Annotated in this window: 690 protein-coding genes, 2 tRNA genes, 1 other RNA gene and 22 pseudogenes (2 of these 715 running past the window's edge); 418 read left to right on the top strand and 297 right to left on the bottom strand. The window is 71.7% G+C overall.

The features are described from left to right. Both ftsW and murG read left to right on the top strand, forming a co-directional pair. Positions 1 to 227: the 3' end of a putative lipid II flippase FtsW gene (ftsW, locus tag AC5R91_RS09705; RefSeq protein ID WP_495396814.1), read on the top strand. The gene continues 1354 nt to the left of window position 1, outside the view; 227 of the gene's 1581 nt are visible here — the last part of the coding sequence; its start codon lies off the left edge, out of view; the stop codon is at positions 225 to 227. A gap of 3 nt (positions 228 to 230) precedes the next feature. Next, positions 231 to 1361, top strand: a complete 1131-nt coding sequence (murG, locus tag AC5R91_RS09700) for an undecaprenyldiphospho-muramoylpentapeptide beta-N-acetylglucosaminyltransferase (protein WP_495396813.1) — start codon at positions 231 to 233, stop codon at positions 1359 to 1361. A 52-nt stretch (positions 1362 to 1413) separates the two neighbouring features. Here murG and AC5R91_RS09695 read toward each other — a convergent pair whose 3' ends face one another. Both AC5R91_RS09695 and AC5R91_RS09690 read right to left on the bottom strand, forming a co-directional pair. Next, positions 1414 to 2073: a nitroreductase/quinone reductase family protein gene (locus AC5R91_RS09695; RefSeq protein ID WP_495396812.1), complete on the bottom strand. Its 660-nt coding sequence runs from the start codon at positions 2071 to 2073 to the stop codon at positions 1414 to 1416. Between the two features lie 116 nt (positions 2074 to 2189). After that, complete coding sequence (locus tag AC5R91_RS09690; protein WP_495396811.1) at positions 2190 to 4031, bottom strand: UDP-N-acetylmuramate--L-alanine ligase; 1842 nt, start codon at positions 4029 to 4031, stop codon at positions 2190 to 2192. A gap of 629 nt (positions 4032 to 4660) precedes the next feature. On the opposite strand from AC5R91_RS09690, the gene ftsZ reads away from it, so the two are divergent. From ftsZ to AC5R91_RS09655, 7 genes are all read left to right on the top strand, one after another. Then, a complete protein-coding gene (gene ftsZ / locus AC5R91_RS09685) occupies positions 4661 to 6178 on the top strand; it encodes a cell division protein FtsZ (protein ID WP_495396810.1) in 1518 nt (505 codons plus the stop codon). 24 nt (positions 6179 to 6202) lie between these two features. Further along, the gene (gene pgeF / locus AC5R91_RS09680) at positions 6203 to 6886 is read left to right on the top strand and encodes a peptidoglycan editing factor PgeF (RefSeq protein ID WP_495396809.1); all 684 of its coding nucleotides are present in this window, start codon (positions 6203 to 6205) and stop codon (positions 6884 to 6886) included. Continuing rightward, positions 6883 to 7830 (top strand): YggS family pyridoxal phosphate enzyme, encoded by a 948-nt coding sequence (locus AC5R91_RS09675; RefSeq protein WP_495396808.1) that lies wholly within the window; start codon positions 6883 to 6885, stop codon positions 7828 to 7830. Before pgeF ends, AC5R91_RS09675 begins: the two co-directional genes overlap by 4 nt. 10 nt (positions 7831 to 7840) lie before the next feature. Then, on the top strand, positions 7841 to 8386 hold the full coding sequence (locus AC5R91_RS09670) for a cell division protein SepF (RefSeq protein ID WP_495397929.1): 546 nt from the start codon (positions 7841 to 7843) through the stop codon (positions 8384 to 8386). A 59-nt stretch (positions 8387 to 8445) separates the two neighbouring features. Continuing rightward, a complete protein-coding gene (locus AC5R91_RS09665; protein WP_495397928.1) occupies positions 8446 to 8730 on the top strand; it encodes a YggT family protein in 285 nt (94 codons plus the stop codon). 93 nt (positions 8731 to 8823) lie between these two features. Then, positions 8824 to 9795 carry a DivIVA domain-containing protein gene (locus tag AC5R91_RS09660; protein ID WP_495396807.1) on the top strand — a complete coding sequence of 324 codons (972 nt, stop codon included), beginning with the start codon at positions 8824 to 8826 and terminating at the stop codon, positions 9793 to 9795. A gap of 241 nt (positions 9796 to 10036) precedes the next feature. After that, positions 10037 to 10192 (top strand): hypothetical protein, encoded by a 156-nt coding sequence (locus AC5R91_RS09655; RefSeq protein WP_495396806.1) that lies wholly within the window; start codon positions 10037 to 10039, stop codon positions 10190 to 10192. Between the two features lie 100 nt (positions 10193 to 10292). Here the strand turns inward: AC5R91_RS09655 and ileS are convergent, their stop codons facing one another. Next, positions 10293 to 13463, bottom strand: coding sequence for an isoleucine--tRNA ligase (gene ileS / locus AC5R91_RS09650; protein ID WP_495396805.1), 3171 nt, complete (start codon positions 13461 to 13463; stop codon positions 10293 to 10295). A gap of 505 nt (positions 13464 to 13968) precedes the next feature. Here ileS and AC5R91_RS09645 point away from each other — a divergent pair. From AC5R91_RS09645 to AC5R91_RS09635, 3 genes are read left to right on the top strand one after another with little or no spacing between them, the layout of a single operon-like run. Beyond that, positions 13969 to 14745 carry a signal peptidase II gene (locus tag AC5R91_RS09645; protein ID WP_495396804.1) on the top strand — a complete coding sequence of 259 codons (777 nt, stop codon included), beginning with the start codon at positions 13969 to 13971 and terminating at the stop codon, positions 14743 to 14745. 17 nt (positions 14746 to 14762) lie between these two features. Continuing rightward, positions 14763 to 15719: an RluA family pseudouridine synthase gene (locus AC5R91_RS09640; RefSeq protein ID WP_495396803.1), complete on the top strand. Its 957-nt coding sequence runs from the start codon at positions 14763 to 14765 to the stop codon at positions 15717 to 15719. Next, entirely contained in the window at positions 15716 to 16840 is a 1125-nt protein-coding gene (locus AC5R91_RS09635; protein WP_495396802.1) for a hypothetical protein, read from the top strand. The genes AC5R91_RS09640 and AC5R91_RS09635 overlap by 4 nt, the downstream gene beginning before the upstream one ends. A gap of 140 nt (positions 16841 to 16980) precedes the next feature. On the opposite strand, the gene AC5R91_RS09630 is transcribed toward AC5R91_RS09635, so the two are convergent. Further along, entirely contained in the window at positions 16981 to 17127 is a 147-nt protein-coding gene (locus tag AC5R91_RS09630) for a hypothetical protein (RefSeq protein ID WP_495396801.1), read from the bottom strand. A 27-nt stretch (positions 17128 to 17154) separates the two neighbouring features. Here AC5R91_RS09630 and AC5R91_RS09625 point away from each other — a divergent pair, with 27 nt between their 5' ends. From AC5R91_RS09625 to AC5R91_RS09610, 4 genes are all read left to right on the top strand, one after another. After that, on the top strand, positions 17155 to 17799 hold the full coding sequence (locus AC5R91_RS09625; RefSeq protein ID WP_044883686.1) for a DUF6308 family protein: 645 nt from the start codon (positions 17155 to 17157) through the stop codon (positions 17797 to 17799). 49 nt (positions 17800 to 17848) lie between these two features. Continuing rightward, positions 17849 to 18811 carry an ABC transporter ATP-binding protein gene (locus tag AC5R91_RS09620; protein WP_495396800.1) on the top strand — a complete coding sequence of 321 codons (963 nt, stop codon included), beginning with the start codon at positions 17849 to 17851 and terminating at the stop codon, positions 18809 to 18811. A gap of 40 nt (positions 18812 to 18851) precedes the next feature. Next, complete coding sequence (locus AC5R91_RS09615; RefSeq protein ID WP_495396799.1) at positions 18852 to 19772, top strand: ABC transporter permease; 921 nt, start codon at positions 18852 to 18854, stop codon at positions 19770 to 19772. A 169-nt stretch (positions 19773 to 19941) separates the two neighbouring features. Then, positions 19942 to 20712, top strand: coding sequence for a hypothetical protein (locus AC5R91_RS09610; RefSeq protein WP_495396798.1), 771 nt, complete (start codon positions 19942 to 19944; stop codon positions 20710 to 20712). Between the two features lie 149 nt (positions 20713 to 20861). On the opposite strand, the gene AC5R91_RS09605 is transcribed toward AC5R91_RS09610, so the two are convergent. Beyond that, positions 20862 to 21536, bottom strand: a complete 675-nt coding sequence (locus AC5R91_RS09605) for an LON peptidase substrate-binding domain-containing protein (protein WP_495396797.1) — start codon at positions 21534 to 21536, stop codon at positions 20862 to 20864. A gap of 276 nt (positions 21537 to 21812) precedes the next feature. Here AC5R91_RS09605 and AC5R91_RS09600 point away from each other — a divergent pair, with 276 nt between their 5' ends. Beyond that, positions 21813 to 22202, top strand: coding sequence for a hypothetical protein (locus AC5R91_RS09600; protein WP_495396796.1), 390 nt, complete (start codon positions 21813 to 21815; stop codon positions 22200 to 22202). Between the two features lie 34 nt (positions 22203 to 22236). Here AC5R91_RS09600 and AC5R91_RS09595 read toward each other — a convergent pair whose 3' ends face one another. Both AC5R91_RS09595 and AC5R91_RS09590 read right to left on the bottom strand, forming a co-directional pair. Beyond that, entirely contained in the window at positions 22237 to 24450 is a 2214-nt protein-coding gene (locus AC5R91_RS09595; RefSeq protein WP_495396795.1) for a DUF8189 domain-containing protein, read from the bottom strand. Positions 24451 to 24787: 337 nt separating this feature from the next. After that, on the bottom strand, positions 24788 to 25063 hold the full coding sequence (locus AC5R91_RS09590) for a hypothetical protein (RefSeq protein WP_495396794.1): 276 nt from the start codon (positions 25061 to 25063) through the stop codon (positions 24788 to 24790). A 157-nt stretch (positions 25064 to 25220) separates the two neighbouring features. On the opposite strand from AC5R91_RS09590, the gene AC5R91_RS09585 reads away from it, so the two are divergent. From AC5R91_RS09585 to AC5R91_RS09575, 3 genes are all read left to right on the top strand, one after another. Next, positions 25221 to 26192, top strand: a complete 972-nt coding sequence (locus AC5R91_RS09585) for a Nif3-like dinuclear metal center hexameric protein (protein WP_495396793.1) — start codon at positions 25221 to 25223, stop codon at positions 26190 to 26192. A gap of 141 nt (positions 26193 to 26333) precedes the next feature. Beyond that, positions 26334 to 27077 carry a zinc ribbon domain-containing protein gene (locus AC5R91_RS09580; protein WP_495396792.1) on the top strand — a complete coding sequence of 248 codons (744 nt, stop codon included), beginning with the start codon at positions 26334 to 26336 and terminating at the stop codon, positions 27075 to 27077. A gap of 51 nt (positions 27078 to 27128) precedes the next feature. After that, a complete protein-coding gene (locus AC5R91_RS09575; RefSeq protein ID WP_495396791.1) occupies positions 27129 to 28265 on the top strand; it encodes a bifunctional RNase H/acid phosphatase in 1137 nt (378 codons plus the stop codon). Between the two features lie 42 nt (positions 28266 to 28307). Here the strand turns inward: AC5R91_RS09575 and AC5R91_RS09570 are convergent. The 6 genes and pseudogenes from AC5R91_RS09570 to AC5R91_RS09545 all read right to left on the bottom strand — a co-directional run. Then, positions 28308 to 28661, bottom strand: a pseudogene (locus AC5R91_RS09570) (serine hydrolase); the annotation flags it as partial. Continuing rightward, positions 28630 to 29016, bottom strand: a complete 387-nt coding sequence (locus tag AC5R91_RS09565; RefSeq protein ID WP_495396790.1) for a hypothetical protein — start codon at positions 29014 to 29016, stop codon at positions 28630 to 28632. The pseudogene AC5R91_RS09570 and the gene AC5R91_RS09565, both read right to left, overlap by 32 nt. After that, a complete protein-coding gene (locus AC5R91_RS09560) occupies positions 28997 to 29875 on the bottom strand; it encodes a DUF8616 domain-containing protein (protein WP_495396789.1) in 879 nt (292 codons plus the stop codon). Before AC5R91_RS09560 ends, AC5R91_RS09565 begins: the two co-directional genes overlap by 20 nt. Before the next feature lie 1115 nt (positions 29876 to 30990). Continuing rightward, positions 30991 to 31299, bottom strand: coding sequence for a hypothetical protein (locus AC5R91_RS09555; protein WP_495396788.1), 309 nt, complete (start codon positions 31297 to 31299; stop codon positions 30991 to 30993). A 449-nt stretch (positions 31300 to 31748) separates the two neighbouring features. Beyond that, entirely contained in the window at positions 31749 to 32210 is a 462-nt protein-coding gene (locus tag AC5R91_RS09550; protein WP_495396787.1) for a DUF2306 domain-containing protein, read from the bottom strand. 96 nt (positions 32211 to 32306) lie between these two features. Next, entirely contained in the window at positions 32307 to 34019 is a 1713-nt protein-coding gene (locus AC5R91_RS09545) for a serine/threonine-protein kinase (RefSeq protein WP_495396786.1), read from the bottom strand. A 470-nt stretch (positions 34020 to 34489) separates the two neighbouring features. Here AC5R91_RS09545 and AC5R91_RS09540 point away from each other — a divergent pair, with 470 nt between their 5' ends. Beyond that, positions 34490 to 34900, top strand: coding sequence for a hypothetical protein (locus tag AC5R91_RS09540; RefSeq protein ID WP_495396785.1), 411 nt, complete (start codon positions 34490 to 34492; stop codon positions 34898 to 34900). Between the two features lie 146 nt (positions 34901 to 35046). Here AC5R91_RS09540 and rnpB read toward each other — a convergent pair. After that, an RNA gene (rnpB, locus tag AC5R91_RS09535) (RNase P RNA component class A) lies at positions 35047 to 35461 on the bottom strand. 111 nt (positions 35462 to 35572) lie between these two features. On the opposite strand from rnpB, the gene AC5R91_RS09530 reads away from it, so the two are divergent. From AC5R91_RS09530 to AC5R91_RS09520, 3 genes are all read left to right on the top strand, one after another. After that, positions 35573 to 36100 carry a lipopolysaccharide assembly protein LapA domain-containing protein gene (locus AC5R91_RS09530; RefSeq protein WP_495396784.1) on the top strand — a complete coding sequence of 176 codons (528 nt, stop codon included), beginning with the start codon at positions 35573 to 35575 and terminating at the stop codon, positions 36098 to 36100. Between the two features lie 2059 nt (positions 36101 to 38159). Then, a complete protein-coding gene (locus tag AC5R91_RS09525) occupies positions 38160 to 41711 on the top strand; it encodes a serine/threonine-protein kinase (protein WP_495396783.1) in 3552 nt (1183 codons plus the stop codon). Positions 41712 to 41838: 127 nt separating this feature from the next. Further along, complete coding sequence (locus tag AC5R91_RS09520) at positions 41839 to 42144, top strand: GlsB/YeaQ/YmgE family stress response membrane protein (protein WP_495396782.1); 306 nt, start codon at positions 41839 to 41841, stop codon at positions 42142 to 42144. A gap of 7 nt (positions 42145 to 42151) precedes the next feature. Here the strand turns inward: AC5R91_RS09520 and AC5R91_RS09515 are convergent, their stop codons facing one another. Continuing rightward, positions 42152 to 42802, bottom strand: a complete 651-nt coding sequence (locus AC5R91_RS09515; protein ID WP_495396781.1) for an MBL fold metallo-hydrolase — start codon at positions 42800 to 42802, stop codon at positions 42152 to 42154. A gap of 294 nt (positions 42803 to 43096) precedes the next feature. After that, positions 43097 to 44185, bottom strand: coding sequence for an S-(hydroxymethyl)mycothiol dehydrogenase (locus AC5R91_RS09510; protein WP_495396780.1), 1089 nt, complete (start codon positions 44183 to 44185; stop codon positions 43097 to 43099). Positions 44186 to 44596: 411 nt separating this feature from the next. Here AC5R91_RS09510 and AC5R91_RS09505 point away from each other — a divergent pair, with 411 nt between their 5' ends. The 9 genes from AC5R91_RS09505 to der all read left to right on the top strand — a co-directional run bounded on the left by AC5R91_RS09505 (position 44597) and on the right by der (position 54083). After that, positions 44597 to 45586 carry a ParA family protein gene (locus tag AC5R91_RS09505; RefSeq protein ID WP_495396779.1) on the top strand — a complete coding sequence of 330 codons (990 nt, stop codon included), beginning with the start codon at positions 44597 to 44599 and terminating at the stop codon, positions 45584 to 45586. A gap of 39 nt (positions 45587 to 45625) precedes the next feature. Then, positions 45626 to 46315 (top strand): zinc metalloprotease, encoded by a 690-nt coding sequence (locus tag AC5R91_RS09500; RefSeq protein WP_495396778.1) that lies wholly within the window; start codon positions 45626 to 45628, stop codon positions 46313 to 46315. A gap of 40 nt (positions 46316 to 46355) precedes the next feature. Continuing rightward, positions 46356 to 47255 (top strand): segregation and condensation protein A, encoded by a 900-nt coding sequence (locus tag AC5R91_RS09495; RefSeq protein WP_495396777.1) that lies wholly within the window; start codon positions 46356 to 46358, stop codon positions 47253 to 47255. Continuing rightward, entirely contained in the window at positions 47252 to 47932 is a 681-nt protein-coding gene (scpB, locus tag AC5R91_RS09490) for an SMC-Scp complex subunit ScpB (RefSeq protein WP_495396776.1), read from the top strand. The genes AC5R91_RS09495 and scpB overlap by 4 nt, the downstream gene beginning before the upstream one ends. Positions 47933 to 48567: 635 nt before the next feature. Continuing rightward, positions 48568 to 49275, top strand: a complete 708-nt coding sequence (locus AC5R91_RS09485; protein WP_495396775.1) for a pseudouridine synthase — start codon at positions 48568 to 48570, stop codon at positions 49273 to 49275. 392 nt (positions 49276 to 49667) lie between these two features. Continuing rightward, on the top strand, positions 49668 to 50780 hold the full coding sequence (locus AC5R91_RS09480) for a prephenate dehydrogenase (protein ID WP_495396774.1): 1113 nt from the start codon (positions 49668 to 49670) through the stop codon (positions 50778 to 50780). A 255-nt stretch (positions 50781 to 51035) separates the two neighbouring features. Then, positions 51036 to 51839, top strand: a complete 804-nt coding sequence (gene cmk / locus AC5R91_RS09475; RefSeq protein WP_495396773.1) for a (d)CMP kinase — start codon at positions 51036 to 51038, stop codon at positions 51837 to 51839. Then, a complete protein-coding gene (locus AC5R91_RS09470; RefSeq protein WP_495396772.1) occupies positions 51836 to 52591 on the top strand; it encodes a lysophospholipid acyltransferase family protein in 756 nt (251 codons plus the stop codon). The genes cmk and AC5R91_RS09470 overlap by 4 nt, the downstream gene beginning before the upstream one ends. A gap of 49 nt (positions 52592 to 52640) precedes the next feature. Next, positions 52641 to 54083, top strand: coding sequence for a ribosome biogenesis GTPase Der (der, locus tag AC5R91_RS09465; RefSeq protein ID WP_495396771.1), 1443 nt, complete (start codon positions 52641 to 52643; stop codon positions 54081 to 54083). A gap of 50 nt (positions 54084 to 54133) precedes the next feature. On the opposite strand, the gene AC5R91_RS09460 is transcribed toward der, so the two are convergent. The 3 genes from AC5R91_RS09460 to AC5R91_RS09450 form a co-directional block, all read right to left on the bottom strand. Continuing rightward, the gene (locus AC5R91_RS09460) at positions 54134 to 55063 is read right to left on the bottom strand and encodes an alpha/beta hydrolase (RefSeq protein ID WP_495396770.1); all 930 of its coding nucleotides are present in this window, start codon (positions 55061 to 55063) and stop codon (positions 54134 to 54136) included. A gap of 587 nt (positions 55064 to 55650) precedes the next feature. Beyond that, a tRNA-Pro gene (locus tag AC5R91_RS09455) sits at positions 55651 to 55724 on the bottom strand. 162 nt (positions 55725 to 55886) lie between these two features. Continuing rightward, complete coding sequence (locus tag AC5R91_RS09450; RefSeq protein ID WP_495396769.1) at positions 55887 to 56465, bottom strand: hypothetical protein; 579 nt, start codon at positions 56463 to 56465, stop codon at positions 55887 to 55889. Positions 56466 to 56811: 346 nt separating this feature from the next. Here AC5R91_RS09450 and AC5R91_RS09445 point away from each other — a divergent pair, with 346 nt between their 5' ends. From AC5R91_RS09445 to AC5R91_RS09385, 13 genes are all read left to right on the top strand, one after another. Further along, positions 56812 to 57951 (top strand): class F sortase, encoded by a 1140-nt coding sequence (locus tag AC5R91_RS09445; RefSeq protein WP_495396768.1) that lies wholly within the window; start codon positions 56812 to 56814, stop codon positions 57949 to 57951. 814 nt (positions 57952 to 58765) lie between these two features. Continuing rightward, positions 58766 to 59851: an NlpC/P60 family protein gene (locus tag AC5R91_RS09440; protein ID WP_495396767.1), complete on the top strand. Its 1086-nt coding sequence runs from the start codon at positions 58766 to 58768 to the stop codon at positions 59849 to 59851. A gap of 250 nt (positions 59852 to 60101) precedes the next feature. Further along, positions 60102 to 60791, top strand: coding sequence for a cardiolipin synthase ClsA (gene clsA / locus AC5R91_RS09435; RefSeq protein ID WP_495396766.1), 690 nt, complete (start codon positions 60102 to 60104; stop codon positions 60789 to 60791). Between the two features lie 18 nt (positions 60792 to 60809). Continuing rightward, complete coding sequence (locus AC5R91_RS09430) at positions 60810 to 63296, top strand: sugar phosphate nucleotidyltransferase (RefSeq protein WP_495397927.1); 2487 nt, start codon at positions 60810 to 60812, stop codon at positions 63294 to 63296. A gap of 144 nt (positions 63297 to 63440) precedes the next feature. Continuing rightward, positions 63441 to 64469, top strand: a complete 1029-nt coding sequence (locus tag AC5R91_RS09425) for a DUF881 domain-containing protein (RefSeq protein WP_495396765.1) — start codon at positions 63441 to 63443, stop codon at positions 64467 to 64469. After that, on the top strand, positions 64466 to 64798 hold the full coding sequence (locus AC5R91_RS09420; RefSeq protein WP_044883652.1) for a DUF1290 domain-containing protein: 333 nt from the start codon (positions 64466 to 64468) through the stop codon (positions 64796 to 64798). The genes AC5R91_RS09425 and AC5R91_RS09420 overlap by 4 nt, the downstream gene beginning before the upstream one ends. 2 nt (positions 64799 to 64800) lie before the next feature. Further along, a complete protein-coding gene (locus AC5R91_RS09415; protein ID WP_495396764.1) occupies positions 64801 to 65979 on the top strand; it encodes a DUF881 domain-containing protein in 1179 nt (392 codons plus the stop codon). Between the two features lie 96 nt (positions 65980 to 66075). After that, positions 66076 to 66456, top strand: a complete 381-nt coding sequence (gene gcvH / locus AC5R91_RS09410; protein WP_495396763.1) for a glycine cleavage system protein GcvH — start codon at positions 66076 to 66078, stop codon at positions 66454 to 66456. 295 nt (positions 66457 to 66751) lie between these two features. Beyond that, positions 66752 to 67297, top strand: a complete 546-nt coding sequence (locus AC5R91_RS09405) for an FHA domain-containing protein (RefSeq protein ID WP_009739506.1) — start codon at positions 66752 to 66754, stop codon at positions 67295 to 67297. A 16-nt stretch (positions 67298 to 67313) separates the two neighbouring features. Next, positions 67314 to 68087, top strand: a complete 774-nt coding sequence (gene ftsR, locus AC5R91_RS09400) for a transcriptional regulator FtsR (RefSeq protein WP_495396762.1) — start codon at positions 67314 to 67316, stop codon at positions 68085 to 68087. 158 nt (positions 68088 to 68245) lie between these two features. Then, the gene (locus tag AC5R91_RS09395) at positions 68246 to 68731 is read left to right on the top strand and encodes a bifunctional nuclease family protein (RefSeq protein WP_009739504.1); all 486 of its coding nucleotides are present in this window, start codon (positions 68246 to 68248) and stop codon (positions 68729 to 68731) included. A gap of 1032 nt (positions 68732 to 69763) precedes the next feature. Beyond that, positions 69764 to 70303 carry a MerR family transcriptional regulator gene (locus tag AC5R91_RS09390; protein ID WP_041939095.1) on the top strand — a complete coding sequence of 180 codons (540 nt, stop codon included), beginning with the start codon at positions 69764 to 69766 and terminating at the stop codon, positions 70301 to 70303. 354 nt (positions 70304 to 70657) lie between these two features. After that, a complete protein-coding gene (locus AC5R91_RS09385) occupies positions 70658 to 71932 on the top strand; it encodes an ATP-binding cassette domain-containing protein (protein WP_495396761.1) in 1275 nt (424 codons plus the stop codon). Between the two features lie 24 nt (positions 71933 to 71956). Here AC5R91_RS09385 and AC5R91_RS09380 read toward each other — a convergent pair whose 3' ends face one another. Further along, positions 71957 to 72574, bottom strand: coding sequence for a phosphatase domain-containing protein (locus AC5R91_RS09380; RefSeq protein WP_495396760.1), 618 nt, complete (start codon positions 72572 to 72574; stop codon positions 71957 to 71959). A gap of 684 nt (positions 72575 to 73258) precedes the next feature. Here AC5R91_RS09380 and AC5R91_RS09375 point away from each other — a divergent pair. From AC5R91_RS09375 to AC5R91_RS09355, 5 genes are all read left to right on the top strand, one after another. Further along, positions 73259 to 76348 (top strand): FtsK/SpoIIIE domain-containing protein, encoded by a 3090-nt coding sequence (locus AC5R91_RS09375; protein WP_495396759.1) that lies wholly within the window; start codon positions 73259 to 73261, stop codon positions 76346 to 76348. A gap of 109 nt (positions 76349 to 76457) precedes the next feature. Continuing rightward, complete coding sequence (locus AC5R91_RS09370) at positions 76458 to 77684, top strand: hypothetical protein (protein ID WP_495396758.1); 1227 nt, start codon at positions 76458 to 76460, stop codon at positions 77682 to 77684. 6 nt (positions 77685 to 77690) lie between these two features. After that, positions 77691 to 77954 (top strand): hypothetical protein, encoded by a 264-nt coding sequence (locus AC5R91_RS09365; RefSeq protein ID WP_009739496.1) that lies wholly within the window; start codon positions 77691 to 77693, stop codon positions 77952 to 77954. A gap of 271 nt (positions 77955 to 78225) precedes the next feature. Continuing rightward, a complete protein-coding gene (locus tag AC5R91_RS09360; protein WP_495396757.1) occupies positions 78226 to 79746 on the top strand; it encodes an alpha,alpha-trehalose-phosphate synthase (UDP-forming) in 1521 nt (506 codons plus the stop codon). A gap of 194 nt (positions 79747 to 79940) precedes the next feature. Continuing rightward, entirely contained in the window at positions 79941 to 80135 is a 195-nt protein-coding gene (locus AC5R91_RS09355; protein WP_495396756.1) for a hypothetical protein, read from the top strand. Positions 80136 to 80163: 28 nt separating this feature from the next. Here the strand turns inward: AC5R91_RS09355 and AC5R91_RS09350 are convergent, their stop codons facing one another. The 4 genes from AC5R91_RS09350 to AC5R91_RS09335 all read right to left on the bottom strand — a co-directional run bounded on the left by AC5R91_RS09350 (position 80164) and on the right by AC5R91_RS09335 (position 83172). Further along, the gene (locus tag AC5R91_RS09350) at positions 80164 to 80706 is read right to left on the bottom strand and encodes a SixA phosphatase family protein (RefSeq protein ID WP_495396755.1); all 543 of its coding nucleotides are present in this window, start codon (positions 80704 to 80706) and stop codon (positions 80164 to 80166) included. A 278-nt stretch (positions 80707 to 80984) separates the two neighbouring features. Next, positions 80985 to 81353, bottom strand: a complete 369-nt coding sequence (locus AC5R91_RS09345; protein WP_011603451.1) for a WhiB family transcriptional regulator — start codon at positions 81351 to 81353, stop codon at positions 80985 to 80987. Between the two features lie 788 nt (positions 81354 to 82141). Next, positions 82142 to 82513 carry a rhodanese-like domain-containing protein gene (locus tag AC5R91_RS09340; RefSeq protein WP_495396754.1) on the bottom strand — a complete coding sequence of 124 codons (372 nt, stop codon included), beginning with the start codon at positions 82511 to 82513 and terminating at the stop codon, positions 82142 to 82144. 26 nt (positions 82514 to 82539) lie between these two features. After that, on the bottom strand, positions 82540 to 83172 hold the full coding sequence (locus tag AC5R91_RS09335; protein ID WP_495396753.1) for a cysteine dioxygenase: 633 nt from the start codon (positions 83170 to 83172) through the stop codon (positions 82540 to 82542). Positions 83173 to 83863: 691 nt separating this feature from the next. Between AC5R91_RS09335 and AC5R91_RS09330 the strand changes: the two genes are divergently transcribed. Next, positions 83864 to 85630 (top strand): sensor histidine kinase, encoded by a 1767-nt coding sequence (locus AC5R91_RS09330; RefSeq protein WP_495396752.1) that lies wholly within the window; start codon positions 83864 to 83866, stop codon positions 85628 to 85630. Between the two features lie 19 nt (positions 85631 to 85649). Here the strand turns inward: AC5R91_RS09330 and AC5R91_RS09325 are convergent, their stop codons facing one another. Continuing rightward, positions 85650 to 86345, bottom strand: a complete 696-nt coding sequence (locus AC5R91_RS09325) for a response regulator (protein ID WP_082121665.1) — start codon at positions 86343 to 86345, stop codon at positions 85650 to 85652. Positions 86346 to 86952: 607 nt separating this feature from the next. Between AC5R91_RS09325 and AC5R91_RS09320 the strand changes: the two genes are divergently transcribed. After that, a complete protein-coding gene (locus AC5R91_RS09320) occupies positions 86953 to 88206 on the top strand; it encodes a hypothetical protein (RefSeq protein ID WP_495396751.1) in 1254 nt (417 codons plus the stop codon). A gap of 120 nt (positions 88207 to 88326) precedes the next feature. Here AC5R91_RS09320 and AC5R91_RS09315 read toward each other — a convergent pair whose 3' ends face one another. Further along, positions 88327 to 89655, bottom strand: a complete 1329-nt coding sequence (locus tag AC5R91_RS09315; RefSeq protein WP_495396750.1) for an MFS transporter — start codon at positions 89653 to 89655, stop codon at positions 88327 to 88329. Positions 89656 to 90462: 807 nt separating this feature from the next. Here AC5R91_RS09315 and AC5R91_RS09310 point away from each other — a divergent pair. Continuing rightward, complete coding sequence (locus tag AC5R91_RS09310; protein WP_495397926.1) at positions 90463 to 92073, top strand: HNH endonuclease signature motif containing protein; 1611 nt, start codon at positions 90463 to 90465, stop codon at positions 92071 to 92073. A 58-nt stretch (positions 92074 to 92131) separates the two neighbouring features. Here AC5R91_RS09310 and AC5R91_RS09305 read toward each other — a convergent pair whose 3' ends face one another. Next, the gene (locus AC5R91_RS09305) at positions 92132 to 93001 is read right to left on the bottom strand and encodes a rhomboid family intramembrane serine protease (protein WP_495396749.1); all 870 of its coding nucleotides are present in this window, start codon (positions 92999 to 93001) and stop codon (positions 92132 to 92134) included. Between the two features lie 260 nt (positions 93002 to 93261). Between AC5R91_RS09305 and bioA the strand changes: the two genes are divergently transcribed. Together bioA and AC5R91_RS09295 are read left to right on the top strand one after the other, a co-directional pair. Next, positions 93262 to 94554, top strand: a complete 1293-nt coding sequence (gene bioA / locus AC5R91_RS09300; protein WP_495396748.1) for an adenosylmethionine--8-amino-7-oxononanoate transaminase — start codon at positions 93262 to 93264, stop codon at positions 94552 to 94554. 335 nt (positions 94555 to 94889) lie between these two features. After that, on the top strand, positions 94890 to 96575 hold the full coding sequence (locus AC5R91_RS09295) for a GGDEF domain-containing protein (protein ID WP_495396747.1): 1686 nt from the start codon (positions 94890 to 94892) through the stop codon (positions 96573 to 96575). Positions 96576 to 96612: 37 nt separating this feature from the next. Here the strand turns inward: AC5R91_RS09295 and AC5R91_RS09290 are convergent, their stop codons facing one another. From AC5R91_RS09290 to AC5R91_RS09275, 4 genes are all read right to left on the bottom strand, one after another. Next, positions 96613 to 97443 carry a bifunctional 5,10-methylenetetrahydrofolate dehydrogenase/5,10-methenyltetrahydrofolate cyclohydrolase gene (locus AC5R91_RS09290; RefSeq protein WP_495396746.1) on the bottom strand — a complete coding sequence of 277 codons (831 nt, stop codon included), beginning with the start codon at positions 97441 to 97443 and terminating at the stop codon, positions 96613 to 96615. A gap of 345 nt (positions 97444 to 97788) precedes the next feature. Then, positions 97789 to 98388, bottom strand: coding sequence for a TetR/AcrR family transcriptional regulator (locus AC5R91_RS09285; protein WP_495396745.1), 600 nt, complete (start codon positions 98386 to 98388; stop codon positions 97789 to 97791). Between the two features lie 238 nt (positions 98389 to 98626). Beyond that, entirely contained in the window at positions 98627 to 104677 is a 6051-nt protein-coding gene (locus AC5R91_RS09280; RefSeq protein ID WP_495396744.1) for a TIR domain-containing protein, read from the bottom strand. Positions 104678 to 104777: 100 nt separating this feature from the next. Then, on the bottom strand, positions 104778 to 105332 hold the full coding sequence (locus AC5R91_RS09275; RefSeq protein WP_495396743.1) for a pyridoxamine 5'-phosphate oxidase family protein: 555 nt from the start codon (positions 105330 to 105332) through the stop codon (positions 104778 to 104780). 33 nt (positions 105333 to 105365) lie between these two features. On the opposite strand from AC5R91_RS09275, the gene AC5R91_RS09270 reads away from it, so the two are divergent. The 3 genes from AC5R91_RS09270 to AC5R91_RS09260 all read left to right on the top strand — a co-directional run bounded on the left by AC5R91_RS09270 (position 105366) and on the right by AC5R91_RS09260 (position 108464). Beyond that, on the top strand, positions 105366 to 106625 hold the full coding sequence (locus tag AC5R91_RS09270) for a helix-turn-helix transcriptional regulator (RefSeq protein WP_495396742.1): 1260 nt from the start codon (positions 105366 to 105368) through the stop codon (positions 106623 to 106625). Continuing rightward, positions 106622 to 107107: a DUF456 domain-containing protein gene (locus AC5R91_RS09265; protein ID WP_495397925.1), complete on the top strand. Its 486-nt coding sequence runs from the start codon at positions 106622 to 106624 to the stop codon at positions 107105 to 107107. The genes AC5R91_RS09270 and AC5R91_RS09265 overlap by 4 nt, the downstream gene beginning before the upstream one ends. A gap of 187 nt (positions 107108 to 107294) precedes the next feature. Then, complete coding sequence (locus tag AC5R91_RS09260) at positions 107295 to 108464, top strand: arginine deiminase family protein (protein WP_495396741.1); 1170 nt, start codon at positions 107295 to 107297, stop codon at positions 108462 to 108464. Here AC5R91_RS09260 and AC5R91_RS09255 read toward each other — a convergent pair. Next, a complete protein-coding gene (locus AC5R91_RS09255) occupies positions 108433 to 108696 on the bottom strand; it encodes a hypothetical protein (protein WP_495396740.1) in 264 nt (87 codons plus the stop codon). The two genes, AC5R91_RS09260 and AC5R91_RS09255, sit on opposite strands and share 32 nt — an antisense overlap. Before the next feature lie 149 nt (positions 108697 to 108845). On the opposite strand from AC5R91_RS09255, the gene AC5R91_RS09250 reads away from it, so the two are divergent. Beyond that, complete coding sequence (locus AC5R91_RS09250; protein WP_495396739.1) at positions 108846 to 109499, top strand: hypothetical protein; 654 nt, start codon at positions 108846 to 108848, stop codon at positions 109497 to 109499. Positions 109500 to 109609: 110 nt separating this feature from the next. Here AC5R91_RS09250 and AC5R91_RS09245 read toward each other — a convergent pair whose 3' ends face one another. Next, positions 109610 to 111388, bottom strand: coding sequence for an FUSC family protein (locus AC5R91_RS09245; protein WP_495396738.1), 1779 nt, complete (start codon positions 111386 to 111388; stop codon positions 109610 to 109612). Positions 111389 to 111487: 99 nt separating this feature from the next. Between AC5R91_RS09245 and AC5R91_RS09240 the strand changes: the two genes are divergently transcribed. Both AC5R91_RS09240 and AC5R91_RS09235 read left to right on the top strand, forming a co-directional pair. Beyond that, entirely contained in the window at positions 111488 to 111976 is a 489-nt protein-coding gene (locus AC5R91_RS09240; protein WP_495396737.1) for a MarR family winged helix-turn-helix transcriptional regulator, read from the top strand. Between the two features lie 89 nt (positions 111977 to 112065). Beyond that, positions 112066 to 113382 (top strand): alpha-amylase family glycosyl hydrolase, encoded by a 1317-nt coding sequence (locus tag AC5R91_RS09235; RefSeq protein ID WP_495396736.1) that lies wholly within the window; start codon positions 112066 to 112068, stop codon positions 113380 to 113382. A gap of 55 nt (positions 113383 to 113437) precedes the next feature. Here AC5R91_RS09235 and purU read toward each other — a convergent pair whose 3' ends face one another. From purU to AC5R91_RS09220, 3 genes are all read right to left on the bottom strand, one after another. After that, positions 113438 to 114382, bottom strand: coding sequence for a formyltetrahydrofolate deformylase (purU, locus tag AC5R91_RS09230; protein WP_495396735.1), 945 nt, complete (start codon positions 114380 to 114382; stop codon positions 113438 to 113440). Positions 114383 to 114609: 227 nt separating this feature from the next. Continuing rightward, a complete protein-coding gene (locus tag AC5R91_RS09225; RefSeq protein ID WP_495396734.1) occupies positions 114610 to 115377 on the bottom strand; it encodes a 4'-phosphopantetheinyl transferase family protein in 768 nt (255 codons plus the stop codon). 5 nt (positions 115378 to 115382) lie between these two features. Beyond that, positions 115383 to 116294, bottom strand: a complete 912-nt coding sequence (locus AC5R91_RS09220) for a metallophosphoesterase family protein (RefSeq protein ID WP_495396733.1) — start codon at positions 116292 to 116294, stop codon at positions 115383 to 115385. 350 nt (positions 116295 to 116644) lie between these two features. On the opposite strand from AC5R91_RS09220, the gene AC5R91_RS09215 reads away from it, so the two are divergent. Next, positions 116645 to 117019: a YkvA family protein gene (locus tag AC5R91_RS09215; protein ID WP_495396732.1), complete on the top strand. Its 375-nt coding sequence runs from the start codon at positions 116645 to 116647 to the stop codon at positions 117017 to 117019. Between the two features lie 44 nt (positions 117020 to 117063). Here the strand turns inward: AC5R91_RS09215 and AC5R91_RS09210 are convergent, their stop codons facing one another. Next, on the bottom strand, positions 117064 to 117162 hold the full coding sequence (locus AC5R91_RS09210; RefSeq protein ID WP_495396731.1) for a hypothetical protein: 99 nt from the start codon (positions 117160 to 117162) through the stop codon (positions 117064 to 117066). Positions 117163 to 117422: 260 nt separating this feature from the next. Between AC5R91_RS09210 and AC5R91_RS09205 the strand changes: the two genes are divergently transcribed. Further along, positions 117423 to 118031, top strand: a complete 609-nt coding sequence (locus AC5R91_RS09205) for a DsbA family protein (RefSeq protein ID WP_495396730.1) — start codon at positions 117423 to 117425, stop codon at positions 118029 to 118031. A 114-nt stretch (positions 118032 to 118145) separates the two neighbouring features. On the opposite strand, the gene AC5R91_RS09200 is transcribed toward AC5R91_RS09205, so the two are convergent. Further along, positions 118146 to 118721 (bottom strand): TerD family protein, encoded by a 576-nt coding sequence (locus tag AC5R91_RS09200; RefSeq protein ID WP_495396729.1) that lies wholly within the window; start codon positions 118719 to 118721, stop codon positions 118146 to 118148. Positions 118722 to 119086: 365 nt separating this feature from the next. Here AC5R91_RS09200 and AC5R91_RS09195 point away from each other — a divergent pair, with 365 nt between their 5' ends. The 8 genes from AC5R91_RS09195 to AC5R91_RS09160 all read left to right on the top strand — a co-directional run bounded on the left by AC5R91_RS09195 (position 119087) and on the right by AC5R91_RS09160 (position 133412). After that, the gene (locus AC5R91_RS09195; protein ID WP_495396728.1) at positions 119087 to 119305 is read left to right on the top strand and encodes a hypothetical protein; all 219 of its coding nucleotides are present in this window, start codon (positions 119087 to 119089) and stop codon (positions 119303 to 119305) included. 233 nt (positions 119306 to 119538) lie between these two features. After that, positions 119539 to 121008: a TIR domain-containing protein gene (locus tag AC5R91_RS09190; protein ID WP_495396727.1), complete on the top strand. Its 1470-nt coding sequence runs from the start codon at positions 119539 to 119541 to the stop codon at positions 121006 to 121008. After that, complete coding sequence (locus AC5R91_RS09185) at positions 121005 to 123089, top strand: TIR domain-containing protein (protein WP_495396726.1); 2085 nt, start codon at positions 121005 to 121007, stop codon at positions 123087 to 123089. The genes AC5R91_RS09190 and AC5R91_RS09185 overlap by 4 nt, the downstream gene beginning before the upstream one ends. A gap of 175 nt (positions 123090 to 123264) precedes the next feature. Continuing rightward, a complete protein-coding gene (locus AC5R91_RS09180) occupies positions 123265 to 124002 on the top strand; it encodes a hypothetical protein (protein WP_495396725.1) in 738 nt (245 codons plus the stop codon). Beyond that, the gene (gene fxsT / locus AC5R91_RS09175) at positions 123995 to 127939 is read left to right on the top strand and encodes an FxSxx-COOH system tetratricopeptide repeat protein (RefSeq protein ID WP_495396724.1); all 3945 of its coding nucleotides are present in this window, start codon (positions 123995 to 123997) and stop codon (positions 127937 to 127939) included. The genes AC5R91_RS09180 and fxsT (AC5R91_RS09175) overlap by 8 nt, the downstream gene beginning before the upstream one ends. A gap of 71 nt (positions 127940 to 128010) precedes the next feature. Further along, on the top strand, positions 128011 to 129117 hold the full coding sequence (locus AC5R91_RS09170; RefSeq protein ID WP_495396723.1) for a hypothetical protein: 1107 nt from the start codon (positions 128011 to 128013) through the stop codon (positions 129115 to 129117). Between the two features lie 128 nt (positions 129118 to 129245). Continuing rightward, on the top strand, positions 129246 to 131612 hold the full coding sequence (locus tag AC5R91_RS09165) for an aKG-HExxH-type peptide beta-hydroxylase (RefSeq protein WP_495396722.1): 2367 nt from the start codon (positions 129246 to 129248) through the stop codon (positions 131610 to 131612). 111 nt (positions 131613 to 131723) lie between these two features. Then, entirely contained in the window at positions 131724 to 133412 is a 1689-nt protein-coding gene (locus tag AC5R91_RS09160) for a bifunctional 3-(3-hydroxy-phenyl)propionate/3-hydroxycinnamic acid hydroxylase (protein WP_495396721.1), read from the top strand. 30 nt (positions 133413 to 133442) lie between these two features. On the opposite strand, the gene AC5R91_RS09155 is transcribed toward AC5R91_RS09160, so the two are convergent. Both AC5R91_RS09155 and AC5R91_RS09150 read right to left on the bottom strand, forming a co-directional pair. Beyond that, positions 133443 to 133745, bottom strand: coding sequence for a hypothetical protein (locus tag AC5R91_RS09155; RefSeq protein WP_495396720.1), 303 nt, complete (start codon positions 133743 to 133745; stop codon positions 133443 to 133445). Between the two features lies 1 nt (position 133746). Continuing rightward, positions 133747 to 134115 carry an ArsR/SmtB family transcription factor gene (locus tag AC5R91_RS09150; protein WP_495397924.1) on the bottom strand — a complete coding sequence of 123 codons (369 nt, stop codon included), beginning with the start codon at positions 134113 to 134115 and terminating at the stop codon, positions 133747 to 133749. A gap of 161 nt (positions 134116 to 134276) precedes the next feature. On the opposite strand from AC5R91_RS09150, the gene AC5R91_RS09145 reads away from it, so the two are divergent. Together AC5R91_RS09145 and AC5R91_RS09140 are read left to right on the top strand one after the other, a co-directional pair. Continuing rightward, positions 134277 to 134894, top strand: a complete 618-nt coding sequence (locus tag AC5R91_RS09145; RefSeq protein ID WP_495396719.1) for a MerR family transcriptional regulator — start codon at positions 134277 to 134279, stop codon at positions 134892 to 134894. Then, on the top strand, positions 134894 to 135871 hold the full coding sequence (locus tag AC5R91_RS09140) for an aldo/keto reductase (protein ID WP_495396718.1): 978 nt from the start codon (positions 134894 to 134896) through the stop codon (positions 135869 to 135871). The genes AC5R91_RS09145 and AC5R91_RS09140 overlap by 1 nt, the downstream gene beginning before the upstream one ends. Here the strand turns inward: AC5R91_RS09140 and AC5R91_RS09135 are convergent. Further along, complete coding sequence (locus tag AC5R91_RS09135; protein ID WP_495396717.1) at positions 135861 to 136814, bottom strand: winged helix-turn-helix domain-containing protein; 954 nt, start codon at positions 136812 to 136814, stop codon at positions 135861 to 135863. The genes AC5R91_RS09140 and AC5R91_RS09135 overlap by 11 nt on opposite strands. Positions 136815 to 137028: 214 nt before the next feature. Continuing rightward, complete coding sequence (cobN, locus tag AC5R91_RS09130) at positions 137029 to 140928, bottom strand: cobaltochelatase subunit CobN (RefSeq protein WP_495396716.1); 3900 nt, start codon at positions 140926 to 140928, stop codon at positions 137029 to 137031. Between the two features lie 237 nt (positions 140929 to 141165). On the opposite strand from cobN, the gene AC5R91_RS09125 reads away from it, so the two are divergent. Genes AC5R91_RS09125 through AC5R91_RS09115 form a run of 3 tightly spaced genes read left to right on the top strand, consistent with a single transcriptional unit; the run spans position 141166 to position 145009 of the window. Next, positions 141166 to 142629: a ferredoxin-like domain-containing protein gene (locus tag AC5R91_RS09125; protein WP_495396715.1), complete on the top strand. Its 1464-nt coding sequence runs from the start codon at positions 141166 to 141168 to the stop codon at positions 142627 to 142629. 11 nt (positions 142630 to 142640) lie between these two features. Beyond that, complete coding sequence (locus AC5R91_RS09120) at positions 142641 to 143285, top strand: precorrin-8X methylmutase (protein ID WP_495396714.1); 645 nt, start codon at positions 142641 to 142643, stop codon at positions 143283 to 143285. Continuing rightward, positions 143282 to 145009 (top strand): precorrin-2 C(20)-methyltransferase, encoded by a 1728-nt coding sequence (locus AC5R91_RS09115; RefSeq protein ID WP_495396713.1) that lies wholly within the window; start codon positions 143282 to 143284, stop codon positions 145007 to 145009. Before AC5R91_RS09120 ends, AC5R91_RS09115 begins: the two co-directional genes overlap by 4 nt. On the opposite strand, the gene AC5R91_RS09110 is transcribed toward AC5R91_RS09115, so the two are convergent. Beyond that, positions 144994 to 145773 (bottom strand): cobalt-precorrin-6A reductase, encoded by a 780-nt coding sequence (locus AC5R91_RS09110; protein ID WP_495397923.1) that lies wholly within the window; start codon positions 145771 to 145773, stop codon positions 144994 to 144996. The genes AC5R91_RS09115 and AC5R91_RS09110 overlap by 16 nt on opposite strands. Positions 145774 to 145871: 98 nt before the next feature. Then, positions 145872 to 146687, bottom strand: coding sequence for a precorrin-4 C(11)-methyltransferase (gene cobM / locus AC5R91_RS09105; protein WP_495396712.1), 816 nt, complete (start codon positions 146685 to 146687; stop codon positions 145872 to 145874). A 514-nt stretch (positions 146688 to 147201) separates the two neighbouring features. On the opposite strand from cobM, the gene AC5R91_RS09100 reads away from it, so the two are divergent. Further along, complete coding sequence (locus AC5R91_RS09100) at positions 147202 to 147822, top strand: TetR-type transcription factor C-terminal domain-containing protein (protein WP_495396711.1); 621 nt, start codon at positions 147202 to 147204, stop codon at positions 147820 to 147822. A gap of 7 nt (positions 147823 to 147829) precedes the next feature. On the opposite strand, the gene AC5R91_RS09095 is transcribed toward AC5R91_RS09100, so the two are convergent. Then, entirely contained in the window at positions 147830 to 148555 is a 726-nt protein-coding gene (locus AC5R91_RS09095) for a DUF3710 domain-containing protein (RefSeq protein ID WP_495396710.1), read from the bottom strand. Positions 148556 to 148796: 241 nt separating this feature from the next. Here AC5R91_RS09095 and ybiA point away from each other — a divergent pair, with 241 nt between their 5' ends. Next, the gene (gene ybiA / locus AC5R91_RS09090; protein WP_495396709.1) at positions 148797 to 149378 is read left to right on the top strand and encodes a riboflavin biosynthesis intermediates N-glycosidase; all 582 of its coding nucleotides are present in this window, start codon (positions 148797 to 148799) and stop codon (positions 149376 to 149378) included. Positions 149379 to 149460: 82 nt separating this feature from the next. Continuing rightward, a complete protein-coding gene (locus tag AC5R91_RS09085; protein ID WP_495396708.1) occupies positions 149461 to 150732 on the top strand; it encodes a DUF5925 domain-containing protein in 1272 nt (423 codons plus the stop codon). Positions 150733 to 150854: 122 nt separating this feature from the next. Here the strand turns inward: AC5R91_RS09085 and AC5R91_RS09080 are convergent, their stop codons facing one another. Then, complete coding sequence (locus tag AC5R91_RS09080; protein WP_495396707.1) at positions 150855 to 151268, bottom strand: SRPBCC family protein; 414 nt, start codon at positions 151266 to 151268, stop codon at positions 150855 to 150857. 380 nt (positions 151269 to 151648) lie between these two features. Between AC5R91_RS09080 and AC5R91_RS09075 the strand changes: the two genes are divergently transcribed. Together AC5R91_RS09075 and AC5R91_RS09070 are read left to right on the top strand one after the other, a co-directional pair. Further along, positions 151649 to 153256 (top strand): carboxyl transferase domain-containing protein, encoded by a 1608-nt coding sequence (locus AC5R91_RS09075; protein WP_495397922.1) that lies wholly within the window; start codon positions 151649 to 151651, stop codon positions 153254 to 153256. A 60-nt stretch (positions 153257 to 153316) separates the two neighbouring features. Further along, positions 153317 to 156082, top strand: coding sequence for an ATP-binding protein (locus AC5R91_RS09070; protein WP_495396706.1), 2766 nt, complete (start codon positions 153317 to 153319; stop codon positions 156080 to 156082). A gap of 151 nt (positions 156083 to 156233) precedes the next feature. Here the strand turns inward: AC5R91_RS09070 and AC5R91_RS09065 are convergent, their stop codons facing one another. Further along, complete coding sequence (locus AC5R91_RS09065) at positions 156234 to 156596, bottom strand: hypothetical protein (protein WP_495394467.1); 363 nt, start codon at positions 156594 to 156596, stop codon at positions 156234 to 156236. An 82-nt stretch (positions 156597 to 156678) separates the two neighbouring features. Between AC5R91_RS09065 and AC5R91_RS09060 the strand changes: the two genes are divergently transcribed. Further along, positions 156679 to 157803 carry an IS630 family transposase gene (locus tag AC5R91_RS09060; protein ID WP_495393400.1) on the top strand — a complete coding sequence of 375 codons (1125 nt, stop codon included), beginning with the start codon at positions 156679 to 156681 and terminating at the stop codon, positions 157801 to 157803. Between the two features lie 24 nt (positions 157804 to 157827). On the opposite strand, the gene AC5R91_RS09055 is transcribed toward AC5R91_RS09060, so the two are convergent. Beyond that, positions 157828 to 159858: a toll/interleukin-1 receptor domain-containing protein gene (locus AC5R91_RS09055; RefSeq protein WP_495396705.1), complete on the bottom strand. Its 2031-nt coding sequence runs from the start codon at positions 159856 to 159858 to the stop codon at positions 157828 to 157830. A 987-nt stretch (positions 159859 to 160845) separates the two neighbouring features. Here AC5R91_RS09055 and AC5R91_RS09050 point away from each other — a divergent pair. Beyond that, a complete protein-coding gene (locus AC5R91_RS09050; RefSeq protein WP_495396704.1) occupies positions 160846 to 162150 on the top strand; it encodes a UbiA family prenyltransferase in 1305 nt (434 codons plus the stop codon). Here AC5R91_RS09050 and AC5R91_RS09045 read toward each other — a convergent pair. The 7 genes and pseudogenes from AC5R91_RS09045 to AC5R91_RS09015 all read right to left on the bottom strand — a co-directional run bounded on the left by AC5R91_RS09045 (position 162117) and on the right by AC5R91_RS09015 (position 172966). Next, positions 162117 to 165170 (bottom strand): tetratricopeptide repeat protein, encoded by a 3054-nt coding sequence (locus AC5R91_RS09045; RefSeq protein ID WP_495396703.1) that lies wholly within the window; start codon positions 165168 to 165170, stop codon positions 162117 to 162119. The genes AC5R91_RS09050 and AC5R91_RS09045 overlap by 34 nt on opposite strands. A gap of 170 nt (positions 165171 to 165340) precedes the next feature. Continuing rightward, positions 165341 to 166453, bottom strand: a complete 1113-nt coding sequence (locus AC5R91_RS09040; RefSeq protein WP_495396702.1) for a DUF3616 domain-containing protein — start codon at positions 166451 to 166453, stop codon at positions 165341 to 165343. A 139-nt stretch (positions 166454 to 166592) separates the two neighbouring features. Continuing rightward, entirely contained in the window at positions 166593 to 167579 is a 987-nt protein-coding gene (locus AC5R91_RS09035) for a carbohydrate kinase family protein (RefSeq protein ID WP_495396701.1), read from the bottom strand. Between the two features lie 108 nt (positions 167580 to 167687). Beyond that, a pseudogene (locus AC5R91_RS09030) lies at positions 167688 to 168679 on the bottom strand (ADP-ribosylglycohydrolase family protein). Positions 168680 to 168898: 219 nt separating this feature from the next. Then, complete coding sequence (locus tag AC5R91_RS09025) at positions 168899 to 169210, bottom strand: helix-turn-helix domain-containing protein (protein WP_495396700.1); 312 nt, start codon at positions 169208 to 169210, stop codon at positions 168899 to 168901. 37 nt (positions 169211 to 169247) lie between these two features. Further along, positions 169248 to 171320 (bottom strand): NAD-binding protein, encoded by a 2073-nt coding sequence (locus tag AC5R91_RS09020; protein WP_495396699.1) that lies wholly within the window; start codon positions 171318 to 171320, stop codon positions 169248 to 169250. 155 nt (positions 171321 to 171475) lie between these two features. Continuing rightward, positions 171476 to 172966: a short-chain fatty acyl-CoA regulator family protein gene (locus AC5R91_RS09015; protein WP_495396698.1), complete on the bottom strand. Its 1491-nt coding sequence runs from the start codon at positions 172964 to 172966 to the stop codon at positions 171476 to 171478. Positions 172967 to 173157: 191 nt separating this feature from the next. On the opposite strand from AC5R91_RS09015, the gene aceA reads away from it, so the two are divergent. The 4 genes from aceA (at position 173158) to AC5R91_RS08995 (ending at position 177963) form a co-directional block, all read left to right on the top strand. Further along, the gene (gene aceA, locus AC5R91_RS09010) at positions 173158 to 174525 is read left to right on the top strand and encodes an isocitrate lyase (protein WP_495396697.1); all 1368 of its coding nucleotides are present in this window, start codon (positions 173158 to 173160) and stop codon (positions 174523 to 174525) included. 1 nt (position 174526) lies between these two features. Then, a complete protein-coding gene (gene aceB / locus AC5R91_RS09005; RefSeq protein WP_495396696.1) occupies positions 174527 to 176167 on the top strand; it encodes a malate synthase A in 1641 nt (546 codons plus the stop codon). Positions 176168 to 176440: 273 nt separating this feature from the next. Continuing rightward, positions 176441 to 177181: an SDR family NAD(P)-dependent oxidoreductase gene (locus tag AC5R91_RS09000; protein ID WP_495396695.1), complete on the top strand. Its 741-nt coding sequence runs from the start codon at positions 176441 to 176443 to the stop codon at positions 177179 to 177181. Between the two features lie 86 nt (positions 177182 to 177267). Continuing rightward, positions 177268 to 177963, top strand: coding sequence for a TetR/AcrR family transcriptional regulator (locus AC5R91_RS08995; protein ID WP_495396694.1), 696 nt, complete (start codon positions 177268 to 177270; stop codon positions 177961 to 177963). A 176-nt stretch (positions 177964 to 178139) separates the two neighbouring features. Here the strand turns inward: AC5R91_RS08995 and AC5R91_RS08990 are convergent, their stop codons facing one another. The 3 genes from AC5R91_RS08990 to AC5R91_RS08980 form a co-directional block, all read right to left on the bottom strand. Further along, a complete protein-coding gene (locus tag AC5R91_RS08990; protein ID WP_495396693.1) occupies positions 178140 to 179552 on the bottom strand; it encodes an aldehyde dehydrogenase family protein in 1413 nt (470 codons plus the stop codon). Further along, entirely contained in the window at positions 179552 to 180658 is a 1107-nt protein-coding gene (locus tag AC5R91_RS08985) for an AMP-binding protein (RefSeq protein WP_495396692.1), read from the bottom strand. The genes AC5R91_RS08990 and AC5R91_RS08985 overlap by 1 nt, the downstream gene beginning before the upstream one ends. 184 nt (positions 180659 to 180842) lie before the next feature. After that, entirely contained in the window at positions 180843 to 181511 is a 669-nt protein-coding gene (locus tag AC5R91_RS08980; protein ID WP_495396691.1) for a TetR/AcrR family transcriptional regulator, read from the bottom strand. A gap of 120 nt (positions 181512 to 181631) precedes the next feature. On the opposite strand from AC5R91_RS08980, the gene AC5R91_RS08975 reads away from it, so the two are divergent. Further along, a complete protein-coding gene (locus AC5R91_RS08975; protein ID WP_495396690.1) occupies positions 181632 to 183239 on the top strand; it encodes an MFS transporter in 1608 nt (535 codons plus the stop codon). 97 nt (positions 183240 to 183336) lie between these two features. Here the strand turns inward: AC5R91_RS08975 and AC5R91_RS08970 are convergent, their stop codons facing one another. Together AC5R91_RS08970 and AC5R91_RS08965 are read right to left on the bottom strand one after the other, a co-directional pair. After that, positions 183337 to 184188, bottom strand: a complete 852-nt coding sequence (locus AC5R91_RS08970) for an alpha/beta fold hydrolase (RefSeq protein ID WP_495396689.1) — start codon at positions 184186 to 184188, stop codon at positions 183337 to 183339. A 17-nt stretch (positions 184189 to 184205) separates the two neighbouring features. Then, positions 184206 to 185360 (bottom strand): acyl-CoA dehydrogenase family protein, encoded by a 1155-nt coding sequence (locus AC5R91_RS08965; protein ID WP_055410093.1) that lies wholly within the window; start codon positions 185358 to 185360, stop codon positions 184206 to 184208. A 502-nt stretch (positions 185361 to 185862) separates the two neighbouring features. On the opposite strand from AC5R91_RS08965, the gene AC5R91_RS08960 reads away from it, so the two are divergent. Next, entirely contained in the window at positions 185863 to 187569 is a 1707-nt protein-coding gene (locus tag AC5R91_RS08960) for a CocE/NonD family hydrolase (RefSeq protein ID WP_495396688.1), read from the top strand. Between the two features lie 100 nt (positions 187570 to 187669). Here AC5R91_RS08960 and AC5R91_RS08955 read toward each other — a convergent pair whose 3' ends face one another. The 6 genes from AC5R91_RS08955 to AC5R91_RS08930 all read right to left on the bottom strand — a co-directional run bounded on the left by AC5R91_RS08955 (position 187670) and on the right by AC5R91_RS08930 (position 194469). Continuing rightward, complete coding sequence (locus AC5R91_RS08955) at positions 187670 to 188188, bottom strand: P-loop NTPase family protein (RefSeq protein ID WP_495396687.1); 519 nt, start codon at positions 188186 to 188188, stop codon at positions 187670 to 187672. A gap of 18 nt (positions 188189 to 188206) precedes the next feature. Next, entirely contained in the window at positions 188207 to 188680 is a 474-nt protein-coding gene (locus AC5R91_RS08950) for a VOC family protein (RefSeq protein WP_495396686.1), read from the bottom strand. A gap of 159 nt (positions 188681 to 188839) precedes the next feature. Continuing rightward, positions 188840 to 190570 carry an MFS transporter gene (locus AC5R91_RS08945; RefSeq protein WP_495396685.1) on the bottom strand — a complete coding sequence of 577 codons (1731 nt, stop codon included), beginning with the start codon at positions 190568 to 190570 and terminating at the stop codon, positions 188840 to 188842. Positions 190571 to 190829: 259 nt separating this feature from the next. Then, complete coding sequence (locus tag AC5R91_RS08940) at positions 190830 to 192419, bottom strand: FMN-binding glutamate synthase family protein (protein ID WP_495396684.1); 1590 nt, start codon at positions 192417 to 192419, stop codon at positions 190830 to 190832. Between the two features lie 369 nt (positions 192420 to 192788). Further along, positions 192789 to 193133 (bottom strand): VOC family protein, encoded by a 345-nt coding sequence (locus AC5R91_RS08935; RefSeq protein WP_495396683.1) that lies wholly within the window; start codon positions 193131 to 193133, stop codon positions 192789 to 192791. Between the two features lie 718 nt (positions 193134 to 193851). Then, the gene (locus tag AC5R91_RS08930; RefSeq protein WP_495396682.1) at positions 193852 to 194469 is read right to left on the bottom strand and encodes a helix-turn-helix domain-containing protein; all 618 of its coding nucleotides are present in this window, start codon (positions 194467 to 194469) and stop codon (positions 193852 to 193854) included. A gap of 94 nt (positions 194470 to 194563) precedes the next feature. Between AC5R91_RS08930 and AC5R91_RS08925 the strand changes: the two genes are divergently transcribed. Beyond that, on the top strand, positions 194564 to 195241 hold the full coding sequence (locus AC5R91_RS08925; RefSeq protein ID WP_495396681.1) for a class I SAM-dependent methyltransferase: 678 nt from the start codon (positions 194564 to 194566) through the stop codon (positions 195239 to 195241). A 48-nt stretch (positions 195242 to 195289) separates the two neighbouring features. On the opposite strand, the gene AC5R91_RS08920 is transcribed toward AC5R91_RS08925, so the two are convergent. Then, positions 195290 to 195853, bottom strand: a complete 564-nt coding sequence (locus AC5R91_RS08920) for a hypothetical protein (RefSeq protein WP_495396680.1) — start codon at positions 195851 to 195853, stop codon at positions 195290 to 195292. A 480-nt stretch (positions 195854 to 196333) separates the two neighbouring features. On the opposite strand from AC5R91_RS08920, the gene AC5R91_RS08915 reads away from it, so the two are divergent. Both AC5R91_RS08915 and AC5R91_RS08910 read left to right on the top strand, forming a co-directional pair. Then, entirely contained in the window at positions 196334 to 197725 is a 1392-nt protein-coding gene (locus tag AC5R91_RS08915) for a serine/threonine-protein kinase (protein WP_495396679.1), read from the top strand. Positions 197726 to 198137: 412 nt separating this feature from the next. After that, positions 198138 to 198923 (top strand): FkbM family methyltransferase, encoded by a 786-nt coding sequence (locus AC5R91_RS08910; RefSeq protein ID WP_495396678.1) that lies wholly within the window; start codon positions 198138 to 198140, stop codon positions 198921 to 198923. 1062 nt (positions 198924 to 199985) lie between these two features. Here the strand turns inward: AC5R91_RS08910 and AC5R91_RS08905 are convergent. Further along, a complete protein-coding gene (locus tag AC5R91_RS08905; RefSeq protein ID WP_495394335.1) occupies positions 199986 to 200609 on the bottom strand; it encodes a transposase in 624 nt (207 codons plus the stop codon). Next, positions 200573 to 200998: a winged helix-turn-helix domain-containing protein gene (locus tag AC5R91_RS08900; RefSeq protein ID WP_495394334.1), complete on the bottom strand. Its 426-nt coding sequence runs from the start codon at positions 200996 to 200998 to the stop codon at positions 200573 to 200575. Before AC5R91_RS08900 ends, AC5R91_RS08905 begins: the two co-directional genes overlap by 37 nt. Before the next feature lie 243 nt (positions 200999 to 201241). Here AC5R91_RS08900 and AC5R91_RS08895 point away from each other — a divergent pair. After that, a pseudogene (locus AC5R91_RS08895) lies at positions 201242 to 202402 on the top strand (IS701 family transposase); the annotation flags it as partial. Between the two features lie 639 nt (positions 202403 to 203041). Beyond that, positions 203042 to 204475: an IS66 family transposase gene (tnpC, locus tag AC5R91_RS08890; RefSeq protein ID WP_495396677.1), complete on the top strand. Its 1434-nt coding sequence runs from the start codon at positions 203042 to 203044 to the stop codon at positions 204473 to 204475. A gap of 504 nt (positions 204476 to 204979) precedes the next feature. Here the strand turns inward: tnpC and AC5R91_RS08885 are convergent. The 5 genes from AC5R91_RS08885 to AC5R91_RS08865 form a co-directional block, all read right to left on the bottom strand. Further along, entirely contained in the window at positions 204980 to 211003 is a 6024-nt protein-coding gene (locus AC5R91_RS08885) for a DNRLRE domain-containing protein (RefSeq protein ID WP_495396676.1), read from the bottom strand. Positions 211004 to 211482: 479 nt separating this feature from the next. Further along, positions 211483 to 211839 carry a transposase gene (locus AC5R91_RS08880; RefSeq protein ID WP_495396675.1) on the bottom strand — a complete coding sequence of 119 codons (357 nt, stop codon included), beginning with the start codon at positions 211837 to 211839 and terminating at the stop codon, positions 211483 to 211485. A 47-nt stretch (positions 211840 to 211886) separates the two neighbouring features. After that, positions 211887 to 213296 carry a lytic transglycosylase domain-containing protein gene (locus tag AC5R91_RS08875; protein ID WP_495396674.1) on the bottom strand — a complete coding sequence of 470 codons (1410 nt, stop codon included), beginning with the start codon at positions 213294 to 213296 and terminating at the stop codon, positions 211887 to 211889. A gap of 1240 nt (positions 213297 to 214536) precedes the next feature. Then, a complete protein-coding gene (locus tag AC5R91_RS08870; RefSeq protein ID WP_495396673.1) occupies positions 214537 to 215394 on the bottom strand; it encodes a PLL family lectin in 858 nt (285 codons plus the stop codon). Positions 215395 to 215645: 251 nt separating this feature from the next. Next, positions 215646 to 216866, bottom strand: coding sequence for a citrate/2-methylcitrate synthase (locus AC5R91_RS08865; RefSeq protein WP_495396672.1), 1221 nt, complete (start codon positions 216864 to 216866; stop codon positions 215646 to 215648). A gap of 104 nt (positions 216867 to 216970) precedes the next feature. Here AC5R91_RS08865 and AC5R91_RS08860 point away from each other — a divergent pair, with 104 nt between their 5' ends. The 4 genes and pseudogenes from AC5R91_RS08860 to AC5R91_RS08845 all read left to right on the top strand — a co-directional run bounded on the left by AC5R91_RS08860 (position 216971) and on the right by AC5R91_RS08845 (position 221650). Beyond that, complete coding sequence (locus tag AC5R91_RS08860; protein ID WP_495396671.1) at positions 216971 to 218614, top strand: citrate/2-methylcitrate synthase; 1644 nt, start codon at positions 216971 to 216973, stop codon at positions 218612 to 218614. A gap of 393 nt (positions 218615 to 219007) precedes the next feature. Continuing rightward, positions 219008 to 219844 carry an ABC transporter substrate-binding protein gene (locus AC5R91_RS08855; RefSeq protein ID WP_495396670.1) on the top strand — a complete coding sequence of 279 codons (837 nt, stop codon included), beginning with the start codon at positions 219008 to 219010 and terminating at the stop codon, positions 219842 to 219844. Beyond that, positions 219841 to 220713: an amino acid ABC transporter permease gene (locus tag AC5R91_RS08850; protein ID WP_495396669.1), complete on the top strand. Its 873-nt coding sequence runs from the start codon at positions 219841 to 219843 to the stop codon at positions 220711 to 220713. Before AC5R91_RS08855 ends, AC5R91_RS08850 begins: the two co-directional genes overlap by 4 nt. 164 nt (positions 220714 to 220877) lie before the next feature. Then, positions 220878 to 221650, top strand: a pseudogene (locus AC5R91_RS08845) (amino acid ABC transporter ATP-binding protein). A gap of 60 nt (positions 221651 to 221710) precedes the next feature. On the opposite strand, the gene AC5R91_RS08840 reads toward AC5R91_RS08845, so the two are convergent. Then, positions 221711 to 222478, bottom strand: a complete 768-nt coding sequence (locus AC5R91_RS08840; protein ID WP_495396668.1) for a helix-turn-helix domain-containing protein — start codon at positions 222476 to 222478, stop codon at positions 221711 to 221713. A 116-nt stretch (positions 222479 to 222594) separates the two neighbouring features. On the opposite strand from AC5R91_RS08840, the gene AC5R91_RS08835 reads away from it, so the two are divergent. The 17 genes from AC5R91_RS08835 (at position 222595) to AC5R91_RS08755 (ending at position 238758) form a co-directional block, all read left to right on the top strand. Continuing rightward, positions 222595 to 224115 (top strand): MFS transporter, encoded by a 1521-nt coding sequence (locus AC5R91_RS08835; RefSeq protein WP_495396667.1) that lies wholly within the window; start codon positions 222595 to 222597, stop codon positions 224113 to 224115. A 37-nt stretch (positions 224116 to 224152) separates the two neighbouring features. Further along, the gene (locus AC5R91_RS08830) at positions 224153 to 224476 is read left to right on the top strand and encodes a hypothetical protein (RefSeq protein ID WP_495396666.1); all 324 of its coding nucleotides are present in this window, start codon (positions 224153 to 224155) and stop codon (positions 224474 to 224476) included. A 424-nt stretch (positions 224477 to 224900) separates the two neighbouring features. Then, positions 224901 to 225248, top strand: coding sequence for a hydrogenase maturation nickel metallochaperone HypA/HybF (locus AC5R91_RS08825; RefSeq protein ID WP_495396665.1), 348 nt, complete (start codon positions 224901 to 224903; stop codon positions 225246 to 225248). A 42-nt stretch (positions 225249 to 225290) separates the two neighbouring features. After that, complete coding sequence (gene hypB, locus AC5R91_RS08820) at positions 225291 to 226097, top strand: hydrogenase nickel incorporation protein HypB (protein WP_495396664.1); 807 nt, start codon at positions 225291 to 225293, stop codon at positions 226095 to 226097. 165 nt (positions 226098 to 226262) lie between these two features. Continuing rightward, positions 226263 to 227840, top strand: coding sequence for a hypothetical protein (locus AC5R91_RS08815; RefSeq protein WP_495397921.1), 1578 nt, complete (start codon positions 226263 to 226265; stop codon positions 227838 to 227840). Next, entirely contained in the window at positions 227837 to 228406 is a 570-nt protein-coding gene (locus tag AC5R91_RS08810) for a hydrogenase maturation protease (protein ID WP_495396663.1), read from the top strand. Before AC5R91_RS08815 ends, AC5R91_RS08810 begins: the two co-directional genes overlap by 4 nt. A 17-nt stretch (positions 228407 to 228423) precedes the next feature. Further along, complete coding sequence (locus AC5R91_RS08805) at positions 228424 to 229503, top strand: NADH-quinone oxidoreductase subunit B family protein (protein WP_495396662.1); 1080 nt, start codon at positions 228424 to 228426, stop codon at positions 229501 to 229503. Further along, positions 229503 to 231296, top strand: coding sequence for a nickel-dependent hydrogenase large subunit (locus AC5R91_RS08800; RefSeq protein ID WP_495396661.1), 1794 nt, complete (start codon positions 229503 to 229505; stop codon positions 231294 to 231296). The genes AC5R91_RS08805 and AC5R91_RS08800 overlap by 1 nt, the downstream gene beginning before the upstream one ends. Further along, the gene (locus AC5R91_RS08795; RefSeq protein ID WP_495396660.1) at positions 231289 to 231903 is read left to right on the top strand and encodes a NifU-related iron-sulfur-binding protein; all 615 of its coding nucleotides are present in this window, start codon (positions 231289 to 231291) and stop codon (positions 231901 to 231903) included. Before AC5R91_RS08800 ends, AC5R91_RS08795 begins: the two co-directional genes overlap by 8 nt. Then, positions 231900 to 232583: a DUF5947 family protein gene (locus tag AC5R91_RS08790; protein WP_495396659.1), complete on the top strand. Its 684-nt coding sequence runs from the start codon at positions 231900 to 231902 to the stop codon at positions 232581 to 232583. The genes AC5R91_RS08795 and AC5R91_RS08790 overlap by 4 nt, the downstream gene beginning before the upstream one ends. Positions 232584 to 232601: 18 nt before the next feature. Continuing rightward, positions 232602 to 232811, top strand: coding sequence for a hypothetical protein (locus AC5R91_RS08785; protein WP_495396658.1), 210 nt, complete (start codon positions 232602 to 232604; stop codon positions 232809 to 232811). A 63-nt stretch (positions 232812 to 232874) separates the two neighbouring features. Continuing rightward, positions 232875 to 232982 carry a DUF6893 family small protein gene (locus tag AC5R91_RS08780; RefSeq protein ID WP_495396657.1) on the top strand — a complete coding sequence of 36 codons (108 nt, stop codon included), beginning with the start codon at positions 232875 to 232877 and terminating at the stop codon, positions 232980 to 232982. 2 nt (positions 232983 to 232984) lie between these two features. After that, on the top strand, positions 232985 to 235483 hold the full coding sequence (hypF, locus tag AC5R91_RS08775; protein ID WP_495396656.1) for a carbamoyltransferase HypF: 2499 nt from the start codon (positions 232985 to 232987) through the stop codon (positions 235481 to 235483). Positions 235484 to 235499: 16 nt separating this feature from the next. Then, positions 235500 to 235802: a HypC/HybG/HupF family hydrogenase formation chaperone gene (locus AC5R91_RS08770; RefSeq protein ID WP_495396655.1), complete on the top strand. Its 303-nt coding sequence runs from the start codon at positions 235500 to 235502 to the stop codon at positions 235800 to 235802. Next, the gene (gene hypD / locus AC5R91_RS08765; RefSeq protein ID WP_495396654.1) at positions 235799 to 236962 is read left to right on the top strand and encodes a hydrogenase formation protein HypD; all 1164 of its coding nucleotides are present in this window, start codon (positions 235799 to 235801) and stop codon (positions 236960 to 236962) included. Before AC5R91_RS08770 ends, hypD begins: the two co-directional genes overlap by 4 nt. A gap of 52 nt (positions 236963 to 237014) precedes the next feature. Further along, positions 237015 to 238007, top strand: a complete 993-nt coding sequence (gene hypE / locus AC5R91_RS08760) for a hydrogenase expression/formation protein HypE (protein WP_495397920.1) — start codon at positions 237015 to 237017, stop codon at positions 238005 to 238007. A 337-nt stretch (positions 238008 to 238344) separates the two neighbouring features. Next, positions 238345 to 238758 (top strand): cold-shock protein, encoded by a 414-nt coding sequence (locus AC5R91_RS08755; protein ID WP_495396653.1) that lies wholly within the window; start codon positions 238345 to 238347, stop codon positions 238756 to 238758. A gap of 18 nt (positions 238759 to 238776) precedes the next feature. On the opposite strand, the gene AC5R91_RS08750 is transcribed toward AC5R91_RS08755, so the two are convergent. Both AC5R91_RS08750 and AC5R91_RS08745 read right to left on the bottom strand, forming a co-directional pair. Further along, positions 238777 to 239607: a PhzF family phenazine biosynthesis protein gene (locus AC5R91_RS08750; RefSeq protein ID WP_495396652.1), complete on the bottom strand. Its 831-nt coding sequence runs from the start codon at positions 239605 to 239607 to the stop codon at positions 238777 to 238779. Further along, the gene (locus AC5R91_RS08745) at positions 239604 to 240401 is read right to left on the bottom strand and encodes a DUF1707 SHOCT-like domain-containing protein (protein WP_495396651.1); all 798 of its coding nucleotides are present in this window, start codon (positions 240399 to 240401) and stop codon (positions 239604 to 239606) included. Before AC5R91_RS08745 ends, AC5R91_RS08750 begins: the two co-directional genes overlap by 4 nt. 259 nt (positions 240402 to 240660) lie before the next feature. On the opposite strand from AC5R91_RS08745, the gene AC5R91_RS08740 reads away from it, so the two are divergent. Both AC5R91_RS08740 and AC5R91_RS08735 read left to right on the top strand, forming a co-directional pair. Continuing rightward, positions 240661 to 242178: an MFS transporter gene (locus AC5R91_RS08740; RefSeq protein ID WP_495396650.1), complete on the top strand. Its 1518-nt coding sequence runs from the start codon at positions 240661 to 240663 to the stop codon at positions 242176 to 242178. Between the two features lie 22 nt (positions 242179 to 242200). Next, positions 242201 to 243325 (top strand): M14 family metallopeptidase, encoded by a 1125-nt coding sequence (locus AC5R91_RS08735; RefSeq protein ID WP_495396649.1) that lies wholly within the window; start codon positions 242201 to 242203, stop codon positions 243323 to 243325. 783 nt (positions 243326 to 244108) lie between these two features. Here the strand turns inward: AC5R91_RS08735 and AC5R91_RS08730 are convergent. The 12 genes from AC5R91_RS08730 to AC5R91_RS08675 all read right to left on the bottom strand — a co-directional run bounded on the left by AC5R91_RS08730 (position 244109) and on the right by AC5R91_RS08675 (position 258452). Beyond that, positions 244109 to 245476: an amino acid kinase family protein gene (locus AC5R91_RS08730; RefSeq protein WP_495396648.1), complete on the bottom strand. Its 1368-nt coding sequence runs from the start codon at positions 245474 to 245476 to the stop codon at positions 244109 to 244111. Next, the gene (locus tag AC5R91_RS08725; RefSeq protein ID WP_495396647.1) at positions 245476 to 246522 is read right to left on the bottom strand and encodes an aspartate-semialdehyde dehydrogenase; all 1047 of its coding nucleotides are present in this window, start codon (positions 246520 to 246522) and stop codon (positions 245476 to 245478) included. Before AC5R91_RS08725 ends, AC5R91_RS08730 begins: the two co-directional genes overlap by 1 nt. Before the next feature lie 130 nt (positions 246523 to 246652). After that, on the bottom strand, positions 246653 to 247444 hold the full coding sequence (locus AC5R91_RS08720) for an SDR family NAD(P)-dependent oxidoreductase (protein ID WP_495396646.1): 792 nt from the start codon (positions 247442 to 247444) through the stop codon (positions 246653 to 246655). 134 nt (positions 247445 to 247578) lie between these two features. Then, positions 247579 to 248478, bottom strand: coding sequence for a hypothetical protein (locus AC5R91_RS08715; RefSeq protein ID WP_495396645.1), 900 nt, complete (start codon positions 248476 to 248478; stop codon positions 247579 to 247581). 32 nt (positions 248479 to 248510) lie between these two features. Further along, the gene (locus tag AC5R91_RS08710) at positions 248511 to 249302 is read right to left on the bottom strand and encodes a hypothetical protein (protein WP_495396644.1); all 792 of its coding nucleotides are present in this window, start codon (positions 249300 to 249302) and stop codon (positions 248511 to 248513) included. Between the two features lie 97 nt (positions 249303 to 249399). Further along, entirely contained in the window at positions 249400 to 250473 is a 1074-nt protein-coding gene (locus tag AC5R91_RS08705; protein WP_495396643.1) for a hypothetical protein, read from the bottom strand. Positions 250474 to 250776: 303 nt separating this feature from the next. Beyond that, entirely contained in the window at positions 250777 to 251865 is a 1089-nt protein-coding gene (locus AC5R91_RS08700) for a hypothetical protein (protein WP_495396642.1), read from the bottom strand. Positions 251866 to 252389: 524 nt separating this feature from the next. Next, on the bottom strand, positions 252390 to 253229 hold the full coding sequence (locus AC5R91_RS08695) for an ABC transporter ATP-binding protein (RefSeq protein WP_495396641.1): 840 nt from the start codon (positions 253227 to 253229) through the stop codon (positions 252390 to 252392). Further along, entirely contained in the window at positions 253220 to 254488 is a 1269-nt protein-coding gene (locus AC5R91_RS08690; protein ID WP_495396640.1) for a FecCD family ABC transporter permease, read from the bottom strand. Before AC5R91_RS08690 ends, AC5R91_RS08695 begins: the two co-directional genes overlap by 10 nt. Continuing rightward, the gene (locus tag AC5R91_RS08685; protein WP_495396639.1) at positions 254485 to 255489 is read right to left on the bottom strand and encodes an LLM class flavin-dependent oxidoreductase; all 1005 of its coding nucleotides are present in this window, start codon (positions 255487 to 255489) and stop codon (positions 254485 to 254487) included. The genes AC5R91_RS08690 and AC5R91_RS08685 overlap by 4 nt, the downstream gene beginning before the upstream one ends. Positions 255490 to 255565: 76 nt before the next feature. Next, positions 255566 to 256696, bottom strand: a complete 1131-nt coding sequence (locus AC5R91_RS08680) for an ABC transporter substrate-binding protein (RefSeq protein WP_495396638.1) — start codon at positions 256694 to 256696, stop codon at positions 255566 to 255568. Between the two features lie 820 nt (positions 256697 to 257516). Next, a complete protein-coding gene (locus AC5R91_RS08675; RefSeq protein ID WP_495397919.1) occupies positions 257517 to 258452 on the bottom strand; it encodes an aldose 1-epimerase family protein in 936 nt (311 codons plus the stop codon). Between the two features lie 212 nt (positions 258453 to 258664). Between AC5R91_RS08675 and AC5R91_RS08670 the strand changes: the two genes are divergently transcribed. Next, entirely contained in the window at positions 258665 to 259180 is a 516-nt protein-coding gene (locus AC5R91_RS08670) for a nitroreductase family protein (RefSeq protein ID WP_495396637.1), read from the top strand. A gap of 94 nt (positions 259181 to 259274) precedes the next feature. Here AC5R91_RS08670 and AC5R91_RS08665 read toward each other — a convergent pair whose 3' ends face one another. After that, positions 259275 to 259772, bottom strand: coding sequence for an amidohydrolase family protein (locus tag AC5R91_RS08665; RefSeq protein ID WP_495396636.1), 498 nt, complete (start codon positions 259770 to 259772; stop codon positions 259275 to 259277). Positions 259773 to 259849: 77 nt separating this feature from the next. Beyond that, positions 259850 to 260203 (bottom strand): annotated as a pseudogene (locus AC5R91_RS08660) (amidohydrolase family protein); the annotation flags it as partial. Between the two features lie 749 nt (positions 260204 to 260952). On the opposite strand from AC5R91_RS08660, the gene AC5R91_RS08655 reads away from it, so the two are divergent. Further along, positions 260953 to 261186: an SDR family oxidoreductase gene (locus tag AC5R91_RS08655; RefSeq protein ID WP_495396635.1), complete on the top strand. Its 234-nt coding sequence runs from the start codon at positions 260953 to 260955 to the stop codon at positions 261184 to 261186. A 339-nt stretch (positions 261187 to 261525) separates the two neighbouring features. Here AC5R91_RS08655 and AC5R91_RS08650 read toward each other — a convergent pair whose 3' ends face one another. The 3 genes from AC5R91_RS08650 to AC5R91_RS08640 all read right to left on the bottom strand — a co-directional run bounded on the left by AC5R91_RS08650 (position 261526) and on the right by AC5R91_RS08640 (position 264477). Further along, positions 261526 to 261768, bottom strand: coding sequence for a hypothetical protein (locus AC5R91_RS08650; RefSeq protein WP_495396634.1), 243 nt, complete (start codon positions 261766 to 261768; stop codon positions 261526 to 261528). Between the two features lie 142 nt (positions 261769 to 261910). Continuing rightward, the gene (locus AC5R91_RS08645) at positions 261911 to 262639 is read right to left on the bottom strand and encodes a nitroreductase family protein (RefSeq protein WP_495396633.1); all 729 of its coding nucleotides are present in this window, start codon (positions 262637 to 262639) and stop codon (positions 261911 to 261913) included. A 98-nt stretch (positions 262640 to 262737) separates the two neighbouring features. Then, a complete protein-coding gene (locus AC5R91_RS08640; protein ID WP_495396632.1) occupies positions 262738 to 264477 on the bottom strand; it encodes a purple acid phosphatase family protein in 1740 nt (579 codons plus the stop codon). A gap of 335 nt (positions 264478 to 264812) precedes the next feature. On the opposite strand from AC5R91_RS08640, the gene AC5R91_RS08635 reads away from it, so the two are divergent. Together AC5R91_RS08635 and AC5R91_RS08630 are read left to right on the top strand one after the other, a co-directional pair. After that, positions 264813 to 266144, top strand: a complete 1332-nt coding sequence (locus AC5R91_RS08635) for an ABC transporter substrate-binding protein (protein ID WP_495396631.1) — start codon at positions 264813 to 264815, stop codon at positions 266142 to 266144. Between the two features lie 151 nt (positions 266145 to 266295). Then, positions 266296 to 266958: an FMN-dependent NADH-azoreductase gene (locus tag AC5R91_RS08630; RefSeq protein ID WP_495396630.1), complete on the top strand. Its 663-nt coding sequence runs from the start codon at positions 266296 to 266298 to the stop codon at positions 266956 to 266958. Here AC5R91_RS08630 and AC5R91_RS08625 read toward each other — a convergent pair. Continuing rightward, positions 266955 to 267407, bottom strand: coding sequence for a pyridoxamine 5'-phosphate oxidase family protein (locus AC5R91_RS08625; RefSeq protein WP_495396629.1), 453 nt, complete (start codon positions 267405 to 267407; stop codon positions 266955 to 266957). The genes AC5R91_RS08630 and AC5R91_RS08625 overlap by 4 nt on opposite strands. Positions 267408 to 267487: 80 nt before the next feature. On the opposite strand from AC5R91_RS08625, the gene AC5R91_RS08620 reads away from it, so the two are divergent. The 5 genes from AC5R91_RS08620 (at position 267488) to AC5R91_RS08600 (ending at position 274548) form a co-directional block, all read left to right on the top strand. Further along, positions 267488 to 268333, top strand: coding sequence for an enoyl-CoA hydratase-related protein (locus AC5R91_RS08620; protein WP_495396628.1), 846 nt, complete (start codon positions 267488 to 267490; stop codon positions 268331 to 268333). Positions 268334 to 268399: 66 nt separating this feature from the next. Then, a complete protein-coding gene (locus AC5R91_RS08615) occupies positions 268400 to 270862 on the top strand; it encodes an FdhF/YdeP family oxidoreductase (protein WP_495396627.1) in 2463 nt (820 codons plus the stop codon). Next, positions 270862 to 271740 (top strand): formate dehydrogenase accessory sulfurtransferase FdhD, encoded by an 879-nt coding sequence (gene fdhD, locus AC5R91_RS08610; protein WP_495396626.1) that lies wholly within the window; start codon positions 270862 to 270864, stop codon positions 271738 to 271740. The genes AC5R91_RS08615 and fdhD overlap by 1 nt, the downstream gene beginning before the upstream one ends. A gap of 99 nt (positions 271741 to 271839) precedes the next feature. After that, a complete protein-coding gene (locus AC5R91_RS08605; RefSeq protein WP_495396625.1) occupies positions 271840 to 273369 on the top strand; it encodes a CYTH and CHAD domain-containing protein in 1530 nt (509 codons plus the stop codon). Positions 273370 to 273888: 519 nt separating this feature from the next. Continuing rightward, positions 273889 to 274548 carry a flavodoxin domain-containing protein gene (locus AC5R91_RS08600; protein WP_495396624.1) on the top strand — a complete coding sequence of 220 codons (660 nt, stop codon included), beginning with the start codon at positions 273889 to 273891 and terminating at the stop codon, positions 274546 to 274548. A 180-nt stretch (positions 274549 to 274728) separates the two neighbouring features. On the opposite strand, the gene AC5R91_RS08595 is transcribed toward AC5R91_RS08600, so the two are convergent. From AC5R91_RS08595 to AC5R91_RS08585, 3 genes are all read right to left on the bottom strand, one after another. Further along, positions 274729 to 275640 (bottom strand): LLM class F420-dependent oxidoreductase, encoded by a 912-nt coding sequence (locus AC5R91_RS08595; protein WP_495396623.1) that lies wholly within the window; start codon positions 275638 to 275640, stop codon positions 274729 to 274731. A gap of 269 nt (positions 275641 to 275909) precedes the next feature. Then, complete coding sequence (locus tag AC5R91_RS08590; protein ID WP_495396622.1) at positions 275910 to 276599, bottom strand: TetR/AcrR family transcriptional regulator; 690 nt, start codon at positions 276597 to 276599, stop codon at positions 275910 to 275912. A 252-nt stretch (positions 276600 to 276851) separates the two neighbouring features. Then, positions 276852 to 277754, bottom strand: coding sequence for an alpha/beta fold hydrolase (locus AC5R91_RS08585; RefSeq protein WP_495396621.1), 903 nt, complete (start codon positions 277752 to 277754; stop codon positions 276852 to 276854). Between the two features lie 220 nt (positions 277755 to 277974). On the opposite strand from AC5R91_RS08585, the gene AC5R91_RS08580 reads away from it, so the two are divergent. Together AC5R91_RS08580 and AC5R91_RS08575 are read left to right on the top strand one after the other, a co-directional pair. Next, positions 277975 to 278583: a TetR/AcrR family transcriptional regulator gene (locus AC5R91_RS08580; RefSeq protein WP_495396620.1), complete on the top strand. Its 609-nt coding sequence runs from the start codon at positions 277975 to 277977 to the stop codon at positions 278581 to 278583. A 511-nt stretch (positions 278584 to 279094) separates the two neighbouring features. Then, positions 279095 to 280846 carry a tannase/feruloyl esterase family alpha/beta hydrolase gene (locus AC5R91_RS08575; protein WP_495396619.1) on the top strand — a complete coding sequence of 584 codons (1752 nt, stop codon included), beginning with the start codon at positions 279095 to 279097 and terminating at the stop codon, positions 280844 to 280846. Between the two features lie 56 nt (positions 280847 to 280902). Here AC5R91_RS08575 and AC5R91_RS08570 read toward each other — a convergent pair whose 3' ends face one another. The 3 genes from AC5R91_RS08570 to AC5R91_RS08560 all read right to left on the bottom strand — a co-directional run bounded on the left by AC5R91_RS08570 (position 280903) and on the right by AC5R91_RS08560 (position 284064). After that, positions 280903 to 281757, bottom strand: a complete 855-nt coding sequence (locus AC5R91_RS08570) for a mycofactocin-coupled SDR family oxidoreductase (protein ID WP_495396618.1) — start codon at positions 281755 to 281757, stop codon at positions 280903 to 280905. An 81-nt stretch (positions 281758 to 281838) separates the two neighbouring features. Then, positions 281839 to 282420 carry a TetR/AcrR family transcriptional regulator gene (locus AC5R91_RS08565; RefSeq protein WP_495396617.1) on the bottom strand — a complete coding sequence of 194 codons (582 nt, stop codon included), beginning with the start codon at positions 282418 to 282420 and terminating at the stop codon, positions 281839 to 281841. Positions 282421 to 282573: 153 nt separating this feature from the next. After that, complete coding sequence (locus AC5R91_RS08560) at positions 282574 to 284064, bottom strand: NAD(P)/FAD-dependent oxidoreductase (RefSeq protein ID WP_495396616.1); 1491 nt, start codon at positions 284062 to 284064, stop codon at positions 282574 to 282576. 108 nt (positions 284065 to 284172) lie between these two features. Between AC5R91_RS08560 and AC5R91_RS08555 the strand changes: the two genes are divergently transcribed. Continuing rightward, positions 284173 to 284838, top strand: coding sequence for a TetR/AcrR family transcriptional regulator (locus tag AC5R91_RS08555; protein ID WP_495396615.1), 666 nt, complete (start codon positions 284173 to 284175; stop codon positions 284836 to 284838). Between the two features lie 222 nt (positions 284839 to 285060). Here the strand turns inward: AC5R91_RS08555 and AC5R91_RS08550 are convergent, their stop codons facing one another. Next, positions 285061 to 285543 (bottom strand): DUF1707 SHOCT-like domain-containing protein, encoded by a 483-nt coding sequence (locus tag AC5R91_RS08550; RefSeq protein WP_495396614.1) that lies wholly within the window; start codon positions 285541 to 285543, stop codon positions 285061 to 285063. A 102-nt stretch (positions 285544 to 285645) separates the two neighbouring features. After that, on the bottom strand, positions 285646 to 286137 hold the full coding sequence (locus tag AC5R91_RS08545; RefSeq protein WP_495396613.1) for an NUDIX domain-containing protein: 492 nt from the start codon (positions 286135 to 286137) through the stop codon (positions 285646 to 285648). A 640-nt stretch (positions 286138 to 286777) separates the two neighbouring features. On the opposite strand from AC5R91_RS08545, the gene AC5R91_RS08540 reads away from it, so the two are divergent. The 3 genes from AC5R91_RS08540 to AC5R91_RS08530 are packed head-to-tail and all read left to right on the top strand — an operon-like array spanning position 286778 to position 288814. Beyond that, positions 286778 to 287929, top strand: a complete 1152-nt coding sequence (locus AC5R91_RS08540; RefSeq protein ID WP_495396612.1) for an ABC transporter substrate-binding protein — start codon at positions 286778 to 286780, stop codon at positions 287927 to 287929. Further along, on the top strand, positions 287847 to 288239 hold the full coding sequence (locus AC5R91_RS08535) for a tetratricopeptide repeat protein (RefSeq protein WP_495397918.1): 393 nt from the start codon (positions 287847 to 287849) through the stop codon (positions 288237 to 288239). The genes AC5R91_RS08540 and AC5R91_RS08535 overlap by 83 nt, the downstream gene beginning before the upstream one ends. Before the next feature lie 59 nt (positions 288240 to 288298). Beyond that, positions 288299 to 288814, top strand: coding sequence for a levansucrase (locus AC5R91_RS08530; protein WP_495396611.1), 516 nt, complete (start codon positions 288299 to 288301; stop codon positions 288812 to 288814). 16 nt (positions 288815 to 288830) lie between these two features. Here the strand turns inward: AC5R91_RS08530 and AC5R91_RS08525 are convergent, their stop codons facing one another. Then, a complete protein-coding gene (locus AC5R91_RS08525; RefSeq protein WP_495396610.1) occupies positions 288831 to 289505 on the bottom strand; it encodes an SDR family NAD(P)-dependent oxidoreductase in 675 nt (224 codons plus the stop codon). Positions 289506 to 289721: 216 nt separating this feature from the next. On the opposite strand from AC5R91_RS08525, the gene AC5R91_RS08520 reads away from it, so the two are divergent. The 4 genes from AC5R91_RS08520 to AC5R91_RS08505 all read left to right on the top strand — a co-directional run bounded on the left by AC5R91_RS08520 (position 289722) and on the right by AC5R91_RS08505 (position 293632). Continuing rightward, positions 289722 to 290225, top strand: coding sequence for a MarR family winged helix-turn-helix transcriptional regulator (locus AC5R91_RS08520; protein WP_495396609.1), 504 nt, complete (start codon positions 289722 to 289724; stop codon positions 290223 to 290225). Between the two features lie 134 nt (positions 290226 to 290359). Further along, positions 290360 to 291370 carry an alpha/beta hydrolase gene (locus tag AC5R91_RS08515; protein ID WP_495396608.1) on the top strand — a complete coding sequence of 337 codons (1011 nt, stop codon included), beginning with the start codon at positions 290360 to 290362 and terminating at the stop codon, positions 291368 to 291370. A 123-nt stretch (positions 291371 to 291493) separates the two neighbouring features. Beyond that, positions 291494 to 292600 carry a hypothetical protein gene (locus AC5R91_RS08510; RefSeq protein WP_495396607.1) on the top strand — a complete coding sequence of 369 codons (1107 nt, stop codon included), beginning with the start codon at positions 291494 to 291496 and terminating at the stop codon, positions 292598 to 292600. A gap of 6 nt (positions 292601 to 292606) precedes the next feature. Further along, entirely contained in the window at positions 292607 to 293632 is a 1026-nt protein-coding gene (locus AC5R91_RS08505) for a hypothetical protein (protein WP_495396606.1), read from the top strand. Between the two features lie 31 nt (positions 293633 to 293663). Here AC5R91_RS08505 and AC5R91_RS08500 read toward each other — a convergent pair whose 3' ends face one another. Beyond that, the gene (locus tag AC5R91_RS08500) at positions 293664 to 293789 is read right to left on the bottom strand and encodes a hypothetical protein (protein WP_495396605.1); all 126 of its coding nucleotides are present in this window, start codon (positions 293787 to 293789) and stop codon (positions 293664 to 293666) included. 16 nt (positions 293790 to 293805) lie between these two features. On the opposite strand from AC5R91_RS08500, the gene AC5R91_RS08495 reads away from it, so the two are divergent. Beyond that, complete coding sequence (locus AC5R91_RS08495; protein WP_495396604.1) at positions 293806 to 294345, top strand: DUF488 domain-containing protein; 540 nt, start codon at positions 293806 to 293808, stop codon at positions 294343 to 294345. A gap of 585 nt (positions 294346 to 294930) precedes the next feature. Next, on the top strand, positions 294931 to 295287 hold the full coding sequence (locus tag AC5R91_RS08490) for a group I truncated hemoglobin (RefSeq protein WP_495396603.1): 357 nt from the start codon (positions 294931 to 294933) through the stop codon (positions 295285 to 295287). Positions 295288 to 295349: 62 nt separating this feature from the next. On the opposite strand, the gene AC5R91_RS08485 is transcribed toward AC5R91_RS08490, so the two are convergent. Next, positions 295350 to 295910 (bottom strand): hypothetical protein, encoded by a 561-nt coding sequence (locus AC5R91_RS08485; RefSeq protein WP_495396602.1) that lies wholly within the window; start codon positions 295908 to 295910, stop codon positions 295350 to 295352. 389 nt (positions 295911 to 296299) lie between these two features. Here AC5R91_RS08485 and AC5R91_RS08480 point away from each other — a divergent pair, with 389 nt between their 5' ends. Next, positions 296300 to 296704 (top strand): PPOX class F420-dependent oxidoreductase, encoded by a 405-nt coding sequence (locus AC5R91_RS08480; RefSeq protein ID WP_495396601.1) that lies wholly within the window; start codon positions 296300 to 296302, stop codon positions 296702 to 296704. 88 nt (positions 296705 to 296792) lie between these two features. On the opposite strand, the gene AC5R91_RS08475 is transcribed toward AC5R91_RS08480, so the two are convergent. From AC5R91_RS08475 to AC5R91_RS08455, 5 genes are all read right to left on the bottom strand, one after another. Further along, positions 296793 to 297587: a class I SAM-dependent methyltransferase gene (locus tag AC5R91_RS08475; RefSeq protein WP_495396600.1), complete on the bottom strand. Its 795-nt coding sequence runs from the start codon at positions 297585 to 297587 to the stop codon at positions 296793 to 296795. Positions 297588 to 297711: 124 nt separating this feature from the next. Continuing rightward, a complete protein-coding gene (locus AC5R91_RS08470; protein WP_495396599.1) occupies positions 297712 to 298827 on the bottom strand; it encodes an LLM class flavin-dependent oxidoreductase in 1116 nt (371 codons plus the stop codon). Continuing rightward, positions 298824 to 300695 (bottom strand): ABC transporter ATP-binding protein, encoded by a 1872-nt coding sequence (locus AC5R91_RS08465; protein WP_495396598.1) that lies wholly within the window; start codon positions 300693 to 300695, stop codon positions 298824 to 298826. The genes AC5R91_RS08470 and AC5R91_RS08465 overlap by 4 nt, the downstream gene beginning before the upstream one ends. After that, the gene (locus tag AC5R91_RS08460; RefSeq protein WP_495397917.1) at positions 300688 to 302430 is read right to left on the bottom strand and encodes an ABC transporter ATP-binding protein; all 1743 of its coding nucleotides are present in this window, start codon (positions 302428 to 302430) and stop codon (positions 300688 to 300690) included. The genes AC5R91_RS08465 and AC5R91_RS08460 overlap by 8 nt, the downstream gene beginning before the upstream one ends. Before the next feature lie 74 nt (positions 302431 to 302504). Further along, positions 302505 to 303704 carry an LLM class flavin-dependent oxidoreductase gene (locus AC5R91_RS08455; RefSeq protein WP_495396597.1) on the bottom strand — a complete coding sequence of 400 codons (1200 nt, stop codon included), beginning with the start codon at positions 303702 to 303704 and terminating at the stop codon, positions 302505 to 302507. Between the two features lie 1414 nt (positions 303705 to 305118). Here AC5R91_RS08455 and AC5R91_RS08450 point away from each other — a divergent pair. Continuing rightward, positions 305119 to 305439, top strand: a pseudogene (locus AC5R91_RS08450) (AAA family ATPase); the annotation flags it as partial. 21 nt (positions 305440 to 305460) lie between these two features. Here the strand turns inward: AC5R91_RS08450 and AC5R91_RS08445 are convergent. Further along, entirely contained in the window at positions 305461 to 306084 is a 624-nt protein-coding gene (locus tag AC5R91_RS08445; RefSeq protein ID WP_495396596.1) for a TetR/AcrR family transcriptional regulator, read from the bottom strand. A 100-nt stretch (positions 306085 to 306184) separates the two neighbouring features. Here AC5R91_RS08445 and AC5R91_RS08440 point away from each other — a divergent pair, with 100 nt between their 5' ends. The 4 genes from AC5R91_RS08440 to AC5R91_RS08425 all read left to right on the top strand — a co-directional run bounded on the left by AC5R91_RS08440 (position 306185) and on the right by AC5R91_RS08425 (position 310264). Continuing rightward, positions 306185 to 307006 carry a class I SAM-dependent methyltransferase gene (locus AC5R91_RS08440; protein ID WP_495396595.1) on the top strand — a complete coding sequence of 274 codons (822 nt, stop codon included), beginning with the start codon at positions 306185 to 306187 and terminating at the stop codon, positions 307004 to 307006. A gap of 116 nt (positions 307007 to 307122) precedes the next feature. Further along, the gene (locus AC5R91_RS08435) at positions 307123 to 308178 is read left to right on the top strand and encodes an alcohol dehydrogenase catalytic domain-containing protein (RefSeq protein ID WP_495396594.1); all 1056 of its coding nucleotides are present in this window, start codon (positions 307123 to 307125) and stop codon (positions 308176 to 308178) included. 167 nt (positions 308179 to 308345) lie between these two features. Next, positions 308346 to 308993 carry an HD domain-containing protein gene (locus AC5R91_RS08430; RefSeq protein WP_495396593.1) on the top strand — a complete coding sequence of 216 codons (648 nt, stop codon included), beginning with the start codon at positions 308346 to 308348 and terminating at the stop codon, positions 308991 to 308993. A 233-nt stretch (positions 308994 to 309226) separates the two neighbouring features. Further along, entirely contained in the window at positions 309227 to 310264 is a 1038-nt protein-coding gene (locus tag AC5R91_RS08425; protein ID WP_495396592.1) for a metallophosphoesterase, read from the top strand. On the opposite strand, the gene AC5R91_RS08420 is transcribed toward AC5R91_RS08425, so the two are convergent. The 3 genes from AC5R91_RS08420 to AC5R91_RS08410 all read right to left on the bottom strand — a co-directional run bounded on the left by AC5R91_RS08420 (position 310198) and on the right by AC5R91_RS08410 (position 314824). Beyond that, on the bottom strand, positions 310198 to 311907 hold the full coding sequence (locus AC5R91_RS08420) for a sensor domain-containing protein (RefSeq protein ID WP_495396591.1): 1710 nt from the start codon (positions 311905 to 311907) through the stop codon (positions 310198 to 310200). The genes AC5R91_RS08425 and AC5R91_RS08420 overlap by 67 nt on opposite strands. Before the next feature lie 132 nt (positions 311908 to 312039). Next, positions 312040 to 314172, bottom strand: a complete 2133-nt coding sequence (gene shc, locus AC5R91_RS08415) for a squalene--hopene cyclase (RefSeq protein WP_495396590.1) — start codon at positions 314170 to 314172, stop codon at positions 312040 to 312042. Further along, a complete protein-coding gene (locus tag AC5R91_RS08410) occupies positions 314165 to 314824 on the bottom strand; it encodes a TetR/AcrR family transcriptional regulator (protein WP_495396589.1) in 660 nt (219 codons plus the stop codon). Before AC5R91_RS08410 ends, shc begins: the two co-directional genes overlap by 8 nt. A 479-nt stretch (positions 314825 to 315303) precedes the next feature. On the opposite strand from AC5R91_RS08410, the gene AC5R91_RS08405 reads away from it, so the two are divergent. Beyond that, positions 315304 to 315388, top strand: a tRNA-Leu gene (locus AC5R91_RS08405). A 148-nt stretch (positions 315389 to 315536) separates the two neighbouring features. Here the strand turns inward: AC5R91_RS08405 and AC5R91_RS08400 are convergent. The 6 genes from AC5R91_RS08400 to AC5R91_RS08375 all read right to left on the bottom strand — a co-directional run bounded on the left by AC5R91_RS08400 (position 315537) and on the right by AC5R91_RS08375 (position 323236). Then, on the bottom strand, positions 315537 to 316607 hold the full coding sequence (locus AC5R91_RS08400) for an integrase core domain-containing protein (RefSeq protein ID WP_495396588.1): 1071 nt from the start codon (positions 316605 to 316607) through the stop codon (positions 315537 to 315539). 259 nt (positions 316608 to 316866) lie between these two features. Further along, positions 316867 to 318816: a flavin-containing monooxygenase gene (locus AC5R91_RS08395; protein WP_495396587.1), complete on the bottom strand. Its 1950-nt coding sequence runs from the start codon at positions 318814 to 318816 to the stop codon at positions 316867 to 316869. A gap of 175 nt (positions 318817 to 318991) precedes the next feature. Beyond that, positions 318992 to 319120, bottom strand: a complete 129-nt coding sequence (locus AC5R91_RS08390) for a hypothetical protein (protein WP_495396586.1) — start codon at positions 319118 to 319120, stop codon at positions 318992 to 318994. Positions 319121 to 319211: 91 nt separating this feature from the next. Continuing rightward, positions 319212 to 320417, bottom strand: a complete 1206-nt coding sequence (locus AC5R91_RS08385) for an acetyl-CoA acetyltransferase (RefSeq protein WP_495396585.1) — start codon at positions 320415 to 320417, stop codon at positions 319212 to 319214. Then, positions 320418 to 321842: an OB-fold domain-containing protein gene (locus AC5R91_RS08380; RefSeq protein ID WP_495396584.1), complete on the bottom strand. Its 1425-nt coding sequence runs from the start codon at positions 321840 to 321842 to the stop codon at positions 320418 to 320420. Positions 321843 to 321949: 107 nt separating this feature from the next. After that, positions 321950 to 323236 (bottom strand): TetR-type transcription factor C-terminal domain-containing protein, encoded by a 1287-nt coding sequence (locus tag AC5R91_RS08375; protein WP_495396583.1) that lies wholly within the window; start codon positions 323234 to 323236, stop codon positions 321950 to 321952. Positions 323237 to 323583: 347 nt separating this feature from the next. Here AC5R91_RS08375 and AC5R91_RS08370 point away from each other — a divergent pair, with 347 nt between their 5' ends. The 6 genes from AC5R91_RS08370 to AC5R91_RS08345 are packed head-to-tail and all read left to right on the top strand — an operon-like array spanning position 323584 to position 328826. Beyond that, positions 323584 to 324834 carry a CaiB/BaiF CoA transferase family protein gene (locus AC5R91_RS08370; protein WP_495396582.1) on the top strand — a complete coding sequence of 417 codons (1251 nt, stop codon included), beginning with the start codon at positions 323584 to 323586 and terminating at the stop codon, positions 324832 to 324834. A gap of 2 nt (positions 324835 to 324836) precedes the next feature. After that, a complete protein-coding gene (locus AC5R91_RS08365) occupies positions 324837 to 325772 on the top strand; it encodes a hydroxymethylglutaryl-CoA lyase (RefSeq protein ID WP_495397916.1) in 936 nt (311 codons plus the stop codon). 51 nt (positions 325773 to 325823) lie between these two features. Beyond that, a complete protein-coding gene (locus tag AC5R91_RS08360; RefSeq protein WP_495396581.1) occupies positions 325824 to 327095 on the top strand; it encodes an acyl-CoA dehydrogenase family protein in 1272 nt (423 codons plus the stop codon). Positions 327096 to 327148: 53 nt separating this feature from the next. Continuing rightward, a complete protein-coding gene (locus AC5R91_RS08355; protein ID WP_495396580.1) occupies positions 327149 to 327631 on the top strand; it encodes an FAS1-like dehydratase domain-containing protein in 483 nt (160 codons plus the stop codon). Beyond that, positions 327628 to 328044 (top strand): MaoC/PaaZ C-terminal domain-containing protein, encoded by a 417-nt coding sequence (locus tag AC5R91_RS08350; protein ID WP_495396579.1) that lies wholly within the window; start codon positions 327628 to 327630, stop codon positions 328042 to 328044. The genes AC5R91_RS08355 and AC5R91_RS08350 overlap by 4 nt, the downstream gene beginning before the upstream one ends. A gap of 29 nt (positions 328045 to 328073) precedes the next feature. Beyond that, positions 328074 to 328826 carry an SDR family NAD(P)-dependent oxidoreductase gene (locus AC5R91_RS08345; RefSeq protein WP_495396578.1) on the top strand — a complete coding sequence of 251 codons (753 nt, stop codon included), beginning with the start codon at positions 328074 to 328076 and terminating at the stop codon, positions 328824 to 328826. A 69-nt stretch (positions 328827 to 328895) separates the two neighbouring features. Here the strand turns inward: AC5R91_RS08345 and AC5R91_RS08340 are convergent, their stop codons facing one another. Beyond that, positions 328896 to 330011 carry an acyl-CoA dehydrogenase family protein gene (locus AC5R91_RS08340; RefSeq protein ID WP_495396577.1) on the bottom strand — a complete coding sequence of 372 codons (1116 nt, stop codon included), beginning with the start codon at positions 330009 to 330011 and terminating at the stop codon, positions 328896 to 328898. 225 nt (positions 330012 to 330236) lie between these two features. On the opposite strand from AC5R91_RS08340, the gene AC5R91_RS08335 reads away from it, so the two are divergent. The 8 genes from AC5R91_RS08335 (at position 330237) to AC5R91_RS08300 (ending at position 340557) form a co-directional block, all read left to right on the top strand. Next, on the top strand, positions 330237 to 330668 hold the full coding sequence (locus AC5R91_RS08335; RefSeq protein ID WP_261567213.1) for a nuclear transport factor 2 family protein: 432 nt from the start codon (positions 330237 to 330239) through the stop codon (positions 330666 to 330668). Next, positions 330665 to 331906, top strand: coding sequence for a cytochrome P450 (locus AC5R91_RS08330; RefSeq protein ID WP_495396576.1), 1242 nt, complete (start codon positions 330665 to 330667; stop codon positions 331904 to 331906). The genes AC5R91_RS08335 and AC5R91_RS08330 overlap by 4 nt, the downstream gene beginning before the upstream one ends. Before the next feature lie 53 nt (positions 331907 to 331959). Further along, positions 331960 to 334128 (top strand): acetate--CoA ligase family protein, encoded by a 2169-nt coding sequence (locus AC5R91_RS08325; protein ID WP_495396575.1) that lies wholly within the window; start codon positions 331960 to 331962, stop codon positions 334126 to 334128. A 40-nt stretch (positions 334129 to 334168) separates the two neighbouring features. After that, on the top strand, positions 334169 to 335347 hold the full coding sequence (locus AC5R91_RS08320) for an amidohydrolase family protein (protein WP_495396574.1): 1179 nt from the start codon (positions 334169 to 334171) through the stop codon (positions 335345 to 335347). Between the two features lie 19 nt (positions 335348 to 335366). Then, the gene (locus tag AC5R91_RS08315; protein ID WP_009399388.1) at positions 335367 to 336164 is read left to right on the top strand and encodes an SDR family oxidoreductase; all 798 of its coding nucleotides are present in this window, start codon (positions 335367 to 335369) and stop codon (positions 336162 to 336164) included. Positions 336165 to 336184: 20 nt separating this feature from the next. Further along, the gene (locus AC5R91_RS08310; RefSeq protein ID WP_495396573.1) at positions 336185 to 337615 is read left to right on the top strand and encodes an aldehyde dehydrogenase family protein; all 1431 of its coding nucleotides are present in this window, start codon (positions 336185 to 336187) and stop codon (positions 337613 to 337615) included. 15 nt (positions 337616 to 337630) lie between these two features. Then, positions 337631 to 338797: an acyl-CoA dehydrogenase family protein gene (locus AC5R91_RS08305; protein WP_495396572.1), complete on the top strand. Its 1167-nt coding sequence runs from the start codon at positions 337631 to 337633 to the stop codon at positions 338795 to 338797. A gap of 74 nt (positions 338798 to 338871) precedes the next feature. Continuing rightward, positions 338872 to 340557 (top strand): AMP-binding protein, encoded by a 1686-nt coding sequence (locus AC5R91_RS08300; RefSeq protein WP_495396571.1) that lies wholly within the window; start codon positions 338872 to 338874, stop codon positions 340555 to 340557. Positions 340558 to 340644: 87 nt separating this feature from the next. On the opposite strand, the gene AC5R91_RS08295 is transcribed toward AC5R91_RS08300, so the two are convergent. Further along, entirely contained in the window at positions 340645 to 341901 is a 1257-nt protein-coding gene (locus AC5R91_RS08295; protein ID WP_495396570.1) for an NAD(P)/FAD-dependent oxidoreductase, read from the bottom strand. Next, positions 341901 to 342224: a 2Fe-2S iron-sulfur cluster-binding protein gene (locus AC5R91_RS08290; RefSeq protein WP_009399400.1), complete on the bottom strand. Its 324-nt coding sequence runs from the start codon at positions 342222 to 342224 to the stop codon at positions 341901 to 341903. The genes AC5R91_RS08295 and AC5R91_RS08290 overlap by 1 nt, the downstream gene beginning before the upstream one ends. A gap of 187 nt (positions 342225 to 342411) precedes the next feature. Here AC5R91_RS08290 and AC5R91_RS08285 point away from each other — a divergent pair, with 187 nt between their 5' ends. From AC5R91_RS08285 to AC5R91_RS08230, 12 genes are all read left to right on the top strand, one after another. After that, complete coding sequence (locus AC5R91_RS08285; protein WP_495396569.1) at positions 342412 to 343647, top strand: cytochrome P450; 1236 nt, start codon at positions 342412 to 342414, stop codon at positions 343645 to 343647. A gap of 356 nt (positions 343648 to 344003) precedes the next feature. Further along, a complete protein-coding gene (locus tag AC5R91_RS08280) occupies positions 344004 to 345014 on the top strand; it encodes a sugar ABC transporter substrate-binding protein (protein ID WP_495396568.1) in 1011 nt (336 codons plus the stop codon). Continuing rightward, the gene (locus tag AC5R91_RS08275; RefSeq protein ID WP_495396567.1) at positions 345011 to 346588 is read left to right on the top strand and encodes a sugar ABC transporter ATP-binding protein; all 1578 of its coding nucleotides are present in this window, start codon (positions 345011 to 345013) and stop codon (positions 346586 to 346588) included. Before AC5R91_RS08280 ends, AC5R91_RS08275 begins: the two co-directional genes overlap by 4 nt. Then, positions 346585 to 347655, top strand: a complete 1071-nt coding sequence (locus AC5R91_RS08270) for an ABC transporter permease (RefSeq protein WP_495396566.1) — start codon at positions 346585 to 346587, stop codon at positions 347653 to 347655. Before AC5R91_RS08275 ends, AC5R91_RS08270 begins: the two co-directional genes overlap by 4 nt. Before the next feature lie 112 nt (positions 347656 to 347767). Beyond that, positions 347768 to 348664 carry an SDR family NAD(P)-dependent oxidoreductase gene (locus tag AC5R91_RS08265; protein WP_495396565.1) on the top strand — a complete coding sequence of 299 codons (897 nt, stop codon included), beginning with the start codon at positions 347768 to 347770 and terminating at the stop codon, positions 348662 to 348664. Then, positions 348661 to 349827, top strand: a complete 1167-nt coding sequence (locus tag AC5R91_RS08260; RefSeq protein ID WP_495396564.1) for a thiolase domain-containing protein — start codon at positions 348661 to 348663, stop codon at positions 349825 to 349827. The genes AC5R91_RS08265 and AC5R91_RS08260 overlap by 4 nt, the downstream gene beginning before the upstream one ends. Then, on the top strand, positions 349824 to 350252 hold the full coding sequence (locus tag AC5R91_RS08255) for a Zn-ribbon domain-containing OB-fold protein (RefSeq protein ID WP_495396563.1): 429 nt from the start codon (positions 349824 to 349826) through the stop codon (positions 350250 to 350252). Before AC5R91_RS08260 ends, AC5R91_RS08255 begins: the two co-directional genes overlap by 4 nt. A gap of 1 nt (position 350253) precedes the next feature. Then, entirely contained in the window at positions 350254 to 350694 is a 441-nt protein-coding gene (locus AC5R91_RS08250) for an FAS1-like dehydratase domain-containing protein (protein WP_495396562.1), read from the top strand. Continuing rightward, a complete protein-coding gene (locus tag AC5R91_RS08245; RefSeq protein ID WP_495396561.1) occupies positions 350691 to 351110 on the top strand; it encodes a MaoC family dehydratase in 420 nt (139 codons plus the stop codon). The genes AC5R91_RS08250 and AC5R91_RS08245 overlap by 4 nt, the downstream gene beginning before the upstream one ends. A gap of 67 nt (positions 351111 to 351177) precedes the next feature. Next, the gene (locus AC5R91_RS08240; RefSeq protein ID WP_495396560.1) at positions 351178 to 352437 is read left to right on the top strand and encodes an acetyl-CoA hydrolase/transferase family protein; all 1260 of its coding nucleotides are present in this window, start codon (positions 351178 to 351180) and stop codon (positions 352435 to 352437) included. 4 nt (positions 352438 to 352441) lie between these two features. Further along, positions 352442 to 352939 carry a MaoC family dehydratase gene (locus AC5R91_RS08235; RefSeq protein ID WP_495396559.1) on the top strand — a complete coding sequence of 166 codons (498 nt, stop codon included), beginning with the start codon at positions 352442 to 352444 and terminating at the stop codon, positions 352937 to 352939. A 12-nt stretch (positions 352940 to 352951) separates the two neighbouring features. After that, positions 352952 to 354517 carry an aldehyde dehydrogenase family protein gene (locus tag AC5R91_RS08230; protein WP_495396558.1) on the top strand — a complete coding sequence of 522 codons (1566 nt, stop codon included), beginning with the start codon at positions 352952 to 352954 and terminating at the stop codon, positions 354515 to 354517. A gap of 103 nt (positions 354518 to 354620) precedes the next feature. Here AC5R91_RS08230 and AC5R91_RS08225 read toward each other — a convergent pair whose 3' ends face one another. The 4 genes and pseudogenes from AC5R91_RS08225 to AC5R91_RS08210 all read right to left on the bottom strand — a co-directional run bounded on the left by AC5R91_RS08225 (position 354621) and on the right by AC5R91_RS08210 (position 358728). Continuing rightward, positions 354621 to 356222 carry a GMC family oxidoreductase gene (locus tag AC5R91_RS08225; protein ID WP_495396557.1) on the bottom strand — a complete coding sequence of 534 codons (1602 nt, stop codon included), beginning with the start codon at positions 356220 to 356222 and terminating at the stop codon, positions 354621 to 354623. Positions 356223 to 356472: 250 nt separating this feature from the next. Beyond that, positions 356473 to 356700 (bottom strand): annotated as a pseudogene (locus tag AC5R91_RS08220) (hypothetical protein); the annotation flags it as partial. A 1072-nt stretch (positions 356701 to 357772) separates the two neighbouring features. Beyond that, positions 357773 to 358480: a cation efflux transmembrane domain-containing protein gene (locus AC5R91_RS08215; protein ID WP_495396556.1), complete on the bottom strand. Its 708-nt coding sequence runs from the start codon at positions 358478 to 358480 to the stop codon at positions 357773 to 357775. Next, entirely contained in the window at positions 358480 to 358728 is a 249-nt protein-coding gene (locus AC5R91_RS08210; RefSeq protein WP_495397915.1) for a helix-turn-helix domain-containing protein, read from the bottom strand. The genes AC5R91_RS08215 and AC5R91_RS08210 overlap by 1 nt, the downstream gene beginning before the upstream one ends. Positions 358729 to 358805: 77 nt before the next feature. On the opposite strand from AC5R91_RS08210, the gene AC5R91_RS08205 reads away from it, so the two are divergent. The 8 genes from AC5R91_RS08205 (at position 358806) to AC5R91_RS08170 (ending at position 366392) form a co-directional block, all read left to right on the top strand. Continuing rightward, positions 358806 to 360062: an IS701 family transposase gene (locus AC5R91_RS08205; RefSeq protein WP_495394001.1), complete on the top strand. Its 1257-nt coding sequence runs from the start codon at positions 358806 to 358808 to the stop codon at positions 360060 to 360062. Between the two features lie 949 nt (positions 360063 to 361011). Beyond that, positions 361012 to 361971 (top strand): metal ABC transporter solute-binding protein, Zn/Mn family, encoded by a 960-nt coding sequence (locus tag AC5R91_RS08200; protein WP_495396555.1) that lies wholly within the window; start codon positions 361012 to 361014, stop codon positions 361969 to 361971. Positions 361972 to 361975: 4 nt separating this feature from the next. Next, the gene (locus AC5R91_RS08195; protein WP_495396554.1) at positions 361976 to 362887 is read left to right on the top strand and encodes a metal ABC transporter ATP-binding protein; all 912 of its coding nucleotides are present in this window, start codon (positions 361976 to 361978) and stop codon (positions 362885 to 362887) included. Beyond that, on the top strand, positions 362884 to 363804 hold the full coding sequence (locus AC5R91_RS08190; RefSeq protein WP_495396553.1) for a metal ABC transporter permease: 921 nt from the start codon (positions 362884 to 362886) through the stop codon (positions 363802 to 363804). Before AC5R91_RS08195 ends, AC5R91_RS08190 begins: the two co-directional genes overlap by 4 nt. Then, a complete protein-coding gene (locus AC5R91_RS08185; protein ID WP_495396552.1) occupies positions 363801 to 364712 on the top strand; it encodes a metal ABC transporter permease in 912 nt (303 codons plus the stop codon). The genes AC5R91_RS08190 and AC5R91_RS08185 overlap by 4 nt, the downstream gene beginning before the upstream one ends. Before the next feature lie 26 nt (positions 364713 to 364738). Beyond that, entirely contained in the window at positions 364739 to 365224 is a 486-nt protein-coding gene (locus AC5R91_RS08180; RefSeq protein ID WP_495396551.1) for a Fur family transcriptional regulator, read from the top strand. 94 nt (positions 365225 to 365318) lie between these two features. Then, the gene (locus tag AC5R91_RS08175) at positions 365319 to 365555 is read left to right on the top strand and encodes a hypothetical protein (RefSeq protein ID WP_495396550.1); all 237 of its coding nucleotides are present in this window, start codon (positions 365319 to 365321) and stop codon (positions 365553 to 365555) included. Between the two features lie 444 nt (positions 365556 to 365999). Further along, on the top strand, positions 366000 to 366392 hold the full coding sequence (locus tag AC5R91_RS08170) for an SCO5389 family protein (protein WP_495396549.1): 393 nt from the start codon (positions 366000 to 366002) through the stop codon (positions 366390 to 366392). Between the two features lie 181 nt (positions 366393 to 366573). On the opposite strand, the gene AC5R91_RS08165 is transcribed toward AC5R91_RS08170, so the two are convergent. The 3 genes and pseudogenes from AC5R91_RS08165 to AC5R91_RS08155 all read right to left on the bottom strand — a co-directional run bounded on the left by AC5R91_RS08165 (position 366574) and on the right by AC5R91_RS08155 (position 368767). After that, entirely contained in the window at positions 366574 to 367380 is an 807-nt protein-coding gene (locus tag AC5R91_RS08165) for a CobW family GTP-binding protein (protein ID WP_495396548.1), read from the bottom strand. 665 nt (positions 367381 to 368045) lie between these two features. Then, positions 368046 to 368342 (bottom strand): annotated as a pseudogene (locus AC5R91_RS08160) (DDE-type integrase/transposase/recombinase); the annotation flags it as partial. Further along, a complete protein-coding gene (locus AC5R91_RS08155; RefSeq protein ID WP_495396547.1) occupies positions 368318 to 368767 on the bottom strand; it encodes a Fur family transcriptional regulator in 450 nt (149 codons plus the stop codon). The gene AC5R91_RS08155 and the pseudogene AC5R91_RS08160, both read right to left, overlap by 25 nt. Positions 368768 to 369066: 299 nt before the next feature. On the opposite strand from AC5R91_RS08155, the gene AC5R91_RS08150 reads away from it, so the two are divergent. From AC5R91_RS08150 to AC5R91_RS08125, 6 genes are all read left to right on the top strand, one after another. Then, positions 369067 to 370323 carry an IS701 family transposase gene (locus tag AC5R91_RS08150; RefSeq protein ID WP_495396546.1) on the top strand — a complete coding sequence of 419 codons (1257 nt, stop codon included), beginning with the start codon at positions 369067 to 369069 and terminating at the stop codon, positions 370321 to 370323. Positions 370324 to 370571: 248 nt separating this feature from the next. Continuing rightward, positions 370572 to 370769 (top strand): ferredoxin, encoded by a 198-nt coding sequence (locus AC5R91_RS08145; RefSeq protein ID WP_495396545.1) that lies wholly within the window; start codon positions 370572 to 370574, stop codon positions 370767 to 370769. Between the two features lie 176 nt (positions 370770 to 370945). Further along, positions 370946 to 372520 carry an ABC transporter substrate-binding protein gene (locus AC5R91_RS08140; protein ID WP_495396544.1) on the top strand — a complete coding sequence of 525 codons (1575 nt, stop codon included), beginning with the start codon at positions 370946 to 370948 and terminating at the stop codon, positions 372518 to 372520. A 16-nt stretch (positions 372521 to 372536) separates the two neighbouring features. After that, positions 372537 to 373484 carry an ABC transporter permease gene (locus tag AC5R91_RS08135; RefSeq protein ID WP_495396543.1) on the top strand — a complete coding sequence of 316 codons (948 nt, stop codon included), beginning with the start codon at positions 372537 to 372539 and terminating at the stop codon, positions 373482 to 373484. 11 nt (positions 373485 to 373495) lie between these two features. Further along, the gene (locus tag AC5R91_RS08130) at positions 373496 to 374263 is read left to right on the top strand and encodes an ABC transporter permease (protein WP_495396542.1); all 768 of its coding nucleotides are present in this window, start codon (positions 373496 to 373498) and stop codon (positions 374261 to 374263) included. Then, on the top strand, positions 374260 to 375966 hold the full coding sequence (locus tag AC5R91_RS08125; protein ID WP_495396541.1) for an ABC transporter ATP-binding protein: 1707 nt from the start codon (positions 374260 to 374262) through the stop codon (positions 375964 to 375966). Before AC5R91_RS08130 ends, AC5R91_RS08125 begins: the two co-directional genes overlap by 4 nt. A 78-nt stretch (positions 375967 to 376044) precedes the next feature. On the opposite strand, the gene AC5R91_RS08120 is transcribed toward AC5R91_RS08125, so the two are convergent. From AC5R91_RS08120 to AC5R91_RS08100, 5 genes are read right to left on the bottom strand one after another with little or no spacing between them, the layout of a single operon-like run. Next, positions 376045 to 377820, bottom strand: a complete 1776-nt coding sequence (locus AC5R91_RS08120; RefSeq protein WP_495396540.1) for an ABC transporter ATP-binding protein — start codon at positions 377818 to 377820, stop codon at positions 376045 to 376047. Then, complete coding sequence (locus tag AC5R91_RS08115) at positions 377817 to 379634, bottom strand: ABC transporter ATP-binding protein (protein ID WP_495396539.1); 1818 nt, start codon at positions 379632 to 379634, stop codon at positions 377817 to 377819. Before AC5R91_RS08115 ends, AC5R91_RS08120 begins: the two co-directional genes overlap by 4 nt. Continuing rightward, the gene (locus AC5R91_RS08110) at positions 379631 to 386419 is read right to left on the bottom strand and encodes an amino acid adenylation domain-containing protein (RefSeq protein ID WP_495396538.1); all 6789 of its coding nucleotides are present in this window, start codon (positions 386417 to 386419) and stop codon (positions 379631 to 379633) included. Before AC5R91_RS08110 ends, AC5R91_RS08115 begins: the two co-directional genes overlap by 4 nt. Continuing rightward, on the bottom strand, positions 386416 to 387813 hold the full coding sequence (locus AC5R91_RS08105) for a salicylate synthase (protein WP_495396537.1): 1398 nt from the start codon (positions 387811 to 387813) through the stop codon (positions 386416 to 386418). Before AC5R91_RS08105 ends, AC5R91_RS08110 begins: the two co-directional genes overlap by 4 nt. A gap of 58 nt (positions 387814 to 387871) precedes the next feature. Next, complete coding sequence (locus tag AC5R91_RS08100; protein ID WP_495396536.1) at positions 387872 to 389503, bottom strand: (2,3-dihydroxybenzoyl)adenylate synthase; 1632 nt, start codon at positions 389501 to 389503, stop codon at positions 387872 to 387874. A 153-nt stretch (positions 389504 to 389656) separates the two neighbouring features. Here AC5R91_RS08100 and AC5R91_RS08095 point away from each other — a divergent pair, with 153 nt between their 5' ends. The 7 genes from AC5R91_RS08095 (at position 389657) to AC5R91_RS08065 (ending at position 401836) form a co-directional block, all read left to right on the top strand. Further along, complete coding sequence (locus tag AC5R91_RS08095) at positions 389657 to 395341, top strand: non-ribosomal peptide synthetase (protein ID WP_495396535.1); 5685 nt, start codon at positions 389657 to 389659, stop codon at positions 395339 to 395341. Further along, positions 395338 to 396546: a saccharopine dehydrogenase NADP-binding domain-containing protein gene (locus tag AC5R91_RS08090; RefSeq protein WP_495396534.1), complete on the top strand. Its 1209-nt coding sequence runs from the start codon at positions 395338 to 395340 to the stop codon at positions 396544 to 396546. Before AC5R91_RS08095 ends, AC5R91_RS08090 begins: the two co-directional genes overlap by 4 nt. Then, positions 396543 to 398516, top strand: a complete 1974-nt coding sequence (locus tag AC5R91_RS08085) for a Gfo/Idh/MocA family oxidoreductase (RefSeq protein ID WP_495396533.1) — start codon at positions 396543 to 396545, stop codon at positions 398514 to 398516. Before AC5R91_RS08090 ends, AC5R91_RS08085 begins: the two co-directional genes overlap by 4 nt. Positions 398517 to 398574: 58 nt before the next feature. After that, positions 398575 to 399837 carry a cytochrome P450 gene (locus AC5R91_RS08080; protein ID WP_495396532.1) on the top strand — a complete coding sequence of 421 codons (1263 nt, stop codon included), beginning with the start codon at positions 398575 to 398577 and terminating at the stop codon, positions 399835 to 399837. Then, positions 399834 to 400604 carry a thioesterase II family protein gene (locus AC5R91_RS08075; RefSeq protein ID WP_495396531.1) on the top strand — a complete coding sequence of 257 codons (771 nt, stop codon included), beginning with the start codon at positions 399834 to 399836 and terminating at the stop codon, positions 400602 to 400604. The genes AC5R91_RS08080 and AC5R91_RS08075 overlap by 4 nt, the downstream gene beginning before the upstream one ends. 54 nt (positions 400605 to 400658) lie before the next feature. Then, positions 400659 to 401429, top strand: a complete 771-nt coding sequence (locus AC5R91_RS08070; protein ID WP_495396530.1) for a class I SAM-dependent methyltransferase — start codon at positions 400659 to 400661, stop codon at positions 401427 to 401429. A gap of 131 nt (positions 401430 to 401560) precedes the next feature. Further along, positions 401561 to 401836: a hypothetical protein gene (locus AC5R91_RS08065; RefSeq protein WP_495396529.1), complete on the top strand. Its 276-nt coding sequence runs from the start codon at positions 401561 to 401563 to the stop codon at positions 401834 to 401836. Here the strand turns inward: AC5R91_RS08065 and AC5R91_RS08060 are convergent. Next, on the bottom strand, positions 401823 to 402794 hold the full coding sequence (locus AC5R91_RS08060; protein WP_495396528.1) for an ATP-binding protein: 972 nt from the start codon (positions 402792 to 402794) through the stop codon (positions 401823 to 401825). The two genes, AC5R91_RS08065 and AC5R91_RS08060, sit on opposite strands and share 14 nt — an antisense overlap. Positions 402795 to 403749: 955 nt before the next feature. Continuing rightward, the gene (locus tag AC5R91_RS08055; protein WP_495396527.1) at positions 403750 to 404124 is read right to left on the bottom strand and encodes an ArsR/SmtB family transcription factor; all 375 of its coding nucleotides are present in this window, start codon (positions 404122 to 404124) and stop codon (positions 403750 to 403752) included. A 119-nt stretch (positions 404125 to 404243) separates the two neighbouring features. On the opposite strand from AC5R91_RS08055, the gene AC5R91_RS08050 reads away from it, so the two are divergent. After that, the gene (locus AC5R91_RS08050) at positions 404244 to 404516 is read left to right on the top strand and encodes a hypothetical protein (protein ID WP_495396526.1); all 273 of its coding nucleotides are present in this window, start codon (positions 404244 to 404246) and stop codon (positions 404514 to 404516) included. 39 nt (positions 404517 to 404555) lie between these two features. Here the strand turns inward: AC5R91_RS08050 and AC5R91_RS08045 are convergent. Further along, a protein-coding gene (locus AC5R91_RS08045) for an IS3 family transposase (RefSeq protein ID WP_495392244.1) occupies positions 404556 to 405724 on the bottom strand; the annotation gives its coding sequence in 2 pieces (ribosomal slippage) (positions 404556 to 405466 and positions 405466 to 405724; 1170 coding nt in all). A gap of 41 nt (positions 405725 to 405765) precedes the next feature. Here AC5R91_RS08045 and AC5R91_RS08040 point away from each other — a divergent pair. Continuing rightward, the gene (locus AC5R91_RS08040; RefSeq protein WP_495396524.1) at positions 405766 to 407580 is read left to right on the top strand and encodes a heavy metal translocating P-type ATPase; all 1815 of its coding nucleotides are present in this window, start codon (positions 405766 to 405768) and stop codon (positions 407578 to 407580) included. Positions 407581 to 407720: 140 nt separating this feature from the next. Here the strand turns inward: AC5R91_RS08040 and AC5R91_RS08035 are convergent, their stop codons facing one another. Further along, positions 407721 to 408461 (bottom strand): hypothetical protein, encoded by a 741-nt coding sequence (locus AC5R91_RS08035; RefSeq protein ID WP_495396523.1) that lies wholly within the window; start codon positions 408459 to 408461, stop codon positions 407721 to 407723. 115 nt (positions 408462 to 408576) lie between these two features. Between AC5R91_RS08035 and AC5R91_RS08030 the strand changes: the two genes are divergently transcribed. Further along, a complete protein-coding gene (locus AC5R91_RS08030; RefSeq protein WP_495396522.1) occupies positions 408577 to 409995 on the top strand; it encodes a hypothetical protein in 1419 nt (472 codons plus the stop codon). A gap of 200 nt (positions 409996 to 410195) precedes the next feature. Here the strand turns inward: AC5R91_RS08030 and AC5R91_RS08025 are convergent, their stop codons facing one another. Continuing rightward, entirely contained in the window at positions 410196 to 411443 is a 1248-nt protein-coding gene (locus AC5R91_RS08025; protein ID WP_495392250.1) for an IS4 family transposase, read from the bottom strand. Between the two features lie 98 nt (positions 411444 to 411541). On the opposite strand from AC5R91_RS08025, the gene AC5R91_RS08020 reads away from it, so the two are divergent. The 4 genes from AC5R91_RS08020 to AC5R91_RS08005 all read left to right on the top strand — a co-directional run bounded on the left by AC5R91_RS08020 (position 411542) and on the right by AC5R91_RS08005 (position 419034). Beyond that, complete coding sequence (locus AC5R91_RS08020; protein ID WP_495396521.1) at positions 411542 to 413092, top strand: tetratricopeptide repeat protein; 1551 nt, start codon at positions 411542 to 411544, stop codon at positions 413090 to 413092. A 911-nt stretch (positions 413093 to 414003) separates the two neighbouring features. Then, on the top strand, positions 414004 to 415131 hold the full coding sequence (locus AC5R91_RS08015; protein ID WP_495396520.1) for an amidohydrolase family protein: 1128 nt from the start codon (positions 414004 to 414006) through the stop codon (positions 415129 to 415131). A 196-nt stretch (positions 415132 to 415327) separates the two neighbouring features. Beyond that, on the top strand, positions 415328 to 417649 hold the full coding sequence (locus AC5R91_RS08010) for a CaiB/BaiF CoA transferase family protein (RefSeq protein WP_495396519.1): 2322 nt from the start codon (positions 415328 to 415330) through the stop codon (positions 417647 to 417649). Positions 417650 to 417756: 107 nt separating this feature from the next. After that, complete coding sequence (locus tag AC5R91_RS08005) at positions 417757 to 419034, top strand: cytochrome P450 (protein ID WP_495396518.1); 1278 nt, start codon at positions 417757 to 417759, stop codon at positions 419032 to 419034. A 145-nt stretch (positions 419035 to 419179) separates the two neighbouring features. Here AC5R91_RS08005 and AC5R91_RS08000 read toward each other — a convergent pair whose 3' ends face one another. Beyond that, on the bottom strand, positions 419180 to 420046 hold the full coding sequence (locus tag AC5R91_RS08000) for a mycofactocin-coupled SDR family oxidoreductase (protein WP_495397914.1): 867 nt from the start codon (positions 420044 to 420046) through the stop codon (positions 419180 to 419182). Positions 420047 to 420278: 232 nt separating this feature from the next. Here AC5R91_RS08000 and AC5R91_RS07995 point away from each other — a divergent pair, with 232 nt between their 5' ends. The 4 genes from AC5R91_RS07995 (at position 420279) to AC5R91_RS07980 (ending at position 424270) form a co-directional block, all read left to right on the top strand. Further along, positions 420279 to 421742: an aldehyde dehydrogenase family protein gene (locus tag AC5R91_RS07995; RefSeq protein ID WP_495396516.1), complete on the top strand. Its 1464-nt coding sequence runs from the start codon at positions 420279 to 420281 to the stop codon at positions 421740 to 421742. A gap of 159 nt (positions 421743 to 421901) precedes the next feature. Then, positions 421902 to 422168, top strand: coding sequence for a hypothetical protein (locus AC5R91_RS07990; RefSeq protein WP_495396514.1), 267 nt, complete (start codon positions 421902 to 421904; stop codon positions 422166 to 422168). Continuing rightward, complete coding sequence (locus AC5R91_RS07985) at positions 422165 to 423409, top strand: CaiB/BaiF CoA transferase family protein (protein WP_495396513.1); 1245 nt, start codon at positions 422165 to 422167, stop codon at positions 423407 to 423409. The genes AC5R91_RS07990 and AC5R91_RS07985 overlap by 4 nt, the downstream gene beginning before the upstream one ends. 69 nt (positions 423410 to 423478) lie before the next feature. Continuing rightward, on the top strand, positions 423479 to 424270 hold the full coding sequence (locus AC5R91_RS07980) for an SDR family NAD(P)-dependent oxidoreductase (protein ID WP_495396511.1): 792 nt from the start codon (positions 423479 to 423481) through the stop codon (positions 424268 to 424270). A gap of 148 nt (positions 424271 to 424418) precedes the next feature. Here the strand turns inward: AC5R91_RS07980 and AC5R91_RS07975 are convergent, their stop codons facing one another. Beyond that, on the bottom strand, positions 424419 to 425342 hold the full coding sequence (locus AC5R91_RS07975; protein ID WP_495396510.1) for an acyl-CoA dehydrogenase family protein: 924 nt from the start codon (positions 425340 to 425342) through the stop codon (positions 424419 to 424421). 46 nt (positions 425343 to 425388) lie between these two features. Further along, positions 425389 to 426534, bottom strand: coding sequence for an acyl-CoA dehydrogenase family protein (locus tag AC5R91_RS07970; RefSeq protein ID WP_495396509.1), 1146 nt, complete (start codon positions 426532 to 426534; stop codon positions 425389 to 425391). 750 nt (positions 426535 to 427284) lie between these two features. Between AC5R91_RS07970 and AC5R91_RS07965 the strand changes: the two genes are divergently transcribed. The 7 genes from AC5R91_RS07965 to AC5R91_RS07935 all read left to right on the top strand — a co-directional run bounded on the left by AC5R91_RS07965 (position 427285) and on the right by AC5R91_RS07935 (position 435371). Next, positions 427285 to 428487 (top strand): ABC transporter substrate-binding protein, encoded by a 1203-nt coding sequence (locus tag AC5R91_RS07965; RefSeq protein WP_495396508.1) that lies wholly within the window; start codon positions 427285 to 427287, stop codon positions 428485 to 428487. A 16-nt stretch (positions 428488 to 428503) separates the two neighbouring features. Then, a complete protein-coding gene (locus AC5R91_RS07960; protein ID WP_495396507.1) occupies positions 428504 to 429223 on the top strand; it encodes an ABC transporter ATP-binding protein in 720 nt (239 codons plus the stop codon). 90 nt (positions 429224 to 429313) lie between these two features. Beyond that, complete coding sequence (locus AC5R91_RS07955) at positions 429314 to 432067, top strand: ABC transporter permease subunit (protein WP_495396506.1); 2754 nt, start codon at positions 429314 to 429316, stop codon at positions 432065 to 432067. A gap of 28 nt (positions 432068 to 432095) precedes the next feature. Beyond that, entirely contained in the window at positions 432096 to 432569 is a 474-nt protein-coding gene (locus tag AC5R91_RS07950) for an FAS1-like dehydratase domain-containing protein (RefSeq protein ID WP_495396505.1), read from the top strand. Between the two features lie 11 nt (positions 432570 to 432580). Beyond that, entirely contained in the window at positions 432581 to 432991 is a 411-nt protein-coding gene (locus AC5R91_RS07945) for a MaoC/PaaZ C-terminal domain-containing protein (protein ID WP_495396504.1), read from the top strand. 53 nt (positions 432992 to 433044) lie between these two features. Continuing rightward, positions 433045 to 434244 carry an acyl-CoA dehydrogenase family protein gene (locus AC5R91_RS07940; protein WP_495396503.1) on the top strand — a complete coding sequence of 400 codons (1200 nt, stop codon included), beginning with the start codon at positions 433045 to 433047 and terminating at the stop codon, positions 434242 to 434244. Further along, a complete protein-coding gene (locus tag AC5R91_RS07935; RefSeq protein WP_495396502.1) occupies positions 434241 to 435371 on the top strand; it encodes an acyl-CoA dehydrogenase family protein in 1131 nt (376 codons plus the stop codon). Before AC5R91_RS07940 ends, AC5R91_RS07935 begins: the two co-directional genes overlap by 4 nt. A 148-nt stretch (positions 435372 to 435519) precedes the next feature. On the opposite strand, the gene AC5R91_RS07930 is transcribed toward AC5R91_RS07935, so the two are convergent. Both AC5R91_RS07930 and AC5R91_RS07925 read right to left on the bottom strand, forming a co-directional pair. Next, positions 435520 to 436719 carry a thiolase family protein gene (locus AC5R91_RS07930; protein WP_495396500.1) on the bottom strand — a complete coding sequence of 400 codons (1200 nt, stop codon included), beginning with the start codon at positions 436717 to 436719 and terminating at the stop codon, positions 435520 to 435522. Between the two features lie 53 nt (positions 436720 to 436772). Beyond that, positions 436773 to 437168: a Zn-ribbon domain-containing OB-fold protein gene (locus tag AC5R91_RS07925; RefSeq protein ID WP_495396499.1), complete on the bottom strand. Its 396-nt coding sequence runs from the start codon at positions 437166 to 437168 to the stop codon at positions 436773 to 436775. 309 nt (positions 437169 to 437477) lie between these two features. Here AC5R91_RS07925 and AC5R91_RS07920 point away from each other — a divergent pair, with 309 nt between their 5' ends. Next, positions 437478 to 437687 (top strand): ferredoxin, encoded by a 210-nt coding sequence (locus AC5R91_RS07920; RefSeq protein ID WP_495396498.1) that lies wholly within the window; start codon positions 437478 to 437480, stop codon positions 437685 to 437687. Between the two features lie 222 nt (positions 437688 to 437909). Here the strand turns inward: AC5R91_RS07920 and AC5R91_RS07915 are convergent, their stop codons facing one another. The 3 genes from AC5R91_RS07915 to AC5R91_RS07905 all read right to left on the bottom strand — a co-directional run bounded on the left by AC5R91_RS07915 (position 437910) and on the right by AC5R91_RS07905 (position 441409). Continuing rightward, complete coding sequence (locus AC5R91_RS07915) at positions 437910 to 439388, bottom strand: FadR/GntR family transcriptional regulator (protein WP_495397913.1); 1479 nt, start codon at positions 439386 to 439388, stop codon at positions 437910 to 437912. A gap of 122 nt (positions 439389 to 439510) precedes the next feature. Next, on the bottom strand, positions 439511 to 441097 hold the full coding sequence (locus AC5R91_RS07910) for an AMP-binding protein (protein ID WP_495396496.1): 1587 nt from the start codon (positions 441095 to 441097) through the stop codon (positions 439511 to 439513). Between the two features lie 129 nt (positions 441098 to 441226). Next, positions 441227 to 441409 (bottom strand): hypothetical protein, encoded by a 183-nt coding sequence (locus tag AC5R91_RS07905; protein ID WP_495396494.1) that lies wholly within the window; start codon positions 441407 to 441409, stop codon positions 441227 to 441229. Between the two features lie 132 nt (positions 441410 to 441541). Between AC5R91_RS07905 and AC5R91_RS07900 the strand changes: the two genes are divergently transcribed. Next, positions 441542 to 442690 (top strand): CaiB/BaiF CoA transferase family protein, encoded by a 1149-nt coding sequence (locus tag AC5R91_RS07900; RefSeq protein WP_495396493.1) that lies wholly within the window; start codon positions 441542 to 441544, stop codon positions 442688 to 442690. 76 nt (positions 442691 to 442766) lie between these two features. Here AC5R91_RS07900 and AC5R91_RS07895 read toward each other — a convergent pair whose 3' ends face one another. Further along, the gene (locus tag AC5R91_RS07895; RefSeq protein WP_495396492.1) at positions 442767 to 443237 is read right to left on the bottom strand and encodes a pyridoxamine 5'-phosphate oxidase family protein; all 471 of its coding nucleotides are present in this window, start codon (positions 443235 to 443237) and stop codon (positions 442767 to 442769) included. A gap of 197 nt (positions 443238 to 443434) precedes the next feature. On the opposite strand from AC5R91_RS07895, the gene AC5R91_RS07890 reads away from it, so the two are divergent. The 3 genes from AC5R91_RS07890 to AC5R91_RS07880 all read left to right on the top strand — a co-directional run bounded on the left by AC5R91_RS07890 (position 443435) and on the right by AC5R91_RS07880 (position 445046). Further along, positions 443435 to 443683 (top strand): hypothetical protein, encoded by a 249-nt coding sequence (locus tag AC5R91_RS07890; protein ID WP_495396490.1) that lies wholly within the window; start codon positions 443435 to 443437, stop codon positions 443681 to 443683. Further along, a complete protein-coding gene (locus AC5R91_RS07885; RefSeq protein WP_495396489.1) occupies positions 443680 to 444201 on the top strand; it encodes a VOC family protein in 522 nt (173 codons plus the stop codon). Before AC5R91_RS07890 ends, AC5R91_RS07885 begins: the two co-directional genes overlap by 4 nt. Before the next feature lie 71 nt (positions 444202 to 444272). Next, complete coding sequence (locus tag AC5R91_RS07880; RefSeq protein WP_495396488.1) at positions 444273 to 445046, top strand: enoyl-CoA hydratase-related protein; 774 nt, start codon at positions 444273 to 444275, stop codon at positions 445044 to 445046. 9 nt (positions 445047 to 445055) lie between these two features. On the opposite strand, the gene AC5R91_RS07875 is transcribed toward AC5R91_RS07880, so the two are convergent. Beyond that, positions 445056 to 445997, bottom strand: a complete 942-nt coding sequence (locus AC5R91_RS07875) for an alpha/beta hydrolase (RefSeq protein ID WP_495396487.1) — start codon at positions 445995 to 445997, stop codon at positions 445056 to 445058. 545 nt (positions 445998 to 446542) lie between these two features. Here AC5R91_RS07875 and AC5R91_RS07870 point away from each other — a divergent pair. The 9 genes from AC5R91_RS07870 (at position 446543) to AC5R91_RS07830 (ending at position 455343) form a co-directional block, all read left to right on the top strand. Beyond that, positions 446543 to 447355, top strand: coding sequence for an enoyl-CoA hydratase/isomerase family protein (locus AC5R91_RS07870; RefSeq protein WP_495396486.1), 813 nt, complete (start codon positions 446543 to 446545; stop codon positions 447353 to 447355). A gap of 104 nt (positions 447356 to 447459) precedes the next feature. Beyond that, positions 447460 to 448707 carry an acyl-CoA dehydrogenase family protein gene (locus AC5R91_RS07865; protein WP_495396485.1) on the top strand — a complete coding sequence of 416 codons (1248 nt, stop codon included), beginning with the start codon at positions 447460 to 447462 and terminating at the stop codon, positions 448705 to 448707. Beyond that, positions 448704 to 449837: an acyl-CoA dehydrogenase family protein gene (locus tag AC5R91_RS07860; RefSeq protein WP_495396483.1), complete on the top strand. Its 1134-nt coding sequence runs from the start codon at positions 448704 to 448706 to the stop codon at positions 449835 to 449837. The genes AC5R91_RS07865 and AC5R91_RS07860 overlap by 4 nt, the downstream gene beginning before the upstream one ends. 42 nt (positions 449838 to 449879) lie before the next feature. Beyond that, positions 449880 to 450770, top strand: coding sequence for an SDR family oxidoreductase (locus tag AC5R91_RS07855; protein ID WP_495396481.1), 891 nt, complete (start codon positions 449880 to 449882; stop codon positions 450768 to 450770). Between the two features lie 56 nt (positions 450771 to 450826). Next, positions 450827 to 451087, top strand: a complete 261-nt coding sequence (locus AC5R91_RS07850) for a hypothetical protein (RefSeq protein ID WP_495396480.1) — start codon at positions 450827 to 450829, stop codon at positions 451085 to 451087. 24 nt (positions 451088 to 451111) lie between these two features. Then, a complete protein-coding gene (locus AC5R91_RS07845; RefSeq protein ID WP_495396479.1) occupies positions 451112 to 451873 on the top strand; it encodes an SDR family NAD(P)-dependent oxidoreductase in 762 nt (253 codons plus the stop codon). Between the two features lie 139 nt (positions 451874 to 452012). Then, on the top strand, positions 452013 to 453578 hold the full coding sequence (locus tag AC5R91_RS07840; protein ID WP_495396478.1) for an acyl--CoA ligase family protein: 1566 nt from the start codon (positions 452013 to 452015) through the stop codon (positions 453576 to 453578). Positions 453579 to 453784: 206 nt separating this feature from the next. Next, positions 453785 to 454435 carry a TetR/AcrR family transcriptional regulator gene (locus AC5R91_RS07835; protein ID WP_495396477.1) on the top strand — a complete coding sequence of 217 codons (651 nt, stop codon included), beginning with the start codon at positions 453785 to 453787 and terminating at the stop codon, positions 454433 to 454435. A gap of 56 nt (positions 454436 to 454491) precedes the next feature. Next, the gene (locus AC5R91_RS07830) at positions 454492 to 455343 is read left to right on the top strand and encodes an acyl-CoA dehydrogenase family protein (RefSeq protein ID WP_495396476.1); all 852 of its coding nucleotides are present in this window, start codon (positions 454492 to 454494) and stop codon (positions 455341 to 455343) included. Between the two features lie 9 nt (positions 455344 to 455352). Here the strand turns inward: AC5R91_RS07830 and AC5R91_RS07825 are convergent, their stop codons facing one another. The 4 genes from AC5R91_RS07825 to AC5R91_RS07810 all read right to left on the bottom strand — a co-directional run bounded on the left by AC5R91_RS07825 (position 455353) and on the right by AC5R91_RS07810 (position 460043). After that, a complete protein-coding gene (locus AC5R91_RS07825) occupies positions 455353 to 456420 on the bottom strand; it encodes an integrase core domain-containing protein (protein ID WP_495396475.1) in 1068 nt (355 codons plus the stop codon). Between the two features lie 491 nt (positions 456421 to 456911). Beyond that, positions 456912 to 458057 carry a glutathione-independent formaldehyde dehydrogenase gene (locus AC5R91_RS07820; RefSeq protein WP_495396474.1) on the bottom strand — a complete coding sequence of 382 codons (1146 nt, stop codon included), beginning with the start codon at positions 458055 to 458057 and terminating at the stop codon, positions 456912 to 456914. Positions 458058 to 458096: 39 nt separating this feature from the next. Next, positions 458097 to 459542: an NAD(P)/FAD-dependent oxidoreductase gene (locus AC5R91_RS07815; protein ID WP_495396473.1), complete on the bottom strand. Its 1446-nt coding sequence runs from the start codon at positions 459540 to 459542 to the stop codon at positions 458097 to 458099. 15 nt (positions 459543 to 459557) lie between these two features. Continuing rightward, a complete protein-coding gene (locus AC5R91_RS07810; RefSeq protein ID WP_495396472.1) occupies positions 459558 to 460043 on the bottom strand; it encodes a CBS domain-containing protein in 486 nt (161 codons plus the stop codon). 226 nt (positions 460044 to 460269) lie between these two features. Here AC5R91_RS07810 and ctaD (AC5R91_RS07805) point away from each other — a divergent pair, with 226 nt between their 5' ends. From ctaD (AC5R91_RS07805) to qcrB, 4 genes are all read left to right on the top strand, one after another. Next, entirely contained in the window at positions 460270 to 462087 is a 1818-nt protein-coding gene (gene ctaD / locus AC5R91_RS07805) for an aa3-type cytochrome oxidase subunit I (protein ID WP_495396471.1), read from the top strand. Further along, positions 462084 to 462524, top strand: a complete 441-nt coding sequence (gene ctaF / locus AC5R91_RS07800) for an aa3-type cytochrome oxidase subunit IV (RefSeq protein WP_495396470.1) — start codon at positions 462084 to 462086, stop codon at positions 462522 to 462524. Before ctaD (AC5R91_RS07805) ends, ctaF begins: the two co-directional genes overlap by 4 nt. Before the next feature lie 118 nt (positions 462525 to 462642). Next, a complete protein-coding gene (locus tag AC5R91_RS07795; RefSeq protein WP_495396469.1) occupies positions 462643 to 463494 on the top strand; it encodes a ubiquinol-cytochrome c reductase iron-sulfur subunit in 852 nt (283 codons plus the stop codon). After that, a complete protein-coding gene (gene qcrB, locus AC5R91_RS07790) occupies positions 463491 to 465116 on the top strand; it encodes a cytochrome bc1 complex cytochrome b subunit (protein ID WP_495396468.1) in 1626 nt (541 codons plus the stop codon). Before AC5R91_RS07795 ends, qcrB begins: the two co-directional genes overlap by 4 nt. 344 nt (positions 465117 to 465460) lie before the next feature. On the opposite strand, the gene AC5R91_RS07785 is transcribed toward qcrB, so the two are convergent. Next, positions 465461 to 465664: a hypothetical protein gene (locus tag AC5R91_RS07785; RefSeq protein ID WP_495396467.1), complete on the bottom strand. Its 204-nt coding sequence runs from the start codon at positions 465662 to 465664 to the stop codon at positions 465461 to 465463. A gap of 460 nt (positions 465665 to 466124) precedes the next feature. Between AC5R91_RS07785 and AC5R91_RS07780 the strand changes: the two are divergent. Further along, positions 466125 to 466769, top strand: a pseudogene (locus tag AC5R91_RS07780) (TIGR03557 family F420-dependent LLM class oxidoreductase); the annotation flags it as partial. Between the two features lie 66 nt (positions 466770 to 466835). Here AC5R91_RS07780 and AC5R91_RS07775 read toward each other — a convergent pair. Together AC5R91_RS07775 and ltrA (AC5R91_RS07770) are read right to left on the bottom strand one after the other, a co-directional pair. Next, positions 466836 to 467672: an IS5 family transposase gene (locus AC5R91_RS07775; protein WP_495392242.1), complete on the bottom strand. Its 837-nt coding sequence runs from the start codon at positions 467670 to 467672 to the stop codon at positions 466836 to 466838. A gap of 103 nt (positions 467673 to 467775) precedes the next feature. After that, on the bottom strand, positions 467776 to 469599 hold the full coding sequence (ltrA, locus tag AC5R91_RS07770; protein WP_495395355.1) for a group II intron reverse transcriptase/maturase: 1824 nt from the start codon (positions 469597 to 469599) through the stop codon (positions 467776 to 467778). Between the two features lie 874 nt (positions 469600 to 470473). On the opposite strand from ltrA (AC5R91_RS07770), the gene AC5R91_RS07765 reads away from it, so the two are divergent. From AC5R91_RS07765 to AC5R91_RS07710, 12 genes are all read left to right on the top strand, one after another. Continuing rightward, entirely contained in the window at positions 470474 to 470641 is a 168-nt protein-coding gene (locus AC5R91_RS07765) for a hypothetical protein (protein ID WP_495396466.1), read from the top strand. Positions 470642 to 471158: 517 nt separating this feature from the next. After that, positions 471159 to 471302 (top strand): hypothetical protein, encoded by a 144-nt coding sequence (locus tag AC5R91_RS07760; RefSeq protein ID WP_495396465.1) that lies wholly within the window; start codon positions 471159 to 471161, stop codon positions 471300 to 471302. Between the two features lie 135 nt (positions 471303 to 471437). Beyond that, the gene (locus AC5R91_RS07755; protein WP_495396464.1) at positions 471438 to 472475 is read left to right on the top strand and encodes a DNA topoisomerase IB; all 1038 of its coding nucleotides are present in this window, start codon (positions 471438 to 471440) and stop codon (positions 472473 to 472475) included. 88 nt (positions 472476 to 472563) lie between these two features. Then, the gene (locus tag AC5R91_RS07750) at positions 472564 to 473097 is read left to right on the top strand and encodes a CinA family protein (RefSeq protein ID WP_495396463.1); all 534 of its coding nucleotides are present in this window, start codon (positions 472564 to 472566) and stop codon (positions 473095 to 473097) included. A gap of 75 nt (positions 473098 to 473172) precedes the next feature. Beyond that, positions 473173 to 473541: a hypothetical protein gene (locus AC5R91_RS07745; protein WP_495396462.1), complete on the top strand. Its 369-nt coding sequence runs from the start codon at positions 473173 to 473175 to the stop codon at positions 473539 to 473541. Positions 473542 to 474259: 718 nt separating this feature from the next. Continuing rightward, the gene (locus AC5R91_RS07740; protein ID WP_495396461.1) at positions 474260 to 474496 is read left to right on the top strand and encodes a hypothetical protein; all 237 of its coding nucleotides are present in this window, start codon (positions 474260 to 474262) and stop codon (positions 474494 to 474496) included. 56 nt (positions 474497 to 474552) lie between these two features. Then, complete coding sequence (locus AC5R91_RS07735) at positions 474553 to 475014, top strand: ChaB family protein (RefSeq protein ID WP_495396460.1); 462 nt, start codon at positions 474553 to 474555, stop codon at positions 475012 to 475014. A gap of 113 nt (positions 475015 to 475127) precedes the next feature. After that, the gene (locus AC5R91_RS07730; protein ID WP_495396459.1) at positions 475128 to 475700 is read left to right on the top strand and encodes a hemerythrin domain-containing protein; all 573 of its coding nucleotides are present in this window, start codon (positions 475128 to 475130) and stop codon (positions 475698 to 475700) included. A gap of 86 nt (positions 475701 to 475786) precedes the next feature. Next, a complete protein-coding gene (locus AC5R91_RS07725; protein ID WP_495396458.1) occupies positions 475787 to 476998 on the top strand; it encodes a PP2C family protein-serine/threonine phosphatase in 1212 nt (403 codons plus the stop codon). Between the two features lie 81 nt (positions 476999 to 477079). Continuing rightward, the gene (locus AC5R91_RS07720) at positions 477080 to 478294 is read left to right on the top strand and encodes a hypothetical protein (protein WP_495396457.1); all 1215 of its coding nucleotides are present in this window, start codon (positions 477080 to 477082) and stop codon (positions 478292 to 478294) included. An 18-nt stretch (positions 478295 to 478312) separates the two neighbouring features. After that, a complete protein-coding gene (locus tag AC5R91_RS07715) occupies positions 478313 to 479011 on the top strand; it encodes a hypothetical protein (RefSeq protein WP_495396456.1) in 699 nt (232 codons plus the stop codon). Positions 479012 to 479014: 3 nt separating this feature from the next. Continuing rightward, positions 479015 to 482167 carry an FAD-binding and (Fe-S)-binding domain-containing protein gene (locus AC5R91_RS07710; RefSeq protein WP_495396455.1) on the top strand — a complete coding sequence of 1051 codons (3153 nt, stop codon included), beginning with the start codon at positions 479015 to 479017 and terminating at the stop codon, positions 482165 to 482167. 29 nt (positions 482168 to 482196) lie between these two features. Here AC5R91_RS07710 and AC5R91_RS07705 read toward each other — a convergent pair whose 3' ends face one another. From AC5R91_RS07705 to AC5R91_RS07695, 3 genes are all read right to left on the bottom strand, one after another. Beyond that, entirely contained in the window at positions 482197 to 483672 is a 1476-nt protein-coding gene (locus AC5R91_RS07705) for a sugar porter family MFS transporter (protein ID WP_495396454.1), read from the bottom strand. Between the two features lie 144 nt (positions 483673 to 483816). Further along, a complete protein-coding gene (locus AC5R91_RS07700) occupies positions 483817 to 485682 on the bottom strand; it encodes a complex I subunit 5 family protein (protein ID WP_495396453.1) in 1866 nt (621 codons plus the stop codon). Positions 485683 to 485779: 97 nt separating this feature from the next. After that, the gene (locus AC5R91_RS07695; RefSeq protein WP_495394467.1) at positions 485780 to 486142 is read right to left on the bottom strand and encodes a hypothetical protein; all 363 of its coding nucleotides are present in this window, start codon (positions 486140 to 486142) and stop codon (positions 485780 to 485782) included. A gap of 82 nt (positions 486143 to 486224) precedes the next feature. Between AC5R91_RS07695 and AC5R91_RS07690 the strand changes: the two genes are divergently transcribed. Beyond that, complete coding sequence (locus tag AC5R91_RS07690; protein WP_495393400.1) at positions 486225 to 487349, top strand: IS630 family transposase; 1125 nt, start codon at positions 486225 to 486227, stop codon at positions 487347 to 487349. Positions 487350 to 487373: 24 nt separating this feature from the next. Here the strand turns inward: AC5R91_RS07690 and AC5R91_RS07685 are convergent, their stop codons facing one another. The 7 genes from AC5R91_RS07685 to AC5R91_RS07655 are packed head-to-tail and all read right to left on the bottom strand — an operon-like array spanning position 487374 to position 490715. Then, complete coding sequence (locus AC5R91_RS07685; RefSeq protein ID WP_495396452.1) at positions 487374 to 487724, bottom strand: sodium:proton antiporter; 351 nt, start codon at positions 487722 to 487724, stop codon at positions 487374 to 487376. Further along, positions 487721 to 488533, bottom strand: a complete 813-nt coding sequence (locus AC5R91_RS07680; protein WP_495396451.1) for an MnhB domain-containing protein — start codon at positions 488531 to 488533, stop codon at positions 487721 to 487723. The genes AC5R91_RS07685 and AC5R91_RS07680 overlap by 4 nt, the downstream gene beginning before the upstream one ends. Beyond that, positions 488530 to 488775 (bottom strand): Na(+)/H(+) antiporter subunit B, encoded by a 246-nt coding sequence (locus tag AC5R91_RS07675; protein ID WP_495396450.1) that lies wholly within the window; start codon positions 488773 to 488775, stop codon positions 488530 to 488532. The genes AC5R91_RS07680 and AC5R91_RS07675 overlap by 4 nt, the downstream gene beginning before the upstream one ends. After that, a complete protein-coding gene (locus AC5R91_RS07670) occupies positions 488772 to 489191 on the bottom strand; it encodes a monovalent cation/H(+) antiporter subunit G (protein ID WP_495396449.1) in 420 nt (139 codons plus the stop codon). Before AC5R91_RS07670 ends, AC5R91_RS07675 begins: the two co-directional genes overlap by 4 nt. Next, a complete protein-coding gene (locus tag AC5R91_RS07665; protein ID WP_495396448.1) occupies positions 489188 to 489445 on the bottom strand; it encodes a monovalent cation/H+ antiporter complex subunit F in 258 nt (85 codons plus the stop codon). Before AC5R91_RS07665 ends, AC5R91_RS07670 begins: the two co-directional genes overlap by 4 nt. Next, positions 489442 to 489978: a hypothetical protein gene (locus tag AC5R91_RS07660; protein ID WP_495396447.1), complete on the bottom strand. Its 537-nt coding sequence runs from the start codon at positions 489976 to 489978 to the stop codon at positions 489442 to 489444. The genes AC5R91_RS07665 and AC5R91_RS07660 overlap by 4 nt, the downstream gene beginning before the upstream one ends. A 44-nt stretch (positions 489979 to 490022) precedes the next feature. Further along, entirely contained in the window at positions 490023 to 490715 is a 693-nt protein-coding gene (locus AC5R91_RS07655; RefSeq protein ID WP_495396446.1) for an HAD family hydrolase, read from the bottom strand. Positions 490716 to 490823: 108 nt separating this feature from the next. On the opposite strand from AC5R91_RS07655, the gene AC5R91_RS07650 reads away from it, so the two are divergent. The 7 genes from AC5R91_RS07650 to AC5R91_RS07620 all read left to right on the top strand — a co-directional run bounded on the left by AC5R91_RS07650 (position 490824) and on the right by AC5R91_RS07620 (position 499264). After that, positions 490824 to 491369, top strand: coding sequence for a DUF1360 domain-containing protein (locus AC5R91_RS07650; protein WP_495396445.1), 546 nt, complete (start codon positions 490824 to 490826; stop codon positions 491367 to 491369). Between the two features lie 178 nt (positions 491370 to 491547). Beyond that, positions 491548 to 493341, top strand: a complete 1794-nt coding sequence (locus AC5R91_RS07645; RefSeq protein ID WP_495396444.1) for a thiamine pyrophosphate-requiring protein — start codon at positions 491548 to 491550, stop codon at positions 493339 to 493341. A 1-nt stretch (position 493342) separates the two neighbouring features. Then, the gene (locus tag AC5R91_RS07640) at positions 493343 to 493831 is read left to right on the top strand and encodes a hypothetical protein (protein WP_495396443.1); all 489 of its coding nucleotides are present in this window, start codon (positions 493343 to 493345) and stop codon (positions 493829 to 493831) included. Further along, the gene (locus tag AC5R91_RS07635) at positions 493832 to 494545 is read left to right on the top strand and encodes a gluconate 2-dehydrogenase subunit 3 family protein (protein ID WP_495395659.1); all 714 of its coding nucleotides are present in this window, start codon (positions 493832 to 493834) and stop codon (positions 494543 to 494545) included. 24 nt (positions 494546 to 494569) lie between these two features. Further along, positions 494570 to 496312, top strand: a complete 1743-nt coding sequence (locus AC5R91_RS07630; protein ID WP_495396442.1) for a GMC family oxidoreductase — start codon at positions 494570 to 494572, stop codon at positions 496310 to 496312. Continuing rightward, positions 496309 to 497406: an enolase C-terminal domain-like protein gene (locus AC5R91_RS07625; protein WP_495396441.1), complete on the top strand. Its 1098-nt coding sequence runs from the start codon at positions 496309 to 496311 to the stop codon at positions 497404 to 497406. Before AC5R91_RS07630 ends, AC5R91_RS07625 begins: the two co-directional genes overlap by 4 nt. Continuing rightward, entirely contained in the window at positions 497396 to 499264 is a 1869-nt protein-coding gene (locus tag AC5R91_RS07620) for a glycoside hydrolase family 15 protein (protein WP_495396440.1), read from the top strand. Before AC5R91_RS07625 ends, AC5R91_RS07620 begins: the two co-directional genes overlap by 11 nt. Here the strand turns inward: AC5R91_RS07620 and AC5R91_RS07615 are convergent. After that, positions 499242 to 500213 (bottom strand): annotated as a pseudogene (locus tag AC5R91_RS07615) (aldehyde dehydrogenase family protein); the annotation flags it as partial. The gene AC5R91_RS07620 and the pseudogene AC5R91_RS07615 overlap by 23 nt on opposite strands. Here AC5R91_RS07615 and AC5R91_RS07610 point away from each other — a divergent pair. Both AC5R91_RS07610 and AC5R91_RS07605 read left to right on the top strand, forming a co-directional pair. Continuing rightward, a complete protein-coding gene (locus AC5R91_RS07610) occupies positions 500176 to 500580 on the top strand; it encodes a hypothetical protein (protein ID WP_495396439.1) in 405 nt (134 codons plus the stop codon). The pseudogene AC5R91_RS07615 and the gene AC5R91_RS07610 sit on opposite strands and share 38 nt — an antisense overlap. 147 nt (positions 500581 to 500727) lie before the next feature. Continuing rightward, positions 500728 to 501507, top strand: a complete 780-nt coding sequence (locus tag AC5R91_RS07605) for a hypothetical protein (RefSeq protein ID WP_495396438.1) — start codon at positions 500728 to 500730, stop codon at positions 501505 to 501507. Between the two features lie 11 nt (positions 501508 to 501518). Here the strand turns inward: AC5R91_RS07605 and AC5R91_RS07600 are convergent, their stop codons facing one another. The 4 genes and pseudogenes from AC5R91_RS07600 to AC5R91_RS07585 all read right to left on the bottom strand — a co-directional run. Beyond that, positions 501519 to 503588 carry a molybdopterin-containing oxidoreductase family protein gene (locus AC5R91_RS07600; protein WP_495396437.1) on the bottom strand — a complete coding sequence of 690 codons (2070 nt, stop codon included), beginning with the start codon at positions 503586 to 503588 and terminating at the stop codon, positions 501519 to 501521. Between the two features lie 203 nt (positions 503589 to 503791). Next, entirely contained in the window at positions 503792 to 504346 is a 555-nt protein-coding gene (locus AC5R91_RS07595) for a hypothetical protein (RefSeq protein ID WP_495396436.1), read from the bottom strand. 644 nt (positions 504347 to 504990) lie between these two features. Next, positions 504991 to 505395 (bottom strand): GNAT family N-acetyltransferase, encoded by a 405-nt coding sequence (locus tag AC5R91_RS07590; protein ID WP_495396435.1) that lies wholly within the window; start codon positions 505393 to 505395, stop codon positions 504991 to 504993. A 126-nt stretch (positions 505396 to 505521) separates the two neighbouring features. Then, positions 505522 to 505719: pseudogene (locus AC5R91_RS07585) on the bottom strand (IS6 family transposase); the annotation flags it as partial. A 484-nt stretch (positions 505720 to 506203) separates the two neighbouring features. Here AC5R91_RS07585 and AC5R91_RS07580 point away from each other — a divergent pair. Both AC5R91_RS07580 and AC5R91_RS07575 read left to right on the top strand, forming a co-directional pair. Further along, positions 506204 to 508021 carry a sensor histidine kinase gene (locus tag AC5R91_RS07580; RefSeq protein WP_495396434.1) on the top strand — a complete coding sequence of 606 codons (1818 nt, stop codon included), beginning with the start codon at positions 506204 to 506206 and terminating at the stop codon, positions 508019 to 508021. Further along, on the top strand, positions 508018 to 508824 hold the full coding sequence (locus AC5R91_RS07575) for a response regulator transcription factor (RefSeq protein ID WP_495396433.1): 807 nt from the start codon (positions 508018 to 508020) through the stop codon (positions 508822 to 508824). The genes AC5R91_RS07580 and AC5R91_RS07575 overlap by 4 nt, the downstream gene beginning before the upstream one ends. On the opposite strand, the gene AC5R91_RS07570 is transcribed toward AC5R91_RS07575, so the two are convergent. Beyond that, positions 508716 to 509090 carry a response regulator transcription factor gene (locus AC5R91_RS07570; protein ID WP_495396432.1) on the bottom strand — a complete coding sequence of 125 codons (375 nt, stop codon included), beginning with the start codon at positions 509088 to 509090 and terminating at the stop codon, positions 508716 to 508718. The genes AC5R91_RS07575 and AC5R91_RS07570 overlap by 109 nt on opposite strands. A gap of 169 nt (positions 509091 to 509259) precedes the next feature. Between AC5R91_RS07570 and AC5R91_RS07565 the strand changes: the two genes are divergently transcribed. From AC5R91_RS07565 to AC5R91_RS07535, 7 genes are all read left to right on the top strand, one after another. Next, positions 509260 to 509712, top strand: coding sequence for a hypothetical protein (locus AC5R91_RS07565; protein ID WP_495396431.1), 453 nt, complete (start codon positions 509260 to 509262; stop codon positions 509710 to 509712). Then, positions 509709 to 510401 carry a hypothetical protein gene (locus AC5R91_RS07560; protein WP_495396430.1) on the top strand — a complete coding sequence of 231 codons (693 nt, stop codon included), beginning with the start codon at positions 509709 to 509711 and terminating at the stop codon, positions 510399 to 510401. The genes AC5R91_RS07565 and AC5R91_RS07560 overlap by 4 nt, the downstream gene beginning before the upstream one ends. Next, on the top strand, positions 510398 to 511048 hold the full coding sequence (locus AC5R91_RS07555; protein WP_495396429.1) for a hypothetical protein: 651 nt from the start codon (positions 510398 to 510400) through the stop codon (positions 511046 to 511048). Before AC5R91_RS07560 ends, AC5R91_RS07555 begins: the two co-directional genes overlap by 4 nt. An 83-nt stretch (positions 511049 to 511131) precedes the next feature. Continuing rightward, positions 511132 to 511992, top strand: coding sequence for a VWA domain-containing protein (locus tag AC5R91_RS07550; protein WP_495396428.1), 861 nt, complete (start codon positions 511132 to 511134; stop codon positions 511990 to 511992). A gap of 10 nt (positions 511993 to 512002) precedes the next feature. Next, a complete protein-coding gene (locus tag AC5R91_RS07545; RefSeq protein WP_495396427.1) occupies positions 512003 to 512797 on the top strand; it encodes a hypothetical protein in 795 nt (264 codons plus the stop codon). Next, on the top strand, positions 512794 to 514290 hold the full coding sequence (locus AC5R91_RS07540; protein ID WP_495396426.1) for a phosphotransferase: 1497 nt from the start codon (positions 512794 to 512796) through the stop codon (positions 514288 to 514290). Before AC5R91_RS07545 ends, AC5R91_RS07540 begins: the two co-directional genes overlap by 4 nt. Beyond that, a complete protein-coding gene (locus tag AC5R91_RS07535) occupies positions 514287 to 517571 on the top strand; it encodes a protein kinase domain-containing protein (protein ID WP_495396425.1) in 3285 nt (1094 codons plus the stop codon). Before AC5R91_RS07540 ends, AC5R91_RS07535 begins: the two co-directional genes overlap by 4 nt. A 146-nt stretch (positions 517572 to 517717) precedes the next feature. On the opposite strand, the gene AC5R91_RS07530 is transcribed toward AC5R91_RS07535, so the two are convergent. Further along, the gene (locus AC5R91_RS07530; protein ID WP_495396424.1) at positions 517718 to 518020 is read right to left on the bottom strand and encodes a hypothetical protein; all 303 of its coding nucleotides are present in this window, start codon (positions 518018 to 518020) and stop codon (positions 517718 to 517720) included. Between the two features lie 360 nt (positions 518021 to 518380). After that, entirely contained in the window at positions 518381 to 518947 is a 567-nt protein-coding gene (locus tag AC5R91_RS07525) for a CGNR zinc finger domain-containing protein (protein ID WP_495396423.1), read from the bottom strand. A 229-nt stretch (positions 518948 to 519176) separates the two neighbouring features. Between AC5R91_RS07525 and AC5R91_RS07520 the strand changes: the two genes are divergently transcribed. Together AC5R91_RS07520 and AC5R91_RS07515 are read left to right on the top strand one after the other, a co-directional pair. Next, positions 519177 to 520133 (top strand): alpha/beta fold hydrolase, encoded by a 957-nt coding sequence (locus AC5R91_RS07520; protein WP_495396422.1) that lies wholly within the window; start codon positions 519177 to 519179, stop codon positions 520131 to 520133. A gap of 142 nt (positions 520134 to 520275) precedes the next feature. Then, a pseudogene (locus AC5R91_RS07515) lies at positions 520276 to 521048 on the top strand (TIGR03084 family metal-binding protein). Between the two features lie 9 nt (positions 521049 to 521057). On the opposite strand, the gene AC5R91_RS07510 reads toward AC5R91_RS07515, so the two are convergent. After that, complete coding sequence (locus AC5R91_RS07510; protein WP_495397912.1) at positions 521058 to 521927, bottom strand: LLM class F420-dependent oxidoreductase; 870 nt, start codon at positions 521925 to 521927, stop codon at positions 521058 to 521060. A gap of 494 nt (positions 521928 to 522421) precedes the next feature. Here AC5R91_RS07510 and AC5R91_RS07505 point away from each other — a divergent pair, with 494 nt between their 5' ends. The 4 genes from AC5R91_RS07505 to AC5R91_RS07490 all read left to right on the top strand — a co-directional run bounded on the left by AC5R91_RS07505 (position 522422) and on the right by AC5R91_RS07490 (position 525057). Next, on the top strand, positions 522422 to 522595 hold the full coding sequence (locus tag AC5R91_RS07505; RefSeq protein ID WP_495396421.1) for a hypothetical protein: 174 nt from the start codon (positions 522422 to 522424) through the stop codon (positions 522593 to 522595). A gap of 364 nt (positions 522596 to 522959) precedes the next feature. Next, positions 522960 to 523103 carry a hypothetical protein gene (locus AC5R91_RS07500; RefSeq protein WP_495396420.1) on the top strand — a complete coding sequence of 48 codons (144 nt, stop codon included), beginning with the start codon at positions 522960 to 522962 and terminating at the stop codon, positions 523101 to 523103. 185 nt (positions 523104 to 523288) lie between these two features. Further along, positions 523289 to 524173, top strand: coding sequence for an NAD(P)-dependent oxidoreductase (locus AC5R91_RS07495; protein WP_495396419.1), 885 nt, complete (start codon positions 523289 to 523291; stop codon positions 524171 to 524173). A 35-nt stretch (positions 524174 to 524208) separates the two neighbouring features. After that, positions 524209 to 525057: an LLM class flavin-dependent oxidoreductase gene (locus AC5R91_RS07490; RefSeq protein ID WP_495396418.1), complete on the top strand. Its 849-nt coding sequence runs from the start codon at positions 524209 to 524211 to the stop codon at positions 525055 to 525057. 135 nt (positions 525058 to 525192) lie between these two features. Here the strand turns inward: AC5R91_RS07490 and AC5R91_RS07485 are convergent, their stop codons facing one another. Further along, positions 525193 to 526062, bottom strand: a complete 870-nt coding sequence (locus tag AC5R91_RS07485; RefSeq protein ID WP_495396417.1) for a dioxygenase family protein — start codon at positions 526060 to 526062, stop codon at positions 525193 to 525195. 13 nt (positions 526063 to 526075) lie between these two features. Beyond that, the gene (locus AC5R91_RS07480; RefSeq protein ID WP_495396415.1) at positions 526076 to 527545 is read right to left on the bottom strand and encodes a catalase; all 1470 of its coding nucleotides are present in this window, start codon (positions 527543 to 527545) and stop codon (positions 526076 to 526078) included. Positions 527546 to 527833: 288 nt separating this feature from the next. Between AC5R91_RS07480 and AC5R91_RS07475 the strand changes: the two are divergent. After that, a pseudogene (locus AC5R91_RS07475) lies at positions 527834 to 527920 on the top strand (hypothetical protein); the annotation flags it as partial. A 72-nt stretch (positions 527921 to 527992) separates the two neighbouring features. Here the strand turns inward: AC5R91_RS07475 and AC5R91_RS07470 are convergent. Further along, positions 527993 to 528181: pseudogene (locus AC5R91_RS07470) on the bottom strand (IS701 family transposase); the annotation flags it as partial. A gap of 144 nt (positions 528182 to 528325) precedes the next feature. Between AC5R91_RS07470 and AC5R91_RS07465 the strand changes: the two are divergent. The 3 genes and pseudogenes from AC5R91_RS07465 to AC5R91_RS07455 form a co-directional block, all read left to right on the top strand. Beyond that, positions 528326 to 528589 (top strand): annotated as a pseudogene (locus AC5R91_RS07465) (transposase); the annotation flags it as partial. Between the two features lie 603 nt (positions 528590 to 529192). Beyond that, positions 529193 to 530446, top strand: coding sequence for a group II intron reverse transcriptase/maturase (gene ltrA, locus AC5R91_RS07460; protein WP_495396414.1), 1254 nt, complete (start codon positions 529193 to 529195; stop codon positions 530444 to 530446). A gap of 87 nt (positions 530447 to 530533) precedes the next feature. Further along, positions 530534 to 531448: pseudogene (locus tag AC5R91_RS07455) on the top strand (IS3 family transposase); the annotation flags it as partial. Positions 531449 to 531494: 46 nt separating this feature from the next. Here AC5R91_RS07455 and AC5R91_RS07450 read toward each other — a convergent pair. Further along, positions 531495 to 531738: pseudogene (locus tag AC5R91_RS07450) on the bottom strand (IS701 family transposase); the annotation flags it as partial. Between the two features lie 135 nt (positions 531739 to 531873). Here AC5R91_RS07450 and AC5R91_RS07445 point away from each other — a divergent pair. The 4 genes from AC5R91_RS07445 to AC5R91_RS07430 all read left to right on the top strand — a co-directional run bounded on the left by AC5R91_RS07445 (position 531874) and on the right by AC5R91_RS07430 (position 535588). Beyond that, entirely contained in the window at positions 531874 to 532443 is a 570-nt protein-coding gene (locus AC5R91_RS07445) for a TetR/AcrR family transcriptional regulator (protein WP_495397911.1), read from the top strand. Between the two features lie 62 nt (positions 532444 to 532505). Further along, on the top strand, positions 532506 to 532799 hold the full coding sequence (locus tag AC5R91_RS07440; protein ID WP_495396413.1) for a putative quinol monooxygenase: 294 nt from the start codon (positions 532506 to 532508) through the stop codon (positions 532797 to 532799). A gap of 197 nt (positions 532800 to 532996) precedes the next feature. Further along, the gene (locus tag AC5R91_RS07435) at positions 532997 to 533935 is read left to right on the top strand and encodes an NADP-dependent oxidoreductase (RefSeq protein ID WP_495396412.1); all 939 of its coding nucleotides are present in this window, start codon (positions 532997 to 532999) and stop codon (positions 533933 to 533935) included. A gap of 228 nt (positions 533936 to 534163) precedes the next feature. Next, complete coding sequence (locus AC5R91_RS07430; RefSeq protein WP_495396411.1) at positions 534164 to 535588, top strand: NAD-dependent succinate-semialdehyde dehydrogenase; 1425 nt, start codon at positions 534164 to 534166, stop codon at positions 535586 to 535588. Between the two features lie 248 nt (positions 535589 to 535836). Here AC5R91_RS07430 and AC5R91_RS07425 read toward each other — a convergent pair whose 3' ends face one another. Beyond that, positions 535837 to 537009: a zinc-dependent alcohol dehydrogenase gene (locus AC5R91_RS07425; RefSeq protein WP_495396410.1), complete on the bottom strand. Its 1173-nt coding sequence runs from the start codon at positions 537007 to 537009 to the stop codon at positions 535837 to 535839. Positions 537010 to 537110: 101 nt separating this feature from the next. Then, positions 537111 to 538064: an SRPBCC family protein gene (locus AC5R91_RS07420; protein WP_495396409.1), complete on the bottom strand. Its 954-nt coding sequence runs from the start codon at positions 538062 to 538064 to the stop codon at positions 537111 to 537113. A gap of 558 nt (positions 538065 to 538622) precedes the next feature. On the opposite strand from AC5R91_RS07420, the gene AC5R91_RS07415 reads away from it, so the two are divergent. Beyond that, positions 538623 to 539879 carry a baeRF2 domain-containing protein gene (locus AC5R91_RS07415; RefSeq protein ID WP_495396408.1) on the top strand — a complete coding sequence of 419 codons (1257 nt, stop codon included), beginning with the start codon at positions 538623 to 538625 and terminating at the stop codon, positions 539877 to 539879. A gap of 132 nt (positions 539880 to 540011) precedes the next feature. On the opposite strand, the gene AC5R91_RS07410 is transcribed toward AC5R91_RS07415, so the two are convergent. From AC5R91_RS07410 to AC5R91_RS07375, 8 genes are all read right to left on the bottom strand, one after another. Next, on the bottom strand, positions 540012 to 541727 hold the full coding sequence (locus AC5R91_RS07410; protein WP_495396407.1) for an FAD-dependent oxidoreductase: 1716 nt from the start codon (positions 541725 to 541727) through the stop codon (positions 540012 to 540014). A gap of 100 nt (positions 541728 to 541827) precedes the next feature. Next, positions 541828 to 542091: a UBP-type zinc finger domain-containing protein gene (locus AC5R91_RS07405; RefSeq protein WP_495396406.1), complete on the bottom strand. Its 264-nt coding sequence runs from the start codon at positions 542089 to 542091 to the stop codon at positions 541828 to 541830. Positions 542092 to 542215: 124 nt separating this feature from the next. Beyond that, complete coding sequence (gene clpB / locus AC5R91_RS07400) at positions 542216 to 544843, bottom strand: ATP-dependent chaperone ClpB (RefSeq protein WP_495396405.1); 2628 nt, start codon at positions 544841 to 544843, stop codon at positions 542216 to 542218. Beyond that, a complete protein-coding gene (locus AC5R91_RS07395) occupies positions 544834 to 545157 on the bottom strand; it encodes a chaperone modulator CbpM (protein WP_495396404.1) in 324 nt (107 codons plus the stop codon). The genes clpB and AC5R91_RS07395 overlap by 10 nt, the downstream gene beginning before the upstream one ends. Beyond that, positions 545154 to 546128 carry a DnaJ C-terminal domain-containing protein gene (locus tag AC5R91_RS07390; protein WP_495396403.1) on the bottom strand — a complete coding sequence of 325 codons (975 nt, stop codon included), beginning with the start codon at positions 546126 to 546128 and terminating at the stop codon, positions 545154 to 545156. The genes AC5R91_RS07395 and AC5R91_RS07390 overlap by 4 nt, the downstream gene beginning before the upstream one ends. A 1-nt stretch (position 546129) precedes the next feature. Continuing rightward, a complete protein-coding gene (locus AC5R91_RS07385) occupies positions 546130 to 546726 on the bottom strand; it encodes a nucleotide exchange factor GrpE (RefSeq protein WP_495396402.1) in 597 nt (198 codons plus the stop codon). Next, entirely contained in the window at positions 546719 to 548701 is a 1983-nt protein-coding gene (dnaK, locus tag AC5R91_RS07380; protein ID WP_495396401.1) for a molecular chaperone DnaK, read from the bottom strand. The genes AC5R91_RS07385 and dnaK overlap by 8 nt, the downstream gene beginning before the upstream one ends. Positions 548702 to 548891: 190 nt before the next feature. After that, entirely contained in the window at positions 548892 to 549362 is a 471-nt protein-coding gene (locus AC5R91_RS07375; protein WP_495396400.1) for a YflT domain-containing protein, read from the bottom strand. Between the two features lie 502 nt (positions 549363 to 549864). Between AC5R91_RS07375 and AC5R91_RS07370 the strand changes: the two genes are divergently transcribed. Beyond that, on the top strand, positions 549865 to 550458 hold the full coding sequence (locus AC5R91_RS07370; protein WP_495396399.1) for an Hsp20/alpha crystallin family protein: 594 nt from the start codon (positions 549865 to 549867) through the stop codon (positions 550456 to 550458). 95 nt (positions 550459 to 550553) lie between these two features. Here AC5R91_RS07370 and AC5R91_RS07365 read toward each other — a convergent pair whose 3' ends face one another. Beyond that, on the bottom strand, positions 550554 to 550994 hold the full coding sequence (locus AC5R91_RS07365) for a DUF1931 family protein (RefSeq protein WP_495397910.1): 441 nt from the start codon (positions 550992 to 550994) through the stop codon (positions 550554 to 550556). Positions 550995 to 551038: 44 nt separating this feature from the next. Beyond that, a complete protein-coding gene (locus AC5R91_RS07360) occupies positions 551039 to 551395 on the bottom strand; it encodes a hypothetical protein (protein ID WP_495396398.1) in 357 nt (118 codons plus the stop codon). 252 nt (positions 551396 to 551647) lie between these two features. On the opposite strand from AC5R91_RS07360, the gene AC5R91_RS07355 reads away from it, so the two are divergent. Then, the gene (locus AC5R91_RS07355; protein WP_495396397.1) at positions 551648 to 552076 is read left to right on the top strand and encodes a plasmid mobilization protein; all 429 of its coding nucleotides are present in this window, start codon (positions 551648 to 551650) and stop codon (positions 552074 to 552076) included. Positions 552077 to 552224: 148 nt separating this feature from the next. Here AC5R91_RS07355 and AC5R91_RS07350 read toward each other — a convergent pair whose 3' ends face one another. From AC5R91_RS07350 to AC5R91_RS07340, 3 genes are all read right to left on the bottom strand, one after another. Continuing rightward, on the bottom strand, positions 552225 to 552713 hold the full coding sequence (locus AC5R91_RS07350; RefSeq protein WP_495396396.1) for a DinB family protein: 489 nt from the start codon (positions 552711 to 552713) through the stop codon (positions 552225 to 552227). Between the two features lie 549 nt (positions 552714 to 553262). Beyond that, positions 553263 to 553826 (bottom strand): hypothetical protein, encoded by a 564-nt coding sequence (locus AC5R91_RS07345; protein ID WP_495396395.1) that lies wholly within the window; start codon positions 553824 to 553826, stop codon positions 553263 to 553265. A gap of 37 nt (positions 553827 to 553863) precedes the next feature. Then, entirely contained in the window at positions 553864 to 554130 is a 267-nt protein-coding gene (locus AC5R91_RS07340) for a hypothetical protein (protein ID WP_495396394.1), read from the bottom strand. An 82-nt stretch (positions 554131 to 554212) separates the two neighbouring features. Here AC5R91_RS07340 and AC5R91_RS07335 point away from each other — a divergent pair, with 82 nt between their 5' ends. The 3 genes from AC5R91_RS07335 (at position 554213) to AC5R91_RS07325 (ending at position 557096) form a co-directional block, all read left to right on the top strand. Next, on the top strand, positions 554213 to 554398 hold the full coding sequence (locus AC5R91_RS07335) for a hypothetical protein (RefSeq protein ID WP_495396393.1): 186 nt from the start codon (positions 554213 to 554215) through the stop codon (positions 554396 to 554398). A 144-nt stretch (positions 554399 to 554542) separates the two neighbouring features. Continuing rightward, positions 554543 to 555097, top strand: a complete 555-nt coding sequence (locus AC5R91_RS07330) for a Uma2 family endonuclease (RefSeq protein WP_495396392.1) — start codon at positions 554543 to 554545, stop codon at positions 555095 to 555097. 742 nt (positions 555098 to 555839) lie between these two features. Continuing rightward, entirely contained in the window at positions 555840 to 557096 is a 1257-nt protein-coding gene (locus AC5R91_RS07325; protein ID WP_495396391.1) for a cytochrome P450, read from the top strand. 212 nt (positions 557097 to 557308) lie between these two features. Here the strand turns inward: AC5R91_RS07325 and AC5R91_RS07320 are convergent, their stop codons facing one another. After that, positions 557309 to 558661, bottom strand: a complete 1353-nt coding sequence (locus AC5R91_RS07320) for a hypothetical protein (RefSeq protein ID WP_495396390.1) — start codon at positions 558659 to 558661, stop codon at positions 557309 to 557311. Between the two features lie 681 nt (positions 558662 to 559342). Between AC5R91_RS07320 and AC5R91_RS07315 the strand changes: the two genes are divergently transcribed. The 4 genes from AC5R91_RS07315 to AC5R91_RS07300 all read left to right on the top strand — a co-directional run bounded on the left by AC5R91_RS07315 (position 559343) and on the right by AC5R91_RS07300 (position 570709). Then, a complete protein-coding gene (locus AC5R91_RS07315) occupies positions 559343 to 568711 on the top strand; it encodes a DNRLRE domain-containing protein (protein ID WP_495396389.1) in 9369 nt (3122 codons plus the stop codon). A 19-nt stretch (positions 568712 to 568730) separates the two neighbouring features. Further along, complete coding sequence (locus tag AC5R91_RS07310) at positions 568731 to 569420, top strand: polymorphic toxin-type HINT domain-containing protein (RefSeq protein ID WP_495396388.1); 690 nt, start codon at positions 568731 to 568733, stop codon at positions 569418 to 569420. A gap of 432 nt (positions 569421 to 569852) precedes the next feature. Beyond that, positions 569853 to 570290, top strand: coding sequence for an Imm52 family immunity protein (locus AC5R91_RS07305; RefSeq protein ID WP_495396387.1), 438 nt, complete (start codon positions 569853 to 569855; stop codon positions 570288 to 570290). Then, on the top strand, positions 570263 to 570709 hold the full coding sequence (locus AC5R91_RS07300; protein ID WP_495397909.1) for an Imm52 family immunity protein: 447 nt from the start codon (positions 570263 to 570265) through the stop codon (positions 570707 to 570709). Before AC5R91_RS07305 ends, AC5R91_RS07300 begins: the two co-directional genes overlap by 28 nt. An 829-nt stretch (positions 570710 to 571538) precedes the next feature. On the opposite strand, the gene AC5R91_RS07295 is transcribed toward AC5R91_RS07300, so the two are convergent. Together AC5R91_RS07295 and AC5R91_RS07290 are read right to left on the bottom strand one after the other, a co-directional pair. Beyond that, a complete protein-coding gene (locus AC5R91_RS07295) occupies positions 571539 to 572690 on the bottom strand; it encodes an IS630 family transposase (RefSeq protein ID WP_495396386.1) in 1152 nt (383 codons plus the stop codon). Positions 572691 to 572845: 155 nt separating this feature from the next. Then, positions 572846 to 573559, bottom strand: coding sequence for an SDR family NAD(P)-dependent oxidoreductase (locus AC5R91_RS07290; RefSeq protein ID WP_495396385.1), 714 nt, complete (start codon positions 573557 to 573559; stop codon positions 572846 to 572848). 161 nt (positions 573560 to 573720) lie between these two features. On the opposite strand from AC5R91_RS07290, the gene AC5R91_RS07285 reads away from it, so the two are divergent. The 3 genes from AC5R91_RS07285 to AC5R91_RS07275 all read left to right on the top strand — a co-directional run bounded on the left by AC5R91_RS07285 (position 573721) and on the right by AC5R91_RS07275 (position 575577). Next, positions 573721 to 574329, top strand: a complete 609-nt coding sequence (locus AC5R91_RS07285) for a TetR/AcrR family transcriptional regulator (protein WP_495396384.1) — start codon at positions 573721 to 573723, stop codon at positions 574327 to 574329. A gap of 115 nt (positions 574330 to 574444) precedes the next feature. After that, complete coding sequence (locus AC5R91_RS07280) at positions 574445 to 574843, top strand: hypothetical protein (protein ID WP_495396383.1); 399 nt, start codon at positions 574445 to 574447, stop codon at positions 574841 to 574843. 473 nt (positions 574844 to 575316) lie between these two features. Next, entirely contained in the window at positions 575317 to 575577 is a 261-nt protein-coding gene (locus tag AC5R91_RS07275) for a DUF7660 family protein (protein WP_495396382.1), read from the top strand. Positions 575578 to 575699: 122 nt separating this feature from the next. Here AC5R91_RS07275 and AC5R91_RS07270 read toward each other — a convergent pair whose 3' ends face one another. Beyond that, a complete protein-coding gene (locus AC5R91_RS07270) occupies positions 575700 to 576362 on the bottom strand; it encodes a hypothetical protein (protein ID WP_495396381.1) in 663 nt (220 codons plus the stop codon). Positions 576363 to 576671: 309 nt separating this feature from the next. Between AC5R91_RS07270 and AC5R91_RS07265 the strand changes: the two genes are divergently transcribed. After that, positions 576672 to 577994 (top strand): wax ester/triacylglycerol synthase domain-containing protein, encoded by a 1323-nt coding sequence (locus AC5R91_RS07265; protein ID WP_495396380.1) that lies wholly within the window; start codon positions 576672 to 576674, stop codon positions 577992 to 577994. Between the two features lie 20 nt (positions 577995 to 578014). On the opposite strand, the gene recD2 is transcribed toward AC5R91_RS07265, so the two are convergent. Both recD2 and AC5R91_RS07255 read right to left on the bottom strand, forming a co-directional pair. Further along, on the bottom strand, positions 578015 to 580282 hold the full coding sequence (gene recD2 / locus AC5R91_RS07260) for an SF1B family DNA helicase RecD2 (RefSeq protein ID WP_495396379.1): 2268 nt from the start codon (positions 580280 to 580282) through the stop codon (positions 578015 to 578017). An 87-nt stretch (positions 580283 to 580369) separates the two neighbouring features. Then, positions 580370 to 581281: an SDR family oxidoreductase gene (locus AC5R91_RS07255; RefSeq protein ID WP_495396378.1), complete on the bottom strand. Its 912-nt coding sequence runs from the start codon at positions 581279 to 581281 to the stop codon at positions 580370 to 580372. An 85-nt stretch (positions 581282 to 581366) separates the two neighbouring features. Between AC5R91_RS07255 and AC5R91_RS07250 the strand changes: the two genes are divergently transcribed. Next, positions 581367 to 581933, top strand: coding sequence for a TetR family transcriptional regulator (locus AC5R91_RS07250; protein WP_495396377.1), 567 nt, complete (start codon positions 581367 to 581369; stop codon positions 581931 to 581933). 267 nt (positions 581934 to 582200) lie between these two features. Here AC5R91_RS07250 and AC5R91_RS07245 read toward each other — a convergent pair whose 3' ends face one another. Next, a complete protein-coding gene (locus AC5R91_RS07245; protein WP_044887077.1) occupies positions 582201 to 582554 on the bottom strand; it encodes a VOC family protein in 354 nt (117 codons plus the stop codon). 175 nt (positions 582555 to 582729) lie between these two features. After that, on the bottom strand, positions 582730 to 584058 hold the full coding sequence (locus AC5R91_RS07240; RefSeq protein WP_495396376.1) for a YncE family protein: 1329 nt from the start codon (positions 584056 to 584058) through the stop codon (positions 582730 to 582732). 220 nt (positions 584059 to 584278) lie between these two features. On the opposite strand from AC5R91_RS07240, the gene AC5R91_RS07235 reads away from it, so the two are divergent. From AC5R91_RS07235 to AC5R91_RS07225, 3 genes are all read left to right on the top strand, one after another. After that, complete coding sequence (locus AC5R91_RS07235) at positions 584279 to 585181, top strand: polysaccharide deacetylase family protein (RefSeq protein ID WP_495396375.1); 903 nt, start codon at positions 584279 to 584281, stop codon at positions 585179 to 585181. Positions 585182 to 585335: 154 nt separating this feature from the next. Continuing rightward, positions 585336 to 586166: a polysaccharide deacetylase family protein gene (locus AC5R91_RS07230; protein WP_495396374.1), complete on the top strand. Its 831-nt coding sequence runs from the start codon at positions 585336 to 585338 to the stop codon at positions 586164 to 586166. A 237-nt stretch (positions 586167 to 586403) separates the two neighbouring features. Beyond that, entirely contained in the window at positions 586404 to 588083 is a 1680-nt protein-coding gene (locus AC5R91_RS07225) for an alkaline phosphatase family protein (protein ID WP_495396373.1), read from the top strand. On the opposite strand, the gene AC5R91_RS07220 is transcribed toward AC5R91_RS07225, so the two are convergent. Further along, positions 588080 to 588367, bottom strand: a complete 288-nt coding sequence (locus AC5R91_RS07220) for a hypothetical protein (RefSeq protein ID WP_495396372.1) — start codon at positions 588365 to 588367, stop codon at positions 588080 to 588082. The genes AC5R91_RS07225 and AC5R91_RS07220 overlap by 4 nt on opposite strands. A 93-nt stretch (positions 588368 to 588460) precedes the next feature. Here AC5R91_RS07220 and AC5R91_RS07215 point away from each other — a divergent pair, with 93 nt between their 5' ends. The 17 genes from AC5R91_RS07215 (at position 588461) to AC5R91_RS07135 (ending at position 635839) form a co-directional block, all read left to right on the top strand. Beyond that, positions 588461 to 589042, top strand: a complete 582-nt coding sequence (locus AC5R91_RS07215; protein ID WP_495396371.1) for a helix-turn-helix domain-containing protein — start codon at positions 588461 to 588463, stop codon at positions 589040 to 589042. Beyond that, a complete protein-coding gene (locus AC5R91_RS07210) occupies positions 589039 to 589776 on the top strand; it encodes an SRPBCC family protein (RefSeq protein WP_495396370.1) in 738 nt (245 codons plus the stop codon). The genes AC5R91_RS07215 and AC5R91_RS07210 overlap by 4 nt, the downstream gene beginning before the upstream one ends. 129 nt (positions 589777 to 589905) lie before the next feature. After that, complete coding sequence (locus AC5R91_RS07205; protein WP_495396369.1) at positions 589906 to 590478, top strand: dihydrofolate reductase family protein; 573 nt, start codon at positions 589906 to 589908, stop codon at positions 590476 to 590478. Between the two features lie 727 nt (positions 590479 to 591205). Further along, the gene (locus tag AC5R91_RS07200) at positions 591206 to 596047 is read left to right on the top strand and encodes an amino acid adenylation domain-containing protein (protein WP_495396368.1); all 4842 of its coding nucleotides are present in this window, start codon (positions 591206 to 591208) and stop codon (positions 596045 to 596047) included. Beyond that, positions 596044 to 611025 (top strand): amino acid adenylation domain-containing protein, encoded by a 14982-nt coding sequence (locus AC5R91_RS07195; protein ID WP_495396367.1) that lies wholly within the window; start codon positions 596044 to 596046, stop codon positions 611023 to 611025. The genes AC5R91_RS07200 and AC5R91_RS07195 overlap by 4 nt, the downstream gene beginning before the upstream one ends. A 391-nt stretch (positions 611026 to 611416) precedes the next feature. Beyond that, complete coding sequence (locus tag AC5R91_RS07190) at positions 611417 to 612448, top strand: ABC transporter substrate-binding protein (protein WP_495396366.1); 1032 nt, start codon at positions 611417 to 611419, stop codon at positions 612446 to 612448. A 108-nt stretch (positions 612449 to 612556) separates the two neighbouring features. After that, positions 612557 to 616918: an amino acid adenylation domain-containing protein gene (locus tag AC5R91_RS07185; protein WP_495396365.1), complete on the top strand. Its 4362-nt coding sequence runs from the start codon at positions 612557 to 612559 to the stop codon at positions 616916 to 616918. A 62-nt stretch (positions 616919 to 616980) separates the two neighbouring features. After that, on the top strand, positions 616981 to 617946 hold the full coding sequence (locus AC5R91_RS07180) for a TauD/TfdA family dioxygenase (protein WP_495396364.1): 966 nt from the start codon (positions 616981 to 616983) through the stop codon (positions 617944 to 617946). Beyond that, positions 617943 to 619613, top strand: a complete 1671-nt coding sequence (locus tag AC5R91_RS07175; protein ID WP_495396363.1) for an ABC transporter ATP-binding protein — start codon at positions 617943 to 617945, stop codon at positions 619611 to 619613. Before AC5R91_RS07180 ends, AC5R91_RS07175 begins: the two co-directional genes overlap by 4 nt. Then, on the top strand, positions 619610 to 621454 hold the full coding sequence (locus AC5R91_RS07170; protein WP_495396362.1) for an ABC transporter ATP-binding protein: 1845 nt from the start codon (positions 619610 to 619612) through the stop codon (positions 621452 to 621454). Before AC5R91_RS07175 ends, AC5R91_RS07170 begins: the two co-directional genes overlap by 4 nt. Further along, on the top strand, positions 621448 to 622494 hold the full coding sequence (locus tag AC5R91_RS07165; RefSeq protein ID WP_495396361.1) for a FecCD family ABC transporter permease: 1047 nt from the start codon (positions 621448 to 621450) through the stop codon (positions 622492 to 622494). Before AC5R91_RS07170 ends, AC5R91_RS07165 begins: the two co-directional genes overlap by 7 nt. 23 nt (positions 622495 to 622517) lie before the next feature. Continuing rightward, positions 622518 to 623600, top strand: coding sequence for a FecCD family ABC transporter permease (locus tag AC5R91_RS07160; protein WP_495396360.1), 1083 nt, complete (start codon positions 622518 to 622520; stop codon positions 623598 to 623600). A gap of 135 nt (positions 623601 to 623735) precedes the next feature. Then, on the top strand, positions 623736 to 624077 hold the full coding sequence (locus AC5R91_RS07155; protein ID WP_495396359.1) for an MbtH family protein: 342 nt from the start codon (positions 623736 to 623738) through the stop codon (positions 624075 to 624077). Beyond that, the gene (locus AC5R91_RS07150; protein WP_495396358.1) at positions 624074 to 629497 is read left to right on the top strand and encodes a salicylate synthase; all 5424 of its coding nucleotides are present in this window, start codon (positions 624074 to 624076) and stop codon (positions 629495 to 629497) included. The genes AC5R91_RS07155 and AC5R91_RS07150 overlap by 4 nt, the downstream gene beginning before the upstream one ends. Next, positions 629494 to 631173, top strand: a complete 1680-nt coding sequence (locus AC5R91_RS07145) for a (2,3-dihydroxybenzoyl)adenylate synthase (RefSeq protein WP_495396357.1) — start codon at positions 629494 to 629496, stop codon at positions 631171 to 631173. The genes AC5R91_RS07150 and AC5R91_RS07145 overlap by 4 nt, the downstream gene beginning before the upstream one ends. Positions 631174 to 631383: 210 nt before the next feature. Then, positions 631384 to 632526 (top strand): YqcI/YcgG family protein, encoded by a 1143-nt coding sequence (locus AC5R91_RS07140; protein ID WP_495396356.1) that lies wholly within the window; start codon positions 631384 to 631386, stop codon positions 632524 to 632526. A gap of 16 nt (positions 632527 to 632542) precedes the next feature. After that, a complete protein-coding gene (locus AC5R91_RS07135) occupies positions 632543 to 635839 on the top strand; it encodes an amino acid adenylation domain-containing protein (protein ID WP_495396355.1) in 3297 nt (1098 codons plus the stop codon). Positions 635840 to 635866: 27 nt separating this feature from the next. On the opposite strand, the gene AC5R91_RS07130 is transcribed toward AC5R91_RS07135, so the two are convergent. Next, positions 635867 to 636520, bottom strand: a complete 654-nt coding sequence (locus tag AC5R91_RS07130) for an MOSC domain-containing protein (protein ID WP_495396354.1) — start codon at positions 636518 to 636520, stop codon at positions 635867 to 635869. Positions 636521 to 636978: 458 nt separating this feature from the next. Here AC5R91_RS07130 and AC5R91_RS07125 point away from each other — a divergent pair, with 458 nt between their 5' ends. Together AC5R91_RS07125 and ctaD (AC5R91_RS07120) are read left to right on the top strand one after the other, a co-directional pair. Continuing rightward, complete coding sequence (locus tag AC5R91_RS07125; RefSeq protein ID WP_495396353.1) at positions 636979 to 637212, top strand: hypothetical protein; 234 nt, start codon at positions 636979 to 636981, stop codon at positions 637210 to 637212. 529 nt (positions 637213 to 637741) lie between these two features. Beyond that, positions 637742 to 639460, top strand: a complete 1719-nt coding sequence (gene ctaD / locus AC5R91_RS07120; protein ID WP_495396352.1) for an aa3-type cytochrome oxidase subunit I — start codon at positions 637742 to 637744, stop codon at positions 639458 to 639460. Between the two features lie 129 nt (positions 639461 to 639589). On the opposite strand, the gene AC5R91_RS07115 is transcribed toward ctaD (AC5R91_RS07120), so the two are convergent. Further along, entirely contained in the window at positions 639590 to 640690 is a 1101-nt protein-coding gene (locus tag AC5R91_RS07115) for a winged helix DNA-binding domain-containing protein (protein WP_495396351.1), read from the bottom strand. 201 nt (positions 640691 to 640891) lie between these two features. On the opposite strand from AC5R91_RS07115, the gene AC5R91_RS07110 reads away from it, so the two are divergent. Both AC5R91_RS07110 and AC5R91_RS07105 read left to right on the top strand, forming a co-directional pair. After that, positions 640892 to 641098 (top strand): hypothetical protein, encoded by a 207-nt coding sequence (locus AC5R91_RS07110; protein ID WP_495396350.1) that lies wholly within the window; start codon positions 640892 to 640894, stop codon positions 641096 to 641098. A 240-nt stretch (positions 641099 to 641338) separates the two neighbouring features. Continuing rightward, positions 641339 to 641677 (top strand): hypothetical protein, encoded by a 339-nt coding sequence (locus tag AC5R91_RS07105; RefSeq protein ID WP_495396349.1) that lies wholly within the window; start codon positions 641339 to 641341, stop codon positions 641675 to 641677. A gap of 68 nt (positions 641678 to 641745) precedes the next feature. Here the strand turns inward: AC5R91_RS07105 and AC5R91_RS07100 are convergent, their stop codons facing one another. After that, positions 641746 to 641907, bottom strand: coding sequence for a hypothetical protein (locus AC5R91_RS07100; RefSeq protein ID WP_495396348.1), 162 nt, complete (start codon positions 641905 to 641907; stop codon positions 641746 to 641748). A 122-nt stretch (positions 641908 to 642029) separates the two neighbouring features. Continuing rightward, a complete protein-coding gene (locus tag AC5R91_RS07095) occupies positions 642030 to 643274 on the bottom strand; it encodes a hypothetical protein (protein ID WP_495396347.1) in 1245 nt (414 codons plus the stop codon). 247 nt (positions 643275 to 643521) lie between these two features. Here AC5R91_RS07095 and fxsT (AC5R91_RS07090) point away from each other — a divergent pair, with 247 nt between their 5' ends. Beyond that, complete coding sequence (fxsT, locus tag AC5R91_RS07090) at positions 643522 to 646809, top strand: FxSxx-COOH system tetratricopeptide repeat protein (RefSeq protein ID WP_495396346.1); 3288 nt, start codon at positions 643522 to 643524, stop codon at positions 646807 to 646809. Between the two features lie 37 nt (positions 646810 to 646846). Here fxsT (AC5R91_RS07090) and AC5R91_RS07085 read toward each other — a convergent pair whose 3' ends face one another. Continuing rightward, a complete protein-coding gene (locus AC5R91_RS07085) occupies positions 646847 to 647338 on the bottom strand; it encodes a hypothetical protein (RefSeq protein ID WP_495396345.1) in 492 nt (163 codons plus the stop codon). 285 nt (positions 647339 to 647623) lie between these two features. Between AC5R91_RS07085 and AC5R91_RS07080 the strand changes: the two genes are divergently transcribed. Both AC5R91_RS07080 and AC5R91_RS07075 read left to right on the top strand, forming a co-directional pair. Next, on the top strand, positions 647624 to 648322 hold the full coding sequence (locus tag AC5R91_RS07080; protein WP_495396344.1) for a class I SAM-dependent methyltransferase: 699 nt from the start codon (positions 647624 to 647626) through the stop codon (positions 648320 to 648322). A gap of 25 nt (positions 648323 to 648347) precedes the next feature. After that, complete coding sequence (locus AC5R91_RS07075; RefSeq protein WP_495396342.1) at positions 648348 to 648746, top strand: DoxX family protein; 399 nt, start codon at positions 648348 to 648350, stop codon at positions 648744 to 648746. Positions 648747 to 649069: 323 nt separating this feature from the next. Here the strand turns inward: AC5R91_RS07075 and AC5R91_RS07070 are convergent, their stop codons facing one another. From AC5R91_RS07070 to AC5R91_RS07050, 5 genes are all read right to left on the bottom strand, one after another. Beyond that, positions 649070 to 649969: a Rieske (2Fe-2S) protein gene (locus tag AC5R91_RS07070; protein ID WP_495396341.1), complete on the bottom strand. Its 900-nt coding sequence runs from the start codon at positions 649967 to 649969 to the stop codon at positions 649070 to 649072. Then, the gene (locus tag AC5R91_RS07065) at positions 649966 to 650274 is read right to left on the bottom strand and encodes a sigma factor-like helix-turn-helix DNA-binding protein (protein ID WP_495396340.1); all 309 of its coding nucleotides are present in this window, start codon (positions 650272 to 650274) and stop codon (positions 649966 to 649968) included. The genes AC5R91_RS07070 and AC5R91_RS07065 overlap by 4 nt, the downstream gene beginning before the upstream one ends. A 24-nt stretch (positions 650275 to 650298) precedes the next feature. Next, positions 650299 to 655236: a BREX system serine/threonine kinase PglW gene (pglW, locus tag AC5R91_RS07060; RefSeq protein ID WP_495396339.1), complete on the bottom strand. Its 4938-nt coding sequence runs from the start codon at positions 655234 to 655236 to the stop codon at positions 650299 to 650301. 148 nt (positions 655237 to 655384) lie between these two features. After that, complete coding sequence (locus tag AC5R91_RS07055) at positions 655385 to 656317, bottom strand: glutathione S-transferase C-terminal domain-containing protein (RefSeq protein WP_495396338.1); 933 nt, start codon at positions 656315 to 656317, stop codon at positions 655385 to 655387. Between the two features lie 285 nt (positions 656318 to 656602). Next, on the bottom strand, positions 656603 to 656839 hold the full coding sequence (locus AC5R91_RS07050) for a hypothetical protein (RefSeq protein ID WP_495396336.1): 237 nt from the start codon (positions 656837 to 656839) through the stop codon (positions 656603 to 656605). Positions 656840 to 657311: 472 nt separating this feature from the next. Here AC5R91_RS07050 and AC5R91_RS07045 point away from each other — a divergent pair, with 472 nt between their 5' ends. Beyond that, positions 657312 to 658130 carry a helix-turn-helix domain-containing protein gene (locus tag AC5R91_RS07045; RefSeq protein ID WP_495396335.1) on the top strand — a complete coding sequence of 273 codons (819 nt, stop codon included), beginning with the start codon at positions 657312 to 657314 and terminating at the stop codon, positions 658128 to 658130. 88 nt (positions 658131 to 658218) lie between these two features. Here AC5R91_RS07045 and AC5R91_RS07040 read toward each other — a convergent pair whose 3' ends face one another. Together AC5R91_RS07040 and AC5R91_RS07035 are read right to left on the bottom strand one after the other, a co-directional pair. Further along, complete coding sequence (locus AC5R91_RS07040) at positions 658219 to 658962, bottom strand: enoyl-CoA hydratase/isomerase family protein (protein WP_495396334.1); 744 nt, start codon at positions 658960 to 658962, stop codon at positions 658219 to 658221. A 60-nt stretch (positions 658963 to 659022) separates the two neighbouring features. Continuing rightward, on the bottom strand, positions 659023 to 659751 hold the full coding sequence (locus AC5R91_RS07035) for a DUF72 domain-containing protein (RefSeq protein ID WP_495397908.1): 729 nt from the start codon (positions 659749 to 659751) through the stop codon (positions 659023 to 659025). Between the two features lie 1008 nt (positions 659752 to 660759). On the opposite strand from AC5R91_RS07035, the gene AC5R91_RS07030 reads away from it, so the two are divergent. Beyond that, the gene (locus tag AC5R91_RS07030) at positions 660760 to 660930 is read left to right on the top strand and encodes a hypothetical protein (protein ID WP_495396333.1); all 171 of its coding nucleotides are present in this window, start codon (positions 660760 to 660762) and stop codon (positions 660928 to 660930) included. Positions 660931 to 661186: 256 nt separating this feature from the next. Beyond that, positions 661187 to 662308 (top strand): DUF2637 domain-containing protein, encoded by a 1122-nt coding sequence (locus AC5R91_RS07025; protein ID WP_495396332.1) that lies wholly within the window; start codon positions 661187 to 661189, stop codon positions 662306 to 662308. A 143-nt stretch (positions 662309 to 662451) separates the two neighbouring features. On the opposite strand, the gene AC5R91_RS07020 is transcribed toward AC5R91_RS07025, so the two are convergent. Continuing rightward, on the bottom strand, positions 662452 to 662922 hold the full coding sequence (locus AC5R91_RS07020; protein WP_495396331.1) for a pyridoxamine 5'-phosphate oxidase family protein: 471 nt from the start codon (positions 662920 to 662922) through the stop codon (positions 662452 to 662454). Positions 662923 to 663151: 229 nt separating this feature from the next. Between AC5R91_RS07020 and AC5R91_RS07015 the strand changes: the two genes are divergently transcribed. Beyond that, positions 663152 to 663697 (top strand): DUF1360 domain-containing protein, encoded by a 546-nt coding sequence (locus AC5R91_RS07015; protein ID WP_495396330.1) that lies wholly within the window; start codon positions 663152 to 663154, stop codon positions 663695 to 663697. 175 nt (positions 663698 to 663872) lie between these two features. Here AC5R91_RS07015 and AC5R91_RS07010 read toward each other — a convergent pair whose 3' ends face one another. After that, positions 663873 to 664268, bottom strand: a complete 396-nt coding sequence (locus AC5R91_RS07010) for a VOC family protein (protein ID WP_495396329.1) — start codon at positions 664266 to 664268, stop codon at positions 663873 to 663875. A 34-nt stretch (positions 664269 to 664302) separates the two neighbouring features. Here AC5R91_RS07010 and AC5R91_RS07005 point away from each other — a divergent pair, with 34 nt between their 5' ends. The 4 genes from AC5R91_RS07005 (at position 664303) to AC5R91_RS06990 (ending at position 666724) form a co-directional block, all read left to right on the top strand. Next, positions 664303 to 664458 carry a hypothetical protein gene (locus tag AC5R91_RS07005; protein WP_495396328.1) on the top strand — a complete coding sequence of 52 codons (156 nt, stop codon included), beginning with the start codon at positions 664303 to 664305 and terminating at the stop codon, positions 664456 to 664458. A 429-nt stretch (positions 664459 to 664887) separates the two neighbouring features. Further along, a complete protein-coding gene (locus AC5R91_RS07000) occupies positions 664888 to 665214 on the top strand; it encodes a plastocyanin/azurin family copper-binding protein (RefSeq protein WP_495396327.1) in 327 nt (108 codons plus the stop codon). After that, entirely contained in the window at positions 665211 to 666227 is a 1017-nt protein-coding gene (locus tag AC5R91_RS06995) for a metallophosphoesterase family protein (protein ID WP_495396326.1), read from the top strand. The genes AC5R91_RS07000 and AC5R91_RS06995 overlap by 4 nt, the downstream gene beginning before the upstream one ends. Further along, positions 666224 to 666724, top strand: coding sequence for a hypothetical protein (locus AC5R91_RS06990; protein WP_495396325.1), 501 nt, complete (start codon positions 666224 to 666226; stop codon positions 666722 to 666724). Before AC5R91_RS06995 ends, AC5R91_RS06990 begins: the two co-directional genes overlap by 4 nt. 37 nt (positions 666725 to 666761) lie before the next feature. Here AC5R91_RS06990 and AC5R91_RS06985 read toward each other — a convergent pair whose 3' ends face one another. The 6 genes from AC5R91_RS06985 to AC5R91_RS06960 form a co-directional block, all read right to left on the bottom strand. Beyond that, positions 666762 to 666920 carry a hypothetical protein gene (locus AC5R91_RS06985; protein ID WP_495396324.1) on the bottom strand — a complete coding sequence of 53 codons (159 nt, stop codon included), beginning with the start codon at positions 666918 to 666920 and terminating at the stop codon, positions 666762 to 666764. Between the two features lie 14 nt (positions 666921 to 666934). Beyond that, on the bottom strand, positions 666935 to 667891 hold the full coding sequence (locus AC5R91_RS06980) for a hypothetical protein (RefSeq protein ID WP_495396322.1): 957 nt from the start codon (positions 667889 to 667891) through the stop codon (positions 666935 to 666937). Positions 667892 to 667903: 12 nt separating this feature from the next. Next, positions 667904 to 669376: an aldehyde dehydrogenase family protein gene (locus AC5R91_RS06975; protein WP_495396320.1), complete on the bottom strand. Its 1473-nt coding sequence runs from the start codon at positions 669374 to 669376 to the stop codon at positions 667904 to 667906. A 69-nt stretch (positions 669377 to 669445) separates the two neighbouring features. Further along, positions 669446 to 670660 (bottom strand): cytochrome P450, encoded by a 1215-nt coding sequence (locus AC5R91_RS06970; RefSeq protein ID WP_495396319.1) that lies wholly within the window; start codon positions 670658 to 670660, stop codon positions 669446 to 669448. Positions 670661 to 670691: 31 nt separating this feature from the next. After that, the gene (locus tag AC5R91_RS06965) at positions 670692 to 672131 is read right to left on the bottom strand and encodes a phosphotransferase family protein (RefSeq protein ID WP_495396318.1); all 1440 of its coding nucleotides are present in this window, start codon (positions 672129 to 672131) and stop codon (positions 670692 to 670694) included. Next, the gene (locus AC5R91_RS06960; RefSeq protein ID WP_495396317.1) at positions 672119 to 673078 is read right to left on the bottom strand and encodes a DUF7064 domain-containing protein; all 960 of its coding nucleotides are present in this window, start codon (positions 673076 to 673078) and stop codon (positions 672119 to 672121) included. Before AC5R91_RS06960 ends, AC5R91_RS06965 begins: the two co-directional genes overlap by 13 nt. A 161-nt stretch (positions 673079 to 673239) precedes the next feature. On the opposite strand from AC5R91_RS06960, the gene AC5R91_RS06955 reads away from it, so the two are divergent. Then, positions 673240 to 674130, top strand: a complete 891-nt coding sequence (locus AC5R91_RS06955) for a LysR family transcriptional regulator (RefSeq protein ID WP_495396316.1) — start codon at positions 673240 to 673242, stop codon at positions 674128 to 674130. Between the two features lie 94 nt (positions 674131 to 674224). On the opposite strand, the gene AC5R91_RS06950 is transcribed toward AC5R91_RS06955, so the two are convergent. Together AC5R91_RS06950 and AC5R91_RS06945 are read right to left on the bottom strand one after the other, a co-directional pair. After that, a complete protein-coding gene (locus tag AC5R91_RS06950; RefSeq protein WP_495396315.1) occupies positions 674225 to 675115 on the bottom strand; it encodes a glycosyltransferase in 891 nt (296 codons plus the stop codon). A gap of 263 nt (positions 675116 to 675378) precedes the next feature. Then, positions 675379 to 675642 carry a hypothetical protein gene (locus AC5R91_RS06945; protein WP_495396314.1) on the bottom strand — a complete coding sequence of 88 codons (264 nt, stop codon included), beginning with the start codon at positions 675640 to 675642 and terminating at the stop codon, positions 675379 to 675381. A gap of 1198 nt (positions 675643 to 676840) precedes the next feature. On the opposite strand from AC5R91_RS06945, the gene AC5R91_RS06940 reads away from it, so the two are divergent. The 3 genes from AC5R91_RS06940 (at position 676841) to AC5R91_RS06930 (ending at position 680639) form a co-directional block, all read left to right on the top strand. Beyond that, positions 676841 to 678088, top strand: a complete 1248-nt coding sequence (locus AC5R91_RS06940) for an IS4 family transposase (RefSeq protein ID WP_495392250.1) — start codon at positions 676841 to 676843, stop codon at positions 678086 to 678088. A gap of 863 nt (positions 678089 to 678951) precedes the next feature. Beyond that, positions 678952 to 680205: a group II intron reverse transcriptase/maturase gene (gene ltrA, locus AC5R91_RS06935; RefSeq protein WP_495392341.1), complete on the top strand. Its 1254-nt coding sequence runs from the start codon at positions 678952 to 678954 to the stop codon at positions 680203 to 680205. Between the two features lie 185 nt (positions 680206 to 680390). After that, positions 680391 to 680639 carry a hypothetical protein gene (locus tag AC5R91_RS06930; RefSeq protein WP_495396313.1) on the top strand — a complete coding sequence of 83 codons (249 nt, stop codon included), beginning with the start codon at positions 680391 to 680393 and terminating at the stop codon, positions 680637 to 680639. 25 nt (positions 680640 to 680664) lie between these two features. Here AC5R91_RS06930 and AC5R91_RS06925 read toward each other — a convergent pair whose 3' ends face one another. Then, positions 680665 to 682620, bottom strand: coding sequence for a M13 family metallopeptidase (locus tag AC5R91_RS06925; protein WP_495396312.1), 1956 nt, complete (start codon positions 682618 to 682620; stop codon positions 680665 to 680667). Between the two features lie 645 nt (positions 682621 to 683265). Here AC5R91_RS06925 and AC5R91_RS06920 point away from each other — a divergent pair. The 9 genes from AC5R91_RS06920 to AC5R91_RS06880 all read left to right on the top strand — a co-directional run bounded on the left by AC5R91_RS06920 (position 683266) and on the right by AC5R91_RS06880 (position 699444). Next, entirely contained in the window at positions 683266 to 686061 is a 2796-nt protein-coding gene (locus AC5R91_RS06920; RefSeq protein WP_495396311.1) for an AMP-binding protein, read from the top strand. A 96-nt stretch (positions 686062 to 686157) separates the two neighbouring features. Continuing rightward, entirely contained in the window at positions 686158 to 687381 is a 1224-nt protein-coding gene (locus AC5R91_RS06915; RefSeq protein ID WP_495396310.1) for an alpha-hydroxy acid oxidase, read from the top strand. Positions 687382 to 687824: 443 nt separating this feature from the next. Continuing rightward, positions 687825 to 691175 (top strand): DISARM system SNF2-like helicase DrmD, encoded by a 3351-nt coding sequence (gene drmD, locus AC5R91_RS06910; RefSeq protein WP_495396308.1) that lies wholly within the window; start codon positions 687825 to 687827, stop codon positions 691173 to 691175. After that, positions 691172 to 695386, top strand: a complete 4215-nt coding sequence (locus AC5R91_RS06905; protein WP_495396306.1) for an Eco57I restriction-modification methylase domain-containing protein — start codon at positions 691172 to 691174, stop codon at positions 695384 to 695386. The genes drmD and AC5R91_RS06905 overlap by 4 nt, the downstream gene beginning before the upstream one ends. 443 nt (positions 695387 to 695829) lie before the next feature. Beyond that, the gene (locus AC5R91_RS06900; RefSeq protein ID WP_495396305.1) at positions 695830 to 696393 is read left to right on the top strand and encodes a hypothetical protein; all 564 of its coding nucleotides are present in this window, start codon (positions 695830 to 695832) and stop codon (positions 696391 to 696393) included. Between the two features lie 66 nt (positions 696394 to 696459). Next, positions 696460 to 696753, top strand: coding sequence for a hypothetical protein (locus AC5R91_RS06895; protein ID WP_495396304.1), 294 nt, complete (start codon positions 696460 to 696462; stop codon positions 696751 to 696753). A gap of 184 nt (positions 696754 to 696937) precedes the next feature. After that, positions 696938 to 697393 carry a DUF7662 domain-containing protein gene (locus AC5R91_RS06890; RefSeq protein ID WP_495396303.1) on the top strand — a complete coding sequence of 152 codons (456 nt, stop codon included), beginning with the start codon at positions 696938 to 696940 and terminating at the stop codon, positions 697391 to 697393. Further along, entirely contained in the window at positions 697366 to 697770 is a 405-nt protein-coding gene (locus tag AC5R91_RS06885; RefSeq protein ID WP_495396302.1) for a hypothetical protein, read from the top strand. Before AC5R91_RS06890 ends, AC5R91_RS06885 begins: the two co-directional genes overlap by 28 nt. A gap of 240 nt (positions 697771 to 698010) precedes the next feature. Beyond that, positions 698011 to 699444, top strand: a complete 1434-nt coding sequence (locus tag AC5R91_RS06880) for an ATP-binding protein (protein WP_495396301.1) — start codon at positions 698011 to 698013, stop codon at positions 699442 to 699444. Positions 699445 to 699454: 10 nt separating this feature from the next. Here the strand turns inward: AC5R91_RS06880 and AC5R91_RS06875 are convergent, their stop codons facing one another. Then, entirely contained in the window at positions 699455 to 699853 is a 399-nt protein-coding gene (locus AC5R91_RS06875; protein WP_495396300.1) for a hypothetical protein, read from the bottom strand. Beyond that, positions 699843 to 700703 (bottom strand): DUF8616 domain-containing protein, encoded by an 861-nt coding sequence (locus tag AC5R91_RS06870; RefSeq protein ID WP_495396299.1) that lies wholly within the window; start codon positions 700701 to 700703, stop codon positions 699843 to 699845. The genes AC5R91_RS06875 and AC5R91_RS06870 overlap by 11 nt, the downstream gene beginning before the upstream one ends. Positions 700704 to 700921: 218 nt before the next feature. On the opposite strand from AC5R91_RS06870, the gene AC5R91_RS06865 reads away from it, so the two are divergent. The 6 genes from AC5R91_RS06865 (at position 700922) to AC5R91_RS06840 (ending at position 713374) form a co-directional block, all read left to right on the top strand. Then, complete coding sequence (locus AC5R91_RS06865) at positions 700922 to 702571, top strand: serine/threonine-protein kinase (protein WP_495396298.1); 1650 nt, start codon at positions 700922 to 700924, stop codon at positions 702569 to 702571. A gap of 180 nt (positions 702572 to 702751) precedes the next feature. Further along, a complete protein-coding gene (drmA, locus tag AC5R91_RS06860) occupies positions 702752 to 706762 on the top strand; it encodes a DISARM system helicase DrmA (RefSeq protein WP_495396297.1) in 4011 nt (1336 codons plus the stop codon). After that, positions 706762 to 708687, top strand: coding sequence for a DrmB family protein (gene drmB, locus AC5R91_RS06855; protein WP_495396296.1), 1926 nt, complete (start codon positions 706762 to 706764; stop codon positions 708685 to 708687). The genes drmA and drmB overlap by 1 nt, the downstream gene beginning before the upstream one ends. Next, a complete protein-coding gene (drmC, locus tag AC5R91_RS06850) occupies positions 708684 to 709610 on the top strand; it encodes a DISARM system phospholipase D-like protein DrmC (RefSeq protein WP_495396295.1) in 927 nt (308 codons plus the stop codon). Before drmB ends, drmC begins: the two co-directional genes overlap by 4 nt. 7 nt (positions 709611 to 709617) lie before the next feature. After that, positions 709618 to 711726: an N-6 DNA methylase gene (locus AC5R91_RS06845; protein ID WP_495396294.1), complete on the top strand. Its 2109-nt coding sequence runs from the start codon at positions 709618 to 709620 to the stop codon at positions 711724 to 711726. A 37-nt stretch (positions 711727 to 711763) separates the two neighbouring features. Continuing rightward, positions 711764 to 713374 carry a serine/threonine-protein kinase gene (locus AC5R91_RS06840; RefSeq protein ID WP_495396293.1) on the top strand — a complete coding sequence of 537 codons (1611 nt, stop codon included), beginning with the start codon at positions 711764 to 711766 and terminating at the stop codon, positions 713372 to 713374. Between the two features lie 57 nt (positions 713375 to 713431). Here the strand turns inward: AC5R91_RS06840 and AC5R91_RS06835 are convergent, their stop codons facing one another. The 3 genes from AC5R91_RS06835 to AC5R91_RS06825 are packed head-to-tail and all read right to left on the bottom strand — an operon-like array spanning position 713432 to position 716140. Beyond that, a complete protein-coding gene (locus tag AC5R91_RS06835) occupies positions 713432 to 713989 on the bottom strand; it encodes a TetR/AcrR family transcriptional regulator (RefSeq protein WP_495396292.1) in 558 nt (185 codons plus the stop codon). Between the two features lie 16 nt (positions 713990 to 714005). Further along, positions 714006 to 715838 carry a KR domain-containing protein gene (locus tag AC5R91_RS06830; protein ID WP_495397907.1) on the bottom strand — a complete coding sequence of 611 codons (1833 nt, stop codon included), beginning with the start codon at positions 715836 to 715838 and terminating at the stop codon, positions 714006 to 714008. A 5-nt stretch (positions 715839 to 715843) separates the two neighbouring features. Beyond that, positions 715844 to 716140, bottom strand: a complete 297-nt coding sequence (locus AC5R91_RS06825; protein ID WP_495396290.1) for an SDR family NAD(P)-dependent oxidoreductase — start codon at positions 716138 to 716140, stop codon at positions 715844 to 715846. Positions 716141 to 716205: 65 nt separating this feature from the next. On the opposite strand from AC5R91_RS06825, the gene AC5R91_RS06820 reads away from it, so the two are divergent. Both AC5R91_RS06820 and AC5R91_RS06815 read left to right on the top strand, forming a co-directional pair. After that, a complete protein-coding gene (locus tag AC5R91_RS06820; RefSeq protein WP_495396289.1) occupies positions 716206 to 718143 on the top strand; it encodes an Hsp70 family protein in 1938 nt (645 codons plus the stop codon). Continuing rightward, positions 718140 to 720254, top strand: a complete 2115-nt coding sequence (locus tag AC5R91_RS06815) for an Hsp70 family protein (protein WP_495397906.1) — start codon at positions 718140 to 718142, stop codon at positions 720252 to 720254. Before AC5R91_RS06820 ends, AC5R91_RS06815 begins: the two co-directional genes overlap by 4 nt. 633 nt (positions 720255 to 720887) lie before the next feature. Here the strand turns inward: AC5R91_RS06815 and AC5R91_RS06810 are convergent. The 5 genes from AC5R91_RS06810 to AC5R91_RS06790 form a co-directional block, all read right to left on the bottom strand. Further along, complete coding sequence (locus tag AC5R91_RS06810) at positions 720888 to 722675, bottom strand: serine/threonine-protein kinase (RefSeq protein WP_495396288.1); 1788 nt, start codon at positions 722673 to 722675, stop codon at positions 720888 to 720890. Next, positions 722672 to 725050, bottom strand: coding sequence for a transglutaminase TgpA family protein (locus AC5R91_RS06805; RefSeq protein WP_495396287.1), 2379 nt, complete (start codon positions 725048 to 725050; stop codon positions 722672 to 722674). Before AC5R91_RS06805 ends, AC5R91_RS06810 begins: the two co-directional genes overlap by 4 nt. Next, entirely contained in the window at positions 725047 to 726411 is a 1365-nt protein-coding gene (locus AC5R91_RS06800) for a DUF58 domain-containing protein (RefSeq protein WP_495396285.1), read from the bottom strand. Before AC5R91_RS06800 ends, AC5R91_RS06805 begins: the two co-directional genes overlap by 4 nt. 5 nt (positions 726412 to 726416) lie before the next feature. Continuing rightward, positions 726417 to 727394: an AAA family ATPase gene (locus AC5R91_RS06795; protein WP_495396284.1), complete on the bottom strand. Its 978-nt coding sequence runs from the start codon at positions 727392 to 727394 to the stop codon at positions 726417 to 726419. A gap of 187 nt (positions 727395 to 727581) precedes the next feature. Then, entirely contained in the window at positions 727582 to 729612 is a 2031-nt protein-coding gene (locus AC5R91_RS06790; RefSeq protein ID WP_495396283.1) for a hypothetical protein, read from the bottom strand. A 361-nt stretch (positions 729613 to 729973) separates the two neighbouring features. Between AC5R91_RS06790 and AC5R91_RS06785 the strand changes: the two genes are divergently transcribed. After that, positions 729974 to 731320, top strand: a complete 1347-nt coding sequence (locus AC5R91_RS06785) for a phosphotransferase (protein WP_495396281.1) — start codon at positions 729974 to 729976, stop codon at positions 731318 to 731320. A 20-nt stretch (positions 731321 to 731340) separates the two neighbouring features. Here the strand turns inward: AC5R91_RS06785 and AC5R91_RS06780 are convergent, their stop codons facing one another. Both AC5R91_RS06780 and AC5R91_RS06775 read right to left on the bottom strand, forming a co-directional pair. Continuing rightward, a complete protein-coding gene (locus tag AC5R91_RS06780; protein ID WP_495396280.1) occupies positions 731341 to 732519 on the bottom strand; it encodes an ABC transporter substrate-binding protein in 1179 nt (392 codons plus the stop codon). Positions 732520 to 732912: 393 nt separating this feature from the next. Continuing rightward, positions 732913 to 733401: pseudogene (locus tag AC5R91_RS06775) on the bottom strand (SAM-dependent methyltransferase); the annotation flags it as partial. A gap of 36 nt (positions 733402 to 733437) precedes the next feature. Here AC5R91_RS06775 and AC5R91_RS06770 point away from each other — a divergent pair. Then, positions 733438 to 734919: a recombinase family protein gene (locus AC5R91_RS06770; RefSeq protein WP_495396279.1), complete on the top strand. Its 1482-nt coding sequence runs from the start codon at positions 733438 to 733440 to the stop codon at positions 734917 to 734919. A 691-nt stretch (positions 734920 to 735610) separates the two neighbouring features. Here AC5R91_RS06770 and AC5R91_RS06765 read toward each other — a convergent pair. Further along, on the bottom strand, positions 735611 to 735739 hold the full coding sequence (locus tag AC5R91_RS06765; protein ID WP_495396278.1) for a hypothetical protein: 129 nt from the start codon (positions 735737 to 735739) through the stop codon (positions 735611 to 735613). Positions 735740 to 736369: 630 nt separating this feature from the next. Between AC5R91_RS06765 and AC5R91_RS06760 the strand changes: the two genes are divergently transcribed. Beyond that, positions 736370 to 736582 carry a helix-turn-helix transcriptional regulator gene (locus tag AC5R91_RS06760; RefSeq protein ID WP_495396277.1) on the top strand — a complete coding sequence of 71 codons (213 nt, stop codon included), beginning with the start codon at positions 736370 to 736372 and terminating at the stop codon, positions 736580 to 736582. 200 nt (positions 736583 to 736782) lie between these two features. On the opposite strand, the gene AC5R91_RS06755 is transcribed toward AC5R91_RS06760, so the two are convergent. The 4 genes from AC5R91_RS06755 to AC5R91_RS06740 all read right to left on the bottom strand — a co-directional run bounded on the left by AC5R91_RS06755 (position 736783) and on the right by AC5R91_RS06740 (position 739613). Continuing rightward, the gene (locus AC5R91_RS06755; RefSeq protein ID WP_495396276.1) at positions 736783 to 737289 is read right to left on the bottom strand and encodes a hypothetical protein; all 507 of its coding nucleotides are present in this window, start codon (positions 737287 to 737289) and stop codon (positions 736783 to 736785) included. A gap of 505 nt (positions 737290 to 737794) precedes the next feature. Beyond that, positions 737795 to 737965 (bottom strand): hypothetical protein, encoded by a 171-nt coding sequence (locus tag AC5R91_RS06750; protein ID WP_495396275.1) that lies wholly within the window; start codon positions 737963 to 737965, stop codon positions 737795 to 737797. Positions 737966 to 738009: 44 nt separating this feature from the next. Next, the gene (locus tag AC5R91_RS06745; RefSeq protein WP_495396274.1) at positions 738010 to 738546 is read right to left on the bottom strand and encodes an NUDIX hydrolase; all 537 of its coding nucleotides are present in this window, start codon (positions 738544 to 738546) and stop codon (positions 738010 to 738012) included. Then, positions 738543 to 739613, bottom strand: a complete 1071-nt coding sequence (locus AC5R91_RS06740; protein ID WP_495396273.1) for a methyltransferase — start codon at positions 739611 to 739613, stop codon at positions 738543 to 738545. The genes AC5R91_RS06745 and AC5R91_RS06740 overlap by 4 nt, the downstream gene beginning before the upstream one ends. 187 nt (positions 739614 to 739800) lie before the next feature. Here AC5R91_RS06740 and AC5R91_RS06735 point away from each other — a divergent pair, with 187 nt between their 5' ends. Continuing rightward, entirely contained in the window at positions 739801 to 740712 is a 912-nt protein-coding gene (locus tag AC5R91_RS06735; RefSeq protein ID WP_495396272.1) for a DUF5919 domain-containing protein, read from the top strand. Next, positions 740709 to 741527, top strand: a complete 819-nt coding sequence (locus AC5R91_RS06730; protein ID WP_495396271.1) for an inositol monophosphatase family protein — start codon at positions 740709 to 740711, stop codon at positions 741525 to 741527. Before AC5R91_RS06735 ends, AC5R91_RS06730 begins: the two co-directional genes overlap by 4 nt. A 143-nt stretch (positions 741528 to 741670) precedes the next feature. Here AC5R91_RS06730 and AC5R91_RS06725 read toward each other — a convergent pair. Then, positions 741671 to 742042, bottom strand: a pseudogene (locus tag AC5R91_RS06725) (SAM-dependent methyltransferase); the annotation flags it as partial. A gap of 451 nt (positions 742043 to 742493) precedes the next feature. Between AC5R91_RS06725 and AC5R91_RS06720 the strand changes: the two are divergent. The 4 genes from AC5R91_RS06720 (at position 742494) to AC5R91_RS06705 (ending at position 746800) form a co-directional block, all read left to right on the top strand. Then, entirely contained in the window at positions 742494 to 743408 is a 915-nt protein-coding gene (locus tag AC5R91_RS06720) for an SCO6745 family protein (protein WP_495396270.1), read from the top strand. 77 nt (positions 743409 to 743485) lie between these two features. Then, entirely contained in the window at positions 743486 to 744871 is a 1386-nt protein-coding gene (locus tag AC5R91_RS06715) for a phosphotransferase (RefSeq protein WP_495396269.1), read from the top strand. Continuing rightward, the gene (locus AC5R91_RS06710; RefSeq protein WP_495396268.1) at positions 744868 to 745869 is read left to right on the top strand and encodes a hypothetical protein; all 1002 of its coding nucleotides are present in this window, start codon (positions 744868 to 744870) and stop codon (positions 745867 to 745869) included. The genes AC5R91_RS06715 and AC5R91_RS06710 overlap by 4 nt, the downstream gene beginning before the upstream one ends. 109 nt (positions 745870 to 745978) lie before the next feature. Continuing rightward, positions 745979 to 746800, top strand: a complete 822-nt coding sequence (locus AC5R91_RS06705) for a class I SAM-dependent methyltransferase (protein ID WP_495396267.1) — start codon at positions 745979 to 745981, stop codon at positions 746798 to 746800. Between the two features lie 33 nt (positions 746801 to 746833). Here the strand turns inward: AC5R91_RS06705 and AC5R91_RS06700 are convergent, their stop codons facing one another. Further along, the gene (locus tag AC5R91_RS06700; protein ID WP_495397905.1) at positions 746834 to 747607 is read right to left on the bottom strand and encodes a class II aldolase/adducin family protein; all 774 of its coding nucleotides are present in this window, start codon (positions 747605 to 747607) and stop codon (positions 746834 to 746836) included. A 1298-nt stretch (positions 747608 to 748905) separates the two neighbouring features. Here AC5R91_RS06700 and AC5R91_RS06695 point away from each other — a divergent pair. Together AC5R91_RS06695 and AC5R91_RS06690 are read left to right on the top strand one after the other, a co-directional pair. After that, a complete protein-coding gene (locus AC5R91_RS06695) occupies positions 748906 to 749682 on the top strand; it encodes an SDR family NAD(P)-dependent oxidoreductase (protein WP_495396266.1) in 777 nt (258 codons plus the stop codon). A gap of 119 nt (positions 749683 to 749801) precedes the next feature. Beyond that, positions 749802 to 750665: a TauD/TfdA dioxygenase family protein gene (locus AC5R91_RS06690; protein WP_495396265.1), complete on the top strand. Its 864-nt coding sequence runs from the start codon at positions 749802 to 749804 to the stop codon at positions 750663 to 750665. Positions 750666 to 750725: 60 nt separating this feature from the next. On the opposite strand, the gene AC5R91_RS06685 is transcribed toward AC5R91_RS06690, so the two are convergent. Both AC5R91_RS06685 and AC5R91_RS06680 read right to left on the bottom strand, forming a co-directional pair. Further along, positions 750726 to 751499, bottom strand: coding sequence for an SDR family NAD(P)-dependent oxidoreductase (locus AC5R91_RS06685; protein WP_495396264.1), 774 nt, complete (start codon positions 751497 to 751499; stop codon positions 750726 to 750728). Positions 751500 to 751501: 2 nt separating this feature from the next. Further along, positions 751502 to 753646, bottom strand: coding sequence for a PKD domain-containing protein (locus AC5R91_RS06680; protein WP_495396263.1), 2145 nt, complete (start codon positions 753644 to 753646; stop codon positions 751502 to 751504). 367 nt (positions 753647 to 754013) lie between these two features. On the opposite strand from AC5R91_RS06680, the gene AC5R91_RS06675 reads away from it, so the two are divergent. The 6 genes from AC5R91_RS06675 (at position 754014) to AC5R91_RS06650 (ending at position 763596) form a co-directional block, all read left to right on the top strand. Further along, positions 754014 to 755879 (top strand): glycosyltransferase family protein, encoded by a 1866-nt coding sequence (locus AC5R91_RS06675; RefSeq protein ID WP_495396262.1) that lies wholly within the window; start codon positions 754014 to 754016, stop codon positions 755877 to 755879. A 308-nt stretch (positions 755880 to 756187) separates the two neighbouring features. Next, complete coding sequence (locus AC5R91_RS06670; RefSeq protein ID WP_495396261.1) at positions 756188 to 756817, top strand: GntR family transcriptional regulator; 630 nt, start codon at positions 756188 to 756190, stop codon at positions 756815 to 756817. A 470-nt stretch (positions 756818 to 757287) separates the two neighbouring features. Next, complete coding sequence (locus AC5R91_RS06665; RefSeq protein ID WP_495396260.1) at positions 757288 to 758472, top strand: ABC transporter substrate-binding protein; 1185 nt, start codon at positions 757288 to 757290, stop codon at positions 758470 to 758472. Between the two features lie 308 nt (positions 758473 to 758780). Beyond that, positions 758781 to 759980: an ABC transporter substrate-binding protein gene (locus AC5R91_RS06660; protein ID WP_495396259.1), complete on the top strand. Its 1200-nt coding sequence runs from the start codon at positions 758781 to 758783 to the stop codon at positions 759978 to 759980. A 131-nt stretch (positions 759981 to 760111) separates the two neighbouring features. Beyond that, the gene (locus tag AC5R91_RS06655; protein ID WP_495396258.1) at positions 760112 to 762895 is read left to right on the top strand and encodes an ABC transporter permease subunit; all 2784 of its coding nucleotides are present in this window, start codon (positions 760112 to 760114) and stop codon (positions 762893 to 762895) included. Next, the gene (locus AC5R91_RS06650; protein ID WP_495396257.1) at positions 762895 to 763596 is read left to right on the top strand and encodes an ABC transporter ATP-binding protein; all 702 of its coding nucleotides are present in this window, start codon (positions 762895 to 762897) and stop codon (positions 763594 to 763596) included. The genes AC5R91_RS06655 and AC5R91_RS06650 overlap by 1 nt, the downstream gene beginning before the upstream one ends. Before the next feature lie 91 nt (positions 763597 to 763687). Here AC5R91_RS06650 and AC5R91_RS06645 read toward each other — a convergent pair whose 3' ends face one another. Continuing rightward, positions 763688 to 764911: an ABC transporter substrate-binding protein gene (locus AC5R91_RS06645; RefSeq protein WP_495396256.1), complete on the bottom strand. Its 1224-nt coding sequence runs from the start codon at positions 764909 to 764911 to the stop codon at positions 763688 to 763690. A 428-nt stretch (positions 764912 to 765339) separates the two neighbouring features. Here AC5R91_RS06645 and AC5R91_RS06640 point away from each other — a divergent pair, with 428 nt between their 5' ends. Next, on the top strand, positions 765340 to 765987 hold the full coding sequence (locus tag AC5R91_RS06640; RefSeq protein WP_495396255.1) for a VC0807 family protein: 648 nt from the start codon (positions 765340 to 765342) through the stop codon (positions 765985 to 765987). Here the strand turns inward: AC5R91_RS06640 and AC5R91_RS06635 are convergent. The 3 genes from AC5R91_RS06635 to AC5R91_RS06625 all read right to left on the bottom strand — a co-directional run bounded on the left by AC5R91_RS06635 (position 765917) and on the right by AC5R91_RS06625 (position 769646). Next, positions 765917 to 767242: a sensor domain-containing phosphodiesterase gene (locus tag AC5R91_RS06635; RefSeq protein WP_495396254.1), complete on the bottom strand. Its 1326-nt coding sequence runs from the start codon at positions 767240 to 767242 to the stop codon at positions 765917 to 765919. The genes AC5R91_RS06640 and AC5R91_RS06635 overlap by 71 nt on opposite strands. Before the next feature lie 123 nt (positions 767243 to 767365). Further along, positions 767366 to 768907, bottom strand: coding sequence for an MFS transporter (locus AC5R91_RS06630; RefSeq protein WP_495396253.1), 1542 nt, complete (start codon positions 768905 to 768907; stop codon positions 767366 to 767368). A gap of 250 nt (positions 768908 to 769157) precedes the next feature. Further along, the gene (locus AC5R91_RS06625; RefSeq protein ID WP_495396252.1) at positions 769158 to 769646 is read right to left on the bottom strand and encodes an SRPBCC family protein; all 489 of its coding nucleotides are present in this window, start codon (positions 769644 to 769646) and stop codon (positions 769158 to 769160) included. A 369-nt stretch (positions 769647 to 770015) separates the two neighbouring features. On the opposite strand from AC5R91_RS06625, the gene AC5R91_RS06620 reads away from it, so the two are divergent. Both AC5R91_RS06620 and AC5R91_RS06615 read left to right on the top strand, forming a co-directional pair. After that, on the top strand, positions 770016 to 770972 hold the full coding sequence (locus AC5R91_RS06620; protein ID WP_495396251.1) for a Rieske (2Fe-2S) protein: 957 nt from the start codon (positions 770016 to 770018) through the stop codon (positions 770970 to 770972). 46 nt (positions 770973 to 771018) lie between these two features. Beyond that, positions 771019 to 771678, top strand: coding sequence for an NAD(P)H-binding protein (locus AC5R91_RS06615; RefSeq protein ID WP_495396250.1), 660 nt, complete (start codon positions 771019 to 771021; stop codon positions 771676 to 771678). 42 nt (positions 771679 to 771720) lie between these two features. On the opposite strand, the gene AC5R91_RS06610 is transcribed toward AC5R91_RS06615, so the two are convergent. Continuing rightward, entirely contained in the window at positions 771721 to 775089 is a 3369-nt protein-coding gene (locus tag AC5R91_RS06610; protein WP_495396249.1) for a CHAT domain-containing protein, read from the bottom strand. A 65-nt stretch (positions 775090 to 775154) separates the two neighbouring features. Here AC5R91_RS06610 and AC5R91_RS06605 point away from each other — a divergent pair, with 65 nt between their 5' ends. Further along, positions 775155 to 775337 (top strand): hypothetical protein, encoded by a 183-nt coding sequence (locus AC5R91_RS06605; RefSeq protein ID WP_495396248.1) that lies wholly within the window; start codon positions 775155 to 775157, stop codon positions 775335 to 775337. A 29-nt stretch (positions 775338 to 775366) separates the two neighbouring features. Further along, complete coding sequence (locus AC5R91_RS06600) at positions 775367 to 775717, top strand: hypothetical protein (protein ID WP_495396247.1); 351 nt, start codon at positions 775367 to 775369, stop codon at positions 775715 to 775717. Between the two features lie 223 nt (positions 775718 to 775940). Here the strand turns inward: AC5R91_RS06600 and AC5R91_RS06595 are convergent, their stop codons facing one another. Then, positions 775941 to 776597, bottom strand: coding sequence for a DUF6338 family protein (locus AC5R91_RS06595; RefSeq protein ID WP_495396246.1), 657 nt, complete (start codon positions 776595 to 776597; stop codon positions 775941 to 775943). A 679-nt stretch (positions 776598 to 777276) separates the two neighbouring features. On the opposite strand from AC5R91_RS06595, the gene AC5R91_RS06590 reads away from it, so the two are divergent. From AC5R91_RS06590 to AC5R91_RS06575, 4 genes are all read left to right on the top strand, one after another. Beyond that, positions 777277 to 778134: an SAM-dependent methyltransferase gene (locus tag AC5R91_RS06590; RefSeq protein ID WP_495396245.1), complete on the top strand. Its 858-nt coding sequence runs from the start codon at positions 777277 to 777279 to the stop codon at positions 778132 to 778134. Positions 778135 to 778260: 126 nt separating this feature from the next. Further along, positions 778261 to 779046, top strand: a complete 786-nt coding sequence (locus AC5R91_RS06585) for an SDR family NAD(P)-dependent oxidoreductase (RefSeq protein WP_495396244.1) — start codon at positions 778261 to 778263, stop codon at positions 779044 to 779046. 163 nt (positions 779047 to 779209) lie between these two features. Next, the gene (locus AC5R91_RS06580) at positions 779210 to 779626 is read left to right on the top strand and encodes an alcohol dehydrogenase catalytic domain-containing protein (protein ID WP_495396243.1); all 417 of its coding nucleotides are present in this window, start codon (positions 779210 to 779212) and stop codon (positions 779624 to 779626) included. Between the two features lie 14 nt (positions 779627 to 779640). After that, entirely contained in the window at positions 779641 to 780144 is a 504-nt protein-coding gene (locus AC5R91_RS06575; protein WP_495396242.1) for a zinc-binding dehydrogenase, read from the top strand. A 76-nt stretch (positions 780145 to 780220) separates the two neighbouring features. On the opposite strand, the gene AC5R91_RS06570 is transcribed toward AC5R91_RS06575, so the two are convergent. Next, positions 780221 to 780559: a MerR family transcriptional regulator gene (locus AC5R91_RS06570; RefSeq protein WP_495396240.1), complete on the bottom strand. Its 339-nt coding sequence runs from the start codon at positions 780557 to 780559 to the stop codon at positions 780221 to 780223. A 151-nt stretch (positions 780560 to 780710) separates the two neighbouring features. Between AC5R91_RS06570 and AC5R91_RS06565 the strand changes: the two genes are divergently transcribed. Both AC5R91_RS06565 and AC5R91_RS06560 read left to right on the top strand, forming a co-directional pair. After that, positions 780711 to 781142: an Hsp20/alpha crystallin family protein gene (locus AC5R91_RS06565; protein ID WP_495396238.1), complete on the top strand. Its 432-nt coding sequence runs from the start codon at positions 780711 to 780713 to the stop codon at positions 781140 to 781142. A gap of 14 nt (positions 781143 to 781156) precedes the next feature. Then, positions 781157 to 781483 carry a hypothetical protein gene (locus AC5R91_RS06560; RefSeq protein WP_495396237.1) on the top strand — a complete coding sequence of 109 codons (327 nt, stop codon included), beginning with the start codon at positions 781157 to 781159 and terminating at the stop codon, positions 781481 to 781483. Positions 781484 to 781594: 111 nt separating this feature from the next. On the opposite strand, the gene AC5R91_RS06555 is transcribed toward AC5R91_RS06560, so the two are convergent. Continuing rightward, positions 781595 to 782239: a DsbA family oxidoreductase gene (locus tag AC5R91_RS06555; RefSeq protein ID WP_495396236.1), complete on the bottom strand. Its 645-nt coding sequence runs from the start codon at positions 782237 to 782239 to the stop codon at positions 781595 to 781597. A gap of 344 nt (positions 782240 to 782583) precedes the next feature. Between AC5R91_RS06555 and AC5R91_RS06550 the strand changes: the two genes are divergently transcribed. After that, positions 782584 to 783666: a dihydrodipicolinate reductase gene (locus AC5R91_RS06550; protein ID WP_495396235.1), complete on the top strand. Its 1083-nt coding sequence runs from the start codon at positions 782584 to 782586 to the stop codon at positions 783664 to 783666. Then, positions 783663 to 784490 carry an SDR family NAD(P)-dependent oxidoreductase gene (locus AC5R91_RS06545; protein ID WP_495396234.1) on the top strand — a complete coding sequence of 276 codons (828 nt, stop codon included), beginning with the start codon at positions 783663 to 783665 and terminating at the stop codon, positions 784488 to 784490. Before AC5R91_RS06550 ends, AC5R91_RS06545 begins: the two co-directional genes overlap by 4 nt. A gap of 79 nt (positions 784491 to 784569) precedes the next feature. On the opposite strand, the gene AC5R91_RS06540 is transcribed toward AC5R91_RS06545, so the two are convergent. Beyond that, positions 784570 to 785007 (bottom strand): nitroreductase/quinone reductase family protein, encoded by a 438-nt coding sequence (locus AC5R91_RS06540; protein WP_495396233.1) that lies wholly within the window; start codon positions 785005 to 785007, stop codon positions 784570 to 784572. 328 nt (positions 785008 to 785335) lie between these two features. Here AC5R91_RS06540 and AC5R91_RS06535 point away from each other — a divergent pair, with 328 nt between their 5' ends. Further along, positions 785336 to 786355, top strand: a complete 1020-nt coding sequence (locus AC5R91_RS06535; protein WP_495396232.1) for an LLM class flavin-dependent oxidoreductase — start codon at positions 785336 to 785338, stop codon at positions 786353 to 786355. 30 nt (positions 786356 to 786385) lie between these two features. Here AC5R91_RS06535 and AC5R91_RS06530 read toward each other — a convergent pair whose 3' ends face one another. The 6 genes from AC5R91_RS06530 to AC5R91_RS06505 all read right to left on the bottom strand — a co-directional run bounded on the left by AC5R91_RS06530 (position 786386) and on the right by AC5R91_RS06505 (position 798396). Further along, positions 786386 to 791857 (bottom strand): diguanylate cyclase, encoded by a 5472-nt coding sequence (locus AC5R91_RS06530; RefSeq protein WP_495396231.1) that lies wholly within the window; start codon positions 791855 to 791857, stop codon positions 786386 to 786388. 161 nt (positions 791858 to 792018) lie between these two features. After that, on the bottom strand, positions 792019 to 793266 hold the full coding sequence (locus AC5R91_RS06525; protein WP_495396230.1) for a PP2C family protein-serine/threonine phosphatase: 1248 nt from the start codon (positions 793264 to 793266) through the stop codon (positions 792019 to 792021). A 225-nt stretch (positions 793267 to 793491) separates the two neighbouring features. Then, a complete protein-coding gene (locus AC5R91_RS06520; RefSeq protein ID WP_495396228.1) occupies positions 793492 to 793713 on the bottom strand; it encodes an SDR family oxidoreductase in 222 nt (73 codons plus the stop codon). 1 nt (position 793714) lies between these two features. After that, positions 793715 to 794710, bottom strand: coding sequence for an RNA polymerase sigma factor SigJ (gene sigJ, locus AC5R91_RS06515; protein WP_495396227.1), 996 nt, complete (start codon positions 794708 to 794710; stop codon positions 793715 to 793717). A gap of 152 nt (positions 794711 to 794862) precedes the next feature. Further along, on the bottom strand, positions 794863 to 795318 hold the full coding sequence (locus AC5R91_RS06510) for a carboxymuconolactone decarboxylase family protein (protein WP_495396226.1): 456 nt from the start codon (positions 795316 to 795318) through the stop codon (positions 794863 to 794865). 357 nt (positions 795319 to 795675) lie between these two features. Beyond that, positions 795676 to 798396: an ATP-dependent RNA helicase gene (locus tag AC5R91_RS06505; RefSeq protein WP_495396225.1), complete on the bottom strand. Its 2721-nt coding sequence runs from the start codon at positions 798394 to 798396 to the stop codon at positions 795676 to 795678. Positions 798397 to 798504: 108 nt separating this feature from the next. Between AC5R91_RS06505 and AC5R91_RS06500 the strand changes: the two genes are divergently transcribed. Then, positions 798505 to 798939 carry a hypothetical protein gene (locus AC5R91_RS06500; protein WP_495396224.1) on the top strand — a complete coding sequence of 145 codons (435 nt, stop codon included), beginning with the start codon at positions 798505 to 798507 and terminating at the stop codon, positions 798937 to 798939. Between the two features lie 17 nt (positions 798940 to 798956). On the opposite strand, the gene AC5R91_RS06495 is transcribed toward AC5R91_RS06500, so the two are convergent. From AC5R91_RS06495 to AC5R91_RS06485, 3 genes are all read right to left on the bottom strand, one after another. Continuing rightward, positions 798957 to 800378, bottom strand: a complete 1422-nt coding sequence (locus AC5R91_RS06495; RefSeq protein WP_495396223.1) for a glycoside hydrolase family 27 protein — start codon at positions 800376 to 800378, stop codon at positions 798957 to 798959. Positions 800379 to 800562: 184 nt separating this feature from the next. Beyond that, the gene (locus tag AC5R91_RS06490; RefSeq protein ID WP_495396222.1) at positions 800563 to 800904 is read right to left on the bottom strand and encodes an acyl-CoA dehydrogenase family protein; all 342 of its coding nucleotides are present in this window, start codon (positions 800902 to 800904) and stop codon (positions 800563 to 800565) included. A 170-nt stretch (positions 800905 to 801074) separates the two neighbouring features. Further along, positions 801075 to 801368: a hypothetical protein gene (locus tag AC5R91_RS06485; RefSeq protein WP_495396221.1), complete on the bottom strand. Its 294-nt coding sequence runs from the start codon at positions 801366 to 801368 to the stop codon at positions 801075 to 801077. A 302-nt stretch (positions 801369 to 801670) separates the two neighbouring features. Here AC5R91_RS06485 and AC5R91_RS06480 point away from each other — a divergent pair, with 302 nt between their 5' ends. Both AC5R91_RS06480 and AC5R91_RS06475 read left to right on the top strand, forming a co-directional pair. Next, positions 801671 to 802030: a N,N-dimethylformamidase alpha subunit family protein gene (locus AC5R91_RS06480; protein ID WP_495396220.1), complete on the top strand. Its 360-nt coding sequence runs from the start codon at positions 801671 to 801673 to the stop codon at positions 802028 to 802030. Next, entirely contained in the window at positions 802027 to 804390 is a 2364-nt protein-coding gene (locus AC5R91_RS06475) for a N,N-dimethylformamidase beta subunit family domain-containing protein (RefSeq protein WP_495396219.1), read from the top strand. Before AC5R91_RS06480 ends, AC5R91_RS06475 begins: the two co-directional genes overlap by 4 nt. Positions 804391 to 804421: 31 nt before the next feature. On the opposite strand, the gene AC5R91_RS06470 is transcribed toward AC5R91_RS06475, so the two are convergent. The 6 genes from AC5R91_RS06470 to AC5R91_RS06445 form a co-directional block, all read right to left on the bottom strand. Next, on the bottom strand, positions 804422 to 805639 hold the full coding sequence (locus tag AC5R91_RS06470) for a cytochrome P450 (RefSeq protein ID WP_495396218.1): 1218 nt from the start codon (positions 805637 to 805639) through the stop codon (positions 804422 to 804424). Further along, a complete protein-coding gene (locus tag AC5R91_RS06465) occupies positions 805639 to 806901 on the bottom strand; it encodes an NAD(P)-binding domain-containing protein (RefSeq protein WP_495396217.1) in 1263 nt (420 codons plus the stop codon). The genes AC5R91_RS06470 and AC5R91_RS06465 overlap by 1 nt, the downstream gene beginning before the upstream one ends. Further along, positions 806901 to 808385: an NAD(P)/FAD-dependent oxidoreductase gene (locus AC5R91_RS06460; RefSeq protein ID WP_495396216.1), complete on the bottom strand. Its 1485-nt coding sequence runs from the start codon at positions 808383 to 808385 to the stop codon at positions 806901 to 806903. The genes AC5R91_RS06465 and AC5R91_RS06460 overlap by 1 nt, the downstream gene beginning before the upstream one ends. After that, the gene (locus AC5R91_RS06455) at positions 808382 to 808606 is read right to left on the bottom strand and encodes a ferredoxin (RefSeq protein ID WP_495396215.1); all 225 of its coding nucleotides are present in this window, start codon (positions 808604 to 808606) and stop codon (positions 808382 to 808384) included. The genes AC5R91_RS06460 and AC5R91_RS06455 overlap by 4 nt, the downstream gene beginning before the upstream one ends. 273 nt (positions 808607 to 808879) lie before the next feature. Beyond that, a complete protein-coding gene (locus AC5R91_RS06450; protein WP_495396214.1) occupies positions 808880 to 809638 on the bottom strand; it encodes a TetR/AcrR family transcriptional regulator in 759 nt (252 codons plus the stop codon). A 151-nt stretch (positions 809639 to 809789) separates the two neighbouring features. Beyond that, positions 809790 to 810401, bottom strand: a complete 612-nt coding sequence (locus AC5R91_RS06445) for an NAD(P)-dependent oxidoreductase (RefSeq protein WP_495396213.1) — start codon at positions 810399 to 810401, stop codon at positions 809790 to 809792. Positions 810402 to 810497: 96 nt separating this feature from the next. Here AC5R91_RS06445 and AC5R91_RS06440 point away from each other — a divergent pair, with 96 nt between their 5' ends. After that, complete coding sequence (locus AC5R91_RS06440; RefSeq protein WP_495396212.1) at positions 810498 to 810986, top strand: MarR family winged helix-turn-helix transcriptional regulator; 489 nt, start codon at positions 810498 to 810500, stop codon at positions 810984 to 810986. Positions 810987 to 811112: 126 nt separating this feature from the next. On the opposite strand, the gene AC5R91_RS06435 is transcribed toward AC5R91_RS06440, so the two are convergent. Continuing rightward, positions 811113 to 811358, bottom strand: a complete 246-nt coding sequence (locus AC5R91_RS06435) for a hypothetical protein (RefSeq protein WP_495396211.1) — start codon at positions 811356 to 811358, stop codon at positions 811113 to 811115. Between the two features lie 282 nt (positions 811359 to 811640). Next, positions 811641 to 811895: a sigma factor gene (locus tag AC5R91_RS06430; protein ID WP_495396210.1), complete on the bottom strand. Its 255-nt coding sequence runs from the start codon at positions 811893 to 811895 to the stop codon at positions 811641 to 811643. A gap of 157 nt (positions 811896 to 812052) precedes the next feature. Here AC5R91_RS06430 and AC5R91_RS06425 point away from each other — a divergent pair, with 157 nt between their 5' ends. Both AC5R91_RS06425 and AC5R91_RS06420 read left to right on the top strand, forming a co-directional pair. Then, positions 812053 to 812862: a nucleoside phosphorylase gene (locus AC5R91_RS06425; RefSeq protein WP_495396209.1), complete on the top strand. Its 810-nt coding sequence runs from the start codon at positions 812053 to 812055 to the stop codon at positions 812860 to 812862. 58 nt (positions 812863 to 812920) lie between these two features. After that, the gene (locus AC5R91_RS06420; RefSeq protein WP_495396208.1) at positions 812921 to 813439 is read left to right on the top strand and encodes a DinB family protein; all 519 of its coding nucleotides are present in this window, start codon (positions 812921 to 812923) and stop codon (positions 813437 to 813439) included. A 33-nt stretch (positions 813440 to 813472) separates the two neighbouring features. Here the strand turns inward: AC5R91_RS06420 and AC5R91_RS06415 are convergent, their stop codons facing one another. Beyond that, the gene (locus AC5R91_RS06415; RefSeq protein WP_495396207.1) at positions 813473 to 813862 is read right to left on the bottom strand and encodes a hypothetical protein; all 390 of its coding nucleotides are present in this window, start codon (positions 813860 to 813862) and stop codon (positions 813473 to 813475) included. After that, the gene (locus tag AC5R91_RS06410; protein WP_495396206.1) at positions 813852 to 814595 is read right to left on the bottom strand and encodes a pyridoxamine 5'-phosphate oxidase family protein; all 744 of its coding nucleotides are present in this window, start codon (positions 814593 to 814595) and stop codon (positions 813852 to 813854) included. Before AC5R91_RS06410 ends, AC5R91_RS06415 begins: the two co-directional genes overlap by 11 nt. Before the next feature lie 398 nt (positions 814596 to 814993). Between AC5R91_RS06410 and AC5R91_RS06405 the strand changes: the two genes are divergently transcribed. Together AC5R91_RS06405 and AC5R91_RS06400 are read left to right on the top strand one after the other, a co-directional pair. Continuing rightward, the gene (locus AC5R91_RS06405) at positions 814994 to 815983 is read left to right on the top strand and encodes a zinc-binding dehydrogenase (RefSeq protein ID WP_495396205.1); all 990 of its coding nucleotides are present in this window, start codon (positions 814994 to 814996) and stop codon (positions 815981 to 815983) included. Between the two features lie 534 nt (positions 815984 to 816517). Further along, a protein-coding gene (locus AC5R91_RS06400; RefSeq protein ID WP_495392209.1) for an IS3 family transposase occupies positions 816518 to 817992 on the top strand; the annotation gives its coding sequence in 2 pieces (ribosomal slippage) (positions 816518 to 816946 and positions 816949 to 817992; 1473 coding nt in all). Here the strand turns inward: AC5R91_RS06400 and AC5R91_RS06395 are convergent. Then, positions 817989 to 818354, bottom strand: coding sequence for an HNH endonuclease signature motif containing protein (locus AC5R91_RS06395; protein ID WP_495396204.1), 366 nt, complete (start codon positions 818352 to 818354; stop codon positions 817989 to 817991). The genes AC5R91_RS06400 and AC5R91_RS06395 overlap by 4 nt on opposite strands. On the opposite strand from AC5R91_RS06395, the gene AC5R91_RS06390 reads away from it, so the two are divergent. After that, positions 818281 to 818676: a MerR family transcriptional regulator gene (locus AC5R91_RS06390; protein ID WP_495396203.1), complete on the top strand. Its 396-nt coding sequence runs from the start codon at positions 818281 to 818283 to the stop codon at positions 818674 to 818676. The genes AC5R91_RS06395 and AC5R91_RS06390 overlap by 74 nt on opposite strands. Positions 818677 to 818685: 9 nt before the next feature. Here the strand turns inward: AC5R91_RS06390 and AC5R91_RS06385 are convergent, their stop codons facing one another. Then, positions 818686 to 819657: an aldo/keto reductase gene (locus AC5R91_RS06385; protein WP_495396202.1), complete on the bottom strand. Its 972-nt coding sequence runs from the start codon at positions 819655 to 819657 to the stop codon at positions 818686 to 818688. Positions 819658 to 819826: 169 nt separating this feature from the next. Between AC5R91_RS06385 and AC5R91_RS06380 the strand changes: the two are divergent. The 4 genes and pseudogenes from AC5R91_RS06380 to AC5R91_RS06365 form a co-directional block, all read left to right on the top strand. Next, positions 819827 to 820207, top strand: a pseudogene (locus AC5R91_RS06380) (SAM-dependent methyltransferase); the annotation flags it as partial. A 2-nt stretch (positions 820208 to 820209) separates the two neighbouring features. Further along, positions 820210 to 820848, top strand: coding sequence for a hypothetical protein (locus AC5R91_RS06375; RefSeq protein ID WP_495396201.1), 639 nt, complete (start codon positions 820210 to 820212; stop codon positions 820846 to 820848). Between the two features lie 53 nt (positions 820849 to 820901). After that, positions 820902 to 822413 carry a recombinase family protein gene (locus AC5R91_RS06370; RefSeq protein WP_495396200.1) on the top strand — a complete coding sequence of 504 codons (1512 nt, stop codon included), beginning with the start codon at positions 820902 to 820904 and terminating at the stop codon, positions 822411 to 822413. Positions 822414 to 822595: 182 nt separating this feature from the next. Beyond that, positions 822596 to 823441 carry an IS5 family transposase gene (locus AC5R91_RS06365; RefSeq protein ID WP_495392703.1) on the top strand — a complete coding sequence of 282 codons (846 nt, stop codon included), beginning with the start codon at positions 822596 to 822598 and terminating at the stop codon, positions 823439 to 823441. A 467-nt stretch (positions 823442 to 823908) separates the two neighbouring features. On the opposite strand, the gene AC5R91_RS06360 is transcribed toward AC5R91_RS06365, so the two are convergent. The 8 genes from AC5R91_RS06360 to AC5R91_RS06325 form a co-directional block, all read right to left on the bottom strand. Then, complete coding sequence (locus tag AC5R91_RS06360; RefSeq protein WP_495396199.1) at positions 823909 to 825831, bottom strand: PEP/pyruvate-binding domain-containing protein; 1923 nt, start codon at positions 825829 to 825831, stop codon at positions 823909 to 823911. Further along, on the bottom strand, positions 825831 to 826367 hold the full coding sequence (dcd, locus tag AC5R91_RS06355; RefSeq protein WP_495396198.1) for a dCTP deaminase: 537 nt from the start codon (positions 826365 to 826367) through the stop codon (positions 825831 to 825833). Before dcd ends, AC5R91_RS06360 begins: the two co-directional genes overlap by 1 nt. Continuing rightward, the gene (locus tag AC5R91_RS06350; protein WP_495396197.1) at positions 826364 to 826906 is read right to left on the bottom strand and encodes a dCTP deaminase; all 543 of its coding nucleotides are present in this window, start codon (positions 826904 to 826906) and stop codon (positions 826364 to 826366) included. Before AC5R91_RS06350 ends, dcd begins: the two co-directional genes overlap by 4 nt. Then, a complete protein-coding gene (locus AC5R91_RS06345) occupies positions 826903 to 827466 on the bottom strand; it encodes a hypothetical protein (protein WP_495396196.1) in 564 nt (187 codons plus the stop codon). The genes AC5R91_RS06350 and AC5R91_RS06345 overlap by 4 nt, the downstream gene beginning before the upstream one ends. 6 nt (positions 827467 to 827472) lie before the next feature. Then, positions 827473 to 828366, bottom strand: coding sequence for an aminoglycoside phosphotransferase family protein (locus AC5R91_RS06340; protein WP_495396195.1), 894 nt, complete (start codon positions 828364 to 828366; stop codon positions 827473 to 827475). Next, a complete protein-coding gene (locus AC5R91_RS06335) occupies positions 828363 to 829421 on the bottom strand; it encodes a hypothetical protein (RefSeq protein ID WP_495396194.1) in 1059 nt (352 codons plus the stop codon). The genes AC5R91_RS06340 and AC5R91_RS06335 overlap by 4 nt, the downstream gene beginning before the upstream one ends. A 212-nt stretch (positions 829422 to 829633) precedes the next feature. Next, positions 829634 to 829846, bottom strand: coding sequence for a DUF397 domain-containing protein (locus tag AC5R91_RS06330; RefSeq protein ID WP_495396193.1), 213 nt, complete (start codon positions 829844 to 829846; stop codon positions 829634 to 829636). A gap of 19 nt (positions 829847 to 829865) precedes the next feature. Then, the gene (locus AC5R91_RS06325) at positions 829866 to 830735 is read right to left on the bottom strand and encodes a helix-turn-helix domain-containing protein (protein ID WP_495396192.1); all 870 of its coding nucleotides are present in this window, start codon (positions 830733 to 830735) and stop codon (positions 829866 to 829868) included. 448 nt (positions 830736 to 831183) lie between these two features. On the opposite strand from AC5R91_RS06325, the gene AC5R91_RS06320 reads away from it, so the two are divergent. From AC5R91_RS06320 to AC5R91_RS06300, 5 genes and pseudogenes are all read left to right on the top strand, one after another. Continuing rightward, on the top strand, positions 831184 to 831795 hold the full coding sequence (locus AC5R91_RS06320; protein ID WP_495396191.1) for an ATP-binding protein: 612 nt from the start codon (positions 831184 to 831186) through the stop codon (positions 831793 to 831795). 30 nt (positions 831796 to 831825) lie between these two features. Beyond that, a complete protein-coding gene (locus AC5R91_RS06315) occupies positions 831826 to 832371 on the top strand; it encodes a hypothetical protein (protein WP_495396190.1) in 546 nt (181 codons plus the stop codon). Positions 832372 to 833238: 867 nt separating this feature from the next. Beyond that, positions 833239 to 833556, top strand: coding sequence for a hypothetical protein (locus AC5R91_RS06310; RefSeq protein ID WP_495396189.1), 318 nt, complete (start codon positions 833239 to 833241; stop codon positions 833554 to 833556). 112 nt (positions 833557 to 833668) lie between these two features. After that, positions 833669 to 834154, top strand: a pseudogene (locus tag AC5R91_RS06305) (SAM-dependent methyltransferase); the annotation flags it as partial. Positions 834155 to 834393: 239 nt separating this feature from the next. Further along, positions 834394 to 835533 (top strand): NAD(P)-dependent oxidoreductase, encoded by a 1140-nt coding sequence (locus tag AC5R91_RS06300; protein WP_495396187.1) that lies wholly within the window; start codon positions 834394 to 834396, stop codon positions 835531 to 835533. A gap of 38 nt (positions 835534 to 835571) precedes the next feature. On the opposite strand, the gene eccCa is transcribed toward AC5R91_RS06300, so the two are convergent. After that, on the bottom strand, positions 835572 to 839570 hold the full coding sequence (eccCa, locus tag AC5R91_RS06295) for a type VII secretion protein EccCa (protein ID WP_495396186.1): 3999 nt from the start codon (positions 839568 to 839570) through the stop codon (positions 835572 to 835574). Between the two features lie 99 nt (positions 839571 to 839669). On the opposite strand from eccCa, the pseudogene eccD reads away from it, so the two are divergent. The 11 genes and pseudogenes from eccD to AC5R91_RS06240 all read left to right on the top strand — a co-directional run bounded on the left by eccD (position 839670) and on the right by AC5R91_RS06240 (position 892155). Then, positions 839670 to 841141: pseudogene (gene eccD, locus AC5R91_RS06290) on the top strand (type VII secretion integral membrane protein EccD). A 1-nt stretch (position 841142) separates the two neighbouring features. Then, positions 841143 to 842522, top strand: coding sequence for a type VII secretion protein EccB (eccB, locus tag AC5R91_RS06285; protein ID WP_495396185.1), 1380 nt, complete (start codon positions 841143 to 841145; stop codon positions 842520 to 842522). 86 nt (positions 842523 to 842608) lie between these two features. Further along, positions 842609 to 842923 carry a WXG100 family type VII secretion target gene (locus AC5R91_RS06280; protein ID WP_495396184.1) on the top strand — a complete coding sequence of 105 codons (315 nt, stop codon included), beginning with the start codon at positions 842609 to 842611 and terminating at the stop codon, positions 842921 to 842923. A 66-nt stretch (positions 842924 to 842989) separates the two neighbouring features. Next, positions 842990 to 843286 carry a WXG100 family type VII secretion target gene (locus AC5R91_RS06275; RefSeq protein ID WP_495396183.1) on the top strand — a complete coding sequence of 99 codons (297 nt, stop codon included), beginning with the start codon at positions 842990 to 842992 and terminating at the stop codon, positions 843284 to 843286. A gap of 190 nt (positions 843287 to 843476) precedes the next feature. Next, positions 843477 to 843899, top strand: coding sequence for a hypothetical protein (locus AC5R91_RS06270; protein ID WP_011604110.1), 423 nt, complete (start codon positions 843477 to 843479; stop codon positions 843897 to 843899). Positions 843900 to 843901: 2 nt separating this feature from the next. Next, positions 843902 to 847420, top strand: coding sequence for a hypothetical protein (locus AC5R91_RS06265; RefSeq protein ID WP_495396182.1), 3519 nt, complete (start codon positions 843902 to 843904; stop codon positions 847418 to 847420). Between the two features lie 35 nt (positions 847421 to 847455). Then, positions 847456 to 847899, top strand: a complete 444-nt coding sequence (locus AC5R91_RS06260) for a YbaB/EbfC family nucleoid-associated protein (protein WP_495396181.1) — start codon at positions 847456 to 847458, stop codon at positions 847897 to 847899. Continuing rightward, complete coding sequence (locus AC5R91_RS06255) at positions 847896 to 848234, top strand: hypothetical protein (protein ID WP_495396180.1); 339 nt, start codon at positions 847896 to 847898, stop codon at positions 848232 to 848234. Before AC5R91_RS06260 ends, AC5R91_RS06255 begins: the two co-directional genes overlap by 4 nt. Before the next feature lie 91 nt (positions 848235 to 848325). Continuing rightward, complete coding sequence (locus AC5R91_RS06250) at positions 848326 to 887106, top strand: hypothetical protein (RefSeq protein ID WP_495396179.1); 38781 nt, start codon at positions 848326 to 848328, stop codon at positions 887104 to 887106. A 131-nt stretch (positions 887107 to 887237) separates the two neighbouring features. Further along, positions 887238 to 888542: a hypothetical protein gene (locus AC5R91_RS06245; RefSeq protein ID WP_495396178.1), complete on the top strand. Its 1305-nt coding sequence runs from the start codon at positions 887238 to 887240 to the stop codon at positions 888540 to 888542. Between the two features lie 25 nt (positions 888543 to 888567). Further along, positions 888568 to 892155, top strand: a complete 3588-nt coding sequence (locus tag AC5R91_RS06240) for an AAA family ATPase (RefSeq protein WP_495396177.1) — start codon at positions 888568 to 888570, stop codon at positions 892153 to 892155. A 39-nt stretch (positions 892156 to 892194) separates the two neighbouring features. Here AC5R91_RS06240 and AC5R91_RS06235 read toward each other — a convergent pair whose 3' ends face one another. Together AC5R91_RS06235 and AC5R91_RS06230 are read right to left on the bottom strand one after the other, a co-directional pair. After that, complete coding sequence (locus AC5R91_RS06235) at positions 892195 to 892341, bottom strand: hypothetical protein (RefSeq protein ID WP_495396176.1); 147 nt, start codon at positions 892339 to 892341, stop codon at positions 892195 to 892197. Between the two features lie 263 nt (positions 892342 to 892604). After that, positions 892605 to 894872, bottom strand: coding sequence for an Hsp70 family protein (locus tag AC5R91_RS06230; RefSeq protein WP_495396175.1), 2268 nt, complete (start codon positions 894870 to 894872; stop codon positions 892605 to 892607). A gap of 419 nt (positions 894873 to 895291) precedes the next feature. On the opposite strand from AC5R91_RS06230, the gene AC5R91_RS06225 reads away from it, so the two are divergent. From AC5R91_RS06225 to AC5R91_RS06205, 5 genes are all read left to right on the top strand, one after another. Continuing rightward, positions 895292 to 895672: a hypothetical protein gene (locus AC5R91_RS06225; protein WP_495396174.1), complete on the top strand. Its 381-nt coding sequence runs from the start codon at positions 895292 to 895294 to the stop codon at positions 895670 to 895672. Further along, positions 895669 to 897297, top strand: a complete 1629-nt coding sequence (locus tag AC5R91_RS06220; RefSeq protein ID WP_495396173.1) for a hypothetical protein — start codon at positions 895669 to 895671, stop codon at positions 897295 to 897297. The genes AC5R91_RS06225 and AC5R91_RS06220 overlap by 4 nt, the downstream gene beginning before the upstream one ends. Positions 897298 to 897559: 262 nt before the next feature. Next, positions 897560 to 898660, top strand: coding sequence for a hypothetical protein (locus tag AC5R91_RS06215; protein ID WP_495396172.1), 1101 nt, complete (start codon positions 897560 to 897562; stop codon positions 898658 to 898660). A 62-nt stretch (positions 898661 to 898722) separates the two neighbouring features. Next, positions 898723 to 901278 carry a hypothetical protein gene (locus AC5R91_RS06210; RefSeq protein ID WP_495396171.1) on the top strand — a complete coding sequence of 852 codons (2556 nt, stop codon included), beginning with the start codon at positions 898723 to 898725 and terminating at the stop codon, positions 901276 to 901278. 154 nt (positions 901279 to 901432) lie between these two features. Next, entirely contained in the window at positions 901433 to 902587 is a 1155-nt protein-coding gene (locus AC5R91_RS06205; protein ID WP_495396170.1) for a right-handed parallel beta-helix repeat-containing protein, read from the top strand. On the opposite strand, the gene AC5R91_RS06200 is transcribed toward AC5R91_RS06205, so the two are convergent. Continuing rightward, positions 902539 to 903099, bottom strand: a complete 561-nt coding sequence (locus tag AC5R91_RS06200) for a sigma-70 family RNA polymerase sigma factor (protein WP_495396168.1) — start codon at positions 903097 to 903099, stop codon at positions 902539 to 902541. The two genes, AC5R91_RS06205 and AC5R91_RS06200, sit on opposite strands and share 49 nt — an antisense overlap. An 89-nt stretch (positions 903100 to 903188) precedes the next feature. Then, positions 903189 to 904244, bottom strand: coding sequence for a pentapeptide repeat-containing protein (locus tag AC5R91_RS06195; protein WP_495396167.1), 1056 nt, complete (start codon positions 904242 to 904244; stop codon positions 903189 to 903191). Positions 904245 to 904476: 232 nt separating this feature from the next. Between AC5R91_RS06195 and AC5R91_RS06190 the strand changes: the two genes are divergently transcribed. From AC5R91_RS06190 to AC5R91_RS06170, 5 genes are all read left to right on the top strand, one after another. Then, on the top strand, positions 904477 to 905472 hold the full coding sequence (locus tag AC5R91_RS06190) for an ATP-binding cassette domain-containing protein (RefSeq protein WP_495396166.1): 996 nt from the start codon (positions 904477 to 904479) through the stop codon (positions 905470 to 905472). Further along, on the top strand, positions 905469 to 906305 hold the full coding sequence (locus AC5R91_RS06185) for an ABC transporter permease (RefSeq protein WP_495396165.1): 837 nt from the start codon (positions 905469 to 905471) through the stop codon (positions 906303 to 906305). The genes AC5R91_RS06190 and AC5R91_RS06185 overlap by 4 nt, the downstream gene beginning before the upstream one ends. A 4-nt stretch (positions 906306 to 906309) precedes the next feature. After that, the gene (locus tag AC5R91_RS06180; RefSeq protein WP_495396164.1) at positions 906310 to 907767 is read left to right on the top strand and encodes a sensor histidine kinase; all 1458 of its coding nucleotides are present in this window, start codon (positions 906310 to 906312) and stop codon (positions 907765 to 907767) included. Next, on the top strand, positions 907764 to 908462 hold the full coding sequence (locus AC5R91_RS06175) for a response regulator (RefSeq protein WP_495396163.1): 699 nt from the start codon (positions 907764 to 907766) through the stop codon (positions 908460 to 908462). Before AC5R91_RS06180 ends, AC5R91_RS06175 begins: the two co-directional genes overlap by 4 nt. A 146-nt stretch (positions 908463 to 908608) precedes the next feature. Next, positions 908609 to 909469, top strand: a complete 861-nt coding sequence (locus AC5R91_RS06170; RefSeq protein ID WP_495396162.1) for an SAM-dependent methyltransferase — start codon at positions 908609 to 908611, stop codon at positions 909467 to 909469. Positions 909470 to 909543: 74 nt separating this feature from the next. Here AC5R91_RS06170 and AC5R91_RS06165 read toward each other — a convergent pair whose 3' ends face one another. Further along, positions 909544 to 910269, bottom strand: a complete 726-nt coding sequence (locus AC5R91_RS06165) for a hypothetical protein (protein ID WP_495396161.1) — start codon at positions 910267 to 910269, stop codon at positions 909544 to 909546. A gap of 275 nt (positions 910270 to 910544) precedes the next feature. Between AC5R91_RS06165 and AC5R91_RS06160 the strand changes: the two genes are divergently transcribed. After that, a complete protein-coding gene (locus tag AC5R91_RS06160; RefSeq protein WP_495396160.1) occupies positions 910545 to 911456 on the top strand; it encodes a hypothetical protein in 912 nt (303 codons plus the stop codon). 67 nt (positions 911457 to 911523) lie between these two features. On the opposite strand, the gene AC5R91_RS06155 is transcribed toward AC5R91_RS06160, so the two are convergent. Together AC5R91_RS06155 and AC5R91_RS06150 are read right to left on the bottom strand one after the other, a co-directional pair. Beyond that, positions 911524 to 912195 (bottom strand): response regulator transcription factor, encoded by a 672-nt coding sequence (locus AC5R91_RS06155; RefSeq protein WP_495396159.1) that lies wholly within the window; start codon positions 912193 to 912195, stop codon positions 911524 to 911526. Continuing rightward, positions 912186 to 914012 (bottom strand): sensor histidine kinase, encoded by a 1827-nt coding sequence (locus AC5R91_RS06150; RefSeq protein ID WP_495396158.1) that lies wholly within the window; start codon positions 914010 to 914012, stop codon positions 912186 to 912188. The genes AC5R91_RS06155 and AC5R91_RS06150 overlap by 10 nt, the downstream gene beginning before the upstream one ends. A 198-nt stretch (positions 914013 to 914210) precedes the next feature. On the opposite strand from AC5R91_RS06150, the gene AC5R91_RS06145 reads away from it, so the two are divergent. Next, positions 914211 to 915224 carry a hypothetical protein gene (locus AC5R91_RS06145; protein WP_495396157.1) on the top strand — a complete coding sequence of 338 codons (1014 nt, stop codon included), beginning with the start codon at positions 914211 to 914213 and terminating at the stop codon, positions 915222 to 915224. Between the two features lie 139 nt (positions 915225 to 915363). On the opposite strand, the gene AC5R91_RS06140 is transcribed toward AC5R91_RS06145, so the two are convergent. Both AC5R91_RS06140 and AC5R91_RS06135 read right to left on the bottom strand, forming a co-directional pair. Continuing rightward, positions 915364 to 922287, bottom strand: coding sequence for an SDR family NAD(P)-dependent oxidoreductase (locus tag AC5R91_RS06140; RefSeq protein WP_495396156.1), 6924 nt, complete (start codon positions 922285 to 922287; stop codon positions 915364 to 915366). Positions 922288 to 922366: 79 nt separating this feature from the next. Continuing rightward, positions 922367 to 922746: the 3' end of a beta-ketoacyl-[acyl-carrier-protein] synthase family protein gene (locus AC5R91_RS06135; RefSeq protein ID WP_495396155.1), read on the bottom strand. It continues 952 nt past the right edge of the window; 380 of the gene's 1332 nt are visible here — the last part of the coding sequence; its start codon lies beyond the right edge, outside the window; the stop codon is at positions 922367 to 922369.

Raw genomic sequence — 922746 nt, 5'->3', positions numbered from 1 at the left:
CGGAGCCGGCGGCGGCGAAGTACCTGGCCCGACGGGCCGAGGAGCGCCGCGCGGCCCGGGCCGAGCGCGCCGGTGTGCGCCGGCGGTCGCGGCTGCCCGGCCGCCGCACCCGCCGACCCGACCTGGAGCTCGTGCCCGTTGACGGCCTCGACATAGCACCCGGCAGCGGCGGGCGGGCGACCGGTACCGGGCTGTCCGCTGGCCGGCCCGATGTGTCATCGTCTTGACCGATGTTGCGAAGCGTAGTGCTCGCCGGCGGCGGGACAGCCGGCCATGTCGAACCCGCGCTCGCCGTGGCGGACGCCCTGCGCGCCGCCGAGCCGCGGGCGCGGCTGACCCTGCTGGGCACGGCCACCGGCCTGGAGTCGCGCCTGGTGCCGGCCCGGGGCTACGAGCTGGCGACGGTGCCGAAGGTGCCGATGCCGCGCCGGCCCACGCCCGCGCTGCTGAAGCTGCCCGTCCGCCTGTTCGACGCGGTGCGCCAGGCGGGCGCGACGCTGGACCGGGTCCGGGCGGACGTCGTCGTCGGCTTCGGCGGATACGTGTCGGTGCCGGCCTACCTCGCCGCCCGGCGCCGCGGCATCCCGATCGTGGTCCACGAGGCGAACCCGCTGCCCGGGATGGCCAACCGGCTCGGCGCCCGGTTCACCCCGTTCGTCGCCACCTCGTACCCGAGCACCCCGTTGCGCGGTGCGACCCTCACCGGCATCCCGCTGCGCGCGGAGATCCTCACCCTCGACCGCTCGCCGGCCGCCACCCAGGCAGCGCGGGCCCGCTACGGGCTTGACCCGCACCGTCCGACCCTGCTCGTCTTCGGCGGCTCCCAGGGGGCCCGTAGCCTCAACCAGGTCATGACCACGGCGGCGCACCCGCTGACCACCGCGGGCGTCCAGGTTCTGCACGCGGCCGGACCGAAGAACTTCGAGGAGGTCGCGGCGGCGCTGCCCCGCGGCCTGCCGGCTCCCTATGAGCTGCGGCCCTACCTGGACGACATCATGTCCGCGTACGCTGCCGCCGACATGACGCTGTGCCGCTCGGGTGCGATGACCTGCGCCGAACTCGCCGCGGTGGGCCTGCCGGCGGCCTACGTGCCGCTCCCGCACGGCAACGGCGAGCAGCGCCGCAACGCCCTGCCGACGGTGGAGGCCGGCGGCGGCCTGCTCGTCGACGACGCCGAACTCGACGCGGACTGGCTGCTGGCGAACGTGCTGCCGGTGCTCACCTCGGCGGAGCGGCTGGCGAAGATGTCGGCGGCGTGCGCGGGCAGCGGTTACCCGCAGGCCGCCGCGGCGATCGTCGCCATGGTCCGCGACGCGGCGGCGACCCGGCGCCGGTCCCGGCCCCGCCACGCCGCCTCCTAGACCCCGCCGCCTCCTAGACCCCGCCGCGGATGGCCGGCCGCGGCGGGGAGCGTCAGCGCAGGGCGGCCAGGACGACGACGGGGATCTCGCGCTCGACCTGCTCCTGGTGGCCGCGGATGCCGGGCATCGTCTCCACCAGTGCCTGGTAGAGCCGCTCCCGCTCGGCCCCGGTGGCGGTGGACGCCGCCGCGGCGAACCGGTCGGTGCCGAGCTCCACGGTGACCTTGGGGTTGGCCGTGAGGTTCCGGTACCAGTCCGGATGCCGCGAGGCCGCCATGTTCGACGCGAACACGATGATGCGGCCGTGCCGGCCGGCCTGGCCGTTCCCACCAGCCTGATCCTCACCGCCGGCCTGGTCCGCTCTGCCCGCCTGGTCCGCTCTGCCGGCCTGGCCCTCACCCCCCGCCCGGTCCGCTCCGCCAACCCGGCCCTCACCGGCCGCCGGGTCCTCGTCCGCCGCGGTGCCGGGGGTGCCGGGGGTGTCGGGGGTGTCGGGGGTGCCGGGGGTGTCGTCGGTGTCGTCGGTGACGTAGCCGAGCGGCGTGGTGTGTTCCCGCCCGCTGCGCCGGCCGGTCGTCGTCAGCAGCACGAGCCGGGAGCCGGGCAGCGTCTTCTCCAGCGCTCCGCCGGTGGCTCGGTATTCGGCGATCACGGTCTGGTTGACCGCCCGGATGTCGAAACCGGGGCTGCGCGGGTCCTGAGTGTCCGACATCTACCTGATCCTCACCGGTCGCCGCCGGCCGTGCCGGCGGTGGGCGTGTTGCGGCAGTCAACCATCGACGCAGCGTCACGGCCGGGAGGATCAGGCCGGGTGCCGCCGCGTCGGCGTCAGCCCGCCGCCGGCTCGTCCAGCGCCGCCAGCAGCCGCGGGCCGACCGTGGTGATCGTCCCGGCGCCCAGGGTGAGCAGCAGGATGCCGCCGGCCGGGGCGGTGGGGACGGGGCCGTCCAGCGCGTCACGGACGTCGGCGGCGAGCCGGTCGACCAGCTCCGGCCAGGGCACGTAGCCGACCGCCGCGGGTCCGGCCAGCCGCTCGACCAGATCCGTCGGGTGCCGGCCGAGGTCGTCGGTCTCCCGGGCGGCGTAGATGTCGGTGACGTAGACCCGGTCGGCGTCGGCGAAGGCGGTGGCGAAGCCGTCGAGCAGCGCGGCGAACCGGCTGTAGGTGTGCGGCTGGAGCACCGCCCACACCGCCCGCCCGTGGGCCCGGGAGCGGGCCGCGGCGAGCGTCAGGCGGATCTCGGTCGGATGGTGCGCGTAGTCATCGATGATCTCCAGGCTCCAACCGCCTACCGGAGCGGCGACGGCGGCCGCCGGCCGGGGCTGCGATCGCGGAGCGGGCGCGCCGGCCTGGGCCGGTGTGGCAGTGGACCGGTCGGGGCCGGGCGCGGGGGCCAGCGCGGTCGCCGCCGCCGGTACGACTGCGGCCGGGGGTGCGGCCCGCGGGAGGGCGGAGTCGGGCGTCGTGGCCCCGGCTGCTGTGCTGGCGGCCGCCGTTGGCGTCGTGGCCGATGGCGTCGTGGCGGGCGGCGTCGTAGCGGGCGGCGTCGTGGCGAGCGGCGTCGTGGCGAGCGGCGTCGTAGCGGGCGGCGTCGTGGGGGGCGGCGTCGTGGCGGGCGGTGTCGGGGCGGCCGGGATGGCGACGGGATCGGGCGTGCCGGCGCGCCAGAAGCCGACGAACTCGAAGCGGCGGGCCGCGCCGGTGTAGGTCGCGAGTGTCGCGAGGGTCTGCGCCGTCGCGACGCCCAGCTCGGTGGCGACCGCGAGGACCGCCAGTGCGTTGAGGACCGAGTGGCGGCCGGGGACCGCCAGCGTCAGGGTGCCGATCTCCTGGCCGGCGTGCAGGATGACGGCGCGGGCCGTGTCGTCCCCGGCCGCGGTGGCGACATCCACGGCGCGCCACCGGCGATCGGGGCCGAAGCCGTAGTCGAGCACGGGCGCGGACGCGGGCGGCGCCTGCCGGCGCAGCTCGGCGAGCACGGCGGCCACCCCCGGATCGTCCCCGCAGACCACCAGCCGGCCGCTCGGGCGCACCCGCCGGGCGAACGCGGTGAAGGCAGCCCGGACCGACGCCTCGTCCGGGAAGATGTCCGGATGCTCCCATTCGACGTTGGTGATCACGGCGATGGCGGGTTCGAGGCCGGCGAACGCACCGCCGTACTCGTCGGATTCCAGTACGAACACGTCGCCGGAGCCGGCGAGGGCGTTGCCGCCGAGCTGGGAGACCTCCGCGCCGATGACGGCGGTGGGGTCGAGCCCGGCCGCGCGCAGCACCAGGGTCAACATCGCCGAGGTGGTCGACTTTCCGTGCGAGCCCGCCACGGCGACCAGCCGGTAACCTGCGGTCAGCTCCGGTAGCCACTCGGACCGGCGGCGGACCGGCAGGCCCAGCGACCGGGCGGTGACGATCTCGGGGTGATCGTCGGCGAGGGCGCTGGAGGCGACCACGACATCCACGCCGGCGAGTTCGGCGGCGATCGCCTCCGCCGCCGGCGCGGGTCCGACGCGGACGGGCACCCCGCGGGCACGCAGGGTCGCCACGCGGGGGGAGTCCTCGGCGTCGCTGCCGCTGACCCCCCCGCCGCCGGCGAGGTGGATCTGGGCCAGCGGCGACAGGCCGGCGCCGCCGATGCCGAGGAAATGGACGTGCTGGGTGCGCTGACGGGTCACGCAGGCAGTACACCATCACGTCCCCGCCCCACCGCGCTCCCCCTTGATCGCGCCCCCCCGAACCATCCAGGCGCCCCCGCGCATCGCCGAGGGGAGTGCTGCCGTTCCAGGAAGATCGCCGAAGATGATCTGACGGAAGTCGGCTGTCATCCCGAGGGCAGGGGACCCCGCGAATCGCCGAAGGCGGGGCTGCTGTTCCAGGAAGATCGCCGAAGGTGATCTAACGGAAGTCGGCTGTCATCCCGAGGGCAGGGGTCCCCGCGAATCGCCGAAGGCGGGGCTGCTGTTCCAGGAAGATCGCCGAAGGTGATCTAACGGAAGTCGGCTGTCATCCCGAGGGCAGGGGTCCCCACGAATCGCCGAAGGCGATTCGTGGGGGAGGCTGTGACGAAGCGGACGTGCCAGGAAGGGACGTGACGCGCCGACAGCTTCCTTGACCACCGACGTAGCCGTGCCTACTGTCCGATTCACAGTCGGAAGTTGACATAACTGGAACCGTCTAGCTGACGGTGAAGGTTGAGACTCTGACTGTTTCCCCCGCTCGCCGCGTGAATCCGCCATCCCGCGGCGCCGCAGGGGCGGGGTAACCCCCCGTCCGACCACCGACGCCGCTGGAGGACCGACACCGCATGGCTGCCCCACAGAACTATCTCGCGGTCATCAAGGTCGTCGGGATCGGTGGTGGTGGCGTCAACGCCGTCAACCGGATGATCGAAGTCGGTCTCAAGGGCGTCGAGTTCATCGCCATCAACACCGATGCCCAGGCCTTGCTCATGAGCGACGCCGACGTGAAGCTCGACGTCGGCCGCGAGCTGACCCGGGGCCTCGGCGCCGGGGCCGATCCCGAGGTGGGTCGGCAGGCCGCCGAGGACCACCGCGAGGAGATCGAGGAGGTCCTCAAGGGGGCCGACATGGTCTTCGTCACCGCCGGAGAGGGCGGCGGCACCGGCACGGGTGGCGCCCCCGTCGTGGCGAACGTGGCCCGTTCGCTCGGCGCGCTCACCATCGGTGTCGTGACCCGGCCGTTCACCTTCGAGGGCAGGCGCCGCGCGACCCAGGCGGACACGGGCATCGACACTCTGCGCAACGAGGTCGACACGCTCATCGTCATCCCGAACGACCGCCTGCTGGCGATGACCGACCGCGACATCAGCGTGCTGGACGCCTTCCGCAGCGCCGACCAGGTGCTGCTCTCCGGTGTCCAGGGCATCACCGACCTGATCACCACTCCCGGCCTGATCAACCTCGACTTCGCCGACGTGAAGACGGTCATGTCGCACGCCGGCAGCGCGTTGATGGGTATCGGCCGGGCCCGCGGCGACGACCGGGCCACGGTGGCCGCCGAACAGGCCATCGCCTCCCCGCTGCTGGAGGCGAGCATGGACGGCGCCCAGGGCGTCCTGCTCAACATCTCCGGCGGCTCGGACCTCGGTCTGTTCGAGATCAACGCGGCCGCGGAGCTCGTCGCGGACGCGGCCCATCCCGAGGCGAACATCATCTTTGGTGCGGTGATCGACGACGCCCTCGGTGACGAGGTGCGGGTGACGGTCATCGCCGCCGGGTTCGACACGGTGCAGGACCGGCGGATCAGACCGTCCCACGTGCAGCAGCCGCGGCGGCCCCCCGGCCAGGGTGGGGCCGCCGGTGGCGGCACCGGGAGCGTGGCCCCGGCTCCGGCTCCGGCGTCCTCGCCGGCGACGACGATCCTGCCGCCGCTGCCGACGATCCCGAGCGCGTCGGCCCGCGCGGCGCAGGCCGCGCCGCCGCCCCCGCCGCCCCCTCCGCCGCCGCCCACCCCCGCGCCGGTCCAGTCGGCCCCGCCGCCGCCGAGCTACCTGCAGACGGCGCCGTCGCCGATCGCCCAGTCGAACGTCGGGCACTACCACCCCGAGCCGCTGCCGGGGGCGCCAGCCGCCCACGAGCGCGTCTCTCCCGGGGAGTCGACCGTGATCCCGACGGTGGAGTCGCGCATCGCTCCGCCCGGGCGGGAATCGGTGGAGCCGGCCGCCGACCCCGGCTATGCCCAGCCGCACCGGGTCGATCCGCCGCGGGCGACGGGGCCGCGGCCGACCTACCCGCCGCCGCGCCGCCCCGTCCGGCCGGTGGTCGACGACGACGAGCTGGACGTGCCGGACTTCCTCAAATAGCCCGCGCCGGGCAGACTTCCGGCCATGCCGGTTCTCGTCACCTCCCGCGCGGGCGGGGTCAGTGCCCCGCCGTTCGGCGGGCTCAACCTTGGTGATCATGTCGGCGACGCCGAGGATGCCGTCGCCGCCAACCGGCGCCGGCTGGCCGAGCGGCTACAGATGCCGGTGCAGTACATGCGCCAGGTGCACGGCACGCGGGTCGTCGTCGCGCGCGAGCCGGCTCCGCCGCCGGAGGCGGACGCCCTCGTGACCGATGTGCCGGGCCTCGCGCTGGCGGTGATGGTCGCCGACTGCGCGCCGGTGCTGTTCGAGTCCCCGACGGCGGTGGGGGTCGCACACGCCGGTCGGGTCGGCATGGCCGACGGTGTGATCGACGCGACGCTGGCGGCGTTCGATCGACTCGGCGTCCCGGCGGATCGGCTCACGGTCACCGTCGGCCCGTGCGTCTGCGCGGGCTGCTACGAGGTGCCCGCGGAGCTGCGTCGGGAGGTCGAGCGGCGGGTGCCGGGCAGCGCGGCGGCGACGCGGCGGGGGACCGCCGCGATCGATCTGCGGGCCGGCATCCACCATCAGCTCACCGCGGCGGGTGTGACCGACATCGCCGTCGCCGCCCGCTGCACCGCGGAGGACCCGGAGCTCTACTCCTACCGCCGGGACGGCCGTACCGGTCGGTTCGCCGGGGTGGCGTGGCTCGGGCCGGGCGCGTGATCGGGCGTCCGGACCCGTCCGCCGGGGCCGATCCGGCCGCGGGGATCGATCCACCGGCCGGGGCCGATCCACCGGCCGGGGCCGATCCGGCCGCGGCGGCGGGCGTCGACCCGGTGCGCCGGGCGGAGCTGGCCCGCCGGCTGAACGTGATCGAGGAACGGATCGCCGCCGCGGCCCGCACGGCCGGCCGCGATCCGGCCGGGTTAACTCTCATCGCGGTGAGTAAGACCTATCCGGCCGAGGATGTCGTGATGCTGCACACACTCGGGGTGCGCCAGTTCGCCGAGAACCGCGAGCAGGAGGCTGGCCCGAAGGTGACTATGGTCACGCGTCAGCTCGAGCAGTCGCGCGGCGATCCGGCGGCCGGCGGCGGAGGCGGGCCCGCCGGGGCGGGTGTGGCGCCGGCCGGAGCGTCGGGCGGGATGCCGGGCGGACCGGACCTCACCTGGCACTTCGTCGGCCAACTCCAGCGCAACAAGGCCCGATCCGTCCTGCGTTGGGCGGACTGGGTTCAGTCGGTGGACCGATCGAGCCTGGTCGGCGTCCTGTCTCGGCTCGCGGTCGAACGGGGCCGCCCGCTGTCGATCTGCCTGCAGGTCTCGTTGTGTCTGCGGAGTGATTCCGAGGGGCGGGTGGGGTCCGTGGTCGCCGATTCGGGCCGGGGTGGCATCGATCCGGCGGAGCTCCCGGCGCTGGCTGATCTTGTCGACGAGGCGCCCGGGCTGACACTGCGCGGCGTCATGGCGGTTGCTCCCCGTGGCGAACCGGCACGTCCCGCATTTGAGCGGCTGCGTGCCGTCGCCGAACGGCTGGTCGTGGACCACCCTCAGGCCACCGTCATCAGCGCCGGCATGTCGGGCGATCTTGAGGCCGCTGTGGCCGAGGGCGCGACACACCTTCGGATCGGGACCGCTTTGTTCGGTGAACGGCCTGGTGTCCCTTAGAGTCGCGCCCATGGGGCTCGGGCGCAGGGCGATGGTCTACCTCGGTCTGGCCGAGGAGGACGAGGACTATCTCGACGACGACTACGACGACGACGGTCGTGCGGTCGGTCATGACGATCGGCGTGCCATGCACGAACCGGTCCCGATGGACCGCACGGTCCGTCGGATCGACGCACGGGAGGAGCCGGTCGCCATGCCGCGACGTCCACCGGTCGAACCACTGCGCCCCGCCGGACCTGTGCCGATGCGGCGGGTGATGCCCGTCGAGGAGGCACACCCCTACCGGATCACGACGCTTCAGCCACGTAGCTACAATGAGGCGCGGCAGATCGGCGAGGAGTTCAGGGACGGCACCCCCGTTATCATGAACCTCACCGATATGGACGATGTCGACGCCAAGCGGCTGGTCGACTTCGCCGCCGGGCTGATCTTCGGGTTGCGTGGCGACATCGAGAAGGTGACCAACAAGGTCTTCCTGCTCTCGCCGCACAACGTCGAGGTCACCGAGACGGACAAGCGACGCATCCGTGAGGGTGGGTTCTACAACCAGTCATGACGGGGAACACGGACCACTGACGCGTCCCCCGGTCCCCAAGGTTCCCAGGAGAGAGCACCATCAGCACACTAGGCGACTTGATCTCATGGGTGCTGCTGGTCTACTTCCTGTTCCTGATAGCGCGGTGGATCACCGACCTCGTTCTCGTCCTCGGTCGATCGTTCCGTCCGACCGGCCCACTGTTGTTGATCTTCGAATCCGTGTACACGGTGACTGACCCCCCGTTGCGGTTCATCCGGCGTATTCTGCCCCCGTTGAGGGTGGGTAGCGTATCGCTTGACCTCGGGTATCTGGTGCTCTTCTTGGTGATCTTGGTGCTGCGAAGCTATGCCCAGAGGCTGTGACGGGGTTGTGTGCACACCGCGAACGCGGGCGCGGCAGACTGCCCGCAGACCGCCCTCTCTTCGGGGAGCGGCGATGCCGCACGAGGAGGCGACGTGGCTCTGACACCACAGGACGTACAGAACAAGGTCTTCAGTCCGACGAGGTTCCGCACCGGCTACAACGAGGATGAGGTCGACACCTTCCTCGACGAGGTCGAGGCGGAGCTGACCCGGCTGCTCGACGAGAACAGCGATCTGCGCCGGCAGCTCGACGAGGCCCGCCGCTCCGGCGGCGGCGGCCCTGGGGTCCCCGCGCAGATCCTCGAGGAGAACCAGGGACTGCGTCGCCAGGTCGAGGAGACCCGCCGCCAGCTCGCCCAGGTCCAGGCGCAGGCCGCCCAGGCCGCCCGAGAACGCGCACAGCAGCAACAGCAGCAGGTGCCCCCGCCCGGTGCCCCGCAGGGTGGCGCGCCGACCACGGTGATCCCCGCCGTCGGCTCGGGTGGCGGCGGCGTGCCGGCCCGCACCGGCTCCGGCCAGGCCTCGGAGGCGGAGATCGAGCAGCGGGTCGCCCGCACGCTCGTGCTGGCCCAGCGCACCGCTGACGAGGCGCTGCGCGAGGCGCGCGCCGAGTCCGAGCGGGCTCGCCGCGAGGCCCGCACCGACGCCGACCGCATCATCGGTGAGGCCCGCGCCCACGTCGCCGAGCAGCTCGGCGGCCTGGAGGACGACAAGCGCCGCCTGGAGGGCCAGGTCGAGCAGTTGCGGGCATTCGAGCGCGAGTACCGCACCCGGCTGCGCGCCTACCTGGAGATGCAGTTGCGGGACCTGGACGGCATGCCGACCCAGCCGCCGGCGGTCGGCGCGGGCAACCCCCCTCGCCCCGGCCTGAACCCCGGCGGCCCGACGCCGCCCCCGGCGGTGGGAATGGGCCCGAACGGCGGCCAGCAGAGCCCCGGCCACCAGCCGACGTTCCCGCCCGGTCCGCCCATGCCCGCCGGCGCCATCGCCCGGGACAACGGCCACGGCGGGCGCCCGGATCTGGATCCCAACCGGCGCGACGCGCCCGGCATGCAGGAGTTCTGATCCGTCGCGTCGCCGCCCCCCGCCCCGTCGAGATCGTCCCTGCCATGGCCGCGTCGTCCGTGACCACGCCGCGTGCGGCCTGGCCTGTCAGTCCGGTGTCGGCGAGCACCGCCGTGGCCGCCGCGGTGCCGCCAGACCCGCCGGCCCGCCCCGCCAGCGCCGAGAGCGGCCCGGCCTTCGGCCGAGGTGACGCCCGGCGCCCTGGCCCGCCGCGGGCATGCCCTCCTCGTCAGGACGCCTCATGCTGACACTCTGCGGCGCACTACTCGCACTCTGTGCGGTGCTGGCGATCGTCGGCATCATCGCCGGCAGCGGCTTCGTCTACGCCTCCCTGATCCTTACGCTCATCGCCGCGGCGCTGCTCCCGCTCGGCGCGCTGCGCCGAACGCCTTCCTGAGCGCCGCGGCGCCCGCCGGCGCCGGGGACCGACGCCGGCGGCCCGCCTGTGTCCGACCGGCCGAGTGCCCGGCTGGCCGCGTGCCTGATCGGCTGCGTGCCTAGACGGCCGCGGGGGTGTGGCGCGCCAGGCTGAACTCCAGACCCAGCTCCACCGCCGAACGCAGACCCGCCTCACCACCCGTGACCTCGGTGAAGGAGACCGCGAGCACCTCCTCGGCCACGGTGGCGCGGTGGGCGCGCAGGGCGAGCACGGTGTCCTCGCGGGTCGCCGACCAGCGCACGTCCACCCGGTCGGTGATCTCCAGGCCGGCGGCCTTGCGCGCGTCCTGCAGCACCCGCACCACGTCGCGGGCGAGCCCGGCCCGGGCCAGCTCCGGGGTGATCTCCAGGTCGAGTGCGACCGACAGGCCGGACTCGGCGGTGACGGCCCAGCCCTGCCGCGGCGTCTCCGTGATGATCAGTTCGTCGCCGGACAACTCGACGGGTTCACCGTCGACGGTGACGGTCAGCCGGCCGTCCACCGGCGTCCCGGCGGCGGCGATGGCGGCCGCGACCGCCTTGGTGTTCTTGCCGAAACGCCGGCCCAGGGCGCGGAAGTTCGGCTTCACGGTGATGTCCACGACGTCCGAGGTCGCCGCCTCGACGACGCTGACGTTGAGCTCCTCGGCGATCTGAGCGCGCAGCTCGGCGGACAGCTCACCGAAGGCGGCGGCGCCGACGACGGCCCGGGGCAGCGGCTGGCGGGTGCGCACCCCGCTGCCGGCCCGCGCGGCGCGGCCGAGTTCGACGACGCGGCGCACGAGATCCATCTGCGTGGACAGCCGCGGGGAATGCAGGCCGGCCGGCAGCTCGGGCCAGGCGGCCAGGTGCACCGAGTCGGGTGCCTTCGGGGACGCGTCGGCGAACAGCCGGGCCCACAGCCAGTCGGTCAGGAACGGCGTGAACGGGGCCATCACCCGGGTCAGCGCGTCCAGGCAGGTGTACAGGGTGGCCAGGGCGTCCGGGTCGCCGGCCCAGAACCGCCGGCGGGACCGGCGGACGTACCAGTTGGACAGGTCGTCGATGAACCGGGCGATCCGCCGCCCGGCGCGCAGCGAGTCGAAGCCGGCGAGCGCCTCGTCCACCTCGTCCACCGTGGCCGCGAGTTCGGACAGCGCCCAGCGGTCCAGCACGTGCCGCTCGGCCGGCGCCGCCGCGGCCGGGCCCCCGCCGGGGTGCCAACCGGCCGCGCCCGCGTACAGCGCGAAGAAGGAGGCGGTGTTCCAGTAGGTCAGCAGGACCTTGCGGACGATGTCCTCGATCGCCTCGTGGCCGACCCGGCGGTCCGCCCACGGGGATCCGCCGGCGAGCATCAGCCAGCGGACCGCGTCCGCGCCGTGCCGCTCGAACAGCTCGAACGGATCGAGGACGTTGCCCACGTGCTTGCTCATCTTGCGGCCCTCGGCGTCGAGCAGCAGCCCGAGGCAGAGCACCGTCTCGTAGGAGGAGCGGTCGAACACCAGGGTCCCGATCGCCATCAGGGTGTAGAACCAGCCCCGGGTCTGGTCGATCGCCTCGCAGATGTACTGCGCCGGGTACTGCCGGGCGAACTCCTCGGCGCCCTGGTGCGGCGCGCCCCACTGGGCGAACGGCATCGCGCCGCTGTCGTACCAGACGTCGATCACCTCGGGCACCCGGTGCGCGGTCGCGCCGCAGGTCGGGCAGGCGATGGTGACCTCGTCGACGAACGGCCGGTGCGGGTCGAGAGCAGCGAGATCGCGCCCGGCGAGCTCGGCCAGCTCCGCGATCGAACCGACGCAGACCAGGTGCTCCGGGTCGTCGTCGCAGCGCCAGATCGGCAGCGGCGTGCCCCAGTAGCGGTTGCGGGACAGCGCCCAGTCGACGTTACCGCGCAGCCACTCGCCGTAGCGGCCGTTCTTGATCCGCTCCGGGTGCCAGTCCGTCGCCGCGTTCTGGGCCAGGAGCTGGTCGCGGATCGCCGTGGTGCGGATGTACCAGGACGGCAACGGGTAGTAGATCAGCGGGGTGTGGCAGCGCCAGCAGTGCGGGTAGCTGTGGGTGTAGGTCTGGGCCCGCCACAGCCGGCCCCGCTCGCGCAGGTCGGCGGTCAGCGGGGCGTCGGCGTCCTTGAAGAACATCCCGCCGACCAGCGGGGTGTCGGGGAGGAAGCGGCCGTCGGTGCCGATCGGGTTGACCACCGGCAGCCCGGCGGCGCGGCAGACCGCCAGGTCCTCCGCGCCGAACGCCGGCGACTGGTGGACCAGGCCGGTGCCGTCGGTGGTGGTGACGTAGTCGGCGAGCACGACCGAGTGCGGGGTGCCGGTGCCGGCGGCGAACCGCTCGGCGGCCAGCAGCTCGAACGGCCGGACGTAGCGGGCGCCGGCGAGCGCCGTGCCGCGGAAGCGCTCGACGATCTCGGCGTCCTCGCCGACGGCGGCGGCGACCAGCGGCTCGGCGACGATGAACAGCTCCCCGCCGGCGGCGCGGACCAGGGCGTAGTCGACGTCCGGGTGGACGGCGACGGCGGTGTTCGACACCAGCGTCCACGGCGTCGTCGTCCAGACCAGCAGGTGCGCGCCGCGCCCGGCGAGCCCGAGGTCGTCGGCGACCAGGGGGAAACGGACGTAGACCGAGGGGTCGTCCACGTCGGCGTAGCCCTGGGAGACCTCGTGGTCGCTCAGCGGCGTCTCGTCGCGCGGGCAGTACGGGGTGACGCGGAAGTCCTCGACGAGCAGACCCTTGTCGAAGATCTGCTTCAGCGACCACCACACGCTCTCGATGTAGTTGGTGTCCATCGTGCGGTAGGCGCCGTCGAGGTCGACCCAGTAGCCCATCCGCTCCGTCATCGCGGAGAAGTCGGCGACGTGGCGCAGCACCGACTCGCGACAGCGGGCGTTGAACTCGGCGATGCCGTAGGCCTCGATGTCGTTCTTGCTGGTGAAGCCGAGCTCCTTCTCCACCGCGAGCTCGACGGGCAGCCCGTGGCAGTCCCAGCCGGCGCGGCGGGGGACGTGGAAGCCCTTCATCGTCCGGTAGCGGGGGAACAGGTCCTTGAAGACCCGAGCCTCGACGTGGTGGGCGCCCGGCTTGCCGTTCGCGGTCGGCGGCCCCTCGTAGAAGACCCACAGCGGGCGGTCCGCCGTGGACTCCAGCGAGCGGTGGAAGACCTTCGCGTCGCGCCAGCGGGCGAGCGTCTCGCGTTCGAAGGCGGGTAGGTCCACCTGCCCGGGCAGCGGGGCGAAGGTGGGGGTACGCGGGGCGGTGGTCATCGTGGCGGACCCGGTCTTCCTCGGTTGTGGCTGGCGTCGGACCAACGGAGGGACGACGCCTCACCGGCCGCGCGTGGCGACGGCCGGCGGGCCTGCCCGCCGCCGCGTCCCGCCCGGGACCGGGGGTACCGCGGTACCACCCTCCTTGCGCGCCCCGCTCGACCGATCCGCCGGGGGCGGATCGGGCCGTGGGACGGCCTCTCGTCAAAGCTCGCGGCGGCCGGGTCTACTGGGGGCTCCGCCGGCTCGCGCCCACGGGGTCCCGTTCTGCCGGCGGCTCGGGGGTGATCTTCGCGACGTGCTGGCCACCGGGCTTCCACCAACCCCGGCTCGCTCGGGCTGCGCCCGCCGCTACTCGTCCCCGTCGACGCTGTGCCGCTGCCAGAGAAGTCTAGTCGACCGCTCGGCCGCTCGGTCGGTGCCCGGCGGGATCCGTCGGAGCGCCCCGTGCGGGCTGGCCCGTAGAGTGGAACGGGTGGGGGCGGAGACGACCATCGGGAGCAGTGTGTCCGAAGATCCCGCCGACCGTGGGTCGGCCGCCACGGGCGGTGGCACGGGGGGCGCCGCGGGTACAGCCCGGCGTCCGGTGGCCACGCTGGCGGCGGCGGCCGCGGTGATCCTGTTGCTCGACATCGTGACCAAGCACATCGCGGTGGCCACGCTGTCCGACCGCGGTCCGGTCGACATCATTCCCGGCGTCCTCGACCTGCGGCTCACCCGCAACTCCGGGGCCGCGTTCAGCCTCGCGGGAGGGGCGACGGTCGTGCTCAGCCTCGTCGCCCTGGCCGTGATCTCGGTGGTGGTCTTCACCGCTCGCCGGCTGCGGTCGGTGGGCTGGGCGGTCGTGCTCGGCGCCCTGCTCGGCGGCGCGCTGGGCAACCTGACCGACCGGATCTTCCGCGCCCCCGGCCCGCTGCGCGGCCACGTCGTCGACTTCGTCTACCTGCACCACTGGCCGATCTTCAACGCCGCCGACTCGGCGATCGTCTGCGGCGGCATCCTCGCCGTCGTGCTGTCGCTGCGGGGCATCGGACTCGACGGCACCCGCTACGGCGATCCCGACCCGGGCCAGATCGTCGCCGGTGTCCAGCCGGTCGTCGGCGCCGACGGGGGCGCGGTCATGGGCGTCGCCCGTGGCGCGGCCGTCGCGGCTGACGGCGCGGGCGCTGCCGGCATCGACGACCGCGGCGGCGCGGCGGTCGTCGGGGATGGCGGCGCGCTGCGGGCCGACCCGCCCGCCGACGCCGCCGGCCGAGGCGGCACCGGGCCAGGCGGGCAGTGACCCGCGCCGGGGGAGACGTGAGCGCCGAGGAAGACCTGGGCGCCGGGGGAGACCTGCGTTCGCTGCCGGTCCCGGAGGGGCTCGACGGCATCCGCCTGGATGCCGCGATCGCGCGGATGTTCGGGCTGTCGCGGACCGCGGCCGCCACCCTCATCGACGACGGCCAGGCCAGCCTCGACGGCCGGATCCGCAGCCGGTCCGACCGGGTCAGCGGCGGCGCCTGGCTGGAGGTGCGGCTGCCCGCGCCGCCGCGTCCGGTCACCGTGGAGCCCACCCCGGTGGCGGGTCTCGGCATCCTGTACGACGACGACGACATCGTGGTGGTCGACAAGCCGCCCGGCGTGGCCGCCCATCCGGCCCCCGGTTTCACCGGGCCGACCGTGATCGGGGCGCTGGCCGCGGCCGGTTACCGCATCTCCACCTCGGGCGCCGCGGAGCGGCAGGGGGTCGTGCACCGCCTCGACGTCGGCACCTCCGGGGCCATGGTCGTCGCCAAGAGCGAGCGTGCCTACACGCTGTTGAAGCGGGCCTTCCGCGAGCGCCAGGTGGACAAGCGTTATCGCGCCGTCGTGCAGGGCCATCCCGACCCGCTCAGCGGCACCGTCGACGCGCCGACCGACCGCCATCCGCGCCGGCCGGGCCTGTTCGCCGTCGTCGCGGACGGCAAGCCCAGCGTGACCCACTACGACCTGGTGGAGGCGTTCCGCTCGGCGTCGCTGCTGTCGATACGCCTGGAGACCGGCCGGACCCACCAGATCCGGGTGCACATGTCGGCCCTGCGCCATCCCTGCGTCGGCGACCTCGCCTACGGCGCCGATCCCACCCTCGCCGAGCGCCTCGGCCTGACCCGGCAATGGCTGCACGCGGCCCGCCTGTCGTTCGACCATCCCGGTCACGGCGGCCCCGTCGAGTTCACCAGCCCGGACCCGGCCGACCTGGCGGAGGCGGTGGAACGGCTGCGGGAGCAGGCATGACCGAACCGGTGGCGATCGACAAGCCGTCTCCGCCGACCTCCGACGTCCCGCCGACCTCTGACGTCCCGCCGACCTCTGACGTCCCGCCCGTCGAGGCCGAGCCGATCGCCGTGCCGGTCTCAGGAATCCTGGCCTCAGGGGGGCCGCCCACGGCGGCCCGCCACGTGACCGTCGAGGCCCGGCCGGTGGTGGCCCGGCCCGCCGTGAACCCGCTCGACCGGCTCGACGACGCCGCGCTGCCGGCCGTGTTCCGCATCCTCGACACCGCCCGGTCCCGCCTCGCCGGCACCGCCGATCGCGAGGCCTACCGGGCCCGCCGACTGGCCGAACGGGCCCGGCGCGGGCGGGTGGGCCGGGACGGGCCGGCCGAGGCCGGGGCCGAGGGCTCGCCGGCCCTGCTCGACGTGGTCGGTGTCGCGCCCGGCGGCGTGGTGGACCGGGGGGCGCGGGTGCTCGTCCTCGGGCTCGTCGCGCTGATCGTGGTGAGCGCGGCGGCGGCGATGCTGCAGAGCGTCGACCGGGACCGGCCGTCCAACGCGACGGCGCCCGCCGACGCCCCGGCCGGTTCCCCGCCGGCGGAGCAGCCCCTGACGCCGACGGTCACGATCGGCCCAGGTGCGCACGACTCGGTCGCCGAGTACCTCGAGGCGAGCCGGCAGAACCTCGTGTCCCTGACCGCCGCCGCCCCCGCCGCGGACCTCTACGCCGTCGCGAGCCTCGCCGCCCCGGTCACCCCCGACGAGATGCTCGGGGTTCTCGGCGCGTACCGGGCCGTGCTGGTGTTCTTCACCGCCGGTACCGGCGGGGAGGTCGAGCAGGCGACCGTGCGCGACCCGGTCGCCGACGTCCACGCCGCCTTCGCCTCGGCGGCGACCCAGGCGCAGACGCGGGCCGCGGCCGAGGCGGGAGCCGGCGAGGCCGGCGCGGAGGATCGGGACCGCCGGGCCGCGGCGCAGCTACGGGCCGGGTGTGCGTGCCTGTTCGCCGCCGTGGTCCGGGCGCCGGCCGGACGGTTGTCGCAGCTCGCGGCCGATCCCCGGGTCCGGGTCGTCGATCCCGCGCCGCCCGGAGCCGGGCCGCCCAGCGTGAGATTCCTCCCACTGTCGCCGGATCGCCGCTGACCTGGGGCGCGCCGTCCCTCATCATCTGGCCGGGTCGCTGCCATCCGGCGGCCGAGGCGCGGGGCCTGCCGGCCGCCGCCGTCGTCGACCCCCGTACCGGTCGCGGCGGCCACAGGGGAGGATGAGGCACAACGCCCTCGTCAGCGCGGGTTGTCGGGCTCGTAGACGCCGATCGCGGCATCGTGGGCAAGCACCTCGGACGACACAGTGACGACGGCGACTGCAGTGACGACGGCGACAGCGACGATGACGACTACAGCGACGATCACCACGACAGCGACGATCACGACTACAGGACGATAAGGAGTTCAGGGGTGAAGTTGGCGAAAGGCACCCGGGAGGTTTTCGACGCGGAGAGCCTGGTGGAGGAGTACCTGGGTCCCCGCAAGCGCGGGCTGCGTTACGCCTACCCCTACTACGACGGACTGGTCACCAACGACGACCCGGATCTGCTGTGCACGGGCGACCTGCTGGCGCCCAGCCTGCTCGGCGTGCACGTCGACGTCGACCGGATGCACACCCTGACCGCGCTCACCCCGTTGTTGCAACGGGCGCTGGACAAGCTGCCGCCCGGCATCGAGCTGATCGAGGCCGACGAGGTGACCCTCGACCTGGTGGCCGCCCTCTACGACCCGCTCGACGACCCCGACGTCTCCGATCGGGACGTCAAGGGTTCGCTGATCGCCAAGGTGCTGCACCGCAAGCGGCCCGCGCTCGTCCCCCTGTTCGACTCCAAGGTTCGGATCTTCTACCAGCACGAGGACTGCGTCCCGCCGTCTCCGCGCGACGGTCGAAGCTGGCGGCAGTACATGGGGTTGCTCGTCCGGGCCATGCAGTACGACCTTCGGGAGAACGCCGAGGAGTTCCGCCGGCTCGCCGCACTGGTGCCGTCGAGCGGCCCGCCGGTCACCCCGCTGCGCATGCTTGACGTCGTGGTGTGGATGAGCAGCGCAGTGTGACTCGTCCCCGACGACGGCCCGGGGCCATCGCCCGCAGCCGGCTGCGAGAATGGGTGACGTGCTGAGCTACGCCGTCCGCGGGCTCACCCGACGACACGGGGTGGGCGGGCACTCCGTCCTCGCCAACGACCGGATCGATCTCGACGTCCGGCAGGGCGAGGTGTTCGGGGTGCTCGGCCCGAACGGCGCCGGGAAGACCACGCTGGTCCGCCAACTGATGGGGCTGCTGCGCCCCGACGCCGGCACGATCACGATGTTCGGCCGCGACGTCCGCGCCGCCCCGGACCTGCCCGCCCGGCTGGCCGGCTATCTCGGTCAGGACGATCTCGCGCTGGCGGAGCTGCCCGTCGCCACCGCGGTGGCGACCACCGCGCGGATGCGCGGCGTTCCCCGCGCGGCCGTGCGGGAGGTGCGGGACGACATCCTCGACGAGCTCGGCCTCACCGCGGTGGCGGACCGGCCGCTGGCCCGCCTGTCCGGCGGGCAGCGGCGGCTGGCCTGCGTGGCCACGGCGCTGGTCGGCGACCGCCCGGTCCTCGTCCTCGACGAGCCGACCACCGGGCTCGACCCGGTCGCCCGCCGCGCGGTGTGGGGGGCGTTGCAGCGCCGCCGTGACGCGGCCGGCACCACCGTCGTGCTGATCACGCACAACGTGCTGGAGGCGGAGTCGGTGCTCGACCGGGTCGCCGTCCTGGAGTCCGGGCGGGTGATCGCCTGCGACACCCCCGGCCAGCTCAAGGCGTCGGTGTCCGGCGACGTCCGGCTCGACCTCGCCTGGCGCCACGAACCTCCCGCCGACGACCCCACCGTCGCCATGCTGGCCGGCCTCGCGACGACCAACGGCCGGCGCTGGACGGTCCGCCTGGACCCGGCGACCGCCCGCGAGGCCCTCGGCCGGCTAACCACCGGCGCGGCCCTCGCCGCGCTGGACGATTTCAGCCTCGCCACCCCATCCCTGGAGGACGTCTACCTCACCCTCGGCGGGGCGTCCCGAGACCTGGAGCGGACATGACTGTGCACGTGCGTCGTCCGGGCCAGCAGGTGTGGCCCCGATGACCATCGTCCCGGACGCGCGCGACGCGCCGGTGATTCTCGCGGCACTGCAGCCGGAACCGTCCCTGGAACCGTCGCCGGAGCCGTCCCTCGAGCCGTCGTCGGGGCCGTCGACGGTGCCGCTGCCGTTGCCGATCCCGATGCCGGCGCGGCTCGGGCCGCCGAAAATGCCGTTGGCCACGCGGTTCGGCACGGCGTTCGGCGCGGTCTACCGCGGGCAGCTCGCCCGGTCGAAGGTCGGCCGCATCCCGCTGCTGTTCGTGGCGTCGTTCCAGTCGATCGGGATTCTGGTCCTGCTGCGCGGCATCCTCGACGTCGACAACACCACCGCCGCCGGCCAGGTCGTCGCGGGCTCCACCGTGCTGGTGGTCGCGTTCGTCGCGCTGAACCTGCTCGCCCAGCGCTTCGGTGCCCTGCGGGCGGCCGGCGCGCTCGACTACTACCTGACCCTGCCGATTCCGCCGGCGGCGGTCGTGCTGGGCACGGCCGCCTCCTACGCGACGTTCGCCGCGCCCGGCACGGTCATCACGGCCGTGCTCGGCGCCCTGCTCTACAACCTGCCGATCACCGGGCTGTGGCTGCTCCTGCCCGTCGTCGTGCTCTCCGGGGTGTGTCTGGCGGGCCTGGGGGCCGTGGTCGGCCTGCTCGCCCCGCGCCCGGAGCTGGCGACCATCGCCGGCCAGCTCGGGATGAGCATCGTGCTGTTCCTCGGGGTCATCCCGGCCGACCGGCTGCCCGAGATCGGCCGGATCGCGCGGGACGTGCTGCCCAGCAGCTACGCCGTGGACGCCCTCGCGGCCGCCTTCCAACCCGGCGTGGACTGGTCGAAGGTGGTCCTCGACCTCGCCGTCTGCGCCGCAGTGGGAATCGCGGCGCTGGCCGTCGCGGCGGTGACACTGCGCCGCGTCGGAACCTCCTGATCAGAGCGGAACCGTCCAGGATCGCGTCGCCGCGGGACCACTGTCGCACCCAGTGCGGTCGGGGCGGCCGCCCAGCACGATAGTGTCAACCGTCCGCGGCGGCTGGCCGGCGACGCCGCCCAGGGTGATGCGGACGAGGAGACGGACACCTCTTGGCGGGACGGGCGACGTGGCGGAGCGTTCAGCGGAGTTTTGGGGGGTCCCGACGGACAGCCCGGGAGCCGAGCCGTCTCCGACCTCCCCACTGCCGGCCCGCGCGCGGCGGCCACTGCCGCTCGGCGTCCGTCCGGACCTGATCGCCGGCCTGATCTGCGCGGCGGCGATGGCGGTCGCCGGGTTCCCCCTCGGCCTGCTGTGGGCCGCCGCCGCGCCGCACCTCGACGTCACCGGCGCGCTGCACGGCAACGAGTCGGCGTTCGCGGTCCAGAGCGACATCGACGCCCGCTTCGCGCTGATCTGCGCGGTCGCCGGGCTCGTCGGTGGCCTGGTGGCGTTCTGGCGGGCCCGGGACGCGGGCTTTGCGGTGCCACTCGGGCTTGCCGCGGGGGGTCTTGGCGGCGCGCTGATCGCCGGCTGGATCGGCCACCTTCGCCGCTCTTCGGACCTGCTGCACAGCCTGCCGACCAACGCCTCGCCGGTGCTGGTGGACCTGGTCGACCTGCGGGTCCGCGCGCATGGGCTCTACCTGGTGATGCCGGTGGTCGCCCTGGGTGTCTTCGCGATCGGCCTGTGGGCGACCTCCCGGCCACGCCCCCGCCGGGGCCCGCGCGGCGGCGGCGAGCGTCCCCCCACCCCCACCCCCACCCCCGTCCCCGGTCGTGGCGGCGCCGCGTCCGGACCCGCGGGCGGCAAGGAGGGCTCGGACGGCCCGCAGAGCCCGGCGGACAGCACGGGCCTGCCGGCCCCGAGCGGACCCGACGCCCCACAGACCTCCGGCTGATCCCTGCCGAGACCGCCGCCGGCGTCCCGCAGCACCCCGGAGAGCGGGCATCCGTCGAAGGCAGCGAGACGCTGGAGGTGGATGACGGTTGTCGAGCCGGCAGCGGTGACCAACCTCCAGCAACTGGCGCCGCGCCCGCGGGACGTGGCTCAGTTGGGGCTCGGGTCCACCCGGCGCAGTTCGCTGGAGCCGATCGTGGTGATCTTCTGGAGCAGGCCGACCTCCCGGTGCAGCAGCGCCCGCTCGACGCGTAGCCGGGTGGCTGCGTCGGCCGCCGCGAGCAGGCCCTGGCGCTCGGTGAGATCGGTGACGGCCGCCGCGGCGATCACGTAGGACAGGGCGACGGGATCGTCGGGCAGGTCCGGCAGGGAGATCTGCACCGTGCCGGTGGCGGCCAGCCGCTCGGCGTAGGCGCGCATCAGCCGCTGCACCGGCGCGACGGACTCGCGGGCGGCCTCGGCGTCACCGACCTCGTCGGGCAGGAACTCCACGTCCCCCACCAGGTAGGGCGCGCTGAGCTGATCCACCGTGCCGATGCGGAACCGCTGCCCGCCGACGGTGATCAGGGAGAACCGGCCGTCCGGATGCTCCTGCACCCGGCGCAGTACGGCCGTGCAGCCGACCTCGTGGATCGCCGGCAGCGCCGGCCCCGTCTCGCGGCCCCGCCGGATGGCCACGACCCCGAAACTGCGCGCCTCGTCGGCAGGCTGGGCGAGCAGCTCCCGGACCAGCGCCCGGTAGCGCTCCTCGAAGATCTCCAGAGGCAGCACGAGCCCGGGAAGCAGAACGGTCCCGAGCGGGAACAACGGGAGTCGCGCGCTCATCGCCGGTGCCCTCCCCTTCTGGCCCACCCGGATCCTGCCGACGCCCGAGCCGGCCGCCGCCGGTCGGCCGCCGCCGGGGCGACGCACCGCGGCAGGTCCACCTGCCGGAGCCGGGCGTTCGACCCAACCTTGTCCCGCGCCGGCCGCGGTGTCCATCGGCCGACCCCTGTGATTCTCGCCGAACGAGGGCGTGGCGGCGCCGCGAGTGGTCCGCCCGGGGTGGCGCCACCGGGCCCGGGGTCCTCCTTCGGTCGCCGTTCGGGCGAGAATGGACCGGTGTGGGGAACCGAACCGGAGCTGCTGGTCGTCCTCGAAGGAGCTGGCCGCGCCGAGGGTGCGCTGGCCGCGCTCGCCGAGTTCGGACGGGTGACCTCGGCGCTGCCGCCGCGGCTGGCGCTGCTGGCGGTGCCGGCGTCGCGGGCGGCGGAGCTGGGGGCCTGCGCCGGCGTGCGCGGCGTCTTCGTCGACGGGGTGCCCCCGGCGCTGCGGGAGACCCTCAGCCCCGCGGAGACCCTGTTCGTCGACGGCTGGCTGGCGCGCCGCAGTGCCAAGGACCGCCCCGCCGAGGGACTCCCCTGGGACGCCCCCGGCGCTTTGCCTCCCGACCCGCCGCCCCCCGACCTGCCGCCCCCCGACCTGCCGCCTCCCGACCGACCCGCCGCCTGATGCTGGTCGTGTCGCCGGCCGATTCCGCGGTCGGCTAGAACACGCGGCGGGGGTTCGACCAGGTCGCCCCGGCTCCGGAGGTGCGCCACACCATGTGCAGCTCGTCGCCGACACGGGCGAGGACCTCCAGGTGGCCGTCGAAGTTGCTCTGGATCATGGAGACGGCGTCGACGTTGCCCAGGGCGGCGGCGAACGGGCGCGGCCCGCTCCAGAACGGCGTGGGCGCGCCGTTGTTGCGGTAGTAGTGGATGAGGCCGCCGCCGGCGGCGGGGACGACCACCTCGAAGTTGCGCGCCCCGTCGGCGAAGGAGCTCTGGATCAGCGCCGGGTTGCCCGCGACCCCCTCGCCGAAGACGGGTCCGGTCCGCCACACCGCCGAGTTGTCCCGGGTGAGGTGCACCAGCCGGCTGCCGACCCGGGCGACGGCCTCGAGCATGCCCGCGCCGCCACCGAGGGTGCCGTGGATGAGGCTGACCGCGTCGACCCGGCCCAGGTTCGCGCCGAACAGTCGCGGCGCGCTCCACGGGTAGCCGTAGACGTCGTGGTTGCGCCACAGGTGCAGGATGCCGACGTCCGCGGCCGGGATGAGCAGCTCGAAGTTGCCCTTCGTGCCCAGCCGGCTCTGGACGAGCGACGGCACCCCGCCGACGCCCTGGGTGAGCTGCTTGGGGTCGTGCCAGGCGAACGCCCCGGTGCTGTCGCGCCACAGGAACGACAGCGTCGAGCCGACTCGGACGGCGACCTCCAGCGGCCCGGGGTTGGCCAGGGTGCTCTGGATCATGGTGAGCGCGTCGACGCGGCCGAGGGACTGCGCGGTCTGCCACGGGTCACGCCAGGGGAAGCCGGTGGCGTCGTTGTCCCGCCACACGTGGGAGATCCCCGCGAACGCCGACGGCACGACGACGTCGAAGTTGCCGGCGCGGCCCAGTCCCTTCGACTGGACCAGCGCCGGGTTGCCGCCGACGCCGTGGCCCCACCCGATCTGGCCGGGGGTGTAACGGCACAGCGCGAAGCTGTTGGAGCGCATCAGGCAGTCCGCCGGTGCCGGGGCGCAGGTGTCGCAGTTGCCGTTCGGGACGCCGAACGCCCCCCACGCGCCGCCGCAGTCGCAGCCCGCACCGCCGTACTCGTCCGGGGCGCCGAAGATGTGCCCGGTCTCGTGGGTGAAGACGCGGTCGATGTTGTCGGGGCCCCAGCCGTCGTTGGCGTACGACATGACGATCCGGGGGCCGCCGACCGACGAGTAGGCGAAGTAGCCCAGCGGGTACTTGGTGAAGAAGGCGCAGTAGGCCCACCGGGTGCCGAGTCGGGCGCGCAGCGCGTCGACGTAGTCGTAGACGCCGTCGAAGTTGGCCGCGTGGCCGAGCCGGCTCATCGCCGGGTCCCGCCACAGGGCCTCCAGATCGGTTGCCTTCGGGTCCGCCGGCACGGACAGGCGCACGAGCTGGATGTCGTAGGAGAACGTGAGGTCGGCCGCCGGGTTCGTGGTGGCGTACCAGGACAGCCCGTTCTGCACCTCGGCCACGACCTTGGTCCGCTCGGCCGCCGCGAACTGCAGGTCGGCGGTCGGTCCCTCGACGAGGATCAGGCCGATGGCGACGGAGCCCTCCAGCTTCGAGCTGGTCGGGGAGCCGGCGGCGCCGCCCGCGGGGCCCGTGGCGGGGCCGGTGTCGGCGGCGGCGCCCGCGGCGGTCAGCGTCATCAGCGGGCTCTGCAGGAGCGACTGGCCGTTGGCGAAGGCACGCGGCGCCGCGCGGTCCGGGTCCGGCTCGGCGGACCCCCGCGGGGGCGGGACGTCGGTGCAGGGCCGGTCCATGTCCCACGGATGGCCGTCGCGCGGGCGGTCCTGCTTCAGTCGGCGGTAGGCGGCGCTGGCGCGCAGCCGGAAGGCGTCCAGACCCAGCGTCTCGGCCCGGTTCAGGCCGGGGGAGACGCCCGTGGTCGACACGACGCTGCCGTCGGCCGGGGGCAGCAGGCCCGCGCCGGCGCGGGCCGCGAGCAGCCTTGGCCCGCCGGGCGCGTCGTCCCGCGGCCGGCCGAGTACCTGGACCCGGCCGTAGCGGTGCAGGGTCCGTTCGCCGCCGGCGCCGGTGGGCGGGGCGGGCGTGCCGTCGCCGGTCGCCGCGGTGCCACCCGTGGCCGGATCGGTCGCGTCAGGCCCCGCGGGAGCGGCCCACAGCGAACGGCTGGCCGCCGCGTCGGCCGGGGTGATCAGGGCGCGCTCGTCGACCGGTACGTCCCCCGCCATGCGTGATCGTTTTCCCTTCGGTGAGGAATGGCTGTGCGGAGTTGTATCGTGTTGCGGCTTTGTTGTGTCGGCTTTTACGGAAGCAGGTACCGGGAGTGCCGGTCCGTCATATGCGACCCGGTTTGTCCGCATGGCGGCCGCACGGAGTTCCGGCCCGGGTGGTGCTTGCGACCGTGGGCGGACGGTCGGAGCCGGCCGTGGCTGTGGCGTCGCCGATGGCCGGCAGGTCGGCCGACCGTCGGCGGGCGGGTCCACCGCTCGGGTGGGGCCTCTTCGGGTGCGGTCGGCCCCTCGGGTGCGGTCGGACGCTCGGGTGCTGCCAAACGCGCGGGTGGGGTCAACGTTCGGGTGGGAAGGAGTTCTGCCCGGGGTTGACGTCCGGCCAGACGGAGCCGACACCCGATCGGTCTGGCGCACCCATCGCCGGACCGCCCATCCCGCCGCCGCCGGCCCCAGGACCGCCCAACCCGGAACCACCCGCCGGGGAGGCGGCCATCGCGTCGGCGACCTTGCGCATGATGGCCTCGACGAGGCGGACGGCCTGGGGGGTCGAGAGGTTCAGCACGATCTCCGAATCCCCCGCGACCTGGAATCGCACCGAAACGTCCGCCATGACGAGTGCCCCTTCCTCGTGGCTCGCCGCCCCTGCGCAGGCGCGTTGCCAGAGGTGACGTTACGGGGCGAACGGTGCGTCGCGTGCGGGACCTCGGTACCTCGGCAGGCGCCGTGACCGGCTGACAGACGCCCGCGACCGTGCGGGTAGGGTCACCGTGGTGAGCACTAGGGTGGCGACGGTCGGTGACTGCGTGGCCGTGCTGGAGCAGGCGTTCCCGCCGGCCTGGGCGCAGTCGTGGGACGCGGTGGGCCTGGCGGTCGGCGACCCCGCGGCCCCCGTCTCCGCGGTGCTGTTCGCCGTCGATCCCACCGTCGAGGTGGCCGTCGAGGCGGCGGGCGGCGCCCAGTTGCTCGTCACGCACCATCCCCTGTTCCTGCGGGGGACCCACGGGGTGGCCGAGACCGGACCCGGCGGGCGGGTCGTCGCCACCCTCATCCGCGCCGGGGTCGCGTTGTACACGGCGCACACCAACGCCGACGTCGCCGACCCGGGGGTCAGCGACGCGCTGGCGGCGGCCCTCGGGCTGCGCCGGGTCGGCCCGCTGGACCCGGCTCAGCCGGCCGACGGGCAGCCGGCCGACGTGCGTCCGCCCGGAGTAGCGCAGCCGCCCGGAGTAGCGCAGCCGCCCGGAGTGGAGTCGCCCGGGGTGGAGCCGGCCGGGGTGGAGCCGGCCGGGGATGGCGCGGTGGCGGCGCCGACGGTGTGTCGGGGGCTGGGGCGGATCGGCGAGCTGCCCGAGCCCGAGCCGCTCGACCGCTTCTGCGCCCGCGTCGCCCGGGCGCTGCCCGCGACGGCCGGCGGGGTTCGGGCGACCGGGGCCGCGGACCGGCTCGTGCACCGGGTCGCGGTCTGCGGCGGCTCCGGCGGGGAACTGGCCGGCGCGGCGCGGGCCGCGGGCGCGGACGTCCTGGTCACCGCCGACGGACGGCATCACCACGTGCTCGACACGGTGGGTGAGCATCCGATCGCCGTCGTCGACGTCGCCCACTGGGCGAGCGAATGGCCGTGGCTCGCGCAGGCCGCCGCGCGTCTGGAGGCCGGTCTGCGGACCCGGGGACGTACGGTGAGTGCATCGGTGTCCGCTATCGTGACCGATCCCTGGCGGTTGCACGTTCCGTCCCGGTAGTCGGCGTCGCAGGCGGATGCCCGGCTCGCCGGGCCGGGTTCGCTGCCGACCGCTCCGGCTCGCGGGCCGGGCGGCGCGGTACCGGCAAGGGCGTCGTCGATCGCGGCCGACGCCGATGAAGGACATACCGGTGAGGAGTCCATGAAGGCCGACCCAGCAATCCAGCTCCGCCTGCTCGACCTGCAGGCCCTCGACGCCGGCCTCGACCGGCTGGCCGCCCGCCGCCGCGGGCTGCCCGAACTCGCCGTCATCACCGAACGCACCGCGGCCCTGGGCACCCTCGACGACGAGGTCGTCGGGGTCCGCACCGAACTGGGGGACGTCACCCGCGCCCAGCGCAAGCTGGAGACGGAGATCGAGCTCGTCCGGACCCGCTCGGCCCGCGATTCGCAGCGGCTGGAGTCCGGGGCGGTGACGAACTCCCGAGAGCTGGAGAACCTTCAGGCGGAGCTGGCCTCGCTGGCCCGCCGCCAGGGCGTGCTCGAAGACGACGCGCTGGAGAAGATGGAGGCCGTCGAGGGCCTGGAAGGGCAGCTCGCGGCCCTCACCCAGCGCCGCGCCGACCTGCAGGCGGAGATCGACGCGGCGACCATCGCCCGCGACAAGGCGTACGCCGAGATCGACACCGAGTCCGCCCGGCTGCGTCAGGACCGGGCGGCCCTCGCGCCCCGGCTGCCCGAGGCGCTGGTGACGTTGTATGAGCGGATCCGGACGTCCTCCGGCGGGGTCGGCGCGGCGCCGTTGCTGCGCCGGCGCTGCCAGGGCTGCCACCTCGAGCTCTCCGGCGGCGACCTGCGGGCGGTCGCCGCGGCCCCGGTCGACGAGGTCGTGCGGTGCGAGGAATGTCGGCGCATCCTGGTCCGTACCCCCGAGTCGGGGCTGTAGCGGCAGGTCGGTTCGGGCAGGGCGAGGCGGGCAGGGCGAGGGGAGCGGCAGATGAGCACGGTGCGCAGGCTGGTCGTCGAGGCCGACGGCGGATCCCGGGGCAATCCGGGCCCGGCCGGCTACGGCGCCGTGGTCCGTGACGCCGCGGACGGGACGGTGCTCGCCGAACGGGCCGCGTCGATCGGGCATGCCACGAACAACGTCGCCGAGTACTCGGGCCTCATCGCCGGGCTGCGAGCCGCCGCCGAGATCGCCCCGGACGCCGAGGTGGAGGCCCGGATGGACTCCAAGCTCGTCGTCGAGCAGATGAGCGGCCGCTGGAAGATCAAACACCCGGCGATGCGCCCCCTGGCCGACGAGGCCGCCGCGCTCGCCCGCACCTTCCCCGCCGTGCGCTACCAGTGGGTGCCCCGCGCCCGCAACGCCGCCGCCGACCGTCTCGCCAACGAGGCGATGGACGCCGCCGCGGCCGGGCGGAGCTGGGAGCCGTCGGTTCCGCAGTCACCGGATCCGGCGCCGCACCGCGCCCCCACCACCAACCGGCTCTCCGGCTGGATGGCCCCGCCCGCCCCACCGACGGCGACGGTGCTGCTGCGCCACGGCCAGACACCGCTGTCGGTGGACAAGCGGTTCAGCGGGACGGTGGAGGCGTCGCTGACCGACCTGGGGATGAGCCAGGCCGCCGCGGTCGCCGACCGGCTGCGCGACGAACCGTTCGACCTGATCGTCAGCTCGCCGCTCAAGCGGGCCCGGCAGACCGCCGAGGCGCTGGGCCGCGACTACGTCGTCGACGACGACCTGCGGGAGACCAGCTTCGGCGCCTGGGAGGGGATGACCTTCGGTGAGGTGCGCGAGCGCTTCCCCGACGAGCTCAACGCCTGGCTCGCCGACCCGAACGTGCCGCCGCCCGGTGGGGAGAGCCTGATCTCCACCGTGACCAGGGTGGCCCGGGTGCGCGACCGGCTGCTCGTCGAGCAGCCCGGCAAGCGGGTCCTCGTCGTCTCGCACGTCACGCCGATCAAGGGTCTCACCCAGCTCGCGCTGGCCGCGGAGCCGACCGTCCTGTACCGCCTGCACCTGGACCTGGTCTCGCTGACCACGATCGACTGGTACTCCGACGGCCCCGCCGTCCTGCGCGGCTTCAACGACACTCACCACTCCGCGAACCTGACCACCTACGGCGAGTAGGAGCGGCTGCTCAGGCGGCGGCCCCAGGGTCGCGGCGACGATCCGGGCGATGTCGGCGACGATCCGGTTGTCGCCCTCGGCCCGGTCGTCGGTGCGGCTGGTGTAGATCGCGATGACCACCGGACCGGTGTCCGGTGGCCAGGCCACGGCGACATCGTTGATCATGCCGCGTGCGCCGGCGCCGGTCTTGTCGCCGACCCGCCAGCCGGTCGGCAGGCCGGCCCGGATGCGCGCGCCACCGGTGGTGTTCGCGACCAGGGGCACCGGCACCGCATCGACTCGACGGACCGCCGCCGCTGAGGCGCCACCGGTCTCGAATTGCGCCCCTTGCTGCCGTGCGCCGGCATCGCCACCGACTGGTGGATCATTCGGCCTGTATTGCCGCCAAAGCTTCATCGACCCGTTCTTCGGTCGGCGCTTCATAGCGGAATTCCCGACCACGCAGGTAGTCCATGAAGGCCGGCTCCGGCGGCAGATCGTGCTCCGTCAGGTAATAGGCGATGGACGCGTCCCACACCCACACCCCATCCGTGAAGATGATGATCGGAACCTGCTGACCGCGGGCCGGGTCGAGCTGGTCGATACCGAGGCCGGCGGCGCGCAGGAGGTATCGGCCCTGCTTGAGGTAGACCAGTAGCTTCTCTCGCTCGGGACCGGGCGGCAGCGGTGCGCGGCCGGCGACGAAGGGCACACCATCCGTCGTGCCGTCGAACACGTTTGCCACCCTGAAGTCACCCAGGATCTGGGGCATCTTTTCCGCCTTCGGTTCTCGGATGGAAATCGAGCCAGACGCCGTCAGGTGGCACGGTTGACCTCGGAAAGCCGAACCTGTCCAGGCGCACAGAGGTGGTGTACACATTACCGTGTTTGTCGGAGATGGCGAGTTCGGTGGGTGCGGTCACGGTGACGCCGAGCTGGTCGGCGAGTTTCTGGGCGATGGGATCCTCGCCCCGGCCGGTCTCACAGGACATGAGGCGGACCGGCCGGCCCTGCCAGTTCTCGTCCTTGCGGATGAGGGCGGCGAGCTGGCGAGCGTCGAGATCGTGGCTCCCAACACGGAATGTGGTCGGGTTACCGTGCAGGTCGGCGGTGTAGCGGCCGGGTGCGGGTTCGGCGGTGGCGGCCGCCGTCCACATCCTGTCGTCGGATTTCTCGTAGAAGGCGCGGCCGTCGGCGGTCGGCCGGCTGTCCCGCCAGATCCGGGTCAGCTTCCAGCCGAGCCGTTCCGGTCCGTCCGATCCGTCCCTTTTCCTGGCTGGCGCGTCCAGACCCGCGTCACCGACCGGATTGCCGGCCGCGGCGCTGTCGAGCAGCGCCAGCTTGCGTTCCAGCGGCGAGAGGCGGGCCTCTGGCTCGGCTGCCGTGTCGCGCTCGGTCGGCCGCGGCCGATCAGCCGGCAGTGCGCGGCGTTCGAGCGCGTCCAGTTTGGCCTCGATGCTCGACCGCTTCGTGGGCTCCGGGGGGTCGACGCGCGGTTCTCCGGACTGGTCCGGCGCTGGCGACCACTCGGGACTCGTCGCCGGCCGCTCGATAGACATTGCGACCCAAAGTAGCAGTGTCAGCACACTTGCGTAGGCACTGTCCGTGAGCTGACAGGTCTGCGCGGCCACGACTCGCGGGCGTGATCCCACATCCCGGAGTTGCCGACAAAGCTCTGTCAGGTAGGTCTGGCGAGGTGGACCTGGGCCGAGCCCAGGCGGTGCCGGTGCCCGTGCAGGGCACGAGGGCTTCGTCGACGACCGATGGTCCGACCTCCGGCGCGCCGACGACTGGCTCGCGGCCGGGATCTCCAGACGGGCTCAGTCGGCTGCCTGCCAGGCAAGACGGGCAGCCCACCAGGCGGCCCGATCGCGGGTGCCGACGTCATGGACGGCGCGGCCGGCGAGGGGCCGGGCGAGGTCGACACCGATCCACCATCGCCGTGCAACCCCACCGTGGCGGGCGTTCCGACCGTGCGCGGTACCGGGCACCTTCCTGATACGGATCGGTCGTGGCGGCTGTTGCTGGTCGATGCCGACGCGGACGCGACCTCGACCCGGTCGCCGAATTCCGCGACGTCGACGCCGGCAGGGATCTCGCCGCGGTCCGTGGAGACGCACAACCGGAGTTCGCGTCCGTCGTGACTGACCCGCGCGCGGTCGACGGCGGTTTCCCAGGATTGAAAGGCGGTCGGGTCGCACGGGATGGTGGCCAGCCGTGTGAGGAGACGCCGGACGAGCCATTCCGGTTCGGTGGCCGACTCGAGGAGCGTGCCGGCCGGCTGGCGAATGGTGGGACCTTCGCCGAGCGCGGGGATGTGGTCGAAGGCCCGTCCCGGGCGGAACTGGTCGGCGATGTGCGGGCGCACCGTGAGAACGGCCGGGCCGCTGGGACCATGCTGGTTCTGGTCGGGTGCGGCCGGCCAGGCGGCCCACGAGGGGGAGTCTGCCGCGGCCTCCTCGAAAACGAACCTGGCGGCCGGAGGAGACTGAGTGGCGGTGAGAAACGAGTCCGCTCGAATCAGCGCCGGCCCGCCGTCGGTGGGGATGAACGACCAGGTCACGAACCACGGCGGCGGGTCGATCGACACCTCCAACGGTCTGCCTGCGCCCACCGCCCCCATCATCGTCCAGTCCGTGATTACTGCGATCGGAGTGCGTACTCGACATCCACCGACCCTGACATCTCGGCCCGGCAGGCTGGCCGGGGATGGCGGCACCCCGGCCGGTCGACGATCCTTGGCCGGCTAGGCGTCGGTGAGTTCGCGGGCCTGCGTTCCAACCTCGCGGAACATCCGATCCCAGTCCGGGGTCGAGCCGCCGGTCGCGTGGACGGCCGCGCGTGTCGCCGCGAGCGTCTTGCGTAGGGCTTCTTCGAGAGTTGCGACATCCACGATCATTGTGACGTCGAGACGGCCCGTCTTCAGGTTGGTGCTGAGATCGGGGTCGATCACGTCATGAAGCTCGTACAGCGCGTCGGCGAGTCGGTCGGAAACCTCGTCAAGGTCGTCCAACGGGCCGACTACCTGCAGCTCGATTAGCATCTGGTACTTCATCACGGCGCCTCCTCCCAGCATGTCCGGCTCTTCAGGTGTCCGCGGAGGTTCTTCTCGTAGCGCGGGTCGGATGGAGTGAGATGCACGGGGTGCTTTGTGCTCACCACACGGGCAGCAGATCTTGAAGTACTTCTTGCCCTTCTCGACTCTCCAGCTCTGACTCTCCGCCTGGCGAAGGAACGTCTCCAGCTCCTTGATCGGGTGCCTCGATCGTGGCATCCCTTACCTCCGCATGAACTTACCTAGGTTCCCGGGCCGGCTGCAGCGCTACGTGCGCAATTACATGACTGTAGTTTACTGTGTGTAGCCCTTTTGTGTCCTTGGGTGCGGGGATGGTGGTCTTTGGCTCGCCGTCGCCGTCGCCGTCGCCGTCGCTAGTGGCCTCCTGGATGGCGGATCTCGATTGCCAGATCAGACGTCCGCAGGAGATCTGGCGTTGATGGGTGAGGTCAGGACAGCCGTGGTCGTGCCGCGGGGGTCGGGTCCGGGCGGGTGAGGAGCCAGTGGGCGACGAGCAGGTTGGGGACCCAGCAGAGGAACGGGACGACGTGGTGGGCGCGGTCGAAGGCGACCTCCGAGTCGGTGCCCGCCCCGATCTGCACGGCGCTCATGACGAACATCCACAGCCGCAGCGTCACCGCGGCGTAGGTCAGGGCGAAGGTGCGGATCGCCCACCGGCGGTGCGCGAGGACGTCGCCGCGGCGGATCTTCCACACGGTCGTCACGGCGAAGCTCGCCCAGAGCACCGCCAGCAGGCCGAAGCCGGCCGTCCCGATCGGACCGGCGAGGTTGACGGTGGACAGCACGGCACCCGCCGTGCCCGCGACGCAGATCGCCGCCACGGTGATCCGGCCGGCGACCCGGTGCAGCCGGGGAACGCGGGCCCGGACTTGCGGGCGGCCCGCCGACACCGGCCGGACGTCGTCCTGATGGATGTGCGGATGCCGCGCCGGGACGGCGCCTGGGCCACCCGCCAGATCGCCGGCTGGCCGTCGCCCCCTAGCCGTTCACCTCGCCGCGCTCAAGCCGCGGGAGTCGCGCCCGCCGCCATTGGAGTGATCGCTGGGCTTGGACCGCGGCGAACGGGGCTTCGTCCCGGGCTTGCCGCCCGACTCCCTCCGATCGGCGCGCACGGGCTGTCCGAAGACGATCGGGGTGCACCGCCCGTCGGCGCCGAACAGCGGCAGGAGTCGCGCGGCGCCGGCGGCGGAGCAGCCACTCGACGGGTTGACCTGGCCGGACGAGTCCCGAGGCGGGGCGGTGCTCGGGCGCGTGCCGGCGGGCCGCGGTCTCGGTACAGGCACGTCGCGGGCGACGGCCGGAGCGGCGGCCGCGGCGGCTGCGGTGGGCTGCGGCCCGACGGGCAGGGGCCGCGTGGCTGTCGCGCCGACCAGAGAGACCGACGCCGGACTCGGCGCGGCGGGGCCGGGCGCGGGCGTGGTCGTCGGCGTGGTCGTCGTTGTGGTCGCTGCCGCGGGGCGCGCGGCAGCGCCGGTGGGGGAGGCCGGCGTGCTGGCGGTGGACCGGGTCGTCTCCCCCGGCGCCGCCACGAGGACGGCGGTGATCGCGCCCGCCGCGGCGAGGACCGTCGCCGTCGCGGCGATCCCGCGGCGGTGTACCGGTCGCAGCGCGGGAAACAGGGCGAAGGCGGGGGCGACGAGGGCGGGCCGGCGGCCGCGGCTCACCGGCGACCCGGTGCCGGCGGTCGACGGGTACGCCCGCGTGCCGTCGGGGCTGGGCGCGGCGTCCAACGGCAGCAGGACGGGCCTGGTCGCCGCAGCCGTCGCCCCGCCTGCCGCCGCCGTCCGCCGGTCGCGCGGCCCGTCGCCGGCCGCCGCCACCGCTGTCGCCGTCGTCGTCGCTGTCGTCGTCGCCATTGCCGCCCCCGGGCCGAGGGCCGCGGCCCTCGGGAGCGGGGCGGCCGGGAGCCGGTCGAGGAGCTGGCGGGCGGTGGGCCGGCGGTCGGGCCTCTTGTCGAGGGCCTTGGAGGCGATCTTCCTGAGCCGGGTGGGCAGCCCGTCGACCGCGGCGTTGTCGTGCAGAGTCCGCAGGAGCAGGGCCTCGAGCGGCCCCTCCCCGAACGGCGGTCGCCCGCTGGCCGCGAACGACAGGGTCAACGCCCAGGAGAAGATGTCGGAGGCCGGGCCGGGCGAACCGGTCGTGGTGAGCAGTTCGGGCGCCATGTAGCCGACGCTGCCGAGGACCACGCCGGTGACCGTCACAGTACCGGGCACCCCGGCGGCGATCCCGAAGTCGATCACCTTGGCGCCGTCCTCGGCCAGCATCACGTTGCCGGGCTTGAGGTCGCGATGCACCACGCCGGCGCCGTGGATGGCGACCAGGGCCATCGCGAGCTCCACCGCGAGCGTCTGCAGCGCCGCGGTCGACAGCGGGCCGCTGCGCGCCACCTCGGCCGTCAGGGTCGGGCCCTCGATGTACTCGGTCGCAAGCCACGGGGTCTCCGCCTCCGGGTCGGCGTTCACCAGCCGCGCCACCCGGGGGCTGTCGACCGCCGCGGCCGCCCGGACCTCCCGGGCGAACCTGCGCAGGAAAAGCTGGTCGCCGGCATGCTCGTCGCGCAGCACCTTCACCGCGCTGCGCCGGCCGGCGGCGTCCTCGCCGAGGTAGACCATTCCCATGCCGCCGCTGCCCAGGCGCGCGGTCAGCCGGTACGGCCCCACCGCCCGCGGATCGATGGCGCGCAACGGCCTCACCGGCATCGGAACCCTCCGCTCGTGGCCCACCGTCATCGATGAGCCGTCGGATCGCGGCCTGCTCGTGTAGGGCATCGCCCCGATGCCCGTGTCACTGTCGACGAGCGCGAGCGACGTGCGCTCGCTGCCGCATCCTGCGGGCACGTCCCCATGAGTGCACCCAATTAATCCAACTATGTCTGCTGCATTGGCGAGGGTCGTCACAAATTTCATCTGACTGGCAGTGCGCCGGACTCGGTTCGACGCCCGGTGGCGAGGACGAACCCGGGCGGCGTGCGGGATGATCAGCCGACGCGGCAGAAGTGCGCCGAGGTAGGAGCAACCTCGGGCGTCACCGGTGTCGGAACGAGGACGGCCGGTGGGAGGTTATCCGGCCGGCGGAGTGCTCCCGGCAGCGGGACACCTACTGACCTCGGACGCGGCGGCCAACGGCGTCGCCGGGCCGACCAGCAGACTGGAGAGGCATGAGTCCTCAGATGCGGCGCCTGTCGAAGCGCCCCCCAAGCGCGCGGGACGCCGGGCCAGCCGTGACCACGCCGCCGCTGCTGCGGCTCGCAGGCATGTACCCCTCGGTGCACCGACAGGTCGGGATCAGCTACCGACGGCGCGTGGCGTTCGTCGACGAGGGTCTTGCGGACCTGATCCGCGCGTTGTGGGTGGCCGCCATCGATACGGACTACTCATGCCAGGGCGGGCTCAATCCGCTGTGGGGTCCGCAGGGGACGGCCGGCTATGTGGCCTTCCGTGACGCCTCGGCGGGCCGCCGCCTTTCCGCCATGCTCCCGGTCGACGTGGCCGCGCGGTTGACCTGGGAGCGTCGGGTGGTGCGGTTCCAACCGGAGGAGATCTCGGGTTTGGTCGCCGCGCTCACCCTGGCCCGTCGCTGAGTACCCGGCGCCGGTGCCACCCGACGAAGTCGGCGTCCGATCCGTGCACGAGATGAACCCGCGCATGCCGTCCGGGGCAGATGGAAGATCGCGAGAGACCGGAGCTCCGCACAGATCGTGTGATCCGCGAGAACGTGCTGGTGGTGCGGACGAGGTGGCCTGTAAGCCGGGTCCTGTGGCCGGGTCGCCTTGCGGCTCGCCGGTGGCGGCCATCTCTCTCGGGCTGCCGTTGCCGACAGCCTCCAGCGGTCTACCCGCAGGCTCAGGCGGGCAGCCCTCGAACGCCTGCGCGGCTCGCGACCGGTTACGGCCGCGGGCCTTCTGACCTTGCTCCGGGCGGGGTTTACCGAGCCGCCCAGGTCACCCTGGGCGCTGGTGCGCTCTTACCGCACCGTTTCACCCTTACCGGCGCCGTGACCGGCACCGGCGGTCTGTTTTCTGTGGCACTGTCCCGCGGGTCGCCCCGGGTGGGTGTTACCCACCGCCCTGCCCTGTGGAGCCCGGACTTTCCTCGGCGGCACCGGCGTGAACCGGTGCCGACGCGGCCGCCCGGCCACCTCGTCCGCATCTTCAGCATAGGGCACGGTCCCGCCTAGAATCCCTGGGCACAGGGGACGGAACTGGACGGCGCGGGGCACGGCCGTTCAGGCGATCATGATGGATGGGGCGACGATGGCGGGATCCGACCAGCCGGGCAAGAGGATCGACTACACCCGCCCCACGAGCCCGCCGCCGCCCCCCGGCGGTCCCGCGGTCCCGGCGCCGGGCGCGGCGCCGGTCGGCGGCACCTCGCCGGGCACGGTGCCTGCGCCCTACCCGGCGGGCGCCGCCTATCCGACCGGGGCCGCCGGGGCTCCCGGGGTGGCGGGGACGGCAGGCGGTCCGGCGGCGCCGGGGACGCCGCCGGCGCCCGGCGCGCCGGCCGAGGGGCCGCCGCGGCGGCGCGGGGTCGCCTACACCACCTACGCGATCACGGTGCTGGTACTGGTCATCGCGATTGCCGTCGTCGTGTTTGTGGTCAAGAACGACGCGCGGGTGAGTATCTGGCTCTTCGGCTCCACCCAGCGGATGTCGGTTGCCGCGGCGCTTGCCGCCTCGGCCGCCGCCGGGCTCGTCATCGGCCTGCTCATCGGGATGATTCCGCAGATCCGGCTGCGCCGCGAGCTGCATCAGCTACGCAAGGCGGCTCGCGGCCGGTAGGACGCCGGACAAGGAAACGAACTCCTGCGCGGGCGGCGGTGGGCGTCGGGGCGGGTATTCCTGGCCATCGGCGGCGCGCGCCGCCCGCCGCAAGGGTCGCGTTCGCCGCGGAGTTCTCCGGCACCCCGACGGTGAAAACGCGGACTTCGCGCGTCGACGGCGCTGGTATATCCGTCGGCGCCCCGAGTCCCGATGCCGGCAGCAGGACCGGCGTGCGCAACGACGGGTCGACGACGGGTCGACGGCCGGCTTACCGGCCGAGGTCGCCGACCTCGCTCAGCCGTCCATCCCGCCGCGGCTGAAGAACGTGGCTCCCTTCCGGTCGGCTGCCGGTCGGCCGCCGTCTCCCCGCCACCGCCCGACCGCCCACGAGGTTGATAATCGGTGTCCGGGCGGAGCGTGTGAACCCGATGAGGATCCCACTCCTGCCCGCCGGCGAAACGCGGCCGCACCGGTGGCAGACGAGCCGTCGATGTGCCGTATTTCGGCGACGGCACGCGCATGTGCACGACCATCGAGTGGCAATCCAGACCGGCGGTTTTCCGCGCGGTCCCGTCGCCCATGCCCGCCTTACCCGGTCGCGCCGGGGCCCGGTCGGGCGGGGGGGGATCGCGGCCACTGCCCCTCCCCCCGGCCGGGGTGACCCGGGTCGTCCGGCTCCGGCCCGGCGGGACGGACGGCCCGCGAGACGCCGGGCCGGGCGGCGGGACCGGCCAGGGATCACCCTTATGGGCCATCGGTGCAGGATGAGTGGGGCTCCCGGGCTCGGCGACACGAGATGTTCGCCGCTAGGGCGGGTGGGGTGCGGATGTAGCCCCGGATCGTTCTGGTGGGGTGGACAAGCCCGTTTCGTGGGTGACCCTTGTGAACTGCCCCGTGCGTGTGCCGCACCGCGGTGGGGGCCCGAACGGCTCCCGCGGTGTCGTCGGTGCCGTGCCCGGCCGGGTTGCGGCGCCTGGTGCGGGCCGGGTGCCCGGCGCGTCGTAGAACCCCGTGGACCTCGCGTTTTACCGTCGGCAAGAGCGTGGCAGCGGAATTCTGCCGGCGGGGAACCGGGGACGCGGTCGGCGCCGGTGGATCATTGGTCGCATCACATTCACTGGAGTCGACTGGGTGGGCGTTCGTCGTTCTCCCGTTGTCGGGTAATGTTTCGAGCAACTTTGATCTGGGAGGTTTCGTGGCAGAAACGAGGGCCATTCGCCGACTGGGTCGGACCGCATGTGCGGGAATCACCGGTTCGGGCGTCCCGGGTGCCGGCTCCGGCCGGAATGCCAGGATCATCGTCGTGCGCGGCGGTGCCGGCGGCGAGGCAGGTCACGCCCCGTCGCCGAGTGTGCCCACCGTCTCCGATGAACGGGTCGAACTCGTTGATCGAGTCATTCTCGTGAGGGCTCGGCGGGACATCCCCGAAAGCTGATCGATCCCGCGGCGGAGAAGCCTCCGGGGCGGCGTCGCCTGCTTCTCCGTCGCGGTTCGGGGTTGTTTTCGGCCGAAGGGCAGGGGGCCGCCAGCAGAGGTGGCCGGTTGGGGTAACCGATAGGTGGGTGTCCGGGGAGTCGAATGGCCGGGTAGCTGCGGTTCCATCGGTACAGTCCGATTTGTGACACCGCAGCGCACCGTTCCGCCTCCGGGGGCACACCTCCCGCCGCTTCCGGTGAAGGCACCGAGGCCCAATACCCCCTGCCGGCGCGCTTTGTCCATTGCTTTGGTGGTGGTGAGCAGCCGGACTTCCGGCCCGCGCCTTCGGGACGGTGGAGCGGAGCTGCGCGAACGGCGACGTCGAGGGTCCCGTCACCCGGCGGCGATTCGTGCCACATCCGGTCGCGCCACGTCCGGCGACGGAACTTCCCCGGCACCCGGAGTCGTCTGATGAGGGCGTGGGACACGTGGCCCGACCGGCGCACACGTGCATCACAGGTTCCGCGGGCACGGTGGGGTGATGCCGGCGACCGGACCTTCGGCCCCGCCGGGAGCGGGCCGGCGCCGGGCGACCCCTTAGCCGTCCGGCGGGTGGGCCGACGATCGCCGATGGTGGAAAGAACGACGTAAGGAGGGCGTGGTGCCGCCGAGGCCGCTGCGCTCGGGTGACCCCGAGCGGGTCGCCCGGTTCGCGCTGACCGCGCGGCTCGGCTCCGGCGGGATGGGCATCGTGTACCTCGGCGCGGACGACGACACCGGCCAGTTGGTCGCGCTGAAGGTGATCCGGTCGGATTTCGCCGCCGAGCCGGAGTTCCGCTCGCGGTTCCGCCGCGAGATCGAGGCGGCCAGGGCGGTCGGCGGGGCCTGCACGGCCCGGCTGGTCGACGCCGACCCCGACGCCGAGGACCCGTGGATGGCCACCGAGCTCATCCCCGGGCAGAGCCTCGCCGAGACGATCGCCACCCGGGGTGCCATGGACACGCCGGAAGTCGTCGCGCTCGCCGCCGGCCTCGCGGAGGCGCTGACCGCCATCCACGGCGCCGGGATCGTCCACCGTGACCTCAAACCCGGCAACGTCATCCTCGGGGGCGACGGCCCCAAGGTGATCGACTTCGGCATCGCGGCGGCGGTCGACGCCACGGTCGCCACCCGCACCGGGGTCCTGCTCGGCAGCCCCGGCTACATGGCGCCCGAGCAGGTCACCGGGCACGGCGAGGTCGGTCCCGCGGCCGACGTCTTCGCCTGGGGCCTGACCGTGCTCTACGCGGCGACCGGCCGGCCCCCGTTCGGCACCGGCCGCGCCGACGCGCTGCTCTACCGGGTCGTGCACAGCGAGGCCGACACCGCAGACGTCCCCGCCGAGCTGCGGCCGGCGGTGATCGCGGCGCTGGTGAAGGAGCCCGCCGCGCGTCCCAGCGCGGACGATCTACTGCGGGGGCTGATCGGGCCCACCGACGATCCGGCCACGGGTACCCGCCGGCTGCTGCGCGAGGCATGGAACCCGCCGCCCATCGACCCCGCGGCGTTCGTCCACGTGCCCACGCTCACCCCGTCACCCACGTCGTCGCGAGCCGGTGACCGGCTGCGCGACGGCGATTTCCACGACAGCCAGACACTGGTCGGGCTGCCCTCGCCGCGGCCTTCGGTCAGCTTCGTCGCTCCGGCCCAGCGCATCCCCGAGCCCAGCCGCCCCACGGCGCGTGCGGTTCGCCGGCTGCGTGGCTGGGCGCCGGGCGTGTTCGCCGCGCCGACCGGGACGCCCGCGCCGGCTTCGCCCGCGCCGGCTTCGCCCGCGCCGGCTTCGCCCGCCCCGGCTTCGCCCGCCCCGCGCGGGCCGTCGGAGGCCGGCTCCCGCGCAGCCCCGCCGGGCGTCCGGGAGGCCCCCGCGCCGACCGGCGCCGCGGCCGCCCCGTCGAACAGCCCCTGGCAACGTCCGGACCACTCACCGTCCTCCCGGGACGCCCTCCCGTCGGCGCCCGACGCCCCTCCCACACCACCTGACCCCGCCTCGCCGCCGGCCGGCTCCCTGCGGTCCGATGTCTTCGGTGAGGTCACGCGGCCGCCGGTACCGGTTGCCCCGGGAACCTCGGCATCGCCGGCCGGGCGGCGCGCCGGGGTCGGCCGGCGGGTGGGCGCCGACGAGCGTGCGGCGGCGGGCCGTGCCGCGGACGGCTCCGGGCCGGCGCCCGGCGGCCAGCAGCAGGCCGCGGCCGCCGCGCCGACCCCGCGCCGGGATCCCGGGCCGGCCAACGCGATGACCCCCTGGGCGCCCATCGGCGCACCGGTGGACCGTGCGGAGCCGGACCCGGCGGCGGCCGGCACCGGACGCGACCTGAACTCACCCGGCGGGGCCCCCGCCGACGCGGCCGGGGCCGTCCCCTGGCGGCGGGCGCCCGATCCCGGTGTCCCGGACCGGACCGCGGCGGCGTCCGTCGCCGCGCCGCCGGCCGCCGCCGCGCTCGGGCCGGAACCTGCTGATCCCAGTGCGCCGATACCGCCGATGCCGCCCCACTACGCGACGGACGCGGGGGAGTCGTCGCCGGGGGCGCCGGTGCCGGCCGGCGCGCGGACCGCCGGTGCCGAGAACCTGATGGGCGCCGAGGCGTGGGAGGGAGCGGGACCGGTGGCTCGCCCGGCCGGCCCGGGCAGGCCCGGCGGTGTGGGCGAGCTCCCCGCTTCCGGGAGGTCTGCCCGCGCGGGCCGGCCGGCGCGGATGGGCGCGGGGCGCCGGGCGAGATCCAGCCCACCGACGCCCGCGGGTGCGGCGTCCTCGCCGGCGGGCTCCGCGGCGGGGGCCGTGGGTTACCCGCCGGCGACGAACAGGGCCGGCCTCCCCGCGCAGACGCCTGCTCCGCTCGGTTCGGACGGTTCCTTCGTCTGGAGAGGCCCGGCCGGTTGGGAGGGTTCGGCCGGACCGGAGCACACGGCCGGCCGGGATCACCCCGGCGGGCCGGCGCCGGGCCCGGCGAGCCGCCCGGGCGAGGGCACCTCGACCGGAGGGTCCTGCCCGGCTGATGCGGCGGGCCTGCCCGGTCCGCACGGGACCGCCGTGGCGGCGGGGACCGCGCGGGCCCGGACACCTGCGGGAGCCGGGACGGAGGCAGGTGGGTCGCCGGCGAGCGGTGCCGGAGCCGGTGGAGCCGGTGGAGCCGGTGGAGCCGGTGGGGTCGACGGGCCCCGTCCTGGCGCACGAGCGGCGGGGCGGGCCGCGGAGCAGTCGTGGGCCGCGCCGCAGGGCGGGTTGACGGCGGGCGGCGGTCAGAGCGGGCCGAGCTCGGCGGGTCCGGGGACCTCGGTGGACCAGTCGGCCCCGATGGGGTCGGGGGAGCCGGTTGACGCCAGGAGGCGAGAGGACGCCGGAGGGCGAGAGGATGCCGGGGGGCCGGATGTCGCCGAGGGGCCGGGCGGGCCCGGCGAGCCGCGCGGCCGGGCCGGCCAGGCGGCCCGTTACCCCAGGCGGACGGCGGCCCTGGCCGCGCTGGCCGCGGCGGTCGCCGGCCTGGCTGCGCTGGGTGCCGCCCACGCCGCGGACGAGTCCGACCACTCCCCGTCCCGGCAACCCGCGGCGCCGCGCGTGATCCAGGTTGTTCCCTCCGGTGTTCCCGGCCCCGGCTCCGGGCTGGACCTGCGACCCCGGTCGGGCGTGGGCCGCCCTGCGAGCGTGCCTGGTGGGCCGCCGTCCCCGGCCGCTCCGTCCCCGGCCGCTCAGTCTCTGGCCGCTCCGTCCCCGGTCGTCACCGCCCTGAGCGCGGCGCAGATGGTGCGCCTGTCGGCGGTGCCCGCGTTCCGTGGGGCGATCGGGCAGCTCTCGCAGGGCCGGCAGTTCGGCGACTTCGTCACCGCCCACAACACCGGCGTCGTCTTCCTGGAGGTCCTCGCGCCGGGCCAGGACAACGCACGGGCCTTCTTCCCCGGTCCGGACCTCGGGGGCGACCCGCTGCCGAACTTCACCCTGTTCGCGTCGTGCGACGCCCCGGGCGGTGGGCAGACGCCGGGCTTCGGTCCCGGCAAGGGCTGCACCGGCACCACCTACCGGCTGGCCGGGTTGACCGGCGGCGGGGCCAGTTTCGACTTCGCGCAGGGCTTCTACCGGCTACACGGATACTTCCTCGTCGATGTGGTCCCCGGGATGCATCAGGGTCTGCAGACCGTCAATCTGCACGCGGTCGACGCCCGGATTCTGCCGCGCTGACCGCATTTCCGGCCCGGTCTCGGCGGCGAACTGGGCTGTTTATCTCCATTGTCCGGCTGTGTCGGATGGGTTTGTGGCCGGCTGGTGACGGAGAAAACCAGGGCAGGCTCTCTATTGGGGGTGTGCGGTGTTTCAAATCATCTGGATCATTCTCGCCGGCCTGGTGATCGGCCTGCTGGCCCGGCTGATCCTCCGGGGTAGGCAGGACATTCCGATCTGGCTGACGGTTGTTCTCGGCATCGTGGGCGCGCTGGTCGGCAACGTGATCGCCAGCGCGATCGGGGTACGCCATACCGGCGGCGTCGACTGGATCCGGCACATCCTGCAGGTCGGTGTCGCGGTCGCGCTGGTCGCCGCCGTCGCGCCGGTGTGGGCGACGCGGCACACCCACGGCGGTGACCGCCATCAGCGGCATACGGCGGGACGGCTGTGACCGGCTGTCAGCGGCCCCGGCGGACCCAGTCGTCGTAGTCGACGCTCTCCTCGCCGATGGTCGTGTCGTCGCCGTGCCCGGTGTGCACGACGGTGTTCGCCGGCAGGGTGAGCAGCTTCGTGCGGATCGAGGCGAGGATCGTCGGGAAGTCCGAGTAGGACCGCCCGGTGGCCCCCGGCCCGCCGCGGAACAGCGTGTCCCCGCTGAACAGCACCGGTTCGCCGGTCAGCTCGCCGAACAGGCAGACCCCGCCGGGGGAGTGGCCCGGGGTGTGCAGCACCCGCAGCGATCCGCCGCCGGGCAGGCCGACGAGCTGACCGTCGGCGAGCGAGCGGTCGGGAGCGCGGTGCGGGTAGATCGTCCGCCACAGCATCACGTCGGCCGGGTGCAGCGCGATCGGCGCCCGCACCAGGTCGGCGAGCTCCGCCGCCGCGTTGATGTGGTCGTTGTGCCCGTGGGTGGCGATGATCGAGGTCACGACGCGGGCGCCGACCGCCGCCGCGATCACCGACGGGTCGTGCGCGGCGTCGATGACCAGGACCTCCTGGTCGTTGCCGACGAGCCAGACGTTGTTGTCGACGGTGAACGTCTGGCCGTCCAGGGTGAAGTCGCCGCGGGTGATCACGCGGTCCACCCGAAGCCCCGCATTGCCGGTCATGGCGCCCGCTCCTCTGTTCCCGCATTCCCGACCGGGTCGGAAACCCGGATGGTCCGCCCGCCGTGCGCCGGGGCGCCGCCGGCCGGCGGCGGTCCCCGACGCGTCGACCGTATCGGGCGCCTCACGGATTCGGGCCGCCCCGCCACCCCCGCGGAACCGCGGCGGACGGTGACCCTCGCCGCCACCCCTGGCGGGGTGGCGGCGATCCCGCCCGCGGGGGCACCCCGCGGCCGCGGACGGCTGCCGGCCGCGGTGCAGGTGAGGGATGCCGCGCGGCGGTGGGAGGCGAAGCGGTCAGAGGACCACGACGCTGCGCAGCACGTCGCCGCGGCTCATCCGGGCGAACGCCTCCTCCACGTCGCCGATCCCGACCGTCTCGGTGACGAAGGCGTCGAGGTCGAGGCGGCCCCGGCGGTACAGGTCGATGAGGATCGGGAAGTCGCGGCTCGGCAGGCAGTCCCCGTACCAGGACGACGACAGATGGCCGCCGCGGCCGAAGACCTCCGCGAGCGGCAGCTCGACGGTCATCGTCGGGTCCGGCACCCCCACCAGGACCAGCCGCCCGGCCAGGTCGCGGGCGTCGAACGCCTGCCGGTACGTCTCGGGGCGGCCCACCGCCTCGATGACGACGTCGGCGCCGAAGCCGTCGGTGAGGTCGCGGACCGCCTGCACGGGGTCGGCCGAGCGGGCGTCCACGGTGTCGGTGGCTCCGAAGTGGCGGGCCCAGGTCAGCTTGCGCTCGTCGACGTCCACCGCGATGATCTTCCGGGCGCCGGCGATGGCGGCGCCGGCGATCGCCGCGTTCCCGACGCCCCCGCAGCCGATGACCGCCACCGTCTCCCCGCGGGTGACCCGCCCGGTGTTCACCGCCGCGCCGAAGCCGGCCATCACCCCGCAGCCGATCAGGCCGGCCGCCTCCGGTCGCGCCGCCGGGTCCACGGGCACGCACTGGCCGGCGGCGACCAGGGTGAGCGGCGTGAACGCCCCGATGCCCAGCGCCGGTGCGAGGGGCGTGCCGTCCTCGAGCGTCATCGGCTGGGTGGCGTTGCGAGAGTCGAAGCAGTACCAGGCCATCCCGCGCCGGCAGGCCCGACACGTCCCGCACGGCGCCCGCCAGGCCAGCACCACGTAGTCGCCGGGAGCCAGACCCGTGACGCCCTCGCCGACCGACTCGACCGTGCCGGCGGCCTCGTGGCCGAGCAGGAACGGGTAGTCGTCGTTGATCGCGCCCTCGCGGTAGTGCAGATCGGTGTGGCACACGCCGCAGGCGCGCACGCGCACGCGGGCCTCGCCCGGCCCCGGGTCCGGGACGATGATCCGCTCCAGACCGACCGGCGCGCCCTTGTGCCGGGCCACCACCGCTTCCACCGTCTGTGCGCCCATAGGAGAGCTCCCTTCACTCGAAAAAACGCCTCATCACCACCGGGCCCGCATCGCCACCGGACCCGCATCACCACCCGGCCCGCATCGTCACCCGGCCCACATCGCCATGGGACCCACATCGCCACGGGACCCACGTCACGGCGCGAGCCGCATCACGGTGCGACCGGCAACACCGTCGACCCGCCGAGCACGTTCGCGGGCCACATCCGAAGCGGTGCAAGCCTGACCGAACCGCATCGGTGACCCCTGGTGCATGATTTCGTACCCCTGTGGGCGTGACCCGTCCAACGCGCACCGCCCCCGATGGCGCGACACGCCGCTTTACGGCCACCCAGCGCCGCCGGGAACGGGTGAGTGTCGGTACGCTCCTACCGGTCCGTTTCTGCTCTTTGTAGAAGGAGCAACCCCTCCGTGGTCCGATTTGCCGATGCTCCCTCCGTCGATTCCCCGAAACGCCGCACCTACGGTGAGGTGACCGTCGGTGACCCCCGGTTGTCCGAGGACGGGCGGCTCGAAGCCGGCGGCGAGAGCGTCGACGAGGGGGTGGGGCAGCCCGGCCCCACCGGCCGGCCGCTGCCGTCGTTCCCCGTCCCCGCCCCGCTGACCTCCCACGGTCCCGCCTGGATCGTGGCCATGTGCAACCAGAAGGGCGGCGTCGGCAAGACCACCAGCACGATCAACCTCGGCGCCGCCCTCGCCGAGTACGGCCGCCGCGTGCTGCTGGTCGACTTCGACCCGCAGGGCGCGCTGTCGGTCGGCCTCGGCATCAACCCGATGCAGTTCGACCTGACCGTGCACGACCTGCTGCTCGGCGGGGACGCCCACGTCCGGGACGTCGTCGTCGAGACCCAGGTCGACAATCTCGACCTGTTGCCGAGCAACATCGACCTGTCCGCCGCCGAGGTGCTGCTGGTCACGGAGGTCGGCCGCGAGCACAGCCTCGCCCGCGCGCTGGCTCCCATCCTCGACGACTACGACGTCGTCCTCGTCGACTGCCAGCCCTCGCTCGGTCTGCTGACCGTGAACGCGCTGACCGCGGCGGACGCCGTCATCGTCCCGCTGGAATGTGAGTACTTCGCGCTGCGCGGCGTCGCGCTGCTGCTGCAGACGATCGACAAGGTGCGCGAGCGGCTCAACTCGCGCCTCGAGCTCGCCGGCATCCTCGCCACCATGTACGACGCCCGCACGCTGCACGCCCGCGAGGTGCTGGCCCGCGTCGTCGAGCGGTTCCCCGACGAGGTGTTCCACACGGTGATCAACCGCACGGTCCGCTTCCCCGAGACGACCGTGGCCGGCGAGCCGATCACGACGTACGCGCCCACCTCGGTCGGCGCCGCCGGCTACCGGCGGCTGGCCCGCGAGCTGATGGTCCGGCACAACACGCCCCCGCTCGTCGGCTGAATCCGGGCTTTTGCATGATCGGGGCGAAAAGGTAGCAACGTGCTTTTCCATCTCGCCGAGCCGGCGGCGCTGCTCGGGATCGTCGTCGCGTTCCTGATCGGGGTGTTCGCGCACGACGCCGCCCAGGTCCTCACAGCACGGGTCGTGCGGGACCCCACTCCGCTGCGCAGCGGCCGGCTCACCACCGGCGTGAAGGATCGGCTCAGCCCCTTCAGCGGGCTCGCCGTGTTCATCGTCGGCCACGGCTGGGCCGAGTCGGTGCCGATGAACGACGTGTGGCGGCGGCGGCGCTTCCACGTCGCGGCCGCGGTGCTCGCGGGCCCGCTGGCCTACCTGCTGCTGGCGCTCGGCTCGCTCGCGCTGTTCCAGGTGGTCGGCGACCCGGCCAGGATCTTCCTCGGGGACCGGGTGACCGAGGTGACCGTGCCGGACAGCTTCGCCGCCGAGTTCACCCTGTGGCTGGCGATCACCTTCGGGTCGATGTTCATCGTCAGCCTCATCCCGGTCCCGCCGACGGACGCCGGGCGGCTGGTGTTCCTGCTCGGCGGGACGTCGTCGGGCTGGCGCAGCGCCCACCACCGGCTCACCGACGGCAACATCGGCCTGGTCATCCTGCTGGCGCTGCTGTTGCTGCCGGTGCTGTTCGTCGGGTTCCCGTCGGTCGTCGGCCAGCTCATCGGCCCCCTGCTGCGCGGGCTCGCCGCCCTGATCGGTCTCCACCTGGCTTGAGCACGATCATGACTGCTGGCCTGGGGCGTAGCGTGGCGTCATGACCCGGGCCAGAGCCGATGCCGGCGGGGCCGGGGGCGAGCCGGCGACACCGACCGCCCGAGGGGGGCGGACCGAGCCCTTCGTCGTCGAGCTGGCCAACTTCACCGGTCCGTTCGACCTGCTGCTCTCGCTCATCGCCAAGCACCGCCTCGACGTGACCGAGGTCGCGCTGTCCCAGGTCACCGACGAGTTCGTCGCGCACATCCGCCGGCTGGGGGACCGGTTCGACCTCGGTCAGGCCACCGAGTTCCTGGTGATCGCCGCGACCCTGCTCGACCTCAAGGCCGCCCGGCTGCTGCCCGGCGCGCTGTCCGACGACGAGTCCGAGGACCTCGCCCTGCTCGAGGCCCGCGACCTGCTGTTCGCCCGGCTGCTGCAGTACCGGGCGTACAAGGAGGCGTCGGCGCTGTTCGCCGGCCTGATGGCGCTGGAGGCCCGCCACGTGCCCCGCGCCGTGCCGCTGGAGCCCCGTTACGCCGCCGCCCTGCCCGAGGTGCAGATCGGCATCGGCCCCGCGGAGCTCGCGGCGCTGGCCGCGCGGCTGCGCGAGCCGCCGCTGCCGCCGCTGGTCGCCACCGACCATGTGCACCTGCCCCGGATCAGCGTCCGGGAGCACATGCTCGCGATCATCTCGCTGCTGCGGGAGCTCGGCGCCGCGGACTTCCGCACGCTGTGCGCGGGCTGCCAGCAGACGATCGAGGTGGTCGCCCGCTTCCTCGCCCTGCTGGAGCTGTTCCGCGAGGGCCGGATCTCCTTCGACCAGGAGATCCCCCTCGGGGAGTTGACGGTGCGCTGGATCGCCGTCGACCCGGCCGGGGACGGCGACCTGCTCTCCATCGGCCGGGGGCTGTACGGAGAGGATCCGGCCGACGACGAACCGCGGGAGGCGGCATCGTGAGCGAACAGCCGGACGCCGGCGCAGGCGGCGAGGCGCCGGCCGCGCCGCCAACCGTGGGTGGGGCGACCGTGGGTGGGGCGACCGCGGGCGAGGCGACTGTGGGTGGGGCCACGCCGCGGAGTGCCGGTGCGGACCGGCCGCCGCTGGCGGCGCTGCTGGAGGCGGTGCTCATGGTCGCGGAGCGGCCGGTCGGCGTCGCGGAGCTCGCCACCGGGCTCGGCGCCCCGGCCCGTGAGATCGAGCGGCTGCTTCCCGAGCTCGCCGAGGGATACGTCCGCGACGGCCGCGGTTTCCGGCTGCGCCACGTCGGTGCCGGCTGGCGGTTCTACACCGCCGACGAGTGTGCCCCCTGGGTGGAGGGCTTCGTACTCGCCGGCCAGTCCGCCCGGCTGTCCCAGGCGGCGCTGGAGACCCTCGCCGTCGTCGCCTACCAGCAGCCCGTCAGCCGCGGGCGGATCGCCGCGGTGCGCGGCGTCTCCGCCGACGGCGTCATCCGCACCCTGACCGCCCGGCGGCTCGTCGAGGAGATCGGGCACGATCCCGAAACCGGTGCCATCCTGTATGGAACGACCGACTACTTCCTGGAACGGATGGGCCTGCGCGGACTCGACGAGCTGCCGCCTCTGGCCCCCCTGCTGCCCGGACTCGACGATCTGGATGACATCGTTGCCCCATGAACGCTGCTGCTGACCGCCCCCGCGCGCCGCGCGACGCCCGCGCCCGCCGGGACGGCCGCCCCACCGCGGACGGCCGCTCCACCCGGGAGGCCCGCCCCGCCCGAGGGGAAGCCCGCCCCTCCCGCGAGGTCCGGCCCGCCCGCGGGGAGGTCCGGCCCGTCCGCGGCGAGGCTCGGCCCGTCCGCGGCGAGGCTCGGCCTGTCCGGGGGGAGGCTCGTCCCGTCCGCGGCGACGCTCCTTCCGCTCGTGGGGAGGCCCGTCCCGCCACTCGGGACGCTCGCCCTGCCCGTGGCGAGGGTCGGCCCGTCCGTGGGGGTGATCCCCGCCCTGCTCGCGACGAAGGTCGCCCTGTGCGTGGCGAGGGTCGCCCTGTCCGCGGGGGTGGAGACGCTCGGCCTGCCCGTGGTGGGGGTCGGCCTGTCCGTGGGGACGCGCGCCCAGCTCGGGAGGCGCGACCCGCTCGTGGCGACTCCGGACCTTCCCGCTGGGACGTTCGGCCTGCCCGTGGTGAAGGCCGGCCCGGCCCGGACGCGCGACCTGCCCGGGGGGATGCGCGGCCGGCGCGGGAGGAGCGTCCCACGCGGGCGCCGCGCGACCCGGCGACCGCCGCGGAGGAGGGCATCCGGCTGCAGAAGGTGCTCGCCGCGGCCGGCATCGGCTCTCGCCGGCGCGGCGAGGAGCTCATCGCCGAGGGCCGGGTCAGCGTGGACGGTCTCGTCGTGCGCGAACAGGGCCGCCGCGTCAACCCGGAGACCGCGATCATCGAGGTCGACGGCGACCGGATCGTCACCCGCACCGGCCTGGTTCACCTGGCGTTGAACAAGCCGCGCGGGGTGCTGTCGGCCATGTCCGACGACCGTGGTCGGCCCACCATCGCCGACCTGCTCACCGAGTTCGACGGCGGCGGCGGGCTGTTCCACGTGGGTCGCCTCGACGGCGACAGCGAGGGGCTGCTGCTGGTTACCAACGACGGCGAGCTCGCCCACCGGCTGACCCATCCCTCCTTCGAGGTGCCGAAGACCTACCTGGTCGAGGTCTCCGGGCCGCTGCGCCGCGAGGTGCCGCGCACGCTGCGCGCCGGCGTGGAGCTCGACGACGGGCTGGCACGGGCGGACTCGGTGCAGATCGTCGACCAGGCGAACGGCCGGGTGATGCTGGAGATCGTCGTGCACGAGGGTCGCAACCGCATCGTCCGCCGGATGATGGAGACCGTCGGTTACCCGGTGCACCGACTGGTCCGCACCCGGCTCGGCGCGGTGCATCTCGGCACCCTGCGCTCCGGGCGGGCCCGCCACCTCACCCGCGGCGAGGTCGGCGCCCTCTACCGCAACGTCGGCCTGTAGCCGAGTAACGGAGTCCACGTCAGTCACCTCGGGTCACTCCTCTATCAGCCCTGTGGCGCCGCAGAGCTACCGGCTGCCCGGCTGCGGCCAGATTGCGGCCAGATTGCGGCCAGATCGTGCCGAGGCTTCGGTACGTTTTTCCGGCGAAAAACCGTACTCAAGCCTCGGCATGATTGTGTGCATGGATAGTTACGGAAAGCCACGGACGATAGGGCGGTCAGTGGGCACCACGCCGGGAGCCGAGGCGACCCCGGTCGTCTCACCAGATCTCCACTGCCACCGACCGAGGGCCTGCTCGTAGCGACACACCTCGGCGCCGGCTGTCGACAAGGAGCGCCACAGGCCCGAGCACGGCGAGTGTGTCGAAAGATGTCGCCATAGGCTGTGGACTCATGGTCGGATCGGGCTGGGACGATGCCCAGTTGCCGCGGCTGCGCCGGGTCGGTGTGGTCGGCACGGGTCTCATCGGCACCAGCATCGGGCTGGCGCTGTCCGCGCAGGGCGTGGAGGTCCTGCTCCGCGACGCCGACGAGGCGCAGGTCGCCATCGCCGCGAAGATGGGCGCGGGGCGGCCCTGGGCGGGGGAGCGGGTCGAGCACGCCGTGGTCGCCACCCCGCTGCCGACGATCCCGACCGAGGTCCGGGCCCTGGCCCGCGCCGGGCTCGCCGACACGGTCAGCGACGCCGGCAGCGTCAAGGTCCGCCCGCTGGTCGAGGGCGTCCAGCTCGGCTGCGACCTGTCGACGTGGTGCCCGGCGCATCCCATCGCCGGGCGGGAGCGGCACGGCGCGGTCTCGGCGCGCGCCGACCTGTTCGCCGAGCGGGTCTGGGCCGTCTGCCCGGTCCCGCACACCGGCGCCGCGGCCCTGCACGCCACCGTGGCGCTGGCCCTGGCCTGCGGCGCCACCCCCGTGCGGACCACGCCGCAGCGTCACGACGAGGTGATGGCGACCGTCTCGCACGTGCCCCAGCTCGTCGCCAGCGCGCTCGCCGGGGTGCTGGTGGGGCTCTCGCCGGGGGAGGTGCCGCTCGCCGGTCAGGGGTTTCGGGACACCACCCGGCTCGCCGACAGCGACGCCGAGCTGTGGGCGGGGATCGTCGAGGGCAACAGGGGGCCGATCGCCCGGCGGGTGCGCGACCTCGGCTCCCGGCTGACCGCCCTCGCCGACGTCCTCGACGCGGCCGGCGTCGACGAGGTCACCACGGCGGTCACCCGGTTCATGCGGGACGGGCACGCGGGCCGCGCGCTGCTGCCGCGTAAGGCCGGCGCGACGGCGCGGTCCTGGGGCTGGGTCGGCGTGGTGCTCGACGACCGGCCCGGGCAGCTCGCCGCGATCGTCGGCCTCATCAGCACGTGGGACGTCAACATCGAGGATGTCGGTCCGTTCGAGCACAGTCTGGACGCGCCGGCCGGCATCGTCGAACTCGCCGTCGATCCGGCGGTCGCGGACAGTCTCGTCGACCGGCTCACAGCCGCCGGATGGACGGCATACCGACGATCCTGATGCGGTACCGAGTAGCCTGATCCGGGTTGCCCGCGACGGTTCCCGCCGCGGCGCGACCGACGGGTTGACGCTACCGGCCCGCCCTTCGGCCCGGTCCGCGTGCCGGGAGTCGCCTGACGTTCATCGTCCGGTGACCGCGGCCGGCGGGCCGGCTACCGCCCTCGCGGTGGGCGAGGGTCGGGGCGGACGCGGCGCGGGAAGGGGTCCGCGGGGCGCGACCCGACGATTCTCAGGTGTCCGGGACGGAGGAATCGGGTGAAGCCCGAGCACGGGTCTGCGCTGTCGGTGGGCGGGAGCGCCGCCGACGGGGTGAAGGGAACGTCCGCGCCGCTCGGGTCCGAGGGGAGCGCGTCCGCGCTCGCCGACGGCTCGGTCGAGGGCCTGATCGTGGCCGTCGACGGTCCCGGTGGATCGGGAAAGAGCACGGTGGCCCGCGAGCTCGCGCGGCGCCTCGGGCTGCGCTATCTCGACACCGGGGCGATGTACCGCGCCGTCACCCAGCTCGCGCTGGAGCGGCGCATCGACATCGAGGATCCCCAGGCGGTCGCGGAGCTCGCCGAGCGGGCCGTGCTGTCCGTCGGCACCGACCCGGACGAGCCGTCGATCGCCGTCGACGGGGTCGGCGTGGACGCCGAGATCCGCACCAGGGCGGTCACCAACGCGGTCAGTGCCATCGCCGCGGTGCCCGCGGTGCGGGCGCGCCTCGTCGCCCAACAGCGCCAGGTGATCGCGGCCACCCGGCCCGGCGGCATCGTCGTCGAGGGCCGCGACATCGGTTCCGTCGTCGCGCCGGATGCCCAGATCAAGGTGTTCCTCACCGCGTCGACGGAGGTGCGGGCGCTGCGCCGGTCGCGCCAGCTCGGCGAGAAGGGTGTCGACGACGTCGCGCGGACGCTGGCCGAGCTGGACCGGCGTGACGCGCTCGACAGCAGCCGCGCCGCCGACCCGCTGGCCGTCCCCGAGGGGGCGATCGTGCTGGACTCGACGGCCCTGTCCGTCCCCGAGGTGGTCGACGAGGTCCTGCGGCGCTGCGGGCAGTCGTCGAACGTGACGACGTGACGAGCCCCGAACAGGCCGCGGACGAGACGACCACCCGGCCGGCTCCCGAGACCACCCGGCCGGCCTCCGGGACGGGGCTGCTGCACCGGGGCGCCGCCTCGCCGGTCTACAACGACCTGCCGCACCGCGTGCTCAAGCCCGGGGTGCGGCAGATCATCAACCGGCTGATCATGCGGGTGACCCTGGAGGGGCTCGAGCACGTCCCCGTGGACGAGCCGCTGATCTTCGCGGGCAACCACAGCAGTTGGCTGGACGGCCCGCTGGTGGTGATCGAGTCGCCGCGCACCGTGCGCTGCCTGGTCAAGTCGGAGATGTACACCCGGATCGTCGGCCGCCTGCTGCTGATCAGCGGGCAGATCCCGATCGACCGGGGCCGCCCCGACCGCGAGGCGCTGCACACCGCGCTCGACGAGCTGTCCCGCGGCGGCGCGATCGGCGTCTTCCCGGAGGGCACCCGGGGCAGCGGGGAGATGGCCGCGGTCCAGCACGGCATCGCCTACCTCGCCGTCCACGGCCGCTGCCGGGTGCTCCCCGTAGCCTGTATCAACACCGGCGACGCCCTGCCCAAGGGCGCGCGCTGGCCGCGCCGCTCGGTGCAGGTCAGGGTGGTCTTCGGCAAGCCGTTCGAGGTCGATGTGCCGGCCAATCCGCGTTCGCGGCGGGCGCTCGCCGCCGTCGCCGAGGACATCCGGGTGCGGCTGCTCGATCATCTCGAGACCGCCCGCGCCTCCCCGGGCGAATCCGCCGCGTGATCATCGTAGATCACCGGTCCCGACGACAGGTGTGGCAGTGATGGCAGTGATGAGCAGACAGGACGCAGCGATGGACGGCGCCGAGGCGGCGTTTGGCGACGACCTTCGGGCCGGCGACCTTGGCGCCGGCGACCTTGGCGCCGACGAGCTGGGCCCGGTCGCCGGCCAGCCGGTCGTGGCCGTCGTCGGGCGGCCCAACGTGGGCAAGTCGACGCTGGTCAACCGAATCCTCGGCCGTCGCGCCGCCGTGGTCGAGGACGTGCCCGGGGTGACCCGCGACCGCATCGCCTACGACGCGGTGTGGAACGGGCGCCGGTTCACCCTCGTCGACACCGGTGGTTGGGAGCCCGACTCCTCCGGGCTCGCCGCGCAGGTCTCCGAGCAGGCGGCCGCGGCGCTCGACACCGCCGACGCCGTGCTGTTCATCGTCGACGTGGTCACCGGGGCCACCGACGCCGACGAGGCCGTCGCCCGGGTGCTGCACCGCAGCGGCCTGCCGGTGATCCTCGTCGCGAACAAGGTCGACGACAACCGGTTCGAGGCCGACGCCGCCGCCCTGTGGGGGCTGGGGCTCGGCGAGCCCCACCCCGTCTCGGCGCTGCACGGCCGCGGCAGCGGCGACCTGCTCGACGCCGTGCTCGCCGTGCTGCCCGAGGCACCGCGCGAGGTCTTCACCGAGACCGACGGCCCGCGCCGGGTCGCGTTGATCGGCCGGCCCAACGTCGGCAAGTCCAGCCTGCTCAACAAGATCGCCGGCAGTCGGCGCTCGCTCGTGCACGACGTGGCCGGCACCACCCGCGACCCGGTAGACGAGCTGGTCACCGTCGGCGGCGAGGAGTGGATGTTCATCGACACCGCCGGGCTGCGCCGGCGGATCCGCGAGGCGTCCGGTGCCGAGTACTACTCGTCGCTGCGCACTGCCGGGGCGCTGGAGGCCGCGGAGGTCGCCATCGTCCTGCTCGCCGCGGACGAGCCGCTCACCGAGCAGGACCAGCGGATCATCACGATGGTGATCGAGGCCGGCCGGGCGCTCGTCCTCGCCTTCAACAAGTGGGATCTCGTCGACGAGGACCGCCGGCTCACCCTCGAACGGGAGATCGACCGCGACCTCGGCCGGATCGCCTGGGCCCCGCGGGTGAACGTCTCGGCCCGCACCGGCCGCGCCACCGACCGGCTGGCCCCAGCGCTGCGCACCGCGCTGGAGTCCTGGGGCACCCGGATCCCGACCGGCCGGCTCAACGCCTGGCTCGGCGAGGTCGTCGGTGCCACCCCGCCGCCCCCGCGTGGCGGCAAGGTGCCGAAGATCCTGTTCGCCACCCAGGCGGGCGTGCGCCCCCCCCGGTTCGTGGTGTTCACCACCGGCTTCCTGGAGCCGGCCTACCGCCGCTTCCTGGAACGCCGCCTGCGCGAGGACTTCGGCTTCGCCGGCTCACCCATCGCCATCTCCGTCCGCGTCCGCGAACGCGGCGACCGCCGCCCCCCCACCGGCTGATCCGACGGCGCAGGTGCCTGGTGCACTGCCGGCCTGCTCGGCGGGGCGGTTCAGCCGGGCCTTTCCGGGTTGGCCGCGGCGTAGGCGCGGGCGAGGTGGTCGCCGAGGCCGGTGATCGCCTCGCGGGCCGTCTCGACCGGCCGCTTGTGGGTATAGCCGTGGTCGACGTCGGAGAAGCAGTGGTAGGTGACGTCGGCCCCGGTGGCGCGAAGCTTCTCGGCGAAGATCCGGCCGTCGGCCTCAAGGGAGTCGAGTTCGCCGGTGGTGACCAGGGTCGGCGGGAAGCCGGCGAGGTCCGGGGCGAGCGCCGGCGAGGCGAGAGGTTCGGCGCGGGTCGCCGGGTCGGGGAAGTAGGCGCGCTGCACGAGCCGCAGCAGCCAGGGGCCGATGGCGGGGCGCCTCTTCGGTGAGGTGCGGGCGTGCGGGTCGAGGCCCACGTCGGTGACGCCGTATCCGACGGCCAGGGCGACCGGCAGGAACGCCTCGGCGTCGCGGGCCTGCTGGACGACGTTGATCGCGAGCTTCGCGCCGGCGCTGTAGCCGCCGACGGACAGCCGTCCGCTGTCCCAGCCCTGGTCGGCGCCGTGGGCGTGGGCCCAGGCGACGACGTCGTAGGCCTGGTGCTCGGCGACGGGGTAGGCGACCGCGGGGGCGGTGTCGTAGTCGGGGACGAGGACCACGGCGCCGACGTCGGAGGCGAGGTAGCGGCAGACGTGATCGTCCTGCTCGGGGCTGCGGACGATGAACGCGCCGCCGTGTAGCTGGACGTGCACGGGTGGGAGAGGCCCGGTGCCCGCGGGCCGGTAGAGCAGGCAGCGGACCGGGCCGTGCCGGGTCGGCACCGTGACGACCTCGGGGTCGGCGACCGCCCGGCTGGCGAACCGCAGGGACTTCGACGGGCTGCCGACGAGGGTGAAACCCGCGCGCACGACGCGGGCGGCGAGGCGGGTCCCAGGTCCGGGGGTGGAGCCGGTGGTCAAGGTCTGTCTCCTGTGGCGGGTCCGGCGTCCAGTGCGCAGGGGAGCGGACGCTCTCTGTCTCTTCTACAGGCACAAGACGGACGCCACGCTTTCGGGCGGGGCTGCGCTGGCCACTTTTCCCGCAGATCAGGGTGATCGGCGCTGAGGACCCTCGAGCGCGGTCTGCTGTGACGAGGCCCAGCGACAGCTCCACCCCGATCGTCGGTCGGTGGCAACCGCAAGGGGATTCGCTGAGCCGGCACCTCCCGAGGCGCTGGTCCTCAGCTCAACGGGCCCAATACCGTGACTTGAGCGCTGCGCTCGAACGAAAAAGAAGACCGACGAGGTCTTTCGCCCTGTTCAGCAGCCGCGCCCCCCGCGAGACAGATCGGCCCCGAGCTTGCCGGACTCGCTACGCGAAACTCAGCCCGAGCAGAGCGCCCCCAGAAGACCCCCGACCACCGCAAGCCGCCGATCCCGCAAGGGGAGGGGGAGCGCGAGGGTGGAGCGCAGCTCCCCCTCGCCCCGCGAGGCGAAGCCAAGCAATGAATAAAGGGTGAGGCCCCGGTCTGCGCTCTCCGCAGACACGCCCCACCCCTCACCCGCCGTCGGGACGACAGGATTTGAACCTGCGACCCCCAGACCCCCAGTCTGGTGCGCTACCAAGCTGCGCCACGTCCCGTACGGCAGCAACATTACCGTATCGGCGACCCGGTGTGGTGACCGGGGGTCGCGTCAGCGTCGACGCGACCCCCGACCCTCGTGCGCGGGCCCCGCGTGGGACCAGGCCGAGGCCGTCACCCACGAGGGTGGTCGTGCGGCTGCCGGCCGCGACGGGGAAGGGTCAGGCCGCACCCTGGGCGCGCCGCCGAGCCACCCCCGCACCGATCAGCAGGGCGCCGACGGTGGCACCGGCCAGCGGGAGCAGGGGCGAGGACCCGCGGTCGGCCATGCCGCCGCCGCCGGCGGCCACACCGCCCGCGCCGCCGCCGCCGACGACGCCGACACCCACGCCGGCGACGACGCCGACCGGGCAGTCGCGGTTGCGGTCCTTGTCCTTGTCATCCCAGTTGAACCAGTCGTCGTTCTTGCCGTCCCGGCCGTCCTTGCCGTCCAGGTTGCCGTCCCGGTTGCCGTCCAGGTTGTCGGCACGACCCTGCTTGTCACCGCCGTCCCTGTTGTCGAAGCCGTCCTTGCCGTCCCGGTTGCCGTCCCGGTTGCCGTCCCGGCCGTCCTTGCCGTCCCTGTTGCCCTTGTCGCCGAAGATGTCCCAACCGTCGTCCTTCTTGTCGTCGCAACGGTTGTTTCTGTCCTTGTCGTCGAAGGCGTGGGCGGCGGCCAGGCCGGGCCCGAAGGTGAGGGCGACGCTCGCTGCACTCGACATCGCGAGAACGGCGGCGCTCCGGCCCATACCCTTCTTCATCTGGTCCCCTCTCTCACTTACGGTGATCAAAATGTCACTGCGAGTGACACCATAGCGACTGCGTGTGGGGATGCGCGGCAAGCGGGCCGGGCGTGGTGCGACCGGCCCGGCCGGCGCGAGAACCGCCTGGCCGGCTGGATTTCACGGTCTGTCCCGCCGTCGACCGGGATGGCGGGCGTGGGCGACGGTCGGCTCTCGGCTCGTCGGTGCAGGATCACCGATTGTGGTCGGCTTGCTCGCTACAGTGACGTTCAGTGAAGGGCTGTGGCCGGGGCGCAGGCAGAACCGGCGGCGCGAGCGGCAGACGGCCAGCGGCAAGCGGCGTGTGGACCGGGCGGGAGGGACTGTGGAAGGCGAGACCAACGACGGCCACCGGAAGCCTGCCAGCGGACCGGTCCCCGTCGCCGCGGCCACGCGGCGTCCCCTGCTGTGGCGCGGGCTGCTCCTCGTGGGCCTCGTGCTCATCGTCGGCAGCGGATTCCGGCTGGCGGAACCGGCACTCGACGCCGTCCGCGGCGGTTCCGGGACGGATGCGGCGGCCGACCTGCCAGACATCCCCCCGCCCCCGCCACCCCCACCGGCCCCCGCGGGCCCGGTGACCGGCCTGCCGCCCGCGCTGGCCGAGCAGCCGGTGGTCGTCATCAACGATCCCGTCCGGCTGCGCATCCGGCGGATCGGGATCGACGCGCCGATCACCCATCTCGGTCTGACCCCGGACGGCTCGATCGCGGTGCCGAAGGCGTGGGGCGACGTCGGCTGGTTCGACCGCGGTCCCGCGCCGGGTGGCATCGGGCCGGCCGTCCTCGTCGGCCACTACGACTCCACCACGGGGCCGGCGGTCTTCTACCGCCTGCCGTCGCTCGTCCCCGGCGACCGGGTCGAGGTCGTCGGGCGGACCGGAGCCGCCCAGGCGTTCATCGTCGACCGCAAGGAGGACGTGTCCAAAGCGGCGTTCCCGAGCCAGCGGGTCTACGGGCCGGTGACCCGTCCGGAACTGCGCCTGATCACCTGTGGCGGCGCCTTCGACCACAAGACCAAGCACTACCTCAACAACGTCGTGGTCTACGCGCACGCGGACACCTTCGCCGCCGGCCCCGTTCCTGGCGCGCCGGCCGGACCCGCCCCGGCGGTGCCGGCGACCGGCGCGAAGCCGGCCGCCCCGCCCGCCGTCACCCTGCCGGCGGCAACCGCCGGGCCGTCCCGCACCGCGGCCGTCCCGCCCGCCGGTGCCGCCGCCATCCCATCCGCCGGCGCGGTGGGCGCACACCCCCCCGCGCCCGCCGTCCCGCCCGCTCAGGCCGCCGTTCCGCCCGCCCGCAGCGCCGCGGTTCCCCCTTCGACGGTGCACGCCGGCACGTTGGTGCCGCCGGGCGCGAGTTCGGGTGCCGTGCCGCCGGCGGCGGGGGTGCCCGTCCCGGCAGGTCCCCTGGGTACGGTCCCGGCGGCGCCGGCCGTCCCCGCGGCGGGTGCGGGGGCGGCTGGCTGACCCACGCCGGCGGCCCCTCGGCCGTGGCGGTGTGGCCAGGGAATTCCCTGACCCATGTCCGCGGCTCCGCGGCCGTGTCGGGGGGTGGGTCAGGGAATTCCCCCGGGTCGATCCGGTGGCTGACGGTTGCGCTTTTCGCCGGCGCCGCGCGGGGCGTGGTGACGCCCGTCCTTCGTTGCGCGCACGGCGTCCGGCAACGGCGTGGCGTGCCGCCCGTCCGGTCCCGGAACGAACGCCTTTCCCGCGGTTCGCGGAACCGGTGGGGACCCCGATTCCGGCCGCCCCGGGGTGGCTCGCTGGATCACCTGCGCAGCGTCACCCGAGGCGTGGAGTACTACACGACGGGTCACGTTCCGGCGAGCCGACTGTCACGGAGGCGTGGGTCGAGGGGTGCCGTCGCCCGACCATCGTCACGGGAAGTGCGTATGGGGGCACATCTTGCTGAGGGGTGGACGCTTTCCGGTGGCGTGTCCGAGCGTTGGGTTCGGGGTGGTTGCCGACCCTGCTGGTATGTCCATTATGGTCATCGACAGCACTTCTGTTCCGGCCGTTCATCGGTGTCTGGAATATGAAGTGCTGGTTACGTGCCATGCGAACAGCGATATCCGTCGGACCGATGCGCCTAGTCCTGCCCCCGGTTCGGCGGCCCCTCCGAGTATGTCGGGGCAGGCGCGGGGGACCCATGGTCCTGGAGGCGGTTGCCGCAGGCGGCGCCGTCCCCAGGGGTGGAGCCGATAGGTCCGCGCGGCCGGCACCGGGCTCCCCGGCCCGTATCCCGGCAGCTCACCTCGTAGGCGCACGGGAAGGACACGCCTTGCCCCGTCGTGGTATGGCCTGGTTGCCGGAGGACTGGGAACAGTTCGTCCGCAGCCGCCAGCGGCCGCCGGCGCCCCGCACCTCCTCAGGCTCCGGCGCGGTCCGCCGCCGTACCACCCCCCCGCCCCGGCGGGCCGCCACCATCGCCGCGTTCACGACCGGGACGCTCGCCGCGTCGACGGCGGCCTTCGCCGCGACCGTGCCCGGCGGGACCGACGGTGCGGCCTCCCTGGACGCGGGCACCCCGATCCACGAGGCCGCGATGGTCGGCGGGCACGGGGCCGTCGGCGACCTGACCGGGGCGCGCACCCTCGCGCCGCTGGCCACCGCGATCGCCAACCACGACCCGGTCTTCACCAACGTCTCCATCACCGCGGACAAGTCGGCCGTCGCGCCGAACACCCCCGTCGTGCTGACGGTGCGCGCCACCGAGGCGGACAGCGGCGCCCCCCTGTCGGGTCAGGACGTTCGCATCGTGGTCGTGAACGGGCCGCAGTGGCAGACCTCGACGCGCCTGCACACCGACGCCAACGGGACCGCCCAGATCACCGCCCGGCTGCTGTCCACCACGACCATCACCGCCGTCTTCGACGGGTCGAACGCGCTGCGGCCCTCCCTCGCCGGCGCCGCCACCGTGACGATCACCAGCCCGTTGCGCGGCGCGGCCGGCCTCCGCGGATCCGGCTCCGGGTCGGTCATCGACCAGGCCATCCCCACGGTCATCCCGGGCAGCTCGATCGGCGAGAAGGCCGTCTACCTGGCCTCGCTGAACAAGGGCAAGCCGTACGTGTGGGGCGCCGAGGGGCCCTACTCCTTCGACTGCTCGGGCCTGGTCCAGTACGTGTTCAAGCAGCTCGGCCGGTCCCTGCCGCGCACCGCGCAGGGGCAGTACAACGTCTCGACCAAGGTGCCGCAGTCCGGCAAGCAGCCCGGCGACCTGATCTTCTACGGCACCCCGGGCAACATCTACCACGTCGGCATCTACGCCGGGAACGGCTACATGTGGGCCGCGCCGCAGACCGGCGGCGTCGTCTCGCTGCGCCCCATCTACAGCTCCACCTACAAGGTCGGCCGCATCCACTGACGGCGCAGGGCGGCGCAGGGCGGCGCCGGGCAGCCCCGCCGGGTCCGACAGACCGGCGGCGACGGCCATCCGCTAGCGTCAGCCCTGTCCGGACTGCCGATCGGGCGCCCGCGCGCGACCGGGCGGCCCCCGGCGGCGTCGTGCCCGCGGCAGAACCCGCGGGCACACCGGGCGCGGTGGGCGCCCGCTCACCGCACCTCGCGGCACTGCCGCCGAGCCGGTCGAAGCGCCGGTGGAGGAGGGACGTCGCATGACCGCGCCCACCCCGCAGCCCACGGCGTCCGAGCCGGTGCCGCCGGACCGGGTGTGGACGATCCCCAACGCGCTGTCGGCGTTGCGGCTGCTCGGGGTGCCGGTGTTCCTCTGGCTGGTGCTCGGGCCGGAGGCGGACGGCGCGGCGCTGGGGATCCTCGCGTTCGCCGGGGTCAGCGACTACCTCGACGGCAAGCTCGCCCGCGCGCTCAACCAGACCAGCCGCCTCGGGGTGCTGCTCGACCCGCTCGCCGACCGCCTCTACATCCTCTCCACCATCATCGCGCTCACCGTGCGCGACATCGTGCCGGTCTGGTTCGCCGTCCTGCTGCTGGCCCGCGACGTGGCGCTGCTCGCCCTGCCGCCGCTGCTGCGCCGCATCGGCGTGGGCGTCGCCCTGCCCGTGCACTACCTCGGGAAGGCGGCGACGTTCAACCTGCTCTACGCCTTCCCGCTGTTGCTGCTCTCCGCCGGGGACTCGTGGCTGGCGACCGCGGCCCGCCCGCTCGGATGGGCGTTCGCGATCTGGGGTACTGCTCTGTACTGGTGGTCCGGCCTGCTCTACTTCCTCCAGGCCGGCCAGCTCGCCCGGCGCTACCGGGCCCACACCCGGACCGGCGCCCAGACCCCGACCGGCGCCCACGACCCGACCGGCGCCCACCCCGGGGCCGGCGAGAGCGGGAGGTAAGCGGTGAGAGCCGTCGTCATGGCGGGCGGCGAGGGCACCCGGCTGCGTCCGCTGACCGCCAACCTGCCCAAGCCGCTGCTGCCCGTCGTCAACAGGCCGATCATGGAGCATGTGCTGCGGCTGCTCAAGCGGCACGGCTTCGACGAGACGGTCGTGACGGTCCAGTTCCTGGCCTCGATGATCCGCAACTACTTCGGCGCCGGCGACGAACTCGGCATGCACCTGTCGTACGCCACCGAGACGACCCCGCTGGGCACCGCCGGCAGCGTCAAGAACGCCGAGGACGCCCTGCGCGACGAGGCGTTCCTCGTCATCAGCGGGGACGCGCTGACCGACATCGACCTCACCGACCTCGTCGCCTTCCACCGCCGCCAGGGCGCGCTCGTCACCGTGGCGCTCAAGTCGGTGCCCGACCCGCTGGAGTTCGGCATCGTCATCACCGGCGAGGACGGGCGCATCCAGCGCTTCCTGGAGAAGCCGACCTGGGGGCAGGTCTTCTCCGACACGGTCAACACCGGGATCTACGTGATGGAACCCGAGGTCCTCGCGCACGTGCCGCCCGGCGAGGCGGTCGACTGGTCCGGCGACGTCTTCCCCCGCCTCGTCGAAGCCGGCGCGCCGGTGTTCGGCTACGTCGCGGCCGGCTACTGGGAGGACGTCGGCACCATCGCGAGCTTCCTGCGCGCCCAGGCCGACGTGCTCAACCGGCAGGTCGACGTGGAGATCGACGGTTTCGAGGTCTCGCCCGGCGTGTGGGTCGGCGAGGACGCCGAGGTGCATCCCGACGCCATCCTCAAGGGCCCGCTCGTCGTCGGTGACTACAGCAAGGTGGAGGCCGGTGCCGAGCTGCGGGAGTTCACCGTGCTCGGCAGCAACGTCCTGGTCAAGAGCGGTGCCTTCCTGCACCGGGCGATCGTCCAGGACAACGCGCTGATCGGCCCGCAGACCAACCTGCGCGGCTGCGTCATCGGCAAGAGCACCGACGTGCTGCGGGCGGCCCGGATCGAGGAGGGTGCCGTCATCGGCGACGAGTGCGTCGTGCGGGAGGAGGCGTTCGTCTCCCACGACGTGAAGGTCTACCCGTTCAAGACGATCGAGGCCGGCGCGGTCGTCAACACCTCGGTCATCTGGGAGTCCCGCGGGCAGCGCTCCCTGTTCGGCCCGCGCGGCGTGTCCGGCCTGATCAACGCCGAGATCACCCCCGAGCTCGTCGTCCGCATCGCCGGCGCCTACGCCACCACCCTGAAGAAGGGCGCCACCGTCACCACCGCGCGCGACGGTTCCCGGGCCGCCCGCGCCCTCAAACGGGCCGTCATCAGCGCGCTGACCGCCGGGGCCATCAACATCCGCGACCTCGAGGTGTCGCCGATGCCGGTCACCCGGTTCGACGTCCGCTCCTCCAACGCGGCCGGTGGGATCATGGTGCGCACCGCCCCGGGCGACCCCGAACGCATCGACATCCTCTTCCTCGACGCCGACGGCGACGACCTGTCCCCGGCCGCCCAGCGCAAGCTCGACCGGGTCTTCTCCCGGCAGGACTTCCGCCGCGCCTTCCCCGGCGAGATCGGCGACCTGCGCTTCCCCGCCCGCACCCTGGACCTCTACATCCAGGACCTGCTCGACCGCGTCGACACCACCGGCCTCGCCGAGGCGGACCTGAAGATCGTCGTCGATCCGTCCGGCGGCTCCGCCTCGCTCGTGCTGCCCACCCTGCTCGGCCGGCTCGGCGTCGACGTGCTGACCGTCAACGGGCGGGTCGACGAGATCATCCCGGCCCACAGCGCCGCCGACGACCTGCGGGCGACCGACCGGCTCGGCGCCCTGGTCGCCAGCTCCGGCGCGGCCTTCGGGGTGCGCTTCGACCACGTCGGCGAGCGCATCGCCATCGTCGACGAGCGCGGCGACCTCATCGACGACGACCGGGCGCTGCTGGTCTTCCTCGACCTCGTCGCCGCCGAGAACCGGGGCGCCGAGGTCGCCCTGCCCGTCACCACCACCCGGGTGGCCGACCAGGTGACCCACTTCCACGGGCTGACCGTGCGCCGGACCTCCCTGTCGGCGGCGGCGCTGACCCGTGTCGCCCGCGAGGAGGGCGTCGTCTTCGCCGCCGACGGCCGGGGCGGCTTCGTCGTCGGCGAGTTCGCCCCCGCCATCGACGGGCTCGCGGCGTTCGTGAAGCTGCTGACCCTCGTCGCGCGGACCCGGCTGACGCTGTCCGCCATCGACGCCCGGATCCCGTCCATCGCCATCCTGCGCCGCTCCGTGCCCACCCCGTGGGCGGCCAAGGGCACGGTCATGCGCCGCATCGTGGAGTCCGTCGATCCGGACGCCGGCCAGACCCTCGACACCACCGACGGGGTGCGCATCGTCTCCCCCGACGGCTCCTGGGTGCTGGTGCTGCCCGATCCGAGCGAGGCGGTCACGCACCTGTGGGCCGAGGGGGCCGACCTGAGCGAGGCCCACCAGCTCCTGCGCCACTGGGCCGAAGTGGTCGAGGCGCCGTAGCCGCCCTCCCCTCGGCGCGTCTGCGTAATCGATCCGTTACTGATGGCTGGCCTGGCGAGTCGAGAGGTTTCCCGGCCGGCCACGGCGCGCGCGGTGGCACCGCGGTCGGCGGCGGCGAGCTCCCGGTCGGTCAGAATGCCGAATGTGCGGGATCGGACCGGATGGCCATGGCGAGGGGCGAATTGCCCCGCCGGTCGACCCGGGACGCCCGCGGCGCGCGACCTGCTCGGGGCACTGGAGCCCCTGCCCGCGGAGCTCGCCGAACTCCTCGACCGCCCACTCCCGCGATCCACCGACGTGCCGGCCCGTGACGTGCCGGCCCGTGACGTGCCGCCTGGCGACGTGCCGGCCCGGGAGGTGCCGGCTCGCGCGCGCCGGGTGGCGGGGCGCTGGGGGTGGCGGCGGGCCCTGGCGCTGGCCCTGGTGTTGGCCGTGCTCGGCGGTGTGATCGCGCTCGGGGCGCGGCGTGCCGCCGTCACCGCCGACGCCCGAGACCGGCTCGCGGTGACCCTGCGCGCGCAGGTCGCCGAGCGCTCCGTGGCCCTGGCGGGCACCGAGGACCGGGTCGGGCGGCTGCGGTCGCAGCTCGCGGTGACCCGGGAACAGCGCCGCCGCGCCGAGCGCGACCGGGCCCGTGCCGTCGCGGACGTCGCGGCGCTCGGTCCCGTGACGGGCTCGGCCGCCGTGACGGGGCCCGGCGTGCGGATCACCCTCACCGACCGGCTGGCCGGCGGCTCCGGCTCCGCCGACCCCCGGGTGGCGGCGTCCGGCACCCCCCGCCCGCGCCAGACCGGGCCGACGGCCGCCCCGGGCGTGACCGCTCCGGAACGCATCCAGGATCACGATCTCGCCGACCTCGTGAACGTGCTGTGGATTTCCGGGGCCGAGGCGATCGCGATCAACGGGGTGCGGCTGACGGCGCTCAGCGCGATCCGGTCGGCGGGGGACCTCGTGCTGATCAATTTCGTCCCGGTGCTTGCGCCTTATGCGGTCGAGGCCGTCGGTGATCCGCTTCGGCTGGTGCGGCGGGTGGAGCAGTCGGCGGTGGTCGACCGGCTGCGCCACCGTCCCGGTTCCCCCGTGACCTCCCTGACGGCGTCCGCCGCCGCGTCCCTGACCCTGCCCGCGGCGCCGTCACCGGTGCTGCGCCATGCCCGACGGAGCGGATCATGATTCCCCTGCTGGCCCTCGTGCTGGGTGTGGTGGCCGGACTGCTGCTGGGACCGAGCGCTCCGGACTGGCTGGACCCGTACCTGCCGGTCGCGGTCGTCGCGGCGGTCGACGCCGCCCTCGGCGCCGCGCGGTCGCTCGTCGAGCGGACGTTCGACGACCGCGAGTTCATCGTCTCGTTCGCCTCCAACGTGGTGATCGCCGTCCTGCTCGTGCTGCTCGGCGACCTGATCGGCCTCGGCGGTGCGCTGTCGACGGCAGTCGTCGTCGTGCTGGGCATCCGGATCTTCACGACCGCGACGGTCCTGCGCCGCGCGCTGATCAGGCTCTGACGATGACGGCGAGCGCGGCGCGGCCCCCCCGGCCCGAGCCTGCCGGCGAATCCCCGGCCGAGCCGGTTGCCGGCGCGGACCCGGCGCCGCCGACGGCCGGCGAGCCGGACGCCCCACAACCGGCCGTCCCGGAGCCCGCCGTCCCACAACCGGCCGTCCCGGAGCCCGCCGTCCCGGAGCCCGCCGGCACGGACCCGGCGCCGCCGACGGCCGTGCCGGGATCGGCCGTGCCGGGATCGGCCGTGCCGGGATCGGCCGATCCGGAGGCGGCTGACGACGGTGGGGACGGCGTCCAGCGGGTCGGGGGCGAGGGGAAGCCTGCGGTCGGCGGTGCGGTCGCCCAGGGCGCGCAGGTCGTTGCGGGTGAGCCGGGCACCGGGGACGTGGCCGGGGCGACGGCTCCCGCGCGGCCCGGGGCGGGAACGGGGCCGGTGAGGATGCGGCTGAGCCGGGCGGTGACCCTCGTCCTGCTGGCCGCGCTCGGTTTCGGCGGGGTCGTCGCGGCGCGTTCGGCGGACCCGTCGTTCTCCCTGGCCACGGCCCGCCCGGACGAGCTCGCCGCCAGCCTCGGCGCGATCGGCGCGGAGGACCGGGCGCTCGCGTCGCAGGAGGGGCGCCTGCGCCGGGAGGCGGGCGGCACGGGCGGCACGGCCGGGGCGGGATCGCCGGGGGTGTCGCCGGCACCGGGCGGGGCGTCGGGGCCGGCCGGCGGGCGGGGCGCCGCGTCGGGCGGCGGGGCGGACGCCGAGCGCGCCCGGGCCGACGAGCTGGCGATCCTGGCCGGAACGGTGCCGGTCGACGGGCCCGGGCTGGAGCTGACCATCCGGGACCCGCACCGGGCGATCGACGCCTCGGTGCTCGTCGATGCGCTGCAGGAACTGCGCGACGCGGGCGCGGAGGCCATCGAGATCGCCGGGGTGCGGGCGGTCGTGTCGACCTACGTCGCCGACGAGCCGGGGCACGGGCTGATCGTGGACGGGACGTCGGTCGCCGCGCCGTACGTCCTGCGGGTGGTCGGCGATGCCCACACCCTCGACCAGGCGCTGCGGATCCCGGGTGGGGTGCTCGATACGGTAGCGGCGCGGGACGGGGCGCAGGCCAGCGTCCGGACCTTCGGACACCTCGAGATCCGTGCGCTGCGGCCCGAGCCCAGTCCCCGCTACGCTCGCCCGGCCGGATAGCTCCGCCGCCGCGCGGGTCGCCTGGCGACGGGGCTGGAACGACGGCTCCCGCCGGCGCTGGTCGGAGCGATGCGGATCAAGGGGAGGCGATCTCCGGTGTACCCGGACGACCTGAAGTACACCCGTGAGCACGAGTGGATCCGGCTCACCGGGAGCACGGCCCGGGTGGGCATCACGTCCTACGCGCAGGAGGCGCTGGGCGACATCGTGTTCGTGCAGCTGCCCGACGTCGGCACCACCGCCGCGGCGGGGGAGCCCTTCGGCGAGGTCGAGTCGACCAAGAGCGTGTCGGAGATCTACGCCCCGGTCGCCGGCGAGATCACCGCCTGCAACGAGGCGTTGGTGAGCGCACCCGAACTGATCAACTCCGATCCGTACGGGGACGGCTGGCTGGTCGAGTTCACGTTCTCGGGCGTGGACTCCCTCGAGGGCCTGCTCGACGCCGGCGAGTACGCGGAGCATGTGAAGGAGCACTGACGGTACCTGGCTGCGTCCCGATGGCGGGCGGTGGGTGACGCCACGCCGAACAACACGGGTCGCACCCTTTTCACGAGCGTGCCCCCGATGCACTAGCCTCGGGGTGCACCGGGGCACGGTCGTGGACGGCCCAGCCGTCGGCATGTGATCATCCCGGTGGTGGGGGTGGGCTGAGGACGTCTGGCTACCACCATCGCAAGTGCTGGTAGAGACGTTCCCGCCGCCTGTCCGGCGGCGGCCGAGGCGGCTGGCGAACCTCGCTCACGCGGGGTCCCGGCAGGAAGCGGACGCGACTGTGTTCTGCACGAGGTGCGGACAGCAGAACCCGTCCGACGCGCTGTATTGCGCGCGGTGCGGGTCCCCTCTGGTACGTCCGGGTGAGCCCGTGGCGCCGGAGCGGCCCGCCGAACAGACATCGACGTTGAACCTGGCCGCCGCGCTCTCCGGGATCGAGGGCGATCACGTCGACGAGTCGACGGAACGGGACGCCGTCGCCGCGGTCGACGCGTTGCCGCCGGGCTCGGCGCTGCTGGTCGTCAAACGCGGACCGAACGCCGGCAGCCGGTTCCTGCTGGACGCGGACATGACCACCGTCGGGCGCCATCCCGAGAGCGACATCTTCCTCGACGACGTCACCGTCTCGCGCCGGCACGCGGAGTTCCACCGCTCGCCCTACACCAAGGGCTTCTCGGTGCGCGACGTCGGCAGCCTCAACGGCACGTACCTCAACCGGGAGCGCATCGACTCCGCTGAGCTGACCAGCGGCGACGAGGTGCAGATCGGGAAGTTCCGACTGGTGTTCCTGACCGGGGCGAGCTACGGGGGGTCAGCGGCGCGGTGAGCGGGAGGGACCCACGGTGAGCGGCTTCGCTGCGGCGTCGCCGGCCCCGCGCCCGAACGGGCCCGGTCGGGACCGGGCCGGTTCGGGCGCGAAGGTGCTCAACATCGGCCAGGTCCTGGAGCGGTTGCGGGCCGACTTCGCCGACATCACGCTGTCGAAGATCCGCTACCTCGAGGCGGAGGGGCTCGTCGAGCCGGCTCGCACGAGCGCGAACTACCGCAAGTACTCGGCCGACGACGTGGCCCGGCTCCGTTACGTCCTGCACGCGCAGCGGGAGCGATTCCTCCCGCTACGCGTGATCAAGGAGGAGCTGGCCTCCCTCGACCGCGGGGAGACGCCGGTGCACCGGCCCGGTCCCCGCGCGGTGCCCCCGCATCCGGCTCCTGCCGGCCTGGACGCGATCCTGGGGGAGGAAAGGGTCAGGATGTCTCGCCGGGAGCTCCTGACGGCCGTGGGGCTCGACGAGGAGGAACTCGCGGACCTGGAGCGCCACGGCCTGGTCGCCCCGATCGCGGGCGGCGGGTACTACGACTCCGACGCCCTGCTCGTCGCGCGCACGGTCGCGCTGCTCGCCGGGCACGGTGTCCAGGCCAGGCATCTGCGGGCCGCCCGAACGGTCGCCGATCGTGAGGCTGGTCTCATCGAGGCCGCCACCGCCCCGTTGCGGGGCCAGCGTGGCTCGGACAACGCCGGGCGGCAGGCGGAGACCGCCGATGAGCTGGCGGCCTTGCTGGTCCGGCTGCATGCGGCCCTGCTGCGGTCCCGGCTGGCGGCCGGTCGGTCGAGCTGACCGGGTGATCGGGGCCGAGGCGGAAGTGCCCTGCCGGGCAGCGGAACCGGTGGGCGCGCTGACGCCGGGCGGATGCGGGGATACTGTCTCCCCTGTGGGGTTTTCTGGCTCCGGTCACAACATCCCGCCCTGCCCCACCTGCGCGAGGAGGTAGATCGGTGCATCGGCTGGACATCGTCGGCGTGCGAGTCGAGCTTCCGTCGAAGCAGCCGATCGTCCTGCTCAAGGAGGTGGGCGGTGAGCGGTATCTGCCCATCTGGATCGGCGCCGTCGAGGCAACCGCGATCGCCTTCGCCCAGGAGGGCATCACGACGGCTCGACCCATGACCCATGACCTGATGCGGGACGTGCTGCGGGCGCTGCAGACGGACCTGACCCGGGTGACGATCACGGACCTGCAGGACGGCGTCTTCTTCGCCACCCTCGTGTTCGGCAACGGGGTGGAGGTCTCCGCCCGTCCGTCCGACGCGATCGCACTGGCGATGCGGATGGGGGCGCCGGTCTACGGCGTCGAGGCCGTCCTGGCGGAGGCCGGGATCACGGTCCCCGAGGAGCAGGAGCAGGAACAGGAGAGCGAGCTGGAGAAGTTCCGGGAGTTCCTGGACACGATCTCTCCCGAGGACTTCAACACTCCCGGCTCCTGAGCCTGCATCCGCCCCGCAGCGACGAGCCGCCGCGGGGCTGCGTCGACGCGCGCCCGGTCGTCCTCGTCGGTGCCCGCCCGCTGCAGCTTGTGCGCCCGGTGGCGTTGGTGCACCCGGTGGCGTTGGTGCACCCCGTGCGGCCTGTGCGCGTCCCGCGTGTGCCGCGCCGGCCAGCCCGGCCGCCCTTCACCTGCTCTTTCGGCGGCTTCACGGCGGCCCGTGTGGCCCGAACCGGGTGCCCCGTAGTGGGGATGGGGGCGCGCGCCGCACCCCGTTCGCGGGCCCATCGCACCCCGTCCGCGGGCCCCCCGCCCTGGAGCGGGTGTGGTCCGGGTCGGGCCGGCCGACGGGCTCCTTTCCCTGGCCTGGCGGGCTTCGCCGGCCCTCTTCGCCGCGCGGGCGGGCCCACCGTGGGACGAGTCCCGCCATGACCGCTCCGATGCGATTCCTTTTTGTCCGATCTGGCCCGCGATGTCCGCTGGACTACGGACACGCCGGCTTAGATCATTGAAGGAACCGCGCGTCGCTCCTACGGTCGGAGGAACCCGATCCCGGAGCTCGTGGCCGCCCGTGCCCGTGGTGGACGCGTCAGCGGACGAACGTGCTCCGGCTCTGACCCTTGCCGGGGAGGTGGTGACGGCGGGCCGTGCCCGGACCTGTGGACCCGTGTCGCGGGTGGTCGGGGCGCGTGGGCCGCGCGCGTCTCGTGCCGGTCGGCGGACAGCGCCGGCCGGTGGACCTGCCGGCCGGTGGACCTGCCGGTCGGTCTGACCCTGCCGGCCGGTGCGCGTTGGCCGGTCGGGGGTTGCGTCGCCGGTCGGCGCCCTGCCGGCCCGGTCGGTCGCGTGCCGGCGGGCCGGGGCTGTGCCGGTGAAGGCCGGTGGCGTCCGGCCGGGACGATCCGGACGTGGCCGTGGAAGTGACTCGACCGGGCTGGGTGTCCGGGATGGCGGGACCGGGTGACCGGCCGCCGGGACCGACCCGGATCGATCCGGAGGATGGGGCTGGCATGGCGGCGAAGTGCGTACGACGATGATCGAACAGGGTCAGCTCTTTCCGGACGAGATCCCCGAACCTCCTGGGGACGACGTCGGATACCGCGGGCCGACAGCATGTGCCGCGGCGGGCATCACCTACCGCCAGCTCGATTACTGGGCGCGGACCGGTCTGGTCGTCCCCAGCGTCCGCGGCGCGTCCGGCTCGGGCAGCCAGCGGCTGTACTCCTTTCGGGACGTCCTCGTCCTGCGGGTCGTCCGCAAGCTGCTGGAAGCGGGCGTCTCGCTGCAGAACATCCGGGTCGCCGTGGAGCACCTGCGCACCCGGGGAGTGGACGACCTGGCCCAGCTCACCCTGATCAGCGACGGCTCGACCGTCTATGAGTGCACCTCGGACGACCAGGTGATCGATCTGGTTCGCGGTGGCCAGGGGGTGTTCGCGATCGCGGTCGGCCGGGCCCTGCGCGACATGCGCGGCCAGCTCGCCGAGCTGCCCTGCGAGCGCCCCGGCCAGCCGCCCGCCACCCACCCAGGCGACGAGCTCGCCAGCCGGCGCACCCGGCGCAGCAGCGCCTGAGCTGCGCAGGTCTGCCTGAGCTGCGCAGGTCTGCCTGAGCCGCGCAGGTCTGCCTGAGCCGCGCAGCCGCCGGGCGCCCCGGAACGCCGCGACTCGGTTCTCCGCAGGATTCCGGGCCCGGGCCGCTGCCCGGATTCGCCTGGCCGGAGCGACTGCTGGACGTCAATCGCAGTTCTTCCGGACCGGCAATGGCTTCCGGGATTTCCGGGCCGCTGATTCTGCCGGTATTTCGGCGGGTTTTTAGTGGCTTGTCGTCGAGGGCGGGCCGGGGCGCCGCCTGGCGGCAGGAGTTTGGCCGGGGCTGGGCCCGGAGAATCACTGGAACTGTCGGTGGGGTGGCATACGGTCCGCGGTGTGGCAGACGAACCCGCGGTCTTCGCCGAAGGCCTGCAGAAGAGCTACCGGGGCAAACGGGCGCTGGCCGGGCTGGACCTGCGGGTCGCCCCGGGCACGGTCCATGGAGTGCTCGGTCCCAACGGCGCAGGCAAGACGACGGCGGTCCGCATCCTGTCGACGCTGCTTCGCCCGGACGGCGGCCGGGCGCGGGTACTCGGGGTCGACGTCGTGCGCGAGGCCGACGTGCTGCGGGCTCGCATCGGGCTGACCGGCCAGTACGCCGCGGTCGACGAGCGGCTCACGGGTCTGGAGAACCTGGAGATGTTCGGCCGGCTCTACCGGCTGCGGGCCGGCGTCGCCCGGGCCCGCGCCCGGGAGCTGCTCGACCGGTTCGACCTGGCCGACGCCGCCGGCCGGCAGACGCGTACCTATTCGGGCGGGATGCGCCGCCGGCTCGACCTCGCCGCCAGCCTCGTCATCAACCCGCCGGTGCTGTTCCTCGACGAGCCCACCAGCGGCCTGGACCCGCGCAGCCGGGCGGCCATGTGGCGGGTGGTGGAGGACCTGGTCCGCGGCGGCACGACGGTGTTGCTCACGACGCAGTACCTGGAGGAGGCCGATCGGCTCGCCGACAGGATCTCGGTGATCGATGGTGGCCGGGTCATCGCGGAGGGCACGGTCGACGAGCTGAAGGCGCGGATCGGGGGGAGCCGGCTCGACCTCGTCCTCGCCGGGGACGATCCCGCCCAGGTCGAGGCGGCCCGGGAGGACCGCCAGCGCGGCCTGATGGACCGGTTCCGGTCGCTGCCGATGACCCGCTCGGCGCTGCTCACCGGCCGAACCCTGTCCGACCTGCTGCGCAACGCCTTCATCATTGTGATCATGCTGGTGGTCGGGCTGGCGGTCGGGTTCCGGTTCGGCGACACGACCGTGCCCGCCGTGCTCGCCGGGTTCGGGCTGATCCTGCTGTTCTCCTACGCGTTCTGCTGGCTGTCCGCGGTGATCGGCCTGTCGGTGAGAAGCGCCGAGGCGGCCCAGTCGGGGGGCTTCGTCTGGATCTTTCCGCTGGTCTTCGCGAGTTCCGCCTTCGCACCGGTCGCGACGATGCCGGGCTGGCTGCAGGCGTTCGCCCGCCACCAGCCGGTGTCGGTGACCATCGACGCCGTCCGGTCGTTGTTCCTCGGCGGCCCGGTGTCCTCGTCGTTGCTGCAGTCCCTTGCCTGGTGCCTGGGCCTGCTGGCGGTGTTCGCGCCGCTCGCCGTCGGGATCTACCGCAGATCGGCGTCGGGCTGAGCCGCGGGCCGTGCCCCCCATGGTTCAGGTGCGGCCCTCGGACTCCTGGGCGTTGCCCAGGGTGGACTCGTAGGCGAGCCACTCGGCCCGCAGCACCGGCCAGCCGTCGGCGCGCAGCAGGTCCACCACGGCGGGGTCGTCGTCGACCACGACGGCGACCTGTCGTCGCGCGCCGAGCTGGCGCAGCTCGGCGCGCTTGAACACCCGGGCCGGCCGGCGGTCGTCGTCGGGGCGCATCCGCAGCTCCCCCAGGGGCAGGCCCTGCTCGCCCAGCCAGCGCCAGGTCGCCGCGCGCGACCGTTCCGGCCGGCCGGTCAGCCACACCACCTCGTGGTCGCGGGCGAGCCGGTGGACCAGCTCCACCCCCTCGGCCAGCGGCGGGTCCGCCGGCGCCGCGGCGAAGAACGCCTCCCAGTCGCCGGGTCTGGCCCGCAGGAACCGCAGCCGGTGACGGACGTCGGCCACCACCCCGTCCACGTCGATGACAGCGAGGGGCCGCTGCTCCGGCACCATCGGCTCCCCCCGACCCCCGGCGCTCACCGGGGCGGGATCGGCCGGGCCGCCGGGCGGCGAGCCGCCCGCCGTACCGCCGGTCCGGTCGGCCGTGCCGGCGATACCCGCCGCTTCAGCCGCGTCCGTCACCTGGATCCCCTTCCCGCGTGGCCATCGACGCTGCGCGCCCCCACCGCCCGGCTCGTCGACGACCCGCCGGGAACGCTGCCCTCGCCCGGCCATTGAACACGCGACGGGTGCCGCATATCGGTCCCGGTCGTGCGCTGCCTGCCGGATCGCCTCGAACATCGCACCTTTCACCCCGCCGTGGGCGCCATCCCGTCATGGGCCCCACTCGTCATGGGCCCCGGCGGCCATGTCATGGTCATGGATCGCCGAAACCGGTTCGACGCCTCGCAGCGGTGTCGGGTGGCCCACACGCCGCGGCGCGCGGACCCCCGGCCGGCCGGGTCCGCGCTGGCTGCCGGGGGTGGTCCCGGCGTCGTCCGTGCGGTGGCGGCGGGTGTGATCCGGGTCCGAACGGCCACGTCGGCGCCGGGTGAGTCGCTAGCGTGGCCATGGTCAGCATCCGGTGCCGCTCGGTGACGGCGCCGCCCGTGCGGCCCCCCGGCGGGCACGCCGGTTCGGCCGGTCGGCGGGTTCTGGGATGTTTGCTCCCTTGGACGTGTCATGGTCGTCGGGGGAATTCCGCCGCCGGGTGCCCGACGCGGCGGCGGTCGTCCGGTGCGGTGCCGTGGCCCCGGCGCGGTGCCGGGGCCCCGGTGTGGTGCCGAGGTCCCGGTGTGGTGCGGAGATGGTGTGGGGAGGTCGACGATGTCGGGTACCCGGCGGGCGCGCACGCTCGTGGCCGGTATTCAGTCCTCGCTGGGAGCGGCGCTGGCCCTCGCCGACCGGCTGGAGGAGCAGGCGGCCGAGCTCGAACGCGGCGGAGCGCCGACCACGGCGGCGCCGAGCGCCCCGGGCCGACCGGGCGCGGCGACCGGGTCGCACGGCGTCGACGCCGAGCTGGCGCAGGCCCGGATGATCGCCCGTAGCGGGGCCCGTGGCTTCGCCGGTGCCTCCTGGGCCGCTCCCGACTGGCGGCACGGCCCGTTCGGTGCCGTCCCCGCCGCGGGGGGCGGCGCGCGCAGCCGCTTCCGCCCGGGTCTGTGGCAGGTCGGGCAGGTCGTCATCCCGCCGGACGAACCTGGCGCGCCGCACAGCACGGTGCCGCTGGCCGTGCCGCTGCTCGACGGCCGCAACCTGCGGATCGAGACCACCCCGGCGCGGCGTGCCGCCGCGGTCGATCTCGTCCGCGGGCTGCTCACCCGGATCCTGGCCGCGGTGCCCGCCGGCCGGGTCCACCTCGTCGTCTACGACCCGCACGAGCTCGGCGCCAGTCTCGCGGGCTTCGCGCCGCTGCGGGCCGCCGGCGTCGCGTCGGCCACCATCACCACCCGGGCCCGGCTGGAGGAGCGCCTCGCCGAGCTGTCCGCCGAGGTGGGCCGGATCACCGTCGAGCGGCTCGCCGGCCGGTTCGACTCGCTGCGGGAACGCGAGGATGCCGGCCACGGCCGGCCGGAACCGTGGCTGCTGCTGGTGCTGCTCGGCGATCCGCGCCTGTACGAGGAGGGCGCCCGGTCGCTGGCGGCCGTCGCCGCGCAGGGGCCCGCCTGCGGCGTCCATGTCCTCTCCATCGTCCAGCTCGTCCCGCAGCCCCACCCGGGCGGCCTGGACGGGGGGGATGACCTCGACGACGTGACCCCGCCCGACCCCGACTCCGACGATCTCCGTCCGGACGAGGCGGCCGACTCGGTCGCCGAGGCGCTGCCGAACTCGGTGGTGTTCACCGCCGTCGAGCTGCTCGCCGACCGCCCGGACTGGCGTGGCGCGCAGCCCGGCCTGTGGCGCACCTCGCTGACCGGCCTGCTGGCCGTCCAGCTCGACCCGCCGCCGCCGCCGGATCTCGTCACCGCCGTCACGAAGCAGGTCGCCGACGCGGCCGCCCGCGAGGCGTCCCGCCCCCCCGGCATCGCCGAGCTGCTGCCGGGCGCCCTGTGGGAGTCCGACAGCGCCGCCGGGATCACCGTGCCCGTCGCGCAGGGTCCCGACGGCCCGGTGCAGCTCACCTTCGACGACGACACCGTCCACGCCCTCGTCGGTGGTCAGGCCGGCGCCGGCAAGTCGACTCTGCTGCTCGACATGGTCTACGGCATCGCCGCCCGCTACGCCCCCGACCAGGTCCGCTTCCACCTGCTGGACTTCAAGGAGGGCCTGGAGTTCGCCCAGTTCGCCGCCGGGGCCGCCGACCCGTTCTTCCTGCCGCACGCCGACACCGTCGGCATCGAGAGCGACCGTGAGTTCGGCGTCGCCGTCCTGCGCGCGGTCCGCGAGGACATGCGGCGGCGCTCGGTGGCGATGCGGGCCGTCGGCGCGCGGGACCTGCGGGGCCTGCGGGCCGCCGACCGCAGCTCCGCCTGGCCGCGGGTCATCGTCGTCGTGGACGAGTTCCAGGTGATGCTCACCCCGATGGACGGGATCGCCCGCGAGGGCGTCGCCCACCTGGAGGTCCTGGCCCGCCAGGGCCGCGCCTACGGCGTCCACCTGCTGCTGGCCAGCCAGACGCTGTCCGGCATCGACGCCCTCGACTCCACCGCCGGCAAGCGCGGGTCCATCTTCGGCCAGTTCGCGCTGCGGGTGGCGCTGCGCACCTCGATCTCGGAGTCGCGGGTCCTGCTGTCCACGGCGAACGAGGCCGCGGGCGCGCTGTCCGGCGTCGGCGAGGCGATCGTGAACCGGCGCAACGGCCATCCGGCCGGCAACGAGCTCGTCCGGGTCGCCTTCCCCGACCCGGTCGTGATCGCCCAGTTGCGGGACCGGCTGGCGACCACCACGGCGCGCAGCCTGCCGTCGGCGCCCCGGCCGCGGGTCTTCGTCGGCCATGCTCCGGCGATCCTCGACGACAACCCGGTCTACCGCGCGTTGGACGGGCGTCCGGCGCCGCCGGCGATCGAGTCCGCCGCCGCGCCGATCGGGGACGAGCCGCCGGCCGCGATCGGCGCGGACGCGCCCGCCGAATCGGTGCCCCTCGCCGTGGCGGCCGACCGGTCCGCGTGGCCCGCCCTCGCGATGCCCGCCCTCGCGATGCCCGCCGTGGAGTTGCCCGCCGTCGCGTTGCCCGGGGGCGACCCGCTCGCGCTGGTCGGGGTGCCCGTCGACCTCGCCCCGGCGGCGGTCGGGGTTCGCCTCGCCGCCTCGCCCGGGCGCCATCTCGCCGTGCTCGGCCCCCTGCGCCGGGAGGCGGTCGGCATGGTGCAGGCGGCGGCGGCCAGCGTCGCCGCCCAGTTGCCGGCCGGCGGCCTCGTGGCGGAGATCGTCGCCGCGGAGCCGACCGCGCTCGGCGCGGCGGAGATCCTCGCCCAGCGGATGCGGCGCTCCGGCCACCCCGTCCGGGTCGCCGACGTCACCGGGCTGCGCGCGGTGCTCGCCGCCGCCGCGGACGAGACCCGGGCGCGGGAGGAGGCGGCGCTCGCCGGCGCCGGCGGTCCGGCGCCGCCCCTGCGGCTGGTGGTGGTGTTCGCCATGGACGCCGGGCGGGCCGCTCTGGAGGTGCGTGATCCGGCGTCGCGCCGCACCGGCCTCGACGATCTGCGCACGGTCACCCGCCGCGGCCCGGCCACCCGCGTCCACCTGGTCGGCTGGTGGCGCGGGGTGTCCCGGATGGCGGAGGACCTCGGGCCGGTCAACAGGGACGACATCGCGGCGTGGGCGGCCGCGGGCGTGCCCGGCAGCGACCTGTTCGCCCTGGCGGGCCACCGCCCGGTGGCGGGCGGGACGATGCCGAACCGGGCGGTGCTCTTCGACCGGCACACCCAGTCCGAGCCGCGCACGGTGGTGCCGTTCGCGCCGATGGTGCGGGGGTAGGGCGGTGGCGATCGGGCAGGAAGATCCAGACGGCGCCGGATGGGTGGGTGCCCGCCGCGAGGCGGGGCCCGCCCGGCCGGCCGGAGTCGGGGGAGGACGGAGCGGGATGATGGCGGGAGCTGAGCCGTTGGACACCCCCGAGGCCTGGTCCATCGCCGGGTCGTGGCAGCGGGGCGCGACGGCGACGCCGGACGCGGCTGCGATCACGGCCGTCCCCGCTCCGGGCGGCCCGCCCGCCGGGGATCACGTCGTCGTGCCGGGCGGGCCGGCGGCCGCCGCCGATCCCGATCTCGATCTCGATCTCGGCCCCGACGATCCGCTGAAGGCGGCGATGCAGTACCGGAGGCTGCTCGGCGCCTCCGACGCCGCCCGCGCCCGCGCGGATCGGGATGCCTACCAGCGGCGCCAGGGCGGCCGCGCGCAGGCGCGCCGGCACCGTGAGGCCGCCGCCGACATCCGGGCCCGGGTCGAGAGCGTCTGGGCGCAGGTCGCCGAGCCGCTGGCCCAGTACGGGCTCACCGACCTCGATCAGCTCAGGCCGGCCGCCGCCGAGCCGGCCGCCGCGGTCGCGCTCACGAAGAAGTCCGCCCCGCGCCGCGGCGCCGACGCGCCGGCCCAGCGGCGGGCCGGTCGGCCGCTGGCGAGCTCCGGGCGGGACCTGCGCGGCGGGTCGGACGCCGGCCGCGCTGCCGGCCGCGAGGGCTGGTCAGGGAGTGCGGGCTGGTCAGGGAGTGCGAGCCGGTCCGGGCGTGAGGGCCGGTCCGGGCGTGAGGGCCGGTCCGGGCGTGAGGGCCGGTCGGGGCGTGAGGGCCGGTCGGGGCGCGGGGAGCTCGGCGTCGGCGGGCAGCCGGCGGCGGCCGCCCCGGTCGATCCGCGCACCGCCCCCCGCCAGGCCTACGACCTCTGCCTGGAAGCGATGAGCAAGGCCGCGGAGCTGCGGGCGGTCTCCAAGGCGGCCGGTTCGGCCTCCGCCGGGCTGATGACCGCGCTCGCCTGCCTGCTCAGCCTCGTGTTCGTGGGGGTGTTGCGGGTGTTCACCGAGGCGCCCGGGCTGCCCTGCATCATCGGCGCGGCGGTGCTCGCGGCGGCGTTGGTGGCCGTGGCGGCCGGCTCCGAAGGTGGGGTGAAGGCCGTGTTCCGGGCAGGCATGCTGGGAGCGGGCGCCGCCGCGGTGGCGGTGCTCGCCACGTTCCGGCTCGCGCCGATGGCCCCGGTCGACGTGGCCGCCGCGCTGCTCGCGCTCGCGGCCGCGGCCCGGTTCGGCCTCGGGCTCGGCTCGGGCACCGAGCAGGCGCCGGCGTCCGGCTCGCGGGCCAGTGGTTCCAGGAAGGGATGAGGACGGGTGTCAGGCACGATCGCCGACGTCAAGGCGCAGCTCGACGAGGCGTTCCGGCGCACCGAGGAGGTGGCCGGCCAGCTCGAGGGCGCGCTGAGCATGATCGAAGAGGCGCAGGCGATGGTGATCGCGGCGACCGACGGCAGCGAGCATCGTGCCGTCGAGCAGCTCACGAGCGCGCTCGTCGAGACACGTGACACATTGCAGATGTCGCTTGCCTCCCTGGGCTCGGCCGTGCAGGAGGTCCGGGACTACCGGGACGGCCTGTAGTCCACCTGTCGTGATCGTCGGCACACCCGATGTCGCCGGAGGCGGCCGAATCCCCACAATGGGGAGGAGTGCGGGTCACGGACGGATATCGCGCCGGTGGCAACAGTGACCAGATGAAGGTCTGGGTAACAACGCTTCAGGCGCCCCGCAACGCGGTGCATCCGAAAGCGGGGCTCACTACAGTCCGGATTGTCCCCGTGCGCCCGGGCTTCCGAGCGATCAGCGGCACCGGACGCCGAGTACCGCCCGTGACCAGGAGGCTGCATCCGCCGTGTCGGACTTCATCCCCCTCGACCTGCCTCTCGTACTCCTGTCCAACCGCGGTCCTGTCAGCTTCGACCGGGACGCCTCCGGTCGCACCGTGAACCGGGGCGCGGGGGGCCTCGTGTCGGCCCTGTCCGGACTCGCCGAACACCTCGACGACGCCGTCTGGGTCTGTGGCGCCGCCGGTGAGGAGGACGCCGCCGTCGCCGCGGAGAGCGCGGGCAGCTCGATCCTCGTCCAGACCGCTCCCCAGGCCCACGTGGTGGACGGCGAGCCGGACGGCCCGGCGATCCGGGTCCGCCTGGTCGTCACCGACCCGACCGCCTACGCCGACTTCTACAGCGTGTGGTCCAACCCGATCCTCTGGTTCATCCAGCACGGCCTCTACGGCCGGTCGCTCGCGCCGGTGCTGACCCGGGCCGAGCACGACGCCTTCGAGAACGGGTACGCGGCGGTCAACCGCGCCTACGCCGACGCGGTCGTCGACGAGGTGCGCGCCCGTGGGGGCAAGGCCCTCGTCCTGCTGCAGGACTACCACTTCTACCTGGTCGCCGACTGGGTGCGCGAGCAGTGCCCCGACGTCGTGCTCACCCACTTCGTGCACATCCCCTGGCCGGGCCCGGACGAGTGGCGCATCCTGCCCGGCGACATCCGCGAGCGGCTGCTGCGCGGGCTGCTCGGCAGCGACGTCGTCGGCTTCCACACCCGCCGCTACGCCCGCAACTTCGTCCTGTGCGCCCAGGAGCTCCTCGGCCTGCCCGTCGACCTGGAGCAGCTCACCGTCACCGTCGGGGACCGGGTGGTCCGCGCCCGCTACTACCCGATCTCGGTCGACGCGGCCGCGCTCGACGCCACTCAGGCATCGGAGGAGGTCGCGGCGCACATCGCGATGCTGCGCTACCTCTTCCTCGACGACGATCGCCAGCTCATCCTGCGCGTCGACCGCACCGACCCGAGCAAGAACGTCGTGCGGGGCTTCCTCGCCTTCGGCACGCTGCTCGACCAGCATCCCGAGCTGGTCGGCAAGGTCAGTTTCCTCGCCCTGCTGCAGCCCAGCCGCACCGACGTCCCGGAGTACGCCGACTACATCGCGCTCATCGGCGCCCTGGTCGCCGAGATCAACGCCCGGCACACCAAGGAGGGCCGCCAGCCGATCGACCTGCGGATGGTGGAGGACTTCCCGCTGGCCGTGGCGGCCTACTCGATCTGCGACGTGCTGATCGTCAACGCGATCGCCGACGGGATGAACCTTGTCGCGAAGGAGGTGGCGGTCGTCAACCGCCGCGGCGGCGTGCTGGCCCTGTCCGAGATGGCCGGTGCCCATGAGGAGCTCGGCGAGTTCGCGGTGACCCTCCAGCCGTTCGACGTCCAGCAGATGGCCGACGCCCTGTACACGGCGCTGACGATGCCGATGGAGGAGCGCCACCGCCGGCTCGCCGCCGCCGCCGAACAGGTCCGCACCCACGACGTCCGGCGCTGGCTCGACGACCAGCTCGTCGATCTGCGCCGGATCGCCGGGTTCATCTGAGCCCGGATGAGCCGAGAGAGGTCCTGCGGTCCGGGTACCACCCTGCCGACCCGCCCGCCCGGACGGGTCGGAAGAAGGGGCGAATGCACATCGGCCCCGGGCATCCGCCATCGGTGTTCGCAGGTAGTCTCGCAGCGGGAACGAGGCGCATCCCACCGCCGGCAGGCGGTGGGATGAGAGGGACAGGAGTGGACGTGGCGAGTGAGACCGGTCACCACAAGGCCAACACGGGTTCGTGGCTGGCGGTGCTGCTGCTGATCGCGGGCTTCGTGATCGGGTGTTTCGCGCTCATCTTCGCCTCGGTGCCGCTGTGGATCGTCACCGCCGTGCTGCTGGTCGGTGGCGGCGTCGTCGCCCTGGCCTCCCGGATCATGGAGCAGGCGTACTGAGCCTGGCGAGTCGGGCGGCGACCCGCGCTCAGCTCGAGGCGGTCGGGGGGTCGGCTCCCGCGCGCAGCGCGCGGGGAGTGACGTAGGAGACGAGCCGGGTCGAATCCTGGCCAAGTTCGGCCCACCGCGACACGGCAAGGTCCTCGACCGCGAGCGCGGCGGTCGGGAAGGTGGGGATCCGGAAGCGTTCGTCGGGGGCGAGCAGTGCCACGGCGAGCGTGTGGATGCCGGGGTTGTGTCCCACGAGCAGGACGCTCGGCACTCCGTCGTCGACCTCGTGCAGCCGTTCCAGCAGGGCCTGTGCCTCCGCCAGGTAGAGGCGGTCCTCGACCAGCACCGGCACGTTCGCCGGCAGCGCCTCGGCGATGCCGGCGACGGTCTGCCTGGTCCGCAGGGCGGCCGAGCACAGGATGAGATCCGGGGACAGCCCGTTGGCGGCGAGGTGGCGGGCGACGAGCCGGCACCCGCGGCGCCCGGCGTCGGACAGCGGCCGGTCGATGTCCGGGATGGAACCGTCGGCCCAGTCGGACTTGGCGTGACGCAGCAGCAGCAGCCGGCGGGGCGAGCTCACCCGACACCGCCGAGTGATCTGATACCGCGCGTGGAGAACATGACTTCACCCGCATTCCCGTGCATGGCCGTGTCGAGCTGTTCTGGAATGCGGAAATGTACCAGCCGGGGAACTTGACGGCGAACGGCCCGGCCCCGCGTGGGGGTCGGGCCGTTCGCCGTACCGTCTCTGGGGCCGTAGTAGTACCAGGCAGTCAGTAGTACCAGGCAGTCAGCAGTACCGGGGGGACTGCAGTACCAGGCGGTCAGCAGTACTAGAGGGTCAGCGGTACTAGAGGGTCAGCTCGCGACGGAGGCCGACAGCAGCAGGCGGTCGGCGAACACCAGCGCGTCGTCGGCGCTCAGGCGGCCGCGGGGAACGACGGTGGCGCGCTCGTCCGAGGTCAGCCCACCCCACACGCCGTGCTCCTCCTGCCGGAAGATCGCGGTGGCCAGGCAGGGACGCTGCACCGGGCAGTCCGAGCAGATCTTGCGGGCGCGGGTCTCGGCGGCGGCGCGGGCCTTGGTGTTACGGCCGTCCGGCGGGAAGAAGGCGTCCGGATCGCCGTCGCGGCAGGCCGCGTCCTGGCGCCAGTAGGCGGGCCAACCGGCGCCGAACGGCTGCGGCGGCAGGTCACGACCGGGAAGAACGGGTACCCCGGCGCTCATCGGGCATCACCGCAGACGCAGTGGCACGCGGCGAACAGGAAACTGAGTGCGGCGGAGCTTCTGGCAGATAGCACGCTGGGCTGACTGGGCATACCGTCTCCTGCTGACGTTGCAAAGGCGGACACATGCTTTTGCAGACCGCCAAATCCGGCGTAGCGCGACACCCCAGACAGGCAGGTCAACCTTGTTGCGGCGAGAAGCCCCCTGGGGCTCCGGGAGGAATCCGCCGACGGCGCCATTCGCCTGGCATACCGGGGGTGGGCTCCACTCGGAAACGATCCCGTCTCGTCTCGTTAACCGAGGAACGTAGACGCCTCTCGACCGGATAGCAAGGGTTCCGGAACGCAGACGTCCGGAGTGCTCCCGCGGGCCGTCGGGGCGCGCCCCGGGACGCCGTGTGGGCGATCCGCGGCGGCGTGAGCCAAGCTGGATGATCTTGATGGGGGTGGCGGCCAACTGCGGGGCGAGGCTGCCCGCCGGGGGAGAATCGCTGGTGGGCAGCGGAAACGGGCGCCCGGGAGATCGCTGTCCGGTGGCCGACACGGGACACCGAGGCCCTCACCGAGAGGACTACGATCGCCCACTCGGCGCCGCGCGCGGCCGCGTTGCGGGCAGATGACGAACGGGGGAACCCCGTCCGGGGGGCGCCACCGGGCCGGATTCGGCCGCGAAATGTGCGCAGAACCACATTCGACGCCTTTGCTGGTGCAAGCGCCGCAGGTGGGGTTCGGGGTACGGGCAAAAGCCCGATGGCGTACCACCGGGTGGGGCGATCGGCGTCGGACCGGTCACGCACCGCCGCGGATCGGCAGGCCCGCGGCGGCCCAGGCGTGGTATCCGCCGATCACGTCGGTGGCCCGCCGCAGGCCGAGCTGGCGCAGCGCGTCGGCCGCCAGGCTGGAGGTGTAGCCCTCGGAGCAGATCACGATGACCTGAAGATCGTCGCCGGTCGCGATCGGCAGCCGGGCGTCGCTGGTGGGGTCGAAGCGCCATTCGAGCACGTTGCGTTCGACGATCACGGCGTCGGGGATCTCCCCCTCCGCGGCCCGTTGGGCGGCGGGCCGGATGTCGACGAGGACGCTGCCCGAGCCCTCGGCCAGCGCCTGCGCCGCCTCGGCGGGCTCGAGGCGGCGCAGGCGGGAGCGGGCCGCGGCGAGCATCCCGTCGATCCTGCTCCCGCCGGCGGTCACCGCGCGCCGCCGACGGCCGCGACGCCCCGCCCAGCCGGGGTCCCGAGCGCCGGTGCCGGGACCACCGATGCCGGGACCACCGATGCCGGGACTGCTGCGGCCCGTACGTCGGTGCCGTCCTGCGTCGGCGCGAAGCGCATCGGCAGCTCCGGTGGGGAGTACGCGTGGATGGTCGTGGCGACCTCCTGCCCGCGGTTGGCGACCCGGTGCACGTGCTCCGCGCCGAACCCGACGGACGAGCCGGCCAGGTGCTCGCGGACGCGCGTGATCGTCCAGTGCCGGTCGTACCGGTCCTCCTCGACGCGCCCCTCGGCGACCGTCATCGCCCCCAGCGCGCCCCCGTGGTCGTGCACCTCGGTCTGCTGCCCCGGAAACCACCCGATCAACCACACCTCGACCGTCGCGGAGAGCAGCAGCCGCGTGTACCAACGGCGGTCGGGACGGTGGTGGATCACCGGGCGCCAGATCTCCGGCACGGCGGCGAAGGCCGCAGTCAGGTCCCGCAGCGTCGCCAGGTCGACGGTGCCCGGTTCGTCGCTGAGGCACTCGGCCGGCAGGTGGGGCGCAGGCAGGAAGGGTTCGGCGTGACGGGCCGGGTCGGCGACGAGCGCCGGGTGCAGCAGAGGCACGGGGACTCCCAGGGCGGTGGAGGCGAACGGTGCCACCGGGTCGGCCGGGAGGAGGACGGCCGGCGGGGGGCGGGGATCCGCGCGGTCGACCGTCCGCCCCGCAGGGCCGCCACGAGCGGGCGGCGGGGCACGCTCGCAGGAGCGCGTGGGGGCGTTCGGTCGGCCCGGCGCGGTGGGGACCGGAAGGCGGCGGACGGGGCTGGGCGCGCGTCGATCCGCCGGCGACGACACGGCCGAGCGGCGGCGGAACTCGTCAGTCAACCCACCCGGGTGGGAACCCGGCGCGGGGGCGGCCGATCGACCGCGGACTGCGCCGCGGTGCGCTGGGCGCCCGCGGGGACGGCGACGACGAGGCGCCTCAGACCCGCCCGGTACACGCCGCGCTGACGGCCCGACCCAGGTCCGTCACGCGGTCGCGGTGCAGGAGAGGACGCAGCACTGCCATGCAGCACACTGTACTTCTGCTTGCGGTCCGCACTCCACGTCTCGCCGCGTCGAAGCCGCGCCGGGCGGCGTGGAGGCGGCGGACCCGGGCGCCGGCGGCGGAAGGGACCCGGGCCGCCGCCGAGGATATTCCCCGCCATCGCCCCGGTGGATATCCTGCACGCCAGAGTGATCCCACCTTCGGGCGGCCGCTCTTCGCCGAGGGGCCCGGCTGGGAGCCGGGCGGAGCGAGGAGGAATCACCCGCGATGACTGTTGTGCCCTCCGGTGGACGCCCGTGGGCGGTGTCGGCCGCGGACGATCCCTCGCCTCTCGACGAGCTGCGCACCCGCCTGTCCGCGCAGGTCGACGAGGTGGCCTCGATGCAGTCGCGGATGCAGGGCCTGCTCGACGCGGTGGTCGACGTCGCCCGCGAACTGAGCCTGCCGGTCACGCTGCGCCGCATCGCGCAGGCCGCCAGCCAGCTCGTCGACGCCGAATACGGCGCCCTCGGGGTCATCGGCGAGGCCGGCGAGATCACCGAGCTCATCCACGTCGGTTTCGCCGAGGGCGTGCCCGGGACGATCGGCCGGCTGCCGTTGGGCCGCGGTCTGATCGGGGAGAGCCTGCGCCATCCCCGCCCGCTGCGCGTCGCCGACGTCGCGGGCCATCCGGCCGCCGTCGGCTTCCCCCCGGGTCATCCCCGCTTCGACACCTTCCTCAACGTCCCGATCATGGTGCGCGGAGAGGCGTTCGGCACCCTGTTCCTCGGGGCCAAGCGGGGCGGCGGCGAGTTCAGCCGGGAGGACGAGAGCCTGGCCTGCGCCCTGGCCGCCGCAGTCGGCTTCGCGATCGAGAACGCCCGCCTGTACGAGGCGACGCGGCGCCGCCAGGCCTGGCTGTCCGCCAGCGCGGAGATCACCACGGCGCTGCTGTCGGTGGCCGATCCCGAGGAGGCCCTCGAGCTGGTGGCGCGCCGCGCCCGGCAGGCGACCGCCGCACGCCTGGCGGCGATCCTCGTCCCCGACGCCGCCGGTCTGGTCGTCGGGGTGGTGGACGGGCCGGGCCAGGAGCACCTGCGCGGCCGGGTCTTCACCGGCAACGAGCGGATGACCGAGGCGATGCGTACCGGGCGGGCCGTGCTCGTCGGCGCCGGCGCGCCCGGCGGTCCGCTGCTCGGCCCGGAGACCCCCCACGCGGCGGCCACGGTCGGGATGGTGGTGCCGCTCATGGCGGGCGGCCGGGCGCTGGGCATCCTCGTCCTCGGCACGAGCGGCCCGTTCGAGACCTTCAGCGGCCTCGACCTGGAGATGGCCGCCGCCTTCGCCGGTCAGGCGGCCCTGTCGCTCGAACTCGCCCGCATCCACCGCGACCGCGAGCGCCTCGCGGTGTTCGAGGAGCGCGACCGGATCGCCCGTGACCTGCACGACGTCGTGATCCAGCGGCTGTTCGCGACGGGCCTGCAGATGCAGAGCCTCGCCCGCGTCCTGGACGGTCAGGCGGCGGGGCGGCTGCATGTCGCCGCCGACGAGCTCGACCAGACCATCGCCGACATCCGCCAGACCATCTTCTCGCTGACGGTCGCCGACCTCGACGGCGACGACCTGGGCACCGAGATCCGGTCGATCGTCGCCCAGACCGAGCGCGCGCTCGGCATCAGCCCCACGATCCGGGTGGACGGGCCGATCGACCGCCGGGTGCCCGCGGCGATCCGCCCGCACATGCTCGCCGCACTGCGGGAGGCGCTGTCCAACATCGCTCGGCATGCCCGGGCCACCCGCATCGACGTGCTGCTGCGGGTGACCGGTGTGGACGTCCTCGTCGAGGTCCGCGACGACGGCTGCGGTCCCGGCGGGGCCTCCCGCAGCAGTGGGCTGGCGAACCTGCGCCGGCGGGCGCTGGACCTGGGCGGCCGGATGGGGTTCGGCCCCGGCGAGAACGGCGTCGGCACGACCGTGACCTGGCGGGTCCCGCTCATCACCCCGCCGGGAGCACTGCACGCGTACTCGCCGGCGGACGACTCGGCCGCCCGCTAGCGCCCGCCGGCCGGCCGCGTCAGGTGTTCAGGCGGGTGGCGAAGACGGCGGCCTGGGTTCGGCTCTCCAGGCCGAGCTTGGCCAGCATGCTGGATACGTAGTTCTTCACCGTCTTCTCGGCGAGGAACATTCGGCTGGCGATCTGGCGGTTCGTGAGCCCCTCCGCTATCAGCCGCAGGATGCGCCGTTCCTGGTCGGTCAGGCCGGCGAGCCGCTCGTCCTCGGCCGGCCCCTCCCGCAGACGCACCAGCACCCGCGGCGTGACCGCCGGGTCGAGCAGGGACTTGCCCGCGGCCACCTGGCGGACCGCGTCCACCAGAGCCGTGCCCCGGATCTGTTTGAGGACGTAGCCGGCGGCGCCGGCCATGATTGCGGTGAAGAGCGCCTCCTCGTCGTCGAAGGAGGTGAGGATGAGGCAGGCGATCCCGGGGTCCGCCGAGCGCACCTGGCGGCAGACCTCGATGCCGCTGCCATCCTCCAGTCGTGCGTCGAGCACCGCGACCTGCGGCCGCAGCGCGATGATCTGGCCGAGTGCCTCGTCGGCCCGACCGGCCTCGCCGACCACCTCCACGTCGGGTTCCTCGGTGAGGAGATCCCGCAGCCCGCGTCGTACTACCTCGTGGTCGTCAAGAAGGAACACCCTGATGATTCCGGTGGTCGACGGTGGGGACGCGGCGTCACCGACACCGGACCCGACCGCCACTTCATCTGACACCGTTGACTCCGCCCGACCTCGCTGTCGTAGAAGACCGTCGCTGTATGTCACGTGCGGCAACCAGAATATAACGCTCGTGGTCCAACGCCCGGGCTGGCTTGACGGAACGGACGGGGCGGCGAGCCGCGCCGCGGGCGCCTCGGCGGGGGCCGGGAACGCCGTCTGCAGAGCCATCCCGAACGGGGTGGCCCGTGAGGTCGCCACCGACGTGGAACAGCTAGGTAATCATTTAACTGCTATGTGTAGTTTCCGTATGTGATCATGACCTGATTGTCGCGGCGGAAATCCGCGCCACGCCTCCGGCGATTTCTGGGGCGGGGCGGCGGGCCCCGCGCACGCGGTGATCCGTGCCGATGTCTGCGCCGCACCGATCGTTCGCTCCTTGGCGTGCGTCAATCATGTCCGACCTCCCGCTAGTTTGCGCCGATATGTCGCCGCTGTGTCGGAACACACCCCGATGCGGAGCGCATCCGGTCTGTCCGTCAGAATGCGGGTCTCGCCCACGCCGACGGCCTGTTGGCCGGGCCGTCCCCGGGGCCGGGGGACGCCGGCGCTGCCGAACGGGCGTGCGGACGATGCCGACTTCGTGAGGAAAGGACGTGCGCGCGTGCGATGGGGTAGGAGCGACGACACGGTGCCCATGACGGCCGGGGCGAAGATCGCCACGCTGCTGGCCGCTCAGACCGAGGGCGAGCCACTCGAGCCACTCGAGCCGCCCGTCGGCCGGGTCGCCAGCCGATCGTGGACCGTGACCGGGACGGTGAACCCCGCCGCCTCGACCACCTATCGGGTATCGGCGACGGTCGCGACGTTCCCGGACGCGGATCCGGCCGACGGCGCGGACGGTGCGCAGCGCGCGGAGACCGCTGTCGCCGCGGCGGATCTGGCACTGTCCTACCAGCAGCTCATCCGCTTCCGCGACGCGCTGAGCGCCGACGGCTACACCGTCACCGAGGTATTCGAGGGGTGGCGGACGGTCGCCCTCGACGTGACGCCGGCCGCCCCGGCCGCGGTCCCCACCTCCCGGGGCCGCAAGGCCGCCGCCGAGCCGCCCGCGCCCCACCCGGTCGCCGCCGAGCCGCCCGCGCCCGCGCCGGCCGAGCCGGCCGCCGCGCCGTCGGCCGAGGCCCAGCCGGAGGCTGGACCGGCGACGAGTGGGGACCCGACCGCAGCCGGCGAGACCGCCGTCGAAGCCGTCGGCACCGAAGGACTCGCCGGCACCGAAGGATCCGCCACGCCCGATGGATCCACCCCGGCGACCTCGACGGAAGCCGATGCCACCGAGGTGCTGCCCTCGACGCCCACCGTCGGGACGGCCGCCGATGCCGGTGCCGCCGAGCCCGCCGGTGAGGTGTCGGCTCAGGTAGCCGAGTCCGCCGTTGCGGCGGAGCCCGACGAAGAGACTGTGGCGGCCGACGCGGCGGAGGCCGTCGACGGGATTGCTGCCGTCGACGGGACTGTGCCCGTCGACGGGGTCGAGCCTGCCGATGCGGCCGGGGCCGCGGAGACGGCCGAGCTTGCTGAGAAGCCCGAGCTTGCAGAGAAGGCCGAGGCCGCCGATCCCGCCGCGAAGGCAGCGGAGGGCATGGGCGACGACGCGACCGTGGTCGCCGCGGCGGGGCGCAAGGGCCGCAAGCGGCGCGGTGACGCCGAGGCGGCCCGTCCCGCGGCCCGGCGTGGACTGCTCCGTCGCCGGCCCGCCGAGGTCGCCGCCACGGCCGCCGCGACTGCTGCGCCGGTCACGTCTGCTGCGCCGGTCACGTCCGCAGCGCCGACTCCCCCCGCCGAGACCGCCGGCCCCGCTGACGCTGGGACCGGGGAGGGGACCGCAGGCCCGGCGGGCGACGACAGCGCCTCCTGAACGGCCTCCGGCGAACCGCCGCCCGGCCAACCGCCCGTGGCGAACCGTTGCCCGGCGAGCGGCTGTCGGGCGAGCGGTCGCCCCGGGCGAACAGTCTCCCGGCGCCGTGTACCGGGACTGTCAGTCGGCGGGGGTGGCCGCGCGGGTGGTTCCGGGTGCGGAGGCGGGGTGCTGGACGCCGGCCGGGGCGGGGCCGCGGGCGTCGACGTCCGGCAGGTACCGGCGCCCGAGCAGGGCCGTCAGGCCGGCGAGCAGACCCGCGCCCGCCGGCACGAGGTAGCCGAGCCGTGCGCCCCCGGTGTCGATCAGTCGGCCGGCCAACGGGGAGCCCACGGCGAGGCCGCCGACCACCGCCATCGTGAGCCAGGCGAAGCCCTCGGTGCGGGCGTGCGGCGGGACGATCCGTTCCATCATCGCGTTCGCGTCGATCATCGTGGGCGCCACCGTGGCGCCGGCGAGGACGGCCAGCGGGATCATCGTGGCCACGCCGACCCCGGCCAGAGGGAGTGCGAGGCCGACCGTCAGCAGCGCGATCGAGCGCAGCAGCCGGGCCCGCAGCGGGCGGTCGTGCGTGCGGGCGCCGGTGATCAGACCGGAGATTCCCGAGCCGGCCGCGAACATGCCCAGCAGCAGCCCGCCGATGGCCGCCAGCCCCTCCTCGCGGGCGAAGGCGACCATTGCCACATCGATCCCGCCGAAGCCGATCCCGATCGCGAACACGATCGCGACCAGGGTGCGGGTGTCCGGCCGTCGCATGATCCGCTCCGGTGGCGCGGCCGACGCCGGCCGGGGCCCCGGGTCGGTGCCATGCTGCAGCGCGAGCCCCAGGGCGCCGATGCCGAGCAGGACCGCCGACGCCAGCAGGCCGGCAGCGGGCTCGACGAGGGTGACCAGTGCCGTCACCAGGGTGGGCCCCAGGATGAACACCAGCTCGTCGATCGCCGCCTCCAGCGCCAGCGCGGCGGGCAACAGCGCGCCACCACCCAGGAGCGCGCTCCATCGGGCCCGTACACAGGTCCCGACGGGCGGCAGGCAGCCGCCGGCGACCACCGCGGCGAGGAACCACAGCGGTCGGGGGGCGCCGGCCCATACCGTCACCAGCAGCGCCGCCGCTCCGAGCAGGTGCCCGGCGAGCCCGGCGAGCAGCACCCTGGCCTGGCCGAAACGGTCCAGGGCGCGGCCTACCCGCGGCACGCACACCGCCTCGCTGAGCGCACCGGCGGCGGCGACCGCCCCACCCACGGCGTACGAGCCGGCACGGTCCTGCACGAACAGGACCGTGCCGAGCGCGTGCATCGCGATCGGCAGCCGTCCCACGAACGCCGGCCCGATGAACCGGGTCGCGCCGGGGGTTGCGAGGGTCCGCCGGTAGACGTTTCCGCCCACGCCGGGCGCGGGGGCCTCGGAACCGCTGGCGCGGGCGGGGGACATCGGGGGCGGGTCGGTCATAGCCGGTCAAGCGTGCCGCACCGCACCGTCGGATGCCAGCGGAATTTCCCCTGGTCAGGAGCGTGCCGTGAGCGGTCGGTTGAAGGCCGTCCACCCCGGCGTCGCGCCGGGCTTAGCCAATCTTCAGCGCGTGCGCAGAAGCGCGATGGCGACGGGAGTGCGATGGCGACGGGAGTGCGACGGCAACGGGAGCGCGACGGGGGAGTGCGGTGACAGTGTTGCGGTGATGGCGCGGGTCGGATCTGGGTGGGGATCGTCGTGGGCCGGGGATCGATCAGACGCGAGGCCCGGTTCGGCGGAACACCGTGAGCGTCGGGGCCGGGGTCGGGGCTCGGCTCGAGAACATCATGATCGCCGGAGCCGGAGCCGGAGCCGGAGCCGGAGCCGGAGTGTGGGTTGGAGTTGGAGCGGGGCTGGTTCCGCGGAACCTCACGAGCGTCCGGATGTGACTGGATGTGACTGGACGTGGCTTCCGACTTCGAGAGCACCATGATCGCTGGAGTCGGGCCGGGTCGGGGTTGGGTGGCCGAGCCGGTGTTGGGTGGGCCGGTTCGGGGTGTGGTGGTGTTGAGGTCTTGTGGGGTGTGGGTGGGGTCGGGAAAGTGTCAGTGGTGAGTGGGAGCATGCCGCTGTCCGATGGTCCACGACACCCCTGGCCCGGTGATCATGATGGTTGGTTCTGTGGCGACTCCGACGGCTGTGTCCGCGCCGGTCCCGGATTCCGTCCCCGAGGCGGTTCCGGTCCCCGAGGGGGTTCCGGTGTGCGGGCCGGTTCCGGATCGGGAGGGGTTCCTGTTCGAGGGGGATGTGGAGGCTGGTTCGGTGGCGGATCTGGAGGTGTCGATCTGTCGGTGGGCGGGGCGGCTCGCAGCGGCGACGTGTGGCTGGTTGATGCTGCTGGCGGCGTTTGACCGGCGGGAGGGCTGGTCGGGGGTGGGGATGCGGTCGTGTGCGCACTGGTTGTCGTGGCGGTGCGGGATCGGGTCGCGGACGGCCCGGCAGTATCTGGCGACCGCGCATGCGTTGGAACGGCTTCCCGCGATCCGGGCGGCGTTCGCTGCCGGGACGTTGTCGTATGCGAAGGTCCGTGCGGTCAGCCGGGTGGCGCAGGCCTCGACCGAGCAGGTGTGGTTGACCCATGCCCGGTATTGCACCGCCGGCCAGTTGGAACGGGTTGTCCGTGCCTACCGGCAGGTGTCCGGTGATCGGACCGCGCGGCGGGCCGCGCGAAAGGTGGGGTGGCGGTACGACGACGACGGGATGCTGCACCTCACTGCGGTCCTGCCCGCCGAGGACGCTGCCCGGCTGCTCGCGGCGTTGGACGCCGCCCACGCCAGCCTCCACCGCTCCACATGCCCCACCCCGCCTGCCCGGTCCGGCGAGCCCAGCCGGTCCGGCGGGTCGGACGAGCCCGGCGGGTCTGGCGGGTCGGGTGATGGCGAGGGGCTGGGGCTGCCCGCCGACGGGGACATCGTGGCGGCACCCCGGGACCGCCAGCAGGACGCCGACGCGCTGATGGCCCTGGCCGACGGATTCCTCAACCAGCCCGCACCCGGCCTGATGACCCCCACCCACACCCTCACGCTCACCCTCGCTCTCGATACCGCCGCCATCCCGGCCGCCAGCCCCACCCCGACCACCAGCACCTCCGGGGTCGGCGGGGCCAACGGGGCCGGGCGGGCGGCGGTTGGCGGTCACGATCTGGGGCCGGCTCCGGCGGGAGTAGCAGAAGCCGGGAGGGAGACGGCCGAGGAGGCGCAGGGGGAGAACGAAGCAGAGGAGGAGGTGGCAGGGGAGGCGGCGGGTACCGGCCTGGTGGGTCGGGTGGGGTTGCCCCAGGTCGGGATCCCGGGGTGGGCGCAGACCGACTCGGGGATCGGTATGCCCCGGCCGGTCGTGGACCGGCTTGGCTGTGACGGGCTACTCCGCGTCCTGCTTACCGACCTTCACGGCAACCCGCTGCACCTCGGTCGGCGCCGCCGGCTGCCGTCCCGCCGGCTACGCGACGCCGTCTACACCCGCGACCAGGGTGTGTGCCAGTACCCGGGCTGCGAGCACACCCACTGGCTCCAGATCCACCACCTCGACCGGTGGACCGACGGCGGCGACACCGACATCGACCGTCTGCTCCTGCTCTGCTCCGCCCACCACCACACCATCCACGACGACAACATCACCCTCACCAGAACCCCCGACGGCACCGTCCACGCCCGCACCCCCGACGGCCGCACCCTCACCCCCGCCCCACCACTCAACCCCGGCCCCCACCCCACCACCACCCTCGCCGACACCACCCGCCACATCGACCCCACCGCCATCCACACCCTCGACGGCGGCCCCCTCAACCTCCACGAATCCATCCACGCCATCCTCCACAGCAACCACCAACCACCGACCCCACACGACCAGGCCGCCTAACACCGGCACCGCCGAGGAGCCGGTCCTCCGTAGGCAGGTCACCCCATATCAGGGAAGATCAGTAGCTACGGCGATGCCGGGCGGCGGCGGAGGCTCCGGTTCCGCGGATCCACCGGTGCTGCGGCACCCGGGGCGGCGTGCCTGGTCCGGCCGCGCGTAGCCGGCGGATGAACGGTGCGACGAGCAGTGCCCCGACGATGAAGCCGACGACGTGCGCACCGTAGGCGACCGCGCCCCCGTCGGCGACGCCGAAGCCCGTGAAGTACACGTACTGCAGCGCGAACCAGAAACCGAGGACGATCCAGGCCGGCAACCAGAACGGCAGAAAGAACAGCACAGATACCAGGCCGATGACACGAGCTCTTGGAAACAGGACGAGATAGGCGCCGAGCACCCCGGCGACGGCACCCGAGGCGCCGATCAGGGTGCTCGACGACCCGCTTTCGAACAGCGCGAAGCCGTAGGTCGCGGCGTACCCGCAGACCAGGTAGAACAGCAGGTAGAACAGCCTACCCATGCGATCTTCGAGGTTGTTGCCGAAGACTCCGAGAAACAGCATGTTGCCGATGAGGTGAAGCCAGCTTCCATGCAGGAACATCGCGGTCAGTACCGAGAGCACCGGAATCTTGTCGAAGTTCGGCGGCGTCTGCACGATGCATCCGGGACTGCCGGCGGCGTCGACGCCGATGTGGCCGGAGTAGGCGGCCGAGAGCCGGGCGTTGTGCACCAACTCCCGGGGTATCGCGCCCCACTCCTGGAAGAACCGTTGCTGCTCGCAGACATTCTGTGGGGCCGAGGTCCCGATCCCGGCGACCGAGCTCACCACGGGCTCGAAGAAAATGAAGATCACTACGTTCGCGGCGATCAGCAGCCAGGTGATGATCGGCCGCCGGCTCAGCGGGTTGATGTCGTGAATCGGGATGACCACGCCGCCCATCCTGCCCGGTGCGCCGGGCGGCGTTGCCGTCGGGCACGGCTGATGGGCATCGCGGCTGGTGGGAGGCCGGTGGGCCCGGCGATCGGGGGCCGGCGCGACGTGACGTGCGTTGTGCACGCATCGTCCGGGAAGCCCGCACGCGTCGCCGATGTACCAGAGTGGGAGGGGTGAAGCCCTCCTCCGCCGTCGCCGCCGTGCCAACCTCGACGTCTCCGGGCCTCCCGTCGCCAGCCGGCGGCGGGTCGAGCGGAATGGACGGGACGGCCGGGGCCGATCTCGTGGCTCGGGACCGGCGGGCCGTCTGGCACCCCTACGCCTCGGCGTCGCACACCGGGCCGCTGTTCGCCGTGTCGTCCGCCGCCGGGGTGCGCCTCACACTGACGGACGGCCGCGAGCTGATCGACGGGATGTCGTCGTGGTGGGCGGCCATCCACGGTTACCGGCACCCCGTGCTCGACGAGGCCGTGCGCACCCAGATCGGGTCGATGTCGCACGTGATGTTCGGCGGCCTGACCCACGAGCCGGCGGTGCGCCTCGCCGAAACGCTGGTGGCGATCACCCCCGAGCCGTTGCGCCGGGTGTTCCTCTGCGACTCGGGTTCCGTCGCCGTCGAGGTGGCCATCAAGATGGCGTTGCAGTACTGGACCGGCCGGGGTCGGCCCGAGCGAACCCGGCTGCTGACCATCCGTCGTGGCTATCACGGCGACACCTCCGGCGCGATGTCCGTCTGTGACCCGGACGCCGGGATGCACCACCTGTTCAGCCAGCTCCTGCCGCGCCACCTGTTCGCCCCGGCGCCGAGGCGCGCCTACGACGAGCCGTGTGAGGACGCCGACGTCGCCGAGTTCGAGCGGCTGCTCGCCCGGCACGCCCACGAGGTCGCCGCGGTCATCCTCGAACCGGTGGTGCAGGGCACCGGGGCCATGCGCTTCTACGCACCCGGCTGGCTCGCCAGGGTGCGCGAGCTGTGCGACCACCACGGGGTGCTGCTCATCGCCGACGAGATCGCCGTCGGCTTCGGCCGGTCGGGGGAGCTGTTCGGCTGCGACCACGCCGGGATCAGCCCCGACATCATGTGCGTGGGCAAGGCGCTGACCGGTGGTTACCTGTCGATGGCCGCGACGCTGTGCACCGACGAGGTGGCCGCCGGCGTGTCCGACTCGCCCGCCGGGGCGTTCATGCACGGCCCGACGTTCATGGGCAACCCGCTGGCGAGCGCCGTCGCGAACGCCAGCGTCGAGCTGCTGCTGTCCTCGCCGTGGCGGGCGCGGGTCGCCGAGATCTCCGCGGGGCTCAGCGCGGGCCTCGCCCCGGCGGCGGAGCTGGCAGGGGTGGCCGACGTGCGGGTGCTCGGCGCCATCGGCGTGATCGAGACGCGGGAGCCGGTCGACATGGCGGTGATCCAGCCGCTGCTGGTGGAGCTCGGCGTCTGGGTGCGGCCCTTCGGGCGGCTGGTCTACACGATGCCACCGTTCATCACGTCGCCGGCGGATGTCGCCACCCTGACCGGTGCGATGGTCGAGGCGGTCGCCCGCACCACCTGAGCCCGCACCGCCTGAGCCGGGCGAGGACTGGTCCTCGGCTGGTCCGCGGGTCGGCCGGCACTGGTCCCAGACGCGGAGCCATGCCGTTTCCCGGGCGTGTCGTGTGTGGTCTCTCCGCGGGCGTCGTGGAGGGGACGGCGGCCGGTGGGCCCCGGCGCGGGCCCTTTCGTCACCCCATTCGTCGTCGCAGGTCAGATGCCATTTCCGCAACGAGTTCGGGGCCCGTCGCGGCGGGAGAATGCGGTCGGCCGCCGCGGCGGAGCGGTTAGCCGCGCCATTGCGACGGTTGCGAATGACACGAACGTCTTCGTACTCTTCGTTCTCAACGATTCACTGTGAGTAGCAACGACGAGGTTGGATTCACCGGGCGGTTCCGGCCGACCACGGCCGCGGACGAGAACGAGGAAGGCCATCCGCCAATGCCGTTACGCCTACGACTGCCACGCCGCCCCCGTTGCGTACTGCTGGGCGGCGCCCGCCGGGCGTGGCGACGGCTGCGGGTGCGCCCCCCGCGGGTGCAGCCGCGCCCCTCCGCCGCCTGTCCGCCGGCGCTGCGCATGGCCGGCCTCGACCTTCCCGGCTCTGGGAACGGCGGCCCGCGGACCGACCGGGGCCGCCGGTTGCGGGCCCGCGGGGGCGGGGACCGGCCGCCCCGACCGTGCCGGGTGCTGCCGCGGCTGGTCGGGCGGGGCTGGATGCTGTGGCGCGCGCCGCGGGCGGTCGTGCGCCGGGTCGTGGGGGTCACGCTGTGCTGGGCCGCGCTGGTCGGCGTCGCGATGGCAGAGCTGCGGCCGCGCTGGGTCGACGTGCTCGCGTTCGCCGCGTTCGTCGCCCTCGGGGGGTTCGCAGCGGTGGTGTCCGGGCGGCTGGGGGCTGACCTCACCGTCTCCTCGGCCGCCCGGCATGACCTGCTCGCCACCTGGACCGTGGCCGTCGCCGTGCTGCTGCCGCCGTTCTACCCGACGGTGATCGGCCTGCCGCTGTGCTGGCTGGCCGGCCGCGCCGACCCGATCCGTCCGCCGCACCTACGGATGTTCCATGCTGCGGCGCTGGGCATCGCCGGCTTCTGCGCGTCCAGTGTGCACCTGCTGCTTAGCCCGACCAGGGGGCCGTTCACCGTCGAGGGCCTGGTCGGCTCGGGCTCCGCGGCACTGGCGTTCCTGTCCGCCGTGGCCGTGTACCCGCTGGTCGCCGGCCTGCCCGGGGTCGGGATGGCCCGAGCGGGTCGGGGCGACGGCCTCGACGCGTGGCTCGGGGGAGCGCCGTCCGGCGTCGACGTCCACGGCCCGGCCGGGCTGCCCGGTGCCGACGTCCACCGCCCGACCGGGCCCCCCGCGCGGGCGCCGCGGCGTGCCCGCCGGGAACTGGTGCCGGCGCGGGCCGCCGAGATCTGCTCGTCGATTGTGGTGGCGGTGCTCTGGGCGGCGAGCCCGTTTCTCATGCTGGCCGTGACCCCGCCGGTACTGCTGCTGCAACGCAGCCTGCTGCACGCCGACCTGCTGCTCGCCGCCCGCTCGGACGCGAAGACGCGCCTGGCCAATGCCGCCTACTGGCGCCAGGTCGCCGAGCGCGAGATCGGCCGGGCGGCCCGCGCCGGCCGGCCGCTGTCGGTGCTGCTCGTCGACATCGACCACTTCAAGCGGGTCAACGACCGCTTCGGCCACCTCATCGGGGACGTCATCCTGCTCGCCGTCGCGGACACGCTGCGGGCCACGGCCCGGCCGCGGGACCTCGTCGGCCGCTTCGGCGGCGAGGAGTTCGTCATCCTGCTCACCGAGGCGGGACGGGAGCACGCCCTCGACATCGCCGAGCGGATCCGCAGCCAGGTCGCCGGCACCCGCTGCCGGCTCGACGGGCGACCCCCGCTGTCGGTCACCGTGTCGGTGGGCGTCGCGACCCAGGACGGGTCGCCCGGCGACCTGTCCACGCTCATCGCCCGCGCCGACACCGCCCTGTATCGGGCGAAGGCCGACGGCCGCAACCGCGTCCGCCTCGCCGACCCGCTGTGCGCCCCGGCCTAGCTGTGCGCCCCGGCCTGGCGGACCGTGGCGCACGCCGTCAGTCGGCGCGGGCGGCTCGGATCGTGTTGCGCAGCAGCAGCATGGTGGTCACCGGGCCGACTCCGCCCGGCACGGGGGTGAGGGCACCGGCGACCGAGGCGATGGCCGCGGCGTCGACGTCGCCGACCTGGCCGGCGACGGTGACCGCGGTGCCGACGTCGATGACCGTCGCCCCCGGCCGGACGAACCCGGCACCGACAAGGCCCGGCACCCCCGTCGCGGACACGATGATGTCGGCCTCGTGCGCGATCGTCACAAGGTCCTTCGTGTGGGAATGGCAGACGGTGACGGTCGCGTCCTCCGCGAGCAGCAGCAGCGAGACCGGCTTGCCGACGACCGGCCCACGGCCGATGACGCACACCCGGGCGCCGGCCATCGGGATGCGGGCGCGGGTGAGGATCTCCACCACCGCGGCGGCGGTCGCCGGGGCGAAGCCCGGCAGCCCCAGGGCAAGCCGACCCAGGCTCTCCGGGTTCATCCCGTCCACGTCCTTGGCGACGGGGATGTGCTCGCCGACCTCACGGGAGCTCAGCTCCGCGGGCAGCGGCGTCTGGACGATGATCCCGTCGACCAGCGGGTCGGCGGCCAGTGCGTCGACCGTGTCGAGCAGCGCCGCCGCCCCGGCGGTGGCTTCGTGCGGCTCGCAGCGAACCCCGACCTTGCCGGCGGTCCGTTCGATGATGTGGGTGTAGGAGCGGGCGGCCGGGTCCGCGTTCGGCAGGACCACGGCCAGCGTCGGCGTCTTGCCGGCAAGCATCAGCCGCTCCGCCTCGTCGATCACGTACCGGCCGATCTCGGCGGCCATGGACCGCCCGTCGAGCAACCTCATCCGGTGCTCCGATCTCGTCGTCTTCGGTTCGTAGGCGTCGTCAGGCCGGCCCGCGGCACCGGGCGCTCGGCCCGCCGCCGGCGCCGGCACGCGCCCGCCGGCGCAGCGCCGACAGCCGGCCGTCCGCGGTCACCCGCGGGTGGCGCCGCGGCGGCCCACCGGGAGAATTCGGGGCTTTTCGCGCGGGCGGCTCGGGGCCACGGGCTCGCTCGTACCGTAGCAAGGCCGCGCCGGGCCGTAACCGTCACGGGGTACCCGTCACGGGTTAGGCCGCCCGTGCCCGGGACGTCCCGCCCCCCGGCCTTGGGCCCGCCGCGGCGGGGGAGGACGGCTATCGGGGGACGGCTATCGGGGTAGGTCGCGCAGGATCAGGTCGAGCCCGGCGAGGAACTGCGCCTCATTGTCCTCCCGCAGGTGCGGGGCGACGTCGGACAGGTCCGGATGGAGCTCCGCCGGCGGGCGCACCTGCGCCACCGGCCCACCGCGGGCGCCCGCTCCCTCCTTCTCCACCGCGCGGGCGAGCTGACGGGCCTCCGACAGGGTGTGGCCGAGGGTGTAGAACAGCAGCGTCTGGTAGACGTTGGCCGCGTCCGCCGGGTCCATGCCGGCGCGGTGGAGCTGGGCGACGGCGTGGTCGGAGCGCTCCCAGTAGGCGCCGACGCCCGGCGGGCGGCGCAGCACCAGCGGGGCCAGCGTCGGGTGGGCCAGCAGCGAGCGGCGGAGCTGGCGGAAGTTCGCCCGGATGTCGGCGCGCGGGTCGTCGGTCTCCGGCAGGTCCGCGACCCCGTCCCGGATGACGCTGTCGACGAGCGCGTCGAGCAGGGCGTTCTTGGTGGCGAAATGCCGGTACATCGCGGTCGGGTCGCAGTCGAGGAACCCGCCGAGCGCCCGCATGCTGAACGCCCCCGCGCCGTTGGTGTCGACGACCTCCATCGCCGCCGCCATCAGCACCTCCCGCGACAACGTCCCCCGCGGCGTCCGCCGCGACCGTCCCCGCCGTCCCCGCCGGCCCGCGTCCGCGTCGGTGCCCGCCGGCTCGTCCTCGTCGCGTGGAGGCGATCCGCCAGCCGGGTGGGCCTCGGCCGCCTCGCCGTCGGCCGCATGGTCCGTCGGACCGGACCTGTCGTCAGGGTCCGTCCCACTCGGGTGATCTTTCTCGGTGTCGTCGATCCTGCCATGATAATCAACGATGTTGACGTCGTCCGGCGGCGTGCCCAGGCGGCGGCAGCGGCAGCGGGGCGTCGGGCGGGAGCCGGTGGATGGCCGGGACGTAGCGGTCAAGGTCGCCCGGTTCGAACCGGACGTTCTTGATGACCCACCAGAATGCGCCGTCCGGTTCACCGACCAGTTTGTAGGCGTCGTCGGCGAGCAGGACGGCCCATCCCGCCGGCATGGGAATCAGGGACGCGATGGCGTCCCCGGTGGCGGCGTCCCACAGCCGGGCGGTGCGGTCGTCGGCGGCGGTGGCCAGCAGGGTGCCGTCGGGGGAGAACACGACCGAGCGCACCGGGCGGTCGTGGCCGGTGAAGGTGCGCAGGCTGTGGCCGGTGGCGGCGTCCCACAGGCGGGCGGTGCGGTCGTCGGCGGCGGTGGCCAGCAGGGTGCCGTCGGGGGAGAACACGACCGAGCGCACCGGGCGGTCGTGGCCGGTGAAGGTGCGCAGGCTGTGGCCGGTGGTGGCGTCCCACAGGCGGGCGGTGCGGTCGTCGGAGGCGGTCGCTACCAGAGTGCTGTCGGGGGAGAACGCGACCGAGCGCACCGACGCCTCGTGGCCGGTGACGGTGCGTAGGTGGTGGCCGGTGGTGGCGTCCCACAGCCGGGCGGTGCGGTCGTCCGAGGCGGTCGCTACCAGGGTGCCGTCGGGGGAGAAGGCCACCGAGCGCACCGGGCGGTCGTGGCCGGTGAGGGTGCGTAGGTGGTGGCCGGTGGTGGCGTCCCACAGCCGGGCGGTGCGGTCGTCCGAGGCGGTCGCTACCAGGGTGCCGTCGGGGGAGAAGGCCACCGACCACACCCAGTTGTCGTGACCCGTGAGGGTGCGCAGGGGGTCGCCCGTGGCGGCGTCCCACAGTCGGGCGGTGCGGTCGTCGGCGGCGGTGGCCAGCACGGTGCCGTCGGGGGAGAACGCCACCGACCACACCCAGCCGTCGTGACCGGTGAGGGTGCGCAGGGGTCGGCCGGTGGCCACCTCCCACAGCTGGGCGGTGTGATCGCCGGCGGCGGTGGCCAGGATGCTGCCATCGGGGGAGAAGGCCACCGAGCGCACCGGGCGGTCGTGGCCGGTGAGGGTGCGTAGCGGGTGGCCCGCGGCGACGTCCCACAGCCGGGCGGTGTGATCGCCGGCGGCGGTGGCCAGCAGGGTGCCGTCGGGGGAGAAGGTGACCGAGCGTACCGATGCCTCGTGGCCGGTGAGGGTGCGTAGGTGGTGGCCGGTGGCGGCGTTCCACAGCCGGGCGGTGTGGTCTTCGGCGGCGGTGGCCAGCAGGGTGCCGTCGGGGGAGAAGGTGACCGAGCGTACCGATGCCTCGTGGCCGGTGAGGGTGCGTAGGTGGTGGCCGGTGGCGGCGTTCCACAGCCGGGCGGTGTGGTCTTCGGCGGCGGTGGCCAGCAGGGTGCCGTCGGGGGAGAAGGTGACCGAGCGTACCGATGCCTCGTGGCCGGTGAGGGTGCGTAGGTGGTGGCCGGTGGCGGCGTTCCACAGCCGGGCGGTGCCGTCGGCGGAGGTGGTCGCCAACACGCTCTCGTCGGGGGAGAAGGTGACCGAGCGTACCGATGCCTCGTGGCCGGTGAGGGTGCGTAGGTGGTGGCCGGTGGCGGCGTTCCACAGCCGGGCGGTGCCGTCGGCGGAGGCGGTCGCCAACACCTTCCCGTCGGGGGAGAAAGCCACTGACCACACCCAGTTGTCGTGGCCGGTGAGGGTGCGCAGGGGGTGGCCGGTGGCGGCGTCCCACAGCCGGGCGGTGCGGTCGTCGGCGGCGGTGGCCAGCACGGTGCCGTCGGGGGAGAACGCCACCGACCACACCGAGCCGTTGTGGCCGGTGAGGGTGCGCAGGGGGTGGCCGGTGGCGGCGTCCCACAGCCGGGCGGTGCCGTCGGCGGCGGCGGTGGCCAGCACGGTGCCGTCGGGGGAGAACGCCACCGAGTTCTGGGGCGCGGCGGCCGGCGCCGTCACCGCGTCCGCGTGGTCCGATCCGGGAATCGCCGCCGCGTCGAGCACCGTCGCGCCCGCCGCGGACCCGAGTGATCCGCCGAGGACGGCGGCCCGTGACCAGTGGCTGCCCCCCACCCGGGCGTCCGTCACCGTCACGTCGGTGAGGACTGCGCCTGACAGGTCCGCGCCCGACAGGTCCACGCCGGCGAGGACGGTGCCCGTGAGCTCGGCGCCGCGCAGGGAGGCGTCGGTGAGCACGAGGCCGCTGAGCCGTCCGCCCTGGATCCGAGCGCCGTCGAGCACGGCCCCGCCCGCGGTGACGCGTCCGGACACCACGTCGACGAGTGTGGCGCCGGTGAGGTCCGCTCCCCTCAGGTCGGCACCGGACAGCCGGGTGCCCCGCAGTGACGCCCCCCGCAGGATCGCCGTCCTCAGGTCGGCGTCACGCAGGTCGGCACCGTCGAGCCGGGCGTCGGTGAGGTTCGCCCCCTGCAGGTCGGCGTCGCGCAGGGCGCGTCCGGACAGATCGCGTCCGGACAGATCGGTGCCCGCGAGCCGGGCGCCGTTACCGAGAAGCACGTCGAGGCGCCGCGCCACCAGTACGGCGTTCTCCCGGGCGATGGTGGGCGCGTCCGGGGCGCTCGCCGTGGACTCCGCCCAGGCGATCAGTCGGCTCCGGGAGGCCAGATCGACCAGGAAGTCGAGCATGAGACCGGACATCTCCTCGGCGGCGAGCAGGTCGGCGGCGGTCGCCGGGGCTTCGGCGCTGAGGGCCTCGGCCGGGGGCGCGCCGCGCCGGGACGCCGTGCCCTCCTGGCCGGAGCCGGCGAGCCCGGCGGCGATCTCGACCGCGACGAGGTATTCGAGTACCGACTGGTGGATGAACGAGAAGCGGCCGTCGGGATCGCGGCGCAGCGCCGTACCGGAACCCAGCAGGTGCGCGGTCTCGTCGACACTGAGGCCGCGGGGCCGGCCCATCACGCGCAGCACCTGTGCCGCGATCTCGGTCAGCCCGGCCAGATCGACGGCCGCCTCGCCGCCGCGCCACATCGCGACCGCCAGCTCGCGGGCCGCGACGTGACGCTCGGCCAGCGTGAGCTCTGGAGAACGATCGGCCTCGTACGTCAACCATTGATCGACAAGCTCGGCGTACAGCGCGGCGAGGGTCACGCGGCCGTCACCGGTGCTGGCGGCCCGGTCCCGGACGGCGCGCAGCCGCTCGTCGTCGATCTCGACGATGAACGACAGCAGCCGCGGGTTACGGGCGAGCTCGAGCAGGTCGTCCACGTCGGCGATGAGCGCGAGGCGGGTGGCCGCCTGTCGCGCCGCGTCGGCGGTGGCGGTCTCGTCGGTCGGCCGGCCCGCGGTCAGCGCCCGGGTGAAGTGCCCGACCAGGTAACGCTCGATCTGCGCCGGGGTGAAGTCCTCCAGGCGGACGATGAAGCGTCCCAGCGTCCGCTCGACCTTCTCGCCGGTTCTCGTCAGGACCTCGTCGTCGTCGATGAAGAACTCGGCCCGGCTGGTCACGACGACCTTCGCTCGATTCGGCCCGGCCGCGCCGCCGCCGGCCGACGCGGTGCCGTCGAGGATCGCGAGCAGGCCGTCGAGATAGGCGCTCGCCCGCGCGTAGGTGACCCGTGCGGCCAGCTCGTCGAAGCCGTCGAACAGCAGCACCACCCGGCCCTCGCGGACCATGTACCGGAAGGCGTCCAGGTCGGGCTGGCGCACCCCGGCGTCCACCAGGTGCTGGGCGACGAGCCGGTCGAGGTCGAACGACTTCTCCAGCTTGCTGAGTTCGATCAGCATCGGGTCGACGTGCGGGAGGCGCTCGGGCACGGCCAGGGCGAGTTGGCGGACGAGGAACGTCTTGCCATGGCCGAACGTGCCGAGCACCAGGATGAACCGCGCGTCGTCGGTGGCCAGCCAGTCCAGCACCATCTCCAGGGCGTCGCCGCCGACCGGCGCCCGGCTGCGGTCGATGCGGCGGATGCGCTGCGGGACGTAGGCGGCGGGAGGGTAGCCCGGGTCGCTGAGCAGCTCCTCGGTCTGCCGGGCGCGGTAGCCGCGCAGGTCGAACACGCCCTGGTACTCCGGCATGCTCAGCAGCAGGACGCCCCGGCCGCGCGCGAAGGCCACCAGCTTCGGCGACGCCGGGGCGTCGCCGGTGTACACCAGATCCGTCAGCCGCAACGGGAAGGCCAGATAGGTTCGGGCCATCTCGACCGCGAAGGACGCGACGGCGAGTTCGTCGACTCCGCCCTCGACCAGGCCGATCAGGCGCAGCTCGACGATGCGGCCCTCCGTCCGCCGCACCCGCAGATGCGTCGGCATGTCCCCGGCGGCCTCGACCCGCTCGACGACGGCGTCCCGGTGGTGCAGCCGCGCCACCTCAGCAAGCTCGTCGAGGGTGTCCCGCGGCCGGGCGGCCGCCGCCGGCCGCCGCCGCGGCGAGTCGTCGGGGTCGAAGGCGTCGTCAGGCTCGGCCTGTTCGGCCGAGGCTCGGACCGTGTCCTGAGCGGGCCCGGGGCCGTGACCGATCGTCTCACGCGCCGTGTCGAATGAGACCGCGACGCGGGCCGACAGTGCGTCGTCGGCGTCGAAACCGGCCTCGCCGCCCGGCGCGAGCACCCGAGACCTGCGATCGAATCCCGCCGCGTCGATGTCGAGGAGCTGGTAGCGGCCTGGTCCCGGGTTCAGTGTCGCGGCGGCGTCGGCGCTGCGCGGGTCCGCCGGCCCGGGCCCTGCCGGGATCGCCGGCAGGCCGACCGGAAGCCGGCCGATGCGGCCGTCGCCGTGGCCGCCGTGCAGCAGCAGGTGCAACCGGGGTGCGAGGATCCGGTCCAGATCCTCGCCATCGTGCAGGAGGGCCCGGGCATCCGTGCCGGCGACGCTCGCCGGGGCGTGGTGCACCGCGCCGATCCGCAGCCAGCCCGCCCATCCGCCCTGGTCGAGTTCCTCCGCCACCGCGCTCAGCTGGCGCTCGCCGATCTCGCCGATGCGCACCTCGTGGGTCTGCGCCATCGTCGAGTTCAGCCCGGCGACGACAACCTTCAACTCCGGGAGGGCGACGACCGACCATTCGCGTCCCTGCTGGAAGCGCGCCTCGGCCTCCGCCCCGTGCAGCCGCCGCAGGAAGCCGTCGAAGAACGCCCACTTCGGCCAGTGCGGCGGGACGGCCGCGCGCTTGTAGGCGCGTTCCTGCGCGACATACGCCTCGCAGAGCGCGGCGTTGACGTCGAGGTCGCCGGGCACGACGACGATCCGCTCGCGGGCGAGGCCCAGGCCGTCGGCGAGACCTACGAGGAAGTCGTGGGCCCGATCGAACTCGTCCTCGGACGCCGTCCGGGTCAGGTCCCCGGTCACGACCATCAGGTCGGCGACCGCGGCGTGTTCGTCGACGCGCGACCGGTGCGCGCCGAGGCCGCGCAGGTCGTCGAGCATCGGCGTCAGTATCGACAGCACGTCGACGCCGGTCTCGTCGGCGCCACCGAGGCGCAGGTCGGACAGGTGGAGCACCGAGATGGACCGCCGTCGCCCGTGTCTGGCCGGGTCTGGGCGCATGGTCGGGTCTGGGTGCATGGTCGGGTCTGGGTGCATGGCCGGGGCGGGCGGACCCGGGAAAGGGGGAGGGGCCGCCGGCCTCGCGCGACCTGTCACGGTGGCGTGCATCTGCGCGGCCAGCGTCGCCCTGGCCGCGCCCTCGTCCAGGCCGACGAGATCGATGTAGCTGCGGCCGGCGAGCAGGCCCGCCGGCGTGCAGGGCCGTACGCGCACCGGGACGACCACCCGCCCGGCGCCGAGCGGGTCGCGGCGGAATCCGGCCTGCCATTCCGCCCGTCCGTAGGAAGACGTTTCAAGGTACGCCTCCGACAGGATGGGTACAACCCGTTCGGCCTGGGTCAGGCCGTCCTGCATGCACGTGACGAAGTCGGTGCCCACGACGAAGTCCCAGTCCTGGATAAAGACCTGGAACGGCTCACCCGGCGTGCGCTCCAGGTGTTCAAGTTGCCAGGCAACCCATTCCGCCCACTCCCTGTCGGCAGCGGTGTAGCTGATGAAGAAGTCGTGCTTCCATGCCCGTGTCACCCCGTCCGGCATTTATCGAGCATGCCATATCCGGATCGCCGCCGGCCGGTAATGGAAGGGGTTTTCCTCCCGCTCGCGACAAGTCCGGAGTCAGCGCAGGTCACGGGTTTGCCGTGGCCCAGGTTTCGTGGATGGTGGCGGAGTTGTTGCCGCGGCGCTGGCGGCGCACCGCGCGATAGCCGGGGCGCCAGCTTGTCAGGACGATCTCCTCGGCCGGCTCGTCGACGGTGGTGCGGACGATCTCGGTGAGGTCGACGCGGAACAGGTCGAACGGCTCGGGGGGCTGCACCTGCTCGGCGAAGCGGGCCAGGGTCGCCGGATCGTCGACCCAGCGGGCGAGGCCCGCGATCCGGACGTCGCCGCCGGCCATGTCGGTGCCCGGTCCGGGGTTGGCGGACAGCGCGAAGCGGGGGTCGCGGCGCAGGTCGCGGGACTTGCGGGCGGCGGGCATGCTGCCGAGCCACAGCTCGCCGGACCGGAACGTGACCTCGATGCCGCTGGTACGCGGGGAGCCGTCGGCGCGGATCGTGGCCAGGACATGGTGGCGGAACGCCTCGAACCGGGTGCGGACGGTGTCGGCGAGGATGGGGTAGGCGGTCTCGAAGTCGCGCCAGGATGTCGTCACCCGGCCATCCTGCGACGTGAACCCTGCCATCTTCCGTCATGGTTTTCGGCCTAGCATCGCGAGATGCGATCGAGCCGGCTGACCGCGATGCTGCTGCACCTGCAGGCCGTGCGGCGGGCGACGGCGGCGCAGCTGGCCGCCGAGCTGGAGGTGTCCGTCCGCACGGTGCACCGTGACATCGCGGCGTTGCAGGACGCCGGCGTGCCGCTGTGGACCGAGCCGGGGCGGGCCGGCGGGGTGCGGCTGATGGACGGCTGGCGGACCAGCCTCGACGGGCTCACCGGCGACGAGGCGGCGGCGCTGCTGCTGATCGGCGCCGGGCCCGAGGTGCTCGGCGGGCTGGGGCTTGCCGGGATCGCCGCGGCCGCGCGCACGAAGGTCCTGGCCACGCTGCCGCCGCGGCCCCGCGTCCAGGCGGGGCAGGTCCGCCAGCGGTTCCTGCTCGACGCGCCGGGATGGTTCCATCGCGAGGAGGCCGTGCCGCACCTGGCCACGCTCGCCGAGGCGGTGTGGGGCGGGCGCCGCGTCGATCTGCGCTACGCCCGCGCCGGCGACGATCCGGCGGGTGCGGCGGGTGCGGCGGGTGCGGCGGGTGCGGCGGGCGAGGAGGCGGGTCGGGGGGTGGCGCGGCGGGTCGATCCGCTCGGGCTGGTCTGCAAGGCGGGCACCTGGTACCTGGCGGCCCGTCACCGGGGCGACATCCGCAGCTACCGAGTCGGGCGGATCTCCCAGGCCAGCCTGCGGGCGGAGACGTTCGACCGGCCGGACGGCTTCGACCTCGCCGCCTGGTGGCGCGCGGGCAGCGACGAGTTCGCCCGTTCCCTGCTGCGCTCGACCTGCCGGCTGCGGCTGTCCCCCGCGGCGGTACGCGGCCTGCGGCACGCCGTCGACCCGTTCGCCGCCCGTGCGGCCCTCGCCGGCGCCTCGCCGCCGGACGGCGACGGCTGGCGGGTGGTGGAGCTGGCCACCGAGGGTCCGGATGTCGCGCTGTCCCAGTTGCTGGCGCTTGGTGACGGGGTCGAGGTGCTGGCGCCAGAGGAGCTGCGGGCCGCCCTCGCCGAGACCGGGCGGCGCATCGCCGCACGCAACGCCCCGGCGACGGATGGAGACGCACCGCGACCGGCGGGAGGAACGGGGGGCGGCGGGGAGGTCGGCGGCGGCCATCGAGGTGAGGGCGGGGATCAAGGCGGGGCGGGGATCAAGGTGGAGAATCGAGGTGAAGGTGACGAGAACTGCGTGGTCGCTCGTTTGTCAGGCGGGCCCGGGGAGGTCCCGCGACCGGTACCTTCTCGGAAAGGCGGTTCGAGGGAGGTCGCGCCATAAGTACCGGTGAGCTGCTCGCCGTCGCCCTGGTGATGGCCGTGGGCCTGGTCGGAATCGTCCTCCCGGTGCTGCCCGGCCTGGTCCTCGTCTGGGGCGCGGGGCTGTGGTGGGTGATCGCGGACGGCGGCGGGGTGGGCCGCTGGATCGTGCTGGCTCTGATGACGGCCCTGTTCGTGATCGGCGCGTTGACGAAGTACGTGCTGCCCGCGCGGGCCACCGCCGGGCGGGGGGTGCCCTGGCAGAGCCTGGTCCTCGGCGTGGTCTGCGCGATCGTCGGCTTCTTCGTCGTGCCGGTTCTCGGGCTGCTGATCGGCGGGGTCTTCGGCATCTACGTGGCGGAGCTGATCCGCCTCGGCGACTACCGCACCGCGGGCGGCACCACCTGGGCGGCGATCGTCGCGTTCGGCATCGGCGTGCTCGTCGAACTCGTCGCGGGCGTCGCCATGGCGGCCGTCTGGGCCGTCGGCGAACTCGTCCTCTGACCCGCCGGCCGGCGCTACCCTGACCTTATTCTCCGTGTATCCCGTAGAAGGAAATTCCGCTTTCTTGGTGGCGGGTCGGACAGGCGTTTGATCGGTCGGCTCGCTGGGCGACGTGACGAGCTGGCGGGCACCGGCCTTCCGGTCGTCGGCGGCCTTGCATAATGCCGAAATGAAATGTGGCGGCGCGGTGAGCGGGCCGATGGTGCTCATCCAGAATCCGACCGTCGTACAGCCCGTGGAGACGTCGGTGTTCCGGTCGGGGCGGCCCGCCTACGATCCGGTTCGGGCCGCGGCGGAGTCGGCCGCCGTGCGGGCGGCGCTCCTCGACCTCGGGGTCGAGCCGCGCGCGCCGTCGGAGATCCTCGCCGCCCTGCCCCGCGAGGTCCTGTTCGAACTGGCCGCCCGCGCCGTCAGCGCCGACGACGACGTCCGGCTGTCCGCGGCCCGCGACGTGATGCGCGACTGGTCCGTCCCGGCGCTCGCCCCGGTCGTGCTGCGCCAGCCCCGGCTGCTGCTCGACCCAGCCGCCGGCGGCGGCGTGATCGGTCCCGACCAGCCGGACGAGAGCTACGCCCTGCGCCCCCTCGCCGGCCTGATGTTTCCCCGCGACCACTACCTCGACCTCGGCGGGGCGATCGCCGTCGGCCGGCTGCGCCGCCGCGACCGGGCGCGGGAGACGGTCGTGATGGCGGCGGTCCTGCGCGGCCTGCGGGGACGCTCGGCGGAGGTGCGGGTGCCCGAGCCACTGTTCCTGGCCGGCGGCGACCTCGTCACCTGCGACGGTGTCGCCGTCCTCGGCACCGGCGCGCGGACCAGCCCGGCGGCGTGGGGGCTGCTGCGCCCGTACCTGCTCGCCGCGTTCGGTCGGGTCGTGCGGGTCCGCGACGAGCTGCTCCGCCCGGGTGAGCCGCATCTGGACCACTGGCTGGGGCTCGGCCCCGGGATCGCGCTCGTCGCCGCGGACCGGCTGCACGCGCCGGCCGTCGTCGAAAGTCACGGCGCGGCCAGCCGGGAGACGACCCTCGTCGACGCGCTGCGCAGCATCGAGCTGGCCGTCTGCCCGCTGGCCCCGGAGATGGTCGCCGCGTTCGCCGCGGGGGTGTTCTTCCTGCCCGGCCCGCGGTCCGGGGCCTGGGTGACGGGCGGCGACGAACCGGCGGCGCTGGTGTCGACGGCCAGCGCGCCGTGGACCGAGCCCGTGCTGTCCCGGTTCGGCGTGCACACCGTCGCCGTCCCGTTCGACGAGCATCACAAGCAGCTCGGCAGCCTGCACCGAGCAATCAACACCGTCCCCGGAACGGTCGGGGAGGATCTCGGCCGGGCGATCAGCCGATGGCCCTCGGACGCCGTCGGGTGAACCGGCGCGACAGCCGGCCGAGCAGCCGACCGCGCCGCGCTTCGGTCGGCTCGCCGGCGACGCCCGGTTCATGATCGGCGGGTGTCGGGGGTGCCGCGCTCCCGTCGGCGGCCGCCCGGGCCTGGAGCCGGGCGCGGATCTCGTCGGGGGAGTAGGAGCCGCGCTGGCGTTGGTCGCGGGCGACCAGGACGCCGGTCGCGGCCACCCCCGCGAGCCCGGCGACGCCGAGCACCTTCCCCCACCGGGCGAGATGCAGCCCGCCGGCCTGACGCTCCCCACCGGCCTGAGGCGTCCTGCCGGGCCGACGCGTCCTTCCAGGCTGGCGCGTCGTTCCAGGCTGATGCATCCCGTCAGGCTACGGCGTGCCGGCCCGGATGGGGCATGCTTACCGGCATGCCCGATGCGCGGATCGGCCTGACCGACGCCCTGGAGCTGGCCCGCACCGGTGACCTGTGGCTGTTCCGTGGTCGCACGGCGGCGGACCGGGCCATCCAGACGACGACGAACAGCCCGGTCAACCACGTCGGCATGGCGATCGTGCTCGACGATCTCCCCCCGCTGCTGTGGCACGCGGAGCTCGGCAAGGCGCTGCCCGACGTCTGGGCTGGCACACACCACCGCGGGGTGCAGCTCCACGACCTGCGGGCGGCGGTGGAGGTCTGGGCCCGCCGTTACGGCCAGCGGGCCTGGCTGCGGCAGCTCTCGCCGGCGGTCGGCGCCGGACGGGAGGACGCCGCGCTGCGCACGGTCGCCCGCCTCGACGGCACCCCGTTCCCGTCCACCGCCCAGCTCGCGACGCGCTGGCTGCGTGGACGGTTCCCGCGCCCGCGCCGCGCGGTGTCCCCGCAGGCACTGCAGACCGCCTACTGCGCCGAGGTCGTCGCCGTCACCTACGAGGCGATGGGCCTGCTCCCGCCCGGCCGGGCGCCGAACTGGTACGACCCCGGGCGGTTCTGGAGCGGGGACGCGCTGGAGCTGCGCGCCGGCTTCACCCTCGGCGGTGAGATCGCGGTGGACCTCACCGCCGGCACCTGATCAATGGCGCGGTTCCGCGGAACCGCGGAAACCATGATCGCGGGTGCCGGGTGCCGGGTGCCGGGTGCCGGGTGCCGGGTGCCGGGAGGACGCCTTCGGTGGCGCGTGACTCAGCGGCGGGCCGCGGCGGCAGCGGCGCGGCCCAGGGCGCGACGGGTCTCGACGACGGTGGTGCGGGCTCGAGCGATGTCACGGCGCGCGACGGGGCCAGGTGGGGCGCCGCGGGCGTCGAGTTCACGGGTCAGCGCGCGCAGGGCCGGTAGGCAGGCGAGCAGGGCCGCGACGGCGTCGTACCGGTGCGGCCGGATGGCCTGGCCGGGTCGGCGGTGTCGGCGTGGTCGGCGGGTCAACGCCCGGTGCGCCCGTAGCGGCGGGGCGACCAGGGCGAGCTGGTCGAAGGCGGCCTCCAGTCGGTCGTGCGCTGCACCGAGCGCGGCGCGCATGATCTCGGGTGACGTCCTGCTCGGGCCTGGCCCGGCAGTGGCCGGCGGCTGCGCGGCCAGCGTCGAAGTGGGTGCGCCAAGTGGAGCCGGTCCGCGTGGGCGGGGCACGTGGGCGCGGCCCGTCTGGCAGACGACCAGGTAGTCCGTCAGGGCGGCGAGCAGGTCGGCGATCCGTCGGCGCAGGACGTCGCCCGTGTGTACCGGCAGGACGAACCAGGCTGCGGCCAGACCGATCGCCGCGCCCAGCACCACCGCGGCCAGCCTTTCCCGCAGCAGCCCCGTTCCGGCCTGCCCGTAGTACCCGTAGAGCAGGGCGAGCACGCCGGTGACGCAGGCCGTCCAGTAGGCGTACGACGCCGACCGCAGCCACACCCCGAGCGCGAGCAGGACGAAGACGAGCACGATCGACACGTCGTCGCCGGCGGGGAAGCGGCCCGCGACGACGGTGGCCGCCGCCGTCCCCACCGCCGCGCCGGCTAGCCGCTGCGCGCAGCGGTAGGCGACGTCGCCCCGGCCGCGGTTGCCGCTGTGGACCAGGTAGGCGGTGAGGACGAGCCAGGACCGGTGCTCGCCGAACACATGGCGCCCCGCGGCGAAGGCCGCCCCGAGAGCCACCGCAAGCTGGATCGCCATCCGAGTGCTCGCCGGAAGTCGCCGCCTGCGCCCTCGCTGGAGCTTGGTGACTGTTGCGCTGCCGCGGACGGTCAACAACCTCCAGCGATGGAGCGTGGCCCCGGGTCCCGCAGTCGGCGTGGTCATGGAGGAGGTGGGTGGCGTGACCCGCTGGGCCGCTCCCGGCGCTGCGGTCGGCCGATCCCGCCGGAGCGACGGAGGGGGCGACCGGTGGAGCTGGCGGGGCGGACCTGGTGCGAACAGCCGGGCCTCGGCGTGCCGACCGATCGTCACCCAGCCGATCGCGATCAGCGCGATCGTGAGGAGGTCGAGCCGCGACGTCGGCTCTTCGTCGGGCGGAACCGGGGTGACGAGCAGCGCGATGAACGGCAGCGTGGCCAGGGTGCCGGCCCGGGTGCCCACCGGCCCGAACCGCCGTGCCCAGACAGCGCCGCTGACCGCCGCGGTGAACAGGACCTCGCCCACGGTCCGATGCCGCCGGGAGAGGTCGGCGACCTCGCTCGCGAGCAGCGTCACCGACGGTGTCACGAGTAGCGGCAGCAGCCGCATGGCCCGCGGGCCGTCCTGCCCGCCCCGCCCGACCCGCCCGACCCGCCCGACCCGCCCGACCCGGCTGAGCGTCAGCGCGAGGACCACGCCGAGTACGGAGATGCCGGCGGACGCGCCGGTCAGTCCGCGCAGCGCCAGCGAGGTGCCGAACGTGGCCAGCACGGCGCCCATCGTCACCGCCGCCGCCCGCAGTTCGGCGCGTCGATCAGCGGGCGGCGATCCCGGGGCGCGAGCCGCCTGGCCACGTTCGAAGATAGTCGTCACAGCGAACTAATCTCCGCCTCCCGGCAGCGCAATTTGCGTAGTGACCGCATTCTATGCGCGCTCACGAGCCGGTTGATAGTAAGTGATAGCGTGTTAACTGTGCGAGCAGGACAGGCGGAGAGCGCAGCGGTGATCCGGCGGGCGGTGACGCGGCTGGGTCGCCGGCTGCGGGCCGAGCGGCCGGCCGGTGCGCTCAACGGGACCAAGCTGAGCGTGCTCGGCCACCTCTACCGGCTTGGCCCGAGCACTCCGGGTGCGATCGCCGCGGCCGAGCGGCACCAGCCGCAGTCGCTGTCGCGCACCTTCGCCGAGCTGCAGGCCGCCGGGCTGATCAGCCGGCGCCCCGGGGAACGCGACCGGCGGGCCGCGGTGTTGACGATCACGCCGGCCGGGCGGGAGGCGCTCGTCCGCGACATGGCGGACCGCGACGCCTGGCTCGCGCAGGCCCTGGACATCTTCACGCAGGCCGAGGTGGACCTGCTGCGGATCGCCGCCGGCCTGCTCGAATCGCTGGCGGATCGCCCGGTGGGCCTGCGCGGCCTCGCGGGCGGCACCGATCCGGGCGCCGTCCTGGAGCAGCCGGCGTGACCACCCACCGGCAACCGCCTCCGCCTGCCTCGTCACCGTCGTCACCGTCGTCACCGTCGTCCGCGTCGCCGACCGGCGAGCCGGACTGGGTGCGTCACGCGATCTGGTGGCACGTCTATCCGCTCGGATTCGCCGGCGCCGACACCACCGGAGCCGACCGGCGGCCCACCCGCGGGCTCGCCCGGATCGCCGACTGGCTCGACTACGCGGTGCGGCTCGGGGCGTCCGGCCTCGCCCTGGGACCGATCTTCGCATCGGCGACCCACGGGTACGACACGGTCGACCACTTCCGGATCGACCCGCGCCTCGGCGACGACGCCGACTTCGACGATCTCGTCACCCGCGCCCACCGGCGGGGGCTGCGGATCCTCCTCGACGGGGTGTTCAACCACGTCGGCCGGGAGCATCCCGCCTTCGCCGCCTCGCCCGACGGCGGGGACGCGCCGCCGCGCCCGGACTGGTTTGTCCCGACGGGCGCGACCGGGCCGAGTGGACGGCCCGAGTACGCCACCTTCGAGGGCCACGATGGCCTCGTCACGCTGCGGCACGCGAACCCGGCCGTCGCCGACCACGTCACCGAGATCATGGCCCACTGGCTCGACCGTGGCGCCGACGGCTGGCGGCTCGACGCCGCCTACGCGGTCCCCGCCGACTTCTGGGCGAAGGTCCTGCCGCGGGTGCGTCGCGCCCACCCGGACGCCTACCTGGTCGGCGAGATCATCCACGGCGACTACCCGGACATCGTCCGCCGCACCGGCCTGGACGCGGTCACCCAGTACGAGCTGTGGAAGGCGATCTGGAGCTCGCTGAACGACGCCAACCTGTTCGAACTGGCCTGGGCACTGGGTCGGCACGACGATTTCCTCGACAGTTTCGTCCCGTTCACCTTCGTCGGCAACCACGACGTCACCCGGCTCGCCAGCCGGCTGCGCGAACCGCGCCACCTGGCCCACGCACTCGTCGTGTTGTGCACCGTCGGCGGCACCCCGAGCGTCTACTACGGCGACGAGCAGGCGTTCGTCGGCGTCAAGGAGGACCGCGTCGGCGGCGACGACGCCGTTCGCCCCGCGTTCCCGGCCGGCGCGGACGAGCTGGCCCCCTACGGCTGGCCGATCTACCGGCTGCACCAGGACCTCATCGGCCTGCGGCGGCGGCACCCCTGGCTGCACACCGCCCGCACCCACCCGCTGCACCTGACCAACGAGCAGTTCGTCTACGAGGTGAGCGCCGAGGGGCAGCGCCTGCTCGTCGCGCTCAACCTGGCCGGCGACCCGGCCGACTGCCCCGCGCCCGGCGCCGCGCAGCTTCTCGCCGGCCCGGCGGATCTGGTCCACCCCGGCTCCGAACAGGCCCTCGCCCGCCTACCCCCCTTCGGCTGGGCCGTCCTCGCCCCCGCCGACCACTGACGGTCAGCCGCCGCGGGCTGCGGCCACGGACCGGGCGGGTGCGGAACGGACGGGATCAGGAGAACACGACCGTGCGGCGGCCGTTGATGAGGACGCGGTGCTCGACATGCCAGGTCACAGCGCGAGCGAGCGCGCGGCACTCGACATCGCGGCCCAGCGCCGCGAGGCGGTCGGGACCGTCGGCGTGATCGACCCGGATGACGTCCTGCTCGATGATCGGGCCGTCGTCGAGCTCGGCGGTCACGTAGTGCGCGGTCGCGCCGATCAGCTTCACCCCGCGGGCGTGTGCCTGGTGGTAGGGCCGGGCGCCGGAGAAGCTCGGCAGGAACGAGTGGTGGATGTTGATCGCCCGGCCGGCGAGCAGCGCGCACAGCTCAGGGGAGAGGATCTGCATGTAGCGGGCGAGGACCACCAGGTCGATCCGCTCCCGCTCGATGATCTCCCGAATCCCCTGTTCCTGCCGGTCGCGAGTGGTCGGGTCGACCGGCAGGTGATGGAACGGGATGGCGTAGGAGGCGGCGAGGTCGGCGAAGTCGGGATGGTTCGACGCGACGGCGGGGATGTCGACGTCGAGCAGCCCCGACCTGTGCCGGTAGAGCAGATCGTTGAGACAGTGTCCGAACCGGCTCACCAGGATCAGCATGCGGGGGCGGACCGCCAGGTCATGGATCTGCCAGTCCATCGCGAACGGGCGGGCGACGGGGGCGAAGCCGGCCCGCAGCGCGTCCAGGGCGAGGCCCGGTTCCTCGGCGACGACGTGCACCCGCATGAAGAACCGCCCCGAGTCGGTGTCGCCGAACTGGGCGGCATCGGCGATGTTGCCACCGGCGCCGGCGAGGTAGGCGGAGACCGCGGCGACGATCCCGAGCCGGTCGGGGCAGGACAGCGTCAGGACGAACTCGCCGGCCGCCGTCCGGGCGGCGGGGCCGGTCGGTGGCCCGGGGGAGCGGCCGGGATCGGCGGGGTGCGGCGTCGCGCCGCGGTCTTCAGGGATGGGCACATCCCTTCCTACCTCGGGGCGACCGGCCACACCCGGCGCGGCGCACCGGCCCTCGCGCACCTGGTCGGAAGCCAGGGCGGGCAGCACGGGCCGGGCGCCCTACCGCGGCTTGCGGCCCTGCACGCCCCTCGTGCGCGGTCGCCGGCCGGCGGGGAAGGCACCGGGGCCGGTCCGTACCGCGGGGCGTCGTCGGCCGGCCGAGAGCGGGCGGCGCCCGCGATGGTGCCTCATCGCGCGTCCGGCCTGGGCGGCACCGGTTCGCCGTCGAGGTGCGGGACGGTGATGGCGGTGAGTAGCAGGCCGCGGTCGGCGAGCCAGTGGCCGTCGAAGCCGGTGAGTTCGCCGCCGTCGAGCGTCGGCCCGGTCACCAGCAGCTTCGCGGTGAACGTGCCGCGGGCCGGGGCGGCGGTCACCGCCCTGGCGAGCGCCGTGCCGCCGGCGACTGCTGTGCCCGTCGTGACTGCTGTGCCCGGGTCGATGGTGAGGGCGGCGTCCTCGAAGCCGAGCCAGCGCCGGGCCAGCGGGAACCACGCCTTGTACACCGACTCCTTGGCGCTGAACAGCAGCCGGTCCCAGTGCACGGTGGGCCGGGTCCGGGTGAGGGTGGCGAGCCAGCCTTCCTCGGCCGGGACGGTGATCTGCGCCGTGACGCCCTGAGGGTTCGGTTCGTTCGGTTCGGCGTCGATGCCGATCGTGCGCAGCCGCTCGGTCGACGCCACCGCCGCCGCCCGGTAGCCGGCGCAGTGGGTGATGCTGCCGACCACCCCGTCCGGCCAGCGGGGGGCGCCACGATCGCCCGGCAGGATCGGCGACGGCGGCAGGCCGAGGCCGGTCAGCGCCTGGTGCGCGCAGATCCGGGCGGTGGTGAACTCCCTGCGGCGCTTGTCGACGGCGCGGGCGAGCAGCGCGGCCTCCTCGGGGAACAGCACCGCGTTCGGGTCGTCCTCGAACGCCTCGACGGCGACGGCCGCGTCCGGCAGCAGGCTGGCCAGCATCGCGGTCAGCTCCGCGCCGTCGACGTCGACGGGTTGGGACTCGGCGACGCCACTCGCCCCTGCTCCCCGGCGGCCGGGGCCCCGACGGGCTCCGGCGGGTAGGGCAGGATCTGGCGGGGGCCGGCGAAGGGTCGGCCGTAGGCCTCCCACGCGACGCGTTCCCGCGGGTACCCCATCGAGACCTCCTCGAAGCGGACGCCGTCGTACCAGGTCGTGCGGGGGATGTGCAGGTGGCCGTAGACGACCGCCGCCGGGCGGAAACGCCGGTGCCAGTCGGCGGTGGCGGTCGTCCCGCACCACAGCGCGAACGTCGGGTAGCGCAGGATGTCCGTGGGTTCCCGGACGAGCGGCCAGTGGTTGACGAGCACCGTCGGCACGGCCGGATCGAGGGCGGCCAGCCGCTCGGCGGTGTAGGCGACCCTGGCCCGGGACCAGGCGTCGATGGTGGGATGCGGATCGGGGTGCAGCAGCCACTCGTCGGTGCACACCACCCCGGTCTCCCGGGCCAGGGCGAGGGCCTGCTCCTTCGTCGCCGTGCCCGCCGGGCGGAAGCTGTAGTCGTACAGGGCGAACAGCGGCGCGACGACCACCGGGCCGCCCTCGCCCGTCCACACCGGGAACGGATCCTCCGGGGTGACCACGCCGAGGCCGCGGGCGATCCCGACCAGGTGGCGGTACCGCTCCTCGCCGCGCAGCCGGAGCGGGTCGTGCTTCGGCGTCCACAGCTCATGGTTGCCGGGCACCCAGATCACCTTGGCGAAACGCTGGGTGAACAGTTGCCAGACCGCCTCGATCTCGCCGGCGACCTCGGCCACGTCACCGGCCAGAATCAGCCAGTCCTCCGGCGAACCGGGCTCGATACCCTCGACAATCAGCCGGTTCTCCGAATAGCCGACATGAATATCACTGACGGCCATCAGCCGACCGGGCGGCACAGGTGAATCCACAGGGGACACGTTGAAAAGCCTACCGGCGCGAGCCGGCATGTGTCCGTCCGACGGTCGAACCTCGGGGGCGTCACCCGCCCGACAACGCGGCGTCGATTCCACGGCTCTCCGCCGCCGCCCGCACCGACAACAGCGCGACGACGGGGTGTCGGCGGCGTCGCGGCCGTGGTGGCGGGCGGCGGGTGGCGGGCCGGACCGGCACCGGCACCGGCGGGCGGCGTGGATGTTCGTAACGGCCGGACATCGGGCATGCCGTCAGGGATCATCGCCCCGGGCCGCCGATCGGTCGCCGCGGGGACCGACCTGGAGTGGAGTGGATGATGGGTGACAGCTTCGGCACGGCGCTGCTCGTCGTCCTCGGCGTGCTCGTGGCCCTCGGCCTCGCACTGGCAGTGGCCGCCCTGGTCATCGTCCGCCGGTATGACCTACCGCTGCGCGGCACCGTGGCGACGCTGGCCAGCCTTGCCTACGTCGTCTCGCCGGTCGACGCGGTCCCCGAGATCCCGCTCGGGCCGATCGGGCTGGTCGACGATCTCATGGTGATCATCGCTGCGGTCGTGTACGTCCGCGGCCTGATCGCCGCCCGTCGCGACGCCAGTCCGGCCGGGCTCGACCACCCCGGCCGCGCGCCCCGCGACCTGCCACGCCAGCCGTCGCCGAGGCTGCCCCGCGGACGCCAGGGCAACCGCCGCTGACGGCCCCGCGCCCGTCTCGCCGAGCCGCCCGGGCCGAACCGCCGCTAACCGACGTTCCACAGCCGTACGGTGCGGTCCTCGCTGCCGGTGGCGAGGATGGTTGCGGTGAGAGCCAGCGTGGTGACGGTACCGGTGTGGCCCATCAGAGGCCGGCCGAGCTCGCTCGACCGAGGTCACCGATCCGGCGGCCGTCAGTTCCAGGCTGATCACGTGGGGTGGCGTGGCGGTCGCCGCGAAGCCGCCGAACAGCCCCCGCAGTGCCACTTCGACCCCTGGCATGAGCGAAACGTAACTGATTCGTCCCGTACGGCGCCGGAGATCGATGATGAGACCTGGATGTGTGCTCGCCAGCCGGTCGCACCCGGCGCGGAACATCGTGGGGTGCGTTGCTGTTCCCCGGGTTATGACCTCCGCCACGTTCGCGATCACCTGGGATTACCGCTGCCCGTTCGCGCGCAACGCGCACGAACACGTGCTCACCGGTCTCGCGGCCGGTGCCGACTGGAATGTCAGTTTCATCCCCTTCTCGCTGGGGCAGGCGCATGTCGAGGACGGCCAGCCCGGCGTGTGGGAGAAGCCCGAGCAGGATTCCGGCATTCTCGCCCTGCAGGCCGGCGTCGTGATCCGGGATGAATATCCCGACCTGTTCCCGGCGGCTCATCGCGCGTTGTTCGCGGCGCGCCACGACGAGGGCCGTCATCTCGAGGACCGCGCGGTGATCCGGGAGACGCTCACCGCGGTCGGGCTGCCCGCGGACGAGGTGCTCGCCCGGGTCGACGACGGCGGGCTGGCCCGGGTCCAGGCCGAGCACGAGCGCTACGTCGCCTCCCACTCCGTCTGGGGTGTGCCCACCTTCATCGCCGACGACCAGGCGGTCTTCGTGCGGTTGATGAACCGGGCTCCGCTCGGTGCCGAGGCGGCGCCGTCCATCCGGGCGGTGGAGCGCGTCGTCGACCAGCTCACCGGCTGGCCGGAGCTCAACGAGTTCAAGCACACCTCCATCCCCCGTTGAGCGCATCCCCAGGCTGAGCCCACCTCCGAGCCGGCGCCGGTGCTGGGGCCGGTGCCCGGCCGTGCCGGGACGGTCGGGTCGCCCGCGGGGCGTCTCGGCCGGCCGGCTACGGGTTCAGACGTCGAGACCGTACCCGCGTGCGATCTCCGCCAGGCCGGCGACGCCACCCTCACCGAGCGCGCGGAAATGCCAGCCGCCGCCGTCGCGGTGCAGTTCGCCGAACAGCATCGAGGTGTCCCGTGCGGCGGTGTTCGACAGGTCGTAGCGCACCAGCTCGTCGCCGGTGTCGGCGTTGACGACCCGGATGTACGCGCCATGCACGTCACCGAAACTCTGGTGCCGGTAGTCGGCGTTGTGGATGCTCACCGGAAACACGACTCGGATGATCGCGCCGGACAACAGGTCGAGCCGCACGTCGATCTGCTCGTCGTCGCCCGCACCCTCACCGGTGAGGTTGTCCCCGCGGTGCACGATCTCCCCGCGCGGGCTGCTCAGATTGTTGTAGTAGACGAAATAGCTCAGGCTGGGCGCCCGGTCGTTCTCCTGCAGGGCGATCGCACTCGCGTCGAGGTCGAATTCCTCCGCTCCTGGACGGTTGGGATCCCAGCCGAGGCCGACCGTGATGTGTGTGAGGGTTTCGGTCGCTTCGGCAAGAGCGACGCTGCCGCCCTTGGCGAGATCAATGCCCACTGTTCTCCGTTTCCGCGGCTTTCGCCGATCGCACCGGCCGCACCGGCCGGCGGCCCGATCCACGTGATCAGCCAAGCACAGACGGACGCCGCCGGGGAGCGCATCTCCGAGACTTCGCCGTCGGCGGGGGGACGGCCGCCCGCGCCCGCGTGCCGACCGCGGTCGACCGGGCCGGTGGGGCGACAACAGTGTGGACGGTCGGTCACCGCATGGTGGACGCCGGCCTCTCCGCGCGGCGCTCCGGGCGCCGTCGCTCACCCTCCGGCTGCTGTCGGTTTCACTGTGCGTCGGACGGTTGCCGCCCGGCACCTGCGGGCCCGGCGTCGCGGGCGCGGCGAGGCCCGGATTGGCTAACGTCGGCAGGTGTGGATCACCTACCACTGCTCGTCGGCTCCGGCGACATCGCCCGCGCCCTGGGCCTCACCCGTCAGGCCATCGATCATCGACTGCGGGTCGATCCGGCCGCACCGAGCCCCGCCGCGGTCGTCAACCGCACCCCGACCTGGGGTGGTACTCGGATCTGGTGGCGGGAGGAGATCGACCGATGGCTGCGCCTCGAACCCGAACACTGGGAAGTGCACTGAGGGAAAGAACCCTCGTCGCCGGTTGACGGGGAGCAGAGAAGGCGCGATGGCGGGCTCGGGGCAGTGGGGGGTACGCGGAGCGGCACCACCCGGGTGATGGTGTGTTGAGGCGTCATTGATACTTCCGTGTCGCGGGCATCGCCATCCGGGCGGTCGGCTGATAGCGTTTGGCGACACCGTCCGTCGGATGGCGGTGGGCCCGGGGGCGCGGTGATGGTAATCGAGTGTGCGCGATGAAGAGCTACTTCTTCGTCTCCTATGCCGCCAAAGAGGACCGTCGCTGGGTCCAGCGCTTTCACGCCGATCTGGAGTATGAGCTGGGCCTGCTCGTCGGCACCGCCGTCGGCGGAATCCTCGATACCAGGCCGCGGGCCGGCATGGACGCGGACCTCGCCCTCGCGGCGGGAGCCGGCCGTATCCGCTCGATGGTCGCGCTCTGCTCCGACCCGTTTTTCAAGGACGGTTGGTGCGGGCGCGAATGGGAGGTCTTCGGCGCCCGCGTCGAGAACTTCAGCAAGGCCGGCGCGACCAGGCTGGAGGACGGTTTCCTGCGGGTGTTGTGGCGGCCGACCCACGACCCGGTGCCGCCGGCGGCGCGCCCCGCCCTCGCCGACGCGAGGGTCGGGCTGCCCGAGGTCTACGGTCAGCACGGCTTGCTGTGGCTCATGCGCAACATGCGGCGCGGGCCCAGCGGCTACTACGCGTTCGTCCGGCTGTTCGCGGCGCGGGTCATCGCCGCCCAGCAGATCGATCTCGACCCCCTGCCCGAGCTCGCGATCCGCGCAGCCGGCCCCGCCTTCGGCTCCCACGGCCTCGACGGCACCGGGCATGCACCGATCGACGCTTCCACGGAACTCGACGGCCGGCCGCCGGCCGGCGGGGTGGTCCGGCGGCAGGGGCTGGGGTCACCCGCTTCGGCCGCCGGCCGCCCCGTCGGCTCCCGCGCCGCCTCGAGCCCCGGTGTCCCGGCGGGCGACGATGATCGGGCGGCCTCGGATCCGCCCGTTTCCGATCCACCCGCTTCGGATTCGCCCGATGCGGATTCGCCCGCTTCGGATCGCAGCCGTGGGGCTCGAGGGGGCGCCGCGGGGGAGGGCGCCGCGGGGGCTGGCGTCGAGCGCGGCGGCGGGGATCGGGGCGCCGGCGCTCGGCGCGGTGGGGGCCGGAGCGGAGCGGACGATGGCGGGGGAGCCGTCCGGTCACGAGCCGGGTCGGTCCCGGCGGGCGACCGTGGGGGCCGCGGGGCCGGGGCGTTCGTGACGGCGCCGGTGGATACTCCGGCGGTCCCGCGGCGGGTCGCCGTCAGCTACGTCGGGGCCGACCAGCAGTGGGCCGACTGGCTCGAACAGCTTCTTCGCCGCGGCTGCCACGAGGTCCGGCAGGTGCGGTGGGCGCAGAACCGCGGCGAGCGGCTCGCCGAGACCGTGGAGCGCATCGCCTCGTGGGGCCCGGAGGTCACGGTCGTGTTGTTGTCGCGGCACTACCGTGCGCCTCGGCCCGAGCACCCCGGCACCACCGAGACCGAGGCCTGGGAGCGCCTCGGTCTGGAGGGTCCGCTGGCCTGCCGCGTCGTGCGCATCACGATCGACCCCCAGCCGTTGCCCGAGCCGCTGCGTACCCTCCGGACACTGGACCTCAGCGGTCTGGAACCGGCGGTGGTCAACGAGCTCCTGATGGAGGTGCGGGCCGGGGGTGGCTGGTGAGCCCCGTGCCCGCCTTCGGCCGCCCGGGCCGCCTGCCCGGGCAGTCCCCGCCCGTGTGGCGCAGCCGCCGGGAGAACGAGCTGTTCGCCGGCCGGGACGACGAGCTGGAGCGCGTCTGGGACGGCCTGTGCCGGCACGGCCATCTCGTCCTCGTCCCCGAGGAGGACCTGTCCGACATCGGGAAGACGGAGCTCGCCGGGGAGTACCAGCACCGTTACAAGCTGCGCTACGACGTCGCCTGGTGGGTGAACTGCGCCCGGGGCGCCGACATCGCCGCCCAGCTCGACGAGCTCGCCGACCAGGCCCGCGCGCGGCTGGCCGACTGTGCCGCGGACGCCGCGCCGGTGCCCGGCGAGGGCTGGCTGCTCGTCTTCGCGGGGGTGGGCAGTCCCGAGGAGGCCGAGCCGTACCTGCCCGGCCGCGGCGCGCACTGCCTCATCGTCGCCGACCGGACGGTGGACTCCTGGCGGGAACGGACGGTGGCCATCGGGCCGCTGCGTCGACGCGAGTCGGTCATGCTGCTCACCAGCGCCGCGCCCATGGTCGATCCGGCCACCGCCGCCCGGCTCGGCGAGCTGCTCGGCCACCGGCCCGGGCTGCTGGCCGAGCTCGCCGGCTACCTGATCCGGGAGACGGCGGTGACTCCGGAGCTCTGCCAGCGTCTGCTCGAGATGGCGGCGCCCCGGCCGACCCCGCCCGCCGCCGAGCCACCGCCCAGGTCCAGCGGCGCCGAGCGGGCCGTCGCGGGAGAGCCGGCCGTCGCGGGAGAGCCGGTGGACCCTGACGGCGCCGTCAGCGGCTCCGATGGCGCCGGTTCCGCGGAACCCCGTCGCGGTCGCCACGGACGCGGCGTCTTCGACAGCCCCGACGCCTCGGGCTCCCCCGACGCCGCCGACAGCCGCCGTGCCGCGGGCGGCCCCGGTGCCGCTCATGGCTCCGATGCCACAGGTCGCCTGGGTGCCGCGGGTCGTCTGGGTGCCACGGACGGTTCCGGTGCCGCGGACAGCATCCGAGCAGCCCACGGCGACGGTCCTGGCCACGGCGGCGGTCCCGGCCACGGCGGCGACCCTGCCCACGCGCAGGCAGCGGCCGCCCGGGAGGTCGATGCGCTGGTGGCGGCGCTGATGGAGGTCGAGTACATCGCCGAACCCGCCGGGTTCGAGCACTGGCTGGACGAGCTGACCCGCCTGCTTGGGCGCGCCGTCGCGCTGACCTCGCCGTGGCTTGCCGTCCGGCTGACGACCCTGGTCACCGAGGCCGTCCGCGAGCCGGGTCGCGGGATGCTCGACGCGCTCGTCCAGTCGCTGGAACTGGTTGCTCCCCGGGACGACCGGGCGGTCTCCGTCGTCCGCCGGCTCGTCGCCGAGCTGGCCGCCCGGCGTGCCGGCGGGCCCGAGCCGTCCGCCGATCCGGGGGTGCGGGCACCCGCCTATCAGTTCGTCTCCTGGCCGCTGGGCGACGGTGTCGCGCCGTCCGCGCCGCCGCCGCCCCGCGGGCCGGCCGGCGCGGCCGCCTACTACTTCTTCACCAGCCATGCCCACCGCCATGACCGGGACCGAGTCGTCGCCTTCCACCGGGAACTCGAGGCGGAACTGCGGCGCAAGGTCCGCCGGCGGGTCGAGCCGGCGGGATTCCTCGACGCCGAACGGATGGGCGGCGGGGAACACTGGCCCACCGCGCTGCGCGACGCCGTGCGGACCGCGCCGGTGCTGGTCGCCCTGTGGTGCGACGACTACTTCGAGAGTGACTGGTGCGGCCGGGAGTTCGGGGTGTTTCAGGAACGGATTCGCCGGGCGACCGGGCCGGGGGGAAAACCTCCGGCGGGCATCATTCCGGTGCCCTGGCTGGTGCGAGAGGCGGACGTGCCCGAGGCCGCGCGGGAGCTGCACATCGCGCGGATCGATCTTGGTCGGAAATACGACAACATGCCTGTCCTGGACCTGATGCGACACCCCGGAGCGTTCGCGGAGTATGTGAGTCTGTTGGCCTACCGGGTCATGGACGTCGCTCGCGACGAACTACCGCCGCTGGCGGCCGACGCGACCGACCTCGTGCGTTCCCCGTTCCACCCCGAGTCGTGATGTACCGCACAGGATCGGTTGCCCGGCCGTCGGCGCGTCGCGGGTCGGGCACGGAATCCGGGGACCGTCGAGGAAAGAATGCGGTCTGGCCGGAGCCGGTCGCCGTGGACGTGAGAGGCACGGGTGTGATGGTGGGGCGGGCGCGCTGTCGTGAAATGCGACCCGAGGGGCGCCGGTGACCCCTTTCTTCCTCGTGCATCACGCCCTTGCCGGGGGCGACGGCAGCTATGTGCAACGCTTCGCCGGCGACGTGCAGGACAGCGTCTACGAGCGGTTCGGTCGTCGCGAGGCGTTCACGGGCGGGGTTGCCGGCGCCGAGGTCTCCGCGCCGGGCTCGCCGGGACAGTCGAACACGCAGGTGCTGTTGTCGCCGGTGCTGGTGGCGCTGTACTCCGACGCATACTTCTCCGACCCGCAGTGCCGGGTCGAGTGGTCGCTGTTCCGGGAGCGGCTGCGCTGGCACCAGCACTTCACCGGACGCCGCTCGCCGGCGCTGATCGGCGTCCCCTGGTCCATCCGGGCGGTGCCGCCCCCGGTGCCGATCCGGCAGACGGACATGATCGACGACGACTTCGGCGCCGAGTTCGCCGCGGGAGGAGCGCTGCGGCTGATCCGCTCCGCCCCCGCCTCGCCCGGCTACCGGCACCTGGTCGGGGCCGTCGTCGAGCTGATCGCGCGGGCTCGGGTGGACGGGCCGCCGTCGCTGTCCGAACGCGACGCCGAGCTCGTCCGGCTCTCCGGCCGGACCGCCTGGGCGGGCGGGGCCGCCGCCCAGGATCCGCGGCGGGCCGCACCACGCGCGGCGTTGCGTCTCGGCGGGGAGCGCCGGTGGCGGATGGCCGATCCCGAGCACACCCGCCGGCCCATCCTGCGTCGAGCCGGCGTCGCGGAAAGGGGCGAAGAAGATGACTGAGGTCACCGGGAGAACCGAGGCCACCGGGAGACCGGACCCCGCCGAGAGCCCGGCGCACATCGTCACCTTCTACTCGTACAAGGGCGGCGCCGGTCGCACGATGGCGGTGGCGAACGTCGCCTGGCTGCTCGCCGCGTCCGGCAAGCGGGTGCTCACCGTCGACTGGGACCTGGAATCCCCCGGCCTGCACCGCTACTTCCGGCCCTTCCTGCAGAACAAGGAGCTCGACAGCAGCGACGGGGTCACGGAGATGCTGGAGGGTTTCATCCGGGAGATCGACCGTCTGCAGAACGCCGGGCACCCGGGGCTGGAGCAGGCTGCGAGCCCGCCGGACGCGGCCGCCATCCAGGAGATCACCGCCCATTACAGCGACTTCCGGCACAACATCGAGACGATCGACTGGCCGGGTTTCCCCGCCGCCGGGCGCATCGACTTCCTCGGCCCGGGTCGGCAGACCGCCAAGAACGCCGTCGTCGCGGTCGCGCTGCCGTGGCCGGCGTTCTTCGAGGACACCGACGGACGGGCCTACTTCGCCGCGCTGCGTGACCGCATGCGCTTCGCCGGCTACGACTACGTCCTGATCGACAGCCGGACCGGAACCTCGGACGCCGCGGGTATCTGCACCCAGTTGCTACCGGACACCGTCGTGGTCGGCTTCGCGCTGAACAACCAGTCGATCGACGGTGGCGCCGCGGTGGTGCGCCAGATCCGCGGCGGCGAGCGGCCCATCCGTATCCTGCCGGTCCCGATGCGGGTGGAGGACACCGAACAGCGCAAGCAGGAGCTACGCCGCCGTGCGGCCTTCCACGCGTTCCGCCCGGCGCTGAGCGACCTGTGCGGACCGGATCAGGAGGCGCAGCGGGCGCGCCTGATCGAGCTGGAGGTCCCCTACAAGGCCGCCTATGCCTACGAGGAGGTGCTCGCGACCTTCCTCGAGGACCCCGCGAGCCGGTCGGGCCTGCAGGCCGCCTACCGGGTGCTGGCCAGCGTGATCACCGGGGATGAGCCGCTTTCCACCCGGCCGGTGCCCGCCGAGGAGCGGGAGCGGGTGCTGCGCGCCTTCGAGCACTACGGGCCGCCCGCCCCGCGCTCCGTGGCGGTCTTCGGCGCGCCGGAGGACCGGCCGTGGGTCGACTGGCTGGTCTCCGTGCTCACCCCGACCGGCGTGCGGGTTCGACCGGTGTCCCCGACCTCCGTCACCCAGGAGGACTTCCCCGCGGCCGACGCGCTGGTCGTCGTCGGCTCGCCGAACCTCGGGCCGGACACTCCGGGCGAGGCGGCGCTGCGTGCGGTGGTGCGCTCCCGCGGGCGCGACGGGGTGGCGCGGGCCGCGACGAGCATCATCCAGGTCGGCGTGACGCGGCTGGACGGCGACTACACCAGCGCCGAGGTGATCGGGCTGACGACGCTCGCGGAGCGGGAGGCGGCGGTCGAGGTCCTCGAACGCCTGGCCCTGCCCGTCCCCGGGATCGGTCTCGGCGACCTCGCCGCGGTCACCGCCCGCTATCCGATGCGCCGCCCGCGGGTCTGGACGATGCCGACGATGTTCAGCCAGCCCTTCATCGGCCGTCACGTCCTGCTCGACACCCTGCGCGATCGGTTGCTGCCCGGCGGTCGGGCCACCGGCCCGGCCCTGTTGGTCGGCGGCGACGGGATCGGCAAGAGCGCGGTCGCGGCCCAGTTCGCCCTTCGGTTCGGGGCGGACTACGACATCGTCCACTGGATCCCGGCCGGTGACGAGACGTCCGTGCGGCGCTCTCTGGCCGACCTCGCCGTCCTGCTGCGCCCGGACAGCGACGTGCCGCAGGCCCAGCGTTCCCCGTCGGAGCAGCTCGAACGGGTGGCACTGGACGCGCTGCGCCGCGGCGACCCGTCGTCGCGCTGGCTGCTGATCTACGACGGCGCGGGGGACCCGGCGGCGCTGGCCGGGCTGTTGCCGACGGCCACGTCCAACGGGCACGTGCTGATCACCTCGGCCGAGCCGGGGTGGCGGGACCAGCCCGGCGCCCTGTGGGTGGAGCCGTTCGCGCCCGAGGAGAGCCTGGCGTTCCTGCGCCAGTGGCTGCCCGCGGTCAACCGGGAAAGGCTGGAACTGGTCGCCAAACGCCTCGATCACCGCCCGTCCGGTCTTCGCACGGCCGTGGGTCGGCTGCGCCAGGAGTGGCGCGGCGCGGAGATCGACGACCAGGCGGTCGACGCCTACCTGGCCCAGGCAGTCGGCGCCACGGCCGAGACGACGACCTGGACGGTGTCCTTCGAGACGTTGCGGTCCGCGGCGAGTCCGGTCCGACGGGCGGCGGCCCGCCTGTTGGAGCTGTGTGCCTTCCTGTCCCCGCAGGGCGTCCCGCGCGGCCTGCTGGAGTCGCCGGTGATGCTGCGCTACCTGGCCGGAGAGGTCGGCGACGACACGATCGCCGACCCGACCGTGCTGCCCGAGTTGTGGGGGGAGATCCGCAAGCCCCGGCTGGCCGAGGTCGACGCCGTGCCGGAGGGGCAGTTGCGGCTGGCGGCGCGCTGGCAACTGCTGCTCGTCGAGCGGATGGCCCCGGCCGCGCGGACGGCGGCGCGCCAGGCGGTGCTCGGGGTCTTCGCCGAGATCGCGCTGGCCGCCCCGCGGGCCGCCGACCCGGGGAGCTGGCCGATCTACCGGATGCTGGAGGAACAGGTCGTGCCCTCCGGCGCGATCGACAGCCCGTCGCCCGCTGTGCGCCAGTGGCTGGTGTCCCAGGTGTACGCGATGTGGCGGTCGGGTCGGCTGGAACTCGGCCGGGACATGGCCGAGCGCACACTGGATCGCTGGCGGGAGCTGTTCGGGCCGGACGACCCGCTGACCCTGCGGATGGCCACCCACCTGGCGATGCTGCTACGGGACCTCGGCCGGTTCCAGGCCGCCTACGACCTCAACACCGACACCCTCGCCCGCCAGCGCCACCACCTGGGCATCTATCACCGGCACACGCTGATCACCGCGATGAGTTACGGCATCGACAGCCGTGAACTCGGGCGGTACGCGATGGCGGCGGCCGAGGACAGCAGCACCCTGATGGGGTTCCGGGAGACCCTCGGCGACAACCACCTCGACACCCTCATGGCCGCGAGCAACCTTGCGCTGTCGACCTTCCTGGAGGGCCGCGCCCGGGAGGCGCTGAACCTCAGCCTGGACACGATGCAGCGGCTGCGTCTGGTCGGCGCCGAGAACACCTCGCAGTTCTGGTGGTTGCAGGCGCGGGCGGGAATCTGCCAACGCGAGCTCGGTGAACTGGAGCAGGCCGAGCGGCTGCTGCGGCAGGCCGCGACGAGCCTCGCCGACATCGAGGGGAGCACCACCCACCTGACACTGCGCTGCAACAAGCACCTCGCGGTCGTCCTGCGCCTGCGGGGCAGCGCGGATGCCGCCGATCACCTGGCGGCGGAGACGCTGCGACGCTACGTCGAGATCTACGGCGAGGCGGACCTGGGCACGATCGCCTGCCGACTCAGCCGCGCGGGTCACCTGCACGCCCTTGGGGAGCATCACCGGGCCGCGGTCGAGGCCGAGTCGTGCCTGCGGGAATACCTGCGGCTGCACGGCCCCGAACATCCGTTCACGAACATCTGCCGGTCCGATCTGTCGATCTACCTACGCGCCGACGGGCGGCCGGCCGAGGCGCTCGAACTCGCCGAGCAGGCATATCTCACGCTTGCCGACGAGCTCTATCTGCACCATCCGTTCGCCTTGGCCGCGGGGGTGAACCTCGGTGCCGCGCGGGTCGCGTTGGGCGACGTCGACGAGGCCCGCCGGCTGGCGGAGGAACTGCTTCAGGAGGCCGAAATGTCCCTGGACCGGCATCATCCCCATCTGGCGACACTGCGTAATAACGCGGCGGTGCTGGCCGCCGGGAACGCGGATGGCGGGCACGGTCACCGGGACATCGACATCGACATCTCCAGTGTCTGACCCGGTCTCCGCTCCGCATCGGACGCATGCGCCGGCCACCACCCGTCGGGACCCGGCAGAAGGAGGAGCTGATGGTGACTGCTCCAGATGACTCCCTTGAACCCAACATCTTCACCGCCCGGCATATCGGCGACGAATACAACGGCATCATGCGGGAATTTCGCCGGGCGGTCGCGATCGCTGGGGCGCAGCACATCGAATACTACGACCGCGGGCTGCCGACGGTGGCGGCGGATCTGCTCGCCCACCCGGTTCTGGCCGAGAACTTCCGTGGTGCCCGCACGGTTGAGCGGGCCCGCCGGGACTACGAGACGATCGGCCGCCAGCTCAACCATCGGATGACCGAACTGAATGCCGCACTGTTCGGTGTGGCCGGCGGTCGCCTGATCAGGACGGTCTTCGCCGCGCCCGATCGGGCGGTGCTGTACTTCGACATCGACGAGGGGCAGTACATCGTCGGCGTGAGCCTCACCGCGGAGGCCCTGGAAGCCGCCGACCTGGCGCTGTCGGAGGCAGCGGCGCGGATCCGGGCGGCCCGGGGCCTCGCCGACCCCAACTACGGCGGGTACCACCAGGGCGGCTACTACCAGCTACCGGCGGAGCCGCCGGCAACCGGAGCGGTCGACGCCCGGCCGAGGGACGACGCCGGCGGGGACGACGCCGGGGGAGCGGCTCACATCTTCGCCTCGCTGCCCCGGCCCTCGGTGCCGGTGTTCGCCAATCCCTGGGCCGCTCTGATCCACCGGCGCTGGTCGCCGCTGCGCGATGGCCGCGAGGAGCTGTTCCAGGCACAGGCGGTGAACATTCTTCAGCCGGCCGACCTCCAGTACATCGCGCTGGTGCGCGAGGGCCGGGTAAGCGCCGCGGACGTGCTGGACCACAGCGACCTGAACGAATTCTTCGTCGGTCCCGGACGGACCGCTCGGCGGGACGCCTTCGAGCAGGTCGGTGCCGAGTTCCTGGTGCTGAGCGATCTACTCGACGGGCTGCTGCGCTCGGTGCTCAACCGTCGCCTGACCCGCACCGTTCTCGACGTCGAGAAGGGCGCGCTGTATTTCCACCGGATCAGCCGGGACGAGGTTCTGCTCGGCGTCACTGTCGACCAGCGGCGGGTGGCCGACGCGGATCGGCGGTTCCAACTGCTCGTGCACCGATTCACCGCCGCCCGCGGGGAGTGATAGACGGGCCTCGGCGCCGACGGGAAACCGTCGTTGGACGGGATCGCCGCCGATCCCGCCGCGCTATTCTTCCTCGTGCAGGTTCCTGCGCCGCAGGACGCGCACCGGCGTGGTGGGAGGCTCCACCGATGGCACACGATCCGACTCCCCTGCCCGGCGGTCTGGTGGACCTCTGCGGGTTCGACATCGACCGGCTCGCCGCATTGTCCGGCCCGGTGTCCGGGGAATGGCTGCGCCAGGTCGCGGCCTGGGTCGGATATCCGGCCGCGCCGCTGCCGCCCGCCGTCGCCGCCGCGTTCAGCGGTTCGCTCACCACCGCCGGATACCAGCCCCGCAGCCGCCTGTACGGCGAGGTGTCGGATGGTGAGGTCCGGCGCGGCCGCGGTGTCGCCGAGCTGTCGCGTCCCGGCGAAGCGGCCGCGCTCCCGGCCGGTCCCTCCCCGGCGGCCGCGCGCCGCCGCCTTCCCCACGACCCTGCCCCGCTGGCCGCCGTCGGGACGTGGGCGGGGTTCGCCGGCTCGCGGACCGAGCCGCTCGCGCCCTCGGCTCGCCACCGAGTCACCCACGGTGACGTCGACGCGGTGGCACGCGGGCGGGCCGGCCCCGCCGTGCTCACCGAGCTGCGTCGAGCCCAGATCAGCCGGCGGATGCTGCTGCTCTGGGCCGTCCTGCGCAGCGTGCGCGCCGCCGATGTCGACGCCGAGACGCAGGACTGCCTGGCCACGGCGGTGCAGGTGCTCGCCCGGGCCCAGCGGCGGGCGCCCGGTGAGGTGCACGCCCTGCTGCTGCACCCGACGGTCGGGATCTGGCTGGTGGACAGCCTGCGCCGGTGCTGGCGGGCGGCGGCCCTGGTCGACGGTGCTCGGGTCGACGGTGCTCGGGTCGACGGTGTCGGCGCGGCCGACGTCGACGGTCTGGGGTACCTCGGCGGGATCGCGATCGCCGCCGCTCTGCGCGCCCGGCAGTCGTGCCGGGTGCCGGTCCGGATCGTCGACGGGCTGATCGCCGTCCCGACCATCGGTTGCGCCGTCGTGGGCGCGGCGGGCGGCTGGTCGCTCGCCGTCGTCACGCCGGCCGGCGCCGGGGGCGACCGGCCGCCCACTCTGCGGGTGATGCTTCCCGACCGGTGCATCGTGGTGCGGCCCGGTGATCCGCACCCGCCGACCGGGGGCGCCTGGCTCCCGGCGCGGTCCATGCCAGCCACCGCCGGGACCGCCGCCGGGACCGTCGGCGGCGACCTCGAGCTGTCGCTGGAGGACACCGACCCGTTCCGCGGCAGCGACGCCCTCCCGCTGCCCGTCGCGGCGCGCGGCGGCCCGGCCACGGCGGCGCGCTGGCTGCGGCTGACCGGCGCGGCCGGAGCCATCCTGGCCTCGACAGATGCCAGCCAGGCGGCCGAGGTCGCCGGCACCCTGCGCGCCCTGGTGCCGCTGCATGACGCGTCGGATCGGCCGAGCAGCAGCGCCACGGTGACCGACGCCCTCGGGACCATCATGATCACGCCACCGCTCGACGCGGTGCGGCTTGCCGTCGCGCTCGTCCACGAGGCGGCGCACAGCCGGCTGGAGATGCTGGGCGACATCACGCCGCTGGTACGGGCGGTCAACGGCCCTCGGGTGCACTTCGCCCCCTGGCGCCCCGATCCCCGTCCGCTGGCCGCCGTCCTGCACGGCGCCTTCGCCTACTCCCGGATGGCCGCCTTCTGGGCGGCCCGCTGGGCGGCACCGCGCGCCGGTGATCTGCAGGCGGCCTACGAGCTCGCCTGGTGCCGCGGGGCCCTGCGCCTGGCGCTGCCGGTGCTGCGCGCCGCCGGCGGCCTCACCGAGGCCGGTGACCACGTGGTCGCGGCGATGGAAGCCGACTGTGACGCCTGGGACCACGTCGAGCTGCCGGCCGCGCTGACCCGGGCCGCCCGGCGCGTGCTGCGCGACGTCGGCGTGGTCTGGCGGCTGCGCAACATGCGCCCCGACGCCGATCACATCGCCGGTTGGGCACGGGACTGGCTGGCCGGCCGGCCCTGCGGGCGCCCGGTGCCGCCGCGCTCCCGGGTGGAGCCCTGGACCGCGCGGCGTCCGGTGCACCGCCACGCCCGGCAGCGGCTCACCGCCCTTGCCTTCGCCTCACCCCGCTCCGGCCTGCACCTGCCCGGCGCGGCGACGGCCGGGGATCTGGCGGCCGTCGCCGGTGACACCGTCCGCGCGGCGGTCGAGTTCCGCCGGGAGTTGCGCGAGCGGCCGGGACGGGTGGAGTCCTTCGCCGGGCTGGCGCTGATCCATGCCGACCGGGTTGGCGGTGGGCCGGAACGACGGCTCTGCCTCGACCATCCCGAAGCGCTGCTGGCGCTCGGTGAGCGAATCCGCGCCGCCACCGGTCGCACCCCCGACCTGCCCGACCTCACCGCCTGGATCGCCGCCGGCCGCCCCACGGGCCCCACCCGGCCGGTTCGGCGCATGGTCACCCGCGCGCAGCGAACCCCCGCCGCGTCCACCTGCTGACCCGCGGTCGCGCCGCCGCGAGGTGGCTTGGGGCTCGTGTCCGGGCCTGGACACCGCGGTGTTCTAGCGCGTGCCGCTCCCGCGTAAGAGCGAGAGTGTCACGGAAAGCGCATGAGCTATGGCGTTTCGCGTCCGAATCTTCTACGGTTGGTAGAAGTTGAGGCGGAGGAGCGCGCGATGACGGATGACGCGGCGCTGGATGTGCTGGTGGTCGGCTACGGGCCGGTCGGCGCGGTGCTGGCGGCGATGCTCGGCCGGCGCGGCCTGTCGGTCGGCGTCGTCGAACCGCAGAAGGAACCCTTCCCGCTGCCCCGGGCGGTGGGCCTCGACGAGGAGACGCTGCGGCTGCTGGTCGGGCTGCCCGGCCTGGCCGGCTTCCTCGACCGGGTGCACGCCAGCGGCCGCAGCGCCATCCTCGGGCCGAACCGGCGCGTGCTCATCGAGCTCGGCCTCGGAGAGAGCGAGCTCGGTGCCCCGGTCGCGGCGTTCTTCCACCAGCCGTCGTTCGAGCGTGATCTGCGCGCCGGCATCGCCACCCTGCCCGGCGTCACCGTGCATCTCGGCCGGTCGGTGACCGCGCTGCACCAGGACGGCGAGCCGGCGGACGCGGGCGATCCGGACGGCCCGGGCGGGTCGGTTGGCCCAGTCGGCCCGGTCACCGCCGAGCTGGACGACGGCAGCCGGCTGCGGGCGCGCTGGGTGATCGGCTGCGACGGCGCCTCGAGCCCGGTGCGCGGCATGCTCGGCGTCGACTACGCCGGGTCGACCTTCACCCAGCCCTGGCTGGTCGTGGACGTCGAGACGCCGACGCCGCTGGCACACCTGCCGTACTTCTCGTTCGTCTGCGACCCGCGGCGCCCGGCGGTCACCATGCCGATGCCCGGCGGCCACCGCTGGGAGTGGATGCTGCTGCCCGGGGAGGACCCGGCCCGGATGGCGCAGGCCGACGGCGTCCGCGCGCTGCTGAGCGACTGGGTGGACCCGGACACGGTGCGGGTGGTACGCACCGCCGTCTACACCTTCCACGCCCGCACGGCGGCGCGCTGGCGGGTCGAACGGGTCCTGCTCGCCGGGGACGCGGCGCACAGCATGCCGCCGTTCGCCGGCCAGGGCCTCGGCGCCGGGCTGCGCGACGCCGCCGCGCTGTCCTGGCGGCTCGCCGAGGTCATCGGCGGGCTCGCCGGCGACGAGCTGCTCGACGAGTACGAACGCGAACGCCGCCCGCACGTCGAGGCGATGACGTCCGCGGCGCTGCGGGTCGGCCGGGTCGTGCAGACGACGAACCCGCGGCTGTCCCGACTCACCCGGTCCGTGCTGGTCACCCTCGACCATGCCCCCGGCCTGCGCCGCGCGCTGCGGGGCGGCGCGGCCCGACCGCGGCCGCGGCTGCCCCGTGGCGTCGCCGGCACCCGTCCCGCCGCCGGGCGGATCCTGCCGAACCCGCGGCTGCGCACCCTGGACGGCCGCATCATCCGCCTCGACGACCTGCTCACCGACGGCTGGACACTGATCGGCCGCGGGATCGACCCGACTGCCGGCCTGGACTCCGCCGCGCGGGACTGGGCCGACCGGCGGAGCGCCACCGCGCTCACCGTCGTCGCCCCCGGTGGTCTGCGGGCCGTCAGCGACGTCTCCTGCCCGGCGGTCGAGGACCTCGACGGCACGCTGCTGCGCGCGCTGCGCACCCGTCGGCCGCTCCCGATCGCGCTCGTCCGACCCGACCGCTACCTCGCCGGCCTCGTCGCGGCGCCGCTGCGAGGCACCGACCTGCCCCACCCCGCCGGCCACGTGCGGCCCTGACCGTCCGTGGGCGGCTCGGTCGGCGTCCCGTTATTCGACCTCGCGAAGAATCCGTTCCAGGCTGGTCAGGCGACCGCTCATCTCCGCGAGCTGCTTGCCGATGTCCGTCAGTTTCGCCGACGTCTGGTACTGGGCGTCGGTCGCGTCGTCCGCCAATTCGCGGTAGTTGGATTCCTTGCTCAAAGCAACCTTCGCGCGGGAGCGGGCTACCGCATACCAGGCGATGATGGCCACGAACAACAGGGAGACGATCAGTGAACCGAACGTCCACACCATTCCGTCGATCGACCACGAGTGCTCGTCCGAGGCGGCGTCCGCCAGATTCTGGATCATGTCAGTCTCCGTTCTTGCGTGACGGGGGGGCGGGTTGGTCAGCCGCGCCGTCCGCGTCGATGGTCAGGGTCACGGCGGCTGCCGCCAGCATCTCGGGTGTGAGGGTGAGCGCGAACGGCACGATCTCGTAGAACTTCATGGCCTTACCGTCTTCGGATACCTCGATGTGCGGCGAGACGAGTCCGGCGGCCTCCAGCCGGCGAAGGTGGACCTGGAGGAGTGGGCGGCTCATCCCCAGGTCCCGGGCGAGTTGGCTGACATAGGCACGTCCACCGACCAGCGCCGCGATCGTCCGGAGGCGATGGGGATTGGCGAGCACCGCAAGGAGGCGACACAGCTCGTCGCCAGTGACTTCGGACTGTCCCACCATCACCTCCATTAACCTGCAAAAAAAATTTTGCACGTGCCACGAATGGTTGTCAAGTACGGGTGTGACGGTCCCCTGGCGGCCAGTGGGCATCGTGCGCGTCGTCCTGCGGTGAATCGCGGGAGTTTTGACTTGGAGTGCGCTCCAGGTCCTAGCGTTGAGCCATGGCCACGCTCGAAGCACCCGCGACGACGTCCAGCCCGACCATCCCGCCCCGGCAGGCACCGCCCCGGCAGGCACCGCCCCGGCAGGCCTCGTCCCGGCAGACATCGCCGCGCCAGGCCTCGTCCCGACAGGCCCCGCTTCGCCAGGTCCCGCCGCGATCCGAACCGGCGGGCGTGGTCGAGCCGGGTGACCCGCTCCACGCCGCCTGCGGGGAGCCGGTGTTCGACCCGCTGGCGGGGGACGACGGCACCGGCACCCTGACGATCGCCGAGGCCGCCGCGGCCACCGGCGTCAGCACCCACACGCTGCGCTACTACGAACGCGCCGGGTTGATGCGGGACCCGGTCGCCCGGGCCACCTCCCAGCACCGGCGCTACTCCGCCGCCGACATCCGCTGGGTCACGTTCCTGACCCGGTTGCGGACGACCGGCATGCCGATCCGGGAGATGGCCCGTTACGCCCGGCTGGCCGGCGCGGGCGAGGGCAACGAGGCCGAGCGCCTGGCGCTGCTCACCGAGCACCGCCGCCGCGTGCTGGAGCGCCTCGACGAGGTCCAGCGCAACCTCGCCGCCATCGACAAGAAGATCGCCGTTTACCAGGAGAGGATCGACCGCTGATGCACAGGGTCGCGTTGGGCAGCCAGGGGCTGGAGGTCTCCGTCCAGGGTCTGGGCTGCATGGGCATGTCCGAGTTCTACGGCGCCGGGGACGACGCCGAGTCCGTCGCCACGATCCACCGGGCGCTCGACCTCGGCGTCACGCTGCTGGACACCGCCGACATGTACGGTCCGCACCGCAACGAGCAGCTCGTCGGGCGGGCGATCGCCGACCGGCGCGACCAGGTCGTGCTCGCGACCAAGTTCGGCGTCGTCCGCGACCCGGCCGACCCCACCGCCAGGGGCATCAACGGCCGGCCGGAGTACGTCCGCTCGGCGTGTGACGCGTCGCTGCGCCGGCTCGGCGTCGACCACATCGACCTGTACTACCAGCACAGGGTCGATCCGACGGTCCCGATCGAGGAGACCGTCGGCGCGATGGCCGAGCTCGTCGCCGCCGGGAAGGTGCGCTACCTCGGCCTGTCCGAGGCGGCGCCGGCCACCATCCGCCGGGCCCACGCCGTCGCGCCGATCACCGCCCTGCAGACCGAGTACTCGATCTGGTCCCGCGAGCCGGAGGTGGAGATCCTGCCGACCCTGCGCGAGCTCGGGATCGGGTTCATCTCCTACAGTCCGCTGGGACGGGGCTTCCTCACCGGCGCCTTCCGCTCGGCGGCGGACTTCGCCGTCGACGACTTCCGCCGGCACCTGCCGCGGATGAGCGGCGAGAACCTGGCGGCGAACCTCGCCGTGGTCGCCGAGATCGACAAGCTCGCCGCCGAGAAGGGCGTCACCCCCGCGCAGCTCGCGCTGGCCTGGGTGCACCACCAGGGTGACGACGTCGTGCCGATCCCGGGCACGAAGCGACGTCACTACCTTGAGGACAACGTCGCCGCGGCGGAGATCGCTCTCACCCCGGCCGAGGCGCAGCGCCTCGGTGCCGCCGGGTCCGTGGTCGCCGGCACCCGCTACCCCGACATGTCGGGGGTCAACGGGTAACCAGCGTGCCGGGGGATGGCCGGGCCGGCGCGGTGGTGGCGGTCGTCCCTGCCGGTGCTGAGGTGCTTGTTGAGGCCGCTGGGGCCGCCGGGGCCGAGGCCAGGAATGAGGGTGAGGCCGAGGCCGTGCAGACGCGGTAGCCGATGCCGCGCACGGTGAGGATGTGGGTCGGGGCGGAGGGATCCACCTCCACCTTGCGGCGCAGCCGGCGGACGTGGACGTCGAGCATCCGCGCCCCGCCGAAGTAGTCGTAGCCCCAGATCCGTTCCAGCAGCTGCTTGCGGGTGACGGCCCGGCCGCCCGCCACGGCGAGTTCGCACAGCAGCCGGAACTCGGTGCGGGTCAGGTGCTGGTCCTCGCCGCGCCGGCTGACGACCCCCTCGGACGGGCGGATCTGCAGGTCGCCGACGCTCAGCGCGCTCGTCGTCGCCTGCTCCGGATGGACACGGCGCAGCAGGGCCCGCAGCCGCGCCAGCACCTCCGGGGTGACCGGGGGAGCGGTGACGTAGTCGTCGGCACCGGCCTCCAGGGACGCGATGACGCCGGTCGGGTCCAGCCGGTCGGCGACGACGACGAGGGGGACGTCGCCGGCGGCGCGCAGCCGGCGGCAGAACTCCAGCCCGTCCATCGGCACGGCCCCGTCCAGACCGTCCAGACCATGCAGATTCCGCAGGTCATCGGGGTCATCGGGGTCATCAGGGTCGGAGAGGTCGGCGAGGTCGGAGGGATCGAGGCCGGCCGGGTCGAACACCAGCCCGTCCAGCCAGTCGAGGGCCAGCGGCAGGCAGGTGAGGACCAGATGCGCACCGCGCGCGGCCAGCAGGGCGAGGGCCTGCTCGCCGGTTGCGGCAGTGTCGACGCCGTAGCCCTCGCCGAGCAGGGCAGGCACCAGGTCGCGCCGCAGGGCGGCCTCGTTGCCCACGAGCAGAAGTGTCGTCCGCACCTTGGCTATTTTCCCGGATCCGGCCTGGTTGTCCCCTCCGGGGCCCGTCCGGACCAGGACCGGCCGGCCCCGTCCGCGCCGGGAAACCAGGGCTGACAAGGCCCTCGACGGCGCCCGACATGCCATTCGGCACATCCGACCGGTGGCCGAACGGCCCCGGACGGGGGTACCGCTGGTCCGCCCGGCGCGGGCGGCCCGGCCCGGCCCGATCGGGTCAGGCCGACCCGGCGCCCGCGGCGCCGTCCTCCAGGTCGCCCTCGGTACGAAGGTAGAGCTCCTGCAGGGCGTCGAGGGTGGCGGGCTCGGGATGCTGCCACATCCCCCGGGCGGCGGCCTCCAGCAGCCGTTCGGTGATGCCGTGCAGCGCCCAGGGGTTGGACTCGGTGAAGAACTTCTGGCTGTCGGCGTCGAGGGCGTAGGTCGCGGCGAGCCGCTCGTACATCCAGTCGGCGACCACGCCCGCGGTGGCGTCGTAGCCGAACAGGTAGTCGACGGTGGCGGCCATCTCGAACGCGCCCTTGTAGCCGTGGCGGCGCATCGCCGCCAGCCAGCGGGGGTTCACCACCCGGGCGCGGAAGACCCGGGAGGTCTCCTCGGTCAGGGTCCGGGTGCGCACGGCCTCGGGGCGGGTGCTGTCGCCGATGTAGGCGGCGGGGGCCCGGCCGGTCAGGGCCCGCACGGTCGCGACCATCCCGCCGTGGTACTGGAAGTAGTCGTCGGAGTCGGCGATGTCGTGCTCGCGGGTGTCGACGTTCTTCGCGGCCACCGCGATGCGACGGTAGGCGGCCTCCATGTCCGCACGGGCGGGGGCGCCGTCGACGCCGCGCCCGTAGGCGTAGCCGCCCCAGGTGGCGTAGACCTCGGCGAGGTCGGCGTCGTCGCGCCAGTTGCGGCTGTCGATCAGTGGCAGCAGCCCGGCGCCGTACGCCCCGGGCTTCGAGCCGAAGATGCGCAGCGTGGCCCGCCGCTCGTCGCCGTGGGTGGCCAGGTCCGCGCGGGCGTGGGCGCGGACGTGGTTGTCCTCGTCGGGTTCGTCGAGGCCGGCGGCCATCCGCACCGCGTCGTCGAGCATCGCGACCACGTGCGGGAAGGCGTCGCGGAAGAAGCCGCTGATGCGCACGGTCACGTCGATGCGGGGGCGGGCGAGCTCGGCCAGGCCGATCGGTTCCAGCCCGCTGACCCGGCGCGACGCGTCGTCCCAGACGGGCCGGATGCCGAGCAGGGCGAGAACCTCGGCGACGTCGTCGCCGGACGTGCGCATCGCGCTGGTGCCCCAGACCGACAGCCCGACGGACTGCGGCCAGTCGCCGGTGTCGGCCCGGTAGCGGTCCAGCAGCGACGTCGCCATCGCCTGGCCGGTCTCCCACGCCAACCGGCTGGGGACCGCCTTCGGGTCGACGGAGTAGAAGTTGCGGCCGGTGGGCAGCACGTTGACCAGGCCGCGCAGCGGGGAGCCGCTGGGCCCGGCCGGGACGTAGCCGCCGTCGAGGGCGTGCAGGACGCTCGCGATCTCGTCGGTGGTCCGCTCGAGGCGCGGCACGATCTCGGTGGCGGCGAAACGCAGCACCGCCCCGACCGCCTCCCGCCGTGCGTCCACGGGGGGTTCCGGCTCCTGCCCGGGGCCGGCTGGCTCCTCCTCGGGGCTGGCTGGTGCCGCCGCGGGCAGGACGGCGCCGAGGGTGTCGTCGAGGGCGGCGTCGACGGCGGCGGGGTCCCAGCCACGGTCCTCCATCGCCGTGACCAGGGCGAGGGCGGTCCGTTCGGCGGCGTCGACGTCGGTGCGGGCGGCGGTGTCGTCCTCGGCCAGGCCGAGGGCCTCGCGCAGCCCCGGCAGCGTCCGTTGGCCGCCCCACATCTGGCGGGCTCGCAGCATCGCGAGGACGAGGTTGATCCGCGCCTCGCCGGCCGGGGCGACGCCGAGCACGTGCAGGCCGTCGCGGATCTGCGCGTCCTTGACCTCGCACAGCCAGCCGTCGACGTGCAGCAGGAAGTCGTCGAACTCGGCGTCGTGCGGCCGGTCGGCCAGGCCCAGGTCGTGGTCCAGCCGGGCGGCCTGGATGAGGGTCCAGATCTGGGCGCGGATCGCCGGCAGCTTCGCCGGGTCCATCGCCGCGATCGAGGCGTGCTCGTCGAGGAGCTGCTCCAGGCGGGCCAGGTCGCCGTAGCTCTCCGCCCGTGCCATCGGCGGGACGAGATGGTCGACCAGGGTCGCGTGCGCCCGCCGCTTGGCCTGCGTGCCCTCGCCGGGGTCGTTGACGAGGAACGGGTAGATCAGCGGCAGGTCGCCGAGGGCCGCGTCCGTCGGGCAGGACGCGCTCATCCCCACCGTCTTGCCGGGCAGCCACTCCAGCGTCCCGTGCTTGCCGAGATGGACGACGGCGTGCGCGCCGAACCCCCCGGCCGCCGCCGGGGCGGCGAGCCAGCGGTAGGCGGCCAGGTAGTGATGGCTGGGCGCCAGGTCCGGGTCGTGGTAGATCGCCACCGGGTTCTCCCCGAAGCCGCGCGGCGGCTGGACCAGCAGCACGACGTTGCCGGCCCGCAGCGCGGCGAGGACGATCTCGCCGTCCGGGTCGCGGGTGCGGTCGACGTACAACTCGCCCGGCGGCGGCCCCCAGTGCCGCTCGACGCTGGCCCGCAGGTCGGCGGGCAGCGTCGCGTACCAGGCCCGGTAGGCGGCCGCGGAGATCCGCACCGGGTTGCCGGCGAGCTGCGCCGCGGTGAGCCACGCCGGGTCCTGCCCGCCCGCCGCGATGATCGCGTGGATGAGGGCGTCGCCGTCCTGCGCGGCGACCCCCGGCAGGGCGTCCGGGCCGTCGGCGGGGCCGATGTCGTAGCCGGCGGCGCGCATCTCCCGCAGCAGCCGCACGGTGCTCGCCGGGGTGTCGAGGCCCACGGCGTTGCCGATCCGGGAGTGCTTCGTCGGGTACGCCGACAGCATCAGCGCGACCCGCCGCCCGGCGGGCGCGACGTGCCGCAGCCGGCCGTGCGCCACCGCGATGCCGGCGACCCGGTCGGCCCGCTCGGGATCGGCGACGTAGCTGGTCAGTCCGTCGGGGTCGACCTCCTTGAAGGAGAACGGCACGGTGATCAGACGGCCGTCGAACTCGGGGATCGCGACCTGGGTGGCGGCGTCCAGCGGCGACAGTCCGTCGTCGGAGTCCGCCCACGCCGCCCGGCCGCCGGTCAGGCACAGCCCCTGCAGGATCGGGATGTCCAGCGCGGCCAGCGCCCCGACGTCCCACGCCTCGTCGTCGCCGCCGGCGGCGGCCCGCGCCGGCTGGCTGCCGCCCGCGGCGAGCACCGTGACGACGAGGGCGTCGGCCCGGCCGAGCGTGGCGAGCAGGTCCGGCTCGGCGGTGCGCAGCGACGCGCAGTACACGGGCAGCGCCGTGCCGCCGGCCCGCTCGACCGCGGCGCACAGCTCCTCGACGAACGCCGTGTTGCCGGCGACGTGGTGCGCCCGGTAGTACAACACCCCGATCACCGGGCCGGCATGGCCGCCTGGTGCCTCTGGGTCGCCTGGTGCTGCCTGGCTGCCTGGTGCTGCCTGGCTGCCTGGTGCCGCCGGGCTGCCTGGTGCTCCCTGGTCGCCGGTCGCCGGTGCGGGTGGAACTGCGGCGGCGGGCCGGTCGAGTATGCCCCAGGCCGGGGTCGTCACCGGCGGGGCGAACCCGCCGCCGGTGAGCAGCAGCGTGTCGGTGAGGAAGCGGTGCAGCTCGCCGAGGTTGGCCGGCCCGCCCTCGGCGAGGTAGGCGTGCGCCTCGGCGCAGATGCCCGCCGGCACCGTGGAGATGGCCATGAGCTCGGCGTCCGGGGCGCGCTCGCCGCCGAGGACGACCACCGGCCGGGGCCCGGCGAGCAGGGCGGCCAGGCCCTCCTCCCACATCCGCCGCCCGCCGAGGATGCGCACGACGACCACGTCGACGCCGTCGGTCAGCTCGTCGAGGCCGGTGGCGTCGGTGACGTCGAGGCGGGCCGGGTTGCCGAGCCGGTAGCGGGCGCCGCTGGCCCGCGCGGAGAGCAGGTCGGTGTCCGACGTCGACAGCAGCAGGACGACGGCGTCGAGCTCGCTCTCGGCGGTGGACTCGGACGGCGTGCTGGGCGCAGGGGTCACGGTGCTGCCTCTCCCGGGGTTGGGCGCCCCGCGTCAGCCGAGCTGAGCCGGGCGGCCCCCGCTCCCGACTTACGGCGGCGGGACCGCGCCGGAATCACCTCGGACTTCCTCGCCGTGCGCCGCTCGTGGCCGCCTCACCATCGCAGAACGGGCGCCGGGTGTGTCAAGCGCTGTGCGGATACCGCCACGAACAACGATCAACCGACAGGTGCCGGGCGAGGCACGTATGCTCCGCCGGTGCCCACCAGCCCGCGGGAGCGCGCCCATGACGCCTGCCCCGGCGTGCTGCGGACGCATCCGGCCGCGGACGGCGCGCTCGCCCGGCTGCGGATTCCCGGCGGAGCCCTCGACAGCGGCGCGGCGCGCGCGCTCGCGGCCTGCGCCCGGGATGTCGCCGACGGTTTCCTGGAACTGACCTCCCGGGGGAACGTGCAGCTTCGCGGCCTCGCCGACGGCGCCGCCGCGGTCCTCGCCGCGCGGGCCGGGGCGGTCGGGCTGTTGCCGTCGACCACCCACGAGCGGGTCCGCAACATCGTCGGCTCCCCGCTGTCCGGGCGCGCCGCCGCCGGGGTCCGGGACATCGCCTCGCTCGTCGACGCCCTCGACGCGGGGCTGTGCGCGGACCCGGAGCTCGCCGCCCTGCCCGGGCGGATGCTCTTCGCCGTCGACGACGGCAGTGGTGACCTGGCCGAACTGCCCGCCGACCTCGCCCTGCGCGCCCTGCCGGAGGGGGAGACGATGCTGATCATCGCCGGCGGGCAGACCGTCGCTGGCGGGCCGACCGTCGCCGGCGGGTCGAGCGCGCTGCGGATGCCGGGCCGCGCCGCCGTGCCCGCGCTGCTCGCTGCCGCCCGGGCCTTCCTCGACGTCCGCACCGCCGGGGGCGCCGCCGCGACCGCCTGGCGTGTCGCCGAGCTGCCCACCGGGCGGGACCGCCTGCTCGAAGCGGCCGCGTCCGCCGCCCGGGCCGCCGCCGGCGTCGAGGCGGACTTGATCGGTGTCGGGGTCGCAGGCGGTGTCGATGTCGCAGCCGGTGGCGATGTCGGCGGTGGACCGCCGGGCGCCCGGCCGGGTCGGCACCGCCAGCGGGACGGTCGATGGGCGTTGACCGCGCTCGTCCCGCTCGGGCGGCTGCGGGCCGACCAGCTCGACCTGCTCGCCGCGGTCGCCGAGGCTGACGGTGACGGCCAGGTGATGGTGACGCCGTGGCGGTCGGTCGTGCTGCGCGACCTCGACGCCGCGGCGGTGGCGCAGGCGTCCGACCGGCTGGCCGCCACGGGCCTCGTCGTCGACGCGGACTCGGGTTGGGTCGGGGTCACGAGCTGCGCCGGGCGGCCGGGATGCGCCAGGGCGCTCGCCGACGTCCGCCGCGATGCCGGCCGATCGGCGGGGGCAGGTGGCGCCCCGGGGCGGCCCGCCTCGCCGGGCGACGGGCCGTGGCACCGCCGGGATCGGCTGCCCGTGCACTGGTCGGGCTGCGCTCGCCGGTGCGGCCAGCCAGCCGGCGAGGTGGTCGAGGTGGTCGCCGACGCCACCGGCTACCGGGTCCGCCGCTGCGCCGGCGGCGGGACGCTGGTGCCCTGGTCGGACGGCGCCCTCCCGGGCGAGGTGTCGGCCGTCGACTGGGACGCGCTTGTCGACGTGGTGGCGGCGCAGCGGTCGGTTGCCCGCCCGCGTCGGGATGGACGGGAGAATCGTTGATGGAGGTGGCGATGGCGGCCGGAACGCCGCGTCCCGACTACGTCCGGGACGGCGCGGAGATCTACCGTCGTTCGTTCGCGACGATCCGGGCCGAGGCCCGTCTCGACGGGCTGCCCGTCGACGTCGCCCGCGTTGCCGTCCGCATGATCCATTCCTGCGGCATGGTCGACCTCGTCGACGATCTGGCCTTCAGCCCCGGCGTGGTCGCCGCGGCCCGGGCGGCTCTGCTGGCCGGCGCGCCGGTGCTGTGTGACGCCCAGATGGTCGCCGCGGGGGTGACCCGCCGCCGGCTGCCCGCCGACAACGACGTGCTGTGCCTGCTCGGTGATCCGCGGGTGCCGGGCCTCGCCGCCGAGCTGGGCACGACCCGCAGCGCCGCGGCGGTCGACCTGTGGGGGGAGCGCCTCGCCGGCGCCGTCGTCGCGATCGGCAACGCCCCGACCGCGCTGTTCCGGCTGCTGGAACTCGTCGCGGCCGGCGCGCCACGGCCGGCGGCCGTCCTCGGTGTCCCGGTGGGCTTCATCGGCGCGGCCGAATCGAAGCAGGCGCTGGCCGGTGATTCGGCGGGCCTGGAGTTCCTCGTCGTGCACGGCCGGCGTGGCGGCAGCGCGATGGCCGTCGCCGCCATCAACGCGATCGCCAGCGAGGACGAATGAGCGACCTGCGTGAACCGGCGATGGAGCCGCAACCGGCGATGGAGCCGCTGACCGTGCCGGCCACGGCGCCGGCCGGGGTGGTGGGGGCCAGCTCGACGGGCCGGCTGTGGGGGGTCGGGGTCGGTCCCGGTGATCCGGAGCTCATGACGTTGCGGGCGGCCCGGCTCATCCACGACGCCGACGTGATCGCCTACCACAGCGCCCGGCACGGTCGCAGCATCGCCAGGTCGATCGCCGCCTCGCACCTGCGCGGCGACCAGATCGAGGAGGCGCTGGTCTACCCGGTCACCACGGAGACGACCAGCCATCCCGGCGGCTACCGGGGGGCGATCGACGAGTTCTACGAGGACTGCGCCAAGCGGCTGGCGGCCCACCTCGACGCCGGCCGGAACGTCGTCGTCCTCAGCGAGGGCGACCCGTTCTTCTACGGGTCGTTCATCCACCTGCACCGCCGCCTCGCCGACCGGTACCCGACCGAGGTCGTGCCCGGGGTGACGTCGCTGTCGGCGGGCTGCGCGGTGCTCGGTCGCCCGCTCGTCGAGGGCAACGAGGTCCTGACCGTCCTGCCGGGCACGCTGGCGCCGCAGACCCTCGCCGAGCGCATCGCCGGCACCGACACCGCGGTCGTGCTCAAGATGGGCCGGACCTTCCCCGGCGTCCGCGACGCCTTCACCGACGCCGGCCGGCTCGCCGACACCTGGTACGTCGAGCGGGCGACGACTGACGGCCAGCGGATCGCCCCGCTCGGCGAGGTCGATCCGGCGACCGTGCCCTACTTCTCCCTGGCAGTGCTGCCGAGCCCGGTGCGCGGCCCGGACGATCCGGCGCCCCTGCGCGCCGGCCAGGCCGACTGGGTGCTCGCGGGCGCCGCGAGCCGGCCGGCGTCGTCCGCATCCGCTCCCGTCGGGACCACCGACCGCACCGCGCCGGTGGCCGAGGAGCCGGCTGGGGAACAGGCCGCTGGGGAGCAGCCCGCAGGCGAGGTCGTCGTGGTCGGGCTCGGTCCGGGCGCGCAGGGCTGGTTGACCCCGCAGGCCGCCGCCGCGCTCGCCGCCGCCGACGACCTCATCGGCTACGGCCCCTACCTCGACCGGGTGCCCGCCGCGCCGCGCCAGCGCCGGCACCCGTCGGGCAACACGGTCGAGGCGCAACGCGCCGAGTTCGCCCTGGAGCTGGCCGCCGCCGGGGCGAACGTCGCGGTGGTGTCCTCGGGCGACCCCGGCGTCTTCGCGATGGCGACCGCCGTCGTCGAGGCCGCGGCGCAGGGGCGGTTCGCCCACGTCGACGTGCGGGTCGTGCCCGGGCTGACCGCCGCCCAGGCGGTGGCGAGCCGGGTCGGCGCGCCGCTTGGCCACGACTTCTGCGTGCTGTCGCTGTCCGACCGGCTCAAGCCGTGGGAGATCATCGAACGGCGGTTGCGCGCCGCCGCGGCGGCCGACCTCGTCCTCGCCATCTACAACCCGGCGTCGCGAACGCGGCGCGAGCAGCTCGAGTGGGCCCGCGCGGCGCTGCTGGAACACCGCGCGCCGGACACCCCGGTGGTGATCGGCCGGGACGTCGGCGGTCCCACCGAGACCGTCACCGTGACGACCCTCGGCGACCTGGACCCAACCGGCGTCGACATGCGCTGCCTGCTCCTCGTCGGCTCCTCGACGACGCGCATCGTCCGCCGCGGCAGCGGCCGCGACCTCGTCTTCACCCCCCGCCGCTACCCGGCATCGTGAGGTAGGCCGGTCAGCCAGTGTGTTGCGGCGCCGATGCCCGACACCACCGGGAATTCGCAAGGCGTGGGCGGGCGGTCCACCATGATGACGGGCAGGCCGAGATCCCGGGCGGCGGTGAGCTTGGCGGCGGTCATCGCGCCGCCGCTGTCCTTGGTCACGAGGACGTCGATGGCGTATCGGCGCAGCAGGGCGGCCTCCCCGGCCACGTCGAACGGGCCCCGGTCGAGGATCACCTCGAGCCGCGGCGGCACTGCGCCGGTGGGCGCCTCGACGCAGCGGGCCAGGAACCAGGGGTGGCTCAACCCGGCGAACAGCGCGAGGTCGCTGCGCCCGGTGGTCAGGAACACCCGCGGGCAGGGATCGGTCGCCGCGCCGCGCCGGCATGGGACTAAGCGGTCGATCAGGTCCGCCGCGGCGGGCAGGGACGGCACCCGGCGCCAGTCGTCGCCGGGCCGGGCCTGCCAGCCGGGGCGGCGCAGGACCAGCAGCGGCACGCCGGTGGCCGTCGCGGCCGCCGCGGCGGAGGCGCTCATCCGGGCGGCGAACGGATGGGTGGCGTCGACCAACGCGTCGATCCGTTCGGAGCGCAGATGTTCGGCGAGGCCGGCCGGACCGCCGAACCCGCCGATGCGGACCCGACAGGACGGCGGCACCCGCGGCTCGCGCACCCGTCCGGCCAGCGAGTAGACGACGTCGAACCCATCGACCTCGGTCAGCGCGAGGGCCAGCCGGCGAGCCTCGCCGGTGCCCCCCAGCAGGAGCACCCGCAGCGGCGCCGGTGTTGCCGGGCGCGTCGGCGGGGCTGCCGTGGGGCCGCCGGCAGCCTCTCCGAGCGGGGCGACTCGCGCACGGTCGGTATCGCTCACGGTGGATCGGCCGGGTCCAGCTCGCCGGGCACCGACGACCAGCCCGTGGCCGGCGCCGGCTGGCAGCCGTCGGGGGCGAAGCGCTGCGGCGAGTACAGGAAGCTGTCGCGGAAGCCCGCGGCGGCCAACGCCCGACCGACGATGACGACCGCGGTCTTCGTGAGGCCGGCGGCCCGGGACTGGGCGGCGATGTCGGCGAGTGTGCCGCGCAGCACCACCTCGTCCGACCGGCTGGCCCAGGCGACCACGGCGGCCGGACAGTCCGGGCCGTAGTTGGGCACGAGCTCCTCGACCAGCGTCTCGATCCGGTGCACGGCCAGGTGCAGCACGAGCGTCGCCCGGGACCGGCCGAGGGTGGCGAGGTCCTCGCCGGGCGGCATCGGGCTGGACAGCACGGCCGTGCGGGTCAGCACGACGCTCTGGGCGACGCCGGGAACCGTCAGTTCCCGGCGCAGCGACGCGGCGGCGGCGGCGAACGCGGGGACCCCGGGCGTGACGTCGTAGGGGACGCCCGCCGCGTCCAGCCGCCGCATCTGCTCGGCCAGGGCGCTGTAGAGGGACGGGTCGCCGGAGTGCAGGCGGGCGACGTCCTGGCCGGCGGCGTCGGCGGCGCACAGCTCGGCCGTGATCGCGTCGAGGGTCAGCCGGGCCGTGTCGACGAGTCGCGCGCCGGGCGGGCAGTGGGACAGCAGCTCGGGGGGGACGAGGCTGCCGGCGTACAGGCAGACCGGGCAGGCGGCGATCAGGTCCCGCCCGCGCACGGTGATGAGGTCGGCGGCGCCCGGCCCCGCCCCGATGAAGTGCACTGTCATCCGCGCTCGCCGCCCTGGGCCCCGGGGCCGGCTGTCGCGGGCAGACGGGCGCCGGCGGAGGGGGGCCTGGGAGTGTGGCCCGCGGTGCCGGCGGGTCGTCGCAGGGTGCTCGGCACGACGGACAACGCTAGCAGGCCGGCCGAAGCGGATCTCCTGATCGCCCCGAGCGGCGCCCTGGTCAGCCGTGGACACGCCAGTGAGACAGATGACGGCGGTGCCTAGCGCACCTTTTTCGGGGAAACCTGACGCTATACGTCCCGGACGTCGCCCCGAGCCGCCCGCCGTACCTCGACGACGATAGCCGGCGAATGTTCCCGGAATGACGTGGTGGCCGAAGGCCCGGTATTCGGCGATTCGGTGTGGGCTCAGCCCCGGCCGTCGGCGCGGACCTGATCGGCTGCGGAAACGCTGATTCCATCCTGATTCGGAAGGGGTTCGTCCGAACTCGTTGACATGCCGTCGATGTGGCCATCCTGGGGTGTCGCGCCGCCGGTTCCGGGATACGCTGGGGCACGTGGACCGGGTCGCCGCGCGTGCCGCGCTTCAGCAGCGCAGGGCGGAACTCTACCGGGCGGCCGCCGATCTCTTCGCCGATCTCGGCCTGGCCGAGATATCCCTTCGGGACATCGGGGCCCACGCCGGGGTGGAACCGGTGGAGTCGGTCCGGGACTACCTGGCCGGGACGCTGGAGCGGGACGTGTGGGAGGTGCCTCTCTCCGTACTCGTCGACGAGTTCTTCCGAATCATCAACAGCGCTCTGGCGACGGCGGGCCCGGCAGCGGCGGAACGACTGTCAGCGCTCGTCCGCGGCACCATGAGCTACTACCTTCACTATCAGACGACGGCATTGTTGCTCCGTTATCGGACGATCATGCGGGTGGGGGAACGGTTCTCGATCGGCGAGCAGGTGGTCGAGCGCGGCGCCAGCCAGCTTTTCGGCGAGATCATCCAACAGGGGGTGCGGGAGGGCGTGTTCCGCACGCCTTTCCCGGCCGACGCGCGGCGCAGCATCGAGGCGGCCGGTACGGCCGCGCTGGAGTGGTACGACCGTACCGGCCCCGTCCAGCCCGACGAGCTGATCGAGCGTTATGTGCGCCTCTCGCTGGCCACCGTCGAGTTCACCGGCCTGCGCTGACCGGACGTCAGGCGCGAGTCCGCAGCCGGCCGAGGGTCATGATCTCGGGAGCGTGTCGCTGGGCCGGGACCTCGACGATGCGCTCGCCCGTCCGGTCGGGCATGACCAGCGGGAGCGGCTCGCGGATGGGCATCGGCGCGTCCCCCCGCACCACGACCGTCGCGGCGAGCAGCTCGTCGAGTGCGGGCGCCGCCGCCGGATCGGTGGCGGCCGGCCCGGTGAAGACCGCGCAGAGGAACCATCGCGGCCCGTCGACGCCGACGATCCGGGCGGGAATCGGACCCGACTCGACGTCGACCGGCAGGTGCAGCTCGGGGCCGCGCGGCCCCGGCCGGCAGGCGTCCGGGTCTTCCGGCGCCGTCGCGGCGAGCAGGTCCGCGCGGATCGCGGCCCACAGGTGCTGTCCCCGCGGTGCGGCCAGCACGGACAGCTCCAGGGCGGAGGAACCGTCGGTCGCGACCAGCGCCGGCACCGGCCCGTCGAGTGACAGCCGGATCCACGTACCCGTCACGCGTGGGATCAGCAGCGCGCCGAAGTCCGCCCGCTGCCGGCCGTCATCGGGCCGGGCGGCGACGTCGTAAGGTCCCGCGACGTCCGGATCGTCAGGGGAGTCCGGGCTGGCGGCGGAGTCCGGGCCGGCAGAGAACTCCGGGCCGGCAGAGAACTCCGGGCTGGCAGGGGAGTCCCGGCCGGGCCCGGTCGGCGGGTCGGCGTCCCCGCGCGCGGCGCCCATCCGGCCGGCTTCGCCGGCTTGCGCGGCATCGCGTCGCCGCCCGTGCATGAGTCGCCCACCGAGCACCGCAGACCACCTCCAGCCAGAAGCTTGTAGCGATCGGAGCGTTACGTAAGGTAGGCGCGCCGAGATTCTCGTGGGAACGCCCCGTCCCTGTGCCGGCTTTGCCGCAGGCGTGGTCATTTGGCATAAAAATGCGGAAAGGTGCATCCGACGGGCTGTGATCTGCCAACCTCGGCGTGTGCACTCGACCTCCGGTCCGCCGCGCTCCATCGAGGACCTGCGGCGTCTCGAACGCCAGGCGGCGCCGCTTCGGTTCCGGTACTTCTGGGGCCAGCGTCAGGCCGTCGCGGACGGCACGGGAGCGGGCTGCCTGAGCCTGCGCTGGCCGGCCCGCTTCGCGGTCGACGGGGTCGACTACCCCAGCGCGCAGCATTACGTGCTGGCGCGCAAGGCCGGGCTGTTCGGCGACCATGCCGCCGCGGAGGCGGTGCTCGCGCTGCCGGCACCGATCTCGCTGGCCGCCATCGGCCGACGGATCCGCGGCTTTGACGAGGCGGTGTGGGACCGTCACCGCTACGCCGTCGCCCTCGCCGCGAACTCCGCGAAGTTCGCCCAGAACGCCATCCTGCGCACCTACCTCGCCGGCACCGCCGGCCTCGTCCTCGCCGACATCAGCCCGCGGGATCGCGTCTGGGGGATCGGCTGTGACCGCGACGACGATCGGGCCGGCCGGCCGAGCGCCTGGCCCGGGCGCAACCTGCTCGGTTTCGCCCTGATGGAGGTCAGGGATGCCCTGCTGGCGGCGGCCGCGGCGAGGTGACCTGCCCCGAACGGCGTGACCTGCCGGCCTAAATCGCGTAACGGGATGGTCGAAACCCGGCGAGTCCGGGACCATCGGAGGCGTGTCTGTTCCCAGCCAGAAAGCGTCGCTCCCCAAGTCCTGGACGGTCTCCGAGTCGCTGAGCGGGGGGATGAAGCTCCCGTTCGTCGTCGGCCTCGACGATTCGGACACCCCCTACGACGTCGTCGACGCGCTCGCGCTCGCTCCCTTCACGACCGGTGAACAGCCGTGGGCCCGCAGTGCGCGGGTGGACCGGCTCCGCCCCGGAGCGACCCTGTTGCCTTCCGGAGCGCGGGTACTGCGCTCCGTTGTGGAAGAGTCCCGTGACTCCCGGCTGGCCGTGGGAGAGGGCTGGACGGTGCGGTCCGTGCGCTGGCGCGGTGGCGGCGGCGAGGTGACCGTGACGGCCGTCAGCGAGCAGCTCGCCCGGGGTGTGCTCGAGGACGTGCTGCGCTCGTCCGTGGCCGAGACCGGCTCGGACAGCTCCGTCAGCATGGGTTTCTGGTATCTGTCCGGCCAGCGTGGGCCGATCCGGACCAGCCGGCGGACCGCGACGACGAGGTGGTCATCGATCCGCGGCAACTATGCCTCGGCGGCACGGGACTCCCTCGACAAGCTCATGGCCATCCGCCGCGACAACGTGATCGGCCGGCTGATCCTGCTGCACGGGCCGGCCGGGACGGGCAAGACGACGGTGCTGCGTGCGCTGGCCAACGAATGGCGCTCCTGGTGCCAGGTCGACTGCGTGCTCGACCCGGAGTCGCTGTTCGCCGACCCGGCCTACCTGATGGAGGTCGCGATCGGCTTCGACGACGACGGCGACCCCGACAACGACTCCGCCGACGACCCCGACAACGACTCCGCCGACGCCGACGGTGTCGGCGACTTCGATGCCGCCGCGGGCGGCGTCGTCGGCGGCGGGGACGGCGGCGAGGGTGACCGGATGGGCCAACCCGCTGTGCGCCGTTGGCGGCTGCTGGTGATCGAGGACTGCGACGATCTGATCCGCGGGGACGGTCGCGGTTCCGCCGGACAGCAGTTGTCCCGGCTGCTCAACCTCACCGACGGGCTCGTCGGCCAGGGCCGGGAGGTACTCGTCGCGCTGACGACCAACGAGGATCTGTTCCGGCTGCATCCCGCCGTCGTGCGGCCGGGCCGGTGCCTGGCCCAGATCGAGGTGGGCGCCCTGCCCCACTCCGAGGCCGTGTCCTGGCTCGGCTCGACCGACGGGGTCGGCTCGACGATGACGCTCGCGGAGCTGTTCGCCCTTCGTGACGGCCGCGGTCTGCCCCGCCCGACCGGCGGCGACACCCGCCACGGCCTGTACCTGTGAGGTGAGGGCCGCCCGGGAACGCCCGGGCGGCCCAGCTTCCTGGTCGGCCCAGCTTCCTGGTCGGCTCAGGTCCCCCGTCGGCTCAGGTCCCCGGGTCTGACCGGCCGGCATCCGCCCGCCGGTCAGGCCCGTCGCGGTGCCTCCCCGTGCACCAGCCGGCGCAGGGCGACGCGGGCGAGCGGGGCGTAGGCCAGCAGGACGGGCAGCGGCCCACGCAGTCGCAGCCAGGTGGAGGTGCCGCCGTCCAGGCAGGGCTCGACGCCGTGGTCGAGGGTCAGCCGCAGCGGGCCGAGCGTCACCTGCCAGGACCAGGTCCGGGCCAGTTCGTCGACGGCGGTGACGACGAAGCCGGCCGCGGGTGGGAGGAAGGATCGCACCTCGCCGGTCATCCCGGGATGGATCCGGGTGTCCCCGCCGTCGACGCGCACGCCCACGACCTGCGGCGCCCAGGCCGGCCAGCGGTCCGGCTCGGCGTAGCGCTCCCAGCTCTCCGCCACCGGCGCAGGCCCCGACGCCTGGAGGAACAGTGCGGCCACGGCAGGCAACGTTAGTGTGCCGGCAAGCGTCCTTCACGGTGGGCGCCGCAGATCGCGGCACGCGACAGGCCGGATCGTACCGAGGGACCGCCGAATCCGGCTATCACCGCTAAGGTAAGCCGCAGTGGGGTCAACCGGTGCATTTCGGCTCGATAGCGGGTAGACCGTTATCGGCTGGTCCGATTGCGCAGCCGGCGTGTCCGTTTGCTGCGGCCGCGTTCTCGGTGCGGTCTCGGACGTCTCGGGTTGGAACGCGCCGACCTGGGGAAACGTCGCATTTGGCAACCTTGTGTTCAGCTTTGTGGGGAGTGATTGTGGCGGCGGTGCGAACCGGATCCATCGCCGGGCAGCGGTCCGCCGAGGTGCGCCGCGCCTCGGCGATGCCGGTCCTGGCCAGCCGGGTGGATGCCACCGGCGAGCAGGCCCGGCGCAACGCCGAGGGGCACTGGCACGCCGTGACCGATCTGCAGGAGCGACTGGCGGTCGCGGCCGTCGGCGGTTCGGAGCAGGCCCGGGCGCGGCATGTCGCCCGCGGCAAGCTGCTGCCCCGGGACCGCGTCGACGCGTTGCTCGACCGCGGCAGTCCCTTCCTGGAGCTGTCCCCGCTCGCCGCGAACGGGCTGTACGACGATCCGGTGCCGGGGGCGGGCATCATCACCGGAATCGGGCGGATCGCCGGCCGGGAATGCGTGGTCGTCGCCAACGACGCCACCGTGAAGGGCGGCACCTATTACCCGCTGACGGTGAAGAAGCACCTGCGCGCCCAGGAGGTCGCGCTGCACAACCGGCTGCCCTGCGTCTATCTGGTGGACTCGGGCGGCGCCTTCCTGCCCCTGCAGGATCAGGTGTTTCCGGACCGGGAGCATTTCGGGCGCATCTTCTTCAACCAGGCGCGGATGTCGTCGCTCGGCATCGCCCAGATCGCCGCGGTGCTGGGTTCCTGCACGGCCGGCGGCGCCTACGTCCCGGCGATGGCGGATGAGGCGATCATCGTCCGCGACCAGGGGACGATCTTCCTGGGCGGCCCGCCGCTGGTGAAGGCCGCGACCGGGGAGGTGGTGACGGCCGAGGAGCTCGGCGGCGGCCTGCTGCATGCGCGGACCTCGGGGGTGACGGACCACCTGGCCGAGGACGACGCGCACGCCCTGCGGATCGTCCGGTCGATCGTGGCGAACCTGGCGCCGCGCGCGCCCCGGCCGTGGGCGGTCGAACCCGCCGAGGAGCCGGCTGTGGATCCGGCCGGCCTGTACGCGGCGGTGCCGACGGATTCGCGGACGCCGTACGACGTGCGGGAGGTGATCGCGCGGATCGTGGACGGGAGCCGGTTCGCGGAGTTCAAGCGGGAGTACGGGTCGACGTTGGTGACCGGGACGGCGCGGTTGCATGGTCATCCGGTGGGGATCGTGGCGAACAACGGGGTGTTGTTCGGGGAGTCGGCGTTGAAGGGGGCGCATTTCATCGAGTTGTGTGATCAGCGGGGGATTCCGTTGGTGTTCCTGCAGAACATCTCGGGGTTCATGGTGGGGCGGGAGTACGAGGCGGGTGGTATTGCGAAGCATGGGGCGAAGATGGTGACGGCGGTGGCGTGTGCGCGGGTGCCGAAGTTCACGGTGGTGATCGGGGGTAGTTTCGGTGCGGGGAACTACTCGATGTGTGGGCGGGCGTATTCGCCGCGTTTTCTGTGGATGTGGCCGAACGCGCGGATCTCGGTGATGGGTGGGGAGCAGGCCGCGGCGGTGCTCGCCACCGTCCGCCGGGACCAGGTCGCCGCGGCGGGCGTCGACTGGAGCGAGGCGGACGAGGCCGCGTTCCGCGGGCCCGTCCTGGACCGTTACGCGGAGCAGGGAAGCCCCTACTACTCGACGGCCCGACTCTGGGACGACGGGGTCATCGACCCGGCCGACACCCGTATGGTGCTGGGCCTGGGGCTGTCGGTGGCCGCGAACGCCCCGCTGGAACCGGTCCGCTATGGCGTGTTCCGGATGTGATCGGGTAGGCGCGGACGCGGTTGGCCGGTGGTGAGGGGAGTACAGACGTGAGGATCAAGGGTGTCAGCCGCTGACCCGTCGACCTGGAACCAGATGGGAGCCGTCGCGACCGGCCCGGCCCCCGCGCAACGCCGCACCGGACCGGGCCCGTCCACCCGGGGCGCCGGGCTGCCGGGCCTGGCGTTCTCGTCGGTGCTCGTCGCCAACCGCGGCGAGATCGCCGTCCGGATCATCCGCACCCTGCGCGATCTCGGCATCCGCTCGATCGCCGTCTACTCCGACGCGGACGCCGGCGCCCGCCACGTCCGCGAGGCCGATATCGCGGTGCGCCTGGGGCCCACGCCGGCCCGGGAGAGCTACCTGGACATCGACGCGATCGTCGAGGCCGCGCAGGCCTGCGGGGCCCAGGCCGTCCATCCCGGCTACGGCTTCCTCGCCGAGAACGCCGCCTTCGTCCGGGCCTGCGAGGCCGCCGGGCTGTTCTTCATCGGCCCGTCGGTCGCCGCCGTCGAGGTGATGGGCGACAAGATCGTCGCGCGGCGGACTGTCGCCGAGGTCGGCGTGGCCGTGGTGCCGGGGCGGTCGTCGCCCGCGATGAGCGACGCTGCCATCACGGAGGCCGCGGGCCAGCTCGGCTACCCGGTCCTGGTCAAGCCGTCGGCCGGCGGCGGCGGCAAGGGCATGCGGATCGTGCGCGCAACGGGGGAGATGGCCGCCGCCCTCGCCTCGGCCCGCCGAGAGGCCGCCGCCGCCTTCGGCGACGACACCCTGTTCGTTGAGCGGCTCATCGCCCGTCCCCGCCACGTCGAGGTGCAGGTCCTCGCCGACACGCATGGCACGGTGCTGCACCTGGGGGAACGCGAGTGCAGCCTGCAGCGGCGCCACCAGAAGATCATCGAGGAGGCGCCCTCGCCGCTGCTCGACGCGCGCACCCGGGAACGGCTCGGTGCCGCGGCGGTCGCGGTGGCCGGCGCCGTCGGCTACGTCGGAGCCGGCACGGTCGAGTTCATCCTGTCCGCCGACGCGCCCGACGAGTTCTACTTCATGGAGATGAACACCCGCCTGCAGGTGGAGCACGCGGTAACCGAACTGGTCACCGGGGTGGACCTGGTCGCCGAGCAGATCCGGATCGCGGCCGGCGAGCCGCTGCGCTTCGGTCAGGCCGACGTCCGCCTCACCGGCCACGCCGTGGAGGCCCGCGTCTACGCCGAGGACCCCGCGCGCGGCTTCCTGCCGACCGGCGGGCAGGTCCTCGCCTTCCGCGAGCCCGCGGGGCCCGCCATCCGCGTCGACGCCGGCATCGCCGCCGGCGACACCGTCGGCACCGCCTACGACCCGATGCTCGCCAAGATTGTCGCCTGGGGGCCCGACCGGCCGGCCGCGCTCGCCCGGCTTGACGCCGCGCTCGCCGCCACCGTGCTGCTCGGCGTGACCACCAACATCGGTTTCCTGCGCGCGCTGCTCGGCCATCCCGACGTCGTCGCCGGCCGGCTCGACACCGATCTGGTCGAACGCGACCTCGCCGCGCTCACCGCCGACGAGCTGCCCGGGGAGGCCATCCTCGGCTACGCGCTGGCCAGGCTGCTCGCGCTGCAGCCGGTGGGCCCGCTCGTCGACCCCTGGGACATCCCCTCCGGTTGGCGTCCCGGCGAGCCCGCGTGGCTGAGCTGGGACGTGCTCATTCCGGGGGGTGGCTCCGATTCGGGCGGTGGATCGGACCCGGGCGGCGGGTCCGACCTGGTGGGGGGCGTCGGTCCGGTGGGGGACGCCGGTCCGGGCGGCTCTGGCCAGGCTGGCGTTGCCGTTCCTGGCGGCGCAGGCCCCGGCCCCGGCGACATCCTGGCGGGCGACGGTTCCGTCGTTGGTGGCCCGGTCGCACATGGCCCGGTCGCACATGGCCCTGCCGCAAATGGCTCTGCCGGGAGTGGCGCCGCCGGAGGTGGTGCCGCCGGGAGTACCGCCGCCGGCCCTGGCCGCGCGACCGGGGAGACCCCCGGGAGGGGATCGCCCGGTGGTGATCTGCGCGCCGGCGTCGGCGTCGGCCTCGGCGGTGGCGGCATCGGCGGCGTCGGCTTCGGCGGTGGCGGCATCGTCGTCGACGGCGCCGCGCCGGGACCCGGCGCAGGCTCGGTTCCAGGTGGAACCGGGTTGGCCGTCCCGGTGGGGGAGGGCGACCCGGTGGCGTCGACGCCGGCCGGCATCGGCGCCGCGTTCGGTCCGCGGGCAGCCACCGTGCGGGTCAGCGCCCGCGGCACGCCGGCCGCCGCGCGGGTCCGCCTCGCCGACGGGCCACCGGTCGCCGCGTCGGTCCGCCAGATCGGCGACGATCTGCTGGTCACGATCGGCTCGGTCACCACCCGGTGGGCGTTCGCGTGGGCGGCCACCGAGGGCGAGCACGACCCGACGGATCCCCTGCGCTCCGCGCCGGCCGCGGCCGGAGTCGGGGCCCGCCGCTCGATCGCGGCCACGGGCGGATCGCCCCCCGCCGGCGAGCTGCTCTGGCTGGGGCGGGAGGGGCGGGCCTGGGAGTTGGCCGAAGCGGTTCCCGTGGCCGGAGCGGAGGTGACCTCGGCCACGGGCGGCCAGGCACGCAGCCCCATGCCCGGCACGGTGATCGCCGTCCTCGTCGAGCCGGGCATGTCCGTCTCCGACGGGCAGTCGCTGGTCGTCGTCGAGGCGATGAAGATGGAGCATCCAGTCTCGGCGCCGGCCGCCGGCGTCGTCGCCAAGGTGCTGGTCCGCCCCGGCGACCTCGTGGCCCTCGACCAGGTTCTGGCGGTCGTCTCGCCGTTGTCGGATCCCCCCGAGACCGCCGCGGCTCCCTGACCGCGGGGGTTGGGGCGGGCAGGCGCTCTCCCACGCATCCGCCACCGCCACACGAGCCGTCGCCCGTTCCACGACCCGCCCCAGCCACATCACCCGCCAGACGTCACGGGACGTGACAGCAGGACGGGAAGGGGACCTCTGAGGCGCTGCACTAGTGGGTGTCGCCGTTAGTTCGTCGGTGATCGGTGGTGCCGGGTAGGTAGAGGCCTGCGGCGAGGTCGAGCGCGGCTTCGGCGGTGCCGCTGGGGGATCCGTCGGGCAGGTAGGAGTCGTCGTAGTCGTCGTGGCTGGCGCGCCAGATCGCGAAGCCCCAGTCGTTGGCGTAGCCGTGGTAGCGCAGCCGGCACAGTGGCTGGGGGGCGCCGTCGGGGTCGGTGGCGGTGACGTAGGCGAACGCGCCGTGGTAGCGGGTGGAGATCTCGCGGATCCCGGGCCAGTTCTCGGCCGCGTGCGCGACGAGCCGCTGGCGCAGGGAGATCTTCGTCGATGCCGGGATACCTGCCACGGCTCTCATTGTCGCCGTCAGTTGAGGGCGGGTTGCCCGCGGGTGTGGTGGCGGCGATGGTCGGGTGCGACCTGCCCGATAGGACATCAGGGTGTCTCGCCGTGCTACCGCGGTCATCCTGACCGACGACGTCCGTGCCGAACTGGCCAGCCGTGCCCGGTCGGCGACCGTGCCGCGCCGTGACTGGCTGCGCGCGAGGATCGTGCTCGCCGCCGCGGACGGGCTGGGCAACGCCGCGATCGCCGCCGGGTTGGGTGTCTGCGAGGACACCGTCTGCACGTGGCGGGGCCGGTTCGCCCGGGAAGGTCTCGCGGGCCTGCGTGACCGGCCCCGGTCGGGCCGGCCGGCCCGGTTCACCGCGGTGCAGGTCGCCGAGGTCAAGGCGCTGGCCTGCACCCGGCCCGCCGACGTCGACGTGCCGCTGGAACGCTGGTCGGCGGCCGAGCTCGCCGCCCACGCGGTCCGCGAGGGCATCGTCGAGGAGGTGTCCGCCTCGACGGTGACCCGCTGGCTCGACGCCGACGCGATCCGCCCCTGGCGGCACCGGTCGTGGATCTTCCCGCGGGACCCGGCGTTCGTGGCGAAGGCGTCCCGGGTCCTGGACCTCTATGCCCGCCGCTGGGACGGCGAGCCGCTCGGCCCGGACGACTATGTGATCAGCGCGGACGAGAAGTCCCAGCTGCAGGCCCTGCACCGCTGCCACCCGACCGCGCCGGCGATGCCCGGCCACGGCCCGCGGGTGGAGTTCGAGTACACCCGTGGGGGCACGCTGGCGTACTTCGCCGCCTACGACGTCCACCGCGCCGAGGTGATCGGCCGGATCGAGGACACCACCGGGATCGCCCCGTTCGGTCGGCTCGCCGCCCAGGTCATGGCCCAGGAGCCCTACGCGTCGGCGCGGCGGGTGTTCTGGATCGTCGACAACGGCTCGTCTCACCGAGGCCAGGCCTCGATCGACCGGATGCGCGCCGCCCACCCGACCGCGACGCTGGTCCACCTGCCCGTACACGCCTCCTGGCTCAACCAGGTCGAGGTATTCTTCTCGATCTTGCAGCGCAAGGCCATCGAGCGCGGTGACTTCGCCGACCTCGACACGCTCGCGGCCCGGGTCATGGGCTTCCAGGCGCTCTACAACCAGGCCGCGACCCCGTTCGACTGGAAGTACACCCGCGCCGATCTCCTGAAGACCGCCAGCCGCCTCGGCCTCGCCGCATAACCGACGAACTTGCGGCGGCACCCACTAGCCTGCCCGGGGCCCGGTACCTCCGTCCCCGTTGCGCAGCGCCGTCATCCGGTCGACCAGCGTCGCGCGGGCCTCATCCTCACCGAGCCCGACGAGGTCCACCGATGCGACGAGGCCCAGCCAGCCCGGCGGATCGCAGGGTTCGACCCGGACGGTGACCAGCCGGCTGCCGTGGGCCGCGGTCGCCGCCGGAAAGGCCTCCCGCCACTCGGCGCTGCCCTGCACCTCGCTCAGGTAGGCGGGGGAGAGCACGACGAGCGTCCGCGGTACCTGGGCAACCGCGTCCGCCAGGGAGACGGCCGTCTGCGGCCCGCCGGATTCGTCGGCGCCGTCGGGATTGCCGCGTTCATCGGGATCGCGGTCATCAGGGCCGGGGTCATCGGGGTTGGGGTCATCGGGGTCGGGGTGCGGCAGGACTCGCCAGCCGGCCGCCTCGAGATGCCAGCCGATCCAGTCCGCCCACGCGGCATCGGCCCGGGCATGGGAGAGGAGCAGGTCGGCCGCGGACCCGTCGGCCGCGGACCCGTCGGCCGTGCACCCGTCGGCCGTGCACCCGTCGACTGTGGACCCGTTCACCGAGGGGCCGTTCACCTCTGGGTCGGCTTTCTCCGGGTCAGCCTGCTCCGGGGCGGATGGCTCGCGGTGGAAACGCCCGAGATCGGCGTCCTCCGGGGCGGTGTTCTCCGGGGCGGGCTGCGCCTGGCTCTGTTGGTCGAGGCTCTGTTGGCCGAGGCTGTGTTGGCCGAGGCTGTGTTGGCCGAGGCTGTGTTGGCCGAGGTTGTGCTGGTCGAGGCCGTGTCGGTCGAGGAAGGCGGCTGCGGCGTTCGCGGCGAGGCGCAGGAACCAACCTCGGTCCTCCTCGCGGGTCGATGCCCGGCCGAGACAGGTCAGGGCGCAGGCCAGCAGCGACAGCGGTAGCTGGTCGCGCCACTGCTCGACCAGGTCGGCCGCGCGTGCCCACTCCTGCCCGGCGGAGCGGACCTGGTCGATGAACAGCCACAGCCACTGGGGCAGGAGCGCCCCGTCGAGGTCCGGGTCGAGCAGCACGTCGATCGTGGCGGTGCGCTGGGCCGGGGAGAGCTCGACCAGCGTCCGGGCGAGGACGTGTAGCACGAGATGGGTGGGATCGCGGGTGAGCACGGCGTCGGCGGCGTAGCGCGACAGGTCGATGAGCTGGAAGGCCGCGCTCGCGTCGCGCAGATCGGTCGGGATGAGGATGTTCTCGACGTGCAGGTCCCCGTGGGCGCGCCCGACGAATGTGGGCAGCCGCACGCCGGGGGTCCGGCTGGCGTCCAGGACCAGCGCGAACGGATTGGGCAGGGGACGATCCTCCTCCTCGACGGTGATGGTGCGCCCGGGATGCGCGGCGGCGAGGCGGTGCAGCCGGCTGCCGGGGGCGAGCCGGTCGCCGAGCTGGCGGCCGAGGATGGCCGGCACGTCCATCGAGGGCAGCCGGGTCCGCCCCGCCCATTCGCCGAGCACGGCTCCGACGACGGCGGCGCTGACGTCGGCAAAGGCGGCGGCGTCGGCGGCCGGGCGGGGGAAGGCGGGCTGCGGGCCCCGGAGGCGGTTCGGCTCCGCCCCGCGGGCCGGGCGGGGCGGATGCAGGACGGCGTCCAGCAGCGTGTGCAGGGTGATCGGGTCGCGCAGGCTGCCGCCGGCCACTCGCTGGAAGACGAACCAGCGTCCGTCGCCGACCGGGATGGGCTGGTGGACGGGCTTGGTGAGGTGCTGCCGGGCGAAGTCCCGGGACTCGGTCAACGCCCGCCGGTGGCGGGCGAACTCGCCGGGTTGGGGATCCTCCGCGGTGCCCGGCGCCCGGTCCAGCTTCATGATCAATTGACGGGCGCCCTCGTGGGGGTCGTCCGCCAGGACGGCGGCGACCCGCGCGGCGGACCGACCGCCGATGAGCCAGCGGACCAGCCGCAAGGTGGTTTCGGTCTGGACGCACCACTGCCGCAGCGCGGTCACGGCGGCGTCGTCCAGCTCGGTCTGTAGCGGCTCGTCCAGCCAACGGGAGGACACCATGACTCCTGGGAACACGTGTTCGCGGATTGCGGGATTGCTTCCTGGTGACGCGCCGAGAATACCGCCCTGAATCCCGGTTGCCGCCCGGCGATCGGTGACCTGACTGTTTCGGCGCTAATCGCGGACGTGGCCGCTGGCCGTTGTTCCGGTGACCGGTGACAGTGGTGGAAGCCTGGCGTGACGGCGGGGCGACCGCTCGTGCGGTCGCGGCCCGCTTTCCCGTCCGCCGTATACGACGCGTCCGCGGTCGAGCGGGATGGTTACCGCCGATCCCATCTCGACCGGCCGTCCCCCCGACCTGCCGTTCGCAACATCGGACCATCGCGTACGACGTTGTACGGATTTGCCGTCCGGGTCTTTCCGGTTAGTCCGGCACGCGGTTATCTGGGAGCCGCCGACGGGTCGCTGCCGCCGCAGCCGCATGATCTGTACCTCCGTGACACGGAGGTGGCTGGTCGACGGCCACGCCCTCGGTTCGCCGCCGGAGCGGACCTGCCATCGGGGGGAGGCCCGCTCCGGCGGTCGGCGGTGGCGGCCGCCGCGACGTCGTCCCGGCGACCTTGTCCCGGCGACCTGTTCCGGCGACCTGTTCCGGCTCGTCGGGCAACCCCGCCCGCAGACAATGTGTCGGCGAGGCCGTCGCCGCCCCTATGGTAAATGCGCGCCGTTGCCGCGGACCATCCATAGCGAGGTCCGGCCGGGGCATCGCCGCGATGTCCGCGGTTACCTTCGGACGCACCCCGAACTCGGCGGATGGTCGGCGGCGCGCATCGTAGCGGTCATCTTACTGCAATACGGCTTGGCTCGCCGCCGCTTTCGGTCAGACACACACCGGGTGTCACGGCGTGTACTCGCCGCTGTCTGTACGACCTTGTACGGCGATGCGCGACCGCCTTTTATCGGTGTCCCGAATGGGTTTTCCTCGACAGGCTGCGATCGCCTGTGAGCGCAGTGCTCGGGGGACACGAGAAACGGTCGTGAGGTCGGATGGGAAGCCGTGCCGCCGGACAGCCGGCGGGCCGGGCGGGGACGGCGCGGCGGCACCGGACCGCGGTCCGGTGCGTGGTGGACGCGTGGGCGCTGACCCGGCCGGGAAGCGCACTCGCGGACGCCGTCCCGTTCGCCGCCGGCGGCCTCGCGGTGGCGGATCCCCGGGTCGGGGCGGTACTGCTGCTCGTCCTCGCCGGGGCGCTGGTGTCGGTGTTCGGCCGGCTGCTCGACGCCGTCGCCGGGCTCGACGCCGACCGGATCAACCCGGTGCGCCGCGACAGCCCTCTCGTGCAGGGCCGGCTCGCGCCCGGCTGGGTCGCCGGATGGGCGGTGCTGGCCGGGGCGGCGGTGGTGGGCGGGGGCTGGCTGTGGGCGGCCTCCCTCCCCGCCCGGATCGGCTTCGTGGCCCTCATCGGCCTGCGAGCCTGGCTGGCCCTGTCCCGGTGGCGGGCGGGGGGCGCCCCATCGCTGCGCCGCCCGCTGGCTGCGGCCACGCTCGCCGGCGGCCTGCCGCTGGGTGTCGCCGCCGCCGGGGGCGCGGTGGGCGTGGGTGCGGGCGTGCTCACCGCCGGATTCGGCCTCGCGGTGATCGTCGCCGGCTGGACGGTCGCCGACCTGCGTGATCTGCCGACCGACCGGGTCTGCGGGCGACGGACGCCGGCGCTGGCCACCGGCGTGCACCTGCGCCGGCCCCGCGGTTTCGTCTTCCCCCGGCGGTATGTCGCGATCGTGCTTACCGCACAGGTCGGGCTCGTCGCCGTCGTGTCCGTGGCGAGCGGGCTCGCCCTCACCGCCGACGCCGACGGCGCCGCCATGCTGCCGGCCGTGCCCCGAAGGCCCGCTGCGGTCGCCCCGGTGACGCCTGGGCCGCCCGGTGGCCACGGCTCCCCGGCCGGCCGGGGGCTCGCCGCGGGCGCGGCGGTCCTCGCCGCGCTGATTGCCACCGCCGGGCTGATTCGGCTGGTCCGGTCGGGCGCCCCAGGCCTCGACCCGATTCGGTCACCCCGTCCTCGCGGCGGCGGCTTCGTCCGGGCGAACCTGCTCGCCTGCCAGTTGGCGAGCGTCGCCTGGCTGTTGACCGAGCCGGCCGGGCTGCCGCTGTGGGCCCTGCTGGCCGCCCTCGGCGGCTGGGTGGTCGGCCTGCCGCTGCGGCTGCTGGCCGAGCGGGACGGCGACGGGCTTGCGGCGGTGCGAGCGGCCGGCATCCCCGGGCTCCTGGCGCTGCCCGTCGCCTCGACCGCCGACGGATCCGCTCCGGCCGGGTCGCCTCAGGACGCCGGCGAGCGGCCGACGAGCCGCTGAAGCCGCAGCGTGGTCCCGTGCTCCGGGCCCAGCACCCGCAGGCTGTGCCGGTACGCGTCCGCCACCTCGGCGCGCAGTGCGGCGAGTCGGCCGAGCTCCTGCTCGATCTCGCCGCGCAGGCTGATCGCCGCCAGCGTGCGGGGATGATCGGGACCCAGGACGCGCAGGCAGACCGCCACGAGTTCGGCGGCCGTCCCCGCGGCCCGGGTGTGCTCGCCGCGACGGTGGTCGAGCCGGGCCAGGTGGTAGCGGGTCACCAGGGTCGCCGGATGCTCGGGTCCGAGCGTGTCGACCCGGTCGGTCCACACGGCGCTCAGCATGCGTTCCGCCGCGGTCCACTGCCGCTGCTCGGCGAGCATGTCGGCGACGTTGTTGCGGGTGGTGAGGGTGTCGCGGTGACGGTGGCCGAGGACCCGTTCCCGGCTGGTGAGCGTGCGCGTGAGCCAGGCGAGCGCCTCGGGGTGGCGGCCCGACTCGCGCAGGGTGCGGCCCAGGTAGTGCTGCGTCGTCAGGGTGTCGGGATGGTCCGCGCCGAGGACCCGGGCCCGGTCGTCGAGGACGGCCCGCAGTCCCTCCTCCGCGTCGCCGGGCCGGCCCTGCGCGGCGCGCACCCGGTACAGGTCATGGGCGGCGGACAGCACGTCGGCGTGATCGTTGCCGAACAGCCGCCGCCCGGTGAGCAGCACGGCCTCGTAGGCCCCGGCGGCCTCGGCGAGACGTCCGGTCGCGCGCAGGAAGCGGGCGGCGAGCGTCGCGGGAACCAGCAGCTCCGGCGGCAGTCGCCCCTCGGTCAGCGCCGGCAGTCCCCACTGGCGCCGGGCGCGCAGCATCGCCAGGCCCGCGTCCGCGTGCCCGGCGAGCATCGCCCAGCGGGGCCAGGTCCCAGGGTCGCGCGGGTCGAGCCGGCGGGCGGCGTGGACCAGCAGCGCGGTGATCGTCTCCAGGTAGTCCTCGACCCGACCGGAGACGTGCGCGGCGCGGCCGAAGCTGTCCCGCACCAGGGGATGCAACCAGATCCGGTGCGCCGCGCCCGCGTCGCCGGGCGTCGGTGGGGGCGGGGGCGCGTCGGCCACGGCGGCTGGGTCGGCCGGGTTGGTCACGGAGTTGGTCGGGTCGGCTGGGTTGGTCACCGAGTTGGTCCGGTCGGCTGGGTTGGTCCGGTCGGCTGGGTTGGTCGGGTCGGCTGGGTTGGTCGGGCCGAGGGTGTGCTCGATCAGCCCCTGGCCGGCGAGGGCCCGGACCAACCCCCACAGCTCGGTCGCCGGCAGGTTGCCGAACAGGGGCGAGGCGGTCAGCACCTCGGCGTTGAGGAGCACGTCGACGGGGATCGGATCGCCGCCGAGGCAGGCGAGCAGGGTCAGCAACGGCCGTGCCCGGACCTGCTCACGCAGGGCGAGCAGGTTCAGCGAGAGCTCCCAGGTCGGCCCGACGAGCTCGCGCTCCCGGCGGCGTCCGGGCACTCCCTCCGGCGCCCCGCCGCTCAGGCCCACCCCCCCGTTGCCGGAGCCACCATCCTGACGTTCGGTCGTGGCTGCGGGGGTCGGCGTGTCGGGGTCGGTCGGCGTGTCGGGGTCGGTCGGGGTGCCGGGGCCCGCCGGGGTGTGGGGATCGGTCGGGGGGTGGGCGTCCGGCGGGGTGTCCGGGGGCTGCGGGCGCGGGCGCGGTGCCGCGGACCGTGCGTCCGCGGCGGCGAAGTCCGGCAGCAGCGACCAGGGCCCACTGGTGCGCAGGGACCGTTCGTACGCCGGGTAGGTCCGGGGGATGACCGAGCCGCCGAAGCCCGGCGGCATCCGCCGCGCCTCGGCGAGGAACTGGCCGGCCAGCGAGAGCGCCAGCGGCAGCCCGCCGAGGCGGCGGCCGAGGCTCTCCGCGGCCTGCGCGGACCCCGGGCCGTCACCCGCCAGGTCGAGCAGCGCCTGGCCGGCGTCGCGGTCGGTGAGGGGAGTCAGCCGGTGTAGGCGTATCCAGGGCGGGGTCCTGCCCCCGGCCGAGCCGAGCGACCAGGCCGCGCCATCGCGGGTGGTCACCACGACCATGCCCCGCGGCCCGGTGACCGGGCGCAGCCAACCGGTGCCATCGAGCACGTCGCCCGCGGACGGACCCAGGTCGCCGGCGGGATCGTCGGCGTTGTCGACGACCAGCAGCCACGGTTGGTCGAGGGCGCCGAGCAGGCGCCAGACCAGGTCGGGCAGGCTCGCCCGGTGCAGTTGATGATGGGTCGCGCCGAGCTCGACGGCGAGCGCCCCCATCGCCGCGGGCACCGCGCCGGGACGGGTGGCGCTGATCCACCAGGTCCGCACGCCGCGGTCGAGCGCGGTCGCGGCGAGGGCGACAGCCACGGTGCTCTTGCCGATCCCGCCGAGCCCGTGCAGCACGTGCACCCGGCCGCGGACCCGCGTGTCACCGCCCGATCCGTCCGGTCCACCCGGCCGGCCCAGCTCACCCGGCCCACTTGGCCAACCTGGCCCGGCCGGCCCTGCTGGGCGGCCCCCGACGGCATCGCCGGCGGCGGTGGGGAGCAGTCCGGTCAGCAGGGTGAGGATCTCGTCGCGGCCGCGCACGGCCGGCAGCCGATCCAGCCGGGCCACGGGTGGCGCGATCGTCAGGGCCGTCGCGCTCTCGTCGCCGCGGACCCGCTCGACGGGTGCCCGCGGGGGACCACGGCCGTCGAGCCGCCGGGCGGCGACGGCGCCGGGACCCCACCCGCCACCGGCGGCGCCCCGCTCGTCGTCGCTGGAGCTCCGGCGGGTGCGCCGGATCCGGCTCCAGGTCTCGACCCAGCGGCGCAGCTCGGCGGGGTCGGTGATCCCGCAGGCGCGCAGCATGTTCTCGACGAGGTTCGCCGGCTTGAGCCCCGGCAGGTGCGATCCGCCGAAGTAGCCGCCGACCGTGCTGGCCGGGACGTTCACCTTCCGGGCGACATCGCGCACGCTGAGCCCCGCCCGCTCCCGGACAACCGTCAGTACACGGCCGAACTCCGCGCAGGTGGTGACGGCGGTCAGGTCGATCTCGTCAGACACGCGCGTACCTCGGGCAGGGCGGTGAGCGGGGCGGATTGTGATTCTGTGCGCCAATCTTGCCGTGGTCGGCGGATGGCGGATAGACCGCCGGGCCCTCGAACACGCCCGGCGATCGCCGGGGACGAAAACCGTGGTCGGACGCCCGCCGGTACCGCCGTCGCCCAGCCGGTTCAGTCGCGTGGCAGCGGGACGATGTCCGCGAGGATCTCGTGCCGGTGCCAGCGCCGCCGGGGTGCCGGGCTGTCGTGCACCACGAGCAACGAGGACGGATCGCCGGGCAGCAGCGCGATGCCCTCCGGGTGATCCTCGCCGGTCCCGACCGGTAGCTCCAGCACCCGCTCGATCGCCTCGTCGGTGACGACGACGCTCGTGCGCGCGTGCGCGGCGCCCCGCCAGCGGTAGATCCCCACCGGTCCGTCGAGATCCATCGTCGGGCCCGCGAGCAGCAGCAGATCGTCGCCGTGGGCGAGGATGTCCCGCACGCCGAGCCCGTCGAGGTCGAGGAAGTGCTTGCGGTACAGGGGACCGCCGTCACCGCCATCGCTGGCGCTGTCGCCGATGGGAGCGAGCAGCAGGTCCTGGCCGTCGCCCTCGGTGAGGCGCAGCTCGAGCACCACCGCCCAGCCGCGCAGCACCGGGCCGCGCAACCCCAGGTAGATCCGTTCGCCGACGACCGCGAGCCCCTCGATGTCCAGGCCGTTGTCCTTGCTCGGGATCTTCAGGAACAGGCCGAGGTGCTCGTCGTCCTTGAGCGCTCGCGTGAGCCGGTTCTGCTTCGACAGGCCGAGCGCGGCGGCGGTCAGCTTCTCCCCGCTCGGCGAGGCCGGCGCCGGGGCGCTGGGGACGAGGGTCGGCGCCCCGTCGATCTCCACCACCGGGATGCGGCCGAGCAGGTAGCGGTTGGCGTTGCTGCTCACCTTGGCCAGCCGGGCCAGCGCCTGCTCGGTGGCATGGTGCGGCTTGACCCGCTTACGGGTCCGGGCGTGCGAACCGACGAACCAGAGGTAGTCGCCGTGCCGGTCCATGCCCTCGATGTCGATCTCGAGCTGGCTGCCGTCCGGTTCCGGCGGTTCCGGCAGCGGGAGGAAGTCCGCGACCGAGAAGCTGACATGGTCGACGAAGCCGTCCCCGCTCGGCGACAGCGCCGTCCGCTCGATGGTGATCGTCTCGTCGCCGGCGAGCCAGAGGTGGCGCCCGTCCCCCTTGAGGGTGGACAGCGACTCCGCGATGTCGATCACTCCGGCGTCGTCGGTGAAACGGATCGGAATCGTCCTCGCCGTCATCGTTCCCTCGCTGCTGATCTCCACGGGCGCCACGCGACGCCGTGGGGGAGCGTAGTGCGGAACCGCGCCGCATCGCCGCCCCTGTCGAGCAGCCGATACGCGACGAACGCCGCAGGTCGGATCGGACCGGCCCGCTGCGTCAGCCGCCGCCCGACGGCCGGCCGCCCGGGGCGCGCAGGAGGTCGTCGATGTGCCCGGCGGTGACGTGGACGGCCGTGCCGGCGGAGCCGACCGCGCAGCCGGCGACGAGGACGGCGCGCCGGGCCGCCGCGTCGGGATCGCCGGTGGCGAGCCAGTAGTGCAGGAAGCCGGCGCACAGCGCGTCCCCGGCGCCGGTGGTGTCGAGGACACCATGCGGGGCCTGGGCGGGCAGGTGGCGTGGCGGACGATCCCGGACGGCGAGCAGGCAGCCGTCGCCGCCCATCCCGATGAGCACGATCCGGGCCGGGTAGCGGCTCAGCAGGGCGGCGGCGGTGTCGGCGGGGCTGGCCGCCAGGCGCTCGGCGGAGCAGAGCACGATGGTCGCCGCCGCCAACCACGGGCGGCTGTACGCGTCGCCCGCATCCTCGATGGTCTGCACGTCGACGGCGATCGGCACGCCGGCGGCCTGGGCGATGGGGATCAGGTCGCGGACGAAGCCCGCGGTTGTCAGCACGGCGAGCCGCGCGCCCGCGAGCAGGTCACGCAACACCGGCGGCGGGTAGCGGGCGGTGGCGAGGTCGGCGAGGTCGGTATGCACCTGCCGGTTCCCGTGCGGATCGACCAGGACGGCGGACATCGCGCTGTTCGCCGTCGGCAGCACCCCGGCGCCGGGGCCCGAGCCGTCCCCGTCCCCGTCCCCGTCTTCGTCGAGCAGGCCGAGGCGTCGCAGTTCGGCGCGGATCACCGTCCCCGCCGGATCGTCCCCGACGAGGGTCGCCAGCGACGCCGGTGTGCCGAGCGCGCCCAGCGTCCTGGCGACGTTCAGCCCGACGCCGGAGGCCGCGAGCCGAAGCTGCCCGGTCGTGTACCGAACGGGCGCGTAGGCGATGGGAAACCCGTCCACCGGCACCGTCTGCTGCACGTTCACCACCCCGGCCACGACCACATGACCGGTCCGACGATCAGGGTCGGCGCGGCTGTGCACGAATGCCTCCCACCTCGGCCGTCTCGCGGATCGCCGTTCGGGGAGACCGCGTGAGGTGTTCCGCGGAACCCCGAGCCCTGGCCCCCGAGCCCTTGACCCCCGGACCTGTCAGTGGCCGGGGTAGCGGGCGGCCCAGGGCGTCGTTGGCGCTCCGAAGGCGTCCGCGACGGACGCGGTGTTCTCGAGCTCGGTCACGAGATCATCGGCCACCTGCCCGACGAGCTCGTAGCCCTCGAGCTCGCGAACCCAGTCTGCCGGCAACGCCTGCTCGCCGCCGACGACACCGACCAGGTTGCCACAGATTGCCCCGGTCGAATCGCTGTCGCCGGAATGGTTCACCGCGGCGAGCAGGGCCGCGCGCGGATCGTCCGCCGCGGCCACCGTGCAGTACACCGCGATCGACAGCGCCTCCTCGGCGATCCAGCCGCCGCCCAGCGACTCCACGCGTTCCGGCGTCGGCGCACCCTCCGCCGCCCGGCTGAGGGCGGCCCGCAGCGCCGCGGTCACCTCACGGCCGTTCCGCTCGGCTGAGAGCCGGGCGAGGGCCGACACCGTCGCGTCGGCGATGCTCGCCCCGTCCAGGGCCGTCGCGATAATCCAGGCCAACGCCCCCGCGGCCAGATAGCCGGTCGGATGACCGTGGGTGAGCACCGCTCCTTCCACCGCATGATCGAAGCTGGTCTCGGCGCCCCGGCGGAGCAGCCCGAACGGTGCTGAGCGCATCACCGCACCGCAGCCCTTGCTGTCGGGGTTGGCCGGCCGCGCGAGGGTGCCCATCGTGTCGCGTCGCAGGCCCGACAGGCAGGCGTTCCCCGGGGCCCGCCGCGCGTACAGCAACGGCCGGGCCACCAGCCAGCCGTCGGCGCCGTCCAGCGCTTCGTCGGCGGGATGCGTTCGCGTCTGCGTCGTCAACCAGCGGCGATAGGCGCCCCACAGCACCGAAGGCGGATCGACGATGCCTTTCGACCGGCCGCGCACGGACGCGCGGATCAGGCCCTCCGCCGTGAACAGGTCATTTGGGTGTCGTCGGTGAGCGGGGCATGAACGCCGTAGGCGTTCGTCAGCCCGACAACACCGGCGGGCCCGTGCTCCTGCCGGATGTCGGCCAGGGACCGGAACTCGCTGCCGGCGCCGAGCGCGTCGCGCCCCGCCCACCAGGCAACCGCGGACCCGGTCGCCGTAAGTCAGGCTGGCGCCGTCGGAATCGGGCTCGGAATCGGGCTCGGAATCGGGCATTGTGAGTTCGGTTCCCTCGCCTTCCTCATGTCTCCTCGCGCGTCACCCGGTCTTGGATCGCCGAAAATCTTACCGGAGCGGATTCATCGCCCCGTAGGGCGTCTGGGCTCGCCACCCGGCCGGCGCCCGTGGTCCGGGAGAACGTGGGCGTAGCGGGCCGGGCTGGTGGCGAGCATGCGGCGGAAGTGCCTGGTCAGGTGGGCCTGGTCGTAGAAGCCGGCGAGCGTGGCGACCTCGGCCGGGCGGTGGCCGGCGAGCAGCAGGCGGCGGGCCAGGTCCACCCGGCGGCCGGTGAGGTAGCGGTGGGGCGGCAGACCGAACTCCTGGTGGAAGGCATCGCCCTGCACGGCCCGCGCAACGCCGTCGACAAGGCGCTCAAGGGCGCCCGCATGCACCCCTGACCGGGCCTCCCTCGACAGCCGGCGGCATCCGTCAGGTTCCGGCGACCTCCGGGGGGTCTGCGGCGAAGTCGTGCTCGGCCCGTGCCGCGGCCGTGGGTGTGGGTGTGGGTGTGGGTACCGGGCGGTGCTGGGCGGGGACGTCGACGCGTTGGTTGCGGCGGACCATGTCGACGATCTGCGTGACGGGGCCGACGACGAGCAGCTCGTCCCCCGGCCGTAGTCGGGTGTGGCGGCCGGGTCGGTAGTCCGGTTCGTCCGGTTCGCCGGCGCCGGTTCCGTCGTCGGGTCGGCTTCCGGCGGCGGTCGTGACGGCGAGGACGCGGGTTCCAGTGGACAGCTCGCGCAGGGTGGGGCCGACCAGCGCCCCGCCGGCGTTGACGGTCATCCGGGCGACGAGGAAGGGGGTGCGTTCCACGTAGAAGGTGCTCAGCACGTCGTAGCCCAACGCGGCCCCGACGAAGTACGGGGTGGCCAGCGCCGAGGCGCTGCGGGCGGTGTGGATGCCGAACCGGCGCTCGACCTCGTCGGCCATCGTCGTGTCGAAGATCCGCAGGACGACGCGCAGGTCGGGCTCGTGTGCCTGGGCCCCGGGCGGGCGGGCGCGGCCGTAGGAACGACCGCCGGCGCGCCGCGCCGTCTCCCGGGCGACGCGGGCGCCGCGCAGCTCGCCGTGGGCCTCCCGGGCGGACAGCACCGTCTCAAGGTTCGCCACCCCGTCGCTGGTCAGCGCGGCGAGCGTGGTTGCGTGGGCGAGGCCGGCCTCCAGCAGGGTGGATCGTACGGTCGCGTCTCCGATGATCACCGGTACCCCGCGTTCGCGGGCCACGGGCAGGTACCGGTTGTTCTCGTCCCGTTCGATGACCACCACCTGGCGGCCGGCGCGCACCAGGCCGTCCATCGTCGCGACCCCGACCGAGCCGAGGCCGGACAGGATGACGTGCCCGCGCACCGCCCCCGCCCGGCCGCGGCCCAGGGCGCGTTCGAGCCGGCGACTGATGATCACATTCGTGATGAAGGCGTAGACCACCGCGATCGACAGCGCGCCGAACAGCATCAGCCCGATGCCGAAGATCTGCAGCCACTCGTCGGCCGCACCGAAGTTGAAGTCGCCGTAGCCGACCGTCGCCATCGTCTCGACGGTGAGGTAGAGCGCGTCGAGCGGGCCGAAGTCGGGCGGGGCGGCGTGGTTGTGATCGGTGTAGGTCAGCGACAGCACGACCGTGCTGACGATCAGGATCGCGGCGACGGCGGCGAGGGCCAGCCGGAACGGCCGGTCCAGCTCCCCGCGGATCATCGAGAGGAACTCCCGCAGCCGGGCGGCCGTTCCGCGCCGGGCCCGCGCCCCGCCCCCACGGTCGGCCGAGCCGCCGCCGAGGGCGGCGAACAGCCGCGCGTCGTGCAGGCCGGAGACGGTCATGCCCCGCTCGTCGAACTCGGCGAGGCGGCCGAGGACGGTCAGTCGGTCACCGGGGTGCAGCGGGGTGTCGCGCGGCGGGCAGACCTCGGCGTCGCGGGCGTCGGCGCGGCGCAGCGAGATCGGGGTGAGATCACCGTAGCGGGCCCGGAAGGCGCCCCGTCCGGTGATCTCCTCCTCGATCACGGCGAACACCTCGGCGTCGGCGCGGGCGTCCATCGTGAAGGCATGCGTGACGTCGGAGCGCACGCAGGCCTCGACGAAGCTCGGTCCGGCGAGCTCCGCCAGGTTCAACACCCGCACCTGGCTGAGCGCGTCGGCGAGCTGGTCGCCGAGTTGGGTGTTGTTGACGCCGACGACCAGCCGGACGCCGGGGGCGACGTCGGCGGCGAGCAGCGCCGTCTCCAGGTTGTCGAGGTCGGCCTCGTGGCAGATCACCACGGCGAGCGACGCGGCGATGCCGGCCTCCTGCAGTGCCTCGGCCGCGTGCGGGCTTTCGAGCAGGACCTGCACCCCGCTGCGTTCCAGCCGGCGTCGCGCGACGTCGGTGAGCCGGTCGTCGACCGCCACCACCGCGACGCCGGACGCCTGCAACTGCTCGGCGACGCGCAGCCCCATCTTGCTCAGCCCGGCCACGATGACGTGCCCGGACCTGCCGGCGCGATCGGACCCCCCGGGATCCGTCGGCATGCCTCCCCCTTCCCGGCGGGCACCAGGCCCACGGACCGGCGCCACAGGCCGGGCCCACGGCGTGGGCCGTGACGACGGAATGCCGCGTTGAGCTGGGCCGATGCAACCGTTTCCGCGAGAGGCCAGTCTCGCATGCCGGCGCCGACCCGTCCGGGTCAGGAGTTGATGTCGGCCGGGTAGGGGGCGAAGGTGCCGCGGTTCTCGTCGAGGGCGAGGCTGCGGCCGATCTGCGGGAAGGCCCGTTGGGCGCAGGCGACCCGCTCGCAGACCTTGCAGCCGATCCCGATCGGCACCGCGGCCGCCGGATCGTCCAGATTGAGCCCGGTCGAATACACCAGCCGGCTGGCATGGCGCAGTTCGCAGCCGAGCCCGATGGCAAACGTCTTGCCGGGACGACCGAAACGGCCATAGCCCCGACTGACCGTGCGGGCAATCCAGAAGTAACTGCGTCCGTCCGGCATCGTGGCGATCTGGGTGTGAATCTTTCCGGGGGCGGCGAGCGCCTCGTACACATTCCACAGCGGACACGTTCCGCCGGCGCGGGAGAAATGGAATCCGGTGGCCGACTGGCGTTTCGACATGTTGCCCGCGCGATCCACCCGGATGAAGGAGAACGGAACGCCCCGGGCCCGGGGGCGCTGGAGTGTGCTCAGCCGGTGGCAGATCGTCTCGAAGCCCATGCCGAAATGCTCGGAGAGCCGTTCGATGTCGTAGCGGAACCGTTCGGACGTGGTGTGGAACACATTATAGGGGAGGATCAGGGCGGCGGCGAAGTAGTTCGCCAGCCCGATCCGGGTCAGCGTCCGGGCCGGGGGGCCGCTGAGCATGCCCTCGTCGGTGAGCCGGGTGACCAGGTCGTCGAACTCGGCGAAGGCGAGCTGCAGCGCCATCCGGAAGGCCCGCTGGCCTGGCCGCAGATGGCTGGACAGGGTCAGCACCCGGGTCTGCGGGTCGAAGCGGTGCAGCACGTCGACGTCGAGTTCGCGGTCGAGATCGCGCCCGTCGTCACGGCCGTCGCGCCCGCCGTCGCGGGGGCCGCCAAGGTCCGGGCCGGGCTCGCGGCTGTGCACGCGGATGCCGTGGTAGGCCAGCCGCTCGACCAGCACCGCGTGCACCCGGCCGCGGGTCAGGCCGATCTCGCCGGCAAGCCGCTCGGCGGCGTCGTCGAGCTCGCCGACGTAGTTCTGGCGCTGGTAGAAGAAGTCCCGGACCTCCTCGTCCGGCATCGGCGCCGGTGCGGGCCCCGCCGGTTCCGGCCCGCGGGCGCCGGTGAGCGCGGCCAGGCGCTCGTTGGCCTGCCGGTAGCGGCGGTGCAGCGTGATCAGCGCGTGGGCGGTCTGCGGGAGCTGCTCGGCGAGCTGGGCGGCGTCGGTGGCCGGCACCTTCAGGCCGATCGTGCCGTCGGAGAGGACCTCCCGGACCTCCGCGATCAGTCGGGTCACGTCGTGCGCGGCGAAGAAGCCGGCGTCGACGCCGAATGCCTCGGTGATGCGTAGCAGGACCGGTACGGTGAGCGGCCGGGAGTTGTGCTCGATCTGGTTGAGGTAGCTGGGGGAGATGCCGAGCAGGCGCGCCAGCTCGACCTGGCTCATGGCCCGTTCCTCGCGCAGTTCCCGTAACCGGGTCCCGACAAAAGTCTTCTGCATCCGCTCTCCCTCGCTGACTGGGAGGATAGCCGACCGGCTGCCAACATGCCATTTGCAGGATTCGCAAAGGCGGCCCGGAAGATTCGCAGGACTTGGCTCGTTGGGCCGCTCGACCAGGCCGAATCGCTGTGACAGCTTCGAAAAGGAGGGTGATCCGCGCTATTCCGACTCCAGGGCAGGGAGAGATCGACATGGCCGAGACGACCACGACGGCGACCACGGCGGGGACGACCACCGCGGCGAACGGGGCGGCGAACGGCGCCGCGCAGGCGGCGGCCGCGGAGCTGGCCGCCCGGTGGGCGACGGACCCGCGGTGGGCGGGCATCGAGCGCACCTACGGCGCCGCCGATGTGATCAAGCTGCGCGGCAGCGTCCTGGAGGAGCACACGCTGGCGCGCCGCGGCGCGGAGAAGCTGTGGGCGCTCCTGCACGACACCGACTACGTGCACGCCCTGGGCGCGCTGACCGGCAACCAGGCCGTGCAGCAGGTCAAGGCCGGGCTCAAGGCCATCTACCTGTCCGGCTGGCAGGTCGCCGCGGACGCGAACCTGTCCGGCCAGACCTACCCGGACCAGAGCCTCTACCCGGCGAACTCGGTCCCGGCGGTGGTCCGCCGGATCAACAACGCGCTGCTGCGCGCCGACCAGATCACCTGGGCCGAGGGCGTCGCAGACGCCCCCGACTGGCTGGTGCCGATCGTCGCCGACGCCGAGGCCGGCTTCGGCGGCGTCCTCAACGCCTTCGAGCTGATGAGCGCGATGATCACGGCCGGCGCCGCCGGGGTGCACTGGGAGGACCAGCTCGCCTCGGAGAAGAAGTGCGGCCACCTCGGCGGCAAGGTGCTCATCCCCACCGGCCAGCACATCCGCACCCTCAACGCCGCACGCCTGGCCGCCGACGTCGCCGACGTGCCTTCGGTCATCGTCGCCCGCACCGACGCGCAGGCCGCGACGCTGATCACCAGTGACGTCGACGAGCGCGACCTGCCCTTCGTCACCGGCGAGCGCACCGCCGAGGGCTTCTACCGGGTGCGCGACGGCGTCGAGCCGTGCATCGCCCGGGGCCTGGCCTACGCCCCCTACGCAGACCTGCTGTGGATGGAGACCTCCACCCCGGACCTGGAGATCGCCCGCCAGTTCGCCGAGGCGATCAAGGCCCAGTTCCCGGACCAGATGCTGTCCTACAACTGCTCGCCGTCGTTCAACTGGCGGGCGCACCTCGACGACGCCACCATCGCGAAGTTCCAGCGCGAACTCGGCCACATGGGCTACAAGTTCCAGTTCATCACGCTGGCCGGATTCCACGCGCTGAACCACTCGATGTTCTCCCTCGCCCACGGCTACGCCCGTGAGGGCATGACCGCCTACGTCGACCTGCAGGAACGCGAGTTCGCCAGCGAGGCCGACGGCTACACCGCGACCCGTCACCAGCGCGAGGTCGGCACCGGCTACTTCGACCTGGTGAGCACCGCCATCAACCCGACGAGCGACACCGTCGCGCTGCGCGGTTCCACCGAGGAAGCCCAGTTCACCGCGACCGGCGCCGGCACGGGGCACTGAGATGCCGGCACCGCGCGGCGGTCGGATCGAGGTCGTCGGCGAGCCCGGTGAGCCTCGGGAGCGTTTCCGGGAAATCCTGACGCCGCAGGCGCTGGAATTCCTCATCGCGCTGGACACCGTCTTCGCCGCGCGGTGGGCCGGCCTGCTCGCCGCCCGGCGCGAGCGGCGCCTGCTGCTCGCCTCCGGGGCGGCCGTCCTGGACTTCCTGCCGGAGACGGCGGCCATCCGCGCCGACGAGTCGTGGCAGGTCGCGGGCGCGGCGCCCGGCCTGACCGACCGGCGGGTGGAGATCACCGCGCCGACCGAGCGGACGGCGACGGTCACCGCGCTGAACTCCGGCGCCCGGGTGTGGCTGGCGGACTTCGCGGACACCACGGCGCCGACCTGGTTCAACGTGATCGCGGGCCAGCTCAGCCTGCTCGACGCGATCGAGGGCCGGCTCGAGGTCACCACGTCGACCGGCCGCCGCCACCGGGTCGGGCCGGACCCGGCGACGATCGTCGTCCGACCCCGCGGCTGGCACCTCGGCGAGCACCACCTGCTCATCGACGGCCGGCCGATGTCCGCGAGCCTGGTCGACTTCGGCCTGTACTTCTTCCACTGCGCCCGCCGTCAGCTCGCCCGGGGCAGCGGACCGTACTTCTGCCTGCCGAAGCTGGAGGGTCATCGCGAGGCGCGGCTGTGGAACGACGTGTTCGTGTTCGCCCAGCAGCGGCTCGGCCTGGCGCGGGGCACGATCCGGGCGACCGTGCCCATCGAGACGATCCCCGCGGCCCTCGAGATGGAGGAGATCCTCTACGAGCTGCGCGAGCACTGCGCCGGCCTGTACGCCGCCGGACGCTGGGACCACGTGGCCAGCATCATCAAGACCGTCGGGGCCCGGGCCGAGGCGTTCGTGCTCCCCGACCTGGCCCAGGTGACGAGGACGGCGCCGTTCCTGCGGGCGTACACCGCGCTGCTCGTGCGGACCTGTCACCGCCGCGGCGCGTACGCGATCGGGGGGACGGCGGCGTTCGTCCCCGGCCGGGATCCCGAGGTCGACGCCCGGGCGCTCGACCAGGTCCGCCGGGACCTGCGGCGGGAAGCCGACGAGGGGTTCGACGGCGCCGGGGTGGCCCATCCGGGACTGGTGGCGGTGTGCGAGGCGGCGTTCGACGCCCGCCTCGGCGCCGCGCCCCACCAGCTCGACCGGCCGCTGCCGGACGTGTCGGTGACCGCGGCGGACCTGCTCGACGTCGCCTCGGCCGGCGGCACGGTCACCGAGGCGGGGCTGCGCGGCAGCATCGCGGTGGCGCTGCGCTACCTCGACGCCTGGCTGCGCGGCACCGGCGCGTTGGCGATCGGCGGCGTGATGACGGACACCGCCACCGCGGAGGTCGCCCGCTGCCAGGTCTGGCAGTGGATCCACCACGGCACGCAGCTCGCCGACGGCCGCCCGGTCACCCGGCACCTCGCCGAACGCCTGCTCGCCGAGGAGTTGACCGTGCTGCGCGCCGAGCGCGGCAGCGCCCCGAGCCGCCTCGACGAGGCCCGCGAGGTGTTCGTCGAGACCGCCCTGGGCGAGACGCTGCCCGAGTTCTTCACCACCGTCGCCTACACCGACTACCTGACGAGACGCCCCCGCGCCCTCGTCCGGATCTGACCCGCCGCCCGCCGCCCGCCGCCCGCCGCCGCGCGCCGCCGCCGCCGTCCGCCACCCCCACCCCCACCCGCTGGCAGCCACCCGCCCCGCGCGTACCCGCCTGGGTTTCGGCCGGGCGGAGCCCGGTTGCGGTGCGTTCTGCACGGTCTCGGCCGTGATGCCGGGCAGAACGCACCGCAGGGGGCTCCGCGGTCCTGCAATGGGTAGACCGGTCTGTCTATTCTTGGGTCGCCGATAGACAGACAGGTCTACTCGATGGGTGGGGGACGGACCATGGCGAGCAACGTGGGTACCGGCGAGCGTCGGGGTGTGGCGTTGGTGACGGGGTCGACCGGAGGGATCGGCCGGGCGACGGCCCGCGCCCTGGCCGCGGACGGCTACGCGGTGATCGTGCACGGCCGGGACGCCGACCGAGGTGCGGCGGCCGTGGCGGAGATCGAGCAGGCCGGCGGCGAGGCCCGCTTCCTCGCCGCGGACCTGTCCGACGCGGCGGCGGTCGAGCGCCTGGCGAAGGAGGCCGGCGAGGTCGACGTTCTGGTCAACAACGCCGGCGCGTCGTGGTTCGGGCCGAGCGCTCAGCTCGACACCGCGACCTTCGACGCCCTGTTCGCGGGGAACGTCCGTGCCGCCTACCAGCTCGTCGCCGCGCTCGCGCCCGGGATGGCCGAGCGCGGCGCGGGCAGCATCATCAGCGTCGACAGCATGGCCGGCCGGGTCGGGCTGGCCGGCGGTGCGGCCTACGGCGCGACCAAGGCGGCGCTGACGGCGATGAGCCGCGCCTGGGCGGCCGAGTTCAGCCCGGCGGGGGTGCGGGTCAACACGATCGCCCCCGGCCCGGTGTACTCCGACGGCGCCCGGCCCGACTTCATCGCCCAGCTCGGCACGACCACCCTGCTCGGCCGCGCCGCGCAGGTCGACGAGATCGCCGGGGTCGTCGCCTTCCTGGCCTCGCCCGCGGCGAGCTACATCACGGGTGCGGTCATCCCCGTCGACGGCGGGCGCAGCGCCGTGTGAGTAACCCGCCGCGGCGCGGCATACCGTTGGATGGACTGATCTGTCTGATGACGCTGATTCGTCCGAAGAACGTGGAGGTGAGGCGCGTGGCCGCCACGAGGGCCCGGCGAGCGCAGGCCGGCGCGGCGGAACACCGTCCGGCGCGGGAACGGTTGCTCGCCGCCGCCGACGAGTTGTTCTACGCCGAAGGCGTCCAGACGGTGGGCATCGACCGGATCATCGAGCGGGCCGGGGTCGCCAAGGCGTCGCTGTACAACACCTTCGGCAGCAAGGAGGAGTTGGTCCGCGCCTACCTGGCCGGCCGGCATGCCGGCACCACCGAACGGCTCCTGCGGGCGGTGGACAGTGCTCCTGACCCCCGGTCCCGCCTGCTGGCGATCTTCGATGCGCAGGGCGAGCTGTTCGCCGAGCGCGACTTCCGCGGTTGCGCGTTCGTCACGGCCAGCGCCGAGGCGCCGCCGGGCGGTTCGGTGGAACGCGCCGCAGACGACTACCGGGCCTGGATCCTCGCCCTGTTCACCGACCTCGCCCGGCAGGCCGGCGCCGCCGATCCGGCGACACTGGGCCGCCAGCTTCAGGTCATCTACGACGGGGCGGGCCTGGGCGCCCGGATGGACCGCACCCCCCAGCTCGCCGCCACCGCCCACGCCATGGCTGAAACGCTGCTCGATGCGGTGATCCCGGCGAGCCGGCAGGACGCCCCGGCATCGGCCGCCGCATCGCCGACGGTGCAGATGCCCCTGCCAGTGCCGGCCCCGGCACAGCCCTTTCCGGCAGACTGACGGCTGGGCGGCTGGTTGGGAGTCTGGACCAGGCCGGCCCTTGTCGAGGCCGGGCTCCGTCGCGCCGGCTGATCCTGGTGCGCTTGAGGAACATCCCGAGATCGGCTGTGCGCAGGTCGGCTTGGGGCGGCGCGGCGTCCGGCCCCTCGTCGACGTTCGACTGGGCCCCTGCTGGCTCAGTCCCGCAGGACGGTCTTGGTGCGCATGAGGAACTCGCCGAGGTAGCCGTCGTGCGGGACGTCGGGGCGCATCCAGTAGGTGGGGTGGTCGCCGACGTAGACGTTGCTGATCGTCGGGTCGGCGACGAGCTGGTCGAGGAGGCGCTCGTCGGCGGTGAGGGCGGTCAGGACGAGGGAGTGGCGCAGCGGGCCGATCCCGTCGGCGGGCGACCAGGGGGCCACCCACACGCAGGGGAAGCCGAGCTCGAGGCCGGTCTGCGGCGCATCCGCCCGGTCGACCTGGAACACCGCCGGGCGCAGGGCGACCCCGCCGCCGGGCACGGGGTCGGTGATCCCGGCGCCGCCCAGGCGCGGCGTCGTGCCCGCCGCGTGGTCGAGCAGGAAGCGTTCCAGCGCCGCGGCCCGCTCGGTCGGCTGGCAGGGCAGCACCGCCCGGTCGTCCTCGGGGGGCAGGGTCGGGATGGCGCCGAGCCGCTCGGCGAGCGCCGCCGCGAGTGCGCCGGGGTCGGAGTCGGTGAACACCGCCGTCGCGTTGACGCAGGCGGTGCCGCCCTCGTCGCCGACCGAGTCGACCAGGGTGTCGAGATGGCGGTGCCAGTCCTCGCCGGCGAGCAGGATCTTCGAGCGCCCGGGACCCTGCACCAGCACCGTGGGATCCGCGCCGTACTTGGCGACCACGTCATCCCCGCCGTAGACCATGGCCAGGTCGGCGGCGGAGATGATCTCGTCGGCGACGGTGTGGTCGGTGGGCAGGAACGCCACCTGGTCGGCGCCGAACCCGGCCGCCCGCAGCGCGGTGATCAGCCGGTGCGCGGTGAGCGGCTCGCGCCGCGACGGGCGCACCGCGACCCGGTAGCCCAGCGCCAGCGCCTGCGGCCACAGGGCGTGCACGCCGGGATGGTTGCCGGCGGCGTGCACCGCGAAGACCTCCCCGCGCCGCGTCCACACCGCCCGTCCACCCTGGGTGGCCGGGTCGTGCCAGTCGTCGACGCTCGCCCGGGGCCGGGCCTGGCGGGCGTCCCGGCCGGCGCCGAGCAGCGCCCGCCAGGTCGTCTCGGTGGCGTGGCGCACGACCGAGATCGGCATCCCCGAGATCCGGCTGACCGCGTGGGAGTACTCGTCGACGGACAGTCCGGCGACGGTCTCGGTCGCGAACGCCTCCCCGGCCCGGGCGAGCGCGGCGAGCCGGTCGGCGGCCGGCAGCGGCTCGGCGGCCCGCAGCGCGGCGATGGCGCGATGCACGTACAGCGACGGTACGAGACTCAGCTCGGCGATCGGGACGCCGGCCAGGTCGGTGATCGGCAGCCGGTTACGGGACCGGTAGGGGCCGGCGGGGCCCAGCGCGTCGAGTTCGATGAGCTCGGCCGCACCGTCCGCGGGCGGCGCGGCGGACGAGGCCCCGGCCGTCATCAGTACACCCCCTCGATCACCGGCGAGTCGCCGAACACGGCGACCGGCGCGACGTCGGCCACGGAGTCGCCGACCTGCCCGGGCGGGGGTTCGATCCGGGTCGCCTCGTCGCGCTCGAGGTTGTTGGGCAGGAACGCCGACTTGCTGACGTGGTTCATCACCACGCGCCCGCGGCTGCCGTAGGGCACCGGTTCGCCGGTCTCCGGGTCGACCACGCGGAACGTGACGTAAGGGGAGAACGGGTCGAAGACGCAGGGGGCGTCCGGGGCGAGCCCGTCGCGTTCGACGGCGCTCGCGAGGATCATCGTGCTGCCGTACCGGCCGACCATCCGGGTCTGGGGGAAGACCTCCGTGCGCAGCAGGTACCGGGTGTCCGGGTCCATGTGCGCGCCGCCCCACTCGACGACCTGCACCCGATCGGCGATCAGCTTGCGCAGCTCGTCGTCGCGAACCAGCCGTTCCAGCAGCGGCGGCGTGGCGATCAGCACGCCGATGTCCTGCGACTCCAGCACGGCGCGGGCCTGGGCGACGATGTGCTCGGCGTACTGCTCAGCCTGCTCGGCGCGGCCCGCCGCGATGCACTTCTTCACCCAACGGGGATCGAGATCGACGGTGAAGCCCAGCCGGCCGCGGCGCCGGACGGACTCGCGGACGAACGCGCCGAACATGTGCGGCCCGCCGGGCGCGAGGGCGAGCCAGTCGACCGCCGCCGGGTAGTGGCGGGCGTCCATCTCCTGGTCGGTGCGGACGAGCAGCCGTTCCATCCAGTCGGCCATGAAGACGACATGCTTCGGGGGGCCGGTGGTGCCGCCGGAGTCGTAGACGCCGTACACCGCCGCGTCCTGGCCCGCGTAGCCCTGGGGGATCAGATCCCCGGCGGGCACGTGCCGCAGCCGATCGACGATGTTGGGGAACCTGGCGAGGTCGTCGGCGGTGTGGATGTCCTCGCGCGGGTCGAAGCCGAGGGTGTCGGCCTGGTCCAGCCAGAAGCGCGAACCCGTCCGCGGGTCGAAGTGCCAGCGCATCGCCGCTTCGATCAGTTCGGTCTCGTCCGGGATGAGGTCGACCGGGCCGTCGAGGATCGGATCGCGGTGCAGTGTCGTCATCTGATGCAGCCTCCTGCCGCCTGCGCGTGCCATGGCGGGCGACCGTGGCACGGCCGGCGCAGCCGCCCATCGGCGGACGCCCTGCCTTCGAGTGCAGGTCGAACGGCTGCGGCTGTCAACCGCAGTGATCGCGTGAGGGAGCAGTGATCGCAGGGAGCGGTGATCGTGCGGGGAGTCGGGCCGGTCAGCAGCCGGGGCCCAGCGGGCCGGCCTTCACGGCGGCCATCGCGTCGTTGATCAGGGGGGTGAGGTCGGTGCCGGTGGGCATCGTCGCCCAGGTCTCCAGGACGATGTTGAGCGCCGCCAGGGCACAGCCGGTCGCCACCTGGGTGGACAGGTCCGTGGGGGGCCGGCCGAGGCGGGGCGCCAGCGCCTCCGCCAGGGCGTTCTGGCCGCTGCGGGACGCCTCGACGAGCAGCCCCCGCATCCGGGGGAGCTCGGAGATGAGCCGCAGCAGGGTGCGGACCTCCTCGGGGTCCTTCTCCATGTTCGACCACATGTGCACCATCGCCCGGCCGAGGGCGTCGGCGGGATGCTCGTGCGCCGGCCGGTCCCGCAGCGCCGCGATGAGCTCGGTCAGCTCGAAGTGCACGGCCTCGCGGAGCATGTCCTCCTTGAACGGAAAGTAGCGGAACACCGTGCGCGGGCTCAGGTCCACCGCGACCGCCACATCCTCGACCGTGGTCGCGTCGTAACCGCGGGACATGAACAGGCGCAGGGCCGTGTCGGCGATCGTCGCGCGGATCCGCGCGCGCCGCCGCTCGGCCCGCGTCCGCTCGGCTCCACCGCCGCCGACCTCGGACGCGACCTCGAGGGAGCCCGAAGCCGGCGCCTCCCCGATCCTCGTCGTCACGGGTGTGATCATAGCGCGGACGAACGTGATTGTCATCTCTGACGGATTGGCAGAACTGACATTGTGGCATTGAATGTCAGGGAGCCGATCACTGTCGGCCGAGGTGGAGGGGGTCAGGACATGGCAACAACTACGGACGCGGCGCAATCGCCGCGCCACGCGGCCGGCGGGAGCGGCTCGGCTGGCGGTGGCACCAGCAGGCGGGGTCATCCGTGGCTCACCCTGGTCAGCGTCGCGCTCGGCGTGATCATGGTGGGGCTCGACGGCACCGTGGTGTCCATCGCGAACCCGCGGATCGCCGAGGACCTGCACGCATCGCTGTCGGATCTGCAGTGGGTGACCAACGCCTACCTGCTGGCGCTCGCGGTGCTGCTCATCCCGGCGGGCAAGCTGGGTGACCGGTTCGGCCGGCGGCTGATCTTCCTGATCGGCGTGGTCGGGTTCGCGCTGACGTCGCTCGCGGTCGGCCTCGTCGGCTCCATCGAGGGCGTGATCATCTTCCGGACGCTGCAGGGCGTCGCCGGAGCGCTGCTCATGCCGAACACGCTGGCGATCCTGCGCTCGGCCTTCCCGCCGGAGAAGCTGAACTCGGCCATCGGGATCTGGGGCGGCGCCTCGGCGATCTCGATCGCGGGCGGCCCGATCATCGGTGGCCTCCTCGTGGAGCACGTGTCCTGGGAGTCCGTCTTCTACATCAACGTCCCGGTGGGCGCGATCGCGCTGATCGTCGGGCTGTTCGTGCTCGCCGAGAGCCGCGACGAGTCGGGTTCCCACCGCTTCGACGCCCCCGGCCTGCTCACCCTGGGCGGCGGCCTGTTCGCGCTCGTCTTCGGGATGATCAAGGCGCAGGGCTGGGGCTGGGGTTCCGGCAAGACGATCGGCTTTCTGGTCGCCGCCGTCGTGCTGCTGGCGCTGTTCGTGGTCATCGAGACCCGGGTCCGCGCGCCGCTGCTGCCGATGCGCCTGTTCCGCAACCGCTCGCTCAGCCTGAGCACGCTCATCGTGACGCTGACCTTCTTCGCGATGTTCGGGGTGCTGTTCTTCCTCACCCTGTACCTGCAGAACGTGCACGGATACTCCGCCATCCAGGCCGGCGTGCGCACCCTGCCGCTGTCTGCGGTGTTCATGGTCAGCAGCCCGCTGGGCGCCGCCCTCAACGGCCGCTTCGGCCCGCGGGTCCCGATCACCATCGGGATGGCGTTGATGCTCGCGTCGTTCGTCGTGCTCACCCAGCTCGAGCCCGACTCGTCGTTCAACCTGCTGTGGCCGCCGTTCGTCGCCATCGGCGTCGGCGTCGGGCTCATCATCACCGCCGCGTCCGACGCGATCATCGGCAACGCGCCGATCGAGGACTCCGGGGTCGCCGGCGGCCTGCAGTCCACGGCGACGCAGCTCGGCGGGGTGCTCGGCACCGCGGTGCTCGGCTCCGTGCTCGCCAGCCGGGTCGGGTCGGTGCTGGTCGACCGGCTGGTCGGCGCCGGGGTGCCGGCGGAGCAGGCCGGCAAGCTCGCGCAGGCCAAGGAGCTCGTCGGCCAGGGCCTGGTGCCCCCGGCCACCGGCTCGTCCGCGTCCGTGCAGGGCGCGATCGAGGCCGGCAGCCATGCCGCGTTCATGAGCGGGCTGCACGTCGCCATGGTGATCGGCGCGGTGCTGTCCGGCGTCGCGATGGTGCTGGCGCTGTTCATCCGCCCCGGCCAGAACGCGGGGAACGCCGTCGCCCACGTGTAGTGCGGCCAGCGCGGCGGGATCCGGATCGCTCCGAGCGGGCGCCGGATCGCGCCGCGCCGCGGCGTGCGGGCACAGACGTGGCCCGGGTGCGGTCGGGTCAGTCGGCCGCGGTGTGGGCGAGGATGTCCCGACCGACGCTGACGGCGTCCTGTAGCGGGCCGAAGTGGCCGAGATGGCCGTAGGAGACGTGCCGGGCGGCCGGGAGCGCCGCGGCCAGCCCGGGGGCCGCGGGGATCAGCTCCGAATCGGACAGTGCACCGGTGGCGACGACGGTGGGCAGTGCCGCCTTCGCCACCGTCGTCCAGGTGATGCGGCCGCTGGCCTCGAACAAGCGGGCCTCCTGCTCGGCCCGGCAGCGCAGGCGCACGGTGCCGTCGGGCAGGTCGGCGAAGCCGTGCTCGACATAGGCTGCGAGCGCGCCGGCGGTGAGCTCGCGCAGCGGCGGCCTGGTCGCGTAGCGGGCCAGCGCCGCCTCCCGGGAGGGGAACACCTCCCGCCGCTGGCGGGCGGCGGCGGCCATCAGCGGGGATCGGGCCGGGGGCGGGTCGGGCGGGGCGATCACCGGTTCGTAGACGTAGGCCGAGGAGAACGTCCCGGGATGGTCCGCCTCGGTCTGCAGGCCGATCGCACCACCCATGGAATGACCCACCAGGTGGACGGCGCCGGGGGAGCCGGCCGCGCCCGGGACGGCCGCGGCCACCGCGAGCGCCGCGGCGAGCACATCGTCGACCATGCTCGCCCAGCTGACGTCGCCGTCGTCGGGGGCGGGGGATTCGCCGTGCCCGCGCAGGTCGATCGCCCAGACCCGCCGCGCGGTGGCGAGCACGCGGGCCAGCGGCTCGTAGGCGCGCCCGCAGAATCCGGTGGCGTGGCAGAGCAGGATGGCCGGGCCGGCGCCGCCGAGATCGTGCACGGCGATGGTCCGGCCCTGCCCGGTCGTCAGTCGCATGTGAGGCGCCGGTCTTCTCAGGCGGGCCCCTCCAGCGCGAGCGAGCGGCCGATGACCTCCTTCATGATCTCGCTGCTGCCGCCGAGGATCCGGCTGATCCGCACGTCGCGGTACATCCGGGCGATCGGGTACTCCTCCATCCAGCCGTAGCCGCCGTGGAGCTGGACCCCGGCGTCCACCGCGTCGAACTCCAGCTCGGTGGCGAGCAGCTTCGCGGCGGCGGCCTCCTCGATGGTCAGGTCGCCGTCGACCTTGCCGCGCAGGCAGGTGTCCACGAAGCTCTGCACGGCCTGGGTGCGGGCGTGCAGCGCGGCGAGGACGAACCGGGTGTTCTGGAAGCTGCCGATCGTGGTGCCGAACGCCTTGCGGCTGCGCACGTACTCGGCGGTGAGCTGCTGGGCCCGCCGGGCGCTCGCGACGCTGCTGATCGCGATGGACAGCCGCTCGGAGGCGAGGTTGCGCATGAGGTAGTTCATCCCCCGGAACTCCTCGCCGATCAGGTTCGCGGCCGGCACGCGGGCGTCGGCGAAGAACAGCTCGGAGGTGTCCTGCGAGTGGGCGCCGACCTTGTCGAGCTTGCGGCCACGCTCGAAGCCCGGCGTGCCGCGCTCGACCGCGATGAGGCTGAGCTTGGTCGGCTGCTCCTGCGGCTGCGTCTTGACCGCGACGACGACCAGATCCGAGATCAGGCCGTTGCTGATGAAGGTCTTGGCGCCGTTGAGGACGAAGTGGTCGCCGTCGCGGATCGCCGTCGTGCGCATGCCGCGCAGGTCGCTGCCCGCGCCGGGCTCGCTCATCGCGACCGCGGTGATGATCTCACCGGAGGCGTAGCCCGGCAGCCAGCGGGCCTTCTGCTCGTCGTTGGTCAGGTCGAGCATGTACGGGGCGAGCAGCTCGTTGTGGAGCTGCAACGCGAGGCCACTGACGCCGGCGAGCGCGAGCTCCTCGGTGATCACTGCGTCGTAGCGCGGGTCGGTCATCCCGGCGCCGCCGAACTCCTCGGGCACCCGCAGGCCCAGCAGGCCCATCTCGCCCGCCTTGGTCCACGCCGCACGGTCGACGATGCCGTTGCGCTCCCACTCGTCGATGTGCGGCAGGCACTCCTTCGTGATGAAGGTCTGGACCAGCTCGCGGAACTCCTCGTGCTCGGGCTCGAAGATGGTGCGCTTCACAGGTCGGCTCCCGTTCTGGTCCGTACGGCTCGACTCGCATCATGGCAAATAGCGGTCCGTGACGCCCGTTTCGTAAGATCACGGCCCGGTCGGCCCGGTCGGCCGGTCGGTTCGGCCGGTCGGCCGGTCGGGCCGGGACGCGGGCAGTCGGGGTTGCACGGTGCGGTGCGCCTCGCGATCGGTCCGCGGTGCCCGGAGTGCCCGGTGGTCCTGTCGTCGCCACTGCGATCCGCGGGGTGCGGCGCGCGGGTCTGACCGCGGCCGCGCGGATTGATTTCCGGGCGGAAACCCCACGTCGCGCGATCGCACTGGCCTGAAGGCGCCATACATCCCCAGGGCATCACTTGCACATATCGGACGTAAACGGATAGACCAGGGCCCGTCAGGGGTGGGGATGACCGATGGGAGACCTGAGAAAATGCCTTTGTGGCACGGGCGCGCCGACCACCGACCGCCGCCCCGGCAATTCCGCCCGTCCGTCGGGCTGTTGTCGACGGCGCTGGTGTTGGGCCTCCTTCTCTGCGCCGTGGCCGTGGACCTCGGTCGCGGGCATGATTCGTCTCCCGCCGGCCTGGTTCCCGCCGCGGCGCCGATGGCCGGCGTCCCGGCGGCACCGTCCTCCACGCTCGACCCGTCGACGGCCGCCGCCCAGAACGCCCGGCCGCCGGGCGGATCGCTGGTCCCCACCGCGGCGCCCGCGGCGCCGACGAGTACCGCGCCGACGAACCAGGTCACGATCCGGACCGCGGACGGCACGACCCTGACCGCGATCACGGGTGTGCCGTCCGGCGGCGGCGCGCATCCCCTCGTCGTGCTCCCCGCGGCCTGGGGATTCCAGGACACCAGCATGCAGACCCAGGTCGATCTGCTGGTGCAGCGCGGCTACGCCGCCGTCGCCTACACGACCCGCGGCTTCTACGGCTCCGGTGGCACGGTGGACGTCGCCGGTCCGCTGGACGTCTCGGACGTCTCCGACGTCATCACGTGGGCGAGCAACCACCTCGCCGTCGTCGCGGACCGGATCGGCGTCGCCGGCCTGTCCTACGGCGGCGGCATCGCCCTGCTGGCCGCGGCCGCCGACACCCGCATCCGGGCGGTCGCCTCGCTGAGCGGCTGGGTGGACTTCGGGACGTCCCTCTACGACGCGAACACCCGGCACAAGGCGGCACTCGACCTGATGACGTCGCTGCAGGAGAAATCCGGTCGCAGCAGCGCGGAGTTCCGCGGGATCGTCGACGACTACCGGGCCTTTCGCAACATACCCCGGGTGTTGTCCTGGGCGAGGACGCGCGGCGCCACGGCGTACCTCGACCGGTTCAACGCCCGCCGCCCGGCGGTTTTCATGTCGACCTCCTACAGCGACGGTTATTTCCCGCCGGCCTCCCAGTTGGCCTTCTTCGACCGGCTGACCGGGCCCAAGACGATTCGTCTCAGCCCCGGTGATCACGCCACGAACGAGATCGGCGGCCTGTTCGGTATTCCCAACGAGACCTGGACGGCTGCCTGGGACTGGTTCGACCGTTTCCTGATCCCCACGTCGGCCGCCGCGAAGGGAACGGCTCCCGCGCCGGTCCGGCTGCTCACGGACGGCGGCGCCGTCGAGACCTACCAGAGCGTGGCCGGCATCACCGGCAAGCACACGACCCTGCAGCTCGGCCCCGCGGTGCTCGGCACGGGACAGCTCTCGGCCTCCGCCCCGACCGGGGACTGGTCGACGACGCTCAGCGCGGACGCGGACACCACGGCGAACGCCGGCACGATCCTGGTGACGAAGTTCCTGGAGGGGATCACCCATCGGCCTGACGAGCTGAATCTCGCCACGGTCGACCGCAAGCACGGCGCGGTGTGGCAGGCGGCGCCGACCTTCGCCGCGCAGCAGGTCCGCGGCGCGCCGGAACTGAGCCTGACCGTCACCCCCAATTCGGACGCCGGAACCCTGGTCGGCTACCTGTACGACACCGACGTCCAGGGCAGCTCGACGCTGATTGCCAAGGCGGTCGACAGCTATCAGGAGGCCACCCCGAACGTCGCGTTGCAACTCCGGCTCACGTTCGACCCGGTCGCGCACGACCTGGCGTTCGGCCACCGGCTCTCCCTGGTCATCGACACCCGGGACGCGCTGTTCTACGACATGAACCGCGCTGACGGGACCGCCACGATCGGTTCGCTCGCCGCCAGCCCGTCCGAACTGGTGGTGCCGCTCGCCTGATGGGAGCTACCGGGTCGCCGTAGGGCAGGCTCGGGGCCGGGGGAGACGCGGGGCCGGGGGACGGCAGCGGGGCCGGCGGCCTGGCCCCGCTGCCGGCGCCTCACGCCGATCGGACGGGCGACCACGCCCTCACCTCGCGGCGGCTGCGCAGCCGGACGAGTCGCCGGCCGTCCGCATCGCCGGCCGCGAAGCGGCTGCCGTAGCTGGTGCGGTACTCGCCGTGCTTGCGCCAGGACCAGCGGATGGGATGGCTGGCCCGGTGCAGCGTGCGCCAGCGCTCCCGGTTGCCGTTCCACAGCGGCCTGCGCAGCACCAGCCGGCCGGCCGTGCGCCGGATGACCTGCCACTGCACGAGCCATCGCGGCAGATCCAGCCAGACGATCGTGTCCGCTCGCGCCCACACGAGCTCCCGGACCGCCGAGTAGTTCCCGTCGACGACCCAGGCGGGCGCCGCCGTCGCCGCTTCCACGTCGGCGACGAAGGTCGGCATCACGGTCCAGCCGGGACCGTGATGCAGGGCGTCGAGCTCGACATGCGGGACGCCGAGAGTGGCGGCCACCCGCCGGGCGAACGTGCTCTTACCGGAGCCGGACGCGCCGAGGACGAGAATTCTGGCCACCTGGCCGATCTTAGGAGATCAGGTGCCATCCGCGGCGCGGCGGAGCTCCGCGACATCGATCTTCTTCATCCGCAGCATCGCCTCGGTCGCCCGCCGCGCCCGGCCGGGGTCGGGATCACCGAGCAGTTCACCCAGGGCGGTCGGCACGATCTGCCAGGACAGCCCATAGCGGTCCTTGAGCCATCCGCATTGGCTCTCCTCGCCGCCGTCGGTGAGCCGCTCCCAGTACTCGTCGACCTCGGCCTGGGAACCGCAGAACACCTGCAGGGAGATGGCCTCCGTGAAGCTGAACGCGGGCCCGCCGTTGAGCGCGACGTACTCCCGCCCGTCGAGCTCGAACTGAACCGTCATCACCATGCCCTCCGGACGCATGCCGCCCGGACCGAAGCGGGCGATGTTGGTGATCTTCGAGTTCGGGAAGATCGACGTGTAGAACTCCGCGGCCTGCTCGCCCTGATCGTCGAACCACAGGCAGGGGGTGATGGAGGACATGGGCTGAGCCTTTCTGAGTGACCGGGTTGACCGGATGACCGGGTCGATGGTGGCGGCGCGCAGGCCGTCAGCCGGCGATGCGTCCCACAGCCCAGGACCGTAGCCAGCCCCACCGACAGTTTTCGTCAGGCGGCGCGTGGGAGGTCGGGCCCGGTCGGGTCAACGCGGCCCCCGCGCGCCCCCCGACCCCCGCGCGCCCCCCGACCCGTGCCCGCCCCCCGACCCGCGGCGGTGGTCGTCGCCGGGTTCTGGGCCCGTCGCCGGCACTACCGCCTGCGTGCCGGCGAAGCGCCGCGAGTCCGGATGCGGCGGCGGTGGCGCGTCCAGGCAGCAGTGGCTCCACTGCGGCCCCGGGGCGACCGAGGCCGCTGGGGTGATCGGGGCCGCCGGGGTGACCGGGGCGGTCGGGGTGAGCGGGGCGGTCGGGGTGAGCGGGGCGGTCGGGGTGAGCGGTTCCCGCGACGCGGCGGCGCGGGTCGCCGCCGCCTCCGCCGCAACCGGTCGGGGCGGGTTGCGGATGGTCAGCGCGGCGATCAGGCCGCCGAGCGCGCACAGCCCCGCGGCGAGGAGCACCGCGGTGTGGAAGCCGCGGGAGAACTCCGCCGGGCGCAGGTAGGACGCGCCGGTGATGCCGCCGGCGGCTGGCAGGACCGCGACGGCGATCAGGCCGGCCGCGCGGGCCACGTCGTTGTTCACCGCCGAGGCGATGCCGGCGTGCCGCGCGGGCACGGCCGCCAGTGCGGTCGCCGTCAGCGGCGCCACCGTCACGGCCAGGCCCAGGCCGAACACGGCCACGGCGGGCAGGACCTCGGTCAGGTAGCTGCCGGCCGCCTCGACCCGGCTCAGCAGCGCCAGCCCCACGCCGACGAGAACCGGCCCGGCGCTCATCTGCAGCCGCGGACCGATCCGGGTGGCGAGCGCCCCGGACCGCGCGGACAGCAGCAGCATGATGATCGTCACCGGCAGCAGTGCGACCCCGGACTGCAGTGCGCTGTAGCCGCAGACCTGCTGGAGCTGGATCGGCAGCAGGAACAGGGCGCCGCCGAGCGCCGCGTACACGGCGAAGGTCACCAGGTTCGTGGCGGCGAACTGGCGGACGGCGAACAGCTCCAGCGGCAGCATCGGCGCCGGTGTCCGGCGTTCCCAGCCGACGAAGGCGGCGAGCAGGAGCAGGCCGGCGACCAGGGCGCCGAGCACGGCCGGCTCGGTCCAGCCGGTGCCCGGTCCCTCGATGAGACCGTAGGTCAGCCCGACCAGGCCGAGGGTGACCAGCGCCCCGCCGACCACGTCGATCCGCCCGCCGACCTGTGGGTCGCGGGATTCGGGCACGTGCCGCCAGGCCAGCACGATGACCACGGCGGCCACCGGCAGGTTGATCAGGAAGATCAGCCGCCACGACCAGACCTCGACCAGCCACCCGCCCAGGAACGGACCGACCGCCGTGGCCACCCCGCTGAGCCCCGACCAGGTGCCGATCGCCCGGTTGCGGTCCTGCGGCGCGAAGCTCGCCTCCAGGATCGCCAGGCTGCCCGGCGTCAGCAGGGCCGCCCCCACCCCCTGCAGGGCACGGAAGCCGGTGAGTACCGGCCCGCTCGGCGCCATGGCGCAGCCCATCGAGGCGACGACGAACCACACCACGCCGACGAGGAACGTCCGGCGCCGCCCGTAACGGTCCCCGAGGTCCCCGGCGACCAGCAGCAACCCGGCGAGGGTCAGGGTGTACCCGGTCACGACCCACTGCAGCGACGACAGGCCGGCGTGCAGGTCACGGCCGATCGCCGGCAGCGCGATACCCACCACGGTCGCGTCGATCGAGGCGATCGCCGAGCCGAGCACCGTGGCCGCCAGTACCCACCGGCCGGCCGGGCTGTCGACCCGCAAGCCGTCCATCCGACCTCCTCCCGGCCCCGGCATCCCATGCCCGGCCGAGGCCGTGAGCCGTGAGCCGTGAGTCTGCCGGCCACGTCCGGATCCCGTCCACCCAACCCCGGCCCGTCCGCACAACGCCCACCGACTCGCTCGCGGCTGGCGGTACCTTGCCCTTCCAGAGGGACGAATCGGACGGGCAGGCCTCCGGAAAGACAAGGAAGCGGCCCGTCGCCGGCGGGGTCGACCCAGGCGGCGGCGCGGCGTGGCGCGGACGACCGCGCTATACCCGGAAGTGGTCGGGGTCGGCCGCGGCCCAGTCGACGGCCCAGCCCGCGGGCGGCTCGGCGAGCAGCTCGCCGGGCTCCAGCCAGGAGTAGAGCTCGGCGTAGCTGCGGGTATCGGTGTGGGTGAGCCGGCGCATCAGCATCCCGGGGTGCAGCTCGTCCGGGTGCGCGCAGCCCAGCGAGGCCATGAGCTGCACGGCGGTGGCGACCGTGGCCTGCTGGTAGCGGCGAACCCGCTCGCCCTTGTCCGCCACGTCGAGGGCGCGGGCACGGCGCGGATCCTGGGTGGCCACCCCGGTCGGGCAGGTGTTGGTGTGGCAGCGCAGCGCCTGGATGCAGCCGACCGCCATCATCATCGCGCGGGCCGAGTTGGTGTAGTCCGCGCCCTGCGCGAGCCGCTTGACGATGTCCACGCCGGTGGCGACCTTGCCGCTCACCCCGATCCGGATCCGGTCCCGCAGCCCGACGCCGACCAGCGCGTTGTGCACCATGATCAGCCCCTCGGTGAGCGGGGTGCCGACGTTGTCCTCGTATTCCAGCGGCGCGGCACCGGTGCCGCCCTCGGAACCGTCGACGACGATGAAGTCCGGGGTGACGTCTTCGGCCAGCATGGCCTGGCAGATCGCGAGCAGCTCCCGGCGCGACCCCACGCACAGCTTGAACCCGGTCGGCTTGCCGCCGGCGAGCTCCCGCATCCGTGCCACGAACAGCACCAGCTCCCGTGGGGTGGCGAACACCCGGTGCGCGGGCGGGCTCTCGCAGGTGACCCCGGCGGGCACGCCGCGGGCCGCGGCGATCTCGGCGCTGACCTTCGCCGCCGGCAGGATGCCGCCGAGCCCCGGCTTCGCGCCCTGGCTCAGCTTGAGCTCCACCATCTTCACGGCCGGCAGCGCCGCCTTGTCCTTGAACATCGCCGGGTCGAAGTTACCGTCCCGCGTGCGCGCGCCGAAGTAGCCGCTGCCGATCTCCCAGACGAGATCGGCGCCGTGGCTCAGGTGATGGTCGGTCAGCCCGCCCTCGCCGGTGTCGTGGGCAAACCCGCCGGCGGCGGCGCCGCGGTTCATCGCCAGCACCGCGTTGCCGGACAGCGAGCCGAAGCTCATCGCGGAGACGTTGAGCAGCGCGATGTCGTACGGCTGGGTGCAGTCCGGCCCGCCGACGCGGACCCGCGGGGGCGGTGCGTCCGGCGCGACGGGGAGCGGGACCGTCGAGTGTGGCAGGAACTCGTAGCCGACGGCGTTGACGTCCCGCTCGGTGCCGAACGCCTGATCGCTGTGGATGCCCTTGGCCCGCTCGTAGATGGTCGTGCGGATTTCCCGGTCGAACGGACGGCCGTCGACGTTGCGCTCGACGAAATACTGCTGGATCTCGGGACGGATGCTCTCTAGCAGGAAGCGGAAGTGCCCGGCCACCGGGTAGGTGCGCAGGATCGCGTGCCGGCGCTGGACGACGTCGTGGACCGCGAGCGCCAGCAACGCGGCGAACACCGCGACCGCCACCCACCAGCCCGCCGACCAGAGCACCGCGGCGACCACCGCCGCCGCGGCAAGTACGGCCAAGCTCGACAACATCCCCAGCGGGAACATCGCGCGTCCTCTCCTACGCCGCCGGCGATCGACGCCGCGGGCAAGGCGGAGAGCCACCCCGAGGTTTCGCGCCGTCGCGACGGGTTCGACGCTATACGCCGCGACGGTCAGGACTGCTCGGATTCGCTCCGCGCACCGAGTGGGCTCCGCAGCGGCCGGGTCGGACGCCCCGCCCGACCCGGCCGGCTCCGATCCGTGCCCGTGGGGGCATAGGGGTGACGTCGATGGTCACCTTCCGTAGTACCGTCACCGTCCGCGGAACTGTCACCGTCCGCAACACCGTCACCGGTCGGCGCGCGCGGGAGCGCAGGGACCGCGCCCGCCGCCGCGAGGCCGCAGGCGAGAGGTCGGGTGGCCGTTGCCGACGGCTCAGTCGGAAACCAGGCAGAACTCGTTACCCTCCGGGTCGGCCAGGACGAGGAAGCTGCCGGTGTCGTCCTTGACCACGTCGCCGAGGCGGGTGGCGCCGAGGGCCACGGCCGCCGCGGCGGCGCCGAGCAGGTCGGCGTCCTCGACGTCGAGGTGCAGCCGGTTCTTCGGGGACTGCTTGCCCTCCGGTACCCGTTGGAACGCGATCAGTATCGGGTCGGCGGCCACCGTCGCCCAGTCCGGGTCGCGGATGTTCGCCGGTGCGCCCAGCAGCGCGGACCAGAACCCTGCCAGGGCGGCCGGGTCGGCGCAGTCGAACACGATCTCATTGATCCGTCGGCTCACACCCCGCATTGTCCCGCCGGACTCGGCGCCCGGACGCCAGGGTCTCTGCACCGCCTTCGGCTGGCGATTCGGCTGCCCTCAAGACCCGGCGGCGCTCGGCCGCCAAAGAATCTTCTTCCGCATAGGAAAGGACGTGGTCGGCAAGGTTCTCGTCCCAAACGGCGGCAGCGAGACGGACGGTGGGAGGTAGAAGCCGTGGCTGAGGGTGCCGTAGGCGGTGCACCACGATGTCTTGAAGTCGGGCGCGGTATGCGCCGGCGCCGGCGCTACGTGCGATGCGGTGCATCAATACGGCCTTCATGTATCCGGATCGAAAACACCATGGATCGGCTTCGAGGAACTGGACTGCCGTTTCCAACCCTATTGGATCTCCCGCCCGGAGGGCGGTTGCGGCAGCATCAAAAGGTGCATAGAACTCGGCTACCCTTGTTTTGAACAGGGTGGCTTTCTGTTCCCATCTCGCCCATAATTCTAGGTCGAGGTCACGTTTAGCGTACAGTGACGCGACTTCAGCTCGGAGCTGTGCCAGTATCAGGGCGCCAGCGGCGATACGATCTGTCGAGACGAGTGTCAAGTCTCATCCTCCTGTGTAAAGCTGATATCGCGCGAAGATCTTCCGGGACGGTGGCCTGTCGAGGCGGCCTGCGCCTGAAGGACGGGGACGGGATCCAACGGCGCGCAGGACCGGGATCAGCAGGTGCACTATCGGCGGCATGCACTACCGCGGCACACCGGCTGCATGGGCTCGGACGTGCAGCCGCTCGCCCTGAGGCCCGAACAGGCTGAGCAGCTCGACGGGCTTCTCCCCGGTGTTGGCGAACGCGTGCGGGACATGGGTGTCGAACTCGGCGACCTCGCCGGCGACGAGGTCGACGTCGTGCTCGCCGAGCAGCAGGCGCAGCCGGCCGGACAGCACGTAGAGCCACTCGTAGCCCTCGTGCACCTGCAGCTCCGGTTCGTGCCCAGGCCAGCGCGCCGGGATGATCTGCTTGTACGCCTGCAGTCCGCCGGGCCGGCGCGACAACGGGTAGAACGTCATGCCGGATCGGGTGATCGGATGGGAGTGGACCCGCGGGTCGTCCGCGACGGGCGCGTTGACGAGTTCGTCCAGTGGGACCTGGTAAACGCGCGACAGCGGGAGCAGGTGTTCGAGGGAGGGCCGCCGCTGGCCGGACTCCAGCCGCGACAGAGTGCTGACCGAGATCCGGGTCATGGCGGACAGCTGCGGCAACGTCGCCCCAACCTGCTGGCGGAGCGCCCGAAGCCGAGGGCCGATCGCACGAAGGACGCCGTCAAGATCAGGCGCGTCGGCAGAGGTGGAAACGTCGTCGGGCATCCATCCATTTGCCACCGTGGCAAAGATTCTTGTCAAATCCGGGTTCTCGGCGGACTGTCGCGCACAGGTGAGCGACGGACGGGAGAGAGCCGGCATGCACAACGAGACGGACGACGCGGTGGCACCCGGCCACCGGCACGAGTACGACGCCGAGCAGTACTGGGAGACCCGCTACCGCGAGGCCGAGCAGCTCTGGAGCGGCAATCCCAATCCGGTCCTGGTCGACGTCGCCGCGCGGCTCGCCCCGGGGAGCGCACTCGACCTCGGCTGCGGTGACGGCAGCGACGCCATCTGGCTCGCGGGCCGGGGCTGGCAGGTGACCTCGGCCGACATCTCGGCGACCGCGCTGGCCCGAGCGGCCGACCGGGCCGCGACCGCCGGGGTCGGCGGCGCCATCGACTGGCAGCGCCACGACCTCACCCGCACCCTGCCCGACGGGCGCTTCGACCTGGTCTCGGCGCAGTTCCTGCACTCTCCCGTCGCGTTCCCACGCGAGACCGTGCTGAGGTCCGCGGCCGAGCGCGTCGGCCCCGGCGGGATGCTGCTCGTCGTCGGTCACCTCGAGCTGCCGCCGTGGGCCGACCATCATGGTCCAGAACACGGCCCCGAGCTGTACCTTCCCACGCCCGAGGAGGTGCTCGCCGACCTCGACCTTCCCGCCGCGCAGTGGCGGACCGAATGGGCTGACGTCGTGGCACGTCAGATCAGGGGTCCGCAGGGCCAGCCCGCCACGACAACCGACTCCATCGTCGCGTTGGTGCGCGTCGGATAGCCGGCCGCGCCCTCCCGGGCTGGCGCGGTTCCGCGGAACACCGTGAGGCTAGGAACCTGGAACGGCGGTGGCGGTGTTGGAGTAGTCGGCTTCGCCGTTGCCGTTGCTGGCTCGGATGCGGAATTCTTCGGTGTGGCCGTTGACCAGGAGTTTGACGGTGGTGCAGGTGCCTTCGGCGGGGTAGGGCAGGCGGACCCACTGCGTTGCGGCGGTGACATCGCGGTAGTAGATGACGTAGCCGGTGGCGGCGGGAGTGGCATTCCAACAGAGGTGGACCTGGCCGTCACCTGGAGTGGCGGTGAGCCCGGTGGCGGGTGCTGGGACGATGGTCGGCAGGGTGGTGGTGGCGGTGTTGGAGTAGTCGGCTTCGCCGTTGCCGTTGCTGGCTCGGATGCGGAATTCTTCGGTGTGGCCGTTGACCAGGAGTTTGACGGTAGTGCAGGTGCCTTCGGCGGGGTAGGGCAGGCGGACCCAATGGGTGCCGGCGGTGGTGTCGCGGTAGTAGACGACGTAACCCGTGGCGCCGGGAGCGGCATTCCAGCACAGGCGCGCCTGGGAATCACCCGCTGTGGCGGTCAGGCCGGTCGCCGGCGGCGGGATGAACCCCCGCACGGTGGGCGCCGGCGAGGCCTCGTCGGTCCTCGGAGGGCCCGGCGGGTTCGTCGGCGGCGTAGACGCCGGAGCTGATGTGCCGGGAGGTTCCACGCTCGGCGTGGGCGTGAATTCAGCGGTGCCTCCGGTAGCGGCCACCACCGCTACGCCGGCGGCCGGCCGAGACTCGCTGTCGCTCGTGTTCCACCAGCTCACCGCCGGCACGGCGACAGCCGCCGCCAGCAAAACCGGCCAGGGGCGAAAGGCCCGTCCCGTGCCGCCAAACAAGATCCGCGCAGCCCGCCTCGTCCGCACCGTCGCCAGCCCCACCGAACGGCGGCATAGGCTCTGGATTGATGACGAACGTGCGCGTTTCACTCCATGATGTTACCGGTGCGTCTTCGTGAGGTGCACGGCTTCACCGTGCTGGTCCGTGCTGGTCTGTGGTACGACGGCGATCGTGCCTGACGGGGGGATGGCCGTGTCTTCCGAGGTGAGGACGTGAGCGGGGAGGAGAAGTCGGGGGATCGCGTCGTCGCCGGCCGCTATCGGCTTCTGGACAGAATTGGCGCCGGCGCCTATGGGACCGTCTGGCGCGCGATCGACGATCTTCTCGACGTGAGCGTCGCGGTCAAGGAGGTGCGAATCCGGGCGGGGAAGAGCGAGAAAGCGTCCGCCGAACTGGCTACGCGGGTGGAACGCGAGGCCAGGGCCATCGCGAAGTTGCGCGATCATCCGAACGTGGTCACCATCCTCGATGTGGTCCGCGATGGTGACCTGCCGTGGATCGTCATGGAGTGGGTTCCCTCCCAATCGCTGGCCGCCGTCCTCCATGAACGCGGCGCGCTCGGCCGGGAGGAGACCGCCCGGATCGGGCTGGCCGTCCTCGACGCCCTTGTCACCGCACACTCCGCGGGTATCGTCCACCGCGATGTGAAGCCCGCGAACATCCTGATCGGCGACGACGACCGGATCGTGCTGGTGGACTTCGGCGCCGCTGTCCTCGAATCCGATTCGACGATCACCAACGGTCTCATCGGCACGCTTGCCTACATGGCACCGGAGCGGTTCCAGGGGAAGCAGGCCGTGCCCGCGAGCGATGTCTTCGCTCTGGGCGCGACGCTGTACTTCGCCGCCGAAGGGACGTCGCCCTTCGCGCGGGCGACCGACGCCGCGACGATCGCCGCCGTACTCCAGGAGGATCCGCCGTCCCTGGCCCGGACCGACCAGCTCACCAGCACGATCCTGGCGATGCTCGACAAGGATCCGCGCAGCCGCATCTCCGCGTCCGCGGCGCGCGGCAGCCTGGCGCAGGCGGCGGGCCGCTCGCCCGTCGACATCGGCGGCCCCGCCGCGGTCGACCACGGCGACGAATCCACCAACGTGATCCGGACGGCGGAACCGGTGCGGGCGCCATCGGTGCGTCATGGCGAGTCGCGGTCGGGGCGAGCGGTCGGTCTCCTGCTCATCCTGTTTTCACTCGGCGCCGCCGCGGCCCCCTGGACGGCGGAGGTCTTCACCGACCTTCCCGACTGGCTGCGGGTCGCGGCGCTGTTCTGGTCGGCCCTCCTCGGCTGCTGGGCGGTCGCCTTCGCGTACCTGTTCAGCCAGCCCGACTTTCTCTTGATCGGGCCGGACGGAATCAACTACCGATGCGCCGGCGAGGACTTCACCCTGGCCTGGGAACAGATTCGTTCGGCCCGCGTCATCGAGGACCGGCTGGAGATCGAGCTGGCTGACGGAGCGCCGGCGACGCGGTACCAGGCCCGAAGCGCACCACCGATGCCCGCCGCCGGGTCTGGCCTGGTGTTCTGTCGTCTGACAGATCTGCGCGGGGCGTCCGCCGCAGGTATTCGAAGCGCGATCCGATCCGCGTTCGGCACAGCGGGCTGAGACATCGTGCCTGGAGAGGGCCGCTCATGCCGGCTCGGGAGGTCACCTGAGACGCCTGCAACCCGCTAGCACATAACGGATTGTCATGGCGGGCGGGGCCCGGCGAACTCCTCTTCATCCCGCCGGCGCGCATCGTGGCCGGGGGCCCTGACGGCACCAGCGGATACATAACCCCAGCTCGGAGCATGTGTAGTCCACGATGCGCCGGGCTTTTGGTCGACGGCGCTATGCTCGGTGAGATCCGTGCATCCCGGATCCCGCCAGGGGAAGCGGTCGGCGGGATGAGCGGGAACGAGGTCCGGATGACGGTATCTATACGGCCGCGTATATGATCCCGCCAAGCTGTCGCAGCGGCCGACAGTCGCTTGGCACTTGGCCGTTGTACGGGTAGCCGGCCGGGTTTCCCTGGGCGATGTCACAGAGAGGTACGACTCAGATGAAAGTCTCGAGCGTCGTCGCCGGGTTGATTCCCGATCGTGCCTTCGGGGACGCCATCGCATTGGCGCACCGGAGGTTCGAGCCGGTACTCGGTCAGATCCGATCCCTGGTGGCGCCGGGTCAGACGGCCGTGGATGTGGGGGGGTGGTACGGACCGTGGACCTTCTGGCTCTCGCGCATCGCGCAGACCGTGGTGACTGTCGAGCCCAACCCGGAACTCGCGGCGTTCATCGCCCGCATGGCATCCCCCAACGTCACCGTGATCGCCAAGGCGGCCTCTGACGAGACCGGGACGGCCACGCTGTCCCTGCCCGCGGGAGGGCGCGGTACTGAAGGTCGGGCCACTCTCGGCTCGCTTCCAGGCGGACGGTCCATCGAGGTCGACACCTTCCGTCTCGACAGCCTCGAACTCGACGACGTCGGACTGATCAAGATCGATGTTGAGGGCCACGAGTTGCCCGCGCTGCGCGGCGCCGAAGGCATCATCCAGAAATGGCGCCCCAACCTGCTGGTCGAGATCGAGGAGGCCCGCTCGCCCGCCGCGCCCACCCTCGAGTACCTCTACGACTTCGGCTACAAGGGTCTGGTGTTGGTGGGCGGCCGCTGGATTCCGCTCGCCGAGTTCGACCTGGTCGGCCACCAGAAGTCGATGACCGGGCACGCCGAGCACGGCTACCTGCGAGCGGTGATCGACGGCTCGGGCGCCAAATTTGTCAACAACATCCTCTTCCGCTACGCCCGCGCCCAGTTCGACGACTGAAATCGGTACCACTGCGCATAGGCAAATCCGCCCGCTGGCTACGAGACGGCCTACCCGATCGACAGGTCCGGGGCCTACAACAGCGCCGACAACGTAAGCTCAGTACACCGGCCCCGAAAATTCTTGCAGGCGATGCGGCAGGGACAGGAGTCCGAGCCGCACCGCCTGACCTAACGGATTTTCCGTCTGGCAGGCTCGCTTATTTCCTTGCGGGTTGGTTTCGGTCAAGAGGCAGAATCAGTGGACCGGCAATACCAGGCACGAACTTCCCTTCGGTGACGGTGACTGTCGCGGTAAAGGCCGACCGAACGTGATGTTTTGATCTTCAAGCAGTTTCCGTGATTCTCCGCGATCGCGGTGAGGGCCGCCCGTCAGCCTCGGCCCTGCCTAGCCGGCTTTATGTAAGCGGTTGGTGCGGCGGCATTTGGGTTCAGTGTTTAGTGCTCCCTGGGGGGCCTCCCATTCTTGCCGAATATCGCCATGCGGAGAATGGCCAGGGCGAAGGCGGCGATGAGTGGCCAGAGCTCGGATAGCCAGCCGGAGAGGAATCTGGTGCCTAGGAGCGAGACGGAGAAGAATAGGATGATGAAAAGGTGGCCTGGCTGCTGGTGCTCATAGAGCGGAGGCGTCTACCGAATCTCATACATACTCAGCCTAGTTGGTGATGAAGGTGGCGGTGGTGGAGTTGTCGGCGGTGGCGACGATGTCGCCGTGGAGGTTGGCGAGTTGGGTGTCGCCGTGGTGGAGGGCTGTGAACCTAAACCGGCTCAGCTATTCGGAGCCCCTTGCATCTCCTACTTTTCTGCCTCTCGGCCACCCATCCTCCTCTTTCTGTAGTTGTTGAAGGTGCTTACCGAGACTCCTGCGACTCCAAGTGATACATAGAGGATGGTGAAGAGGAGACCCTCGAAATGGACTGGTTGCAGAAGCTGGGCGATGAGCCAGGCCAGGCCCAGACAGAGGTAGAGAATGCTGAGAGCTAATCTGCTTTTTTCCTTATCCAATCGAGGGCCTCGGTGTGAAGGGCTTGGCAACTACAGAGCTTGAATGGTCAGGGTCTGACTACGGGGGTTCTGGGTCCAACGTGAGGTCGGTCTGGCCGAGGAAGCCGGCGATCAGGTCGGGCCGGTACTGGACGCGTTTGAGCAGGGTCTTGATCGTGGCGGTGAGCTGGTCGACGGTGACGCGGACGTGGTTACCCAGGTCGCGTTTGACGTGGGCCCACACGCCTTCGACGGGATTGAGGTCGGGGGCGTAGGCGGGCAGAGGGACCACGGTGAGCCAGCTGGCGTGGCGCGTGAGGAACACACGCATCGCGGCGCTGCGGTGGGTGTTGAGGTTGTCCCAGCACAGGATGATCGGGGCGTTCAGCTGGTGGTGCGCGGCGACGAGCAGGGTGGCGTAGTCGTCCTCGGAGAAACTGCGGCGCTCACCTTTGCGGCCGTGGTGGGTCAGCACCCGGTAGAACAGCCGGGGTCGCTGGCCGGGCCGGTAGCAGACCAGGGCGGCCATCGACACCCGCCCCGAGCCCTTCCCCGACACCCGCACCGTCGGGGTGTGTCCCCGCGGGGCCCAGGTCCGGGCCTTCGGGGGACGCAGGCTCTGCCCGGCTTCGTCCTCGAAGACGATCCACGCGCCGGTCGTCGCCGCTAGCCTCGTACCTTCGCCCAGGTCTCCGCGCGCCACGCGGAGATCTTCTGGTCGTCGCGTTCGGCGGCCCGGCGGGCGGGGACCTGCGGGCTGTAGCCCAGGCGGTGCAACAGATACGACATACCGCGCAGGGTGTAACGGACGTGGAACAGCCGGCCGACCAGCAGGGCCGCCCGGGCCAACGTCCAGCGCTGGTCGGGCCAGCCGTGCGCGGCCGGACCCCGGTCCAGTTCCACCCGCAGCCGATCGAGCTGACGCTGCGACAGCCGGCACGACGCCCCGCTCGGCCCCCGTGAGGCCAGCGCGGCCGTGCCACCGGCCTGCCAGCGCCGCTTCCACTGGTAGGCCGACTTCGTACTCACCCGCAGCCGCCCGGCCACCTCGACCGGATCGACCCCGGCGGCGAACAGATCCGCGGCCTGCACTCGGACCGCTTCCCGACGAACACGACCCTGCGCCGTCAGGCCACCACCATCCGCATACCTCATGCCAGACTCAAGGCCCGATCACGGCCAGGTCATACCCAGGCAGATCGGACGTGATCAAACAGACCCCGACCATTCAAGATCTGTAGCACGAGTATCTAGTACTACAGCCACAGTGATCTCTTTGTGGTCTCTGGTGCGGAAGGGGTAGCGCGACACGAATATCCTGTGATCGTCGGGTGTATGCGGGGATCTGGCGAGGATGCGCTGGCGACGGATGATGGCGTCGACGACGTGGATGTGCAGGCATGGGAAGCGAGCCTGGAAAGGCTGTTCTCCCGCGTCTCGGAATGTTTCCGTAGCGACGAGTCGGCTGCCCAGGCCCGCATGTATCTGACGGGTCTGCTGTCGGGTGTCGAAAGGAAGAACGGCTGGACACTCGCCGAGCATGCCGGCGATCCGGCCCCACACAAGATGCAACGACTGTTGAACTCCTACGCCTGGAACGCCGACATGATGCGGAACGTGATCCGTTCCTACGTCCTGGAGAACCTCTCCGAACCGGACGGGGTGTTCGTCGTCGACGAAACCGGATTCGTGAAGAAAGGCACCGAGTCCGCCGGGGTACAGCGGCAGTACTCCGGTACCGCGGGACGCATCGAAAACTGCCAGCTCGGGGTGTTCGCCGCCTACGTGTCCGGGAAAGGCAGAGCGCTGATCGACCGCCGCCTCTACCTGCCCGTGTCCTGGACGAACGACCCGGCCCGCTGCCAGACCGCCGGCATCGGCAAGGACACCACCTTCGCCACGAAGCCCGCCCTCGCCCGGGCCATGGCCGCCGACGCCTGGCAGGCCGGGGCACGGTTCACCTGGTTCGCCGCGGACGAGGCCTACGGCAACAGCCCCACCCTGCGCGACTGGCTCGAAGCCCACGACGTCGGCTACGTCCTCGCCGTCGCCCGCAGCCACCAGGTCTCCACCGCCACCGGCCGCCACCGCGTCGACACCCTCGCGGCCAAGGTCCCCACCCGCGCCTGGGAAACATACTCCGCCGCCGACGGATCGAAAGGCCCCCGCCTCTACGACTGGGCCGTCATGGACACCACCGACACCGCCCCCAACACCGGCCGCCGCCGCCAGGTCCTCCTCCGCAGATCCCGCACCGGCAAGCACGAACTCGCTTTCTTCCTCACCTACAGCCCTCGCCCGGCCCCGCTCTCCCTACTCGTCACCGTCGCGGGACGCCGATGGGGAGTCGAAGAAGCCTTCCAATGCGGAAAGAACGAAGTCGGCCTCGACCACTACCAGGTTCGGCTTCACGACGCCTGGTACCGGCATATCACCCTCGCAATGCTCGCACAGGCCTGGCTCGCCGTCACCGCCGCAAACAGCGGCGAAACCCAGCACAAACACTTAAAAAAAAGAATTCCGTCTCCTCTGGCTACCGCCGCCACCGCGGCGGCATCGCGATCGACGCACCACCCGAACTCCCCACGAACGCGATGATCCCTCTCACCGCCAACGAGATCCGGCACGTCTACGCCCTCACCCACCGCATCAATCACCCCACAGGCCACATCCGCCGATGGTCACACTGGCGCCGCCGCCACCAGGCCCACGCCCGCTACTCCCACTACCAACGGCGCATACACGCAGCTCAGACCCCCTCCATGAGGATCAAGACCACACCACAACCACTGTCGCTGTAGTACTAGGCAACGTGTCGGGTAACTGGCGGTGGTTTGTTGTGATCGGTAATGGGAGTGGGAACAGGGAGTGAGGAGAAGCGATCGCCCGCGGTTATGGGGGTGAACAGTGATGACAGCGCGACTGCCGTGCCCGCCGGCACCGGTGCCGGTGGAGGCGTACGCGTCCCAGTTCGATGACTTGTTCGCGTCGCGGGCGCAGCGGCGGGGGTTCCGGGACCTGGTCAGGTCTCGTAGATCGTTTGTTTTTGCTCTCGCGGCGTGCTGGGGCTGTTCGGTGATCTGGTAGCCCCGGAGCGTTGGTGCCGCGTGGTTGATCGGTCCGTAGGGTTCGGGTGTGTCCGATGATCCGCCCGCGCCGCCGGTGCCGTCGTATGACGAGCTCGCGGCGCTGGTGGTGGAGCAGGCGGCGCTGATCATGCAGTTGCGGGCCGAGTTGGAACAGGCTCGGGCGCGGATCGCCGAGCTGGAAGCCCAGGTCGCGAAGACGTCGCGGAACTCCTCGAAGCCGCCGAGTTCGGACGGGCTGGCCAAGCCACCCCCGACATCGTTGCGGACGAAGACCGGCCGCAGGCCCGGCGGGCAGGACGGCCATCCCGGATCGACGCTGCGGATGGTCGCCGATCCTGACGAGCGTGTGGTGCACGAGCCGGGGCCGTGCTCAGGGTGCGGGACGCAGCTGGCGGACCGGCCGGTGACCCGGACCGAACGCCGGCAGGTGTTCGACCTGCCCGAACTCCGCCCCCACGTGACCGAGCATCAGCTCCTGGAACGGGAATGCGGCTGCGGGACACGCACGAAGGCGACCGCACCGGCCGGGGTGGACGCCCCCACCCAGTACGGGTCGCGGGTGACCGCGGCGGCGGTCTACCTGTACTCCGGCCAGTTCCTGTCGACCGACCGGACCGCGACCGCGCTCGCCGAGCTGGTCGGGATACCCCTGTCCGCGGGCACCGTCGCGGCGATGGCCGCCCGCTCCGCCACCGACCTGGAAGGTTTCCTCACCGCGGTCCGCGAGCACCTCGCCGGCGCCGAGGTGCTCGGCGCGGACGAGACCGGGCTGCGCGTCGCCGGGAAACTGCACTGGGTGCACTGCGCCCGCACCGGGAAGTACACGTTGATCGACTGTCATCCGAGGCGGGGAACCGTCGGGATCGACGCCCTCGGGGTGCTGACCGGGTTCACCGGGGTCGTGGTCCACGACGCCTGGGCCGCGTACGACAGCTACACCGACGCCACTCACCAGCTCTGCGTCGCCCACGTGCTCCGCGAGCTGCAGGCGATCACCGACACCGCCCCGGCCGGCAGCTGGTGCTGGGCCACCCGGGCCGCCGACGCCCTCGTCGCCCTGCACCGGCTCACCGTCGACGCCACCATCACCGGCACACCGGTCGACCCGCAGGCGCTGGTAGCCCACACCCGGGCCCTGCGCCACGCCGCCCACATCGGGATCAGTCAGACCTCCCCGCGGGGCACGACACTCATGGCCGCCCGCCACGCCCTGGCCTGCCGCCTCGTCGACCGGGAAACCGACTACCTGCGCTTCACCCGTGATCTGCGGGTTCCCGCGGACAACAACGGCTGCGAACGCGACATCCGCATGATCAAACTACGGCAGAAAGTATCCGGCTGCCTCCGCAGCCTCACCGGTGCCCGCCAGTTCTGCGCGATCCGAAGCTACCTGTCCACCGCCACCAAACACGGCATCTCCCAGTTCGACGCCCTCGTTCAACTCGCCGAGGGCCGCCCCTGGATGCCCGCAACCACCTAACCCAAGATCAAGTGGCTACCTGACCAGTTACGGCGGATGAACGCGGTTCTGTTGTTCATGTCATCGCAGTGAACTGCCCGGATCTCTGAGGAAATCAGGGCAGTTCAACCCTCGCCGCGGTAAGAATAAGGCCCGATGCGGATTACTTGGTGGGCAGAACATGGTCGTCGGGGGCTCGCGACTCTTCTTCGGGGGGTGATTTTGTCGCTTTGAAGATCAAAATACATATAAGAATTCCGGAGCCCCCTGCCGTAATGGCTGATCTAATATCATCGAATGCAAATAGTTCGAAAGATACTATAAGTAGGGTGAGGAGGAAAAGAAATATGCCGACGGTTCTCAGGCGTTTCTGCTTTGGGCTCCTGGGCATTTCTATCCTCATGGGTCTGGGTGATGGTGGGAATTATGCTCGAAAACCCCAGGCAACCTCGGAGTATTCCGGGGATGCCTGGGGCTGGTCGCTAGACGGCCGGACGGTACTTCGCTAGAGACCGATGGTTCGCGCTATCTAGCTGTGTAGCAAGATGTTGCCCTCCCGCGTCTGTCGTAGTTGCAGTAGCGTCCGGCGTATCCAGGTCGACGCAGATACGCCTTGTAGTAATCGTAGGAGCCGAGAGTGAAGAAGAACGCTGCTATGCCAATCGCTATCCAGCCTCCGCCGGCTACGGCTGCGATGAGGCTGCCAGCCGTGAGAACGTACGCGACCGTGGTGAAGACCTTGTGCCAACCCCACCACTGACCGGTTAGGTCAAACTTGTTGTAGGGGTCTTGGTTGGTGTAGTCGTAGGGGTTGGCGGAGCCGCCGAGAACTGGGTCGGTGGAGAGGAATCGTCCGGTGTAGGGGTTGTAGAGGCGGACGCCCATGAGGGTGAGGCTGGCGAGGGTGTCGCGGGAGCGTTGTTTGGCGCCGAGCCAGCCGTAGCGGGCGTAGGCGGTGCTGGGGAAGTAGGGAACGCCGAACTCGTTGGATTCGGCGTAGTTGGTGATGGAGGTGGCGGTGGTGGAGTCGTCGGTGGTGGCGACGATGTCGCCGTGGAGGTTGGCGAGTTGGAGGGTGACGGTGCCGGTGTCGGTCTGGATGGCGGCGAGGTCGCCGCCGATTCCGGTGATGTTGCGGGTCCAGGTGCCGCCGGTGACGCCGATCCAGGTGGGGCTGTCGCCGGTGGCGGTGGGGTAGTGGTTGGTGGTGGTGGTGGAGCCGGCGGTCCAGGAGCGGAGCCGGCGGGCGGGGTCGAGGGTGTAGGTGCGTGAGGTGGAGCCTGCGGTCTGGGATGCGACCAGGTCGTTGGCGTTGAATCCGACGGTCTGCGCGGCACCGCCGGCGTCGGCCGCCGGAATACTGGTGGTGCGGCCGAACGTGTCGTAGGCGTAGCCCGTGTCGGTGATTCGGTCGGCCTGGTCATAGCTGTGACTGTAGACGGCCGGTGTGGTGCTGGTGGAGCAGTTACCGGTGTCGGGTTGGCCGCCGGCGTCGGGGTAGCTGTTCAGCGCGGTGCGGTTGGAGTCGAGGTCGTAGTTGTAGGTGCGGGTGGTGCAGATGCGGGGTCCGCCATAGCTGACCGCGTCGGCGACGGCAGTGAGCCGGCCAGCGGGGTCGTAGCCCAGTGTCTTCATAGCGGGTGTGGTGGCGTCGAGCCTGACCTGGCCGTATACCGAGCTCGCCTGGGAGAAGGTCAGCCACGGGGTTCCGGATTTCCCGTAGACGAGGCTGGTGGGTTCGGCGTTGTTGTCGTAGCGGGTCGTCGAGACGAGGCCGCTGGGATAGGTCTGCGACGTCAGGGTGCCGTCGCCGTTGTAGGTCGCGGTGAAGGTGGAGGGGGCGCTGCCGGCGCCGACGCCGAGCGAGGTCACGAGGCCGCGGTGTTCGGTGGCGGTGTCGTAGAGGTAGGTGGAGGTGCCCTTCCCGTCGTCGCGGGAGCTGACTTGGCCGTCGATGTCGTAGCCGGTGGTGGTGGTGTTTCCGTCGGCGTCGGTCTGGCTGGTGACCTGCGCCCAGGTGTCGTATCCGGTGGTCAGGGTGATCGACGATGCGGTTGTGGTGGTGGGTAGCCCGTTGGTGGTGCTGTAGCCGTAGGTGGCGGTGGGAACGGCGGTGCCGCCGTCGGCGGCGGGGCTGACCGCGAGCGCCTCGGAGGCCTTCCGGCCGGCCGCGTCGTAGGTGTACGTCGTGGTTCGGGTGGTGGTCGATCCGGAGACCACGGTGTCGACCTTGGTCAGAGGCTGGTTGAGGTCGTTGTAGGTGTAGGTCGTCACCGGCAGCGGGTTGCCGGAAGAGGGCTGCGCGGCGGGGCCGGTGGAACAGGCCAGGCCCGTCCAGGAGGCGTTCACGCAGCCGCCGGAGCCGGTGGCGGTGAAGTACGAGGTGACGGTGGTGAAGGCGTCCGTGCCGGCGGTGTTCGCCTTCGGCTGGCGGACCTCGACCGGGTTTCCGGCCGCGTTGTAGTACGTGGTGCGGACGATGTCGGTGGCGCCTCCGCCACCCATCCAGGTGGTCACCGTCGTGGGTTTGCGCAGGGTCCAGCCGGAGGTGGTGGCAGGATCGCCGGACTTCGCCTCGTAGCCGTTGACGGTCTTACGCGGTTCGACGTCCGCCCCGCCGGCCTGGCGGATCGTGGTGGTGATGGTGGTGGGCAGCCGGTAGGGGTCGGGCGAGGACGGGGCGTTCTCGTCGTAGTCGGTGTGGACGTGCTGGCGGGCGGAGTACTGCGCCCCGCTGTTGTCGACGATCCGGTGCGTCGGTCCGAACGTGTCGGTAACCGACACTCCGTCCGCGGAGTACACGGTGTCGGTGTCCAGCACCTGCGCCCGGGCCGCGGAGTCGGTGAGCGCGGTGACGGTCGGGTCGGTGTCGGCGGTGGGGGTGAGGGCCTGGTTGCGGTTCTCCGCGCTCAGCTCACGGATGACGTGGCCGTTGGGGTCGTGCTCGGTCGTGGTGATCTGCCAGGCGCCGTTGCCGTAGGAGGCGGCGTTCACCTGGCGGCCGTCGGCGTTGAGGTAGCTGAGGTCGGCGTAGGGCCAGTCGGCGGCGACGGGCGGGTTGGACGGCACCCGGCTGGCCGGGAAGACCGCGGTCGCCCAGGCCGGCAGGTCCCGCTGGCCCCAGCCGGCGACGACGCCGGAGGCCAGGTCGACCGGCGCGCCCGAGCCGGTCAGCGCGACGCCGTAGACGATCGTGCGGGTCGCGGTGCCGGCGCCGGCGGGCCGCGGCCGGGCGACGCTGATCACCCGGTTGTAGGTGTCGTAGCCGAACGTCCAGGCGTCCTGCCCGGGCGGGGTGAGGGTGGTCAGGCGCCCACCGGCGTTGTACTGGTAGGTGACGCCGATGTGCGAGCCGTCGGTGTTGTCGACGCGCGGGTCGTACTCCAGGCGCAGGTGGCCGGTCGAGTCGTACTTGTACTGCGCGACGACGACCGCGGTGGCCCCGTTGACCGCCATCGAGATCGACGCGAGCTGACCGTTGTAGTCGCCCCAGGTGGCCGGGTCGGTGCCGGAGCCGGTCGCGGTGGTGGAGGTGGCGTAGGTGAACGTCAGCGCCCGGCAGCCCGCGACCAGGGTGGTGCAGGTGACGCCCGTCGGAACGGGGGCGAGGATGCGGGTCACCCGGCCGGCGCTGTCGGTGGTGTAGGTGGAGGTGGTGGCGGAGCCGGGCTGCTCCACCCGGTCGACCACCCAGATGGTGGCCGAGCCGACGGTCTTCGACACGAACACGGTCTTCGTGCCGCCGACGCCGGTGTGGGTGAACTGGGTCGCCGAGTCCTTGACCAGCTTCGAGCCGTCCACCGCGGTGTCGGCCACCCCGGCGTAGCTGTACGGGTAGCTGCCGGAGCCGGTCCGGGAGTAGACCGACGCCGCGCCCTCACTGGAGGTCAAGGTGACCGTGTTCGTGGTCGCGGTGGCGTCTGTCAGCGTGCTGGCCGCGGTGCCGGACTCCGGTCCCTGCAGGTCCGACGTCCAGCCGGGGCCGAAGATCCCGGACGGGTCGCTGGTCGCTGGGGGCGGGGTCAGCGTCGTCAGGGACCGGCCGACCGTGAGGCTGCCGGTGTAGGTCGCCAGCGTGACGTCCGTCGCCGACACGGAGTAGTCGCCGGTCAGCAGGGCCAGCGAACCCGGCCCCACCTGGGAGACGGCGTTCGAGTCGCCGAAGGCGTTACGGGCATACTGCACCGTGCGGGCGGCCGTGCAGGAGACGGTGCCGCCGGAGTCGCGGAAGCAGGCGCGGAGCTGGATGGGCCCGTCGGCGCCGCCCTGCAGGGTGAAGCCGACGTTCCAGTTCTGCCGGTCGAACAGGCCCGAGCCGTTGCGCGGTGCCGGCCACGTCGGGTTGGTGGAGGTCCCCTCGATCGTCGTGTCCCCGACGGGAACGTCGCTCCAGGTCGCGCCCGTGCTCGTGCCCAGGTGGTACTGGTAGGTCACCGACACCTGCGACGTCGGGGCCTGCCCCTCCAGGACGACGAACCGCTGGACCCGGGCGTTCTCCGCCGGGCTCGCCAGGGCCCCCGTCCCGAGGCCGAAGCCGTAGGACACGACCGACGACAGGTTGCCCGCCTTGTCCTTCGTGCGGACGTAGAACGTGTGCAGCCCGGCGGTCGGGGTCAGGGTCGCGCTGGCCGTGCCGGTCGTCTCGGTCGCGGGGGAGGGCTGGTCGAGGCCGTAGAGGAACGACTGCGTGTCCCCACCCGGCGAGGTCCAGGTGAACGTGCCCGACGTCGCGGTGCCCCAGCCGCCGGACGGCCAGGCCGCGGAGGCGAGCGCGGTCGGTGCGGACGGGGCGGTGGTGTCCACGGTGAACGGGATCCACGACGACCAGGCCTGGGAGTAGTCCGTCCCGTCGTAGGCGCGGACCCGCCACTCGTAGGAGGTGCCGTTGGTCAGCACACCCGCCGGCACGGTCCAGGAACCCGTGGCGTTCGGCGAGATGTTGGAGACCGACCCGTCGGTGATCTTCGTGGTGCCGGCGGAGTTCCACACCTCGAAGTCGAGCCGCAGCGGAGCGCCGTCAGCGTCGGTGGCCGCGCCGGACAGGACCGGGCGCGTCGAGTTCGTCAGGACGGTCGCCGGGCTGCCGCCGCACTGCGCCGAGCACGGGCTGGTGGAGCGGTTGGCGACGGTGCCCGGGTAGGAGTTGTAGGTGGTGGACACCTGGGGCTTGAGGCCGGTGTCCCCGGAGTAGAAGTACTTGTACTGGTCCCAGCTCGTCTCGTCCGGCGCGCGCAGCGTCAGGGTCTCCGGCGACGGCTGGCCGTTGGTGGCCCAGGCCTGCGCCAGGCCGGTGATGTCGAGGGAGACGCCGCCGGACCCGCAGCCGTTCACCGTGCCGGCGTTGAAGCTGGTGTTCGACCAGTTCGTGCCGTCGGCGGCCGGCTGGGTGTTCCACGTCGTCCCGGCGGACAGGGCCGCCGAGCCCTGCACGACCATGGGCTGCGCGGTGCAGGTCTGGGAACCGGCCTGCCAGAGCTGGAGGTAGGCCGAGGTGACGTGCCGGCCCTCGATCGCGGTCGTGTCGAACCGCAGGAACGACCGGTTGACCGCGCCGCCGAGGTAGTTGCCGACCCGCAGGTACTCGTAGCTGTCGTAGTTCGTGGTCGGGTTCGTGTCGTTGACGTCGGTGTCGAGGTTGTCGGCCAGCACCGCCGCCGGGTCGATGGTGACCGGGTACTGCCGGGCGCGGTCCGTCAGCCACGCCTTGTCCGGCTTCAGCTCCAGCGTCGGCGTGGCGGTACTCGCCCCGGTGAGCGCCGCGTCGACCGCGTGGGTCCGGTCGGGCAGCTTCGTCGCCGGGTCCAGGTGGGCGTCCCACATCAGCGGGGTCGGCGAGCGGGCGGTGACCTTCCCGCCGGCCGACAGGCGGGTCTCGCCGCCGGCGGTCCGCGTCGCGGTCAGGCCCGTCAGGCGCATCGGCAGCGTCAGCGCGGCCTGCGCGGCGGCCGGGGTGTGCGCGATGATCTGTACGTCGTAGCCGGTCGGGGTGACCTTGACCCGCAGGTCGGTGTCCTTCGCGACCGCCGGGTAGGTGGCGACGTTCCCGGCGAGGGTCGGGGCGGGCAGGGCGCCCGGCCACGCGAACGCGACCTGCCTCGTTCCGTCGACCAGCGTCGCGACCGGGTCACCGGCCTTGCCGCCCGCGGAGAGGACGATCGACGCCTTCGCGGCCTTCGGGGTGACCTTCCCGCCAAGGAGGACGAGGGTGGGATCGACGTCGACCCAGCCGTCGCCCCGGCGAACCCGGTGGATCCCGGAGAACGAGTCGACAGTGATCGTCCCGTTCGGATTCACGAACGTCGACGTCGTCTCGGTCCGCCGGTCCGTCACCTCGATCCGCCGCTTCTCCGCGTGCGCGGCGACCTGCGCGGACACGAAGTCCGGCCGCTCGGCCGGCCCGGTCGGCGCGGTCGGCGCCTTGTCGGCGGAGCCGGTGGGGGCGGCCCAGGCCGCGTCCCGCCCCGCCGGAAGAAACGTGGCGATCGTCCCGACCAGAACGGCGGCGAGAAGAACGCAGATGGCTCGAACGGTGTGCCTTCGACGATGCACGGGGGATGCCCGCATCATGTCAACTCCGATTCTCGGTGCAGACAAGGAAAGGCGCGCCGCCCTCCCGGTCCCGAGGGAATTGGGGGGCGCGCCGGATCACCGAAAATGGCAGAACCTCGACGGCAACACTAGAGAATCAAGATCGGTTGTGTGTGCGTTGCTTGAGTGAGATGGGTCCTCGCTCGCCCTGTCTGAGGGGTGGCGAGCACTCGGTGTTGCGTCGAACCCGTCCGGGAGCCGTCAGTCGCAGGGTTTGGTGACTTTGGGTTACCGGATTTCGGATCTGCCGGTGGCGTCAATACCGCAGAAGAGCGCCGATGTTATCTGGGTCACGCAGCAGTGTGTTACCTGTAGGAAACACGTGCTCGGTGGCGCGGCAGAGCCGTCCGAATGGTCCGAGACGGCTGTTGCCGGAGTGGTATCCGCCGGTGGACAGAAAGAACGGGCGTCGATCCGCCGGCCGGAATTCCCGGAAAGGCTCACGTAGGGGTCACCGAGCCGTCGGTCGCCTTCGGCACGGGTCGGCTGACGGCCGGGCGCGTCGGAGTTCTCGACGGCTCCGGCCCGCGCAGAATGTCGAGCGCGCGGCGCAGCTCGGCGTTCTCCCGGATCAGGCGGCGGATCTCGGCCTGTTGTCGGCGGGCGGTCGTCCGTTGCCCGTCGCTGAGCGACTCGGCCTGGCGTACCCAGGTCCGAAGCGTCTCGGCGCTGATGGCGAGGGAACTCGCGACGGCCTGGATCGCGGACCACTCGGACGAGTGATCGGGCTGAACGCGCCGAACGCGGGCGATGGCGTCGGCCCGAAAATGGGGCGGGTAGCGGGTGGGGCGTGGCATGACGGGCTCGCTTTTGCGGCTCGGCCCTCGGAGCCTGGTGGGCGGGCTCAGGGGGGTGGGGTGGACGGGGTGACGGGGCCCGGGTCGGTCGGCTCGTTCCTCGGCAGGAGCGAGACGACGAGCAGTGAGCTGCTGGGCGCGACGGTGGGGACGTCCGCCGGATGGTCCGCGTCACCGTCGGTCGCAGCCCTGGGCGTCGGGGCGGGAGTGGCTCGGGGCTGGGCGGGGAGCTTCGGCCCGGGCCTCGGCGCTGGGGCGATCGTGCTCGGATCGGCGCCGGACGGCCGGGCGGCGGACGCGGATCCGGACGGGGTGGGGATGGGGGCGCCAGGCAGGCTTGACGAGGCGGGAACGGACGGGGACAGGGACGCCCGCGGGGTCGGTGGCGGTGCCGGCGAAGCGGTCGGCGGCGAAGCGGTCGGCGTCGAAGCGGCCGGCGTTGGAGGGACGGCGGGTGGCGGGGCCGTCGTGGGGCGACGCGTGGTGGCCGGTGTGGTCGCGGCGGTGGCGCCGTCGGTCGTGTATCCGGCGGTCCAGGCGAGGACGGCGTGCACGTAGCTGGTGGACGGGTTGTAGCTGTAGATGGCGCTGCGGAGGTCGGCGGGGTCGGCCAGGTCCCGCTGGGAGCGGCAGAGGTAGCCGGCGGCGGCGAGGGTGGCGTCGTCGATGTTGTGGGGGTCGGCGTGCTGGTCGCCGGAGTTGTCGCGGCCGGCCGTGCGCCAGGTGGTGGGGATGAACTGCATGGGGCCGACGGCGCGGTCGTAGGTGGTGTCGTGGTCGAGGGCGCCGTGGTCGGTGTCGCGCACGAGGGCGTGGCCGTGGCGGCCGTCCAGCGGTGGGCCGAGGATGGGCGAGGTGATGGTGCCGTCGGGGGTGATGGGACGGCCGACCGCGTGGCCGGACTCGATCTTGCCGATGCCGGCGAGAAGCTGCCAGGGCAGGTGACAGCCGGGGCGTTCGGCGGCGGTGCGGGCTGCGGCGCTGCGGTACGCCGCCAGGACGCGAGCGGGGATGGCCCGATCGCGGGCGGTCAGGATGACGGCCGGGGTGGTGGATCGGCCCGCGGCGGCGTCGGCGAGGGCGTGATCGTCGGGGAGTTCCGGGGATGGTGCCGCGGTGGTGGTCGGTGCCGCGGTGGGGTTGGTGGAGCTGGCGGGAATGAGCGGCGGGAGGACGAGGGGCAACGGGTAGGTGCGGGTGGCGGTCGGCGGATGAACGGCCGGGGCGGGGTCGACGTTCTGCGCGGGGATGGCGGGTCCCGGGCCGAGGCAGAGAGCGACGAGCAGGCCGATCATGGGCAGGGCGGTGAGCCCGCCGGCCGCCTTCGGCCACAGCGGCGCCGGCCGTCGGGAGGTGCGCCGGACCGCGGTGTCCGTCGAGACGGCCCGGTGCCTGCCGGGCGACTCGGCGGTCCGATGCCGGCCGGCGTGTTCAGGAAGCCGACGATGTCGACTCACGGCGAATCACCCCCCATGATGTGAGCCACCTTCCCTGGTCTTTCCCGTGCGGATGGCGAGCGTTCTCAGGAGTCCTGGGAATGCGTCAACCGGGACGCTGGGAGAAGGCCTTGGTGAGGAAAAAGACGTGCTCGAACTCGGCGCGCCGCACCGATTCGGTGATGTTGGTGGACCCGGTTGCGCTCGGGTCCGGGCTGGACTGTGCCAGAACGGAGGCCCGGTTGTCATCCGGTTCGTAGAAAGAAGTCCTCGCTGTCCATCGCGATCGGGCGCCGTTTGGGTGAGCCGTGGCCGGATGAAGGGGACCCGGAGGGGCGCCGTCAGGGCTCGTTCAGTGTGCGGACGTCCTGGCCGCCACCCGGAGCTGGCCAGCGTCTACTGCCAGCAAATCGGTCAAGTCGCCTAAAAAGGCACCTTGCCTGCCTCTTTGTGGAGACTCTCCGCTTTTATGCGATTACGCTTCGTGTCAATTTATGGGTCTGCGTGCCGCGCTCACAAGAATGTTTCGCACAGGTAACGCCCCACTGTGTGTCGCGCTTCACATTTCTTGCGCAGAGTAACCCATCTTGAGGCGATCTAGTTTGAATATCATGTTTTATGGGGAACTGTCCCATCCGTCGAGGCGGTAGTCCTAGGCGGTGCGTCTCGACTGCGGCACGTTCCGTTACGGTGCGTTATGGCAACAGGTTGCCAATGGGGCGTGATGGTTGCCTTCCGCGCCGGCGCCGGCCATTTTGGGTGACCCGGCATGGTCCCCGTTCCCCTCGGGGGCCGTGCCTGTGCCACTCAGGGTTCTTCGTTTTCCCACCGGATCGGAGTTGGTGCGATGGATGTGGTCCCTGTCGCGGTGTCGTTGCGCTGTCTGTTTCCGTTGCGCATCGCCGGTGAGTGGTTCCGCGGACGGTGACCGCGGCTTTCCTGGCTCACCGGCATGAATTCGATCGGCGGTAGGCAACCGGTGCGGCATCAATCCGACCCGGCCTCGGGTACCCGAACGCATATCGCGTCGCTTCACCATGGGAAGGAGACTGCCGCGATGGGAGGGAGACCGGTGGTGGGGCGCTGGGCGGGATCTGCCGGGCGCCGCTGCCGGGCGCCGGCGCCCGGCAGCCCGGGGCGGCCCGCGCCGGCAGGCCGCCGTCCTCACTCCCGCCGCGGACGGGCGGCGCCCTGCCGTCCGCGCCGCGGCGGCGGGTGGGGGAGTCGGACGCGGGAGCGCGCCCCCGCCCGACCCGGGCGGTCAGAGTTCCGTGACGAAGGTGCTCACGATTGCCGGGGTGTCACTGGTACCGAAGGCGCCGTTCGCGACGGCGATCTGCGGCTCGCGGAAATTTCGGCAGGTCCACATCCGCGCGTCGGCGCCGACACCCTTCCACGCCGTGATGACGGTGTTGCCCACGTAGGCCGCCGACGGGCCGGTGCTCGTTCCGCCCGGGGCGGGCCGCTGGGCCGACCAGTGGCCGTTCTGGAACTCCGCGTGCCAGATTCCCGCGTCGTTTCCCGAGCCTTTCCAGACCAGGAAAAGGCCCTGCGGTGCGGCGGCGAGCGCCGGGCCGTGCGTGGATCCGCCGGGAAACGGATGGGGTTGCGCCCAGGCGTGCCCGTCGTACGTCGTCCAGTAAAGCCCCTGATCGCCGCCGGAACCCTTCCACGCCATGTACAGCAGCCCGCCGTACGACGCGAGCGCCGGGCCGTGGGTGGACGCGGCCAGCCCGCCGGCGACTCGCTGCGGCCCGAGGTTCTCGGAGAACCAGATCGTCTGGTCGGGACCGGTCCCGCGCCACGCCATGACCGTACGTCCGTCGTGGAAGGCCAGCGCGGGCCGGTCTTCGGTGCGGGGGGCGTCCGCCGGGGTCTGCTGGTCGGACCAGCCGTCGCCGTACCAGCCCACCGTCCAGATCCGGCTGTCGTCGTCGGCGCCGCGCCACGCGGCGCGGGCGGTCAGGCGCCCGTCGGAGGCGGCACCGATCCCGCCCCTGTTGGTGGCGAAATACCGCACCTGCTGCTGGTCGCGCCAACTGCCGTCCGAATGGGCCCGGGACCAGAAAAGCCGCTGGTCGGCGTTCTTGCCTTTCCAGATCAGCATCGGATCGCTCACCAGGCCGCCCCCGTCCGTGGATTCCCCGACCGGTTGTCGACTCGCTTCCGGACAAGGAACGACGCCCGCCGCGGTGGTCGGGTCGTCGACGGCACTGATCCTAGCCGGGTGAACATCAGGATGAACAGTCCCGCGGATTCGGTCGGCGGTGTCGCCCAGGCGATGGTATTGGCGCGCCGGAAAGCGGAATGCGGACTCCGCGGGGTGCCCGGCGACGTTGTCGAACCCGAGTCGACCCGACCTCGGTCCGGCTACGGCGACGGGACCGGCTGGGGGGCGGGCGGGCCGACGTAGCGGGCCGAGGGGCGGATGATCTTACTGTCCGTGGCCTGTTCGAGGATGTTCGCCGTCCAGCCGAGCGTGCGGGCGACGGCGAACGTCGGGGTGAACATGTCCCGCGCCAGCCCGCAGAGCTCCATCACGACCCCGGCGTAGAACTCGACGTTCGTGTGCAGCTCCCGGCCCGGCTTCAGCTCGGCCAGCAGCTCCACCACCCGCCGCTCGACCTGGACGGCGAACGCGACGAGGTCGCCGCCGAAGTCCTCGGCGACGCCGCGCAGCAGTCGCGACCGCGGGTCCTCGGTCCGGTAGACGGCGTGGCCGAAGCCCATGATCCGATCGCCGGCGAGGACGTGCTCGCGGATCCACGGGTCGATCCGCTCGGGGCTGCCGATCTCGTCCAGGGTGTCCAGCGCCCGGCTCGGCGCGCCGCCGTGCAGCGGCCCGGACAGCGCGCCGATCGCCCCGACCACGCAGGCCACCAGGTCCGCCCCGGTCGACGCGATCACCCGGGCGGTGAACGTCGAGGCGTTGAAGCCGTGGTCGACCGTGCAGATCAGGTAGCGCTCGATCGCGCGCACCTGCGCCGCGGTCGGCTCCGCGCCGGTGACCATGTACAGGTAGTTGGCCGCGAACGGCAGATCGTCGCGGGGTGCCACCGGTGGGAGCCCGTGCGCCAGCCGGTGCAGCGCGGCGACGAGCGTCGGGGTGACCGCGCCGACGAACAGGGCGTCGTCGACGCGGGCCGCCTCGTCCACGTCGTACAGCGGGGCGACGCCACGGGCGGCGCCGGCCAGCGACAGGGCGGTGCGCAGCCCGTCGAGCGCGCCCCCGGCCCTGCCGGCCCGGGCCAGCGCCGGCAGCAGTTCGCCGAGACCCGCCGGCAGCCGCCGCAACGGCGCCACCCGGGCGGCGAACGCCGCTCGCGCCGCGGCGTCCGGCAGCGCGCCGAACACCATCAGATGCCAGACGTCCTCCAGCGAGCGGCGCTCGGCCAGCTCCACGGCCGAGTACTGCCGATAGTGGAAGAAGCCCTCGCGCCCGCGCACGTCGCCGAGCGCCGTCTGCGTGACGACCACCCCCTTCAGTCCCCGCGGGACGTCGATGCCCGCCGGCGGGGTGGGCGGGCCATCTGCCACCCTCGCCGCGTCCGTCGAGCCGGTGCGGGCCGTGCTGCCAGTCGTGATCACCATGGTTCGCCTCCTCGCCATCCATAGTTGATCCTGTATGGATGTGGTGTCAACGTTGATTGCAATCAACGTGAATCAGTACACTTGGGGGAGCGGAAGGGGCGCGGATGGGTCATGGTGAGCGGCTGTCGTCACGCGAGGTCGCCGAACGGCTCGGGGTGAAGCTCGAGACGGTCTACGCCTACGCCAGCCGAGGCCTGCTGCACAGCCAGCGGGCCGCCGGCGGCCGGGGCAGCACCTTCGACCCCGCCGAGGTCGAGCGGCTGCGCACCCAGGGCCACGCGCGGGTCCGTGCCGCGGTTGCCAACGGGCTCGTCGCAGTCGACGGGCTCGTCGCAGTCGACGGGCTCGGCGGAGCCGGTGGGCTCGCCGCAGCCGACGTCTCTGAGCGGAAGGCTCCTGCCGCCGGTGCACCAAGCGGTTCCGCCGGGCCCGCCGTCGGCACCCCCGCCGTCGGTGCCCCCGGCGGCGGGTTGGTGGGGGCTGGTGCCCCGCGCGGCGGGGACCTGCCGGCCGTGCGCACCCGGCTCACCCTTGTCGCGGATGGACGCCTCTACTACCGCGGCGTCGACGCCGTCGAGTTCGTCGCCCGTCACCGCTTCGAGGACGTGGCCGGCTGGCTCTGGCGCGGCCGGACGGACTCGGCGCCGGTGTTCACCGTCCCGCCGGATCTCGCCGCCACCCTGGGACGGGTGGGTGGGATCCTGCCCGCCCGCTCCCGGCTCACTGACCGGATGCGGGTGGCCGTCTCGGTCGCCGCGTCGAGCGACCCGCTGCGCTTCGACCTGCGCGAGGACAGCGTCCTGCTCACCGCCCGCACCCTCGTCGCGGCGCTCGTCGAGGCCCTCCCGGCGCCACCCGAGGCGTCCCGGGCAGCCGAGGCTCCACGGACAATCGGGGCTCGCGCGATGACCGGAGCTGCGGAGATGGCCGGGGCCGTTGAGCCGGCCAGGGCTGCGGGGTCGGTTGGGGCTGCGGGGTCGGCTGGGGATGCTGAGTCGGCTGGGGATGCTGAGTCGGTTGGGGCTGCGGAGTCGCCCTGGGCTGCGCAGATGGCGGGGGCCACGAAGTCGGCCGGGGAGCGGGCGGGCATCGCCGCGCGGCTATGGGTCCGGCTGGCGGGCAGCCCGGGCGACAGGGCGGCGATCGCGTGCCTCGACCGGGCCCTCGGCCTGCTGGCCGATCACGACCTCGCCGTGTCCACGTTCGCCGCCCGGGTTGCGGCCTCGGCGCGGGCGGACCCGTATGCCGTCGTCTCCGCCGGGCTCGCCGCCCTCGACGGGCCCCTGCACGGCGGCGCCAGCCGGCTGGCGTACCGGCTGCTCGCCGAGGTGGTCGACCGGGGGGACGCGGTGGTCGTGGTCTCCGAGCACCTGCGCGCCGACCAGCGGATCCCCGGATTCGGGCACGGGCTGTACCCCGACGGCGACCCGCGTGCCCGCGCGTTGCTGGCCGCGCTCGCGGCGCTGCCCGCCGCCGAGCCCTTCCTGGCCGCCGCCGGCGAGATCGCCCGGGTGGCCGGGCGGGAGCGCGCGCTACGGCCCAACGTGGACCTGGCGCTCGCGGTGCTGACCCATGCCGCGGGCATGCCCGCCGAGGCCGGCGAGGTGATCTTCGCGGTGGCCCGCACAGTCGGCTGGCTCGCCCATGCCCTGGAGGAGTACCAGGAGACGCCGCTGCGCCTGCGTCCCCGCGGCGTCTACGCCGGCCCGCCGGTCACCGGGCCGCCGGTCACCGGGCCCGAGGCATGATCCGTCGGCACCCCGGCACCCCGGCACCCCGGCACCCCGGCACCCCGGCGCCCCGGCACCCCGGCACTTGGTGTGTCACGAGCTACGCCATCCCGCGTATCTCCGTGTAGCAGTTCGAACACGGAATCGAGCCGAGGGGTAGGTACGGTTTTCGGCAAAAAAACCGTACCGAAGCCTCGGCATGATCTGACCGCATTCTGGCCGGAAACCGGCTGGGCTCCTCGACGGCGCCCAGCGACCCACGGGCCGCCGCACCACGGTCGGCACCGGCGGCGACCGGCCCCCGGTGATCGGTTTGTCCTGGTTCGGCGGTAGCCTGTGCCAGCCCCACCGCTCAGCCTTCTTGCCTGCTCAGCGCGTCCCACCTGGGTGGGACACCCTCGGAGGTCTCCGATGCCACGCCCACGGCGTCTCACCGTCCTCGCCCTGGCCGCCGCGGCGCTGCTCGCGCTGGCCTCCTGCGCCGGTTCGTCGGGTGGCGGTTCCTCGTCGGACGGCCTGCACCTGGTCAAGTCCGGCCAGTTGACGGTGGCCACTGACTCGCCCGCCTATGCGCCATGGTTCTCCGACGGCAAGCCGGCCAATGGCAAGGGCTTCGAGAGCGCGGTCGCCTATGCCGTGGCCGCCAAGCTCGGTTTCACCCCCGACAAGGTCCACTGGGTCACCGAGCCGTTCAACAGCTCGTTCGCGCCCGGTCCGAAGAAGTTCGACTTCGACATCAACGAGATCTCGATCACGCCCCAGCGCCAGCAGGCCGTCGACTTCAGCACCGGGTACTACGACGTCAGCCAGGCCGTCGTCGCGCTCAAGTCCTCCCGGATCGCGGACGTGCGAACCCTCGCCGGGCTGAAGGGCGCCAAGTTCGGTGCCCCCGTCGGCACGACCAGCCTCGACGCCATCACCAGGCAGGTGGCGCCCGTGCAGCAGCCCGCGGTCTTCAACGACCTCAACGACGCGAAGACCGCGATGGAGAACGGGCCGATCGACGGCATCGTCGTGGACCTGCCGACCGCCTTTCAACTGACCTCCGCCGAGATCCCCGACTCGTTGATCGTCGGACAGTTCCCCACGGTCGGGGCGCCGGAGCAGTTCGGGCTGCTGTTCGAGAAGGGCAACCCGCTGGTGCGCAACGTCAACGACGCCCTCGCCCAGCTCACCAGCAGCGGGGAGCTGCGCCAGCTCACCGAGCAGTGGCTGGGTTCCCAGGCCGGAGCCCCCGTCCTGCGGTGACGCTCCCCTGGGAGCCCAGCGAGCACGAGCGGGACCGCCGGCGGCTGCGGCGGCGCGCCCGGCTGCGCGCGGTGGTGATCGCCGCCGTCAGCACCACCGCGGTCGCCGTCGTCGCGGGCGTCGGGATCACCCACACGTCGGGCTGGCCGCGGGTCCGCCAGCGGTTCTTCTCCTGGCCGGAGATCACCGCCGCCTGGCCGGCCGCGCGCACTGGGATGGTCGTCAACCTCGAGCTGTTCGTCGTCTGCGGGGCCGCGGCGAGTGCCCTCGGCCTGCTGGTGGCGCTGGCGCGGACCCTGGCCGGCCCGGTGCTCCTGCCGCTGCGGCTGCTGGCCGCCGCCTACACCGACCTGTTCCGCGGCCTGCCCGTCATCCTCGTGCTGTACCTGGTCGGGTTCGGCGTGCCCGCCCTGCGGCTGCGCGGTCTGCCCACCGATCCGCTCGTCCTCGGCGGCGCGGCACTCGTGCTCACCTACTCGGCGTACGTGGCCGAGGTGTTCCGGGCGGGCATCGAGTCGGTGCATCCGAGCCAGGTCGCCGCCGCCCGGTCGCTGGGCCTCACCCACGCCCAGACGATGCGCCGCGTCGTGCTGCCGCAGGCCGTCCGGCGGGTGACGCCGCCGCTGCTCAACGACGCGATCAGCCTGCAGAAGGACTCCAGCCTCGTGTCCGTGCTCGGGGTCGTCGACGCGGTCCGGGCGGCGCAGATCGCCACGTCCGCGAACTTCAACTACTCGCCGTACGTGCTGGCCGGGCTGATGTTCCTCGCGATCACGGTGCCGCTGACCCGGGTCACCGACCATCTCGCCGCCCGCTCCGCCCGTCGCCGCGGGGCCGGGGCCGGCGCCACGGCCGGGGGAGTGCGGTGACGGCCGGCGACGCGGTTGGGTCGCCCGGACCGGTATCCGACGGGGCGGCTGGGCCGGCGTCACCTGAGTCGGCGTCACCTGGGCCGGCGTCACCTGGGCCGGCGTCACCTGGGCCGGCGTCACCTGGGCCGGCGTCACCTGGGCCGGCGTCACCTGGGTTGGCGGTGCCGGTGCTGAGCGTGCGCGGCCTGGTGAAGCTCTACGGGGACGCCGTCGTGCTGCGCGACGTCACCTTCGACGTCGGGCCCGGTCAGGCCGTCGTGCTCGTCGGCGGCAGCGGGTCGGGCAAGTCCACCCTGCTGCGCTGCCTGAACCTGCTGGAGACCGTCGACGACGGCGAGATCCTCCTGGGCGGTGCGGAGATCACCGATCCGCGCGTGGACGCGGATCGGATCCGCCGCCGCATCGGCGTCGTGTTCCAGGCGTACAACCTGTTCCCGCACCTGACGGTGCTGCAGAACGTCACCCTCGCGCCGATCCTGGTCCACCGGGTGCCTCGCGCGGCCGCCCGCGATCGGGCCCGCGAGCTGCTCACCCGCATCGGGCTCGCCGACAAGGTCGACGCCTACCCGGATCGGCTCTCCGGCGGCCAGCAGCAGCGGCTGGCGATCGTGCGGGCGTTGGCACCGGGCCGTCGCTGCTGCTGCTCGACGAGATCACCTCGGCGCTCGACCCGGAACTGGTCGGCGAGGTGCTCGACCTCGTCGGCGAGCTCAAGCGCGACGGCATGCCGATGGTGCTGGCGACCCACGAGATGGCGTTCGCGCGGGACATCGCCGACGAGGTGCTCGTCCTCGACGGCGGTGCGATCATCGAGCGGGGCGCGCCGCGACGGGTTCTCGACGACCCCCGCGAGGAGCGCACCCGCCGGTTCCTGGCCCGCATCCGGGAGCCGGGTCCGCGGGGACGCGCAGCGGGCCCGGCGCCGCGGCCGTGAGGTCGAGGCTCGCCAGCAACTGGAGGTTCTCCGCCGACGCCGAGCCGGGCTCCGCGGTCATCACCACCATCCGCTGGCCGGCGTCGGGCAGCCGCATGACCTCCTCGAACAGCGTGAGCCGGCCGACGAGCGGGTGTGCCGGAACTCGCGGATGGTGTTCGTGCAGTCCCGGACCGGGTGGCGCGCCCACAGCGTCGCGAACAGCTCGCTCTTCACGCACAGCTCGCCGATGAGGGCGTTGAGCTTGGTGTCGTCCGGGTGCATGCCGGAGGCCAGCCGCAGGTAGGCGACCACGTCGTCGACCTTGCGCCGCCAGTCGACGAACAGGTCGCGGGCGTGGGCCTCGAGGACGAACTCGCGGGCGAGGTTCGGCCGGCCGTGGCAGCGCTGCGGGGCGTCGGCGGCCAGATGCGAACACAGCAGGGCGTGCCCGAGCCGGTTCCAGGCGAGGACGTCGCAACGCCGGCCGATCACCAGCGCGGGCATGTTGCCCAGCTCGTCGAGCAGCAGGCGAATGCTCGGGCGCAGGTGCTCGGGCCGGCTCGCGCGCCGGGCGGACGCCGGCCGGGCCAGTCCACGCAGGTAGCCCGTCTCCTCGTCGGTGAGGCGCAACACCCGGGCGAGCGCGTCGAGCACCGCGTCCGAAGCATTGCGGCTCTGCCCCTGTTCCAACCGCGTGTAGTAGGTGACGCTGACCCCGGCGAGCTGCGCGATCTCCTCGCGGCGCAGGCCCGGCACCCGCCGCCGCTCGCCGTAGCGGGACAGCCCGACGTCCTCGGGGGTGAGCTGGGCGCGGCGCGAACGCAGAAAGTCTCCCAGTTCGGTCATCCATCCAGTGTTGCCTGCGTCGACACGGTGAACCACACCTCGCCGGTGCTAGGCACGCGGTGGGTGGCACACACACGGTGTGGGCGGATCGGAGATGTTCGCCGAGCGTTGCCGGCATGAGTGTTTCGATCGACTCCGCCGCCGCGGCCCGAGTCGACCCGGTGGTGGGCGACGACGTGATGACCACCCGCCAGCGGGTCATCCTCGTCCTGCTGCTCGGCAGCCAGTTCATGCTGGCGGTCGACTTCTCCATCCTCAACGTCGCCCTGCCCTCGATCGGTGCCGGCGTCGGACTCACCGATGCGCACCTGCAGTGGGTGGCGACGGCCTTCGCGCTGCCGGCGGCCGGGTTCACCCTGCTGTTCGGACGGGTGGCCGACCTGGCCGGGCGGCGGCGGATGCTGATCGCGGGACTCGCGCTGCTGGTCGTGTCGTCCCTGGTCGGCGGTCTTGCCACCAGCTCGGCCGTGCTGCTGGGCGCCCGCGTCGGCCAGGGACTCGCCGCCGCCATGACCACCCCGGCCGCCCTCGCGCTGTTGCTGACGATCTTCCCGCCGGGTCGGCTGCGGCAGCGCGCGCTCGGCATGAACGGTGCGTTGATCTCCGCGGGATTCACCACCGGGGCGCTCGCCGGCGGCCTGCTGACGGGCCTGTTGAGCTGGCGCTGGGCCTTCCTCGTCAACGTGCCGGTGGCCGCGGCGATCCTGCTCGCCGCGCCGCGGCTGCTGCCGTCCGGGGGCGCGTCCGGCCCGGTCCGCCTCGACGTGCCCGGCGCGCTCACCGTCACCGGCGGGCTGCTCGCGTTCGTCTACGGTATCGCCACCGGTGGCAACGACGGTTGGGCCGACCCGCTCGTGTGGGGCTGCGTCGCCCTCGGTGTGGTGCTGCTCGCCCTGTTCTGGCGGATCGAGACGACCAGCGCCCATCCGCTGGCCTCCATGGCGATCCTGCGTCGGCGCGCCGTCGGCTGGGGTAACGCCGGTGGCTTCGCCGTGTTCGCGCTGGAGTCCTCGGTGGTGTTCCTGCTTACCCTCTACCTCCAGCAGGTCCTCGGCTTCTCTGCGACGACGGCCGGCCTGGTCTTCGGCCTGCCCGGCGCGGCGGCGTTCGTCTCCGGACTGGTCGCGCCCCGGCTGATGAGCCGCCGCGGCAGCGCCGTGAGCCTGGTCGCCGGCCTCGCCGTGCAGGGACTGTCCAACGTCGCCCTCGCCTTCGTCGGACCGGACCGCGACTGGGTGTACCTGGTCCTCGCGGCCTCGGCGATCGGCTTCTTCGGGCACGTCCACGGCATCGTCGCCTACCTGGCGACGGCCACCGCCGACCTGCCCGACCATGAGCAGGGGCTGGCCACCGCCCTGACGACCATGACGCAGCAGGTCGCGCTCACCGTCGGCATCCCGGTCATCAGCACGGTCGCGACGGCGCGGTCGTCGGCCGTCGCCGATCACCTGTCCGCGGTCCGGTCCACCCTGGCCGGCATCCGGCTGGCCCTGCTCGTCGACGCCGCCGTCACGCTCGTGGTGGCCGCGGCGATCGCCGCGGCGCTGCTGCCCGGCCGGCGATCGGCACCGCCCCCGCCGCGGGGCCGCGACGGTGCCGCCCCGGGTACCCGGTCCCACGCTCTCGAGCAGGGCTGATGGGACCGGCGGGACAGTATCCGGACAGGATTCAGCCATGGCCCGTCGGCCCCTCGGGGACTACGGCAAAAAAGACGCCATCCGAATGTTGCGAAACGTCCGCTCAGCCGTAACCATGAGCCCCGTGATGTCCTATGAAGACGTGGTGGCGATCTCTGATCCGGTGGAGCGGGCAGCGCTCGCCGACAAACTGATGTGGGCGGACCATCCTCGGCGGCTTGAGCTACGTACAGTGCGTGGCATCGCACTTCGGGTGGCGTTGGATTCCGGCGTGCCGGCCGACGCCATCGCCCGGCGGCTGGTCGTCACCGTGGCAGACCTGACCTGGATGGCCGCGCCGGCGTCGCCGGCCGCGGCCTGATCAACCGGGACGGTCGGACAACGGCGTCCGTCCGCCCTTCTACAAACCGCTGTTCCGGGTCCATCGGCCCGGTGAAGGTTTCGTTCTGATTTCCGGCTGGTTTCTCGCAGGATAGTCGTGGTGACAGTGAGTACGGTGAGAATACGCCGCCGTATCCGACCCCAGGCTGACCACGATGGTATTCCTCACCCGGCCGGCCCCGCCGGCCCTCGCCGCCGGGTGGCCGAAGAGCCGGGCCCCGCACCCACGCAGCCCCACTCGCCTCCGCGGGACCAGGTCCCCCGCGCCGCGGGTAGGGGAGGCCGCCTCGGCGGCCGCGCCTGCGGCCGCGTCTGCGAGGCGTCCCCGCGGGGTAAGGACCCCTCGACGCACGCCGGGCACCACCGCCGCGTGCCCGGCGCGCCGACGCCGTCGGGGAGCCTTCATGCACGAACTGGCCATCACGCAGAGCGTCGTCGACGCGATCGTGGAGCGGACCGGGCCGGCGCGGGTGACCGCGGTGCGGCTGGTCATCGGGCGGCTGTCGGGCGTCGTGCCGGAGTCCATCCGGTTCTGCTTCGAGCTGGTGACCGCCGGCACACCGCTGGCCGGTGCGGCCCTGACGATCGACGAGCCCGCGGGCCGGGCGCGCTGCCGGCGGTGCGGCGCCGAGTTCATGGCCGACGACGTCCTCGTGCTCTGCGGCTGCGGCTGCGCGGATGTGGCGGTGGACGGCGGTGACGACCTGCGGATCGCCTCGGTGGGGCTGGTGCCCGCGGCGGAGGCGAGCTGACCTGCGCGGGGCGGGGCCTGCGCGGGGGAGGGGGACTGACCGATGTGCGAGACCTGCGGTTGCGACGATCCGGCGGCTGCGCCCCGGCTGACCTCGTTCCCGGCGGACGCCGGGGCGGATGACCGCTCGGAACGTGAGCTGCTGCTGGAGCAGCGGGTGCTGGCGAAGAACGACGAGCAGGCCGGGCAGACCCGGCAGCGGCTGGCCGCGCGCAACGTGCTCGCGGTCAACCTCATGAGCTCGCCCGGATCCGGCAAGACGACCCTGCTGGAACGGACCGTGCGCGATCTCGCCGGGCGGTGGCCGCTCGCGGTGATCGAGGGCGATCAGGAGAGCGTGCGGGACGCCGAGCGGATCCGGGCCGAGGGTGTCCCGGTCGTGCAGGTGAACACCGGGCGTGGCTGCCATCTCGACGCGGACATGGTCGACCGCGCGCTGCGCGCCCTCGACCCGCCGGCGGATGCGGTGGTGTTCGTCGAGAACGTCGGCAACCTGGTCTGCCCGGCGCTGTTCGACCTGGGGGAAGGCGTTCGGGTGGTGCTCACCTCGGTGACTGAAGGTGAGGACAAGCCACTCAAATATCCGCACATGTTTGCCAAAGCCGATCTCGTGCTGCTTACCAAGTGTGACCTGGTGCCGTTTCTCGCCGTGGACGTCGATCGCTGCATCGGGTTGATTCGCCGGATCAACCCCGCGGCCGACGTGCTCGCCCTGTCCGGACTTCACCGGCCGGCCGGTACTCCCGGCGCCGAACCGGAACCCGGCCTGGCCGCCTGGTACGCCTGGCTGCGTGCGCGGCGCCCGCGGCCCGATGCCCGGTCGCGGGCCGGTGCGGCGGGCCGGGTTTGACGCGACCGGTCCCGGGCAGCTCGTCTGTGCACGACTAAGAGTGCTTTCGAGGACACATCGAGTTATTAGTTGGTGGAGGTGCGCAGGTCGGCCGCGTCGCGACCCCACCGGGAGGGACACCGTCATGGGCAGCCTCGAGCCAGCCTGTTGCGGGCCACGGCCGCGATGACGGCGGCCGGCGCGACGACCGGATCGGACCCGCGGTGGCCCGGCGTCCTGGTGGCCGACGCTCCTGGAACGGACGACCCGCGAGCGGCGTCCGGCGTACCCGCCGGGTTCGACGCGGCGCGTGCGGTCGCCGACGCGGTGCTCTACGAGGGCTACCTGCTCTACCCCTACCGTCGCTCCTCCGGGAAGAACCGGGTGCGCTGGCAGTTCGGGGTGCTGGCACCGCCGGGGTGGATCCGCGAACAACCCCCGTCGGCGTCGCCAGGCGTGTCGGGCTCGGCCGACGGGTCGTTCCAGCAGGCCGAATGCCTGGTGGAGGCGACGGGACCCGCGACGGTCTTCCTGCGGTTGCGGTTCCTCCAGGTGATCCGCCGTCATGTCGAGCGCCGGGCAGCGGACGGACGGTTCTCGCCGGTCGACGAGCTCGACGTGAACGGCACTCGCGAGCTGACCTTCGACGAGGCGCGGGCGCGCGAGTTCGATCTCGCCGTGCCGCTGTCCGACCTGACCGAGCGAACCGGCCGGTTGTCGATCCCGCTGCTCGCCCCGGGCGGCGTCGACGTCGAACCGTTGGGTTCGCGGCCGCAGGCGGCCCGGGTGGTCCGCCACCGGTGGCCGGTGACCGCGACCGTCCACCTGTCCGCGACGCGGGCCGAGGCGCCGTTCCGGCTCCACCGGCTGCGGGTGATGGTCGAGAACACGGTGGCCGACCTGCCCGCGGGCCGGCCGCGCGCCGAGGCGCTGCGCCGCTCGCTCGTCGCCGCGCACAGCCTGCTCGGCGTGCGCGGCGGGCGCTTCCTGTCGCTGCTGGACCCGCCCGTCTGGGCGGGGAGCGCGGTCCGCGCGTGCGAGAACCTGCGGGTGTTCCCCGTCCTGGCCGGCGGGGGCCGGGACGTCATGCTGTGTTCGCCGATCATCCTCTACGACGATCCCCGGACGGCCCCGGAAAGCCCCGGGGATCTGTTCGACGCCACCGAGATCGACGAGATCCTCTCGCTGCGCACCCGCGCGCTGACCGACGAGGAGAAGCGGGAGGCGCGGGCGACGGACCCACGGGCCGCCGAGATCATCGACCGGGTCGACGGCATCCCACGCGCCATGCTCGACCGTCTGCACGGCGCCGTGCGGTCGCTGCAGCCGGTCGAGCCGCCGACCGCCCCGCCGGCGGTGGACGTCGGCGGCCTGGATCCGACGTCCGGCCTGGATCCGACGTCCGGCCTGGACCCGATGTCCGGCTCCGATCCGAGGTGGTGGGAGCCGGAGGCCGACCGGTCGGTCCACCCCGACCGGGACAGCGTGCAGGTCGGCGGTGTCACCGTCGCCCGCGGCAGCCGGGTCCGGCTGCGTCCGCGCGCACGGGGCTCTGACGCCCACGACATGTTCCTCGCCGGCCGCGTCGCCCGGGTTGAGGCGATCTTCCTCGACGTCGACGGCAGCCGGCACGTCGCGGTGACACTCGACGGCGACGAAACCGGCGACCTGCATCGGGCGGCCGGCCGTTACTTCTACTTCGCTCCCGACGAGCTCGTCCCGCTCGACGAGCCGACGGACGCGGATCGGACGGGCGCGTCGTGAGCGCCGCCCGCCCCCGCCCGCGCGAGGCACGGACGCTGGTCGCCGGCGTCGGGAACATCTTCCTCGGCGATGACGGATTCGGCGTCGAGGTCGTCCGCCGGCTCGACCCGGCGAGCCTGCCCGGCGGGGTCGACGTCGCCGACTACGGCATCCGGGGCCTGCACCTTGCCTTCGCGCTGCTCGACGGCCGGTACGACACGGTGATTCTCGTCGACGCGCTGCCGTCCGACGAACCCCCGGGGACCCTCACGGTCGTGCGGCCCGAGCTCGGCGATGTGCCGCAGGTGGACGCGCCGCCGGCGGACACACCGGTGGTCGGCGCTCCGCTGGGCGACACGCCGGCGGTGGTGGACGCGCATGGCATGTCCCCGGATGTCGTGCTGCGGCTGGTGCGTGATCTCGGCGGCGAGATCGGCCAGGTCGTCGTCGTCGGCTGCCGGCCCGCCGTGGTGGCGGAACGGATGGAGCTGTCCGGCGCGGTGCGCGCCGCCATCGACGACGCGGTCGACCTCATCGGCGACATCGTCCGGGACCCCCGACTCGTGGGAGCCGGATACGGAACGTGATGAAAGGAGGGGCCGAGATGACAGCCACGGACGAACGGCCGGCCACGCAGGCGCGGCCGGGCGGCGTCGACGAGGTGCACATCCTCTGGATCTCCGAGGGGATGAGCTGTGACGGCGACACGGTCTCGGTGACCGCGGCCTCGCAGCCGGCCATCGAGGACGTGGTCACCGGCGTCATACCGGGCCTGCCGACGGTCCACCTGCACAACAAGGTGCTCTCGCCGACGTTGGGCGGCGAGGAGTTCCTGGCTCCCTTCCGCGCCGCGGCCCGCGGGGAGCTGGAGCCGTTCGTCCTCGTCATCGAGGGGTCCATCCCCAACGAGAACATCAACGGCGAGGGCTACTGGACCTCGTTCGGCAACGACCCGGACACCGGCCAGCCGCTGACCATCAACTGGTGGATCGACCGGCTCGCCCCGCGGGCCTGGGCGGTCATCGCCATCGGCACCTGCGCCGCCTACGGCGGCATCCACGCCATGGCGGGCAACCCGACCGGCTCGATGGGGCTGCTCGACTACCTGGGGCGTGACTTCACCTCGGCCGGCAACCTGCCGATCGTCAACGTCCCGGGCTGCCCGGTGCAGCCGGACGACTTCATGGAGACCCTGACCTGGCTGCTGTACCACGCGGCCGGCACCGCCCCGCCGCCGCCGCTGGACGACCAGCACCGACCCCAGTGGATCTTCGGTCGGACGGTGCACGAGGGCTGCGACCGTGCGGGCTACTACGAGCAGGGCGACTTCGCGAAGGACTACAACTCGCCGAAGTGCCAGGTGAAGATCGGCTGCTGGGGTCCGGTGGTGAACTGCAACGTCCCCAAGCGGGGCTGGATGGGCGGCGTGGGTGGGTGCCCGAACGTCGGGGGCATCTGCATCGCCTGCACGATGCCCGGGTTCCCCGACAAGTTCATGCCGTTCATGGACATGCCGCCGGGGGCGAGCCTGTCCTCGCTCGGGGTGAAGCCGTACGGGTCGATCATCCGGCGCCTGCGGAGCATCACCAACGCCACGGCGAACCGGGAGCCGCGGTGGCGGCACAACCGGGAACTGCTGACCACCGGTTACGACCCAAGTTACCGGCCGAAGGGACGGGTGTGATGACGGCCACCGAGCAGATGAGGGCCGCGGAGAAGCCCGGCCAGATCGTCGAGATGGCGTGGGACCCCATCACGCGCATCATCGGCAACCTCGGAATCTACACGAAAATCGATTTCGCCAACCGGCGGGTAACCGAATGCCACAGCACCTCCTCGCTGTTCCGTGGATATTCGGTGTTCATGAAGGGGAAGGATCCGCGCGACGCCGGCTTCATCACCAGCCGGATCTGCGGAATCTGCGGGGACAACCACACCACCTGTTCGGTCTACGCCCAGAACATGGCGTACGGCATCGCCAACCCGCCGATGGCAGAGTGGATCATCAATCTGGGGGAGGCCGCCGAGTACCTGTTCGACCACACGATCTTCCAGGACAACCTGGTGTTCGTGGACTTCTGCGAGGCGATGGTCAAGGAGACCAACCCCGGCGTGCTGGCGCGGGCCGAGGCCACCGCGTCGCCGCGCGCCGAGGTGCACGGCATGCGCACGATCGCCGACATCATGCGGGCGCTCAACCCGTTCGAGGGCCAGGTCTACAACGAGGCGCTGCGGGTCAGCCGCATCACCCGGGAGATGTTCTGCCTGATGGAGGGCAGGCACGTCCATCCCTCGACGCTGTATCCGGGTGGGGTCGGCACGATGCCGGAACCCACCGTCTTCACCGACTACCTCACCCGGCTGATGGAGATCCTCGACTTCGTCAAGAAGGCCGTGGCGCTCAACGACGACCTGTTCGACTTCTGGTACGACGCGCTGCCGGGCTACGAGGAGGTCGGCCGCCGGCGCGTCCTGCTGGGCTGCTGGGGGGCCTTCCAGGACCCGAGCGTCGTCGACTACCGGTACGAGAACATGACGGACTGGGGCCGCGCGATGTTCGTGACCCCCGGCATCGTCGTCGACGGAAAACTGCTCACCACCGACCTCGTGAAGATCAACCTGGGTATCCGCATCCTTCTCGGCAGCTCCTTCTACAAGGACTGGGTCAACGAGGAACCGTTCGTCGAGCGGGATCCGCTGGGCAATCCCGTCGACATGCGCCACCCCTGGAACCAGACGACCTTCCCGGAGCCGCAGAAGCGTGACTTCGGCGAGAAGTACAGCTGGGTGATGAGCCCGCGCTGGCTCGACGAGGGCACCGGCGACCATCTCGCGCTCGACACCGGCGGCGGCCCCTTCGCCCGCCTCTACGTCACGGCCCTCGCGGGCCTGGTCGACACGCCGTACGTGACCGCACGCGACGGCGCGGTGAAGATCTCGCTGCCCCGCAGCCGCACCCTGCCCGCCATGGACCTGAAGTGGTCCCCGCCCGCCTGGTCGAACGCGATCGAACGGGACCGGGCCCGGGTGTACTTCGTCGCCTACGCGGCGGGGATGGCGCTGCACTTCCTGGAGCGGGCGATGACGCGGGTGCGCTCCGGCGACACCCGGACCTTCACCGACTTCGAGGTGCCGGACGAGACGATCGGCTGCGGCTTCCACGAGGCGGTGCGCGGGGTCCTCTCGCACCACATGGTGGTCCGGGACGGGAAGATCGCCAACTACCACCCGTACCCGCCGACGCCGTGGAACGGCAGCCCCCGGGACTCGTTCGGCACGCCGGGCCCGTACGAGGACGCGGTCCAGAACATGCCGATCTTCGAGGAGAACGGCCCGGACTCGTTCAAGGGCGTCGACGTGATGCGCGCGGTGCGCAGCTTCGATCCCTGCCTGCCCTGCGGGGTGCACATGTACCTGGGCCACGGCCGCACGCTGCGCACCGTGCACTCGCCGATGTTCGGGGCGAGCCATGGCTGATCCGGTCAGCGAGGGCGGCCGGCACAGCGATGGCGGCCGGCGCAGCGAGGGCGGGCATCGCCTCGACGACCGGGCGGTGCGCGAACGGCTGACCCACCTCGACGAGGTGCTCGCCGAGGTGGAGCTGATCCCGGGGCCGAGCGGGGAACTGGCCCTGGACGCGGTGGCCACGCTCGCGTCGGTGTACGGCGAGGCGCTCGCCCGGGTCGCCGGATACGCCGCCGGCGCCGCCGACGTGACCGCCGCGCTGACCGCCGACGAACTGATCGGCCACCTGCTCGTCCTGCACGACGTGCACCCCGAGCCGGTGGGCCGGCGGGTGACCCGGGCGATCGAGCGGCTGCGACCGGCGGTCCGCGACCGGGGCGGCGAGATCGAACTGGTGGGCATCGAGCGCGGCGTCGCGGAGATCAGCCTGACCCTCGGCGGCTGCGGCTCATCCTCTGGCGAGGTGCTGGAGGCGGTCCGCGAGGCCGTGCTCGCGGTCGCGCCCGAACTGTCCGACGTCCGGCGCCAGGCCGCTGCCTCGGGTGGCGCGCGCCAGACCGCCTTCGTCCCCCTCGACGCGGTGCTCACCCCGCCGCTCGCCGGGAGCGTGCGGCCGTGACGACCGACCTGCGTCCCGCGCCCGGCCCCGGCGGCGCCCTGGACCGGGTGGTGCGGGCCGGCCTCGTCCGGGCCGGGCCGGACGGGGAACGGTGCGACCTGTGCGCCGCCCCCGTGCCGAGCGACCACCGGCATCTGCTCGACGAGTCGGACGACACGCTGCTGTGCCTGTGCCGGGCCTGCGCGCTGCTGTTCGACCGGGACGCCGCCGCACGCGGCCATTACCGGCTCATCCCGCAGCGGCGGCTGCGCATCGCCGAGCTGGACCGGGACGGGTCCGATCCCCGGGCGCTGGGTATCCCCGTCGGGTTGGCGTTCGTCATCCCCGACGACGGCGGCGAGGTGCGGGCCCGGTACCCGAGTCCGATCGGCGCCACCCGCTGGGAACTGGAACCGGCCGCCTGGCGCCGGCTCGTCGCCAGGGCGCCGGTGCTGGCCGGGCTGACCCCCCGGGTCGAGGCGCTGCTGGCGAACACCGCGCGCAACCGACGGGAGTTCTGGATCGTCCCGATCGACGACTGCTACCGGCTCGTCGCGATCGTCCGAGGCACGTGGACGGGGCTGTCGGGGGGCAGCCGGGTCTGGCCCGCGGTCGACGACTTCTTCGCCGCGCTGCCCGACCGTTCCCGCCGCGGCTCCCCGCTGGGCCGCGGCGGCAGGCCGGGCGCTGCGGGCGACTGACCAGGGAGGGAAGACACCATGGCACCGATCAGAGTCGGCGAGCCGGACGTCCGTCCGGACGCGACCGCGCACGTCCGGGGGGTCCGCGAAGGCAACGCCGTCGGCTCCTACGAGATGGAGCCGGGTCACCACAGCGACGGCACCGCCGACGCCCGCCGCTCGACCGGCATCCGGCCGCACGACCGCGATCCGATCTCGCCGAGCATGCCCAACCTGCCACCGGGCTAGCCGGCGCGCGGCGCGGGCGTCGCGTACGGCAGCGTCGTCCCAGACGATTCGAGGGGGAGACCGATGAGCAACCGCAAGAAGGTCCTGGCCGTCGTCGGCGCCGGCGTCGCCGGCATGATGTGGCGGGAGTACCCGTCCGTCGTCCGGTACCTGCGCATCAAGCGGATGTGACGGTGGGCAGCCCGACCCGGCCCGCCCCCGCGCCGGCCACGCCGGTCGGGCGCGGTGCCGGGCAGCCCGGGTCCGACGGTCGGCGGCGACGGCGGATCACCGTGCGCGGCCTCGTGCAGGGCGTCGGCTTCCGGCCCTTCGTCCACGCGGCCGCGACCGACCTGGCACTGGCCGGCTGGGTGTGCAACGACAGCGACGGGGTGATCGTCGAGGTCGAGGGCACGCCCGGCGCGGTGGCGGAGTTCGGCCGGCGGCTGACCGCCGACGCCCCGCCGCTGGCCGTGATCGAGCGGGTCACGGCGACGGACCTGGCGCCCCGCGGCGACGCGGCGTTCACGATCGCCCGCTCCCGCGCGGGAGACGCCCCGCGCACGATGGTGTCCCCGGACGTCGCGACCTGCCCGGACTGCCTGCGTGAACTCGCCGACCCGACCGACCGCCGCCACCGCCACCCGTTCATCACCTGCACCAACTGCGGACCGCGATTCACGATCATCACCGGCCTGCCGTACGACCGGCCGGCGACGACGATGGCCGGGTTCCCCATGTGCCCCGACTGCGCGCGGGAGTACCGCGACCCGCGGGACCGCCGCTTCCACGCGCAACCGATCGCCTGCCCGGACTGCGGGCCCCGCCTGGAGTTCGTGCCGCCGACGGGACCGGCGGTCCTCGGCGAGGACGCCCTGGCGGCGGCGGCCCGGCTGCTGAGCGTCGGGGGGGTCGTCGCGGTGAAGGGCATCGGCGGCTACCACCTGGCCTGCCTCGCCACGGACCAGGTCGCCGTGGCGACGCTGCGGCGCCGCAAGAAGCGCGGGGACAAGCCGTTCGCCGTCATGGTCGCCGACCTCACCGCCGCTCGGCGTCTCGCCCACCTCGACCACGCGGAGGCGGCGCTGCTGGCCGGGCCCGCCCGCCCGATCGTCCTGGTCGGCCGTCGCGACGACGGCCGACCCACGCTCGCCGCCGCGGTCGCGCCCAACAACCCCGACCTCGGCCTGCTCCTGCCCTACACCCCGGTGCACCACCTGCTGCTCGCCGCGGTGGCGGCGGCCGGCGGTTCGCCGGCGCCGCTGGTGATGACGTCGGGCAACCTCGGCGGCGAACCCATCGCCGCCGACGACGCCGACGCCCGCCGCCGGCTCGCACCGCTCGCCGACGCGTGGCTGCGCCACGACCGCCCGATCCACGTGCCCTGCGACGACTCGGTCGTCCGGGTTGTCGACGGTGACCCGCTGCCGCTGCGCCGCTCCCGGGGCTTCGCCCCCCTGCCGGTGCCACTGCCGTTCGCGGTGGCGCCGACCCTGGCGGTGGGCGCCGACCTGAAGAACACCTGCGCGCTGGGCGCCGACCGCTCCGCCTGGCTCAGCGGTCACACCGGGGACATGGACGACCCCGACACGGTGCGGACCTTCACGGCCGCCGAACACCACCTCGAGCAGCTCACCGGCATCCGCCCCACCGCGCTGGCCACCGACGTCCACCCGGGCTACCGCTCCCGGCAGTGGGCGCGGCGGCAGGCGGCCGGGCGACCGGTGCGCTCGGTGCAGCATCATCACGCGCACGTGGCGGCGGTGATGGCCGAGCACGGCCTGGCCGGCGACCGTCCCGTGGTGGGATTCGCCTTCGACGGCACCGGCTACGGCACCGACGGGGCGGTGTGGGGCGGCGAGGCGCTGATCGCCGACTACCGCGGCTTCGAGCGGTTCGCCCACCTGGCCTATGTCCCGCTGCCCGGCGGGGACGCCGCCGTGCGCCGCCCCTACCGGATGGCGCTGGCGCACCTGTGGGCCGCTGGCGTCGGCCGGGCCGCCGACGCCAGCCGGGACGACGGTGCCAGCCGGGACGACGGTGCCGGCTGGGGCGGCGGTGCCGGCTGGGGCGGCGGTGCCGGCTGGGACGAGGATCTGCCGCCCGTGGCGGCCTGCCCGGCGGCGGAGCGGCGCGCCCTGGCCCATCAGCTCGCCTCCGGGCTGGCCTGTGTGCCCACCGCCAGCATGGGACGGCTGTTCGACGCGGTGAGCTCCCTGCTCGGCATCCGCCACCGCGCGGACTTCGAGGCCCAGGCGGCGATCGAGCTGGAGGCGTGCGCCCGCCGTTGCCCGGAGGGTCCCGACGCCTGGCGTAACCGGTACGCCTTCGGGATCGACCGGCCGGTGCCGGGCGGTCCGCTGGTCGCCGACGCGGCGCCCGTCATCCGCGGGCTCGTCCGCGACCTGCGCCGCGGGCTCGCCGTCGAGGCGATGAGCGCCGGCCTGCACGGCGCGGTGGTGGCCCTGGTCGTCGACCTGGCCCGGCAGGCCCGGTCCGAGCGGGGACTCGACGTCGTGGCGCTGACCGGCGGGGTGTTCCAGAACGTGCTGCTTGCGACGGCGGCCGCGCGGGCGTTGCGAGCGGAGGGCTGCACGGTCCTGCGGCACCGCCGGGTGCCGCCGAACGACGGGGGCATCGCGTTGGGCCAGCTCGTGGTCGCGGCCGGCGCGCGGGTGCGGGGGAGCGGATGACCAGGAAAAGAGGGGGGTGAGTGCGGTGTGTCTCGCGGTTCCGGGACGAGTCGTCGCCATCGGGGAACGGGACGGCACCTGCATGGCCGAGGTGGATTTCGGGGGGGTGCGCAAGGACGTGTGCCTGCAGTACCTGCCGGACACCACGGTCGGCGAATACGTGATCGTCCACGTCGGGTTCGCCATCCAGCGGCTCGACGAACAGTCCGCGCTGGAAACGCTGGCCACCATCGCCCGGATGGGGCTGCTCGCCGAGGAACTCGACGGTGGGCCGGCCACGTCCGCCCGCGATGCCCAGCCTGAGGGGGTGAACCGGTGAAGTACCTCGAGGAGTTCAGCGACCCCGAGCTGGCCGGTCGGCTGCTGGATCAGATCCAGGCGGTGACGACCAGGCCATGGGCGATCATGGAGGTCTGCGGCGGCCAGACCCATTCGCTCATCCGGCACGGGATCGACCAGTTGCTGCCCGCCGGCGTCGAGATGATCCACGGTCCCGGCTGCCCCGTCTGCGTCACCCCGCTGGAGATCATCGATCGTGCGCTTGAGATCGCCTCCCGCCCGGGGGTCATCTTCTGCTCGTTCGGTGACATGCTGCGGGTTCCCGGCAGTGACCGGGACCTGTTCCGGGTGAAGAGCACCGGCGCCGACGTGCGGGTGGTCTACTCGCCCCTGGACGCGTTGACGATCGCCCGGCAGAACCCGGACCGGCAGGTGGTGTTCTTCGGGATCGGGTTCGAGACCACGGCACCGGCCAACGCGATGACCGTCTACCAGGCGAAGCGGTGCGGGGTGCGCAACTTCTCGCTGCTCGTCTCGCACGTCCTGGTCCCGCCGGCGATCGCCGCGATCATGGAATCGCCGAGCTGCCGGGTTCAGGGGTTCCTCGCCGCCGGCCACGTGTGCAGCGTGATGGGCACCGGGCAGTACCCGGATCTCGCCCGCCGGTACCGGGTGCCGATCGTGGTCACCGGCTTCGAGCCGCTCGACCTTCTCGAGGGCATCCGCCGGACCGTGACGCAACTGGAGGAAGGTCGCCACGAGCTGGACAACGCCTACCCGCGGGCCGTGCCGGCGGCGGGCAACCCGGCCGCCATCGCGATGCTGCGGGACGTCTTCACCGTGACCGACCGCGCCTGGCGCGGCATCGGGGTGATACCGGACAGCGGCTGGCGGCTGTCGGCGGCCTACCGGGAGTTCGACGCCGAGACCCGCTTCGCCGTCGGCGACATCCACACCGCGGAGTCCTCGGTGTGCCGCTCGGGGGAGGTGCTGCAGGGCCTGATCAAGCCGCATGAGTGCGCCGCCTTCGGGACCCGCTGCACGCCACGGACACCGCTCGGCGCCACGATGGTGTCCGCCGAGGGCGCCTGCGCGGCCTACTACCTCTACCGGCGCCTCGGCCAGCCGGCCGCGACCGCCGCGACCGCCGCGACCGCCCCGGCGGACGCCCGGCCCGCGCGGGAGGTGGCCCGTGCCTGACCTTGCCGCCTGGACCTGTCCCGCGCCGCTGGCGGATTCCCCCACGATCGTCATGGGGCACGGCGGCGGCGGCGCGATGTCCGCCGAGCTGGTCGAGCACCTGTTCCTGCCGGCCTTCCGGGGCCCGGCCGCCGCGACCGAGCTGGGGGACGCCGCCGTCGTCGCGATCGGCGGCGCGCGGGTGGCCTTCACCACCGACTCCTTCGTCGTCCGCCCGCTGTTCTTCCCCGGCGGCTCCATTGGCGATCTCGCGGTCAACGGCACCGTGAACGACCTGGCCATGGTGGGCGCGACCCCGTGCTACCTGTCGACGGCCTTCATCCTGGAGGAGGGCACCGAGCTGGCCGAACTCGCCAGGATCGCCGAGGCCCTGGGCGCGGCGGCCCGGGTGGCCGGGGTCCGGCTCGTCACCGGGGACACGAAGGTCGTCGACGCCGGCCACGGCGACGCGGTCTACATCAACACGACCGGCCTCGGGCTGGTTCCCGACGGCGTCGACATCAGGCCGGGCCGGGCCCGCCCGGGTGACGTCGTCCTCGTCAGCGGCGAGATCGGGGCGCACGGGGTCGCCGTCCTGAGCTGCCGCGAGGGGCTGGAGTTCGGCACGCAGGTCCGCAGCGACACCGCGCCGCTCAGCGGCCTCGTCGCCGCCATGCTCGCCACCGGCGCGGACATCCACACGCTGCGCGACCCCACCCGCGGCGGCCTGGCGGCGACCCTCAACGAGATCGCCCGAGGCGCGCAGGTGGGCATCGCCGTCACCGAGCGGGCCGTTCCGGTGGCGGCGCCGGTCGCGGATGCCTGCAGCGTCCTCGGGCTCGACCCGTTCGCCATCGCCAACGAGGGGAAACTCGTGGCCATGGTCCCGGCGGTGGACGCCGATCGGGTACTGGAGGTGATGCGGGCGCATCCGCAGGGCCGGGACGCCGCCGCGATCGGCACCGTCACCGAGGACAACGCGCCGATGGTGGTCGCCAGGACCGGGCTCGGCGGAAGCCGCGTGATTGATCTGCCGCTGGGTTCGGAGCTTCCGCGTATCTGCTGAGACGCCACCGCAGCCGCGTCGGTTGCGCACCGCGAGGTACGCCGACCGGGAAATGGTCCGGAGGTCGAGATGGGGAAAGGCGGCCCGGTGGTTGTTTCTCGGGGAAGTGGTTCTGTCGGCGAAGAATGCGACGCCGGATCGGCGATGAACCCCGGGCGGCGCCGCCCGGGCCGGTGGCCGAGTTTCGCGGCCTGGTGTCGGGCTCGGTGGGTCGGGGTCCGCCTGGTGTGGCGGCGGGTATGATTGGCGGCCTGGTCCCGGTTCTCCGTGTGGCGGTTGGGTGGACGGGGGCGTCATTGCCGAGATGATGGTCTTTCTGGTGCTGTTGAGGTGAGTCGTGAGTACAGGTAAGGTCCTTCGGTTCGATCACGTGCGGGGTTACGGTTTCATCGCCCCCAGTGACGGCGGTGACGATATTTTTCTGCACGCAAACGACCTGCTCGTCGAGAAGAATCTCGTCGTTCCCGGAACCTTCATGGAGTTCGAGGTGGAGGAGGGGGAGCGTGGCCTGAAAGCCAGTTCGGCGCGTATCGTCGGTTCCGCTTCCCCGGCTCCCTCCGCCGCACCGCGGGCGGCCGTGCACGCCGATGATTCCGACGGGCTCTGCGACGTCCTTCCGGTGGGTGAACTCACGCAGGAGGTGACCGAGACGCTGCTGCGGGTCGAACCCACCCTGACCGGGACGCAGATCATCCGGATCAGGAGTGAACTCATCCGGATCGCCGAGAAGTACGGCTGGGTGGAGAACTGACCGACGCGTGTGGCCGCGTCACAGCTTGGCGGTGCCTGACAGGCGGGTGACCGTCGCGCCGGCCACCCAGACCGTGCCGTCGGCGTCCGTCGAGAGGTGGATCCGGCCGGCCCGGTGCAGCACGGAGCCCTGGCTGGCCGTGTAGGGCGCGCTCGCCCGCCCGGTGCGCAGCAGCCACTGCGCGAGCGAGGCGTTCAGGCTGCCGGTCACCGGATCCTCGATCGTCACGTCACCCATCGGCACGAACGCCCTCACCTCGAACGCCGTCGCCGAGCCGGGCGGCCACGGCCCGACCACCCCGAGGGGCAGGTCGACGCCGCGCGGTCGCAGTGCCAGGACCGACTCGGCGTCGGCGAGCAGGACCGCGACCCAGCCCGGGCCGTTGTCCACCCACTCGGCCGCGACGACGTCGTCGGGGGTGATGCCGAGCATCGTGCTGATCCGCGCGACGAGCGGGGCCTCGACCGGCCCGGAGCGACGCAGCGGCGGCGCCGCGAAGGCGAGCCCGTCCGGCGTCCGCCGCAGGGGCACGAGCCCCACCCCGCACTCCTGGACGATCTGCGCCGGTCGAGCCGACGCCGGCCGCTCGGCGAGCCAGGCGTGGCAGGTGCCGAGCGTGGGATGTCCGGCGAACGGCAGCTCGGACGACGGGGTGAAGATGCGGACCCGGTAGTCGGCCGCCGGTGAGGTCGGCGGCAGGACGAAGGTGGTCTCCGACAGGTTCGTCCAGCGGGCGAACCGTCGCATCGCGTCGTCGTCGAGTCCCGTCGCGTCCAGCACCACCGCAACGGGATTGCCCTGATACGGGGTGGTGGTGAACACGTCCACCTGGCGAAACGGGCGGCTCATCCGCGTTCCCCCTGTCGGCCCTGGCCCTGGCCGGGGTCGGGCTGCCCGGCGCCGCGGCCCGGGTCGAGGCTCTTGTGTCCGGTCGCCGTGTGTCCGGTCGCCGTGTGCCCGGCTGTCGTCGTCGGCCGCGGCGGCTTGCTGCGTACCTCCACCCCGCCCATCACCGCGATCGCCCGGATGCGCACGACGGGCGTCCCCGGCCGCCGCGGCGCGTCGGCGACCTTGACCGAGCGGCCGCCCATGACCGACACGCCGGTCACCTCGACCTCGACGCCGTCGGGGACGATGATCTCGATGCCGCCCATCACCGCTACCGCCGTGATCAGCAGCGTGTCGGTGGGGAAGGCGATCTCGCGCAGGTCCAGCTCGCAGCCGCCCATCACGGCGACGGCGCGGGTGTGCCGGCTCGGACGCCACCGGCCGGTGCGCTCGTTGCCGCTCATCACGGCGACCGTCCAGTCCACCCCGTCCGACCCGCGCCGGACCGGCCCGGGCGTTCGGTCGGCTCCGCTCGAGCTGGTCGCGGCGTCGCCGGCAGTGGTCGGCTCGGGAGGCTCCGACGGCTGGGCCACCGCGGCGAACAGGTTCGGCTGGTTCGGCAGGTCGATCGTCAGGGGGGTGAAGTCCGCGCGGGTCCGGGCGGCGTAGGCGGCGCCGACCCGCTCGTCGTACTCCGTGAAGGTCAGCCGCCCCTCGGCGAGCGCCTGGCGCAGGATCTGCGCGACCTCCTCCCGTTCCGCGTCGGAGACGCGGAGGTCCGGCGCCGGCGGGGGATCGGGGATCTCGGCGGTCATGCTCTGCAGAGTAGCCAGCAGGCAGGTGGACCGGCAGTCCTCGGATGATCCCGGTGACCGTGGCTCGAGAGAAGGCGCCCACGGCTACCTCGCCCGCGTCCGATGACCGCACCGCGCCGACCGCCGACCGCCGACCGCACCGACCGGCTGACCACCGACATCGGCGATGTTCTCTCTCCGAGCATTCGGCATACGTGCTATTTTTCTTCCGCACCTGCGGAACAATGTGCCTCATCGGCTCCGCAGATTCTGATTACGGGTGCGGCCGGAGGGTGGGCGGGTCATCGAACGCGGACTGGGCGACGGCGTCGCGAATGCCCCCGGGTCGCGGCGTCGGCGATCCGTCCACGGCGAGGGGACCGTGCTCGTCCTGCTCGTGACCACCGTCCTGCTGGCTTCCTCGGCATACGGGGTGTTGCTGCTGCTCGGGCCGTTCGTGAAGACGGTGGGCGGCAGCGAGGCGACCTACGGCGCGTTGACCGCCGCCGCGGCGGTGCCGACCGCGGTCGCGCTGGCCCTGCTGCTGCGGTTCCCGCGCACCGTGCCACCGAACCTGCTGCTCGCCGGCTCCTGCCTGGTGTACGCGGGCGCCGCGCTCCTGATGACCGGGGTGCATTCCCGCAACGCCGTGCTCGTGGTCGCGGCGATCGTGCTGGGAACGGCCTGGGCGGTCACCTACACGGCGGCGCCGATGATCGCTTCCGATCTTGCCACCGACCGCAACCGGGCCACGCTCATCGGCTACGCGACCGGGACCATCCAGGCCGGGTTCGGCATCGGCCCCGTCCTCGGCAACGCCCTGCGGGACGCGGGGCTGAGCTACCAGCAGGTGTTCGCCGTCGGGGCCGCGCTCGCGGCCGCCGCGGCCCTGCTGGTCATCCCGCTCACCATCGAGCTGCGGCGCCTGCCCGGTGGCGGCTTGCCCGACCCGCAGCGGGATCCGGCCGACGCGGAGCCCCAGCTTGCGTCCGAGCCGGGCGACTCGGGCAGCCCGCGTAGCCCGGGTGAGCCTGGCCGCGCGGATGGGCCTGGCCGCGCGGCGGAGACCGGCTGGCGGGGCGCGCTGCGATCGCCCAGCGTGGTGCCGCTCGCGATGGTGCTGCTCAGCGCGTGCGTGTTCACCACCATGAACAGCTTCCAGACCACCTTTGCGGACAGCCGGCACCTCGACTTCGACGTCTTCTACGTGACCTACACGGTGGCGGTCATCACGGTGCGCCTGGGTCTCGCCCGGATCCTGCCCGACAGCGCCTCAGACCGGGTGGTCGCCGTGACGACGGTGGGCATGACCGCGGCGGCGGTGGCGTTCGTCTTCGTCGGGTCGAGCGCGGTGCTGTACTGCCTGGCGTCGCTGCTGCTCGGGTGCACCTACGGCCTGGGCCTGCCGGCCTTCCAGGCCCGCGCGGTCAACCTCGCGGGACCTGCGGAACGGGTCCGGATGCTGCCGATGGCGGGCCTGCTGTTCGAGGTCGCGATCTGCGTCTTTCCGCTTGTCGCCGGTGCGGTCGTCCACTCCTCCGGCTACCGGGGGCTGTTCGTGCTGCTCATCGTGATCACGGGCGTGGTGATGGCGCTCGGCCAGGTTCGCGGCCGGCCCCGGCCCGAAGCTCGGCCGGCAGGCGGCGGCGCACCCGAGGTCAGCGCACCCGAGGTCAGCGCACCCGAGGAAAGCGCACTCGAGGAAAGCGCACTCGAGGACAGCGCGTCCGGGGTCGGCGCCCACGGAGACGGCGCCGAGGCGGCCGCGGTGCCAGCCGCGAGTCCGTCGGAACACTGAATCAACCACGGCGCAGGGACAGATGTACTTCTCCGCGAACTACGAACAGGCGCGGCAGCGCTTTCTCGCGGCCGCCCGTGATCGTGGCGCGCACCTGGAGTCGTTCCCGCTCGGGGACCTGCGGGGCGCCCGGGGCGAGCCGCTGAGCACGGACGTGGCGCGCATCGGCGCCAGCCACGGGCGGTCCGTGGTTGTCCTGGTCAGCGGCACCCATGGCGCGGAGGGATTCGCCGGGTCGGCCTGCCAGCTCCGGGCCCTGCACGAGGCCGCCTGGACGGGGCTGCCGGTCGTCCTGGTGCACGCGCTGAACCCCTTCGGTTTCTCCCACCGCCGCCGGGTCAACGAGGACAACATCGACGTCAACCGCAACTTCGTCGACCATGCGGCGCTGCCGCCGGACGGCGGCTACGGCGAGCTGCACCCCACGTTGCTGCCCGCCGACTGGGAGGGGCCCGCGCACGCCGAGGCCGACGCCGCCCTGCTGGCGCACGCCGGCCGGCTGGGGGTGCGGGAGGTGCAGCAGATCGTCACGTCCGGGCAGTACACCCACCCGGACGGCCTATTCTACGGCGGGTCGGCGCCCTGCTGGTCGCACCGGACCTGGCACACGATCATCAACGAGTACCTGACCGGCTACGAGCGGGTCGCCTACATCGACCTGCACACCGGACTCGGTGAGCGCGGCGCAGCCGAGCCCATCTTCCGCGGCGGGGTGGACCCGGGCGCCCCGCGGCGGGCCCGGGCCTGGTACGGCGACGCGTTGACGAACTCCGAGGAGGGGACGTCGAGCTCGACGCCGATCGGCGGCAACTCCGCCCGCGCCCTGCTCCAGGACCTCGTCGACGCCGAGATCACGGCCATCACCTGCGAGTTCGGCACCCAGGACGGCCTGACCGTGCTGCGTGCCCTGCAGGCGGACAACTGGCTCTGGCAGCAGCGTGGCCCGCTGTGGCAGGGAGATCCGGGGCAGGGAGATCCGGGGCAGGGCGACCCGGTGGACCCCGAGCAGGTCGCCCGGATCGGGCTGCTCATGCGGGAGGCGTTCGACCCGCCGGACCCGCAGTGGCGCACCGACGTGCTCGACCGGGGGACGGCCGTGATCGGCCAGGCTGCCGTCGGGGTCCTCGCCGAGTCGATCGGGAGCTGACGGATCGCGCGGCGCTCTGCCCCGCCAGCCCGCGCCGCATTCCCAAGGCGGGCCGCGCCCCCACCGCGGCCCGCATCCACCGCCCGCCACCGCCCGCAACCGTGGCCCGGCGCCGCCACCGCGGCCCGCATCGCCACCGCGGCCCGCATCGCAACCGCGGCCCGCATCGCCACCGCCCGCCGCCGCCGCGGCCGTTCTGCCCCGCCCATCCGGTTCTGGCCAGATCGCGGCCAAATCGTGCCGAGGCTTCGGTACGGTTTTTCGGCCTGAAACCGTGCCTATCCCTCGGCTCGATTCCGTTCACCTCTGGTCGCGGGGAGTTACGGGGAGGCGCGGTGACTGGTAGGCCCGTTCATCCCGAGGAATCGCCCGCCACTCGAACGCCGACAGCGGTTTCGGCCGGGAAATGCTGGAGCCTGATGACGGTCGGAGGCCGGACCGACCAGAGTGACCGCCGGCATCTGCCGGCCGTGACGCGGCATCGATCCCGCGGTTCCGCGGAACCGCGGGCGGTGCGGTTCCGCGGAACCGCCCGTCCGCCACGGGGCGATCGTGACTCGCCACCAGGCGACACCCGGCGACCAGGTTGTGTATCTAATCGTGACCGGACGGCTTTTTTGCGTCACGCTCCGAGCCCGTCGAGGCGTGGACGTGGGAACACATCCTGATCATGGAGGATCGGGGTCGTCGCGACGCCGGACTCGCGTCCAACGGCACGGCGCGGCGCGACTCGACAGCACCGTGATCATAGGTGGATACGCGCTGTGACTTTCGAGCGGCGGCCTACGCCACGACCAGGGCGTGCTCGGCGCGGGCCACGGCGGGCGCCTCGGCAGCGGGAACGAGGCGGTGCTGGAGCCGTCCGTCCGGGAACAGCGTGGTGACCAGGCGGAGGTCCGCCCGGTGGCGCAGACCTCGGGGACGCAGATCACGCGCCGCGTCGGCCAGCACGAGATGAGCGACGGGGCCGCCCGCAGGTTCGCTGACGGCCGCGGTCGCCGCGATGCCGGCGGGCTCCGCGACGTCGATGGCTTCGGCTACGTCGATGGCTTCGGCTACGGCGACGGCACTCGCGACGGCGACGGCTTCCGCGACAGCGGCGACGTCGGGAACGGCGTCCGGAACGGCGACAGCCTCGGGGGCGGCGGCGGCTTCGGGAACGGCGTCCGGAACGGCGACAGCCTCGGGGGCGGCGACAGCCTCGGGGACGGGGACGGCTTCGGGGGCGGCGACAGCCTCGGGGACGGCGACGGCGTCCGAGCCGAGGTCGGCCAGCTCCGCCTGCGTCGCCCGCACCAGGTCCGGATCGCCGGCCCAGACCGTGCCCGTGCCGTGCACCAGAACCGCGGCGGCGCTCGTCTGGCCGGCTCGGACGATCGAGTACACCTGACCGTCCGGAAGCAGGCAGCGGCAGCGGATCTCCACGCCGTATCGCTGGGCCCAGGCGACGGCCGAGTGGTGCAGGACCTTCGCGCCGTGCCGCGACATCGTGATCATCGTGTCGTAGTCGACCGTGGCCAGCGTGCGCGCGCCCGGCACGAGGCGCGGGTCGGCGGTGCAGATCCCCGGCGAGTCGGAGAAGATCTCGCAGGCCGGGGCCCCGACGGCGATCGCGGCGGCGATCGCCGACAGGTCCGAGCTGTTGCGGCCCAGCATGATCGGCCGCCCGTCGCCATCCACGGCCTGCCCGCCGGGGACGACGAGCACCGTCCCGGCGGGCTCGACGAGGCTCGCCAGCACGCTGCCGTCGATGCTGCGAAGGTCGGCGCAGTGCGGCTCGCCGGCGCCGACGAAGCCGGTGTCGGCCGCGGTCAGCGCCACCGCCGCGAGCCCGGCGTCGCGCAGCGCCGCCGTCATGACCGCGACGTTGACCGTCTCGCCGGTCATGAGTGCCGCGGCGAGCAGGTCACGGTCGGGATCGGGGCTGACCGCCCGCAGGGCCGTCCCGAGCCGGTCGGTCTCGCCGGCCACGGCGCTGACGACGACGATGGCCCGGGTCGGCGCGCCGCCGGGCGAGGCGGACCTGTCGGCGCGCAGCCGGTCGGCGACGTGGCGGGCGATGGTGTGGTGGGCGCGGGGCGCCGCGAAGGCCGCCCCGCCGAACTTCACAACGACGACGTCCCCGGTCACCGTCACGTCTCCCAGCCCCATCAGAGCCAGGACTTCCCGGCGGCCAGGCTCACGATTTCCAGCGCGTTGAGCGCCGCGCCGACGGTGAGGTTGTCGGCGACGACCCACAGCCACAGGGCGCAGGGGTCGTCCTCGTCCGCCCGTACCCGCCCGACGTGCACCAGTCGGCGTTCGGTCGGCGACGCGCAGACCGGTTGCGGCATCGGGTAGCCGTCCGCGGGGTCGTTGCCGTACGCCCGCAGGCCAGGGGTGGCCCGCAGCGCGGCGAGGGCGTCGTCGGGGCTGACGGGGGCGGTGAAGCTGACGTGCACCGCCTCCGAATGGCCGTTGACGACGGCGACCCGAACCGCGGTCGCCGCGACCCGCAGCCCCGGCATTCCCATGATCTTGCGGGGTTCCCGGCGCAGCTTGCGTTCCTCGTGGGAGTGTCCGTCGGCGTCCCGCAGGCCGATCTCGGGGATCAGGTTGAACGCCAGCGGCTGGCCGAACTTCCCGGGCCGGGCGGCGGCGGGGTCGGCGCCGTCGAGCAGCGCCCGGGTGGTGTCGGCGAGCTCCTCGAGTCCCCGCAGGCCGCCGCCGGAGGCGGACTGGTAGCTGGACACGATCACCCGATCGATCTCGCCGATCGTGCGCAGGGGGTGCAGCGCCCGCACGAGCTGGATCGTGGAGCAGTTCGGGTTGGCCACGATGCCCCGCGCCGGGCGCGAGTCCAGCGTCTGTGGGTTGACCTGGGGGACGACGAGCGGGACGTCGTCCTCCATCCGGAACGCGGAGCTGTTGTCCACGACGAGCGCGCCCGCCGCGGCGAAGACCGGCGCCCACCGGGTGCTGATCGGGGCGCCGGCGCTGAAGACCGCGACGTCGACTCCCGCCGGATCGACATCCTCCAGCGCGACGACCGGCTCGATCTTCAGGTCCAGTCCCTGCTCGGCGCCGAGATCGCGGCCCGCCGAGCCTGTCGACGCGACGGGGATGACCCGGCCCACGTCGGGCAGGATCCGCCCGTCGAGCAGGGCCAGGCACTCCCGGCCGACGACACCGGTCGCGCCGATGACGGCGATGTCCACTGCGCTTCCCCCTCTACTGCGCTTGCCTCATCTGGTGCGCTCGCCCGTCCACTGCGCTTGCCTCGTTCAGTGCGTCGCGGGTCCACCGTGTCGCGGGTCCACCGCGTGGCGGGTCGACCGCGTCGCGGGTTCAGCCGGAGCCGACGGCGCTCTCGTCCGCGAACTGCGCGTCGAGGTCCACCCAGCCGCCGTCGACGAACAGGACCTCGCCGTTGACGTAGGTCGCGGCGTCCGAGGCCAGGAAGACCGCGGGGCCGGCGATCTCGGCGGGCCGCGCCCAGCGGCCGACGGCGACCTTCTGCGCGTACGCGTCCGCCCAGGCGGCGCTGGAGCGGATCGGCACGGTCAGCGCGGTCTCGACCGGGCCCGGGGCGATCGCGTTGACCCGCACGCCGGACTTCCCGAGCTCGGCGGCGAGCACGCGGACCATCTGCGCCAGGGCCGCCTTCGTGCCCGCGTAGATGACCTGGCCGGGTTCGACGGCCCGGCTGCTGATGGACGAGATGACGATGATGCTGCCGCCGCCCTGCTTCGCCATGATCCGTCCGGCGCCGCGCAGGACGTGGAAGCTGCCCCGCAGGTTGACGTCGGTGACCGCGGTGTAGTCGTCGTCGGTGTAGTCGATCAGGGGTTTGCGGATGTTGATGCCGGGGGTGCCGACGGCGATGTCGAGGCGGCCCCGGTCCGCGACCACGCGGGCGAACAGGTCGTCCACCTCGGCGGAGACACGCACGTCGACGGTGGACGCCTTCGCGGTGCCGCCGGCGGCGACGATGGTCGCCACCGTCTCCTCGACGCCGGTGGTGTCGACGTCAGCGCATTCGACGACGGCGCCCTGTTCGGCCAGCGCGATCGCGATGGCCTGGCCAATGCCCGACGCCGCGCCGACGACGGCCGCAATCCTGTCTGTCAGTTCCAGCATCTACAGCTCCCGAAGCCTTCGGTCTCGTGATGGGTCCGCCGTGGTCGGCGGGTGAGGGGTGGGGACGACGGGGAAGCCCGCGGCGGCGGCGCGGGGGGTGGCTCCGCCTCGCCCTCGTGCGTCCCGGGCGCCCGTCAGGGGGGCGGCGCGGCCGGCTCGGCCGGGGTGGCGGCGCCCGGCGCCGACCGCGTCGTGCGGCGGACGAAGTTGTCGACGATCGCGTCCACCGTCGCCGTCTCGCGGATGTGCACCACGCAGAGGATGCGGTCGCCGGGCACGGTGTGCCGCTCGAAGTGCTCGTTGACGGCCGCGTCGTCGCAGCGCGGGCGGCCGCGGTAGAGCCCGCGCGGGACGCCGATCCCGGCGATGCGGCCGCTGGCGGGGTCGAACGGTGCCGCGGGGGCGAGCGTCGCAGCGATCTGCCCGGCCAGCCGGGTCACGTCGGGGTCCTGGCCGACCGGTCCGACCTCCGGGTACATCACGGCGCCGGGCAGCCGCCCGTAGGCCCGCATCGCGCAGTAGGCGACCGGGTTGTAGGTGCGCAGCGCGGACAGCGACGGGAAACCGCCGGCGGCGACGACGTCCTCGAGCAGCGCGAGCCAGTTCGTGCTGAACACCGGGCCGCGGCGCAGCCGGGCATCGACGAACTGCACGCCGATGTGCAGGAATCGATCGCCGGCCGCGGTCGCGGTCCAGCTCGCGCCCAGGGCGGACACCGGCTGCCCGCTGGCCCGGTCGACGCCGACGACGAGATGGTCGGCCTCGCGGAACAGGTCGGGGCGCGCGGCGAACAGCTCCGCCATCCGCAGATCGGGCAGGGCCGCCGCGAGCCCCGCCTGTAACCAGCGGTCCTCCGACGGGCGCAGCTCGCAGTCCCGGGAGAACCGGACGACCGCATGGCCGTCCGGCGCGCCCCCCGCGGCCGCCCCGGCCGTGGCCGCCGCGGCCGACGTGGCCGCGGGAGATGCGGCCGCTGGAGGTGCTGTCGCGGGAGATGCCGCCGCGGGCGATGCGGTCGACGGCGGTACGGACATGATTCCCCCGTTTCCGTACGGCGCCGTGATGCTCAGGCGAACCGGGCGGCGACGCTGCCCGCGGCCTCGAGCGCGCCGGTCGCGGGGGCCACCACCGCCTGGTACAGCTCGATGAAGTAGGCCACCCACAGGTTCGCCACCGTCTTGACGTGCGCGATGACCTTGGCCTCGTCCTCGGGCGAGCCCACCAGCGAGGTCAGCACCCCCCAGACGAAGTCGGCGTGCTCGTCGGCGATGTCGGTCCCGACGTGGCGCCGCGCGCCGGCGAGCTTCTCCCGGCCGAGCTGGTCCTCGAGGTTCTTCACCCACGACGGCTGGGTCTTCGTCGTCGTGTACTCGACGAAGTAGACGCTGCACAGCAGGGCCAGCGGGCTGCCCTCGAACTCCATGCCGTACTGGAGGTAGCCGGTGAGCAGCTTCGTAGCCTGGAACGGCTCGGTGGCGTAGATCTCCGCCTTGGTCACGCCGACCTTGCCGAGGTCCCCGGCGAACCACTCGTCGTGGAGCATCTCGTCCTCGACGTAGTGCGCCCACGCCGCACCGCGCACCGGGTCGCGCTTGGTGAAGTAGCCGATGGCGAGGGCGTCGATGGTGCGCTTGCGGCGCAGCCGGAGGATGGTCTCGATGTTGTGCCGCTTGTAGTACGCCATGTTGATCTCCTCGCCGCGGGCCTGGTGGTCCGAGTACGGGATCTCGGCGTAGAACTTCTCGATCATCGTGTCGAGCATGGTGTCGACCTGCGTGCGCAGGTCCGTCAGGTCGGCCGTGCGGGCGGCGGCGGCCGCCCTCGGGTCCCCATACCAGGTGCGCGGGTCGTCGGTCATCGATGGGCTCCTTCGCGTTTCCGGTGGGCGGCCGGTTCGCCGGGGCATCGGCATGCCCGCGGCGGGCGGTGTCGTGGTGTTGGTGACCGCCGGCCGGTCAGCAGCCGCAGGTCGGGGTGCGCCGGCGGCGCATCCGCCGCGCGGCGGGGCCGGCGAGCCGGGTCCCCGCGGGGTCGGACAGGACCGTGTCGGCGCAGGTGAAGGTGAGCGCGTAGCGGGTCGTCGGGGTCAGTCCGAAGCCGAGGTGGACGATCCCGTCGGCCGCGCCGTACATCTCGTTCATCCCGCAGTTGCCCGGCTGCTGGTCGAACACCGGGTTGAGCCCGATGCCGAACTCCCACACGACCCGGTAGGCGTCGTCGGCGGCGAACAGCTCCTCCAGCGCGTCGACCGCGCGCTTGCCCGCGGCGTCCACCGCGTGGCAGCCGGTGACCATGCCGTCGGCGAGATCGAGCACCACCGTGGCCGTGCGCAGGACGTCCAGGTCGTCGAAGAGCCGGGCCTGCTCGGCGAGCACCGCGGGGTCGTCACCGCGGTGCACGATGGGGGCGCCGCGCAGGGCGACCTGCCCGTCCAGCCCCAGCCGGCGGCTCGTGTCGAACCGGTAGAGGTCCGTGGGGACGGCGCTGGCCTCGCCGGCCGGCGCGATCTGCTGCTCGCCCGCCGCCAGCGCGCCGGCCTGCTGGTTCCACTCGTAGTCGCCGGAGATGACGAAACGGGCCGAGGCGTGCCCGGCGAGGTCCGCCAGCTTGACGTGGTCGGCCTCGCCGAGCGCCTCGAACAGCCGGTCGGCGCGGGTCTCCAGATCGGCCGGGTCGGTCTGTTCGACCACCGACAGGAAGTAGGCGACCTGGGCGTCGGTGACGGGCGTCGAGCCGCAGGGCATCACCGCGATCCGCCGCTGCGGCCCGACCACCGCGGGCTCGGGGGAGACGAGGAAGCGGTCCGGGCACACGACGAACACGTCGGCGTCGGCGGGAATGCGCTGCTCGCCCAGCGCGTCCTGGAGGCTTTCCTCGGCGTCGAGGGTGCGGTGCAGCACGCTTTCGTAGCGGGTGCTGGGCGCGAGGGTGAAGTCCGCGGCCCGGTCCGCCTGGGTCAGCAGGCAGAACGTCGAATGCGGGCCGGTGAACTCCCGATGCAGGTCGGGACGCACGAGGAACTGTGCCATGGGGACCACCAGGGGGCGCGGCGCGAGAGGACTGGTTTGGCGGGACAACCAACGGGATCGACCGGTGGTGGTGCGAACGTCGGCCGGCGGAGCACCCCAGGGGCGCGGCCTAGTCGGGGTGGGTCGGCCCGGTCCAGCCGACCCACCCCTTCTCAACGGCATTAGCCGAGGAGGGTGCCCAGGTAGCGGTCGTTCTTCTTCACCTGGATCTTCTTCTGCGCGACCTTCTCCACAGTGATCACCTCCTTCCGTCAATCCGTTGGAATGCGGTGGGCAGACGAGAAGGTTCCTCGTCCGGACCGATCAGTTGGCCAGGCCGACCGGACTCTTGAGGGGCATCGCGGACGGGATCCGCGTGCCGAGCAGGACATCACCCTGGTCGTTCGTGACGAACGTTCCGGGAGAGATGATGTCGAGATGGTACTGCGTGAACGGCGTGAGCCCGATTCCCCAGTGCAGACAGCCCTGGGTGGACCCGTAGACCTCGTTCATCGCGTGATTACCGGGAAGCAGGTCGAGGGTGGTGTTCAGCGCGTGGCCGATTTCCCAGACTATGCGGTACCGGGAGTCAACTTGGAAGAGCGCCTCGAACATCTCTAGAATAGCACGGCCGGGGGGCTCAGGGGAAGTCATTTCGGTGATGAGACCGTTTTCGACCCGGCACACGACCGCGTACTCGTGCAGCGGCCAGAGTTCGCTGTGGATACGCTCCTGGTCGCGCCGGGAGAATGACGGCGTGCCGGAATGAAGAATCGGGTAGCCCTGGATCACGATCTCGCCGTCCAGGGGCAGCCGGAGATAGTCCTCGAACTCCCGGATCTCGATGGGGAGCACACTGATCTCGCCCGCGGGCACAATCTGCTGCTCGCCCCAGCCGACGAGACCGGCCTGCTGGTTCCACACTAGCTCGCGGTCGAACAGGCGCAGGGTCGCGACCGTGCCGTGGCGCGCGTCGTGGTACTTCAGCGTCTCGCCCCGCTCGGCCAGCTCGAAGAAGCGGTCGGAGAAGTCCTCCTGGGCCTGCGGGTCCGTGGCCTCGACGCAGCGCAGAAAGTGCCGCAGCGTCGCCCGGTCGGTCGGGGTCGAGTTGCAGGCCATCCCGAGCAGCTTGCGGCGGGGGCCGAGGACGTCCACCGGCGGTGACTGGAAGAAGCAGTCGGGCGACATGACCAGCACGTGGGCCTGCTCCGGGACTTCCTCCCGCATGAGCCGGGCGAACTCGTCCTCGCCTCCGCGGAACTCCAGGATTCGGTAGTCCAGGTACGGAGCAGTCCGGACGAGCCGGATGTCGTCCAGCAGGGAGGCGTTCGTGACGAGGCAGAATACGGTGTCGGTCGGATCCCCGAACTGCCGTATCCTGGCGGGATCGACGACGAGCTCGGACTCGGGCATCTTGTGCTCCTCCTGACGCGCACGGTCCTGGGCGTTGGATGCCGCGGGGCCGGTGGAATGTCGGGCGAGGCCGGGCCGGTTCGAGCGCCGGAGGATGGTCCCGAAATGGTCCCGGGAGGCCTCGTGAAGACGGTGCGCTGGTCCGTGGAGTTCCGTGCCAGCGATATTTCACGGTGACGGTGAATGTCGGCGTGGCGGCGTCCGACGCAACCCGTTGACCGGACGGATTGCCGCGCCTGCACTTTGGTCCGTGGACCGGAACGGACCGGCAGAGTGAAACTATAACGTGCTGGTACGTGTGCGGGAAGCTCTTTCGGAGAAATTCCCGGGGGCGGCCGGATTACTCCGGTCACACGATTGTCCTTGGGCGGATTGCGGGGCACCGGCGGCGGGGGCAGGGCCGTGTGATCCGTGCCCGGGAGTACGGGCACGGCGTGCGGGTTCAGTGGGTCGGGATGCGGGTTCAGCTGTTGGGAAACGCGCGATCGGCGGCCGAGAGGGGGCTCGGTGGCTGGGGCGAGGGCTCAGCGGCCGACGAGAGGGGCTGACCGGGGCGCGGGGATCGGGACGCAGGTCCGCACCTCGCGGCGGTCGTGGCCGGGTGGCAGGGTCACGCCGGTGACGTGGACGGGCACGCCGTAGAGGTCGCTGAGGCGCTCGCCGGTCACGACGTCGTCGGGATGCCCGTCCGCGATGACCACGCCGCCGCGCATGAGCACCGCCCGGTTGGAGTAGGTCAGTGCGTGCGACGGTTGGTGGGTGGTCATGATCACGGCATGTCCCTCCCGGGCCAGCTCGGCGACGACGTGCAGGGTGCGCACCTCGTTGCCGTAGTCCAGCGCGGCGGTCGGCTCGTCGAGGATGAGGATAGCCGCCTCCTGGACGAGTGCGCGGGCAAGCAGCACGAGCTGGCGCTCGCCACCGGACAGCGCGGCGAACGAGCGATCGGCCAGGTGCGCGATCCCCAACCGGTCGAGCTGCGCCAGGGCGCCGCGGCGGTCGGCGGCACCCGGTGCCTCCAGCATGCCGAGGTGGGGCGTGCGCCCCATGACGGCGATGTCGAGCGTGGTGAACGGGAACGGCGAGGAGGTGCTCTGCGGAACGTAGGCCACCCGCCGGGCGAGCTCCCGCGGCGCCAGCGTGTCGATGTCCCGGCCGGTGATGCGCACCGAGCCGCGCTCCGGCCGGAGCAGGCCGAGAAGGCAGCGCAGCAGCGTGGTCTTGCCGGCACCGTTGGGTCCGAGCAGGCAGCAGACCTCGGTCGACCGCACGCTCAGCGAGACGTCGGTGATCCGGTGGCCGCCGCGTCCGTAGCCGAAGGACAGCCCTGTGACCTCGACGTCCGCCGGGTCGCTCACAGCCATTGACGACCCGCCTTCGCGAGTAGGGCCACGAAGAACGGGGCGCCGATGAGCGCGGTGAGGATGCCCAGGGGAAGGTCGAGCGAGGAGGCGGTGCGGGCGACGTCGTCGACGGCGAGCAGGTAGCCGGCCCCGATGAGGGCGGTCACCGGCAGCAGGCGGTTGAACGACGGCCCGACGGTGAACCGCGCCAGGTGCGGGACGACGAGCCCCACCCAGCCGATGATGCCGGCGACGCTGACCGCGGTCGCCGTCATGAGCGTCGACGCGCCGATTGTCAGGGTCCAGATCCGCGTGCGGTTGACCCCCAGTGACCGGGCCTCGTCGTCGCCGGTCGCGAGGACCGTGAGCTGCCAGCGCACCGCGTACAGGAGGGTGAGGCACACCGCGACGATGATCGCGGGCACGATGAGGCCGTGCATGCTGGCCCGGGCCAGGCTGCCGAACAACCAGAAGGTGATCTCCGGCAGGGTCGTCTCCGGGTTGGCGAAGTACTGCACGCTGGAGATGAGCGCGTTGAACATCGCGCCGATGATGATGCCCCCGAGTACCAGGATGATCAGCGATCCCTTCCCGACCACCCGGGCGATGGTCAGCGACAGCACCGCGGCGAGCAGCCCGCAGCCGAACGAGATGATCTGCAGCAGCGTCGTGTCCAGGCCGATGAGGATCGACACGGAGGCGCCGAAGCCGGCCCCCGCCGCCACCCCGAGGATCTCGGGGGAGACCAGCGGGTTGCGGAACATCGTCTGGTAGGCGGCGCCGGAGGAGGCCAGCGCCGCCCCGACGAGCAACGCGGCGAGGATCCGGGGCATCCGGATGTCCATCACCACGGCGCGGTCCTGCCCGGCGGCGGAGCCCCCGATGCCGAACAGCTCGTGGGCGAGGACGCGCACGACGGTCGCCGGGCTCAGCGAGTACCGGCCCAGCCCGAAGGAGATCACGATCAGGACGAGCAGGCCCACGGCGAGCAGGACGACCCGCAGGTGATCGCCGAGCGTCGCGCGGACCCGTGCGGTCGCGGCCGCCCGGGCACCAGGCCCGCCGCGGCCTCGAGCGGTCAGGCCGCCACCGGTGTCGCCACCCTCGCCGACACCGTCCTGTCCGGTCACCATGACCGGGTCGATGCGGCCCGGGCCTGTGTCGACCGGGCCGGTGTCGACCGGATCTGTGTCGACCGGATCTGTGTCGACCGGATCTGTGTCGACCGGAGCAGCCGTGCCGATCGGATCCGTGCCGGCCGGGACTGCGGGGCGGCTCATGAGGTCACCCTCCTGATCGCGGGCTGCGCCAGCAGCGGTGCCACCTTCGCGGCGAACAACCGCACGGTGCTCTGCTGCAGGGCCAGCGACGCGGTGCCGCTGAACGACGGGCGCAGGTTCACCCGCTGCACGCCGAGCTCGTCGCGCAGCTCGGCGAACCGGCGGGCGACCGTCGCGGGCCCGCCGATGACCGCGGTCTCGTCGTGGAAGCGGAACGGGTCGAGGTCGGACGTCCCGACGGACTGGTGGCCGTGCTCGTCGCCGCCGAGCGCGGCCAGCCGCCGGGTCAACCGGACGACGATCGGGGTGGCGCGTTCCCGGGCGGCGGCATCCGACTCGGCGACGAGGCAGAACCGTTCCACCCGGACGTCGCCGGCCGTCCCGCCGTGCGAGGTGTAGAGCTCCAGGCAGGCGGCGAGGGAGGCGACGGTCTGCGTGGCGGACAGCAGCAGCCCGTAGCCGCGGCTGGCCGCCCAGACGATGGACTCGTCGGTGTGGGCGGCCACCTCGATCGGCGGGTGGGGATGCTGGGCGGGGGTCGGCTCCACCCGGAACTGCGCGCCGTCGGCCGTGCGGGTTCGGCCCCGCCAGTAACCGACGATCGTGTCGAGGGCGTCGGGCAGGTCGACCTGGGGTGGGCCGGCGCCCTGGTAGGCCCTGGTATACGGGGCGATCGGCCAGCCGACCCCGAGGGTGACCCGCCCGCCGGAGAGCCGGTCGAGCGTCGCGAGGTCGGCCGCCAGCCGGATCGGGTCGTGCAGGGTGAGGTGCAGGGCGGTGAAGCCGATCCGGATCCGGCTGGTCGACGCGGCGACGGCGGCGGCCAACGGGATCGGCGAGGAACGGGCTCTCATCGTGCGGGAACCAACGGAACTGAGGTGGCCGTCGGTGAACCACAGGCTTTCGTAGCCGAGAGTCTCGGCGACGCGGGCCAGTTCCACCGTGGAGGTGGAACCGGCCCCGTCCAGATCGCCGCGCCCTCCGGGCAAGCCGAATCGCATGGAGATGGTCATCACTGCGCCGGCGGGCGCGGTCCCTTCGGTCCGAGTGTGGTGCGGTTACCGAGTGTGGTGCGGTTTACTTGGTGCCGACCTGGAGGATCTGATCGAGATCCGCCTCGGTGGTGTGGTAGTTGAAGAACTTCTGGTAGAAGCTCTGGGTCTCGGACCGAATGTCGACGTCGGTGAACAGATCGGGGTGCAGCACCTTCGCCGCCCACTGGATCTGCAGGGCCTCCTCCGGACCGAACCGGTCCCACGGGTAGAGACCCTGCGGGTTGAGGTAGACCCGGTTGGCCTTGACCGCCTTCAGGTCGGCCCAGCCCGGCGACTTCGCCAGGTTGTCGACGACGGACTGGGCGGAGTTGGCCGCCAGGCCCTGGTCACCGCCCGGTGTTTCGATGATCAGCACATCCGGGTTCCACTGCAGGAGCTGCTCCATCGACACCGTGACGTGCGTGCCCTTGACCCCGCTCGCGGAGTCGGTGCCGCCGGCGATCTTGATCCAGCCGTCGATGAGGGACTTCCCGCCGTCGACGACCACGGGCGGGTAGCTGGCGATGTGCACCACGCTCGGCTTGTCCGTCTCCGGCAGCTTCGCCAGCCGGGACTGCACCATCGCCAGCTTCGCGTTCACGTAGTCGGCATATTCCTTGGCCTTGGTGGCGGCCGTTCCGCCGTACACCTTGCCGGCGAGCTGAATGGACGGGGCGAGCTGCGGGAAGGTGTCGAATGCCATGTTGACCGCCGGCAGTCCGGCCTCAGTGAACGGCATCATGGTGTCGCCGCCACTGATCGTGGAGACGACGTCCGGCTTGAGCTTGAGAAGCTCCTCCATGTTCACCTTGCCGCCGTTCCGGAAGAGCTCCGGAAGGTCGTTGACCCCCGGGAACACCTTTCGCAGGAACGGGATCGTCTTGACATTCTGGGGGATGGCCACCAGCTTGTCGCCGGCGCCGAGCATGATGTCGGTGACAGTGTGGGCGGGGAACTGCTCGGCGATGCGGTTGACCTTCAGCGGGATGGTCGTCTTCTCGCCGGTCATGCTGGTCACCACCTGGGTGGTGGGCGCGGGCGGGCTGGCGTCCGAGGAGGAGGAGCCGCAGCCAGCGGCCAGCGCCGCCACCGTGGCCGCCACTCCCAGGGCCAGCACCTGCCGGGACGCGACGGGCCGGGAGGTGACGGGCCGGGAGGCGACGGGCCGGAACAAGGCGCGGATCGGCGTCCCGGACGTGGTCGTGCGACCGTTCCCCGGGTGACGCTCGATGGACGGGAGAGGAGGCGAGCCGTGGGGACCGCCGTGATGGGTCGGCAAACCCATCATGATGCGTCGCGAAAACATTGCCGAGCGTGATACCACGTTCTTCCCCCGCCGGGCGAATAGATGCAAGGAGACAAAAGGTAATTACCTGCACACGGACGGTGTGTGCAACGGTGTCAACCGCGAACGAGCGGGCGATGCTTCGGCGCACCTGGACTCCGCGGAAGCGGCTGGAATGCACCATAGCCCCCGCATGTGCGCCTGTCACGCAGACAGGAACCCTGATCTGCGGAACTGGCCAGACTGCTGCCGAGCAGAAGCGGGGTTCGGGTGGCTGCGGTGCTGGTCCGCAGCGGTCTTGGCGGTCGGCGGTGGCGGGCCGGTTCGCGCGAAATATTTTCCGGATCCGGATCCACGGGGAGATGACATGCGGTCATCGACCCACTTGACCGAAGATCTCACGTTGCGTGGCCGGCCTGTGGCCGTTATCCCCGGTGTGACGGCCGGGTGACGCGTAACAAATTCGTTTTTTCCGAGTGCGCTGAACGTAACGTGCACAGCGGGATGGTCCGGGATGTGTTCGATCCCGTTCTCGTCCGGCCAGGACAAGACGGTCGCCGGTGACGGTGCGCCCGGCCCGCCGCACGCACGGCCGAACGGGCCGTCCACGTCCGCACCTGCGGCGACCTCCGCCGCCTGCGGCCGACGTCCGCACCTGGAGCCGCCCCGGAGCGCCCGGCCGCCGGGCGTCTCCACCCTCGGGCGCGGGTCAGCCGGCGGTGGGCTGGATGCCCCAGGTGCCGCCGACGGTCTCGGCGGGCTCGAGGACGCGCAGGCCGTCCCCGCTGTTGAACGCGTTCGCTGGGCAGGTCAGCGGTTCGACCGCGATGCTGCGCCGCCGCTCCTGCGGGCCCAGCGTGTCCCCCGTGAAGACCTGCACGTACGGCCAGGTCTCGTCCATCCACATCGTCACCGAACCGCCGCCGGGCGCGCCGAGCCGCACGCGCGCCCGCCCGTCCGGATCGCGGGCGAGGCCCGTGTAGCAGGTGTCCAGGGCGAGGGAGCCGACCGCGCGGGGGCGGCGGAAGTCGACGGGCGCGCCAGCGACCTCCCGCGCGCCGACGGGGATCGAACGGTCGTCGGTCTCCAGCCACGTCGCGGCCGGAACGGTGAGTTCGACGTCGTCAGCCCGCACCGTGGCGCCGTCCGCCCCGACCGTCGTCAGGTAGGGATGGGCGCCCATGCCGACGGGCGCCGGCTGGCCGCCCAGGTTGGTGGCGGTCATCGTGACGGTCAGGCCGTCGTCGCCGAGGTGGTACTCCGCGGTGAAGCTCACGGTGAAGGGGTAGCCGCTCTGGGCGCGCAGGATGAACGAGGCGCGGACCGCGGCCGGGCCGAGGCGGTCGAGTTCCCAGGCCGACCAGCGGGTCAGCCCGTGGCTGGCGTTGCCGAGCGCCACCTCGTTCACCGGGAGCTGGTGGGTGGTGCCGCCGAACGTGTATCGGCCGTTCGCGATCCGGTTGGGCCAGGGGAGCAGCAACTGCCCGCGCCCGCGGCTGGCCATCGCGTCGGCGCCGTAGCCGTCGAGGACCGGCGCGGCACCGATCCGGTACTCGCGCAGCCCACCGCCGACCTCGGTGATGGTCACGCTGCTGTCTCCGTGCACGAGCTCCACCTGCCGCCCGGACGGCGCCAACGCCTCCACCACGTCCTCCTCATACCCGCGCACCGCCGACACCGACCGGTCGGCGGCAGGGGGGCGCCCTCTGCGTCAAGCACGCCCTCTGCATCAAGTATGAGGGCGGGCGGGCGGGCGGCACGGCACCCGGGTTCCCCTGCGGGTCGGGCTGGCCCGTCGGGCTTCGGCCTGAGGAGCCGCCTCCTTCAGGGGGCGGAGGAGTCACTAGGGTCGACGGCGTGGAGACCTGGGATGCGATCCGTGCTCGTCGCAACGTCCGCAGTTACCAGGACCGGCCCGTGCCGGCCGGCGACCTGGAGCGGATCCTGGAGGCCGGGTGGCGTTCGCCGTCAGCGTCCAACCGGCAGCGGTGGGACTTCGTGCTCGTCACCGACCGGGCGGTTCTCGGGGAGCTGGCGACGATCTGGCGCGGCGCCGGTCACATCGCGCGTTCGGCGGCGACGATCGTGCTGGTGCTCCCCGAGCCCGAGACGGAGCGCTACCGGCTCATGGACGAGTACGACCTCGGCCAGGCGACCATGCTGATGCTGCTCACCGCGACGGACCTCGGCATCGGTGGCGGCCACTCGGCCGTCGGTGACCAGGAGGCCGCCCGCCGGATTCTCGGCGTGCCCGACACCCACCGGGTGGCCTACATGATCGGCCTGGGCTACCCCGACGACGGGCCGCTGCGGCCGGTGGAACGCCTCGACCGCCGCCCCTACGACGAGGTCGTCCACCGCGGACAGTGGTAGTCCAGGACAGTGGTACTCCACCGCGGTCGGAGGTAGCCGACAGACTGCTGCCGTGCGGTCGGTTGCCGCCGCCCGGTCAGTTGCTCCCGTGCGGTCAGTGGCGGCTGTTGGCGAGTCGGGCGGCGATCGTCGGGAACAGGGCGAGCGCGTTGTCCCGTGCGATGGCACGGCGGGTCGCCGGGTTCAGCGCCGGGTCGGCGAGGAACGCGTCGCGGCCCGCGAACACGGTGTCGGCGGGCACGGCGTTGTAGTCCGAGCCGTACAGGATGCGGTCGGCCCCGATGGCGGCCAGCAGGGACGGCGTGCTGTACGGGGACATGGGCCCGGCGGTGTCGACGAAGAAGCGGCGCAACGTCCGGTCGACGGCGGCGAGGTCGGTGCCGTAGCCGAGGCTGCGGGTGAGGGCGAGCCGGGCCGCCTGGTACGGAAAGTAGCCACCACCGTGGGCGAGGATCCACCGTATCCGTGGATACCTTTCCAGCACCCCGTTGACGACGAGCTGCACGGCGGCGCGGGTTGTGTCGGCCAGGAAGTCGGCGACGAACGCCGGAACGGCGATGCCGGTCGCGCCGGGCAGGTTGAACGGATGCACACCAGGGCCACCGCGTCGCGCGCGTTCAGCTCGGCCATCACCGGCTCCAGCACGGGATCGCCGAGATAGGTGAGGCCGTCGTGGGCCATGAGCAGGACGCCGTCGGCGTGCAGGCCGTCGTAGGCGTGGCGGATCTCCGCGACTGCGATCTCCGGGGTGGCCCGGGGAATGTACGCGAGCAGACCGAACCGGGTGGGGTGGCCGCGGACCACGTCGGCGAGCGCGTCGTTGGCGAGCCGGGCGAGCTGCGCGGCGAGCGCGGGCGTCGGTGTGAACTCGCTCGGGATCGCCGCGGACAGCACGGCCGTCGCGATGCCGCCGCGGTCCATCGTGTCGAGCGTGGCCGGCAGGGACCAGTTCGCGAACGGCGGTCCGCCCACCGGCGGTAGCTGGCCGTGTTCGACCAGCCAGGCGCGCACCTCGGCCGGCATCGCGTGATGGTGCACGTCGATCCGCCCGGTCGCCCCGGTGCGGGCGTGGTCGGCCGTCCCGGCCCCGGTGGTCCCGGCCCCGGTCGTCGCCGCCGCCGCGACCGGCGCCGCCGCCACGGCGCCGGCCCCGGCGACGACCGCCGCGAGACCGACGGCGGCCCGCCGGCTCGGCCCACGACGCGGGCCCGGGCCGTCGTCCGCCTGGCTCCCGCCCCGTCCCCCGATTTCACTGGACATTTCCGCTCCGTTCGGTGTGATTCCGTGATTCCGCCAACTCTGCGGGCGCTACGGCGTGCTCGCCGCCAGCGGCCTGATGGCGTTCCTCGAAAGCCGTTGAAATATTGATTCCTCGATCGGCGGAGATCTGCGCGTCGACGTTTTCCGGACCCGAACCCTCCTGGTCGGCGCGCACGTTGAAGCAGGGAGCGGGCTGTCGGGATTCGACGAGAATTACTTTAGATCCGCCCGCGGATGGGCGCGGAAAATGTCGCGTACGGTACGCGTCACCGGCCTTTGGTGGCCGCCTCCGTGAGGACTAGGACGGATTTGGGCGCATCCGAGCTACTCACCCGCATTGTGCCCGCATTGTGATGGTTGCGGTGTCCGGCCACGTGGGCGCCGTCGGCACCTCGGCATCGACGCCATCTTCGCCAACGCTGGTGTCGGCGCCTTCGGCGCGATCGAGCGGAGGGAGCCGGCCGACCTCCGCCGTCTGGTGGACGTGAAACCTGGTCGGGGCGGTACAGACGGTGGCGAAGGGGCTGGCGCTGTTCCTGACCACCGGCGGTCGCGTCATGTTCATCGCGTCCTGGACCGCGCACCGGGGGCTGGCCGCCGCGGCGGAGCACAGCCGCCAGATCGCGCTGGGCCGGGTGGGCGACGTCGCCGCCGTGGTGGCGTTTCGCGCTTCGGCGGACGCCGGGTACGTAACCGGCCAGGACGTCGCCGTCGACGGTGGGCCGCTGACCGTCCTGCCCGGCTGACCACAGGGGACGCTGCTCGAATCGGTCCGCGACAAGCCCGCACTGCTGCTGAACCACCGGCTCGACGTGCTGGCCTGCAAACCCGCTCGCCAGCGCGCTGTTGGTCGACTTCGACGGCATGGCCCGACGCGACCGTAACCCGGCTCGCCTCTGGCCGCGGCGGTGCGCGCGCCGGACTGCCCGAACCGGTCGCAGGTCTACTACGCGGCCGCGCCAGGCAGCCCGGCCGCCGACGCGCTGGCCCTGCTCACCGGACCACGAGGCTCGGCGGAGGCGGGGACGGCGTCGGCTGGCCGACCTGTCTGACGATTCCGTGTATGCGGACGATGGTTCGACCGGTCACTCGGCGGGGGACCCGTCCGGGACCGTGGGGTAAGGCTGCGGCACTATGGTCGATTCACTGCTCGGCGCGCGGCCCCGGCTCGATGCGCCGAGCAGCGACCGGAGATCCAGAAGGTCGTCGATTAGTTTGGCCGTCGCCGCGTCGCGAGAAAGTCGTCGCAGCTCGTTCAGCATCGCGTCTGTTTCCTCGACGGTAGGAAGCTCGTCGATCGAGGCGACCATCGTGACAATATCGGTCATAATACCCGCCACCTTTGTGATCCGCCAATGAGATCAGCCCCGGCACGTCGTTGGGCGGGACGCGACAAAGCAGGAACATACCCCGATGCGGCGGGGTTCACTCCTCGTCAAGGCCGCCGGTGCCGGCCACCGACTGTGGACCTCAGCCGGCCGTCGGAGAATCCGGCCGCCCACCCGGCGGCGCCGCGGTCGTCGAGCCGAACGCGGGGCCGTCGAAGGTGTCGATGCGGGTGAAGGCGCCGACCGGTTGGCGGGTCAACCGGGTCGTGCGCCGCGCCGGATAGCCGAGGGCGAGCACGGCGGCGATGCCGTGGTCGGGCGGGAGGTGCAGCAGGGCGGCCGCCGCGGGCTCGCGCCGGGCGGCGAAGGTGGTCAGCGTCCCGCCGAGGTCGGCATCGCGGGCCGCCAGCAGGATGTTCTGCGCGAACGGGTAGATCGACGCGCCGCCGACGACACTCTGCCGGTCGAGGTCGACGTCGGTCACCGCGAGCGCGGTGAGCCGCACGGCGAGGACGAGCAGGACGGGCACCTGGTCGAAGGCGTCGACGAAGGCGCTCGGCGCCGGGGTGCGGGCCGCGGCGTCGAGGTCGATCGCGGGCCCGTGCCAGCGGCCGTCCGGGCCGGGCGCGAACGGCCGCACCCCGGCGCGTCGTTGCGCCACGTACTCCCGCCAGCCCTCGCGAACCAGGTCGCGCAGCCGCCGGCGCAGCTCGGGGTCGCGCACGACGAGCACGACCCACGGCTGCTGGTTGCCGCCGCTCGGGGCGAACCGAGCGGCGTCGAGAACCCGTTCGAGTACCTCGTCCGGCACCGGCTCGGCGGTGAACTCCCGCACGGCGCCGGCGGTGCGCATCGCCTCACGCAGCTCCACGCCCACGAGCCTAGCCGGGCCGGTGGGCAGCCGTTCGTCCCGCGGTCATCGGTCATCGGTCCCTGGCCGGTAGTGCGCTGGCCACCTGGTCAGGGGTTTCAGTCGGAGCGGCGGCGGCGCAGGGTGAAGCGTTCCAGCAGGGTGTAGGCGGGCGCCGGGTCGCCGGCCTGGACGCGGGGCGCGTGGTGGTAGCTGACGGTGATGGTGGTGGGGCCGCCGGGGCGGCTGCCGGGGTCGAGATCGAACACGGCGATGCCGTACGGGTGGCCGCTGGCGTCCGGGCGGGCCGACCACACGGCCTCCTCGACCGCGTCGGCGGGCGACTTGGCGTAGGCGCCGGTGGAGGCGTTGCGGGTGATCTCCGTCCGCTTCGTGATGACCTTGCCCTGCCGGGCGCCGGTCGGGGTGGCGCCGTAGCTGTCGGTGGGGCCGCTGGTCCCGCCGCCGCCGAGGACCAGGTAGACGGTGCCGGCGTCGGTGTCGAAGGTGTCGGCGGTCGGGTCGGTGACGACGGGCCGGGGCCGCAGGGTGTCGACGGTCGCGCCGCCGGCGACCTCGGTCCCGCGGTCGCGGTCGAAGCCGCGGACCGGGAACGTCCGCTCGTAGTCGTGGTCGTGCCCGGAGACGACGAGGTCGACCTGGTAGCGGTCGAACAGCGGCAGCCACGCCTGGCGCAGGCCGAGGTCGGAGCCGTTGCCGGTGGCGGAGCTCGACAGCGGGCACTGGTGCGTCTGGACGATGATCCAGTCGATGGTGCGGTCGGCCCGCGCCGCGGCGAGGGTGTGCTCCAGCCAGCGGGTCTGCAGGTTGCCGCCGGGGGTGAGCGTGCCGTTCGGGCCGGCGGCGAGCGGGCCGGTGTAGAGCCGGTTGTACTGGCTGTGACCGGCGGGGATGGTGGCCGCCCCGTTCGGCGGGACGACATCGGTCGCCGCGAAGGCGCCGCCGTCCTGGTAGATGACGTCGTCGGCGTCGAGGGAGACGAACAGCGCCGAGCCGACCCGGTAGCTGTAGAAGTTGCCGGCCAGGCCGCGGATCCCGTTCGACGGCAGGCTGAACCGGGTCAGATACGACTCGTAGCCGTGCGTGCCGTTGCCGAACTCGATCTCGTGGTTGCCCAGCGCCGGCATCCACGGCCGGTTCGCCGCGGAGCGGGCCACGTTGACGCCGAAGTCGCGCCACACCGCCGGCTGCTGGGCGAACGTCAGGTTGGCATAGCACAGGTCGCCGTTGAGCAGGTGGAACAGCGGCGCGAAGCGTTCGACCGCGTCCACGGCGTGAAACGCGTTGGGGGACGAGATGGTCCACGCCTTGTCGGTGGCCAGGTCGCCGTAGCTGGTGAAACGGAACGGGAACCGGCCGCGGCGGGCGGTGGTGAACGTCCCGCCGGGGCCGCCGGGGCCGCCGGGGCCGGCCGTGGACGGCCCGGCCGGGACCGGACCGTCGGCGGTGTCGACCCGGTAGACGTAGGCGGTGCCCGGGTCGAGTCCGCGCAGCTTCGCGTGGTAGGTCACGACGCGCTGGCCGTTGAGGCCGTCGACGTAGGTCCGCTCCTCGGCGTCGACGAACCGGCCGAACCCGCCGGCCGCGGTGCCGAGCCGCACCCGTGGCCGGCGCACGGCGACCGGCGACACCCAGGACACCGTCACCGCCGTCGCCGGGTCGTCGCCCCACCCCAGGTGCACCTGCTCGGGGGCGGTGTCCGGACCGGTGCCCGCGAACGCCGGCTGCCGCCACAGGGTGGGGCCGGCGGCGACGGTCAGCCCGCCGCCGATCGCGGCCGTGCGCAGCAGGGTACGCCGGGACGGACCGGCCGAGCCGGTCGTGGGGTTCGCGTCCATGGGCCGTGATGCTGTCGCGCCCGGCGGACGGTGAGCGGACGTGCGCATGGCGACAACGGGACCATCAGGTGAACCTGGCCGTACGGTGCATCGCGTCGAAGCCGGCTCGGAGCCGTCGCCGGCTGGGAGTCGAAGCCGGCTCTGTAGTCATCGCCGGCTCTGTGTCACCGCCGGCTCTGTGTCACCGCCGGCTCGATGTCACCGCCGGACTCTCGTGGGCACCGGCTGCGGCGTTGCTTCCCGTCGGGCATTTCTCGGCGAACGGACACCTCTCGGTCACGAGGTGGTCGCCTTCCCGTGGTCGGCCTCTGTGATTCGCCGGCCATGATGCGACGATGTTCCGGGGGAGAGCGCGTGGGCGGCGGGCCCTGGCGGCCGCCGTCGCCCTGACGATGATCGGGGCGCTGGCCGCCGGCTGCGGCGGCGGTGGCGGTGGCGACGAGGGGGCGCCCGCACCCGTCAGGCTGAGCTTCGTGTCCTACAACTACAGCACGCCGGACCTGGGCGGGCAGGGCACGCAGCAGCTCATCGACGGCTTCGAGGCGGATCACCCGGACATCCGCGTCGACGCCTCGGGGGCCACCTCCGGAGATGTCCTGACCAGGGTGCAGGCGCGGACCGCGGCCGGGGACCCGCCGGACATCGCGCAGATCGGCTGGAGCAAGCAGCCCGCGGCGCTGGCCAGCCTGCCGGTCGTGCCGGTCGCCGACCTGGCCCCGCCCGCCGAGGTGGCCGCGGTCACCGCCGGGATCCTGCCGCCGGCGCTGGCCGCCGGCAGCGTCGAGGGCAGGCTCACCGTGATGCCCTACACGCTGTCGACGCCGACGATGTTCTACAACGCGACGCTGTTCGAGCGGGCGCATCTCGATCCGGCGCGGCCGCCGGCCACGTGGGCGCAGGTGCGCAGGGCGGCGCTGGCCCTGGCGACGCTCGGCGACGGGGTCCAGGGCGTGTACGTCGACGCCGCCAACCCCGCGAAGTCGGACTTCCTCACCCAGTCGCTCATCAACAGCAACGGCGGTTCGCTGCTGTCCGCGACGGGCGGCCCGCAGCTCGCCAGCCCATCGGCCGTCGGCGCGCTGGCGATGCTCGGCGACCTGACGAACTCGGGCGCGCAGCCGAGGATCGTCGAGACCGACGCCCTGAGCCTGTTCAAGGCCGGCAAGCTCGGGATGCTCGTGACGAGCACGGCGGTGCTCGCCAGCCTCCGCAGGTCGGCGAAGGGATCGTTCACGCTGCGCACCACCGGACTGCCGGCCTTCGGCGACCAGCCCGCCCGGCCGACCTACTCGGGCTCCGGGCTGTACGTGCTGACCAGGGACCGCCGCAAGCAGCAGGCGGCCTGGCAGTTCCTGAAGTACCTGACCAGCGATGCCGGCTTCACCGTCATCACCGTGAAGATCGGTTACCTGCCGCTGCGGCAGTCCACGGTCGACGGCCGGCAGTTCCTCGGCGAGTACCTCACGACCTCGCCGGAGATCCTGCCCGCCTTCCGCCAGTTCACCAGCGTCGCCCCGTACCAGCCGCTGCGCGGCCCGAATGCCGACCAGGCCCGGCAGATCCTCCAGGACGACCTCGTGAGCGCCGTGATGCTGCGCGGCGCCGACCCGGCCGCGACCGCGGCGTCGGTCAACGAGCGGCTGGTGAAGCTGCTCGGCGCCGCGTAGAGCGCCTGCTTCGGCCCGGGTAGCTGGCGTAAAGTCGGCGCTGCGTCGGCCGCGGTCACGCGGTCGGATCCCGTGGCGGGGCGGGAACGCCGGGGGCCGCCGCGGCCCGCGCCGCGCACCCGTGCCCGCCGCCCGCGAGCAAGGAGTGCGCATGCCCGGACTGCTGCACCTGGACTCCTCCGCAGACCTCACCGGCTCGACGACGCGGGCGCTGACCCGGACCTTCGCCGACACCTGGCAAGGGCTCGGCCCGCAGCACACGGTGACCTACCGCGACCTGCACGCCGACCCGCCGCCGCACCTCAGCGACGCCGCGCTGCACTGGGCGCCGCGGCTGCGCCGTCCGGGGGAGACGCCCGATCCCGCCGCCGCGGCGACGCAGGAGCTCCTGCTCGCCGAGCTGCTCGCCGCCGACGTGCTGGTCGTCGGCGCACCGATGTACAACTGGTCGATCCCGTCGACGCTCAAGGCGTGGATCGACCAGGTGCACGTCCTCGGCGTCACCGCGCCGTTCGACACCCGGGAGCAGCCGCTGGCCGGCCGCCCGGCCGTCGTCGTCTCCGCCCGCGGCGCGCAGTACGGCCCCGACAGCCCGACGGCGGGCTGGGACCACGCGGTCCCGCCCGTCGAGCTGGTCCTCGGCCGCTCCCTCGGGATGGTGGTGACGGTCGTGTCGACCGATGCGACGCTGGCCTTCCGCGTGCCGGCGATGGCCGAGCTGCGCACCACGGCGAAGGCGGAACTCGACGCCGCCCACCGCTCCGTCATCGAGCTCGCCACCCGCCTCGGCCACCACTCACCCGCCGCCCGTTAGAGCTTGCGGAAGTCCCAGGTTGTGATCTTTTCGGGGGTGAGGCGCAGCCAGCCGTGGCGGCCGTCGGGGCTGGTCGTGCCGCCGTCGGCGTACTTGTCGGCGAACAGGCGCTCGGGGACCTCCAGCTCGGGGTTGGGCACGTCGGCGCGCGGCGCCTCGCCGACCGGGGCGAACCGGCCGCGCAGCTCCACCCCGCGCAGCTCGCCGTAGCCGATCCCGGCGTCGACGAGCACGGCGGCGCGTGGGTCGCGGGTGAGGTCGGTCCACCGCTGGCTGCGCACGATCGACCACAGCCACAGCGCCTGGCCGTCCCACACGAACCACAGCGGCGTCAGGTGCGGGCCGTCGGGGCCGGCCGTCGCCACCCGGCAGACCCGCTCCTCGGTGAGGAAGGCGTCGATCTCCGCCCGTTCCATGGCGATCTTCCGGCCGCGTCGCTGTTCCTGCATGCACACATCTCCTCGGGCGGAGCCGCGCCGACCGCGGCCGGATCGGAAACATCGTTCCTGCCAGCCCAGAAGGCTATTCTGTGTCTCCAGCCGACGCTGGTCATCCGGCCGGCGACGGGCCGGGAAGCACGGCGGGACGGGGCGTGGGGCGGGCGATGACGGACCGGGACGCGCAACGGGTGGAGGTCCGCCGCGAGGGCCACGTGCTGGTGGTGTCGATGCGCCGCGAGCGCCGACGCAACGCGGTCGACCGCGCGATGGCCGACGCCCTCGACGCCGCGCTGAACCTGCTCGAGGACGACGACGACCTCTGGGTCGGCGTGCTCACCGGCACCTCGACGGTGTTCTGCGCCGGCAGCGACCTGACCGCCGGCGGCGACTACGTCACCGAGCGGGGCGGGGAATACGGCGTGGTCCGCCGGCGTCGCCGCACGCCGCTCATCGCCGCGGTCGAGGGCCCCGCGCTCGGTGGCGGCCTGGAGATCGTGCTGGCCTGCGACCTCGTCGTCGCGGGCGCCGACGCCCGGTTCGGCCTGCCGGAGGTGACGATCGGTGTGGTCCCCACCTGCGGAGCGCTGTTTCGCGGCCCCCGGGCCCTGCCGCTGAACCTGGCTCGCGAGCTCATCCTCGTCGGCGATCCCTTCGACGCCCGGCGCGCCTACGAGGCGGGCCTGGTCAACGCGCTCGCCGAACCCGGCCGGGCGCTCGACGCCGCCCTCGCCCTGGCCGAGCGGATCTGCCGCAACGCGCCGACCGCCGTGCGGGCCTGCCTCGCGGCCGTCGACGCCGCCGTCGCCCCGGCCGCCGACGCCGCCGGCTGGCAGGCCACCGCCGCCGCCCTCGACGCGATCCGCGACTCCGCCGACGCCGCCGAGGGCGTCCGCGCCTTCCTGGACAAGCGCCCACCCGCCTGGACCGGCCGGTAGGCCACCCCGCCGGCCGGCGGGTGCCGGTGGTGGTGCCCGGTGTCGATCGCGAGGATGGTGGAGGCCATGGGTAGAGGCGATCGAGACCTCGGGGATGACGACGCCCGGTTGCGGGTGGGGGCGCCGGCGTCGTCGGCGGCGGGGCTGCCGGGGGTGGGGCACGCGCTGGCGCAGTCGTGGGAACGGATGGGGCCGGGCCGGGCGGTGCGGACACTGCGGCTGGTCAACCAGGATCACGGGTTCGACTGTCCGGGGTGTGCGTGGCCGGAGCCGGCGCCGGGGGAGCGGTCCGTCGTCGAGTTCTGCGAGAACGGCGCGAAGGCGGTGGCGGAGGAGGCGACGCGTAGCCGGGTGACGCGGGAGTTCTTCGCGGCGCACCCGGCGTCCGACCTCGCCGGTCGCTCCGGCCACTGGTTGGGCAGCCGGGGTCGGATCGTGGAGCCGGTGTACAAGGCGCCGGGCGCGGATCATTACGTCCCGGTCGGCTGGGACGAGGCGTTCGGGATCGTCGCCGCCGAGCTGGCGGCACTCGACAGCCCGGACGAGGCCGCGTTCTACACGTCGGGGCGCACCAGCAACGAGGCGGCGTTCGTGTGGCAGTTGTTCGCGCGGATGTTCGGGACGAACAACCTGCCGGACTGCTCGAACATGTGTCATGAATCGTCGGGGGCGGCGTTGACCTCGACGATCGGGGTGGGTAAGGGGTCGGTGACGTTGGCCGATCTGGAGTCGGCGGATCTGGTGCTGGTGGTGGGTCAGAATCCGGGGACGAATCATCCGCGGATGCTCAGTTCCCTGGAACGGGTGAAGCGGGCCGGCGGCAGCATCGTCGCGGTGAACCCGTTGCCGGAGGCGGGATTGCTGCGTTTTCGCAATCCGCAGCACGCCCGGGGGATGGTGGGGCGTGGCACGGCGTTGGCCGACCAGTTCCTGCAGATCCGCCTGAACGGGGACATGGCGCTGTTTCAGGCGTTGTCGCGGCGGCTGCTGGCCGCGGAGGACGCGGCCCCCGGCACGGTGCTCGACCACCCCTTCCTCGCCGAGCACACCAGCGGATTCACCGAGTTCGCCAAACATGTTCGTGAGCATCTGTCCGACGCCGACATCGCCGCGGCGACGGGGCTCGCCGCCGCCGAGATCGACGAGCTGGCCGGCCGGGTGCTGGCGGCGGACCGGGTGGTGGTGTGCTGGGCGATGGGACTGACCCAGCACGCCAACTCGGTGGCGACGATTCAGGAGGTGGTGAACTTCCTGCTGCTGCGGGGGAACATCGGCCGGCCGGGGGCGGGGGTGTGCCCGGTGCGCGGACATTCCAACGTCCAGGGTGACCGTACGATGGGGATCTGGGAGAAGATGCCCGACGCGTTTCTCGACGCGTTGGGTGCCGAGTTCTCCTTCGCGCCGCCGCGTGCGCACGGCCATGACGTGGTGGAGACGATCCGGGCGATGCGTGACGGTCGGGTGCGGGTGTTCCTCGGTCTGGGTGGGAATTTCGTCGCGGCCGGTCCGGATTCGGCGGTGATCGAGGCGGCGATGCGGGCGTGTCGACTGACGGTGCAGGTGTCGACGACGTTGAACCGTTCCCATGCGGTGACGGGGCGGGCGGCGTTGATCCTGCCGACGTTGGGGCGCACCGAGGTCGATGTGCGGGCGGGTGGGGTGCAGCAGGTCAGCGTTGAGGACTCGATGGGCATGGTGCACGCCTCGCGTGGCACGCTGCCCCCGGCCGGGGCGGACCTGCGCTCGGAGGTCGCGATCGTCTGCGGGCTGGCCGAGGCCACGCTCGCCCGCCGCGCGCCGCGGTCGGCGCCGCCCGGCGACGGTCCGCCCGGCGACGGTTCCGCGCGTCCGCCGGCCGCAGAGCGTGGGTCGGCCGCAGAGCGTGGGTCGGCGGCAGAGCGTGGGTCGGCGGCAGAGCGTGCGTCGGCGGCGGAGCGTGGGTCGCTGGACTGGGCGGGGTTGGCCGGCGACTACCGACGGATCCGCGGTCACATCGCCCGGGTGGTGCCGGGATTCGAGGATTTCGATGCCCGGCTCGCCGCACCGGGTGGCTTCCAGTTGCCGCATCCGCCGCGCGACAGTCGCACCTTCCCGACGCCGGACGGGCGGGCGGCGTTCACCGAGAACGTCTGCGATGTGCTGCGCGTCCCGCCCGGTCATCTGCTGCTGCAGACGGTGCGCTCCCATGACCAGTACAACACGACGATCTACGGGATGGACGACCGTTACCGCGGGGTCCGCCGGGGCCGCCGCGTCGTGTTCGTCCACCCGGACGACCTCGCCGCGCTCGGCCTCGCCGACGGCGTGCACGTCGACCTCGTCGGCGTGTGGACGGACGGGGAACGGCGGGCGGAGAACTTCCGGGCGGTGGCGTACCCGACCGCGCGGGGCTGCGCCGCCGCCTACTTCCCCGAGACCAACGTCCTGGTCCCGCTGGACTCCACCGCCGTCCGCAGCAACACCCCGACCTCCAAATCGCTGATCATCCGGCTGGAGCGGGCGCGCGGGACGGTAGAAGGGACGCGCTGATGGGGCGGGCGACGGCGCGGCGCAGGGTGACCCGGGTCCGGGCCGGGGTCGCCACGGCGGTCCGCCCGGACACGGTGGTCGGCGAGGAACCGCTGGAGATCCGGGTCGGCGGGCGGGCGCTGGCGGTGACGATGCGCACCCCCGGCGACGACATGGACCTGGCGCTGGGGTTCCTGCTCGGCGAGGGCATGATCGCCGGCGCCGCCGACGTGGCGTCGATGCGCTACTGCACAGGGAGGGACGGCGCATCAGGGAGGGACGGCGCATCAGGGAGGGACGGCGCGGTCGACGCCGACGGCCGGCCGACCTACAACGTGCTCGACGTGGCGCTGGCCCCCGGGGTCGCCCCGCCCGAGGTCGACGTGACCCGCAACTTCTACACGACCAGCTCGTGCGGCCTGTGCGGGAAGGCCAGCATCGACGCGGTCCGGCTGCGCAGCCGGTTCACCGTCGCCGACGACCCGCTGCGCCTCGACGCGGCGACCATGACCGGCCTGCCCGACGCGCTGCGGGCGGGGCAGCGGCTGTTCGCCACCACCGGCGGGCTGCACGCGGCGGCGCTCGCCGGCGCCGACGGCGTGCTGCGGACCGTGCGGGAGGACGTCGGCCGGCACAACGCGGTCGACAAGGTGATCGGCGCGGCGGTGCGCGACGGCCTGGTGCCGCTGACCGGCCACGCGCTGGTCGTCAGCGGCCGGGCGTCGTTCGAACTGGTACAGAAGGCGCTGATGGCCGGTGTGCCGATGCTCGTCGCGGTGTCCGCGCCCTCGACGCTGGCGGTGGATCTCGCCGAGGAGGCGGGGATGACGCTCGCCGGCTTCGTCCGCGGGGACTCGATGAACCTCTACACCGGCGCCCACCGGGTCGTGCTGGCCTGACCGCCGCGGGTCGCCACGCGGGTCCCACCTCGCGCCGGCAGGGTTTTTTGGCCGAGGGCAGGGCATCAGTGCGCTGATCGCATCGGATGGAGGCCAGTCGTGGCAGTGACGCATGAAGTCGAGCGGAAGTTCGCGGTGGACGAGATGTTCGCGCTCCCCGCCTTCGACGGGGTGCGGGGGGTCGCCTCCGTCGCCGACCCGGACGAGCGGCACCTCGACGCCGTCTACTACGACACCGACGACCTGCGCCTGGCCCGCAACCACCTGACGCTGCGCCGCCGGGAGGGCGGCGCCGACGAGGGCTGGCATCTGAAGATCCCCACCGCCGACGGGGCCCGCGACGAGATCGGCCGCCCGCTCGGCGAACCGTCGCAGATCCCGCCGGAGCTGATGGACCTTGTCGCCGTGCGGCTGCGGGGGGCGTCGCTTCGCCCGGTGGCGTCGATCACGACCGTCCGGCGCACCCGGCGGCTGCGCGACGCCGCCGGCCACGACCTCGTCGAGGTCGCCGACGACCGGGTCAACGCGCGGACGATGGGCGAGCGCACCATCGTGTCGCGGTGGCGGGAGGTCGAGCTCGAGGCGCTCGACCCGTCCGGGGTGGACCTGCTGCCCGCCGCCAGCAAGGCCCTGCACCGGGCCGGCGCGCGGCCCGCACCGTCGCCGTCGAAGCTGCAACGTGCCCTCGCCGTCGAGCTCGGCGCCCCCGACGTGCAGCCCGGCCCGGCCCGGCTCGCCACCTCCGACAGCGCGGCCGCGGTCGTCCACGCCTACCTGGCCGAGCACACCGCGGCGCTGCTCGACCGCGATCCCGCGGTGCGCGTCGACGCGCCCGAGGCCGTCCACGACATGCGGGTCGCGGCCCGGCGGCTGCGCAGCACCATCCAGACCTTCCGGCCGCTGTTCGACGCCGAGCGGGCCGCCGAGATCGAAGCCGGCCTGCGCGAGATCGGCGAGGTGCTCGGACGGCCCCGCGACGCCGAGGTCCAGCTCGCCCGCTTCGTCGGCGAGCTCGCCGGGCAGCCCGGCGAGCTGGTGCTGGGCCCGGTGGCCGCCCGCGTCCAGGAGACGCTGCTCGGTGAGCTGCTGCGCAGCCGAGAGGAGGCGCTGGTCTACCTGCGCGGCGAGCGGTACTTCGGGTTCATCGAGACGCTGCTCGGCTTCGTCGCCGACGTCGGGCAGACCGAGCGGGCCCGGCGCCCGGCCGGCACCGTGCTGCCGAAGCTCGTCGCCAAGGCGGATCGCAAGCTCGCCCGGCGGGTCGAACGCGCCCGGCGGGCCACCGCCGGATCCGACCGCGACGTCGCTTACCACGGTGCCCGCAAGGCCGCGAAGCGGCTGCGCTACGCAGCCGAGCTGATGGTGCCCGTCCACCGTGGCGACGCGGCGACGCTGGCGAAGGCGGCGAAGCGGATCCAGACCGAGCTCGGCGAGCACCAGGACTGCGTCGTCGCGCAGGCCCGGCTGCGCGTGTTCGCCGTCGCCGCGAACCTCGCGGGCGAATCCTCCTTCACCTACGGCCTGCTCGCCGGGGACGAGCGGGCGCGCGCCGCCGCCACCCGGACCGCCTTCGAGGCCACCTGGGCGCGGGCCTCACGCCCCCGCCTGCGCCGTTGGCTGCGCCACTGAACGCGCCGCAGTGACGCCGCCTCCATCGGGCCGCCGCCTCCGTAGAGCCGCCGCCCGCTGATGGCGCCGCCGCTGACCCGCCGCCGCTGACCCGCCGCCGCTGACCCGCCGCCGCTGACCCGCCGCCCTGACCCGCTGCCGCTGACCCGCCGCCACCGGCACGGCGGTGCCGCCCGGTCGTGTTCGTGACGGTCGGCGGGGCGGGCTGGCGCCAGCCGATGCGGTCCGCCGGCGGTCGGGGCGGTCGGGACCGTCCGGGCCGCCGCCTCGGCCGCCCGACACCGGGTGCCCGGGGGTGTGACCGGGGCAACCACCGCCGGCGCGTCGTGACCCGGTGTCGACCCGCGGCGGTCCATCGGGGTCCGACCGTGCCCGTCGGACTGGGTCCGGATGGCCCGCCGGACGTGACGTTCGACAGATGGTGTGTGCCCCGCCACGGATGTCCACTGGGTTACGGGCTCGAGTCGATCGCGTGCGGTCCGCCTCGACGGCCCTGGACGCAAGGTTGGGAGGGGTGCGATGACGCGAGCTCTGGTGGCGTTCGGAACCGGGTGTGGCGGGGCCGGCGACCTGGCCGCGATGATCGGCGCGGCGTTGGCCGCCCGCGGTCTGGACGCCGACGTGCTGCCGGCGCGGCAGGTGCGGGAGGTGGCGTCCTACGACGCGGTGATCGTCGCCGGGGCGCTGTTTGCCGGGCGGTGGGCCTGCGACGCCCGTCGGCTCGTGCGCCGGCGCCGCGCCGGGCTGTCCCGGCTACCGGTGTGGCTGGTCACCAGCGACCCGCGCGGCGGGGGAGAGCCAGGGGGTCCGCAGCCGGCCGCGCAGCTCGCCGAGCTCGCGACGCTGATCGGAGCCCGGGGCATGGTGACCTTCGACGGACCCCGACGCGCCGGCGCCGCCGCTCATCCGGCCGCCGCTGCCGCCCGGGCGACGGCCGGGACCTGGCGCCGTCCGGAGCAGCTCGCGGTGTTCGCCGACGCCGTGGTCGCCGCGGCCCCCCCGCGTGTCCTGCGGGCCGTGCCGGCCTGGGGGCCCGGTTCCGGCGCCGGGGCCGGGGCCGGCTGGCGCAACCATCGGCAGGCCCGGATGCGGCTGGTCGGCGCGGCCCCCCGACCTCGCCCGTCGTCGGACGTGGTCCCCGGCTCCGCCGACGACGCCGACTACTGGGTGACCGGATAGCCGCGCGCCCCGAGCGCCGACGTCCCTCCGCCCGTCCTCGGGCCTACCGCGCAGCGGCGGGCGGGGTCGACGAGCGGGTGCGGGAGAACATCCTGCTGCGCATCTTCGACCGGCTGCTCGGCACCTGACCGACCGCCGCGGGCCGGTTTTCCGTGCGGGCGGAAAACCGGCCGGGCGCGGTCAGCCCTTGGCAAGGATGATCTCCTCGCCGAAGCGGCGCACCGTCTCCTCGGACGCGGCGGGATCGTCGCCGATCACGTTGAAGATGAGCCAGTCCACGCCGAGGCTCTCGTATTCGGCGATGTCGGCGCGGACCTGGTCGGCGTTCCATCCCTGACGGACGTCGAGCAGGGACAGGACCCCGCCGAGGGCGACGGTGACCTCGGCCGGGTCACGCCCGGCGGCGGTCGTGGCGTCGCGCAGCCTGTCGATGCGCTCGCCGACGGCGGCCGAGTCGGGCACGTGGGCGGTCCGGATGGTGCCGGCCAGAGTCTCGGTGGTGAGGGTGAGCAGGGCGCCGCCGCCGAAGCGGGCCGCCCGATCCAGGCCCCATCTGCTGTTCGCGTGTACCCACAGCGGCGGGTGCGGTCGTTGGATCGACGGCGGTCGCAGCGCGGTGCCGGACGTCTCGAAGCCGATTCCCCGGTGGGAGATCTCCTCGACGGCGGCGTCCCTGGTGAGAATCTCCAGCGCCTCGTCGAACAGCTCGCGCCGTCGGTCGAAATCGGCGCCGGAGGCGCGGAACTCGCCCCGCAGATATCCGGTGCCGACGCCGACGACGAGTCGTCCCCCGCTCAGCCGGTCCAGCGTGCGGATCTGGTGAGCGGTGAATAACGGATTACGGTAGGGCAGCACGGTCACCAGGGTGATCAACGTGATGTCCTCGGTCAGCGCGGCGCAGAAGGCCAGGGACGAGAAAGGCTCGGAACTGCCCTCGCCGCCGGCGTTCGCCCATTTTGTGGACGGCGCCGGATGATCGGTGAAGGCGATGCCGGACCACCCGCTCTCCTCGGCCGCACGCACCCACGGGGTGATGTTCCGCTGGTCCAGTACCTCGGGCCGCCACCGCGGGTCACCGATGCCGTGTTGCACGCCGAACTTCATGGTCTGCCTTTCGGTCGTCCTGGTCGCACTGCGTCCTGCATCGTTCGACAGGTGTCCGAGTAATGCGCGGTCCCATTGTCGGGTGGCCGCGCGGCGGACCAGGTCAGCCTATGCCGTTCCGTGCTCGGATGCCCCCGGCGGCCATGTTCGGCCCAGGTGGGACCACCGGCCGGGGAAGGATCACGGCCGCCCGCGGCATTCGCGTGCGGCCGCCGCGCAGCGACGCGTACTCGCATTCGGCCGATCCAGGAATCGGGTCAGTGCTGCACGCCGATGGCCCGACTCAGGAACTCGTAGATCGTGGCCATGACGGTTTCACCGTCATTCTTCTCGATGCCGTCGCGACGCCGTAGAAGGACATTGCTGACAATGTCCTGGATCATAATTGAATCAGTTGCCGGCCGGGTGTGTCGGAAGGTGCCCGCCGCGGCGCCGGCCTCGAGGGCTCGGACGAGCGGGGCCCTGTTCAGCTCCTGATGCCGCGCGAGCGCCTCGGCGTACCCGGCGACGCGGTGAAGCTCGAGCGTCTGCATGACGAGGGTCCGGCGATGCCGCCGCGGTTCGAACGCGAGCTGGATGTAGAAGCGGATCCATTCGCCGATGGCCGTGTACGGATCGGGCGCGCTGGCCAACCGCTCCGTGAGCTGGGCCGTCGCCCTCTCGCTCTCCTCTTCGAACATCGACAGCAGGAGCTGGTCCTTCGACTTGAAGTGCCGGTAGAACGACCGGGTCGAAAGCTGCGCCTCGGTGAGAATCTCACTGACGGTGACGGAGCCCGTATCCGCGCGAGCCAGCACCCGGTACGCCGCCCGGATCATCATCGAGCGCTCTTCCTCGGGCGCGTAGGCGAGCGGCCGGCCGATGCGGCGCCGTCGGGCGTCGGACTGCGACTCCTCGTCGGACCGGGCTCCCTTGTCGGACGCCGTCAGGTCCTGCGCACGGGACATGGCAGCCCTGCCTCCTGCTGGGGGCCGTCGGCGTCGTCGGACGGGGTCTGGGACGCCCGATGCTACCGACCGCCTCGTCGGAGGGTCGATGCGGGTCTCCCCGGACCGGGAAAACACGCCTTCCCGCGTCCCCGACCGCCCACCCGGCCCGACCAGACGCGGGGGATGACCTTCCCGAAACGGTCGCCGATAATGCGGGCCGAGGAGCCGCGTCAGTCGCCGTCGCCGCAGCCGCAGCCGCAGCCGCTGGCGTCAGCCGCCGTCGCTGGCGTCGGCGGCGTTGCCGGTGCCGGTGCCGGCGCCGGCGCCGGCGTTGACGAAGTCGCGAAGGATCTTGGCGAGCTCGGCCGGCTGGTCCAGGGGGAGGAGCGTGCGGGTGTCGGCGACCTCGACCAGCCGGCCCTGGGGGAGAAGTTCGGCGAGGCGGCGGCCGTGCTCGGGCGGCATCACCCGGTCCTCGGCGGCCCACGCCACCAGCGCGGGGCCGGTGAAGCTCGGCAGGTAGGCGGGCGCGTCGAGCAGGAGCTCCCGCGCCGGGCGCAGCGAGCGCAGCACCCGCACGGTGTCGCGGCGGATGCCCCCACGGGTCTCGCCGCGGCGCAGCAGCGGTTGCATCCATCGGGCGGTCGCGGCGTCCCCGCGGGCCGTCAGCCAGCCGAAGGCGATCGGCGCGCGGCGCATCGGCCGCAGCCGCATCTGCTGCACGACCAGGCCGAACAGCGCCGGGGGCAGCTTTCCGGCCAGGGCCAGCGTCCGCCCGGTCAGGCTCGGCGGGATGTTGTCGAACGCCTCGCAGGAGACGAGCGCGATCCGGCCCACCCGCGCGGCGCCGTCCCGCACGACGAGCTGCACCAGCGCGCCGCCGGTGTCGTTGCCGACGAGGGTGACGTCGTGCAGGTCCAGCCGCTCGAGCAGTTCCGCGACGAGGCGGGCGAGGCCGGGCAGCGAGAGGTCGGCGTCGGGGTGCATGGGATGGCTGTGCGCCCCCATGGGCAGGGTCGGGACCACGCAGCGATGATCGCCGGCGAGCTCCGCGACCGGGCCGGCCCACAGGGAGGCGTCCATCAGCAGTCCGTGCAGCAGCACCAGGACGGGTCCGGGCCCGCCGGTGTCCTCGTAGTCGATCGTTCCGGTGGACAGCTCGATCTCCGCCATGCCGGCCGCCTTCCGCGTGTCCGGAGCCTGCGCCCGGAGCCTGTGTCCGGTGCCACAGCTTCTACGTCTTGTAGAAGGGAACCACGGGCTGCGCCGTACGTCCAGCACGGATCGCATCCGCGCCGGTACCCGCTGCTGGGACGGCTGCCCGGATAGTTGGCCGGGTGGCTGGCCGGGTGGATCCGTTCGGGCCTGGCGGGGCGCCTCGTACGCTGAGCGGATGGACCGCGACCCGCACGCCGCGCGGGGCGCCCGCACCGTCGAGCCCCGAGCCCCCCGCCAGGGTGTCCTGCGCGAGGCCGAGATCGTCGCGTCCGCGCTGTCGATCATCGAGCGGGATGGCGTCGAGGGGCTGACGATGCGCCGCCTGTCCCAGTCCCTCGGGGTATCGCTCGGCGCGACCTACAAGCACGTCGCGACCAAGGACGACCTGCTCCGCCTGGTGACCGCCGAGCTGTACACGCGGGTCCTCGACGCCGACACGCCCGACGCGGACTGGCGCCCCCGGCTGCGCACGTTCCTGCTCCGGATGCACGAGGTCGTCGGGAGCTGCCGGGGCCTCGCGGCCCATCTCGCGGCGCACGCCGACGACCCCATCACCGCCCGCCTCTACCACCCGTTGCACGCGGCGCTCACCCAGACCGGCTTCACCCCCGACGGCGCCGACCGGGTTCTGCGCACGCTGTTCTTCTACACCTCCGGCGCGCTGCTGACGCCCGCATCCGACCCGGCCCGCGAGCGCGCCGCCGCCGACTTCGCCGCCGGCCTCGACATGGTGCTCGACGGCGTCGCCCACGCCCTCCCCGCCGAGCACGACGCCTCGTCCTGATCCGGCTCCCGTCCGCATCCCGTCCGCATCCCGTCCGCATCCCGTCCGCGCGCCGACTGCTACAGATCGAGGCCCCAAGTCTGATCGGCACGCTCGCTACCGACGGGACCTCTGGCCGCTGTCCCGCCCGTCCCCGGGCGTCGCGCCTCTGATGACGTGGATCAAGGCGCTCCCGCACGCCATTCCTTGATCACAGGCCGATACGCACCCTGGCGCCGTTCCGCGACACGCGGGAATCCTCCGGGCCCGCTCTTTCGGGTGAGATTTTGGTGAACGCCGTTGACCCGGCGTTTCGGACGGCCATACGCTGTGCCCGCGCGATGGTGATCAATGTCCGGGACGACCGATCTCCTGCGCTTTGGGTTCTCCGTGTGGAGGATTTCCGGCCATGGACGGGATGCCCCGCCCTGGGTTTTCCGGCGTCCGACCGCAATGGGGAGCCTGGCCAGGGGGCCGTCTCCGGCTCCCAGCCGAAATCAGTCCCCCGACCCCGACCCCAGGGAGATGAAACGTGTCGAGACGACACCCGACGCGCTGGCCGAGACTTGGCCGGAGCCGCTTCCACGCCCGGTCCATCCGCCGTCGCGAACATCGGCTGTTACCGGCCGCACCAGCCGCCGGGTCACCTACCGGCTTATCTGTCGACGTACTCTCCGCCGCCCGGACTCAGCACTCGCATCCCCGCACCGTCCGCACCCTGCTGGCCGTCGGCGCGGCCCTCGTCCTCGGCGTGGGCGCGGGTGTCGCGCCGGCGCTCGCCGCGGAACCCGCCACCCCGGCGGCGGTCCCGGCGGCGGCAGCCCGGCCGGGCTGCGACGCCGCGGCGCTGCAACGCACCGTCGGCGCCGACACGACGATCACCGCGGCCGCGGCCGCGACCACGCCGAACACCGCCACCCGCTACTGCAAGGTGGACGGCTACGTCGCCACCTCCGGCCCCGCCGGCGGCAACCACGTCAACTTCTCCGCGGCGCTGCCGGACAGGTTCGTCGGCCGGTACCTGTTCAACGGCATCGGCGGCGCCGCCGGTTCCATCCCGCCGATCGACGAGGCGCAGCTCGCCGCGGGCTGGGCTCAGGCCGGCACCGACGCCGGCAACCAGGGTTCGGTGCTCGACTACCGGTTCGCCGTCGACCGTACGAAGGCCCTCGACTGGGCGAGCCGCGGCGTGCATGTCACCACCGTCGCCACCCAGGCGATCACCCGTGCCTACTACGGCCTGCCGACCCAGGCCGGGGCCCTGCATCGCTACATCAGCGGCTGCTCCGGTGGCGGCCGGATGGGCCTGGTCGAAGCGTCGCTGTACCCGACCGAGTACGACGGAGTGCTCGCGGGCGCCCCCGGTTCGAACAGCCTCAACATCCTCAAGTTCGGCCAGATCGTTTCGTACCTGCTGGCCCATTCCGACGCGTGGGTGTCGCCCGACCAGCTCGGGCAGCTCGAAAAGGCGCTGATCGCGAAGTACGACGCCCGCGACGGTGCCGCCGACGGCTTCATCCGCGATCCCGGCGTCATCGACACCGACTTCGCGCCCTACGGCCTGTTCACCCCGGCGCAGCTCGACCTGCTGCGCCTGATCACCGGCGAGCTGAAGGTCGGCGACCGCTCCTACCCCGGCTTCTCCGCGTCCAACGTCACCGGCTGGTCGGCGTTCCTGACCGGCACGCAGCCGCCCTCGACCTGGGGGACGCAGCCGCCGCCCGCCCTGATCCTGTTCGACACCGTGACGCGGGCGCTGTTCGGCGCCGACTACGACTTCCGCACCCAGTTCGACTTCGCCGACCCGACCGACCCGCAGTCCTGGGCGACGACGTTCGACCAGGTCTTCCCCGACCAGAACGCCGCCGCCGACTCCTACGACCGCTTCCGCGACGCCGGCGGCAAGCTGCTGATCTGGCACGGCGCCAGCGACAACGGCATCTCCGTGTTCGACACCATCGGCCTGTACGGCAAGGTGGCCGCCCACCAGCACGGCTACGGCGACACCCAGCGCTGGGCCAGGCTGTTCACCGTCCCCGGCCTGTTCCACTGCTTCGGCGGACCCGGCGCCCAGGACACCCCGGCGCAGGGTCTCGCCGCTCTCGCCGACTGGGTCGAGCACGGCCAGGCTCCGCGGACGATCGTCGTGCGCTCGGCCCCCAACCAGCCGAAGGCCGACTTCCTGCTCTGCCCGTACCCCGCCCATCCGATCTTCCTCGGCGGCGCTGACAACCCCCGTCACCTCGACGCCCTCGACGCGAAGAACTGGCGCTGCTCCGCCTGACCCCGATCCGCGATCCGTGGTCGGACCTGCGCCGGCCGCGGATCGCGGACCCCCGGTTACCTGGCGGGGTTCGCGTTGACGCCGGGGATGAGCAGGTGGCCGGCGTCGACGGGGATGGTCACGCCGGTGACGTTCGCCGCCAGGTCGGAATTCAGGTAGAGCGAGGTGTCGGCGATGGTCTGCGGGTCCAGGAAGGTCGTGCCCTTCAGCGCGCCGTAGTGGTAGCCGCCCTCGATCATGTCCGCCTCGGTGCCGCCGGGGTGGCCGGCGAACATGTCCCAGGCGGCCTGGTGGTCGGTCATCGGGGTCAGGATCGCACCCGGGTTGATGGAGTTGCAGCGAATCCCGTAGCGGGCCAGCTCCAACGCGATGTTTTTCATCAGACCGATGACGCCGTGCTTCGCGGAGACGTAGTGGGCGTAGTTCTGGCCGGGTTCCAGGCCGTTGACCGACGAGGTGATGACGATCGAGCCGCTCCGGCGCTCGATCATGTGCGGGGTGACCGCCTTGGCGGACTTCCACACCCCGGTCAGATTGACGCTGATCATCTGCTCCCACTGGTCCTCGGTGAGTTTCCAGAAGGGTGCCTGCGTCCAGATGCCGGCGTTGGCGATCAGAATGTCAATCTTGCCGAACTCGGAGATGGCCTGCGCGACCGCGTCGTCGAGCGCCGACTGCGACCGGACGTCCGCCTCGATGGCCAGCGCCCGGCGGCCGAGGGCCTCGACCTGGGCCACGGTCTCGTCGACGTCGGCCTGGACCGCCATCTTGTACGCCACCGTCGAGAGCTGCTCGGTGATGTCGACGATGACGACGTCGGCGCCCTCGCGCGCGCAGGTGACCGCGTGCGCCCGACCCTGTCCGCGTGCACCACCGGTGATCAGTGCGACCTTGCCCTCGAGCATTCCCATCTGCGCCACTCCTCGTGTCTCATCGGCATGGATCTGGTGTTCGGAGGTGCGGGCTCGGCGTTCGCGCCGGCCCGACCTGGGTCAGCCGGCGACGAGCCAGCCCGGCAGACAGAGCACGAGCGCGTCGATCAGGCGCTCGGGCGGCCAGCGTTCCGGTGGATCGGCGAGCCAGCGCCCGAGGACGCCGAGCAACCCGCCAGCGAGAAAGCGCGCGGTGAGGGTGATGTCGACCCCCGGCGGGCGGCTGTCCATCCGCGCCAGCGCCTCGACGGTGTGCTCGGTGAACGCGTCGGCGATCGCCTGCACCAGCCGGGGCGCCGCGCCGGGCCCCAGCAGGCGGGCATAGACGGCGCGGTGGGAGTCGACGAAGTGGACGATGTCCCGCAGCGCACGCTGACTCGCCTCGGCGGCGCTGACGCTGGGCCGCGTGCGCATCGCGATGTCGGCGTCCTCGACCACGTCGAACACCTCGCTGAGTGCGTAGATCGCCAGATCCTCCGGCGAGGCGAAGTGCGTGTAGAACGACGTGCGGTTGATCCCGGCCTCGCGGGCGAGCGCGCTGACCGACATCTCGCTCGGATTCGCCACCCGCACCGCCTCGTGGAAGGCGGCCACCAGCCGCTCCCGCGTGCGCACCGCCCTCGGGTCCGTGTTGTCGACCATCGGACGCTGGCGTGCGCCGCGGCTGGGTTCGCTTTCCGGGCTCACCCGCCCGACGCTAGACCTAACGGACACCTGTCGTCTACTGATACCTACTGCATCGATCCAGGTCAATGCGGGTCATCTCTGGGCAGACCGGTCCGCCGAGGTGCACGGTCAGCCGCGGGGAATCACGGGAGCGTCGCGGCCGGTTCCCGTGGTCCTTCCGGTGCCGCCCGTGGACCGCTTCTCGTGGTATTCCTGTTCGACGTTGACGGTCCAGACGTCGTGCTTCGCGCCGTCGAGGATGTTTTCGACGGCGAGCATCGCCGTCAGCATCGAGTGGTCGGCATTGTTGTACCGGTGCATGCCGTTGCGGCCGACGGGATGCACGTTGGGAGCATTCTCCGCGAGCCATTCCCGCATGATCTCGACGTTGCGCTGGTAATGCTGGTCGTAGGTGGGATATGCCTTCGGGACGCGCACGACGTACCCGGCCTCGACGGCGCCGGGGCGGGCCAGGCCGAGGAGTTCGAGTTCCGCGGTCGCCTGGGCGATGAGCTGGTCGTCGGGTTTGGTCCACATGTCGTCGCCCTCGAAGACGAAGAACTCCAGGCCCAGGCAGGTCCGTCCCTCCTTCACCAGGAAGGGCGACCAGGAGCCGTAGTTCTGGATCCGGCCCACCCGCACGCCCGGATCATGAATGTAGATCCAGTTGTCCGGGAAGCCGAACTCCCGCGGGACGACGAGGGCGACGGTCAGGTAGTCGCGATACCGCAGGTCCCGGGCTGCTTCGAGGACCGACGTGGGCGCGGGCGGATCCATGCTCGTGATGAGCGTCGACAGTGGCGTCGAGGAGATCACGTGATCGGCGGGCAGCCGGTGCCGATCCCCGGACCCGGAGGTGACGGTCACGGCGACCGCGCGACCGTTCTCCCGATGCACCGCGGTGACCGTGGCGGTCATCGTCAGCGTCCCGCCCATCTTCTCGACCTTGCGGGCGGCCTCCTCCCACATCATCCCCGGTCCGTACTTGGGGTAGTGGAACTCCTCGATGAGGCTCGTGATCTCATTCCGGTTCCGGCCGGGACGAATCGCATCCCTGATCGCCGCCGCCAGGGACAGATTCTTGACCCGCTGCGCCGCCCAGTCGGCGGGCATCTGGCTGACCGGAATCCCCCACACCTTCTCTGTGTACGTCTTGAAGAAGGTGCGATAGAGCCGCCAGCCGAACCGGGATACCAGCCAGGATTCGTAGTTCGCGTCCTGGTCCCGCGGCGGCCGGATGCGCGCCCGCAGGTAGGAACCGACGGCGAGAGTCGCCTCCCCGAGCCCGAGGTTGCGCAGCGCGTTCAGGGGTCGCAGCGGGTAATCGTAAAGCTTTCCCCGGTAGTAGATCCGGCTCATCCGGGGGCGTAGAAGGAAGTCGTCCTCAGTCAGGATCTCGCGCCACAGGTCGTCGACTCGGGCCACCTTGGTGAAGAACCGGTGCCCGCCGATGTCGAAACGCCAACCGTCGCGTACGACGGTCCGGCTGATTCCGCCGACCACGTCGTCGGCCTCGAAGACCGAGACGGGCGCGCCGCGGCTCGCGAGCTCGTAGGCGGCCGTCAGCCCGGCGGGGCCGGCCCCGATGATCACTGTCTGAGGATGGTCGGGTGTGGGCACATGGCCTCCTTGATCGACGACTGGGGTGACGCGCGAGGTCCAACCTCGGATAGATGGACGGTGGCGTCTAGGAGGTTGGACGCTACCGTCCAAAGATAACCTGGGCGGGTGTCAGCCGATGCCACCAGGTCCTCCCGGTCGACCCGGCGCGGGCTTCCCGCCAAGCGGGAGGCGATCATGGAGGTGGCGCTCGGCCTGTTCGTCCGGCAGGGGTACGCGGCCACGACCCTGGACGAGATCGCCGCCGCGACGCCCGTGTCGCGGCAGACCGTCTACAACCACTTCGGGGACAAGGAGACGCTGTTCCGCGCCGTCGTCAACGCGCATCTGGCCGCCACCCTCGACGTGCTGCGCGAGGCGAGCTCGGGCTTTCACGGGCCCCTGCGCGACGCCGAGACCTGCCTCAACGATCTCGCCCGCCGGCTGCTCGCCATCGCCCGCAACCCGCGCGCCGCCACGCTGCGCCGACTCCTGCAGGCGGAGGGCGAGCGCCAGCCGGAGCTGCTCGCGCTCTGGCGCGACCAGGTCGCAGCGCCCGTGTTCGCCGAGGTGACCGGCGTGCTCGCCCGCCTGGCGCATGGCGGTGGGCTCTACCTCGACGATCCGACTCGTGCCGCGGGCCAGTTCATCGCGCTCGTCTGGGGAACCGGCTGGCAGCTCACCGCGCTCGGCGCCATCGCCGGCGCCGCCTCCGCCGACCCGGACGAGCGGGAACTCGACGCCGCGCTGCAGTCCTGCGTCCGGCTGTTCGTCCGCGGCTACGGTCAGCCCTGATTGCACCCATCCTGGTTAGATGAGTGTGGCGCGATCCGCGCCGTCGCGGGCTTCCACGACGGGCTCCTCATGGACCTTCGCCGCGAGGACCTGCGGCCCGAGCCGGCCGCCGCCTGACTGCCACTGCACCGGGGAAGGCAACCCGCGACCAATCCGCACGCCGGGCAGGACCCTCGTCGACCGGGTGCTGTCGGAGCGACGGGGTATCGGAGGGACGGGGTATCAGTGGTCCCGACGTCGGTGAGGTCCCGGTGTGTGGTGATGGCGGTGGTGGGCCTTGCCGGCGACCATGGCGACGACGAGGAAGGGCCAGGGGAACCACAGGGCGCCGTGCGTCACGACCGACAAGGTCAGAACAAGGGCGAGGATCGCGACCGGGATCACGGCGTGCGGCGAGCCGACCAGCTCGAGCCCGTGCAGTCGATCGCGCAGGCCGGGCCGCTGTGCCGGCGGCGCGACGGGCTGCGGCCTGGGCTGCAGGTCCGCGGTGAGCGGGGCGAGCTCGCCGAGGGTGCGGGCCGCGTAGGCGCGGGCCAGCCGCTCATCCGCCTCGTCCAGGGTGAGCTGCCCGGTTCCGGCCGCCCAGGCAAGCCAGTCGGCGGTGCGCGTCCGGTCCGCGTCGCTGGCCCGTACAGCGCCGGTGCGTTCAACAGCGCCGGTGGGTCCGTTCTTCGAGGTGCCGAGATCCCGTGCGTCGTCCGTCATCACCGCTCCTCCGCTGGAGGTTGCACCACCCATATCCACGTTATGTCGGATGTCCCGGCTTCGCTGCGGGTGCAGCCAAGCCGGCCGCCTGTGGTCCGCTTCTCAGCCCGTCGGGTGGGGCCTGCCGCTCGGCGGCCAGCCGGGTCGGGAGAAGTATTCGCCCTGCACATGCAGGCGGACGATCTCTCGGGTGTAGGGCAGTGTCCGCTCCGGCAGCTCGTCGGGCACTGACCACTGCAGCGCCGAGCACAGCTCGGGCTCCCGGATGGTCGGTTCACCCGCCCACCGGGCGACGAGGAAGCCGAAGCCGATCCGGGCGCCGCTGTCCGGGGGCAGGGCGTGGGTGACGCCGACGAAGACGACGTCGTCCTCCTCGACCCGGAGTCCCAGCTCCTCGTCCAGCTCGCGGACGGCCGCGGTCACCACGTCCTCGTCCGGTTCGAGACGTCCGCTGGGCAGCGCCCACCACCCGCTGCCGTAGATGTCCCCGGCCCGTCGGGTCAGCAGCAGCCGATCCTCGCGCATCACCAACAGCAGCACATCCACGGGCGTCCGGTACTCGTCGCGGACCGCATACTGCTCGCTTCCGACCACCCGCTCGACGCTATCCGCCGTCCACGGCCGCGCGGCAGCCTGGCCGCAGCCCCGGAACGACGGTCACATCAGTTCGCGGGAGTCCGCGGGGGATTTTCCTGCTCGGTGCCTCCCGTCTGGGCACCTTCCTGGTCGTCCCCGAGCCCGGAGCACCTGGCCGAGGAGGGCGCCATGACCAGGCCCGACGGCTCTTGCTGTAACGGTGATCACGTGCTGCGGGAAAGTCGGGACAGTCGAGGCAACGGATGGTTGAATTTTGGGCCGCCGGTGCTTGGATGGGCGGCCGGAGAACGACCCGGTGGCCGGCGGGTGAATGGCGGGGAACGGGAATTCGACGTTTCTGGCGTATCTTCTCCCCGATTGGTGAGTGTGTGTTCGCTGTGTGCGGTCGGCCGCATCACGATGGCGGTGACTTGGTATGGTTCGTTCCGGTCTCTGTCTTTCTGATCGACCCGCGGATTGTCCCCCCGTGATTGGTGTGACAAGCCAGGCCTTCCACCGCCCGTTTTCGGGTCGCGTCCTCTTCTGTTACGACGGCCGTTCAGGGGTTCTCGTGTTCTCGCACCACCGGACATCCACACGCCGCTGCCCGCGCGCCTGGGCGGTCGTCACCGCGATTGCCGTCGCGGGGGTCACGCTCGTGGGATGCGGGCCGGGCGACACGTCGTCGGTCGCGGCCTGCGCCAGCCCGGGGGTGAGCGACGACCGGATCGATCTTGGCGTGCTGTACCCGGACTCGGGGCCGGTCTCGCCGATCTTCGAGGCGGCTCGGGCGGGGATCGACGCGCGGCTCGGAGCGGTGAACGCCGCCGGCGGGGTCAACGGGCGCCGCGTCGTCTACCAGTGGCGCGACGATCAGGGCTCGCCGCTGGCGAACGGCATCGCCGCGCGCGACCTCGTCGACCAGCGGCGGGTCTTCGGCGTCGTCGAGCTGTCGGTGGCGGCGTCGGGCAGCGCCGGCTACCTCGCCCAGCAGGGCATCCCGGTGACGGGCCTGGCCTCGGAGCAGGTCTGGTCGCAGGACCGGAACATGTTCGCCGCCACCACGGCCAGCGACTCGGCCGTCGACACCCAGGGCCGCTTCGTCCGGGACCAGGGAGGCAGCCGCGCGGTGATCCTGCAGACCGCGCTGTCGGCGGGCATCTCCACCACGGCCTCGACGTACGCGCGCAGCCTGGCGGCGGCCGGCGTCCAGGTTCTGGGCACGGTCACCTTCACCACGGGCGTCGACGATCCGGTGGCGGTCGCCCGGCGGATCGTCGCCGCCCACGCGGACACCATCGTCGGCGTCATCGAGCCGAAGGACCTCGTCGCCGTCCTGACCGTGCTGCGCGCCGCGGGCCACAACCCGAAGGTCGTCCTGTCCGCCAACGGGTACGACCACGCATTGCTGCGTGCCGTCGGTCCGCAGGCGGCGGGAATCTCCGTGCCGGTGTTCTACAAGCCTTTCGAGATTGGCGGACCGGGGATCAACGCCTATCTCGCGGCGATGCGTCAGTTCGCCCCGCAGGTCGCCCAGCCCGAGCAGGATATCGCGGTGATCTCCTACATCAGCGCCGACATCTTCCTGCGCGGTCTGCAACTCGCCGGGAGCTGCCCGACCCGGCAGGGGTTCATCGACGGCCTGCGCGCGGTGAACAGTTACGACGCCGACGGACTGATCAGCACGATCAGTTTCCGGGCCGGCGCCGCCCGACCCACCACGTGCTATTCCTTCGTCCAGGCCAACACGGCCGGCAGCGGGTACGTCGTGGTGGAACCGAACCTCTGCGGCCACGAGCTCAGCCCCTGACCGCGCCACCGGCCCCGTCCGGCGCAGGTGCCGGCGCCGGCTCGCTCGGCCGGGCGCCGGCCGGGCGCCGGCCATCAGCCGCCAGGTCGCCGGGGTACGCCTGCTCGCCGCCCGCGCCTGCTACGCCTCCGCGCAGCTCGGCCGGGCCCGGCACCTGTTGGAGACGCTGGTCGACGAGACTCCCGATGATCCCTACGTCCACCGGTTGCTGGGTCGCACCCTGCAGCGCCAGAGCGCCGGCGGACCGGAGGGCGACGCGCACCTGCGCCTGGCCGCCGCGCTGGCACCATCGTCAACGACGGTGGGGTGACGGTCGCCTTCGCGACACGTGCCTGATGCGGCCGGCTGCGATGCGAAAGGCTCGTCGTCATGGTGGACGAACAGGTCGCTCGGGAGTATCTGGCTTCGGTGGAGGGCAGGCTGGCGGCAGACGCCTGTGGTCCGCATTGGGAGGACTGGTCCGGCACGCCGGTTCTCGTCGGTCGACGCGCGGACTTCCGGCTGCAGTGGATGGGAACCAGGCTGCACCTGTTCACCATCGCCGCAGCCGTTCCCGAGATCACCGTCGCCACCATCGAGACCTTCACCGCGCAGGCGCTGCACTATGCCAAGGCGAACAAGGGCGGGCTGCCGGTGGGGATGCAGACCGGGGTTGCGGTGTTCCCCGTTCTGGTCGGCGGCCGTGTCGACCCGGCCGCCACCGCCTGGGCCGTGGACCGCCAGCGAGTCCAGTTCGCCTGCGCGGCGCGTCCCGTGGTCGCCGACGTGGCACAGCGCCGGGTGGGCTTCTTCCGCGGTCGGCCGGTCATCGGACGTCTGTACGCGTCGCACCTCATCGACAAGGGCGAGCGTTACTTCGACTGCCCGGGCTGGACCCTCGGCTGAGCTCGGAGGACAGAGTTCAGAGGGTCGAGTAGAGCCGTTCGGCCTGGTCGCGCTTGGTGTACAGCTCCCAGTAGATCTCGGCGATCGTGTCCGGCTGGGTCTCGGGGCCGCCGCGGCCGATGAAGGTCGCAAGCGGCACGTGGGCGGCGTACACACCCTTGTCGGCGAGGGTGGCGTTGAGCGCCAACACCCAGTTGCGCAGTGCGGCGGTCGCGAGGCCGACGTTGCCCATCCGGGGGAAGACCAGCGCGGACGACGCCCCGGTGGTGACCAGCAGCGTTCCGGTGCCACGCTCGATCATGCCGGGCAGCACGTGCTGGACGGCGGTGACCGCCCCGTACACGTAGTACTCGATCTCCGGCTGGATGCTCTCCACCGTCACGTCGAGTGCTTCGACGATCGGGTTCACGGCATTCTGCCGCCCGGCCGGCGCGGGGGAGTACTCCAGCACGTCGATCGGGCCGAGCTGCGCCTCGACGCGGGCGAGCGCGGCGACGAGGGACGGCCGGTCGAGGACGTCGGCGGCGAACCCGGCCGCCGTGATCCCATCCTGGGTGAGCTGGCCGGCGAGGTCGTCGAGCTTTGCCTGGTTGCGGGACAGCAGCGCGACGGCGAAGCCCTCCCGGCCGAAGCGGCGCGCGATGGACAGCCCGAGCCCGGGCCCGGCCCCGACGATGGCGATGGTCGGCATGTGCCTTCTCCTTGCGTCTCAGCAAGCGGTGCGTCTCAGCAAGCGGTGCGTCCCGGCAAGCGGTGCGTCGTGGGAAGCGGGTGCGTCGTGGGAAGCGGGTGCGTCGTGGGAAGCGGTGCGGCGGGAGCCGCGGGCCACTGTAGCTGATGCTCCGAGGGCGGAACGTCCGAGATGGGAACATCTTGGCCCTGGACGGTATCCGTTAGGATCGCACCCGTGCCCGCACCGTCGCCTGCCTCCGCGCAGGCGTCGGCAGGGCCGGGTGCCGGCCAGCCCGCCGGGTCGCCGCCCGCGGACCTCACCTGGTTGCTGAACCGGGCGGCCGCGCGCATGCGGGGAGAGCTCGACACGGTCGCCCGCGGGCACGGCCTCGCCGGCGTGCGCGACTGGATCGTGCTGACCGCGCTCGGCGCCGAGGGCGGCCGCACCCAGCTCCAGCTCGGCCGGGAGCTCGGCGTCGACAAGACCACGCTGACGTCGCTGCTGGACCGGCTCGAATGCGACGAGCTCGTCGTTCGGCGCCTCGACCCGCGCGATCGGCGTGCCCGCATCCCCGAGGTGACCGCGGCGGGGCGGCGGCTGCAGGCGCGCATCGCCGCGGCCCGCGACGAGGCCGAGGCCCGGCTGCTCGCCGCGTTCAGCCCGGACGAGCAGCGCCTGCTGCGCGCGTTGCTCACCCGGCTCGCGGACTCCACGGCCGCGTCCGGCCCCTGCCTGTAAGAGCCCCGGACTCCGGGCGGCTGTTCGGCGGCGGAAGTGCCGCGCCTGCCGCGCTTGCTGCGTACGGTGTTCCTGACCGTCTGTCGCAGCCGGGCTCGGATGCCGGCATCCCATCCGGTGAGCAGGAGATAGAGATGACCGTCAGCAATCCGCCGCTCTCGTCATCTGCCGCCGCCGTCGGCCCGCCGCCGCCGTTCGACCCGGAGCTGGCTGCGGCCCTCGAGCCGCTCGCCAAATTCCTCACCCCAGCGATCACCCCCGAGATGCTGCCGAGGTTACGGGCCGCCTCGGCGGCGCCGTCCGTTCCCGACGAGGAGCTCCACCGCGGCGGTGCGTTCAGGGTGCAGGAGCTGTCCGTGCCCGGCCCGGATGGCGCGCCCGAGGTCGGCCTGCTCGTCTGCCGGCCGACGGCGGCCGCGACCCCGGCGGCGGTCGTCTACCACATCCACGGCGGCGGCATGATCATGGGTGACAACCGTGCCGGCGTCACGGAGATCCTCGACTGGGCCCAGGCCCTGCACCTCGTCGTCGTCTCGGTCGAGTACCGGCTGGCCCCGGAGCACCCGCACCCGGCGCCGGTCGAGGACTGCTACGCGGGCCTGCTGTGGACGGCCGCGCACGCCGGCGAGCTGGGCGTGGCCTCCGGGCGGGTCGTCCTCGCCGGTACCAGCGCAGGCGGCGGCCTCGCGGCGGCGGCGGCGCTGCTCGCCCGCGACCGCGGCGGCCCGGCGCTGGCCGGCCAGCTCCTGATGTGCCCGATGCTCGACGACCGCGGCGGCTCGCCGTCCGCCGCGCAGATGGCCGGGCTCGGAGTCTGGGACGACACGTCGAACCGAACGGGCTGGGCGGCCCTGCTCGGCGACGGCGTCGGCGGACCGGACGTCTCCCCCTACGCGGCGCCGGCGCGGGCCGGCGACCTGACCGGCCTGCCGCCGGCGTTCGTCGACGTCGGATCCGCCGAGACGTTCCGCGACGAGGACATCGACTACGCCACCCGCCTGCTGCGGGCCGGGGTGCAGACGGAGCTGCACGTCTGGCCCGGCGGCTTCCACGGCTTCACCCTGTTCGCGCCGCAGGCACGGATCTCCCAGGAATGCGCCGCCGCCCGGCTGAACTGGCTTCGGCGCCTGCTGACCGCCGCCTGACGTCGGCGGGACGCTCGCGGGACGGCTCGCAGGGCGCGCGTCGATGGAACAGTTCGCCGGTGAACAAGGTTGTGAAGGTCGCGCCGGCGTCTCATCCTGACCGAGGAGATCGAGGAGATCAACGTGACCGAGTACGGACTGCGGGTCGGCCGGGCGGAGCTCGGCTCGGCGGGCCCGATCACCTTCGGCCCGGCGGGGATCCTGTTCCTCGCCGACAACGCCACGGCGACCGTCTACGCGGTCGACGTCGCCGACCCGGGCAGCCGCACGGCCGGGTCGGAACCGTTCGACCTGGCCGACGTCGACGCGCGGGTCGGCTCGCTGCTGGGCTGCGACGCGGCCGACGTCGCCATCCGCGACCTCGCCGTCCACCCGGACTCGGGCGGCATCTACCTGTCGGTCCAGCGCGGCCACGGCGAGTCCGCGCAGGCGGTGCTGGTGCGCATCGACCGGTCGGACGCCTCGATCAGCGACGTGCCCCTCACCGACGTCCCGGTCGCGGCGGTGGCGATCGCCGACGCCCCGGCCTCCGACGACGAGCGTGTCGACGTCGTCCTGCCCCTCGGCGACGAGGGTGAGGAGATCACGGTCGGCTCCCGCACGATCCGCATCCTGCGCCGCCCGATCCGCACCTCGACGGTCACCGACATGGCGTATGTGGACGGGTCGCTGCTGGTCGCCGGCCTGTCCAACGAGGAGTTCTCCTCCAAGCTGCGGCGGATCCCGTTCCCGTTCACCGACGCCGCCGGCGCGGCAGGCAACAACCTGGAGATCTTCCACGTCTCGCACGGCAAGTGGGAGACGGCGGCGCCGATCCGTACCTTCGTGCCCTTCGACGGCGGTCGCGCCATCCTGGCCAGCTACACCTGCACGCCGGTCGTGCACTTCCCGCTGGCCGAGCTGGCCCCGGGCACCAAGGTGGTCGGGCGCACCGTCGCCGAGCTCGGCGCGATGAACCAGCCGCTGGACATGGTCTCCTTCGACCAGGGCGGCGAGGAGTACCTGCTCGTCGCGAACACCTCACACGGCCTGATCAAGATCGCTCGCCGCGACATCGACGCCCAGGCCCCGCTGACCGAGCCCACCGAGCCGGTCGGGGTGCCGCGGGAGACCGCGGATCTACAGGGCATCATCAGGCTCGCGAACCTCGACGGCGAGCACGTGCTGGCCCTGCAGACCGACCTCGACGGGCGGCGGCACCTGCGCTCGTTGAAGTCCGCCTCCCTGTAGATCGGGGTGGCCGACCGTGGCGGGGTCGCCGTGTCGTGGTCGCGGCACGGCGGGGCGGACTGCATCCGGCTGGCTGGGCTGGCCGGGCTGGGGCCGGATGCGCAGGTGCGGATCTGGCCGGCCACCGCCGTGACACTCGGCACCGCCCCGCCGACGGCCGGGCGGTTGTTGCGCGACGGCCCCGACGCCTGCTTCCTGCCGCGTTTCCCCTTCCTCGACGGCACCGCGTACGTCGTCACCGTCGACGGCGTCGTCGTGGCCGAGCTGACCCGCGCCGGTGCCGACGAGGTGGCGACCACCGAGGTGCTCGCGATCCACCCGAGCGCGGCGGCCGTGCCGCGCAACCTGCTGCGCGGCTACGTCTGGTTCAGCGCACCGATGAGCGAGGGCTACGCGGCGGGCCACGTGCGGCTCGTCGACGACGCCGGCGGTGTGCTGGCCGGGGCGCTGCTGGCGACCGACCACGAGCTGTGGGACGCCGGCCGGCGCCGGCTCACCGTCCTGCTCGACCCGGCGCGGATCAAGCGGGGTCTCGCCCCGCACCGCGAGGCCGGCTACCCCCTGCGGTCCGGCGCACCGTTCCGGCTGGTGGTCGACGACGGGTTCCGCGACGCCCGGGGCCGCCGGCTGCGGGCCGGGGCCGAGCGGCGCTACCAGGTCGCCGACGACGAGCGCCGCCATGTCGACCCGCACGCCTGGACCCTGCGCGTCCCGCCCGCCGGCACCGCCGCACCGCTGGAGGTCGGGTTCGGCCGTCCGCTCGACCACGGCCTGGTCGCCCGCTGCCTGCACGTCGTCGGGCCCGACGGACGGCCCGTCGACGGCGTCGCGGACGTCGGCGCCGAGGAGCGGTGGTGGCGGCTGACCCCGCGACACGGCTGGGCGCCCGGCCCGCACCGCCTCGTCGTCGACCCCGTCCTGGAGGACCTGGCCGGCAACTCCGTCGGCCGGGTCTTCGACCGGGACCTCGCCCGCCCCGCGGACGACCCCCGCGGCGCCCGTCCCGTCACGGTGCCGTTCCACCCGGCCTGAGCACCATCGGCGGGATGGCCGACCGGTCGGCTCAGCGCCGGGAGGCGGTCAGCGGCAGCGGGCCGGACTGCACGACCTCGCCGAGGAGGCCGGTGTCGAGCCCGAGCGCGGCGGCGACCTCCTCGACCGCGGCCACCACCCGTCTTGGCGGGTACACCGGGAGGGTGGATCCGGTGCCGCTGCTGCTCTCCGTCGGCCATGGCACGCTGGCCGCGGACCGGCTGGCCGGGCTTCTGCGCGAGGCGGGCGTCGCGCTGCTGGTGGATGTGCGGTCGGCACCGGGGAGCCGGCACAACCCGCAGGTCGCGCGGAGCAACATCGAGCGGTGGCTGCCCGCGGCCGGAGTGCGCTACCGCTGGGAGCCACGCCTGGGCGGCCGGCGCCGGGCCCCGGCTGACTGTCCGGATGTCGCGCTGGTCAACCGGTCGTTCGCCGGCTACGCGGCCTGGATGCGCTCGACCGAGTTCGTCGGGGCGGTCGATGAGCTGCTGGCAGGGGTGGCGGCGGACCGCACGGCGGTGATGTGCGCCGAGACGCTGTGGTGGCGCTGCCACCGCCGGATGATCGCCGATTTCGTCACGCTCGCCCGCGGCGGCCAGGTGTCCCACCTGCACCACGACGGCCGCCTCGACCCGCACCGCCCGACCGCCGGCGTGCGCCGCCGGGACGACGGTCTCCTCGTCTACGACGCCGGCACCCTGTTCGCGCAATGACCGGGTTCCCTGCAGTGACCGGGTTCCCTGCAGTGATCGGGTTCCCTGCAGTGATCGGGTTCCCTGCGATGAGCGGGGGATCGCCGTTCTCCCGCAACGGTGGTCGGCTGGTAGTGATGCATCTCCTCGATAGCTTCGACGTCGGGTCCGATCTGGGCGAAGAATGCCTGGAACAGCTCGCTTTCCCGGAATCCTTCCAAGTGTCCTTCGAGGGAATCCCAACGTATCCGCAGGGTGTATTCACTGCGGAGCGCCGATCCCGCGCGCCGGTACTCCAGGCGATGTACGACTGGGGCCGACAGTGGGCGACAGCCCGACGACTCACGGTCAACCCCGTCCTGGACTGACCCTTCGATCGTCGGCCGCCGCCACCGGCCAGCAGGCGAAGCGTCTTCCGACGAACCGGTGGAAGGAGCCGGGCGGCCCGTTTCGGCCTGCCGTCCTTCTTCGCCGAGTGACCTTCCGGCCCTTGGGCCGAGGGATTCTCCTGAGGTTCAGTGAACCCGTCGGATAAGCGGCGCAGCCATGCGGCAAAACATGGTCACCGATCTCGGATCGGGCCATCCTGCGAAAGAGAGATCTCTGATGAGTATCTACCAGGATATTGGTGGCGCGAAGGCCGTGAAAGCCGCGGTCGACGGGTTCTACGTCCGGGTGTTGGCCGACCCGGACCTCGTCCGGTTTTTCGAGGGTCGGGACCTGGCCAGCCTCAAGGCAAACCAGCGGGACTTCATCGGCGCGGCGCTCGGCGGTCCCGAGATCTACCAGGGCGGGGAGATGGCCCAGATCCACGCCTCCCTCGGGGTCGCCGACGCCCAGTTCGACGGGGTGGTGGGCCATCTGCTCGCGGCCTTCGCCAGCGCCGGCGTCCCGGCCGAGGCCGCCGGCGAGATCGCCGCGGTTCTCGGCCCGCTGCGTTCCGAGATCGTCACTGCCTCGTAGCGGCCGGTCCAGGGCGGAACAGAGGGTGCTGTGGGCGGACCGGGCGGAGAAACCACCCCCGGTCAGTCCCGGCCGGGGTGCTCGGTGCCCGCGGGTTCCCCGCCGGCCGCGGGTTCTGTGTCGGCCGCGGGCGGCGCCGGGCGCCAGGCCCCGTCGACCTGGTCCCAGCCGTGCCCCCGGTCGTAGGCGGCCTTGAGCTCGCTCGACAGCCGTGGCCCTCGCTCCGGCACGGTCAGCCCATGCTCGTCGGCGTGGTCCCGCAGCCACGCGCGGACCTCGCTGACGGACGTGCTCTGGTGGGGGCGACGGACCTTGACCCGGGCGGGCGCCGGCCGGCTCGCCTCGCCCCGGACCTCGGGCGTCGTGATCGCGTCGTTCTGCTCCACCGCCGTCCACGCCGTATCGATCTTGGAGTTGCGGGCGACGTCGACGGTCTCACCGTATTCCGCGTACTCGCCGAGCACGGACGCCACCTCGTCGCGGCATTCGTCGCACAGATCCAGCCTGACCAGTCTTCCGTCATACGCCAGAGCCGCGGTCTGCGTCGCCGCAACCTTGTCCTTGGCGTGGCGGCCGGCGTTGTCGCACCACACGTTTATGAGTGAAATTACCTCGCGCGCCATCAGGGCTGCCTCATTCCTCGTCCGGACGCCCACTATCGAGCTTTGATGCCAGTTTAGTGGGGCCGCGGACACCTGGCAAATCACACATTTCTGTGGCGTCGCCGGTTGTGTCGACCGGATTCGACCGGGTTCACCGACCGTCGGGACACTTCACCATGGGTGCAAGACGGCAGACCTGTGCCCGATAAACTTTTCGCGGATCATGCCCGCATTCGGCATCACTCCGCCCGGCGACTTCCTGCCGGGATGGCCGCATCGCGGGAATCGACATCGGGGAGCTCGATCACCAGGGCTTCGGGCCTGTCGCTGTTCAGGTGGTGCGGGCGCCGCCGGGCCGTGCCGGGCCCCCGGCGTCACGCGTGACGGGCCGAGCGGGTAGGCATACAGGGGTGAGCACACCCGAGACGGCCGAGTTTCCGGCCTCCCACCGCGACCTGCTCGACTCTCCCCTGACCGCCGTCTTCGTCACGATCGCCGCCGACGGCCGGCCGCAGGCGACCGCGGTCTGGTACCTGCCCGACGGACCCACGGTCAAGGTATCGATGATCAGTACCCGGCGGAAGCTGGTGAACCTGCGCCGCAACCCGGTGGCCACCCTGTTCCTGGTCGACCCCGCCAACTCGGGACGCACCCTGGAGATCCGCGCCGACGTCGAGCTCGTGCCCGACCCGGACAAGACCGTCCTGCACCGCATCACCGACCGGTACAACGTCGACTTCGCCCGGTTCAGCGCCCTGGACTCCGAGCGGACCACCGCCGTGCTGCATCCGCGGCGCGTCGTCGTCCTCGGCTGAGCGAGCAGCCCGCAGACCCTCCGCCGGCGGCCGATCCTCCGCTCCTCCACTCGGTCCGATCCTCCGCTCGTCCGGCTGCCGCGCGGGGTCACGTCCGGCGCGCCACCCGCAACTCCGTGAGATAGCGCTTGGTGACGCTGCCCCCGTAGGCACGCTCGATCAGGTCGGCGATACAGCGCAGAAGCCCACGCCGGGCGGTGGGTTCCAGGGCGCGATGTCCCGAATAGGTGCGCAGGACGTCGAGGTACTCCGCGCTCGTGTAGGGCAGCTCCCACTCGTAACGACGGAAGACGGCCTCGTCGAAACGGCCGGACCGAATGATTTCCTCGTCGTCCTCGGCGATCTCGTGCGCGGCCCGCAGCCGGAGATTCGGCGGGGTCGTCGGATCGAAGCGCTCGTAGCAGTTCTGCACCTCGGCGAAGAACCGCTCGGTGCCACCGGCTATGTGGTTGGTCGCGACGGTGGCCAGGGCGCCGCCGGGACGCAGCGCCGCCGCCGCCTTCTCGACCCGCACGGCCGGGTCGATCCAGTGGAACGCGGTCGCGGCGAGCACCACGTCGAACGGCTCCCGCGGCAGCGGCCAGTCCTCGAACACGGCATCGAGGACCTGCACGTCCCGGTAACCGGCGAGATTGCGGCGGGCCACCGCGGCCATCTCCGGACCCAGCTCGACCGCCACGATCCGACATCCGAGCCCCGCGATCGGCACCGTGGCCTTCCCGGTCCCGCAGCCGATCTCCAGCACGCGGCATCCCGGCCCGAGCCCGACCATCGCGGCGAGATCGTCGAACATCCGGGTTGGATATCCGGGCCGTGCCCGATCGTAGAGCTCGGCGTCCTCGGTGAAGGTGGCCCGCAGCCGTTCGCGGTCTGGGCTGGTCATGTGGACGAGGTTAGGACGACCGGAATGGGCCGCGGGCCGGCCGGGGGATCGCCGCGGATCTCCCGGCCGGTGGGGTCGGTCCACCCGGCGAGCCGCGGCAGGCTCCCAGCCCTGCCGACGACGGTCAGCCGGCCGTGGCGGGGGTGGCCGGCGTCCAGCCCAGGTGGGGGGCGACGGTCTCGGCGAGGTCCTCGAGCAGCCGCAGGTTCTCCCGCAGCCCGAACGCGGGCGGCAGGAACGCGATGAGCTCGTCGGCGAGCGGGACGCTCGGATCCGCGAGCAGCTCGTCGACGACGGCGGCCGGGTCGCCGTGGTGCACCGGGCTCATCGTGAACCGGGCGGTGGGGGCCGCGACGGGCGCCAGCGCCCCCGCCGGCCGGGAGGCGGCGGGCCCCTGGGAGCGCCGCTCGGCGTCGTAGGCCGCATAGACGCGGGCGAGCTGCGGCGAGGTGGCGGGCAGCACGGAGCGCGCGACGGCGACGCGCGACGGCGACGTCCCGGGGTGGGCGCCGCGGTAGGCCTCGATGGCCCGGGCGAGCTCCGCGCCGTAGTCGTCGATCTGCCCGCTGAGGATGGTGCTCAACAGCAGCCGCAGGCCCTGCCGGCCGACCCGTTCGGCGGAGGCGACCGAACCGCCGCCGTACCAGATCCGCTCGGGCAGGGTCGGGCTCGTCGGGCGGACGAACAGCTCGGTGCCCACGGGGAGCAGCCCTTCCGGGTCGGTGATCTCGCCGACCCGCTCGCCGCGCACGGCACGCAGGAACGCCGCGAGCCGGTCCTGGGACTGCGCGCGCCCGTCGTTCGGCGCCTGGCCGAAGACGGCGTCGAAGCCGCCCTGGCCGGTCCCGAGGCCGAGCTGCAGCCGCCCGCCGCTGAGCAGGTCGGCCGTGCCGGCGGCCTCGGCCAGCAGCACGGGATCCTCGTAGCGGACGCCGATGATGGCCGTGCCGAGGCCGATGCGCTCGGTGTGCTGCGCGACGGCCGCGTGGAACACCAGCGGCGAGGCCAGGTAGTTGTCGAAGTGGCGCTGGTAGACCCATCCGGCGTCGTAGCCGAGCTGCTCGGCGACGCGGAACAGCTCGATGCCGTCGCGCAGCGCGGCGCCGGCCTGCCCGGTCGGGAAGGCGATCCGCGCGTTGAAGCCGAGCCGGAGCCGGCGTGGCGTGGGTGTGTCCGCCGAGCCGGCGGCGGCGGTGACGGCGGCGGCGGCGGTGACGGTCGCGGTCGCGGGGGCTGTCATGGTGTGCTCTCCTTCGGCCGGTGAAAGATCTGGTGGGGTTCGGCACCGGCGGAGGTGTGCTCGACCCACGCGGCGTGCAGCTCGGCGTAGCGGCCGGGGACCCGGACGAGGTCGGCGTGGCGTCCGCTCTGGACCAGGCGCCCGTGGTCGAGGACGAGGACGCGGTCGGCGTGTTCGGCCGTCACCATGCGGTGGGCGATCGAGACGGTGGTGCGCTCGACCGTGAGCGCGGCGAGCGCGCGCTGGATCCGGACGTCGGTGGCTGGGTCCACGCCGCTGGTCGCCTCGTCGAGTACGAGCAGGTCGGGGTCGACGAGCGCGGTGCGGGCGAGGGCGACGAGCTGCCGCTCGCCGGCCGACAGGCGCTCCCCCCGGACCCCGACGCGGGTGTCCAGGCCGTCCGGCAGCGTGTCGAGCCACGGACGCAGGCCGAGCGAGGAGACGACCTCGTCGACCACACCGGAGACGTCGACCACGCCGGAGTCGCCGCGCAGCCCGACGCCGATGTTCTCGGCGATGGTGGCGTCGAACAGGAACGGGTCCTGCGGGACGATCGCGACGCGACGCTGGAACGACGCCTCCGACACCCGGCCGACCGGGACGCCACCGAGCAGGACCTGGCCGCGGCTCGCCGGGATCTGGCGGGTCAGCAGCTTGGCGAGGGTGCTCTTGCCGGACCCGGTCTCGCCGACCACGGCGACGTGCTCGCCGGGGGAGATGGCGACGGTGAGGTGCTCCACGACCAGCGGGCCCGCCCCGTACGCGGCGGCGACGTCGGCCAGCTCGACCCCGATCGGCCCGGCGGGCAGCTCGCGCGACTCGGCGCCGGTGACCACGCCCGACGGTGTCGCGAGGATCTCCAGCGCGCGCCGCCAGCCCACGACGGCGTTCTGGATCTCCCCGAGTGTCTGCACGAGGGCCTGCAGGGGCCGGACGAAGACGCTGACGAGCAGCAGCATCGCGACCAGCTCGCCGGCCGACAGGTGCAGCGCCGGTTCCCACCGGGTGTGCGCGGTCGACCAGCGGGTCCCGGCGACGACCACGAACGCGGTCATCGCCGAGATGGCGACCTCGCCGAGGGCGGTGTTGACATGCAGGGGCACGAGGGTGTGGCGCTGAGCCGACGCCGTGCCCGCCACGGCGTCGTCGACGGCGGTGCGGGTGCGCCGCTCGGTGCCGGTGGAGCGGATGACGGCGATGCCGGTGACGGCCTCGCCGACGGTGGACTGCAGCACCGACACGCTCCCGCGCACGGCGGCGTAGCGGCGGGCGACGACCGCCTGCAGGCGGCGCATGACGACGAACAGCAGCGCCGCCAGCACCAGCACCGGCAGCGCGAGCTGCCAGGAGTAGGTCGCGACCAGGACGCCGGCGATGATCATCTGGGTGATGTTGACGAGCAGCGCGACGCCACCGTTCTGCACGAAGGTCGTGACCGCCTCGATGTCGCTGGTGAGACGGGTGACGAGGTCGGCGCCGGCCAGGCGCGCGAACGTCTCGGGGGCGATCTCGTGGATGCGGGCGATGCCCTGCGTGCGCAGCTCGGCGAGGGCAGCCTCCGTGCGGTGGTAGACCCGCCGGTTGAGCCAGCAGGAGGCGAGCACGGCGGCGACGGTGGCCGCGGCGCCGACGAACACGGCGCGCCCGACGACGTCCGCGGCGCCGCCGTCGCCGCGGGAGTCGAGCAGGCCGTGGTCGAGGGCGTACTGGACGGTCAGCGGGGTCACGATGCGTCCGCCGCCCGCGACGAACGCCAGCAGGACGGTCAGCGGTAGGCCGGCGGCCATCGCCGGGGTTGTCGCGCGAATCAGCCGGCCGAGCTCGCGCGCCCCGACGGAGCTCAGCTCGGCCAGGCCCCGGTCAGCCATGGACGGTGTCCGCCGTCCCGTACGCCTGGAGGATCCGCCGGTAGTCGGGTTCGGCGTCGAGCAGCTCGGCGTGGGTTCCCACGGCGACGAGCCGGCCCGCACGCAGGAACGCGACCCGGTCGGCGATCAGGACCGAGCTGGGGCGTCCGCCCACGATGAGCACGGTGGTGCGCCCGCGCAGGCTCGCCACGGCGGCGAGCACCTCGCGCTCGACGGCCGGGTCGAGGGCCGAGGTGGCGTCGTCGAGCAGGATGGCGCGGGGCGCGCGCAGCAGGGCGCGCGCCAGGCACAGCCGTTGGCGCTGGCCGCCGGACAGCCGCGTGCCGCGCTCGCCGACCCGCGTGTCGAGGCCGTCCGGCAGGTTGCGTACCAGGGCGTCGGCTCCGGCGGCGGCCAGTGCCTGCCAGAGTTCGGCGTCGGTGTAGGGGCGCCGCTCGCGGGGGTGGCCGTCGAGCCGCAGGTTCTCGCGGATGCTGCCGCCGGCCATCCACGGGGTCTGCGACACGACGGCGAGGTGCGCGCGGATCTCCCCGCGGGCGAGGTCGGGGGCGTGGACCCCACCGATCTCGACGGCGCCCTCGGCGGGGTCGACCTGGCGACCGAGCAGGTCCAGCAGGGTGGACTTGCCCGAGCCGGTCGCACCCACCACGGCGACGATCTCGCCGGGCCGGACCTCCAGGTCGATGTCGGCAAGCAGGTGCCGCCCGCCCTGGACGTGCCCGACGCCGCGCGCCCGCAGCCCCAGGGCGCCCGCGCCGGCCAGGGTGCGCGTCCCGTAGGCGGTGGTCTCGTCGGAGTCGAGGACGGCGGCGATGCGGGACCGGCCGGCCGCCGAGATGGGCAGCATGGCGAGGAAGCGGCTGATGACACTGAGCGGGATGGAGATGGTGAGCAGCAGGTAGACGACCTCGACGAGGACGCCGACGCTGAGCTTGCCGCTGTCGACCTGGCGCGCTCCGACGGCGAGGACGGCGAGGATCGCGACGCTCGGCAACTGCTCCAGGACCGGGTCGAACACCGAGCCGACGTTGCCCATCGAGGTGGTGGTGCGCCGCAGTCGATCCGCCGCGGCCCCGACGCGGGCGCGTTCGCGGTGGGCGAGACCCAGTGTCCGCACGACCTGCGCGCCCTCGATGCTCTCCAGGGCGAGGGCGGCGAACTCGCCGCGGCTGTCCTGCACGGCCCGCGCGCGGGCGGCGAGCAGGCGCTGGTAGAGCAGGTTCAGGCCCAGGACGGATCCGACGAGGGCGACCCCGACGAGCCCGAGGGCCGGGTCGTGTCCGAACATCTGGACAAGCGCGACGGCGAGCATGACGACCATGCCGAACGCGAAGAACCAGAAGACCATCGGGAACCACAGGGCGTCCACGTCGGACACGGCGGTCGACAGCAGCCGTCCGGGCGCGTGCTGGCGGTGCCAGGCCAGGTCCAGCTCGAGGTAGCGGCGGACGACGACGCGGCGGATGCGGGCCTGCGAGCCGTACTGGACGTGGCCGGTCGCGATGCCCCGGGCGATGATCGTCGTCCACCGCAGCGTGGAGACGCCGAGGATCGCGCCCGCGGCCAGCCACCAGGTGGCCCGGCCGACGTGGCCGCCGGCGAGGGCGGGGACGATCAGATGATCGGTGGCCCAGCCGATCGCGGCGGCGGACAGGACCATGGCGACCCCGTTGACGACGCCGGCGACGGTGCCGACCAGGGCCGCCCCCGGATGGGCGAACGAGCCGTCGAGCATCGTGCGCAGTCCCGCCCAGAAGGTCCCGTCCCCGCCGCGGACCCGCTCCCGCCCGTCGCGTCCCCCCGTCACCCTCAGTGGGCGCCGGCGAGGGCGGCGGCGTCGAAGCCGGGGGCAAGGGCGCCGGGGTGGGCGGCCTGGAGGGCGCCGCGCTGCCCGGTGGCCGCTCGGTGCGCGATCTCCTGGCGGACCAGCGGCAGGACGTGGCGGCCGTAGTCGACGGCGTCCGCGAGGGTGTCGTAGCCGCGGATCGACACCAGGCTCGCGCCCTGGTCGACGTAGTCGAGGATCGCGGCGGCGACGGTCTCCGGGCTGCCCACCAGCGCGGTCGACGCGCCCAGCCCGCCGGTCGCGGCCGCGGTGCGGGTCCACAGCGCGCGGTCGTAGACCTCGGACTTCGCGGCGAACGTCAGGGCGCGCTGGGAGCCGACGTTCTGCGGGGCGCCCTTGAGGAAGGCGCGGGCCGGGCCGGCGTTGAAGGTCTGCTCGATCCGGGCGGCGTAGTCGAACGCCTTGCGCCAGGCCAGCTCGTCCGTCCGGGCGATGATCGGGCGGAAGGTCACCCAGATGCGCGGGCGGTCGGTGCGGCCGGCCGCGGCGGCGATGCCGTTGACCCGGTCGATCTCCTTGCGCAGGTCGGCCAGCGGCTCGCCCCAGAAGCTGAAGATGTCGGCCTTGGCGCCGCCGACGCCGAACGCGGCGTCGGACTGCCCGCCGATCGAGATCGGGATGGTGCTGCCGTACGGCGCGAAGCCGGGGCCGAACTCGTCGAACTTGTAGAACTCGCCCTCGTGGCTGAACGGGCTGGTCTCGGTCCAGGCGCGGCGCAGCAGGTCGATGAACTCCGACGTGCGCGCGTAGCGGCGGTCCTTGGGCAGGTAGTCGCCCTGGCGGGCCTGCTCGGCGTCGTTGCCCCCGGAAATGATGTGGACGACGGCGCGGCCCTCGGTGAGCTGGTCGAGGGTGGCGAGCTTCTGCGCCGCCACCAGCGGGAACGTCGTGTTCGGCCGCAGCGCGACGATGGGGCGCAGGCGCTCGGTGAGCTGACCGACGGCCGAGGCGAGGACGAAGGAGTCGGCGCTGTTCGAACCGTAGGGCAGCAGGGTGTAGTCGTAGCCGGACTCCTCGAGGGCGTGCACGTACTTCTTGAAGAACGGCAGGTCGATGCCGCGGCTGGGTACCGGGTTGAGCTCGGTCGACGGGTTGAGGTGCGACAGGCTGATGAACTCCACCTGCGGGGACGCGGTCTCGGGGATCGCGGCGGGGTTGGTCATTGCGCCAGTCCTTTCGAAGCTGTCGTACGAGGTCGGGCCGGAGCCGGGGCGTGGTCGTCCCCGCGGGTCGGCGTCGTGGTTCGGCGTCGTGGTTCGTCCGTCTGATCGCTTCCGGGCACGCGGAAGGTCGTCGCGTGCGGGATCGAGGCGCTGTCGCGCCGCAGGGAGCGGCTGGAACGGGTCCGACTGGGAGTCAGGTTCGCCGTGGCCCGGTGTGCCTGCCCGGTCAGGGCGGCGGTGCTTCGCGGGACCGGGCCGGCTCGGGCCTGCGCCCCGGCGCCGAGCGCACGGTCGGACATCGCCCAGGTGTGCGGGGCGGCTGAGGTCGGTGGCGTGGCTGACGTGCGGGCCAGGACCGGGCGAGGAACGCCGGGGCCGGCAGACGGCCCGGGATGGCCGGACGGGCAGGGGCGGAAGGGGGCCCGATCAGCAGGGGCGACAGCAGGCGGAGGCGAGGATCCCGTAATCGACGAACCGCCGGCGGGTCAGCATCCGCGCCGGGGCGGTCATGCGCGCCGGGCGGGGGGCACGCGCTGGAACCAGCCCGCCCGCGTTCCCACCCAGATTCCCTGACATGTTTGTCAGGATGATGGGAATTTGTTGTGCTGTCCAACGCCTATCCGCGATCGCACCGATCGGGATTCGTCATCGATCGAATCGGTCGGCGCCGGCGAGTGCAGGTCCACACCCGGGACGAGTGGCCGGACCGGCCTCCGACCACCGGCGTCGCCGTCGGCGATCAAGGTGTTCCGCGGAACCGCTCCTCGTCCGACCCCGGCCCCAAGCCCAAGCCCAAGCCCAAGCCGACGATCGTGGTGTTCCTCGGAACCGCGTCCCGGTTCCCGCGCCTGCGCGGCTGTTCGCCGGAGCCTGGGCCGAGCCCCGGCCGCCTAGTTACTGACGGTGGCGAACGAGGGGGGTGGGAGCGGGGGTGTGCGGGGAGCCGGCGTCCTGTGGTTCTTTGCTATGGACATATCGGACGCCAAACCGGCTACAGGGACCACGGTGGTCGCTCTCCCACGCATCCACCCCGAACACCGACCCGTCGCCGCCACGCTCCGCGATCGCCGCCGCCACGAGCACGTGACACGGTCATGCAGATTCCGCGGAACCGCATCGCGCGCCCTGATCCCGCCCCGCCGCCGGCGATCAAGGTGTTCCGCGGAACCGGGGCCCGCGTCCCGGTCCGCCCGCTATGATCCTGGCATCTGATCGTCGCCGATGACATCGCGATGCTGCCCGCTGGCCACGAGGCCGCCGAGGCGCTCCACCGGCTGACTGATACCGCCCGCGAGCAGCGCGGCGCCAGCGTCCCCGGCCCGGCCAGGCCCATTCCCTGTTGCGGCGGTCCCCCAGCCATCACGCCAGGGGACCTGCCGCCTTCGTATGCACCCGCCAGAGGAGACCGAGCACCGTGAGCACATCCGATGACTTCGTCGTCATCACCGGCGGCCCCGGAGCCGGTAAGACCACCCTCGTCGATGAGCTCCAGCGGCGAGGGTTCCCCTGCATCCCCGAAGCCGGCAGGCGCATTCTCCAGGATCAGATCACCATTGGCGGCCGGGCCCGCCACGAGACGGATTCCCTGCTGTTTGCCGAGATCATGCTGTCGTGGGATATGCGCTCCCACCACGAGGCCACCCGGCAGGCGGGGACGGTCTTCTTCGACCGGGGCATACCCGACGTGGTCGGCTATTATCTGCTGCTCGGCCAGCCGATTCCGGCACACGTGACCGCCGCCGCGCAGAATTTCTGCTCATCCTCCGGCGTCTGTCCCCCCGACCGGAGAACTGAATCGGGTGGCGTCGGCGAGGGCCATGGTCACGACCTTGTGAAGGGCGTCGGGGGCCGGGGGAGTGCCGTCTCGGCCGGCGAAGAGCAGGTGCCCGCCGCCGATCAGCATGAGCGCGAGCGTGTCGGTGTCGGCATCCGCCGCGAGGCGGCCGAGGTCGCGCTCGGCGGCGAGGTAGGCGGTGACCATCGCGGTGGCCTCCGTCAGGACGGGGATGCCGACCGTCCCGGTTGGGCGCAGGGCGGCGCGCAGCTCGTCGCGGACGGTGACGAGGCCCACGATCGCCAGCGCGACCGAGCCGAACAGGTCCGCCAGTGCGGCCGTGAGGTTGCCGGCGACGGTGCCGGTCCCAGCGCGTTCGTGCAGGTCGGCTGCCAGGCTGTCGAGTCGGGCGACGCGGTCGCGCACGAGTTCGGCGAGGAAGGCGTCGAAGTCGGCGAAGTGCCGGTGCAGGACGCCCTTGGCGCAGCCCGCCTCGGTGGTGACCGCCCGACTCGTCAACGCGTTCGGCCCGTCGCGCAGCAGGACGCGTTCGGCCGCGTCGAAGAGCTGCTCGCGCACGTCACGCAGGGCCACCCCGGTCGGCATCGTCCCATCCTCCCGCTTGCGGCGGCCTGCTTGCGATGGGCCGCTCGTGGCGAGGCTCGACGTGATTGCCGAGTGGGCATGCGCCCACTAGAGTGGGCGTATGCCCACTCTACCTTCGGGGTCGGCGCGTCCTTCCGATCGGGAGCCGCACCGCCACCGGCAGCTGGCGGAGTCGTTCGGCGCCGACCCCGATCGCTACGACCGGACCCGCCCCCGCTACCCCGAGGCCCTGGTGGGCCGGATCGTGGCGGCCAGTACCGGGCCCGACCTCCTCGACGTCGGCTGCGGGACCGGCATCGCCGCCCGGCAGTTCCGCGCGGCCGGCTGCCGGGTGCTCGGGGTCGACGTGGATGCGCGGATGGCGCAGTGGGCGCGGCGCAGCGGGATCGAGGCCGAGGTGGCGGCGTTCGAGACCTGGGATCCCGCCGGGCGCACCTTCGACGCGGTCATCGCGGGGCAGACCTGGCACTGGGTGGATCCGGTCGAGGGAGCGGGCAAGGCTGCGCAGGTGCTGCGGCCCGGTGGCCGGCTGGCCGTGTTCTGGAACGTGGGCCAGCCGCCGCCCGGCCTGGTGGAAGCCTTCTCCGCGGTCTACCGCCGGGTGCTGCCCGACGCGTCGCTCTACCACCGGGCGATGCCCGGCCTGGACGGGCACTCGACGTTGCTCGCCAGGGCCGCCGACGGGATCCGCCGGTCGGGCGGGTTCGGCGAGCCGGAGCAGTGGCGGTTCGATCGGGAGCAGTCCTACACCCGGGACGAGTGGCTGGACCAGGTGCCCACCTTCGGCGGCCACAGCACGTTCCCGCCGGCCACGCTTACGCGGCTGCTGGCGGGCCTCGGCGCCGCCGTCGACGCGGTGGGCGGCGCCTTCCCGATGCGCTACACCGCCGTGGTGATCATCGCGGCGCGCACCGGCACATAGCCGCGAGGCGGGTACAGTCGTCCTGACTGCCCAGAATCAGTGTATCGGCTCGTTTTCTTTCCGGCGTTCGTGCGATCGGTCGGAAATGGCGGCCGAAATACCTCAGGGAGAAGTGCGTGCGCGCAATACAGTTTGCCGGAGTGCGGGACGTCCGCCGGGTCGAGGTCCCGAAGCCCACGATCGGTGCTGGTCAGGCCCTCGTCAAGGTCACGGCCGCCGGCGTGTGTCAGACCGACATTCACATTCGTGGTTCGGCCGAGCAGATGATTCCCGCCGGGACGATCCTGGGCCACGAGATCGCCGGTGAGATCGTCGACATCGCCGACGGTTTCCCGCATTTCTCGCCGGGTTCCCAGGTTATCGTGCACCCGGTCTGGTCCTGCGGCGTGTGCCGGATGTGTGTCGCCGGTCAGGAGAACGCCTGCCGCAACACCGGGAACCGCCTGTATCCCGCCCCGACGCCCGGGGTTTCCGTGAACGGCGGAATGGCCGACTACGTCGCCGTGAACGCCTCCGCGCTGGTCCCGGCCGATGGTCTGGACCCCGCCTTCGCCGCCGTGCTCGCCGACGCGGGCCTCGTGCCCTACCACTCCATCAGAGCCACCCTCGACCTGCTGCGTCCCGGTTCCACGGCGGTGGTCATCGGGATCGGCGGCCTCGGGCAGTTCGCGGTCGAGCTCCTGCGGGAACTCACCGCGGCGCAGATCATCGCGTTGGACATCAGGGACGCGTCGCTCGCCGCCGTCCGGGGGAAGGTCGACCACGCCCTGCGCTCCGACGATCCCGAGGTCGCCGCGAAGGTCCTGGCGGTCACCGGTGGTTACGGTGCCGACGTCGTCCTGGATCTGGTCGGCAACAACCAGACCCTCAAGCTGTCCGGCGCCGTCGTCGCGCCCTACGGCGCCGTGCGGGTGCCGGGGCTCAGCGACGGGGTCTTCTCGTTCGAGACCTCGCAGACGTCGGTCTCCCTGCCGTGGGGCGCGTCGCTCACCCGCCCCTACAGCGGGAACCACCAGGATCTCCACGACCTGGTGGCGCTGGCCCGCACCGGCCGGATCACCGCCGACCTCACCCGGTACGGCTTCGACGACGGCCTGCAGGCGTTCGACGACCTCGAGGCCGGCAAGATCTTCGGCCGCGCCGTCATCGTCCTGGCGGACGCGACGTCCTGACCCGGCGCGGCGGACACAGGCCGACGCCGCTCATGCCCCGGCGGTCGTCGGCCCCATCCCCGGCCCCATCCCCGGCCGCGTCCCCGGCCGTTCGCGCGGCCGTCGCCTCGGGTACCTCCACGATGGTCGACCGACAACGGTCCGGCCATCGACCCGGGGGAGTCACCATGACCAGCAGCACCGTGCCGCTTGCCGGCGTTCCCGTGCCCGACACGAGTCTGGCCGCGCAGGCTACCGAGCTGGTGCGCGACGCGACCGATGACCTGATCTACCACCACTCGCGGCGGGTCTACTGTTTCGCCGGCCTGCAGGGCCGCCGGCGCGGGCTGAGCTTCGACCCCGAACTGCTCTACGTCGCGGCGATGTTCCACGATCTCGGCCTCGACGAGCGGTTCCGCCGCAGCGGCCGGCGCTTCGAGGTGGACAGTGCCGACGAGGCGCGCCGCTTCCTGCATGGGCACGGGATGCCCGAGGACAGCATCCGGCGGGTGTGGACGGCCATCGCGCTGCACACCACCCCGGGCATCCCACAGTCCATGGAGCCCGAGGTCGCCCTGCTCACCGCCGGGGTGGAGTACGACGTGCTCGGGATCGGCTACCACGACATCAGCGACGCCGACCGGGACGCGATCACCAGGCTGCATCCCCGCCCGGACTTCAAACGCCGCATCCTGCGGGCCTTCACCGACGGCATCGCGCCCCGGCCGGACACCACCTTCGGCAACGTCAAGGCGGACGTCCTCGCCCACTATCTGCCCGGCTTCCGCCGCCGCGACTTCGTCGACACCATCCTCGACTCCCCCTGGCCCGAATAGCTGGGCCATGGCACCCCGCGGCCCGATGCCGGCGCCGCGGACCAGGAAATCTCCGGTCGCCGCGCGCCGCGTTTCGCTGCATGTGCGGAGACGTTAACCCGTAATTCCGGGTACGTTCCGGCTGGCTCGATAGCTTGCCGAGGCTCGGAAGAAGGACAGCGGGGCGATTGCCTCGAGATGACCCGACCCCGAAGCGTGAACTGCGCCGCCCTTTTTGTGAAGGAGCCCAACCGTTGCGTTACCGCAGGATTGCTTTAACCATTGTTGCAGCGGGTGCCCTCACCGTGACGACGTCGATGTCGGCCAGCGCGACGCCCCCGACCAGCGCCGGCGCCGCCCCGTCGACGATCGCCGTCATCGGTGACATCCCTTATGGCGCGGAGAAGATTGCCGCCTTCCCGGCGGACATCGCGAAGATCAACGCCGATCCTGACGTGTCTCTCGTCGCGCATCTCGGCGACATCAAGAACGGCAGCAGTCTCTGCTCGGACTCCTACTTCGCGACGATCAAGGCAGATTTCGATCAGTTCCAGGATCCGCTCGTCTACACGCCGGGCGACAACGAATGGACTGACTGTCACCGTGCGAACAACGGCGGTTATGTTCCCACGGAACGTCTCGCCGCGCTACGTCGGCTCTTCTTCCCGGTGCCCGGCCGGACGCTCGGGGCGAACGCGAAGCAGGTGATCACCCAGGCTTCGGACCCGGCGTACGCCGCCTTCGTCGAGAACACCATGTGGACTCAGTCCGGCGTGGTGTTCTCGACGCTGAACATCCCAGGCAGCAACAATGACCTCGGTCCCTGGTTCGGCGTGACCCCGCTGTCGGCGGACCAGCAGAAGGAGTACTCGACCCGGCTCGATGCCACGCTGTCGTGGATCAACACGGCGTTCAACACCGCCCGGCAGACCGGCGCGCCCGGCGTCGCGCTGCTCCTGCAGGCGGACATGTGGGACACCAGTGCGCTGGCCGCGGGCGGGGACGGCCTGACCGGTTACGACGCCATCGTGAAGCGGATCGGCACCCTTGCCGGCCACTTCGGCAAACCGGTGCTCCTCCTTGAGGGCGACTCGCACGTCTTCCGGGTCGACCATCCGTTCACCCGCACGGACCCGCTCTACGGCATCCATCCGCTGGCACCGAAGGACCTTGAGGTCCCGAACGTGACGCGGATCGTCGTCGACGGCAGCGGCCAGGCGAACGACTATCTCAAGCTCAGCATCGACCCGTCGACCCCGGACGTCTTCAGCTGGTCGCGCGTCAACTTCTGACGCGCATTCGCCGACACCGGGGTCCGCATCCCGGTGGCATAGGCCAGGCGCTGGCCGGGACCGTTGCGCTTCGCCGTGTACATGGCGATGTCGGCGGCGTTCAGCAGGGTCTCGGCGTCGGCAAGGTCCGGGTTTGACAGGGCCAGCCCGACGCTCCCGGTCAGCGTCACGGGACGGTCGCGCAGCCGGACCGGTGCCGCGAGCGCGGTCACCACCCGGTCTGCGATCGCCTCGAGGTCGGCGGTGCCGTCGACGTCCTCACACAGGACGGCGAACTCGTCGCCGGCGAGGCGTCCGGCCACGTCGCCGGGCCGCACGGCGTGGGACAGCCGGGCGGCGGTGGCGCGCAGCAGGTCGTCGCCGGCCTGGTGGCCGAGGGTGTCGTTGATCGCCTTGAAGCCGTCGAGGTCGACGAAGAGCACCCCGACCCGCCGCCCGTCGTGGTGGGCGCGGTGCAGCGCCCGGTCGAGGCGGTCGAGCAGCGCGGTGCGGTTCGGCAGGCCGGTGAGCCCGTCGTGCAGCGACCGGTGGCGGATCTCGGCTTCCATCTGGAAGCGCAGGGCGGCCGATCCGAGCACCGCGGTGACCGAATGGACGAACTCGCGTTCCTGCTCGCTCAGCGGCGCCCGGTGCAGTTCGATCATCGCCAGCGGTCGATCGGGGCGGCCGACCGGCACCGTCACCCAGCCGGCGGCGGATCGCGGCGGGTCCCGCTGCGTTCCGGTCGGGACCTCGGGTTCGCGCCGATCCTCGCGGGCGAGCGGGCCGTCCCGCTTCCCGTCCGCGCCGAGACCGTAGGCCCGCACCAGGTCGGCGCCGAGACGGTCCGCCAGCGCCGTGACCGCCCGCTGCCACAGCTCGGCCGGCTCGCGCGTCTCCAGGGCACGGCGGCCCAGGTCGGCGACGACCGCCTGCTCGGCGGACCGGGCCCGCACGTTGGCCAGCGCGAGGTGCAGGTCGGTGACGTCGCTGGCCACCGAGGCGACGGAGGCCACCCGGCCGCCCGGCCCCGGAATGGGCACGAGGTGCACGTCGAGGCGGCGGCCGAACGCCTCGATGACCTGGTGGACGCGCTCCCCGTCGAGCGCCCGCCGCATGAGCGACGTCGCCTGCGGCAGGTAGGCGAACGCCGTGAAGATGGACGACGCCCGCGCCTCCGCCAGCCCGGCGGCCGCCTCCGGACTGGCGGTTCCCTCGCTGACGAGGACCCGCCCGCCGCGGTCGACCAGGAACATCGACACCGGCGTGTTCTCCACGATGAGCCGCAGCCGGTCCTGGGCGGCGATCTCCTCGGACACGTCCTGGAGATGGACGACGAAGTACTCCTCGCCGTCGGGGTAGGCTCGCAGCACGATGGTGGCCAGGGCGTGGCGCAGGTCGCCGTCCGGCTGCAGCAGGCGGACCATCATCCGTTCCCGGCGTCGGCCGGTGGCCTGGCGGAAGCGGATCTGCGCGTGCAGTCGGGCGTGGTCCGCCGGGGTGGTGATCTTCTCCCAGTCCAGGCCGATGACCTCGGCCTCGGGCCGGCCGAACAGGGCGCAGGCGGCCGCGTTGGCCCGGCGGATGCGGTGATCCCGCACGGTCGCCTCGACGACCGCGATGTCCAGAATCTCGATGAGATCCGGCTGCACCCCCAGGGGCATGACTGTCCACCTACCTACCAGCACGTTGCCGACGGGTCTCGGCGTACCCACACGACTGTTCGGTAAGCAGATGTGTGCATTCAGTGATGGGCTTGGCGGTGTGGGGAGATGGCTGACCGGCGGTCCGGGGGGTCAGTCGGACGGGTGCTGGCGGCTGTGCAGGTAGCGGCCGAGGGCCATCACGGGCCAGACCAGCCGGTAGCCGTGATAGTTGAGGTAGAAGAAGCCCGGGAAGCCGGTGCCGGTGAACATCTCCTCGTCCCAGCCGCCGTCCGGGCGTTGCTGCTCGGTCAGCCAGCGGGCCGCGTCGGCCAGGGCGTCGGCGTGGGCGGAGGCGCCACCGTGGGCGCCCCCGTGGTCGGCGGCGAGCAGGCCGAGCATCGCCCAGGCCGTCTGCGAGGGGGTGGAGATCCCGCGGCCGGACCACGCCGGGTCGCTGTAGGAGCGGATGTCCTCGCCCCAGCCGCCGTCGGGGTTCTGCCGCGACAGCAGCCACTGCGCGCCCGCCCGCATCGCCGGGTGGGTCGGCGGGAGCCCCGCGGCCTGCAGGGCGGGCAGCACCGAGCCGGTGCCGTAGACGTAGTTGACGCCCCAGCGGCCGTACCAGGATCCGTCGGCCTCCTGGTTGCGCAGCAGCCAGTCGACGCCGCGCAGGGTGCGCGGGTCGCGGATCCGTCCCGTCTCGCAGAGCAGTTCGACGACGTGCGCGGTGACGTCGGCGGACGACGGGTCGGTGAGGGCACCGAAGTCCGCGAACGGAATCTGGTAGACGAGGGTGCTGGCGTTGTCGGAGTCGTAGGCCCCCCATCCGCCGTCGCTGGACTGCAGGGCGAACAGCCAGGTCGTCGACCGTTCGAGGGCGGCGTCGACCCGCTTGCCCGCCGGGTGGCGCAGCCGACGCAGCCGGTTCAGCCGGTGCAGCGCCAGCACGACCTCGGCGGTGTCGTCGGTGTCGGGGTAGGTGTCGTTGTCGAACTCGAACGCCCAACCGCCCGGCGCGACGGTCGGGTGGGCGACGGCCCAGTCGCCCCTGCGGTGCTGGACCTCCTGGCCGAGCAGCCAGTCGGCGGCCCGTTCCAGCGCAGTCGGGACCGTCGCGGGCTGCCCCGGGTCGCCGGTCGCGACCCGCTGGGTGGGCAGCGCGGGCGCCACGTCGACGTCGGCGGAGGCGTCGATTCCCGCGTCGGCCAGGGCGAGGACGGCCAGCGCCGTGTCCCAGATCGGCGACTGGGAGGCCTCGACCATGCGCGAGCCGTCGTCGCGATGCAGGGTGTAGGCGTCCAGCGAGCGCAGCGCGGCGGCGAGGACCGGATGGTCGAGGTCGTAGCCGAGCAGGCGCAGCGCGATGATCGAGTAGACGGCGGGCGGCTGGATCCCGCCGAAGCAGCCGTCCGCCTCCTGCCGGGCGATGATCCAGCGTTCCGCGGTGCGCAGGGCGTGCCGGCGCAGCGGCCCGACCGGGTGGCGGTGGTAGCGGTGCAGCGCCGCGTCCAGCCCCCGGAAGAAGACCTTCGCCGTGTTCGGCCGGTCGGCTCCCAGGCGCCGCATCGCGCCCCGCGGCGTCCGGCCGCCGCCGGGGGACTGGGCGGCGGGGACCTCGTCGGCGCGCAGCTCGGCCAGGTCGAACGGCGCCGGGCGCTGGGGGCGCAACGCCGAGACGATCGTCAGCGGGACGATGGTCTGGCGGGCCCAGGAGGCGAACGAGTAGATGCTCAGCGGCGCCCGCGGAGGAACGAACATGATCTCGGGTGGCAGGACCGGCAGGTCCGCCCAGCGCCACCAGCCGAACAGTGCCAGCCAGATCCGGGTGAACACCCTGGTCGCCGGGATGCCGCCGCGCTCGCGGATCCACGCGGCGCTGCTCCGCAGTGGCTCGTCGTCGGGGGAGTCGCCGGCGAGCCGCAGGGCGATGTAGCACTCGACCGTGGTGGACAGCTCCCCGGGACCGCCGAAATAGGTCGGCCAGGAGCCGTCGTCGAGGCGCCGAGAGCGGATGTGCTTCGCGGTGGCCTCGGTCTGCTCGACGGTGCGGATGCCGAGGAACTCCCGCAGGAGGAGGTCCTCGGCGTCCATCGTCGGATTGGTCTCGAGGTCGAACTTCCACCATCCGCGCGGGTCCTGCAGCCGGAGCAGGTGCTCGGCGGCCCGCTGAACCGTCTTCCGCAGGCCGTCCGCGTCCTGGGGCACGGTCTGCGTGCGCCCGGGGTGCGGGGCGGGGTGCGTTCCATCCGCGCGGTCGACATCGCGAAGCTCGAGGTCAGGCACGGTGTGCGGGGTTCCTTTCGATGACGAGGCTGTCCAGGCAGGTCAGGCTGTCCAGGCAGATCAGGGCGGTGGCGGCGAGGTCCGCGGGATCGGTGCTGTCCGAGGCGCACCAGGCGCGCACGGCGACCTGCACGGCGGCGAGGAACGCGAACGCGGCCAGCGAGGCGTCGAGGTCCGTGCGTCGCGGCTGCGGGCCGTCGGGGTCGTCGCCCTCGACGAACTCCAGCGCGAACCGGTCGCCCAGGGCGACGATCCTGTTCTGCACCGCCCCGGCGAGCGCGGAGGCGTTGCCGATCGGCAGCAGGTGATCGGTGTAGTGCCGCAGCGACTCGCCGTCCGGGCTCATGATCGTCCAGGCGTCGATGACCGCGGCGCGCAGAGCGGTGAGCGGCGGCTCGTCGGCCGGACGCCGGCGCAGGGCCGTCAGGGTGAGCTCGCCCATCTCGTCCAGCGGCGCGAGGGCCACCTCTTCCTTGTTCGCGAAGTACCGGAAGAAGGTGCGGACGGACACGTCGGCGCCCGCCGCGATCGCCTCGACCGTGGTCGTGTCGTAGCCGTTGTCGTGGAAGAGGGCGTGCGCCACGTCGATGATCGACTGCCGCGTGCGGCGTTTCTTGCGCTCCCGCAGGCTTTCCGCCTGCTGCTCGGACATCCCGCGAACCACCCGAAGATTTTTCTGGACCAAACCGACATGCCGGAACATATGGCACGAACTGTCACTTGGCAAAGGGTGCCTACTGCGTCCGTGTGACAGTTGCCGCCCGCCGACGCTCCCTCGGTGCTGCGAGGCGCAGGGGGCAGTGGGCGCCCGACGCCCGGCGAGCCGGTGGCGAGGCCTGTGCGCAGGCGGGTCGGGTACGCCCCGCACGCAACCCCGGTGCCATTCACCTCCACCGGGAACCCGCCCGATGGTGTGCCGACCCTGATCGACCGCGGCGTGCTGCGCGCCGTGGTCGCGGCACCAGCGTCACCACCAGGGGAAGACCGGTGGGCGGGAGCGAGGGTCCTGCAGGCACCGTGTTCCGCGCCCCCTGCTGCCTTGATCTGCCGGTGGTCGGGGGTAGCGACAGGCACCCGCTCTGACCGTGTAACATCGCAGACGTGCGCGGGTGAGACACCCCGCGACCACCTGTCCGGGTGGCGGAATGGCAGACGCGCTAGCTTGAGGTGCTAGTGCCCTTTATTGGGCGTGGGGGTTCAAGTCCCCCCTCGGACACTCTAAGTAATCAAACAGCTACTTAGGGTAGCTGTTTTTTCTTTGGTATGAGTTTCCCTGTCTGCGCTGTGTGGTGTGGGGCTCCAAAATTCGGGTTTTGGCTTGTGAGCTGGCCTTCTACGGCCGACATGATCGTCCGTGGGGGTGGTCAGGCGGCGTTGCGGTATTCGTTGATCAGTCCGCCGAGGATGCGTGTGCGACGGATGGTGGACCCGGGGGTCGGGGTGACCACCGGTGGCGGTTCGGGTGGGTGCTGGTCGAGGGCGCGGTGGGGCCGGTGGGTGTTGACATGTTCGGCGTAGCTGGTGAGGGCCGTCGTCAGGTGCCGTTCAGAAACGATCAACAGTCTGTCGGCGCATTCGCGGCGGGCGGTGCCGATCCAGCGTTCCGCGATCGCGTTCGCCTTCGGTGACTGCGGCGGTGTGCGCACCACGTCGATGCTGGCTGCGGTGAAGGCAGCATCGAACGAGGCCGTGAATTTCGCATCTCGGTCTCGGGTGAGGAACCGGAACCGATGGCCGTGTTCCTCGAGGTCCATCAGCAGGTTCCTGGCCTGCTGGGTGACCCAGGCTGCGGTCGGATGCTTCGTGACCCCGAGGACATGGACGTGGCGGGTGGTGTGTTCGACGACGAAGAACACGTGGATCCGCTGCAGGAACACGGTGTCGACGGTGAAGAAGTCGCAGGCCAGCAGGCCGGAGGCCGGCGCGGACAGGAACGTCCGCCAGGAGCCCTCTGCCCGCCGGGGCGCAGGGTCGACGCCGGCACGGTGCAGGATCCGCCGGACGGTGGCGACCCCCACCGGGTAGCCCAGTCCGACGAGCTCGCCGTGGATCCGGCGGTGCCCCCAGGTCGGATTCTCCCGGGCGAGACGCAGGACCAGCTCGCGGACCTCCCCGCGGACCGGCGGCCGTCCGGGGGTCTTACGCGGATAGGTCCGTTGTCGTGCGAGGAGCTCACGGTGCCAGCGCAGCACGGTGGCCGGGGTGACGAAAAACGAACCCCAGCGAGCCCGGGGAAGGAGCCGAGACAGGGCTGCGAGGACCACCCGATCCGCCGGCTCCAGCGTCGGACGATTCACCTGCCGACGCAGCACCGCCACCTGATGGCGAAGGACGAGGAGCTCCACCTCCTTCGCCGTGTCCTCGCGCACGCGCAGCAGCATCAGCCCGAGAGCGTTCCGCGTCAGGGCGTAGAGCAGCGACCACACCACGACCATCCAGCCTGCCTGGCACTGACCCGATCCGGCGGGCAAACGCCCAGGCCACCGCCCAAATCTGTATTCCGGAGCCCCGCAGCCGGATGCGTTGAAAGGCGTACGTCCGGTGCGGGAGGCGACCCGAGGAAACGGGCTGGGCGTGAGCCCAGCACCGCGCCTCGGATCGGCCTCACCCCCAGCCTGCTGCAGGCCATGCGGACCGGCGAAACGGCCCCGTCGCGGTCGGAGAGGTCGCCTGAAGACTTACGCGGCGGAGCGGTCAGCGCCCCATGGATTCCGTTGATGGTATTCTTTTCACGACCGACTCTACGTGGAAGTCGGCTAGGTTGACGGTACGGGTCATCTTCCAGTAATCGAGGATGCGCCAGGGCATGTTCGTCACGACCCGGCCCTTCGAGTTGCGATACCAAGTGTCCATGCCCTGATGCGTCCACACCATCCGGCTGTGGGCTTCATCGAGTGCTCGATTATACCGCTCATTGACCTCGGGTCGGCACTCGATCGTCTCAATGCCCTGCTCGGTCATAGTGCATAGTGCATCGACTATATAACGGATCTGTCGCTCGGCGAGAAAGATGAAGCTTCCACCATGTCCGAGGTTCGTGTTCGGCCCATACATGAAGAACAGGTTCGGAAAACCTGGGGTTGTTATGCCCAGGTAGGCCTCGGCCTCATCGTCACCCCAGATCTCCTTGAGCGACTTGTTCGATCGGCCGATGATCTCCACGTGAATCGGCCGGTGCGCATCGAATCCGGTTGCCATTACGACGGCGTCCGCGGGACGTACGAAACCGTCGGCATCACGCACTCCGTGGGGCGTGAGCCTCGCCACGGGCCTGGTCACCAGCTCGACGTGTGGGCGCAGGAGGGCCTTGAACCATCCGTTGTCGAGCAGCATCCGCTTGCCGAAGGGCGGATAAGTAGGTAGCGCTTGAGCGATGAGGTCCTCCCGCCCCTCGAGCTGGTCGACCAGGTAACGAGTGAAGTAAGCGCGGTGGGAATCATTCACGGCGTTCAGCGAGTACTCTGGATGCGGCCATGTCGGATCTTTTTGCAATGATGCGTGAATCCGGTCGTTGAAAACCCAGGAAAGCCGGAACCGGTACCATTCGTAGTAATAAGGAAGGTGTTCCATGAGCCAGTGAACGTCGGAGGATACGGACTGAAAATAGTTCGCGTTCGAAGCAATCCAGTGTGGTGAGCGCTGATAGACGGTCAACGATGCGACCTCGTCGACCACAGCCGGAACGATCTGCATGGCGCTCGCGCCGGTGCCGATGACGGCAAGCGAGCGACCGTGCAGATCAAGGCTGTCCGGCCATTCCGCCGAGTGGAACAGAGGCCCCTCGAACTCGTCCATTCCGGGAATGTCTGGGACCTTGGGAACGTTGAGCTGGCCGACCGCGGTGATCACACAGTTCGCTGCGATCTCCTGCTCGGTCCCGTCGGCTTCCCGCACCCGGACGACCCAGCGCCGAGCGGCTTCATGCCAGCTGGCCTTGATCACTTTGACTCCGAGTCGGATCGACGGCAGCAGGTTGTAATACCGGGCCAGGTCCTCCAGGTACTGCTCGACTTCTTCTCGCCGTCCGAAGTGGCGGGTCCAGTTGCGGCGAAACCAGTTGAAGGAGTAAAGATAGCTGGGCGTGTCGACCCCGCATCCCGGATAGCGGTTCTCCCGCCAGGTCCCGCCGATGCGTGTGCTCTGTTCGAGGACGACATGGTCAATGCCCGCATCTTTAAGGTATTTACTCGCAGTGAGTCCGGAGACACCGGCGCCGATCACGACAACGAAAGGGGCCAATCCGGTCTCGACGACGTGACGCCGGGGGGCAGGGCGGATGTCCATGTTCTCCGCGACCATGGGCTCGTATTCGCCTGGTACCGGCTCGCCCATGCTGAGCGTCATGAGTTCGACCAGAACATCGCTGTTCGGTGCTGGCACGGCGGGTGGCCGTCCATCCGCCCAGGCGAGAACCGCTTTCACCGTTGCGGCGCGGATCTCGTCGCGCACATGGGACGGCAGGCCGCCATCGCTGTGCTCCTCCATTCCCCGGGTCCGAGTGGGACGGTAGCGCGCCTGAAGCCACTGTTCGTCGCCGGTGAGTTGGTACAGCACGGGGACCAGCGTTGGGATGTTCGCCTTCGCGATCGCCGACTTCAGCCGGTCGTGATCGAAGGAGGCGGCGCGGGGCCTCGTCGCCGTCATGGTTGCTCCGTCCCACATCTGTCATCTGGTGACCAAGTAAGTATTAATGTCTAATTTAGATTAGAAGACGAACTCGTTCCATTCCGGCCTCGTGTGACGTCCAGTACGGGAGAGTGCGTCCCGCCGCCGCCGGACGGGTGTCAGTCGGCGGCGGGACTTGCCGCCGCGTCGAGCATCAGTCCTGCCTGGTCACGTCGACCATCGCAAGGTCGGTGATGATCCGCTGTACGCAGACCCGTCCGATGAGCGGGAGGGTACAGACTGAAAGGATCTTCGTGCTGCCGTCCCCGGAGGTGCGTTCCATCAGAACCGGCACCCGTTTGGCGCCATGGACGAGGTCCCGAGGTGCCAGCAGGTGGCATCGATCGTCAGTCGCGTTGATGACTTGAAGCGGGTCAGTCGTTCGGCTCGGTCCCAACGAGAGAGACGAATGACACGCACTCACCAGGGCCGCCGCCGAGGTTGTGGGTCAGTCCGAGCGTTCTGCCGTGCTGCGCGATGCGGCGGTCTGCTGGAACGTCGTCTCGAAGCTGGAGCCAGCATTCGAACAGCATGCGTAGGCCGGAGGCACCGACGGGGTGGCCGAAGGCCTTGAGTCCGCCGTCCGGGTTGACGGGGAGTTCGCCGGTGAGGTCGAAGGTGCCGGCCAGGACCTGCTTCCACGCCGTGCCGCGTTCGGCAAAGCCAAGATCTTCCATGAGGACGAGTTCGGTGACCGTGAAGCAGTCATGGACCTCGGCCATAGCGATCTCGGCCCGAGGATCATGAACCCCGGCCTGGCGGTACGCCTCCCGTGCGGAGGCCTCGACCTCCGGGAAGGTCGTGAAGTCGTACGACGGGTCGACGTTCCCCGTCGCGTCACCGGACACACAGGACAGTGCCTTTACATAAAGCGGCCGGTCGGTGTAGCGGTGGGCGTCCTCGGCGCGGACGACAATGGCGGCGGCCGCGCCGTCCGAGACACCGGAACAGTCGAAGACACCGAGCTGGCCGGCCACCAGAGGCGAGCGGGCGATAGTACTGGCCGCTACCGGCGTGCGGAACTGGGCACGTGGGTTGCGCGCGCCGTTGGCGTGATTCTTCCAGGCGATCCGGGTGAAGACCTCCTTGAGTTCGCGGGGGTGGACGCCGTACTTCGCCGCGTAGGCCGGGCCGAGCAGGCTGAAGTTGGCGGGTGCAGTGGTGGTGCCCAGCGTGCCGCCGGTCCCGTCCCCGGGGATCGAGGCCCGGGTGAGTCCGGAGTATCCGGAGTCCTTGAGTTTTTCGACGCCGACGGCCATGGCCACGTCGTAGGCTCCGCTCGCCACGGCATAGCACGCGCCGCGCAGCGATTCCGAGCCGGTCACGCACATGTTCTCGACGCGTGTCACCGGCTTATCCCGGATCCGTAACGGCCGGCTCAGGGTCATGCCGGAAACGCCGGACAGGTACGTCCCGAGCCAGAAGGCATCGATGTCGTCCAGGTTGGTCGAGGCGTTTTCCGTCGCGCCGTGCACCGCCTCGACGAGGAGGTCGTCCGCTGAACGATCCCAGCGCTCACCGAAGGCCGTACAGCTCATGCCCACGATGGCGACACGGTCCCGGATGCCGTTCGAAGCCACTCAGGTCTCCCCCCCGGCGCGCCGGACCGGCCGCGCCTTCCAGAAGTAGTTGTGCACGCCGTCGGCGGTGAGTAGGCGCCGGAATGTCATCTCGACCGGGTCGCCGATCGCGACCTGCGACGCATCCGCGTCGGTGAGCTCGCAGCGGAAGCGTCCGCCGCCGTCGAAGTCGACGACGACGGCGATCATCGGGGGGTGCGGGGTGAACGCCAGTCGATCGACGGTGAACGTCGCCACGGTTCCGTGGGCCCGCGCCATCGGGTGACTTGCCATCGTGTCGATCGCACCGCAATGGAAGCAGACCTGCGCGGGTGGCAGGCTCACGCGGCCGCATCGCGTGCAGCGGGTCGCGGTGAACGCATGCTTGTAGGCGCGCGACCGGTACGCCGGCGGTGCGGCCGGCGGTTCCGGATCTGGTCGCCGTGGTGGCTCCCGTGCGAGCATTCCCCGCCAGTTCAGGAAGGTCGGGTAGCCCAGCACAGCGCCGCCGCCGCCGCCGGCGAGCGGTGCGGCCGGGCGGCGCCGGCCGATCTGCGCGGTGGTACGCAGGATGAACGCCGTGGCCCCGTCGGCGAGCAGGAGGAGGGCGATCGTGTCGCCGGGCCCGGCCCGCCGCAGCGCGGCGGCGAGCAGGACGCCGAGCTGCGCGGTTCCGGGGTTGCCGATGACCTCGGCGAGGTCGGGCACGACGCGGTCGGCCGGTATACCGGTCCCGGCCGCCACCCGGCGCACCGACCGCCTGGGCAGGCCGCAGACGACGAGATGATCCACACTGCCCGGAATGAGGTCCGCCTTCTTGAGCGCGGCGGAAAGGGTGTCCATCGCCAGCGGGACGTAGACGTGCTCGGCGAAGCGATCTTCCCACACCCGTGACGCGAGATCACCGGGAGCGCGCCACCGGTCGAGGAACTCCTCCGTCTCGGCGGCGGCCGAGACCACCTCGGCGAGCACCGGAGTGTCACTGTCGCCCGGCCCGAAGAGCACGGCCGCAGCCGCGTCGCCCCCCTCGCGCTCGTCCGCGCTGCCGGGCAGGCCGGTGCGAATGTCGGAGAGCAGCGCCATCGCGGGCTCGGACGCCTCGGCTGCGGCCAGGAACGCGCCTGCCCCCGATCGCACGCCGCCGCACATGTCGACGGCGAGGGCGCTGCTGTCGAGTGCCAGCGCCGAGTGCGCCACCGTCGCGTTGGTCTTGTCGAGGTACGGGGGGACCGTCGTGGCGAGGTACAGGCGCCGTGGACGAGCCGCCGTCGGCACCGTCCGCAGCACGCTTCGTGCCGCTTCGACCGCCATCGACGTTGCGTCCTCGTCGTAGGAGGCGACGCTGCGCGCGCCGCTCACAACGCCGCCGCCGAGCGAGGTGCTGATCGCGGCCCGTTCCAGGCGGTGGTAGGGGATGTAGGCCTCACAGGCCACGATGCCGTGCATACGCCGCCTCCCGGTGTCGGGGGCAAGTCTAATCTAAATTATTTTAGATAGTCAAGCCGTCCGTCACCGGGGCGCTTCCCGGCCGTGCGCGGTTGTGGCCTGGCTCGTCACCTCCAGGTGATGCCTTCGAACACCGCACTGACCGTCTGCTCGGCGAGCCGTTCCGGGGTGAGGCGGCCGTCGCGGTGATACCACTCGATGGTCCAGTTGAGGGCCCCGATGATCATGCGATGGACGATGCGGACGTCGAGGTCGGCGCGGATCTCCCCGGCCGCGACACCGTCCGCGAGAAGGTTCCGCCACAACGTGGCGTAGGCGCGCTGAAGGGGGGCGCTGCGGCTGCGGACCTCGTCGGGCACCTGGTCCGTGATCTGGATGAGCGCCGAGGTGTAGTCGCCGAGCGCGAGCGCCGATAGCAGGTGGGCGGCGATGACGGTCGAGAGGCGGTCGATCGGGTAGGCGTCGGAGGGAAGTTCCGCGACGCTACGGCGGACGATGTCGTCGGTGCGCTGCCAGGCGACCGCGAGGAGCGCGGCGACGAGGTCCTCACGGGAGCCGAAGTGGTAGTAAAGGCTTCCCGTCTGCATGTCCGCCTCGGTGGCGACGTCCACCAGCCGTGTCCCGGCATACCCGCGGGTACGGAAGACTGTCGCGGCGGCGTCCAGTATCCGTGCCGTCGTCGCGGCCCCACGGGCCGAGGCCGCACTGCTCGGCGCGACCGGCGGCGCCGGCGGGGTGGGCGTCGTGACGCGGCGGTGCACGCGGTGGCCGCGGCCCTCGGGGGTCGCGATGCCCTCCAGAAAGACGGAGTAGAAGTGTGCGATGAGCCGATCGAGCGGGAGGGCCCGCGACCGCGACGGGTACCAGTCGGCCGAGCTGTTCAGGGCCCCGACCAGGAGCATGCGCGTGGCGGAGAGGTCAAGATCCGCGCGCAGTTCCCCGCTGGCAAGGGCGGCTGCGAACAGGTCGCGCCAGAACTCGCCGTAGCGCCGTTGCGCCGCGATCTGCCGTTCGCGGATCTCCTCTGGCACCTGCGAGAGGATGCGGATGGTGGCCGCGGTGTAGTCCCCGGTCTTGAGTACGGACGTCAGGTGCGCGGCGATCGCCTCCCGCAGGACGAGCATCCGTGGGGCGTCCGGGGGGATCGCGGCGAGGCGATCGAACACGTAGGTCTCGGTCCGCTCCTGACCCACGCGCAGGACTGCCTCGACCAGCTCCTCCCGGCTGGAGAAGTGGTAGTAGAGGCTGCCCGCCTGGGTGTTGGCGGTCGCGGCGATGTCGGACAGTCGGGTTCCGGTGTAGCCGGTGCGCCGGAACTCGTGCGCGGCGGCGTCCAGGATGCGCGAGCGGGTCGCGAGCGCCTTGCCGCCCGACCGGCTGCGGGCTGTCGTCATGGGAATCCTCTGCGCAACGTACTCCGCCTACTGGACGTGGACCTTCCTGGGTCTGGAGCGAAGTCTAAGCGACATTCGGGATGTGCCCGGGCGGCCTCCGCCGCCGCTTCGACCTCGGGCAAGGGTGTGTGGCGATCGTTGTCCGGAGTCAGGACAGGTACGTTTCTAAAATCTATGTTAGGTTAGACACTGCAGTCGGGTCGGACGTCGGACGAGACCGGCTCGTCTCGAGCCATGATCGTGCCTGGCGCTCCGCGGCGCGGTGCGCGAGGCGCCGCACCCGTCCGCACCCGTCCGCCGCCGACCGCGCGCGTGCGCGCCGGCCTGCATTACATCGGAGGTGGTCCGTGATCGAACTCTTGCAGGGTGTCCGCGTGCTTGAGTGTGCGATGCTCCCGACCGGCGACCAGACGAGCCGCCTGCTCGGCGATCTTGGCGCCGACGTCATCAAGGTGGAGCGGCCCGGCGTCGGTGACTACCTGCGTGAGCTCGGTGACCGCATCACCCCGCAGAACAGCGTTTTCCACCTGCTGTGCAACCGAAACAAACGCAGCATCGAGATCGATCTGCGGCTCGACGAGGGCCGCGAGCTGTTCTTCCGTCTGCTACGCACGGCCGATATCTTCGTCGACGGATTCGCCGGTAACGCCTGTGAGCTTCTGGGCATCGGCTACGAGGCGCAGCGGGCTGTCAAACCGGACATTATCTACTGCCAGGCCAGTGGATTCGGTAGGCGGGGACCGTACAGTCAGATCCCGGTGCACGGCTACATGATGGGCGCCGTCGGCGGCCAGGTCGCCCTGACCAAGGATCCGGACGGAGTTGTGCGGGAGAACGTCAACCCCGGCGGGCTCTATTTCTCCGGCTCGATCGACGGCCCGTTGTCGACAGCGCTCTACGGCGCACTCACCACGATCGCTGCCCTGCGCCGCAGGGATCTCACCGGAAACGGTGCCTACATCGACGCCGCGGGCTCCGACGCCGTCCTGGCCAACCAGTGCCTCGATGCGGTCATGACCTGGAATGCCGACCGCGTCACAGACCGGCGCAACCCGCCGCCGACCGTCGGGCTCGACCCCCGGAAGCATCCGAAATACACGTACTACGAGACCGCCGACGACAGGACTGTCCTGCTGGCGGCCATCGAGCACAAGTTCTGGGACAATTTCTGCCGAGCCATCGATCGCCCGGATCTGGTCGACGTCAAGAACACGACCTTCGCCGTCGACTTCGCCGACGGTGGGAAGGCGGACCTGCTGGACGAGCTGATCCCGGTCTTCCGCTCGAAGACCGCGGCGGAGTGGGTGGACATCGCGCTCAAGTGGGACATCCCGCTGTCTCCGGCCAATGGCAAGGCCGAGACTCTCACGGACGAGCACCTGCGCGCCCGGGAGATCATCCACGAGAGCGACCATCCCGTGGCGGGGCCCTACACGAGCACCGGGTGGCCGGCTCCGGTTTCCGGGCAGCCCTTCGACGTCGCGCGCCCCGCACCGGCGCTCGGGGAGCACACCGACGAGGTCCTCGGCGAGTGCGGCCTGACCCCGGACGACATCGCGGGACTGCGCGCCCGCGGGGTGACCGGACGCCAGCCGTGACCATGTACGCGCCCGAGGTCGTCCCGGCGGACGGGCTGCCCGCGAGCGTCACCGTCTACGAGGTCGGGCCCCGAGACGGTCTGCAGAACGAGAAGGGCGTCATCCCGACCGAGGTGAAGGCGGAGTTCATCCGTCGCCTGCTCGGGGCGGGACTGCGCGTGATCGAGGCGACGAGCTTCGTCCACCCCGACTGGGTTCCGCAGCTGGCCGACGCCGAGGACCTGCTAGACCTGCTCGAGGACCTTCCCGGTGTCCGCTACCCCGTGCTCGTCCCGAATGCCCGAGGCCTGCGGCGTGCCCTCGACCGTGGAGTCCGTGACATCGCGGTCTTCGCCAGCGCGACGGAGACCTTCTCTCGCCGCAACCTGAACCGCGGCGTGACCGAGGCGCTGGAGATGTTCGCCCCGATCGTGGCGTCGGCCCGGGAGGCGGGTGCGGGGGTGCGCGGGTACGTCTCCATGATCTGCGGTGATCCCTGGGAGGGCGTCGTCGGAGTCGATCAGGTCGTCGGAGTCGCCCGCCGGCTGTTCGAGCTCGGATGCACCGAGATCAGCCTCGGCGACACGATCGGAGTGGGAACGCCGGGACAGGTGACCCGCCTCGTGCGGGCGGTGTCCGGGGCCGGCGTGCCGCTCGAGCAGGTCGCCGTGCACTTCCACGACACCTACGGGCAGGCGCTCGCCAACGTGCTGGCGGCGCTGCAGGCCGGGGTCCGCACGGTGGACAGCTCCGCGGGCGGCCTTGGTGGTTGCCCCTACGCCGAGAGCGCCACGGGCAACCTGGCTACGGAGGACCTCGTCTGGCAGCTCCAGGGACTCGGCGTGCACACCGGGGTGGACCTGGCGGAACTCGTGGCCACCAGCGTCTGGATGGCGCGGGTGCTGGGTCGGCCGAGTCCGTCACCCGTGGTGCGGGCACTGGCCCGCGCGGCGGCCTGACTACGGGTGTTCGCACGGTCCGTGACGGCGTCGACGAACGGAGAAATGCGCGTGGAGCTCGGTCTCGATCGCGATCCGACGCTCGCTGACCTGAGGTCCGAGCTGCGGAACTGGATCACGGATAATGCGCCGCCGGGGCTGGCCGACCTGCTCGACTGGCGGTCGGGCGTCGATCTGCCCGGGTCCGTCGCCAGCCGGGTAAGTGAGGAGGAGAGGGCCTGTGCAATCAGGGATCCGCGCTACCGCCAATGGGAACAGCGCTGCCTGGATGCCCGGCTCGTCTGTCCGGCCTGGCCGACGGAACATGGTGGAAGAGGCTGGCACGCCCCTGAGATGACCGTGCTCGACGAGGAGTTCTACCGGGCCGGTGTTCCGCGCGTTGACCGGGTCCAGGGCGAGTCCATGGTGGGTCCGTCGATCATCCTGCATGGCACCGACGATCAACGGGTGCGGTTTCTGCCGCCCATCCGGTCTGGTGACCATCGCTACTGCCAGGGCTTTTCGGAGCCGGCGGCCGGCTCCGACCTCGCGTCGGCCCGGACCCGTGGCGTCGTCGACGGCGACGAGGTGATCATCACCGGCCAGAAGGTGTGGACCTCGCGGTTCGCGACCGCAAATATGATCTTCGTGCTGTGTCGGACCAACACCCAGGAATCCAAGCACCGGGGCCTGTCCTACGTCATCGTTCCCTTCACCCCGGGGGAGAACGGCATCGAGGTGCGTCCCATCCGCCAGATGACGGGGGCCGCGGAGTTCGCGGAGGTGTTCTTCGACGCCACTCGGGCCCGCCTCGCCGACGTCATCGGTGGGCTCGGCCGGGGATGGCAGGTCGTCCAGTCGACGCTGGCCTTCGAGCGGGCCGCCGCCGGGCGTGCGAGCACGATGCTGATCCAGGCCCGGCGGCGGGAACTGCGGGACCTCATCGACCTGGCGCGGCGCAAGGGGCTCACCGGGGATCCGTTGGTGCGCCAGGATCTCGCCTGGGCCGCCACCCAGGTCCTGCTGTTGAGCACAACCTGGTCGCGGACGGTGGCCGAGATCGCCGCCGGCCGCGAGCCCGGACGCCAGCAGACCGCGTGGAAGCTCATGTGGAGCGAGTACCACCTGCGGCTGGGGGAGATCGCGCTGCGCATCGCCGGCCCCGGTGCCCTGGCGCGGCCCGCGGGCGTCGGGTACCCGACCGACGACTGGCAGGATGCCTACCTCGTCGCGCACTCCGGCACGGTGTACGCGGGAACCAGCGAGGTGCACCGCAACATCATCGGTGAGGGCGTCCTCGGCCTCCCCCGGGAGCCACGGCCGGCGGCGGCGATCAGATCGTGACGCGATCGGATGCCGACTCGGAAGGCGACTCGGAAGGCGACAAGGAGAACGCGGTGCCACGTTTCCAGTTTCCCGTCGAGGCCGGGCACGTCCTGTGCTTCGCCCGGGCGGTCGGCGACGACGACCCGGTGCGCTACGACGCGGAGCACGAGCGCACGATCCGCCGGGGAGGGCTGTCCGCCTCTCCCACGTTCGTCGCCGCGGTGGCTCAGTTCGACCCCGACTGGCCCTACCGGCCCCAGCCTGGTCAGCCCTGGTATGGATCGGGGCGAGGCCCGGGTACGCCGCCCCCGGGGGCGGGCACGACGAGCCTGCACGCGGAGCAGCACTACGAATACCACCGTGAGGTGCGGCCCGGCGACGTGCTCACCGTCGAGCGGTCCGCCGGGGCGACCTGGGAGAAGCACAGCGCCCGCAGTGGCCGGCTGCGGTTCGAGGAGGAGATCACCCGTTTCACCGACCCCGCCGGTGAACTTGTGGTGACGGCGCGCCGGGTGAGAGTGATCACCGGAGGACCGGCGGAGGGCTCGACATGACCATGGTCCGTGAGCTGGAGATCGGCGGCACCCACACCCAGCTTCTCGTCGAGGAGCTGACCAGAACTCAGATCGTCATGTACGCCGGGGCGTCGGGTGACTACAACCCGCTGCACACCGACGAGGTGTACGCCACCAAGATCGCCGGGCTCCCGTCCGTGCTCGCGCACGGGCAGCTCACAATGGGTCTCACCGCGCGGCTGGTCACCTCGTGGCTCGACGACGCGGTGCTCACCGCGTTCGGGGTGCGGTTCTCCCGGCAGGTGTGGCCGGGAGACACCCTGACGGGCACGGTGACGGTCACGGCCGTCGGCGAACAGGACGGTCGGACCACCGCCGAACTGATGTTGACCACGACCAACCAGGAGGACCAGACGGTCGTCAGCGGCTATGCGCGGGTGCGCGGTGAGTGAACGGGACGGCGAGTGAACGGGACGATCCCATGACCGGTGGAACTCGCCGTCAGGCGCTCGTGGCCGGCGGCAGCGGCGGTATCGGCTCGGCCATCTGCGGCGCGCTGGCCCGGGACGGGCTGGACGTGGTCCTCACCTACCGCCGCGATGCCGATGCGGCGAAGCGGGCGGCTGCCGCGGTGAGCGATGCGGGTCGGGAGGCCCGGGTGTGCCAGCTCGACCTGACGGACGCGGCCGCCAGCGCCGACCTCGTCGGTCGGCTCCCGCGCCTCGATGTCGTCGTCTATGCCGCCGGTCCGCAGATCCCGATGCGCTACACCGGCGAGATCGACCCGGATCTGTTCGCCCGGCAGATGTCCCGGGACGCGGTCGCGGCGTTCAATCTGCTGCGGCCGGCCATCCCGCCGCTGCGTGAGACCCGGGGGGCCGCGGTCTGCCTCGTCACGACCGCGCTGCGACGTTATGCGACCCGCGACCTGCTCTCCGCGGCGCCCAAAGCGGCCGTGGAGCAGGTGGCCCGCGCCATCGCCGCGGAGGAGGGCAGGCACGGCGTGCGGGCCAACTGCGTCGGTGTCGGGGTGATCCAGGCCGGCCTGTGGGAGGACCTTCTCGCGACCGGCGACTACGACGAGCGGGCACTGGCCGCGGCGATGCGCGCGACGCCGTTGCGGCGGTTCGGCCGCGCGGACGAGGTGGCCGAGGTCGTCGCGTTCCTCGCCTCCGCGCGCTCGTCCTACATCACCGGGCAGACGCTCTGCGTCGACGGCGGATACTCCGTCTGACCGCCGACGGGACCCCCGCTCGTGGTCCCGGAACTCGTCCGGCCCGGGGCCACGAGCGGGTGGGCCCGATTAGAGGCCGAGACCGAGGGCCACGAGCTCGCGGTGCTCGCGGGGGCTGCCGAGCAGGACCTCCGACGCCTTGGCCCGCTTGAGGAACAGCTGGGTGTCGTGCTCCCAGGTGAACCCGATGCCGCCGTGGACGTGCAGGGCGTCGGTGGCGACCTGGGAGAAGACCTCGGAGCAGTGCGCGCGGGCCATGCTCGACCGCACGGCGAGCTCCGGGCCCGGCGACTCCGCCTCGGTGGCCGCGGCATAGAGGGCGGACCGGGCGGTCTCGACGGCGACGAGCATGTCGGCACAGCGGTGCTTGACCGCCTGGAAGCCGCCGATCGGGCGCCCGAACTGTTCGCGCAGCCGGGCATGGCCGACCGTCAGGTCGAGGCAGGCCTCGGCGCCGCCGAGCTGCTCGGCGGCGAGGGCGACGGCCGCCCGCCGCAGGACGAAGCGCATCGCACCGGCGCCCCCGCCCTCCCGGCCGAGGAGCCGCGCGGGGGCCCCGTGCAACGCGATCCGGGCGAGTCTCCGGGTCTGGTCGAAGGCCGGGATCGGCTCGCGGACGACACCGTCCGCGTCGCCGTCGACGAGGAACAGGGACAGCCCGTCATCGCCGATCGTGCCCACCGCGCGGGCCGACACGATCAGGAGCTCCGCCGTCCCGCCATCGACGACCCGCGTCTTGCTTCCGGTCAGGCGAAAGCCGCCGGGACCGGCGGCCGCGATCGTGCCGACCTCGGACACGTCGAAACGGTCACCTTCGGCAAAAGCAATCGTCGCCGTCGCCTCGGCCGCCGCGATCCGGGGCAGGAACGTCGCCCGATCGTCGGGCGAGCCCGCCAGCAGGAGTGCGTCGGCGCCGAGGCAGACGGTGGAGAAGTAGGGGCCGCCGTACAACACGCGACCCATCTCCTCGAGCACGACCGTCAGCGTCTCGTACGGCAGTCCCAGCCCGCCGTACTCCTCGGGCAGGTGCAGGGCCGTCAGACCCAGCTCCTTGCCCAGCCGGTCCCACACCGCGACGTCAGGGCCGCCCGCGACATCCGCCTGATGTCGGGCCGCGGACACGGGGGCGTTCTCGGCGAGGAAGCCGCCGACCAGCGTCCGAAGTTCCAGGCCCTCCGCCGTCATTGCCGCGATCATCGTGTGCCCTCTCGTGTGGCCGTCCGGACAGGCCGGGCCGCGGGCCGGCCGCATGGCCGCTAGCCGCATGGCCGCTAGGCCCGCGGACCCAACCTTGACTTCTAATTCGAACTCGGTATAGAAAACGTAGACGAGCGGGGGCCTCCCTGGCAAGGCTGGACGACGCCGTGGCGCCGGGTCCGGCCCGGGTGAATCCACGAGAGGAACTGCGGCATGACAATCGCACCGGACGCCGTCGCTGTGGTCCGCGCCTTTACGACCGCCCTGGGGGCCGGCGACGTCAGCACCTGTCTCGGCCTTCTCGCGGAGGACATCGTCTTCGCCGAGGCCGCCAGCCTGCCCTTCGGCGGGGAGTGGGTGGGCAAGTCCGGATTCGTGGCGCTGTTGAAGGCGGTGGGCCGGGACTACGACGTGCGGCTGGAGCCCCCGACGGTGGATGCGGCGGGCGATGCGGTTCTCGTCCGGGTGTTCGGAACCTTTACCTCACGAAGAACGGGACGCAGCATGCCGATGAAGGTGCTCGATCTGTACCGCCTCCGGGATGGTCTGGTCGTCCGGGTGGACGTCTACTACCAGGACTCCCTGGCGTTGCGGGAGCTCGGTGGCCACCCGTCGCACGGTGCGGCCGAGGCGGCCACCCGATGAACGACCGACCCGCCGCGTGCCGGGCGGCCGAGGCGCTCGGTCACGACTACGACCACTACGATCCGGCCTTCGCTCTCGATCCCCACGCCGACTACGCAAAACTGCGGGCCGGCTGTCCGGTGGGCTACACCGACAACTACGGCGGCTTCTTCGTCGTCTCCAGGTTTCGCGATCTGAACGAGGTGCTGCACGACGCGAAGGCGTTCTCCTCCTGGCCCGCCGACACGCCCCCGACTCCGGGCCACTCGCGGGCCCTGATCCCGCTGGAGGTGGACCCGCCGGAGCACCGTCGCTATCGCATGATCATCGATCCGATCTTCCGTCCCCGGGCGATCGGGGGCATGGCTGACGAGATCCGTTCCCGGGCCGCGGACCTGGCCGCGCGCATGGCGGCCGAGCGTGAGTTCGACTTCATGCGGGAGTTCGGCCGACCGTTCCCGGGTGCCGTCTTTCTACGACTCGTCGGCCTCGATTTCAGCGTCGAGCAGCGTGACCAGCTCTGCGACTGGGCGGGCACAATCCTGCACACGACGACGGAGGGGGCCGCGCACGGCGATGTGGAGGCGCAGACGGCCGCGCGGCTGAAAGCGGGCCGGGCACTGAACACTTTTCTGCGGGGCCTGCTCGACGAGCGGCTTGAAACTCCCGGGAAGGACATCCTCTCGCGGCTGATCGACGCCGAACTGCCGGGCCAGCGGAAGATGGATTACCACGAGATCCTCAATTTCGCCTATGTCCTGGTGCTCGCCGGGCTCGACACGGTCACGACGGCGCTCGGCTTCAGCTTCCTGCACCTCGCCCGACGGCCCGACCTGCAGGACCGGATCGCCGCCGACCCGTCACTCATCCCCGGGGCCGTCGAGGAACTGCTGCGCTACGAGCCGATCGTCCACGCGAGCCGGACCGTCATGGAGTCGCGGGTGCTGGGCGGAACGCAGCTGCAGCCCGGCGACCGGGTGGTGCTGCCGCTCGCGTCCGCGCACCGCGACGAGGAGGCCTTCCCGGACGCGAACGAGCTGCTCATCGACCGGAAGATCGACTCGACACTGGTCTTCGGCGCAGGCAGCCACCGCTGTGTCGGGATGCACCTGGCCCGCATGGAGCTGACCATCGCCTTCGAGGAGATCTTCCGGCGCATACCGCGCTTCTCCCTTCCGCCCGACGCGGTCCTCGAGACGCACGGCGGGCAGACGCGGAGCCTGATGAACCTGCCGTTTCGCACCTGGCGCGACGACTGATGCCGGCGACACCCGTCGACGATGGGCCGGACAGCGGTGCAGGAGACCCGGACATGACCGCGCAGGAAGACGCGGATCGCCGCGCCGGGCTACGGCCCGACGTCGTCGCCCGTTTCCTGGATCCCCACTCCGTCGCAATCGTCGGGGTCTCCACCGAGGTCACCGAGGCCTACAAAGCGGGTGGTCGGGCGGTGCTCGATCACCTCGGGACCTACGGCTACGCCGGGCGGGTATCCGTCATCCACCCGACGGCCGTCGAGGTCGACGGCCGTCCGGCTCTGCGGTCCCTGACCCTCCTGCCGGACGTGCCGGACGTGGTCGTCGTCGCGGTGCCGGCCCATCGGGTGCGGGGGGTGCTCGAACAGTGCGCGGCGGTCGGCGCTCGCCAGGTCCTGATGCTCACCGCCGGATTCGGCGACATGGGGGAGGAGGGCGAGCGGCTGGAGCACTCGCTGCTGGAGTACGCGCGGGAGCAGGGAATCAACGTCGTCGGCCCCAACAGCACCGGGCTGATCACGGTGCGCACCGGACTGGCGTTGAGCATGACCTCGGTCCTGACCGGTGGGGAACCGATTCCCGCCGGCGGCCTCGCGATCATCGCCCAGAGCGGGGCGATCGGGAGCACCGTGGTCGAGCGTGCCAAGGTGGCCGGAGTCGGCGTCTCGCATGTCGTGAGCACCGGCAACCAGCGCGACATGGATGTCCCCGACTTCCTCGCGTACTTCGCCGGCGCCCCGGACGTCCACACGGTCGCGGCGTACCTGGAGTCCATCCGCGACGGCGAACTGCTCGCGCGGGCGGTTCGCGAGCTCACCCGGGCGGGCAAACGGTTCATCGTCTATCTCGGGGGCCGTACCTCCGCCGGGGAGCGCGCGGCCGCCAGCCACACCGGCAAGATCGTCGGGCGGGGCCAGCTCGAACTGGCCCTGCTGCGAGCGCTGGGCGCGACCGTGGTCGACGATCCGGACGACCTGTGGGTACTCGGCGGTGCCGATACCGGTGAGCCCGGCGGGCGTTTCCCGCGCCGCTGGGGGATGGTCGCGTACTCCGGCGGTATGGCCGTTCTCGCCACGGAGCAGCTCGCCGCGGCCGGGGTGACCTTCCCCGCGCTGTCGGGGGCGACGTTCGCCCGGGTGAAGGAGCGGGCTCCGTCCTTCACTGCGGCCCTCAACCCGCTCGACGTCGGTCCCGGGTCGATGCCGCACGACTTCCGGCACTACCTCGCCGCGGTGGCCGACGACCCGGCGGTCGAAGCGGTGTGTGTCCCGCTGCCGATGGGCGCGCGTGGGTGGAGCCAGTCCAGCGTCGATGACGTCCTCACGGTGCGCGAGAGCTCCCGCAAGCCGTTCGTCGTGCTCTGGTACGGCGGCCCGGCGCTCGGACCCCACATCGCCCTCCTGCGCGCCGCGGGCGTCCTGGTCGCGCAGACCCCGTCCGACCTCGGCCGGGTCGTCCGGGCCCTGCTCGGCCCGGCACGGGAGCCGACGCAGTTGGTGCTGTCGGGGACGGCCACGGCTGAGGCCGCCGGCGGGGTGGTCGGCGGGGCGGATGCCCTCATGCTGCTGGCGTCCGCCGGAGTCGACGTCTGCCCGATGCGGGTGTGCGCCGACGCTACCTTCTCGGTACTGAAGGCCGCAGAGGAGATCGGTTACCCCGTCGTCCTGAAGTCGGGTGACGCGGCGGTGGCGCACCGGACGGAGCTTGGCCTGGTCGCCGTCGGGCTCGGCTCCGCGCCGGTGGTGGCGGCGGCGCTGAGCGAGATGCGGGGCCGGTGGGCGGCGGACGGCCCCCGCCCCTGGATCGTGCAGAAGATGGTCTCCGGCGGTGTGGAACTGGTTCTCACCGTCCGTGACGCCGGTCCGCTGGGAGTGTTCGGGAGCTTCGGCCTCGGCGGCGCCGCGGTCGAAGTGCTCCGCGACGTGGAGTCGGTGCCGCTGCCGTGCGACGAGCCCACGCTGCGCCGGGCGGCGTCCCGACTGCGGACGGCGGAACTTTTTGAGGGGTTCCGGGGCGGCGAACCGGTCTCCTTCGCCTGGCTCGCCACGACCCTCAACGGGCTGGGCGAGGTGCTGCGGGCGCACGGGCTGGCGGAGATCGAGATCAACCCGGCGCTGGTATCGGCGCGCGGCGGCGTCGTCGTCGATGCGTTGCTCATCGCGAGTCCCGTCGACTTGACCAGTAAAAAATTGAGATTAGAATTAGAAAACGACGTTCACGCGTGATTCCGTGCGTAACGCGAGCCTTTCCCGAATGAGGTTCCCGATGTCAGAGGCAGTCTTACCGGTCTTCGACTGCGACCAGCACTACTACGAGCCCCTGGACGCGTTCACTCGGCACTGCCCGAAGGGCTGGGCCGAACGCACGGTGCAGGTCGCGACCATCGACAATAGGGTACGCCTGATCGTCGGGGGAAAGACGGATAAAACCGTCACGAACCCGACCTTCGACCCCATCGTCCAGCCGGGCGTCATGGCCGACTACTTTCGGGGCAACAAGGCCGGAAAGCCGCTCGCGGAGTACCTCGCCCAGCGCGAGCCGCTCCCGGCCCACTACCGCGACCGCGAGGCCCGGATCACCCGGATGGACTCCCAGGAGCTCCAGGCCATCTGGTTGCTGCCCTCCCTCGGCATGGGCATCGAGGAGAGCCTCCAGTACGACGTCGCCGCCGCGGCCGTCGCGTTCAGGGCGTTCAACCGCTACCTGCTGGACGACTGGGGATACAACCACGCCGACCGCATCTTCACCGCGCCGTACCTCGCCTTCGGTGACGTAGACGCTGCCGTGGCCGAGGTCGAACACGGCCTGGCCCACGGGGCCCGCCTGTTCGTGGTCCGCCCGCAGGCGGTCTACACCGCGGACGGTTGGGTGAGTCCCGGCAGTGCGCGTTTCGATCCGATCTGGGCCCGGATCGCGGAGGCCGGCGCGACCTGTGTCCCGCACGTCGGCGAGGTGGGCGGGGCGGGTCTGGACAAGTACGTCGAGCACCACGGCAACATCATCGGCGGTGTCGCCCCGCCGCTGGAGGTCGCCGTGGGCCACGACCGGGCGATCGGCACCTACCTCGGAGCGCTGGTCTGCGACAAGCTGTTCGAGCGGTTCCCGACGCTGCGGATTGCGTCGGTAGAGAACGGCGCCGAGTTCCTTCCGCTCCTGCTGGCCGGCCTCAACCGGGCGGGTTTCCAGCGGCCCGGTTTCTTCGCCTCGGACCCCGTGGCGCAGTTCAAGGAGCACGTCTGGGTGTCCCCCTTCTGGGAGGACGATCTGATCGAGGTCGTCGGGCATCTGGGCGTGGACCACGTGATCTTCGGGTCCGACTACCCCCACCCCGAGGGACTCGCCGAGCCCCGGGACTACGAGAAGACCGTGGCCGAGCTCGACGACCCGGTCGCCGAGCGCAAGATCCTCTGGTCCAACACCGCCGCGCTGACCGGCCTCGGCTGACCGGCCAGGCGCGGCCGTCATGGAGCTGAGGGACAAGGTCGTCGTCGTCACCGGTGGTGCGAACGGCATGGGAGAGGCGATGTGCCGGCGGTTCGCCGCCGAGGGGGCCTCGATGGTGGTCTGCGACATCGATGCCGCCGGCACGCGGCGCGTGGCCACAGAGGTCGGCGGTCTCGGTCGGGTGGTAGATGTGCGCGACGAGGCCCAGATCCGTGCGCTCGTGCGGGATGTCATCGAGGTGCGGGGCCGGATCGACGTCTTCGTCGCCAACGCGGGTGTCCTGTGGGGCGAGCCGCACGACGGCGTGACGCCGCTGCAGGACCGGGGCAATGTCTGGGCCTCGAACGCCGCGTGGCAGGAGATGTGGGACGTCAACGTGATGGCCCAGGTGTACGCGGCCCGGGCGGTGCTGCCCCACATGCTCGCGCGGGGTGAGGGATACCTCGTCCAGAACGCGTCGGCGGCGGGACTGTTGACCGCGCTCGGGAATGCTCCCTACACGGCGAGCAAACACGCCGTGGTGGGGCTCACGGAGTGGCTGTCGATTCATCATGGCGCGCAGGGCATCAAGGTGTCGTGCATCGTCGCCGAAGGGGTACGCACCGACATGCTGCGCGGCGCGCAGGGTGAATGGTTCGCCGTGGCGGGAGCCATAGACCCCGACGATGCAGCGGCGGCCGTCGTGGCGGGTATCCGAACGGAGCAGTTCCTTATTCTCACGCATCCGAAAGTGGAGCAGTACTTCCGCGGGAAGGCCGCGGATTACGACGGCTGGCTCACGAGGATGCGTCGCCTGCACGCGAAGACACCGCGATGACGGTGATGACGGGAGCGGACATGATCGAACGTGACAGTCTTTTCATCGACGGCGGTTGGCGGGCGTCGGCCGGAGAACGGATGCTGGACGTCCACGGTGCCGCGACGGGCAAGGTCCTGGGACGGGTGCCCGACGGTACCGCGGCGGACGTCGACCTGGCGGTCGCCGCCGCACGTCGGGCCTTCCCCACCTGGTCGGGTGCGCCGCTCGAGGAGCGGCTCGGTCTCCTGGCCCGGGTGGAGACCCTGATGGCCGAGAGGGCTGAGGACCTGGCCCGGCTCATCTCCAGCGAGGTGGGAACCCCGATCAAGGTCTCCCGTCTGGTTCAGGTGGGCCTGCCGATCCGGGTGCTGGCGACCTACCGTGAACTGCTGCCGACGCTGCCGATCGAGGAACGGATCGGTGACTCGCTGGTAGTGCGTGAGCCGATTGGCGTGGTCGCGGCCATCACGGCGTGGAACTACTCCCTGCAGCAGGTGGTCGGAAAGGTGGGTGCCGCCCTGGCCACGGGCTGCACCGTCGTGGTCAAGCCGTCCGAGGTCGCACCGCTGTCGGCGTTCGTGTTCGCCGATCTCATGGCGGAGGTGGGCTTCCCGCCAGGGGTGTTCAACCTGCTCTCCGGCACGGCGGCCGCGGTCGGGGAGCCGTTGGTCGCCCACCCCGGCGTCGACATGATCCACTTTACCGGCTCGACCGCGGCGGGACGCCGGATCGGGGCGGCGGCGGCGCAGACCGTCAAACGTGTCGCGCTGGAACTGGGCGGCAAGTCGGCCACCATCATCCTCGACGACGCCGACCTCGCACAGGCCGTGAAGGTCGGCGTCGCCAACTGCTTCACCAACTCCGGCCAGACCTGCACGGCCTGGACCCGCATGCTCGTCCCGCGTGACCGCCTCGGCGAGGTCGAGGATCTGGTGATGGCCCGGCTCCAGGGATACCGCGCCGGCGATCCGCTCGAGCCCTCGACCAACTTCGGACCGCTCGTGTCCGAGGCCCAGCAGAGCCGGGTTCGCGAGCACATCGAGCGGGCCCTCGCCGAGGGTGCCCGTCTCCTGGCCGGTGGCACGCAGCCGCCGCCGGGAGCCGCCGACGGCTACTTCGTCGCGCCGACCGTCTTCACCGACGTCCGCCCGGATATGGGAATCGCGCGCGAGGAGGTCTTCGGCCCGGTGCTGGCGATCATTCCCTACGGCGACGAGGACGAGGCGGTCGAGATCGCCAACGCGAGCATCTACGGTCTCGCCGGTGCCGTGTGGTCGGCCGATCCGGCGCGGGCGCAGCGGGTCGCGCGCCGGCTGCGGACCGGGCAGGTCGACATCAACGGCTCGTGGTTCAACCCGCTCGCTCCGTTCGGTGGTTACCGACAGTCCGGCACCGGCCGAGAGCTGGGTGTTCACGGCCTGCTCGAGTTCTACGAGCTCAAGGCGCTGCAGCTCGGCCCGTCCGCTTGAGGAGGAGATCATCCGGTGGACTTCACCCCGAACACGGACATTGACCTCATCCGGGACGCGATCCGGGGCATTTGCCGGAAGTTTGACGACGAGTACTGGGCCGAGCGCGATGCGAAGCACGAGTTCCCGTGGGACTTCTACGCCGCGCTCGCCGAGGGTGGCTGGATCGGTATCGCCATCGGAGAGGACTACGGCGGCGGCGGGCGCGGCATCGTTGAAGCTTCGGTCATCCTGCAGGAGATAGCGGCGTCCGGCGCGGCGATGAACGGCTGCAGCGCTGTTCACCTTTCCATCTTCGGAATGCATCCGGTAGAGAAGTACGGGTCGGCCGAGCTGAAGCGGCGCTACCTCCCGCGGGTGGCGGACGGCAGCCTGCATATCGCCTTCGGCGTCACCGAACCCGATGCGGGAACCGAGACCCTCGCCATTCGGACGTCCGCGGTGCGCGAGGGGGACCACTACCGCGTGCGGGGGGCGAAAGTATGGACCTCGAAGGCGCTGGACGCGGACCGCGTCCTGCTTCTGGTGCGCACCACGCCGGCGGAGGAATGCGTGCGGCGCACCGACGGGCTGACGTTGCTCATGGCCGATCTCACCGATCCCGCGGTCACCATCACCCCGATCGCGAAGGCGGGCCGCAACGCGGTCTCCTCGTGCGAAACGGTCTACGACGACCTGATGGTTCACGTCTCTGACCGGGTCGGGGAGGAGGGACACGGCTTCCGCTACCTCCTCGACGGTCTGAACGCGGAGCGCGTGCTCATCGCCTCGGAGGCGATCGGCATCGGCGTGGCCGCCCTGCGTCGCGCGGTCGCCTACGCCAACGATCGGGTGGTATACGGCCGCCCGATCGGGACCAATCAGGGGGTGGCGTTCCCGCTCGCGGACGCCCATGCTCGGCTACGGGCCGCGGAACTGGTCACCCGCCAGGCCGCGTGGGCGATCGACCAGGGACTTTCCGCGGGCGCCGAGGCCAACACGGCGAAGTACCTCGCCGCGGAGGCCGGTTTCGCCGCGGCCGACGCGGCTCTACAGACGCACGGTGGCTTCGGCTACGCGGAGGAGTACCACGTCGTCCGCTACTGGCGGGAGGCGAGGCTCATGAAGATCGCCCCGATCCCGCAGGAGCTCATCCTCGCCTACCTCTCCCAACACGTCCTCGGTCTTCCGAAGAGCTACTGATGCGACCGGCTCGAGCGTCCCCCGCCCGGTCCCGGCCACGTGAGTCACCAGTGCACGACATCCGAGGAGGAACAGTGAGCACGGTTGCCAACCTGGCGCCGAACAACGGTGGTGAAACGCGCATCGGCGAGGCGGGCAAGCACGTCGGACGCGTCTTCGGAGACTGGTTACGCGAGGAGGCGGGGCTTGATCCCGACCGCCACTTCGTGCAGTGCGCGAGTCCGTGGATGACGCTCGGTGAGCTGGACCGACTCTCCGACCGGGTCGCCGCGGGGCTCCAGCAGCTTGGCGTCGGCAAGGGCGACCGGGTCGCGGTGAATCTGCCCAATCGCATCGAGTACGTCGTCCTCATCTGCGCGATCGCCAAGACCGGGGCGATTCAGGTGCCGTTGAACACCTATCTGCGGGGAGAGTTTCTGCGCCACCAGCTCGTTCAGACGACGCCCCGGGTGTACATCGGTGACGCCCAGGCGCTCCACCTGCTGGCGCCGTTGCTGTCCGACAGCGGTATCCGGGACCTCGTCCTCGTCGGTGCCGGTGCCGGTGCCGGTTCCGGTGACGACGGCGATCGGGCCGCTCTGCCCGATGCGCTGCCCTACGTCGATCTGGAGAGGTGCGGCGCGGATCTCCGGCCCGTGGACATCGGGTCGGATGATGTCTGCGTGATCATCTTCACCTCGGGTACGACCGGCGCTTCCAAGGGCTGCACCATCACCCATGGTTACTACTGCAACCTGGTCACGGTCTTCGTCGACTATGGCTGGTACGAGCCCGGCGACGTCGTTTTCGGGGCCAACCCGCTCTTTCACTTCAGTGGGCAGACCTGGCTCGTGGCGGCCGCGCTCGCCGTGCGGGGCTCGGTCGTCGTGGAACCCGCCTTCAGCGCCAGGACCTATATGGCCCGCATCCGGGAGACCGGTGCCACGGCGGCCATGGGCATGGGCGCGATGGGACTGGCCATCCTCGCGACACCGGCCCTCGCCGACGAGCGGAACCACCGTCTCCGGCACATTACCTTCATGCCGTCGTCGCCGGATCTCATCAGGGCGTTCGCCGAACGGTTCGGTATCGAACCCTTCGCCGAGGTCTTCGGCCAGTCGGAGTGCTGGCCGGCTCTGCTCGGCGACCCGCGCGGCCCGCGGTGTCCCGGGAGCATGGGCACGGTGACGCCCGGTCTGCAGGTCAAGCTCATGGATGAGGAGGGCCGGGAGGTTCCGGTCGGTCAGGTCGGCGAGATCGTCATCCGTCCGGACGCGCCCCATCGACTCTTCTCGGGGTACTGGAACAACGATGCCGCGACGGTGGAGGCCTTTCGTGACCTGTGGCATCACACCGGAGACAGCGGCCGCATGGACGAGCGCGGTTACTTCTGGTTCGTCGACCGGAAGAAGGATTCTCTTCGTCGACGCGGAGAGAACGTGTCGTCCATGGAGCTCGAAGCCGCGATCATGAACCATACCGCCTTCGCGGCGGTCGCTGTGCACGCGGTGCCGTCGGAGCTGTCCGAGGACGACATCAAGGCCTGTATCGTGCTCAGATCCGGCGTGACGGTCGACCTGGCGGAGCTGTTCGAGTTTTTCCGCCACAACCTGCCGTATTACGCGATTCCTCGGTACGTCGAGTACTTCGACGCGCTTCCGGTCAATGTCAATGGACGGGTCCAGAAGTTCAAGCTGCGCGAGCGCGGCATCACGGACACGACCGCCGACCTCCAGGCGCTGGGGTTCGTCGTCGCCAGGTCGGATCGGCGCGCCACCTGACGAACGCGCGCCACCTGACGAACGCGCTCTCACCTGGCGACGCGGGTGCGCCGGGCCGGCAGAAGGCCGCCCGGCGCATTCGCGTCGTCAGGACGTGGGGGCGACGGCGGCCGAGCGGCCCGAGGCGAGCGCCCGAAGGTCGAAGCCCGGGCGTGTGAGGTCCACCGGCCGTAGCGGGATGCCGAGTTCCAGCAGCCTGCGTGCGGCGAGATGATCAGCGGGCCGATTGACGGACTCCACCCCGAGCAGCCGATCGCCGGCGAAACAGAACGCGGAGAAGCGTTCCTGCTCGGCTTCGCCGTACATGACGACGGTGTCCCGGCCGGTCGGCAGGCCGGCGATCTGAATCTTGAGATCCGCCTGGTCGCTCCAGAACCAGGGCACAGCCCGGAAGTACTCCGCGCGGCCGGCGAGTGCGGCGGCGACGGCTCGTGCCTGCGCCACCGCGTTCTGGACGGATTCCAGGCGCAGCTGACGGCCGTCCGCGTAGGCGCAGGGAAAGCTCGCGCAGTCGCCGATGGCCCAGACGTGTGGATCGGACGTGCGCAGATGCGGGTCGGTGACGATGCCGTTGTCGACGAGCAGCCCGGCCTCCGCGGCGACCTCGGTGTTGGGGACCGCGCCGATTCCGACGAGGACAAGGTCCGCCGGAACCGAGCGGCCGTCCGACGTCCACACGGCGCGTACCTGCCCGTGGGTTCCGGTAATGGCGGCGGCGCTGGTGCCGAGATCGATCCGCATCCCGCGCCGCCGGTGCGCCTCGACGAGGAAGGAGGCGGTGCCGGGCGACAGAACGCGGGCCATGAGCTGCTCGGCGACCTCGAACACCGTCGTGGCGATGCCCAGCCCGACCGCCGTGGCGGCGATTTCGAGACCGATGAAGCCGCCGCCGATGACGACGACGGAGCTCGCTGCCGGCAGTCGTCGGCGCACCTCCTCGGCATCCGCGAGACTGCGGAGTGTGAGCACTCCGTCCAGGTCGGCCCCGTCGATGGGCAGGCCGCGGTTGCGCGCGCCGAGGGCCAGGACGAGGTCGTGGTACTCCAGCCGCTCCCCGCTCCCGAGCCCCACCCTGCGGGCGTCCACATCGATGCTGGTCACCGGGGTTCCCAGCCGCAGTTCGACGTCGATGTCGTCGTAGAACGAGGGTGGTCGCAGCGCGAGCCGCTCGGGCGGAACCTTGCCGGTGAGGTAGCCCTTCGACAGGGGCGGACGTTGGTAGGGCGCGTGGCGCTCCGCACCAACGAGCACGATCCGGCCCTGGAAGCCCTCGTCCCGCAGCGATGCCGCAGCCTGGCTTCCGGCCTGCCCGGCCCCGGCGACGACGACCGTCCGATTCGACATCAGTACTGCTCCGGTGGCACGCGCACGACCAGCCCGTCGGTCTGGGGACTCAGCGGGAGCTGGCAGGACAGGCGGCTGGTCGGCTCGCGGGGGCAGGCCGTGAAGTCGAGCATCTCCTCCTCGTCGCCGGACGCCTCGGGCAGCGCGTCGATCGGGCCGTCGTGGACATACACGTGGCAGGTCGCGCAGGCGAGTGTGCCGCCGCATTCGGCCACCACCTCCGTGATGCCGGCGCTCACGGCGGTCTGCATGATCGACGTGCCGTCGGCGCCGTCGACCACGGTCGTCTCACCGTTGGGCCGGATGAACGTCACTTTGGGCATGACTCGCCTCCTCCTCGGCGTGTGCGCCGGGACCAGCCCGCCCGCGCGCTCTGGACCCAGCCGTCCGTGCTGGCACCGGTCTTGACCTAATTTGAATCTAACGCAGATTATAGAGCCTGGACGCGCCTTGCGCGACGCTCATCGACCAGGGCGGCGCAGTGGGGACCGACACCTGGCGGGAGAAATGATGGACGAGGCTGCTGCTGCGGCGGGCGAGACGACCGATGCTTCCTACGAGACGATTTCCTTCAGCCCGCTTGATCCGACCCTGGCGGACGACTTCTGGCCGAGGATGAACGCGCTGCGCGAGTCGTGCCCGGTGGCGTGGAGCGACCAGCCCTGGAGCGAGCGGAACGCCGGCTTCTGGGTGGTCAACGACTATGCGGACGTGATGACTGCCGCGACCAGTTGGAAGGCCTTCAGCAACGCACAGGGCGCCTCACCCGTCCAGTTCGACCTCGACGTGCTGCGGATGATCCCGCTGGAGACCGATCCTCCGCTGCACCGTGGGATCCGCCGCCTGCTGAATCCGTTCTTCGCGCCCGAGGCGCTCAAGAGCCAGGAGGAGGACATCCAGGGGCTGGTGGACCGGCTCCTCGACCGCTGCGCGGAGAGCGGCTCCGTCGACTTCGTCGCGAGCTTCGTCAACCTCCTGCCGCCCCTGGTCTTCTTCGAGGGCTTCCTCGAGCAGAAGGAGTCGGAGATCGGCTGGGTGCTCGAGGTCCTCGAGATCCTGCTCACCCGTCCGGAACGCGCCATGGAGGTTGCGCCCAGACTGCTGGGCTGGGGTGCGGCGCTCCTCGAACAGCGCCGCGGTGAGGGCCGCCGGGACGATCTCGCGGGCACCATCGCCCACATGGGTCTGACCGGCGACGATGGGCTGCACCTCGACGAGAAGCAGCGTATCGAGACCATCAACCTCATGATCATGGCGGGCATGGAGACGACCATGGGCGGTCTGGGGAGCATCGGCTATTACCTCGGCACCCACCAGGCGGTGCGCGCGGAGCTCCGCGACGCGGACGACCAGTTGCTCGGCCGGGTCGTCGAGGAGTTTCTGCGCTTCGAGTCCCCGGTGCCGACCGCCGGTCGCACCGTGGCCGAGGCCACCCGGATGAGCGGGTGCCCGATGAGGGTGGGCGATCGTGTCCTGCTCAACTGGGCTGCCGCCAACCGGGACCCGGAGCAGTTCCCCGAGCCGGACACCCTCGACTTCGCACGCGAGAACGCGTCCTCCCACGTGGCCTTCGGCGCCGGCATCCACCGCTGCCTCGGTAACCATCTCGCCCGGCGTGAGCTCAAGGCGAGCATCAGGGCCATCTGCGCGCTGAGCCGTTTCGAGATCGACCCGGACTTCACGCCGAAGTACCGGCCTGGTTTCGCCCGCGGTCCGATCAGCCTGCCCGTCACTGTCGCGCGCTGACACCACCCGCTGGTGGGGCCGTCGCGGTCGCGGCCCCACCAGCACCCGCACCTCGCGAAGCTCTTGACCAGATTCAAAATCAGTGTAGATTTTGACAAATATTCTGTGATGATGGACACATTTATCGAGGGGTCGGCGGCGTGGAGACGGGCCGGCATCCGACTGGAGGAGACACGGTGTCCCACACGACGATCCGGTTGCCGCGGGCCTCGGCAGGGCGCCGATGCCGCGCATTGATCCCGACGGCGTTACTCGCGGCGGCCGTCGCTCTGGCTGCCTGTGGAAGCTCGGACGGCGGCCAGGAGGCACAAGCCCCGCCGTCCGGGTCAGGGGCATCAGGGTCAGGGTCCGCTCAGGTGACCGCGGCCCGGGCCGCGGTCGACAAGCTCCTCAGAGCGCCGACGTCCATCGGCATCGACCAGCCGCTGCGGGAAAAGCCGCGCGGCGGCCAGACCATCGTGTTCCTGTCCTGCGAGACCGGGCTGTGCCAGGTGCTCGGCAGCGGGATGAAGGATGCGGCCCACGCCGCCGGCCTGCAGTACAAGAGCCTGCCGATCACGTTGGCCAACCCCGCGACGCTGATCGCCGGGATGCAGCAGGCCCTCCAGATGAACCCGAAGCCGGTCGGGGTGGTCTTCGCCGGCATCCCGGAGGCCGTCTGGGCCGGCCAGGTGCCCGCCTTCGAGAAGGCCGGTGTGCCGCTCATCCCGGTGGCGGTGGGGGAGGTCAAGACCGGGCCGGCGGTACCCGCCGGGCTCGACGGTCCGGTCGACGCCCGAGCGCAGGCCGCCGCCGTCGCGAACTACTTCATCGCCGACTCGAACGGCAAGGGCAAGGCCCTGGCCGTCAACGTCCCTGACGTCGGCGCACTCAAGATCGCCGTCGATGCCTTCACGACAACCGTGCGGAAGGGATGCACCGACTGCGTCACCGACACGGTCGACGTGACGCTGGCGCAGGTCGCGAGCAACGGCGTGGTTCCCGCGGTCGTCTCCGCGCTGCAGCGCAAGCCGGACATCACCTACGTGATGACCCCTCAGGGCGAATGGACCCAGGGTCTGCAGGCCGCGGTGCGGGCGGCCGGCCTGGACAAGGTCCAGCTCATCGGGATCAACCCGGCGAAGTTCAACCAGCAGGAGCTGCTGACCGGAGACTCCGCCGCGTTCAGCCTTCTCCCCTTCAAGATCATGGCGTGGAAGGGTGTCGACATCGCGCTGCGCCACGCCGAGGGAACACCGGTGCGGGACAGCGACGTGCTGCTGCCGCTCCAGCTGCTGACCAAGGCGACCGTCGGCACGCCGGCGGACTCCATCGACCGTCCGACCGACTATCAGGCGCAGTTCACCAAGCTGTGGAAGCTCTCGTGACGGCCGGGTTACCTCGGCCGCCCGCCGGCGATGCCGAGGCGACCACACACCGCCTGGAGGTCCGGGGACTGACGAAGACCTTCGTCGCGACACCGGCGTTACGGGCGCTCGACCTCACGATCGCGCCCGGTGAGGTGCACGCGTTGCTGGGCGAGAACGGCTCCGGCAAGTCGACCTTCATCAAGATTCTCTCCGGCTACCACACACCCGACCCGGGGGGAGAGGTCTTCGTCGGCGGATCTCCGTTACCCTTCGGCGCTCCGGATTCCTCCTACGACCTCGGCTGTCGCTTCGTCCATCAGGATCTCGGCCTGGTGGAGAGCCTCTCCGTCGCAGACAATTTGTCGCTCACGACAGGCTTCCCCACGCGGTGGGGGACGGTGCGCGGGCGTGAGCTACGGCGGCGCGTCGCGGCGGCCCTGGAGATCGTCGGCCTGGACATCGATCCCCACCAGCCCGTCTCCGCGTTGTCGCCGGCGATGAAGACCGGTGTCGCGGTGGCGCGGGCCCTGCGGGAGGACGACGGGAGGGCGGCCGGCCTGCTCGTCCTCGACGAGCCCACGGCCACCCTGCCGGTGGAGGAAGTCCGGCATCTGCTGGAGATCGTCCGGACCATCTCCGCCCGCGGTATCGGTGTCGTTTATGTCACCCACCATCTGGACGAGGTCTTCGAGCTCGCCGACCGGGTGAGCGTCCTGCGGGACGGTCAGAAGGTGGTCACCACCTCGGTGCGCGACATCGATCACACGACCCTCGTTCACCATCTCATCGGTCGGGGGCTCGATGAGGCCCAGGCGGCCTCCACGGCGCTTCCGGTCGGCGAGGACGTCGTGCTCGCCGTGGCCGATCTCGCGGCCGGCCCGCTGCGCGACATAGACCTGCGGGTCCGGGCGGGGGAGGTGGTCGGCATCGCCGGACTGACCGGGTCGGGTCGGGACACATTGCTACCCGCGATCTTCGGAGCCGTCGCCCGGTCCCGGGGAACGGTGCGGGTCGGCGCTGGTGCCCGGCCCGTCGCCGGCCCGCGGGACTCCATCGCGGCCGGCCTGGTGTACCTGCCGGCGGACCGCAAACTCCACGGGGGAGTGATGAGCCTGACCGCGCGGGAGAATCTCACGCTTCCTCGGCTCGGTGATTTCTGGCGAGCCCCCCTGCTGCGCCGGCGGGCGGAGTCGTCTCAGGCGCGCGACTGGTTCGCGCGCCTGGACGTCCGCCCGGCCGACGCGGCGGAGAGGCCGCTGTTCTCGCTCAGCGGAGGCAACCAGCAGAAGGTGCTCGTCGCGAAATGGCTACGGTGCTCGCCGACGGCGCTGCTGCTCGACGAGCCGACCCAGGGCGTCGACATCGGTGCGAAGGCGGAGATCCATCGGCAGCTGCTCGCCGCGGTGGCGGCCGGCGCGGGTGCGGTCGTGAGCTCCGCCGACATCGACGAGGTCGTGGCGCTGTCCCACCGGGTGCTCGTCCTGCGGGCCGGGCAGGTGGTCGCCGAGCTCGTGGGTGACGAGATCTCGGTCGCCACGATCACCCGCGAGTCTCTCGGTTCGGGGGCCGCGACGCAGGCGAGCGCGGCATGAGCACGCGGCGCGGTCTCCGCCTCGGTTTCGACCGGTTCAGCGGCCTCTACCTCTGGGCGCTGTTCATCGTGGTCTTCGGTATCTGGACCCCGGACCTCTTTCTCACCACGGGCACCCTGCATTCGGTGGCCTCCCAGCAGGCCGTCGGCGCGATCGTCGCCCTCGCGGTCCTGATGCCCATGGCCGCCGGGGCCTACGACCTCTCGGTCGGGGCGACCGTGAACCTGGCCGCGATCCTGGTCACGGTGCTCCAGACGGAGCAGGGGTGGGGAATGTGGCCCGCCATCGGTGTCACGGTGGCGGCCAGCCTGGCGGTGGGCGTCGTCAACGGCTTCATCGTCACGAGGCTGAAGGTGAACTCGTTCATCGCCACCCTCGGCTCCGCGTCCATCATCCTGGCCGTGCAGTCGATCGTGTCGGGCCAGAGCCAGCCTCTCCCGCCGGCCTCCCGTGCGTGGACGCAACTCACCCAGCGTGAGGTGGCCGGGTTCCAGCTCATCGTGCTCTACCTTCTCGTCATCGCCGTGCTGGCCTGGTGGGCGCTGAACCACACGCCCGCGGGCCGCTACGTCCACGCGGTTGGTGGCAACGTGGAGGCGGCGCGGCTGTCGGGAGTCCGCACGCGGCTGTGGACGTTCCTCATGCTGGTCACCTCCAGCACCTTGTGCGGCGTCGCGGGTGTCCTGTACGCCTCACTCAGCGGCCCGTCGCTCACCTTCGGCGGCGCGCTTCTGCTGCCCGCGTTCGCCGCGGTGTTCCTCGGGTCCACGCAGCTCACCCCGGGACGCTTCAACGTCTGGGGGACGCTGATCGCGATGTACGCCCTGGCCACCGGGATCAAGGGACTTCAGCTCGTCACCGGTGTCCAGTGGCTCGCGGACATCTTCAACGGCACCGCCGTGATCACCGCCGTCGCCTTCGCCGTCTGGCGGCAGGGCAGGGTGGTCACCCGTGGTCGCGACGCCACGCGAACCGCCACGACGAGCGAGGAACCACCGCCCGATCCACCCGATCCCGACCCGGCCCTGCCGGAGAAGTCGCCCGAGGCGGCTGCGTCGGTCCAATAACGGTATCGCTTGAAATCTAATCAAATGCAGAGTAGAAAAATGAGGAAGCTTGCCTTGCCGCTGCATCGACGCGGTGGCAAGCCGTTCCCGAATGGTCGTTGAGGGAGAACACATGGGATCGCTGGACGGTCGCGTGGCCATCGTCACCGGCGCGGGACGTGGCATCGGGGCATCGGTCGCGAAGCTCTTCGCGCTGGAAGGCGCGTCGGTCGTTGTCAATGACGTCGGCGCGTCGCTGAGCGGACTGGAGTCCGACGGCAGCCCGGGTGAGGAGCTCGTGCGCGAGATTCAGGCCTTGGGAGGCAAGGCGCTGGCCAACGGGGCCGACGTCAGCGATCACGAAGCCGTCCGGGAGATGGTGGCGTCCGCCGTCGACACCTTCGGCAAGCTCGACATCCTCGTCAACGTCGCCGGCATTCTGCGAGACCGGATGATCTTCAACATGACCGAGGCCGAATGGGACGCGGTCATCCGGGTGCATCTCAAGGGCCACTTCAACACCATTCAGTCCGCGTCGGCGTACTGGCGGCAGCTCGGGGACCTAAACGCCCAGCACCGCGTCATCAACTACACCTCCCGCGCCGGTCTGCACGGTGCCCCCGGGCAGCCGAACTACTCCGCGGCCAAGATGGGGATCGTCGGTCTCACGTACTCCTGCGCCGTCGCGTTGAAGCGGTATGGCGTCACCACCAACGCGATCTCACCGGCCGCAGCGACTCGGATGACCGACACCGCGCGCAAGTCGGGCGTGGACGGACTTGGCCAGGACGAGCTGTCGCCGGACAACATTGCGCCCCTCGCGGCCTGGCTCGCCTCCGAACAGTCCGGATGGTGCAACGGTCATGTTCTTCACGCCCGCGGGCTGGAGATCAACCTGTACAGCGACCCGAAGCCCATCGCCACCGTCCGAGCGCCAGGAAAGGCATGGAACCTGGGAACCCTCGGCAAGGAACTCGAGGCCACCTTCCGGCCGATCACCGACGCCGCCCCGGCGAACCCCTTCGTATGAGCATCCGAGGCAAGGCCTTCATCGCCGGGGCCTACGAGCATCCCGGGCGCGAGCTCCCCGACCATTCGATCCCGCGAATCCACGCCGAGGTCGCGCTGGGTGCACTCGCCGACGCCGGACTGACCCTCGTCGACGTCGACGCCTACTTCTGCGCCGCCGACGCCCCGGGCCTGGGCGGGCTCGCCATGGCCGACTATCTCGGCCTGCGCGTCCGGTACATGGACAGCTCCGACATGGGCGGATCGGTCTACCTCAGTCACGTCGGCCACGCGGCGGCGGCCATCGCCGCCGGCAAGTGCAGCGTCGCCCTCATCACGCTCGGGGGGCGTCCCCGTACGACGTCACTGCGAGCGCCCGGCCAGCTCATGGGCGCACCCCCGGAAGCCGGATTCGAGCCGGTCTTCGGCCTGAACGTGAGCGCGGTGTACGCACTGGCGGCGGCCCGGCACGTGTATCGGTACGGCACGACCAGCGAGCAGCTCGCGGAGATCAAGGTGGCGGCATCACTGCACGCCCAGCACAACGAAAACGCCCTGCTCCGTAAGCCCGTCACCGTCGAGCAGGTCGTCTCCTCGCCCATGGTCAGCAGCCCGCTGCACCGACTCGACTGCTGCGTCGTCACCGACGGCGGCGGGGCGCTGGTTCTGGTCAACGAGGACATCGCCCGCGGCCTCGACCGGCGGTGCGTGAAGGTCCTCGGGCACGGCGAGGCGATCGAGCACAGCCACGGCGGCTGGCAGGACATCACCGTCACCGGCGCCGTGCGGTCGGGACGGGACGCCTTCGAGGAGGCCCGCGTCACTCCCGCCGACGTCGACTACGTCGGTCTGTACGACTCCTTCACCATCACCGCGCTGCTGGCCATCGAGGATCTCGGCTTCTGCGCGAAGGGCGAGGGCGGGCGCTTCGTCCTGGACGGCGCGCTGCACGCGCCACACGGCGTGCTGCCGTTCAACACCGACGGCGGCTCGCTGTGCAACAACCATCCCGCCAACCGTGGCGGGATGACCAAGATTATCGAGGCGGTCCGCCAGGTGCGTGGCGAGGCGCATCCCGCGGTGCAGGTACCCGGGTGCGAGATCGCCCTCACACACGGGACCGGCGGCTGGTTGACGACCCGCATGGGCAACGCGACGGTCATCCTCGGGAGGGAGGACGCGTGACGCTCCCCGCGCCGGTTCCGGACATCACGCCGGAGACCGAGACCTTCTGGAAGGCGACCGCGACGGGACGCCTGCTGATTCAGCGCTGTGCCGAGTGCGATCGGTGCGTGTGGTACCCGCGGTTTCTCTGCCCGGCCTGTCACAGCACCGACCTGCTGTGGATGGCGGCATCCGGGCGCGGCACGGTGCACAGCGCGACGGTGACCAGCCGCGGGATCCTCGACTACAAGGACGCGGGGAGCTACGTACTCGCGCTCGTCGAACTCGACGAGGGTCCCAAGATGCTCACGAACGTCGTGGAGTGCGACCCGGCCGAGGTGTTCATCGGGCAGTGCGTCGAGGTCGTCTTCCACGACACCGGCGCGGGCGTGGCGCTTCCCCGTTTCCGCCCGGTCACCGAGGCCGCCGCCATCCCTGGGGCCTGACATGGCACCGTCCCGCTTCGTCGTCGAGCAGGGTCACCTGCTCGCCTTCGGTCGTGCCATCGGGGCCCCGCCACCCGGCCTCGCCGGCCTCGCCGCGCTCGACCCTCCTGCGCCGGTGCCCCCGACCTTCGTCGCGGCGTCCGCGCTGCACGATCCGGAGCACCTGCGTAACCTTCGGCCGACCGGGCCGCTGGCGGCATCACCGGACGGCGGTTCCCTCCTGCACGCGGAGCAGCACTTCGAATACCACGCGCCGATCCGCGTGGGCGACGTTCTCGAGGTCGAGCGAACCGACGGCCGTCGGTGGGAGAGGAAAAGTCGCCACGGCGGCCGCCTGCGGTTCCGTGAAGTCATCACCGATTACCGGTTCCCGAACGGTGCGCTGAGCGTGCGGTCCCGGATGATCCTGGTGGAGACGCCACCCGCGGAGGGGATGCCATGATCCTCCCCCGGATCGGGGACCAGCGCCGGGCGGTGGTCTGTCCCGAAGTGACCCGCACGCAGATCGTGCAGTTCGCCGGCGCGACGGGCGACCTCAGCCCGCTGCACGTGGACGAGCCGGCCGCCGTGGAACTCGGTTACCCGTCGGTCATGGCCCACGGCATGCTCACGATGGCGGTGACGGGCTCGCTTCTCACCGAGTGGTGGGGCGACGACCGCCTCACCGCCTTCGGTGCCCGGTTTCTGGCCTCCGTGTGGCCCGGTGACGAACTCACGGCCGTGGCTGTCGTGACGGCGGTGCGGGAGGCCCGGCCGGGATCATGCGTCGATCTTCAGCTGACGACGACGAACCAGTCCGGCGTGGTGGTGCTGACCGGTACGGCGACCGTCCGCATGCTCGAGCCGGTGGGGGAATGACTGTGTGCGGAACCGACCAGACCGCCTTCGACGCGACCTTTGCCTCGGGCGCTGTGGAGGTGCATCAGTGACTATTTATCGTAAAGCGCAGGATGCGCTGTCGCTCATTCCGGACGGTTCATGGATTGTCGCCGGGCCCGGCTGTGGCGCGCCCCGGACGTTACTCGCGGAGCTCGGCGCGGCCGCGATGGGACGGGGATGGACACTCGGCAGCGGCCTGCTCCTCGGGGACCTTCCGTTCCTCGACGCGGTGCGTTCCGGCGAGCTGCGCTACCGGACGTGGCACGTCTCGGTGGCCGCCCGCGGCCCAGTGGCGGAGGGCACCGTCGGCTATGTTCCGATGCGCTCCTCGCGGCTGCACGCGATGCTCGCCGCCCGTCCGCTCGGCGCCGCCCTGGTCCGGGTCAGCCCGCCGGACGGATCGGGGCGGGTGTCGTTGGGCCCGTCGGTGAGCTACGGTCTCAGCGCGCTGGAACTGGCTGCGGTGCGTATCGGCGAGGTCGACCCGGATCTCCCGCGGACCTGCGGCGAGACCGAGGTGGACGAGTCCGTCTTCGACGCTCTGGTGGAGGCGGACACCCCGGCCGCGTACCACCGGTCGCAGCCGCCCGACGAGACCAGCCGGCGCATCGCCGAGGTGGTGCTGGACCTGCTGCCGCCCGATCCGGTGCTGCAGATCGGTATCGGTGCCATCCCGGAATCGCTCGTCGGCGTCCTGGCCGAGGCTGACTTCGGACCGCTGCGTTTCGCCGGCATGGGCACCGACCAGATGGTCGATCTCTTCGAACGCGCGGCGCCGCGCGGCGCGGCGAGCGGGCCCGGGATCGGGCCCGAGCCGGCGATCCTCTCACCCGAACTCATGGGTTCTGAGCGTCTCATGCGGTTCGCCGATCGCAATCCGAGTGTCGTCCTGCGCCCGTCGACGTACGCACACGACCCGGCGCGCCTCGGCGCCATGGACCGCTTCGTGAGCGTCAACTCGGCGCTCGAAGTCGACCTGCTCGGCAACGTCAACAGCGAGATGCTCCGGAGCCAGCAGGTGTCCGGCGTCGGCGGCAGTCTCGACTTCGTCGAAGCGGCGGGCCGGTCCAACGGCGGGCTGCGGATCATCGCGCTGCCCTCGGCCACCTCCGGCGCGCGCCACTCGAAGATCGTCGCTCGGGTCGAGGCGGTGACCCTGCCACGGATGTGCGTCGACGTCGTTGTCACCGAGCACGGTGTCGCCCGACTCGACGGCCTCAGCACCGTCGAGCGTGCCGAGGCCCTCATCGCGATAGCACACCCTGACCACCGCGACGCGCTGGCTGACAACGGCGGGAAGGAATAGCGCCATGACCGTGCACCAGCGGCGGGGGCGTTGGTTCGAGGAGCTCGTGGTCGGCGACGTTTACCGCCACCGCCCGGGCAGGACCGTCACCGAGGCCGACAACGTCCTGTTCACGACCCTGACCGGCAATACCCAGAGCCTGCACCTCGACGCGGCATTTGCCTCGACGACGGAGTTCGGACAGCGCCTGGTAAACAGTCTGTTCACCATGTCGACCGTCGTCGGCCTCTCGGTCGCAGATCTCACCGAGGGCACGACGGTGGCCAATCTGGGCTTCACCTCCATCAGCTTTCCGGCTCCGGTCTTCGTCGGCGACACCCTCTACGCGGAAACCGAGGTCATCGGCACCCGGGAGTCCGCGTCTCGACCAGGACAGGGCGTCGTGACCTTCGAGCACCGTGGTTTCAATCAGCACGGTGCGCGGGTCTGCGCGGCGGCACGGGCCGCGCTCGTGCTGGGCCGGGCAGCCGGGGAGGCTGCCGCGGCCGTGCCCACCAGGTAGGGAGAACTCGTCATGACCATTGACACCAACCCCGGCGCGACGGGCATCGACGTCGTGGAGCCGAGAATGCGCGAGGTCCGCTGCCCGGCGGACGGCCGTCTGGTGGGCAGCGTGCCCGACATGGGTCCGGCGCAGGTCGCGGCGGCCGCGGCCCGGCTGCGTGCCGCGCAGCCGGCCTGGGAAGATCTCGGCCCCGACGGCAGGTCACGCCACATGCTGCGTTTTCTCGACTGGCTCCTCGACAATGAAAAGCGTCTGGTCGGGATCATGCAGGAGGAAACCGGAAAGTCCTGGGGCGATGCGGGCCTCGAGATCGGCATGGCCGTGGATCTGATCAACTACTACGGCAAGCACACGAAGGAGTTCCTCGCGGACCGGAAGGTGAGGTCGTGGGGCGCCTCGGGCCTCACCAAGCGTCTGCGCGTGTTAGCGCGGCCCTACCAGCTCGTCGGCATGCTCACCCCGTGGAACGGCCCGCTCGGCGGTCCCATGCTCGACGGAGTGCCCGCCCTCATGGCCGGCGCGGCGGTCATGTTCAAGCCGTCCGAGTTCACGCCGATGACCTGGGCCGAGGCAACTCGCGGGTGGCTTGAGGACATCGGCGCGCCACCTGTCCTGGCCACCATGACGGGCGGGCCGGAGACCGGCGCCGCGGTCGTCGAGGAAGTGGACATGATCATGTTCACCGGTTCCACCCGGACCGGTCGGAAGATCGCGGCGCGGGCGGCGCAGCGCCTCGTGCCGTGCAGTCTCGAGCTCGGCGGCAAGGACGCGATGGTCGTGCTGTCCGACGCGGATCTGGAGCGCTCGGCCCGCGCGGCGGTGTGGGGATCGATGTGGAACTCCGGCCAGATCTGTATCTCCGTCGAACGATGCTACGTCGAGGCGCCCATCTACGACGAGTTCGTCGCGAAGGTCATCGACATAGCCGGCAGCCTGCGCCAGGGCATGGATCCCGACGGCAGTTACAGCTCCGACATCGGCGCGATGGCCAACGCCAACCAACTCCAGACGGTCGAACGTCATGTCGACGAGGCGGTCCGCCAGGGCGCCAGGGTTCTTACCGGCGGCAAGCGGCGCGAAGAGGGCCTTTTCTTCGAGCCGACCGTTCTGCTCGACGTCGACCACTCGATGACGTGCATGCGGGAGGAGACCTTCGGTCCGACGCTTCCCATCATGAAGGTGGCGGATGAGGAAGAAGCGATCCGACTGACGAACGATTCGCCCTACGGCCTCTCCTCGAGTGTGTGGACCCGGGACCGGAAGCGGGCGGACCGGGTGGCCCGGCGCATCGAGGCCGGTGCCGTCAACATCAACAATGTTATGACCAGCACCTTTCAGCTCCCCCTCCCGATGAGCGGCTGGAAGACCTCGGGCCTGGGTAGCCGTTCCGGGGGCGCGAACGGAGTACTGAAGTACTGCCGGCAGCAGTCCATCGTTTCCGAGCGGATCAGGCTCAGGACAGAGCTGCACTGGTACCCCTACACGCCGAAGGGCAGTCGGCTGCAGTCGCGGCTGCTCCGTCTGACCGGCGCCCGGGACTGGCGGCGGCGGCTCGGCCGTGAGCCGAAGCACTGAGCGCGTCGATCAGCGCATCGATCCTCCTGACAGTACCGGTGGATTCCGCCGGAACGGCGGCGGCAGCGGAACAGGCGGCATGAACGCGAGAACTTCGACGCGGTCAGGACCGGTCCAGGACCAGTTCCGCGCCGCGTTCGCCGATCATCATGGAGGGCGCGTTGGTGTTTCCGGTCGTCACGTTCGGCATGATCGACGCGTCCACGACCCGTAGGTTGGCGATGCCACGCACACGCAGTGCCGGGTCGACGACCGCGGCATCATCCACGCCCATCTTGCAGCTTCCGACGGGGTGGTAGGACGGCACCGCGTAGTCGCGGACGTAGTTGATCCAGTCGGCCTCGGTCACGCAGTCGGCCTCCGGCTGGAACTGCCCCTTGGTGATCTCGGCCATGGCCGGCTGGGCCATGATCTCATGCACCATCTTGGCGCCGCGCACCGTGTCGCGCAGGTCGTCGGGATGGCCGAGGAGCTGCATCTCGATTCGGGGCCCGAGGGTCGGGTCCGAGCCACGCAGGCTGATGCGCCCGCGGTTGCGCGTGTGTGTGAAGGTCGAGGACGCGGTGAAGCCCAGCTCCCTGGCCGGCTGGACGTCGAACATTCCGCTGTCGTCCACGTTGCGGGTGATCGCGAAGGGCGTGAACTGTAGCTGGATGTCCGGCGAGGCGAGGCTTGCGTCGGACCTTGCCATGACCTGGACCTGAACGATCGTCATGGCCAGGATGCCGCCGCCGTGCAGCGCGAAGTCCGTGACCGCCTTCGTGCCATCGCTGAGCCTCGGCTTGTTGATGGTGTGCATCGTCGTGCGGTATCGCTGCATCAGGTAGGCGTGCTCGTGCAGGTTCTCCCCGACGCCGGGCAGGTCGATTACCACGGGAATGTTGTGGTCCTCCAGATGCGCGCGAGGGCCGATGCCCGACTGCAGGAGCAGTTTGGGGGATGCCAGGGTTCCGGCGCTCAGGATGACCTCTTGGCGGGCCCGAGCCTGGCGCAACTCTCCTCGGTGGCGGTACTCCACGCCGACGGCTGCCGTGCCTTCGAGCAGGACCCTGTGGGCGAAGGCGTTGGTCCGCACGGTGAGGAGCTTCTTCGAGGCGACCCGTTTGATGTACTCGCGCGACGACTGCGAGCGGGTGCCCCGGCGATGGTTGACCTGTGCGAGCGCGACGCCCTCCTGCTGCTCGCCGTTGTAGTCCGCGGTCTCGGTGTAGCCGGCCTGCCTGGCCGCCTTGATGTAGGTCTGGTTGGCCTCGCCCCGGTTCTCCTGGACGCACACGGACACGGGCCCGCTGCCCCCGCGGAACGTGTTCTCGCCGCCCTCCCAGGTCTCGATCTTCTTGAATGCGGGGAGGACGGAATCGTAATCCCAGCCCTTGCACCCGAGCTGGGCCCAGCCGTCGTAGTCGGCGCGGTTGCCGCGAATGTAGACGCAGGAGTTGATCGATCCCCCGCCGCCCATCACCTTGCCCGCCATCCAGGCCTCGGGGCGGTTGCGGCGTGAGGGGTCGGGTTCGGCGGGGTACTTCCAGTTGGCCTTCTTGTAGGCCACCGCGACTCCGGCCGGGACGAGGATCTCGAGACGTCTGTCGCTGCCACCCGCCTCGAGGAGGAGAACCTTGGCATTGGCCTCGGCCAGCCGGCTGGCGATCACGGAACCGGACGAGCCGCCGCCCACCACCACGTAATCGAAGACCTCATCCGTCATGTCAACTCCAGGCGACGAGGCGCTCGGCGCCCCGGGATTTGTGGCTTACAGATTGCCTAACGTGGCCCAGAATCTACGTCAAGTTTGAAACCGCGGTCAAGGTCTCACGTGTGCGGAGCCTGTTCTTCGCGATGAGCTTATGGTTCGTTACCTTGCGTCCCCGCGCTCTGGCGCGTGACCCGAGCCGCGTCCAACGCTGCGGTCAGCACCGCCCATGCACACGGCTTGGCAGTGCCACGTCCTCCTACTGTAACTGGCGGGTGGCGATGAGCAGAGCGACAACGGAAAGATCAACAGCGGGGGCGACCAGTGGGGCGATGTAGGCGGGAACGCCAAGCCGGATGCCCAGCGCCCACCCATTGCCGAGCCCGAACAGAAAGCTCAGCGCGACGACGCTGGCGATCAGCGTGGTGACCGCGCCAAGCGCGAACGGCCGCGCCTCCTGGCTCGCGGGTGGAGTGGTAGACGCGCCGTTCACTGGTCAATTCCCGCGTGGCCTGCGAGAATGAGTTCACCGGACAGGGTGACCGGTGGTGGGGTAATGGTTCGAGTCCCCCCTCGGACACAACCTGGCAAGATCAATATCATCTCTGACCTGCGCGTATGTGGTGTGGGGGTTCAGCTTCTCCAGCCGACACGAACCATTGCCCCACATGCGCTCTACCTGCACTTTCCTGATTTACAGGTATAGGCAGTGTCGCTTTGGTGATGTTGGTGCTGCGCTGGGTGCGCCCTCGATCTGCCAGGGATCCCGACGTCCGTCGATGCCTTGGCCACCGGCCGTGTCGGCGGGGCCAAGATCGGGGCGGTCATACTGGGATGATGCTCGCGATCCTGGCCGGCAAGCGGGATCCCGCTGCTGAGACAGCGTCAGACCGTTCTGAGGACGCGCTGACCGACGCGGTGTTCGGTGGCCCGGTCGCCTCGCCCACGCGACAATGAGATCAATGTAACCTCCATTTCTTACTCATCGCGCGGCGGCGACTGGGGGCGCGGTCACGGGCCGGTGTGGCGGCAGGCGTGCCGCAGGCCGCGCAGAGGTGCGTCGCTCGCCGCGGGCCGCCAGCACCTGCTGGGCGGCGTGCAGCAGGTCGAGAAGTTCCCGGCGGGCGGCGAAGCGTCGGCCTCTTTGAATGCGAGCACGCCCAATGCGGCCGCCAGGTCCAGCGCCACGGGCACGCAGCCCAGCTGCGGGCTGGGACCGACGCGGCCGGGGCCGCATTCCATGCGACTACTCTCGCACTGCAACGGCGCGAGTCGCGGCGACGGCCAGCGCGAGCGCCGCTATGCAGGCACCCACAAGACAGACGGTGATTCAGCTCGCGCCCCATTCCCACACGGAGGCGGCCACTCGCGATCAGCCGCGCCGTCACCGCGGTCCGCAGCGCTCGGACTAGCCGCTCCCGGGACGACGATGCCCAGGGACAGCGGCCCAACCGGCGCGGTGGCGAGGGTCAGCGCGCCGGAGCCGACCTCGCGCAACGCCGGTCAGAACGGTTCACCGCCGCGCCGGCCTCGGAGCACCCCAAACTCTGCGGTCGCAGTTCTGGTCAGGTGCAGCAGTCGCAGCCGGGCGCGCATCCGCAGGCGTCGACGGTGCCACCCAGGTCGACGGGGGTCGGCAGGACCGGGCAGCAGGTGTCTCCCGCCCAGGCGTTACGGCCTTCTTTGACGGCGATGACGGCGATCACCAGGGCGGTGATCGGGTCGGTCCAGGCCCAGTCGAGGGTGGCGTTGGCGGTCAGGCCGATCAGGAGCACGGCGGACAGGTAGGTGCACAGCAGGGTCTGTTTGGAGTCCGCGATGGCGGAGGCGGAGCCGAGTTCCCGGCCGGCGCGGCGTTGGGCGGTGGACAGGAATGGCATGACGGCCAGGGACAGCGCGGCGAGGACGATCCCGGGTGGGGATCCGTCCGCCTTTCCGGTTCCGGCGAGCATCCGGACCGCGTCGACGGTGACATAGGCGGCGAGTGCGAAGAACGACACTGCGGTGATCCGCAGGGTGGTCTTCTCCCGGGCCTGGCGCGAGGTGTGGTCGGTGGCGGAGAACTGCCAGGCGACCGCGGTGGCGGAGGAGACCTCGATGACCGAGTCCAGACCGAAACCGATCAGTGCGGTCGAGGACGCGATTGTGCCCAGGGTGAGGGCGACTACGGCCTCGATGACGTTGTAGGTGATGGTCGCGGCGACGAGGAACCGGATCCTGCGGGTGAGAGCTGTCCGGCGGGCAGGGGAGGGGCTGAAGGTCAGCTGGGACATCAGCAGCCGCCCTTGTCCTCGGTGTCGGGGCAGGAGCGGTCAGCCGCGACCGCGAGGACTGCGGTGCGCAGGACGTCGAGGGCCTCACCCAGGCGGGGGTCGGCCAGTTCGTAGCGGGTGCGGCGGCCGACAGGGACGGCGACGACCAGACCGCAGCCACGCAGGCAGGCCAGATGGTTCGACAGGCGGCTTCGGGAGATGCCCAGCTGTTCGGCCAGGTCGGCGGGGTGGGCTGGAGCGTCGCGCAGGGCGAGTAGTAGGACTTTGTTAGGTCTTTGATCGTCTGGTTTGGCTGTTGGGATCTTCGCCTGGTTCGCTGCCTGCTGTGACGCCGGAGGAGATGGAGCAGGTGCGTCCGGTCGTGGAGGAGTTCGCGGCCCGGATGTTCGCGGACCTGCCGCGTAAGGACCAGCGGGCCAAGGGCGAGGCGTATCTGCGTGGGCTGATGCTGGACGGGAAGCGCAAGAGCCTGGTCCCGATGGCCGAGCGCCTCGGGGTGGATCATCAGGGGTTGCAGCAGTTCCTGCGGAACTCGACCTGGGAGCATGGTGAGGTCCGTGCCCGGCTGGCGGGCTGGGCGGTGGACTTCGTGGCCCCGCAGGCGCTGGTCGTCGACGACACCGGTTTCCCGAAGGACGGGCCCGCCTCGCCCGGAGTGGCCCGGATGTACTCCGGGACGTTGGGCAAGGTCGGGAACTGCCAGATCGGGGTGTCCGTGCACGCGGTCACCGACTGGGCGTCGGCGGCGCTGGACTGGCGACTGTTCCTGCCGGCCAGCTGGGACGACACATGCTGCGATGATCCGACCGAGGCCGCGGCGGTCCGCGCTCGCCGGACCCGGGCCGGGATCCCCGCCGACGTCCGGCACCGAGAGAAGTGGCGCCTGGCGTTGGACATGCTCGACGAGTTGGCCGGCTGGGGCGTGCCCGCCCGGCCGGTCGTCGCTGATGCCGGGTACGGCGACGCCGCGCAGTTCCGCCAAGCCCTGACCGACCGGCACCTGGTCTACGTGCTCGGGGTGACCCCCACCGCCACCGCGCACCCGGCCTCGGCCGCACCGGTGACCCCGCCGTACTCCGGGACCGGACGCCGCCCGGTCCCGGCCTACCCGGACCCGCCGTCCACCCTGAAGGACCTCGCCCTGGCCGCCGGCCGGGCCGCGCTGCGCACCGTGACCTGGCGGCACGGCACCCACCACAGCGCGAACAACCCGACCGCGGCGATGCGGTCGCGGTTCCTGGCCCTGCGGGTCCGCCCCGCCGGCCGGTCGGTCACCCGCGCCGACGACCGCAGCCTGCCCGAATGCTGGCTGCTGGCCGAATGGCCCCCCGGCAAGACCGAACCCACCGACTACTGGCTCTCGACCCTGCCCGCCGACATCCCCCTGCGCCAACTGGTACGCCTCGCGAAGATCCGCTGGCGGATCGAACACGACTACCGCGAACTCAAGGACGGCCTCGGCCTCGACCACCACGAAGGACGTTCCTTCCTCGGCTGGCACCGCCACGTCACCCTCGTCTCCGTCGCCCAAGCCCTGTGCACCCAGCTACGCCGCACCCCAAAAGCCCCTGCGCCGGCCTGACCCTCTACGGAGTCCTCCGTAGCCTCCAGACCCTGCTCAACGTCTGGACCGGCGCCTGCCGCACCTGCCACCGCCCCTACGACCCGTCACAGGGCAAATCGCCACAACTCCTCGGAGTCACCTAACAAAGTCCTAGTAGGAGCCGGGCGCGGATCGGGTCGGCCAGGGCGCGGCCGAACCGGGCAAGGATCCCGATGTCGGGGGCTACGGTCGGCACGGCTTCACAGTACAGATAATCCTGAACTCAGACATAGCTGAACTAAAGGCAGCGCGGGCTGGTTGCGTTCATCTCGTGGCAGTGCAGAGTCCGGTCCGATCAACCGCCCGCCAACCTGGCACGAGGATGCCAAAGTCGCTGAACCGGCCTCTATCGGCATCACCTGCCGTGGCCGGCCACCGTCCGCGTACGGAGCCGCATCCCACCGGTAGCGCCATCGGCAACCTCGGTGAGAATCGGGCACCTGGAACCGCATCGACCAGCCGTCCACGGCGCTCGAGGAACTGCCGGTGCGGCTCGAGGCGGAGACGCGCCTTCTTCGCCGCCAGTGTGACCGGCTGGCGACCATCCCCGGCGTCGGCCGGCACACGGCCGAAGTCATCACGCGGACCGCCGGCCTGTGCGCCGCTGCCGGCGTACTCCACTGGCTCTTCCCGCGGCGCCGAAGACGACCGCGGCGCCGATGACGGCGGGCAGCTGCAGGTCGGGCGCGGCTCTGTCGAGACCACGGTAGCCCGCCAGCACGGTGCGGGAAGCGTGGCGATCCGGCTGGTCGGCACGCACCGCCGTATGGCTGGCGACGACTCGGTGGTGAGGATGCGTGCCCCCGGCACGGCGGAGGCGAATACCTCGCTTATCAACTTGTAATGGTTTCCATTACCAGCTACGTTGATGAAAATGGATCCCAGTACGGATGGCGGGTCCGGTCGGCTGACGAGCGGGGAGATCGTGGTGGATGGTGCGAGGCTGGTCGCGGTGCGGCGGTGGCGGGTCCGGCGCGGTCTGGGGGTGGTGGCCGCCGGTGTGGTGATGGTCGTGGCCGCGTGCGGAACGTCCTCGTCGGGGGATTCTGGGAGCGCTGGCGGTGGTGGCGAGAAGATCGCGGTGGTGGCGGCGGAGAACTTCTGGGGCAGTATCGCCGCCCAGCTCGGGGGTGATCGGGTGGCGGTCACCAGCATCATCGACAATCCCGACGCCGATCCGCACGACTACGAGCCGGTTCCGGCGGACGGCCGGGCGATCGCCGGCGCGCGGCTGTTCATCGACAACGGAGTCGGCTACGACCCGTGGGCGGGCCGGCTGGCGGCGGCGAATCCGGCGGACGGGCGCACTACGCTGACCGTTGGTGAGCTGGTCGGCGCGAAGGACGGGGACAACCCGCACCGCTGGTACAACCCGGGGGACGTCACGAGGGTGATCGACGAGGTCACCGCGGACTACAAGAAGATCGACCCGGCGGACGCGGGCTACTTCGACCGGCAGCGGGCGTCGTTCACTGCGACGGCACTGAAGCCGTACACCGATCTCATCGCGTCGATCAAGACGACGTACGCCGGGACACCGGTCGGGGCGTCGGAAAGCATCTTCGAGATGCTGTCTCCGGCTCTCGGGTTGGACCTGCTGACCCCGCCGGCCTTCCTGCGCGCGATCTCGGAGGGCGCCGATCCGACCGCTGCGGACAAGACCACCATCGACGATCAGATCAAGACCGGGAAGATCAAGGTCTACGTGTACAACAGTCAGAACTCCACCCCGGACGTGCAACGGCAGGTCGAGGAGGCGAAGGCGGCCAAGATCCCGATGACCGCCATCACCGAGACCCTCACCCCGGCCGGCGCGTCTTTCCAGGACTGGCAGGTCGCCCAGCTGACAAGCCTGCGGACGGCGCTGGCGCAGGCAACCGGAAAGTGACGCGATGACGGTGCGCACACGATCCGCTCAGGTGGTCGTCGACGCCGTCGGCACAGTCCTGCCCGCTGGCACCGACCGGCCGACCGCGGTGAACACCGCGGCGGTGTTGTTCCGGAACGCCGCGGTCCGCTTGGGTGGGCGGCTGGTGTGGAGCAAGGTGGACGTCGAGGTCGCCGCCGGAGAGTTCGTCGCGGTTCTCGGGCCCAACGGGGTCGGTAAGTCCACCCTACTCAAGGCGGCTCTGGGCCTGCTGCCGCTGTCCGCGGGGCAGGCGGTGGTGCTGGGTCGGCCTCCCGGGCGGGCCCGCGCCGAGATCGGGTACCTGCCGCAGCGACGCAGCTTCGACCCGTCGGTACGGATCCGCGGGATCGACATCGTCCGCCTCGGTATCGACGGCCACCGGTGGGGTCTACCCCTACCCGGCGGGGAGCGCAGCCGGGCAGCAGGGCGGCGCGTGGTCGAACTCGTCGAGCTGGTCGGCGCCACCGGCTACGCTCACCAGCCGATCGGCCGGCTCTCCGGTGGGGAGCAGCAGCGGCTTCTGATCGCCCAAGCGCTCGCCCGCCGACCCCGGATCCTGCTCCTCGATGAACCGTTGGACAGCCTGGACCTGCACAACGCCGCCGCGGTCGCGGCACTGATCCGCACCATCTGCCAGACGGCGGGGGTGACCGTGCTGATGGTCGCCCACGACGTCAACCCGATCCTGTCCAGCCTCGACCGGGTCATCTACCTCGCCAGCGGCGGCGCGGTGTCGGGCTCTCCCACCGAGGTCATCACCAGCGCGACGTTGAGCCGGCTCTACCAGACCCCCATCGAGGTACTGGCCACCTCGGACGGGCGGCTGGTCGTCGTCGGCCAACCCGAACCGCCCGCGGCGCACACCGATCGCCACGGCGGGACCGGCCACTCATGATCACCGCTGCCGCGGCCGACGCGGCCCTGTCGTGGAACCTGGTCCGCGATGTCCGCCAGATGTTCGCCTACCCGTTCATGGTGAACGCGTTCCGGGCCGGGACCGTCGTCGCGGTCACCGCCGGGGCGACCGGCTGGTTCATGGTCCTGCGCCGTCAGACGTTCGCCGGCCACACCCTGGCCGTGGCCGGTTTCCCGGGCGCGGCCGGCGCGATCTGGCTCGGCCTGGGCGCGACCTACGGCTACTTCGCTTTCTGCCTGACCGCGGCGCTTCTCATCGCGGCGATCCCCACCGCGGGCGGAGCCACCGCGGGGCGGGCCGCGGAGTCGGCCACCGTCGGTACCGTGCAGGCGTTCGCGCTGGCCTGCGGGTTTCTGTTCGTCAGCCTGTACAAGGGATTCCTCGGCGGGGTGAACACGCTGTTGTTCGGCAGCTTTTTGGGGATCACCGATGGCATGGTCCTGACCCTGACCGCCGTCGCCGTGGCGGTCCTGGCGGTGCTGGCGGTGTTCGGGCGGCCGCTATTGTTCGCCTCCCTCGATCCGGCCGTGGCGGCCGCCGCCGGGGTGCCTGTGCGGGCCCTGTCGGTGGCCTTCCTGATCGTGCTCGGGAGCACCGCAGCGGAGGTCAGTCAGATCACCGGCACCCTCCTCGTCTTCACCCTGCTGGTCATCCCCGCGGCGACCGCACAGATCCTCACCCCTCGGCCGGCGCTCAGCCTTGCCCTCACCGTGCTGTTCGGGCTGCTGGTCACCTGGGCCGGGCTGACCGTGGCCTATTACTCGCCGTACCCGATCGGCTTTTTCATCACCAGCTTCGCCTTCGGTCTGTACCTGCTCGCCCGCCTCGCCGTTCACGCGCACGACCTGCTCGGCCGGACCGCCCGCACCTCCCATCCCGCGCAGGCGGCGGCATGACCGCGAAGACGGCGGACACCGGACTGACCGCGATGTTCGACCACCCGTTCATGCAGCACGCCTTCATCGCCGGAACAGGGATCGCCTTGGCGGCGGGACTCGTCGGCTATTTCCTCGTTCTGCGTGCGCAGGTCTTCACCGCCGACGCGTTGTCCCATGTGGCGTTCACCGGCGCGCTCGCCGCCCTGGTCACCGGGGTCGACGCCCGCATCGGCCTGTTCGCCGCCACCATCACCGTCGGGTTCGCCCTCGGTGCTCTCGGCTCCCGCGGCCACGCCGACGACGTCGTCATCGGCAGCGTGTTCGCCTGGATCCTTGGTCTCGGCGTGCTCTTCCTCACCCTGTACACAACCCACCGCAGCAGCGGCAACGGCACCGCCGGCGTCACCGTCCTGTTCGGCTCGATCTTCGGATTGGACTCCTCCCACGCCTGGGAAGCCGCCGTGCTCGCCGCCCTGCTCTGCCTCGCCGTCATCGTGATCGGGCGTCCCCTGCTGTTCGCGAGCCTGGACCAGGCGGTCGCCGCCGCCCGCGGTGTCCCCGTCCGCCTCCTCGGTGTCGGGTTCCTCGGCCTGGTCGGGGCGACCGCGGCCGAGGCCACCCAGGCCGTCGGCGCGCTCCTGCTCCTCGGTCTGCTCGCCGCACCCGCCGGCACTGCCCACCGGCTCACCACCCGCCCCTACCACGGCATGTGGATCTCCACCTCGGTCGCGGTAGCCGTGACCTGGGCTGGCCTGACCACCAGCTACCTCGCCCCGCGGATCCCCCCGAGCTTCGCCATCCTCGCCTTCGCCACCACCACGTACGCCGTCGCCCTGACCGTCACCACCCGCACCGCCACCGCCACCCACCCGCCCCTACCATCCCCGGCGACCTCGACGGCACAGAGGTCCCCGACCTCCTCATGAGCCCCAATCTCGTGAGAGGAGAGACGGTGCCCACCGACGACGTGCATGCCTCTGACGAATCCGACACCCGCGACGCACGGCGGGAACCGCAGCGGTGGCGCATGTCCCGCGGCCCTCGCCCCCCACGCGACACCCTGCAACGCCGTACAGTGCTGGCTGCGCTCACCGCCGCCGACGGCGGGTTCCGCAGCGTCCAGGCCTTGCACGAGCAGATACGCGCCAGCGGGCATCGCATCGGCCTCACCACGACGTACCGCATTCTGTACGACCTGGTAGGCGATGCCACCGTCGACACGATCCGAGGCGAGGACGGCCAGCAGCTGTTCCACCTCACCCGAACCACCGGACACCACCACCACCTGGTCTGTCGTAGCTGCGGACACAGCATCGACGTTGCCTCCGACACCGTCGAGACCTGGGCGGCAGACCTCGCTGCCACACACGGATTCGCCGACCTCAACCATGCGATCGACCTGTTCGGACTCTGCACCGGATGTCAACCGGACCGGTGATCGGGGGAGTGGGGAGTGTCCCGCGAACGGGACAGACCCGGTGATCCGCGGGGCGGTCGGGTCAGTGCTCGTCCCAGTGCCCGTCGTGGTTGGCATGGCGATGGTTGTCATGGATGTAGTCGATGTGGTCGTGGTGGGGGACAGCGACGTGACCGCAGCCCTCACCGTGAACGTGGTCGTGGTGGCCGGTGTGGGCGCTATGGCCGGCAGGCTCGCAGTCATCGAAGTGGTCGTCGTGGGCACGGTGCAGATGCCCGTCATGGGCGTAGTCGATGTGGTCGTGGTGGGGGACGGCAACGTGACCGCAGCCATAGGTGTGCGGATGTTCTGAGGTGCTGTGGTGGGCCGGGTGGCTGGTGGTGGTCACGGGCGTTCTCCTTGGCGTGTGCGATCGCGTCGCGCACGAGGTGCGCGACGCGATCGTCGGTGAGCCGGCAGACGATCTCCCGACCGCGACGCGTCCAGGCCCAGTCCCGCGCCACTCGGGATCCGCAGGCGCGGGAGATGCTGGCCTCAAGGGCGTTGACCGGTGCATGCACGCGACACAGCCCGTCGGTGAGGCGGGTGATCAGGCGAGGCATACCGACGTGCGAGTGCCCTCAGCAGCATGCTCGCCCCTCCGACGCGCGTCGCAAAGTAAGCGTCTGATCACATGAACACGGTAGGACCTCTTCCCCTCTCGCGCCACGTGAACATGTCGCTCCAATTGGTATTGACAACGGTTGTCAAATTGGAGAGGATTGATGTTCCAAGTACCTGCGTCAGGAGGTCACTGATGTCCTTGACCGTGTCCCCGGATCTGCTCGCCCAGGCCGAAGCCGGCCATGTCGACCAGGAGGCGTTTCTCGCGTGTGTGCGGGACTCGCTTCCATATGCCTACGAGCTGGTGGAGCGGCTCGCCGGTGAGCTGCCCACCGCCGAGCGGGACTTCGCCGACAACCTGATTCCGCCGGCGGACGACGTGGCGCAGGGGCAGTTGCTGCGGGCGATGGCGAGTACCTCGATCCGGGAGGCGTTGGAACGGCGTTTCGGGGTGGCGTTGGCGTTCCAGAACTGCCACCGGCTGGCCGCGTTCCGCCCGCAGGCGGTCGGCGGTGAGCAGCACCGCCGATTTATCTCCGCGGAGAGCCAGGTCCTCAACCAGCAGCCGGAGTTCGTCAACTGCTGACGAACCGTCAGGGTGCCCGGCTGGGTCGCGTGACCGGCTCGGCCGGGCGTCGGTTCGGTCGGGATGTCGCCACAGCAAGGGCGGTTTCTCCACCGGCTCCGGTTCTCGGTGCGGCGGCCTCTGGCCAAGCCGCATGTCGGGAAGGTCGGAGAGCGGGCTCTGGTCATCCTTGTCCTCCTGGCTATCCGTTCAGGTCCGGTAGCCAGGCCGGGAAGGGGTCCGGTAGCTCGCGCCAGCCGTCCTCGCCGAGAGCGAGCTCGACGTCGGTGAGCAGGCATGAACGGAAGACTCCGGCGAGGACCGCCGGGTCGGCGTGCAGACCGATCAGGGCCAGTTCCTGAACGCGGTAGCCGTAGTAGGGATCCCAGCCAGGACGAGCGGCGCTGTGGTCTGCGGGTGCGGCGTCGACGGCGGGCCAGTAGCCGTCGGGAGCGAGCGTGAGTCCCCGCCCGGCGTGGTCCCACGCCATCCTCTGGTCGGGTCGGCTGGCGAGCCACAGCCACCCCCGGGAACGCACCACGCCGGCGACCAGGCCGTCCATGCAGTCATGCAGCCGCTGCGGGTGCAACGGCCGGCGGGCAGCGAGCACCGTGGCGGTGATCCCGACCTCGCTGGCCGGCAGGTCGTCCGCGGTGCGTGCGCACAGCATTCGCAACCAGCCCGCGTGCCGGTGCGAGCCGATCTCGTCGTAGCCGCCGCCGTCCGGGCCGGCGGCGGCGAGGACATCGCTGGCCGGTGTGGCTCGGCCGACGACGGTCACCGGTCGGGCCGCCGGGTTCAGCCGCCGTACCAGCGTGTCGAGCTGCAGCATGTCGCAGACATCGATTTCGTCGGTGGCGGCGAGGGCGACGACGTCAGCGCGTTCGACCTGGTCGACGAGGGCCGCTGGCACCGTCCGACCGAGACGGGGAACGGCGAGGCCTCGGCCGGCGAAGGAGTCACATCCGTCCAGGTCCTCGAACACGGTCGTCGCGTCGACCAAGGCCACCGACGACACCACGCTGAGCGCGGGACAGCCGGCCAGACCCGGTATCAGGTCCAAGGGAACGTATCCCGGTGGTGCCACCACGACGGCTTGGGCGTGTCCATCGGCCGTGAATTCCGAGGCTGAGGCGGCGATGTCCCGGGAGACGACGTTGACGAGGCTCACGTCCTGGGTGGGTAGCGAGGACCTGCATGGCGATCCGTCACCCACGTCGAGCGATCGGACGACGACCGCTCCCACCGGGTGGGAGGGGCACCGGTAGGAGAGTACCGGGACGGGGCGAACTCCACCGCCTGCGGGGGCCGCCGCCACCCCGACGTCACCCCCGGCAGTGCACACCAACGTCACAGACAGTGGGATCGGTTGGCACATGGTGGTCGCTCTCCGGAAGCGGGATGGCGGGGCTCGGGAACTGGCCGGCCAGGCCGGTCAGTTGCTGCGTCTCGTCCGTGCTCCACCGGGACTGAGCAGGCTCATCCGGTGGTCACGGTCAAGGGTGGGCGTGACGGGAACGCGACGATGCATGGTGCCACTTTGATGAAAACGAAAACGATTGTCAATACACGAAGATCGTTTCCTGGGCGTGGAGGGCGCTCGGCGGGGGCGGCTGATGCGTTCCGGGGAGGCAGAGCATGCCCGGGCCCGTCCGGCCCGGTGGTCAGATGGCGGGCGAGTTCGGAGAAGACTCTGACAGGCGCCAGCGAGGGGTCGGCCTCGACGCCGAGCTCGTAGCGGCCCCGGTGGGTGGTCTGACCAGGGCGTGCCCCACGCTGATGGTCTGGACGGACCGGGGCCGTTTCAGGCCGCGCATCTCGGTGCCTGGCTGTCAGCTGGCCGGGTTCGACTCGATCCGGTTGTTCTTCCGCCAGGCGTCAACGCGGCAGACCTTCGGCAGCGGGCTCGTCGAGGACCCTCGGGCAGGCGGCCGCCTTGGCGGCGGTCACTCCCAGAGGGAATCGGCGGCCTGAGGGTCAACGCAGGTAGGGCAGGTGCCGTAAATCTCCAATGTATGAGTGACCATGGTGAAGCCCTCGGCTGCCGCCACGCGCTCGGCCCAGGCCTCGATCTCGGGTCCCTCGATCTCCACGGCGCGGCCACAGGTGCGGCAGACGAGATGATGGTGATGCTGATGGGTGCCACACCGCCGGTAGAGGTTCTCGCCGTCGTCGTTGCGCACGACGTCGAGTTCGCCGGCATCGGCGAGGAACTGCAGGTGTCGATAGACGGTCGTCAACCCGACTGGTTCGCCCTGTTCGCGTAGACGGGCATGTAGATCCTGAGCGCTGGTAAACGTTGCGGTATCAGCCAGTAGCGCGGCCACGGCGCCACCTTGGCGGGTGGCGCGAGTGCTGGTACCGCGTGCCACGCCCCGACGGGGATCCGCATTCATGTCCTCGACCCTGTCAGAAGTAACACGGGGCTGAGCAAGGCCTCGGCGAGGTAGCTCATCGTCATGGTAAGTAGCTTACTGTGATGGTCCTGGTGGTGGGTCTGGGGCTCGGGACCTTGGTGGCACGCGCGGGCAGGACCCGGCTTATCGCGGGTCGAACCGGCCGCGGCGGCATATCTGCTGTCCACGTCGGTGGCCGCGCGTCACCTGACGGTGACGTCGCTCAACTAGTAGGACTTTGTTAGATCGTTGATCGACTGGTTTCGAGGTGCGGATCCGCTTCTGGTTGGCTGCCTGCTGTGACACCGGAGGAGATGGCGGCGGTGCGGCCGGTCGTGGAGGAGTTCGCGGCACGGATGCTCGCCGATCTACCGCGCAAGGACCAGCGGGCGAAGGGCGAGCTCTACGTCCGTGGGCTGATGCTCGACGGGAAGCGTAAGAGCCTGCAGCCCATGGCCGAGCGGCTCGGGGTCGATCATCAGGGGTTGCAGCAGTTCCTGCGGAACTCGACCTGGGAGTACAGCGAGGTCCGCCGCCGGCTGGCCGGGTGGGCGGTCGAGTTCGTCCAGCCCGAGGCGCTGGTCTTCGACGACACCGGCTTCGCCAAAGACGGCTCGGCCTCGCCGGGGGTGGCCCGGATGTACTCCGGCACCCTCGGGAAGGTCGGGAACTGTCAGGTCGGGGTGTCCGTGCACGCGGCGACGGACTGGGCGTCCGCCGCGTTGGACTGGCGGCTGTTCCTACCCGCCAGCTGGGACGACACCGGGCTCGACGACCCGGACGAGGCCACCACGGTGCGGGCCCGCCGTGCCCGGGCGCAGATCCCCGACGTCGCGCGGCACCGGGAGAAGTGGCGCCTGGCGTTGGACATGCTCGACGAGGTCATCGGCTGGGGTGTGCCCGCCCGGCCGGTGCTCGCCGACGCCGGTTATGGCGACTCGGCGCTGTTCCGCCAGGGCCTCACCGACCGCGGCCTGGTCTACGCGGTCGGGGTCACCCCGACCGCGACCGCGCACCCGGCCACCGCCGAACCCGTGTGCGCGGCCTACTCCGGGAACGGCCGTCCACCCGTGCCGGCCTACCCGGACCCGCCCCGCACGTTGAAAGCGCTGGTCCTGGCCGCGGGACGGGGCCAGGCGCGGTGGGTGACCTGGCGGCGTGGCACCCACCACGGTCCGGACAACCCGGCCGCGGTGATGCGTTCACGGTTCCTGGCCCTGCGGGTTCGCCCCGCCGCCCGGGGCGTCACCCGCGACACCGACCGCGTCCTGCCGGAATGCTGGCTGCTCGCCAAATGGCCTCCCGGCCAGGGCGAACCCACCGACTACTGGCTGTCCACCCTGCCCCCGGACATCCAGCTACGCCGCCTGGTCCGGCTCGCGAAACTGCGCTGGCGGATCGAACACGACTACCGCGAGCTCAAGGACGGCCTCGGGCTCGACCATTACGAAGGCCGCTCGTTCGACGGCTGGCACCGCCACGTCACCCTCACCTCCCTGGCCCAGGCCCTCTGCACGCAGCTACGCCGAACCCCAAAAGCCCCTGCGCCGGCCTGACCCTCTACGGAGTCCTCCGCACGCTCCAGACCCTGCTCAACGTCTGGACCGGCGCCTGCCGCACCTGCCACCAATCCTACGCACCATCATCAGTCAAACCGGCTGGAGTCACCTAACAAAGTCCTACTAGAGCTTCCCGGCGGTCCCCGGGCGCCACCCTTCACCCTCTATTGGAATTGGGATTCGTTTTCGATACGATCCGAGGGTGGAGCCAAGGATGCGGAATCGGCGGCGGGCGTGACCAGCCGGTGAACGTCACGCTGCGGGTCGAGCGATGCATCGGTGCCGGCCAGTGCGTACGGGCGGCCCCGGACGTGTTCGACCAGGACGAGGCCGCGGGCACGGTGGTTCTGCTGGCGGGGATGCCGCCCCCGCAGTGGTGGGACGCGGTGCGCCGCGCCGCGGCGCGGTGCCTGTCGCGGGCGGTGACGTTCGATCCGCGCTGAGGTCGCGAGATCGACGTGCCCGGCCTGCCCACCCGCGTCGCGTGCGGGGTGATCGGCGGGGCTGCACCTCCCAGACGTCACGTTCATGCACCTCGCCTGTCGCGGCACACCGGGACCGTGCCGCGTCGCGCTCTAAGAGGCATCGATGCGTCGATGCCGGGGGACGGAGAATGTCAGTGAGACATGCACTTGACCGGCGGTCGCTGCTGCGATCCGGTGCCGCGTTCGCGCTGCTCGGTGGCGCCGCGCTCGTGGGGTGTTCGGGTGAGGATGAGCAGTCGTCGCCGGGTCCGGCGACGACTCCCACGCCCCGGCGGGGCGGCACGCTGCGCGCGGCGTTCGTCGGCGGCGGCGCCGCCGAGACCCTGAACTTCTTGAAGGGACCGACGCCTTTGGACTACGTACGCGCGCGGTGCGCGCACGGAGCTCTGGGCATCCTGGATCCTGACGCGGAGAACGGCGTCCGGTACGAGGTGCTGGAGGGCATCGACGCAGCCGACGACCTGTCCGTCTACACCCTGCGGGTCCGCTCGGGCGCGACGTTCACCGATGGTTCGCCGCTGACCGCGTATGACGTGCTGTACTCGCTCAACGCCCCGACGACGCTCGGCGCGCTGCCGTTCCTCAAGCCGCCGGCCCAGAACTTCGACCTGGCGGCCGCCCGCGTGACCGGTGACCGCACCCTGGAGCTGCCGACGCGCGCTCCGATCGCGGACGGTCGGTTGATCCTCTGCCAGAGCACCCTGGTGTTCAAGGACGGGACGACCGCATTCACCGCCGACATGCCGACCTGCGGCCCCTTCCGGTTGACGGCTTTCGAGGCCGGGCAGGGCAGCACCTTCGTCCGTAACGACGACTACGCCGGACTCGTGGCCGGCGGGCCCTACCTTGACGGCCTGGAGCTGCGCACCATCGCGGACGGCACCGCGCGCGCGAACGCGTTGACCGGCGGGCAGGTCGACTTCGCCGGCGACCTTGGTCCCGTCGCCGCGCGCACACTGGAGAGCAACGGGCGCTTGCGGGTGGTGACCTCCGAGCTGCCCTACGCCACCCTGCTGTCGCTCGCGATGAACCTTGCCTTCGCGCCGTTCGCCGACGTGCGGGTCCGGCAGGCGTTCAAGTTCGCCGTCGACCGGCAGGCCATCCTCGACACGGTGCTGTTCGGTCGTGGCCACCTCGGTAACGACCTGCCCGGGCTCGGTTTCACCGACTACGCGGACGAGCTCGAGCAGCGCCCCCACGACCCGGACCGCGCCCGCGCGCTGCTGCGCGACGCCGGAGCCGAGGGGCTGAAGGTGTCGCTGACGACGGCTCCGGAGATCTCCGGCATGGCCGAGACGGCGACACTGTTCGTGGAGCAGCTCAAGGAGGTGGGTGTCTCCGCGAAGCTCGACCAGCGCCCGACCGGGCAGTTGTTCTCCGACTTCGCCGCCTACGTCCAGCTGCCGTTCGCGGCCAGCTACAGCCCACCGGTTCCGCCGCTGTCGAGCTACGCCTCAACCCGCGCGGGCGGCGCGCCCTCCGCGTTCGGTTTCAAGCGCCCGGACGTCGACGAGCTCGTGGTCAAGGCACGCAGCGCCACGTCAGCCGACGAGCGCCGCGCCGCCGCCGTCGAGGCCCAGCGGATCCAGTGGGAGGAAGGCAACCAGATCGTCCCGGTGTTCATCCCCTCGATCAACGGGCAGACATCACGCGTCCAGGGCATCGTCGATGATCCGTTCACGAACTTCTCCCAGGCATACCTGGGATGACCACGACGTGACGCCGATGCTGGTTTTCGTCGCCCGGCGGTTCGTGGCCGCGATCGTGGTCCTCGCGGCCCTGTCGGTTCTGATCTTCATCGCGACCGATGTGCTGCCGGGCGACGCGGCCGGCGTCCTCGCAGGAACGGAGGCCACCCAGGGCGATCGCGAGGCGCTGCGAGCCGGCCTCGGCCTGGACCGCCCCGCGCCCGTCCGGTATCTGGACTGGGCCGGGGCGGCCATCCACGGTGACCTGGGTACCGGATATGTGGGCGGGCGCGACGTCTCCGCAGTCCTGGGAGACGCCCTGCCGAACAGCCTCGTGCTCACCGGCCTGGCCCTCGGCGTCGCCGTGCCGGTCGCGATCGCGCTCGGTCTGCTCGCCGCGGCGCGGCCCGGCGGCCGCAGCGACCGAACGGTGTCGGCGGCGACGCTCCTTGCGGTCAGCCTGCCCGAGTTCGTGACCGCGGCACTGTTCATCTGGGCCTTCGGGGTTGTGCTCGACGTCCTGCCGGAGGTCTCCATCGTCGGGATCGGAGCCCGTCCGTGGCAGACCCCGGAGGTGATGGTCCTGCCGGCCGCCACGCTGGCTGTCGTGGCGACCGCGACCGCGTCCCGCCTGTTGCGCGCCTCCGCGCTGGAGGTGGGGTCGGCGCCCTATGTGCAGGCAGCCCGACTGCGCGGCGTCGCCGGCGTCCGACTCGCCGTGCGGCACGTGCTCCCGCCCTCACTCGCGCCCACTGTCCAGGTCGTCGCGGTGTTGTTCAGCGGGCTGATCGGAGGTGCCGTGGTCATCGAGACGATCTTCAACTATCCGGGCGTCGGGTCCGAACTGGCGCAGGCCGTGGGTAACCGCGACGTCCCCATGGTGCAGGGCCTGTCCCTGGCGCTGTGCGCGATCGCGCTGCTGGTGCTGCTAACCGGGGACATCGTGGCGACGCTCGTCGACCCGAGATCGCGGCGGCGGGGATGATCCTTCCTGGCGTGGCGGCGGGTCTGGTCGTCCTGTTCGCGTTGCTCGGGCCGCTGGTCGTGCCAGGATCGCCCACCGCCCAGGTCGGGATGCCCTTCCTGGCACCCTCGGCGGCACATCCGCTTGGCACCGACATGATCGGGCGGGATGTGCTGGCCCGGCTGGCCCACGGTGGGCTGCCCGTCGTCGCGCTCGCGGCCGGCAGCACCGCACTGACCACCCTGGTCGGCTTCGGGGTCGGCGCGCTGAGCGGACTGTCGGGAGGCCGGATGGCGGAGCTGGTGGTCCGCGTCGTCGACATCGTCGCGGTGGTCCCGGCGCTGCTGCTTCTCCTCGTTCTCGCCACCGGATTCCCCGGCAGCGATCTGGCGGTGCTGGTGGCGGTCGCGCTGGTGAGTGCGCCGTTCTCGATCCGGGTGATCCGTGCGGCCACCGCCCAGGTCGCCGCCACCGGATTCGTGGAGGTCTCCCGCGCCCGGGGCGAACCCCGGCGCCGGATACTGCGCTACGACATCGCGCCGAACATCGTCCGGCCCGCACTCGCCGAGATCGGCCTGAGGTTCTCCGCGGCGGTCCACCTGACCGCGACCGCCGGTTTCCTCGGTCTCGGCGGTGCTGCCCCGGCGCCCAACTGGGGCCGCATGGTCGAGGAGAACTCCCCGGGAGTCGCACTGACGGTCTGGCCGTTCCTGGCACCTGTCCTGGCCCTGCTCATCCTCTCGATTTCGGTGAACGTCCTGGCCGACGGGCTCACCGCGCTGCTGGCGGACCGCCGATGACGGGCAGCTGCGCCGGCGGCCCCGTCCCCGCGGTGGCCGTTCCGGCAGCGGCTGTTCCGGTGGTCGCCGCGGGCGGGAAGCCCGACGTCACACGGCCCGCATCCGGCGACCCCACCCTGGTCGTGGTCGAGGGGCTCGTGGTCGGCCCGCTGGCCGCTGGCGAGCCGACCGTCGACGGAGTCGGTTTCACGGTGCGTGCCGGTGAGGTGGTCGCTCTCGTGGGGCCGTCCGGCTCCGGCAAGACGACCACCGCGCTCACTCTGCTCGGCTTTCAGGCTCCGGGCCTGCGCCTGCGCGCGGGGACGGTGCGCGTCGCCGGTCGCGACATGCTCGGGCCCGGCGTGGCCGGGCGTATGCGCGGGCGCACCGTCGCCTACCTCGGCCAGGCCCCGGCGGCGAGCCTCAATCCGGCGCGCCGGATCGGCGGCCAGCTCCGCGAGGCCGTCCGGGCGCGGGTCCGCGCCCCGCGGGCGGAGGTGGACGCCGAGGTCGCCAGGCTGCTCACGGCCGTGCGCCTGCCGGCGGAGCGCGCCTTTCTTCGCCGCTACGGTCACGAGATCTCCGGCGGTCAGGCGCAGCGGGTGGCGTTCGCGGTCACGCTCGCGGGTGATCCGGATGTGCTGGTCCTCGACGAGCCCACGGCGAACCTCGACCCTGTGCTCGCCTACGAACTGCGTCAGCTCATCGTCGAGGCGGTCGGGCGCCGGGCGACGGTCCTGGTGAGTCATGATCCGTATCTGGTGCGCGCGGTGGCCGACCGGGTCCTGCGCCTGGACGCGGGCCGGATCGTCGCGAGCGGGCACCCCGACGAGGTCGTGCCGGCCCGACCGCCGTGGACCCGCCGCGCCGCTGCCGCCGCTGGTGGTGGGAGTGACGGTGCTGCTGGGAGCGACGGCTCGCCGGTCGCGGTGCCGTCCCGGGAACCCGCCGCGCTTCGGGCTGTGGGCCTGAGCGCTCGGCACGGCCGCGCGCAGGTGCTGCGCGGGGTGGACCTGGCGCCGCGGCCCGGCGGATGCCTCGCCGTGGTCGGGCCGTCCGGCTCGGGCAAGTCGACGCTGGCGCGCGTCCTGGTGGGTCTGCACCCCGGCGGTCGAAGCGGTGGCGTGGTCGACCTCGACGGGGTGGAGCTTGCGCCCAGGGTGCGTGATCGGTCGGTCGAGCAGTGCCGCGGTATCCAGCTCGTGGCCCAGGACAGCGTGGGCGCGTTGAATCCTCGGGAGACGGTGGGCGCGGCCCTGGCGCGCCCGCTGCGCCCGGATCGCACGGGCCCGAAGCGTCGGGGCCGCGCCGGTCGGGACGCGGCGGAGGCGACGCGCGCCGAGGTCGAGCGGCTGTTGGTTCAGGTCCGGCTGCCGGCCGGGCACGCCGAGCGGTATCCTGCCCAGCTCTCCGGCGGCGAGCGGGCCCGGGTGAACCTGGCCCGGGCGCTGGCCTGCCGCCCCCGGGTGCTGGTGTGTGACGAGGTGGGCGCCGCGCTGGACGTCGACACCGGCGAGGCGATCATGGGTCTGCTCGCCGGGTTGCGGCGCGTGCTCGGTCTGACGGTCCTGCTCATCACCCACGACCTCGACACCGTGGCCACCTGGGCGGATCGGGTGGTCGTTCTCGACGACGGCGTGGTGGTGGAGGAAGGCGACACCGCCGCGCTGCTGTCCGATCCGCGGCATCCGACGACGCGCGCGCTGCTTGCAGCCACCCGCTGAGCGCCTGCCCCGCCCGTCGGCGGGGCGGGGCAGGCGGGCGGTGCGACCGGCACGTTGTGGCCCGGCCCGCGCGCAGGGTCAGGGCGCGAGTAGGTGCCAGCCGCGGGTGGACTCGCGGGCTCGCCAGAACTCCGCGTAGGTTCCGTCCTCCTCGATGAGATCCGTGTGTCGGCCTCGCTGGGTGATGCGACCGTCCTCGACGACCAGGATCTGGTCGGCCGTGAGCACGGTGTGCAGGCGGTGCGCGATCACCAGCAGGGTCGACCGCCGCGCGAGCCGCGCGATAGCGCGCTGGATGTGGACGTCGTTCTCCGGGTCCAGCGCCGCGGTCGCCTCGTCCAGCAGCACGATCGGAGCGTCCTTGAGCAGTGCCCGCGCGATGGAGACCCGCTGGCGCTGACCTCCGGACAGCAGCGAACCGCCCTCCCCGACCCGGGTCCCCATCCCGTCGGGCAGCTCATCCCCGTCGAGGCGTCGGCCGGCCGCATCACCGGGTTTGGCGGTCGAGCCGGCCATACCACCGAGGCCGGCCAGTTCCGCCGCCGCCCGCACCTCCTCGTCGGTGGCGTCGAGACGGCCGAGCCGGATGTTCTCCTCGAGTGTGCCGTCGAACAGGTAGACATCCTGGAAGACGATCGAGACCAGCGCCATCACCTGCTCCGAGCCGATCTCGGTCACGGGCACACCGCCGATGCGGATCTCACCGGTGTCGACGTCCCAGAACCGGGCGATCAACCGGGCGATCGTCGTCTTGCCTGCACCGGAGGGTCCGACCAGCGCGGTCATGGTGCGCGCGGGAAGCTCGAAGCTTATGTCACGCAGCACCGGCTGTTCGCCGTAGCCGAACCCGACGCCCCGGAACTGCACGTCCGTCCCGCTCGGGCGGACCGGGACGGACGGTTCGGGCAGCGCTGCCGCGCTGAGAACCTCTTCGATCCCGCGCAGGTGGCCCTGAGCGAGGCGCATCGCCGCGCCGAGGTCCGCCGCGGCCGCGAGCGGCTCGATGAACCGGATCATGAGGACGAGGGCGCCGGCGAACGTCGACGCGTCGAGGGTTCCGCCGAGCGCACGGTCGGCGCCGAGCACCAGCACGGCCGCGAAGACCAGGCGCACGGTGAAGCTGAACGCGACCAGCCCGGGGAGCGACTTCCAGGCCAGCGCCCGGTCCCCGTCATGCTGGGCGACCAGCGCCGCGTCCAGGGCCGCATAGCCCTCGGTCGTCCGGCCGAAGGCCCGCAGCACCGGCTGTCTCTGACCGAACTCGACCAGCCGGGCCGACGCCTCGTCAACGATGGCGTCGCGGGCCGCGTCGGCCCGCCCCACCGTGCGGTTGCTCCAGGCCAGCACCGCGACCATGACGGGTGCGGCGAGGGCCACCGCGGCCGCGAGGCGGGGGTCGACGATGAACAGCGTGACCACCACCGTCGCCGGGACGACGGCGGCGGTGATGACCGGGCGCAGCAGGTGCGCGGGAACGTTCATCACCGCAAGGACGCTGCCGCTGGTCAGCCGGGCCAGTTCGCCCACCCGCGCGGCGCCGAACCAGCCCAGCGGCAGCGTGACGATCCGGTCGCCGAGCCGGTGGTGCAGCACCCGCGCCACGTCTGCGCCGGCGCGGAACGCCGCGTTCTGCGCCCGCCAGGTCAGCGCGGCGTAGGCCGCGGTCGCCGCCGAGATTCCGGCGAGCCATCCCCACGCCGTCGAGGGTCGCTCGCCCAGCAGGGCGTCGAAGAACGGCACCACCAGGGCATACCCGAGCCCCTGGGCGGCGGCGGCGAAGGACAGTGCGGCGATCAGACGACGCAGCGCGGCGCCCTCGGACCGGCCGAGGACGGCCAACAGCGTTCTGATCACGACAGGGTCTCCTGTTCGGTCCGCGCGCAGGACGCGTCCCGGTCGGGCGGGACGGCCGCGGCCACAGCGGCGTGCTGGGCGTCCCACATCCGCGCGTACCGGCCGCCGAGCGCCAGCAGCTCGTGGTGGCGCCCCCGTTCGGCGACCTGCCCGTCGGCGAGCACGATGATCTGGTCGGCGTCGACGACACTCGCCAGCCGGTGCGCGATCACCAGCAGGGTGCGCCCGGCCGCCACGGCTGACAGCGCCTTCTGGATCGCGGCCTCCGCATGCGGGTCCGCATAGGCGGTGGCCTCGTCGAGGACGAGGATCGGGGGGTCGGCGAGGAGTGCCCGGGCGATGGCGATCCGCTGCGCCTCGCCGCCGGAGAACTCGACGTCCGTGCCGACCACCGTGTCGTAGCCGCGCGGCTCGGCGACGATGCGGTCGTGGATCCGCGCGGCGCGGGCGGCGCTCTCGATCCGCTCCCGCGTCGCCTCGGGGCGGCCCAACGCGATGTTCTCCGCGACGGACATCCGAAGCAGGCCCACGTCCTGGAAGACGAAGCCGACGGTCCGGTAGAACGTTCGCGGGTCGATGTCCCGGACGTCCACCCCGCCGAGAGTGATCGAACCGTCGGTGGCGTCGAGGAACCGCGGCACCAGTCGGGCGAGCGTCGACTTGCCCGCGCCCGAGCGTCCTACCAGCGCCGTGACGGTGCCCGGGGCCAGCTCCAGGTCGATGCCGCGCAGCACGGGCCGGGTCCCGTCGTAGGAGAAGGAGACGCCGCGCAGCGCGACCTGGACACCGTCCGGGGCCAGCGGCCTTAGCGGGACGCTCTGAGCGGGGGTATCCAGGACCGTGGTGACGGCCACCGCGGCGGTGCCGCCGGTCCGCAGCGCCTGCAGCCGGGTGCCGATGCCCGACACGGCGCCGGCCACGCCCGGCCCCAGCAGGGCGAACGCGACGAGGTCCGGCGCGGCGAGCCGAGCGGAGGTCACCAGGGCGGTGCCCGCCGCGAGCAGGAGCAGGACGACCACGGGGGGCGCGACGACGAGCTGGGAGGCGGTGGTGGCCGCGGTGGTGTCGGCGACCCACCGGGAGAAGAAGGAGTGGAAGGCATCCGCGGCGCGGACGAACCGCTCGTGTGCGACGCGGGCCCGACCGAAGGTCTTGATGACCGCGATGCCGTCCACGAACTCGACCACCCCGCTGTTGATCTCGGTGGCGGCGTGGGCGTAGTCGGCCATCTTCGGGCCGACCCCGGCCATCGCGCGGGCGAACAGCCAGATTCCCGCCAGCAGCGGGACGAGGCAGAGCAGTGCCAGCCGCCAGTCGACGCTCAGCAGGTAGGCCAGCGCCGTCACCGGGACGACCACGACGGTCGTGACGTCGAGCAGCGTGTGGGCCACGAGGTAGTGCATCGCGTGCACGTCGTCGTGGACGACTTTCTTCACCGTTCCGGAGCCACGGATCGAGAACCATCCCAGGGGAAGGCGACCCAGCCGATCGGCGAGGGCCCGGCGCAGGCTGAGCTGCAGGGCCGCGTCGCCGAGATGGGTGAGGGTGACCGCGGCCGCTCCCGTGAGCAGGCCGATCGGAGCGGCCGCCCCGCAGACGACGACGGCACGCCACACCCGCCCGTCGTCAACCGGGGACTCCAGCAGCATCCTGGCTATCTCGGCGACCGCGATCAGTGGCACCACCCCCACCGCGCTGGAGGCGGCCTGGAGGGCGACCGCCACCGCCAGTCGGGCGCGCAGCGGCGCCAGCAGCCGGCGCAGGGCGGTGAACGCGGTGGGCCGGACCTCGTTTTCGCTCACGGGTGCACTCACAGCGCACCTTCCTCGTAGTCGCCGTCGTCGGTCCCGACGCCGAGCTCGCCGAGTTCGGCCGCCAGCCGTTCCACGGTCGGTGCGGCCAGGAACCGCCGGATGGCGACCTCGACGCCGAAACGTGCGCGCAGCTGACCCACCAGCCGGAGCGCGAGGATGCTGTCTCCGCCCAGACCGAAGAAGTTCGCGTCCCGGTCGAGGACATCGGTGCCGAGCAGGTCACGCCAGAGCGCGGCCACGACGGACTCGAGGTGGCCGGTGGGCGGCGTCGCTGAGGAATCTCCCCGGATGCCGTCCAGCTGGTTCAGCACGGCTCGGTCGACCTTGCCGTTCGCGGTCAGCGGCAGCGCGTCGAGCAGGGTGAGGCGAGGCGGGACCGCGTAGGCGGGAAGCCGTTCGGCCAGGAACGTGCGGGCCTGCGTCAGGGTCCAGGCGTCCGCCGCAGTGGTGTCCTCTCGCGGGTCGGCGGCGGCCCGCCGTTCCAGGAACGCGTGCAGCGACCGGCGCCGAGGTTCCCCGACCGCGACGACCGCGGCCCGGCGGGCGTCGGGGAACGCCTCCAACGCCGCCTCGATCTCGGCGAGCTCCAGACGATGACCGCCGATCTTGACCTGGTGGTCCATCCGGCCGAGGAACTCCAACGTGCCATCCGGCCGGTAGCGGCCCAGGTCACCGGTGCGGTACCACCGGCAGCCTGATGCGTTGACGAACCGTTCCGCGGTGCGCCCGGGGTCGCCGCGATAGCCGCGGGCGACACCACGCCCGCCGATCCACAGCTCCCCGGGCGCCCAGTCCGGCCGGTCGCGTCCCCGCCCGTCGACAACCCGGTACCGCTGGTTGTCCAGCGGGAAGCCGTAGGGCACGGACCGCCAGTCCGGCCCCGTCCCTCCGGCGGTCTCGAAGGCGTTCGACCAGATGGACGCCTCGGTGGCGCCGCCGAGAGCGACCAGGCGACATCGTCGCTCCTCCCGTTCCCGTAGCCGGTCCGGCAGGTCGAGCCCGACCCAGTCGCCCGAGACCAGGGCCAGGCGCAGCCCGATCGCAGCGGTGTCCTCCTCGGCCGCGATGAGAAGCATCTCCAGCAGGGTCGGCACGGTGTTCCACACCGTCACGCCGTGGGTTCGGGCGAGCGCCAGCCAGCGGCCGGCGTCGCGGCGTTCCTCCTCGGCGGGCAGCACCAGCGCGCCGCCGACGCCGAGGAGTCCGAACAGATCGAAGACGGACAGGTCGAAGTCGAGCGCGGACAGCGCGAGCACCCGGTCGTCGTCGCCGAGCCCGAAGCGACCCGCCACGTCGGCGACGGTGTTCGCGGCGGCGTCGTGGCTGATCTCGACGCCCTTGGGGATGCCGGTCGAACCGGAGGTGAAGATGACGTAGGCCGGGTTGTCCGGATCCACGGTGACCGGGGCGGCCAGCGGAGCGTGGCCGCGTGCCCGAGGAATCGTCACGAGCCGCGGGACCGGTCCGTGGTCGGCGGCGGCCGGGTCGCCGATGAGGAACCGGATGCCCGCCTGCTGGTGCATCGCCGTTCGACGCAGCGCCGGCTGCTCCACCCCGATCGGCACATAGCAGCCGCCGGCCGCCAGCACGCCGAGGACGGCGACCACCTGGTGCGGGCCCTTTGGCAGGGTGACCGCGACCGGCTCGCCCGGTTCGACGCCGTCCTCGACGAGGGCCGCCGCCAGCCGCAGCGCCTGGTCGCCGAGCTCGCCGTAGGACATCGACCGCGTCGCACCGTCGGTCTCCCAGACCAGCGCGGTCCGCTCCGGTGCCCGCTGTGCGGCGGCGAAGGCGGCGGCGTGCAGCAGCCGGGGGGGCCGGTCGACCGCGGTCGCGTTGACCCGGTCGCGGACCGCGCGCTGGTTCACCGGCAGCGGATCCGGTGGCGGTGTGGACCAGTCGTGGTCGGCCAGCCAGGCGAGCAGGCGGATGTAGGCGTCGAACATCGCCTTGCACACGCCGGGGCGCAGCAGACCCACCACCGTGTCCCAGCTGACCTGCAGACCGCCGCGGACCGGGAGCACCTGGTTGTCCAGGCACACCTGCGGGGCGGTGGAGATGCCGTGGACCTGTTCGGGAAAGCCGTCGGAGAGGTCCATGGACACCCCGTCGCCCACCCCGATCGCGCTGGTGAACACGACCGGCATCGTCTGCATGCCGCCGGTCGCGCGGGCCAGCTCGCGCAGCAGCCAGGTGGGGGAGACGTCGCGGTGGTCGAGATCGGCGCCGAGGCGGCGTTGCAGGTCGGCGGCGGCGGCGAGCCAGTCCCCGTCCGTGCCCGGCCGGTAGTCCGCGAGTGAGAGGGTGGTGAAGTCGCCCAGCACCCGGTGGATGTGGGGATGAACGTCCTGCCGGTTGAACAGTGTCAGGGTCACGGTCAGGTCGGGACTGTCGCTCCAGGCTCCGAGTACCTCCGCGTAGGCGGCGAGCAGGACCGTCGAGGGGGTCAGGCCGTGGGCCCTCGCGCGGTCCCGCAGGGCGTTCCAGGACGCCGGCGGAAGCCAGTGTCGCAGCCGCGTGAACCGTGGACTGGTGATCTGGGCCGGGTCGAGGGCTGTGGGCAGCCTCGGCGCGGGGGGCAGGTCGGTCAGCCGCCTGCGCCAATGAGCCTGGTCCGTCTCGACCGCGCGCGCGTCCGGCCGTAGCTGCATGACGTAGTCCCGGAAGGAGACCTGCACGGGTGGCAGTGCGGGATCTTGGCCGTCGGGGGTGTGGTAGGTCCGGTCCAGTTCCGTGAACAGGGTCATGATCGACAGGGCGTCGAAGACGATGTAGTCGAGCCCGACGGTCAGCCGCAGGCGGGTGCGTCCGCCGGTCCGATAACGCACCGCGCCGACCTCGAACAACGGCCACCGGGTCAGGTCGACCTGGCGATGCGAACTTTCGGCGCGCGCTCGTGCGAGCGCGACCTGCGCTTCATCGTCGGTCACGTCGGTCACGTCGATGAGGTCGATCCGCACCGGGGGTGTCGTGGGCAGGATGCGCTGATGGCCGTCCTCGTCGAACACGGCCCGCAACATCTCGTGCCGGGCGACGAGGGTGTTCCAGGCACGTTCCAGGCGGCCCAGGTCGAGGTCGACCTCGGCGGCGTCGAACTCGCTGTAGTGCCAGGTCCCGACGCCGCCGAGGGGCAGTCGACTGTCACGGCCGACCCAGTAGGCGCGCTGGACGTCGGTGGGCGGGAACGGCTCGTGCCGCCGGTCCTCGTCGGCGACGAGTGGCCGAGTCGCCGAAGCCCCCCCGGCGCGGGGTCCGCTGCCGGCGCCGTCCAGGTCATCGGCGTCCTTCGCCGTCTGCGCGTCGGCAGGGTCGACGAACCGCAGGCCCGCGGCGAAGGAGGCCAGCGTCGGCGTGGCGAACAGGTCGGCGAGCCGGGCGCCCGTCAGACCCGCTGCCCGCAGCCGGCCCAGCAGCGTGGTCGCCAGCAGCGAGTCGCCGCCGAGGGTGAAAAAGCTGTCGGTCCGGTCGACGGTGTCGACGCCGAGCAGGTTCGACCAGATCACGGCGAGTGCCCTCTCCACGTCGCCGCGGGGCGGGTCGGTTCCTGCGAGGCGTCCGTCCATGCGCGCGGTCAGCTCGGCGGCGAGGGCGCCACGGTCGAGTTTGCCGTTGCCCGACAACGGCAGGTTCGGCAAGACCACCAGATGGTCGGGGCGCATCGCGACGGGGAGACGATCATTCAGCCAGTCGGCGAGCTCACCGGCCTCGACGACGTCGGTCAGCGCGTCGAGGCCCACCGGGTCCGGCGGGCACACGACGAGCCCGATCCTTCGGGCGGCGGCCTCGAGAACGGTGGCCGCCGCGTGTCCGACCTGCGGATGTGTCCCCGCCGCTGCCTCGATCTCGCCGAGTTCGATGCGATGGCCCCGTACCTTGACCTGATGGTCGGCGCGACCGACGTACTCCAGGACGCCGTCGGGCCGGTAGCGCGCGAGATCGCCGCCGCGGTACCAGCGGAGCCCGTCGTGCCGGACGAAGCGGTCCGCGCTGCGTTGCGGGTCTCCCCGGTAGCCGCGGGCGACGCTCGCCCCGCCTATCCACAGCTCGCCGGTCACCCAGTCGGGGCAGTCATGTCCCCGCGGATCGACGACCCGGGCCCGGACGTTGTCCAACGGCACACCCCAGGGCATGGAGGTCCATCCGGGCACGTCGGCGTCCGAGTCTGGTGGGACCTCGAACCAGGTGGAGTGGATCGCGGCCTCCGTCATGCCGCCCAGGGCGACGAACCGGGCCTGCGGCACCAGGGCGCGCAACCGCGCGGGCAGGTCCAGCCCGATGTGGTCGCCGCCGAGCAGGACGGCTCGCGGGAGCGGACGGCCGGCGTCCCGCGGCGGCGCGCCGGACTGCTCGGCCGCGGTCAGCAGCATGTCGAGCAGGGCGGGCACGGTGTTCCAGATGGTCACCTCGTGCTCGGTCACCGCACGCCACCAGGCGTGCGGGTCGCGTCGGTGTTGCTCGCCGACCAGTACCAGTGCCCCGCCCGCGCTGAGCAGTCCGAACATGTCGTAGACGGACAGGTCGAAGTCGAGCGCCGAAACCGTGAGCGCACGGTCCTCCCGGTCGACGCCGAGCCGGGCGTTGAGGGCGTCGATGGTGTTCGTGGCGGCGGCGTGGCTGACCTCCACCCCCTTGGGCTGTCCGGTCGACCCCGAGGTGAACAGGATGTAGGCGAGGGCGGCGGGGTCGACAGGCACCGGCGCGGTCAGCGGCGCTCGTGTGCGCGCGTCGCCGAGCAGCGCGGGTGTGGGGCCGCCGGCCGCCGTCACCGCGGCGAGGTGGTCGTCGTCGGTGAGCGCGATGACCGCCGCGGACCGGGCGTGGAGGGCTGCCCGGCGGAGGGCGGGCTGGTCGAGGCCGACCGGCAGGTAGGCGGCGCCCGCGGCGAGCACACCGAGCACGGCGACGACCTGCCCGGTGCCCCGGGGCAGCGTCACCGTCACCGCGTCCCCCGGACGGACTCCGCGTTCGGTGAGCAGCGCGGCGACCCGCAGCGCGGCCCCGGCGAGCTCGCCGTAGCTCGTGCGCCGATCACCGTCGATGATCGCGACCTGGTCCGGGTCCGTCTGCGCCCGGGCGAACACGGCACCGTGCAGGGTTCGGGCCGGCCGGTCGACGTCGGTGGCGTTCACCTGGGCGCGCACGCGCACCGCCTGCGCGGGCACGAGCGGGCCGACCGGCCGGTCCCAGGCGTCGTCATCGTCGATCAGCTCGTCGACGAGGTGTCGGTAGGCGCCGAACGCGGCGTCCGCGGCGCCGGGGGAGAGGCTGTCCACCCGGACGTCCCAGTTCAACAGCAGCCCGCCGTCATGCTCGGTGACCTGGGCGTCCAGCCAGACCTGCGGCCCCTGGGAGATGATCCACGCCGGCCGGCCGAAACATCGCTGCACGGCGTCGGTGTAGATGTCGCCGAGTCCCAGCGCGCTGGTGTAGACGACCGGCGCGAGCACGGGTGCGCCCGCCTGCCGGGACAGGTCCCGCAGGACCTCCACCCCGCCGTACGCGCCGCGCGCGATGGTGGCCGCGAGGGTCGACTGAACCGTACGCGCCCGGGCCACGAACGGCAGGGGAGTGCTGACGTCGACGTCGACCAGGACCGAGCTGGAGAAGTCGCCGACCAGGCTGTCGACGTCGGGATGCAGCGCCTCGCGGTCGAAGAGCGGGAGGTTGAGCAGGAACCGGGGAGTCCGGCTCCACGCACCGACGACCTCCGCAAACACGGTGGCCAGCGCGGCCGCCGGGGTGATGCCGCGAGCGCGGGCACGCCGGATGAGACGCTGTCGCCGGTCGGCGTCGATCCAGTGGTCGAGCCGGGTGCTGCGGGCCGGTGTCCCAGGCCTGCCCGCATCGGGTCGCAGCGGCAGCTCGGGCGGGCCGGGCAGGTCGGCGAGCCGCTCGTGCCACCAGCGGCGGGCGCGGTCCCGCTCCGGAGCGCGCCGTGCCCGCCTCTCGGCCAGGTAGCGGGGATACCCGTAGGTGATCGGCGGCAGCGGCTGGTCCGGCGCCTCGTAGCGTCGACGCAGGTCCTCCAGCAGGATGCGCATGCTCAACGCATCGGCGACGACCATGTCCAGGTCGATGTGCAGGCGCGTCACACCCCCGGGCAGCAGGGTGAGCGCTATGTCGAGGACCCCGCCGGCGGAGAGGTCCATCGCCCGGTGGGTGTAGTGCTCGCGCAGATCGGCCAGCCGGCGGTCGACCTCCGCCGGGGGAAGGTCCCGCAGATCGCGGACGGGGAGAGCGACGTCGGCGGGCGGCGGAGCGATCCATCCCTGTCCGTCGTCGGTGACCCGGGCGCGCAGCATGCCGTGCCGGCTGACCAGATCGGCCACGGCCGTGTGCAGCCTGTCGGGATCGACTGCGGCGCCGTCGAGCTCGGTGTAGAAATGCGCGGCCACGCCGCCGAACGGCTGGCCGGTCTGCCGGCCGATCCAGTACGCGTGCGCCATGGTGGCGAGGTCGAACCGCTCGGTGTCGCCGTCCCGGGACGCGGGTTCGAGACCAATCCGAACCGCGCCGTCGCCGGAGGGGCGTGCGGGTTGGGCCGAACCGTCCCAGGCCGCGCGCAGCGCCTCCCACCGGCGCAGGGTGGGCTGCTCGGCGAGTTCGTCGAACGCCGCGTCGATGCCCTGACGGCGCCATGTGGTGACGAGCTGGATCAGGGTCAACGAGTCCAGGCCGAGGGAGAACAGATCCTCGTCGGGGTCGAGCTCGTCGGGCGGTAGGCCGAGCGTGCGGGCCACCTCGGCCCGCAGATGGCCGGCATCGTCGGGGACGAGGGTGGTCACGCTCGAACACCTCCGGCGTCCGCCGCGACCAGGTAGGGGGCGATGCTGGCCAGCTTCTCGCAGGTCTCGGTGTACTCCCGGTCGGGGCGGGAGCCGGCGACGACGCCAGCGCCGGCCCGCAGCCAACTGCGGCCGTCCTGGGTGAACACGGCGCGCAGCGCCAGGGCCGCGTCGAGGGTTCCGTCGTGCCCGACCTGGAAGACGGCCCCGGCGTACAGCCCGCGCGCGCCGGGTTCGAGCTCGGCGATCTCCTGGCATGCGGCCGCTTTCGGGATGCCCGAGGCCGTCACGGCGGGGAACAGCACCCCGAGTGCGTCCCAACAGGTCGCGCCATCGCGCAGCCGCCCTTCGACGTGCGAGCCCAGGTGCTGGACGCTGCCGCGTGCCCGGACGGACATGAAGTCGCGGACCGCGACGCTGCCGGGCTGGCAGACCGTCCGCAGCTCCTCGTCGGAAGCCCGAACGGAGATGGCGTGCTCGTAGAGCTCCTTGGGATCGGTACACAACTCACCGCGGTTGATCCGGTCGCGGTCCCCACCCAGGCCGAGTGCTCTCGTCCCGGCCAGCGGCTGGGTGCGCACGAACCCGTCGGCGTCGACCTCGGCGACGGTCTCCGGGCTGAACCCGGTGGCGCGCATCCCCGGCAGGTCGAGCAGGAACGTTCGTGCGGGTGTGTTCGCCCGGCGTCCGTGCAGACAGGTTCGGACCAGGTCGACCTCGAAGGGAACCGGAACCCGCCGCGAGAGGATGACCTTGGCCAGGTGTCCGGCCTCGATCCGCTCGACGGCCCGCGCCACGGCGCCGCGGTAGGCGTCGCCGTCGGGTGTGTGCACGTCGACCGGCGTCCTGTTGCCGGCCGGGGGGCGGTCGCAGGACGCGCCGGGCAGCCGCGCCGCTATGTCGAGGACGCGGTCCAGGGTCCTGTCGTCCACCGCGCGAACGTCGATCGAAGTTGTACTGATCCGCGCCTCGACCCTCGGGACCACGAGCTGTGCCAACGGCGCCGGATCCGCGCCAGGGCGCGCAAGGGCGACGGGCCGCTCGTGTGCCTGCGCGCATTCGAACGCCAGCCATCCGTAGCCGCGCCAGTCCACGACAGGAAGGCCGGCGGTGAGCTCCGCCAGCGCGCGCAGCGGGGACCCTGTGTACGGGTGTTCGATCCGTTGATCGCCGTAGCGGACCACGGCTTGGTCGTGGTAGATCGAGACAGCGCACAGCACCCCGGCGGCGTACCACCAGTCGTCGCCGCGTTCGTACAGGACGCAGTGCTCCGCGACTCCGGCGGCGGCCAGGGTCGTGGCCAGCGCGGCGGTATCGAACCGGCCGCGGGTCGACCGGGTCCGGTAGACAGCCGGTTCGCTCGGCGGCGGCGCGGTGTCCAGCAAGGTCGTCACAGGTGATCGTCCATCCGGAGCAGGGTCGGGGGGATCGATGGGTACCGGGCGGTCGGCCTCATCGGGCCGGGGGTGTCAGCAGCCGAGCGAGTGCCACCTTGTCGATCTTGCCGACCGGTGTGAGGGGCAGGTCAGGGATGGCGTGGACCCGGTCCGGCGCCTTGTAGCCCGCGAGTCCGCGTGCGGCCAGGTACCGCGCGAGGTCGCGGGTTCCCGGGGGATCGCCGTCGCAGACCAGGAACGCGACGGCGCATTCGCCCCAGTGGGGATCCGGCGCGGCGACCAGCGCGGCGGCCCGCACCCGCGGATGGGCGCGCAGATGCTCCTCCACCTCGGCCGTCGCGATCTTCTCCCCGCCGCGGTTGATCTGTTCCTTGACCCTGCCGACGACGACGAGGTGTCCGGAGGGGAGCCGGCGGACGAGGTCCCCCGTCCGGTAGAAGCCGTCGGCGGTGAACGCGCGGGCGTTGTGATCGGGTGCGCGGTAATAGCCGCGCAGGGTGGCGGGACCGCGGGTGAGCAGCTCACCGACCTCGCCGTCGGGCACGGCCCGCCCGGCGGCGTCGACGACGAGCACCTCGTCGGCGGCCGAGGGCGGCCGGCCCTGCGTCGTGTGCCGCAGGTCGTCCGCATCGTCCAGGCGGGTGTAGTTCACCAGCCCTTCGGCCATCCCGAACACCTGCTGCAGCCGGACACCGAGCACCGTCTCGACCCGCCGCGCCTCGTCATCGGCCAACCGCGCGCCGCCAACCTGAAGCACCCGCAGGCTCGACAGGTCCGGACGGCTGGTCTGGTACTCCTCGATCCAGGCGGGAACCAGCGGCGGGGTGAGGGCCGTGACGGTGACCCGCTCACGTTCGATGAGGCGGAAAGCGGTGTGCGGGCTCGGGTCGCGGGCGATGACGACCGTGCCGCCGGCACTCAGCGTCCCCAGGACGCCGGGGGCTCCGAAGGCGAAGTTGAAGCCGATGGGCAGGCTCACCAGGTAGACCGACTCCGGCCCGAGCTCGCATGCTTCAGCTCCCTGGCGCGCCGCGTACAGGTACTCGTCGTGGGTGCGCGGAATGAGTTTCGGCACACCCGTCGAACCGCCGGACAACAGCAGCATGGCGAGCGCTCCGGCGCTGTCGACGGTCTCGGCCCCGGCTCGCCTGACCGGCCCGGATCCGTCGACCAGCAAGGCTGACCAGGGCAGGACGTCGTCCCCGCCGGGGTCGCCGAGGACGATGACCCGACGCGGGGGGGCCAGCGCATCGCGTACCTGCCGCGCGAGTGCGTGGCCGTCGAGCCGGCCGGCACGATCGGCGACGACGTAGGTCGTGGCGCCGGACAGCTCGGCCAGGTGCCGGATCTCGGCGCGACGGTGAGCGGGCATCGCGTGCACCGGGACGGCGCCGAGCCGGGCCAGCGCGAACCACAGGTGCAGGAACTGCACGCGGTTGGGGAGCTGGACCACGACCCGCTCACCAGGTCGGATCCCGGCCCGGTCGAGACCCGCGCACAGCCGGTCGGCGTGGGCGTCGAGGTCGGTGTAGGACCACCGCTCGGCGCCGTCGACCACGGCGATGCGTGAGCCGTGGCGGGCCGCGAGGTCGCGCAGTAACGCGCCGAACGTGACGCCGGCCCAGTGCCCGGCCTTGCGATAGCGCGCCGCATCCGTCTCCGGGCAGCGCGGCCAGTCCTCAGGCATGTGTCGTGACTCCTCGGCAGATGGGGTCATCCGGGCTTACTGTAGATGAAATTCATGTTCAATAAAGCCCAAGATTCCATCTGATCGCGATGCCCCGCGTCTCCTCGCCACGGTCGACGAGGCGCGTGACGCATCCTGCGGAAGTCGAGGATCATGGAAATCGACGAACTGATCGCCGAACTCGGCCGGGACGGTGTCACGCTGTGGGCCGATTCCGGCCGCCTGCGCTTCCGCGCACCGCGCGGTGCCCTGACGCCGCAACGTCGGGACCTCCTACGGGAGCACCGGGAGGAGGTCCTCGACCGGCTGGAACGTGATCAGGCGGTCCCGGTGGTCACGGCCGACGCCGAGGGCCGGTACGAACCGTTCCCCCTGTCGGACATCCAGGCCGCCTACCTGATCGGTCGCGGGGACTCCTACGACTACGGCGGGGTCGCCTGCCACGCCTACATCGAGCTCGCCTTCCCCGCCGAGCTGGAACCGGAGCGGGTCCAGGCAGCCTGGGACACCCTCGTCGCGCGGCACGACATGCTGCGCGCCGTGGTCCATCCCGACGGCTACCAGGTGGTGCTCGCGGATCCGCCGCCACACCACATCGACGTCGTCGACCTGCGCGGCCGGGCGGAGGACGAGGTGAGCGCGGCCGTGCTGGACATCCGCGCCGAACTGAGCCATCGGGTGGCCCGGACCGAGGTGTGGCCGCTGTGCAAGGTGAGGGCGACCCGGTCGGACCGGCAGCTGCTCCTGCACCTCTCGCTCGACCTGCTCGTCGTCGACTACGCCAGCGTCCAGCTGCTGCTGCGAGAGTTCGGCGCGTTGTGCACGAACCCGGCGGCGGATCTCCCCCCGCTGGGAATCACCTTCCGGGACTATCTGGTGGGCCGTCGCCGGCTGGCCGAGACCGCCCTCTACCAGCGGGACCGGGAGTACTGGCTGCACCGGCTCGACACGCTCCCGCCCGCGCCCGAGCTACCCCTGGCAGAGCGTCGCGGACCCGCGCCGGAACCGGTCCGGTTCACCCGGCTGGAGCACCTGCTACCGGCCCCGGTCTGGGCCGCCCTGGCGTCGAACGCGCGCCGGCACGGCATCACCACCTCCGCTGCCCTGCTCACCGCCTACGCGGAGGTGATCGGCCGGTGGAGCCGGTCGGCGAGATTCACCCTCAACCTGCCGACGTTCCAACGCCTCGACGTTCATCCCGACGTCGGCGCCCTGATCGGCGACTTCACCGCGGTCGAGCTGCTCGCTGTCGACCTGAGCGCCGCGGCTTCCTTCGCCGAGCGTGCCGGCGCGGTCTCGGCGGGGCTGCTCGACGATCTGTCCCATACCCTGTTCACCGGCAGCGAGGTCCTCACCGAGATCTCCCGCCGCGAGGACGGCCGGCCGCTCATGCCCGTGGTCTTCACCAGCACCCTCGACGGCGCCGGCCCCGCCGGCCCCGCGGACCTGGCAGGGTCGGACCTCGGCGCCGCGGTGGATCCGACCGGCGAGGTCGTGTTCGCGATCAGCCAGACGCCGCAGGTCTGGCTCGACTGCCAGGTGATGCCGCGCGGCGACGCGCTCGCCGTCTCCTGGGACGTTCGCGGCGGGGTGTTCCCCGACGGCCTGGCCGAGGCGGCGTTCGCCGCCCTCATCACCGCGATCACCCGGCTTGCGACGGACTCCGATGCCTGGACCCGCCCCGCGCCGGTGGAGCTGCCCGAGGATCAGACCCTGCGTCGCGCCGCCGTCAACGACACCGCCGCCGACCTGCCTGATGAGCTGCTGCACGCGGGCGTGCTTGCCCAGGCGGCGGTTACACCGGACGCGGTCGCGGTCGTCGCTGCGGACCGCCAGCTCACCTACGGAGAGCTCATCCGGCGCGCCAGCACCGTGGCGGCCGTGCTCGCCGACGCCGGCCTGCGCCCGGCCGAACCGGTCGCCGTGGGCATGGACAAGGGCTGGGAGCAGATTGTCGCCGTCCTCGGCGTCCTGCTCGCGGGCGGCGCCTACCTGCCCCTCGACACCGCGCAGCCAACCGCACGCCGCGATGTGATCCTTCACGACGCGGGCGTGCGCCACGTGCTCACGCAGACACGGCTCGCCGACCCGGCGGGCTGGCCCGACGACCTCACCACCGTCGCCGTCGACGCGCTGGAGCCCGTCGGCGCCGCCCGCGTCGCCCACCCGATCGCGCCCGCGGCAGCACCCGACGATCTCGCCTACATCATCTACACGTCCGGTTCCACCGGCGCACCCAAGGGCGTGATGATCAGCCATCGGGCCGCCCTCAACACGATCGTCGACATCAACCGGCGCTTCCACGTGACGGCCGACGACGCCGTGTTGGGGCTGGCGAGTCTCGGCTTCGACCTGTCGGTCTACGACGTGTTCGGCCCGCTACGGGTCGGGGCGCGGCTGGTGCTGCCCGACGGCGCCCGCCGGGGCGACCCGTCGCACTGGGCCGACCTGATCGGCGCGCATGCCGTGACCGTGTGGAACTCCGTTCCGGCGCAGATGCAGATGCTGGTCGAGTTCCTGCGGTCCGCGGCCGGCGGGCCGGCCGCCGCCGGAGGGGCCTCGGGGAGTGCGCCATCCGGTGGCGCGGCTCCGGATGTCACGACACTGCGGTTGGCGCTGCTCTCCGGTGACTGGATTCCGGTGACGCTGCCCGACGAGGCCCGCGCGTCGATGCCCGGTCTGCGCGTGGTCAGCCTCGGTGGGGCGACCGAGGGCGCCGTCTGGTCGATCGTCCACCCGATCGACGAGGTGGATCCCGCCCGACCGAGCATCCCGTACGGCACCCCGCTGTCCAACCAGAGTTTCGCCGTGTTCGACGGCGCGCTGCGGGACCGGCCGGACTGGGTGCCCGGCGAGCTGCACATCGGCGGCGCCGGGGTTGCGCTGGGTTACCACGGCGACCCGGAGCGCACCGCGGCCCGCTTCATCCGGCATCCGACCACCGGCGAACGGCTCTACCGCACCGGCGACCTGGGCCGCTACCTGCCCGACGGGACCATCGAGTTCCTCGGCCGGGAGGACGACCAGGTGAAGATCCGCGGATTCCGGATCGAGCTCGCCGAGGTGGAAGCCGCGGTCCTGACCCATCCCGCGGTCGCAGCCGGCGCGGTGCTCGTCGACGACGAGCATCCGCTCGGCCGCCGTCTCGCCGCCTTCGTTGAACCCGCGCGACGAACGGAGGATGACGGCCCGCGGGCCGCGGGCGAGTCCACCGGCGCGACCCCGCCGCTGGTCGCGGCCGCAGCCGCAGCCGCGATCCGCGCGGCCGGCGCCGGCATGGACCCGGCCGCGCTCGCGGAGCTGCTGGCCGCCATGGACGACGTCGCGCTCGCCGTGATGGCACGGACCCTCTCGGACGCGGGTCTGCTCATCCCGGTCGAAGGCCAGGGCGACGGGTCGGGCGGGCTCGACGCCGACGAGGTCTGCGCCGTTCTGCGGACAACCCCGCCCAACCGGCACATCGTGCGTCGCTGGCTGCGAGCGCTGGCGGCCACCGGCAGGCTGGCGGTCACCGGCAGGCCGGCCACCGAACCCCATCGCGACCGGAAGACGGGAGCGCCGCGCTACCACGGGCTGGTCGCACCCGACGCCGCGGCGCTGGAACAGGCCTGGGCCAGGCTGGACACCGCGCAGCGCCGGGTGGACTACAGCACCGACCTGCTCGACCTGATGCGCACCTGCACCGCTCACCTGCCCGCCCTGCTCTCCGGCGAGCAGGACATCCGGGCTCTGCTCTTCCCAGGCGCCGAGCCCGACGCGCTCGCCGCCGCCTACCGCGACAACCTGGCCGTCCGCCACCTCAACCAGGCACTCTGCGCCGGCCTGCGCCAGCTCGCCGAACGGCACGTCGGTGAGGAGGGGATGCGCCTCCTGGAAGTCGGCGGCGGCGTCGCCGGCGCCACCACCGAGCTCGTCCCGGCCCTGGCCGAGTTCGGCGTCGACTACCTGTTTACCGACCCGTCGCGGTTCTTCCTGACGGAGGCCGCCGAACGGTTCGCCGACCACCCCTGGGTCCGCTACGGCCGGTTCGACCTCGCCGCCGACCCCCGGGAGCAGGGCTACCTCCCGAACAGCTTCGACGTGATCCTCTGCCCCAACGTCCTGCACAACGCCACCGACATCCCGGCCGCCTTACGGCGGCTGCGTGAGCTGCTGGTCCCCGGCGGCTGGCTGGTGTTCACCGAGAACACCCGCGACGACCACTACCCGCTGGCCGTCTCGCTGGAGTTCCTCGAGGTCACCTCGGGGCCGAGGACCGATCTGCGCGCCGCCACCGGAGCGTCGTTCGTGACCGACGAGCAGTGGCCCGAGCTGCTCGCGGACCTCGGCGTGGAACTGGTCGCGGCCCTGCCGGAACCGACCGACACCCTGCATCCCACCGGGCAGCGGGTCTTCTTCACCCAGGTGAAGACAGACCGGCATCCGCTCACCGCGAGCGAGCTCACCCGGCACACGGGGAGCCAGCTGCCCGACTACATGATCCCAACCGCCTGGCAGGTGCTCGACGCCCTGCCGCTGACGGCCAACGGCAAGGTGGACCGGTCCACGCTGCGCCGCTGGCTGCCGCGTGGCGGCGGCGCCGGCGACGTGGCGGCCCGGTCCGGGAAACCGCTCGGTGCGCTCGAACGGCAGCTCGCCGAGCTCTGGGCGGAGCTGCTCGGCGTCGAGCGCGTCGGCCGCCATGACGACTTCTTCGCGCTCGGCGGCGACTCACTGCTCGTCGCGCGCCTGGTCGGCCAGGTGCGCGAACGCCTGCCCGACGTCGTCGCCCTGGAATGGGAGGTGGTGCTGCGGCACATGCTGCGCGCGCCGACCGTGGCGGCGCTGGCGACGTTCCTGCGCGCCGCCACCGGCCGTGAGCCGGCGGCGAAGGGAGACCAGGAGAAGGTCTCGCCGGTGATCCCGCTGCACGGCGCCGGCCTGCAAAGCGCGGGCGGTCCGGTGACCGTGCTCGTGCACGCCGGCACCGGCACGGTGATGCCCTACCGGGCGCTCATCACCGAGATCCGGCGCCGCTCCGCGGGAACCACGGCTCTCGTGGGGCTGGAGATCCCGCAGATGGCGGACTACCTCGGTGGCGAGCCGACCGGGCAGATCGAAACCCTCGCCGCCAGCTACGCCCGCTCCCTGCTGGAACTGGGCCCGCGCGATCTGCATCTCGTCGGCTACTGCCTGGGCGGCCTGATCGCCATCGAGGTCGCCCGCGGGTTGGCCGAGGCCGGAGCGCCGGTCGCGAGCTTCACCGCGATCAGCAGCCACAGCCCGCGGTTCCGGCTCGACGACGAGATCCTCGCCGAGTACTCGTTCGCGGTGATGATGGGCATCCACCCGCCCGACCTGGGATTCCCCGATGACCAGTACCGGGTCGCCGCGGCGAGCGACGCGGTGCTCGCCGAAAGCCCCGGAGTGCTGCACGACGGCGCCCTGGCCAGGCTCGAGGGCGAGTACGCCGACATCGCCGACAGCTTCCGTGCGCTGGCATCCCTGCCACGCTCCGCCCGGATCGCCAGGATGTGCGAGGCCGTCCCGGCGTCGGCCGGCATGTACGAGCCGGACCACATGACGCGCCTGTTCCTGACCTTCCGGCAGAGCGTCTTCTCGATCAGCCGCTACCAGCCCGAGCCCTACGCCGGCGACGTGACCTTCCTGCGGCACGGCGGCGCCTACCCCTTCCCCGGCAGCCGGGACGCGGTGACCATGCAGTGGGAGGAGGTCTGCCTGGGTGATCTGCGGATCGTCGATGTCCCCGGCGACCACTTCAGCTGCCTGTCGGTGGAACACGCACCCGGCGTGCTGCGGCTTCTCGGGCAGCTCACCGACGGCGCGGTGACCCGATGAACGTCTCGGGGCGGCCCGGCCCGCCGGTCGTCGGGCTCCTCGGCGCGTCGGGCATGGTCGGCTCGGCCGCGGCCGCCGCGCTGCGCAAGCTCGGCGTCGAGCGCATCCGGCTGGGCGCTCGCCGCGTCGACGGCGCACGGCGGGTGCTCGCCGACGCACTCGACGGCCACGGCGAGATCATGGCTGTCGACGCCACCGACCCGGTAAGCCTGACCCGTTTCTGCGCCGGATGTCAGGTGGTGCTCAACTGCGCCGGCCCGACCTATCTGCTGAGAGACACAGTCGCGGTCGCCGCCGTGGCCGTGGGTGCTCACTACGTCGACGTCGCCGGTGACGATCCGGCGTGGGAGGGGATGGCCGCCCGCGGTCTGGCCGGCACCGACCGTGCCGTGGTGTTCTCCGCCGGCACGCTGCCGGGCCTGTCGAGCATTCTCCCGCGCTGGCTCGCCGCGACCGGGTTCGACCGGCCCGCGGCGCTGACCGCCCACGCCGGCGGGATGGAACCCTGTTCACCGGCGGTGGCGACCGACATGATCCTCTCGCTGAGTACCGGAGGAGCCGACGGCGCCGCCTTCGGCGAACCGCTGGCCGCCTGGAGAGGCGGCGCACGTCGGCCACGCGCGCTGCGGGCGGCTCCGAACGCTGTCGCCCCCTTCTTCCCCGGCCCGGTGGGGATGACCCCGTTCCTGTCGACCGAAACCGTGCGGCTCGCCCGCGCACTCGGACTCGACGACGTCGACTGGTTCAACGTGCATCCGGGTCCGGCGGTGCACGCCGAGATGCAGCGCATGCCGGGCTACGCGCGGGAACCGGGCACCGATCTCGCCGAGGTCGGCGCCCGGCTACACCGGGCGGCCGCCCTCGACCTGGTCGGGCGGACCCCCTTCTATCTGATGGTCTTCTCGATGCGCGGAACCCCCCCGGACGGCGCGGGGACAGAAATCCGTCGCACCCTCGTCCTCCGGACGTCGAGCAGCTACCAGTTGACCGGCCTCGTCGGAGCCCTGGCGGCACGGACAGCGCTCGAGGACGCCCTGCCCGCCGGCCTGCACTTCGCTTGCGACGTCCTGGACCCCCACGCCGTCGTGCGCGAGATCCGGAAGGCCGGCGGATCCAGCCTCATGGAGCTGCCCGGCGCCGCGCGAGGCGCCGACATCGGCGACGACGCCGCCAGAGACGACGTCGTCGAGGAAGGTGCGCTGTGACGGCGACCGCGTCCGGCGGGAGCGAGGGCCGGCCGCTGCGGGTGCTGGTGTGCGGCACCAACTTCGGCCGGTTCTACGCGACCGCGGTCCGAGGCGAGCCGGGATTCACGGTGGCCGGCGTCCTGAGCCGGGGCGGGAACGCCTCACGGACCTTCGCCGACCAGATCGGTGTCGCGCACTACGACCGGGTCGAGGCCGTGCCGGACGGCATCGACCTCGCCTGCGTCGTCGTCGGGTCGACGATCTCCGGTGGGACCGGCAGCGAGCTGGCACGGGCGCTGATGGGTCGGGGCGTGCACGTCCTGCAGGAACACCCGGTACACCCGGCCGAGATGACGGCGAACCTACGGCTGGCACGGCGGCACCACGTCCAGTACCGGGTCAACACCCATTACCCCCACGTCGGACCAGTCCGGTCGTTCATCGCCGCGGCCCAGCGGCTACGCGCACACCAGACGCCCGTGTTCGTCGACGCGGCGACACCCGTCCACGTGCTGCTGCCCTTGGTCGACATCCTCGGCCGGGCGCTGGGGGGCCTGCGGCCGTGGCGGTTCGACGCGGTCGATGTGCCCGGCCGCGGCGGCGGCGGTCCGCTGCGGACGCTCATCGGAGAACTGGCCGGTGTCCCCGTGACGCTGCGGGTGCAGAACCAGCTCGACCCACGCGACCGGGACAACCACGCCCTGCTGTGGCACCGGATCACCCTCGGCGCCGAAGGCGGGGTGCTGACCCTCGCCGACACCCACGGGCCGGTGCAGTGGAGCCCGCGGCTGCATGCCGAACGTGACGCCGAGCGTCGGCTCGTCGTCGACGGGCCGGATGCGCACCGATTCGACCAGCCCAGCACCAGCGTCCTTCCCGGGACCGCCGCCGGAACCCAGCGTGACATCTTCGACCGGCTCTGGCCGGAGGCGATCGCCCGTGCGCTGGTCGACATGGTCCGTGCGATCAAGGCGGGTGGGGATCCGCTGAGCTCCGCGCAGTACGACCTGACCGTCACCCGGATCTGGTCCCACATCGCCGCCGAGATCGGTCCGCCCGAGGCGGCCCGGGTCACACGTCCCCGCCCGCTCGCCCTGAACGACCTGCTGCCAGAAACCGATCCGGTCTCCGCGGTCCGGGTCACCGAAACCGATCTGCTTCCGACGGGGAGTCGTGCCCGGGGGAGCGGCCGCGTCCGGCGTCCGGACGAACCCGGCGGCGACGCCGATCCCGGGCCGGACGGGGGCAGCATGCCCTACACCCCGACCGCGGAGTTCTTCGACCTCGTCGCCGCAGCGCACGTCCAGGCCACCAGCGCACCTGCCGTCATCGAGGCACTGCGCATGATCGATCTCGGCCGTGGGCCGGTCGTGGAGGTCGGTGCCGGCACCGGACTGCTCACCGAGGCGGTCGCCCGCGCATTCGCCGACATCGAGATCGTCGCCTACGAACCATCCGAGGGCATGCGGGCCGTGCTGGCCAGCCGGGTCTACCGGGACGACGACCTCCGCCGCCGGGTCACCATCAGCGCGGATGCCGCACCCGACCTGGACCTGCCCGAAGCGATCAGCGCCGCATTGGTGTGCGGGGTCGCCGGCCACCTGGACCGCCCGGGACGGAAGGCGCTGTGGCGGCGACTGCGGGAGCGACTGGCGCCCGGCGGCGTGATCGTGGTCGAGCTGATGAACCTGGACCGCCCGATCCTGCTGGAACCGCATCGGCTGGCCCAGGCGGAGCTTGGCGAGCAGAGCTACGAGTGGTGGTTCTCCGGCGAACCGGCGGACGGCGACCTGATGCGGATGCGGTCCACCTGGCGGGTCCTGCGCAATGCGGAGACCGTCCGCGAAGCGCGCGACGGCTACGGCTGGCACACGGTCGACCTCGCCGCCGTCGCCACCGAGGCGGGGATGGACCTGCGCCGGCAGCCGGCCGGCGGACGGCCCGGTGCCACCCCCCTCGGGGTGCTCGCGCATCGGGCGCTGCCCTGACGACGGCCGCGCGTTCACATCGTTCCCGGTGAGAGATTCGACCACGAAGGGGCCCCGCATGACCAAGACCGATGCCGCCGGCGGCGACTCAACCAGCGCCGTCACAAGCACGGCCGCCGATACCACCCGCGCGGAACCGCCGGCCTTCCCGCTCCAGCGGGGCTGTCCGTTTTTCCCGCCCGCGCGCTACGAGAACCTGCGGGAGACCGAACCTGTGGCACGGGTGACGCTCCCGACCGGGAGACAGGCCTGGATCGTCACCCGCTACGAGGACGTCCGCGCGCTGCTCGCCGACCCGCGGGTGAGCGCGGACGCCCGCCATCCCGACTTCCCCGCGATGGGAGTCGGCGAGCGGGAGGCCGCCGCGCGCAACCGTCCGTTCATCCGCACCGATCCGCCGGACCACACTCGCCACCGGCGGATGCTGCAGGCCGAGTTCACCGCGCGCCGGGTGAAGAACATGGTGCCCACTCTGACGGCCTACGCCGAGGAACTGGTCGACGAGATGCACGCGGCCGGCCCGCCGAGCGACCTCGTCTCGGCGTACGCGAACCGGATGTCGACCGCGACGGTGCTGAACCTGATGGGGGTGCCCACCGACGACCTGGAGTTCTTCCGCGACGTCACCCGGATCTCCGGTGGCCGGCACAGCAGCGCCCAGGAGGTCCAGGCCGCGCTCGGCGGCATGTTCGCCAAGTTCGACGCGCTCATCGACCGCAGGCTGCGCGAGCCGGGGGAGGACCTGTTCTCCCGGCTGGTCGTGAACCATCTCGCCACCGGGGCGGTCACCCGCCAGGAACTGCTGTCGACCGTCGGTATCACGATCGTCGCCGGGCGCGAGACCACCACCAGCATGATCGCGCTTGGCATGCTGATGCTGTTGGAAAGACCCGATCGGCTGGCTGAGCTGCGGGAACGGCCCGAGATGATGGGCGAGGCCGTCGAGGAACTGCTCCGGATGCTCTCCGTCGCGGACTCGATACCGTTGCGGGTCGCGACGGCGGACCTCGAGGTCGGTGGCGTGACCATTCGCGCGGGTGAGGGGATGATCCTGCTGCTCGCCGGCGCCAACCACGACCCGACGGTGTTCCCGAACCCGACCGAGCTCGATTTCCATCGCCCCGACCGGCACCATCTTGCCTTCGGCTTCGGCATCCACCAGTGCATCGGGCAGAACCTCGCCCGCACCGAACTGGAGATCGCCCTCGGCACACTGATCCGGCGGATGCCGACCCTGCGGCTCGCGGTGCCTTTCGATGAGCTGGAACTGCGCCACGATGCGGCGACCTTCGGTGTCGAGGCGCTCCCGGTGGCCTGGTGAGCGGCGCGCTGCGCCGGTACCGGCCGCACCCGGCCGCCCGAGTACACCTGGTGTGCTTCCCGCACGCCGGCGGCGGGGCGAGCGGCTACCGCGCGTGGGCGGCCCTCCTGCCGCCGTCGGTGGACCTGGTCGTCGTGCAGTACCCAGGTCGCGAGGACCGGTTCGCGGAGCCGTTCGCCGCCGACCTCCTCGGCCTCGCCGGAACCGTCGCGACCGAACTCCGCCCCCTGCTCGACCGGCCGTACGTGGTGTTCGGGCACAGCATGGGGTCGGTCGTCGCATACGAGGCGGTCCAGCGACTGCGCTGGGAGGGCGGTGCCGAGCCGGCGCGGCTCGTCGTGTCCGGCCGGCAGGCACCCGACGACGCGCTCGGAGGTGGGCTGCATCGTGACGACGACGAGGCGCTGTGCGCGGAACTGACACGGCTGGGCGGCACCGCCGGCGAGATGCTTGCCGACCCGCAGATGCGGCGCGCCGTCCTGCCCTACATCCGTGACGACTACCGGCTGATCGAAACCTACCGGCCTCGAACCGTTGAACCACTGGGCTGCCCGATCACCGCGTTCGTGGGAGCCTCCGATCCCGAGTGCGACCTCGACGGCGCGTGCGGCTGGGCGCGGTTCACCCGTGGACCGCTGACCGTGCGGTCCTTTCCCGGCGACCATTTCTATCTGGTGGCGCACCGCGCCCAGGTGGTAGCCGAGATCATCGGGCTGCTCGCCCCGGCGCTTGTCGGCGCCGGCATGACGTGGCCGACGACGCCGTGAGTCACGCCCCGACAGCCCGTTCGCAGGGTGGCGCTGCCCCGCGAGGAACGACCGATGCGTGACTACTACTCCCCGATGGCCGAGTTCTACGAGATGGTGGCCGCCCGCCAGGTCGCGGACAGCGGGCCGCCGCTGACGGCCGCGCTCGCGGGCCTGGATCCCGCAGCGGGCCCGATCGTGGAAATCGGGGCGGGCACAGGCCGGGTCACCGAGATGATCGCCGCCGCGGTGCCGGGCGGACGGATCCTCGCCGCGGAGCCGTCCGTGCTCATGAGGGCGGTACTCACCAGCCGGATCGCCGCTCGGCCCGAGCTGCGTCCGCGTGTCACCGTCGTCGACGGTGCTGCGCCCGACCTGGAGCTGCCCGACGTCATCGGCGCCGCCGTCGTCTTCGGCGTCGCCGGCCACCTGATGCCGGAGCAACGCCGGCTCCTGTGGCGGCGGATACGGGAACGGCTCGCCCCCACGGGCGTGATCGTGGTGGAACTGATGGGAGCTCACACCCCGCGGATCATCCCGCCGGTGCGGCAGATCCACGACCGCATCGGACGTCAGACCTATGAGTGGTGGGTATCGGGCGAGCCAGGCGGGCCGGGCCTGATGCGCTTCACCACTACATGGCGGGTTCATGGCCCGGACGGTCGACTCGTCCGCGAGGTGGGCGACTCCTACGACTGGTACACGCTGGGCCCAGACCTGCTCGCGCACGAGGCGGAAATGGCCGGGCGCCGGACCTCCCGGGTGGGCGGCGCGGGGAGCCTGGAGATTGTGGTGCTCTCCCTCATCCCGGACAGCGCCGGCACGACGTTGGAAGAGCGACGATGACGGGAGGGACACCGATGTCCGGTAAACGGCGGGTCGAGTTGGGGCCGGGGCAGGAGAACCTGCTGATACCGCTGTACGGCAGGGCGGCCCTTGCCAGGTAGCGAAACGCGATCCTCGATGACCCTCGCGCGGTGGAGATGGTCGATGCCCCACGCTCCGCGCTGGGACAGGGGGACACGTTGACGCGAGGGTACGACGGTGACCGCCTCGAGAAACTGGCGCTCGTCGGCTTCGACGCGGATTTCGAACGGATCCAGGAGGTCTTTCAGTCCTGTCTGCTCACCGACGATGAGCTGACGCTGGGAGAGCTGGGCTGGCGTGACCTACCCGCCCCCGACGAGTGCGCGCGGCTCGGCGGACGCCGCGAGCGTCCGCCGAGCCTGTCGGGTCCGGTCAGCGCGTGGTGACCACCTGATGTGGGTTGTGGGCACGGGGAAAGGCGAAGCCGGGGTCGATCTGGGCGGAGAGGTCTGTTCCAGTGGCGGTGTCGGCCCAGGAGCGGGCGTTGCGGAGATGGAGTTCGTGCATCTGCCGGAGGAAGGCGTCGGGGTCGTGGTCGGTGGCGTCGACGGTGTCGCGGATGGTGTCGAGTGCGATGCGGATGGCCGGTTCGAGGTCGTCGAGGTGGAAGGGCCGGCCCTGTTCCATCGCTCGTACGGGTGCGGACGGGCCGACACAGACGAGCAGGTCGTCGCCGACCTCGCGGCGTAGGAACTCCTCGTCGGCCTGGTCGGTGACCTTGTTGCCGATCACGGAGAGGGTGATGTCGAAGTCGCGAGCGTAGTCGCGGTACTGGCGGTGGACGGCGACGGCTTTGCGGGTCGGTTCGCAGACGAGGAAGGTGTGGTCGAAGCGGGTGAACAGGCCTGAGGCGAAGGCGTCGGCGCCGGCGGTCATGTCGACGACGGCATACTCGCCGGCGCCGTCGACGAGGTGGTTGAGCAGGAGTTCGACCGCGCCGAGCTTGGAGTGGTAGCAGGCCACGCCGAGGTCTTCGTCGGTGAAGGCTCCCGTCGCGACCAGTCGCACGCCGTCGGCGTCGATGCCGAAGCGGCGCCACAGCGGGTTGTCGTCGGCCAGTGGCAACAGTCGTGATCCGGTGCCGGGTGGGGTGGTCTTGACCATCACGTCGGCGGACGGGACGCGGGGGTTGTCGCCGCGGAGGTAGTCCTTGATCTCGTGGAGGTGCTCGCCCATTGGTACCGGTGCCGCCGCCTCGTCGAGGCCGAGCGCGGTGCCGAGGTGCTGGTTGATGTCCGCGTCGAGCGCGAGGACGGGTGCGCCGGCTGCGGCGAGGTGGCGGCAGAACAGCGAGGACAGCGTGGTCTTGCCACTGCCGCCCTTGCCGACGAAAGCGATCTTCATGATGGTGGCTCCGAGGTCGTGGCGGCGTTGCCGCGATCCAACTGCGTGATTGCTGTCCGCAATGGTAATCACTTTCGTTAGCGGCGCTGACGACGCCCCTACCCCCGGGCGAGGGGTGTCGTCTGTCTTTGCCCTCCAACGCGTGGCGGCCCTGCCTCGGGTGGTGCGCGTGAGCCTCCCTACCTGGGCGGCGGCCCGGGGATCTCCGGCGCCGGCGTCTCGCGTCCGCCTGGTCAGCAAGCGCATTTCGTGGGCGAGATTGGCATGTCGGCCGCCCCTAGCGATGATCCTGTCCGTGCTTGCCGGGCCGTTCGATGTGCCGTTGCTGCTGCCTGTCGGGGTCGGGCTGGCGGCCACCGCATCTCACCTTGCGCTGCCGCCCTGCTGCCGATCCCGGGGCTGGGGTTCCACCGGGCGAGTGGGTAGGCGTTTCTGCGGCTGTGGGCCGGGGTTACGTTCGCGAGTCCGGACTTCCTGATCCCGCACCAGGCTCTGTGCTTGGGCCTCGGCCGGGGCATGGGCACCACTTGCCAAGGCATGCCGGGATCTCGGAGTTCGTCGGCGATTCGTCGAGATCGGCAAAGCTGCGGTCTTCCCGGACATGGCCGCGTTCGCCTGGTTCGGCCAAGCCGTCCACGGCGACGAACAGCCGCCCGACCTCGACTACCGCGACCCGCGTCGGACGGTCCAATGGGCGATGTTCGGCGGCGAGTACCAGCTGATGCTCGGCGCCGGCCTACCTGCTGTGCCGCTGGGCTTGAGCTGCTGTGCAGCCGGCCGCCCGCGAACCCGTCGGCTGAGAGGGCTTCCTGGGGGCAGGCGATCGCGGCCACCGGTTAGGCCCGCCGTGTCCACCCCAACTATGTCGCCGGGAATACCTTCCAAACCCCCGTTTGCGGGCACCCACGGTGGTTTGAGCCGCCCCTTGGTCGCCGTTTTCGAACGGGCTTGATGATCAGAGACTTGTCTTCGCCGTGATCGGCCGAGCGGGGATGTGGGTGTGGGGCGCTGCCTCGCCGGCCGCGTGGTCGGGCAGGTTCCGGTCGGCGTGGTCGGCGTGGAACAGTGCCTCGGCGAGCAGGGCCTGCACGTGGACGTCCGCGGCGGAGTAGTAGACGAAGGTGCCTTCGCGGCGGCCACGGACCAGCCCTGCGAGGCGCAGTTTGGCCAGGTGCTGGCTGACCGTCGTGGGTGCGGCGCCGACGAGGTCGGCGAGGCAGGCGACCGAGGACTCACCTTGTAGCAGCGCCCAGAGGATCTTGATGCGGGTGGGGTCCGCGAGTAGCCGGAAGCCTTCGGCGGCCAAATGGACCTGTTCCTCGTTCGGCATCCGGAAGTCCGACAGATCGCTGTGCACATATCGAGGATAACCGATTCACCCTGCTACTCGGCTGTCCAGTAGCCTTCCTGTCTAGCTATATACGTGCTCACGCAGGTAGCGTGGTTGGGGTGACGCTGACGACGAGGCCCGCCTCCGCCTCCATCGATCCGGCCGAAGCGCGCGCCGTGTTGGCGGGGCGGGGGCCAGCCGCCCGTCTCTGGGCCCTCACCGAGGTGCGCTGGGCGACGTTGGCGAGCGCGATGTTCGCAGCCGGCGGCATCATGAAGGTGACCGGTACCCCGGCGCCGGTCTGGTGGGTGCTGTACCTCGCCTGCTACGCCGCCGGCGGATGGATACCAGCCACGGCCGGGGTGCGGGCATTGCTGAAACGCTCGCTGTGAAGCTGCCCCGGTTTCGTTCACAGGTAGGGCTTTGAACGGCTATGCGGCTTCATGGTACTCGTAGAAGCGGGTTTCGTGTTCGTGGGGGCTGAGATATCCGTTGGTGGAGTGGCGGCGTCGCCGGTTGTAGAAGCCTTCGATGAAGTCGAAGATGGCGGTCCGGGCCCGGTCGTGGGTGGCGAAGCTGGTGCGGTCAAGAAGTTCACATTCGAGGGTGGCGAAGAATGACTCGGTGACTGCATTGTCGTAGCAGTCGCCGGCGGTTCCGACGGAGCGCCGGACCTGGTGCCGCTCGCAGATCCTGGCGAACTCTCGAGAAACGTATTGACCGCCCTGGTCGGAGTGGTGAATGACGCCGGGGGCGGGACGGCGGTGTCGGAGTGCCATGGTGAGCGCGTCGGCGACGAGCGGGGTTTTCTGCTCGTCTGCCATGGACCAGCCGACGATCCTGCGGGAGTACAGGTCGAGGACGACCGCGAGGTAGAGCCAGCCCTGCCCGGTCGGGATGTAGGTGACGTCGGCGGTCCAGACCCGGTTCGGGGCCGGGGCGGTGAAGTCACGTCCGACCAGATCAGGCGGCAGATGGGCGGCCCGGTCGCGGCGGGTCAGGCTGACCCGCCGGCGGCGGTGGACCCCTTGCAGGCCAGCCTGTCTCATCAGCCGGGCGACCCGCTTACGGCTGGTCCGCACGCCGGCGGCGGCCAGGTCGGCGTGGACCCGTGGGGCGCCGTAGGTCGCCCGGGACGCCGCATGCACCGCGGTGATCTTTGTGGTCAGGGTCTGATCCTCGGCGGAGCGGGCGGACAGGCCGCCGCGGCGACGCCAGGCGTAGTAGCCCTCGCGTGACACACCGAGCACGCGGGCCAGGACGGAGACTGCATGGTGTGTTTTCTCCGCGTCGATCAGAGCGAACGTCATCTCTGATCGGTCTCCGTCGCGAAGAAAATTGTTGCCTTGCGGAGGATGTCACGTTCCTCGCGGAGCTGCCGGTTCTCCTTCCGGAGCCGTTTCAACTCCTCACGCTCGGCGGCACTCAGCCCGTCGGCCCGTGCGCCTTCCTCCTGTTCGGCCTGGCGTACCCAGTTACGGATTGACGGCCCCGACGGGCCGTATTCCTTGGCCAGCGCCTCGGGTGAGCGGCCAGCCCGGACAAGTTCCACCATCTGCCGGCGGAACTCCTCCGTGTACGGCGGTTGTGATCTCGACACCTGCACTCCTCCCTGGGACCATTATCCCAAAGAGCCCAGGTGTGAACAGAAACGGGTCAACTTCACTGGACGTGGACCTGCTGATGATCGTCGCCGCGTGGGGTGCGGCCAGTATCGGGCAGGTCTTCGACGGCGCCCTACTGATCGTCATCTTCGCCACCTCTGGGGCGCTGGAGGCGGTCGCGACCGCGCGCACCGCCGACTCCGTGCGCGCACTGCTCGACCTGGCACCCGAGCGCGCCAACCGGATACGTCCCGACGGAACGGAGGAGACGGTAAGCACCGTGGACCTTCGGATCGGGGACGTCATCCGGATCCGCCCCGGAGAACGCATCGGTGCCGACGCCATTGTGGTCGGCGGCGCCAGCGAGGCCGACCAAGCCACGATCACCGGCGAACCCCTGCCGGTCGCGAAGGCAACCGGAGACGAGGTGCTCGCGGGCACGCTGAACGGCACCGGCACGCTGACCGTCCGGGTCCACCGCCCCGCCGGCCAGTCGGTGATCGCCCGCATCGTCGCTTTGGTCGAGGAGGCTTCCGCGACCAAAGCGAGAACGCAGCTGTTCATCGAGAAGGTCGAGCAGCGCTACTCGATCGGCGTCGTGGCAGCGACCCTCGCCCTGTTCGCCATCCCCTTGCTGTCCGACGCGGCGCTGCGACCCACCCTGCTCCGCGCCATGACCTTCATGATCGTCGCATCGCCGTGCGCGGTGGTGCTCGCGACGATGCCACCGTTGTTGTCCGCGATCGCCCTCGCCGGGCGCCACGGCGTACTGGTCAAGTCGGCCGTGGTCATGGAACGGCTGGCCGACACCACCCTGGTGGCGTTCGACAAGACCGGCACCCTCACCGAAGGCACCCCCCGCCTCCTCGATGTTCACGTCGCCTACGACGGCTCCGGAGACGGCCAGCCCTCCAGAGCACCCGCGATCGACGCGGACCGGGTACTCCAACTGGCCGCTGGCGCTGAACATCCCAGCGAGCATCCAGTCGCCGCGGCCGTGCTCGCCGCCGCCCGCGACCGAAACCTCGCCATCCCTGCCACGCACGACTTCACCTCAACCCCCGGACGGGGCGTGACCGCCACCGTCGACGGCCATCACGTGCAGGTCGCAACCCCGCGCCTGCTCGACGGGCCGCAGGACGGTCCTGCCACGGCGCAGTTGACCCCTCAGACGCGGGCCGCGATAGACGCCGTGCAGGCCAGCGGGCACACTGCCGTGGTCGTCACCATCGACGACCACCACACCGCGGTCCTCACCCTCACCGACCGGACCCGTCCGCATGCCGCCGCCACCGTGGCGGCGCTGACCCGACTCACGGGAACATCCCCGGTCCTGCTCACCGGCGACAACCCCGGCGCCGCCAGCCGACTCGCCGCCGAGCTAGGCATCCACGAGGCGCATGGCGGGCTGCTGCCAGCCGACAAGGTCACCCGGATTCATGTCTTGCAGGACCAGCGGCGGCGAGTGCTGCTGGTCGGCGACGGCGTCAACGACGCCCCCGCGCTCGCCGCCGCCGACCTCGGCGTCGCGATGGGCCGCCGCGGCTCCGACCTCGCCCTACAGACCGCCGATGCGGTCCTCGTCCGCGACGACCTGATCGCCCTGCCCGCGATCATCGAGCTGTCCCGCCACGCCCGCCGTGTCGTCACTGCCAACCTGGCCATCGCGGCGACCTTCATCACCGCACTGGTCGCCTGGGACCTGCTCGGCCACCTACCCCTGCCCCTCGGCGTCGCCGGCCACGAAGGCTCCACCCTCATCGTCGGCCTCAACGGGCTACGGCTCCTGCACCCCCGGGCCTGGCGCACCACCCAGACCCACCCTGTTCCGGAGCCGCTGGGCAGAACGTGACCATCGTGCTGTCCCGGAAACCTCGGTGCTCGGGACTGTTCGGTCCATCGGGCGCCGGTGCTGCAGGGGCGTGACGCAGACCTCGACCTGCCAGAGGTGGTCTCGGCGTCGGCAAGCCCAGCGAGCCGGCGGCATCTCCATTACCCGAGGCGACGGCGACGGCGAACGTGACCGTGGGGCCGCCGAAGGTCGTCAGCACGCCGTCCTTGGCCGGGCACGTGGATCACGATGAGGGCGAGCGTCAGAGCATGGGCCTCGGATGCATGCGGACTACGCGTGAGGGCGTCGGTGGGGGAGTGGCCAACGCGTTCACCGTGCTCTTCAAGATCGGGGGTTCGCCCCCCGCTCATGGCCTTCACCGCGTGGACCACGCCTGACCGTCCGCCGCAATCGGCCGACTCTGAGAGCGTGTGCAGCCTCGCCACCGAGCTGGCCAGCCCGGCTCGCTCGTCCGGACCCAGCATGCGCGACGCATCGGCGTCGAGGACCCGCCCGGAGCGCTCGATCAGCTCGTCCAGCGCGGCACACGGCGCGCACCCGTCCCAGCGCTCGTAGGCCTCCCGTACCTCGTCCGCGAGCGCCACGAACCCCGGCGGGAGGATCCGCACGGTGCGCATCGCCGTGAAGCCGCGTTCGATCCCGAGCTCGCGGCAGCGGGTCAGCAGCCGCCGCGCGTGCCAGACCGCGGCGGCCAGATCCGGGGAACTGGCGAGATCCTCCACGACCCGGTCGAGGATCGTGTCGTGACGCCCGGTGAACAGCTCCGGCGCGGCGGCGAGCGCTTCCCGCAAAGCCTCCGGCGTCTCCGCCCAGAGCACCGGCCAGAGAAGATCGAGGACTCGCCGTTGTTGCGCGGGATCGTCCGGCGCATCCGTACCCATCCCAGGTCCATGTCCTCCCGTCGGCGCGACATCTACACTATTCCCAACCTCCCGACGGAAAGCCGCGTTCTCCGGTGTCGGTCCCCGAACGTCGGTCCTGGTCGGTGATGGGTGGGTGGCCATGCTGGACGACTGGCTGGACCGCCGCATGGGCGAGCGAGGCGCACGCATTCTCCTCCTGCTCGTCGACTATCTCGAAACCCCCACGTGGGACGCCTCGCGCGCCTTCCTGGAACGCCATCCCGAACTTCTCGACGAGGATCTCGCGGAACTGTTGACCGCGGCCTCCACGGGCGGCGGGCGCCAGCCCGGCGACGGCGGAATCGCCGACCTCCTCGCCGACGGAGCCGAGCTCATCCGCCACTGCCGGCAGCGCGGGTGGCGACGGCGGCGGGCCGCGCGGGCCGCCGACAAGCCGAAGGTTGACCCGCCGGCGCTGAACTTCCTCCGGGTGGAGGCGATGGGCCAGCTGTATCAGGCGGCCGTCGACGCGCTGACCCGGGTGACGGATGGTTCTGATGTTGACCGCGCCCTGGCCGAAGCCGTGGGGCTGTGGACGGGCCTGCTGGACCATCCCGTGTTCGCGGTCGTCCCCCCGACGCCTCGCGCCGCCGCCCATTCCCTGGCGGGGTTCGTGTTCTGGCTCGCCTACACGGCGACGTCCGAGATGAACCACCTCGACAGAGCTGTCAGGTGCTATCGCGACGCCGCCGCCGCGAGTCTGGAATCCGATGACCGCGCCGACCATCTCGCCGAGCTGGCCCGGGCGCTGCGCGAGCGGTACCGACGTTCGAGCGACCCGCGCGACCTCGATGAGGCGATCGCGGCCTATGACGAAGCGCTACCCATGATCGTTCCGTCGGACATCCGGTCGAACCTGCTCATTGAGTGGGACCGCGCCGCGGTGGCCGGCGAGATGGGCACAGCGCTGCGGGACCGGTTCGACGCCGCGGGCGTGCCCTCGGATCTGGACCGCGCGACATCGGCGCACACCCAGGCGCTGGAGGGCGCCGCTCCCGGCTCGCCGGAGGCCGCCCGGTACCTGAACGAGATCGGCAACGACCACCGAGTCCGACATGCCGTTCTGACCGGGGACGCCGTGGACCTGGCGCGAGCGATCGACGCCCACCAGCGGGCGGCCGCCGCGTCGGTGCCTGACTCCCTCGAACATCTCCACGCCCGCAACAACCTGGGTGTGGACCTCCGGGACCGGTACGTCCTTGGCGGAGAGATGGACGACCTGGACGCCGCGATCGCGATCCAACAGACGGTGGTGGACATCAGCTCGCCGGCGTACGGGCACATCAGCCCGAACGTCACCGACCTGTTCAGGGCAGCATTTCTCAACAATCTCGGCCTAAGCCTGCGGATGCGTTACGTCGGCGTCGGAGACGAGCGGGCCCGCGACGAGTCCCTCCGCGCCTTCCGGGCCGCCGCCGACGCGGCCGCCAGCCACGGCCCGGACCGCGCCATGTTCCTCATGGACCTCGCCGTCGGTCTCAATGCCACTTCCGCTAAGTTGATCAAGCTGTGACCTGGGGTTTCACCGGGTTGGCGAGTCTGATCGTGGGCGGGGCATGGTGGCGGATGCCGTGCTGGCCGGGTTTCTTGACCGGGTACTGGTTGTGGCGGGCTCGGCGGACGACGTGGGGGTAGGTGCGTTCGCGGCGGGTGTTGAGCCGGGTCGGTCGGGTGATGTCGGTGGCGATCTCGCCTTGGGTGCGTGCCCGCTGGTCAGGGGGAAAAAGCCGGGTCGGTGGCGACCCGGTCCCGGATGATCCTGACAGTGCGCTTGAACTTGATCCGGTCGGGGTCGATCCCGGCGGCGGTCGCGGCCTGGCAGGTCAGCGCGCTGATCGCGTGGTGGGTGAGCAGGTAGCCGTAGATCTCCTGGTAGACGGTGTCGGGGTGCTTCGAGCGCAGGACCTTCCCCGGGCCGCGTAGGTAGGTCTTGAGCTGCCTGTTACCGGTCTCGTGTTCCCAGCGCTGCCGGTAGGCCCCGGCCAGCGCGGACGCGGTCGCGTCGCGTGGGTTGAGGATCGTGGTGAGCAGGGCGATGACCTCGTGTTTCCCGTCGCCGTCCCGGTCGGGCACGTCGTACTCGACGAGACGGGCGTAGCGGGCCTTCGCCGGGTCGAGTACCTCACCGGCGCGGGCCGCGGCGACCAGGGCGTCCCGCGCCTTCCCGGTGATCTTCGGGTTGACCAGGACCGTCAGGTACGAGCCGTCGGACAACGCGCGCAGCGGCGGCAGCCGCAGGCTGGCCTTGACCCGCCACAGCAGTGCCGCGCCGGTGTCCGCGGCCGTGCACCAGTCGGTCCAGGAGTAGAAGTTGCGGTCCGCGAGCAGAAGCCAGCGTTCGGCCAGCCGTGGGTACAGGGTGCGGGCCAGGGCCTGCTCGCTGGCGGGCTTCGCGCCGCCGGCCGGGCCGAGCACGGCCAGCACCGGCGCGTGCGAGGCGCACTCGGACACGGTGAGGGCGCGGACCTTCGGCAGCGCCCCCGGCGCGCCGTCGCGGCCCGCGGGCAGGCCGAACGCGGCGATGTTCTCCGCCGAGGCGGGCGCGTCCCACTCCAGTCCGTCGATACTCATCAGCCGCCACGGGCCGAGGAACGCCCCGACCGTGTCGAGGTCCGCGACCGGCCCGGCGACCTGCGAGAACAGTTCCGCCAGCGGTGCCGCACCGAGCCGCTGGCGGGCTTTGGTCAGCCCGCCCGAGGTCGGTTCCCATCGCGGCCCGACCACGTCGAGATCGTCAAGCGTGGTAGCGAGCCGGCGCGCGACCGCCTCGTAGTCGTCGTCCGCGAACAACGCGAGCGCCATCACGAAGTAGACCGCGACCCGCGGCGGGATCGTCGTGTCGCTGCGCCGGGCACCCGTCCCGGTCGCCTCGATCGCCTCGTCGACCGCATCCCGCGACACGAACGACGTCAGGACCCCCAACGAGATCCAGTCCATCAGCTGGCTACCCGTGTCCGTCACAGCCCACGATCATGCCGCCAACCAGGCAGAACCACCCGAACCGACACACCGCAACCAGTCAAGATCCAAATAGTGGAAGTGGCATTGCCGTCGGTCTGGTGGACAGGTACCGCCACGACGGGGCGACCGGCGACCTGGACGAGGCGATCGCGGCGTTCGAGCAGGCCGCGACCGCGACACCTGACGTGGCGCCAGCGGCGGCCCGCGCGACGGCCAATCTGGGACTCGTACGTGAGCTGAGGTTCCAGGCCTTGGGTGATCTCAACGACCTGACCGCCGCCGTCGACGCCCTGCGGCGCTCGTCCCAGCTGCCGGCGCCCGCCGGGGAACGGGCCTCCCATCTCGGCAACCTCGGCCTCATGCTTGACGCGCTATACGAACGCACCGGCGAAACAGCGCACCTTCGGGAAGCCATATCGGCCTTGGAAAGCGCCGCCGAACAGGCGCCCGAAGACGCACCATTGCTGGGGTGGCTACTCGGCACGCTGGGCATCGCCCTGTCCGCCCGCTACAACCGAACCGGCGACCTCGACGATCTCGACCGCGCCACCGACATCCTCCGCGACGCCCTCGTCCGTACACCTCCGGGCGCGCCCGACCGGGCATTCCAGCTCAACACCCTGGGGGTGCTCATGGGCGCTCGCTACCGCCAGAGCGGACTCGAGACGGACATCGACGAGGCGATTCGCCTCCTTGACGACGCCGTCCGCCGCACTCCCGCCGCATCCCCGGACCTGCCCTCGTCTCTCACCAGCCTCGCGGCGGTTCTACGCCTCCGCGACGGTCCCGGCGACCTCGACCGCGCTCGGGCGGCCCTGACCGAAGCGGTCGCCGCGACGCCGCCGGAATCGCCCCGTCGCGCCCCGCGCGTGAACGGCCTCGGCGCCCTCTGGCTGCGGGCCCATGCCGGCTCAGGCTCGATGCACGACCTCGAGCGAGGGATCGACCTGCTGGAAGAATCCCTCCGCCGGACCACACCCGGAGAACCGAAACTACCTGGCATGCTCCGCAATCTCGGTGAGGGCTATCGGCTCCGGCACGTGATCACCGCGGACCCGCGTGATCTCGCGGTGGGCACCGCCACCCTACGGAGCGCCACGACAGCCGGCCTGGAAACGGACATCGAGACCGCCGTCTCCACAGCCAGCTCCTGGGGAGCCTGGGCGGTCCGGCGCGGCGCCTGGCCCGAGGCCGCCGAGGCGTTCCTGCTCGGGGTTGACGCGTCCGAACGTCTCTTCCGCGCACAGCTGCTACGAGCGCACAAGGAAACCCGCCTGCGCGGCCAGGACATCGCGACCCGTGCCGCTCTTGCCGCGGCCGCGGCCGGAGATCCTCAGGGCGCGGCGCTCGCGCTCGAGCGAGGCCGCGCGCTCCTTCTGTCCGAGGCGCTCGAACTCACCAGGGCGGACCTCCGCAGCCTAGCCGAAGGTGATCACCCCGATCTGGTCACCCGATACCGTGACGCGGCGAACCGCTGGCTCGACCTCTCGGGCGACAACGAGCTGAAAGCCGGCCGCGACGGCATCCGCCCGCGAGAGCTCGACGCCAAGAAAGGTTGTGGGCCCGCTCTGCCCAAGCAGAACGTCAACGCGACCACCACGCCGACGATTGCGGTTACGAGACAGGCCGACGGGTCCGGAACCGCCTGACCTACGGAACGCCTGTTCGATTCGGCGGATGATGTAGCTAGGCCCACCATCCGTCGCATCCGCATTCTCGGCGGACTGATCCACGAGTACCGCAACGCCGCCTGACCACCCCCACAGACGATCACGTCAACCGCAAAAGGCCGCTCACAGGCCGAATCCGGATTCTGGAGCCTCACAGGCGTGGCCCGCGTCCATCCGTACTGGGTGCGCCCCCTGCGGCCGCTGCCGGCCGACCCGGTCGTGCACGCGGCCGCGCTCGCGGGCTCTCCGACATCGGCGTGACGGCCAGTGCTTGCCGCCCCGGCGCGACGCTGCGAACCCAGCGGGCCGCCGTTACGCTGCCGCAGCGCTGTGGCTGCATCGTCTCTGCGCCCTGCGGGGCTGGGTGCGCGTGGACGTCAACCCGGTGGTGAACGCAGGCGGGCGGGGGCTCGCCCACGGCCGGCTGGTCCGGGAGGACGGCTCGCGATCGCACCGTTCGCCCAGGAGGAGTTGTTGTGGGACCCGGAGCCCGCCGAGCCGCGTGAAGCCGGCGGCGCTCCTGACCACAGCGCCGGCATCGCGGATTTGGCGTACTGATAGACCGCTATCTGTGATTGACATCACAGGTTGACATGCGCCGTTCGTCGGGCTGCGGGGCGCCTAGCAGCCTACTTCGGACGGGCCGCGGGGCCAACTTGTCGCGGCTCTGACCATGTTTGCCAGGGGATCGACCTCCTCTGCCGGACAGGCAGACGCCGCCCTGGCGTGCAATGTGACCCCTTGCACGCTCAAGATGTGAGGTTTATATTAGTGCACCATAATCATGGTTCGGCCGAGGTGACGATCAGGCAGCTCTGGGTGCGCGGATCGCGCAGCCGTGGGCGTCCCCTGCTCCCGAGGTGCAGCCGGCATCCGATGTGGAGGAAACCGTGTTCGAGTTGATCAGTGTTGATGATCACATCATCGAGCCGCCGGGTGTCTGGATCGACCGGTTGCCGGCGAAGTACCGGGAGATCGGCCCGCATGTGGTGGAGGAGGACGGGCGGGAGTTCTGGTACTACGAGAACAACCGCGTCGACACGATGGGTCTCAACGCTGTGGCCGGCCGACCACAGGAGACCTGGGACATGGATCCCGTCCGTTACACCGACATGATCCAGGGATGTTGGGACCCGGTGGCCAGAGCGGCGGACATGCGCCTGGACGGTGTCGTGGGAAGCGTGTGCTTCCCGACCCTGCCGAGGTTCGCGGGGACGCTGTTCCTGGACTTCCAGGACAAGGTGCTCGCCGACCTGTGCGTGAAGGCCTACAACGACTGGATGTCCGACGAGTGGTGCGCCGCCGCGCCTGACCTGTACATCCCGATGATCGTCACGCAGCTGTGGGATCCGCGGCTCGCCGCCGCGGAGATCCGCCGGTGCGCGGCGAAGGGCGCCCGATGCATCACCTTCCCCGAGACGCCGGCGCCGCTGGGGCTTCCGTCCTTCTTCACCGATCACTGGGATCCGGTGTGGGAGGCGCTGGCCGAGACCGGGCTCGCGGTGAACATGCACATCGGCACCAGCGGCCAGATGCTCACGTCCGCTCCGGACGCGCCGTTTCACGTCACGATCATGCTCGCGCAGGCCAGTGCCGCGATCGGGATGGTAGGGCTGTTGGAGAGCCCGGTGCTGCGGAAGTTCCCCGAGCTGCAGATCGTCTTCTCCGAGGGGGGTCTGGGCTGGATCCCGGCGCAGCTGGAGCGGTGCGACCGGATGTGGGAGCGGCACCGCATGTGGTCGGGGCTGGATGATCTGAAGCCCTCGGAGCTGTTCAAGCGGAACATGTACGGGGCGTTCGTCGACGACTCGGTCGGTATCGAACTGCGGGACCGGTTGGGCGTCGAGCGGATCCTGTGGGAGAGCGACTTCCCGCATGTGGAGACGCCGTGGCCGAACTCGCAGGACGTGATCAAGCGGCTGACCGGGGGCATGTCGGACCATGAGGTCGACCTGGTGACCAACGCCAACGCGCGCCGTCTCTACAACTGGCCGAAGAGGGCGGCGGCGGTGGACTAGCCCGGCGTTCCTGTCAGCGCCGGGACGGCTGGACATCCGGGTGGTGCGTGCGCCTGGGGGATGGCACGGACGCCGCGACAGGCGGCGCGGATGTAGGCCAGGCCGGCGGTCTCGCGGGCATCGGCGGTCGCCCGAGTGCGGCGGCGCGGAGCGCGATGAGGCCGCGGCGAAAGAGATCGTCTGGAAGGTTTTCGTGATGCCTGGACCGCTGGATGGGCTGCGGGTCGTCGACTGTTCGACCGGCACGGCGGGTCCGCGGGCCGCAGGTCTGCTCGCGGATTACGGGGCCGACGTCGTTCGGGTGGAGCCACCCGGTGGCGACCGCTGGCGCGACGCGCTCGCTGTCGAGTACGCCGTGTTCAACCGGGGTAAGCGTGCCGTCGTGCTCGACCTGCGGGCGACCGAAGGCCGGGGGCGGTTGAGCGAACTCCTCGGCGAGGCCGATGTCCTCTTGACCAGCTGGCGTCCCGGCGTCGCCGAGGAACTGGGGCTCGGCGACGCGGCACTGCGCGAGCGTTTCCCGACTCTGGTTACCTGCGCGATCTCGGGTTTCGGCCCGGACGGTCCCCTGCGTGACGTCCCCGGTCACGAGTCCCTGGTGCATGCACTGGTCGGCACCATGGGTGAGCAGGTGGGCCTGCGGGAGGGGCCGATCTACGAGGGTCTGCCGTTCGCCGGCATCGGCGCGGCCTATCTCGCGGCGATTGGCGTCCTCGCCGCGCTGCACCGGCGTGGCGAGGACGGTCTCGGGCGGCACGTCGAGACCTCCCTGTTCGACGGCGCGCTGGCCTACCTGTCGATGGGCTGGGGAGACGACGACGTCAGCGAGACCTGGATCCCGCAGACATCCAGCCGCAGGTTGCTCTCGCGCGCGTTCGAGTGCGCGGACGGCGAGTACCTCGGGGTCCACACCGGTGCCGTAGGTGCGTTCGGCCGGCTGATGACCGAGCTGGGGTTCGCGGAGCACTTCCCGCCGGTCGATGGGCCGGAGATGGCGCAGGAGCTCACGCCGGAGCAGCGGAAGGTGATGACGGAGGACACCGTCGCGGCGTTCGCGGCCCGGCCGCGGGACGAGTGGCTGCGCCGATTGGAGGCCGCAGACGTCTGCGCCATCCCCGAGCTGCGCCCGGGGGAGGTGTTCGACGCTCCGCAGGCGGTGCACAACGAGATGGTGGCGCGGGTCGAGGACCCGACGATCGGGCTGGTGGACCAGGTGGCGCCGCCGCTGCGGTTCGCCGTCACCGCGCACGCCGATTCGGCGCCGGCTCCAGCTCCGTGCGGCTGGGACGAACTCGGTCCGCGATGGCGGTCGGGCCAGCGCTGGGGCGTCCCCGCAGCCGCGCCGGACCCGGACCGGCCGCTGCTGGGCGGCCTGCGGATACTGGACTTCGGTGCCTACTACGCCGGCCCATACGCCTCCAGGCTGCTGGCCGACCTCGGCGCCGATGTCATCAAGCTCGAGCCGCCGGTCGGGGACCAGCTGCGTGGCCTGGATCGGCCGTTCTCCTCGGCACAGGCCGGGAAGCGGGCAATCTCCCTGCAGCTGAAGGATCCGCAGGCGCAGCAGGCCGCGCGTGATCTGGCGGTCTGGGCGGACGTGGTCCATCACAACCTGCGGCCGAACGCCGCCGAGCGTGTCGGACTGGGGTACGGCGATCTGCGGGCGCTCAACCCACGGCTGGTCTACCTGCACTCACCCGGATGGGGGTCGAGTGGGCCCGCGATGAACCGGCAGAGCTTCGCGCCGCTGGTGTCGGGCTACGTCGGGGTGAACTTCGAGGTGGCCGGCCAGTTCAATCCGCCGCTGTTCCCGGTGGGTAACGAGGACCCCGGCGGTGGGCTGGTGGGCGCTGTCGGCATCCTTATGGCGTTGCTGCACCGGCAGTCCGGGGGCGCGGGGCAGTGGGTCGAGCAGCCTCAGTTGAACGCGACCATGACCCATCTGGCCCATGTCGTCCGACGGGCCGACGGCACCGTGCTCGGGGCGGGGCGGCTCGATCCGCTGCAGTTCGGTGTCAGTGCCCTCGACCGGTTGTATGAGACGGCCGACGGGTGGGTCTGCCTGTCGGCGGCTTCCGACGACCACTTCACCGGGCTGTACAAGGTACTCGGTCTGGACGTCGCCGCCGATCCGGGTCTCGCGACCGCCGGCGGGCGCCGGGAGAACGACGACCTTCTCGCCGCCAGGCTCAGCGAGGCGGTTCTCGCCCGCCGCAGCGATGACCTGGTCGCCGAGCTGCGCGGCGCCGGGGTACCCGCCGCCGTGCCGGTGGCGCGCAACTCGCGGGCCTTCCTGCGTGATTCCGAGCACCGGCGGACCGGTCGGGCGGCGGAGGTCTGGCATCCCACCCGTGGGAATGTGCGTGAGCTGGCGGTGCTGGTCCGGGTGGACGGCGCCGCGCCGGTCGCGCACTGCAGGGCGCCGCTGCTCGGTGAACACACCGACGAGGTCCTCACGATGCTCGGGCGCACCCCCGAGCAGATCGCCGAAATGCGCGACCGGGGCGTTGCCAGGTGACATACCTGCCGCTACCAGGGCTCCGGTGCTCTCGGATGGCCTGACGGTCATGGAAGCGGGCCCCACCTAATGAACCGGTAGACCACCGAGCATGCAGGAGGATCGCAGTGACCACGAAGTCAGAGACGGGCGCGGAGCCCGCCGGAGCGGCGGCACCCGAGGTGGACTTCGACCACCACAGCCCCGAGTACGCCGACCACTGGCCGCGGCTGACCCGGGACATGCGGTCGAAGTGCCCGGTGACCCACACGTCGTCCTGGGGCGGCTTCTACGCCGCGACCGGCTATAACGAAGTCGCCCAGATGATCCGGGATGATGCCACCTTCTCCAGTGCGCATTCCATCGCCGGGGTGGAACTCGAGCAGCCCGTCGGCATCACGATCCCGCCGGCGGCGTACGGCTCTGTGCCGATCGACTTAGACCCGCCGGACAACGAACCGTATCGCAAGCTGCTCAACCCAATGTTCTCGCCGGCCGCATCCGACCGGTGGGCCCCGTTCGTGAAGGAGGCGGTCACCGCCTGCATCGACGCGTTCATCGAATCCGGCCGGGGCGACTTCGTCCTCGACGTCGCGAACCCGATTCCCGCAATCCTCACCTGCCAGCTGATGGGCTTGCCGGTCGAAGACTGGCGGTTCTACGCGGAGCCGATGCACGCCGCGGTCTACACGCCTCCCAACACGCCCGAAAGCGGGGTGGTGGAGCAGCAGGTCGGCGTCATGCTCGGAAAGCTCGGGGAGACGATGCAGGTGCGGCGGAAGGAACCGGCCGACGACCTCATCTCCGTTCTCACTCACGCCGAGATCAACGGCGAGCTCATCCCGGACGGCGTGGTCATGCAGATCCTCTTTCTCGTCCTCGTCGGGGGCGTCGACACCACGACCTCGCTCATGGCGAACGCCTTTCGGTGGCTCGGCCAGCACCCCGATCAGCGCCGGCGGCTGCGGGACGACCCGTCCCTGATGAAGACTGCACGGGAGGAGTTCCTGCGGTACTTCACCCCCACCCAGGCACTGTCCCGCACCGTCACCCGCGACACCGAACTGGCCGGCGTGCCGTTGGAGCCGGGCGACCGCGTGCTGATGTGCTTCGGTGGGGCGAACCGTGACCCCGCGGTCTTCTCGAACCCGGACGAGATGCTGCTCGACCGGACCCCGAACCGGCACACGACCTTCGGTCTGGGCGTGCACCGCTGCCTCGGGTCAAACATCGCCCGTGTCGAGTTCGACGTCGTGATCACGGAGATCCTGCGCCGGATTCCGGACTACGTCGTCGATGAAACCGCCTCCAAGCGTTACCAGACGATCGGCGTCGTCAACGGGTGGGAGAACATGCCCTTCACCTTCACGCCAGGCGCGAAGGAAGGCTCCTCGCTGGCTGTGTAGCCCAACCACGCGCCGGCAGTCAGCGGACGCAGCCCGTCGTGTCTTCCACGCCCCAGCCGCGATGGTCCAGGGCGAACTTCCACCTGGACCATCGCGACCGCCGCCGCCGGGCGGAGCGGCCGGAGGCGGGCGAATCTCCCGCAGATCAGGGCTTGTTCGTGTTTCCGGCGTCGACCGGCAGCGTCACCCCGGTGATGTACCGCGCCTCCTCGGAGACGAGGAAGAGCACCGCGTTGGCGATCTCGGCCTCGGAGAGCGTCGGGACACCGACGAACTGCGCGCCCGGGGGGCTCGGCTCGCTGTCGAGGTCGGGCAGCATGTTCATGCCCGACAGGTGGAAGTACCTGCTGCGCGCGTACACGTCCGGCACATCGGTGCTGGCGCCCATGCCGGGGCTGCTGACCCCTGTGGGGTGGATGGTGTTGACCCGGATGCGGTGTTCGGCCAGTTCGTTGGCGAAGGTCCTCATCAGCCCGACGACACCGTGCTTGGCCGCCGCGTAGTGGGCGTAGTGCGGCTGTCCGCGCAGGCCCGCCGCCGAGCTCGTGAGAACGATCGAGCCGCCGCGTCCCGACTCGATCAGCTTTGGCGCCGTGGCCTGGATCGTGTTCCACGCGCCGCGCAGGTTCACGTCCAGGATGAAGGTGAAGATGTCGTCGGTGATGTCTAACGAGGAGTCATGGAAGGTGATGACTCCGGCGTTGCCGATGACGATGTCCAGCCCGCCCAGTTCCGCGACGCCACGGTCGACCGCGTCCTGCACTGCGGCACGATCCCGTACATCGGCCACCGCCGCGACACAGCGCTGGCCGGCCTTCTCGACCAGGCGCCGGGTCTCGTCGAGGTCCTCCCTGGTGGCCGCGCTGTAGCGCACCCGGTCGGGGTAGGGCGCGCAGACGTCGGTCACGATGACGTCCGCGCCCTCCTCTGCGAGCCGTACCGCATGGGCGCGGCCTTGGCCCTGCCCGGCTCCCGTCACGAACGCGACTTTGCCTTCGACTCGACCCATGATTGCCTCCAGCGCAAAATTAGTGCCCTAAGGGTGGGCTCGCTACTTCGGTTGCGGCGTCTTCGTCCCCCTGGGGCATGGGAAATCTTCCACCCGGCAGCGTTCGACCCTCCAGGTCCCGCGCGTGGTGGCGCCCTAAAGGTATCCCATTTTGGAGATTCCTGTGTCAGGATGACGAACGGCTCGCTGTCTGCGCGCGGCGTCCGCCGCGGGGCGCGCCTTCGGAGGACGCAGCATGCCACTCAAGGAAGCACCCGTCGAGCTACTGCCCGCGACGGGCCTGATCATCGGAGACGAACGGATCAACGACTCGTCCGGCGGCCGGTTCGATCATCTCTATGCGGCGAACGGCAAGCTGACGGCAAAGGTCCCGCTGGCCGGGGTGGCCGAGGTCGACGCGGCCGTGGCCGCGGCCCGCAGGGCATTCCCCGGGTGGCGCCGGACGTCGGTCGACGTGCGGCGGACGGCTATGTTGAAGCTTGCCGATCTGATCCGGCAGCACGCTGCGGAGCTCTCCGGACTCGTCATGCTCGACAACGGCACGCCCTCGGCCATCGCGGCCGGGGCGCCCGCGCTGACCGCCGACCTGTTCACCTACAACGCCGGCTGGAGCGACAAGGTCGGGGGCGAGGTTGTCGCGACCTACCCGGTCTCCGCCTTCGACTACGCGGTCGACGAGCCCTACGGCGTGGTCGGTGTGATCATCCCGTGGAACGGCCCGCTGATCTCCTGCGGCATGGTCCTCGGCCCGGCGCTCGCCGCCGGGAACTGCGTGGTGCTGAAGCCGCCGGAGCTGGCGCCCTACACGGGTCTGAGGCTGGGGGAGATCTTCCTCGAGGCGGGCTTCCCGCCCGGGGTGGTGAACGTGGTGCCGGCGGGCCCGGAGGGCGGCGAGGCCCTGGTCCGCCATCCTGATGTGGACAAGGTCCACTTCACCGGCAGCGGGGCCACGGCCCAGCGGGTCCTCGCCTCCGCGCTGAAGACGCTCAAACCGGTCGGCCTGGAGCTCGGCGGCAAGTCGGCGAACCTCATCTTCGAGGACGCCGACCTGCCGGCGGCCACCCAGCAGGCGCTCGGCGCGATCCTGGCGCTGTCCGGCCAGGGCTGCATCAACGGCACCCGGGTGCTCGTCCAGCGCAGCGTGTACGACGAGGTCGTCGAGCTCGCCGCGAAGCTCGCGGCGAAGGTGCCGATCGGGGATCCCCAGGACCCATCTGTGTTCATGGGCCCGGTCGTGAACAGTGCCGCGTGCAGCCGCATCGTCGGGGTCATCGAGCGGGCGCACCAGGAGGGCGCGCGCCTGGTGGCAGGTGGTCACCGGCTTGGCGGGGACTACGCCGACGGCTACTTCATCGAGCCGACGGTGTTCGCGGACGTGGCGCCTGGCTCGGACCTCGGTCGCAACGAGGTCTTCGGACCGGTCCTCGCGATCATGTCCTTCGAGGACGAGGAGGAAGCGGTCCGGCTCGCGAACGACTCCGACTTCGGCCTGGCGGCCTACGTGCAGACCAATGACCTGCGGCGTGCTCACCGGGTCGCCAGCGACCTCATAGCGGGCAACGTCTGGGTGAACGGCTTCGCGGGCATCCCTGGTTCGGCGCCTTTCGGTGGGACGAAGCAGAGTGGGTACGGCCGGCTCGGGGGAGTGTGGGGCATCCGCGAGTTCACCCGCCCGAAGAACGTCTGGATCGGCCTCTGACCGGATGCTGACCGTGGACGCCCCCTGAGTATGCCAAGAAAGTTCGACCAGATTCCTTCCGGTGCTTTCTGAGGCGGCCTCGAGGTGGTTCGGTAGTTCGCCATCATCACTCGGGGCGTACTAAGCCCACAGAACTTCGCGTGTTGGGAGAAGCGTCCAATGACGATCGAGATTCCGTGGTCGGAGGGGGATCGTCCACAGCACGATCCGGTGGCCGAGGACATGGACCTCCTGACGCATCAGGAAGCCGCTGCCCGGTTCTACGACGAGATCGCCTCGCTGCGTGACGAGGAGGCGAGGCTTCAGGCCGGCGAGGGTGACCCGGCCCGGCTGTCGGCCGTCCGCACGCGCATCGATGACCTCGCGGCCGCGGTGGACCGCATCCTCGCCGGCCGCAGCCCGCTGGACCTGAGGAGCGACACATGAGTGACCTGTTGGCCGGGGTCCGGGTGGTGGAGTCTGCCACCCTGTTCAACGGCGACACCGTCGGCGCCATCCTTGGTGATCTTGGTGCTGACGTGATCAAACTTGAGAGTCCCTTTCAGGGCGATTATCTCCGGGATTTCCTTGGGCAGATCGTTCCGCACCACAGCCCGGCGCACGTGCAGATCAACCGCCAGAAGCGAAGCGTCGCGCTCGACCTGCGCGATGAGCGCGGCCGTTCGGCGTTCTGGCGGCTGCTGGACACTGCCGACATCTTCGTCGACGGGAACATCGCCGGGACGTGCGACAAGCTGGGAATCGGCTACGAGGCACAGCGTTCCCGCAAGCCGGACATCATCTACTGCCAGTACACCGGATACGGAGCCGAGGGGCCGTACGCGTCGATTCCGACTCACGGCCAGATGATGGACGCGCTCGTCGGTGCCCTGCCGACGGAACGCGACGCGCAGGGCCGACTGCGCCGGATACCGGCCACGGGTCCGATGCGTGGGGTGGACACCGGCGGCGAGGGCACCGCGGCGGGTGCGGTGCACGCCGCGCTGCACGCCGTCGCCGCCCTGACGCAGCGCGCGACCAGTGGTCAGGGCTGCTTCATCGATGTTGCGGGGCCCGACGGCGTGCTCGCCCAGGCCTGGATCGCCGCGACCTACGCGCTGAACGTCCATCGGGTCACGGACACGCGCACCATGCCCGCCAGCGCGTCCGACGGCCGGCAGTCGGGATCCCGCTACGAGTTCTACGAGACCCGCGACGGGAAGGTGGTCCTCTTCTGCGGGATCGAGCCGAAGTTCTGGCGGAACTTCTGCCTGGCGGTGGACCGTCCGGACCTCCTTGGCGGTGACCCGGCCAGTGGTGGGCCCGTGGGCTGGGGCGACGATCCGGACAGCGAGCGCAGAGAACTCATGTCGATCTTCGCGCAGCGCGACCTGGCTGACTGGGTGGCGCTGGCGGCCGAGCGCGACATCCCGATGGGCCCCGCCTACCGGTCTCTACAGGAAGCGCGCGAGGACCCGCACGTGCGTACCCGTGGCGTGATCCACGAGGGGGAGCATCCCGCGTTCGGGGCGTTCACCTACATCGGGGAGGCGGGCAAGGTCGCCGGTCAGCCCTACCGGGTCCGCCATCCCGCGCCGCGCCTCGGTGAGCACACCCGGCAGATCCTCGGTGAGTTGGGGCTGAACCCCGCCGAACTGGACGAGCTCGCCGCCGAAAAGATCATCTGAGTCGGTGCTGCCCGGGCGCCTGGAGGTGCGTTGATGAACCCTGAGGGACTCCAAGGACGGACCGCGATCGTGACTGGTGCGAGCGCGGGCCTGGGCCGGGCGTTATGCGGCGCGCTTGGCGAGGCCGGCGCCCACGTCGTGGGACTGGCCCGGACGGCTGCCGCCCAGGCGGGTGTGCGCGCCGAGGTCGAGCAGGCCGGCGGTCAGCTCACCTGGCTGACCGGCGACGTGTCCGACACCGCGACCTGCGAAGGCCTCATCACCGCGGCGCTGGACGCCACCGGCCGGGTCGACATACTCATCAACAACGCCGCCGCCCGCACCGATCCAGGTGTGATTCCCTCCCACGAGGTGCCTGACGAGCAATGGGACACCGTGCTCGCGACGACACTGGGCGGGGCGTTCCGGTGCTGCCGGGCGGCATTGCCCGAACTGCGCCGCCGTCGCGGGCTGATCCTCAACATCGCATCGTTCACGGCCGTGCAGGCACAGGCGGGAATGGCCGCCTATGCGGCGGCGAAGGCGGGTCTGACGCAGCTGTCACGGGTCCTGGCGGTCGAGTACGCCGACGACGGGGTGCGGGTGAACACCATCCTGCTCGGCGGGACCGCGACGCGGCAGCGGGCCAGGACGTCCGCCGCCCTGCGTGCCCTGAAGGCCCAGGGGCGGATGGCGGTGGCGTCGCGCGACGGGCTGACGCCGGTGCCCGTCATGCAACCCGACGAGGTAGCCCGTGCGCTGGTCCTGCTGTGCCGGGACGAGGCCGCCCTAGTGACCGGCGCGGAGATCGCGATCGATCGCGGGGTGTCGGCTGGCCTGCTGACCTCGCGCTATGTCGCGGGAATCTCGGCGCGGGACTGAGCGGCGGGCGCTGTCCGGGTTGGGACCAGGAACGGCCCCAACCCGGACGGAGGTCCTGTGCGACGCGGTGCCTACGTCGCACAGGACCCCCGTCCCACCGCGGGGCCGGCGGCGGTTCCTGGGGAGGCCGGTCAGCGCCGACGGGTTGCTACGAGGCCCATCGCAGGGCGCTGACCGTCGACGCGTGAGCTCCGATCCCACCCAGCTCGGTGCGTAGTGCCTGCGCGCGCATCGTCCACAGATGCAGGTCGTGCTCCTCGGTGAAGCTGATGGCGCCGGTGAGCTGGTGCATCTCGCCGGCGACATGGCGCGCGGCCATCGTCGCGTAGGTGGCCGCGGTCGCGGCCGACTCGTCGTCGCCATGCCACGCGGCCGACCTCGCCGACCAGCGGGTTCCCTCGACCCAGACATAGCACTCGGCCAGCCTGTGCTGAAGGGCCTGCAGCGTGCCGAGTGGCTTGCCGAACTGCCTGCGCTGAGCCAGATAGCCGACGGTCAGGTCGAGCCCGGCGGAGAGCAGTCCCGTGAGTTCGGCGGCGAGGGCGACGCGCCACCACCGGGCCAGCACGGGACCGAGGCCGGGCAGGACACGACCGCCGGACGCATCGAGACGTCCGTACGGCGCGACGTAGCCCGTGGGCACGCGCTCCGTAGAGCCGGGAACCGGTTCGACGAGCCGCACGTCCTCGCCGTCGAGTACCAGCACCAGTTCGGCCTCCGCGGCGAACCTCGCCGGGCCGGGATGCGCCGCCGACACCAGCGCCACCCGGTCGCGTATCGCGTCGCTCGCGTCCGCCGCGGCTAGTACCAGGGGGGCGACCAGACCGCGGGCACCGACGTTCACCGCGGCGAGCTGGTGGGCCGCGACCTCGATGACCAGCGCGGCCTCCAACGGGCCGGCGTCGGGGTCGGTGGCGAGGTCGAGAAACCCCGCTTCCGTGAGCGCGGTGAGCAGGGCTTCGTCGTGGGCGTCGCGCATCGTCCGGGCGCGCTCGGGGCCCGCGCCGCGCGCGAGCACGATCCGTACCGCGTCGAGCGTGGCGTGCTGGTCGGAGCTGAGCTCATAGTCCATGTCGGAACCTCTCGAGAACCCGCGAATGGTCAGTGACGGGGAAGCCTCACGCTCGGGGAAGGCCGAGCACCTGGCCGGCGATCAGGTTGAGCTGCACCTCGTACGTACCGCCCGCCACGCCCGCGGTCAGCGCGGAGCGGTAGGCCGCGTCGTAGAAACTCTCCTCGACGAGCGCCTCCGGGCCGAACACGTCGAGGCCCAGGTCCGCGACGACCCGTTCGGCCCGCACCATCGCCGCGCGCGCTGGATACGCCGTCGCCGTGCCGGAGATCTCCTTGGCGCGCTCGTCGACCACCTTGTAGACCATCCAACGGGACGCTTCGACGACCGCTCGGGCCTCGCCGAAACGGCGCGCGATGTCCGGGTCGTCGAACAGCCCGGCCTTCTTTGCCTGCGCGGCGAGCAGGTCGAGCACCAGGCCGGAGCGCTCCCAACGTGCCGCGCCGACCCGCTCGTACTGCAGCGCTCGGCGGATCGTCGCCCAGCCCTGGTTCTCCTCACCGAGGCGATTGCTCACCGGTACCCGCACGTCGGTGAGGAAGACCTCCGCGAAGGCGCCCTCACCGACGATGTCGGGAATGCGGCGTATCTCGATGCCGGGAGTGTCCAGCGGCACCAGCAGGATCGAGATGCCCCGGTGCTTCGGCGCCTCCGGGTCCGTCCGGACCAGAAGGAAGATCCAGTCGGCGGAGGGTGTGTGTGACGTCCAGATCTTCTGGCCGTTGACCACGTACTCGTCGCCTTCGCGCACCGCGCGGGTCCGCAGCGCGGCGAGATCGGAGCCCGCCTCTGGCTCAGAGAAGCCCTGGCACCAGAAGGCCTCCCCACGGGAGATCGGTGGGAGGAAGGTCTGCTTCTGCTCCGCCGTCCCGGCGGCCATGATGGCCGGCCCGATCCAGTTGACGTTCATGTACTGCGAGCCGCGCGGTTCGCCGACCGACCACATCTCCTCGGAAAGGATGACGGCCTGCCAGGCGGTCTGCTCGCCACCGCCGTACTCGCGCGGCCAGCTCGGCGTCAGCCAGCCCAGTTCGGCCAGCTTCGCGGTGAAGTCCGTCACCCGGGCCTTGTCCTCGGCAGTGATCACTCTGCGGTGTACCGGGGAATCCCGCCAGCCCGGCACCTGATGGTCGATGAACTCCCGGAGTGCCTGGCGGTACTTCACCTCGTTGTCGGACCAACCGAACTCCATGGTCTGTCTCCTCGCTCGGCCCGCCAGTTCGTCCGGCGGGGAGATCTCGCACCGGCACGGTCGCCGACGCCGGCACCAGCCCACTCACGCAGCCACCCGCCCCGCGGCCGCAGGGCTTTGCAGTTGTGCTAAAGGTATCCTGAATGTGTCCGGGAGCCAACGTTGCCCAAAGTTGTGGGCTGGCGCGAGGGAGGGGCGGCGGCTCGCGGCGCGTGGACGTGGAGCGGGTCGTGGGTCCGGGGGTGGGGACCTGGGGGCCGCCCGCCCAGCGGGCGATAGTTCCCTCTGTGTCGTGCTGGGTGGAGCCTTGAGCCCTCCGCTGGCTCCGGCGGCGTCTCGTAGCAGGTTCTTCCGTCACTGTGTGGAGTTGTCGGGCGCTGTAGCGTCATACCGCTTGACGGCGATGTGACGCCCGGCATACTGGTCGCAAAATAGTCCACTAAAGTAGAGGCCGAGGCTGATGGCGACCGTGGGGGCGGAGCTGTCCAGGGTGTATCCACCCGGCAGCTGCCCGCGTTAGCCGAGAACCGCTGGTGTGTCTGCGGGTGCTCACGTACCCGTGCGCGCCATGTCAGCAGCGGATGGCTGGCCGGCACAGTGATCATGCATCGCGGAGTTCAGCCGCACCCCATCTCCGACGGGCTCGGGGGAGCCGTCATCACGGTCCGCGGCACGCCGCGGGACACGGCCCGCGGCGGACCGAACCTGGCCGCCTGCGACCGGGAACCATCTTCCGACGAGGAGAGCGACATGCGTAGACCCTGGTTAGCGGCGCTCGCGCTGGGAGCGGCGGTTACCCTCGCCGCTGCCGGCTGCGGGGATGACGCCGGCGGCTCCGGCGGTGGGGACTCGGTCAAGATCATGCTGCTGAGTCAGCTCGAGGCACCCGACTTCGCCTTCCCCGAGATCGAGAGCATGACCAGGGCAGCCGTCGACCAGGCCAATAAGGCCGGCGGTATTCAAGGTCGACAGATCGACCTCGTGGTCTGCAATGATAAGCAGGACGCCAATGTTGCGGCTGCCTGTGCGCGTGAAGCCGTGAGCAAGAAGGTCGTGCTCGTGCTGGCGCCGTTCACGCTGTTTGGCGGGAGCATCCTGCCGGTGCTCGAGCAGGCGAACATCGCCTACGTCAACTCCTTCCTCTCGCCGGATGACGGCACCAACCCGGTGTCCTTCCCGTTCTCCGGCGGCACGCCTGCGACGGGTGCCGGTGTGGGCCTGCGGCTGACAGAGAAGGGCTGCAAGGAGGCGGGCGCGATCGGATACGACAACGCCTCCTCGAATGCATACATCAACTTCGTCGAGCAGGGTCTCAAGGCCGGCGGCGGGAAGTTCGTCACCCGGTCGCGGGTCGCGGCGGGCACGCCCGACTACGCGCCGGCGCTGGCCAGCCTGGTGTCCGGCGGGGCCAAGTGCGTCTTCGTCTCACTCCCGCCCACGGAAGCCGCGAAGTTCCTCGGCGCGGTGGCGCAGAGCAACGACAAGCTGTTGATCGGTACCGGTCTCACCACGCTTCCGCAGGCCGTGATCAGCAGTGTGCCGGCGGCCGCGGTGGAGGGCACCATCCTGGTCGGGGTGGGCTACGCGGGCTCGGACACCCAGGTCCCGGCGGTTCAGGCCGCCCTCACCGCGGCCAAGGCCGCCGGTGTTCCCAAGGAGCAGCTCGAGGGTACCTACCTGACGTCGGCGTGGGGGGCGGCGCGCATCGCGCTCCACCAGCTCAAGCTGATCGACGGCGAGATCAACAACAAGACCGTCCTGGCGCAGTTCGGGAAGATCACGGATCCGGGTGATGACACCTTCGGTTCGTTCTCCACGACGAAGAAGTCGGACGTCAAGGGATTCAACCGGCTGTTCAACACGAACGTTCTCTACTACACCGTCAAGGATGGCAAGACCGTCCTGGACGACACCGAGTTCCATGACGTGAGCAAGGCTCTCGGCGGCTCCTGAGACGGGTGGGAACGTGATGCAGATCCCGGTGATCGAGGCGCGGGGCATGAGCGCCGGCTACGGGAACGTGGCTGTCGTAACGAACCTCGACCTCAAGGTGAATGCCGGCGAGGTGGTGACGATCGTCGGTTCGAACGGCGCGGGAAAGACGACGACACTGCTTGCGCTGGCCGGCGAACTCGCGCCACTGGGCGGTGAGGTCCGGTGGCTGGGCGACCCGAAGAAGATGTCGCTCGACCGCCGGGCCCGCCGCGGTCTGCGGTTCGTCACGGAAGAACGCTCGATTTTCCCGAGTCTGACGACGGGGGAGAACCTCCGTCTCGGCGGCGGCTCGCCGCAACGCGCGCTGGAGCTCTTCCCAGAGCTGGAACCCCTGCTCAAGCGGCCCGCTCGGCTGCTTTCCGGTGGTGAACAGCAGATCCTGACCCTGGCGAGGGCGCTGTCCGGGGAACCTAGGGCGTTGTTCGCCGACGAGCTCTCGCTCGGCCTGGCGCCGCTCATCGTGAACAGGCTCCTCAACGCCCTCGCGGACGCGGCGTCACGCGGTGTGGCTGTCCTCCTCGTGGAGCAGCAGGTCCGCCGTGCCCTGCAGGTCGCGCACCGCGGTTATGTGATGCGGCGTGGTGCGATCGTCGTGCAGGGAACCGCGTCCGAACTGCTCGGGAGAATTGACGAAATCGAGGCGTCCTACCTGGCCGGAGTCGAGGCAGACGTGTCCGGAGCTTCCGCTCGATGAACGCCGTGGTCATGCCGTTCGGCGGTATTCCGGCGGCGTGCCGGCGGGATTGGCCGGGCGCGGTACAAGGGACGACAGGGGGAGCCTTCGATGAGTGACCTGTTCAGGTTCGCGCTGCTCGGGCTCGGTGCCGGGGCGCTCTACGTTCTTTCCGCGACGGGACTTGTGCTCATCTATCGCGGATCGGGAGTGGTGAACTTCGCGCACGGCGCGATGGGCATGGTCGGCACCTACGTGTTCTGGGAGCTCAGCGAGCGCAACGGCTGGCCGACCGTGCCCGCGGCGGTGGTCGGCGTCGCCGTCTGCGCCCTGCTCGGGCTGCTGACCCATTTATTGATCATGCGGCCGCTGCGTGCGTCGAGCACGCTCCTCAAGGTCATAGCGACGTTGGCCCTCCTGGCGATCCTGCAGGCTGCGGCCGCGCTGCGGTATCCGATGGAGCTCGTCATCGTGCCGTCGTTCCTCCCCAGGGACAGCTGGTCGATCCTGGGCTCGGACGTCGGCGCCGACCGGGTGGTCATCTTCCTGATGGTCCTGGCACTGACCACTGCGCTGTGGGCGGTCTACAAGTTCACCACGTTCGGGCTCGCCACCACCGCGACCGCGGAGAACCGTCGTGGCGCCGCGGCGCTCGGCCTGTCACCTGACATGATCGCCGGGGCGAACTGGGCGATCGGCGCCGGGCTGTCAGGACTCTCCGGGATCTTCCTGGCCCCGATCATCGGTCTGTCGGTCACCGGGCTGACCCTGCTGGTGATCCCCACCCTCGCCGCCGCCGTCGTCGGCAGGTTCTCGTCGTTCCCCATGACGTTGGGGGCCGGTCTTGCCATTGGCATCCTGCAGTCGTGGGCGACCCGATGGATCGAGACCCCGGGCGTGCCGGGAGCGGTGCCGTTCGTCCTCGTCGCGCTGGTCCTGATCGTTCGCGGTTCGTCTGTCCCGGGTAAGGGGGAGCAGGCGGCCCGGTTGCCCTCGCTCGGCAACGGGCGGATCCGACCGGTCGAGCTGGTTCTGGGGGCGGCGGCGCTGCTGGCCCTCATCTGGTTCGTGATGCCACCGATCTGGATCGACGCGGTCACGGCCCAGGTCGGCGTCGCGATCGTGGTCCTCTCGATGGTGGTCGTCACCGGTTTCGCGGGGCAGCTTTCGCTCGCTCAGTTCGCGATGGCCGGTCTGGGAGCCCTGATCGCGGGCGTCGTGGTCGACCACCTCGACTTTCCGTTCGAGCTCGCGATCATCCTGGGAGGGTTGGCGCCCATCCCGCTGGGTCTGCTGGTCGGGCTCGCGGGTGTGCGGACCCGGGGGGTCAACCTCGCGATCGTGACGCTCGGTCTCGCCGTGGCGCTCGAGGGGATGGTGTTCAGCAATCCCGACTACACCGGCGGCGTCGACGGCACGAAGGTGGGCACGCAGATGTTCCTCGGGATGAACGTCGGGCAGGTCGTGTACCCGGAGCGATACGCCACGTTGGCGTTCGTCCTGTTCCTGTTGCTCTCGCTGGCTGTCGCGAACATGCGGCGGGGCAGGGTCGGGCTGCGCCTGATCGCCGTCCGGGCGAACGAGCGGGCGGCGGCCTCGCTGGGCATCTCGGTGGTCCGCAGCAAGCTGTACGCCTTCATGCTCGGCGGCGCCATCGCCGGGGTGGGCGGTGTCATCCTCGCGTTTCGCAACGCGACGATCAACTACGGTGACTTCGCCGCGCTGCGCTCCATCATCATCCTGCAGGAGGCGGTGGTCGGCAGCGTCGGCTGGGTCTGCGGTCCCCTGTTCGGCGCTGGTCTCGAGCAGGGGGCGGTCGGCTCCCGGGTGCTCGACTACCTCGGCGACGACGCGGAGCGGTACATCTTTCTCATTGGTGGAGTCCTCCTGCTGCTGGTGATCCTGCAGGCACCGAACGGTCTGGCCGCCATGCACCACGAGCTTCTCGAGAAGGTCCGCCAGCGTCGGCGCAGGTCCCCGGTCCCCGAGATCCCGGCGGCGGTCAGCGGCCACCGGGTCGCTCCGAAGACTCTCGTGACGGAGGGACTCGGCGCCCGCTTCGGCGGGGTGACCGCCCTGTCCGATCTGGATCTGCGGGTCGAGCCCGGAGAGGTGGTCGGGCTCATCGGTCCGAACGGGGCCGGGAAGACGACCGCCATCGAGGGGATCACCGGCTTCATCCCCCGGGCGCAGCGAGGCCGTGTCCTCATCGACGGGACGCCGATCGACGGATGGTCGCGGGAGCGTCGCGCCCGGGCGGGGCTGGGCCGATCGTTCCAGTCGCTGGAACTGTTCGAGGACATGACCGTCTTTGAGAACCTGCGGGCCGCCTGCGAGCCCCGGGACGCGGGCGCCTATGTCACGGATCTCTTCTGGCCCGGCCGGCCGAAGCTGACCGATGCCTGCATCGCGGCGATTCACGAGTTCGGACTTCAGGACGATCTCCAGAAGATGCCCACCGAACTGCCGTACGGGCGCCGTCGGCTCGTGGCCATCGCCCGTGCGGTGGCGGCCGAGCCCTCTGTTCTGCTCCTCGACGAACCGGCGGCAGGTCTCGACGACATGGAGACCACCGAACTCGGTGTTCTCATCCGGCGGCTCGCTCAGGAGTGGGGCATGTCGATCCTGCTGATCGAGCATGACGTCGGCCTCGTGATGCGGCTGTGTGACCGGATCTACGCGCTGAACTTCGGGCAGTGCATCGCCTCGGGCACGCCGCCGGAGATCCGCGCCGACGAGAGGGTCGTCGCCGCCTATCTCGGCGCCGAGACCGACGACGCGACCGAGGGCGCCGGCATGGCCGTGGCGCCAGCGGTCGCTGCCACCCCGCAGTCACCGGCCACTTCGGAAGCCATTCCCGGATGACCAAAATGGATCAAGGAGGCCAGCCATGATGACTGTGGAGCGTTTTCCGGTCGAGGCGGGGCATGTGATGACCTTCGCCCGCGCGATTGGCGACGACAATCCGGTCTACCGCGATCCGGCCTCGCCGGCGGCGAAGGAGGTCGGCGGGCTCCTCGCGCCGCCGACCTTCACCCAGGCCAGCGCACAGTGGGACCCGGACTTCCCGCTGCGTCCCAGGTCTGAGGAGAAGTGGTGGGGCTCGGCCTCCGGGTCGGGCTCGATGCCGGCCGGCGGTGGCGGACTGCACGCCGAGCAGCACTACGAGTACCACCGGACGGTGCGGGTTGGGGACATTCTCTCGGCGTCCACTCGCCCCGGGGCGACGTGGGAGAAGGTGGGCCGCTCCAGGCGGCTGGTGTTCTCGGAGCAGATCACCGAGTTTCGTGACGAGAACGGCAAGCTGGTGGTGACCGCGCGCGCGGTCGCGGTGCAGCGTCAGCCACTGACCGGGGCGGCTTCCTGATGGTGTTGAACGTGAGCGGGACGAAGGTCGGTGACCAGCACAGCCAGGTCGTCGTGGACGACCTCAGCCGGACCCAGATCGTGCAGTATGCCGGCGCCTCCGGGGACTACAACCCCCTGCACAGCGACGAGCCCTTCGCCCGCGACGTGGCTGGCTACCCCGGTGTCTTCTCGCACGGGATGCTCACCATGGGCCTGACGGGCAAGATGCTGACCGACTGGGTGGGCGACGGCCGGCTGGTCAGGTTCGGCGTGCGGTTCACCGCGCAGGTCTGGCCGGGCGACACGCTGACCTCCACCGCGACCGTCCGGGCGATCGGTGAGGCGGATGGCGGCCCGGTGGCCGAGCTGGACGTGGCCACCGTCAACCAGGACGGCCTGACCGTGGTCAGCGGGACCGCCCTCGTGCGGCTCGCCCCCTGACGGCCGGCAACCTCACAGGCAGCAGGGACTCACTGCCAGTAACGGAGGAATCGATGCTGGAGCTGGATGACCTGGCGGATTTTCGCGCCGAGGTGCGGGCCTGGGCCACGGCACACGTGCCCACCGGGTGGGAGGAGAAGTACGAGAACTCCAGCGAGTCCGAGTTCGTCGAGTTCCAGCGCTGGTGGCTGGGGGAGTTGCGGGCCGGCGGCTATGCCGTCCCGCACTGGCGGGCGGAGGATGGCGGCGGCGGGTATGCGCTCGCCGAGCAGGTCGTGATCTTCGAGGAGTTGGCGCGCGCCAACGCGCCCCGGATGCGCGCGTTCTTCGTCGCCTTCAATCATGCTTATGGCTCCCTGCGCGAGGGCGGTACGCCGCAGCAGCGAGCGCGACACCTGCCCGCGATCCTCGGCGGGCAGACCTGGTGCCAGGGGTTCTCCGAGCCGGGAGCCGGCTCCGACCTCGCCGCCCTGCGGACCCGGGCGGTGCGCCACGGTGACCACTACATCGTCAACGGGCAGAAGATCTGGTCCAGCGGCGCGATGCGCGCCGACTACTGCCTCCTGCTCACCCGCACCGATCCGGACGCTCCCAAGCGCAAGGGCATCACCTTCCTGCTGATGGACATGCGTTCGTCCGGGGTGGAGATCCGGCCGATCAGGCAGGCGACGGGGAACGCCGAATTCTGCGAGCTGTTTCTCACCGATGTCCGGATTCCAGTCGAGAACCGGGTCGGCGCCGAGAACGACGGCTGGCGCATCGCCCAGGCGACGCTGTCTGCGGAGCGCGGGCCGACCATCCTCGAACTGGCCGAACGCCTGGTGGCGGCGACGGACATGCTGGTCGACCTCGCCGCGCGCACCCCGCTCGGAGCCGGCGTGGCCCTCGACGATCCCGCCGTCCGGGAGACGGTGGCCGAGTTCGGGACGAGGGTCCACATCCTGCGGCTGCTGTGCCGCAAGGTCGTCGCTGACCTCATCTCCAAGGGAGGCGCGGGTCCCGAAGCGTCGATCGTGAAGTTGTACTACAGCGAACTGCTGCAAAGCCTGATGCGGTTCGGCATCGACATCGCCGGCCCGGCCACCCACCGGCATGCCACGAAGTCCCAGGTCGCGGGCTGGGAGTCGGGTCAGTGGATGCTCGACTACCTCGACTCCTGGGGCTGGACCATCGGCGGCGGCACCAACGAGATCCAGCGCACCGTCATCGGTGAGCGTGTCCTGGGGCTGCCCCGGGAACCGAGCACCCGATGACCGGAACGGGAGCCCAGATGAACGACGTGACGATCGACCGGGAGGAGCTGCGCGCCGCTGCCCGCGAGATGCTGGCCGATGTGGCGGGCCCGACCGCGCTGCGGGAACGTGTCAACGGGCCACAGGGGGGCACCGACACGCTCTGGCCCCGGCTCGTCGAGGTCGGTTGGACCGGTATCGACATGCCCGAGGACGAAGGCGGTGCCGGCGCCACCTTTGCCGACCTCGCGGTCGTGCTGGTCGAGCTCGGCCGGCACCTTGCACCCGTGACCCTGTTCGCCTCCGCTGTGCTCGGGGCCGGTGCACTGCGGCTGGCGGGCTCGGCCGAGCAGCGCGGGCGGTGGATGCCTGGGTTGGCGGACGGGTCGCTGCGTGCGACTGCGGCGCTTGCCGACGCGTACGGCCGGATCGACCAGGCCGGTCTGGTCTGCCGGCGGGACGGCGACGGCTGGATCCTCGAAGGGTCGTCCGGCCTGGTGCCGGCCGCCACCAGCGCGGACCTGATCGTGCTGCGGGCCAGCGGGCCGGACGGGGACCTGCTCGCCGCGGTACCCGCCGACGCCGACGGTCTGGCTGTCCACCCGGCACCCATGCTCGACCTGAGCCGGTCCTTCGACGACGTCGCCGCCGCGGGCCTGCGGATTGGCCCGGGGGCCGTGCTGTGCTCGGGCCCGGCCGCCACGACCGCGATCGAGGCTCTGCTCGCCCGTGCGGCGGTCGGCATTGCCTGTGACAGCCTCGGCATCGCCGATGAGGTGCTGACTCGGACGGTTGACTATGTCGGGCAGCGCGAGCAGTTCGACCGGCCCGTCGGGTCCTTCCAGGCCGTCAAGCATCGCTGCACCGACATGCTCGTCGCGGTGGAGACGAGCCGGCTGATCGTCACCGAGGCTGCGGCCGGTGCTAACGCATCCGGTGTCGCGGCATCGAGGGCGAAGTCGTACGTCACGGACGCGGCGGCGTCGACGGCCGCGGCCAGCGTCCAGCTGCACGGCGGCATCGGCGTGACCTGGGAGCACGACGCCCACCTTTTCCTCAAGCGGGCGACGCTCAACCAGTCCCTCTACGGCGATCCACGCTGGCACCGCCGTCGGGTCGCCGATCTCACTCTTCCCGTGCCGGCCTGAGACGAGGCGAACCCGTCGTACGGCCCGACCAGCCGCACGGACGGTCGGGCAGCTACTTCGCGTGGCGCTTCTGCGCGGTCAGTGCATGCACTGGGATGCCGGTCGCTCGCGTCGGTACCGCGACGGAACCGACGCGAGCGACGGGGGATCAGACCGCGGCCTTCTCCAGGACGTGCACGCCGCAGGCGCTGCCGAGGCCGATGACATGGGCGAGACCGACGCGGGCGTTGTCGATCTGGCGGTCGCCCGCCTCGCCGCGCAGGTGGGTCGCGATCTCCCACACGTTGGCGATCCCCGTCGCAGAGACGGGGTGGCCCTTCGACTCCAGGCCGCCGGAGACGTTGACGGGGGTCTTACCGTCCCGCCAGGTGGCGCCGGAGTTGAAGAAGTCGACCGCACCGCCCCTCGGGCAGAGCCCGAGGTTGTCGTAGTGCACGAGTTCCGCCGTGGCGAAGCAGTCGTGCAGCTCGACGAGGTCGAGGTCGTCGGGGCCGACACCGGACAGCTCGTACGCCTGCTCGGCGGCCCTGCGGGTCAGGGTGTTGACGTCGGGCAGGACCTGGCAGGCCTCCTGCCACGGATCGCTGGTGAGGACCGAGGCACTGATCTTGACCGCGCGGCGCTGCTGTCCGAGGGAGAGGGTGCGCAGCCGGCTCTCGCTGACCACGACGGCCGCCGCGGCTCCATCGCAGTTGGCCGAACACATCGGTCGCGTGTTCGGGTAGGAGATCATGACGTCGTTCATGATCTGCTCGAGGGTGAACCGCTTCTGGTAGGCGGCCAGGGGGTTCAGGGTCGAGTGGGCATGATTCTTCTCCGAGATCCGGGCGAAGAGCTCGAAGCTGGTACCGCCGTAGCGATGACCGTACTCCATGCCGATCTGGGCGAAGACTCCCGGCATCGTCTCTGTCCCGATCCGGCCGTCGAGTGGCGCGACCGCGCCGAAACGGCCCGTCGGAGTCCAGGTGTCGCCGTCCTCCGGGCGGGTGCCGCCGCCGAGCAGGCCCGCGCCCGAGAGCTTCTCCACGCCGACCGCGAGGCCGACATCGGCCTCGCCGGCCTTGATCGCCATGATGGCGACCCGCAGGGCGGTGGCGCCGGTGGCGCAGGCGTTGGCGACGTTGTACACCGGGATGCCGGTCTGACCGATCTGCTTCTGGAGCTGCTGCCCGAAGCCGCCGGCGCCCATCAGGTTCCCGGCCGCGAGCACGCCGACATCGCGCATGCCCAGGCCGGCGTCGCGCAACGCGCCGCGGGTCGCCTCGGCGCCCAGGTCGAGGGCGTCGAGTGCGGGGTGCTTACCGAACCTCGTCATGTGGATGCCGAGAATCCACACGTTGTCCGTCATCGGCTTCTCCTGTTCTCGCCTGGGCCGGTGTCGACCCTGGTCATGGCCGGCATTCAGGCGACCGGCTCGAACGCGAACCCGACCGCTTCCACACCGCTGTCGTCCGTACCGATCGACGCCGTGGTCAGCCGCACCTTCATCCCGAGGCGCACATGGTCGGGATCGGGTGGCGTGTTCACGATGTTGCCGCGGACACTGGTACCGCCACAGTCGACGATCCCGGCGACAAACGGCACCGGAACGCCCGGCGCCGCGAGGCTGACGATCGTGAACGACCGCAGCTCGCCCTCGGTGGGCACGTCCACCTCGCGGAACTCGGTGCCCTCGCAGGATGCGCAGGCGTTGCGCCGGTCGAAGTAGCGTGCCGCGCATGCCGTGCACTCCCGCGCGACGAGGTGTGCGGCGCCGTCCAGCACCAGGTAGTCGACGAGGGGTACCTGCCTGTTCACATGTCCTCCGGATCAGGCCTGGACCCCGTGCCCGGTGCCCCGACCACGTGTGTGGTGGTGGGAATGCGGCGGACGATCGAAGGCTCGCCGCGGGCGGCCCGACGATCTCCCGGTGCCATCGCCGCCGGCGGTCTTCTGAGGATCTGGCCCTCCGGTCGACGAAGTCGGATGACACCGCGCCCACGACCTCGAATAGTATCCTTATAGTCGGTCGGGACGCACCTGTCGAGGTCGGCATGGCCAGCTCGGCGGTACCCGCGTCCCGTCGGCCACCGGATCAGCCCAGGCCGGCGGATCGGTGTTCCAACGATGCAGACGGAGGCGAAGCGCGTGAAGCTCCGAGTCGACGGAAGCCTGTGCCAGGGTCACACCCTGTGTCACATGGCGAGTCCAGAGCTGTTCGACCTCGACGAGGAGGACGGCCACGCGATCGTGGTGGTGGAGGACGTGCCGGAGAGTCTCCAGGCGTCCGCCCGGCATGCCGCCAGCTCCTGTCCGGAACGGGCGATCTCCATCTAGGGCCACGCCCTGCGCTGGGCCCGTTCTCCGACAACCAGCGGTGTGCCTCGCCCGACCAGCAGCCCCGGGTGCACGCGACACTCCGCGCGACCACTACTAATGGTATCCTTTGGATACTCGGCGAGAGATTGCCAGCCCGGGCGGGAGCGGCTGCTACCGCGCCCCGCCCGGTGCCCGGCGGGGCGCGGTCAGACAGCGACCGTCAACGCGGGTGGGGGACTGTCACTGCCACCAGGCGACGAGGGCTTCCAGATGTCGGCGCATCCGGTGCCGGGCGACCGGCAGGTCGCCGGCCAGGACGGCCTCGACGATGCGCTCGTGGACATGGTTGACATTGCTCGCCGCCTCGGCATCGTCGGGGGATGCCGACCTCGTCTGGATCTGCTCGTGGTGGCGGAACCACACCGAGGTGATGATGCCGAGGAACAGGGCCAGGATGGGGTTGCCCGACAGCTCGGCGAGCTGGGTGTGGAGCTCCTGGGAGAGCGTGTTGACCTGATCGAAGGGGGTGTCCGGGCGGACGAGGTGCGCCTCCCGCAGCCGCCGGGCGACCTCCGGGTCGTCGTGGCGGTCGGTGACCGCCTCGAGCGCGCCCATCTCGAGGACCTCACGGACCGCCCAGAGGCCCTCGACGCCGATCTTCTTGTAGTCCAGGTAGATGGCTGTGGTCTCGATGCTGGCGGTCGGGTCGGGCTCGGTCACGACGAGCCCGCCGCCGAGGCCGCGTCGCATCTGGGCGACGGAATGGTATTCGAGCAGCCGCACCGCCTCGCGGAACGCCGCCCGGCTGACGTCCAGGCGGGCCACCAGCTCCGGCTCCAGCCCGAGGACGTCACCTGCCTTGGCGCCGGTGGTGGTGATCTCGGCGATGAGGCGGCGCGCGACGCTTTCGGCGAGCTTCTGCGTGCTGCCGCTGGTCTCGAGCAGGTAGTCGGCCGAGCGCCCGATCGGTCGCTGGCGGGTGGACAGCAGCCACTCGCGCATGGCCTGGAGGTGGCGGCCGACGAGGTGTTCGGCCTGCGCGGCGTTGCCCGCGATGACCGCGTCGACGATCGCCTGGTGCGCGCGGTGCGACGTGGCGGCGAGGGCCTTCGACTCGACGGGCCGTGGCTGGGGAACCTGCGCGTAGCGCGTGGTGAGCTGCGACAGTACGTCGACGAAGATGCGCAGGGCGGCATTGCCGCTGAGTTCGGCGAGCGTGACATGGAGGACGTCGCGCTTGTCGGGGATGTCGACGCCGGAGGACCGCTCCTTACGCAGACTCTCGCGCAGTGCACTGATGCCGTCCTCGGAGAGCCGCTCGGCGGCGAGCCTCGCCGCCAGCGGTTCCAGCAGCAGCCGCACGTCAAGGAGATCCTCGACGGTCGTGCCCACGTACTCGAGATAGATCACGGTGGCTGTTGTCAACGGCCCGGCCTCGGGAGCCCGGATGATGAGGCCACCCGCGCGGCCACGCCGCATGATCGCCACCTCATGGTGCTCGACCAGGCGAATCGCCTCCCGCAGCACCGCCCGGCTGATCCCGTACCGATCGCGCAGTTCGGTCTCGGAGCCGAAGATTTCGCCGACCGGCCAGCCTGCCGCGGCGATGTCCGCCTCTATCCGTGCTGCCACCTGCGTCGCGAGCTTGCGGCGCGGACGCCCCACCGTGACAGCGCGGTCCACGGACGGAGCGGGCGCGTCGGTCCCAGCGATCGTCACGGCGGTCAACGCGGCTCCCAGGAGGTTGCGAAGCCCCCATTCTATCGGGCTACTTTATAGACACCGTGTTGGACGCGACACGCCCGCCGTGGCCGGTCCGAGCGGGCCCTGTCCGCGCAGGCTCAACGCGACGCGGCCGCGATCTGTTCACGCAGGGTGCGCCGGAGAAGCTTGCCGGTAGGGGAGTAGGGCAGCGCGTCCCGGAACTCGATTCCGCGTGGCGCCTTGAACCGGGCGAGCGTCACCGTCGCGAAGCTCAGGATTTCTCCGGCCAGAGTCGGGCCGGCTTCGTGCCCCGGCGCCGCGACGATCACCGCGTGTACCCGCTGCCCCCACTCCGCATCCGGGATGCCTACGACGGCCACGTCCTCCACAGCCGGATGGCGACGTAGCGCCGCCTCGACCTCGGCGGGATAGATGTTGACGGCCCCGGAGAGGATGAGGTCGGTCCGGCGGTCGACGATGTAGAGCCAGCCCTCGGCGTCGATGTAGGCCATGTCGCCGACCGTGTAGTACTCACCGTCATGGTTCACGGCGGTGCCGTCGGGGTCGCCCAGGTACTCGGAGTTCACCCCGTTGGGGTTGCGGATCCACAGGATGCCCGGCTCGCCTGGGGGGAGCTCACGTCCGTTCCCGTCCCGGATCTTCATCCGGGCGCCGTTGCCGTCGTGGCGTCCGACGCTTCCGGGATGGGCCAGCCAGTCGGTCGGGGAGATGGAGGTCCCCCATCCCTCGGAGGCCGCGTAGTACTCCCAGAGGACTGGGCCCAGCCAGTCCATGACCTGTCGCTTGACGTCGACCGGGGTCGCGGCGCCCGCATGGCTGACGACCCGTAGTGTGCTCGTGTCGTAGCGCCGCCGTACCCCCTCGGGGAGCTGGAGCAGACGGTGGAAGTGGATGGGAGCCAGCTGCGCCGTCGTCACCTGGTGGCGTTCGACGAGATGGAGGAACTGCTCGCTGTCCCATGTGCCCGGCAGCAGGACGGTGTGCCCGTGGTGCAGGCCCTGCAGCCCCCAGGAGCCCGGGGCGCCGTGGTAGAGGGGGCCCGTCACCATCGACACCGCGGTCGGGTCATGGCGCATTCCGCGCAGCTCCAGGACGGTGTCGGTGGCGGCGATCGCCTCCTCCGGAGAGACGCTGGCGCTGATCGGCCACGCGACTCCCTTTGGGCGGCCCGTGGTTCCCGACGTGTACAGCAGAAGCTGGGCGTGCACCCGGTCGGCGGGTTCGGTGTCCGGGGCGCCGGTGAGCAGTGCCCCGACCGTGCGGTGATCCCCACTGGCGTGGTCGACGTCGAGCAGTATCAGGTCCGCGGCCTGCCTGCTCAGGATCTCCAGACTGGCGGCGGCCTGGGAGCGGAACAACTCCTCGGCTAACAGGAGCCGACTACCGCTGTTGTCGACGATGAAGGCGATCTCGTCCGCGGTCAGATGGTTGTTCACGGGGACGAGCTGGACCCCGACCTGGCTGGCCCCGAGCGCGAGTTCGAAGAAGTGGACGGTGTTGGCGGTGAGCGCCGCGATCCGGTCTCCGACTCCGATGCCCGCCGCGCGCAGCGCGTGCGACATTCGGTTCGCACTACGGTGCAGATCGGCGTAGGTGGTGGCCCGGCCGTCAGGCTCGATGATCGCGATTCGCCCAGGCTGGAGGCGGGCGTAACGGTAGAAACTGGCGGCGCGAACCACCGCGTCCGGTCCGGGCGGGCACATTGTCGGCGGTCTCCTCGCTAGGGTGTTTGAGGGCACTGAAGGTGCAACCTGCGGCCCGGGTCCTGCGCGGGCGACCGCAGCGGCCAGCGCGGTACTGCCGCTCGGCCACGATGTCGAGGATGGGACGGGTCACCTCCGCTCCTGGGCGGTCGTTCGCGGGTCCCCGGCCTCCGGGCCCAAGACGTCCTGTCCGAGCCCGTCGAGCTCGGACAGGACGCGCTGGACGAGGTCCAGCGCCGCCAGCAGCCCCGCCCATCCGCCCACCCACTCGGTCAGGCGTCTGGCGTCCGCCGTGATCGTGGGGCTGGCCATGCCAGCAGGGTAGGCCCGACGTGTCTGTGACTGTCAATAGTGTCCTTAAAGATTGACAGTGGGACGGAGTAAAGGGCACGGTGAGGCAGGAGCGAGCCTCGTCAACCGGTCCTGTCGAGAGGAAGGGAAGCCGTGGGAGCACTGTCCGGCATCCGGGTCGTCGAGATCGGTTCGATCGGTCCAGGACCGTTCGCCGCGATGATGCTCGCCGACGCGGGCGCCGAGGTCGTCCGCATCGACCGGATCGGCGCCACCCGACCCGACTACGAGGCCGCCCTTGTCCGCGGCCGACGTTCGGTCGCCCTGGATCTGAAGAACCCTGCCGCGGCCGCCGTTGCCCTGCGGCTGATCGAGACCGCCGACGCGCTTATCGAAGGGTTCCGACCCGGCGTGATGGAGCGGCTCGGCCTAGGTCCGAGCGAGTGCCTGGCCCGCAACCGGGCCCTGGTCTACGGCCGGATGACGGGCTGGGGCGCCTCGGGGCCGCTGGCGTCGACGAGTGGCCACGACATCAACTACATCGCGGTGTCCGGCGTGCTCCACGCGATCGGGCCGGCAGGGTCACCGGTACCCCCGCTGAACCTCATAGGCGATTTCGGTGGCGGTGGCATGCTGCTGGCATTTGGGCTTGTCAGTGCACTGTTAAGCGCCCGGGCGACCGGGACAGGTCAGGTCGTCGACGCGGCGATGACCGACGGTTCGGCCCTGCTGGCGGCCAGCACCTACGCGATGCTGGCCACCGGCATGTGGGCCGACGCGCGCGCCTCCAACTCGCTCGATGGCGGCACGCCCCACTACGGCGTCTACGAGACGGCCGACGGCCGGCATGTCGCGATCGGGTCACTGGAACCGCAGTTCTACACAGTGCTCCTCGAACGTCTCGGGCTGGAGGCCGCCCAGCTCCCCCCGCGTGACGACCGGGATCAGTGGCCAGCGCTGCGTGAGCTGTTCGCCACTACCTTCCGGACCCGGACCAGGGACGAGTGGTGCGCCGTCTTCGAGGGTTCGGACGCCTGTTTCGCCCCCGTGCTGTCGCTCACGGAGGCGCCTGAGCATCCGCACAATGTGGCGAGGGAGACGTTCGTACGGCGGGACGGGCGGGTGGAGGTGGCGCCCGCCCCGCGCTTCTCTGCCACCCCGTCCCGGACACCGCCCCCCGCACCCGCCGTCGGCGCTGACACCGTTGCGGTCCTCACCGAGACCGGTTTCAACGCAGACGAGATCGCGAAGTTGGTGGCGACCGGTGCCGTGGCGACCACGACGGGAGGCCCGGCGTCATGAGGATTGACAGCGATGAGGAACCTGACCCGGCGGGTGGTCGTGCGTCCAGCCGGGCCGGGCACGTCCGAGGGGTGGATCAGGGCGAAAGGGTGAGCCGGCGGTTGTCCCAGTTGAGGATGCGCTCGTCGGGAGTGAACCGCACCAGCCGCCGCTGTGCCTGCTCGTATGCGTCGCGGGTGTCGGCCGGCATCGCCGACCGGTCCGTGCGGAACAGCGCGTATTTCCGGTCCAGTTCGTCCTGGACGGCGATCTCGACACCGGTCTCGGCGGTGGATTCGACGCCAGGCGGAGGTTCCAGTATCTCGGCGTGACCGGTGAGGTGCGCGGCCCGCAGATCCGCCCATCTTTCGCCCTGCTCGACGAGGAACGAGGCGCGAGGGTCGCGGCGCAGCCGGGAGAGTTTCTTTCCGCGGGTGAAGAAGTAGATCTTTCGATCGAGTGCGGCATACCACACCGGCATGGCGATGGGTATTCCGTCCGAGCGCAGCGTGATGAAGATGCCGTTGTGCCCCTCGCCCAGGAAGTTCCAGATCTCGTCCGTGCTCATCCGGACGCTCGACGTCGGCCGGGTCATCGCGCCTGCGTGACCTCGGCACGGGTCAGTCGGGTGTTCACCGGGACCGGCACCAGCCCGGCCGTCATCGCGCCCAGTAAGGAGAACATCGAAGCCACCATCATTTAAAAGTATACTATTAGCTCGTGTTGAAAGAGGGAATGCGGAGCGCTGACCGCGCCGAGGTGCCTGTGACGACTCTGTCGCGGCGCACCCGGCCGTCGCCAGATCCAGAGGTGGTGGCGAGGCGCCTCGTGGTCGACCGGCTCGGGTTCGCAGAGGTCCCGCGCTGGCACGGCGGCTCGGGACACGACGCCCACCTGTGGCTCAAGCGCGCTCTGCTCGACCGCGCGTTGTTCGGCTCGTCGTCGTGGCACCGGCACCGGCACCGGGTCGCCGACGCCGTCCTGGCCGGCCCTCCCGTGCCGGTGGCGCCATGACCGACATACCGACCGGAATCGACCTGCCGGCGGTGGGGATCGTCGCGAGTTTCGACCACGTGGCCGTGGCGGCCCCACGGATCCGCGACCTGCTCCCGCTCTACCACGATCTGCTCGGCGGTCGGATTGTCATCGGCGGGGACAACCCCCGCGTCGGCTACCGTGCACTGCAGCTCGCCTTTCCCGACGACCGGCGGGTCGAGCTGATGGAGCCACTGGCGGGGAGCACCTTCTTCGACCGGTTCTTCCAACGCACCGGCGGCGGCGGGATGCACCACGTGACGTTCCTCGTGCCGGACATCCACGAGGCACTGCGCGCGGTCGAGAGCGCCGGACTCACCCCGACCTCGGTGTTCCTCGACAACCCGGACTGGCGCGAGCTGTTCCTCCATCCCAAAGAAACGGCGGGAACACTCGTGCAGCTCGTGCAGGCAAACAAACGGGACCGGCGACCGCCGACGGTCGACGACGTCCTCGAGGGCCGGACCACCGGCGGGACTGGTCAGCCAAGCCCCTGACCACCGACACCACCGACACCGCCGACGGCGGTGGACGGGCGGCCCGCGAGGCCACGTAGTCGAGGAGACGCATGGACCTGGTAGAAACGGTCGTCGCTGGTCAGGTGGCGACGGTGACCTTCTCCCGGCCGCCGGTGAACGCGCTCAACCGGCAGGCGCTGGCGGAGATCGCGCGCACGTTCGAAGGGTTCGCCGACGACCGGCGGGCCACCGTGGCGGTCTTTCGGACGGGAGGCGGGCGGGCGTTCATCGCGGGCGCGGATCTCAAGGAGTTCGAGGAGGACCGGGAGCGCTCTCCGGCAGAGACCGTCGACCGGGGAGCGCTGGCCCGGCGTGCACTCGAAGCCGTCGGTAGCTGCGCCATCCCGGTGATCGCCGCTGTCGACGGGCCCGCGATCGGCGGCGGGCTCTCGTTCGCCGCGGTCAGCGACATCGTGATCGCGAGCGAGCGAGCCAGGTTCGGCGCCACGGAGATCAACGTCGGCCTGCTCGGGGCCAGTGCTCACCTGCGCCGCATGGTGGGTCCGATGCGGGCCCGTGAGATGTACCTGACGGGCCGGGTCGTGAGCGCCCGCGACATGGCGGAGTACGGCGGGATCGCGCGCGTCGTCCCGCACGAGGAGCTCGACAGCACCGTCGACGAGATGGCCAGCGAACTCGCGGCCAAGTCTCCGCTGGCGTTGCGGCTCGCCAAGGAGGCCCTGGACCGGACCGAGTATCTCGAGGTCCACGAGGCCTACCGCGTCGAGCAGGACTACACCAACCGGCTGCTCGGCCTCGAGGACTCCGCTGAGGCCCGGCGCGCCTTCCTGGAGCGCAGACCGCCGGTCTGGCAGTGGAGGTGAGTCCCTCCGTCAGATCCTTGTCTCCGCAGCGCCGGGGGGTGGGGCCGGCTCCGACGAGCGCAGTTGCTGAGCCTGGTACCTGGCCCTGAAGAGGGCCCGCTCCGCGAAGGCCAGCACCCGGCAGTGGTAGGCGCGGGCGGTGGAGGCGAGCGACAGGTTGTGGCCGGAGTCCTGAACCAACAGCGTCTCGACCTCCGCCGCGGACGTCAGAGCCGCTCGAGCGGCGGCGAGCACCGCGGATGCCGGGGCGGTCGTCAGCTCGTGGCCGGCCGCCGCGAACTGGACCGGCACCCGGATCGCACCCAGGAACGCGGGCAGCAGGCTCGGGGCTCGGTGGGCGTCGAGGTACTCGCCGCTGGGGGTCTGCCCGATCAGCGCCCGGCGATGATCGAGGAGCCGTTCGTCCCAGGTGCCCGGCGGCCCGAACCAGGCGCCTGGGTCGGGCCGCGGGCCAGGGGGGCGCCGGATGACCGGGTGCGAGGTGTCGATCTGATCCATCCGGGCGGTCTGCTCGTCGGTGTAGACCAGCGGCACGCCACCGACGGCCAGTCCGATCAGGCCCGACGGCCGGCTACCGGCCGCCATGTGCACCGCGACGATGCCGCCCAGCGAGTGCCCGACCAGCACCACCGGCCCAGACAGGTCGGCGCGTACCGATGACAACGCGGCCTCGACCATCGGGACCTGATCGGCCGCACGCAGCCGCCGGTCGGCGAGCTCGACCGAAGCCCCATAGCCCGGCCGGTCCACCGCGAGGACGCGCCAGCCCAAGGCGGCCCCCAGCCGGAGCAGGGAGGCGTCCGCGTCGACCGGTGAATCCCAGTAGGCGGCTCGCGCTCCGCCACCGTGGAGCGCGAGCAGGACCCCCCTCGGTTGGCCCGTCGGTTCGGCCAGCAGGCCGGAGAGCACCGTCGTGCCGGCGTCGAGCGACACCTCGGCGACCGCTGTCATCGAGCTTTCCTCTTGATCGGATACGGGACGGCACCGCCGCCCTCGGCCATCACGGGCCTGCCAGGCGTTCAGCGGCCGCTACGTTCGCAGCGGTCGAGTCCGGGCCGTGAGGTTGGTCGAGGTACCTCCCTGGTCCCTCTTTTAAGGTGTACTGAAGTCTCCCTTGAGGTGTCGGTCTTGAGTGCTGTTGGCGCTCAGGCCCTGGGGATGCGCGGGAGAGTCGGCAGTTCTGGCTGGCGAGGCAATAAAGGTATACTTTGAGTCTGTGGCGGCGGCCCGGGTACCCATCCTGCACCATCTGCACCGGCGTCGGAGTAGCCGATGACGGACTACCGGACGGCGCTTTGGTGGGAGCGAGTCGACATCCCCCGCCGAGACTCGACCGACCGGTGCGCTGTGAAGCGTCGACCGGTGCGGCGGCGGCCGACGCGGCGTTCGGCGGGACTCGCGCGGGGACCCGGCCGGCAGCCGGCGTCGCGGGCGTGCCGTCCGGTTCTGTCGGTGGCCGCCTCGCCGCTTCGTGGACCAGCACACATGGAGGTGTGATGATCAGGCCAGCAGATCTCTCGGAGCCGTTCGACGACATCCTGTACGAACGTGACGGCCATGTCGCACGGATCACGCTGAACCGTCCGGACCGTGGCAATGCCCTGACCGGCGATATGCACGCGCGGATCCGTGCGATCTGGGACGAGGTGCGCGACGAGCCGGAGATCCGGTGCGCGATCGTCACCGGTACCGGTGAACGCCACTTCTCGACCGGTGCCGACGTCGGCACCGTGGCGGCCACCGGAAGGGTCAGCGCGAGCGACGGGCCGATGTCGGACGAGGTCTTCTGGTCACCCCGCCAGAACCGGGTGTGGAAGCCGGTCATCTGCGCGGTGAACGGGCTCGTGGCGGGTGGCGGCCTGCACCTGGTGGTGGACTCCGACATCGTGGTCGCGGCCGACACCGCCGCGTTCGTCGACACGCACGTCAACGTCGGCATGGTCGGCGCGATCGAGAACATCGGGCTGGCCAGACGGCTGCCCGTGGGTACCGCACTACGGATGACCCTGCAGGGTCGCAAGTATCGGCTGCCGGCTCGCCGGGCCTACGAGCTCGGTCTCGTCGATGAGCTTGTCCCGCCCGCCGAGCTGATGGGTACGGCCGAGGCGATCGCCGCAGACATCGTCCAGAACTCCCCGCACGCGGTGAGCCTGTCCAAGCAGGCGATCTGGGGAGCGCAGGAGATGGGCTACCACAACGCCATGGAGTACGGCTGGGCGCTGCTGCGGATGCACTGGGCGCACCCGGACTTCACCGAGGGCCCCCGGGCGTTCGCCGAGCGGCGTGAACCTAAGTGGACCACGGACTGACAAGGGCCAGGGCCGACAAGGGCCACGGACTGAGCGGAAGAGGCCATGAGACTGTGTGGGAGCGGGTACCGCGTCACTGACGCCGGCACCGGGCACGGCACCCGATGAGTACCGCCGAGACGGCGGACGAGGAGTTCGAGCGGTTCCGTCGGCGGGCCCGTGCATGGTTGGCCGACCAGGCCCCCCGACACGGATGGACGCGGACGGCCCGTAGCAGGCGACGCCGGGGAGACCCGGACGACGCCGTGCTGGTCGAGCGGGGAAGGCAGTGCCAACGGCTGCTGTTCGACAGCGGTTTCGCCGGTATCTCGTGGCCGGCGGAGTACGGCGGGCAGGGGCTCGGCATCCGTGAACAGATCGCGTTCAACGTCGAGTCCGCTGCCTATGACCTGCCGCTCGGCATGTACATCATCGGGCTCGGCATGTGCGGCCCGACGATCCTCGCGGTCGGCACGCAGGAGCAGAAGCGTCGATACATCCCGCCGATGCTGTGCGGCGAGGAGGTGTGGTGCCAGCTCTTCTCCGAGCCTGGCGCCGGCTCGGACGTTGCCGGACTGTCGACCCGGGCGGTGCTCGACGGTGACGCCTGGGTGCTGAACGGGCAGAAGGTGTGGACGTCGGGCGCGCACCACTGCGAGTTCGGGATCGTCATCGCCCGTACCGAACCCGACCTGCCCAAGCACCGGGGCATCACCATGTTCGTGATCGACCTGCGCTCGCCCGGGGTCACGATGCGCCCGATCCACCAGATCGACGGGGGTGCGCACTTCAACGAGGTGTTCTTCGACGACGTGCGGATCCCGGTCGGGAACGTGCTTGGCGGAGTGCACCAGGGCTGGCTGGCGGCCACGACCACGCTCGCCAACGAGCGCGTCTCCCTCGGCGCCGTGCGCACGCTCGACGACGTGCCCTCGGCGGCGACCCTGATCGACCGTGCGCGCGAGCTGGGCCGCGCGGACGACCCGGTGCTGCGACAGCAGCTGGTGGAGCTCTGGATCTCCGAACGCACCGTCGGCCTGCTCGGGGAGCGGATCACCGCGGCGATCCTGCGCGGCGCCACCCCGGGCCCGGAGGGCTCGGTTGCCAAGCTCGTCCGCACCGACTACTCGCGGCGCTCCGCGGCGCTCGGCACGGCGATGGCCGGGCCGATGAGCACGGCGTGGGCACCGGGCACCGAGGCGGACGATCTGTGGGCTGAGACGCTGCTGTTCGTGCCGTCGCTGTCGATCGCCGGTGGCACCGACGAGGTGCTGCGCAACATCATCGGGGAGCGGGTGCTCGGGCTGCCGAAGGAACCGCAGGTGGACCGCGACGTCCCGTTCCGTGAGCTGGCCAGGAGGACGGCCCGATGAGCCTGACGTTCGACACCGAGCAGGATGCCCTGCGGCGTTCGGTCCGCCAGTACCTGACCGAGTCCTCCTCGACGGCCGAGGTCCGTCGCCTGATGGAGACCCCCGAGAGGCTCGACCGCGCGGCCTGGAGCCGGATGGCGGGCGAGCTGGGCCTGCACGGCCTGGCCATTCCCGAGGAGTACGGCGGGGCTGGCTTCGGTCCCGTCGAGCAGGTCGTGGTTTTCGAGGAGATGGGCCGGTCGCTGCTGTGCGCGCCGTTCTTCGGCTCCGTCGCGCTCGCGGCGAACGGCCTGCTGGCCGCGGGAGACGAGGCCGCCGCGAAGGATCTGCTCCCCGGCATCGCCGACGGCTCCACGATCGCGTCGCTGGCCTTCACCGAGGATGACGGGCGGTGGGAGCCTGGCGCGACGACCCTGCGCGCCGAGCGACGCGAGGGCGCCAGCATCGCCGCGGGCGACTTCATCCTGACAGGGCACAAGAACTACGTGATCGACGGAACTGCCGCCGATCTCTTCCTGGTCGTCGGCCGCGTCGCGGACGGCCTGACGCTGTTCGCCGTCGAGGCGGGTGCGCCAGGTCTCATCCGCACTCCGCTGGAGACGCTCGACCGCACCCGCGGGCAGGTCAGGCTCCAATTCGACGCGACGCCCGCGCGCCGGGTCGGAGTGGAAGGCGAGGCCGGCGCGATCCTCGGACGTGTCCTTGACCTCGCCTCGAGCCTGCTCGCGGTCGAGCAGGTCGGCGGCGCGCAGGCCTGCCTGGACATGACCGTGGAGTACGCGAAGATTCGTACCCAGTTCGGGCGGAGGATCGGCAGCTTCCAGGCGGTCAAGCACCGGTGTGCCGACATGCTCGTCGCGGTGGAGTCGGCCCGGTCGGCCGCCTACCAGGCAGGTTGGGCCGCCGCGAACGCTCCCGAGGAGCTTCCGGTGGCCGCGGCGATGGCGAAGGCCGTGGCCTCGGAGGCATACGTCTTCTGCGCGACCGAGACCATTCAGCTGCACGGCGGGATCGGTTTCGCCTGGGAGCACGACGCCCACCTCTACTACCGGCGGGCGCATTCGAGTGCGTTGGTCCTCGGCGACGCCACGTACCAGCGACAGCTGCTCGCCCGTCGGCTCGGGATCTAGACAACGTCTGTTCGGGCGAAGCTGCGAGAGGGAGACAGATCGATGGGTGCACTGGACGGGCGGGTCGCCATCATCACCGGCGCCGGCCGCGGTATCGGGCGCGAGCATGCGCTGCTGTTCGCGAGCGAGGGCGCCAGCGTCGTGGTGAATGACCTCGGGGGTGCCGCGGATGGGTCGGGTGCGGACGCCGGACCCGCCCAGCAGGTGGTGGACGAGATCCGCGCGGCGGGCGGTGAGGCGGTCGCGAACGGCGACGACGTCACCGACGCCGAGGGTGCGCAGCGGCTCGTCCAGTCCGCTCTGGACGCGTTCGGTGAGCTGCATGTGCTGGTCAACAACGCCGGCATCCTGCGGGACCGGCAGCTGGTCAACATGTCCGACGAGGAGTGGGACGACGTCATCCGGGTCCATCTGCGTGGGCATTTCATGCCGTTGCGGGCGGCCGCGCGCTACTGGCGGGAGGCGGCGAAGGCGGGTAAGGGCCTGCGTCCCTCGGTGATCAACACCTCGTCGACCTCCGGCCTGTTCGGCAACTTCGGGCAGACGAACTACGGCGCGGCGAAGTCGGGTATCGCCACGCTGACCTCCATCGCGCAGCTTGAGCTCGAACGTTACGGCGTCCGGCTCAACGCGATCTGCCCGGCCGCGCGCACCCGGCTCACCCAGGGCCTCACCGGTGAGGACGGAGCCGGTGCCGGCGTCTTCGACGTGAACGACCCGGCGAACATCTCGCCGTTCGTCGCGTATCTCGCGACCGAGGACTGTCCCATCAACGGCCGGTCGTTCTTCGTGCACGGCGGGGCGGTCCATCTGTTCCAGCCCTGGGCGATCATCGACAGGATCGAGACGGACCACCGGTGGACCCTCGACGAGCTCCAGAAAGAGGGGCCGCGGCTGGCCGAGGTGCCGTTCTCCCTCGGTCGGCCCTGGTAGAAGGGCCAGTGTCCCGGTCCGCCGTCGGTGGACCGGGGCTGAGCGTCCCTGATCGCATGGACTCCGGCCAGCTGTTCCAGTCGCTGTGGGCCGCGGGAGTCGAGCTGCATCATCCGGTGACCCTGGTCGAGGACCGGTGGGAGGACCTGTTCGACCTCGACCGGGGTCAGGCCCGCCGAGTTCGGGCCGAACTCGCGAGAGAACTCGAGCGCACAAGTGTGCCGGTCGTGGGCGCGCATTTCGCGGACGGCCGCTTCGGGCGTGTCGTACGGACGACGGCAGATCGGCGGGTTTGGCGCCTGCTCTCGCAGGCGTGACATACATCGATGAAACGGGGATGAATGTCGGTGCTTGCCAGGTTCCGGCTTGACGGGAAGGCGGCTGTCGTCACCGGAGCGTCGTCGGGGCTGGGGGTCTGTTTCGCCCGGGGTCTCGCGGAGGCCGGGGCCGATGTCGCTCTGGGCGCCCGTCGGGCTGATCGGTTGGCCGCTACGGCGGCCCTGGTCGAGCAGGAGGGCCGTCGCGCGGTGACGGTCGAAACCGACGTGACTGACCCGGAGTCCTGCGAGCGGCTGGTCGCGGCGGCCATGACCGAATTCGGCCGGGTCGACGTCCTGGTCAACAATGCCGGCGTCGGGACGGCGGTGCCGGCGTTGAAGGAAGCGCCGGAGGAGTTCCGCGGCGTCGTCGACATCAATCTGAACGGCTGCTACTGGATGGCGCAGGCATGCGCTCGCAGGATGCTTCCGGGCAGCAGCATCATCAACATCGCCAGCATCCTGGGCCTCACCACAGCGAACCTGCCCCAGGCCGCGTACGCGGCGAGCAAGGCCGGGCTGATGGGGCTGACTCGCGATCTCGCGCAACAGTGGACCCCCCGGCGCGGTATCCGGGTGAACGCGCTGGTACCGGGCTTCTTCAAGTCCGAGATGACCGACCAGTACCGCCCCGGCTACCTGGCGGCCCAGACGCCGCGCATGCTCGTCGGTCGGCTCGGGGAACCCGAGGAGCTCACGGCCGCGCTGGTCTTCCTTGCCTCCGACGCGGGCGGCTACGTCACGGGTCAGTCCCTGGTGGTCGATGGCGGCGTGACTATCAGCTGACAGCAGGTGAACTTGTAAAGGTATACCTTTTACCTCGAATCTCTGGGACGGAGACCGGCTCGGCACTCAGTGTCTGCCGACATGCTCCGTCGGTACCTGGCTGCTTCAGGCAAGAGCCCCGAAAGGACATCGAGTCGAGATGCCGAGTGGAGTGGGCATGTTGTCCTACGAGCCGCTGACCCCCCTGGCGTACCTTGACCGGGCCGCGGCCGCGCACGGCGACCGGGTGGCGGTGATCGACGGGGAGCGGCGCTGGACCTACACCGAGATGCGCGACCGGTGTCGCCGGCTGGCCGGCGGGCTGGCGCGGGTGGCAGGGGGGCGCCCGGTGGCTGTGCTGGCGCCGAACACCCACGTGCCGCTGGAAGCCAGCTTCGGCGTGCCCTGGGCGGGCGTACCCCTGGTGGCGATGAACATCCGGCTCTCCGCGCGGGAGGTCGCCCACATCCTCGGCCACAGCGAGGCGGCCGTGCTGATCAACGATCCGAGTCTGGATGGGCTGGTCGACGAGGCGCTGTCCCAGCTGGCGACCCCGCCGTTGCGGATCCGGGCCGGCGACGAGTACGAGGAGCTCGTCGCGGCCGGCGCACCGACGGCGATCACACCGGCGGACGAACGGTCCCTGTTGTCGATCAACTACACGTCGGGCACGACCGGGCGGCCGAAGGGGGTCATGTACCACCACCGGGGCGCCTACCTGCAGGCGTTGGCCATGGTGGGGCACACCGGTCTCTCGCCGTCCGCAGTGCACCTGTGGACGCTTCCGATCTTCCACTGCAACGGCTGGTGCTTCCCATGGGCGGTCACCGCGGCTGGCGGCACCCATGTCTGCCTGCCCAAGGTCGACCCGTCCGAGGTCTGGCGGCTGCTGCGGGCTGAGGCAGTGACGCACCTGGAAGGCGCCCCCACGGTGCTCTCCATGCTCGCCCATGCCTCCGAGGCGGCGCCGCTGGACCGGACCGTGCGGGTCGCGACCGGCGGTGCGCCGCCGTCCCCGGCGATCCTGCGTCGGATGGGTGAGCTCGGCTTTGCGGTCACCCACCTGTACGGGCTGACAGAGACGTTCGGCCCGGCGATGATCTGCGACTGGCGCCCCGAATGGGACACCCTCCCAGGGCAGGCGCGTGCCCGGCTCCAGGCACGGCAGGGCGTCGGCAACATGATCTCCTGTGCGGTCCGGGTGGTGGACGGCTCCGGCGCCGAGGTGCCGGCGGACGGGCTGGCCGTTGGTGAGATCGCGCTACGTGGCAACAATGTCATGCTCGGCTACTTCAAGGACCCGCAGGCGACCGCCGAGGCGGCCCCGGACGGCTGGTTCCGTACCGGTGATCTGGGAGTCCGGCACCCGGACGGCTACGTCGAACTGCAGGACCGTAGCAAGGATGTGATCATCTCCGGCGGGGAGAACATCGCGTCGGTGGAGGTCGAGCAGGTCATCGCCGAACATCCCGCCGTGCTCGAGGTCGCGGTGATCGCGGTGCCGGACGGGCGGTGGGGCGAGGTTCCGGCCGCCTACGTCACGCTGCGCGAGGGAGAGGCGGTGACCGAGGCCGAGATCGTGGAACATGTCCGGGCGCGTCTGGCCCGTTTCAAGGCTCCCCGGAGCGTTACCTTCGGCGAGCTTCCGAAGACCGGCACCGGAAAGATCCAGAAATTCGTCCTGCGCGATCGGGCCTGGTCCGACGCGCCGTCGCCGCTTCGCTGAACAGGGCTGTCACCTTCTGATTCTCGATCTTTCATCTGTGTGCTGGTGAGCCGGACGTGCCGCCGACGAACCGGCGTCCGGACGTTGTCCTGGACCGCGCCACCGCTGGTGGCTGATCCTGTCCGATCAAGGAACCGGACGACGTAACAGTCCCTCGGCGGGCCGACAAGCTGTGATGGCCGGGGACCGCCGCTACTGTTGCGTAGATGGTGGTCTCATCCGCAGACGGTCGGCGGTCGCAGGGAGAACGGCGGGCCGGCAGCTACGCCCTGATACTCGACGCGGCGGTGCAGGGGCTCGTCGAGGACGGGTATGCCGGCACCACCACCGTCGCCGTGCAGGTCAGGGCCGGGGTGTCGCGGGGGCGGCTGCTGCACTATTTCCCGTCCCGCGACGCGGTGCTCGTTGCCGCCGCGCAGCGGCTCGCCCACGAGCGCGTTGCGGAGATGGAACGCTGGATCGCGAGCTCGCCGCTGGGCCAGGCCCGCGGCGGGCAGCGGCTGGACCGCGCCGTCGAGCTGCTGTGGGAGACGTTCCGTCAGCCCTACTTCTGGGCTGCGATGGAACTGTGGATCGCCGCGCGGACCAACGACGAACTCCGGGAGAACCTGCTGCCGGGTGAGCGTCGGCTGGGCGCCGCCATCCAGCATGTCGTCACCACGATCTTCGGACCCGAGCACAGTGCCCATCCGGATTTCGACGACCTGTGGGAGCTGCTGTTCACCAGCATGCGGGGGGTCGCCGTCACCTATGCGATCGACCCCCGCGACCCCACGACCGACCCGCACCTGGCGCTGTGGCAGCGCACCGCCCACCGCATGCTCGGCACCGGAACCGGACCGGGGAGTAGCAAGTAAAACAGTCAGCTCTGACTGATAGTGTCCCTCGCATGCCGTCCGCGAGGAGTGCATCGATGACGAACACCGCCCCGCTGGCCAACCCGGCGGTTCCCCGCACCCAGGAGCGGATGACCCACGACGTCTGGCTGCCCGAGGAGACCGTCGCCCTGCGGGCCCAGGCCCGTGCCGCAATCGAGAAGAGGCTCGTCCGGTACGCCCGCGAGATCGGCCAGCGGGAGGAGTCCGCCGACAGCTTTCCCTGGGAGGCGTTTCGCGGCCTGGCCGACGAGGGCCTGTTCGCGGTCCCGTTCGGCGCCGACCACGGCCGCGGCCTCGCCTACCCACTGCTAGGCACCTGCACCGTCGCCGAGGAGATCGCCTACCACTCCTCGTCCATGGCAGGGGTCTACGACGGCCAGTGCATCCTCGTCCCGCAGACGCTGACCTTCGCCGACGCCGAGCTACGCGCCCGGCTGATCCCCGAACTCGTCTCCGGCCGCACCGCGTTCTCCTTCGCCACCACCGAACCCGAGACCAGCTCCGACCTCACCGCCGAGCGGATGCAGACGGTCGCCGAGCAGACCGCCGACGGGTTCGTCGTCAACGGCCGCAAACGCTGGATCACCAACAGTGTCGTGGCGGGATGGGTCTCGGTACTCGTGCGCGCCGGCGCGGGCGGCAACCGGGCGCACATGCTGCTGGTCGACCTGTCGTCGCCCGGTGTCCGGGTCGGCGCACCCGACCTGAAGATGGGCCACCGCGGACAGATCACCGCCGACATCGTCTTCACCGACGTCCACGTCCCCCGGCGCAACCTGCTCGGCGCCGCCGGCGGCGGCCTCGGGGTGGCCCTCTCAGCGCTGGTCCGTGGCCGGATCGGCATCGGCGCCGCCTGTTGGGTGCCAGAACTCGGCCACTGGTGTTGACCTGGTGTTTTAGGCGGCGCGTTCGTATTCGTTGATCAGGCCGCCGAGGATGGGTCGGCGTTTGATCCGTTCCTGGGTGAGGTTCGCGACGGGGTGGTCGGGCCGGGGTGGTTGAAGGTCACGGCCGCGGTGGGGTCGTCGTCCGTTGTAGTGGGCCGCGTACTCGGTCAGGACGGTGCGCAGGTGCCGTTCACCGAAGATCAGCATTCGGTCGGTGGCCTCGGTCCGGACTGTGCGGATGAACCGTTCGGCGTAGGCGTTCGCCCGCGGGGTCCGGGGTGGGGTCTTGACGGTGGTGATGCCGGCGTCGGCGAGGACCGTGTCGAACGACGCGGTGAACTGCCCGGCCCGGTCACGGACCAGGAACCGGAAGTCAACCGCCCGATCGCCGAGATCCATCACGAGGTTCCGGATCTGCTGGGTGGTCCAGGGCCCGTCCGGGTGGGCGGTGACCCCGAGGACGTGGACGTATCGGGTGTCGACTTCCAGGACGAAGAAGCAGTACAGACGCTGGAGCGTCACGGCGCAGTCCACGTGGAAGAAGTCGACCGCCAGCATCGTCGATGCCTGCGTGCGCAGGAACTGCCGCCATGTCATGTCGGTCTGCCGCTGGGGCGCCGGTGGGAGACCCAGGGATTGCAGGACCCGGCGGATCGTGGACGCGCCGACCCGGTGGCCGAGCTTGAGCAGCTCGCCCTGGATCCGCTGGTAGCCCCACGTCGGGTTCTCGGCCGCGAGCCGTTCGATCAGCGCGGCGATCTCCGGGCCGACCGGAGGCCGTCCTGTCCGCTGCGGGTAGGTCCATTTCTTGGTGATCAGACGATGGTGCCACCGTAGGACGGTGCCGGGGGTGACGAGCCGGTACGCTCGCAGTGCTCTGGGCAGGAGTCGGATCAGTGCGGCGAGGACCGCCCGGTCTGCCCAGTCCCACCGGGGCTTGGGCTGGGTACGGCGCAGCACCGCGACCTCGTGCCGCAGTACGAGCAGCTCGATGTCCTTCGACGCCGACGAACGGCCGAGGAGGATCAGCCACCCGCACACCCGAACGAAGATCAGGTAGAGCAGGCACACGGACATAGCTGACCATCATGCCGCCGGCCCCGCGGCGGCGCATCGCCCCAGGTCACAGGCTCAGGCCGACTTTTGGCACCCAACAGGGGGTCCAGGATGGTCGCGACGGAGGCGAGGGCGCGGCCAAGCCAGTGACCGGCGTCCCGAAACGCTGCGATGGCGTGCGGGTCCCCGCTGGCGGCTGCTCGCGCGACGTCCCGCAGCGTCCTCGGACCCGGCTCGGCCGGCGCGGTGTCGTGCCGTCCCGCTGTGGTGGTGCGCCGTGTCCGCTCGGCGGGGCGGGCGGGCTGCGGGCTGCGGAGCTCCCGGTAGCGGCGGAGGATCGCCGACGCCGACGCCAGGTGTCATGCAGATGGTCGATTCCTGACCTACCGGGCGGTGAGACCCCGTCACCCCGGCCCCTGGTCGTCCTTGACAGGGCCGGGGCCGTGTAGACGGACCTCGTGCGAGCCGGTCCGCGGGTCCTGCGGACGCCAGCGGACCGGCTCTGCCGCCGATCAGGCAGCGTTGCTGGGATGGAGCAGTACCTTGGTCCAACCGTCCTCACGCTTGTCGAACCTGTCGTAGGCCTCGACCGCCTGGTCGAGGCTGACGTCGTGGGAGACGATGACCGACGGGGCGGCCTGGTCGCGGATGATCAGATCCCGTAGGTAGCGGTTGTATTTCTTGACCGGGCATTGCCCGCTGCCGATGCTGATGCCCTTGGTGAAGGCGGTCCCGAAGTCGAACCCGTAGCGGCCTTCCTTCGCCCCTTCTGTGGCCGCCCCGGGGTCGTCGGGTTCGTAGACCCCGACGACCCCGATGGACCCGGTCGCCCGGACGACGCCGACGAGGTTGTCCAGCACCATCGCCGGGTGTTCCTGGCCAGCTGGGTCGTGGGCCTGGTAGCCAACCGCTTCGACGCCGCAGTCGACACCGAAGCCGTCGGTGGCCTCCAGGATCGCCTCGACCGGGTCGACACCGGCAATATTGATCGCGGTCGCGCCGATGCGTTCGGCCAGCGCGAGCCGGTCGGTCTGGAAGTCGACGACGAACGTCTGGGCGGCGCCGCGGATGTTCGCGCTCATCGCCGCCAGCAGTCCCACCGGACCGGCACCGAAGATCGCCACCGTCTTGCCCGGGGTCACCTTCGCGAGCTCGGTCCCGTGGTAACCGGTGGGGAAGATGTCGGACAGCAGCGTGAAGTCCGACTCCTTCTCGGTCCCGGCGGGCAGTTCGAGGAGGTTGAAGTCGGCCCACGGCACCCGCAGCAGCTCGGCCTGCCCACCCCGGTACGGGCCCATCATGGGATACCCGTACCCGGCACCCGGCTGCCCGGAGGGATTCGCGCGCAGGCAGGCGGAGGTCCAGCCGTCGGAACAGTTGCGGCACGTTCCGCAGGCCAGGTTGAACGGCACCGACACGCGGTCCCCGACCTTGATCCGGCCAACCGCGGAGCCCACCTCCTCGACAATGCCCATGTTCTCGTGCCCCAGCACCATGCCGGGGTTCATGTCGACGCGGCCCTCGTAGGGGTGCAGGTCGGAGCCGCAGATGTTGGTGGTGGTGATCCGGATGACCGCGTCCAGCGGGTCCTCGATCCTCGGGTCGTCGACCCACTCCACCGCGAGGTTGTACGGCCCCTTGTACACGACAGCTTTCATGGGATTCCTCCCTGGATGTCGAAGCGACGGATGTCGGGGTCAGCGCGAGTAGAGGCTGGTTTTCTCGATCTCGGCGATCGTGGTCCTGGGAGCGGAGAGGAAGCCGAGCTCGACGGTCTGTTCCGGCACGGTCGCGGCGAGCAGCCAGTCGGAGGCGACGTGTGCCCGGTTGGTGGCGGTGCCCAGGGCGAGCAGATGGTAGGCGCGGGTGACCACCGCCGCCGGGACACCGGAGAGGTGCAGCCCCAGCGGGTTCGCCACCGCGTCGGCGCCACCGAGGTCGACGACGAAGCCGAGGTCGCGGTGCCGATACGGCAGCGATCTGCCGCGGCCGAGGGATGCGGCGACATTGCGACCGGCCGCCGCGCCCTGGCGCACAGCGTGCTGCGCGGTCTGCCCGGCGGGCGCCCCGTCCCTGGTCACGTCGGGTACGGCCGCGGCGTCGCCGAGGGCGAACAGCCCGTCCACCCCGGGAACGCCGAAGTACTCGTCGACCACGAGCCGGCCTTTGACGGTGTCGGTGCCGACCTGTTCCATGAGTGGATTCGGGGTGACCCCGGCGCACCAGACGAGCGTGTGGGTCGGCACGACCTCGCCGTCGGTGAGGGTGGCCGAGTCCGCGGTCAGCCGGGAGATCGACGTTTCCAGCCGGAGCTCCACGCCGCGTTCACGCAGCACCTTCGTCGCGCCGTCACCAAGAACCGGGTCGAGTTCGGGCAGTACCCGTGGGGCCACGTCGAGCAGGACCCAGCGCAGATCCCGGCGTTCCAGCCGGGGAAAACGCCCGAGCGCGGCGAGGGTGAACCGTTGCATCTGCGCGGCGAGTTCGGTTCCGGTGTAGCCGGCGCCGACAACGAGGAAGGTGCACCGGGCCCGTCGTTCGGCGACATCCGGACAGATGTCCGCGTACTCGAGCTGTTCGAGGACATGATCGCGCAGGTAGACGGCCTCGGCGAGGTTCTTCATGCCGAGGCCGTGCTCGGCCAGGCCCGGTATGTCGAAGGTTCGGGTGAGTGACCCCGGGGCGAGAACGAGCCGGTCCCACCCGATCTGGGACGTCGCGCCGTCCCGGCCGGCCACGGTGACGGTCCTGCCGGTGGTGTCGACGTCGACGGCGTGTCCCGGTCGGATGAAGGTGCGCCGCAGCGCCCCCCGCACCGGGACGGCCAGGTGCCTCGGCTCGACGGCGCCGGCGCATACCTGGGGAAGCAGGGAGGTGTAGAGCAGATGATCGGTGGGGGAGACGAGTTCGAGGTCGGCGGCCTCGGCCGGCAACCGCGCCTCCAGATGGCGCAGCACCCCGAGCCCGGCGAAGCCACCGCCCACGACGACGACCCGTGGCCGCCCACCGCCACCTGGCCGCTCAGCGATGGGTCCAGGACCGGCGGACTTAGCCCCGACTGCCTCGGGACCGCCGCCTTCCCCGTGATGGCGCAGGCCCTCGATCGTACGAGCGACGCGCGCGACGACGGCAGAGTTCTTCACAGGCCAGCCCCGCAATCAGTCGTTTCCGATGGCGGCGCTGATCTGTCCGAGCGCGGAATCCTCATCGCGCTCGATCGCCAGATCGCCAAGGCTGACCACACCGACCGGCCGGCCCTTCTCCACCACGGGCAGCCGTCGCACGGCGTTCACCCGGATCAGCCGGACGGCCTGTTCGATGCTGGTATCGGGGGTGACCGCCGTCAGGTCCGCGCTGCACGCGTCGCGGACGGGCGTGCTGGCCGGATCCCGGCCTTCGGCCACCACCCGCACGGCGATGTCGCGGTCGGTGAGAATGCCGGCGAGCTGACCGTTGTCGAGCACGATGACGTCGCCCGCGTCGGCTCCCCGCATCCGACGGGCCGCTTCGACAACGGGCTGATCGGCCTCGATCGTCGCGGGCTCGCGGGTCATGATCTCAGCCACGGTACGGGCCACGATGATCCTCCTTGAACACTGCCGGGAACATGTCCGCGTCCGCCCTACCCGGACGACGTCGGGCAAACCCGATACGTCGTCCTCTTCTCGTTCAGCCAGCGTCCCCGGCCGACGACCAGCCGGGTCCGGACCTCTACCGCGATCGGCGTTTCGGTGGCGATGAGGTTGGTAAGGACGTGGTGCACTTCCCCTGCGCCCCGCGCTCCCAGTGCCGCAACGGCCGCCTCTTGATCGGCGGCTGCGGGAGATCGGAACCACGGGAAGTGCACTGTGACCGGTCTGGAGCCCTGCCATGCCGGTCGGACTGCTCAGGAGGAGCCGTGCCCCACGCGCCGCAACCCGCCCGGTCCGTCCGGTGAGTGTCCAGATCCGGTCCTCCCCACCCAGAGGTGGGGAGCGGCGGCGGGAACCGACCACGGCGCTCGATGTCCTTGGTACGACCGATCACAAGTCGATCGGCCTGCTGTATTTTGTGACCGCGTTCGGTTTTTTCCTCTTCGCCGGAGTTCTCGCGATGGTGATGCGGGCCGAGCTGGCCCGGCCCGGTTTGCAGTTCGTCTCGAACGAGCGGTACAACCAGCTCTTCACCATCCACGGGACGATCATGATGCTGCTGTTCGCTACCCCGTTGTTCTCGGCGTTCGCGAACTATCTGGTCCCCTTGCAGATCGGGGCACCCGACATCGCCTTTCCGCGACTGAACGCGCTCGGCTACTGGCTCTACCTGGTCGGCGGAATGATCGTCGTCTCCGGTTTCCTTACCCCGGGCGGGGCGGCCGATTTCGGCTGGTTCGCCTACTCGCCGCTGACGTCGGCGGAGTACTCACCGAACATCGGCGGGGACCTGTGGGCGGTGGGACTGGTGATGTCCGGCGTGAGCACCGTGCTGGCCAGCGTCAACTTCATCACGACGATCATCACGCTGCGAGCTCCGGGCATGCTGATGTTCCGCCTGCCCATCTTCACCTGGAACGTTCTCGTCACGTCGGTGCTGGCGCTCCTTGCCTTCCCGGTGCTGACCGCGGCTCTGCTGGCACTGGAGGCGGATCGGAGGTTCGGCGCCCACATCTACGACGCGAGCAACGGCGGCGCGATCCTCTGGCAGCATCTGTTCTGGTTCTTCGGGCATCCCGAGGTCTACATCGTGGCACTGCCCTTCTTCGGTATCGTCACCGAGATCCTGCCCGTCTTCAGTCGAAAACCCCTCTTCGGTTACAAGGGGCTGGTGTTCGCCACGGTGGGGATCGGTGCGCTGTCGATGAGCGTCTGGGCGCACCACATGTTCGCCACCGGTGCGGTGCTGCTGCCGTTCTTCTCGCTGCTGTCGTTCCTCATCGCGGTGCCGACCGGAGTCAAGTTCTTCAACTGGATCGGCACCATGTGGCGCGGGTCGCTGGTCCTGGACACCCCGATGCTGTTCTCGATCGGCTTCCTCGTGACGTTCCTGTTCGGTGGGCTCACCGGTGTCACCCTGGCCAGCCCGCCCATCGACTTCCATGTCACCGACAGCTATTATGTGGTGGGGCACCTGCACTACGTTCTGTTCGGGACGATTGTCTTCTCCGCTTTCGCCGGCGTCTACTTCTGGTTCCCGAAGGTGACCGGCCGATTCATGAGCGAGAAACTTGGGAAAATTCACTTCTGGACCCTGTTCGTCGGCTTCCACGTGACGTTCCTGCCGATGCACTGGCTGGGCGTGCAAGGGATGCCTCGGCGGGTCGCGGACTATCTGCCCAGCGACGGGTTCACCACCCTGAACACGATCGAGAGCGCCGGTTCCTTCCTTCTCGGGCTGTCCACCCTGCCGTTCCTGTACAACGTGTGGCGGTCCCGCAGACACGGCAGGCCGGTGGGAGGCGACGACGCCTGGGGATTTGGGAACTCGCTGGAATGGGTCACATCCTGCCCGCCGCCCAAGCACAACTTTCACCGCATTCCTCAGATTCGGTCGGAGCGGCCCGCGTTCGACCTGCACCATGCCCGTGAGGTCCCCCACGGCGCGGAAACAGCCGTCGGCGCCGACCTGGCCGGATCCACGGGGCGCGCCCTGGCCATCCGCGGGGAGACCGGCCCCGGCTCAGCCAGCGCCGCGCAGGAGGGTGCGCAGTGACGATATCCGCCCGGCTGTTCGGCGTCCTGGCCCTGTTCTTCCTGGTGATCAGCGGTATCTACCTTTTCACCGGCAACGACCCGGCGGGCGCGGCGGCACTGGTCTTCAGTCTGGTCATGAGCCTGCTGATCGCCGGCTACCTCGCGTTCACCGCCCGGCGTACCCGGCTGGCCGCGGACGAGGAAGACATCGACATGGCCGAGGGCGCCGGCGAGATCGGTTTTTTCGGCCCGTCCAGCTACTGGCCGGTGGCGATCGCGGTGAGCTTCGGGCTGCTTCTGCTCGGATTGATCGTCACTTACTGGCTGCTGTTCATCGGCGGCGTCCTGACCGCGGTCACGATTGTCGGCCTTGTGTTCCAGTACGAGCCGGCCGACGAGGGCCCGGACCGGGAAGAACAGGATCCTGGCGCGATCGGAGGTGGCAGAGGGCGATGAGCGGCGGCGGGAGGGAAACAGACCGGATGAGACGCCTACAGGCGCTGGCCGCGGATGGACGACGGAACGAGGCGGCCGGGTGAGGCGGGAGGACGACGGGCCGGACGGACCCGGTGCCGTGGCAGGGATCGCGGTCTGCCTGACGCTGTCGCTGCTGGGCGCGTTGGCGTTCGCGGTGGTGAACTTCGCCGGGGATATCGGTTCGCGCGGCTACACCATGCTGCTCGGAGTGTCCCTGGGCGTCGCCGGGGTGGCGGCCGGGGTGGGTGCGGTGCTGTGGGGCAAGCATCTCGTCCCGCAGGAGGAGGCGGTCGAGGAGCGCCATTCGCTGGATTCTCCACCAGCGGAGGAGGAGGCGACCCAGCGGACGCTGGACCGGGTGGTGACCGAGAGCGGGCTGCGCCGGGTGCCGGTGCTGCGCCGGCTTGTGCTCGCCGTGCTCGGCGGCTTCGGGGTGATCGCGGTCGTCCCGGCGTTGAACCTGGTCCGCCGAGGTCCGCATCGGGATCTGTTCACCACCCGGTGGACGAGCGGCGCCCGGCTGGTGACGCCGGAGGGCTGGCCGGTGCGCCTCGGGGACGTGTCGATCGGCGGGATCCTCACCGTGCTGCCCGAGGGCCATCTCGGCGTCGACGCGCAGGCGGACAGCGCGGCGCTGCTGGTCCGGCTGCCGCCGGGGCTGGCCACCCCACCCGCGCAGGCGGCGGGCGCATATGACAGTCACGTCGTCTTCTCCAAGATCTGCACGCACGCCGGTTGCCCGGTGAGCATGTACATGCGCCAGTCCCACCGCGTCCAGTGTCCCTGTCACCAGTCGGTGTTCGACCTGACCGAGGCGGCCCGCCCGGTTTCCGGGCCGGCGACCCGGGCGTTGCCGCAACTGCCGATCACCGTCGACGCCGACGGCTACTTCCGGGCCCGGTCGGACTTTCCCCAGCCGGTCGGCCCCGGCTTCTGGAGCCGCTCGTGACCGCCCCCACCGGTCGCGCCCCCGCGCCCGGCGCGGCACCCGGCTCGGACCGTGTCCCCCCTGCGCCCCGGTCGCGGCGAGGCCGCCCGCCGGCCGGCGCGGTCACCACGACCGGCCATCGGGCGGTCGGGTTCGTCGACCGGCGCCTGGGCAGCGCCCGGTTCCTGCGCAGCGCGATGAACAAGGTCTTCCCCGACCACTGGTCGTTCATGATCGGAGAGATCGCGCTCTACAGCTTCCTGATACTGCTGGCGAGCGGCGTCTACCTGACGTTCTTCTTCGAGCCCAGCGAGCAGCAGATCGTCTACGACGGCTCCTACGTGCCGCTGCGCGGGGTGCTGATGAGCCGGGCCTACTCCTCGACCCTCGACATCTCCTTCGACGTCCGGGCGGGCCTCGTCATCCGGCAGATCCATCACTGGGCGGCGCTGCTGTTCATTGCGGCGATCGTCGTGCACCTGTGCCGGGTCTTCTTCACCGGCGCCTTCCGTCGCCCCCGGGAGATCAACTGGCTGGTGGGCGTGGGCATGCTGATCCTCGCCCTCGCGGAGGGGTTCGCCGGCTACTCGCTGCCCGACGATCTGCTGTCCGGGACCGGGCTGCGCATCGCCTACGCGATCGCCGAGTCCATTCCGGTGGTCGGGACCTGGATCGCCTGGGGGTTCTGGGGCGGGGAGTTCCCCGGCACGCACTTCATCTCCCGGCTGTACGTGGTGCACATCCTGCTCGTTCCGGCGATCCTGCTCGCGCTGATCGGCGCCCACATGGGTATTCTGTGGCATCAGAAGCACACCCAGTTCCCCGGCCCAGGGCGAGCCGAAGGCAACGTCGTCGGCAGCCGTCTGGTCCCCGGCTACGCCGCGAAGTCCGTCGGCTTTCTGCTGATCAACGCGGGTCTGCTCGCCGCCCTGGGCGGCCTCGCGCAGATCAATCCCGTCTGGTCCTACGGGCCGTACGAACCGATGGACGTCTCCTCGCTCGCGCAGCCGGACTGGTACATCGGATTTCTCGAGGGTTCTCTGCGGCTGTTCGGCTCCTGGGAGTACCGCGGGCTCGGGCACAATGTACCGGCGGTGTTCTGGCCCGGAGTCGTCCTCCCCGGAGCCCTGTTCGTCCTGCTCGCGGCGTACCCGTTTCTGGAAGCGGCGGTGACCCGGGATCACGGGCACCATCACCTGTTGCAACGGCCCCGGGACCATCCCAACCGCACCGCGTTCGGTGTGATGGCACTGAGCTTCTACGGCGTTCTGCTGCTCGCCGGCGGCGACGACGTGTTCGTTCTCGTCCTGCACCTGTCCCTCAACGCGACCGTCTGGGCCCTGCGCACAGCCCTGCTGGTCCTGCCACCCCTCGCCTTCTTCGCCACCCGCCGGCTGTGCCGCGCCGCAGCCGCCCGGGAACGCAGGCAGGCACATGGCCCCGAGCAGAGCGGCCGGATCCGACGGGAACCCACCGGGCGCTACACGGAGGTCCTGCGACCCAGAGCGCCCGGTCCGGCGCCCGTCCTCGTCTCCGCCGAACGCATACCGCCCGCTGTCGAAGGCGCCACCAGCCGCCGCGACCGCCTGAAGGCCCACCTTCGCCGCGCAGTAGTCGACTTCTTCACCCGTCCCCGCAGCTAGCGGGAGCCCCTTCACGAGCCATGGACGTGTCGCCGGCCGAACGCGGGGATGAGGCCGGGTTCGAGGCAAAGCGCGGCGGAGATCGTTTCGTGCCTCTGCACGGGCACGATCGGCGTGCGCGGGATCGTTTACCCACACAGTGTGTGTTCACACCTCTGCACCGGAAGAGCAACAGACCTGATACCACTACTCGCCCGGACTTCCCCGGCCGGGCTCGGCACATCTTCACCTGGCGCGGTGTCAGTCTCGTCCCCGACCACGGAGGACGGCCCGGCTCCCAGGATGAGACGAGCCGGGAGCGCGAGCCCGCGACGGATATGGAAGCCGTCGAAGTTCTGACCAGGTCAGGAGGAGTCCGAGACGACGTCCACGGTCATCTCGGTCTTCCGGCGGCGACGACCCGTACCCGAATCCACGTTGCGTCGAACATGGCCTTGTGCGGCGCTGTCCCGATCCCGAATTATCTGATCTTTGATCAGGCCGAGGGTACGGGTACGTTCATCGCCGGTCATCCCGTGCATCAATGCATCGATTATCTCGTCGCTCACGATCTTCCCCACTGGCAGGAGTGAACAAAGGAGGACCAGAAGACTCCTCGGCGGCTACTCAGAGCTGATCCGAATGTCGATGAGCCGCCGATCCTGGCTGGCGAACAGCGACACGAAAGGCCAGAAGACGAGTGTAAGGTAGCAATCTGCATCGGTCTCCGCACAGAGCGACAATTAGTCGAACGGCATGGCGACGGCTGTTTGCTCAACCCACCTGGTAGTCGGAAACGTTACCGATCGGAATGCGGCCAGTCAACGGGTTCGCTCCGGATCCACCCAGGATCGTCTGGTCTGCCCGCCATCCGATCGGCCCCGAGATCCGCTCCGATGCCCAGACCTGACCGGCACCCACCGCTTGGCAGCGGGGTTGTACATGGAAGCCTGCCCTGCCCTGGGACTCGGCTGCCATCGGCGCGCTCAGGGCGTCGGCTGACCGCGGTTGGGAACGCGGTGACGAGGCATGGCCAGGCCAGTTCGCGAAGGAGAATCCAGCGCACCGGGGAGGACGTCCTTGTCTACTGTCGGCTATGCCCTGTCCAGTGAGGAGCATCCGGCCCGTGCCCTCGTCGCCCAGACGGTCGCCGCCGAGCGGGCCGGCTTCGACGCCCTGTGGATCTCGGATCACTACCATCCCTGGAACGACGAACAGGGCCAGTCACCGTTCGTCTGGGCGGTGATCGGGGCGATCGCCCAGGCGACCGAACGGCTACCGCTCACCACCGGGGTGACCTGCCCGACCGTCCGCCTCCACCCGGCGGTCATCGCGCAGGCCGCGGCCACCGCGGCGACGATGATGATGCCGGGCCGCTTCGCCCTCGGTGTGGGCTCCGGTGAGGCGCTCAACGAACACATCCTCGGCGACCGGTGGCCGGCCGCCGCGGTCCGGTTGGAGATGCTCGAAGAAGCGGTCGAGGTCATCCGGACCTTGTGAAACGGCGAGGTCGTCACCCACCAGGGCCGGCACTACACCGTCGACCGGGCCCGGGTGTATTCCCGGCCGGACACGCCACCCCCGGTTCTGGTCTCCGGGTTCGGACCGGCGGCGACCCGGCTGGCCGGCCGGATCGGCGACGGCTACTGCGCGACCATGCCCGACCCGGACCTGTCGGGTAGGACCGCCCGCATTGCTGCGGGCGGTCCCCCCTCAGAGCCTGTCCTGAATCTTGATGGGTTATCGGTCGGTCGTCGGTCTGGGTGTCCAGCGTTGGACCAGGGTGCCGCGGGCGAGGCGGCGTGCCATGGTGCGGATCATCGCCCAGTGGATGAAGGTGGCGGAGCTTGCAGGGTCGCGTTCGTAGTCGCGGGCGAGGCGGCGGTGGGCGGTGATCCAGGCGAGGGTGCGTTCCACGACCCAGCGTCGTGGGAGAGCCTGGAAGCCTTTCTGGCCGTCTTTCTTCCGGACGATCTCAACCGTGGTCTTCACGAAGCGGGCGGCCCAGTCGACGAACTTTCCGGCGAAGCCGCCGTCGGCGAACAGGTGCCGGCAGCTGGGGGTGGCGAAGTAGTGATCGATGAGCAGCTGGCGGGCGCCGTCCCGGTCTTGCCGGCTGGCCGGGACGATCAGCACCCCCAGCAGCAGGCCGAGGGTGTCGACGACGATGAACCGCTTGCGGCCGTTGATCTTCTTCCCCGCGTCGTAGCCGCGAGAGGCGGCGGTAACGACCTGGGAGCCTTTGACCGACTGGGAGTCGATCACACCGGCGGTCGGCTCGGCCGCTCTGTGCTCGGTCTGGCGGACCGTGTCGCGTAACCCGTCGTGGACACTGATCGTCACCCCTTTCTTCTTCCACCGGTCGAAGAAGCCGTAGACCGTCTTCCACGGTGGGAAATCCACCGGCAGCGCCCGCCACACGATGCCGTTGTGGGTCACGTAGAGGATCGCGTCCACGATGTCGCGCCGGTCGTGGCTCTCGGGCCGGCCGTCCTTCGGGACCGGGGGCAGCAACGGCTCGACGTAGGCCCACTCCGCGTCGGACATATCGGAGGGATAGCGGCGAGATCGACCCATGCCCCGACCGTGGCCAGCCCGACCCGTCCGATCACGCCACCACACCGCGAAGATCAGAAACAGATCACGCGCAGGCCACACAACCAAGATCTAAGACAGGCTCTCAGAACCGGCCATGCGAGATTTCCCCGCAACTCGGCTCAAGCAAGCCCGATGGCTCGCGGTCGCGCAGAGGTGCTGGGCCTCCACCGCTGGGCCGGAGCCTGCGGCGACAGGAGGCGTGTAGTAGGCAGGGTGTGGAAAGAAATTCCGACATTCCGCGCCCATTTCTGATGACGATAGTGCGTTCGCGGGTCACCGTGCGGGTTTCCGTGAGCCATTGTTCCCACTTGAGCGGGCTTTGTGGCTCCTGGCCGGCGCCCATCAGCCTGCCACCACATAGTCCACAGCGGCCGCTCTGTGCCTGAAACAGGCGCAGAGCGGCCGGACTCAGTGGCGGTGTACTGCGGCGTCGCCGTGCGGCCCAGAATTCGGCCAACGCCGGGTCGTCGACCGACGCGGCGACTGGCACTATTCTGTGTCGGACGATGCGCGTCCAGGCGAACTTGAGCAGACGGTAGCCCTTTTCTTGATCCCCGAAAACCCATATGTCGCGCCTGGACTTGTGGAGCTGACCCCAGTAGCGGTTTACCACCCAGTGTCGCGACTTGTTCGGGTGGGACCGTCTGGCCCACTTGTAGGTCACTGTCCACATGTGGTAGTCCAACGAACTAAAGGCCCGTTTGGACACACCGATCCGGTAATAGGCCGCCCAGCCCCTGATGATGGGATTGAGCCTGTGCACCACCGCCGCGGCGTTCGCGCCACGCAGGGCCGCCACCTCGGAGGTGAGCCGTTCCCGGATTCTTCGCATCGCTGCCTTACTCGGCTTGGTCAGCAGCTTGCCGCGAAACCGACGGATATTGAAACCGAGGAAGTCACAGCCCTCGTCGAGGTGGACAATCCGCGTCTTTTCCTCGTTGAACCGTAACCCTCGGGGCGCCAGCCACGCGGCCAGCCGCGCCTTGACCTGTTCGGCCTGGTCCCGCGAGTGACACAGGGCGACCAGGTCGTCGGCATACCTGACCAGGGCCGGGGAACCCGGCTTCACATCCCCGGCATTCACACCGTTGACGTGATACCGGACTCCAGCAGCTTCTTCCATACCATGCAAAGCGATGTTCAGCAGCAAGGGGCTGATCACACCGCCCTGGGGAGTTCCCTCCTCGGTGCGGATGAACTGACCCGCGTCAACCACTCCTGCCTTCAGCCAAGCCGCTATCATCCCCCGACCTGGGAATGTACCGAGCATCGCCAGCAGATGATCGTGGTCTATCCGGTCGAAAGCCGCTTCCAGGTCGGCGTCGAGCACCCACAGGCGTTTGGCGTTTTGGCCATTCGCCGTCCTGTGGATGGACACGATCGCGTCATGGCAGCCGCGGCCGGGCCGGAATCCGTAGGACCTCGGCTCGAACCGCGCCTCCCACTCGGGCTCCAGCGCGTTGAGGGCCAGCGCCTGTAGGCACCGGTCCGCTATCACCGGAATACCGAGTGGTCGCCGCCTTCCATCAGACTTCGGAATATACACCCGTCGGACCGGCCTGGGATTCCATGGTCTTGCCTCGCGTAACACCCATTCGGCCAGTTCTTCTCTGGCTCGCGAGCTCAGCGCGACCTTCCCATCGACCCCCGCCGTCCGACGGCCAGCATTCGTCTCCGTCACCCGGCGCACGCTGGCCAGCGCGTTCGCCCGAGAACGGAGCATCAACCTCTGCAGATTGCGGACCTTCTTGAGATCTCCCGCCCGCGTTGCCGTGAAGATACGCTGCCTCAGCCGCCGTACGTCGTCCTCGACCTGCCGCCAATCGATCGTCGGCCAGTCGACGCCCACGCCTTCCGCTCGGTTCACCGTCGCGGCACCAGCCAACACGGCCTGCTGCGTCGTCACGGCGTCCAACCTGCCCTTCGGTTCCGGCATAAAGTACAGCGATTCGTCACAGGCTCACCCGATCCGCGTCAGCACCCTTTCAGGTCAGGACACAAGTCCCTATCCGGCCAGTTATACGACCCCACCGGCGGAGGTGCCGGTATACAGAGCCGGTTTCCTGCTGCCTTTCGGCCGCCGGCGTTTGCTTCTCGGATCGTCCTGCCCCCGCCGGGGAGCTGGGCCTTCCTTGCGGTCGGCTTACCGGGCGCACCATCCACCCGGACCCCGTCGGGATTGTCACGTTCCACATGAGTGAGTTACGACCGGGGTGGGCGCCCTCTATATCCCGGGGGCGGTGGTGCACTCCCGACTGACCGAGGTTCTCCAGTCGGCACCCGCCGCTTTCCAACGGCCAGCCCCTACACCCCGCTGCTACTCTCCATCGGCGGGGTTGAACATGACGAGACATCAACGAGGATTCATTCGCATTCACCCGTCCGGCCTTCCCCAGCCTGTAACTCCCGGATGGGACGGGAATCCTTGGGCCTCTTCCTCGGGCTTCGCACCCCACGATTACTCCTGACGCACGCCGAGGCGGGGACATGCCCTGTGCACTGGCACGGGTCCTACACCCTCAACATCTAGTTGATCCTCCTTGGTGAGTTCCGCTCACTTCATGCGACCTCGTGTCGCACGCTCCGGTTGTTCGACGCCTCGGGCGGACAGGGCAAGCCCAAGCACGGGACGATGAAGGTCTGCTGGGCCGAGGACGAGCAGACCGCCCGCCGCACCGCCCACCGGCTCTGGCCGAACAGCGCCCTGCCCGGCGAACTCTCCCAGGAACTGCCCACCCCGGCGCATTTCGAGCAGGCCAAGCTCCCTCGTCGACGAGGAGATGGCGGCACAGAAGGCCGTGTGCGGCCCTGACCCCGACCGTCACGCCGAGGCGATCCAGAGCTACTTCGACGCCGGCTACACCGAGGTCTACGTCACCCAGATCGGACCGGACCAGGACGGGTTCTTCACCTTCTACGAGAAGGAGATCCTGCCCCGATTCCGCTGAGGGTGAGGGGACCGCGAAGGAGCCGATCAGCAGAAAGGAGAAGCTCGTGCGGCTCGGGCTGTTCGGACCCGGAGGCAAGGTCTCCGCCACGGTCTTCCGCCCTGCCCGGAATCGTCGTCTCCGGCCCGACCCCGGCTCGCACGACACCGACAGCGCGACACTGCGGTTCCTCCTGTAAGGTCTGCTGCCGGCCTGGGCGGTCCCAGGGCTGCTTCGACTACGCCCTGCACCGCGGAACGTCGATCGAGCACACCTTCGGAACGCGGGAATCGTGGCTGCACGCCGCGATGATGGCCGACGTCGGCGCTCCAACCAGCGTCGCGCAACGCATGCTCGAGCGCATGGACGCCATGCTCTCGGAAACGGGACCGGACGGACGCCCGGTGGCCTTCGACCGGGTGGCCGGTGTGGTGGTGACCAGCAACGAGGACGGCGCCCATCACGTCATCAGCGAGATCGCCGGGGCGCTGGGCGACATCGGCTACACCATCCCGGGCAGGCATGGACCTACTGGAACATGGGCCCCGGGCCCGGTCCGTCCTACCGGGACACCGATCACGGCCATGACTGGGCGGCCAGGACCGGGCGGGCGATGGCCGCGAACCTCGCCGCGGTGGCCACCGCGCTCGCCGCCCATCCGATTCCCGCGCCACCCGACTGACGATCGGCGAAGTCCCGCCCCCACACGACCGACGGTCCAGTACGCACCTCTCTCGACGAACGGCCTGTTCTGACGGGCCACGGCCGCCAGGATTCCACCGCGGTTTACCGGCCCTTCTGGGGGAACGGCCGAAGCATGGCACGCCTGCGTCGTTCGGACCTCTCGCGGCCTGGGATCGCCCGGCGACGCCGGGGTCGTGGATGGTCGTACAGGGCTCCGGACGGATCGCTGCTGCGCGATTCCGCCACGCTCGACCGGATCGCCGCGCTCGCGATTCCGCCGGCCTGGCGTGACGTGTGGATCTCGCCCTGGCCGAACGGTCACATCCAGGCGTGCGGGACGGATGCCGCGGGCCGCCGCCAGTACCGCTATCACGACAGGTGGCGGGCCCGACGTGACGCCGAGAAGTTCGACCGGGTGCTGCGGGCCGCCGCGCATCTGCCCGCGCTGCGGGAACAGGTGGAGAAGGACCTGCGGGCCAGGTCGCTGTCCCGGCAGCAGGTACTCGCCGCCGCCGTACGGCTGCTCGACATCGGTTTCTTCCGGGTGGGAGCGGAGGAGTACGCCGAACGCAACGACTCCTACGGTCTGACGACGGTCCGCCGCGAGCATGTGCGGGTCCACGACGAGGAGATGATTTTCGACTATCCGGCGAAGAGCGGTCGCCAGCGGGTGCAGGCGATCGCCGATCCGGACGTCGTCGCGGTCGTGCGCGCGCTGCTCGACCGGCCGGACGACCATCCTGTCCTGCTCGCCTACTGCGACGACGAGGATGACTGGCGTGAGGTGACCGGTCAGGACCTCAACGACTACCTACGGGAGATCTCGGGAACCGAGATCACCGCGAAGGATTTCCGGACCTGGGCGGCGACGGTGCTCGCGGCCGTCGCGCTGGCCGTGAGCGCACCGGTGGCCGGCACGGCCTCCACTGCGGCGCGACGACGAGCGGTCAGCCGGATGTACCAGGAGGTCGCCGGTCATCTCGGTAACACTCCGGCCGTCTGCCGGGCGTCCTATGTGCATCCCCGGCTCGTCGACCTCTATTACGACGGGCGTACCATCGCCCGCGTCCTGGACCGACTCGGCGCGGACACCGATGTCGGCCGGCTCGCGACCCAGGGGGCGGTCGAGGCCGCGGTCCTTGACCTGCTCGACGGGTCAAACCGGTCCTAGGTCCTCCGCCGGGGCACCGGTGACGCGGCCGATCTCGTTTACCTGCCGTCGCCATGGGCAGCGGCAATCCGCGGAGGCGAACGGACAGATGACGGTCGATCAGGACTCGGGCCGATGCGTCCGACAGTGGACGGAAGCTCTCCGGGGGGCCGACCTCGCCCACGGCCGGCTGGTCGAGGCGGGGCGGACCGTCGCGGTGGCCGAGTCGCTCACCGGCGGGCTCATCAGCGCCTGCCTCACGTCGGCCCCCGGCACGAACATCACCTTCCGGGGCGGACTGGTTGTCTATGCCAGCGACCTCAAATCCGACGTCGCCGGCGTGCGCGAGGACGACCTGGACCGGCACGGCCCGGTCCACCGGCTCATCGCCGAACAACTGGCCGACGGCGCCCGCCGCCGTCTGTCGGCCGACTACGGTCTCGGCGTCACCGGCGTCGCGGGACCCGGGGAGCAGGCCGGCCGGCCGGTGGGCGAGGTGTTCATCGCCATCGCGTCGGCCGCGGGAACGGTGACCAGTCGCCACCAGTTCGACGGCAGCCGCGGGGACATCCGGATGGCGGCGACCGCGGCGGCCCTGGCGGAGCTCGTGACCGCGCTTGACTCCCCGACCAGGGAAACCTGACCGCAGGTGTTGTCACGGCGGACCGGGGGAATGGCCCGATCGACATGACCGGGAGCGGACCACGAGGAGGCTTGGATGTCCGTCACGCCCTTCAAAGATTTTCCGCTGGCCGACCGTAAACGCGCCTGGAACGGCGCGGCGGCCGAGAAGCGGGTCCGGCGCTGGGCCGAGGCGCAGGACGCCCCCAACGGCAGGTACCGCGAGGCGCACCTCTGGTACGACCAGGAGAAGAAAGACGAGTTCACCGGCTACAAGCTGCTCATCGCCGACGTGATCGACGGCGAGCTGACGGTCGTCCCTCGCGGCGTGATGGCCGCGGCGGCGGTCATGCAGGGCTCGCGCGGCGGCGTGGACCTACCAGCGGCCGACATCACCCGAGTCAGGAACCACCTGGCCAGGTACTACAAGAAGATGGGCGACGCCGCCCCCTGGGAAGCAGGGTAAACGGCCAGACCGTCGGAGGAACCCGGCCGGCACCCTTTGTCCGGGGAGGCCGGTCCGGTGCTCCGGTGATGCCGGTCCGGCCGAGGAGCTGACCGGTCGGGGCGTTGAACAGGTCGAACACGGCGGGGTCGACGGAGGTCACGCTGCGGGTCGTACCGGTCAGCCGCCCGCCAGGGCCCGCAGGAGGGTCTCTTGGACGAGGTCCGGTTGGTCACCTTCCCGGTCGTGAGACGATCTCGCGCTGCCGCGGCCACCCGACGGTGCCCGGGCGGTGGAGGCGGATTCGGCGTTGGCGAGAGCGGACGGCGCGGTGATCGCGCCGGCGCAGTGGGGGCCACCGCCGCGACGTTCTATACACCGCGCTGTGGTCGGGTCGGCTCGGTGATCCGCGATCATCCGCCCCGGACCCCGGGCTGCTCGCTCTGACCATCGACCAGGTTCTCGCCGCGGCGAAGGCGGCCGAATCGGGCCGGGGCGGGTTTCGGCCCCGGCCATGGGGAACCCTGCCAGGCGATGCCCTTCGGGACAGGCGTGAGGACCGCGGATTTTCACCAGCTACGTAGGGAGACGGACAGTGAGTGCAGGGCGGCCGCCAGAATCGTGCGACCAGATTTGTGGGCCGAGTCGTGGCCGAGTCGTGCTTGTCGTCGTGGCGGCCCTCGGAGCGGGATTCGCTGGCGGGCGACTGACGCGAACGCGCGGCCGGGTGGTCCCGTCGTTGGGCGAGTCGACCGACGAACGGGGCGCGGGGCGCTCAGACGAGGCCTTCCCCCGGAGTCCGTCGGAAGGCGGGGCGGCGGCGATGGCCGGCGCCGACTCCAGCGATCCGGTTTCTCCCCTGAGGTTCGGGGACGAACCCGGTCTGCTCGCGACGGAGGACGCCGCGAACCCACCATTCGAGGGACTGTCCGCGAACAGCAGCTTCGCCAACGAGATCAACGAACGCAAGAACTGACCGGGGCAGACCGACACAGACCGACGTGGTGCCCGGACCAGGCAGAGGAGTGAACAGTGGCACGTAAGGGAAGGGAAGCCGACCAGGCGCGGTCCGATGTGCCGTCCACCGTGGCGCGCTCGGACGACAAGGCGGTACGAACCTGGAAGAAGACCCACGACTCCGCGGTCGAGTCGTATGGCGAGGGCGAACGGGCGCACCGAGCAGCGTTCTCCTCGCTCAAGCACACCCACGAGAAGGTCGGCGACCACTGGGAGCCGAAGGCACAACCGGGCCCGTCGGACCAGCAGGCGGCCCGGAGCGGCGCGGCCGCCCGGCGCGGCGGTCGGACCGCCGAGGGGGTCGACGCGAACGCCTCCGTGGGCCATCTGAGGCAGGTCGCCCGCGAACTCGACGTGCCGGGCCGCTCGACGATGAAGAAGGCGGAACTCGTCGACGCGATCAAGAAGGCCAACCGTCGGGCCACCGCCAACGCCGCTTCATCGACCTCCATGAGTACGCGAACCGCTACGAGCTGATCGGGGAAAAGCGTTCTCTCTGGACGGTTTGGAACGACGGTCCGGGGCAGAGCGCCACATACGCGTCGACGGACAGGTATCACCTGACAGACATCACAGCGAGGAGCGAAGCCATGGCGATGAGCGAAGCGGACATCGAGCGGGCCCGCGCCGCTCAGCTACCCGAGGACGATGTGGTCGCCGTCCTGCTCAACCAGCACGCTCGTATCCGTGACCTGTTCGCGGAGGTGCGAACGGAGACGGGCGAACACAAGAAGCAGGCGTTCGACGAGCTGCGTGCGCTGCTCGCGGTCCACGAGACCGCCGAGGAGATGGTCGTACGGCCGGTGACCACCCAGGTCGACAAAACGGTGGCCGCGGCCCGCGACCACGAGGAGGACGAGGCCAACCACGTGCTCAAGGCGCTGGAGAAGATGGACGTGCACAGCGCCGAGTTCGATCGCAAGCTGGCCGAGTTCGAGCAGGCTGTCTCCGATCACGCCGAGCGCGAGGAAAGCGAGGAGTTCCCCCGCGTTCGGGGTGCCCGAAGCGAAGATCAGCTCGAAAGCATGGGTCATCGACTGCGCACGGCGGAGAAGATCGCTCCCACGCATCCGCATCCGTCCACGGCGGGTTCCACCGCCGCGCAGTGGACGGTGGGCCCGGTGGCGTCGATCATTGATCGGGTTCGGGACGCGGTGAGATAACGCTGAGCCTGGCGCAGCCGGCCTCGCTGCCCCGCCCTCGCTCGCCGCCTTACGGAGACGCTGCGCGATCTCAGGAGAGGGGCCGAATGTGCGCCGCGAGGTATCGGATGCTCAGCTCGCTGCTGGATCTGGGCCGAGTGGCCGTGCTCGAACAGCTCCCGGCCATGATCAGAGAGCAGGCCGCGACGGCGGGGCTGGTCGGCGTGCGAATCTTTCTTGTCGATCTGCAGGGGCGGGTGCTGCGAGAACTGACCGGGCAGGGACTGGACGCCGGGGCGGGCGGCGAGTCTTTTCCGGTCGACGGGACGCTGCCGGGCCGGGTGTTTCGGGACGCCCGCACCCTGCCCGGCCGCGCGGCCGGAAACGAGCCGGCGCCGGTCTTCTGGACGCCGATCATGGATGGGACGGAACGGCTCGGTGTGCTCGAGGCCGGCCTCAGCCACGGCGAGGACGAGGGTCTCGCGGTGCTGCGGGACCTCGCCGCGCTGATCGGGCTCATGATCGTCAGTAAGCGGGAGTTCAGTGACTCCCTGGCCCGGTTGGTGCGTACCCGGCCGATGACGATCGCCGCGGAGCTGCAGTGGCATCTGATGCCGTCGACCTCGTTCGCCAACCAGGACGTGGTGGTGGGCGCGGCGATGGAACCGGCCTACGAGATCGGTGGGGACGCGTTCGACTACGCGATGGCCGCGGGCGTCCTGCATCTGGCGGTGTTCGACGCGATGGGTCACGACGCCTCCGCCGGTCTCGCCGCGAACCTGGCGGTGGCGGCCTGCCGTAACCAGCGCCGTCAGGGCCTGGACCTGGTGCGGGTGGGCCAGGAGATCGAACGGACGCTGCTCGACCAGTTCGACGCCAGGCGCTACGCGACCGCGGTGCTGGCCGAGCTCGACACCGCCAGTGGGATGCTGACGTGGGTCAACCACGGCCACCACCCGCCGGTCATCGTCCGCGGCGGCCGGTGGATCACGCAATTGTCCTGCCCTCCCGCGCATCCGCTGGGCACCGACCTCGGCCTGGCCGCCACCGTGTGCCGGGAACACCTCGAGCCCGGCGACCGGTTGCTGCTGTACACCGATGGTGTCATCGAAGCCCGGGACCCCACCGGCCGCGAGTTCGGCCTCACCCGTTTCGTCGACTTCGTCGTGCGTCACCACGCCGACGGACTGCCCGTCCCCGAGACACTGAGACGCCTCATGAACACCCTGCTCGACTACCACCATGGCCGTCTCCAGGACGACGCCACCGTGCTGTTCGTCGAATGGACCGGCCCCGACCGGGCCAACACCCGCGTCTGACCCGGTGCCGCCGTGTTGTTCGCAGTCGGCGGGGTAGAGCGCCGTCCGGCCGGGAAAACGACGCTGACTACGGGAGGAAACGTGAGTTTCAACCCTCTTGAGGAGAAAGGGATCAGCCTCGACGAGCAGGTGCGGAACTGGTCGGAGCTGAACGTCGAGCCCTATGACCGACTCGCCGTTGATCCCTACACCCGCTGCCGGGTGATCGCCATGAACGGGATCGAGGTGGAGGCGGTGCTGTTCAGCCACCAGTTCGCCCGCCACACCGATGTTCCCGAGGTGAAGGCGGCCCTCGCGGAGATCCGGCGGATCGAGCAGCAGCAGCAGAAGGTCGTCAACTGGCTGATCCCGGGCGAGGAGTCCACGCTGGAGGTGACCCTGGGCTACGAGCAGGAGGCGGTCGATCTTACCGCCTGGCTGGCCCGCAGCGAGCCCGACCCGTATCTGAAGCAGACCTACGACTTCGGTCTGCTGGAGGATTTCGACCATCTCTACCGGTACGCGAACCTCTATGAGCTGATCGAGGGGAAGCAGGCCGAGCAGGTGGTGGCGCGGCTGACCGAGGTCATGCCCGGCCGGCCGACGGCCGTCGAGCACCGGCATCCGGCAGACAACATCCGCCGGCACTACGACAAGCATACGGTGCATCCGCTCAGCCGGCTGCACGCCCTCACCATCACGGCGGCCGAGCAGCAGACCATGAACTTCTACATGACCATCGGAAACCGTTATCTCGAACCGGTGGCGCGGGCGCTGTACGCCGAGATTGCGATGGTGGAGGAGGAACACGTCACCCAGTACGAGTCGATGCTCGACCCGGGCGAGAGCTGGTTCGAGCAACTCGTCCTGCACGAGTACAACGAATGCTATATGTACCACTCCTTCCAGGCGCAGGAGAGTGATCCGCGCATTCGCCGGATCTGGGAGCTGCATCTGGCGATGGAGATCGAGCAGTTGCGCATCGCCGCGGAGCTGATGAGGCGTTACGACGGCCGCGAGGCGGCCGAGGTGCTGCCGGCCGCGCTGCCGGAACCCGTGCTGCTGGAGCCGAACAAGCAGTACGTCCGCGAGGTGCTCGCCACCCAGGTCGACCTGACCAGCCTCGGCACCGGCTACGTGATGGACGCGCACAAGCGGTTCCAGGAGAACCTGACGAGGGTCAACGCCGGCGGCAGTCCCAGTGAGCAGGTCATCGACGATCACCGGGAGCGGTTCGGCCGCGAGTACCGGCTGGAGACCGACGGTCCCCACCCCGTGGCCAGGCTCCGCGAGGACGCCTTCGCCGGACAGGCCTGAGACCGAGGAGGTTGCGACATGGTGACAACCGCGGTACGCCCGGAAACCGGCTCCACCGTCAGACCCGGCCCGATGATCACTGTCCCGCCGGAGCGAGAGGTCTCGGAGGATCAGCTCCGTGACTTCGCCGCGGGCAGCGGACTGCACGGCCCGTTCCTCGCCGACCAGCTCTCCGCCTTCGTCGCGCACGAGCGGATGGGGCTGAACCTGCTCCGCACGCTGCACGCCCGCAGCGACAACCCGGTTCTGCGGTCCCGTTACGCCGATCTGGCGGGCGAAACTCGGCAGGCCGTCGCGGAGTGGGAGCGGCTGATCGAGACTCTGGGCGGCAATCCGCAGTACGCCAGCCCCGCCGGCCGGGCCACCGAGGCGCTCGACGACAAGCTCACCGAAGCGCTGCTGCTGTCCGGTTCGGCCGATCCGCTGACCCTGGAACAGGCCGGGGTGCAGTCCTTTCTGGTGGCGGCGAACCACTGCGTCACCCAGGGGACGCTGCTGGCCGCCTTCGCGGACGCGGCCGACGACGGCCCGGCGAAGCGGGCGATGACCGCCGCGATGGAAGCCCTGCTCCCGGCGGCGCGCCAGCACGCGGACTGGGCCGCCGAGACCCTGCGCACCATGGCGGTGGCGCAGGCCCGGCATCCGACCGTTCGGAAGATCGGCGAAGCGGCCGAGAAGGTGGTCGACAAGGTCCGCAACGCCGTCACCCCGGGCTGAGTCGTGGCGCGGATACCAACCGGCCTCGACGTCCCGGCCCCTTCTCCCGCCGCGGTGGATTCCCGTGCGCTGTGCCGTGAGCTGGAACGCCGGGTGGACGGCGAGGTCCGCTTCGATGCCGGTAGTCGCGGCGCGTACTCGACCGACGCCTCCAACTTCCGGCAGGTGCCGATCGGAGTGGTGGTACCGCGCACCGTGGACGCGGCGGTCGAGGCGGTCGCGGTCTGCCGCCAGCAGGGCGCTCCGGTGTTGTCCCGCGGTGGTGGAACAAGCCTGGCCGGGCAGTGCACCAACACGGCTGTGGTCATCGACTGGTCGAAATACTGCGACCGGCTGCTCTCGGTCGATCTCGAGGCCAGCACCTGCGTCGTCGAACCGGGCCTGGTGCTGGACGAGCTCAACCGCCGGCTCGCGGGCTCCGGGCTGCGTTACGGCCCGGAGCCCGCGACCCACCCGAACTGCACCCTCGGTGGAATGATCGGCAACAACTCCTGCGGGGCGACCGCGCAGCGGACCGGGAAGGTCGTCGACAACATCGCTCGCCTCGAGGTGCTGCTCTACGACGGCACGCGCTTCTGGTGCGGGGAGACCGACGACGAGGAGTACGCCCAGATCGAACGGCACGGGGACCGCCGGGCGGCCATCCACCGCGCCCTGCGCGGCCTGCGCGACCGCTATGCCGACGAGATCCGCGCCCGGTATCCCGACATTCCCCGGCGGGTGTCCGGGTACAACCTGGACTCGCTGCTGCCTGAGCACCGCTTCGACGTCGCTGGTCTGCTCGTCGGCAGCGAGTCGACCCTCGTCACGGTCCTGCGCGCCGAGTTGGAGCTGGTTCCCGTTGTCCGGGAGCGCACGCTCGTCGTCCTCGGCTTCGACGGCATCGCGCGGGCGGGCGACGCGGTGCCGGCGGTGGTGGAGCACCGGCCGATCGCCCTGGAAGGACTGGACGACCGGCTGGTCCGCGACGAGCGGATCAAGCACCTCAACCCGCTGGCGGTGGACGAGCTGCCGGCCGGTGACGCCTACCTGATGGTGCAGTTCGGTGGTGACACCCGCGCCGACGCGGACCGCGCCGCCCGGGCGATGCTCGATGCCCTGGGCCGGCCGGCGGACGACCCCTCGGTCGCCTTCCTGGACCAGCCGGAGCGGGAGGACGAGCTGTGGCGGGTCCGCGAGGCTGGCCTGGGCGCCACCGCGCATGTGCCCGGCCATCGCGACACCTGGGAGGGTTGGGAGGACTCCGCGGTGGCGCCCGACCGCCTCGGTGACTACCTGCGCGACCTGGAGCGGCTCTACGAGCGGTTCGACTACACCGGCGAGACGGCGCCGAGTCTCTACGGTCACTTCGGGCAGGGCTGCGTGCATACCCGCATCCCGTTCGGGCTCACCGACACCGACGGCGTCGCGAAGTACCGCCGGTTCCTGGAACAGGCGGCCGACCTGGTCGCCTCCTACGGAGGGTCGTTCTCCGGCGAGCACGGCGACGGGCAGACCCGCGGCGAGCTGCTGCCCCGCATGTTCGGCGAGACGATCATGCGGGCGTTCGGCGAGCTGAAGAACATCTTCGACCCGCTCGACCGGATGAATCCCGGCAAGGTCGTCGCCCCCTACCGGCTGGATGACAATCTGCGCCTCGGTGGGGACTGGTCCCCGCACCACTCCGGAGACCTGTTCTTCAGCTACCCCGATGACGGCGGGTCGTTCACCGCCGCGGCCAGTCGCTGCGTCGGTGTGGGCAGATGCCGCCAGCACACCCATCCGGGTGGAGCCGTGATGTGTCCGTCCTACCAGGCGACGAGGGACGAGGAGCATTCGACCCGCGGCCGGGCTCGGCTGCTGTTCGAGATGCTCGGCGGGCATCCGGACACACCTGTCACCGAAGGCTGGCGGTCCACCGCCGTCCGTGACGCCCTCGACCTGTGCCTGGCCTGCAAGGGCTGCCGCTCGGACTGCCCGGTCAATGTCGACATGGCCACCTACAAGGCCGAGTTCCTCGCTCATCACTATGCCGGCCGGCTGCGGCCCCGGCCGCACTACGCCCTCGGCTGGCTGCCGCTTCTCGCCGCCGGCGTCACCCGGGCGCATCTGGCCCCCGTCGTCAACGCGCTCAGTCACGCCCCGCTGCTGCCCGTCCTCGCCACCCGCGCCGCCGGCCTGGCCGACCGGGAGATCCCGCTGTTCGCCGGCGAGACCCTGCAGCAGTGGTGGCGGCGGCGCGGGGGCGGGCGACCCGGGACGCGCGGCACCGTGCTGCTGTGGCCGGACACCTTCACCAGCACCTTCCACCCGCACATCGGCCAGGCCGCCGTGCGCCTGCTGGAGGAGGCCGGCTGGCAGGTCAGCCTGCCCGTCCAGCCGTTGTGCTGCGGCCTGACCTGGATCTCCACCGGGCAGCTCACGACCGCGCGGCGGGTGCTGCGCCGCACCGTCGACGCGCTCGCCGACCACCTCCATGCCGGCGGGCTGGTCGTCGGCCTCGAACCGAGCTGCGCCGCGGTGTTCCGCTCCGATGCCCCCGAACTGCTCCCCGAGGACCTCGACGTCGCCCGCCTACGGCAGCAGACGGTGACTCTCGCCGAACTGCTCACCGAACACACCCCCGGCTGGACCCCGCCCTCGCTCGACCGCGTCCACGCGATCGCCCAGGTCCACTGTCACCAACACGCCGTCCTGGGATGGGACGCGGACCGTCGCCTGCTGGAGGCGGCGGAGGTGGTCGCCGAGCCGATCGGTTCCGGCTGCTGCGGACTGGCCGGCAACTTCGGTTTCGAAGCCGGCCACCTCGACGTCAGCCACGCCTGCGCCGAGGACGCCATGCTTCCCGCCATCCGGGCCGCCGGGCCGGACACGGCCGTGCTCGCCGACGGGTTCAGTTGCCGCACCCAGATCCACGAGCTCGACAGCGGCGGCCACGAGGCCCTGCACCTCGCCGAGCTCCTCACCCGCCCCCTCGACGAGCCGGCGGCACCGGCAACGGCGGCCGGAGCGAACCGCGAGCCGCGGCATAATCCAGGACCCGGCGAGCGCCCGCCGCCGCCGTCCGCGCTCAGCCGCGCCGCCGCGTTCGCCGGCGTCGCGGCGACGGTCGCGGTGTCCGTCCTCGCCCCTGTGGTGGCCCGGCGAACGGCGAACGCCTGGGCGGGTAGGGGGTGACTCGCGCCGGTCCCGTTCGGTGCCGCAGGTCAGTGGGCGTGGCGGTGGAAGTGGCGGTGCGCGCCGGCGGGCGACTGGGAGCCGCGGGTCACGTCGTCGTCGAGGGCGCTGTCCCCGGCGGCCGGTGACAGGTGCAGGTCAGCCTCGATCTGGGACAGCGAACGGCCGCGGGTCTCCGGCACCCGCCGCCACATGAAGACCAGAGAGGCGACCGCGATCACCGCGTACAGGAAGAACGTCGCGGAGCGTCCGATCGCGGCGAGCAGCGACAGATAACTGATCGCCACCACGAAGTTCGCCAGCCAGTTCGCGATGCCGGCCGCCGACATCGCGGCCCCGCGAATCCGCAACGGGTAGATCTCGGAGATCAGCAGCCAGAACACCGGACCGAGCCCGATCGCGAACGAGCCGATGTAGACGCACAGCGCCACGATCGCCACGACCGCCCGAGCCGTACTCACCGATTCGGGTTGACCGAGGAAGGCGACAGCGAGCGCGACCAGTCCGACGACCATGCCGGCCGTCCCGGCCAGCAACAGCAGGCGGCGGCCCACCCGGTCCAGCAGCCGGATCGAGACGATCGTCAGCAGCACGTTGATCACACCGACGATCACTGTCGCCCCGATCGCGGCATGACCGCCGAGGCCGGCCGACTCCAGCAGGGTCGGCGCATAGTAGATGACCGTGTTCACCCCGGTCACCTGCTGGATGATCGCGAGCGTCAGGCCCACCACCAGCGCGGGGCGCACCGCGCGGCCGAGTACCTCGCGGGCGTCGGCGCGCCGGGTGGCGACCTGACGCACCTCGCGGATCTCGCCCTGCACGTCGCCCCCGGGGTGGCGGGTGCGGCGCAGCACGCGCAGCGCCTCGTCGTCCCGGTCGTGCTCGACGAGCCACGCGGGGCTCTCCGGCTGGCGCAGCATCCCCACGCCGAGCAGCACCGACGGGACGATCGCGATCGCGATCATCCAGCGCCACAGCCCGGATTCGGTCAGGAAGTAGGCGATGAGCTGGCTGACCAGGATGCCGATGGTGATCGACAGCTGGTTCAGCGAGACCAGCGCGCCGCGGACGTCCGGTGGCGCGATCTCACCGATGTAGAGCGGCACCACGACCGACGCGGAACCCACGCCGAGCCCGATGATCACCCGGAAGGCGACCAGGGAGACGGCCTCCGGGGCGAGCGCGGCGCCGAGGATCCCGACGACGAAGACGGCCGAGGTGATCAGGATGAGCCGTCGCCGTCCCAGCCGGTCCGACAGTCGCCCCGCGACCAGGGCGCCGGCCGCCGCGCCGAGCAGCAGCGACGAGGTGATGACGCCCTTGCGGAACGGGCTGTCCCAGTTGAAGTCCTGCGCGATGAGCGGCAGTGCTCCGCCGATCACTCCGGTGTCGTAGCCGAACAGCAGGCCACCCAGGCCGGCGAAGGTCGCCGCTCTGGTCACGAACGGGTTGCGGTCACCTGCCGTGGTCCTGTGCCATTTCGTGGCGACGTCGCTGGTCATGGAAACCTCCCGTCCCGTCCGCTGCGGGGGACGCTCGGGGCGTACCCCGTCCGACGGGCAGGAAAGCCTCAGACCTCCGCAACGGCGCGTCCCCGCCCGAGGGGTGCGGCAGCGCGGGCCCGGCGCGCCCGGCGGGCCGCCTGATCAGCGAGTGGCCAGCCCGAACAGCGCGCCCAGGGCCGCCACGCCGGCGATCAGCCAGGCCACGTAGTCGCCCACATGGCCGGAGTGGATGCGGCGCACGACGCCGGTGACGGGCTTCACGCCGCGTGCGGCGGCGCGCATGAGCCGTCGGCCCGGGACGGGGCCCAGCGCGGGCAGCCACAGCGCCGCGGCGGCGAAGGCCAGGGCGAGCAGCGCCGACAGGCAGCCGAGGAGGATGCCAGAGGTGGAGAAAGCGGCGGTGACGCTGCCGACCGAGCCGCCGGTCGGCCCGGTCGGCCCGGGCCGGGCCAGCACCCGGGCCGTGTAGGCCGCCGGGTCGGTGAACACCGCCGCCGCCCGCGCGGCGCCGGTGGCCACCGCCGGCACGACCCCGAGGAGCAGCGCCGCCCCGAGCAGCGCGACGATCGGGGCGAGCATCGTGGCCCGGATCGTCCGCATCGGCACGTCCGGCTGTTCCGCCCCGCCGGTCTCGTCCGGTTCGACGGCGGTGGTCGGGCGTGGACCGAGCGCGAAGTAGGTCCGCCCGGCCAGGCGCAGGACGGCGCCGCCGGTCACCGCCGAGACCACGACGAACACGGCCTCCAGCCAGCCCTGGCCGAGCGCGCCGACAGACTCCTCGCCGAACTGCTTGCCCAGAGCGGTCGCGAACGGCGGCAGGCCCGCCAGGGCCAGGCCGGCGGCGAGCGTCAGCCAGGGCAGGACGCGGACGTCCCGGCCCCGGCCGTACAGCTCGTGCTCGTCGATCGTGCCGTACCGGTCGAGCAGCGTGCCGGCGATGAGGAACAACGCCCCCTTCACCGCCGAGTGCCCGGCGACGTAGACGAGGGCGCCGGCCGTGCCAAGGCCGGTCAGGCCGCCGGCCGCGATCAGCGCCAGCCCGGTGTGCGCGATCGTGGAGTAGGCCAGCAGCCGCTTGGCGTGCCGTTGCAACGGGCACATCACCGCTCCCACCAGGGCGGTCACGGTGCCCAGGGCGAGAAAGACCACCCGGGTGTCCGCTGGGGCGAAGGCGTGGCTGAAGACGGTCCAGTAGACCCGGAAGGCGCCGTAGAGCCCAAGCGGCACCAGCGCCCCGGAGAGCAGCACGCACACCGGGCTGGGCGCCACGGCGTGCGCGTCGGCGAGCCAGAAGTGGAACGGCACGGCGGCCGCCTTGACCAGGAACGCCGTCATCAGTGCCGCCGCGGCGGCGACCGTCAGGGCGTCCGGACGACCCGTCCCGCCCGCGCCTACCGCTCCGCCGAGGCCGGCGAGGGTGAGCGTTCCGGCCCGCCCGTAGAGCAGGCCGATCCCGATCAGTCCGACGTAGGCGCCCAGGCTGTTGATGACGCCGAAGGACAGCGCACCCTGCACCGCCGGGGGATCTTCGATCTTGAGCCCGGTGAGAGCGTAGGCAGCCGCCCCCATCAGCTCGAAGAAGACGAACAGGTTGAACAGGTCGCCGGTGAGGGCGAAGCCCTCCATGCCGGCCAGCAGCGCCAGCAGCAGGCTGGGGTAGCGGCCCTCGACCGAGTCGAAGTACCGCCAGCCGTACACCAGCGCCGCGCAGACCAGCAGAGCCGCGCCCAGCGCGGCCGCGGCGCCGGTTCGGTCGGCGGCAAGAACGATGCCGACGCTGTAGCCGTGCACGGGCGTCCAGCCGCCCATCCAGGCGACCACCGGACCGTCGGCGGCACCGCGGAGCACCCGCAGCGCGATCAGCGCGACGGCGCCCGCGGACAGCAGGGTCACGCCGTCCACCACCGGGCGAGGCAGGACGCGGTGCAGACTGACCAGCACCGCGGCCATGAGCAGCGGGAGTGCCACCGCGAACGGCGCGAGCCGGGCCGGCTCCAACCAGCTCACGACTTCCCGCGCCTCCGTGTCCGCCGTCCCTCCGCGATCATCCTGCCCGTCCCCACCGTCCCCACCGTCCCCACCGTCCGGACCTCGTCGGCTCGTGCTAGTGGGTGTCGCCGTTAGTTCGTCGGTGATCGGTGGTGCCGGGTAGGTAGAGGCCTGCGGCGAGGTCGAGCGCGGCTTCGGCGGTGCCGCTGGGGGATCCGTCGGGCAGGTAGGAGTCGTCGTAGTCGTCGTGGCTGGCGCGCCAGATCGCGAAGCCCCAGTCGTTGGCGTAGCCGTGGTAGCGCAGCCGGCACAGTGGCTGGGGGGCGCCGTCGGGGTCGGTGGCGGTGACGTAGGCGAACGCGCCGTGGTAGCGGGTGGAGATCTCGCGGATCCCGGGCCAGTTCTCGGCCGCGTGCGCGACGAGCCGCTGGCGCAGGGAGATCTTCGTCGATGCCGGGATACCTGCCACGGCTCTCATTGTCGCCGTCAGTTGAGGGCGGGTTGCCCGCGGGTGTGGTGGCGGCGATGGTCGGGTGCGACCTGCCCGATAGGACATCAGGGTGTCTCGCCGTGCTACCGCGGTCATCCTGACCGACGACGTCCGTGCCGAACTGGCCAGCCGTGCCCGGTCGGCGACCGTGCCGCGCCGTGACTGGCTGCGCGCGAGGATCGTGCTCGCCGCCGCGGACGGGCTGGGCAACGCCGCGATCGCCGCCGGGTTGGGTGTCTGCGAGGACACCGTCTGCACGTGGCGGGGCCGGTTCGCCCGGGAAGGTCTCGCGGGCCTGCGTGACCGGCCCCGGTCGGGCCGGCCGGCCCGGTTCACCGCGGTGCAGGTCGCCGAGGTCAAGGCGCTGGCCTGCACCCGGCCCGCCGACGTCGACGTGCCGCTGGAACGCTGGTCGGCGGCCGAGCTCGCCGCCCACGCGGTCCGCGAGGGCATCGTCGAGGAGGTGTCCGCCTCGACGGTGACCCGCTGGCTCGACGCCGACGCGATCCGCCCCTGGCGGCACCGGTCGTGGATCTTCCCGCGGGACCCGGCGTTCGTGGCGAAGGCGTCCCGGGTCCTGGACCTCTATGCCCGCCGCTGGGACGGCGAGCCGCTCGGCCCGGACGACTATGTGATCAGCGCGGACGAGAAGTCCCAGCTGCAGGCCCTGCACCGCTGCCACCCGACCGCGCCGGCGATGCCCGGCCACGGCCCGCGGGTGGAGTTCGAGTACACCCGTGGGGGCACGCTGGCGTACTTCGCCGCCTACGACGTCCACCGCGCCGAGGTGATCGGCCGGATCGAGGACACCACCGGGATCGCCCCGTTCGGTCGGCTCGCCGCCCAGGTCATGGCCCAGGAGCCCTACGCGTCGGCGCGGCGGGTGTTCTGGATCGTCGACAACGGCTCGTCTCACCGAGGCCAGGCCTCGATCGACCGGATGCGCGCCGCCCACCCGACCGCGACGCTGGTCCACCTGCCCGTACACGCCTCCTGGCTCAACCAGGTCGAGGTATTCTTCTCGATCTTGCAGCGCAAGGCCATCGAGCGCGGTGACTTCGCCGACCTCGACACGCTCGCGGCCCGGGTCATGGGCTTCCAGGCGCTCTACAACCAGGCCGCGACCCCGTTCGACTGGAAGTACACCCGCGCCGATCTCCTGAAGACCGCCAGCCGCCTCGGCCTCGCCGCATAACCGACGAACTTGCGGCGGCACCCACTAGCCGCGCAGTGCGGCCAGCTCGTCCGGGTCGATCGTGCCGTGGGTCTTGTGGACCTGGATGGTCAGCGCCAGCAGCAGCGCGGTGACCGTGGCCGAGACGACGATGTCGGTCAGCGTCATCGCCTGAACCAGCGGATCGGTGACCCGCGTCGTCGGCCGGGCGGGCGGCGAGCCGAAGACCGGCGCCGGCGCGCCACGCTGGAAGCCGACGGCCACGAGCAGGACGTAGGTGCCCGACTGCGCCACCGAGAGGCAGGTGACCAGGCTGATCAGGTTGCGGGCCCGGACCATCCCGAACACACCGATCAGCACGATCGTGATCGCGGCGAGGTACGCGTAGCGGATCACCGGTCGCCTTCCCTGTCGGCCTCGATTTCCAGCGCCTGGGTCAGGAAGGCGCCCAGCAGCACGACGACCGCGGAGGCCACCTCCACCCCGACGGCGACGCTGAGCACCTCCACGCTCCCCGACGAGGTCAGGGTGCCCAGGGTGCCGGTCGGCACGATGTTGGCCAGGAAGGCGCCGGCGGCGAACGTCGCGGCGAGGCCGAGGCAGGCGAAGGCGCCCAGGCCCAGCGCCTCGCCGTGCTCCAACAGCTCGAGCGGGCGGATCCGGACCAGGGCCGGATAACCCCCGGCGAGATAGACCAGATGGATGCCGGTGCCGAGGATCACCCCGCCCTGGAATCCACCGCCGGGGGTGAGCGCGCCGTGGGTGACGACGTCGAGGCCGACCACCAGCGTCACCGGGAAGAAGACGAGGGCCATGGTCCGGGCGACGTCCAACTCCGGCTCGGGGGTGGGCCGGGCCGGCCGCTCATGCTCCCGACGGGCCGGCCGCAGCAGCACCGCGGCCCCGAGCACGCTGGCGAAGAGGATCGCCTCCTCGCCGAGGGTGTCCAGGGCCCGCAGGTCGAAGTTCACCGACGAGACGACGTTGGCCGTCGCGTGGGACACCGCGGCCGGCACCGCCCGGTCCCGGTAGAGATGGTCGCTCCCGCCCGGTTGGGGCAGCCCGAAGGCGGCCAATGCGAAGAGCACTGCCATGGCCGCCCCGGCCACCGCGAACAGCGCCAACCGAATCCGCCGGGCGCCCCCGGCCGGGCGGCGCGCCCCCGCGGTGACCGGGTCGGCGGTCACGCCGCCGCGATCACTCACCGCCGTCTCCGGACCTTGCGGACGGTGAGCAGGATCAACAGCGGGACGACCGCCGTTCCCACCGCCACCTGGCTCAGCGCCACGTCCGGGGCCTGGGTCAGCAGGAAAAGGGTCGTCAGCAGCAGGCCGTAGACCGACAGGGTGACCGCCTGGCGGCCGGGATCGTCCGTCATCACGACGGCGATCGCGCCGAGCACCAGCAGGGCCAGCGTGATCGGCAGGAGCAGGTCGAGCGGACTCACCCGGCCGACCTCCGTTCCCGCCCTGGCTTCGGATCCGACCCCCGGTCCGGCTTCGGTTCCTGGTTCGGTTTCGGTTCCGGCCGTGGCGGCGGACCCGCGCCCGCGGTCCCGACCGTGCCCGCGGTCCCGACCGTGCCCGCGGTCCCGACCGTGCCCAGCCGGGCGGTCGCGGCCTGCAGGGCAGGGCTGGACAGGCCCAGCGCGACCACGATCAGCAGGATCTGCGCGGAGGTGAGACCGGCGCCGTTCTCCAGAGTCAGGCCGAGACCGATCAGCGGGCCGGCCACCGACGTCACCGGCGTCACCAGGTGCAGGCGGGTGAAGAACCCGCCCCGGGTGAGCAGCGCCACGACCGAGGTGACGACGGCCAACGCCGTACCGGCGGCCGCGAGGACCAGCGCGACGGGGTGGATCATTGCTGGTCCTCGGCCAGCAGGCGGGTGAAGACCAGCGTCCCCGCGACCGAGAGCGGCACGGCCACGAACGGGACGATCAGGTAGGACGGCTGGCCGAACAGCTGGGCCAGCAGCATCAGCATCAGGATGGTGACCGCCCCGCCGAGCTGGAGGCCGACCATCCGCCGAGGCGGATCGCCCCAGGCCGCCAGGGCCAGCGCCGGTCCCACCCCGCCGATCAGCAGGGCGCAGGCGCACCAGCCGTATCCGCTCACCGCCGCGTCCTTTCGCCGCACTCGCCGTTCTCGCTTCTTGCGTCGCTTCTGGTCCTCTTGCCTCTCTCGCCCGTTCGGGACAGCGCGCGCTCCACTGTCGAGGGCGGGACGAGAGCGTGGATCGTAGCCCGGCCCGTCGCCCGGTCGATCTCGATGACGTACGTGCCGGGGGTGACGCCGAGCAGCATCGTCGCCCCGGCGAACCGCCGCGAGCCGTGACGCGCGCCGGGGCCCGGACCGGAATTCCCGCTGGCACCCAGCTCGACGACGCGGAACTCGCCGCCGGGATGACCTCCGGTCGCCCGGCGCAGGACTCGGATGGTGTCCAGCAGCACGGCCCCCGGCAAACGCACAGACAGCGACCACGGCCGGGCCGCCCGACCCCCGGCCTGCTCCCGACGGCTGACCGTGCGGCCATTGAGCGTGCGGCCATCGAGTGCGTAACGGCCCAGAGCCGCTCCCGCGGCGGCGACCCCGCCGGCGACCGCGGCGGCGATCGCCTCCGGGATCGACCCCGCAGTCAGCGAGGCCATCCAGACGGCCGCCCCAGCGAGGATCCACCCCGCCGCCGGTCCCCTCATCCTGGGACGCCGGCTTGGGTGAGGAGACGGCCGACCGGCGTGTCGTCGAGGTGGGCCAGCAGGTCGTCCGGCCCGTCGTAGACCGCGACCGCGCCGGCGTCGCGCAGCTCGTCGCGGCCGATCCCGCCGGACAGGACCGTCACGCAGGGTATCCCGGCGCGGGCTGCCGCCAGGACGTCCCAGCGGGTGTCGCCGACCATCACGGCGTCGGCCGGGTCGACGCCGGACCGTTCCAGCGCGATCTGGACGATGTCCGGCGCCGGCTTCGACGTCTCGGCGTCGGCGGAGGAGGTCACCGCGCTCAGGCAGTCGTCGACGTCGAGGGCCTCGCGCAGCGCCCGCAGTTCGTCGGCCGGCGCCGAGGTGGCCAGCACGACCTGCCCGCCGCGGCGGGCCACCTCCTGCACCAGCTCCCGGGCACCGGGCAGCGGCTGGACGAGGCCGAGGAAGCCGGCGTAGTGCTCGGTGTGGGCGGCGGTCAGAACGTCGTCGCGGCGGCGGTCGCGGCCGGGCGCCAGCGCGTCGAGCAGCCGGTCGGAACCCATCCCGACATGGCGGTGGACAGCGGCGGTGATGACCGGGTGTCCCTCCTGTCGGAACGCCCGGAACCAGGCCAGCACATGGGCGTAGTTCGTGTCGACCAGAGTGCCGTCGAGGTCGAACAGGACGGCGGGAGCGGAATCGGTCACCGTCCGCCCCTACCCTCGGCCCGGCCGGATTACCCGGGTCGTCGGCGCGCCCTCGTCGAGGTGGCCTTGCCCGGTTTGGGGCTGTCGGCCGGGGTAGACCCGACAACCATGACAGCACTGGAATCCACCGTCCGTCAGGTCGCCGATCGGGTCGCCGGGGTGGCGCGGCGGGAGGAGTCGGAGTACTCCGGTGGCGAGCCGCGTCCGCTGGGTGGCTACCTGGCGACGTTGGGGACCTACAGCGGGGTGTGTGCCTCGATGGTCGGGGTCGCCCGGCTGGTCGGGGCGGCGCCGCCTGAGCGGGTGCGCGCGGCCGACCTCGCGTTGGTCACCGTCGCGACGCACAAGCTCAGCCGTGTGCTGACCAAGGACCCGGTGACGAGCCCCCTGCGGGCGCCGTTCACCCGTTTCCGCGGCCAGTCCGGTCCGGCCGAGCTGGCCGAGGATGTGCGCGAGTCCAGCGAGGCTCGGCACAGCCTCGGCGAGCTGCTCACCTGCCCGTTCTGCGCCGCGCAGTGGGTGGCCACCGGTTTCGTGTTCGGGCTGGTGCTCGCCCCCCGATTCACCCGCCTCGCCGCCTCGGTGTTCACGGCCGTGGCCGGTTCCGACGCCCTCCAGTTCGCCTATGCCCACCTGGAGCAGGCGGCCGGGTAGGCGCGAGAGACCGCGGACACGGTCAACGGTCAGAGGTCGCGAGATTCGGGTTGGGGGTATTGAAACGGGCCCGTCGGGGGTACCGACCCCGGCGGACGAGTGGGCCTCCTGGCCACGCCAGGCCCTTCCCACAGCCCGAATTCGATATTCCCACCGCTTGGAGAGGAAGCCGCCGGAGATGGTTCGGACTGTTGCGGATGTGGTGCTGGCGCGGCTGCGGGAATGGGACGTCCGGCAGGTGTTCGGGTATCCCGGCGACGGGATCAACGGTCTGCTGGCGGCGTGGGGGAGAGCCGGCAACGATCCGCAGTTCGTGCAGTCCCGCCATGAGGAGATGTCGGCGTTCGAGGCCGTCGGCTTCGCCAAGTTCAGCGGCCGGGTGGGGGTGTGCGCGGCGACGAGTGGTCCGGGCGCGATTCATCTGCTCAACGGGCTCTATGACGCGAAGCTCGACCATGTGCCGGTGGTGGCGCTGGTCGGGCAGACCGAGCGGTCCGCGCTGGGCGGCTCCTACCAGCAGGAGATCGACCTGCTGAGCCTCTACAAGGATGTGTGCAGCGACTACGTGCAGATGTGCACGGTCCCTAACCAGATCCCGAACCTGCTGGACCGGGCGATCCGGATCGCGCAGGACCAGCACGCCCCGACAGCGATCATCTTCCCGTCGGATGTGTTCGACCTGTCCTACGAGCCGCCCGACCACGCGTTCAAGCAGGTCCCGTCCAGCCTGGGGGTGACCCCGGGGACCGTCGTCCCGGATGTCGACGGTCTGCGGCGGGCGGCGGAGATCCTCAACGCGGGGGAGAAGGTCGCGCTGCTGGTCGGCCAGGGCGCCCGGGGCTGCGTCGAGGAGCTGACGGAGCTGACCGACCTGCTCGGGGCGGGGGCGGCGAAGGCGCTGCTCGGCAAGGACGTCCTGCCCGACGACCTCCCCTGGGTGACGGGGTCGGTCGGCCTGCTGGGCACCACCGCGTCGGACAAGATGATGCGGGGCTGCGACACGCTGCTCACGGTCGGCTCGAACTTTCCGTACACCCAGTTCCTGCCCGACTTCGACCAGGCCCGGGGCATCCAGATCGACCGTTCGGCCGCCTGGATCGGCATGCGCTACCCGTACGAGCTGAACCTGGTCGGCGACGCACGCAGCACACTGCGGGCCCTCATCCCGCTGATCCGCCGCAAGCCGGACCGCGGCTGGCGGGAGACGATCGAGAAGAACACCGCCGAGTGGTGGGCGGCGTGCGAGCGCCAGGCGATGACCGACGCCGATCCCGTCAACCCGATGCGGATCTTCCACGAGCTGTCGTCCCGGCTGCCCGACAACGCGATCGTCGCCGCCGACTCGGGCAGCGCCGCCAACTGGTATGCCCGCCACCTGCGGTTTCGCGCCGGCATGCGGGGGTCGCTGTCGGGCACGCTGGCGACGATGGGTCCGGGCGTCCCCTACGTGATCGGCGCGAAGTGGGCCCACCCGGACCGGCCGGCGATCGCCCTGGTCGGCGACGGCGCGATGCAGATGAACGGGCTCGCCGAGCTGATCACAATTGCGAAGTACCACGAGCAGTGGACGGATCGCCGGCTGATCGTCGCGGTGCTGCACAACAACGACCTCAACCAGGTCACCTGGGAGATGCGGGCGATGGAGGGTTCGCCGAAGTTCGCCGAGTCGCAGAACCTGCCCGACGTCGACTACGCGGCCTTCGCCCGGTCGCTGGGCCTGCTCGGCGTGTCGCTGGCCACCCCGGAGGCGATCGGGCCGGCCTGGGACCAGGCGCTGGCCGCCGACCGGCCGGCGGTCCTCGACATCCGCTGCGACCCCGACGTTCCCCCGATCCCCCCGCACGCCACCGTCGACCAGGCGATCAGCACGGCCAAGGCCGTCCTGCACGGCGACGAGAACGCCTGGGGTTTCGTCCGCCAGGGCGTGAAGGACAAGGTGGCGCAGGTCCGGCCCGGCCGGAAGGGAAACTGAGATGTCGACCGCGCTGCTCGCGCCGACCGTGCCTACCTCTGCGGCCTCGCGGCTCGCGGACACGGCGCTGGCCGATGTCCGCACCGGGCGGTTCGAGCGCGGCCTGTCCGCGTTGACGGCGGTGGGCGCGGCGATCACGGCCGGGGAGATCTACCTGTCCCATGACGGTGCGAGCTTCGGCAACGCGATGATGTGGTGGCCGATCGCCGTGGTCCCCACCGCGATTCCGGCCGGTGTCGCCGCGGTGTTCTCCCGGCGGGCGGCGCACACGGTGCTGCCGCTGGCCTCGGCGGCGATCGTCGCGAACGGTCTGCAGGGCACCTACCTGCACTGGCGGGGCGTGAAGCAGCGTCCCGGCGGGATCACCCGCTACAACCTGGAATCGGGGCCGCCGGTGTTCGCCCCGCTGCTGGCCTCGCTCGTCGGCGGGATGGGGCTGCTCGCCGCGGTCCTGCGCCGGGAGGGGCCCCCGCCGCGGGGGGACGGGTAGATGCCGTCGCGCGCTCCCGATCAGCGGGCCGTCACCCCGCAGAGCCGGGGCCGGTTCCCCGGCTTCGACGTCCTCGACCAGGCCGACGGGTGGGACGACGTCACCGCCGGCGTCGTGCTGGGCCGGCTCGCCCCGCCGGCCGAGCTGGCGTTCTTCACCCCGGCGGACGTCGCCGTCGCCGGTCCGCTGTTCGACCTGCTGCTCGCCCAGGACGGCGAGCCGCGGGTGCCGGTCCTGGCGCTGATCGACGCCCGTCTGGCCGCGGGGGAGACCGACGGCTGGCACTACGACGACATGCCGGAAGACGCCCAGGCCTGGCGGGACAGCCTCGGTGCTCTCGACGCGGACGCCCGCGCGGCTTACGGCGGTCGGTCCTTCGCCGAGCTCGACCCCGGCGGGCAGGCGGGGCTGATTCAGGCCGTGCAGGACCTTGCCGACGCCGGCCGGGACTGGCACGACTGGCCGGCCGCCCACGTCTGGAGCCTGTGGACTCGTTATGCCTGCACGGCGTTCTACTCGCATCCGTGGGCCTGGAACGAGATCGGGTTTCCCGGGCCGGCCTACCCGCGGGGTTACCTCCACGCGGGGGTCGACGCCCGGGAGCACGCGGAGGTGGCCGACCACGACGCCGCCGACCCGGTCCCGTTCGCCGAGCGGGTGGAGCGGGAACGCCGGCGGCATGAGGACCTGCTCGAGCCGGGACCTTCGTCATGAGAGACGCGGCATGAGGGGCGCGGCATGAGGGGACGCGACGAGGTCCGTGCCCGCAACGCGTCGGCGTGGCTGATTCCGAACGATGGCAGCCGCACGAACCATCGGCTGCGCGTGGACATGCGCCGCTTCGCCGATGACGACGAGGTCGACCTGGTCGTCGTCGGGGCGGGCGCCGGTGGCGGGGTGCTGACCCAGCGGCTGGCTCGGGCCGGCTGGCGGGTCGTCTGTCTGGATGCCGGCCCGTTCTGGGATCCCGATGCCGACTGGGTCAGCGACGAGCGGGGCGGCCACGTCCTGTACTGGACCGAGCCGCGCCAGATCGGGGGCGCGGATCCGGTGCCGCTGGGGTCGAACAACTCCGGGCGCGGGGTCGGCGGGTCGATGGTGCACTATGCCGGCTACACGCCGCGGTTGCATCCGTCGGACTTCTCGACCTTCACCGCCGATGGGGTGGGCGCGGACTGGCCGATCTCGTACGCGGACCTGCGGCCGTACTACGCCGCGCTCGAGCGGGAACTGCCGGTCGCGGGGGAGAGCTGGCCGTGGGGCGATCCGCACGGCTACCCACACCGGCCGCATCCGGTCGGCGGCAACGGGGAGATCTTCCTGCGTGGCGCCCGCGCGGCCGGCATCGAGGCCCGGGTGGGTCCGGTGGCGATTCCCAACGGCCGGTTCGGTAATCGGCCGCACTGCATCTACCGGGGTTTCTGTCTGCAGGGCTGCAAGGTCAACGCGAAGGCCAGCCCGCTGGTCACCCACATCCCGGACGCGTTGGCGCACGGTGCCGAGATCCGTCCCGACAGCCATGTCAGCCGGGTCGTCGTCGACGACCGGACTGGGCGGGTCACCGGTGTCACCTATCTGCGTGCGGGCCGGGAGCACGTCCAGCGGGCGGGGGCCGTCGCGGTGGCCGGCTACTCGATCGAGACTCCGCGTCTGCTGCTGCTGTCGACCAGCGCGCGTTGGCCGGACGGGCTCGGCAACGACCATGACCAGCTTGGGCGGTACCTGATGGTGCAGGGCGCGCCGCAGACCGCGGGCCGCTTCGCCGAGGAGATCCGGATGTACAAGGCGCCGCCGCCGGAGGTCTCCAGCGAGCAGTTCTACGAGACCGATCCGGCGCAGCCGTACCGGCGGGGCTGGTCGATCCAGAACGTCAGCCCGCTGCCGATCACCTGGGCCGAACACGTCACCGCCCAGGGCCACTGGGGCGCGCCGCTGCGCGAGTACCTGCGGGACTATGTCCACTGGGCGACGCTGGGCGCGCTGTGCGAGTACCTGCCGCAGCCCGACAACCGGGTCACGCTCGCCGACGAGACCGACCGGCACGGCCTGCCCGTCGCCCACTTCGCCTACTCCCGGTGCGACAACGACCGGCAGCTCCAGCGGGCGGCGACGGCGTCGATGGAGGCGATCCTGACCGCGGCCGGCGCCACCGAGGTCATCACCGTCGACCGCTATGCGCACCTCGTCGGCGGCGCCCGGATGGCCGCCCGCCCGGCCGACGGCGTGGTCGACGCCGACCACCGGGTGTTCGGCGTGGAGAACCTCTTCGTCGTCGACGGCAGCGTCCTGCCGACCCAGGGCGCCGCCAACCCCGCCCTGACGATCATGGCGTTGGCGGCCCGGGCCGCCGACCGGCTCGTCGCGTTGAGCCGTGGCGGCCCGTCCGGGCGCGCCCTGGCCGGTCGGGGCATGCCCGGCCAGCCCCAGCCCCAGCCCCGGACCGGCCAGCCGCGGACCGATCAGGAGGTGGCGCAGTCATGACCGCGGACGGGCCGCCGCTGGAGACGGTGACGGTTGGCGTCTACCGGTTTCCCACCGAGCGGCCGGAAGCGGACGGCACCCTGGCCTGGGACGCCACCACCGCGGTCACCGTCACCCTCGCCGCCGGCGGGCACACGGGCGTGGGCTGGACCTACGGCAGCCCCGCCGCCGCGACGGTTGTCGCCGGGCACCTCGCCGGGGTCGTCCGAGGCCGGTGCGCGTGGGACATCACCGCCGGCTGGTCGGCGATGCACCGGGCCTGCCGCAACCTCGGTACCCGTGGCACGGTGATGCAGGCGCTCAGCGCGGTCGACATCGCCTGGTGGGACCTGAAGGCCCGGCTGCTCGGCGTCGGGCTCCCCGCGCTGCTGGGCCGGTGCCGCGAGCAGGTGCCCGTCTACGGCTCCGGCGGCTTCACCACCCTCGACGACGCGGCGCTGGCCGACCAGGTCGCCGGGTGGCGGAAGGCGGGCTGCACCAGCATGAAAATCAAGATCGGCGAGTCGTGGGGCACCCGGATCGACCGTGACCTGGCGCGGGTGCGACGGCTGCGGGAGCTGGCCGGCGACGGCGTCGAGCTGATGGTCGACGCCAACGGCGGCTACCAGGTCGGGCCGGCCCGCCGCGTCGGCGCGGCGCTGGACGACGCCGGCGTCACCTGGTTCGAGGAACCGGTCAGCAGCGACGACGTCGACGGACTCGCCGCGGTCCGGGCCGCGGTGCGTTGCGACGTCGCGGCCGGGGAGTACGCCGCCGACCTCGACGACGTGCGCGGGCTGCTGGGAGTGGTCGACTGCCTGCAGCTCGACGTCACCCGCTGCGGCGGCTACACGAACTGGCTGCGCGCCGCCGCCCTCGCCCAGGCGCAGCACCGGGAGGTCTCCGCGCACTGCGCGCCCGCGCTGCACGCCCCGGTCGCCGCCGCGATCCCGAACCTGCGTCACGTCGAGTGGTTCGCCGACCATGCCCGCCTCGAACCGCTGCTCGCCGACGGGGTCCCGCCGGTGACCGCCGGCACGATGACGCCGGACGGCACCGCGCCGGGCCACGGCCTGACGATCGCCCCGACCGCGGAGCGCTGGCGTGTCGACTGACCCAGGCGCCGCCGACCCGAATGCCGCCAACCCGAGCGGCGCCGACCCGAATGCCATGGACGTCGCGACCGGGCGGTTCCCTCCGCACGTGCTACGCGACTATGCCTTCCTCGGCGACGGCGAGCGCGGCGCGATCGTCGGCCCGGACGGCGACCTGGCCTGGATGTGCGCGCCGAGCTGGGACTCCGACGCGGTGTTCGCCGCGCTGATCGGCGGCGGCGGCAGCTACGCGGTGACGCCGGTCGGCCGCTACTCCTGGGGCGGCTACTACGACGACCGGTCGCTGATCTGGAACGGCCGTTGGGTCACCACCGACGGGATCGTGGAGTGCCGCGACGCGCTCGCCCTGCCCGCCGACCCGCACACGGCCGTGATCCTGCGCCGAATCCGGGTCCTGTCCGGCTCCGCGCAGATCCGCGTCGTCCTCGATGTCCGTGCCGGCTACGGCCTGGCGGACATGGACGGGCTCAGCCTCGGCGGCGAGCGGGCCGGCCGGGCGGGCGCGGCCTGGGCCGGCCGGTCGGGGGCGCTGCGGTGGCGCTGGTCGGGTGCCGTCCAGGCGACCCGCGCCGGTGCCGGGCCGCTCGTCCTGACGCTGAAGCTGGCCGCCGGCGAGCAGCACGACCTTCTCCTGGAGATCTCCGACCGCCCCCTCGACCGCCCCTCGGACCGGCCCGGCGATCGGCTCTCGGGCGGCGAGGCGGCCGGCGGGGTGGACGGTCGCTGGCGGGCGACGGAGGCCAGCTGGCGTGACGCCGTCGGCCCGCCCGACTCGGGGGTTCTGGCCGTCCGCGACGCCGGGCAGGCGCTCGCGGTGCTGACCGGGCTGACCGGCGGCGCCGGCGGGATGGCCGCCGCCGCGACGATGAGCCTGCCGGAGCGGGCCCGCGCCGGGCGCAACTACGACTACCGCTACGCCTGGATCCGCGACCAGTGCTACGCCGGCCGGGCGGTCGCCGCCCACGGCCAGTACCGGCTGCTCGACACCGCGGTCGGCTTCGTCGCCCAGCGGCTGCTGGCCGACGGCCCGGCGATGAGGCCCGCCTACACGGTCCGCGGCGGCCCGGTACCCGACGAACGGGCCCTGCCACACCTCGCCGGTTATCCCGGCGGGGCCGACCGGGCGGGCAACCGGGCCAACGGCCAGTTCCAGCTCGACGCCTTCGGGGAGGCCCTCGACCTGTTCGCCGTCGCCGCCCGCCACGACCGGCTCGACACCGAGAGCTGGCGGACCGTGGAGGCTGCCGTCGATGCGATCCGGCGCCGCGGCGGCGAACCGGGGACCGCCACCCCCAGCCCGTTCCGCCGATCTACCAGCCGGAGCTGTGCGCGAAGTTCATCGTGCGCGCCGCCCTCGACGGCCGCCGATCGAAGATCGTCGGGTCGTGGAACAAGGCCCTGGTCGCCGCCGGCTCAGTGGCTCCCGGCTTCGGCAACTACTATGCGGCCCTGGGCGCCTGGGAATCCCAGCTCACCCCCGACCCGCTGCCGCCGGACCGGCCGGACAACCTGCACACGGCTGCCGACCCCGAGCGCGACGCCGGTGCCCACGGCATCTTCGACGACCGCGCCGGCGGATTCACCGACCCCAGCTTCCTGCGCTCGCTTCCCGGCACCGGCCGCACCTTCGCCCAGGCCCTGCTCGCCACCGTCCGCGACCACCGCCGCCCCGCCCGTCGCGCTGGCCCCGACTCCCCACGACCCAGCGCGGCGGATCAGCTCGGCCAGGACGTCCCGGCTCTCGGGCTTGTCGAGAGCCAGTCGAACTGCTCGGCCCGCCCACCGCCGGCGACGACCCGGCCCTCGTGGCGGGCGAGGTCGAAGTAGCCCAGGACGCGGTCGCGCTGGCGGACGCTGACGAGCGGGCCCATGATGTTCGCCGGGTCGGTGGGGCCGCCGTACGGGATGGCCGCGATGGTGGCCTCGGCGATGCCGACGGCCTCGGCGATCCGGTGACGCGGCACCAGCAGGCGCGTCAGCAGCGCGCAGCCCTGGCCGCAGGTGCCCCCGACGACCCCGGGGATCGCGGCGGCGAAGTCGGCGTCGTCGAGCAGCACGGCCGCGGACTTCCCGCCGAGTTCGAGCAGGACCCGCTTGATGGTGCCGGCGGCGTTCGCCATCACCAGCCGCCCGGTCGCGGTCGAGCCGGTGAACGTCACCGCGTCCACGTCCGGGTGCGTCGTGAGGATCTCCGCGACGCTGTTGTCCGGGGTGGTGATGATGTTCAGGACGCCGGGTGGCAGGGTCTCGGCCGCCACGGCGCCGATCAGGGTCGCGGACCAGGGTGTTTCGGGAGCGGGCTTGAGCACGACCGTGCACCCGGCGGCGAGCGCGGCACCGATCTTGGCGATGTTCAGGTAGAAGGGGTAGTTCCATGGCGTGATCGCGGCGACCACGCCGATCGGTTCCCGGCGAATGATCCGCCGGGAGGGAACGCCGAAGATCTCCTTGGCGGGCAGCCGGTGTTCGACCTCGTCGGCCGCGATGAGGTCGATGTAGTACTGCAGGTAGTCCAGCGGGCCGTCGAGCTGGATCGAGCGGGTCAGCGCCACCGGCGAGCCGGACTGGGCGACGATGACCGTCCGGAGATCCTCGGAGATCTTGCGGAACCCGTCGGCGAACGCCTGCAGGCTCTCGCGCCGCAGATCCGCGTCCTGCGACCAGGAGAAGCTCAGGTCGAAAGCGTGGCGCGCCGCGGCGATCGCGGCGACCGCATCGTCGCGCGTCGCCGCCGGCGCGACCCCGATCACCTCCTCGGTCGCTGGGTTGATGTTGCTCAAAGTCGGCAACCTGGAGGTCAACGGCATCGTCCAGGTCCAGGGCACCCGCCAGAACCTCGACGCGCCCACCCCCGCCCCCACCGACAACATCAGATACTTCCAAGCGCCCACCGACGGCACCGTCGTGGGCTATGTGCAGGCAGCCAGCGGCGGCCCCGCCGCGACCGTCGCCGTGACGGTCAGCCGGACCGGCGTCAACGAGTACACGATGCGGTTCACCTCCGACAACAGCGTCTCCTCCCGGCCGCCCGCCGAGACCCCGATCAACGTCCCGGTACCCAGAGGCGCCCAGCTGACGGTCCGCATGTTCGGCCAGCAGGGCGACAGCAGCGGCCTGACCTGGCTGCCACGCGGCGTCGGACAGCTCACCGCGATCACCCCGCCCGCATCCTGACCTCGGAGTCCCAGTGTCCCAGCCCGTCGTCGCCACCGAGGCCGCGCCCCTGCTCGCCTACACACTCGCCTTCGACCCACCCCGACCCTCGCCCGGGGATGGCTGCTGGCCGTCACGCCGCTCACCTTCGGCCTCGCCGACATCGCCGTGAACACGGCGCCCGGGACAGCCGAGTTGCAGATCGTCGAGGACAGCTCCCTGGACGGCTCCTCCTGGCAGACCCGCACCACCCGGCTGGCCCTGCCCAAATTTCCGGCGAACTTCTTCTTCGCGGACTTCCGGCCGGACACCATGCTTGTCCCGAACGGCGGCCACGCCGTCCTGTCCTGGAACGGCTCTCCCGCCGTCTACACGATGACCTGGCAGAGCCACTCCGGCGGCCGCGGCGGCTCAGCCGTCGTCAGCGACCAGAACCCGTGGACCTCCCCGGCCCTCCACGACACCACGGTCTTCCGCCTGGCCGCGAGCATGCCCGGGGGGACGGCCGAACGAGTACTCACCGCACTCGTCTCCGTGGCCCGCCCCCACCTGCTGGTCCACGACCTCACCGCCCTGGACACCGTCCAGATGATGGGCACCAGCCAACCCATCGAGGTCGGCCTGGGCACCACCCACTCCTTCACCGCGCCCACCGACGGAATCCTCCTTGGCCGGGTATCGGCGAACGCCGGCGGCCGGGCCACCGGCATCAAGGTCACCGCCAGGGCCCCCGGCACCGGCACCGTCGAGTACGTCAACGACTTCGCCTCCGACAACTCCGACACCACCAAACTCCCCGCGGAAACCCCGTTCCATCTCCCGATTCGGCGCGGCGCCCAGGTCACCGCGGTCTGCCGCCACCTTGACCCGCCCAGCGTCCCGGAGAGCCCGGAGCCCTACTTCTCCCTTGTCTGGATCCCCGACGGGGACGCGATCAGAACCAATTGACACGGTGCGGCTCAGGCCTCGGGCTCGAGCCGCACTGGGATCCCGGACATGCGGACCATCCCGGTCAGCGCGTCCGTCTCGTCAACGATCGAGGTGAGTCGGTTGACGTCCGGCTCGGTCCAGCCGTGCGGAATCGACACCGTGCCCGCCCGGATCTCGTCGGTGACCCTGGCCTGTGCGCGGGTCGCGCCATGGGCGCCGAGGACCCGTACCATCACCCCGTCGGTGATCCCGGCGGTCGCCGCGTCGGCCGGGTGGACCAGGAGTTCGGCCTGCGGTGTTGCGCCAGCCTGGCGGACGTCGTGCAGTTGGCTGTTCATCGCCCGCGGCAGCCGGCGCGGGACCAGGAGCAAGCCGTCCGGCGCCACGTCCACGCCCGGTTCCGACGTCAGCAGCTCGGCAAGCTGAGCGAGCAGCGGCGGCGGTGCCAGCCGCCAACGCCCGCCTGGCAGCACATGCCCGGTCACCCAGCCGAACCGCTCCACCGACGAGAGCACGACGGCGGGTGCCTGCGCGAGGGCCTCCGGATCGCGAGACCGGGCGACGATCGGGTCGATGATCGCGTCGTCGTCGGCGGTCTCCCAGGTGAGCCCGCGGGGCAGCACGTCGAGGCCCAGCTGTTCGGCGAGCCGAGCGAACGACCACCAGACCGGCCTGCGCTCGGCCACCGGCGGCACCACCGCGGCGGTGCGCTGTGACATCACCCGGTCGGTGAAGGCGTCGAGCAGTACGGGTACGTCGGCCCGCTCCAGCTGTCCCACACTCGGCAGCACATGCGTGGCCAACCGGGTCGTCTCCGTCTCGACGACATCGGCTACCGCGCACACCTCCAGCGAGCGCAGCGCGGCACGGATCGCGCCGCTGGCGGGGAAGGAGGAGGCGACGTTTCCGCCGACGACGACCAGCGCCCGGACGTTGCCCGCCTCGATCTCCGGGGCGAGCGCGGCGCACGGATACTCACCGAACCGACGAGTCAGCTCCGGCCTGGAACGAGGTCCGGGCTCGACCCTGCCCTCAGGCGGTGACACGGGCAGATCCAACCCGTCGACAGGGCGCAGGAATCCGGGGTGGAACCACATGCCGCCCGGCCGGTCGAGGGACCCGGTGACGGTGAGCAGCGCCAGCCGCAGCCACTCGGTGACGTTGGCGGAAGCGGCCATCGTCGCGCCGGTGCCGGTGACAACGGAGATCCGTCCCGCCCGGCGTATCGCGGCGAGCAACTCGTGTAGCTGGTCCACCGACACCCCGGACGCGGCGGCGGCACGCTGCGCGTCCAGCGGCGACACCGCCCGGGCGAGGTCGTCGACGCCCGAGGCGTGCGCGCGCAGGTACGCCTCGTCGGCGCCGTCGGCGAGCAGCTCACGGACCAGAAAGCCGAGGACGAACGGATCGCTACCGGGGCGGGTCTGCAAGTGGCGGGTAGCCATCCGGGCCGTCTCGGTACGTCGTGGGTCGAGCACCCACAGCTCGCCGCGCTCGCGTTGCGCCCGTAGCCGCGCCCGGGGGTTGGACATCGACGTGGTGTGACCGTGGGAGACGATCGGATTGATACCGACCAGCAGTGACAGACGGCACTCCTGGTCGTCGTCGACCAGGTTGAGCCACGGCCAGCCTCCCACCATCTCGGCTGTCAGCGGTTTGGCCGGGCTGTCGATCGTGAGCGAGGAGTACTTCTGCCGCGTGCCCAGCCGGTCGAAGAACCGTTCAGCGGTCTGCCTGCCCGCGGCGTCGAACGCGGCGCCGGTGGCGTAGAAGACGGCCACGGCGTCGGGCCCGTGCTCCGCCACGATCCCGGCGAGACGCCCACCGAGGTCTGTGAGCAGGGTGTCCCAGTCCACCGGCCGCTGCGTGCCATCCGCGTCGCGCAGCAGCGGCTGCTCCAGGCGCAGCGGGTGGTGGTGCAGCGCGGGTAAGGCGCGACCCTTGGCACAGGTGTAACCCTTGGACACAGGATGCTCGGCATCACCGCGGACCTGGCGTACGACAGGTGAGGCCGGATCTCCCTCGACCGTGACCAGGGTGCCGCACTGAGCGATGCAGATGCGGCAGTAGGTGCGGACCTCTCGGACAGGTGTACCCATGCGAAGGGACTCCTCAAGGGCTTGAGTCGGCGGCGACCGCCGCGCGGCAGCCCGGCCGTCACTTGACGATGATGTCACCTCACGGCGCAGTAGCGTAGGCCCGTTGTCGAGCCGACTCCAGCGGCCCGCCGCCCGGCCGCCGCACGGGGTGGGGCGACGAAGGTCGGCGGCGACGGCCTGAGGGAATGGACGAGGCTCAGTGGCTACAGGATGACCAGTGTCGCCAGGGCGATGCTGTTGTCGATGCCTGTCGTCAAGCACTGGACCAGGTCGAGCTGCGGGATCTGGATCGTCTCGACGGCCCTCCTGCCCGCGAACTCGCCGGAGATGATCGTCCCCGTCAGGGTGACCAGGGACGCGGCCGGGAGGGTCTGGATCTGCGCGGTGAAGGTGAAGGTGCTGCTCTGGCCGTCGCTCCAGACGATCACTCGGCTGCCCGGGCCGTTGAACAAGGCCTGCACGCACGACGCACCCGGCCGGTTGAAGACCTCCGTATAAGTCGCGGACGTGATGCCCTTGCCGGGCGCCACGCACAGGCCCGGGTCCCCGGCCGAGCCGAGGAGGCTGTTGATCGTGACCGTGGTGTCATGCGGGGTGAAGGTCAGCCCGGGGCTGTAGTTGACCGCTTCCTGCCCCGTGCAGATGACATGAGCGAGGGCGGCCGAGGCAGCGACGGGCGCGAACCACAGGTCGGCCGCGACAACGGCGACGGTGAAGGCACCGGCGAGCGCGCGCCGGGGAGACAGCAAGCGTCTCACGACTACTCCTGTTTCTAGGTCTCCGATTTTTCGGAGTAGGTGGAAATTGTTCTTCTGGCGCATCGTCCTGGCTGCGCCACAAACCTCCCGCAAACAGACACACGCAGCCCGGGTCGTCGGGACTCCCTTTCACTCAAAGAAACCGCCACGTGATGACAAGAGTGGCGTGCGCGTTCAAGCTAGGGCGTCGGGCGCCCAGCGTCCAGAGACCCGTCGAACGAGTCGAGCTGGACGGTGACCCGAATGTCGTAATCGCGCACTGGCCGCCCGAGAAGTTACCGGCCGCAGCAAACGGTGCGGTGGGCACACCGTCGGCGGCCCCGTGGGTGGCACGCCGCGGCAGAGCACACTACCCCGTGGGACGACGAGGCCTACGACACGGTGACGACGGGAGAAGGGCCGGGGTATCCGCCGTCTCAGGGCCGGTCGGCGGAGTGGATCACGCGAATACGCGACGGTTGAATACGCGACTCTGCCAGTCCGCCCCGGACCTGGCATGCGACAGTTGATCGATCAGGCGGTGCGGTTCTGAGCAGTCGCCACCGTCGGTGACGTTCAGTCGCCTGCTCTCGGTGTCTACGAGCAACGGGCCGCCCTCGGGCGAACGGGGCCTCCGCATCGACCCGGTCCGGCCCAGAGGGCGTTCAGTCGGGCTTTTCCATGTCAATGAACTCCACGGCCCCGTAACCGTCGAACGTCTCGGTATGCCGGCCGGTCTCGGTGAAACCGAGGCGCCGGTACAGGCGGATGGCGCGTTCGTTGAAAGCCGCGACATCGAGCACCACGCGGCGCCGGCCGTAGATGGGGCGGGCGAACTCCAGGCCCGCCAGCACGAACTGCTCGCCGAGCCCACGACCGGTGAGATCCGGCCGCAGGCCAAACCCGTAGAACAGCGCGTCGCCGCACGGCTCGAAGAAGTAGAAGCCGATGAGGGTGCCGTCGTCGTCGCGCCCGGCGAAGAAGAGTTCGGGGTTCTTCACGGGCAGGCCGTCGCTGTCGTAGAAGTCGTAGGGCGGGTCGTAACGCCAGGCGTCGCGCTCGCGGAACATGGCGTCGTCCGCCGGTTCGATCCTCATCGCTCCCGCCCGTCCCGAACGCCGGTCCCACCCCGTCAGCGCGATTCCGTCAGTACCAGCAAGAACTGCTCACCTGGCTCCGCCGCGAGGTCGTAGTGGCCGCGACGGACGCGCTGTCTCGGCGAGCAGGGGCGTGAAGCGCTGCACCCGCCGGTAGACCGTCACATGATCAACCTCGAGGCCGCGTTCGGCGAGCAGCTCCTCGACGTCCCGGTACGACAGGGCGAACCGCAGGTACCGGGGAACCGCCAGAACGATCACCTCCGGCGGGAACCGGAACCCGGCGAACTCCGGCACCGACACCAGCGGAGTGATCGCACCTCGACCCATCACCTGATCATGCCCGACCGCCAGCACGAAGACCCGCCCCGGCCGGATGCGACAGAGCCAACCCAGGCCTCCGCCGCGTGCGCCCCCAGGTGATCGGGGAAGAATTCGTCGGGTCGAAGTCCGCCCAGGTATGCGGTTCATCCCGGCCAGTGTCCCGATTCCCGCCCGGTTGCCGCAAAGGGTTTTCCGCGGCGGGCGCCCAGACCACAACGCGGGAGGCCGTCTACCAGGCCTTTTGCGTCATCATGCCGCCAGCGGTGAGCGGGGCCGACCCAAGTCGCCCTTCCGGTGTTCCGCGGAGTGAGTAACCCTCTTGTCGGTGGTCACCACCTGGCGAATAATCGATCAGTAACCTGAGCGGTCCGCCGGTCAGGTTCCGGGCGGTCTGGGGGTGGGAAAGGCGGCCGTGCGCGATCATGCGGGCGGGCGACGCCTCCCGGGCTCGGTGGCCGTGGGAGAGGTACCCGGCGGCGGCGCGATCGACGGCGCCGCGATCGACGGCGCCGCGGTGGCAGACCACCCGGGCAGGCCCGTGGCGTCCATGGCCGGAGATGGGGACGGGCTGCGCCGGCGGTACGGAGTGGCGGTGCTCGCGGTGGCGGGTGCGGCCCTCGGGGCGGTGGTGCTCTGGCTGGCCGATGGCGGTCGGGACGAGGACACGACCAGCACCTTCTTCTCCGGCCTCGTCGGCGGGCTCTACCTGCTGACCGGTTCCATCACGCACCTGCGCCGGCCGGGCCGGCTGGGGCTGCGGATGGTGATGGTCGGCATCTCCTTGTTCGCCGAGGACCTGCAGGTCTCGAACGACCCGGTGCCGCACACCGTCGGGATGTTCTTCCGGTGCGTCGCGTCGGGATGTCTCGTGCACCTCCTGCTGGCCTTTCCCGAGGGGCGGCTGCGGACACGCACCGAGCGGGCGGTGACCGGCGCCGTGTATGTGTTCGTAGGAGTCTTCGTGCCGCTCGCCGTCCCGTTCTACCGGTCGCTCACGCCGAACCTGCTGCTCGTCGCCGACCTATCCCGGACGCAGGACCTGCTGGTCGACAGCACGCAGGTGGTGTTCGCCGTCATCGTCGGCGCGCTGCTCGTCCGGCGTTGGTTGGTCGCCACCCCGCCGGCCCGCCGGGTGCTCGCGCCGGTGTACGGCGTCGGGCTCGTCGGGAGCGGCGCGTCACTGCTCCACCCGGCGCTGCACGGTTCGACCGCGTTGCTGATCAACGAGGTCGCCCACCTCGCGACCCTCGGGCTCCCGGTGGCATTCCTGGCCGGTGCGCTGCGCGTCCGGCTCGGCCGCACGGCCGTCGGGGACCTCCTGCTGCAACTGCCGCAGATGCCGCCGACGGAGCTGCGCCACCTGCTGGCCCGCGCGCTCGGCGACCCCACGCTGCGCATCGCCTATCCCCGCCCGGACGAGGACGGTCCTACCGGCGGCTACCTGGACGCCGACGGTCAGCCCGTGACGCCCCGCCCGGATGACGCGGTGACCCCGGTCCGGCGCGGCCTGCGCGTGGTCGCCGTGCTCCTGCACGACCCGGCGCTGCGCGCCGACCGGCACGTCCTGCATGCCGTGACGGCGGCCGCGGCGCTGGAGCTGGACAACCAGCGGCTCGCCGCGGAGGTGCGGGCCCAGCTCACCGAGGTCCGCGCGTCCCGGGTCCGCATCGTCGCGGCGGCCGACGAGCAGCGCCGCCGCATCGAACGCGATCTGCACGACGGCGCCCAGCAGCAGATCGTCACGACTGCGCTGATCCTGCGGCTGGCACGGGACCGGCTCGGCCCGGCGCCCCCCGACCCCGAGCTCGGCGCGCTCCTGCGGCGGGCCGCCGACGGGCTGGAGGCGGCGGTCACGGAGCTGCGCGAGCTCGCCCGTGGCATTCACCCCGCGGTACTCACGGAGGCCGGGCTGCTGCCCGCGTTGCGGACGCTCGCCGCCCGTTCGGCCTACCCCGTACAGATCGTCGACGGGCCCGCGTTGCCGCCGCTGCCGGACCAGGTGGCCGCGACGGCCTACTTCGTCGCCGCCGAGGCGGTGACGAACGCGGCGAAGCACGCCCACGCCAGCCAGATCCACGTCCACGCCCGGGCGTCCGGTGACCGGCTGCTCGTCACCGTCGCCGACGACGGCGTCGGCGGCGCTGACATGAGCGCCGGAACCGGCCTGCTCGGGCTGCGCGACCGGACCGCCGCGCTCGACGGCTGCCTGGTCGTTCGCAGCCTCCCCGGCGCCGGGACGTCCGTCCACGCGGAGATACCTCTGGAGGGGCCTTGACCACCGCCACCGCTGCACCCACCCCGGCCGCGGGGGTGCCGCCACGGGTGCGCGTCGTGCTCGCCGACGACGCCTCGCTGTTTCGGGAGGCGCTCGCCGAGCTGCTGGAACGCGACGGTTGCGCGATCGTCGCGCAGGCTGGCAACGCCGACGAGCTGCTCGACGTCGTCGAACGGCACCGCCCGGACCTGGCGGTCGTCGACATCCGGATGCCACCCGGCTACCACCTGGAAGGGCTGCGCGCCGCCGTGACGCTGCGGCGGAGCCATCCCGGGACGGGTGTGCTGCTCCTGTCGCAGCATCTGGAGGTCGCGCACCTCGACGAGCTGGTCGGCCACACCGCGCGCGGCGTCGGCTACCTGCTCAAGGACCGGGTCACCGGGCCCGGCTTCCTGGACGCCGTGCGCCGGGTGGCGGCCGACGGCTGTGCGTTCGACCCCGAGGTCATCCCGCTACTCATCGGCGGCAGGGGCGGTGGGGGCGGTGGGGGAGGCCGGCGTGACGAGCTGGCCGAGCTCAGCCAGCGGGAGCGGGAGGTCCTCGCGCTGATGGCGCAGGGCCGGTCCAACAGTGCGATCGCCGACGAGCTGCACCTCACGACACGCACCGTCGAGACGCACGTCCGCAGCGTCTTCCAGCGGCTGGCGCTGCCCGACGAGGCCGAGCACAACCGCCGGGTCCTCGCGGTGCTCGCCTACCTGCGCTCGGCGCGACGGGCCACGACCAGCGCCAGCGCGGCCGCCGACAGGCTCGACTTGGGCAGGAACCCGGCCGCGGAAGACCGCTCGACCGCGTCGCCGTAGTGCTCGACGTCGCGCACCGAACAGAACACCACGGTTGCGTCGGGGGCCGTGCGGTGTAGCGCCTGGCAGACGCTGAACCCGTCCATGTCGGGCAGGGCGATGTCGAGCAGCACCACGTCGGGGCCCGCCTCGGATACGCCGGCGAGCGCCTCGGCCCCGGTCCCGGCGTCGCCCACCACCTGGTAGCCGCCGCTCTCCAGGAGCGCGCGGGCGACCGCGCGGAACGGCTCGCTGTCATCGACGATGAAGACGCGGCCCACCGCCATCCGGTCCATCTCACGGACGGTAGCACCCGGCCGCCGGTTCTGATCCCAGTGCCAGCACTGGGAAAACGGCTCCCGGAAGCCAGTGCGGGCACGGATGTGCCCGGGTCCGGTTCGCCCGACACTCGTTCCCATGAAGGCCGTCCTGACCGGGCTCGCGTGTGTTTTCGCGGTGATCGTCATATTCGTGGTCGTCCGTGGGCAGATCGACTCCAACTCCGACCGCAACTCCGGTTCCGGTTCCGGTTCCAACTCCGGCTCGCTCGGTCTCGGCGGCGGCCCGAACGGACCGGGGCCGGGGCCGGTCGAGCGTCCGGACGTGACGCCGGACTCGACCGGATCCGTGACCGTCACACAGCGGGGCACGAACGGCACCTCCCGCGTCGACTGCTCGAGCATCGACAGCGAGCTGAAGATCTCCGCTTTTGACGGGATGGCCCGCTGGAGCGCGACGTCCGCGTCCGGTGTCTCGGTCAGCCCGTCGTCCGGCTTCCTCGACGAGGGCGCGAGCGAGGTCGTCCACATCGGCGGGAGCTACTCCGGCGGTGTGGGCTTCAACGTGGTGGTCTCCGCCCCGAACCGGGCCGGCTCGGGGAGCGTCCACTCCTCGTTCACATGCGCATGACAGCGCGCCGCGCGCCGCTGTGGCGGCATCCGGTGCTGGCACCCGGCTACGCGGCGGCGATCGCGTTCGGCGCCGTCGCCCTGTCGAGCGTCGTGGTGTCGGCCTCCGCCTCGCAGTCGCCGGTCACCGGCAAGCCGGAGCAGGTCACCGGCACCGTGGTCGGGGCGGCGGGCATCCCGCTCCCGACCGGCCTGACCGTCCAGATCCGGCACGGCGCGGCCATGCTGGCCGAGGACGAGATCGACGCTCAGGGTCGGTGGTCCATGAATGTCGTTCCCGGCGACCACGAGGTGTGCGTGGTGCCGCCACGAACGCAGGAGGCACCGGCGGCACCGGTGCGGGTGGGCGGGTCGGACCCGCCGTCGGTGTGCAGCCCGGAGCGGATATCCGCCGGCACCCCGACCACGATGACCGTCGAGCAGGTCCAGGTGGTCGCGAAGTGGACCGGCGGGGACGGCTCATTCCCGAACGGAAGCAAGGTCACGATCAGCTACGCGCGGCACAAGCTGGACGGCGGAGCCCTCGACCTGAACGGTCGGTTCGCGCCGTCCGAGCTGCCGCTGAACGCCGTGGTCTGTCTGGACCCGCCGGCCGGTTGGCGGTTCGCCGACACCGAGACGCGCGACCAGCAGTGCCAGTCGGTCACCAACCCGGCCGCCGACGTGGTGTTCCGCCTGGAGGAGTCATGACGGGCCGGAGCGTGACGGGACGAGCGGAGCGGATTGCGCTCCCGCTGCTCGCGGCCTCGGCTCTCGTCGCGGCCGGGCTCGGCTGGGCCCTGCTGTTCCGGGACCGCCCGTTCGAGACGACGCTCGCCGTGGTGCTCGGGTCCGCCGCCGTCGGCACGCTGCTCGCGGCCCTGGTGGGGCAACCGCTCACGGACCGCGCCCAACCGCCGGCACCGGACCACCCGTCGTCCGGGCCGGGCGGCGGCAGCAGGGGTGGCGGAGGCGGATGGGGCGCGAAGGCTGAGACGGCGCAGCCGGAAAATGCGCGGAGCGCGCAGGAGACCGCGCAGCTCGTGCTGCCGGTCGGGCGGCCGGCAGGCAGCGCCCCGCCGGGGGGGCAGTGGTGGAACAGGGACGCCCCGCCGCCCGCGGCGGCGCCCACCGCCGCGGCCGCGCCGACCCGCCCCGCTCCCCGCGATCTCGGGGAGCTGCGCGACTCCGCCCGCGTCGTGCAGTGCCCGCGCTGCGGCGCGTTCCGCCTCGACGTCCGGCAGGCCGATGCGGGATACGCGTTCCGCTGCCGCGTCGACGGCCACGAGTGGACCTGGCGGCCCGGAACCGCGTGGCCGGTCGTCGTCGTCGCCAGTCGCCGCCGGAGCACCCGTTGACCCAGGACCGCGTCGAGCTCCCGACCGCGCCGGTTCCGGACCGTGCTGACCTCGGGACCGTGTTGACCAGGACGGATGGACGAATGTACGAGCAGACCTTCTCCCGCACCAACCCCGGCTGCATCGTGTTCCTGCTGGACCGGTCCGACTCGATGAAGCAGCCGTGGCAGTCCAGCGGGGGCACGCTCGCAGAGGGCGCCGCCCGCGCCGTGAACAAGATCCTGCTCGACCTGTGCGTGAAGTCGGCGAAGGAGGTCGGCGGCCGGGCCAGGCACTACTTCGACGTCGGCGTCTTCGGCTACGGGGCCTGCCCGGTGGCGGGCGGCGAGGGCGTCGAGCCGGCTCTGGGCGGGCAGCCAGCACTGGCCGGGCAGCCGATCGTGCCTATCCCGCAGGTGTTCGACAATCCGCTGCGGGTCGAGGCCGAACAGTCGGTCGACGCCGTCGCCGGCTCCAAGCTCCCGGTCTGGATCGAGCCGGTGTTCGGCTACCGCACCCCCATGTGCCAGGCCATCGCGACGGCGGGCGAGCACGTGCACGGGTGGGCGGCCAGCCATCCCGACTCGTTCCCGCCGATCGTCATCAACATCACCGACGGGATGGTCACCGACAGCCCGTACGACGGCGCCGGCCTCTCCGAGTGGGCCACCCGGCTCACCTCGATCGAGACCCGTCACGGTCAGGCGCTGCTGTTCAACATCTTCCTGTCACCGACCGTCGCGCCCGAGGTGCTGTTCCCGGTGACGGCGGCGGGGCTGCCCGAACCGGGCCCCGAGCTGTTCGCGATCTCCAGCGCGCTGCCGGCGTCGATGGTCGCGAACGCGCGCGGCGCACGGGTGGAGATCGCCGACGGCGCCCGCGGGTTCGTGTTCAACGCCGGCCTGGCGACGCTCGTGTGGTTCCTGGAGATCGGCACCCGGGTCGCCGACGTCCGGGACCGGTGAGGACCTGCTGATGATCCTCGCCCGCTCCGCCTGTTTCTGGCTGGAGAAGCTGGGCAGCGCGGCATCGGAATGGGAGGACGCCGCTGCCTGCCACGACGGCGACCCGGCCACCGGTGACACCGCCCGCTACGTGGTCGTGGACGGCGCCACCGAGGCCTACGACGCGATCCGCTGGGTGGCGCACCTGGTCGGCTCGTTCGTCGCCGACACCGGGCCAGACCTCACCCCCGACGGGCTGCGCGCCTGGTTCGAGCAGGTTCAGCGGCTGTGGGTGGCCGGGGCGCCCGCGCGGTTCGCGAGCGTCATCGAGGAGCACAAGTTCCACACGCAGGGGTCGTTCGCGACGTTCCTGGGATGCCGCCTCACCGGCCTCGACGGGCCCGGGGCCCGCTGGGAGGCCGCCGCCCTCGGGGACACGGTGCTCTTCCACGTCCGGGCCGGCCGGCTGCTCACGCACTTCCCGCCGATCGGCGCGGACGACTTCGGCCTCTCTCCCGACGGGATCGGCACCCGCCCGGAGGCGCTCGGCCCGATGCTGCGTGCGCTGGAACTGGCCAGCGGCGAGGTCCGCGCGGGCGACGTGCTCTTCATCGCCACCGACGCGCTGGCCCAGTGGCTGCTGCTGGAAGCCGCTCGCGACGAGGCGTCGCTGTGGGCGGCACTCACCGGCCTGGACCACGACGCGGCGTTCGCGGCGATCGTCGCCGACCAGCGCGCGGCCGGACGGATGCGCAACGACGACGTCACGCTGCTGCGGGTCCGGCTCGCCGCGGCCGAGCCCGGCGCACTGGTGGTGTGCCTGTGAGCGAGCAACTGTCCGCCGAGGACTACATCAAGGCCGTGCAGCGGCCCGACCTCGTGTTCGACCGTCCCGAGCTGGTCGAGGCGCAGTTCGACGTGCACCCGATGCTGGGCATTCCCGTCCCGGCGTCGGGCAGCACGGCGGTCGTGTTCCGGGCTACGGTCGGCGGCACCGCGCAGGCGTTACGGTTCTTCACTCGGGAGGACGCCTCCACCCAGCAGCGCTACACCGCGCTCAACGCCTGGTTCACCGAGCGTGGGCTCACCGGCGACGTCGCCGGCTGCCGGTGGGTGGACGACGCGATTCTCGTCAACGGCCGGCGCTGGCCGATGGTCCAGATGGAATGGGTGGACGGGCACACCCTCGACCGGCACGTCGAGGACCTCGTCGAGGCCGACGACCGCGCGGCGCTGGCGGCGCTCGCCGCGTCCTGGCGCGACCTGCTGCGCCGGACCCAGGCCGCCCGGTTCGCGCACGGCGACCTGCAGCACGGCAACGTGCTCGTCGACACGGCCGGCCAGCTGCGCCTGGTCGACTTCGACAGTTCGTGGATCGCCCCGTTCACCGGCTCCCCGCCGCCGACGGAGGGCGGACACCGCAACTACCAGCCCGCGAACCGGCCCTGGGGGCCGTGGATGGACACCTTCCCCGGGCTGGTCATCTACCTCTCGCTGCTGGCGCTCGCCCGCGAGCCGAGGCAGTGGGAGCAGCTCAACGACGGCGAGAACCTGCTCTTCCGCGACAAGGACTACCAGCCTCCGCACCGGACCCAGGTGTGGTCGTGGGTCGAGCGGCTGCACGACCCACGGATCGACCAGCTGGCGGCCCGGCTGCGGGCCTGCTGCGTCCCGGGCTGGACGGCCACCGGCGACCTGGAAGGGCTGATCTCGGGTCCACCCCCCTGGTGGACGCGCACGGCCGTCCACCCGCCAGCCGGCGCACCGCCCGAGGCCACCACCGCACCGCTCCCGGTCATCACCCCGCCGGTCGAGGTCACCACCCCGCCGGTCGAGGTCACCACCCCGCCGGTCGAGGTCACCACCGTGCCGGTCCAGGGCACCGCCGCGCCGCCGTGGCCTCGTCCCCAGCCCACTCCACCGGCGGGGCAGACAGTGTGGTGGAAGCAGCCGCCCGGGCAGCGGTCGGAACCAGGGCGACCAGTGCCGGCACAGCCCGGCCCAGCGCAGCCCGGCCCAGCGCAGCCCGGCCCAGCGCAGCCCGGATCGGCGCAGCCCGGACCAGCGCAGTGGGCTCCCCTGCGCGCCGCCGGGCGACGGCTGCGCGCAGTGGGCTGGTACCTGTTCGCGGTGGTCTCGACGGTGGCGGCCTGGGGGCTCGGCAGAGCTCTCGTCGCCGCCTCGCTCACCGGCATGGCTCCCTCCGACGAGGCCGCCGTCTCCGCGCTGCTCGCCGTCGTGCCAGCGCTGCTCCTCCTCAGCCTCATGGTCCGGCGACGGCGAAAGCGGCAGCGACAACCACCGGGGAAGGCGCGATGACGCAGCGGATGTTCGGCCCGTACCGCATCGAGGAGCTGCTGGGCCGCGGCGGGATGGGCGAGGTCTACCGGGCCTACGACACCGGGCAGCAGCGGATGGTGGCCCTCAAGCTCCTACTCCCGAGCCTGGCCGGGGACTCGCACTACACCGAGCGGTTCCGCCGGGAGTCGGAGACGGTCGCGCAGCTGCGCGAGCCGCACGTGATCCCGATCCACCGCCACGGCGAGATCGACGGCCAGCTCTTCATCGACATGCGCCTGGTGGAGGGAGCCCACCTGGGCAGGGTCCTGCGCGATGGGCCGCTCGACCCGCAGACCGCCGTCGACGTCGTCGAGCAGATCGCCTCGGCGCTGGACGCCGCGCACGCCGACGGGCTGGTGCACCGCGACGTCAAGCCGTCCAACGTGCTGTGCGCCGGCCGTGGACGTCCGACCGACTTCGTCTACCTCGTCGACTTCGGGATCGCCCGCGCGGTCGGCAGCGACGGAATGACCGCGACCGGGGCGGCGATCGGCTCGATCGAGTACATGGCGCCCGAGCGGTTCCTCTCCGAGCGGGTCGACCACCGGGCGGACGTCTACTCGCTGGCCTGCCTGCTCTTCGAGTGCCTGACCGCACGCAGGCCGTTCGTCACGGCCGAGCGGCTCGGGGTGATCAGGGCGCATCTTGAGGAGCCGCCGCCGGTCCTGTCGGCCGTGCGGCCCGGGGCACCGGCGGCCCTCGACGCCGTCATCGCGCAGGGCCTGGCCAAGTCGCCGGCCGACCGGCATCCCGCCGCGTCCGTGTTCGCGGCCGCCGCCCGCACTGCCCTCGGCTCGGCGGCGTCGGTCCCGCCGTCCGCCGCCCCGGCCGAGGGCGGCAGGTGGTGGACGCGGACGAACGCCGCCCCCGCGGCGCCCCCCGCGCCCTCACCCCCATCTCCACCGCCTGCGTCTGCGCCTGCTCCTGGTCCGCCGACGCCAGCGCCGCCCGGCTCGCCCGCCACACCCGCGTCAGGCTGGTGGCAGGCCACAAGCACACCACCGTCGACACCGCCCGCACCGCCGGCCACACCCGCGTCGGGCTGGTGGCAGGCTGCGAGCGCCCCGCCACCAACGCCGCCCGCATCACCGGCCACACCCACCGCGCTCTTCGAAACCAGGCACCACCAGCCGAAACGGCCAGCCACCGCCACCCCTTCACCCATGGCGCAGGGGCCGGGCTCCCCAACCTCCGGGCTACCGCCAACGGCACAGGCGCCGGGCGCCGCCGGCGCGTCCCGCCAGGGAGGAGCGAACCCGGGCGGGACGTGGTGGGGGCGTCAGGCCACGGCGCTGCATCCGGTCGGGGCGGCGCCGATCGTCATCGGCCGCGCGCCCGAGTGCGACATCGTGCTCACCGACCCGCTCGTCTCGCGCCGGCACGCCGAGCTGCGCCAGGTCGGAACCGAGCATCGGATCGTCGACCTCGGCAGCTGGAACGGCACGTTCGTCAACGGCCACCGGATCGGCCAGGCGGCCACGATCGGGGCCGGGGACATCGTCGGCATCGGGCACGCCCTGCTGCATCTGCAGGGCGGCACCCTCGTCGAGTACACCGACTCGGGTGACATCTCCTTCGAGGCCGACGGCCTGGCCGTCACCCGCTCCGGCCGACGGCTCCTCGACGGTGTCGGGTTCGCCCTGCCGCAGCGCAGCCTGCTGGCCGTCGTCGGTCCGAGCGGCGCCGGGAAGTCCACCCTGCTCGGCGCGCTGACCGGGCAGCGCCCCGCCGACTCCGGTGTGGTCCGCTACGCCGGCCGCGACCTCTACACGTCCTACGACGAGCTGCGCCAGCGCATCGGCCTCGTCCCGCAGGACGACATCCTGCACCCACAGCTGACCGTCCGCCGGGCCCTGCGGTACGCGGCCGAGCTGCGGTTCCCCGCCGACACCTCCGCGGCCGAGCGGAACACACGGGTCGAGGAAGTGCTCGGCGAGCTGGGACTGGCCGATCACGCGGACCAGCGGATCAGCACCCTCTCCGGTGGGCAGCGCAAGCGCACCAGCGTCGCGCTGGAGCTGCTCACCCGCCCGTCGCTGCTCTTCCTCGACGAGCCGACGTCCGGGCTGGACCCGGGCATGGACAAGTCGGTGATGCAGACCCTGCGCACGCTCGCCGACGACGGCCGGACGGTAGTCGTCGTCACGCACTCACCTGCGCAGCTCCACCTGTGCGACCGGCTGCTCGTGCTCGCGTCGGGCGGCCGGCTCGCCTACTTCGGCCCGCCCGGCGAGGCGCTCGCCTACTTCGGCCAGCGGGACTTCGCGGACATGTTCCTGCTCCTCGACCAGTCCCGGGACGTCGACTGGACGTCCCGGTTCCGGGCCTCACCCGAGTACGCGAAGTACGGAATGCCCAGCGGTGTGGCACGGCCCGCGGCGGGGGGGCCGGCGCCGGCTGTGCCGGATCCTCCGCCGCGCCAGCAGCCGGCGCTGCGCCAGTTCGCCGTGCTCGCCCGCCGCTACCTCGCGGTGATCGCGGCCGACCGGGCGTACGCGCTGTTCCTGCTGGCGCTGCCGCTGGTCCTGAGCCTGTTCGCCCAGCTGCTTCCGGGCGGGCACGGGTTGTCCTGGCACAGCCGGCAGGCCAGCCAGGACAGCGACGACGACATCTCCCCGCTCATGCTCATGCTGATTCTCGGATGCGCGTTCACGGGGTTCGCCGGAGCGTTCCGAGAACTGGTCAAAGAGCGCTCTGTCTTCCGCCGGGAGCAGGCGATCGGACTCTCCCGCAGCGCCTATCTCTGGTCGAAGCTCGCCGTCCTGGGAATGATCACCGGCTTGCAGGCCGTGATCCTCGCCTTCGCCGGGTTGCTCGGCAAACCCGCGCCGGACACCCCGCTCGCGCTGGGGAACGGGGTCACCGAGGTCGCTGTCGCCATGATCGCGGTCGCGCTGGCCGCGATGGCGCAGGGACTGCTGGTCTCAGCACTGATCAGCAACGCCGACCGTGGCATGCCGATCCTCGTGGTCGTCCTGCTGTTGCAGTTCCTGCTCTGCGGGTTGCTCATCCCCCTGAACGGCCGCCCGCCGCTGGAACAGCTCGCGTACCTGATGCCGGCCCGGTGGGGGTTCGCGATGGTTGCCGCGACCACCGGCTATCGGCAGAACCCGGACGATCCCGACCTCGACCCGTTGTGGAAGGCCGACGCCGGCACCTGGGCGCTTGACCTCGCCGCGCTCCTGTTGCTGACCGCGGCCGTCTCGGCGGCGACATGGCCCGTGCTGCGCCGCGGATCAACCCCCAGGAAGGGCCGCTGAGCACCGCTCACAGCAGGTCCCGACTCGCCGGCGACTCGGGACGGGTCAGCACCCCGGTTGCTCTTAACAGGCGGAGGCCGGGCAGGCGCGCCGGGCGGTGGGGGCCGCGGTTTCCCTGCTTGCGCCTGCCCGGTGGAGGGGGGCTGTTACTGGGCGCCGAAGGGCTGGCCCTGACCGGCCTGCTGCCCACCGAAACGCTCGCCGAGCTGCCCGCCCTGGGCAGCGCCAACGCCTACCAGTTCGCGGAGACGGTTCTCGACGTACCGCTCGCTGTGGTTCGTCCTGTCGGAGATCCGCGCGATGAGGTCGTTGATGCCGGTCGCAGCGTCCAGGTCGGCGCTGTTGACCTGACCGAACTGGTCGAGCAGACGGTAGCGAAGCTGCCGCCAGTTCTGGCGGAGCTGCTGCTCGACCTGCTGACGCTGCTGCTGCTGCTCCTGCTGAGTCATCTCATGAGCCCTTTCGTCATGATTGCTATTCGTGCGGTGATGGCGCGAGGGCAACCCTAGCCGGCGGGTTCATGGAACGCAGGTCAGGTCATCGAGTCGGCGTGGATAAGGACACACGGCATTTTCCCAAAACCGGAAATTCCGAGTGCTGGCGCCACTCTCTGTCAACCGTTATATATGTGGATCGCCGCAACTTCCTGCTCAACCCAATCTATTTTGGTACCACACGGCGACTATCCGCAGGCTGTGGATAGTCCCCGTTTCCGCAGAGTAGGCACGGAAAGTATTGCCGCTGGCAGGCTGGGCGGGTCGGGCTGTCCGGGGAGCGGAACGACCTGGTCCAGTTTCGGGTCGGGGTAGCTATGAGTCGTGCCGGATGCGCATGGCGTTCTTCTTCGCGCGATTACCGCAGGTTCCCATCGAACACCAGCGACGGGACCGGCCGCGGCTGGTGTCGAGGAAGACCGCGACGCAGCCGACTCCCGAACACACCTTGACTGCCCCACCTTTGGCGCCACCCAGCGTGTCCACGGCGTCGGTGGCCAGCACGGCCAGCGCCGACCGTGCCGCCGACGGGCCTGGAAAGCTCCAGCCGGCGCCGGCGCCGTCGTCACCGAGCACTCGCACCGCGTCATGGCAACCGGCCCATTCGTTGATGCGGTCGCGGTCCTGCTCGAGGGGTCGTTCTCCGCTCGCGATCGAGCGCGCCGCCCAGTAGATCGACTCCCGGAGGTCCTGCGCGTCGCACAGCAAACCTTCGCTCACCTGCGGCGATCCGGAGCCGAGCCCGACGGCCACCAGCCAGTCGGCGAGATCCGAGGGGTGAGGCAGATGTTCCCGCGGCGCCGGTGCCAACCGAAGGCTCGCCGTTGCCGTGAAGCGAAAGCACAGTGGCTGATCTTCGTGTCTCACCAGCCCGCCGCTCACCGCAACCGCCCCCTTGCGCGAAAAGTTGTGAACCACACTAGCCGGTTCAGCCCATCCGCGCTATGGTCGTCCGAACCGCCTTAGGCGGTTCAGCGGCGAGGAGGTCGCTCGTTCCGCCCCGACGATCGGGGGCATCGCAGTCGTCGTCGCCCGAGGCGGCAGTCGTCCTGTGACTGACCGGACCGTTCCGCGACCCCGCAGAGAAAGGACCTGAATCATGGAGGAAGGGATGGGAATGACCCGTGCGCCAGGAGTGCCCGCGACCGGATTCGGCACTGTCAGCACGGTGCCCGACCTGCCTGCACAGTTCAGCGAACGGTTCAGCAGCCACCGCTACGACCTCGGCGGCATCGCCCTGCACGCCGTCACCGGCGGCCACGGTCCCGCGCTGCTCCTGGTCGGCGGGTGGCCACAGTTCTGGTGGCAGTGGCGCAAGGTCATGCCGCAGCTCGCCGAGCACTACTCGGTGATCGCGGTGGATCCACGCGGGGTCGGACGCTCCGACATGCCCGAGACGGGCTACGACAGTGACACCGCGGCCGGTGACCTGGCCCGGCTCATGACCGCCCTGGGCCACGAGCGCTTCACGCTGATCGGTCACGACGTCGGCATGATGCTGGCCTACGCGCTCGCCGCCGACCACCCGTCCCGAGTCACGCAACTCGTCCTCGCCGAGGCCACCTTGCCAGGGATCGCCGACGCGCCCAGCGCCATCCCGCCCGCCAACCGCCCCGTCGAGGCCATGTGGCACTTCATGTTCAACCGGCTGCCGTCGGTCAACGAACAGCTCGTCGAAGGACGCGAGGACATCTACTTTCGCGACCAGTTCTCCGTCAAGGGCGCCACGCCGGCGGCAATGCCCCATGACACCGTCAGCGTCTACATCGACGCGCTCCGGCGCCCCGGCGCGCTGCATGCCAGCTTCCAGTACTACCGCGCCCTGGACATCACGATCGCCCAGAACAGAGAGCGGGCACGCACACCGCTGCCGATGCCCGTCCTCGCCGTGGGCGGATCAACCTCCCGCGGCGCCGGCGTCGCCGCCGACGTGCGACGGGTGTCCGACCAGGTCACCGAACTCGTAATCGACGGATGCGGGCACTACGTCCCCGAAGAAGCACCAGAGGTCTTCGCCTCGGCAGCACTATCGTTCCTCCGCTCGACAACGCCACATCAGCCTGCGTAGCGCAACGCCCTGCCGGCCATGGCCCCCGTGCCCTGGGGTCGGTACCTGTGCCGGGCCTTGCGACACGGCCGCATGGTCTCATCACACCTGCCCTGGGGCATGTTTCCGGTGACAACGCCAACATGTGTGGAGGTGATGCCGAATGCTGAACTACGACCTCGACGTGTCCGATGTGGACTACGACCTCGTCCGGTCAGACCTGGCGGCCGAGGGAGACCAGCTCGACGCCCTGGTAACGGCCGAAGGCGACTGGACCAGGCCCACGCCGGCCGCGGGCTGGACGATCGCCCACCAGATCGCTCACCTCGCCGCGGCGGATGCAAACGTTGTGATCGCCTCCGTACCCCCGACGCGTTCGACGCAGTGGTGCGGCAGGCGGCAGCCGCAGGCAGCCGGTACGCCGACGACGTCGCCGCCGGGGGATCGGCCCAACCGCGATCGGTACTGCTGAACCAGTGGCGCGCCAGCCGAGCCGCGGTGACGGCGGCACTGCATGACGTACCACCAGACCACGAGTTCCCATGGTTCGGGTCGACCCTCACCCCGGCGCTCATGGCACCGCTGCGCATGATGGAAACCTGGGCCCATGGGCAGGACATCTTCGATGCGGTGGGCGTCGCGCACCGGCCGACGACACGGCTGAAGGCGGTGGCCGCCCTGGGAATAAAGGGACGGGAACTGTCGTTCGCCGCCGCCCAACTGTCTCCCCCCACGGAACCGTTCCGCGTCGAGTTGGCCGGACCCGACGGCCAGACCTGGGCGTGGGGTCCACAGGACGCCGCCCAACGCGTGCAGGGCAGCGCACTCGACTTCTGTCTCCGCGTCACCCAACGCCGGCCCCGGAGCGGGACCGACCTGACGGCGACAGGCGAGGACGCGCAGAAATGGCTGGAAATCGCCCGCGTCTTCCTCTGAACCGGGTTGTCAGGACAGCAGACCCAGGCCCTCCGCGAGGGCACGCCACTGTGCCGTAGGCAGCAGCGCGTCTGCCTGTGCGGTGAGGACCTGGATGGCGACGTGGTCGGCACCCGCTTTGTGATGCTGCTCGATCCGGCCGCGGATCGTATCGACGCTACCCCACGCGACCAGGCTGTCGACCAGGTGGTCGCTGCCCAAGCCGACGAAGTCGTCCTCGACAAATCCGAGCCTGAGCAGGTTGTTCGTGTAGTTCGGCAATACTAGGGAAACGGCGAGCGCGCGGCGGGCGATCGTCCGCGCCTGGGTCGCGTCGGTCGTGAGGACGACCTTCTGCTCCGGCGCGAGCAGCGGGCCGAGGCCGAGAATGTCGCGGGCCCGCCAGGTGTGCTCCGGGGTCACCAGGTACGGGTGCGCTCCGGCGGTGCGTTCGGCGGCGAGCCTGAGCATCCGCGGTCCAAGCGCGGCGAGCAGCCGCGCATCCCGCGGGACCCGCGACTGCGGGAGGTCCAACCGGTCGAGATAGCTTTCCACGGCCCGGAAGGGATGCCAGTAGCGCTCGCCGACGAAGGCCGCGTGGCCGGCGCCGATACCGATCAGCAACCGGTCAGGGTGGGACTTCGACACGCGGGCGTAGCTGTCCGCCACCACCTTCGCCGGTTCGGTCCAGACGTTGAGGATTCCGGTTGCCGCGACCAGCCGGCGGCTGGCATCCAGCAGAGCCTCTGGAAGCTCGAGGTCCGCCGTCGCGCCGCCGAGCCAGAGCGCGCCGTATCCGAGCTCGTCGAGTTCGGCGGCAGCGTCTGCCGTTGCCTGCCGGTCGTTCGGCCATCGCGCGATGGAGGTCCAGATACCGAACTTGCCGACGTTGACCGGCACGATGTCCCCCTCCGCCGAAAGATTCGGTGGGATCACCGCCTCCACCGTCAGGAGCGATGGGCGTATATCACGCCCAACATTCCATGCAGGTGGGCGGCGGCCTGTTCGATATCAGTTTCCGGGCGTGCTCATAGGATTTTCGACTCAGCTTCACCGGCTTAGTTAACAATCTTCCTTCTGGCCAAAGTAGGCGGATGGCCATCCGGCGGACGGTTCGTGGGGTCAGGGTTAGTGGCACACCCGATCTTGCGGGGCGTGGTTGGGGACGAACCGTCCCAGTAGCCATGGTGAAACCGCCGCCCGGGTTGCGCAACAGGTGGATGTTCCTGAGCCAGGGCGACCGGGGTGTGGTTTCCCTGGCTACGAAGCGGCAGGTGACGGGCACGCCCTCCGACCGGCCGAGCTGACTGTCCGGGCCGGCCTGTGTTCGCCGTCGCCGGACGGGGCACACCTGCAGGGGAAGCATCCGACCACCCGCTGTGAAAGGGAGAGTCATGGCTGCCGCCGCAAACACCCTCCAGGACGAACGTGAGCTGCTGGTCGGCTGTATCGAGGACGCCTTCGAGGCGATCCGGCTGCTACCGGGGCTGGACGCGAACGGCCCCGCTCTGGTCTGGCTCGCCGACCATCTCCTGGACAGCCGCCGCCAGACCGCTAAGGAAAGTTAGGCGGTCAGCAGGCGGGCGCCGGCCGGGTAGTGATCCTTGATGGCATTGTAGCCGCGCACAGGAGACGGTCATCGGAGGGTGGACAGAGCCGAGGGCCATACGCGGTACGCGCCCGTATGTTAGCAGGGCTCGTTGCCCACCGAGGTGAACGATGATCCTCGACAGCGCGGCCTCGATCGGGTTGGAAGGTTCCAGTGGAATGGCAGGATGTGTGCCACCTGCTCCGCGAGGGCCGCCTCTCCCTGCGGGTCCAGGCTGCCGTCAACCAACCGGTCGACCAGCGTCCTATCCAGTCGGAAAGTAGTAGTCATCGGCGTCGCCTCTCTCCGGTAGCTCCGCCTGGGCAAGCAGGCGCGGACGTGGCGTGGGCCAGCGGGCCTCGGGTTTCGCGCCCAAGCCCGAGTCCACCTTCGGCAGCGTCAAGGCGGACTTCCTCGAGCGTTTCGTACCCGGTTTCCAACGCGGCAACTTCGTGGAGACCGTCCTGAGCTCGCCCTGTCCGGACTAGACCGCGTCGAACGGCGCCTCCGGCCTGCCGGCACGCGACGAGCTTGCCTCGTCGGCGCGAACGACAGCCGATCCGGTCATCGAGCCCGTGGGTCTCGGGTGTGGAGCACGTGCGGAGGTCACGTCGGAGAGCCACGGCGGTCCGTGGCGTTGCGGGATGGGTATGAACCCGAGGGAGAGGACCGCATGGGTGGTAGTACGGACGGCCGGGGCGATGATCTGCGGGTGGCGGTGCTCGGGACGGGCATCATGGGCTCGGCGATCGCCCGCAACCTGGTCGCCGCGGGCCTGCGCACAACGGTCTGGGACCGGTCAGAAGCGGTCATGGCACCGTTGTCGGACGCGGGTGCCGTGGCGGTCGGCTCGGCGGCCGAGGCGGTCGCGGACGCGCGCGTGGTGATCACGATGCTGCCGACTGCCGAGGCGGTACGGGCCGTCGTCGACGGCGAGGTCGTCGGGGCGTTCGCCCGCGGTGCAGTGTGGGCTCAGATGGGCACCATCGGTGTCGCGGCGACGACGCAGGTCGCCGACTGGCTGGGCGGGATGCGGCCGGATGTCCTGTTTCTCGACGCGCCGGTATCGGGCAGCAAGGGCCCCGCCGAGGCCGGCCAGCTTCTGATCCTTGCCTCCGGGCCGGCCGCGGCCGAGCCGGTCGTGGGGCCGGCGTTCGCCGCGATCGGCCGCAAGACCGTCTGGTTGGGTGACGCCGGCCAGGGCAGCCGGATGAAGCTGGCCGTGAACGCCTACATGTCCCTCCTGATCGAGGGTGTGGCCGAGGCGCTTGAGCTCGCGGGCCGGCTCGGGATCGATGCCGCCGCGCTGGCCGAGGCCGTCGAGGGCGGGCCGCTGGACGCGCCGATCGCCGACGCCAAGCTCCACAAGATGGAGCATGGCGACTACGCGCCAGAGTTCCCGTTGCGGTGGGCACTCAAGGACGTCGACCTCGCGATCGGCGCGGCCGGAGGCGCCCCGCCGCCGCTGCTGGCCGCACTGGCCTGCCAGTGGCACGCGGCGGTGGACGCCGGCCACGGCAGACAGGACGTCAGCGCCGCGCGCCTCGCACTGCCGTAGCTCGCAGACACCGCGGGATCCTGGAGGCAGAACTCATGGATGTAGGTCTCGGCCTGCCAATCAGCGATCTGCCGTCCCTGATGGACTGGGCTCGGCGCGCCGATGCCGGCCCCTTCAGCACCGTCGGCCTCCTCGACCGGGTCGTGTATAATAACCCGGAGCCATTGGTGACACTCGCCGCGATCGTCGGAAGCACGACGCGGATCCGCGTCCAGACCGAGGTACTGCTCGCGCCGTTGCGGGAGCCCGTCCTGCTCGCGAAGCAGGCGGCGACCCTTGACCGCATTTCCGGCGGCCGGCTCACCCTTGGTATCGGACTGGGAGCGTGGGAGGACGACTACCGCGCCATGGACGCCGATTTCCACCGGCGCGGACGACGGCTCGACGAACAGATGCCTGTCCTGCGGAGCATCTGGGCCGGGGAGCCCGTCCGGCCGGGGCTCGGGTTCGTCGGCCCGGCGCCCACCCGTCGCGGCGGCCCCGAGGTGCTCTTCGGCGGGTTCACCGCCGCCGCCCTCGCGCGGATTGCCCGCTGGGGCGACGGCTTTCTCTGTGCCACCCCGCCAGCCCACGCCGACGGCCTGCTGCGCACTGTCGAAAAGGAATGGGACCATGCCGGCAGGGGCGGGCGGCCTCGGTTGGTTGGACAGGTCAACGCCGCGCTCGGCCCGGACACTGTGCTCGAGGAAGGGCGGGCGTCCATCGCCCGCTACTACGGCTCCAGCCAGTACGCCCACCAGGCCCTGGACGCATGGCTCACGACCCCCCAACAGATCCGCGCCGCCGTCGCGGGCTTCGCCGACCTCGGCGCCGACGAGACCATCGTCTACTGCTGGTCAACCGATCCCGATCAGGTCGGCCGCCTTGCCGACATTGTCAACTGATTCTCGCGAACGGGCACGCGGGAAACGGCCTCATCAGGCTCCGGCCATCTCGGTCGGCCTTCCCCCGGCCGGCCGTCCTCGCCCGGGACGCGGGCGAGCGGAAGATCGTGCGGTGCCCGTGGAATTCAGTACCGTTTAGCGAGAAGGCGCGAGGACAAGGTCGATGTCGGCGTGGCGGAAGGGGGCTTGGACGCCCAGGCGTGCGGCCGTGTCCGCATCGTCGTTTTCGGTGAAGTCGACGATGAGGTTCTTCTGGACGGCGAACACGGCGTCGGAGTCGAGGTATTCGCTGCCCGCGACGAAGATCTGGGTCGTGAGGCTACGGTGTCCCGGCGCGGTCACGATGAAGTGGATGTGCCGCGGGCGGTAGGGCTGGCGGCCAGTGCGGTCTAGCAGGTCGTGGACCGGACCGTCGGCGGGCACGGCCGGGTAGGCGTTGGGAACGACCGTGCGGAAGCGGAACCCGCCGGTCGCGTCGGTGCGGAACAGGCCGCGGCCGCTGCCGGGTGGCTGTAGGTCAGGCTGTTGGACGTCGTAGAAGCCGTGTTCGTCCGCCTGCCAGACGTCGACCTGGGCGTCGGGTAGCGGCGTCCCATCGGTTGAGCGGACCCGGCCGGTGACGACGCACGGCTCGCCGTGGTCGTCGCGTCCGTAGAGGCTGTCGCCGAGGGCGCGCGGCGGGGAGACGCCCGGGTGGAAAGGCCCCTCGGCGCTTGATGGTGTCGCCGCGGGGCTGGCCCGGTCCGGGAGCCGCTCGACCGCGGTGGAGACGCCGAGCACGTCGGACAGCAGGATGAACTCCTGCTGGGCGCCGCCCTTGCCGACTTCGGTTAGGTAGGCGATCGCCTGTGTCCACTCCTCAGGTGTCAGGTCGACCTCACGCACGAAGGCGTGCAGGTGGGGCACGAGCGCCGTGAGTATCTCGCGCAGTCTCCGGTCCGGAGTAGCGGCGAAGCTGTCCATCACGTTGGTGGTCAGCGGCGTCTCGTCCAGAATGGCCGTCATCGCGACTCCCCTTCTATCGCGTCGCCAGCGTCAGGCCCAGGCCGTGGGCGACACGAGCGCCGAGGTCCGGGTCGACCTTGGTCCAGTAGTCGTTCACGGCGCGTTCCTGGATGAAGCGCTCGACTCCCTGGCTCAGGTGCCAGACGATGTTGTCGACGAGGTGGTCGCGGTCCGTGGGCGTCATCACCTGTCGGTAGAGCGTTCCTGGCTGGACGAAGTCGTCGTCGTCCCGGTGTGCCTGGTAGGCCGTGCGCATGATCTCGCCGGCCTCGACGAACCAGCCCGGGTCGCGGTAGCGCCCGGGGTCGGCCTTGGGCCCGCCGTAGCTGTTCGGCGCGTAGACGGGCTGGTCGCCGTTGTGGCGGTGGCGCATCGGGCCGTCCTTGTTGTAGTTGTGGACCTCTTCGAGCGGACGGTTGACCGGTAGCTGCTGGTAGTTCGGGCCGTTGCGGTAGCGGTTCGAGTCGCCGTAGGCGGTCATCCGCCCAAGTACCATCCGGTCCGGGCTGGGTCCGATGCCCGGGACCATGTTCGACACCTCGAACCCGGCCTGGGTGATCTGGGCGAAGAAGTTCTCGGGGTTGCGGTTGAGGACCAATCGGCCGACCGGGATCAGCGGGTAGTCCTGGTGCGGCCAGACCTTGGTGATGTCGAACGGGTTGAAGCGGTAGTCGGCCGCGTCCGCGTAGGGCATGATCTGCATCTCGAGACGCCAGGACGGGTAGTCCCGCCGGCCGATCGCCTCCCACAGGTCCCGGCGGTGGTAGTCGAGGTCCTCGGCGCGCATGGCCCGGGCCTCGGCGTCGGTCATGTTCTCGATGCCCTGCTCGGTCCGGAAGTGGTATTTGACCCAGAACTTCTCGCTGCCGGGGTTCTCCCACATGTAGGTGTCGCTGCTGAAGCCGTGCATGTGGCGCCAGGCGCGCGGCGTGCCGCGGTCGCTCATGAGGATGGTCACCTGGTGGGCGGACTCGGGTGAGAGCGTCCAGAAGTCCCACTGCATGTTGTTGCTGCGCAGCCCGCTGTCGGGCATGCGCTCCTGTGAGTGGATGAAGTCGGGGAACTTCATCGGGTCGCGCACGAAGAAGACCGGGGTGTTATTGCCGACGAGGTCGTAGTTTCCCTCCTCCGTGTAGAACTTCAGGGCGAAGCCGCGCACATCGCGGTCCGTGTCCGGGTAGCCCTCCTCGCCGGCGACCGACGAGATGCGCGCGAGCACGGGGGTGCGCTTACCGACCTTGCTGAGGAACGCGGCCTTGGTCCACGCGGTGGCATCCGTGGTCGCCTCGAAGTAGCCGAACGCGCCGCCGCCCTTGACGTGGTACACCCGATCGGGCACGCGTTCGCGGACGAAGTGGGCCAGCTTCTCGACCAGGTAGGCGTCCTGCAGGAGATTCGGGCCACCAGGGCCGGCGGTAAGGGAGTACTCATCGCTCGACACCGGAGCTCCGGCGTTCGTGGTCGTGTTCGGTGGCTTACTCATCCATTTCTCCCCACTTGTCTCCTCGGCGAGGTTGCGCCCTTTCTCACGCCGAGCGTCACCTACGCTGTACCCTGGCGCCAAAGCATCACACCAGTACGGCCAGGACAGTCCAGGCAGCGAAATTACACCGTAAATTCAAATCCCGCCGCATCCCGCGCGCTCGTCTCCGATTAGGTCCGCAGAATGAGCTGTGGCTGAGTCTGACCGAGCCGATCGAGAGCGGGTCAACGCGCTACGGCGCCGCTGGGTCGGTCTGTCCGTCGAGTGCGGTGTGGGTGTCGTGCGTAGCTGGGTGACCAGGCCGCATGCATCGGCTACACCGTCAGCCTGCTCATCGCCGGCCTCGCCCTGCCCGACCCCACCCGAACCGAAACAGCGGCCACCGCGATCCTTGCCGGCTCCGCCGCGGCCAGCGTCCTCGCCCTGATCGCCCTGCGCAGCAGGCTGCTCGGCGCGGGCCGCGGCCAGGGCGGCGTAGGCGAGCATGGACAGGGTGATGTGGGCGTACCAGGCCCGATGGTCGCGGACCTGGTAGTCGTCCAGACCGCAGGTCTGTTTCGCCTGTTGGAAGCATTCGATCGGCCAGCGGGCCCCGGCCACGACCGCGAGCCCGGCGAGGGTGGTGCGCCGCGGTCCGTAGTAGCCCCGATGCTGCGTCATCGACGATCAGCACCCCACCCGGGTCCCCGAGCCGGTCGACCACGAAGTCCCGGTGAGGTGGTGCCCGTTCTTCGGACAGTGATCCCTGTGGGATAATTGATCCGTGGACGGAGGATATTGATGGCGCAGTCACGCAGGCGGTTCACGCCGGAGTACAAGGACGAGGCGGTGAAACTCGTCCTCGATTCGGGTCGGCCGGTCTCGGCGGTCGCGAAGGATCTGGGTATCAACGAAGGCACGCTCGGCACCTGGGTCGCGTCCTGGCGGCGCGCGCACGAGAACAGCGAGGACGAGCCGCTGACGATGTCGGAACGGGCCCGGCTGCGGGAGCTGGAGAAGGAGAACCGGGAACTCCGGATGGAGCGTGAGTTCCTCTCAAAAGCGAGTGTGCCACGAACGCTGAAAGTTGCCTGTTAGCTGGGTGACGGACGGCGGTGCTGTACGAAAGATGGAGGATTGCAGGCCCTCCGGAGCCGCCCTTCGGGGGGAGGCTTCAAACCGCCCTCTGCCGCGTTGGCTGAAGACCGTCGTGGTGAGCGATGAGGGAAAAGGCGCACGTGATGCGTCAGGTGGGGTCCAGGAAGGCGTTGCATCGAAAGTCCCGCGAGGGATTCACCGTTTGATAGCGTCGTTATTTAGAGAAGTGGCATCAAAACCGGGTGTTATTGCTTGGCCCGGGATGAGCCTGGCGGTTGCCCGGATCGCTGGCCAGGTGGTGCCCGGCGCAGAGGTGGCGCGAGCCTGGACTGCGGCTTTCGTGCGGAACGTGGGAGGGCGTGCCCTGACACTGCCACCTTGGAAAGTGCGGCGAGAGGGAGAGTTCCAAGCGTTTGAATCGCAAGGAACTGAGTACCGTCGCGGGGCGCGCAGGCGGACCAGCTCGTAGTAGCGGTGAGGTTCCTGCCTGATGCGGTGGGAGCGGAGCGAAGGGGCTGGCTTGTCCGTGGTTCGTTTGCAGGATCAACCAGCGTGGCTGGGAGGAATCAGGTGAGCGGGCAGGTATCACCAGGAAAGTCGTTTGACATTTCCAAGTGGGAGGTGTGGCAGGCATATCGGAAGGTGGCGGCCAACAAGGGCGCTGCCGGGGTCGACGGGGTGGGCCTGGCGGAATTCGAGTCCGATCTGAAGGGAAACCTGTACAAGATCTGGAATCGGATGTCGTCGGGATCGTATTTCCCGCCTCCGGTAAAGGCGGTCGAGATCCCGAAGGTGCATGGCGCGGGAACAAGGATACTCGGTGTTCCCACCATAGGTGACCGGATAGCGCAGACCGTGGTCGCGACCCGACTGGAGAGCGTGGTGGAGCCAAAGTTTCACCCCGACTCCTACGGGTACCGGCCACGGAAAGGCGCGCTGGACGCCGTGGGGAAATGCCGGGAGCGGTGCTGGAAGTACGACTGGGTCATCGACCTGGACGTGCGGAAGTTCTTCGACACCGTTCCCTGGGACCGTATCATCGCGGCCGTCGAGGCCAATACCGCCTTGTCCTGGGTGATCCTCTACGTGAAGCGGTGGCTTGCCGCTCCCGTCAGGATACCCGACGGAACGCTGGCGGAACGCGACCGCGGAACCCCACAGGGATCCGCGGTCAGTCCCGTACTCGCTAACCTGTTCATGCACTACGCGTTCGACCTGTGGATGGTCCGGGAATTCCCGGCCTGCCCTTTCGAGCGCTACGCCGATGACGCGGTCGTGCACTGCAAGTCCCTGGCCCAGGCCCGGTTCGTACTGGACAGGCTGCGGAAGAGGATGGAACAGGTCGGCGTCAGCCTGCACCCGGAGAAAACCCGGATCGTGTACTGCAAGGACGGGAAGAGACGTGGCTCGCATGAGCACACGAAATTCACCTTCCTCGGCTTCACCTTCCGGGCGCGAGGGGTGCGGGCCCGGAACGGGAACGTGTTCACCGGGTTCGCCCCGGCGACCAGCAAGGACGCCATCAAGAAGATGAGCAGGAAAGTGAAGTCCTGGCGGCTTCACACGCTCACCGGTCACACGATGGACGGGATCGCCCGTGCGGTCAATCCTGTCATCCGGGGCTGGATGCAGTACTACGGCGCTTTCTACAAGACCGAGCTGTATCCGCTCCTCTACCGCATCAGCGCCTATCTGCTGCGGTGGATACGGAAGAAGTATCGACGACTGAAGACATTCGCCAAAGCGCACAAGGCGTGGAAGAGAATCACCTTGCAGTACCCCACGCTGTTCGCGCACTGGCGGTGGATTCACGGTTTCTGGTGAGAAGGGCGAGAAGAGCCCGGTGACGCGAGAGTGTCACGCCGGGATCTGCGGGAGCCCGGGGGTGCGATTCCCCCGGGCTACCCGACCCGCCTTCTTCGCGCAACGCCATCAGTGACCGACAAGTATCAGCTGATCGCCGCGGAGAAGGACTGCTACCCGGTACGAAACATGTGCCGATGGCTTGCGGTGTCCGCATCCGGTTTCTACGACTGGACCCGCCGGCCCTCCCCGACGAGCACGCGGCGGCGCGCCACGTTGGAAACCCGGGTTCGGGCATTGTTCGCCGCCTCACGGCAGACCTACGGGGCCCGGCGGATCGCCGCCGCCCTACGCGCCTCGGGGACACCGGCGTCGGTGCGCCTGGTCCGCCGGGTCATGCGCCAGGCCGGGCTGCAGGCCTGCCAGCCCAGGGCCTACCGGCGCACCACCATCCCCGGCCAGGCCCCCGCGCCCACCGACCGCGTCCGCCGCGACTTCACCGCCACCCGACCAGGAACCAAACTCGTCGGAGACATCACCTATATTCGCACCGACGAAGGCTGGCTGTACCTGGCCACTGTCATCGACTGCTACTCGAGAAAAGTCGTCGGCTGGTCAATGGCAGATCACATGCGCACCGAACTGATCATCGACGCGTTCACGATGGCCGCCACCCGCACCCGCATACAGGAAGGCGCGACTTTTCACTCCGACCGCGGCTCGCAATACCTGTCCGACGCCTACCAACGAGTCCTGCGACACCACCAGGTACACCCCTCGGCCGGAGAAACCGGTGTCTGCTGGGACAACTCGCTCGCCGAATCATTCTTCGGAACCCTCAAGAACGAACTCATCCACCGCGAGACCTATCCAACCCGCCGCGCTGCCCGCACCGCGATCACCCAGTACATCGAGGTCTTCTACAACCGGCAGCGACTCCACTCCACCCTCGGCTACCAGACCCCCGAACACGTCGAAAACCTATACCACACGGCCACCGCAAACATTGCAGACGCCGCATAAGCCAGATAGAATCCCGCTACGCAGGTGTCCGAGAAACAGGGCTCACCTCACGGACATCGTCCCGGACGCTGTCAACATCCCACTCCGCCCGGCGCAGCAGCCGCTGCATCCCGTCCGGCGACCGCTCACCGGCCCGCTCCGCCAGCGCCCACCCATTCTTGCGATCCAGCCCCGCGACCAGCCCGGACACATACTCACCGACCCGCCGCCGCGGCTCCGCCCGGCCGAACCGCCCCCCCGGCCCGCGCATACAGACCATCCAGCTCCGCCGCCCACGCTTCTACGACCACAACCCAGATCATCTACCACAGGCAACACAACCGTTGCAGTACTAGCGCAGATGATCCGCCCGGTGCGGGGGTCCGGAGGAAGACCCATGAACTGATGTGCCGCGATCTACGCTAGGACGGTCGTACGAGTTGGAGGTGCTGATGCCTGGCGACACCAAGCAGCGGATGACGGAGTCGGCGGCGTTGTCGTTGCGCCAACGGGGACTGGCTGCGACATCGTTCACCGACGTCCTCGCCGCGAGCGGCGCAGCTCGCGGGGCGATCTACCACCACTTCCCAGGAGGCAAGAACGACCTCGCCGAGCAAGCCGTCGCATGGACGGGTCGCCGAGTCCGGGCCGAGTTCGAGAGCATCGGCGGGGACGATCCGGACGCTGTGTTGCGCAGCTTCATCGAGCTCATCAGCCCCGTCGTGGCGAAGGCGGCAGGTGGTACGAGCTGCGCGGTGGCTGCTGTGACGGTGGAAGCGTCACCAGACCAGCCCGCGCTGAACGCTGCGGCGGATACGGCGTTCCGATCATGGATCGACGTCCTCGAAGCGCGACTCTGCCACGTCGGAGTCGCCCCATCGCAAGCCAGCGCCACCGCGCAGTTGATGGTCACGTTCCTGGAGGGGAGCCTCGTCCTGGCCCGCGCCACCGGCTCGGTCGCTGTCTTCGAGCGGAGCGCGTCGGCATTGCTGCGAGCCCTCGCCGAACAGCCTTGACTAGTACGGGCGTCCTAGCTACGGTTTTCTAGTATGGACGTACTAGTCCAGGGAGCCGCTTCATGGCCGTTTCGTCGGTGTTCGACATGCGCTTCTCGCCCGAGTCTGCGGAGGAGGGCATGGACCTCGCACTTGCCATCGGGGCCGACATGCCGGCAACCACGGGCTGCACCGGGTACGACGTCATCCGCGACCTGGCGGACCCCGGTCACGTTGTGATCGTCACTTGCTGGAACGCCCGGAGTGAGGGTGAAGCCGTACTCGGCTCCTACTTCCGGGATCCGAAGATCACCCGCGTCACCGAGCTGCTCGGTCACGTTCCCACCGGGTTCCTCGGTGAGCTCGCCGACAAGTAGTCTCCGGGCGAGACCGCACCCCACGCGGGGTGAGTCGAGGCGGCCCGGAGGCAGCTCGCGAAGTGCGGGTGGTCATGGCGTAGGCTCCGACGCATCGAGTAGAAACGTGCTCCGGGCGCCGAGCGGACAGCCGGCCGGGAGCACGCGCACACGCGGTATCGGACGATCCGCCACTCCTTCCCTCGAAGGAGTGCGTCGTGAAGGCAGCACAGTTCAGCCGGTTCGGTGGCCCGGCGGTCCTTGAGATCATCGATCTCCCCGATCCGCATCCCCGCGCCGGAGAGATACGCATCAAGGTCCGTGCCGCTGGGATCAACGCCAGCGACTGGAAGAAGCGTCAGGGCCTGATGGACGAAGAACTGCCGCAGACCCTGGGCTACGAGGCTGCGGGCATCGTCGACGAGATCGGCGACGATGTCTCCGGCGTCGCGGTGGGCGACCGGGTCTTCGGAGCTTCACCCTACGGTGCCGCCCAAGCGGAGCTCACTGTGCTGTCCTACTGGGCCCCCATCCCGTACTCGCTTGACTATGTGAGATCAGCAGCAATCCCCGTCGCAGCCGAGACCGCAGCACGCTCACTCGACCAGCTCGGCGTGACAGCGGGCAGCACCCTGCTCATCAACGGGGCATCCGGCAGCGTCGGGAGTGCCGCTGTCCAACTCGCTGTGGAGCGCGGCGCACGCGTCATTGGTACGGGTAGTCCAGGCACGCACGAAACTCTCCGCTCGCTCGGTGCCGAGCCGGTGGCATACGGCGAGGGGATGCACGAACGAGTCCGGGCGGTCACACCGTCGGGCGTCGATTTTGCGCTGGACGTCGCTGGCAGCGGTGTTCTTCCCGAGCTCGTCGAGCTCGCGGGCGCGCCCGAGCACGTGATCACGGTCGCCGACTTCCTCGGCGCGCAGCAGACTGGCGTCCGCTTCAGCCGGGGCGATACCGGCCGCGCCACCTACGCGCTGGGCCAGGTTGCTCGCATGGCCGAAACAGGGCGATTCTCCATCAAGATCGGCCGGACTTTCCCCTTGGCCGAGGTGGCCCAGGCGCACCGCGTCGGTCAAGCCGGGACTGTGCGCGGCAAACTCGTGCTACTCGTGCGAACGCGGACACCGCCGCGGGCTCTGCCGCAGTCGTGGTAGCTACCAGGTGGACGCCGGCGGTCACGCCTGGTTCGACGTGGATCGGTGGCAGGTGTGCACGGATCGTCGCCACGGCCGTCTGAAGGCCCGCCCCCGCGCCGTCCTGTCGGACTACGACCAAGACCACCGGGTAAACCAAGCTAGGCCGTGCTGAGGGTACACATTCGACTTTGCCCGGTGTTCGCTCTAAGGACGCATGTGTCCGGAACGTCGAGGAGGGAACAGCTTATGCCTACGTCTTCTGTCGTCCATCATAGTCCAATCGCCAGCATCAACCCATATAATGACGAAATCATGTGCGAGTTCCCTCCGATGTGCGAGCAGGCCGTCGACCAGGCGGTCCGAGAGGCACACCAGGCATTCCAGTCCTGGCGCGGTACCAGCGTTGACGAACGGGCCGCGCTGGTCGGTCGAGCCGCGCAGCTGGTGCGTGAGCGCACCGAGCACCTGGCCCGGCTGGTGACTCTTGAGATGGGCAAGCTCATCCGGCACAGCCGCGTCGAGATTGATCTTTCCGCGCGGATCCTGCAGTACTACGCCGACACGGCCCCCGTGCTGCTCGCCGACGAGCCGTTGGATTTCAAGGACGGTTCGGCCGCTATCATCAATGATCCGCTGGGGGTGATCCTTGGCGTCCAGCCCTGGAACTTCCCGGTTTACCAGACCGTCCGGTTCGCGGCACCCAACCTGGTGTTGGGGAACACCGTTCTGCTCAAGCCCGCAAGCAATACACCACAGTCGGCGCTAGCCGTCGAGCAGCTGTTCGCCGACGCGGGCGTGCCGCGAGGCGTGTACACCAACATCCTGGTTCCCGGCCGCGAGGTCTACCGGGTGATTGAGTCTGATGTCGTTCGGGGCGCATCGCTGACCGGAAGCGACCGGGCCGGCGTCAGCGTCGGTGAGACCGCCGGCCGAAACGTGAAGAAGAGCGTCCTCGAGCTGGGCGGCAGCGACCCGTTCATCGTGCTCGATGACAGCAACTTTGACCGCACCGTCGAAGCGGCCCTGGTCGGCCGGCTGCACAACATGGGGCAAAGCTGCGTGAGCGCTAAGCGGTTGATCGTGATATCCGACGTATTCGACCGGTTCGTGACCGCGCTGGCCGAACGGATGCGCGAGCTGGTGCCGGGCGACCCCGTTGACGAGGCGACCACGCTGGCACCGGTGTGCTCTGAGCAGGCCGCCCAGACGCTGGTGGACCAGGTCCGCGACGCGCTGGACAAGGGAGCGAGCGCAGTCGTCGGCGGCGGGCGCGTCGACCGCCCTGGAGCGTTCGTGCAACCCACGGTCCTCGTCGGCGTCACGCCGAAGATGCGCGCCTTTCGCGAGGAGCTGTTCGGACCGATCGCGGTCGTCTATCGGGTACAAGACGATGACGAGGCGGTCTCCTTGGCGAACGACTCGCCTTACGGTCTCGGCGGTGCGGTGTTCAGCAGCGACATCTCCCGGGCGCGTGCGGTCGCCAGCCGGATCGAGAGCGGGATGGTGTGGATTAACCATCCGACGTCATCCGAGCCGGAACTGCCCTTCGGCGGCATCAAGCGGTCCGGCTACGGCCGGGAGTTGTCCCACCTCGGCATCAAGGAGTTCGCCAACCGGAAGCTGATCGTGACGATGGGGACGGACGCGCCGATCACCGACGCTCTGGGCTGATACCCGCTCGGGCGGTGTGCCCCTGCTCACTATCTCGCCCGGCGTCCCCGCCGAGCGCGAGGGACGACGGTCATCCCGCGCGCTCGGCTTCCTCGTCATCCGCCACTGCCAGTGGCGGTCGTCCGGAGAATCGAACCGTACCTCATCGTCGGCGCCATAGTCGGAGGCTGATACGGCACTCGCGACCGCGGGCCTCGAGAAGTTTTCGACAATGCTCTTCCAGGATGATGAGAGAATGTGGTCGATCGTCAGGGGGTCAGGACCACCTTGACGCACTCGTCGTCCTTGTTCTTGAACGTAGCGAATCCCTCGGGCGCGTTGTCGAGGCTGAGACGGTGCGTGATGACGAAGCTCGGATCAATTTGACCGGCGCGGATTCGGTCGAGCAGTGGCCGCAGGTAGCGCTGCACGTGGCACTGGCCCGCCCGCAACGTCAGTCCCCGGTTCATCAAAGATCCTATCGGGAACTTGTCGATTAGGCCCCCGTAGACACCGATGACGGAGACGATGCCGCCGTTCTTACAGTTCCGGATGGCCTCGCGAAGGGCGAACGGCCGGTCGCTCTCCAGCCGCGTGACCTGCTTCGCCCGGTCATAGGAGTAGGCGGCCGGCGATGCGTGGTGCGCCTCCAGGCCGACGGCGTCGATGCAGGCGTCGGGTCCGCGGCCGCCGGTCATCTCGAGCAGCGCTTCGCGGACGTCCGTCTCCTCGTAGTTGATGATTTCCGCCCCTGCCTTGTCGCGGGCCATTGCCAGCCGGTAGGGGAAGCGGTCGATGGCGATGACCCGCTCGGCGCCGAGCAGGTAGGCGCTCGCGACGGCGAACTGGCCGACGGGCCCGGCTCCCCAGACGGCGATGACGTCACCGGGGGTGATGTCGCAGAACTCGGCCCCCATGTACCCGGTGGGCAGGATGTCGGAGAGGAACAGCACGCGCTCGTCCGGCAGGTCGTTCTCGATCTTGATGGGTCCGACGTCGGCGAACGGCACCCGGGCGTATTCGGCCTGCCCGCCGGGGAATCCGCCGAGCATGTGGGAGTAGCCGAAGATGCCGGCGGGGGCGTGGCCGAGGATCTTCTCCGCGAGTGCGGCGTTCGGATTCGAATTCTCGCACAGCGAGTAGTCGCCCGCGAGGCAGGTGTTGCACCGCCCGCACGCGATGGGGAACGGTACGACAACCCGGTCACCGACGCTGAGGTTCTCGACCCCTCGGCCCACATCGACGACCTCACCCATGAATTCGTGCCCCAGTACGTCCCCCTTCTTCATCGTGGGCACGAATCCGTTGTAGAGATGCAGATCGGAACCGCAGATGGCGGTCTTGGTGATCCGAACGATCGCGTCGCGGCTGTTGAGAATCTTCGGCTCGGGTACCTGGACGACCTCTACCTCGCCCCGGCCGAGCCAGCAGTTCGCTCGCATTAATCAGCCCTCCGACAATTCAGGGTTGTAGCCTGACTCTTTTTGGCTGTTGTGCTGGCCCTCGACGAAAAACCGGGTGGCGAGGCCAGCCGAACGCACGATCAGCCGAGCGGTCGGGCTGGGTGCTGCCCGAGCAGATGCACGGCGTTGCGGGCTCCGGTCGGACTGCCTTCCGAACGGACGACCTCACCGGTCTCCATCAGCTGCTTGAAACGCCGCAGATCGTCGGTGATCTGCTGGCTCGGCTCCTCGCCGAGCAGCTTCGCCACCGCATACCCCGGCACGCCCCCGGGAATGTCGTATTTCAGGTCGACATGGACCTCGGTCCCGCGATCGCCCGGGGCCGGCAGGAAGCGCACCGTCCCGGCGTTGTAAACCTTCGAACCCTTGACGGACCGCCAGGCGATCAACTCGTCCGGACGGTCGTCGACGATCTTCGCATCCCATTCGACCTTCGTGCCGGCGGGCCCCTTCGCCTTCCAGTGCGAGGTGCCGTTGGTCGTGTGCACCGAGTCGAGGTGGTACATGAACGTCGGCAACGCATCGAAATCATGCCACCGGCGGTACAGATCCTCGGGCGTGCGGCGGACCGTGGTGGTCGCCCTCGCCTGCGCCGTATGCCCGGACACGTGTCGCGGGCCGTCATGACGCCGGGCGGCGATCACATCGAGTACCGTCACGCCGATGACCGAACCGGTGGCGAACAGCAGCCGCGCCAGCCGCGTTGGCTCGTAGCGGTGCCGATAGGCGCCGGCCGTCAGTAGCGACAGATCGATGGCATCGCCCCCGACCCGTCCCCACAGCCAACGTCCCGGACGTTCGTCCCCGAAGATCCCGATGCCGGCCGCCAGCTCGCGCGCACCACACAGGGTCCGCAAGATGACCCGGTTCGTCGCCGAGTTGTCGACCCCGACGATTCGAGTGATCGCCCCCGGAGTGGCGATCTCGGCCGTGCCCAGTCCGACACTGAACCATCCCAGGGCGGTTCCGAGCCGACCTCCGCGGGCCGCCGGACCCTCGTTCGCTCGCGTCTGTCCGTCATCAAGAATCCTCATCATCCATCCTTCAGAATACCCGCCCGACGACATATTTCGGACTTTCCGGTAATTCCGGGGTGACTGTGCCTTGGTGCGGCGTACGACTTCCGCCAAAGCTCGGACCTACTCGGGAGGTTCAGACCCGGGCTGATTTCACTGATGCCGATTCTTCTGGCATTCCAGATCTCACTGCCGTCGAAACATCGCCGGTCCCCGGTGTTGTCGAGCTGGACCTAACCGATAAAGGCGTCTTTTTCACCGCTACTCCGCTCGGCGACTGGCCGCACCGCAATGCCGCGAAGGCCAGCTCCTGTCGACTTCCGGAGGCAGGAGGCAGGAGGCAGGCGTGGCGTGCGATCCGCGGCACCGGCTGGGGCGACCCGGCGACGCCGGCCGGGGCGGCCTGGCCGGCCGGCTGACCGGGTGGCCAGTGTGGTGGGCAGGTTTGGGCCCGCGCCCAGGGCGCACCCCTTCAGGTAGGTGTCCGATGGGCCGCCCACGGGGTGTCCATGTCGAGGGGCTCGCCCGCGGCGTCGAATCGGTTCACCGCTTCTGTCACCTGCCGAGGAGCGCCTCATGGACATGAGCGAGCTGCGCAGCCTGTATGACTTCGATGGTCCGGTCGTGACCGTGTACGCCAGTACAGATCATGCCCGTGAGAACGCCGCCCGTCTCTACGATCTGCGGTGGACGGACATCCTCGCCGATCTCGAAGGCCAGGGCGTCGGGCCGGCTACCCGCGATGCGCTGCTCGCCGAGCGGGGCGACTCCCATCACCGTGAAAGTGGGACGCGCGTGGTCGTGGCCGTCGGCGAGGGTAAATCCGCCCACGTCCCGTTCGCGCGATGGCTCCCTGGTCGGTCGGATGTCGACCTCGTCGCGGTCGGACCGCTGCCACACCTGCTGCCGCTGCTCGACTGGGCCGACGGTCGGATCCCACACGTGATCGCCCTGGTCGATCGGCGCGGGGTCGATGTGCTCGCCTACACCGACGGTCCCCTGCCGGCCGGCGGCGTCTCCCAGGACACGACCCGGCCGCCATGGCACAAGGCACACACCGGAGGCTGGGCCCAGCGACGCTATGAGAGCCGCGTCGAGGAGCATTGGAAGCACGGTGCGAAGGAGGACGCCGATCGGATCGTCCGGGCCGCGCGCGACATCGCCGCCGAGGTGGTGATCCTGGCCGGCGATCCGAAGGAGCTCTCGCTGGTCCGCGAGGAGCTGCCGGTCGAGGTCGCGACCAAGGTCGTGGTCGTCGAGGGTAGCCGCGCCCAGGACGGGTCCGACGACCATCTGGCCGGTCGGGTCATGGACGTGCTCGCCGAGCAGCGGACCCGGCGGACGGGGAGTCTGCTGGCCGAGTTCGAGCAGTATCGCCGCCGCGCGACCTCGCTGGTCGGGGCGGCGAGTGGGACGGTTCCGAGGTCCCTCGGATCGGTGTCCGCGGCGGGCGTCGGCCACCCGGAAGGGTCGGGTCCCGCGAACACGGGCGGTGGACCCCGCCCCGGGGACCGGATCGCACTGGATGCCGCTGACGGGCCGCGGGCTACGGTCGCTGCCCTGCGCCTGGCCCAGGTGAGCGACCTGCTGCTGGCCGAAGGGGTCCCGGCCGGCGCGCCGGCCTGGATCGGTCCGGACCTCAGTGAGGTCGCGCTGGATCCCGCGGACCTGCCGGCGGTCGCCCACCCGATCCGGGTTGGGCGGGTGGATGCGCTCATCCGGGCCGCGTTGGGCACCGGAGCGGCCGTCCACAGCGTCCCGGCCGACGTGCCGGAATCACCGACCGAACGGGTCGGCGCGCTGCTGCGTTACACCCTTCCGACGCCCGGCTGAGAAACGACGCCCGGCTCTCGTCGACGTCCGACCGGGAAGGACGTGCGGTGGCAGGCCGCAGCGGAAGTCCGCCGGCCGACCTCCCACCGACCTCCCACCGAATCAGGATGGCCTCCCACCGAATCAGGATGGCTAGTAGGCGCGGTAGAGCCGTTCGTGGACCAGGCGGACGGCCATGGCGCCCTCGCCGACCGCGGCGGCCACCCGCTTCACCGATCCGCTGCGTACGTCCCCGACCGCGAACACCCCGCGCCGGCTGGTTTCCAGCACCAGCGGGCAGGGATCGGGCGTTCCGTCGCCGGCCATGCTCGGTTCGGCGGCCGGTTCGGCGTCGACCCCCGTCCGGACGAATCCCCGGTCGTCGAGCGCGACCTGATCGGCGAGCCAGTCCGTGTGCGGGCGGGCCCCGATGAACAAGAACAGGGCCCGGGCGGGCACCTCCTCCTGTGCGCCGGTCTGCTTGTCCTCGAGGATCACGGCCTCCAGAGTGCCCCCTCCGCGCAGGCCGCTGATCTCCCGGTGTAGACGCACCTCAATGGACGGGGTGCGGACGATCTGGTCGACGAGGTACCGCGACATGTCGCGACCCAGATCATCGTGGCGGACGCACAGTCGCACGAAGCCGGCGTGCTGGGCCAGATACAGCGCCGCCTGTCCGGCCGAGTTGCCGCCGCCTACCACGACGACGGGATCGCCCCGGCAGGTCTGGGCCTCGACCAGCGTCGCCGCGCGGAAGACGGACGTGCCTTCAAACTCCTGCAGGCCGGGCACGTTCAACTCCCGGTACTGTGCCCCGGTCGCGATTACCAGGGTCCGCGCAGCCAGCGTCTCCCCATTGTCCAGGGTCACCTGGTGCAGCCCGTCGTTGCGGCCGAGGGCCACGGCCCGGGAGGGCATGCTGAGGCAGGCTCCGAACTTCTCCGCCTGCAGGACCGCTCGTTCGGCCAGGTCACCGCCGGAGATGCCGGACGGGAACCCGAGATAGTTCTCGATCCGGGGGGAGGTGGCGGCCTGCCCGCCAGTGGCGAGGCAGTCCAGCGTGACGGTCGCCAGTCCTTCAGATGCCCCGTACACCGACGCCGCCAGGCCGGCGGGACCGGCGCCCACGACGATCAGATCCCAGGTGGATCCCGCCTGGGCGGGCGCCGGCAATCCGACCGCATGCGCGAGCTCCGCGATACTCGGGTTGCGCAGCACCCGTCGTCCCCAGACGACCACCGGGGTGTCCGCCGGTTCGATGGCGAGGGTACGCAGCAGCTCCTCGGCGGACGGGTCGTTTTCCAGACAGACCCACTGGTGCGGCAGCCGGTTGCGCGCGGCGAAATCCCGCAGTCGGCGGGCCTGGGGGCTGTAGCGGGACCCGACGATGCGCAGTCCCGCGCCCAGGCCGATGAGGAGCCACCGGCGCACCAGGTAGGCCCGCAATATCAGGTCCCCCAGGCCAGGATCGGTCGCCACCAGCCGCCGAAACCCGTCCAGTGGGACGGCAAGGACCTCGCCAGGTTTCCGGACCACCACGGAGGTGAAGGCCGTCTGCCCGGAGAGCAGGCTGAGCTCACCGAGGAAGCGACGTTCACCGTGCAGGCTGATCTGCCGTTCGCGCGCAGTCCCGTAGCCATCGACGGAAGCGACCAGACCGGACAGCACCACGAAGAAGTCGGTCGTCCGGTCGCCTTCCCGAAACAGCAGGTCCCCGACCGTGGTGGGGCGTCGTCGGCCGACGGCCTCCAGCGAGGCGAGCTGGTCGACGCCCAGACGCGGGTAGGCCCCGTGGGTGTCCGGCGTCTCGGTGATCTGCCCGGCAGCCGCCGGCCCGGCGCCGCCGATGTCGTCCTGGCTGGCCTGCATCGGATCCTCCGTTCGCCATCAGGGTCGACGAAAATCGATGATCAGAGCTCGGACCCGGGCCCGGACTGTCGGACGGGGAGTGCCGAAGTGGACCTCGTCGTCAGACGAAGACCTCGTCGACGTAGCACCACCGCCAGTCCTCGCCCGGCTCGAACGACTGCACGATGGGATGCCCGATCGCGTGTGCGTGGGCCCGGGCATGCCGCAACGGCGACGAGTCGCAGCATCCGACATGACCGCAGGTCAGGCAGAGCCTCAGGTGCACCCAGGGGGAGCCGATCCGCAGGCATTCGGCGCACCCCTGTGGGGTGAGCGGTTCGACGGGACGCACCAGACGGAGATGCGGATCAATGGCGATGGTCATCATGTTCTCCGAACATCGACTGTTCAACAGCGACGGCGTTCCGGTGCAGGCGCTGATCTTGGTGGTCGCGACGTCCTGTCTGCTGCCGCGCGGTTCCCCGGCGGGCGGTTGTTCTTCGCGGCCGTCATCCCCGATGCATTGCGGGCACGTCATGCGTGACAGCGAGATGGCCCTCGACCAGGTCGACGGTAACGCGGGAGCCGTCGGTGACGTCGCCGGCGACCAGTGCCCGGCCGATCCGGGTCTCGACCTCGCGTTGGATGAACCGCCGCAGCGGCCTGGCGCCGAAGACCGGGTCGAACCCCTCGCGGGCGATGAACAACCGGGCCGGCTCGGTGATCTCCAGGGTGATCTGGCGGTCCGCGAGCCGCCGGCGCAGGTCCTCCACCAGCAGGTCGACGACCTGTTCGATCTCGGCCAGGGTGAGCGGCTTGAACAGGACGATCTCATCGAGCCGGTTGAGGAACTCGGGGCGGAATCGTTCCCGCAGGTCGGCCATCACCCGGGCCCGCGCCTCGGGTTCGATCTCGCCGTCGGGCGTCACCGCGTCCATCAGCCACTGTGAGCCGATGTTCGACGTCATGATGATTACCGTGTTGGTGAAGTTCACGGTTCGGCCCCGCGCGTCGGTCAGCCGGCCGTCGTCGAGTACCTGCAGGAGCGTGTTGAACACATCCGGATGCGCCTTCTCGATCTCGTCGAAGAGGACCACGGAGTACGGCTTGCGGCGCACCGCCTCGGTGAGCTGCCCGCCCTCCTCATAACCGACATAGCCCGGAGGAGAGCCGATCAGCCGGCTGACCGTGTGGCGCTCCTGGTACTCGCTCATGTCGATGCGGATCATCGCCTCCTCGGAGTCGAACAGCGCCTCGGAGAGCGTGCGGGCGAGCTCTGTCTTCCCCACGCCGGTCGGTCCCAGGAAGATGAACGACCCGACCGGCCGCCGGGGGTCCTTGATACCGGAGCGCGCGCGGATGACGGCGTCCGCCACCAGGCTGACGGCCTCGTCCTGGCCGACCACCCGCTGATGCAGGATCTCGTCCAGGCGCAGCAGCTTCTCGCGCTCGCCCTCGACGAGCCGGGTGACGGGGATGCCGGTCCAGCGGGAGACGATGTCGGCGATCTCCTCCTCGGTCACCAGTTCACGCAGCAGCGGTTGCCCGTGCTGGCGGCCGGCCAGTCGTTCCTCCTCGGCGGCCAGCCGGCGTTCCAGTTCCGGGAGTTGGCCGTGGCGCAGCTCGGCGGCCGTGTTGAGGTCGTAGGCACGCTCGGCCTCGTCCGCGCGCCGGCGGACCTGCTCGATCTCCTCGCGCAGCTCCTGGACCTTGCGGATGGCCTGCCGTTCTGACTCCCACTGTGCGCGCATCGCGTCGGCCTCCGCCCGCAGGTCGGTGAGCTCCTTGCGGAGCTGGTCGAGCCGGGCGACGCTGGCCGGGTCGCTCTCCTTCGCCAGCGCGGCCCCCTCGATCTCCAGCCGGGTGACCTTGCGGGTGATTTCGTCGAGCGCGGTCGGCATCGAGTCGATGTCGGTGCGGAGCATGGCGCACGCCTCGTCGACGAGGTCGATCGCCTTGTCGGGCAGGAACCGGTCGGCGATGTAGCGGTGCGACAGCACGGCCGCGGCGACCAGCGCACCGTCCTGGATCCGCACGCCGTGGAAGATCTCGAACCGTTCGCGCAGCCCACGCAGGATGGAGATGGTGTCCTCCACCGACGGTTCGTCGACCAGCACCGGCTGGAAGCGGCGTTCGAACGCGGCGTCGGATTCGATGTGCTTGCGGTATTCCTCGACGGTGGTGGCGCCGATGAGGTGCAGTTCGCCGCGGGCGAGCATCGGCTTGAGCATGTTCCCGGCGTCCATCGCTCCCTCGGCGGCGCCGGCGCCCACGACGGTGTGCAGCTCGTCGACGAACAGCAGGATCCGGCCTTCGGCCGCCTTGACCTCGCTGAGGACGGCCTTGAGCCGCTCCTCGAACTCGCCCCGGTACTTGGCTCCGGCGACCAGCGCCGCCAGGTCGAGCTGGAACACCGTCCGGTCGCGTAGTCCCTCAGGTACGTCGCCCCGGTGGATGCGCTGGGCGAGGCCCTCGACGATCGCCGTCTTGCCGACCCCCGGGTCGCCGAGCAGCACCGGGTTGTTCTTCGTCTTGCGGGAGAGGATCTGCACGACCCGGCGGATCTCGGAATCGCGGCCGATGACCGGGTCGAGCCGGTCGTCGCGGGCCTCCGCGACCAGGTCGCGGCCGTACTTCTCCAGCGCCTCGTAGGTGGCCTCGGGGTTCGCGGACGTCACCCGCTGGTTCCCGCGAACCTCGGTCAGCGCGGTGAGCAGCTTCTCCCTCGTGAGGCCGTTCTGGGCGAGGATCCGGCCGGCGGCGCTGGATTGTCCCTCGTCGACGAGGGCGAGGAGGAGGTGCTCGACCGACACGTACTCGTCCTTGAGTCGACCGGCCTCTCTGCTGGCGGCGTCCAGCAGGCGGGACAGCCGCTGGGTCACATACACCTCGCCGGGTCGCGCGCCGGGTCCGGACACCTTGGGCCGGCGCCGCAGTTCGTTCTCGACCGCTTCGGCGACCGCGGCCGGATCCCCGCCCGAAGCGATCAGCAGGCGGCGCACCAGTCCCTCGGGCGGTTCGAGCAGCGCGGCCAGCAGGTGCTCGCCGTCCACCTCGACCTGGCCGAGGCGCACCGCTCGTGCCTGCGCGGCGTCAAGAGCCTCGCGGGACTTCTCGGTCAGCTTGTTCATGTCCATGGATGCACCTCGCCTCGGGCGGGTCGGGCACGGAGGAGCCGTTCGAGTTCGTCGATCCGGTCGAGCAGGTCGAGCACGACCCCGGTCGCCGTGTAGGTGATGCCGAGGTCGCGGCGCAGCCGTTCGATACGGCCGGCGCGTGCCACCGCCGTCGTCGCGAGTGTGTAGTGGCCGGCGGTGTCGATCTCCGCGTCGAGGAGACCCAGCGTCACCAGCCGTCGGACGAGCTCGGGATGCAGGTGCGCCGCGACACAGAACGCGTCCAGGTCGAGGCCCTGGGGACGGGCGCTGGTGCGCACGAGCAGCGTGGTCATGACCTCTCCCTGGGGTTGAAGGACGAGACCTCGGCGAGCTCGCGGAACAGCTCCGTCTCCCGCGCGGTGGGGTTGCTCGGGACCATGATTCGGGCGTGCGCGTAGAGGTCGCCGGCGTGGTCACCGCGCCTCGAACCACCCGCGGGGCGGGGCAGGCCTCTGCCGCGCAGGCGGAGCTTGCGGCCGGTGGAGGTGCCGGGGGGGACGGTGACGGTCACCTGCTCGCCGTCCGGGGTGGCGATGGCGACCTTCGTGCCGAGCACGCCCTCCCACGGCGCGAGGGGCAGATCGGTGTGCACGTCCCGGCCTTCGACCCGGAATCGGGGGCCGGGCGCGAGGCGCACCACGAGGTAGAGGTCACCCGGATCCCCGCCGTCCCGACCGCGCCCCCCCTGGCCCGCGAGCCGCAGCCGCTGCCCGTCGGTCACTCCGGGCGGGATGGTGACCTGGACCTCGCGGGGCCCGGTCGGGCCCGCCAGGGTGACCCTGCGCCGACCGCCTCGGTAGGCCTCGGCGAGGGTGACCTCGATCTCGGCTTCCTGGTCGGCACCGGACACAGGTCCCGCCCGGCCTCGGCCGCGGAAGAAGCCGCCGCCCGTGCCGCCGAACAGGTCCTCGAAGTCGAACCCCTCGAACCCCTCGAACCGGAAGCCCGGGCCACCGGCGCCGGCACGCGCCCCGGCACCCGCGCCTGCGCCCGCCCATCGTTCGGCGCCTTCGGGCATCCGGCGGAAATCCCGGCCGAACCTGTCGTAGCGCGCCCGGGTGTCGGGATCGGAGAGCACGTCATACGCCTCCGACAGGTCCTTGAACCGCTCCTCGGCCCCAGGATCGGAGTTGACGTCGGGGTGGTACTGGCGGGCGAGTTTCCGGTACGCCCGCTGGATCGCGTCGGCGTCGGCGTTCCGGGGGACCCCGAGGATCTCGTAGAAGTCCTCGCTGGCCTGATTCGTGGCTTGGCCGCTGCTCATGTCACGATGCTTCCGGCTCGGTATCGGGTCCTGGTCCCTCTCCTGGTTCTGACCCGGTATCCCGCCTCGGCCCGTTGTTCGATTTTGCGCCGTTGTTCGGTTTCGGCCCGGCGCTCACGGCCACGGCCGCGGGGCGCAGTACGCGGCCGTCGGCCTGGTAGCCCGGCCGGAGCACCTCGACAACGGTGCCCGCCGGGGGCGGACGGGACGTCGAGCCGCTGTCGACGACGGCGCCGACCTCGTGACGGGTCGGGTCGAAGGCGCCGGTCTCGTCGTCGAGTCGAGTGATCCCGGAGTTTCGCAGCGCGTCCAGAGCGAGCTGGCGTACCCCGCGTACCCCGTCGACGAGCGAGTCGGGGTCGGCGTCCGCGTGCGAGAGGGCGAGCTCGAGATGATCCAGCACCGGCACCCACGCGAGAACCACACGATCCCGCTCGGCTGCCCTCGCGGCGCCGATCTCGCGTCCGGTCCGCCGACGGTAGTTGTCGAAGTCGGCGAGAGTCCGCAGGTGGCTGGCCTGGCACTGCTCGAGTTTCGCGGCGAGGTCGGGTGCCGGGGTGGTCTCGGGCCGCTCGGCATCCGATCGGTTCTCACCCATCGTCACGCGTGGTGAAGTCGGCGTCGATGACGTCGTCCCCACCGGCCGAGGTCTCGCCCGGTCCACCGGCTCCAGCTCCGCCGCCTCCAGCTCCGCCGCCTCCAGCTCCGCCGCCTCCAGCTCCGCCCGCTCCTGCTGCTCCTGCTCCGGTTCCGCCACTGGCCGCCGATGCCGCCTCGCGCTGCGCGACGGCCGGAAGGCCGTAGAGGACCTGCTGGAGATCGTTGATGATCGGCCGGACGCGGTCGACGTCGGCGTGCTCCTCCAGCGCGCGGCGGGCGTCGGCGATGAGCTGTTCGGCGCGGGCCTTCTCGTGCACGGGGACCTGGTCGCCGAGTTCGGTGAGCCGCTGCTCGACCTGGTAGACGATCGTGTCGAGTTGGTTGCGGGCGTCGGCGTTCTCGCGCAGCCGGGCGTCCTCGGCCCGGTTCTGCTCGGCGTCGGCGACCATGCGCTGGATCTCGTCCTGCGGCAGGTTGGTGTTGTCCGAGATGGTGATCCGCTGCTCGGCGCTGGTGTCCTTGTCCTTCGCGGTGACGTTGAGGATGCCGTTGGCGTCGATGTCGTAGGTGACGTCGACCTGTGCCTGGCCACGCGGGGCGGGGCGGATGCCCTCGAGCCGGAATCGGCCCAGCGTCCGGTTGTCGGCGGCCATCTCACGTTCGCCCTGGAGCACCACGATGTCGACGGCCGACTGGTTGTCCTCCGCGGTCGAGAACGTCTCGGTGCGCCGCGCCGGGATGGTGGTGTTGCGCTCGATCACCTTCGTGCTCACGCCGCCGAGGGTCTCCACCCCGAGGGAGAGCGGGGTGACGTCCAGCAGCAGCACGTCGGAGACCTCGCCCTTGATGACCGCGGCCTGGATGGCGGCGCCGACGGCGACGACCTCGTCCGGGTTGACCGTCATGTTCGGATCCTTGCCGGCGGTCAGCCGACGCACCAGGGCCTGCACGGCCGGCATGCGGGTGGCGCCACCGACGAGGATCACCTCGTCGAGGTCCTGCTCGGAGACCTTCGCGTCCGCCATCGCCTGGCGCAGCGGCGGCATGCACCGCTCGAGCAGATCGGCCGTGATCTTCTCGAACTGAGAGCGGGTGATGGTGGTGTTGAGGTGTTTCGGGCCGTTCGCGTCGGCGGTGATGAACGGCAGGTTGACCTGGGTCTGGGAGACAGAGGAAAGCTCGACCTTCGCCTTCTCGGCGGCTTCGAAGAGCCGCTGCAGTGCCTGCGGATCGTTACGCAGGTCGATGCCGGTCTGGTTCCGGAACTCGTCGGCGAGGAAGTCGACGAGGCGGCGGTCCCAGTCGTTGCCGCCGAGATGGGTGTCGCCGGCGGTCGCCCGCACCTCGACGATGCCGTCGCCCACGTCGAGGACGGAGACGTCGAAGGTGCCGCCGCCCAGGTCGAAGACCAGTACGGTCTCGTGCGACCTCTTGTCCATCCCGTAGGCCAGCGCGGCGGCGGTGGGCTCGTTGATGATGCGCAGCACGTCCAGGCCGGCGATCCGGCCGGCGTCCTTGGTCGACTGCCGTTGCGCGTCGTTGAAGTACGCCGGCACCGTGATCACGGCTTCGGTGACCTTTTCGCCGAGGAACTTGGCGGCGTCGTCGGCCAGTTTCCGGAGCACCATCGCCGAGATCTCCTCGGGGGCGTACTCGCGCCCGCGAACGACGATCCTTACTGCGTCTTCCTTCCCGGCGGTGATGTCGTACGTGACTGTCTTCAGCTCACTGGTGACCTCGCTGTACCGGCGGCCGATGAACCGTTTGACCGCGGTGATCGTGCCTTTGGGATTGAGAACCGCCTGCCGGCGGGCGAGTTCACCCACCAGCCGCTCGCCGCTCTCGGTGAAAGCAACGACCGAAGGCGTCGTGCGCGAGCCCTCAGTATTGGGGACAACTGTCGGCTGGCCGCCCTCGACGACGGCGATGACCGAGTTCGTAGTCCCCAGATCTATTCCTACTGCCTTACCCACTATGACCTCCCGGTGGGAGCATTCTGGTGGAAGTGGCGGGGCCCCGGCAGTCCTCACGACCACGGTAGGACCGGCCGGACGAAGACCGCAACACGCCGCCACCCGGCGAACCAGAGCAAGGCGGCGGACCAGAGGCCGACACGTCCGCACGACGCGCCACCGCGCGTGCCGGGCCGGCGGCTGATCAATGTCAGCTCCGGCCGCTCCCGGCGGACGAGAGCCGGCCGAACTCGGTCTCCGCCAGGAACCGGGCCGCCTCGTCCGCCACGTCGGCGTCGACGAGCAGGTCGTAGCGATCGGCACTCAGCGCCGACACGGAGACGAAATCGCGCCGGCCCCGGCTGAACGCGTAGATCAGCAGACCCGTCAGAGCACCGAGGACCGCGCCGAAGATGGCTCCGTAGAGCGCGAGCAGCACCGCTGCCTGAACAGGGTTGATCCAGTTGAACAGGCCGAAGATCCAGCCGATCAGCGCGCCCGTGACGGCACCGGCGAGCGCCGGCCGGCCTGCCGCGGAGGCCCAGGTCAGCCGACCCGTGACCTTCTCGATCGTGTGCAGGTCGCGGCCGACGATGGCGGTCTTCTCCACCGGGAAGTGGAGGTCGGCAAGTCGATCGACGGCCCGTTCGGCATCGGCGTAGGTACTGAAGGTGGCGACCACTTTCTGCGACCCGACCGTGCGGCCGGTCCCGTCCGCACGGTCCGTCCCTCGCTCACTCCGAGCATCATCAAGGCGGGGGTCGCCGTGGTGGAGGACCCCTGCTCGGGGAGCACCGGCTCCAGGGTCATGCGATCGGGAACCGCGGGCACTGCCGTCATCTGTCCGGAAATCGTTATCACCATGCGACATGTCGATCGCCCCCACCCGACGTGGGTCGTGGTTGCGCCACCGCGCAGGGCATCCAAGGTTTCTCCCCGAACGACGCGGTCGTTCTTGGAGACTGCCCGCGTACCGCATAGCCAACCGAGGACACCCGAAATCTCCGAGTGCCGCGAGAACCGACTCGTGCTGGCGGCCGCGGCCGCCGGTGCGAACATGCACGGTGTCTGCGTTTGCCGGCGAAGCGGGCGCGGACGACGATTGAAGTGCACGCCAGGAACCAGAGCAACAGCCATGGGGGTAGATCATGAACCTGCCAACACGCGCGGGCACCGACCGTCCGGTGCCGACGACTCGCTGGGACCCGTTCCGCGAGATCGAGGACGCCTGGACCCGGATGGGCAGCCTTCTCGGCGATGTCGTCGGCGGGGAGCACCGGCCCTACGGGGTCCTCGCCGCGATGGTGCCGGCGGTGGACGTCGAGGAGACCGACGACGCGTTTCTGGTCGAACTCGAGCTCCCCGGCGTCGACCCCAAGGACGTCTCGATCGATCTGAAGGAGAACGAGCTGTTTGTCACCGGCGAGATCAAGGAGCGGGAACGCCGCGGCAAGCTGCGCCGGCAGACCCGTCGGCTCGGCCACTTCGAGCACCAGATCACGCTGCCCGGAGACATCGACCCCGAATCGGTGACGGCGAGCCTGGACAACGGTGTGCTGACCGTCCGGCTGGCGAAGGCCCGCAGCAGCCAGCCCCGCCACATCGAGATCTCCGGACCCACGGCCACGCAGAGCGGCCGGACTATCGAGGACACCTCGGGCCAGCACACCGACTCCACCACCAGGTCATCCGAAGCCGAGTCGTCGCCCGAAGCCGAGTCATCCGAAGCCGGAGCGTCCAGCGCGCAGACATCCGGCGCGGGATCGTCCAAGGGCTGACCCGACTACGTGACATGACTGTGCTGACCCGATCGCGCTGACCTGACCACGCCTTCCCTTCATCGAGTGACTTCCCCCAGGTGTTCAAGGGAGGTTCAAAGGAGGAGGTCGAAGATGCGGCCGACGCGCTCCCATTCGTTGGGCCCGGGATTCTTGAGCTCCGGTTCGATGATCGTGAAGGCTCGGGCGAGTGCGAGGCTTAGTCCGCCGACGATGAGGGGAAGACGGGCCGCGGTGTCGTCGCCCAGGGCAAGGTCCAGCGGGGGGCGAGCCGCGATCTGTTCCAGGATGGGACGCAGCTCGATCTCCTCGTCGAGATCCCGGAAACGGTGCATGCTCTCCTGGAGCCCTTTGGTGATGGGCAGGTCCCAGGGCTCTATCACATCTCGGACGTTCGCCTTCGCGGTCGCCTGCGCCATGAGCAGCAGATCGAAGACCTTGTCGTTGACGAAATCGCCGTAACGCTTCACGTCGTTCTTGTCTATGTCCAGACCCGCGGCGGTCCGGAAGAATCGCTCGAATCTGGTCACGCCCATAACCGGCATTGGTGATCCTCCCTTGGCTGGTCGCGTATGCGCCACTATCCGGCGCGTACGACGTCAAGCATTCCATGCAGGTGGGCGGCGGCCTGTTCAACGTCGAAATGCTTGTACTGCCCGGCTCTCGACTCGGCCGACAGGACCCCACACCGGTGCACGTTCTCGAAGTCTCCGTAGGGGAACTTGTACCGCGTCCTCCGGTCCTCGCCGATCTTGTCATCGATCCCCAGGTACCACTTCTGGTACTCACCGAGGCCGTGCTCCTCGACGAACCTGTTCTCCTGCTGAGCTGACGGCTGATGCTCGCTCCAGTCGTCCCGCTCGTCCAGCACGACCTTCCTGTCCTCGATCAGCCTCCGGGCATGGTCATAGGCCTTTCTGTTCAGTCTCACCGCCATGATCTCTTCCGATCCTCGCTGCTTCTTTTCTACCCAGGTCCCACTCTGCCCACGTCCACGTAGCCAGCGTGAAACAGGTGGGCCGGTTCTGCAAGAGATCAGTTCTCGAGCTCACATAAGCCCTATCTCAGTCATATAACCGCATGCTCCCGTTCCTCCGCGCGGGGCCGCGGGACCCTGGGAAGATCGCGGGGACGCGAGGCTTGCCGCCGACCTCACCCTGCCCAGACTCCGCCACCGCTGGCCAGCGCCGTGACTGGCGACCGGGACGGTCAGGTTCCGCGCCTACGGGTCGGCCGCGACCGCCGCCACACTCACCCCGGACGCCCACGGGCGGTCAACGCGCGGTTCACCGATGACGAGTACGCCGAACTCGCCGCCGCCGCAGACCTGGCCGAACTCACTCCCACCGGCCTCTGCGCCCAAGCCGCGCTCGACGCCGCCCGCATCCTGGACACCATCACCGAACAAGCCGAGTACCAGGCCCTCGGCAGCCTGCAAGCCGAACTCTTCCAGGCCCGCATCACACTCAACCAGCTCCGCGTCGAACACAACCTCGCTTTCGAGGACGAACGAACCTCGCCGCGAGACCTCGACAAGGCCGTCGTCCGCACCGTCCAGGCGGTCGCCGACGTCGACAGGCTCATAACCCGCATCCACCGGCGGCCTGCCCAAGCCTAACCACGAGTGAATGTCCGCTACGTGGACGCGCGGAGTCCTACGACGGCCCAGGCAACCGAGTCGACAACGAACTCTGGCGCCCACCCGACGAACGACCACCCGGACCGACGCTTGGTTGCAACCAGATCTTGCGCAGCCCTGCCAACGCCTATCGCGCGGCGGTGATTTGTTCTCGGAGAATGTCACCATGGCCGGCGTGACGGGCGAAATCCTCGATCAGGAGCAGGTAGACAAACCGCAGGCTGACATCGCCAGCGCGGGGGTGCGCCTTGGTGTCGTCGAGCTCGAAGTCGGCGGCGATCACGCGGGAACGCTCGCTGGCACGCTCAAACTCGGAGATCATGTCGGCCAGCGTTTCGCCGTCGGCGACAACGAAACTGCCGTCGTCACCGGTGGCGTAGCCGTCGCATGCGGACTCGTCCAGGCCGAGCAGGGCGCGTTGGAACCAGATGCGCTCGGCGGTGGCGGCGTGTTTGATCAGCCCGATCGGCGTGGTCAGTGAGACGACCAGGCGCCGCCGTGCGTCGGTCTCGGATAGCCCTCGCGCGGTGTCGATGAGCGCTTGTCGGTTGCGGTCAAGCAAGCACTCCAACATGAGACGTTCGGGTCCAGTGGTCATTCGGGGCCATAGGAACACTAATTGTCCAGCTTTCTGGGTTGAAAGGATATTGACGGATCAGACCATGGGCGCGTACTCGAGCAGCATGAGGGTCGATCGGACAGGGCTCGTCTTCGATTGCCGAGGAGAACACCGATGACATCGGTGCCGGAGGCCCGCCGGGAATGTAGGCGCCGCAAACGCTTCTCGGTCCTTGTCGGAGGGTCCTCGGGGAATGCCGTGTCCAGAGCCGAGGACCAGCCGGAGCGATCATAAGGATAACATCCAGGCTGTGCGCGTGTCACGTGACTTGTGTCGATCTGTTCCGGCGCGTTATGGGCCGAGGGTATCCCGAAGCTCAGGAGACTTCCTCGACACCGAGATCGGTTCGGGCTGCTCGGAGTTGACCGTGGACGTGAAGACAGCGTCGAACGAAGCCGTGAACGTCGTGTCGCGGCCACGGATGAGGAAGGAAAGAGGCCGGCCAGCGGATCGTCCGCCTGCACATCGTGCCGGTGGCACGGGTCCTCGACGGTGTAGAGCCGCTGTCCCAGGCCCGATCGACGTGTCCGCATGACGGCGAACTGGTCACCGTGCATTGTTCTCGCCGGCCCGCTCGTCTGGCGTGTGTGGTTGATCGTCACTTGTTGGCTGCGGGGTGTGACGTCTCGCCTGCGGTTGAGCACGGTGGCGATCGGTAGGGCCGCGGCGAGGCCGCTGAGCAGGACGGCGGCCGGCGGCGCCGAGGATGGCGGGGTCGTTGTCGAAGGCGATGCCGATGGCGGCCAGTGCCGGTCCGGCGTTGCGGACCGCGGCGACGCCTCCGAGCGTGGTGCGTCGTGGCGGTGGGCCGGTGGCCAGCAGGGTGCCGACGGCGAAGCCGGCGGCGAGGACGAGCCCGGCGAGCAGGGCGCGGGAGCCGACCAGTCCGACGACGTGTTGCCAGTTGCCCAGCAGCATGCCGACGAGAACGACCAGGAGGGTGATGTTGGAGACCTTCGCTGCTGTAGGGTGCCAGGCCAGGGCGGTGGGTGTGGCATAGCGGCGTAGCAGCAGTCCGACGGCGAACGGTACGAGCTGCAGGATGGCGACGGTCCGCACCAGCGCGCCGACGTCGAGGGAGACGCCGTTGCCGAGGTCGGCGGCGGCCAACAGGACACGGTGGGTTGGCGTTCGCCTGCCGGGTGCGTTAGTCGATCAGGTCGCCGAGCCAGCGCAGTGCGCGCAGCCCTGGCAGGAAGCAGTACTCGCCGCCGCGGGTGGTGACGAACCGCGACAGGGGTGACAGGCGCCGCCGTAGCGGCCGTCGGGGGATGATCAGCCCGGCGGTGCCGTCGTGGGTTCCGAGGACGGGGTCTCGGGTGTCGCCAGCGCCGAAGAAGACACCGTTGTTCATCCATTCGGACTGGACGAACTCGAACTGCCGGCCGAGATGGGCGCCGATGAAGGTGAACATCAGGCCGCGGCCAGCGCCGTCGTCGTCGAGAACGCCGGGTGGTAGCGGCGGACCGTAGACGGCACCGCGTCTGAGTCATGCGGTGCAGCCGTACGTCGCCGGCGACCGCGGCGTCGCGGGGGTTGGCGCGGCGGATGTGGCAGCCGCCGGGGGGCCGATCGTCGAGCAACTCACCACCCTGGACGAGCTGCCCGACGGCGAGCCCATCCACCTCACCGTGCTGCCCGCGTCGGTCCGCGGCCTGGGCACCTTCCCGTGCGCGCCGTAGCCGTGGACGGCTGACAGCGAGAACGGCGCGAGCGTGCACGGCGCGCCTGCGACCACGTCAAGACGCAGACGGGACGGCGCTACGCTGGTACGGAGGAATCAGGCCGGTCGGGTTGCAGGAGGGAGATGCGCCATCACTGCGGAGATGATCGCCCCTGCATGGATGCACGAGCAGGTCACGGCGGAGCAGTACGAGTCCTGGTCCGTCGAGCAGTGCGCGGGCATCGAGATCGTGGACGGGATGGTGATCGTGAGCCCGAGCGCGTCCAAACGGCACAACCGACTGATCAAGATTTTCGCGGTTGCGTTGGAAGCCGCCGCCGGGCCGGACTGGAACGCAGACTTCGACTTCGATGTTCGGCTTCAGGACGTGCCGTTGACCAATCGGCGCCCGGACGTCGTTGTGTATCGCGCGGACACGATCGACATCATGCCGGCGCGTCCCGAGCACATTCTGCTCGTTGTCGAGGTCGTTTCGCCGGGTTCGGAGACGACTGACCGGATCGTCAAGGCCGAGCAGTACGCGAGGGCAGGGATCTCGTACTACTGGCGGGTCGAGCAGCCCCCCGCCGGCGTCCCGGTCGTCCACACCTACGTCCTCGACCCGGCAACCGGAACCTACCGTGACGGCGAGGTCTTCACGGGTGTCGTCGATGCGGCCGCACCTTTTCCGGTAAAGATCGATCTCACTCGACTGTAGCGACGTCTGCCGGGCGTTTTGCTGATCGCGTGGCCGGAACGAAGCCGGTCGGGGCGACTGCCGCGTTCGTCCAGGCCGCCAAGGCAGTGGCCGACCGTCGCAGGTCCACCACCCACAAGCGGGATGACGCCACCCGCGGCCTCGGGTAAACGATTGGAGCCCCACGCTCGTCCCGATCCGGGTAGGCGCCGTTGAGGTCGCTCACGTCCAGCGGCGTGGTGTACGGAGGGTGACTCCGTGTGATCGCGGGTCGGCAGGGGCGACGGGCAATCGCGGCAACGGGAGCGCCGGCGCGGGCAGTCTCCTGTCCATCTCTGGACACGGCTCGGAAGATCAGGATCGACAGCAGTCCTCCAGAACCACCTGTCTCCGAGACGGTGCCGACACGGCCGGGCTGCGTCCACGAGCAGCGGGGTGCATGTCGCCTGTCGACGCGAGCTCTTGCTCCGGCCGGATGCGACATCACACTCGGCGCTGTCGCGGAATATCCGAGCAGCGAAAAGCCGCAACATCAGGATCCTGGGTCGAATCGATCGGTCGATTCGGAAAGCCTATTTGACATGACCGAACGGGCGTAGCCACAATATTGAGGAAATCCGTCGGCGGAAAATTCCTTGGAGATTCGCAGGCTGGCAACGACCCGACCGGGTGATGTTACCGGTGCACGCTGTCTCGCAGGTCCAGTTCTTTCCTCGGTGCGGGCCCACGGCGAACACGCACGCGTAGACAAGGAGTTGCCGATATGGCCACCGCCTCGACCTCGAACCCGGCCAGCGAGCGGCGCTCGCCGCTGCTGGTGGCCTTCGACGCCGCGCGCCGCGTCGATCCCTACCCCACCTACCGAGCCATCCGCGAGGCCGACCCGTTGGCCGGGTATGACATGGCGGGCCACCGGGTGACCCTGGTGACCCGACACGGCGACACCGCCGCCGTCCTCCAGGACCCCGCCTTCGGGCACGGTTACAAGGAGAACATCAGTCCCTTCCGTCCCGACGGCGACGCCGACGACGGGCTGGAGTCGCTCCTGCGGTCCGATCCGCCAGATCACACGCGGCTGCGTCGACTGGTCAGCGGTACGTTCACTCCCGGCACCATCGCCGAGCTTGCCCCCGACATCACGTCCTTCGTCACCGGGCTGCTGGATGCGGCGCTGGAGGCCGGTGAGATCGACGCGATCAGGGCACTGGCCCGGCCTGTGCCGACCCGCATGATATGCCGACTGCTCGGCGTCCCGGCCGCGGACGAGGAGATTTTCGGCGAATGGGCGGAGACGCTGATTCGTGGCATCGATCCGGACTTCCTGCTGACTCCCGATGACATCTCCGAGCGCCGCCGGGCGGCCCGGGAACTGGATGCCTATTTCCGGGACCTCGTCGCGCGCGTTCGGGTCAGGCCGGGCACCGATCTCGTCAGCCAGCTCGTCGCGATCCACCTCGGGGAGGATGCGCTGACCGAAAGCGAGGTCCTCGCGCTCTGTGCCGTGCTGTTGGTGGCCGGGCATGAGACGACGGTCAACCTTATCGGCGGCGGGGTCCTCGCCCTCGCGCAGCACCCGGACCAGCTGGCACTTCTGCGCGCGGACCCCGGTCTCATCCCCGCCGCGGTCGAGGAGATGCTGCGCCACGACTCTCCGGTGCAGTTCATCCCGCGGACGGTGTTGCGCGACACCGAGGTCGGTGGACAGGAGTTCCGCCGCGGTGAGGGCGCCATGCTGCTCGTCGGCTCGGCGAACCGCGATCCGGACGCGTTCGACGAGCCGGACCGCTTCCTGGTCGCCCGCTACGCGGCGGGATCCACCCCGGCCGCGCGCCACTTCGCGTTCGGGACGGGTATCCACTACTGCCTCGGCGCCCCCCTGGCCCGCATGGAGGCGGAGATCATCTTTCGTCTGCTTCTCGAGCGCACCAGCGAGCTCGCTCTGATCGGGAGCACGCCGCCATACCGAAACCAGAGCATCATCCGCGGGCTGCAGACGCTCCCCCTTCGGCTCGCCGCCTGACAGCGAGGAGGTAGGCGGCCAGCGTGCGGAATACGGTAACGACGTCAACGGAGTACGGCCGACGCCAGGCGCCGCAGTGAGTTGCGCCGGTCCTCGGGGTCGTGGATGTTGGAGATCGCCATGATCTCGTCCGCGCCGGTGGCCTCGATACTGCGCGTCCGCGAGACCGCGTTGAGATCCGCGCTGGGCGCGGGTGCCCAGCGCTGCCGTGGTCAGCGTACGATCTGCCGGGCTCCGAACTTGGCGTAGAAGGCCGCCAGCCGGGGGCGCTGGTCGGGGTTGTCGTATCGCTCGATGTCCCGGATGAAGGCGGTCAGCGCGGCCTGAGGTAACCCGGACACTCCTGCCGAGCGCGCCTGTCCGGCGAGAAGGTCGATCGCGATGTCAGCCGCCTGAGCGGGGGTGGTGACGGTGTTCGTGATGGTGACCGTGGTCCCGTTGACGGTGGCCACCAGGGCGGAGGGGCCGGCACCGAGCGTCAGGGTGAAGGTGCCGTTCACCGCGTCCTGCAGGGCATTCGTACAGGCGGCAAGGTCCTCGAACAGAGCGGTCGCGAGAAGGGAGCCGACCGCTGCGATGCGGGCACCGATGAGGTCCGCGACTTCCGAGCGGTAAGAATCGGTGTAATTGCGCAGGCTCGACGAGCGGGCCCAGGCCCGGGTGACCTTGGACCGCAGTACGGCGGTTGCGAGGTCGTCGATGGTGCCGGTGGGCGCCGGCTGCGGCTTGGCCCCCGGGTTGGCCAGATCGTAGGCGAGTTGCTCATAGTGCGGCGCGTTGTGGAACCCGAGTTCCGGGTCGAGGAGGTACAGCGTGCCCCGCGTCCGGTAGGCGAAGTCGATGGTGGGCTGGACGGTAAGCAGGTGCGACGCCTCGTGCACCAGATCCGTCGCCAGTTCGGCGGCGGTGCGCGCGAGCGCCGGCAGACCCACGCGGATGAAGCCGGTGGGACCTGATCCGATGGCGAGCGCCCCGATGTTGGCGGGGAGCGCCGGATCAGGTACGAAGCCAGCAGCAGCGCCGACCGCGTTCGGGTCTGTCGCAGCGAGAAGGCGATGGAGGACGTCCACGATCTGTGTGAAACGGTCGAACACCGCGGCTGCGTTCTTCGGCCCGAACAGCTTCGCCGCCTGGGCCTCGCCGTTCGGCTGGTGCAGGGCGGTGGCCAGCCCGTCGACGATGCCGACGGCGCTCGTCAGCAGGGCGAGGCCGGGCGCGCCGAGCGGCCCTGCCGCCGGGGTTGGGGCGCCCGCGGCGGGAAGGGCCGTAAGCACATCCCGTTCCAGAGTATTGACGCGGGTCACCGCGGTCTGCAGTGCGTTTCGAACGGTGGTGTCGTTGCTGATGGTGCTGAGCTCGGCGTACAGCTCGTGCCAACGCCGACTGGTGGAGGTGTGTCCCGCGGTCAGCGTGCCGTTCTGCGCGGAGGGATTCGCGCTTCTACGATCCCGACTGAGCTGAATGTCCAGCTTCTGCAGGACTCGCTCGGCGAGGCCGACATAGCCGTTCAGCAGTTGGTCCCGCTTGAGGCCGGTGACGCTGTCGGGAACATCGGGCAGGGGCATCGTCGCCTACTTCCGGAAAATGGGGGTGATGCGGTGACGGAGAGAATCAGTACCATCTTCTCCGCCCGAAGCTCCGGCGGTAACGGAAGATTCGGCGTCCGGTGAGCCCGACAACGAAGACATTTTCATTGCCTTCCGATTCGCCGACCGTCATCTTTGGTGATCTGGCGCGGCCTCCGTTCCCCTCGGAGGCTGCGCCCGTACCGGTTCCTTGTTTCCTGCCCCAGTGGATGGAGCTGATGTGATGCAGGCATCTCCAGACGTCTTTGCATTCCATCATCGGCTGCGGCTCATAGCTGCTGGCGGGTTTCTTTTCAGTGCCTGCCGGCGAGTTCCGGCCATCGCCTGGGAACAGGCCGCCTACCCTCTCGTGAGGTCGGGTGAAATGGTGCGGTCCGGATTCTGGGCCGGCCGCCCCGGACGGCGGGCGGGCCCCCGGCGCCCCGGCTGACCGCCGTTCCGCTCTCCTCCCTTCACCCCGCTGCCCGCCGTTCGCCACCCGGCGGTGGGCAGGTTATCGGCCCGCGCTGATCCCGGCCGCCGGCTTTCGCTGTCCTCTTCTCCCTCGCCGCCGCGCGCCTTCACGCGCGGGTCACCTGCCGTCTTCCCTGATGCCCGGAGTACCGGTCGCGGTGGGTCTTCACGCAAGGTCTTCGCGCCCCACGGATCTTCGGAGCAGTCATGTCTGGCCGGCACCTCCCCGCCCCTGCGCCCACCCCCGGATTCCGTCCCCGTCGTCGGCGAACCTCTCGGCTCCGCCGCAGCCTGATCGCCCTGGGGCTGGTCGTCGCCGTCGTGCTGACCGCCGTCACGGTCGTGAACCGGGTCCAGAGTCCGGACCTTCGCCCGATCGCGGACGTGAACCCCTTCCGCGACACGAAGCTGCCGGAGAGCTCGTCGGGCAGCGCCGCCGGTCGAGGCGCGGCGGTCCCGACCAGCGCGACGCAGTCGGTGGCGGCGCCGGATCCCGCGAAGCTGCGAGCAATCGTCCCGCCGTTGGCCGGGACGGTGCCGACGACGGCGACGCCGGCCACGAGCCGGACGGTGAAACCGTTCGTCTCGCAGAAGCCGGCGGCCGGGGCGGGGACTCCGGTCGGGGGCAGCCCCAGGGCCGCGGGTGCGGCTGCGGGAGCCACCGGAGCGGCCACGGCGCCCGAGGCGATGACCACCGCCCGATTCGGCGACTCCAAGACGACGGCCCCGGCGCGCGAGCCGGGCCGGGAACTGAAGCCGCAGGCGGGCCGGGTCGAGGTGCTGAGCCTGCGCACCGAGTCCCGGGAGGTGTTCCACAACCCGGACGGGACGTTCACCGCCGAGACGACGATGGGTTCCGACCGCTTCAAGGACGCCAAGGGCACCTGGGTCGGCATCGACACCGCCCTGGTGCCGGGCGACCGGGGGCGGCTGCACGCCCGGTCCGCCCGGGCGACGACCGAGGTCGCGCCGCGCGCCGACGACGCCCAGCTCGGGAAGCTCCAGCTCGACGCGGACACCTCGTTCGCGTTCGGGATCGCGCAGGCGCAGGGTGCGCAGGCCACGGTCGACGGGTCGAAGGCGACGTACGCCGGGGTGCGGGACGCCGCCGACCTCGAACTGGGGCCGACCGCCGACGGGCTCAAGGAGGTGCTGGTTCTCCGCTCGGCGCAGGCACCGACGACGTGGACGTACCCGCTGACGCTCACCGGCCTGACGGCGAAGGTCGACGGGCGGAAGGTGCTGCTTTCGGACGGCAGCGGCGAGGTGCGGGCGGTCATTCCGCCGGGGTCCATGGAGGACTCCCGCCGGACGTCCCCGCAGGGGTTCCGGGCATCGTCGGACGGGGTCGCCTACAGCCTCGTGACGCTGTCCAACGGCCAGCAGGCGCTCCAGGTCGACCTGGACAAGGACTGGCTGGCGGCGAAGGACCGGGTCTATCCCGTCCGGGTGGACCCGAACGTGTCCACCCTGATCGCCGGGGCCGACGACACCTATGTCTCCTCAGCCCATCCCAGCACCAACTATGCCTCCGAACTCGTCATCAAGTCCGGCGTCGTGGGCTCCGACGTGGTGCGTGGCTACCTCAGCTTCCCGGGCCAGTCCTCGCTGACGAACGCGACGGTCACCAACGCCCACGTGAAAATGGTCAACCGGCTTTCCGCAAGCGGATGCACGCCGCATCCGGTGAGCCTGCGCCGGGTCACCATCCCCTGGTACGGCGGCAACATGACGTGGCCCGGCGCCACGATCGGCGACGAGGTCGCGCAGAAGTCCTTCGCGCACGACGACTCGCTGCCCGCCTGCGGCGCGTCCTGGGAGTTCATCGGGGACGGCGACTCGCGGCTGACGAACCTCGTGAACAACTGGACGCACGACGCGAACGCGAACTTCGGCCTCGCCGTGGTGACGTCGGACACGGACGGTCAGTGGTACAAGGAGTTCTTCTCCGACGACTGCTGGTGCAATCCGGCGACCCCGGACTCGGACTACCGGCCGCGCCTGGAAATGGCGTGGACCCCGTACGGGGTGACCTACTCCTATCCGTCGGGGAACCCGACCTGGACCACCCAGCCGACCACGACCACGCCGGGGCAGATCACCGTCCGGTTGAAGAACACCGGTCAGACACTGTGGCCCGCGAACGGCAACTACAAACTCTCGTATCACATCTACAACGCCGCGAACACCACGGAGGTGATTCACCAGGGCGTCCAGACGAACCTCCCCACGTCGGTCAGTTCGGGCCAGACGATCGACCTGCCCGCCGCCGTCAGCCTGGCCGGCCTTTCTCCCGGCACCTACACGATCCGCTGGGACATGGAGGAGGCCGGCACGTCCTGGTTCTCCGACCAGGGGATTCCCGAGTACGCCACGACGCTGATCCTGTCGAACCCGACGAACCAGTCGCCATACATCAGCAACGTGTCCCCGCTGTCCGGCTCGGAGGTCGCCAGCGTGCGGCCGCCCCTGAGCCTGACCGCGGTCGACCCGGACAACGGCCCGAGCCCGCTGAGCTACTCGTTCCAGATCTGCACCGGGACCGACGCGAACTCCGGCGCCTGCTGGACGTCCGGTCCACAGGCGTCGAACACCTGGCTGCCCCCGGCCGGGGCGCTGAACTGGGACCAGATCTACTACTGGCGTGGCCAGGTGAGCGACGGCGCGAACCAGAGCCTGTGGACGTCGCCACTCGCGCTCAGCCCCGTCGTCGACCAGCCCCCCACCCAGTCGGACCTCGGGCGAGACGCCTATGTCCCCGCGGTCGGCGGGGTGCACCCGCTGACCCAGAACTACGCCTCGACCGTCACCGACGCCTCGCTGGACGGCACCGGGCCGGGGGAGAGCGTGGCCCGCACCTACAACAGCATGAGTACCGCGGACGGGCTGTTCGGGACCGGTTGGACCTCCGACTACGACATGACCGCCGTCCCGGATTCCGCCGGTCAGGGCAACGTTCAGATTCGTTACCCGGACGGGCGGCAGGCCCGGTTCGGTCGCAACAGTGACGGCTCCTACCAGCCCCCGCGCGGCTACTACTCGTTCCTGCAGGCGCCGGCGCCGCGGGTGGCCTCCTTCACCGGGGCGAACTCCGCCACCTCCATGGGAAACACCGACTCCGGCGAGAGCTGGCAAATCCTCGACGGTGTCTGGGGCCTATCCAACAATGCCGCCTATCTGGCGACCGCCGGGGGCTGGTTCCGCAGCGTCGCGGTCATTCCGGCGCCGTCGGACGGCACGATCCGCTTCACCGCCCCCGTTCTGCAGGACCGGATCGGCATCGCCTTCCGGGTCCAGGACATCGACAACATGTGGTTGCTGTACATCAACCCGTCGTCGAACTCCGTGGTGGTGGCGAAACGGGTCGGCGGCTGGGAGACGACGGTGCTCACCGCGTCCAACGCCTGCTGCGCCACCACCGACACCTACGGCATCAGCATGTCCGGCGGCCTGCTGTCGATCCTGCGCAACGACCGGGTCGTCGCGACCACCAGCGACAGCCAGTTCTCGACCGCGACCAGGGCCGGCCTCTACGCCCAGGGCACCGGCTCCGGCCGGATCGACTCGCTGCTGATCACCGCGGACGCCCACCGCGACACCATCACCAACCCGGACTCGACCACCGGGCTCGGCTCGACCGACGACGGCGAGAACTGGGTCAACCTCGCCGGGACCTGGGGCACCAGCGGCAACGCGGCCTACCTGGCCTCCGGTGCCACCGGGCACAACCTGGCCACCATCGGCGCCGCCGCCGACGGGTCGATCAGCTTCACGGAGCCCGTCGCGCAGCAGGGCACCGGGCTGGCCTTCCGGGTCGCCGACGTGAACAACTACTGGCGGCTCGTCGCGCTGCCGTCCTCGAACACCTGGCGGCTGATCAAGCGGGTGGACGGGGTGGACACCACCGTCGCCGACGCGGCCGGGCTGTGCTGCACCGCCGCGGACACCCTCACGATCCTCACCAACGGCCCCTCGATCAGTGTGCTGCGCAACGGCACGCAGATCCTGTCCGCGAAGGACCCGGCCGTCTTCTACGGCAGCCGCGCCGGCCCGTATGCCGACGGGACCGGCGCCGGGCGCATCGACAACATCACCGCCACCGCCGCGACCGTCCTGAGCGAGAAGAACGGCTCCCATTACTCCTTCCGTTCGGACGGCCGCCTCACCGGGATCACCGACGCGGCCGGCCGGGCACTCCAGCTCGGCTACGACGGCAACTCCCGGCTGACATCGGTGACGAACGCGACGACGAGCCGGTCGCTGACCTTCACCTGGACCGGCGACGGCAACCACGTCGCCTCGGTCTCGACCGCCGCCGTCGCCGCCCACGGCGGACCGCTGACCTGGTCCTACGGCTACACCGGCAGCAGCCTGACCACGGTCACCGCCCCGCACACCTCGACGCCGACCACCTACTCCTACGCCGCGAACGGCAAGCTCGCGCAGACTACGCTGCCCCGCGGCAACATCGAGACCAAGATCGGCTACAACGCCGACGGGACGGTGGCCTGGCGGGAGGACGGCCTCGGCCACCGCACGACCTACAGCGTCCTGTCCACCAGCCCCACCACGATCGTGCGGATCATCGACCCGCGCGCTCATGACGAGGACTGGGAGTACTCGGCCCAGGGCCAGCTCATCTCGCACCGCGACGCCACCGGAGACCGCCGGTTCACCTACAACAACCGCGGATTCCTGTCCCAGGTGACGGACGAGAACGGCAACGTCCTCATGCTGCAGACCGACGACCGCGGCAACGTGAGGGCCCGCACGACGGTCCGGCTCAACCTGAACGGCACCCTGTGGCCGAACACCGAGTACTACGACTACTTCCTCGGCGCCCCGGGCGACCCGCGCAACGACCTGGTCACCGCGGTCCGCGGCGCGCGCTCGGCCGCGCCGACGGATGACACCTACAAGTCCACCTACACCTACGACGCCGCCGGGGACGTGACCGGGACCCGGACCCCGGCCACCCCCGACTTCCCCGCGGGGCGGACGACCAGTGCGGCCTTCACGGTCGGCACGGAGACGGCCATCGGCGGCGGAACCCAGCCGCGCGGCCTGCTCGCCTCGTCCACAGACGCCCGCGGGAAGACGACGACCTACGCCTACGACAGCAAGGGGGACCTGCGCCGGGACACCGACCCGGCTGGGCTGGTCCGCGACTACACCTACGACGAACTGGGCCGCGAGCTCACCTCGAAGGCGACCTCGGACACCTTCCCGGCCGGGCTGACCACCACCTACACCTACGACAAGCTCTCCCACGTCCTCACCGTCACCGAGCCCGGCGTGGCCAACCCGATCACCGGGACGACGCACACCCGGGTGACGACCAACAGTTACGACCTCAACGGCAGCCCCACCCAGACGGCGGTCTCCGACTCCACCGGCGGCGACACCACCCGCACCACCACCTACGCCTACGACGGCGACGACCGCCAGACCTCGATGACCGTCGGCGCCGTCACCTCCTACACCTACACGGCGCACAACCTGCTCGCGACGAGGACCCTCAAGGATTTCGTCGACGACCCCGTCGCCCACAGCACCGCCCGCGACGTCGTGCTGGAATCCCGCGCCTACGACCCGGCGGACCGGCTGGCCACCGTCACCGACGCGCTGGGCCGCACGACGCGGCACACCTACTGGCTCGACGACCTGCCGCGCCAGGACATCCTGGTCGGCTACCGGCCACCGGACCTGGCCACCGGCACGCTGTCGAGCGCGAACGCCCGGGACATCGTCCTGGTCGACCGTTCCTACGACGGCGCGGGCAACCCGAACTCCCTGACCACGGGCGGTGGCCTGGCGACCGTCAACGGAACCTACGACGCCGCCGGCCGACTGACCCGCAGCACCGTCGACCCGGCCGGGCTCGCCCGCACCGTCGACTACACCTACGACGCGAACGACGACGTCACCTCGGCGGTGTTCGGCGCGGCCGGCACGTCCGCGACCGAGCGCACCGACTTCGGCTACGACGACGCCTCCCGGCTGACGTCGCAGACCCTGTTCGGCGACGGCACCACCACGTTCGTCACCACCTACCAGCGCGACCAGCGCGGGTTCGTCACCGGCGGCGCGGATCCCCGCGGCTACGTGGCCGGCGGCGCCCCCGACGCGGCCTACGTCAGCAACGCCACGGTCGACGCCGCCGGCGCGATCACCCAGGTCAAGGCGCCGTCGGTGCAGGTGGAGGAGAACGGGGGAGCGCCCGCCGCGCAGCGTCCGGCCGCGGATCTCGGCTACGACACCTTCGGGGAGATCACCCAGCAGCGCGACCCGCGCGGGCAGGTCACCACCACCGCCTACGACGCCCTCGGCCGGCCCACCCAGGCCATCGGTCCGTCCTACACCCCGCCCGGCGGATCGGCGATCGCACCGGTCGAGTCCTGGACCTACGACCACAACGGCAACCCCCTCACCCACGTCGACACCCGCGGGCAGACGACCACCACGGTCTACGACGCGCTGAACCGGCCGGTCGCCGTCACCGAGCCCCAGGCGACGGGCGCGGCCGTCGCCGGGGTCAGCCGGATCGTCTACGACGACGCCTCGAACCCGACGTCCCTCGTCGACGCGAACGGCGTGTGGACCTTCTACGCCTACGACGACCACGACCGGGTCTGGGCCACCACCCGCACCGAGCGCACCCCGGCCGCGACCTTCACCACCTACACCGACCATGACGACGCCGGTGACGTCACCAGGATCCTGACCCCGGCGAACATCCCCTCCGGCGCGATGTGGACCGGCAGCTACGACGCCACCGGGGCCCTCGTCGACGAGCACGACGAACTCGGCAAGCTCACCCACCACACCTACGACCTCGCCGGCCGGCCGGCGACCGTCACCGACCCGCTCGGCCGCAGCATCCGGATCACCTACGACCGGGCCGGCCGGCCGACCACCGCCGCGCAGTCCTCCCCGACCGACACCCAGCTTCGAGCCGTTTCCACCGGCTATGACGCGGCCGGCAACCCGACCTCGGCCACCGACTTCGACGGCTGGACCACCACCCGCACCTACGACGCCCTCGACCGGGTCAGCACCCTCGTCGAACCGGTCACCGCCACCACGACGACCACCACCGCCCTCGGCTACGACGCCGCCGGCAACGCGACCCGGCTGACCGACGGACGCGGCAACGTCACCGTCACCACCTACAACAGCCTCGGCCTACCCGAGAAGACGATCGAGCCGTCCACCACCGCCTACCCGAACCTCGCCGACCGCACCTGGCAGACCTCCTACGACGCCGGCGGGCTGCCCGTCAGCCTGGTCGAACCGGGCGGGGTCACCCGGACGCGGACCTTCGACGAGCTCGGCCGCCTCACCGCCGAGTCCGGCTCCGGCGGCGGCGCGGCGGCGGCCGCCCGGACGTTGCACTACGACCTGGTCGGCCAGCTCACCAGCATCAACCACCCGTACGGCTCGCAGTCCTTCGGCTACAACGACCGCGGCCTGGTCACCGGCGTCACGGGCGATGGCGGTGGCTCCTCCTTCGAGTACGACCAGAACGGCCGGATGACCCGGCGGGCCGACTCCGGCAGCTACTCGGACTTCCACTACAACGCCCGCGGCGACCTGACCACCGTCGGCGCCGCCGCCACCGGCGGGACCCGCACCCTCAGCTACGACGACGCCCGCCAGCTCACCTCGGTCGCCTACGGCAGCGGCGGGGCCGCGCGCAGCTTCGGCTACGACAACCTGGGCCGCACCACCTCGGACACGCTGACCGGGCCGGGCGGCACGCTGCGCTCGCAGACCTACACCTACGACAACAACGACAACCCGCTGACCACCGTCATCGGTCCGGCGGCCGCCGCTGGCGCCGGCACCCAGACCTACGGCTACGACCGCTCCAACCGGCTCACCGCCTGGACCAACCCGGCCAACGTCACCACCACCTACGGCTGGGACGCCGCGGGGAACCGCACCGCGGTCAACGCCGCCACCGCGTCGTTCGACGAACGGAACCGGCTGCTCTCCGACGGCTCGGCGACCTACGGCTACACCGCCCGCGGGACGCTGAACACGCGGGTCGCCGGGGCGACGACGACCACGACCGTGTTCGACGCGTTCGACCGGCTCGTCTCCGACACGGCCGGCGGCGCGACGACCAGCTTCGCCTACGACGGGCTGAACCGCCTCGCCGTCCGCAACGGCACCTCCCGGCTCGTCTACGACGGCCTCGACCGCGAGCCCAGCATCGACGGCTCCGCCTACGCCCGCGACCCGGACGGCGACATCATCAGCGCCGGCACCGCCGCCGGGAACTGGGCGACCCTCACCGACATCCACGGCAGCGTCGTCGGCGCCTTCACCACCGACGGCGCCGGGCTCACCGACAATCGGGCCTACGACCCCTTCGGGACACCGGTCGTGACCGGCTCGGCCAACCTGCGGATCGGCTACCAGGGCTCCTGGACCGACCCGACCAGCGGCAAGGTGGACGCGCAGGCCCGCTGGTACACCCCGGGAACCGGCAGCTTCATCTCCCGGGACAGCGCCGATCTCGCCCTCACCTCCGCGGCGTCCGCCAACCGGTACGTCTACGCCGGTGCCAACCCGCTCGCCTACAACGACCTGACCGGCCGCAGCTTCCTCAGCAGCATCAAGAAAACCACCGCGCTGGCGGCCGCCGCGGTCGTCGGGGGGGCCGCGGCGGCCAGCGCCACGCTGGCCAGCGCCGCGGTGCCGGCGGCCGAGCTCGCGGGCGCGGGCTTGCTCGAAACCGCCGGTCTCGCCCTGGACTCCACCGGGGTCGGCATCGGGCTCGGTGCCGCGGCCGGCACGCTCGGCGTCATCGTCGCGGGCCAGGCCTGGGACGACTTCCACAGCGGGGGCGGTTCGGCGGCGGCCACGCAACCCGCGGCCGCCGCCAGGCCGATCACCGCCGCCCAGTCGACCACAACTGCTCGAGCCGGCACCGTCACCCAGACCGGCACCGTCACCCAGACCGGCACCACGGTGCGGAGCGGCACGTCGGCCGGCACCTGGTCGACGGCCGGCGGCGGGTCTGCGGCGCCCGCGCGGGCGACCACGTCAGCCCCGCGGGCGGCCGCCCCCGCCGCGGCGCCGAAGGCGGCCCCGGTGCCGCTGATCCACGGGACGTTCTACAACGGCTACTCGGACGCGGTTCTGCCCCCCGCGGTCCGCTCGTCCGACCCGACTCCGATCTCGTCCGGCACGGTCCCGCTCACCGCCGGTGGCAACAGTGTCGACCAGACCGCCGGCAGGCAGTACATCGTCCAGGCATGCAAGGCACCCGTGCGCTGCATCGGCGACGCCCGCCCCACCCCGACCGGCGCCGCTCTCCCCGCTGCCGCGGCCGGCGGAGCTGCCGCCGCGGCCACCGAGGACCCGTACGGCGGCCTGGGCGCCGCTCCGGCTCAGGAGACCTGCGCCGCCAGCGCCGGCACCCCGCTCACCAACACCTGCGACCCGGGCGCCGCCATCAACGGCGAGGTCGCCGGCTACACCGGCACCCCCAACTGCGGACCGGGCGACAAGGACTGCGACCTACCCGGTGGCCGGCCTGAGTCCTGCGACACCGAACAGTTTTGACGGTGCCACCGAGGTCCTCATGGCCGACGGCACCCGCAAGCGCATCGACGAGGTGAAGGTCGGTGACCGGGTCCTGGCCACTGACCCCACCACCGGCCGTACCGAGGTCCACACCGTCACCGCCGTCATCGTCGGCCACGGCCTCAAACACCTTGTCGACGTCACCGTCGCCACGGCGGACGGCCCACAAACCCTCACTGCCACCGATCACCATCCCTTCTGGGATGATGCTCACCACACCTGGGTCGACGCCGACGACCTCACCTCCGCCGACCGGCTGCGCACCCCCACCGGCGCCGACATCCCCGTCACCACCACCCACGACCGCGACCAGACCCAGACCGTCTACAACCTCACCGTCGACACCCTCCACACCTACTACGTCCTCGCCGGCACCACGCCCGTCCTGGTGCACAACAGCGGCGCCTGTTTTGAGACACGAATTGAACGTGCTGGTGATCTCGCCGAGAATTATGTCGAAGGGCAGAAAACTCGCGATCCCTCGTCACAGTGGTATCACGAGTTCCTGAGTGACGATGAACTGCTGGATGCAATCAATGAAGCGCCCGAGGGGGACGGAATTCTTGTCTCGCGTGGCGGTAAGATCCTCGGCGGTCATCACCGCTGGGACGAACTCCTCGCGAGAATCGCCGACGGGCGTATCGACCCGAATACGGAAATCCGCATCGATGTTCTTAATGGGGGGTAATGGCCAATGCCTATGATCCGCCCGGCTGATCCCGACTTTCGGGTGTGCCAGATCAGCTTTGAAGTCCTGCTTGGTATCCAGTTGGAGGCAGAGCGCCGGGGATGGGCGACCCGGTGGACATCGGTGGACGCGCTACGTGCACAGGTGAAAGACGATACGGTATTTCTTCAGTCGCTCATGAGAGAGGAGCGTTCCGGGGTCGTTCGGTCCTACCGGTGCCTCGTACTATTCCGAACCCCAAGTGGTGCGGAAAGTGGCGCAATTACAACGATCGATCTCGCCCCGGAGACGCTCGCATCGCTGGAACGGCTGGATGTGGATGTGGTCACCCGTGGAGTATTTATGAAAATCTTCTCCATGGCGTTGGGGGGAATTTCACAAATATCCAAGGAGTAGTGGAGGAGGTATCCCACAACAATCTGGGCCATCTGTATGAATGCGGACCGCTGCTATATCGGGGCCTATTGGGGAGGGCGCGTCGAGTCGGCTGGCGAATGCGCTGTACGGCTGGCCGGCTGTCTGGGTCAGCTCGGCGCCGCCCACCCGGCTTTGGCGACATGGTTCCGCAAGGGCAGGACCAAGGCCGCAGCCTCCGGCAACCCGGTGTCGACCAGCGTCGACTCTCTGGAATCGATGCTGAAGGCTGGCCGGAATCGCACCGACTTCGGTGGTCATGTCATCCCCGAGCTCGGGTTCAGAGTCTCACTGTGGAACAAGAGCCCCGAGCCCGCTTCCTTCAGCGCCCACTGCGGCGCCAATCCGGAGACGAATTCTATCAAGAACAGCCTTCTGCTGAAGCTGCCTGAGCCGTCGGAGTCCACGGCTGGCTTGTACGATCCAACATCGCACGAGACCTTTTTCGGGCCGTAGTCGAGGCGTGGAGTCCAGAGTGGGCGACGTTCACGAGCCATTCGATGCGGGAAGCTCAGGAAAACCCTCCAGGGCAGCTGGTAGGAGGCTGGCTCACATACCTTTCGGGAACCCCTGGAACATTGGCGACCAGGGATTCCCGCTACGGACAGAAAGTAGCCGGGTTTCTACGCACCCTCACCGGAGCCCGTCAGTTCTGCGCGATTCGCAGCTACCTGTCCACCGCCACCAAACACGGCATCATCCTGTTCCCCGCCCTCGTCCAACCCAGTGGGGCGAGGGAGGCTACTCGTAGTGACGGTGTGCTGATGCGGCTGGACTCCGACGGACGGCTCGGGATGCGTAATGGAAACGACATCACGACCTTCTTCCGTCCTCGTAATCCGCTGAAGTACTTCCTTGAACAGGCTGGCCGATGACGGATAGGACATCCTTTGAGGATGCGTTCACCCAGTTCACATTGGCTTCTGGGTGCTGGCGGGACAACAGCCCTGTCGAACTCCTGAACAGCTGGTCCGAATTCGTCGCGGATTGCGAACGCGGGTACCCGCGGGATGCTGAGGACTATTTTGATGAGTTGACCTCGCGGTCTTGCCTTGAAAGCGCTATTAGCGATTCAGAGCTGGCTGCCTTTCCTGAGATGGAAGGGTTTCGACGTGCTGTCGAGAAGGTTGATGCTCGGTTCCGGCCCTTGCTGCGCAAGGATGCATTCCCGCGCCACCCCGAATCGAAGTGGTGGGTCCGAGGCATTGTGAGCAAGGCGGGGAGGCGGCTTGTGGAGGATCTCAGGGATCTGATCGTCATTGACGAGGGCGTGCCTGGCAGCTCTGACGGTCCTGATACCCGGTAGGTCGCCTGTGTTGCTGTCACGGTTGCCGTCATGCCGGACGGTCTGTCACGGCTGCCGTCATGCCGGGAGGGCGTCTTGGGGGATTCCTCCAAACGCCCCCGCAGCGTTTCCGAACGGGGTGGCCGTGCTGGGTTGGCCCCCGGAGTGGCCGCAGCCCGGTTCGGGCCGGACCTCGGCGCCAAGCGGCTCGCGGCACTCCGTATGGGCAACTCCAGGTGCACTTTTACCGCAGTCGGACATCGAATGATGTGATGTACGATTTCAACTACAAGGTGGTCATGAACCGGAGGTAGCATGCGGTGGTCGTCAGATTCAAGGGTGGCGATGGGCTTGACGAGCGCATATCTCAAGGGTCGACGGCACTTAGTGGTCGGCGCTGGAATTCCTTCGGGGGTTGATCAGGCTGCCAGGGCAGCGGAGGATTGTTGGTGTCGGTCGGCGGGTGTGTGTCGATCGAGCCGGGCCAGTAGATCGTCCAGGTCGGAGGTGGTGAATCTCCACTGGAACGGCTGTGCCGTGGCGTTGTAGCGGTCTTCGAATGCTCGGAGCCGGCCCCCGACCTGGGTCAGGTCGGTGAAGTCGCTGGGTGAGACGACCTTGCGCTGCACGACGGAGAAGAAGATCTCGATCTGGTTCGACCAGGAGGCGTGCACCGGGGTGTGGACCAGGATCGCGTTCGGGAAGGCGGCCGACAGTCGGTTCGCGGCCTTCTTGCCGCGGTGAGAGGAACCGTTGTCGACGACCCAGAACACTCGCTTCGCGCTCGCGTAGGGCTCCTGGCTCATGACCTGGGCGACCAGGCTCATGAACGGGTCGATGCCGGTGGTCGGCTCGCAGCGGCCGGATACCTGCGCGGCGTGGACGTCGTAGGCGGCCAGGTAGGCCAGCGCGCCGCCGCGCCCGTAGGTGTGGTTCACCCGCATTGCTCGGGCCCGCCCCGGTGGCAGGGTGGGGTGGCAGCGGCAGCGGGCCTGGATGGAGGTCTTCTCGTCGGCGCTGATGACGTGTTCGTCCGTGCCCAGGGGCTCGCCCTGCCGGGTGCGGGCGTACAGGTCCAGCACCCGCTGGGCTTTGGCGCGGAAGTCCGGGTCGGTGATGAAGATCCAGGAGCGGTACTGCCAGGGTTTGAGCGCGTCCTGGGCCAGCCAGCGGCGCACCGTGGACGCCGAGATGCTGTCGGTGATTCCACGCGCGGTCAGCTCGGCTGCCAGTTCCGGGCACGACCAGCGCGACAGCGGCACGCCGGTCTCGGCCGGTAACTGGCAGGCCAGTGCCTTGACTTCGGCGATCTGCAGCGGGGTGAACGTCGGAGGCCGCCCCGACCGCTTGCGGTCGGCCAGTGCGGGCACCCGGCCGACCGCGAATCGGCCGCGCCAGCGGCGCACGGTGTCCACGTGCAGGTGGGTTTCGGCGGCGATCCGGGCGTTGCTGAGGCCTCGTGCTGCCAGGAGCACGATCGTCGCCCGCTGGCGTGCCTGGTGCGGGGTCTTGTGGCCGTAGGCCATCTTCTTGAGCCGGTGGCGCTCGGCAGCGGTCAGTTCCAAGGGCACGGCGGAGCACACGGGCATGGAAGGAGGGCGGCCCATCTATCCGTGGTGGAGAACGAAGTGGCGGGGCCGGCTTCCCGCACGGGCCGTCGGCTCGCCCGGGCCACAGCCTGAGCATCGGACCCGGTGAACCTTCCAGGTCAGAGCCAAATTACTCGTCAGGCGTTGGAGTGAACGCCGATGCCGCCGGAGACGGTGAGGTTGTCGCCGGTGATGTAGCCGGCGGCGTCCGAGGCGAGGAAGGCCACGGCTTCGGCGATGTCGGCGGGAGCGCCGACGCGGCCGAGCGGGACGTCCCGGGCCCAGGAGTCGATCATTTCCTGGGAGACACCCATCTTGCTGTAGGCAGGGGTGTTGATCAGTCCTGGGCTGACCGCGTTGACGCGGATGCGGCGGGGGGCGAGTTCGAGCGCGAGGGACCGCATGAGGGGCAGCAGAGCGCCCTTGGCGGCTGTCATCGCGGCCCCGAGCCCTTCGGCGGCGCCCACGGTGAACACGACCGAGGCGCCCTCGTTGAGGAGCGGCAGTGCCTTTTGCAGGGTGAAGAAGTTTCCCTTGACGTTGATGTCGAACAGGGCGTCGAAGGCGTCTTCATCGGTTGATTCGATCGGGCCGGGGCGGGAGATGCCCGCGTTGAGGAAGAGCAGGTCGAGGGAGCCGAGTTGCCGGCGCGCCTGGTCGATCGCCTGGTCGATGTCCGGCAGGGACCGTGCGTCGGCCCGGACAGCCGTGACGTCTTCGGGAAGTCCGGTGTCGGCGACATTGCCGAGGCCGGTGACCATGACGCGGTAGCCGCGGGAGTGGAGTAGTTCGGCGGTCGCCTTGCCGATGCCGCTGGTTCCACCGGTGATCAGAGCTGTGGGTGCAGGCATGATGCGCTCCTTTGCGTACTTCTGGGCGGGGGGGTGAGCGGCTCTGTCCGTGGGGCAGTGGGCGGTGCCGCGCCACCGCTCTTGGCAGCGTATGCCAGGTTGGCGGTGGCTGTCACATGGGAGGCGCATGCCGCTCTGGCAGCGCTGGGTAATCTGGTGGTATGCAGCAGGGCGCCAAGGCAGCGACGAGGACTCCGGCCACGCTGTGGGAGCGGACACGACAGATGGCCTCCCGAGAGATCCTCGAGACGGCCCTGCGCCTGTTCATCGAGCAGGGCTACGACGAGACGACCATCGCCCAGATCGCCCGAGAGGCCGGCGTTTCCCAGCGCACCCTCTTCCGCTACTTCGGCACCAAGGAGGACCTTCTCGGCGGCAACCAGGACCGCTTCGGGCAGGTCCTGACAGACACGATCAGCGAACTGCCGACCGACGTCGGCGTCTGGGAGGCCCTGCGCGCAGGGGTTACTGCCGTACTGACCCTGCATGACAGCCGCGAACAGACCCTGGAGCGGTTCCGTCTCCTGCACAACACCGCCTCGCTGCGTGCCGGTTGGCTCGAAAAGCGACTGCGATTCCAGGAGGACCTGCTGCCGCTCATCGAAACCCGCATGAACGCAGCTACCGGCAACGAGGGCGCGAAGGCCCGCGCGGTGATCGCGACGGCGTTCGCGTGCCTGGATGCCGCATCGATCACGTGGGTCGCCAACGACGGCAAGGGCGAAATCATGGACCTATACGACGAGTGCATGGCTGCGGTGCGCGGCTGACCCGCAGCGGCCAACCAGCCCGGAAACCGTGGACGGAAACTGGGCACACCCGCTGCCACAGACCGGATCCAGATCCGGATCTCCCGGCTGGCTACAGATGGGCCACGCTGGCGTCATGCGCAACAACACCGGTGGCACGTCCGGTCCGCTACCTGGACTCCACACGACGAGTGCTTCAAGTCAACCCCCGAAGGACTTCCAGCGCCGACCACTTAGGCTGGGGGTGGAGTATCGCGTCATCCAGATCTACACCCAGGCGGATGGTGCGATCGAATTTCGTATCCACTATTCAGATATTGAGCTTCCAGCACTTTTCGACTCGAGGTTGTTCGAGATTGTTTCGGGTCGAATTCCGCGCGGCTGGCAGGTTTCTCGGAGCTGGAGTGATTTTCTTATCATTGGCCCGGAGGAATGGCATCGGTCAGGTTTTTGGGAGGCGTTCATGGATCATGAGAAATGGGCCGTCGAGATCTACGATGCTGAGCGCCTGAAGATGCTTGGCGAACCAGGCTAAAATGGACATGAAGTCGAATGCCGGGTCGTTTCTCGAGTGGCAAGAGTCCCGCAGTATCGATTCCTGTGAGACTCTTGTGATTCTGGTTGCACTGGTATGAAGATCTGCCGGTCATCGTCACTCGTTGCCGCCAACGTCGCGGAGGACGATGTCGAGGTAGCCCTCGCTGGGATGCGTTGCTCTGTGGCTGGCATATGTTGGGCTGTGGGGATTTGGTTGCGCCCCTCCTTCCCCTGCTCGCTCCGCGCCGCCAGGGCCGTGGAATGGTGCCGGTGGACGGTTGTTACCGCGGTCATCTCATTCACAGCGGAAGGTGCTGCACATTACGCTCGTCGGACGTATGGGAACTGGCCAGGGGAAGGTCGCGCAGCGGCACCCCGGGCCGGATCGAGACCTGAAGAGCCCCAGTGAAGGGGGAAGTTTGACCCGGGAGAGGTCGGGATCTCGACCAAGGTTCGAGAGGGAGGCGGTGTATGGAGGACCGAGCGATAGTTCGGCCGGAAGACGTACACGGGCGGGCGGATCTTGTCAGCTACCTGGAACACCTCGCCGCCGAGATTGAGACAGGGAAGATCGTGACGGAGAATCCCAGGGCTCACATGTACATCGAGGCGGCATCAGCTTGGACCGACGGTCTGGATCTATGGCTCGAAGGCAAGGGCGTCAGCCTGTCTGAAAATCCGACCTGGCAGATGGTTGCCATGATATTCACCGCCGCCGTCTACTACGAATAGCGCGTCTGCCATTGACTCCTTGCGTGAGCAGCCGTAGCCAAGGCCATGGCCTGGATCGTGGCGAGACTGCGCGCCGCGTGACGCTCGGAGGTCACACGACAAGCTGCGGGGGTGGGTGTACGTCAGCCGTAGCTGGGATCGAGCGGGGTGGTGGGGCGCGCGGCCACGGCGTCGAGGGTGGGATCGGCGAGGACCGCGTCGATCGCGGCCTGGCTGGCACCGAGATAGGTGATGTAGCCGTCGATCTCGGTGGCGACGAGCCAGGCCCGATCGTGGGGCCACCACAGACTCGCGCACCTCCACGCCACCGGCGCCGGCAACACCGGGGCGGCGTTCACCGGCCCGGTGAGCAGGTGATATGCCCGGTGCGTTGTCCGCACGCGTATCGGCCGGTCCTCCCAGGCTCGCGTCTCGGCGAGGCCGAAACCCTCCCAGAGGCAGAAGTACGCCTGGTCCGGCGTGCCGGTGAAGCGGGACAGGACCCTCACGAGGGCCTGCGTCTCCCGCGCGTCCAGGCCTCCGTCGCAGGGACGTCCCCAGCGGTCCGAACCGGCGACGAGGTCGTTGAACCGGGTCCCGGCCGTCAGCGCCACGCCTCGGCTTGCGGCGATCTCGGACCAGCGGTGTCGCCGTCCCTCATCCGCACGGTCGTAGGTCGGAGGCAGCACCCGGGCGTAGGCGGAGAAGACGGGCGGCACCATCGCCTCGACCGTCCCGGCTGACGTGGTGGCAACCAGCGCTGCCGCTACCCACGCCGCCGGACTGACATCGGACAGCAGCGACATCCCCGGTGCCCACGCGACTGGTTCTCCTCTGTCCATCACCCTGCCTCTCGATCATGAGCATCGCCGAACCTCACACCATCAGCGTGACCGACGAAGATCTGCTCGCAGGGCAGATCCGGCTCGTGGCCGATTGAGGGCTGACGACGGAGTTCGGCGCGATCTCCCCAGACTGCCCCTCGACCTGCGGTATCAGCACTCCGTGGATCTCGCCGCTCTGTCGCGATCCGTTTCGGCGAGGCCGCCGGGGCGCGGGAACCCGGACTACTGCGATGATTCCGGGCATACCCGACCGCGGAAGGGGATGGCGCTGTGCAGCAGGACCGGTCGTTGACGATGGGCGATCACGCCTTCCTGGCCTTCACCCGCCGTTTTCCTGGCGAGTTCCTCGACATCGGTGCATTGTTGTACGTCGGCGGGCCGCCGTTGGATCTTGCCGGTCTGCGGGCGCACGTCGCGGACCGACTTCGCGTGGCGCCGAGTCTGTCCGAACGACTCCATGCCGTCGCGGCGCCGGCGTCGGACCGCCGCGGCCGCGGGTCGGATGCCGAACAGACCGTGTCCCGGTGGGCCTCGCGCGGCGACGTCGACGTGGACGATCATGTGGTCGTCACCGCTGTCCCGGAGGGGCCGGGCGACGACGGCGTGCGTCGCGCGATCGACCGGCTCGCCACCCGGCCCATCGACCTCGGTCGACCGCCGTGGATGCTCCACCTCCTGCGCGGGCACTCCGTCCCCGGCACCCTGGTGCTCTACCGGGCCAGCCACGTGCACCAGGACGGCGGCGCCCTCTACCGGGCGTTACACCTGCTGTTCGGCGAGGGGGACGAGACGGGCCTGGCCCTGCCGCCGGCGTTTCCCGCCCCCCGGACGGGGGACTACCTGCGCCTGGCCGGTCGCAACCTGCAGGGGCTGGCACCCACCCGGGCCCTGGCGGCCTGGGGTGGCCCGTCCCGCGGCCCGGCCCGCCACACCTGGGTGACGACGGAGCTCGACGCGCTGCGGCGGATCGCCCGACGGCACGCGGTCACGGTCAACGACGTCTTTCTCGCGGCCCTCGCCGGCGCGTTGCGGCAGTGGTCGCTGCCGGAATGGCGCCGAACCCGTCGACCCATCCACGCGCTGATGCCCATCAGCATCCGGACCAGTGCCGAACAGGACCTCCTGTCGAACTTCACCACCGGGGTCCGTATCGCCCTGCCGTGCGGCGAACCGGACCCCGGCCGGCGGCTTGTCCGCGTCGCCGCGCGCACGCGCCGGTTGAAGCGGGGCGGTGGCCTGGGGGTGGTCGAGCGCCGTCATCTCGCCCTCGCCAAGCTGTCTCCCGGGGCCTCGCAGCGTTTCCTCGCTCACGTCGCGAGTTCGGGCGCGCGGACCCGTGAGGTCGCCCTCGTGGCTTCGAACCCGGGGAGGCTGCGCGGCCGGCTGGCCGTCGCGGGGCGGCCGGTGACCGGACTGGTCGGACTGCCTCCGCTGTTCGTCGGCCGCCAGCACCTTTCCGTGGGCCTGTTCGGCTACGGCGAGCATGCCCATGCCACGTTCACGACGAGCGAGAGCGTCCCCTGCCACGAGGCGCTGGCGGATCTTTGGCTGGCCGAACTGGGGGAGCTGGCGGGCCGCGCCCCGCTCCGCTGACGCCCGGTTCTCCCTGTCCATCACCCCAGCACGCAGGCTCTCACGCGGGGGGCGATGCGGTGGGTGAGGGCGGTGTGGCGACGGCCGGCTCCCGGGGTCCGGACCGCGGCCGCCAGCGCCCTGCGGGAGCCGACCAGAACGACGAGCTTCTTGGCGCGGGTGATCCCGGTGTAGAGGAGGTTGCGTTGCAGCATCATCCACGAGGAGGTGGTGAGCGGAAGCACGACGGCGGGGTATTCGCTGCCCTGGGAGCGGTGGATGCTGACGGCGTAGGCATGGGCGAGTTCGTCGAGTTCGGAGAAGTCGTAGACGAGACTTTCGTCCTCTTCGGAGAGCACGGTCAGTGTCTGGTCCTCGGCGTTGATGGCGGTGACGACACCGACGGTACCGTTGAACACCCCGGCCCTGCCCTTGTCGTAGTTGTTACGGAGCTGGGTGACCTTGTCGCCGACCCGGAACACCCGCCCCCCGTAGCGGCGTTCGGGAGCGCCTTCTCGGGCGGGGGTGAGTGCCTCCTGCAGCAGGATGTTGAGGTTGCCGGCCCCGGCCGGTCCGCGGTGCATCGGCGCCAGTACCTGAACGTCGCGGCGGGGATCGAGCCCGAAGCGTTGCGGAATACGGCGGGCGACGATGTCCACCACCATTCTGGCGGTCTCCTCCGCCGGATGCAGACCGGAGTCCTCGGCCGGCTCGCAGGTGAACCAGAAGAAATCGCCGAAGCCGGTGAGCTGCGGTGGTGTTCCGGCGTTGATGCGGTGGGCGTTGACCACGATGCCGGACTGCTGGGCCTGCCGGAAGATCCTAATCAGCCGGACCCGGGGAATCGCCTCGGCCGCGAGCAGGTCGCGCAGGACCTCGCCGGCGCCGACGGAGGGAAGCTGGTCGACGTCACCGACCAGCAGCAGATGGGCCCCCGGCGGGACCGCCTTCACCAGCTTGTTGGCCAGGATGACGTCCATCATCGAGGATTCGTCGACCACCACCAGGTCGGCGTCGAGCGGGTTGTCCCGGTCGTATCTGGCCTCGCCGCCGGGTTGCAGTTCCAGCAGCCGATGCACGGTGGAGGCCTCGTGTCCGGTCAGTTCCGCCAGCCGCTTGGCCGCCCGCCCGGTCGGCGCGACCAGCACCACCCGGGCCTTCTTCGCCCGGGCGAGCTCCACCACCGACCGGACGGTGAAGCTCTTGCCACAGCCCGGGCCGCCGGTGAGCACGGCCACCTTGCGGGTGAGTGCGAGCCTGACCGCCTGCGCCTGCTCGTCGGCCAGGTCCTGACCGGTCCGGCCGCGTAGCCAGCTCAGCGCCTTGTCCCAGTCCACCTCCGCGAACGACGCCAACCGCTCCTCATCGCAGGTGAGCAGGGCCAGCAGCCCGCCGGCGAGGGAGGTCTCCGCCCGGTGGAACGGCACCAGATAGACCGCCGGGACGGTGGCGTCCCCGGCTGGGATCCCTTCGCGGATCACGCCCTCGTCGGCGGCGAGCTGGTCCAGGCACGGGCCGATCAGCTCCCGTTCGACCTCGAGGATCTTCGCCGCATCGGTGATCAGGTTCGGTGTGGGCAGGAAGCAGTGCCCGTCGTCGGCGGCCTGCGACAGGGTGTACTGCAACCCGGCCTTGATGCGTTCGGGGCTGTCGTGGGGGATGCCGACGGCCTGGGCGATGGTGTCGGCGGTCCGGAACCCGATTCCCCACACGTCGGTGGCGAGCCGGTAGGGCTGCGTGCGGACGACGCCGATGGACTGGTCTGCGTACTTCTTGTAGATCTTCACCGCGAGGGAGGTGGACACTCCCACTCCCTGCAGGAACACCATCACCTCCTTGATCGCCTTCTGTTCCTCCCAGGCGTCGGCGATTTTCTGGGTGCGTTTGGGTCCCAGTCCGCGCACCTCGATCAGCCGCGCCGGCTCCTCCTCGATGATCCGCAGGATGTCGGTGTCGAAATGGGCGACCATCCGCTCAGCCATCGCCGGCCCGATCCCCTTGATCAGCCCCGAGCCCAGGTACCGGCGAATGCCCTGGATCGTCGCGGGCAGCACCGTGGTGTACGAGTGCACCTGGAACTGCCTGCCGTACTTGGGATGGCTGCCCCACTGGCCGGTCAGCCGCAGACTCTCCCCGATCTGCGCGCCCAGCAGCGGACCGACCACCGTGAGCAGGTCCGGTCCGGACCGCTCGGTGGCCAGCCGGGCGATGGTGTAGCCGGTCTCCTCGCTGACGAAGGTGATCCGCTCCAACACCCCCTCCACCACCGCCTGGCGCGTGGCCTCAGCAGAAGAACGGGCAACCGTCACAGTCAGCCATTATGCGAAACAGCCCGGTCGAGGCCCGCATGCGGACCCGACCGGCGGACCAGGTGATCGACACGCTCTGCTCGACAATCAGCGCGGCCCGAAGTAGTGGCCGTGCGCCAGGTCCTCGATCAGTCCCGGATGCGCCGGCTCCCACCCGAGCACCTTCCGCGTCACCTCGCTGGAGGTCGGGTTGTCCACCCCCACGAAGGCGCCGAGGAAGGAGAATCGGTCGCCGGCGTCGGAGGCGGAGACGCTGGTCACGGGCACGCCGGCCCCGTGCCCGATGGCGGCCGCGATGTCACGGAAGGGGACGCCCTCGTCGGCGACCGCGTGCAGCCGGCTCCCGGCCGGGGCGCCCTCCAGAGCCAGCAGATACACCCGCGCCGCGTCGAGCGTGTGCACCGAAGGCCACCGGTTGGCCCCGTCCTCCACGTACGCAGACACGCCGGCCTGCCGGGCGACGCCGATCAGGATGTGGACGAAGCCGTGGTGATCGAGCGAGCTGTGCACGATCGGAGGCAGCCGGACGATCGACGACCGCACACCGCGTTCGGCGAGCCCGATCACGAAGTTCTCGGCGTCCACCCGCGGACCGTCGAGAGCGAAGTCGGCCTCGGTGCCCGGCCGTCCGGTGATGCCCGCGAGGGTGAGCATGAGCGTGCCGGAGGAGGTGACGAGCGGCTTGTCCGTGCCTTCGAGCGCCGAGGCGAGCGCCGTGATGGCGGCGAAGTCGGCGGCGACCGCGGCGGGAAAGTCGCCAGCGCCCATCAGGTCGTGCTTGAAGGCGAGGTGGATGACGCCGTCGGCCGCCCCGGCGGCCTCGCGCAGGCCGTCGAGATCGTCCAGGTCGCCGCGCCGGACCTCGGCGCCGGCGGCCGCGAGCGCCTCGGCCGAGCTGTCCGAACGCGCCAGCCCCACGACCTGATGGCCTGCCTGCAGCAACTCGGGCACGACCGCCGAGCCGATGTGCCCGGACGCGCCGGTCACGAAAACACGCATGGGAACCCTCCCGGAACAGTGATGTCACCTGGTGCCATCACCCTAGCATGGCCATGGCACCGGGTGACATCGCTAGTCTGGTCGCATGGGCAGATGGCAGCCAGAGGCGCGAGCGCGGCTGCAGGAGGCGGCCCTGGCCCTCTACGGCGAGCGCGGGTACGAGGAGACGACCGTCGCGGAGATCGCGCAGCGCGCGGGGCTGACGAAGCGGACGTTCTTCCGGTACTTCACGGACAAGCGCGAGGTGCTGTTCTGGGGCTCGGAGCTCCTTGAGCAGCAGATGGTGGCCGCGATCGAGGCCGCCCCCGCGTCCGCTTCGGCCCTCGGCCTGATCGGCGCGGCGCTGGACGCCGCCGCGGTCCGGTTCGAGGAGGTCCGCGAGTTCGCCGGCCCGCGGCATCGGATCATCGCCTCCAGCCGCGAGCTGCAGGAACGCGAGCTGATCAAGGCTGCGTCGCTGGCCGCCGCCATGGCGGGCGCACTGCGCGCCCGGGGGCTCGGCGACACCGCCGCCACCCTCGCCGCCCGCACGGGCGCGACCGTCATGCACGTCGCCTTCGAGCAATGGGTCGATGACCCGGACCAGACACCGTTCCAGCAGATCGCCAGGGATGCCCTGGCGCAGTTCCGGGAGATCGCCTCAACCGGATAGCTCAACGCCTCGCATCCCGAACGGGCCGAGATGCCTCACCCGCCGATGAACCGCCACCCCGCTCGGGTCCGCGCTCCAGGATCTACTCGACCAGCTCCCTCGGTGGTTCGGCGCCGCCGTGCCGCGGGACGCGGTCGACGAGGCGATCGAGGAGACCGGCGGGGCTGCGAGGCTCTGACGGGACGACCCGCACGGCCGCCGTCGGCTGCTTGATCCGCCCCGCGCTGGCCGGTGACCGGCCAGCGCGGGGGGCGGTTCGCGGGTGCGTCAGCGCGGAAGCGACTTGTAGAAGACCAGGCCGTTGCCCTTGTTGTCGTACACCACGGCGCGGCGCTCGTGAGCGTCGTCGTAGGGGCCCTTCACGATGGCGCCGCCGTTCTCCTCGATCGCCTTGGCCGCGCCGTCGACGTCGTCGGTCTTGATGCCCACGACGACCTGGCCGGGTATGGGGTGATCGACCGCCGTGGCCAGGGCGATGGTCACGGAGCCGCCGTCGAGAGCCGCGTAGTGGGCGCCGTCGCGGAACTTCAGCGGGAAGCCGAGGGTCTCGGTGTAGAACTTGATCGATTCCTCGAGATCGTCCGTCGACAGGACGATCATCCGTACCTGCTGGTCGCTCATGGGTGCCTCCTATGACCGGATCGGTTCCAGACCCGCACCGGCATGGCGCAGAACCGGTGGGGTTCGCGGGTTCCGCGAGTGTCGGTACATCAACAACCTAGCCCCGGGCAGCGGTGGCGGAGACGAAGTTGCGGGCCGCGTCCGGCTTTCGGGCGTCCTGGCGGGCCGGGGATGGTCAGCGCATGATTCCGGTGTGGCCGAGGGAGTAGCGCCCGGGTTGCGGCCAGACGGCGAGCCCGTGCGGCTCGTGCCCGACGGGGATCTCGGTCAGCAGCCGGCCGGTCGACGGGTCCGATCCGCCCTGGCCGCCGGTGTCGAACACGTACACGACGTTGCTGCGTCGCCCGGACAGCCACAGCCGGGTCCCGTCGGCGTTGACGTTGCCCATGTCGGGGGTGCCGCCGCCGGGGATGGGCCAGGTGGCGACGATCTTCCTGGTGGCGAAGGAGATCACGGACACGGAGCCCTGGTTGCCGTGGTGGGGGAACGGGACCATGTCCGAGGTCATCATGCCGCCCCGGTTGGCGACGTAGAGATAGCGGCCGTCGCGGCTGGGGTACATCCCGTGGGCCTCCGGCCCGGTCGGGACGAAGCCGATCCTGGTGAAGGCGTCGCCGTCGATGAGGTCGACGCCGCCCCCGTTCATGTCGGCGACGTACCAGACCCGGCCCGCCGGCTCGATCTTGATGTCCTGGGGGGCGGCGGTGCGCCCGAGGTCGAGGTATCCCAGCACTCGCTGGTGCACGAGATCGATCTTGACGAGCCGGCCGGCGAACTCGCAGGTGGCGATCGCGTAGGCGCCATCCGGGGAGAAGTCGACGTGGTTCACCCCCGCGCACTGGCTGCCCACGTCGAGGCTGTGTCGCAGGGCGAAGGTGTGCGGGTCGCGGAAGTCGATGCGGTGGATCGCCTCGGCGATGACCATCGCGTTCGTGCCGTCGGGGGTGAAGTACAGGTTGTAGGGGTCCGCGACCGGCACGGCCGGACCGGCGAGCCGCCCGGTCCGTGGGTCGATCGGTGACAGGCTGTTTCCGAGGTTGTTGTTCACCCACAGTGTCCGCAGGTCCCAGGACGGGACCACATGCTGCGGGGCGCGTCCCGTGCGGTAGGTGGCCACCACGCGCAGGGACTGCTGGTCGATGACGCTGACGGTGCCGTCGGCGAGGTTCGGCACGTAGACGAGCGACGGATCGTCCTTCACGATCGGGCTCAGCATCCCGCCGTGCGCATGGGCGTAGACATCCACGGCCGGCAGCGTGTCGTCGCCGTGGCCGGCGGTCGGGTCTGCCGGCAGATGCGAGGGCCGCCTGGACGCCGAGGCGGTCGCGTGGGCGTGCGACGCCTCGGCGATCGCGCCGCCGCCGTCGCCGCCGCCGCCGGACGCGATCAGGACGACTGCGGCAAGAGCGACGAGCGGTATCACCACCCCGGCCGCCAGCAGTAGCACCCGCGGTCGGAACGCGCGCAGGTCGCGGTGGCGACTGGGGGATCCCCTGGCTGCCACGCGGTCAGCGTAGCCATGCCGGCCGACGCCGGTCTCACCGACCTGCTGCAGCCGCTCTCGGATCACCACATCTTTCCCGGTCCAGGTGGATCCTGGCATTTGACTATCCGGTTGGATGGTGCATCTGGCGGGATTCCTTCGGCCTTGCCGCTGGATGGTGCGGTACGCCGGGGATCCTGCATGATCAAGTTCCCTAGTATGTCGGGCTATGGACCGAAGAGTGCTTCTGTCGCTCCTGAGCATCGGTGCGGCGCAGGCCCTCCTCGGATGCTCGGCCGACACTGTGCCCAGGAACTCCGCGGCCCACGGTAACTCCGCGGCCCACGGTAACTCCGCGGCCCACGGTCCCAACACCGCACCAACCGCGCCCACCGCGTTGCCTACGCCGGCCGGGGCGAACGCGGCGACCGGGGCGCCGATCGCCGCAGCGGCCCCCGGAGCCGACGCAGGCCCCCTGCCCTCGTTCGCGCCGATTCCCTCCCCGCATCCGGGCCGTCCGGTCGTCGTCTCCCATGCGCCCGGCCGGACCCGGAGAATCGCCCTGACGATCGACGACGGCTATGACGCCTCGACGGTCGCCGGCTACGTGGCGTTCGCCCAGCGATCGAAGATCCCCATCACGTTCTCGCCGAACGGCGCCTACCGGGCCGTGTGGGACCGTCATGCGGAGGCCCTGCGCCCGCTGGTCGAGACCGGCCAGCTGCAGATCGGCAACCACACCTGGACCCACAAGAACCTGCTGCACGAGACGGACGCCGCGATCCGCGCCGACATCGAGAAGAACGAACAGTGGATCCAGCAGACCTTCGGAATCACCAGCCGGCCCTGGTTCCGTCCGCCCTACGGCGCGCACAACCACCACGTCGACGGACTCGCCGGCGAACTCGGGTACACCCGGATCCTGCTGTGGGACGGCAGCTTCGGCGACTCGACGCTGCTCACCCCGGAACAGCTCATCGGGCTCGCCCAGCAGTACCTCCAGCCAGGCACGATCATGCTCGGCCATGCCAACCACCAGACCGTCCTCGGCCTGTTCGACCAGATCGAGCGGCTGATCGAGCAGCGTCAGCTGGAGCCGGTCACCCTGGACACCATGTTCGGCACGTCCCGGGCCGTCGGCTGACCGCGCACCGCCCCCGGCCCTCGGCTCACGGCCCCCGGCCGACGGCCCTCGGCTCACGGCCCCCGGCTCACGGCCCTCGGTCGACGGGCTCGGCCCAGGCCCCGCCCGGACGCAGGATGGTCGGCCGTCCTTGCGTGCCGAGTAGCCTGCGCGCATGCCCGAGTCGGACTCCCGTGATTCCTCGCGTCGACGCTTCCTCGCCGGGGCCGGCGCGATGGTCGCGGCCAGCGGGTTCGCGGCCTGTGCCGCCGACGGATCCACCCGCCCCGAACCGCCGTCGCCGTCGCCGCCATCCGCCGCGGCCGGCGGCCCGTCGGCCGCGTCCGCGGCGGCTGCGGACCCAGGCGGCCCGGGCCTGGTCCCGGGGGGCAGCGCGGTGGCGGTGGCCAACGGTCCGCGCGATCGGCCCCGGGTCGCGCTCACCTTCCACCTCGGCCCGCACGAGACCGGCCAGGACCTGTCCCTGGCCCATCAGCTGCTCGCCGACGCCACCCGGCTCTCCGTGCCGATCACGGTGTTCGCCGTCGGACGCTGGCTGGACGCCCACCAGGATCTCGTCCCGGCCATCCTGGCGGGCGGCAACGAACTGGCGAACCACACCTACACCCACCCGACACTGACCGCGCTGCCGGCCGACCAGGTCGCCGCCGAGATCACGGGCTGCCGGGACGTCCTGGCCCGCCTCGCGCCGACCCAGGGCCGCTACTTCCGACCCTCCGGCACGAGCACCGCCACGCCGCTGATCCTCACCGAGGCCGGCGCCGCCGGGTACCGCACGGTCGTCGACTTCGACGTCGACCCGCTCGACTACACCTCCCCGGGATCCGACGCCGTCGTCGCGCGGGTACGGGCCGGCACGCGACCGGGCTCCATCGTGAGCATGCATTTCGGCTACCCGGGCACCGTCGCCGCATTTCCCCGCATCGTCGCGAACCTCCAGACGGCCGGCCTCACCCCGGTGGCAGTGCACGACCTGCTCGCCTGACGGTCTCCCGCCTGCTCCGCGCCGGGTCGACCGCTTTACAGAAAGGCTGATGTGAGGACCATGTGAAATGCCTCGGGCAGCCATTTCTTGGGTAACGGATGAGGAACGGCGGGAAATTCGGCGTTTCCCGCGGGATTTCTTACCCCTGGGTTCTTCCGGGCGTCGACGATCGGCCATGCGGGCGGGCTAGCAATACGGAGCGCGCCGGTATGGTCCGGTGCGTTCGAGGAGGAATTCGTGTTCCGTTCTCCCACCCGACGGGCAGTCGGGATGGCGGCATCCGGGCTGGCCCTGTCCGGACTGGTGGCGTTCTCGGCCGCCACGCCCGCGGTCGCCGGGTCACCCGAGCACACCCGGTCTCCGGTCCGGCACGTCCTGCTGCTGTCCGTGGACGGACTTCACCAGGCGGATCTCGGCGCGTACGTCCGGACGCATCCGGGTTCGGCGCTGGCCGGCCTGGTCGGCGCCGGCGTCTCGTACACCCACGCGTCGACCCCGGTGCCGTCCGACTCGTTCCCCGGGCTGATCGCCCAGGTGACGGGCGGCAATCCGGCGACCACCGGTGTCTACTACGACGACACCTTCAACCACAGCCTGCTACCCGCCGGCACGACGTCCTGCGCCGGGGTGAAGCCGGGCGCCGAGGTCGCGTTCACCGAGGCCGCCGACCGTGACCAGAGCTCCCTCGACGCGGGACAGGGCCTCGCCGGGCTACCCGGCAGCATCCTGTCCATGACCGGGTCGCCCCAGACGCTGCTGGACCCGAAGACGCTTCCGGTCGACCCGAAGACCTGCAAGCCGGTCTACCCGCACTCCTACCTCACGGCGAACACCGTCTTCGAGGTGGCCCGCGCCCATGGGCTGGGCACCGCCTGGTCGGACAAGCATCCCGCCTACGAGATTCTCAACGGCCCGTCGGGCACCGGCGTCCAGGACCTGTTCACCCCTGAGATCAACAGCGCCGCCCTCGGCTACCCCGAGGGCGACGACTGGACGAAGGACAACGCGGCCACCCAGCAGTACGACGCGTACAAGGTGACCGCGGTCCGCAACGAGATCGACGGGTACGACCACGGCCGCACCCACCGCGTGCCGACCCCGGCGATCTTCGGGCTGAACTTCCAGTCCGTGTCCACCGCGCAGAAGCTGCCCAGCTCGGACGGGCTGACCGGCGGCTACCTGCCGGGCGGCAGCGAGCCGGGGCCGCTGCTGACCCGCGCGCTCGACTTCGTCGACCACCAGCTCGGCGCCCTGGTCGCCGAGCTGAAGCAGACCGGTCAGGCGGACAGCACCGCGATCATCCTGTCGGCCAAGCACGCCCAGTCGCCGACGGACCCGAACGCGCTGACCCGCATCGACGACGGCGCCGTCATCAAGGCGCTGAACGCGGCCTGGGCGAAGGCGCACCCCGGCGCAGCCGACCTGGTCGCCTTCTCCACCGACGACGACATCCTGCAACTGTGGCTGAGCGACCGGTCGCAGGCCGCCGCCGACTTCGCCCGGGCCTTCCTGCTCTCCCACGACGCCACCGGCACCACGATCAGCGGCGCCGGCCGCACGCTGCCCGCCTCCGGGCTCACCACGGCGTACGCCGGCGCCGGCGCCGCCCGCTTCTTCGGCGTCCCGGCGAGTGACGCCCGCCATCCCGACGTCGTCGGCATCGTCGCGCACGGCGTGGTCTACACCGGCGGCAAGAGCAAGATCGCAGAGCATGGCGGCGCCGACCCGCAGGACCGCAACGTCCCGCTCGTCGTCTCCGGTGCCGGCGCCCACGCGGGCCGGACTGACCAGGCTCCGGTCGAGACCACCTCGATCGCCCCGACCATCCTGGCGCTGCTCGGGCTCAACCCGAACGAGCTGAGCGCCGTCCGCACCGAGCACACCCGAACCCTGAACGTCGCGCCGGCCACCCACTAGCCTCGCGCGGACACCGCGGACACCGCGGACACCGCGGACACCGCGGACACCGCGGACACCGCGGACACCAGACAAGCCACCCCGTCCCCGCGTGGGGACGGGGTGGCGTCGTCCGTGCCCGGGGACGCGGACGATGCCACCGTGTTCGACCGACGGCTGCCCACCCGGGCTCGAGAACGACTCGGGCGCGGCGGCGGGGCGTGGGTCAGGACGTCGCGGGGATGCGGCCGGTCGCGCAGGTCGCCGCCCTGGGTCACGCCGAAGGCCAAGCTCCTGGATCGCACCCCGAACTCCCCGGTTCGCCTTCCACCGACAACCGGGCCTGTCTTGACAAATTTTTTTGTCGGCTCGATCCTGGGGTGGTGCTGGACGTTGCTGTGATCGAGGAACCCGCCGTGGCCGAGGCGTCCCTGGCCCCGCTGCGGGCCAGAATCCTCGCCGCCCTGGCCGAGCCCGGCTCGGCCGCCATGCTGGCCGCTCGTCTGGGGCTGCCCCGACAGAAGGTCAACTACCACCTCAAGGAGTTGGAACGGCACGGGCTGGTCGAGCTCGTCGAGGAGCGGCGCAAGGGCAACGTCACCGAGCGGGTGTACGGCGCCACCGCCGCCTCGTATGTGATCTCGCCCAGCGCCCTGGCCGCCGTCAGTCCGGACCCCGCCCGGTCGCCCGACCAGCTCTCCGCCCGGTGGCTGCTGGCGCTGGGGGCGCGGCTGGTGCAGGAGGTCGGGGCCCTGCTGACCGGCGCCTCCCGGGCCCGGCAGCGGGTCGCCACCTTCGGCATCGACGCGCAGGTGCGGTTCGCCTCCGCGGCCGACCGGACGGCCTTCGCCGAGGACCTGGCCCAGGCCGTGGCGGCCCTTGTCGGCCGCTACCACGACGAGGCCTCCCCGGGGGGCCGCAGCCACCGGGTGGTCGTCGGCCTTCACCAGATCCCCGCCGCGCAGGAGACCGCACGATGACGCACCCGTTCGACATCGAGCTGGAGACGACCCTGCCGGCGAGCCCCGAGCAGGTCTGGGAGGCGATCGCCACCGGACCGGGGATCGACTCCTGGTTCATGGGGCGTAACGAGGTGGAGCCGCGCGAGGGCGGGGTCGCCGCCATGGACACCGGGGGCCACCGGGCGGAGGCCGTGATCACCGCCTACGAACCCGGCAGGCGCTTCGCCACCCGGACGACCCCCGGCGAGGACGGCCGGTTCATGGCCTTCGAGTACCTGATCGAGGGGCGGGCCGGCGCCAGCACCGTGCTCCGCGTCGTGCACAGCGGCCTGCTCGGCGACGACTGGCAGGACGAGTACGACGCACTGCGCCGCGGCTGGCCCTTCCACCTGCACATACTCCGTGAGTACCTCACACACTTCCCGGGGCGCACCGGGGTCCCCGTCTTTGCCGTGGCACCGGCGGACGGCAGGTCGGCGCGGGAGATCCGGGCGGCGCTCGCCCGCGGACTGGCGCTGCCGACCGCGGTCGCCGTGGGCGCGCGGGCGCACGCCGAGCCGGCGGACCTGCCGCCGCTGGACGGCGAGGTCGTGTGGTCGGACGACGAGCGCGTCGAGGTGCGTACCGCCGACGGGATCTATACCTTCCACCACTCCACCGGCATCGCGCTGATGTTCCACCACCTGTTCGGGCCGGGTACGGACGGCGCCGAGGCCGCCTGGCAGCGATGGCTGGCCGGGCTCCTCGGCTGACATCCGACCGCCCGTCCGCCCCCGCGGCGGGATCGCCGAGAACCGACAAGCGACAGCCCGACAGCCCGACAGCCCGACAGTTGATAACCGAGTACCGAGTACCGGACACGAGTCATCACGGAGACCTGGATGCGTACCCTGATCAGCACTGCCTTCATCTCGCTCGACGGCGTCGTGGAGGCCCCGGGTGGCGAACCCGGCTACCGGAACGCGGGATGGACCTTCAAGGACGTCGAGTTCCTCCCCGAGGCCTTCGACATCAAGGGACGGGAGCAGCAGGAGGCCACCGCGATCCTGCTGGGTCGGGTCAGCTACGAGGCGTTCAGTCCGGTGTGGCCGGACATGGCGGAGTTCGCCGACTACAAGACGATGCCGAAGTATGTCGTCTCGACCACCCTCACCGAGGACGGCCTGGTCTCGAACTGGGGCGACACCACCATCCTGCGCTCGCTCGGCGAGGTCGCAGCCCTGAAGGAGACCGAGGGAGGCCCGATCATCGTCCACGGCAGCGCCTCGCTGAACCACGGCCTCTCCGACGCGGGCCTCATCGACCGCTATCACCTGCTCGTCTTTCCGTTGCTGCTCGGCGCGGGCAAGCGGTTGTTCAGCACCACGGACAAGGACACCCAGAAACTGAAGCTGGTCGAACACGGCGTCTACGCCAACGGCCTGCAGAAAAACGTCTTCGACGTCGTCCGCTGACAAGGCGCAGGCATCGCGCTGTGCCGCCGCCGGCGAGGAACCGCGCCGCGCCGTCGGATGCGAGCCCGGCGTCCTGGCGACCCCGATTTCCATGATCAAAACGTGTTCCCGCGTCCACGCCTCGACGGTCCGGATCACGTCGTACAGACAAGCCGTCTGATCGCTGTCGACTGCATGGCCTAGCCGCCGACTCCTGTGGATCGGCGGCTTCGGCCTGCCGTGTCGTGGCCACGGCGCCGCCCGCGGCGCAGGTCAGCAGGGGATGTTCCCTTGACAGGAGGCGTCACTGACTACAAGCTTGCACCAGCTAAGCTAAACCTAACCTTATCGACGCGAGCCGCTGGTGACCGGTGACTGGAGGTGTCACGCCCACGGGACACACCCGACCCGTGGCTCCGCGGGGCCCCGGACGGGCGCCTGGGCGGATCCGATCCCCGCGAAGCCCGGAGGCATGCCACCCAGGCGTCGCCGATCTTAGCGCCCATGGACGCCCTCGTGTTCGCCCAACCGAGATGGACCTGGGCTTTCCCCTGCACTGATCCGTTCTCTCTTCGCCGTTGTGACGCACAGAGCCAACGGCTTGGTTCCGCATGCCCGAATGCGATGAATTCGGAGGTTGGCCGCATGGCCGTGAGCCTGTTCGACGACGAGAGCGGTCACTTCTTCGACCTGACGAACAGCGAGGGACAGTAATGGCGCGGGACGACCGGACCCGGACGGCCGCGCCGTGAGCATCGACGAGCGCGCGAAGGACCCGCGTGCCCTGCGCCGGGAGCTGGCCCGGCGACGGCTCGCCGAACAGGGCCTCGCCTCCGGACCCGTCCCGAGCCCCGCGTCTGCGCCCGCCTCCGCCTCCGTGCCCGCCGCCGGATCGACCTCGGCGTCGGGCACCGCCGGGGGGACATCCGCCGCCGGCGGGGGCCGGCCGCTGTCCGCCGGGCAGCGCCGGATGTGGTCGCTGCAGAACCTCGACCCGCGCACGACCGGGTACAACGTCCGGCTTGCGCTGGATCTGGCGGGACCGGTACGTGCGGACGCCGTCGTCGCCGCGGCCGAGGCGGTCGTCGCCCGGCACGGCGTGCTGCGGACCACCTACCGGATGGACGGCGACGGCCGGGTGGTCCAGGTGGTCCATCCGATGCTTGCGCCGGTCGTCGACCAGCGGGATCTCACCGGCCTTCCGGCCGGCGAGCGGTCCGCCCGCGCGGGTGAGCTGTGCGCCGCGCTCGCCGCGATCCCGTTCGACCTGTCCGCCGACTCCCCGCTGCGGATCGGCCTGTTCACGACGGGCCCGCAGGCGCTGACCCTGATCGTCGTCGCCCATCACATCGCCTGGGACGACAGCACCACGGCGATCTTCTTCGGCGAGCTGGTCGCGTTCCTGCGCGATCCGTCCGCCGTCCTGCCCGCCGCGCCGCAGTACGCCGACGTGGCGCTCCGCCCGGCGGCGCAGGACCCCGCGGCCGAGGCCGGGCTCGCGTTCTGGCGCGGCACCCTCGACCCGTTGCCGGAGCCGCTCGTCCTGCCCGAGCTCACCGCCGCCGACCGGGGCGCCGGCGGCGTCGACCAGACGCGGGTGCTCGGTGCGGGGATGGCCACCCGGGTCCGGGACGCGGCTCGCGAACACAGCGCGTCCACCTTCATGATCCTCACCGCCGCCGTCGCCGTGCTGCTGCGCCGCTACGGCGGGGCCCGCGACGTGGTGATCGGCGTGCCGGTCGTCAACCGGGACGTCGCCGGGGGCGCCAAGGTGGTCGGCTACCTCGGCAACACGATCCCGCTGCGGCTGCGCCTGGACGACGCGGACACCTTCATCGCCCTCGTGGCCCAGGCGCGACAGGTGTGCCTCGCCGCCTACGCCCACCAGGACGTCGACCTCGACGACATCGGCCGGGCGGTGGACCCCGAGCGGGCGCGGGGCGACGCCGCGCTGTTCGGTGTCGTGCTCTCGCTGCGTGCCTCGATGCTGGCGCCGTTCCGGGCGGCCGGGATCACCGCGTGGCGCCGGCACGTGCCCGGCGACGGCGCCCGCTTCGATCTGACCCTCGCCGTCGAGATCGACGGCGACACGGTCACCGTCGAGGCCAACCACCCGGCGACCGGTCCGGCCCGTGCCCTCGTCGCCCGCCTGCTCGGTCACCTCGACCGGTTGCTGGACGTGGTGCTCGCCCGCCCCGACATCGTGCTGCGCGACCTCGACCTGCTCAGCGACACCGAGCGTGACCAGCTCCTCGTCGGGTGGAACGACACCGCCGCCGTCCCGGCGCCCGAGCTGCTGCCCGAGCGGTTCGCCGCCCAGGCGACGGCGACGCCCGACGCACCGGCCGTGCTGGCCGACGGCGAGCTGCTGACCTACCGGCAGCTCGACCGCCGGGCGAACCGGCTGGCCCGGCTGCTCGTCGAGCACGGCGCCGGCCCCGAGTCGGTGGTGGCGCTGGGGATCGGGCGGTCCGCCGACATGGTGGTCGCGGTGCTCGCGGTCGCCAAGGCGGGCGCGTCCTACGTGCCGGTCGACCCGGACTACCCGCCCGACCGGGTGCGGCTCATGCTGACGGACTCCCGACCAGTCCTGCTGATCACCACCGCCGCCGGGCAGGGGGCGCTGCCCGGCCTTCCCGGCCTCGGCGCGGTGCTGCTCGACGCCCCGGACACCCTCGCCCGCCTGGGCGCACTGCCCGACCACGACCTCACCGACGCCGACCGGGTCACCCCCCTGAACCCCGAACACCCGGCGTACGTGATCTACACCTCCGGGTCGACCGGCGTGCCCAAGGGCGTGGTCGTCGCCCACCGGGCGCTCGCCAACCACCTGGACTGGGCCGTGGCGCGCTTCCCCGGCCTGGCCGGCCACACCCTCATGCACTCCTCGATCTCGTTCGACTTCTCGGTCACCCCGCTGCTGGCGACCCTCACCTGCGGCGGCGCGGTCGAGCTGTGCGCCGACTCGCCGGACGCCATCGCCCGGGCCGCCGGCGCGGCCACCTTCCTCAAGATCACGCCGAGTCATCTGCCGCTGCTGCCGTCGGTGCGGTTCGCCGACGACGGCCCGCGCACCCTCGTCATCGCCGGCGAGGAGCTGCGCGGCGAGGCCCTGGACCAGTGGAACCGTCCGCCGGACGACCGGTTCGCCGTCATCAACGAGTACGGCCCGACCGAGACGACGGTCGGCGCCCTGCTGCACCCGGTGGACGCCGCCCCCGACGGGGCCGGAGCAGTCGGAGTCGTCGGAGCCGTCGGAGTCGTCGGCGCCGTCCCCGTCGGGTCGCCGGTGGCCAACACGACCTGCCACGTCCTCGACGAGAACCTGCGCCTCGTCCCCCTCGGCGTGCCCGGCGAGCTGTACATCGGCGGGGCGCAGCTCGCCCGCGGCTACCTGAACCGGCCGGGTCTGAGCGCGTCCCGGTTCGTCGCCGACCCCTACGGGCCGCCCGGTGCGCGGCTGTACCGCACCGGCGACCTGATGCGGCGGCTGCCGTCGGGTGCGCTGCAGTTCCTCGGCCGGGTCGACGACCAGGTCAAGATCCGCGGCTACCGGGTCGAACTCGGCGAGATCGAGTCCGTCCTGCTGACCTTCCCCGGCGTAGCCCAGGCCACGGTGGCCGCCCGCACCGACGGTCCCGGCGGCCGTTACCTGGCCGCCTATCTGGTGCTCACCGACGGCGCGCAGCCGGCTGCCGTGGCCCTGCGCGAGCACGCCGCCGCGGTCCTGCCCGACCACCTGGTGCCCGCGACACTGACCTTCCTGCCCGCGCTCCCGCTCTCGCCGTCGGGCAAGGTCGACCGACGCGCCCTGCCCGCCCCCCGCTTCGGCACCGACCCGGCCGCCGCCGGCCCGGCGCGAGCGCCCGCGAGCGGCGCCGAGACGACGCTGGCCGGCCTGTTCGCCGACATCCTCGGGGTCGAATCGGTACGACTCGACGAGTCGTTCTTCGAGCTCGGCGGCGACAGCATCCTGGCGATCCGACTGGTCAGCCGCGCCCGTCGGGAGGGCCTGCGGTTCACCCCCAGGGAGGTGTTCGCGCACCGCACGGTGGAGTCGCTGGCGGCCGCCGCCACCGTCGCCGCCACCACGGACGGCGGGCCCGCCGCGGCGGCCGGGGACGCCGACGGAGTCGGCCCGGTCGAGCTGACGCCGATCATGCGCTCGTTCGCCGACCGCGGCCCCCTCGCCGACGAGCACCGGATGTCGGTCGTCGTCGATCTCCCCGCCGCGCCCGACGCGGCGGCGTTGGAACGGGCCCTGCAGGCCGTCCTCGACCGCCACGACGCGCTGCGGGCCCGACTCGACCGCGCCGGCACGCCGCCCGTGCTCACGTTCGGCCCGGTGGGTTCGGTGGCCGCGGCGTCGGTGCTGCGCCGGGTCGGCGTCGACGGCCCGGTGTCCGCGGACCGCGTCGCGGGCGGGCTCGCCGCGGCGGCGTCCCGGCTGGCGCCGGGAGACGGCCGGGTCCTGCAGGCAGTGCTGCTCGACGCCGGCCCGGCCCGGCCCGCGCGGCTGCTGCTGGTCGCCCACCATCTGGTCGTCGACGGGGTCTCCTGGCGGATCATCGTCGAGGACCTGGCCACGGCCTACCAGGACGCGGCGGCCGGCCGCGAACCCATCCTTGCGCCCGTGCCGACCTCCTTCCGGACGTGGGCCCGCGGCCTCGCCCGCGCCGCCGCCGGGCGCACGGCGGAGACCGCCCGGTGGCGGGACCTGCTCGACGGACGCGGCGAACTGCTGGGCCGGCGCCATGCCGATCCGGCCCGCGACACCTGGTCGACCGTGCGGACCCACACCGTCCGGCTGGCACCGGACGTCGCCGAGCCACTGCTGACCTCGGTGCCCGCCGCGTTCTTCGCCGGGGTCGACGACGTGCTGCTCGCCGGGCTCGCGCTCGCCCTCGGCTCGTGGCCGGCCGCCCGCGGTGACGCGGGCCGCTGCGCGCTCGTGCTGCTCGAGGGCCACGGGCGTCAGGAGACCGCGGTCGCCGGCAGCGACCTGGCCCGCACCGTCGGCTGGTTCACCAGCCAGCATCCCGTCCGGCTGGACACCCGGGGCGTCGACCTCGCCGACGCGCTCGCCGGCGGTCCCGCCGCCGGGACGGTCATCAAGCGGGTCAAGGAGCACCTGCGTTCCCTGCCGGACCACGGCATCGGCTACGGCATGCTGCGTCACCTCGACCCGCAGGCGGGGGCACAGCTCGCCGCCCGGCCCGTCCCGCAGATCGGCTTCAACTACCTGGGCCGCTTCGAGGCACCGAGCGGCGCCGGTTGGCGGGTCGCCGCCGACGGCATCGGCGCCGCCTACGGCCCGGACATGCCGCTGCCCGCCGGCCTGGTCGTGAACGCGATCACCGAGGACACCGCCGAGGGCCCGCGCCTGGTGGCGCACTGGATGTACGCCGAGGGGCTCTTCGACGCCGCGTCGGTCGCCGACCTCGCGGCCCGGTGGTGCGCCGCCCTCGAGGCTCTCGTCCGGCATGCCGCCGGCGCGGGGGCGGGCGGGCGGACCCCATCGGACCTGTCCCTGGTCTCCCTGGACCAGAACCAGCTCGACGCCCTTGAGGCGATGTGGAGGACGACGTGAGCGCCGGCGGTTCCGCGATCGAGGACATTCTCCCGCTGTCCCCGTTGCAGAAGGGGCTGGTGTTCCACGCCGCCCTGGCCGACGGCACCCCCGGGGCCCCCGAGGCCCCCGGCACCGACAGCACCGACGGCAGCACCGGCACCGACGCGGGCACCGACGCCGACGCGGGCACCGACGCCGTCGCCGGCACGGACGCCTATGTGGCGCAGCTCGTCGTGGACCTCGACGGCCCGCTCGACCCCGCCCGGCTGCGCCGCGCCGCGAACGCGCTGGTGGCCCGGCACTCGGCGCTGCGCAGCGGGTTTGTCATGGACGTCGGCGACCCGGTCCAGATCGTGCTGCGCAAGGTCGAGGTTCCCTGGACCGAGATCGACCTCACCGGGGTCGATCCGACCGGGGCCGATCCGACAGAGGCCGACCTGACCGGGGCCGAGCACCGTGCCGACGAGCTCGTGGCGGCCGACCGGCGGCGCAGCTTCGACCTGCGCCGCCCGCCGTTGCTGCGCGCCATGCTGCTGGTGTTCGGTCCCGACCGGCACCGGTTCGTGCTCACCAACCATCACGTGATCATGGATGGCTGGTCGACGCCGCTGGTGATGCGCGACCTGTTCGCCCTCTACGCCGCCGACGGGGCCGCGCCCGCGCTGCCCGCTGTGCGCCCGTACCGTGACCACCTCGTCTGGCTCGCCGAGCGCGACGCGGCGGCGTCACTCGACGCCTGGCGTATCGCGTTGGACGGCGTCACGGCGGCGACGCACCTGGTACCCGCCGCCCAGGGGGAACCCGCGGTCCTCCCCGACGAGCTGGTGGAGACGCTGCCGGCCGAGCTGGTGGCGGGGCTGACCGGGCTCGCCCGCTCCCTTGGCGTCACCCTGAACACGGTGGTCCAGCTCGGCTGGGGGATCCTCGCCGGCCGGCTCACCGGGTCCGACGACGTCGTCTTCGGGGCGACGGTCTCCGGCCGGCCCGCCGACCTGCCCGGGGTCGAGGCCATGGTCGGCCTGTTCATCAACACGGTGCCGGTGCGGGTCCGGCTGCGCCCGGCCGAGCCGGTGGCCGAGCTCGCCGTCCGCCTGCAACGGGAGCAGGCCGACCTGCTCGACCACCAGCACTGCGGGCTGGCCGACATCCAGCAGGCCGTCGGCTTCGGCACCGGCGAGCTGTTCGACAGCCTGGTGGTGTTCGAGTCGTTCCCGTTCGACGGCGCGGCGATCGACGGTGCCCTCGCCGCCGGCGGCCTGCGCGCCGCCGGGGTGCACCGGCCGATCTCCACGCACTACCCGCTGACGCTCATGGTGATGCCGTCCGGCGGCGGACTCGAGGTCACGCTCAAGTACCGCCTGCGCGAGGTCGGCGCGGACGGCGCCCGGCTGCTGCTCGCCCGGCTGCGCCGCGTGCTCGCGTCGATCGTCGCGGACCCCGGGGCCGCCGTCGCGTCGGTGGGGATCCTGGCGGACGACGAGTCGGCGGCGATCCTGCGCCGTGCCCTCGGCGCCGGGCCGCTCGACCTCGCGGACGCCACCCTGCACGAGCTGTTCGAGGCGGTCGTCGACCGCACGCCCGGCGCCGTCGCCGTCGAGTGGGACACCCACACCCTCACCTACGCCGAGCTCGACGCCCGGGCGAACGCGCTGGCCCACCGCCTGATCGCCCTCGGGGCGGGTCCCGAGCGGCTGGTCGCCGTCCTGCTGCCCCGCGGGGCCGACCTCGTCGTCGCCGCGCTCGCCGCGCTCAAGGCCGGCGCGGGCTACCTGCCGGTCGACCCCGGCTACCCGACCGACCGCATCGCGTTCACCCTGCGCGACGCGCGGCCCGTCGCCGTGGTCGCGGAGGCCGGGCAGGACCTGCCCGCCACCGCCCCGCCCCGGCTCACCCCCGACGGCGCCGTGTCGACCGAGCGGCCCGCCCGGCCCGGCCGATCCGAGCAGGCCGCGTACGTCATCTACACCTCGGGGTCGACGGGCGTCCCCAAGGGCGTGATCGTCTCTCACCGTTCCGTCCTCGCGCTGTTCCGCGCGGCCCGGTCGCTGTTCACGTTCGACCCCGACGACGTGTGGACGCTGTTCCACTCCTTCTCGTTCGACTTCTCGGTCTGGGAGACCTGGGGGCCGCTGCTGCACGGCGGCCGGCTCGTCGTCGTCCCGCACGAGGTCTCCCGCTCGCCCGCCGACTTCCTCGAGCTGCTCGCCCGGCACCGCGTGACCGTGCTCAACCAGACGCCGTCCGCCTTCTACCAGCTTGCCGCCGCGGACGCCGATCAGCCGGGTACCCGCCTCGCGCTGCGGACCGTGATCTTCGGCGGGGAGGCGCTCGACCCGGCCCGGCTCGCCGGCTGGCACGCACGCCGCCCCGACGCGCCGCGGCTGGTCAACATGTACGGGATCACCGAGACCACGGTGCACGTGACGCACCGCGAGCTGACCGCGGACGCGCTCGCCGCCTCGTCGAGCGTCATCGGCGCCGGCCTGCCCGGGTTCGGCGTGTACGTCCTGGACGGCGGGCTGCGCCCGGTGCCCGACGGCACCGTCGGCGAGCTGTACCTCTCCGGCCCGCAGGTCGGCCGGGGGTACCTGGGCCGCGCCGGACTGACCGCGGCCCGGTTCGTGGCCGACCCGTTCGGCGCGCCGGGTGGCCGGCTCTACCGCAGCGGCGACCTCGCGCGCTGGACCACCGCCGGCGAGCTGGAGTACCTGGGGCGCTCCGACGACCAGGTGAAGATCCGCGGGTTCCGGATCGAACCCGCCGAGATCGAGTCCGTCCTCGCGACCGCCCCGGCAGTCGCCGGCGCCGCGGTCACCGTCCGGACCGACCGGCCCGGCGGCGCCTACCTCGCCGGCTACGTTGCCGGGCACGTCGCCGGGCACGTTGCCGGGCACGTCGACTCGCACGTCGACGGGCGGCGGCCGGACGTCGCATCGATCCGGGAGTACCTGGTCGGGCGCCTGCCCGAGCACATGGTGCCCGCGGTACTGACGGTGCTCGACGCGCTGCCACTCACCACGAACGGCAAGCTGGACCGTGCGGCGCTGCCCGCCGCCGACCTCACCGCCGCGCTGCCGGCCGGGCGCCCGCCCGCCGACGGCGTGGAGCGTGTCCTCGCCGACCTGTTCGCGCAGGTCCTCGGCCGGGAGAGCGTCGGCGCCGACGACTCGTTCTTCGAGCTCGGCGGCGACAGCATCATGTCCATCCAGCTCGTCGCGCGGGCCCGCGCGGCCGGCCTGCCCCTGCGCCCCCGCCAGGTCTTCGAGCTGCGGACCGTCGCCGCCCTGGCCGCGGCGGCCACCACTGCGCCCGCGCCCGCCGAGAGCCAGACGTCCACCGAGGGCCCGGCAGCCGGCGGGCTTGCGGCATCTTGCGCGTCCGTGACGGCCGAGGCGCCCGTGACGGCCGAGGCGCCCGTGACGAGCGAGGCGCCCGCGACGGTCGGGGTGCCCGCGGTGGCCGGAGAACCGCCGGCCCCGGGTACGCGGAGCCGGGGCGCCGGTGGATGGACGCCCGCCGACGTTCCCCTGGTCGCCGCGACCCAGGCGGATATCGAACGCTGGCAGGCCCGCCACCCCGACCTCATCGACGTGTTGCCGCTGTCCCCGCTGCAGGAGGGGCTGTTCTTCCACGCCCGCTTCGACGCGGACGGCGTGGACTTCTACGCCGTCCAACTGGTCATCGACCTACGGGGAGACCTGGACGTCACCCGGCTGCGGACGGCGGCCCGCGAGCTGCTCGACCTGCACCCGGCCCTGCGCACCGTCTTCGTCGACGACGGAACCGAACCCGTCCAGATGGTGCTGGGCGACGTCGAGCCCGCGTTCACCGTCCTCGACCTGACCGCCCAGGGCCCCTCCGCCCACGCCTCCACCGCGGGAGTGGCGGGTGCGCTCGAGGAGTTCCTCGCGGCCGACCGCACCACCCGGTTCGACCTGGACGTCCAGCCGCCGCTGCGGTTCACCATCGTCCGCCTCGGGGCCAGCGAACACCGGCTCGTGGTGACCACCCATCACCTCGTCCTCGACGGCTGGTCCACCCCGCTGGTCATCCGCGACCTGCTCGCCCTCTACCAGGCGTCGGGCCAGGCGGACGCCGCCGCCCTCACCCGGCCGCGGCCGTACCGGGACTTCCTCGCCTGGCTGGCCGGCCAGGACCGGGCCGAGTCCCGGGCCGCCTGGGCGGAGGTCCTCCGGGGGGTCGACCAGCCCACCCTGCTGGCCGGGCCCGACGCACGCGAGACCGGGGTCATCCCCGACGCCGTCCTCGACGTCGTGCCGGCCACGGTGACCGCGCGGCTCAGCGGGACCGCCCGCCAGCGCGGCGTCACTGTCAACACGCTGCTCAGCGCCGCCTGGGGCCTGGTACTCGGGCGGCTCACCGGCTCCGACGACGTTGTCTTCGGGGTGACGGTCTCGGGCCGCCCGCCGGAGATCGCGGGGGTGGAGTCGATGGTCGGCCTGTTCATCAACACCGTTCCCGTCCGGGTCCGCTGGTCGCCGGGGGAGAGCGCCGACACCCTGCTGGACCGGCTGCACGAGGCTCAGATCGCGGTGCTCGACCACCAGTACCTCGGTCTGACCGAGATCCAGGGCGCCGTCGGCGTCGGCGGTGGTCGACTGTTCGACACGCTCATGGTGTTCGAGACGTTCCCGCTGGAGACGACCGACCTGCTCGACCCGGCTCGTTCCGGCGGCCTGACCGCCGAGGTCGGCCTGCCGCGCGGCTACACGCACTACCCGCTGACCCTCCTGCTCATGCCCGATCAGGACGAGCTGCGCGTCAAACTGGAATACCGTCCGGACCTGTTCTCCGAACAGACCGCGCGGACCATTCTGCGGCGTTTCCTCGACGTGCTCGCCCAGCTCGCGAGCCAGCCAGAACTCTCCCTTTCCCAGCTCGACGTCCTTTCGGTGGACGAGCGCCGCGAGCTGGTCGAGGAGTGGAGCGGCGCGGACGTGAGCGTCGCCGCCACCCCGTCGGGTTCCGGTGCTTTCTCGTCGGTGCTGGGTGTGTGGGATGGGGTGGTGGGTGCTGGTGGTGGTGAGGTGGCGGTGGTGTGTGGGGGCGTGTCGTTGTCGTTTGGTGAGGTGGATGGGGTTGCTTCGCGGTTGGCGGCGGTGTTGCGGCGGGTGGGGGTGGGGTCTGAGGTGCGGGTGGGGGTGGTGGTGCCGCGGGGTGTGGAGGTGGTGGTGGTGATGGTGGCGGTGTGGAAGGCGGGGGGTGTGGTGGTGCCGGTGGATCCGGTGCATCCGGTGTCGCGGGTGGGTGTGGTGTTGGGGGAGGCGGATCCGCTGGTGGTGGTGACGTCGTCGGTGGTGGCGGACCGGGTGGTGGAGGCGGGGTTCTCGGGTCGGCTGATTTTGGTTGACGATCCGGATTCCTGGCCGGACACGAATCCGGTTGCGATTGCGGGTTCGGGTACGGAGGTGGGTGCGGGCTCGGAGTCGGATGCGGGTGCGGGTGCGGTCTCGGATGTGAATGCGGGTTCGGGTTCGCCTGCGGGTTCGGGTTCGGCTGTGGGTGCGGGGGTTTTGTCGGGGCCGGTGGGGCCTGGGTCGGCGGCGTATGTGGTGTTTACGTCGGGGTCGACGGGGCGTCCGAAGGGGGTGGTGGGTACGCATGAGGGTCTGGTGAATCTGGCGTTGGCGCATCGGGCGGCGGTGATCGAGCCGGCGGTGGGCCGGCTGGGTGGTCGGCGGTTGCGGGTGTTGAACGTGTTGTCGTTTGCGTTTGACGGGTCTTTGGATCCGCTGGTGTGGATGTTGGCGGGGCATGCGATGCATGTGCTGCCGGACGAGTTGATGGGGGATGCGGCGGGGATTGTGCGGGTGGTCCGTGAGGAGCGGATTGATTTCGTGGATGTGCCGCCGTCGTTGTTGGAACTGCTGGTGGATGACGGTTTGCTGGCCGGTGCCTGGGTGCCGTCGGTGGTCGCGACCGGGGCGGAGGCGGTGGGTTCTCGCCTGTGGGACGCATTGGGTTCGGCGCCGGGTGTGCAGGGGTTGAATTTCTACGGGCCGACGGAATGCACCGTGGACGCCACCTGGACACCCGTGCAGACCGGCACAGGGCCGCATATCGGCCGGCCGGTCGCGGGGCTGCGGACCTATGTGCTGGATGGTGCGTTGTCGCCCGTGCCGGCCGGCGTGGCCGGAGAGCTGTATGTCGGTGGTGTCGGGGTGGCCCGTGGTTATGCGGGTCGGCCGGGGGAGACGGCGTCGCGGTTCGTCGCGAGCCCGTTCGGGGACGGCGAGCGGCTGTACCGGACCGGGGATCTGGTGCGATGGCAGCCCGAGGGCACGCTGGAGTTCCTCGGTCGTGCGGACGAGCAGGTGAAGATTCGTGGCTATCGGGTGGAGCCCGGTGAGGTCGAAGCGGTGCTGGGCGGGCTGCCCGGGGTGAACCAGGCGGTGGTGGTCGCCCGCACGGACAACGGCGTGGCCCGACTGGTCGGCTACGTCACCGCCGACCAGCCCACCACGATCGATCCCGATCAGCTTCGGGCCGCGACGGCGGCGGTTCTTCCGGACTATCTGGTGCCCGCGGCTGTGGTCGTGCTGGCAGCGTTTCCGGTCTCGCCGAACGGCAAGCTCGACCGTCGGGCGCTGCCCGCGCCGAGCTTCACCGGCGGGGCCACCACCGGCCGGGTCCCCGCGACGCCGAGCGAACGTCTGCTCGCGGGGCTGTTCGGGGAATTGCTCGGCGTGGACGACGTCGGCCTCGACGACTCGTTCTTCGCCCTCGGCGGGCACTCCCTGCTCGCCGCCCGCCTCATCGCCCGCGTCCGCGCGGCGACGAACCTGCCCGTCTCGATCCGCTCGGTGTTCGACGCCCCGATGGTCGCCACCCTGGCCGCCCACCTGGACGCGCTTGACGCCCAGCCTGGATATCCCGCGCTCACCGCGGCCGACCGTCCCGACCCCCTGCCGCTGTCGGCGGCCCAGCGGCGCCTGTGGTTCCTCCACCGGCTCGAAGGCCCGTCGAGCACCTACAACCTGCCGTTCGCCACGCGGCTGACCGGCCCGCTCGACCTCGCGGCCCTGCGGGCGGCCGTCCAGGATGTCGTCGCCCGGCACGAGACCCTGCGGACCGTCTTCCCGGAGGTCGACGGGACGCCGGTGCAGCGCATTCTCGACGACGACGTCGCCGTGCCGTTCTCGTGCGTCGACGTCACCGAGGACGGCCTCGCCGCTGCGCTCCGTGACGTCCACGAGACGCCGATCCGGCTGGAGACCGAGATCCCGCTCCTGGTCCAGGTGCTGCGGATCGCCGCCGATAATCATGTCCTGGCCATGGTCGTGCACCACATCGCCGGCGACGAGGGCTCGACCACGCCGTTCCTGCGCGATCTGGCGACCGCCTACGCGGCCCGCCGGCGCGGCGGCGCCCCGGCCTGGTCACCTCTTCCGATCCAGTACGGCGACTACACCCGGTGGCACCAGGAGCTGCTCGGCGCGCCGGACGCACCCACGGAGCTGGCCGAGCGCCAGCTCAGCTACTGGACGACGACCCTCGCCGGCCTTCCCACGCAGGTGGAGCTACCCGCCGACCGGCCCAGGCCCGCGATCCCCGTCGCGGGCGGTGGGCGGGTGCGGGGAGAGATCTCCGCGACGACCATGGTAACGCTGCGTCCGTTGCTCACCCAGACCGGAACCAGCGAGCTCACGTTGGCGCACCTGGCCGTCGCGGTCACCCTGCACAAGCTCGGCGCCGGCGCCGACATTCCCCTGGGCGCACTGGTCGCCGGCCGGGTCGATCCCGCCCTGGAGTCCCTGGTGGGCTTCTTCGTGAACACGGTGGTGGTCCGACTCGACCTTTCCGGCGACCCGACCCTGCGCGAACTGCTGCACCGGGTCCGGCGCAGTTCACTGGACGCCCACGCCCACGCCGACGTCCCGTTCGACAGCGTCGTGGAACGGGTCAACCCCGAGCGCGCCGCGGGCCGCCACCCGCTCGTCCAGACCCTCGTGGACTACTGGAACCCCGCGGCCGGGAATCCGGGGCTCGACGGCCTCGACCTGGCCCCGCTGGAACCGGCCGAACCGGCGGCCGCGAAGTTCGACCTCGGATTCACCTTCGCCCCGGACCTGCGCGGCGGTGGCCTGCTCACCTCGGTCGAGTACGACGCCGACCTGTTCGACCGGGCGAACGTCGAAAGTATTCTGGCCCGCCTCGGCCGCGTGCTCGCCGCCTTCGCGGGCAACCCGGATGTTCCGCTGTCCGGGGTGGACGTACTTTCCGCTGAGGAACGTGAGCTTCTGCTGGGCGAGTGGAGCGGCGTTTCGGCCCTGAATCCGGCCGCGCTGCCGGCCGGCTCCGATTCCGCTGCGGCTACCGGCGCGGATCGCGTTCCGTTCTCGTCGGTGCTGGGTGTGTGGGATGGGGTGGTGGGTGCTGGTGGTGGTGAGGTGGCGGTGGTGTGTGGGGGTGTGTCGTTGTCGTTTGGTGAGGTGGATGGGGTTGCTTCGCGGTTGGCGGCGGTGTTGCGGCGGGTGGGGGTGGGGTCTGAGGTGCGGGTGGGGGTGGTGGTGCCGCGGGGTGTGGAGGTGGTGGTGGTGATGGTGGCGGTGTGGAAGGCGGGGGGTGTGGTGGTGCCGGTGGATCCGGTGCATCCGGTGTCGCGGGTGGGTGTGGTGTTGGGGGAGGCGGATCCGCTGGTGGTGGTGACGTCGTCGGTGGTGGCGGACCGGGTGGTGGAGGCGGGGTTCTCGGGTCGGACGATTCTGGTGGACGACCCGGATTCCTGGTCGGAGGTGAATTCGGGCTCGGAGTCGGATGCGGGTGCGGTCTCGGATGTGAATGCGGGTTCGGGTTCGCCTGCGGGTTCGGGTTCGGCTGTGGGTTCGGGGGTTTTGTCGGGGCCGGTGGGGCCTGGGTCGGCGGCGTATGTGGTGTTTACGTCGGGGTCGACGGGGCGTCCGAAGGGGGTGGTGGGTACGCATGAGGGTCTGGTGAATCTGGCGTTGGCGCATCGGGCGGCGGTGATCGAGCCGGCGGTGGGCCGGCTGGGTGGTCGGCGGTTGCGGGTGTTGAACGTGTTGTCGTTTGCGTTTGACGGGTCTTTGGATCCGCTGGTGTGGATGTTGGCGGGGCATGCGATGCATGTGCTGCCGGACGAGTTGATGGGGGATGCGGCGGGGATTGTGCGGGTGGTCCGTGAGGAGCGGATTGATTTCGTGGATGTGCCGCCGTCGTTGTTGGAACTGCTGGTGGATGACGGTTTGCTGGCCGGTGCCTGGGTGCCGTCGGTGGTCGCGACCGGGGCGGAGGCGGTGGGTTCTCGCCTGTGGGACGCATTGGGTTCGGCGCCGGGTGTGCAGGGGTTGAATTTCTACGGGCCGACGGAATGCACGGTCGACGCGACCTGGACACCTGTGGAATCCGGGGTGGGTTCGCATATTGGCCGTGCGGTCGCGGGGCTGCGGACCTATGTGCTGGACGGCGCGTTGCTGCCCGTGCCGGTCGGGGTGGCCGGGGAGCTGTATGTGGGTGGTGCGGGTGTGGCCCGCGGTTACGAGGGTCGGCCGGGGGAGACGGCGTCGCGGTTTGTGGCGGACCCGTTCGGGGACGGCGAGCGGCTGTACCGGACGGGGGATCTCGTGCGGTGGCAGTCAGACGGCATGCTGGAGTTCCTGGGCCGCGCCGACGAGCAGGTGAAGATTCGTGGCTATCGGGTGGAGCCCGGTGAGGTCGAAGCGGTGCTGGGTGGGCTGCCCGGGGTGAACCAGGCCGTGGTGGTCGCCCGCACCGACAACGGGATCACCCGTCTCGTCGGCTACGTCACCGGCCACCACCCAACCACGATCGGCCCCGACCGCGGGGACGCCTCCGCAACGGGTCCCGGGGACGCTTCCGCGGCGGAGCGGGGAGAACCGCTCGATCCCGATCAGCTTCGGGCCGCGACCGCGGCGGTTCTTCCGGACTATCTGGTGCCCGCGGCCGTGGTCGTCCTCGACGCGTTCCCGTCGTCGCCGAACGGCAAGCTCGACCGCCGGGCCCTGCCCGCGCCGTCCTTCACCGGCGGCGCCGGCACCGGCCGAGCCCCGGCGACGCCGACGGAGCGTCTGCTCGCGGGGCTGTTCGGGGCGCTGCTCGGCGTCGACGACGTCGGCCTCGACGACTCGTTCTTCGCCCTCGGCGGGCACTCCCTGCTCGCCGCCCGCCTCATCGCCCGGATCCGGACCGAGACCGGCGCGGAGACCCCAGTCCGCACGGTCTTCGACACCCCCACCGTGGCCGGCCTCGCGGCCGCGCTGGACGCCGAGCGACCCCCCTCGGCGCGGATTGCGCTCGGGCCCCGGCCCCGGCCCGAGCGGCTTGCGCTGTCCGCCGCCCAGCGCCGGCTGTGGTTCCTCGACCGGCTCGAAGGCCCGTCGAGCACCTACAACGTCCCCTTCGTGGCCCGCCTGCGCGGCGACCTCGACGTCGCCGCCCTCACCGCCGCGTTCGACGACGTCGTCACCCGGCACGAGTCCCTGCGCACCGTCTTCCCCGACGACGGCGGCACGCCCTACCAGCAGATCCTGGCCGAGTGCCGCGCGGCGGTCGCCCTCGTCGAGACCGGCGAGGGCGAGTTGCCGGCCCTGGTCGCCGAGGCCGTCTCCCGACCGTTCGACCTGGGGACGCAGCCGCCGCTGCGCGTGCACCTGTTCCGCCTCGCGGCCGACGACCACGTGCTCGGGCTGGTGGTGCACCACATCGCCGGGGACGAGTGGTCGACCGACCCCCTGCTCGCCGACCTGGCGACCGCCTACGCGGCCCGGTCGGCCGGCGTCGCGCCGGCGTGGCGGCCGCTGCCCGTCCAGTACGCCGACTACACCCTCTGGCAGCAGGAACTGCTCGGCGATCCCGACGACCCCGACAGCGTCCTCGCCGGCCAGTTGCGGTACTGGACGCGGACGCTCGCGGAGCTGCCCGAGGAGATCCCGCTGCCCGTCGACCGCCCGCGCCGCGCCGGTTCGCCGCCACGCGGCGGGGAGGTGCGCTTCCCGGTGCCCGCCGGCGTCGTCCAGGGCCTGCGCGACCTGGGGCGTGACACGGGCACGACGGAGTTCATGACCGCGTGCGCCGCCGTGGCGGTCCTGCTCCACAAGCTCGGCGCCGGCCGCGACATCCCGCTCGGCGCGCTGTCCGCGGGCCGCGGCGACGAGGCGCTGCACAACCTCGTCGGCTTCTTCGTCAACACCGTGGTGCTGCGCACCCGGCTCGACGGCGACCCGACGCTGCGTGACCTGCTGCTCGACGTGCGGGAGGCGGCGCTGGACGCCTACGCGCACGCCGACGCGCCGTTCGACCGGGTCGTGGAGGCGGTCAACCCGGAGCGGGCCGCGCGACGGCACCCGCTGTTCCAGACGATGGTCGACTTCCGCGAGGCCGGGACCGCGGCCGCCGGGCTCGCCGGGATCGACGTCTCCGCCCTGACCGGCGACGACGACACGACCGGCGACGACGACACGACTGGCCACGACGACACGGCGGCCGGGGCGAAGTTCGACCTCGCGTTCGACTTCACGCCGCGGCCGGACGGCACCTACGGCGGCTGCGTGGAGTACGACGCCGACCTGTTCGACCGGGCCACGATCGAGGGTTTCGCCACGCGGCTCGTCCACACGATGCGGATCCTCGGCACCGCCGCCGAGACCCGGCTGTCCGCGCTGGACGTGCTCAACCCCGACGAGCGGCACCGCCTGCTCGTCGAGTGGACCGACACCGTCACCCCGCTGGCCGACACGACGGTGCCCGCGCTGTTCGCCGAGCAGGCGGCCCGCACCCCGGACGCGCTCGCCCTCGTCGACGGCGACGCCCGGCTGAGCTACGCCGACCTCGACCGCAGGGCCGACGCCGTCGCCGCCGGGCTGCTCGCCCTCGGCGTCACCACCGAGGACGTCGTCGGCGCGCACCTCGACCGGTCCGCCGACCTGGTCGCGGCACTGCTCGGCATCCAGCGGATCGGCGCGGCCTTCGTGCCGCTGGAACCCGGCTGGCCCGCCCGCCGGATCGCCGACATCCACCGCACGGCCCGGCTGCGCGCCGTGGTCAGCGCCACCGGAACCGGGCTGCCCGACGAGCTCGACGTGCCCGTCCTGATCGCCGGGGAGACCCCGGCCGCGCCGGCACCCGTCCCGGTCGCGCCCCTGCACCCGGACGGCCTCGCGTACGTCATCTACACCTCGGGTTCGACCGGCACCCCGAAGGGGGCGATGATCGGCCATCAGGCGATCGCCGCCCGGCTGCTGTGGCAGCGCGGCCTGCTGGGCTTCGGCCCCGGCGACGCCGTCCTGTTCAAGGCCCCGCTCGGCTTCGACATCTCGGTCAACGAGATCTTCCTGCCGCTGGCGACCGGCGCCACCCTGGTCATCGCCAGGCCGGGCGGCGAGCGGGACGTCGACTACCTGCTCGAGATGATCACCCGGCACCGGGTCACCTTCACCTACCTGGTCGCCTCGATGCTGGACATGCTGCTGCAGCTCCCCGGTATCGACGGGGCCGTCGGCACGCTGCGCCACGTCTGGTGCGGCGGCGAGGCCCTCACCCCCGAGCTGTTCGGGCGCTTCCGCGCGACGCTCAACGCGGTGATGTACCACGGGTACGGCCCGGCGGAGGCCACCATCGGCGTCAGTCACGACATCTACCGCGACGACGCCGAGCGGTTCGGCATCAGCATCGGCCGGCCCAACCCGAACACCCGCCTGTACGTGCTCGACGAGGCGCTGAACCCGACGCCCGTGGGGGTGCAGGGTGAGCTCTACGCGGGCGGCCTGCCGCTCGGCCGCGGTTACGTGGGCGATCCGGGCCAGACCGCGGCCCGCTTCGTCGCGGACCCGTGGACGCCCGGGGCCCGGCTCTACCGCACCGGCGACCTCGCCCGCTGGACGGCCGCCGGCACGCTGGAGTTCGTCGGGCGGGCCGACCACCAGGTCAAGATCAGGGGGATGCGGGTCGAGCTCCAGGAGATCGAGGCCGCGCTCGGCGAGCACGACCGCGTGCGGCAGGCGGTGGTCACGGTGCACCGCAACGCCGGCGGCGCCGCGCATCTCGTCGGCTACGTCACCGGCGTGCCCGGCGCGCAGCCGGACGTCGAGGGCCTGCGCCGGTGGCTGGGCGGCCGGCTGCCCGACCACATGGTGCCGACGATCATCCAGTCGCTGGACGCCATCCCGCTGACGCCCGCGGGCAAGGTCGACCGGCGCGCCCTGCCGGCCCCGCAGCCGCGGGGCACCGGCCGGGCGGCGGGCTCGGCGACGGAGAGAACGCTCGCCGGGCTCGTCACGGACCTGCTGGCGGTGGCGGAGGTGGGCCCCGACGACTCCTTCTTCGCGCTCGGCGGGGACAGCATCGTCTCGATCCAGCTCGTCGCCCGGGCCCGCGCCGCGGGGCTGCGGATCACCCCCGGCGACGTGTTCACGCACCGCACCATCGCCGAGATCGCCGCAGCCGCCGACGCCAAGGCGGCCGCCGAACCCGCGGGACCGCCCGTCGCCACGCACGAGGCGACGGGACCGGTGCCCCTCACTCCGATCATGCGCGCGGTCCTCGAACGCGACGGCCTGCGGCCCCGGTTCGCCCAGGCGGTGGTGCTGGTGGCACCGGACGACCTCGACCTCGCCGCGCTCGAGGCGGCGGTCGGCACGCTGCTGCGCCGGCACGACATCCTGCGCGCCGTCGTCACTCCGGACGCGGACGACTGGACCATGGTCATCCCACCCTGCGCCGAGCCGGCGCGACCGGTCGTGCGCCGCGTCGAGCTCGGCGACGGCCCCGACGCGCCGTCGAGCGCCGAGGTCGTCCGCGCCGAGACGGCCGCGGCGGCGGACCGGCTGGACCCGGCGGCGGGCCTGCTGCTGGAGGTGGTCTGGTTCGACGGCGGACCGGCGGGCGGCCTGGTCTCGCTGGTCGCGCACCACCTCGCCGTCGACGAGGTGTCCTGGCGGATCCTCGTGCCCGACCTCGCCGACGCGCTGCGGCGCGTGCGCGGCGGGCTCGCACCCGACGACGCGCCGGCCGCAACGCCCTTCCGGCACTGGGCGCTCGGCCTGGCCGACGCGGCGGTCCTGCCGGCCCGGGTCGCCGAGCTGCCGATGTGGCGGGAGATGGCCGGCGGCGACGAGCCCCCGTTGGGCACGCGGCACCTGGACCCGAGCCGCGACCTGACCTCCACGCTGCGCACCGTCCGCGCGGAGCTGCCGGTCGCGGCGACCCGCCCCCTGCTCACCGACGTCCCCGAGGCGTTCTTCACCGGAGTGGACGACGTCCTGCTCGCGGCCCTGGGCCTCGCCGTCGCGGACTGGGGCCGCGGACACGGCCGCAGCGCCCCGCACCTGCGCATCGCGCTCGAGGGGCACGGGCGGGAGGAGGCGGCCGTGCCCGGCGCCGATCTCTCCCAGACGGTCGGCTGGTTCACCAGCCTGTACCCCGTACGGCTCGACCTGACCGAGGTCGACCTCGACGACGCCCGCGCGGGTGGCGCTTCGGTGGGCCGGCTGGTCAAGTCGGTCAAGGAGAACCGGCGGGCGATGGCCGACCACGGCCTGGGCTACGGGCTGCTGCGGTACCTGAACCCGGGGGTGGGCGCCGAGCTGGGCCGGTCGTCGGCGCCGCAGATCATCTTCAACTACCTGGGCCGGTCCAGCGGCAAGGCCGACCGGGGCCCGTGGTCGCCGGCGGCCGGCTTCGCCGATCTCGCCGGCTTCTCCGACCTGTCGGCACCGGCCGCGGCCTGCCTGGTGGTCACCGCGCTCACGGAGGACACCGACGCCGGCCCCGTGCTGCGGTCCTCCTGGTCCTACCCCGCCGAGCTGTTCGGCGACGGCGAGGTCGACGCCCTCGCCGCGGCGTGGGGCGCCGCGCTCGCCTCCCTCGCCGAGCACGTCGCCGGCGGGGCCGGCGCCGGCAGCGGCGCCGGCAGCGGCGGGCACACCCCGTCGGACATGCCCCTGGTCTCCCTCGACCAAAGCACCCTGGACGCCTTCGAGGATCGGTGGCGGCTCCAGTGAGCAGGCCAGATCTCGACGCTCTTCTCCGGTGTCCCGACAGCCGGTCGGCTGAACCCGGACGTCTTTTCCGTAACCGCGCCCCGCCGTCGGCGGCGATTCGCTCCCGCAGCATCACCCGAAACACGGCCAGGCCGATTCGGCGGTTTCGCGCGCCCTTTTTTCGTGACGCCACAAGAATGCTCCTGGATAGCAGCCGCCATAGTTGCGAAACGGCAGGTGGACGGGTTAGGCTCGCCTTAGTGGCGGGCGGGTCGCAGAGTTCGGGGCATTCGGCGATGCGCCGCGAACCCGACGGTCGACTCCCCACGTCAAGGGCAAAGAGACCGGCTCTCCCTAGCTACTCTTAGTTGCTGGCAGCTCCTGACGACTGCCACGAGACGAGGACGAACGCATGTACATCCCCGTGACTGGTGGACGCCCACGGAGTCGCCGCGACATCCTGTTCTTCGGCGCCGCTCTGGGTTCCACCGCTTTGCTGAGCGCCTGCGGCGGGGATACCACGGGTCCGGCGGCGACCAGCACAGCCGGAACGGCCGGAGCGGCCGCGGGAGCCTTTCCGGTCACCATCAGGGACTCGTTCGGCACGGTGACCATCCCGAAGGCGCCGAGCCGGGTCCTCTCGCTCGGCCGCACCGATCACGATGTCCTGCTCGCCCTGGGCATCGTGCCGATCGGCGTCTTCCAGTTCACCGAGGAGATGAAGCGCGGCGTCGGCGTCTGGGCGGAGTCCAGGCTGGGGAACGTCACGCCGAAGTTCTTCAGCCCGCCGTTCGACTACGAACAGGTCGGTCGACTGACTCCCGATCTGATCCTGGACGTGCAGTCCCGGGGTGACAAGGACGAGTACAAGTCGCTGTCCGCGTTCGCGCCGACGGTCGGCCTGCCGCCGGACCGCGACCCGAACTCCGTGCCGTGGCAGCAGTCCACGGAAGTCATCTCCACCGCGGTCGGCCGCAAGACCGACGGAGCGGCGCTGGTCACCAGGACCCAGGATGTACTCAGAAAGGCGGCAGCGGACAACCCCACGTTCTCCGGTCGCACCGTCACCATTCTGCTGGCCTGGGAGGGAGAGGTCGCCGTCTATTCGTCGGCGGACACCCGCACTCAGGTCGTGACGGCCCTCGGGCTCACCCCGTCGCCGTACGTGAAGAGCCTGGGGACGGAGGAGGCCTTCGTGAGTCTGTCCGCGGAACGGATGGCCGACGCGGACGCCGACGTGGTCATCGTCCTCAGCCAGCAGGGTCTGCCGAAGGACAAGACGCTCGCCGAGTATCCGCAGATCGCGCGGATGGCGGCCGTCACGGAGAACAGGGCGGTCTTCCCGGACAACAACACCGGGCTCGCCCTCTCGTTCGCCTCGGTGCTGAGCATCCCCTACGCCGTCAAGGCCCTGGTGGCCCAGATCGGGGATGCGCTGCGGTAGGCCTGGTTGCCCGGCCGGCCCGATGCCGGCTGCCTGAATGGCCGAATGCCCGCAGGACAGCGTTCGACTGGAGCCCGCTCCACGCGTTCGAGGAGAGATGGCGTACCCGTGAACCGCTCCAACATCGAGGAGGTCCTTCCCCTCGCGCCCCTGCAGGAAGGTCTGTTCTTCCACGCGATGGCGGACAACGACGCCGCCTACACCGTCCAGACGATCCTCGAACTTGACGGGGCGCTGGACCCCGCGCGGCTGCGGGCCGCCGCGCAGGCCCTCGTGGACAGGCATGCCAACCTGCGGACGGCCTTCGTCGTCGTCCCCACCGGAGCGGTGCAGGTGGTGCTGCGCCAGGTCGACGTGCCCTGGACCGAAGCCGAAGCCGAAGCCGAAGCCGAGGCCGAGGCCGAAGTCGAAGCTGAGGCCGAAGTCGAAGCCCACGCCGGGGCTGGGATCGGCGCGCAGACCGCCGCTGGGGCTGGGGCCGGTGGCCCCGGTGCTCCCGGCGGCTCCGGTCCGGGGGTGCGGGAACTGGCGGCGGCGGAACGGGCCCGGCCGTTCGTCATGGACGCGCCGCCGCTGATCCGCTTCCTGCTCATCCGGACGGGGCCGCGGGCACACCGGCTGGTGATCACCGGCCATCACATCCTGCTGGACGGCTGGTCGTCGCCCCTGCTGCTCAGAGATCTGTTCTCCCTCTACGCGGGGGTGCCGGCCCCGCGGCCCCGGCCCTACCGGGACTACCTGACGTGGCTTGCGGCCAGGGACCGCGACGCGTCCCTGGCCGTCTGGCGCCGGGTCCTCGACGGGCTGACCGAGCCGACGCTGCTGGCCGCCACCGCCCCGCCCACTCCTACTGCCGGGAGCGCGGGCGAGGCCGGGGCCGGGGCCGGGGCTGCGGGCGGGGACGGCACGGCGGCGGTGCCGGACCACATCCCGGTCCCGCTCACCGCGGACGTCCAGCGGCGCCTGCGGGGCCTGGCGCGCGACAGCGGCGTCACGCTGAGCACCGTCGTCCAGGCGGCCTGGGCGATCACGCTGAGCCGGTTCGTCGGGCGGGGTGACGTGGTGTTCGGCGCGACGGTCTCGGGCCGCCCGCCGGAGATCGCGGGGGTGGAGTCGATGGTCGGCCTGTTCATCAACACAGTCCCCGTGCGGGTCACGGTGGACGCGGCGGAGACGGTCACCGCCCTGCTGGGACGGCTGCACCGGGCCCAGAGCGAGACACTGGAACACCATCACCTCGGGCTCGCCGAGGTCCAGGCGTTGACCGGGCTCGGGGCCCTGTTCGACACCCTGGTGGTGGTCGAGTCCTACCCCGTCGACAACGCCGAGATCGACCGGGTCCGGGCGGCCCTCGGCGTCGAGATCACCGCGGCGCGGACCGAGGACGCGACCCACTACCCCCTCACGCTGGTCGCCGACCCCGGCGCCGAGTTGCGGCTGGAACTCGAGCACCAGCCCGGGCTTCTCGTCCCGCATCGCGCCCGCGAGGTGGGCGAGCTGCTCGGCGAGGTGTTCGCGGCGATGGTGGAAGCCCCCGACGCCCTGCCCGTCGCCCGGCTCGCCGTCGCCGAACCACCGCGGTTCGCGGCGCAGAACGCGGCGCCGGAGCATCCGGTTCCGTTTTCGTCGGTGGTGGGTGTGTGGGATGGGGTGGTGGGTGCTGGTGGTGGTGAGGTGGCGGTGGTGTGTGGGGGTGTGTCGTTGTCGTTTGGTGAGGTGGATGGGGTTGCTTCGCGGTTGGCGGCGGTGTTGCGGCGGGTGGGGGTGGGGTCTGAGGTGCGGGTGGGGGTGGTGGTGCCGCGGGGTGTGGAGGTGGTGGTGGTGATGGTGGCGGTGTGGAAGGCGGGGGGTGTGGTGGTGCCGGTGGATCCGGTGCATCCGGTGTCGCGGGTGGGTGTGGTGTTGGGGGAGGCGGATCCGCTGGTGGTGGTGACGTCGTCGGTGGTGGCGGACCGGGTGGTGGAGGCGGGGTTCTCGGGTCGGCTGATTTTGGTTGACGATCCGGATTCCTGGCCGGACACGAATCCGGTTGCGATTGCGGGTTCGGGTACGGAGGTGGGTGCGGGCTCGGAGTCGGATGCGGGTGCGGGTGCGGTCTCGGATGTGAATGCGGGTTCGGGTTCGCCTGCGGGTTCGGGTTCGGCTGTGGGTTCGGGGGTTTTGTCGGGGCCGGTGGGGCCTGGGTCGGCGGCGTATGTGGTGTTTACGTCGGGGTCGACGGGGCGTCCGAAGGGGGTGGTGGGTACGCATGAGGGTCTGGTGAATCTGGCGTTGGCGCATCGGGCGGCGGTGATCGAGCCGGCGGTGGGCCGGCTGGGTGGTCGGCGGTTGCGGGTGTTGAACGTGTTGTCGTTTGCGTTTGACGGGTCTTTGGATCCGCTGGTGTGGATGTTGGCGGGGCATGCGATGCATGTGCTGCCGGACGAGTTGATGGGGGATGCGGCGGGGATTGTGCGGGTGGTCCGTGAGGAGCGGATTGATTTCGTGGATGTGCCGCCGTCGTTGTTGGAGTTGCTGGTGGATGACGGTTTGCTGGTGGGGGAGTGGGTGCCGTCGGTGGTGGCGACGGGCGCGGAGGCGGTGGGTTCCCGGTTGTGGGAGGCGCTGGGTTCGGCTGACGGTGTGCAGGGGTTGAATTTCTACGGGCCGACGGAATGCACCGTGGATGCGACCTGGACGATGGTGGAATCCGGGGTGGGGCCGCATATTGGCCGTCCGGTCGCGGGATTGCAGACGTACGTGTTGGATGGTGCGTTGCTACCGGTGCCGATAGGAGTGGCTGGGGAACTTTACGTGGGTGGCGCGGGTGTGGCTCGCGGGTATGCGGACCGGCCTGCGGAGACGGCGTCGCGGTTCATCGCGGATCCGTTCGAGGACGGCCGGCGGTTGTACCGGACGGGGGATCTGGTGCGGTGGCAGCCCGAGGGCACGTTGGAGTTTTTGGGCCGTGCGGACGAGCAGGTGAAGATTCGTGGCTATCGGGTGGAGCCCGGTGAGGTCGAGGCGGTGCTGGGTGGGCTGCCGGGGGTGAGCCAGGCCGTGGTGGTCGCCCGCACCGACAACGGGATCACCCGTCTCGTCGGCTACGTCACCGGCCACGGCGGGAGTCCCGGCCCGGATCGCGGTGACGCTTCCGCGGCGGATCGGGGCGACGCTTCCGTGGCAGGTCGCGGCGATGCTTCCGCGGAGGACCGGGAGGGACCGCTTGATCCCGACCGGCTTCGTGCTGCCGCCGCGGCGATGCTCCCGGACTATCTGGTGCCCGCGGCCGTGGTCGTCCTCGACGCGTTCCCGTCGTCGCCGAACGGCAAGCTCGACCGCCGGGCCCTGCCCGCGCCGTCCTTCACCGGCGGCGCTGGCACCGGCCGAGCCCCGGCGAACGACACGGAACGGGCGCTGTGCGAGATCTTCGCCGAGCTCCTCGGCCTGCCGGAGGTCGGCCCGGACGACTCGTTCTTCGCCCTGGGCGGGCACTCCCTGCTCGCCGCCCGCCTCGTCGTGCGCATCCGCCGGGACCTGACCGCCGAGCTGCCGCTGAGCGCGGTCCTGCGCGCGCCCACACCCGCCGGCATCGCCGGCCGGCTCGACGGGACCGCGGAACTGGTGCCGGACACCGCCCTGGACACCCTCCTGCCGCTGCAACGCCCGCCCTCCCGGGACCGGGGCACGACTGCGGCCCCGCTGTTCTGCGTGCCTCCGGGACTGGGCCTGAGCTGGTCCTACGCCGGGCTGCTGCGCTACCTCGGCCCGCAGCGGGCGGTCTACGGCCTGCAGGCGACCGAGATCGACACGGGCGTCTCGCCCACGGTCCGCACGATCGCCGCGCGCTACGCCGACGCCGTCGTCGCGGCGGAACCCAGCGGACCGATCCACCTGCTGGGCTGGTCCCTGGGCGCCGTGCTGGCACACGCGGTCGCCTGCGAGCTCGAAGCGCGCGGCCGCGAGGTCCCGTCGATCGTCATGCTGGACGGCTACCCCGAACTGGACGGCCGACCCGAACTGGACGGCTGCCCCGAGCCGGATGGCCGCCCCGAGCCGCATGACCCCGCGCCCGCGGAGCCGGTGAACACGGTCTCCCGCTTTCTGCACACCCTGCTGCAACGCTCCGGGCATCCGGTCGACGACCTGCACCCGGACGAGGTCACCCCCGCCGTCGCCCACGCCCTCGCCGAGCGGACCGGCAGCCTGCTCGCCGGCGCCGGTGAGCGGCGGATCGGCGCGGTGGCCCACAGTCTGCTGGCCGTCGCGTCGGTCGACACCGGCGTCAAGCCCAGGTTGTACGGCGGGCGGGTGGAGTTCGTCCGGGCCCTGCCCGAGCCCGGTGGGACACCGGCCGACCCGACGGACTGGGCGCCGTACGTCGCCGGCGGGCTGCGCATCCACGCCGTGGACGTCGCCCACGAGGACCTGCTGTCCCCGGCGGCGCTGCCGGCCGTCGGCCCCCTCGTCGCGGACGCGCTGCGCTCATGACGATCTTCCCCTCAACCGGAACGAACGATCCGTGCAGCCGAGCGAGAAGGGCCGAACCCGCCATGACGGACGCGATCGGCTGGCCGGCGGGCGGTCCCGGCTCCACCGGGCTTCCCCTGGTCGTCGAGGGCGAAGGGGCCGTCGCCGACCTGCTGCGCCGCGACCGGGAACGGCTGCGGGAACACCTCGCCGTCCGTGGGGCGGTCCTGCTGCGCGGGTTCGACGTCGGCGGGGCCGAGGGGCTGGAGGAGGCGGTGCGGGCGCTGTCCGGCGCGCCGCTGCCGTACACCGAACAGTCCTCACCCCGCAGCGTGATCAAGGGCAACGTCTACACCTCGACGGACTACCCGCCGGCCGCGGAGATCCCGCTGCACAACGAGATGTCCTACCAGGCGACCTGGCCGCTGACCCTGTTCTTCCACTGCGTCGAGCCGGCGCTGACCCAGGGCGCGACGCCGCTGGCCTCGGTGCGCGCGGTGCACGAGATGATCGACCCGGACGTCCGCGTGGAGTTCGAGCGTCGCCGCTGGATGGCCGTGCGCACCTACGGCGACGACGTCGGCCTGCGGTGGCGGACCGCCTTCGACACCGACAGTCGCGCGGAGGTAGAGCGGCTGTGCGCCCGCGGCGGGCTGACGCCGACGTGGATCGGCGCCGACGGGCTGCGGACCACCGCGGTCCGCGACGCGGTGCACCGCCATCCGGTCACGGGCCTGCCGGTGTGGTTCAACCACGTCGTCATCTTCCACGAGAGCAGCCTGCCCGCGGACGTCCGCGAGGTGCTGCTCGACGCCTACGGGCCGGACGGCTTCCCCAACAACTCCCGTTACGGCGACGGCGGGGTGATCCCGGACGACGTCGTCGCGCACCTTCGGCAGTGCTATCGGGCCGCGTCCGTGCGCTTCGACTACGAGCGTGACGACCTGCTCGTGGTCGACAACATGTCCGTCGCGCATGGCCGGGAGCCCTACACGGGCCCGCGCCGGATCGCGGTCGCGATGGCCGAGCCGTCCACCGGCGCCCGATGACCCCCGCCGTGCTGCGCCGCTCGATGCTCGCGCACCGCCCCCGGATCGTGGCCGCCGCGACGCTGTTCATCGGCTACCAGAGCGGCGAGGCGCTGGTCCCCGTCCTCATCGGCGTGGCCATCGACCAGGCCACCGCCACCGGGGACGGGGCCCGGCTGCTGCTCTGGCTGGCCGTGCTGCTCGTGGACTTCGCCGTGCTGTCGCTGTGCTGGCGGTTCGGGATGCGCGTCGCGCTGCTCGGCGGCGTCCGGGCCGACCGGGACCTGCGCCTGGCCGTCACGGCGCGGGTCCTCGACGACCGCGGCACCGCCCGGACGGACCTGCCCGCGGGCGCGCTGGTGAGCGTCGCCACCGCGGACGTCCGGCGCACGACGAGGGTGAACTTCCTGCTGCCGCACGGCGTCGCCGCGGTGGTGGGCATCGGGGTCGCCAGCGTCGCGCTGCTGGTCGTCTCGGTGCCACTCGGCCTGCTCGTGCTGCTCGGCACGCCCGTCCTGCTGCTGGTGGCGCGGTGGCTGAGCATCCCACTGGAACGCCGGGCGCAGGTGCAGCAGGACAGCGCCGCGCGGGCGGCGGGCGTCGCCGTCGACCTGGTCCGCGGCGTTCGGGTCCTCAAGGGGATCCGCGCCGAGCAGGCCGGGCGGGCCCGTTACCGGGCCGTCAGCCGCGACTCGCTGGCCGCGACGCTGCCGACCACCCGCGCCGAGGCCGGGCACTCCGGGGCGCTCTCCGCGGTGACCGGGCTGTTCCTCGCGCTGGTCGCGCTGGTCGGCGGCAGGCTCGCGGCGGCAGACGAGATCTCCGTCGGTCAGCTCGTGTCCGCGGTGGGACTCGCCCAGTTCCTGCTGACGCCGCTGAGCACGTTCGGCGAGATCATCGCGGTGCTGGCCGCCGGCCGCGCGTCCGCGGCGCGGATCGGCGGAGTACTGGACGCCGCGCCGGCCATCCCACGCGGGCAGGCGGGCCTCGATCCGTCGATCACCGGCGAGATCACCCTGTCGGAGGTGCGCGGCGGCGGCCTCGACGGCGTCACCATCACCGTCGAGGCCGGCGAGCTGGTCTGCCTGGTCTGCTCCGACCCGGCCGCCGCCACCGCCCTCGTGCGTTATCTCGCCCGCGAGGCGGACCCGCCCGACGGCCGGATCCTGCTCGACGGGACGCCGTTCACGGCGCTGGCGCCGAGCGCGCTGCGCCAAACCGTCCTGGTGTCCCCGCACGACGCGAGCCTGTTCGAGGGGACGGTGCGGGAGAACATCGTCGCGGGCCGTCCCGGCGACCTGTCCCGCGCGGTGCGCGCCGCCCGGGTCGACCAGATGACCGCCGTCCTCTCGGCCGGTCTGGACACGCCCGTCGCCGAGCGGGGCCGGTCGTTGTCGGGCGGCCAGCGCCAGCGCGTCGCGCTGGCCCGGGCGCTGCACGCCGACCCGCCGGTGCTCGTCCTGCACGATCCGACGACCGCGGTGGACACGGTCACCGAGACGGAGATCGGCGCCGGCCTGCGCGCGCTGCGGGCCGGGCGCACCACCGTGATCGTCACCAGCAGCCCGGGGCTGCTGGCCGTGGCCGACCGGGTGGTGTTCGTCGAGGGCGGGCGGGTCGGCGCCGACGGCAGTCACGACACCCTGGTGCACGCCAACACCGCCTACCGTGAGCTGGTGCTGGCATGAGCACTCCCGCGGACGCCGGGCGTGTGCCCACCGGCGGGCTCCTGCCGGACGCCGGGCTCCTGCCGGACGCCGGGCTCCTGCCGGTCGCCGGGCTGCTGCCGGTCGCCGACGCGCGCACCACCCGGTCCGCGGTGCGCGTGCTGCTGGCCGCGCACCGGGCCCGGGCGGCGTGGGCCGCCGCCTGTCTGCTCGCCGCGGCGGCATGCAGCCTGGCGGCGGCGCCACTGCTCGGGCGGATCGTCGACCTCGCCGCCGACGGCGACGCGTCCGGTCTGACCAGGCCGGTGCTGCTGCTGGCCGGGGCGGCGATCGGGCAGGGGGCGTTGGCCTACGCGGGGATGGCGTCGGTCGCCCGTCTCGGCGAGGAGGTCCTGGCGACGACCCGGGAGACGTTCGTCGACCGCGCGCTCGATCTGCCGCTGGAGCGCATCGAGCGGGGCGGTTCGGGTGACCTGACCTCGCGCATCACCGAGGACATCGCGATGGTCAGCGAGGCCGTCCGCGGTGCCGTCCCGGAGTTCGTCCAGTCGGCGCTGATCATCGCCCTCACCCTGGCCGGCCTCACCGCGCTCGACTGGCGTTTCGCCGTCGCCGCGCTGGTCGCGCTGCCCATCCAGGCCCTGACCGCGCGGTGGTACGTGCGGCGGTCGGGCCCGATCTACGACGAGCGACGCCGGGCGGTGGGCGGGGAGCAGCAGCAGTTGCTGGAGACCTTCGGTGGGGCGGCCACCGTCCGCGCGTTCGGCCTGGCCGGCACGCACGTCGACCACGTGGGACGCCGGATCGACCGCAGCATCGAGGCGACCGTCGCGCTCACCCGCCTGCACACCCGCTTCTTCGGCCGGCTGAACATCGCCGAGGCGGTGGGGCTGTGCGCCGTCCTGATCACCGGGTTCCTGCTCGTCGACGACGGCGCGGTGACCATCGGGGCGGCCAGCGCCGCGGCGCTGTATTTCGCGAACCTGTTCGGGCCGGTGAACTCGGCGCTGTTCCTCCTCGACACCCTGCAGTCCGCCACCGCGAGCCTGTCCCGGATCGTCGGGGTGACCGACCTGCCGGCGCCACCCCGCCCGGCGGACCCGGCGGAGCCGGTCGCGGTACCCGCCGACGGCTCGCTGGCGGTGCGTGACCTGCGTTACGCCTACGTGCCCGGTCAGGAGGTGCTGCACGGCGTGAGCTTCGACGTCCCGGCTGGCGGGTCGGTGGCGCTGGTCGGGGGCAGCGGCGGCGGGAAGACCACGCTGGCCAAGCTGCTGGCCGGGGTGCACCCGCCGACCGCCGGAACGATCCTGGTCGGCGGCGCCCCGGGCCCGCGGACGGACCCCCTCATCCTGCGCGCGACCGTCGTCCTGGTCACCCAGGAGGTCCACGTCTTCGCCGGCACCCTCGCGGAGGACCTCCGGCTCGCCGCGCCCGAGGCGACCAAGACGGAGCTGTGGGGCGCGCTGGCCGCCGCCGGTGCGGCCGACTGGGTGGCCGCCCTGCCGGACGGGCTCGACACCGTCGTCGGTGACGGCGGCCTGGAACTCGACCCGGCGCGGGCACAGCACCTCGCCCTGGCCCGCCTGCACCTGGCGGACCCGCCGGTGGCGATCCTGGACGAGGCCACGGCGGAGGCGGGCAGCAGCGGCGCCCGGCTGTTGGAGGCGGCCGCCCACCGGGTGCTGGCCGGCCGCACCTCGATCGTCGTGGCGCACCGGCTCAGCCAGGCCGCCGACGCCGACCTGATCCTCGTCCTCGACGACGGCCACGTCGTCGAGCGGGGTTCGCACGAGGACCTGCTGGCCGCGTCCGGCAGGTACGCCCAGCTCTGGCGAACCTGGTCGGCGCACCGATGCTGACCCCGACCGTGGAGCGGGGCGCCCGGGCCGGCGGCGACGCCGAGCGGCATCGTCCCCTCGTACGCGGCGTCGGGCTCGTCGTGGCGCTGGGCGTCCTCGCGTGCGCCGTCGCGCTCAGTCTCGCCGTGGGTGCCAAGCAGATCGACCTGGGCACCGTCTGGCATGCGCTCGGCCACGACGACGGCAGCGACGACGCGTTCATCGTGCGCGAGCTGCGGCTGCCGCGCACGGTGCTCGGCGTGCTGGTCGGCCTCGCGCTGGGCCTGGGCGGTGCGGTCATCCAGGGGCTGACCCGCAACCCGCTGGGCGATCCGGGCCTGCTGGGCCTCGAGACCGGCGCCTCGGCGGCGGTCGTCGTCGCCATCTCGATGCTGGGGGTCTCCACCCCGGCCGGCTACGTCTGGTTCGCGCTGGCGGGCACCGCGGTGACCGCCGTGGTGGTCCACACGCTCGGTTCGCTCGGCCGGGCCGCGTCGCCCGAGCGCATGGTGCTGGCCGGCGCCGCGGTCACCGCCGCGCTGACCGCCTTCATCGGGTCCATCCTCCTGATCGACGGGCAGGCGTTCGACCGCTACCGGTTCTGGGCCGTCGGGTCGCTCGCGGGCCGGCCGATGACCATCGTCTGGGAGGTGGGCCCCTTCGCCGTGGTCGGCGCGCTGCTGGCACTCGGCCTCGGCTCGAGCCTCAACGCGCTGGCGCTGGGGGAGGAGACCGGGCGGGCGTTGGGCGTCCGGATCGGGACCGTCCGGGCCGTCGCCGCCCTCGCGGTGACGCTGACCTCCGGGGCGGCCACCGCGATCGCGGGGCCGATCGGGTTCGTGGGACTCGCCGTGCCGCACGCCGCCCGCCTGGTCACCGGGCCGGACAACCGCTGGGTGCTGGCCTACTCGGCGGTGCTGGCGCCCAGCCTGGTGCTGCTGGCCGACGTGACCGGCCGGGTCGTCGTCGCGCCGAGCGAGCTGGAGGCGGGGATCGTCACGGCCCTCGTCGGAGCCCCGGTCCTCATCGCTCTGTGTCGCCGTCGGACCGTGGCGCTGTGAGAAGCGTGAGAAGCGTGAGGAGCGTGAGGAGCACGCCGACGGCCGTCGCCGACCCCCGATCGCCGGGGCGGCCCGTTCCGTGGCTGGCCGTGCGGCTGCTGTCCGACCGCGTCTCGATCCGGGTCCGCCCACGCGCCGTCGTGGTCGGCGCCGTGCTGGCGGCGCTGGTGGCGCTCATCGGCATCTGGACGTTGATGACCGGCGAGTACCCGGCGACGGCGGGCGAGGTTCTGCGCACCCTGTTCGGTACGGGCCCACCGGGCGTCGAGATCATCGTGACGAGGTTCCGGCTGCCCCGGCTGGTGATCGGCATCGGGGTGGGCGCCGCGCTCGGCGTGGCCGGAGCGCTCTTCCAGAGCCTGTCCCGCAACCCGCTCGGCAGCCCCGACATCATCGGCTTCACCACGGGGTCGGCGACCGGTGCGCTCCTGGTCATCCTGGTCTTCCCCGGCAGTCCGATCGGCACCCCGGCCGGCGCGATCCTCGGCGGGCTCGTGACGGCGTTCGTCGTGTACGCCCTCGCCTACCGCCGCGGGATGCAGGGGACCCGGCTGATCCTCGTCGGCATCGGGGTGTCCGCGGTCGCCGAGGCGGTGAACTCCTACCTGCTCAGCCGATCCTCGCTCGACGCCGCGCAGGAGGCCCAGCGCTGGCTGGTCGGCAGCCTCAACGGCCGGAGCTGGCAGTATGCCTGGCCGCTGTGGGCGGCGCTGGCCGTCCTGCTGCCGATCACCCTGCTCCTCGCCCGCCGGATCGAGATCGTGGAGCTGGGGGACGATCTCGCGCTCGCGCTGGGGGTCCCGGTCGAGCGGGTGCGCCTGTCGCTGGTGGTCTGCGGGGTGGCCCTGACCGCGGTGGCCACGGCGGCGGCGGGTCCGATCTCCTTCGTGGCGCTGGCCGCGCCGCAGATCGCGCGTCGGCTGGTGCGGGCGGGGACGACGTCCCTGCTACCCGCCGCGCTGACGGGCGCGCTGATCATGGCGGCCGCCGACTTCGCCGGGCAGCGGCTGCCGCACTCGATCCAGCTGCCCGTCGGGCTCAGCACCGGCGCGATCGGCGGTCTCTACCTGATCTGGCTGCTCAGCGGGGAGCTACGCCGGGCCTGATCCGGCCTGCGCGCGCCGAGAACGTGGGAATTTCGGCGGCTGGCGGGGGGTAGACGAGCGAGACATTTTTAGGTAAACCTTACTTAATATGACGGCGACGACGTCGCGGGCTGAGATCCAAGGAGACGGCACCTCATGTCGACCAACCCGTTCGATGACGACAAGGGCAGCTTCTTCGTCCTGACCAACGCCGAGGGTCAGCACTCGCTGTGGCCGACATTCGCGCCCGTGCCGGCTGGATGGACGAGCGTGTACGGAGCCGCCAGCCGGTCGTCCTGCCTGGAGTACGTCGAGGCCCACTGGATGGACCTGCGCCCGGCGAGCCTGATCACCCAGATGGCGGCCGATCGCGCGGCCGCCGGTGCGCCGGGGACGGATGCGTTGGCCACCCGGGGTGGTCGCGACGGTGTCGGTCGCGCGGGTGTCGGTCGCGCGGGTGTCGGTCGCGACGGTGTCGACACCGGCGCATCCCGATGACTGCGCCGGTGGTCTACCACGAACGGACGGTGCCGCTCGCCGGTGATCCGCTGGCCGCGGCGGCGCGGTTCGCCCGCCATGCCGCGGCGCCGGTGAGCGTCTACGAGCGGGACGGCGCCTGGCTGTGCGGCTCGGGGGTCCTGGCCGAGATCGTCCTGTACTGGGCCGAGATCCGGTACCGCGCGGGCGGGGACTGGCGGGTCGAGGCGGTCGACGGCGCTCCGCTGCGCGTCTTGGCCCGCGTCCTGGCAGGCCTGCCGGTCGCCGACTGGCGGGCGTGCGGCTGGGCCGGCTTCGAGCTCGGACCCCGGGCGCTCGGGCTGCCCGGGCCGGTCGGCCCCGACCCGCTCGTCCACCTGGTCATCCCGGCCCGCGAGGCGCGGCTGTCGGCCCACGGCGCGCTGCTGCGCGCGGCCGAGGCGGCCGACCTCGACCCGCTGGCCGACACCATCGGCGGTCCGTCCGCCGCGGAGCCGGGCCAGTCCCGGCCGCTGGCCGACCTCGACCATGGCGCCGACGACTACCGGCGGATCGTGGCCGGGGCCGTCGAGGACATCCAGGCCGGGCGGTTGCGCAAGGTGATCCTCTCCCGGGTCGTCCCCGTCGAGGGCGAGATCGACCTGGTGGCGACCTACGAGCGGGGGCGGCGTGGCAACACGCCGGCCCGTTCCTTCCTGCTCGATCTGGACGGCGTGCGCGCGATCGGGTTCAGCCCGGAGACCGTCGTCGAGGTCGGCGCCGACGGCCGGGTCTCCACCCAGCCGCTGGCCGGCACGACGGCGTTCGACGGTGGTGCCGGGTCCGACGGTCCGGGCGGCGACCGGGCCCGGCGGGAGGCACTGCTGCGCGACCCGAAGGAGATCTACGAGCACGCGGTGTCGGTGCAGGTGGCCCAGGAGGAGCTCCGGCCGCTGTGCGCGCCGGGCACGCTGGTCGTCGACGAGTTCATGAATGTCCTCGAGCGGGGCAGCGTGCAGCACCTGGCCTCGCGGGTCAGCGGCCGGCTCGCGCCCGGCCGGGACGCCTGGGACGCGCTGGGGGCCGTCTTCCCGTCCGTCACCGCCAGCGGGGTGCCGAAGGACGCCGCCTGCGCGGCGATCCGGCGCTACGAGTCGTCCCCGCGCGGCCTCTACAGCGGTGCCGTGATCAGCGCGAGCTCGGACGGCGCCCTCGACGCCGCCCTCGTCCTGCGCGCGGCGTTCCAGCGCGACGGCCGGACCTGGCTGCGGGCCGGGGCCGGTGTCGTCGGGGCGTCGCGCCCGGAGCGGGAGCTGACGGAGACGAAGGAGAAGCTGCGTAGCGTCAGCCGCTTCCTCGTACCGGCCCAGCCGGCCCCGGTCCCGGCGTCGGCGCCCGCCGACCCGGCCGCGGTCGACGATCTCGAGCGGCTCCGGCGCATCGCCGCCGAGCTGATCGAGGAGGATCCGGCCGAGCTCGCCGACGACGACAACCTCTTCGAGCGGGGCCTGGAGTCGATCGCGCTCATCCGCGCGGTCGGGGAATGGCGGCGGGCCGGCATTGAGGTCAACTTCGCGGAGCTGGCCGAGAACCCGACCGTGGACGGCTGGTTCAAGCTGCTGGCCGGCGCGGCCGGGTCCGAGGTAGCCGGCGTCGAGGTAGCCGGCGTCGAGGCGGTCGGTGCCGAGGTGGACGGCACCGGGGCGGCCGGCGCCGAGTTCCCGCTGGCGCTCATGCAGCATGCCTACTGGATCGGGCGCGGCGACGGGCAGACCTACGGCGGCGTCGCCGCCCACCTCTACACGGAGTTCGACGGGAGCGGGCTCGAGCCGGCCCGGCTGACCGCCGCGATCGAGCGTCTCGTCGAGCGGCACGAGGCGCTGCGGACCCGGATCACCGACAACGGCGGTCAGGTCGTCGAGGCGCGGTCGGGCTGGCGCGGTCTGACCGTGCACGACCTGCGCGCGCTGGACTCCGACGGGGTCGCGGCGCACCTGGCCGCGGTCCGCGACCGGCTGTCCCACCAGATGCTCGGCATCGAACGGGGCGAGGTCTTCTCGACCGCGCTGAGCGTGCGGCCCGACGGCACGGCCCGGTTCCACCTCGACGTCGACATGGTCGCCGCCGACGCGGTCAGCTACCGCGTCCTGCTGGCCGACCTGGCCGAGGAGTACGGGCGCCCGGACGAGGTCGCGCCGGCGCCGGCCTACACCTACCGCCGCTACCGCGCGGAGCGCGACGTCGACTCCCGCGCGGCGGCCGAGCAGGCCCGGCGGGCCTGGCGCGACCGCCTGCCCGGCCTGCCCGGGGCGCCCCAGCTCCCGCTGGCACCCCAGCTCCCGCTGACGCCGCAGCCGGGCGCCGCCGGCGGGCCGGGAGGACCGCCCCGGGTGGCCCGGCGGCACTTCCGGTTGCCGCCCTCGGCCCGTGCCGCCCTCGGCCGGGCCGCCCACCGGCACGGCATCACCCCGGCGATGGCCGTCGCGACCGCGTTCGCCGAGGTGCTCGGCGGCTGGAGCGCGCAGCCGCGGTTCCTGCTCAACGTCCCGCTGTTCGACCGTGAGCCGATCCACCCCGACGTCAACGGGATCGTCGGCGACTTCACCAGCTCGGTGCTGCTGGAGATCGACCTGACCGACAGCATCCCGTTCGTCGAGCGGGCCCGCCGGATTCAGACCCGGCTGCACGCCGACGCCGCCCACGCCGACTACTCCGGCGTCGAGGTGCTGCGTGACCTGGGCCGCCTGCGCGGCGAACCGGTGCTCGCGCCGGTCGTGTTCACCAGCGCGCTCGGCCTCGGCGAGCTGTTCGACGCCTCGGTGCGCCGGGAGTTCGGCGAGCCGGTGTGGATCATCTCGCAGGGCCCGCAGGTCCTGCTGGACGCCCAGGTCACCGAGCTCGACGGGGGCATGCTGGTCAACTGGGACGTCCGCGAGGACACCTTCGCACCCGGCGTCGTCGACGCGATGTTCAGCGCCTTCGAACGGCTCGTGCGCGGCCTGGCCGGCCCCGACCATGCCGGCCCCGACCATGCCGGCCCCGACCCGGCCGACGTGAGCGCGGCGACCGGCACGCACGGCGTCGCCTGGGACCGGCCCGTCGACGGGCTGGTCGCCTCGTCGACGAGGGCGGTGCGGCGCCAGGCCAACGCGACCGCGGGGCCGGTGTCCACCCGCCTGCTCCACGAGGGGTTCTTCGCGGCGGCGCGCCACCCGGACGCGCCCGCCCTGCTGTGGGACGCACCGGCCGGCGGCGGGCAGTCGCCGGTACGCCGCTCGCTGTCCTACGGCGAGCTGGCCGGGCAGGCGACGGCGGTGGCCGGCGCGCTGGTCGCGCGGGGCGTCCGGCCGGGCGACCTGGTCGGCGTCAGCCTGCCGAAGGGGCCGGAGCAGGTCGTCGCCGTCCTCGGGGTGCTGGCGGCCGGGGCGACCTACGTGCCGATCGGAGTGGACCAGCCGGCGACCCGGGTCGCGCGGATCGCCGACACCGCCGGCTTCAGTACGGTCATCACCGCGCCGGCCACAGTCTCGCCCGCGGATTCAGCCTCGCCCGGGCATTCAGTCTCGCCCGGGCATTCAGCCTCGCCCGCGGATTCAGTCTCGCCCGGGCATTCAGCCTCGCCCGCGGATTCGGTCTCGCCCGCGGATTCGGATTCGTCCTCGGCACCGCCCGGGCCGGACTGGCCGGCCGGCGTCCGGCCGCTCAGCCTCGACGACGCGCTCGCCGCCGGCGCGGCCGTCCCGGCGGGGGCGCTCACGCTGCGCGCGGCCGACGATCCCGCCCGCCTGGACGAGCCGGCCTACGTGCTGTTCACCTCGGGCTCGACCGGTCAGCCCAAGGGCGTCGAGGTCAGCCACCGGGCCGCGATGAACACCATCGACGACCTGATCGACCGGCTCGGCCTCGGCCCAGGCGACCGGACGCTGGCCGTGTCGGCCCTCGACTTCGACCTGTCGGTCTTCGATCTCTTCGCCCCGCTGTCGTCCGGCGGCGCGGTGGTGCTCGTGGACGAGGAGTCCCGGCGCGAGGCCGCCCGCTGGGCCGAGCTCATCGCCTCCCACCGAGTCACGATCCTCAACTGCGTGCCCGCGGTGCTGGACCTGGTCCTGGCCACCGGGGCGTCGCTGGGCACCAGCCTGCGCGCGGTGCTCCTGGGCGGCGACCGGGTCGGGGTCGACCTGCCCGGCCGGCTCGAGGCGGCCGTTGCCGGCTGCCGGTTTCTCGGGCTCGGCGGCACCACCGAGACGGCCATCCACTCCACCGTGTGCGAGGTCGTCGGGGGTGGGCCGGTGCCGCCCGAATGGTTCTCGGTGCCCTACGGCACCCCGCTGCGAGGCGTCCGGCTTCGCGTGGTCGACGCCCTGGGCCGCGACTGCCCCGACCACGTCGCCGGCGAGCTGTGGATCGGCGGGGCCGGCGTCGCCCGCGGCTACCGCGGCGACCCGGAGCGCACGGCCGACCGGTTCGTCAGCCACGCGGGCGAACGGTGGTACCGCACCGGCGACCTCGCCCGCTACCTCCCGGACGGAACCGTCGAGTTCCTGGGCCGCCGCGACCACCAGGTCAAGATCAGAGGCTTCCGGGTGGAACTGGGGGAGATCGAGGCGGCGCTCGCGTCGGTGCCCGGCGTCCGGGCCGGGGTGGCCGCTCTGACGGGCGGCGCGGACGGACGTGCGAGCTCGCTCGGCGCGGTCGTCGTCCTGGCCGCGGGGGAGGATCCACCGAACCCGGCCGACCAGGCGGACCCGGCGACGGTCCGGGCCGCCCTGCGGGCCGTCCTGCCACCGCACATGGTGCCCGACCGGGTCGTCGCGGTGGCCGAACTCCCGCTGAGCGCCAACGGGAAGATCGACCGTAAGGCGGTCGGAGCCCTGCTCGAGGGCGATCTGGACGGAGCCCGGCCGGCCGCCACCGCGCCGACATCGGACCTGGAACGGATGATCCTCTCGGTCTGGCAGGAGGTGCTGCATCGCGACACGGTCGGTGCTGTCGACACGGTCGGTGCTGTCGACACGGTCGGTGCCGCGGACACGGTCGGTGCCGCCGGGGAGTTCGGGGTCTCCGGAGGGTTCGGGGTCACCGACGAGTTCTTCGCCCTCGGCGGCGACTCCGTGCTCGCCACCGCCATGGTGGCCCGGCTGCGCGACGAGCTCGACACCGGCGAGGTGACGGTCCGGATGCTGTTCGGCGCGCCGACGGTCGCCGCGCTCGCGCGGGCCATGCGCGCGGCCGAGCCCATCCCCGGGCGGCTCGATCGCGTCGCGGCGATCGCCTGGGAGATCGCCGGCCTCTCCGACGACGAGATCGAGGCGCGGCTGCTCGACCCGGTCGAGCTATCCGGCCCCGCCAGCACGCTCGACACTGCCGGCGCGCCCGACACCGCCGGCACGCTCGACACCGCCGGCACGCCCGAAACCGCCGGCACGCCCGAAACCGCCAGCACGGCTGGGACCGAACGGTGAGCGTCCCGCTGGTCACCGATCCGCCGGCCGAGGCGGGCGAGGCGGACGGCTGGGTCCGTTGGCCGGACGAGTTCGCCCGCCGCTACGCGGACGAGGGCTACTGGCGGGGCGGCCCGCTCGGCGACCGGCTGCGGGCCTGGGCCGAGCGGTTCGGCTCCACCACCGCCGTCGTGGCCGGTCCGCGGTCCCGCCCGGTCCGGCTCTCCTACGCCGACCTCGACCTGGTCGTCGACGACCTGGTCGTCGGCCTCGACCGACTCGGCCTCGCCCCGGGCGACCGCGTCCTGGTCCAGTTGCCCAACCGCGTCGAGTTCGTGACGCTGCTGTTCGCGCTGCTCAGGCTGGGCGCGATCCCGGTGCTCGCGCTGCCCGCGCACCGCCGGGTCGAGATCGAGTACCTGGCCCGACTGTCCGGCGCCCTCGCCTACGCCATCCCGGACACCCACGAGGGCTTCGACCACCGTGCGCTGGCCCGGGAGATCGTCGCCGCGGTCCCGTCGGTGCGTCACGTGCTGGTGGCCGGCGAGGCCGGTCCCTTCACCGGCATCGACGCGGTCGCGGCGGCCGGCGCGGACGCCCGGGCCGCGGCGGCGCCGCCACCCGTCCCACCGGCCCCTGATCCGGCCGGCGTCGCGGTGCTGCTCATCTCGGGCGGCACGACCGGCAAGCCCAAGCTCATCCCGCGCACCCACTGGGACTACGCGTACAACGCGCAGGCCAGCGCCCGGCTGTGCGGGCTGACCAACGAGGACGTCTACCTGGCGGCGCTGCCCGCCGCGCACAACTTCCCGCTGGCCTGTCCGGGCATCCTGGGGGCGCTCGGGGTCGGCGCGACGGTGGTCCTGGCGCCGTCTCCCAGCCCCGAGATCGTCTTCGAGCTCGTCGCCCGGGAACGGGTGACGGTGACCGCCCTCGTCCCGGCACTCGCCCGAATCCTGGTCGACGCCGCCGGATGGGAGAAGCCGGACACCACCAGCCTGCGCCTGCTCCAGGTCGGGGGCGCCCGGCTGGACGCCGAGCTGGCCCGGCGCATCCCGACGGTCCTCGGCCCGGGGGTCCAGCAGGTCTTCGGCATGGCCGAGGGGCTGCTCAACTACACCCGTCCGGACGAGGACGCCGAGCTCGCCTTCACCACCCAGGGCCGCCCGCTCGCGCCGGCCGACGAGATCCGGATCGTCGACCGCGGCGGTGCCGACGTGGCGCCCGGCGAGATCGGCGAACTGTGGACCCGCGGCCCCTACACGGTGCGGGGCTACTACCGGGCCGCCGAACACAACGCGACCGCGTTCAGCCCGGACGGCTTCTACCGCACCGGAGACCTGGTCCGGCTCACGGCGAGCGGCAACCTGGTCGTCGAGGGCCGGATCAAGGATGTGATCAACCGGGGCGGGGAGAACGTCTCCGCCACCGAACTCGAGGAGCACCTGCTCGGCCACCCCGCCATCGCCGAGGCGGCCGTCGTGGCGGCGGCGGACGAGCAGGTCGGCGAGAGCGTCCGCGCGGTGGTCGTCCTGACGCCCGGGGCGACGCTGACCCTGAAGGCCGTCAAGGCGTACCTGCGCGAGCGCGGGCTGGCCCGCTTCATGCTTCCCGACCTGCTCACAGTCGCCGAGACGATACCGCTCACCCCCGTCGGAAAGATTGACAAGCGGGAGCTGCGCCGCCGTCTCGGCTAGCGCCGTCCGGCGGTGACGCGGGCGGACCCGCATGGCCATCCGCATCCGCGCCGACGCGCCGCCATCCCGAAGCCGTGCCGCCTCCCGGGGACGGCACACCGAAGCCGCAAAACCCCAATCTCCGTTAGTCGCTTCGGCCGGCTCGAACTGAGTTCACACCACGACCGCGGGTTGGGATCGGCCCGCGGCTGAGCAAAGAGAGAAACAACAGTGCGAGACACGCCGAAAGCCGGTGGGCTGAGTACGGCCGGCGCTACCGACGCATTCCGCGAGGAGATCCTGGACCTGGCCATCGGCCCGATGCCGGGCTGGGGCGCCGTCTGCGCACGGGACATCATGGCGACGCTGCGGTCCGACACCGAGCCCTTCCCCTGCGTCTTCGCGGTGGCCGCGGCCCACAAGGGCGGGCTGCGGTTCGGTTTCGTCGAGGACCTGCGCGACGAACGGACCTGGTCCGTCCTGCCGGACATCCTGGCCACCTATCTGGCGGTCTACCAGTCGATATCGCGGGACACGTCCCTGGTCGTGTTCTTCGGATCCGGTGGCGGGACGGCGGGGCAGCAGACCGACGACGTCCTCTCCTACGAACAGCGATTCTGGTCGATACTGCGCTACCTGCACGACAGCGACGGCGAGCCCTGGCCGTCGGACATCCCGACCGACACCGACGATCCCGGCTGGGAGTTCAGCTTCCGCGGCACCCCGATTTTCGTCGTCTGCAACACGCCGGCGCATCGGCGGCTGCGCAGCCGCAGCAACCCGGTCTTCACCATCACGTTCCAGCCTCGCTGGGTCTTCACCGGACTGGAGCCGACCAGTCCGCGGGGCGCGGCCGCGCGAAAAATCATTCGCGAGCGCCTCGCCCGGATGGACGAGGTCGATTCGACGCCGCTGCTGGGCTCGTACGGCGACCCGGCCAACCGGGAATGGAAGCAGTATTTCCTGCGTGACGACGCCTCGGTCGCCGATTCCTGCCCGTTCCATGCTGGTTCCGGCCGCCGGCCGACCGGGGCAGCCGCCGGGCAGGCGGTGCCGTCGCTGACCGACCCGGGCGCGCCGGATCGGTTCAAGGTGGTCGTCAACCAGGAACAGCAGTTCTCGGTGTGGCCGCACGGGCGGCCCAACGCGCTCGGCTGGTTCGACACCTCCGTCACCGGATCCCGGCAGCACTGCCTGGACAGCATCGAGCTGACCTGGACCGATATGCGGCCACGCAGCCTGCGGCGGCGGATGTCGGGACGCGGCGGCGGCGCGTCCAGCGGCGCCGCGCGGGTGCGCACCGGCCGGTACAGCTCCGTCGGTGGCCCGGATCCGGCGGCGGGCCGCGGGCCGGTCGCCACGAGTTCCGTCTGATCGGCAGGGAGGAACCATGGTCACGAGCCGGCCTTCCAGCCACCCGTCGGGTCCATCGGGCGACGCCGCCGGGGGCGGGACCGACCTCGCCCAGCGGGGAACGGACGCGGACGACTTCTCCAGCGGGCGGGTGGACCCGCTCGTCGGGCGCTCGCTCACCGCCCTGGTGGCGGAGGCGACCCGGCGAACACCGGATGCGACCGCCGTCGTCGACCCGGCGAACCGGGAGGCGGACACAGTCGTCACCCTCACCTACACCGACCTCGAACGGCGGGCCGAGGCCCTCGCCGCGTCGTTGCGCGCGGTCGGGGTCGGCCCGGAGGTGACCGTCGGCGTATGCCTGCCACGCTCGGCCGCCCAGGTGGTGGCCCTGCTCGGCGTGCTGCGGGCCGGCGGCGCGTTCGTTCCGTTGGACGCCTCCTGGCCGGCCCGACGCGTCAGCGCGGTGGCCGACGAGGCCCGGATCTCGGCGGTGGTGGCCGGGACGGCCGGCGCCCCGCCGGAGCTGTCGGCCGGCGCCGGCTTCGTGCCGTTGCTCCGGCTGGACCCGGCCGGCCGGCTCGCCACCGCCGCCGGCACGTCCGCCGGCACGTCCGCCGGCACGTCCGCCGGCACGTCCGCCGGCACGTCCGTCAGGGCGGTCCCGGGCGACGACCCGAGCTCCGGCGACCCGTACTCGGTTGGGGAGCCGTACTCGGCCGTGGATATGGAGAACCTCGCCTACGTCATCTACACCTCCGGCTCAACCGGGACGCCCAAGGGCGTGATGATCCGTCATCAGGCGATCTGCAACCGGCTGCGCTGGCAGATCGACCTGCTGGGCCTCACCGGCGCCGACACCGTCCTGCACAAGGCGCCGCTGAGCATCGACATCTCGATCAACGAGATCTTCCTGCCGCTGGTCGCCGGGGCACGCATCGTGATCGCGCCGCCCGGCGCCGAGACGGATCCGGGCGCGTTGCTCGCGATCGTTCACGCGCATGCGGTGACGTTCTGCTACGTCGGGCCGGCCACGCTCGGGGCGATGCTCGAATGTCCGGACGCCGAGGAGGCGGGACGTTCGTTGCGGCACGTCTGGTGCGGGGGCGAGGTCCTGCGCGACGACGCCTACCGGCGCTTCCGGGAGCGGTGGCGGGCCCGGCTCTACCACGGCTACGGCCCGGCCGAGGCGACGATCGGGGTCTCCTGCCGGGTGTTCGACCCGGACCAGGCCACCGCCCGCGTGTCGATCGGCCGGCCGAACCCGAACACCCAGATCCGGGTCCTGGACGCCGACTACAACCCCGTGCCTCTCGGCGCGGCCGGCGAGCTGTTCATCAGCGGATTGCCGCTGGCCCGGGGCTACCTCAACGACCCGCGTCGCACCGCGGACCAGTTCGTGCCCGACCCGTTCAGCCCGGTCCCCGGCGGCCGGATGTACGCCACCGGGGACCTGGGCCGGTTCCGTGCCGATGGGGAGATCGAGTTCCTCGGCCGGGCCGACAACCAGGTGAAGATCCGTGGCTTCCGGGTGGAGCTGGAGGAGATCGAGAACGTCCTGTGCGGCCAGCCCGGAATCCGCCACGCCGCCGTCGTCGTCGTCCCCGGCGAGGCGGGCGACGACGACGAGCTGCGGGCGTACTGCGTGCGCGCGGGGGCCGGCGGCCCGCCGAACCTGCGGGCGGTCCTCGCCGGACAGCTTCCCGAGCACATGGTCCCGGACACCTTCGTCGACGTCGCCGAGCTGCCGCTGACCGCGGCCGGCAAGATCGATCGGCGCGCGCTCGCCGCGCCCGGCCCACCCGCCGCCAACGACCAGCCCCGCCAGGGGAGGAACTCCATGATTTCGGACCAGACCACGGCGCCGGCCGGGCTCACCGCCCCGGAGCGCTCCCTCGACATCGACGACGTTGCCCGCCGGGTGCAGGCCGCTCAGGACGGTCCGGGCGCGCACGCGCTGGTGCGCTCGTTCGCGTCGAACCCCGCCTTCCGCCCGGCCGAGTGGGAGGAGCTGACCACCGAGGACGACCCGTACCGCCGCCCGGTCCGGCCCGCCGACCTGGCCTGGCTGGACTACGGCACCGCGCTGGGACCGGACGACACGCTCAGGCTCTCGGGCCTGCTCGGGCACCGGATGCTGCGCAACATCTACGACGCGGACCTGCTGTACCTGCCGCCGAACCGGAACGCGGCGGCCGATCGCGACGGTGCGGACTTCTACAGCGCGGCGAACCGGCTGCGCGGCGCGCTCGCCCAACCGGTCCTCGAACGCCACCTGTTCTCGTTCCTGGCGTCCCACCGCCCCTCCCCGCCGGCCGGTCCGTCGCCCGCCGGGGTGCTGGGCGAACTACGCGGCTACTGGGAGGAACGCCGGGACCGCCCGGGAGATACGTTCGCGGTGCTGCGCGGCACCCGCGACCGGCGCGAGGCGACGACGTTCGCGCTGTTGCAGCTCTCGGCATACCTGCCCGCGGTACGCGCGGCGACCGCCCGCGCGTCGCTCGGCGAGTACGACCCCGCCCACTGCGTCGCCCGGGAACTGCTGCTCGACGACTACCGGCGCTGGGTGGCGGACTCGTCCGCGTGGACGGCGCTGCTCACCGCGGCCGGGCTCACCCCGACGGTCGGGGCGTACTGGCAGCTCTACCTGAACACCTCGCTGGCCCGCGGCAACCATCTGCACCTGCTGTCCCGCTCGCCGCACCGGCACGCCGAACTGCTCGGCGCGTTCGTGCACCAGCGCATCGACGACGCGGTCGTCGCCACCGCCTGGGCGGACGCGGTCGAGGACGGCCTCGGCGAGCGGCCGGCCCTGTTCACCGCGCGACCGCCGGCATTGACCCCGGACACCCTGGACACCCTGGACACCCTGGACGACCTGGTCGGCACGCTGCTCACGCCGCTGCTCGCGCTGTCCGGGGACGCGGCCCTGACCGCCTTCCACGCCGGTTTCACCGACGCCGCCGAACTCGCCCGCCGGTGGGACCGCGACCTCGCCGCGCAGTTGGCCTGGGCGGACTCGATCGAGGAGTACAAGGCGAAGGCGCAGGCCATCGACGCCTACCTCACGACCGAGGGGATCGAGGTCGACCTGGACACGTTCGTCGAGTCGTGCGACGAGACGTCGACGACGCACGTCCACGACGAGCACCGACTGGTTATGATCGAGTCGGGTGACATGCACTTCTGGAACAACGTCACCCACAAGATCGCTCTGACCGACGGCGACAAGATTCTCATTCCCAAGTCGCGGCTCCACGGATCTACGGTGCTGTCCGGATCGTGTACCTACCACCAGCCGATCATCCCGGACGACCTGTACCTGAAGTTCTGATCGCGCGCCAGTCGGGCGATCGGGGCGCTATCCGCCGATGCTGGAATCCGACCGGGCCAGCCGCCGCTGGACCCTGTCCCGTATGTCTTCCGGGAGGAGGTCCGTGATGCCGCCGAGCGCGGGTAGCTCGTCGGGGTCGGTCATGAGCGCCCGGAAAACCTGGCCGACGGTTATTCCGTGACCGGGTCGGTGCAGAACTCCGACCGGGTCCCCGGCGGCGACCTCGCCTTCGGTCAGAACCCGCAGGTACGCGCCGGGCGTACCGCGCCGCGAAAAGCGCGCGATGAGATCGGGGACATCCCAGAACCCGGCGAAGACGCGGCACGGGATGCGGGGTGCGGTCACCTGCACCACCGCGGACCCGACGGCCCAGATTTCGCCGATCCGCGCGCCGGTGACGTCCATCCCCAACGATGTCAGGTTCTCGCCGAAGCTACCGGGAGGAATATCGCGGTCGAGAAAACTCGACCACCAGGAGAAATCCTCGTGCGCGAACACGTACACGGCCCGGTCGGCACCGCCGTGAAATGTCAGGTCACAGATGGTGTCCCCGTGCAGGCCGACCGGGCCGACGTGTACCGGCCCCTCGACGGGACGCTTGTCGATCCCGCTGCGCCCCTGCCTTCCGGTCCACCGATCGGTTCGGACGACGGCGACGTTGACAGTGAGCACACTTCCCATCAGGGGCCACTATCCTATGGTCGAGCGGTATCCTGGGAATTCCGTCGGTGTTCCGGACGCCCGGCCGTCATCGTCCGTGCATGTCACGCCCCCCGACTGTATCGCAGCCGTCCGAATTCCCTGACCGAGCGGAAACCACGGGTTCGGCGCGGCGGAGACCGGCGCGGCGACGATCTGGACTGGGCGGCCGGCCCAGGACGTCCGACGTCACCCGGCCGGCCCAGGGCCAGGACGACCCACCCGCCACCCGCCACCCGCCGGCCGCCACCCGCCGGCCGCCAGCCGCCGGCCGCCACCCGCCGGCCGCCACCCGCCACCCGCCACCCGCCACCCGCCACCCGCCAGCCGCCAGCCGCCATCCGCCGGCCGCCACCCGCCACCCGCCACCCGCCACCCGCCGGCCGCCGAGCCCGGCCGCCGAGCCCGGCCGGCGGCCAACCGGCGGCGGACCGGCAGCCGTGATCGTGACCGTGATGACGCCCGTCGCCGGCAGCGCCCTGCATGTCGTGACCCTGCTCGACGCGCTCACGCGGACCGTGGCGCTCACGCGGACCGTGGCGCTCACGCGGACCGTGGCGGTCTCGGGGACCGACGTGATCGAGCTGGCCTGCTCGCCGGCTGGGGCTCTGCTGCCCCGCCGCGCCTCGCGGGCCGCTCGGCGGGCCGAACCCGTGGCAGAGCACGCCGGCTGACCAGCCGGGTACCGGTCCCGGAGGGACGGGCAGCCACGGTGGGGGCCACCCGATCGGGTGGGGATCAAGGAAGTCGGAGACTCGGCCTGTCAGCCGGCCATCACGGCTGAGCTGATCGTTGGCGGGTGTCGTCCCGGGCGGCGTCACGGCACTCGCTGATCGGTCCGCTTCTTGGAACGTGCTGGTGGCGGGCCATGGGCCGAGCCGAAAGAGGAGTGGAGGGCGCTTCGGCCGATGCCGGGCCGGCCCGGCATAGGACGTTGTGCGCCCGGTTCGGGTGCCGGAGTTCCTCCGATTGTGGGACGTCAGGCCGGGTCGTGGCAACTGGCGCGTGGATAACGTGACCAGCGCCGGCAGGTTTTTCAGCCGGTGCGCCGAGCCGCGCGGCCCGGGGCCGTCTATCCGTCGGGCCCGTTCCCGCCGACGGTGACGACACATTCATTGTGGGCTGCCCGGCGGCGGTCGTGACACCCGTCGCCGGGACCGCGCGCGCCACCGCCGGCAGCGGCAACACGATCGGGAGTGGAATGTGACACTCGTGCACGATACGCCGGCCGGGCATTCGGACCCGCCGGTGGACGAGGCCCCGCCCAGGGTCGTGAGGAGCTTGTTGCAGTACCTGCGGACGACGTCCCACAAGGACATCGCCGTGATGTACTTCATCGTCTCGCTGCTGTTCTTCGCGTTCGCCGGAGTTCTGGCGATGTTCATGCGGGCCGAGCTCACCCGGCCGGGCCTGCAGTACATCTCGAACGAGCAGTACAACCAGTTGTTCACGATGCACGGCACGCTGATGCTGCTGATGTTCGCGACGCCGATCGCGTTCGCGTTCGCGAACTACCTGGTCCCGCTGCAGATCGGCTCGCCGGACGTGGCTTTTCCACGGCTGAACGCGTTGTCGTTCTGGTTCTGGCTGTTCGGCAGCCTGACGGTCACCGCGGGCTTTCTCACGCCGAACGGGGCCGCCTCCTTCGGCTGGTTCGCCTACGCGCCGCTGTCGAACGCCGCCTACTCGCCGGGTGTCGGCAGTGACCTGTGGGTGGTGGGCCTGACCGTCTCCGGCCTGGGCACCATCCTGGGCGCGGTCAACTTCATCACGACGATCCTGTGCCTGCGGGCGCCCGGCATGACGATGTTCCGGCTGCCGATCTTCTGCTGGAACCTGCTGGTCACCTCGATCCTGGTGCTGATCGCCTTCCCGGTGCTCGCGGCCGCGCTGATCGCCCTGGAGTCCGACCGCCGGTTCGGCTCGCATGTCTTCGACGCGAGCAACGGCGGCGCCATCCTCTGGCAGCACCTGTTCTGGTTCTTCGGGCATCCCGAGGTGTACATCATCGCCCTGCCCTTCTTCGGGATGATCACGGAGATCATCCCGGTGTTCTCCCGCAAGCCGCTGTTCGGCTACAAGGGGCTGGTCTACGCGACCATCGGCATCGGGGCGCTGGCGATCGCGGTGTGGGCGCACCACATGTACGTCACCGGCGCGGCGCTGCTGCCGTTCTTCGCCTTCCTGACGTTCCTCATCGCGGTGCCGACCGGGGTCAAGTTCTTCAACTGGATCGGCACGATGTGGCGCGGGCAGATCACCTTCGAGGCGCCGATGCTGTTCGCCGTCGGCTTCCTGGTGACCTTCCTGTTCGGCGGTCTGACTGGTGTCCTGCTGGCCAGCCCGCCGATCGACTTCCACGTCTCGGACAGCTACTTCGTCGTCGGCCACTTCCACTACGTCGTCGCCGGCCTGCTGTTCGCCGGCTTCGGCGGGGTGTACTTCTGGTTCCCGAAGGTCACCGGCCGGATGATGAACGAGCGGCTCGCGAAGATCCACTTCTGGACGATGCTCGTCGGTTTCCACACGACCTTCCTGGTGGATCACTGGCTCGGCGTCCGGGGCATGCCGCGCCGCTACGCCGACTACAGCCCGGCCGACGGCTTCACCACGCTGAACACCATCGCCACCGCGGGCAGCTTCGTGCTCGCGCTGTCGACGTTGCCGTTCTTGTACAACCTGTGGTCGTCCTACCGGAAGGGTCCGATCGTCACGGTGGACGACCCGTGGGGCTACGGCAACTCATTGGAGTGGGCGACGTCCTGCCCGCCGCCGCGGCACAACTTCAAGACGTTGCCGCGGATCCGCTCCGAGCGGCCCGCCTTCGACCTGCACTACCCGGAGGTCGTCGGCCTCGTCGACTACCACGCGACGCCGGAACTCGCCGACGCGCGCACCCAGCTACCCCGGCGCAAGGAATAGGAACCACGCACCCGCACCCGCACCCGCACGCCACCGAACCGCCCCGGCTTCCCACGAACCCGGGGCGGTTCAGGTGTCGCCCGTCAGCGCCAGCCGCCGGGCCCAGCTGCCGGTGTCAGTCGTCCGGAGTCAGTCGTCGAAGTCGACGCTGACGAGCCGGGCCTGGCGGAACGCGGCGAGCCGCTCGGCCTGTTCGGTGATCGACGCGCGCAGGGCTGGTGGGTCCGGCCGCCAGGGGGTCACCAGCAGCCGCAGCTTCGCGCCCGACGCGCGGGGGCGCCACAGGCCGGCGATCTCGCCGTCCACGAGCACGGCGCCGGGGCGACCGAGCACCGGCCACAGGGCCTTCGCCCGCGCTTGGTCGCCGACCAGCAGCGATCTGTCCCGGGCCTGCAGGAACAGGTCGAACGGCCCCAGCAGGCGGACGGTGCGCACCGGGTCCGCGGTCAGCCGGTCGGCGTCCGCCGCCAGCACCCACCGGGCCTCGCCGTCGACGGCCACCTCGACCGCGTCCGCCGGCCAGCGGGCCTTCACCTCCTTCACGGGGGCGTCGAGGAGCTCCGCCACCTGCTTCGGGGTCGCCGGGCCGAGCAGCCGCAGGCAGGCCCGGACGACGTCGAACCGCTCGGGCACCGAGGCGGCGCGGGTGAACTCGGGAAGGGGCTGCAGGACCGGGGGAGAGGTGCCGGCCGCCAGCTCCAGGCCGGCGCGCAGCGCGGCCAGCCGGAACGGCTGCTCGTACAGGTGGGTGGCCCGGCAGGACCGGCAGGCGCGCAGGTACGGCTCGTCCATCACCTCCGTCAGCCGGCTCGACACCTCGCCTTTGACCATCGGGCCGGTGACCAGCTCGCGCATCGCCGCGGCGACGACGTCCAGCGCGGTCAGCGGGCTGATGCCGGCGGCCCGCAGCGGTCTGACCGCGTCGAAGATCCGTTTTCCGGCGTCCGCCTCGGAGAAGGGCTCGACGGCTGCGGCGACGGCGGGCAGATCGCCGCGGCGGTAGAGGTGCGGTGCCCCGCGCAGCGTCCACACCGTCGCGAGCTCGTCGCCGCCCTCGGCCGGGACGTCGACCCCGCGCACCGCCAGTGCCCACCGGCCCCCGTCGGGACCGGTGTCCTGGACGCCGAAGTCCAGGACGGCCGCGTCGGCCAGCGCGGTGGACGCGCTGTCGAGCTGCTGGGCGCGCGCCCGGAAGGCCAGGACCTCCGCCCGCGTGACCGCGTCGACCATGGGGACCAGGGTAGACGCGGCCTCCGACAGTTCGGGCGTCCATCGTGAGGAGGGCGTGCGTCGTCTGCCGCCGGACTTCTGAGGAAAACTCGTCATGCCCGAGTCGTCGAAGAAGTTCCTGATTGCCGGCGCGACCGGCAAGGTCGGTACTTACGTCATCCGCCGGCTGCGTGAACGCGGCGAACAGGTCCGCGGGCTCTGGTGCACCGGGAGGACGAGCGGTCGGCGAAGCTGGCCGACGCGGGCGCGGAGATCGCGGTGGCGGACATGCTCGACCTGGCGGTGATCACCAGCGCGACCCGCGACATCACCGCGGCCTATCTCAGCTACCCGATTGTCCCGGGTCTGCTGGAAGCAACGACGATTTCGCCCAGGCCGCGACCGAGGCCGAAGTCGGCGCGATCGTGAACATGTCCCAGATCTCCGCCCGCCCGGACGCGATCAGCAACGCCGCGCGCCACCACTGGCTGGCCGAACGCATTCTGGACTGGTCGCCCGTTCCGGTCACCCACCTGCGCCCGACGTTCTTCGCCGAATGGCTGGTGTCCTTCTACCAAGCCGGACGGATCGCTGCCGCTGCCCTTCGGGGACGGCCGGCACGCGCCGATCGCCGCCGAGGACCAGGCACGCGTCATCACCGCGATTCTTGTGAACCCCGCGTCACACGCCGGCCGGATCTACCCGCTGTTCGGCCCGAGGGAGCTGAACCACCACGAGATCGCGCGGGAGATGACACGGGCGCTGGGCCGGCCGATTACCTACCGGCCGATCAGCATCGACGAGTTCGCCGGGGAGTTGCGCAACCGCGGTTTCAACGACTACACCGTCCAGCACCTGCGCTCGGTCGCGAGCGACTACGTCAACGGGGTTTTCGCGGGCGCCAACGACGTGGTCAGGACGGTGACCGGAACCGAGCCGCAGACCGTGCGGGAGTTCGTGACCCGCAACAGGAAGTACTACGACGACAGATCCACCATCGACTTCTGATCATCGGCCGCGGACCGCCCACGCCCGGCCCGTGTCTGAGGATGCGGGTCGGCACCTCTCCTGTCCGTTCAGGTGGCCAGGGTGCTGAACCGGACGGGCTCGCGCAGGACGGTGGCAGCGGCGGGGAGGTCGGCGAGGCGGGTGGCGAGGGTGGCCCACGGCCAGGAGTGGGGGAGCGCGGCGTGCAGCACGGGTGCATTGGAACGTGACCTGGGAGGGCGCGCGATCACCCTGCCTTCCCAGGCTGTCGGGCTCTACGCCGATTCCATTCGGCATCGCCCGAAAAATTGCGAGATGCAGGGTACTGCAGCGAGCAACCAGCCTTTCTATGACAGTCCGCACGAATGCCTGATCACGGCCGGGTGCCGGAGAGCGGCGGCGGCATCCGGAACGTGTGTGACCGATGCCAGGCGAAGTAGGGTTCACGGCGTGGTGTCCACCATGGCGTTGTCCTGCCCCTGAAATGGGCGGCCGCATAGTCCGCAAGGGTGGGTACTGCCCGTGCATCCGCGGCGACGAGAATGCTCCCGCCCTCATCCACGCTAATGAAGCCATGTTCGTATAGGCCGTCACAGCCGAACACGCAGGCGAGCATCCCGACGTTGGTAAGATCACGCCGTTCATTGTCCGCGCAGGCGGATCTCTTCTTGATGTGAGCGGCCACCAGGAATCTGAGGGGGAAAACGCGCCCGCACAGAGCGCAGCGATCGGCTCCCAGCGCCAGTAGATGACGCTTCAGGCGCACCTGCTCGCCGCGCTGGGCTCGCATCACGTCCCGGTCAAGAATCCCCTCGAAGAGGGGTGCGGAGGACTGCGGTTCGTCAGGAACCTCGTAATGGTCAACAGGAATTCCTGCGGTCGGAACATCCAGTCCCCACAGCTCCGCGAGATAGTCCGCATCATCGTCAGTGACGACATGCGCCTGCTGTAGGACGGCCGTCGGATTCCAGCCGATCACGGATGTGACCTCAATGAATGGTATATGCACCTGATGAAGATCGCTTATTGCGTACATATACTCCCAGGTGAGCCCGTTGTCGTCCTCACCCCAGAGTCGTCGCGCGACTCCGGGGCTCCGAAACCGATAGGCGACGGTGCCACCCGAAAAGAGCGCCCGGCTACTGTAGAAGAAGACGGCATCACCTGCATGGAAGGCGTCGATCTTTTTCCTGTTACTGCCGCCCTTGCCCGGGGTGAGGCCCCACATCGGCGCCATGCCCTCGGGGAACAACTCTTTGAGTGCGGTCCGATCCTCCGCGGGCAGCAGATCTTCATGTTCAGCGAAGCTGACCGGGGTCAGGATGGTGCGCTCGTACCTGCCTCGGACAGCCGGTGTGCCCTGCGCTGCTGGCTGTAGCAGGATCCGCATGTCGTCTCCGGGATGACACGAAGGGGCAATCGGGCAATCCGGACTTGAGGATAGATGATTCGGCCGGTTGGTAGGTACCCCGCCCCAAGCTCGTGTCAGCACGTCGGAAACTGGATGGATCTCAGCGGAACAGGCGTGGTGTCGCTGGTCGAACAGCACGGCGCCGACCGGAACCTCGCGAACCGAGGAGGCCGAGCGGTTCACCACGCGCTTGACCTGGAAGTTCATTGCCGCAGGCCGACGACTGGGCTATCAGGTTCCGCGACCCGGCCATGACAACGGAAGTCACCCGATGCGGCGAACTCACAACGCCCGCGGGGACGATCAGCATGCAGTCGAGGCCCGGAATCGCCGCCGAGGATCGTTCCAGACCCCCCGGGGCTCCTGATCGCCATCGGCGACGGAGCGTGTCAGCCGTCCCATCCGGGCGCCACGGCGGATCGAGTGGTTTGGGTGACTGTGTCATGCTGTTCGGGTGACGGGCGGGGGCGATGGTCGCGCTCTCGATGTCTTCGTGTCCTGCGCCGCGGACGGGCTCGGCTGGGCTGAGTGGATCGCGGCGACGTTGGAGGACGCCGGGCATCGCGTCCAGCTCGGCGCCTGGGACGAGGTGCCCGGCACCCATCGGGTTTCCTGGCTGGACGGGGTGACGCGGCGGGCAAGCCACACCATCGCGGTGGTGTCGGACGGCTACCTGGATTCACCGACGGCGCCGACGGAGTGGGGCGCGGCCTGGTCCCCGCGGATCATGGGCGGCGAGCGCCGGCTACTGGTTGCGCGGGTGACGGACCGGCCGATTCCCGGGCTGCTCGGCCAGCTCGTCCCGATTGACCTGGTCGGCCGCAGCCCGCTGGCCGCGCAGACCATGCTGCTCGCGGCGACGCGTGGCGAGGCGACGCGTGGCGAGGCGACGCGTGGCGAGACCGAGCGGGTGGAGGCGGGGCGGTTTGCGGCCGGATGGGTGGAGGCGGTGCCTGGGCGGACGTCATCGACCGTCGGTCCGGTGGAGCAGGTGGAGCCGGTGGAGCCGGTGGAGCCGAGGGTGCCGGGCGGGCCGGAAGGCGTTCGCGGTTTCCCTGATCGGCCGGGTTTTCCTGGTGGGGCGCTGTTTCCCGGGGAGTTGCCGGCGGTGTGGAACGTGCCGCGGGTGGCGGCGCGGTTCGTTGGTCGGGCGCCGGCGCTGGGCCGGCTCGACGAGGCGATGTCGGGCGGCGGGCTGGTGGCGGTGACGGGGCTGGCGGGGATCGGGAAGACGCGCCTGGCCGTCGAGTACGTCCATCAGCAGCGGATGGGGTTCGACGCGGTGTGGTGGGTGCCGGCGGGTCGCCCGGAGCTGGTCGGCGAACGGGTGCGGGCGCTCGCACCCGCCCTGGGCCTGCCGGCGCATGCGGAGCCGGCGGCCGTCCTGGCCCGTCTCGATGCCGCCGACGGCCGCTGGCTGCTCGTCCTCGACGACGCGGCCGGCCCCGCCGAGCTGCCCGGCTGGCTACGGGCCTCGACCGGGTCGGGTCGGATCCTGGTGACGTCGCGTACCGGCGACTGGGACGACGCCGGCATGGTCGTGCCGCTCGGTCCGCTGGAACGGGCGGAATCGGTCGCGCTGCTCACCGACCGGCTGCCGGCGGTCGACCGGGCCGTCGCCGGACGGATCGCCGGCCAGCTCGGTGATCATCCTCTCGCGCTCGATCAGGCGGCGCATCGCATCCGCCAAGCCCGCGCGCCGGCGGAGACGTACCTGGCGGCGTTGATCGAGCGGCCGGCCGTCGTGCTCGGCCAGGGCGAGGCGCCCGGCCGGCCCGGGGTCACCGCGTCGACGTTGTGGGCCGAGCCGCTGCGCCGCCTCGACGCGGACGCGCCGGCCGCCGGTGAACTGCTCCGCCTCGTCGCGCACGGTGACGGCTCCGCGCCGCTGCCGCTGCGGCTGCTCGCCGCCGATCCGGCGGCGATCGGCAACGGGGAGTTGCGCGCGGTCGCGGGTGACCCGCTGGACCTGGCCGACACCGTGGCGACCCTGGAACGTAGCGGCCTCGCCCATCGGGATGGCTTCGCGCTGGCCGTGCATCCCCTGGTCCGCGCGGCTGTCCGCGCCGATACGAGCCCCGAGCACGCCGACCGGCTCGCGGCCACGCTCGGCCGGACGCTGCACGCCGCCCTGCCGGAGAACGTCACGGCGAACCCAGAAGCCTGGCCGGCCTGGCGCGAACTTCTCCCGCACGCCCTCGCCACCGTCGAGGCCACCGATCCCGCCGCCGACACCCCCGACACCGCCTGGCTCGCCGAACACGCCGCCGCCTACCTCACCGAACAGGGCCATCCCGAGCAGGCCGAACCGCTGGCCGCCCGCGCGGTGGCCGCCCACGAACGCCTCGACGGCGCCGACCACCCCGACACCCTCACCGCCCGCGAAACCCACATCCGCGCCGCCCTCAACGCCGACCACCTCACCGAAGCCGGCCCGCTGGCCGAACGCAACGCCACCGACCGCGAACGCGTCCTCGGCCCCGACCACCCCGACACCCTCACCAGCCGCGAAACCCTAGCCCGCGCCTACCAGCGAGCCGGCCACCTCGACCACGCCACCGACCTGTTCCAGCAGAACCTCACCGACCGCCACCGCGTCCTCGGCCCCGACCATCCGGACGCGGTGGAAAGCCTGCATGACCTCGGCGTGGCCTACGCCGACGCCGGCCACAGCGACAAGGCTGCGGGAGTCCTGCGAACGACCCTCACCGACCGCCACCGCATCCTCGGCCCCGACCACCCCGACACTCTCGACACCCACCACCATCTCGCCGTCACCTACGAGCGAATCGGCGCGACCGGCGACGCCCTCGCCCACGCCGAACCCACCCTCGCCGCCCGCGAACGCGTCCTCGGCCCTGACCACCCTCACACTCTCGACAGCCGCCACCAACTGGGCGTCACCTACCACCAGGCCGGCCGTCTCGACGACGCCGCCCGGGAACTCGACCAAGCGCTCACCGGCCGCGAGCATGTCGTCGGTCCGAACCATCCCCGCACCCTCGACAGCGCCCACGCTCTCGCCCGCACCCATCTCAAAGCCGGACGGCCCGAATCCGCCGTGCCGCTGTTCGACCAGGCCCTGACCGGCCGCGAACGCACTCTCGGCTCTGATCATCCCAAGACCACCCTGAGTCGAGAACGGCTTGCCGCCGCGCATATCGCGGCAGGCCGGCCCGGCGAGGCCACCCGCCACCTCGAAGGTGTCCTTGACTGCCACGAACGCGTCCTCGGTCGTGCCCACCCACGCGCCATGGAAGCCCGCGACGATCTCGCGGCCCACTACCGGGGAACAGGCCAACCCGAGGCGGCCCGCCACCATCTTGAACGCCAGCTCATCGCACGCGCCCGGACCGACGGCGTCGCCGACGCCCGCACCCTGCGCACAGCCACCGGCCTCGCCGAAGTATGCCGTGACACCGGCCGGCTATCCCAGGCCGTGGACCTCAACGAACGCGTTCACGCCATCCGGACCCACACCCTCGGCCCGGACCATCCCGAGACTCGCGCCAGCCGGACGACGCTCGCCGAGACCTATCGACAGGCCGGCCGACACGCCGATGCCGCTCCTCTCGGCCGTGACGCCCTTACCGACGCGATGCGCGACCACGGCCCCTACCACCCGGACACCATCCGCGCCCGCCGCGCTCTCACCGACACCGCTCACCTGGGCGCAGACAGACCGCCCCCACCCGAACGACCGCCGACACCCGAAACCGGGCATTCCCGCTTCGGTCCGTAGCCGACTGGGCCTGTCACCTGGCAATCACGGCGGTCCGTCAGCGTCTGTCCGGGGACCCATCACCATCACCGTGCGGGGACGTGTCCGCATCGTCGGACGGGCGGCCGAACCCCTCCAACTTGTCGAACAAGCGCGATCTCGCGTCGCTAGCAACACCCGACTGCTCGGCCGCACGCTCCCGCTCCTCTCGCGCACGCGCGTCCGCCGCCGCATTCGCCCGGTCTCGAAACTCCCGCATCATCTGGTCAAGCTCTTGTTGATCCGACTCGAACTCGTGCTCGTCGGCGAGGCGGTTCATCACATCGTTGCGGTCGCGGGACTGCCAGGTGCGGGTGAATGAGCCGTCCCAGTCGACCGGGCGCAGTGGCGGGCGGCCTGCGGATGGCGCATCCGGCGGTTCCGCGGAACCGCCCTGCGGCGGCTCGGCCGGCTCTGGACCGGCGTCGGCGTGGGAGTCCGCCGGCGAGGCTGCGTCCCGATCGGCGTCGGGGGCCTGCTCGGGGCCGGGGTCGGTCGGGGCATTGGACACGGTCATCCTCCCTGTGGCTGGCACCGCCGGTAATGATCCCACTCCGACCGGCTCGCCCTGCGGTCGAGGGTCAGCCTGCCTCGGCCTGGAAAGACAGCAGGTAGCCGGGTTCGGGCCGGGGAAGCGATGGCCCGGGTCGGGACGATTGGTCAACGCGTTCTGAGGTGTGAGCGGTCTCGGTGGTTGGCAGGGATCCGGTCGCGCTGTTCGGCGAGGGCGGCGCGGCCTTCAAGATCGCCGGCAAATTGTGTGGCGGGGCGTGGTGGTCTCTGCTCAGGTTGTCAGATGCGGCAGCGCTACGACGATTTCGCTGGCTGGTACGACGCCTATGCGACCCGGGGTGTGGGACTGCCGTTCGCCCGTGCTGCGGATCGCCTTCTGGCGAGGCTCCTCGGCCCTGGCCACGGCCGTCTGTGCCTTGACCTGGGCTGCGGCGGCGGTGCGCACGCCCCCGCGTTGACCGGCCTGGACTGGCAGCCAATCGGCGTGGACATCTCCGCGTCCCAGATCGACCTTGCCCGCCGCAAGGGCCTCACGGCGGTGGTTGCCAGCGCCGAGCGCCTCCCACTCGGCGACCAGTCCGTCGACGCCGCCACTATGATCATGACGACCACTGACTTCGACGACCTGCCTCAGGTGTTCGCCGAGGCCCACCGCGTGCTGCGGCCCGGCGGACGCCTGGTGGTCGTCGGCGCGCATCCCTGCTTCGGCGGCGTCTTCGTCGAACGCGACGGCCAGGGCACCTGCACCGTCCACCCCGGCTACCGCCGCCACCAGCGCGTCGAGCACCATCCTCTGCTCGGTGACGGGATCCGCTCCCGGGTCGGGGTCGTCAACGTCCCGCTACCCGTGCTGCTCAACGCGTTGACGGGCGCGGGGTTCGTCCTTGGGGAGACCGCGGAAGACGACGGCGACCAGCCGGTCCCGGAACTGCTCGGACTTGCAGCCGTCCGGCCAGGCCAGGCCGGTTCAGGCGCCGCCTGACACTCGCGGTGGTTCGATGGGCCCCATGACCCTTGTCCGCTTCACCCGGCCCAGCCCGTCGTTGATGACCGGGGCCTTCCTGGTCAGCGGGGTGACGCATCTGGTGCGTCCCGCCGTTTTCGAGCCGCTGATACCGCGGGCGCTGCCCGCCCCCCGGGCGATCGTCTACGTCAGCGGCGTCGCCGAGCTGGTCTGCGCGGCCGGGTTGCTGACGAAGGCCCGGTGGGCGGGACCGGCCAGCGCCGCCGTGCTCGTCGGGGTATGGCCGGGAAACCTGCACTCGGCCCTCGACGCCACGGCCAAGGCCCGGCGCAGCGGCGGCCAGCCCCGCGACGTCGCTCGGGCCGCCGCCATGTGGGCTCGTCTGCCGCTGCAGATCCCGATGATCCGCGCCGTTCTGTCCACCTCCCGCCGCGCCACCTGACGACCGGCCGCGAGCACCGAAGCGCATTCGTTCCGTCCTCCCTCTGGAGCTCGGCTCGGCGTTCTTGAGCTACCTCCAGTGGGGAACCGCGTCGCCTACCAGCAAGCGGCCGCCTTGGTGATGCCGCCCGCACACTCGCCCAGTTCCTCGCCGGCCGCGAGCAAGGTCCTGGACCTAACCGCCTCCACACTCTCGACAGCGCACAGGCAGGCCCTCGCCCGCGCACGCCTCCCCGCCAGGCCGATGGCGCTGCGTGGTGGAGCGTCGCGGGGCCGGCAGGCGGCGCTTGGGTGGAGGCGTTCAAGGGGTGTTGGCCTGGGTGCTCACGTGGGGGTGGGGGGCACGTAGACCTGCACGACGCCGTCGACCTCGCGAACGGTGAGGCTGGGCAGCGGACGCGGCGGGGTGCGAATCTTGTAGTTCACGACCTCGCCGGCCAGCGAGAAGGCCATGCGGTGGCAGGGGCAGTTCAGCCGCTGCTGCGCCGGGTCCAGGGCCAGCCGGCAGCCCTGATGCGTGCAGATGCCCGACGTCGCGCGGACCCGACCGCCGGTCCGCCGCACGAACCCGACCACGGTCCCGGTGTCGAAGGCACGCACTCCGCCCTCCGGCAGGTCCTGTGTGGTGGCGACGGTCCGCCAGATGCCGGCGGCGGGAACCAGGGTGCCGCCGGGCCCGGTCGCCGGCTCCGGGCCGGCCACCGACGGGTCTGCCCGGTCTGCGCCGCCGGGGCCGCCGGGGCCGCGCTCGCCGACGGCCCGGTCCACCCCGGCCCCGATCGCCGCGGAGCCGGCCGCCAGCGAGGTGACCTGGACAAACCGGCGTCGCGTCCCACGTCGCCGCCCCGCGCCGGTCCCGCCGGCAGCCGCCCTGTCTGCGGCGGGCCCGTCGGCAGCCGCCCCGTCGGTGGCGGCCCCGTCGGCGGCCACTCCACCTGCCGCGGCCCTGCCTGCCGCGGCCCTGCCTGTGGCGGCCCAATCGGCGGCGGCCCAGTCTGCGGCCGCCTGGTTGGAGGCAGCCTGGTCGGAAACGGCCTCGGCGGCGAGGCGCCGGTGCAGCCGTTCGACGAACTCCTCGCTTGGCACGTCGCTGCCGGGTCGGGCGGCCCGCAAGGTGATCGCCGCGCGCAGGGCGGCGGCGTCCTCCGGGCTCGCGTCGAACCGTCTGGGTCGCCGGTGGCCGATCAGGTCCTCGACGAACCGGCGCAGTCCCCGCCCGTTCATGTGGCCATCTCATCGCCGAGCCGGGCCGCCTTGCGCAGCGCGCGGTGCTGGAGAACCTTCGCGTTCCCGACCGTGATCCCGAGCTCGTCGGCGGCCTCCCGCAGCGTGCACGCCTCCAGAAACCGCAGCCGCAGGATGCGGGCGTACCGGTCAGGCAGCGCGGCGAGGATCGCCTCCGCGCGAGCGGGGTTGTCCAGCGCCGGACCGGCCGGGGCGCCAACGGTGGTGAACATCGTCTGGGCGGAATCCTCGTCGAGCGTGGTGACGGCAACTCCCAGGGTGCGCCGCCAGTGCGCGGCGAGCACCCCCGCGCCGCGGCGTAGCCGTGATCAGGACGCCTTCCCGGCCACGCCGATCTCCTCGTCGGCGGCCCGGTGGCGGTTGGTGACCCAGGCGTCGGGCAGCGTCACCCATTCGCTTTCGGTGACCAGTTGGACCAGGGCGCCGTCGAGGCGTGGTGGGCGGGTGGGTTCGGTCGTCGGGCACAGGACCCAGACCGGTCGGCCACCAGCGCGGGCCCGTTCGGCCAGCGCGAACAGTACGTCCAGGCCGCGGCCGTCGTAGCGGCCGAGCACGCCGGCGGCGTGCAGCAGCAGTGGCACCGGCCGGTCGCCGGGCCCAGCGCGGCGGGCGTCGTCGACCCGCGCGGTGAGCTGCGGCGCGGCGCGATCCCAGGCCGTCCGGACGTATTCGGCGAGGTTGCCGGCTGCCCGGCTGCCCGGCTCGGCGGCGTCGGCGCGCAGGATCGTCGCCCAGGTCGGCCTGGGCCGCGGGTCGACCTCGGCGTGCAGGGCGTCGAGGAACACGGCGGCAACGTCGACCGGCTCGGCGGCGAACCGGTGCGGGCGGGTCAGCTCCGCGCGGGCGGCCAGGTAGTGGTTGCGCCGGACGGTGAGTGCCCGGAAGCCGCCGGCCTCGGCGGCGGCGGTGAGCCGCTGTTCGGCGAGTGCCGCGGCCGCCCGGTCCGGGGTGTCGAACATCGTGCGCGCCGGCCGGCTGCCCAGGCCGGTGGCCTGGCGGACGACCGGCGTCCCCCGCGAGCCGAGCCCGGTAGAGGAGAGCAGGCCGTGCGGCGGTACATAGCCGTCGCGGGCGGCGTCCCATTCGAGGATGAACCCGGCGGCGGCCAGTGGGCCGTCGAGCGCCGGATGGGCCGGCAGCGCGGTGGCGAGGCCGGGAAAGCGGTTCTGCACCCGTTCACGGATGGTGGCGACGTCCAGCAACGGCCGGTCGGGCCGGTCGGGCCGCGCATCCGGCCCGCCGGGCCGCGGCGGGACCGCGGACGGGCGCGTGGGCACGCCGGCCTGGGCCAGGCGCAGCGCCCGGACGAGATCCAGATCGCGCGGATAGATCTCCAGGCGGGCGTTGGTGGCGGCGCTGCGCGAGGCGGCGGCGGCCAGCCGGACGAGGCGCTGCTGGTCGAGCGCCGGCAGCCCGGCCAGCCCGGCCAGCCCGATCAGCCTGTCGGCGGCCGGCGTGGCGCCGTCCGCCAGGCCCTCGTCGTCGGCATCGCCGGCGGCCGGCGCGGCGCGGACCGCGGCCAGCTCCCGCAGCACGGTGGCCGGGGCGGGCAACTCCTCGGCGCGCGCGAGCCGGTCCGCGGCCTTGCCCAGGGCGATGGCGTACGCGAACAGCGCGGGCGCCGCCGGGGTGAGCGGGCCGTCGTCCTCGGCGGCCTCCAGTGCGACCAGCGTCCGCTCGTAGAACCTGCGGCGGGCCAGACGCGGTTCGGAGTCGAGGTCGACGGTCTCCAGGGCGGCGCGGACCGCGGCGGCGGCGAGCGCGCGGCGTTCGGCCGGTGAACGCCGCGCACTGCCGCGACGGGCGAGCACGGCGGTGACGAGCTCGTCGAAGCCCATCACCCGGCCGGCGTCGCCGAGGATCTCGACCAGCTCGTCGCGCACCGAGCGGACCGCATCGTCGGCGTGCCAGGCCCTGCGCCGCGCGGTCAGTACCTGCGCGATCCGGCCCGACGTCACCCCGACCCGCTCGGCGATCTGCTGCTGCGGCGCCCACAGTGGCACGTCCGGCAGCGTGCCCGCGGCGTCGGGCAGGCCGAGGAGCAGGCGGCTCGCCTCGCGCTCGGTGGCGCTGCGCCCACCGGACAGGGCGCGGGGGAGCAGCCGGTCGGCGAGGTCCTCGACCGGCATGCGGGCGAAGTCCACCGCCACGGCCACCGCCGACGGCGTGGCGGCTGGCTGCTGCCCGACTGGCGTCGGCTGGGCCGGCGTGCCGGCCGGGGCGGCGTCGGCCGGGGCCGGGGCCGGGGCGAGGGCGCGGCGCCACTGCCGGATCCGGGACTGGAGCTCCTGGCGGGTCTTCGCGCCCGTACCCGGCAGGCTGATGATCTCCTTGGAGCCCAGTGCCAGCAGCGTGTCGACGGTCGTCGCGTTCAGCCGATGCGCGGCCGAGACCGCCCGTGGCGACAGGCCCGCGGCCTCCAACGGTGTGTCGGCGGTCGCCGCCGCGGCGGCCAGGTCGCGGGCCTGCTGAGCGGCCCGCTCGTCGGCGGTGCCCGCGGTGCCCGCAGTGGCGGCGGGGCGCAGGCCCGCCGTGCCGGTCGTCGGGTGGCCGTCGGCCGCCGGCTTGCTGTCGTCTGCCGGCTGGCTGTCGTGGGCCGTCGGGCCGTCGGTCGTCGGGCCGTCGGTCGTCGGGTGGACACTCGGGGTCGGCGGGGTGGAGTCGGCGGCGCGGAAGACGGCCTGCCAGGCGTCGCGCATGTCCTTCAGTGACGCGAACCGCCGCGCCGCGTCCCGGTCGAGCGCGCGTGGGAAGAAGGACGCCAGCCCGGAGCGGATCGCCGGGTCGAACGCCTCCGTGGCCACCGTCGGCGGGCCCGCGGTGAACCGCGCCTCGGCGGACCCGTCGCCCCACAGCGGCAGCTCGCCGGAGGCCATCTCGTGCAGGGTGACCGCCAGGGCGTAGCGCTCGGCGTGGTCGTCGTAGGTGGTGCGGGTGCCGGCGCCGAGGAACGGGTCCAGGTAGCGGGGCGTGCCGGCGGCGGTGTCGCGGACCGAGATGTTGGCCAGCGAGAAGTCGATGAGGACGAGCTGGTAGGTGCGGTTCGGCCGGCGGCGGATGACGATGTTGTCCGGCTTGAGGTCGCGGTGGGCGACGCCTTCGCCGTCGAGGTAGTCGACCGCGCCGAACAAGTAGTCGCTGTAGGTTTCCAGCTCGTCGACCGAGAGCCGGCCCTCGCGCAGCTTGCGGGCCACGGTCTGCTCGCCGGCGTGGTCGAGGACGAGCACCGCGCGCCCGCCGATGACCAGCGTGTCCGGGCGGGCCAGGCGGATCACCCGCGAGTCGTTCAACCGGCCCAGCACCGACGCCTCATGCTCCAGGCGCGCCGCCCGCTCGTCGGACAGGGCGACCTTGAGGACCTCGTCGCGGTTGGTCTTCTCGTTGTGGGCCAGGAAGGCGCGGCTCGTCGATCCGGTGCCCAGCCGCTCCCGGATCCGCCACTCGCCACCGACCAGGTCGCCGCGCTGGGCCTCCAACGGGTCCGCCTCGGCAACCTGCTCGTCCCGCTCCGCCGTGGGCGGGTCCGCCGGCGGGCCGCCCGCGGCGCTGTCGCCCGCGCTGCTGTCGCCCACAGTGCCGTCGCCGGGGGTGCCGTCGCCGGGGGTGGCCGCCGGGACGTCCGGCCGGGTGAACTCGTCCTCGACGAGCAGCAGCCAGTCGAGCAGCTCGCCAACGCTGGAGTAGCGGTTGTCCGGCAGCGGGCGGGTCGCCTGCGCCACCAGCTCGTTCGCCGTCTCGGACAGCGAGTCGACGACCTCCGCCGGGTGCAGGCCACCTGACTGCTCCAGCCTCGCCTTCAGCGCGTTCGGGCTGTCTGCGGGCGGCTGGCCGGTGAGGATCAGGTAGGCCAGCGCGCCCAGGCCGAAGACGTCGATGCCGACCGGGTCCGGGTAGGGGGCGCCGATCTCGGGCGCCAGGTAGCCGGCGGCGGCCAGCTCCAGATGCGGCAGGAACCGGGCCGCGGGCTCCACCGCCAGTTCCAGCGACCTCGTCGTCATCGCGCTCGTCAGCGCGCCGGTGCCCGAGCCGGCGTCGCGGGCCGCCGCCTGCCAGTCGCTGATCATCAGTTTGGGTGCGAGCCAGCCCTGCCCGCCGGCCCCGTTGCCGGACCCGCCGCCGTTCCCGCCCGCACGGCGGCCCCGGCCACCGGACGGCACGACCAGGACGCTGCGGGCGGCCAGCGCCCGATGGTAGAGATGCCGGCCGTGCGCGTAGGCGACCGCCTCGGCGAGCTGGCGGATCATGTGCAGCCGGGTGCCGGCGTCGAGGCGGTCACCGTACTGGTCGAGATAGTGGTCCAGGCGCATCTCGTCCGGCCGGTGGCGGAAGATCAGCGCCGGGCCCGCCTCGTGGCCTTCCAACCCGTCGACCTGGACGATCCCCGGATGGTTGATCCCGTGCAGTACCAGGAACTCCCGACGGGCGACCGCCTCTCGGTTCGCCCGCTCGGCCTCCCCGGCGGCCCGCTCGACGAGGTAGATCCGCACCCGTCGCCGCTCGGAGGCGACCTGGGCGTGGGCGGCATGGTAGTCCTGCCAGGTCGGGCCGGAGTCGAACGCCGGGAACTCCAGTTGCCAGGAGCCCACCCGCTGGTGACGTCGGCTACGGGCGATCCCGACCGCCGGCAGGAGTTTGGCCAGGGTCTTCGACAGCCCGGGGGTGACCCGCTGCCGCTCGTCGCGTAGCGGCGCGTCCAGCAGGCCGGACCAGATCGACGGCAGCGTCGCGCCGCCCCTGCCGCCGCTCGTGGTGGTGTTCTTGGCGCTGCCGCCAGGGGCGCCGCGCTCGGGTCCGAAGATCCAGTGGAGCTGGTGGTCGGGGAACTCGACCCGCAGGGTCGGGTTCGACAGGAAGACCGCCGGCTGGATGAACGGGATCTTCGTCCGGCTCGCGCGGCCGGCGTTCTCCAACAGGGACCGCAGCTCCTTGGACTTCTGGTTCGCCAGGTGCAGCGGGTTGTCGAAGATCCGGGTGTTGCCCGAGTCGCGGTGCTGGGTCCAGTTCGACCCGGACGCGGTCAGTCGGCCGACGAGGCTCTTGATCTCGATGAGGTAGACGCCGCCGCGGGCGACGACCAGCAGGTCGACCTCGCGGATGTGCCCGGTGGTCGCGGTGAAGGTGAAGTTCGACCAGGCCCGGTACGGCTCGGCGTCCGGCAGCAGCAACCGGACATGCTCCAGCGCCTCCCGCTCGTGCGGGAACTGCGACGGCGTGACCGTCTCCCACCGGCCCTGCCCATCGCGCACCCCGTCACCCCGCCGTGTCCGCGACCCTGCCCCCGGCCGTCGCGCCCGCCATGTCGCTAACCGTGACACTAGCCCTGTTCGTTACACGAACGGGCGGGGAGGCCACGAACTCGTGGTCGTTGCGTGGCGGATCCGCTGTGCCCTGCGCCTACGCGTCGTCGCCGGGCGCGGTGTCCCAGCCCGCCAGGGCGGCGGCCGGCTCCGAGAAGGTGGCGAAGTCGGTGGTCGCGCGGAAGGCGGGGAGCTGGTAGAGGCCGCGGGCGTAGGTCCACAGGTGCGGGTAGTCCGACAGCGGCGGCAGGGTTGCCAGGTCGTGGCGACGGCCGCGGTAGCGGACCAGGGAGACCCACAGGCGCACGTCGGCCTCCGTCAGTTGGCCGCCGACCAGGTACGGGGCGTCGGCGAGCCGGGCGTCGAGCGTCGCGAACGCGTCGAGCAGCGTCGCGCGGACGGCGTCGTCGTGGGCCGCCCGGTGCGCCCCGTGGTTCACCGCCGGGCCGATCCAGGAGTCGAGCTCGGCGATCTCGGCGCGCAGGTGCTCGGGGTAGGTGTCGGCGCCGTTCGACCAGCGGCCGAACTGGGTGGCCAGGTCGATCCCCAGGCTGGTGAAGTCGTTGGACACGACCTGACCGGTCTGGCGGTCCCACAGCGTCGGGACGGAGACGTGGCCGTCGAAGCCCGGCTCGGTGCGCTCGTAGGCGTCGCGCAGCAGGGTGAAGCCGTTGACCGGGTCCGGGCCGTAGGTCTCGCGGAACCCCCAGCCGCGGGCGTCGCGGGTGCCGTCGACGTAGGAGACGCTGATGACGTCCTCGAGCCCGTGGAGCGCGCGCTCGAGGGTGACGCGGTGCGCCCACGGGCAGAACCAGCCGGCGTAGATGTGGTAGCGGCCCGGCTCCGCCAGGAATCCGCTCGACCCGTCGGCGGTGATCCGCCCGGTGAACCGGTACAGCGGCCGGGTGTCCGCGGGGTCGCGTCGAATCGCGTACTCGCCGTAGGTCGCCACGTCGGTCGGGCTGGCATAAGCCGGCCCCGTGGTCTCGGTGACTGCGGTGGTCTCGGTGACGGCGGTCGTCTGGGACATCCGTGTCCTCCTCGGGGCGTGGCTGGCGGGGCCACGCCGATCACGCCGCCCGCCTTCTCCAAGACCGGCGAGCTCCTCGCTATTCCGATCGGGTGAGCAGAGATACCGTCACGCGGCGGCGGGGGTCGTGCAGGGGTGGAGGCGACCGGGGATGTCGTCGGGCACGCCCTGACGCCCTTCGCGGCGGTCGCCCATGGAGGTGCAGAGCCAGCGCGCCGAGACGGTGGGCCGATGGAGTGACTCAGGGGCGTCGGACGATGCGCGTCGTCGGGTGGTTCCCTGCGCTTACGGGGCGAGGCGGGTCGGGTCCGCGGGGACGACGCGGAACGCGCCGCCCACGATTCTGCCGTACATCTCCGCCGACATCGGCCCGGGAAACGTGGCCCCGACCGACGTGGGTGAACCGTCGTCGTCGACGAAGACGACCGCGTAGGACTCCGGCGCGGAGCATCGGCTGCAGACTGTGGACTCGGCGCGGGTCCAGCTTGCCTCGGACGGCAGGTGACGCCGGGGCCCTTTCATACCGCCCCTGCCCCGTGGCGGTGCGGCCGGGTCGGTGCCCCCGCCGGTGCGCCCGCAGAAATGTGAAGCGATTTATCCTCGCTGAAGAAATTGAATGTCACCTCGCCGGCATCGGTGAGCCGGTACGTCCTCACCATGCTCCACTCCTCGTCCGCATGAATGCTGGTTGTGGCTGTCACCCACCTGGGTGCACCCACGACGCTCGCCGATGGCGGGCCCCTTGGCGAGGGTGTGAGAGCCGTCATACTTGACGCGGAAAGGTGGATACGGTGGCCCCGTGCCGGTGGGCCACCCGTGACGCGGGGGAGACCTGGTTGCGTGCGACGATCAGTCGACGATCCGGGCCGACCTGGCAGCCCGCGTGCCCGCTCCGGGGTGTGACAACAATCCGGGGTGTGACAACAAGCAGACCAGGTGGAAACGTCCGGCGACGAACCAGAACCGAGGACTCCGGGTAGACGATGTGATGGACATGCAACCCTGCCTTGCCACTCTCCTGGAGAGGATCGTCGAGCTGAGGAAGGCGGCCGGGCTGAGTCAGGCCCAGCTCGCCAGCCGGGTCCGCTACCAGCCCAGCTACTTGTCCAAGGCGGAGCGCGGCCTGCTCGGTGTGCCGTCCCAGTCGCTCATCAGCGCGATCGACGCCGAGCTGAACGCCGGCGGTCGGCTGGTCGAGCTGCGGCGGCACGCCTGGCTGGAGGACAAGGGGAGCCAGGCAGGCATCACCTGGCCACGAGCACTGGAGGAGGTGGACACCACGGATCGTCGACAGCTCATGGTGGGGGGAAGCGCCGCCGCCGTCGGTCCCGTCGCAGGCCCGCAGCCGCCGGCGCCCGCACCCGTGCCGTCGCCGGGAGGTGTGGGCCGCTGGGCCGGTGGCGGCGTCGACCTGTCCGGGCGCTGGTGGACGGCCTGGCAGACGTTCCGGGACGGCGAGGAGATCCATTCCTCGCAGGAGGCGAGCCTGGAGCAGTCCGGAGCGAAGATCCACATCGAGGCGATCACTCGCGGCCTGTCCACCGAGGAGGGCGGATACCTCTGGTGGGGTGAACTACAGATCTTCGACGAAGAGATCATCATGGGCTGGTATGTCAGTTCCGAGGGTCCGGTGCGCTCGAAGGGGTCGCTGTTCTTCTCGCTGAATCCGCACGGCGACCGCCTCACCGGGCGGTGGGTCGGGCTGAGCTACGACGGCATTTTCATCGAGGGCTGGGGTGCGGTGGCCCGCGACGAGCAGACCGCGCTCGCCCTCATCGAGCGGCTCAAGAAGCAGTATCCGAAGGTCGCCTGAGTCCCGGCGCGCGCGCCGCATGGTCTCGGCGCGCAGGCATGGTCTCGCCGCGCAGGCATGGTCTCGCCGCCACCGGCCGGTCGGCGTCTCATCCGGTGAAGAAACTCTGGTGGCGCCGCGCCTCGGCGTCGACGAATTCCGCCATGCCGCTGCGTTCGGCCAACAGGAGGTTGGCCTTCGTTCCACGCACGGATCTCAGCGGGCGCGCTCCCAGCTCGGTGACCATCGCGGCCACCTCCGCCTCGAACCGGTCGTCGGGAAACACCCGGGCCACCAGCCCGATCCGCCGGGCATCGTCCGCGGTCAGTTTTGCCGGCAGGAAGCAGAGGTCACGCGCCGCGGCCCCACCGAGCGCGCGGGACAACGTCCACGGCAGGCCGAGCTCGCTGGTGAGACCGAGCTGGGGGAACGCGACGGAGAAACGGGCGCGGTCGGTGGCGACCCGCAGATCGCACGCCGCCGCCCAGCCGAACCCGGCACCGGCGCATCCGCCGTTGACCGCGGCGATGGTGAGCTGCGGCATCTCGTGCAGCAGGGTCGCCGACTGGTAGGCCTCCACCGGTGGGAGGTCGGGGTCGTGGTCGGTGAGCACCGCCGTCAGATCCGCGCCCGGGCAGAACGTCCGACCGGCGCCGGTGAGGACGACGACGGACAGTGTGTCGTCGCGGGCGAGCTCGGTGAGCGCGGCGTGCATCTCGATCATCATGGTCGTGGTGACGGTGTTGTGCGCGGCCGGCCGGTTGAACCGGACCCAGGCGACCGGCGCGCTGACGCGCACGTCCAGGGTGGTCCAGGGGCCCTGCGCGGGGTGCTGCGACGGTTCGGCGGTCATCATCCGTCCAGTCTTCTCGCCTGAGCACCCTCGCCTGAACCCCGTCTGTTCGAGTACCGCTCACGCGCCGCACAGTCGGCGCACTCGGCGGGAGTTGTCGACGGCGTATCCGTGGCCGTCGTTGTTGAAGTAGGCGTAGACATCCAGGCCGCCGCCGGCCCATTCGTCGATGCGGCCGGCCCACCAGCGCAGCGCGTCATCGTCGTAGGAACCGGCGTAGAGGGTCGCGGGGTCCGGGCCGTGCAGGCGCACGTACACGAACGGCGCGGTGGCCCGCAGGACACACGGCAGGCCGGCGCCGCTCATGACGCAGTAGGCCGCGCCGTATCGTTCGAGGATCCGGTAGACCCCCTCGTCGTGCCAGCTCGGATGGCGGAACTCGACAGCCACCCGCATCCACGGCGGCACCCCGGCCAGGAAGTACTCCAACCGGGCGTCGTCGCGGCTCTGGCGCCCGTCGAGCTGCACCAGGACTGCTCCTCGGCGGTCGGCCAGTTCATGCCAGGCGCCCGCGATCCGACTCGTCCATGCCTCCGGTGCGTAGAGCCGCTTCGCGTGGGTCAACCCACGGGATGCCTTCACCGACATCACGAAGCCCGGCGGTAGCCGGCGGCGCCAACCAGCGAACGTCGCGTCGGCCGGCCAGCGGTAGAAACTGGCGTTCAACTCGACCGTGTCGTATTCGGCCGCGTAGACAGCAAGGCGGCGGCCGGGCGGCGTCCCCGGCGGGTAGAGCACGCCTTCCCAGTGGTCATAGCTCCATCCCGAGGTACCGATGTGGACCGCGATCGTCGTTCAGCCTCCTCAGGTCGATGCGAGCCGTGCCTCTCGCGCGATCGCGGCCTTGATCTCGGTCTCGGCGAGTCAGCCGCGTGTCGGAGGGAGAACGACCGTCGTCCAGCCGTCCTCGCGGTGGTCGACGTGAAGGTCGCGCACCTGACGCCGCCATACCCGGCATTGGGCCACTAACCCTGCCCGGCCTCTGGGTCGCGTATCCACTTGTGCTCAAGGGGTGGCGTGCGGCAGGCACCGTGGCTGGTGCCTGCCGTGGTTGCGTCGGCAATTGCAGGAGGTTGACGACGGTTGGGGCCGGCTTGGACGGTCATTAAGCTCCTGCCTCTGCTGGCCGCGACGTGGCCGCGACGTGGCCGCGACGTGGCCGCGACGTGGCCGGGACTGCCGCGGACCGATCTTCGTATCTGTGCGTGATCGATGGGGTGAGGAAATGCTTCCGCCCGGCGCCCCGTGCCGATTTGCGGTCAGAAAGCGGCCAGATCGTGCCGAGGCTTGGGTACGGTTTTCGGCCCGAAAAGTGGCACGAGCCCTCGGCTCGATTCCGTGTGTAGGAAGGCACAGAAAGACATGAAGGCGGGATTCGTCTGCGAGCACCAGCCCCGAGCCCGACGCCCGGTGTTCCGCGGAACCGCGCCATGCCGCCGGGCAGGACCTCGACTTCCGCTACCACGCCCTTACCTGCACACCTCGACTTCCGCGATCACGCTCGCACCTGCACACCTCGACGGTCAGGATCAAGGAACGCGACAGGCCCCCACAACCACACACGTCGCCTCACCCAGCCCGGCCGCTCACCCTGCCCGCTCACCCAGCCCGGCCGGGCAGGTTCGACCTCGGCCGTCGAGGCACACCTGTCCCGCGACCGGCGACGTCCGGCGAGGACCCGCCAACCGACCTCGGGCTCGCCGGTATTGACCCGACGGCAGATACCGTGAGGCGCACGTCTGGTACGACCGGGAGAAGAAGGACGAGTTCACCGGATACAAGCTGCTCATCGCTGACGTGATCGACGGCGAGCTGACAGTTGTTCCTCGCGGGGTGATGGCGGCGGAGGTAATGCAGGGCTCGCGCGGCGGCGTGAATCTCTCCGCGGCCGACATCACCCGGGCCAGGAATCACCTCGCCAAGTACTACAAGAAAATGGGCGACGACGCCCCCTGGGAAGCGCGGTAAGCACCAGATCATCGGATCTCGCCCCGAGGTTGGCCCCGGTCGAGGGGTCGACTGCGTGCAACGGATCCGATCCGAACGGTCAGGGCTGACGGTCGCCCATTGTGATCTGGGAGACGCGTAGGCGGACAGAACTATCACGGTTGGCATCAGGGCGAATACTGACATTCCGCATCTATCGGGGTGTTCGGACCACGCAATCGGCTTCGGCGCAAAATGGCTCCGGACGGGGCATTCTGGAGCAGGCGAGGAGATTGGTGTGGACGGTGATCAGCCGGTGAGCGAGGGTCGATCCTCCGGTGTCCTGGCGGAGCGGGCGATCCGGATCACCACGGTGGTCGCGGTGGCGACGGTGGCGGTGGTGGCGGCCTTCGTCTCCTATCGGCACATGCGCGGGGTCGCGATCACGCATGGAGAGGACTCGATGACCGCGGCGGTGCTGCCGTTCAGCGTGGACGGGCTGATCGTGGCCGCGTCGATGGCGATGCTGGCGGACCGGCGCGCCGGGCGGGACCGGTCCTGGCTGGCCTACCTCCTGCTGGCGCTCGGGGCCTGCGCATCGCTGGTCGCGAACGTGCTGCACGCCGAACCCACGTTCACCGCCCGGATCATCGCCGGTTGGCCGCCGCTGGCGCTGCTCGGTTCCTACGAGCTGCTCATGCGTCAGATCCATCCGGCCGGACGCCGGACCGCCGGCGATCCGGTCACGGCCGCCCTACCGATCCCACCGCAACGCGGCCCGACGCCCACCGCGACGATGCCCACCGCGACGATGCCCACCATCACGACGTCCACCACCGCGGCCGCCGTCACCGCGCCCACAGCCAACGTCACCGACGCTGACGCCACCACGGCGACGCCTGCCCCGGCCCCGGCGCCGGACGCGGCTGACCACCCGAGCCGGACCGAAGCCCGTGGACCCTCGCCCCAGGCGGACGACGACACGGATTGGGCGGACACCGATCGGGCGAGTGCCGATCGGTCAAGCATGGATCGGTCAGGCATGGATCGGTCAGGCATGGATCGGTCAGGCATGGACCGGGCGGATACCGATCGGGCGGACATCGATCGGGCCGATACCGATCGGCCGGAGGCGGCGTCGCCCGCCGGGCTGGACGGTGCGGCGGACCCGGCCGTGAAACGCGAGGCGATCGCGCGCACCCTCGACCAGACCGGCGGGTCGGTCACCCAGACGGTCGCGGTGCTCGCCGCGCAGGGCATCACGGTCAGCAGGAGCTGGGTCTACCAGGTCCGTAGGAACACGCCGTACGCCGACGTCAACACCGTCTCGCCCACCCGGCCCGCGCACCGGCCCAGCGTCCGCGGACGGCGCCGCGGCATGGCTTCCGAGCGGGCCCTCGTTCCCACCTCCAGCCAGTAGCCGACCGACGGCCGTGGCGGCGTCCCGCGTCACGGCCGGTCGGCCGGTCCTGACCGAAGGATTCCCCCATCCTCGTCGAAGGTGCCGGCTGCGGCGGCATTGCGATGGGCGCCCAGCCCGGGCAGACGCTGCCGGAGGCGACACTAATCCCGCTCAGTCCTCAGCAGTCCTCGCTCGGGCGTCCATGACTCGATGACGAGCCCTGTGGCCTCGGCGTTGAGGCGGGTGATGACGACCTCGGTGATGTCGGCGACGAACAGCTCGCCGTCAGGATGCTCGCTCGTCTCGGCCGTGGTCACCGGGCCGGCGAGAATGGCCCGCCCGGCGATCTTCGCCTCACCCGGCCAGTCGCTCTCCCTGCCCTGCTCGGGGTGGAAGGTCGGGCCGTGCAGCGCGAAGCGGGGATCTCGGCGGAGATCCGCGCCCTTGCGGGCGTCGGTCATCGAACCGAAGCGGAGATCGCCGTCGGTGAACTCGCACTCGATGCCCGAGATACGGGGCGAGCGATCGGCGCGCAGCGTTGCGATGGTCTTGTGGCGGCCGGCATCGAACAACCGCCGCACCCGCCCGGCGAACTCCGGTTCCGCCTGCTCGATCGCCTTCCACGCTGGCACGCCGCGAAGCATACCGGCAACGGCCGACTGGCCGGGTCCGAACACGAGGGCGCACCGAGGGCGCCCTGCGCCGAACAAAACGGCGAGAGCGGATTCGGTCGGCGTCCGCCGTCGCTCCCGGCCCGGTCGTATTACCCGGGTGAGTCGTCTTGCCCAGGTGATCTTCGGGTGCCGCCGACGTGGCGTCGCTCGGTTTGGGGTCCTCGGTCGGGGTACGCCCGGAATAATGATGACTACATGGGAATCGACCGCGCGCCAGGTCACCGATCGGGTCACCGGGATCGCGCGGCGGGAGGAAGCGGAGTACTCCGGTGGCGAGCCGCGTCCGCTGGGCGGGTACCTCGCGACGTTGGGGACCTATGGCGCCGTGTGCGCCTCGATGGTCGGGGTCGCCCGGCTGGTCGGGGCGGCGCCGCCTGAGCGGGTGCGCGCGGCCGACCTCGCGTTGGTCACCGTCGCGACGCACAAGCTCAGCCGTGTGCTGACCAAGGACCCGGTGACGAGCCCCCTGCGGGCGCCGTTCACCCGTTTCCGCGGCCAGTCCGGTCCGGCCGAGCTGGCCGAGGATGTGCGCGAGTCCAGCCAGGCTCGGCACAGCCTCGGCGAGCTGCTCACCTGCCCGTTCTGCGCCGCGCAGTGGGTGGCCACCGGTTTCGTGTTCGGGCTGGTGGTCGCCCCCCGGTTCACCCGGCTGGCCGCCTTGGTGTTCACCGCCGCGGCCGGTTCCGACGCCCTCCAGTTCGCCTATGCCCGCCTGGAACAGGCGGCCGAATAGTCGGACGACCGGCCGGGATGAGGCCTGGCTCCCCGTCCCGGCCTGGTGTCCGAGCCCTCGGCTGCCACGACCCGGAACCAGATGATCTACAACTACGTCGCCTGGCGAACCAGCGCGCAGAAAATCAGAGACTGCGGCAGATCATCCAGCGGGCCGAACGCGGCCTGACGAGGCTCTAGATATCCCCGGTCAAGATCCGCTCTGCCTGACTGCGCTCCACACAGAACTCGTTCCCTTCAACGTCGATCAGAACGACCCAGCCCGTACCGTCCGGCTTGCGGAAGTCCGCGACAAGCTTGGCGCCCAAGCCCAACAGCCGCTCGACTTCTTCATCCCGAGATCGGTCCTGTGGCTGAAGATCCAGGTGCAGCCGGTTCTTGACCTTCTTGCCCTCGGGTACAGCGAGGAAAAGAAGGCCTGGCCCGCTGCCCTCTCCGGTGCTCACGAGTACCTCCGGGACCTCGGGCCGGTCGTCCTCGTGGAGGACCCCTCCCAGGACCTCTGCCCAAAAGGACCCAAGAGCGTGGGCATCGGCGCAGTCGAACTCGATATTGCGTATGATCGAAGTCACGGTGTCACTATCGGCCGTCGGCGACGAGCGCGGCGTGCAACGCCCTGACTCGCAACTCAAGGTCGGCCGCGAGGTTCCCACGCACGAGGTCACCGCGGTGCACTTCGTCGACATGCTGGTACACCGCTGGGACCTCCCCGGGCGCTGGGCCGCCCGTACGCCGCGCCGGACGAGCTCACTCGTGTCGTGAACCCCTGCGGCGGGGTCGGCCGCGCGCCACGCCCCCGACGACCGACTGCCAACGGGTGATCACCCGGGCCGTGTAACCACCCCGGCTATTGATGACCGCGACGACAGACGCGGTCCACGAGCCGAACACGGTGGGCCCATGGCACTGGCCCGGGTGACGGGCCGGAAAGGCAGTTATCCGATGTGGTGTTCTTCTGCGCTGCGCCGACCGCGGCGGCTGTTCGCGGTCGCCGTTCTGGCGGTGGCGTTTCCCGGTCTTGCGGCCTGCGGCAGCGGGTCGGGCGGGACGTCGCCGGCCGCGGCACCTGCGTACACTCCCACCGCGACGGCGACCTCAGGGGCCGCGGCGTCTGGGGCCGGGGCGTCTGGGGCCGGGGTGAACGGTGGCACGACGCCGGCCCCGATGCCGGGCATGTCAGGGATGCCCGGGATGGCGACGGGTGCCCCGGGTGCGACGGGTGCGACGGGTGCGGGTGGTGGGACGGCGGCGGGCAAGCCGGTGTCGACGACCAGGGTCGCCATCCAGAACTTCGCATTCTCGCCGGCGACCGTCACGGTGAAGGTGGGCACGACGGTCACCTGGACGAACCAGGATTCCGAGCCGCACACGGTCACCGCGAAGAGCGGGGCGGGCCCGGACTCGCCGACCCTCGACCAGGGGGCGACCTACCAGTACACGTTCACCAAGGCCGGTCAGTACCCCTACCTGTGCACCATCCACCCCTTCATGCTCGGCACCGTGGTGGTGACCCCGTGAGCGCCGGCGACGAGCGCGACCCCCGCGGCGCCCGACCCGGCGAGCCGGATCGGCCGGGTGAGCCGGATCGGCCGGGTAAGGCGGATCGGCGGGGTGGCATGAGCCGGCGGCAGTTGGCCCGCCACGGCGCGTGGTTCGGCGCGGCGGTGGCGCTCAGCGTCGTCGGCGGCGAGGTGATCAGCTCGGTCGTCGGTGGGACGACACCGAGCGCCGCGGCGGCCGACGACACCGCCACGCTGCGGTTCGTCCAGGTCAGCGACAGCCACCTGGGCTTCACCGGAACGGCGAACCCCGACGTCACCGGCTCGTTCGCCCACGCGATCGACCAGGTCAACGCGCTGCCCTACCGGCCGGACTTCGTCATGCACACCGGCGATCTCACCCACCTGTCCACCGCCGCCCAGTTCGATCAGGTCAAGCAGATGCTCGGCGGCGTGCGCGCCGGCAGCGTGCACACCGTGCCGGGGGAGCACGACTCGGTCGGCGACCATGGCCGCGGCTACCTGTCGACCTTCGGCACCGGGTCCGCCGGTGACGGCTGGTACAGCTTCGACCTCAAGGGCGTCCACATCCTCGCGCTGGTCAACACCCTGAGCCTGGAGAAGCTCGGCCATCTCGGCCCGGACCAGCTCGACTTCGTGCGCAGGGATGTCGCCGGCCTGTCCAGCGACACGCCGATCATCGTCTTCTCCCACATCCCACTGTTCGCCATGTACCCGGCGTGGGGCTGGGGCACCGACGACGCCGCGCAGGCCCTGAGTCACCTGCGGCGGTTCTCCTCGGTGACCTGCCTCAACGGCCACGTCCACCAGCTGTTCACGAAGACCGAGGGCACCGTGACCTTCCACAGCGCCACCACGACCGCCTACCCCCTGCCCCGGCCCGGGGACGGCCCGGCACCGACGCCGCAGACCCTGCCCGCCGGCCGGCTCCAGGCCGCGCTCGGCATCCGCGAGGTCAGTCACGTCCGGGGCCAGGCCACCCTGGCGATCAAGGACAGTGTGCTCGCGTGACGACGTCGGAGACTCTCGCGGCGCCGGGCGGGCCCGGCGCGCCGGGATCGGCCCCGGCCGGGCCGGCGCGGATCGTCCGGGGGGCGGCGAAGGTCGTCGTGGCCGCCCTGCTGGCCTGGAGCGGCTACATCCACTACGACCTGTACGCCGACCACGGCTACCGCTACATCCACACCATCGGCCCCGCGTTCCTCGTCCAGGCCGGGGGTTCGTTCGCCGTCGCGTTCCTGCTTGTGGTCAGCGTGGCGCTGCCCGGGTCGTTCCTGCTGTCCGTCCTGGCCGCGGGCCTGTCCGGGGGCGCGCTGGTCGGCTTCGCGCTGTCCCGGACGACCGGCGTCGCCGGGTTCGAGGAGCGCGGCTTCACGCCCTCCCCGGACGCCGCGATCAGCGTGGCCGTCGAGATCGGGGTGCTGGTCGTCCTCGCCGCGGTGGCCGCGGTGGCCGCGGTGAGTCGACCGTCCGGCCCCGCCTGGACGGACCGGCTCACCGGACGTTGACCACGGTCGCCTGCCAGCGCGGGCGGCGCGTTCCCGCTCAGGTCAGCAGATAGACCAGGACGAACAGCGCCGCCGTCAGGCCCATGCACCAGGCGAAGACCCACGCGGACTCTCGCCGCAGGGCCGCGCCGTCCACGGGCGGCAGCATTTTCGCCTGGATCCCGAGCGGATCGTCGTCGGGCGTGCCCGTGCTCACCAAATCCTCCTCGGCTAGGGAACGTAGACGCTGTCGTGGCCGGTGAGCGCGCGCATCGCGACCAGCGGCAGGACGAGCATGACGAAGAAGGTGACCTGGAAGACCACGAACCACGCGCCGAAGCGGGCGAGTTCGAACTTCCACCTCGGTATGGTGACGTCGAAGTCGAGCCAGGCGTCGTATTCCTGCCGTCGATCGAGCCGCCGCTGACCGGCGAGTTGCCGGGGTGGCCGGACGAGCACGGCGGCGTCACCCGGGCCGCCCGCCGTCAGCGGTGTGCCGGGGTCGGATGACGGCTCCTCGGGTTCGCCGCGTCGTGGTCTGGTGAAACGTTCCAGCCCGAAGAAGCGTTCGAAGTAGTTGAGCGTGCGGACCGGCGGCTTGCCGGCCCAGTACGCGATCAGGTTCGGCCAGAACGACATCAGCCCGATCGTCCACAGCACGGTGAACTTTCCGCCGTTGCCGAACTCGATGTGCGGCCCGAACCCCGGGTCGTAGACCCACCATCCCATCGCGGCGGCCAGACTTTCGACGAGGAAGTCCCACGCGTAGTTCGCCGGTATCGCGAGTACGGCGATGGCCCGCAGCAGGCTCCACCCGAAACGCCGCACGAGGAACTGGCCGATGCGCAGCACGATGAAGGCATGCACCGTCCAGTAGCACGCGTAGGCGAAGGGCATGAAAAGCGGATCGTGCGGCGTCTTGATCGGCAGCCAGTCGAGCAGATGATGCTGGGCGAAGGCAGGGCTGTAGACGAGCTGCTGGCCCCAGTCGCCGACGGTCTCCATCCAGTAGACCAGCATGCTGTTCGTCAGGAACAGGAAACCCCACGTCAGCCGTCGCCGCCGGATGGTGTCGGCGACGGCCAGGACGATGATCAGTGCACCGAGGAGCGGGATCACCCAGTTGAAGAACCACACTCCGCTGGGGTCGACCAGCGCCGGCGGTACCGGCGGTTCGGCGGCAGCCACGATGCCTTCCTCTCAGCCGCGCGCCACGCCCCAGACGACCGACTTCGTCTGGAGGAACTCGTCGAGTCCGTGCTCGCCCCATTCGCGGCCCAGTCCGCTCTGCTTGTAGCCGCCGAAGGCGGTGTGCGGGCTGAGGCCACCGCCTCCGCCGTTGATCGTGACGTAGCCGGCGCGGAGCTGGGTGGCGAGGTCGTACGCGCGGATCGGGTCCTTCGCCCAGGCGGCCGCGGCGAGCCCGTACGGGCTGTCGTTGGCGATGCGGACGGCGTGGGCGTCGTCGTCGAACGGGATGATCACACCGACGGGGCCGAAGAACTCGGTGCGCGCGATGGTCATGGCGTTGTCGACCCCGGTGAACAGCGTCGGCTCGACGAAGTACCCCCGGTCGAGCCCGACCGGCCGGCCACCGCCGAAGACGATCCGGGCGCCCTCCTTCTCCCCGGTGCGGATGAGGTCCTCCACCTTGCCGCGCTGCGCCTCGCTGATGAGCGGCCCCATGGCGGTGTCGGCGTCGACGGGGTTGCCGACCTTGACCTGGGCCAGCGCGGCGGTGACCTTTTCGACGAGTTCGTCGTGCCGGGAGCGGTGCACCAGGGTGCGGGTGAGCAGGGAGCAGCCCTGCCCGGCGTGCAGGGTGATGCCGGTCAGCACGTCGACGAGCGCGAGGTCGAGGTCGGCGTCGTCGCAGATGATGTTGGCCGACTTGCCGCCGAGCTCCAGCACGACCTTCTTCAGGGTGGGCGCGGCCTGGCTGTAGACCATCCGGCCGACGTTGTCCGAGCCGGTGAAGCTGACGAGGTCGACCATCGGGTTGCTGGTCAGTTCCTGACCGGCTTCGACGTCGCCGGTGACGACGTTGAGCACGCCGGGAGGAAGCCCGGCCTCCTCGGCGATCTCGGCGATGAGGAAGGACTCCAGCGGGGTCGTGGGGGCGGGTTTCAGCACGACGGTGCACCCGGCGGCGAGGGCCGGCGCAAGCTTCATCATGCTGAGGAAGAACGGGAAGTTGTAGGCGGAGATGAGCCCGACGACGCCGAACGGCTCGCGGCGCAGCACGCCCTGGCCGATGCCGGCGCCGACGAACGGCAGCAGCGGCTTCTCCCAGGCGAAGGAGGGCACCACCCGCTCGGCCAGGTCGCGCAGGTGCGCGATCGGGATGCCCACCTGGACGGATTCGGCGAGCCAGCGGACCGACCCCGCCTCGACGATGTTCAGCTCGACGATCTCGGCCAGGCGCCGTTCCATCACCGACGCCATGCGCAGCATGATCCGGGCGCGCTCCCCGGGTGTCAGCCGCGGCCAGGGCCCGTCGTCGAAGGCCCGCCGGGCGGCCTCGATGGCCCGTGCCACGTCGGCGCGGGTCGCCTGCGGCACCCGGCCGATGACCTCCTCGGTCGCCGGGTTCAGGACCTCGAGCTGCGTTGCGCCCTCACCGTCGGACCATGTTCCGTCGATGTAGAGTCGGTAGGAGAAGTCGGTGGCCATGGTTCTCCCTTTCAATCGGTGCCACGAATGCGGCGGGCCCGGTTGGCTGCCTCGTTTGCCGAGCCGGCGTCAGACGGCCCACCGCAGCGGCAGGGACTCCAGGCCCCACACCCCGCCGCCGTGTTCGAGGGGAATCTCGGCGAGCTCGTAGTCGGGAACGAGCTGGTGCCATTCCTGTAACAGCACGGCGAGTTCCTGGCGAGCCAGGTGGGAACCGAGGCAGCGGTGGGGGCCGCCACCGAAGGAAAGATGACGGATCGTCGTGCGATCGAGATCGACCCGCTTGGCGTCGGGATAGGCCTGCTCGTCCCGGCCGGCCGCGGAGAGTGGGAAGGCCGCCATGTCCCCCTTCCTGATCGGGCAGCCGTGGAACTCCGCATCCCGGGTGGCCTTGCGGGCCGTCTGCACGATCGGATATGCCCGGAGTAGTTCCTCCACGGCGTGGGGGATCAGATCGGGCTCGGCGGTGATCCGGGCCCGGTCCTGCGGGTGCGTGGCCAGGTGCAGCAGGGCGTACGAGGACTGGCCGGCGACGGTGTCGAGGCCGGCCATGAACAGCAGCAGCAGGCAGTTGAGCACGTCCCCGTCGCTCACCGGCTCCCCGTCGATCTCCCAGGAGACCGCGGCGCTGACGACGTCCTGGGCGTGGGGATCGGGGTTCGCCCGCCGCTCGGCGACGAGGCCGGCGAAGTACGTCTGGACGGCCTGCATGCCCGCGAGCCGCACCGAGCCGTCGGGGTCGCTGTCGTTGTTCTCATGCAGGATCATGTGTTCCCACCGCATGAACTCGCCGAGCTGTTCCCTCGGCATCCCCATGATCTCCAGAAAGATCGTGCTGGGGAAGACCTGCGCGAAGTCGCGCACGAAGTCGCACTCGCCCCGGTCGCGCAGACCCTCGATGAGCTCGACCGCGAGCCGGTGCTGGCCGGCCTTCATCGCCTTCGTCCGGCCGGGCGAGAAGTACGACCCGAGCAGGTGACGCCATTTCGTGTGTTCCGGCGGGTCGAGCATGATCGGGATCCACCGGTAGGGCGGATCCGGCTCCGTGGGGACGATCACCGAGTTCGACCAGAGGTCAGGCTGCTGGAGCCCGTCCAGGATCACGGAATGGTCCGTGAAGACCCAGTACCCGCCCGCCTCGCCGGTCCGGACGGCCGGGCGACCGGCCGCCTGATGGCCGTCCATGCGCTGGAACAGGCTCAGGGCCGGTGCGGGTGGCGGGCCGGTGACGTAGTCGACGACCGGGCAGGCGTGGGCGACGGGTCCGGTCTCGGGATCGATCATGATCACTCCCTGTTGGTCGAGAGGGGCCTTCTCAGCACGCGTCGGTGAGGGGCGGCCAGGTGCGAAGGTGCAGGGCACCGGACGCATGGCGCATCACGTGGTCGTCCCGCATCACCCGGTTCCACAGGTATCGCGTGAAATCCTCGTCGCTGACCCGCCGGCCGGCGTTCGCCGCGGCGAGCGCCTCCCGCCCCGCCTGCAGCGACGGGGGTGGGTTTCCGAGAAGCAGGGCGATGTCAGAACGCTCCAACTCGTCGCGCTCCCGGCCGCAGGCGTCCAGCTCCCGCAGGTGACGAATTACCCGCGCTACTCCCTTCAGCCACTGGGACGCCAACGGGTCGGTGATCCGTGGCGTGATCGTGCGCAGCATCGCCAGCACGTCTCCGTACAGGGGCTGCCAGTCGCGTGGATCCGCCGGCTCCGGCATGACCGGCCTGGTGAGCTCGAGACCCATGACGGCGTTCAACGCCTCCAGCCACAGCCGGCGGTGGAGCTGGAGATAGAGCATGAGGTTCCCGACGTCCTTCTCGGCAACCGACTGGTCGTCGTCCACCGCCTGGGTGCCGAGGCCGTCGTTGGGAGCGAGTGTCGCCATCGTCGTCTCCGCGAAGACCCGGTAGTACAGGATTCGGTCGACGTCGATCGCGTGGCCGGAGAGCTTCTCGTATTCGGCGAGGCGGTCGGGCAGGTGGGTGAAGGTGTCCTGCACGGTCCGCAGGGACAACCAGGCGATGTCATCCATCGGATCCCCGACATGGCAGAGTTCCCAGTCCAGTACGGCCGTGACCCGTCCGTCCCGGTACAGGAAATTGCCGGGCCCGGTATCGCCCTGGACCAGCACCACGGGACCGTCGTAGTCGGGCACGTGGGCTTCCAGCCAGTCCGCCGACAGGCGGACCAGGGGGTCGATCGAGCCGTCCGGGGCGGTGGCGCGCCGGCGGATCTGCGCGATGCGCTCCAGGGCATGCTCCCGCGCCGACCGCACCCGCCCGAGCGCGGGCAGGTCCAGGCGGGCGGGGTCGAGGCGATGGACCCTGGCCAGGCTTCTGACGAAGTCCTGCGCCACCCGGACCTGCTCGCCGGGGTCGCGAATGCGGGAGAACCAGGTATCGCCCGGCACCCGCTCGAGCAGGACCGCCTCTTCCACCGGATGGACGGCGTATACGGCGGGAACCGCGATTCCGGCGCCGCCCAGGGCCCGTAACACCTCGGCCTCGGTGGCCAGCCGGTGGAAGGCGCTGCGGGCGGGCAGCGGCCGCGGGCTGTACCGCAGGAACAGCTTCCCGCCGGTGTCGCCGATCCCGCCGGTGTCGCCGTTCCTGTCGGTGTCGCCGTTCCTGTCGGTGTCGACGTCGATGAACCAGCCCTGGCGGGTGCCGCCGCCCGGAATCCTCGTCGCGTTCAGGATCGGATGTCCGACCGCCTTCTCCATCCATTCCAGGATGGCGGCGGGCAGGGTCAGGCTGCCCATTCGGCGCTCCCGCGGCGGTGCCGTCGCCACTCGTCGATCGGCCACACGTCCTGGTCCTCGCCGTGCAGGGTGCGGCCGTCGACAGTCCACCGCAGCGAGGTGTTGATACAGACCGTCGTACCGCCGGGAAGGATCATTCGGCTCGTGCCTTCGGCCCGGCCGACGGTGCTGCGGCCGTGTTCGTCGACGACCTCGAGATCGACGCCGGTGATCCAGCCCTGCTCCGGATCGCGGCGTATCGTGCGGCGGCCCTCGACGATCTGGGCGAGCTTGCCGTCGCGGCGGACGTAGCCGGAGTGCACGCGCTCCGGGACCGTGCCGCCCTGATGCGCCTCCGGGGACGTGTAGGTGAGCAGGCTCAGCCCGGGGGAGGCGGCCCAGGTGTAGCCGACACGCCGGTAGCCGCGCTCGGCCCGGGGTCCCCAGGAGCGGTCCCGCATGGCGTAGCAGTCGACCTCGAAGCGTTCGCCGTCGAGCAGCAGGCGGCCGGTGACGTGCCCGGTCTGGTCGTAGTGCGAGGCCTTCGGATACGGCGGCGCCCCCCGGCGCAGCGGCACCGGCGGTTCGAGCGCGTCGAAGCGCAGTTCGACCCGGCACCGGTTCCGGTCGTCATAACCGAGGCGGTAGGACGTGGCGGGTTCGCGAACCTGGACCGTCATTCCGGTCGGAAACTCCACGCGGCCCGGCGACGGCTGGATCGGCGCTTTGAGGTGCGCGAACTGCTCGTAGAACGGAATATCCCACGGCGCGCTACCGGCGGCGTCCCAGATCCAGCAGCCGCCCGCCGTTCCGCCGGCGTTGTGCTTGACCGACGCGTAGAGCCAGGCTCCCAGCGCCCGGTCCGGCACGAAGAACGAGAACCAGAATGTCTCGGTCTCATAATAGTTGTCCGATGGAGCATGAAGGTCGTCGTCGGCGGGGGTGAAGCAGTTCGGGTCATCGTCCATACCAGCTCCTCTCGTTGCGGGACCGTCATCCGGGTACCTGATCGACCGATGCCGCCGGGACCTCGCGCGTCGACCGGCCCCGCGAGCTTCCGCCTGCCTCAGCCTCGGATCAAGAGTCGTCCGGTTGACGCATCGTTTCCCGTTCGGGGACGATCCTCCGCGTGGGAATCGATCACTTGGAGGTGTTCGTCGCCCTCGCCGACGAGCTGCACTTCGGACGGACCGCCGCCCGGCTGGGCCTGAGCACCTCCGGCGTCAGCAAGCGCCTGCAGGACTTCGAGGCCAGCGTCGGCATCCGGCTGTTCGCGCGCACCAGCCGCCGCGTGGCCCTCACTCCGGAGGCGGGGCCCCTGCTCGACCAGGCGCGCCTCGTCCTCGCCAGCATCGAGACCTTCCGGGCCGTCGCCGCCGACACGGCGAACGGCACCGCCGGCACCGTCGGTCTTCTCCACGCCAGCAACCACTTCGACGTCGTCTCGTCGCTCGTACGGTCGCTTCGCTCCCGGCACCCCGACCTCAGGCTCGAGTACCGGGAGAAGCCGAACCAGAAGATCGCGGCGTCCGTTCTCGCCGGGCGGGCGGCCCTCGGCATGTGCTGGGGTGAGCTACCCGTGGGGCTCGACGCCTACCGCTTCGACGTCCTCCTGCTCGACACGGTCTTCGTCTCCGCCGGGCATCCCCTCGCGCGCCGATCGGCGATCGACCTCGAGGATCTCGACGGCGAGACCTTCATCCTGACCGGCCCGGATCCCGCCGCCCTCTGGCAGACCGCCGGAATCACCATCACCGTCCGCCGCCCGCCCATCCACGGCCGCGACGAACTCGCCACCCGGGTCGAGACCGGCGAGGGCATCGCGCTGACCGCCTCGCGCGCGGTGCCGCGATACCGGCACCGGGCCGTCGTCGCGGTCCCGCTCGCGGACCCCGCCTCCTGGGGCCGCCTGGATCAGCTCCTGATCTGGCGAACGGGCGAGGACAGCCCCGCCGTCCGCAACGTCGTCGAGACCACGAAGAGACTGGGCCTCCCGGGTGTGCCGGCCGGCGATCAGTAAGTAGTCGGTCACGATCAGCACGTGGGTTGCCCTGCCGGAGAAGGCGAGCGGGAAGAAGGCGAGCGGGAAGGAGGCGAGCGGGAAGGAGGCGACGTCAGCGCTTGACGAGCAGGTGCGCAGGCGGCGGGCCGAAGCGACCGTGGAGGAAGTCGAGGAGCGCTCGCAGGCGTCCTTCGAGGTGCCAGTAGGGGCCGCGCCGGGCCGGTACGACGGCGCCCGCGGCGAGGTGCCACAGCGCGATGCAGAGTCGGATGAACGCGTGGTAGCGGCCGGAGTGCTCCCGCACGAGCAGCAGGGTGTTGCGAAGCTGCAGGTAGTCGATCGCCGCGGAGGTCGAGCTGATGTGCGGGTTGGTGACCATCGCGCCGCGCACGAGTCCGGACTCCCAGCCGGCGGATCGCGCCCGTAGCGCGAGGTCCGCCTCCTCGCAGTACGCGAAGTAGCGTTCGTCGAAGATCCCGATCTCGTCGAGGCAGGCGCGCCGGGCGAACATCAGGGTGCCGTGCGGGTGGCCGGCCGGCTCCCAGCCCTCGTCGACGCGCGCGGGCGCGAGGATCCCGCCGAAGTAGGGGTCGAGGACCGGCGTCGCTCCGTCGCCGACGTCGGCACACGCCAGCCCCGCTCGTGGCTGCTCCGCCAGCACGCTCAGCATGTGACTCAGGCAGGTGGGCTCGGGCAGCGCGTCGTGGGGCACGAGCACCACCCACTCGCCGGCGTCCTCGTCGGCGAGGAACGCCCGAAAGCCGATGTTGGCCGCCGGCCCGAACCCCAGGTTGCCGCCGGCCAGCACGACCGCGACATCGGCGGCCTCGACCGGCGGCGGGATCGCCGATCCGTTGTCGATGATCGTTATCGCGACCGGGACGTCCTGCGCGCGGAACGCGTCGATCGTGTCGAGCAGCCGCGCAGGCTGGTCACGGTGAACGATGACGACCGGAACAGGCTGGACGACCGAAGGCGGCCGGCCGCCCGGGAGAGGCTGCACGAACTCAGTGCTACACCAGCGCCGCCGACGAGCGCGGATCACCCGCGAGCCGGGCACGGCGACGACCGCCCGGAATCAGCCCAGGCAACGGTGGCGGCAACCGGAACCACGGAGTCCGCCACCGATCCGTTCGCTGCTCGACGCGACGTTATGGGAACGCGCGCCGAGTAGCGAACGGTGGCCGGGCGGCGCACCGGCGTGCCTACGGTGCGCCGAGGCCCGATCGGCCTGACCTCACCTCGCCTGGTTACTGCCAGGCCTGGTTACTGCCGGGCACCGAACGACTGGCCCTGCTGGCCGCCGCCGACGCCCGTCAACTGCCGCAGCCGGTTCTCGACGTACTGCTCACTGTGGTGCGTCCTGTCCGCAATCCGCGCGACGAGGTCATCGATGCCGGCCGCGGCATCGAGATCCGCCGAGCTGACCTGATTGAACTGGTCGAGAATTCGGTAGCGAAGCTGCTGCCAGTTCCGGCGCAACTGCTGCTCCACCTGCCGGCGCTGCTCCTGCTGCTCCTGCTGGGTCACTTCGTGATCCCTTCTGGTCATTCCCCGAACGCGGTGAAGGTGCGGGAGGGACGGTACCCCAGCCGGCCCGGACAGCGCCAAACCGATATCGGATTTGAATGTTAAGGGTCTTTTGTGAACCCATCGGAACGAAGACCTCGTGGAACTCGTCGAAGTTGCGCACGATGTTGGCGCGCAGCTCCGGCGGGCTGTGCGGGTCGGTGGTGAGGTACTGCCGCTCGAGCTCGAGCCGCCGCTTGGTGCGCACACGTAGGACCAGTTCATGGAACTCGCTCGGCGTCCAGCAGAGATCCCGACTGCTGGATCCGCTGCGACCCCGACGCCCACGTCGAACCAAAAGTCGGGCTACCCGACCGGATTCGCGAGGTCCCGGCGACGCTGCAGGACGCCACGACCACGAAGCCGATCCTGGCGCTGCGCCCGGACAATGCCTGGCTGACCGATCCCGCCCGTCATGGGAGCCCGCCTCTGCAACCCCAACACCGGCCGGTTCCTCTCCGTTGGCCCCGTCCTCGGTGGCTCTGCCAACTCCTACGAGTACGCCGTAAAGGTGCTACTGGACGGGCGGTAAGCAGTCGCCCAACCGTACCTGCTCGGACGGATGTCACTATACTTGTCTTTGTGACGATCAGAGCATGGACGCAGACGACATCGCCGATGGTCATATTCTGTGCGGTGCTGGGCGTCTTCGCAATAGCTGGCTGTTCGGAGCCTTCCGCCTCATCGTCGAAGTCGGGGTGTACGGATCAAAATGGACGCCTTGCCGAACGGCTGGATGGCCTTGCGGTACTCGAGCTGCGCCCTGCTACTGCGAGTCTTCGAGAACAGGGCTCAGGCTGCGACGCGAGTTCCGGCACCGCGCACGCGGTGCGTACCTACAGCTTCCCGGACAGGGTCGACGAGGTGACGGACTTCTATCGTGTGGCTCTGCGTGAGGCAGGATGGAAAGCGTCGGTTACCGATGGTTCGCCGGGCGATCCGAATCGACTCTCTGCCGCGGGTCTGTGCTTCTCCAAAGGCATCGAGGGTATCACCACAATTCTCCACGTGTCGTATCGAAGCGATTCCGGTAAGGTCGAGATGTCAGACCCGGGCATTCGTGGCCTTGCCGCAATGCCACTTCCACTATTTGGATCTTGACTGGTTGCGGTGTGTCGGTTCGGGTGGTTCTGCCTGGTTGGCGGCATGATCGTGGGCTGTGACGGACACGGGTAGCCAGCTGATGGACTGGATCTCGTTGGGGGTCCTGACGTCGTTCGTGTCGCGGGATGCGGTCGACGAGGCGATCGAGGCGACCGGGACGGGTGCCCGGCGCAGCGACACGACGATCCCGCCGCGGGTCGCGGTCTACTTCGTGATGGCGCTCGCGTTGTTCGCGGACGACGACTACGAGGCGGTCGCGCGCCGGCTCGCTACCACGCTTGACGATCTCGACGTGGTCGGGCCGCGATGGGAACCGACCTCGGGCGGGCTGACCAAAGCCCGCCAGCGGCTCGGTGCGGCACCGCTGGCGGAACTGTTCTCGCAGGTCGCCGGGCCGGTCGCGGACCTCGACACGGTCGGGGCGTTCCTCGGCCCGTGGCGGCTGATGAGTATCGACGGACTGGAGTGGGACGCGCCCGCCTCGGCGGAGAACATCGCCGCGTTCGGCCTGCCCGCGGGCCGCGACGGCGCGCCGGGGGCGCTGCCGAAGGTCCGCGCCCTCACCGTGTCCGAGTGCGCCTCGCACGCGCCGGTGCTGGCCGTGCTCGGCCCGGCCGGCGGCGCGAAGCCCGCCAGCGAGCAGGCCCTGGCCCGCACCCTGTACCCACGGCTGGCCGAACGCTGGCTTCTGCTCGCGGACCGCAACTTCTACTCCTGGACCGACTGGTGCACGGCCGCGGACACCGGCGCGGCACTGCTGTGGCGGGTCAAGGCCAGCCTGCGGCTGCCGCCGCTGCGCGCGTTGTCCGACGGCTCGTACCTGACGGTCCTGGTCAACCCGAAGATCACCGGGAAGGCGCGGGACGCCCTGGTCGCCGCGGCCCGCGCCGGTGAGGTACTCGACCCGGCGAAGGCCCGCTACGCCCGTCTCGTCGAGTACGACGTGCCCGACCGGGACGGCGACGGGAAACACGAGGTCATCGCCCTGCTCACCACGATCCTCAACCCACGCGACGCGACCGCGTCCGCGCTGGCCGGGGCCTACCGGCAGCGCTGGGAACACGAGACCGGTAACAGGCAGCTCAAGACCTACCTACGCGGCCCGGGGAAGGTCCTGCGCTCGAAGCACCCCGACACCGTCTACCAGGAGATCTACGGCTACCTGCTCACCCACCACGCGATCAGCGCGCTGACCTGCCAGGCCGCGACCGCCGCCGGGATCGACCCCGACCGGATCAAGTTCAAGCGCACTGTCAGGATCATCCGGGACCGGGTCGCCACCGACCCGGCTTTTTCCCCCTGACCAGCGGGCACGCACCCAAGGCGAGATCGCCACCGACATCACCCGACCGACCCGGCTCAACACCCGCCGCGAACGCACCTACCCCCACGTCGTCCGCCGAGCCCGCCACAACCAGTACCCGGTCAAGAAACCCGGCCAGCACGGCATCCGCCACCATGCCCCGCCCACGATCAGACTCGCCAACCCGGTGAAACCCCAGGTCACAGCTTGATCAACTTAGCGGAAGTGGCATTGTTGCGTCACGAACACGGAGAGGAGTCGGTCGGTAGGTAGCGACTACTCGATGTGATGCTGTGCAGGAGATGGAGGATTGTGGCCCTCCGGCGTCGCCCTGCGGGGGGAGATGTCAAATCACCTTGAGCTGCGTTAGTTGACGACTGTCGTGGTGAGCGTCGAGGAAAAGGCGGTGTAAGAGCCGTCAGATGGGGACCAGAAAGCCGAACGTGAGTGAACCGCTGATGACGTGTCGAGATTTAGGAAACGGCGTCGAAACCGGGGTGTCAATGCGACTCCGGGATGAGCCTGGCGGGTGCCCGTCTATTGGCCAGGTGGCGTCCGGCATGCAGGCGGCGGGATTCTGGTCTGCTGCTCCTGTACGGAACGTGAGAAGGCGCGCGTCGATACAGGGTCCACCGGGCAAAGATGACGGTGGCTCCGAGAGGGAGTGCGTCGAGCGGCGGGAACCGTGAGGCGTTGAGTACCGATGCGATGCGCGCTGGCGGACCGACTCGTAGTAGTGATGAAGCTTCTGTAATGGGAGCGGAGCGAAGGGGTCGGCTCACCTGTGGTTTGCGCACACGAGCAACCGGAGGGGCTCCCTCCGGGAGGACGAGCAACCAGAATATTCTTCTGGGAGGACACGAGTGGGCAAGTTGGATCCGGAAAGTAAACCGTTCGATATATCGAAGCGACTGGTGTGGGAGGCGTACGAGAACGTCAGGGACAACAAGGGTGCCGCCGGGGTGGACGGGTGGTCCGTCGAGGACTTCGAGAAGGATCTGAAGAACAACCTGTACCGAATTTGGAACAGGATGTCCTCGGGGACCTACTTTCCGCCTCCGGTTCGGGCGGTCGAGATACCAAAACCGCACGGCGGAGGGACAAGGATGCTAGGTGTTCCCACCGTCGCCGACAGAATCGCACAGACAGTGGTGGCCCGGCACCTGGAACCCCGTACCGAGTCGATCTTTCATGAGGACTCGTACGGGTACCGGCCAGGGCGGTCGCCGCTGATGGCGGTGGAGAAGTGCCGCCAGCGGTGCTGGGAGAAGAACTGGGTGATCGATCTTGACATCCAGAGCTTCTTCGATTCGGTTGATCATGATCTGGTGGTCAAGGCGGTGAAGGCCAACACCGATCAAAAGTGGGTGGTGTTGTATGTGGAGCGGTGGCTGAAAGCGCCGATCCGGATGCCCGATGGCAGGCTGGTGGAACGGGATCGCGGTACTCCCCAGGGATCGGCCGTGTCACCCGTGCTCGCTAATCTGTTCTTGCACTATGCGTTGGACCTGTGGATGGTCCGGGAGTATCCGGCTGTCCCGTTCGAGAGGTTCGCGGACGACGTTGTGGCGCACTGCGCGACCGAGCGGCAGGCCAGGCAGCTGCTGGGGGAACTGACCGAAAGGTTGGCCAGTGTCGGGCTGCGAGTGCATCCCGACAAGACGCGAATAGTGTACTGCAAGGATCGGAAACGGCGTCAGAACCATGAACAGACGTCGTTCACGTTCCTGGGCTATACGTTCCGCCCCCGGAAGGCCCCGACGAAGGACGGCGGGAGCATGTTCACCGCGTTCCTGCCGGCGATGAGCGGGGAGGCCCTGAAAGACAAGGGCCGTACTGTCAGGCGCTGGCGGCTGCACCTGCGTACCACCTCGGACATCGGGGAAATCGCCGTGTGGATGAACCCTGTCATCCGTGGCTGGATGAACTACTACGGCAGATTCTACCGGACCGAGATGTATGTTCTTCTGCGACGCATCAACACCTACCTGGTGCGGTGGGCGCGGCGGAAGTTCCAACGGTTGAGGGCGTTCAAGCGCGCCAAGCGATGGTGGAACGGGCTCCTGCGAAGGCAGCCCCGGCTGTTCGCCCATTGGGCGTGGATGCCCGATTTCTGACGGATCAGGTGAGAAGAGCGGAGTGACGAGAGATCGTCATGCTCCGTTCTGTGGGAGCCCGGGGGTGAGATCCCCCCGGGCCACCCGGCGGCCTTGCCGTCACCGCGACAGCAAACGATGATCATGAGCTGAGGTGTTAAGTTTCTTGATCATGTTCGGTGGTGTGGCGTACGGACCCCATACCGGTGGCGGCGGGCAGCGTACAACCCGACCATGACGGACAGCAGGGGAGTGCGTCGTCGCATCTACCGGCGATCCTCACCGCGGTGGCCGCGCTGATCGCCGTCGCCGGCGGCCTGCTCGGCCTGGGGGAGACCCGCCAGGCGAACAAGAACGCGTTCATCCGCTGCCTCAGCACGGCCCCCGCCCCGCCCTGCGCGCGCCGCCGCCCCCCGATGCCGACGGCACCGTCCCGCCGCTACCGACGGGCATGAGCCGTCAGGCGCTGCCGCGGGCCCCCTACCAGATGCGGACGCGGTCGGGCGGGTCCAGCCACAGCCCGTCGCCGGGGACGGTGTCGAAGACCTCGTGGAACTCGTCGAGGTTACGGACGATGTTGGCGCGCAGCTCCGGCGGGCTGTGCGGGTCGGTGGTGAGGTACTGCCGCTCGAGCTCGAGCCGCCGCTTGGTGCGCCACACGTAGGCCCAGTTCATGAACAGCCGCCGCCGGTCGTCGCGCGACGCCTCGCCGTTCTGGGAGATGACGAAGGCCTGGTGCGCGATGGTGAGGCCGCCGAGATCGCCGATGTTCTCGCCGACGGTCAGTGCGCCGTTCACCTTTTCGCCCGGCAGGTTGCGCGACTCGAACGCGTTGTACTGCTCCACGAGCGTCTTCGACTTCACCTCGAAGGCAGCCTTGTCGGCGGGGGTCCACCAGTCGTTGAGGTTGCCGGCGCCGTCGTACTGCGCGCCCTGGTCGTCGAAACCGTGACCGACCTCGTGGCCGATGACCGCGCCGATGCCCCCGTAGTTCTCGGCAGGATGGGCGTCGGGGCTGAAGAACGGCTTCTGCAGAATGCCGGCCGGGAAGCAGATCTCGTTGGTGCCCGGGTTGTAGTAGGCGTTGACGGTCTGCGGGAGCATGAACCACTCGTCCCGGTCGACCGGCGAGCCGATCTTGGCGAGCTGCCGGTCGGTCTCGAACGCGGCGGCGGCGCGGGCGTTGCCCATCAGATCGTCCCGGCGGACCCGCAGGCCCGAATAGTCCCGGAACCGGTCGGGGTAACCGATCTTCGGCCGGAACGTCTCGAGCTTGTCGTACGCCCGGAGCTTGGTCTCCTCCGTCATCCAGTCCAGCCGGGAGATCGACGCGCGGTAGGCCGCGAGCAGGTTCGCGACGAGGTCGTCCATCTGCGCCTTGGCGCGCGGCGGGAAATGCCGGGCGACGTACTCCTTGCCGACGGCCTCACCGATCGCGCCCTGGACGAACCCCACCGCGCGCTTCCAGCGGGCCCGCAGCTCGGGCGTGCCGCTGAGGGTGCGGCCGTAGAAGTCGAAATGCGTCTCGACGAACGGGTCGGGCAGGTACGACGCGGCCGAACGCAGCACGCGGCTCACCACCCAGTCGCGCCACGCCTCGATCGGCGTGTCGGTCAGCACCGTCGACAGGTGCGCGAAGAACGACGGCTGCCGCACGCACGTCTCCGCCAGCGTCGCGTGCGGGCCGGTGAGCTGCCCACCGAGACCGGTGATGTAGGCGTCCCAGGCGAAGGCCGGGCAGAGCGCCGCCAGCTCCTCGGCCGTCGTCAGGTTGTAGGTCTTCTGGACGTCGCGGGTCTCGGCCCGCTCCCAGTGGCCCTTCGCGAGCAGGGTCTCCAGGGAGAGGATCCGCTGCGCGGCGCCCTCGGGGTCGGGATGCTCGCCCAGCCCGAGCATGCGGGTCAGATAGGCGACGTACTTCTCGCGCGTCTCGGCGAACCGGTCGTCGCGGTAGTAGGACTCGTCCGGCAGGCCGAGGCCGCCCTGGCTGAGGTGGAACAGGTAGCGGTCGGAGTTGCGGTCGTCGGTGTCGACGTAGGAGCCGAAAAGCCCGGGGCCGCCGTCGCGCTCGAGCTCGCCGAGGAACGCGGCGAGGTCGCGGACGTCGCCCAGACCACGCGCGGCATCCAGCAGGGACCGGACCGGGTCCAGACCGAGCGCCTGGATCGCGTCGACGTCCAGGAAGGAGTTGTAGAGGTCGGCGATCTTCCGGGCGTCCTCGCCCTGGGTGGCCGGGTCCTGCGCGGCGAGGTCGGTGATGATGTCGCGGACCTGCTGCTCGGCGGCATCGGCGAGCTGCACGAACGGGCCCCAGCTCGAGCGGTCGGACGGAATCTCCGTCTCGGCGAGCCACCGGCCGTTCACGTGGCCGAACAGGTCGTCCTGCGGTCGGACGTCGAGGTCCATGCCCTCACGGGCGTCGTCGAGGATGCTCACAGAACGAAAGTCTCCAACCGATCGGGTGTTCAGGGAAGGACCTTGCCGGAGCCCGCCGCCACCCGCGCCGGGAGGCGGCCCGGGCACGCGCGAGCATGCCCGGGGGGCAGGGTCTCCGCGCCGGTCGCCAGGCATGATCAGGCGATGGTCGAGGCGCCGGCCCGGTCGCCCGCCGCGGTGTCGGGCACAGGTAGGTCGATCGCTGGTTCGTCAAGGAAACGTACCTCGGGATTGCCGGTCGACGGGCCTGCCTCTACCGGGCCCGGAGTCACCGGTAGACATTGACGTGAGCGTCGTCGATACAGCGCCCCGGTGGTAGTTCCTCGCCCGGTGCGGTTCCTCGATCTCGATGGAAGGGGTGAGTCGTAAGTGCCACCGGATTCGTGTGAACTCCGCCACCGGCACCGAAGACCTGGCGGCGCCAGGATGCGGTGGCGCTTCGTGGCAGGCCGAATCGCGAGAGCAGGGGTTCATGGCAACCATGCATTTACGTTAATGACTACTACGGAGGTGGGTGGCAGGTCGCAAAGTCGTTCGTGTTGAATCTGTACCGATCGGAGCGCGCGGTCACGGCTCCCATACCAATGCCCGCCCGGGAGGCGCCATGACAATACCGTCCGTCCAGGGGCCATCGACCTGGCTGACATGAGGCAAGGCCCGCTCTCCCAGCCGGTGTCAGTGCCGGTGCGGCCGCCGGTGCCGGTGCCGCCGCCAGCGCCGGCCGGGCCGCCGGTGCCGCCGCCGCTGCGTCCCGACGACCGGTTCGGGAACGTCGTCGACCGGATCCGCGCCGTCGCCGCGGTCTGCCGCGACATCGTGGCGGTCCGCGACGCGCACCGGGCCGTCACCTTCGCCGAGCTCGTCGCCTGGGTGGACGTCGTCGCCGACCGCATCCTGCGGGAGCCGGCCGCGGCCGACCCGGATGCGCCCGTCGCGGTGCTGCTGCCCCACGACGCGAGCGGGATCGCCGCCGTCCTGGGCGTCATCGCGAGCGGCCGGCCCTGCGTTCCCCTCGACGGCCTGACTCCCTCCGACCGCCTCGCTCAGGTCGTGGGACTGGCCGGGGCCCCGGTGTGCGTCACCGGGCCGGCCGGCTCCGCCGACCAGCGGACCGCCGCCGCGCTGCCGGGCATCGTGGCGACGGTCGACGTCGGCGACGAGCGCGCCGCCGACTGGTCCCCGGCGCTCGCCGACCGGGTGGCGTCGACCGCGCCGCGCCGGGCCGACACCGATCCGGCCGTGCTCATTTTCACCTCCGGGTCGACCGGGGTGCCGAAGGGCGTCGTGTGGCACCACCGCGCCCTGCTGGGCATCCACTACGCCATCCAGGTCCGCGACGTGATGCGGCCGGTCCCGGGCGACCGGCTGCCGCTGCTGCTGCCCTACTCGTTCATCTCGGGGATGAACCGGATGGTCGGGGGCCTGGTCTTCGGCACCACCCTCGAGATGTATGACCCCCGGGTCCGCGGCGTGCGTGACCTGGCCGACTGGCTGCGCACCATCCGGCCGGCCGGCATCGTGGCCACGCCGGCGCTGATCCGGACCGTGTTCGGCTGCCTCGAGCCGGACGAGGTGCTCGACGACCTCCGGTTCGTCATGTCGGTCGGCGAGGCGATCTACGCCCGCGACGTCGCGTTGGCCCGCCGCCACCTGCCGCCGACCGCGGCGTTCCTGGTCTCCTACGGGGCCTCGGAGCTCGGCACGGCGACCTGCGCCCCGATCTGGTCGGACGAGGACCTGCCCGACGGCGTGATGCCGGCCGGGCGGCCGGTGGTCGACGTCGCGGTGCGGGTGGTCTCGCCGGACGGCGCCGAGATGCCACCCGGGCAGACGGGTGAGATCGTCGTCGCGGGCCACTTCATCACGGGGGGCTACTGGCGGACGCCGGAGGCGAGCGCCGCGCGGTTCGGTGTCGGGCCGGACGGCACGCCCACCTACCGCACCGGAGACCTCGGGCGCATCGACCCCGGCGGCCACCTGCGGGTCGTCGGCCGCAACGACGCGGCCGTGAAGATCCGCGGGTACCTCGTCGAGCCGATCGAAATCGAGTCCGCCCTGCTGGCGAGCTCGGACGTGCTCGAGGCCGTCGTCGTGGCCGACCGGAGCACGCAGCGCACCCGCCTGGTCGCCTACGTCGTCCCCGCGACCGGCGCCCGGGTCTCGCCGGCCTCGATCAGGCGCCTGCTGCGGGCCAAGCTGCCGTCCTACATGGTGCCGGCCGTCGTCATGCTGGTCCCCGCCCTGCCGAGGACCGACCGCAGCAAGGTCGACCGGCTGAACCTGCCTGCGGCCCCCGCCGGCCCGACACCCGACCAGAATCCGCCGCGCGACCAGTGGGAGGAGGCCGTCGCCGGCGTGTGGGCCGCCGCCCTGCACCTCGACGACGTCGGGATCCACGACGACTTCGTCGAACTCGGCGGCGACTCCCTCATCGCCGAGGAGCTGCTCACCAGGATCGCCGACGAGCTCGGCGTCGACCTGCCCACCTCCACCGTCGCCGACGCCCCCACCGTCGCCGAGTTCACCGCCCGCCTGCGCAATGCCGGCACCGACGTCCTGCGTCACCCCACCGTCGTCCCGCTGCGCACCACCGGTGACGGCCGGCCCCTGTTCTGCTTCTGCGGCGCCGGCGGCCTGGCCATCGGCATGCTCGGCCTTGCCCGCCACTTCGACGGCGAGCGCCCCGTCTACGGCATCCAGGCCCACGGCCTCGAATACCGCGGCCTGCCCGACTGGTCCATCCACGCCGCCGCCCGCCGCCACGCCCGCACCCTGCGCCTGCTGCAACCCGCCGGCCCCTACCACCTCGCCGGCCACTCCTTCGGCGGGCTGGTCGCCCTCGAGACCGCACGGCTGCTCACCGACGCCGGCGGGCACGTCGAGCTGCTCATCCTCATCGACAGCTTCCCGCCCGACCCGGCCGGCGGCGTCTTCGCGGGCGGGGTGCTGCCCTCCGCGCTGCCAGGGAGCCCGGCCGCGGCCTCACCTTCGGTCGCGACCTCGTCTTCGGCCGCGGCCTCGCCGGCCGCAGCCACGGACCAGGCCGGGGGGTCGGTCTCGGGCTCGGCACGCGCCGCGGGGGCTGCCGCCCGGATTGCCGCCCGGGGCCTGCTCGGCCGGGCCTGGCGCGCGGCCCAGCTTCCGTTGGCCGGCGTCGTCCAGTTCAAGGGCATGAACCAGTACGACGTCTTCTACGACCAGTCCCGGGTGCTCACCAGGTTGTACCGACCCAGGCCCTGGAACGGGCGGGCGCTGGTCTACACGGCGACCGCCTCGCCCGCGCACCGTCGGGATGTCTGGCGCCCGCTGCTGACCGGCGAGGCGACCTACCGCACCGTTGGCGGCGACCACGACACGGTGCTGCGCGAACCCGTCGTCAGCGAGATCGCCGCCGACATCCGGGCGGTCCTCGCCGGCCGTACCAGCTCCCGCGGGGCGTGAACGGCTGCCGGGTCGGTCCTCCTGGCGTGACTGAACAATCCCGGCGGCCGGGAGGACGCGATCCCGTGACCCGCCGACAGCGAAAGGTTCGTGATCGTGAGGGTGCAGGACGCGGTCAACGTCGAGGACGTCCGGAAGCTGGCGCGCCGCCGGCTTCCCCGGGTGGTCTTCGACGCTCTGGCGGGCGGAGCCGGCGACGAGGTGTCGCTGCGGCGTAACCGCACGGCGTTCGACCGCATCGAGTTCCGCCCGCGGCCGCTCGCCGACGTCGCCACCCGGGACCTGTCGACGACCGTGTTCGGCGAGCGGCTGTCGATGCCGATCATGCTGGCGCCCACGGGCGCGGGTCGCCTCGCCCGATCGTCCGCGGAGATCGCCGTGGCGAGGGCCGCGGCGCGGGCGGACGTCGTGTACATGCAGAGCACGGTGGCGGCCTTCCCGCTGGAGGATGTCGCCGCACGCTCGACCGGCACGCTGTGGTACCAGCTCTACCTGCCCCCCGACCGCAGCGAGGTCGGCAACCTCGTCCGGCGGATCGCGGCGGCCGGGTACCGGGCGCTGGCCATCACCATCGACACGCCGGTCCTGGGCAACCGGGAGCGCGACACGCGCAACAAGCTGATGAGTCGGCCGCCGCATCCCAGGACGCTGCTGCAGGGGGCCGGCAAGCCGGCGTGGGCAGCCGACTTCGTCCGCGGCAAGGTCGACTACCTGCGCGGCCAGCTCGGCGCCGCCAGTGCGGCCAGTGCGGCCAGTCCCGCCAGTGCGGCCCGGCCGGCCCCGCTGAGCCTCGACCAGACCCGGGCGACGATCGCGTCGTCGTCGGACAGCGTCACCTGGGCGGACGTCGAGCGGATCCGGTCGTTGTGGGAGGGCCCGCTGCTCCTCAAGGGCCTGATGCGCTCCGACGAGTGCGACCGGCTCGTCGAGCTGGGCGTCGACGGGGTCGTCGTCTCGAACCACGGTGGACGGCAGCTCGACGGCGTCCCCGCGACCATCGACATCCTGCCGGAGGTGGTCGACGCGGCGGCGCGCCGGCTCGCGGTGTTCCTCGACGGAGGCGTCCGGCGCGGCAACGACGTGGCCAAGGCGCTGGCCCTCGGCGCCGCGGGTGTCTTCGTGGGTCGGCCGTACCTGTACGGGCTCGCCGCGGGTGGTGAGGCCGGTGTCCTTCGGGTGATCGAGCTGCTGCGCGCGGAGTTCGACCGCGCGATGGCCCTGCTCGGCGCCGCGACCGTGGCGGACCTCGACCGCAGCCTCGTCTCGGGCGCGCGCATCCCCAGCACCCTGTCACCGTCCATTTCACCATCGACGCGGTAGGCCGGGCCGGGTCCTACCGGGCGTGGCCGTCCCCGCCGGAAGACGACGGCGGTGGGGAGGGCGCCTCGGCGTCGACGCCCAGGCCGTCGAGCATCGCCTGGATGCCATCACTGGATCGGCCAGTACCCCACCAAGCCCGCCACCTCACAGTCGACGTCCGGATGGTCGACGTCCGGTGAAGCCGACTTACCGACCGCCCTCTCACCCAAACGAGAGCGGCGGTCGGTGAGACGGCCAGCCGGCACCCCCGTAGGGGCCGCGCCGGGCCGGTACGACGCCGTCGAATCCATCGGTCGTGAACTGGATTCACACGTGTAGTCTCTCTCCTTGGATGTCCGTTAGGTCTGGGATGCGGAGCGTGGCGCTGCGCGGGTGGCCGGGCCAGGGATCGGATGCCCGGCGCTCTGCCAGACTGATCGGGCTGTCCATCTAGGGGGTAGGAAGTGCCGAGTTCGACGGCCGAACGTGACGTACCGGTGCCGCCCGCTCCGGCGGCGCCGGGGATCGGCACGCTGGTCGAGGTCCGCGGCCAGAAGTGGGTGGTCGCCGACACCGACACCGCGGGCATCGCCGCAGGTGGCGCCGAGCCTGCTGCGGTGCCGGGAGCCGTCGTGCCGGCAAGCACCGTCGTCGCCCTGCAGAGCGTGGAGGACGGTCGGTACGGACAGACGATCGAGGTGATCTGGGAGGTGGAGCCGGGGCGGCGGGTGCTGCCCAGCGGCTCGCTGCCGGATATCACCCGGGACGGCTTCGACTCGCCGAACCGGCTGGCGGCCTTCCTCGACGCGGTGCGCTGGTCGGCGGTCACCTCCGCGGACGCCCGCCGGTTGCAGGCGCCGTTCCGCTCCGGGGTGGCCGTCGAGGACTACCAGCTTGAACCGGTGGCCCGGGCGCTGGAGGCACCCCGGGTGAACCTGATGCTCGCCGACGATGTCGGCCTCGGCAAGACCATCGAGGCGGGCCTGGTCGCCGAGGAGTTGCTGCTGCGCCACCGGGCGCGGCGCATCATGATCGTCTGTCCGGCCGGGCTCACCCTGAAATGGCGCGACGAGATGGCGGAGAAGTTCGGCCGTGACTTTACGATCATCGATGCGGAGCGCTGTGCGGCCGTCCGGCGTTCTCATGGCAGTGCGGCGAACCCGTTCGAGGTCTACCCGCGCACGATCGTCAGCCTGCCGTGGCTGCGTGGCCCGAAGGCGCAGCGCCTGCTCGACGAGGTGCTGCCCGGTGACGGCCAGCCGACCTACCCGCGCACCTTCGACCTGCTCATCCTGGACGAGGCGCATCACATCGCCCCCGCCGCGCCGAAGCAGGTCTACGCGGTCGACTCCCAGCAGACGAAGCTGATCCGCCGGCTCGCCCCGCATTTCACCCACCGGCTGTTCCTGTCCGCCACTCCGCACAACGGCTACCTGGCATCGTTCACCGCGCTGTTGGAGATCCTCGACGACCAGCGGTTCGCCCGCGGCGTCGAACCGGACCGGGCGGCGAAGGAGGAGGTGGTGGTCCGCCGGCTGAAGAGCGGGATCGTGAACGCGGACGGCACGCCCCGGTTCGCCCGTCGCCGCTCCATCGACATGCCGGTGGTCTACCCGGAGGGCGAACGTGAGATCCACGGCCTGCTCAAGGAGTTCGCCGCGCTGCGCCGCGCCCGGCTCGACACCCGGCGCGGTCGGAAGGCGACCGACCTGGTGACGCTGCTTCTCAAGAAGCGGCTGTTCTCCTCCCCAGCCGCGTTCGGCCACACCGTGGGCGTCTACCGGGAAACCCTGGCGGCCCGGCACGGACGCGCCGCCACCTCGGGCTCGGGGCACGGTTCGGACCGGGTCGACGAGATCCCCGCCTGGATGGAGGACTTCGCCGACGAGCTCGCGAGCCTGGACGACGAGCAGCTCGCCGACGCCGAGGACGACGCCCTCGGCCGGGTCGGCCCGATGCAGCCGGACCCGACCGACGTCGAGCTCGAGCTGCTGGACCGGATGGGGCGCTGGGCGGACGCCCACGAGGCCGCACCGGATGCCAAGGCCCGCGCGCTGCTGGACTACCTGACCGCGGTGTGCCGGCCCGACGGGCAGCACTGGCTGAACGAGCGGGTCGTCGTGTTCACCGAGTACCGCGACACTCAGCACTGGCTCGCCGGCCTGCTGCGCCAGCAGGGCCTCGGCGGCGACCGGCTGGGCCTGTTGCACGGCGGGCTGGCCGGGGACGAGCGGGAGCAGCTTCGGCTGGCGTTCCAGGCGGAGCCGAGCGAGCATCCGATGCGGATTCTGCTCGCCACCGACGCGGCCAGCGAGGGTATCGACCTGCAGAACCACTGCCACCGGCTGGTCAACTACGACATTCCGTTCAACCCGAACAAGCTGGAGCAGCGGATCGGCCGCATCGACCGGTACGGGCAGCGCCACCGTCCGGAGATCCGGCACTTTGTCGGCTCCGGCTGGTCGGGAGCGGTCGACTCGTTCGAGGCCGACCTGGAGTTCCTGTCCCGGGTCGTGAAGAAGGTCGCACAGATGGAGGCCGACCTCGGCGCGGTCAACGCGGTGCTCTCCGAGCGGGTGGCCCGCCGGATGCTGGGGGAGCGAGTCCCCGACCCGGATGACCTCGACATCCCCGGGGCCAGCGGAGGCGCAATGGGCGGGGCGACCGCGGCCAGTGCTGGAGCCGGGAACACCAGGGTTGCCCGGGGCGCCCGGGCCGGCCGCGGCGCGGCGGGGGCAGGCGAGGCCGTTCCCGTCACCGACGACGTCCGCGAACAGGTGCGCCGGCTGCGGGAGAATCTTGACGAGACCGTCGCGGAGCTCGGCATCACTCCGGCGGCGGTACGACGGGTCGTCGGCACCGCGCTGAGCCTCGCCCGCCAGCAGGCGCTCACCCCCCACGTCGACGAGAAGGAGTACGCCGACGGTCTGTTCACGGTGCCGACGCTGACCGGCTCGTGGCAGCGTGCCTCCGCCGGGCTCACCGAGAAGCTGCGCCGTGACGGCGTCGCGTCCGGCACGCCGCCGCGGCAACGGCCGGTCACCTTCGACCCGGCGGTGGCGAAGGGCCGTGACGACGTCGTGCTGGCGCATCTCGGCCATCCTCTCGTGGACATGGCGGCGCGGCTGCTGCGCGGCGCCGTGAACAACGCCGACGTCGGCCTGCACCGCGTCACCGCCGTGCGCAGCGACGATCCGCGCTGCGAGGACGTGCTGATCGGTGCGTTCTCCCGGTTCGTGCTGGTCGGCGCGGACGGGATCCGGTTGCACGAGGAGGTCCTGTACGCGGGGGGCTGGGCGCCGGCGACCGGGCGGTTCCGCCGGTTGGAGAACCTGACGGTGCTCGGTGGGCTCGTCACGGGTGCGCTCGCGGCTGACCGCCCTGTCTCCGCCGAGACGCGGGAACGCGTCGCCGAACGCTGGCCGACGATGCGCCCGGGACTGCTGGCCGCCCTGGACTGGCGTGCGCGGGCCCGCTCGGATTCGCTGTCCCGCGTCCTCGCGCAGCGCCAGAGCGCCGAGGAGGCGCGGATCGCCGCCAACTTCGACCAGTTCGCCGCGACGTTGCGCACGGCTCTCGACGATCCGGGTAACGACGAGAACGCCCTGTTCGACCTGGCCGAGATCGAGAAGTCCCGGGAGGAGCTGGCCCAGTACCGCCGGGACCGGCAGGCCTGGCAGGACCGGCTGGCCCGGCTGGATCAGGAACGTCGGCGCGAACTCGACCTGATCGCCCGGCGCTACCGCGACCCACGTCAGCACCAGTTCCCGGTCGCGCTCGTCGTGGTCGTGCCGGCAGCGGAGGAAACGCGATGAGCGGCGTGAACGCCCGGCGCGGTGGCAGTGCGGGAGCCGGTGGCGGTGCGGGAGCCGGCGGTCGGCGCCGGCCCCCGGTGCCCGACGGGGTGGCTCAGCACCGGGAGTGGCTGAGCCTGGTCGAGGTCAGCGGTCCGTTCCTGAGCCTGCCGGTGTTGCGGCGGGTGTGGCCGACGCTCGACCCGTTGGAGAAGAAGGCCCGCCAGCGGCTGCGTCGGGAGCACGCGGTCTGGTCGGACGATCTGGCCGGCGGCCAGCTCGGCTGGGTTCGGTTCGTCCTGGGTGAGTTGCTGGGCTGGGGGGACACCCTCGTCTGGCCCGAATCGGCGTTGGATTCGCTGGCGGTCGAGGTCGCCGAGCATGACACCCGGATCGTGCCGTCGTTCGTTCTCGTCGACCCGGCCACAGCCGCCGAGCTGGGCGGCGGGGCGTCCGAAGAGAGCCCGGCCGAGGCGAGGCCGGTGGAGGTCAAGCCGGACGCGGTGCGGCTGCTTGGCCTGGTCATCGGCCCGTCCCAGTCGCCGACGGCACGAATCGGCGGGCAGGCGTGGGCTGCGACGCCGGTGGACCGGGCGGCGATGGCCTGCCGCCATCACGGGGTCGAACTGGCCCTGGTCACGAACGGCCGGCGGTGGGCGCTGGTGTGGGCGCCACGCGGCGGGGTGACGTCGACGGTGGTGTTCGACGCGGTGTCCTGGCCGGAGGCAGCCGAGCGCGATGTGGTGCGGGCGTTCGTCTCGCTGCTGTGCCGGCGGCGTTTCTTCGGTGTGCCCGACGACGAGACGTTGGTGCCGCTGCTGACGGCAAGCCTCGGCAGCCAGGAGGAGATCACCGAGGCGCTCGGGGTGCAGGTCCGCCAGGCGGTGGAGCTGCTCGTCGCCGCGTTCGGCCGCTGGCATGTCGCCGAACGGGACCGCGGCGGGGTAGGCCTGCGCGAGGTCGCGGCGCACGACGTGTACCGCGGCGCCGTCGCGGTGATGATGCGGATCGTCTTCCTGCTCTACGCGGAGGAACGCGGCCTGCTACCCGCCGACAACGACCTGTATGCCAGCACGTATTCGGCCGGCCGGCTGTGCGCCGACCTCGAACAGCAGCTCTATGACGGCGCCACCGAGGACGACCTTGAGCAGTCGACGGCCGCCTGGCACCGGCTGCGCGCCCTGTTCACCGCCGTGTACGCCGGGGTCGGCCATCCCCGGCTGCACATGCACGCCCACGACGGCTCGCTGTTCGATCCGGCCGCGCATCCGTGGCTGCCGCTCGGCGTCGACGACCGGACGGTGCTGCACATGCTGCGCGCCGTGCAGTACATCCAGGTCGGCAGCGGGAAGTCCCGGGAGCGACGCACGCTGAGCTTCCGCACCCTCGACGTCGAGCAGATCGGCTACGTCTACGAGGGTCTGCTGTCCTACGACGGGCAGCGGGCACCGGCCGGGGAGGTCGTCGTCGGCCTCGTCGGCAAGGAGGGCCTGGAAGCCGAGGCGACGCTGTCCGAGCTGGAGGAGCTGGCCGACCGGCACCGCGGCCGCCCGTTGCTCGCCGCCGCCTTGGCGGAGCGGTTCGCCGACAGCGGCCTCGGCTCGCCGAAGGCGATCGAGAAGCGGCTGGTTCCGCTGGAGGCCGGCGAGCGGGAGGAGGCCCGCAAGGCCCTGCTCGCCGTGACCCGCGGCGACTATCCGACGGCTGAGCGGTTGCTGCCGTTCCACGGCCTGCTGCGCACCGACCTGCGCGGCCAGCCGGTGGTCATCCTGGAAGACGGCCTGTTCGTCACCGAGTCGCCGCTGCGCAAGAACACCGGTACGCATTACACGCCCCGGTTCCTCGCCGAGGAGGTGGCGAACAACGCGCTGGAGCCGCTGGTCTACGCGCCCGGCCCGTTGCAGACCGCCGACCGCAACGCCTGGAAGCTGCGTTCCAGCACCGACATCCTGGCGTTGAAGGTCGCCGACATCGCGATGGGCTCGGCCGCCTTCCTCGTCGCCGCCGCCCGCTACCTCGGCGAGCGCCTCGTCGAGGCGTGGATCAACGAGAGCGACGCCCGCGCCGCCGGGCACCCGGGCCGCTCCGCCGACCTGCCCGCCGACCTGGCCGGCGACGTCGAGGAGGACGGCGTCGTCGTTGATGCCCGCCGGCTGGTCATCGAGCACTGCCTGTACGGGGCGGACATCAACCCGATGGCCGTCGAGATGGCGAAGCTGTCCCTGTGGCTGGTCTCGATGGACGCCCGCCGCCCGTTCACGTTCCTCGACGACCGCCTCGTCGCCGGCGACTCCCTGCTCGGCATCACCTCCGTCGAGCAGCTCGAATACATGCACCTCGAGCCTGCCAAGGGCCGAGAGATCCACACCGACATCTTCGGCTGGACGGTCGGCGTCCGCGAACTTGTCCGTGACATCGCCGACGAGCGCCGAGACATCGTCGAGACCGACGGCTCCTCCTTGCCTGGGCTGGAAAAGAAACGCGAACTCCTGGCCGACGCGAAGGCCAAGGCCGCGCGGATCAACCTGTACGCCGACGCACTGATCGGCGCGACCCTGACGCACTCCGGCCGGGGTGAACGCGGCCAGAAGATCGCTTCCGAGGAGGCGGCAAAGCTCGCGGCCGACGTCGCCGCCGCCCGCCGTGACCCCGCCGACGCTCGCCGCGAGATTACCCGCTGGCTCGCCACCGACCACGTTGCCGGCAACTTCACCCGCGAGCCCCTGCACTGGCCCCTGGTCTTCCCCGAGGTCTTCGAGCAGGGCGGCTTCGACGCCGTCATCGGCAACCCGCCGTTCCTGGGCGGCAAGAAGATCAGCGGCGCCTCAGGCTCGGCCTACCGTGAATACCTTGTGGACATCCTGGCCCGCGGAGTCAAGGGCAACGCCGATCTGATCGCCTACTTCGCCTTGCGTGCGCACGCAATGCTCAACGGTGGCGGCCAGACTGGTCTGATTGCCACGAACACCCTGGCCCAAGGTGACACCCGCGAGGTCGGCCTCGACCAGATCGTAGCCAGTGGCAACGTGATCCGGCGGTCGGTTAAGAGTCGGCCCTGGCCGTCTCGTTCGGCAGCTCTGGAATTCAGTGCTGTGTGGACCACAGCCCAGATTGGATCGGCTGCGATCCGCTTCGTGGACGGCATCCAGGCCATTTCCATCGCGCCAACCCTGGATCCGGAATCTCGTGCTTCTGGAAATCCTAACAGATTGACCGCAAGTCGAGGAGTAGCGTTCATTGGAAACTTCGTGAACGGAATCGGATTTGTAGTTGGTGATCTAGAAGCATCGGCACTGATTGAAAGAGATTCGCGAAACGCCCAGGTATTGTTTCGTTATCTAAACGGGGAAGACCTTTCAAGTAGTCCCACGCATGTGGCGAGTAGATGGGTTATTGATTTCGGTGGAAGGTCTTTGGGGCAAGCTGAAGAATACCCTTACTGTGTTGATCGTCTCCGGCGTCTCGTAAAGCCGATCAGGGACCAATTCCCCGATAGCAAGCGTGCGACTCGTGAATCTTGGTGGAGATTTGAAAAGCTTGCGCCAGGGTTGCGCGCTGCAATCAAAAATCTTAGAAGTGTGATTGTTATAGCGCTGGTGAGTCGGACAGTGATGCCGGTGATGGTGCCGACCGGGCAGGTGTTCTCTCACATGCTCGGAGTATTCGCTACCGACGACATAGCGATGCTGGCCTTGCTCTCCAGTGCGCCGCACTATTGGTGGGCGGCGTCGCGGGCGTCGTCGATGAAGGCGGATCTGCGGTACACGCCGTCGGATGTGTTTGAGACACTGCCGTTGCCAGAGCTGTCCGCGGAGATGCGGGGGTTGGGGGAGCGGTTGGACGGGTTTCGGCGGGGAGTGATGTTGGCGCGGCAGTCGGGGCTCACCAAGACGTACAACCTGGTGTTCGACCCGGCCTGCAACGACGCCGACATCGTGGAGCTGCGGGAGATTCATCGGCTCATCGACGAGGCGACCTTCCGGGCGTACGGCTGGGAGGACATGATCGAGCGGGGTCTCGACCACGGCTTTCACCCGGCGGGAAAGTACACCCGGTACACGATCGGGCCGTGGGCACAACGGGAGGTTCTCGACCGGCTGCTCGAGCTGAACCATGCCCGGTACGCCGAGGAGGTCGCCGCCGGCCTGCACGAGAAAGGCGCCAGGAAGAAGGCCACGCGTACCAGGGCCGCCGCCGCACCGTCGAATCAGGGATCGTTGCTCGACCTGTGAACCGCGGACGGCGAAGGACGCCACCCGTCTGACGCCGAGCCGGCAATCCGGGTAACTCCCGGATTGCCGGCTGTGAACGAGTTTTCTGTCCACCTCCTCTACCGTCCGGGCATTGTGCGCCCAGACGGCGATCGGCCGCGCCCGGATTCTCGGGGGGATCCGGGCGCAGCCATCCTCCACCTAGCCTTCCGAAAAAACATTGACAGAAAGCCCGGGGAGATTCAGAATCGCTGTTGTTCGGGGTCGATCCGATCGGCCGGCGATGGTGGGACCTTGCCGCGCCCCCGGATATGCGGCGGCTTTTCCAGCCGTCACACCGAAACATTCTCGCAGGTTCGCCCGTTCGGCTCTGAGGCCAACGTTTGCCGTGGCCTGACGTCCGGGGTCTCGTCCACCATTGTTATTGGCGTGCCAGGATGCACGCCTCACCACGGGGGAATCTTATGAGCAGGGCACGTTTCACCATCGCCGCCGTTCTCGCCGGTCTGATCGGCCTGGGTGGGCTCACCGGCTGCAACCTGGACGACACGTCCGTCTCCTCCACCGGCGCGACGACCGCGCCCGGCCAGGCCGCGGGCTCCGACAGCGCTTCGGCGGGCGGCGGGGCGTCCCAGGGAGCAAAGCAGGCCCAATACGGCGAGGTGCTGCAGATCAGCAAGGGCGGCGAGGCCGCGGCGACGGTGAGCGTCGCCGCGCCGAAGGCGGTCGGGTCGTTCTTCGGCGGAGTGAGCACGCCGACCAGCGGGCCGGCGTTCGCCACGTTCATGGTGTCGTTCACCTCGGCGAAGGCCGGCTTCGACGTCAACCCGTTCGACTTCTTCGTCCGCACCCCGGACGGCGCGCGGGTCCAGGCGACGATCGGCTGCGAGCCGGCATTCAACGCGGCGACCCTCGGCCAGGGGGAGAAGTTCCAGGGCTGCCTGACCGTCGACGCCGCCCACGGCACGCTCGTCTACACCTCCGGCCTGCTCACCTCGACCAGCCTGATCGAGTGGCCCAGCTTCTGACCCACCGCCGGCGGCGATCAGCCGCCGCCTCACCCGCATCCCACAGACGAGAAGAGGAGATCCGGGATGGCCATCATCATGCGGCTCGCTGACGGATCCATCGAAAGCATCGCGACGACCCACGGCGAGGGTGGGTTCATCAGCTGCTCGCTCGCCACCCTGCAGCCGGGCGACGACGGGTACGACGAGCTGAACGCCCGGCTGACGCACTGCGCACCCACCTCCGACGACCGGCAGCCCGACCCGGACAGCGCCCACAGCCTGGGCGGCTCGCATCGTGAGCGGAAGACGGTCGGCCTGATCCGCCGGCACATGCGGGCTGCTCCCTCGTTCCGGTTCCGTCCACGACGGCCGGAGTGACCCGCCGTACCGTCCGGTCGATCCGGTGGGTGCGGTGGCGCTGGCCGATTGGGCGCCGCCGCACGCAGCCGCAGGACCCTCGGTCGGCGGCTGTGGGAGGAACCCGTAGCCGCGGCCGGTAGGAATGTGTGACCAGCAGCCGTGATCGAGAGAGTTCGCGGGTTATCAGGAGAGCGGAGACGCGATGGGGAAGTACGACGCGCTGCGGGATCACCTCGCAGGGCTCGCGGCACGGGCCGAGGCAGTGACCATGAGCTTCGCCGAGGTGGAGAAGCTGGTCGGGGAACTGCCGCCGTCGGCGCGGCTGCACCGGACGTGGTGGGCCAACAACTCGCATGGCCAGGCGCTGGCCTGGCGGGCCGCCGGCTGGCACGTCGCGTCCGTCAACCAGGATGTGGAGCGGGTCGTCTTCGCCCGGGGAACTAAGGGGGGACCTACGCGGCCCGCAAGGCCGCGCAGGCCGACGCCGCCGCCTCGACGGCCGGTGCCGCTGCCCCGACGTCCGCCGAACTCTCCGACGCCGATCCCTCCGAGGCGGCTCGCCTCACGGATGGTCCCGTTGCGGATCCCACCGATGCGGGTTTTGCCGATGCCGGGCCGTCGGAGGCGTCCGTGCAGGCGATGCTCGTCTTCTATCTGATCGGGCAGGGATGGGATATCCGGCGCGTCGCCGACACCGCCAGCAGAGAACGGGGAATCGACATCCTCGCCGTTCGGGACGGTCGGACCCTCGCGGTCGAGGTGAAGGGATACCCGGCCCGCGGCAGGTATTCCGATCCTGCCCGAGCGGGGGAGGTCAAGCCGACGCATCCGGCGACCCAGGCTCGCCACTGGTATTCTGCGGCGTTGCTGAAGGCGATGCTCACGATCGACGAGCATTCGGACTACGAGATCGTCATCGGCCTTCCCGATGTCCCGACCTACCGCAAGCTTCACGCCCGGACCAGCGGGAGCCTCGCCCGGATCGGGGTCCAGGTGATGTTCGTGGGCGAGAACGGCGCGGTGACGGTGGCCTGAGCCTCCCGGAGTCAGCCTGGCGCGCCAACCACCCACTGCGCCCTGCTAGACTTTTTCGATCATGATGTCGTGGTCGCCGGGCGCTCTGCGGCGACTACTCGAAACATCCACGAATTCTCGATCATGCATCTGACCTGCATGGATGCCTCGGGTTGGCGGCTACTCGAAGGCCTACTTGAAGGTGACGCCAGTCCTGGGGGCGGCGCGCCCTCGCGTGCGCAAGATCCTAGAGTGTTGGTTGTGACTGCCAACGAGGTCGACGCTGCCCTGGCGGCATCGCTCGACGAAGTGGGGCCGGCGCTCCTCATACTTCCCGAAGACCAGTGGTTCGACCGGAAGTCCCTGTTGGTCGCGCCGAGAGACCTTGCTGTACCGATTGTCGCCTTCGCGAACGCCGAGGGTGGCACGTTGGTCGTCGGGCTGCACTCGGGGAAGGTTCAGGGGCTCCGTTCCCATGCGCAGAAGGTCAACGAGTTCCGCCAGGTGCCGATCGACTTCACCGTGCCTCCGGTACGGGCCCGTTTCGACCAGGTAGCCTGCCGGAACGACGATGGGGAGCTTGACACGCTGCTCGTTGTCCGCGTGGACCCCAGCGAGCGGGTGCACGAACTGAAGAACGGCGACTGCTACTTGCGCATCGGCGATGAGTCGCGCAAGCTGGGATTCTCGGCCCGGCAGGAACTCGAGTACGACAAGGGCCAGACTCATTTCGACGGGATGCCGGCCCCAGGAATCACGATCGACGACCTCGATTGTGAACAGCTCGCCGTCTACAGCGAGAAGACTGGATCGACAAGCACCTCTGTGAGACTGCTGGAGGCGCGGACTCTCATCACCCGCGACAAGAAAATCACGAATGCGGGATATCTGCTTTTTGGATCACACCCGCAGGACCTGTTCCCGCAGGCATACGTCCGGGTTCTGAGGTACCTGACGACTGAGCGCGGGACCGGCTCCAGGCTGGGACTCGACGACGAGTCCGACATCCGCATCGAGGGATCGATCCCGCAGTCGGTGCACCGGGCGAGCAGCGTGATCGAGAGACTGCTTCCGAAACGGCGAGGGCTTGACAAGGACGGTACCTTTGTCGGTCGCCCGATCGTTCCACGGGATGCCTGGCTCGAGGGACTGGTCAACGCCGTGATCCATCGGTCGTACAGCCTCGGTGGAGACCACATAAGGGTCGAGATCTATCCCAACAGGATCGAGATCGAGAGTCCGGGCCGGTTCCCGGGACTTGCCGACCCGTCGCGGCCTCTGGATATAAGCCGCTTCGCGCGCAACCCGCGGATTGCAAGGGTGTGCGCGGACCTGCGGGTTGCGCAGGAACTCGGCGAGGGAATCAAACGCATGTTCGAGGAGATGAGGCGGGTTGGGCTCACCGACCCGATGTACAAGCAGAGCGCCGGGAGTGTGAAGCTGGTGCTCGCGGCCATACCTCGCCTGGATCCCAAGACCGCGGCGAGGCTGCCGAAAGGCAGCCAGGATGTTCTGGACGTCCTGCGTGCGGCGGACGGTCCACTGGGAACCGGTGATCTTGCCCAGGCTCTCAAGATGAGCAGGCCGACATTGAAGACCCGACTCAAAGCGTTGGAGGCCGAAGGTCTGATCAGATGGGTTGGCAAGTCGAACAACGATCCCAGAGCCGTCTGGGTGTTGATCGACGGGTCCTGACCATGTGAGCTTACGTGAACTGGCTTTCCTTCAACACGTCGAGGGCTTCCAGTAGTCTCTCCTCGCTGGGTTCGGGAAAGACATATGCGCGTGCGCGTATATCATCGCGGAAAGACTCTTCGGGTGAGATGCCGTAAGTGCGCAAATAGTAGGATATGCCGTCGGACCAGATCCAGGCGCCGTCGCTTCGGAAGCTCATGGGCACCACCTCGCCCCTGGCTGGTTCGACCTGATCGATGTCGCAGGCGGTTGTGCGCATCAGCATTTTTCCCTGCCCGAGGTAGCCGAGCAGGGCGTCACGTTCCGGCCCGGGAGGAATCGTCGCACGCGAAGCGAAGTGTGGCACCTCACCGTTGAAACCGTCGAACAGGGCTGTCATCCGCGGTGCGGAAGAGTCGTCAAGGGGCATCGTGCTGTTCTTTTCCTTCCGGTATGAAAGTGACCCATTCTCCGGGTCTGCGTACGGCGAAACCGAACCGGTTCCGCGTTCTGACATCATCGATGACCGTCTCGCCGGTGCGGTCCACCCACACAGCTCCTGTCGGTGCCTCGACGGTCACGTCAAGCTCGTTGGCGAGTTTCTCTGCGACCGGATGATCGCCGGCTCCGGTGGAGCATGATAGCAGCCGGACGGGTCGCTCCTGCCATCGCTCGTCCGATCGGATCAGGCTGGCGAGCTCCCCGGCGTCAAGACGCTCATCGCCGACTTTGAAGGTCTTCGGTGAGCCGTGTAAGTCGGCGGTGTAATACCCGGTCTTCGGTCTGGCTGACAGCGCCGATCCGCGTAGCTCGTGGTCGTTCGGCTCGAAGAAGGCGCGACCCGCGGGGGTTCTCAGGCTGTCCTGATAGATCGCCGTGAGTTTGTCGTTGAGCTCGGGCCGCTCCAGGTCCGGTCGGTCGCCGATCGCCTTCGGGGCGTTTGGCGTGTCGGTGGAGTCGGGGGCGCGGCGTTCGGCTGCTGCGTCGAGCAGGGCCGCCTTCCTGGCCGCCGGTGTGTCGATTTCGGCAGGTGCGGCGGGGATCTCCCGTGGCGTGGACGGCGGCCGGTCGAGCAGGGCGGCCTTGCGTTCCGCGGCGGTGGTGGCCGTGTCGGCGTCGTCAGGTCGGCCCGGCGTCGGCTCGCGGGAATCGGTCGGCGACCCGGCGGCGAGGTCGAGGAGATCGAGCTTGCGTTGGAGCGCGTCGAGATCGGGGCCGGGGGACCGACCCGTCCAGGTGGATGCCGGGACGTCGGACGGCGTGGTGGCGTCACGGGGCATGGGCGCTCACGCGCCGATTGTGACGGTTACGGCCGTCACTGTCGACTGTCCTTCGGCTTCTCGGCGTAGCCGCCGGGCCGGCGCCATCGCGATCGGTGGCGGTGGTGGCCCGATATGTAGTGGTACCTGCTTGGATGATCCGGCAAGGGGCGGAGAATCAGTTCGGTGCCGAAGCGTGAGGACTAGGGCTGGATGGCGGGAAGGACGGGGCCAGGGGGATGAACCTTCCATGTCGGCTTGGGCCGTTTGAGCTCAGCCGGCAGATCGGCGTGGGCGGTATGGGGGTCGTCTACCAGGGAATTGATGCTGACGGTGAGCCGGTCGCGGTGAAGGTGATCCGTGCGGAGTTCGCCGCCGACGACGAGTTCCGGGCCCGGTTCCGCCGTGAGATCACTCTGGTGCGCCGGGTCCATGGCGCCTGCACCGCGCGGGTGGTGGATGCCGATCCGGACGGTGACCCGCCGTATCTCGTGACCGAGTTCCTGCCTGGCCCGAGCCTGGCGCGATATGTCCAGCGCCGCGGGCCGATGCCGGCGGACCTGACGCGGACCCTGGCGATCGGCCTGGCCGAGGGGCTGGCAGCGATCCATGCCGCCGGGATCGTCCATCGTGATCTCAAGCCGGCGAACGTGCTGCTCACTCCGTCCGGCCCGAAGGTCATCGACTTCGGTATCGCGCAGGCCGCCGACGTGACCGTGCTGACCCGCGCCGGCACGGCGGTGGGTAGTCCGGGATACATGAGCCCCGAGCAGCTCGCAGGGGCGCCCGCTGCACCGGCGAACGACGTGTTCTCCTGGGCCTGCACGGTGGTTTTCGCCGCCGTCGGGCGATCACCGTTCGGGGAGGGGTCGAGCGATGCGGTGCTCTTTCGTATCCGGCACGACCCTGCGAACCTCGCCGGAGTACCGCTGGATCTGTACCCGCTGTTGGCTCGGGCGCTCGCCAAGGATCCGCGGGCACGGCCCACGATCGGCGACGTGCTCGACGAACTGCTGGCAACAACGGACGGCGTCGGGGAGGAACCCGATGACGCGGACCGTACCGCCGTGGTCACCCGCCTTCTCGTCGCGGCCTGGTCGATGGGTTCCGGCGCTGAGGCTCGATCCGCCGTAGACCGGCCGCCGTCACGGCTCGCCGCCGATCTGCCACCCGCCGCCGACCGGGCTGGCCCGGCCGGCCCGGTCCCGACCGTGGATCCGAACCGGGGCCCGAAGCGGACTCGACGGCGGCTCGGCGTCGGCGCGCTCGCGGCACTCCTCGCCGTCGCGACGTCGGCGGGCGTCGGCCTCGTGCTCCACGAGAGGGATACGGGCGGAGCCGGTCCGGCGTCGCCATCTGCCGGTGCGGCGGTGACCCTCCCAGGTGAGGGCCCGGCCGCGACGGCGGTGGCCACGGCGACTCCGAGCGGTCCGACCCCGAGCGCCGCGGCGATAACCGCCGACCGGCTGGCGCCCGGCGTGACGCTCTTTCTCGACGTCATGGGTGACGACGCGAAGCCCTGGATGTGGGACGTGCAGAACGTGATGTACGGCGAGACCAGCGGGCCCGTCTACCAGGCCGTGCTGCTCGGGGCCTGGTACTCGCTGGCCGACTGGTGCGTCGCGCACCGCAAGGGACGTACCGGGGAGTGCTACGACCTTGCCTCGGAGTATGTGGTCAAGTGGTTCGGCTATGACCCGAGGCGGATCAACACCGAGACCTGGGTGGGGGCCGGGGCGGTCGGGGGCAGCGTGGACGACGGCTACGACGCAACCCAGACCCGCCTCGGCTTGACCACACGTAGCACCCAGGTCGCGCTGCTGTCCGGACGGCCCGGCGAGGACGGCTTGCTCTGCGAACCGAACTGCGAGGCCCGCCTCGACCGGTGATCTCCGAATCGAGCACCCGACCAGCGTCGGTGGCCGGGGTTGGCACGGAACTGTCGGACTCCGGTGGGATGGTGACCTTCGCAGCCGATGTGGCCGATGGTAGATTGTGAACTCGGTACACAGCATTCGCGGGATTCGACAGTCGTAGCCCGGTGGATGCCCGAAGGGGGAGATCGTGCCGTGGTGACGCTGGATGGTCAGGGCGGGCTGTTCCCCGCGCCGCAACGCCCGCCGGCCCCGCCCGCCGCGCCGGGGCCGGCCGGTGCGGCTGGCGCCGACAGCCGCACGTCCGCGCAGATCCTCGACACCCCGCAGGACTTCACCCCGGCGAGTTCCTACGAGGTTCGCGACGCGTTCGCCGAGCTCGTCCGCCGCGATCTCCTCGGCCCCTGGGACGGCGAGCACGAACAGTTCCATCCAAGGGCGATGGGTCCGCGGGAGCGCTACCTCGTCGGAATGCTCGGCCCGAAGCCGGCCCCGCGCGGCGCCCGGGAGGCCGCCGCCGGGGATCTCGTCGCTGACACGGAGACGGCCGTGCAGGGCGACGGGGACGGTGAACTGCCGGAGATCACCACGGCGCAGAACCGCGGACGCATCTGGGCGTCGTCGATGGGGCTGGCCTTCGCCGTCCCGGCCGGCACCGCCGGGGCCGATCCGGTCGACGTCGTGACCGTCACCGCTTCCTGGGGGCGCTACACCAGGCAGGAGATCGAGGAGGAGGAGGGCCGCAAGCGCAGCGCGTGGGCGCGTGAGCCGGTGGTCTTCCCGAATCGGGAGATCCGGCTCGACGACCATCTCGGCGCAGGCTCCCGACGGGTGGCACTCGTCGGCGACCAGGAGACGGGGATCTTCCTCGCCGTCGCGGTGCGTGATCGCGGCGACCGGCGGGTCGTCGAGCTGACGCTGATCAACGGCCAGCCCGAGCCGCCGTCATACGCGGACACGGCATGGCTGTTCCAGCCGAAGCTCTCGGTGACCGCCCTCGACGGCGAGCGGGCGGTCTTCCTGCCCATCGACGACCCGACCGACGAGGCCGCCGGTCAGCCGGGTGACAGTGGCATCGACGCGATCGCCTTCGCTGCTGATCATGCGGACCACGAGGACCTGCACCTGCAGCTCCTCTACCGGGGCGAGCGTCGTTACTCGACCGGCCGCAACGTCGCCGTGCACCCGTGGGTCCGGCCCGGTGAGAGCTGCGCCCACCGCCTGGAGACCACCTGGCTGCCCACCTACGACGTGCCGACGACGAGCGCCCCCGCGGGGCCGGGCACGGCGCTGGCCGAGGCCGAGCTGTCCATGGACACCCTCGCCACCGCAGAGCCTGCCGTCCTGCGGCGCGGGCTGATTCCGCTCGCCGAGTGCTACGCCGCCTGGCTCGACGACCGGGATGCCGAGGTGCCGGCCCTGCCGGCCCGGCTGCGACCGGCGGCGCGTACGGCAATCGCCGACGCCCGCCGGGCCGCGGGCCGCATCCGCGCCGGCATCGACCTGCTGACCGAGCCGGACCGGCCTGGCCACCGCCACGCCCTCGCCGCGTTCCGGTTCGCCAACCGGGCGATGGCCGCCCAGCGGCGGCACTCGGCAATCGCCCGGCTGCGCGACGAGCACGACCTCGACTACGCCACCGCCGAGGCGCAGGTGACCGCGCGCGGAGCGCAGGCCGCCTCCTGGCGGCCGTTCCAGCTCGGATTCGTCCTGCTCAACCTGCCCGCGCTGACCGACCCCGCGCACCCCGAACGGGCTGCGGACGCCACCGCCGTCGTCGACCTGCTGTTCTTTCCCACCGGTGGCGGCAAGACCGAGGCCTACCTGGGGCTGACCGCCTATACCTTCGCGATCCGCCGCCTGCAGGGCACCATCGGCACCGGCGTCGCCGCCCGCTCCGGTGAAGCCGGAGTGAGCGTGCTCATGCGGTACACGCTGCGACTGCTCACCGCCCAGCAGTTCCAACGGGCCGCTACCCTGGTCTGCGCCGCCGAGGTGCTGCGCCGTGACGACCCGGCCACCTGGGGTTCGACCCCGTTCCGCATCGGCCTGTGGGTCGGCGGAGGAGTGTCGCCGAACCGGTTCGACGACGCGCGCGAACAGATCGACGGAGCCCGGGAGGCCGGCGACGGCAAACGGGCCAACGTCCTGCAGACGCTGCGCTGCCCGTGGTGCGGCACCACCCTCGGCGCGCACCGGGACATGCACGTCGACGCCGATGTCCGCCGGGTCCTGCTGTACTGCCCGAGCGGCGAAGGCGCCGATGCCTGCCCGTTCTCCCGGCGGATGGCGCCCGGCGAGGGCCTGCCCGTCCTCACCGTCGACGAGGAGATCTACCGCTACGCGCCGAGCCTCGTCATCGCCACCGTCGACAAGCTCGCCCAGCTTCCCTGGCGGGGCGAGGCCGGGATCCTGTTCGGCCGGGTCCGGGAACGCTGCCCCCGGCACGGCTACCGTCACGACGATCTTGACGCCCGGATCGGCTGCGGCGCCCGCCACCACAGCCGGGGAGCACTGGCCGCGGTCACCAGCGAACCGGTGGCGCGGCTCCGCCCGCCCGACCTGATCATCCAGGACGAGCTGCATCTGATCTCCGGTGCGCTCGGCACCACCGTCGGCCTGTTCGAAAGCGCCGTCGACGAATTGTGCACCTGGCCGGTGCCCACCCCCGACGGCGGCACCCTCACCGGTCCGAAGATCGTCGCGTCGACGGCGACCACCAAGCGGGCCCGCGACCAGGTACTCGGCGTGTTCGGCCGCGACCTCGCCATCTTCCCGCCGCAGGTGACAGACGTGGCCGACACGTTCTTCTCCAGGCAGGTCCCGATCACCCCCGAGACCCCCGGCCGGCGCTACCTCGGCGTCTGCGCCCACGGCAACCGGATGAAATCGGCCGAGATCCGGCTCGCCGAGATCCTCCTGCTCGCCGGCCAGACCCTGTTCGACCAGCACGGCGCCCCCGCCGAGCCCTACCTGACGCTCGTCGGCTACTTCAATGCCACCCGCGAACTCGCCGGCATGCGCCGCTACCTCGACGACGACGTCACCACCCGGGTACGCACCCACGGCCGGCGCAAAGGGCTGTCCAACCGCATCGTCACCGCCGCTGGCATGCTCTCGATCTCCGAACTGACCTCCCGGGTGTCGTCCGCGGACATCAGCGAGGTACTCGGCCGGCTGGAGATCCCGTTCGACCCCGACCTCGACACCTCCATCCGGCGCCGGGCCATCACCGAGAACATCAGCGAATCGTTTCGCGCGGAGGCGTCCCGCAGCGGCCAGCGGCGCCCCGCCCACCCCCTCGCCGACCGCTTCACGGCCCGCATGCGCCACGACCGGGCGCCCGTGGACGTCGTGCTCGCCACATCGATGCTGCAGGTCGGCGTCGACGTCTCCCGATTCGGGCTGATGGCCGTCGTCGGCCAGCCGAAGAACACCGCCGAGTACATCCAGGCGTCCTCCCGGGTCGGCCGCGATCTTGCTCGCCCCGGCCTCGTCGTCACCCTCTACAACTGGGCCCGGCCGCGGGACCTGGCCCACTACGAGGATTTCGAGCACTACCACGCCACCTTCTACCGCCAGGTCGAGGCGCTGTCGGTGACCCCGTTCACCCGGCGTTCCCTCGACCGCACCACCACCGGCACGTTCGTCGCCGCCGTCCGCCACGCCGAGGACACCAACACCCGCAACATCGACGCCCACCAGGTCGACCTCGCCGGGCCGGCGATCAGCGGGCTTATCCAACGGCTGCTGGCCCGAGCCGAAGCCGTCGCCGGCCCCCGCGGCCGGGAATACCTGGAAGAACGAATCCGGGAGCTGGTCGAGCGCTGGGAGCTGACGAAGACCGGCCCGTCGCGGATCGGCTACCGCTCCGCCGGGGGGCGTCAGCGGGTCGCCGGGCTGCTCGAACCCGCCGGGCACGGCCCCTGGGACGTCCTCACCGTCGCCCAGTCGATGCGGGAGACCGAGCACGAGATCAACCTGTTGGTCCCCGCCGCCGCGCAGCTTTTCGCTCCCGCCTACGGCGAGCCGCCCTGGACCTTCGGCGCCGCTGCGAACGGCGACGACGATGGCGGCGGACCTGGCGGGACGGACAGGCCCGACGACGAGATCGCTCCGGTCGGCGACGAGCTCGGGGAGACCGCACTCGTCCCGGTCCGCCCGACCCGATCGACCGGCACCGCTCGGCCGAGGAGGGCGCGCTGATGGTCACGGCGCACAACCGGCGGGTCGGTGCCGTCCGTCCCAGCCACCTCATGTTCACCAGCGGTGTCGGTGCGCTCGTCGACCTGCCGAACTTCTCCGCACTGATCCGCGGCCTCGACGACTGGGACTACCGCAACATCCCCGAATACCAGCCGATCATCGAGCCTCGTCTGCTCGCGGCCGTGCGCAGGCTCTACGACCGCGGCGTCACCGAGCTGCGCCCCGCCCCCTGGGCGGAGACCGACGGCGACGACCGCACCGGCCAGGGCGCCCGCATCGGCGTGCCCACCGTGCCGTTCCCGAACTGGCTGCGCTGCACCGCCTGCAACGAACTCGACCTGATCGCCTCGGGAATCTTCGCATTCGAGAACCCGTGGCCGAATCAGCCGCATCTCGCCCGCTTCTTCCACGGCGACTGTTCGCGCAAGCGGAGCGGCCGGCGTCCCCTCGCCGTCGCCGCCCGCTTCGTGCTCGCCTGCACCGCCGGGCATCTCGACGACTTCCCCTACCGGCTGTTCGTTCACCGCGGCGGCCAATGTGACCAGGCGAGCCATCCACGGCTGCGGATGGACGACCGCGGCGGCAACATCGGCGCCAACGTCGAGATCCGTTGCGTCAACTGCGACGCTCGGCGCAACATCCGGGAGGCCATGGGCCGGCGCGGCGCCGAGAACCTGCCGCGCTGTCGCGGACGGCATCCGCATCTGTCGACCTTCGCCGACGACGGCTGCCCGCAGGAATCCCGCCTGCTCGTCGTCGGCGCCTCCAACCAGTGGTTCGCGCAGACGCTGTCCGTGCTGTCCGTGCCCCGTACCGGCGCGAGCGAACTGGCCGCCAAAATCGAGCAGAACTGGGAGTTCTTCAACACGGTCGAGAACGTCATGCTTCTGGAGTTCGCCCGCTTGGCGCCGATCCCGATGATGCGCCAGGTGGAGAGGTGGTCCACCGACGAGGTCTGGGCGGCGATCGAGCGGCACCGGGCCGCGGTCGAGGCCGCCGCCCCGGACGGCGACGCGGACGACGAACGGGCCTACCCCGACCTGCGGACCCCCGAGTGGGAGATCTTCTCCGCCTCCACTCTGCCTGATCCCACCGACGACTTCACCCTGCGTCGCGACCCCGCCGGGGTACCGGCGGCGCTCGCCGGCTGCTACGCCGACGTCGTTCAGGCCGAGCGGCTGCGCGAGGTACGGGCGTTGACCGGCTTCACCCGCCTGGACGCGCCCGACCCCGACGATCCCGACCTCGTCATCCGGGCGCCGCTGGCCCGCGGCAGCGCCACCTGGGTGCCCGCCAGCGAGGTCCGCGGCGAAGGAATCTTTCTCCGGGTGCCCGAGCAGGTACTCGGTCCGTGGGCGGCGCGGGTCGCAGGCAGCGTCGAGATGCGGGAACACCGCGACGCCTACGGTCGCTTCCGGCTGAACCGTTACTCCGACCGGATCCCCGGCGACTTCGACCCCATGCACGGCTGGCCCGGAGAACGATTCCTCGCCCTGCACACCTTGTCCCACCTGCTGATCCGGACCATCGCCCTGGAATGCGGCTACAGCTCGGCCAGCCTGAGCGAACGCATCTACGCGGGAACCGCCGACGATCCGCGCGGTGGCATCCTCATCTACACCGCGGTTCCCGACGCCGAAGGCACCCTCGGCGGGCTGGTGTCGCTCGCCGAGCCCGACCAGCTCCTCCGGCTCACCCGCCGGGCCCTCGCCGACGCCCAACACTGCTCCTCTGACCCGCTGTGCGCCGAACGGCTGCCGACGGCCCCCGCCGACTTCCTGCACGGCGCGGCCTGCCACGTGTGCCTGTTCGTCTCCGAGACGACATGCGAACGGGGTAACCGGTTCCTCGACCGCCGGTTCGTCGTCCCCCTCGGGGACAGCGCGCAGCACCGCGCCCTCGCCCTGTTCGGCGAGCTGCCGTGACGACCCCCACCGGCCCCGGTTCGGTCGGCGACCCCGGTTCGGCCAGCGTCGAACCGGACGGTGGGGAGGCCGGTGGAGCGGGCGGGCTGCCACCGGATGACTTCGCCGGAGATGACTTCGCCGCAGCCGTCGCCACCGCCGTCGCCGAGCTCGGACCGCAGCGACTGCGCGATGTCGCCGCTCGGATCGCGCTGGTGGCATCCCCGACCGCTTCGACCACATCGGACGGCCCGACGAGCCCGGACTGGGAGTACGCCGTCCTCGCCGCCGTGCCCGGTGGTGCGCGCCGTGCCGCGGTCCGACAACTGCTCACCGCGCGCCGTGGGCAGGGGATCGCGCCGGCCGAAGCCGCCGCCTACCTGCGCGGAGTGGCCGACGGTTATCTGGGGCAGGCGCTGGCGACCCGTGTCGAGTCGGTGTGGAGCGGCCCGGGCAGCCACGACGTGCCGGTACGGGCGACCGCCCGGGTACTGGTCGACCTCGTCGCCGAGGCCACCGCCGAGCTGCTGCTGATGACCTACTCCGCCCGGCCCTACCCACCGCTGCTCAGCGCGCTCGCCGCCGCGCTCGGCCGGGGCGTCACGGTCAGCGTGGTCGTGGAAACCCTGCAGGGCGCCGGTGGGGCGCTGAACGGCCCTGAGCCCGCGGTCGCCTTCGCCGACCTGCGCGACGTCGACCTCTGGCACTGGCCCACCCGGCGCCGCGCGCACCCGTCGGCCCGGATGCACGCCAAGATCGCGGTCGCCGACCGGCGCGCCCTGCTGGTGTCGAGCGCGAACCTCACCTCGTCCGGAGTAGAAGAGAACATCGAGGCGGGTCTGCTCGTCCGGGGCGGTACGCCGCCGCGCCGCGCTGCCGAGCACATCACCGCGCTGATGACGAGCGGAATCCTCACCCGTCTCCGACCAGGCGTTCCCGGGTGAGGTGAATATGCCGTCGAAAGACAGCGCGAACGGGGCCGTCGCCGCCACGGTGACCGCCAGTGACATCGCGCGCCTCGCCGCCGTCGGCCGGGCCGCGGTCAGTAACTGGAGGCACCGGTTCGCCGACTTCCCCAGGCCGGTCGGCGGGACATCGAGCCGTCCCCTGTTCGCGTTGACCGAGGTCGAGAACTGGTTCGCCCGGCATGATCGGCCATTCCAGATCGAGCCCGCCGACCGGGTCTGGCAGCGGATCCGCGGCGCCGTCGACGACCCGCGCCTTGGCGAGCTGATCGGCCGGCTCGGCGGGTTCCTCGTCTACCACCAGCGTGATCCCGCTGAGGCGGTCAGGCTGCTCGGCGGCGGCGAGGACGCGTCGGTGGCCGCGTCCGTGGAAGCGGCGATCGGCCAGGCTGTGCCGGAGCTGCCCGACGTCGCCAGCAGCGCGTGGGATCCGGCCTGGGTGCCGATCGCCCGCGTCGCCGCGCAGGCGGTCGGTAGCCACGGGCACGCGGATCTTTTCGACGCGGTGCGCGCCCGTTTCCACGAGGTCCACTCCCGGTGGTCGGCGGCGCTACCGGCAGCCGCGGCGGAGCTGATGGTGACCCTCGCCGGCCTGCGCGGGCCCACAGCGGCACGGGCCCGCGTCCTCAACCCGGCCTGTGGGATCGGCCGGTCCCTGGAGGCGGCCCGGTCCGCCGGGGTCGGCGAGTTGCTTGGGCAGGACGTCGACCCGACGGTGGCTCGGGTGAGCGCGGCCGGGCTGCTACTTCGCGGCGAGCAGGCGCGGATCGTCGTCGGCGACTCGCTGCGGGCCGACGCCTTCGCGGGTGAACGGGTCGACGCCGTGCTGTGCCGGCCGCCTTTCGGGCAACGTACCTGGGGTTACGACGAGCTGCTCGGATCGCCCTGGTGGCGATATGGCCTTCCGCCCCGCGGTGAACCCGAACTCGCCTGGGTCCAGTACTGCCTGGCGCACGCGGGCGTGGGAGCCTCCGTGCTGGTCGTCATGCCCGCCGCCGCCGCGTCGCGCCGCGCGGGGCGCCGGCTCAGGGCGAACCTGCTGCGAGCCCGGGCGCTGCGGGCGGTGGTGGGGCTGCCGCCGGCGCTGTTTCCGGTTGGGTCGGCCCCCGACCTGTGGATCCTGCAGCAGCCGGATGAGCGGGCGAGCGAGGTCGACGTCCTTCTCGGTACGGCCGACGGTGATCTCGGCGTGGTGGAAGCGGCATGGCGTTCCTTCACCGCGGATCGGGCCGACGCGGCCGACAGCGATCCCGAGCTGCCTCCCGGGTTTCGGCGCATGCCCGTCGCCGACCTGCTCGACGAGGAAGTCGATCTCAGCCCCCACCGTCACGTTCGGACGGCGCCTGCCCCGTCCACCGGCGAGTGTTTTCCGACCGCCCGCGAGGGCCTGCTCGCCGCGGTGACCGCGCTGGTCGCCGCGGTGCCTGACCTGACTGCCGTCGGCAGGTCCGCCCAGAACGGATCACCGGACGGTGGCCCGGCCGGTACCGCGGACCTCCCGTTGGGTGAGCTGGCGCGGGCCGGGGCCGTGCGCATCGTCGTGGCGCCTGCGCAGGTGCAGAGGGGCGGCGAGTTGCGGCTGCTCACAGCCGACGACGTGCGGCTCGCCCGGTCCTCGTCCGGACGGGCCGGGCCGCAGGCCAATCAGGTGGTGCTGCGGCCCGGAGACGTCGTCGGGGTGGCGACATCGGCTGGGATCACCGCCCGGGTCATCGAGGCCGAGGACGTCGGGGCGGTGCTTGGGCCACGGGTGGTACTCCTCCGGGTCGACCCTGAGCGGCTTGATCCGTTCTTCCTGGCCGGGAGCCTGCGGGCCGCCGGCGGTTACCGAACCGGATTCGGTGCCGAGGCGGGCGCCGCAGCTCAGCCCGCCGGTCCGACCGGCGGGTCGTCGGCGCGAACCGAGCTACGTCGGCTGCGAGTTCCGGTGCTCCCCATGGCCATACAGCGCACCCGCGGCGCGGAGTACCGCCGCCTTGCGGCAATCGAACGTTCGCTGCGCGGTGTGCTGGACTTCGGCGCCGAAGTCGCGCGCCTGGGCTATCTCGGCGTTGCCGACGGCAGCCTACGAGGCGGCGACGCAGGTTCTCGATGATGAGGCGGCTGGCGGAGGCGTGCATGGCGGTGTCGCGGTGACCGGGCGTCGGCTGATCGGCGGGCGTTACGAGCTGGAGGATCTTCCCCTCGCCAGAGGCGGCATGGGTGAGGTCTGGCTCGGCCGTGACATCACCCTCGACCGGGAGGTGGCGGTCAAGTTCGTCCGCCATCTTGACGGGCCGGACGACCAGGAGCTGGTCCGCCGGTTCTTCCGAGAGTCCCGCATCACCGCGCGGCTCGTGCATCCCGGCGTGCCCGCGGTGTACGACGCGGGAACCGATGGGCAGCGGCCCTACCTGGTGATGCAGCGGGTGCACGGGGTGAGCGTGACCGACGTGATCGCCGAGCATGGTCCACTACCGATCGGCTGGGCGGCCGCGGTCGCCGCGCAGGTCGCCTCCGTGCTCACCGTCGCGCACCGGGCGTCGCTCATCCACCGCGACCTCAAGCCGGCGAATTTGATGCTCGAACCGGACGGCACGGTGAAGGTGCTCGACTTCGGGCTTGCCGTCGCGCTCGACCGCACCGACCTGCCCAGGATCACCGCGACCGGCGCGCATCTGGGCAGCCCCGCCTACATGGCCCCCGAGCAGGTGCTCGCCAGCGCGAGCACACCCGCCACCGACATCTATGCGTTGGGCGCCACCCTGTTCGAGATGCTCACGGGCCAGCGTCTGTTCGCCGGGGCGTCGTCCTACACGGTGATGCAGCGGCAGGTCGAGCAGATCCCGGCCCGGGTGCGGTCCTTGCGCGCCGACGCGCCGGCCGCTCTCGACGGTCTTGTCGCCGCGATGTTGCGCAAGGCACCGGAGGAACGCCCGGCCGGTGCAGAGCAGGTGTACACGGCGCTGATCGGATGCGTACCCACACTCGGGCCGATCCCGGGCGTCGTCGACGATGCGCCGCACAACCCGGTCCGCATGTACGCGGCCGTCACGGCCCGGGTACAGCCACGAGACTGCCCGGCCGCGTCGCCGCCCGAGCCCCGAGCCGCGGTCGGCGCGCGGACCTCGGGCGCACTCTCGTCCGGGTCGCGGGCTCAGTCGCCGTCGGCCTCGGACGGGACCGGCCCGGCCGGCGTGGTCGACCGTGCCGATCTGCGTCGGGTCCGTGACGAGGCCCGGGCCCTGGCCCGTGCATCCCGGCACAGCCAGGCCGCCGGCCTGCTCATCGCGGCGGTGCGCCAAGCGGGCGGGGAAGCAGGTTCCGACAGCGCGGACGTGTTGGCCATGCGCGTCGAGCTTGCAGAAATCCTGTTCGAAGGCGGCGACTTCCACCGTGCCGTGGACGCCTTCCACACCCTCGTCGGCGATCTGACCCGCCGGGACGGTCCGGGCGACGAGCGGGTCCTGCGATGCCGGCTCAGGGAGGCGACCTGCCTCGCATTGCTCGGTGCGATCGGCCGCGCTCTCGATCAGTTGAACGACCTGCTCGCGGACGAGGTGAGACTGTTCGGGGTTGAGGATCTGCGTGTCTTCGAGCTGCGCCGCCAGATCGGCGTGCTGCAGCTCGGCGCGGGTGATCGGACGGCGGCCGTCGGGACGCTGGCCGAGTTGGCTTCCGACCTGGTCCGGGCCTTCGGCCCGCAGCATCCGATGGTGCCCGCGGTGCGGGATCTGCTCGCCCGGGCCGGGGACGCTCCATGATGGTCCAGGGCCGGCCGATCTGCAATCGGCTGCGCGCTCTGGGGCGCTCGCATTGTCTCAGCCCTGGTCGAGGGCCTGCTCGAGCAGCGCGAGGACCGTGTCGGTGTCCGCGCGGGCGAGTGTTGCGAGGACCCCGGTGTGGCGGGCGAGGACGACGCCGATGAGAGCGGCGGTGAGCAGTTTGGCCCGCAGGTGCGCGTCGGCGGCGTGCTCCCGGGCCAGGCGGGCCGCGAGGGGGGCGACGATGCGACGGCGGAGTTCGGCGGCGGCGGCCTGTTGTGCCGTCTGGTCGTCGTAGGGCTTGAGCGCGGCCAGGAAGATCGGCCCCGGACCGCTCCGGTCGGTGCGCCGGATCAGGGCGGCGAGCCGGTCGGGCTCGAGGAAGTCGGTGGGGGTCTCCCCGGCGTCCTCCGCCTGCAGCACGGCGATGTAGAGCTGGGCCTTCCCGCCGAAGTAGCGGGCGATCATGGTGGGGTCGACGCCGGCGAGCTGGCCGATGTCGCGGGCGGTGGTCTTGTCGAACCCGCGCTCGGCGAACAGGTGCGCGGCGGCGGCGAGCAGGCGGTCTTTACTGGCGGCGGCGTCGCGGCGGCGCGGCGCGGTCGTGTTCTTCACCGTGGACGACTCATTATCAGCCGAGCACCGGCTTCAGCCAGTCGTTGACGGCCCGCGCCGTCCCCGCGGCGAACTCCTCCATCAGGGTGTAATGATCGCCCGGCACGTCCACGGTCGTGGAGCAGCCGGCCAGGTTCGTCCGCCAGTCCTCCCCGGCCGACACCGGCCCCACCGGCTCGGACGCGCGAACCAGCATGGTCGGCACCGGCAGCGGTGCTGCATCCCAGTCCTCGAACAGCTTCCACAGCCAGGCCCAGGCCGACAGCCGGACGTGGTCGATCGGCACGACGCCCTCCGCTCGTTCGAACATCGTCGTCAGGATCGCGCGGCGGAATTCGGCGGGCAGTGCGCGCGGCGCGTACGTGTCGAGCAGGACGACCGCGGCCGGCGGTCTTCCCAGCTCCGCCAGCCGCCGGGCCGTGGCATGGGCCACCACGCCCCCCGAGGACCAGCCGGCCAGCACGAGCGGGCCGGGACCGGCGTGCTCGGCCACCGTCGCGGCTGTCCAACCGATCCAGCCGGCGAAGTCGGCGGGAAGGTCCTCCGCCGCGGCGAAGCCCGGGGCCGACAGCGCCGACGCACCCAGCTCGGGGGGCAGGGCCGAGACGAAGGCTGACAGCAGATGCGCTCCGGTCACCGGCAACGTCGGGTTGCAGAAGACGATCCGCGCGCCGTCGTCCGCACCCGCCGCCAGCCGCACCGGCCGGGGTGCCGGTCCCGCCGCCGCCGGATCCGTGAACATCCGCCGTAGCCGCGCCACATTCCGCAACAGCTCCATGCCCGGCTCGACGTTCCCCGCGTCGAACGCGCGCCGGACCAATTCGCTCACCACGTCCACCCCGCCGTCCGCGGTCGGAGCCGGCCCGGCGACCGGCTTCGGCCGTGGCTTCGGCGCGGAAGGGGATGTCTTCGGACCCGGGTCGGCAGCCGGGTCGGCAGCCGGGTCGGCAGCCGAGTCGACACCCGGGTCAGCGTCCGGGTCGGCGTCCGCGAGCGCACGATCAAGGTACTCGGCGAGCGCGGCCGGGGTCGGGTGGTCGAAGACCACCGTCGGCGGCAGGCGCAGGCCCGTCTCGGCGTTGATCCGGTTTCGCAGCTCCACCGCGGTCAGCGATTCCAACCCCAGCTCCCGTAGCGCCTTCTCGGGCTCGATCGCCTCCGGGGAGTCATGTCCGAGCACGACCGCGGCCTGGTCGCGTACCAGGCTCAGCAGCAGCACACCGCGGGTGGCCGCGTCGAGCCCGGCCAGCCGGTTCCCCGACCCCGTCAACCCGCCGGAGCGGCTCGACCCGGTCGGCCTCGCCGACCCGCTCGCCCCCGGGCCGGCCGCCGAGCGGCGCGGGGTGGATCCGCTACGGGTGAGACTGCGCAGCACAGGCGGGATCTCCGGTTGCCCGCGCAGTGCCCGCACGTCGACCGGGGCCGGCACCAGCACGGCCTCGGCGGTTCGCACCGCCGCGTCGAACAGGGCCAGCCCGCGCTCGTCCGACATCGCCGGCATCCCGTGGCGGGCCATGCGGGCGAGATCGACCGCGCCCAGCCCGCCGGTCATCGCGCTCGACCGCTCCCACAGACCCCACGCCAGCGACTGCCCGACCAGTCCGACCGCCCCGCGGTGTTCGGCCAGCGCGTCGAGGAAGGTGTTCGCGGCCGCGTAGTTCGCCTGGCCGGCCCCGCCGAGCACCCCGGCCGCCGAGGAGAACACGACGAACGCGGCCAGATCCAGATCCCGCGTCAGCTCGTGCAGATGCCAGCCGGCATCCACCTTCGGACGCATCACCCGATCCACCCGGTCCGGCGTCAGCGCCTCGACGACGCCGTCGTCGAGCAACCCGGCCAGGTGGAACACCGCGGTCAACGGATGCTCGGGGGAACCGAGGCCAGCACGCCCGCCAGCGCGTCCCGATCCGCGACGTCGCACGCCACCACCCGGACGTCCGCGCCCAGCGCGGTGAGTTCCGCGACGGCGTCCGGTGCGCCGCCCCGACGACTTACCAGCAGCAGCCGGCGCACCCCTCGCCGGGTGACGAGGTGGCGGGCCAGCAGCGTGCCCAGGGCGCCGGTGCCCCCGGTGATCAGCACGGTCCCGTCGGGGCTCAGGGCGGGCGGCGTTGTCAGGACGAGCTTGCCGACATGGCGGCCCTGACTCATGAACCGGAGCGCCTCCCGCGCCCGGCGCACATCCCAGGTCCGCACGGGCGACAGGCGCACGTCCGGTGGCGGGTCTGGCACTGGCGGAGCGTTCCGGCGCGGAGGCGCCGATCCTGCGCGCGCTGCGCGAGCACGCCGCCGAACTGCATGTCGGCGCGGGCCGGTACGCCGAGGCACTGCCGCTGTTCCGGGCGGCCGACCGCCCGCACCGGCTCAGCGTCTGTCTGGAGGCGCTCGGCCGGGCCGCGGAGGCGCTGGACTCGTGCCCGTCGAACGATCCGGCGCGCATCGCGCGGCTGGTCGACCTGGCGTTGCCGGATGTTGACGCCGCCGTGCGTCGAGCGGCCTACACCGAGGCCGCAGGCAGGCTCCGGGAGCTGCTTGGCCACCTCGACCGTGCGGCCAGGCCCGGCGACGGTGCCGGGGTGAACGCGGCGGACCCGGCGATCAGCCAGGTCAGGCTGGACGCACAACGGGAGGATGCGGCCGCGAGGTTGACCGCCGTGCAGGTCACCGGTCGCCGCCACTTCGCCGACCGGCTGGGGACGGCTGCCACGGCGGGAGAGCGGGCTACCGTGAACGCGGCCCTGAGTCAGTTCGAGGAAGCCCACGGTGACTGGCCGAGCGCCGCACTGGCCGCGGAGAAGGCCGGCGATCCCTACCGAGCGCACCTGCTGTACCGGCGGGCGGAGCAGTTCGGGCAGGCCGACCGGGTGTTGCGTGATGACACATCTCCTGGCGGGCTCGTCGCCCGCGCGACCTCCGCGCAAGCAGGTGGGGACACCCTCGCGGCGGCTCGCCTGTACGAACAGGCCGGCCGGCACGAACAGGCCGCCGAGCTGTTCGCGGCCGCCGGCGAACTCGCCACCGCGGCGTCAGCGCTGCTGCGCGCCCACGGTGACTCCGCCCTGACCGACCCCCGGCTGGGGGACTTTCTGCGCCGCGCCGGTGACGCTGACCAGCTCGTCCGACTCTGCCTGCGCGTCCTTGAGCCATCGGCGTCGGGCTCGCTGGGCGCGGGGGTCGTGACGGTCGCCGTCGAGGAACTGCGGCGCCTGCGTGCCGACGGTCGCGTGCCGACGGCCTTGGCCGGCGAGGTCGAGGCGGCGCTGGTGGAGGTGGACGCCGCTCGACGGCGCCCGTTCGAGGATCGCGCCGCCGAGTGGGTCGCCGCCGCCCGCGCCGAGGTCGACCGGCGTTTCGCCGGCATCTGGGGATTGGATCTGGGCACGTCAACGTGCTCGGCCGCCATCTACGACACCGTGCGGGGAGCGGCGGTGTCATGCCCGGGGGGCGGTGAGGCCCAGTTCGCCGCGACCCTCAGCCTCGACGCCGACGGGAACGAGGTAGTCGGGCTCTCCGGCGAGGAGACCCTCACCGACCGCCTGCTCGGCCACATGAGCGGCGCGAAGCGGCGGATGGGCACATCGACCGTCTACCGCGTCCGGGACCGGACGTACCGTCCGGAGGAGATCGCCGCCCGGCTGATCCGCCATGCTCGCGGACTGGTCGAGGACCACCTCGCCGCCCAGGTCCGGGAGCGGGCCGGCGAGCTCGCGCGGGCGGAGCTGGGGGTCGTCCCGGACGACTGGCTGATCTGGCTGGAGGCCAACCACGACCTGCGGCTGGAGCGGGGCCGGGCGGTGCTGACCATCCCGGCGTACTTCCAGAACAACCAGAAGCATGCCACGCGGGATGCCTGCGCGATCGCGGGTGTCGAGCCGGTCCGGCTGCTGCACGAGCCGACCGCGGCGTGCATGAGCGAGGCCCGGCAGCGCCGCCTCGCGGGCCAGGTCGTCGTGGTCGACCTGGGCGCCGGCACCCTCGACGTGAGCGTGCTCGACGTCGACGACGACATGTACGAGGTGCAGGGGGTGACCGGTGACACCGCGTACGGCGGTCGCGACTTCGACGACGCGATCCGGGGGGCACTCGGCAGCCGTCTCGAACAGCGGGGCATGCGGGCGCCGGCGGCAGGCCGGGCAGGGCAGGGCAGCGGCTGACGGTCGCGGCCGAGCATCTGAAGATCAGCCTGTCCTCCCGGCGACAGGCCGACTATGCGCTTGTCGGCTTCGATCGCGGTGCGGACGTGTTCCTGGAACTGGACCGGGACGAGCTGGCAGAGATTCTCGCCGGGTCGCTGCGCGTGCTGCGCGAGGTCTGCGCCCGGGTTCGCTCGGAGCTGGCCGAACGTCCGCGGCACCTGGTCCTGGTCGGCGGGCCGATGCTGTCTCCCGTCGTACGCGCAGTGGTGGAGGAGGTGTTCGACGCACACCAGACGATGGTCGCCGACCCGCGAACGGCGGTCTCCGGGGGTGCCGCGATCCTCGCCGCCGTTCTCGACGGCCGGCTGCGGGAGCGGGTCCTGCTCGACGTGACACCGCTGCCGCTGGGTATCCGCGCGTTCGAGGAGGACGACCGCGAGACCTTCTCGGTCCTGGTGGAGGCCGGTACCCACATCCCGGTCGAACGCAGGGGCGTCTACAGCACGCACTCCGACGACCAGACCATGATCAGGGTGGAGATCTTCAACGGGAGTCTGGAGGCCACCGCGAAGATCGGCCAGTTCCTGCTGGACGGCCTTCGGCCGGCGCCGCGCGGGGAGACCCGTATCGAGGTGACGTTCGCCCTCGACGCGAGCTGCGTACTGGAGGTCACGGCCCGGGATGTGGCGACTGGCCGGTCGGAGACGGTGCGGGTGGACGACACCACCCTGCTGCCACCGGCCGAACGCGAGGCCATGGCCCGGCGCTTCGCCCGTCAGCGCGAGCGGGAGCAGGCGGCGGCCGAGCGCGATGAGCTGCGGGAACGACTGCAGGCACTGACCGTGGAGGCCCGCTCCGACGACGGCGACGAGCTGTTGCGCTCCTTCGAAGACCTGCTGGCGGGTTTCCGGCCCCCGGCGGCCCCGATCGAGGCGGCCACCCAGGACATGCTCGCCGAGATGTTCAATCCGGCGGTGCGGGCGGACGCGGCGGCGGATCTGCGGCTGGCTGGCCAGGTGCTGCGGGACGTGGCGAGGTCGGCAACCGAGTATCTCGCCCGCGGCACGAGCACACCCGCGGGCGAGGGTACGGACGGCCCCGGCGACGAGGAGGGACGTCATCTCGCTGCCGAGCTCGAACGGACGCTCGCCCGCCGGCGTGACCTGCTCAGGTGGGTGCGCCGGCGGATCGCGCTGCTGGAGAGCCTGGCCGCCCGTGACCCAGATCCGCTTGGCCTGTTCCGGATTCGTTTCGGCGCCGGGGACCACCTGGGAGCGCTGCGCGCGCTCGGTGCCGAGCTCCCTGAGGACCCGCGCGATCTGCGCCGCCTGCTGCGCTGTCTGGCCGAGGTCGGTGACGCGGACCGCTACCGGCGGACCCTGCTGGTCGCCGCCGACCTGCTCGCCGTCCCCCTGCTCGACCCGTCCAACCCGGGGGCGTTCACGGCCCGGATTGCGCCCGCGCTCGTGTCGGTGACCACGACCTGGCCCGACGGACGCCGGCGGATCGGGCGGGGGTTCCTGGTCGCCGACCGGCTGGTGGCGACCAACCGGCACTGGCTGATGGATCCGACCGACGACCGGCGGCGCGCCGCGCCGGCCGACCTGGTCAAGGTCGGGCACGAGCTCTGGGGCACCCGGGCGGTGGGCCAGGTTCACGCGCCGGCCGCAAGCGGCACCGACCTCGTCCTGCTGGTCCTGCGGGAACCGGCCCCCGCGCGTGGGCTGGGACTGGGTCATCTCCGTCTGCTGCGGCTCGGCGACCGGGTCTGGACAACCGGCGCGTCCTCGTTGTCGCTCCCGCGGCCCGGTGCGCCCGTGCCGGAGTCCCCGTCCGGCGCGGAGGGGCCCGGTCCGCTCCGGGATGGCACCGTGGAGAAGTTCGAACACTTCCCCGACGAGGACCTGTATCTCGTCCAGACCGGGATCACCCTGCCGGCGGCGGCCAGCGGTGGCCCGCTGTTCAACGATGCCGGCGAGGTCGTCGCAGTCCTCACCATCCCGGAGCGCCCTGGCACCGGTGCCGGGCCGGCACCAGCCCAGCCCGGGGTGTTCGCGCTCTCAGCCGAGGCCCTTGTCCCCCTTCTCGCTGCCGCCGGCACCGACCCGATCGAGCAGGTAGCGGGGTGAACCGCTGGCCTGGCTGCCGCACCTCCCCAGGGCGCAACAGTCCCCGGCGATGAGGCGGTGCCGGCCCGCGGACGGCTGCCGGCCGGCGCACAACCCCGACCTGACCCGACCCCGACCCGACCCCGACCGGCGATCAAGGTGTTCCGCGGAACCGACCCCACCCCTCGACCCGGCCGCATCCCACCTCCAGTCGACGATCAAGGTGTTCCGCGGAACCGGGACCGGGCGGGATCCGCTCCAGTCCGATCCGGTGAATGAGAGATCAGTAGTTCCGGCGACGGCTCCGTGCTGGTGTGGGACGTCAGTGATCCGAGCCGCCCGGCATCGCTCCAGCGACTGCGTCACCGCCGTCTGGTGCTCGCGGGACACACACTGCGGTTGGCGGGAGCGTGACGACGTGAGACGTGAGACGTGAGACGTGAGACGTGCAGAAGTTGCCGACTCATCCCGCGTCCGCGAGCAGGGCGCCCCGGTGTCCGCCGGGATGATTCCTGGAGAAATCGTCACGAGTGGCGGGTTGGGCTGTCGGTGGTGGCGGGCAGCGGTTTCGTGCGGGGCCAGCGGTGCAGGATCTGGTCGTGCAGCGCCGCGGTGAGGTGGTGGAGTGCGGGGAGGTCGGCCAGAAGGTATAAGTCAGGATGCGGGGGGCGTCGCGTTCCGGATGCAGGTGTATCCGGACCAGGCGATGGTCGGTTTCGCGGGTGCGCCCTCGGCTTGATAGACGCCGAGGACCTGGCCGATCTGGTAGCAGTAGGGCTGCGTGGGGTCTATCTGGTCGGAGTACACCGTCTGGCCCTCGCTCAACGGCGTCAGCCTGCCCTCGTCCCCAGAGCTTCGGCGTTGCAGCAGCAGGCTGGTGGACGGCGAGCCGTTCTGCCAGGTCAGCACGGCGACCGCGCCATGGTCGGCGACCTGTAGCCGGTGCGGCCGCGCTGCCGCGACCGTGCTTGGCGGGACCGTGCTTGGCGGGACCGTCGAGGTGGCTGTTGTTGCGACGCCCGCGGTCGGTTGATCATTCCGACTGGCGAGGATGGCTGCCACCAGGATCACGAGGAGCACACCCAACACGACGGCGGGCACGACGAGCAGGAAAGGCACCCGCCGGATCGGCCGGCCGACCCTCGGCTCCTCGATCCCCGGCTCCTCGGTCCCCGGCTCCTCGGTCCCCGGCTCCGCGGCCCCTCGCTCCGCGGTCCCCGGCTTCGTGGTCCCCGGCTCCGTAGTCCCGGGCTCTGCGATCCCGGGCTCTGCGATCCCGGGCTCTGCGATCCCGGGCTCTTCGGGCCCCGGCTCCGCGGGCTTCGGCTGGGCCGGCCGGCGGCCGGTCACGAGCAGATCCTCGTGCTGCCCGGCGCCGGCAACGTCAAATCTCCCGACCGCCACCTGCCGGGCTACCGGTTCGACGGCCATCGGCCCCGCCGGCGCGCCGCGTGGGACGGCCGCGGGCGCATCGCTGGGTGACGAGGTCGCGGCGTCGGCGTACGCGGCTCCCACGGCGTCGTGACCCGCGAGACCGGGCCCGACACCGGTGAACGCCGACGGCGGGGCCGGCTCGCCGAGGGGGCTGGGTGGCGTGTGGCGGACGGTCAAGCCCAGCACCGCGTTCAGTCGGCGCAGCTCGGCCGCCGCCTCCGCGGCGCTGCCCGGCCGGCGGGACGGATCCCGGGACATCAGCGCGTGCAGCGCCCGTTCCACCTCGTCCGGGACGTCGGCCCGTTGCAGGGGGCGGATCTCGTCGTGGAGGATGCGCAGGATCATCGCCGGTGTGGAGTCACCGGGTAGCCAGCCGAACGGCGGGGTCCCGGACAGCAGGGTGTAGATCGTCGCGCCCAGGCCATACAGGTCGGCGGAGATGGTGGCGGGGGCGCCCTGGAGGACCTCAGGCGCGGAGTAGGCCACGGTGAAGGCGCCGTCGGTGCCCGACCTGTCGGTGCCGAGTCCCAGGGTGGCGATGCCGAAGTCGCTCAGCACCGGATCCCCGCGATCGGAGAGCATGATGTTGCCCGGCTTCACATCCCGGTGCAGGATCCGCAGGCTGTGCGCGGCGTGCAGGGCGTCGGCGATCTGCGCCGCGACGCGGAGGGTTTCCGCCACCCCGAGCGGGCCGTCTCGCCGCAGCCGGTCGGTCATGGAGCCGGCCGGGAGGTACTGCATCGCGATGAACGGACGGCGATCGCGGGTGGAGCCCACCTCGAACACTGTGATGATGTTCGGATGGCCGGTGAGGCGCCCGGTCGCCCGGCATTCCCGGGCGAAGCGACGGGCCGCCGCGGCGTCGAGCAGGTCCGCGTTGATGACCTTGACGGCGACGGTGCGGTCCAGCTTGTCCTGGTAGGCGCTGTAGACGATGCTGAAGCCGCCCTGCGCGATCGGCCGTAGCGAGCGGTAGCCGGCGATGATCGGCCCCTCGTGCTCGTTCACCGGGGCTCGATCCGGCGGGCCGAGCCGAAGACCGCGGCGGGCGCGAGGCGTCGGCGGGCCCGGCGGCGGCGCGGGGTGACGCGGCGCAGTTCGGCGCGCATCGTCGCGTTGTGCTGCCAGGCCGTCTCGGCCTCCCGTCCGGTCACGGCGCTCGGTGCGCCGGGGATGTCCGGCCCGTGCAGAGCCGCGGTGGCCAGGCGGGCAAGATCGGCCAGCGGCGCCCGTCCGCCCGGTCCTACCAGGGCTGACCCGTGGTCGACGACGGCCGTCGGGGTCGCTGAGGGCGGCACCGGCGCGCCGGCCCGGTCCAGCGACTCGAGCGTGTCCAGCCAGGCGCCGATCACCCGTTCCCGGTCGCCGTCCGCCGCCCGCCGTCGTCGCCGGCGGCGGGTCGGGGCGGACATCGCGAGGACGAGGTATGCCACCCCGACGGCCACCATCGCGCCGGCCGCGGCCAGCCCGGCGAGGGCACCGACGGGGGTCGGGGACGACCGCGACCCGGCCGGCGCGGCCTCGACCACGGACTGCGGTGGCACGGCAGCGGCCTCGGTGACCTGCTGGGCCCGACCGGCCGGTTCCCCCTGGGCCGAGGTGGCGACCGACCCGCCATGCGGGCCCGCTGCCGCCGGCGTCGGGTAGAACGGCACCCATCCGGCCCCGGCGAAGTCGATCTCCGGCCACACCAGCACATCCCCGGCCCGAACAACCCCCGCCCGACCATTCTCAGCCTGACCATTCTCAGCCTGACCATTCTCAGCCCGATCAGTCCCAGCCCGATCAGTTCCGACCGGGGCCGCGTCGGGCGTGGGGCGGCGGGCGGAGTGGAAGCCGACCACCACCCGGCTGGGCAGGCCCAGGACCCGGGCGAGGACGGCGAACGCCGTGGCGAACTGCTCCGAGGTGCCGGTGTGGCTGCGGTCGAGGAAGTAGGCGAGATGACCGTAGGCGTGGCCGGACGGGGCGTCCGGATCATAGGTGAACCGGGTGCGCAGGAACTGTTCCAACCGGTAGGCCCGCTGGAACGGGGTGCCTCCGGCCGCCGCCACCTCCCGCGCCGCCGCGGCGATCGGCGCCGGCAGCCCCGGCGGGAGGGCCCGGGCCGCGTCCGACGAGGTGCCGCCCGCGATCCGCAGCGCCGCGAGCTGCTGCGGGCTCAGGTCGCGCGGCACGGCGGACGTCACGCTGTACGTGCGCCCGGGGGCCAGCGGCCTGCTCGAGATCAGGCTGCCGCCGGCGGTGTCGACGGCGAGATCGGCGCCGGTGAGTTCGACCGGCCGGTCGACGTGCGGCAGGAAGATGCCCGGCAGGGTGCCGATGGTGATGTCCTGGCTGATCCGGTTCGCGGCCGGCGGTGCGGCCGGCGCTGGTGGCACCCGACCACCGGCGGGGGTGTACCGCGCCGACGGTGTCCACTGCTGTCCGTCGAACCGGTCGAGTACCGCCAGCCGGATGTTGCGGGAGACGGGCGGGGTGGCGGTGAACAGCGCGTCGCCCGGCGAGCGCAGCCAGGCGGAGACGAAGTCAAGCGGGCTCACCGTCGGCTGCGGGTGCGACGGGACGCTGCGGTGCGCGCGGAGGTCGTACGGTCCGGCGCTCGGGCCGAGCAGCGCCGGACCGGCCGCGAGCGCCACGGCGGCGGTCGCCGCGACCACGGCGAGGCCCAGCGCCGAGCGGCGCGCGTCCATCCGGCCGGCCGACCCGGGCCGGGCGGGACGGCCGGGGGCGCGGAAACGACCCGTAACGCCCGCCGCGGTCACCGGTGCCGCCGACGTCGGGGCCGTCGACCGGTGGCCGTCCCACGGTGCCCGCGGTTCGGCCCGCCGGCACAGGGCCAGCGCTCCGGCGGCGACCACCAGGCCGCCGGCGATGCCCAGGTCGGAGCCCGGGCCGGACACCGTCACCGTCACGGCTAGGCCGAAGGTGACCAGCGCCGGTATCGCCGGTGCCAGCACCGACCGGGTTCTGATCACCAGTTCGGCGCCGGTGAGGGCGGCCAGCCACGTCAGTGCCTGCGGGACGACCAGCAGGTCGGGGGACTTCGGCGCGGGCAGGGTCGTGTCGAGTAGCCGGGTGCTCCCGTTGACCAGACCGTCGGCGACCGCCGGGAGCACACCGCGGGCGTGCGGTGAACCGTCGCGGAACAACGTCGCGGCGACGACGGCCAGCCACAGCACGGCCGAACTCAGGACCGACACCGGCAGCGGTGGGGGCCGGCGGCCGCCGCGGGCGAGCAGCGCGGCCAGCAGCACCGGGATGACCGCGGCCGCGAGCACCGGGCGCAGGACGGCACCCAGGTCGAACCCGCGGTGGAAGGCGGCACCGGCCAGCCCCGCGAGGCAGGCGACGGCACCCAGGGTGGCTAGGCGTGCGGTCACCGGAAGCTGCCCATCGAGGACCGGCCGCCTCCCGCCGGGGCCGGCCAGAGCGCCGCGAGGCCGGCGGCGTCGCGGACGTCCAGCACCCGCAGCCGTCCGCCGCCGAGCGAGGACATGCTGCCGGTCTCACCGACCCGGACCACGATCACCCGCTCGAACCCGACCGCGACCGCCGCGGCGCTGACCGTCGCGGCGGCGTCCTCCGTGCCGCTGACCAGGGCCAGCGTGCCGATGGCGCGCCGGGAGGAGCCACGGACCGAGGCCAGGAGCGTCTGTTCCGCCGGCGGGCCGCCGCCGGAACCCGGACCGGGTGGGCCCGGGTCGACCAGCTCCACCCCGGCCAGCGCGTCCAGGGCCGCGGTCTCGTCCGCCCGGCCGCCATTGAAGGTGAGCCGCAGGCCAGCGGTGGTGCACAGCCGCACCGGGAACCGCAGCCGCGCGGACGCCAGGAGGACGGACGCGGCGGCGTCCACCGCGGCGTCGAACGCGGCGATACCCGGATCACCCGGCGGGTACGCCCGGCGCCGGGTGTCGAGCAGCACCGTCGTCGCGGGTTCCGATGGGTCGACGTACTGCCTGACCAGCAGCGTGCCGGCCCGGGCACTGGACCGCCAGTGCAGGTGGCGCGGGTCGTCGCCGGGCGCGTACTCCCGCAGCCGGTGGAAGGTCACCCCGCCCTGGGTCCCACTGTCGACCGGCAGGCCGTCGGGACGGCCGGCGCGGGTGGACGGCAACGGCGCCAGCGGCTGGACCACCGGGTACACGTGCACGACCGCCGGTCGGCCCCGCTGCTGCGATCGGGCGAACAGCCCGAGCGGGTCGCTGCTGACCAGCTCGGCCGGCCCGACCCGGAGCAACCCGCGGCGCCCGGTCGGCAATGGGACGGCGATCATGCGGCGCGCCCCGGGCGGCAGCGACCGGACCTCGGCCTCGGCGGCCTCCGGCCTCCGGGCACCGGCGCCACCGGCCCGGCCCGCGGGCTCCGTCGCGGGTCCGGGACCCGTCCGGTACGGCAGGCGCAGCCGCACCGGGCCGACCACCGTCCGGGAGCCGACGTTGTGAACCGTGACGCCGGCGATCGCCGGTTCGCCGCGCCCGACCCGCACCGGCGTCACCTCGATCTCCACGGTGAACCGGGGCTGGCGCGCGACCAGCGCGGCGGCGCACAGCAACGCCACCGCGCCGCCGACGGAGAGCACCGCCAACTCCGGGAAGCGCAGCACCCCGGCGGCCGTACCCGTGACGACGACGCCGGCGAGAACCCCGAGGCCGGTCGGGGTGACCGTCCCGCGTACGCGGCGCAGCCAGCTCAGGGCGGCCGCGGGTCGGGCTGCCCGGCGCGCCTCGGGTGCAGCGGCCATGCCGGTCAGACTCCGGCGAGCGTCCGGGGCACGGGCACGGCGGCCAGGGCCTCGGCGACCGCCTGTTCGCCGGTGTAGCCCCGAAGCTCGGCGTCCGGGGTGACCAGCAGCCGGTGCGCGAGGACGGGGGCCGCGAGTCGCTGCACGTCCTCCGGGATCACGAACGCCCGGCCGGCCGCGGCGGCCTGCACCTGCGCCGCCCGCAGCAGCGCGATGCTGCCCCGGGGGCTGGCCCCCAGCCGCAGGCCGGGTAGCGACCGGGTGGCGGTCACCAGATCGACGACGTAGCCGCTGACGTTGTCCGCGACGTGCACCCGCGCCGCCAGCGCGACCAGGGCGAGGACGTCGTCGGTGGTGAGGACCGGCTGGAGGTCCTCGACCCGCAGCCCGGACCGGCGGTCGCGCAGGATCGCGAGCTCGGCGGCGCGGTCGGGGTAGCCGACCCGCACCCGCATGAGGAAGCGGTCGAGCTGCGCCTCCGGCAACGGGTACGTGCCGTCCATGTCGACCGGGTTCTGGGTGGCGACGACGAAGAACGGCCGGGGCACCCAGTGGCTCACCGCATCGACGGTGACCCGGTTCTCCTCCATCACCTCCAGCAGCGCCGACTGCGTCTTCGGGGACGCCCGGTTCACCTCGTCCGCGACCACCACGTGGGCGAACACCGGGCCCTCGCGGAAGGTGAACGCACCGGAGCCCTGGTGGTAGACGGTCACCCCGGTGATGTCGGACGGCAACAGGTCCGGGGTGAACTGGACCCGGTGGCAGCTCGCCTCGACGGAGGCGGCCAGCGCCCTGGCCAGGGACGTCTTACCGAGCCCGGGGACGTCCTCCAGCAGCAGATGGCCGCCGCAGAGCAGGCAGGTCAGGGCCTGGGAGACGGCCTCGATCTTGCCGCGTATCACCAGCCCCACGTTGTCCACCACGGCCTGGAACGCCGCGGCGAAGTCCCCCCAGCCGGCGTCGTCCTGGCGTTCTGGCACGATCCCCCCTCGCGGGCGTCACGGCGGCTGCACGATCCGTGTCTTCATTGCCACGCTTCGTCCCAGACTAGCCGGCCGGAGGTGGCGGCGACGGGAGGTTCGCTGGTGCTGGGCCCTCCCACGGCTGTCGGATGCGCGTCAGGCCGCGTGCCGGCCACCCGCCGGCCACCCGCCGGCCACCCGCCGGTCACCCGCCCGGCGTGTAGCCGACGACCGCGGGCCCGGTGCCGGCCGCGTTGCGCGCGGCGACGCTGATCCGCGAGTACGGGTCGCGGCCGGCGGCCCTCCCCCGTTCGTAGCTCGTCCCGGTCACCACCGCGATCTGGTCCTGCGGCGTCACTCCGTTGATCGTGGAGTAGTGGACGGTGACCACGTAGTCGAGGGTGCCGCCGCCGGTGTCCGCCGGCGGGTTCCAGGTCACCCGGATGTCGCCCGGACTGTTGGTCGGAGGCTGGACCGCGGCCGAGGCGATGTTCCGCACCGCGCCCGGGGGAACGCAGCCGACCGCCTGGGCGGTGGCGGAGCTCGCCGACGTGCCGCCCGGACCGGTCGCGGTGGCGCTGGCGGTCGCGGTCGCGCACCCGGCCACCGCGATGGTGACGGTGTCCGGCGCGGTCAGGGTACGGGTCCCGCCCGGGTTCGTGGTCAGCGTGTAGCTGGTCACCAGCCCGCCGGCCGCCGGCGCCGTCACCGTCACGGTGACCGCTCCGGCGGCGGCGACCGCCCGCACGCCGGGTACCCCGGGCGCGGCCGGCGGCGGCGGCGGAACGCTCACGGGCTGCGCGGGTGGCGTCTGCCGCGGGGTCGTCGCCGGCGGTGGCTGGGCCGTCCGTGGCGGCCCCGTGGGCCCTGGCGGGAGCGCGGTGGCGGGTGGCGTCCTCGGGGGCCGCTGCGAGGGCGGAACGATCGGGCCGGGCCCGGGCAGCGGGCCGGGTGGGACCCGCGTCGGCGGCGTCGACGGCCGGGGTGCGGGGGGTGGCTGCCCCGCCGGGACCCGCGTCGCCGGCGGGCGCGACGGCGGCACGCGGGGTACGACGGCGCGCGGCGCGTTCGTGACGACCTGCGGCGGCTGGGGGAGGTGGGAATCGGCGCTGCGGGCCGGCTCCGGGACGCCCGGGGTGTACTTGTCCACCTGGTGCCGCCGGCCGTCCGGCCCCACGGCGACAGCCTGGGAGCCGTCCGCGTTGTTGATCCACACCGAGCCGCTACGGACGAACAGGGTCAGCAGCCCGGGGCCACCCGCGATCCGGATCGGTTCCTCGAACCGCTGATGGTCGCGGTCGTACACCAGCACCTGTCCGGTGCCATTGTCGGGCAGGTAGACCCGCCCGCCCGCGATCACCGGGGCGCCCAGCCGGCTGGACGGAGACTGTCCGGCAACCCGCACCGTACGCACAGCCCGCGGACCGGGCCCGGCCGCCAGGTCGACGAGGAACATCACGTTTGTCCCGTCGACGAGCACGGGCACCACCCTGCCCTCCAGCGACGGCGCGACCAGCAGCCGGCCGCCCTGGCCGGCGGGCGGCGGCAGCGCGGTCGGCGCGCCCGGGCCCTGGGCCGTCACCGGGACCAGCGCCGGCGCCGTACCGTCCACCGCCACGGGTTGGCCGCCGGCGAGGGCCATCGTCAGCGCGCCGGCCGGCCGGCCGACCCGGACCCGGCTGGTGATCCTGCCGTCGCGGATCGCGATCATCTCGCCGCTTCGCGCCACGGACAGCCACAACGTGTCGTCGTCGGCGATCCCGGCACCGGTCACCGGTGCCTTCACTTCGAACCGTGTTCCGAGCACGTCGAGGGTCTTCGGGTCGATCCGCATCACCGTCCCGGTCGCGTCCTCGACGAGGTACGCGGTGCCACCGTGCGCGACGACCTGAAACGAGCCACGGCCGAAGGGCCGGGACAGCAGCCCCATGCCGGCCGGGTCGATCCTGCTGACCACGCCGGTGTCGCGGTCGGAGACCAGCACGGAGACGCCATCCTGGCTGAGCTCGATCCGGTGCCCCCGCGTATCCGGCACCGGGACGTTGAAGTCGGGCCGTCCGGACGGTCCGTTGATGTGGGTCGCCCACCCCTTCGCCGTGCTCCACAGCCACGCACCGCTGTCCGTGACCGGCAGAAACGCCGAGCCCGCGCTGGTCCCCAGCACGCCCACCAGCGTCGCCACCGCCATCGCCAGAGCGAGCCCGACCGAGATCGAGCCGGTCGAACGGACGCTCATCGGCCTGCGCACTGTCGTCCATCACCGCCTGGGGCTGGGGCTCGCCGCCGCTTCAGCCAATGATCCCGTATCCCGTGCCGCGCCAGACCCACGCCACGGTTGCCCCCCGGTCGGATATCTGACAGAGACGAGGGCGCTGACGAGCTCGCCCTGCAAGCTCGCCCTGCAAGCTCGCCCGTACAGCCGCAGTTCCGCCGAGACCGTGACATCTCCGTGACATCCGGTGCCGCGACGTTCATGCTGACCTTCGTAGCCCGCCCTGCGCATGCGTGCGGCCCGAAGACCGAGATACCGCGGCAGGTCGGTGACGAGCGTGGCGTGGGAACAGGGGTCCCGGCCGCGATGACGCTGGGAGGCCAGGTTGCCTGACCGTAGTGACGGGCACGCCGAATGGATCACGGGCTGGTTGGAACGTGAGGTGGGCGGGAAGGTCGTGCGCGTCGAGCGGCAGGCGCGCTGGCGCCCGGCCTGGTGGGTCGACGTCGAACGCGACGGCGAGATCCTGCCCTTATATGTGCGTGGCGAGCGGGTCGACTCGCCGTCGGCGTTCCCGCTGCGCCACGAGATGCGTTTCCAGTCGGTCCTGCAGGAGCACGGCATTCCGGTGCCGGCCGTCCACGGCTGGTCGGAACAGCCACGGGCGTATGTCATGGCGCGCGTCGAGGGACGGGACTCCTTCGAGGGCGTGCCGGACGACGAACGCCGCCGGGCGATGGAGGACTACATCGACATTCTCGTCCGGCTGCACGCGCTCGACGTGGCGCCGTTCGTGGACGCGGACATCGTGCGCGCCGGTGCCGGCGAGGATCCCGGCTCGGTGGGCCTGCGACACTTCGAAGAGTCCGCCTATCGGAAACTGAAGAAGCGGCCCGATCCCTTCCAGGAGTTCGTGCTGGGTTGGCTGTCACGTCATCGTCCCGATTCGCGCGGCCGCGAGTCGGCCATCGTCTGGGACGCCGGCCAGCTCCTGCATTCCGGCGGACGCATCACCGCGCTGCTGGATCTGGAGTTCGGGCACGTCGGCGACCCCATGCAGGATCTTGGGGGAATGTGGGTCCGCAGCCCGTTCGTCGCCCTGGGCGACCTCGCCCCCCTCATGCGCCGCTACGAGGAACGCAGCGGCACCGCGGTGGACCTCCAGGCCGTCCATTACCACTACATTCTGTGGGCCCTGTCGAACCAGCTCGAGTTCCACTCCGTGCTCGCCGATCCGGTGCCCGGCACGGACTACATGCTCAACCTGCACTGGTGCATCGAGACCAACCTGATGGCGCTCGAGGGAATCGCCACCGCCGTCGGGGTCGAGCTGGCGGAGGTGGCGGAACCCGAGCCGATCGGGTCTGCCTACGGACCGGCGCACCGGCACCTCACCCGCTCACTCGAGGGGCAGGACCTCGGCGCCGGCGCGCAGCGGTACCACAACCGCATGTCCGTGCGGCTCGCCCGACACCTGCAGCGGATCGACGAGATCGGGGCCGCGGTCGTCGCCGCGGACCTCGACGACACCGCCGCCCTGGTGGGTCGGCGCCCGCGGTCGTGGGCGGACGGCGAGCGGGAGCTGGAGGACTTCGTCCTCGCCGACGACGGCCGCCACGACGCCGAGCTCGTCGCGCTGTTCCACCGTCGCCTCCACCGGGCCCGCATGCTCAACGGCCCGGCGGGCTCGTGGATCACGCAGCACCGTGACGTCCCGCAGCCCAGCCTGTGAGCAGCGGGTACGTCAGGGCTTCAGGGGGTGAGCTCCTTGCCGCACAGATCCGGCGCCACCACGTCGAACGCCGTGCCCTTCGCGTTGGCCTGGACGAAGGAGTAGCAGGTGGTCGGTTTGCCGAGGCCGGTCCTGATGTTGATCGGGCTGATCAGACCGCCCGCGTCGTAGCGCGTCACGGATCGCAGCGCGGTGATGAAGCCGTCTCGGGTGGGGCAGTCGCCGGCGAGTTCCAGGCCGCGGATGAACATGTCCGCCTCGATGTAGGAGGTCACGGCCAGGTCCTGCTCCGGCTGGCTGATCTGGGGTGAGTAACGCGTCATCGCCGTGGTGTACGCGGCTATCGCCGGGCCGCCGGACTCGAAGGGTCGGTAGAAGACGGGGACGGTGAGTCCTGCCAGACGGGGGCCGTAGGCGCGCAGCAGCCGCCGGTCGTAGCCGCTCGCGGACAGGACGACCTTCGGGTTTCGGCCCGCGGCGCGCAGCGCGTCGAGGACCGCGACGAGAGCGTCCGGCTGGATCACGCTGATGATGGTGTCCGGATCGAGGGCGGCGATCCGCTGGGCGACCGACTGCGGGCTGTCCGCGCCCGGGGTGTAGTTCAGTGTGTCGAGGACCTGCACACCGGCAGCGTCCACGCTGCGCCCGTATCTCGCCGCCGCGTCGGAGACGCCGGTCGACAGCGCGGTCTGCACCACGACCGCTCGGCTGCCGCCCTGGGACCGTACGAACTGCCCGTAGGTGTCGGTGGGAGCGGCGCTGACGTACGAGAAGGCGAACATGTTCGCGTAGTTCGACCAGACCTGCTCGGCTGCCAGGCCGGTCACCGGAACATTCCGGTCCGCCAGGTACTGCGCACTGCCGCCCGCGGCCAGGGTCGCCTCGATGATGCCGAAGACATGCTCGCCGTCGACGAGATCGCGGGCGGCGGTCTCGTTCGTGGCGGCGGCGCCCTGGTCGTCCCGCCAGGTGTAGGTGATGGTGCGGCCGTGGACGCCGCCGGTGGAATTTGCCACGCCCAGGCGGGCGTCGATTCCGGAACGGACGGCGCCGAAGGCGCTCGCGACCGCTCCCGTGTCGGGGTAGAGGACGCCGAGATTGACGTGGTTAGCCGTCACCCCCGGGGTGTCGCAGGTGGACGCCGAGGCCACGCCGGAGGTTGAGCAACCGCCGGCACCGGCGACCACCAGAAGTAACATGGCGCTCACCGCCAGGGTTCTGGAATGGCGGCACGTGAACATGAGGCTCCCTGGGACGGACGTGGGCGGAGGCGCGCCAATCGGGTGGCAGCACGGCACATCCGCCGACGACGTGGACCTGGCGCCGTCGAGGCGGATTCAACGTCCGTGCACTCGATCCTGCACTGATCGATTCCGCGGGCCTGATCAGTGCGGCAACATTACCGAGGCCTGTCTCCGTGGCTAATGACGGGTGGGCATATTCGGGTGCCGCCGCCTCCGCGGGGCGCGGGAAACAACAACATGGAGAGCCGCCCCGAACGGGTAGAAAGCGTCGCTATGCCGCACAAATCGCCACAATGTCGGTCCAGAGACCCCGGCCCGCCGGTGCGGGCCGGGGTCACCGCCGGCGGGTCACGCCTTGCGGGCGATGCCGCCGTACACGCTGACGTCGGCGTCGGTGAGGTCGGCGTGGGCGGGGTCGGGGAGCCAGCGGTGGACGAGGTCGACGCCGGGGGGCAGGAGTTCCAGGTCGAGGAACAGGCGTTCCACCTCGGCGCGGCTGCGGAGCTGGTTGGGGATGCGGCGGTTGCGGTAGGCGGAGGCCGACGCCTCGAACGCGGGATCGAAGTCGGCGGTGGCGTGGGTGAGGGCCAGGTAGGCGCCCGAAGGCAGTGCGCCGAGCAGCGTTCGGAGGATGTCGAGCGGCCCGTCGGCGTCGGGGATGAACGGGAAGATCGAGATGAGCGACAGGGCGACCGGCCTGGTCAGGTCGAGGGTCTCGGTCAGCTCGGGGGCGTCGAGGATGCGGCCGGGGTCGCGCAGGTCGGCGTCGAGGTAGGCGGTGCGGCCCGCTGGGCTGCTGGTCAGCAGGGCGCGGGCGTGGGCGAGCACGATCGGATCGTAGGGTGTCGGGTAGTGTGCACGGTGCAGGGGGTCGTGATCCGCACCGACAGCGAGGATGGGGCAGTGGGCGAGCTAGGCGCGGGATTCGTCCGAGTTTCCACTGGTAGCCAGGATGAGATTTCGCAGATCAAGATTATTACCGAGGAATCCGCTGAGCGCGGGATTACGATCGTCAAGTGGTTTAAGCTTCACGGGTACTCCGCTAGCCACGGCGCACAGGAACCGGCTTTGCGTGAGGCGATCGCCGATATTCAGCGTCGGGATTACACGACTCTGATGGTTACCGAGTCGTCCCGGCTTGACCGTCGCGACGATTTGGACGCGCAAGCGGAAATCCTGCTCGGTATTCGGGCGGCCGGTGGCGACATTATCTCGGTCGCCGAGCCTCAGTTCGGTCGGACGGATTTCGCTGGCCGTATCGTGACTCTCGTGGCTCAGCACGCGAATGCTGAAAAGTCCAAGACGGTCAAGCAGACCACGTATCGCGGAATCTCCATGATCATCGCTAATGGTGCGCATCACGGTCCGCTGCCGATGTTCTGGGCGACGCGGGGGGAGCGTTACGGGAAGCAGGCGTACTGCACCGACCCGAAGTCTGTGCGGGACATTTACGAGCGTGTCGCCGGTCGTGAGTCCTTGCAGTCCATTGCCCGCGACTATGACGTGTACCCGGCATCGATCAAGAATCTTGTTCGGTTCGCCGCTAACCACACCGGGGTGGTGGAATGCCGGTACACGTACGAGGGTGTGTCCGAGACGTGGGCGCATAAGGTTACTCCGGTGGTCGACTCGCCGTTGTGGTGGCGCGTTAACAACGTTCTTGCCGCGAACCTGACGGACGCTAGGGGCAATAAGGGTGGGCGCCCGGTGGCGCGGCCCGTCAACTGGCTGTCCGGCGTGCTGGCCTGCCCGTCGTGCGGCGAAAAGCTGCATGTCAACGCCGGTTACACTCCGGCCGGAAACCCGCGTACTCCGAAGCTGCGTTGTGGTGGGAGCGCCAAGCAGCGGAAGGCGTGCGGTGTCTTCCGAGGCTGTGACGCCTCCGGTGTGCTCGACGTCATCGATTCCATGTTGTCCGCCGACATGACCCCCATACTTGCGTTTCAGCGGGTGGCCGGCAACGCTCACGAGCGTGACGAGATGCAAGCAGAGATCGCCAAAATCAAAAGCAGCATGGCCGTCACGGAAGACGACGATGAGGCAGAGAAGCTGCTCGCTAAGCGAAAGGCTCTGCGAGCGGAGATCAAAAATTTTAAGATCATCCCGGACGTGTACGACTATGCGGAGACCGGGCAGACGGTCGCCCACATGTGGGCGACCGCCAGCACCGACGAAAAGCGGGGTATGGTCCGCGCTATCAAGGACTCGTGGGGCCTGACGCTCTCCCAGCATGGCGCCGAGTGGGGACTCACGATTGGCGCGGGCTTCACGGACGCTAGCGACACAGACGGAATAGTCGACCTTGGTAATGGGCTGTGCTTCCGCCGGGAAAGCGGTGTGCGGAACGGGGCCTGAGCCTCTCCTACGCGCCGCTAGGCGGCTCGCTTCGGGCGGGAAGGACAAGAACTGTCCTTCCCGCTTTCAAGTGTTTGAGCACGGTAGGGAGGCTGAACTCTTGCGCCGAGAGAATGACGACGATCTCAGCATGCGGGAGTGCGTCACGGACGCTATGAGCATCCCGGGCGTCGTCCCCCGGAATGGGGTTGAGTGACCGTGGCAATGGTGTGTCGCTAGCGGCCGGATCGGGGGGCACTGCGAGTCTTCTTTTCGGCCGGTTTTCTCGCCGTGGGGCGCCTCGTCGGCTGGGTCCGGTGCGCACGCCCGGCGGGGTCGACGAGGACGGGCAGGTTCGCCGTGGGGCGCCTCGTCGGCTGGGTCCGGTGCGCACGCCCGGCGGGGTCGACGAGGACGGGCAGGTTCGCCGTGGGGCGCCTCGTCGGCTGGGTCCGGTGCGCACGCCCGGCGGGGTCGACGAGGACGGGCAGGTTCGCCGTGGGGCGCCTCGTCGGCTGGGTCCGGTGCGCACGCCCGGCGGGGTCGGGTGGTGTCACTGACCGTTGCTGGCGTGCACGGGGGTAGGTGGGTGTGGGCCTACGCGCGCAGACGCGCACGCGCGCGCGTAGGGCCGTGCGTGCACACCGGTGTGCACGCCGTTGCACGGTGCCTTGCACACCCTTGTGCACACCAATGCGGTGACGGTGGGTGTTCATGACTGGGCGGGGGTGGCGTGCCAGCGTCCGCCGGTCTGGCGCACCTTGCCGGCGTCCTGGAGCTGGTGCAGGGCGTAGTACACCCACCTACGGCTCCGACCGGTCGCGGTCACCAGGTCGGGCACGCTGACACCGCCCGGTGTCGTGAGGGCCGTCCACAGCGGCGCCGAGCCTCGCCGGCTTAGCGGCGTGGCGTGGTCGACCGGATCAGGTCCGCGAGAACCATGACTGTGATCGGGTCGCACCGTGTGATCCACTGGATGAGTCGCGCGCCGCTGGGACCGGGCGGCGCCGCTGAGGCGATCGTGTGTACCGCTTCCTGGTGCGGTGTCCATCCGTCGACCGGTGCACTCTCCGGCGGTTGTGGTGTCCATGCCGCCGGTACGTAGACCCCGCGTGGCAGGAAGCGGAAGGTCAGGAGCACGTCCGGGCTGTCGGGCGCCACCGGGCGGTGATCCGTGTAAGCCGCTGAGGGAAGCGCGAGCGTCGCGGACAGAAGATCAAGAATGGTTGCTCCTCCGAGGAGAGCGACCGTGTAGCCGTCGTCGGACGGGGTCACGCGGACGAGTTCGTGAGCGAAGGGCTCGGGGGGGATAGTGGTCATGGTTCACCGCTTCCTGTGCATCCGTGGGGCAGCGGTGGCCGAAGGTCCGGAGAGGTGATGCCACACCGCTCCGGACCGCCATACGACACCGCTTGGGGTTGGCCAACCCCAAGCATACGGGCCTGGTTCGTCTGGGCACTACGATTCGCCTATGAGCGGGGAACTGTGGACGACGGGCGACATCGCGCGGCGGCTTGGCGTCACCTCCGAACGGGCGCGTCAGCTCACCCATCGACCCACCTTCCCCGCACCTCGGCAGCAAGCGGCCCACATTCGTCTGTGGGATGCCGACGATGTAGAACAGTGGATCACTACATTTCGGCCGGAGAACGCCGAGCCTCCACGCGGAACCACCGGCACCTGAACGTTCTTCCGGACACGAAAAGACCCCAGGTCGGAGGGTTGGCATCATCCGACCTGGGGTCAGGGGGACCGGTGGTCGGCATTCCCGAGTTACCGCCGATCCGTCTGGGAGGGGAGGTCCGGCCCCGGCAGAGGGGGGTTTCGCTCGGGGGTGGGACCTCCCCAAGGTGACGGCATACCGTCACCGGCCAGGAATGGTGGTCAGGGCCGAATTTCAGCCCGAAGGTCATCCGAACTCCGGTAGATTACCCGCCGGAGCTCCCATATCTCTACGCTTTCTGCCGGTCCGTTCCGGGCGACGATCTGCACATCGTGGATCATACGGGTATAGCCGTGCAGCGCGGAAAGGTCCGGCGCTCCGCTGCTGGCCGCGCCGGTAATGATCGGTCCGTTGACATGCGGGAACGGATTTTCGTGGAACAGCCGGTTTGCGGCCGCAACTGCCACGCCGGTGTGGTGAAGATCCGTTCCCCGGGGATGCAGCGTGCACGTAGTGATCTCGGTATCCTGGACGGCGGCCGCCGCAACCACTTCCAGGGAGGCGGAGTCCACATCGGCTATCCGTATCCGCTGAAATACCACCGGCGCCCCTTCATGCATCTCGGGCGAGTGGTAACACAGCACGACCCCGTCACGGTCGGGGGCCCACGGACCTACCGCCGGCAGTTCATCGGCAGACAGCCGCCGGTCCCACGGCGCGTAGAGCACCGGCGGGGGGACACGTCCGGCCGGACGGGCGCGGCGGCTCACGGGCAGCCCGCTGCCAGCCACGCCGTGTACCGGTCAGGGGACATGAACTCCCACACCGGCTGTACCTGATGTGCACCACCCCCACCAGTAAGCAGCACCGTCAGTGGAATCCCCCGCCAGCCATCCGCGTACGGAGGGAGCGCACAAGCAGAGGTCACCACAGGACCAGGAAGGATTGCGGTCCGCTCGTGCTCCAACAACTGCCGACCCGCCAGAAAGGCAACGGCAGTGCTCCGGTTCCCTGCCGCCCGTGGGCGAATCACCAAACTCTGCCGCGCCAACTCCGGCCGCACTGCGGCTCGCCGGGCATGCAGGGTCGACCCGTCCACCGTTGGCAGGAACTCCAAGAGTACCCGCACGCGATCGCCTTTGGCCTCACCCGGTCCCGAGATAATCAGCCCATTAGAAGGCGGAAGATCGAATTCAGGAAGATCCTCTTCGTTGAGCTGGATAATCAATCCTCTCATCCTCCTACCAGCCAGAACAGACCGAAAAGGATCGCCGCCACCACCGCCAGCGGAAAAAACACCACCGTAGGAAACATGAACGCCGCCAGAAGGCACGCCCCACCGACCACGAACAGCCTTTTCAGGACATACCAGCGGGACCGCACCAGATAGACACGGCGACGCATTACCTCCCCCTCTCGCGCGTCGACCGTCAGGCCGAACGATTGTGTTAGCTCATTAGGGTTAGATACCAAAGCAGGCCGGAGAGCGTAAACGCGTCTGTAATTTCACCCGCTTGGATAAGGGCTCGTATCTCCGCAGGTGTGCACCAGCGGAGACAAACGGATTCGTCGGTATCGACAGGGCTACCACGCTGGTCAGATTTCCGTGCCAGGAATAGATGAGAAACTTGGTCGGTCAATCCTGGACTAGTGTTCATCGATAGCAGGTGTTGTAGGTCTTGCGGCTCCCAGCCGGTTTCTTCGAGGGCTTCACGGCGAGCGGTTTCGGCCGGTTCTTCACCTTCCTCGACCTTTCCCGCCGGGAGCTCCCAGCCGAAGCGGGAGACGATGAATCGATACCGGAATAGAAGGAGAATACGTCCGTCTGGGTTGACCATGATGGTTCCCGCGCCCGAAGCAGGAACCCGAACGAGGTGATGCGCGACTCGGGCGCCGGAGGGTGTTTCAACGTCCGCGAGATGTAGGCTCACCCACGGGCTTGGGTAGATGACGTCTTCGCGGTGCACGGTCCAACGATCGCTCATTCACCGGATGATAGCGGGATCACCTCGCCGGGCATGGCAACGACCCGGTGGATTTCGCCGTCGAGTGCTTCGGTACGCATGACGTCGACCAGCTCAAATCCGGCTCGGGCGAGTAGGCGCCGATATTCTTCCTCGGATCGCTCCCGCCCGCCGGTCATCACCAGCAAGTTGAGGGCCGACATAACCGTTCGTCGGCTAACCTCGTCGTCGTGGATTTCGGTCCGAAGCTTGTCGAAGATGACAAGGGTTCCCCCACCCGCAATGGCCTTGCGCACGGAGCGCAAGATCTTCAGCGCGTCGTCATCGGGGAAGTCACACAAGACCATTTTGATCAGGTAGAGGTCGGCGTTCTCCGGAACGTGCTGCCGAGCATCCCCGGAGATGAGCGTAAGTCTCTCGCCAAGGAGACGTGGCGGGAGTGCCTGGGCGGCATCTGCCACGACGTGCGGAAGGTCCAGGATAGACCCTCTTAGCGAAGGATACCGGTGCAGAATCTCCGCCATGAAGACCCCGAGTCCGCCGCCAATTTCAACCACCCGAGAATGGCGGGTGAAGTCGTAGGACTCGATGAGTTCATGGACCATTGAGTTGGTGAGAGCTGCCATTGCTCCATTGAACGGAGCCGCAGCACCGGGATGCTCCGCATAAAAATCGTGCAGTGCCACACCGTTCTGGGCCGAAAATACAGGACGCCCCGAACGTACGGTCTGTAGAAGTGACCCCCAGGACCGGTAACGTTCCTTTCCCGTGGCAATAACGGTCGGGCGCAGGCTGTCGGGTCGGTCCTTTTCCAATAGTCGCCCGACCTCGGTCGTAACGTAGAGATCTCCACTACGTTCCAAAACCCCATAGCCGACCAACGCTCGGACCAGGAAGTGAAGGGCTTCATGATCGGCACCCGTCGCCTTGGCGAGAGCGTCGATTGTAGTGGGCTGAATTAGATGGTCGGCGAGGTGTAAGCGCGCTGCAACGTAGAGCGCCTGCGTGATCTGGTAACCGACCAGCAGCTCACGCAGCAGACCAGTGGCGATTCTATGTCCATAGGGTGCACCGTGGGGGGTCGTCATTCTGGCTCCCGAGGGTCAGAGACTGATCAATTCCAGGGACAAACCTGGGCACTCCTCTCCTTTCTGCGCGGGACTGCGCGTGCCGGGATGAGCGGACCACGCCCTTCTGTCTCGCTGCAATATCGCGATAGTCGCATTTACTCGCGACTTCGTCTCTTTCTGTCTCTTCTTGGTCTCGTCTCGTGATATGATCATGGCAAGGAGAAAAACCGAGAAGAGTGGAGAAGGCCTGTCGATGCCAGAGGAAAGAAGCACGACACTTAAGACGCTGTTGCGTCAGCGCCATTGGCAGAATTACCCTACTTTTTGCCGCGAATATGACAGGTCGGCAAAGATCATCGACGGCAGCCTGGTCGGCACCTGGCCGAGCCGCGCACAATTTCACCGCTGGCTCTCTGGAGCGCTCATCTCACTTCCGTATCCGCACCACTGTCGAGTTCTGGAGAAAATGTTTGAAGGCTGGACGGCTGAACATCTCTTCAAGACGTGGAGCGGGGAATTGCCGGCCACTCCTGTATCGGAACTTTCAATAGATTCAGCTTCGGCGCCAAGCGGCCATTTTGGCATGGGTGGTGTGGTCGCGGTATTTTCAACTCGATCGGAGTTCTCAAGTGCAATTCCCGCGCACGAACTGTTCGATAACGCGGAAAATATTCGGGCTGCCGGCCTTTCGCTTAACCTGGTCTGCCAGCAATATCCCACTCGCTCCCTTCGGCGCAAGATAGTCGATGGCGGACATGGGTGTTTCCTTTTCCTAGATCCTCGCGGCAGATATATCGGGGAGCGCGAGAAAGAAGAAGGCTTTCCGCTAGGCGACCTCGCCGCGTTGACCCGCATCAATATCGAGTTGCTTTTAAAGCTTAGAGATAATCTTGGAGGAAATTCCGAAAATCTCCGTATTGGCGTTTACGATGAACCGCTGCGGTACAACATTATTATTGTTGACGATAGTAAATGCGTTTTCCAGCCGTACTTACCGGAAACCCGAGGGGTTGAATCCCCGACTCTGGTCGCAATGCGTGAAGTGGAGGGCGGGGAAATCTTCAAGACATTCGATGAAGTACTATCTTCCCTAGAAGAGCGGAGCTCGTTTCTGTGAACCACCTAAACACTCTTCTTGCCGTCGCGCACGAAGCTATAGATATCGCTGTCGAGACTATAATGAGCACTCCACCCGGCGAAGCTCGCGAGAAAGAGGATCGCGATTTTGTTAGCGAAGTTGACCTAGCGGTTGAAAGAGAGGTCAGAAGATTCCTTGAGCGGCGTACGCCGAATCTCGCTTTTTTGGGCGAGGAGAGCGCCGAAGAGATAGTTCTGAATAGTAAGAACACCTGGGCTCTTGATCCACTGGATGGAACCTCTAACCTCCTTCATGGGATACCGCTATGCGGTGTTTCGCTGGGGCTTATCAGTGAGGGGCGGCCTATAGTGGGAGTGATCGCCCTGCCCTTCATGAATGAAAGGTACTCCGCAGCGGAGGGGCACGGGTCTTTTGCGGGCACACGGAAAATCGCAGTAACCAGACCGGGCCGACTTTCCGATGCGATAGTCTCAATCGGAGACTATGCCGTGGGTAGTAAATCTGAAGAGAAGAATCGTGCCCGGCTTGCGCTGTCGCGATTTCTTGCGCCGAAAGTGGAGCGGGTCCGCATGTTTGGATCGGCGGCCGTTGACCTGGCATGGCTGTCCGCCGGGCGAACGGATGCAAGTATCGCACTTGGGAATAAGCCGTGGGATATGGCAGCCGGAGTTGTGATAGCTAGAGAGGCTGGAGCGGCAGTTTTTGATCGAGACGGGTCTGACCACACGACGAAGTCGCGCGTGACGGCTGCTAGCTCCAAGGAATTGGTAGGTCCAATTCTGGAAGTCCTCGCGGAGACGTATCGAGAGGCGGAATCCTCTGCTACCTCATGAAACGTCCCACGCGCTGCCGGGATCACCGATGGGCAACGACAGACCGTACCCTGTGAGGGAAACCATGCCGGTGTGGATAGCCTCACGGGCGCCGGGGGCACCGAGCCTCACGGGCAAGGGTGTGCACAACCCGACTTGAAACGATCGTTGTCGGCGTAGACGACCCTGGTGTCCGGGGCGATCTCCTGGGCCACCTCGTGCAGGTTCGGCGAGGTGGGAATGCCGGTCCCGATGTCGAGGAACTGACGGATCCCGCGGTCGCCGACGAGGAACCGGGTGGCGCGGATCATGAAGGCGCGGTTGTGTCGGGCCACGTTCCTGGCGTTCGGATACGTGGCCAGGACCTGTTCCGCGGCCTGCCGGTCGGCCGGGAAGTTGTCCTTTCCGCCCAGGTAGTAGTCGTACATACGGGCGGAGTGCGCCTGGTCGATCCTGAGGTCGGCCGGCTGAGGTTCGTCGCCCAGGGAGGTCCACCACTGCCCGACGTGGGCGTCTCCTGCTTCCGCTTCGGTCACCGAAACCTGCCCCTCAAAGCCGGACGATCCTGCCCGAATCACCCTAGTCGCCTCGGCTTCGGTGGGTCGACGAGTTGCGGGATGGTCAACGCTGTTCACCGCGCGGCTGGAGAGTGGTACGGTGCCGCCGTGACCATCATTCCCCGCGTCCCGCGAACACCATGAACGACGTCGGACCACCTTTATTCGGGTTGCCGAGTAGCACGGACGGGCCTCCCTGCGGGCCGGCTTCCACGCGGACCGGATAGTCTGCCGACACCATCCTCGTGCACCGGATGTCACACGAAGGCTGTGCGGGGCCCGGTGCGGCCGGAACGCCGATATCAACGCCGCCGTCCATTCGGTGGATTCCCGGTGCGTGTACGCATATTATTCTTCGGTCGGGTCTTCGTACCGGGCAGGTCGGGTCGCCGTTGCGGCGGGATTCCCGTGCGACGAGAGGAGACGGACTATGACCACGGATCGGAACATTCTGACGGGCGGCGAGGCGGACGGCCTGGACGCGGCCCGCACCCGACCCGCGCTGCTGGCGATCGAGCCCACGTTCGGCGCCGGCGTGCTCTGCCCGGCCGTCCACGAGGCGCTGCACCGACTCGACCTCGGGCTCGACGACGTCGCGGTCGTGAACCTGGTGACGCGCTCCGCGCTGTTGGGACCGGCGCCGGCCGACGTGGTGGTGGCGACCTTCTACAACGTCAATCCCCGGCTGGTCGAGAGCGTCATTCCCGCCGTCTGGCACAAGGCGTCACCCGAGGCCATCCTCGCGGCGCAGCAGGCGGCGTTCGCGCCGGTGCTCGCCGCGGCGCTCGCGCCGATCGACCCGGCGGAACTCGGCGAGCTGGCCGAGCTCGCGCGCGCGGCGGGCGAGGCAGCCGCGGCGAACAGGGAGGGCCGTCCCCTGCTCGCCGGGCTCGCCTCGCTGCCGTGGCCGCGCGAGGACCATCTCGTGATCTGGCACGCGGCGAAGGTGCTGCGCGAGCACCGGGGCGACGGGCACATCGCCGGGCTCGTCCTCGAGGGGCTGCGCGGCATCGACGCGCTCGTCATCCACGCCGCCTACGAGGGGTGGCCCGGCGAGCTGTTGCGCGACTCCCGGCGCTGGGACCCGCCGGCCTGGGACGCCTCGGTCGCGAGCCTGCGCCGCCGGGGCTGGCTGACCGAGGCCGAGACGCCGGAGGAGCTGACGCCGGAGGGTCGCCGCCGCCGGCGCTGGATCGAGGATCGGACCGACCAACTCGCGGCGCTGGCCTACGAGCCGATCGGCGACGCGGGCATGGACCGCGTGATCGAACTCGGCGCCAAGGTCGTGGCCGCCCTCGGCGCCGCCGGCCTCGCCACGCGGCTGCGCCGCCCCGTCGCCAGGTAGCGGCCGACGTCGGGCCCCGCCGGCACGTTCAAGGGCCGCCACGTTCATGGGCCAGCACGTTCATGGGAGGGAGAGTCGTGAGCGAGGATGAGCGGGTTCGGGCCTGGTTGGAGCGGGAGTTCGACGGCACCGTCGTGGCCTTCGAGCGGCAGGAGCGGTGGCGCGCCGCCTGGTTCGCCGATCTGAAGAGCCAGGGGGAACTGCGCAGCTACTACGTGCGCGGCCACCGCGGCGGCAACTTCCGGGAGATGATCACCCTCGGGCAGGAGGCCGACGTCAACCGGGTGCTCCACCGACACGGCGTGCCCGTTCCCCGCGTCCACGGGATGATCGACGACCCGCCTGCGATCGTCATGGACCGGCTGCCCGGCCGGGTCAACCTCGCCACCGCGCTCGACGACGACGAACGCGACGCCGTGCTGGACCAGTACGTCGACGCCATGTGCCGCATGCACGCGATCGACGTGCGCGAGTTCGGGGCCCTCGGGCTGCCCGTCCCGGCCGACAACGGGGCCGCGGCGCTGAACATGTACGCCACCGGCGAGCGCAACTACCGTCGGGCCAAGACCGCGCCCAGCCCGATGATCGAGTTCATGTGGCGGTGGCTGTGCCGCAACGTCCCGGCGGGGCGCACGCAGCGGGCGCTCCTCCAGGCTGACGCGGCGCAGTTCCTGTTCGACCGCGGCCGGCTGACCGGCCTGATCGACTTCGAGGCCGCCTACATCGGCGACCCGATCGCCGAGTTCGCCGCGATGCGCAGCCGTGACTGCGAGGAGCCGCTCGGCGACATCGGCCGGATCGCCCGCCGCTACGAGGCCGTGACCGGTGAGCGCATCGACCGCGACGCCGTGGAGTTCCACACCGCCGGCTGGTCGCTGATGACCCCGTTCCAGTGGGAGGACTCCGTGCGCAACCCCGCCCCCGGCGACAGTTGGCTGGAGTACTTCACCTGGCTCGTCGGTTGCGGCCGGTGGGCGCTCGAGGCCATCGCCGCGGTCGCGGGCGCGCCACTGCCCGCCGTCGAACCTCCCGCGCAGCGCCCGTCGTCCTACTCGAGCGCCGCCTACACCAACCTGATGGCGCTGCTCGACGAGTGGCCCACCGCCAGCGCCTACGAGGGCTTCCGGGCGGACAGCGCCCGGGCCGTGACCCGGTTCGCCGAGCACGTCCACGCCTTCGGCGCCGACCTGGAACTCGCCGCCGTCGAGGAGATCTCCGAGCTCCTCGGCGCCCGCCAGCCGGATCTCGCCACCGCCGAGGCGGCGCTGGAGGAGTTCGTGCTGCGCGCCTCCCCGGCCCTCGACGTCCCGCTGGTGCAGTACTTCCACCGCTGGACGCAGCGCCAGCAGTTCCTCATCGCCGGCACGGGCGCCCGGCACGAGAAGCTCATCCACCTCAGTCTGCAACCGCTCACCGGCGACGCCTGGCAGGCCGGGGTCCAGCCCTTACGGAGGGACGCATGACCGTGCACGTGGACGGCGAGGGGCCGCCGCTGCTGGCGGAACTGGCCGCGGTGATGCCCGCCGCGCCGGCGCTCGTGGACCGCCTCGTGGCCGAGTTCGCGCCCACGGCGGCCACGATGGCGACCCCGCAGGCGTACTGGGTCGGGCTCAACGGCTGGCTGACCGACCGGCTGTCCGGTCCGATCATGCAGGGCACCGTCACCGCCGACGACGTCGGCGAGCAGGCCTGGGTGATCCTCGCCTCCAGCTACTGGGGCGGGATGGAGCTGCGTGAGCACTGGGGGATGCCGCCGGTCATCGAACGGCTGGGCATCGCTCTGTCGCCGCCGTTCGCCGAGGTCGAGCAGGGCATCGTCACGCAGATGGCGCAGCGGCTCGCGGCCCTGCGTGACGGCGGCGAACGCTGCCTGGAGATCCTGCCCTCGATCCTGCGGGAGGACACGCCGTCGGGCCCCGTCCACGGCATCGCCTACAACGCCGGGGTCCAGGTGGTGAAGACCGAGGACCCGCCGATCGGCCAGCGCCGCCCGCACCGGACGCCCAGGCCGGCCGCGGTGCGCATCAACGCACGTCACTTCATGCGGGTCGACTACGACCTGCCGACCCCCGACTACCTGAAGGTCTGGCGCTCGGCGTTCGAGCGGGCCGTCGCCGCCAACCCGGACGCCTACGAGAGGATGATCGTCGGCGAGGGCGGCCAGGCCGACCTGCGGGACATCTGGGCCCGCGCGGTGGCCTTCGGGAACACCACCTGGGGCGGGGACGCGCAGGACGGCTGGACCGACGCCTACTTCGCCGAGACCATCCGCTGGAGCTCGATCCTGACGTTCGGCATGGAGGCGGCGGGCCTGGCCGCGTTCGTCGCGCTGATCAACCAGGATCCGGTGGCGGCCACGGCCGCGGTCCTGTGCAACGCGCTGTACCTGGGTGCCACGCCGGGCTGGCTGATCGGCCTGCTCGACACCGGAGCGACCCTGCCCCGAGTCGTCGCGGGATAGGCCGGTACCGGCGGGACGTGCTGCCCGGCCGCGATGCCCGGCGGTGCTGCCCGGCGGTGCTGCCCGGCCGCGGGGGATGGGGGAGGGGCGCGACGGGGAGACCAACGCCATGACAACCGACGGCGGCGACGGCGGCGATCTCCTCGACGGCCGCGGTCTGGCCGAGCTGCGGGCGGAGATCGCCGAGCTGAAGGCCGGGCTGGCCCGCGCCGAACGGCGTCTGGCCGGCTGCGTTCGCCAGGCCGAGGCCGGGTTCGGCGTGCACTATCCGGCGTTCACCGATCGGTTCCGCGGCAGCGAGGAGGAGATCAGCGGGCGGTTGGCGGTCTACCTGCCCGACGTCGACCGTTTCGTCGCCGGCCGGGGCGTGCTCGATCTCGGTCCCGGGCGCGGCGAGTGGTTGCGGCTGCTCGCCGCCCGGGGGGTGGACGCGGTCGGGGTCGACGCCGATCCGACGTTCGTGGCGGCGGCGCGTGCGCGGGGACTGCGCGTCCACGTCGGTGACCTGCTCGACCATCTCCGTTCGGTCGGCGACGGCACGCTGGACCTCGTCACCGCGTTCCACGTCGTGGAGCATCTGGCGACCGACGAGCTGCTCGCCATGCTGGCACAGGCCCGGCGGGTGCTACGCCCGGGCGGCGGGCTGATCCTGGAGACCCCCGACCCGACGAACCTGGCCATGGGGGCCTGCAACTTCTATCTGGATCCGACCCACCGCCGGCCGCTGCCGCCGGCGCTCACCGAGTTCCTGGTGACCACCAGCGGCTTCACCGGCGCGGAGATCCGCCGGCTGCATCCCCGCGAGCAGGTCGATCTGTCCTCCCTGCGACTTGACGGCGTCGACGAGGCGACCGCCCGGCTGGTCGGCGCCGCCCTGACCTCGGCGCTGTTCGGGCCGCAGGACTACGCGGTCGTCGCCGTCGCGGCCTGAGACCGACCCCGGCTCGGTGGCGTTGCGCAGTGGTCAGGTGAGCAGGTCGGGCTGCTCTTCGACGATGATCTCGTAGAGGGCGTCGAAGGCCCAGCGGTCCGAGTCGTCGCTGCGCCCCTGGCCGGCGGTGAAGCTGGCGGTCTCGTGGTCCAGGATGTGCAGCGGCCCGGCCGCCGCGGCGAGGAGCTGGGTCCTGGCGGCCCGCTCGGCGGCGATGTACCGGGCGGCCGCCGACTCCACGCTGGCGCCGACGGTGAGCAGGCCGTGATTGCGCAGGATCGCCAGCTTGTGCGGGCCGAGCGCGGTGGCGATCTTCCGGCCCTCCTCCTCGCTCAACACGACCCCGTTGTACTCGTCGAAGATGACGTGCTGCTGGTAGAAGGCGCACGCGTCCTGGGAGATCGGATGCAGCGGCACCGCGAGCGCGGACAGCGCCCGGCCGTACGGCGAGTGGGTGTGCGCGGCGCCGACCACGTCCGGGCGGGCGGCGTGGATCTGCGAGTGGATCGCGAACGCCGCCGTGTTCAACGGCGGCCGCCCCGCCACGATCTCGCCCTTCGCGTTGACCAGGAGCAGGTTGGACACCGTGATGCGGCTGAAGTCGAGGCCGGCCCGGTTCACCCAGAAATGGTCGGTCAGTTCGGGGTCGCGGGCGGTGATATGGCCGGCCAGGCCCTCGGCGAGGCCGAGCTTGGCGAAGATCCGGTACGCCGCCGCGAGCTTCTGCTTGCGGTGCGACCGCTCCTGTTCGACCGTGCGGACCGGCACCGGGCGGGGCCATTCCCCGCCCTCGGCGGGGGAGACCAGCCCGACCCAGGGGCTCCCTCGCCGGCCATCGGATGCCGCCTGTTGAGATGCTGTCCCTTGGAGTGCTGTCCCTGGGGGAGCCGTCCCCTGAGGTGGTGTTCCCAGCGGTGGTGTTTCCAGCGGCGGTGTCCCGTGAAGTGCCGCGGCGTCGGACTCCCCGGTGGCCGGGTTCGTCGGGGCCGTCAGGGCCGGGGCATGGGTGGAGAGCGCCATGGTGGTCTGGTCCTTCCATCTCGATGGCTGGCGGGGACCGGCCTGACGCGGGCCCACCAGGTCATCGCCGGTGCCAGGAGCGGGGGCGGGGCACGGAAGAGGTCCTCCCAGCAGGGAGAAACCACGTGACACGAGGCGCAGGTACGGCAGTGCGCCGCCGGAGCAGGTGCGCGCCGCAACTGTGCGGCAGGGTCGAATCGATTGTCAAGCTTCCCGATGGGATGAGTGTCCCGCTCTCGGCGACGTTCTTTTCCCACTTGACCGATCGACAAACCGGGGTCATGTTGGGAAGGTGTTGACGATCGCCTACCTGACCAGGCGCGAGCACATCGACCTGCTGCGAGTCACCTCCGCGAGCTGTCCGGCTCGCACAGGCTGACGCCGACCCCCAACGCCCGGTCAGTCCCGACCGACCCGTAGCCGACGGCCGCGCCTGCGGTCTTCGCGCCTCGACGGATCTCCGTCCCGGCGGTCTCCGCGCCTCGACGGATCCACTGCCCTCGGCAGTCTCCACGCAACGATGGATCCGCCGCAGGGGGGATTCGCTGCCGCGGGGGAGGCGCTGCCTTCCGCCGGCGGCCTGGACGGCCATGCCGCCTGGCCGGCACGCCACGTCCGAGATTCCCCAGCGTCCGCCTGCGGCGCGATGTCGTCCGGCGCGTCCCGCGGACGGCCCTCGCCTCGCCCCCGGGACCAGTCCGGCCCTCCCCCTCCGCACCCAGCCCCCTCCATACCCGGATTCCTCCGCACCCGGGTCCCTCCGCACCCGGGTCCCTCCGCACCCGGGTCCCTCCGCACCCGGGTCCCTCCGCGCCCGGGTCCCTCCGCGCCCGGGTCCCTCCGCGCCCGGGTCCCTCCGCGCCCGGGTCCCTCCGCGCCCGGCCCCCTGTGCGGTCGGACTTCCCTTCGGGGCCGGGCTCCTCTCCGCATCGAGCGATTCGCCCCCCGCCCGGACAACCGCGGAGGTGGATGGGCTAGATCGGATCCAGACCGGCCGACGCCTGCCCCCGGACGGCCGGCTCCATCCCGGTCCGCGCTGCAGCCGCGGCACGGTCGGGCGACCAGACAACCGACAGGGAGCACGAGTGGATCTCCAACTTGCGGGCCGACGGGCGATCATCACCGGCGGCAGCCGCGGCATCGGGCGGGCGATAGCCCGCGCGCTGCTCGCCGAAGGAGTCCAGGTCGTCATCGCGGCCCGGGACGCCGACGTCCTGAAGTCGGCCGCCGCCGAGCTGTCGGGCCCGGGCGGTGCGACGGTGCTTCCGATCGTCACCGACACCGCCAGCGACGCCTCCGTTCAGGCCCTGGTCGAGAGCACCGTCGCCGAACTCGGCGGCGTCGACATCCTGGTCAACAACGCCGCCCGACCCGGCGGCGCCGGCGGACCGGGGGGAGTGGGCGCCCTGTCCACCGCGGACGCCGCCGCCGACTTCAACGTCAAGGTGCTCGGCTACCTGCGCACCGCGCAGGCGGTCACGCCGCACTTCGTCGCGCAGGGCTGGGGGCGGATCATCAACATCGGCGGGCTGGCGGCCCGCCAGGTCGGCCTCGCCTCCGGTTCCATCCGCAACGTCGGTGTCGCCGCCCTCACCAAGACCCTGGCCGACGAGCTGGGCCCGCACGGCGTGACCGTCAACGTCGTCCACCCGGGGCTGACCCTGACCGCCGACCACGGCGGGAGCGTCGTGCTGTCCGCCGAGCAGGTCCAGGCCGCGGCGACGCGCATCTCCATCGGGCGGGCCGTCACCGCCGACGAGGTCGCCGCGGTCGTGACCTTCCTCGCCTCCCCGCTCGCGGTCGCCGTGACCGGCGAGTCGATCGCCGCCGGCGGCGGCACCCCGGGCCCCATCCACTACTGACCGCCATCACCCGACCGACCGGCATCACCCGACCGACCGCCATCACCCGACCGACCTGCATCACCCCACCGACCTGCATCACCCCACCGACCTGCATCACCCGAGCGAAGGGACAGACCGTGACCACTGTTGTCGAGGCATCCGTCCAGTCACCGCTGGCCGTCCGGCCACTGCAGCCCACCATCGGCGCGGAGATCGGCGGCGTCGATCTCAGCCAGCCGCTGTCGCCCGCCGTACGCGACGAGATCAGGGCGACCGTGCTGAAGTACAAGGTCGTGTTCTTCCGGGACCAGGACCTGACCCAGGAGGGGCACGAAAGCTTCGCCGGGCAGTTCGGTCCCCTGTACGCGCACCCGGGCGCGGAGAAGGCCGACGCCCGCACCACCGCGATCCATCGCATCTCCTCCGCCGACTTCGACAAGGTCGCGAAGGTGCACACCCCGCAGCCCGACGACGACGTCTGGGACCCGTACCACACCGACACGAGCTGGCGGCTCGTTCCGACCTGGGGCGCGGTGCTGCGGGCGGTGCAGTTGCCCGAGGTCGGCGGCGACACCATCTGGGTCGACGCGGCGCTGGCCTACCAGGGCCTGTCCGACGAGGTGAAGGAGCGCCTCGACGGCCGCCACGTCACCCACGACTTCCGGGCCGCGCTGCACGCCTACGGGCATGACTATCCGGTGGTCGCGCATCCGGTCGTCCGGATCCACCGGGAGACCGGCGAGAAGATCGCGTGGGTGAACTTCACCCAGCGGCCCACGATCATCGGGCTCGACCGCGCGGAGAGTAAGGAGCTGCTGACCGCCGTCATCGACCAGTACCGCAAGCCGGAGAACCAGGTGCGCTTCACCTGGCGGCCGGGTTCGGTCGCGTTCTGGGACAACCGGGCGGCCGTGCACTACGCGGTCCGCAACTACGGAACGACGCCGCGCCTGCTCGAGCGCATCCTCATCGCCGACGAGCCGCTCCACGCCGACCTGTAGACCGCCGTCCAGACCGACGGCCGGACGCCTCGTCCTGGACGACGAGGCGGGCCGCCGGCCTCAGCCGTGGTTGGTCAGGCCGCCGTCGACGAGCAGATCGGCGCCGGTGATGAAGGAGGCGTCGTCGGAGGCGAGGAAGACCGCGGCCCGCGCCACCTCGTCCGGATCCCCGAGGCGAGGGACGAGCGCGTGGCTCAGCAGCGCGTCCCGGGCGCCGGGCAGGGCGAGCTGCTCGGCCGAGCCCGGGGTGTCCATCGCGCCCGGGCTGATGCTGACGGCGCGGATGCCGTACGGCGCACCCTCGGCCGCGATGACGTGCGTCATCGCCAGGACGGCGGCCTTGGTCGCCGAATGCGCGATCCCGCCCGGACCACCGCCGTGCCCGGCCACCGACGCCGTGTTGATCACCACGGGTCGCGCGTCCGGGCCGGCGCTGGCGGTCAGGTGCCGCCACGCCGCCTTGGTCACGAGAAAGACGATGCTCAGCTCGTTGCGGATCGAGAAGTCCCACTGCTCGACCGTCATCGCCTCGATGGTGGCGAACACGCACGCCGAGGCGTTGTTCCACAGCACATCGATGCGACCATGGGCCCGCACGGCCTGGTCGACCCAGCGCTCGCACGCGGCGTAGTCGCCGAGGTCGACCGGCGCCGTGCCGAACATCCGACCACCGGCCGCCGTCACCAGGGCCTCGGTCTCGGCGTTGCCCTCGGCGTTCAGGTCGGCGCCGACGACGGTGGCGCCGGCGGCGGCGAACCGCAGCGCCCCGGCCCGGCCCATGCCGCTCCCGGTACCCGTGATCAGGACGACCTTGCCGTCCAGCGAACCCGCCATTCTCAGACCCCCGTCGCGGCATCGGCGGCGGCATCGGCGGCGGCATCGGCATCGGCGGCCGCAGCGACGACGGTGCGGGCCTGGGCGATCGTCTCGATCCGGCACAGCTCGGCCCGCACGTCGCCCGCGCGGTGGGAGGTCACGCGCGCGGTGGCGAAGTACGTTCCCGGCCGGTCGTAGGCGTGCGTGGTCGAGACGGTCAGCTCGGCGGCCGTGCCGTCGATCTCCGCATGGCGGAACGGGTAGGTGCCGGTGCCGTCGAAGTCCCACTCGATCGAGATGATCCGCCCGGCGCCCGGCGGGACGGCGGCGGTGACCGTCAGGGTCACCGGCTCGCCCACGCCGACGTCGGCCCGGGACCCGCCGTTCGCCGTGGCCGACGCGACCGGCTGGATGCCGCCCCGCTCCGCCGCGCTCGACGGCAGGCGCACCCGGCCGTCGACGAAGGAGTAATGGGTGCCGTTCGGCTCGATGCCGTTCTCCACCCAGTCGATCAGGTCGATCATCGACTGCTCGGTGATGCCGCGAAAGTCGATGAGCCGGGTCGCGGCCACGCGGTTCGGCTCCGGCGGAACCATGCCGTACGGGCCGTGCTCGGCGTACTCGGTCCAGCGGATCCGGAAGTTCCGCCGCGCGCCCGCCTCGCCCTGGGCCTGGCGCACGGCTCGGTCGTACAGGGTGCCCCAGGCGGGCCAGACCGACGAGTCGTGGGTGTGGTGGAGCCAGAGCACCTTGCCCTCGTACCGGCCCGAGTAGCAGACGCCCATCAGCGAGGACATCCGCGGCACGGGGTGCTGTGGATAGCTCGGCCGGCCGTCGACCAGCAGGTGCGCGAACGCGGGGTCGTCGGTGACGTGATGGCGGGCGAAGTAGCAGTAGGCGAGGAACCCGCGGTTGTCGACGAGAACCTCGTCGCCCGGCTCGACGCCTTTGAACCGCAGGACGTTCGCGTCGCCCTGCCCGTCGCAGGCGAAGACGTCACCGGCCGCGCCGGTGGCGTACAGCGACCGCCCGGCGGCCTTCCCGGTGAGGATCTTCACGCCGGTCCCGACGCGGTAGCCGCCCTTGAGCCCCTCGATCTCGACGGCGTAGGGGAAGTCGTACGCCTCGCCGCCCGCGCCGACGATCGCCGCCAGGATCCGCATGGTCTGGAACTCGGGTCCGGCGAAGTCGGCGGACTCGTTCAGGTCGCGGGCCGACAGGGTGCGCACGACCCGTCCCGTCTGGTGGATCAGGTCTGTCTCGACCAGTTCGGGCGCGTCGTGCCCGACGTAGCCCGGCTTCGTCCAGAAGTTCGTGAAGTAGTCCGGGTCCTCGCGGTGCAGCTCGTCGGCCAGCGAGGTCCACAGCCACATCTGGCCCATCGGTTCACTGATCATGAACTCGTTGCCGCGGGGAAACCCCTGCCGGTAGAGCGACGCCAGTTCCTCGCGCTCGTGCGTGCCGAGTCCCTCGAACGGGTTGCCGCTGCCACCCGGCGCCATCCGGTCCGCCAGCGCGATGATCCGGTCGCGCCCCAGTAGCCGCTGGACGTTGAACATCTGGCCGAACGACATGATGCTGCCGGCCTTGACCCGCTCGGTGTTGCCGGGCTCGGCGATCTCGCCGCCGCTGGTCGACGGCATGCACCCGTCCCACACCCCGGGCGCGTTCTCCAGGCAGAGCGGCGAGCGTCGCCCGCCGCCGCTGCCTCCCCACACGTAGCTGTGGTGAGGGGCGCCGCCGTACACCTGCGCGGCGACGTACTTGGACAGGCGCGCGGACTCGGCGCTGGCCCGGTGGCCGTAGAGCGTCGGATCCTCTCCGGCCTTCGGGTCGTAGTCGTCGCCCTTGTGGCCCTGATTCGACTCGACCATGTAACCGCCCAGCCGGGCGCTCATGGCGATGCGTTGGAACATCTCGCCGAGAATGCCTCCGCCGAAGGTGACCGCATGACCGCCGTTGCCGCCTTCCAGCGGCTGGAACATGCGACCCGTGTAGTACTCAGCGGACGGCAGGTAAAAGGCGAACTCCGTATCAGTGCCCTCGAATCCGCCCTGCACGAAACGGTGGGGCGACGGACGCTCACGTTCCTCGTCCACCTCGATGAACGGCGCCCCGAAGAAGGAGTCGGTGACCTCGTACCCGGACAGATCGATAGCGCTCATGAGACAGCTCCGTCTTCGTCGCCCTCGGTTCTCGCCGTGCTGTGAGAGCTGCAGCGTCGCAGACCATCCGTCGACATGTCAACGCTGTTCACCACTCCGGGCGGCGCACTCCCGGCCGAACTCCGGACCGGGGCCGGGGCCGGGGCACCGTCGACGGCGTCCCGCCACGTCCATCCCTGTTCGACCATGTCCCGTAGGTGCCGGAAGTCCGATCCGGCAGACAGCCGTGGCGCACCAGGCGCTACGGTAGCCGCCAGGCCGAGCGTGGCCGATGTTTCCTCGGCCGGCCGGCGTTGGGGTGTGGTGGTTGAAGGTCACAGACCGGGTCGGTTCCGGACCGGGCAATCGGTCCGGACATCGGTGGCTGGTGGTCGGAGTGGTCGCGGCCGCGATGGTCTTTTCGGCGCTCGGACTGCTGGTCGCCGTCGTCGTGCCGCCCTTCACCAGCGCCGACGAGGCGCAGCACACCGCCTATGCGCTTGCGGTGGCCGACGGATCGTTGCCCGGGCTGGACACACCCGTGCGCTCTCGCATCCCGGGCATGCCGGGGCTGCCGGCCGGGTGCCGCGTGTCCCCCCGGCAGTTCCGAGCCGCGGTGAACACGCATGCCGACCACCTGTGCGGGCGGCGGCTGCGTCGGCCGCCGACCAACTTCGACGTTGTCTACACCGCGAACCATCCGCCGTTGTTCTACGCGGTCGAGGCCGTCCCGCTGCGGTCCGGCATCGCCCTGCATCACCCGCTGGCCGGCTTCCGGGCCGCCCGAGGAATCAACGTGGCGCTCGGGGTGACCGCCCTGATCGCGACGGCTGCCCTGGTCCGGGGCGTGCTGCCGAGACAGCCGGCCGTCGCGGTCGGTGCGGCGGCGATCACCGGTGTCGTCGGCCTGTTCGTGTTCCCGTCCGGGCAGGTCTACAACGACACGATGGCGGTGGCGACCATCACCGGTCTGCTCGCCGTGACCGTCGCGATCGTGCGCCGGGGACCGGGGCCGCGAAGGCTGTTGGTGCTCGCGGTGCTCGGCCCGGCCGCCGCGGCCAGCCGGGCGAGCGGGGCGGTGGCGTTGGCGGTCGTCGTTCCGGCCGTCGGGGTCGCCGTCGCGGCGCACTCCGCCGGCCGCCCGGCTCGGCGAGCCGGCCGGGGCCTGGCCGTGGCCGGTGGGCTCGCCGCGCTGACCTTCGCCTCGACCGGCTGGTTCTACCTGCGCAACGTGCGCCTGTACGGTGACCCCACCGCCTTCGGCCGGATTGCCGCCATGCTGCCGATTCGGGGGCCGCGGCCGTCGGCGCAGCAGGTGGTGCGCGATCCCGATTTCTGGTGGCACGTCTATCGCGGCATCTTCGGTCGTGTCTCCCTGCTGACCGGCTACGCCGAGAAGATGGCCGTCGGATTCGCGATCGTCACCGGTGCGGGTGTGCTCGCCGCGGTGGTACGAATCCTGACGGCGCAGATCTCGGCCGCACGAGCCCCGGACTCCCCGGCGATCAGTGCCGCGTTGTACGGCGGTGGGCCGCGGGGGACCGGGCCGCCGGGGTCGGGGTCGAAGCCGAGGTCGAAGCCGAGGTCGGAGCCGAGGTCGGAGCCGAGGTCGAGGTCGGAGCCGGGGTCGCGCCAGCCGGGTGCTCGGCTGGCCGGGAGCGTCGTCTGGATCCTGCTCGCCGCGCACTGCCTGCTCGTCGTCGCCACGCTGGTGGGATACGCGGCCGCCGGCGGCGCGGCGTTCACCCGCTACCTGCTGCCGATGCTGCCGGTGCTCGCGTTCGCCGTCGCGGTCTCCTGCCGGGCGCTCCCGCTGGGACGGCGGGGGCTGCCGACGGTCGTGCTCGTCGCGGCGCTCGCCTCACTCACCGTGGTGATGCTCACCCGCGAACTGGCGTGGCGGAACCGCGCGCTCGCTCCCCTCCCGCCGGTGGACCGGCTGCGGACCGCGTGGGCCGCCGAGGCTCCCGGGCCGGCCGATCTCGGTCTGTCCGGTCTGGCGATATTCGCCCTGGTCGGCGGTGTCCTGCTGGCCGTCGCCCTGTGGAAGCTCGGTGCCCCGTCGGTGGCCGGCGGCGGTGATGTCGGCGGTGGTGACGTGGGGGGCGGTGATGATGTGGAAGGTAGTGATGATGCCGGCGGCGCTGTCGGCGGTACGCCGCCAGGCGAGGCCGTGCGCGAGGGCCCGCCCGGCGGTGACACCGGGGTCGTACAGCAACGCCAGGATCGCCTGGATGAGATCGTCGGCGCCTGATGTCGGCGCGTGCTGTCGGCGTGCTGTCGGCGCGTGCTGTCGGCGGTAGGGCGGCCCAGGTATCCGCGGACCGCTGGTGCAGCGTCTCGGATGTCCCCTTCCCGACCTCCTATTACGGTCGGTGACGTCACGGTGTGGCTGAGGCGGGGCGCGGCGGCGCGTTTTCTGTATCATGTGTGATTCCGGCGCGGCCGGGTTGTGCCCTCCCTCCGTCCTGCTGAGGAGCCGCAGGCTTGGCGTCGAAAGCTCCAGCTCACGAGTCGGCCTCCCGCCTACCCGCCCGGCCGATCGCCCGCGAGCGCGTCCGCATGAGCGTGGGTGACTACATCAAGGAGCAGATCTTCGAAGGCAAGATCCGGGTGGGGGAGCGTATCCCTCAGGACGAGGTGGCCCGGGTGCTCGGGGTGAGCAACACCCCGGTGCGCGAGGCCGTCATCGCCCTGGAGTCCGAGGGCATCCTGGAGATCCGCCCGCATCGCGGCGCCTTCGTCTGCCATGTCGACCGGGATCGCATCCGTGACAACTACGAGCTGTTCTCGCTGCTCTACGGGTGGGCCCTGAAGCGAGCGGTGGCCGGCACCAGCGCGCGGAACAAGCATGAACTCGTCGCGATCGCCGGCCGGCTCGGCGGGGAGCAGGACCTGGAGGCGATCAGGCCGCTCATGGTCGAGTTCGTCGACGTCCTGGGACGGATGTGCGCCTCACCGGCCTGGCGGCATCTCGTCGACGCGGTGCCCGACCTCCTCCCGGCCGACGCCTACTACACCGCCGTGCCCGGGATGGCCGACGCCGTGGCCCCGTGGATGCGCCTCATCGCCGAGGCGGTCGACCAGGGCGACGGCGAGGCCGCGGCGTCGGCGGCCGAACGGATGCTGCAGCAGCACGGGACCGCGCTCGTGGCCGAACTCGAGCGCCGCGGGTTGTTCGACGCATCCTGAGGTCCGTCGCATCCTGAGGTCCGTCATGTCCTGAGGGGCGCCACATCCTGAGGGGCGCCACATCCTGAGGGGCGCAGCGTCCTGAGGGGCGCAGCGTCCTGAGGGGCGCTGCGCCCTCAGGCGACCCGCCGGCGGCTCCGGCTGGCTCCACCGCGCCCGTAGACCCACAAGACCGCTCCCACCTGCGCAGATACACACTTCCACATTATGTGTGATGTGTGGTACACCATTGCGGCGGGTGGAGAGGTGCCCTTCGTCCGGCAGCCGGGTGTCCGGCGCACGCCTCGGCGGCACCCTTCGTCGGCCGGCCCCCAAGCCGGCCCCCAAGCCGGGCCCCCCAAGCCGGGCCCCCCAAGCCAGCCCCAAAAACCAGCCCACAGCCAGCCCGAAACCCAGGAGGACACCTCATGCGAGCAGTCAGAGCGATGCGACCTCGCTCCGCCCGGACCCGGGCGAGCGTGGCCGCAGCGGTGGGAGCCTTACTCCTCGCCACCGCCGCCTGCGGCAGCGGCAGCGGTGGCGGTGGCGGCGGTGGGACGGGGTCGTCGAGCAGCGGCGGTCCCGGCGGGTCGCCCATCAAGATCGGTAATGTCGGCGTCTACAGCGGGTTCGCGTCGGACATCGCCATCGCCGGCTCCAAGGGTCTGCAGGCGTGGGCGGACGGGATCAACGCCGCCGGCGGCATAGCCGGCCATCCTGTCGAGATCATCGTCAAGGACGACGGCGGGAAGCCCGCCAAGGCCCTGCAGAACGTCAAGGAGCTCGTCGAGAAGGACCACGTCGTGGCGCTCGTCGGCAATCACGAGTCGGGCGTGGACGCGGCGTGGGCCAGCTACGCCTCCCAGCACGACATCCCGGTCCTCGGTGGGACGGCCACCGGGGTGTCGTACACCAAGGACCCGAACTTCTTCCCGGTCACCGGCACCAACGACACCGGGTACGGCGGGTACGCCAACGCCGCGGTCCTGTTCCACAAGACGGTGGTGAGCGTCGCCTACTGCGCCGAGGTGCCCGCGTGCGCCCAGGCCGCGTCGCTGCTCGACACCCACGCCCGCCGGCTCGGCATCCGGACGGTGCCGGGCCAGGCCATCTCGGCCTCGGCGACCAGCTACGCCGCCCAGTGCCAGAAGCTCAAGGACTCGGGCGCCGAGGCCGTCTTCGCCGCCAGCGACCTGGCCACCGCCAAGCGCCTCGTCGAGCAGTGCGCCCAGCAGGACTACCGGCCGATCTGGATCGACAACCCGCAGAACTGGCGTGACAGCGAACTGTCCGCCCCGGTGTGGGAGGGCCTCGTCTTCGCCGCCCCCGAGCCGCTGTGGTTCGGGGACGGACCCGGCACCGCCGAGTTCCTGGCCGCGATGACGAAGTACCAGCCCGACGTGCTGCTCAACACCAGCACGACCTCCGGCTGGTACGCCGGGAAGGTCCTGGAGAAGGTCCTCGCCGGCGCGAGTGGCGACATCACCTCGCAGACGATCTACGACGGTCTGTACAAGCTCGGCCCCAGGTTCGACCTTGACGGCGTCCTCGCGCCCGTGACCTACGTGAAGGGCAAGCCCGCCGTCCAGGAGGTGTGCACCTGGTACGCCCAGGTGAAGGCCGGGAAGCTGACCACCCCCTTCGGCGCGGGCCGGGTCTGCGGCAAGAACGCCTGATCCGCCCGGCGCCCCGCGCGCCACGGCCTGCCGCGGTGCCGCGCCCCCGCCCGGCGCGCCTCCATCTCTGCGCCCCGCATCCCCGCGCTCCTGCACCCCGATCCCCGCCCCTGATCCCGCGCCCCATCCCCGCGCCCCATCCCCGCGCCCCATCCCCGGGCCCAATGCCGGGCCCAATGCCGGGCCCCGTCCCCGGGCCACCGCGCCCCCATCCCCGGGGCCCATCCCGGGGCACTGCGCCCCCATCCCCGGGCCCCATCCCGGGCCACTGCGCCCCCATCCCCGCAGTTCTCACGAGGAGGACCTCCGTGTCCGGAACCACGAAGATCGGCATGCTCTGCGACTGGCCGCTCGCCCCGGAGGCCGAGCAGCTCCTGCACGACGTGCTCGACCTCACCTTCGACGAGGCGCTGCAGGACGGCCTCATCGACCGGCCGATCGAAGTGATCTACAAGCTCGTCCACGGCCTGCCCACCGGCGACGCGCACACCGTGATCCAGGCGGGCCGCGAGCTCGTCGACGCGGGCGTGGTGGCCATCGACGGCCCGTGGATCTCCGACAACGCCATCCCGTTCCGGGAGTGGAACGACCGGGAGGGCCACGTCCCGTCCGTGGCCATGTGCGGTACGGACCTCTGGTACGGCGAGTGGTGCTTCAACATCAACAACGGGTCGCTGGCCGAGGACCCCTACGTGATGTCGAACTACCTGGCCGTCAAGGGGATCAAGACCGTCGCCGTCGTCTACGACAAGACGGCGATCGGCGACGAGTACCGCGGCTTCTTCCGCGACGCCTGCGAGTTCGACGGCGTCGAGGTGCTGTTGGAACACGGGGTCGACCCGCTGGAGACGGACATGGGCCCGGCGGTCGAGCGGCTGCGGTCGGCCGGCGCGGACGCGCTGGCCTACCTCGGCGTCGGGGTGGCCTCCGTCCACATCAACCGCGCTCTCGCCGCGGCGCAGTGGGACCCGTTCCGGGTGATGTGCACGGCGTTCATGTCGGCCCCGGTCCTGCCCCAGGGCATGGCCTCGCTCAAGGGCTGGGTGGGCTGCGACCAGTACGACGAGACCAACACGGTGGCCCGGGACTTCCTCGACCGGTTCGAGCGCCGCTACGACTACCGGCCCGAGAACTGGTTCGCGATCATCAACTACGACATCGCCCAGATGATCGCGCACGGCATCTCCAAGGCCCGCCCGCTGTCGCCGGCCGGCGTGAAGGCCGGCCTGGAGCGCGTCAAGATGCTGCCCGCCGCGACCGGGGGCGCCCGGGGCCTGCTCAGCTTCGCGCCGTACGTCCACCGCGCCTGGCTGTCCCCCGACTTCCTCGTGATGCGTGAGGTGCGGCCGGACCTCGACGAGAAGGTCGGGCTGCGCGACCGCACCGGAACCGTGATGCGTCACCGGTTCCAGCCGCGCAGCCGCACCGACCGCCGCCCGGCGGCGACCGGTGACTCGGCGGCGAACGCAAACCCGGCGGCGGCCGGCAATCCGGCGGCGGCCGGCTGAGACCGCTCCGACCTCCCGGGACGCGCCGCGCCGACCGCGCAACGCGGCGGCCACGCGGCTCCAGCGCGCAGACGGCGCGTCCCGGGATCTCCGGCGGATCGTCACGACCACATCAGCAGGAGGGGACCCACGTGCTGCCGTTCCTCATCGCCGGGCTGACCACGGGATCGGTGTACGGCCTGGCCGGTGTCGGGCTCGTGCTCACCTACAAGACATCCGGCATCTTCAACTTCGCCCACGGAGCCGTGGCCACCGTCTCCGCGTACCTGTTCTACAGCCTGCACGTCCAGGCGGGACTGCCGTGGATACCCGCGGCGGCGATCTGCATCCTCGGCGCCGGCCCGGTTCTGGGCGTGGCGTTCGAGCAGGGCGCCCGGCGGATGGCCGCGACCGCGCTGTCGACCCGGGTGGCCGGCACGGTCGGCGTGCTGCTCGTCGTGCAGGCCGGCGCCGTCCTGATCTACGGGGACACCCGGCCGCGGAAGGTGCCGGTGTTCCTGCCCGACGCCGGGTTCCACGTCGGCAGCACGACCGTGACCGCCGACCGCATCATCGTCTTCGCGGTGGGGATCCTCGCCACCGCGGCGCTCTACGCCTACTTCTCGCTGGCCCGAACCGGCGTGGCGATGCGCGCCGTGGTCGACGACCCGGCGCTGCTCGACACCACCGGGACGAACCCGGTGGCCGTGCGCCGGTGGGCCTGGATGATCGGCATCGGGTTCGCGGCGACGTCGGGTGTGCTCATCGCCCAGTACGTCAACCTCGACGCGACGGCCCTCACCTTCCTCGTCGTCGCGGCCTTCGGCGCCGCGGCGCTGGGCTGGTTCACCAGCCTGCCCGCGACGTACGCCGGCGGGCTCGCCATCGGGATCATCGCCTCGCTGGCCACGAAGTACTTCGACAGCGGCCTGCTGGCCGGGCTGTCCAACGCCCTGCCGTTCCTCGTCCTGTTCGCCGTCCTGCTCACCGCCCCTCGCCGGCGCCTCACCGAACGGCTGCGCGCGGTGCCGCGCTCGGGCGTCGCCTGGACGACGCCGTGGCGCCTGCAGTCCGCGGGCGGCGTCGCCGTCCTGGCGCTGCTCTGCTTCGTGCCGAGCTTCGCCGGCATCCACCTGGTGGCGTTCAGCGAGTTCCTCGCCTACGCGATCCTGTTCGGATCGCTCGGCCTGCTCGTGCGCACGTCCGGACAGGTGTCGCTGTGCCACGTCACGTTCATGGCCATCGGTGTCTGCACGTTCTCGCAGCTCCACGTCGGCAACGGCTGGCCGTGGGCGGCCGCGCTGGTGGTCGCGGGCCTCGTCGCGGTGCCGATCGGCGCCCTGCTGGCGATTCCGGCGATCCGCCTGTCCGGGCTCTACCTGGCGCTGTCGACGTTCGGGTTCGGGATCCTCGTCCAGTACATGTTCTACTCCCAGGGCTACATGTTCGGCAGCCTGGGAATCGGCGTCACCGTGCCCACCCCGCGCTGGGCCGCCGTCGGCCTCGACGGCTCCGACCGCGGCTACTACTACCTCGTGCTGATCCTCGCCGCCGTGGCGGCCCTCGCCATGGTGGCCCTGAACCGCAGTCGGCTGGGCCGGCTGCTGCGCGCCCTGGCCGACAGCCCGATCGGCCTCGCGACGAGCGGGACCGCCGTGAACACGACCCGGGTGCTGGTGTTCTGCCTGTCGGCCTTCCTGGCCGCCGTCGCCGGGGTCCTCGACGCCGCGGCGGTCGGGCAGGTCAACGGCGACTCCTACCTCCCCATCACCTCGCTGGTCTACTTCGTGCTGGTCGTCATCAGCGTCGGGGGCGCGCCCTGGTACGCGATCGCCGGCGCCGCCGGGCTCACCCTCGTGCCGTCCTACCTCGACGACGCCGACACCTCCAACTGGCTGCAGGTGGCGTTCGGCGTCTTCGCGATCCTGTATGCGGTCACCGCGGCCCGGGCCCGCGAGCCGCACCCGGCCGTGCGCCGCGCGCTCGACCGGCTCGGCGGTCGCGACCGGCTCGGCGGGCTCGGCTGGCTCGGTGCCCGCGCGCGGGACGCCGCGGCGTCCGGGCCGGAACCGTCCCGCCCGATCGCCCAGGTGCCGCCGGCCGAGCTGCAGATCCGCGACGTGCGGGTGGCCTTCGGCGGCCTGGTGGCCGTCGACGGCGTGACGCTGCGGGCCGCCACGGGGCACGTCACCGGACTCATCGGCCCGAACGGCGCCGGCAAGACGACGACGTTCAACGTGTGCTCGGGGCTGCTGCGGCCCCAGCGCGGCCAGGTCCTCCTCGACGGCCGGTCGATCATCCGTCGTTCGGCCTCGACCCGCGCCCGGCTGGGCCTGGGGCGCACCTTCCAGCAGATGGAGCTGTTCGACAACCTCACGGTGTGGGACAACGTTGTCCTCGGGGCCGAGGGGCGGCGGGCCGGACCCAACGCGCTGCGCCATCTCGCCAGCGCCCCGCAGACCTCGCGCGACATCCACGCCGCGGCGGACTCCGCGGTGCGCACCTGCGGCCTGGGCGACCTGACCGGGCAGGTGGCCGGTTCCCTGTCGACCGGGCAACGCCGGCTGGTCGAGCTCGCGCGCTGCCTGGCCGGTCAGCCCCGGCTCCTCCTTCTCGACGAACCCTCCTCCGGCCTCGACCGCGCGGAAACCCGGCACTTCGGGCAGATCCTGCGACGCGTGGTCGACGAGCACGGAGTCGGCATCCTTCTCGTGGAGCACGACATGAGCCTGGTCACCGCGATCTGCGACCACGTGTACGTCCTGGACTTCGGGCGCCCGGTGTTCGACGGGACCCCGGCGGAGGTCATGGCGTCGCCCGTGGTGCGCGTCGCCTACCTCGGGGAGACCGACCCGCTGGCGTCCGACCCGCTGGCGTCCGCCGCCGCGGACGCCGCCCGCCCGCACTCGGCCAGCCTGACCACGGGCGGCGAGTGATGGCCGACACCGTCCTCGAACTGCGTGGCGTGGAAGCCGGCTACGGCCGCACCACCGTGCTGCGCGGGGTCGACCTGACCGTGCGCCCCGGCTCCGTCGTGGCCCTGCTCGGAGCCAACGGAGCGGGCAAGACGACGCTGCTGCGCACGGCGACCGGCCTGCTGCCCGCCGCACGCGGACGCGTCCTCGTCGGCGGCCGGGACCGCACCGGCGCGCCCGCGCACCGGCGGGCCCGCGACGGGCTGTGCCACATCCCCGAGGGGCGGGGCATCTTCCGCAGCCTGACCGTGCGGGACAACCTGCGGATGCAGGTGCCGCCGTGGGCGACGGACTCCTCCGTCGAGGTCGCCCTGGCGGCGTTCCCGGTGCTGCGGGAACGGCTGGGCCAGACCGCCGGCACCCTGTCCGGCGGCCAGCAGCAGATGCTGGCCCTGGCCCGAGCCCATCTCGCCCGGCCCCGGATCGTGCTGCTCGACGAGGTGTCGATGGGCCTGGCGCCCGCCGTCGTCGACCAGATCTTCCACTCGCTGAAGGCCCTGGCCGCGTCGGGCGTCGCGCTGCTGCTCGTCGAGCAGTACGTGCAGCGCGCGCTCGACATCGCCGACCGGGTCGTGCTGCTCGACCGTGGCCAGGTGACGTTCGACGGCCCGACCGGCGACCTCGACCAGAACGCGCTGCTACGCGGCTATCTCGGGACCTGACGCCTCAGCCACGAGGTGCGGCAGCCACGAGGTGCGGCAGCCACGAGGTGCAGCAGCCACGAGGTACTGGAGCCACGAGGTGCAGCAGCCACTAGGCGGCGGGCAGGGCCCGGCCGCACCGGTTCTGGTCGACGATGGTGAACGCGGTTCCGGTGTCGTTGGCCTGGACGAAGGACCAGCAGGTGGTCGGTTTGCCGAGCCCGTTCCTGACGTCGATCGGCGGCTCGATCAATCCGCCGGCGTCGTAGCTGGTCACCGAGCGCAGTGCGGCGATGAAGCCTTTCCGGGTCGGGCAGGGGCCGGCGAGCTGCAGCCCCCTGAGGAACAGGTCGGTGTTGATGTAGGAAATCATGGCGATTTCCTGGGTGGGGTTCTCGACCTGCGGCGCGTAGTCGGTCATGGCGGCGGTGTAGCGGGCTATCGCAAGGCCACCGGCCTCGAACGGCCGGTAGAACACCGGGACGACGACCCCGGCCATCGCGGGACCGGCCTGGCGTAGTAGCTGGTTGTCGTAGCCGCTGACCGAAAGGATCACCTTCATGTTCTTGCCGGCGGCGCGCAGGGCGCTGAGCACCGGGGGAAGGGCGACACCGGCGTCGACGACGGCGAGCAGGGTGTCGGCGCCGGAGTTGATGATCTTCTGGGCGGTCGCGGCCGGGCTGTCCGCGCCCGGCGTGTAGGGGACCTGGGCCACGGTGGGGATGCCGACGGACTCCAGGCTCTCCACCAGCTTGGAGCCGGCGTTCCCGACCTCGCTGGACAGCGCGGTGCGCAGCAGCGCCGCCCGGCTCCCGCCGCGGGACCTCACGAACTGGCCGTAGGTGTCGACGGCGCCGCCGGTGGTGTAGGAGAAGGAGAACATGTTGCGGTACTTCGGCCAGGCGTCGCCGACGGCCAGGCCGCTCACCGGAACATCCCGGTCGGCGAGGTACTGGGCGCTTGCGCCCGCGGCCAGGGAGTACTCCAGGAGGCCGAAGTCGTGCCTGCCCTCGATCAGGTTGCGGGCACCCAGCGTGTTCGCCTCGAGGGTGCCCGGGTCGTCCTGCCAGTCGTAGACGATCTTGCGTCCGCTGATGCCGCCGCCGGCGTTGGCCTGGCCGATGCGGGCGTCGACGCCGGCCCGCGCGACGGCCAGGGTGGCGGAGCTCGCCCCGGTGTCGGAGTACAGCAGGCCGAGCCGGATCTCCTGCGGGGTCACCCCAGGGGTGGCGCAGGGGGCGGCCGTGGCGGCCGGCGACTTCCCCGAGCAGGCGCTGACCCCGGCGGTCAGTACCAGGACGATCGCGGCGATACCTAGCGTTAAGCCACGACGCATGTTGATTGCTCCGAAATATGGACAGGAGCGGAGGCGCCGCGCGGGCTGCGGGTCCTCGCTCGTCAAGGGGAGGGTGCGGGCGTGCGGTACATGCGGCAGCAGGGAAATCTGCCTGGTATGAGCCGAAGTGTCCGACAGACGACAGGACACTACCGAAAAGGGGTGAGATCGTGGACACGGTCCCGTCGGCGGGCGCGGATTGCGCAGACGGCCGCCCCGGACACGCATAGCACCACATCGGCACATCGGGGGTGGGGCCGTGCCGCGCGCGACCGATCGTCGCGTACCGTTTTCACCTCCAGCGTGATCGCCGACCCGGGGATGGCCCCTTAGGAGCTCATGTCTCTTCCGACGTTCACCCGACCGCCGAGCTGGCGCTTCCGACCCCACCGGCCCGTCCACCCGTGGACGCGCCGGGTTCCGCGCCCGTGAGCGACACGGCCGCCGTCCAGTTGCCCCGGCCCACAAGTATCGCGAAACACGCGGTGCCGCACCTGGTCGAGGCGACGGTCATTCCCGCGGCGCTCTTCCTGATCTTTCTGCATCTCGGTGGTCTCACCCTCGCCGCGCTGACCGCCGTGGCCTGGGGCTATGTCGCCCTTGGCCGGCGCGTCGTGCGACGGCAACGCATTCCCGCCCTGCTGATCCTCTCCTCGGTCGGGCTCACCGTCCGCACGGTGATTGTGATCATCAACGGCAATGCGTTCATTTACTTCCTCCAACCGGTGATCGTTGCGGGGGTGATCGGCATGATCTTTCTGTTGTCGGCGTTGACCCCCCGGCCACTGGTTCACCGGTTGGCCGGCGACTTCTGCCCGCTGCCCGCAGGTGTCACCGAGCGGATCGGCGTGCGCCGGCTCTTCCTCGGCCTGACCCTCTTCTGGGCCGCCGTGAATCTCGGCAACGCCGCGTTCACCTTCTGGCTGCTGGTGTCGCAGTCCACCGCCGTGTTCGTGGCGATCCGAGGGGTTACCGGCACGGCCGTGACCGCGACCGCCGTGGCGATCACCGTCGCCTGGTCGTGGCGCGTCGCCCGGCTGGAGGGCCTGCGCGCCCCCCGCTCCCGCCTGGCCTGAGCCCTCCCGACCGCCGCCCCCGACCGGTGTCTGCGCGTCCCGCGCAGGCGAGGGAGGGGGTGGTGGCCGGGGCGCCGAGGAGAAATCCCTGGCCGTAGGGTATGTGCACGTCGAGAGCGGTGTGCAGTTCGGCGGGGGTTTCAATGCCTTCCGCGATGACGCAGCCGCCGAACTCCCTACTGATCATGACGAGCGCGGCGGCGGTCGCCCGGCGGGCCGGGTCGGCGTCCATCCCGTGGGTGACCAGATAGTCGAGCTTCACGATGTCCGGGTGCAGCTCGATGAGCTGCTCCAGCCCCGCGTAGCCGGTCCCGGTGTCATCGGCGGCGATCCGCACGCCCCGGGCGCGGAGTTCCCGCACGCCGCGCAGGACGTCGGTGTCATCGCAGAAGTACTCGTGTTCGGTGATCTCCACGACCAGGCGCCGACAGGTCTCCTCGTCGTGGAGGACGTCGAGAAGTCCGGAGATGATCGTGGCCGGCGAGGCGTTGACGGTGAGGCAGACGGCGGCGGGTAGCTGGGGCAGCGCTCGCAGCGCCCGGCGGATCGCGGCCAGCTCCAGTTCGGCGCTGAGGCCGACGGTCGTGGCGTCGAAGTACCAGCCCCGCGGGCCTCGGGGCGGCTCGCGGGGCTCGTTGGGGAACCGGGACAGCGCCTCCACCGCGGCGATCCGACCCGTCGCCAGGTCCACGATGGGCTGGTAGACGATCTCCGGGCCGCCGGCGTCGATCATTTCGCTGATGCTGCACCAGACCCGGCTGCGTGCCTCCCAGATCCGGTGCAGGTCGATGACGGCGTCGCTGAGGTACTCGGCGGCCAGGCCCAGGAAGCGGCTGTCCCGCTCCCGCAGATGCGGCCGCGGGGCACGGCTGATGCAGCCGAGCACCCCGAACACCTCGCCGTTCTTGTCGGTCACCACCGTCGCCGCGTAGCACCCGATGCCCAGCCTCGTCACGAGCGGCGTATCGACCAGGAAGGGATCGCGTCCGGTGTCCGGAATCACCTTCGGGAGCGTGCCGGCCAGCAGGCTGCGGTAGAACCGGGGATCGGGGCGGACCCGGGTCCCCGCTGCCAGCCCGAACCGCCAGCCCGCTCCGTTGAGCACCTGGATGACGAGATCCTCGCCGTCCGTCCGCGCCAGGTAGGCGAGATCCATCCCCAGGTGACGGCGCAGTATCCCGAGCAGCTCCGAGACCGTCGCGTCCGGTTCGATCCCGCCCGAGGAGGGTCCGGACGCCGACTCCGCCCGTGCCATCGCCCCTCACCCCCAGCCGTCCACGCGATTGGTGCCTGCCCGTGCCGTGCCCCTGGTAACCGTTCGTACACCAACATGTACGTTCCGCCTGTAATCCTGGCTGTGTCCGGCGCAGCGGAGATCTCAGCCGTCCGGGCGGTCACCGTCGTCCGGTGGGTCGGAGCGAGGAGCGGGTGCGGCGGCGGGCTCGACACGCACCGTGGTGCGCAGCGGGGTCTCGACGATGAGCAGGATGACGATCGCGGCCACGACGATGAGCGGGATCGCGCTCAGGAAGGCCTCGGGAACCGCCGTTCCGTAGGCGTGGCGGACGACGGAGGCGACCGGAGCGCCGACCGTGTCAAGATCCGGGATGTCCCGGCCGTCACCCAGGGCGTCCACCGGCAGACCCTCGGCCGCCAGCCCGGCGGCGGTCAGGTCGGTGACCCGGTGCGCGATCAGCGCGCCGAGGACGGCGACGCCAGTCGTTCCACCGAGGCTGCGGAGGAACTGCACGGTCGCGCTCGCGGCCCCGAGATCGGTGAGCGGGGCAGTGTTCTGGGCGATCACGATCAGGTTCTGCTGGACCATGCCCAGGCCGAGACCGACCGGCATCATGGCGAGGCCGACGAGCACCGGCGTCGTCGTCGGGCCGATCAGCCCGAGCAGCAGCAGGCCGCACAACACGAGGCCGGAGCCGAGGACGAGGAAGCGCTTCCAGCGCCCGGACCGCGAGATCACCCGGCCTACGTGGATCGAGGCGTAGGCCATCGCGCCGACCAGGGGAACCGCGAGCAACCCGGAGATCACCGGCGACCGGCCCTGCCCGAGCTGGAAGTACTGGCTGAGCATGACCGGGGTCGAGAACATCACGGTGCCGACGCAGAAGGCCGCGATCACGCAGAGCACGAGCGTGCGGTCGCGGAACAGGCGGGGTGGGATCATCGGCTCGCGGGCCCGGAACTCGACCGCCACCGCGACGGCCAGCAGGAGCACGCCGCCGCCGATCAGCCAGCCGGTCTGCGTCGAGGCCCAGCCGAAGGCGTCCCCGGCCAGCGAGACCCAGACCAGCAGGCAGCTCGCACCGCCGGAGATCAGCAGGGCGCCGGCGTAGTCGATGGAGACCTCACGGCCACCCACGGGCAGCCGCAGCGTGCGCTGGATCAGCACTCCGGCGGCCGCCGCGATCGGCAGGCCCAGGTAGAAGCACCAGCGCCAGCCCAGCCAGGGGGCGTCGACGACGAGTCCGCCGATGAGGGGCCCGGTGACCGTCGCCGCCGCGAAGGTCGCCCCGACGTAGCCGTTGTACCTGCCCCGGTCCCGGGCCGGGATGATCGCGCCCATCGCCACCTGGACCAGGGAGGACATCCCGCCGCTGCCGATGCCCTGGACGAACCGGCAGGCGATCAGCATCCCGGGGGAGCCGGCCAGCCCCGCGAGCACGGAGCCGAGGACGAAGACGCCGAGGGCCGACTGGACCAGCCGCTTCTTGTCGACCAGGTCCGCGAGCTTGCCCCAGATCGGCATGCTGGCCGTCATCGCGAGCAGGTTGGCGGTGACCACCCAGGTGTAGCTGGTGGCGCTGCCGTGCAGGTCGGACATGATGGTCGGCAGCGCGTTCGTCACGATCGTGGACGACAGCATCGAGACGAAGAGCCCGACCAGCAGACCGGAGATGGCACGCATCGTTCGCCGGTGGGCCGTGGCGGACAGGTGGGCCGTGGCGGACAGGGAGGAAGGTCCCTGCCCGGCGGCGCCCTCGTTTCGTGGCGTGGTCGTCGCCGTGAAGATTCACCCCTCGCGTGACACCGGCCGGCCCGGATGCGGCCGATACCCATGAAAACACGGCGAGGGATGGGCTACCGCCTCGAATCCCGCTGATTCCCGCGCCGCCGGTGCTCCTGTCGGCACCCCTTGGTATGTCGCGATGGTGCCGTCAGGTGATCGTCGGGCTGGCCGGCGCGTAACGGGCCTGGAGCTGGGTGAGGGTCGCCTCGATGCCAGCCGCGTTCGCCTTCGGGGCGCGGATGAGGTCGTAGTAGCGGATCGTGGCCTTGATCCGTCCCATTCCGCTGTAGTCGAAGGTCTCGCTGACGCGGGTGGATCCGTTCGATTCCGGACTGAACTGCCAGCGCCACCGGTGGCCGACCGGGTGCCGCCACTCGATGAGGCGGTCCTCCTCGAACGCCGTGACCCTGCTGGTGATCCGGTATGGCAGGCCGTATGCCTTCATGTTCACCGAGAAGGTCGCGCCTTGAGCCAGCCGCGGCGGCCCGGAGACGGTGGCGCGTACCGTGCCGGAGCCGTCGAGCTCGCGGTGCCGGCGCGGGTCGGCCACGATGGCAAACAGGTCGCTCACCGGCGCGTTTACCAGGACCGACCGGCTGATCTGGTGCGGTCCGGTGTCGATGACGGACACGGTCACGATTTTCGTCCTCGTCGCTCGTAGGGACGTCTGCGTGCGAGCGGTCCTGCGGTCGCCCTCAGTCGAGGTCGGGAGGGGACGCCGACGTGTCGAGATGCGTGGACCGGGAGAAGTAGCCGATCGTCGGGGCGAAACGCATGAGCGCAGTGTCGGCCCTCCCCCGGGGGGAGAGTCAATCGGCCGTCGCGCTGGTGATCGGGAGCCGCCGCGACGCCAGCGTCGGCACCAACGTCCCATCCATCGCCGCCGCCCACGGGAACGGCGGGGCCGGGGACGTGTGCGGGACGCGGACGGGGGTAGTTCGCCGGTCGCGCCGCGCAGCGGTGCGGCGCCGCTGAGTGTGACGGGATCTCCCGAGAAGAGGTAGGTATGCGCGGGTCCGAACGGGTACTCGATCGGCTCGAACGGGAGCAGGCGCTCGATCCGGTCGCCGGGCGCGTCGCCGCGTTCTGGTCGAAGGCGTTGCGGTCGCAGCGGCTACGCGATCTGCTCAGCGGCCGGGCGCTCGGGCATCCGCTGCACCCCGCGGCCGTGATCGTGCCGGCGGGAACGCTGCTGAGCGCGACCCTGCTCGACGTCACCGGCGGGTCCGCCCTGCGTCCGGCCGCGCGGCGGCTCATCGGGCTCGGGCTGCTGTCGGCCGGCCCCGCCGCGGCGGCCGGGTGGTCGGACTGGCTCGACACCGACGGCGCCGAACGCCGCGTCGGGCTCGTACACGCGGCCTGCAACATCGTCGGCATCGGGTGCTACACGGCGTCCTGGTGGCAGCGGCGTCGTGGTGCAGGCGGGGTGGTCGCAGGCGGGGTGGTCGCAGGCGGGGAGGTTGCGAGCGGGGCGTCGAGCGGGGTGGCCGCGGGCCTCGCGGGGGCGGCCGCCCTCGGCGTCGGCGGGTGGCTGGGCGGCCACCTCGCCTACGCGCTCGGGGTGGGGGTGGACACCACCGCGTTCCAGCGGGGCCCCGCCGACTGGACGGACGTGCTGGCGGCCGGCGAGGTCACCACGGCGCTGCGGCAGGCCGAGGTCGACGGCGTGCCCGTGCTGCTGACCAGGGTCGACGGCCGGATCGTCGCGATCAACGACCGCTGCACCCACCGGGGCGCCCCCCTGAGCGACGGCGAACGCGACGGCGACTGCGTGCAGTGCCCCTGGCACGGCAGCCGGTTCGCACTGAGCTCCGGCGAGGTCGTCCAGGGTCCGGCGACCCGTCCGCAGCCGGTGTACGAGGTCCGCGAGCGCGCCGGGCGGGTCGAACTGCGCCGCTCGGAGATCCGGGCCCTGCGCGCCAACCCTGTCGGTCCCTCGCCCGACCGGGTGTCGATCGGCTGATTCGCCGCATCCGGCACCTGACGGCGTCCTTCGCTAGGTTTCCTCCATGGCCTTCTCCCTCATCGTCGTCGGCGCGACCGGAAACGTCGGGCGTGGCATCGTCGCCGCAGCTCGCAAGCGGGACTGGGAGGTGACGGCCGTCGACCGCGACACCGTCGGCTTCGACGCGCTGCCCGACGAGTTCGCGGGCGTCAAGACCGTCGTGGGCAGCGTCGCCGACGCCGAGCGGGCGGCCGAGCTGGCGGCGCGCCTCGACCTGGCCTCGGCCGACGCCGTCGTCGTCGCCGTGAACATCCCGTGGACGCCCACGCCGGTCCTGTCGACGACCTGGGAGCAGGCCGACGACCACCTCGGCCCCTACCTGCGGCTGCACCTGAGCGCGGCGACCACCTTCCTGCCGGCCCTGTCGGCCGGCGCGGTCTACCTGGGCATGGGCGGCGGCATGGCGGACATCCCCGCCCGCGGGATGGGCGTGGTGTCGATGGCCCAGGCGGCGCAGCGGATGCTGTACCGGCACCTGGAGCGGGAGGCTCGCGCCGGCGAGGTGCTGGTGCGCGAGGTCATGATCCGCGCCATGGTCCACGGCTTCGGCCAGCCCGGCGAGCCGGGCCCGGGCATGCTCGGCTCCGACGTCATCGGCGAGCGGGTCTGCGACGTCCTGATCGACGCCAAGGAGCAGGAGGTCGTCGTCGTCCTCGAGGCGTAGGCCCCGGCGCAGGCCCCGGCATCCCGGCCATGCCGGGGCGCGTCAGGCCCCGGCATGCATGTGGGCGGCCCAGAGCGTCGGGATACGAGGAAAGCGGTCCCGGGCGAGGTGGATCGCGCGATCCACGCAGGCCCACGTACCGGCGGCATCGGATCCGTTCGAGGCGAGGTTCGCGTAGATCTGACCGGCGATCTCCGCGGCGACGGCGTCGTCGATCGCCCACAGCGTGCCCACGACGTGGGAGTACCCGGCCAGTTGGAAGGCCGAGACGATGTGGAACGCCTCGTCCGCCAGGTCCTGTGACGTCACGGCGGTACTGCACGCCGACAGGAAGGCGAGTTGCGAATCCTGCAGCCGCAGTCGGGAGATCTGCTGGACGCTGAGCGGCCTGCGGGCGTGGTCGTGGACCAGCAGATGGTTGTTCGACGGGTCGACCGGATCGCTGCTGGCGTGGCAGGCGAAGTGGGCCCACGTGGCTGCCGGGAGACGGGACAGGACGGCGTCCCGGGTGGCCTGCTCGCCGATCAGCCCCTCTGTCTCGGGGTACAGCCGGGCGAGCTGCTCGAACTCCTGCAGCGCGGCGGGCAGGTCCGACGCGCCGGGCGTGCGGGGCATCGCGACGGCCAGCAGGCGCGGGGAACCCGCCGCGGCGATCGACGTCTGGCCGGCGCGCCGCGTCCGGGCGTGGGCCAGTGCTCGGACGGTGGGGGTGTAGGAGGACACCACGCGGTCCATCACGGTCGGCCGGTCGTGGCCGGAACCTTCCCGATGACGACCGGCTGCGTGCAGGGGGAAGTAGGCCAGGGGCCCGCACGGTATCCACCAGACACGGTCACGGCTGCCGTCCTCGGACGGCCCCGTGATTCCCAGATGGTCGAGAACCGGCCCGGTGACGGTGTCCCAGAGCCACGTCAACGTGGTGTGCATCGCCTCTTCGGCGTGCTGGCGGGCGACCCTGCCGGAACGCATGCCGGCCAGGGACTGACGCATCGCTGCCAGCCGGGCCCGGACGACGGAGTGGGTCAGGTCCGGCAACGGCCGGACCTGAACACCCGCAGGGGTCAGCAGCAGCGCGTCGCACCGGTACCGGCTGATGTTGATCATGACGATCGGTCCGCTGTGCGCTTCGGCGGCAAGCTGCGCGACGTCGGCGGGCAGCAGGAACCGCTGCAGGCCGGGCAGCGTCCGGATGTGGTCCACCAGCGCCGTCAGCTCTTCGGCGAGCGCTCGGCGCCGGTCCTCGGGGGCTGCCGGCTGGGCGGCGGTGACGGGTAGCGGCGCGGTCGGCGCTGCCGCGGTGGCGAGCCCGTCGGGCGGGTCCGCGTCGAGCTGCGCGCACAGGTGGACGAACCGGTCCGCCGACAGCTCGTCCAGGGCGCGCAGGTCGGTGAGATCGGTGCGGGCCTCCATGGCCTGCCCCAGCAGCACTCCTCGGCCGGTCTCGAGCAGTTCGACCGCGTGCTCGGGGCGTCCCGCGCTCAGCGCACAGGCCGCGGCGTCGCTCGCCAGCTCGGCATAGGTGGCGAGCCAGTGCAGCGCGTCGGCGGCCACCAGGTCGCGTGCCGCGAGGCGCGGCAGCAGCTCCACGGCGGTCGCATAGCCACGCGCGGCCCGTTCGACCTGGCCGGCTTCCATCGCGATGCGGCCCCATCCACGAGCCGCCTCCACCCGGGCGGCGGTCCGGGCACTTCCCCTGGATGCGGCCGACTCGAGCAGGTCGAGTGCCTCCTGCACCAGCGGTGTGTCACCGAGCACGAGCCCCAGCGCGTCCAGCGACGAGGCCAGGTTCAGCTCGAACACCGACCGGTCGGGGTGGTCCTGGGCAACCGCGGCCACCGCGGCACGCCCGGCGGCGACCGCCGCCTCGAGCGTGCCCACATCCCTCGTGCTGTCGAAGTACGACCGCAGCGCGTTGTTCAGGTTCGACAGGACGACGGACCGGCGGCTCGCATCCACGGTCGTGTCCGCGGCCTGGCGATGGTGCTCGACGGCCTCGCGCAGCATCCTGAGGTCACCGGTGTGGTCGGCCTTGGCCTGCAGCGCCAGGGCGAGGTTGACGAGGTACAGCGGTCGGTTGGGGTGGTGTGGTGGGGTCGCCGCCAGGGCGTCGCGTCCCCAGGCGACCGCCTCGTCCAACGCGGCGGCGTCGCCGGTCCGTTTGAAGGTCGTCTGAAGCTGCCCGACGAGGGTCGAGCGGTAGAAGGGCGCGTCGGGGTGATCCGCCGGCGTGGCGCGGACGACGGCGCGTGTCGTGTCGACGGCCTCGCCCAGCGCGCTCAGGTCCCCGGTGTGGTCGAACTGTGCCTGGAGCAGCAGGGCGAGGTTGTAGCGGCCGGCAAGCTCGAGCGGAGAGCTGGGCGGGGTCGCGGCGACAGCCCGGCGGGTGACGGCGATCGCCTCCGTCAGGAGAGGTTGGTGCCCGGTGCGCACGAACTTCGCCTGCAGAAGACTGCCATGATTGATCAGCAGGATCGCTGGAGCCAGGTACCCGCTCGGCGCCGCGGCCACGGCGGCGGCGCCGAGCTCAAGGGCCTCATCGAGGAGCTCGGCGTCGTTGGTGCGTTCGTACAGCTTGCGCAGAGCCAGGCTCAACCCGGACAGGGGTCCGTGGCGCTGGTCGTGGTCGCCGGGCATGGTCCGCAGCGCGGTCCGGTTCAGCTCGACCGCCTCCCGCAGCAGCTCGACGTCGCCCGTGTGCTCGAAGACGACCCGCAGGCTGTCGGCGAGGGTGTACAGGTGCCGCGGCCGGTCCGGGTCACCCGCCGGCACCTCGGCCAGGGCGGCTCGTCCGATCTCGACAGCCTCGGCCAGGGTGGCGACGTCGCCGGTCTGCTCGAAGAGGCGCTGCAACGCGCTGCCGAGGAAGGCCAGGTACTTCAGGCGGCCGGGCGGCCCGAGGCGGGTGCCGGCCACGGCGTTGCGTGCGGCGCTGACCGCGAGCCGCAGGGTGTGCGCATCGGCGCCGCTTTGCAGCATCGGTTCGAAGACGATGACGAACCGTTCCCACACCGCGTCGTCCGCGTTCCCGGTGACGGCCTCCTCCGTGGCTGCCGCCGGCCCGGCCGGCCCGGCCGGGCCGGCGGCCAGCGCCGACGCGGCGGTCACGGGGGTGCGCTCGAAGCTGCGAGCCAGCGGCTCGGGCATCGGCAGCGGGGAGCCCGAGAGGTGCACCACGAGGAGCAGCGTGATGGCGGTGCCGGTCTCGCGCTCGACGTGCGGCGCCCCCAGCGCCAGCGCGCGGTGCCAATGCAGCAGCCCGACGAGGTGACAGGTTTCGACAACGTCCTCGGGCCGGGTCGTGGCGGCGACGAGTGCAACTGCCTCCGCCAGCGCCGCCGGGTCGAGCAGGCCATAAGGGCCGCCGTCACCGGCCAGCCTGGAACGGATGGCGCTCACCCATCTCGCCCGCATGCGATCTCCATCCTGTGCTGCCATCGCCATCACCATCGTCAAACCCGCTGAGGCATACTAAGGCCGTGCTAGACATAGGTGACGCGCTGGCCACCGTTGTTCTCAACGCGAGTGAGGAGCTGATCCGGCAGACCGGTTTCTGCCCTCAGCCGCAGGTGCACATCCTTGCGGAGGACATGGAAAACCCCTATCTCGGCTACGTCGTATGCCGGCGTTTCTCCGCGGCGACGACGCTGCTTCGGCGATAACGGCCCTCGGCCTGCTTCCGTCCGTCATGATGGCGACGCGCCTCATCGTCGCCTGGGAGGATCGCGACCTGCGGACCGCACTCGAGCTGCCGGGGGATGCCTTCGCGACGGGCATTGTCCTGCTCGACGCGAACCTGGACCGGCACGTTCTCGGGTGGCATCCGTTCCGGGCCGAGGCGGGCCCCGCCGGCTCACCCGGGGAGGCGACCGTCGCATGGGGCACACCGGCTCGGTACGAAGACGTTCCGCTGCTGGCGCCGATCGCTGCACTGCTGGCGGTGTGGCGCGAGTTCCGGAAGGCCGACCTGGAGCAGACGATCATCGAGTTCCAGCAGGCCGGTTACGAGCTGAACTGGACCGTGGCCACGGCCGAGAACTAGCTCGCGTCCGCCTCCGACCACCGTTCTCCGGGGCGGTGGTCAGTATGCATCGGGGGGTCTCGGTGAAGCGCCGGCCGGGCCTTCGGGTGGTGGCGGCGGTTCGTCACCCTCGACTTCCACCCCCTTTGGCTGGTAGCCGCGGGAGTTCCCTGACTGCGCGAAGAACGCGCGTTCCCAGGGGGTCAGATCGTCTTCCGCCGTCGTTTCGTTTCCCACCGTGGGCCTACTTTCCCTCATCGTTCCGGGCGGGGGCGTTGACCAGCTCCAGGATGTCGACGTCCGCCATCTTGATATAGATCCCGTCACTGCCCGCCACCGGCGAGCCGAAGGAACCGTCCCGGCCCATGCGGTAGGACCGCTGCAGGTACAGGTCCATCGGCTGCGGATGGCCCGATGCGTACGACCGGGCACCGTACCAGCCGCCGACCCAGGTGCCGTCCTTCAGCCGTGCACGGACGAAGCGCGTGCCGCCCTGCGTCGCGGCACCGAAGAGATGGTCCCATGCCGTCGGTGTCGGCCGGTAGAGGGAGCGGGTACGGCGCCGCTGCCAGTACGAGACCGCCGCCGCGGCGGCGGAGGGCACGCCGAAGAAGAGCAGCAGCACCCAGGCGGCGATGCCGCGGGAATGGCCGATGAACAGCGCCGACAGGCCGGAGAGTTCCGTCCGATGCCATGCCGCGACGAGCGACGGCCCGGCGACCACGACGTACACGGCGTTCAGTACGACACTGGCGGTGATGGCGCGAAGCACTCGTTCCCCGAGCTGCGCCTCGCCGCTCACCGGGCCCCGCCACCGCTCGCGCAGAAACTGGTAGGTGACGCCGGGCAGGACGAGGAGCACCACGGCCACCGCCTGGCCGATTGTGGACGGGGTTTGCACGGTCCTCACTTCTGCGGCAGTGCTGCGCGTCGCCGACCGGTCCGCCGCCGGGTCGGTCGAGGTCGCGGTCGCGGTCGCGGTCGCGGTCGCGCAGAATCCTACGCAGCAGAGGCGAGGACATTCCCCTGACCCCGTTCTCGCCAGGCGTGGAAAACGTCGCCGGGTCCGGGTACGGCAGCAGGGCGTCGTCGCGGCGGCGCAGGATCTCGTCGGCCGTCTGCTCCGGCGTCAGCACCATCGCTGTCCAGCCACAGGCCGACGCGCGGGGTCTCGGTGCGCAGGACGGCGTCGAGCTGGGCGGGACTCCACCGGGTGCCGTACGCGACCTTGTCGCGCCCCGACTCCCGTCGTTGCACCACGTCGACGTCGGGAGCCAGGATCACGAGCCGAAGCGGACGGCTTCGCTGCGGTCTGGCTGCGGCAGCCCGACGTCCGGGCGATCGGTGGCGTGAAATCCCCAGGTCAGTGCGCTTGCTGCCGACCGGTCGGGGGATTCGTATGCCTGCGACCGGACCACCGAGCCCGGGTGGAGCCCCGTGGGAGCCGTCCTGCGGTGGGCGCCCTGGTCTTCCGGGGGCCAGACCCATGACTGCTTGTGGGCGATTTGACCGCTAAGGTGAGGTCCACGGAACGTCTGACGGGCGTCAGACGGGCGTCAGACGGGGAGAGGGCGGTCGCGGTGGCAACGGCTGAGGACGAGGTGTCGAGCACGTCACGGAATGTTCCCGCGGCACAGAGATTCATCTCGGCCGATCTGAAGATGGACATCCCGCATTCGGCGCGGGTCTATGACTACTTCCTCGGCGGGAAGGACAACTTCCCGGCCGACCGGGCCGCCGCCGAACAGATCATCAGTGTTTTCCCCGACGTCCAGAACACCACCCAGCAGAACCGGGCCTTCATGCTGAGGGCGACCCGCTACCTCGCCCGCGAGGCGGGCGCCCGGCAGTTCCTCGACATCGGTACCGGCATTCCCACCAGCCCGAACCTGCACGAGGTCGCCCAGGGGCTGGAGCCGGCTTCCCGGGTGGTCTACGTCGACAACGACCCGATCGTGCTCGTGCATGCGCGGGCGCTACTGACGAGCAGCCCGGAAGGCCGTACCGCGTATGTGGACGCCGACTTCCACGACCCCAAGCGCATCCTGGCCTCAGCCGAGGTACGTGACACCTTCGACCTGGACCAGCCGGTTGTCCTGTCCCTGATCGGAATGCTCCACTTCATCCCGGACGAGGGTGATCCGCATGGCCTGGTCCGTACGCTGATGGATGCTCTGCCGTCGGGCAGCTTCCTGTCACTCACACACGGCACCGCGGACTTCGCCCCGGAAGAGGCGGAATCGGCGGCGGAGATCTACCGGCAGCAGGGCATTCCGACGCGCCTGCGGTCCCGCGACGAGGTGCTCCGCTTCTTCGATGGTTTCGACCTCGTCGACCCCGGTCTGGTCAACGTCCTGCGCTGGCGGGCCGACGGCACGACGGACGGCTTGGCCGACGCCCAGGTCGGCACGTACGGAGCGGTCGCCCGAAAGCCGTAGTCGTAGTCGGCGCCGGGAAGCCCCTGGTCGTGGTGCCGGGGCGGCGTTCGTCGGTGGATCGAGGCGGGGAACACGGCATAGCTTGACGAGTCGTCAGACAGTGTCCCTGCGACGGAGGTCCACGCGATGACCGCATCCTCAGGCACCCACGAGCCCGCCCGCCGTTTCGACGGCCGCGTCGCCTTCATCACCGGCGGCGCGGCCGGCTTCGGCCTCGCGTTCGCCCGGGAGCTCGCCGAACGCGGGGCCTCGGTCGTGCTCGCCGACATCGACGCCGCGGCGGCCGAGCGTTCCGCCGCCGCCCTCGGCGAGGCCGGGCACACGGTGTTACCCGTGCGTTGCGACGTCGCCGCCGAGGACACGGTCGACGCGGCGGTGGCCCGGGCCGTCGAGCACTTCGGCGGGATCGACATTCTGATCAACAACGCGGGCCGGCATCTCACCCGGTACAACCTGCCGTTCCAGACGCTGGCCCGCGACGACGTGCGCGAGCTGTTCGACGTGAACGTCATGGGCGTCGTGAACTGCTCGCTCGCCTGCCGGCCGTCGATGGCGGCCAGGGGTGGCGGGTCGATCATCAACATCTCGTCGATGGCGTCGCACATCGGAACGTCGCCGTACGCGGTGTCGAAGCTGGCCGTCCGTGGCCTGACGGTCGCGTTCGCGACGGAGTTCGCGCCCGACGGCATCCGGGTGAACGCGATCTCGCCCGGGCTCATGGACACCGAGAGCGCGATGGCCGACCTGCCCGCGGAGCTCATCCGGGACATCATCGACCAGCGCCAGCTCATCCACCGCCAGGGCCGCGTCGCCGACATCGTCGCGGCGTTGATCTATCTGTGCTCGGCCGAGGGTGGCTTCGTCACCGGCGAGACGCTCAAGGTCACCGGCGGCTTCCCGCTCTACTCCTGATCCGCTGATCCGCCCGCGCCGGTCAACCCCCGCCACGGCTGCCCGGTCAGCTCGCGTCCTGTCCGCCTCCCTGAGGTCGGGTCAGCCCTCCCACCAGCGGGAATAGGGGCGCCAGGCGGCCAGTTCCCACCGCTGCGGGCGGCGCGTGACGAGGAGAACCGTGATGAAGGCGTGGCATTTCGTGGAGACCGGGGAGCCCCTGCGGCCGGTGGAGCTTCCCGACCCGGTGGCCGGGCCCGGCCAGGTGGTCGTGGACGTTCGCGCGGCCGGGCTGTGCCACACGGACATCTCCTTCATGAACGGCGAGGTGCCGGGGATGCCGTCGCACGTCCCGATCGTGCTCGGCCACGAGATCGCCGGGGTGGTCGCCGAACTCGGCGCCGGCGTCACGGGCTTCGCCGTCGGCGAGCGGGTCGGCATCGCCCCGGTCCTGCACGACGGGCCCGGGGTGGGCCGTGACGGCGGCTACGCCGAGCGGGCGCTGGCGCAGGTCGACGGGCTCGTGCCGGTGCCCGCCGGGTCGACTTCGCGCAGGCCGCCGCCGCCACCGACGCCGGGGCGACCGCCTACCACGCGGTGAGCGCGGTTGGCGAGGTGACCGGCGGCAGTCGCGTCGGCGTGATCGGGCTCGGCGGCCTCGGTCAGATCGGCGCCCGGGTGGCCGTCCTGCTCGGCGGCGAGGTCCACGTCACCGACGTGCGGGCCGATCTGGCGACGACGGCTGACCTGCTGGGCGCGGCGTCGTTCACCACCGACGCCGGTCGGTTCGCCGGCCTCGACCTCGACGTGGTGTTCGACTTCGCCGGCGTCGGCACCACGCGGCTCGCCCTGAGCGCGGCCCGCCCCGGCGGCCGGGTCGTGCAGGTCGGCGCGGGCCGGCCGGAGGCGACCATCAGCATCGTCGACCTGGTGGTGCGCCGCCTGGAGTTGCGCGGCACCCTCGGCGCCACCAAGGAGGACCTGATCGCGGTCTATGCGCTGCTGGCCTCGGGCGCGCTCGACCCGGTCATCTCCACCGTCGGTTTCGACGCCATCCCGGACGGGCTCGAGCGCCTGCGCCGGGGCGAGGCCGAGGGGCGCACCGTGGCGGTCCGTTAGACGGGTAGTCCGCGTCACCGCGCCGGTCAGCGTCTCGGGCGCGGCCATCCTGCCTCAGTCCTGCCTCAGTCCTGCCTCAGTCCGTGGTTCGAGGGCGGCCCGACCGAGGTGGCGGCTTCACCTGCGCAGCCTGAGTCAGCTCGAGTGCGGCTCGCAGCCGTGCGTTCTCAGTCTCCAGCTCGAGCACCCTGGCGATGCCGGCGAGGTTCAGCCCGGCTGCGAGTAGATGCCCGATCCGTTGAAGCCGGGCCAGGTCGTCGCTGCTGTAGCGGCGGGTCCCTCCGTCGGTGCGGGCCGGGTCCAGCAGCCCGCGCCGCTCATACGCGCGCAGGCTCTGCGGGTCCATCCCGACCAGATCGGCGGCCACCGAGATCCCGTACACCCCTTGGGTCGGGTCGACATCGGACGGGCTCACGGGGCGCCTCCAGGGACTCTCCCGGACGGCCGGCCGGGGTCTTGCCTAAGCCTGCCACCGGTGCTATACAAAATCTATGTCAGCAGCCACAGATAAGTGGATGACCTGACGCGCTGGTCTACAAGATCGTGATCGTGGAGGTGGAGTTCCGATGTTGGTGCGCACCGACCCGTTCCGGGAGCTGGATCGGCTGAGCCAGCAGGTGCTCGGCAACCTGGGCACGGCGGCCCGGCCGAGCGGGATGCCGCTCGACGCCTGGCGCGAGGGCGAGGAGTTCGTGGCGGAGTTCGATCTGCCCGGGGTTGACCCCGCCACCGTGGATCTGGACGTCGAACGCAACGTGCTGACCGTGCGGGCGCAACGCCCGGCACTGCAAGCAGACCGCGAGGTCCTGGTCGCCGAGCGGCCCCGCGGAGTGTTCAGCCGCCAGTTGATCCTTGGCGACAACCTGGACACCGAGAAGATCACCGCCAGCTACCACGCCGGCGTGCTGACCCTGCGGATCCCGGTCGCGGAAAAGGCCAAGCCCCGGAAGATCGCGATCGAGACGTCCGGCGACGACCGCCGGGCCATCCACGCCTGAGCCGGGCGGGACCGATGACGACCCCGCAGGGGCCGGCGCCGGTCCGGCGGGTCGAGGCGCAGCTGGCCGACCTGATCTGCGCCGACCCCGACCTGCTGCACGCCGAGTTCGACGCGATCATCTCGGCCGGGTGGGACAGCGACGTTCCGACGGGCAGGCCAGGGCGGCCACCCGCGCCGGGGCCAGCGTCGCCGGGAGCACCGCCGACCGCGTGCTGTCCCCACCCGCACCCGTCCGGACCGCCGGTCGCCCGACGCCCCCAACGCAGAGCCGGGCAGCGGGCGCCGCCCAGCAGCCCGAACCCCGACATCGAGGCAGCAGCACGGCGAAGGGAGACCTAGCTACTACTCACGACCCAAGACAATTCCCTCAGCACGTCGTCTCGTCCCTCAGCACGTCGTCTCGCGCACAGGTCTGGCCCCGGCTGCCCTTACCCGGAGCCAGACCTGCCCTCAGACGGCGGCCCGGTGGTGCGCCCAGGCCTGGTCGAGGGCCTGGGTGAACAGGTCCACGGGCTGCGCGCCGGAAACGCCGAAGGCGTCGTCGAGGACGAAGAACGGCACCCCGGTGATGCCGAGGTCGCGGGCGGCGCGTTCGTCGGCGCGCACCGCGTCGGTGTAGTCGTCGCCGGCCCACACCCGGGTGACCTCGGCGGCGTCGAGGCCGGCGGCGGTGAACACCTCGACGGCGGTCTCGGCGTCGAACACCGGCCGGCCCGCGCCGAAGTGTGCCGCGTTCAGGGCGCTGACCGCCTCGGCCTGCCGGCCGGCGTCGGTGGCCAGGTGCAGCAGCCGGTGCAGGTCGAAGGTATTCCCGCTGAGTCGGTCCGCGGTGTACTGCAGCCCCTCGCCGCGGGCGGCGTCGGCGACACGGTTCTCCATCGCGGCGACCTCCTCGACCGGGCGCCCGAACTTGGCGGCCAGCGCCTCGCGCAGGGGGCCGGACTCGCCGCGGGGCAGCGTCGGGTCCAGCTCGTAGGAGTGGAACACCACGCTCACCTCGTCGCGGTGCGCGAATCCGGCCAGGGCGTGCTCGAAACGCGCCTTGCCGATGTAGCACCACGGGCAGACGACGTCACTCCAGATGTCCACGCGCATGCGTCCGACCGTCACCCTCCTCGTCGCGGGCCCGTCACGGGATCCTGGGACCTCCGCGGCCGGCAGGCGCACCAGGCCCGGCCGGCGACCCTGCCGTCCACCGTCGCCGGGAGAGAACAACGCGCCCGCCGAGGAGATTCCGCCCGGAATGCTGCGGGTTCGTGCCGGGTGCTTGTGTGGGTGCTGACCGCGTGGGTGGTGCTGACCGCGTGCGCGGTGCTGGCCGCGTGCGCGGTGCTGTACAGATGTTCAGTTTCCTGATCGGCCGATTGACTGTGGTGGTCTCGCGTGTGACCCTCGGCACGTCCGGTTGGACGGTGCAGAGGTGAACGCGGAGGCGACGCATGGCATTACGGGTGGTTGTCGGCTACACCGGCGGGGTCGGGAGCACGGTGGTCCGGCTCGTGCAGGGCAACCCGGCGTTCGAGCTCGTCGGTGTTCTCGTGCACAGCGAGGACAAGGATGGTAAGGACGCCGGCGACATCGTCGGGATTCCCCCCACGGGTGTCATCGCCACCCGCGACGTCGACGCGCTGATCGGGCTGAAGGCGGACGTCCTCGCGTGGCACGGCATCGACTGGCAGCCGGAGCTGATCGCGAGGTTCATGCGCGCGGGCACCAGCGTCTACTCCAGCCACGGCGGCTGGTTCCTGCCGAGTGAGCCGTCGTACGACCTGATCCAGGCCGCCGGTGAGGAGGGCGGTTCCGCCCTGATCGCCGGCGGCAACATCCCCGGCCTGATCAGCGACGTCCTGCCGCTGTTCGCCGCCGGCTACAGCGCCGATGTCACGTTCGTGCGCGCCTGGCAGTCCGACCACGTCCCGCACTACCCGTCGGCCTACCAGCTCGGCGAGTTCCTCGGCTTCGGCCAGGAGATCCCCGAGAGCGTGGACCTCGACGGCGAGCTCTCCTTCGCGGACGCGTCCTGGCAGTGGTGCATCGGCCAGTCCGCGCAGATCGTCGCGCGGGCCCTCGGCATCCCGTACGACGGCACCAAGCTGACGAAGAAGGAGTTCGGCGCGGCGCCGGAGGACCTCACGCTGCAGCCCAGCGGCCTTCACATCCCGAAGGGGCACGTCGCCGGGGCCCGGTGGACGCTGACCGCCTACTCCAACGGCAAGCCGTTCTACGAGCTCGTCAACGAGCAGAGCGCGGTGCTCGGCCTGGGCGACGACTGGCGGCACGACGTCGACGAGCCCAACTGGCGCGTCGTCATCGAGGGAAGCCCGTCGATCGAGCTGCAGTTCGGCCTGCCCGGTTCGCACGACGGGCCGGACCACGTCGCCGCCCTCAACGCCGCCCGCGCGGTGGCCTGCCTGCCCGGCGTCGCCGCCACGCAGAAGACCGGCTGGGTCACCGTGCTCGACCTGCCCGCGCCGGTCGGCGTGGCCTCCGCGGCCCTGCAGGCAGCGGCGCTGCAGTCATGAGTACGCAGCGCCTGTCCGGCAAGGTCGTCCTCGTCACGGGTGGCACCCGGGGCATCGGCCGGGAGTTCGTCGAGCGGTTCGCCCGCGAGGGCGCGTCCGTGGTCTTCACCGGCCGCTCCGTGGACGCCGGCACGGAGATCGAACAGGAGGCGAAGGCCCGCGGCGAGAACGTCACGTTCGCCGCCGGCAGTGCGGCGTCGGAGGACGACGTCCGCGCGGCGGTCGACCTGGCGGTGTCCACCTACGGTTCGCTGACGACCGTCGTCAACAACGCGGCGGCGACGCACCTCACCGGGCCCGGACGGCCCGACACCAAGGTCGCCGACGTCAGCACCGAGGTCTTCGACGAGATCGTCCGCATCGGCCTGTACGGCACGTTCTGGGCGGCGAAGTACGCCATTCCGCACCTCATTGCGGCCGGCAGCGGCGCGATCATCAACATCTCCGCGGCCTCCAGCGTCCTGTCGATCACCGGGCGGCCGAGTTACCAGGCCTCCAAGGGCGCGATCAACTCGCTCACCCGGCAGCTCGCGGTGGACTACGGCCAGTACGGAATCCGCTCGAACGCCATCATCGTCGGATTCACGAACACCGGCGGCGTGGAGATGACGAAGATGGTCGCGAACGAGGCGCTGATGGCGCCCGTCCGCAAGACGATTATGCTTCCTCGGCTCGGCCTTTCCAGCGACATCGCGAGCGGAGCGGTGTTCCTCGCCTCCGACGAGGGTTCGTTCATCACGGGCGTCCTGCTGCCGATCGACGGCGGGCTGACGTGTCACCTGGAGATGCCCGACACGGCGAGCGCCGCCGCCCTCGGCGACTGACCGGCGCCGCCGGCGAGCGTGCGGTGCGGCCGCGGCCGCGACCGCACGCTCGTCCCGGCGGATGGGGCTACGAAACGGGTCAGGCGCTGCCGGTCGGAGCGAGTGCGACGACCGGGATGACCCGGGTCGTCGCCGACTGGAACTGCAGCAGGACCGGGTAGGTCTCGGCGTGGCGGGCATAGATCGCGTCGCGCTCCGCGCCGTGAATCTCGGTGGCCGTCAGCCGGACGGTGTCGCTGCCGATCTCGGCGGTGACCTCCGGATTCGTGCGCAGGTACCGCAGCCACCGCGGATCCTCGTCGAGGCCGTCGTTGATGGCCAGCACCACGCAACGATCGTTGTCGTCGTCGGCGAAGTAGCTCAACGGCACGATGTGCGGCTTGCCGTCGGCATCGTGGCCGCTGTGCAGCAACAGCCGGGTGGGCCCGGAGAACCTGCCGGTCGGCTTGCCGCCGGTGGCCCGGTACTCGGTGATGTAGTCCTCGATGTCCTGGGCGGTGAAGGTCTTCTTGCTCATCGCCTCCGCTTTCTCTTCCCGGCTTCCGACCCGACGGTCGGGCGGATTCGTCGCCCGGCCGGGGCGTTTTCGCCGCTCGGCCGGGCATTCTGAATACGGGACGAGCCGGGCCCGGCTCCGCGGGACCTTCTTCCTGCCGGCGCACGCAGTGTGGCCCGCGGTCCGATGGCGGTGGACCCGCCGACCGGCCGCGCAAGATCATTAGCCGCAGCCCGCCCCACCCTGGTTAGGGCTTGATCGTCTAGGTCGCGACTCCAGCGTCGCCAACCGAACACACCTCGGTGGCGGCGGCGGGAATGCGGTCGCGGGACGGGGGATTGAGCTGGAGGTGAGTGTTGCTGACGACGTCCTTCCGCTGGCCGTTCTCGACTTCGTCGGGATCGAGCACGGCGAGAGCCCGAGCGCCGCGATCGCCGGCGCGGTGAGCATCGCCCAGGCCGTCGAGGCGGCCGGTTACCGGCGGTACTGGGTCTCCGAGCACCACAACATGACCAGCCTGGCGTGCAGCGCCCCGGAGCTGCTGACGGCCCACGTCGGCGCGCACACCTCCCGGATCCGGGTCGGCGCGGCCGGGATCATGCTGCCCAACCATGCGCCGTTCAAGGTCGCCGAGACGTTCCGGACGCTGCTGGCGATGTACCCGGGCCGGATCGATCTCGCGCTCGGTCGGGCGCCGGGGACCGACCCGCTGACGGCGCACGTGCTGCGCCGGGGTGTGGCCAACGATCCGGCCGCGGAGTTCCCCGCGCAGGTCGGCGAGCTGCTGGCGTTCCTCGGTGACGGCTTCCCCGCCGGCCATCCCTACGGCCAGCTCGTGGCCGCGCCGCTGGTCGAGGAGCGACCCGAGCTGTTCGTGCTGGGGTCGAGCCCGTACGGCCCGCGGTTCGCCGCCGTCAACGGCCTGAGCGCGGTGTTCGCGCACCACATGAGCCCGGACCTCGCCGTCGAGGCGCTGCGGGCCTACCGGCGCGAGTTCACTGCGCGCACGGAGGGCGCGACGCCGTACTCGGCGATGTCCGTGCTGGCCTTCGCCAGCGACGACGACGAGGCGATCGGCGACTTCGAGGCGGCCTGGACCCTGACGATCCAGAACATCACCCGCGGGATCCGCGAGCCGCTGCGGCCGGAGGACGTCCAGGCGTTCGCCCGGTCCCCGCAGTTCCGCGCCGCCCGCGGTGACGACGGCCGAATGGTGACCGGTGAGCCGAAGTCCGTCGCCGGACGGCTGCTGGAGCTCAAGCAGGAGGCCCAGGTCGACGAGATCGTCGTCGTCACCCCGACCCTGGACCGCGACCGCCGCCGGGACAGCTTCACCGCACTCGCCGCCGCCTGGCGCCAGGTCGCCTGAGCCGGACTGGTCGCCTCACTGGCGCGTCGGTCACCGGAGCTGCACGGCGACCCGGTCGCGCCCGCCGTGCTTGGCCTCGTACAGTGCGGCGTCGGCGCGGGCCAGCAGGTCACGCAGGCTTCTGTCGCCGGGTGACCGCGGGGTGAGGCCGACGCTCAGCCGGATGTCGAGCGGCCCGACGGAGGTGTCTATCGGGTTCTGGGCGAGAGCGTTCCGTAGCCTCTGCCCGAGGGGCTCGGCGGTGGTCACGGGCCCGGACATCAGCACGGCGAACTCCTCCCCGCCGACCCGACCGATGAGGTCCTCGTCGCGGAACGCCAGCCGGATGCGCCGGGCGACCTCCGCCAGGACCTCGTCCCCGACGAAATGTCCGTAGGCGTCGTTGACCTGCTTGAAATGGTCGATGTCGACCATCGCCGCGCTCACCGGTCGGCCCGCGGCGGCATGGGCGGCGAAGACATGGTCCGCCCGCTCGAGGAAGTGGCGCCGGCTGGCCAGGCCGGTGAGCTGGTCGGTGGCCGCGAGGCGCTGCACCTTCTCGAACAGCCAGGCGTTCTGGTAGCCGATGACCACCTGATCGATGATGGTCTGCGCGATCTGGATGCGCGTCTCCCCGTAGCAGTCGGGTGTCCGGGAGGCGAGCACGACCACCATCTCGATGTTTTCCCGCAGCGGGACGGGCGCGGCCAGCCAGCTTCGGGCCGCCTGCCCGCCGCCCGGCAGCGCCATCGCGTCGGCGGTGGCGACGACCTCGCCGCGGTCGAAGGCGCGCGCGATCGGGCCGCCGGCCGCCGGGCGCAGTTCGGTTCCGACGACCCCGTCCGTCACCTCGCCGTGCGTCGAGCTGATCCGGACGGTTCCGGCCACCCGGGTCAGCACCCAGGCGACGTCGAACGGCAGGACGTGCCCGGCCGCCGCCAGGACCCGCCCGAGGATCTCCCGGGTGTTCAGGGTCGAGGTCGCCTCCAGCGTGACGTTGCGCATCGTCTCGGCCAGGTCCCGCTGCCGGCGTTCCGCCGCGACGACCGCCTGCAGCCGGGCCGCCTCGGCCATGTTCAGCGACAGTCCCACCTGTTTGGCCAACGTGATGAGGATCCGGGCGTCGTCGGAGTCGAACAGTCCCTTGGCGACCCGGCTGTCCACGTAGATGACGCCACTGCGGCCGCCGTCGACCGGAACCGGCGCGGCGAGGATGCTGCGCAGTCCGTACTGGACGGCGCTCTGGGAACCGAGGGCGGCCCCCTCGTCCGTGCCCGTGACCACCAGCGGCCGCTGCTCGGCCTGGACCCGTTCGACGACGGTCGTCGCGATGCCGCGCGGCCCCTCGTCCGGCCCGAGGTCATCGGTCTGTTCGGCGTGACGCTCCGCGTAGAGCCGCAGCCGCCCCGAGTCGCGTTCGCGGTCGGCCGGGTCGGGCAGCAGCAGCAGCGCCCGGTCCGCCCCGAGGATGGAGATGATCTCGTCGAGGGCCACGGTGGCGACGGCCTGCGGCGTCGTCTCCCGCCCGGCCGCCGCGCTCACCTGGAGCACCGCGTCGAGCCGGCGCCGGTCCCGGGACGCGGTGGCCGGTGACGCCGCGCCGCTTGCCTCGGCGAACGACAGTCCCCGCTCGGTCAGCTCGAACTCGCGGTACACCTTGTGTTCCCGGCCAGACCAGCCGTACCTCGCGGCCACCTTCGCCGCCAGTTCCGCCTCGGTGGTGGCGCGGTCGGGCTCGTCGAGCGCGCGCAGGCAGCGGGCCCGTTCCAGCAGGACGTCGAAGCGGACCCGGGGCAGGTCGAGGGTGCGGGCGGCCCGTTCCGCCGCGTCCAACAGGTCCAGCGCGCCGGCGTGGTCGCCGGCGAGCTGGCGGTCGACGGCCCGCAGCACCCGCAGGTCGGCGGCGAACGGCGGGTAGGCCGCCGCCCGGCGGGCCTCGTGCAGCGCACGCCGGGCGGCTCGATGCCGCCGGGTGCGCAGCGGCCCGGCCGGTGCGGCGCGCGCCTGCTCCAGTCGGCCCCGGGCCTTGGTGATCCAGAACTTCCGGAAGAACCCGGGCACTCGCCAGGACGGCAGGACGACCGCGTCGCCCACCTCGACCGCGGCGTCGAAGTTCGGACCGAAGTCCTCGTCCTCGACCTCGAGCTCGGCGACGTCGCTGCAGATCAGGTAGCGGCGGATCCGTTCGGTCTCGGGTTCGTCGTCGAGCGCGCCGAGCCCGGGATGGGGAACCGGAGGGTAACGCAGGGTGCGGGCAAGTCTCGCCCGCAGGATGGCGAGGTCCGCCTGCACGCGATCTCCATGCGGCCTGATCTCGCAGCTCGCCCACGCCTCGCGGTCGTGGCCGCGCAGCGCGAGGCTCCGCACGAGGATCGAGTAGCTGCTGGTGAAGAAGAAGGTCTCGATCCACCGGTGAGCGCGCCGGAACGTGTCCTCGGAGTCCCGCTCACCCGCGACGTTGCGGCCGAGGAACAGCAGCGCCGCGGACGTGTACAGGTAGGCCTCAGCCCGCAGCACCGGGTCCTCGCTGTCCGCCACGAGGTCCCGCAGCCGGGTGACCCCGCGCTCCACCACCCGGGCGCGCCGGAAGTCCGCCGCGACGAGGACGAAGCAGCCGTGACTGCGCACGTACTCCTCGCCCGAGCCCAGCCGCTGGCTGGGGTGGACGGCCGACATCATGAAGGCCAGCATCGGGCCGATCCGTCCGGAGATCCATTCGCTCAGGATGCCGATCTCGTACAGGCGGCAGCGGATCTCGTGCAGTTCCCGGCGTTCGCCGCGGGCTCCGCCGAAACCCGTCCACGGCCGTCGGCAGGTCATTCCCGCCACCCACCGGCCCGTGCTGACGGCAGCCATCGCCGCGGGATTGGCCGGTATTCCGCGGCCGATCTCGGCCAGGCCCCGGTGGACGTAGTCCAGTGCCGCGGCCGTCCGGAACTCGGCGAACTCGACCCCGGCCAGTTCCAGATAGGCGCGGGCCCGCCGCCGCGGGTCGGCCTGCGAACGAAGCGCGCGAGTGAAATGGGTCCGGGCGTCCGCCGGCGCGAGCGTACGCGCGGAGGCCAGCGCGAAACCCTCCTCGAACTCGGCGTCGGGCTCGATGCGCGCCTCGTCCGCGGCCGTCTGCGCGGCCCGGTAGAGGGCCACGGCCTCGTAGGGCGCCGGGGTGGCCAGTGCCGCCGCCGCGGCGGCCGAGGTCAGCCGGAAGCGACGGTCCGGCGCGATCTGCCCGGCGACGGCATGCCGGGCCAGTTCGTACGGGTGGCCGCCGTCCCCCGCACCGTCGGCGTCGAGGACCTCGACGAGGCGTCGGTGCGCGGCCGTCCGCTCCCGCGGGCTCATGGTGGACAGCAGTGCCTCGTGGACACAGTCATGGACGAAGGACCAGGTCCCGTCCCGGCCGCGGGCCGCGAGCTGACGGGCCTCCGCCTCGGCGGTCGCCATCGAGATCGCGGCGCTGGTCTGGCCGCTCGCGGCGGTCAGCAACGCCAGGTCGAAGCCGCGGCCGATCACGGCGGCGACCCCGAGGATGGCCGCGGCGGTCGGGCTGAGCGCGTGCACCCGATGGCGGATCAGGTCGAGGACCTCCTCGGGCAGCGGCAGCGAGTCCAGGCCGGTGCGGTCGAGGGTGAAGCGGCCCCAGTCGGGCCGGACGAGCCCGGCGTCGATCACGGCCCGGACGTACTCCGCCACGGCCAGCGGGTTTCCGGACGACCGCACGGCGACGTCCCGCGCGAAGGCGTGGTCGGTGATCTCGCCGAGATAGTCGCGGATCACCTCCGCGACCTCGTGCTCGTGCAACGGCCCGAGCGTGATGTCCCAGCTTGTGGCGGATCCGGCCGCCACGCGCAGGGCCGGATCCCGGGTGGAGTTGACCAGCAGCAGCGGCACGGGCTCGGTCGAGGCCGTGAGATCCTCGAGGATCTGCCGGTCGGCCGGGCCCAGCCAGTGGGCGTCGTCCACCCAGATGACCAGTCCGTGGCCGTGGATGGCGAGCCGGCTGAGAAAGCCGACGGCGGCCGAACGGAAGCGCGGTTCGCCGGCCTCCGCTTCGCCGGCCGCGCGGTCCACGCCCAGCGCACGGGCCAGCAGCGGGTGCACGCGGGCGAGCAGCGCGGCATCGGGGCCCGCGGCCGACACCATGCGTGCGACCAGGTCCCCCCGTCGCGGCTCGGGCACGACCGCCAGGCCACGCAGGTAGCCGTCGATCAGATCATGCAGCAGCGCCAGGGGAGCGGAGGCGTTCGCGGCGCACCGCCCGCGCAGGATCACCGGACCGTCCGCCGTGCCGTCGACCGGGCCGTGCGAGGCGAGCAGGTCCTGGATGAGGAGGGTCTTGCCGGCGCCGGCCTCCCCGATGACCGTCACGACGCCGCGTTCCCCGGCGGGACATCGGTCCTCCGCGAGAGGTCGTTCCTCCAGGAGAGGTCGTTCCCCGGCGGGACGTCGTTCCCCGGCGGGACATCGTCCTCCCGTGAGAGATCGTCCTCCCGTGAGAGATCGTCCTCCCGTGAGAGATCGTCCTCCCGTGAGAGATCGTCCTCCCGTGAGAGATCGTCCTCCCGTGAGAGATCGTTGTCCGGCGAGACATCGCGTCCACGCCTGCCGCAGCAGCGCGCGTTCGCTGCGGCGGCCGATGCAGCGACCCCGGACCAGTGTGTCCGGGTCGCCCGCGCCGGCGGGCGCGGCCCGGTCGACCGTGGGGTGCGCGGGAGCGGCCGCGCCCGGTGCGAGCGGCGTCAGCGCGGCGACGACGTCCAGTGCGGACTGGTACCGGTCGTCCGGGTCCTTGGCCAGTAGCCGAGTCACGACCGCGGCGAGTTGCGCGGGGACCTCCGCGCGCACCTGCGTCAGGGGACGGGGCGTCGCTACGGCGTGCATGCGGAGTAGTTCGGCGGTGTCGTCGGCCTGGAACGGCGGCGAGCCGGCCAGGCAGGTGTAGAGCACCGCACCGAGGGCGTAGAGGTCGGAGCGCGGTTCGACCGGCCGTCGCAGCATGCCGGTCTGTTCCGGGGCGCCGAACAGAACCGTGCCGACGGCCCGGTCGGCCGGTGGCCCGCCGGCCCGGGTCATCAGCCCGAAGTCGAGCAGGGTGGCCTTCCCGTCCGGTCCGATCATGATGTTCGCGGGCTTGACGTCCTGGTGAACGAGGCCGCGCCGGTGCGCCTCGGACAGCGCCGACGCCACGTCCAGCGCCACCCGCGTGGCCTCGGTGACCCCCAGTGGCCCCGCGGCGATCCGCGCCTTCAGCGAATCTCCCTCGACCAGGTCCATGATGAGAAACGGGTGATCCGCCGTGTGCCCGGCGGCCCGGACCCGAGCTATGTTGGGATGGTTTATGCAGGCCAGAATGGTGGCCTCGCGGGCGAACGCACGCACGACGGTCTCGTCGCGCGCCACCGCCCGAAGCGGCACCTTGACCGCATAATTCCGGTCCTCCCGCTCCGCCCGATACACGACGGAGTAGGCACCGCGCCCCAGCTCCTCTCGGATCAGGACGCCGGGTATCTCAAGCTGAACCACACAGCGTCACCTCGTCCGCGCATACGCTCCACCTGTCGCGGTCCGTACCGACTCACCCCGGACCTGGTGACTGTCTCGCGATATGCGGGTGATCGCATGTCGAGCCCGGGTGGCGACGACGGCCAGGATCCGCCGGCCGGGCGCCCTCGGCGTCCCGTTGGTCACAGATCCACGCTGGCAAGATGATCGGCGGTACCCCCGCGCCACTCGACCAGGAAGAGGGTCGCGTCGTCGCTTGTGATCCCGCGCCGTTCCCGCATCAGCGCGTGGGATACCCCGCGTACCACCTCCCGCGGATCTCGACCCTGAATGCGCTCGACAATGTCGATCAGGTGCTCCTCGCCGAACTGTTCGCCGCCGCTTTCGTGCTCCTCGACGAGACCGTCGGTGAAGAACAGCACGCGGTCGCCGCGCCGGAGCTTCTGCTCGCTGATCTGCGGTGCGTCACCACCGAAGCCGACCGGCAGGGTCCCCGGACTCTCCAGGGCCTGGATGACCTTGTTGCCGCGGATCAGCAGCGCGGATGGGTGACCTGCGTTGACCCATTGCAGGTGACCTGTTCCGACGTCCAGCCGCATCATCTGCGCCGTGACGAAATGGTCGGGTCCGAACTGATTGTTGATGGCCGCGTCCATGAATATGTAGAGTTCGGCGAGCCCGATGCCGGCGCGCCTGGCATGCCGGTAGGCGCCGATCGCGACCGTCGCCAGCACGGCGGCGTCCAGGCTGTGACCCATCGCGTCGATGATGGCCACGTGCAGGATGTCGTCGTTGAGGGCGTAGTCGAAGCTGTCGCCGGCGATGTCGTAGGCGGGTTCGAGAATGCCGGCCACCGCGACCTGCGGGGTGAGCATGCTCAGCGGGGGCAGCAGCGACCATTGGATCTCCGCGGCGACGTTCATCGATTCGCGGCGCCGGGCCTGGAAGAACTGGTCGGTGTAGTTGCTCTTGGTGACCAGGATGTCGGCGACGAGGCCGGCGAGCCGCCGCAGCAACCGGTGGTCGTCGTCGTCGACGGTGTCGAGGGTGAGAGCGAGCACCCCCACCTGGTCGCTGCCGTCCAGCAGGGGCAGGTACATCCGGATGCCGTCGGCGAGAGGATGTTCGACCACCGTCGCGCGAAGGAATGCCGTGCCGGCGGGGGAGTCGTCGATCGGCTCGGGTTTCCCGACCACCAGGTTCCTACCCGGTAGCGGCGTCAGTACCAACTGCTCATAGTCCTGCAGCAGGATCGAGACGCGCCGGCCGCCGATCCTGTTCACCTCCTCCGCCACCAGCGGGGCGATCAACTGCGGCGGCATCTCGTGCGCGCGGTCCAGCAGCAGGCCCAGCAGTCGCTCGCCGAACCCCTCCGACCGATCTACCGGGACCCTGCGAGAGCCCTGCCCGCCTGTCGCCACCGTGGCCATCCCCTGTCCCTCGCCGGCCCTGCATAGCTGTGCGAGCCTTTCCGGGCGCCGCCAACCGGTCACGTCGACACCCCGCCGCACCGTTGACCGATGGGCAGGAGAACAGCGAAACCCCGGGTAAGTAACGGCGGATACGAGGGGATCTGAACCAGGCGGCGATTCTTTGCTACGTCGGCCCCGTCCGTTCCGCTTCCGGCCGGATTCGACGACGGTTCCACGCCGAGTTCAGAGTTGCGAGCCGCCTCCGTCCACGGCGATCTCGGCGCCGGTGGTGAAGGTGGCGTCAAATGCGAGGAACGCGACTGCCCTGGCGATCTCGTCGGGGTCGCCGAAGCGCTGCATGGGGATGTCCGCGATCATCTGTGCCTTGGCCTGCTCGGCAGCCTCCTTCGGCAGCGACCTGTCCAGGATGCCGGTGCCGCCTTCCGTGCATTCGCTCGAACCCACCTCACGGGCAGTACTGGGCGCCGTCCGCGCCTGGGAGTAAGCCATGGACGTTGCGTGCCGAGTAGCGAGGTCGCCGTCCTGACGGACCATCCACGTCGCCCTGCCGTTCATGGGCCGTGAGGTCGAGCCGCGCGAGGCGGCCGGGGTCGACGAGGGCGTAGATCTCGGCGATCCGCTCGTCGGCGACGGTGAATCCCATGACCGAGACCGGCTTTTCGTCGATGGTGATCACCACTCCGGCGGCGCCGTTGACCAGTACCGGGTGCACCATCGCCGCGGGCTGGGCGAACATGAGCGCCCGGCGGGCGACGTCGTGCGCCCCGCGTACCACCGCCGAGGCCGGTGGCGGGCAGGCCCCGCCGTCGGCGCGCATCACGACGTCGGGGTCGAGGACCGCGACCAGGGACTTCACGTCGCCGCCGCGGGCCGCGGCGAAGAACGCGTCGACGACCCTGCGCTGGACGGCATGGTCGGCGTCGGGGATGGTGGCGTCCCGCGCTCGCACCCGCCGGCGAGCTCGGCTGGCGAGTTGGCGGGCGGCCGCCGGCGAGCGATCCACCATCGGGGCGATCTCGTCAAACGGTAGGTCGAACAGGTCGTGCAGCACGAAGGCCAGCCGTTCGGCGGGAGCCAGGGTGTCGAGCATGATGACCAGAGCGAGTCCGACCGAGTCGGCGAGCAGGGCCTCCTGCTCGGGCTGCCCCGGCCCGGCGGACGGGACGGGACCGATGATCGGATCGGGCACGTGGACGCCGACCAGGTCCTCGGGACGGGTCCTGCGGGCCCGAAGGACGTTCAGGCAGATCCGGGCGACGACCGTGGTCAGCCATCCGCCCAGGTTCTCGACGCCGCCGACGTCGGATCGGCTCAGGCGCAGCCAGGCGTCCTGCACCGCGTCGTCCGCCTCGTCGACGGAGCCGAGCATCCGGTAGGCCACGGCGCGCAGGTGCCCCCGGTGCTCCTCGAAGCGCCAGGCGAGCCGTTCCCGTTCGTCCATCGGTCAGGATCCTCCGTCGGCGGTCGGCGTCCTGCCGGCACAGCCCAGGTGCTCGGGTTGGTGGGGGCCGGATCGCCTGCGCCTACCGGGCGAGCCGACCCCGATCCCGGCTCCAGGACGGCTGCCTGGCCCTGGCTGGCCCCAGGAGTCGGTCATCCCCAGGAGCCGGCGACCTGCTTCGTGACGGCGTTCAGTCGGTTGAAGACGTTCGTCGTCGCGATCTTGAGGATCAGTGCGGCCATGCCACGGTCGTCGTAGTGCCCGACCGCCTCGTTCCAGACGTCGTCGGGGACTGGATCGGTGCGGTCGCTGAGCCGGGTGGCGGCCTCGGCGAGCGCCAGCGCGGCCCGCTCGGCGTCGTCGTAGTAGCTCGTCTCCCGCCAGGCCGCGACGGCGCCGAGCCGTTCCGGGGCCTCTCCGCTCTTCAGCGCGTCCCGGAAGCCGGCGTCCACGCAGGCGCTGCAGCCGTTGATCTGGCTGACCCGCAGATGCACCAGCGCCATGGTCGTCGGCGACACACCGCCCGTCTCGCTGGCCGCGTTCAGGGCCGCGATCGCCGGCCATGCCTCGGGGATGACCGCCGCCGGGTTCTTCATCCGTGCTGTCACCGTTTCAGATCCTCTCGTCCGCCCACGTCTCCGCGGCGCCTTCCAGCACCCGTCACCTCTCTGACCCGCGGCGCGGCGCACATGTGACAGCGGAGGGTCCCGTGGCCCTGGGGAGCCGAGAAAGGCGGGCTTACCCGGGTCGATGCAGCGACCGAGACTCCCGCTGCCCACGGTGTTCCGCGGAACCGCGCCACGCTGCCGAACTCCAGCCTCGGCCCCAGCTCGACTCCCAGCGTTCAGATGTTCCGCGGAACCGCGCCATCGCCGGACACGACACCAACTCCGACGATCATGACGTGTCCACGTGTCTACGCCTCGACCCTGATCACAACCGAATCCGCGGCCTGGCCGCGGGCGCTAGCCGCGGGTGCGGGGGGCGACGCGGCGGGTGGGGGGCGCGGTGGTGGGGTCGTCGGGCCAGGGATGGCGTGGGTAGCGTCCCCGCAGTTCGGCGCGGACCTGCGGGTAGCCGGTGCGCCAGAACGACGCCAGGTCGCTCGTCACGGCCACCGGACGGCCCGCCGGGGAGAGCAGGTGCAGGACGACGGAGGCGCGGCCGTCCGCGACGGCCGGGACCCGTTCCCAGCCGAACACCTCGGCGACCTTCACCGCGAGGACCGGGCCGTCGGGGCCGCTGTAGTCGAGGCGCACCCGCGACCCGCTCGGCACCTCCAGCCGCTCCGGCGCCAGCGCGTCCAACCGGGCGGCCTGCGGCCAGGGCAGCAGGCGGCGCAGCGCCTGGCCGGCGTCGATGCGCCCCAGGTCCGCCCGCCGGCGCACGCCGGCCAGATCCGGTCCGAGCCAGGCGGGCGCCGACGCCAGCAGGGCGGCGTCGCCGACGTCCGGCCAGGGATCGCCGAGGAACCGGTGGCAGAACGCGAGCCGTTCCCGCAGCCCCACCGCGTCGCGGGTCCAGCGCAGCGCCGCCAGTCCCTCGCGGCGCAGCCCGTCGAGCACCGCCGCCGCAAGCAGGGCCGGACTGGGCCTGGTCAACGGGTGTTCGGTCAGGACGATCGCGCCCAGGCGCTCCACCCGGCGGGCGACGACGTCGCCGCCGGACCAGGCGACCTCGTCGACGGTACGTCGCAGCGCGGCGCCCGCCTCGCCCGCGGTCGCCTCGTCGAGGGCGACGGCCAGGCGCACCCGCGCCGACGCCCGTCCGGCCCCGCGGTCGGCGACCGCGATGGCCAGCCACTGCGCGCCGGTGAGCGCCGAGCCGGCGGTCAGCTCCGCGGCCGTTCCCCCGGCCATCAGGTACGCCGTGCCGCCGGAGGCGCGGGCCCGCGCGAGCCGTTCGGGGAAGGCGAGCCCGACCAGGAGCCCCGCCGCGAGGTCGTCGGCGAGACCGCCACCGGGCGGTACGGGCCGCGCCGCGCGGTCGCCGGCGACGCTGGCACCGGGTGGCCTGGGTCGCGTCGCGGGGGCGCCGACGACACCCGGTGGTCCGCCGTCGGCGGGGACGGCGGGGACGGCGTTGGCGGGGACGGCGGCGTCGGCGGCCGAGCGCAACCGCCGCGACTCGTCGCGCCAGCGGGCGGACGCGGCCCGGTCGGCGTTCCCCCGAAGGCGGCGCCATGCGGCGAGGAGGTCGTCGGACTCGGAGCCCGGTCCGGCGCCGCCCGCCGGGCCGTCCCCCGACAGGATCGCCACGATGTCGGCCGCGCGCCGGGCGCCGACGACGGGCGCGCCGGCGAGCAGGGCGCCGGCGAGCCGGGGATGGACCCCGACGGAGGCGATCAGTCGTCCCCGCGGTGTCACCCGGCCGGCGTCGTCGAGCGCGCCGAGCGCCCGCAGGGAGGCCCCGGCGGCGTCCATCGCGCCCGCCGGCGGGTCGCTGAGCAGGTCGAGGCCGTCGCCGCCGGGATGACCCCAGGCCGCGAGGTCCAGGGCGAAGCCGGTCAGGTCGGCGACGGCGATCTCCGGTTCGGCCTGGGCGGGCAGCCGGTCGTGCTCGGCGGCGGTCCAGCAGCGGTAGACCCGGCCCGGTGCCTCGCGGCCGGCCCGGCCGGCGCGCTGGCCGGCGGACGACCGGGACACCCGTACCGTCGCCAGCGAGCCCAGCCCACGGGCGTGATCCATGCGTGGGGACCGCGCCAGCCCGGCGTCGACGACCACCCGCACCCCGGGCACGGTGAGGCTGCTCTCCGCCACCGCGGTCGCCAGCACGACCCGCCGGCGCGGCCCGGGGCGCAGGGCCGCGTCCTGCGTCCCGCCGGACTGCCGGCCGTGCAGGGTCAGCACGTCGACGGTGTCGCGGTGGCCCGCGAGCCGGCCGGCGACCGCGGCGATCTCGCCGGCGCCGGGCAGGAAGACGAGCACGTCCCCGGAGGTCTCCCGCAGGGCTCGCCCGACCGTCGAGGCGACGTGGTCGAGCAGCCGCGGGTCGACCCGAAGGCCGTGCGCGGGCGTGATCGGTCCCGGCGGCGGAGCCCAGACCACCTCGACGTCGAAGCGCGCGGCGTCGGCGCCGACGACGGGCGCGGGCGGTCCGGGCGCGCCCAGCACAGTGGCCAGCCGTGGGGTGTCGGCGGTCGCCGAGGTCGCGAGCAGCAGCAGGTCGGGCCGCAGCGCCGCGCGGACGTCGAGCGTGAACGCCAGCGCCAGGTCGGCGTCGAGGTGGCGTTCGTGGCACTCGTCGAGGATCACCGCGCCGGTCCCGGGGAGCTCCGGGTCCCGTTGCAGCCGCCGGACGAGGACCCCCGTCGTGACCACCTCGACCCGGGTGGACGGCCCGACCCGGCGCTCCCCGCGGATCGTGTAGCCGACGGCGTCGCCGACCTCACCGCCGACGAGCCACGCCATCCGCCGCGCCGCCGCCCGCACCGCGATCCGCCGCGGCTGGGCGACCACGACCCGGCCCGTGACCTCGTCGGCGAGCGCGAGCGGAACCAGCGTCGTCTTGCCCGTCCCGGGCGGTGCGACCAGCACCGCGACCCCGCCCGCGCCGCCACCCGGATTCGCCTCGTCCGCACCGGTGGCTGGAGCGGGACGGCCGCCGCCGGTCAGCGCGGCGATGAGCGCGGGCAGGACGTCCCGTACGGGCAGGTCCGCCCCGGTGACGGCGCGGTCGGGCAGCATGCGCCCAGTCTCCTCGGCAGGCCAGAGCCGGTGGAGGCGGCGTTCGGGACGCCACTTTCTGGCAGTCATCTGTCAGATAATCATGGACGGCGCGGCGAGTGGTCGCTAGTGTCCGGATCGTCGGACACCGGTGGCGTCCTGGGACGGCCGGTTCTCGCCGAGGAGGGGAAACCGGACGTGGCCCGCGCGCTTTTCCTGGTCCTGAGCAATCCCGTCGACGGGCGGGACGACGAGTACAACAAGTGGTACGACGAGGTGCACATCCGCGACGTCTGCGAGGTCCCCGGCGTCGTCTCCGCCCAGCGCTACCGGGTCCGGCCGGACGTCCCGCCCGCCGACGTCGTACCTGCCGACGGCGAGGCCGGTGACGGTCGCCTGCCACAACGGCACCTGGCGGTCTACGAGCTCGACGACGATCCGGCGAAGGTGTTCGGGGAGTTCATCACCCGGGTGGGTGACGGTCGCCTGCCGCTGAGCGACACCCTGGACATGTCCAGCGTCGTCATGTCGGTCTGGGAGCCCGGCGCCCGCTGGCCGGCGTGAGCCCGCGGCCCGCGCACTCAGGGTGTGGCGGGGGTGGGCGGCGCGGGGGAGTGTCGGACAGGGCTGGCTCCGGCGGAGGCGGGCGCGGCGGGGGCGGGCGCGGCGGGGGCGAGGCGGAACAGGGCTGCGGCGTGCGGCGCGAGGGTCAGGGGTAGCGAGCCGTCGGCGGTGGTGGTCGCCGTGCCCGTCCACAGGTCGGTGGCGCGGTAGCCGGCGGCGGTGCCCGGCAGGGTCAGCTCGCCCCGGGTGAGGGTCGTGGCGCGGGCGGAGTCGCCCCGGTTGACGGCCAGCACGGCCGTGTCACCGCCGGCCAGCGGCCGGGTCCACAGCAGGAGACCGTCGCCGCGGGGCACTCGGGCCGGTGCGGCACCGAGTGGGTCCTGGTCGACGGCGAGCACGGCCGGGTTCGTGAGGATCGCGGCCGTCGCCGCGGTCATCCCGGTCAGATCGTTGCCCGCGAGCAGCGGGGAGGCGAGCATCGACCAGATGCTCATCTCGCCGCGGGCCTCGGTGTCGTCGAGGGTCGCCGCCGGGGTTGCCGTGGCCAGGCCGGCCAGCTCGCGCACCACGGGGTTGACCGTGGCCGGAGTCAGGCCGATCGCCAGCATGTCCAGGTCGTTCCAGTGGCCGGGGCCGCCGTCGGGCGCCCAGGCGCGGGCGGCGTCGAGGTTGTCCGTCGTGCAGACGCCCGGGTAGCCGTCCATCGGCTCGGTGGACGCCCAGCAGGGGGCGTGGTCGTTGGTGACCCGCCACAGGTGGGCGACCCGCGGCGCCCAGGTCCACGCCCGCCCGGCCGCGGGATCGCCGTCCGAGGACGGGTTGATGCTGAACACGACGGGCCGGCCGGTGGCGTCGAGCGCGGCGCGCATCCGACTGAAGCCGGCGATCAGCCACCTGCGGGCGTCGGTGCCGGCCGGGCGCAGGTCCGGGTAGCCGCAGGCGTCGTACTTGAGGTAGTCGACCCCCCACGCGGCGAAGGTGGCGGCGTCGGTGGTCTCGTGGCCGAAGCTCCCGGGCAGCCCCTGGCAGGTGGTGCGGCCAGGAGAGGCGTAGAGGCCGAAGCGCAGGCCGCGGGCATGGACGTACGCGGCGAGGGCGGCGATGCCGGCGGGGAACCGCGTGGGATCGGCCACCAGGCGCCCGTCGCCGCCGCGGGTCGGCGCCATCCACCCGTCATCGACGATCACATAGCGATATCCGGCGTCGCGCATCCCCGAGCGGACCAGGGCGTCGGCGGCGGCCCGGAGGTCGCTGTCGCGCACGCTCCCGCCGAAGGCGTTCCAACTGTTCCAGCCCATCGGCGGGGTGCGGGCGAGTCCCGCCGAGACCTGCTGGTTCGCCGTCGAGTCGAGCACGACCGGGACGCCGCCGCCGTCGCCGCGCAGGCCCACCAGCAGCACGGCGACCAGCGCGCCGAGTGCCACGGCAGCGCGCGCCACGCGAATTCTCCGCAGGCGGAGGCCCTCGGCGGGCAGGCCGCTCTCGGCCGGGAGGCCCTTCGCGACGGGGGGATCGTCCGCGGCGTGCGACCGTGGACCGGCGACGGTCACGGCCACCATCCTGCCGCCGACCGCGGCCGGTGCGCGTGCGAGCCGCGCTACACGGGCGGCCGAGATGCCGCCGTCAGTCCACGGCCCACAGGACGCGGCTGACGTCGCGGCCGAGCAGCCGGGCGACGGTTTCGCGGTGGACCTCGTCCGGGCCGTCGTAGATCCAGGCGTACCGGGCCCGCCGGTACATCACGTCGAGCGGGGTGTCGGCGGTGACGCCGAGGGCGCCGTGGACCTGAATGGCCCGGTCGATCACGTCGTGCAGGAGCTGGGCGCCGCGGACCTTGACCAGGCCGATCTCCACCAGGGCCCGGGAACCGGAGTCGACGGCCTGCGCCGCGGCGATGTTGAGGTGCGCGGTCTGTTGACATAGAAGGACATTCAGCGTGGACGAATATGCGACCGATCGGCCCACTTGGGTGGACGAGCTTGCGGCTGCCAAGTACGACTTGCAGCTCACCGGGAACGTGCATGTCAGCCTGCCGCATCTCGCGGCGGAGACATTGGCGGCCGGGTTCGTGGATGGTGCGCCCCCACTCGGGTGCGCACCATCCGTCTGCCCGGCCGGTCAGGCTATCCGGCTGGTCAGGCTATGAGGTTCACGGTGAGGGTCTGCCCGACCAGCGGTCGATGCAGGTTGACGGTCGTGCTCGGGTAGGTCCTGGTGCCGGCGACATCGCACCGCACCTCGACATTCCCCATGCTGGGAAGCTGCGGGTTGCCGAAGACCACCGAGAACCGTCCTCCCGTACCCACGGACGCGCCGTGAGACTCCCCGGCACCGGTGATCTTCAGTGATTCGGCGGAGCCGAACTTGCACTTGACGGTACCGGCCACCGTCAGCGGATTGTTGATCGTGCCGGCGCCTGCTGGTGTCATCGGAATGATGGCCAGTGATGCTCCGGTCCCGGCGATCAAAACGAGAGCCCTGATTCTTGACAGTCCTCGCATGGTACACCTCCGACGCCATCGAATACCTGCCGGCGTGGCGGCTGGTGTACCCGACCGCGGAGCAACTCACACGCCGACACCACCCGGCCGGGACCGCTGGATTCTCCGCGTGGATACCGCGGTCGCCGTCCAGCCGGCACATCTCGGTCGATACAGGCGCTGTCGACTGCTTCCGTGGGCCGCCGGGTACAACCCCTGGGTGGGGCTGCCTGATGACGAGGAGGGATACAGTGCCGCTGTCCAGCCAGGAGACGCTCGACGGGATCGTCGCCGCGCGCTTTCATGAACGCAGGTACGTCGACCTGCGGCCGACGCTGACACCCGAGCTCATCGCGGAGCATGAGCACCAGCCGTTTGGCCAGCACAGCGACGCGCTCCGCCGGGTCCTCACCTATCTTGGATCGTTCGCCATTCCGGGCAAGCTGATCGTCGAGTACGGCGGCGACGAGCGGTGGTACGTATCCCGATTCACCACCGCCCCGGCGGGTCTGCGTACCGAACGGGTCGCCGGCCCCTATGCGACCGAGGACGAGGCGGTACACGCGGTTTTCCTGCGCCGGCTCCGGCAGGTCTTCGGTGTCGTCGCATGAGCGGCGAAGGTTTGGCGGATTCCTTCCCGATCTGGGTTCTCGGCTACTGTGACGACATCATCGTCCGCCCCGGTCAGGAACTCACCTTCCGGGTCAGCGGGCGGGGGGCCGAGACCTTTCGGGCGGACCTCGTCCGGCTGCGCCACGGCGACACCACTCCAGGCGGTCCGGGATTTCGCGAAACGGAGCTGGACTCCGAGGTCAACGACGTGTACCCGCTCCTGGACCAGCCGGCCCATGTCGGGTCGTACGGCCGGCTTCCCGGCGCCCGCGACATCCTGCGCTCACCGGATGGTTCGCTGACCCTGTTCGCCTTCGTTCAGCCCACCACCGACGGGGCCCGGCAGCCGGTGCTGTCCGCCTGGGACGCCGCCAACTCGACAGGCGTCGCGCTGGTACTGGCCGAGGGGCTGCGGCCCGCTCTCGTCTTCGGCACGGGCCGGGATTCCCGCTGCCTCACCGCGCCCGCCGGCCTGCGGGCCGCCACCTGGTACGCCCTGGCGGCGAGCTGGGATGGCGCGACCGGCCTTGCCGCCGTGACCGCGGTGCCGGTGGTGAATCCGTACAACAGCCGGTTTGGCCGGCTGGTGGCCAACCACGTGGTGCAGGTCACCGGCACGCTGGACGGCCCGCCGGAGATGCCGGCGGTCGACCTGCTCCTCGGCGCCCTGGACACGACCGACGGGGCCGTCGTGCGGGGGGCGTACAACGGCAAGATCGCGCTCCCGGCGGTCTACCGGCGGGCCCTGACCGGCGACGAGGTGCGCCGGCTGGCCACCAGCGGCAACGCGCCGACGGTGACCGACGGGCTCACCGCCTGGTGGGATCTGTCCGCCGGAATCGACAGCACCGAGATCCTGCCCGGCGCTGCCCCGGGGCCCGAGCCTGGCGCCGGTCCCGGGGTCGGCTCCGGCGGCGGCACCGGGGCCGCCGGCAGGCTGGTGAACATGCCCACCCGGGCCGTGACCGCCCATAACTGGGACGGCTCCTCCTACAACTGGACGGCGCATCCCGAGTTGTACGGCGCGGTGCACCTCCACGCCGACGACGTCGACGACACCGGTTGGGCGCCGACCTGCACCCTGCCGGTGGGCGCCGACCTGCCCTCGGGGGTGTACGCCCTGCGGCTGCGAGCGGGTGGTTTCGAGGACCACGTGCCGTTCCTGGTCGGCCCGGCCCCGGGTCACGAGAAGTCGATCGCTCTGCTGCTGCCCACCGCGAGCTACCAGGCCTACGCCAACGAGCACCTGTCCAGTGGTTCACCCCTCGGGCAGGCCGTCGGCGGCCACACGCCGCTGGTACAGCCGTTGGACGTGTTCCAGCTCGAACACGGCGGGTTCGGACGATCCACCTACGACCTGCATGCCGACGGCAGCGGCGTCGCCTACACCTCGCGGCGCCGGCCGATCCTGAACATGCGCCCGCGGTACCGGTTCACACACATGGGGACGTGGCAGTTCCCCGCGGATCTCTATCTCGTCAACTGGCTCACCGAGAAGGGATACGACTTCGACGTCATCTGCGACGAGGACGTCCACCGGTGTGGCGTGGCGGCGCTGCGGCCGTACCGGGTGGTCATGACCGGCACTCATCCCGAGTACACCTCCGAGTCGATGCTCGACGCGTACGAGAACTACCTCGGCGGCGGCGGGCGCGTGATGTACATGGGCGGTAACGGGTTCTACTGGGTCGCGTCCTTCCACCCGGAGAAGCCCTGGGTGATGGAGGTCCGCAAGGGCGAGGCCGGCTCGCGGGCCTGGCAGGCCGCGCCCGGGGAGACCCTGCACTCCACCACCGGCGAGAAGGGCGGGCTGTGGCGCAACCGCGGCCGCGCACCGCAGAAGGTGTTCGGCGCCGGGTTCACGGCCGAGGGATTCACCGGATCCTCGTACTATCGGCGGATGCCGGACAGTGCCGAGGCTGAGGTGTCCTGGGTCTTCTCCGGGGTGGGCGAGGAGGAGCTGATCGGCGACTTCGGGCTGGAGCGCGGCGGCGCGGCCGGCCAGGAACTGGACCGTGCCGATGTCCGCCTGGGCACCCCGCCGGGCACGTACCTGCTCGCATCCTCGGAGTACCACGACGACTCCTACCTGTTGGTGGTGGAGGAGATCGGTTTCATGTACCCGGGGCTCGGCGGCAGTGAGCACCGGGATGTCCGGGCGGATATGACCCTGTTCGAGACCGAGTCCGGCGGTGCTGTCTTTTCGACCTCTTCGATCGCCTGGGCGGGAAGCCTCTCGCACAACGACTATGACAACAACGTCTCGCGGATCACCGCCAACGTTCTCGATCGTTTCCTGAAGCAGGGGTCCGGCCACCCGGTCAACCGACATCGGCCAGGTGGCCGCCCGTCGGCCTGACCGGGAGTCCGGATCGGTGCCGCCGTGCTGCTCAGCGGGTGACCATGAGCCGGCGGACGCCGTAGTTGGTGCCGGTGAAGTCCATCGGAACCTCCGCCAGCGGGGTGGCGAGGCGCAGGTCGGGAAAGCGCCGGAAGAGCGCGGGCAGCACGGTCTTCAGCTCGGCGCGGGCGACGTTCTGGCCGAGGCAGGCGTGGACGCCGTAGCCGAAGCCCAGGTGGCGGACCATGGTGCGGTCGAGGTCGAGGGCGTCGGGGTCTCCGAACGCGCGGGGGTCGCGGTTGGCGGCGTTCATGGCGACCACGACCAGTTCGCCCTTGCCGATGTGGGCGCCACCGAGGTCCAGGTCCTCCGTGGCGACCCGGCCGAGGCCGAACTGGACGATGGTCAGGTAGCGCATGAGCTCCTCGACCGTGGTCCCGATCTTCTCCGGGTGGTCGGTCAGGTCCCGGCGCTGCTGGGGATGGGTGAGCAGGGTGAGCGTGGACAGGCCCATCATGGCGGCCGTGGTGTCGTGCCCGGCGAACAGCAGCAGGACGCCCAGGCCGACGAGCTGCCGCTCGGTGAGGATCGACCCCTCCGCGTCCGCCTTGCCGATCAGTTCGGCGAGGATGCCCTCGGTGTCGCCGGTGCGGCGCTTGTCCGCGACCAGCGCGGTGATGTAGTCGACCAGCCAGTGGGCGCCGGAGTCGCGCTCGGCGCGGCTGACGCCCATGTCCATCATCACCTCGGTGGCGTGGTGGAAGCCGTCGCGGTCGGCGTAGGGGACGCCGAGCAGTTCACAGATCACCAGGCACGGGATGGGCAGCGACATGGCCTGGACGAAGTCGAAGGTCTCGGGTCCGGCGGCGATGGCGTCGAGATGCTCGGCGACGATCCGGTCCAGGTAGGGCTGGAGCCTGGTCTGCACCGCCTTGGGGGTGAAGCGGGCGGTGAGCAGCCGCCGGTAGGCGCCGTGGTCGGGCTCGTCCATCATCACGAAGCCCGCGTCGAACGGCGCGTCGTCACCGGCCTCGGCCTGCTCGCCCTCGGGGGCGTCGTGGCGGCGGCGCTTCGCGCTGAAGCGGGGATCGCTGAAGACCTGGCTGCCCTCCTCGAAGCGGGTGACCAGCCAGCCGGTGGAGCCGTTGGGGAAGCGCGCCCTGACCACGGGCTGGTTCTCGCGCAGCTCGGTGTACGGCGCGGGCGGATCGAGGGGGTGGGCGGGGTCGCGGGTGATGGGCTGGTCGACGAGGTGCTGCGTCGTCATCACTGCTCCTTCGCGTTGTTGGCCTTGACGGCGGTGTGGGCCTCGACGGCGGCCGTGACGCCGGCGTGGGTGGCGGTGGCCTTGCACCAGCCGGTGTAGACGGCCAGGTGCAGGACCGCCTCACGGAGTTGGTCGGGCGTGAGCTCGTCGTTGACCAGCCCGCCGGTGGCGATGATCTGGACGAGTTCGGGGCGACCGACGGTCGCCGCGACGCCGAGGGTGAGCAGCCGGCGGTCGCGTACGGACAGGCCGGGTCGGGCCCAGACCTGGGCGAACAGGTAGTCCACCGTCTCGTCGGTGAAGGGGTCGCACGCGCCCTGCACGCCGGCGCTGAAGCCGGGGCCGTAGACCTGGTCCATCATCTCCAGGCCGTATCGGTGCAGGTCGTCCCCAGGATCGGCGGTGCCGTTCCGGTCGTGCGGGTCGTGCAGGTCGAGGGTCTGGTCGGCGTGGGTCCGGGCCGCCTCGACCAGGGGCACGTCGACGGCCAGGGCGGCAGCGAGGTCGCGGGCGGCGTCGAGGTCCTTGGTCATCAGCGGTTGGATCTTCCGTCCGGCGGCCTCGGGCAGCGTGTCGTCGCAGCCGCGCAGCCGCAGCAGGGTGAGCAGGGTGTGGCCCTCGGGGTCGGCGGTGTCGATGACCTCGGCGAGCCGGGCGGGATTCACGCCCGCGGCACGCGCGAGGGCCGTCGCCTCGAACACGGCGCGCCAGCTTCCGTAGGTGACGACATTGCGGGCGATCTTCGTGGCCATCCCGGCGCCGAGCGGGCCGCAGTGCACGACGCGCCTCGCCCAGTCGTCCAGCACAGGCCGCGCGGCCTCCACGGTGGCCTCGTCCCCGCCGACGATGGCGACCATGCCGTGGTCGGCCGCCCGGTCGCCGGGGGTCACCCCGCAGTCCAGGAAGCCCACGTCATGCCCGGCGCACAACGCCGCGAACTCGTGGACGACCGGCAGCGCGACGGTGGACAACAGGACGATCGTCAGCCCCGGGTGGGCGCCCGCCAGCAGCCCGTTCTCCCCGCCGATGACGTCGCGCGCCTGGTCGGCGGTGACGACGGCGACCATCACGACGTCGCTGCTTCTCGCCACCTCCGCCGGCGAGCCCAGCGGGTCGCCGACACCGGGCAGGCCCGTCGACGCGCCCGGCCGCACGTCATGGACCGCGGGAACCCGGCCACGCCGGGCCATGCTGACGGCGACCCCGCCGCCGATCATCCCCAGGCCCACCACACCGGCCCGCAGCGTCTTCGTCTCCGCCATCACGCGTCCCTTCCACTGATTGCCGGTCCGCCGCTGATTGCCGGTCTGCCGCTGATTGCCGGTTCACCGCTGAGTGCCGAGCCGCCGCTGAGTGCGGAGCCTGCACTCGTGGCTTGATCCACGATCGCGACTCGATCCGCGATCGTGACCTGATCCGCGATCGTGGCCTGATCCGCGATCGTGACCTGATCGGCGCTGGGGGCCTGGCGTGCGCTGGGGGTCGGATGTGCGTCGGGGGTCGGACGCGCGCCGGGGGTCGAACGTGCGCCGGGGGTCGGGGCGAGGTCGGCCGCGCTCGGCCATGGGGCCCGCTCGGTGACCAGCGGGCGGTACCGACGCGTGGCCCGGGGCATGTTGACGCCGGCGGCGCCGCGGACCCGGCCGTCGCGGCCGAACAGCGCCGTCAGCCGGCGCTCGGCGAGGCTGCCCTCGACGATCCGTACCTGGTCGCAGCCCCGGAGCCAGCCGTAGATCTGAATCTTCAGGTCGTACTGGTCGGACCAGACATACGGGACCGGATCGAAGGGGGTCGCGCGCTCCGGCCCGGCGAGGATGTTACGGGCGACGGCCAAGCCCTGCTCGGCGGCGTTCGCGCGGTGCTCGACGCGGACGCGCTCACCGGTGCGCGGGTGCGGCCACGAGGCGACGTCGCCCGCCGCCCACACGCCCGAACCGGCGTGGAGGGTGGCGTCGCACTCCACCCCGTCGCCGACTGGGACGCCGCTCGCGGCGAGCCAGGCGGTGTTGGGGCGGGCGCCGATGCCGACCAGCACGGCGTCGGCCTCGACGGTCCGGCCGTCGGCCAGCCGCACCCCGCTGGCCCGGCCACCCTCGGTCAGGACGGCGTCGACGAGAACGCCGGGGACGATCCGCACCCCGTGCTCGGCGTGGACCTGGGCGAGCATGGCGCCCAGGTCGGGGCCGAGCGCGTCGGCCAGCGGCACCGGCGCATCGGTGACCATGGTGACCTCGGCGCCGGCCTCCCGGGCGACGGCGGCCGCCTCGGCGCCGACGAAACCGGCGCCGACGATCACCAGTCGGCGTCCGGGCCGCAGCTCTCCGCGCAGGTCGAGTGCGTCCTCCAGCGTGCGCAGGACGTGCACGCCAGCGACGCCGTCGGTGCCCGGCAGCCGACGGGCGGCGGCCCCGGTGGCCACGACGAGCGCGTCGTAGCCGACCCGGTCGCCGTCGGCCAGGGCGACCTCGCGTGCCCCGGTGTCCAGGGCGACGGCCGCGGTGCCCAGCCGCAGGTCGAGCCCGAGCGCGTCGAGCGCCTCGGCGCTGCGCAACCGCAGGCGGTCGGCGTCCCACGCGCCGGACAGGAGCTGCTTGGACAGCGGGGGCCGGTCGTAGGGAAGGTGGGGTTCGTCGCCGATGAGCGTCAGCCGCCCGGTGTAGCCGTCGAGGCGCAGCGCCTCCGCGACGCTCAGACCGGCGGCCGAGGCACCGACGACGGTGACCCGCGACGGGGCCGCGCCGCTCACCCCTGTGCCTCGATTCCCTGCGCCTGGATTCCCTGCACCTGGATGGCGGCGGCCGGGCAGACCGCGGCGGCCTTGCGCACATTGTCGTGCTGGTCGGCTGGCGGGTTGGCATCGAGCAGGATCACGATGCCGTCGTCGTCGCGCTGATCGAAGACATCGGGGGCGGCGAGCACGCACTGACCCGCGCCGCAGCACTTGTCGACATCGACTGAAATCTTCATGGGAAACCTCCGGGCAAGCCCCTTCCTGGGGCTGTGCCGACCGGGGGGCTGGCAGATTTCGTGGTCTCGGTCACCTGTCGACCCCGGTCACCTAACTAAGTTAGGTCGGACTGTACCCACGCTTCCTGGTGCGGGCAAATCGCGCCGAATTAATGGCGACATCTATGCTTCGGCCGGACACTGGCCTTTCTGCGCCACTACGTCCCCGCCGAGTAGGTCTGATACTGGTCGGCGGGACCGCCTTCCGATCTGTTTGCAACGGGCATGCCGGCTTCACGGATCTGCCTCGTGCTGAAGGGTCGCGTCTCCCGCCAGGATGGCCCTGATGTGGCGGGAGGCGGCGGTTTCCGGGGGAGCGGACCGGAAGGGCGGCGAGGCGCCCGGCGTGCTCGCGACGAGGGAGTCGAGCAGGCCGTCGGCGAGCTGCAGCGTCAGGTTCTCCGTCGACTCGTCGTGGAAGAGGCTGTGGTGGAGCGTCACCATGCCGTGCAGCCCGGCCCACAGGGTCTGCGCCGCCTGCTCCACCGGCAGGGACAGCGCATACCCGGTCTCCTGGCAGCGCCGGAAGCCGGCGCGGAGGCTGGCCGAGACGCCGTGGGCCGGGTGCTCGCTGATCCTCGCGACCTCGACCGTCGGCTGCGGCACCTCGAACATGAGCCGGTAGTGCCCGGGGTTGTTCAGCGCGAACCGGCAGTAGGCATGCGTCTGCGCCCGCAGCGGCTCGCGGGGATCGGCGCTGTCGCTGGCCGCGTCCGCCCGCACCATGCTCGCGACCAGGTCGTCGTATTTGTCGGACAATGCCGCCCAGACCAGCCCCGCCTTGTCAGGGAAATGCAGGTAAATACTCGGCGCCGCGACCCCGACCTCCTTGGCGACCGCGCGCATCGTCAGTTTCTCGGCGCTGCCCCACTCCACCAGCAGGTGATTCACCGCGGCCAGGATCTCCCGGCGAAGCTGCTCACCCTGCCCCCGCAGGCTGCGTGCCCGGCCCGAGCCGCCCGGCCCGCCGCTCGGGGACTGTGCGGTCGCCACCGGTCACCACCTCCGCCCGGAGCCTACGTCGCACCCCGTTGACACTCCGAGAATGTGCGACGTCAGCATTCGGGGCATCGGCGTACCTGTGGCCGGTCGTCACCGGGGGCGGTGAATCTCCTCGCGATTGTCGGCCCGTCCTGCCGGCCGGCTACGAGGTGATGGCGGCGGCGCGGCAGGCGTAGTCGTCCCGGGTGAGGTGGGCGAGCATGAAGTCGGCGACGTCGGCGTAGGAGACCCTGGAGGTGATCGTCAGGCGCAGGTCGCTGCCCGTGCGGTAGTCACCGGTATGCGGGCCGCCGGTCAGCAGGGCCGGCCGCACGACGGTCCAGGTGGTGGCGCTCGCCCTGATGAGCTTCTCCATTCCCTCCTTGTCGCGCATCAGGGATCTGATTGCGACCCGGGCGATGGCGACGTAGAGACTGCGGTGGCGGCTGTCGGCCACGCCGTAGCCGCTGACGGCGATCAGGCGCCGCACGCCAAGGTCCTCCATCGCCGGCAGGATGGTGCGCATCCCGTCCGTGCAGACCGTGCTGCCCCACCGGCGCTGGCCCAGCGCGCTGAGCACGGCGTCGCTGCCGGCGATGACCTGCTTCACGACGTCCGCGTCGCGGACGTCACCGGCCACCGGCCGCAGGCGTTCGTCGACGGCGAGGGCGTGGGGGTCGCGGGCGAGCGCGGTGACCGTGTGGCCCTGCGCCAGCGCCTGGTCGAGCACGTGGCGGCCAGTATGTCCGGTGCCGCCGAAGACCGCCAGATGCATGCCGATCCCTTTCCTCCGAAAGATAGTTTGAGACTCCAAGTATCGAGCAGATGCTTGGAGTCATCAAGTATTGGATGCTCCATGTAGTGTCGACGGGTGGGCGATGCCGACGGGGACTGCGACGACTCGCTGATCCACGCCGTCGTCCAGCAGGTCGTCACGCTCGCGGCTGCGACCAGCGACCTTGCCGCGGATCTTGTGAAGGAACTCGATCTCACCGAGGCGCTGGCCGGCGCGTTGTGGCGGCTCGACCCCGACGGGCCTCCGCCCTCGATGCGCGCGCTGGCGGCAACGCTGAACTGTGACCCGTCCACCGTGACGTTCCTGACGGACCGGCTGGAACAGCGCGGCCTGATCCGCCGGCGGCCGGCACCGACCGACCGCCGACAGAAGATCATCAGTCTGACCCGCCGGGGCGTCGAGGTGCGTGCGCGACTCGTGCAGGCGTTCACCGCGGGCTCCCCGCTTGCCCGTCTCTCCCCTGACGACCAGCAACACCTTTACGCGCTGCTGGCCAAGGCGGGGGCCGACCCGAGCCAGTTCACGTGCCGGGCGGCCGCCTCAGCCCTCCCTCGCGAGCCCTGATCCGATGCGTCCCCCCGCCGATGGACGTCCCCCCGCCGATGGACGTCTCCCCGCCGATGGAGGAAAGGCCGATGGAGGGGAGGGGGCCGATGGAGGAGGAACGCGCGACCGGGGGCCCGGATCCTGTCAGCCGCCGTAGGCCTCGCCGAGCAGCTTCCCGTCGCGGTCGAAGGCGCGCAGGACGATGCGCCGGCCCTGCCACCAGTGGTCGTAGTCGCGGGTGCGCTGGTCGCGGCCGTCCGGCTGGGCCCAGTCGTCGAAGGATCTGGACAGGTCTCCGCCGATGCGGCCGAATCCCGGCGAGAGGCGGGGCGGGGCGCCGGTGTCGTCCCGCACGGTGCGGAACACGAAGTACCCGTCGTGCACCGGCACCTCGAGGACCTGCCCGCCGACGGTGGTCGCCGTCAGGCGGGTGACGGCGGGGCCGACCCGCCCGGCTGTTTCGACGAGGCTCCGCCGGTCCGTCGCGGCCGGCCGACCGGTGACGGGGGCGACGCTGATGGCGTGCGGGGACGATCCGCCTGGCCCGGCGCCGGCGCCGTTCCCGCGGCACCCGCGTCTCCACCCCGCTCCACAGATCGTCCGTGGGACGTACGACGACGCTGCGGGCTGCCTCGAGCAGACCGCGTGGCATCGGGTCCTCGTCCTGGTGTCTCATGCCAATCCCTCCCGTCCGCGGGTGCCCTGCTCGTTCGGAGTTCCCTGGATGCTGAGAATGCGCCGGACGTAGGCGTCCGGAGCGTCACTGGTCCGCACGCGGCCCCAGGCGACGAAGGCTCGGGCGAGCGCGGTCTGGGCCAGGTCCTCGGCGTCGGCCAAATTCCCGGTGAGCAGGTACGCCAGGCGCAGCAGCGCCGGAAGCCGGCTGGCGAAGTACGCCCGGAACTCGGCGTCTCGCTCCTCATCCATCGGACCTCCTTCCCTCTCCATCCTTCAGAGGCCCGCCGGACCGCATCGGGTTGACGGATCGAGTGCCGCGGCACGAATCAGTTGCAATCCCGCCAGAGATGATCACGGATATGGACGGCGGCTGCGCGCCATACACGGGCCTGCCAGAATGATCCGGGTGGAGATATCGGATTCCCCGTCGCTTCCGTTGGTCGAGTTCGATCCCTCTCCTACGGGCATGGTCCGGCCGTTCGCGGGCCCGGGCCGGGAGAAGGCGGGTGTCCGGCTGCCGGAACTCGCGGTGTTGTGCTTCTTCGGGGAGGTCGTCGATGCCCTGGTGGAGACCCACCAGGCCCGGGTGCTGACCGAACTCGTCGGCGAGCACGGCCGGCATCCCGTCTACGAGGTGCTCCTGGAGGGGACGCCGATCGCCGTGTTCCAGCCGGGGCTCGGCGCACCGCTGTGCGCGGGATTCATGGAGGAGGCCATCGTCCTCGGTGCCCGGACGCTGGTGGCCTGCGGCGGGGCGGGGTCGCTGGTCGACTCCCATGTGCTCGGGCAGGTCATCGTCCCCGACCGGGCCGTCCGCGACGAGGGAACCTCGTTCCATTACCAGCCGCCCAGCCGCGAGATGAGTGCCGATCCCGCCGGGGTGGCGGCGGCCGAGGCGGTGCTGACCCGGCACGGGGTGCCGTTCGTCCGCGGCAAGACCTGGACGACCGACGCGATCTACCGGGAGACGCCGGCCAAGGTCGAGGCCCGGCGCGCGGAGGGCTGCCTTACGGTGGAGATGGAAGCCGCCGCCTTCTTCGCGGTCGCCCGGTTCCGGGGGGTGCGGTTCGCGCAGCTCCTCTACGCCGGCGACTCGTTGGCGGGCCCGGTCTGGGCGTCGCGGGACTGGCAGCAGGCGCTGTCCACCCGCGCGCGCCTGTTCCGGCTCGCCGCCGAGACCTGCGTGGAACTCGGCCGCGCCGCGGCGGTTTCCTGAAGTGAGCGCACACGGACCCCGAGCGCACGTGGACCGAGCGCACGTGGACCGAGCGCACGTGGACGAGGAGGGCTTGACGGTGGAGCAGGTGTGCAGCGAGTGCGACTTCGACGCGTCCGCCGTCGGGGTCGGGCAGGTCGCCGCCGAACTCGGCCCGGTCTCCGAGAGGATCGCCGGGCATGTGCGGGCCCTGCCCGCGGACGTCGTGCGGCACCGCCCAGGCCCGGGTGTCTGGTCGCCGATCGAGTACCTCGGGCACCTGCGCGAATCGATGGCCTTCCACCGTTGGCTGATCGAACGGGCCACCGCCGAGCAGACCCCGGTGATCCCGGCCGTCGACCCGGACGCCTCGGTGGCGGCGGCGGACTACCTCAGCGGCGACCTGGACGATCTCCTCGGTCAGTTCGAACGCCGGGTGGTCCGCCTGCGCGAGACGATGACGCGGCTCGACGCGGACCTGTCGCGCCGGACGATCGACCTGGACGGGCGGGTCCTCGAGGTCGCCCTGGTGGCCCGCAGCGCGCTGCACGAGTGCCACCACCACGACGGCGACATCGTCCGGGCCGGCCTGGGCTGACGCACCGGCCCCTGGGCTGACGCACCAGGCGGATCAGCCGCTGTCTCCCGGCCGGGGGTCGGCCAGGGCTGCGAAGTCGAAGCTGCTGGTGCGCCGTTCCCGGACGGTCCAGCGGTGCCGGCCGGCCGCCGTCGCGGCCGCGGTCACCTCGCCGCGCACGATCGCGCCCCGGATCTCGTCGTACCTGACCCCCTCCTCGGCGACGCAGCACACCGCGTCGCCGACGCCGACCCCGCCGGCGGTCCCGGTCGGATCGGCGAACTCGACCGTGATCTTCTCCCCGTGCCGCTCGGCCCCGGCCACGGTGCCGACGGGCCACCCGTCCGCGTTCACGTAGGCGACGACCATCTCCGCGGAACCGTCGAGGAACGCCGAGAGCTGCTCGGCGCCCATCGCGATCCGCCGGCGGCGCTCAGCCGGCATCATCCGTTCCTTCCGCTGCATGCATGAACAGGGCGGTGAGGGGACTTACCCGGATGATGATCCGCCTGCCGTCGAGCAGTCTCTCCCGGACCCTGCTGACGACGTGGGGCGGCGTCTCGATGTGAGGCGTCTCGATGTGGGGCGTCACCTCGTGGGGCGTCACTTCGTGGGGCGTCACTTCGTGGGGCGGCGTGATCTGCGGCGGCGTGCTGGGCGGCGGTGCGCTGGGGTGCGGTGCGCTGGGGTGCGGCGCGGCGGCGACCCCCGTGCTGTGCGGCGGCGTGGACGGGCTCGGTGCCGGATCCGCGCCGTCGCCGTCGCCGTCGCCGTCGTCGCCGTCGCCGTCGTCGCCGTTGCCGTCGCGCATCCAGTGCTCGATGCTTCCCTCGCCGGGCTGCACGCGTCCCCAGACGCTGAGCACCCGCCGATCGGCGGCCCGGTCACGGGGCACCACGACCACGCACACCCGGCCGTCGCGGCGCAGGTGGGTGACCTTCGCGCTCCTGCGATAGGTGTTGAACTCCAGCGTTCCGTCGCACCATCGGACGGTCATCGGGTAGCCGATCGGCCCGCCGTCGGCGTCGGTCACGATCAGGAAGCCACGCGTGTGCGCGGCGAGGAACCGCCGCTGCTCGTCGGTCAGGCCGGCGCCGGGGGGTTGGCCGTCCCGCCCGCGCCCGCCAGGTAAGGTGGCTTCCGGACCAGCGGCGGCATCGTCCGTCGGAACCGTCATGTCCGCATCTCCCTCCGGTGGGAACTGGGGTGTACTGCCGAAGCCTCGCTCACCGGAGAACCCGGCGTTCACGGTCGATGTACGCGACCGAGACTGCCGCTTCCCGCGCTCGGCGTCGACAGTTCGGGTGGCGGCAGACTGGAGCAGTTCGTCCGGCGTGGCGGGCTTGACCTTCACGCCTACGGCAGGTTCTACCGTCCGCAGCATGAGTGCCTCCTCATCCTCCTCGCCCTCTGGTGTGTCGCCGTCCCCCGGTGCGTCGCTGCCCTCTGGTGTGTCGCCGTCCTTCGGTGTGTCGCCACAGGGTCTCCTCGGGCGTGCTGGCGGTGCCGGCCGTTGGTCGGCAGGTGTGTCTCGCCGCGCATCCGGCCGGGTCTCCGAGACCGGAGGACTTCCGCGTGGAGCTGGTCGCGGTGCCGGCCGCCCGGCTCGGCCAGGTCGTCGTCCGCACCACCCTGTTCGCCCTCGACGCCGCCGCCCGCCTGTTCCTCGGCGACGTCGGCCTGCCGCTGCCCCGCCTCGCCCCCGGCGACGTCGTGCCGGGGGCGGCGCTCGGCGAGGTCGTCGCCAGCGCCGACCCCGGCTTCGCCGTCGGCGACGAGGTCTGTCACCAGCTCGGATGGCGGGAGTTCGCCGTCGCCGACGCGGCGGCGCTGCGGCGGGTCGACACCACCGTCCTTGCCAACCCGACCGCCTATCTGGCCCCGCTGCTGACCGCCTGGGCCGGTCTGGTCGTCGCGGGCGAGCTGCGCCCCGGCGACACCGTCTTCGTGTCCGGTGCGGCCGGGGCGGTCGGCGGCCTCGCCGGTCAGATCGCGCGGCTGCGCGGCGCCGGCCGGGTCATCGGCAGCGCGGGGTCAGCGGCCAAGGTCGCCCACGTGACCGGGACGCTCGGCTTCGACGCGGCCTTCGACCACCGGGACGGCCCCGTCCTCGAGCGGCTGCGCGAACTCGCCCCGGACGGCATCGACGTCTACTTCGACAACACCGGCGGCGCGCAGCTTGCCGCCGCGATCCGCCTGCTGCGCCCGCACGGCAGGGCGGTGCTGTGCGGGCTGCTCGATCGCCAGAACGGCCCGCGGCCCGGCCGCGCCCACGGCGAGGAGGCGACGCCGGACCTGGGCTACGCCATCGCCAACCGGCTCACCCTGCGGGGTCTGCGCACCGCCGACTTTGCGGACCGTCGCGCCGAGGCCGAACAGGAGATCGGCCCTTGGCTGGCGACGGGCCGCCTGCGACTCGACGAGACCGTCGTGGACGGGATCGAGAACGCGCCACGGGCCTTCGTCGACCTGCTGCGCGGCGCGTTCATCGGCCGAGTCCTCGTCCGGATCGACGGGCAGCCTGATCACAAGGCCGGCCTGCCACTTCTGATCCCCTCGGAGTAGCGGGGCGATCAGTAGTCGTCGCTGCGGCGTAGGCACCGACGGCGATGCCGACAGGGTCGCGCGGTAGGTCGCCCGGCATGGTGCTGCGGGCGAGACCGACGAGGGCCAGGACGCCGCCGGGGCGCAGCAGGTCACGCAGGCGAGCCAACGCGGCGGCGGTGTGCCTCGGGGGCGAGGGAGATCGTCGGTGCTGGCCGACTATCGCCGACCAGCGGCGCGTTCGGCTGGCCAACAACCTGGTCTGCGGCTGCGGAGTGGCCAGTTATCCCCGATTCCTACAGGTCTCGTTGGTCGGGTGGGAGCGGGCCGGCGGTCAACGGCGGGCGGGCGTCGCCGTTCAGGTGGTGGCAAAGAGGGCGGGCGGGGGCTGGTGGTAGGGGTTGCGGCGGGGGCGTTGGTGGGGATCGATGCCCTACCTGTCAGCATGAGGTGAGTCAGGTAGCAGCTACCATCTTGTGACCGGGGCGGGGTTGGGAGAAGAAGATCGTGGTGGTGTCGGTGACGGCCAGGCGGGGCCTGGTCGATGATGGTCGGGTGGGAGATCGTGAGGCCGACCGGTCGCGGCCGGATCCGGAGGTCGAGCCGAAGGCGCGGCGGCGGTCGTTCTCGCCGGCGTACAAGCTGAGGATCCTGACCGAGTACGAGGCGGCGACCGGGCCGGGTGCGAAAGGCGCGATCCTGCGCCGAGAGAACCTGTATTCGGCGCATCTCGTGGAGTGGCGTAAGGCCCGCGACGCGGGGGCGTTGGCGGGTATGTCGAAGCCGAAGGGCCGGCCCGCGGTCGACGACCGGGACCGGGAGCTGGCGAAACTTCGGGTGGAGAAGGAACGGTTGGAAAAGGAGCTGGCGAAAGCCCGCTTCGTGATAGAAGTCCAGGGAAAAGTCTCCGAGCTCTTGGAGAAACTCTCCGAGGGCATGCCCGGGACCACCGACGACCCGAACTCGCCGACCAGGCGGAACGGATAATCGAGGACGGACTCGCCCGCCTCACCGAACAGGCCGGCGTGAGTACGGCGTCGGCGTGCGCGGCGTTGGGCCGGGCGCGGGCGACGCATTACCGCCGGCACCGGAAATCCCCCGCCCCGCCGCGGCCGGCGCCGATCCCGCACCGCCAGCGCCGGCAGCCCGCGGCGTTGTCACCGGCGGAGCGGGAGCGGGTGGTCGAGGTGCTGCACTCGGACCGGTTCGTCGATGCCGCCCCGGCGCAGGTCTGGGCGACCCTGCTCGACGAAGGGGTCTACCTGGCGTCGCAGCGCACGATGTACCGGCTGCTGGCCGAACGCGGTGAGACCGGTGAGCGCCGCCGCCTGGCGACGCACCCCGCCCACGTCAAACCCGAACTCGTCGCCGAGAAACCGAACTCCGTGTGGAGTTGGGATATCACGAAACTCCGCGGCCCGAAGAAATGGTCCTACTTCTACCTGTATGTGATCCTGGATGTGTACAGCCGTTATGTTGTCGGGTGGATGGTCGCTGACCGGGAATCCGCCACCCTCGCCGAGGATCTGATCATCGCCAGCTGTGAGAAGCAGCGGATCGATCGGAGTCAGCTGACGATCCACGCCGACCGGGGCACCTCGATGACCTCGAAGACCGTCGCGCTGCTCCTCGCTGACCTCGGCGTGACCCGTTCCCATTCCCGGCCCCGGGTGTCGAACGACAATCCCTACAGCGAGGCCCAGTTCAAAACGTTGAAGTACCGGCCCGACTTCCCGGGTTCCTTCGACACCATCCAGACCGCCCGCTCCTGGTGCCGGGCGTTCTTCGACCACTACAACAATGATCACCGTCACTCCGGGCTCGGGCTACTCACCCCGGCCGTCGTCCACCACGGCCAGGCGCCCGCGGTCCGCCGGGCCCGCGCTGCCGTCCTCGACACCGCCTACACCGCGCACCCCGAACGGTTCGTCCGCCCGCCAAGCCCACCGGCCATGCCCGAACCCGCCTGGATCAACCGACCCCAGAACGACGAAGACCAGACACCGGAGGCAGAGGCCGAGACCAGCTAATTTCCACAACATCCTGCCTCAAAGAGGTTGACAGGTTCCGATGCGGTGGGGTGGATGTAGGAGGGTCGGCCGTCGTCGAGGAAGCTGATCTGCCAGCCGTCGTGGTGGACTTGGCGGTGGTGGGTGCCGCAGAGCAGGGTGAGGTTGTGCAGCGCGGTGACTCCTCCGTCTTTCCACGGTGTGACGTGGTGGGCCTCGCACCATGAGGGTGGCCGATCGCAGCCGGGGAAGCTGCATCCCTGGTCGCGAACGGCCAGGGCGCGGCGTAGGGCGGCGGGGACTGTGCGGGTGGAGCGTCCAACGTCAAGGGGGACGCCATGGGGGCTGAGCAGGATCCGGCTGGCGCGCGCGGCCGGTACCACCCCGCGCGCGCTGCGGTACTACGAGGAGCAGGGCCTGCTGCGGTCGAGCCGCACCCGCGCGGGTTACCGCGTGTACGACGACGGCGCCGTCATCACCGTCGGCAACATCCGGCACCTGCTCGCCAGCGGGTTCGTCGTGGACGACGTCCGGTCCCTGCTCCCACTGCTCGACCATCCGCTGCCGGAGCAGTTCCAGGCCAGGCCCGCCTGTGCCGACGCGCTCGCGGTGGCCGCCCGACGGCTGGGCGCGTTGGAGGAACGCATCGCCGACCTCACCGCGCTACGTGACCGGCTGGCCCACCGGCTCGGCCCCACCCGCTGACCGGACTGGTCAGCGGTTGATGGTGGTCATGTCGGCGTAGCGGTCGCCGGCAGGCGGTTCGATCGCGTCGAGCCGGGCGAGCTGGTCGGGGGTGAGGACGAGCGCGTCCGCGGCCACGTTCTCCTCCAGCCGGCTGACCCGCTTCGTGCCCGGGATCGGCGCGAGGTCGTCGCCCTGGGCGAGCAGCCAGGCCAGCGCCACCTGGGCCGGGGTGGCCCCGGCCTCGCCCGCGACGGCCTCCACCTCGGCGACGATCCGCAGGTTCTGGGCGAACGCCTCGGCGGCGAAGCGAGGGTTGCCGCCGCGGAAGTCGCCGGCCTCGAGCTGGTCCGCCGAGCGGATCTGGCCGGTCAGGAAGCCGCGGCCGAGCGGGGAGTAGGGGACGAAACCGATGCCGAGCTCGCGCAGCAGCGGCAGGAGCTCCGCCTCCGGCTCCCGCGACCACAGCGAGTACTCGGTCTGCAGGGCCGTGATCGGGTGGGTCGCGTGGGCCCGCCGGATCGTCTCGACGCCGGCCTCGGACAGGCCGATGTGGCGGATCTTGCCCTCGGCGACCAGCTCGCCGAGCGCGCCCACGGTGTCCTCGATCGGCGTGTCCGGGTCCACCCGGTGCTGGTAGTAGAGGTCGACGTGCTCCACTCCGAGGCGGCGCAGGGATCCGTCGAGCGCGGCCCGTAGGCTCGCCGGCGAGCTGTCCAGGCCTGGCCGGTCGCCGTCGCGGTGCGAGATCAGCCCGAACTTGGTCGCCAGCACCACCTCGTCGCGCCGCCCGGCGATCGCCCGGCCGACCAGCTCCTCGTTGCGGTACGGGCCGTAGATCTCCGCGGTGTCCAGGAAGGTGACGCCGAGGTCCAGCGCCCGGTGGATCGTCCGGATCGACTCGGCGTCGTCCGCGCCGGCGCCGGCGTAGTACGCCGACATCCCCATCGCGCCGAGACCGAGGCGGGAGACGTCCAGTCCAGCCAGTGACACATGCCGCATGCGCCGTGATCCAATCCGAGTGGGCCGGGACGGGCCGGGTGCCGCGCCCGCAGCCAGGCTAGCCCGTCGGTCACCGGATTCCCCGGTGGCCCGCGTCGGAGCGTGTGGGACCCGGACAGTTAGGGTGATACGAGGGGAATCCGCCGACGATGCGAGGGGGCTGGCAGCGGTGACGGATGCGAGCGAGCGGGACCTGGCGGGCGGGCGGTGGTGGCAGAGTCTCGTCGAGGAGCGCAACCCGGTGGATCTCAGGACCGACCAGCCGCATTCGGCTCGGATGTACGACTACTTCCTCGGCGGGAAGGACAACTTTCCCGCCGACCGGGAGGCGGCCGAGCAGTCGCTCGCCGCGTTCCCGAACCTGCGGGTCGTCGCCCGGGAGAACCGGGCGTTCCTGGCTCGGACGGTCCGTTACCTGGCCGGTGAGATCGGGATCCGGCAGTTCCTCGACATCGGCACCGGGATCCCCACCTCGCCGAACCTGCACGAGATCGCCCAGGGCATCGCCCCCGATGCGCGCGTGGTGTACGCGGACAACGACCCGTCTATCCCATGGACGCACACACCAGTAAGGCCCCGCGACTGTCGGACCCTCAGCGCCGTGCGCTGACCTTCGCCCACGCGGGTGTTCTGTACTACCGGGCCGACAGCTTCGGTCACGGCTACTACGGGGAGCAGGATAGCGCCCCTGTCCGTATCGCTGGGAACACCTTCGAGGCGATCGAGCGTCGCGGTTGGGTGGTCAGGGAGCCGGCGGGAGAGCTGAGCCTGCGCGGCGGCACGGTGACCATCGTGGCCTACGTGCTGACCGGCGCGGGCCGGACGGTGCTCGGTGTCGAGCGGGACGAGTCCCCGGACCGGGGGAAGGCCCCGGACCGGGGGAAGGCCCCGGACCGGGGGAAGGCCCCGGACCGGGGGAAGGCCCCGCGGGACGAGGCGCCGGTCACGGTTGATGTTTCCGACGTGCGGGTTGGGATGGCTACGCCGCTGGGCTGGGTCGACTACGTCTCCCGTCATGATGACGGCGGGGCCATCGTCTACTACCGCCCGTTTGATCGGTCCGCCCTCACGTGCCGGGCGTGGCCGCCCGGACAGCGGCTGAGGCTTGTTCCCTGCCCCCACCTCCCGAACATCTTCGATCAGTCCCGCTGTGCGAAGTGCGGTCACCAGCTGGGGAGCGTGGCCGCGTGAGACCCAATGTCACACTCTGGTCGGACACTCGGGACGCCGCGTACGGTTCTGGGGTGGTTCGCACGCTGCGCACGATCGGGTACCGGCGGATCTCCGATGACCGCGAAGGGCTGGAAGCCGGGGTCACCCGCCAGGATGAGGACATCCGGGAACTTGCCGCCCGGCGGGACGACGTCGACCTGATCGACGTGCTGACCGACAACGATCTGTCGGCCACGAAGGACTACCGGCCGCAGTTCGAGCGCATCCTTGGCATGGCTGCCGCTGGTGAGATCGACGCGGTGATCGCGTGGACGACGAACCGTTTCCTGCGTAACCGGCCCGACCGGATGCGTGTGATCGAGCTGTTCAAGGCCCACAACGTCCGGCTGATTCCGGTCAAGGGCACCACCATGGACTTCACGTCCGCCGACGGCCGGATGATGGCCGACATCATCTTCTCGATCGACGCGGGAGAGGCCGAGCGCACGGCGGAGCGGGTGTCTCGCGCCGCCAAGCAGCGAGCGGAGCAGGGCCGCCACCACGGCGGACCCAGGGCGTACGGCTACGGGCCGATCATCGGCACCGACCACGCCGGTAAGCCAGTACGGGACTTCAACGCCCTCGTTCCGGACGAGGCCAGGGTTATCCGCCGCATCGCTGCCGATGTGCTGGCCGGCGTGCCGTTGGGGGCCATCGCCCGCACGCTCAACGCCGAGGCGGTCCCGACCGTGACGAAGGTCCACCGGCCGACGTGCGCGAACAACGTGAAGGGCCGTAGGGCGTGGACCGACTGCCCATGCCCGTACCGGGCGTGGGATGCCACCACGCTCAAGGAAATGATGGTCAACCCGCGTCTGATCGGCATGCGCGGCTACCAGACCCGCGCCACCCGCCGCAGCACCGGCACCATCGCGGTCATGGGCGAAGCACAGTGGCCCGCGATCCTCGACGTCGACACGTGGGAGCAGCTCCGGGCGATCCTGACCGACGCGGCCCGGCGGACCAACACCGACGCCGAGAAGGTCCGGCGGGTGCTGGCCGGGTTCGTCTACTGCGCGTCCTGCGGGCACAAGCTGACCGGGAACGGCGCCAGCGGGAAGCGGCTGTACTGCCAGCGTCGCGACGGCCGCTGTGCGGCCAAGGTCCGGATCGGGGAAAGCTTCCTCGTCGAGCTGGTCAGCCTGGCCGTGCGGGAGCGTCTGGACGAGCTGGTTCTCCAGCCCATTGCGACGGCCGACCCTGTCTCCGCCGAGCTGGCGACGTTGGAGGCCCGCAAGAGCGCGCTCGCGGACCGGTGGGCGTCCGGGAACATCGACGACGACGCCTACGACGACGCCCACAAAGCCATCGTCCGCCAGATCCGCGAGGCGCAGACCCGGATGCACACCAGCGCACGACGTCGCGCCACCCTGCCCGTCGACGGCGCTGCGGGCTGGGATGCGCTCGGCGAGGACATCGCGGCCAAGCGGGTCATCCTCACTCAACTGATCGACGGCGTGATCGTCGGCGGCAACGGAACCGTCGAGGGTGACAATGTTCAGCGGGTACGGATCGTCTGGCGCGACCTCAACGACCCTCGGTAACCCACGCCACCGACGAAGGCCCCAGCCGAGCTGGGGCCTTCGTCGTATCCGCCCGCTATGGCCGCTGAGAAGGTGTTTGAGATCTCCGGCTGGTAGCTGGCTGTGATGTTCGGGGTGTGCAATGGGTGTGCACTCACCGGGAAGGGGCCTGACCGGGTCGTTGGGCGGGTGACGGTCAGGGGATGCCGCGACGTCACCGTCACCGCTATCCGTCTGATCTGAGCGATACCCAGTGGGCGTTGGTCGAGCCGCTGCTGCCGCCGGCGGCGTCGATCGGCCGCCGCGAGAAGCACGACCGTCGCGATCTCGTCGACGCCATCCTGTACGTCGTGCGCAACGGCTGTGCGTGGCGGGCGCTGCCGTCGGACTATCCGCCGTGGCAGACGGTCTACTACTACTTCGCCCGCTGGCACGATCTGGGTGTGACCGAACGTGTCCACGACGCCCTGCGGGATCAGGCTCGCCGGCAGGACGGACGTGACCCGGAACCGACGGCGGGGATCATCGACTCCCAGTCGGTGAAGGGCGCCGACACCGTTCCCGCGGTCTCCCGCGGCTACGACGCGGGCAAGAAAATCAACGGCCGTAAGCGGTTTGTCGTCGTGGACACTTTGGGTCTGCTGCTGGCCGTGCTGGTCGTGCCCGCGAGCACGCACGACACCGTCGGCGGCCGGCGGCTTCTCCTCGACACCTATTTCGCCGGCCGGCGGTTACGGCTGGTGTTCGCCGACGGCGGGTTCGCCGGCACGTTCGTCGACTGGGCCGCCCGCATCCTGACTCTGACCGTGCAGGTCGTACGCAAGCCGGCCGGACAGAAGGGCTTCGCCGTCCTGCCACGGCGCTGGGTCGTGGAACGCACTCTCTCCTGGATCACCGCGCATCGCCGGCACGCCCGCGACTACGAACGCCGCCCCGACCACGCCGAATCCCTCATCCGCTGGGCCATGATCAGCACCATGGTCCGTCGCATCGACCGGCGCACCCCCGCCCACCGGCCCGGTCCCCGACCGCTACAGAGAATCATCTAACCGACGATCTCAAACACCTTCTGAGAGCCACCCTGGCGCGTTGAACCGCCCTCCCTGATCGGGTCTTCCTTTTCTTGCGGACCGAACGTCGGGGAAGAGTCATCAGCGGGAGTGCCACCGTCACCGGGGCGCCTTTGCCCGCGCCGTGACGGTGGCACGCGGTGAACGGTCCCGGCGGCCTGGGCGACGCGCGGCACCATGCCGGTAAGCGCGCCCCTATGGCACAGGATGCGACGTCACAGCGGACACGTGCAAAGCCCCCGGCTCGGTGTGTCGAGGGCACCAGGGGGCTGACCTGCGACGCTGTGACAAATGCGGCCAGTGCCAGCGATCACTGGTCCACATTGACCAGTCCAATGTGACTATCCTCGCTGGGTGTCGCAACCTGCACAGCGATCTTGCACGACAACTGTAACGGAGCGGAGCCACGTCGCGCGATTGATGCAGTCACCGAGTGCTGGGGTCGGTTAGCTGACGTGGATGGTGCCATCCGCAATCAGGACGTTCTTTCCGTCGCTATTGCCGAGATGCTCACTCGTGACGACTGCTGGCTTGTTGGCTTCCCGAAGGAGGATCGCGAGATGACATAGCGTCGATCCGCCGTTGAATACAAATCCCGCGACTTCGTCGATAATCAGCGAGAGGATTACGTACGGCCGGCGTGCCCACAGAACAGGCTTCGTCGGTAGGGCGCGGATTCTGTCGGTCAGTTCCCGTATGAAGGCGCTTTCCGGGGCATCGGCGCGGAAGTTCACGCTGACGATGGGGGCGACGCTGAGCCGTAGAAGCTCTTCTGTGTCGTCAAGGATCAGTAGCGGACCCTGCGCTGTACCTGGACTCATTGTGGTGCCCGTGCTTGACGTGATTTGAGCGTCATGGTCGGGGACGGAGACGTCTACGAAGCGAGGGACGTCGCCGACGAGAACCCATTCGGCGTAGCCTCCCGGGAACCGGTCGTCGAGTGTGCGTGTGAAGTCGGTGATCTGGGTTACTGTCTCACGTGTCCAGCCTGTCGGAAGTCGCTCTGTGATGTACCCGTCTTTCTCGTAGTCTGCGGGGATCGTAAGTCGGCTGGGGTCTGTGAGTCCGCGGTTCATGGCGAGTAGGCCCTGAGCGGCGTATTCGACGATCGTTTCTCCCGACGCCGTGCGGTGAGAGATGATTCCTGCGTCCCCCTGTACGAACTCCCGGATTATCAGCGTGTGGACGGTGCGGGAGTCGGCTGTAGTGTTGAGTGCGTCGGAGACGAAGCCATGGACTTCGGACGCGGGCATGATGTGCTGGCGCAAGTTCGCGCCCAGGTCGAGAACGACCTTTCCGTCTAGCTCACGCCACCAGTTCGGCTGCCGCGTCTCGTCGGCTAGGGCTGCGCCGTTGAGCGCCACGACCCAGCCACCACCGACCCGGATGCCGCTGTTGGCCGCGAGACGGTACAAGGGTGCCCGTTTGGCTGTGTACGCCGTGTAAAGCTCGGCGCACGTTCCCAAGGGGAGATCCGGGGGGATCGTGTCGTCGAAGTAGAGCTGTGCGTGAGAGAATACAGGGCCGTCCGCTTGTTGCCTGCCCAGCATCGCGGTGACAGGTCGGGCTTGCAGCAGGAAAACCGTGGCGCCGTCGAAGGCCCATTCGATGTCGAGGTCAGTTTCGGCGTCCGCGCGGAGCGCCGTGGCAAGCCGGCACACATCGCCGTACGGCGATTCCGCTTCGGCCCCCGCTTCCAGTTCAAGATGAATGGCATCGGCGAGGCCGCTGACCAAGCTGTCCCCGGTGCCGTGGGTCGCGTCGATAATCGTTCGGTCGCCTTGTGTGATCGTTACGCCTGCCATCTGGGCGTCGACCATCTCCTGAATAATCACGGCCATCCGTGGTTGTGGGCTCAGGTCTCCCGCTCGGATTCGGCCAAGCACGGCGCGTGGAGCGTAGAAGGACTTCCAGCAGGAGATCACCGCCGCTTCGACGTCGCCGACGTCATGAAGATTTAGATAGGATTCATAGAGGCCGGCGTGACTGTGTTCGGTTCCGTCCTCGACAGTGGTCGACGATCGGACCGCGACACCTTTCGCGGGCCTGTGGGCACGAATCTGATTGACTATGCCGGCGATCTCCTGGCGCATTGTCTCGTCGAGTGTGAGGCCGTGGAGCGCGGACGTGATCTTAGGTGCGGCGGTCGAGATCTCATTTCCCAGCGTTGCGGCGAAGTCGTCGAAAAGCACATTCAGTTGCGCCATCCTCGCATTTCCCAGCGATGCCGCGAACCAGTCCGATGGTATGCAGTACGCAGGTGGAATAGGCACCGTGTGCCTGACGCGCGCGAGTCCGCCGAACTTGTTCCCGACAGTCGATGGATCGTGTTCTTCGTCGAGTGCGACGATCGGAGAGGGCAGACTCATCAGGCGACCTCGCTGTCGTTGTCGTAATCTTGGAAGCTTCGGCTCGCGCAAGGGCCTGTTGAGCCCTGGTACTTTCCGCTGTAGAGGACGATCTCTCCCTGCGGGCGCCACCACATGATCTGACCTATCCGCATGCCTCGGTAGACCTTCAGCGGCTGTGCCGCGAAGAGCTGCAACGTCCACTGCCCGTGGAATCCGATGTCGCCGAGAGACGCCGACAGGTTGATGAAGAGCCCCAGACGCGCCACAGACGAACGTGCGGCGAAGGTCGGAGCATAGAAATCGCTCCCCATCACTTCGAGCGTGTGGGCGAGATAGAGACGATGAGGCCGAAGGACGATCCCAGCGTCGGGAATTTGGATCGTGGTCACAGGGTTCGACCGCCGCGGGTCCACTGGATGGTCCCGGTAGACGGTGAGCTGTTCTCCGAGCCGGAAGTTGTAGCTGTTCGGATTGAGTTGGTCAACGTCGAACGGATCGATCACTATTCTGTGCGCCGCGTACTCGCGCAGGATCTCGTGTCCGGTCAGTATCACGGACGCCTCCGTCCCTCGTCGGGACGGAACTCGGTGGAGAGTCGTGACTCGACAACCGTGCGCGAGCCCTCGTATCTTCCCTGGTATTGTTCTACCGTGCCCTGTGTCCGCCAGAAGGCGACTTTCCCGATCCGCATTCCGGAGTACAGCAGCGTGGGTTGAGCGACGCGAATTTCCAAAGTCCACGACACAATGGCGCCGGTGTGTCCCAGCGGCGCACTGAAAGTGATCCACACTCCGAGGGTGCTGATGGAGCGGCAGGCGTACAGCGTGGCGGCGTAGGTTTCGCTGCCGATCACTTCTTGCGTATGTCCGAGGTAGAGCCGGCCGGGGAGCAGTGTTCGTCCTTCGGCTGGCAGCGTTGTGGTGTGCTGAGCCGCGAGTCGTTCAGGCTGAAGGACCGGTTCATCATAGGTGAGGAGCGTCGAGCCGAGGCGGAAGCCGTAACTGTTGGGTTCTAGGCGTGAAGCGCGGAACGGTTCGATGATGATGCGTCCGGCTGCCTTTTCGCGGGCGATCTCGCATCCGGTGAGGATCATCGTCCCCACTCTCTCGCGAACAGCTCGGACAACTTCCTGGCGAGCGCCGGCTCACCCTCTTCGGTGTTGTCGATCTCCCAGTTCGGCTGAATGCGGTCGAATTTCCACGTCTGAGGGGTCTCCGGCGCCACGGCCAGATCTGCCCGGCTGGCGAGGCGCCGAAGCCGTGTTTCCTCGTCGCAGGCGATTTTTACGAAACGGAACCCTGCTGCGACCAGCTTCGGATAGTCGACATCGACGTCCTTGAGATCGTCGTTGACGACGATTTCTGCCGTGGATTTGCCGACGCGGCGAAGGAAGTCGTCCGCGAGAAAGGACGGTGCTATCCTCCGGATCTCCCCCGCGAGGACCCGTAGAAGGATCTGGTCCTGCTGGTACGGGGCGATCTCACGATCGACCATCTTATACAGTTCTCGCTGCATAAGGTAAAGCGGCTCGGCGATTTTGACCACCCGGAAATCCATGCCACGTTCGGCGCAGAGACGGCCGAGTAATACGCTGGTCGTCGATTTTCCAGCGCCTGAGAGTCCGTAGAGAGCAAGTTTCAGCATCGGCGTCACTTCGGCTCATTCCCCGAGGAGTTGTAGCAGGCGTTCCGTCTGGCTTACGAATTTCTCGTCATCGGCGCTCCGGCGGGGCCAGAACTCGACGGTCCAGTACCAGGCGACCAAGACACGTGCCGCGCGAGCCCGATCACGATCGTCCCGTGACAGGAAAAGGAGTTCCTCCAACAGCGCCCACAGGTCGTCCGGCGTGGTCCGCGACTGAACATGTTCGACCAGGAGAGCGAATTCGTGATGCGTGTCGCTCCACCCTGCGTACTCGAAGTCGACGACGCGGACTCGGTGTCCGTCCCACAAGTAGTTGGACGGGTTGGGGTCGCCTTGGCCGAGTACGGGAGCCGAGGGCTGCATCAGATGCGCGAGATCCGGCCCTGCCGACCAGCTTTCCCAACGGGAGAACAGCTCCTTCCTGAGTGGTGAGTGATGATCGGCAGTGCAACTGTTCCAGTGTCCTCGGACTTCGTCAAACATGTTTCCGATCGACATCCGGACCGATGGAATCGGCTCTGTGTGCCGGTTCTCTCCTACCAGGCGCAGACGGCCGAAGAGGTCGGCGATCTGTGCTATCTGGCCCGCGTCCAGGGAGGCCCCAGAGAGAGGGACACCCGGGAGAAGAGTCATCACGAGTGCCGGACCGCGGGAAGCCTCATAATACAAGGGCTCGGGAGCGGCGCCGAAACCGGCGTGCGACAAGGCCGTCAGCGCCGCCCATTCGTGGCTCGCGCGCCGTGCGCCGTCTTTGCGGTAGAGCTTGACGCATACCTCGCGCTGACCGGTCTGGCAGGCGTAGAGCTGATTGTTCCGGCCGCCAGCGAGACGTCGCAGGCCGCCCGGCGCATCGTCGGGCATCAGGCGGCCGACAATGGACAGGGCGCGATCCTCATCCTCTGTGGTCATGCGCCGTTCCCGGTCGCTCGCCGAAGGAACGAAAGTTTGGAAAAATGATCCTCGACAGCGTCGAGCCTTCGGGACGTCAACCATTCGCGGGTCACGCTGACGAGCCACTGAAACTCGCTGATTAGCTCCGCGTCTTCAACCGGAAGCAGAGTTCGGCTGCGCAGGTATTCGACCTCGCACTGAACCAGGACGGCCGACGGAAGGTCGGGCACCGTACAGCGGTCGAACATGACCGAATAGCCGTGCCCAGTGGACAGAGACTCTAGATTGATGTCACAGCGTTCACGACGGAACGACGCACCCCATGCCGGTGAGACGTCGAATCGACGACGTATCTCATCCTCGAAATTCGGGCGGTCGGGCAGCTCAACGCCTCGCCAACGTTGTTCACGGCGAATCGGCGTGTCTTCTCCGAACCATTTTCGTTTGATTATCCAACTGCCGTCGACGGCCGGAATGAAGGAGACGTAGCCGCGGTCCGGTTCCGGCTCGGCGATCTCGAAGAGGTAGTTGTCGAAGTCCCACTGCTCGAAGTCGTTACGGTACTCGAAGGTCCAGCCGTCCCATGGTTCTTCTCGCAACATGTGCAACATGTCGACCGCGAGATCCCAGATATCGCGGTCCGGCGGCAGCGTGAACTTGTGCTCGATCTCCTCGCTCGCACGGTGCTTGACAAACCAGCACTGGTGATTATTGAGGCGCCACGCATACTTGTGTCGAAGGGCTACCAGCGCGCTCAACCACACGCGGAGGGTTCCTTCGTCGGGATTCCCGCGCAGAGGCGGACCATCTAGCCGACAAAAGACGATCCCTGACGTCGAATAGAGAACCTGAGTGTACGCCCACCATTCGTCGCCGTCTGGAACGAGAAGGAACAGTGGAACGAGTCCCCGCGTGCGTGGACGCCGGTATTCCGGCAAGCTCGCCACCACGGTGTTGGGGGCCGGCGGGTGCGACCGCAGGGGAAGGTTGGCCTCTACCGGCACGACCATGGCTGAACTGGGCACGCTCGACGCCGAACGTAGCTCGGGAGGGACATGCAGAATGAGCGACATCGGTTCCTTCCGCACGAAGATGCCTCACCCGCCCGACTCGATGACCCAAGGCCAACCGTAGCCACTTGACCACGAGAAAGGGCGACGGGGGGATGTGCAGCGGCAGCCGACTACTGTCAGCTACCAAGTTGAGGTAAATGGCCGGACAGGCAGAAGATCATGATCTGTTGCCTGCCCAGTGCCGGCGGGGCGCTATCCCACTCCGGACGCGGTCAGCCGGTGACGTGCGGCAGCTCGAACTCTCGGTCCTTCACGCCGCAGAGGAAGGCATCCCACTCGGCAGGCGTGAAGATCAGAGCCGGTCCGGCCTGGTTCTTGGAGTCACGCACAGCGACATGTCCGCCGTCCAGGAAGGCGACCTCGACACACTGACCGTTGCCGCTGCTTCGGCTGCTCTTGCGCCATCTCGCCTGCGACAGGTCCACCGGCCCGTGCCTCCCTCGTTCATGACCCTTCCTGCGCCAGGCTTGCGATCATGCCCGCCGAATCGTCGGGGCTGAGGGCCACGGCCAGGAGGTTGTCGAACAACAGCGTATACCGTCTGACGTCGGCCTCCGCCTCCAAGAAGAGATCGCCGGCCATGCTGTCGATGTAGATGATCTCAGGGTCTGCGGGGTCCGGGAAGCCCATGAGCACGAACGACCCGGGCATGCCAGCGTGCGCGCCCACGGAGAACGGAATCACCTGCACCGTGACCTGGGGTTCGCGGAGTGCCTCGACGATCCGGCCCATCTGGCGGCGCATGACGTCCGGCCCTCCGACCTGGCGACGTAGAGCGGCCTCGTCGAGCACCGCCCACAGCCGGAGCGGGTCGTCCTTGGTCAGTACGCTCTGGCGTTCTATCCGCGCCTGGACACGCTGGTCGACCTCCGTCTCGCTGGCCATCGGCAGGTTGCCGCGGATGACGGCGCGGGCGTACTCCTCGGTCTGAAGTAGCCCGGGGATGAACAGCGACTCGTAGTTGCGCACGGTGCGCGCTTCGGCCTCGAAGCCGATGTAGGCGGTGTAGTGCTCGGGTAGCTCGGCGTGGTACGGCCGGAGCCAGCCTTGGACGTCGGCCTCCCTGGACAGCGCGAGCAGGTCGGCGCGCTGCTGATCCGCGACGCCGTAGGTGTTGAGCAGCGCGATCATCGTGCGGCGCTGCGGCCGAGAGCTGGCCGTGGCGGTCTCGTGCCGGTAGAGCGTGGCGGGGTTGATCCCGGTCTCCTCGGAGACCTGCTCACGGGTGAGCCCGGCTGCCTCCCGCAGACGGCGCAGCTCGAACGCCAGCCTGCGTGAACGAACCGTCGGTGGGGCCTGTCGTTGCCTCGGCACAGATAGCTCCTCTCCCGTGCGGGCGGCGCTCTGCCGCCCGCGAGGTGCGGCCCCTCGGGCATCCTTCCGCAAACCATGCCCATGCATACCTTGCAAAGCTACGGATTGTGGGGGCATGCTACAGGGACAGTACTCGGCCACGATCCGTGGCGATCAGGGGGCTCCCGTCCGCGAGACCGGACGTGCGCGGCCCAGCGAGGCGACAGGGAGCGACCGCATGGACGTCGTCAGCAGACGGCACGGACCCGTACACAGTCCGCGCAGGCCACGCCGCGCAGGCCCGCACCACGGCGCGGGCTGTCCTCCGCACAGTCCGCTGTCCCTGCCGGACGTACCGCCGCAAGGCAAGGCCCGGCGGGGACAGCGCCAAGCCAGCGACGACGGGCGGGGATGATCTTGTGTGCCATGTCGTGACCGGACACCAGCCAGAGATGATCAGGGGCTCGGCATGACCGCCGACCTGTCGCCTGTGATCCGGGTGGCCGTGGCGCACTTCCCGCCGACCGCTGCCGCTGTTCCCGAGGTGCGCACGAGCACGGTCCGCACGCTCACGAAGTGGTTCGTCGATTCGGCCGCCGTCAACGTCGCCGAACTCGTCGTGTGCGAGTTGGCCTCGAATGCCGCAAAGGCAAGCCGGCCGGAAGACCTGGTGGCTATTCGGCTGACCGCGACGAGCGGAAACGTCCTTGTCGAAGTGTGGGACGGCAACGATACCGCACCACGGATTAAAGATCCGGATGTGTTCAGCGAGGACGGGCGCGGCCTGCTGATGGTCGATGCGCTGTGTAGCCAATGGTCGTGGTATAGAGCCAAGGCCGGCGGAAAAGTGGTGTGGGCGGAGATTCCCGGCGGATTGCGGCCGGCATTTCGGGTGACGGACGCCGATGCGTCGATGCCCATGCGGACGAGGACGGTTGGGCCGGAGCCTGCTGCGCCGGTCGTCTACCGCACCGACCCGGGCACCCTGCGGCGGGTCGCGGACGCGCTGCGCAGGCTGGATACGTGGCACCAGCCCTCGTCCGGCAGGCGCACATCCGAGGCCATGACACGCAGGGCTTGACATATCGCGCCGTGAGCGGGAAGGGGGGCCATGGGACGGGCTGCCGTGAGAGCGGAACAGGATGCGTTACGGGTAGACATGCTGAGTGCTGGAATGACCTACGCGGATATCGCCGAGGAGTTCATCCGGCGTTACCGGTTTCGGCGCCATGCGGCTTTCCGTCACGCTCACGGCTGGACATTGGTGCGGGCCGCCGACCACATCAACGGACAGGCAGCCCGTCTCGGCATCGACCCGGACGGCAGGGCTGCGATGACCTCTTCCTATTTGTGTGAGCTGGAACATTACCCGTATCCGGCCCCGCGAAGGCTCACCCCGCACATGCTCGTGCTGCTCGCGACGGTCTACGGAACCGACGTCCACAGTCTCTTGGACGCCCACGACCGCCAACGTCTCCGGCCGGCGGACCGGCTGGTGATCGACTCCATGGTGTGCCTCGGCCAACCGGCCGCGTGCCTCTGCGGCCGGCACGAGGAACGACCGGCGCTCGGTGTGCCCGCGTCGCCGCTGGGCACGCTGGCCTCCACCGCCAGCACCGCCGTGGTGACGGCGGCAGACCCCCTGCCCATCGGGTAGCGATGCCGGTCTCCGTTCCGGTCTCCGCTTTGAGCGGCTACCCCCACGGGGCGTGCTGGCGCAGGCGACACGCGCACTGGCGCTACCCAAGTACAGCCAGACTCGTACCCCTACAGGCAACGTGTTCACATCTGGACGGCCGTGGCCCCGGCCGCTGGGCGCCCGCGACCCGCAGGCTCCCGCATGTTCACTGCGTCCTGTTCGACCGGAATTGTCCGGCTTCCTGTCCATCCGCCCACCGGACCACCCACCGGCCCGCCCACCGGACCACCCGTAAAGATGGGTGGGTCTGTAATGCCACACTGACGCAGGTCAAAGCACCTGCCACACCCACCCAAGCACTCCGCGACTAAATACCCAACGGGTACTGTTCAAAGTATAAGCGCGGGCCGCGGACGCGCGATGTTGCCCCTTGCCGTGCCGTTCTCCGGTAGCGGGGACAGCTCGCGCGCTTTACGGCGAGCGAGAGCCGTAGCTGTCGGATGTCTCTGACAGCGACATCTGACGTGGACGCCGGAAGGCAGACAGGGAACCCCTTGCGGCTGTGATTTCGCTCACATAGCTGTGCCGTGTTTGAGGTGGATTGTGCTGATTTGCCGTATGTCCTGACCGATGCCCTGTGCGCGGCCCTAACGGAGGCCCTAACGGTGTACCTGCTTAATAGGTACACCGAGGACGGCGCATCAGCGCAGCTCAGCGGGCATCTGACCCGTACCAAAGTGGGCCAAGACTGAGTGCCGCTAGTGGCATGTATCTAATCATGGTCACGGGGCGGGGATGGCCGGCGGAATGGGCGCGCTTGGCAGTAGCGGATAGTGCGGTTAGCTTTTATTTGCCGCATTCCCGCCGCCTGTTCTGTGAGGTGCCGTGGTCGATCCGTCCCGCCTCCGCCGTCCCACCCACACCGACTCGTGCGACGAACCAACGCAGACAGGCGACGGGCCGCCGCAGACCAGCACGGCGGACACGGACAGGAACGGCGCCACAGCGGTGCCGGACGTCGGCGGACCGACGCCCCACGACACCACCAGGGCGCAGGATTCCGCCGATGCCGAGCCGGACGGCGAGGACACCGACGCGGTAGCGCGCTGGCTCGCCGAGACCCTCGCCGAGGCCCCGCCCGTCCCACCAGCGGTCGCCGCTCTCATCGCGGGCGTGCTCGTCCGACGACCACCCGCCGCCTAGAGCAGGGGGACCCACCGTCGCCTACGCGCCGAGAACACCGCCATCCGCGCTCACCGTTGCTCGCGGCCGGCATGCGGAAAACTTCCTTGCTATGTGCGGCCAAGGGGTGGTACCGATCGTCCTCACCCACGCCCGCGCGCTGCTCACCGGCACCTCCCAGGGCGCAACGGCCTACCTCGATGTCGACGTCCGCGACGTCGAGAGCATCCTGAGCTCGGCGGAGTTGCGCGACACCCTCGACGTGACGAAACCGGTCGCGCTGTCGCTCATCGCGCTGTTCCACTTCGTGCCCGACTCCGACGACCCCTACGGCATCGTCCGCCGCCTCGTCGACGCGCTCCCCACCGGCAGCTACCTCGCTCTCTCCCACGTCACCGCCGACGAGGACCCGGGATGGGAGCAGGTCGCCGAGACCTACCGCAGCCGCGGCATCCCCCTGCAGCCGCGCACCCGCGAGCAGATCGCGCGCTTCTTCGACGGTCTGGAGCTGGTCGAGCCGGGGGTGCAGGTCGTCCACCGCTGGCGCCCCGACGGCACCGCCACGGGGCTGACCGACCTGGAGGTCAGCAACTACGGCGGGGTCGGCAGAAAGGTCTGACGGCCGCGGCGGCGCAGCCGGCCCGCGCCCGCAGGCCGTCCGGCTCCTCACTTCCGCTCTCGGTTCCGCGCGTGGGACCAGACGTGCGTCCGCTGACGGCCGCCGCCCGGCCGCGGGGTTCACGCCAGCCGTGGAACCACGCCAGCCGTGGACACGGTGTCCCGCCCGCCAGGCCAGATCCTGGCCCGGCCTCGATACTGACCCTGTCCCGGTCCGGTCGAAGTGGGGAGGGTGACGCGATGTCCTCGACATCCACGACGGCCGGCCCGGCGTCCGCGGGCGATCCGGAACCCGCGATCGTGACGGCGCCCGTCGGCGGGGTTACGGCGCCGGTCACGGTGCCGGTCGGCGGAGGCAGGGCGCCGGTGGGTGGGGTCACGGTGCCGGTCGATGGGGACACGGCGCCGGTCGGCTTCATCGGGCTCGGCACGATGGGCCAGCCGATGGCGGTGAACCTCGCCGCGTCGGGCCGGCCGCTGGTGGTGTGGAACCGCACGCCCGCCCGCACCGGGCCGCTGGCGACGGTCGGGGCCAAGACCACCGACGACGCCGCCGAGGTGTTCGCGCGCTGCCGCACCGTGATCGTGATGCTCGCCGGCCCCGAGGCGATCGACGCGGTGCTCGACCGGGCCGGCCCGACCTTCCCGGCCCGGCTACGGGACCGCACGCTCGTCCAGATGGGAACGACCTCGCCCGCCTACTCGCGGGCCCTCGCCGCCGACGTCCGCGCCGTGGGCGGCCGCTTCGTCGAGGCTCCGGTGTCCGGGTCGCGCGGGCCCGCCGAGGCCGGCCGGCTCGTGGGCATGCTCGCCGGCGACCCGGCCGACGTCGCCGGCGTGCGACCGCTGCTCGCCCCGATGTGCCATGACCTGGTGGACTGCGGGCCCGTTCCCCGGGCGATGTCGACGAAGCTCGCCGTCAACCTGTTCCTGGTGACGTTGGTGACGGGCCTCGCGGAGGCGGTGCACTTCGCTCGGCGCAACGACGTCGACCTCGGCGTTCTCGGCCGGGTGCTGGCCGCGGGCCCGATGGCCAGCGACGTCTCCCGGGTGAAGCTGCCGAAGCTCGTCGAGCGCGACTTCACCGTGCAGGCGGGCGTCCCCGACGTGCTGGGGATCATCGAGTTGATCACGCAGGCGGCCCGGGCCGCCCGCATCGCCTCACCCCTGACGGACGTCTGCGAGGCGCTCTACCGCGAGACCCTGGCACAGGGCCGTGCCGCCGCCGACATGGTCGCCGTCCTCACGGCCCTCGAATCCCGCAGCGCCCCCGCCCCCGCCCTCGACGGCGTCCCTGCCCCTGCCCCTGCCTCGGATCTTGCCTCCGCCCCGGATCTCGGCCTCGGCCTCGGCAGCGGCCCCGAGCCGTCCCGCGGCTGATCGGCGTACCCGCCTGCTGACCGGCGACCCGCGATGGATCACCGCGGGGACGATCCGGCCGCACTGCCGGCGGCGCTGGTCTCGGCGACGAAGCCGGTCTGGATCAGCCGGCTGCCCCGACGGGTGCACAGCAGTGCCCGCCCGGGCGGCAGGACCCGTGGTTTGATCCCGCCGAGCAGCGGTCCCTCGCTGCGCGGGCAGGACAGCGCGAGGTCGGGGGTGTTGAGCTCCTGCAGCCGGCGCAGCAGGGGGTCCATGGACATGCGCATCAGCCCGGCCGCGGCCCGGCCGGCGACGACGTGCAGGCCGATGTCGCCGCCCTGCGGCAGCAGCGGCACGAACGCGGTCAGCGGGTTGTCCGAGCCGGTCAGCAGGTCGTAATCGTCGATGAGCACGAACAGCAGCGGCCCGGACCACCAGTCGCGCCGTCGAAGCTGCTCCGGTGAGACGTCCGGGCCGGGCATCCGCGGGGTGAGGCCGGCGACGGCGTCGCGGGCCGTCGCCTTGGTGCTGTCCGGCGACACCGAGTAGCCCAGGCGATAGGCGTCGGGGATGTCGTCGAACAGCCGCCGGCGGTAGTCGACCGCCATGATCCGCGCCTGCGCCGGGGTGAACCGGCTGGTGATCGCGCGCGCCACCAGCCGCAACAGGTTGGTCTTGCCGCTCTCGTTGTCCCCGAGCAGGGTGAGATGCGGCAGCGCGCGGAAGTCGTGCCAGACGGGTTCCAACCGGCTCTCGTCGACGCCGAGGGCGACCCGCAGCGCGCCGTCGGGGGGCGGCAACTGCTCCACCGGCAGGACGGCGGGCAGCGTCCGTACCGGCCGCGCCTTCGGCCCGGGCCAGCCGTCCACGACCGCGGCGACCAGGTGGCGGGTGCCGTGCGCCAGGTCGTCGACGGAGCCGGCGCCGTCGATCCTCGGCAGGGCGGCGATGAAGTGCAGCTTCGCGTCGGTCAGGCCGCGGCCGGGCAGTCTCGGCACGGCCGCGGCCGCCCGCAGGTCGATCCCGGACTCGACCGGGTCGCCGAGCCGCAGCTCCAACCGGGACCCGATCTTGTCCCGCATCGTGTGGTAGATCTCCGACCAGCGCCCGGCGGTGAGCAGGATGTGCAGGCCGTAGTTCAGCCCCCGGGAGGCGATCTCGCGGGCGTCCGCCTCCGCGGCCTCGAACTCCTGGCGCAGGGTGGACCAGCCGTCGACGACGAGGAACAGATCGCCGAACTCCTCCGCCGGGACCCGACCCGCCGCGACCAGCGCGCGGTAGGCGGGCATCCCGGAGACCTCGAGTTCGGCGAACCGCCGCTCCCGGTCGCCGAGCAGCGCGACCATCTCGGCGACGGTCCGGCTCACCCGGTCCGGGTCGTGCCGGCCGGTGACCCCGCCGACGTGCGGCAGGTCCGCGATGCTCGCCAGCGAGCCGCCGCCGAAGTCCAGGCAGAAGAACTGCACCTGGCGCGGCGAGTGGGTCAGCGCGAGGGCGGCGATCACGGATCGCAACAGGGTGCTCTTGCCGCTCTGTGGCCCGCCGGCGATCCCGAGATGGCCGCCGACGCCGCCGAAGTCGACCGTCAGCAGGTCTCGGACCTGCTCGAACGGCTTGTCGATCATCCCCACCGGCACCGTCAGCAGCCCTCCGACGCCGGCGTCGACGGGCCGCAGCCCGTGTTCCGGGTCGGGCAGCAGCGGCGGCAGGACCTGGTCCAGGCTCGGCGACTGCTCCAACGGCGGCAACCAGACGCGGTGCGCCGGCGGCCCCTGGTCGATCAGCCGGTTGACCAGCACTTCCAGCACGGTGCTGGCGGTGGCGTCGGGGGCGTCGGGGGTGTCGGCCTCGTCGGCGTCGGCGGGGGTCTCGCGGATGACGACCGGGACGTGGTCGGTGCCGTACGGCACGACCTGGCTCTCGATGACGTCCTGGTCGACGCGGGTCGAGCGCAGCCGGTACGGCCCGGAGACGTAGGCGGCCTTGAACCGGGTGATCGTCGCGACGTCGGAGCGCAGGTAGCCGTTGCCGGGCGCGGCGGGCAGCTCGTAGGCGTCGGGGACGCCGATGACGGACCGGGACTCCATCGCCGAGAAGGTCCGCAGGCTGACCCGGTAGGACAGGTGGCCCTCGAGCTGGTGGATGCGGCCGTCGTCCAGGCGCTGGGAGGCCAGCAGCAGGTGGACGGCCAGCGACCGGCCGAGCCGGCCGATCATCACGAACAGCTCGATGAAGTCGGTGTGCGCGGCGATGAGCTCGCTGAACTCGTCCACGATGACGAACAGCGTGGGCAACGGGTCCAGCTCCATGCCCTGCGCGCGGGCCTGCTCGTAGTCGCGCACCGAGCTGAAGTTGCCGGCCCGGCGCAGCAGCTCCTGGCGGCGGACCAGCTCGCCGCGCAGCGCGTCGCGCATCCGGTCGACCAGCGCGGCCTCGTCGGCGAGGTTGGTGATGGTCGCGGACACGTGCGGCAGCCGGTCCAGCCCGGCGAAGGTCGCGCCGCCCTTGAAGTCGACCAGCACGAAGTTCAGCGTCTCCGACGAGTGCGTCGCCGCCAGCGCCAGCACGAGGGTGCGTAGCAGCTCGCTCTTGCCCGAGCCGGTCGCGCCGATCAGCATCCCGTGCGGCCCCATGCCGTCCTCGGCGGACTCCTTGATGTCCAGCTCGATGGGCGAGCCGTCGGAAGCGACGCCGATGGGCACCCGCAGCCGCTCGGACCCGTGCCGGGTCGGCCACAGGGTCCTGGGGTCGAACCGCTCCAGGTCGCCGAGGCCCAGCAGGTCCGGCAGGTCGAGGTCGGCGGTCAGGCCGTCGGGGGTCTGCTCGGCGCTCTCGCCGGCGCTGTGCCGGGCCATCAGCCGGGCGAGCATCGCCACCCGGACCCTGGACAGCACGTCCGGGGTGGCCAGGCGGGTCCGGACCTCCCGCCCGACCCGGTCGATCTCGACGATGTCCATGGCGTCGGCGGCGACGTCGAGGTGCAGCAGGTGCCGGGCGTTGCCACCGCCGCCGCTGGGCTCGAAGTCGACGAGGACGGCGTTGCGGTAGCCGGAGACGAGGAACCGGGTCCCGGGCGAGATCCGGGCGCCGTCGCTGACCACGACGACGAACGGTTCGGCGCGCGAGGGCGCCGTGCCGGTCTCGAACCGCGCCCGCTCCCCGAAGCTCTGCCCCAGCAGCCGCTCGACGTCGTCCAGCGACTCCCCGAACAGCCGCACCGGGCCGGCCGCGTCCCGGTCGGTGGGGTGCTGGGCGTGCGGCAGCCACTTGACCCAGCCCCACTCCTCGCGCCGCTCGGCCGAGGCGCACACGGCGATCCGCACCTCGTCCGGGGCGTGGAAGGTGGCCATGTGAGCGAGCAGCGCCCGCACCATGCCCAGTGACACCTCGCGGTCGCCGTCCACCTGGATGCGGGCGAACCCGCGGATGAACAGGGCGACCGGCTGGCCGGGGACCGTCGTGTACGCGCGGGTGAACCGCCGCAGCGCCTTCGCCGACACCGGCTCCAGGTCCTCCACGGGGCTGGTCTGCAGCGGGGTGATCCGCACGGCGAGCCGCTGCGCCCCGGTCCCCACCCGCACCTCGCCGAAGTCCGGGTGGGTCGGGCGGCGCTCCCACAACCGGCTGGTCATCGCGAGCGACCACAGCGACTCCGGGTCCGGGTGGCGCCACGCGAGGGCGGAGCGCTGCTTCTCCGCGTAGCCCCGGACCTGCCGGCGGGTGCGGGAGAGGTAGCGCAGGTAGTCGCGGCGCTCGCCGCCCACCTTGTGCTTGCGGTCGCCGGACTGGGTGAGGACCTGGCTGAGACCCATGCCGGCCATGCCGACGCCCATCACGGCCATCATTCCCAGGCCCATCGGCCCGGACGCCGAGCGGCCGATGTAAAAGTACATCATCCCGCCCGACATCAGGGCCATCGGGAGAACCATCACCAGCACCCGCAGGCCCGCGCTCTGCACCTCGGGGACGGTGGGTGGCTCCTGAAGCGTGATCTCACCGTGCGGCATCTCCGGGCCGGTGCGGCGAGCGGGGCGGCGGAAGGCGACCGTGGCCATGTCCGTTACACGCGCCCGGCCCGACGCCGAGTTGAGCCGGTGGATGTGACCTGGATCACGTCGATGAACCGGCCTGGTTGACCCCGTCGTGCCGGAGGTATGGCACAGAGCAGCGCGGCGGAGGTCTGCCGCCTTCTCGTCATCGGGCCGACCAGCCGGGTCGATCTGTCCGTGCCCACGCACGTGCCCCTGACCGACCTGATGCCGGCGTTGCTGCGCAGTCTCGGCCCCGATCTCGCCGATCGGGGGCTGGAACACAGCGGCTGGGTGGTGCAGCGGCTCGGCTCGCCCCCGCTGGACGAGGACCTCAGCGTCGCCGAGCATGAGCTGCTCGACGGCGACACCGTCCACGTCCGCCCCCGATCGGACCAGATACCGCCGCTGGACTTCGACGACCTGATCGACGGCGTCTCCACCGGAATCAGCGCGCGTTCGGGTCTGTGGCGGCCGCGGACCACCCACACGGTGTCGGCGTTGGCGCTGGTGGTGTGGTTGCTGGTGGCGCTCGCGGTGCCCGTGCTGGCCGGTCCGCACGTTTCCCCCCGGCCGCAGGCGCCCACGGCGCCACCGACGCCGGCGACGACGTGTTCGGCCGGCCCGTGACGGTGGGCGTCGTCGCGATGCTGCTGTTCGTCGCCATGGTCGTGTCGGGCCGGGGGCAGCGGGATCGCGCGGTGACCGCGCTGCTCGGCGGTGCGGTGGTGGCCTTCGCCGTGGAGGCGGTGGTTCTCCAGGTCGCCGATGCCGATGCCGACGCGGGCGCGGGCGCCGGTGCCCACCTGCCCGAGATGCTGCTGGCCGGCGCGGGAGTCGCCGTGCTCGCGAGCCTGCTGGTGCTGGTCGTGACGTCCGTGCGCGACACCCTTCTGCCGGTCGGCCTCGCGGTCACGGCCATGGCGCTCGCTGCCGCCGTGGCCAGCGAGCTGAGTTCCGCCGCCGGGCTGGACTGGACCCAGACGGCGGCGGTGATGTCGCTGCTCTGCGTGGCGGCCCGTCCCGCGGTGCCCATGGCCTCGTTCAAGCTCGCCGGGCTGACGCTGCCGCCGCTGCCGGTCGAACCGGAGGACCTGCAGGACGACATCGACCCTGAACCGGGGGCGCAACTGCTGGCCCGCACCGCCCGGGCCGACCGTTACATGACCGCCCTGCACACGGCCGGCGGGGTCGTGTCGACCGTCGCGGTGCTCCGGCTGGCGCTCGCGCCCGGCTGGCCGCCGGCGACGGTCGCCCTCCTCGTCGGGTTCGCGCAGGTGCTCGCCGCCCGTCCGATGACGAGTACCTGGCACCGCCTGGCGCTGGGACTGCCCGCCGGCGCGGGCCTGGCCGCCGTCGTCCTGTCGCTGCCCGCTCGGTCGGGAGTGCTCGGGGGCGGCGCGGCGCTGCCGATGGTGCTGGCCCTGCTGCTGGCGGTCATCGCCGCGGCCTGCGCGTACACGCTTCCCCGCCGCCGGCTGACGCCGATCTGGGGACGGCTCGGCGACTGGAGTCACGCCATCGCGCTGGCGGTCTCGGTCCCGCTGGTGGTCGGGATTCTCGGCGGAGTCGGGTTCATCCGTTCGGTGGTCGGCTGAGATGCGCTCCCGACGAGACCAGGTCAACGCGCACAACTACCTGGTGTTCCGGCTGACCGGGGCGCTCGTGCGGGCCGAACCGGACATCCTCGAGTCGCCGACCCGCCGGGACCTGCGCGGGCTGATCACCGGGGCTGTGGCGGCGATCCTGCTGCTGGCGGTGGTCGCGGTCTGGGCGCTGATCTCCGCGCGGGGGTCGACGGCCTGGCGCAAACCCGGCGCCCTGATCGTGGACAAGTCGAGCGGAAGCCGGTTCCTGCTGGTCGACGGCGCGTTGCGGCCGGTGCGCAACATCGCCTCAGCCCGGCTGCTGACGGGCAAGACCGTCTCACCCGTGGTGGTGCCGCGCACCAGGCTGGCCGCAGTGCCGCGTGGCGCCCCCCTCGGCCTCACGAACGCGCCGGACACGCTGCCCGACCCCAGCCGCCTCAACAAGGGCGTGTGGCGGCTGTGCACCCGGCCCGGTGCCGCCGGTGCCGCGGGCGATGACGGCCCTGGCGCCGGGCCGGCCATGGTTCTCGACGTCGGCGTTGCCCCGGCGAAGCCCCGCCTCGGCGCCGACGCGGGACTGCTGGTCTCCGCCGACGGGCAGCAGTACCTGCTCTGGCACGGGCAGCGGTTGCTGCTGGCCCGGCCCTGGGCCGCGGACGTGCTGGGCTTCGGCGCGATCATCCCCACCGCCGTTCCCCGGACGTGGCTGGACCTGGTGCCGCCCGGGCCGGAGCTGGCCCCGGTCGCCGTGCCGGACGCCGGGACACCCGGACCGCGCATCGGGGATCAGGCCACCCGGCGGGGCGAGCTGTTCACGGTGACGACGGCAACCGGATCGGTCGCCCACTACATCCTGCTGGGGTCCGGGCTGACCGCGCTGAGCCCGACCCAGTTCGCCCTGGCCCGAGGCGAGGCGGGCGACGCACCGGAGCAGCCGATCACCCCGGGGGACCTCGCCACCGCCGCGCGCGCCGTGATGGCGGCGCCGCAGAGCGCGCTGCCGGCGACGCCGCCGCCGATCCGGCTGCCGTCCGCGGGCGAGTCGGTCTGCGTCGAGTCCTCGCCGGACCCGGCCGGCTCCACGTTCGACGTCGTGGTCTCGACGGTGCGTGCGGCCGCGGGCCGGCGGACGTCCGGCGAGACCACCATCGGCGTCGCCGCGGGTGGTGGCGCCCTGGTCGTACCCAGGGTGCTGCCGCGGGGCAGCCGGGCGGCGGACGTGAACAAGCAGCCGGGTGTCCTGGTCGACGGCAGCGGCATGGCCTACCCGGTGACCGGGGACGCGATCAAGGCGCTCGGCTACGCGCCGGAGCAGGCCGTCGCCGCGCCCTGGAAGTTGTTGGCGCTCCTGCCCTCGGGACCGCCGCTGACGACGCCGGGACGGGGGTGACGACCGAGGACCACGGCCCTGACGATCACGGCCCTGATGACCACCAGGATCAATGATGTTCAGTCCGAAACCCGGAGGGCACGTCCATGCCAGATCAGTCTCTCGTCGCCGATGAAGCCACCACCATCAACATGATCAAGGCTTTCGACAACTGCCAGGACGAGTGCAACAACATTCAGCAGACGATCGACGGCGCCAGCTCCATGCTCTTCTCGACGTGGGGTGGCGTCGCGGCCAACAAGTACCGCGACGCCATCGCCGGCTGGCAGAACGGCTTCAACGAGGTCCGGCAGGCGCTGAACCTGCTGAACGAATCGATGGTCAGCTACGCGAAGACCACGACCAGCACCGAGGACGACGCCTTGATGATCGGCTCAAGCTGGGCCCAGGGACTCGCCTGAGGCGCAGCCGGCCGATCGCCGACCCAACCTTGAGCCGGAATTCGGAATCCGGGGAAACGAGGAGACATGGCCACCTACCAGTTCAGCCCGAACGGTGCCCTCGACACCGCGGACGAACTCACCTTCGTCACCAAGAAGCTCGAGGAGTCGCTCGCCGATCTCATGTCCAAGGTGCAGATCTTCATCCAGGCCAACGCGGGTTCCGCGCCGGAGAACTACACGCTGGCCCAGCAGCAGTGGAACAAGGGCCAGCAGGACATGGAGCTGTCCCTCGCGGTGGGCCGGCAGAAGCTCGAGGAGATTCACAACCAGTACGTGCTGGGTGACAGGAAGGGCGCGAGCGTCTTCGGCTCGCTCCTCTGACGGTGCCCGTCACGCCGGACACCCGCGTATCTCCTCATCGCGTACGCGGCCGGTAACCAGATTCTTCTCGTGCTCGGTGGCCGACCGGATCCCGCGCGGACCACTACCGGTGGGACGGGTCGCGTGGGCCGGTCGGGCCGCTGCTCTCTTGGCAGGACACAAAAACCGAGGCGAACGACAGGAGAGACCATTGGGCACCGAGTTCACGATCAAGATTGACGAGCCGACCCTTCAGCGGCTCCGAACCGAGTACGGCGACCTGCTCCAGGACATGGACACCCGGCTGGCCGACTACCAGTGGGACAGTGGTGAGACCTACTCCGACCTGACCCTGGGTGATCAGTTTCCCCTGAGCCTGGGGGGCGCGGACTTCACCGAGGCCGTGAAGCTGGCCAAGGACCTGGACAAGGTGCGCAAGAACCTCACCGGCCGGTTCGACACGGTGTACTCCAATGCGTCGAACCTGTACTGGGGTCTGCAGTCGCTGCTGGAGGACACGGACGCGGTCGAGCATCTGAACGATATGACGGCCGAGGAGTTCTCGGGGTTCATTCCCACGGAGACGCCCCAGGGGCCGGGTGACGGCCCGACCGATCAGGGCAAGGGGAGCTGACAATGGCTGCTGCCCAGCCGATCGAGGACATCCTCCAGACCGTCCTCGGGTATACCGTCGGCGCGGCCGACGGCGGACTCAATCTCGCCACCGGCCCGGGCGACGGGGACTCGCCCAAACCGAACGGAACAACCAGCAAGAGCGTCGCCGACAACCTGCGGCCGAGCACCATCGGGGGTGCCGGCGGCGCGCCCTGGCTGATTCCCGAAGAGCGGGAGGAGCACTACCACACCCTGGGAAGCTGGAAGCCCAAGTTCAAACAGGGCGCGATCACCTTCTGGCGCTGGATGTCAAGCGACAGCATGAGTAATGCGGAGCAGTTGACCCTGTGGGTCGGGAAGAAGGACGACTCCTCGTCGGCGAACCGCAACTCCCCGACGCCCGCGGGCGCCGGGGACAGCAATCCGTTGATGGACGTCCGGGCGGCCTGGGCCGCGGTGTTCAAGGACATCCCGCAGATCGCCGGTCCGCGCACGCCGTTCGATCCGGCCACGCTGCGTGGGGTCAATGTGGCCCTGCAGCGTGTCGGGGAGTGGGCCCAGGCCATCTTCGAGGATCTGGACAACGACGTCTCCCGGCTGGACACGAAGGTCGAGAATTTCGACGGCTCGGCGGCCGCGGCCTTCCGGGATCAGGTCAACGCAGCCAGGCGCGGTGTGCTGGGCGTCCTCGACCAGATCAAGGGTTGGTCCGATCCGCTGGGGCAGGCCGTCACCAGCGCGGTGAACTTCGTGAACCAGCTTTTCCTGGACAATGCCTACTGGTACGGGCAGAACGGTCAGGGGGAGACGAGGCCTCCGATTGGTGGGCCCCCCGGCGTCTGGCCGGACCCCTTCACGCTGATCGTCCAGATGTTCGACGATTCCACGGTGTTCAGCAGCTACGGCACCGACCCGAACTACAACCATTCCCACGGGTTGTGGGAGACCGGACGGATCCGCGGCGAACTCGGGCAGTACGAGTACGACCTGTGGCGGGAGATGTATATTCGATTTCCCGACTGGAGTGGAGTCACCGGGGACTTCGCCGTGCTCCGGCAGCCGTCCTGGTTCGCCGCCGACCAGGCCCTGCGGGCTGCGTGGGCGAAGAAGGTGCAGGACAGCTTCGCGCCGTCCGTGGGCCTGGCCCAGGACATGATGGACAAGTTCAACGCCGCGGCCGGCAAGGTCAAGATGACCGCGATGCCGCCGGTCACCCACACCCCGCACGACAAGCCGGAGACCACTGACCCGCCGCCGTTCAACCCCGAGGATCTCGACAAGTACTTCAACGGCCTCAACAACGGCTTCAACGGTCTGAACAACGGTCTGAATGACCTGAACAACGGCCTGAACGGTCTGAACAACGGTCTGAACAACGGCTTCAACGGCCTGAACAACGGCCTGAACGACATGAACAACGGTCTGAACAACGGCTTCAACGGTCTGAACAACGGCTTCAACGGCCTGAACAATGGCCTGAACGACATGAACAACGGTCTGAACAATGACCTGAACGATCTGAATAACGGCCTGAACAACGGTTTGAACGACCTGAACAACGGTCTGAACAACGACCTGAACGATATGAACGACGGGTTCAACAAGAACTTTGACGGTCTAGGTGACGGACTGAACGGGCTGAACGACAACCTGGGTAACGGCCTGAACGGTCTGGGTAACGGTCTGAACGGTCTGGGTGACGGTCTGACCGGGTTGAACGACAACCTGGGTAACGGTCTGAACGGTCTGGGTGACGGTCTGACCGGGTTGAACGACAACCTGGGTAACGGTCTGAACGGTCTGGGTGACGGTCTGACCGGGTTGAACGACAACCTGGGTAACGGTCTGACCGGGTTGAACGACAACGTCGGCAACGGCTTGAACGACGGGCTGAACGACAACCTGGGCAACGGGCCGAACGGGCCGGGGGGCGACCTGTCGGGCCTGGTCGGCGGCCCGGCGGCCCTCGCCGGGCTGAACAGCCCGAACAGCCTCACCGGCGGCGGGCTGAACGGGCTCGGCGACGGGGAGGACCTCGGCGGCCTCAACGACTCGGCACCGAAGACGCTGGGCGACCTCAGCCCCCAGCAGCTCAGCACGCTTCAGCAGGCCGGGCAGCTCGACGGCGTGCCGTTGACCCCGGAGCAGTCGGCGGCGCTGGAGCAGGCGGGTCTCGCCGCTCCCGGCGCCCAGACGCTGGGCGACCTCAGCCCCCAGCAGCTCCAGGAGTTGCAGCGGGATGGTCTGCTCAACGATGTCCCGCTCACACCGCAGAATCTGCAGACCCTGGGCGACGCCGGTCTGCTCGGAGCAGCCGACGGCACGCCGCATGACCTCGGCGACCTGAGCCCGGCGCAACTGGCCGAACTCGGCTCCTCCGGTGCGTTGGACAACGTGCCGGTCACGGATGCGCAGCTCAACCAGTTGCGTCAGGACGGCCTGCTCGGCCCCAACGCGACCGGCATCGACTCGCTCGGTGACCTCAGCCCGGCCCAGCTCCAGGATCTGCAGAGCCATGGCCTGCTGAACGATGTCCCGCTCTCGTCGCAGGATCTGCAGTCGCTGGGCCAGGCCAACCTGCTCGGACCCACCACCGGCACACCGCATGACCTCGGCGATCTGAGCCCGGCGCAACTGGCCGAACTCGGCTCCTCCGGTGCGTTGGACAACGTGCCGGTCACGGATGCGCAGCTCAACCAGTTGCGTCAGGACGGCCTGCTCGGCCCCAACGCGACCGGCATCGACTCGCTCGGTGACCTCAGCCCGGCCCAGCTCCAGGATCTGCAGCAGAACGGCCTGCTGGACTCGGTGCCGGTGACTCCGAGCGAGCTGAACACGCTGCAGCACGCGGGTCTGCTCGGCCCGAACGCCACGACCGGGGCCGGCATGAACACGCTGCCGACGCTCGGCCCGGACTCCGTCGGCGGCGCCGGATTCGGCGACAACGGCCTGCTCAACCCGTCCGATCTGGCTGGCAACGAGACGCCGAAGACATACTTCCCCACGGCGGTCGACGGTCTGGATGTGAGCCCTCCCGACCCGTACGACCTCGCCGCCGGCTCGGGAGTGCAGGTCGGGAACATCCAGCAGCCGATGGCCCGGACGGTTCCCGGAGTCGGCGGCGCGGGCTTCGGAACGGCTGGCGTCTCCCTGCCGAATTCACAGCCACTCGGGACGGGCGACAGTTCCCTGCTCGGCCAGGACGGGACCACCGGGCTGGGAGACCTGGCGGGTGCCGGCGGTCTGGGGGGCGCCGACGGGTCGATGAGTGGCAAGGCGTCGCCCATGTCCGGCGGGATGCCGTTCATGCCGATGGGCGGCATGGGCGGGCTCGGCGGCGGCCAGGGCCAGCAGTCCAAGGAACGGCAGCGCAACACGTGGCTCACGGAGGACGAGGACGTGTGGGGCACGGACCCCGAATGCGCACCGGCCGTCGTGGGCCGCGGCGACGGCCCCGCCGACGCCGAGTCCGACCGTCCCGCCGGCCCGACGCCGGTGCCGCCCACCCCCGATCGCAGCCGCACCCGTCGTGGGCGTTGACACCGCAGGGCGTTGACGCAGGGAAAGGAGGCACGATGGCGCTGTTCGACGAAAGCCAGGTGGAAGCCGCGCTGGCCGAGCTGGCGCACACCGAGGAGGTCACGGAGCGGATCCGGCGGCAGGGCGCGGAGACGAGCTACCGGACGAGCGACAAGAACAAGCTGCTCTCGGTCACCGTCGGTGGCCAGGGCGAGATTCGTGATCTCACCTTCCGCGGTGACGGCTACCGGGATCTCGCCCCGGCCGAGCTGGCCGATCTCCTGGTGAAGACGATCGAGCGGGCTCGTCAGGAGGTCCGTCGGCGTGTCCTGGCCGGCATGCAGGAACTGATGCTGGAACTGCCGTCTCCCGTGGGCGGTCTGGCCGAGGCCGGGTCGGCGGAGGAACTCGTGGAGGAGCTGCTCGGGATGTTCACCCGGAACATGCCCGACGACGGCCGCGAGATTGCTCCGCCCGAGGAAGACGGGCGCTGGCGGTGAGCGACGAGGTGATACGCCACGACGGCGACGAGATCGCGCAGAAGGTGCCGATGCTCAGCACGTTCCGCCAGCAGGTGACCGATCTGGGTGGCGAGCTGGCCGACACCATCGCCCGGAACAGTTTCGCCAAGGGGGCGAAGGACGAGGTGTCCCTGTACGCGGAGTCGTCGTTCAAGCAGTTGATGGACGCCTTCGGGAAGATCTACGGGGCGCTTGGGGAGGCGGTCGGTCTGCAGGGCGACCGGCTGTCCGTCGTGCGCCAGATCGGCGACACGACCGAGGGCGAAACGACCCAGGAGGCGGGCTGGGAGTCTCCGGGCGGCCATCACGGCTGACAGCACTGCGAGGCCCGGGTATCGGCCGCCACCCCGCGGCGGCCGTTCGTGGGCGTTGTCGTGATCGGCGTCGGGTTGCGGAGGTGAATGGATGTCCAAGTCTCTGGACGAGGCCATCTACGCCTTCACCGGAATGCGGCTTCCCGGCGCCGATCCGAACAAGATGTGGGCCCTGGCCGACGACCTTGACCGCAAGGGCGACGTGGTCCTCAACACGTTGTCGCCGGAGTTGACGCAGATCGTCCGCGCGGTCCAGAGCGGCGTGCACGGTCAGGCCGGGCGGCGGTTCACCGCCCAGACGCTGCCGTTCGTCATCAGCGACCCGAAGCTCCTGCTGCAGGCCGGCATGCTGCTGAAGTCGGCGGCTTCGCTGCTGCGCGGCCAGGCCCTGCAGATCGATTACACCCGCAAGCAGGGCTTCGTCATGTTCATCTTCATGCAGATCCAGTTGGCGATCGCGGCGATCGAGGCCGCGTTCGGCGACGAGGCGGACGCGGCCGCCCGCATCGCCGAAACCCGGACGATCATCCAGCGTATCCTGTCCCTGGAGACGGCCAAGACGGCATCGAAGATCACTGCGATGCAGATGCTGTTCATGCCCGGTTCGTCGATCGTGGCCCAGGCGTGGCAGATCCTGGCCGGCAAGCGAGGCGGTCTGGACGGCGGCGAGATCGGGCACATGGTCGAGTACGGGTTCGCCGCCGCCGCCTTCTCCATCTTGTCCCTGCCCGGCATGAAACCAGTCATGGGCAAGGTGGATCAGTGGCTGAAAAACATGGGCATCGACAAGGGCGTCGACAACCCCCTCGCCGGTCTGGCCGTCGCGACCCTCGTCTCCGGGTTGACGGAGACCGGCGGCGGAATCTTCGCCAGCGGGGCGGTGGATGGTCAGTGGGGAATCGCCTCCGTCGTCGACGATCTGCTCTCCGGCTCCGTCGAGGGCAGCACAGAGCATCTGGCTGGCCTATTCGGTAAGGGAATGCGCGGCGGAAAACCACCCGCCATCGATCCCGAAATCGCCGCAATTCTGAAGAATCTGAATCTCAACAACCTCGGCCCGGGGCCGGCGGACTCGAATCTCAACCTGGACCAAAGCGGCGGGTCCGATGACGACGGGGGCGGTGACGGCCCCGTCGGGAGCCATGGCGGGGACGGTCCGTCGGATGGCGCGACCGGGCCGGCCGACGGGGCGGACTCGCATCTACCCCCCGCCGGTCCGCTCGACGGTCCCCCGGAGCACACGCCGAGCCTGCAGAACGTCGACCTGGACCCGTTCTCGGACTCCGATTCGGATCGGTCGGACTCGGACTCGGACTCGGACTCGGACTCCGTCTTCAGTCGGGCCTCGGACGGTTCCACCGACACCGATCTGAGCGACCTGGATCTGCCGTTGGTAGCCGATCTGTCCGGTCCCGAGCTGAACGGGCCGAGTCCGAAACCGCTCCGGCCGGATCTGGGCGCGGAGGGATTCGACGGACCGGCAGAGTTCAATGACCACCTCATCACGCCGCCACACGTGCCCGACATCCATGATTTCGATTCGGATCGGTCGGACTCGGATTCCGTTTTCAGTCGGGCCTCGGACGGTTCCACCGACACCGATCTGAGCGACCTGGATCTGCCGTTGGTAGCCGATCTGTCCGGTCCCGAGCTGAACGGGCCGAGTCCGAAACCGCTCCGGCCGGATCTGGGTGCGGAGAGGCTCGGCGGACCGGCGGAGTTCGACGACCACCTCATCACGCCGCCACAGGTGCCCGCCCTCCACCCGTCCGGCGTTCGGGCGCCGGACACACGGCAGGTCGATCTCACCGGTCCCGGTCCGGACGTCACCTCGATCCAGCCCGTTCCCCACCCCGCGGCCGGTCGCGGCCGTGGTCCCGATGCCGTCACCGCGCCGGTCGGCGGCCCGTCGGACGTCGGATCGCTGTCGCCGGTCGATCAGGTTTCGCCGCGGCCGGCGCCGGCGCCGGCCGGTCCGCTCTCGGCCACCTCGCCCGTGATCCCCGTCGACGGGGTTGTCCCTCCGGCGGCGCCCGCCCGCCCGCCGAGCCACCAGACGCCCGCAGACTCGCTGGTGGCGCCCGAGCCAGTCGTGGGGTCCCTGACGCCTCCCGACCTGAGCGGTCGGATCACGGCCGATGCCTCGCCGCTCATCCAACCCGGACCGGTTCCACCGCGGGCCGGCAACACGGGACCGTCGAGGTCGGCGCTCGGAAGCTGGGCCGTCTCCCAGCCCGATCCCTTGCTCAGCAACGTCACCGCACCCGCTCCGGCGCCACCGGCGTCACCCCTCTCTCCCGTCCTGTCAACCTCACCGGTTGCGCCGCTGGTACCGGTTGCGCCGGTGGCGTCGTCCCCGCAGGTTCCGTCGGCGTCGCCGGTTGAGCCGGTTGCGCCGCTGGTACCGGTTGCGCCGGTGGCGTCGTCCCCGCAGGTTCCGTCGGCGTCGCCGGTTGAGCCGGTTGCGCCGCTGGTACCGGTTGCGCCGGTGGCGTCGTCCCCGCAGGTTCCGTCGGCGTCGCCGGTTGAGCCGGCCGTCGGATCGAACCCGCTCGCCGGACCGCAGGACACGGCTTCGCCTCCATCGCCGGACAGCCGGCATGCCGCCTCCCCGGAGAAGTCCTCCTTCTCCGATAGAGCCTCCTCGGATTCGCCGGCACCGGCGCCTGCTCCCCCGATCGCCGACGGCGCTAGCGGGCACATCGTGGAATTGCCGGATGTGAGCGGCACCGAGTCGACTGATGAGGCTTCGGATTCTCCGGCCGCAGACGACCAGTCGGTCACTCCCGCACCGTCGTCGGACTCGCCGCAGTCATCCGCCGCCCAGGACGATCAGTTGGTGATCTCCGAGCAGCCGAGGGACGGCGGTGCGACTCCGTCGGTGCCTGAGCCACTCGATCCGTCCGATGCCCCGGGCGTAGGGAGCCCCCGGCAGTCCGCGGATGTTGACGCGATCACCGTTGCTCCGCGGGTTGTCGTGACCGAGCCGGCTGTGGATCGGTCCTTGGCGCCGTCTCGTCCGGTGGAGGAGGAACGGGATCTCCTGCGGTGGGTGCGGGCGGGGTGGCCGGTCGGGTCGCCGCGTCAGGCGCCTGACGAGGACGAGATTCTGACGGTGTACCGGGAGCTTCGGGCGCTGCCGCAGCACAAGCGGCGGCTGACGAGAGCGCTGGTGGACGACGTGATTGCGGTTCTTCACGGACTCCCGGGTGCAGGGCTTCGTGGTGGGGCCCCGGGTTACGCTGCCGAAACGAGTCCCGCAACGTGGGCCGATCCGCCTGATATCACTACTGCGGGAGGGTCCCCGCAGGCCGACGAGTGGCGCGGCGTCCGCCTGGAGCTGGACGTCCTGGAAGGCGTCCGCTCGTTCACCGAGAACGACCTGAGCGCGAATCAGCGAGAGAGTCTGGACCGCTTCGCCGAACAGGTTGCCGCCGACGCCGCGCGGCGGGCTCGCGACGGGCTTCCACCGCTGACCGTTCACCTGGAAGGCGGGGGCAACGGCAGACCCGTCGGCTACAGGCGCGCGCTCAGAAGCGGACAGCTTCGCGCCGACTCGGCCTGGCGAGTGCTCGCGCCCGCTGTGGCCACCCGTCTGGTGCAGTTGGGCGTACCGCCCAACGTGGTCACCTACCAGACGCACACCCGAGGTGCTCAGCCGACGGGCGCCACGCCTCCGGCACCAGGGCTCGGCTACGGCGGAGGTCGGTCGAATCCGCCCGCGGATGTGAGCCAGCAGCACCGTCAGATTGTGGGATGGCTGACCGAGAGCACCGCCGCGACCCCCGCCGTGATTCCCACGGTTGCGCCGCGTGACCCGGAGCCTCAGGCTGACGGGCAGTCCCCCCCGACCGTGGAATCCACCCCGCCACCCGCCGAGGTACCGGCACCGGTCGATCCCGCTCCGCCCGCGGATTCTGCTCCGCCGGTTGGTGATGGGCGGCCGGTTCGTGATCTGGATTTTGAGTTTGCTCCTGCGGTGGCGCCGAAGGGTGTGAAGGACTGGGAGCTTGACAAGGATGGTCGGCTTCGGGTCAACCCGTTGTGGAGCAGGTTGGAGGATTTCTCGCCCAAGCATTTGGAGGGGAGTCCTGCGGGGGCGTTGTGGCAGTTTGCGGTGGGTGCGGACGGCCAGGTTTTCGTGGGTAGCGAGTCGGTGACGTCGATTGTTTCGGCGGCGGAGCTGGATGAGTTGTTCGCCTGGATGTCTCCGCATAATCCGGAGTTGACGCGGGATCAGTTGGAACATGATCTGATGATGCACGGGCATCCGACGATCGTGGTGGGTTTCGATCCGGTGTCGGGCCGGACGGTGACGGTGCCGGCTCGGGTGAGTGGTGAGCTGAGTCGGCGGTCTGATGGTCGTTGGGTTATCAACGACAAGTCGGGCCGGTATATGAGTAAGAAGGTTCGGGGTAATCCTTCGACGGATGATCTGACGCGGTGGATGTCGAACGTGGCCGATCTGATGTCGGCGCATTTCGGTTTTCCGGTCGAATATGAGCTTCTCAAGCACGCCGACCCGGCCCCCGCGGCTCTGCCCCCCGCAGCCCCGGTGCCGACAGACCCCGTCCCGCCGCCGGCCTACGCCCCCGCTCCGCCTGTCGACCCCGGGTTGTCCGGAGATCCAGCTCCGCTTGTCGACCAGGCGGCGCCGGCCGGTTCGGCGGTGCGGGTTGATCCGCAGCCGCAACCCGGTCCCATTCCGCCGCAGGATCCCCAGTCGCGGCAGCCGCCCTCGTCTGGCGCCGCCCAGGACGATCAGTTGGCGATCTCCGAGCAGCCGAGGGACGGCGGTGCGACTCCTTCGGCGCCTGAGCCACTCCACCCGCTGAGCCCTGAGGACGATCTGCTGTCCTCGGTGCGTCTGAACCTAGAGGCCCGTCCGGCGGGTCGGAAGATTGGCAACGACGAGATCCTGCAGGTCTACCGTGATCTACGGTCCCAGAGTGCGAACCAGCGGAGCGTGACGAAGAAACTCGCCGACGATGTGGCCGCGATCCTGCGGGGTGAGCCGCTCGGACGGCTGCCCGGCGGCGCCCCGGGTAACGCTGTGGACCTGGGCCTCGGCACTCCTCTCGAACCGCATGGTTCGACTCCGTCGGGTTCGACTCCGTCGGGTTCGACTCCGTCGGGTTCGACTCCGTCGGGTTCGACTCCGTCGGGTTCGACTCTGCCGGTTCCGCCGATGCCGTCACGGCCGGCGCCGGGCCGCCCGCTGATCCTGGACCTTCCCGCGCTGGATCAGGACGGTGACCGGTGGGCCGAGCAGACGATGGCCGCACTGGACAATGCCGGTAATGCCGGTGTCGCTGGTAACGCCAGTGGTGCGGGTGAGATCGCCGACGGCGTCGTCGTCAGAGACTTCGCCTTCGAGCCCCGGACGACCACCCCGCAGCCTTCCTTGACCCCGCGGCCTTCCTTGACCCCGCCGTCAACGAGGCCGCAGCCACCGGTGACGCCGGTGACGTCTCAGTCTGCGAACGCGAACACGGTGCGCCGGTCCGGTGATGTGGTCACGCTGCCCGACGGCCGGTCGTTCCGGGTACGCAACGTCCCCGGGGAAGTCGGGGACTGTTTCCCCTGGGCGCTCAGGCTGAGTGCCCAGCAGCAGATTCAGCCTGGCGCCACGGCGTCGACGTCGCGAGCCCCCGCAGGCCTGTCGAGTTCCGTTCCGATCGGGAATTTCCGCTCCGAGCTGGCCCGGCGGTACCGGGAGGAGGTGCGCCAGGCCGCCCGCCGCGGTGAGACCCATCCGGACGCCGTCCGGGAGATCGTGCCGCTGCTGCTCGGCGATCTTACGGACAATGCCGTCATCGCCATTCTGCAGGATGCCGGGAGGAGGATTGTCCCGACCCAGAGGCAGATCGATGTCTGGTCTCGAGAGGAGCAACACAGGGCGGCCAGGAATCTGCTGGCCGATCGGCGGGCCGCTGCCGGAGAAGACCGGGCACAGGCGTGGGACCAGGTGCTCGACCTTCCCATCGAGTTCGTCGAACAGGAGGTCGGCCGCCAGCCCTCGCCCGATCCCACGGGGTTCGCCCTGACCAACCCTCATCTCCGTGCCCTGCGCGCGGACCTCGGAGACTGGTTGAGGGAAAGCCCTGCCACTCGGTTCCGGATGATTCAGCCCTGGCTACCCCGGCCCATGGCGCCCGTCGTCCGCCATGTCCGGGCGGCGCTCCTGCGAAACCGCCGGCTGCCCACGTTCACCGACCTACTGGCGTCGGCCATCGAGGACCGCGACCTGTGGAACACCCCGATCGGCGAGGAGGTGCCGGGCGCGATCGCCCGTGTCGCCGACCTGGACATTCGCGTGTTGCAGGCGGGACAGGAAGAGCTCGGGCTCAACGAGGCGGCCGTCGGCCGCCCCACCGTCCACCTGCTCCGGAGCGGTAACCACTACCTCGGGCTGGAGCCGATTGTGCGCCCGGCCGTCACCGGCCCGGCAACTCCCTCGACAGCGAGCACGCCGACGGCTCCTGCGACGCCGGGCAAGCTCGGGGAGGGCAACGGACCGGACAGCCCGAGCCCGATCTCGACGACGCCGGCGTCGGACGCCGCCGAAGGGAAGGAGGCCGGCCCGCCGAAGCCGACGCCGAAGCCGCCGAAGTTCGAGCCGATGCGCTGGCCGGAGAAGACCAGCGGCCGGCCGGGCGGTTCCACTGTCCCGCCGCCCACGAGGGTCTCCCGGCATGGCCGGCTGGGTGCCTCGGACACGGTGATCGGGCTGTATCCAGGGGAGAACGACGCCTACCGGTGGATCGAGCAGCAACTGAAGGAGCCCCTGGGCGGGGCCTGGGCGGAGATCGAGCCGGATGTGCGGAACTTCGTCCAGGCCTCGGTGATCAAGGCGCGGATCGCCGGGATGTCCCGCGGTGATCGGCGTCGGCTCAGGATCAACCAGCGGGGGTGGACGGGCACCATCACCCTCGATGCCCTGGTCCGGGACTTCTCGGCCGTCCGTGACGTGCAGAAGTTCGAGTTCGAGAGCGGTTCGGAGTCGCAGGGCACCGCAGGTGATCTTCACGAGTCGCGGTGGAGAACCAACGTCAATCTTCCGGTGCGGGCCACGACGCCGAAGTTCCAATGGACCGGCGTCCTCGGCCGGTACTGGGACTCCAGCCGCGGGACCAACGAGACGAGCAGCGGGCGGACGGTCGCGAAATCCAAGGTGGTCGAGCCTGCCACGCTTTACGACGGCACCACCGATCTCGGCGTCACCATCGATCTCCGTCGCCTGAAGGTCGGGAAAAATATCGCCCCGAAACGCCAGGTGTTCGCGATCGGCACGCGGATTGCGACGCCGAGCGCCGACAGCCCCGACGCCGACGGCAGTCCTCGGCTGCCCGAGATCCACTACACGGCTCCGCAACGGGTGCAGCGGGATCACCGCCTCGGGTCCACGGACGTCGTGCTGGACGTGCACCCGCTGATGCTGAAAAGCACGCGGTACATGCGGGACACCCGCGGCATCGAGGGGGTCCTCGACGACCTCGATCTGTCGGGCCACATCGTCTACGGCTCGATGTGGCCGCGGGTGAAGCAGGAGATCCTCGCCGAGGTCGACCTGGACCGCATCCACCAGCACCTGAAGGGAATGATGTCCGGTGATCCGCTGGCGGTGAGACTGGAGTCGGTCGACGAGACGCTCGAGATCTCCGCGGAACTGGTCGCGCTCGACCATGTGCGGGCGACGGCCCAGACGGAGTTCAACTCCGGCACCGAGACCTACCGCTTCACCTCCGACCAGCGCATCACCTCAGACGCTCTGCAGCTCCCCGCGGGCGGCCAGTTCCTCGGCACGGCGATGACCGCCTTCGACATCACCGGCACCGGGACCGGGCAGACGGGCCGGGACACGGTCGTGCTGAGGGACTCGCTGACGAAGTCCGGCGTGGCGAACAAGACCAAGAACTCCGACGGGCAGAAGTTCGACGGCCGCATCAGACTGACCTTCCATCTGCGTAACAAGCCGGCCGTCGGCTCGGTGCGGACGGCCCAGCCGACGGCGGAACTCGGCATCACCACGGTGATCGAGACGGACGAGGCGCAGCGGGTGGACAAGCCGACCCACTGGGTGGCCATGCCGGCGACGCCCGCCCCCCACTCGACCCTGCCGAGACGGGCCGCAACGGATCCGATCGTGCCGACCGTGCCGACCGTGCCGACCCCGCCGACCCCGCCGACCGTACTGACCCCGCCGACCGCGCCGACCCCGCTGACCCCGCTGACCCCTCCGAGACGGGCCGCAACGGCTCCGATCGCGCCGACGGCGCCGACCGATCTGACCGCGCCGACCGATCTGACCGCGCCGACGGCTTCGACCGTGCCGACGCCGACAACCCCGGAGCCGGTGGGCTCGACGACGTCGGCCGCCGACGACGCGCCCCCGCCGGCCGCGCCTCGCGACGTGCTGGTGCCGCCGGCACGGATCTGGAGCAATGGTCCGGGAACGGGGCTGCGGGACACGGACACCGTCCGCGACCTTTATCACATGGAGCGCATCCGGGCGGCGCTCGATCAGCAGGGTCGGGCCTTCTTCGGCGAGCGAACCTGGAACGGGATCCGCCAGGAGGTCCTGACCTGGTTCAACCGGGATCGGCTCGCGGCCTACCTGGCCTCGATGACACGGGGTGCCGTCCTCGACGGCCCGAAGCTCAACCAGCGGGACGTGCCGCCGAGGGCGTTCATTCAGGCACGGGCGAAGGTCACGTCGACCACCTTCCGGCGGATCACGAGGACAGAACTGTCCCCTCAGGACGAGACGAGCGCGCAGTTCTCCCGGCGGCGGCTGAACTGGTGGAGCCAGCAGACGACCGCGGTGCTCGGCGGTGTCCCGGCCTTCGCGGGTGGAGAGGTCGCACTGCAGGGTCTGGGAGGCAAGGAGTTCCGGCGCCGGACCGGCTGGCGCCTACTCAGCTCCGGAAAGATCGTCGCCGGTGCGAAGTTTCCCGCCCGGGTCGGGATCTTCGACAGCGACGTCGAGTTCGAATTCACCTTCGGCGCCCTCGCCAAGAAGAACGTGTCGACCCCGGCGACGGTGCAGTCCGAGATCACGATTCCCGAAGGGGAGGGATTCCGCTTCCCGGACTCCACCCTCCCGGCGGCCAGGATCACCGCGAACACCCACACGGCGGAGCTGAACGCCCATCAGGCGGAGCTGGACGCCAAGCCGACGACGGGGACCGACGGCGACCCGAAACGCTCCCCGGTGCAGCCCAGCGGATACCTCGTCGGAAAGCCGTCCACGTCGAGCGAGGGTGTCCAGGCACCCGCCCGGGTGACGGACGAGCGCCGGATCAGCCCGAGCGACATCGTGCTGAGCATGGGCGCCGACGACCGGGTCGTCATGCGGGAGGTGACCCGCGACCTGCAGCCGCTGCTCGGATTCCGCTGGCGGCGAAACGAGCGGCGGCTGAACCGACGTTACGAGGGCGACCCGCTGCGGGCGAGGCTGTCGGAACTCTCCGGCGGGGAGGAGGTGACGACCAAGGTCAGGGGCTTTCTCGTCTGGGGCAAGGTGGCCGTGCGGGCCGAGATCGACAACCTGGCCTATCACGAGCCCGTACCCGGCATCGAGATGGAGAGCGGGACCGAGACGTCGCATACCCTCGGCGGCAACATCGACTCCCGTAATCGGGACGTCGTGCTGTTCCCGGAGAAGGGGAAAGCCGACGGCCCCCATCTGAGTATCAACGTCACCGCCGCCTACAACCGGGACAAGTCGACCTCACACGCCGGTTTCGGTGGCGGGCGTACCGTTGCCAAGGGCAAGACGGTGGAAGAAGGGGCGCATTTCAAGGGACCCGTCCGCTTCATCGTGAGTTACGACCTGCGTCGCCTGGGCTTCCCGCTGCGCCGGGGGCCGCGGACGGTCACCATTCCCGACGCCTCGGTCATCTTTCCGATGCGTGACACCCGGACCGGGGCGGCCGGCCAGCCGCCGGTCAACCGGACCCCCGCCACCGCCTTCGCCCCGCCGCCGCGGATCCGGCAGACGCGCCGCCTCGGATCCTCCGACATCGTGCAGGACCTGCGCGGCCTGTCCGCCACCCCCGGCGATCGCCTGCGGGGCATGGACGACATCCTGCGCCACGTCGACGGAGAGGGCCGCCGGGTGTTCGGGCACCGGTGGAACGCGGCGAAGAAAAGGATCGAGAAAGAGGTGCCCCTGGTCCGTCTGCAGTACGACCTGCGGTCCATGACCGCGGGCGATCCGATCGAGGTCGCGGTGCCCGGCGGCCGCGTCCTGATCACCGCGTCCCTGCCGGAATCCGCCAAGGATCTGCCGCACGTGGGCAACACCGGCCAGACCGAGTTCAACACCGGCACCGAACAGAGCAGTGCCACCGCGACGACGGACGGGGTCACCGCCTACGGAATCTCCCGCAGCATCACGACCACGACGCAGGTCTTCTACACCACGGACCCCTTTGGAGCGACGCCCGTCAAGGGCCGATTCGGCGGAAATGTGATCGCCCAGGGGGGCAACGACGACATCATGACCCAGTCGATCACGTCGCGCGCGGCGATGACGACGAAGACGAAGAAGCCGGGCGCGGTTTTCGACGGTCAGCTCCTGCTCCACTTCCGCATGGAGCGCAATCCCTGGTACAGCAATAAGCCCAGGATCAGGATTCCCGATGCCCCCGCGCGGCTGCGTGTCCTGACGGACCAGACGGAGGCCCAGGCGCTGCCGGCCCCTGACCATCCGCAACCGGCCAAACCAGCCGCCCCGATACCACCGGCCGCGACTCCGGTTCCGCCGGCGCGGATCTGGAGCGACCAGGCCGACCGTGGTCTGCGGGACACCGACGTCGTGCGAAGCCTGCCCGAGACCGCCGGTCTGCATCAGGCCCTCGACCTCGCGGGCCGGGAGCTGTTCGGAAAGCGGACGTGGCAGAAGATCGGTCCCGCCGTCCGGGCGGCGTTCAGCAACCCGAACCTGACCGCCTCGCTGGCGGGGATGACGCGCGGCGAGCCCATCACCGTTCCGCGGCTGCTGAACAACGTGATCTCCCGATCGACCTCCGTCTCGGCCACCGCCCGGATCCTGCACCTACGTCACCTGCGAACCGACGAGGCCGCCGAGCTCAATCCGGTCAACGAGACCACCACCGCGGTGTCGCGACGAGGGCAGTACTGGACGGCCGCCGGCCTGCAACCCCAGATCGGCTTCGTGGTCGGCGCTCCGGGGGCGGATGTGAGCGTCGACCTCGTCGCGGGTCCGACCTACCGGACGAGGAACACCGACACCGCCGGCTCGGCCGGGCGGGTGCTGGGCAACGGCAAGTTCCTGAGCCCCACGGCGAACTACGAGGGATTCGTCGAAGTCTCCATCACCCTCACCCATGGCAGCACCACCCGCGTCGTCACCGGCGCCGTGCCGGTGGAGCTGGGCTTCCCGGTCGAGGAACTGTCGATCGACTTCGATCCGGGCACGGTCACCACCTTCGACCTTCCCGGGGACGAGGGCGTTTCCGTCCAGTGGTACGGGCCGCGGGACATGGACCTTCCGGAGCCCCGCGTCCCGGCGGCGACGGCGCCTCCCGCGGCGACGTCGGGGGACTCGTGGCGGGACGTCGGACTGGAGCTGGATCTCCCGGAGGGCCTGCGGGTCTTTGGACCCGCGGATCTGCGGACGCACCAGCGCGCCGGCCTTGATCAGCTCGCCGAGCGGATCGCGGGGGAGGCGGCGCGGCGGGCCGCGGCGGGGGAGCCGGCCCTGGTGGTGCACCTGGAGGGTGGGGGCAGCGGCTGGGCGCTTGGTGCTGGCCGGGCGGTGCGGTCCGGGGGTTATCGTGCGCTGTCCGCCTGGCAGGTGCTGGCGCCGGTGCTGGCGCGGCGGCTGGCCGCGGTCGGTCTGCCGGCCGCCGCGGTCGGCTACGAGACGCACACGCGAGGTGCCGGTTCCACGTCCGGGCCGACGCAGGCCGGCGGGGCGACGCAGGCCGGCGAGGCGGCTGCTCCACGGGAGACGCCGGAGGAACGTCGGGAGCGTCGTCGGGTGTCGATCTGGCTGGCCGAGGACCCGACGGTCCGCCCGCCGGTCCTGCGCCCACCGGCCACCTCGGCGCCGCAGCCCGCGGCGCTGCTCCCGGAGCCGGCCGGCGACCGTGCGCAGGCGCCGGGTCGGCCGGGGTCCTTCGCGCGTGGCGAGCAGCCGGTCGTTCCCCGCCGGACCTCGTCGTTGCGACCTCCGCCGGCCGTCGCGCCCGCACCGCCGCCGCTGCCGCGCGGGCCGGAATCCGTCTCCCCGACGCCGCCGGCCTCCGGTGCGCCGGCCTCCGGTACGCCGGCCGGCGACCGTGCGCAGGCACCGGGTCGGCCGGGGTCCTTCGCGCGTGGCGAGCAGCCGGTCGTTCCCCGCCGGGCCTCGTCGTTGCGACCGCAGGCCGCCGCGCCCGACGTCGCCCGCCGGACCTCGTCGTCGGGCTCTGCGCCGGCCGTCGCGCCTGCCGTTGCCCAGCGGACCCCGTCGTTGAGTCCTCCGCCGCCCGTCGGTCTCCCTTCGGTCCTGGAGGTCCCGGAGGAGGACCTCGCGCCGCAGGAGGGCCTCCCGCCGCAGGATCCCCCGCCGCGGCAGCCGCCCTCGTCCAGCCCCCGACGGGCCGCGGATGTGGACGCGATCACCGTCGCTGCGCCGGTGGTCGTGGTCGAGCCGGCTGTGGAGCCGGGTTCTGGACCTGCTGCGCCGTCGACCCGGTCGGTTGCGCCGTCTCGTCCGGTGGGTGAGGAACGGGATCTTCTGGCGATGGTGCGGGCGAGGTGGTCGGGCGGGTCGGCGCGTCCGGAGCCTGGCGAGGGCGAGATTCTGGCGGTGTATCGAGAGTTGCGGTCGCGGCTGCAGAACGAGCGGCAGCCGACGAGCACGCTGGCCGACCAGGTGATCGCCCTTCTACACGGGCAGTCGCCGGGCGGACTACTCGGTGGCGCCGGTACGGAGAGCAGTGCTGGTACGGAGAGCGGCGCTGGTACGGACAGCGGCGCCGGTACGGACAGTACCGAAGCAACCGAGGAGAGGTCGCCGGACGCGGTGGTCCGCACGGGTGCCGGACTGGTCGGGACGACCGCCTCCGCACACCAGCGGGACGCCGCCGGTGCCTCGCGGGATGCGGCGCGGACCGATGTCTTCGAGGTGAACGGGATCAGAGCGGTGTCGGACGTGGACGGCGCGCCCGCGTTCGCGATCCGCCGGATGGACGGGACGTCGTATCGGCTGTCTCCCGCGCAGATGCCCGCCTTCCTACAAGGTCACGGCTGGCAGCCCGGCACGCCGCTGGTCGTGGCCGAGGATGCCGGCCGTCTGCAGCGGCAGGCATGGAGCGCGGTCGGGTCCGCCGCCGACACCTTCGTCTTCGCTCCGCCCGCGAACCGGGGCGTGCGCCGACGGGGAGGGTACCTGCAGCTCGCCGTTTCTCGGTTGCGGTGGACCACCCTGCACGCGCCGGCCGGCCGGTCGGTTCCTCTGGTGACCGACCGGCTGGGGCGGCTGTGGCGGCCGGATGCCCCGTCATGGTTGTGGATGGAGGACAACGGGCTGGCGTCACCCACCGCCGAGCTCTATCGGGCCCGCTGGGATCTGTACCAGATGCTCGGACTCGGGTACCAGCCCGGCGTGTTCTCCCTCGATCTTCCCGTGTTGCCGGACGGCCATCTCGGAGTGACGTTGGGTGACGGCAGCGTCCGTCCGCTCGACGGGCCGGGAATGGCGGAGGTGGTTGCGGCCGCGCAGGCGGTGCAGGCGGCGTACGCCTCGCGGATCGGGCAGCCGAACCCGACAGGCCTGGTGGCGCTCTGGGCGACGCCGCCGACGGGGTCCGAGGCCTACCAGAACTTTCTGCGCGACACGGACTCGCTCGCCGCGGCCTTCCGCAGACCGCTCGCGCGCATCCGCCCGGGGGCCAGGCCGTTCACGACCCATGTGGCGCCGGGCAGCAGGTACCCGATGCCGGATCTCCCGTCCCCGCAGAACGGCTCGGGGCCGGCGGAGGAACTGGAGATCATTTCCCCGTCGGGGGTGGACGGTACGCCGTCCTACTTCTCCGTCGGCGAGGACAGCGTGCTCGTCCCGCCGGACGAGGGTGGAGTTCGGCACTTCGAGGGCGGCGGACTGATCTTCGGTCTCGCGGCCGACAACGAGGTGGACGCGGCCGAGCTGCAGGGCTGGTACAGGGATCTGATCGTCATGCCGCGCGTCGCCGACGCCCTGCCGCTCGTCATCGTGAACACCGTGACGAGCGGGGAACCGTCCTGGCGTCGAGAGAACCTGGTGCCGTTGTCGGCGGAACAGATCATGGTGATTCTCGACCAGGAATACCAGAATTCCGGGTCGCAGCCTCGCCAGGCCGCGCCGATCCGGCTTGTCGCGACCCGCCAGGAGGGTGACCGCGAGAAACTGGAAAAGCTGGCCCGGGAGATCTCGGCACTGAACGGTGGCCAGCCGGTCTACGTCGGCCACGACGCGAGCTTTGTTCCTGCCGTGCGGGACGTCGTCGCGAATTCCTGGGTTCCGGTGATCGCCGATCCCGCGGCCGGAACCAGCGCGGGGCCGAAGCCGGTGATCCGCCATGTGCCGAACCGCGAGACGGGCGCGCTCATGGCGATCAGTCCGAGCTTCGAGAATCCCGGGTCCGATCCGTCGTGGTGGTACGAGATGGGCGCGTCGATCGCGGACGTTCACGTGGTGCCGTTGGTCGACCCCGATGGGGTGTACGGGATCGATCTGACGGGTCCGCCGGCCAAGGGCCGACCGGGCCGCGGCAACGTCCCCGCGCGACAGCCCGGCGGTTTCGTGGTGCTGGCCGACGGCGACCAGGACATGGTCAGCGTCGAGCATGCCGTGCACGGCGGCCTGCGGATTCCGCCGGAGCAGCTCGCGGCCCTCATCGTCGCCCACGCCCCCGAGGGGTTCGCGGGGAACGTCCACCTCGCCGTCGGACGGCTGGAGCCGAGTACCGGCAGTGACCCGTCATCGCGGCCACCGCACACCCGCTACGCGGCGCTTGTGCACAGTGAGCTTGACCTGCCCGTCTACTCGACCCACCAGGATGAACCGGACTTCGGCGCGGAGGGTGTCTGGCAGGAGGCTCCCCGACCCCCCTGGTGGATGGTGCTCGACGGCGGCGGGTTCCTCGGCGGCGAGTTCTCCGGCGGCTGGCTGAACCTCTGGTCGGAGGACCTCTCGGTCGCGTCCACCGCCGTCCTCCGGACGACCTCCGCGGACATCGGCACCGCGCTGGCGAACGGCAGGATCCCCGTCGTCGTCGGCACCGTCGGCGACGGCCGGCTGGCGGTGCGCGGCGAGCACGGCTTCGAGCCGACGACGCCGCGCATTCTCGCCCAGCAGATCCGGGTCATGCTGGCGCGGGCGAATCTCGACCCCGCCCTGCCCGTCTCGGTGATGGCGATCCCGCCCGGCGCGACCACGGGGGAACGCCGTCAGATCGGCTACGAGGCCCGTCACACCCAGTTCCTCGATCAACTGGCCAGGTATCTGGAGAACAGGCCGGCGTTGACCGCGGCCGAGCTGGGCCCGACGCCTCCGTATCCGGGCTCCGGCTCGGCGGAGGTGGCAGGCTCCGGCTCGGCGGAGGTGGCAGCGCCGGCCGGGAGCGCCGCGGCCGGGACCACGCAGGTGCGGTCCGATGTCCCGGCCGAAGGGAGCGCCGGACAGGCCGCGGATGTCGACGCGATAAGCGTCGCTTCGGCCGAAGGGAGCGCCCGACAGGCCGCGGATGTCGACGCGATCACCGTCGCTGCGCCGGTCACCGTGACCGAGCCGGCTGTCGAGCAGGGTTCCGGACTCGAGGCGCCGTCGACCCGGCCCGCTGCGCCGTCCCGTCCGGTGGAGGAGGAACAGGATCTCCTGCACTGGGTGCGGCGGAGGTTGCCCGTCGGCTCGGCGTATCGGGACCGCGGTGAGGACGAGATCCTGGCGGTGTATCGACAGCTACGGTCGAAGCCGCAGAACCGGCGGAAGGCGACGAGGACGCTGGCCGATGACGTGGTTGCGGTTCTGCACGGTGCCCCGGTCGGAGGGCTTCTCGGCGGGGCCGGTCCCGCCGATTCGGCGCAGGAGCCGGCCGGCTCGTGGCGGGCCACCGGGCTGGAGTTCGACCTCCCTGAGGGGATGCGGGCCTTCGGACCCGGGGATCTGACGGCGGATCAGCGCGCCAGCATTGATCGGCTCGCCGAGGAGGTTGCGCGGGAGGCGGCACGGCGGGCTCGGGCGGGGGAGCCGGCCCTGGTGGTGCATCTGGAGGGTGGGGGCAGCGGCCAACCGCTTGGTTTCGGCCGTGCGGTGCGATCCGGGCGTTATCGTGCACAGTCCGCCTGGCAGGTCCTGGCGCCGGCGCTCGCCCGGCGGCTGGAAGCGGTCGGTCTGCCGGCCGCCGCGGTCGGCCATGAGACGCACACGCGAGGAACCGGTGCCACGTCCGCGCCCAGGCCGGCCGGTGCGGCCGCTGCCCGAGGTGGGGCGCAGGACCAGGGTCGGGAGCGCCGGCGGGTGGCGATCTGGCTGGCCGAGGATCCGACGGTCCGCCCGCCGGTCATCCGGCCGACGGCCATCCCCGAGCCCGAGCCCGAGCCGGCACGACCGGGACTGGCCGACGAGATCACGTACGCCCCGCACCTGCGTCCCGGCCAGGAGCCCGTCCCGCCTCCGGTGGCGCCTGTCCCGCGGCCGGTCGGCCCGGTCTCGCCACCAGCCGAGGCGACGCCTCCGGAGCCCGTCGCGACGCCTCCGGAGTCGGTGGCTTTGTCTCCGGAGTCGGTGGTGGTGGAGGCGGAGGAGCCTGCTGTTCCGGAGGCTGTTTTGCCGGTGGTTGAGTCTGTCCCGCTGCCCGCGGCGCCGCGGGCGGGATCACCGGCCTCCGGTTCCTCGGAATCGCCGGAAACCTCGCCGTTCGATCCGGCGTTTCCGATCGACGGGGGAGATCTGCCTGGGCTGCTGGATTCCCCGCCGCTCGAGCCGCCGCGTCTGTTCGACGATCCGGCCGCCGACTCCACCTCCGGCGAGGAAAGCCCGGCCGGGGACGGAACGCCGGTGCCGGCACCGGCGTCCCCGGCCGCCGGCTCGTCCGTGCTCGGCTCCGATTCCGAGGACCTGGAGACGGTGGTGCGTACGGGCGCCGGGCTGCTGGTGACGAGCTCGGACGGCTTCCGGTTCGCGGTGGACGATGCCGACGAGGTGGTGGCTCGGGACGATGTGTACGAGGTGCGGGGAGTTCAGGTCCAGCGCACCGACACCGGCGAACCGGAGTTCGTGATCGAGCGGTTCAACGGAACCCACCGCGTTCTGTCGCCGGCGGACATGCCCGGATTTCTTCGCCAGCATGGCTGGCAGGGGGAACCGCTTGCCGTCACGGACGAGCCGGCTTTCTCCGCCGACGAAACGAACTCCGCCGACCCATCGAACCCCACCGACCCATCGAACTCCACCGACGAATTGGATGAACTGTCCGCCCTGCGTCGGGAGGCGTGGCGGCGGGTGGGGGTGGCCGCCGATGCGTTCGTGTTCGCGCCGGCCCCGGGCGGCGAGGTCGTGATCAGGGCCGGTCATCACACCGCGGTCGCCGCCGGCCCGGGGTCGGCCGGCGGGTACTGGGAGGTGCTGCACAATCCGGTCGACCAGCCGGTTCCCCTGGTGACCGATCCGGCGGGTCGGTTGTGGGCGCCGGACATTCCGGCGTGGCTGCGGATGGACGACAACGGGCTGGCCGCGCCCACCGAGGAGATGTTCGCCGCCAGCTCGGCGGCGTACTTCGAGGAGGATCTCGGCTACCCGCCGGGCACCTTCGCCCTCGACCTTCCCAGGCTCTCGGACGGCCAGCTTGGCGTGACGTTCGGCGACGGCAGTGTGCGTTCCCTGGCCGAGGTGGGGCCGAAGGTGGTCGCCGCGGCCGTCCGGGCACAGTGGCGGGCGCCGGTCGAGCGGGTGCTGCTGTGGACGGCGCCGCCGGGCGACACCGTCGCGGACGAGATGTTCGTGCGGGATCTGGGGCTTCTTGCGACCGCCATCGGGGTGCCCGTCTTGGCGGCCGCCCAGGGCGCCGATTCGCCGCCAGACCGCGCGAGTGACTCCCTGCCTTCGTGGGACTCCCGCTCTGACAGCTCCGGCCCGGGCTTCTCCGAATCCGATGAGCCCGCGCACGCCGAGCGGTTGGACGACTTCGAGGTCCGGGCCGAGGCGGAACGTGGGCTGGTGGTCGCGGGCGAAATGATCAGTTTTGCGGACGACGTGCTGAGCCAGCCGCAGGTGACAACGATTTTCCTGCCGCGCAGGAGCGACGGTGCGCTGGGTATGCGCTGGCGGGGTGGCGTAGGAGGCCTGGAGCGGCTGGGGCCGGACCTGCTGTCCGGCCTGCTGACGGCGGCGGGATGGCGGGGCGGGCCGGTTCAGGTGTGGGCGCCGAGCGAGTCCGCGGTGGGCTGGGCCGATCAGGCCGCCGAGGAGGCCAGACGCGACACCTTGCGCGAGCAGCTACAGGAGTTCTCGACGTCTCTGCGGACCGAGTTCTGGCTGCCGGAGCCGGGCGTCGGCCAGCGGGTGGTGGACGGCCGGCTGGTCGCCCGCGACGACCGGACGGGGCTCGGATGGAGCGTCCGGCGGCCCGAGGAGGTGGACGGCCGCAATCTGCTCACGCCGCCGGTGTGGCTGTCCCCCGCGGCGGACGGCTCCCTGGCGCCGGGCGAGGTCACCGGTCCGGTGGCGTGGAACACCGGGATGGCGTCCCTGACGCTGCCGGAATATCTCGCGCAGATCGACTTCCTGCGCGCGCTGGCGGCCGCCGAAGCCGGGCCCTTCGAGTTGGTGCTGCCGCGACACGAGGGCGGCATCGGCCAGACGATGCCCGATGGCCGCCGGCTCCGCTTCCGGGAGGACTTCGAGGATGCTCCACCGGACGAGAACACCCATCCGTCCTTCGCGTCGTTTCTCGAGGAGCACGGCTGGCAGATCGACGCCACCCACTACGTGGACCTGCGCCTGTGGGTCGCCGGCGGGCCGGGCCGGTCGCAGCAGATGCTGCACCGGTTCGCCGCCGCCCACGGCGTGGAGATGCTGGTGCTCGACGGGAGCAGTCACGGCGAGGTCGATGATGCGGGCGGTGGGCCGCGATCGGTGGACGCCGAGGGGCAGCCGACGTCGTGGCGGGTGCTCGGACCGCTGGCCGAGCGGGGCAAGAGCAAGTGGAACACCGCGGGCGGCCGGGCGCGGCTGCGCTCCGAGGACGCGGTGGTCCGCACGACCACCGGGCTGACCGCGACCAACACGAATACCTACCTGTCCAGGATGGTGCTTCAGACCGCGGATCTCCCGGCCCGGGATGATGTCTACGAGGCGGTGGGATTCGAGGTCGAGCGGGACGACGCCGGACAGCCCCAGTTCGTGATCAGAGGGTTGGACAGGCGGTCCACCACGCTGTCGCCGTCGGAGATGGCCAACTACCTCGCGCGCTGGGGGTGGGACCGGCGTCGGCCTCTCGCCGTCGTCTACCCGGTGGACGAGCCGGACGAGTTCGCCCTGCACCGGGAGGCCTGGCTGCGGGTCGGCGTCGAGGCGAACGTGACTGTGTTCGCGCCGGCCTCCGGTTCCGTCACCGCCCGCGTGGGCAACCACTGGGGCGTCACGCCGCCCGGCCGATGGGAGATCCTGCACGAAGCGGCCGACCGGCCGGCGACGCTGGTGACCGACCCGGTGGGTCGACTGTGGGCGCCGGACGCCCCGGTGTGGCTGTCGATGGCAAGCAACGGCCTGGCGACGCCCGACAAGGACCTCGTCGCGCTGAACTCGCTGCTGTACAGGGGTCCCAATGTCGGCTATCCGCCGGGCGTGTTCTCTCTTGATCTTCCCCTCCTGCTGGACGGCCGTCTCGCGGTGACGTTCGGCGATGGCAGTGTGCGTCCCCTGGCCGAGGTGGGGGCGAAGGCGGTTGCCGCCGCCGCGCAGGACGCACGACGCAGGCCGTTCGGGACGGTGGTCCTGTGGACGACGCCGCCGGTGGACGAAGCCGAGTACGAGGCCTTCGCCCGGGACACCGAGCTGCTCGCCGCCGCGTTCGCCATGCCGATCGTCCGAGCCCGCCGGGGCGTCGATCCGTTCGCGACGCATGCCGCGCCGGGTAGTTGGATCCCGGCGCGGCATGCCTCCGGCGAGGATCCCCGGGCCGGCGGGGAGGAGTTGGAGATCGTGGCTCCGCCGGGCAAGACGGCTCCGCCCGGCTCGGTGACACAGCCCGGCTCGGCGACTCAGCCCGAGAGGACGGAGCGGCTCCCGGGATACCTGTCACTGGACGCCGACGGTCGGCTCGCTACCGATGACGACAGGAACTTCCGGGCGTACAAAGGTGGCGCCCTGCTGCTCGGTTCCAGCAGCGGTGATGCATCGGTCCGGTGGGCCCTGCGGGAATGGGACAAGTGGCTGGCCGCCCTGCCGCAGGTCGCCGGTCCGCTGCCGCTCGTGGTCGTGAACACGCTGCACACGGGCGAGCCGTCGTGGCAGCCCGACCGGCCGGTGCCGATCACGGCCCAGCAGGTGGTCGCTGCCCTGGAGGGGGCCTTCGGGGGCCAGGAACAGGAAGAACAGGAAGGGCAGGAAGAACGGTCCGCCCTGTCGGCCCCGGCGATCCGGCTGGTCTCCACCCGCAGGGACCAGGACAGGGGTCCTCTCGAGGCGCTGGCCGGGGAAATCTCCGCGCTGCTCGGCGGTCGACCGGTGTATGTCGGCCATGACGCCAGCTACGTCTCCGATCTGGGGGACTTCACCGCGCCGAGGTGGGTTCCCGTCGTCGCGCCGGTCGGGACCGCGTCCGACGCAGGGCGGGACGCACCGCAGGTGGGGCACGTCCGGGACAGGCTGACGGGTGTGCTGGTGCCGGTGGACCATGTTCCGGAGCCGGCGGAGTCGGAGACGTCAGAGGTGCCGCGGGATCATGCTCTGGAGCCGGCGGAGTCGGAGACGTCGGAGTGGTACCTGGCCAGGGCGTCCATCGCGGATCTCGTGGTGGTTCCGCTGGTGGACGCGCAGGGGGTCTTCGGGGTCGATCTGTCCGGTCGGCTGTCCGGCGTCCCCCCCGCGCCGCGGTCTGGGCCGTCGCCGCGGAACGTACCGACTCGGCGGCCGGGTGGGTTCGTGGTGGTGGCCGATGGTAGTACGGACGTGGTACTCGGTCAGCATCCGTGGTTGGGGGGCGTGCGGCTACCGCCGGAGCAGTTGGCCGCGATCGTGCTGACCCACGCGCCCCGTGACTTCGCCGGGCCGGTCTATCTGGGCGTCGGAGGGGTGGAGGTGGCCCCGGGGTCGCCTGCGTCCCTGCCGCGGAGCATGGGGTATGCCGCGTCGTTGCGGGCTGAACTCGGTGTACCCGTGTACGCGACCCATCAGCGGGAGCCGGATTACAGCGAGGCCGGAGTCTGGCACGAGGCCCCACCTCCTGCGGCGGGTGACATCACGGCCGTCGACTCCCACCTCGTGTTGAATCTCGCCAGGCCGGAATTCGTCGCCGGCCCGATGGCCGCGGCGGTGGACGAGGCCGCGAGTCAGGGAGCCCTACCCGTCGTCATCGGCACCATGCCCGATGGTCGGGTGGCCGTGCGCACCGAGCGCGGTTTCGAGCCGACAACGCCGCGCCTGCTCGCCCGGCAGATCCAGCTCGCCGTGGCCCGCGGGTCCGCGCACGACATTCCCCTCAGCATCCTCCAGATCTCACCCGAGGACACCCTCGGAGAGGCCCGCCAGAGTGGCTACGAGACACGGCTGAAGCGCTTTCTGCGCGAGATGGACACACAGTTCGGGATCGTGCCGCCCTATCTGCCGGCTGAGCTGGCCCGTCTTCCGCCGTCCTATCTGGGACCGGGGAACGTCGTGCGGTTGGGGTCGGGCGGGCACGGACGGGTGGTGCCGGTTCCGCCTGGTGTCCCGAATGACGAGGAGGGTCTGCTCACGGCGGTTCTGCACAGTGCGGCGTCGCAGTATCCGGGGTCCGACCTGGCGGACCTGCAGGTGTTGCTGCGGACGGCGCCGGGGCCGGTGGCCGGGGCGATCCGGGCCGCCCTCGCCGAGGCCGTGCCGGCCGCGCTCGCCGCGGGCGGTCGATGGTTCGGCGGTGGCTCGGCGACGTCCACGATCGTCGATCTGCTGTCGGACGATGAGGTGGACTGGCTGGTTCCGGTGCTGGAGGGGGATGGGCGGGAGCTTCGCGATGTGGTCGCGGAGGCACTGGCCGCAGGGATGGATCATCCGATGTGGGACCGGGTGGACGCGTTGCCGTCCGGGTCGCCGCGGGGGCGCCGCCGGGTCGAGGCGGTGACGGCGGTGCGGGATCTGGCGCGGGAACTGGGGCGGATGCCGTCGGTCGGGGAGACGCTCGCGATGGTGTTGCGGGGGGACGAGCCGTATGACGGCGGGCTGGTCGCGGTGTTCGGCCGGGAGGTGGTTCCCGGGCTGTTGGGTGTTCCGGTGCAATGGTTGCCCGGGGGGGCCGCTGCGGATGCGGACGGGCCGGCGGGTGCCGTACCGGTGTATGAGTATCCGGACTGGGACACGGCGTCGAATCGCTATCACGCGGTGGAGCCGCTGGGGGAGCAGGCGACGGTCCTGCCGGTGCAGGATGCGCATCCGCCCGCGTCGGAGGAGGCCGTCCGGGACGCGGTGGAGGGGGCCCGGCGGATCCTGCGAGACCGGCTGACCCGGTTGTGGTCCCCTCCGCCCTACTCGTCTTCGCCCTACTCCTCTTCGATGGATGACCCGGCGCGACGGGTGGTTCCCGCGGCTGGCCCGGTGCTGGGCGGCGTCCGGGCCGATGGTCGCGATTTTCAGGTTCTCCAGGTTCCGCGGAACGGCATCAGCTATCTCACGTCGGTGATCGTCGGGGCCCGGGATCAGGCGCCGGGTTCCCCGGTGGCCAAGATGGCGGTGGAGGACCTGACCAGCCGGGTGCAGGAGTGGTTCACCGGGCCGGCGGGGGAGGAGTTGCGCGCTGCCGTCGACCGGCCGGCGCCGAGGGATGGCCCGTCGCCCATCGTCCGGAGGCTGGCCCGCGGCCTGGATCTGGCCGGGCTGCGGTTCGTGGCGGGACGGTCCGAGCCGCGATGGGGTCGCTCCGAGGCGGACCATCTTCTTCGCCGGGTGGAGCGGGCCGTGGCCGACGACCCGACCGGTGCGCAGTGGAATCGTCTGCTGAGAGTCTCGCCGGCCCTGGCCGCAGTGGGCGATCGGGGTGGACTTGCCGGGTCGCGGGTGAGTGATCTGGTTGCCCGGGCTATCGGTGATCCCGCCGTCTGGTGGCACACGCCGTTCTTCGACCGCGTTCCGGAGATCGTCGCTCGGGCGACCGACCTGGATGTGGTGGTCGTGACGACCGGGGATTCCGGCCAGGTGGGAAGTAGCCATCTCCATCCGTCATCGGCCGGGGCTGCGCGGGCCGGCGTGTACGTGCAGTACAACGGCGCTGATCACTACCAGGCCATGGTGAACGCCCCCGTCGCGGAAACCGTCGCCCCTCCCGCGGAGCCCTCCCGTTCCGGTTCCGACCCTGCTCCCGGCGCCGGGGACGGCAATGGCGCTGGGGACGGCAATGGCGCTGGGGACACCGCGCGGCCGTCGACTCTCCCGGCCGATCCCGGCTCCCCTCCGGAGGCCGATTCCGCGGATTCTGATGCGGCTCCGACCACGGGTCCGGTGCTCGGCACCGTGCGGGTTGATGGTGGTGATTTCCGGGTTCTTCGGGTTCCTGGGGACGGTTTGTGCTATTTCACCTCGGTGATTGTCGGGGCCCGGGATCAGGCGCCGGACTCCCCGGTGGCCGGCATGACGGTGGACGAGCTGACCAGCCGGGTGCACGAGTGGTTCACCAGGCCGGCGGGGGAGGAACTGCGCAACGCCCTCGACCAGCGGGAGCAGGGGGGTGGCCCGGCGTCGGTGGTCCGGGAGTTGGCCCGTGGCCTGGGGCTGGGCGGGTTGCGGCGTGCGGTGGGATGGTCCGCGCCGCAACGGGGTCACCGTGAGGCGTCCTATCTCCTGCGCGAGTTGGAGCGGGCCGTGGCCGCCGATCCGACCGGTGCGCAGTGGAGTCGTCTGCTGCGGATCTCGCCGGCCATGGCCGCGGTGGGCGATCGGGGTGGACTTGCCGGGTCGCGGGTGAGTGATCTGGTTGCCCGGGCTATCGGTGATCCCGCCGTCTGGTGGCAGACGCCGTTCTTCGATCGGGTTCCGGAGATCGTCGCGCTGGCCACCGATCTGGACGTGGTGACCGTGACGACCGGGGACGCCGACGAGGTGGGGACGTACCATGCCCATCCCTCGTCGGCGGGGGCTCCGCGGGCCAGCGTGTATGTGCACTACAACGGCCAGGATCACTACCAGGCCATGGTGACAGTCCCGGCCGCGGCGCCGGCTGGTTCGATCCGGCCGGGCGAAGGGAGCCCCCGACGGGCCGCGGATGTGGACGCGATCACCGTCGCTGCGCCGGTGGTCGTGGTCGAGCCGGCTGTGGAGCCGGGTTCTGGACCTGCTGCGCCGTCGACCCGGTCGGTTGCGCCGTCTCGTCCGGTGGGTGAGGAACGGGATCTTCTGGCGATGGTGCGGGCGAGGTGGTCGGGCGGGTCGGCGCGTCCGGAGCCTGGCGAGGGCGAGATTCTGGCGGTGTATCGAGAGTTGCGGTCGCGGCTGCAGAACGAGCGGCAGCCGACGAGCACGCTGGCCGACCAGGTGATCGCGGTCCTGCGCGGTGAGCCGATCGGGCGGGTGCTCGGTGGGGCTGACCGAGCCGAGCCCGAGCCCGAACCCTCCGAGGAGTCGGACGGCTCGTGGCGGGAGGTCGGGCTGGAGCTCGATATCCCGGAGGGTGTGCGGGCCTTCGGACCCGCTGATCTGACTGCTGAGCAGCACGCTGGCATTGATCGGCTCGCCGAGCGGATTGCGGGGGAGGCGGCGCGCCGGGCCCGAGCGGGGGAGCCGGCGCTGGTGGTGCACTTGGAGGGCGGGGGCAGCGGCCGAGCGGTTGGCCTTGGTCGCGCGGCGCGCTCCGGGCACTATCGTGCGCAGTCCGCCTGGCAGGTGCTGGCGCCGGCACTGGCGCAGCGGTTGACAGCAGTTGGTCTGCCAGTTCACGCGGTTGGTCATCGGATCTTGACGCGCGGCACCGGGCCCACGTCCGCGCCGGCGCCTGCCGGCGAGTCCGCTGCCCGGGGTGGGGCGGAGGAACGTCGAGCGCGCCGTCGGGTGGCGATCTGGCTGGCCGAGGATCCGACCGCCCGCCCGCTGGGTATCCGCCCGTCGGCCATCTCGTCGCCGGAGCCGTCCGTGCCGGAGCCGCCTGTGGTGGAGCCGTCCGTGGTGGAGCCGCCTGTGGCGGTCGCGGCACCGGTGGAGACGGCGACGCCGGAGCCCGCGCCGTTGCTCCCCGAGCCGATGGCGCCGCCGGCCTCCGATTCCTCGGGAGTGTCCGGCGCGTCGCCGGCCGATTCGGCGCCTTCGCCCGAGGAGGGTGCTCTGTCGGGGCCGCTGGATTCGCCGTCGGTCGAGCCGGCGCGCCCGTTCGACGAGCCGGCCTCGGACTCCACCCCCGGCGAAGAAAGTCCGGAGGCGGCCGGTCCGGAGGTGGTCGCGCAGGCGTCCCCGGCCGCCGGCTCCTCCGTGTCCGAGTCGGATTCTGAGGATGCCGAGGCGGTGGTGCGTACGGGTGCCGGGTTGTTGGTGACGAGTTCGGCGGGTTATCGGTTCGCGGTGGACGACGCCGATGAGGTGGTGGCTCGGGCCGAGGTGTTCGAGGTGCGGGGAGCTGAGGTCCAGCGCAGCGACAGCGGTGAGCCGGTGTTCGTGATTGAGCGTTTGAACGGTTCCCGTCGGGTTTTGTCGCCGGAGGAGATGGCCGGATTTTTGGGCCGGTATGGCTGGCAGGGTGAGCCGCTTGCTGCGGCGGATGAGTCGGCTTCCGCCGTGGACGAGCGGGATGAGCGTTTCGCGCTGCGTCGGGAGGCTTGGCGGCGGGTGGGGGTGGCCGCCGATGCGTTGGTGTTCACGCCGGCTGCGGGCAGCGAGGTGGTGGTCAGGGCCGGTCATCACACCGCGGTGGCTGCCGGTGCGGAGCAGGTTGGCGGGTTCTGGGAGGTGTTGCACAATCCGGCTGGCCGGCCGGTTGGTTTGGTGACTGATCCGGCGGGGCGGTTGTGGGCGCCGGACGTCCCGGCGTGGCTGCCGATGGACGATAACGGGTTGGCCGCGCCCACCGTGGATATGTTTGGCGAGAACGCGGTGTGGTACTTCGAGGAGGATCTCGGCTATCAGCCGGGTACTTTCGGGCTCGACCTTCCCCGGCTTGCGGACGGCCGTCTTGGCGTGACGTTTGGTGATGGCAGCGTTCGTCCGCTGGCGGAGGTGGGGGCGGATGCGGTCGTCGCGGCCGCTGTGGCAGGGCGGCGGGCGCCGTTCGGGAGGGTGGCGTTGTGGACGGCGCCGCCAGGTGACACTGCTGCGCGCGAGGCGTTTGTGCGGGACCTGGAGCTGTTGACGGCCGCCTTCGGGGTGCCGGTGGTTCCGCCATCCCCGGACATCGATCCGATGCAGGATCGCGAGGGTGACACTGTGTCGCCCGAGGACGGTGACGCCGAGGACGGTGACGTCGAGGTCGATGACGCCGAGACTGACGACGCCGAGGTTTACGACGCCGAGTCCGCCCACGAGGCTGCCGACCCGGGCGACGCAGACGGTGAGATCTCCGAGGACGACGATGCCGAACGCAACGATCCGGATTCGCCGGACTCCGGCCCGGTCTACGCCAACTCGGTCCACGCCAACTTGGTCGATTCCGAATCGGTTGATTCCGGCTCGGTCTACTCCGACTACCCCGGTCCAGGCGCCCGTGAGGCCGACGAGCCCGAAACCGCGGATTGGCTGGACGACTTCGACGTCCAGGTCGACGCCGAACGTGGGCTGGTACTCGCGGGAGGAATGCGCGGGTTCGCGGCCGGGCTGCACGGCCAGCCGTATGTGACAACGGTCTTCCTGCCGCGGATGGCTGACGGCGCGCTGGGCATCCGGCCGCGGGACAGCGCGGACCTGGAGCCGGTGTGGCCGGGGCTGATGGTCGACCTGCTGACGGCGGCGGGATGGCGGGGCGGTCCGGTTCAGGTGTGGGCGCCGAGCGAGTCCGCGGGGAGCTGGGCCGATCAGGCCGCCGAGGAGGCCGAGAACGTCACGCTGCGCGAGCAGCTACAGGAACTGTCGACGGAGCTGCGGACCGAGTTCTGGTTGCCGGACGCGGGCGTCGGCCAGCGGGTGGTGGGCGGCCGGCTGGTCGCGCGCAACGACGACCTGGGTCTCGGGTGGAGTGCGCTGCGACCCGAGCTGGTGGACGGCCGCAATCTGGTGCGGCCGCCGGTGTGGCTGTCCGTCACGCGGGACGGTTCCCTGGCGCTGGGTGAGGTCACCGGTCCGGTGGTGTGGAACAACGGGATGGCGTCCCTGACGTTGCCGGAGTATCTCGTGGAGCTTGACTTCCTGCGCGCGTTGGCGGGGGCCGAGGCCGGGCCGTTCGAGCTGGTTCTGCCGGCGCATGAGGGTGGTGTCGGGATGACGATGCCCGATGGTCACCGGCTCCGTTTCCGGGAGGACTTCGAGGGCACGCCGCCTGGCGGGAACGTCCATCCCTCCTTCGCGTCGTTCCTGCGGGACAACGGCTGGCACGACGACTCCGCCTACTACCTGGACCTGCGCCTGTGGGTCGCCGGGGGGCCGGGGCGGTCGCAGCAGATGCTGCACCGGTTCGCCGATGCCCAGGGCGTGGAGTTCCTGGTGCTTGACGGGAGCAGCCACGGCGAGTTCGACGACGCGGGCGGCGGGCCGCGGTCGGTGGACACCGGGGGGCGGCCGACGTCGTGGCGGGTACTGGGGCCGCTGGCCGAGCAGGGCACGAGCAAATGGGACACCGCGGATGGCGGGGCGCGGCTGCGTCCCGACGACGCGGTGGTCCGTACGAGCACCGGGCTGGCCGCGACCAGCACGAACTCCTACCTGTCCGCGGTGCGTAATGCCACGGATCTCGCGGCCCGCGACGATGTCTACGAGGTGGAGGGATTCGAGGTCTACCAGGACGACGCCGGGGAGCCCCGGTTCGTGCTCGGACGGCTGGACGGGGGATTCACCTACCTGTTGCCGGCGCAGATGCCCGCCTACCTCGCGAACCAGGGGTGGGACGGGGTCCGGCCCCTCGTCGACGTCTACCAGGAGGATGACGCGGGCGAGCGGTCCGACCTGCGCCGGCGGGCCTGGCGGCGGGTCGGCGCGGCGGCCGACGTGACCGTGTTCGCGCCGACCCCCGGCGCCGCCGTCGGCCCCATCGGCCGTCACTGGGGCGTCGCAGCGCCCGGTCGGTGGGAGGTCGTGCACGAAGCGGCGGACCGGCCGGCCGCGCTGGTGACCGATCCGGCGGGGCGGCTGTGGGCACCGGACGCCCCGGCCTGGCTCGAGATGGACAGCGATGGACTGGCGGCGCCCGACCGCGATCTCCTCCAGGAGAACGGGCCGCTGTACCAGTACCCGATCCTTGGCTATCCGGTGGGCGCGTTCCCGCTCGATCTTCCCCGCCTGCCGGACGGCCGTCTCGGCGTGGCGTTCGGCGATGGCACGGTGCGTCCCCTGGCGGAGGTGGGGGCGAACGTGGTCGCCGCCGCCGCGCAGGACGCACGACGCGAGCCGTTCGGGACGGTGGTGCTGTGGACGACGCCGCCGGCCGGCGAGGCCGAGTACGAGGCCTTCGCCCGCGACACCAAGCTGCTCGCGGCCGCCTTCGGCACTCCGGTCGTCCGGGCCCGCCGCGGGGTCGACCCGTTCGCGAGGCATGCCGCGCCGGGGAGCTGGATGCCGGCGGCGAATGCCGCCGGCGAGAGTGCCCAGGCAGACCCCCCGGAGCTGGAGATCGTGGCTCCGGGCGATGGGGCGGGGCTCCCGGGCTATCTGACCCTCGATGACGACGGTCGGCTCGTCGCCACCAACGATCGCGACATCATGGCGTACGAGAGCGGCGCCCTGCTGTTCGGCGCCTACAGCGATGATGAGCAGGTCCGGGCGGTCCTGGAGGGCTGGCACAGCCCGCTGCTCAGCATGCCGGCGGTCGCCGGCGCCCTGCCGCTGGTGGTGGTGAACACGCTGGCGACGGACGAGCCGTCGTGGCAGTCCGACCGGCCGGTGCCGCTGACGGCGCAGGAGGTGGTCGACGCCCTGAACGGGGCCTTCAGGCAAGCGGACGGGTCCCCCCGGCCGGCCTCACCGATCCGCCTGGTCTCCACCCGGATGGCACAGAACGAGGGTCCCCTTGAGGCGCTGGCGGAAGAGATCTCGGCGCTGCTCGGCGGCCAGCCGGTGTACGTCGGCCATGACGCCACCCATGTTTCGGAGTTGGAGGATGTCGCCGCGCAGAGGTGGGTTCCCGTCGTCGCGTCGACCGGGGCCGCGTCCGCCGAGGGGCCCGACGCGCCGGAGTTGACGCACGTCCGGGACAGCCTGACGGGTGCGCTGGTTGCCCTCGATCACAGCTTCGAGCCCTCGGGGTCGGAGACGTCGGAGTGGTATCTGACGGGGGCGTCGGTCGCGGATCTCCTGGTGGTGCCGTTGATCGACGAGCAGGGGATCTTCGGCGTCGACCTGACCGGTCGGCTGTCCGACGACCGGCCGCCGCCCGGGGTCAGCCTGCCCGGCGAGCCCGACACTCTCGCCGCACCGCGATCCGAGGCGCCGGCATCGCCGAACAGGCCACAGCGGCGTCCCGGTGGGTTCGTGGTGGTGGCCGACGGTGATCTGGATGTCGTGCTGGGCCAGCATCCTTCGCTCGGTGGGGTGCGGATTCCACCGGATCAGTTGGCCGCGATCGTGGTGGCGCACGCGCCGCGGGGCTTCGCCGGGCCGGTTCATCTGGGCGTCGGCGTCCTGGAGCAGGCTCCAGGAGCGAACGTGCCCAGGCCCGGGAACCTGGGGTACGCCGCGTCGTTGCGCGCCGAGCTCGGCGTACCCGTGTACGCGACCCACCAGCGGGAGCCGGAGTACACCGAGGACGGTGTCTGGCACGAGGCCCCACCGCCCCCACAGGGTGAGATAGTCGCCGTCGGCTCCCACGTCGCCCTGAATCTCGCCGGGCCGGAACATCTTCTCCCGCTGGTCCAGACGGTGGAGGAGGCCGCGCAGGACAACGTCCTGCCCGTCGTCGTCGCCACCACGACCGACGGCCGGGCGGCCGTGCTCACCGAGCGCGGGTTCGAGCCGACGACGCCGAGCCGCCTCGCCCGCCACATCCAGCTCACCGTCGCCAGGGAGTCGGCGCGCGGCCTTCCCATCAGGTTCGTCACGATCCCCCCCGAGGAGACCATCGGCGAACCCCGTCAGGCCGGCTACGAGGCCCGGCTGAGCCGCTTTCTGCGCGAGGCGCACTCCCAGCTTCAGCTCGTACCGCCCGAGGTGGGAACCGAGCTGGTCCGGGAAACGCTGCCGTATGCGGGGCCGGGGAATGTTCTGCGGTTGGGGTCGGCCGGGCACGGGCGGGTGGTGCCGGTGCCGAGTGCCGTTCCGAATGATGAGGAGGGTCTGCTCACGGCCCTTCTGCAGAGTGCGGCCTCGCAGCAGCCGGGGTCCGAGCTGGCGGACCTGTACACGCTGCTGCGCTCGGCGCCGGGACCGGTGGCTCGGGCGGTTCGGGCGGAGCTTGCTGGGGTCGTGCCGGCGGCGCTGGCTGCTGGTAACGGTGGGTTCGGCGCCGGTCCGGCGACCAACACCATTGTTGATCTGCTGTCCGACGACGAGATGGAGCTGCTGGTCGACGTCCTGGAGGGCGACGGCCGGGAGCTGCGCGACATCGTCGGGGAGGCGCTGGCCACGGGGCCGGATCACCCGATGTGGGATCGGGTGGCGGGTTTGCCGTCCGGGTCGCCGCGGGGGCGCCGCCGGGCCGAGGTGGCGGCGGCGGTGCGGGACATGGCGCGGGGGTTGGGATGGGTGCCGTCGGCGGGGGAGATGCTGGCGACGGCGTTGCGGGGGATCGGGCCGTATGAAGGCGGCCTGCTGGCGGTGTTCGGGCGGGACGCGGTTCCCGAGCTGCTGGGGGTCGCGGTGCAGTGGGTGTCCGCCGGGCCCACCGGTTCCGGCTCCGATTCCGGCTCCGGTGCGGCCGGGGACGGGCCGGCGCAGGCGGTGCGGGTGTACGAGCATCCCGACTGGGACACGGCGTTGAACCGGTATCACGCGGTGGAGCCGCTGGGACAGGACTCGACGCTCCCGCCGCTGGCGGATACGAATCCACCCGCATCGGAACGGGTTGTTCGGGACGCGGTGAACGGGGCCCGGCGAATTCTGCGGGAACGGCTGACCCGCTTGTGGACCCCGCCGTCATACCCCACGCCGGTGGACCCGCCCAGCACCTCGGCCGCCCCGTCGGACCCGGCTCGACTCCCCGACGGGATCCAGCCAGCGGACTCCGCGGCTCGCCCGGACCCTCCGGCCGGACGGCTGGATCCGTCCGCCGGTCCAGTGATCGGCTCGGTGCGGGTCGACGGTCGCGATTTCCAGGTTCTGGAGGTTCCTGGCGACGGTCGCTGCTATTTCATCTCGGTGATCGTCGGTGCCCGGGACCGGGCACCGGACTCACCGGTGGCCGGCATGACGGTGCCGGACCTGACCGCCCGTGTGGACGCATGGTTCACCGGGCCCGCGGGGCAGGAGCTGCGCAACGCCCTCGACCGGCCGGAGCTGGGCGGGGGCCCGGCGTCGATGGTGCGCGAGCTGTCCCGCGGCCTGGGCCTGGACGGGCTGCGGTTCGTGGTGGGCGGGTCCGAGTCATGGGGCCGCGGTGAGGCGTCCCATCTCCTTCGCGAGTTGGAGCGGGGCGTGGCCACCGATCCGACCGGTGCGCAGTGGAATCGTCTGCTGCGGATCTCGCCGGCGCTGGCGGGCATCGGCCGTCGGGGACAGCTCGCCGGATCGAGTGTGAGTGATCTTGTCGCGCGGTCGATCCGGGATCCCGCCTGGTGGCACACGCCGTTCTTCGACCGGGTTCCGGAGATCGTCGCGGTGGCGACCGACCTGGACGTGGTGACCGTGCGGACCGGGAGGTCCGGCCAGGTGGAGACGAACCATCTACATCCCTCGTCGGCAGGGGCCCCGCGGGCCAGCGTGTACGTGCGGTACAACGGCATCGATCACTACCAGGCCATGGTGGGTGCCCCGGTCGCGGCGCCGGCCGGTTCCATCCGGCCGGCCGAGGGCGCCGACGGGGATCGCCAGGCCGCCAGCGCGGCTGCGGGCACTATTTCCCCGCCGGCTGCTGCCCGGCCCGCGTCCCCACCCGCCGAGCTCCCCGCTGATCCCAGTCTCCCCGCTGATCCCAGTCTCGACGCCGGTCTCGCCGCCGCCGAGGCCGCCGCCGCCGATTCCGAGGCCGGTGCCGATTCCGATTCCGCCTCCGACTCCGATTCCGACGCCGACGAGGTCGTGACGGAGATCGCCGATCTCGCGGTTCGGTTTGATCCGGAGCGGGGGGTGGTGGTTGCGGAGGGGATGGAGGGGTTGGCGGAGGGGCTGGTGGGCCAGCCGCATGTGACGTCGCTGTTCCTGCGGCGGACGAGGCGCGGCGAGCTGGGTGTTGCACCGCGGGCAGGTGGCCGGCTGACTCCGGTGACGAGTGATGTGCTGGAGCGGATGTTGACGGCGGCGGGTTGGCGGGGCGGTCCGGTGCAGGTGTGGGCACCAAGCGAGCCAGCGCCGAATGCCGATTCTTCCGACGATTCTTCGGACGAGAGCGACGAGACCCGGGCGCTGGCCCGGCAGCTACAGCTCCTGGCCAGGCACCTGAGAACGGAGATCTGGCGACCGAGGGACGGTGTCCCGCAACGGGTGGTGAACGGCCAGCTGACGGCGTCGGCTGATCACAGGCCCTGGATCGGGGCGCTACCATTCTTTCATCCCCCTAATCGTCAGATTACCCCACCGCGATGGCTGGAATCCGCGCCGGATGGTTTCCTGACTCCGGGTGACGTGCAGGGTCCGGTGAGGCTGCGCCGCGGCGCCGCGTCGTTGACGTTGCCGGAATATCTCGATCAGCTGCCGTTTTTGCGGGCCCTGGACCAGTGGGACATCGGGATTGTCGAGCTGGTGCTTCCTCCGTTCGAGGGCGGCATCCGGGTCATCGGAGGGTACAGAGAGCCGAACAGATTCTGGGGGAACCAGGAGGGTAGACGCGACAGCGACAGCGAGGACGACAGCGAGGACGAGGAAAGGTCTGATCACGGCGACCCGCGATCCTGGTTCCGTGCATTCCTGCGATCGGCCGGCTGGTGGGGCCGTCACGATCAGCGGGCGGTAAGGCTGTGGACGGCGGGTGGTCCGGGCCGATCGGAGTGGATTCTGCGCCGGGTCATCCACACTGAGGTGCTGGTGCTCGACGAGAACAGTCTGGGCGCGTTCGACGCCGCGGGCGGCGGGCCGCGGGCGGTCGGCGCCGACGGGGAGCCGACGCAGTGGCGGATCTTCGGCCCCTACGTGGATCGCGGTGTGCACAGATGGGAGTCGGTCGACGGGAGGGCCGTCCGGCGGCCGGGCGCTGAGCCCCTGGACGGCACCGCTGAGCCCCTGGACGGCACCGCTGAGCCCCTGGACGGCACCGCTGAGCCTCTGGACGGCACCGGTGGGCCCATCGACGTGACCCGGGACGGCGATCCGCCCGCGGAGCCGGAAGCCGACGGGGGTCCGGCCGGGGAGGGGCGTGGGACCGGGGAGGTCCTGCAGGCACCGAACGACGGCGCGGTGCCCGAGGCGACCGACGCCGGACGACTCGCCGGGGCCTTCGGCCTACCGGTGGCGCATGTCCCTCGTGGGATGGACCCGTTCGCGCCGCATGAGGTGCCGGGCGGTTCACTCCTGCGGAGACGAAACAGGGCGGCGCGACCTCGTGGGAACAGCCCTGGGCGGCCAGAGCTGACGATTGTCAGGCCGTCCGCGCCCGACGTGTCGGAGGAGTTGCCGGGCTTCCTGCAGGTCGCTGAGGACGGCCAGCTCGTCGAGGACTCCGCGGATCGCGGCGTGGTGTGGTACGAGACCGGTGCTTTGATCTTCGGAACGAATGCCCGCGGCGAGTACGCATGGACCCTGGCGGAATGGCATGAATCGCTGGAGGCGATGCCGGTCTCGGCCGGCAGGCTGCCGCTGCTGGTGGTGCACACGGTGCCGTCGGGCGAGGTGTCCTGGCGGATGGACCGCTTGGTGCCGCTCCAGGCCGACGAGGTCGTGGCCTTTCTGCGCGCGTCCTTCAAGGAGCCTGGCCAGGATTCCCGTCCGGACTCGCCGGTCCGGCTGGTCGCGACCCGCATGGACCAGAACCAGGCGCCGCTGCGCCTTCTTGGTGAGCAGATCTCCGCGGCGCTCGGTGGCCAGCCGGTGTACATCGGCCACGACGCGATCTACATTCCGGACCGGCGGGATCTCGTCGCTCCCCGGTGGGAGCGGGTGGATGGGAGTGGGCCCGGATCGTCGTCACCGAATCCGCCACCGTCGAGGTACGTCCGGGACAGTGCGACGGGTGTCCTGGTGCCTCTCGACCACACCTTCGAGCTGGCGGAGTACGACTCGTCGGAGTGGTATCTGGCCGGGGCGTCGATCGCGGACCTTCAGGTCGTGCCGTTGATCGACAAGCAGGGGGTCTACGGAGTCAATCTGACCGGCCGGCCGCCCGACGATAAGCCTCCGCGGATTCCGGGCGGGTTTCTGGTGCTGGCCGACGGCCGGGCCGAGGTCGTGCTCGGTCACCATGCGTCGGTGGGCCCGTTGCGTGTTCCGCCCGAGCAGTTGGCCGCGGTCGTGCTGGCCCACGCGCCGCGAGGCTTCGCCGGTCAGGTCTACCTCGGTGCCGGGGGCCTGTCGGAGTCGCCCGCTGCGCGATCACTCCGACCGCGCAGCATCAGCTACGCCGCGCTGCTGCGCGCCGAGCTTGATCTGCCGGTGAACTCCACTCATCGGATCCAGCCGGACCTCAGCGGCCGCAGCGGCTGGCAGCGGGCCGCTCGCCTGCGCTGGGTTCCGCTGGCCGCAGGCTCCGTCGCGGGTGGGATGAACCTCTGGTCGACGCAGGTGAACTCGGCCACGTCGGTCGTGGCCCGCGATCTGCGTCGACAGATCGACGAAGCGCGGGTCCGCGGCGAGTTCCCGGTGCTCATCGGCAGCCTGGAGGACGGCCGGCTGGCACTGCGCGACGGCTCGGACGGCCTCGAGCCGGTCACCCCGCGAGCACTGGCGCGCCTGCTCCGGGCCGAGATGGAACGGATCGGGTTTGATTTCCAGGAGACCATCTCCTTCATTCCGGTTCCGCCGGGTAACTCCCGAACGGAGGACTACGAGGCGCGGGTCGCCCGGTTCATCGGCGAGGTGACCCACCATCTGCTGGACCTTCCCACCGAGCGGCCCGGGGAGCTGGCGCGGGAGGCTCCGCCCTATCAGGGACCGGGGAACATCCTCCGGTTGGGGCCGGCCGGGCATGGGCGAGTGGTGCCGGTGCCGAACGGCATTCCGAATGACGAGGAGGGTCTGATCGCCGCGGTTCTGCACGGCGCGGCGACGCAGCACCCCCAGTCCGACCTGGCCGAGTTGTATCGGCTGCTGGTGGCCGCGCCGGGGCCGGTGGCCGATGCGATCAGCACGGAGCTCGGGATCTTCCTGCTCGGGTCGCCCTCGGCGGACTCGGGCGGGCCGCAGGGGCGGACCGGTGCCGATGTGGTGGCCGATCTCCTCGACGACGACGAAGTGGGTCTGCTGGTTTCCGGCGAGGATCGGGACGGACCGGCGCCGCGGGACGTGGTGCGCCAGGCCCTGTCGCAGGCCCCGGATCATCCGATGTGGGACCAGGTGGCGGCACTGCCGTCGGTGTCCCCGCGGGGGCGGCGCCGGGCCGCGGCGGTCGCGGCGGTCGCGGCGGTGCGCAGTCAGGCACCGTCGCTGGGGCGGGTGCCGTCGGCGGCGGAAACGCTGGCCCTGGCGTTGCAACGGGGCCTGCCGTACGACGGCGGGCTGGTCGCGCTGTTCGACCCGGAGGCGGTGCCGAGACTGTTGGGCGTCCGGGTGAACCGGGTCCGGGAGGCCGGTGCCGAGCAGGACGCCGCGGCCGGGACGGTGTGGGTGTACGAGCATCCCGACCCGGACACGACGCTGAACCTCTATCACGCGGTTGAGCCGCTGGGGCGGGACTCGACGGTCGAGCCGGTGCAGTATCCGACGCCGCGGGAGCCGGCGCCGGAGACTGTCCGCCAGTCGGTCGAGCGGGCCCGGCAAATTGTTCGGGACCGCCTGGCCCGGGTGTGGGCGCCTCCTCCTTACACCCCGTCCGCCACCCCGCCTGCCACCCCACCCGCGGAGTCGACCGGTCCCGTGCCGACGTCCCAGGCCGCTCGGCCACCCGCGCCGGCGCAGATGTCGGCCGCCGTGGCCGGGCGGCCAGGCCCGGTGACGGGTTCTCCGGTGGCCAGCTCTCCGGTGGCTGGTCCGGTGGTGGCTGGTCCGGTGGTGGGTGGTGTCCGGGCCGATGGTCGGGATTTCCAGGTTCTTCAGGTTCCCAGGAACGGCCTGTGTTACTTCGCGTCGGTGCTCGTGGGTGCTCAGGATCAGGCGCCAGGTTCGCCGATCGCGGGGATGACGCTGGAACAGCTACGTGACCATGCGGCCGCGTGGTTCACCGGGCCGGCGGGATCGCAGATGCGTGACGGTCTTGACCTGCCGGAGAGGGGCGGCGGCCCCGGGTTGATGGTGCGGGAACTGGCCCGCAACCTGGGCCGGAACGGGCTGCGCGAGGTCCTGGCGCGGTCGGCCCCGAACCTGGGCCGGGGTGAGCCGGCCCATCTACTCGCCGAACTGGAGACGGCGGTCAACCAGAATCCGACGGGTGTCGAGTGGAACAACCTCCTGCGGAGGTCGCCGCTGCTGAGACGGCTGGGGCGGCCGAGCGAGTTCGTCGGGCTGCGGGTGAGTGACCTGGTCGCCCGTGCGATCCGTGATCCCGCCTGGTGGCACACGCCGTTCTTCGACGCGGTTCCGCAGATCGTGGCCCGGGCGACCGACCTGGACGTGGTGGTCGTGACGACGGGAGCGGGCCGCCTGGCGCGGAGCAATCATCTTTACCCGTCGCCGCCGGACGGGGAGCCGCGGGCGAGCGTGCACGTGCAGTACAACGGGATTGATCACTACCAGGCCATGGCGAACGGTCCGGCCGCGGGAACCGGCCCGGCCGCGGTCCGGAACGGTGACCCGTTGAGCCCGGGAACGACGGCGCCGATCGCGGACTTCGCCGTTCGGGTCGATCGGGACCGTGGGCTGGTGGTCGCGGAGGGGATGGAGGCACTGGCGGCCGGGTTGGTGGGCCAGCCACATGTGACGTCGGTGTTCCTGCCGCGGACGCAGGACGGCGTGCTGGCGGTCGTTCCGCGCACCGGCGGTGAGCCGGTGCCGCTGACCTCGGATGTGCTGCGCGGGATGCTGACGGCAGCGGGCTGGCGGGGCGGGCCGGTGCAGGCGTGGGCGTCGGACGGGGCGCCGATGGGGTCGCCGAACTGGTGGGCCGACCTGGCCGAGGCGACGACGCGGGCCGAGGCGTTGCTCAGGCAGGCGCAGGATCTGGTCCTGGAACTGCGCACGGAGCTCTGGCTGCCGACGGTGGGCGCCGAGCAGGGGGTGGACGGCGGCCGGCTGTTCTCCCGCGCCGGGCTGGGGTTCGGCTGGCAATCGGTGCGGCCCTCCAGAAGCAGGAGGCGCGGCGTGGTGACACCGCCGCTGTGGCTGTCCGCCACGCCCTCTGGCCACCTGGAGCCGGGTGCTGTGTCGGAGCCGGTGGTCTGGGCCACCGGGATGGCGTCGGCGACGCTGCCGTCCTACCTGGATGCGCTTTCTGCTCTACAGCAGGTGGCTCGGAGGAGGGACGGCGTCTTCGAGATGATTCTGCCACGTGAGGGCGACGGCATCGGAGTGGTGAGCGGCGGCGGGCAGACGCGTTTCCAGGACGAGGACATGGCGGGTTTCAGTAACCGGTCCCCCTCTCCCACCTTTGCGGACTACCTGGCGCTGGGGGGCTGGCGGAGAGACTCCCAGAGGTACGGGGCCCTTCGGGTCTGGAGCCCCGGGGGGCCGGGTCGATCGGACCGGATGCTGCGCCGTTTCGCCGCGGAGGCAGAGGCGGAGGTGCTGGTTGCCACCGAGGGCAGTCAAACTCGCCTCGACCCGCCGGGCCCGCGGGCGGTGGACAGTCAGGGACAGCCGACGCGCTGGGAGGTACTGGGGCCGCTGGCGGAGCGGGGAATGAGCAGATGGGTGTCCGAGGACGGCGTGGCGCGGCTGCGTTCCGACGATGCGGTGGTTCGCACGAGCACGGGTCTGACCGGGGTGAACGCCGCCGCCTACCGGTCCGCCGTCCTGCACAGCGAGGAGCTCGCCGCCCGACCTGAGGTTTACGAGGTGCGGGGGCTCACCGTCCGGCGCGGTGACACCGGCGTGCCCGAGTTCGTGATCGAGCGACTGGACGGGACGTCTCGTGCCCTGGCGCCGACGCAGATGCCCGCCTATCTGGCCGGTCACGGGTGGCGGCCGGGCCAGCCCCTGGCGGTGGCCGAGAACCGGCCGGACGACGAGTCCCACGACCTGCTCACCTGGCAGGCCTGGCAGCAGGTCGGCGTCGCCGCGGAGGTCTTCGTGTTCGTGCCGCCCGCTGGGGTCGCCGTCGAGCGGGTCGGCGACTACCTGGTCGTCGAGGACGTCAACCGGCCATGGGACATGGCGTATGCGCCCGCTGGTCGGCCGGTCCCGCTGGTGACCGACCCGGTCGGTCGGCTGTGGCCGGCGGACGCCCCCGCGTGACTGCGGAAAGGGCCTCTGGCTGAACCGTCCGACCCCCGCCCGTCGTGTTCTCGACAGGGGCTGCGTCGGCCGTCATGGCCGCGGCGGCGCCGCGGTCCGGCGAGCACGGTTCACGCAGGCGGGGAGGCGAGATGACCGACGTGGGAGGCGTGAACGCCGCCGAGGCCGGTGAGGTGACGGTGGCTGTCGGGGCGACCGTGATCAGTGTCCGGGACGACGCGGCGATGATCGACGCCTGGCATCGGGCGCTGCTCGGGCTCGCCGGCTACCTGCCGGACGAGCTGGTCACCGAGGCACGCACCTGGCTCGCCGCGGGCCGGCGGCTCGACCTCGCGCGGGCGGTCGCGTTCGCGGTGGCCGCCGGCCAGCTCAGCCTCGGGGGCGAGGAGATCCGGCTGGCCCGGGAGGAGCTGACCGCCGGCGGACAGGACGGCGCGGGCGACGGCGACGGCGCGGGCGACGGCGCGGGCGACGGCGCGGGCGACGGTGACGGCGACGTGGTGGGAGTGCTCGACGCGCTGCCGCTCGGCGAGCGGGTGCCGAGCGCCTGGCAGTTCCGCTCCGTCGGCGCGGACGAGCGTGGGCCGGCGGCGGTGCTGCCGCTCGACCTGACCGCCCCGGACGCGGCGGTCGCGCTGGACGCCGTCGAGGCGGCAGTCGTCGAGGCGGTCGGGGCGGAGCCGGCCGCCGTCGGCCTGTGGCGTTCCTGGCGGACTCCGGGCGCGGGGTCGTCGTGGCCGCTGCCGAAGCGGGTGTTCGTCGTCACGGCCGAGCCGCGGTCGGAGCCGGCCGCCGCCATCGCGGCGCGGCTGCAGGCCGCGCTGCTGGCCGCCGGGGAACCGGCACCGCAGGTGGAGGTGTGCACAGCGGGCGAGGAACCGCCCCCTTACCAGCGTCTCGCGCAGATGTCTGGCGCCCTGCTGTGGGCGCGTGAACCGGCCGTCGAGGTGTCGGTGGCCCGGACGTTCGACGAGGTCGACCCGGTCGACGGCCCCAGCTTCGACCCGGACCGGCCGCGCATCGACGACCTGGGGCTTCGTGATGACCTGCTCGCCTACCTGGACGCCGGCGTGCCGATCCTCGACACCTCCTCGTTGATGTCAGACGTCATCGACCCGGCCCGCGGCGAGGTGGTACCCATGACGTTTCGCACGGACGGCCGCTGGGTGTGGACCGACGCGACCAGCTACTACCTGGACGAGCACGGCCTCGCCCCGGACCCGGACCTGATGCGGCACGTGGCCGAGGCGCGAGGCCCGGCGCTCGACGAGTCGCTGCCGCTCGACGGGTCGCTGGAGGTCGACGAGGTGGCTCTGCACCGGGTGCTCGCGCACCTGTTGAACCCGCGGCAGGAGGAGGACGCGGTGTGGGTCGTGCCGCAGATGGGGGTGGCGCTGCTGGACGAGGAGCCCCTCGCCGCCGTCGACGCGTCGTGACCTGCCCGAGCTCAAGGAGCCAGCGATGACCGCAGCCGTCCTGTCCGTCTCCGCCACGGACGCCGAGTGTGTGACAGCGATCGGGCGCGCGCTCGTCGCGGCCGGGCCCGGGGACACCGTGGCCGTCCGGCCGGGGGTGTACCGGGAGTCGCTCGTCTTCACCCGCGACGTGGTCCTGGTCGCGGAGGAGGGGCCGGGCAGCGTCGTGATCGAGGTGCCCACCGGATCGGCCCTGCTGTGCGCGGGCGGTGACATCCGGCTGCGGGACCTGACCGTGCGCGGGGGCGACGAGGAGCTGCCGCTGGTGCAGGCGGCGGGCGGGCGGCTGGGGCTGGACAACTGCCAGCTCGAGGCCACCGCGTCCGCGGCCCTCCATGTGCGCGGGGGACGGGTCGGGGTGCGCGCCGGCCGGATCGAGAACGCGCACGGTCCCGGGGTGGTGGTCGACGCCGGCGTCGCCGAGTTCACCGAGGTCACCGTGGAGGCGACCGGCGGACCCGCCCTCGTGGTGGCGGGCGGCGCGGCGCCGACGTTCCGGCACTGCACCTTCGCGGGCCTGGACGGGTTCGGGGTCGTGGCGACCGGCACCGGGGCACCGCGGATCGAAGGCTCCCGGATCAGCTCGGCGAGCAGTGTCGCCGTCCTCGTGCAGCAGGAGAGCCGGGCACGGCTGGTCGACACCCAGATCGACGGCAGTCAGGTCGGCCTCTACGTCTCCGGCCGGGCCCAGCCCGTTCTGGAACGGTGCCGGCTGGGGAAGGTGACCGCACACGGCGTGATCACCGTGGAGCAGGCCGCGCCGTCCCTCGTCGAGTGCCTGATCGAGAACTCGGCCGGCCACGGGCTGCACGCCACCGGCCGCTCGGCCGCCGAACTGCGCCACTGCGTCGTGCGGGCCAGCGGCGCGGCCGGGGTGGTCGCCGACGAGGCGGCCCGGCCGGTCCTCACCGGCGGGGAGCTCGCCGACTGCGGCGACGTCGGCGTCCTGCTGCTCGGTGAGTCGGCCGCCCGGCTGCGCGGTGTCCGCATCCACGGCAGCCCGATCGGGGTGTCGATCGAGGGCTCGGCGGCGCCGCTGCTCGGCGGGCTCGACCTCGGCGACGTCGCCTACGGGCTGCACGCCGCCGGTGGTGCCGGCCGGTTCGAGGACGGCCGCGTGCGTGGTGCCAGTCGGGCCGGGGTCCGGCTGGCGGGGGCGGCCACGACCGAGCTGCACAACTCCACGCTGACGCAGTGCCGGATCGGCATCGAGATCACCGCGGCGGCGCGTCCCTCGGTCACCGGCGTCGAGGTCGACGGCGCGCGCGACGCCGGCATCCTGGTCCGCGACGCCGCCCACCCGAACCTGTCCCGCATCCGCGTGCACGGCACGGCCGGCCCGGGGCTCGTGCTCGAACCCGGCACCCAGGCGACGGTCTCCGACGCCGAACTCGTCGGCAACGCCGGGCCCGGGGTGCTGGTGGAGACGAACAGGCCGGTCGTCATCCAGGGCGGCGTGATGCGCGGCAACGGCGGGGAGGCGGTGCGGACCGTGACGCCCACCACGGAGCTGCGCATCGACGGCGTCGAGACCGGTCACAACAACGTCGAGCTCCCCGCGCCGCCCCCGGCCCGCGTGGCCGACCCCGCGCCCCAGCCCCCGCATGACGCCTCGGATCGGGCCGCCGCCGACTGGGCGCCCGCGGACCCCGGCGCCGCCGATCGGGATGCCGACGCCGCCTCACGGTGGGCACCGCGCTCGGCGGACCGGCCGCATTCCCCCGCGGGGGGTGACCCGACCCGGATGCCGGACCCCTCCCCGCCGTCCGCGTCGGGCAACCCCGCGGGCTCACCGCCTCCCGCCGCGCCGCAGGAGGATCCGGGCGGTCCGATCGCCGTCCAGCGGGAGCATTCCCGCCCGGACCCGGGCTCCGTCGGCGGTGGGCCGGGCGCCGACCCGCCGGGCGGCTCGAACCCGGTGACCGCGCTGCTGGCGGAGCTGGACGCGCTGGTCGGCCTGGAGGGCGTCAAGCGGGAGGTGGCCACGCTCGTCGGGCTGCACCAGGTGGCCAAGCGGCGCCAGGAGGCCCGGCTGCACGCGCCGCCGATGTCGCGGCACCTCGTCTTCGCCGGGCCGCCGGGAACCGGCAAGACGACCATCGCGCGGCTGTTCGGGAAGATCCTGGCCGCCCTCGGGGTGCTGCCCGGCGGGCAGATGGTGGAGGTCGCCCGCGCCGATCTCGTCGCGGAGCACGTCGGCGGGACGGCGGTGAAGACCACAGCCAAGTTCGAGGCGGCGCTCGGCGGCGTCCTGTTCATCGACGAGGCCTACACCCTGTCGCCGACGGACGGCGGCGGGCACGACTTCGGCCGGGAGTCCATCGACACGCTGGTGAAGCTGATGGAGGACCGGCGCGACGAGCTCGTCGTGGTGGTCGCCGGCTACTCGCCGCAGATGCGCACCTTCCTCGCCGCCAATCCCGGCCTGGCCTCCCGGTTCTCCAAGACCATCGAGTTCGAGAGCTACTCCAGCACCGAGCTGGTCACCATCGTCGAGCGGCTGTGCCGCAAGCATCACTACGCGTTGGAGTACGAGACCCAGGAGGCCCTGCGCCGGCATTTCGACACCCTGCCGAGGACGGAGACCTTCGGCAACGCCCGGGCCGCGCGCCAGGTGTTCGAGGAGATGCTGGGCCGCCAGGCGTACCGGCTGGCCACCACCCCGGACGCCCCCGAGCTGGAGCTGGCCCGGCTGTTGCCGGAGGACCTGGCCGAGACCGCCGCCCGCGGCCGGGACGCGGCGGCGGGACAGCGTCAGGTGGTCGACGCCCTGATGCAGCGGCTCGACGCGATGATCGGCCTGGACGAGGTCAAACGCGAGGTCGCCGACCTGGTCGACCTCATCGCCTCGGCCAAGGCCCGCGCGGAGGCCGGGCTGCCCGCCCCGTCCATGTCCCGGCACCTGGTCTTCGCCGGGCCGCCCGGGACCGGGAAGACCACCGTGGCCCGGCTCTACGGCGAGCTGCTGGCCGCGATGGGCGTCCTGCGCACCGGGCAGATGGTCGAGGTGTCCCGCGCCGACCTGGTCGGGCAGTACGTCGGCCACACCGCGGTGAAGACGACGGAGGTGTTCAACAAGGCCCGCGGCGGCATCCTGTTCATCGACGAGGCGTACGCCCTGTCGTCCTCAGGCGGCCAGGGCAACGACTTCGGCCGGGAGGCGATCGACACGCTGGTGAAGCTGATGGAGGATCACCGGGACGAGATCGTCGTCATCGCCGCCGGCTACACCGGTGACATGAAGCAGTTCCTGGCGAGCAACGCGGGGCTGGCGTCCAGGTTCAGCCATCAGATCCGGTTCGCCTCCTACTCGGCGGACGAGCTGGTGGCGATCTTCGAGAATCTCGCCCGGGCCGGCGGCTACGAGCCGCACGGCGGCACCCTGCAGGTCCTCCGGAAGCATTTCGACACGCTGCGCCGGGACGAGACGTTCGGCAACGGCCGTTACGCCCGCCAGCTTCTGGACAAGGCCGTCACCCGGCAGGCGAGCCGGTTGCGGAAGATGCCCGATCCGACCGTGGACGACCTGCAGAACCTTCTCCCGGGCGACGTCACGGCGGCTCTCGCCCGCTGAGGAATCCCGGGGACGTCGCCTGGATGTTCACCGGCCTAGTCAGATCCGGAGCGTCTGCGGGCCATCGGCGACCGCATCGGGGGCCAGCTCACCGCCGACATGCTGGCCCGTCCACTGCTCACCGCCAGGCTGCCCGAGGATGGTCGCCCGCGCTCCGCACCGGCGGCCGATCTCCCCCTCGTGCATCCCGGGAAACCCGTTCCGCTCGGCCGATACCTCGGCACCCTCGGCCCACTCAAGCCGCCGCCGTCGACGACCCTGCATGACCGTGCCGTGGTATCCCCTCGAGGGCTCTCCGGGATCGGCCACAAGGAGGTCGGGTCGAACGAATCGGCCGAGCCGGACTAGTGGATGGATGGGCGCCGCACCGGCCCTGGTGGGGACCGAACGGCCCGACGGCGGCGCCGTTCATGCCGGGTCCGCCGTCGGCTGGATCAGGTCACCGGCCTCTAGTCGCGGGACCAGTGCTGGAAGTTCCCTCCGTTGCAGTCCTGGGTGTAGGCACGTCCCTGCCCGTTGCTGTCGAGGCACTCCCCGGTGGCGACGTTGGTGAACTGATAACCGAACGAGTTGGTCGCGACGCTCCAGGCCAGGCTCGCCTGACTGGCGCAGGCCGCGGTGTACACCGAGCCCTGGTACTTGGTGCCGTCCGACCCGATGTTCGACCTGGCCCCTTCGCACAGGCCGGTCGCGAGGTCCTTGAGCTGGTATCCGCCACTCGCCTGCACCAGCTTCCACCGCTGGTAGTCGCCGCCGTTGCAGCCCTTCGTGTAGGCCGCCCCGGAGGCGTCGCTGTCCAGGCACAGACTGGTCGAGACGTTGACGAACGTCCAGGAGGTCTGCGGCCCCGGCGCCGGGACGGCGGTGACCCGTGGGGCCGGGGCCGGGGCGGGGGCAGGCGCGGGCGCCGGTGCCGGCGCCACCTTCGGAGCGGCCACCGAAGGGGCTGGAGCTGGCCTGGCCGGGTTGGCCGGAAGTCGGCTGGCCTGACCCGCGGGAGTGACCGCGGCCGGTGGGACGCCTGCCGGGGCGGAGGTGGCCGCCGGAGTCGGCGGGTCGGAGGTGGCCGCCGCGGCACTGGTCAGGTCGATGGCCTCCGACGTTGCCGGCCCGGTCGGCGGCCCGGTCGGCGGGGCGGTGCGCTGCGGTGTCAGTTGGACGGCGACGGGGGAGGCCAGGCCCGGGGAGTCCGAGTTGTCGACGCCCAGCGCCACCGCGGTGCCCCCCGCCGCGAGAACCACCAGGATGCCCACGGCGCCGATGAGGATCTGCCGTCGGCGCCGAGCGCGTGCTCGCCTCGCCGGGTCGGCCGTCCCGTCCTCGCCGCGTTCCTCGCGGTCCTTGCCTCGGCCTCGGCGGCGGCGCTGGCCGTCCTGGTCCTCGCGGTCCTGGACTCCGGGGTCGTCCGGCGGCCCGGTGTCGTCGTCCGTGCCGGCCGCGGGCTCGCCGGCGCCGGTACCGGGGGCGGCGTCCGCCGGGGGAGTTCCGTCCTGGTCGACCGTCCCCGCGGCCCCGACCGGCGGGCCGGCGGCGCCCTGCCCATGATCTCCGGAGTCGGCGACGAGGGGGGGAGCCGCCGCGGCGGGGGAGGTCGGCCCGGCGGGGAGGGGTGTGATCGGCCCCGCCGGCGCCGGCGGCGGGAGGGCGGCGGGAGCCAGCAGCGCGGCGGCGACCCGGGCTGCGCCGAGTGCCACGACGTGCTTGGGATGCGCGTCGACGACGGTGGGGCGCCCCGTCGCCGCCTCGATCATCCGGGCCACCACCGGGATGCGTGAGGAGCCGCCGGCCAGCAGCACCGCCGACAGGGCGTCGGGCCTGACCTCGGCGGCGCTCAGTGCACGGTGCAGCGCCTCGACCGTGGATTCGATCGCAGGTCGGATCATCTCCTCGAACTGCGCCCGGCCGAGCTTGACGTCCTGACGGATTCCCGGCAGCAACACCGGGATGACCGTGTCCTCGTCGGCGGACAGGGCCTCCTTGGCCAGGACACATTCCTGGCGCAGCCGCGACAGCGCCACGGCGCTGTCGTGGTCGCGGGGATCGGCCGCGGTGACGGCGCCGTCGAGCTCCCGGTCGACGTGATGGAGGATCGCCTCGTCGAAGTCCGCGCCGCCCAGCCATTCGATACCCTCCGGGTTGCCGAGGATCCGCGCCTGGCCCGCCTCCATCCGCAGCACCGCGGCGTCGAACGTGCCGCCGCCGAGGTCGTACACGGCGATGACGTCGCCGTCGGACAACTGTCGGCCGGTGGCGTAGTAGGTCGCCGCGGCCACCGGCTCGGTCACGAGGGGAACGTCGACCAGCCCGGCCAGCCGCGGGACCTCGTCGAACTGCTCCATCCGGTAGGGCCCCCACACGGCTGGCCGGGTCAGGACGATCTGCTGCGGAGGTCCACCCTGCAGCCGGATCGCACTGCCGACCGCGTCGCGCAGCACTGCGGCCAGCAGCGCCGCCGGCGAGTACGGCGCGTCGCCGAGGAGCACCGGGGTCGGATCGCCCAGCCGGCGCTTGAACTCCCGTGCCGCCCGATCGGGTTCCCGCAGGGCGCGGCGGTCGGCCGCGTCTCCGGTCAGCAGGTGCCCGTCGCGGCCGGCGTAGACGACCGTGGGGGCGACGATGCTGCGATTACCGAGGCTGACCATCTCCGTGCGGTCGGGCCAGCCGATCGCCACTGCGGTGAAGGTGGTCCCGAGATCGATGCCGAGGCCGTACGTCACCGGATCGGACTCCGCCGGGGTGAGCCGATCGATCGCATGGTTCCTCCCGAAATGTCTACCTCTAGCAAGCTACCTGGGGTATAGACCACGGTCTAGTACGTCCCCGGAACATCGGCCCCCGGCTGGTCTCGTCGTGTCGAGGAATGGCTTCTGAGCTGGGCGGACCGGGCAGGTCGCGGGGATGTTCCGGTGGACGGGAGCTGATGTCCTTCGGCGGCGACCGACAACGCCTTCGCCTACATTTCATCTGTCGGCCATTCTCCGTCCGAGCCCTTTTTCGGTAAGGGGAGGCGCGGGTGGCATCCCGGTCCCGGCGGCGAAACACTCCCACCAAGGTGGGGCCACCATGATCGTCTGCTGGCATGCCTGAACCGGGGACCCTTCTCGCGCCGTGCAGTGAGCATGCGAAGAGGGCTGCGGTGAGCGACATCATCAAGTTCGACTCGGCCAAGTACGATCAGTTGATCAGCCAGCTGGGTGGAACCCTGCAGGAGTTCACGGACGGCGCAGCGGGTCCCTTGCCGCTGACGGCTGACGTGCAGCTTCAACCGGCTGGTCAGACCTGGTCGCCGGCCGTCGACCTGGTCGGCGCCGGTACCGCGCTGTTCGGCATGATCAGTGAGACGAACGACTCCCTGGTCAACGGGGTGACCGACCTGCGCGCGGCCCTGGTTCAGGGGCGGTCGATTTTCAACGACACGGAGGACCTGGCCACCGTCACCGCCGAGCAGTTCGACCAGGCGGTGGGGCATCCACTGGGCGTCGTGCGCGGCCGGTCCGAGGGCACCGAGCAGTTGTGAGCGAGCCGGGGACGCTGACCGACTTCACGTCCGCGCTGGCGGCTGTCACGGGTGTCACGGCGGATCTGCGGGGCGCCGCGTCCCCGGCCGGTGGCTGGATCACCTTCGGTAGCCCCGGCTGGTGGACCTACGGTCCCTTCGGCAGCCCGCTGTTCACCGTCGGCCTCAACATCCAGGCGCTGGCGAACTGGGGTTCCGCGGTGTCGACTCTGGACGGCATCGTCGACGAGCTGGCCGCCGGGACACTGGGTCTCATGGACGTCCGGCGGCTGCGGGACGCCGAGCAGACGGTGCGGCTGCACACCGACCATCTCAGTGCCGCCACCGGCGACACGACAAACGCCGCCCAGTTGTTCGGTGGCGGCGACCCACCGGCCGCCGGGACCGCGACGGGGGAGATCTCCGGCATTGTGAACGGCTTGGCCAAGGATATGTCCGCCTATCGCGACACACTGGCCGGTCCACCGGCGATCGCCGACGCGCTGCACGCCGCGGGCGAGGCGCTGGCCGCGTTCGGCCGGGGGATGGCGGACGCCTACCAGAAATCAGCGGTGCACAACGGGCCCGCCGACGGGATCAACAGTATCGCGGCCAACATGCAGAACTACCTTTTCGGGCAGCCGGTGACGACGGAGACGGTGGCGCAGGTGCTCGCCGGCTACTCCTCGTCGGCCCTGGGCGGACTCCCCAGCGGGATGGCCGACTTCAGCGGCGATCTGGCCCAGCCCGCAGTCTGGAGCGCCGCCAGCACCGCCGTGACCAACTGGATCGACGCTGGCCTGGACACACTCGACGCGCGAGCCCGGGAACTCTCGGCCGCGCTGAATGATGCCTATCAGACCGCGACGGAAAGCCTGAACACCGTGGCGGGAAAGAGCGGCCGCAAACGGTTCCGACAGTCGGAGAAACCCCGGGAAGGGGAGCCGATCGAGGGCAGGGTCAATCCGCTGCCCGGGCCGGGTGACAGCGATGGTCAGAACACTCAGGCGTCGGGGACGCCGACGTCTGAGGGTACGACCACGCCCGAGTCCGGGGTGGTGCGAGGGCGAGCGGGCCTGTCGGATCCGTTGAACACGAAGACGCAGGAACAGAGCGAGCGGATCGAGGAGAACGAGCCGCTGCCGCGGCAGGGTCGTGAGGCGCTGCCGCAGCAGGGTCGTGCGCTGCTGCCGCAGCAGGGTCGTGAGCCGGTGGGGGCGCTGTCGGGCATGGTGCAGGACGGGCAGGACGGGACGCTCCAGGTGAGCAAGGGCCAGTCCCTGCCCGGGCCGGGTGACAGCGAGGGCCAGAACACTCAGGCGTCGGGGACGCCGACGTCTGAGGGTACGACCACGCCCGAGTCCGGGGTGGTGCGGGAGCGAGCGGGCCTGTCGGATCCGTTGAGCACGAGGACGCAGGTACCGAGCGAGCGGATGGAGGGGATCGAGCCGCTGACGCAGCGGGGTCGTGAGGCGCTGCCGCGGCAGATTCTTGAGCCGGTGGTGGCGCTGTCGGGCAGAGTGCCGGACGAGACGCTCCAGGTGAGCGAGGGCCAGCCGCTGCCCGGGCGGGGTGACAGCGAGGGCCAGAACACCCAGGCGTCGGCGACGCCGACGCCCGCGGGAGCGACGACCAGCCCGGTGTAGGCGCCACGCCGTGGTGGGGTGCGGAGCCCGAGTTTCCCGACCCTTCGAAGTCCTGCGAATCCGTTCCGTGGGTGCCCTGGGGGTGCCCTGTCCGTGAACTGGGCGGCCCGGCAGGGCCGTGCTTCGGCCAAAGGGCCCGCGGCGGTGGACCCGACGGCACGCTGTTCCGGCAAGTCTGGAGGATTTGGTGACCGAGGCCCCGACAAGCGTCGTGTCGGCAGGAGGCGTCGACGGTGTCGCTTCCGATGCTCATGACGCGTGGATGACCGACGCCTGGCATCGGGCGCTGCTCGGCCTCGCCGGCTTCCTGCCCGACGAGCTGATCAGCGCGGCGCGTTTCTGGCTGGCGCAGGGCCAGCGGTTCGACATCGCCCAGGCGATCACGCTCGCCGTGGCCGCCGGCCGGCTCGACGTCGGCGGCGCCGAGATCGGGCTGGCCCGCGAGGAGTTCAGGGCCGCCGGGCAGGAGCAGGACGGGCTGCTGGGAGCGCTGGATACCCTGCCCATCGCCGAACGGCTCCCGACCGCCTGGGAGTTCCGCTCCGATGATCCCTACGCCGACGGGACGGCGGCCTCCCTGCCCGTCGACCTGACCGCCGGCGTGGGGCCGTCCGAGCTGGCCGACACCGAACAGGCGATCCTCGCGGCCATCCTGGCCGAGCCGGACGCCGCCGGCCTGTGGCGGACCTGGCGGGTTCCGGCCGCGGGCGAGCCCTGGGCGGCGCCGAAGCGGGTCTTCGCCGTCACGATCGAGGCGGGTACGCGACACCCGGCCGAGGTGACGGCACGGCTGCAGACCGCGCTGGCCGCCGCCGGGGAGCCCGACCCGCAGGTCGAGGTGAGCGTCGTGGGTACCGAAACGCCCTCCTACCCGACCCTCGCCCGCCTGTGTGGAGCCCTGCTCTGGTCACGTGAACCGGCGCTCGGCGTGTCGGTCGCCCGGGTGTTCGACGCGGCCGACCCGGCCACCGGACCGCGCTTCGCCCCGGACCGGCCCCGGATCACCAACGCGGCCGTTCGGGCCCGCCTGCTCGGCTACCTGGACAACGGCGTCGCCCTCTTCGGCGGCTCCTCGTCGATGCCGGATCTCCTCGACCCGGCCCGGGGGGACGTCGTGCCGGGCACGTTTCGCACGGATGGCCGGTGGGTGTGGACCGACGCCGTCGGCTACTACCTGCACGAGTACGGCATCGCGCCGGAGCAGGGGTTCCGGTGGCACCTGGAGCACGGCGAACCGGTCGAGCGGATCGACGAGGTCGTCCTGCACCGCGTGCTGGCGGTCGTGCTGAGTCGGCGGCGGGAGGACGAGGCCGCGTGGGTCGTCCCGCCGACGGGCGAACCCGCCGCCCCGGACGCGCCGTGACCGTGCGGGGCGGCGGCGCGGGTCCGGACCTCGTGAGGACCTGACATGAAGCCGGCTACGTCATGAGCCTCGCCACCGGCTATCTCGCCGGTGCCGAGCGGCCCACCGACGCTGTGCCTGCCACCAAGGCTGTGCGGCCCACCGACGCTGTGCCTGCCACCGACGCCTGGCGCGACTGGGCTGGCCGCTACGACGGGGCCGAGGCCGTCGAGCATCACCCGGGCCCCGGGGCGGGTCCGGGTCCGGTGTCCCCCGACGCGGTTGCCGGCTGGCTGCCCCCCGAGACGAGTGTCGGATGGAGCGCCGCGGGCCGGCCGGTGCCGCGGCTGCTGGCCTCGCCGTCACAGGCCCCGTGGGATCCCGCCGGACGGGCGAGGGGAACGCCCCCGCCGGAGCCGACGGAACCGATCCTGGCGCGGCTGCTCGAGGGCACCCTCGCCACCGCCGCCGGCCGGTTCTTCGAGCCGGATCTGGCCGGAGCAACGCGGCTGCCGGTGGCCCCACCCGGGATGTTCACCGTTCACCTGGGCACCGGCCCGGCAGGCTTCCAGGTCAACGGTCGCCCTGTTCCGCCCGCGCTGCTGGCCCGGCTGATCCGTGCCTGTCCCGAGTGGCGCGGCCGGCCGCTGCTGGTCCTGGCGCATCCGAACCCGGCGCCGAACCGACTGGCCGCCCTGGTCCGTGCGCTGCTCGCCGGGGTCGGTGTTCCGGTGTACACCGCGGACGCCGGTGTCCTGCTGCTGCCGGGCGGGGCGATCACCGGAACGTCGTTCCGCCGATGGTCCGTGCCGGCGGCTGGGCGGAGCGAAGCGGAAGCGTCGACGGCCGTCGGCCCGTGGCTGCCGCACGGCGGGCCTGCGACGGCGCGCGCGGGCGAGCGCGCTGCACCGGTTCGCACGGCCGAACCGGCCGAACCGGCCGAACCCAGGCCGCTCCCCGCGCCGGTGCCGTCAGTCGCGCCGGTGCCGTCGATCGCGCCGGTGCCGTCGATCGCGCCGGTGCCACTACCTGCGTCGCTTGCCTTGCCGGCTGCGGGGGGACCGTCGGCTCCCGGTCCGATGCCCGGTGTCATCCGGCGCTCCCTTCCCACGGCGACCCCCTGGTCACCTCGGGTTCCCGCATTCCCGCCACCCGCATCCCCGCCACCCGCATCCCCGCCACCCGCTGCATCGCCCCGTGCGTTACCGCATCCTGTGTCCGGTTCCCCGGAGCTCTCCGCTCCGGCCGGGCAGTCGCCGGGGCAGGGGCTCCAGCGGGGCGTGGATCCGGTGGCCGACGTGAGTGGCGGGGCGCGGCCCGGCCCGGGTTGGCATCCGCGGATGCCGCCCGATGGCACTCCCGCCCGGCCCGCGGCGGCCCCGGCCGGATCCGCGGTGGATTCCGCGCTGGAGGAAGCTCTCGGCCACGGCCGGGACCTGGCGGCGGGCCCCCGCGTCCCCGGTGCCGCACCGCCTCTGCTCGACCCGACCGAGGCCACGCCCGCCGACAGCGCCGCGGAGGGGAGCCACGAAGCGGCCCGCGTCTCCCGTCAGGTCGCCGGCGATGGCCGCTTCGGCGATGGCCGCTTGGATGACGGCCGCTTTGATGACGGGCGCTTCGATGACGGCCGCTTCGAGGGGGGCCGGTCCGGCCGGGACGCCGCCGGTGGCGGCTTTGGCGCGGACCGGGCTGATACCGGGCACCTCCTGCCCTGGCTTGCGGTGCTGCCGCGGGTGACGGTGGAGGACCGGGACCGGCTGCGGACGCTGCTCGGGTGGCGCTACGAGACGCACGCACGCGCCGTGATGGGCGCCCTTGCCCTGCAACCGGGCCTGCGGGCGGGAGCCGGCGCGGACGACCTGCTGGCCGGGCTGGTCGCGGTCCGCGCCTATCTCTCGGCGGCGGGACGGCTCGACTCCGCCGGCCGGTCGGTGGACGCGGCGCTGCGCGGCGCCGAGCGGCGGCCGGACGAGGACGGCCTGGTCCTGCTGGCCCGCTGCGTTCAGGCCGGCCTCGGTCGGCTACCGGCCGTGGTGGGTCCGGTGTTCCGCCCGGCGGCTGCGAGCCCGGACGTGGTCTCGCGTCACCGGCCGGGGGACATGCTCGTCGAACCCGCCTTCCTTGAGGTGTCGACGGCCCCCTGGGAGCTGCCGGGACGCACCGTGGAGTACGTGATCTGGTCCTCGACGGCCCGCCGGACGACGTGGCTCGGTGCGGACGCCACGCCCGGCGGTTCGTCGAGCGAGGCGCTGTTCGTGGCCGGCACCCGGTTCGTCGTCCTCGCCGTCGACATTGCGGCCAACGCCAACGCCGACGCCGCCAACGCCAACGCCGCCGCCAACGCCGCCGACGCCGCGGACGGCCGTGCCGGGGCCGGCGAGGCCCCCACGCGGGTGCTGCTGCGCGAGGTGGTCGGTGGCCGGGTCGACGCCGCGCTGGCGCAGCGCGCGCTCGAGCGGCTGCGCGACGTCCTCGCCGGGCGGTCTCCCGCCGCGAGCGGGGCGGGTACGTCCGGCGGGCCGGACGGTGCGCTGCCCGAGCGACTGCGGTTCGCCCTCGGCGTCGGCGCCGGCGGCCGCCCCTTCGCACCCGACGGCGCCCGCCTGGCCGACGCCCTGGGACCGGCCGCGACGACGTGACCCCGCACACGCCCCCGGCCACGCCGCCCCACAGCCCATCCCGCCCCACAGCGATCCCGCCCCACAGCCGCATCCCGCCCCACAGCCGCATCCCGCCCCACAGCCATCCCGCCCCACAGCTATCCCGCAGTGCCGTGACCCAGGGAGCCTCGCGATGACCGCAGCCGTCCGGTCCGACCTCGCCGCGCCGGCCGAGGATGCGGCGATGATCGTCCGGGCGCTGGCCGGCGCCGATCCGGGCGGCACGGTGGCGCTGCGCCCGGGCGTGTACCGGGAGTCACTCGTCTTCACCCGGGACGTGACCCTGGTCGCGCGCGAGGGCCCGGGCAGCGTCGTGATCGAGGTGCCGCCCGAGGGGACCCTGCTCGTCGCCGACGGGGAGATCAGGCTGCGGGGGCTGGAGATACGCGGCGGCGACCAGCGAGCGCCGCTGATCCGGGTCGTGGGTGGGCGGCTGCGGATGGACAGGTGCGATCTGCGGGCCACCGCGGCGGTGGCGCTGCACCTGCACGGGGGGCGGACCCGGGTGGTCAGGGGTCGGATCGGCAATCCCGCCGGTGCGGGGGTGGAGGTCGGGGCCGGCCTCGCCGAACTCGTCGACGTCGCCCTGGCGGGCATCGGCGGTCCCGGTCTCGCCGTGTCGGGCGGGGCGATGCCGATCCTGCGCGGCTGCGCGTTCACGGACGTCGAGGGCGTGGGTGTGCTGGCGGCCGGGACGGGCGCGGCGCTGCTCGACCGCTGCCGGATCAGCTCGCTGTCCAGCGCCGCGGTCCTCGCCCGGGAGGACTCTCGCCTGCGGATGGTCGGCTCGCGGGTGGACGGGGGCCGGGTCGGCCTGTATGTCGCCGACCGGGCCCGGCCCACCGTCGAGAACTGCCGGTTTCACGACACCGCCGGTCCGGCGGTGGTCACCGTGGACCGGGCCGCGCCGAGTCTGGTCGAGTGCGTGGTCGACAGCCCCGCCGGCCCCGGGCTGCACGCCTCGGGCCGGTCGGCGCCCGAGCTCCAGCGCTGTGTGGTGCGCGGCAGCGCCGCGGCGGGCCTCGTCGTCGACGGCGGCGCCCGCCCGACCCTCCTTGGCGGTGAGATCGCCGACTGCGGTGACGTCGGGGTCCGCCTGCTCGGCGACTCGACCGCCCGGCTGGACGGCGTCCGGGTGCACGGCAGCCCGATCGGGGTGTCGATCGAGGATGCCGCCGCCCCGTGGCTGGTCGGGCTCGACGTCGGCGACGCCGACATCGCGGTGGCGGATGAGCGGCCCTACAGCACGGTCAGCTCCTCCTGCCGGCGCAGGGACCGCAGCGCGTAGTGCACCCGGCTCTTCACCGTCCCCTCGGGGATGCCGAGGGCCGCCGCCGCCTGCGCGCAGGTGCGGTCGCGCAGGTAGACCTCGACGAGGGCGGCCCGGTGCTCGGGCCAGATCCGGCGCAGCGCCGCCTGCACCGTGGTCGCGACCAGAACCGACTCGGCGTGGTCCGGCTGGGCCTGGACCTCGGTGTGCTCGGGCTCCAGTTCGAGCTCGGTCAGCCGGGCCCGACGTCCCCGGTAGCCGTCGACGACGAGGTTGTGCGCCACCCGGCGCAGCCAGCCGTTGACCGAGCCGCGTTCGGGGGTCAACCGGTCGAGGTTGTGCCAGGCGCGCAGGAAGGTCTCCTGCACGACGTCCTCCGCCCGCCCGCGGTCGCCGCCGGTGAGCCGGGTCGCGTAGGCGAGCAGGGTCGTCCGGTGCAGGCGCACGAGCTCGTCGAAATGGTCCTCCGCCGTCCGCGGTTCCACCGTGTTCGCAGGCAGTTCCACCGTGTTCGCAGGCGATTGCGTCATGCTACGACCGTCGCCGTTTGGCGTCGCGCTCGATACCAGGCGCTCCCTACGCCTGCGGGGGAGGACCCGATCCGGGCGTAGGGCTAGCCCTACCTCACCGGGTCGGCGCCGGTGACCTGTGGCGCGGCGACCCAGGACGGCGGTGGTTGGACTCCCGCCGGCAGCCGGGTCCGTTCGTCGCCGTGGGCGGCGTTGACCTGCTTCTGTGTCAGGCCGGACACGCCGGTGAGGTCGACGCCGAACAGCAGGGTGCCGGTGAGCGTCGCCCCGCCGAGCTGGGCGCCGCCGAGCTTCGCGTCGACCAGCCGCGCCTCGGTGAGGTCCGCGCCCGTGAGCTGGGCGCCGGTGAGGTTCGTCCCGAACAGCTCGGCGCCGGTGAGATCCGCCTCGGCCAGCCGGGCCTCGGCGAGGTTCGCCTCGACGAGGAAGGCGCGGGTGAGGTTGGCGCGGAACAGCAGGGCGCGCGCGAGGTTCGCGCCGTCGAGCTGGGCGCGGGTGAGGTTCGCCTCGCTCAGCCGGGCGCCGGTGAGGTCGGCGTCGGGGAGGGCGAGATCGGTCAGGCTGGCCGGACCGGTGAGGTCGGCGCCGGTGAGATCGGCACGGGGGACGCTGGCGCGGTGGGGGAGGCGGGCGAGGACCTGAACGGCGGCGCGGATGTCGATCGCGGGGGGAAGGGGCGGGATGGTGCCGTCGGGGGCGGGCGGCGGTGGCGTGCGCAGCAGGGGGCTGGTACTGAGCTTGCGGACGAAGGCGGAGAGGACCTCGACGACGGTGCGCTGGTCGGCGGGGCTGTCGGTGACGATGCGTTCGAGGGCGTAGATGCCGCCGAGGCGGATGGTGTCGCGGTCGGAGCCGAGCTGGTCGATCGCCCGGGTGTAGAGCTCGCGGACGTGGGTGTTCTTGTTGGCCTGGCGGGTCTCGCCGAGGGCGATCAGGCCGCCGGCGACGGCGATCAGCGCGGCCACCGCGGTGAGGATCCCGCCCTGCAACGCCGCGCGGGCCTCCGCCGCGCCGTCCGTGCCCGGCGGGTACATCCGGTCGGTCAGGTGCCAGATCCCGACCGCCGCGCCGATCGCCGCGGCCGCCGCGACGACCCACAGCCATCGCCGGTCGAGTCGGCGAAGTGCTCCTCTGTTGTCCGCCATGGTGGGGTTGTACGCTGCCCGCCGCCACCGGGTGGGGCAAACGCGACCATGCGCCGGGCGTGCTGCCGCCGGCTCGGAGTGGGGGCGGGATACCTCCCGCGGCGTAGGCGGGTACGCCGCAAGGAGGACATCGGCGCCCGTAAAGATCGCTCTGTGGGCCGTCGTCCCGCCGTGTGCGGCGGATTAGGTTCGGCACTGCTGGACTTGGATCCCTAGAGATGGGCGATCAGCGATGATCGAGGTGCAAGGTCTCACCAAGCGATACGGCGAAAAGCTCGCCGTGTCGGAGCTGAGTTTCACGGTCCGGCCCGGCATCGTCACCGGTTTTCTCGGTCCGAACGGATCGGGAAAGTCCACGACCATGCGGATGATCGTGGGTCTGGACCAGCCGAGCGAGGGCAGCGTCCTGATCAACGGGCAGCGGTACCGGGATTTCCGGGCACCGCTGTGCGAGGTCGGTGCGCTGTTGGAGGCGCGGTCGGTGCACACCGGTCGGTCGGCCTACAACCACCTGTTGGCCCTCGCCCAGACCCACGGCATCCCGCGCCGCCGGGTCGCCGACGTCATCGAGCTGGTCGGGCTGGCCGGCGTGGCCCGCAAACGGGCCGGGGGCTTCTCGCTGGGCATGGGGCAGCGGCTGGGCATCGCCGCGGCGCTGCTCGGGGATCCCGGGACGCTGATCCTCGACGAGCCGGTCAACGGTCTCGACCCGGAGGGCATCCGCTGGATCCGCACCCTGCTGCAGGATCTGGCCGCGCAGGGGCGCACGGTGCTGGTGTCGTCCCACCTGATGAGCGAGATGGCGCTGACCGCCGAGCATCTCGTCGTCATCGGGCAGGGCCGGCTGATCGCGGACATGTCCGTCGCGGACTTCGTCGCCGGCGCCTCCGAGAACGTCGTGCACGTCCGGTCGCCGCGCGCGGCGGAGCTGCGGGATCTGCTGCTGTCCGCGGACGTGACGATCCGCGCGGACGGAGCCGACGTGCTCGAGGTGTCCGGGCTGCCGAGCGATCGGATCGGCGCGGTCGCGGCCGCCGCCGGCATCGCGTTGTCCGAGCTGACGCCGCGCCAGGCGTCGCTGGAGGAGGCGTTCATGGCGCTGACCCATGACGCCGTCGAGTACCACGGCGGCTCCGCGTCGGCGCTGCCGCACCAGCCGGGGGACGGGTCGGCGCAGGCGGCGGGCGGCGCCCGCCTTGAGACGCACGGGGCGGGAGCGAGATCATGACGACGGTGACGGACGTGCGACCGGCGCGCGGCGAGCTGACGGCGCAGGCCGGCTACGGGGTCACCCGGCGCCGGGTCCTGCTGTCGGAGTGGACCAAGCTGCGATCCCTGCGCTCGACCCTGTTCTCCCTGCTCGCGGCGATCGTCTTCGTGGTCGCCCTCGGCATCCTCATCTCCTGGGCGCAGGCCAGCCACTGGGATCAGGAGTCGCCGATCGACCGGCTCACCTTCGACCCGACGAACACGAGTCTTTCCGGCGTGTTCCTCGCGCAGCTCGCGATCGGCGTGCTCGGCGTGCTGATGTTCAGCGGCGAGTACGGCACCGGCATGATCCGCGCGACGATCACCGCGGTGCCCCACCGCCTGCCGGTGCTGTGGGCGAAGTCGATCGTGTTCGCGGTGGTCACGTTCGTCCTGATGACGGTCTCGTCGTTCGTCGCCTTCGTCGGCGGCCAGGCGATGCTGTCGTCGAAGCACATCGACACCACGCTCGGTCATCCCGGCGTGCTCACCGCCGTGTTCGGCGGCGGCCTCTATCTCACGGTCGTGGCCCTGCTGGGGGTCGCGCTCGGCGCGCTGGTCCGCAGCACCGCCGGCGGGATCGCCACCCTGTTCGGGGTGCTGCTGATCCTGCCGCTGATCGTCAACTTCCTGCCGTCGAGCTGGTCGAACAACATCGACCCGTACCTGCCCAGCAGCGCCGGCCAGGACATCTTCACCGTCGTGCGGGACTCCTCGTCACTGGGGCCCTGGACCGGCTTCCTGCTGTTCTGCGGGTACGCGGCGGTCCTGCTGGCCGCCGCGGCGGTGGTCCTGCGGCGACGGGACGCCTAGCCTCGTGGCCTCCTCGGCGCGGGGCACCGGTCGGGGCATCCGGCGGGGCATCGGTCGGGCCCTCGGGCAGGGCATGGGTCGGGCCTTCGGGCGGGTCGTCGCGAGCGCCGCCGCGAGCACAATGGAGCCCGTGGCCCTCGACGTGGCTGTCGACGATCTGCCCGGCCCGCGCAGCCCCGGTCGGCTGCTGCGGCTGCTCGCGGCGCATCCGACCGGGGTCGACGCGGCGATCGTGCTGCCGTGCGCGGCGCTGGCGCTGATCGCCGCGGTGCTGCATCCCGAGGGGCAGGCGCTGGGCCTGGTGTTCGCGGCCGTGCTGCTGGTTCCGCTGATCTGGCGGCGGTCGCGGCCGCTGGCGGTGTTCGCCCTGCTCGCCGCGATCGCCTTCGTCCAGTGGCTGCTCGACGTGACCTCGCCCGGCGACGCGGCGCTGGTCATCGCCCTCTACTCGGTCGCGGCGTCCCGGCCCCGCCGCTGGACGCTGCTTGCGGCCGGCGTCACCGAGCTCGGGGTGGTGCTGGCGGCGGTGCGCTGGGGCGGGCCGCCGGTGCGGGAGATGTTCAGCGCCTTCGTGTTCCTCACCGGCATGATGATCGCGGCCTGCGCGACCGGGGTGAACATCGGTGGGCGCCGCGCCCGGCTGGCCTACCTGGAGGACCGCGCGGCCCGCCTCGAACGCGAACGCGACCAGCAGAACCGCCTGGGCGCCGCGGCCGAACGGGCCCGCATCGCCCGCGAGATGCACGACGTCGTCGCCCACAATCTCTCCGTGATGATCGCCCTCGCGGATGGCGTGGCGTTCACCCTCGACACCGACCCCGCCGCGGCCGGCCGGGCGGTCCAGGCCGTGTCCGACACCGGCCGGGAGGCACTCGGCGAGATGCGCCGGCTGCTCGGCATCCTGCGCGACGACGCGCAGCAGGACACCCGCGCGCCGCAGCCCGGCCTCGGTGATCTCGACCGGCTGGTCGAGCAGGTCCGGGCGACCGGCCTGCCCGTCGCCATGGAGATCAGCGGCGAGCCGGTCGTGCTGTCCGGCGGCGCCGCGCTCACCGTCTACCGGCTCGTCCAGGAAGCCCTGACCAACACCCTCAAGCACGGTGGGCCCGCGGCGACGGCCCAGGTCCGGCTGCGGTACGGCGCCGGCGCGCTCGAGGTCGAGATCCTCGACGGCCCCGGCGGTTCCGGCGTGCCCGGCGGCTCCGGGGGGCAGGGGCTCGTCGGGATGCGGGAACGGGTGGCGGCCTTCGGCGGCATCGTGGTGGCCGGGCCGCGGCCGACGGGCGGCTGGCGCGTCCACGCGCGGCTGCCCGCCGATCCCGAGCCGGTCGCGTCCGCCGACGGCGCGGTGCCGGGCAACCCCGCCCAGCACGGCCCCGCCCAGCACGGCCCCGCCCCGGGCGGCGCGATGCTGGGCGGCCCCGTGCCGCGGCCGGTCGCGGCACAGCGGGTGGCCTCGTGACCGTCTCGGTCCTGCTCGTGGACGACCAACCGCTGCTGCGCCTCGGCTTCCGGATGGTGCTGTCCTCGCAGCCCGATCTGACCGTCGCAGGGGAGGCGGGCGACGGCGCGGAGGCGATCCGGCTGACCGCCGAGCTCGAACCCGACGTCGTGCTCATGGACGTCCGGATGCCCGGCATGGACGGGATCGAGGCGACCCGTCAGATCATCGCCGCCGGCGGGACGGCCCGGATCCTCATCCTGACCACCTTCGATCTCGACCAGTACGCCTACGCGGCCCTGCGTTCGGGTGCCAGCGGCTTCCTGCTCAAGGACGTGCGTCCGGCGGACCTGCTGTCGGCGATCCGGGCGGTGGCGGTCGGCGACGCAGTGGTCGCGCCGAGCATCACCCGCCGGCTGCTCGACACCTTCGCCCACCGGCTGCCCGACCCGGACAGCCCGCGCGCTCCCGCCGATCCCCGCCTGGCCCGCCTCACCGACCGTGAGCTGGTCGTCCTGGGCGAGGTCGCGGCCGGACACTCCAACGCCGAGATCGCGGCGCGCCTCGTGCTGTCGGAGGCGACCGTGAAGACCCATGTCGGCAGGATCCTCGCGAAGCTGGAGCTGCGTGACCGCGTGCAGGCGGTCGTCTTCGCCTACGAGACGGGCCTCGTGCGCCCCTCCGACCGGCCGCCCTCCCAGCCGGGGACGGCCTGAGCGGCGCCTGACCTGCCTGACCTGCCTGACTCCTGCCCTGGCAGCGGCTCCCTGCGCAGGCCGGCGCCGACCTCCGCTGCGGACGAGAACCCGCTGCGGTTAGGGTGATTAGAGGTGTTCGTCCTGATGTGAGGAGGCTGGCCGCGGTGACGGGAGCAGGCGAGCGGGACCCGGCGGGCGGGCGGTGGTGGCAGAGTCTCGTCGAGGAGCGCAGCCCGGTGGATCTCCGGACGGACCAGCCGCATTCAGCCCGGATGTACGACTACTACCTCGGCGGAAAGGACCACTTTCCCGCCGATCGGGAAGCCGCCGAGCAGGCCCTGATCGCGTCCCCGAACGTGGCCACCGCCGCCCGGACGAGCCGGGCGTTCATGACTCGGGTGGTGCGCTTCCTCGCCGGTGAGGTCGGGATCCGCCAGTTTCTCGACATCGGCACCGGCATCCCCACCTCGCCGAACCTGCACGAGACCGTCCAGAGCATCGCCCCGGACTCGCGGGTCGTCTACGCCGACAACGATCCGATCGTGCTCACGCACGCTCGTGCCCTGCTGGCCAGCAGCCCGCAGGGTGCCACCGCCTACCTCGACGCCGACCTGCGCGACCCTGAGCGCATCCTGGGCGCCCCCCAACTGCGCGACACCCTCGACCTGCGCCGGCCGGTCGCCCTGTCCCTGATGTCGATCTTCCACTTCATTCCCGACTCCGACGACCCGCACGGCCTGCTGCGCCAGCTGCTCGAGGCGTTGCCGTCGGGCAGCTACCTCGTCCTGAGTCACGGCACCGGTGACATCGATCCGGCGGTGGCGGCCGCGGCCGAGGCCTACCGGCGCCGCGGCATCCCCACCCGGCTGCGCAGCCTGGCCGAGGTCGAGAGCCTGTTCGACGGGCTGGAGCTGGTCGAGCCCGGGGTGCAGCTGGTGCACCGGTGGCGCCCCGACGGCGCCATCCCGGCCGACCTGACCGACGCCCAGGTCAGCGCCTACGGCGGCGTCGCCCGCAAGGTGTAGTCGCGTCACGGCAGGTGGAGGGTCGGGGCCCGTACCCAGGGGAGCGGCCGACGACCACGGTGACGCCCTCGCGGTCACCGTCCCCGCCGCCAGGCCTCCCGGGCCGCGCTCCGGGCGGCGTTGTCGGGGCGCCCCACGTCGTGGACGGCTCGGTCCCCGAGGGGCAGGGCCAGCCGGGTGCTGGTGGTCCAGCGCCGGGCCGCTCCGGTGCTGCCCTGGTAGCGAAGGCCGCCCCCGCTCCCGGCCCGCGGCGGGCGGGGACGAGGGCGGGTCGGATCCACGCCGATGCGCACCCGGACCGCCACCCGCTCGTCGGACTCCTGGCAGTCGACCGCGGCCACGACCTCCGAGCTGCCCATGCTGCCTGAGAGCCACAGCTCCCGACCGTCGCCCGTGACCAGGGCGTACTCGACGCGCACGTCCCACGCGTGCCGGGCCGCCGGGTCAGGCGCCCGCGGGAGCCGGCCCCGGTGGGTCATCAGGCGATGCACCAGCCAGTCGGGCTCGGGGACCTCGGAGATCAGCATTCCGGCCGAGGACGGTCCCGCCGAGGACGCTGCCGCCGAAGTCGACCCCGGCGAGGACGTGCCCGCCGAGTTCCAGGCGTCCTGGGGATCGGCGCCCGGCCGGTGGACGTCGAAGGACAGACCCCCGCGGAAGTCCCGGGCGACCCTGGCCCGGACGGTCACCAGCAGCAGGTCGGTCGCCTCGCCCTGGTACGCCCGGTCGGAGTGGGACGGCCAGCCCTCCCACTCCGACCATGGATCCGGACCGGCGGGCCGATCCGCCAGGGAGCACATCACGAATCGCACATCCCCGTCGCGGGGAGTGCTCGCCTCGGACCACGCTCGCCGCAGAGCATCACCGCGAGGAACGAACGACCAGGTCCGATACCACCGGAGAGGCCTGGTGACCACCGTCAACCGCCGACCGGCATCCACCGCTTCACCCACCGTCCGAGCAGCCCTGGACATCCACGTGATTTCGTCATACTAAATGAGGGGCAACGGAGGCTGGTGGGGCTGGCGATCGCTCGATCGAGGCTCGGCCGGCGTGCGAGCGGAGGCGACGACTGATGAGCACAAGCAGTCACGACAGGGACCCCTACGCGTTACGGGACAGGATTCTGGCGCTCGATCCCGTCGAGAATGCCCGGGAGATCGCCCATCTTTTTCACCGCGACTTCCAGCGGGCCCTGCTACCGCAGATCGCGACCGGCTTCTTCGCGACGATCTCGCCGCCCCGGATGACCCGCATCCTGATCCGCACCGGTGAACTGGAGTTCCGGAACCGCAAACGGCTGGTGGACCAGATGCTCATCCACCACGAGATGCTGACCCACGGATTCGTGCCGGGTCGGGGGCGCGACGCGCTGCGGCGGATGAACGAGATGCACCGCAAGTACGCGATCACCGCGGAGGACTTCACGGCGGTGTCGGTCGAGACCACCCTCGGCCAGCTCACCGCGGCCCGCGAGTACGGCTGGCGGGAGCTCACCGAGCACGAGGTGCGCGGCGTCGTCGAGTTCGAGCGCGTGCAGGCCCTGCACATGAACATCCGGGACGTGCCCGCCACCGAAGCGGAGATGGTCGCCTTCCGCGACGACTACTTCGACCGGCAGGTGCGCTTCGCCCCGGCGAACCGGCGGCTCGCCGAATCCGCGCTCCGGCTGCTGGCGACCGTCGTGCCGGCGCACATCGCCCCGCGGGTGGAGCAGGTCCTGATGAGCCTGACCGATCCCCGCATCGTCGCGGCCCTGGGCTACGACTATCCCGACGCCGCCTACCGGGAACGGGTTCACCGCGCCACCCGCGAGCACGCGGCCCAGGACGCCACCGACAAGCGCGCGCCGCAGGTCGTGCTCGACCTGATCGCGAGCGTCTACCCCGACGGGTACGAGATCGACCGACTCGGCACACACCTACGCGCGCAGGAGGCGTACGGACCTCGGGACCGCAACGCCCCGACGCCCATGTGCCCCGTGTAGGCGCGGTGCAGCGCGGCATCTGCTGTGACGGCATCTGCTGTGACGGCGTCCGCTGCGGCGGCGTCCGTCAGGGGGCGTCGTTGTGACGCAGGTAGGCGAGGACGGCGAGGACGCGGAGGTTGACCGCCGTGCCGCCGGCGCCCTGGCGTAGCTGGAGTTTGTCGTTGATCGCCCCCAGATGCTTCTCGACGGTGGCGACGCTGCAGGACAGCACCTCGGCCACGCCCCGGTTCGTCCGCCCCTCCACGACGAGGGCGAGAACCCGGCGTTCCTGCGGGGTGAGGCGGTCGAGGGGGTTGCGTCGGCGCCGCCGCGACATCAGCCGGTTGATGATCTCCGGGTCGATGACGATGTCGCCCTCGGCCACCCGCCGCAGCGCGTCGACGAGGTTGGCGAGGCTGCCGACCTGCGTCTTGAGGAGGTACCCGACCGCCCGGGTGTCCGGCTGGAGGCTGAGCAGGCGCTCGGCGTAGACGACCTCGGCGTAGTGCGACAGTAGGAGCAGCCCGATGCCGGGGTGGGCGGCGCGGATGCGCTCGGCCGCTCGCAGGCCCTCGTCGGTGAAGTCCGGCGGCATGTGGATGTCGAGGATCACCACGTCGGGCCGGACCTCGTCGACGAGCCGGACGATCTCCGTCGGGGTGCCGGCGCTTCCGGCGACCTCGACGTCCCACTGCTCCAGGGCGCCCGTCAGGGCCTCGCGAAGCAGCCCCTCGTCCTCGCCGATGACTACACGCACGCATCCTCCTGGGGCTCGTCGGTCACGATGGTCCGCTGATGGCCGCCGACGGGTTCGGCGGCGAGTGGCGCCGCGCCGGGTGTTCCGGCACCGCGGTTGCGCCCATCCGGGCCCGGCAGGGGAAGGCGGACGAGCAGCCGGGTGCCGCCGCCGGCCGGGCTGTGCAGGGTGACGGTGCCGTCGAGGGCGGCGACCCGGTCGTGCAGGTTGCGCAGGCCGTGTCCGCGCCCGGGGCGGGCACCGCCGCGCCCGTCGTCGGTGATCCGCAACAGCAGTTCGCCGGGGTGGGGCTCGACCCGGATCGCGCAGTAGGTCGCGTCCGCGTGGCGATGCACGTTCGCCAGCGCCTCGGCGAGGACGAAATAGCAGGTGACCTCGATCTCCCGGTCCCAGCGGTCGGCGGGGATCGTCGCGGCGACGGGGAGGGGGGCCTGTTCGACGAGTGTCTCCACCGCCGGTCCCAGCCCCTGCTCGACGAGGATGCTGGGGTAGATGCCCTGCGCGAGGTCGCGCAGCTGGCCGACCGCGACTCCCAGCTCGCGGTGGGCCCGTTCGACCAGGCCGAACGCGCGACCTGCGCCGTCGGGCGCGGCGTGGTGCGACATGGCATGCCGGGCGCCGTCCAGCAGGACGAGGATGGCGAGCAGCCGCTGCTGGGCGCCGTCGTGCAGGTCGCGTTGGATGCGGCGGCGCTCGTCGTAGGCGGCCTGCGCCAGCCGCAGCCGGGACGCGCGGACCTGTTCGAGCTGGGCCTGCAGGCTGGCATGGAGCTGCGCGTTGTCCAGCGCCAGGCCGGCGGCGGCGAGGACCGCCTCCATCAGCGGACCCTGGCCGGACAGCGCCGGGTCGTGGGTGACCATTGCCAGCTCCCGTCCCCGCCGGTGCACCCGGGTGCGGTGGCGCCCGTCGGACGGCGATCCGATGGTCACCGGCCGCCCGGCGATGTCCACCCAGCCGGCGTCCCCGGGCAGCCGGTAGGCGAGCTCCAGGGTGTCGTCCGCGAGCACGCCGGCCATGGCGTCCCGCAGGTGGCGCGGGTTCGGGTCGGACTCCAGCTCGATGACCAGCCGCGCGACGCGGCCACGCGCGAAGCGGACCCGCACCCGGCCGACGACAAGCGCGACGGGGATGACCGCCGCCGCCAGCGAGGACAGCGCGATGAGCCCGAGCCGGAGCTGGTCCGGGCCATCCAGCGCCGACGTGACGGCGCTGCCCGTCGCGAAGGCTCCGCCCAGCAGCGCCAGCCCCCAGATCGCACCCGTCATCCGCCGTTCGGGCCGGCTCGCCGCCGCCCACCGCTGGCCCAGGCGGACGAGCACGACGGCGGCCAGCAGGCAGAACGACAGGCTTGCGGCCCGGGCCACCGGCGTGTTCGGGTGCCCGCGATCCATCCAGGGGTAGCGGGCCCCGTCCACGGCGTAGTAGGCGATCTGGCTGCCGACGGACACCGCGTAGCAGCAGACGACCAGGCAGCGGTCGACCCGTCCGCGGACCCGCCCCGCGGGGAAGGACAGGGCCAGCTGGCCGAGGAAACCCGCGTACAGGTAGGCGAGCCAGAAACCGACCGCGAAGAGCACCGGATGCGGGCTGAAGCGCAGATCGCCGAGGTACATCGCGAGGCCGGACAGCATCATCAACCGCCCTGTCCGCGGGTCGAGTCGACGCCTACGGGCCAGCAGACCGCCCAGCACGAGGAACACGCCGCAGACCCGGCTCGGCAGGCCGGCGGATCCCAGCGACCACGTGAGCGCCCCGGCGATCGGCAGGAACAGCACCGACAGCACCGACAGCACCACGTCGGCGGTGCCTGTCGTCACCGCATCTCCTCCCCGCGCTGGCGCGCCGTCCGCCGCGACCATGTCAGCCCTCGCCGGCTCTGCCACCCCGGATTCCCCTCCCAGCGGCTACCGGTTTTCCCTGCCCAAGGGGAGGGATCACCGCCGTGTCCCGCAGCGTTACCAGGCTGATTCTGACCGTGCCGGCGACGGGCGTCGGCACGGGAGGAAGGCGAATACATGACCATCACTGACGGTGCTGCGCGGGCCGGCGCCGGGCGGTTGCTCGGCCTGGCCATGGCGGTGCTCCTCGCCCTGCTTGGGGCTGTGGTCGCGGTCGCCCCGGCGGCGCGCGCGGATGTCAACCAGTGCTCGTCGAACGCGGGCGCGGCGCCCTGCCTGGTGCTCGGGTTCACCACCGGGGGCGATGATCTGCGCGGCGGCAACGACAACGTCGACGTCACCGTGTCGACGACGTTCCGGGGAGCGCGGACGTTCCGGACCGTCAACCAGGGTGCGAGCTGGTCCAACAACTCGTTCCATCAGGTCGGACTCGACCTGCGGGCGCTCTTCGGCGTCTCGCTGGACCTTTCCGAGATCACCGGGGTGACGCTCGGCACCACGTTCGGCGGCGGCATCGGCGGCGACAACTGGAACCTCGACAGTTTCAACGTGTCGTACCAGAAGGTGGCCCTGGACAACCGGATCATCATCTCGCACCTCTACGGCGGGGTGGGAAGCCCGCTGTTCCGGTTCACCCACGACGCCCCGGTGTTCCACGCCCGGATCGACGCGGTCGGCGACGGCGGCTTCGAGGAGCAGCCCGTCCGGGCCGTGTCCGCACCCTGGCGGACGGAGGGCCCCGACCCCAAGGGCGTCGACCTCGGGCTCGGCCTGGCCCGCACCGGGCCGAACAACGCGTTCATCCGCACCGCCAGCCGGAACTGGAACGCCCTCGTGCAGGACATCCCGGTCCGGCCGAACACGAACTACGTACTGCGGGGCTGGGTCCGGACCTCCGGCCACGGCGCGGGTGCCGACGTGAACACCGGATTCTTCGGGGTGCGGCTGTCGGGTGTCTGGCCGCCGGTCGAGCAGCAGTTCGGCCCGAGTCCCGCCGGCCAGTACCAGGAGATCGTGCGGCCGTTCAATCCAGGTAACCGGACCTCGGTCACGGTGTTCTGCGGATTCTGGGGACTGGGTACGGACGGCTGGATCCAGATGGACCAGATCTCGGTCCGCCCCACGTCCTGACCGGCGACTTACCGCGGGCAGCCCGGCCGCCGGATCACAGAACCGCCCGTCCCCCGGTCCGACGAACGGGTTGTCGGACCGGGGGACGGGCGTCGCCGGCCACCCGGGTTTCGCCGTTGGATCCCGGCAGGCGAGGCTCTCAGCGACCGACCTGGACGCGGTCTGCCTCCGTCGCGTCGAGCGGCAGGTCTGCCCGTTCGGCCAGGCCGTCGGCCAGCGCCGCGAGGGTGGCGTACTTCCAGACGAAGTTGCCGGGCAGGGTGATGCCGAGGGCGGGTTCGAGGCGGGAGCGCAGTTCGAGCGCGAGCAGCGAGTCGAACCCGAGGGAACGCAGCGGCGTGTCCGGGTCGATGGAACTCGAACCCAGGCGCAGGACTGCCCGCAGATGGTCGGCGAGATAGGACTCGAACGTCTCCCGCCGTGCGAGGCCGGGCGCGGCCTCGCGGATCGCGGCGATGACGTCGGGGGTGTCGTCCGCGTGGGCGTCGCCGTTTCCGCCCGGACGTCCGCCGTGCTGTGCCTGACCGTCCGGCTGCCGGGCGTCGCCGTCCGCCTGCCGGGCGTCGGCCTCCCTGCCGTGGGACTGCGGGGCGTCGGCGTCGGCCTCGGCGCGGACGAGCCCCTGGAACAGCGAACCGTCCCGGGCGGCGGCGGGGATCCAGGTGACAGGCGCGCCGGGCAGGACGGCCGCGTGGCGGCGGCGGTGCAGGAGGATCGTCTCCAGCGCGTGCAGGCCCTGCGCCGTCGAGATCGTGTCGTATCCCCGGCCGGCGAAGTCGGTGGCGGCACCCACCTCGCCCCACGGTCCCCAGTTGATCGCCGTGGTCGGCAGCCCCCGGTCGGACCGCCAGTCGGCGAAGGAGTCGAGCCAGGAGTTCGCCGCGGCATAGGCGCCCTGACCCGGGTTGCCCAGCAGGGAGGACATCGACGAGTAGAGCACGAACCAGTCGAGCCGTTGGTCGGCGGTGGCCTCGTGCAGCCGCCAGGCGGCCTCGGCCTTCGGCCGCCAGATCCGGTCGACCTGCTCACCGGTGATGCCGGTGATCACGGCGTCGGCCAGGACCATGGCCGAATGCACGACCCCGCGCAGGCCCAGGCCGTCGGCGACGGCGGCGGCCACGAGGCGGTCGGCGGTTCCCGCTTCGGCCGCGTCGCCGAGCACCACCTGGACATCGGTGCCCGCGGCGGCGAGGCGGGCAAGTCGCTCCTCGACCTGCGTCGTGGGCGCCGAGCGGCCGTTGAGCACCAGGCGGCCGGCGCCGCGGGAGGCCAGCCAGGCCGCGGTCTCCAGGCCGACCCCGCGCAGGCCGCCGGTGATGATGTAGGACCCGTCCGCCCGCACCGGCGTCCGGACACCGCCGGGCAGGGCCGCGGTCGTCCGACCCTCGGCGGGCACGGTGAGGACGACCTTGCCGATGTGGCGTGCGCCGGCCATGAACCGGAACGCCTCGGTGGCCTGCGCCAGCGGGTATGTCGTCACGGGCGGCGGCGTGAGCCGCCCGGCGGCCAGGGCCGCCGACACCTCGCGCAGGATCTCGGCGACGCGGTCGGGCCGGTTCCGGCACAGGTCGATGATGTTGACGCTGGCCAGGGTGATGCTGTTACGGAACGGCAGCAGTCCCAGCGGGTTGTCGGCGAGGATGTCGCGCAGCCCGAGTTCGACGAAACGGCCGAAGGGGGCCAGGCAGTCCAGGCCGGCGCGGATGGCCTCGCCCGACAGCGAGTTGAGTACCACGTCGACGCCCCGCCCGCCGGTGGCGGCCAGGGTCTGCTCGGCGAAGTCGAGACCGCGGGAGTCCATGACGTGGTCGATGCCCATGCCGCGCAGGTAGGCCCGCTTCTCCGGACTGCCGGCCGTGGCCAGCACCTCGGCGCCGAGCATCCGGGCGACGGCGATCGCAGCGAGACCCGTGCCCCCGGTGCCGGCGTGGACCAGGACCCGTTCCCCGGCCCGCAGCCCCGCCAGATCGTGCAGGGCGTACCAGGCGGTGAGGAAGGCGATGGGCATCCCGGCCGCGCGCACCGGATCGACGCCGACGGGAACCGGCATGGTGAACTCGGCGTCGGTCGTCAGGAACGTGCCGAACGCGCCGCCGCCGGTGAGGTCGACGGCGAGCACGTCCTGCCCGGGGGAGGGCGACGTGACGCCGGGGCCGACGGCGGTGACGACGCCGGCGCACTCGAAACCGATCGGGCCGTGCGGCAGCGCGCCCAGGGCGATCAGGACGTCCCGGAAGTTCATGCCCGCGGCCCGCACCTGCACCTCGACCTGTCCCGGCCCGGGAGTCCGCCGCGGCACGGCGACCGGATCCAGATCGTCGAGGCTGCCGCTGCTCGGCGCCAGCAGCGCGAAGCCGTCCCGGCCGAACTCCATCTCCCGCCGCCCCGCCGCGCGGCGTTCGGCGGGCGTCGGCGGCGCCGGCACGATGCGGGCGACGAAGCGAACCCCGGCGCGCAGGGCGACCTCCTCGTCCGGTCCGTCGGCCAGCAGCTCGTCGACGACCTCGGCCGGGTCGTCCGTCGACCCCGGGTCGGCGTCGATGTGCACGGTCCGCAACTCGGGATGTTCCAGTGCCAGTACCCGCAGCAGTCCGCGTACGCCACCCGGGACCAGCTCGGGTGGGCTGCCCGCGGCGAGCGTCAGCGCCCCCCGGGTGAGCGTGACCAGTCGCGGCGGCGGCCCGGACAGCCCGGCCAGGGCCTGGGCCACGCCCAGCAGTTGCCGGGTCCGGCTGCGAGCGGCGAGCGGGGGCGCGGCCGCCCCGGCTTCCTCCCCAGCCGCGTCGTCGAGGGCCGTGTCGTCGAGGGCCGTGCCGTCGAGGGCGACGAGGATCCGGTCGGGGCGGTCGGCGCCCTCGCACGCGTCGGTGAACGCCCTGCTCCAGGCATCGTCGGAGTCCTGCGGCCCGGGCAGGAGGACGGCCCGGGCCTCGGCCCCGGCGGCCCGCAGCGCCTCGGCCCACGCCTGGACGCCGCCGGTGTCGCCCAGGACCAGCCAGCGGGCGGTCGCAGCGCGTTCGCCGTCCGCCGGCGCCGGGCGCGGCGCGGGCTGCCAGTCCAGCCGGTACAGCCAGTCGTGCGCGACGCCGTTCGAGCCGGCCGGGCCAGGCTGCCACGCGGCGTCCGGCCGGACGTCACGGTGCAGGTAACGCAGGCCGGAGATGCGCGCCACGGGCGTCCCGTCCGCCGCCAGGAGCTCCGCCTGGCCGCGCAGCACGCCGACGTCGGCGCGCTCCAGCCGGCCGTGGCAGTAGCGCACCGTCGCCGGGTCTCCCAGGAGGCGGATCTCGGCGATGCCGGCGGGCAGGATCAGGCCCTCGACGCCGCCGCCGAGGACGGCGGGCAGGCAGGCCAGCAGCGCCTGCGCGCAGGCGTCGAGAAGCACGGGGTGCACGCACAGGGCGTGCGGGGTCGCGGTCGCGGCGGCAGGCAGCGCCAGGGCCGCCCAGACGCTGCGCCCGTCGGCGGACAGGTGTAGACCGGTCACCGCGGTGAAGGCGGGGCCGTGGTCGATCCCCCGCGTGAGCAGGGCCTCGTGGAGCTGGCGGACGTCGACCGGGTGGGGATGCGCCGCGGCGCGGGTGGCGAGGGAGCCGCCGGTGTGCGCCGGCGGGCCGGTGGGGGAGCCGTCGCCGCCCGGGGAGTCGGGAGTGAGGGCCGGCTCGTGGGTCCGGTGCAGGGTCGCGACGCTGTGCCGCACCCAGCCGCCGTCCCCGCCGTCCCCGCCGTCCCCGCCGGACCCGTCCCGCCCGCCGGACCCCTCGGCGGCGGCGCCGGGGGCGCCGGCACGGCTGAAGATCTCGCACCGGGCCTGGTCGGAGCCCCGTGGTGTGACGGTGACCGTGAGATCGGTGTGGGCGTCGAGGACGAGGAGGTCCTCGAAGGCGATGTCGGTGACGCGCAGATGTTCCGGCCCGGTGGCGAACGCGTGGCCGGCGGCGGTGAGCGCCAGCGCGCTGTAGGCGGCGCCCGGCAGGACCGCCCGGCCGTTGACGCGGTGGTCGGCGAGCCAGGGGACGGCCGAGGTCCCGACGTCGGCCCGCCAGAGGTGGCGCACCTGCCCGCCTGGAATGTCGGTGTGTGTTCCGGGCAGTGGCGGGCTCCCCGGCTGCGGCCTCCCGTTGACTGCCGGGCCGTCGAGCCCGGCGGAGATGAACGCGGACCCGGGGGAGGGAGCCGAGGCCGAGGTGGGGATGGAGGCCGTGGGGGGGATGGAGGTCGAGGAAGGGGCCGAGGTCGAGGCGGGGACGGAGCCGGGGCCGGGGCCGGGGCTCGGGGTGCCGCCCGTCGTCGGGGCGGACTCGGCCACCCAGTGGCGTCGGCGATCGAGGGTGAGCGGGGGGAGTTCGACGAGGGCGCCCGTCGGGTAGAGGGCGCTCCAGTCGACCGGGACGCCGACGCAGTGGGCGGCGGCGAGCTGCGTGCGGAAAACCTGCTGGCCGTCCTCGTCGCGGCGCAGGGTGGGCAGGACGACGGGTTCGCGGCGGCTGTCGGCGAGCGTGTCGGTGATCGAGCGCGTCACCACCGGCTGCGGGGAGACCTCGATGAAGACCCGGTGGCCGTCGGCGGCGGCCGCCCGCACCGCGGCGGCGAACCGGACGGGCCGGCGCAGGTTCGCCGCCCAGTAGTCGGCGTCGAACGTGGGGACGGCCCCGGGCTCCTCGGCGACGGTGGAGTAGAAGTGCAGCCGGGGCGACATCGGTTGGAGCTGCGCGAGGTCGCGGGTGAGGTCGGGGAGCAGGGCGTCGACCTGCGGGCAGTGGGAGGCCACGTCGACGGCGATGCGATGGGTGGGGATCCCGCGATCCGCCCAGCGGGCGACGAGCTCGTCGATCCGCTCGACTGCCCCGGCGACGACGGTGGAACCCGGCGCGGCCAGCACGGCGATCGACACCTCGCCGCCGCCCGTCGCCGCCAGTTCGGCGTCGACCTTGTCGGGGTCGAGGGCGACGGTGGCCATCGCGCCGGCGCCGGCGATGCGGGTGAGCAGGCGGGAGCGTCGGCAGATGACCCGGGCGCCGTCGGCGGGGGTGAGGGCGCCCGCGACGACGGCGGCGGCGACCTCCCCCATCGAGTGGCCGATGACGCCGGCCGGCGTGACGCCGTGGGCCCGCCACAGCGCCGCCAGGCCGAGCTGCAGCGCGAACAACACCGGCTGGACCCGGGCGCATCCCGTCACCGGTTCGCCGGCGCGCAGGGCGTCGAGGACGGAGAATCCGGCCTCGGCGGTGATCAGCGGCTCCACCTCGGCGATCGCGGCGGCGAACGCGGGCTCGGTGTCGAGCAGGTCACGGCCCATCCCGGCCCACTGCGAGCCCTGCCCGGAGAACACCCAGACGGTGTCCCGGCGGACTCCCGCCGGGGTGGTGCCGGTGACGGCGTTCGGGGTGAACCGGCCGGCCGCGACGGCGCGAAGGTGGTGGACCAGCTCGTCGCGGGAGGCCGCGACGACGCCGAGGCGGCCACGGCCGGCGGTGCGGCGGCGGGCGAGGGTGTAGGCGACGTCGGACAGGGCCGCGTTGCGTCCGGCGCCCTCCAGCCAGTCGGCGAGGCGGGTGGCGGCCGCGGGCAGCACCGCGGCCGATCCGGCCGGGACCACGACCACGTCGGGCCCCCGGACCTCGGGCGCGCCGGTGGCCGCCGGGCCGTGGGTCGCCGCCGGGCTGTGGGCCGTCGCCGGAACGTCAGGGGCCTGTTCGAGCACGACGTGGGCGTTGGTGCCGGAGAACCCGAAGGACGACACAGCCGCGATCCGGGTGGCCGCCCGGCCGGGCCACGGCACGAGGTCGGTGGGCACGAAGAACCGCGAGTCGGCCGCGGCGATCGCCGGGTTCCACTCCTGGAAGTGCAGGTTGGGTGGGATCTGGCCGTGCTGCAGGCAGAGCACCGCCTTCATCAGGCCGGTCACGCCGGCGGCGGGTTCGAGGTGGCCCACGTTCGTCTTCACCGAGCCCAGGGCGCAGGGGTCCGCGCCGGAGCCGTATGCGCGGTCGAGCGCGGCGAACTCGATCGGATCCCCCACCGGGGTTCCGGTGCCGTGCGCCTCGACCAGCCCGACCTCCGCGGGGTCGACCCCGGCGCCGCGCAGGGCGGCGAGGGCGACGGCGTGCTGGGCGTTCTGCGACGGCACGGTCAACCCGTCGGTCCGGCCGTCCTGGTTGACCGCCGAGCCGCGGATCACCGCGAGGATCCGGTCGCCGTCGCGCCGGGCGTCCGCGAGCCGCCTGAGCACGACGACGCCGCAGCCCTCCCCGCGGACGAAGCCGTCGGCGGCCGCGTCGAACGCGTGGCAGCGGCCGGTGGGGGAGAGCATGCCCATTCGGACGAAGGACTTCGTCACCCGCGGCCACAGCATCAGCGTGACGCCGCCGGCCAGCGCCACGCTGCACTCACCCGCCCGCAGGCTCTGGCTGGCCAGATGCACGGCGACCAGGGACGACGAGCAGGCGGTGTCGACCGTGAGGCAGGGGCCGTGCAGCCCCAGCAGGTAGGAGATCCGCCCGCCGGCGACGCACACCCCGTTGGTGAGCACGGAGCCCTCCAGCTCCTCGGGGCGTCCGGCGAGCCGCTCCATGTAGTCGGTGTAGCTCAGCCCGGTGAAGACGCCCGTGCTCGTGTCGGCCAGCCGCTCCGGCGGCATCCCGGCGTGGTCCAACGCCTCCCAGGCGACCTCCAGCAGCAGGCGGTGCTGGGGATCGAGCACGTCCGCCTCCCGGGACGACACCCCGAAGAAGTCCGCGTCGAAGCCGGCCACGTCGTCGAGGTAGCCGCCCCAGTTCGGCACGCTCCTGCCTGCGGCCGCCAGGACGGGGTCGAGCCACGCCCCCTCGTCCCACCGGCCGGCGGGCGGTGCGGCGACGGCGTCGCGGCCCTCGGCCAACAGGTCCCACAGGGCCGCGGGGGAGTCCGCGCCACCCGGCAGCCGGCACCCCATGCCCACGATGGCGATGTCGTCGCGTACCGTGCCGGGATTCACGTCCCGTCGCGTGTCGGGGTCCGCACCGGTGCCCAGGGCGGGGTCGTGGGTGCTGCCGCCGGAGTCGGCCTGGTCGTGTCCGCTCATCGGTTCCTCCGCGGGGTGCCTGCGCGTTCGGGGGGGTTGGGCGCGTTCAGGGGTGCCTGCGCGTTCAGGGGTGTTGGGCTCAGCGGGCGTCGGCCGCGGCGAGCAGGAGCACGCTCTTCGTCCCGCCGATCTGGTAGGTGAAGCTGAGCGCGTGGTCGAAGTCGAGCGGACGGGGAGACGTCCCGACAACGGGATCGAAGGTGAGGAAGTCCGCCGGCTGCTCGCAGTTCGCGGTGGGGCACACCGCGCCCTTCTCCATCATCAGCAGGGTCAGGGCCGCGCCGAGGGCACCGGACTGGGCGCCGCTGTGCCCGAAGCAGGCCTCCTGCGAGCTGAGCAGCACCGCCGGCACGGCCGGCCCGTACAGTTCGCGGACCGCGTTCGCCTCGGTGGTCGTCACGTTCAGGTCGCCGTCGCTGCCGCCGTTGATGTAGGGGATCTGCTCGACGCCGACGCGAT

This window comes from Frankia sp. BMG5.60 (assembly GCF_059428125.1).
The sequence above is the reverse complement of the archived record's forward strand: the minus strand, read 5'-3'. Positions and strand labels throughout refer to the sequence as shown.

Coding starts and splice junctions, on each gene's coding strand:
- AC5R91_RS08745 (WP_495396651.1), bottom strand. CDS start 240,401: ATGACCGCCGAGATCCCCGATCCCCCGCCGGCGCCGGACCTCCGCGTC.
- AC5R91_RS07825 (WP_495396475.1), bottom strand. CDS start 456,420: ATGTCCGTGTGCCTGCTCTACCTGATCTTCGTTCGGGTGTGCGGGTGG.
- AC5R91_RS06315 (WP_495396190.1), top strand. CDS start 831,826: ATGGGACGGGCTGCCGTGAGAGCGGAACAGGATGCGTTACGGGTAGAC.
- AC5R91_RS08175 (WP_495396550.1), top strand. CDS start 365,319: ATGGCGATGGTTGTCATGGATGTAGTCGATGTGGTCGTGGTGGGGGAC.
- AC5R91_RS07000 (WP_495396327.1), top strand. CDS start 664,888: ATGGCGACGGGTGCCCCGGGTGCGACGGGTGCGACGGGTGCGGGTGGT.
- AC5R91_RS06550 (WP_495396235.1), top strand. CDS start 782,584: ATGGCATTACGGGTGGTTGTCGGCTACACCGGCGGGGTCGGGAGCACG.
- AC5R91_RS08010 (WP_495396519.1), top strand. CDS start 415,328: ATGCCTGGACCGCTGGATGGGCTGCGGGTCGTCGACTGTTCGACCGGC.
- AC5R91_RS07745 (WP_495396462.1), top strand. CDS start 473,173: ATGTCCGTCACGCCCTTCAAAGATTTTCCGCTGGCCGACCGTAAACGC.
- AC5R91_RS07960 (WP_495396507.1), top strand. CDS start 428,504: ATGCAGATCCCGGTGATCGAGGCGCGGGGCATGAGCGCCGGCTACGGG.
- AC5R91_RS07705 (WP_495396454.1), bottom strand. CDS start 483,672: ATGACCAGCGACGTCGCCACGAAATGGCACAGGACCACGGCAGGTGAC.
- AC5R91_RS08335 (WP_261567213.1), top strand. CDS start 330,237: ATGACAATCGCACCGGACGCCGTCGCTGTGGTCCGCGCCTTTACGACC.
- AC5R91_RS06875 (WP_495396300.1), bottom strand. CDS start 699,853: ATGCCCCTTGACGACTCTTCCGCACCGCGGATGACAGCCCTGTTCGAC.
- AC5R91_RS07365 (WP_495397910.1), bottom strand. CDS start 550,994: ATGGGCGTGACCAGATTCGAGCGATTCTTCCGGACCGCCGCGGGTCTG.
- AC5R91_RS06895 (WP_495396304.1), top strand. CDS start 696,460: ATGGCCATCATCATGCGGCTCGCTGACGGATCCATCGAAAGCATCGCG.
- pgeF (WP_495396809.1), top strand. CDS start 6,203: ATGCCGGTTCTCGTCACCTCCCGCGCGGGCGGGGTCAGTGCCCCGCCG.
- AC5R91_RS07170 (WP_495396362.1), top strand. CDS start 619,610: ATGAGCACTCCCGCGGACGCCGGGCGTGTGCCCACCGGCGGGCTCCTG.
- AC5R91_RS07505 (WP_495396421.1), top strand. CDS start 522,422: ATGGCTGCCGCCGCAAACACCCTCCAGGACGAACGTGAGCTGCTGGTC.
- AC5R91_RS07695 (WP_495394467.1), bottom strand. CDS start 486,142: ATGAGAGCCGTGGCAGGTATCCCGGCATCGACGAAGATCTCCCTGCGC.
- AC5R91_RS06485 (WP_495396221.1), bottom strand. CDS start 801,368: ATGACACCAGCAGGCGCCGGCACGATCAACAATCCGCTGACGGTGGCC.
- AC5R91_RS08190 (WP_495396553.1), top strand. CDS start 362,884: ATGATCACCGCTGCCGCGGCCGACGCGGCCCTGTCGTGGAACCTGGTC.
- AC5R91_RS08930 (WP_495396682.1), bottom strand. CDS start 194,469: ATGCCCGACGACGTTTCCACCTCTGCCGACGCGCCTGATCTTGACGGC.
- AC5R91_RS07405 (WP_495396406.1), bottom strand. CDS start 542,091: ATGACCATCGCCATTGATCCGCATCTCCGTCTGGTGCGTCCCGTCGAA.
- AC5R91_RS07870 (WP_495396486.1), top strand. CDS start 446,543: ATGATCAGGCCAGCAGATCTCTCGGAGCCGTTCGACGACATCCTGTAC.
- AC5R91_RS07425 (WP_495396410.1), bottom strand. CDS start 537,009: ATGCGAGCGAACTGCTGGCTCGGCCGGGGCGAGGTAGAGGTCGTCCAG.
- AC5R91_RS07940 (WP_495396503.1), top strand. CDS start 433,045: ATGCTGGAGCTGGATGACCTGGCGGATTTTCGCGCCGAGGTGCGGGCC.
- AC5R91_RS07255 (WP_495396378.1), bottom strand. CDS start 581,281: ATGCGTGTTTTCGTGACCGGCGCGTCCGGGCACATCGGCTCGGCGGTC.
- AC5R91_RS07330 (WP_495396392.1), top strand. CDS start 554,543: ATGATCGCCCCTGCATGGATGCACGAGCAGGTCACGGCGGAGCAGTAC.
- AC5R91_RS07360 (WP_495396398.1), bottom strand. CDS start 551,395: ATGGCGGTGAGACTGAACAGAAAGGCCTATGACCATGCCCGGAGGCTG.
- AC5R91_RS08170 (WP_495396549.1), top strand. CDS start 366,000: ATGTCCTTGACCGTGTCCCCGGATCTGCTCGCCCAGGCCGAAGCCGGC.
- AC5R91_RS08310 (WP_495396573.1), top strand. CDS start 336,185: ATGATCGAACGTGACAGTCTTTTCATCGACGGCGGTTGGCGGGCGTCG.
- AC5R91_RS08315 (WP_009399388.1), top strand. CDS start 335,367: ATGGAGCTGAGGGACAAGGTCGTCGTCGTCACCGGTGGTGCGAACGGC.
- sigJ (WP_495396227.1), bottom strand. CDS start 794,710: ATGGACGAACGGGAACGGCTCGCCTGGCGCTTCGAGGAGCACCGGGGG.
- clpB (WP_495396405.1), bottom strand. CDS start 544,843: ATGGACATGAACAAGCTGACCGAGAAGTCCCGCGAGGCTCTTGACGCC.
- AC5R91_RS07600 (WP_495396437.1), bottom strand. CDS start 503,588: ATGGGTACACCTGTCCGAGAGGTCCGCACCTACTGCCGCATCTGCATC.
- AC5R91_RS08625 (WP_495396629.1), bottom strand. CDS start 267,407: ATGCAGGAACAGCGACGCGGCCGGAAGATCGCCATGGAACGGGCGGAG.
- AC5R91_RS07875 (WP_495396487.1), bottom strand. CDS start 445,997: ATGACAGCGGTCGCCGAGGTGTCGCTCGACGCCGGCACGACGGTGCTC.
- AC5R91_RS06580 (WP_495396243.1), top strand. CDS start 779,210: ATGAAGGCGTGGCATTTCGTGGAGACCGGGGAGCCCCTGCGGCCGGTG.
- AC5R91_RS08825 (WP_495396665.1), top strand. CDS start 224,901: ATGCACGAACTGGCCATCACGCAGAGCGTCGTCGACGCGATCGTGGAG.
- AC5R91_RS08715 (WP_495396645.1), bottom strand. CDS start 248,478: ATGTCCGTACCGCCGTCGACCGCATCGCCCGCGGCGGCATCTCCCGCG.
- AC5R91_RS06190 (WP_495396166.1), top strand. CDS start 904,477: ATGATCGAGGTGCAAGGTCTCACCAAGCGATACGGCGAAAAGCTCGCC.
- AC5R91_RS07840 (WP_495396478.1), top strand. CDS start 452,013: ATGCCGAGTGGAGTGGGCATGTTGTCCTACGAGCCGCTGACCCCCCTG.
- AC5R91_RS06685 (WP_495396264.1), bottom strand. CDS start 751,499: ATGGCGGGTTCGCTGGACGGCAAGGTCGTCCTGATCACGGGTACCGGG.
- AC5R91_RS07420 (WP_495396409.1), bottom strand. CDS start 538,064: ATGAGGATTCTTGATGACGGACAGACGCGAGCGAACGAGGGTCCGGCG.
- AC5R91_RS07670 (WP_495396449.1), bottom strand. CDS start 489,191: ATGATCCACCCCGTCGCGCTGGTCCTCGCGGCCGCCGGTACGGCGTTG.
- AC5R91_RS06210 (WP_495396171.1), top strand. CDS start 898,723: ATGAGCCTCGCCACCGGCTATCTCGCCGGTGCCGAGCGGCCCACCGAC.
- AC5R91_RS07970 (WP_495396509.1), bottom strand. CDS start 426,534: ATGGAGTTCGGTTGGTCCGACAACGAGGTGAAGTACCGCCAGGCACTC.
- AC5R91_RS07855 (WP_495396481.1), top strand. CDS start 449,880: ATGGGTGCACTGGACGGGCGGGTCGCCATCATCACCGGCGCCGGCCGC.
- AC5R91_RS07950 (WP_495396505.1), top strand. CDS start 432,096: ATGACTGTGGAGCGTTTTCCGGTCGAGGCGGGGCATGTGATGACCTTC.
- AC5R91_RS06145 (WP_495396157.1), top strand. CDS start 914,211: ATGACCATCACTGACGGTGCTGCGCGGGCCGGCGCCGGGCGGTTGCTC.
- AC5R91_RS06415 (WP_495396207.1), bottom strand. CDS start 813,862: ATGCCGGCTGAGCGCCGCCGGCGGATCGCGATGGGCGCCGAGCAGCTC.
- AC5R91_RS08125 (WP_495396541.1), top strand. CDS start 374,260: ATGACGGGCAGCTGCGCCGGCGGCCCCGTCCCCGCGGTGGCCGTTCCG.
- AC5R91_RS07210 (WP_495396370.1), top strand. CDS start 589,039: ATGACGCACCCGTTCGACATCGAGCTGGAGACGACCCTGCCGGCGAGC.
- AC5R91_RS08565 (WP_495396617.1), bottom strand. CDS start 282,420: ATGGTCGACAACACGGACCCGAGGGCGGTGCGCACGCGGGAGCGGCTG.
- AC5R91_RS08365 (WP_495397916.1), top strand. CDS start 324,837: ATGTACGCGCCCGAGGTCGTCCCGGCGGACGGGCTGCCCGCGAGCGTC.
- AC5R91_RS08880 (WP_495396675.1), bottom strand. CDS start 211,839: ATGCCACGCCCCACCCGCTACCCGCCCCATTTTCGGGCCGACGCCATC.
- AC5R91_RS07230 (WP_495396374.1), top strand. CDS start 585,336: ATGCCCGAGTCGGACTCCCGTGATTCCTCGCGTCGACGCTTCCTCGCC.
- AC5R91_RS07760 (WP_495396465.1), top strand. CDS start 471,159: ATGGGCCCCGGGCCCGGTCCGTCCTACCGGGACACCGATCACGGCCAT.
- AC5R91_RS09040 (WP_495396702.1), bottom strand. CDS start 166,453: ATGACGGCGAGGACGATTCCGATCCGTTTCACCGACGACGCCGGAGTG.
- AC5R91_RS07115 (WP_495396351.1), bottom strand. CDS start 640,690: ATGGTCGACGCGGTCACGCGGGCGGAGGTCCTGGCCTTCCGGGCGCGC.
- AC5R91_RS08780 (WP_495396657.1), top strand. CDS start 232,875: ATGAGCAACCGCAAGAAGGTCCTGGCCGTCGTCGGCGCCGGCGTCGCC.
- AC5R91_RS06705 (WP_495396267.1), top strand. CDS start 745,979: ATGACAACCGACGGCGGCGACGGCGGCGATCTCCTCGACGGCCGCGGT.
- AC5R91_RS08800 (WP_495396661.1), top strand. CDS start 229,503: ATGACGGCCACCGAGCAGATGAGGGCCGCGGAGAAGCCCGGCCAGATC.
- AC5R91_RS07730 (WP_495396459.1), top strand. CDS start 475,128: ATGGCGATGAGCGAAGCGGACATCGAGCGGGCCCGCGCCGCTCAGCTA.
- AC5R91_RS07040 (WP_495396334.1), bottom strand. CDS start 658,962: ATGACCGCCGAACCGTCGCAGCACCCCGCGCAGGGCCCCTGGACCACC.
- AC5R91_RS06560 (WP_495396237.1), top strand. CDS start 781,157: ATGACGACCCCGCAGGGGCCGGCGCCGGTCCGGCGGGTCGAGGCGCAG.
- clsA (WP_495396766.1), top strand. CDS start 60,102: ATGACCGCGCCCACCCCGCAGCCCACGGCGTCCGAGCCGGTGCCGCCG.
- AC5R91_RS07155 (WP_495396359.1), top strand. CDS start 623,736: ATGTCGACCAACCCGTTCGATGACGACAAGGGCAGCTTCTTCGTCCTG.
- eccCa (WP_495396186.1), bottom strand. CDS start 839,570: ATGGCCACGGTCGCCTTCCGCCGCCCCGCTCGCCGCACCGGCCCGGAG.
- AC5R91_RS06865 (WP_495396298.1), top strand. CDS start 700,922: ATGAACCTTCCATGTCGGCTTGGGCCGTTTGAGCTCAGCCGGCAGATC.
- AC5R91_RS08990 (WP_495396693.1), bottom strand. CDS start 179,552: ATGACGGCCGGGGCCTCGTCCGCCGCGCCGCCCGCGGACGGTGCGGCC.
- AC5R91_RS09150 (WP_495397924.1), bottom strand. CDS start 134,115: ATGGTGGGACAGTCCGAAGTCACTGGCGACGAGCTGTGTCGCCTCCTT.
- AC5R91_RS09655 (WP_495396806.1), top strand. CDS start 10,037: ATGCTGACACTCTGCGGCGCACTACTCGCACTCTGTGCGGTGCTGGCG.
- aceA (WP_495396697.1), top strand. CDS start 173,158: ATGGCCGAGACGACCACGACGGCGACCACGGCGGGGACGACCACCGCG.
- AC5R91_RS08265 (WP_495396565.1), top strand. CDS start 347,768: ATGGGATCGCTGGACGGTCGCGTGGCCATCGTCACCGGCGCGGGACGT.
- AC5R91_RS06710 (WP_495396268.1), top strand. CDS start 744,868: ATGACCGTGCACGTGGACGGCGAGGGGCCGCCGCTGCTGGCGGAACTG.
- AC5R91_RS06540 (WP_495396233.1), bottom strand. CDS start 785,007: ATGAGCAAGAAGACCTTCACCGCCCAGGACATCGAGGACTACATCACC.
- AC5R91_RS09370 (WP_495396758.1), top strand. CDS start 76,458: ATGGCGGGAGCTGAGCCGTTGGACACCCCCGAGGCCTGGTCCATCGCC.
- AC5R91_RS08735 (WP_495396649.1), top strand. CDS start 242,201: ATGTACTTCTCCGCGAACTACGAACAGGCGCGGCAGCGCTTTCTCGCG.
- AC5R91_RS07610 (WP_495396439.1), top strand. CDS start 500,176: ATGTTGCTCAAAGTCGGCAACCTGGAGGTCAACGGCATCGTCCAGGTC.
- AC5R91_RS07395 (WP_495396404.1), bottom strand. CDS start 545,157: ATGACCACGCTGCTCGTGCGCACCAGCGCCCGTCCCCAGGGCCTCGAC.
- AC5R91_RS06800 (WP_495396285.1), bottom strand. CDS start 726,411: ATGGCCGCTGCACCCGAGGCGCGCCGGGCAGCCCGACCCGCGGCCGCC.
- AC5R91_RS08485 (WP_495396602.1), bottom strand. CDS start 295,910: ATGGCGCGCGAGGTAATTTCACTCATAAACGTGTGGTGCGACAACGCC.
- AC5R91_RS09450 (WP_495396769.1), bottom strand. CDS start 56,465: ATGAAGAAGGGTATGGGCCGGAGCGCCGCCGTTCTCGCGATGTCGAGT.
- AC5R91_RS08380 (WP_495396584.1), bottom strand. CDS start 321,842: ATGCACGGCATCGTGGCCTGTGAGGCCTACATCCCCTACCACCGCCTG.
- AC5R91_RS08185 (WP_495396552.1), top strand. CDS start 363,801: ATGACCGCGAAGACGGCGGACACCGGACTGACCGCGATGTTCGACCAC.
- AC5R91_RS07965 (WP_495396508.1), top strand. CDS start 427,285: ATGCGTAGACCCTGGTTAGCGGCGCTCGCGCTGGGAGCGGCGGTTACC.
- AC5R91_RS06250 (WP_495396179.1), top strand. CDS start 848,326: ATGTCCAAGTCTCTGGACGAGGCCATCTACGCCTTCACCGGAATGCGG.
- AC5R91_RS09495 (WP_495396777.1), top strand. CDS start 46,356: ATGACCCGGGCCAGAGCCGATGCCGGCGGGGCCGGGGGCGAGCCGGCG.
- ileS (WP_495396805.1), bottom strand. CDS start 13,463: ATGACCACCGCCCCGCGTACCCCCACCTTCGCCCCGCTGCCCGGGCAG.
- AC5R91_RS09270 (WP_495396742.1), top strand. CDS start 105,366: ATGCGATCGAGCCGGCTGACCGCGATGCTGCTGCACCTGCAGGCCGTG.
- AC5R91_RS07310 (WP_495396388.1), top strand. CDS start 568,731: ATGGCCGACGGCACCCGCAAGCGCATCGACGAGGTGAAGGTCGGTGAC.
- AC5R91_RS07920 (WP_495396498.1), top strand. CDS start 437,478: ATGCAGACGGAGGCGAAGCGCGTGAAGCTCCGAGTCGACGGAAGCCTG.
- AC5R91_RS06350 (WP_495396197.1), bottom strand. CDS start 826,906: ATGATCCTCACCGGATGCGAGATCGCCCGCGAAAAGGCAGCCGGACGC.
- AC5R91_RS06320 (WP_495396191.1), top strand. CDS start 831,184: ATGACCGCCGACCTGTCGCCTGTGATCCGGGTGGCCGTGGCGCACTTC.
- AC5R91_RS06165 (WP_495396161.1), bottom strand. CDS start 910,269: ATGTGCTCCCTGGCGGATCGGCCCGCCGGTCCGGATCCATGGTCGGAG.
- AC5R91_RS06235 (WP_495396176.1), bottom strand. CDS start 892,341: ATGCACGAGGGGGAGATCGGCCGCCGGTGCGGAGCGCGGGCGACCATC.
- AC5R91_RS09595 (WP_495396795.1), bottom strand. CDS start 24,450: ATGGCGGGGGACGTACCGGTCGACGAGCGCGCCCTGATCACCCCGGCC.
- AC5R91_RS07830 (WP_495396476.1), top strand. CDS start 454,492: ATGACGAACACCGCCCCGCTGGCCAACCCGGCGGTTCCCCGCACCCAG.
- AC5R91_RS09095 (WP_495396710.1), bottom strand. CDS start 148,555: ATGGGCGCCGCGCGCGGGGACGCCGACCCGCCGACCGGGCCCGGCCGG.
- AC5R91_RS09215 (WP_495396732.1), top strand. CDS start 116,645: ATGGGTGACAGCTTCGGCACGGCGCTGCTCGTCGTCCTCGGCGTGCTC.
- AC5R91_RS08410 (WP_495396589.1), bottom strand. CDS start 314,824: ATGTCCGAGCAGCAGGCGGAAAGCCTGCGGGAGCGCAAGAAACGCCGC.
- AC5R91_RS06735 (WP_495396272.1), top strand. CDS start 739,801: ATGATCATGGCAAGGAGAAAAACCGAGAAGAGTGGAGAAGGCCTGTCG.
- AC5R91_RS07130 (WP_495396354.1), bottom strand. CDS start 636,520: ATGGGAAGTGTGCTCACTGTCAACGTCGCCGTCGTCCGAACCGATCGG.
- AC5R91_RS07935 (WP_495396502.1), top strand. CDS start 434,241: ATGACCGGAACGGGAGCCCAGATGAACGACGTGACGATCGACCGGGAG.
- AC5R91_RS06275 (WP_495396183.1), top strand. CDS start 842,990: ATGGCCACCTACCAGTTCAGCCCGAACGGTGCCCTCGACACCGCGGAC.
- AC5R91_RS06970 (WP_495396319.1), bottom strand. CDS start 670,660: ATGATCGATCCCGAGACCGGACCCGTCGCCCACGCCTGCCCGGTCGTC.
- drmB (WP_495396296.1), top strand. CDS start 706,762: ATGGTCACGGCGCACAACCGGCGGGTCGGTGCCGTCCGTCCCAGCCAC.
- AC5R91_RS08835 (WP_495396667.1), top strand. CDS start 222,595: ATGAGTGTTTCGATCGACTCCGCCGCCGCGGCCCGAGTCGACCCGGTG.
- AC5R91_RS06680 (WP_495396263.1), bottom strand. CDS start 753,646: ATGAGCGCTATCGATCTGTCCGGGTACGAGGTCACCGACTCCTTCTTC.
- AC5R91_RS08975 (WP_495396690.1), top strand. CDS start 181,632: ATGGCAACAACTACGGACGCGGCGCAATCGCCGCGCCACGCGGCCGGC.
- AC5R91_RS09575 (WP_495396791.1), top strand. CDS start 27,129: ATGAGCACGGTGCGCAGGCTGGTCGTCGAGGCCGACGGCGGATCCCGG.
- AC5R91_RS09145 (WP_495396719.1), top strand. CDS start 134,277: ATGGCCACGCTCGAAGCACCCGCGACGACGTCCAGCCCGACCATCCCG.
- AC5R91_RS08865 (WP_495396672.1), bottom strand. CDS start 216,866: ATGGTGATCACGACTGGCAGCACGGCCCGCACCGGCTCGACGGACGCG.
- AC5R91_RS06185 (WP_495396165.1), top strand. CDS start 905,469: ATGACGACGGTGACGGACGTGCGACCGGCGCGCGGCGAGCTGACGGCG.
- AC5R91_RS09415 (WP_495396764.1), top strand. CDS start 64,801: ATGACGGCGAGCGCGGCGCGGCCCCCCCGGCCCGAGCCTGCCGGCGAA.
- AC5R91_RS09075 (WP_495397922.1), top strand. CDS start 151,649: ATGCCGGTCCTGGCCAGCCGGGTGGATGCCACCGGCGAGCAGGCCCGG.
- AC5R91_RS08375 (WP_495396583.1), bottom strand. CDS start 323,236: ATGACGACAGCCCGCAGCCGGTCGGGCGGCAAGGCGCTCGCGACCCGC.
- AC5R91_RS08700 (WP_495396642.1), bottom strand. CDS start 251,865: ATGCCCGAGTCCGAGCTCGTCGTCGATCCCGCCAGGATACGGCAGTTC.
- AC5R91_RS07270 (WP_495396381.1), bottom strand. CDS start 576,362: ATGTCGCTGCTGTCCGATGTCAGTCCGGCGGCGTGGGTAGCGGCAGCG.
- AC5R91_RS07290 (WP_495396385.1), bottom strand. CDS start 573,559: ATGCCTGCACCCACAGCTCTGATCACCGGTGGAACCAGCGGCATCGGC.
- AC5R91_RS08470 (WP_495396599.1), bottom strand. CDS start 298,827: ATGACAGCCCCCGCGACCGCGACCGTCACCGCCGCCGCCGCCGTCACC.
- AC5R91_RS06620 (WP_495396251.1), top strand. CDS start 770,016: ATGCGCGGGTCCGAACGGGTACTCGATCGGCTCGAACGGGAGCAGGCG.
- AC5R91_RS06555 (WP_495396236.1), bottom strand. CDS start 782,239: ATGCGCGTGGACATCTGGAGTGACGTCGTCTGCCCGTGGTGCTACATC.
- AC5R91_RS09115 (WP_495396713.1), top strand. CDS start 143,282: ATGAGCGACCTGCGTGAACCGGCGATGGAGCCGCAACCGGCGATGGAG.
- AC5R91_RS06760 (WP_495396277.1), top strand. CDS start 736,370: ATGAGCGGGGAACTGTGGACGACGGGCGACATCGCGCGGCGGCTTGGC.
- AC5R91_RS08515 (WP_495396608.1), top strand. CDS start 290,360: ATGACCGTCAGCAATCCGCCGCTCTCGTCATCTGCCGCCGCCGTCGGC.
- AC5R91_RS06470 (WP_495396218.1), bottom strand. CDS start 805,639: ATGACGACGCAGCACCTCGTCGACCAGCCCATCACCCGCGACCCCGCC.
- AC5R91_RS07050 (WP_495396336.1), bottom strand. CDS start 656,839: ATGAAAGGGCCCCGGCGTCACCTGCCGTCCGAGGCAAGCTGGACCCGC.
- AC5R91_RS09530 (WP_495396784.1), top strand. CDS start 35,573: ATGGCGGGATCCGACCAGCCGGGCAAGAGGATCGACTACACCCGCCCC.
- AC5R91_RS08060 (WP_495396528.1), bottom strand. CDS start 402,794: ATGAAGATCGCTTTCGTCGGCAAGGGCGGCAGTGGCAAGACCACGCTG.
- AC5R91_RS07520 (WP_495396422.1), top strand. CDS start 519,177: ATGGGAATGACCCGTGCGCCAGGAGTGCCCGCGACCGGATTCGGCACT.
- hypE (WP_495397920.1), top strand. CDS start 237,015: ATGGGGCACGGCGGCGGCGGCGCGATGTCCGCCGAGCTGGTCGAGCAC.
- AC5R91_RS08155 (WP_495396547.1), bottom strand. CDS start 368,767: ATGAATGCGGATCCCCGTCGGGGCGTGGCACGCGGTACCAGCACTCGC.
- AC5R91_RS06825 (WP_495396290.1), bottom strand. CDS start 716,140: ATGAGTCAGGGCCGCCATGTCGGCAAGCTCGTCCTGACAACGCCGCCC.
- AC5R91_RS08080 (WP_495396532.1), top strand. CDS start 398,575: ATGACCAAGACCGATGCCGCCGGCGGCGACTCAACCAGCGCCGTCACA.
- AC5R91_RS09480 (WP_495396774.1), top strand. CDS start 49,668: ATGGTCGGATCGGGCTGGGACGATGCCCAGTTGCCGCGGCTGCGCCGG.
- AC5R91_RS06205 (WP_495396170.1), top strand. CDS start 901,433: ATGACCGCAGCCGTCCGGTCCGACCTCGCCGCGCCGGCCGAGGATGCG.
- AC5R91_RS06905 (WP_495396306.1), top strand. CDS start 691,172: ATGAGCGGCGTGAACGCCCGGCGCGGTGGCAGTGCGGGAGCCGGTGGC.
- AC5R91_RS09205 (WP_495396730.1), top strand. CDS start 117,423: ATGACCTCCGCCACGTTCGCGATCACCTGGGATTACCGCTGCCCGTTC.
- AC5R91_RS07340 (WP_495396394.1), bottom strand. CDS start 554,130: ATGTTCACCTTCATCGGCGCCCATCTCGGCCGGCAGTTCGAGTTCGTC.
- AC5R91_RS07715 (WP_495396456.1), top strand. CDS start 478,313: ATGGTGACAACCGCGGTACGCCCGGAAACCGGCTCCACCGTCAGACCC.
- AC5R91_RS07820 (WP_495396474.1), bottom strand. CDS start 458,057: ATGAAAGCTGTCGTGTACAAGGGGCCGTACAACCTCGCGGTGGAGTGG.
- ftsZ (WP_495396810.1), top strand. CDS start 4,661: ATGGCTGCCCCACAGAACTATCTCGCGGTCATCAAGGTCGTCGGGATC.
- AC5R91_RS06745 (WP_495396274.1), bottom strand. CDS start 738,546: ATGAGCGATCGTTGGACCGTGCACCGCGAAGACGTCATCTACCCAAGC.
- AC5R91_RS08730 (WP_495396648.1), bottom strand. CDS start 245,476: ATGGGGCTGGGAGACGTGACGGTGACCGGGGACGTCGTCGTTGTGAAG.
- AC5R91_RS09160 (WP_495396721.1), top strand. CDS start 131,724: ATGAGCTATGGCGTTTCGCGTCCGAATCTTCTACGGTTGGTAGAAGTT.
- AC5R91_RS09330 (WP_495396752.1), top strand. CDS start 83,864: ATGACTGTTGTGCCCTCCGGTGGACGCCCGTGGGCGGTGTCGGCCGCG.
- AC5R91_RS07865 (WP_495396485.1), top strand. CDS start 447,460: ATGAGTACCGCCGAGACGGCGGACGAGGAGTTCGAGCGGTTCCGTCGG.
- AC5R91_RS09340 (WP_495396754.1), bottom strand. CDS start 82,513: ATGCTCGCCGCGGCCCGCTCCCGCCTGCGCCGCCTCGAGCCCGCCGAG.
- AC5R91_RS08580 (WP_495396620.1), top strand. CDS start 277,975: ATGGACCGCGACCCGCACGCCGCGCGGGGCGCCCGCACCGTCGAGCCC.
- AC5R91_RS06375 (WP_495396201.1), top strand. CDS start 820,210: ATGGACGCACACACCAGTAAGGCCCCGCGACTGTCGGACCCTCAGCGC.
- AC5R91_RS07630 (WP_495396442.1), top strand. CDS start 494,570: ATGAGGGGACGCGACGAGGTCCGTGCCCGCAACGCGTCGGCGTGGCTG.
- AC5R91_RS06960 (WP_495396317.1), bottom strand. CDS start 673,078: ATGGACGATGACCCGAACTGCTTCACCCCCGCCGACGACGACCTTCAT.
- AC5R91_RS08235 (WP_495396559.1), top strand. CDS start 352,442: ATGACCGTGCACCAGCGGCGGGGGCGTTGGTTCGAGGAGCTCGTGGTC.
- AC5R91_RS08940 (WP_495396684.1), bottom strand. CDS start 192,419: ATGTTCCCGCTGGGGATGTTGTCGAGCTTGGCCGTACTTGCCGCGGCG.
- AC5R91_RS06740 (WP_495396273.1), bottom strand. CDS start 739,613: ATGACGACCCCCCACGGTGCACCCTATGGACATAGAATCGCCACTGGT.
- AC5R91_RS09120 (WP_495396714.1), top strand. CDS start 142,641: ATGGCGGCCGGAACGCCGCGTCCCGACTACGTCCGGGACGGCGCGGAG.
- AC5R91_RS07880 (WP_495396488.1), top strand. CDS start 444,273: ATGGACCTGGTAGAAACGGTCGTCGCTGGTCAGGTGGCGACGGTGACC.
- AC5R91_RS06340 (WP_495396195.1), bottom strand. CDS start 828,366: ATGACCACAGAGGATGAGGATCGCGCCCTGTCCATTGTCGGCCGCCTG.
- AC5R91_RS08245 (WP_495396561.1), top strand. CDS start 350,691: ATGATCCTCCCCCGGATCGGGGACCAGCGCCGGGCGGTGGTCTGTCCC.
- AC5R91_RS08350 (WP_495396579.1), top strand. CDS start 327,628: ATGACCATGGTCCGTGAGCTGGAGATCGGCGGCACCCACACCCAGCTT.
- AC5R91_RS07635 (WP_495395659.1), top strand. CDS start 493,832: ATGCCGTCGCGCGCTCCCGATCAGCGGGCCGTCACCCCGCAGAGCCGG.
- AC5R91_RS08195 (WP_495396554.1), top strand. CDS start 361,976: ATGACGGTGCGCACACGATCCGCTCAGGTGGTCGTCGACGCCGTCGGC.
- AC5R91_RS08490 (WP_495396603.1), top strand. CDS start 294,931: ATGAGTATCTACCAGGATATTGGTGGCGCGAAGGCCGTGAAAGCCGCG.
- AC5R91_RS06790 (WP_495396283.1), bottom strand. CDS start 729,612: ATGAGCGTCCGTTCGACCGGCTCGATCTCGGTCGGGCTCGCTCTGGCG.
- AC5R91_RS08950 (WP_495396686.1), bottom strand. CDS start 188,680: ATGTCCTCCATCACCCCCTGCCTGTGGTTCGACGATCAGGGCGAGCAG.
- AC5R91_RS06585 (WP_495396244.1), top strand. CDS start 778,261: ATGACCGCATCCTCAGGCACCCACGAGCCCGCCCGCCGTTTCGACGGC.
- AC5R91_RS07320 (WP_495396390.1), bottom strand. CDS start 558,661: ATGCCCCTGCCCGATGTTCCCGACAGCGTCACCGGCCTCAAGCGGGAC.
- AC5R91_RS07850 (WP_495396480.1), top strand. CDS start 450,827: ATGGACTCCGGCCAGCTGTTCCAGTCGCTGTGGGCCGCGGGAGTCGAG.
- AC5R91_RS09605 (WP_495396797.1), bottom strand. CDS start 21,536: ATGAGCGCGCGACTCCCGTTGTTCCCGCTCGGGACCGTTCTGCTTCCC.
- AC5R91_RS09065 (WP_495394467.1), bottom strand. CDS start 156,596: ATGAGAGCCGTGGCAGGTATCCCGGCATCGACGAAGATCTCCCTGCGC.
- AC5R91_RS08430 (WP_495396593.1), top strand. CDS start 308,346: ATGACCAGCAGCACCGTGCCGCTTGCCGGCGTTCCCGTGCCCGACACG.
- AC5R91_RS09055 (WP_495396705.1), bottom strand. CDS start 159,858: ATGGTGTCCTCCCGTTGGCTGGACGAGCCGCTACAGACCGAGCTGGAC.
- AC5R91_RS07385 (WP_495396402.1), bottom strand. CDS start 546,726: ATGGGTGAGAACCGATCGGATGCCGAGCGGCCCGAGACCACCCCGGCA.
- AC5R91_RS07440 (WP_495396413.1), top strand. CDS start 532,506: ATGGCCGTTTCGTCGGTGTTCGACATGCGCTTCTCGCCCGAGTCTGCG.
- AC5R91_RS07560 (WP_495396430.1), top strand. CDS start 509,709: ATGACAGCGCGCCGCGCGCCGCTGTGGCGGCATCCGGTGCTGGCACCC.
- AC5R91_RS08525 (WP_495396610.1), bottom strand. CDS start 289,505: ATGCCGACCATCGCCATCGTCGGGGCCGGGCCCGGGCTCGGGCTGTCC.
- AC5R91_RS07725 (WP_495396458.1), top strand. CDS start 475,787: ATGTGCGCCGCGAGGTATCGGATGCTCAGCTCGCTGCTGGATCTGGGC.
- AC5R91_RS06160 (WP_495396160.1), top strand. CDS start 910,545: ATGAGCACAAGCAGTCACGACAGGGACCCCTACGCGTTACGGGACAGG.
- AC5R91_RS07485 (WP_495396417.1), bottom strand. CDS start 526,062: ATGACGGCCATTCTGGACGAGACGCCGCTGACCACCAACGTGATGGAC.
- AC5R91_RS08600 (WP_495396624.1), top strand. CDS start 273,889: ATGACGCGAGCTCTGGTGGCGTTCGGAACCGGGTGTGGCGGGGCCGGC.
- AC5R91_RS06335 (WP_495396194.1), bottom strand. CDS start 829,421: ATGTCGCTCATTCTGCATGTCCCTCCCGAGCTACGTTCGGCGTCGAGC.
- AC5R91_RS06240 (WP_495396177.1), top strand. CDS start 888,568: ATGACCGCAGCCGTCCTGTCCGTCTCCGCCACGGACGCCGAGTGTGTG.
- AC5R91_RS07275 (WP_495396382.1), top strand. CDS start 575,317: ATGGAGGACCGAGCGATAGTTCGGCCGGAAGACGTACACGGGCGGGCG.
- AC5R91_RS08465 (WP_495396598.1), bottom strand. CDS start 300,695: ATGGCTGACCGGGGCCTGGCCGAGCTGAGCTCCGTCGGGGCGCGCGAG.
- AC5R91_RS07315 (WP_495396389.1), top strand. CDS start 559,343: ATGTCTGGCCGGCACCTCCCCGCCCCTGCGCCCACCCCCGGATTCCGT.
- AC5R91_RS07150 (WP_495396358.1), top strand. CDS start 624,074: ATGACTGCGCCGGTGGTCTACCACGAACGGACGGTGCCGCTCGCCGGT.
- AC5R91_RS07165 (WP_495396361.1), top strand. CDS start 621,448: ATGCTGACCCCGACCGTGGAGCGGGGCGCCCGGGCCGGCGGCGACGCC.
- AC5R91_RS07250 (WP_495396377.1), top strand. CDS start 581,367: ATGGGCAGATGGCAGCCAGAGGCGCGAGCGCGGCTGCAGGAGGCGGCC.
- AC5R91_RS06615 (WP_495396250.1), top strand. CDS start 771,019: ATGGCCTTCTCCCTCATCGTCGTCGGCGCGACCGGAAACGTCGGGCGT.
- AC5R91_RS07175 (WP_495396363.1), top strand. CDS start 617,943: ATGACCCCCGCCGTGCTGCGCCGCTCGATGCTCGCGCACCGCCCCCGG.
- AC5R91_RS08250 (WP_495396562.1), top strand. CDS start 350,254: ATGGCACCGTCCCGCTTCGTCGTCGAGCAGGGTCACCTGCTCGCCTTC.
- AC5R91_RS07640 (WP_495396443.1), top strand. CDS start 493,343: ATGTCGACCGCGCTGCTCGCGCCGACCGTGCCTACCTCTGCGGCCTCG.
- AC5R91_RS06750 (WP_495396275.1), bottom strand. CDS start 737,965: ATGCGTCGCCGTGTCTATCTGGTGCGGTCCCGCTGGTATGTCCTGAAA.
- AC5R91_RS08630 (WP_495396630.1), top strand. CDS start 266,296: ATGCCCGGACTGCTGCACCTGGACTCCTCCGCAGACCTCACCGGCTCG.
- AC5R91_RS07055 (WP_495396338.1), bottom strand. CDS start 656,317: ATGTCCCAGACGACCGCCGTCACCGAGACCACCGCAGTCACCGAGACC.
- AC5R91_RS09555 (WP_495396788.1), bottom strand. CDS start 31,299: ATGAAGTACCAGATGCTAATCGAGCTGCAGGTAGTCGGCCCGTTGGAC.
- AC5R91_RS08840 (WP_495396668.1), bottom strand. CDS start 222,478: ATGACCGAACTGGGAGACTTTCTGCGTTCGCGCCGCGCCCAGCTCACC.
- AC5R91_RS06465 (WP_495396217.1), bottom strand. CDS start 806,901: ATGGCGGAGACGAAGACGCTGCGGGCCGGTGTGGTGGGCCTGGGGATG.
- cobM (WP_495396712.1), bottom strand. CDS start 146,687: ATGACAGTGCACTTCATCGGGGCGGGGCCGGGCGCCGCCGACCTCATC.
- AC5R91_RS08785 (WP_495396658.1), top strand. CDS start 232,602: ATGGCACCGATCAGAGTCGGCGAGCCGGACGTCCGTCCGGACGCGACC.
- AC5R91_RS09210 (WP_495396731.1), bottom strand. CDS start 117,162: ATGGGCCACACCGGTACCGTCACCACGCTGGCTCTCACCGCAACCATC.
- AC5R91_RS08100 (WP_495396536.1), bottom strand. CDS start 389,503: ATGCCTGAGGACTGGCCGCGCTGCCCGGAGACGGATGCGGCGCGCTAT.
- AC5R91_RS06300 (WP_495396187.1), top strand. CDS start 834,394: ATGTCCTCGACATCCACGACGGCCGGCCCGGCGTCCGCGGGCGATCCG.
- AC5R91_RS08055 (WP_495396527.1), bottom strand. CDS start 404,124: ATGCCGAACGAGGAACAGGTCCATTTGGCCGCCGAAGGCTTCCGGCTA.
- AC5R91_RS06890 (WP_495396303.1), top strand. CDS start 696,938: ATGGGGAAGTACGACGCGCTGCGGGATCACCTCGCAGGGCTCGCGGCA.
- AC5R91_RS07570 (WP_495396432.1), bottom strand. CDS start 509,090: ATGGCGGTGGGCCGCGTCTTCATCGTCGATGACAGCGAGCCGTTCCGC.
- AC5R91_RS06430 (WP_495396210.1), bottom strand. CDS start 811,895: ATGGATGAGGAGCGAGACGCCGAGTTCCGGGCGTACTTCGCCAGCCGG.
- AC5R91_RS07765 (WP_495396466.1), top strand. CDS start 470,474: ATGGCGGCACAGAAGGCCGTGTGCGGCCCTGACCCCGACCGTCACGCC.
- AC5R91_RS08970 (WP_495396689.1), bottom strand. CDS start 184,188: ATGCGACTGACGACCGGGCAGGGCCGGACCATCGCCGTGCACGATCTC.
- AC5R91_RS08320 (WP_495396574.1), top strand. CDS start 334,169: ATGTCAGAGGCAGTCTTACCGGTCTTCGACTGCGACCAGCACTACTAC.
- AC5R91_RS07955 (WP_495396506.1), top strand. CDS start 429,314: ATGAGTGACCTGTTCAGGTTCGCGCTGCTCGGGCTCGGTGCCGGGGCG.
- AC5R91_RS07990 (WP_495396514.1), top strand. CDS start 421,902: ATGACGATCGAGATTCCGTGGTCGGAGGGGGATCGTCCACAGCACGAT.
- AC5R91_RS09050 (WP_495396704.1), top strand. CDS start 160,846: ATGGGAAGCCGTGCCGCCGGACAGCCGGCGGGCCGGGCGGGGACGGCG.
- AC5R91_RS08815 (WP_495397921.1), top strand. CDS start 226,263: ATGACGGCGGCCGGCGCGACGACCGGATCGGACCCGCGGTGGCCCGGC.
- eccB (WP_495396185.1), top strand. CDS start 841,143: ATGCGCTCCCGACGAGACCAGGTCAACGCGCACAACTACCTGGTGTTC.
- AC5R91_RS06965 (WP_495396318.1), bottom strand. CDS start 672,131: ATGGGCAGCCTGACCCTGCCCGCCGCCATCCTGGAATGGATGGAGAAG.
- AC5R91_RS08395 (WP_495396587.1), bottom strand. CDS start 318,816: ATGACGGCGACGAGGCCCCGCGCCGCCTCCTTCGATCACGACCGGCTG.
- AC5R91_RS08985 (WP_495396692.1), bottom strand. CDS start 180,658: ATGACGACACTGCACCGCGATCCGATCCTCGACGGCCCGGTCGACCTC.
- AC5R91_RS07245 (WP_044887077.1), bottom strand. CDS start 582,554: ATGAGCGACCAGCAGGTACGGATGATCGTCCTGTCGACGGACGATCTC.
- AC5R91_RS09580 (WP_495396792.1), top strand. CDS start 26,334: ATGAAGGCCGACCCAGCAATCCAGCTCCGCCTGCTCGACCTGCAGGCC.
- AC5R91_RS08750 (WP_495396652.1), bottom strand. CDS start 239,607: ATGAGCCGCCCGTTTCGCCAGGTGGACGTGTTCACCACCACCCCGTAT.
- AC5R91_RS08910 (WP_495396678.1), top strand. CDS start 198,138: ATGTCACAGAGAGGTACGACTCAGATGAAAGTCTCGAGCGTCGTCGCC.
- AC5R91_RS09170 (WP_495396723.1), top strand. CDS start 128,011: ATGGTGACTGCTCCAGATGACTCCCTTGAACCCAACATCTTCACCGCC.
- AC5R91_RS06630 (WP_495396253.1), bottom strand. CDS start 768,907: ATGCGTGCCATCTCCGGTCTGCTGGTCGGGCTCTTCGTCTCGATGCTG.
- AC5R91_RS06260 (WP_495396181.1), top strand. CDS start 847,456: ATGGCGCTGTTCGACGAAAGCCAGGTGGAAGCCGCGCTGGCCGAGCTG.
- AC5R91_RS08285 (WP_495396569.1), top strand. CDS start 342,412: ATGGACGAGGCTGCTGCTGCGGCGGGCGAGACGACCGATGCTTCCTAC.
- AC5R91_RS09220 (WP_495396733.1), bottom strand. CDS start 116,294: ATGGCCGTCAGTGATATTCATGTCGGCTATTCGGAGAACCGGCTGATT.
- AC5R91_RS06845 (WP_495396294.1), top strand. CDS start 709,618: ATGCCGTCGAAAGACAGCGCGAACGGGGCCGTCGCCGCCACGGTGACC.
- AC5R91_RS08095 (WP_495396535.1), top strand. CDS start 389,657: ATGGAAATCGACGAACTGATCGCCGAACTCGGCCGGGACGGTGTCACG.
- AC5R91_RS06365 (WP_495392703.1), top strand. CDS start 822,596: ATGCCGCGACGTCACCGTCACCGCTATCCGTCTGATCTGAGCGATACC.
- AC5R91_RS09250 (WP_495396739.1), top strand. CDS start 108,846: ATGCTTACCGGCATGCCCGATGCGCGGATCGGCCTGACCGACGCCCTG.
- AC5R91_RS08455 (WP_495396597.1), bottom strand. CDS start 303,704: ATGACCAACCCCGCCGCGATCCCCGAGACCGCGTCCCCGCAGGTGGAG.
- AC5R91_RS09015 (WP_495396698.1), bottom strand. CDS start 172,966: ATGCAGAAGACTTTTGTCGGGACCCGGTTACGGGAACTGCGCGAGGAA.
- fxsT (WP_495396724.1), top strand. CDS start 123,995: ATGACTGAGGTCACCGGGAGAACCGAGGCCACCGGGAGACCGGACCCC.
- AC5R91_RS09290 (WP_495396746.1), bottom strand. CDS start 97,443: ATGAGGTTGCTCGACGGGCGGTCCATGGCCGCCGAGATCGGCCGGTAC.
- AC5R91_RS09540 (WP_495396785.1), top strand. CDS start 34,490: ATGCGGCGCCTGTCGAAGCGCCCCCCAAGCGCGCGGGACGCCGGGCCA.
- AC5R91_RS06545 (WP_495396234.1), top strand. CDS start 783,663: ATGAGTACGCAGCGCCTGTCCGGCAAGGTCGTCCTCGTCACGGGTGGC.
- AC5R91_RS08225 (WP_495396557.1), bottom strand. CDS start 356,222: ATGACGGATGAGGTCTTCGATTACGTGGTGGTGGGCGGCGGCTCGTCC.
- AC5R91_RS08070 (WP_495396530.1), top strand. CDS start 400,659: ATGCGTGACTACTACTCCCCGATGGCCGAGTTCTACGAGATGGTGGCC.
- AC5R91_RS07660 (WP_495396447.1), bottom strand. CDS start 489,978: ATGGCCTCGCTGACTGCGGGGTCGATCCCGGAGGCGATCGCCGCCGCG.
- AC5R91_RS07285 (WP_495396384.1), top strand. CDS start 573,721: ATGCAGCAGGGCGCCAAGGCAGCGACGAGGACTCCGGCCACGCTGTGG.
- AC5R91_RS06475 (WP_495396219.1), top strand. CDS start 802,027: ATGAGCGGCGAAGGTTTGGCGGATTCCTTCCCGATCTGGGTTCTCGGC.
- AC5R91_RS09345 (WP_011603451.1), bottom strand. CDS start 81,353: ATGAGCGCCGGGGTACCCGTTCTTCCCGGTCGTGACCTGCCGCCGCAG.
- AC5R91_RS07650 (WP_495396445.1), top strand. CDS start 490,824: ATGACAGCACTGGAATCCACCGTCCGTCAGGTCGCCGATCGGGTCGCC.
- AC5R91_RS07530 (WP_495396424.1), bottom strand. CDS start 518,020: ATGACTCAGCAGGAGCAGCAGCAGCAGCGTCAGCAGGTCGAGCAGCAG.
- AC5R91_RS07015 (WP_495396330.1), top strand. CDS start 663,152: ATGACTACATGGGAATCGACCGCGCGCCAGGTCACCGATCGGGTCACC.
- AC5R91_RS07070 (WP_495396341.1), bottom strand. CDS start 649,969: ATGAACGGGCGGGGACTGCGCCGGTTCGTCGAGGACCTGATCGGCCAC.
- AC5R91_RS07590 (WP_495396435.1), bottom strand. CDS start 505,395: ATGTTCCGCGAGCGCGACGCCTGGCGTTACGACCCGCCCTACGACTTC.
- AC5R91_RS08855 (WP_495396670.1), top strand. CDS start 219,008: ATGCCACGCCCACGGCGTCTCACCGTCCTCGCCCTGGCCGCCGCGGCG.
- AC5R91_RS09615 (WP_495396799.1), top strand. CDS start 18,852: ATGACCATCGTCCCGGACGCGCGCGACGCGCCGGTGATTCTCGCGGCA.
- AC5R91_RS08945 (WP_495396685.1), bottom strand. CDS start 190,570: ATGGACGGCTTGCGGGTCGACAGCCCGGCCGGCCGGTGGGTACTGGCG.
- AC5R91_RS06670 (WP_495396261.1), top strand. CDS start 756,188: ATGAGCGTGGGTGACTACATCAAGGAGCAGATCTTCGAAGGCAAGATC.
- AC5R91_RS07550 (WP_495396428.1), top strand. CDS start 511,132: ATGTACGAGCAGACCTTCTCCCGCACCAACCCCGGCTGCATCGTGTTC.
- AC5R91_RS08475 (WP_495396600.1), bottom strand. CDS start 297,587: ATGACCAGCCCAGACCGCGAACGGCTGCGGGCCACCTTCACCGAGGAC.
- AC5R91_RS06385 (WP_495396202.1), bottom strand. CDS start 819,657: ATGCGGCATGTGTCACTGGCTGGACTGGACGTCTCCCGCCTCGGTCTC.
- AC5R91_RS09565 (WP_495396790.1), bottom strand. CDS start 29,016: ATGCCCCAGATCCTGGGTGACTTCAGGGTGGCAAACGTGTTCGACGGC.
- hypB (WP_495396664.1), top strand. CDS start 225,291: ATGTGCGAGACCTGCGGTTGCGACGATCCGGCGGCTGCGCCCCGGCTG.
- AC5R91_RS08640 (WP_495396632.1), bottom strand. CDS start 264,477: ATGGACGCGAACCCCACGACCGGCTCGGCCGGTCCGTCCCGGCGTACC.
- AC5R91_RS08570 (WP_495396618.1), bottom strand. CDS start 281,757: ATGGGAATGCTCGAGGGCAAGGTCGCACTGATCACCGGTGGTGCACGC.
- AC5R91_RS08135 (WP_495396543.1), top strand. CDS start 372,537: ATGCTGGTTTTCGTCGCCCGGCGGTTCGTGGCCGCGATCGTGGTCCTC.
- AC5R91_RS06280 (WP_495396184.1), top strand. CDS start 842,609: ATGCCAGATCAGTCTCTCGTCGCCGATGAAGCCACCACCATCAACATG.
- AC5R91_RS07975 (WP_495396510.1), bottom strand. CDS start 425,342: ATGGACTATGAGCTCAGCTCCGACCAGCACGCCACGCTCGACGCGGTA.
- AC5R91_RS07535 (WP_495396425.1), top strand. CDS start 514,287: ATGACGCAGCGGATGTTCGGCCCGTACCGCATCGAGGAGCTGCTGGGC.
- AC5R91_RS06445 (WP_495396213.1), bottom strand. CDS start 810,401: ATGCATCTGGCGGTCTTCGGCGGCACCGGACATACTGGCCGCCACGTG.
- AC5R91_RS08650 (WP_495396634.1), bottom strand. CDS start 261,768: ATGACCGATATTGTCACGATGGTCGCCTCGATCGACGAGCTTCCTACC.
- AC5R91_RS07555 (WP_495396429.1), top strand. CDS start 510,398: ATGACGGGCCGGAGCGTGACGGGACGAGCGGAGCGGATTGCGCTCCCG.
- der (WP_495396771.1), top strand. CDS start 52,641: ATGAGCAGACAGGACGCAGCGATGGACGGCGCCGAGGCGGCGTTTGGC.
- AC5R91_RS08830 (WP_495396666.1), top strand. CDS start 224,153: ATGGCCCGTCGGCCCCTCGGGGACTACGGCAAAAAAGACGCCATCCGA.
- AC5R91_RS08345 (WP_495396578.1), top strand. CDS start 328,074: ATGACCGGTGGAACTCGCCGTCAGGCGCTCGTGGCCGGCGGCAGCGGC.
- AC5R91_RS06720 (WP_495396270.1), top strand. CDS start 742,494: ATGACCACGGATCGGAACATTCTGACGGGCGGCGAGGCGGACGGCCTG.
- AC5R91_RS08420 (WP_495396591.1), bottom strand. CDS start 311,907: ATGCCCCTGGGGGTGCAGCCGGATCTCATCGAGATTCTGGACATCGCG.
- AC5R91_RS07490 (WP_495396418.1), top strand. CDS start 524,209: ATGGATGTAGGTCTCGGCCTGCCAATCAGCGATCTGCCGTCCCTGATG.
- AC5R91_RS07390 (WP_495396403.1), bottom strand. CDS start 546,128: ATGAGCAGCGGCCAAGCCACGAATCAGGCCAGCGAGGACTTCTACGAG.
- AC5R91_RS08400 (WP_495396588.1), bottom strand. CDS start 316,607: ATGGTCGTGGTGTGGTCGCTGCTCTACGCCCTGACGCGGAACGCTCTC.
- AC5R91_RS09020 (WP_495396699.1), bottom strand. CDS start 171,320: ATGCCGACGGATCCCGGGGGGTCCGATCGCGCCGGCAGGTCCGGGCAC.
- AC5R91_RS07845 (WP_495396479.1), top strand. CDS start 451,112: ATGTCGGTGCTTGCCAGGTTCCGGCTTGACGGGAAGGCGGCTGTCGTC.
- AC5R91_RS08460 (WP_495397917.1), bottom strand. CDS start 302,430: ATGCTCGACGGCTCGTTCGCCCATCCGGGGGCGGCCCTGGTCGGCACC.
- AC5R91_RS08530 (WP_495396611.1), top strand. CDS start 288,299: ATGGTGGACGAACAGGTCGCTCGGGAGTATCTGGCTTCGGTGGAGGGC.
- AC5R91_RS09140 (WP_495396718.1), top strand. CDS start 134,894: ATGCACAGGGTCGCGTTGGGCAGCCAGGGGCTGGAGGTCTCCGTCCAG.
- AC5R91_RS08805 (WP_495396662.1), top strand. CDS start 228,424: ATGACAGCCACGGACGAACGGCCGGCCACGCAGGCGCGGCCGGGCGGC.
- AC5R91_RS06195 (WP_495396167.1), bottom strand. CDS start 904,244: ATGGCGGACAACAGAGGAGCACTTCGCCGACTCGACCGGCGATGGCTG.
- AC5R91_RS09620 (WP_495396800.1), top strand. CDS start 17,849: ATGGGTGACGTGCTGAGCTACGCCGTCCGCGGGCTCACCCGACGACAC.
- AC5R91_RS08290 (WP_009399400.1), bottom strand. CDS start 342,224: ATGCCCAAAGTGACGTTCATCCGGCCCAACGGTGAGACGACCGTGGTC.
- AC5R91_RS06870 (WP_495396299.1), bottom strand. CDS start 700,703: ATGCCCCGTGACGCCACCACGCCGTCCGACGTCCCGGCATCCACCTGG.
- AC5R91_RS08585 (WP_495396621.1), bottom strand. CDS start 277,754: ATGGCGGAGATCGAGCTGTCCACCGGAACGATCGACTACGAGGACACC.
- AC5R91_RS07095 (WP_495396347.1), bottom strand. CDS start 643,274: ATGAACTTCCAGGTCAAGCGCGTGGTGAACCGCTCGGCCTCCTCGGTT.
- AC5R91_RS07280 (WP_495396383.1), top strand. CDS start 574,445: ATGCGCAACAACACCGGTGGCACGTCCGGTCCGCTACCTGGACTCCAC.
- ctaD (WP_495396471.1), top strand. CDS start 460,270: ATGCCGGTCGGACTGCTCAGGAGGAGCCGTGCCCCACGCGCCGCAACC.
- AC5R91_RS07775 (WP_495392242.1), bottom strand. CDS start 467,672: ATGGGTCGATCTCGCCGCTATCCCTCCGATATGTCCGACGCGGAGTGG.
- AC5R91_RS07750 (WP_495396463.1), top strand. CDS start 472,564: ATGACGGTCGATCAGGACTCGGGCCGATGCGTCCGACAGTGGACGGAA.
- AC5R91_RS06140 (WP_495396156.1), bottom strand. CDS start 922,287: ATGAGCGGACACGACCAGGCCGACTCCGGCGGCAGCACCCACGACCCC.
- AC5R91_RS06360 (WP_495396199.1), bottom strand. CDS start 825,831: ATGAGTCTGCCCTCTCCGATCGTCGCACTCGACGAAGAACACGATCCA.
- AC5R91_RS08710 (WP_495396644.1), bottom strand. CDS start 249,302: ATGACCGACGACCCGCGCACCTGGTATGGGGACCCGAGGGCGGCCGCC.
- AC5R91_RS06635 (WP_495396254.1), bottom strand. CDS start 767,242: ATGGCACGGGCGGAGTCGGCGTCCGGACCCTCCTCGGGCGGGATCGAA.
- AC5R91_RS07190 (WP_495396366.1), top strand. CDS start 611,417: ATGTACATCCCCGTGACTGGTGGACGCCCACGGAGTCGCCGCGACATC.
- AC5R91_RS06525 (WP_495396230.1), bottom strand. CDS start 793,266: ATGGCCACGGTGGCGACAGGCGGGCAGGGCTCTCGCAGGGTCCCGGTA.
- AC5R91_RS06780 (WP_495396280.1), bottom strand. CDS start 732,519: ATGTTACTTCTGGTGGTCGCCGGTGCCGGCGGTTGCTCAACCTCCGGC.
- AC5R91_RS09545 (WP_495396786.1), bottom strand. CDS start 34,019: ATGCCGGTGAGGCCGTTGCGCGCCATCGATCCGCGGGCGGTGGGGCCG.
- AC5R91_RS07625 (WP_495396441.1), top strand. CDS start 496,309: ATGACCGCGGACGGGCCGCCGCTGGAGACGGTGACGGTTGGCGTCTAC.
- AC5R91_RS09000 (WP_495396695.1), top strand. CDS start 176,441: ATGGCGAGCAACGTGGGTACCGGCGAGCGTCGGGGTGTGGCGTTGGTG.
- bioA (WP_495396748.1), top strand. CDS start 93,262: ATGGACGGGACGGCCGGGGCCGATCTCGTGGCTCGGGACCGGCGGGCC.
- AC5R91_RS06265 (WP_495396182.1), top strand. CDS start 843,902: ATGGCTGCTGCCCAGCCGATCGAGGACATCCTCCAGACCGTCCTCGGG.
- AC5R91_RS06920 (WP_495396311.1), top strand. CDS start 683,266: ATGAGGCAAGGCCCGCTCTCCCAGCCGGTGTCAGTGCCGGTGCGGCCG.
- AC5R91_RS09590 (WP_495396794.1), bottom strand. CDS start 25,063: ATGGCGGACGTTTCGGTGCGATTCCAGGTCGCGGGGGATTCGGAGATC.
- AC5R91_RS07480 (WP_495396415.1), bottom strand. CDS start 527,545: ATGAGTAAGCCACCGAACACGACCACGAACGCCGGAGCTCCGGTGTCG.
- AC5R91_RS07910 (WP_495396496.1), bottom strand. CDS start 441,097: ATGTGCCCGCCCGGACCGGACGCGGTGGTTCGCGCCGCCAGTTTCTAC.
- AC5R91_RS07995 (WP_495396516.1), top strand. CDS start 420,279: ATGCCACTCAAGGAAGCACCCGTCGAGCTACTGCCCGCGACGGGCCTG.
- AC5R91_RS08550 (WP_495396614.1), bottom strand. CDS start 285,543: ATGACGGACGACGCACGGGATCTCGGCACCTCGAAGAACGGACCCACC.
- AC5R91_RS08925 (WP_495396681.1), top strand. CDS start 194,564: ATGCACAACGAGACGGACGACGCGGTGGCACCCGGCCACCGGCACGAG.
- fdhD (WP_495396626.1), top strand. CDS start 270,862: ATGGGGCGGGCGACGGCGCGGCGCAGGGTGACCCGGGTCCGGGCCGGG.
- AC5R91_RS08690 (WP_495396640.1), bottom strand. CDS start 254,488: ATGAGCCGCCCCGCAGTCCCGGCCGGCACGGATCCGATCGGCACGGCT.
- AC5R91_RS08215 (WP_495396556.1), bottom strand. CDS start 358,480: ATGTCCCAGCTGACCTTCAGCCCCTCCCCTGCCCGCCGGACAGCTCTC.
- AC5R91_RS08720 (WP_495396646.1), bottom strand. CDS start 247,444: ATGCTGGAACTGACAGACAGGATTGCGGCCGTCGTCGGCGCGGCGTCG.
- AC5R91_RS08635 (WP_495396631.1), top strand. CDS start 264,813: ATGTTCCGGGGGAGAGCGCGTGGGCGGCGGGCCCTGGCGGCCGCCGTC.
- AC5R91_RS07895 (WP_495396492.1), bottom strand. CDS start 443,237: ATGAGCACGGACGAGATCTGGAACTTCCTGGGCGAGGGGCACAACGGC.
- AC5R91_RS06215 (WP_495396172.1), top strand. CDS start 897,560: ATGACCGACGCCTGGCATCGGGCGCTGCTCGGCCTCGCCGGCTTCCTG.
- AC5R91_RS06455 (WP_495396215.1), bottom strand. CDS start 808,606: ATGAAGATTTCAGTCGATGTCGACAAGTGCTGCGGCGCGGGTCAGTGC.
- AC5R91_RS08615 (WP_495396627.1), top strand. CDS start 268,400: ATGGGTAGAGGCGATCGAGACCTCGGGGATGACGACGCCCGGTTGCGG.
- AC5R91_RS08795 (WP_495396660.1), top strand. CDS start 231,289: ATGGCTGATCCGGTCAGCGAGGGCGGCCGGCACAGCGATGGCGGCCGG.
- AC5R91_RS08705 (WP_495396643.1), bottom strand. CDS start 250,473: ATGGCACAGTTCCTCGTGCGTCCCGACCTGCATCGGGAGTTCACCGGC.
- AC5R91_RS07410 (WP_495396407.1), bottom strand. CDS start 541,727: ATGCAGGCCAGCCAGGACGACATCGGCGGCGCCGGGCCGGCGGCTGCC.
- AC5R91_RS07930 (WP_495396500.1), bottom strand. CDS start 436,719: ATGACGGACAACGTGTGGATTCTCGGCATCCACATGACGAGGTTCGGT.
- AC5R91_RS06900 (WP_495396305.1), top strand. CDS start 695,830: ATGAGCAGGGCACGTTTCACCATCGCCGCCGTTCTCGCCGGTCTGATC.
- AC5R91_RS06565 (WP_495396238.1), top strand. CDS start 780,711: ATGTTGGTGCGCACCGACCCGTTCCGGGAGCTGGATCGGCTGAGCCAG.
- AC5R91_RS09635 (WP_495396802.1), top strand. CDS start 15,716: ATGACCGAACCGGTGGCGATCGACAAGCCGTCTCCGCCGACCTCCGAC.
- AC5R91_RS09430 (WP_495397927.1), top strand. CDS start 60,810: ATGGCGGGCGGCGAGGGCACCCGGCTGCGTCCGCTGACCGCCAACCTG.
- AC5R91_RS08325 (WP_495396575.1), top strand. CDS start 331,960: ATGACCGCGCAGGAAGACGCGGATCGCCGCGCCGGGCTACGGCCCGAC.
- AC5R91_RS08295 (WP_495396570.1), bottom strand. CDS start 341,901: ATGTCGAATCGGACGGTCGTCGTCGCCGGGGCCGGGCAGGCCGGAAGC.
- AC5R91_RS08270 (WP_495396566.1), top strand. CDS start 346,585: ATGAGCACGCGGCGCGGTCTCCGCCTCGGTTTCGACCGGTTCAGCGGC.
- AC5R91_RS09390 (WP_041939095.1), top strand. CDS start 69,764: ATGATCGAACAGGGTCAGCTCTTTCCGGACGAGATCCCCGAACCTCCT.
- AC5R91_RS08685 (WP_495396639.1), bottom strand. CDS start 255,489: ATGCGATTCGGCTTGCCCGGAGGGCGCGGCGATCTGGACGGGGCCGGT.
- AC5R91_RS06245 (WP_495396178.1), top strand. CDS start 887,238: ATGACCGACGTGGGAGGCGTGAACGCCGCCGAGGCCGGTGAGGTGACG.
- AC5R91_RS07075 (WP_495396342.1), top strand. CDS start 648,348: ATGACCCTTGTCCGCTTCACCCGGCCCAGCCCGTCGTTGATGACCGGG.
- AC5R91_RS09420 (WP_044883652.1), top strand. CDS start 64,466: ATGATTCCCCTGCTGGCCCTCGTGCTGGGTGTGGTGGCCGGACTGCTG.
- AC5R91_RS09165 (WP_495396722.1), top strand. CDS start 129,246: ATGGCACACGATCCGACTCCCCTGCCCGGCGGTCTGGTGGACCTCTGC.
- AC5R91_RS07545 (WP_495396427.1), top strand. CDS start 512,003: ATGATCCTCGCCCGCTCCGCCTGTTTCTGGCTGGAGAAGCTGGGCAGC.
- AC5R91_RS07135 (WP_495396355.1), top strand. CDS start 632,543: ATGGTCACGAGCCGGCCTTCCAGCCACCCGTCGGGTCCATCGGGCGAC.
- AC5R91_RS07645 (WP_495396444.1), top strand. CDS start 491,548: ATGGTTCGGACTGTTGCGGATGTGGTGCTGGCGCGGCTGCGGGAATGG.
- AC5R91_RS06650 (WP_495396257.1), top strand. CDS start 762,895: ATGGCCGACACCGTCCTCGAACTGCGTGGCGTGGAAGCCGGCTACGGC.
- AC5R91_RS08440 (WP_495396595.1), top strand. CDS start 306,185: ATGCCCACTCTACCTTCGGGGTCGGCGCGTCCTTCCGATCGGGAGCCG.
- AC5R91_RS06410 (WP_495396206.1), bottom strand. CDS start 814,595: ATGACGGTTCCGACGGACGATGCCGCCGCTGGTCCGGAAGCCACCTTA.
- AC5R91_RS06600 (WP_495396247.1), top strand. CDS start 775,367: ATGGCGACGCGCCTCATCGTCGCCTGGGAGGATCGCGACCTGCGGACC.
- AC5R91_RS06975 (WP_495396320.1), bottom strand. CDS start 669,376: ATGGCCACCGACTTCTCCTACCGACTCTACATCGACGGAACATGGTCC.
- AC5R91_RS07180 (WP_495396364.1), top strand. CDS start 616,981: ATGACGGACGCGATCGGCTGGCCGGCGGGCGGTCCCGGCTCCACCGGG.
- AC5R91_RS06200 (WP_495396168.1), bottom strand. CDS start 903,099: ATGACGCAATCGCCTGCGAACACGGTGGAACTGCCTGCGAACACGGTG.
- AC5R91_RS08330 (WP_495396576.1), top strand. CDS start 330,665: ATGAACGACCGACCCGCCGCGTGCCGGGCGGCCGAGGCGCTCGGTCAC.
- AC5R91_RS09670 (WP_495397929.1), top strand. CDS start 7,841: ATGGGGCTCGGGCGCAGGGCGATGGTCTACCTCGGTCTGGCCGAGGAG.
- aceB (WP_495396696.1), top strand. CDS start 174,527: ATGCCGGCACCGCGCGGCGGTCGGATCGAGGTCGTCGGCGAGCCCGGT.
- AC5R91_RS07985 (WP_495396513.1), top strand. CDS start 422,165: ATGAGTGACCTGTTGGCCGGGGTCCGGGTGGTGGAGTCTGCCACCCTG.
- AC5R91_RS06645 (WP_495396256.1), bottom strand. CDS start 764,911: ATGCGTCGTGGCTTAACGCTAGGTATCGCCGCGATCGTCCTGGTACTG.
- AC5R91_RS09285 (WP_495396745.1), bottom strand. CDS start 98,388: ATGGCGGCGGCGATGGAGGTCGTCGACACCAACGGCGCGGGGGCGTTC.
- AC5R91_RS09190 (WP_495396727.1), top strand. CDS start 119,539: ATGAAGAGCTACTTCTTCGTCTCCTATGCCGCCAAAGAGGACCGTCGC.
- AC5R91_RS07430 (WP_495396411.1), top strand. CDS start 534,164: ATGCCTACGTCTTCTGTCGTCCATCATAGTCCAATCGCCAGCATCAAC.
- AC5R91_RS09315 (WP_495396750.1), bottom strand. CDS start 89,655: ATGACCGACCCGCCCCCGATGTCCCCCGCCCGCGCCAGCGGTTCCGAG.
- AC5R91_RS07205 (WP_495396369.1), top strand. CDS start 589,906: ATGCGTACCCTGATCAGCACTGCCTTCATCTCGCTCGACGGCGTCGTG.
- AC5R91_RS06505 (WP_495396225.1), bottom strand. CDS start 798,396: ATGCTGCCCGACCGCGCCGTCACCGGGGCGGACCTGCCCGTACGGGAC.
- AC5R91_RS08390 (WP_495396586.1), bottom strand. CDS start 319,120: ATGGAACGCACCTCCGGGGACGGCAGCACGAAGATCCTTTCAGTCTGT.
- AC5R91_RS07860 (WP_495396483.1), top strand. CDS start 448,704: ATGAGCCTGACGTTCGACACCGAGCAGGATGCCCTGCGGCGTTCGGTC.
- AC5R91_RS06610 (WP_495396249.1), bottom strand. CDS start 775,089: ATGCGGGCGAGATGGGTGAGCGCCATCCGTTCCAGGCTGGCCGGTGAC.
- AC5R91_RS08590 (WP_495396622.1), bottom strand. CDS start 276,599: ATGTCCCGTGCGCAGGACCTGACGGCGTCCGACAAGGGAGCCCGGTCC.
- AC5R91_RS08035 (WP_495396523.1), bottom strand. CDS start 408,461: ATGGGTACGGATGCGCCGGACGATCCCGCGCAACAACGGCGAGTCCTC.
- AC5R91_RS09275 (WP_495396743.1), bottom strand. CDS start 105,332: ATGGCAGGGTTCACGTCGCAGGATGGCCGGGTGACGACATCCTGGCGC.
- AC5R91_RS09515 (WP_495396781.1), bottom strand. CDS start 42,802: ATGACCGGCAATGCGGGGCTTCGGGTGGACCGCGTGATCACCCGCGGC.
- AC5R91_RS09695 (WP_495396812.1), bottom strand. CDS start 2,073: ATGTCGGACACTCAGGACCCGCGCAGCCCCGGTTTCGACATCCGGGCG.
- murG (WP_495396813.1), top strand. CDS start 231: ATGTTGCGAAGCGTAGTGCTCGCCGGCGGCGGGACAGCCGGCCATGTC.
- AC5R91_RS07045 (WP_495396335.1), top strand. CDS start 657,312: ATGCAACCCTGCCTTGCCACTCTCCTGGAGAGGATCGTCGAGCTGAGG.
- AC5R91_RS08260 (WP_495396564.1), top strand. CDS start 348,661: ATGAGCATCCGAGGCAAGGCCTTCATCGCCGGGGCCTACGAGCATCCC.
- AC5R91_RS09225 (WP_495396734.1), bottom strand. CDS start 115,377: ATGCTGGCCAGCCTGCTGCCGGACGCGGCCGTCGCCGTCGAGGCGTTC.
- AC5R91_RS09510 (WP_495396780.1), bottom strand. CDS start 44,185: ATGGGCGCACAGACGGTGGAAGCGGTGGTGGCCCGGCACAAGGGCGCG.
- AC5R91_RS09375 (WP_495396759.1), top strand. CDS start 73,259: ATGTCGGGTACCCGGCGGGCGCGCACGCTCGTGGCCGGTATTCAGTCC.
- AC5R91_RS09155 (WP_495396720.1), bottom strand. CDS start 133,745: ATGATCCAGAATCTGGCGGACGCCGCCTCGGACGAGCACTCGTGGTCG.
- AC5R91_RS08090 (WP_495396534.1), top strand. CDS start 395,338: ATGAACGTCTCGGGGCGGCCCGGCCCGCCGGTCGTCGGGCTCCTCGGC.
- AC5R91_RS08340 (WP_495396577.1), bottom strand. CDS start 330,011: ATGACGGCGGAGGGCCTGGAACTTCGGACGCTGGTCGGCGGCTTCCTC.
- AC5R91_RS07080 (WP_495396344.1), top strand. CDS start 647,624: ATGCGGCAGCGCTACGACGATTTCGCTGGCTGGTACGACGCCTATGCG.
- AC5R91_RS07415 (WP_495396408.1), top strand. CDS start 538,623: ATGGACATGAGCGAGCTGCGCAGCCTGTATGACTTCGATGGTCCGGTC.
- AC5R91_RS07885 (WP_495396489.1), top strand. CDS start 443,680: ATGACCGACATACCGACCGGAATCGACCTGCCGGCGGTGGGGATCGTC.
- AC5R91_RS08445 (WP_495396596.1), bottom strand. CDS start 306,084: ATGCCGACCGGGGTGGCCCTGCGTGACGTGCGCGAGCAGCTCTTCGAC.
- AC5R91_RS07905 (WP_495396494.1), bottom strand. CDS start 441,409: ATGGCCAGCCCCACGATCACGGCGGACGCCAGACGCCTGACCGAGTGG.
- AC5R91_RS08230 (WP_495396558.1), top strand. CDS start 352,952: ATGACCATTGACACCAACCCCGGCGCGACGGGCATCGACGTCGTGGAG.
- AC5R91_RS07305 (WP_495396387.1), top strand. CDS start 569,853: ATGAATGCGGACCGCTGCTATATCGGGGCCTATTGGGGAGGGCGCGTC.
- AC5R91_RS07495 (WP_495396419.1), top strand. CDS start 523,289: ATGGGTGGTAGTACGGACGGCCGGGGCGATGATCTGCGGGTGGCGGTG.
- AC5R91_RS07325 (WP_495396391.1), top strand. CDS start 555,840: ATGGCCACCGCCTCGACCTCGAACCCGGCCAGCGAGCGGCGCTCGCCG.
- AC5R91_RS07835 (WP_495396477.1), top strand. CDS start 453,785: ATGGTGGTCTCATCCGCAGACGGTCGGCGGTCGCAGGGAGAACGGCGG.
- AC5R91_RS08695 (WP_495396641.1), bottom strand. CDS start 253,229: ATGGCTGTGAGCGACCCGGCGGACGTCGAGGTCACAGGGCTGTCCTTC.
- AC5R91_RS08860 (WP_495396671.1), top strand. CDS start 216,971: ATGGGTCATGGTGAGCGGCTGTCGTCACGCGAGGTCGCCGAACGGCTC.
- AC5R91_RS07755 (WP_495396464.1), top strand. CDS start 471,438: ATGGCACGCCTGCGTCGTTCGGACCTCTCGCGGCCTGGGATCGCCCGG.